At 69.2% G+C, this 906,438-nt stretch carries 799 protein-coding genes, 14 tRNA genes, 3 rRNA genes, 1 other RNA gene, 6 pseudogenes and 1 riboswitch (1 of these 824 cut by a window edge); of the genes and pseudogenes, 438 read left to right on the top strand and 385 right to left on the bottom strand.

All coding sequences use genetic code 11. The features are described 5' to 3' along the window. The first annotated feature begins 10 nt into the window (after positions 1 to 10). The 5 genes from GEMRO_RS0121250 (at position 11) to GEMRO_RS0121270 (ending at position 5,557) form a co-directional block, all read left to right on the top strand. Entirely contained in the window at positions 11 to 754 is a 744-nt protein-coding gene (locus GEMRO_RS0121250; RefSeq protein WP_027135622.1) for a FadR/GntR family transcriptional regulator, read from the top strand. 29 nt (positions 755 to 783) lie between these two features. Then, the gene (locus GEMRO_RS0121255) at positions 784 to 2,430 is read left to right on the top strand and encodes a thiamine pyrophosphate-binding protein (protein WP_027135623.1); all 1,647 of its coding nucleotides are present in this window, start codon (positions 784 to 786) and stop codon (positions 2,428 to 2,430) included. A 99-nt stretch (positions 2,431 to 2,529) separates the two neighbouring features. Then, positions 2,530 to 3,504 (top strand): Bug family tripartite tricarboxylate transporter substrate binding protein, encoded by a 975-nt coding sequence (locus GEMRO_RS0121260; RefSeq protein WP_027135624.1) that lies wholly within the window; start codon positions 2,530 to 2,532, stop codon positions 3,502 to 3,504. Between the two features lie 62 nt (positions 3,505 to 3,566). Further along, positions 3,567 to 4,037, top strand: coding sequence for a tripartite tricarboxylate transporter TctB family protein (locus GEMRO_RS0121265; RefSeq protein ID WP_027135625.1), 471 nt, complete (start codon positions 3,567 to 3,569; stop codon positions 4,035 to 4,037). Beyond that, positions 4,037 to 5,557 carry a tripartite tricarboxylate transporter permease gene (locus GEMRO_RS0121270; RefSeq protein ID WP_035485768.1) on the top strand — a complete coding sequence of 507 codons (1,521 nt, stop codon included), beginning with the start codon at positions 4,037 to 4,039 and terminating at the stop codon, positions 5,555 to 5,557. Before GEMRO_RS0121265 ends, GEMRO_RS0121270 begins: the two co-directional genes overlap by 1 nt. On the opposite strand, the gene GEMRO_RS35740 is transcribed toward GEMRO_RS0121270, so the two are convergent. The 4 genes from GEMRO_RS35740 to GEMRO_RS36025 all read right to left on the bottom strand — a co-directional run bounded on the left by GEMRO_RS35740 (position 5,554) and on the right by GEMRO_RS36025 (position 8,798). Next, entirely contained in the window at positions 5,554 to 7,545 is a 1,992-nt protein-coding gene (locus GEMRO_RS35740; RefSeq protein WP_051329315.1) for an AI-2E family transporter, read from the bottom strand. The two genes, GEMRO_RS0121270 and GEMRO_RS35740, sit on opposite strands and share 4 nt — an antisense overlap. After that, positions 7,479 to 7,931: an AI-2E family transporter gene (locus GEMRO_RS35745; RefSeq protein ID WP_169728423.1), complete on the bottom strand. Its 453-nt coding sequence runs from the start codon at positions 7,929 to 7,931 to the stop codon at positions 7,479 to 7,481. Before GEMRO_RS35745 ends, GEMRO_RS35740 begins: the two co-directional genes overlap by 67 nt. A gap of 98 nt (positions 7,932 to 8,029) precedes the next feature. Further along, on the bottom strand, positions 8,030 to 8,389 hold the full coding sequence (locus GEMRO_RS32915; protein WP_051329317.1) for a hypothetical protein: 360 nt from the start codon (positions 8,387 to 8,389) through the stop codon (positions 8,030 to 8,032). A gap of 49 nt (positions 8,390 to 8,438) precedes the next feature. Continuing rightward, the gene (locus GEMRO_RS36025; RefSeq protein ID WP_051329318.1) at positions 8,439 to 8,798 is read right to left on the bottom strand and encodes a class I SAM-dependent methyltransferase; all 360 of its coding nucleotides are present in this window, start codon (positions 8,796 to 8,798) and stop codon (positions 8,439 to 8,441) included. A 658-nt stretch (positions 8,799 to 9,456) separates the two neighbouring features. Between GEMRO_RS36025 and GEMRO_RS33695 the strand changes: the two genes are divergently transcribed. The 11 genes from GEMRO_RS33695 (at position 9,457) to GEMRO_RS0121335 (ending at position 25,600) form a co-directional block, all read left to right on the top strand. Continuing rightward, positions 9,457 to 11,457, top strand: a complete 2,001-nt coding sequence (locus GEMRO_RS33695; protein ID WP_084507299.1) for a polysaccharide biosynthesis protein — start codon at positions 9,457 to 9,459, stop codon at positions 11,455 to 11,457. After that, positions 11,454 to 12,635 carry a DegT/DnrJ/EryC1/StrS family aminotransferase gene (locus tag GEMRO_RS0121290; RefSeq protein WP_027135627.1) on the top strand — a complete coding sequence of 394 codons (1,182 nt, stop codon included), beginning with the start codon at positions 11,454 to 11,456 and terminating at the stop codon, positions 12,633 to 12,635. Before GEMRO_RS33695 ends, GEMRO_RS0121290 begins: the two co-directional genes overlap by 4 nt. Positions 12,636 to 12,642: 7 nt before the next feature. Beyond that, entirely contained in the window at positions 12,643 to 13,266 is a 624-nt protein-coding gene (locus tag GEMRO_RS31015; RefSeq protein WP_035485770.1) for a sugar transferase, read from the top strand. Continuing rightward, positions 13,263 to 14,477 (top strand): glycosyltransferase, encoded by a 1,215-nt coding sequence (locus tag GEMRO_RS31020; RefSeq protein ID WP_084507843.1) that lies wholly within the window; start codon positions 13,263 to 13,265, stop codon positions 14,475 to 14,477. The genes GEMRO_RS31015 and GEMRO_RS31020 overlap by 4 nt, the downstream gene beginning before the upstream one ends. Positions 14,478 to 14,509: 32 nt before the next feature. After that, a complete protein-coding gene (locus tag GEMRO_RS0121305) occupies positions 14,510 to 16,021 on the top strand; it encodes an oligosaccharide flippase family protein (protein ID WP_027135628.1) in 1,512 nt (503 codons plus the stop codon). Between the two features lies 1 nt (position 16,022). Then, positions 16,023 to 17,258 carry an O-antigen ligase family protein gene (locus tag GEMRO_RS0121310; protein ID WP_027135629.1) on the top strand — a complete coding sequence of 412 codons (1,236 nt, stop codon included), beginning with the start codon at positions 16,023 to 16,025 and terminating at the stop codon, positions 17,256 to 17,258. Positions 17,259 to 17,261: 3 nt separating this feature from the next. Further along, a complete protein-coding gene (gene asnB / locus GEMRO_RS0121315; RefSeq protein ID WP_027135630.1) occupies positions 17,262 to 19,301 on the top strand; it encodes an asparagine synthase (glutamine-hydrolyzing) in 2,040 nt (679 codons plus the stop codon). A gap of 5 nt (positions 19,302 to 19,306) precedes the next feature. After that, a complete protein-coding gene (locus GEMRO_RS0121320) occupies positions 19,307 to 21,619 on the top strand; it encodes a GumC family protein (protein WP_027135631.1) in 2,313 nt (770 codons plus the stop codon). 68 nt (positions 21,620 to 21,687) lie between these two features. Next, positions 21,688 to 22,911, top strand: a complete 1,224-nt coding sequence (locus GEMRO_RS31025; RefSeq protein WP_035485773.1) for a TolB-like translocation protein — start codon at positions 21,688 to 21,690, stop codon at positions 22,909 to 22,911. Positions 22,912 to 23,346: 435 nt separating this feature from the next. Next, positions 23,347 to 23,493 carry a class I SAM-dependent methyltransferase gene (locus GEMRO_RS36030; RefSeq protein ID WP_157505685.1) on the top strand — a complete coding sequence of 49 codons (147 nt, stop codon included), beginning with the start codon at positions 23,347 to 23,349 and terminating at the stop codon, positions 23,491 to 23,493. Positions 23,494 to 23,845: 352 nt separating this feature from the next. Next, on the top strand, positions 23,846 to 25,600 hold the full coding sequence (locus GEMRO_RS0121335) for a sulfatase-like hydrolase/transferase (RefSeq protein ID WP_169728425.1): 1,755 nt from the start codon (positions 23,846 to 23,848) through the stop codon (positions 25,598 to 25,600). A gap of 407 nt (positions 25,601 to 26,007) precedes the next feature. Here GEMRO_RS0121335 and GEMRO_RS0121340 read toward each other — a convergent pair whose 3' ends face one another. Further along, positions 26,008 to 27,822, bottom strand: a complete 1,815-nt coding sequence (locus tag GEMRO_RS0121340) for an alpha-amylase family glycosyl hydrolase (RefSeq protein WP_205625049.1) — start codon at positions 27,820 to 27,822, stop codon at positions 26,008 to 26,010. Positions 27,823 to 28,017: 195 nt separating this feature from the next. Here GEMRO_RS0121340 and GEMRO_RS0121345 point away from each other — a divergent pair, with 195 nt between their 5' ends. The 6 genes from GEMRO_RS0121345 to GEMRO_RS34420 all read left to right on the top strand — a co-directional run bounded on the left by GEMRO_RS0121345 (position 28,018) and on the right by GEMRO_RS34420 (position 32,171). After that, a complete protein-coding gene (locus GEMRO_RS0121345; protein ID WP_027135634.1) occupies positions 28,018 to 29,088 on the top strand; it encodes an endonuclease/exonuclease/phosphatase family protein in 1,071 nt (356 codons plus the stop codon). Positions 29,089 to 29,192: 104 nt separating this feature from the next. Beyond that, positions 29,193 to 29,546: an ArsR/SmtB family transcription factor gene (locus GEMRO_RS0121350; RefSeq protein ID WP_027135635.1), complete on the top strand. Its 354-nt coding sequence runs from the start codon at positions 29,193 to 29,195 to the stop codon at positions 29,544 to 29,546. Continuing rightward, positions 29,543 to 29,965 carry an arsenate reductase (glutaredoxin) gene (gene arsC, locus GEMRO_RS0121355; RefSeq protein WP_027135636.1) on the top strand — a complete coding sequence of 141 codons (423 nt, stop codon included), beginning with the start codon at positions 29,543 to 29,545 and terminating at the stop codon, positions 29,963 to 29,965. The genes GEMRO_RS0121350 and arsC overlap by 4 nt, the downstream gene beginning before the upstream one ends. Before the next feature lie 22 nt (positions 29,966 to 29,987). Then, positions 29,988 to 31,067 (top strand): ACR3 family arsenite efflux transporter, encoded by a 1,080-nt coding sequence (gene arsB, locus GEMRO_RS0121360; protein ID WP_027135637.1) that lies wholly within the window; start codon positions 29,988 to 29,990, stop codon positions 31,065 to 31,067. After that, complete coding sequence (gene arsH, locus GEMRO_RS31030) at positions 31,064 to 31,822, top strand: arsenical resistance protein ArsH (protein ID WP_035485776.1); 759 nt, start codon at positions 31,064 to 31,066, stop codon at positions 31,820 to 31,822. Before arsB ends, arsH begins: the two co-directional genes overlap by 4 nt. 160 nt (positions 31,823 to 31,982) lie before the next feature. Continuing rightward, positions 31,983 to 32,171, top strand: coding sequence for a hypothetical protein (locus GEMRO_RS34420; protein ID WP_157505686.1), 189 nt, complete (start codon positions 31,983 to 31,985; stop codon positions 32,169 to 32,171). 38 nt (positions 32,172 to 32,209) lie between these two features. Here the strand turns inward: GEMRO_RS34420 and GEMRO_RS32935 are convergent, their stop codons facing one another. Then, positions 32,210 to 34,843, bottom strand: a complete 2,634-nt coding sequence (locus GEMRO_RS32935; RefSeq protein ID WP_027135638.1) for a hybrid sensor histidine kinase/response regulator — start codon at positions 34,841 to 34,843, stop codon at positions 32,210 to 32,212. 449 nt (positions 34,844 to 35,292) lie between these two features. Between GEMRO_RS32935 and GEMRO_RS0121380 the strand changes: the two genes are divergently transcribed. Continuing rightward, a complete protein-coding gene (locus GEMRO_RS0121380) occupies positions 35,293 to 36,585 on the top strand; it encodes an ABC transporter substrate-binding protein (RefSeq protein ID WP_027135639.1) in 1,293 nt (430 codons plus the stop codon). Between the two features lie 13 nt (positions 36,586 to 36,598). Here the strand turns inward: GEMRO_RS0121380 and GEMRO_RS0121385 are convergent, their stop codons facing one another. Both GEMRO_RS0121385 and GEMRO_RS0121390 read right to left on the bottom strand, forming a co-directional pair. Beyond that, a complete protein-coding gene (locus tag GEMRO_RS0121385; RefSeq protein ID WP_051329321.1) occupies positions 36,599 to 38,050 on the bottom strand; it encodes an amidase in 1,452 nt (483 codons plus the stop codon). 89 nt (positions 38,051 to 38,139) lie between these two features. Then, positions 38,140 to 38,817, bottom strand: a complete 678-nt coding sequence (locus tag GEMRO_RS0121390; protein ID WP_027135641.1) for a cysteine hydrolase family protein — start codon at positions 38,815 to 38,817, stop codon at positions 38,140 to 38,142. Between the two features lie 412 nt (positions 38,818 to 39,229). Between GEMRO_RS0121390 and GEMRO_RS0121395 the strand changes: the two genes are divergently transcribed. Both GEMRO_RS0121395 and GEMRO_RS0121400 read left to right on the top strand, forming a co-directional pair. After that, positions 39,230 to 41,053, top strand: coding sequence for a thiol-activated cytolysin family protein (locus GEMRO_RS0121395; RefSeq protein ID WP_084507313.1), 1,824 nt, complete (start codon positions 39,230 to 39,232; stop codon positions 41,051 to 41,053). Positions 41,054 to 41,064: 11 nt separating this feature from the next. Next, positions 41,065 to 42,288 (top strand): hypothetical protein, encoded by a 1,224-nt coding sequence (locus tag GEMRO_RS0121400; RefSeq protein WP_157505687.1) that lies wholly within the window; start codon positions 41,065 to 41,067, stop codon positions 42,286 to 42,288. Positions 42,289 to 42,310: 22 nt separating this feature from the next. On the opposite strand, the gene GEMRO_RS0121405 is transcribed toward GEMRO_RS0121400, so the two are convergent. Then, on the bottom strand, positions 42,311 to 43,771 hold the full coding sequence (locus GEMRO_RS0121405) for an MDR family MFS transporter (protein WP_027135644.1): 1,461 nt from the start codon (positions 43,769 to 43,771) through the stop codon (positions 42,311 to 42,313). Between the two features lie 168 nt (positions 43,772 to 43,939). Between GEMRO_RS0121405 and GEMRO_RS31040 the strand changes: the two genes are divergently transcribed. From GEMRO_RS31040 to GEMRO_RS31050, 3 genes are all read left to right on the top strand, one after another. Beyond that, a complete protein-coding gene (locus GEMRO_RS31040) occupies positions 43,940 to 44,152 on the top strand; it encodes a DUF2934 domain-containing protein (protein ID WP_035485778.1) in 213 nt (70 codons plus the stop codon). A gap of 47 nt (positions 44,153 to 44,199) precedes the next feature. Continuing rightward, complete coding sequence (locus tag GEMRO_RS31045) at positions 44,200 to 45,036, top strand: universal stress protein (RefSeq protein ID WP_051329322.1); 837 nt, start codon at positions 44,200 to 44,202, stop codon at positions 45,034 to 45,036. A gap of 86 nt (positions 45,037 to 45,122) precedes the next feature. Then, positions 45,123 to 45,584 carry a potassium channel family protein gene (locus tag GEMRO_RS31050; protein ID WP_035485780.1) on the top strand — a complete coding sequence of 154 codons (462 nt, stop codon included), beginning with the start codon at positions 45,123 to 45,125 and terminating at the stop codon, positions 45,582 to 45,584. Positions 45,585 to 45,599: 15 nt separating this feature from the next. Here the strand turns inward: GEMRO_RS31050 and GEMRO_RS0121425 are convergent, their stop codons facing one another. Continuing rightward, positions 45,600 to 46,586, bottom strand: a complete 987-nt coding sequence (locus tag GEMRO_RS0121425; RefSeq protein ID WP_027135645.1) for a zinc-dependent alcohol dehydrogenase family protein — start codon at positions 46,584 to 46,586, stop codon at positions 45,600 to 45,602. 259 nt (positions 46,587 to 46,845) lie between these two features. On the opposite strand from GEMRO_RS0121425, the gene GEMRO_RS31055 reads away from it, so the two are divergent. Both GEMRO_RS31055 and GEMRO_RS32940 read left to right on the top strand, forming a co-directional pair. Beyond that, positions 46,846 to 47,151, top strand: coding sequence for a hypothetical protein (locus GEMRO_RS31055; RefSeq protein ID WP_051329323.1), 306 nt, complete (start codon positions 46,846 to 46,848; stop codon positions 47,149 to 47,151). 62 nt (positions 47,152 to 47,213) lie between these two features. Continuing rightward, a complete protein-coding gene (locus tag GEMRO_RS32940; RefSeq protein ID WP_051329324.1) occupies positions 47,214 to 47,762 on the top strand; it encodes a hypothetical protein in 549 nt (182 codons plus the stop codon). Positions 47,763 to 47,771: 9 nt separating this feature from the next. Here the strand turns inward: GEMRO_RS32940 and GEMRO_RS0121440 are convergent, their stop codons facing one another. From GEMRO_RS0121440 to GEMRO_RS32945, 3 genes are all read right to left on the bottom strand, one after another. Further along, positions 47,772 to 48,326, bottom strand: a complete 555-nt coding sequence (locus GEMRO_RS0121440) for an Hsp20/alpha crystallin family protein (protein WP_027135646.1) — start codon at positions 48,324 to 48,326, stop codon at positions 47,772 to 47,774. Positions 48,327 to 48,718: 392 nt separating this feature from the next. Beyond that, entirely contained in the window at positions 48,719 to 49,066 is a 348-nt protein-coding gene (locus tag GEMRO_RS0121445; RefSeq protein ID WP_157505688.1) for a hypothetical protein, read from the bottom strand. A 145-nt stretch (positions 49,067 to 49,211) separates the two neighbouring features. Next, positions 49,212 to 52,841 (bottom strand): PAS domain-containing hybrid sensor histidine kinase/response regulator, encoded by a 3,630-nt coding sequence (locus GEMRO_RS32945; RefSeq protein WP_051329325.1) that lies wholly within the window; start codon positions 52,839 to 52,841, stop codon positions 49,212 to 49,214. A 309-nt stretch (positions 52,842 to 53,150) separates the two neighbouring features. Here GEMRO_RS32945 and GEMRO_RS0121455 point away from each other — a divergent pair, with 309 nt between their 5' ends. From GEMRO_RS0121455 to GEMRO_RS0121490, 8 genes are all read left to right on the top strand, one after another. Further along, positions 53,151 to 54,383, top strand: coding sequence for an aminotransferase-like domain-containing protein (locus GEMRO_RS0121455; RefSeq protein ID WP_027135648.1), 1,233 nt, complete (start codon positions 53,151 to 53,153; stop codon positions 54,381 to 54,383). A gap of 4 nt (positions 54,384 to 54,387) precedes the next feature. After that, positions 54,388 to 55,020: a glutathione S-transferase N-terminal domain-containing protein gene (locus GEMRO_RS0121460; RefSeq protein ID WP_027135649.1), complete on the top strand. Its 633-nt coding sequence runs from the start codon at positions 54,388 to 54,390 to the stop codon at positions 55,018 to 55,020. A gap of 283 nt (positions 55,021 to 55,303) precedes the next feature. Then, the gene (locus GEMRO_RS31070; RefSeq protein ID WP_169728426.1) at positions 55,304 to 56,389 is read left to right on the top strand and encodes a S1 family peptidase; all 1,086 of its coding nucleotides are present in this window, start codon (positions 55,304 to 55,306) and stop codon (positions 56,387 to 56,389) included. Beyond that, positions 56,386 to 58,026 carry a hypothetical protein gene (locus GEMRO_RS0121470; RefSeq protein WP_027135650.1) on the top strand — a complete coding sequence of 547 codons (1,641 nt, stop codon included), beginning with the start codon at positions 56,386 to 56,388 and terminating at the stop codon, positions 58,024 to 58,026. Before GEMRO_RS31070 ends, GEMRO_RS0121470 begins: the two co-directional genes overlap by 4 nt. Positions 58,027 to 58,036: 10 nt before the next feature. Continuing rightward, a complete protein-coding gene (locus GEMRO_RS31075; RefSeq protein ID WP_035485783.1) occupies positions 58,037 to 60,994 on the top strand; it encodes a virulence factor SrfB in 2,958 nt (985 codons plus the stop codon). Continuing rightward, positions 60,991 to 63,642: a virulence factor SrfC family protein gene (locus tag GEMRO_RS0121480; RefSeq protein WP_027135651.1), complete on the top strand. Its 2,652-nt coding sequence runs from the start codon at positions 60,991 to 60,993 to the stop codon at positions 63,640 to 63,642. The genes GEMRO_RS31075 and GEMRO_RS0121480 overlap by 4 nt, the downstream gene beginning before the upstream one ends. Continuing rightward, positions 63,642 to 64,622, top strand: coding sequence for a hypothetical protein (locus tag GEMRO_RS0121485; RefSeq protein ID WP_027135652.1), 981 nt, complete (start codon positions 63,642 to 63,644; stop codon positions 64,620 to 64,622). The genes GEMRO_RS0121480 and GEMRO_RS0121485 overlap by 1 nt, the downstream gene beginning before the upstream one ends. Before the next feature lie 93 nt (positions 64,623 to 64,715). After that, positions 64,716 to 64,790, top strand: a tRNA-Lys gene (locus GEMRO_RS0121490). A gap of 49 nt (positions 64,791 to 64,839) precedes the next feature. On the opposite strand, the gene GEMRO_RS31080 is transcribed toward GEMRO_RS0121490, so the two are convergent. Both GEMRO_RS31080 and GEMRO_RS31085 read right to left on the bottom strand, forming a co-directional pair. Continuing rightward, positions 64,840 to 65,640 carry a Stf0 family sulfotransferase gene (locus GEMRO_RS31080; RefSeq protein WP_051329327.1) on the bottom strand — a complete coding sequence of 267 codons (801 nt, stop codon included), beginning with the start codon at positions 65,638 to 65,640 and terminating at the stop codon, positions 64,840 to 64,842. A gap of 56 nt (positions 65,641 to 65,696) precedes the next feature. Then, positions 65,697 to 67,310, bottom strand: a pseudogene (locus tag GEMRO_RS31085) (MFS transporter). An 84-nt stretch (positions 67,311 to 67,394) separates the two neighbouring features. Between GEMRO_RS31085 and GEMRO_RS31090 the strand changes: the two are divergent. Beyond that, positions 67,395 to 68,219 (top strand): helix-turn-helix transcriptional regulator, encoded by an 825-nt coding sequence (locus GEMRO_RS31090; protein ID WP_035485786.1) that lies wholly within the window; start codon positions 67,395 to 67,397, stop codon positions 68,217 to 68,219. A gap of 31 nt (positions 68,220 to 68,250) precedes the next feature. On the opposite strand, the gene GEMRO_RS32950 is transcribed toward GEMRO_RS31090, so the two are convergent. Next, complete coding sequence (locus tag GEMRO_RS32950; protein ID WP_051329328.1) at positions 68,251 to 68,994, bottom strand: hypothetical protein; 744 nt, start codon at positions 68,992 to 68,994, stop codon at positions 68,251 to 68,253. Positions 68,995 to 69,604: 610 nt separating this feature from the next. Here GEMRO_RS32950 and GEMRO_RS0121515 point away from each other — a divergent pair. Then, positions 69,605 to 69,817 carry a cold-shock protein gene (locus GEMRO_RS0121515; RefSeq protein WP_027135653.1) on the top strand — a complete coding sequence of 71 codons (213 nt, stop codon included), beginning with the start codon at positions 69,605 to 69,607 and terminating at the stop codon, positions 69,815 to 69,817. Positions 69,818 to 69,949: 132 nt separating this feature from the next. Here the strand turns inward: GEMRO_RS0121515 and GEMRO_RS0121520 are convergent, their stop codons facing one another. From GEMRO_RS0121520 to GEMRO_RS0121545, 6 genes are read right to left on the bottom strand one after another with little or no spacing between them, the layout of a single operon-like run. Then, positions 69,950 to 71,005 carry a Gfo/Idh/MocA family protein gene (locus GEMRO_RS0121520; RefSeq protein WP_027135654.1) on the bottom strand — a complete coding sequence of 352 codons (1,056 nt, stop codon included), beginning with the start codon at positions 71,003 to 71,005 and terminating at the stop codon, positions 69,950 to 69,952. Next, positions 71,002 to 72,195, bottom strand: coding sequence for an extracellular solute-binding protein (locus tag GEMRO_RS0121525; protein ID WP_027135655.1), 1,194 nt, complete (start codon positions 72,193 to 72,195; stop codon positions 71,002 to 71,004). Before GEMRO_RS0121525 ends, GEMRO_RS0121520 begins: the two co-directional genes overlap by 4 nt. Next, on the bottom strand, positions 72,192 to 72,995 hold the full coding sequence (locus GEMRO_RS0121530; RefSeq protein WP_051329329.1) for an IclR family transcriptional regulator: 804 nt from the start codon (positions 72,993 to 72,995) through the stop codon (positions 72,192 to 72,194). Before GEMRO_RS0121530 ends, GEMRO_RS0121525 begins: the two co-directional genes overlap by 4 nt. Continuing rightward, positions 72,992 to 73,450, bottom strand: a complete 459-nt coding sequence (locus GEMRO_RS0121535; RefSeq protein WP_027135657.1) for a MaoC family dehydratase — start codon at positions 73,448 to 73,450, stop codon at positions 72,992 to 72,994. Before GEMRO_RS0121535 ends, GEMRO_RS0121530 begins: the two co-directional genes overlap by 4 nt. Then, positions 73,447 to 74,652, bottom strand: coding sequence for a CaiB/BaiF CoA transferase family protein (locus GEMRO_RS31100; RefSeq protein ID WP_205625053.1), 1,206 nt, complete (start codon positions 74,650 to 74,652; stop codon positions 73,447 to 73,449). The genes GEMRO_RS0121535 and GEMRO_RS31100 overlap by 4 nt, the downstream gene beginning before the upstream one ends. Before the next feature lie 34 nt (positions 74,653 to 74,686). Continuing rightward, positions 74,687 to 75,790, bottom strand: coding sequence for a lactonase family protein (locus tag GEMRO_RS0121545; protein WP_027135658.1), 1,104 nt, complete (start codon positions 75,788 to 75,790; stop codon positions 74,687 to 74,689). Positions 75,791 to 75,900: 110 nt separating this feature from the next. Between GEMRO_RS0121545 and GEMRO_RS0121550 the strand changes: the two genes are divergently transcribed. After that, positions 75,901 to 77,076, top strand: a complete 1,176-nt coding sequence (locus GEMRO_RS0121550; protein WP_027135659.1) for a CaiB/BaiF CoA transferase family protein — start codon at positions 75,901 to 75,903, stop codon at positions 77,074 to 77,076. After that, positions 77,073 to 78,209 (top strand): extracellular solute-binding protein, encoded by a 1,137-nt coding sequence (locus tag GEMRO_RS0121555; protein ID WP_027135660.1) that lies wholly within the window; start codon positions 77,073 to 77,075, stop codon positions 78,207 to 78,209. The genes GEMRO_RS0121550 and GEMRO_RS0121555 overlap by 4 nt, the downstream gene beginning before the upstream one ends. 23 nt (positions 78,210 to 78,232) lie before the next feature. Here the strand turns inward: GEMRO_RS0121555 and GEMRO_RS0121560 are convergent, their stop codons facing one another. The 9 genes from GEMRO_RS0121560 to GEMRO_RS0121600 form a co-directional block, all read right to left on the bottom strand. Beyond that, positions 78,233 to 79,720, bottom strand: a complete 1,488-nt coding sequence (locus GEMRO_RS0121560) for a sugar ABC transporter ATP-binding protein (protein ID WP_027135661.1) — start codon at positions 79,718 to 79,720, stop codon at positions 78,233 to 78,235. A 67-nt stretch (positions 79,721 to 79,787) separates the two neighbouring features. Continuing rightward, positions 79,788 to 80,789 carry a substrate-binding domain-containing protein gene (locus GEMRO_RS0121565; protein WP_205625054.1) on the bottom strand — a complete coding sequence of 334 codons (1,002 nt, stop codon included), beginning with the start codon at positions 80,787 to 80,789 and terminating at the stop codon, positions 79,788 to 79,790. Positions 80,790 to 80,837: 48 nt separating this feature from the next. Further along, positions 80,838 to 81,788: an ABC transporter permease gene (locus GEMRO_RS0121570; protein WP_035485790.1), complete on the bottom strand. Its 951-nt coding sequence runs from the start codon at positions 81,786 to 81,788 to the stop codon at positions 80,838 to 80,840. A gap of 6 nt (positions 81,789 to 81,794) precedes the next feature. Further along, positions 81,795 to 82,565: an enoyl-CoA hydratase/isomerase family protein gene (locus GEMRO_RS0121575; protein WP_027135664.1), complete on the bottom strand. Its 771-nt coding sequence runs from the start codon at positions 82,563 to 82,565 to the stop codon at positions 81,795 to 81,797. 2 nt (positions 82,566 to 82,567) lie between these two features. Beyond that, positions 82,568 to 83,761, bottom strand: a complete 1,194-nt coding sequence (locus tag GEMRO_RS0121580; protein ID WP_027135665.1) for a CaiB/BaiF CoA transferase family protein — start codon at positions 83,759 to 83,761, stop codon at positions 82,568 to 82,570. Positions 83,762 to 83,817: 56 nt separating this feature from the next. After that, positions 83,818 to 84,582, bottom strand: coding sequence for an SDR family NAD(P)-dependent oxidoreductase (locus tag GEMRO_RS0121585; protein ID WP_027135666.1), 765 nt, complete (start codon positions 84,580 to 84,582; stop codon positions 83,818 to 83,820). Beyond that, positions 84,579 to 85,760: an aldose 1-epimerase family protein gene (locus GEMRO_RS0121590; protein WP_027135667.1), complete on the bottom strand. Its 1,182-nt coding sequence runs from the start codon at positions 85,758 to 85,760 to the stop codon at positions 84,579 to 84,581. The genes GEMRO_RS0121585 and GEMRO_RS0121590 overlap by 4 nt, the downstream gene beginning before the upstream one ends. A 79-nt stretch (positions 85,761 to 85,839) precedes the next feature. Continuing rightward, positions 85,840 to 86,754, bottom strand: a complete 915-nt coding sequence (locus GEMRO_RS0121595) for a sugar phosphate isomerase/epimerase family protein (protein WP_027135668.1) — start codon at positions 86,752 to 86,754, stop codon at positions 85,840 to 85,842. Positions 86,755 to 86,776: 22 nt separating this feature from the next. Continuing rightward, entirely contained in the window at positions 86,777 to 87,865 is a 1,089-nt protein-coding gene (locus tag GEMRO_RS0121600) for a Gfo/Idh/MocA family protein (RefSeq protein WP_027135669.1), read from the bottom strand. Positions 87,866 to 88,160: 295 nt separating this feature from the next. On the opposite strand from GEMRO_RS0121600, the gene GEMRO_RS0121605 reads away from it, so the two are divergent. The 5 genes from GEMRO_RS0121605 to GEMRO_RS0121625 all read left to right on the top strand — a co-directional run bounded on the left by GEMRO_RS0121605 (position 88,161) and on the right by GEMRO_RS0121625 (position 91,746). After that, complete coding sequence (locus tag GEMRO_RS0121605) at positions 88,161 to 89,213, top strand: LacI family DNA-binding transcriptional regulator (RefSeq protein ID WP_205625055.1); 1,053 nt, start codon at positions 88,161 to 88,163, stop codon at positions 89,211 to 89,213. A gap of 84 nt (positions 89,214 to 89,297) precedes the next feature. Next, a complete protein-coding gene (locus tag GEMRO_RS0121610; RefSeq protein ID WP_084507321.1) occupies positions 89,298 to 90,494 on the top strand; it encodes an adenylate/guanylate cyclase domain-containing protein in 1,197 nt (398 codons plus the stop codon). A gap of 295 nt (positions 90,495 to 90,789) precedes the next feature. After that, positions 90,790 to 91,053 carry a hypothetical protein gene (locus GEMRO_RS0121615; protein WP_027135672.1) on the top strand — a complete coding sequence of 88 codons (264 nt, stop codon included), beginning with the start codon at positions 90,790 to 90,792 and terminating at the stop codon, positions 91,051 to 91,053. A 107-nt stretch (positions 91,054 to 91,160) separates the two neighbouring features. Beyond that, on the top strand, positions 91,161 to 91,400 hold the full coding sequence (locus tag GEMRO_RS0121620) for a DUF4170 domain-containing protein (RefSeq protein WP_027135673.1): 240 nt from the start codon (positions 91,161 to 91,163) through the stop codon (positions 91,398 to 91,400). Positions 91,401 to 91,503: 103 nt separating this feature from the next. Next, a complete protein-coding gene (locus tag GEMRO_RS0121625) occupies positions 91,504 to 91,746 on the top strand; it encodes a hypothetical protein (RefSeq protein ID WP_027135674.1) in 243 nt (80 codons plus the stop codon). Between the two features lie 46 nt (positions 91,747 to 91,792). Here GEMRO_RS0121625 and GEMRO_RS0121630 read toward each other — a convergent pair whose 3' ends face one another. The 4 genes from GEMRO_RS0121630 to GEMRO_RS0121645 form a co-directional block, all read right to left on the bottom strand. After that, complete coding sequence (locus GEMRO_RS0121630) at positions 91,793 to 94,435, bottom strand: valine--tRNA ligase (RefSeq protein ID WP_027135675.1); 2,643 nt, start codon at positions 94,433 to 94,435, stop codon at positions 91,793 to 91,795. Positions 94,436 to 94,538: 103 nt separating this feature from the next. Then, a complete protein-coding gene (locus tag GEMRO_RS0121635; protein WP_169728427.1) occupies positions 94,539 to 95,135 on the bottom strand; it encodes a DUF2497 domain-containing protein in 597 nt (198 codons plus the stop codon). A gap of 169 nt (positions 95,136 to 95,304) precedes the next feature. Further along, complete coding sequence (locus tag GEMRO_RS0121640) at positions 95,305 to 95,634, bottom strand: rhodanese-like domain-containing protein (protein ID WP_027135677.1); 330 nt, start codon at positions 95,632 to 95,634, stop codon at positions 95,305 to 95,307. Between the two features lie 36 nt (positions 95,635 to 95,670). Next, positions 95,671 to 96,324: a protein-L-isoaspartate O-methyltransferase family protein gene (locus GEMRO_RS0121645; protein ID WP_027135678.1), complete on the bottom strand. Its 654-nt coding sequence runs from the start codon at positions 96,322 to 96,324 to the stop codon at positions 95,671 to 95,673. Between the two features lie 186 nt (positions 96,325 to 96,510). Here GEMRO_RS0121645 and GEMRO_RS0121650 point away from each other — a divergent pair. Both GEMRO_RS0121650 and GEMRO_RS0121655 read left to right on the top strand, forming a co-directional pair. Continuing rightward, positions 96,511 to 96,584 (top strand) — tRNA-Cys (locus tag GEMRO_RS0121650). 273 nt (positions 96,585 to 96,857) lie between these two features. Beyond that, positions 96,858 to 98,249: a PKD domain-containing protein gene (locus tag GEMRO_RS0121655; RefSeq protein WP_027135679.1), complete on the top strand. Its 1,392-nt coding sequence runs from the start codon at positions 96,858 to 96,860 to the stop codon at positions 98,247 to 98,249. Positions 98,250 to 98,288: 39 nt separating this feature from the next. Here the strand turns inward: GEMRO_RS0121655 and GEMRO_RS0121660 are convergent, their stop codons facing one another. Then, positions 98,289 to 98,738 (bottom strand): DUF2501 domain-containing protein, encoded by a 450-nt coding sequence (locus GEMRO_RS0121660; protein ID WP_027135680.1) that lies wholly within the window; start codon positions 98,736 to 98,738, stop codon positions 98,289 to 98,291. A gap of 241 nt (positions 98,739 to 98,979) precedes the next feature. On the opposite strand from GEMRO_RS0121660, the gene GEMRO_RS0121665 reads away from it, so the two are divergent. Further along, positions 98,980 to 99,246 carry a hypothetical protein gene (locus GEMRO_RS0121665; protein WP_027135681.1) on the top strand — a complete coding sequence of 89 codons (267 nt, stop codon included), beginning with the start codon at positions 98,980 to 98,982 and terminating at the stop codon, positions 99,244 to 99,246. A 21-nt stretch (positions 99,247 to 99,267) separates the two neighbouring features. On the opposite strand, the gene GEMRO_RS31105 is transcribed toward GEMRO_RS0121665, so the two are convergent. Then, complete coding sequence (locus tag GEMRO_RS31105) at positions 99,268 to 100,218, bottom strand: 2-hydroxyacid dehydrogenase (protein WP_051329332.1); 951 nt, start codon at positions 100,216 to 100,218, stop codon at positions 99,268 to 99,270. Positions 100,219 to 100,314: 96 nt separating this feature from the next. Here GEMRO_RS31105 and GEMRO_RS0121675 point away from each other — a divergent pair. Both GEMRO_RS0121675 and cobB read left to right on the top strand, forming a co-directional pair. Further along, positions 100,315 to 100,390, top strand: a tRNA-Asn gene (locus tag GEMRO_RS0121675). A gap of 223 nt (positions 100,391 to 100,613) precedes the next feature. Beyond that, positions 100,614 to 101,348: a Sir2 family NAD+-dependent deacetylase gene (gene cobB / locus GEMRO_RS0121680; RefSeq protein ID WP_027135682.1), complete on the top strand. Its 735-nt coding sequence runs from the start codon at positions 100,614 to 100,616 to the stop codon at positions 101,346 to 101,348. A 347-nt stretch (positions 101,349 to 101,695) separates the two neighbouring features. Here cobB and GEMRO_RS0121685 read toward each other — a convergent pair whose 3' ends face one another. Together GEMRO_RS0121685 and GEMRO_RS31110 are read right to left on the bottom strand one after the other, a co-directional pair. Then, a complete protein-coding gene (locus tag GEMRO_RS0121685) occupies positions 101,696 to 102,004 on the bottom strand; it encodes a DUF1244 domain-containing protein (protein WP_027135683.1) in 309 nt (102 codons plus the stop codon). A 30-nt stretch (positions 102,005 to 102,034) separates the two neighbouring features. Then, positions 102,035 to 102,859 carry an N-formylglutamate amidohydrolase gene (locus tag GEMRO_RS31110; protein ID WP_051329333.1) on the bottom strand — a complete coding sequence of 275 codons (825 nt, stop codon included), beginning with the start codon at positions 102,857 to 102,859 and terminating at the stop codon, positions 102,035 to 102,037. Between the two features lie 196 nt (positions 102,860 to 103,055). On the opposite strand from GEMRO_RS31110, the gene GEMRO_RS0121695 reads away from it, so the two are divergent. Both GEMRO_RS0121695 and GEMRO_RS0121700 read left to right on the top strand, forming a co-directional pair. After that, positions 103,056 to 104,333 carry an MFS transporter gene (locus tag GEMRO_RS0121695; protein ID WP_051329334.1) on the top strand — a complete coding sequence of 426 codons (1,278 nt, stop codon included), beginning with the start codon at positions 103,056 to 103,058 and terminating at the stop codon, positions 104,331 to 104,333. Between the two features lie 31 nt (positions 104,334 to 104,364). Continuing rightward, the gene (locus tag GEMRO_RS0121700) at positions 104,365 to 105,123 is read left to right on the top strand and encodes an SDR family NAD(P)-dependent oxidoreductase (protein ID WP_027135685.1); all 759 of its coding nucleotides are present in this window, start codon (positions 104,365 to 104,367) and stop codon (positions 105,121 to 105,123) included. A gap of 10 nt (positions 105,124 to 105,133) precedes the next feature. Here the strand turns inward: GEMRO_RS0121700 and GEMRO_RS0121705 are convergent, their stop codons facing one another. Beyond that, entirely contained in the window at positions 105,134 to 106,048 is a 915-nt protein-coding gene (locus tag GEMRO_RS0121705) for a glutathione S-transferase family protein (RefSeq protein WP_027135686.1), read from the bottom strand. Positions 106,049 to 106,169: 121 nt separating this feature from the next. Beyond that, positions 106,170 to 107,138 (bottom strand): sugar-binding protein, encoded by a 969-nt coding sequence (locus GEMRO_RS0121710; protein WP_027135687.1) that lies wholly within the window; start codon positions 107,136 to 107,138, stop codon positions 106,170 to 106,172. A gap of 530 nt (positions 107,139 to 107,668) precedes the next feature. Between GEMRO_RS0121710 and GEMRO_RS0121715 the strand changes: the two genes are divergently transcribed. From GEMRO_RS0121715 to GEMRO_RS32955, 3 genes are all read left to right on the top strand, one after another. Next, positions 107,669 to 108,352, top strand: a complete 684-nt coding sequence (locus GEMRO_RS0121715) for an RraA family protein (protein WP_027135688.1) — start codon at positions 107,669 to 107,671, stop codon at positions 108,350 to 108,352. Positions 108,353 to 108,448: 96 nt separating this feature from the next. Beyond that, positions 108,449 to 108,865, top strand: a complete 417-nt coding sequence (locus GEMRO_RS0121720) for a hypothetical protein (protein WP_157505689.1) — start codon at positions 108,449 to 108,451, stop codon at positions 108,863 to 108,865. A 309-nt stretch (positions 108,866 to 109,174) separates the two neighbouring features. Further along, the gene (locus GEMRO_RS32955; protein ID WP_240476835.1) at positions 109,175 to 109,903 is read left to right on the top strand and encodes a restriction endonuclease; all 729 of its coding nucleotides are present in this window, start codon (positions 109,175 to 109,177) and stop codon (positions 109,901 to 109,903) included. Between the two features lie 25 nt (positions 109,904 to 109,928). Here the strand turns inward: GEMRO_RS32955 and GEMRO_RS0121730 are convergent, their stop codons facing one another. Then, positions 109,929 to 110,738, bottom strand: coding sequence for a glutathione S-transferase family protein (locus tag GEMRO_RS0121730; protein ID WP_027135690.1), 810 nt, complete (start codon positions 110,736 to 110,738; stop codon positions 109,929 to 109,931). 20 nt (positions 110,739 to 110,758) lie between these two features. Continuing rightward, the gene (locus GEMRO_RS0121735) at positions 110,759 to 111,220 is read right to left on the bottom strand and encodes a MarR family winged helix-turn-helix transcriptional regulator (RefSeq protein WP_027135691.1); all 462 of its coding nucleotides are present in this window, start codon (positions 111,218 to 111,220) and stop codon (positions 110,759 to 110,761) included. A gap of 137 nt (positions 111,221 to 111,357) precedes the next feature. On the opposite strand from GEMRO_RS0121735, the gene GEMRO_RS0121740 reads away from it, so the two are divergent. Further along, positions 111,358 to 111,783, top strand: a complete 426-nt coding sequence (locus GEMRO_RS0121740) for an organic hydroperoxide resistance protein (RefSeq protein WP_027135692.1) — start codon at positions 111,358 to 111,360, stop codon at positions 111,781 to 111,783. A gap of 124 nt (positions 111,784 to 111,907) precedes the next feature. Here GEMRO_RS0121740 and GEMRO_RS0121745 read toward each other — a convergent pair whose 3' ends face one another. The 6 genes from GEMRO_RS0121745 to GEMRO_RS0121765 all read right to left on the bottom strand — a co-directional run bounded on the left by GEMRO_RS0121745 (position 111,908) and on the right by GEMRO_RS0121765 (position 118,458). Further along, complete coding sequence (locus GEMRO_RS0121745) at positions 111,908 to 112,168, bottom strand: hypothetical protein (protein ID WP_027135693.1); 261 nt, start codon at positions 112,166 to 112,168, stop codon at positions 111,908 to 111,910. A 113-nt stretch (positions 112,169 to 112,281) separates the two neighbouring features. Next, positions 112,282 to 112,839 carry a cupin domain-containing protein gene (locus GEMRO_RS0121750; protein WP_035485795.1) on the bottom strand — a complete coding sequence of 186 codons (558 nt, stop codon included), beginning with the start codon at positions 112,837 to 112,839 and terminating at the stop codon, positions 112,282 to 112,284. Between the two features lie 303 nt (positions 112,840 to 113,142). Beyond that, positions 113,143 to 114,036 carry a hypothetical protein gene (locus GEMRO_RS34425; RefSeq protein WP_157505690.1) on the bottom strand — a complete coding sequence of 298 codons (894 nt, stop codon included), beginning with the start codon at positions 114,034 to 114,036 and terminating at the stop codon, positions 113,143 to 113,145. Positions 114,037 to 114,220: 184 nt separating this feature from the next. Beyond that, positions 114,221 to 114,550: a DUF2442 domain-containing protein gene (locus tag GEMRO_RS0121755; protein ID WP_027135695.1), complete on the bottom strand. Its 330-nt coding sequence runs from the start codon at positions 114,548 to 114,550 to the stop codon at positions 114,221 to 114,223. Further along, entirely contained in the window at positions 114,547 to 114,777 is a 231-nt protein-coding gene (locus GEMRO_RS33700) for a DUF4160 domain-containing protein (protein ID WP_084507846.1), read from the bottom strand. The genes GEMRO_RS0121755 and GEMRO_RS33700 overlap by 4 nt, the downstream gene beginning before the upstream one ends. Before the next feature lie 36 nt (positions 114,778 to 114,813). After that, entirely contained in the window at positions 114,814 to 118,458 is a 3,645-nt protein-coding gene (locus GEMRO_RS0121765; RefSeq protein WP_027135696.1) for a vitamin B12-dependent ribonucleotide reductase, read from the bottom strand. A gap of 728 nt (positions 118,459 to 119,186) precedes the next feature. Here GEMRO_RS0121765 and GEMRO_RS0121770 point away from each other — a divergent pair. Next, positions 119,187 to 119,579 carry an NADH:ubiquinone oxidoreductase subunit NDUFA12 gene (locus tag GEMRO_RS0121770; protein ID WP_027135697.1) on the top strand — a complete coding sequence of 131 codons (393 nt, stop codon included), beginning with the start codon at positions 119,187 to 119,189 and terminating at the stop codon, positions 119,577 to 119,579. Here GEMRO_RS0121770 and GEMRO_RS32960 read toward each other — a convergent pair. The 3 genes from GEMRO_RS32960 to GEMRO_RS0121785 all read right to left on the bottom strand — a co-directional run bounded on the left by GEMRO_RS32960 (position 119,558) and on the right by GEMRO_RS0121785 (position 122,039). Next, positions 119,558 to 120,247: a DsbA family oxidoreductase gene (locus GEMRO_RS32960; RefSeq protein WP_157505691.1), complete on the bottom strand. Its 690-nt coding sequence runs from the start codon at positions 120,245 to 120,247 to the stop codon at positions 119,558 to 119,560. The genes GEMRO_RS0121770 and GEMRO_RS32960 overlap by 22 nt on opposite strands. Positions 120,248 to 120,370: 123 nt before the next feature. Next, positions 120,371 to 120,808, bottom strand: a complete 438-nt coding sequence (locus GEMRO_RS0121780; RefSeq protein ID WP_051329337.1) for a VOC family protein — start codon at positions 120,806 to 120,808, stop codon at positions 120,371 to 120,373. A 55-nt stretch (positions 120,809 to 120,863) separates the two neighbouring features. Next, positions 120,864 to 122,039, bottom strand: coding sequence for an NAD(P)/FAD-dependent oxidoreductase (locus GEMRO_RS0121785; protein WP_027135699.1), 1,176 nt, complete (start codon positions 122,037 to 122,039; stop codon positions 120,864 to 120,866). Between the two features lie 266 nt (positions 122,040 to 122,305). Between GEMRO_RS0121785 and GEMRO_RS0121790 the strand changes: the two genes are divergently transcribed. Beyond that, positions 122,306 to 123,775 (top strand): trimethylamine methyltransferase family protein, encoded by a 1,470-nt coding sequence (locus tag GEMRO_RS0121790; protein ID WP_240476731.1) that lies wholly within the window; start codon positions 122,306 to 122,308, stop codon positions 123,773 to 123,775. Here GEMRO_RS0121790 and GEMRO_RS0121795 read toward each other — a convergent pair. Then, the gene (locus GEMRO_RS0121795) at positions 123,732 to 125,030 is read right to left on the bottom strand and encodes an MFS transporter (RefSeq protein ID WP_169728430.1); all 1,299 of its coding nucleotides are present in this window, start codon (positions 125,028 to 125,030) and stop codon (positions 123,732 to 123,734) included. The two genes, GEMRO_RS0121790 and GEMRO_RS0121795, sit on opposite strands and share 44 nt — an antisense overlap. Before the next feature lie 153 nt (positions 125,031 to 125,183). Beyond that, positions 125,184 to 126,218 (bottom strand): serine hydrolase, encoded by a 1,035-nt coding sequence (locus GEMRO_RS0121800; protein ID WP_027135702.1) that lies wholly within the window; start codon positions 126,216 to 126,218, stop codon positions 125,184 to 125,186. A gap of 128 nt (positions 126,219 to 126,346) precedes the next feature. Here GEMRO_RS0121800 and GEMRO_RS34430 point away from each other — a divergent pair, with 128 nt between their 5' ends. Together GEMRO_RS34430 and GEMRO_RS0121805 are read left to right on the top strand one after the other, a co-directional pair. After that, entirely contained in the window at positions 126,347 to 126,568 is a 222-nt protein-coding gene (locus GEMRO_RS34430; RefSeq protein ID WP_157505692.1) for a hypothetical protein, read from the top strand. Positions 126,569 to 126,603: 35 nt separating this feature from the next. Beyond that, positions 126,604 to 127,338: an adenylate/guanylate cyclase domain-containing protein gene (locus GEMRO_RS0121805; protein WP_035485798.1), complete on the top strand. Its 735-nt coding sequence runs from the start codon at positions 126,604 to 126,606 to the stop codon at positions 127,336 to 127,338. Positions 127,339 to 127,471: 133 nt separating this feature from the next. Here the strand turns inward: GEMRO_RS0121805 and GEMRO_RS0121810 are convergent, their stop codons facing one another. Both GEMRO_RS0121810 and GEMRO_RS0121815 read right to left on the bottom strand, forming a co-directional pair. Further along, positions 127,472 to 127,996 (bottom strand): YciE/YciF ferroxidase family protein, encoded by a 525-nt coding sequence (locus GEMRO_RS0121810; protein WP_027135704.1) that lies wholly within the window; start codon positions 127,994 to 127,996, stop codon positions 127,472 to 127,474. Between the two features lie 46 nt (positions 127,997 to 128,042). After that, positions 128,043 to 128,558, bottom strand: a complete 516-nt coding sequence (locus GEMRO_RS0121815; RefSeq protein WP_027135705.1) for a ferritin-like domain-containing protein — start codon at positions 128,556 to 128,558, stop codon at positions 128,043 to 128,045. 276 nt (positions 128,559 to 128,834) lie between these two features. Between GEMRO_RS0121815 and GEMRO_RS0121820 the strand changes: the two genes are divergently transcribed. From GEMRO_RS0121820 to GEMRO_RS0121830, 3 genes are all read left to right on the top strand, one after another. Beyond that, positions 128,835 to 129,713, top strand: a complete 879-nt coding sequence (locus tag GEMRO_RS0121820) for a manganese catalase family protein (RefSeq protein ID WP_027135706.1) — start codon at positions 128,835 to 128,837, stop codon at positions 129,711 to 129,713. Between the two features lie 127 nt (positions 129,714 to 129,840). Next, positions 129,841 to 130,320, top strand: coding sequence for a cupin domain-containing protein (locus GEMRO_RS0121825; protein WP_051329338.1), 480 nt, complete (start codon positions 129,841 to 129,843; stop codon positions 130,318 to 130,320). A 109-nt stretch (positions 130,321 to 130,429) separates the two neighbouring features. Further along, positions 130,430 to 130,963: a gamma carbonic anhydrase family protein gene (locus GEMRO_RS0121830; RefSeq protein ID WP_027135708.1), complete on the top strand. Its 534-nt coding sequence runs from the start codon at positions 130,430 to 130,432 to the stop codon at positions 130,961 to 130,963. A 250-nt stretch (positions 130,964 to 131,213) separates the two neighbouring features. Here GEMRO_RS0121830 and GEMRO_RS0121835 read toward each other — a convergent pair whose 3' ends face one another. Beyond that, positions 131,214 to 131,777, bottom strand: coding sequence for an SIS domain-containing protein (locus GEMRO_RS0121835; protein WP_027135709.1), 564 nt, complete (start codon positions 131,775 to 131,777; stop codon positions 131,214 to 131,216). 119 nt (positions 131,778 to 131,896) lie between these two features. Further along, on the bottom strand, positions 131,897 to 132,163 hold the full coding sequence (locus GEMRO_RS31125; protein WP_035485801.1) for a hypothetical protein: 267 nt from the start codon (positions 132,161 to 132,163) through the stop codon (positions 131,897 to 131,899). Positions 132,164 to 132,822: 659 nt separating this feature from the next. On the opposite strand from GEMRO_RS31125, the gene GEMRO_RS0121845 reads away from it, so the two are divergent. Together GEMRO_RS0121845 and GEMRO_RS0121850 are read left to right on the top strand one after the other, a co-directional pair. Further along, positions 132,823 to 133,311 carry a hypothetical protein gene (locus tag GEMRO_RS0121845; RefSeq protein ID WP_027135710.1) on the top strand — a complete coding sequence of 163 codons (489 nt, stop codon included), beginning with the start codon at positions 132,823 to 132,825 and terminating at the stop codon, positions 133,309 to 133,311. Between the two features lie 308 nt (positions 133,312 to 133,619). Continuing rightward, complete coding sequence (locus tag GEMRO_RS0121850) at positions 133,620 to 134,270, top strand: helix-turn-helix transcriptional regulator (RefSeq protein WP_027135711.1); 651 nt, start codon at positions 133,620 to 133,622, stop codon at positions 134,268 to 134,270. Positions 134,271 to 134,280: 10 nt separating this feature from the next. Here GEMRO_RS0121850 and GEMRO_RS0121855 read toward each other — a convergent pair whose 3' ends face one another. The 3 genes from GEMRO_RS0121855 to GEMRO_RS0121865 all read right to left on the bottom strand — a co-directional run bounded on the left by GEMRO_RS0121855 (position 134,281) and on the right by GEMRO_RS0121865 (position 137,468). Beyond that, complete coding sequence (locus GEMRO_RS0121855) at positions 134,281 to 135,111, bottom strand: carbohydrate ABC transporter permease (protein ID WP_027135712.1); 831 nt, start codon at positions 135,109 to 135,111, stop codon at positions 134,281 to 134,283. Further along, complete coding sequence (locus tag GEMRO_RS0121860; protein ID WP_027135713.1) at positions 135,108 to 135,992, bottom strand: carbohydrate ABC transporter permease; 885 nt, start codon at positions 135,990 to 135,992, stop codon at positions 135,108 to 135,110. The genes GEMRO_RS0121855 and GEMRO_RS0121860 overlap by 4 nt, the downstream gene beginning before the upstream one ends. 237 nt (positions 135,993 to 136,229) lie before the next feature. Next, positions 136,230 to 137,468: an ABC transporter substrate-binding protein gene (locus GEMRO_RS0121865; RefSeq protein WP_027135714.1), complete on the bottom strand. Its 1,239-nt coding sequence runs from the start codon at positions 137,466 to 137,468 to the stop codon at positions 136,230 to 136,232. Positions 137,469 to 137,573: 105 nt separating this feature from the next. Between GEMRO_RS0121865 and GEMRO_RS31130 the strand changes: the two genes are divergently transcribed. The 4 genes from GEMRO_RS31130 to GEMRO_RS32965 all read left to right on the top strand — a co-directional run bounded on the left by GEMRO_RS31130 (position 137,574) and on the right by GEMRO_RS32965 (position 142,283). Continuing rightward, a complete protein-coding gene (locus GEMRO_RS31130) occupies positions 137,574 to 138,803 on the top strand; it encodes an alpha-amylase family protein (protein ID WP_051329339.1) in 1,230 nt (409 codons plus the stop codon). After that, positions 138,800 to 139,588, top strand: a complete 789-nt coding sequence (locus tag GEMRO_RS0121875; protein WP_027135715.1) for an SDR family NAD(P)-dependent oxidoreductase — start codon at positions 138,800 to 138,802, stop codon at positions 139,586 to 139,588. Before GEMRO_RS31130 ends, GEMRO_RS0121875 begins: the two co-directional genes overlap by 4 nt. Before the next feature lie 116 nt (positions 139,589 to 139,704). Beyond that, positions 139,705 to 140,127, top strand: a complete 423-nt coding sequence (locus GEMRO_RS0121880) for a hypothetical protein (RefSeq protein WP_035485804.1) — start codon at positions 139,705 to 139,707, stop codon at positions 140,125 to 140,127. Between the two features lie 158 nt (positions 140,128 to 140,285). Further along, positions 140,286 to 142,283, top strand: a complete 1,998-nt coding sequence (locus GEMRO_RS32965; RefSeq protein ID WP_157505694.1) for a hypothetical protein — start codon at positions 140,286 to 140,288, stop codon at positions 142,281 to 142,283. Between the two features lie 31 nt (positions 142,284 to 142,314). Here GEMRO_RS32965 and mutM read toward each other — a convergent pair whose 3' ends face one another. Then, positions 142,315 to 143,148 carry a bifunctional DNA-formamidopyrimidine glycosylase/DNA-(apurinic or apyrimidinic site) lyase gene (gene mutM, locus GEMRO_RS0121890; RefSeq protein WP_027135717.1) on the bottom strand — a complete coding sequence of 278 codons (834 nt, stop codon included), beginning with the start codon at positions 143,146 to 143,148 and terminating at the stop codon, positions 142,315 to 142,317. 96 nt (positions 143,149 to 143,244) lie between these two features. Here mutM and ubiE point away from each other — a divergent pair, with 96 nt between their 5' ends. The 7 genes from ubiE to GEMRO_RS0121925 all read left to right on the top strand — a co-directional run bounded on the left by ubiE (position 143,245) and on the right by GEMRO_RS0121925 (position 149,309). Then, a complete protein-coding gene (ubiE, locus tag GEMRO_RS0121895; protein ID WP_027135718.1) occupies positions 143,245 to 144,003 on the top strand; it encodes a bifunctional demethylmenaquinone methyltransferase/2-methoxy-6-polyprenyl-1,4-benzoquinol methylase UbiE in 759 nt (252 codons plus the stop codon). Positions 144,004 to 144,005: 2 nt separating this feature from the next. Further along, the gene (gene ubiB / locus GEMRO_RS31140; protein ID WP_051329341.1) at positions 144,006 to 145,499 is read left to right on the top strand and encodes a 2-polyprenylphenol 6-hydroxylase; all 1,494 of its coding nucleotides are present in this window, start codon (positions 144,006 to 144,008) and stop codon (positions 145,497 to 145,499) included. Between the two features lie 15 nt (positions 145,500 to 145,514). Then, positions 145,515 to 146,762, top strand: a complete 1,248-nt coding sequence (gene coaBC / locus GEMRO_RS0121905; protein ID WP_051329342.1) for a bifunctional phosphopantothenoylcysteine decarboxylase/phosphopantothenate--cysteine ligase CoaBC — start codon at positions 145,515 to 145,517, stop codon at positions 146,760 to 146,762. Beyond that, positions 146,755 to 147,234, top strand: a complete 480-nt coding sequence (gene dut, locus GEMRO_RS0121910) for a dUTP diphosphatase (RefSeq protein ID WP_027135720.1) — start codon at positions 146,755 to 146,757, stop codon at positions 147,232 to 147,234. The genes coaBC and dut overlap by 8 nt, the downstream gene beginning before the upstream one ends. 34 nt (positions 147,235 to 147,268) lie before the next feature. Next, entirely contained in the window at positions 147,269 to 147,751 is a 483-nt protein-coding gene (locus GEMRO_RS0121915; RefSeq protein ID WP_027135721.1) for an RrF2 family transcriptional regulator, read from the top strand. A 157-nt stretch (positions 147,752 to 147,908) separates the two neighbouring features. Continuing rightward, positions 147,909 to 148,856: a cysteine synthase A gene (cysK, locus tag GEMRO_RS0121920; RefSeq protein ID WP_035485807.1), complete on the top strand. Its 948-nt coding sequence runs from the start codon at positions 147,909 to 147,911 to the stop codon at positions 148,854 to 148,856. A 240-nt stretch (positions 148,857 to 149,096) separates the two neighbouring features. Continuing rightward, positions 149,097 to 149,309, top strand: coding sequence for a hypothetical protein (locus GEMRO_RS0121925; RefSeq protein WP_157505696.1), 213 nt, complete (start codon positions 149,097 to 149,099; stop codon positions 149,307 to 149,309). Positions 149,310 to 149,342: 33 nt separating this feature from the next. Here GEMRO_RS0121925 and phnX read toward each other — a convergent pair whose 3' ends face one another. Further along, a complete protein-coding gene (phnX, locus tag GEMRO_RS0121930; protein ID WP_027135724.1) occupies positions 149,343 to 150,173 on the bottom strand; it encodes a phosphonoacetaldehyde hydrolase in 831 nt (276 codons plus the stop codon). 471 nt (positions 150,174 to 150,644) lie between these two features. Continuing rightward, positions 150,645 to 151,766: a 2-aminoethylphosphonate--pyruvate transaminase gene (locus tag GEMRO_RS0121935; RefSeq protein ID WP_027135725.1), complete on the bottom strand. Its 1,122-nt coding sequence runs from the start codon at positions 151,764 to 151,766 to the stop codon at positions 150,645 to 150,647. 90 nt (positions 151,767 to 151,856) lie between these two features. Between GEMRO_RS0121935 and GEMRO_RS0121940 the strand changes: the two genes are divergently transcribed. Beyond that, positions 151,857 to 152,735 carry a LysR substrate-binding domain-containing protein gene (locus tag GEMRO_RS0121940; RefSeq protein ID WP_027135726.1) on the top strand — a complete coding sequence of 293 codons (879 nt, stop codon included), beginning with the start codon at positions 151,857 to 151,859 and terminating at the stop codon, positions 152,733 to 152,735. Here GEMRO_RS0121940 and GEMRO_RS0121945 read toward each other — a convergent pair. The 3 genes from GEMRO_RS0121945 to GEMRO_RS31145 all read right to left on the bottom strand — a co-directional run bounded on the left by GEMRO_RS0121945 (position 152,711) and on the right by GEMRO_RS31145 (position 156,404). Continuing rightward, positions 152,711 to 154,123 carry a sensor histidine kinase gene (locus tag GEMRO_RS0121945; RefSeq protein WP_205625056.1) on the bottom strand — a complete coding sequence of 471 codons (1,413 nt, stop codon included), beginning with the start codon at positions 154,121 to 154,123 and terminating at the stop codon, positions 152,711 to 152,713. The two genes, GEMRO_RS0121940 and GEMRO_RS0121945, sit on opposite strands and share 25 nt — an antisense overlap. Then, on the bottom strand, positions 154,104 to 154,796 hold the full coding sequence (locus GEMRO_RS0121950) for a winged helix-turn-helix domain-containing protein (protein WP_027135728.1): 693 nt from the start codon (positions 154,794 to 154,796) through the stop codon (positions 154,104 to 154,106). Before GEMRO_RS0121950 ends, GEMRO_RS0121945 begins: the two co-directional genes overlap by 20 nt. A gap of 120 nt (positions 154,797 to 154,916) precedes the next feature. Further along, positions 154,917 to 156,404 (bottom strand): DegQ family serine endoprotease, encoded by a 1,488-nt coding sequence (locus tag GEMRO_RS31145; RefSeq protein WP_051329344.1) that lies wholly within the window; start codon positions 156,402 to 156,404, stop codon positions 154,917 to 154,919. A gap of 220 nt (positions 156,405 to 156,624) precedes the next feature. Here GEMRO_RS31145 and GEMRO_RS32970 point away from each other — a divergent pair, with 220 nt between their 5' ends. Next, a complete protein-coding gene (locus GEMRO_RS32970; RefSeq protein WP_051329345.1) occupies positions 156,625 to 157,284 on the top strand; it encodes a carbon-nitrogen hydrolase family protein in 660 nt (219 codons plus the stop codon). Here the strand turns inward: GEMRO_RS32970 and GEMRO_RS31155 are convergent. Continuing rightward, positions 157,248 to 158,429, bottom strand: coding sequence for a glycosyltransferase (locus GEMRO_RS31155; RefSeq protein ID WP_205625057.1), 1,182 nt, complete (start codon positions 158,427 to 158,429; stop codon positions 157,248 to 157,250). The two genes, GEMRO_RS32970 and GEMRO_RS31155, sit on opposite strands and share 37 nt — an antisense overlap. Positions 158,430 to 158,553: 124 nt before the next feature. On the opposite strand from GEMRO_RS31155, the gene GEMRO_RS0121970 reads away from it, so the two are divergent. From GEMRO_RS0121970 to GEMRO_RS32975, 3 genes are all read left to right on the top strand, one after another. After that, the gene (locus GEMRO_RS0121970; RefSeq protein WP_027135729.1) at positions 158,554 to 159,408 is read left to right on the top strand and encodes a universal stress protein; all 855 of its coding nucleotides are present in this window, start codon (positions 158,554 to 158,556) and stop codon (positions 159,406 to 159,408) included. Positions 159,409 to 159,417: 9 nt separating this feature from the next. Then, positions 159,418 to 159,765, top strand: a complete 348-nt coding sequence (locus GEMRO_RS0121975) for a hypothetical protein (protein WP_027135730.1) — start codon at positions 159,418 to 159,420, stop codon at positions 159,763 to 159,765. Positions 159,766 to 159,883: 118 nt separating this feature from the next. After that, complete coding sequence (locus tag GEMRO_RS32975; RefSeq protein ID WP_051329346.1) at positions 159,884 to 161,656, top strand: OmpA family protein; 1,773 nt, start codon at positions 159,884 to 159,886, stop codon at positions 161,654 to 161,656. Here the strand turns inward: GEMRO_RS32975 and GEMRO_RS0121985 are convergent, their stop codons facing one another. The 9 genes from GEMRO_RS0121985 to ihfB form a co-directional block, all read right to left on the bottom strand. Next, positions 161,657 to 162,952: a bifunctional folylpolyglutamate synthase/dihydrofolate synthase gene (locus GEMRO_RS0121985; RefSeq protein ID WP_027135731.1), complete on the bottom strand. Its 1,296-nt coding sequence runs from the start codon at positions 162,950 to 162,952 to the stop codon at positions 161,657 to 161,659. Then, complete coding sequence (accD, locus tag GEMRO_RS0121990) at positions 162,933 to 163,892, bottom strand: acetyl-CoA carboxylase, carboxyltransferase subunit beta (protein WP_027135732.1); 960 nt, start codon at positions 163,890 to 163,892, stop codon at positions 162,933 to 162,935. Before accD ends, GEMRO_RS0121985 begins: the two co-directional genes overlap by 20 nt. Next, complete coding sequence (gene trpA / locus GEMRO_RS0121995; protein WP_027135733.1) at positions 163,889 to 164,716, bottom strand: tryptophan synthase subunit alpha; 828 nt, start codon at positions 164,714 to 164,716, stop codon at positions 163,889 to 163,891. Before trpA ends, accD begins: the two co-directional genes overlap by 4 nt. Continuing rightward, positions 164,713 to 165,921 (bottom strand): tryptophan synthase subunit beta, encoded by a 1,209-nt coding sequence (trpB, locus tag GEMRO_RS35480; protein WP_027135734.1) that lies wholly within the window; start codon positions 165,919 to 165,921, stop codon positions 164,713 to 164,715. The genes trpA and trpB overlap by 4 nt, the downstream gene beginning before the upstream one ends. Further along, the gene (locus tag GEMRO_RS0122005; RefSeq protein WP_027135735.1) at positions 165,918 to 166,571 is read right to left on the bottom strand and encodes a phosphoribosylanthranilate isomerase; all 654 of its coding nucleotides are present in this window, start codon (positions 166,569 to 166,571) and stop codon (positions 165,918 to 165,920) included. Before GEMRO_RS0122005 ends, trpB begins: the two co-directional genes overlap by 4 nt. Next, the gene (pyrF, locus tag GEMRO_RS0122010; protein ID WP_027135736.1) at positions 166,568 to 167,266 is read right to left on the bottom strand and encodes an orotidine-5'-phosphate decarboxylase; all 699 of its coding nucleotides are present in this window, start codon (positions 167,264 to 167,266) and stop codon (positions 166,568 to 166,570) included. Before pyrF ends, GEMRO_RS0122005 begins: the two co-directional genes overlap by 4 nt. 137 nt (positions 167,267 to 167,403) lie before the next feature. Next, positions 167,404 to 168,366, bottom strand: a complete 963-nt coding sequence (gene lhpI, locus GEMRO_RS0122015) for a bifunctional Delta(1)-pyrroline-2-carboxylate/Delta(1)-piperideine-2-carboxylate reductase (protein WP_035485811.1) — start codon at positions 168,364 to 168,366, stop codon at positions 167,404 to 167,406. 1 nt (position 168,367) lies between these two features. After that, the gene (locus GEMRO_RS0122020) at positions 168,368 to 168,718 is read right to left on the bottom strand and encodes a LapA family protein (RefSeq protein WP_027135738.1); all 351 of its coding nucleotides are present in this window, start codon (positions 168,716 to 168,718) and stop codon (positions 168,368 to 168,370) included. Between the two features lie 81 nt (positions 168,719 to 168,799). Continuing rightward, positions 168,800 to 169,087, bottom strand: a complete 288-nt coding sequence (gene ihfB / locus GEMRO_RS0122025) for an integration host factor subunit beta (protein WP_027135739.1) — start codon at positions 169,085 to 169,087, stop codon at positions 168,800 to 168,802. A 374-nt stretch (positions 169,088 to 169,461) separates the two neighbouring features. Between ihfB and GEMRO_RS31165 the strand changes: the two genes are divergently transcribed. Beyond that, on the top strand, positions 169,462 to 170,670 hold the full coding sequence (locus GEMRO_RS31165) for a multidrug effflux MFS transporter (protein ID WP_051329348.1): 1,209 nt from the start codon (positions 169,462 to 169,464) through the stop codon (positions 170,668 to 170,670). Positions 170,671 to 170,716: 46 nt separating this feature from the next. Here the strand turns inward: GEMRO_RS31165 and GEMRO_RS0122035 are convergent, their stop codons facing one another. Genes GEMRO_RS0122035 through uraH form a run of 9 tightly spaced genes read right to left on the bottom strand, consistent with a single transcriptional unit; the run spans position 170,717 to position 180,395 of the window. Further along, positions 170,717 to 171,544 (bottom strand): aldo/keto reductase, encoded by an 828-nt coding sequence (locus tag GEMRO_RS0122035; RefSeq protein ID WP_027135740.1) that lies wholly within the window; start codon positions 171,542 to 171,544, stop codon positions 170,717 to 170,719. 11 nt (positions 171,545 to 171,555) lie between these two features. Then, a complete protein-coding gene (locus GEMRO_RS0122040) occupies positions 171,556 to 172,488 on the bottom strand; it encodes an ABC transporter permease (protein ID WP_027135741.1) in 933 nt (310 codons plus the stop codon). Next, entirely contained in the window at positions 172,488 to 173,552 is a 1,065-nt protein-coding gene (locus tag GEMRO_RS0122045) for an ABC transporter permease (RefSeq protein WP_027135742.1), read from the bottom strand. The genes GEMRO_RS0122040 and GEMRO_RS0122045 overlap by 1 nt, the downstream gene beginning before the upstream one ends. After that, positions 173,536 to 175,065 carry an ABC transporter ATP-binding protein gene (locus GEMRO_RS0122050; RefSeq protein ID WP_027135743.1) on the bottom strand — a complete coding sequence of 510 codons (1,530 nt, stop codon included), beginning with the start codon at positions 175,063 to 175,065 and terminating at the stop codon, positions 173,536 to 173,538. The genes GEMRO_RS0122045 and GEMRO_RS0122050 overlap by 17 nt, the downstream gene beginning before the upstream one ends. Further along, a complete protein-coding gene (locus GEMRO_RS0122055) occupies positions 175,065 to 175,535 on the bottom strand; it encodes a nucleoside deaminase (RefSeq protein WP_027135744.1) in 471 nt (156 codons plus the stop codon). Before GEMRO_RS0122055 ends, GEMRO_RS0122050 begins: the two co-directional genes overlap by 1 nt. Then, positions 175,532 to 176,287: a xanthine dehydrogenase accessory protein XdhC gene (gene xdhC / locus GEMRO_RS31170; RefSeq protein WP_084507358.1), complete on the bottom strand. Its 756-nt coding sequence runs from the start codon at positions 176,285 to 176,287 to the stop codon at positions 175,532 to 175,534. The genes GEMRO_RS0122055 and xdhC overlap by 4 nt, the downstream gene beginning before the upstream one ends. After that, positions 176,284 to 178,614 carry a xanthine dehydrogenase molybdopterin binding subunit gene (xdhB, locus tag GEMRO_RS31175; RefSeq protein WP_051329350.1) on the bottom strand — a complete coding sequence of 777 codons (2,331 nt, stop codon included), beginning with the start codon at positions 178,612 to 178,614 and terminating at the stop codon, positions 176,284 to 176,286. Before xdhB ends, xdhC begins: the two co-directional genes overlap by 4 nt. After that, positions 178,611 to 180,038, bottom strand: coding sequence for a xanthine dehydrogenase small subunit (gene xdhA / locus GEMRO_RS0122070; RefSeq protein WP_035485815.1), 1,428 nt, complete (start codon positions 180,036 to 180,038; stop codon positions 178,611 to 178,613). Before xdhA ends, xdhB begins: the two co-directional genes overlap by 4 nt. A 3-nt stretch (positions 180,039 to 180,041) precedes the next feature. Beyond that, positions 180,042 to 180,395, bottom strand: coding sequence for a hydroxyisourate hydrolase (gene uraH / locus GEMRO_RS0122075; RefSeq protein ID WP_027135746.1), 354 nt, complete (start codon positions 180,393 to 180,395; stop codon positions 180,042 to 180,044). 86 nt (positions 180,396 to 180,481) lie between these two features. On the opposite strand from uraH, the gene uraD reads away from it, so the two are divergent. The 5 genes from uraD (at position 180,482) to cysE (ending at position 185,398) form a co-directional block, all read left to right on the top strand. Beyond that, positions 180,482 to 180,991 (top strand): 2-oxo-4-hydroxy-4-carboxy-5-ureidoimidazoline decarboxylase, encoded by a 510-nt coding sequence (gene uraD, locus GEMRO_RS0122080; RefSeq protein ID WP_027135747.1) that lies wholly within the window; start codon positions 180,482 to 180,484, stop codon positions 180,989 to 180,991. 154 nt (positions 180,992 to 181,145) lie between these two features. Further along, complete coding sequence (locus GEMRO_RS0122085; RefSeq protein ID WP_084507360.1) at positions 181,146 to 182,639, top strand: circularly permuted type 2 ATP-grasp protein; 1,494 nt, start codon at positions 181,146 to 181,148, stop codon at positions 182,637 to 182,639. Then, positions 182,636 to 183,622 (top strand): alpha-E domain-containing protein, encoded by a 987-nt coding sequence (locus GEMRO_RS0122090; protein ID WP_027135749.1) that lies wholly within the window; start codon positions 182,636 to 182,638, stop codon positions 183,620 to 183,622. Before GEMRO_RS0122085 ends, GEMRO_RS0122090 begins: the two co-directional genes overlap by 4 nt. After that, positions 183,619 to 184,350 carry a gamma-glutamylcyclotransferase gene (locus GEMRO_RS0122095; RefSeq protein WP_051329351.1) on the top strand — a complete coding sequence of 244 codons (732 nt, stop codon included), beginning with the start codon at positions 183,619 to 183,621 and terminating at the stop codon, positions 184,348 to 184,350. The genes GEMRO_RS0122090 and GEMRO_RS0122095 overlap by 4 nt, the downstream gene beginning before the upstream one ends. A 181-nt stretch (positions 184,351 to 184,531) precedes the next feature. Further along, positions 184,532 to 185,398 carry a serine O-acetyltransferase gene (cysE, locus tag GEMRO_RS0122100; RefSeq protein ID WP_027135751.1) on the top strand — a complete coding sequence of 289 codons (867 nt, stop codon included), beginning with the start codon at positions 184,532 to 184,534 and terminating at the stop codon, positions 185,396 to 185,398. A gap of 36 nt (positions 185,399 to 185,434) precedes the next feature. Here cysE and GEMRO_RS0122105 read toward each other — a convergent pair whose 3' ends face one another. From GEMRO_RS0122105 to GEMRO_RS0122115, 3 genes are read right to left on the bottom strand one after another with little or no spacing between them, the layout of a single operon-like run. Beyond that, a complete protein-coding gene (locus GEMRO_RS0122105) occupies positions 185,435 to 185,872 on the bottom strand; it encodes an EamA family transporter (RefSeq protein ID WP_027135752.1) in 438 nt (145 codons plus the stop codon). Between the two features lie 25 nt (positions 185,873 to 185,897). Next, a complete protein-coding gene (locus GEMRO_RS0122110; RefSeq protein WP_084507363.1) occupies positions 185,898 to 186,773 on the bottom strand; it encodes an amidohydrolase family protein in 876 nt (291 codons plus the stop codon). Between the two features lie 11 nt (positions 186,774 to 186,784). Continuing rightward, entirely contained in the window at positions 186,785 to 187,609 is an 825-nt protein-coding gene (locus GEMRO_RS0122115) for a carbon-nitrogen hydrolase family protein (RefSeq protein ID WP_027135754.1), read from the bottom strand. Positions 187,610 to 187,717: 108 nt separating this feature from the next. Between GEMRO_RS0122115 and GEMRO_RS0122120 the strand changes: the two genes are divergently transcribed. Both GEMRO_RS0122120 and GEMRO_RS0122125 read left to right on the top strand, forming a co-directional pair. Next, entirely contained in the window at positions 187,718 to 188,566 is an 849-nt protein-coding gene (locus GEMRO_RS0122120) for a DMT family transporter (protein WP_035485820.1), read from the top strand. A 2,040-nt stretch (positions 188,567 to 190,606) separates the two neighbouring features. Continuing rightward, positions 190,607 to 190,915, top strand: coding sequence for a hypothetical protein (locus GEMRO_RS0122125; RefSeq protein ID WP_157505698.1), 309 nt, complete (start codon positions 190,607 to 190,609; stop codon positions 190,913 to 190,915). Positions 190,916 to 191,393: 478 nt separating this feature from the next. On the opposite strand, the gene GEMRO_RS34435 is transcribed toward GEMRO_RS0122125, so the two are convergent. Next, entirely contained in the window at positions 191,394 to 191,552 is a 159-nt protein-coding gene (locus GEMRO_RS34435) for a hypothetical protein (protein WP_157505699.1), read from the bottom strand. A gap of 656 nt (positions 191,553 to 192,208) precedes the next feature. Between GEMRO_RS34435 and GEMRO_RS0122135 the strand changes: the two genes are divergently transcribed. After that, positions 192,209 to 193,414, top strand: coding sequence for an MFS transporter (locus GEMRO_RS0122135; RefSeq protein WP_051329352.1), 1,206 nt, complete (start codon positions 192,209 to 192,211; stop codon positions 193,412 to 193,414). 48 nt (positions 193,415 to 193,462) lie between these two features. Here the strand turns inward: GEMRO_RS0122135 and GEMRO_RS0122140 are convergent, their stop codons facing one another. From GEMRO_RS0122140 to GEMRO_RS0122160, 5 genes are all read right to left on the bottom strand, one after another. After that, complete coding sequence (locus GEMRO_RS0122140; protein ID WP_027135758.1) at positions 193,463 to 193,783, bottom strand: hypothetical protein; 321 nt, start codon at positions 193,781 to 193,783, stop codon at positions 193,463 to 193,465. Between the two features lie 308 nt (positions 193,784 to 194,091). Then, positions 194,092 to 194,643, bottom strand: coding sequence for a MotE family protein (locus GEMRO_RS35750; RefSeq protein ID WP_169728431.1), 552 nt, complete (start codon positions 194,641 to 194,643; stop codon positions 194,092 to 194,094). Between the two features lie 101 nt (positions 194,644 to 194,744). Continuing rightward, entirely contained in the window at positions 194,745 to 195,179 is a 435-nt protein-coding gene (locus tag GEMRO_RS0122150) for a DUF6468 domain-containing protein (RefSeq protein ID WP_035485822.1), read from the bottom strand. A gap of 1 nt (position 195,180) precedes the next feature. After that, positions 195,181 to 196,230, bottom strand: coding sequence for a flagellar motor switch protein FliM (fliM, locus tag GEMRO_RS31180; RefSeq protein WP_051329353.1), 1,050 nt, complete (start codon positions 196,228 to 196,230; stop codon positions 195,181 to 195,183). A 26-nt stretch (positions 196,231 to 196,256) separates the two neighbouring features. Beyond that, complete coding sequence (locus GEMRO_RS0122160; protein WP_205625060.1) at positions 196,257 to 196,952, bottom strand: flagellar basal body-associated FliL family protein; 696 nt, start codon at positions 196,950 to 196,952, stop codon at positions 196,257 to 196,259. Positions 196,953 to 196,992: 40 nt separating this feature from the next. Here GEMRO_RS0122160 and GEMRO_RS0122165 point away from each other — a divergent pair, with 40 nt between their 5' ends. Continuing rightward, positions 196,993 to 197,991: a proline racemase family protein gene (locus GEMRO_RS0122165; protein ID WP_240476737.1), complete on the top strand. Its 999-nt coding sequence runs from the start codon at positions 196,993 to 196,995 to the stop codon at positions 197,989 to 197,991. 12 nt (positions 197,992 to 198,003) lie between these two features. On the opposite strand, the gene mprF is transcribed toward GEMRO_RS0122165, so the two are convergent. Together mprF and GEMRO_RS0122175 are read right to left on the bottom strand one after the other, a co-directional pair. Next, positions 198,004 to 200,634 (bottom strand): bifunctional lysylphosphatidylglycerol flippase/synthetase MprF, encoded by a 2,631-nt coding sequence (gene mprF / locus GEMRO_RS0122170; RefSeq protein ID WP_157505700.1) that lies wholly within the window; start codon positions 200,632 to 200,634, stop codon positions 198,004 to 198,006. Continuing rightward, positions 200,631 to 202,001, bottom strand: a complete 1,371-nt coding sequence (locus tag GEMRO_RS0122175) for a virulence factor family protein (protein ID WP_169728432.1) — start codon at positions 201,999 to 202,001, stop codon at positions 200,631 to 200,633. The genes mprF and GEMRO_RS0122175 overlap by 4 nt, the downstream gene beginning before the upstream one ends. 209 nt (positions 202,002 to 202,210) lie before the next feature. On the opposite strand from GEMRO_RS0122175, the gene GEMRO_RS31185 reads away from it, so the two are divergent. From GEMRO_RS31185 to ybaL, 4 genes are all read left to right on the top strand, one after another. After that, on the top strand, positions 202,211 to 202,915 hold the full coding sequence (locus GEMRO_RS31185) for a hypothetical protein (RefSeq protein ID WP_051329356.1): 705 nt from the start codon (positions 202,211 to 202,213) through the stop codon (positions 202,913 to 202,915). Continuing rightward, the gene (locus GEMRO_RS31190) at positions 202,912 to 203,631 is read left to right on the top strand and encodes a J domain-containing protein (RefSeq protein WP_051329357.1); all 720 of its coding nucleotides are present in this window, start codon (positions 202,912 to 202,914) and stop codon (positions 203,629 to 203,631) included. The genes GEMRO_RS31185 and GEMRO_RS31190 overlap by 4 nt, the downstream gene beginning before the upstream one ends. A gap of 72 nt (positions 203,632 to 203,703) precedes the next feature. Further along, entirely contained in the window at positions 203,704 to 205,386 is a 1,683-nt protein-coding gene (locus tag GEMRO_RS31195; protein WP_051329358.1) for a glycosyltransferase family 4 protein, read from the top strand. Positions 205,387 to 205,498: 112 nt separating this feature from the next. After that, positions 205,499 to 207,301: a YbaL family putative K(+) efflux transporter gene (gene ybaL / locus GEMRO_RS31200; protein WP_084507369.1), complete on the top strand. Its 1,803-nt coding sequence runs from the start codon at positions 205,499 to 205,501 to the stop codon at positions 207,299 to 207,301. On the opposite strand, the gene GEMRO_RS0122200 is transcribed toward ybaL, so the two are convergent. Next, on the bottom strand, positions 207,302 to 208,426 hold the full coding sequence (locus tag GEMRO_RS0122200) for an iron-containing alcohol dehydrogenase (RefSeq protein WP_027135765.1): 1,125 nt from the start codon (positions 208,424 to 208,426) through the stop codon (positions 207,302 to 207,304). Positions 208,427 to 208,812: 386 nt separating this feature from the next. On the opposite strand from GEMRO_RS0122200, the gene GEMRO_RS0122205 reads away from it, so the two are divergent. Further along, the gene (locus GEMRO_RS0122205; protein WP_027135766.1) at positions 208,813 to 209,331 is read left to right on the top strand and encodes a hypothetical protein; all 519 of its coding nucleotides are present in this window, start codon (positions 208,813 to 208,815) and stop codon (positions 209,329 to 209,331) included. A gap of 31 nt (positions 209,332 to 209,362) precedes the next feature. On the opposite strand, the gene GEMRO_RS0122210 is transcribed toward GEMRO_RS0122205, so the two are convergent. The 8 genes and pseudogenes from GEMRO_RS0122210 to GEMRO_RS0122240 all read right to left on the bottom strand — a co-directional run bounded on the left by GEMRO_RS0122210 (position 209,363) and on the right by GEMRO_RS0122240 (position 218,059). Beyond that, complete coding sequence (locus GEMRO_RS0122210; protein ID WP_027135767.1) at positions 209,363 to 211,369, bottom strand: ASKHA domain-containing protein; 2,007 nt, start codon at positions 211,367 to 211,369, stop codon at positions 209,363 to 209,365. Further along, positions 211,366 to 212,313 carry a methyltetrahydrofolate cobalamin methyltransferase gene (locus GEMRO_RS31205; protein ID WP_051329359.1) on the bottom strand — a complete coding sequence of 316 codons (948 nt, stop codon included), beginning with the start codon at positions 212,311 to 212,313 and terminating at the stop codon, positions 211,366 to 211,368. Before GEMRO_RS31205 ends, GEMRO_RS0122210 begins: the two co-directional genes overlap by 4 nt. 44 nt (positions 212,314 to 212,357) lie before the next feature. Then, a complete protein-coding gene (locus GEMRO_RS35490) occupies positions 212,358 to 212,666 on the bottom strand; it encodes a virulence factor (RefSeq protein ID WP_084507371.1) in 309 nt (102 codons plus the stop codon). Between the two features lie 40 nt (positions 212,667 to 212,706). Next, positions 212,707 to 213,270, bottom strand: a pseudogene (locus tag GEMRO_RS35495) (DUF1638 domain-containing protein); the annotation flags it as partial. 26 nt (positions 213,271 to 213,296) lie between these two features. Further along, the gene (locus GEMRO_RS0122225; protein WP_027135768.1) at positions 213,297 to 214,004 is read right to left on the bottom strand and encodes a corrinoid protein; all 708 of its coding nucleotides are present in this window, start codon (positions 214,002 to 214,004) and stop codon (positions 213,297 to 213,299) included. Between the two features lie 128 nt (positions 214,005 to 214,132). Further along, complete coding sequence (locus GEMRO_RS0122230) at positions 214,133 to 215,035, bottom strand: dihydrodipicolinate synthase family protein (protein ID WP_051329360.1); 903 nt, start codon at positions 215,033 to 215,035, stop codon at positions 214,133 to 214,135. A 168-nt stretch (positions 215,036 to 215,203) separates the two neighbouring features. After that, entirely contained in the window at positions 215,204 to 217,120 is a 1,917-nt protein-coding gene (locus GEMRO_RS0122235) for a potassium transporter Kup (protein ID WP_084507376.1), read from the bottom strand. A gap of 162 nt (positions 217,121 to 217,282) precedes the next feature. Next, positions 217,283 to 218,059, bottom strand: a complete 777-nt coding sequence (locus GEMRO_RS0122240) for an NAD kinase (protein WP_084507379.1) — start codon at positions 218,057 to 218,059, stop codon at positions 217,283 to 217,285. A gap of 227 nt (positions 218,060 to 218,286) precedes the next feature. Here GEMRO_RS0122240 and moaA point away from each other — a divergent pair, with 227 nt between their 5' ends. Further along, the gene (moaA, locus tag GEMRO_RS0122245) at positions 218,287 to 219,279 is read left to right on the top strand and encodes a GTP 3',8-cyclase MoaA (protein WP_051329361.1); all 993 of its coding nucleotides are present in this window, start codon (positions 218,287 to 218,289) and stop codon (positions 219,277 to 219,279) included. On the opposite strand, the gene GEMRO_RS31215 is transcribed toward moaA, so the two are convergent. From GEMRO_RS31215 to GEMRO_RS0122270, 5 genes are all read right to left on the bottom strand, one after another. Next, entirely contained in the window at positions 219,266 to 220,102 is an 837-nt protein-coding gene (locus tag GEMRO_RS31215) for an alpha/beta hydrolase (protein WP_035485824.1), read from the bottom strand. The genes moaA and GEMRO_RS31215 overlap by 14 nt on opposite strands. Further along, the gene (aroC, locus tag GEMRO_RS0122255; RefSeq protein ID WP_027135773.1) at positions 220,099 to 221,187 is read right to left on the bottom strand and encodes a chorismate synthase; all 1,089 of its coding nucleotides are present in this window, start codon (positions 221,185 to 221,187) and stop codon (positions 220,099 to 220,101) included. The genes GEMRO_RS31215 and aroC overlap by 4 nt, the downstream gene beginning before the upstream one ends. Before the next feature lie 142 nt (positions 221,188 to 221,329). Continuing rightward, complete coding sequence (locus tag GEMRO_RS35755; protein ID WP_276202839.1) at positions 221,330 to 221,461, bottom strand: hypothetical protein; 132 nt, start codon at positions 221,459 to 221,461, stop codon at positions 221,330 to 221,332. Positions 221,462 to 221,596: 135 nt separating this feature from the next. Further along, entirely contained in the window at positions 221,597 to 222,424 is an 828-nt protein-coding gene (gene fabI, locus GEMRO_RS0122265) for an enoyl-ACP reductase FabI (RefSeq protein ID WP_035485827.1), read from the bottom strand. A gap of 45 nt (positions 222,425 to 222,469) precedes the next feature. Next, positions 222,470 to 223,420, bottom strand: a complete 951-nt coding sequence (locus GEMRO_RS0122270) for a YihY/virulence factor BrkB family protein (protein ID WP_157505701.1) — start codon at positions 223,418 to 223,420, stop codon at positions 222,470 to 222,472. A 123-nt stretch (positions 223,421 to 223,543) separates the two neighbouring features. Here GEMRO_RS0122270 and ilvD point away from each other — a divergent pair, with 123 nt between their 5' ends. After that, positions 223,544 to 225,271, top strand: a complete 1,728-nt coding sequence (gene ilvD / locus GEMRO_RS0122275; protein WP_322100044.1) for a dihydroxy-acid dehydratase — start codon at positions 223,544 to 223,546, stop codon at positions 225,269 to 225,271. 51 nt (positions 225,272 to 225,322) lie between these two features. On the opposite strand, the gene GEMRO_RS32980 is transcribed toward ilvD, so the two are convergent. After that, entirely contained in the window at positions 225,323 to 225,961 is a 639-nt protein-coding gene (locus GEMRO_RS32980) for a DUF4142 domain-containing protein (protein ID WP_169728434.1), read from the bottom strand. A gap of 219 nt (positions 225,962 to 226,180) precedes the next feature. Between GEMRO_RS32980 and speE the strand changes: the two genes are divergently transcribed. From speE to GEMRO_RS0122295, 3 genes are all read left to right on the top strand, one after another. Further along, a complete protein-coding gene (gene speE / locus GEMRO_RS0122285; RefSeq protein WP_027135777.1) occupies positions 226,181 to 227,026 on the top strand; it encodes a polyamine aminopropyltransferase in 846 nt (281 codons plus the stop codon). Positions 227,027 to 227,040: 14 nt separating this feature from the next. Further along, a complete protein-coding gene (locus GEMRO_RS0122290) occupies positions 227,041 to 228,531 on the top strand; it encodes a M81 family metallopeptidase (protein WP_027135778.1) in 1,491 nt (496 codons plus the stop codon). Positions 228,532 to 228,712: 181 nt separating this feature from the next. Next, positions 228,713 to 229,054: a hypothetical protein gene (locus GEMRO_RS0122295; RefSeq protein WP_027135779.1), complete on the top strand. Its 342-nt coding sequence runs from the start codon at positions 228,713 to 228,715 to the stop codon at positions 229,052 to 229,054. 62 nt (positions 229,055 to 229,116) lie between these two features. Here GEMRO_RS0122295 and GEMRO_RS0122300 read toward each other — a convergent pair whose 3' ends face one another. Further along, positions 229,117 to 229,491 (bottom strand): hypothetical protein, encoded by a 375-nt coding sequence (locus GEMRO_RS0122300; RefSeq protein WP_027135780.1) that lies wholly within the window; start codon positions 229,489 to 229,491, stop codon positions 229,117 to 229,119. Between the two features lie 238 nt (positions 229,492 to 229,729). Between GEMRO_RS0122300 and GEMRO_RS31225 the strand changes: the two genes are divergently transcribed. The 15 genes from GEMRO_RS31225 (at position 229,730) to GEMRO_RS0122375 (ending at position 244,835) form a co-directional block, all read left to right on the top strand. Then, positions 229,730 to 231,292: a response regulator gene (locus GEMRO_RS31225; protein ID WP_169728435.1), complete on the top strand. Its 1,563-nt coding sequence runs from the start codon at positions 229,730 to 229,732 to the stop codon at positions 231,290 to 231,292. Positions 231,293 to 231,397: 105 nt separating this feature from the next. Next, positions 231,398 to 231,889 (top strand): Csu type fimbrial protein, encoded by a 492-nt coding sequence (locus tag GEMRO_RS0122310; protein ID WP_051329365.1) that lies wholly within the window; start codon positions 231,398 to 231,400, stop codon positions 231,887 to 231,889. Further along, positions 231,886 to 232,659: a fimbrial biogenesis chaperone gene (locus GEMRO_RS32985; protein WP_051329366.1), complete on the top strand. Its 774-nt coding sequence runs from the start codon at positions 231,886 to 231,888 to the stop codon at positions 232,657 to 232,659. Before GEMRO_RS0122310 ends, GEMRO_RS32985 begins: the two co-directional genes overlap by 4 nt. Next, a complete protein-coding gene (locus tag GEMRO_RS0122320; RefSeq protein WP_027135782.1) occupies positions 232,619 to 235,285 on the top strand; it encodes a fimbria/pilus outer membrane usher protein in 2,667 nt (888 codons plus the stop codon). The genes GEMRO_RS32985 and GEMRO_RS0122320 overlap by 41 nt, the downstream gene beginning before the upstream one ends. Further along, positions 235,282 to 235,710, top strand: coding sequence for a spore coat protein U domain-containing protein (locus tag GEMRO_RS0122325; RefSeq protein ID WP_027135783.1), 429 nt, complete (start codon positions 235,282 to 235,284; stop codon positions 235,708 to 235,710). Before GEMRO_RS0122320 ends, GEMRO_RS0122325 begins: the two co-directional genes overlap by 4 nt. Before the next feature lie 153 nt (positions 235,711 to 235,863). Then, the gene (locus GEMRO_RS0122330) at positions 235,864 to 236,130 is read left to right on the top strand and encodes a hypothetical protein (RefSeq protein WP_027135784.1); all 267 of its coding nucleotides are present in this window, start codon (positions 235,864 to 235,866) and stop codon (positions 236,128 to 236,130) included. A gap of 107 nt (positions 236,131 to 236,237) precedes the next feature. After that, complete coding sequence (locus GEMRO_RS0122335) at positions 236,238 to 237,242, top strand: lytic murein transglycosylase (protein WP_205625062.1); 1,005 nt, start codon at positions 236,238 to 236,240, stop codon at positions 237,240 to 237,242. A gap of 33 nt (positions 237,243 to 237,275) precedes the next feature. Beyond that, positions 237,276 to 238,238, top strand: coding sequence for a septal ring lytic transglycosylase RlpA family protein (locus GEMRO_RS34760; protein ID WP_051329367.1), 963 nt, complete (start codon positions 237,276 to 237,278; stop codon positions 238,236 to 238,238). 33 nt (positions 238,239 to 238,271) lie between these two features. Further along, a complete protein-coding gene (locus tag GEMRO_RS31240) occupies positions 238,272 to 239,426 on the top strand; it encodes a D-alanyl-D-alanine carboxypeptidase family protein (protein WP_051329368.1) in 1,155 nt (384 codons plus the stop codon). Then, complete coding sequence (gene tmk / locus GEMRO_RS0122350) at positions 239,407 to 240,057, top strand: dTMP kinase (protein WP_027135786.1); 651 nt, start codon at positions 239,407 to 239,409, stop codon at positions 240,055 to 240,057. The genes GEMRO_RS31240 and tmk overlap by 20 nt, the downstream gene beginning before the upstream one ends. Next, positions 240,054 to 241,106, top strand: coding sequence for a DNA polymerase III subunit delta' (locus GEMRO_RS31245; protein WP_051329369.1), 1,053 nt, complete (start codon positions 240,054 to 240,056; stop codon positions 241,104 to 241,106). The genes tmk and GEMRO_RS31245 overlap by 4 nt, the downstream gene beginning before the upstream one ends. A 36-nt stretch (positions 241,107 to 241,142) precedes the next feature. Continuing rightward, on the top strand, positions 241,143 to 242,678 hold the full coding sequence (gene metG / locus GEMRO_RS0122360; RefSeq protein ID WP_027135787.1) for a methionine--tRNA ligase: 1,536 nt from the start codon (positions 241,143 to 241,145) through the stop codon (positions 242,676 to 242,678). Next, on the top strand, positions 242,675 to 243,460 hold the full coding sequence (locus GEMRO_RS0122365) for a TatD family hydrolase (protein WP_027135788.1): 786 nt from the start codon (positions 242,675 to 242,677) through the stop codon (positions 243,458 to 243,460). The genes metG and GEMRO_RS0122365 overlap by 4 nt, the downstream gene beginning before the upstream one ends. Next, complete coding sequence (locus GEMRO_RS0122370; RefSeq protein ID WP_027135789.1) at positions 243,457 to 244,233, top strand: MBL fold metallo-hydrolase; 777 nt, start codon at positions 243,457 to 243,459, stop codon at positions 244,231 to 244,233. The genes GEMRO_RS0122365 and GEMRO_RS0122370 overlap by 4 nt, the downstream gene beginning before the upstream one ends. Next, the gene (locus GEMRO_RS0122375) at positions 244,230 to 244,835 is read left to right on the top strand and encodes a GNAT family N-acetyltransferase (RefSeq protein ID WP_027135790.1); all 606 of its coding nucleotides are present in this window, start codon (positions 244,230 to 244,232) and stop codon (positions 244,833 to 244,835) included. Before GEMRO_RS0122370 ends, GEMRO_RS0122375 begins: the two co-directional genes overlap by 4 nt. On the opposite strand, the gene sseA is transcribed toward GEMRO_RS0122375, so the two are convergent. The 3 genes from sseA to GEMRO_RS0122390 form a co-directional block, all read right to left on the bottom strand. Then, positions 244,825 to 245,670 carry a 3-mercaptopyruvate sulfurtransferase gene (gene sseA, locus GEMRO_RS0122380; RefSeq protein WP_027135791.1) on the bottom strand — a complete coding sequence of 282 codons (846 nt, stop codon included), beginning with the start codon at positions 245,668 to 245,670 and terminating at the stop codon, positions 244,825 to 244,827. The two genes, GEMRO_RS0122375 and sseA, sit on opposite strands and share 11 nt — an antisense overlap. An 11-nt stretch (positions 245,671 to 245,681) precedes the next feature. Further along, positions 245,682 to 246,689: a cysteine synthase A gene (locus GEMRO_RS0122385; RefSeq protein WP_027135792.1), complete on the bottom strand. Its 1,008-nt coding sequence runs from the start codon at positions 246,687 to 246,689 to the stop codon at positions 245,682 to 245,684. Positions 246,690 to 246,770: 81 nt separating this feature from the next. Continuing rightward, positions 246,771 to 247,322, bottom strand: coding sequence for a cell wall hydrolase (locus tag GEMRO_RS0122390; RefSeq protein WP_027135793.1), 552 nt, complete (start codon positions 247,320 to 247,322; stop codon positions 246,771 to 246,773). Positions 247,323 to 247,521: 199 nt separating this feature from the next. Here GEMRO_RS0122390 and GEMRO_RS0122395 point away from each other — a divergent pair, with 199 nt between their 5' ends. Next, a complete protein-coding gene (locus tag GEMRO_RS0122395; RefSeq protein WP_027135794.1) occupies positions 247,522 to 247,902 on the top strand; it encodes a hypothetical protein in 381 nt (126 codons plus the stop codon). Here the strand turns inward: GEMRO_RS0122395 and GEMRO_RS31250 are convergent. The 17 genes from GEMRO_RS31250 to GEMRO_RS0122480 form a co-directional block, all read right to left on the bottom strand. Continuing rightward, positions 247,892 to 249,901, bottom strand: a complete 2,010-nt coding sequence (locus GEMRO_RS31250; protein WP_051329370.1) for a hypothetical protein — start codon at positions 249,899 to 249,901, stop codon at positions 247,892 to 247,894. The genes GEMRO_RS0122395 and GEMRO_RS31250 overlap by 11 nt on opposite strands. A 16-nt stretch (positions 249,902 to 249,917) precedes the next feature. Then, the gene (locus GEMRO_RS0122405; protein ID WP_027135795.1) at positions 249,918 to 250,724 is read right to left on the bottom strand and encodes a carbohydrate ABC transporter permease; all 807 of its coding nucleotides are present in this window, start codon (positions 250,722 to 250,724) and stop codon (positions 249,918 to 249,920) included. Then, positions 250,721 to 251,608, bottom strand: coding sequence for a carbohydrate ABC transporter permease (locus GEMRO_RS31255; RefSeq protein ID WP_051329371.1), 888 nt, complete (start codon positions 251,606 to 251,608; stop codon positions 250,721 to 250,723). The genes GEMRO_RS0122405 and GEMRO_RS31255 overlap by 4 nt, the downstream gene beginning before the upstream one ends. Next, positions 251,605 to 252,804 carry an MFS transporter gene (locus tag GEMRO_RS0122415; protein WP_035485830.1) on the bottom strand — a complete coding sequence of 400 codons (1,200 nt, stop codon included), beginning with the start codon at positions 252,802 to 252,804 and terminating at the stop codon, positions 251,605 to 251,607. The genes GEMRO_RS31255 and GEMRO_RS0122415 overlap by 4 nt, the downstream gene beginning before the upstream one ends. Positions 252,805 to 252,876: 72 nt before the next feature. Next, on the bottom strand, positions 252,877 to 254,334 hold the full coding sequence (locus GEMRO_RS0122420; protein ID WP_027135797.1) for an ABC transporter substrate-binding protein: 1,458 nt from the start codon (positions 254,332 to 254,334) through the stop codon (positions 252,877 to 252,879). Between the two features lie 56 nt (positions 254,335 to 254,390). Beyond that, entirely contained in the window at positions 254,391 to 255,434 is a 1,044-nt protein-coding gene (locus GEMRO_RS31260) for an NAD(P)-dependent oxidoreductase (protein ID WP_035485834.1), read from the bottom strand. Positions 255,435 to 255,436: 2 nt separating this feature from the next. Continuing rightward, positions 255,437 to 256,267, bottom strand: coding sequence for an HpcH/HpaI aldolase family protein (locus GEMRO_RS31265; protein ID WP_051329372.1), 831 nt, complete (start codon positions 256,265 to 256,267; stop codon positions 255,437 to 255,439). Then, positions 256,267 to 256,590 (bottom strand): putative quinol monooxygenase, encoded by a 324-nt coding sequence (locus tag GEMRO_RS31270; RefSeq protein WP_051329373.1) that lies wholly within the window; start codon positions 256,588 to 256,590, stop codon positions 256,267 to 256,269. The genes GEMRO_RS31265 and GEMRO_RS31270 overlap by 1 nt, the downstream gene beginning before the upstream one ends. After that, complete coding sequence (nanR, locus tag GEMRO_RS0122440) at positions 256,587 to 257,351, bottom strand: transcriptional regulator NanR (RefSeq protein WP_027135798.1); 765 nt, start codon at positions 257,349 to 257,351, stop codon at positions 256,587 to 256,589. Before nanR ends, GEMRO_RS31270 begins: the two co-directional genes overlap by 4 nt. 245 nt (positions 257,352 to 257,596) lie before the next feature. Next, positions 257,597 to 257,926, bottom strand: a complete 330-nt coding sequence (locus GEMRO_RS0122445) for an MliC family protein (RefSeq protein WP_027135799.1) — start codon at positions 257,924 to 257,926, stop codon at positions 257,597 to 257,599. Beyond that, positions 257,923 to 258,843, bottom strand: coding sequence for an SMP-30/gluconolactonase/LRE family protein (locus tag GEMRO_RS0122450; RefSeq protein ID WP_027135800.1), 921 nt, complete (start codon positions 258,841 to 258,843; stop codon positions 257,923 to 257,925). The genes GEMRO_RS0122445 and GEMRO_RS0122450 overlap by 4 nt, the downstream gene beginning before the upstream one ends. 157 nt (positions 258,844 to 259,000) lie before the next feature. Beyond that, positions 259,001 to 260,020, bottom strand: a complete 1,020-nt coding sequence (locus tag GEMRO_RS0122455; RefSeq protein ID WP_027135801.1) for a Gfo/Idh/MocA family protein — start codon at positions 260,018 to 260,020, stop codon at positions 259,001 to 259,003. Then, the gene (locus GEMRO_RS0122460) at positions 260,017 to 261,087 is read right to left on the bottom strand and encodes an ABC transporter permease (protein ID WP_027135802.1); all 1,071 of its coding nucleotides are present in this window, start codon (positions 261,085 to 261,087) and stop codon (positions 260,017 to 260,019) included. Before GEMRO_RS0122460 ends, GEMRO_RS0122455 begins: the two co-directional genes overlap by 4 nt. Beyond that, complete coding sequence (locus tag GEMRO_RS0122465; RefSeq protein ID WP_027135803.1) at positions 261,084 to 262,616, bottom strand: sugar ABC transporter ATP-binding protein; 1,533 nt, start codon at positions 262,614 to 262,616, stop codon at positions 261,084 to 261,086. Before GEMRO_RS0122465 ends, GEMRO_RS0122460 begins: the two co-directional genes overlap by 4 nt. Continuing rightward, positions 262,613 to 263,266, bottom strand: a complete 654-nt coding sequence (locus tag GEMRO_RS0122470) for a DUF2291 family protein (protein WP_027135804.1) — start codon at positions 263,264 to 263,266, stop codon at positions 262,613 to 262,615. Before GEMRO_RS0122470 ends, GEMRO_RS0122465 begins: the two co-directional genes overlap by 4 nt. Before the next feature lie 86 nt (positions 263,267 to 263,352). Then, complete coding sequence (locus GEMRO_RS0122475) at positions 263,353 to 264,294, bottom strand: D-ribose ABC transporter substrate-binding protein (protein ID WP_027135805.1); 942 nt, start codon at positions 264,292 to 264,294, stop codon at positions 263,353 to 263,355. 63 nt (positions 264,295 to 264,357) lie between these two features. Next, a complete protein-coding gene (locus tag GEMRO_RS0122480) occupies positions 264,358 to 265,185 on the bottom strand; it encodes a phosphogluconate dehydrogenase C-terminal domain-containing protein (protein WP_027135806.1) in 828 nt (275 codons plus the stop codon). 167 nt (positions 265,186 to 265,352) lie between these two features. On the opposite strand from GEMRO_RS0122480, the gene GEMRO_RS0122485 reads away from it, so the two are divergent. Continuing rightward, the gene (locus tag GEMRO_RS0122485) at positions 265,353 to 266,147 is read left to right on the top strand and encodes a 2-keto-4-pentenoate hydratase (protein WP_027135807.1); all 795 of its coding nucleotides are present in this window, start codon (positions 265,353 to 265,355) and stop codon (positions 266,145 to 266,147) included. Positions 266,148 to 266,373: 226 nt separating this feature from the next. Next, complete coding sequence (locus tag GEMRO_RS0122495) at positions 266,374 to 267,489, top strand: TRAP transporter substrate-binding protein (protein WP_157505703.1); 1,116 nt, start codon at positions 266,374 to 266,376, stop codon at positions 267,487 to 267,489. 108 nt (positions 267,490 to 267,597) lie between these two features. Here GEMRO_RS0122495 and GEMRO_RS31275 read toward each other — a convergent pair whose 3' ends face one another. The 3 genes from GEMRO_RS31275 to GEMRO_RS0122510 form a co-directional block, all read right to left on the bottom strand. After that, the gene (locus GEMRO_RS31275) at positions 267,598 to 269,370 is read right to left on the bottom strand and encodes a TRAP transporter large permease (RefSeq protein ID WP_084507401.1); all 1,773 of its coding nucleotides are present in this window, start codon (positions 269,368 to 269,370) and stop codon (positions 267,598 to 267,600) included. Positions 269,371 to 269,397: 27 nt separating this feature from the next. Further along, on the bottom strand, positions 269,398 to 269,964 hold the full coding sequence (locus GEMRO_RS0122505) for a TRAP transporter small permease subunit (protein WP_027135809.1): 567 nt from the start codon (positions 269,962 to 269,964) through the stop codon (positions 269,398 to 269,400). Between the two features lie 295 nt (positions 269,965 to 270,259). After that, positions 270,260 to 271,204 (bottom strand): 2-hydroxyacid dehydrogenase, encoded by a 945-nt coding sequence (locus GEMRO_RS0122510; RefSeq protein ID WP_027135810.1) that lies wholly within the window; start codon positions 271,202 to 271,204, stop codon positions 270,260 to 270,262. 175 nt (positions 271,205 to 271,379) lie between these two features. Here GEMRO_RS0122510 and GEMRO_RS31280 point away from each other — a divergent pair, with 175 nt between their 5' ends. After that, positions 271,380 to 272,870 (top strand): bifunctional aminoglycoside phosphotransferase/ATP-binding protein, encoded by a 1,491-nt coding sequence (locus tag GEMRO_RS31280; protein WP_035485839.1) that lies wholly within the window; start codon positions 271,380 to 271,382, stop codon positions 272,868 to 272,870. On the opposite strand, the gene GEMRO_RS0122520 is transcribed toward GEMRO_RS31280, so the two are convergent. The 3 genes from GEMRO_RS0122520 to GEMRO_RS0122530 form a co-directional block, all read right to left on the bottom strand. Next, positions 272,854 to 273,144: an ETC complex I subunit gene (locus GEMRO_RS0122520; protein WP_027135811.1), complete on the bottom strand. Its 291-nt coding sequence runs from the start codon at positions 273,142 to 273,144 to the stop codon at positions 272,854 to 272,856. The genes GEMRO_RS31280 and GEMRO_RS0122520 overlap by 17 nt on opposite strands. A gap of 61 nt (positions 273,145 to 273,205) precedes the next feature. Next, a complete protein-coding gene (locus GEMRO_RS0122525; RefSeq protein WP_027135812.1) occupies positions 273,206 to 273,820 on the bottom strand; it encodes an NUDIX domain-containing protein in 615 nt (204 codons plus the stop codon). Next, a complete protein-coding gene (locus GEMRO_RS0122530; protein WP_051329374.1) occupies positions 273,817 to 275,478 on the bottom strand; it encodes a DEAD/DEAH box helicase in 1,662 nt (553 codons plus the stop codon). Before GEMRO_RS0122530 ends, GEMRO_RS0122525 begins: the two co-directional genes overlap by 4 nt. A gap of 157 nt (positions 275,479 to 275,635) precedes the next feature. On the opposite strand from GEMRO_RS0122530, the gene GEMRO_RS0122535 reads away from it, so the two are divergent. After that, positions 275,636 to 276,325 carry an alpha/beta fold hydrolase gene (locus GEMRO_RS0122535; protein ID WP_027135814.1) on the top strand — a complete coding sequence of 230 codons (690 nt, stop codon included), beginning with the start codon at positions 275,636 to 275,638 and terminating at the stop codon, positions 276,323 to 276,325. Between the two features lie 52 nt (positions 276,326 to 276,377). On the opposite strand, the gene GEMRO_RS0122540 is transcribed toward GEMRO_RS0122535, so the two are convergent. From GEMRO_RS0122540 to GEMRO_RS0122565, 6 genes are all read right to left on the bottom strand, one after another. After that, positions 276,378 to 277,685 carry a type II toxin-antitoxin system HipA family toxin gene (locus GEMRO_RS0122540; RefSeq protein ID WP_027135815.1) on the bottom strand — a complete coding sequence of 436 codons (1,308 nt, stop codon included), beginning with the start codon at positions 277,683 to 277,685 and terminating at the stop codon, positions 276,378 to 276,380. Continuing rightward, positions 277,685 to 277,930, bottom strand: coding sequence for a helix-turn-helix domain-containing protein (locus GEMRO_RS0122545; RefSeq protein ID WP_027135816.1), 246 nt, complete (start codon positions 277,928 to 277,930; stop codon positions 277,685 to 277,687). Before GEMRO_RS0122545 ends, GEMRO_RS0122540 begins: the two co-directional genes overlap by 1 nt. A gap of 93 nt (positions 277,931 to 278,023) precedes the next feature. Next, complete coding sequence (gene parE, locus GEMRO_RS0122550; RefSeq protein WP_027135817.1) at positions 278,024 to 279,994, bottom strand: DNA topoisomerase IV subunit B; 1,971 nt, start codon at positions 279,992 to 279,994, stop codon at positions 278,024 to 278,026. A 113-nt stretch (positions 279,995 to 280,107) separates the two neighbouring features. Then, positions 280,108 to 281,514 carry a glutamine synthetase beta-grasp domain-containing protein gene (locus tag GEMRO_RS0122555; RefSeq protein WP_027135818.1) on the bottom strand — a complete coding sequence of 469 codons (1,407 nt, stop codon included), beginning with the start codon at positions 281,512 to 281,514 and terminating at the stop codon, positions 280,108 to 280,110. Between the two features lie 134 nt (positions 281,515 to 281,648). Next, entirely contained in the window at positions 281,649 to 283,043 is a 1,395-nt protein-coding gene (gene glnA / locus GEMRO_RS0122560) for a type I glutamate--ammonia ligase (RefSeq protein WP_276202840.1), read from the bottom strand. Positions 283,044 to 283,484: 441 nt separating this feature from the next. Next, complete coding sequence (locus GEMRO_RS0122565; RefSeq protein WP_027135820.1) at positions 283,485 to 284,534, bottom strand: glutamine synthetase beta-grasp domain-containing protein; 1,050 nt, start codon at positions 284,532 to 284,534, stop codon at positions 283,485 to 283,487. A 425-nt stretch (positions 284,535 to 284,959) separates the two neighbouring features. Between GEMRO_RS0122565 and GEMRO_RS33715 the strand changes: the two genes are divergently transcribed. After that, the gene (locus GEMRO_RS33715) at positions 284,960 to 285,178 is read left to right on the top strand and encodes a DUF2735 domain-containing protein (RefSeq protein WP_084507407.1); all 219 of its coding nucleotides are present in this window, start codon (positions 284,960 to 284,962) and stop codon (positions 285,176 to 285,178) included. 189 nt (positions 285,179 to 285,367) lie between these two features. Here the strand turns inward: GEMRO_RS33715 and GEMRO_RS0122570 are convergent, their stop codons facing one another. Next, a complete protein-coding gene (locus GEMRO_RS0122570) occupies positions 285,368 to 285,706 on the bottom strand; it encodes a P-II family nitrogen regulator (RefSeq protein ID WP_027135821.1) in 339 nt (112 codons plus the stop codon). Between the two features lie 253 nt (positions 285,707 to 285,959). Between GEMRO_RS0122570 and GEMRO_RS0122575 the strand changes: the two genes are divergently transcribed. The 7 genes from GEMRO_RS0122575 to GEMRO_RS0122605 all read left to right on the top strand — a co-directional run bounded on the left by GEMRO_RS0122575 (position 285,960) and on the right by GEMRO_RS0122605 (position 292,815). After that, positions 285,960 to 286,035: transfer RNA gene (locus tag GEMRO_RS0122575), tRNA-His, on the top strand. A gap of 431 nt (positions 286,036 to 286,466) precedes the next feature. Beyond that, positions 286,467 to 287,732, top strand: coding sequence for an imelysin family protein (locus tag GEMRO_RS0122580; RefSeq protein ID WP_027135822.1), 1,266 nt, complete (start codon positions 286,467 to 286,469; stop codon positions 287,730 to 287,732). 13 nt (positions 287,733 to 287,745) lie between these two features. Beyond that, positions 287,746 to 289,173 (top strand): multicopper oxidase family protein, encoded by a 1,428-nt coding sequence (locus tag GEMRO_RS0122585; RefSeq protein WP_027135823.1) that lies wholly within the window; start codon positions 287,746 to 287,748, stop codon positions 289,171 to 289,173. Continuing rightward, a complete protein-coding gene (locus GEMRO_RS35760) occupies positions 289,170 to 290,300 on the top strand; it encodes a di-heme oxidoredictase family protein (protein ID WP_051329375.1) in 1,131 nt (376 codons plus the stop codon). The genes GEMRO_RS0122585 and GEMRO_RS35760 overlap by 4 nt, the downstream gene beginning before the upstream one ends. A 4-nt stretch (positions 290,301 to 290,304) precedes the next feature. Next, entirely contained in the window at positions 290,305 to 291,282 is a 978-nt protein-coding gene (locus GEMRO_RS0122595) for an imelysin family protein (RefSeq protein ID WP_084507409.1), read from the top strand. 1 nt (position 291,283) lies between these two features. Continuing rightward, positions 291,284 to 292,402: a DUF1513 domain-containing protein gene (locus GEMRO_RS0122600; RefSeq protein ID WP_027135825.1), complete on the top strand. Its 1,119-nt coding sequence runs from the start codon at positions 291,284 to 291,286 to the stop codon at positions 292,400 to 292,402. Between the two features lie 68 nt (positions 292,403 to 292,470). Then, entirely contained in the window at positions 292,471 to 292,815 is a 345-nt protein-coding gene (locus GEMRO_RS0122605) for a winged helix-turn-helix domain-containing protein (protein ID WP_027135826.1), read from the top strand. Positions 292,816 to 292,817: 2 nt separating this feature from the next. Here the strand turns inward: GEMRO_RS0122605 and GEMRO_RS0122610 are convergent. Beyond that, a tRNA-Gly gene (locus tag GEMRO_RS0122610) sits at positions 292,818 to 292,892 on the bottom strand. A gap of 167 nt (positions 292,893 to 293,059) precedes the next feature. Between GEMRO_RS0122610 and GEMRO_RS0122615 the strand changes: the two genes are divergently transcribed. Then, positions 293,060 to 293,135: transfer RNA gene (locus GEMRO_RS0122615), tRNA-Lys, on the top strand. 66 nt (positions 293,136 to 293,201) lie between these two features. Here the strand turns inward: GEMRO_RS0122615 and GEMRO_RS0122620 are convergent. Next, the gene (locus GEMRO_RS0122620) at positions 293,202 to 293,609 is read right to left on the bottom strand and encodes a YkvA family protein (protein ID WP_035485842.1); all 408 of its coding nucleotides are present in this window, start codon (positions 293,607 to 293,609) and stop codon (positions 293,202 to 293,204) included. 145 nt (positions 293,610 to 293,754) lie between these two features. Between GEMRO_RS0122620 and GEMRO_RS0122625 the strand changes: the two genes are divergently transcribed. Both GEMRO_RS0122625 and GEMRO_RS0122630 read left to right on the top strand, forming a co-directional pair. Further along, positions 293,755 to 293,991, top strand: a complete 237-nt coding sequence (locus GEMRO_RS0122625) for a hypothetical protein (protein WP_027135828.1) — start codon at positions 293,755 to 293,757, stop codon at positions 293,989 to 293,991. Positions 293,992 to 294,111: 120 nt separating this feature from the next. After that, positions 294,112 to 294,603 (top strand): YidB family protein, encoded by a 492-nt coding sequence (locus GEMRO_RS0122630; protein WP_027135829.1) that lies wholly within the window; start codon positions 294,112 to 294,114, stop codon positions 294,601 to 294,603. Positions 294,604 to 294,684: 81 nt separating this feature from the next. Here GEMRO_RS0122630 and uvsE read toward each other — a convergent pair whose 3' ends face one another. Beyond that, positions 294,685 to 295,734 (bottom strand): UV DNA damage repair endonuclease UvsE, encoded by a 1,050-nt coding sequence (gene uvsE / locus GEMRO_RS0122635; RefSeq protein ID WP_027135830.1) that lies wholly within the window; start codon positions 295,732 to 295,734, stop codon positions 294,685 to 294,687. Positions 295,735 to 295,904: 170 nt separating this feature from the next. On the opposite strand from uvsE, the gene GEMRO_RS0122640 reads away from it, so the two are divergent. The 7 genes from GEMRO_RS0122640 (at position 295,905) to araD (ending at position 303,588) form a co-directional block, all read left to right on the top strand. After that, positions 295,905 to 296,375 (top strand): cupin domain-containing protein, encoded by a 471-nt coding sequence (locus tag GEMRO_RS0122640; protein WP_027135831.1) that lies wholly within the window; start codon positions 295,905 to 295,907, stop codon positions 296,373 to 296,375. A gap of 178 nt (positions 296,376 to 296,553) precedes the next feature. Continuing rightward, positions 296,554 to 297,567 carry a thiosulfate ABC transporter substrate-binding protein CysP gene (gene cysP, locus GEMRO_RS0122645; RefSeq protein WP_051329678.1) on the top strand — a complete coding sequence of 338 codons (1,014 nt, stop codon included), beginning with the start codon at positions 296,554 to 296,556 and terminating at the stop codon, positions 297,565 to 297,567. 27 nt (positions 297,568 to 297,594) lie between these two features. Beyond that, a complete protein-coding gene (gene cysT / locus GEMRO_RS0122650) occupies positions 297,595 to 298,416 on the top strand; it encodes a sulfate ABC transporter permease subunit CysT (protein WP_027135833.1) in 822 nt (273 codons plus the stop codon). 3 nt (positions 298,417 to 298,419) lie between these two features. Continuing rightward, entirely contained in the window at positions 298,420 to 299,268 is an 849-nt protein-coding gene (gene cysW, locus GEMRO_RS0122655) for a sulfate ABC transporter permease subunit CysW (protein ID WP_027135834.1), read from the top strand. A gap of 19 nt (positions 299,269 to 299,287) precedes the next feature. After that, positions 299,288 to 300,289: an ornithine cyclodeaminase family protein gene (locus GEMRO_RS0122660; protein WP_027135835.1), complete on the top strand. Its 1,002-nt coding sequence runs from the start codon at positions 299,288 to 299,290 to the stop codon at positions 300,287 to 300,289. Next, the gene (locus GEMRO_RS0122665; protein ID WP_027135836.1) at positions 300,286 to 301,758 is read left to right on the top strand and encodes an HAL/PAL/TAL family ammonia-lyase; all 1,473 of its coding nucleotides are present in this window, start codon (positions 300,286 to 300,288) and stop codon (positions 301,756 to 301,758) included. Before GEMRO_RS0122660 ends, GEMRO_RS0122665 begins: the two co-directional genes overlap by 4 nt. Positions 301,759 to 301,866: 108 nt before the next feature. Further along, positions 301,867 to 303,588: an L-arabinonate dehydratase gene (gene araD / locus GEMRO_RS0122670; protein WP_027135837.1), complete on the top strand. Its 1,722-nt coding sequence runs from the start codon at positions 301,867 to 301,869 to the stop codon at positions 303,586 to 303,588. 60 nt (positions 303,589 to 303,648) lie between these two features. Here araD and GEMRO_RS0122675 read toward each other — a convergent pair whose 3' ends face one another. The 3 genes from GEMRO_RS0122675 to GEMRO_RS0122685 all read right to left on the bottom strand — a co-directional run bounded on the left by GEMRO_RS0122675 (position 303,649) and on the right by GEMRO_RS0122685 (position 308,487). Then, positions 303,649 to 305,841, bottom strand: coding sequence for an alpha/beta hydrolase (locus tag GEMRO_RS0122675; RefSeq protein ID WP_157505706.1), 2,193 nt, complete (start codon positions 305,839 to 305,841; stop codon positions 303,649 to 303,651). Between the two features lie 165 nt (positions 305,842 to 306,006). Then, entirely contained in the window at positions 306,007 to 307,518 is a 1,512-nt protein-coding gene (gene betC, locus GEMRO_RS0122680) for a choline-sulfatase (RefSeq protein WP_027135839.1), read from the bottom strand. Between the two features lie 495 nt (positions 307,519 to 308,013). Beyond that, a complete protein-coding gene (locus tag GEMRO_RS0122685) occupies positions 308,014 to 308,487 on the bottom strand; it encodes a hypothetical protein (protein ID WP_157505707.1) in 474 nt (157 codons plus the stop codon). A gap of 402 nt (positions 308,488 to 308,889) precedes the next feature. Here GEMRO_RS0122685 and GEMRO_RS31290 point away from each other — a divergent pair, with 402 nt between their 5' ends. Further along, positions 308,890 to 309,576: a DUF502 domain-containing protein gene (locus GEMRO_RS31290; RefSeq protein ID WP_035485845.1), complete on the top strand. Its 687-nt coding sequence runs from the start codon at positions 308,890 to 308,892 to the stop codon at positions 309,574 to 309,576. Here the strand turns inward: GEMRO_RS31290 and recG are convergent. Next, positions 309,526 to 311,631 (bottom strand): ATP-dependent DNA helicase RecG, encoded by a 2,106-nt coding sequence (gene recG / locus GEMRO_RS0122695; RefSeq protein WP_051329679.1) that lies wholly within the window; start codon positions 311,629 to 311,631, stop codon positions 309,526 to 309,528. The two genes, GEMRO_RS31290 and recG, sit on opposite strands and share 51 nt — an antisense overlap. Before the next feature lie 71 nt (positions 311,632 to 311,702). Here recG and GEMRO_RS0122700 point away from each other — a divergent pair, with 71 nt between their 5' ends. Next, positions 311,703 to 311,969, top strand: a complete 267-nt coding sequence (locus tag GEMRO_RS0122700; protein ID WP_027135842.1) for a succinate dehydrogenase assembly factor 2 — start codon at positions 311,703 to 311,705, stop codon at positions 311,967 to 311,969. Positions 311,970 to 311,973: 4 nt separating this feature from the next. After that, positions 311,974 to 315,465 carry a transcription-repair coupling factor gene (mfd, locus tag GEMRO_RS0122705; RefSeq protein WP_051329376.1) on the top strand — a complete coding sequence of 1,164 codons (3,492 nt, stop codon included), beginning with the start codon at positions 311,974 to 311,976 and terminating at the stop codon, positions 315,463 to 315,465. Positions 315,466 to 315,978: 513 nt separating this feature from the next. On the opposite strand, the gene GEMRO_RS0122710 is transcribed toward mfd, so the two are convergent. Genes GEMRO_RS0122710 through GEMRO_RS0122725 form a run of 4 tightly spaced genes read right to left on the bottom strand, consistent with a single transcriptional unit; the run spans position 315,979 to position 322,698 of the window. Continuing rightward, complete coding sequence (locus tag GEMRO_RS0122710; RefSeq protein WP_027135844.1) at positions 315,979 to 318,030, bottom strand: hypothetical protein; 2,052 nt, start codon at positions 318,028 to 318,030, stop codon at positions 315,979 to 315,981. After that, positions 318,027 to 320,801, bottom strand: a complete 2,775-nt coding sequence (locus GEMRO_RS0122715) for a DUF4159 domain-containing protein (RefSeq protein ID WP_027135845.1) — start codon at positions 320,799 to 320,801, stop codon at positions 318,027 to 318,029. Before GEMRO_RS0122715 ends, GEMRO_RS0122710 begins: the two co-directional genes overlap by 4 nt. Positions 320,802 to 320,804: 3 nt before the next feature. Beyond that, the gene (locus GEMRO_RS0122720) at positions 320,805 to 321,707 is read right to left on the bottom strand and encodes a DUF58 domain-containing protein (protein ID WP_027135846.1); all 903 of its coding nucleotides are present in this window, start codon (positions 321,705 to 321,707) and stop codon (positions 320,805 to 320,807) included. Further along, a complete protein-coding gene (locus GEMRO_RS0122725; protein WP_027135847.1) occupies positions 321,697 to 322,698 on the bottom strand; it encodes an AAA family ATPase in 1,002 nt (333 codons plus the stop codon). Before GEMRO_RS0122725 ends, GEMRO_RS0122720 begins: the two co-directional genes overlap by 11 nt. Positions 322,699 to 322,934: 236 nt before the next feature. Here GEMRO_RS0122725 and GEMRO_RS31295 point away from each other — a divergent pair, with 236 nt between their 5' ends. The 4 genes from GEMRO_RS31295 to GEMRO_RS0122745 all read left to right on the top strand — a co-directional run bounded on the left by GEMRO_RS31295 (position 322,935) and on the right by GEMRO_RS0122745 (position 325,525). Continuing rightward, entirely contained in the window at positions 322,935 to 323,531 is a 597-nt protein-coding gene (locus GEMRO_RS31295) for a DUF1285 domain-containing protein (RefSeq protein WP_157505708.1), read from the top strand. Next, positions 323,528 to 324,178, top strand: a complete 651-nt coding sequence (locus GEMRO_RS31300) for a CoA pyrophosphatase (protein ID WP_169728437.1) — start codon at positions 323,528 to 323,530, stop codon at positions 324,176 to 324,178. The genes GEMRO_RS31295 and GEMRO_RS31300 overlap by 4 nt, the downstream gene beginning before the upstream one ends. Then, a complete protein-coding gene (locus GEMRO_RS0122740) occupies positions 324,175 to 325,434 on the top strand; it encodes a CCA tRNA nucleotidyltransferase (RefSeq protein WP_027135848.1) in 1,260 nt (419 codons plus the stop codon). The genes GEMRO_RS31300 and GEMRO_RS0122740 overlap by 4 nt, the downstream gene beginning before the upstream one ends. Before the next feature lie 17 nt (positions 325,435 to 325,451). Further along, positions 325,452 to 325,525: transfer RNA gene (locus tag GEMRO_RS0122745), tRNA-Gln, on the top strand. 171 nt (positions 325,526 to 325,696) lie between these two features. Here the strand turns inward: GEMRO_RS0122745 and GEMRO_RS0122750 are convergent. Both GEMRO_RS0122750 and GEMRO_RS0122755 read right to left on the bottom strand, forming a co-directional pair. Next, complete coding sequence (locus tag GEMRO_RS0122750) at positions 325,697 to 326,665, bottom strand: ABC transporter substrate-binding protein (protein ID WP_407645439.1); 969 nt, start codon at positions 326,663 to 326,665, stop codon at positions 325,697 to 325,699. Between the two features lie 119 nt (positions 326,666 to 326,784). Next, on the bottom strand, positions 326,785 to 327,867 hold the full coding sequence (locus GEMRO_RS0122755) for an ABC transporter ATP-binding protein (protein WP_051329680.1): 1,083 nt from the start codon (positions 327,865 to 327,867) through the stop codon (positions 326,785 to 326,787). 245 nt (positions 327,868 to 328,112) lie between these two features. Here GEMRO_RS0122755 and GEMRO_RS0122760 point away from each other — a divergent pair, with 245 nt between their 5' ends. Further along, positions 328,113 to 329,069 (top strand): ring-cleaving dioxygenase, encoded by a 957-nt coding sequence (locus GEMRO_RS0122760; RefSeq protein WP_027135851.1) that lies wholly within the window; start codon positions 328,113 to 328,115, stop codon positions 329,067 to 329,069. 101 nt (positions 329,070 to 329,170) lie between these two features. On the opposite strand, the gene GEMRO_RS0122765 is transcribed toward GEMRO_RS0122760, so the two are convergent. Then, positions 329,171 to 329,623 carry a hypothetical protein gene (locus tag GEMRO_RS0122765; RefSeq protein ID WP_027135852.1) on the bottom strand — a complete coding sequence of 151 codons (453 nt, stop codon included), beginning with the start codon at positions 329,621 to 329,623 and terminating at the stop codon, positions 329,171 to 329,173. Continuing rightward, positions 329,620 to 331,062 (bottom strand): FliI/YscN family ATPase, encoded by a 1,443-nt coding sequence (locus tag GEMRO_RS31305; RefSeq protein ID WP_205625064.1) that lies wholly within the window; start codon positions 331,060 to 331,062, stop codon positions 329,620 to 329,622. Before GEMRO_RS31305 ends, GEMRO_RS0122765 begins: the two co-directional genes overlap by 4 nt. Before the next feature lie 180 nt (positions 331,063 to 331,242). Between GEMRO_RS31305 and ctrA the strand changes: the two genes are divergently transcribed. Beyond that, a complete protein-coding gene (ctrA, locus tag GEMRO_RS0122775) occupies positions 331,243 to 331,935 on the top strand; it encodes a response regulator transcription factor CtrA (protein WP_027135853.1) in 693 nt (230 codons plus the stop codon). A 110-nt stretch (positions 331,936 to 332,045) separates the two neighbouring features. Here the strand turns inward: ctrA and GEMRO_RS31310 are convergent, their stop codons facing one another. Then, on the bottom strand, positions 332,046 to 333,146 hold the full coding sequence (locus GEMRO_RS31310) for a 3-hydroxyacyl-CoA dehydrogenase family protein (RefSeq protein WP_051329379.1): 1,101 nt from the start codon (positions 333,144 to 333,146) through the stop codon (positions 332,046 to 332,048). Between the two features lie 138 nt (positions 333,147 to 333,284). Beyond that, positions 333,285 to 334,514 (bottom strand): MFS transporter, encoded by a 1,230-nt coding sequence (locus GEMRO_RS0122785; RefSeq protein WP_027135854.1) that lies wholly within the window; start codon positions 334,512 to 334,514, stop codon positions 333,285 to 333,287. Between the two features lie 267 nt (positions 334,515 to 334,781). Here GEMRO_RS0122785 and GEMRO_RS0122790 point away from each other — a divergent pair, with 267 nt between their 5' ends. Together GEMRO_RS0122790 and GEMRO_RS0122795 are read left to right on the top strand one after the other, a co-directional pair. Continuing rightward, a complete protein-coding gene (locus GEMRO_RS0122790; RefSeq protein WP_407645402.1) occupies positions 334,782 to 335,249 on the top strand; it encodes a peptidylprolyl isomerase in 468 nt (155 codons plus the stop codon). A gap of 132 nt (positions 335,250 to 335,381) precedes the next feature. Next, complete coding sequence (locus GEMRO_RS0122795) at positions 335,382 to 336,371, top strand: SDR family NAD(P)-dependent oxidoreductase (RefSeq protein ID WP_027135856.1); 990 nt, start codon at positions 335,382 to 335,384, stop codon at positions 336,369 to 336,371. An 87-nt stretch (positions 336,372 to 336,458) separates the two neighbouring features. On the opposite strand, the pseudogene GEMRO_RS36035 reads toward GEMRO_RS0122795, so the two are convergent. Next, positions 336,459 to 337,301 (bottom strand): annotated as a pseudogene (locus tag GEMRO_RS36035) (IS5 family transposase). Between the two features lie 197 nt (positions 337,302 to 337,498). Beyond that, positions 337,499 to 338,564: pseudogene (locus GEMRO_RS31320) on the bottom strand (DDE-type integrase/transposase/recombinase). Between the two features lie 144 nt (positions 338,565 to 338,708). On the opposite strand from GEMRO_RS31320, the pseudogene GEMRO_RS31325 reads away from it, so the two are divergent. Then, a pseudogene (locus GEMRO_RS31325) lies at positions 338,709 to 339,735 on the top strand (IS110 family RNA-guided transposase). Positions 339,736 to 340,914: 1,179 nt separating this feature from the next. Here the strand turns inward: GEMRO_RS31325 and GEMRO_RS0122820 are convergent. Continuing rightward, positions 340,915 to 341,805, bottom strand: coding sequence for a LysR family transcriptional regulator (locus GEMRO_RS0122820; RefSeq protein ID WP_027135857.1), 891 nt, complete (start codon positions 341,803 to 341,805; stop codon positions 340,915 to 340,917). 146 nt (positions 341,806 to 341,951) lie between these two features. Between GEMRO_RS0122820 and GEMRO_RS0122825 the strand changes: the two genes are divergently transcribed. Next, a complete protein-coding gene (locus tag GEMRO_RS0122825; protein ID WP_027135858.1) occupies positions 341,952 to 343,391 on the top strand; it encodes an MFS transporter in 1,440 nt (479 codons plus the stop codon). A gap of 21 nt (positions 343,392 to 343,412) precedes the next feature. Here GEMRO_RS0122825 and cobS read toward each other — a convergent pair whose 3' ends face one another. Beyond that, entirely contained in the window at positions 343,413 to 344,168 is a 756-nt protein-coding gene (gene cobS, locus GEMRO_RS0122830; protein WP_027135859.1) for an adenosylcobinamide-GDP ribazoletransferase, read from the bottom strand. A gap of 112 nt (positions 344,169 to 344,280) precedes the next feature. Between cobS and cobT the strand changes: the two genes are divergently transcribed. Next, the gene (cobT, locus tag GEMRO_RS0122835) at positions 344,281 to 345,279 is read left to right on the top strand and encodes a nicotinate-nucleotide--dimethylbenzimidazole phosphoribosyltransferase (protein ID WP_027135860.1); all 999 of its coding nucleotides are present in this window, start codon (positions 344,281 to 344,283) and stop codon (positions 345,277 to 345,279) included. 3 nt (positions 345,280 to 345,282) lie between these two features. On the opposite strand, the gene GEMRO_RS0122840 is transcribed toward cobT, so the two are convergent. Next, positions 345,283 to 346,578, bottom strand: coding sequence for a cobyrinate a,c-diamide synthase (locus tag GEMRO_RS0122840; RefSeq protein ID WP_084507852.1), 1,296 nt, complete (start codon positions 346,576 to 346,578; stop codon positions 345,283 to 345,285). Between the two features lie 81 nt (positions 346,579 to 346,659). Between GEMRO_RS0122840 and GEMRO_RS0122845 the strand changes: the two genes are divergently transcribed. Together GEMRO_RS0122845 and GEMRO_RS0122850 are read left to right on the top strand one after the other, a co-directional pair. Continuing rightward, the gene (locus tag GEMRO_RS0122845; protein ID WP_027136411.1) at positions 346,660 to 347,757 is read left to right on the top strand and encodes a cobalt-precorrin-5B (C(1))-methyltransferase; all 1,098 of its coding nucleotides are present in this window, start codon (positions 346,660 to 346,662) and stop codon (positions 347,755 to 347,757) included. Continuing rightward, the gene (locus GEMRO_RS0122850; protein WP_027135862.1) at positions 347,736 to 348,482 is read left to right on the top strand and encodes a cobalt-precorrin-6A reductase; all 747 of its coding nucleotides are present in this window, start codon (positions 347,736 to 347,738) and stop codon (positions 348,480 to 348,482) included. Before GEMRO_RS0122845 ends, GEMRO_RS0122850 begins: the two co-directional genes overlap by 22 nt. Here the strand turns inward: GEMRO_RS0122850 and cobM are convergent. From cobM to GEMRO_RS31335, 6 genes are read right to left on the bottom strand one after another with little or no spacing between them, the layout of a single operon-like run. Then, complete coding sequence (gene cobM, locus GEMRO_RS31330) at positions 348,414 to 349,223, bottom strand: precorrin-4 C(11)-methyltransferase (RefSeq protein WP_051329382.1); 810 nt, start codon at positions 349,221 to 349,223, stop codon at positions 348,414 to 348,416. The genes GEMRO_RS0122850 and cobM overlap by 69 nt on opposite strands. Further along, positions 349,220 to 351,019, bottom strand: coding sequence for a precorrin-3B C(17)-methyltransferase (gene cobJ, locus GEMRO_RS0122860; RefSeq protein ID WP_027135863.1), 1,800 nt, complete (start codon positions 351,017 to 351,019; stop codon positions 349,220 to 349,222). Before cobJ ends, cobM begins: the two co-directional genes overlap by 4 nt. Continuing rightward, the gene (gene cobI / locus GEMRO_RS0122865) at positions 351,016 to 351,714 is read right to left on the bottom strand and encodes a precorrin-2 C(20)-methyltransferase (RefSeq protein ID WP_035487854.1); all 699 of its coding nucleotides are present in this window, start codon (positions 351,712 to 351,714) and stop codon (positions 351,016 to 351,018) included. Before cobI ends, cobJ begins: the two co-directional genes overlap by 4 nt. After that, complete coding sequence (gene cbiE, locus GEMRO_RS0122870) at positions 351,711 to 352,916, bottom strand: precorrin-6y C5,15-methyltransferase (decarboxylating) subunit CbiE (RefSeq protein ID WP_035485851.1); 1,206 nt, start codon at positions 352,914 to 352,916, stop codon at positions 351,711 to 351,713. Before cbiE ends, cobI begins: the two co-directional genes overlap by 4 nt. Beyond that, positions 352,913 to 353,539 (bottom strand): precorrin-8X methylmutase, encoded by a 627-nt coding sequence (locus GEMRO_RS0122875; RefSeq protein ID WP_027135866.1) that lies wholly within the window; start codon positions 353,537 to 353,539, stop codon positions 352,913 to 352,915. The genes cbiE and GEMRO_RS0122875 overlap by 4 nt, the downstream gene beginning before the upstream one ends. Next, complete coding sequence (locus GEMRO_RS31335) at positions 353,536 to 354,555, bottom strand: sirohydrochlorin chelatase (RefSeq protein ID WP_051329683.1); 1,020 nt, start codon at positions 354,553 to 354,555, stop codon at positions 353,536 to 353,538. The genes GEMRO_RS0122875 and GEMRO_RS31335 overlap by 4 nt, the downstream gene beginning before the upstream one ends. Positions 354,556 to 354,673: 118 nt before the next feature. Between GEMRO_RS31335 and cbiB the strand changes: the two genes are divergently transcribed. Further along, complete coding sequence (gene cbiB / locus GEMRO_RS31340; RefSeq protein WP_240476743.1) at positions 354,674 to 355,660, top strand: adenosylcobinamide-phosphate synthase CbiB; 987 nt, start codon at positions 354,674 to 354,676, stop codon at positions 355,658 to 355,660. 156 nt (positions 355,661 to 355,816) lie between these two features. On the opposite strand, the gene GEMRO_RS31345 is transcribed toward cbiB, so the two are convergent. Genes GEMRO_RS31345 through otnI form a run of 4 tightly spaced genes read right to left on the bottom strand, consistent with a single transcriptional unit; the run spans position 355,817 to position 360,145 of the window. Beyond that, a complete protein-coding gene (locus GEMRO_RS31345) occupies positions 355,817 to 357,226 on the bottom strand; it encodes a putative bifunctional diguanylate cyclase/phosphodiesterase (protein WP_051329383.1) in 1,410 nt (469 codons plus the stop codon). 26 nt (positions 357,227 to 357,252) lie between these two features. Continuing rightward, a complete protein-coding gene (locus tag GEMRO_RS0122895) occupies positions 357,253 to 358,737 on the bottom strand; it encodes a cobyric acid synthase (protein WP_027135867.1) in 1,485 nt (494 codons plus the stop codon). Between the two features lie 8 nt (positions 358,738 to 358,745). Further along, positions 358,746 to 359,354, bottom strand: coding sequence for a cob(I)yrinic acid a,c-diamide adenosyltransferase (cobO, locus tag GEMRO_RS0122900; protein WP_027135868.1), 609 nt, complete (start codon positions 359,352 to 359,354; stop codon positions 358,746 to 358,748). After that, the gene (gene otnI, locus GEMRO_RS0122905) at positions 359,351 to 360,145 is read right to left on the bottom strand and encodes a 2-oxo-tetronate isomerase (RefSeq protein WP_027135869.1); all 795 of its coding nucleotides are present in this window, start codon (positions 360,143 to 360,145) and stop codon (positions 359,351 to 359,353) included. The genes cobO and otnI overlap by 4 nt, the downstream gene beginning before the upstream one ends. 76 nt (positions 360,146 to 360,221) lie before the next feature. On the opposite strand from otnI, the gene GEMRO_RS0122910 reads away from it, so the two are divergent. Further along, complete coding sequence (locus tag GEMRO_RS0122910) at positions 360,222 to 361,016, top strand: DUF6600 domain-containing protein (protein ID WP_027135870.1); 795 nt, start codon at positions 360,222 to 360,224, stop codon at positions 361,014 to 361,016. 4 nt (positions 361,017 to 361,020) lie between these two features. Here GEMRO_RS0122910 and GEMRO_RS0122915 read toward each other — a convergent pair whose 3' ends face one another. Together GEMRO_RS0122915 and GEMRO_RS31350 are read right to left on the bottom strand one after the other, a co-directional pair. After that, complete coding sequence (locus GEMRO_RS0122915) at positions 361,021 to 361,917, bottom strand: PfkB family carbohydrate kinase (RefSeq protein ID WP_027135871.1); 897 nt, start codon at positions 361,915 to 361,917, stop codon at positions 361,021 to 361,023. A 10-nt stretch (positions 361,918 to 361,927) separates the two neighbouring features. Then, positions 361,928 to 362,803 (bottom strand): TIGR01459 family HAD-type hydrolase, encoded by an 876-nt coding sequence (locus GEMRO_RS31350; protein ID WP_051329384.1) that lies wholly within the window; start codon positions 362,801 to 362,803, stop codon positions 361,928 to 361,930. Between the two features lie 37 nt (positions 362,804 to 362,840). On the opposite strand from GEMRO_RS31350, the gene GEMRO_RS0122925 reads away from it, so the two are divergent. The 3 genes from GEMRO_RS0122925 to GEMRO_RS0122935 are packed head-to-tail and all read left to right on the top strand — an operon-like array spanning position 362,841 to position 367,428. Then, entirely contained in the window at positions 362,841 to 363,605 is a 765-nt protein-coding gene (locus tag GEMRO_RS0122925; protein WP_027135872.1) for an SDR family NAD(P)-dependent oxidoreductase, read from the top strand. Then, the gene (locus GEMRO_RS31355; protein ID WP_240476745.1) at positions 363,602 to 363,946 is read left to right on the top strand and encodes a DUF6285 domain-containing protein; all 345 of its coding nucleotides are present in this window, start codon (positions 363,602 to 363,604) and stop codon (positions 363,944 to 363,946) included. The genes GEMRO_RS0122925 and GEMRO_RS31355 overlap by 4 nt, the downstream gene beginning before the upstream one ends. Positions 363,947 to 363,969: 23 nt before the next feature. Then, positions 363,970 to 367,428 (top strand): indolepyruvate ferredoxin oxidoreductase family protein, encoded by a 3,459-nt coding sequence (locus GEMRO_RS0122935; protein WP_027135873.1) that lies wholly within the window; start codon positions 363,970 to 363,972, stop codon positions 367,426 to 367,428. Positions 367,429 to 367,522: 94 nt separating this feature from the next. On the opposite strand, the gene GEMRO_RS0122940 is transcribed toward GEMRO_RS0122935, so the two are convergent. Further along, positions 367,523 to 367,996 (bottom strand): helix-turn-helix domain-containing protein, encoded by a 474-nt coding sequence (locus GEMRO_RS0122940; protein ID WP_027135874.1) that lies wholly within the window; start codon positions 367,994 to 367,996, stop codon positions 367,523 to 367,525. A gap of 69 nt (positions 367,997 to 368,065) precedes the next feature. Between GEMRO_RS0122940 and GEMRO_RS0122945 the strand changes: the two genes are divergently transcribed. Further along, positions 368,066 to 369,283 carry an MFS transporter gene (locus GEMRO_RS0122945; protein WP_027135875.1) on the top strand — a complete coding sequence of 406 codons (1,218 nt, stop codon included), beginning with the start codon at positions 368,066 to 368,068 and terminating at the stop codon, positions 369,281 to 369,283. Between the two features lie 53 nt (positions 369,284 to 369,336). On the opposite strand, the gene GEMRO_RS0122950 is transcribed toward GEMRO_RS0122945, so the two are convergent. The 3 genes from GEMRO_RS0122950 to GEMRO_RS0122960 are packed head-to-tail and all read right to left on the bottom strand — an operon-like array spanning position 369,337 to position 371,761. Continuing rightward, positions 369,337 to 369,990: a hypothetical protein gene (locus GEMRO_RS0122950; RefSeq protein ID WP_027135876.1), complete on the bottom strand. Its 654-nt coding sequence runs from the start codon at positions 369,988 to 369,990 to the stop codon at positions 369,337 to 369,339. Further along, on the bottom strand, positions 369,987 to 370,628 hold the full coding sequence (locus GEMRO_RS0122955) for a uracil-DNA glycosylase family protein (RefSeq protein ID WP_084507429.1): 642 nt from the start codon (positions 370,626 to 370,628) through the stop codon (positions 369,987 to 369,989). The genes GEMRO_RS0122950 and GEMRO_RS0122955 overlap by 4 nt, the downstream gene beginning before the upstream one ends. Next, a complete protein-coding gene (locus tag GEMRO_RS0122960) occupies positions 370,595 to 371,761 on the bottom strand; it encodes a pyridoxal phosphate-dependent aminotransferase (protein WP_027135878.1) in 1,167 nt (388 codons plus the stop codon). Before GEMRO_RS0122960 ends, GEMRO_RS0122955 begins: the two co-directional genes overlap by 34 nt. A gap of 364 nt (positions 371,762 to 372,125) precedes the next feature. Between GEMRO_RS0122960 and GEMRO_RS0122965 the strand changes: the two genes are divergently transcribed. After that, positions 372,126 to 372,335, top strand: coding sequence for a twin-arginine translocase TatA/TatE family subunit (locus tag GEMRO_RS0122965; protein WP_027135879.1), 210 nt, complete (start codon positions 372,126 to 372,128; stop codon positions 372,333 to 372,335). A gap of 111 nt (positions 372,336 to 372,446) precedes the next feature. On the opposite strand, the gene GEMRO_RS31360 is transcribed toward GEMRO_RS0122965, so the two are convergent. The 3 genes from GEMRO_RS31360 to GEMRO_RS0122980 all read right to left on the bottom strand — a co-directional run bounded on the left by GEMRO_RS31360 (position 372,447) and on the right by GEMRO_RS0122980 (position 376,015). Next, positions 372,447 to 372,935: a PaaI family thioesterase gene (locus tag GEMRO_RS31360; protein WP_035485854.1), complete on the bottom strand. Its 489-nt coding sequence runs from the start codon at positions 372,933 to 372,935 to the stop codon at positions 372,447 to 372,449. After that, positions 372,932 to 374,149: an acyl-CoA dehydrogenase gene (locus GEMRO_RS0122975; protein ID WP_169728438.1), complete on the bottom strand. Its 1,218-nt coding sequence runs from the start codon at positions 374,147 to 374,149 to the stop codon at positions 372,932 to 372,934. Before GEMRO_RS0122975 ends, GEMRO_RS31360 begins: the two co-directional genes overlap by 4 nt. A 69-nt stretch (positions 374,150 to 374,218) precedes the next feature. Next, positions 374,219 to 376,015: an ABC-F family ATP-binding cassette domain-containing protein gene (locus GEMRO_RS0122980; protein WP_027135881.1), complete on the bottom strand. Its 1,797-nt coding sequence runs from the start codon at positions 376,013 to 376,015 to the stop codon at positions 374,219 to 374,221. A 111-nt stretch (positions 376,016 to 376,126) separates the two neighbouring features. Here GEMRO_RS0122980 and GEMRO_RS0122985 point away from each other — a divergent pair, with 111 nt between their 5' ends. Continuing rightward, positions 376,127 to 377,608 (top strand): AMP nucleosidase, encoded by a 1,482-nt coding sequence (locus GEMRO_RS0122985; RefSeq protein ID WP_051329385.1) that lies wholly within the window; start codon positions 376,127 to 376,129, stop codon positions 377,606 to 377,608. Here the strand turns inward: GEMRO_RS0122985 and GEMRO_RS0122990 are convergent. The 5 genes from GEMRO_RS0122990 to GEMRO_RS0123010 all read right to left on the bottom strand — a co-directional run bounded on the left by GEMRO_RS0122990 (position 377,605) and on the right by GEMRO_RS0123010 (position 381,240). Then, positions 377,605 to 378,213, bottom strand: a complete 609-nt coding sequence (locus GEMRO_RS0122990; RefSeq protein ID WP_169728439.1) for a GNAT family N-acetyltransferase — start codon at positions 378,211 to 378,213, stop codon at positions 377,605 to 377,607. The genes GEMRO_RS0122985 and GEMRO_RS0122990 overlap by 4 nt on opposite strands. A gap of 56 nt (positions 378,214 to 378,269) precedes the next feature. Next, on the bottom strand, positions 378,270 to 378,860 hold the full coding sequence (locus GEMRO_RS0122995) for a GNAT family N-acetyltransferase (protein WP_027135884.1): 591 nt from the start codon (positions 378,858 to 378,860) through the stop codon (positions 378,270 to 378,272). A gap of 25 nt (positions 378,861 to 378,885) precedes the next feature. After that, positions 378,886 to 379,296: a ketosteroid isomerase-related protein gene (locus GEMRO_RS0123000; RefSeq protein ID WP_035485857.1), complete on the bottom strand. Its 411-nt coding sequence runs from the start codon at positions 379,294 to 379,296 to the stop codon at positions 378,886 to 378,888. Beyond that, entirely contained in the window at positions 379,293 to 380,351 is a 1,059-nt protein-coding gene (gene dusA, locus GEMRO_RS0123005; protein ID WP_240476746.1) for a tRNA dihydrouridine(20/20a) synthase DusA, read from the bottom strand. Before dusA ends, GEMRO_RS0123000 begins: the two co-directional genes overlap by 4 nt. A 133-nt stretch (positions 380,352 to 380,484) precedes the next feature. Continuing rightward, complete coding sequence (locus tag GEMRO_RS0123010; protein ID WP_027135887.1) at positions 380,485 to 381,240, bottom strand: MBL fold metallo-hydrolase; 756 nt, start codon at positions 381,238 to 381,240, stop codon at positions 380,485 to 380,487. A 118-nt stretch (positions 381,241 to 381,358) separates the two neighbouring features. On the opposite strand from GEMRO_RS0123010, the gene GEMRO_RS32990 reads away from it, so the two are divergent. Continuing rightward, positions 381,359 to 381,964 (top strand): TetR/AcrR family transcriptional regulator, encoded by a 606-nt coding sequence (locus GEMRO_RS32990; RefSeq protein WP_051329386.1) that lies wholly within the window; start codon positions 381,359 to 381,361, stop codon positions 381,962 to 381,964. Between the two features lie 95 nt (positions 381,965 to 382,059). Beyond that, on the top strand, positions 382,060 to 382,419 hold the full coding sequence (locus tag GEMRO_RS34440; RefSeq protein WP_051329387.1) for an excalibur calcium-binding domain-containing protein: 360 nt from the start codon (positions 382,060 to 382,062) through the stop codon (positions 382,417 to 382,419). A gap of 31 nt (positions 382,420 to 382,450) precedes the next feature. Here the strand turns inward: GEMRO_RS34440 and GEMRO_RS0123025 are convergent, their stop codons facing one another. From GEMRO_RS0123025 to GEMRO_RS0123035, 3 genes are all read right to left on the bottom strand, one after another. Further along, entirely contained in the window at positions 382,451 to 383,254 is an 804-nt protein-coding gene (locus GEMRO_RS0123025; protein WP_051329685.1) for an ATP-binding cassette domain-containing protein, read from the bottom strand. Then, entirely contained in the window at positions 383,251 to 384,342 is a 1,092-nt protein-coding gene (locus GEMRO_RS0123030) for an ABC transporter permease (RefSeq protein WP_027135889.1), read from the bottom strand. The genes GEMRO_RS0123025 and GEMRO_RS0123030 overlap by 4 nt, the downstream gene beginning before the upstream one ends. A gap of 178 nt (positions 384,343 to 384,520) precedes the next feature. Beyond that, positions 384,521 to 385,525 (bottom strand): sugar ABC transporter substrate-binding protein, encoded by a 1,005-nt coding sequence (locus tag GEMRO_RS0123035; RefSeq protein ID WP_205625178.1) that lies wholly within the window; start codon positions 385,523 to 385,525, stop codon positions 384,521 to 384,523. A 345-nt stretch (positions 385,526 to 385,870) separates the two neighbouring features. Here GEMRO_RS0123035 and GEMRO_RS0123040 point away from each other — a divergent pair, with 345 nt between their 5' ends. The 3 genes from GEMRO_RS0123040 to GEMRO_RS0123050 are packed head-to-tail and all read left to right on the top strand — an operon-like array spanning position 385,871 to position 388,846. Then, a complete protein-coding gene (locus GEMRO_RS0123040; protein ID WP_051329388.1) occupies positions 385,871 to 387,109 on the top strand; it encodes an ROK family transcriptional regulator in 1,239 nt (412 codons plus the stop codon). Between the two features lie 31 nt (positions 387,110 to 387,140). After that, positions 387,141 to 388,052 carry an ROK family protein gene (locus tag GEMRO_RS0123045; protein ID WP_205625065.1) on the top strand — a complete coding sequence of 304 codons (912 nt, stop codon included), beginning with the start codon at positions 387,141 to 387,143 and terminating at the stop codon, positions 388,050 to 388,052. Then, positions 388,049 to 388,846 carry an inositol monophosphatase family protein gene (locus GEMRO_RS0123050; RefSeq protein ID WP_205625066.1) on the top strand — a complete coding sequence of 266 codons (798 nt, stop codon included), beginning with the start codon at positions 388,049 to 388,051 and terminating at the stop codon, positions 388,844 to 388,846. Before GEMRO_RS0123045 ends, GEMRO_RS0123050 begins: the two co-directional genes overlap by 4 nt. Positions 388,847 to 388,894: 48 nt before the next feature. On the opposite strand, the gene GEMRO_RS0123055 is transcribed toward GEMRO_RS0123050, so the two are convergent. Next, positions 388,895 to 389,587 carry a DUF3313 domain-containing protein gene (locus tag GEMRO_RS0123055; protein ID WP_027135894.1) on the bottom strand — a complete coding sequence of 231 codons (693 nt, stop codon included), beginning with the start codon at positions 389,585 to 389,587 and terminating at the stop codon, positions 388,895 to 388,897. A 158-nt stretch (positions 389,588 to 389,745) separates the two neighbouring features. Here GEMRO_RS0123055 and GEMRO_RS0123060 point away from each other — a divergent pair, with 158 nt between their 5' ends. After that, positions 389,746 to 390,183 carry a PPC domain-containing DNA-binding protein gene (locus GEMRO_RS0123060; protein ID WP_027135895.1) on the top strand — a complete coding sequence of 146 codons (438 nt, stop codon included), beginning with the start codon at positions 389,746 to 389,748 and terminating at the stop codon, positions 390,181 to 390,183. A 10-nt stretch (positions 390,184 to 390,193) separates the two neighbouring features. Here the strand turns inward: GEMRO_RS0123060 and hemB are convergent, their stop codons facing one another. Next, on the bottom strand, positions 390,194 to 391,192 hold the full coding sequence (gene hemB / locus GEMRO_RS0123065; RefSeq protein ID WP_027135896.1) for a porphobilinogen synthase: 999 nt from the start codon (positions 391,190 to 391,192) through the stop codon (positions 390,194 to 390,196). A 315-nt stretch (positions 391,193 to 391,507) separates the two neighbouring features. On the opposite strand from hemB, the gene GEMRO_RS0123070 reads away from it, so the two are divergent. Then, positions 391,508 to 391,966: a MarR family winged helix-turn-helix transcriptional regulator gene (locus GEMRO_RS0123070; RefSeq protein ID WP_027135897.1), complete on the top strand. Its 459-nt coding sequence runs from the start codon at positions 391,508 to 391,510 to the stop codon at positions 391,964 to 391,966. Between the two features lie 19 nt (positions 391,967 to 391,985). On the opposite strand, the gene GEMRO_RS0123075 is transcribed toward GEMRO_RS0123070, so the two are convergent. Beyond that, the gene (locus GEMRO_RS0123075; protein WP_027135898.1) at positions 391,986 to 392,534 is read right to left on the bottom strand and encodes a DUF924 family protein; all 549 of its coding nucleotides are present in this window, start codon (positions 392,532 to 392,534) and stop codon (positions 391,986 to 391,988) included. Between the two features lie 88 nt (positions 392,535 to 392,622). Here GEMRO_RS0123075 and purB point away from each other — a divergent pair, with 88 nt between their 5' ends. Together purB and GEMRO_RS0123085 are read left to right on the top strand one after the other, a co-directional pair. After that, positions 392,623 to 393,948 (top strand): adenylosuccinate lyase, encoded by a 1,326-nt coding sequence (gene purB, locus GEMRO_RS0123080; RefSeq protein ID WP_027135899.1) that lies wholly within the window; start codon positions 392,623 to 392,625, stop codon positions 393,946 to 393,948. A gap of 62 nt (positions 393,949 to 394,010) precedes the next feature. Then, positions 394,011 to 394,535, top strand: coding sequence for a hypothetical protein (locus tag GEMRO_RS0123085; protein ID WP_027135900.1), 525 nt, complete (start codon positions 394,011 to 394,013; stop codon positions 394,533 to 394,535). A gap of 2 nt (positions 394,536 to 394,537) precedes the next feature. Here the strand turns inward: GEMRO_RS0123085 and hrpB are convergent, their stop codons facing one another. From hrpB to sfsA, 4 genes are all read right to left on the bottom strand, one after another. Then, entirely contained in the window at positions 394,538 to 397,003 is a 2,466-nt protein-coding gene (gene hrpB, locus GEMRO_RS0123090; RefSeq protein ID WP_027135901.1) for an ATP-dependent helicase HrpB, read from the bottom strand. A gap of 61 nt (positions 397,004 to 397,064) precedes the next feature. Next, a complete protein-coding gene (locus GEMRO_RS0123095; protein ID WP_084507434.1) occupies positions 397,065 to 398,072 on the bottom strand; it encodes a JAB domain-containing protein in 1,008 nt (335 codons plus the stop codon). Positions 398,073 to 398,077: 5 nt separating this feature from the next. Next, positions 398,078 to 398,797 carry a type I methionyl aminopeptidase gene (gene map / locus GEMRO_RS0123100; RefSeq protein ID WP_240476748.1) on the bottom strand — a complete coding sequence of 240 codons (720 nt, stop codon included), beginning with the start codon at positions 398,795 to 398,797 and terminating at the stop codon, positions 398,078 to 398,080. Positions 398,798 to 398,882: 85 nt separating this feature from the next. Then, the gene (sfsA, locus tag GEMRO_RS0123105) at positions 398,883 to 399,581 is read right to left on the bottom strand and encodes a DNA/RNA nuclease SfsA (protein WP_027135904.1); all 699 of its coding nucleotides are present in this window, start codon (positions 399,579 to 399,581) and stop codon (positions 398,883 to 398,885) included. 84 nt (positions 399,582 to 399,665) lie between these two features. On the opposite strand from sfsA, the gene GEMRO_RS31375 reads away from it, so the two are divergent. The 7 genes from GEMRO_RS31375 (at position 399,666) to GEMRO_RS0123140 (ending at position 404,342) form a co-directional block, all read left to right on the top strand. Continuing rightward, positions 399,666 to 400,412 (top strand): competence/damage-inducible protein A, encoded by a 747-nt coding sequence (locus GEMRO_RS31375; protein WP_051329389.1) that lies wholly within the window; start codon positions 399,666 to 399,668, stop codon positions 400,410 to 400,412. Between the two features lie 44 nt (positions 400,413 to 400,456). After that, positions 400,457 to 400,541, top strand: a tRNA-Leu gene (locus GEMRO_RS0123115). Positions 400,542 to 400,913: 372 nt separating this feature from the next. Then, positions 400,914 to 401,168 (top strand): type II toxin-antitoxin system HicA family toxin, encoded by a 255-nt coding sequence (locus GEMRO_RS0123120; RefSeq protein WP_027135905.1) that lies wholly within the window; start codon positions 400,914 to 400,916, stop codon positions 401,166 to 401,168. Next, positions 401,165 to 401,506 carry a type II toxin-antitoxin system HicB family antitoxin gene (locus GEMRO_RS0123125; protein ID WP_027135906.1) on the top strand — a complete coding sequence of 114 codons (342 nt, stop codon included), beginning with the start codon at positions 401,165 to 401,167 and terminating at the stop codon, positions 401,504 to 401,506. Before GEMRO_RS0123120 ends, GEMRO_RS0123125 begins: the two co-directional genes overlap by 4 nt. 181 nt (positions 401,507 to 401,687) lie before the next feature. Next, positions 401,688 to 402,512 carry an ABC transporter ATP-binding protein gene (locus tag GEMRO_RS0123130; protein ID WP_035485863.1) on the top strand — a complete coding sequence of 275 codons (825 nt, stop codon included), beginning with the start codon at positions 401,688 to 401,690 and terminating at the stop codon, positions 402,510 to 402,512. Continuing rightward, entirely contained in the window at positions 402,509 to 403,297 is a 789-nt protein-coding gene (locus tag GEMRO_RS0123135) for an ABC transporter permease (RefSeq protein ID WP_027135908.1), read from the top strand. Before GEMRO_RS0123130 ends, GEMRO_RS0123135 begins: the two co-directional genes overlap by 4 nt. A 25-nt stretch (positions 403,298 to 403,322) precedes the next feature. Next, positions 403,323 to 404,342, top strand: a complete 1,020-nt coding sequence (locus tag GEMRO_RS0123140; RefSeq protein ID WP_027135909.1) for an ABC transporter substrate-binding protein — start codon at positions 403,323 to 403,325, stop codon at positions 404,340 to 404,342. Positions 404,343 to 404,364: 22 nt separating this feature from the next. On the opposite strand, the gene GEMRO_RS0123145 is transcribed toward GEMRO_RS0123140, so the two are convergent. Then, positions 404,365 to 405,633 (bottom strand): glycerophosphodiester phosphodiesterase family protein, encoded by a 1,269-nt coding sequence (locus tag GEMRO_RS0123145; protein WP_157505711.1) that lies wholly within the window; start codon positions 405,631 to 405,633, stop codon positions 404,365 to 404,367. A 138-nt stretch (positions 405,634 to 405,771) separates the two neighbouring features. On the opposite strand from GEMRO_RS0123145, the gene GEMRO_RS0123150 reads away from it, so the two are divergent. The 10 genes from GEMRO_RS0123150 (at position 405,772) to GEMRO_RS0123195 (ending at position 420,177) form a co-directional block, all read left to right on the top strand. Next, positions 405,772 to 406,509, top strand: a complete 738-nt coding sequence (locus GEMRO_RS0123150; RefSeq protein WP_027135911.1) for an SDR family NAD(P)-dependent oxidoreductase — start codon at positions 405,772 to 405,774, stop codon at positions 406,507 to 406,509. Positions 406,510 to 406,629: 120 nt separating this feature from the next. After that, positions 406,630 to 408,705, top strand: coding sequence for a PAS domain-containing protein (locus tag GEMRO_RS31380; protein ID WP_051329390.1), 2,076 nt, complete (start codon positions 406,630 to 406,632; stop codon positions 408,703 to 408,705). A 159-nt stretch (positions 408,706 to 408,864) separates the two neighbouring features. Next, positions 408,865 to 410,574 (top strand): histidine kinase famiy protein, encoded by a 1,710-nt coding sequence (locus GEMRO_RS0123160; protein WP_027135912.1) that lies wholly within the window; start codon positions 408,865 to 408,867, stop codon positions 410,572 to 410,574. A gap of 46 nt (positions 410,575 to 410,620) precedes the next feature. Next, positions 410,621 to 411,934, top strand: a complete 1,314-nt coding sequence (locus tag GEMRO_RS31385) for an NAD(P)/FAD-dependent oxidoreductase (RefSeq protein WP_084507445.1) — start codon at positions 410,621 to 410,623, stop codon at positions 411,932 to 411,934. 100 nt (positions 411,935 to 412,034) lie between these two features. Beyond that, on the top strand, positions 412,035 to 413,372 hold the full coding sequence (locus tag GEMRO_RS31390) for a tetratricopeptide repeat protein (protein WP_051329391.1): 1,338 nt from the start codon (positions 412,035 to 412,037) through the stop codon (positions 413,370 to 413,372). Positions 413,373 to 413,421: 49 nt separating this feature from the next. Then, positions 413,422 to 413,922, top strand: a complete 501-nt coding sequence (locus GEMRO_RS0123175; RefSeq protein ID WP_027135913.1) for a hypothetical protein — start codon at positions 413,422 to 413,424, stop codon at positions 413,920 to 413,922. Continuing rightward, positions 413,915 to 415,543, top strand: a complete 1,629-nt coding sequence (locus tag GEMRO_RS0123180) for a thiamine pyrophosphate-binding protein (protein WP_027135914.1) — start codon at positions 413,915 to 413,917, stop codon at positions 415,541 to 415,543. Before GEMRO_RS0123175 ends, GEMRO_RS0123180 begins: the two co-directional genes overlap by 8 nt. Continuing rightward, positions 415,527 to 416,747, top strand: a complete 1,221-nt coding sequence (locus GEMRO_RS31395; RefSeq protein WP_084507448.1) for an OpgC family protein — start codon at positions 415,527 to 415,529, stop codon at positions 416,745 to 416,747. Before GEMRO_RS0123180 ends, GEMRO_RS31395 begins: the two co-directional genes overlap by 17 nt. A gap of 55 nt (positions 416,748 to 416,802) precedes the next feature. Beyond that, positions 416,803 to 419,256, top strand: coding sequence for a GcvT family protein (locus GEMRO_RS0123190; RefSeq protein ID WP_027135915.1), 2,454 nt, complete (start codon positions 416,803 to 416,805; stop codon positions 419,254 to 419,256). A gap of 192 nt (positions 419,257 to 419,448) precedes the next feature. Then, positions 419,449 to 420,177, top strand: a complete 729-nt coding sequence (locus GEMRO_RS0123195; RefSeq protein WP_027135916.1) for a hypothetical protein — start codon at positions 419,449 to 419,451, stop codon at positions 420,175 to 420,177. A gap of 23 nt (positions 420,178 to 420,200) precedes the next feature. On the opposite strand, the gene GEMRO_RS0123200 is transcribed toward GEMRO_RS0123195, so the two are convergent. Beyond that, positions 420,201 to 420,995: a TfoX/Sxy family DNA transformation protein gene (locus GEMRO_RS0123200; protein WP_157505712.1), complete on the bottom strand. Its 795-nt coding sequence runs from the start codon at positions 420,993 to 420,995 to the stop codon at positions 420,201 to 420,203. Between the two features lie 100 nt (positions 420,996 to 421,095). Between GEMRO_RS0123200 and GEMRO_RS33000 the strand changes: the two genes are divergently transcribed. After that, positions 421,096 to 422,052 (top strand): DnaJ domain-containing protein, encoded by a 957-nt coding sequence (locus GEMRO_RS33000; RefSeq protein ID WP_027135918.1) that lies wholly within the window; start codon positions 421,096 to 421,098, stop codon positions 422,050 to 422,052. Here GEMRO_RS33000 and GEMRO_RS31405 read toward each other — a convergent pair. After that, positions 422,045 to 423,424 carry an aminotransferase-like domain-containing protein gene (locus GEMRO_RS31405; RefSeq protein WP_051329392.1) on the bottom strand — a complete coding sequence of 460 codons (1,380 nt, stop codon included), beginning with the start codon at positions 423,422 to 423,424 and terminating at the stop codon, positions 422,045 to 422,047. The genes GEMRO_RS33000 and GEMRO_RS31405 overlap by 8 nt on opposite strands. 100 nt (positions 423,425 to 423,524) lie before the next feature. Between GEMRO_RS31405 and GEMRO_RS0123215 the strand changes: the two genes are divergently transcribed. From GEMRO_RS0123215 to GEMRO_RS31410, 5 genes are read left to right on the top strand one after another with little or no spacing between them, the layout of a single operon-like run. Continuing rightward, entirely contained in the window at positions 423,525 to 424,238 is a 714-nt protein-coding gene (locus GEMRO_RS0123215) for an AzlC family ABC transporter permease (protein ID WP_051329393.1), read from the top strand. After that, the gene (locus GEMRO_RS0123220) at positions 424,222 to 424,527 is read left to right on the top strand and encodes an AzlD family protein (RefSeq protein WP_027135920.1); all 306 of its coding nucleotides are present in this window, start codon (positions 424,222 to 424,224) and stop codon (positions 424,525 to 424,527) included. Before GEMRO_RS0123215 ends, GEMRO_RS0123220 begins: the two co-directional genes overlap by 17 nt. A gap of 23 nt (positions 424,528 to 424,550) precedes the next feature. Continuing rightward, positions 424,551 to 425,420, top strand: a complete 870-nt coding sequence (locus tag GEMRO_RS0123225) for a PhzF family phenazine biosynthesis protein (RefSeq protein WP_027135921.1) — start codon at positions 424,551 to 424,553, stop codon at positions 425,418 to 425,420. 33 nt (positions 425,421 to 425,453) lie between these two features. Continuing rightward, positions 425,454 to 425,804: a DUF6614 family protein gene (locus GEMRO_RS0123230; protein ID WP_027135922.1), complete on the top strand. Its 351-nt coding sequence runs from the start codon at positions 425,454 to 425,456 to the stop codon at positions 425,802 to 425,804. A 37-nt stretch (positions 425,805 to 425,841) separates the two neighbouring features. Beyond that, on the top strand, positions 425,842 to 426,954 hold the full coding sequence (locus GEMRO_RS31410) for an NADH:flavin oxidoreductase/NADH oxidase (protein WP_035485867.1): 1,113 nt from the start codon (positions 425,842 to 425,844) through the stop codon (positions 426,952 to 426,954). Positions 426,955 to 426,979: 25 nt separating this feature from the next. Here GEMRO_RS31410 and GEMRO_RS0123240 read toward each other — a convergent pair whose 3' ends face one another. Further along, the gene (locus tag GEMRO_RS0123240; RefSeq protein ID WP_035485869.1) at positions 426,980 to 427,681 is read right to left on the bottom strand and encodes an RraA family protein; all 702 of its coding nucleotides are present in this window, start codon (positions 427,679 to 427,681) and stop codon (positions 426,980 to 426,982) included. Positions 427,682 to 427,819: 138 nt separating this feature from the next. On the opposite strand from GEMRO_RS0123240, the gene GEMRO_RS0123250 reads away from it, so the two are divergent. Together GEMRO_RS0123250 and GEMRO_RS0123255 are read left to right on the top strand one after the other, a co-directional pair. After that, positions 427,820 to 429,256, top strand: a complete 1,437-nt coding sequence (locus GEMRO_RS0123250; RefSeq protein WP_027135924.1) for an aldehyde dehydrogenase family protein — start codon at positions 427,820 to 427,822, stop codon at positions 429,254 to 429,256. Between the two features lie 52 nt (positions 429,257 to 429,308). After that, positions 429,309 to 430,094, top strand: coding sequence for an aminoglycoside adenylyltransferase family protein (locus tag GEMRO_RS0123255; RefSeq protein ID WP_027135925.1), 786 nt, complete (start codon positions 429,309 to 429,311; stop codon positions 430,092 to 430,094). Positions 430,095 to 430,215: 121 nt separating this feature from the next. On the opposite strand, the gene GEMRO_RS0123260 is transcribed toward GEMRO_RS0123255, so the two are convergent. Beyond that, positions 430,216 to 430,292 (bottom strand) — tRNA-Pro (locus GEMRO_RS0123260). A gap of 57 nt (positions 430,293 to 430,349) precedes the next feature. Then, positions 430,350 to 431,375: a polyprenyl synthetase family protein gene (locus tag GEMRO_RS0123265; RefSeq protein ID WP_407645406.1), complete on the bottom strand. Its 1,026-nt coding sequence runs from the start codon at positions 431,373 to 431,375 to the stop codon at positions 430,350 to 430,352. 139 nt (positions 431,376 to 431,514) lie between these two features. Here GEMRO_RS0123265 and GEMRO_RS0123270 point away from each other — a divergent pair, with 139 nt between their 5' ends. The 6 genes from GEMRO_RS0123270 to ppdK all read left to right on the top strand — a co-directional run bounded on the left by GEMRO_RS0123270 (position 431,515) and on the right by ppdK (position 439,083). Beyond that, complete coding sequence (locus GEMRO_RS0123270) at positions 431,515 to 432,270, top strand: tRNA1(Val) (adenine(37)-N6)-methyltransferase (RefSeq protein WP_051329394.1); 756 nt, start codon at positions 431,515 to 431,517, stop codon at positions 432,268 to 432,270. Beyond that, a complete protein-coding gene (locus GEMRO_RS0123275) occupies positions 432,267 to 433,079 on the top strand; it encodes a S49 family peptidase (RefSeq protein WP_027135928.1) in 813 nt (270 codons plus the stop codon). Before GEMRO_RS0123270 ends, GEMRO_RS0123275 begins: the two co-directional genes overlap by 4 nt. A gap of 9 nt (positions 433,080 to 433,088) precedes the next feature. Beyond that, entirely contained in the window at positions 433,089 to 433,295 is a 207-nt protein-coding gene (locus GEMRO_RS0123280; protein WP_027135929.1) for a hypothetical protein, read from the top strand. Positions 433,296 to 433,398: 103 nt separating this feature from the next. Further along, positions 433,399 to 434,280, top strand: a complete 882-nt coding sequence (locus GEMRO_RS0123285) for a glycine--tRNA ligase subunit alpha (protein ID WP_027135930.1) — start codon at positions 433,399 to 433,401, stop codon at positions 434,278 to 434,280. Then, a complete protein-coding gene (gene glyS / locus GEMRO_RS0123290; RefSeq protein ID WP_027135931.1) occupies positions 434,273 to 436,372 on the top strand; it encodes a glycine--tRNA ligase subunit beta in 2,100 nt (699 codons plus the stop codon). The genes GEMRO_RS0123285 and glyS overlap by 8 nt, the downstream gene beginning before the upstream one ends. Positions 436,373 to 436,413: 41 nt before the next feature. Next, the gene (gene ppdK / locus GEMRO_RS0123295) at positions 436,414 to 439,083 is read left to right on the top strand and encodes a pyruvate, phosphate dikinase (RefSeq protein WP_027135932.1); all 2,670 of its coding nucleotides are present in this window, start codon (positions 436,414 to 436,416) and stop codon (positions 439,081 to 439,083) included. A gap of 10 nt (positions 439,084 to 439,093) precedes the next feature. Here the strand turns inward: ppdK and ygfZ are convergent, their stop codons facing one another. Further along, on the bottom strand, positions 439,094 to 439,963 hold the full coding sequence (gene ygfZ / locus GEMRO_RS0123300) for a CAF17-like 4Fe-4S cluster assembly/insertion protein YgfZ (protein ID WP_027135933.1): 870 nt from the start codon (positions 439,961 to 439,963) through the stop codon (positions 439,094 to 439,096). Positions 439,964 to 440,038: 75 nt separating this feature from the next. Continuing rightward, a complete protein-coding gene (locus GEMRO_RS0123305) occupies positions 440,039 to 441,148 on the bottom strand; it encodes a glycosyltransferase (protein ID WP_027135934.1) in 1,110 nt (369 codons plus the stop codon). Positions 441,149 to 441,315: 167 nt separating this feature from the next. On the opposite strand from GEMRO_RS0123305, the gene GEMRO_RS0123310 reads away from it, so the two are divergent. Continuing rightward, on the top strand, positions 441,316 to 441,471 hold the full coding sequence (locus GEMRO_RS0123310) for an entericidin A/B family lipoprotein (RefSeq protein ID WP_051329395.1): 156 nt from the start codon (positions 441,316 to 441,318) through the stop codon (positions 441,469 to 441,471). 61 nt (positions 441,472 to 441,532) lie between these two features. Here the strand turns inward: GEMRO_RS0123310 and GEMRO_RS0123315 are convergent, their stop codons facing one another. From GEMRO_RS0123315 to GEMRO_RS0123330, 4 genes are all read right to left on the bottom strand, one after another. Then, the gene (locus GEMRO_RS0123315; RefSeq protein ID WP_276202841.1) at positions 441,533 to 442,276 is read right to left on the bottom strand and encodes an amino acid ABC transporter ATP-binding protein; all 744 of its coding nucleotides are present in this window, start codon (positions 442,274 to 442,276) and stop codon (positions 441,533 to 441,535) included. A gap of 14 nt (positions 442,277 to 442,290) precedes the next feature. Next, a complete protein-coding gene (locus GEMRO_RS0123320; protein WP_035485872.1) occupies positions 442,291 to 443,397 on the bottom strand; it encodes an amino acid ABC transporter permease in 1,107 nt (368 codons plus the stop codon). A gap of 3 nt (positions 443,398 to 443,400) precedes the next feature. After that, positions 443,401 to 444,582 carry an amino acid ABC transporter permease gene (locus GEMRO_RS0123325; RefSeq protein WP_027135938.1) on the bottom strand — a complete coding sequence of 394 codons (1,182 nt, stop codon included), beginning with the start codon at positions 444,580 to 444,582 and terminating at the stop codon, positions 443,401 to 443,403. 96 nt (positions 444,583 to 444,678) lie between these two features. Further along, on the bottom strand, positions 444,679 to 445,701 hold the full coding sequence (locus GEMRO_RS0123330; protein WP_027135939.1) for an amino acid ABC transporter substrate-binding protein: 1,023 nt from the start codon (positions 445,699 to 445,701) through the stop codon (positions 444,679 to 444,681). Positions 445,702 to 445,902: 201 nt separating this feature from the next. Here GEMRO_RS0123330 and metC point away from each other — a divergent pair, with 201 nt between their 5' ends. Both metC and GEMRO_RS31415 read left to right on the top strand, forming a co-directional pair. Beyond that, on the top strand, positions 445,903 to 447,066 hold the full coding sequence (gene metC / locus GEMRO_RS0123335) for a cystathionine beta-lyase (protein WP_035485876.1): 1,164 nt from the start codon (positions 445,903 to 445,905) through the stop codon (positions 447,064 to 447,066). Beyond that, complete coding sequence (locus GEMRO_RS31415) at positions 447,066 to 447,473, top strand: GFA family protein (protein ID WP_084507455.1); 408 nt, start codon at positions 447,066 to 447,068, stop codon at positions 447,471 to 447,473. Before metC ends, GEMRO_RS31415 begins: the two co-directional genes overlap by 1 nt. Here GEMRO_RS31415 and GEMRO_RS0123345 read toward each other — a convergent pair. Genes GEMRO_RS0123345 through GEMRO_RS0123370 form a run of 6 tightly spaced genes read right to left on the bottom strand, consistent with a single transcriptional unit; the run spans position 447,461 to position 452,823 of the window. Next, positions 447,461 to 448,024, bottom strand: coding sequence for a pyridoxamine 5'-phosphate oxidase family protein (locus GEMRO_RS0123345; RefSeq protein WP_027135941.1), 564 nt, complete (start codon positions 448,022 to 448,024; stop codon positions 447,461 to 447,463). The genes GEMRO_RS31415 and GEMRO_RS0123345 overlap by 13 nt on opposite strands. A gap of 10 nt (positions 448,025 to 448,034) precedes the next feature. Beyond that, on the bottom strand, positions 448,035 to 448,778 hold the full coding sequence (locus tag GEMRO_RS0123350; protein WP_027135942.1) for a TlyA family RNA methyltransferase: 744 nt from the start codon (positions 448,776 to 448,778) through the stop codon (positions 448,035 to 448,037). Then, positions 448,775 to 450,694: a 1-deoxy-D-xylulose-5-phosphate synthase gene (gene dxs / locus GEMRO_RS0123355; protein WP_027135943.1), complete on the bottom strand. Its 1,920-nt coding sequence runs from the start codon at positions 450,692 to 450,694 to the stop codon at positions 448,775 to 448,777. The genes GEMRO_RS0123350 and dxs overlap by 4 nt, the downstream gene beginning before the upstream one ends. A gap of 30 nt (positions 450,695 to 450,724) precedes the next feature. Next, positions 450,725 to 451,612 (bottom strand): polyprenyl synthetase family protein, encoded by an 888-nt coding sequence (locus GEMRO_RS0123360; protein WP_027135944.1) that lies wholly within the window; start codon positions 451,610 to 451,612, stop codon positions 450,725 to 450,727. Between the two features lie 12 nt (positions 451,613 to 451,624). Continuing rightward, on the bottom strand, positions 451,625 to 451,867 hold the full coding sequence (locus tag GEMRO_RS0123365; RefSeq protein WP_027135945.1) for an exodeoxyribonuclease VII small subunit: 243 nt from the start codon (positions 451,865 to 451,867) through the stop codon (positions 451,625 to 451,627). Then, positions 451,864 to 452,823: a histone deacetylase family protein gene (locus GEMRO_RS0123370; protein WP_027135946.1), complete on the bottom strand. Its 960-nt coding sequence runs from the start codon at positions 452,821 to 452,823 to the stop codon at positions 451,864 to 451,866. Before GEMRO_RS0123370 ends, GEMRO_RS0123365 begins: the two co-directional genes overlap by 4 nt. Before the next feature lie 103 nt (positions 452,824 to 452,926). Beyond that, a riboswitch (TPP riboswitch) is annotated at positions 452,927 to 453,026 on the top strand. On the opposite strand from GEMRO_RS0123370, the gene thiM reads away from it, so the two are divergent. From thiM to tenA, 4 genes are all read left to right on the top strand, one after another. Continuing rightward, a complete protein-coding gene (gene thiM / locus GEMRO_RS0123375; protein ID WP_035485884.1) occupies positions 453,015 to 453,809 on the top strand; it encodes a hydroxyethylthiazole kinase in 795 nt (264 codons plus the stop codon). It overlaps the preceding riboswitch by 12 nt. Continuing rightward, entirely contained in the window at positions 453,806 to 454,459 is a 654-nt protein-coding gene (gene thiE, locus GEMRO_RS0123380) for a thiamine phosphate synthase (protein WP_027135948.1), read from the top strand. The genes thiM and thiE overlap by 4 nt, the downstream gene beginning before the upstream one ends. 2 nt (positions 454,460 to 454,461) lie before the next feature. Next, positions 454,462 to 455,265: a bifunctional hydroxymethylpyrimidine kinase/phosphomethylpyrimidine kinase gene (thiD, locus tag GEMRO_RS0123385; protein WP_027135949.1), complete on the top strand. Its 804-nt coding sequence runs from the start codon at positions 454,462 to 454,464 to the stop codon at positions 455,263 to 455,265. After that, the gene (tenA, locus tag GEMRO_RS0123390; protein ID WP_027135950.1) at positions 455,265 to 455,936 is read left to right on the top strand and encodes a thiaminase II; all 672 of its coding nucleotides are present in this window, start codon (positions 455,265 to 455,267) and stop codon (positions 455,934 to 455,936) included. The genes thiD and tenA overlap by 1 nt, the downstream gene beginning before the upstream one ends. Before the next feature lie 429 nt (positions 455,937 to 456,365). On the opposite strand, the gene gap is transcribed toward tenA, so the two are convergent. After that, the gene (gap, locus tag GEMRO_RS0123395; protein ID WP_027135951.1) at positions 456,366 to 457,370 is read right to left on the bottom strand and encodes a type I glyceraldehyde-3-phosphate dehydrogenase; all 1,005 of its coding nucleotides are present in this window, start codon (positions 457,368 to 457,370) and stop codon (positions 456,366 to 456,368) included. 67 nt (positions 457,371 to 457,437) lie between these two features. Continuing rightward, positions 457,438 to 459,414 carry a transketolase gene (tkt, locus tag GEMRO_RS0123400; RefSeq protein WP_027135952.1) on the bottom strand — a complete coding sequence of 659 codons (1,977 nt, stop codon included), beginning with the start codon at positions 459,412 to 459,414 and terminating at the stop codon, positions 457,438 to 457,440. Between the two features lie 207 nt (positions 459,415 to 459,621). Here tkt and GEMRO_RS34765 point away from each other — a divergent pair, with 207 nt between their 5' ends. From GEMRO_RS34765 to GEMRO_RS0123435, 8 genes are all read left to right on the top strand, one after another. Continuing rightward, positions 459,622 to 459,912, top strand: coding sequence for a DUF4164 family protein (locus GEMRO_RS34765; RefSeq protein ID WP_027135953.1), 291 nt, complete (start codon positions 459,622 to 459,624; stop codon positions 459,910 to 459,912). Between the two features lie 4 nt (positions 459,913 to 459,916). Then, positions 459,917 to 460,264 (top strand): cell division protein ZapA, encoded by a 348-nt coding sequence (locus GEMRO_RS0123410; RefSeq protein WP_027135954.1) that lies wholly within the window; start codon positions 459,917 to 459,919, stop codon positions 460,262 to 460,264. A gap of 10 nt (positions 460,265 to 460,274) precedes the next feature. Then, a non-coding RNA gene (ssrS, locus tag GEMRO_RS33730) (6S RNA) lies at positions 460,275 to 460,432 on the top strand. A 36-nt stretch (positions 460,433 to 460,468) separates the two neighbouring features. Further along, entirely contained in the window at positions 460,469 to 461,074 is a 606-nt protein-coding gene (locus GEMRO_RS0123415) for a 5-formyltetrahydrofolate cyclo-ligase (protein WP_157505714.1), read from the top strand. 35 nt (positions 461,075 to 461,109) lie between these two features. Continuing rightward, positions 461,110 to 461,928 (top strand): TIGR00282 family metallophosphoesterase, encoded by an 819-nt coding sequence (locus GEMRO_RS0123420; protein WP_027135956.1) that lies wholly within the window; start codon positions 461,110 to 461,112, stop codon positions 461,926 to 461,928. Between the two features lie 84 nt (positions 461,929 to 462,012). Further along, positions 462,013 to 463,197 (top strand): class I SAM-dependent rRNA methyltransferase, encoded by a 1,185-nt coding sequence (locus tag GEMRO_RS0123425; protein ID WP_035485887.1) that lies wholly within the window; start codon positions 462,013 to 462,015, stop codon positions 463,195 to 463,197. 110 nt (positions 463,198 to 463,307) lie between these two features. Further along, positions 463,308 to 465,461 (top strand): peptidase domain-containing ABC transporter, encoded by a 2,154-nt coding sequence (locus GEMRO_RS0123430; protein WP_027135958.1) that lies wholly within the window; start codon positions 463,308 to 463,310, stop codon positions 465,459 to 465,461. Between the two features lie 16 nt (positions 465,462 to 465,477). After that, positions 465,478 to 466,791 carry an HlyD family type I secretion periplasmic adaptor subunit gene (locus tag GEMRO_RS0123435; RefSeq protein WP_027135959.1) on the top strand — a complete coding sequence of 438 codons (1,314 nt, stop codon included), beginning with the start codon at positions 465,478 to 465,480 and terminating at the stop codon, positions 466,789 to 466,791. Between the two features lie 7 nt (positions 466,792 to 466,798). Here GEMRO_RS0123435 and GEMRO_RS0123440 read toward each other — a convergent pair whose 3' ends face one another. From GEMRO_RS0123440 to GEMRO_RS31420, 3 genes are read right to left on the bottom strand one after another with little or no spacing between them, the layout of a single operon-like run. Then, entirely contained in the window at positions 466,799 to 467,140 is a 342-nt protein-coding gene (locus GEMRO_RS0123440) for a C1 domain-containing protein (protein WP_027135960.1), read from the bottom strand. 10 nt (positions 467,141 to 467,150) lie between these two features. Next, positions 467,151 to 467,546: a hypothetical protein gene (locus tag GEMRO_RS0123445; RefSeq protein WP_027135961.1), complete on the bottom strand. Its 396-nt coding sequence runs from the start codon at positions 467,544 to 467,546 to the stop codon at positions 467,151 to 467,153. Then, positions 467,543 to 468,949 carry a sensor histidine kinase gene (locus GEMRO_RS31420; protein ID WP_051329396.1) on the bottom strand — a complete coding sequence of 469 codons (1,407 nt, stop codon included), beginning with the start codon at positions 468,947 to 468,949 and terminating at the stop codon, positions 467,543 to 467,545. The genes GEMRO_RS0123445 and GEMRO_RS31420 overlap by 4 nt, the downstream gene beginning before the upstream one ends. Positions 468,950 to 469,259: 310 nt before the next feature. On the opposite strand from GEMRO_RS31420, the gene rpmH reads away from it, so the two are divergent. From rpmH to GEMRO_RS0123490, 9 genes are all read left to right on the top strand, one after another. After that, positions 469,260 to 469,394 (top strand): 50S ribosomal protein L34, encoded by a 135-nt coding sequence (rpmH, locus tag GEMRO_RS0123455; RefSeq protein WP_027135962.1) that lies wholly within the window; start codon positions 469,260 to 469,262, stop codon positions 469,392 to 469,394. A 19-nt stretch (positions 469,395 to 469,413) separates the two neighbouring features. After that, positions 469,414 to 469,758, top strand: a complete 345-nt coding sequence (gene rnpA, locus GEMRO_RS31425; RefSeq protein WP_051329397.1) for a ribonuclease P protein component — start codon at positions 469,414 to 469,416, stop codon at positions 469,756 to 469,758. Beyond that, the gene (gene yidD / locus GEMRO_RS33735) at positions 469,755 to 470,015 is read left to right on the top strand and encodes a membrane protein insertion efficiency factor YidD (protein ID WP_084507467.1); all 261 of its coding nucleotides are present in this window, start codon (positions 469,755 to 469,757) and stop codon (positions 470,013 to 470,015) included. The genes rnpA and yidD overlap by 4 nt, the downstream gene beginning before the upstream one ends. Positions 470,016 to 470,036: 21 nt before the next feature. Next, positions 470,037 to 471,764, top strand: coding sequence for a membrane protein insertase YidC (gene yidC, locus GEMRO_RS0123465; protein ID WP_027135963.1), 1,728 nt, complete (start codon positions 470,037 to 470,039; stop codon positions 471,762 to 471,764). Further along, positions 471,761 to 472,426, top strand: a complete 666-nt coding sequence (gene yihA, locus GEMRO_RS0123470) for a ribosome biogenesis GTP-binding protein YihA/YsxC (RefSeq protein ID WP_027135964.1) — start codon at positions 471,761 to 471,763, stop codon at positions 472,424 to 472,426. Before yidC ends, yihA begins: the two co-directional genes overlap by 4 nt. 136 nt (positions 472,427 to 472,562) lie before the next feature. Continuing rightward, complete coding sequence (gene argB / locus GEMRO_RS0123475; protein ID WP_027135965.1) at positions 472,563 to 473,450, top strand: acetylglutamate kinase; 888 nt, start codon at positions 472,563 to 472,565, stop codon at positions 473,448 to 473,450. An 81-nt stretch (positions 473,451 to 473,531) separates the two neighbouring features. Next, the gene (locus GEMRO_RS0123480) at positions 473,532 to 474,338 is read left to right on the top strand and encodes a metallophosphoesterase family protein (RefSeq protein WP_169728441.1); all 807 of its coding nucleotides are present in this window, start codon (positions 473,532 to 473,534) and stop codon (positions 474,336 to 474,338) included. A 16-nt stretch (positions 474,339 to 474,354) separates the two neighbouring features. Beyond that, the gene (locus tag GEMRO_RS0123485) at positions 474,355 to 475,566 is read left to right on the top strand and encodes a DUF3419 family protein (RefSeq protein ID WP_027135967.1); all 1,212 of its coding nucleotides are present in this window, start codon (positions 474,355 to 474,357) and stop codon (positions 475,564 to 475,566) included. Then, on the top strand, positions 475,563 to 476,225 hold the full coding sequence (locus GEMRO_RS0123490; RefSeq protein WP_027135968.1) for a class I SAM-dependent methyltransferase: 663 nt from the start codon (positions 475,563 to 475,565) through the stop codon (positions 476,223 to 476,225). Before GEMRO_RS0123485 ends, GEMRO_RS0123490 begins: the two co-directional genes overlap by 4 nt. 21 nt (positions 476,226 to 476,246) lie before the next feature. Here GEMRO_RS0123490 and GEMRO_RS0123495 read toward each other — a convergent pair whose 3' ends face one another. After that, positions 476,247 to 477,062: a tellurite resistance TerB family protein gene (locus tag GEMRO_RS0123495; RefSeq protein ID WP_027135969.1), complete on the bottom strand. Its 816-nt coding sequence runs from the start codon at positions 477,060 to 477,062 to the stop codon at positions 476,247 to 476,249. An 87-nt stretch (positions 477,063 to 477,149) separates the two neighbouring features. Between GEMRO_RS0123495 and GEMRO_RS0123500 the strand changes: the two genes are divergently transcribed. From GEMRO_RS0123500 to GEMRO_RS0123525, 6 genes are all read left to right on the top strand, one after another. Further along, positions 477,150 to 478,346 carry a phosphoglycerate kinase gene (locus tag GEMRO_RS0123500; RefSeq protein WP_027135970.1) on the top strand — a complete coding sequence of 399 codons (1,197 nt, stop codon included), beginning with the start codon at positions 477,150 to 477,152 and terminating at the stop codon, positions 478,344 to 478,346. Between the two features lie 44 nt (positions 478,347 to 478,390). Then, on the top strand, positions 478,391 to 478,753 hold the full coding sequence (locus tag GEMRO_RS0123505) for a hypothetical protein (RefSeq protein ID WP_027135971.1): 363 nt from the start codon (positions 478,391 to 478,393) through the stop codon (positions 478,751 to 478,753). A gap of 72 nt (positions 478,754 to 478,825) precedes the next feature. Further along, on the top strand, positions 478,826 to 479,749 hold the full coding sequence (locus GEMRO_RS0123510) for a class I fructose-bisphosphate aldolase (RefSeq protein WP_027135972.1): 924 nt from the start codon (positions 478,826 to 478,828) through the stop codon (positions 479,747 to 479,749). 3 nt (positions 479,750 to 479,752) lie between these two features. Next, positions 479,753 to 480,373 (top strand): thiamine phosphate synthase, encoded by a 621-nt coding sequence (locus GEMRO_RS33005; protein ID WP_051329399.1) that lies wholly within the window; start codon positions 479,753 to 479,755, stop codon positions 480,371 to 480,373. 46 nt (positions 480,374 to 480,419) lie between these two features. After that, positions 480,420 to 481,181, top strand: a complete 762-nt coding sequence (locus GEMRO_RS0123520; RefSeq protein WP_035485894.1) for an inositol monophosphatase family protein — start codon at positions 480,420 to 480,422, stop codon at positions 481,179 to 481,181. A gap of 43 nt (positions 481,182 to 481,224) precedes the next feature. Further along, positions 481,225 to 482,247, top strand: a complete 1,023-nt coding sequence (locus tag GEMRO_RS0123525; RefSeq protein ID WP_027135974.1) for an NADP-dependent oxidoreductase — start codon at positions 481,225 to 481,227, stop codon at positions 482,245 to 482,247. Between the two features lie 124 nt (positions 482,248 to 482,371). On the opposite strand, the gene GEMRO_RS0123530 is transcribed toward GEMRO_RS0123525, so the two are convergent. After that, the gene (locus GEMRO_RS0123530; protein WP_051329400.1) at positions 482,372 to 483,367 is read right to left on the bottom strand and encodes an agmatine deiminase family protein; all 996 of its coding nucleotides are present in this window, start codon (positions 483,365 to 483,367) and stop codon (positions 482,372 to 482,374) included. Positions 483,368 to 483,540: 173 nt separating this feature from the next. On the opposite strand from GEMRO_RS0123530, the gene GEMRO_RS0123535 reads away from it, so the two are divergent. Together GEMRO_RS0123535 and GEMRO_RS31435 are read left to right on the top strand one after the other, a co-directional pair. Further along, on the top strand, positions 483,541 to 484,029 hold the full coding sequence (locus GEMRO_RS0123535) for a RidA family protein (protein ID WP_027135976.1): 489 nt from the start codon (positions 483,541 to 483,543) through the stop codon (positions 484,027 to 484,029). A 9-nt stretch (positions 484,030 to 484,038) separates the two neighbouring features. Further along, the gene (locus tag GEMRO_RS31435; protein ID WP_051329401.1) at positions 484,039 to 485,187 is read left to right on the top strand and encodes a GNAT family N-acetyltransferase; all 1,149 of its coding nucleotides are present in this window, start codon (positions 484,039 to 484,041) and stop codon (positions 485,185 to 485,187) included. A gap of 46 nt (positions 485,188 to 485,233) precedes the next feature. Here GEMRO_RS31435 and clpA read toward each other — a convergent pair whose 3' ends face one another. Then, positions 485,234 to 487,585: an ATP-dependent Clp protease ATP-binding subunit ClpA gene (clpA, locus tag GEMRO_RS0123545; protein WP_027135977.1), complete on the bottom strand. Its 2,352-nt coding sequence runs from the start codon at positions 487,583 to 487,585 to the stop codon at positions 485,234 to 485,236. Positions 487,586 to 487,723: 138 nt separating this feature from the next. Next, complete coding sequence (gene clpS / locus GEMRO_RS0123550) at positions 487,724 to 488,050, bottom strand: ATP-dependent Clp protease adapter ClpS (RefSeq protein WP_027135978.1); 327 nt, start codon at positions 488,048 to 488,050, stop codon at positions 487,724 to 487,726. Between the two features lie 324 nt (positions 488,051 to 488,374). Here clpS and GEMRO_RS0123555 point away from each other — a divergent pair, with 324 nt between their 5' ends. The 7 genes from GEMRO_RS0123555 to GEMRO_RS0123585 all read left to right on the top strand — a co-directional run bounded on the left by GEMRO_RS0123555 (position 488,375) and on the right by GEMRO_RS0123585 (position 495,335). Further along, positions 488,375 to 489,811, top strand: a complete 1,437-nt coding sequence (locus GEMRO_RS0123555) for a sodium:proton antiporter (RefSeq protein ID WP_027135979.1) — start codon at positions 488,375 to 488,377, stop codon at positions 489,809 to 489,811. 648 nt (positions 489,812 to 490,459) lie between these two features. Beyond that, entirely contained in the window at positions 490,460 to 491,275 is an 816-nt protein-coding gene (locus tag GEMRO_RS0123560) for a cytochrome c oxidase subunit II (RefSeq protein WP_027135980.1), read from the top strand. A gap of 63 nt (positions 491,276 to 491,338) precedes the next feature. Next, a complete protein-coding gene (locus GEMRO_RS0123565) occupies positions 491,339 to 493,114 on the top strand; it encodes a cytochrome c oxidase subunit I (RefSeq protein WP_027135981.1) in 1,776 nt (591 codons plus the stop codon). Then, positions 493,111 to 493,815 (top strand): cytochrome c oxidase subunit 3, encoded by a 705-nt coding sequence (locus tag GEMRO_RS0123570; RefSeq protein ID WP_027135982.1) that lies wholly within the window; start codon positions 493,111 to 493,113, stop codon positions 493,813 to 493,815. Before GEMRO_RS0123565 ends, GEMRO_RS0123570 begins: the two co-directional genes overlap by 4 nt. Before the next feature lie 15 nt (positions 493,816 to 493,830). Next, positions 493,831 to 494,547, top strand: a complete 717-nt coding sequence (locus GEMRO_RS0123575) for a heme-copper oxidase subunit III family protein (protein WP_027135983.1) — start codon at positions 493,831 to 493,833, stop codon at positions 494,545 to 494,547. A 9-nt stretch (positions 494,548 to 494,556) separates the two neighbouring features. After that, the gene (locus GEMRO_RS31440; protein ID WP_051329402.1) at positions 494,557 to 494,940 is read left to right on the top strand and encodes a cytochrome C oxidase subunit IV family protein; all 384 of its coding nucleotides are present in this window, start codon (positions 494,557 to 494,559) and stop codon (positions 494,938 to 494,940) included. Next, positions 494,937 to 495,335 (top strand): c-type cytochrome, encoded by a 399-nt coding sequence (locus GEMRO_RS0123585; RefSeq protein WP_027135984.1) that lies wholly within the window; start codon positions 494,937 to 494,939, stop codon positions 495,333 to 495,335. Before GEMRO_RS31440 ends, GEMRO_RS0123585 begins: the two co-directional genes overlap by 4 nt. Here GEMRO_RS0123585 and GEMRO_RS31445 read toward each other — a convergent pair. The 5 genes from GEMRO_RS31445 to ssb form a co-directional block, all read right to left on the bottom strand. After that, the gene (locus tag GEMRO_RS31445; RefSeq protein WP_035485899.1) at positions 495,330 to 496,223 is read right to left on the bottom strand and encodes a DUF2189 domain-containing protein; all 894 of its coding nucleotides are present in this window, start codon (positions 496,221 to 496,223) and stop codon (positions 495,330 to 495,332) included. The two genes, GEMRO_RS0123585 and GEMRO_RS31445, sit on opposite strands and share 6 nt — an antisense overlap. A 153-nt stretch (positions 496,224 to 496,376) precedes the next feature. Beyond that, a complete protein-coding gene (locus GEMRO_RS34450) occupies positions 496,377 to 497,219 on the bottom strand; it encodes a universal stress protein (protein ID WP_157505715.1) in 843 nt (280 codons plus the stop codon). A gap of 31 nt (positions 497,220 to 497,250) precedes the next feature. Continuing rightward, positions 497,251 to 497,889: a hypothetical protein gene (locus GEMRO_RS0123605; RefSeq protein WP_027135987.1), complete on the bottom strand. Its 639-nt coding sequence runs from the start codon at positions 497,887 to 497,889 to the stop codon at positions 497,251 to 497,253. 656 nt (positions 497,890 to 498,545) lie between these two features. Further along, complete coding sequence (locus tag GEMRO_RS0123610; RefSeq protein ID WP_051329403.1) at positions 498,546 to 499,265, bottom strand: MOSC domain-containing protein; 720 nt, start codon at positions 499,263 to 499,265, stop codon at positions 498,546 to 498,548. Positions 499,266 to 499,711: 446 nt separating this feature from the next. Further along, on the bottom strand, positions 499,712 to 500,242 hold the full coding sequence (ssb, locus tag GEMRO_RS0123615; protein ID WP_027135989.1) for a single-stranded DNA-binding protein: 531 nt from the start codon (positions 500,240 to 500,242) through the stop codon (positions 499,712 to 499,714). 234 nt (positions 500,243 to 500,476) lie between these two features. Here ssb and uvrA point away from each other — a divergent pair, with 234 nt between their 5' ends. Together uvrA and GEMRO_RS34455 are read left to right on the top strand one after the other, a co-directional pair. Beyond that, on the top strand, positions 500,477 to 503,368 hold the full coding sequence (uvrA, locus tag GEMRO_RS0123620) for an excinuclease ABC subunit UvrA (RefSeq protein WP_027135990.1): 2,892 nt from the start codon (positions 500,477 to 500,479) through the stop codon (positions 503,366 to 503,368). Between the two features lie 467 nt (positions 503,369 to 503,835). Continuing rightward, the gene (locus GEMRO_RS34455) at positions 503,836 to 506,169 is read left to right on the top strand and encodes a hypothetical protein (protein ID WP_157505716.1); all 2,334 of its coding nucleotides are present in this window, start codon (positions 503,836 to 503,838) and stop codon (positions 506,167 to 506,169) included. Between the two features lie 36 nt (positions 506,170 to 506,205). Here GEMRO_RS34455 and oiaX read toward each other — a convergent pair whose 3' ends face one another. Beyond that, positions 506,206 to 507,462: a 3-oxo-isoapionate-4-phosphate decarboxylase OiaX gene (gene oiaX / locus GEMRO_RS0123630; protein WP_027135992.1), complete on the bottom strand. Its 1,257-nt coding sequence runs from the start codon at positions 507,460 to 507,462 to the stop codon at positions 506,206 to 506,208. Between the two features lie 82 nt (positions 507,463 to 507,544). Between oiaX and GEMRO_RS0123635 the strand changes: the two genes are divergently transcribed. Then, the gene (locus GEMRO_RS0123635) at positions 507,545 to 508,882 is read left to right on the top strand and encodes a four-carbon acid sugar kinase family protein (protein WP_407645412.1); all 1,338 of its coding nucleotides are present in this window, start codon (positions 507,545 to 507,547) and stop codon (positions 508,880 to 508,882) included. Continuing rightward, complete coding sequence (locus tag GEMRO_RS0123640; RefSeq protein WP_027135994.1) at positions 508,879 to 509,592, top strand: transcriptional regulator NanR; 714 nt, start codon at positions 508,879 to 508,881, stop codon at positions 509,590 to 509,592. Before GEMRO_RS0123635 ends, GEMRO_RS0123640 begins: the two co-directional genes overlap by 4 nt. 443 nt (positions 509,593 to 510,035) lie before the next feature. On the opposite strand, the gene GEMRO_RS33745 is transcribed toward GEMRO_RS0123640, so the two are convergent. Beyond that, positions 510,036 to 510,470: a transposase gene (locus tag GEMRO_RS33745; protein ID WP_084507484.1), complete on the bottom strand. Its 435-nt coding sequence runs from the start codon at positions 510,468 to 510,470 to the stop codon at positions 510,036 to 510,038. A gap of 154 nt (positions 510,471 to 510,624) precedes the next feature. Between GEMRO_RS33745 and GEMRO_RS31455 the strand changes: the two genes are divergently transcribed. The 7 genes from GEMRO_RS31455 (at position 510,625) to GEMRO_RS0123680 (ending at position 515,763) form a co-directional block, all read left to right on the top strand. Beyond that, the gene (locus GEMRO_RS31455) at positions 510,625 to 511,860 is read left to right on the top strand and encodes a peptidoglycan -binding protein (protein ID WP_051329404.1); all 1,236 of its coding nucleotides are present in this window, start codon (positions 510,625 to 510,627) and stop codon (positions 511,858 to 511,860) included. Beyond that, positions 511,860 to 512,798, top strand: coding sequence for a nucleoside hydrolase (locus GEMRO_RS0123655; RefSeq protein ID WP_027135995.1), 939 nt, complete (start codon positions 511,860 to 511,862; stop codon positions 512,796 to 512,798). Before GEMRO_RS31455 ends, GEMRO_RS0123655 begins: the two co-directional genes overlap by 1 nt. Positions 512,799 to 513,266: 468 nt before the next feature. Beyond that, on the top strand, positions 513,267 to 513,587 hold the full coding sequence (locus GEMRO_RS0123660; RefSeq protein ID WP_205625068.1) for an SH3-like domain-containing protein: 321 nt from the start codon (positions 513,267 to 513,269) through the stop codon (positions 513,585 to 513,587). 4 nt (positions 513,588 to 513,591) lie between these two features. After that, positions 513,592 to 514,245, top strand: a complete 654-nt coding sequence (gene nthA / locus GEMRO_RS0123665; RefSeq protein WP_027135997.1) for a nitrile hydratase subunit alpha — start codon at positions 513,592 to 513,594, stop codon at positions 514,243 to 514,245. Further along, complete coding sequence (locus tag GEMRO_RS0123670) at positions 514,242 to 514,595, top strand: SH3-like domain-containing protein (RefSeq protein ID WP_027135998.1); 354 nt, start codon at positions 514,242 to 514,244, stop codon at positions 514,593 to 514,595. Before nthA ends, GEMRO_RS0123670 begins: the two co-directional genes overlap by 4 nt. Further along, the gene (locus GEMRO_RS31460) at positions 514,592 to 515,350 is read left to right on the top strand and encodes an aquaporin (RefSeq protein ID WP_035485903.1); all 759 of its coding nucleotides are present in this window, start codon (positions 514,592 to 514,594) and stop codon (positions 515,348 to 515,350) included. The genes GEMRO_RS0123670 and GEMRO_RS31460 overlap by 4 nt, the downstream gene beginning before the upstream one ends. Then, a complete protein-coding gene (locus GEMRO_RS0123680; protein ID WP_027135999.1) occupies positions 515,347 to 515,763 on the top strand; it encodes a DUF302 domain-containing protein in 417 nt (138 codons plus the stop codon). Before GEMRO_RS31460 ends, GEMRO_RS0123680 begins: the two co-directional genes overlap by 4 nt. Before the next feature lie 82 nt (positions 515,764 to 515,845). Here the strand turns inward: GEMRO_RS0123680 and GEMRO_RS31465 are convergent, their stop codons facing one another. The 3 genes from GEMRO_RS31465 to GEMRO_RS0123695 all read right to left on the bottom strand — a co-directional run bounded on the left by GEMRO_RS31465 (position 515,846) and on the right by GEMRO_RS0123695 (position 519,901). After that, positions 515,846 to 516,805 (bottom strand): glycosyltransferase family 2 protein, encoded by a 960-nt coding sequence (locus GEMRO_RS31465; RefSeq protein ID WP_051329405.1) that lies wholly within the window; start codon positions 516,803 to 516,805, stop codon positions 515,846 to 515,848. A gap of 354 nt (positions 516,806 to 517,159) precedes the next feature. Continuing rightward, positions 517,160 to 518,524, bottom strand: a complete 1,365-nt coding sequence (locus GEMRO_RS0123690; protein WP_084507489.1) for a glycosyltransferase family 4 protein — start codon at positions 518,522 to 518,524, stop codon at positions 517,160 to 517,162. Positions 518,525 to 518,773: 249 nt separating this feature from the next. Then, positions 518,774 to 519,901 carry a glycosyltransferase family 4 protein gene (locus GEMRO_RS0123695; protein WP_169728444.1) on the bottom strand — a complete coding sequence of 376 codons (1,128 nt, stop codon included), beginning with the start codon at positions 519,899 to 519,901 and terminating at the stop codon, positions 518,774 to 518,776. Positions 519,902 to 520,811: 910 nt separating this feature from the next. On the opposite strand from GEMRO_RS0123695, the gene GEMRO_RS33015 reads away from it, so the two are divergent. Both GEMRO_RS33015 and GEMRO_RS0123705 read left to right on the top strand, forming a co-directional pair. Further along, complete coding sequence (locus GEMRO_RS33015) at positions 520,812 to 521,681, top strand: glucosamine inositolphosphorylceramide transferase family protein (protein WP_157505717.1); 870 nt, start codon at positions 520,812 to 520,814, stop codon at positions 521,679 to 521,681. 68 nt (positions 521,682 to 521,749) lie between these two features. Further along, positions 521,750 to 523,246 carry a flippase gene (locus tag GEMRO_RS0123705; RefSeq protein ID WP_027136003.1) on the top strand — a complete coding sequence of 499 codons (1,497 nt, stop codon included), beginning with the start codon at positions 521,750 to 521,752 and terminating at the stop codon, positions 523,244 to 523,246. A 4-nt stretch (positions 523,247 to 523,250) separates the two neighbouring features. On the opposite strand, the gene GEMRO_RS0123710 is transcribed toward GEMRO_RS0123705, so the two are convergent. Then, positions 523,251 to 524,306, bottom strand: coding sequence for a sulfotransferase family protein (locus tag GEMRO_RS0123710; protein ID WP_027136004.1), 1,056 nt, complete (start codon positions 524,304 to 524,306; stop codon positions 523,251 to 523,253). 303 nt (positions 524,307 to 524,609) lie between these two features. Between GEMRO_RS0123710 and GEMRO_RS0123715 the strand changes: the two genes are divergently transcribed. The 3 genes from GEMRO_RS0123715 (at position 524,610) to GEMRO_RS0123725 (ending at position 526,708) form a co-directional block, all read left to right on the top strand. Continuing rightward, the gene (locus tag GEMRO_RS0123715; protein ID WP_205625069.1) at positions 524,610 to 525,362 is read left to right on the top strand and encodes a GntR family transcriptional regulator; all 753 of its coding nucleotides are present in this window, start codon (positions 524,610 to 524,612) and stop codon (positions 525,360 to 525,362) included. After that, on the top strand, positions 525,359 to 526,195 hold the full coding sequence (gene kduI / locus GEMRO_RS0123720; RefSeq protein ID WP_027136006.1) for a 5-dehydro-4-deoxy-D-glucuronate isomerase: 837 nt from the start codon (positions 525,359 to 525,361) through the stop codon (positions 526,193 to 526,195). The genes GEMRO_RS0123715 and kduI overlap by 4 nt, the downstream gene beginning before the upstream one ends. Before the next feature lie 120 nt (positions 526,196 to 526,315). Next, positions 526,316 to 526,708, top strand: coding sequence for an ester cyclase (locus tag GEMRO_RS0123725; protein WP_157505718.1), 393 nt, complete (start codon positions 526,316 to 526,318; stop codon positions 526,706 to 526,708). A gap of 50 nt (positions 526,709 to 526,758) precedes the next feature. Here the strand turns inward: GEMRO_RS0123725 and GEMRO_RS0123730 are convergent, their stop codons facing one another. From GEMRO_RS0123730 to GEMRO_RS0123740, 3 genes are read right to left on the bottom strand one after another with little or no spacing between them, the layout of a single operon-like run. Continuing rightward, positions 526,759 to 527,517: an ABC transporter permease gene (locus GEMRO_RS0123730; RefSeq protein ID WP_027136008.1), complete on the bottom strand. Its 759-nt coding sequence runs from the start codon at positions 527,515 to 527,517 to the stop codon at positions 526,759 to 526,761. Beyond that, positions 527,514 to 528,305, bottom strand: a complete 792-nt coding sequence (locus tag GEMRO_RS0123735) for an ABC transporter ATP-binding protein (protein ID WP_205625070.1) — start codon at positions 528,303 to 528,305, stop codon at positions 527,514 to 527,516. The genes GEMRO_RS0123730 and GEMRO_RS0123735 overlap by 4 nt, the downstream gene beginning before the upstream one ends. Next, positions 528,302 to 529,324 (bottom strand): ABC transporter substrate-binding protein, encoded by a 1,023-nt coding sequence (locus GEMRO_RS0123740; RefSeq protein WP_157505719.1) that lies wholly within the window; start codon positions 529,322 to 529,324, stop codon positions 528,302 to 528,304. The genes GEMRO_RS0123735 and GEMRO_RS0123740 overlap by 4 nt, the downstream gene beginning before the upstream one ends. Positions 529,325 to 529,557: 233 nt before the next feature. Here GEMRO_RS0123740 and GEMRO_RS0123745 point away from each other — a divergent pair, with 233 nt between their 5' ends. The 3 genes from GEMRO_RS0123745 (at position 529,558) to GEMRO_RS0123755 (ending at position 531,777) form a co-directional block, all read left to right on the top strand. After that, on the top strand, positions 529,558 to 529,842 hold the full coding sequence (locus GEMRO_RS0123745; protein ID WP_157505720.1) for a hypothetical protein: 285 nt from the start codon (positions 529,558 to 529,560) through the stop codon (positions 529,840 to 529,842). Between the two features lie 119 nt (positions 529,843 to 529,961). Further along, complete coding sequence (locus tag GEMRO_RS0123750) at positions 529,962 to 531,089, top strand: type III PLP-dependent enzyme (RefSeq protein ID WP_027136012.1); 1,128 nt, start codon at positions 529,962 to 529,964, stop codon at positions 531,087 to 531,089. Positions 531,090 to 531,201: 112 nt separating this feature from the next. After that, a complete protein-coding gene (locus GEMRO_RS0123755) occupies positions 531,202 to 531,777 on the top strand; it encodes a GNAT family N-acetyltransferase (RefSeq protein WP_051329406.1) in 576 nt (191 codons plus the stop codon). A 14-nt stretch (positions 531,778 to 531,791) separates the two neighbouring features. Here the strand turns inward: GEMRO_RS0123755 and GEMRO_RS0123760 are convergent, their stop codons facing one another. The 5 genes from GEMRO_RS0123760 to GEMRO_RS0123780 all read right to left on the bottom strand — a co-directional run bounded on the left by GEMRO_RS0123760 (position 531,792) and on the right by GEMRO_RS0123780 (position 541,001). Continuing rightward, on the bottom strand, positions 531,792 to 533,240 hold the full coding sequence (locus GEMRO_RS0123760) for an OmpP1/FadL family transporter (protein ID WP_157505721.1): 1,449 nt from the start codon (positions 533,238 to 533,240) through the stop codon (positions 531,792 to 531,794). Positions 533,241 to 533,297: 57 nt separating this feature from the next. Next, positions 533,298 to 533,852 carry a hypothetical protein gene (locus GEMRO_RS0123765; protein WP_027136015.1) on the bottom strand — a complete coding sequence of 185 codons (555 nt, stop codon included), beginning with the start codon at positions 533,850 to 533,852 and terminating at the stop codon, positions 533,298 to 533,300. After that, complete coding sequence (gene gltB, locus GEMRO_RS0123770) at positions 533,849 to 538,399, bottom strand: glutamate synthase large subunit (RefSeq protein WP_027136016.1); 4,551 nt, start codon at positions 538,397 to 538,399, stop codon at positions 533,849 to 533,851. Before gltB ends, GEMRO_RS0123765 begins: the two co-directional genes overlap by 4 nt. 11 nt (positions 538,400 to 538,410) lie before the next feature. Continuing rightward, positions 538,411 to 539,865 (bottom strand): NAD(P)-dependent oxidoreductase, encoded by a 1,455-nt coding sequence (locus GEMRO_RS0123775; protein WP_027136017.1) that lies wholly within the window; start codon positions 539,863 to 539,865, stop codon positions 538,411 to 538,413. 203 nt (positions 539,866 to 540,068) lie between these two features. Then, a complete protein-coding gene (locus GEMRO_RS0123780; RefSeq protein ID WP_027136018.1) occupies positions 540,069 to 541,001 on the bottom strand; it encodes a complex I NDUFA9 subunit family protein in 933 nt (310 codons plus the stop codon). A 235-nt stretch (positions 541,002 to 541,236) separates the two neighbouring features. On the opposite strand from GEMRO_RS0123780, the gene GEMRO_RS0123785 reads away from it, so the two are divergent. The 12 genes from GEMRO_RS0123785 to GEMRO_RS35765 all read left to right on the top strand — a co-directional run bounded on the left by GEMRO_RS0123785 (position 541,237) and on the right by GEMRO_RS35765 (position 551,110). Continuing rightward, positions 541,237 to 541,323: transfer RNA gene (locus tag GEMRO_RS0123785), tRNA-Leu, on the top strand. A 78-nt stretch (positions 541,324 to 541,401) separates the two neighbouring features. Continuing rightward, the gene (locus GEMRO_RS0123790; RefSeq protein ID WP_027136019.1) at positions 541,402 to 542,013 is read left to right on the top strand and encodes a ribonuclease D; all 612 of its coding nucleotides are present in this window, start codon (positions 541,402 to 541,404) and stop codon (positions 542,011 to 542,013) included. Positions 542,014 to 542,032: 19 nt separating this feature from the next. Next, the gene (locus tag GEMRO_RS0123795; RefSeq protein WP_027136020.1) at positions 542,033 to 543,031 is read left to right on the top strand and encodes a KpsF/GutQ family sugar-phosphate isomerase; all 999 of its coding nucleotides are present in this window, start codon (positions 542,033 to 542,035) and stop codon (positions 543,029 to 543,031) included. 133 nt (positions 543,032 to 543,164) lie between these two features. Next, entirely contained in the window at positions 543,165 to 543,743 is a 579-nt protein-coding gene (gene lptC / locus GEMRO_RS33020; RefSeq protein WP_027136021.1) for an LPS export ABC transporter periplasmic protein LptC, read from the top strand. Next, a complete protein-coding gene (gene lptA / locus GEMRO_RS31480; protein WP_084507500.1) occupies positions 543,740 to 544,333 on the top strand; it encodes a lipopolysaccharide transport periplasmic protein LptA in 594 nt (197 codons plus the stop codon). The genes lptC and lptA overlap by 4 nt, the downstream gene beginning before the upstream one ends. Before the next feature lie 71 nt (positions 544,334 to 544,404). After that, on the top strand, positions 544,405 to 545,133 hold the full coding sequence (lptB, locus tag GEMRO_RS0123810) for an LPS export ABC transporter ATP-binding protein (RefSeq protein WP_027136022.1): 729 nt from the start codon (positions 544,405 to 544,407) through the stop codon (positions 545,131 to 545,133). Between the two features lie 58 nt (positions 545,134 to 545,191). Beyond that, complete coding sequence (gene rpoN, locus GEMRO_RS0123815; protein ID WP_027136023.1) at positions 545,192 to 546,664, top strand: RNA polymerase factor sigma-54; 1,473 nt, start codon at positions 545,192 to 545,194, stop codon at positions 546,662 to 546,664. Between the two features lie 20 nt (positions 546,665 to 546,684). Then, positions 546,685 to 547,107 carry an HPr kinase/phosphorylase gene (locus tag GEMRO_RS0123820; RefSeq protein ID WP_051329409.1) on the top strand — a complete coding sequence of 141 codons (423 nt, stop codon included), beginning with the start codon at positions 546,685 to 546,687 and terminating at the stop codon, positions 547,105 to 547,107. Next, the gene (rapZ, locus tag GEMRO_RS31485; protein ID WP_051329410.1) at positions 547,104 to 548,000 is read left to right on the top strand and encodes an RNase adapter RapZ; all 897 of its coding nucleotides are present in this window, start codon (positions 547,104 to 547,106) and stop codon (positions 547,998 to 548,000) included. Before GEMRO_RS0123820 ends, rapZ begins: the two co-directional genes overlap by 4 nt. Further along, positions 547,997 to 548,404: a PTS sugar transporter subunit IIA gene (locus tag GEMRO_RS0123830; RefSeq protein ID WP_027136024.1), complete on the top strand. Its 408-nt coding sequence runs from the start codon at positions 547,997 to 547,999 to the stop codon at positions 548,402 to 548,404. The genes rapZ and GEMRO_RS0123830 overlap by 4 nt, the downstream gene beginning before the upstream one ends. 25 nt (positions 548,405 to 548,429) lie before the next feature. Next, on the top strand, positions 548,430 to 548,747 hold the full coding sequence (locus GEMRO_RS0123835; RefSeq protein ID WP_027136025.1) for an HPr family phosphocarrier protein: 318 nt from the start codon (positions 548,430 to 548,432) through the stop codon (positions 548,745 to 548,747). Between the two features lie 1,211 nt (positions 548,748 to 549,958). Beyond that, positions 549,959 to 551,110: a calcium-binding protein gene (locus tag GEMRO_RS35765; RefSeq protein WP_051329411.1), complete on the top strand. Its 1,152-nt coding sequence runs from the start codon at positions 549,959 to 549,961 to the stop codon at positions 551,108 to 551,110. A gap of 92 nt (positions 551,111 to 551,202) precedes the next feature. Here the strand turns inward: GEMRO_RS35765 and GEMRO_RS0123845 are convergent, their stop codons facing one another. Both GEMRO_RS0123845 and GEMRO_RS0123850 read right to left on the bottom strand, forming a co-directional pair. Next, the gene (locus GEMRO_RS0123845) at positions 551,203 to 552,354 is read right to left on the bottom strand and encodes an MFS transporter (protein WP_027136026.1); all 1,152 of its coding nucleotides are present in this window, start codon (positions 552,352 to 552,354) and stop codon (positions 551,203 to 551,205) included. A gap of 238 nt (positions 552,355 to 552,592) precedes the next feature. Beyond that, positions 552,593 to 553,588, bottom strand: coding sequence for an SDR family oxidoreductase (locus GEMRO_RS0123850; protein ID WP_027136027.1), 996 nt, complete (start codon positions 553,586 to 553,588; stop codon positions 552,593 to 552,595). Between the two features lie 588 nt (positions 553,589 to 554,176). Between GEMRO_RS0123850 and sugE the strand changes: the two genes are divergently transcribed. From sugE to GEMRO_RS0123900, 9 genes are all read left to right on the top strand, one after another. Continuing rightward, positions 554,177 to 554,491, top strand: a complete 315-nt coding sequence (gene sugE, locus GEMRO_RS0123860; protein WP_027136028.1) for a quaternary ammonium compound efflux SMR transporter SugE — start codon at positions 554,177 to 554,179, stop codon at positions 554,489 to 554,491. Between the two features lie 124 nt (positions 554,492 to 554,615). After that, positions 554,616 to 555,491 (top strand): DMT family transporter, encoded by an 876-nt coding sequence (locus GEMRO_RS0123865; RefSeq protein WP_027136029.1) that lies wholly within the window; start codon positions 554,616 to 554,618, stop codon positions 555,489 to 555,491. 159 nt (positions 555,492 to 555,650) lie between these two features. After that, the gene (gene ahcY / locus GEMRO_RS0123870) at positions 555,651 to 556,946 is read left to right on the top strand and encodes an adenosylhomocysteinase (RefSeq protein WP_027136030.1); all 1,296 of its coding nucleotides are present in this window, start codon (positions 555,651 to 555,653) and stop codon (positions 556,944 to 556,946) included. Between the two features lie 46 nt (positions 556,947 to 556,992). Next, a complete protein-coding gene (gene tsaE / locus GEMRO_RS0123875) occupies positions 556,993 to 557,424 on the top strand; it encodes a tRNA (adenosine(37)-N6)-threonylcarbamoyltransferase complex ATPase subunit type 1 TsaE (RefSeq protein WP_276202856.1) in 432 nt (143 codons plus the stop codon). Then, positions 557,421 to 558,356 carry an aminoglycoside phosphotransferase family protein gene (locus tag GEMRO_RS31495; protein ID WP_051329412.1) on the top strand — a complete coding sequence of 312 codons (936 nt, stop codon included), beginning with the start codon at positions 557,421 to 557,423 and terminating at the stop codon, positions 558,354 to 558,356. Before tsaE ends, GEMRO_RS31495 begins: the two co-directional genes overlap by 4 nt. Positions 558,357 to 558,361: 5 nt before the next feature. Next, on the top strand, positions 558,362 to 561,283 hold the full coding sequence (addB, locus tag GEMRO_RS31500; RefSeq protein WP_051329413.1) for a double-strand break repair protein AddB: 2,922 nt from the start codon (positions 558,362 to 558,364) through the stop codon (positions 561,281 to 561,283). Beyond that, positions 561,280 to 564,723 (top strand): double-strand break repair helicase AddA, encoded by a 3,444-nt coding sequence (addA, locus tag GEMRO_RS0123890; protein WP_027136032.1) that lies wholly within the window; start codon positions 561,280 to 561,282, stop codon positions 564,721 to 564,723. Before addB ends, addA begins: the two co-directional genes overlap by 4 nt. 92 nt (positions 564,724 to 564,815) lie before the next feature. After that, positions 564,816 to 565,136, top strand: coding sequence for a thioredoxin (gene trxA / locus GEMRO_RS0123895; RefSeq protein ID WP_027136033.1), 321 nt, complete (start codon positions 564,816 to 564,818; stop codon positions 565,134 to 565,136). 114 nt (positions 565,137 to 565,250) lie between these two features. Then, positions 565,251 to 566,600 carry a glutamine synthetase family protein gene (locus GEMRO_RS0123900; protein WP_027136034.1) on the top strand — a complete coding sequence of 450 codons (1,350 nt, stop codon included), beginning with the start codon at positions 565,251 to 565,253 and terminating at the stop codon, positions 566,598 to 566,600. Between the two features lie 214 nt (positions 566,601 to 566,814). On the opposite strand, the gene GEMRO_RS0123905 is transcribed toward GEMRO_RS0123900, so the two are convergent. Beyond that, complete coding sequence (locus tag GEMRO_RS0123905) at positions 566,815 to 568,476, bottom strand: thiamine pyrophosphate-binding protein (protein WP_027136035.1); 1,662 nt, start codon at positions 568,474 to 568,476, stop codon at positions 566,815 to 566,817. A gap of 159 nt (positions 568,477 to 568,635) precedes the next feature. On the opposite strand from GEMRO_RS0123905, the gene GEMRO_RS0123910 reads away from it, so the two are divergent. The 22 genes from GEMRO_RS0123910 to GEMRO_RS0124015 all read left to right on the top strand — a co-directional run bounded on the left by GEMRO_RS0123910 (position 568,636) and on the right by GEMRO_RS0124015 (position 595,684). Continuing rightward, on the top strand, positions 568,636 to 569,649 hold the full coding sequence (locus GEMRO_RS0123910; protein WP_240476755.1) for a P1 family peptidase: 1,014 nt from the start codon (positions 568,636 to 568,638) through the stop codon (positions 569,647 to 569,649). Next, positions 569,646 to 571,112 (top strand): ABC transporter substrate-binding protein, encoded by a 1,467-nt coding sequence (locus GEMRO_RS0123915; RefSeq protein ID WP_027136037.1) that lies wholly within the window; start codon positions 569,646 to 569,648, stop codon positions 571,110 to 571,112. The genes GEMRO_RS0123910 and GEMRO_RS0123915 overlap by 4 nt, the downstream gene beginning before the upstream one ends. A gap of 26 nt (positions 571,113 to 571,138) precedes the next feature. Next, complete coding sequence (locus GEMRO_RS0123920) at positions 571,139 to 572,068, top strand: ABC transporter permease (RefSeq protein WP_035487934.1); 930 nt, start codon at positions 571,139 to 571,141, stop codon at positions 572,066 to 572,068. Then, entirely contained in the window at positions 572,061 to 572,888 is an 828-nt protein-coding gene (locus GEMRO_RS0123925) for an ABC transporter permease (RefSeq protein ID WP_240476759.1), read from the top strand. Before GEMRO_RS0123920 ends, GEMRO_RS0123925 begins: the two co-directional genes overlap by 8 nt. Next, complete coding sequence (gene nikE / locus GEMRO_RS0123930; protein WP_027136040.1) at positions 572,885 to 574,429, top strand: nickel ABC transporter ATP-binding protein NikE; 1,545 nt, start codon at positions 572,885 to 572,887, stop codon at positions 574,427 to 574,429. Before GEMRO_RS0123925 ends, nikE begins: the two co-directional genes overlap by 4 nt. A gap of 79 nt (positions 574,430 to 574,508) precedes the next feature. Then, positions 574,509 to 576,119, top strand: coding sequence for a glucan biosynthesis protein (locus GEMRO_RS31505; RefSeq protein WP_051329416.1), 1,611 nt, complete (start codon positions 574,509 to 574,511; stop codon positions 576,117 to 576,119). Positions 576,120 to 576,122: 3 nt separating this feature from the next. Next, positions 576,123 to 576,896: an enoyl-CoA hydratase gene (locus GEMRO_RS0123940; protein ID WP_027136041.1), complete on the top strand. Its 774-nt coding sequence runs from the start codon at positions 576,123 to 576,125 to the stop codon at positions 576,894 to 576,896. 102 nt (positions 576,897 to 576,998) lie between these two features. After that, the gene (gene rpsT / locus GEMRO_RS0123945; RefSeq protein ID WP_027136042.1) at positions 576,999 to 577,274 is read left to right on the top strand and encodes a 30S ribosomal protein S20; all 276 of its coding nucleotides are present in this window, start codon (positions 576,999 to 577,001) and stop codon (positions 577,272 to 577,274) included. Positions 577,275 to 577,760: 486 nt separating this feature from the next. Next, positions 577,761 to 579,149, top strand: coding sequence for a chromosomal replication initiator protein DnaA (dnaA, locus tag GEMRO_RS0123950; RefSeq protein WP_027136043.1), 1,389 nt, complete (start codon positions 577,761 to 577,763; stop codon positions 579,147 to 579,149). An 82-nt stretch (positions 579,150 to 579,231) separates the two neighbouring features. Beyond that, positions 579,232 to 580,092 carry a GIY-YIG nuclease family protein gene (locus GEMRO_RS0123955; protein WP_157505723.1) on the top strand — a complete coding sequence of 287 codons (861 nt, stop codon included), beginning with the start codon at positions 579,232 to 579,234 and terminating at the stop codon, positions 580,090 to 580,092. Continuing rightward, a complete protein-coding gene (locus GEMRO_RS0123960; protein WP_027136045.1) occupies positions 580,089 to 580,718 on the top strand; it encodes a hypothetical protein in 630 nt (209 codons plus the stop codon). Before GEMRO_RS0123955 ends, GEMRO_RS0123960 begins: the two co-directional genes overlap by 4 nt. A 123-nt stretch (positions 580,719 to 580,841) precedes the next feature. Beyond that, positions 580,842 to 581,969 (top strand): DNA polymerase III subunit beta, encoded by a 1,128-nt coding sequence (dnaN, locus tag GEMRO_RS0123965; protein WP_027136046.1) that lies wholly within the window; start codon positions 580,842 to 580,844, stop codon positions 581,967 to 581,969. Between the two features lie 26 nt (positions 581,970 to 581,995). Further along, positions 581,996 to 583,132, top strand: a complete 1,137-nt coding sequence (gene recF, locus GEMRO_RS0123970; protein ID WP_027136047.1) for a DNA replication/repair protein RecF — start codon at positions 581,996 to 581,998, stop codon at positions 583,130 to 583,132. Continuing rightward, complete coding sequence (gyrB, locus tag GEMRO_RS0123975) at positions 583,125 to 585,527, top strand: DNA topoisomerase (ATP-hydrolyzing) subunit B (RefSeq protein WP_027136048.1); 2,403 nt, start codon at positions 583,125 to 583,127, stop codon at positions 585,525 to 585,527. The genes recF and gyrB overlap by 8 nt, the downstream gene beginning before the upstream one ends. Positions 585,528 to 585,833: 306 nt before the next feature. Further along, complete coding sequence (locus GEMRO_RS31510) at positions 585,834 to 586,970, top strand: calcium-binding protein (RefSeq protein ID WP_051329417.1); 1,137 nt, start codon at positions 585,834 to 585,836, stop codon at positions 586,968 to 586,970. A 228-nt stretch (positions 586,971 to 587,198) separates the two neighbouring features. After that, on the top strand, positions 587,199 to 588,119 hold the full coding sequence (locus tag GEMRO_RS31515) for a calcium-binding protein (RefSeq protein ID WP_051329418.1): 921 nt from the start codon (positions 587,199 to 587,201) through the stop codon (positions 588,117 to 588,119). A 226-nt stretch (positions 588,120 to 588,345) separates the two neighbouring features. After that, on the top strand, positions 588,346 to 589,497 hold the full coding sequence (locus tag GEMRO_RS31520; RefSeq protein ID WP_051329419.1) for a calcium-binding protein: 1,152 nt from the start codon (positions 588,346 to 588,348) through the stop codon (positions 589,495 to 589,497). 191 nt (positions 589,498 to 589,688) lie between these two features. Beyond that, a complete protein-coding gene (locus GEMRO_RS31525) occupies positions 589,689 to 590,834 on the top strand; it encodes a calcium-binding protein (protein WP_051329420.1) in 1,146 nt (381 codons plus the stop codon). Positions 590,835 to 591,096: 262 nt separating this feature from the next. After that, complete coding sequence (locus GEMRO_RS31530) at positions 591,097 to 592,239, top strand: calcium-binding protein (RefSeq protein ID WP_035487946.1); 1,143 nt, start codon at positions 591,097 to 591,099, stop codon at positions 592,237 to 592,239. A gap of 85 nt (positions 592,240 to 592,324) precedes the next feature. Beyond that, entirely contained in the window at positions 592,325 to 593,467 is a 1,143-nt protein-coding gene (locus GEMRO_RS31535) for a calcium-binding protein (RefSeq protein ID WP_051329421.1), read from the top strand. Positions 593,468 to 593,966: 499 nt separating this feature from the next. Next, on the top strand, positions 593,967 to 595,106 hold the full coding sequence (locus GEMRO_RS31540) for a calcium-binding protein (RefSeq protein ID WP_169728445.1): 1,140 nt from the start codon (positions 593,967 to 593,969) through the stop codon (positions 595,104 to 595,106). A gap of 188 nt (positions 595,107 to 595,294) precedes the next feature. Further along, on the top strand, positions 595,295 to 595,684 hold the full coding sequence (locus GEMRO_RS0124015) for a YHS domain-containing (seleno)protein (protein ID WP_205625072.1): 390 nt from the start codon (positions 595,295 to 595,297) through the stop codon (positions 595,682 to 595,684). Positions 595,685 to 595,688: 4 nt separating this feature from the next. Here GEMRO_RS0124015 and GEMRO_RS0124020 read toward each other — a convergent pair whose 3' ends face one another. The 7 genes from GEMRO_RS0124020 to pdhA form a co-directional block, all read right to left on the bottom strand. Next, complete coding sequence (locus tag GEMRO_RS0124020) at positions 595,689 to 596,183, bottom strand: type II toxin-antitoxin system RatA family toxin (protein ID WP_027136050.1); 495 nt, start codon at positions 596,181 to 596,183, stop codon at positions 595,689 to 595,691. After that, positions 596,183 to 597,121, bottom strand: coding sequence for a lipoyl synthase (lipA, locus tag GEMRO_RS0124025; RefSeq protein WP_051329423.1), 939 nt, complete (start codon positions 597,119 to 597,121; stop codon positions 596,183 to 596,185). The genes GEMRO_RS0124020 and lipA overlap by 1 nt, the downstream gene beginning before the upstream one ends. Before the next feature lie 8 nt (positions 597,122 to 597,129). Then, a complete protein-coding gene (locus GEMRO_RS0124030; protein ID WP_027136052.1) occupies positions 597,130 to 597,336 on the bottom strand; it encodes a hypothetical protein in 207 nt (68 codons plus the stop codon). Positions 597,337 to 597,478: 142 nt separating this feature from the next. Beyond that, positions 597,479 to 598,879 (bottom strand): dihydrolipoyl dehydrogenase, encoded by a 1,401-nt coding sequence (lpdA, locus tag GEMRO_RS0124035; protein WP_027136053.1) that lies wholly within the window; start codon positions 598,877 to 598,879, stop codon positions 597,479 to 597,481. 38 nt (positions 598,880 to 598,917) lie between these two features. Next, on the bottom strand, positions 598,918 to 600,288 hold the full coding sequence (locus GEMRO_RS0124040) for a pyruvate dehydrogenase complex dihydrolipoamide acetyltransferase (protein WP_027136054.1): 1,371 nt from the start codon (positions 600,286 to 600,288) through the stop codon (positions 598,918 to 598,920). 25 nt (positions 600,289 to 600,313) lie between these two features. Next, complete coding sequence (locus tag GEMRO_RS0124045; RefSeq protein WP_027136055.1) at positions 600,314 to 601,726, bottom strand: pyruvate dehydrogenase complex E1 component subunit beta; 1,413 nt, start codon at positions 601,724 to 601,726, stop codon at positions 600,314 to 600,316. Positions 601,727 to 601,741: 15 nt separating this feature from the next. Continuing rightward, positions 601,742 to 602,770 carry a pyruvate dehydrogenase (acetyl-transferring) E1 component subunit alpha gene (gene pdhA / locus GEMRO_RS0124050; RefSeq protein ID WP_027136056.1) on the bottom strand — a complete coding sequence of 343 codons (1,029 nt, stop codon included), beginning with the start codon at positions 602,768 to 602,770 and terminating at the stop codon, positions 601,742 to 601,744. A 399-nt stretch (positions 602,771 to 603,169) separates the two neighbouring features. On the opposite strand from pdhA, the gene GEMRO_RS0124055 reads away from it, so the two are divergent. Then, positions 603,170 to 603,523, top strand: a complete 354-nt coding sequence (locus tag GEMRO_RS0124055; protein ID WP_027136057.1) for an FtsB family cell division protein — start codon at positions 603,170 to 603,172, stop codon at positions 603,521 to 603,523. 191 nt (positions 603,524 to 603,714) lie between these two features. Here GEMRO_RS0124055 and GEMRO_RS0124060 read toward each other — a convergent pair whose 3' ends face one another. The 6 genes from GEMRO_RS0124060 to tpiA form a co-directional block, all read right to left on the bottom strand. Then, positions 603,715 to 604,575 carry a hypothetical protein gene (locus GEMRO_RS0124060; protein ID WP_035485917.1) on the bottom strand — a complete coding sequence of 287 codons (861 nt, stop codon included), beginning with the start codon at positions 604,573 to 604,575 and terminating at the stop codon, positions 603,715 to 603,717. Positions 604,576 to 605,067: 492 nt separating this feature from the next. Next, entirely contained in the window at positions 605,068 to 606,354 is a 1,287-nt protein-coding gene (gene eno / locus GEMRO_RS0124065; protein WP_027136059.1) for a phosphopyruvate hydratase, read from the bottom strand. 19 nt (positions 606,355 to 606,373) lie between these two features. Then, positions 606,374 to 607,216 carry a 3-deoxy-8-phosphooctulonate synthase gene (kdsA, locus tag GEMRO_RS0124070; RefSeq protein ID WP_035485919.1) on the bottom strand — a complete coding sequence of 281 codons (843 nt, stop codon included), beginning with the start codon at positions 607,214 to 607,216 and terminating at the stop codon, positions 606,374 to 606,376. Between the two features lie 36 nt (positions 607,217 to 607,252). Continuing rightward, positions 607,253 to 608,881, bottom strand: a complete 1,629-nt coding sequence (locus GEMRO_RS0124075; protein WP_027136061.1) for a CTP synthase — start codon at positions 608,879 to 608,881, stop codon at positions 607,253 to 607,255. A 129-nt stretch (positions 608,882 to 609,010) separates the two neighbouring features. Continuing rightward, entirely contained in the window at positions 609,011 to 609,346 is a 336-nt protein-coding gene (gene secG / locus GEMRO_RS0124080; RefSeq protein ID WP_027136062.1) for a preprotein translocase subunit SecG, read from the bottom strand. A 4-nt stretch (positions 609,347 to 609,350) separates the two neighbouring features. Then, positions 609,351 to 610,127: a triose-phosphate isomerase gene (gene tpiA / locus GEMRO_RS31545; RefSeq protein WP_051329424.1), complete on the bottom strand. Its 777-nt coding sequence runs from the start codon at positions 610,125 to 610,127 to the stop codon at positions 609,351 to 609,353. Between the two features lie 346 nt (positions 610,128 to 610,473). Here tpiA and GEMRO_RS0124090 point away from each other — a divergent pair, with 346 nt between their 5' ends. Next, entirely contained in the window at positions 610,474 to 612,369 is a 1,896-nt protein-coding gene (locus tag GEMRO_RS0124090; RefSeq protein WP_027136063.1) for a peptidylprolyl isomerase, read from the top strand. A gap of 133 nt (positions 612,370 to 612,502) precedes the next feature. Continuing rightward, a complete protein-coding gene (gene trpE / locus GEMRO_RS0124095) occupies positions 612,503 to 614,008 on the top strand; it encodes an anthranilate synthase component I (protein WP_027136064.1) in 1,506 nt (501 codons plus the stop codon). 42 nt (positions 614,009 to 614,050) lie between these two features. Here the strand turns inward: trpE and GEMRO_RS35770 are convergent, their stop codons facing one another. Next, on the bottom strand, positions 614,051 to 615,388 hold the full coding sequence (locus GEMRO_RS35770; protein ID WP_051329425.1) for a divergent polysaccharide deacetylase family protein: 1,338 nt from the start codon (positions 615,386 to 615,388) through the stop codon (positions 614,051 to 614,053). Between the two features lie 299 nt (positions 615,389 to 615,687). Between GEMRO_RS35770 and GEMRO_RS0124105 the strand changes: the two genes are divergently transcribed. The 6 genes from GEMRO_RS0124105 (at position 615,688) to lexA (ending at position 620,675) form a co-directional block, all read left to right on the top strand. Then, positions 615,688 to 616,272, top strand: a complete 585-nt coding sequence (locus tag GEMRO_RS0124105) for an anthranilate synthase component II (RefSeq protein WP_027136065.1) — start codon at positions 615,688 to 615,690, stop codon at positions 616,270 to 616,272. 2 nt (positions 616,273 to 616,274) lie between these two features. Beyond that, positions 616,275 to 617,315: an anthranilate phosphoribosyltransferase gene (gene trpD, locus GEMRO_RS0124110; protein ID WP_027136066.1), complete on the top strand. Its 1,041-nt coding sequence runs from the start codon at positions 616,275 to 616,277 to the stop codon at positions 617,313 to 617,315. Further along, a complete protein-coding gene (gene trpC / locus GEMRO_RS0124115) occupies positions 617,312 to 618,106 on the top strand; it encodes an indole-3-glycerol phosphate synthase TrpC (protein ID WP_027136067.1) in 795 nt (264 codons plus the stop codon). Before trpD ends, trpC begins: the two co-directional genes overlap by 4 nt. Continuing rightward, positions 618,103 to 618,579, top strand: a complete 477-nt coding sequence (gene moaC, locus GEMRO_RS0124120) for a cyclic pyranopterin monophosphate synthase MoaC (protein WP_027136068.1) — start codon at positions 618,103 to 618,105, stop codon at positions 618,577 to 618,579. Before trpC ends, moaC begins: the two co-directional genes overlap by 4 nt. Then, complete coding sequence (locus tag GEMRO_RS0124125; protein ID WP_027136069.1) at positions 618,576 to 619,802, top strand: molybdopterin molybdotransferase MoeA; 1,227 nt, start codon at positions 618,576 to 618,578, stop codon at positions 619,800 to 619,802. The genes moaC and GEMRO_RS0124125 overlap by 4 nt, the downstream gene beginning before the upstream one ends. 171 nt (positions 619,803 to 619,973) lie before the next feature. Beyond that, positions 619,974 to 620,675, top strand: a complete 702-nt coding sequence (lexA, locus tag GEMRO_RS0124130; protein ID WP_027136070.1) for a transcriptional repressor LexA — start codon at positions 619,974 to 619,976, stop codon at positions 620,673 to 620,675. A gap of 44 nt (positions 620,676 to 620,719) precedes the next feature. On the opposite strand, the gene ugpQ is transcribed toward lexA, so the two are convergent. Further along, the gene (gene ugpQ / locus GEMRO_RS0124135) at positions 620,720 to 621,511 is read right to left on the bottom strand and encodes a glycerophosphodiester phosphodiesterase (protein ID WP_084507521.1); all 792 of its coding nucleotides are present in this window, start codon (positions 621,509 to 621,511) and stop codon (positions 620,720 to 620,722) included. A 92-nt stretch (positions 621,512 to 621,603) separates the two neighbouring features. On the opposite strand from ugpQ, the gene recD2 reads away from it, so the two are divergent. The 7 genes from recD2 (at position 621,604) to GEMRO_RS33025 (ending at position 630,620) form a co-directional block, all read left to right on the top strand. Next, entirely contained in the window at positions 621,604 to 623,805 is a 2,202-nt protein-coding gene (recD2, locus tag GEMRO_RS0124140) for an SF1B family DNA helicase RecD2 (protein ID WP_027136072.1), read from the top strand. Further along, positions 623,802 to 624,593 (top strand): inositol monophosphatase family protein, encoded by a 792-nt coding sequence (locus GEMRO_RS31555; RefSeq protein ID WP_051329426.1) that lies wholly within the window; start codon positions 623,802 to 623,804, stop codon positions 624,591 to 624,593. The genes recD2 and GEMRO_RS31555 overlap by 4 nt, the downstream gene beginning before the upstream one ends. A 134-nt stretch (positions 624,594 to 624,727) precedes the next feature. Continuing rightward, positions 624,728 to 626,035, top strand: coding sequence for a cation:proton antiporter (locus GEMRO_RS31560; RefSeq protein ID WP_051329427.1), 1,308 nt, complete (start codon positions 624,728 to 624,730; stop codon positions 626,033 to 626,035). A 171-nt stretch (positions 626,036 to 626,206) separates the two neighbouring features. Further along, positions 626,207 to 626,743, top strand: a complete 537-nt coding sequence (locus GEMRO_RS0124155) for a DUF421 domain-containing protein (protein WP_027136073.1) — start codon at positions 626,207 to 626,209, stop codon at positions 626,741 to 626,743. A gap of 106 nt (positions 626,744 to 626,849) precedes the next feature. Beyond that, entirely contained in the window at positions 626,850 to 628,268 is a 1,419-nt protein-coding gene (locus tag GEMRO_RS0124160) for an alanine/glycine:cation symporter family protein (RefSeq protein ID WP_027136074.1), read from the top strand. 109 nt (positions 628,269 to 628,377) lie between these two features. After that, positions 628,378 to 628,629: a hypothetical protein gene (locus tag GEMRO_RS0124165; protein WP_027136075.1), complete on the top strand. Its 252-nt coding sequence runs from the start codon at positions 628,378 to 628,380 to the stop codon at positions 628,627 to 628,629. Then, on the top strand, positions 628,626 to 630,620 hold the full coding sequence (locus tag GEMRO_RS33025; protein ID WP_027136076.1) for a tetratricopeptide repeat protein: 1,995 nt from the start codon (positions 628,626 to 628,628) through the stop codon (positions 630,618 to 630,620). The genes GEMRO_RS0124165 and GEMRO_RS33025 overlap by 4 nt, the downstream gene beginning before the upstream one ends. An 11-nt stretch (positions 630,621 to 630,631) precedes the next feature. Here the strand turns inward: GEMRO_RS33025 and GEMRO_RS34460 are convergent, their stop codons facing one another. The 5 genes from GEMRO_RS34460 to GEMRO_RS0124195 all read right to left on the bottom strand — a co-directional run bounded on the left by GEMRO_RS34460 (position 630,632) and on the right by GEMRO_RS0124195 (position 634,637). Then, positions 630,632 to 630,790: a hypothetical protein gene (locus tag GEMRO_RS34460; protein WP_157505726.1), complete on the bottom strand. Its 159-nt coding sequence runs from the start codon at positions 630,788 to 630,790 to the stop codon at positions 630,632 to 630,634. 19 nt (positions 630,791 to 630,809) lie between these two features. After that, positions 630,810 to 631,286, bottom strand: a complete 477-nt coding sequence (locus tag GEMRO_RS31570; RefSeq protein ID WP_240476761.1) for a methylated-DNA--[protein]-cysteine S-methyltransferase — start codon at positions 631,284 to 631,286, stop codon at positions 630,810 to 630,812. Positions 631,287 to 631,402: 116 nt separating this feature from the next. After that, positions 631,403 to 631,813 carry a hypothetical protein gene (locus GEMRO_RS34465; RefSeq protein WP_157505727.1) on the bottom strand — a complete coding sequence of 137 codons (411 nt, stop codon included), beginning with the start codon at positions 631,811 to 631,813 and terminating at the stop codon, positions 631,403 to 631,405. Positions 631,814 to 632,063: 250 nt separating this feature from the next. Continuing rightward, entirely contained in the window at positions 632,064 to 634,124 is a 2,061-nt protein-coding gene (locus GEMRO_RS0124190) for an alkaline phosphatase family protein (protein WP_027136078.1), read from the bottom strand. 90 nt (positions 634,125 to 634,214) lie between these two features. Then, a complete protein-coding gene (locus tag GEMRO_RS0124195; protein ID WP_205625073.1) occupies positions 634,215 to 634,637 on the bottom strand; it encodes a SufE family protein in 423 nt (140 codons plus the stop codon). 76 nt (positions 634,638 to 634,713) lie between these two features. Here GEMRO_RS0124195 and GEMRO_RS31575 point away from each other — a divergent pair, with 76 nt between their 5' ends. Next, positions 634,714 to 635,451 carry a type 1 glutamine amidotransferase gene (locus GEMRO_RS31575; RefSeq protein WP_051329429.1) on the top strand — a complete coding sequence of 246 codons (738 nt, stop codon included), beginning with the start codon at positions 634,714 to 634,716 and terminating at the stop codon, positions 635,449 to 635,451. A gap of 6 nt (positions 635,452 to 635,457) precedes the next feature. On the opposite strand, the gene GEMRO_RS0124205 is transcribed toward GEMRO_RS31575, so the two are convergent. The 4 genes from GEMRO_RS0124205 to GEMRO_RS0124220 form a co-directional block, all read right to left on the bottom strand. Further along, positions 635,458 to 636,648, bottom strand: coding sequence for an SAM-dependent methyltransferase (locus tag GEMRO_RS0124205; RefSeq protein ID WP_027136080.1), 1,191 nt, complete (start codon positions 636,646 to 636,648; stop codon positions 635,458 to 635,460). A 94-nt stretch (positions 636,649 to 636,742) separates the two neighbouring features. Beyond that, positions 636,743 to 638,185 carry a cryptochrome/photolyase family protein gene (locus GEMRO_RS0124210; protein WP_027136081.1) on the bottom strand — a complete coding sequence of 481 codons (1,443 nt, stop codon included), beginning with the start codon at positions 638,183 to 638,185 and terminating at the stop codon, positions 636,743 to 636,745. A gap of 5 nt (positions 638,186 to 638,190) precedes the next feature. Beyond that, positions 638,191 to 638,901: a ligase-associated DNA damage response endonuclease PdeM gene (pdeM, locus tag GEMRO_RS31580; RefSeq protein WP_084507530.1), complete on the bottom strand. Its 711-nt coding sequence runs from the start codon at positions 638,899 to 638,901 to the stop codon at positions 638,191 to 638,193. A gap of 22 nt (positions 638,902 to 638,923) precedes the next feature. Further along, positions 638,924 to 641,398, bottom strand: a complete 2,475-nt coding sequence (locus tag GEMRO_RS0124220; RefSeq protein WP_051329431.1) for a ligase-associated DNA damage response DEXH box helicase — start codon at positions 641,396 to 641,398, stop codon at positions 638,924 to 638,926. A gap of 67 nt (positions 641,399 to 641,465) precedes the next feature. Between GEMRO_RS0124220 and GEMRO_RS0124225 the strand changes: the two genes are divergently transcribed. The 4 genes from GEMRO_RS0124225 (at position 641,466) to purH (ending at position 647,469) form a co-directional block, all read left to right on the top strand. Continuing rightward, the gene (locus GEMRO_RS0124225) at positions 641,466 to 642,794 is read left to right on the top strand and encodes an EAL domain-containing protein (protein WP_027136083.1); all 1,329 of its coding nucleotides are present in this window, start codon (positions 641,466 to 641,468) and stop codon (positions 642,792 to 642,794) included. Between the two features lie 159 nt (positions 642,795 to 642,953). Next, the gene (locus GEMRO_RS0124230; protein ID WP_035485922.1) at positions 642,954 to 644,528 is read left to right on the top strand and encodes a lysine--tRNA ligase; all 1,575 of its coding nucleotides are present in this window, start codon (positions 642,954 to 642,956) and stop codon (positions 644,526 to 644,528) included. Then, positions 644,521 to 645,891: an RsmB/NOP family class I SAM-dependent RNA methyltransferase gene (locus tag GEMRO_RS0124235; protein ID WP_240476763.1), complete on the top strand. Its 1,371-nt coding sequence runs from the start codon at positions 644,521 to 644,523 to the stop codon at positions 645,889 to 645,891. The genes GEMRO_RS0124230 and GEMRO_RS0124235 overlap by 8 nt, the downstream gene beginning before the upstream one ends. 24 nt (positions 645,892 to 645,915) lie before the next feature. Then, on the top strand, positions 645,916 to 647,469 hold the full coding sequence (gene purH, locus GEMRO_RS0124240; RefSeq protein WP_027136086.1) for a bifunctional phosphoribosylaminoimidazolecarboxamide formyltransferase/IMP cyclohydrolase: 1,554 nt from the start codon (positions 645,916 to 645,918) through the stop codon (positions 647,467 to 647,469). Here the strand turns inward: purH and GEMRO_RS0124245 are convergent. After that, complete coding sequence (locus GEMRO_RS0124245; RefSeq protein WP_027136087.1) at positions 647,438 to 648,724, bottom strand: MFS transporter; 1,287 nt, start codon at positions 648,722 to 648,724, stop codon at positions 647,438 to 647,440. The genes purH and GEMRO_RS0124245 overlap by 32 nt on opposite strands. 75 nt (positions 648,725 to 648,799) lie before the next feature. Between GEMRO_RS0124245 and GEMRO_RS0124250 the strand changes: the two genes are divergently transcribed. The 6 genes from GEMRO_RS0124250 to GEMRO_RS33030 all read left to right on the top strand — a co-directional run bounded on the left by GEMRO_RS0124250 (position 648,800) and on the right by GEMRO_RS33030 (position 654,730). Continuing rightward, entirely contained in the window at positions 648,800 to 649,357 is a 558-nt protein-coding gene (locus GEMRO_RS0124250; protein ID WP_027136088.1) for a thioredoxin family protein, read from the top strand. 5 nt (positions 649,358 to 649,362) lie between these two features. Next, positions 649,363 to 650,856 (top strand): UbiD family decarboxylase, encoded by a 1,494-nt coding sequence (locus tag GEMRO_RS0124255; protein ID WP_027136089.1) that lies wholly within the window; start codon positions 649,363 to 649,365, stop codon positions 650,854 to 650,856. A 125-nt stretch (positions 650,857 to 650,981) separates the two neighbouring features. Continuing rightward, positions 650,982 to 651,773 (top strand): 3'(2'),5'-bisphosphate nucleotidase CysQ, encoded by a 792-nt coding sequence (locus tag GEMRO_RS31585; RefSeq protein WP_051329432.1) that lies wholly within the window; start codon positions 650,982 to 650,984, stop codon positions 651,771 to 651,773. Positions 651,774 to 651,818: 45 nt separating this feature from the next. Beyond that, a complete protein-coding gene (locus tag GEMRO_RS0124265) occupies positions 651,819 to 652,934 on the top strand; it encodes a malate/lactate/ureidoglycolate dehydrogenase (protein WP_051329433.1) in 1,116 nt (371 codons plus the stop codon). Between the two features lie 8 nt (positions 652,935 to 652,942). Next, positions 652,943 to 654,046 (top strand): NAD(P)/FAD-dependent oxidoreductase, encoded by a 1,104-nt coding sequence (locus GEMRO_RS0124270; protein ID WP_027136091.1) that lies wholly within the window; start codon positions 652,943 to 652,945, stop codon positions 654,044 to 654,046. Positions 654,047 to 654,241: 195 nt separating this feature from the next. Next, entirely contained in the window at positions 654,242 to 654,730 is a 489-nt protein-coding gene (locus GEMRO_RS33030; RefSeq protein ID WP_157505729.1) for a gamma-glutamylcyclotransferase family protein, read from the top strand. A gap of 59 nt (positions 654,731 to 654,789) precedes the next feature. Here GEMRO_RS33030 and GEMRO_RS31595 read toward each other — a convergent pair whose 3' ends face one another. Next, positions 654,790 to 656,556, bottom strand: coding sequence for a putative bifunctional diguanylate cyclase/phosphodiesterase (locus tag GEMRO_RS31595; protein ID WP_157505730.1), 1,767 nt, complete (start codon positions 656,554 to 656,556; stop codon positions 654,790 to 654,792). A gap of 102 nt (positions 656,557 to 656,658) precedes the next feature. Next, the gene (gene guaB / locus GEMRO_RS0124285; RefSeq protein WP_035485924.1) at positions 656,659 to 658,140 is read right to left on the bottom strand and encodes an IMP dehydrogenase; all 1,482 of its coding nucleotides are present in this window, start codon (positions 658,138 to 658,140) and stop codon (positions 656,659 to 656,661) included. A 214-nt stretch (positions 658,141 to 658,354) separates the two neighbouring features. Here guaB and GEMRO_RS0124290 point away from each other — a divergent pair, with 214 nt between their 5' ends. Then, a complete protein-coding gene (locus tag GEMRO_RS0124290) occupies positions 658,355 to 660,145 on the top strand; it encodes an IlvD/Edd family dehydratase (protein WP_027136093.1) in 1,791 nt (596 codons plus the stop codon). A gap of 61 nt (positions 660,146 to 660,206) precedes the next feature. On the opposite strand, the gene GEMRO_RS0124295 is transcribed toward GEMRO_RS0124290, so the two are convergent. The 6 genes from GEMRO_RS0124295 to GEMRO_RS31605 all read right to left on the bottom strand — a co-directional run bounded on the left by GEMRO_RS0124295 (position 660,207) and on the right by GEMRO_RS31605 (position 667,559). Further along, positions 660,207 to 661,811 (bottom strand): ABC transporter ATP-binding protein, encoded by a 1,605-nt coding sequence (locus GEMRO_RS0124295; protein WP_035485926.1) that lies wholly within the window; start codon positions 661,809 to 661,811, stop codon positions 660,207 to 660,209. Further along, positions 661,811 to 662,845 (bottom strand): ABC transporter permease, encoded by a 1,035-nt coding sequence (locus GEMRO_RS0124300; protein ID WP_035485928.1) that lies wholly within the window; start codon positions 662,843 to 662,845, stop codon positions 661,811 to 661,813. Before GEMRO_RS0124300 ends, GEMRO_RS0124295 begins: the two co-directional genes overlap by 1 nt. Next, complete coding sequence (locus tag GEMRO_RS0124305) at positions 662,842 to 663,930, bottom strand: microcin C ABC transporter permease YejB (protein WP_027136096.1); 1,089 nt, start codon at positions 663,928 to 663,930, stop codon at positions 662,842 to 662,844. Before GEMRO_RS0124305 ends, GEMRO_RS0124300 begins: the two co-directional genes overlap by 4 nt. A gap of 7 nt (positions 663,931 to 663,937) precedes the next feature. Next, entirely contained in the window at positions 663,938 to 665,800 is a 1,863-nt protein-coding gene (locus GEMRO_RS31600; RefSeq protein ID WP_084507536.1) for an extracellular solute-binding protein, read from the bottom strand. Between the two features lie 77 nt (positions 665,801 to 665,877). Beyond that, positions 665,878 to 666,675: a histidinol-phosphatase gene (gene hisN / locus GEMRO_RS0124315; RefSeq protein WP_051329694.1), complete on the bottom strand. Its 798-nt coding sequence runs from the start codon at positions 666,673 to 666,675 to the stop codon at positions 665,878 to 665,880. Between the two features lie 80 nt (positions 666,676 to 666,755). Continuing rightward, the gene (locus GEMRO_RS31605; protein ID WP_051329436.1) at positions 666,756 to 667,559 is read right to left on the bottom strand and encodes a c-type cytochrome; all 804 of its coding nucleotides are present in this window, start codon (positions 667,557 to 667,559) and stop codon (positions 666,756 to 666,758) included. Positions 667,560 to 667,769: 210 nt separating this feature from the next. Between GEMRO_RS31605 and GEMRO_RS0124325 the strand changes: the two genes are divergently transcribed. After that, positions 667,770 to 668,516, top strand: coding sequence for a 3-deoxy-manno-octulosonate cytidylyltransferase (locus GEMRO_RS0124325; protein WP_027136098.1), 747 nt, complete (start codon positions 667,770 to 667,772; stop codon positions 668,514 to 668,516). A 10-nt stretch (positions 668,517 to 668,526) separates the two neighbouring features. Next, entirely contained in the window at positions 668,527 to 669,399 is an 873-nt protein-coding gene (locus tag GEMRO_RS0124330; protein WP_051329437.1) for a prephenate dehydratase, read from the top strand. A gap of 12 nt (positions 669,400 to 669,411) precedes the next feature. On the opposite strand, the gene putA is transcribed toward GEMRO_RS0124330, so the two are convergent. The 10 genes from putA to larB all read right to left on the bottom strand — a co-directional run bounded on the left by putA (position 669,412) and on the right by larB (position 684,151). Then, positions 669,412 to 672,564, bottom strand: a complete 3,153-nt coding sequence (gene putA, locus GEMRO_RS0124335; protein ID WP_027136100.1) for a bifunctional proline dehydrogenase/L-glutamate gamma-semialdehyde dehydrogenase PutA — start codon at positions 672,562 to 672,564, stop codon at positions 669,412 to 669,414. 89 nt (positions 672,565 to 672,653) lie between these two features. Beyond that, positions 672,654 to 673,580, bottom strand: coding sequence for a hydroxymethylglutaryl-CoA lyase (locus GEMRO_RS34470; protein WP_240476764.1), 927 nt, complete (start codon positions 673,578 to 673,580; stop codon positions 672,654 to 672,656). Continuing rightward, a complete protein-coding gene (locus tag GEMRO_RS0124345; RefSeq protein ID WP_035485931.1) occupies positions 673,577 to 675,502 on the bottom strand; it encodes an acetyl/propionyl/methylcrotonyl-CoA carboxylase subunit alpha in 1,926 nt (641 codons plus the stop codon). The genes GEMRO_RS34470 and GEMRO_RS0124345 overlap by 4 nt, the downstream gene beginning before the upstream one ends. Beyond that, on the bottom strand, positions 675,499 to 676,284 hold the full coding sequence (locus tag GEMRO_RS0124350; RefSeq protein ID WP_027136103.1) for an enoyl-CoA hydratase-related protein: 786 nt from the start codon (positions 676,282 to 676,284) through the stop codon (positions 675,499 to 675,501). Before GEMRO_RS0124350 ends, GEMRO_RS0124345 begins: the two co-directional genes overlap by 4 nt. A 3-nt stretch (positions 676,285 to 676,287) precedes the next feature. Continuing rightward, the gene (locus GEMRO_RS0124355) at positions 676,288 to 677,892 is read right to left on the bottom strand and encodes a carboxyl transferase domain-containing protein (RefSeq protein ID WP_027136104.1); all 1,605 of its coding nucleotides are present in this window, start codon (positions 677,890 to 677,892) and stop codon (positions 676,288 to 676,290) included. Between the two features lie 65 nt (positions 677,893 to 677,957). Next, positions 677,958 to 678,560, bottom strand: coding sequence for a 2-hydroxychromene-2-carboxylate isomerase (locus GEMRO_RS0124360; RefSeq protein WP_027136105.1), 603 nt, complete (start codon positions 678,558 to 678,560; stop codon positions 677,958 to 677,960). Beyond that, positions 678,557 to 679,711, bottom strand: a complete 1,155-nt coding sequence (locus GEMRO_RS0124365) for an acyl-CoA dehydrogenase family protein (protein ID WP_027136106.1) — start codon at positions 679,709 to 679,711, stop codon at positions 678,557 to 678,559. The genes GEMRO_RS0124360 and GEMRO_RS0124365 overlap by 4 nt, the downstream gene beginning before the upstream one ends. Positions 679,712 to 679,722: 11 nt before the next feature. Further along, positions 679,723 to 681,099, bottom strand: a complete 1,377-nt coding sequence (gene mgtE, locus GEMRO_RS0124370; RefSeq protein WP_027136107.1) for a magnesium transporter — start codon at positions 681,097 to 681,099, stop codon at positions 679,723 to 679,725. Continuing rightward, complete coding sequence (locus GEMRO_RS0124375; RefSeq protein WP_027136108.1) at positions 681,096 to 683,378, bottom strand: NADP-dependent malic enzyme; 2,283 nt, start codon at positions 683,376 to 683,378, stop codon at positions 681,096 to 681,098. The genes mgtE and GEMRO_RS0124375 overlap by 4 nt, the downstream gene beginning before the upstream one ends. Positions 683,379 to 683,455: 77 nt before the next feature. Continuing rightward, positions 683,456 to 684,151 carry a nickel pincer cofactor biosynthesis protein LarB gene (gene larB, locus GEMRO_RS31610; RefSeq protein WP_051329438.1) on the bottom strand — a complete coding sequence of 232 codons (696 nt, stop codon included), beginning with the start codon at positions 684,149 to 684,151 and terminating at the stop codon, positions 683,456 to 683,458. 111 nt (positions 684,152 to 684,262) lie between these two features. Here larB and GEMRO_RS31615 point away from each other — a divergent pair, with 111 nt between their 5' ends. Then, entirely contained in the window at positions 684,263 to 685,456 is a 1,194-nt protein-coding gene (locus GEMRO_RS31615; RefSeq protein ID WP_051329439.1) for an alpha-D-ribose 1-methylphosphonate 5-triphosphate diphosphatase, read from the top strand. A 4-nt stretch (positions 685,457 to 685,460) separates the two neighbouring features. Here the strand turns inward: GEMRO_RS31615 and GEMRO_RS31620 are convergent, their stop codons facing one another. After that, entirely contained in the window at positions 685,461 to 686,198 is a 738-nt protein-coding gene (locus GEMRO_RS31620) for a carbonic anhydrase (protein WP_084507542.1), read from the bottom strand. A 51-nt stretch (positions 686,199 to 686,249) separates the two neighbouring features. Further along, complete coding sequence (locus GEMRO_RS0124395; protein WP_027136109.1) at positions 686,250 to 687,197, bottom strand: transcriptional regulator GcvA; 948 nt, start codon at positions 687,195 to 687,197, stop codon at positions 686,250 to 686,252. 184 nt (positions 687,198 to 687,381) lie between these two features. Here GEMRO_RS0124395 and GEMRO_RS0124400 point away from each other — a divergent pair, with 184 nt between their 5' ends. Both GEMRO_RS0124400 and GEMRO_RS0124405 read left to right on the top strand, forming a co-directional pair. Further along, positions 687,382 to 688,518: a Gfo/Idh/MocA family protein gene (locus tag GEMRO_RS0124400; RefSeq protein WP_035487985.1), complete on the top strand. Its 1,137-nt coding sequence runs from the start codon at positions 687,382 to 687,384 to the stop codon at positions 688,516 to 688,518. A 79-nt stretch (positions 688,519 to 688,597) separates the two neighbouring features. Continuing rightward, a complete protein-coding gene (locus GEMRO_RS0124405; RefSeq protein WP_027136111.1) occupies positions 688,598 to 689,446 on the top strand; it encodes a GNAT family N-acetyltransferase in 849 nt (282 codons plus the stop codon). A gap of 45 nt (positions 689,447 to 689,491) precedes the next feature. Here the strand turns inward: GEMRO_RS0124405 and GEMRO_RS0124410 are convergent, their stop codons facing one another. The 12 genes from GEMRO_RS0124410 to GEMRO_RS0124465 form a co-directional block, all read right to left on the bottom strand. After that, entirely contained in the window at positions 689,492 to 690,004 is a 513-nt protein-coding gene (locus GEMRO_RS0124410; protein WP_027136112.1) for an OsmC family protein, read from the bottom strand. After that, positions 690,001 to 690,768, bottom strand: coding sequence for an ABC transporter ATP-binding protein (locus GEMRO_RS0124415; RefSeq protein WP_027136113.1), 768 nt, complete (start codon positions 690,766 to 690,768; stop codon positions 690,001 to 690,003). The genes GEMRO_RS0124410 and GEMRO_RS0124415 overlap by 4 nt, the downstream gene beginning before the upstream one ends. Next, entirely contained in the window at positions 690,765 to 691,601 is an 837-nt protein-coding gene (locus tag GEMRO_RS0124420; RefSeq protein ID WP_027136114.1) for an ABC transporter permease, read from the bottom strand. The genes GEMRO_RS0124415 and GEMRO_RS0124420 overlap by 4 nt, the downstream gene beginning before the upstream one ends. Positions 691,602 to 691,604: 3 nt before the next feature. Further along, positions 691,605 to 692,591 carry an aliphatic sulfonate ABC transporter substrate-binding protein gene (locus GEMRO_RS0124425; RefSeq protein ID WP_027136115.1) on the bottom strand — a complete coding sequence of 329 codons (987 nt, stop codon included), beginning with the start codon at positions 692,589 to 692,591 and terminating at the stop codon, positions 691,605 to 691,607. Between the two features lie 126 nt (positions 692,592 to 692,717). Continuing rightward, positions 692,718 to 693,851: a tRNA guanosine(34) transglycosylase Tgt gene (gene tgt, locus GEMRO_RS0124430; protein ID WP_027136116.1), complete on the bottom strand. Its 1,134-nt coding sequence runs from the start codon at positions 693,849 to 693,851 to the stop codon at positions 692,718 to 692,720. An 8-nt stretch (positions 693,852 to 693,859) separates the two neighbouring features. After that, positions 693,860 to 694,894: a tRNA preQ1(34) S-adenosylmethionine ribosyltransferase-isomerase QueA gene (queA, locus tag GEMRO_RS0124435; RefSeq protein ID WP_027136117.1), complete on the bottom strand. Its 1,035-nt coding sequence runs from the start codon at positions 694,892 to 694,894 to the stop codon at positions 693,860 to 693,862. Between the two features lie 4 nt (positions 694,895 to 694,898). Then, positions 694,899 to 695,414: a pantetheine-phosphate adenylyltransferase gene (gene coaD, locus GEMRO_RS0124440; protein ID WP_027136118.1), complete on the bottom strand. Its 516-nt coding sequence runs from the start codon at positions 695,412 to 695,414 to the stop codon at positions 694,899 to 694,901. Between the two features lie 44 nt (positions 695,415 to 695,458). Beyond that, complete coding sequence (gyrA, locus tag GEMRO_RS31625) at positions 695,459 to 698,122, bottom strand: DNA gyrase subunit A (protein WP_084507859.1); 2,664 nt, start codon at positions 698,120 to 698,122, stop codon at positions 695,459 to 695,461. Between the two features lie 181 nt (positions 698,123 to 698,303). Beyond that, a complete protein-coding gene (locus GEMRO_RS0124450; protein ID WP_027136119.1) occupies positions 698,304 to 699,884 on the bottom strand; it encodes an FAD-dependent oxidoreductase in 1,581 nt (526 codons plus the stop codon). Then, positions 699,881 to 701,437, bottom strand: coding sequence for an alkaline phosphatase family protein (locus GEMRO_RS0124455; RefSeq protein ID WP_027136120.1), 1,557 nt, complete (start codon positions 701,435 to 701,437; stop codon positions 699,881 to 699,883). Before GEMRO_RS0124455 ends, GEMRO_RS0124450 begins: the two co-directional genes overlap by 4 nt. 11 nt (positions 701,438 to 701,448) lie before the next feature. Then, positions 701,449 to 702,525 (bottom strand): glycosyltransferase family 2 protein, encoded by a 1,077-nt coding sequence (locus GEMRO_RS0124460; RefSeq protein WP_027136121.1) that lies wholly within the window; start codon positions 702,523 to 702,525, stop codon positions 701,449 to 701,451. 284 nt (positions 702,526 to 702,809) lie between these two features. After that, positions 702,810 to 703,451 (bottom strand): DNA-3-methyladenine glycosylase family protein, encoded by a 642-nt coding sequence (locus GEMRO_RS0124465; protein ID WP_205625075.1) that lies wholly within the window; start codon positions 703,449 to 703,451, stop codon positions 702,810 to 702,812. A gap of 53 nt (positions 703,452 to 703,504) precedes the next feature. On the opposite strand from GEMRO_RS0124465, the gene GEMRO_RS0124470 reads away from it, so the two are divergent. The 4 genes from GEMRO_RS0124470 to trhA all read left to right on the top strand — a co-directional run bounded on the left by GEMRO_RS0124470 (position 703,505) and on the right by trhA (position 707,601). Then, positions 703,505 to 704,482, top strand: a complete 978-nt coding sequence (locus GEMRO_RS0124470) for a TMEM43 family protein (protein ID WP_027136123.1) — start codon at positions 703,505 to 703,507, stop codon at positions 704,480 to 704,482. Between the two features lie 124 nt (positions 704,483 to 704,606). Next, entirely contained in the window at positions 704,607 to 706,229 is a 1,623-nt protein-coding gene (locus GEMRO_RS0124475) for an electron transfer flavoprotein-ubiquinone oxidoreductase (protein WP_027136124.1), read from the top strand. 110 nt (positions 706,230 to 706,339) lie between these two features. Then, positions 706,340 to 706,933, top strand: a complete 594-nt coding sequence (locus GEMRO_RS0124480; RefSeq protein WP_027136125.1) for a BPSL1445 family SYLF domain-containing lipoprotein — start codon at positions 706,340 to 706,342, stop codon at positions 706,931 to 706,933. Positions 706,934 to 707,010: 77 nt separating this feature from the next. After that, a complete protein-coding gene (gene trhA / locus GEMRO_RS31630) occupies positions 707,011 to 707,601 on the top strand; it encodes a PAQR family membrane homeostasis protein TrhA (RefSeq protein WP_205625076.1) in 591 nt (196 codons plus the stop codon). A gap of 16 nt (positions 707,602 to 707,617) precedes the next feature. Here the strand turns inward: trhA and GEMRO_RS0124490 are convergent, their stop codons facing one another. The 4 genes from GEMRO_RS0124490 to GEMRO_RS0124505 form a co-directional block, all read right to left on the bottom strand. Further along, positions 707,618 to 708,043 carry a hypothetical protein gene (locus tag GEMRO_RS0124490; protein WP_027136126.1) on the bottom strand — a complete coding sequence of 142 codons (426 nt, stop codon included), beginning with the start codon at positions 708,041 to 708,043 and terminating at the stop codon, positions 707,618 to 707,620. An 8-nt stretch (positions 708,044 to 708,051) separates the two neighbouring features. Next, positions 708,052 to 708,573 (bottom strand): hypothetical protein, encoded by a 522-nt coding sequence (locus GEMRO_RS0124495; RefSeq protein ID WP_027136127.1) that lies wholly within the window; start codon positions 708,571 to 708,573, stop codon positions 708,052 to 708,054. Positions 708,574 to 708,583: 10 nt separating this feature from the next. Continuing rightward, positions 708,584 to 709,000, bottom strand: coding sequence for an outer membrane protein assembly factor BamE domain-containing protein (gene bamE / locus GEMRO_RS0124500; protein WP_027136128.1), 417 nt, complete (start codon positions 708,998 to 709,000; stop codon positions 708,584 to 708,586). 137 nt (positions 709,001 to 709,137) lie between these two features. After that, positions 709,138 to 709,677 (bottom strand): TetR/AcrR family transcriptional regulator, encoded by a 540-nt coding sequence (locus GEMRO_RS0124505; RefSeq protein WP_027136129.1) that lies wholly within the window; start codon positions 709,675 to 709,677, stop codon positions 709,138 to 709,140. Positions 709,678 to 709,785: 108 nt separating this feature from the next. On the opposite strand from GEMRO_RS0124505, the gene GEMRO_RS0124510 reads away from it, so the two are divergent. Continuing rightward, positions 709,786 to 710,574 (top strand): SDR family NAD(P)-dependent oxidoreductase, encoded by a 789-nt coding sequence (locus tag GEMRO_RS0124510; RefSeq protein WP_027136130.1) that lies wholly within the window; start codon positions 709,786 to 709,788, stop codon positions 710,572 to 710,574. Positions 710,575 to 710,588: 14 nt separating this feature from the next. Here the strand turns inward: GEMRO_RS0124510 and map (GEMRO_RS31635) are convergent, their stop codons facing one another. From map (GEMRO_RS31635) to GEMRO_RS0124535, 5 genes are all read right to left on the bottom strand, one after another. Then, on the bottom strand, positions 710,589 to 711,353 hold the full coding sequence (gene map / locus GEMRO_RS31635) for a type I methionyl aminopeptidase (protein WP_035485940.1): 765 nt from the start codon (positions 711,351 to 711,353) through the stop codon (positions 710,589 to 710,591). A gap of 10 nt (positions 711,354 to 711,363) precedes the next feature. Then, a complete protein-coding gene (map, locus tag GEMRO_RS0124520) occupies positions 711,364 to 712,215 on the bottom strand; it encodes a type I methionyl aminopeptidase (protein WP_407645440.1) in 852 nt (283 codons plus the stop codon). 178 nt (positions 712,216 to 712,393) lie between these two features. Continuing rightward, on the bottom strand, positions 712,394 to 713,263 hold the full coding sequence (locus GEMRO_RS0124525; RefSeq protein ID WP_027136132.1) for a DMT family transporter: 870 nt from the start codon (positions 713,261 to 713,263) through the stop codon (positions 712,394 to 712,396). After that, positions 713,260 to 714,684 carry an amidase gene (locus tag GEMRO_RS31640; protein ID WP_051329442.1) on the bottom strand — a complete coding sequence of 475 codons (1,425 nt, stop codon included), beginning with the start codon at positions 714,682 to 714,684 and terminating at the stop codon, positions 713,260 to 713,262. The genes GEMRO_RS0124525 and GEMRO_RS31640 overlap by 4 nt, the downstream gene beginning before the upstream one ends. Then, positions 714,681 to 714,869 carry a hypothetical protein gene (locus GEMRO_RS0124535; protein WP_027136133.1) on the bottom strand — a complete coding sequence of 63 codons (189 nt, stop codon included), beginning with the start codon at positions 714,867 to 714,869 and terminating at the stop codon, positions 714,681 to 714,683. The genes GEMRO_RS31640 and GEMRO_RS0124535 overlap by 4 nt, the downstream gene beginning before the upstream one ends. Positions 714,870 to 714,964: 95 nt before the next feature. Between GEMRO_RS0124535 and GEMRO_RS31645 the strand changes: the two genes are divergently transcribed. From GEMRO_RS31645 to GEMRO_RS0124565, 6 genes are all read left to right on the top strand, one after another. Continuing rightward, a complete protein-coding gene (locus tag GEMRO_RS31645; RefSeq protein WP_035485942.1) occupies positions 714,965 to 717,298 on the top strand; it encodes a transketolase-like TK C-terminal-containing protein in 2,334 nt (777 codons plus the stop codon). Between the two features lie 68 nt (positions 717,299 to 717,366). Continuing rightward, positions 717,367 to 718,506, top strand: a complete 1,140-nt coding sequence (locus tag GEMRO_RS34990) for an SRPBCC family protein (RefSeq protein ID WP_051329443.1) — start codon at positions 717,367 to 717,369, stop codon at positions 718,504 to 718,506. Between the two features lie 178 nt (positions 718,507 to 718,684). Beyond that, a complete protein-coding gene (locus GEMRO_RS0124550; RefSeq protein ID WP_027136134.1) occupies positions 718,685 to 719,158 on the top strand; it encodes a (2Fe-2S)-binding protein in 474 nt (157 codons plus the stop codon). An 89-nt stretch (positions 719,159 to 719,247) separates the two neighbouring features. Continuing rightward, positions 719,248 to 721,614: a xanthine dehydrogenase family protein molybdopterin-binding subunit gene (locus tag GEMRO_RS0124555; protein WP_027136135.1), complete on the top strand. Its 2,367-nt coding sequence runs from the start codon at positions 719,248 to 719,250 to the stop codon at positions 721,612 to 721,614. 20 nt (positions 721,615 to 721,634) lie between these two features. Next, positions 721,635 to 722,429: an FAD binding domain-containing protein gene (locus tag GEMRO_RS0124560; protein WP_027136136.1), complete on the top strand. Its 795-nt coding sequence runs from the start codon at positions 721,635 to 721,637 to the stop codon at positions 722,427 to 722,429. 130 nt (positions 722,430 to 722,559) lie between these two features. Next, positions 722,560 to 722,976 (top strand): hypothetical protein, encoded by a 417-nt coding sequence (locus tag GEMRO_RS0124565; RefSeq protein WP_157505732.1) that lies wholly within the window; start codon positions 722,560 to 722,562, stop codon positions 722,974 to 722,976. Positions 722,977 to 723,001: 25 nt separating this feature from the next. Here GEMRO_RS0124565 and GEMRO_RS0124570 read toward each other — a convergent pair whose 3' ends face one another. Beyond that, a complete protein-coding gene (locus GEMRO_RS0124570; protein ID WP_027136138.1) occupies positions 723,002 to 723,934 on the bottom strand; it encodes a hypothetical protein in 933 nt (310 codons plus the stop codon). 321 nt (positions 723,935 to 724,255) lie between these two features. Between GEMRO_RS0124570 and GEMRO_RS0124575 the strand changes: the two genes are divergently transcribed. After that, positions 724,256 to 724,705 (top strand): hypothetical protein, encoded by a 450-nt coding sequence (locus GEMRO_RS0124575; RefSeq protein WP_027136139.1) that lies wholly within the window; start codon positions 724,256 to 724,258, stop codon positions 724,703 to 724,705. 13 nt (positions 724,706 to 724,718) lie between these two features. Here GEMRO_RS0124575 and GEMRO_RS31655 read toward each other — a convergent pair whose 3' ends face one another. After that, complete coding sequence (locus tag GEMRO_RS31655) at positions 724,719 to 724,979, bottom strand: DUF4170 domain-containing protein (RefSeq protein ID WP_205625077.1); 261 nt, start codon at positions 724,977 to 724,979, stop codon at positions 724,719 to 724,721. Positions 724,980 to 725,014: 35 nt separating this feature from the next. Further along, complete coding sequence (aceA, locus tag GEMRO_RS0124585) at positions 725,015 to 726,304, bottom strand: isocitrate lyase (RefSeq protein WP_027136140.1); 1,290 nt, start codon at positions 726,302 to 726,304, stop codon at positions 725,015 to 725,017. A 163-nt stretch (positions 726,305 to 726,467) separates the two neighbouring features. Between aceA and GEMRO_RS0124590 the strand changes: the two genes are divergently transcribed. The 15 genes from GEMRO_RS0124590 (at position 726,468) to GEMRO_RS0124660 (ending at position 745,798) form a co-directional block, all read left to right on the top strand. Then, positions 726,468 to 727,913 (top strand): helix-turn-helix domain-containing protein, encoded by a 1,446-nt coding sequence (locus GEMRO_RS0124590; RefSeq protein ID WP_027136141.1) that lies wholly within the window; start codon positions 726,468 to 726,470, stop codon positions 727,911 to 727,913. Between the two features lie 164 nt (positions 727,914 to 728,077). Further along, the gene (locus tag GEMRO_RS0124595; protein ID WP_027136142.1) at positions 728,078 to 728,506 is read left to right on the top strand and encodes an OsmC family protein; all 429 of its coding nucleotides are present in this window, start codon (positions 728,078 to 728,080) and stop codon (positions 728,504 to 728,506) included. A 125-nt stretch (positions 728,507 to 728,631) separates the two neighbouring features. Continuing rightward, entirely contained in the window at positions 728,632 to 729,552 is a 921-nt protein-coding gene (locus GEMRO_RS0124600) for an AAA family ATPase (protein WP_027136143.1), read from the top strand. 1 nt (position 729,553) lies between these two features. Then, a complete protein-coding gene (locus GEMRO_RS0124605) occupies positions 729,554 to 730,846 on the top strand; it encodes a vWA domain-containing protein (RefSeq protein WP_084507548.1) in 1,293 nt (430 codons plus the stop codon). Further along, a complete protein-coding gene (locus GEMRO_RS0124610; RefSeq protein ID WP_035485946.1) occupies positions 730,843 to 731,163 on the top strand; it encodes an XdhC family protein in 321 nt (106 codons plus the stop codon). The genes GEMRO_RS0124605 and GEMRO_RS0124610 overlap by 4 nt, the downstream gene beginning before the upstream one ends. Next, positions 731,160 to 731,858: an XdhC family protein gene (locus GEMRO_RS0124615; RefSeq protein WP_027136146.1), complete on the top strand. Its 699-nt coding sequence runs from the start codon at positions 731,160 to 731,162 to the stop codon at positions 731,856 to 731,858. The genes GEMRO_RS0124610 and GEMRO_RS0124615 overlap by 4 nt, the downstream gene beginning before the upstream one ends. Before the next feature lie 140 nt (positions 731,859 to 731,998). Next, positions 731,999 to 732,601: an HXXEE domain-containing protein gene (locus GEMRO_RS31660; RefSeq protein ID WP_035485948.1), complete on the top strand. Its 603-nt coding sequence runs from the start codon at positions 731,999 to 732,001 to the stop codon at positions 732,599 to 732,601. 155 nt (positions 732,602 to 732,756) lie between these two features. Beyond that, a complete protein-coding gene (locus GEMRO_RS0124625; RefSeq protein WP_027136147.1) occupies positions 732,757 to 735,081 on the top strand; it encodes a xanthine dehydrogenase family protein molybdopterin-binding subunit in 2,325 nt (774 codons plus the stop codon). A gap of 123 nt (positions 735,082 to 735,204) precedes the next feature. Then, the gene (locus tag GEMRO_RS0124630; RefSeq protein WP_027136148.1) at positions 735,205 to 736,839 is read left to right on the top strand and encodes an NTP transferase domain-containing protein; all 1,635 of its coding nucleotides are present in this window, start codon (positions 735,205 to 735,207) and stop codon (positions 736,837 to 736,839) included. After that, complete coding sequence (locus GEMRO_RS0124635) at positions 736,836 to 738,041, top strand: aminotransferase class V-fold PLP-dependent enzyme (protein ID WP_027136149.1); 1,206 nt, start codon at positions 736,836 to 736,838, stop codon at positions 738,039 to 738,041. Before GEMRO_RS0124630 ends, GEMRO_RS0124635 begins: the two co-directional genes overlap by 4 nt. After that, complete coding sequence (locus GEMRO_RS0124640; protein ID WP_027136150.1) at positions 738,038 to 738,451, top strand: iron-sulfur cluster assembly scaffold protein; 414 nt, start codon at positions 738,038 to 738,040, stop codon at positions 738,449 to 738,451. The genes GEMRO_RS0124635 and GEMRO_RS0124640 overlap by 4 nt, the downstream gene beginning before the upstream one ends. A 198-nt stretch (positions 738,452 to 738,649) precedes the next feature. After that, the gene (locus GEMRO_RS31665; protein WP_051329444.1) at positions 738,650 to 741,409 is read left to right on the top strand and encodes a cation-transporting P-type ATPase; all 2,760 of its coding nucleotides are present in this window, start codon (positions 738,650 to 738,652) and stop codon (positions 741,407 to 741,409) included. Between the two features lie 56 nt (positions 741,410 to 741,465). Then, positions 741,466 to 743,055 (top strand): helicase HerA-like domain-containing protein, encoded by a 1,590-nt coding sequence (locus GEMRO_RS0124650; RefSeq protein WP_027136151.1) that lies wholly within the window; start codon positions 741,466 to 741,468, stop codon positions 743,053 to 743,055. Between the two features lie 228 nt (positions 743,056 to 743,283). Then, entirely contained in the window at positions 743,284 to 744,561 is a 1,278-nt protein-coding gene (locus tag GEMRO_RS0124655) for an MFS transporter (protein ID WP_157505733.1), read from the top strand. A 4-nt stretch (positions 744,562 to 744,565) separates the two neighbouring features. Beyond that, entirely contained in the window at positions 744,566 to 745,798 is a 1,233-nt protein-coding gene (locus tag GEMRO_RS0124660) for an MFS transporter (protein WP_027136153.1), read from the top strand. An 8-nt stretch (positions 745,799 to 745,806) separates the two neighbouring features. Here GEMRO_RS0124660 and GEMRO_RS31670 read toward each other — a convergent pair whose 3' ends face one another. Next, positions 745,807 to 752,334: an autotransporter outer membrane beta-barrel domain-containing protein gene (locus tag GEMRO_RS31670; protein ID WP_035485951.1), complete on the bottom strand. Its 6,528-nt coding sequence runs from the start codon at positions 752,332 to 752,334 to the stop codon at positions 745,807 to 745,809. 209 nt (positions 752,335 to 752,543) lie between these two features. Here GEMRO_RS31670 and GEMRO_RS34480 point away from each other — a divergent pair, with 209 nt between their 5' ends. Next, positions 752,544 to 752,960, top strand: a complete 417-nt coding sequence (locus tag GEMRO_RS34480) for a hypothetical protein (RefSeq protein ID WP_157505734.1) — start codon at positions 752,544 to 752,546, stop codon at positions 752,958 to 752,960. Positions 752,961 to 753,119: 159 nt separating this feature from the next. On the opposite strand, the gene GEMRO_RS0124675 is transcribed toward GEMRO_RS34480, so the two are convergent. Next, a complete protein-coding gene (locus GEMRO_RS0124675) occupies positions 753,120 to 753,635 on the bottom strand; it encodes an adenine phosphoribosyltransferase (RefSeq protein WP_027136154.1) in 516 nt (171 codons plus the stop codon). On the opposite strand from GEMRO_RS0124675, the gene GEMRO_RS0124680 reads away from it, so the two are divergent. Then, positions 753,634 to 754,131: a DUF192 domain-containing protein gene (locus GEMRO_RS0124680; protein ID WP_205625079.1), complete on the top strand. Its 498-nt coding sequence runs from the start codon at positions 753,634 to 753,636 to the stop codon at positions 754,129 to 754,131. The genes GEMRO_RS0124675 and GEMRO_RS0124680 overlap by 2 nt on opposite strands. A 109-nt stretch (positions 754,132 to 754,240) precedes the next feature. Further along, positions 754,241 to 755,698, top strand: a complete 1,458-nt coding sequence (locus GEMRO_RS33040) for a DUF2231 domain-containing protein (protein ID WP_240476856.1) — start codon at positions 754,241 to 754,243, stop codon at positions 755,696 to 755,698. Positions 755,699 to 755,794: 96 nt separating this feature from the next. Here GEMRO_RS33040 and GEMRO_RS0124690 read toward each other — a convergent pair whose 3' ends face one another. The 5 genes from GEMRO_RS0124690 to gltX all read right to left on the bottom strand — a co-directional run bounded on the left by GEMRO_RS0124690 (position 755,795) and on the right by gltX (position 761,838). After that, positions 755,795 to 756,031, bottom strand: a complete 237-nt coding sequence (locus GEMRO_RS0124690; protein WP_027136156.1) for a hypothetical protein — start codon at positions 756,029 to 756,031, stop codon at positions 755,795 to 755,797. A gap of 409 nt (positions 756,032 to 756,440) precedes the next feature. Beyond that, positions 756,441 to 757,418: an iron exporter MbfA gene (gene mbfA, locus GEMRO_RS0124695; RefSeq protein ID WP_027136157.1), complete on the bottom strand. Its 978-nt coding sequence runs from the start codon at positions 757,416 to 757,418 to the stop codon at positions 756,441 to 756,443. 188 nt (positions 757,419 to 757,606) lie between these two features. Further along, positions 757,607 to 758,809: a pyridoxal phosphate-dependent aminotransferase gene (locus GEMRO_RS0124700; RefSeq protein ID WP_027136158.1), complete on the bottom strand. Its 1,203-nt coding sequence runs from the start codon at positions 758,807 to 758,809 to the stop codon at positions 757,607 to 757,609. 124 nt (positions 758,810 to 758,933) lie between these two features. Then, a complete protein-coding gene (locus GEMRO_RS0124705; RefSeq protein ID WP_027136159.1) occupies positions 758,934 to 760,238 on the bottom strand; it encodes a citrate synthase in 1,305 nt (434 codons plus the stop codon). A 172-nt stretch (positions 760,239 to 760,410) separates the two neighbouring features. Further along, positions 760,411 to 761,838 (bottom strand): glutamate--tRNA ligase, encoded by a 1,428-nt coding sequence (gene gltX, locus GEMRO_RS0124710; RefSeq protein ID WP_027136160.1) that lies wholly within the window; start codon positions 761,836 to 761,838, stop codon positions 760,411 to 760,413. 87 nt (positions 761,839 to 761,925) lie between these two features. Between gltX and GEMRO_RS31680 the strand changes: the two genes are divergently transcribed. After that, positions 761,926 to 764,115, top strand: coding sequence for a ComEC/Rec2 family competence protein (locus GEMRO_RS31680; RefSeq protein ID WP_051329446.1), 2,190 nt, complete (start codon positions 761,926 to 761,928; stop codon positions 764,113 to 764,115). After that, positions 764,099 to 770,269, top strand: coding sequence for a hypothetical protein (locus tag GEMRO_RS0124720; protein WP_027136161.1), 6,171 nt, complete (start codon positions 764,099 to 764,101; stop codon positions 770,267 to 770,269). The genes GEMRO_RS31680 and GEMRO_RS0124720 overlap by 17 nt, the downstream gene beginning before the upstream one ends. Positions 770,270 to 771,099: 830 nt before the next feature. On the opposite strand, the gene GEMRO_RS0124725 is transcribed toward GEMRO_RS0124720, so the two are convergent. From GEMRO_RS0124725 to GEMRO_RS0124755, 7 genes are read right to left on the bottom strand one after another with little or no spacing between them, the layout of a single operon-like run. Next, the gene (locus tag GEMRO_RS0124725; RefSeq protein WP_027136162.1) at positions 771,100 to 772,026 is read right to left on the bottom strand and encodes a choline/ethanolamine kinase family protein; all 927 of its coding nucleotides are present in this window, start codon (positions 772,024 to 772,026) and stop codon (positions 771,100 to 771,102) included. A 6-nt stretch (positions 772,027 to 772,032) separates the two neighbouring features. Next, positions 772,033 to 774,441, bottom strand: a complete 2,409-nt coding sequence (locus GEMRO_RS0124730; protein WP_027136163.1) for a GcvT family protein — start codon at positions 774,439 to 774,441, stop codon at positions 772,033 to 772,035. A 3-nt stretch (positions 774,442 to 774,444) separates the two neighbouring features. Next, a complete protein-coding gene (locus tag GEMRO_RS0124735) occupies positions 774,445 to 776,889 on the bottom strand; it encodes a GcvT family protein (RefSeq protein ID WP_027136164.1) in 2,445 nt (814 codons plus the stop codon). Further along, the gene (locus tag GEMRO_RS0124740) at positions 776,886 to 777,776 is read right to left on the bottom strand and encodes a choline/ethanolamine kinase family protein (RefSeq protein ID WP_027136165.1); all 891 of its coding nucleotides are present in this window, start codon (positions 777,774 to 777,776) and stop codon (positions 776,886 to 776,888) included. Before GEMRO_RS0124740 ends, GEMRO_RS0124735 begins: the two co-directional genes overlap by 4 nt. Continuing rightward, positions 777,773 to 779,752 carry an ABC transporter permease gene (locus GEMRO_RS0124745; RefSeq protein ID WP_205625080.1) on the bottom strand — a complete coding sequence of 660 codons (1,980 nt, stop codon included), beginning with the start codon at positions 779,750 to 779,752 and terminating at the stop codon, positions 777,773 to 777,775. Before GEMRO_RS0124745 ends, GEMRO_RS0124740 begins: the two co-directional genes overlap by 4 nt. Beyond that, a complete protein-coding gene (locus GEMRO_RS0124750) occupies positions 779,749 to 780,786 on the bottom strand; it encodes a quaternary amine ABC transporter ATP-binding protein (protein WP_027136167.1) in 1,038 nt (345 codons plus the stop codon). Before GEMRO_RS0124750 ends, GEMRO_RS0124745 begins: the two co-directional genes overlap by 4 nt. Positions 780,787 to 780,788: 2 nt before the next feature. Next, positions 780,789 to 781,736 carry an ABC transporter substrate-binding protein gene (locus GEMRO_RS0124755; protein ID WP_027136168.1) on the bottom strand — a complete coding sequence of 316 codons (948 nt, stop codon included), beginning with the start codon at positions 781,734 to 781,736 and terminating at the stop codon, positions 780,789 to 780,791. A 201-nt stretch (positions 781,737 to 781,937) separates the two neighbouring features. Here GEMRO_RS0124755 and GEMRO_RS0124760 point away from each other — a divergent pair, with 201 nt between their 5' ends. Then, positions 781,938 to 782,720 carry a DeoR/GlpR family DNA-binding transcription regulator gene (locus GEMRO_RS0124760; RefSeq protein ID WP_169728447.1) on the top strand — a complete coding sequence of 261 codons (783 nt, stop codon included), beginning with the start codon at positions 781,938 to 781,940 and terminating at the stop codon, positions 782,718 to 782,720. A 772-nt stretch (positions 782,721 to 783,492) separates the two neighbouring features. Then, on the top strand, positions 783,493 to 784,563 hold the full coding sequence (locus GEMRO_RS31685; protein WP_051329447.1) for a LacI family DNA-binding transcriptional regulator: 1,071 nt from the start codon (positions 783,493 to 783,495) through the stop codon (positions 784,561 to 784,563). A 978-nt stretch (positions 784,564 to 785,541) separates the two neighbouring features. Here the strand turns inward: GEMRO_RS31685 and GEMRO_RS34485 are convergent. The 4 genes from GEMRO_RS34485 to GEMRO_RS0124785 all read right to left on the bottom strand — a co-directional run bounded on the left by GEMRO_RS34485 (position 785,542) and on the right by GEMRO_RS0124785 (position 789,114). Beyond that, entirely contained in the window at positions 785,542 to 785,706 is a 165-nt protein-coding gene (locus GEMRO_RS34485) for a hypothetical protein (protein WP_157505735.1), read from the bottom strand. Between the two features lie 1,212 nt (positions 785,707 to 786,918). Further along, positions 786,919 to 787,584, bottom strand: coding sequence for a hypothetical protein (locus GEMRO_RS31690; protein ID WP_035485961.1), 666 nt, complete (start codon positions 787,582 to 787,584; stop codon positions 786,919 to 786,921). Between the two features lie 53 nt (positions 787,585 to 787,637). Further along, on the bottom strand, positions 787,638 to 788,141 hold the full coding sequence (locus GEMRO_RS0124780) for an RNA pyrophosphohydrolase (protein WP_051329448.1): 504 nt from the start codon (positions 788,139 to 788,141) through the stop codon (positions 787,638 to 787,640). Between the two features lies 1 nt (position 788,142). Continuing rightward, positions 788,143 to 789,114 carry a divergent polysaccharide deacetylase family protein gene (locus GEMRO_RS0124785; RefSeq protein ID WP_027136171.1) on the bottom strand — a complete coding sequence of 324 codons (972 nt, stop codon included), beginning with the start codon at positions 789,112 to 789,114 and terminating at the stop codon, positions 788,143 to 788,145. Positions 789,115 to 789,277: 163 nt separating this feature from the next. Here GEMRO_RS0124785 and GEMRO_RS33045 point away from each other — a divergent pair, with 163 nt between their 5' ends. After that, on the top strand, positions 789,278 to 789,895 hold the full coding sequence (locus GEMRO_RS33045; RefSeq protein WP_084507562.1) for an extensin family protein: 618 nt from the start codon (positions 789,278 to 789,280) through the stop codon (positions 789,893 to 789,895). Positions 789,896 to 789,938: 43 nt separating this feature from the next. Here GEMRO_RS33045 and zapE read toward each other — a convergent pair whose 3' ends face one another. Further along, positions 789,939 to 791,105 carry a cell division protein ZapE gene (zapE, locus tag GEMRO_RS0124795; protein WP_027136172.1) on the bottom strand — a complete coding sequence of 389 codons (1,167 nt, stop codon included), beginning with the start codon at positions 791,103 to 791,105 and terminating at the stop codon, positions 789,939 to 789,941. A 110-nt stretch (positions 791,106 to 791,215) separates the two neighbouring features. On the opposite strand from zapE, the gene GEMRO_RS0124800 reads away from it, so the two are divergent. Further along, on the top strand, positions 791,216 to 791,758 hold the full coding sequence (locus GEMRO_RS0124800; protein WP_051329450.1) for an AAA family ATPase: 543 nt from the start codon (positions 791,216 to 791,218) through the stop codon (positions 791,756 to 791,758). 4 nt (positions 791,759 to 791,762) lie between these two features. Here the strand turns inward: GEMRO_RS0124800 and hemH are convergent, their stop codons facing one another. Then, positions 791,763 to 792,839 (bottom strand): ferrochelatase, encoded by a 1,077-nt coding sequence (gene hemH / locus GEMRO_RS0124805; RefSeq protein WP_027136174.1) that lies wholly within the window; start codon positions 792,837 to 792,839, stop codon positions 791,763 to 791,765. A 148-nt stretch (positions 792,840 to 792,987) separates the two neighbouring features. Between hemH and GEMRO_RS0124810 the strand changes: the two genes are divergently transcribed. Further along, a complete protein-coding gene (locus GEMRO_RS0124810; RefSeq protein ID WP_027136175.1) occupies positions 792,988 to 794,370 on the top strand; it encodes an aminotransferase in 1,383 nt (460 codons plus the stop codon). 68 nt (positions 794,371 to 794,438) lie between these two features. Here the strand turns inward: GEMRO_RS0124810 and GEMRO_RS0124815 are convergent, their stop codons facing one another. Then, the gene (locus GEMRO_RS0124815; protein WP_157505736.1) at positions 794,439 to 795,380 is read right to left on the bottom strand and encodes a hypothetical protein; all 942 of its coding nucleotides are present in this window, start codon (positions 795,378 to 795,380) and stop codon (positions 794,439 to 794,441) included. Positions 795,381 to 795,538: 158 nt separating this feature from the next. Then, the gene (locus GEMRO_RS0124820) at positions 795,539 to 796,381 is read right to left on the bottom strand and encodes a hypothetical protein (RefSeq protein ID WP_157505737.1); all 843 of its coding nucleotides are present in this window, start codon (positions 796,379 to 796,381) and stop codon (positions 795,539 to 795,541) included. A 230-nt stretch (positions 796,382 to 796,611) separates the two neighbouring features. Here GEMRO_RS0124820 and GEMRO_RS31700 point away from each other — a divergent pair, with 230 nt between their 5' ends. Genes GEMRO_RS31700 through gndA form a run of 5 tightly spaced genes read left to right on the top strand, consistent with a single transcriptional unit; the run spans position 796,612 to position 800,907 of the window. Then, positions 796,612 to 797,622, top strand: coding sequence for an asparaginase (locus GEMRO_RS31700; RefSeq protein ID WP_035485965.1), 1,011 nt, complete (start codon positions 796,612 to 796,614; stop codon positions 797,620 to 797,622). After that, positions 797,619 to 798,242, top strand: a complete 624-nt coding sequence (locus GEMRO_RS31705) for a ribonuclease HII (RefSeq protein WP_035485968.1) — start codon at positions 797,619 to 797,621, stop codon at positions 798,240 to 798,242. Before GEMRO_RS31700 ends, GEMRO_RS31705 begins: the two co-directional genes overlap by 4 nt. 46 nt (positions 798,243 to 798,288) lie before the next feature. Beyond that, entirely contained in the window at positions 798,289 to 798,873 is a 585-nt protein-coding gene (gene pyrE, locus GEMRO_RS0124835) for an orotate phosphoribosyltransferase (RefSeq protein WP_027136178.1), read from the top strand. 5 nt (positions 798,874 to 798,878) lie between these two features. After that, positions 798,879 to 799,451: a DUF2062 domain-containing protein gene (locus tag GEMRO_RS33050; protein WP_051329451.1), complete on the top strand. Its 573-nt coding sequence runs from the start codon at positions 798,879 to 798,881 to the stop codon at positions 799,449 to 799,451. Positions 799,452 to 799,473: 22 nt separating this feature from the next. Then, positions 799,474 to 800,907: an NADP-dependent phosphogluconate dehydrogenase gene (gene gndA / locus GEMRO_RS0124845; protein WP_027136179.1), complete on the top strand. Its 1,434-nt coding sequence runs from the start codon at positions 799,474 to 799,476 to the stop codon at positions 800,905 to 800,907. Positions 800,908 to 800,977: 70 nt separating this feature from the next. Here gndA and GEMRO_RS0124850 read toward each other — a convergent pair whose 3' ends face one another. The 8 genes from GEMRO_RS0124850 to GEMRO_RS35520 all read right to left on the bottom strand — a co-directional run bounded on the left by GEMRO_RS0124850 (position 800,978) and on the right by GEMRO_RS35520 (position 810,810). Then, positions 800,978 to 802,315: an aspartate aminotransferase family protein gene (locus GEMRO_RS0124850; protein ID WP_027136180.1), complete on the bottom strand. Its 1,338-nt coding sequence runs from the start codon at positions 802,313 to 802,315 to the stop codon at positions 800,978 to 800,980. Positions 802,316 to 802,383: 68 nt separating this feature from the next. Next, positions 802,384 to 803,613, bottom strand: a complete 1,230-nt coding sequence (locus tag GEMRO_RS0124855) for an SLC13 family permease (RefSeq protein ID WP_027136181.1) — start codon at positions 803,611 to 803,613, stop codon at positions 802,384 to 802,386. Between the two features lie 434 nt (positions 803,614 to 804,047). Further along, entirely contained in the window at positions 804,048 to 804,971 is a 924-nt protein-coding gene (locus GEMRO_RS0124860; RefSeq protein ID WP_027136182.1) for a class I SAM-dependent methyltransferase, read from the bottom strand. Then, a complete protein-coding gene (locus GEMRO_RS31715; RefSeq protein WP_051329452.1) occupies positions 804,968 to 806,305 on the bottom strand; it encodes an MATE family efflux transporter in 1,338 nt (445 codons plus the stop codon). Before GEMRO_RS31715 ends, GEMRO_RS0124860 begins: the two co-directional genes overlap by 4 nt. Positions 806,306 to 806,362: 57 nt before the next feature. Beyond that, complete coding sequence (locus tag GEMRO_RS31720) at positions 806,363 to 807,382, bottom strand: WD40 repeat domain-containing protein (protein WP_051329453.1); 1,020 nt, start codon at positions 807,380 to 807,382, stop codon at positions 806,363 to 806,365. Continuing rightward, positions 807,382 to 808,464: a CobW family GTP-binding protein gene (locus GEMRO_RS0124875; RefSeq protein ID WP_027136183.1), complete on the bottom strand. Its 1,083-nt coding sequence runs from the start codon at positions 808,462 to 808,464 to the stop codon at positions 807,382 to 807,384. Before GEMRO_RS0124875 ends, GEMRO_RS31720 begins: the two co-directional genes overlap by 1 nt. Before the next feature lie 31 nt (positions 808,465 to 808,495). After that, positions 808,496 to 809,791: a phosphopyruvate hydratase gene (gene eno / locus GEMRO_RS0124880; RefSeq protein WP_027136184.1), complete on the bottom strand. Its 1,296-nt coding sequence runs from the start codon at positions 809,789 to 809,791 to the stop codon at positions 808,496 to 808,498. Then, positions 809,788 to 810,810: a phosphotransferase family protein gene (locus GEMRO_RS35520; protein ID WP_051329454.1), complete on the bottom strand. Its 1,023-nt coding sequence runs from the start codon at positions 810,808 to 810,810 to the stop codon at positions 809,788 to 809,790. Before GEMRO_RS35520 ends, eno (GEMRO_RS0124880) begins: the two co-directional genes overlap by 4 nt. Positions 810,811 to 810,842: 32 nt before the next feature. Here GEMRO_RS35520 and GEMRO_RS0124890 point away from each other — a divergent pair, with 32 nt between their 5' ends. Beyond that, entirely contained in the window at positions 810,843 to 811,781 is a 939-nt protein-coding gene (locus GEMRO_RS0124890; protein WP_035488026.1) for an NAD(P)-dependent oxidoreductase, read from the top strand. Here the strand turns inward: GEMRO_RS0124890 and GEMRO_RS31725 are convergent. After that, positions 811,778 to 812,653 carry a patatin-like phospholipase family protein gene (locus tag GEMRO_RS31725; RefSeq protein ID WP_205625082.1) on the bottom strand — a complete coding sequence of 292 codons (876 nt, stop codon included), beginning with the start codon at positions 812,651 to 812,653 and terminating at the stop codon, positions 811,778 to 811,780. The two genes, GEMRO_RS0124890 and GEMRO_RS31725, sit on opposite strands and share 4 nt — an antisense overlap. Next, positions 812,650 to 813,027, bottom strand: coding sequence for a hypothetical protein (locus tag GEMRO_RS34995; protein ID WP_205625083.1), 378 nt, complete (start codon positions 813,025 to 813,027; stop codon positions 812,650 to 812,652). Before GEMRO_RS34995 ends, GEMRO_RS31725 begins: the two co-directional genes overlap by 4 nt. A gap of 149 nt (positions 813,028 to 813,176) precedes the next feature. Between GEMRO_RS34995 and GEMRO_RS0124900 the strand changes: the two genes are divergently transcribed. The 14 genes from GEMRO_RS0124900 (at position 813,177) to GEMRO_RS0124965 (ending at position 829,110) form a co-directional block, all read left to right on the top strand. Further along, complete coding sequence (locus GEMRO_RS0124900) at positions 813,177 to 815,231, top strand: molybdopterin-containing oxidoreductase family protein (RefSeq protein WP_027136187.1); 2,055 nt, start codon at positions 813,177 to 813,179, stop codon at positions 815,229 to 815,231. A 129-nt stretch (positions 815,232 to 815,360) separates the two neighbouring features. Next, positions 815,361 to 817,703 (top strand): glucose/quinate/shikimate family membrane-bound PQQ-dependent dehydrogenase, encoded by a 2,343-nt coding sequence (locus GEMRO_RS0124905; RefSeq protein ID WP_027136188.1) that lies wholly within the window; start codon positions 815,361 to 815,363, stop codon positions 817,701 to 817,703. A 20-nt stretch (positions 817,704 to 817,723) separates the two neighbouring features. Beyond that, on the top strand, positions 817,724 to 818,701 hold the full coding sequence (locus tag GEMRO_RS0124910) for a cytochrome c oxidase subunit II (protein WP_035485976.1): 978 nt from the start codon (positions 817,724 to 817,726) through the stop codon (positions 818,699 to 818,701). Further along, positions 818,698 to 821,226: a cytochrome c oxidase subunit I gene (ctaD, locus tag GEMRO_RS0124915; protein ID WP_027136190.1), complete on the top strand. Its 2,529-nt coding sequence runs from the start codon at positions 818,698 to 818,700 to the stop codon at positions 821,224 to 821,226. Before GEMRO_RS0124910 ends, ctaD begins: the two co-directional genes overlap by 4 nt. Positions 821,227 to 821,237: 11 nt before the next feature. Beyond that, positions 821,238 to 821,606, top strand: a complete 369-nt coding sequence (locus tag GEMRO_RS0124920; RefSeq protein ID WP_027136191.1) for a hypothetical protein — start codon at positions 821,238 to 821,240, stop codon at positions 821,604 to 821,606. Then, on the top strand, positions 821,606 to 822,244 hold the full coding sequence (locus tag GEMRO_RS0124925; RefSeq protein ID WP_035485979.1) for a cytochrome c oxidase assembly protein: 639 nt from the start codon (positions 821,606 to 821,608) through the stop codon (positions 822,242 to 822,244). Before GEMRO_RS0124920 ends, GEMRO_RS0124925 begins: the two co-directional genes overlap by 1 nt. Then, positions 822,241 to 823,332: a c-type cytochrome gene (locus GEMRO_RS31730; protein WP_051329455.1), complete on the top strand. Its 1,092-nt coding sequence runs from the start codon at positions 822,241 to 822,243 to the stop codon at positions 823,330 to 823,332. Before GEMRO_RS0124925 ends, GEMRO_RS31730 begins: the two co-directional genes overlap by 4 nt. 163 nt (positions 823,333 to 823,495) lie before the next feature. Then, positions 823,496 to 823,807 carry a 50S ribosomal protein L21 gene (gene rplU, locus GEMRO_RS0124935; RefSeq protein ID WP_027136193.1) on the top strand — a complete coding sequence of 104 codons (312 nt, stop codon included), beginning with the start codon at positions 823,496 to 823,498 and terminating at the stop codon, positions 823,805 to 823,807. 99 nt (positions 823,808 to 823,906) lie between these two features. Then, positions 823,907 to 824,176, top strand: coding sequence for a 50S ribosomal protein L27 (rpmA, locus tag GEMRO_RS0124940; protein ID WP_027136194.1), 270 nt, complete (start codon positions 823,907 to 823,909; stop codon positions 824,174 to 824,176). 78 nt (positions 824,177 to 824,254) lie between these two features. Then, positions 824,255 to 825,289 carry a GTPase ObgE gene (gene obgE / locus GEMRO_RS0124945; protein WP_027136195.1) on the top strand — a complete coding sequence of 345 codons (1,035 nt, stop codon included), beginning with the start codon at positions 824,255 to 824,257 and terminating at the stop codon, positions 825,287 to 825,289. An 8-nt stretch (positions 825,290 to 825,297) separates the two neighbouring features. Continuing rightward, complete coding sequence (gene proB / locus GEMRO_RS0124950; RefSeq protein WP_035488028.1) at positions 825,298 to 826,395, top strand: glutamate 5-kinase; 1,098 nt, start codon at positions 825,298 to 825,300, stop codon at positions 826,393 to 826,395. Between the two features lie 12 nt (positions 826,396 to 826,407). Next, on the top strand, positions 826,408 to 827,676 hold the full coding sequence (locus GEMRO_RS0124955) for a glutamate-5-semialdehyde dehydrogenase (RefSeq protein WP_035485982.1): 1,269 nt from the start codon (positions 826,408 to 826,410) through the stop codon (positions 827,674 to 827,676). 169 nt (positions 827,677 to 827,845) lie between these two features. Beyond that, positions 827,846 to 828,373, top strand: a complete 528-nt coding sequence (locus tag GEMRO_RS0124960) for a sigma-70 family RNA polymerase sigma factor (protein ID WP_051329456.1) — start codon at positions 827,846 to 827,848, stop codon at positions 828,371 to 828,373. Next, positions 828,373 to 829,110, top strand: coding sequence for an anti-sigma factor (locus tag GEMRO_RS0124965; RefSeq protein ID WP_157505738.1), 738 nt, complete (start codon positions 828,373 to 828,375; stop codon positions 829,108 to 829,110). Before GEMRO_RS0124960 ends, GEMRO_RS0124965 begins: the two co-directional genes overlap by 1 nt. Positions 829,111 to 829,137: 27 nt before the next feature. Here GEMRO_RS0124965 and GEMRO_RS0124970 read toward each other — a convergent pair whose 3' ends face one another. Beyond that, the gene (locus tag GEMRO_RS0124970) at positions 829,138 to 830,559 is read right to left on the bottom strand and encodes an aminotransferase-like domain-containing protein (RefSeq protein WP_084507576.1); all 1,422 of its coding nucleotides are present in this window, start codon (positions 830,557 to 830,559) and stop codon (positions 829,138 to 829,140) included. A gap of 185 nt (positions 830,560 to 830,744) precedes the next feature. On the opposite strand from GEMRO_RS0124970, the gene GEMRO_RS0124975 reads away from it, so the two are divergent. The 5 genes from GEMRO_RS0124975 to nhaA all read left to right on the top strand — a co-directional run bounded on the left by GEMRO_RS0124975 (position 830,745) and on the right by nhaA (position 834,192). Then, positions 830,745 to 831,167, top strand: coding sequence for a DUF983 domain-containing protein (locus GEMRO_RS0124975; protein WP_051329458.1), 423 nt, complete (start codon positions 830,745 to 830,747; stop codon positions 831,165 to 831,167). Positions 831,168 to 831,237: 70 nt separating this feature from the next. Next, on the top strand, positions 831,238 to 831,909 hold the full coding sequence (locus GEMRO_RS0124980) for a nicotinate-nucleotide adenylyltransferase (RefSeq protein ID WP_240476767.1): 672 nt from the start codon (positions 831,238 to 831,240) through the stop codon (positions 831,907 to 831,909). 20 nt (positions 831,910 to 831,929) lie between these two features. Then, positions 831,930 to 832,283: a ribosome silencing factor gene (rsfS, locus tag GEMRO_RS0124985; RefSeq protein WP_035485985.1), complete on the top strand. Its 354-nt coding sequence runs from the start codon at positions 831,930 to 831,932 to the stop codon at positions 832,281 to 832,283. A 4-nt stretch (positions 832,284 to 832,287) separates the two neighbouring features. After that, positions 832,288 to 832,746 carry a 23S rRNA (pseudouridine(1915)-N(3))-methyltransferase RlmH gene (rlmH, locus tag GEMRO_RS0124990; protein ID WP_027136204.1) on the top strand — a complete coding sequence of 153 codons (459 nt, stop codon included), beginning with the start codon at positions 832,288 to 832,290 and terminating at the stop codon, positions 832,744 to 832,746. Positions 832,747 to 832,878: 132 nt separating this feature from the next. Next, the gene (gene nhaA / locus GEMRO_RS0124995; protein ID WP_027136205.1) at positions 832,879 to 834,192 is read left to right on the top strand and encodes a Na+/H+ antiporter NhaA; all 1,314 of its coding nucleotides are present in this window, start codon (positions 832,879 to 832,881) and stop codon (positions 834,190 to 834,192) included. A 649-nt stretch (positions 834,193 to 834,841) separates the two neighbouring features. On the opposite strand, the gene GEMRO_RS0125000 is transcribed toward nhaA, so the two are convergent. The 6 genes from GEMRO_RS0125000 to GEMRO_RS31755 all read right to left on the bottom strand — a co-directional run bounded on the left by GEMRO_RS0125000 (position 834,842) and on the right by GEMRO_RS31755 (position 841,281). Then, positions 834,842 to 836,008, bottom strand: coding sequence for a mandelate racemase/muconate lactonizing enzyme family protein (locus tag GEMRO_RS0125000; protein WP_027136206.1), 1,167 nt, complete (start codon positions 836,006 to 836,008; stop codon positions 834,842 to 834,844). 33 nt (positions 836,009 to 836,041) lie between these two features. Next, positions 836,042 to 837,031, bottom strand: coding sequence for a cation diffusion facilitator family transporter (locus GEMRO_RS31735; RefSeq protein WP_051329459.1), 990 nt, complete (start codon positions 837,029 to 837,031; stop codon positions 836,042 to 836,044). A 103-nt stretch (positions 837,032 to 837,134) separates the two neighbouring features. After that, entirely contained in the window at positions 837,135 to 838,850 is a 1,716-nt protein-coding gene (gene sppA, locus GEMRO_RS31740; RefSeq protein WP_051329460.1) for a signal peptide peptidase SppA, read from the bottom strand. A 69-nt stretch (positions 838,851 to 838,919) separates the two neighbouring features. After that, a complete protein-coding gene (gene rlmN / locus GEMRO_RS31745; RefSeq protein WP_035485988.1) occupies positions 838,920 to 840,089 on the bottom strand; it encodes a 23S rRNA (adenine(2503)-C(2))-methyltransferase RlmN in 1,170 nt (389 codons plus the stop codon). 6 nt (positions 840,090 to 840,095) lie between these two features. After that, positions 840,096 to 840,632, bottom strand: a complete 537-nt coding sequence (locus GEMRO_RS31750; RefSeq protein ID WP_051329461.1) for an invasion associated locus B family protein — start codon at positions 840,630 to 840,632, stop codon at positions 840,096 to 840,098. 85 nt (positions 840,633 to 840,717) lie between these two features. Continuing rightward, positions 840,718 to 841,281: an RNA methyltransferase gene (locus GEMRO_RS31755; protein WP_035488037.1), complete on the bottom strand. Its 564-nt coding sequence runs from the start codon at positions 841,279 to 841,281 to the stop codon at positions 840,718 to 840,720. A gap of 157 nt (positions 841,282 to 841,438) precedes the next feature. Here GEMRO_RS31755 and GEMRO_RS0125030 point away from each other — a divergent pair, with 157 nt between their 5' ends. Then, positions 841,439 to 842,449: an NADPH:quinone oxidoreductase family protein gene (locus tag GEMRO_RS0125030; RefSeq protein WP_027136207.1), complete on the top strand. Its 1,011-nt coding sequence runs from the start codon at positions 841,439 to 841,441 to the stop codon at positions 842,447 to 842,449. A gap of 6 nt (positions 842,450 to 842,455) precedes the next feature. Here GEMRO_RS0125030 and GEMRO_RS31760 read toward each other — a convergent pair whose 3' ends face one another. The 4 genes from GEMRO_RS31760 to GEMRO_RS0125050 form a co-directional block, all read right to left on the bottom strand. Next, on the bottom strand, positions 842,456 to 843,364 hold the full coding sequence (locus GEMRO_RS31760) for a DMT family transporter (RefSeq protein WP_051329462.1): 909 nt from the start codon (positions 843,362 to 843,364) through the stop codon (positions 842,456 to 842,458). Then, entirely contained in the window at positions 843,361 to 844,248 is an 888-nt protein-coding gene (locus GEMRO_RS31765) for a DMT family transporter (RefSeq protein WP_051329463.1), read from the bottom strand. The genes GEMRO_RS31760 and GEMRO_RS31765 overlap by 4 nt, the downstream gene beginning before the upstream one ends. Positions 844,249 to 844,398: 150 nt before the next feature. Continuing rightward, positions 844,399 to 845,580, bottom strand: coding sequence for a glycosyltransferase family 4 protein (locus GEMRO_RS0125045; RefSeq protein WP_084507588.1), 1,182 nt, complete (start codon positions 845,578 to 845,580; stop codon positions 844,399 to 844,401). An 866-nt stretch (positions 845,581 to 846,446) separates the two neighbouring features. Beyond that, a complete protein-coding gene (locus GEMRO_RS0125050) occupies positions 846,447 to 847,613 on the bottom strand; it encodes a polysaccharide pyruvyl transferase family protein (RefSeq protein WP_169728449.1) in 1,167 nt (388 codons plus the stop codon). 280 nt (positions 847,614 to 847,893) lie between these two features. Between GEMRO_RS0125050 and GEMRO_RS0125055 the strand changes: the two genes are divergently transcribed. From GEMRO_RS0125055 to GEMRO_RS0125075, 5 genes are all read left to right on the top strand, one after another. Beyond that, complete coding sequence (locus tag GEMRO_RS0125055) at positions 847,894 to 849,018, top strand: sulfotransferase family protein (protein ID WP_084507594.1); 1,125 nt, start codon at positions 847,894 to 847,896, stop codon at positions 849,016 to 849,018. A 124-nt stretch (positions 849,019 to 849,142) separates the two neighbouring features. Then, positions 849,143 to 850,789, top strand: coding sequence for a GMC family oxidoreductase (locus GEMRO_RS31770; RefSeq protein WP_051329464.1), 1,647 nt, complete (start codon positions 849,143 to 849,145; stop codon positions 850,787 to 850,789). Then, positions 850,786 to 851,508: a GntR family transcriptional regulator gene (locus tag GEMRO_RS31775; RefSeq protein ID WP_051329465.1), complete on the top strand. Its 723-nt coding sequence runs from the start codon at positions 850,786 to 850,788 to the stop codon at positions 851,506 to 851,508. The genes GEMRO_RS31770 and GEMRO_RS31775 overlap by 4 nt, the downstream gene beginning before the upstream one ends. A 33-nt stretch (positions 851,509 to 851,541) precedes the next feature. After that, complete coding sequence (locus GEMRO_RS0125070; protein ID WP_027136211.1) at positions 851,542 to 852,027, top strand: 2,4'-dihydroxyacetophenone dioxygenase family protein; 486 nt, start codon at positions 851,542 to 851,544, stop codon at positions 852,025 to 852,027. Between the two features lie 38 nt (positions 852,028 to 852,065). Next, positions 852,066 to 852,803 (top strand): SDR family NAD(P)-dependent oxidoreductase, encoded by a 738-nt coding sequence (locus GEMRO_RS0125075; protein ID WP_027136212.1) that lies wholly within the window; start codon positions 852,066 to 852,068, stop codon positions 852,801 to 852,803. A 36-nt stretch (positions 852,804 to 852,839) separates the two neighbouring features. On the opposite strand, the gene GEMRO_RS0125080 is transcribed toward GEMRO_RS0125075, so the two are convergent. Next, complete coding sequence (locus tag GEMRO_RS0125080; protein ID WP_027136213.1) at positions 852,840 to 853,190, bottom strand: VOC family protein; 351 nt, start codon at positions 853,188 to 853,190, stop codon at positions 852,840 to 852,842. Positions 853,191 to 853,369: 179 nt separating this feature from the next. On the opposite strand from GEMRO_RS0125080, the gene GEMRO_RS0125085 reads away from it, so the two are divergent. Then, positions 853,370 to 854,434, top strand: a complete 1,065-nt coding sequence (locus GEMRO_RS0125085) for a glycerol dehydrogenase (RefSeq protein ID WP_027136214.1) — start codon at positions 853,370 to 853,372, stop codon at positions 854,432 to 854,434. A gap of 5 nt (positions 854,435 to 854,439) precedes the next feature. Beyond that, positions 854,440 to 855,105 carry a 5-formyltetrahydrofolate cyclo-ligase gene (locus GEMRO_RS0125090; protein ID WP_035488046.1) on the top strand — a complete coding sequence of 222 codons (666 nt, stop codon included), beginning with the start codon at positions 854,440 to 854,442 and terminating at the stop codon, positions 855,103 to 855,105. A 41-nt stretch (positions 855,106 to 855,146) separates the two neighbouring features. On the opposite strand, the gene GEMRO_RS0125095 is transcribed toward GEMRO_RS0125090, so the two are convergent. Further along, a complete protein-coding gene (locus GEMRO_RS0125095; RefSeq protein ID WP_027136216.1) occupies positions 855,147 to 856,559 on the bottom strand; it encodes a hypothetical protein in 1,413 nt (470 codons plus the stop codon). Positions 856,560 to 857,101: 542 nt separating this feature from the next. On the opposite strand from GEMRO_RS0125095, the gene GEMRO_RS31780 reads away from it, so the two are divergent. Further along, a complete protein-coding gene (locus GEMRO_RS31780; protein WP_035485992.1) occupies positions 857,102 to 859,399 on the top strand; it encodes a molybdopterin-dependent oxidoreductase in 2,298 nt (765 codons plus the stop codon). A gap of 50 nt (positions 859,400 to 859,449) precedes the next feature. Here GEMRO_RS31780 and GEMRO_RS0125105 read toward each other — a convergent pair whose 3' ends face one another. Beyond that, positions 859,450 to 860,013, bottom strand: coding sequence for a lipocalin family protein (locus tag GEMRO_RS0125105; RefSeq protein ID WP_157505739.1), 564 nt, complete (start codon positions 860,011 to 860,013; stop codon positions 859,450 to 859,452). Between the two features lie 125 nt (positions 860,014 to 860,138). Here GEMRO_RS0125105 and GEMRO_RS0125110 point away from each other — a divergent pair, with 125 nt between their 5' ends. Beyond that, entirely contained in the window at positions 860,139 to 862,436 is a 2,298-nt protein-coding gene (locus GEMRO_RS0125110) for a molybdopterin-dependent oxidoreductase (protein ID WP_027136218.1), read from the top strand. Positions 862,437 to 862,468: 32 nt separating this feature from the next. On the opposite strand, the gene GEMRO_RS0125115 is transcribed toward GEMRO_RS0125110, so the two are convergent. Both GEMRO_RS0125115 and GEMRO_RS0125120 read right to left on the bottom strand, forming a co-directional pair. Further along, positions 862,469 to 863,362 carry an HNH endonuclease gene (locus GEMRO_RS0125115; protein WP_027136219.1) on the bottom strand — a complete coding sequence of 298 codons (894 nt, stop codon included), beginning with the start codon at positions 863,360 to 863,362 and terminating at the stop codon, positions 862,469 to 862,471. An 86-nt stretch (positions 863,363 to 863,448) separates the two neighbouring features. Then, positions 863,449 to 864,474, bottom strand: a complete 1,026-nt coding sequence (locus tag GEMRO_RS0125120) for a serine hydrolase domain-containing protein (RefSeq protein WP_027136220.1) — start codon at positions 864,472 to 864,474, stop codon at positions 863,449 to 863,451. Positions 864,475 to 864,680: 206 nt separating this feature from the next. Between GEMRO_RS0125120 and GEMRO_RS0125125 the strand changes: the two genes are divergently transcribed. Next, positions 864,681 to 865,709: a metal-dependent hydrolase gene (locus GEMRO_RS0125125; RefSeq protein WP_027136221.1), complete on the top strand. Its 1,029-nt coding sequence runs from the start codon at positions 864,681 to 864,683 to the stop codon at positions 865,707 to 865,709. 13 nt (positions 865,710 to 865,722) lie between these two features. On the opposite strand, the gene GEMRO_RS0125130 is transcribed toward GEMRO_RS0125125, so the two are convergent. Continuing rightward, complete coding sequence (locus GEMRO_RS0125130) at positions 865,723 to 866,721, bottom strand: zinc-dependent alcohol dehydrogenase family protein (RefSeq protein WP_027136222.1); 999 nt, start codon at positions 866,719 to 866,721, stop codon at positions 865,723 to 865,725. 71 nt (positions 866,722 to 866,792) lie between these two features. Further along, positions 866,793 to 867,434, bottom strand: a complete 642-nt coding sequence (locus GEMRO_RS0125135) for a GntR family transcriptional regulator (protein ID WP_322100046.1) — start codon at positions 867,432 to 867,434, stop codon at positions 866,793 to 866,795. Positions 867,435 to 867,670: 236 nt separating this feature from the next. Between GEMRO_RS0125135 and GEMRO_RS0125140 the strand changes: the two genes are divergently transcribed. From GEMRO_RS0125140 to GEMRO_RS0125180, 9 genes are all read left to right on the top strand, one after another. After that, the gene (locus GEMRO_RS0125140) at positions 867,671 to 868,702 is read left to right on the top strand and encodes a zinc-dependent alcohol dehydrogenase (RefSeq protein WP_027136224.1); all 1,032 of its coding nucleotides are present in this window, start codon (positions 867,671 to 867,673) and stop codon (positions 868,700 to 868,702) included. A gap of 44 nt (positions 868,703 to 868,746) precedes the next feature. Continuing rightward, positions 868,747 to 869,964 (top strand): ABC transporter substrate-binding protein, encoded by a 1,218-nt coding sequence (locus tag GEMRO_RS0125145; protein ID WP_027136225.1) that lies wholly within the window; start codon positions 868,747 to 868,749, stop codon positions 869,962 to 869,964. Positions 869,965 to 870,000: 36 nt separating this feature from the next. Continuing rightward, the gene (locus tag GEMRO_RS0125150; RefSeq protein ID WP_027136226.1) at positions 870,001 to 870,876 is read left to right on the top strand and encodes a branched-chain amino acid ABC transporter permease; all 876 of its coding nucleotides are present in this window, start codon (positions 870,001 to 870,003) and stop codon (positions 870,874 to 870,876) included. 10 nt (positions 870,877 to 870,886) lie between these two features. Then, the gene (locus GEMRO_RS0125155) at positions 870,887 to 872,707 is read left to right on the top strand and encodes a branched-chain amino acid ABC transporter ATP-binding protein/permease (RefSeq protein WP_027136227.1); all 1,821 of its coding nucleotides are present in this window, start codon (positions 870,887 to 870,889) and stop codon (positions 872,705 to 872,707) included. Then, complete coding sequence (locus GEMRO_RS0125160; RefSeq protein WP_027136228.1) at positions 872,694 to 873,398, top strand: ABC transporter ATP-binding protein; 705 nt, start codon at positions 872,694 to 872,696, stop codon at positions 873,396 to 873,398. Before GEMRO_RS0125155 ends, GEMRO_RS0125160 begins: the two co-directional genes overlap by 14 nt. Before the next feature lie 9 nt (positions 873,399 to 873,407). Beyond that, complete coding sequence (gene fabG / locus GEMRO_RS0125165) at positions 873,408 to 874,196, top strand: 3-oxoacyl-ACP reductase FabG (protein WP_027136229.1); 789 nt, start codon at positions 873,408 to 873,410, stop codon at positions 874,194 to 874,196. Positions 874,197 to 874,222: 26 nt separating this feature from the next. Continuing rightward, on the top strand, positions 874,223 to 875,959 hold the full coding sequence (locus tag GEMRO_RS0125170) for an acetolactate synthase catalytic subunit (protein WP_027136230.1): 1,737 nt from the start codon (positions 874,223 to 874,225) through the stop codon (positions 875,957 to 875,959). A 23-nt stretch (positions 875,960 to 875,982) separates the two neighbouring features. Further along, a complete protein-coding gene (locus GEMRO_RS0125175; protein ID WP_205625088.1) occupies positions 875,983 to 877,194 on the top strand; it encodes an ABC transporter substrate-binding protein in 1,212 nt (403 codons plus the stop codon). A gap of 61 nt (positions 877,195 to 877,255) precedes the next feature. Further along, positions 877,256 to 877,825, top strand: a complete 570-nt coding sequence (locus GEMRO_RS0125180) for a 2,4'-dihydroxyacetophenone dioxygenase family protein (protein WP_035485999.1) — start codon at positions 877,256 to 877,258, stop codon at positions 877,823 to 877,825. 218 nt (positions 877,826 to 878,043) lie between these two features. On the opposite strand, the gene GEMRO_RS33055 is transcribed toward GEMRO_RS0125180, so the two are convergent. The 5 genes and pseudogenes from GEMRO_RS33055 to GEMRO_RS0125205 form a co-directional block, all read right to left on the bottom strand. Next, entirely contained in the window at positions 878,044 to 878,880 is an 837-nt protein-coding gene (locus GEMRO_RS33055) for a hypothetical protein (protein WP_051329466.1), read from the bottom strand. A 63-nt stretch (positions 878,881 to 878,943) separates the two neighbouring features. After that, a complete protein-coding gene (locus GEMRO_RS0125190) occupies positions 878,944 to 879,609 on the bottom strand; it encodes a hypothetical protein (protein WP_027136233.1) in 666 nt (221 codons plus the stop codon). Then, on the bottom strand, positions 879,609 to 880,070 hold the full coding sequence (locus GEMRO_RS0125195; RefSeq protein ID WP_027136234.1) for a hypothetical protein: 462 nt from the start codon (positions 880,068 to 880,070) through the stop codon (positions 879,609 to 879,611). The genes GEMRO_RS0125190 and GEMRO_RS0125195 overlap by 1 nt, the downstream gene beginning before the upstream one ends. Positions 880,071 to 880,361: 291 nt before the next feature. After that, positions 880,362 to 880,619: pseudogene (locus GEMRO_RS35865) on the bottom strand (Atu4866 domain-containing protein); the annotation flags it as partial. Positions 880,620 to 880,787: 168 nt separating this feature from the next. Next, a complete protein-coding gene (locus GEMRO_RS0125205; RefSeq protein ID WP_035486002.1) occupies positions 880,788 to 881,507 on the bottom strand; it encodes an SDR family oxidoreductase in 720 nt (239 codons plus the stop codon). Positions 881,508 to 881,668: 161 nt separating this feature from the next. Here GEMRO_RS0125205 and GEMRO_RS31790 point away from each other — a divergent pair, with 161 nt between their 5' ends. Together GEMRO_RS31790 and GEMRO_RS31795 are read left to right on the top strand one after the other, a co-directional pair. Then, positions 881,669 to 882,592 carry an AraC family transcriptional regulator gene (locus tag GEMRO_RS31790; protein ID WP_051329467.1) on the top strand — a complete coding sequence of 308 codons (924 nt, stop codon included), beginning with the start codon at positions 881,669 to 881,671 and terminating at the stop codon, positions 882,590 to 882,592. A gap of 84 nt (positions 882,593 to 882,676) precedes the next feature. Continuing rightward, a complete protein-coding gene (locus GEMRO_RS31795; RefSeq protein ID WP_276202843.1) occupies positions 882,677 to 883,240 on the top strand; it encodes an enolase C-terminal domain-like protein in 564 nt (187 codons plus the stop codon). Positions 883,241 to 883,311: 71 nt separating this feature from the next. Here the strand turns inward: GEMRO_RS31795 and GEMRO_RS0125220 are convergent. From GEMRO_RS0125220 to GEMRO_RS0125255, 6 genes are all read right to left on the bottom strand, one after another. Further along, positions 883,312 to 883,388, bottom strand: a tRNA-Met gene (locus GEMRO_RS0125220). Between the two features lie 46 nt (positions 883,389 to 883,434). Next, positions 883,435 to 883,549, bottom strand: a 5S ribosomal RNA gene (rrf, locus tag GEMRO_RS0125225). A 187-nt stretch (positions 883,550 to 883,736) separates the two neighbouring features. Next, positions 883,737 to 886,500: ribosomal RNA gene (locus tag GEMRO_RS0125230) — 23S ribosomal RNA — on the bottom strand. Between the two features lie 463 nt (positions 886,501 to 886,963). After that, a tRNA-Ile gene (locus GEMRO_RS0125235) sits at positions 886,964 to 887,040 on the bottom strand. Between the two features lie 152 nt (positions 887,041 to 887,192). After that, positions 887,193 to 888,677 (bottom strand): 16S ribosomal RNA (locus tag GEMRO_RS0125240). Together the 16S, 23S and 5S rRNA genes with 2 tRNA genes alongside form the textbook arrangement of a ribosomal RNA operon. Before the next feature lie 1,376 nt (positions 888,678 to 890,053). Continuing rightward, positions 890,054 to 890,560 (bottom strand): hypothetical protein, encoded by a 507-nt coding sequence (locus GEMRO_RS0125255; RefSeq protein ID WP_027136238.1) that lies wholly within the window; start codon positions 890,558 to 890,560, stop codon positions 890,054 to 890,056. Positions 890,561 to 890,875: 315 nt separating this feature from the next. On the opposite strand from GEMRO_RS0125255, the gene GEMRO_RS35870 reads away from it, so the two are divergent. Together GEMRO_RS35870 and GEMRO_RS0125265 are read left to right on the top strand one after the other, a co-directional pair. Then, on the top strand, positions 890,876 to 890,980 hold the full coding sequence (locus GEMRO_RS35870; protein ID WP_322100079.1) for a hypothetical protein: 105 nt from the start codon (positions 890,876 to 890,878) through the stop codon (positions 890,978 to 890,980). 107 nt (positions 890,981 to 891,087) lie between these two features. Then, positions 891,088 to 891,606, top strand: a complete 519-nt coding sequence (locus GEMRO_RS0125265; protein ID WP_157505743.1) for a hypothetical protein — start codon at positions 891,088 to 891,090, stop codon at positions 891,604 to 891,606. Between the two features lie 39 nt (positions 891,607 to 891,645). On the opposite strand, the gene GEMRO_RS0125270 is transcribed toward GEMRO_RS0125265, so the two are convergent. Beyond that, positions 891,646 to 891,733: transfer RNA gene (locus GEMRO_RS0125270), tRNA-Ser, on the bottom strand. Between the two features lie 150 nt (positions 891,734 to 891,883). Between GEMRO_RS0125270 and GEMRO_RS0125275 the strand changes: the two genes are divergently transcribed. Next, positions 891,884 to 893,140: an O-antigen ligase family protein gene (locus tag GEMRO_RS0125275; RefSeq protein WP_157505744.1), complete on the top strand. Its 1,257-nt coding sequence runs from the start codon at positions 891,884 to 891,886 to the stop codon at positions 893,138 to 893,140. Here the strand turns inward: GEMRO_RS0125275 and GEMRO_RS0125280 are convergent. The 3 genes from GEMRO_RS0125280 to GEMRO_RS31805 form a co-directional block, all read right to left on the bottom strand. Further along, positions 893,097 to 893,387 carry a hypothetical protein gene (locus tag GEMRO_RS0125280; protein WP_027136242.1) on the bottom strand — a complete coding sequence of 97 codons (291 nt, stop codon included), beginning with the start codon at positions 893,385 to 893,387 and terminating at the stop codon, positions 893,097 to 893,099. The two genes, GEMRO_RS0125275 and GEMRO_RS0125280, sit on opposite strands and share 44 nt — an antisense overlap. Continuing rightward, a complete protein-coding gene (rpoH, locus tag GEMRO_RS31800) occupies positions 893,387 to 894,325 on the bottom strand; it encodes an RNA polymerase sigma factor RpoH (RefSeq protein WP_084507599.1) in 939 nt (312 codons plus the stop codon). The genes GEMRO_RS0125280 and rpoH overlap by 1 nt, the downstream gene beginning before the upstream one ends. A gap of 149 nt (positions 894,326 to 894,474) precedes the next feature. After that, positions 894,475 to 895,428 (bottom strand): RluA family pseudouridine synthase, encoded by a 954-nt coding sequence (locus GEMRO_RS31805; protein ID WP_035486004.1) that lies wholly within the window; start codon positions 895,426 to 895,428, stop codon positions 894,475 to 894,477. A gap of 72 nt (positions 895,429 to 895,500) precedes the next feature. On the opposite strand from GEMRO_RS31805, the gene GEMRO_RS0125295 reads away from it, so the two are divergent. From GEMRO_RS0125295 to GEMRO_RS33060, 12 genes are all read left to right on the top strand, one after another. Further along, entirely contained in the window at positions 895,501 to 895,842 is a 342-nt protein-coding gene (locus GEMRO_RS0125295) for a hypothetical protein (protein ID WP_027136243.1), read from the top strand. Further along, entirely contained in the window at positions 895,839 to 897,122 is a 1,284-nt protein-coding gene (locus GEMRO_RS0125300; RefSeq protein WP_027136244.1) for a class I SAM-dependent RNA methyltransferase, read from the top strand. The genes GEMRO_RS0125295 and GEMRO_RS0125300 overlap by 4 nt, the downstream gene beginning before the upstream one ends. Before the next feature lie 41 nt (positions 897,123 to 897,163). After that, positions 897,164 to 897,238, top strand: a tRNA-Glu gene (locus GEMRO_RS0125305). A 383-nt stretch (positions 897,239 to 897,621) separates the two neighbouring features. After that, entirely contained in the window at positions 897,622 to 898,560 is a 939-nt protein-coding gene (locus GEMRO_RS0125310) for a hypothetical protein (RefSeq protein ID WP_027136245.1), read from the top strand. A 27-nt stretch (positions 898,561 to 898,587) separates the two neighbouring features. Next, the gene (locus GEMRO_RS31810; RefSeq protein WP_205625090.1) at positions 898,588 to 899,928 is read left to right on the top strand and encodes a hypothetical protein; all 1,341 of its coding nucleotides are present in this window, start codon (positions 898,588 to 898,590) and stop codon (positions 899,926 to 899,928) included. 11 nt (positions 899,929 to 899,939) lie between these two features. Further along, complete coding sequence (locus GEMRO_RS31815; protein WP_051329469.1) at positions 899,940 to 901,673, top strand: hypothetical protein; 1,734 nt, start codon at positions 899,940 to 899,942, stop codon at positions 901,671 to 901,673. A gap of 27 nt (positions 901,674 to 901,700) precedes the next feature. Further along, complete coding sequence (locus GEMRO_RS0125325) at positions 901,701 to 902,423, top strand: hypothetical protein (RefSeq protein ID WP_157505745.1); 723 nt, start codon at positions 901,701 to 901,703, stop codon at positions 902,421 to 902,423. A 51-nt stretch (positions 902,424 to 902,474) separates the two neighbouring features. Then, positions 902,475 to 903,578 carry a hypothetical protein gene (locus tag GEMRO_RS0125330; protein WP_027136247.1) on the top strand — a complete coding sequence of 368 codons (1,104 nt, stop codon included), beginning with the start codon at positions 902,475 to 902,477 and terminating at the stop codon, positions 903,576 to 903,578. A gap of 27 nt (positions 903,579 to 903,605) precedes the next feature. Further along, positions 903,606 to 904,457, top strand: coding sequence for a hypothetical protein (locus GEMRO_RS0125335; RefSeq protein ID WP_027136248.1), 852 nt, complete (start codon positions 903,606 to 903,608; stop codon positions 904,455 to 904,457). Continuing rightward, a complete protein-coding gene (locus GEMRO_RS31820) occupies positions 904,454 to 905,119 on the top strand; it encodes a hypothetical protein (RefSeq protein WP_035486009.1) in 666 nt (221 codons plus the stop codon). Before GEMRO_RS0125335 ends, GEMRO_RS31820 begins: the two co-directional genes overlap by 4 nt. Further along, entirely contained in the window at positions 905,119 to 905,961 is an 843-nt protein-coding gene (locus tag GEMRO_RS31825; protein WP_051329470.1) for a trypsin-like serine peptidase, read from the top strand. Before GEMRO_RS31820 ends, GEMRO_RS31825 begins: the two co-directional genes overlap by 1 nt. Before the next feature lie 124 nt (positions 905,962 to 906,085). Further along, a protein-coding gene (locus GEMRO_RS33060) for a helix-turn-helix transcriptional regulator (protein WP_051329471.1) crosses the window boundary here: on the top strand, positions 906,086 to 906,438 show its 5' portion. It continues 67 nt past the right edge of the window; 353 of the gene's 420 nt are visible here — the first part of the coding sequence; it begins with the start codon at positions 906,086 to 906,088; its stop codon lies off the right edge, out of view.

A 906,438-nucleotide genomic window follows, 5' to 3' on the forward strand; every position in this document is an offset into this window, starting at 1 on the left:
AATGCCCGCCATGACCGACACCGCCCCCCTGTTCGGCCGCATCGACCGACCGCGCCGCCTGCCCGACGAAGTCGCCGGCTCGATCACCAGCGCCATCGAGAGCGGCCAGCTGCGCCCGGGCGACCGCCTGCCCACCGAGGCGGAGCTGTCGCGCACCTTCGGCGTCGCCCGCACGGTGGTCCGGGAGGCGATCTCGTTCCTGCGCTACAACGGCGTGGTGGATTCGCGGCGCGGGGTGGGGGCGTTCGTCGCCGATCTGGGCCAGCGCTCCGCCTTCCGGATCAGCCCGGCCTGCTTCGAGAAGCGCAAGCAGATCGTCCAGCTCCTGCAGCTGCGCACCGGTGTCCAGGCCGGGGCCTCGGCGATCGCCGCCCAGGTGCGCTCGGACGGGGAGATGGCGCAGATCCAGGAGACCTTCCTGGCGATGAAGGACGCCGACCGGCGCGGGCCCGACGCGGCGCTGGAGGAGCGGGTCGACCTCGAACTGCTGCTCTACCGCCGGATCACCGAGGCCTCCGGCAACGCCTACTATGCCGAGGTCGTGGCAATGATCGAATCCAACATCCAGAACAACCTGCGCTCGGCCTTCCTCAAGAACGCCGCCGCCTCGGAGTTCGGCGCTGCCATCCTGGCCGAGCACGAGGCCGTGCTGGACGGCCTGGCCCGGCAGGACGCCGAGGCGGCGCGGCTGGCGACCCGCACCCGGTTCGAGCGGGCCGCCGAGCGGCTGATCGCGCGCGAAGACTTCGCCTGAACGACAAGGATACGGCAGGGAATGCGGCCATGACCCAGACGACCACGCGCCATGGCGGCGCCCTCCTGACCGAATGCCTGGTGGCGCAGGGGGTGAAGCGGGTGTTCTGCATTCCCGGCGAAAGCTTTCTGGCGGCGCTGGACGGGCTGCGGGATTCGCAGGTCGAGATCGTCCTGGCCCGGCAGGAGGGCGGGGCCGCGATGATGGCCGAGGCCACCGGCAAGCTGACCGGCCGCCCTGGCGTGGCCTTCGTCACCCGCGGCCCCGGCGCCACCAACGCCAGCGCCGGGGTGCACATCGCCTTCCAGGATTCGACCCCGATGATCCTGTTCGTGGGCCAGGTCGCCAGCGACCAGCGCGACCGCGAGGCGTTCCAGGAGGTCGACTACCGCGCGATGTTCGGCCCGCTCGCCAAATGGGTGGCGGAGATCGACCGCGCCGACCGCATCCCGGAATATGTGTCGCACGCCTTCCATGTCGCGCAGAGCGGCCGGCCCGGACCGGTGGTGCTGGCGCTGCCGGAGGACATGCTGTCGGGTCCGGCCGAGGGCAAGGCCGTGCCGGCCGCGACCCTGCCCTCCGGCATGGCGGCCGACCAGGACATTCAGGAGGTGATCGTCCGGCTGGCCAAAGCCGAGCGGCCGTTCGTGATCGCCGGTGGCGGCGGCTGGTCCGCCCGGGCCTGCGAGGCCCTGGGGAGGTTCGCGCAGGCGCTGGACCTTCCGGTCGGCGCCTCGTTCCGCTGCCAGGACTATCTGGACAACCGCCACCCGAACTATGTCGGCGACGTCGGCATCGGCATCAATCCGGCCCTGGCGAAGCGCATCCGCGAGGCGGACGTCATCCTGGCGCTGGGTGCCAGGCTCGGCGAGATGACCAGCTCCGGCTACACGCTGCTCACCCCGCCCGTACCCGCCCAGAGCCTCATCCACATTCATGCCGACCCCTCCGAGATCGGCCGGGTCTACCGTCCGGACCTGGCACTGGTGGCGCAGCCGGGGCCGGCGGCGATCCAGCTGGCCGCCGCCGCCGCCGAAGGCCCCAGGCGGCCGTGGCGGGCAGAGGCGCGCGCCGACTACGAGGCCTGGCAGGTACCCCAGGAAACGCCGGGTACCTTGAAGATGGAGCGGGTCGTCGCCCATCTGAACGAGGTGCTGCCCGACGACGCGGTGCTGACCAACGGGGCCGGCAACTATTCCGCCTGGCTGCACCGCTACTACCGCTATCGCGGCTGGCGCACCCAGCTGGCGCCGACCTCGGGCTCCATGGGCTATGGCCTGCCGGCCGCCATCGCGGCGAAGCTCCACGATCCCGGCCGGGACGTGGTCTGCCTGGCCGGCGACGGCTGCTTCCAGATGGTCAGCCAGGAGTTCGCCACCGCCTGCCAGGAGCGGGCGAACGTCGTGGTCCTGATCAGCGACAACGGCATGTACGGCACCATCCGCATGCACCAGCAGAGGAACTATCCCGGACGTCCCTCGGGCACGGCGCTGGTGAATCCCGACTTCGCCGCGCTGGCGCGGGCCCATGGCGGCTTTGGCGCCACGGTGGAGCGCGACGAGGATTTTCCGGCCGCCTTCGCCCAGGCCCGGCAGGCCGGCCTGCCGGCGATCATCCATCTCCGGATGGACCCGGCGGCGCTCTCGCCGCGGATGGTGCTGGAGAGGGTGGACTGAGCAGGGCCGGCGGGACACCGGGGACGCGTCCCCGGCAGCCAGGTTGACGATGGGGAGGGACCGGATGGACCGGTCCCCCCGACAGGGAGGACAACAACAATGATCGCAAGAACACTCGCGTTCGCCGCCGGGTGCCTGGTGGCAGGCATGGCCGGCGCGGCATCCGCCGACTACCCGGAGCGGGACATCCGCGTCGTCGTTCCCTGGGGGGCCGGCGGCGGCACCGACGGGATCGTGCGCAAGCTGACCAACTTGGCGGAACAGGAGATCGGCGCCTCGATGTATGTGGAGAACGTCGAGGGCGGCATCAGCGCCACCGGCGTCTCCCAGGTGATGGAAGCCGAGCCCGACGGCTACACGATCGGCGCGCTGACCTATGACAGCGTGGTGACGGTTCCCTGGCAGGGCCTGCTGCCGAGCTACGACATGGACAACCTGAAGCTGATCGCCCGGGTCACCAGCGAGCCGGACGCGATCATCGTCGACGCCGGCTCCGACTACCAGTCGATGGACGACCTGGTGGCGGCGGCCAAGGCCGATCCGGGCAACATCCCGATCGGCATCCAGAACATCGGCTCGCGCACCCATCTGGCGATCCTGCAGCTGCAGGAGGAGACCGGCGCGTCGTTCCGGATCATCGGCTATCCGGGCGGGGCCGCGCCGCAGAAGGAGGCGATCCTGTCGGACGAGGTGGACGTGGTCGCCACCAGCCTCGGCGACTTCGCGCCGCTGCTGGCCGACGGCACGGTGCGCGGTCTCCTGGAATTCTCCGACAGCCCCAACCCGACCTATCCCGACGTGCAGACCGCGGCGGATGCCGGGCTGGACCTGCGGATCGGCAGCTTCATCGTGTTCGCCGCCCCGGCCGGGACGCCGGACGAGGTGGTCGCCAAGCTGGAGGCCGCCTACCAGGCCGCCCTGGAGAGCGAGGAGTTCCAGAGCTGGGTCGCCGATGTCGGCGTCACCCCCAGCTGGCTCGGCAGCGCCGAGGTCACCGCCTGGGCCGACCAGACCCAGGCCGAGCTGTTCGCCCAGCTGGACGACCTGGTGAAGCAGGGCGTCCTGACCAAGTGAGCCGAAGGCGCGGCGGGTCGAGATGCGACCCGCCGCGTGCCCCTGATCGGGAGCAAGCGCAGATGAGCGACCGCAGCGACCAGGCGGACCCGATCTCTCCGGGCCTGACCGCGGTCATCCTGACCCTCACCACGGTCTATCTGGCGGCGTCGTTCTGGATCCGCCCGCAGTTCAGCGAGGGCTTCGCCGGGCCGCGCTTCCTGCCGACCATCGCGGCGCTGCTGGTCTATGCGGCGCTCGGCTTCCAGACGTTCGCCACCTGGCGGAGCCGGCGGGCGACCGCTCTGGAAGGATCCCTGAAGCAGCCGGCGATCGTGGTGGCCGTCACCGCCCTCTACATCCTGGTGTTCGGCCTGCTAGGCTACCTCCTCTCGACCTTCGCCTATGTCCTGGCCCTGTTCGCGGTGTTCGGCTTCGAGAAGGACCGGACGCTCTGGCGGATCGGCTACGCCGTGCTGGTCACCGCCCTGTTCTATGCCCTGTTCGCGGGCGCCTTCGGCATCCGCCTGCCCAAGCTCGCGGGGTGGCTCTGATGGACGTGCTCGGCTTCGTGCTGGAGGGCTTCGCCGCCCTGGCGGACCCGCAGGTCTTCGCCTTCATGATCGTGGGCTTTCTGATCGGCACGTTCTTCGGCGCGATGCCCGGGCTGACCTCGGTGCTGGCCATCGCCCTCCTGCTGCCGCTGACCTTCAGCATGGACGTGGTGCCGTCCCTGGTGATGTGCGCCTCGATCTTCATGGCCGGGATGTATGCGGGCAGCATCACCGCCACCACCATCAACATCCCGGGCGCGCCGTCCTCGATGATGACCGCGATCGAGGGGCACCAGCTGATGAAGGCGGGCCAGGGGGCGAACGCCCTTGGCCATGCCGCGCTGGGCTCGATGATCGGCGGCAGCATCGGCGCGATCCTGCTGATGGCCTTCCTGCCGCTGGCAGCCCAGGCCTCGCTGCTGATCCGCACGCCCGGCAAGTTCTCGCTGGTGCTGTTCGCGCTGGTGGTGATCGTGATCGTCGAGCGCGGCGCGGTCGCCAAGGGCGTGATCGCCACCTGCCTGGGCATCATGATCGCCACGATCGGCATCGACGTGATGCAGCCGATCCCGCGCTTCACCTTCGGAACCGAGGCGCTGACCCAGGGCATCGACCTGATGTCGCTGATCATCGGCACCTTCGCGGTGAGCGAGATCCTCTACCAGGCCTCGGTCTGGAAGCCAGGCGACCCGGGCCTGGCCGGCGCTGTCCAGGGCATCCGCATCAAGAGGCGGGACTTCCTGCCCCGCTGGAGCGAGGTGCGCGCGATCGGCTGGCTGACCTATCTCAAGAGCGCCCTGATCGGCTACGGCACCGGCATCCTGCCGGGGGCCGGCGGCTCCATGGCCGCATTCGTGGCCTATGCCGACGCCAAGCGCACCTCGCGCAAGCCCGAGGAATACGGCCATGGCAGCCGCGAGGGGATCGCGGCTGCCGAATGCTCCAACAACGCGATGTGCGGCGGCGCCTTCGTGCCGATGCTGATGTTCGGCATCCCGGGCGACCCGACCACGGCGATCGTGCTGGGCGTGCTGGTCATCAACGGGCTGCAGCCGGGTGCCCGCCTTTTGCAGAACCAGTCCGAGCTGATCGCGCCGATGTTCGCCTCGCTGCTGGTCAGCGCGCTGTTGCTGATCCCGCTGACCCTCTATCTGCTCGGTCCCTACCTGCTGCGGATCGTGTCGATCCAGCGGGGACTCCTTTATTCCGGCATCTCGGTGGTCGCCCTGGTCGGCAGCTACGTCGCCACCTTCTCGACCTTCCAGATGATGCTGGCGCTGGTGTTCGGCGTGGGCGCGTTCTTTCTGCGCCGGGAGAACTTTCCGGTGGTGTCGCTGCTGCTGGGCTTCATCCTCGGCCCCGACCTGGAGCAGTACCTGCGCCGTTCCCTGGCCCTCAACGACGGCGACCCCAGCGTGTTCCTCACCAGCCCGGACAGCGTGGCGTTCCTGCTGCTGACCGTCCTGTTCGTGTACTTCATGGCGGTCCGGCCGCGGCTGAAGGCGGGCCGGGCGGGCTAGAAGGCGGCGACCGCTCTGGCCGGTGCATGGGGCTCGTGCGGCGACAGTCCGGCGTCGGCGGCCATGCCGCGCTGGATCTCCAGCCACACCTCGTCGGCCATAAGCTGGAGAAAGGCCAAGTCGCGCTCGCCCAGCCGATGAGGCACCATGTCGATCACGCAGAGCGAGCCGATCGCCGGGCCGCCCTCCGGTCGGACCGGGGCGCCGGCATAGAAGCGGATGCCGCGCTCCTTCGGCCAGGGATTGTTGGCAAAGCGCCGGTCCTTGAGGACGTCCTCGATGACGAGCACGTCGTTGGCGGCGACGACATGGCCGCAGATCGACATTTCCCGCGAGGCATGGCGGGACCGGGCCAGGTCCTCGGGCAGCCCGGTGGCCGCCTTCCAGAACTGCCGCTCCTCGTCGACCAGCGACACCAGGCAGACCGGCATGTCGAACGTCTTGGCCAGCTTGCGGGTGATCCGCTGGAACCGCTCCTCGGTGGGGGTGTCAAGCAGCCTGGTCTGGTGCAGCACCGCCAGCCGGCCGTCCTCGCCGGCCGGAATCGGCGCCGCCATCATCGGGCAGGACAAGGGCAAGGTCGCCAGCGCCTCGATGCGGCGCAATGCATCGGAGACTGAACAGGCCAGCCCGTCGGCGGCCAGCCCGTCGGCGGCGCCGTCGCATTTCCTTTCGTCCAGCTGGCCGTTCCAGAGGGCCACCATCAGCTTGGCATCCGGGGCACGGCGGCGCAGGCGGCGGCAGGCCTGGCGGCTCTGCGCGACGGCGGACCCGCCCAGATAGGGCAGGCAGACCAGCTCCACGTCCTCCAGGTCGAGGCTGCCGATTGCCTCCGGGCTGATCGCGTCGGCCGGCAGGACCCGCGTGCCGATGCCCCGCCGCTCCAGGAGTTGCGCCAGCATGCAGGCGGCAGCCCGGTCGAGGCCGGTCCGGCCGGCGATGCAGACCACCGGCGTTCCGCTCCACACCACCGGTGCTCCCCGGGCAGCGCGATCCTTCTCCTCCACGTCGGCGCCTTCATGGTCGGCCAGATCCGCCACCAGCCGCACGAAGCCGTCAATCACCAGCGCCCGCAACTCCCCCACCAGGCGCCGGCGCCGGCGGTTGGCTTCGGCCAGCCGCAGGGCTGGCAGCCCGACCTCGTCGTAGAAGGTGGCGAGCGGCCGCCGCTCCAGGATCGCCTCGGACATGTCCTCACCCTCCTGCGCGTCGCCGGCCAGCATGCGCTGGTAGAGCCGCTCCTGGGGTTCCAGCACCGGGTCGCTGCCCAGCATCACGTCGAGGAACCGCAGGTGCGGCACGTAGCGGCCGACCACGGCGAGGCAGACGGTGAGCGGCGTCGAGAGCAGCAGGCCGATCGGGCCCCAGAGGGCGGTCCAGAACACCGCGGCGATCAGGATCGCCACCGTGGAGACGCCGGTGCTGGCGCCGTACAGCCAGGGCTCGACCACGCAGTTGCTGAGCAATTCGATGATGAGGATCAGCCCCACCGTCCAGGCCAACATGCTCCAGCCGGGATCCACCGCCACCGCCAGCGCGATCGGGAACAGCGCCGCGACGAATGGGCCGACATAGGGAACAAAGCGCAGCACCGTTGCCAGCACGCCCCACAGGAGCGCGTTGGGCACGCCGATCAGCCAGAGCCCGATCCCGATCGGGACGCCGTAGGTGGCATTGACCACCAGCCGCATCAGCAGGAAGCGGCTGACCCGCCGCGCCACGTCGTTCATCGCCTGGGTGGTCTGCTGCAGGTCGCCGCCGGACAGGCCGATCAGCCGATCGCGCAGATCCTCGCGCTCGAGCAGCATGAAGACCACCAGGACGATGACGATTCCGGCGGTTCCGACCGGTGCCAGCAGCGGCAGGGCGATGCTCTGCAGGATCTTCAGGGTCGAGGTCGGCTGCGCCTCGACCCGCACGGTCATCGGCGTGCCGGCCGGCAAGTCCTGGGCAGCCGGCTCCAGCTGGGCGCCCAGTTCCCGCAGCATGGTGGAGGCGCGGCCGACTGGAAGGATTGGATCTTGGCCGCGACGTTGCCCTGGTATTGCGGGAGGTTGTCAGCCAGCTGGACCAGCTGGCTGCCGACCAGCATGCCGAACCCGCCAAGGCCGACAAAGGCGACGAGCACCACCATCAGCACCGCCGGCACGCGCGGCAGCCCCAGCCGCTGCAGGCGCAGGGCCAGAGGCGCCAGCGCGAAGCTCAGCAGCACCGCGAGTGCGACCGGGATGAGGATGTCCTGGCCGAAATAGAGTGCCGCGATGATGGCAGCCCCAACCACCACCGTCGCGGTCAGGATCACCGCAGTGTGCTGCGTGGTGTTTCCCGCAGGCACGGCCGCGAGGCTGGGGATGGTCCTCGAGTTGAACGCCATCGCGGTCGCCTTCAGTTCGGCGCCGGCCGGTTCCGACGTAGGGACAAGTAACGAGCGTGCGGCCCAGATGTTCCCGCCAAGCCGGACCATCGGGTGCGTCAGGAACGATCCGGCGAGAAGACCAGGACCGTGTAGGCACCGATTCCGATGCCGCCCTGGCAGCCCGGGCCGTCACGCCCTCCCGGGATGGCGTCCCCGTCGCCGCTCCAATGGTCGCCGAAATCTGGCTGGTAGCCCCGCCAGTCGCTGTTGAGCCGCAGTGGCCAGCGGCCGGGAAGCCGATCAGGTAGTGGCGAAACCGGCGGCCGGACAGATGCGTCATCGAAGCTGATGACGATGGGGATCTCCACCACCTTCGTCAGCCCCGTCATCCGCCACCGCCCGGCCTGTCCGTTCAGCCGAACGAACGGGTGATCCTTCCGGTCGTCGCGCAGCGCATGGATGCCCTTGTCGAGCACAGCACCTGTGTTCCAGACCAGGGCGAAGGCGGAGAAGCCACCCCAGACGTCACAGACTCCGGATGCAACGACCCCGCCCAGTCGCGTCACCCGCCGCCTCTCGCCCACGATCCGCTTCAGGAATGATGTCCAGGTCCAGGGTGGAGACGCATCCGTGGAAGAGCCCGTCGGCGAAGCGCGTGCGGCGAACGTCGCCGCGTTCGTGAGCGATGTTCGCGTGGGACCTGCGTCGACGGGCACCGTCGAGGCAGGGCTCCGAGGCAACGATCCCGACCACCTCCGCCTCGGCCTCCGCCGGAGCTGCCGTCGGCACGCCTGTCCCGCAGCCGACGTCGAGCACCTGGCCACTCGGGCGGATACCCACGAACTCCAGGAAGGGCACGGCCAGGCGACGGCTCCAGCGCCCCATGCGATGCCCGTACGCAGCCGGATCGGTGGCGGCGAACTACGACTGGGTGCGGGCCCATGTTGCGGCCCTTGCCGAACGGGTCGGCGGCGAGCCCGTCACGTTGTCAGGCCCGGGTCGTCGCTCATCCTTGACTGCCACGGCCACCGTCGCCGGGTCGGAATTCTCCGTCAGCGTCCCCCCACTCGCCAGCGCCTGAACGATAGATGGCAAGTTCCGGAGAATTGACTTCAACTCGATTGGTTATTCTTGTGGCTATCCTGCCGGGAGAATCGATCCATTTTCATTATGAGAACCTGAAAAACAGATGATGCTTACACCTTCTTCAACCAGCAAAACGAACAATTTAAGTGTTAGGAATGAATATTATTAACGCCGGTATGGTAAACGGTCACTGTGTCGGATTCCATCTGATAAATTCTTATGAAAGATCCAAACCATATCATGTAAAAATAAATGTGTAGATTGCAATCCATTGCCCGAGATTTGCCTCTTGCTCGTCATATATCCTCGTGTTAATATTAACATTCAGTTCATAAATGAAAAATACAATAGCGTTATAGGAAAATATTACAGTTATATCGATTATTGCATCATGTATATTGAGGTGCGCCCAAAGACTGCCATATCATAAAAAGATGTATGGGTGGGAATTGTGCCGATGCATTCGACATTGCCGGTTGAGGCAAACACAATCATTCAGCATTTTGCCCTGCGCCGAAGGGTCTTGGTCATATTTGTTCATGACCTCTTCGTCGCGATGGCGTCATTTCCCCTGGCATGGGTGCTGCGCGAAGGCTGGGGGGTATTGTTCCGGCAGGGTTTGCTGCAGAGCACTTTGGCCTTCTCCATAATTGCCGCCGGCGTGTTCGTCGCTCTCGGTCTGTATCGTGGCGTCTGGCGGCACAGCTCCGCCTGGGATCTTATAATCGTGCTGCGGGCGGCTACGTTAGCTATTCTGATATTTCTGCCAGTCATGTTCATCTCGGATCGGCTCGCGACAGTACCGCGGACCGTGCCAATCATTCAGTGGCTGCTGTTGCTGATCATGCTGGGGGGGCCACGGTTCGCCTTTAGGATCTGGGGGGGCCGCATGTCATCCCGTCCAAGAAACCTGATGTCACGGGTGCCGGTCATCATCGCCGGCACTGGAGAGAGCGCGGACCTGTTGATCCGAGCCGTGACGTCCGACCCCCAAGAACGCTACCAGGTTCTTGGCCTGCTCGATCTTCATACCATGACCCGTGGCCGTGACATCTTGCGTGTTCCGATACTGGGCAGCATCGAAGAGCTTGCGTCCGTGGTTCATGAACTTGCTGTAAAGGGTCGACGGCCCGAGCGATTGATTTTCGCTGAACAGGTCGACGGTTCGCTTCTGCGCCGGGTGATGGGACAGGCCGAGGGGCTGCGGCTGGAACTGTTGCGCCTTCCGGATCCCATCGATTTCAAAGCAACCGTTGATGACGGGCGAATCGAACTTCGTCCGTTTGCTTTGCAGGAACTGTTGGGGCGGCCGCAGATCCAGTTCGATCATTCCTCCGTCCGGGATCTGATCAAGGGTCGGAGGATCCTGGTGACTGGCGCTGGCGGCAGCATCGGCAGCGAATTGATGCGCCAGCTCGCCCGCTGTGAGCCCAGCATGCTGGTCTACCTCGATCAGTGCGAGTTCAATCTATATTCGGTCGAGCAGGAACTCGTCACGAAGGCGCCAAGTATCGTCGGCGTGCCGATCCTGGCGGATATTCGCGACGGAAAGCGGATCAAGCGGATCTTTGCCGAGCACTGCCCTGACCTGATCTTCCATGCGGCCGCACTGAAGCACGTGCCGATGGTCGAGATGAACCCCATCGAGGGGCTGCACACCAACGCGCTCGGCACCAGGAACGTCGCGGAAGCGGCGGCCGAATGCGGCGCACGGGCGATGATCCAGATCTCCACGGACAAGGCCGTGAACCCGACCAGCGTCATGGGAGCGAGCAAACGGCTGGCGGAACTCTACTGTCAGGCACTCGATGCCGGGAGCGCCGAGCTTCAGCCGGTCGACCGCCGCACCAAGCGGACGCGCTTCATGACCGTGCGTTTTGGCAATGTGCTCGGTTCGTCCGGTTCGGTGGTCCCGCTGTTCCAAAAGCAGATCTCCCAAGGAGGGCCGCTCACGGTCACTCACCCGGAGATCAAGCGCTACTTCATGACGATCCGCGAGGCGGTGGAACTGGTCCTGCAGGCTTCATCGGTCGGGATCCGTCCAGACTGCGCGCGAGGGCAGGTGTTCGTGCTCGACATGGGCGAGCCGATCCGGATCGTGGATCTTGCCCGCCAGATCATACGGCTCGCGGGCAAGGAGCCGGAGCGCGACGTGCAGATCGTGTTCAGCGGCCTTCGCCCGGGCGAGAAGCTGCACGAGGAGCTGTTCGACAGGGGCGAGGTCCGGCTGCCGGCGATCGCCAGCGGCGTCCTGGCGGCCCGGACGCAACGGGTCGACGATCTGGCCTTGCGGAAGGCGTTCCACGCGATCGACGAGGCATGCGCGCGGGGCGATGCGGTCTGGCTGCGGGCGATCCTGCAGTTCTACGTGCCAGGCTATGTGCCGGATGATCAGGTGGCCATGGAAGCCAAGGTGGCCGATGTCCGGGACATCCAGGCGCAGGTGCAGACGGCATGAGCATCGTCACCCCGCCGGACCGCTACCTGCCGTTCGCGTTGCCGGATATCGGCGAGGCCGAGATTGCGGAAGTGGTCGACACCTTACGCTCGGGCTGGATCACCACCGGTCCCAAGGCGCGCCGCTTCGAGCGTGACTTCGGAGAGTTCCTGGCCAGCGGCGACCTGCACGCGATCGCGGTCAACTCGGCCACGGCCGGCCTGCACCTGGCGCTCGAAGCGTTGCAGATCGGGCCGGGCGACGAGGTCATCGTTCCGGTGCATACCTTCACGGCGACGGCAGAGGTGGTGAACTACCTCGGCGCCGATCCGGTCTTCGTCGATGTCGACCCGGTGACGCTCACCATCCGTCCCGAAGCGGTCGAAGCCGCCATCACGCCGCGCACCCGTGCGATCCTGCCGGTTCATTATGCCGGTCTGGCCTGCGCGATGGACCCGCTCGTCCGCATCGCGGCGAAGCATGGCCTCCAGATCGTGGAGGACGCAGCCCACGCGCTGCCCGCCACGAGTTGCGGCGGCAGGCTGATCGGAACCCTCGACACAGCGGCGACCGTGTTCAGCTTCTACGCCACCAAGACCGTTGCGACCGGCGAGGGCGGCATGATCGTCACCCGGTCCGCCAAGATCGCCGAGCGCGCCCGGCTGATGCGCATCCATGGCATCAGCCGTGACGTGTTCGACCGCTACAGCGGCAAGGCGGATCATGGCGGCTGGTACTACGAAGTCGTGGCTCCCGGCTTCAAGTACAACTTGCCGGACCTCGCTGCGGCGATCGGACTGCATCAGCTCGCCCGCGCGCATGCCATGCAGCAGCGGCGTGCCGCGATCGCCGCGGCCTACCATGAAGCCTTTTCCTGCCTGCCGGTGGAGCTGCCGGCGCCGGCGCCGGCGGGGGAGCTCCATGCCTGGCACCTTTACGTAATCCGCCTGGGCCGAGGCAGCCGGATCCAGCGCGATGAACTCATTCTGGCGCTGCGCGAGGCCGGCATCGGCACGAGCGTCCACTATGTCCCGCTGCATTTTCATCCCTACTGGCGGGAGCGCTACGGGTTGCGGCCAGGCGACTTCCCGGCCAGCACCGATGCCTATCGATGCATGATCAGCCTGCCGATCTACAGCAAGATGGCAGATGCCGATGTCGAGCGCGTGATCGGGTCCATGCGCGCGTTGTTGGGCTAGGCCTGCCATGCCCCGCACCAAACGCATCATCGATCTGCTTCTGGCTTCCATCGGCCTCCTGCTGCTCTGGCCCCTGATGCTGCTGATCGCCGGTCTGGTCCGGCTGGAGGATGGCGGGCCGGCGATCTTCATCCAGGAACGCATCGGCAAGGACGGGATCGCCTTCCAGATCTACAAGTTCCGCTCGATGCGGCCGGCGGGCCGGGGCCGGCCGATCACGGTGGCCGGCGACCGCCGGATCACGCGGGTTGGCGGCATCCTGCGGCGCAGCAAACTCGATGAGCTGCCCCAGCTCGCCAACGTGCTGCGCGGCGAGATGAGCCTGGTCGGCCCACGGCCGGAGGTCCGACGCTATGTCGAGCTCTATACCGCGGACCAGCGCCTGCTGCTCCGGCTCAGGCCCGGGATCACCGATCCCGCCAGCATCGCCTTCCTTGATGAGGAGCGGATCCTCGCGGCAGCGCCGGACCCGGAGCGTGCGTATGTCCAGACGATCATGCCCGAGAAGATCAGGCTCAATCTCGCCTATGCCGAGCGGGCGACCCCTTGGAGCGACCTGCTTGTGATCGCGACCACCTTGCGGAGCCTGGTGCGTCGATCTTCCAGGCAAGGCCAGGTGGCATGGTCATGAACCCCCGCCTGCTGTGCGTCGGCGGCGAGGACCACGACCTGCGCATTCCGTTCCTGCTGGCATTGCGCCGCTGCGGCCTCGAGGTCGTGGCCGCCGGCAGCGGTGATCCCGCCCCGTTCGCGAAAGCCGGGATCGAGCATCATTTCTATGGCCTGAAGCGCTACATCAATCCGCTCGCCGACCGGACGGCGCTGGCCGAACTGCAGGCGGTGATCGCGACCGCACGGCCGCACCTGATTCACAGCTTCGACACCAAGCCCAATCTTCTGTGCCCGCTGGCTGCGGGTACCGACGGGCCGCCGGTGGTGCGGACCATCAACGGAATGGGCTGGCTGTTCGCCAGCCGGTCCTTCCTGGCGATGGCGGGTCGGCTGATCTACCGGATGCTGCAGCGTCGGGCAGCGCGCGCGTCGGCGCTCACGGTGTTCCAGAACCGGCACGACCAGGCCTATTTCGAGGAGCACGGGCTGGTGCGGCCGAGCACCAGTCGATTGGTCCCAGGTTCGGGACTGGACGTCGAAGCCTTTGCCCGCGCCCAGGCAACAGCGCCCGCGGCAGACGAACTGCGACGGCGCCTGGGCCTTGGCGACGCCCGCATCGTGATGACGGTGACCAGGATCACGCGCGAGAAGGGCATCGACACGCTTCTGCGAGCGGCTGTGCTGGTGTGCCGGCAACGTCCCGATGTTCGCTTCGTGCTGGTCGGGCCGCATGAGCCGTCCAGTCCATCGGCCATTCCGCCAGCCGAGATCGAACGGCATGCGCCCCATGTCCTGCATCTTGGCCGGCGTGAGGACATTCCGTCCCTGCTCCGCCTGGCCGATCTGTTCGCCTATCCGACCGAGTACCGCGAAGGGATCCCCCGGGCTCTGGTGGAGGCGGGGCTGAGCGGCCTGCCCATCGTCGCGACTGCCCTGCCGGGATGCGTCGAGGTCGTCCGCGATGGCTGGACCGGACTGCTGGTGCCGCCGCGTGCCCCGGACATCCTGGCAAGCCGGATCCTGGCGTTGCTCGACGACACCACGCTGGCCAGGGCGCTCGGCGCCCGGGCGGCAGAACTGGTCCGCACGCAGTTCGCGCTCGGCTCGATCGCCGACCGCTACCTGCAGCTCTACCTGGAGGTGCTGCCCCAGGGTGCCTGCGCCAGCCTGCCGGACCTGGCGGGCCCGACCCGCAAGCGGTTCGACCGCGACGGGCTCGATCTACCATGAGCGGGCGTGGGAGCGGGCCTGGGATCGGGGAGGTGCGGGTTGCACCAGGTTCGCTGTCGCCGGAGCGCACCGTCGACAGCGGGCGCTGGCTTGCCTTGCTGCGCAAGCTGTTCGGCTTGTCGAGCCTCTACGGCATGGCTGCCATCGTCGCCTTCCTGGGCCAGATCGTGGTCGCCCGCTCGCTGGGCCCGCAGGCCTATGGCCAGTTCAGCTTTCTGTTCACCCTCGCCACCGTCCTGGCCTTGTGCGCGACCTTCGGGCTGGACCTGGTGACCATGCGGCTGGCGGCCAACCACGCGGCCAAGCCCAGCGGCAGCACCGGGTTCATCGGCCGGGCCCTGCTGGTCAGCAGCACGCTGGGCACTGTGCTGGGAGCTGGCCAGCTCCTGGTCCTCCTGGTCATGCGCGGCGGAGACCAGACCCTTGCCTACATCGTTGCCGGACTGCTCGTTCCGCTCCTGGCCATCTGCAGCGTCAGCAGCGGCCTGCTGATCGGCCTGTCGCGCCCGGTCCTGGCCCTCGTCGCCAGCCTCGTTCTGCGGGAGGCGATGGTCCTGGTCGGGGTGCTGGGATTCGGCGCCGCCGGATTCGTGGCAACCGTTTGGACGCCGCTGCTGGCAGCGCTGCTCGGCTGCGCCATCGGCGCCTTGCTCGCGGCCAGGGCCATGCCCTGGCAGAAGGCCGCTGGCGCACATGACGAGGACGGCCTGCAGCGCGGCTTTGCCCGCCTGCTGCCCTATGTCCGCGAGGCGGCGCCGGTCGCGACCTACACGATCCTCTACCTCCTGCTCAACCGGGTGGGGCTGCTCTTCGCCGCCATGCTCGTGAGCAGCTATGAGCTGGGCCTATTCGCGATGGCGGCGCGTTGCGCCGATACGGTGATGCTGGTGCAGATGGCCGGGAACAGCATCAGCGGCCCCGCCTTTGCAGCGCTCTACAAAGCAGGCCAGCTCGTGGAACTGGAGCTGATGGCGGTCCGCATGGGGCGGCTGACGCTCATGATGGGCCTGTTGGGTTGCCTGCCCCTGTTCCTGCTGGCGCCGGAGGTGCTCCAGATCTTCGGCCGGGACTTCGTCGGCGGCGCCGGGGTGCTGCGGATCCTGCTGGTCGGAAAGCTTGTGGGGCTGACCTTTGGCGGGCCGATCATGCTTCATCACATGACCGGCATGACCGGCCGCATGACGGGCATCCTGGTCGCGGCGATCGGGATGCAGATCGGGCTGATCTACTTGCTGGTGGGACCCTTCGGGATCAACGGCATCGCTGCGGCAACCACGACTGCCCTGGCGGTGGTCTTCATCGCGGCAGCGGTGTCGGCCCGCCGCGAGTTGGGGATACGGTCCAGCGGTCTGGCCTGGCTCCCGCTGCGCGGCAACCGGGCGTTCGACGGGGAGGTGGCCGGACCGGGCTGGCTATGCGTGCTGGTGGGCAAGCTCGCTGCAAGGGCTGTGCGGAAGCCGGTTGCATCGCTGTCGGCTTGCCCCTCAAGGACCTTGCCGGAACGGCCACTCGACCCGGGCAGGCCTTGGGAGGGGGAGGGATGAGGTGCTGATCTCCCTGCTCCTGGCCATGGCCTTGCTGCTGTCCACGGCTTCGCAGCTGCGTCCGGCACCGGATCTGCCGCTGGGGCCGGGCGAGATCCTCCTGGTCGCTTGGCTCATCTGCATGCTCGGCCGGGAAACCGTGCGGGGCGGCCCGCCGTTCAGCCCGCCCCTGGTGCGTCTCTTGCTGTTCTGGGGCGTCTTTGCCTTCGCCCAGGGCCTGGGTGCCATGATCGGCCTAGCCACGGTCCATGGGATCGATCTTGGGTCGGCCTCGCACGACACCCTGGCCTACATCCTGATGTTCGGCGTCAGCTGCCTATGCGTCGCCGAGCCGGGAGCCCGGGAGAGACTGCGGGAAACCGCCTGGCTTCTGGTGCTGCTGGGGGCGACAGCGCTGTTGCTCCTGATGGCGGATGCTTGGAACTGGGTCCGGGTGCCGATGATCCAGCCCTGGTACTACGACCGGCTGCGCGGCTGGTCGGAGAACCCGAATCAACTCGCCTTGTCCTGCATGGTGCTGGCGATCCTAGCATTTCACCTGATGGAGACGGCGGAGCAGCTAGCCAGCCGGCTGCTGGCCGGGGCGGCTGGAAGCGTGGCAGTCTATGCCGGCGTCCTGACCAAGAGCGATTCGTTCAACCTGGTCGTCTGGCTGACCATCGTCATCCTGCTGGCGCTCAAGCTCGGCGCCTGGTTGCGTCCCCCGCCGCGCGACGTGACGCTGCGCCAAGCCTTTGCATGGCAGCTCGTCCTGATTCTCCCCATCTCCCTCCTGGCCATCGCTCTCCTGTACGGCGACAGCACGGCCCGCGGCATCGGAGAGCAGTTCTTTAAAGGGCCGGACGACCAGGGAAGCCTGCGCCTCCAACTTTGGCAGCAGGCTCTGGATAAGGGCATCGACTCCTGGCTGCTCGGCCTAGGCCCGGGCGGACATCTGGAGCGGCCCTTCCCAATGTCCCCGGAGCAGGCCAACTTTGAGGCGCACAACACCATGCTCGACCTGTTCACGCAGGGTGGACTGCTCGCTGTGGGCAGCGTCCTTTGCCTGCTCGCCTTCAGCGTGCTGGGAGCATTCCAGACGCGAGCCTATGCGCTCGTCGCCTTACTGTGCGGGCTCGCCCTGTTCGCGAGCTTTCACCTGATCGTCCGGCAGCCAATGTTCTGGTTTGCGATCGCAGCTGCCTCGGTCGCTGGGCGAACGGCACCGGCCGGCCATGCCGCCCACCCGAGGAGCTAGGCGATGTGCGGGATCACCGGGATCATGTTGCCCCCGCAGGCCCGCGACCGGGCAAGGCTCGAAGCCATCGCGGCCATGACCGTGAGCCTGGCTCACCGGGGACCCGATGGCAGCGGGATCTGGTTGGACCGGGACGCGGGGATCGCCTTGGGCCACCGGCGCCTGGCCATTCTCGACCGGTCGGATGCCGGGCGGCAGCCGATGATCAGCCACGATCGGCGCTACCTGATCACGTTCAACGGCGAAGTCTACAGTGCGCCGAAACTACGGATCGAACTCCTGGCGCGCGGGCATCGCTTCCACGGCCATAGCGATACCGAGATCATGCTCGCGGCCATCGTGGAGTTCGGCCTGGAACGGGCGCTGGATCAGTTCGACGGCATGTTCGCCTTCGCCCTGTGGGACCGGGCGGAGCGGCAACTGCACCTGGTGCGGGACCGGCTCGGCAAGAAACCGCTCTACATCGGGCAGGCGAACGGGGCGCTTCTGTTCGGTTCCGAGTTGGACGCGCTGCGCGCCCATCCTGGCTTCCAGGCGCGGATCGACCCGGACGCACTCGCTGCCCTGCTGCACCAGGGCTGGATTCCCGAAGAGCATTGCATCTGGCACGGCGTGTTCAAGCTTCCGCCGGGAAGCATCCTTTCCATCGGGTCGGCGGAACTCCAGGCATGCGATGTGGGGGACATGCGGGCGCGGTCCCGGGCGTGGTGGTCGCTGACGGACCTCGTTCGACAGGGCCGCGAGGATCCGATCGTCGAGCCTAGCGGGTCGGAGGCGATGCTTGACGGCCTGCTGCGCACGGCCGTCAGAGAGCGGATGGTCTCCGATGTCCCAATCGGCGCCTTCCTCAGCGGCGGAATCGACAGTTCCGTGGTGGTGGCCCTCATGCAGGCCCAGTCGGCGAAGCCGATCCGCACCTTCACGATCGGCTTCGCGGAGAGCGGCTATGACGAGGCCGACGATGCGCGGGCGGTGGCGCAGCATCTTTGCACCGACCACACCGAGCATCGGGTGACGTCGGCCGAGGCGCAGGCTGTGATCCCGGACCTCCCGGGCATCTGGAGCGAGCCGTTCGCGGACGCGTCGCAGATCCCGACCCTGCTGGTCGCAAAGCTGGCTCGGGAGCAGGTCGGCGTCGTGCTGACGGGCGACGGTGGCGACGAATGCTTCGGCGGCTATCGCCGCCATGTCATGGCGCACCGCCTTTCGAGCCTGTTCCGGGTTCCCGCCGGGCTGCGGCGGGCCGCAGCGAGCAGCCTGACCAGGCTTGGTCCTCCCGCCTGGAACGAACTGCTGGAACGACCCCCCTTCAGCTGGAGCCGGAGCCTGCGTGGGGCCCTGCAGGGCGAGACCGTGCACAAGTTCGCCGACGTCCTCGATTCGGCAAACGAGAAGGATCTTTATCATCGGCTGCTGCAGGGGGGCTCGCAGGTACATCGCCCGAGCAGCATGAGGAACTGGCCTGAGCCGGCGGATGATGCTGCCGATATGCTGCGACTTCTGCCAAGCCATGGCGCCCGCGCGATGTTCCGGGATACGATCGGCTATCTTCCGGGCGACGTGCTGGTGAAGGTCGACCGGGCCACAATGGCCCTGGGCTTGGAGGCGCGCTGTCCGCTTCTGGATCACAGGATCCTGGCCTTGGCCTGGCGACTGCCCATCGGCAGCAAGATCAGGGGCGGCAAGGGCAAGTGGCCACTGCGCCAGGTCCTCAGCTGCTATCTGCCCAGGGCTCTGTTCGAGCGTCCCAAGCAAGGATTCAGTGTGCCGGTCGGAGCCTGGCTGCGTGGCCCGCTCCGAAGCTGGGCAGCCGACATTCTGGCGCCTGGCCGGATTGGCCGCGGCGATCACCTCAATCCGGAGGTGGTCGGGCGCTTATGGTCGGAGCATCTCACCGGCCGCCGCGACCATACCCGGCAGCTCTGGGCCGTGTTGATGTTCGAGACCTGGCGCGATCGGCTCCGCTTGCCAGGCCAGTCGCAACTGGAATGGCCAGGCAATCAGGTGCTCCATCAGGCTCCAGATTTCGCGGCCGTGGAATGATCCCCATGCAGGCCAGGCTGATGCAACGTGCCTTTGCGACATCTCATGCGGCGACGCAGGACGGGGTCGGGCATCGCGACATGGCCCTACCGTCCGCTGGCCTGGCGGACCTGGTGGGCATCGTGCGGCGTCGGTTCGGCCTCATCGCGATTATTGTCGCGCTCAGCACAGGCTTCGCGATCTGGCTTGGCCTGCAGGTGCAACCACGCTTTACCGCGATCGCGGAGATCGTGTTGGAACCGCGCCATGGCGAGTTACCGACAGGTGGCCTGGCGCCCCCCGACGCGGTGATGAACCCGTCCCTCGCCGAAACGAGGATCAAGTTCCTTACCTCCAGCGATCATCTCCGTCGCGTCCTGGCCAGCCTGGAGCAGGCGAGCGGGATGTTCCCCGCCTTGGAGATGCCCCCACCTTCAGGCCCAGACCATGGCGAGCGCCTGCGCCGGAACGAAAACGGCTGGCTTGAGCGGGCCTGGCAGGACCCGGCCTTGCCTGTGATGGCCTTCTGGTCGCGGCTAACCCGGAGCGGGCAGTGGCGGCCGCCGCCAGCGGATCCAGTCCCACCCAGCCTGGACGACCTCGAGAAAGGCCTGAAAGTGTTCCAGGAAGGCACCTCCTATGTCATCGCCGTGAGCTATTCCGCGACTACTCCAAGTGCCGCCGCTGCGGTCGCCAACCATGTCGTTGACCTTTATCTTCAGGAGGAGCTTGCCCGCAGGCGGCGGACGATAGCTCAGGCTTCCGGATGGCTGGACGATCAGCTTGTGGCGCTCAAGGCGCAGCTGGAGCAGGCGGAATCCGCGGTGCAGGGCTATCGGATCACCCACCGGATCGCCGAGGGCAACCGGCTGGATGTCACCAACCAGCAGTTAACCGATGGCCATCGCGAACTCACCGAGGCGGAGGCGGACCTGGCGACCCGCCAGGCCCGGCTGGACCATGTCCAGACCCTGCAACGGCAGGGGGCTGTCCTGGCCATTCCGCCCGAGTTCGGCTCCTCGCCAGGCCTGCTGGAACTGCGCCGACGCGAGCTTGAACTGCAGAGCCAGCTGACTGAGCTTTCTTTGACCTTTGGCGACAAGCACCCGCGGATCCAGCTCATCCGCACCCAGCTGAGCGAGACCCGCCAGAAAATTGGCCAGGAGATCGCGCAGGAAATCGCCCGCATGGAAGGGGAGGTGCAACTGGCCGCCGCGAAGGTGCGGACCATCCGCGATCGCCTGGCGAACGTCCAGCAGGCCAGCAGCGTGACCCAGCAGGCCGAGGTGGGACTGCACGAACTGGAACGTGAGGCCGAGGCCAGCCGGAGGCTCTACGAAAATCTCCTGCAGCAGCAAAAGGAGATCCAGCTTGCGACGGATTCGATCCAGCCGGACACGCGGATCCTGTCCCGCGCCATGCCTCCAGACCGGCCAAGCTCGCCGCCGCCGATCCTGTTCGCCATCCCGGGCATGGTCGCGTCCGGCGTTGGTGGCATCCTCTTGGTCGTGCTGCTCGAACGCCTCGACCGCGGGCTGCGCAGCGCCCGCCAGGTCCAGCAGGAACTGGGCCTGCGCTGCATCGGGCTGGTGCCGCGCCTGCGCTGGCTCGGCCGCAAGCGGCCGCACCAGTATCTGGCTGGCATGCCGCTCTCGATCTATACCGAAGCGCTGCGCTCGATCTTCGTCGCCTTGCCCGGCGCCACGCGGGATTATCGCCCGACCGGCATTGTCCTGGTGACTTCAAGCCGTGCAGGGGAGGGCAAGACCACCCTGGCGGTCAGCCTCGCTACGTATGCATCGCTTGCCGGCAAGCGGGTGCTGCTGATCGACCTCGATCTTCGCCATCCGAGTGTGGCGCGTGAACTCGGGGTGAAGCCTCGCTGCGGGCTGGTGGAGTATCTTTGCGACGAGCGTGCGCTGGACGAGGTCGTCCATCAGCTTCCGGGCACGAATCTGCACTACATTTCCATCGTCCGGCGGCCGGTCGACCCGTTGAGTCTGGTCAGCGGTCAGGGCCTGGCGGCCATGCTCCAGCGCATGCGGATGCAGTACGACTGGATCATCGTCGACAGTGCGCCGCTCCTGGGCATCACAGAATCCAGCGTCCTGGCACAGCTGGTCGACAGCGTGCTGTTTGCCACCCGATGGGGGAGCACCTCACGGGACATCGCGGGCAATGCCCTGGAAATACTTGAGGAAGCCAGCCAGACGTTGGATAGGACGCCGCCCGGAATCTACAGCGTGCTCACGCAGGTCAATATTCGCCAGCATGCGCGCTATCGCTATGGCGATGCTGGAGAAGCTTACCATCGCTACAACAGATACTACGCGAACTGACGAGTATCGCCGAAGGAAATTCATTTCGCTGGAGAACGGCGATGCGGTCGAGCGAAGGAGTGGATGGCATGAAGCTGATGGCGCGCCTGGTGCTTTTCCTCTGGATGGCGGGCATGGCCTCATCGAGCCCTGGCGCCGCCGAGCAACTTGACGGGGCGAAGGTGCGCCACGCTCCCGGCGCGGCGCGTCCGGGCTATCTTCGGCCGGTCCAGGACGCGGTGTTTGGCAGCACGGTCACAAGGGTCACCGATCCGCTGCGCTCCATCACCAATCTCTCCGGCTCCTGGCAGAACGTCGCGCGCCACCACTACTCCGTCTCGCAGGCCTGGAACGCCGACCAGAGCCTGCTGCTGATCGATCGGGGTGTGGCCGGCCGGCTCGTGTTCCTCGACGGACAAACCTTCGAGCCGGTGCTGGATCGTCGGGTCGGCGACGTGCAGTGCGAGTGGCACCCGGTCGAGGCGCCGCTGATGATCTGCATGCACGACAGCCAGATCTATCTTTGGAACGTGGCGAAGGACAGCCGCCGGGTGGTCTTCAGCAGCACCAGGTTCGGTGACTTCGATTTCGGGCCCGGCGCCGGCAATGCCTCGATCCGTGGCAAGCGGGTGGCCGTCCGCGCTCGGGACAAAAGCGGGCGCTTGGTCGCCTTTGTCGTGAACCTGGACGACGGCACGGCACTCCCGGAAATCGACTTGAGCCGGCTGCCCGGCAGCAACAGCTATGTCTCGATCTCCCCCAGCGGACAGTTCGTGTTCGTCTACCAGCATACCGATGCGGGGGAGCAGGGGCTGGTCTACTCGCCGGCGGGCAGGCGGGTGCAGACCTGGCGGGAGCATCATCGCCCGGGACACGGCGACATGACGATCGATGCGGACGGTAACGACGTGATGGTCGGCATCAGCAAGTCGGATCCAGATCGCTACGCCATCATCAAGCGACGCCTGGTCGACGGCAAGGTCACCCAGCTTACCGGCTACAGCCAGGCTACCCATGTCTCCGCCCGCAACACACGCAAGCCGGGCTGGGTGTTCGTCACCTATGGCGGCACGGAAGAGGAGGTGCGGCGAAACACCGATTCCGAGCCCTTCTTCCAGGAAGTGGTCGCCTTGAGGATCGACGGCAGCGGTGAGATCAGGCGGGTCGCCCATACTCGCACTGGAGATACGGGCTACCTCAGCGAAGCCCATGCTTCGCCGTCACCCGACGGGTCCAAAGTCATATTCGCGAGCAGTTGGTGGAACCGACCGTCAGCGCCCATCGCATCCTACGTCGCGGCGGTCGATTGGTGACACCCCGTGCAGCAGTAAAGACAATCGAGTTGCGCCGTTCTTTATATTTATGGATAATTTGAAATAGTAATCGCAATAAAACTGGCATGTATATTATGGTATGAAATCTTTTTGTTGCAGGATAGATTAATTTTGTTTGAGGAGTCCTGCCTTGTATGTGGATCTGGAGGTCCAACGGCTGCGCGCTGTGTATGGCGAGTATGAGCAGAGCGCCGACAGCGGGCGCTGGGATATCAGGAAGCCTGGGGTCTGCGAGATGCGCAAGGAACGCGCCAGACTGACTCTTCAATTATTGCAGCGCCGTGGGTTTTGTCCGCTCGGCCTGCTGGACATTCTCGAGATCGGCTGCGGCGATGGCGACAATCGTTTGAACCTCCTGGGCTGGGGGCGGATGCCAGGCGGCTTTATGGTATCGATCTACGAGAAGAAGCCATCATGCGTGCGCGAGCGCGCCTGCCGGGTGTCGATCTGCGGGTGGCGGACGCCCAGACGTTCAGCATCGGGCCTAAGACGATCGACCTGATCGTGCTGCACACCGTTCTTAGTTCGATCCTGAGCGACCGGTGGTTCGGGCCATTGTAAAGCAGATAACCGGAATGCTTCGGCCGGAGGGAGTAATCCTAAAGTATGAAGTTTTCATCAAGGATTTCAAAAATCTTCATGTTTGTGCGATCGACCGCCGAGATCTTGGCTGGCATTTTCCTAGATTCAGCTTCAAATTAACCAAGATCACGATGTTCCCGCCGATAGCGCGTCGACTGGGGTTCTTGGTGCCCAAGCTATATCCGCTGCTCGCGGCCCTTCCAATTTTGCGTGGCCAGTACTTTGGTATGATCTTCAGGTCTTGCTTCGCGGCCGAGTCGGACGGCAGCAAGAGCAGGAAAGAAGTTCGGGTCGCGCTTACGCCAAGCTCATGAGGTCATCGATGACAAGAATGAGTACGCGCCTATTTCAGCGCCTCGATCAAAATGGCGTCGCAGGGAATCGGACAGAATCCTTTGCTCAGCGCGGCTGGACGCTAAACGCATCAACAGTGACTCCGGCTCTGCTCCTGTTCCGCCTGATTGTCATTCTCGCCTTCGTCGTTCTCACCAATTCCGGGGCTGTTCAGCGGCTTTACCTGCTGGCTGACCAGCAGCGCTTCGGCACGCTGATCGGCTTCCTCGCCGTCTGGGGCCTTTGCCTGATTGCCCTGCTGATCGGGGCTTTCCAGCCCAATGCAGGTGTGCGGCTTGGTTGGGCAGCGATCTTCTCCATCAGCACTGGCCTGGGGGTCGCCTTCCATCAGGCGAGCGGCAGTGACCTTTCGGTGCTGGACGTCATCTCGATGTGGCACGTCCGTCACGAAGCCTCTCGAGCGGCCGACTTCTACCGGAGCGACATCGAGAAGTTCGCGATGATGACAACCGGGTTCTTCATCGTGTTTGCCGCGGCGCCATCAGGACTGGCAAGCAAGGCCAGGCTGTGGCTCGGGCGGATGTGGTGGGCGCCGGCAGTGCCGGTTGCACTGATCGCCGCAATCGTCTTCCAGAAGGAGGGGGGAGGCGCTTCCGGTCTGCCCCGACAGTTCACGCCGCTGGCGATGGGAGCAGTATCGGGCGCAATCCTGGTGAGCAACCCGGTCCTGCAGCGCCGGGAGGTCACGTGGACCCCTGGTGCGCCTAGGGTGCGCAAGATCGTCCTGCTGGTCGATGAGAGCGTGCGTGGCGACTATGTCGACTGGACGCCCGGCAATTCCTACACGCCCGGTCTTGCCAGCCTCGCGACATCGATCAGCGATTTCGGCCCGGCAGCCTCCGGCGGCAACTGCAGCCATTACTCGAACGCGATCCTGCGGTTCATGGCAGCCCGCAACCATCTCGGGCAGGCGCTGCTGACCAACCCCACCATCTGGCAGTTCGCCAGGAAGGCCGGCTTCCGCACTGTCCATATCGATGCGCAGGCAAGCAGCATCAGCAGTTCTGGCAAGATGCAGAACTTCATGACGACCAGCGAGATGCGCTCCATCGATGCCTTTCATCTGGTCGGCGACGCCGTTGCTCCGCCTGAGCGGGACAACCGCATGCTGGACATCGTCAGAACGGAGCTGGCCTCGGACCAGCCCACCTTCATCTATGCGGTCAAGAACGGGGCACATTTTCCCTATGACCAGAGCTATCCTGCCGAGGAGGCGCTGTTCCGACCGACGATGACCGAGGCGCCCAACGACGATGTCTCGGCCCGGATCCATTCCTTCCGTAACGCGGTGCGCTGGTCGGTCGACCGGTTCCTCGTGCGGATGGTTGACGAGATCGATCTGGATGAGACAGTCATCCTGTACACGTCGGATCATGGCCAGCAGTTCAGGCGCAACCGTCTTTCGCACTGCACCGTCGAGCAGCCGGACCCGCGCGAGGCCCTTGTTCCGCTTTTCGTGATCACGGGCGATGCGGAGCTCAAGGCAGACCTGGATCATAACGCTGCGGCCAGCCGCGGGCACGCCAGTCATTTCTCGATCATGCCGGCCGTGCTAGAACTGCTCGGATATGATACGGCGACGGTGGCTGCCGCCTATCCTGAATCACTGCTGAAGCCAAGCACGATACCCGCCAAGTTTACCAGCGGCGACATCTTTGGGTTGTTCTCTGCCCGGGTCCGCTGGCATACGCTCGATCTTACGCAGGACTACCTGGAGGAGCTTGGACGGTGATACTCTCCGCCTCCGCGTACATCCCTAGTACACTCTGGTAGGAAAAAATTCATTTTTAGTCAAGACGCATCTCACGGTCGAGCGGGGGGTGGAGGCACCGGTCGATGGGAAAACTGAGGCCGGCCGGATCTCTTGCTGGCGTGGAGGGCTGCGGCAGTCGATCATAGATGCACCCGAGCCTCCGGCTCCATCACCCAATGCGTCATCCCCTCACTCAATGACGGGAATTAGATTGGGTTCTTGTTGCCTTTGTTTCACTCCACGAGAGCAGCATGTGATGGAGCGATGTTCTGCAGCAGGCATGCTGCGCAGGAGTGGGCGCGGTTCAAGGTAAGTTCGTGGGCCGATGCCGTTTCGCCGGCCAAGCAGACTACGGCGCTGGGCGGTCCCGTCGTTGTTCGGGCAGTTCAGCCCCTGTCCTGCGAGAAGACCAGGACCGTGTAGGCGCCGATGCCGAGCGTGGCCTGGCAGCCCAGGCCGTCGCGGCCATCCGGCCGGGCGTCGGCGTCGCCGCTCCAGTGGTCGCCAAAGCCGGGGTCGTAGCCGCGCCAGTCGCTGTTGAGGCGCAGCCGCCAGCGGCCGGGGCGGGGGAAGCCGATCAGGTAGTGGGGGAACGGGCGGCCGGACAGGTTGAGGACCACCACCACGTCGTCGCCAGGGCCGCCGTCGCGCCAGCGGTGATAGGCGATCACCTTGTCGGCGTTGTTGACGTGGTGGACATGGACATGCTGGCCGGTGAGGCCGGCGCTGACACCGTCCCGGTCCAGGCGCAGGCGGACCAGGTCCTGGTAGAACCGGAAGATCCCGGCAAAGCGGCTCTTCTTGTCCCAGTCCACCGGGTCGGCGTCGTGGAACCACTCGTCCTCCAGGAACTCCTGGCCCTGGAACAGCATCGGCACGCCCGGCGTGGTCAAGACGATCGCCGCCCCCAGCATCGAGCGCTTCTTCGCGGCATGGGAGGCGGGATCGTCCGGGGAGATGTCGTGGGGCACCCGCGCCCGGCCGTTGGCGACCTCGTCATGGGATTCGGTGTAGACCACCCGCTCGAACGCGTCCGCGCCGTAGCGATGGGCAATGGCATGTCGCAGCCGGTCCATGTCGCGGTCGGCATCGTTGGCGGCGATCACCGTCGCCCGCACCGCATGGACGAACGGCGCGTCCCACTGGCTGTCGAAGCCGGCCCCGCCAGCGCCGGTATCCCGGGTCAGCCAGGGATTGTCCTGCATGTCCTCGGCGATGCTGACCTTCCAGGGAAAGCGCGCCCGGATCTCGTCATGCACCCACTGCATCAGGCTCCAGCCGTCGGGCAGGTCGCCGCCGGGATCATGGTCGCGCCCGTCCACGTTGCGGATAAAGGCGGTCATGTCCCAGCGCAGCCCGTCGCCGCGATACTCCTCCAGCCACATCAGGGCGTTGTCGAGGATGAAGCGGCGGACCTCCGGCCGGCCATAGTCCGGCCTGGTGTCACCCCAGGGGGTGCGGCGGCGCCAGTCGTTGTAGAAATAGATTCCGCCGCCGCCATGCTCGGCCCAGCCGTCGAAACGCCAGATGTCCAGGTCGCTCGGGCCGAAATGGTTGAACACCACGTCGAAGATCACCGCGATGCCGCGCTGATGCGCGGCGCGCACCAGCTCCTTCAGGCTGTCCGGCCCGCCATAGTCGCTCTCGATCGCGAACAGGTGCGCCGGGTTGTAGCCCCAGGAATAGCCGCCGGCGAACTCGGCGACCGGCATGACCTGGATGGCGTTGACGCCCAGCTCCACCAGATGGTCGAGCCTCGCGATGACCCCGTGCAGGTTGCCGGGCGCACCACCCCGGTCGTCGTTGAAGGTGCCGACATGCATCTCGTAGACGACCATCCGGTCGAGGGTCGGGGTGCGGTAGCCGGTGTCGCTGCCCCAGTCGAACCCGTCGGCGACCAGGATGGCGTTGCCGACCGAGCTGCCGACGTTGCGGGCATAAGGGTCGATGCGGCGAAGCTCCGTCTCGCCGTTGCGCACGTAGAAGAGATATTCGTCGCCGGCAGCGGCACCCTCGACCGCCGCCGACCAGAGCCCGTCGCCTTCCGGGGCCAGCGGATGGGCGGTCCTGGACCAGTTGTTGAAGGTCCCGGCGACGCTCACGGCACTGGCGAACGGCGCCCAGGTCCGGAACACCGCCCCCTCCGCAAACAGGGTGGCGCCCATGCGGTCCGACGAAGCGGGATCGAGCAGGTTCGGCATGGCAGGGCTCCCGCGGCCGCCGGCGCCCGACGCCGGGGCGGCCGCTTCCAGAAAACAGCCAATGCACTCCAAAAAAAACGCTCCGGCAATGGTGTGGATGGCACCGCTGGCAGGCGATGGACTTTCCTTTCCGGCCGACGGCATCCTGGCCCTCCTGGAGCGCCCCCGGCGATCGGTCAGCCAAGGCGGAACAACATGATCGTGCTCGTCGTCGCGCTCTGGATCGTCTCGCTCGGGCTGCTGCTCGTGACCCTGCTGCCGCTGGTCAGGAGCCCGCGATGGTGGGTGCGGGTCTGGGACTATCCGCGGCTCCAGGTGGCCAGCGCCCTGGCCCTGGCGCTGGTGGGCCAGCTGCTCCTGCTCGGGCGGGAGGGGCCGGAGATCGCGCTGATGCTGGCCACGGCGGCCGGCCTCGCCTGGCAGATCTGGCGGATCTGGCCCTACACGCGCCTGCACCGGCGGCAGGTCCTGCCGGCGAAGGCGTCCGACCCGTCCCGGTCGATCCGGCTGCTGGTCGCCAACGTCCTGCAGGACAACCGCCGGGCCGACCTTTTGCTGCGCCGCGTCGAGGAAGCCGATCCGGACCTGGTGCTCGCGGTGGAAACCAATGGGTGGTGGGACGAGCGCCTGGCGGTGCTGCGCGAGGACAGACCGTTCGCAGTCTGCCATCCGCTGGAGAACACCTACGGCATGCACCTGTTCTCGCGCCTGGAGCTGAGTGACATCCGGGTCCAGGACCGCGTCAGCCAGGACATTCCCTCGTTCTTCGCCCGGGTGCGGCTGCGCTCAGGAACGCTGGTCAACCTGCATTGCGTGCATCCCGAGCCGCCGCAGCCCGGCAACGACGTGGCGGAGCGGGACGCCGAACTCATGCTGGTGGCGCGCGAGGCGGAGAAGGACGGGCGCCCGACCATCGTGTGCGGCGACCTGAACGACGTGGCCTGGTCGCACACCACCCGGATGTTCCAGCGGATCAGCGGCCTGCTCGACCCGCGGATCGGCCGGGGGCTCTACCCGACCTTCCATGCCGAGCACCGGCTGGCGCGCTGGCCGCTCGACCACGTGTTCCACGACGCCAGCTTCCGGCTGGTCCGCCTGGAAGTGCTGGACTATTTCGGCTCCGACCATTTCGCCATCCTGGTGGAACTGCTGCACGACCCGGCCGCGGTCGCCCTGCACGAGATCCCGGAGGCCGATGCCGAGGATCGGACGGAGGCTGCGGAGAAGATCGCGGAGGGGAGGGAGGCTGCGGCGGAGGCGTCCTGAGGCGGCCGCTGCCGCATGGTCACGGCGGCGGCGCGACCGGCATGTCGAAGCAACCGTGCGCCCGAGGGGTTGACCTGCAGCGAAACATCGATAATTCTGGATACATGGATGACAATGATGCTGTCGCGGCCCTGGCCGCCCTTGCCCAGATCACCCGGCTGGAAACCTTTCGCCTGCTGGTGCGCCACGAGCCGGACGGGCTGCCGGCCGGCGAGATCGCCCGCCGGCTCGGGGTGCCGCAGAACACCATGTCGGCGCACCTGGCGGTGCTGACCCGGGAAGGGCTGGCCCGCTCGGAGCGGCACAGCCGCTTGATCATCTACCGCGCCGACCTCGCGCGGCTGCAGGCGCTCACCCTCTACCTCGTCCAGGACTGCTGCGGGGGCAGCCCGGCGCTCTGCGGCTCCCTGGTCGCCGCCCTGGCCCCGTGCGGCCCGGCCGAAACGGAAACGCGATGACCATCACGATCTACCACAATCCGCAGTGTGGCACCTCGCGCAACGTGCTGGCGCTGATCCGCAACAGCGGCGAGGAGCCGGTGGTCGTCGAGTACCTGAAGACGCCGCCCAGCCGGGACGAACTGGCTGATCTGGTGCGGCGCATGGCCATCCCGCCGCGCGGCCTGCTCCGGCAGAAGGGCACGCCCCATGACGAACTGGGCCTGGGCGATCCCAACCTGTCGGACGACCAGCTCCTGGATGCGATGGCTGCCCATCCGATCCTGATGAACCGCCCGGTGGTGGTCTCGCCCCTGGGCGCCAGGCTGTGCCGGCCGTCGGAAACCGTGCTGGACCTGCTGCCGTCGCCGCAGCGCGGCGCGTTCGCCAAGGAGGACGGCCAGCCGGTCGTCGATACCAGCGGCGGCCGCCTGATCTGATCCCTTCAAACTGGATTTCGCCATGCCCGCGCCGGCTCCAGCCTCCCGGCTGTCCTTTCTCGACCGCTACCTGACCTTGTGGATCTTTGCCGCCATGGCTTTGGGCGTCCTGCTGGGCACCCTGTTCGACGGGCTGCCCGGCGCGCTCGACCGGCTGTCGGTCGGCACCACCAACATCCCGATCGCGATCGGCCTGATCCTGATGATGTACCCGCCTTTGGCGAAGGTGCGCTACGAGGAACTGCCCCGGGTGTTCGCCGACAAGCGGGTGCTGGCCCTGTCGCTGGTGCAGAACTGGCTGATCGGCCCGGTGCTGATGTTCGTGCTGGCGGTGATCTTCCTGCGCGACCAGCCGGACTACATGACCGGCCTGATCCTGATCGGCCTGGCCCGCTGCATCGCCATGGTCCTGGTCTGGAACCAGCTGGCCCGCGGCGACAACCAGTACGTGGCGGGGCTGGTGGCGTTCAACTCGATTTTTCAGATCCTGTTCTTCAGCGTCTATGCCTGGATCTTCCTGACCGTCCTGCCGCCTTTGTTCGGGCTGGAGGGCAGCGTGGTCGAGGTCGGCTTCTGGACGATTGCCGAGGCCGTGCTGATCTATCTGGGCATCCCGTTCCTGGCGGGATTCCTGACCCGGCGGGTCCTGACCGCGCGGCGCGGCCAGGCCTGGTATGAAGAAGTGTTCCTGCCGCGGATCGGGCCGGTCACGCTCGCGGCCCTGCTGTTCACCATCGTCGCGATGTTCGCGCTGAAGGGCGATGACCTGGTGCGGCTGCCGGCCGATGCTGTCCGCATCGCCATCCCGCTCTCGCTCTACTTTCTGATCCAGTTCGTGATCAGCTTCGCCATGGGCCGGTGGATCGCCGCGGACTATCCGCGCACCACCGCCATCGCGTTCACCGCCGCCGGCAACAATTTCGAGCTGGCGATCGCCGTGGCGATCGCGGCGTTCGGGCTGGCCTCCCCGGTGGCGTTCGCCGCGGTGATCGGGCCGCTGGTCGAGGTGCCGGTGCTGATCCTCCTGGTGCACGTGGCGTTGCGCCTGGGCCAGCGCTGGTTCCCGCAGGATCGCGCCGTGGCCGCGGGGGGCACGGCATGACCGGGACCAGCAGGTTGCGGCCGCTGCCCGATCCCGACCACCTGCCGGCCCTGGACCGGAAGCTGGTCCGGCTGCGGCCGGATCCGGCGGGCGACGTCCCGCCGCCCCGCATCCTCCTGCTGTACGGCTCCCTGCGGCCGCGCTCCTATTCCAGGCTGGCGGTCGAGGAGGCTGCCCGGCTCCTGCGCCTGTTCGGCGCGGAGACCCGGATCTTCGACCCGCACGACCTGCCGCTGCCCGACCAGGTCGAGGGCGACGATCATCCCGCCATCCAGGAGCTGCGCGAGCATTCCTTGTGGTCGGACGGCCAGGTCTGGTGCAGCCCCGAGCGGCATGGCCAGGTCACCGGCGTGATGAAGGCGCAGATCGACCACCTGCCGCTGGCCCTGCGCGGGATGCGGCCGACCCAGGGCCGCACCCTTGCGGTGATGCAGGTGTCCGGCGGCTCCCAGTCCTTCAACGCGGTCAACACGCTGCGCCTGCTTGGCCGGTGGATGCGGATGTTCACCATTCCCAACCAGTCCAGCGTCGCCAAGGCCTACCAGGCGTTCGACGAGGCCGGCCGGATGCGGCCATCCGCCTACTACGACCGGATCGTCGACGTGATGGAGGAACTGGTCCGCTTCACCCTGCTGCTCCGACCGCAGGTCGCGGCGCTGACCGACCGTTATTCGGAGCGGGTTGCCGCCGCCCGCACCGCTGCCGGGGAGGATCTGTCCGGGATCGCGATCGCGCCCCAGCCGGCGTCGAGCTGAGGCCGGCCCCGGCAGGGGGGCGGCTGCTGCGGCACCACGGCGGGTAGGCAAGAACCGAGGTTCGACGCATCCTGGCAGTACGTGCGTATGTAGAATGAAAGCCCGCCCAGCCATGGCCAAATATCGACGCCCGCCCCCAGATCCGTGCTCGGAGCCGGAAGTGCAGCGAGTCCGGGTGTGGGGCAGCGAGGACGATCTGGACCAGATCGAGGCGCTGGCGCAGGTCCTTTCCGACGAGGGGCCGGCTTCCGACGCGCTGCGCCGCAGGCTGGAGATGATCCTCGCCAGCGACGCAGCGGGTGTCCAGGACAATCACCTGGCCAACTGGGAATCGATCGTCCGCCACTGAGCAGCCTGCGGGAAACAGGCCGCCGCAGGCAGGCCTGGTCACGGCGGCGCGGTGACCAGGTCCAGTCGATCCAGTTCCACCCGGGTCGCGGCGACGGCCTGCTGCAGCAGGCCGACCAGCTCGGCGATGTCGTCGCCCCGGAGCGCGCGCTCCTCGATCTCCCGCCCGAGCATCCCGATCCGGCGCAGGCCGAAGCTCGGCGCGGTGCCGGCCAGCCGGTGCGCGGACCTCGCCACCCCGGCAAGATCGCCCACCCCGTGCTCGATCACCTCGGCGGTCAGCTGCTCGGCCGAGGCCAGGGCGTTGCGCAGGAACTGGTTGAGCTTGTCCGGGCCGGCCATCGCCCGCAGCCCGTTGATGCGCTCATGGTCGAGCAGGTCCGGCTGGGCAGCCAACTCCGGCTCCGACTCCGGCTGGGGCAGGGACTGGGGCTCGGGCGCGGACGGCGCCGTTGACGCCGCGGCGGAGGTGGCGAGCGGCGTCGGCTGGCGCAGGGCCCGGCTCTGGCGGGCGATCGTGCCCAGGGTCTTGAACAGGTCCTCCCAGTCCACCGGCTTGGTCAGGATCCCGTTCATCCCGGCGGCGAGGCAGCGCTGGCGCTCGGCATCCATCACGTTGGCGGTGAGCGCCACGATCGGCAGCGTGCCCACCGGCGGCGACATCGCCCGGATCCGCCGCGCCGCCTCGATCCCGTCCATGGTCGGCATCTGGACGTCCATCAGCACGACGTCGAAGCTTTGCGCCTGCGCCAGCGCCACCGCCTGCTCGCCATTCTCGGCGAACGCGACCTTGTGGCCATAGCGGGTCAGGGTTGCCTGCAGCAGGTCGCGGTTCACCGCGACGTCCTCGGCGACCAGGATCCGCAACGGCTCGATGGTCGCCGGATCGAAGCTGGCCTGCCCGTCGACCAGCACGATGGCGCCGACCTCCAGGACCAGCTCGAACGAGAACACGCTGCCAAGGCCAGGCGTGCTCTCCACGTCGATCGTGCCGCCCATCGCGGTCACGATCTGCCGGCAGATCGCCAGGCCCAGGCCGCTGCCGCCGAACTTGCGCGCGGTGGAGCGGTCCGCCTGGGTGAAGGCCTGGAACAGCTCGCGCTGGCGGTCCTGCGGGATGCCGATCCCGGTGTCGCGGACCTCGAAGCGGAAGCGCGCCTGGTCCTCGCCGACCATGGCGCAGCGGGTGATCACGTCGACGCCGCCGACGCTGGTGAACTTCAGGCCGTTGCCGATCAGGTTCACCAGGATCTGGCGCAGCCGGGTGGGGTCGCCGCGCACCACCGGCGGGGAATGCTCGTCGAGGTCGAAATGCAGGCGCAGCCCGCGGTCGGCCGCCTGCGGCGCCATGATCGAGCGGACCTGCTCCAGAACCTCCGGCAGCGAGAAGTCGATATGCTCCAGGGTGATGGCGCCGGCCCCGAACCGGGAGAAGTCGAGGATGTCGTTGATGACGCTCATCAGGTGCTGGCCGGACGTCTGGATCGCCCGGACATAGCGGCGCTGCCGCGGGTCCAGCCGCTCGGCCGCCAGGAGGTCGGCCATGCCCAGCACCCCGGTCATCGGCGTGCGGATCTCGTGGCTCATCGCCGCCAGGAACTGGGTCTTGGACCGCTCGCCCGCTTCCGCATGGCCCTGGGCGATCCGGGCCTCCGCCTCGGCGGCCTGGGCGGTGGTGGCGGTGGCGCGCAGCGTCTGCATCGTGCGGTGCAGGAGGCCGGTCAGGAAGCCGGTGATCAGGCTGATCATGACGATCAGGATCCCGGCCAGATAGACCTGCGACCACCAGGCCTGCAGCAGGGTGCTGACCGGAATGCCGGTCACCACCTGCAGGCCGAACCCGGCCACGCTCGCCCGCGCCACCAGATGGTCCTGGACCAGGCCGGTGCCGTCCGGATTGCCGCCGGGCAGGGTCGCGGCGTCGAGGAAGCTCGGCCGCGGCGGCTCCTGGTCGAGGTCCGGCCAGTGGCGCTTGTCCATGGCGTAGAGCCGGCCCGCCGCGTCGGTCAGCGCCACGGTCTGCTCCGGGGCGCTGGTCAGGCTGGCGAAGATCTCGGCGTACAGGCGCCAGCTCGCTCCCACCGCGATCACCCCCGCGAACCGGCCGTTCTGGTCGTGGAGCGGCCAGCTGACCGGGACGATCTCCTGGTCCGGAGCGATCCGCGACACCACCGGCGAGCCGACCAGCATGCCGAGCGCGACGCCGTCGCGCTGCCGGGTGAAGTAGCTGCTGTCGCGGACGTCATAGCCGACCCGGGTGACATCGCTCGTGTAACGGATGATGCCGTCGGCATCGATCGCGGCCACCCCGCGCAGCGCTTCCAGCTGGTCGATCTGCTCGGCCTGCTGGCGCAGGCGGAAATAGACGCCCGGCAGATCGAGCTGGCCGCGGGCGAACTCGTCGATCGCCAGCGACACGGCCAGGTCGAGCGTGACCAGGCCGCGGGCCACGAAGCCGGCGGCCGGAAAGCTGATGGCGTTCAGCTCGTTCCTGGCCTGGTGCAGGATCTGGTCGCGGTCGCGCAGCAGGACGCTGGAGGCGGCGAGGGTGCCGATGACGCAGCTGGCCAGGCAGACCAGCAGCCCGATCTTGGCCGGGCGCTGGTTGCCGATCTTCCGGACCAGCCGGTTGCGCAGCCTGATGAGTGCGGCGGCCTGCTTGCCTGCGGTCACGGCCGGACGGCGCCTGTCGACAAGATCAGCTGGTATGCGCTGCAGGCCATGTCTCGAAATTGATCCCGATATGCCTGTTGGCTGTCTTATGGGCTGGCGACGGATCGACGCCGCGCCGGCGGATGCGTCCCAGATCTGTGAACCATGCGTGGGGATTCATCGATAGGAAAAATCGGAAACAACACAATCCGGTAAAGTGCCCATCGGCGAGTCCATGTCGGCAGTGTGGATGTGGTGCCGGCCGATCGGGACGTAGGGGGGCAAGGGCGACGGCAGCTTGCAGCCACGGCGCCGGCACCGGAGGGGGTGGCGAGACCAGCCCAGTATTGACGAGTGGTGTTCCGAGTGTCGATAAATCCAACTCCTGTGTTATCTTGCGTCCATCCGGAACCCCCTGTCTTCGCCAGGCGCGGGATCGGCAGTCTCCCGCATCAGCTGGAAGTATATGCATGTGGAAGGACATTCGCGCTGGACGGCGTGCGCTGCTTACCGGCATTGCCGGGGCCGCGACCGCGACGGCTTTTGTTCCACGCCACGCTTCAGCCCGGACCAAGATCCGGTTCGCCTGGCCTTTCATCAATGGCCCGAAGGGCATCGAGGACCTGGCCGCCCGCTTCAACGAGCAGAGCCGCTCGGTGGAGGTCGAGGTCGAGATCGTGCCGCAGCTTCAGGCCATCCCGAAGCTCACCGAGGCGTTTGCCGCGGGCACCGGGCCGGACTGCCTGGCGATCTCCGACATCTGGCTGGCCCAGCTGGCCGGTGGTGGCTGGCTGGAAAGCCTGGAGCCCTACCTGGCGGACTCCGGCCTCGAGCCGGAGATCTCGCCGGCCTCGATGGGCATCGCCCGGATGTACCAGCAGACCGCCTATTATGTCGGCTTCGTGGTCGAGGCCTACACGCTCTACTACAACAAGCTGCTGTTCGCCGAGGCCGGGCTGGACGGGCCGCCGATCGACCTGGACGAGTTCCGCATCCATGCCGAGCGGCTGACCGACGCGCGCCGCGACCGCTACGGCTACTATGCCGAGGGCGGTGACGGCTGGAGCTTCCAGCAGTGGACCACCTGGGCGCTCGGCACGGGCGGCCTGGGCGTCGACCGCACCTTCTTCGACGCCAACGGCAAATGCGTGCTGAACACGCCCGCCCACGCGCAGGGCCTCCAGCAATGGCTGGACCTCTACCAGAAGAGCAAGGTGTCGCCGCCGACCTCGGCGGTGGGCACCTTCGTCGACCAGGCCAACGCCTTCAGCGCCGGCCAGGTCGCCATGGTGTTCGGCTGGGGCTCCTACGTGATGACCATGGCCGAGGCGATCGGCCAGGCCAATCTCGGCACCGCCCGCACGCCGGCCGGACCCACCGGCTCCAACTATTATTTCGCCGGCAACGGCTTCTCGATCAACTCGGCCTCGCCCAGCAAGGAGGCGAGCTGGGAGTTCATCGAGTTCCTGCTGCGGCCCGAGAACAACAGCGAGTGGAACCGGCTCTACGGCGCCATCCCGACCATCACCCGGACCTGGGAGGAGGCGTGGCTGACCCAGCCGAAATACCAGGCGATCCTGGCGATGCTGCGCGACGGTCCCTCGCTGGTCTACCATCCCCGCTACATCCCGGGCTATGGCAGCTTCCAGAGCCAGTTCTCGCCGCCGCAGATCCAGAAGACCCTCCTGGGCGGGCAGACCGCCCAGGAGCATCTGGCGGTGATCGCGGCGGCCCTGGACGAGCTGCGCGCCGCCAACGGGTAGGGCGGCCGGCCGCTCAGGCGCCCGCCCGGATCGGCGGGCGCATCTCCGCCCAGGGCCGGGCCTGCTCGATCTGGCCGGCCAGGTTCAAGAGGGTCGCCTCGTCGCCGAGCCGGCCGACCAGCTGGACCCCGATCGGCACGCCGTTGGCCAGCCGGGTGCTCGGCAGCGACATCGCCGGCAGGCCGGAAATGTTGAAGGCGAACATGAAGGCCGCATCCGACCAGCGGGCCAGGTAGCGCTCCCGGTCGCCGTCTTCCATCGACCAGTAGCCGACCGGGCGGGGTGGCTGGGTGAGGGTGGGGGTCAGGAACACGTCGAAGGCGTGAAGCTCCCGGCCGAGCAGCTGGCTGGCCTTGCGGATCCCGGCAAGGGCCGCCGCGTAGCGCGTGGCGGCCATGCCGCGGCCATGGCGCAGCATCGACCAGTTGAACGGTGCCAGCTCGTGCTCCTCGACCGGACGGCCGACGATGGCGGCCAGCCGGTCGAACTCCGCCGCGGTCTCCACCGCCACCACGTCGTTATAGTCCCACCAGGCCCGCTCCAGGTCGCAGCGCAGGCGGTAGGGCTCGATCCGGTGGCCCATGGCCTCCAGGAGCCGGGCGGTGTCGGCCACCGCTTCCGCCACCGGCGGGGCCAGGGCCGGGCCGAACGGCGCGTCCTGGGCAAAGCCGATCCGCAGCGGCTTGGGCGCTTCCGCCAGCAACGAGAGCCAGCTCTGCTGCGGGGTCGGCGGGGTGTAGGGGTCGCCCGGCTCCGCACCGGCGACCGCGTCCAGATAGGCTGCGGTGTCGCGCACCGTGCGGGTCAGGGCGAAGGTGTAGACCGAGCCCATCCACAGGTCGGCATCCTCGGGGCCGTAGGTGATCCGGCCGCGCGACGGCTTCAGCCCGACCAGGCCGCAGCACGAGGCCGGCACCCGGATCGAGCCGCCGCCATCCGAGCCCTCGGCCAGCGGCACCATCCCGGACGCCACCGCGACCGCCGCCCCGCCGCTGGAGCCGCCCGGGGTGAAGCCGGGGTTCCAGGGATTGAGCGTGTTGCCGTAGAGGCGCGGCTCGGTGCCGATGCACCAGCCGCCTTCCGGCGTGTTGGTGCGCCCGAGCAGGAGAAAGCCTGCCGCCCGGATCCGCGCCGACAGGGTGGAGTCGTAGCCGCAGACATGGTCCTTCAGGTAGGCCAGGCCGTGGTCGAGCCGGCTGCCCTTCCATTGCGAGCCGATGTTCTTGAGCAGAAACGGCACCCCGGCGAACGGCCCGGACAGGCCGCCCCTGGCCGCCTCGGCGCGCGCCTCGTCGAAGGAGCGGATCACGACCGCGTTCAGCTTGGGGTCCAGATCCTCGATCACGGCGATCGCGGTCTCGACCAGCTCGGCCGGCGTCACCTGCCCGTCGCGGACCAGCCCGGCCAGCGCGGTGGCGTCGCTGCCGGCATAGAGTTCGACCAGATCCTTCGTGACGGTCGGCAAGGCTCTTCTCCCCAAGGCTCCTGGCCAGTCAGCCTAGGAGCGCTGTCCGGCCGCGGCCAGTCCCGGGTGGCGACGTTTCCATCCGGGTCTCAGCCCTCCGCGCCGATCGCCGCAAGGAAACCGCCGGAATCGGAGACCCAGCCGAAGATGCCGCCCTGGGCGGCGATCATCTTCAGGCCGATCTCGTGGAACTCCGGGAAGTAGGAGCCGCAGCAGTCGGCCAGCACGACGCAGCGATAGCCGCGGTCGTTGGCCTCGCGCACGCTGGTGTGGACGCAGACCTCGGTGGTGACGCCGCAGACCAGCAGCGCCTCGATGCCGCGGTTGCGCAGGATCAGCTCCAGGTCAGTCTGGTAGAAGGCGCCCTTGCCGGGCTTGTCCAGGACCGGCTCGCCCGGAAGGGGCGCCAATTCGGGCACGATGTCGTGGCCGGGCTCGCCACGGACCAGGATGCGGCCCATCGGCCCCTCCGCACCGATCCGCAGCGCCGGCGCGCCGCGGCCGAGCTTGGCGGGCGGCGCGTCGGCCAGGTCGGCGCGATGGCCCTCGCGGGTGTGGATCACCAGCATGCCGAGGTGGCGCGCCGCCTCCAGGACGCGGCGGCAGGCAGGCACCGCCGGTGCCAGCCGCGCCACGTCGTTGCCGAGTGCCGCCCCAAAGCCGCCGGGCTCCAGGAAGTCGCGCTGCATGTCGATGATCAGCAGCGCGGTCCGCGCCAGGTCCAGCCCGACCGGCCCGGGGGCCGCCGGCAATGTCGTTTCTGCCAAGGAGAGCTCCCTTTGCGCCGGACCGTCCGGGAACCGGATATCCAAGAACCGTGCCGTGGCAGCGGGCGGCTGGCCGGTGGCGCGAAGGCAGGCAGATGCTGCACGAGTCTCGGGCAAATCGAGACCGCCCCCTGAAAAGCATATTTGAACGATCACGGGTTCGTGAGAAAAAGCATGGTGTCAAGCATAGCCGACACTGCGGGCGAACCATCGATCAGGCATCCAGGATCGGCAGGTTCGACATCACCAGACCGGCCTGTCTGGAGCACATGGCCGAACGCCCGGCCGCCACAGCTTTTGGGCACGTCCATCAGACCGCCACGATTTCTCGACTTAGCCACGAGCGGACTTCCAGACGTCGATCCTGCCACCTGTCCCAAAAAAGACCGAACAAAGTCACGGAGAGGCCAGCATGCAACCGACCGATCGCCGATCTCCACGCCATTCCGCCAGCACGGCATGGCGAGCCTGGGCGCCCGGCAAGGTGGTGCGGCGCAGCGCCATGGCCCTGACCCTGGGTTGTGCCGCAGGGGCCGCCCCGGCCGGCGCCGACGCGGCAGCCCTCGACCAATACGAGGTCCGCGAAAGCCGGATCCTGCATGGCGCGATCCGCCAGTCGATCCCGGACGTCGCCGATCTCGGCGCCTGCGCCGAGGCCTGCGACAGCCAGTCCTACTGCCGGTCGTTCACCTTTATCCCGTCCAGGCGGGTCTGCGAGCTCAAGGCCGACAACCGGTTCGTCGAGGAGGCCTATGGCGGCTATGTCAGCGGCATCAGCCGGGCGGATGGGATCACCGAGCTGATCGCCGGGATCGCCACCGGGGTGGTCCGCCAGGGCGACGGCACCCAGGATCCGCCGAAGGTCGAGGTGGGCGCCAAGACCAGCCGCAAGGGCGCCACCGCGCCCGACGGCACGGCGTCGGGCTTCGTCTGCCAGCAGCAGACGGTCAGCCTGGAGCAGCAGTCCGAGGAGTTCATCACCCTCAACCCGACCCAGGAATGGCTCTACCCCGGCGCGCTCCTGCAGGGCGCCACCATCCAGGGCGGCACGCCGACCTGGATCAAGACGCCGCGCTCGGCCGGCCGGATCGGCCTGGCCCTGCAGACCGGGTCGAAGTCGGCCTATGTCGAGGACGTGCCGCGGATGGACCGGCTGTCCACGCTGCAGGCCGTCAACAACCTGCTCAGCCGCTACGAGGGTGGGACGCCCGGCGAGATCTCGATCACCCAGAGCGAGGTCCACAGCCAGGAGCATCTGGAGGCGATGCTGGGCGCCAACGTCACCGGCGCCAATTTCAGCGCCGGCGCCAGCTTCAGCATGAATTTCGAGGAAGAGAAGACCCGCCTGCTGATCCGGGTGGTGCAGAAGTTCTACACCGTGGTGTTCGAGCCGCCGCGCTACCCCAAGGACGTGTTCGGCGACGGCGTGACGGTGGGTGAACTGCAGCGCTGGATGGGGCCGGGCAACCCGCCGGTCTATGTCAGCATGGTCAATTACGGCCGGATGCTGTTCGCGCTGGTGGAATCCAACATGTCGGCCCGCGAGCTGAAGGCCGCGTTCGACGCCAACTACAGCGCGATCGTGGAAGCCTCGGCCGAGGGCAGCGCCGACTACCGGCGCGAGCTCAGCAACACCGACATCACCATCATCTCGTTCGGCGCCTCGGCGGCGGGCGGGCTGACCGGGGCCGCCGACGTGGCGCAGTACCGCAATTTCGACGGGCTCTACGACTTCCTGCGCACCAGCGGCGATTTCGGCCCGTTCAATCCCGGCGTGCCGATCTCCTACCAGATGCGCAGCCTGTACGACTCCCGCCCGGTGCGGCTGGCCGCCACCACCGAATACACCAAGAACCTGTGCACCCCGGCCGTGTTCGGCTGCGACGGCGATCCCGGCTCCGGCAAGCGCCTGGACCAGTGCGGCGTGTGCGGCGGCACCGACCGGTGCAAGCGCCCGTGCGGCGAGCGGACGGTCACGCTCGGCAACACCTATGCCTTCGTCTATTTCGACCTGCCGGAAACGCCGATCGGCCAGACGGTGCGCTTCAAGGACGGCCGCTACTGGGTCGGCCGCGGCCTGCGCTGCTACAGCGTCGACTGGGACAGCACCCGGTTCACCTGCCAGGGCAGCCCGAGCGGCGGCAAATGGAAGGATTCGAAGTCCTGGACCCGTGAGGCCTGGTGCCACGGCGCCAGCAACTACGACCAGCCCAACATGCGCGTCGAGAAGAAGTAGGGATGGCCGCGATGACCAGGATCCGGCGGCAGCGCCGCCCGGGCAGGCTCGCCGGCATGCTTCTGCCGCTGGCGCTCGCCGCCGCATTCCCCGCCATGGCCTGCCAGGGCAATTTCACCGCCACCAGCGCCGACAGCTGCTTTGCCATGCGCGGCTGCACCTGGAACAAGACCAGGGCGGCCTGCGAGGTCAGGGCGAACGTCAACGCCCTGGACGGCGACGAGCGGTTCTCGTTCCAGGGCGACCATTTCAGCAGCGCCGGCAACGAGGTGGAGCGCAACCGGGCCGGGATCCGCTCGCCCATGCCGGCCGATTTCGAGAGCCAGCGCCTGGGCCGGGTCTGTCCCGACCCAGTGATCGACGCCGTCCGCCATATCGACGAGGCTCCCGGCCCAGTCACCATGGGCTCGCCCAGCCAGTACTTCACCTGGCAGCGCGCCCACACGATCGAGCTGATGCTGCGGATGCGGGCAGGATGGCTGGCGCTGCGCGAGGAGGGGGCCTGCCGTAAGGCGCTGCGCCTGGGGATGCTGCCCGAAGCCGCGCCCGCCGATTCGCGCCTGGACCTGCGGCTCACCCTGAGCAACCAGGCGCGCCACAACTGGAAGCTCGCCCGGCGCGGCAACCCGTTCAACGGCGTGATCGACTGCACCAACTGGCGGGTCCACCTGCTGCCGCACAACGCGCGGGCATCCGAATCGGCCGACCAGGTCCCGTGGACGCTGGACCAGCTCCGCAAGGCCCGCTGGTCGCAGGCCCGGCCGAAGCTGAAGCTGAGCGATCGCGAGCTGGTGGGCATGCGCAACAACGGCATCGATCACGGCCGGGTCGCCGCGCTGGTACGCGGCCACGACCGCCCGGCGGCGACCTTCGAGGCATGGTGCGTGGAGGAGCGCCAGGTAAAGGCGGACTTCCTGGGGTTCACGGTCTGGCCGTCCCAGAAGGACGGGAGCCCGACCTGGAAGCTGACCAGCCGCCAGCTGAACGGCCCGAACCTGGACCGGATGACCGTGATCGGCCTCACCGCCGATGGCCGGCTCGGGCCCGGCGCCAATCTGGCGGATCCGCAGGGACGGCCGGTCTATGGCGGGGCCCTCCAGTTCCTGCCCGACCAGCGCGCCAAGGCGATCGACCCGGACCTCAAGACCGTGATCGGGGGCCTGCCGCTGCCGCTCAGCGCCTCGCTGGTCCGGCTAGGCAACGACCGCCGGCAGATGCCGCCGCCCCGCAGGTAAGCTGGGGCCGGGCGCGGCCGGTTCAGGCCGTCCGCGCCGCCGGCCGCTGGGTGGGGATCAGCCAGCAGGTCAGGCAGGCCAGCACGGCGATCGCCAGGATCCCCCAGAAGCTCAGATGCAGGGACTGGTGGAGGACCGAGCGGATGCCCGGGTCGCTGGCGGCGTCGGCCAGGCCGGTGCGGCTCTCCAGGACGGCATGGACCCGCCCGACCGCATCGCCGGCGGCGAACCGGGCGATGCCGAGATTGAGGATGGCGCCCATCGCGGTGGCGCCCAGCGTGTTGCCGAGGCTGCGGGCGAACAGGTTCGAGGCGGTGGCGCTGCCGCGGGTCGCCCAGTCGACGCTCTCCTGGATCAGGATGATGCAGGTGATGCTCAGCAGGCCCATGCCGAAGCCCATCACGAACGAGCCCGCGCCCGCCAGCATGGGCGGGCTGCCCGGCGCCAGGAACAGGAGCACCGAGGCGCCGAGCGGGAACATCACCCCGCCAAAGCGCAGGGTGCGCCGGATGCCGAACGCCTTGTAGCAGCGGCTGGACACGGTGACGGCCAGCGGCCAGCCCAGGATCAGCATGGTCAGCGCGAAGCCGGCCTCCACCGGCGAGCGGCCGAGCACGCCCTGGACATAGAGCGGCAGCACGGTGGTCAGGCCGATCAGCGCCATGCCGGCCAGCACTGTGGCGGTGTTGCAGATCGCGACCAGGGGCCGGCGCCAGAGCTCCAGCGAGATCATCGGCTCGGGTGCCCGGCGCTCCTGCCAGAGGAAGGCGATGCCGGTCGCCAGGAACAGGCCGCCAAAGCCCAGGATCGGCCCGGGCGAGGCGCCGGCCTCGGTCAGCATCACCAAGAGCGAGACGATCGCCACCGAGAACAGGCCGGCTCCCAGATAGTCGATGCTGCGGGCGCGGCGCTCGACCCGCTCGTGCAGGAACAGGAGCAGGCCCGCGATAGCCAGGATTCCGAACGGGATGTTCAGCCAGAAGATCCAGGCCCAGTGCAGGCGGTCGACGATCAGGCCGCCGGCCAGCGGCCCCACCACCGCCGAGGACGCCCAGACGGCGGAAAGCATGCCCTGGATCTTGCCGCGCTCCTCCAGGGTGTAGAGGTCGCCAACGATGGTCATGGTGACCGGCTGGATGGCGCCGGCACCCAGGCCCTGCAGCAGCCGGAACAGGATCAGGGACGGCATCGACCAGGCGAAGCCGCACAGGAGCGAGGCTGCCAGGAACAGGCCGGCCCCGCCGATCAGCACCGGCCGGCGGCCGAACATGTCGGACAGCTTGCCGTAGATCACGGTGGTGGTGGTCTGCGCCAGGAGGAAGGCGGAGAACACCCAGCTGTAATAGGAGAAGCCGCCGAGCTGGCCGACGATGTGCGGCATCGCGGTCGCGACGATGGTAGCCTCGATCGCGACCATGAAGGTGGCGAGCGCGATCGAGGCCACGATCAGCGGCCGGCGCAGCGGTGGGTTGGGGGCGGACATCGGGCTTCCCGTGGAACGTTCCGTGCCCGGGAGAGATCTGCCTGGACGGGACGCGGGACAAGGCCGGATCGCTCGGTCCGCAGCGTCCGGGTGGCAATTGATCTGGATCAAGGCGGCAGGGCCTCCCCCTGGGCTAGACAGGATGCGTCGCGTTGAAGCAGCGATGCCATGAACGGGCGGGACCGGCCGATGGACGAGGATCTCCTGCAAGAAATGCGGGATCACGCCTATCTTCTCTGGGAGCAGGAGGGGCGGCCCGGGGGCCGGGTCGACGAGTTCCGGCTGTCCGCCAGGCGTGAGGTCCGCGCCGCGGGCGACGGTCCGGCGCAGGCCCTGGGCGAGAAGGCCGAGCAGGACAACAGCACGGCCGGATCGGCCTGAGCCTTTCGATCCGCACCGGCCGCCGCAGAACGACAGAGGAGAAGGCCATGCCCTATCGGACCATCCTGGCCGGGCTGATCTGCGAGGACAGCCCGGCGCCGGACGCCCTCGTCGCCTATGCGGTCGGGCTGGCGGCGCACCAGAACGCGCACCTGGCGTTCAACCTGGGCGTGCCGCGCATCCCGATGCCCAGCGCGTCGTTCATCCCGATGGTCCGCGAGGTCGTGGACGAGGCCAATGGCCAGCGCTGGAAGGCCGCCGAGGACCTGGCCGCGTCCTGCCGCGACCGGGCGGCCCTGGCGGGTGTCGCCAGCAGCAGCAATGTCCATTTCGACAGCTATCACCTGGTCCGCGCAGAGACGGTGCGCCAGGCCCGCAGCACCGACCTGGTCGTGCTGCAGCGACGCGACGATACGATGTCCCTGGAGAATGACCTGATCCAGGCGGTCCTGTTCGATTCCGGCCGGCCGCTCATCCTGGTGCCGCCCGGCTGGAACCGGCCGTTCGCCCTGGACCGGGTGATGGTCGCCTGGGACGGCGGCAGCAAGGCGGCGCGCGCGGTGGGCGACGCCGCCGCCCTGCTGGGCATGGCCGAACAGGTGGAGGTGGTGAGCGTCGCCGGCGATCCGGACCGGTCCAAGCATGTCAGCGGCCTGCAGATCGCCCGCCACCTGGCGCGAAGCTGCCAGCAACTCTCCTCCACCGAACTGCCGGTGCAGAGCAACGATGTCGGCGCCACCCTGTGCGGCCATGCGACCGCGACCCGGGCGGACCTGCTGGTGATGGGCGGCTACGGGCATTCGCGCCTGCGCGAGATGGCGCTGGGCGGCGTCACCCACGACATGCTGGCGAAAGCGCCCCTGCCGGTGCTGCTGTCCTACTGACGCCAGGCACCCGGTTCCGGTAACCACGAAGGTCCCAGGGCGGCGGCCTGGCCAGGCCGCCGCCCGACCAGGCCGGAGCCGGATGGATGATCGTCGCCATTCTCGTCACCATCCTGCTCGTGGTGACCACGACGCTGGTGCTCTACGAGACGCTCCGCTTCACCTCCAATCATCTGACCGAACTGCCGCTGCCGCCCAGGGCCCGGATCCTGGGCGTGGTCCTGGCGGCCTTCGTCGGCCACACGATCTCGGTGTGGATCTATGCCGTCGCCTACTGGCTGCTCGTGGTGCACTGGCCGATCGGATCGATCGCCGGGCTGCCGGTGCAGGACTTCCAGGACTGCCTGTATTTCTCGGTGGTCACCTACACGACGCTGGGATTCGGCGACCAGGTGCCGGTGTCCCATCTGCGCCTGATCGCCGGGGTGGAGGCGCTGAACGGGCTGGTGCTGATCGGCTGGTCGGTGTCGTTCACCTATCTGGTGATGGAGCGCTACTGGCCGATGCACGCGCCGCGCCTGGGGCGCCGGACGGGCAGGGACCAGTAAGCAGGACCCGGCGGCTCACGGCACCAGGACCGCTGCGCCCTGGATCCGGCCGTGGCGCAGGTCGGCGATCGCCGCGTTGGCTTCCTCCAGGGGATAGACGGTGGTCTGGGTGCGGATGTCCGCCTGGCGGGCGATCTCCAGGAACTCGACCGCATCGGCCCGGGTCAGGTTGGCAATCGAGACCAGCCGCCGCTCCTCCCACAGGAGCCGGTAGGGGAAGCTCGGGATGTCGGTCATGTGGATGCCGCCGCACACCACCGTGCCGCCCTTGCGCACCGCCGCCAAAGCGAGCGGCACCAGGTCGCCGACGGGCGCGAAGATCAGCGCCGCGTCCAGGCGCTCGGGCGGACGCTCGTCCGAGCCGGCGGCCCAGACGGCGCCGAGCTGGCGGGCGAAGATCTGGGCGGCGGCATCGCCCGGGCGGGTGAAGGCGAACACCCGCCGGCCACGCCAGCGGCAGAGCTGCGTCAGGATGTGGGCGGCGGCGCCAAAGCCGTAGATCCCGATCGTGGTGGCCTCGGGGCCGGCCGCCTTCAGGGTGCGCCAGCCGATCAGCCCGGCGCAGAGCAGGGGGGCCGTCGCCACCGGATCGGCAAAGCCGCCAAGGCCGAAGCTGTAGGCGGCGTCGGCGACCACGTGCGAGGCGAACCCGCCATCGCGGGTGTAGCCGGTGAACGCTGGCCGGTCGCACAGGTTTTCCTGGCCCGAGCGACAGTAGGAGCAGCAGCCGCAGGTGTGGCCGAGCCAGGGCACGCCGACGCGCTCGCCGAGTGCCAGGTGGGTGACGCCGCTGCCCAGCATGTCGACGATCCCCACGATCTCGTGGCCGGGGATGACCGGCATCCTGCCCGGCGGCAGGTCGCCGTCGACCACGTGCAGGTCGGTGCGGCACACGGCGCAGGCCTCGACGCGCAGCCGGATCTCGCCTGTGCCTGGGATCGGGTCCGGACGCTCGACCAGCTGGAGCGGCGTGCCCGGTCGCTGAAGCTCCATCGCGCGCATCCAACCAGTTCCCCGTGCTGCGGCCTTCTGTCCCAGGCGGGACAGGCGGCATGCCCCGCGAGTCCCCCCGGACGGACCTTCTCTAGCGCGCCCGCGCCGCGCCTGCAGTGATCTGGATCAATCGGCCCAAGCGCCGGCAGCATTCTGCCTGGGCGGACTTGATCTAGATCAAGGAATCCATGCCGCCGATGAGGCAGTTTCGGCCCCGGCCGCCGGCTGCCGCCGGAGGTCCCAGGTTCATCGGACAGGGAGGATGGCGATGAAGCCGGATGGAGACAGCAGGGCCCAGGACGGGCTTGCCGAGATGCAGTCGCAGATGGTCGGGTGGTGGTGCTCGATGATGGCCCTGCCGCTCTCGATGAGCGTGGAAGCGATGCGCTTCACCAGCCGGCGGCTGTCGGCCCAGGCGGACAGCCTGGCGAAGCTCGCCCAGTGCCGCACCTTCTCCGACGCGGCGACGGCCCAGTCGCGCTTCGCCGAGCGGATGGTCGCCGATTATCGGGACGAGGCGCAGACCGTCGCCCGGGAAGTGCAGGAAGCCATGCCCTCCACCAGGGTGGCATGACGGATCGTCAGGCAGCGGCATGCCCCTACGCCGCTGCCTCGTTTCTTGAAAGGATCGAGGTCATGAACTTGGCAGCGGAACCGGAACTCATTCCGGGGCTGTTCTGGGTGACCTTGCATCGGCCGGAGCCGCCGGGATCCTCCGCGGCCGGCGGGGTCACCGGCTACCACCTGCTGGCCCCGCTGGACAGCACCGGCCGGCTGGACCCGATCAGCCTGCGTCGCCACCGCCATGGCTTTCCGGTGCTGCGCTACTCGGTCGGCGCGCCGGTCCTGGTCGGATGCCTGCGCCACCGGACCAGCGGTTCCGGCTGGACCGGCTGGAGCATCGACCACGACCCGGGGGCGTCCTCGGACGGGGAGGGAAGCTGCCGCCTCGACGGTGAGATCCTCCGCGTGGGAAGGTCGGTCACCCTGATCGGCCAGCGTGGCCCCGGCGTCTACCTGGTCACCGACGTGTCCGACCCGATGCCGGGCTGTGTCCGCCGCGAACTGCTGCGCGCCAGCCACGCCGTGCCGATCCCGGCGGCCTCGCCGGCACCGGGCATCGTCGCCCGGCGGGAACGGCCGGTGCCGCACTTGGCCTTCCCGCCGGGACGATGGACCGGCTGACCTTGAGGATCAGCCGCCCTTCACGTCGATCCGGCGCCGCCGGCTGGCAGCGTCGGATCGCTTGCGGACGGTGATGGTCAGCAGGCCGTTCTTCATGCTCGCGTCGATCTGCTCGGGATCGGCGTCCTCGGGGATCGGGAAGGAGCGCTGGAACGCGCCGTAGCGCCGCTCCGCCACGATGTAGTCGTGGTGCTCCTCGGTCGATTCCTGGCGGCGCTCGCCCTTGATGGTGAGGACGCCATTGGCCAGGGCGATGTCGACATCGGCCTCGGTCAGGCCGGGCAGCTCCGCGGTGATGCGGTAGTCCTTCTCCCGGTCCGCGACATCGACCACCGGCGCCTTGGCGTCGAACATCGACTGCAGGCGGCGCCAGGGATCGGCGTCCAGGCGGTGCCGGCGCAGCATCGCGAACGGCGCGGTCGTGAAGAAGTCGTCGAACAGGCGATCGACTTCCTGGCGCAGCCCGCTCAGCGCGGCGCCGCCCGCCGGCGCCCCCGTCTTGCCGGCTCCGGTGGACTTGTCGGGTTCCGTCGGTTCGCCCGGGCGTTCGTTCTCTTGGCTCATGATCCCGCTCTCCCAGCCATCCTGAAGGAGATGTCCGGCCGACAGGATAGCATAACGGGGAGGTCATGCACGGGATCCGGGCGGGCCGGCCGCGGCGCCTCAGGCGGCGGCCGGCCCGGACCGATGCGCCGGTTGCGGCGCGAGCATAGCCCAGAATCCATGACGGCGGTCTCGGCGACGAAGCGTCGTTGCGCCGCGCCGTCCGTCGGCAGGCCCCGCTCCAGGCACCAGTTCTGGAAGGTGGCAGGGTCGAGATGAACCTTCGGCACCAGCCCGCCGGCGGCCGCGGCTTCCCGGCACCGCGCGTCGGCCGCCTGGACTGGCGTGGTGCCGCAGGATGACCCATGACGGCCTCCTGGGCCTCATCGGCAACATCGTCGCGGCACGACCTGTCAGGGGCGCTGCTCGCCGGTCATCTCGACGACCTGGCCCTGCACCAGGGTGAAGGTCCGGGTTTCGAAGCCATTGCAGGTGTTGGCGAAGTTGTCGGTGGAGCGGCGCTGGTCCGACCAGAAGTAGCGTACCTGGACCACCAGGCGGTCCGGTGCGGAATCGAGGATCTCGGCCCGGGTCACGTCCATCTCCGGCAGGACGCAGCGGGCGCCTTTCTCCCAGGCATGGCCCCGGTAGTAGTCCTCGATGGCGGCGACCGCGCCCGGATGGTCCGGCAGCGGCTGCGTGGTGCTGCACCCGGCCAGGGCCAGGACGATCCCCAAGGGCAGAATGGCTTGCCTGCTCATCTGTGCTCCTACTCGACATGCCAGCGCCCGTGCGAAACGGCCAGAAATCGCCCCGGTGCCAAGAACCGGAGCGCCTGGCCATCACGGCCACCGGATCTTCTCCATGGAGGGGCCAGGCTCGCGCAAGCTCCTGGCCGTCCCCTGTTCAGGCGGCGGCGGCCTGGGCCCGTACCGCGGCGCCGGTCGCCGCCAGCGCGTCGTCCAGGAGGCCCAGCAGGCAGGCCGGATTCTCGTGGCTGCGCAGGCGGTCCTCGACCGCACCGGCCAGGGCGGAGATCCGCGCCAAGCCGAACGTGCCGGCGGTGCCGCGCAGGCGGTGCGCCTCCTGGGCCAGCACCACCGGATCACCCAGTGCCGCGTGCAGGCGGGCGCAGCTCTCGGTGGCTCCGTCCAGGCCGCGGGCCAGCATCTTGGCCAGCATGGCCGGCGGCATCCGTGCGGCCATGCCGTCGATGAGGGTCCGGTCGAGCAGCGGGCGGGCCAGGGCGGCCTCCAGCCCGGACGGCGGCGGCGCCGGAGCGGCCGGGGCGGAGGCCAGGCCCTCCGCCCCGCCGCTGGCGATGGCCGCCAGGGTGGCGAACAGGTCCGGCCAGACCACCGGCTTGGTCAGGCAGTGGTTCATGCCGGCGCCAAGATAACGGGCGCGCTCGCTGGCCATCACGTTGGCGGTCAGCGCCACGATCGGGGTAGCGCCCGCCGGGGCCGGGAACTGGCGGATCCGGCGGGTCGCCTCCATGCCGTCCATCACCGGCATCTGGACGTCCATCAGCACGACGTCGAACCGGTCCGCCGCCACCCGCGCCACCGCGTCGGCGCCGTTCTCGCACAGGATCACCTCGTGGCCCTGCCGGGTGAGCATGATGCTCAGCAGTTCCCGGTTCGCCACCACGTCGTCCACCACCAGCACGCGCAGGGGCAGGGGCGGCAGGGCGGGCTCGGCGGTCTGGGCGACCATCGCCGCCGAGTCGCCGGCCGGCAGGTCGACCTCGACCCAGAACACGCTGCCGCGGCCGACCTCGCTCTCCAGGCCGATCGACCCGCCCATGGCGTCGATCAGGCGGCGGCAGATCGCGAGGCCCAGGCCGCTGCCGCCGAAATGGCGGCTGGTCGAGCGGTCGGCCTGCACGAACGGCCGGAACAACTCGCCCTGCCGCTCGGCCGGGATGCCCACGCCGGTGTCCTGCACCTCCAGACGCAGCCGGTGCGCCCGGTCGCTGCATGGACGCTCGGCCACCCGCACCACGACGGCGCCGCGCGGGGTGAACTTCAGCGCGTTGCCGATCAGGTTGACCATTACCTGGAGCAGGCGCTTGGGATCGCCCTGGACGACCAGGCCCTGGGGCAGGCCGGATTCGACCCGCAGATCCAGGCCGCGCTCGGTGGCCTGGGGCGAGAGCAGGGCGCAGGCCTGTTCCACCAGCTCCGACGGGGCGAAGTCGACCTGCTCCAGCTCCAGCCGGCCGGCCTCGATCCGCGAGAAGTCCAGGATGTCGTTGATGATGCTGAGCAGGTGGCCGCCGGAGCGTCGGATGGTTTCGACATAGTGGAGCTGCTGGCCGCTCAGGCCCTCGGCGGCCAGCAGCTCGGCCATGCCGATCACCCCGGTCATCGGCGTGCGGATCTCGTGGCTCATCGCGGCCAGGAACTCGGTCTTGGCCCGGCTGGCCCGCTCCGCGGCCACGGCCAGCTCGCGCATCTCGCCCGCCTGCTTCTCCAGCCGGGCGTGGGCCTCGGCCAGTTCCATCGCATGGCGCTTGGTCCCGGTGATGTCGCGGGTATGCCCGACCAGCCCGGCGATCCGGCCCTGCCGGTCGCGCAGCGGCACCTTCAGGGCCATCACCCAGCCTTCGCTGCCGTTGGGATAGTAGATCGGCTGCTCGACCATGCCGGGCGAGCCTTCCGCCAGGATGGCCAGCTCGTCCTCGCGATAGCGGTCGGCCAGCTCGGGCGGGTGCAGGTCGCTGTCGGAGCGGCCGATCAGCAGGGCCGGGTCGGCGATGCCGAACGAGGCGGCGGTGGCCTGGTTGGCGACCACGAAGCGCAGCTGGGCATCCTTGGCGTAGACATGGTCCGGCAGGATCTCGACGATCGCCCGGTAGAGCTCGTTCTCGCGGCTCTTCGCCTCCAGCGCCGCCTCGGCCTTCTTCTGCTCGGTGACGTCGATCAGGAAGGAGTCCAGGAAGCGATTGCCGGCGCCGTCGTCGACCAGCCAGTGCACCCCGCGCATCCAGCGGCCCTCGCCGCCGTCCAGGTCGAGCAGGCGGAACTCGATGACGAACGGGATGCCGTCCCGGCGCAGCCTGGCGTCCAGCCGGGCATAGGCCTCCCGGTCGTCCGGATGCATCGCCCGGTACCAGGCGGCCATGTCCGAGCCGCCATGGCGAAGGATCAGCCGGGCCAGGGCCTCGGCATCCGCGCCATAGACTACGACCTCGTCCCCAGTCTCGCCGGTGCGGAACGATTCCCGGGTGAACACGATCCCCTGCAGGTTCTCGACCAGGGAGCGGAAGCGCTGCTCGCTTTCCTGCAGCTGGCGCTGGCTGCTCCAGGCCGCGGTGACGTCGCGGGCGGTGCCCCGGTAGCCGCGGAAGCGGGAGTCCTTGTCGAAATGCGGCAGGCCGTTGAAGGCGATCAGCAGCCGCTCCTGGCGGGCGGTGGCGAGGGCGAACACCACCTCCCGGAAGGGCCGCCGGTCCGCCACCGCCTGGCGGTGGTGATCCAGGCCGCTCTCCGCAGGATCCTGGATGCGCCAGTGATCGATGCCGCGCCCGAGAACCTGTTCCATCCGCAGGCCGGTCACCGCCAGGAACCGGTCGGACACCCAGGTGAACCGGCAGGCCTCGTCGGTCTCCCAGGCCCAGTCCGAGGCGGTCTGGGTGAAGTCGCGGAAGCGGCGTTCGCCGTTCCGGCGGGACTGGGCCTCGTGCCGCCAGCGCAGCGCCAGCAGCACGAACACGAGCATCAGCACCAGCCCGCCGGCCACCGGCGGCACCAGCCAGGTCATTGTTTCCGAGCCGGGACGGTGCGGAGACCAGGCCAGGTAGCCGACCGCCTGTCCGTCCAAGCCAGTCAGCTCGGCCGACGCCAGGGAACTACGTCCCTCCAGGCTGACTGCCAGCAGGGGCGCATCGAGCTCGATGGTGCTGCTCAGGCTCGCCAGGAGGTCCTCGCCGATCTCCTGGCTGAACAGGAGCAGGGGAGTCGGGCCCGGGCGGTTGTCCACGCCGACCCGCGCGGCGCCGGTCAGGAAGAACCGGGAGCCGGCACGTAGGAACGTCACCAGGGGTTGGCCGTCGTCCTGCTGGTCCAGCCCGGCCTGCAGCCGGGCAAGATCCCCGGCCGAAACCAGAACCGCCGCCGGGCCTTCCACACCGCCCCGATGCGCGTAGGCGACCCCGCCCGTCCGGTCGAGCAGGGCGGCGCCATAGCCGTAGATCCCCTCCAGGCGTCCGCCGAGATTGGCCCGCATCCAGGCCAGGTCGACGTGCGGGGGGCCGTGCTCGATCAGTTCCTGCAAGGTGGCATAGTCGGTGGCCACCGCGCGCATCCGCTTGCTCAGGCCGTCGAGGGTGACCTCGACGCTGCGCTGCTCCAGCGCCCGCTGCTCGACATCCTCGTTGTGCAGATGGAGGTAGAGCGCGCCCGAAATCGTGACGACGCCCAGGAAGAACAGGCCGCCGATGAAAGGGAGGAGGCGTGTTTCCAGGACCCTGCCGATTGCCCATCGAGGGGTGGGGTCGCGTCGGGAGGTGGCGTCGAGCGTGCAGTCGGGCATGTTGTTTCGTATGATCCGGAAATAGGCAGGATCGTTTGCTGTCGAGAGTCAAGGAATGAACGAATTTTCTTCGGATGCTGCCCGCAATGATGGAAGTGATTTCCTGGTTCTTGCATCCGTCAAGGATAATGCGGAGGTTTTTGCATAGAGCAACATCGCGTACTGCCGCAGCACGCTCCGGCCGGGGCCGAGCGCGATGGCGGTCGTCCAGGGTGACAAGGGGGTGACACCGGTCGGCTCCTGGGCTCTGCTCCGGCGGCCGACAGGCCGACGCCTGGACGAGCCAGATCACGGGAGCCAGCTCGACCGATGACCCTGACGACCACCGGGTTCGCCTTCGCGGACCTGTTCGCCGCCGGCCTGCCGGCTGCCGCCGCTCCCTGGAGCGGGTTTCCCCGCTTCAACTTCGTGGGCGGCCACAACGACCCGGGCCTGGTTCCGGCCGAGGCGCTGGCCGAGGCGGCGGCCTCCGCCCTGCGCGCCGACGCCGACAAGCTCGCGATCTACAATCTCGGGCAGGGGCCGCTGGGCTATCTGGGCCTGCGGGAGTTCGTCGCCGGCAAGCTGGCGCGGCGCGGGATCGCCGCCACCGCCGACAGCGTGCTGATCACCTCCGGCTCGCTGCACGGGCTGGACTATGTCAACACGCTGCTGGTCGAGCCGGGCGACACCGTGCTGATGGAGGAATTCACCTATGCCGGGGCGATCGCCAAGGTGCGGGCGCGTGGGGCCGAGGTGGCGGCGATCCCGCTGGACGGCGACGGCCTGCGCATCGACGCCCTGGAGGCGAAGCTGGGCGACCTGCGCAGCCGGGGCATCCGACCGAAATACATCTACACCATCCCGACCATCCAGAACCCTACCGGCTCCGTCCTGCCGCTGGAGCGCCGCCACGCCTTGATCGAGCTGTCCCGCCGCTTCGGCGTGCCGATCTTCGAGGACGAATGCTATGCCGACCTGACCTGGGCGATGGAGGCGCCGCCGGCCCTGTTCGGGCTGGCACCCGGCCAGGTCCTGCACATCGGCTCGTTCTCCAAGTCGCTGGCCCCGGCCTTGAGGGTCGCCTACCTGACCGCGGCCGAGCCGGCGCTTGGCACCATCGTCGCGGGAAAAAGCGACGGCGGCACCGGGGCGGTCGACCAGATGACGGTCGCCGCCTATTTCGGCCGGCATTTCGACTCCCATGTCGAGCGCCTGTCGTCGGGGCTGCGCGACAAGCTCGACACGATGGTCGAGGCGGTGGAGCGCGAGTTCGGCACGGCGGTGGAGATCTGGCGGCCCAAGGGCGGCATCTTCCTGTGGCTGAAGCTGCCGGACGAGGTCGACGTGCGCCGGCTGGTGCAGCCGGCCGCGTCGCGCGGGGTGGCGTTCAATCCCGGCCCGGAATGGGCGGTCGACGCCGAGGCCGGCCGCAGCCATCTGCGCCTGTGCTTCGCGCTGCCCGGGTATGACGAGATCCGCCAGGGCGTCGCCGAACTCGCCGCCGCCTGCTTCGAGACCACCGGCATCCCGGCGCGCGGCGCCAACACCATCCGGAGCTGACCCGATGATCGATCTCTACACCTGGTCCACCCCGAACGGCCGCAAGGTCTCGATCCTGCTGGAAGAGCTGGGCATGCCCTACCAGGCCCATGGCGTCGACATCACCAAGGACGAGCAGTTCGCCCCGGACTTCCTGCGGATCAGCCCGAACAACAAGATCCCGGCGATCGTGGACCGGGACCACGGCCTGGCCCTGATGGAATCCATGGCGATCATGGTCCACCTGGCCGAGAAGGGCGGGCGGTTCCTGCCGCAGGCCGGCGAGGCGCGGCTCCGCGTCCTGGAATGGCTGGCCTGGCAGGTCGGCGGGTTCGGCCCGATGCTCGGCCAGGCCCATCACTTCCTGAAGTTCAATCCGGGCAAGGCGCCCTATGCCGAGGAGCGCTTCGGCACCGAGGTGAAGCGGCTCTACCGGGTGCTGGACACGCGGCTGGCCGGCCATGCCTTCGTCGCAGGCGAATACTCGATCGCCGACATGGCGATCTGGCCGTGGGCGTCGCGGTTCGAATGGCAGGGCATCGACCTGAACGACTACCCGAACGTGCGCCGCTGGTACCTGGAGATTGCCGGCCGCCCAGCGGTGCAGCGGGGCTACGACGTGCCTAAAGTCACCGGGCCGATCCCGCTTCCCGCCTGACCTGGCGGCCGCAGGAGCGGATAAAGATTGCGGGCGTGTCATGTAACGGACATACAACACCTCGACAGGGCAGATCCGCTTCGATAGCGTCGCGGACGCCGCCTCCATATTCGCGGCCGCGCCACGCTCCGGCTGGCCGTGATAGGTGTCGTTCCTGGTGATCGAGCGCTGATATGAAGTCCGGCTGCGTCGTGCTTGGGCATGATCCGGAGCCGCCGCAGAGCCGGCGGCGACCGCCGGGACAGCCATGCGCCTGGCCTTTGCCGCCCGGGGACGGACGGGGATGAGCCAGGACGGGGCGCCGTCGCCGCAAGCATCGGCCACCAGGCGACGGCCGCGCGGGGTGTTGGTCGCGTGCATCCTCGCCGCTTTGGTGCTGGGCTCGTTCCTGATCCCGGGCGTGCTCCTCTATCCCGGGCCGCGCCTGTCGCCGGAGGAGCGGGTCCTGATCGCCCTGCAGAAGGAGGCCAACCAGGCGCTGGCGCATCAGGTCGGCCAGATGCGCCAGGACCTTTCCGGCGAGGTCTGCGTGGCCGACTCCCGCCTGCTGCGGCCAGGGCCAGGCGGGGCGGCGGTGCCGGCCTCCGATGCCGAAGCCCAGGCCCTGCTGCCGCCTCCGGTCGAGCGGATCGCGGCGCCGCCCGCCAACGGCAAGGGCACCAAGCCATCCGCTCCGGAACGCTCGCTGGCCGACCTCCTGGACGAGGCGACCGTGCTGGTGATCGCGCGCAAGGCGACCGGCACCGGCTTCGGGACCGGGTTCTTCGTGGCGCCCGGCCTGATCGCCACCAACCTGCACGTGGTCGGCGACCCGCCCGCCCCGGAGGTCTGGGTGACCAGCAAGGCGCTGGACCGGGTGACCCGCGCGCGGCTGGTGGCGCGCTCGGAGCGGATCGAGGTGGGCGCCCCCGATTTCGCGCTGCTGCAGATCGACGACGACGAGGCGATCCCGCCGCTCAGTCTGGCCTCGCCGGCCGAGCGGCTGCAGAACGTGATCGCCTCGGGCTTCCCCGCCCTGGTGATGGACACCGATGCCGGCTTCCGCCGGCTGCGCCAGGGCGAGCTGGACGCCGTCCCGGAGATGGCGGTGAGCCAGGGGATCGTCACTGCCCGGCAGTCGCCGTCCGGCACGCCCTTGATCCTGCACACCGCCGCGGTGTCGGGGGGCAACAGCGGCGGGCCGCTGGTCGATCAGTGCGGGCGGGTGGTCGGCATGAACACCTTCATCCGCACCGAGAAGGACCAGGCGGCGCGGATGAACTACGCGCTGGCGACCGACGCCCTGGCGACCTTCCTGGCCAGCGCCGGGGTCCAGGTGACCGTGGCCTCCGACGTCTGCCGGCCGAACCGGCTGGGGGCGTCGCCATGAACCGGCAGTTCGTGTGCGAGACCAGCTTTGCCGGCCTGCGCCCGCTCGGCATTGGCGGGCGGCGGATCCAGGAATCCTGGCACGAGATCGACGCCGCCCTGCGCGCCAATCTGGGCGAGGACCATGCAAGGCTGTTCGCCGAGCCGGTCGCGGGCGCCGGGGTCACCAGCTGGTTCGCCGAGCCGGAAGGCGAGGCCATCGTTTATTCCCGCCTGGACGATGCGGCCAAGCGGGCGCTGATCGCCCGGGTGGAGGAGCTTCTGGCGGCGGTCCGCGCCCGGGTGGCCGACCTGAAGGGTGCTGGCCAGGCAGCGCAGCGCCGGCTGGGCGAGGCGCTGGAGCGGGCCCTGTCGGTGCCGGGCCCGCTGGCCGACCGCGAGTTCCTCTACGCGATCCGGACCATCACCGGCGACCCGGACCGGCCGGTGGTGACCGACCTGCCGGTGCTGGTGAACTGGGGCACTCGCGACGACGTCCCCGACCCGCCCTTGGCCGTGCTGGAGGATTTTTTGCGCGGCGAGGCGCTGCGCCTCCTGCCGCCGCCGGCACCGCCGGAGGAAGCCGACCGACCCCAGGCGGCCTCATCGGTCCAGCCAGCGCCCGGGACGGACCGGCTCGCGCCGCATGAGGCCGCCATCTTGCGAGAGCCGGAGCGCCCGGTCCCGGAGCCGCCGGTGCCGGACGATCCGGCGCCGGACGTCTTTCCGGCAGGGGAGGTGCGGGACGAGACCTGGTCCGATCGCCCCCTGGACGACGACCCCCGGGACGAAAGCCCCCCGGACGAGGATCCTCCGGCCCGAGCCGGGCCGGCGGAGGAGCCGGCGCCGCTCTGGCTCACCCCGGAGCCGGCCCCGGAGCCGACCGGCACGGCGCCGGTGGAGGCGCGGCCGAGGACCTGGCCGTGGTGGCTGCTGCTGGCGGTCCTGCTGGCCACCATCGTGGCGATGATCCTGCCCACCTGCGGGGTGCTGGTGCCGTTTCTGTCCGCCTGCCGGGTGGATTCCAGCGACCTGGCCGGGCTGCGCGCGGAAGGCCGGCAGCTCGAGCAGCAGATCGCCGCCCTGCAGCAGCAGGCCGCCAGCCTGCCGCCCTGCGAGAACGCCGACACCGCCGGCGCCAACGGGCCGCCGCCAGCCGGGGTGGCGACGCCGCCCCCGCCGCCCGAGGCCGCGACCGCCCAAACCATCCCGGTGGTGCCGCCCGAGGAGCAGGGCCGGATCGAGCAGCTCGACCGGGCGGTGGTCGAGGCGGGCGGCAAGGTCGACGAGGTCGCGGTGACGCTGCAATGGCAGGCGGCCGGCGACCTGGACCTGCGGGTCTACTGCCCGAACGGCTCGCTGATCGACTTCCAGCTCAAGAGCCGGCCGCAGCCCTTGTGCGGTCGTGGCCGGCTGGACGTGGACGCCAATGTCGACGACGAGGAGATCAGCGCCAACCCGATCGAGAACGTGAGCTGGCCAGGCAAGCCGCCGAAGGGGCACTACGAGGTGGAGGTGCACAATTTCAAGAGCCGCCCGCCCGTCACGGGCCCGGTGCCGTTCGCGCTGCGGGTGCGCAAGGGCGGCGAGGACCGGCTGATCGAGGGGACCGTCCTTCCCGGTGAGCGGCGGCGTATGTATGAGTTCGAAATTCCTTGAGACTGGTCCGATGCTGAAGACGCTCGTGCAATTTCCCGAAGTGACCAGCCTCGTGATGAACACCGGCATCCAGTTCCTGGACTTCGGGCTGGACGAAGCCCGCGTCGCCCGGCTGACCGGCCATTTCTGGGCGGAGCCGCCCGGCAGCGGCGCGGACGCCGATTCCGCCCGTTTCGTGCTGCATCCGCTGTTCGAGGGGAAAGACGGTTCCTGGCGCTACGCTGCCGACGGCGCGGCGGACGGCATCCCGGCGCCCGAGGAGGGGCTGTACGAATACCGGGCGGCCCGCGCGCTGGACGTGTTCGACGGGACCTGGCTGCCGGTGCCGTTCCTGCGCCAGAAGGAGCAGGCCGGCCCGGGCGGGCCTGGCTACGACAACGGCCCGACCAACTGGGCCAGGGTCCATGTCCGCCGCCAGGACGCGCCGGACCGCGACGGCCACACCCACCGGGTGGTGCTGGCCTTCGACACGGTGCTGCTCGACCGCTCCGCCACCGGCCCCTACGCGGCGCCCGAGCCCAACGACGCGGTCGACGACGCAAGGTTCGCCTTTGTCGCCGACGGGGTGAAGAACCGCTGGTTCCTGGCGCTGGACTGGGTGCGCAGCTGGATCGCCGACGCGTACCTCGCCGGGCGCAGCCGCGACCGCAAGCGGCCCCTGCAGCTGGAGGACCTGGCGGAGCCCGGCGAGTACTGGGCCGCCTACCTGGTGCTCCTGCAGGCCCTGGAGGAGGCGCTGCGCCTGCCGGTGCTGCGCTTCGTCGACACCCTCACCGATTCCCTGCGCAACGAGCCGATCGACGTCGACCTGGTGGTCGATGTCGGCAACAGCCGGACCTGCGGGATCATCATCGAGCAGCCCAAGGACCGCGGCGTGGTCGATATCGGCCAGGCCTACCGGCTGGAGCTGCGCGACCTGTCCCGGCCGGAGCGGGTCTATGCCGACCCGTTCGCCAGCCGGATCGAGTTCGCCCCGGCCAGCTTCGGGCGCACCGACCTCAGCCGGCGCACCGGGCGGCGGCGCGACGCGTTCTGGTGGCCCTCGCCGGTCCGGATCGGCCCGGAGGCGGAATGGCTGGCCTCGTTCTCCGACGGCACCGAGGGCGTGTCCGGCCTGTCCAGCGCCAAGCGCTATCTGTGGGACGACGCGCCAAGGCCGCTGCCGTGGGTGAACAGCCGCGGCCCGCTCCCCAAGAGCCAGCGGGTGCCGCCGATCAGCGGGCCGATGACCGCCAGGCTCACCGAGAGCGGCGAGCTTGCGGTGCAGGGCCAGGTCGGGATGCAGCCGCTGTATTCGCGCTCCTCGCTCTACACGCTGATGATCGCCGAATTGCTGATCCACGCCCTTTGCCAGATCAACGCGGTGGCGGTGCGCGAGCAGCGCGCCCATGCCGGGCTGCCCAGGCGGCTGCGCTCGCTGATCCTCACCATGCCCTCGGCCACGCCGCTGGCCGAGCAGCGGATCATGCGCAAGCGGATCATGGCGGCGATCGAGCTGGTCTGGCAGACCATGGGCTGGTCGGCCGAGGACGGGCTGCACCGGCGCCCGGACGTGATGCTGGACTGGGACGAGGCCACCGCCACCCATCTGGTCTGGCTGTTCAACGAGATCAGCTACAAGTTCCGCGGCAACGCCTTCGACCTGTTCGGGCTGATCGGCCACGACCAGCCGGACGGCCGCACCCTGCGGATCGCCAGCATGGACATGGGCGGCGGCACCACCGACCTGATGATCGTCGAGTACAAGATCCGCCACGGCAACGAGCAGACCATCGAGCCGGCCCAGCTGTTCCGCGAGGGCTTCCGCCAGGCCGGCGACGACATCGTGCAGGCGGTGATCGAGCAGGTGGTGCTGCCGGACCTGGCCCATGCGCTGGGGCGGGCAGGGGTGGCGCGCCCGCACCATGTCCTGTCCGACCTGTTCGGCGGCAACCGGGTCGGCCAGACCCAGCAGGAGCAGGCGCTGCGCGCGCTGCTGGTCAACCAGCTCCTGGTGCCGGTCGCCCTGGCGCTGATCGCCGCCTACGAGCAGTCCGACCCGCGCCGGCCTGCCCCGCCGGTCCATCGCCGCTGCCTGGACCTCCTGGGCCAGGACCGGCTGTCGCCGCCGGTGCGCCAGCATCTGCTGCGGGCGGCCGAGCAGGCGGGCGCGCGCGGCTTCGATCTGGACGAGATCGAGTTCACCATCGACGCCGCCCTGATGGGCGGGGCGGTCCACTCGGTCGCGGTCGGCATGGTCGAGGACCTGTGCGACGTGATCCGCGCCTATGACTGCGACGTGCTGCTGCTGACCGGCCGGCCGTCCCGGATGCCGGCGGTGCGCGACCTGGTCTATGCCAACCTGCCGCTCTCGCCGGACCGGGTGGTGCCGATGGACCGCTACGAGGTCGGCGGCTGGTATCCGTTCCGCTCGCTCGACTTCCTGATCCAGGACCCCAAGACCACCGCCGCGGTGGGCGCCCTGCTCTGCCGGATCTGCGAGGGGATGACCCGCGGCTTCGTGTTCCGGGCCAGCCGGCTGAAGATGCGCTCCACCGCCCGCTTCATCGGCGCCATGGACCTGGACGGCCGGATCGTCGCCCGCAACGTGCTGCTGGCCGATGCCGACCTGGACACCGGCGAGAACGTGGAGAGCTTCACCCTGACCATGGGCGGCCCGGTCCTCTTGGGCTTCCGCCAGCTGCCGCTGGAGCGCTGGAAGACGACCCCGCTCTATTATGTCTACTTCACCGACCCGGCCGGGCTGGCCCGGCTGGCGACCCCGCTCAAGCTCACCTTCGAGCGGATCGAGCGCGCCGACGCCACGCTGGAGGACTTCCGGCTGGCCGAGGTGGTGGACGCCGAGGACCGTTCGCGCCGGGACAAGGTCGGCTTCCGCCTGCAGACCATCCCGATGGACCAGGAGGCCACCGGCGGATACTGGCTGGATACCGGGGTCCTGCGCACCCTGGGGCTGGGCGCGTCATGAGCGGCGTGGACGTGCAGGCTGGGGACATGCCGGCCAACGACGCGCGGGCCAAGGACCTGGAGCTGGCGGCGCGCGCCCGCCGGCTGGCCGAGACCGCGATGGGCGGGCTCGCCTGGTTCCGCGACAATCCGGGCCTGGTCGGCAACCGGCTGGAGGCGCTGGAGCGCACCTGCCGCCAGCATGCGGTCGAGGCGCGCCGGCTGGCCAACGCCGCTGAGCGGCCGATGTCGGTGGGCGTGTTCGGCGCCAGCCAGGCCGGCAAGTCGTTCCTGATCGGCAGCCTGATCACCCCGGCCGGGCGGCCGGCCAAGGTGCTGTTCGGCACCGGCGCCCAGGCGGTCAAGCGCGACTTCCTGGAGGAGGTCAACCCGCAGGGCGGCAAGGAGACCACCGGCGTGGTCACCCGCTTCTCGATCCGGCCGCACCCGACCCCGCCCGGCCACGACGTGGTGCTGCGCCTCCTGCGCGAGATCGACATCGTCAAGATCCTGGCCAACGCCTTCGTGTTCGACCTGGGCGCCCAGGCCGATCCGGACGCGCTGTTCACCGCCGAGCGCCTGGCGGCCCTGGAGGCGGCGATGCCGCCGCGCCGCCGGGCCGGCCGGGTCGACACGCTGGTGGTCGAGGACGTGTTCGAGCTGCGCGCCTACCTGGCGCACAGCCTGCCGCGCCATCCGCTCTCGGAGCGGGCCGGCGCGCCGGCCGCCCGCTACTGGGCCTGCGCCGAGGCGGCGGCACCCTATCTTTCCGCGGCCGACCGCACCGAGCTCCTGGCGCCGCTCTGGGGCGAGCTTCCGGAGTTCACCCGGCTCTATCGCGAGCTGAAGGACGCGCTGGACCTCCTGGGCGACGCTCAGCAGGGTGCTGCCGACTTCGCCTACGTGCCGCTCGACACCATCACCGAGCGAACCCGCAGCCTCGTCCATGTCGACACGCTGCTGGGCCTGGACGGCGACGACCCGGCGGCCGCGGGCCTGGTCCCGGTGCTGGTGCCGGGGCGCCCGGTCGTGCTGCTGCGCAAGCCGGTGGTGACGGCGCTCACCGCCGAATTGCGGGTGGTGCTGGACGAGCCGGCCTGGCCGTTCTTCGAGCACACCGACCTTCTGGACTTTCCCGGCGCCCGCTCGCGCGAGGATTCCACCCCGGACCGTCTGCTGCGCGCCAAGGACAAGCCGCAGGCGCGCGCCTACTGCTTCCTGCGCGGCAAGGTCGCCGTGCTGTTCGACAAGTACGCGGCCGACCTCGACCTCAACACGATGCTGCTGTGCGTGGGCGACAGCAACCAGGACGTGGCCAAGCTGCCGGAGCTGGTCCAGGACTGGGTGGGCGTCACCCATGGCGCCACCGCCGAGGAGCGCGCCCGGCGCGCCGGCCGGCGCACCAGCCTGTTCTTCTGCCTGACCAAGGCCGACAAGCTGTTCGACTTCAGCACCGGCACCGAGCCCGCCCAGTCGGTCGCCAACCGGCTGGACAGCAGCGTCAGCAAGTTCTCCGGCTGGACCAGGCAATGGCTGCCGGGCCGGCCGTTCACCAACCTGTTCTTCATCCGCAATCCCAAGGGCATCCAGCGCGAGGACCTGTTCGACTATGCGGTCGCGCCGGAGCTGCCTGCCGGGGCGATGCCGCCGGAGGCGCGGCTGCGGCCGGACAAGGCCCAGCTGGTCGAGCGCTACCGCCAGGCCTTTCTGGCCGATCCCATGGTCCGCACCCATGTGGCCGACCCGGCCGGCAAGTGGGAGGGGATGCTGGCGCTCAACGACGGCGGCATCCGCCTGCTCGCCGAGCAGCTGGCCCCCGTCTGCGACCCCGACCTGAAGTTCGACCAGGTGGCACCCAGGGTCGCAGCACTGGCCGACGAGCTGGAGGGCGAGCTCGCTTCCTTCCACGAGGCCGGCGACCTGGCCGCCCGGGTCGAGCGGCGCCTGGAGGGGATCGAGCCGGTGATCCTGGCGTTCGAGCACCGGCCGATGCTGTTCGGGCCGTTTCTGGCCGAGCTGCAGGCGAGCACGGCCCGGCTGGCCCAGCGCTTCTTGGAGATCGCGCGGCGGCAGATCCTGGCCGGTCCGGAGCGCTCGGTCCTGGGGCTGCGGGCGGACCCGGCCCGGCCGGCGCCGATGCGCTTTGGCGATGCCGCGGTGCAGGTCTGGCTGGACGACCTGGAGCGCAAGGCCGGCGACGAGGAGCTGGCCCGCGCCTTCGGGCTGACCTGCGAGCATTTCCGGGCGGTGGTGGGCGAATTGGCGGTGGGAGCCAGGCGCTTTGGGGTGGCGCAGCGGGTCGAGGCGCATGTCCGCGCCACCGAGGCCTTTGCCCAGACCGCCGGCGACGTCATGCACCGGGTTGCCTTAGGCAGCGGGCTGATCATCGACCGGCTGGTCAACCTCCTGGGCACCGACCTGCGCCTGCCCGACCAGGCCGAGGTGCCCGTCCTGCGCAAGCCCGCCCCGCTCTCGGTCGGGCAGCTGCCCAGCCTCTCGCCGGACAAGGGCCAGATGGAATCCGAGCGTTTCGAGCGGGCGCGGTTCTGGCTGCTCGCCTTGCGCCTCCTGACGCGCGACAATGCCGCCTGGGGCCAGGGTGGCCTTGTCGATGTCGAGCAGAACCGGCGCCTGGGCCTGCTGCTCGACGGCCTGCGCGGATCGAAGTGATGCGTCACGTCCAAGCGCTGCTGGAAGATGCCGACGCCGGTGCCGGTGGGCGCGCCCGGCTGCGCTTCGCGCCGGTCCCGCCGGAAAGCCGCCACGCCCATCTGGCGGTGCGCCGCAGCGACCCCGCCACCCCCTGGCTCGGGCCGAACGGCTGGCAAGTCGCCGAGCACCGCTTCCTGCCGCTGGAGGCGGCGTTCGACGGCGACGCGCTGGTGCTGACGGTCGGCCGCGAGATCGTGGACGCGGTGCCGGAATTCAGCGTGGTCGAGCTTCAGCTGCCCGAGTTCGGCATCTCCAGCAAGGTGAGCTGGGAAGGGGTGATCCCCAGCTACGGCGCGTTCGAGCCGGACCCGCCGCGCGACTCAGGCCCGGTCCGCCCGCCGGACATGCTGGTGGTGCCGCCAGGGGAGCGGCCTCGCTCGCCTCCGCCTGCGCCCGTGCCGGTTCGGAGCCGGCCGGTCCGGGCGGCGTTCGTGATCACCCCGGCGCGGCTGGTGGTGCTTCGCGCCCTGGACCACGACTTGAAGGAGCCGCTGCCGGCCCCGGATCCGGGCGAGGGCCTGCCCGGCCTGCCGTTCGCGGAGCTGGCCCGGGCCTTTCGCGGCACCCTTCGGATCGAGACCGACGGCACCGCCAGGATCACCGGGCAGGACGGCATGGGGCCGCCCCGGCGCCTGCGCTTCCGGGTGACGCCCGGCGGCGGCAGTGTCGTGCAGGCCCTGGACGGCCATCCGTTCGGCGCCCAGATCGGGCCGTCCGAGGCTCAGGCGGGCGTGTTCGGCCTGAGCCATGCCGCCCTGGCCGCGGCCGGCAGCGGCCAGCTGGTCCTGGATCCCGCCAGCCTCACGGCGACCCTGGTGGAGGACAGCCTCGGCCACGACCCGCTGCCGCCAATCCGCCCCCGCCGCTCTTTGCTGGTGCCGGCCCTGGGCGTGGTGGCGCTGGTCTGCGTGGGCGGGGCGACGGTCCTGCTCTGGTAGCCGGCTTTCCCGGCCAAACCCGCACCTCTTCGTTTGCGGCGGCCAGCCAGATCGGCTAATCCCGTCCCGCCGCGGGCCGTCGCGCCTGCCAAAGGATCCCTAGCTCAACGGTAGAGCGTCCGACTTTTAATCGGCCGGTTCCGGGTTCGAATCCCGGGGGATCCACCACGACGCCGGGGCGCACCGGCGCCTTCGTGATCTGCCTCGAGCTCCAGGATCATCCGCTTGCCGAGCAGGCGCATGCGGTCTCGCGCGGTCCGTCCAGGGCCGCCTCGGCCCGGAAGCGGGCGATCCAGTCCCGGCTGACCGGGTCCGCCATCTTCCTGAGCTCGGGCTCGACCCGGTCGGCCGCCCGCCGGTCCAGGCCCAGGCGATCCAGGAGATGGCGCAATGTCCCGATGGGCGATTCCGAGAGCTGGTCGTAGCAGATGCGGACAGGCTCGATCCCTTGCTGCGTGAACCATCTGTTCCAGCCGCGATCATAGGCGGTCATGGTCTGGACGCAGTCTTTGATCCGCCCGTAGTCGTAGTCTGGGGCACGATGCGGAGCGGTCCGCTCCAGCTCGGAGCCGTCGCTCGCCACATGCCAGAGGCCGGTCTGCTGCGCCTTCAGGTGCGAGACGGCCTGGGCGACCTTGTCCGCCCTCGCCAGGTGGATGAACAGCGTCGGCCCGAAGGCGCGCGCGATGCGCTCGCGGTCGCTTGCCTCGGCGGCATACAGGGTCGCCAGCTTCTCCAGAAGGAAGTCGAAGCCAAGGCGCTGCTGGCGAAGGCCGAAGATCGGGGTGCCGCTGCGCCCCTTCCGGATCGCCGCGCGAAGGATTACTGCGACCAGTTCCGGTTCCGTCGCCGCCGTTCCCGGATCGACGCCAAGCCTCGTCATCCAGTCCTGGAGGGACGGGCGGAAGAACAAGGAGGCGGGCGCCCCGGCCACGGCGGTCGCCGCCAGCATCCGGCACAGCAGCGTGCTTCCGCTGCGCGGCGACGTGCAGATCATGTAGGAGGCGCAGGATGTCATCGGCGGCTCCCTAGCCATCTCCCACGATGATCGGATGACAAAAATGCTGGGAAGCGTCATCCGGGGGATCCTTCCCGGTCCTGCGAGCGCGCTTCGCCCGGCCGCGGATGCCCCACATGCCGCAGGGTCAGCGCCGCGAGGACCGCCAGCCCCGCCACGGCGAGCGCGCTGAAGGCGGACGCGCTGTTCAGCCCGGCGACAAAGGCGGCCTTTGCGGCGTCGAGCAGCCCGGCCGGCAGACGGTCCGCCATGGCCGACGCTGCTCACAGGCTGTCGCCGAGCGCATCGCGCGCGCCCTGGGGGAGGTTGGCCGGCCGGTGGTCCAGCATCGCCTGGCGATAGATGGCGGATGCGAGGCTGCCGAGAAGGGCGATGCCGAGGGAGAGGCCCAGCTCCTGCACGGCCTCGGACAGGGCGGCGGCCGAGCCGGCTTTATGCGGTGGCGCCGAGCCGATCACGAGGTCGGTGCCAAGCGCGGCGAGGGTGCCGAGCCCGGCATAGGCCAGGGCGAAGCCGGTGACGACCACGACGAGGCTGGTCGCGTGGGCTTCTTCGGCGCCGAGCAGGGCCAGCATCAAATAGCCCAGGGCCGACAGCCCGAGCGCGCCGGCCACCACGACGGCCGGCCCTGCATGCCGGGCGGCCAGCGGCGCGCCGATGCCGGCCACGGCCATGGCCAGGGCCGGTGGGCCCATCCAGATCCCGGCCGCCAAAGGCGTCAGGTCCAGCACCAGCTGCAGATGCTGGGTGACCAGCAGCATGGTGCCGCCCACCGGCACCAGGCCCAGCAGCAGCACGACCAGGGCGAAGGTGAAGGCCCGGTGGTTGAACAGGCCCAGATCGAGCAGCGGGTCGGCAAGCCGCCTTTGCCGCCGGACGAACAGAAAGGCGAGGGCCAGGCCTGTCCCGATCGCGGCGAGCACGGCCGGATCGATGCCGTCCTTGGCGGTCTGCTTGATGCCCTGGACCAGCGCCAGCATGGCGGCGATCGCGAGCGCCATGCTGGGAAGGTCGAGCCGCCGGCTGCCCGGCGCGCGGTATTCCGGCAGCAGGACGGGGCCCAGCAGGAGCACGAGGGCGAGGATCGGGACGGCGGGCAGGAAGGCGGCACCCCACCAGAACTGCGTCAGCAGGATGCCGCCTGCGACCGGCCCCATCGCCATGCCGAGCGCGAACATGGTCGCCCAGATCCCGACCGCCACCGCCCGCCGGGAGGGATCCGGGAAGAGCGTGCTGATCAGCGCCAGGGTCGACGGCATCAACGTGGCGCCGGCCACGCCGAGGGCCGCCCGCGCCGCGATCAGCATGGCGGCGCTGGTGGAGAACGCCGCCAGCACCGAGGCGGCGGCAAACGCGGCGGCCCCGATCATCAGCAGCCGGCGCCGCCCGAGGCGGTCGCCTAGCGTGCCGGCCGGGATCAGGAAGCCCGCGATCATGAAGCCATAGGCATCCATGATCCACAGCGCCTGCGTGGCCGAGGGGCGCAGGTCGGCGGCCAGGGCCGGCAGGGCCAGATGCAGCAGGGTCAGGTCGAGACCGAGCAGGACGGTCGGCAGGGAGAGCAGCGCCAGGCCCAGCCAGGCGCGCATCTCCGATCGGCCGCGCCGGCCCGGTCTCGCCCGGCCCGCAAGCGGTGGTTCACAAAGCGTCGTATCGGCACGAGAAGTCATGTCGCCTCCTTGTCGGAGGCGAAGATTCGGGCAGGATCAGCCTGTCACAATGTTGGAACTTATCCTGGTACTGCGAGCAACATCTTGGCCGGCCGCACCCTTGCCTGCACGCGTGGCGAACTCTCCGAGTTCCTGGTCCGGCACCGGGCCAGACTCAGCCCGGCCGAAATCGGCCTGCCCCATGCCGGCCGGCGCCGCACCGCCGGGCTGCGGCGCGAGGAGGTGGCGCAGATCGCCGGCGTCGGGCTGACCTGGTACACCTGGTTCGAGCAGGGACGCGACATCCAGGTCTCCGAAAGCTTCCTGCTGCGGATCGCCCGGGCCCTCAGGCTGGACGACGCCGAGTGCTGCCACCTGTTCCTGCTGGCGCACCGCCGCCCGCCGCCGCTGGAACCCGCGCACTGGCCGACCGTCACGCCGCTGATCCAGCAATTGCTGCACGACCTGACCCTGCGCCCGGCCTATGTGCTGAACCTGCGCTGGGACGTGGTCGCGTGGAACGCCGCGGCCGACCGCCTGTTCGGCTTTGCCGGCCGCGATCCGGCCGGGCGCAACTTCCTGCGCATGGTGGTGGGCGATCCCGGCCTGCGTCGCCGCCTGCCGGCGTGGCCGGAGGACGCCTCGCGGCTAATCGCCCAGTTCCAGCGCGACCTGGCGAGTGCGCCCGACGATCCCGCCATGCGCGGCCTGATCGAGCAGCTGGAAAGCCTGGCACCGGAGGCCGGGCAATGGATCCGCCAGCCGGGTCTGGTCGACCCCGGCCATGGGATCGGCTCCCTCCTGGATCCGGACGGGCGGCGCGTCGATTTCCAGCACGAGACGCTGACGGTGGACGAGCATCGCCACCTGAGGATGATCGTGTATTTCGAAGCGCCGCGTAGGCTGGGAGGTAGCTCGGAAGCGGCCTGAACCGGCGACGGGCCCGGCACAGCGGGCAGGTTCAGCCGCCGCGACGGGGATCCGGGCCAGGGCGGTCGGATGCCTTGGCGGCCAGGTCGCGGATCAGCTGGATGAACTGGCGGTGGGCGCGGCTGTGCGGGTCGGCCAGTTCCTCGGCACCGTGGGCCGCGGTCAGGTGGTTCAGCCGGACCAGGGTGCGGATCCGCTGGCGGCGGTTCAGCTTCAGGTCGCTGGAGCGGTGCCGGAACAGGATGCGGCCGAGCTCGCCATCGCCGAACAGGGCATTCAGCTCCGAGCCGGTGACGTAGACCAGGAACAGCGCCAGGATCCAGGTCTGGACGAACAGGAAGTGACGCCAGGAGAATTCGTCGAGGGTGAAGGGGAGGAAGCCGGACAGGCCGCCGCTCTCGATCAGGTAGTGCACGGCGGCCTCGATCAGCCGGGCGATCAGCACGAACAGCCAGTAGACTGCCGTCTTGAACAGGATCGGCTGGATCAAAGGCGCCGTGTCGAAGCGGCGCAGGAACGGCATCACGTCGGCGACCAGCACCGCCTTGCCGACCACCAGCGCCGCGGTGGTGGCCAGGAGGAAACCGCCGATCCCCTGGCCCTGGTCCTCCAGCGCCAGGTTCATGGTGAAGACCACCAGGTTGAAGCCGACCGCGAAGAACAGCACCGGCGGCAGCATGTGCTTGAACTCGCGGATGACCAGGCGCAGGAGGCGGCGCAGCCGTCCGTCCTGCTGGCCGCCGGTGGCGGTGATCGGCTGGGAGTGGTGCACCATGCGAGCCTCCGTCCCGGGCAGCCCGACCTGGCGGTGCCGGCGGAACCCCCTTTGCAGAGCGCGGATTGACCCGCAAGGGCTACATCGGCGCTCCCGTCCGCGCGTAGCGGCTCCCCGGTCGTGCACGCCTGGCGCAGATCTCGCAAGGGATCGGCAACGGCCTTCGTGGGCCTTGGGCCCGCCGGCAAGACGAAGGAAGCAGGGAAGGCGGAACAGGCCTGGGAGACGGGCTGCCGGTGCGGTCGCGACCAGCCGCGGCCGCACCGATTACTTCGCGGCAGCTTGTTCGAGTATAAGGCCGTTCTTTCTAGAGGCTCATGCAGGTGGCAGCGTGGCAAAATTTGGATGTTTTTGCCCTAATCTGATCTGTCAACCGTGATAACGCCCATCACCCGATGATTTCGGTTCCCCTGACGAATATGAAAACTTGCACTGGTATTCGGCCGGTCGAGCGCCTACTTGTCGTGTCTGGATGGAAGGCTGGGTGATTTTTTTGGCCAGTGCTGATGCGAATCAGCATGTCGGCCCGGGGTCGCCACCCTTGCATGCTTTCGACGAACGGCTCGCATTCCGCGCGAGCCGATTGCGCCTATCTCGAAGAGGATTTCCCATGACCACGGGAACCGTGAAATGGTTCAACCCCGAAAAGGGCTACGGCTTCATTGCGCCGGATGACGGCACCAATGACGCCTTCGTCCACATCAGCGCCGTCCAGCGCTCCGGCATTGGCGATCTGCGAGAGGGCCAGAAGGTCGAGTTCGAGCTGGTCAAGGACCGTCGGACCGGCAAGGTCTCGGCGGAAAATCTCAGCCTTCCGGCGTAACAACGCCGTCGTCGCCCGCGCCTGACCAAGGCCGGGCGATGCCCCGGGACGGCCCTTGGCCCTCCCCGGCCGGAACCGAAACCAGCCGCGATCATGGTCCGGCTGGTCGGTCCGGCAGCGCCGCCCGGCCGGTCAGGCCCGCGGTACCGGCGTCCCCGCCGTTTCCATCGAGCGATAGCAAGCCTCCACCAGCGCCATGGTGTGCCAGGCATCCTCGACCGAGGTCGCGAGCTGCGTGTCCTCGCCAGCAACAAACCGCTGCAGGTTCGCCATCACCCCGATGAAGGCGTCCGGAAACCAGCCGCTTCGCAGCGCCACCTGCTGCCAGTCCCCCTCCTTGCGACTGATCCACACTTCGTCGGGCTCCCCCTTCGGGTAGTCGAGCAGCAGGCCGAGCTTGACCATCGCCGCGCCCTGGTCGCCCTCGAAGCGGAAGCTCGCGTCCTGGAAGCGCCGGCCGAAATCGTGGTGGTGGTTGATCGACAGCGTGACCCGGCGGTCGTCGCCATAGTCCAGGATCGCCGAGGTGCGGGTCTGCGCCAGCTTCGTGGAGGGGTGGCCGAACGAGCGGGCGAACACCGAGAGCGGGTTGCCGGCGAGCGCGCGGATCAGGTCGAGATAATGGATCGAATGGGAGACGATCTCGACCCGGCGGTCAGCCAGCAGGTGCGGGAACATGTCCCAGGGAGTCACCAGGTTGAGGTGCAGCTCGATCTCGATCAGCCGGCCGAGCAGGCCCTGGCGCAGCGCATCGGCCACCGCCTGCATCATCGCCGAGAAGCGCAGCTGGAAGTTGACGGCCGCGGTGAAGTTCCGGGCCCGGCACAGCGCCCGGATCCGGCTGGCTTCCTCCAGGTCGCGGCCCATCGGCTTTTGCAGGAGGATGGCCGCACCTTGCGGCAGCTTCTCCAGGATCGCGTGGTGCGCCACCGGCGGTGCGGCCACGTCGAACACGCAGTCTGGAGTGGCGGCAGCCTCGGCCAGCGAGCCGAACACCTGCGGGATGTCCCATTTCGCCGCGAGCGCCCTGGCCTTGTCCTGGTCCAGGTCGAACAGCCCGGCGACCGGGAAGCCGGCCTTGCGGTAGGCCGGCAGATGCGCGTCGGCGACGATCCCGCCGCTGCCGACGATCACGATCGGCCGGGGCCGGGCCGGGCGCGGATGTTCCTGGCGAAGCTCGAGGCTCATCGGACGATCTCCCGGATCCGCTGTTCGGCCTGGGCCAGCAGGGCCAGGCTCGGCTCGCCGGTGGTGACCGCCTGGGCCAGCATGGCGTCGACCACATGGGCGATTTCGGCGAGCCTGGGGTGGCGCGGCAGCTCGCGCGCCTGAGCGTGCAGGCCGTCCAGCTTGTGGAAATAGGGAATGGTCGTGTTGATCTGCGGGTCGGCCCAGGTCGAGCGGCGCACGCCGATCGCTCCCTCGCTGGTGGTGAGCCGGTCCATGGCCGGGGTCGCCAGATGGCGCAGGAAGCGCCAGGCGAGATCCGGGTGGCGGGAGCCGGCGGCGATCGCCAGGACCCAGAACACGTTCAGCGACAGGCTGCGCCCGCCCGTGCCCGCCGGGATCGGCGCCACGTCGACCAGGCCCTTGACCCGGCTGTCCGGCCAGGTCTCGCCCAGGGCCGCGAAGCCGAACCAGTTGGTCATCAGCGCGACCTTGCCAGCACAGAACAGGAGGCCGGACTGCACGCTGTCCAGGTCCCGGCAGCCGGGCGCGATCGCGCTCTGGTCGGCGGCAAGAGCGCGCAGGAAGTCGAGCGCGGCTTCCGCCTCCGGGGTTGCCAGGTTCGGGCTGGCGTCCGGGCCGAACGGCTCGCCGCCGCGGGTCCAGACATGGATGCAGAAATCGTAGAAGCCGTTATGCCCGTCGGGAAATAGCGCCAGGACGGTGCCGTAGCGCTCCTGGTCGGGCGCATGCAGGGCGCGTGCCGCGGCATGGAAGCCCGCCCAGTCGGTCGGCACCGCGATGCCGGCCGCTTCCAGCAGGTCCTTGCGGTAGATCAGGCATTGCGGCCCGTCATGGTAGGGCATCCCCCAGATGCCGCCGGCGAACGACTGGAGCTGGAGAAGGGACGGGCTCCAGCCGGCGGGAAAGTCCGGGATCGCCTCGCTTTCGAGGAACGGGTGGAGATCGGCGACCGAGCCGTCCGCCTGGGCCTGGGCCAGCCAGTCGGTGGACAAAAACGCGAGGTCCCAGGCGCCGCTCTTCAGCTCCTGGCGCTGGAACAGGGCTTCCTGGAGTGGGTTCAGGTCCAGGGCCTGGATGTCCAGGGCGGCGTCCTCGCCGCTCGTCCGGACGAAGTCGGCGAACTGCTTGGCGATGGCGCTCTCGAAGGCGTCGAACCGGCGGACCGCGATGCGCAGGGTGGTGGTCATCGGTGGCTCCTGGTGCCGGACAGGCCGGCCTCGGTGGCGATGGAACGGGCGGTGTCGTGCAGGCGGGGCAGCATGGCGTCGATGTCCGGCCGGTCCTGGCGCTGGTCCAGGGTGGCGATGATCAGCGCGGCGCCCACCGAGGAGCCGGGCGCTCCCACCGGCACGCCCAGGTCCAGGCCGCCCACGAAGCGCTCGCCCTCGGCCCGCTCGTGGCCGCGCGCCGCGATGCGGGCAAGGCGCTTCAGGAACTCCTCCTTGCCGGCCACCTCCTGCCATGCCGGCAGCCGCTCCAGCAGGTCCAGGCGCTCGGCCTCGGGCAGCTGCGCCAGGAGGATCCGCCCGGAGGTGGTGTGCAGGAGCGAGTGGCGCGAACCGGGCTGGACCGAGAGCCGGAACGGGCGCGGGCTTTCCTCCTGGGCCAGCACCAGCACCTGGTCCTGGTGCAGCACGCTCAGATGGCAGGTCTCGCCGACCTGTTCGGCCAGCCGGCGCATCCAGGGCACGGCGGCGGCCAGGAGCGCCTGGTAGGGGGAGTGGGTGCGCGACAGCTCGAACAGCTTCAGGGTCAGCGCGTAGCCGCCGCTCAAGGCGTCGCGGCGCAGGTAGCCCCGGATTTCCAGGCAGGTCAGCATCCGGAAGATCTCGCCCGGCTGGCGGCCGAGGGAGCGGGCGATCTGCGCCTGGTTCACCGGCACCGCCTGGTCGGCCAGGTATTCCAGCACGTCCAGCGCCTTCTCGACCGCCGGGACCGAGTATTTCGCCCGGCGCTCGGCGCTGCTCAGGACCTTCGCCTCGCTCACGCCGCCGCCGCCGCCGTCCGCCGCTCGACCAGGTAGAGATGCTCGCAGACCATCACCGTTTCCTGGCGCTGGTTGGTGACCTCGATCGCCTCCACCAGGATGCCGTGGCCCGCGCGCTTGGGATGGTCGCGCTTCTCGGCGATCCTGGCGGTGACGGTGATGGTGTCGTTGATGAACACCGGCCGGATGAAGCGCAGCCGGTCATAGCCATAGGACATGGCGCGCGGGTTGATGGTGCTGGCGGTCATGCCGATGCCGACGCTGAACACCAGGGTGCCATGGGCGATCCGCTGGCCGAAATCCTGGGTGGCGCACCATTCCGCGTCCATGTGGTGCGGGAAGTGGTCGCCGGTCTGCCCGGCATGGATGATGATGTCGCTTTCGGTGATGGTCCGCCCGAACGTCCTGCGCTCGAAGCCGACCTCGTAGTCCTCGAAATACTGCTCGACGATCATGGGGCTGCTCCCTGGTCGAGGCCGTGGGCCTGGGTGATCGCGTCGGTGTCGGCGCCGAGTGGGGGCGCGCCCTGGCGCGAGGTGAGGATCTGCCCGTCCACCCGGAACGGGCAGCGGGTGGTGAGCATCCGGCCGCCGCCCGCACCCTCGATCTCCTGGGTCAGCTCCAGGGCCTGGAACGCCTCGTGCCGGGTCAGTTCCGGCCAGTCCAGCACCTCCGCGCACCAGATGCCGTGCGGCTCCAGGAGGCCCAGCCAGTGGCCAGTGGAGGCCCCGGCTAGGTGCTCGACCAGGATCGCCTTGATCCGGTCGCGGGCGCGAAACCAGCTGTCCTTCGGGAAGCCGCCCAGGGCCGGGCAGCCCAGAAGCTCGCCCAGCCGGTCGATCGGGGTCATGGCCAGCGCCAGGTAGCCGTCCGCGGTCTTGTAGATCCCGTAGGGGGCGGCCGCGTGGACGTTGGCGCCGCTGACCCGGCTGCGCTCGGGCTGGATGCGCCCGCCGTTCAGGAAGGTGGTGAACTGCTCGAACTGCAGGTCGAAGGCGGATTCCATCAGGCTGACGTCGATCCGGCCGCCCTGGCCGGTGACGCCGCGCCGGACCAGCAGCGCCAGGATGCCCTGAACCAGATGGGCGCCGGCGGTGAGATCGGCCACCGACACCCCGGCCGGCACGGGCCCCTGGCCGCCATCGCCGGACAGCCAGGCGAAGCCGGAGCGCGACTGCACCAGCAGGTCCTGGCCGGGCTTGTCCTTCCACGGTCCCTGATGGCCGTAGCCGGTCACCGAGGCATAGACCAGGCGCGGGTTGAGCTCCGTCACCGAAGGGTAGTCCAGCCCCAGCCGCTCCATCACGCCCGGACGGAAATTGTGGATCATCACGTCGGCCTTGGCCACCAGGGCCCGCACCCGCGCCAGCGCGTCCGGGTCCTTCAGGTCGGCGGCGAAGCTCTGCTTGTTGCGGTTGATGGTGTGGAACAGCGCGCTGTCGCCCTCGAAGCCCTGGTCGGCGACATAGAGGCTGCGACAGAGGTCGCCGCCGTCCGGCCGCTCCACCTTGATCACCTGGGCGCCGAGGTCGGCCAGGCGCAGGGCGCAGGCGGGACCGGCCAGGAACTGGCTGAAGTCCAGGACGGTGACGCCCTCCAGCGGGAGCATCGACGGCGAAGCCGCCGCCGGGGCGGACGAGGGAGTGGCCTTGGCCATGCCGGTCTCCTGGTCGGTGTCGGGAACGGGTCGGTCAGCGGGAAGCGGAGATCGCCTTGATGCACATCGGCGTGCCGGTGGCGATCGGCCGGCCGGCATCGGCCAGCCTGCCGCTCTGCGGGTCGCGGCGGAACACGGTGATCACGTCGCTGTTCTGGTTGGCGACCAGCAGGTGGCCGCCGGACGGCGTGAGCGCGCAGTTGCGCGGCGTGCTGCCGCCGCAGGGGATGTGCTGGACCGTGGCGAGGCGGCCGCCGTCCTGGTCGACCGCCATCACCACCACGCTGTCATGGCCGCGGTTGCAGCCATAAAGGAAGCGGCCGTCGGGCGAGACCTGCAGGTCGGAGCAGTCGTTGTGGACCGTTGCGCCGTCGGGCAGGGCGGAGCGCGTGTCGATCTCGGCGAGCGCGCCGTCCGCCGCCAGCGACAGGCTGCTGATGGTCGAGCCCAGCTCGTTGATCACAAACACGAACGGCTTGGACGGGTGGAAGGCCAGGTGGCGCGGGCCGGCGCCGGGTGCCGTGGCATAGGACCCGGCGGGCTCCAGGCGGCCATCCGGGTCCAGCCGGTAGCTCACCACCTCGTCGATACCCAGATCGGCGACCAGCACCTGGCCGCCGCCCGGCAGCTCGAGCGCGCAATGGGCATGGGAGCGCTCCTGCCGCTCCGCGTTGGGGCCATGGCCCTCGTGCGCGGCGCTGGAGACCGCCGGGTCCAGGCCGCCATCGTCCCGGATCGGGAACACCGCCACCGAGCGGTCCGGCCCGCCTTCGCCCATGGCGTAGTTGGCGACCAGCAGAAAGCGGCCGCCGCCCGCAAAGCTGTTGTAGGCGGTGATGCTGCCGAGCGCAGGCTGCATGTTGATGTAGTCGAGCCGGCCTTCGCCCAGGTCGTAGCGGTAGGCGGCCACGATGCCTTCCTTGCGGCCGAACACCTCGCTGCCGGCATAGAGGGTGCGCCTGGCCGGATCGACCGAGAGGAAGGTCGGGTTGTCGATGTCGGCGGTCTCGCCCAGCAGTTCCGCCTGTCCGGTCGTGTCGTCGAAGCGGAACAGGGAGATGCCGGTGCCGTTGGTCGCCTGGAAGTAGGGGGCGGCGCGGTTCAGCGATCCGACGAACAGATAGGTCTGGTCCGCCATTCTCGGTTTCCTCCCTGGGGACGGGCTTCGGACTCGCGGGGCATCTTGCGCCCTTCGCTCATATATGAAAGAGAAATTTGCAGAGAAACGAACCGACGGGATGGCCGCGCGTGACGCCAAGTGTCGAACCGGAAGAGGACGAGCGGCCGCTGGCAGGGCTGCTGGTGGTCGACATGAGCCAGTTCCTGTCGGGGCCCTACGCCTCCCTGCGCCTGATGGACCTGGGCGCCCGGGTCATCAAGATCGAGCGGCCGGACGGCGGCGACCTGTGCCGGCGGCTCTACTTGAGCGACACCGAGATCGGCGGCGACTCCACGATCTTCCACGCGATCAACCGCAGCAAGGAGAGCCTGGCGCTCGACCTGAAGGACGCGGCCGACCTGGAGGCCCTGCGCCGGCTCCTGGCCCGGGCCGACGTGGTCATCCAGAACTTCCGCCCGGGCGTGATCGAGCGGCTGGGCCTGGACTACGCCGCGGTGCGGGCGATCAACCCGCGCCTGGTCTATGGCTCGATCAGCGGCTACGGCGACGAGGGGCCCTGGGTGAAGCTGCCCGGCCAGGACCTGCTGGCGCAGGCCCGTTCCGGCGTGATGTGGCTGAACGGCGACGAGGGCCAGGGGCCCGTCCCGTTCGGCCTGGCGATCGCCGACATGCTGGCCGGCGCCGCCCTGGTGCAGGGCGTGCTGGCAGCCCTGGTGCGCCGGGGCGTGAGCGGCCGGGGCAGCCATGTGGAGACCAGCCTTTTGGAGGCGCTGGTCGACTTCCAGTTCGAGGTGCTGACCACCCATCTGAACGACGGCCGCCGACGGCCGCGCCGCTCGGCCTTCCGCAGCGCGCACGCCTATCTGGCCGCTCCCTATGGCGTCTACCCGACGAAGGACGGCTTCCTCGCCGTTGCGATGACCCCGATCCCCAAGCTCGCCGGCCTTCTCGGGATCGAGGGGCTGGAGCCCTATCTCGCCGACGCCTCGACCTGGTTCACCGCGCGGGACGAGATCAAGGCGATCATCGCCCAGCATCTCGCGCGCGAGACCAGCGACCACTGGCTCTCCATCCTGCAGCCGGCCGACATCTGGTGCGCCAAGGTGCTGGAATGGCCGGAGCTGCTGGAAAGCGAGGGCTTCCAGGCGCTGGACATGCTGCAGCTGGTGGAGCGGGCGGACGGCGTGCGGATCACCACCACCCGATCGCCGATCCGGGTCGACGGCAGGCGTCCGGCCATGCCCGACGCCGCCCCCAGGATCGGCCAGCACAGCGACGCCATCCGCGAGGAGTTCGGACTTTGACCGTGACGCTGAAGGGCATGACCTGGAGCCACCCGCGTGGCTACGACCCGATGGTGGCCTGTTCCCGGATCTGGCGGGAGCGGACCGGCGTGGAGATCGCCTGGGACAAGCGCTCCCTGCAGGATTTCGAATCCTTTCCGGTCGACGAGCTGGCGCGGGCCTACGACCTGATCGTGATCGACCATCCCCATGTCGGCCAGGTCACCGCCGAGAACTGCCTGATGCCGCTGGACGTGCAAGGCCGCGAGGACGAGCGCACCGCACTGGCGAAGGCCAGCGTCGGGCCGTCCTACCGCAGCTACACCTGGCAGGGCCGGCAATGGGCCTTCCCGATCGACGCCGCGACCCAGGTGCAGGCCTGGCGCCCGGACCTGCTGCCGAGCGCACCCACCCGGCTGGACCAGGTGATGGATCTCGCAAGGGAGGGCAGGGTGCTCCTGCCGCTGCGCTCGCCCCATGCGCTGATGGCTTTCGACACGCTGGCCGCCAATCTCGGCCAGCCTTGCGCCACCGAGAAGGGCGACCTGATCGAGGAGGCGGCCGGAACCGAGGTCTGGGAGTGCTTGCGCCAGCTTGCCGAACTGGTCGATCCAGCCTGCTTCGCCATGGACCCGATCGCCTGCTCGGAGCGGATGAGCGAGCAGGGCTCGACGATCGCCTGCATGCCCTACAGCTATGGCTATGTCAGCTATGCGCTGCAGGGGTTCCGCCCGCACCGGCTGGCGTTCGCCGACATCCCGGCGGCGGGCAGTGCCGGGCCGGTCGGCGGCACGCTGGGCGGCACCGGCATCGCCGTCTCCGCCCGCACGTCCCAGCCCGAGGCCGCCCTGGACTTCGCCTACTGGATCGCCAGCGCCGAGGTGCAGCGGGGGCCTTATGCCGCCGCCGGCGGCCAGCCCGGCAACGCCCTGGCCTGGGAGGATCCGGCAGTGAACGAGCCGGTCGGCAATTTCTACCTGGACACCAGGGCGACCCTGGAAGGCTCCTACCTGCGCCCGCGCCATGACGGCTACATGGCGTTCCAGGCGCAAGCGTCCGAGCGGATCAGCCAGGGGCTGCAGGCCCGCGAGGCGGCGGCAACGGTGCTGGCCGACCTGAACCGGATGTTCCGCGCGAGCTTCAAGGACAACTGAGGCCGGCCATGGGCGGCCTTTGCTCAGCTATGGGCGAAGGCCGCAGCCAGCACCGTCTCCTCGGCCAGGTCGCGATTGGGCGCGTAGAGCGCTTGGCGGCCCTTGGAGAGCACCAGCACGGTCGAGGCCAGCGCCAGCACTTCCGGCAGCTCGGAGGACACGAACACCACGCTGGTGCCATCCTCCGCCAGGGCCTGGATGGTCCGGTAGATGTCGGACTTTGTGCGCACGTCGACCCCGTGGGTCGGCTCGTCGAGCAGGAGGATCGAGGGCCTGGTCGCCAGGCAGCGGGCGAGCAGGACCTTCTGCTGGTTGCCGCCGGACAGGCTGCTGATCGGCTGGCGCAGGTCGGCGGCGACGATCCCCAGCCGGCCCCGGTAGTCCGCCGCCAGCTGGCGCTCCTCCGGGCGGCCGAGCAGGGCGGGGCCCGCCTGGCGGTGCGCCACCACCAGGTTCTCCTCCACCGAGAGGTCGGGCAGGATGCCGTTGCGCTTGCGCCCCTCGGGCAGGATTGCGATGCCGCTGGCCCAGGCGGCACCCGGATCGGCGGGAATGGCCGGCCGGCCGTCTCGGCGGATCGTTCCGGCGGCGGGGTGGCGGATGCCGGCGATCAGCTCCAGAAGCTCGGTCCGCCCGGAGCCGACCAGGCCGAAGATCCCCAGGATCTCGCCTTCCCCCAGCTCGAAGCTCACCGGCCCGACATGGCGCCCGTCGACGATGTCCTCGACGGTGAGCCGCGGGGCGCCCCTGGCCGGATCGGCCGGGCGCACGAAGCCCTGGAAGATCCGGCCGGTCATGTCGGCGATCACCTGCTCGCGGCTGGTCTCGGCCACCGGCAGGTCGCTCACCACCCCGCCATCGCGCAGCACCACGATCCGGTCGGCGATGGCGAACACTTCCTCCAGCCGGTGGCTGATGAAGATCACGCCCACTCCGCGCGTCCGGAGCATCCGCACGACCCGGAACAGGGCCTCGGCCTCGTGCGGGGTCAGCGCCGCGGTGGGCTCGTCCAGCACCAGCAGGCGGGCGTCGCGGGCCAGCGCCTTGGCGATCTCGACCATCTGCTGCTCGGCGGTGGAGAGCAGGCCGGCCTCTGTGCGCGGGTCCAGATGGCCGGCCCCCACCTCGGCCAGCAGCGCCTGGGCGCGGGTGCGCAGCGCCTTGCGGTCGATCAGGCCGAACGAGCCGGCGGCATAGTCGCCGATGAACAGGTTCTCCATCACGCTCAACGACGAGATGATCGAGAGTTCCTGGTGGATGTGGATGATGCCGGCCCGGATCCCTTCCGCCGCATCGTGGAAGACCACCGGGCGGCCCTCCCAGGCGATGGTGCCGTTGTCGCGGCGCAGGCTGCCGGAGACGATGTTGACCAGGGTCGACTTGCCGGCGCCGTTCTCGCCGAGCAGCGCCAGGACCTCACCGGCGCCCACGTCCAGGTCGACCTCGTTCAGGACGCGGTTGCGGTCGAACGCCTTGGAGACGCCACGCAGGGACAGGATCGGCTCGGGCATGGGTTCCGTTTCGTGAAAGGGGCGCGGCCGGCTCGATGCAACCGCCGCGCCCCGTTCAAAGGCGGCTTCAGGACTTGGCGAGCTTGCCGAACGCGATCGGCGCGTCGATCGCGACCTCGGACGGGTACTCCGCGCCGAACGCCAGCATGTTGTGCAGCATTACCAGCGAGTCGAACGACTGGCGGGCCGGGGCCTGGTCGATCAGCGCCAGGATCTCGCCGCCATCCTTGTACTGCTGCTTTTCCGGCAGGTCATCATAGCCGACCACGCCGACCTTGCCGGTCTGCCCGGCGTCGCGCACCGCCTTGGCCGCTGCCTCCGAGCCGCCGGCGGTCACGTAGATGATCTGAAGGTCCGGGTTGGAGGTCATCGCGTCGGTCGCCTGGGCATAGGCGGTGGCGTCGTCGTCCTTGCACTCGAACGGGCCGACGATCGCGATCTCCGGGTGCTCCTTCTTCAGGTAGTCCAGGGCGCCGTTCATGCGCGAATCATGCTGGGCAGCGCCCAGATAACCGGTGATCACCGCGATCTTGCCCTGGCCGTCCATCTGCCGGGCGATGAACTCCCCGGCCTTGCGGCCGGCGTCGTAGGCGAGCATGCCCATGCCGGTGTTGCGCTGGGACTTCTCGGCGCTGTCGGCGATGAACGCCACCACCGGCACGTCTTCCCGGCGTGCCTCGTCGATCTTGGCGACGGTGCCGTCGAAGATCGGCACCAGCGCGATGCCGTCATACTGCTTGGTCAAAGCCCCATCCAGGCCGGCCACGATGGTCTCGGCGGTGAGCGCCGTGCCCAGCTGGATGTAGTCGACCGTGGTGTTCAGCGGCGCCAGGTAGGAGGTGGCGGCGGCGATGCCCTTGTCGGTCGCCTCCCAGAAGGACGAGCCCTGGAAGGACAGCACCGCCAGGCGCAGCGGGACCGGGGCCGGGCCCTGCGCCTCGATGGTGGCGCCGATCTCCTTGGCCGCTTCGGGCAGGGCGGTCTCCTCGCCGAAGGCGACCCGGCCACCCAGCGGCAGGATCGCGCCGGCAGCGGTGAGCAGGGTGAAGCCGCGACGGTTCAGCATCATCATCATCCTCCATGATCCAGGGGCGGCTCTTGTCGGCCGCAGGAAATGTCAGTCGTCGTCCTGCCGGCGGTTCAGGCTGTCCGCGCCCACCGCGACCACCACCACCAGGCCGATCGTGATGGTCTGCCAGTAGCCGGACACGTTCAGCAGCACGAAGGCGTTGCGCAGCAGGCCCATCAGGGCTGCCCCGATCACCACCCCGCCGATCGAGCCGCGCCCGCCGGACAGCGCCACTCCGCCCAGGATCACCGCGGCAATCACGTCGAGCTCGTAGCCCAGGCCCAGGTTCGGGTTGGCGTTGGTCAGCATGCCGCCCAGCAGCAGGCCGCCCAGGCCGGCCAGCCCGCCGCTGATGGTGAACACCATCAGGCGGGTGCGCGCGATGTCGATCCCGGCCAGCCGGGCTGCCCGGGCATTGTTGCCGACTGCGTAGATGTTGCGGCCGGCGCGGGTGCGGTTGGCGAAGAACCAGACCGCGGCGGTCAGCACCAGCAGCAGGATGAACTGGACCGGCACGTCGCCGATCCGGCCATAGCCAAGCCAGGCCGCCCAGTTGTCGAAGCGCTGCGGGTTGCCGTTGGTGATCAGCAGCGCCAGGCCGCGGGTGACCGAGAGGGTGCCGAGCGTGGTGATGAACGGGTTGATCCGGATCCGGGTCACCAGCAGGCCGTTGACGGCGCCCACCGCCATGCCGACCAGGATGGCGCCGACCAGCCCCACCGACGGCATCCCGGTCAGGCTGGACAGCATCGCGGCGGAGATCGCCGAGAGCCCGATCACCGAGCCCACCGACAGGTCGATGCCGCCTGCGATGATCACCAGCGCCTGGCCCAGCGCCACGATGCCCACCACCGAGATCTGCCGGGCGAAGTTGCCGAGATTGCGGGTGGTGAAGAAATACTCGCTGGCGAAGCTCAGGCCGATGAACACCAGCACGAGCATCAGGAGAACGGTGGCTTCCCGCCGCGTGCGCAGGAAGCGGATGGCGTCAGCAGCCATGTCGGCTCATTTCCTCGAGAACACGGGCTGGCGCTTTTCCTTGAAGGCGGCCCGGCCTTCGGCGGCATCGGCGGTGGCAAAGCAGATCGTCTGCAGGTCGCGCTCGTACTCGATCGCCTTGTCCTGGGGCATCGCGTAGGCGGCGCGCAAATTGGCCTTGGCGGTCTCCGCCGCGATCGGCGCGCGGCTGGCGATGGTGGCGGCGATCTCCTTCGCCCGGTCCATCAGGCGGTCCTGAGCCATGACCTCGCTGACCAGGCCCCAGGCCAGCGCCTTCCCGGCGTCGATCGGGTCGCCGGTCATGATCATCAGCGCGGCGTTGGACGGGCCGATCGAGTGGGTCAGGAAGGTCGCCATGCCGCCGCCGCCGATCCAGCCGAGCTTGATCTCAGGGGCGGCGAACCGGGCATTGTCCGAGGCGATCCGGATGTCGCAGCTCATGGCGGTCTCCAGGCCGCCGCCGAACGCGTAGCCGTTGACCGCGGCGATGGTCGGCTTCAGCAGCCGGCGGATCGCGTCGCAATAGTCCGGGCGGTTGCGGAACTGCCAGGGCGATTCGTAGCTGTCCAATTCCGCGATGTCGGAGCCGGCGCAAAAGGATTTCGGCCCGGCCCCGGTGACGATCACGCAGCGGATCGTGTCGCTGTGGTTGCAGGTCTCCACCGCCGCAACGATGGCGTCGGCCATCTCGGGCGTCACCGCGTTCAGCTTGGCCGGGCGGTTCAGGGTGATCATGGCGACCGGGCCGTCGATCTCGAAGCGGACATCCTCGGTCATGCTCAAACCTCGCCCGCGGCGATGGCGCCGGAGGCCAGCAGCGCGTCGATCCGCGCCTCGTCGCAGCCCATCTCCTTCAGCACCTCGCGGGTGTGCTGCCCGGTGACCGGAGCGCCACGCGCCACCACCGAGGGCGTCTTGGAGAACTTGATCGCGAAGCCCGGCGTCTTCACGTGGCCTTCGGTCGGGTGGTCGTACTCGACGAAGGTGCCGTTGTGCCTGATCTGCTCGTCCTCGACGAGATCGGCATAGCCATAGACCGGCCCGCACCAGATGTCGGCCGCGCGCAAGAGCTCCAGCCACTCGGCCGAGGTCTTGGTCTTCAGCCGCTCGCGGGTCTTGGCGAAGATCTCGTCGCGCCTGGACCAGCTGTCGACCTCGTCGTCCATGGTCAGGAAGGACGGCTCGCCGATCACCTCGCCCAGGGTCTTCAGCTTGGGGAAGGCCACGATGATGAAGCCGTCCGAGGTCGCGAACGCGCCGTAGGGGGCCCGGATATAGACATGGGCGTGCGGCTCGGCGGAGCGGGTCTGCGGCTTGCCGCCCACCGTGAACACCGACAGTTCCTGCATCTGGATCGTGGTGATCGAATCCAGCATGTTGACCTGGACCAGCTGGCCCTCGCCGGTGCGCTCGCGGTGGAGCAGGGCTGCCAGCGCCCCCTCGAAAGCGTTGTAGGCCGTGATCGCGTCCACCAGGTACTGCCCGGCGGCATTGGGCGGCTCGCCCTCCCGCCCGGCCGACAGCATTGCGCCCGACATGCCCTGCAGGACCAGGTCCTGGCCCGGCCGGTTCAGGTAGGGGCCGTCCTCGCCATAGCCGGAGATCGACACGTAGATCAGGCGCGGGTTGATCTTCGACAGGCTCTCGTAGTCGACCCCCAGCCGCTTGGCGACGCCCGGCCGGTAGTTCTGCAGGAACACATCCGACTGCTTCACGAGATCCAGCAGCAGCGCCTTGCCGTCCGGCGACTTCAGGTCGACCGCCAGCGAGCGCTTGTTCCGGTTGAGCGACAGGAAGGAGACGTTGACGCGCTTGCCGCCCGCCCCGCCGGCGGCGACATGGCGCTGCCACTCGCCGCTGGTCGGTTCCACCTTGATCACGTCGGCGCCGAGGTCGCCCAGGCGCTGCGCCGCGAACGGCCCCGCCATGGCGATCGAGCAGTCGAGGACGCGGTAGCCGGAAAGGATGCCCATGGGACGAGAACCTTGGTCAGGAAACGGGAGGACGGGGAGGGCGCGGCATCGGGCGGTCAGTCCATCCACCAGCCGCCGTCGACGTTCAGGGTCTGCCCGGTGACGAAGCCGGCTTCCTCGCTGGCGAGGAACATCAGGGCATGGGCGATGTCGCGCGGGTGGCCGCGCCGCTTGATCGCCTGGCGCTCCAGGATGAACCGGTTGTAGCCCTCGGGGTCGGGATGAATCTTCTCGGCGTCGGTGGGAAACGCGCCGGGAGCGATGGCGTTGGCGGTGATCCCGTAGGGGCCGAACTCCCGCGCCCAGGCCCGGGCCAGCCCCACCAGGGCGGCTTTCGACTGCACATAGGGCGCGAGCAGCGCCCAGCCGCCGCTCAGGGTCACGCTGGCGATGTTGATGATCCGGCCGAAGCCCTGCTGGCGCATGTGCGGCAGGGCCACCTGCACGCAGACGATCCCGGCATCGACATTGACCCGCTGGACCGCCTGGAACTCCTCGATGGTGAAGTCCTCGAACGGCTTGGACGGGTAGATCGCCGCGTTGTTGATGACCACGTCGAACCCGCCGGTCTCGGCGGCGGTTTCCTGCAGCCCCTGCTTCAGCCCGGCCAGGTTCGACAGGTCGAAGCTGCGCACCACCAGCCGCTCGTGGCCGGCCCCGGCCGCCGCCTCCCGGAGGCGGGCGATCTTGGCCGGGTCGTTGTCGACCGCGACCACGGTGGCGCCGGCCTCCAGGAAGGCCAGGCTGGTCTCGATGCCGAGCCCGCCGGCGGCGCCGGTATAGAGGACGGTCCGCCCGGCGACGGTGAGGCCCTTGCTCACGAGCGCCCCCGGATCGGCCGGTGGTCGTTGGACGGCTCCGGATAGTCCTCGTCCGGCTGTCTTGCCAGGTCGGTGATCCGCTTCTCTGCCTCGGCGATGGCGTCCTTGCCGTCCAGGATGCGGAACACCGTGTCGTAGGCGCGCTCGTCGCCATGCTCCAGCCAGATCAGCTCGCCGCGCTCTCGGGCGAAGCCGTGGCCCAGAACGTGGTTGGTCGAGGGCTCCAGCCCCAGCGCGTACTGGCCGGCCTGCAGGTTCTGCCACTCGAACATGCAGGGGAACTGGTCCTTGCGCACCTCCACCTCGAAACCCAGGCCCAGCGCGTCGTTGACCAGCGCCGCCGAGGTGTGGCCGTCGCCGCCGGCCGCCAGCTCGTGCTGCCAGACCTGCTCGTGGAAGCCTTCCTTCGGCCCGCTCAGGGTGCGGTAGCCCACGCCCTGCCGGCGGTAGTCCGCCCCGGCATGGCCGGCCCAGACCACGTCGGCGATCGGCGCCAGGTAGCGGGAGCCCTCGGCCAGCACCGGATGGCCCACGTTCACGTGGTAGCAGTACATGTGCGGCGTGCGGTAGAAGCCGTGGTTGACCACCCGGTCGTGCAGGCGGATCTCGTTGCTGCCGACCTTGACCTCGATCCGGCGCACCAGGTGCAGGTCCTCGGCGAACACCGCCGCCTGCTGGACCACGCCCTCGCACCAAAGCCAGCACTCGTCGCCGTCCCAGCGCTCGCCATAGCCGGTGAGCCTGGCCGGGATGGTGGAGACCCGGCCGTGGATCGAATGGCTGACCGACTTGCGCGGGCCATAGACGAAATGTTCGGCCGGCTCCTCGTCCATGAACAGGACGTGGTCCAGCCCGCAGGTCACCAGCAGGCCGGAAAACGAGCGCAGCCAGGCGAGCCCGCCTTCGCCCTCGTACTCGTGCAGGCCCGGATGGCGGAACCCGGCCGGCGAGTGCCAGCCGATCGCCTTGCCGTTCATCTCGCAGTCGGCGATGTCCAGCGCCCGGTCGACCAGCACGGTGAAGCGCAGCCCGGTGCCGGTGCGGAACTCCAGCATCCTGATGCCGCGCTCCAGCCCGTCGCCGAGCGTCATCAGCCGCACGCCGGCGAACTGGCTGAGCGCCCCGGCATGGGCGGCGACATCCCGCCGCGACATCGCCCGCCCGTACAACGCTACCATGGTGCCCCTCGTCCTCGATCGTTTCCTGGCGGCATGGCCGGGCGGTCCGGCCATGCCCTTGTGGCCCGCGCTGGGGCCCTTACAGCCCGAGCGCCCGAAGCTTGCCGTCCAGGAACTTCTTGGCGCGCGGCACGTCGTCCTCGCTCAAGTGCTCGATGATCATCGGGATGTTCGGGTGCTTCTGCGCCAGGCGCTTGAGGTAGAGGTCGTAGTTCAGCGAGCCCAGGCCGGGGGCCGGCAGCTCGATCTCGCCGACGCCGCGGAAGGTGTGCGATTCCAGCGCATCCTCGTCGCCGATGTCGGCATGCTTCTCCGACTTGTCGTCGCCCGACCGCTTCACGTCCTTGGCATGGCCGATCCGGATCTTGTCCGACAGCGTGTCGAACACCTGGTTCAGGATCTTGTCCATGTCGTCGATGTTGTGGGTCTCGAAATAGTTGGTCGGGTCCATCAGCAGACCCAGGCCCGGATGGTCGACCGCCGCGAACATCCGCACCGTCTCCTCGACCGAGCCCACGACGTTGTTGACGTAGGTCTCCAGCAGGAACACCGCGCCATGGTCATAGGCATGCTGGGCCAAATCCTTGATGACCTTGGCGCAGGTCTCGAAGCCTTCCTCGGTCTTGTTCTTCGGGTCGTGCACCCAGTCGCTCTCGGTGTTGAAGGTACCGGTCTCCGAGATGACGTAGGGCGTGCCCAGGTACTGGGCGTGGCGGATGATCTCCTTCAGGTAGCCGACGCGCCGGTCGCGCTCGGCCGGATCCGGATGGATGATGTTGGTGTAGCCGGAGATGCAGGAGATCGGCAGGTTGTGGTCGCGGAAGGTCTCGCGGATCCGGACGCACTTCTCCTTGGTGATCTGGCCGGCCGAGACGTCGACGTCCTTGAAGTGCATGTCGAGCTGGACGGTGTTGAAGTCCAGCGCGCGGATCTTCTTCGCGGTCTCCTCGAGGCCGTAGGGGAAATAGCCGGTGAAAATGCCGGTCTGCATCATGGTGCCTGTCCTCCCGGATCGTTCAGATCTTGATGTCGTCGAGCTTGATGGCGCGGCCTTCGTCGATCGAGCGGTAGCCGGCCTCGATGAGGGCCATGGTCTTGACGTTGTCGGCCACCGAGAGCGCCGGGGCGGTGCCGGTCGCCACCGCGTGCTGCAGCTGCTCCATCACGCCCACGAAGGCGTGCGGGAACCAGTGCGTGTCCCAGCTGGGCTCGACCCACTTGCCGCCGGTGGCGGTCTTGGACGCGTAGCGCAGGGTGGAGGGGCTGCCGGTCGGCCAGCCGATATGGCCCTGCGCCACCCCCTGCGTGCCCTCGACCCGCCACTTGATATAGATGTCGCTGTCGAACCCTTCCTCGCGGGGGCCCGACCAGACGTCTTCCATCGAGCTGGCGATCAGCCCGGAGGGGAATTTCAGGGTGGAGATGGTGATGCCGTCCTGGTGCGCGAAGCTGGTGCGCGGGTCGGTGCGCGCGGCGGTGTAGATCTCCGTCGGATCGCCGAACAGGAAGCGCAGCACGTCCAGGTGATGCACGCTCATGTTGGCGAGCGTCAGCCGGTCGTACTCCGCCAGGAAGCCCTGCCAGTGCGGGATCGCGCGCATCTCGATGGTGGCGATCACCGGCTCGCCGAGATCGCCCCGCTCCAGGATCTGCTTGAGCACCCGCATCGACTGGTCGTAGCGCATGTTCTGGTTGACCGAGAGGATCTTGCCGGCCGCCTGCGCCTCGTCGCGCAGCTTGCGGGCCTCCTCCAGGGACAGGGCCAGCGGCTTTTGCGCCAGGATCCCCTTGATGTGCGGCTGCGCCAAAGCGTGGCGGATCAGGGCCGGCTGCTGGTCCGGCGGGAAGGCCAGGTCGACGATCTGGATCGAGGGATCCTCGATCAGCGCCTCCGGCGAGGCGTGCACCCTGGGGATGCCCCAGCGATCCGCCACCTTCTGCGCGTTGGCCTCCGTGCGCGAGGCGATGGCGCCCACGGTGAAGCCGGCCTCGCGATAGGCGGCCAGGTGGCACTCGGCCATGATCATCCCGGCGCCGATCGCGCCGATGGTGAAGTCGCGGCTGCGGATCTCGACATCGGGCTGGAAGCCCATCGGGTCGGCCATCCTTGTTCCCCTCCCGTTCCCGTTCGCTGCGTGGCCGGTCCCCCCTTGATCGGTGGGTCCGTGGCGGCACGCCTCGTCGCGTCTGCTGCGCATTGGTCCGAGGAAATGATGGATCCTACCCCATCCTGTCAATCGGATCGGCACTCAATCGCATCATGAAACATCATAATCTGCCCGATTCGGGGGAATGCGAAGTCCTGGCGCCGGTCATAATGATGTGTTTTGATGTATTCGCCGGAGCGGTGCGCCCACCTGCATCGCCGGCGCCTGTTCCCCCTGCTGGCGACCGAACCACGTGCCGATCTCCTCCATTCCCCGCCCCGCCCACGCGACCCTGGCCGACGTGGCCCGGGAAGCCGGCGTCTCCACCGCCACGGTCGACCGGGTCATCAACGAGCGCGAGGGTGTTCGCGCCCGCACCCGCGAGCGGGTGATGGGCGCCGCCCTGCGGCTGGGCTATCTCGGCGGCGCGTCCGACCAGCTCTCCGCCATGCCGCCGCTTGGCCAGGTCCACCTCGACTTCGTGCTGCCGGGCGGGCCGAACACCTTCATCAACAACCTGGCTGCCCTGGTGGACGAGCTTGGCCGGCGCCATCCGCAGGCCGCCGTCCGGCTGCACCGGATCGACGGCTTCGACCCGGAGGCGCTGGCCCGCAAGCTGGAGGAGTTGGCCGGGTCCAGCCAGGGCGTGGCCCTGATCGGGCTGGACCATCCGGCGGTGCGCGAGGCGGTCCGCTCCCTGGGTACGGCAGGGGTGCCGGTGGTGACCCTGGTCTCCGACATCAGCCACGTGCCCAGGGTCGGCTATGTCGGGATCGACAACCGGGCGGCCGGGCGGCTGGCCGGCTACCTGATGGCCAGGCTGCATGGCCGCGCACATGGCAAGATCGCGCTGTTCGCCGGCTCGCTCGCCTACCGCGGCCATGAGGAGCGCGAGATGGGCTTCCGCCACATCCTGGCGGAGGAGTTCCCGCAGATCGAGATCGTCGAGCGGGGTGAGAGCCGCGACGACTTCCAGCGGACCTATGCCGAGGTGAAGGAGGTGCTGCGGCGGGTGCCGGACCTGGCCGGGATCTACAATATCGGTGCCGGCAACCGCGGGATCGCCATGGCGCTGGAGGAGGCGGGGCGGGCGCGCTCGGTCCTGTTCATCGGCCACGAGGTCACCGAGCACACCCGTCGCTTCCTCCTGTCCGGCACGATGGACGCCGCGATCGACCAGTACCCGCGGGTCGAGGCGCGCGAGGCGATCGCAAGGCTGGTCGCCGCAGCCGGCGGCGACACCGCCTTCACCAGCTACATGGTGCGGATGCAGGCCGTGTTCCGCGAGAACATCCCGGACAGCTGAAACGCCTGCCGACGGCCCCGGTGCGCTGGCGGCGGCATCGACTTAAGATCGCGCTGCCGTTTGCCGCCACGGGAGCCGCCGTCGATGCAAGAGCGCCTGTCGCCCCCCGTGGTCGACTTCATACTGGAGGACGCCACCACCCGGGACGACCTGCCCGGCCTCCTGGGCTCGGCCTGCGAGAAGATGGTGGCCCTGGGCGTGCCGCTCTGGCGGATGAGCGTGAGCATGCGCGCGATCCATCCGACCGTGACCGCGCTCACCGCGATCTGGCGGCGGGGCGAGGGGGCCGCCGCCGACCTCGCCCAGTTCGGGCCGGGCGAGGAAGACCGGGCCAGGTACCGGCGCAGCCCGATCGCCTATCTTCTGGAAAGTGGCGAGCGGAGCGCGCGCTGGGACCTCGCGGCTGGCGAGGGCTGCGACCGCTTCACCCTCCTGGCCGAGCTGCGCGCCGCCGGCGCCGCCGACTACCTGCTGCGGGTCATCCCGTTCGGCGGCGACATCCAGGCGGCCTTGCCGGGCGTGGTGTTCGGCATCTCCACCGACCGGGCCGGCGGTCCGACGCCTAGCCAGCAGGCGGTGATTGAGGCGGTGCTGCCGGCGCTGGGCCTGGCCTGCCTCCGCTTCGCCCTGGCGCGCACCATGACCGACGTGCTGGGGGTCTATCTCGGCCCTAAGATCGCGCAGCGCGTCCTGTCCGGCGAGATCCGGCGCGGGATGGGGCGGCGGGTCACCGCGGCGGTGCTGCTGGCCGACCTGCGCGGCTTCACCGCCCTGGCCGGAACCGAGGATCCGTTGCGGGTGGTTGGCTGGCTGGACGAGCATCTGGAGGCGATGGGCGGGCCGGTCGAGGCGCATGGCGGCGAGGTGCTGAAGTTCATGGGCGACGGCCTGCTCGCCGTGTTCGCGGCCGACGGGGAGGGCGGCGGCGAGGCCGATGCCTGCGCCCGGGCGCTGGCCGCCGCCGAGGAGGTCCTGGCGCAGACTGCCCGGCTGAACGGCGCGCGCCGCGCCGCCGGCCTGCCGGAACTGGAGCTGGACGTGGTGCTGCACCATGGCGAGGTGGTGTTCGGCAATGTCGGGGCGCTGCGCCGCCTGGACTTCACCGCCATCGGCCGCACGGTGAACGAGGCCAGCCGCATGGAGGAACTGTGCGCGCGGCTCGGCCGCAACCTGCTGCTCTCGGTCCCCTTCGCCGAGCGCTGCGGCCGGCCGACCGCCAGCCTTGGCTGCTTCCGCCTGCGCGGCGTTGCCGACGACCTGGAAGTCCGCGTCCCGGCCTGATCCGATCAGCCATGGGAAGAGGGGTCGTCCATACGCCCAGCTTTCCGGAAAATTCCCGGAGCGCCGTCCGCGGCGGGTGAGGCCGCAGGGAACGACGTGCTTCACTGGTATGACGATTACCACAAGTCACGGTTGCGCGAACGGGCAGTAAGAATGCGGCTGTTTCCTGTCGTAGATACGAAGCAGGACTGAGATTTCACGGCTTCGTGGTCGCACCCACTTGATTTACAGAGACGAGACCCGGGCGGTTCGTCTATCGTGCTCCAGTCGAGTGCTTCGTTGGGGGGGACGGACGATGAACGCGCTGGGTCTGGGCGACGAGGTCCTGGTCCGCTCGGCGTGCGAGACGGCGGATGGCCCGCCTGCCCGCACCGACATGGTCTGGTCCGGCCGCATCCTGAAAATCGACGACGGCCAGGTGACCATGAGCGTGCGCACCGGCGGCGGCGCGGAGGTCCTGGTGCAGGCCATCGCCCAGGACATCCGGCGGCGCCGCTCCGGGAAATGGGAAGTCGTGCTGCCGATGAGGCATCGCCGGATGGAGGTCGTCCAAGCCTGAGGCGCGGCGGCCGGTCGCACCGGCGGAAGGATGTCGTTTTCTTGCGGTGGTCGCGACCCCAGTTTTCAGGGGTTCACGCGAGCGACACCCAAGCGCGGATCGACCCGATGACCAAGCAGCTCCTGCACCTCGTCTTCGGCGGCGAGCTTGTCGACCCGGCCGGCCTGGATTTCGCCGACCTGTCCAAGCTCGACATCGTCGGCATCTATCCAAGCTTCGCCGAGGCGGAGGCGGCCTGGCGGGCCAAGGCCCAGGCCACCATCGACAACGCCCAGATGCGTTACTTCGTGGTGCATCTCCACCGGCTGCTGGAGCCCGACCCGGCCCTGGTCACGCCCGCCGGCTGAGCAGTCGCCTGTCTCGTCCGGGGCAGGCGACCGCTTTCATGTTCTTCCGCACGGCAGGATCTGCGATGATGCGCAGAAATCCGGATAGCCTGCGGAGATGTCGATGCTGGTGAACTTGCTGGGTGCCGCCCTGGTCCTGGCCGGGCTGCTCTACATGGCCGTCCAGGCGCTGTGGCGCGGGCGGCTGAGCGGAAGAAGCCCCGCGCGGCGAGCCCTGTCCGACAGCCTGGAGCCGCCGGGGCGCACTGGCGCGTTCGGCCTGAGCCAGAACTGGCTGGGGATCCTGATGGTGGTGGCCGGCGCCGTCCTCCTGCTGATCGGCGCTGGCGCCGATCAGCCCGGCTGAGCCTGAAGCTGACCGGCGCTCAGGCCGATGGAGGACGCCCGCCGGTTCAGAGCGCCGCCAGGGCCTTTTCCAGCCGTCCTGCCCGCTCGGTCAGGTCGACCACCCGGGTGCGGGTCTCCGCCACCACGTCCGGGTCGGCCTTGGCCAAAAAGCCCGGATTGTTCAGGCGGCCCTGCGCCGAGGCCGCGTCCTTCCTGGCCTTCTCGATCTCCTTGGCCAGCCGCTGGCGCTCGGCGTCCAGGTCGATCGTGTCGCCCAGGGGCAGCACGAACACCGCCTCGTCGACCACGATCTGGGCGACCCCGCCAGCCGGCCGCGCCGCATCCAGCGCCACATTGCCGACCCGGGCCAGCCGCTCCAGGGCCGGCAGGTGCCGCTCCAGCCGGGTGCGGGTGGTGGCATTGGCCTGCTCGACCTGCAGGTCGAGGATTGCCCCGGCCGGCACGTTGACGTCCGCACGTGCCGCCCGGATCGCCGAGATCGCCCGGATCAGCCAGTCGATCTCCGCGGCCGCCGCCGCGTCCCCGGCATCGGCCGGCAGGTCCGGCCATGGCTGGTCGATCAGCGCGCCGTCCGGGGTGCCGAACAGTCGCGCATGCAGCTCCTCGGTCACGTAGGGGGCCAGCGGGTTGAGGAGCTGCAGCACCGTGGACAGGACATAGCCCATGGTGCGCTGGGTCTCGGCCGCAGCATTGGCGTCGTCGCCGCCCTGGAACAGCGGCTTGGCCAGTTCCAGGTACCAGTCGCAGAACGTGTCCCAGATGAACCGGTAGAGGCCCATCGCCGCGTCGTTGAACCGGTAGGCTTCCAGCGCCTCGGTGACCTCGCGCGCGGTGCCGGCCAGCGCGCCCAGGATCCAGCGGTTCAGCTCCTGCCTGGCCGTACCCGGCTGGAAGGCCGGATCCAGCACCGCCCCGTTCATCTCGGCAAACCGGCAGGCGTTCCACAGCTTGGTGACGAAGTTGCGGTAGCTCTGGACCCGGCTCTCGCCGAACTTGATGTCGCGCCCCTGCGCCAGCGACGCCATGATCCCGAAGCGCAGCGCGTCGGCGCCGTACTGGTCGATCAGGTCCAAAGGATCGACCACGTTGCCCTTGGTCTTGGACATCTTCTGGCCGGCCTCGTCGCGGACCAGGCCATGGATGTAGACGGTGCGGAACGGCACGTCGTCCATGAACCAGTGGCCCATCATCATCATCCGGGCCACCCAGAAGAAGATGATGTCGAACCCGGTCACCAGCACGTCGGTGGGGTAGAACGCCTCCAGCTCCGGGGTGGCTTCCGGCCAGCCCAGCGTGCTGAACGGCCACAGCGCCGAGCTGAACCAGGTGTCCAGCACGTCCGGGTCGCGGGTGAGCTCGACCGCCTGGCCGTAATGGGCGGCGGCGTCGGCCTTAGCGGCCTGCTCGTCCAGCGCCACGAACACCTTGCCGTCCGGCCCGTACCAGGCCGGGATCTGGTGGCCCCACCAGAGCTGGCGGCTGATGCACCAGGGCTGGATGTTGCGCATCCACTCGAAGAACGTGTTCTCGTACTGCTTGGGCACGAACACGGTCTTGCCGGTCTCGACCGCCTGGATCGGCTTCTTGGCCAGGGTCGCAGCGTCGCAGTACCACTGGTCGGTCAGGAACGGCTCGATCGGCACGCCGGAGCGGTCGCCGTGCGGCACGGCATGGCGGTGCTTCTCGACCTGGTCGAGCAGGCCGGCCTCCTCCATCGCCGCCACGATCCGCTTGCGCGCCTCGAACCGGTCCAGGCCCAGCAGCTCGGCCGGGACCTCGTCGCCGGTGATCCGGCCTTCCCGGTCCAGCACCGAGATCTGCGCCAGGCCGTGGCGCCGGCCGACCTCGAAGTCGTTGAAGTCGTGGGCCGGGGTGATCTTCACCGCACCGGTGCCCTTCTCGGGATCGGAATACTCGTCGGCCACGATCGGGATCTGCCGGCCGACCAGCGGCAGCATCGCGTGCAGGCCGTGCAGGTGCCGGTAGCGCTCGTCCTCGGGATGGACCGCCACGCCGCTGTCGCCCAGCATCGTCTCCGGCCGGGTGGTGGCGACGGTGATGAACTCGCCCGGGCGCTCCACGATCGGGTAGCGGAAATGCCAGAGGCTGCCGTCGGTTTCGGTCGGCACCACTTCCAGGTCGGAGATCGCGGTCTGCAGCTTGGGGTCCCAGTTGACCAGCCGCTTGTCCTTGTAGATCAGGCCCTGGCGGTGCAGCTCGACGAACACCTTGGCGACCGCGGCGGACAGCCCGGCATCCATGGTGAAGCGCTCGCGCGACCAGTCCGGGGTGGCGCCCAGGCGGCGGAGCTGCCGGCCGATGGCGCCGCCGCTCTCCTCCTTCCACGCCCAGACCGCCTCCAGGAACGCGTCGCGCCCCATGGCCCGGCGGTCCTTGCCCTCGGCGGCCAGCTTGCGCTCGACCACCATCTGCGTGGCGATGCCGGCATGGTCCATGCCCGGCTGCCACAGGGCGCGCCGGCCGCGCTTGCGCTGGAAGCGGGTGAGGGTGTCCTGCACCGTGAAGGTCAGCGCATGGCCCATGTGCAGGCTGCCGGTCACGTTCGGCGGCGGCATCATCAAGGACCAGGGCCTGCCGTTGCCGCTCGCTACGAAGGCGCCGCGCTCCAGCCACTGGGCATAGAGGCGGGCCTCGACCTCGGCGGGCCGGTAGGTCTTGTCGAGCATCGGCGGAATCCTAGTGACGCCCGGTCAACGGGCAGAAGCGATCCGCGATGTAGGGGAAAGCCGTCCAGGGAACAAGCCGCCGGCACCGGCCGGCGGCTATGGCTCACTGCAGCTCGGCGCGCCGCACCAGCTTCTTGACCTCGTCCTGCACGATCCGCTCGACCACCGCAGGCAGGTTCTTGTCGAACCACTCCTTGAGCATCGGCTCGAGCATGCTGGTGAGCAGCTGCTCCACGGTCATCCCGGAGATCGGGTGCGCGGTCTCGGCGGGGGCCGGGGCCGCCGCGCGGGCGAGCTTGGCCAGCGCCGCGGCGCTGGCGGCGGCGGCAGTACTGGAGACGAGCGGGGCGGGTTCGACCAAGGGCTGCTCCTGGACCGGAGGCGTGGCGGCAGCTTCCTCCGGCTGTTCGGATGAAGCCTTGGCCGGGGCGGCTGCCTTCCCCCCGGCCGGCGGCTTGCCGGACGATGCCGGGGATGCGGGCGCGCCGGGCCCGGCCGGGCTGCCGCGGCCGTCATCGATGCGGTCGGTCAGTTCCAGGACGTCGTCGCCGGCCGGACCGGAAGCCGGTGGCGGGGCGGGCTCGGCGGCGAGCGGCGACCTGGGCTGCGCGGTATCGTCCTCCTCGGCGATGATCCGGCGAATGGAGGACAAGATCTCCTCCATCGACGGCTCAGGCACGTCCTTGCTGGGTTCGCTCATCCTGTCCTCGCGTCGGTGTCGCCTCCCGAAAAGGCGACCGCCGGGCACCCCCGGTGCCGCCCTGGGAAGCATCGTAGAACTCAATCGGGGCGCAGTGCAATCAGGGGTGGAAATAAACCTGGAGTTTCCACCGCCGCCATGGCCAACAACTGCCGTGCGGATCGGCCGGTCAGTAGGTCGGCCAGCTCGGGTCGATCCGCGCCGACCAGGCCAGCACCCCGCCGGTCAGGTTGCTGACATCCTCGCGGCCCTGCGCGCGCAGCCACTGGGTGACCTTCATGCTGCGGGCACCCGAGCGGCACACCACCACGATCGGCCGGTCAACCGGCAGCTCGCCCACCCGCCCGGGCAGGCTGCCCATGGGAATGTCGAGGCTTTCCGGGAAGCGGCAGATTTCCAGCTCGTGCGGCTCGCGCACGTCGAGCAGCACGGGCGCGTCCGGGGCCTGGCGGCGCTCCGCCAGTTCCTCGACCTCGATGGCGATCGGCTGGGCGGTCATGCGGGCATCCTGGATCGGGCTTGGGGGGTGGCGGGATCAGAAGGTGAACGAGGGAGCGACGCGCAGCTCCGGCACCTGGGGAGCGCCGGCGTCGAACGGGGTGATCATGCCGAACGCGTCGCCGACCCGGGTGACCACGGCGACCTTGCCGGCATGGTTCTTCTTGAGGACCGTCACCAGCCGGCCGCCATCGGCCAGCTGCGCCTTCAGGGTCTCCGGCACGGTCTCGACCGCGCCGGCGATCACGATCAGGTCGAACGGCGCCTGGGCCGGGTGGCCCTTGGCCGGGTCGGTCTGCACGGTCACCACGTTGTCGCCGCCGATCTCGGCGAACACCTTCTCCGCCTGGGCCAGGCGGGCGGCGTCGGGGTCGACGCAGAACACCGTGGTGGTCAGCCGCGACAGCACCGCCGCCGAGTAGCCGGTGGTGCAGCCGATCACCAGCGCCACGTCGGACGGCTTCACCGCGGCGGCCTGCAGGAGCTTGCCCAGCACCAGCGGCTCGATCAGCCGGCGGCCATCGCCCAGCTGGATGTCCTCGTCGCCATAGGCGACGCCCTTCAGCGCCCGGGGCAGGAACGCCTCGCGCGGCACCTCGCCCATGGCGCGCAGCAGGTTCTCGTCCTCGATGGCGCTCGGGCGGAGCTGGGCCTCGACCATCAGGTGGCGACGCGCGGCGTAATCGTTCATGGAAGCATCCAGATTCTCGTCGGGCCCAGGACCAAGCTGGCGCAGCGCGCTCATAGCAAGCCCCTGCCGGGTCTGTCGATGCGCCGGGCCGCCGCTCAGGCCCGCTATCCGCGCCTGAACCCGAACGTGCACCCCGAACGTGCACATTGACCGCCGTGCCGGCTCTGCCTAGAACCTTGCCGCGCTGGCCGGATAGCAAAGTGGTAATGCAGCGGACTGCAAATCCGCTATCGGGGGTTCGATTCCCCCTCCGGCCTCCACCATCTCCCAGCCGGTTCTTTCCCGGCTCCCCGGTCATCCGCCAGTCCCCCCAGTGTCAGAGCGTGTCCCGTGCTGGCACGCACCGCATGTCGTCGCGTCCACGGCAAGGCGTTGCTGGAAGCGAGGCCTACCGGCACTGGACCATGTCCGGGTGAAGGGCGGACTTCCGGGCTGGCCTGACCAGCATCGGCGACCGGACTGCAGCCTCCTGCTGCACTTTTCCCGGAAAATCGGGCATCTATCGATCTCCTCGACTTGCATCGGAGATCGGGATGGCGGGCGACCCTCTGGCGCGGATCGATGCGCTGATCGTCTCGGTGGCCCGGATCGCGGCCGAACTCGGCGCGCTCCGGGCCGAGCTCGCCGCCCAGGCCCCGGTCGAACCGCCGCCGCCACCGCCCCCCTACCCGCCGCCCCCGCCGCTGGTCGCCGCATTCCGCGCTTCCGCCACCACCGGGGTGGCGCCGCTCGCCATCCAGCTCTTCGACGAATCGGAAGGGGAGCCGGACCGGTTCCTTTGGGATTTCGGCCGCGGCGCCACCTCCACCGAGCGCAACCCGACCTTCCCGTTCCAGAACCCGGGCTTCAAGCATGTCCGGCTGACCGTCTGGCGCGGCGACGACTGCGCCTCGGTCTACCGGGAGAACTTCATCCATCTCCGGCCGGTGGCGACCCCGGCGCCAAGCCAGGGCCGCTCCGCGATCGAGATCGGCCGGCCCGGCCAGCCCGCCTCCCTGCCGGTGCGGTGGGCGCACGCGCCCTCGGCGGCGGACGTGGAACTCCATGACCGCCAGCCCGGCGAGGCGGCCCGGACCGGATGGCTGGCGGATTATCTCCGTGCGCAATGGTCCGGGCAGGGCTCGACCAGCCTGTTCGACGACCACCAGGCCAACACGCTGGCGCAGACGCGGCTGGTCCTGGCGCCCGACGGCCGGCCAGCCTACCGGTTCGGCCGCCGCCGGCGCAAGGGGTTGGGCGATTCCGATCCGATCAACTGGCGGTCGTCCCAGATCGGGGCGCCCTGGAAGGGCAATGGCGGGAGTTTCGAGGCGGCCACGCAGTTCGAGCTGTGGATGCCGGGCGCGTTCGTGAACTACCTGGACGACCCGGAGAGGAACCCGCGAAGGCTGGGCGCGATGTTCAAGCTGTTCTGGCTGTTCTGGGGCGGGCCCTGGAACGGGCGGGACCTGGACGACCGCTGCCCGGCCTCGGGCGGGGTGCCGTTCGACCGGCAGAGCGACTGGTCGATCCGCGCGCAGTGCAACCAGCTGAACGGTTCGAAGGGGCGCGAGATCGGCTTCAAGGGCTACTGCTACACGCTTGGCCGGGAGGCGACCGGCGCTCCTGGCAACGAGGCCGAGCAGTATGGCTTTGGTACGCCCTACTCGCCGGCGTTCCGGCGCGACGCCTGGAACGAGGTCCGCGCCTATTGCCGGCTGAACACGGTGCGGGACGGGGTGGCGCAGCAGGACGGCATCCTGCGCCTTTGGCTCAACGGGGCGATGTTCGTCGACCTGAACGATTTGAACATCGTCGGCACCAGGCCCTGGAAGATCCAGGGCTGCGGCCCGATGCTCTACAATGGCGGCGACAACCGCAACGAGGCGTTCCTGACCCAGCAGGACCAGTCGCTGCTGATGACCGGGTTCCGGATGGCCGGCTGACGGCGGGCCCGGGAGAGGCCGGGCGCCGCCGCGCGCTCCTCAGATCAGCGACTGGCCGTACTTCATGACCTGCTCGCAGACCGTGTCGGTGAGCTGCTGCTGCAGGCCGTCGGCGCTCAGATCGAGCTTGTCGTCGCTCTGCCCGCCCAGGACGCCGTTCAGGCCCTCCTGGTAACCCGGGTCGGCCTCGGCCTCCTGCTCGCCGCCGAGCTTGCCGATCAGGCCGTCCTTCACCTGGTCGACGTCGCTGAGAGCGTTGTGCTTCGCGCAGTAGGTCAGCACGCCGGCCAGGTTGCCGATGCCGACGCTGTCCAGGGACGGCATCCCCCCGCCGCCCAGGCTCTCCAGCAGCGATCCGCCCGACGCCCCGTCGCCGCCGCCGAGCGCGCCTTCGATCGCATCGGTAAGCTGCGCCCTGGCCGCGGTCGCTCCGGCCAGGAGGAGGGCGGTCGCGAGGGCGAGGGAGGCGACGTTCCGCTGGGTGGACATTGGCATCATGGCTCCATGGGGCAGGGTGTCGTTCCACCCCTATGTAGAACCGAACCCGCGCTGCGGGAACCGCCCCCGGGCAGGCCCCGATCCTGCCGTTTGCACCGATTTCCAGTGGAGGAAGTGACAACCGTCACTGAACCTTTTCCGGAAAGCACTGATCATCGCGGCCAGCCGGGACTGGGCCGCAACGACGTGCCGGGTCCCTTCGAGGGATCCATGCCGTGAGGAGGCGCCGCCCATGAAGATCGGTTTTCCTTGGTTCGAATCGGATGACTACCCGAAGCTGCGCAGCCTGTTCAGCGACGGCGAGCGGCTGCCGGCGACCTTCGAGGCCTGGCATGACGGCGCGGTGGAGGCCCTGCGGCTGTTCCACGACCAGGGCCTGCCGGTGGTCCAGGTCCGGATCGAGCCGAACAGCTTCATCACCTGGTGCACCCGCAACGCGACCCGGGCCGACCACCGGGCCCGCCAGCAATTCGTCACCGAGGCCGCGCGGGCGGCCTGAGCGCAGGCGCCTTTCCCCGCCTCAGTAGCCGAGGTCGCGGCGGACCAGCCCGTCCGGCTCCTGCCCGGCCAGGAAGCGCTGCGCGTTGGCCGCCACGATCCGGGCCGCGCTGCGCGGATCGGTCACCGCGGCGACGTGGGGCAGGATCGTGACCCCGCCATGCTCCCAGAGCGGGCTTTCCTGCGGCAGCGGCTCGGGCTCGAACACGTCCAGCACCGCATGGTCCAGCCGGCCGCTGTCCAGCGCCTCGATCAGGTCCGGCAGCACGAGGTGGCCGCCCCGGCCGAAATTGACCAGGCAGGCGCCCTGCGGCAGCCGGGCCAGCCGGGCCCGGTCCAGGATCCCGGCGGTGCTGTCGGTGAGCGGCAGCAGGTTCACCAGGATCTGGCTGCGCGCCAGCAGGGCGGCCAGACCGTCCTCGCCGGTGTGGATCTCGACACCGGGGACCGGCCGGCCGGTGCGGCTCCACCCCATCACCGGGAAGCCCAGGGAGGCCAGGACGCCCGCGGCGGCCATGCCCAGCTCGCCCATGCCGAGGATCCCCACCGGGCGCTCGGCGGCCTGCGGCTGCGCCAGCGGCTGCCAGATGCGCAGGGCGGCCTGGGCGCGATAGCGGTGCAGCTGGCGGTGCAGGCTGAGCACGTGGGTCGCGACGCCCTCGGCCATCACCCCGGCGAAGGCCGGGTCCTTCAGCCGCGCCAGGGGCACCTCCGGGGGCAGGGACGGGTCGGCCAGCAGCCCGTCCACCCCGGCCCACAGGCCCTGGACGAAGCGGACGCTCGGCCAGTCGGCGAAGCTGCCGGGCGGCGGGTCGGCCACGAACAGGACCTCGACCTTCTCGCGCAGCGCCGGGTCCGGCGTGTCGTGGGGCGGGCCCAGCAGGACCGGCGCGCCATCCAGGGCGGCGCTCAGCAGCTCCTGCCAGAGAAGGACTCTCCGCTGGGGCAGGCGGCTGAGAAGGGCGAAGCGCATCGAAGATACCCGGCTATGGCGACGACATGCGATGATCGATGGCGTGCGACGAGGCACTTGCCAAGCCCGAGATGCGGCCGTACAAGCCACCCACGTTCCCCGGTAGCTCAGTCGGTAGAGCAAGCGGCTGTTAACCGCTGGGTCGCTGGTTCGAGTCCGGCCCGGGGAGCCACCTATTCCATGGCGAGAGAGCATGTGCCCACGTTCCGGCAGACCGGAGCGGAGCTGGCGCACGCTCTCTCGCCATTTTTCGTCGCCCATGCCCGTGACGCCGTCCTGCCGGGCAGGTAGAGGGAACTTCGTCGATGAACGACGCGCGGCACGCTCGCCTGAGCGTGCTTGACAGTGGCTCAGGCCGGATCAATCCGGCCGCCACAGCCGGGGGATGGTCCAACATGCTTCGACGCCGGATCGGCGCGGATGCGCGCATCGTGGTCCTGACCGGGGCCGGAATCTCCGCCGAAAGCGGCCTGCCGACCTTCCGGGGCAAGGACGGGCTGTGGGAAGGGCAGCGCTTCGAGGACGTGGCGACGCCGGAAGCCTTCGCCCGCGACCCGGAGAGCGTGCACCGCTTCTACAACCATCGCCGCCGCCAGCTGCGCGACGCCGCGGTGCAGCCGAACCCGGCGCACCTGGCCCTGGCCGAGCTGGAGCGCCGCTGGCCCGGCACCGTGCTGGTGGTCACCCAGAACGTCGACGACCTGCACGAGCGGGCCGGACAGCGCCGGCTGATCCACATGCACGGCCAGCTCGACCGGGTGCGCTGCACGAGCTGCGCCTGGACCGGGCGCTGGGACGTGGATCTCGGCACCGCCCATGCCTGCCCGCACTGCGCCCGAACCGGCAGCCTGCGTCCCGACATCGTCTGGTTCGGCGAGACGCCGGTGGGGATGGAGGACATCGAGGACGCGCTGGAAGCCTGCGACCTGTTCATCGCGATCGGCACCTCGGGCAGCGTCTACCCGGCCGCCGGCTTCGTGGAGACCGTGCGCAGCGCCAGCCCGGCCCACACCGTCGAGATCAACCTGGAAGCCTCGGCGGTCGGCTCGCGCTTCGAGGAGCGCCGCTACGGCCCGGCCTCCGAGGAGGTGCCGCGCTTCATCGAGGAGCTGCTGACCGTCCACGCCTGACCGGCGGGCTGCCTGTCCACAGGCCGTCCGCCCCGGCCTGTGGACAAGTCTGCACAACGTGGCGCGATCCACGCAGTCAATCGGGAATAAGCGGTATCAGCATGTTGCCCGGATTTCTGCCGAGGGCGGTTCCGGCGCAAGTTTTCCCCAGATCGTCCCCGGATGCCCCGGGAAAAGTCAGGCCGGCATGACCCGCGCCTGAGCGCAATCAGCCGGTTGTCCCGACTTGTCCACAGGCCCTGCCATCCACAAGCTCCAGCGGGTTGTGGAACTTAGCGGCAAATCCATCGATTGAGCGCAAGCTCCCGGCAGGCTGCCGGAAAGCCGTTCTGCGTGCCCGGTCATCCTCAATGGCCACCCGACCCGCCTGGGCCATCGCGGAAGGCCGCCTGCTGCTCCGGCGAGGCCTCGGCCTGGAAGCGCTCCTTCCACTCCTCGTAGGGCATCCCGTACACCACGGTGCGGGCGGTCTCGTAGTCGACCTCGTTGATGTCGCGCTCCTTGGCCGCGGCCGCGTACCATTTCGCCAGGCAGTTCCGGCAAAAGCCTGCCAGGTTCATCAGGTCGATGTTCTGCACGTCGGTGCGGCTGCGCAGATGCTCCAGCAGCGTGCGGAACGCCGCCGCCTCGATCTCGGTCCGGGTCTGGCTGTCCATGGTTTCGCTCTCGTCGCTTGGGTTCGCCGGTCAGCGGGTGCTGGAGGAGCAGCTGACCGCCTGCCGCCAGTGGGTGACCGCCGGCAGGCCTTCCAGGTTGTCGCCGTCCCAGACGCGGTAGAGGTCCGGATCGGCCAGCACCGGCACCAGAAGGTCGGCCAGGCGGTCGCCCCAGGCCAGGGCGGTCTCGGTCCGGTCGATCTCGTTCTGGCGAAGCTCCAGCATCACATGCGGGATATGGTTGCGCTGGGCGTGGAAATTGATGGTGTAGCCGAAATCCTGCAGGCCGGAGTAGGGCTGGTTCTCGCCGACGCACAGATGCGGGTCGCGCTTGAGGCCGTGCAGCAGCGGGTCGGCCAGCCGCCGGTCGCCCCGCCAGAGAACGCCCACCTGCCAGGGCCGGCTTACCCCCAGCATCCGCGGGGTGAAGCTGTGCACCGCGATCAGCACCGGCACGATCCCGGCCCGGCGCTTGGCGCCGATCCAGCGCGCGATGGCGCGGTGGTAGGGCAGGAAATGGCCGCGGATCCGCCGCTGGATGTCGGCCTCGCTCAGGTCCCGGTTGCCCGGGACCACCGTGCCGTCGCTCACCACCGGCATCGAGGCGGCCAGGCGCGGCCGGCGGTTCGGGTCGATCACCAGCCGGCTGACATGGTTCAGCAGCGCCGGGCAGTCCAGCCGGTCGGCCATCCGCCGGGTGACGGTCGCAGCACCGATGTCCCAGCCGATATGGCGGGCCAGGTCGTGCGGGTCGACGCCCAGCTCGATCCCGTCCGGCACCATCCGCCCGGCATGGTCGGCGATGACGAGGCAGGCGGCCTCCCGGTCGGGGCGATAGGATTCCAGCGTGGTCATGCGCCGGTCATGGCAGGATTTCCAGGACCTGCGCAACCGCCGGCGCCGCATGCCCGGATGGCGCCGGCATGGCTGTGGCCGTCTGGCCGCCGCGCCCGGGCGGGCGGGCGGATGCGGCCCGGCGGCGATTGCGCAACGCCGCGTAACCGGGCAAGGCCCAGGGCGAGACAGGACGGCGACAACAGGGAGGGCGCTCTTGGCGGCTGAGGGCGTGGGCCGGCCGGTGCAGGCGGCGGGCAGGGCGGCCCTGGCGATGTGGGGCCTGGGCGCGCTGTTCTACGGCTTCGGCTTCTTTCATCGCGTGGCACCCTCGGTCATGGTGCCGGAACTCATGCGCGACTTCGCGGTTCCGGCCGCCGGGCTGGGCGTGCTGGCGGCCGCCTATTTCTGGGCCTATGCCGCGGTGCAGATCCCGGTGGGGGTGCTGGTCGACCGGCTGGGGCCGCGCCGCCTGCTGATCGGCGCCAGCCTCGTGCTGGCCGCCGGTGCCGGCCTGTTCGCCATGGCCGGCAGCCTGGGGCTGGGCACGCTGGCGCGGGTGCTTCTGGGGGCGGCGTCCGGGGTCGGCTATGTCGGCACGCTGAAGCTCGCCGGCAACTGGTTCCCGCAGCAGCGCTTCGGCCTGTTCGCCGGGCTGACCCTGACCGCGGGGACGCTGGGCGGGGTGCTGGGCCAGGTTCCCCTGGCGGTGCTGGTGGATGCGGTCGGCTGGCGCGCCAGCATGGCCGCCACCGCCCTGGTCGCCCTGGCGATCGCGTTCTCGGTGGCCCTGGTGCTGCAGGACCGGCCGGATGGCGCGGACCGGCACGAGGCTGGCGGTCAGGCCAGCGTCTCGGTCGGCCGGGACCTCCTGGACCTTCTGCGCACCGGGCTCACCTGGAAGCTGTTCACCATCACCGGGGCGATCGGCGCGCCGATCCTGACCTTTGCCGGGCTGTGGGGCGTGCCCTGGCTGGTGCAGGTCCACGGGCTCGGCCGCGCCCAGGCGGGCGGGATTGTCTCGATCCTGCTGGTGACCTGGGCCATTGGCGGGCCCATGTCCGGCTGGCTGTCAGACCGGCTGGGCCGGCGCGCCCCGGTGCTGATCGGCGGCTCGCTCGTGGCGGCCTGCGGCTGGGGCCTGGCGCTGCTGCTGCCGGGCCTGCCGCTTGCGGCAGTGATCGCCTGCCTGGTGCTGGCCGGGCTGGCCTCGGGCGCGATGCCGGTGGCGTTCGCCCTGGCCCGCGACCAGTTCGGCGCCGCCCGCGCCGGGACCGCCGCCGGGATCGTCAACAGCTCGGTGCTGCTGGCCGGTGCCATGGTGCAGATCCTGGTGGGCGCCCTGCTCGACCTGACCTGGGAAGGTCAGGTCCTGGACGAGGTGCGGGTCTATGGCAGCGAGGGCTGGCGGGCCGCCATGGCGGTCCTGCCGGCCTGCGGCCTGCTGGCGACCGGGGCGGCGCTCAGCCTGCGCCGGCGCGGCCGGCGCTTGTGAACATGAGCCGAAAACAAGGAGAGCCCGAACGATGAAGCGCTTTGCGGACAAGGTGGTGGTGGTGACCGGCGGGGCCTCGGGCATGGGCGCTGCCGCCTGCCGCCTGTTCGCCGCCGAGGGCGGCCAGGTGGTGGTGGCCGACATCGACGGCGACGCCGCCACTCGCCTCGCCAAGGAGATCGGCGGCCGGGCCTTCCGGATCGACGTCGCCAGGGAGAACGAGATCCGCGACCTGATGGCGTTCGCGGCCGAAGGCAGCGGCCGGCTCGACGTGCTGTTCAACAACGCCGCGGTCGGCCACAGCGCCACCGGCCGCTACAAGATGGCCAGCATCGTCGACACGCCCGAGGACGCCTGGGAAGGGATCGTCGCGATCAACATGAAAGGGGTGGCGTTCGGCTGCAAGCACGCCATCCCGCTGATGCTGGCGCAAGGCGGCGGTGCGATCGTCAACAATGCCTCGATCCAGGCGATCAAGGGCATCCTCGGCGCCGACGCCTATACCTGCGCCAAGGGCGGCGTGGTCTCGCTGACCCGCACCCTGGCGGTGGACTGGGGCCCGAGGAACATCCGGGTGAACTGCGTCTGCCCAGGCCCGATCGCCACGCCGATGATCCAGGACCTGCTGGACGACCCGGCGGTGGGGCCCTCCATGTATGCCGACGTGCCGCTGGGCCGGGCGGGATGCGCCGAGGAAGTGGCCAAGGTCGCCGTGTTCCTGGCCTCCGACGACGCGTCCTACGTGAATGGCGCGATCGTGCCGGTGGATGGCGGGATGTACGCCCGCTAGGCCCGTCGGCTCAGGCGGCCACGTCGTAGCCGGCGCGCGGGAAGTGCAGGTGGACTTGGCCGACCCGCGGGTCCTGGTGCCGGATCACCACCTCCTGGTCGTCGGCGGCGACCAGCGTGCCGGCCACCGGGTCGCGGCCGGTATCGTCGGGGGTCACCGTCACCGCCGTGCCGGCCTTCAGCCCGGACGGGTCGCCGTCGGCCGGAAGGTCGGTGGCGGCGGGCTCGGCGTCCCGGGCGACATCGAGCGCCGCCGCGCCGTTGATCTCGCTGGGGCTGCCATGGCCGAGCTCGGTGACCCGCTCGTACCAGCCCTGCAGGCGGTCGAGCGGCAGCATGCGCCTGGCCTCGTCGCCGCCGTTGCGGTTCAGGAACCAGAGCGTCGGGTAGGCGCCCAGGTCCGCGGCGGAAACCTCGCTGCCCAGCAGATAGGGCCGCCCGTCCGCCAGCATGCCGGCCAGCCAGCCCAGATGCGCCGCCAGCTGCTGGACGTAGCGGCCGAACAGCGGGCCGACATCCTCCTTGCCGATGATGAAGCCGAACTTCTTGCGCTCGGCGACGAAGTCCGCCGGGAACAGGCCCTCGTTGACGTTGGCCACGAAGCCCAAGGCCGGCATGAACGCATAGCGCTCGATCCACCAGCACAGCGCCTGGGCCTCTCCCTGGCAGCCATGCGGGAACAGGCTGGGCTCGGGATGCCACTGCTCCAGCTTGCGCAGGATCAGCTGGGTGTCGCACCAGACATCGGCGCCGACCTGCAGGACCGGTGCCCGCCGGTAGCCGCCGGTGAGCGGCAGCAGGTCGGGCTTGGGCATCGCGATCGGGGTGATGACCTCCTGGTAGGCCAGCCGCTTCAGGCCGAGCGCCAGCCGCACCTTCTCGGCATAGGTCGAGAGCGGATAGTGATGCAGGATGATCGACGACATGATGGCGCCTTCCCGGCTGTCGGGCGCGCGGCCCGGTCGAGGCGAGCTTCGTGGATCCTGCGCCCTTAGGCAGCGATTCCGCCAGCCGCCGGCAGGAGCGGCGGCTGGCGGGGCCCGGGCCTCAGCTCTTGAGCATCTCGCGGACTGAATCCGCGAATTCCTGGACGTTGGACTGGTCGATGATCTTGGTCGGGATGATCTGCATCTTGTTGTCCGGGACCATCGAGCGGTCGCCCTCGATGTAGCGGGCCAGCGCCATCACCGACTGGTAGCCGAACTCGTAGGGCTGCTGGACGACCGTCGCCTCGATCACCCCTTCCGAGATGCCGCGCAGCGTCAGCTGGTCCTCGTCGAAGCCGACGATCTTGACCGAGCCTTCCTTGCCCGCCGCCTTGACCGCGTTGTAGATCTGCGGGGTGTTGTAGGCCCACAGGCCCGAGAGCAGCTGGATCTCGTCGCCGTACTTGGTCAGCGTGTCCTCGGCATTGGCGCGCGCCTTGGCCTGGTCGCCGCCATCGGTGCGGATGTCGACGATCTCGACCTTGCTGCCCTCCAGCGCCTCCTTGATGCCCTGGACGCGCTCTTGCGCGTTGGCCGCCTCCATGGTGCCGACGAACAGCATGATCTTGCCGCCCTCGGGCAGCGCTTTCAGGATCAGCTTGCCGTGCTCGCGGCCGGCATCGACGTTGTCGGTGCCGATATACATGATCCGGTTGGAGTTGGGGGCGTCGCCGTCCACGGTGAACAGCGCGGCCTTCTCGGCGATCCGGTTGAGGATGTCGGTGGAGTTGTCCGGGTTCACCGGGCTGATGGTCACCCCGGCGACGTTCAGGGCGAGCAGGTCTTCCAGGATCTGCTTCTGGGCGGCCGCGGACATCTCGCCGGGGATGAACATCCGCACGTCGTAGTTCGGCAGTTCGGCCGCGGCCTTTTCCAGGCCGCGTCGCGCGATCACCCAGAAATCCGCCGGCACGTTGACCACGAACGCGATGAGCGGCTTGTCCGCCGCCAGAACCGGCCGCCCGAGCAGCGGGGTGGCCAGGATGGTCGACGCAGCGCCGAGCACGGCCTGCCGCTTGGTGAGCTTCATGATGTGCTTGTCCTCCGCTGATCCGGCACGGCGCCCCCTCCGGCCAGCGGAAGGAACGAGGATCGTGCCTGGGCTCGATGAATGAAGAACGCCGCCCCTGTCCAGGAGATTTCGCGGCAGCCAGCGCCGCGATTGCGGTCCGGGCGGGCGGGAGGAAGGGGCGGCCGGCGCTTGTCTGCCGCTGACGTGCCGGAATTGGCGCGTCGCGGCGGCAGTTCTACAGCCAGACAAGTAATAATGCCGCCAGGTCGTCGTCGGCGCTGCCCGCGCGACTTGCGCACCTCGCAGCATCACTGGTCAAAGCCCTTGGCGGCGGGTGCGCCGGTCTGCATGATCGGCCGGCCGTTCCTGACGGGGGGCAAGGGGCAGGCGGGGAGGCGGAAGCTCCCACCCGATCGTCATTCCTGGCGGCCGAGGACGGCGAGATCATGGTTCTCGCCCGCCTGCGCAGCCTGTCTTCCGACATTCATGAAAGTGCGGATGCTGGATGCCGGCGCCAGCCGCAGACCGCCGTCGAAGGGAGGAAACCCATGTCCGTGACGATCCATGCCCCCGCCGCCGGGGAGATGTCCTCCGCCGAGATCGAGCGCTGGCGCTCCGTGCCGGTCGCGGTGGCGGTCGATGTCGGCCAGGCACTCGGCCAGATCGATCCGGCGATCCGGCCGCTGCGGCCGGCGGGCCAGCAGCCGCGCCTGTTCGGCCGCGCCGTCGCCGCGACCTGCGCGCCGCCGGATTTCGGCGCGGTGCTCTGGGCGGTCGACCAGGTCCAGGCCGGCGACGTGCTGGTAATCGCCGCCGGCGGCCATGCGGAAACCGCCATGATCGGCGAGATCCTGGGCGGCCAGCTGCGCCGGCGGGGTGCGGTGGGCCTGATCTGCGACGGGGCGATCCGCGACGTCGGCACGCTCGCGGCCTGGGCGGATTTCCCGGTGTTCAGCCGGCATGTCACCCCACGCGGCCCGAGTTCGGCCGAGCGCGGCAGCGTCAACGCTCCGGTCGTGGTCGGCGGATGCCTGGTGCACCCGGGCGACCTGATCATCGGCGACGATGACGGCCTGATCGCCCTGCGGCCGGAAGCGGTGCGCAGCCGGATCGGCGATGCCGAAGGCAAGCTGCGCCTGGAATCGGAATGGGAAGCGAGCCTGGCGGGCGGCCGGTCGATCCGGGATACATTCAACCTGGCCGACCCCGCCAAGGCGCCGGCGGTGCCCTGAGCGCGGGCCGGCAGGCTTGCCTCGCCTAAGCAACGTTTCCTTAACTCCCGGCTGGTAGAACAAGGCGCTCCACCTCCATCCCATGGAGCCCGGCCGGTGCGTCATCTTCCCCTTGTGATCCTGGCGGCGATGCTGGCCTGGCCGCTGGCCGGCGCTCATGCCTGCAGCCAGGCCGATGGCGCCGGCAGCTGGAGCGTCGCTGCGGCGGCGCCCGGCCGAACCGGCAGCGCCGTGCCGCTGCGCTGCCGGCTGCTGGTGGACGACCAGGGCGGCTTTCAGAACGGCACTGCCTGCCTCGACCCGCAGAACCGCCGGATCGCGGCGTCCGGCCAGCTCCGCCTCCGCCCAGGCTCTGCCTGCCTGTTCGAGGGCTATCTCGCGGTGGGCGGGCTGGTCAGCCAGGTCCGGCAGGTCATGCTCGACAAGAGCGCCGGCCTGCTGGCGGGCGGGGTGGCGGCGTCCGGCCGGCCGCTGCCTTTCCAGGGCAGCCGTCGGCAGCCCGCCCGGGGCTAGCCGGCGGGAACAGCGGGCAGAGTATATTCATATCTAGCCGCGCGGGGATGGATGCTCTAGGGTAAGGGTTGCGCGGCTCCATCCAAAGTCCTTGGGCATCAGTGTGTTGTGGCCATATCTGCACTGAACGCTCGAAGGGCGGTGGCCCGAAAACCTCGAAAACCGCCGGTCGGGCGGCCGCGCCGGGCCGCGCCCGTCGCCAAGGTCCCCGCTCCGTTTCCAGTCATTCTCAGGAAGATCCTGCTGGCGCCCATCCTGCTGCCGATGATGGCGGGCCTTCTGGAAGATCTCCTGCGGCGTCAACAGTTGGTGACTTTCGCCTTCCTGGAGTGGCTGGCGCTCCTGGTCTTGCTGATGCTTCCGCTGGTCCTGCGCCTGTCGCTGCGCGTCTATCGGAGGCAGCGCTGGCGCCGGGTCTGTCTTGCGGCGATTCGGACCGCATTCCTGCAGCACGCCGACAAGCTCGCCCTGAACCGCGCCCGGCTGGTGCAGGCCGACGACTATGGCGTGGAGGACACGGATCGCTGGCATGCGCATCTGGACCGGTTCGTGCGCAAGGTGGTGGTGCCGCAGCTGAAACCTCGGCAGCGGGCGTTCTTCGAGAGCCAGTTCCACGCCTTCGCCCTGGCCCTGCTCGACGAGGCGGCCCGGCAGAAGAAGACCCAGGCGCTGGGCTCGCTCAAGCCGGCGCGCAAGCTGTCCGGCACCGATTTCGAGCAGTACTGCATGGAGCAACTGCGCAAGCTCGACTGGCGCGCCCGGCCGACCTCGGCCAGCGGCGACCAGGGGGCGGACATCATCGCCGAGCACATGGGCAAGGCGGTGGTGTTCCAGTGCAAGTACCATTCCGCTCCGGTCGGCAACAAGGCGGTCCAGGAGGTCGCCGCCGCCCGGCAGTATTATCGCGCCCATGCCGCCTGCGTGGTCTCCAACCAGACCTATACCCGGGCCGCCCGGGCGCTGGCGGCCACCAACAACGTGTTCCTGATCCATTACAGCGAGCTGGCGGGCTTCCGGCGCATGGCGTTCGCCAGCTGAGCAGGATCGGGCGCCAGCCGGAGGATCAGGAGCTCTTTCCGCCCGGCTCCGACCCGTCCGGCCAGGGGAAGCGGATGTTGCCGGCGCGCAGGCCCGCCCGCACCACCTCGATCCCGCCGGACTTCACCATCCATTCCAGCCGGTGGTCGCGATATTCCCGGCGCCGCCCGCCGGTGGTCAGGAGCTCGGCGGCAGCCGTCATCTGCGCTGCCGCCAGGTCGAACTCGGCGAAGGTGGCGGCGACCGAAGCGCGCTCCGCCACCCGGGCATGCCAGCGCGCCAGGGGACTGCCAGGTTTCGGGCCGAGCCCGTAATGAGCCGAGCGGTTGACCATCGGCGCCGCGGCCGCATCGGCCCAGCCAAAGCGCTCGCCGCCGAAGAACTCGGCCTCCCCCAGCCGTGCTTCCAGCCAGTCCTGCAGCACCCGGGTCTGCCGGGCCGCCTGGGCGCGCAGATGATCGGCAAGCTCGCCTTGGGCGCGGCGGAACCACAGGATCTCGCCAAAGCCCCAGTTCACCGCGTCATACTGCGTGTCGCAGACATCCTCGGTCATCCGCGCCGCCGCCCGCGCCGCCGGGTCGTCCGGCAGGAGCGGCGGTTCCGGCCAGCGCTCCTCCAGATATTCCAGGATCACGGTGGATTCGAAGATCCGCAGCTCGCCGTCGATCAGCACCGGCACCTCGGCGCGTGGGTTGGCGGCGGCGAGCGGGCCATCCGCCTGGCCGGTGCCGAAGGTCGCCGGCAGTTCCGCGCGGAAGGGCAGGTTCTTCTCGCGCAGGGCGATCTTGACCTTCTGGGCATAGGAGGAGAGCGGGTGTTCGTAGAGCAGCAGCATGGAAGCTCCTTCCTAGCAGGTCAGCTTGCCCCGGTAGCACCGGCCCGCCCGCGCAGCCGGTCGGTGATGGCGGCCAGGCTGGCGCGCAGGGCCGCCAGTTCCTGTTCCGCCCCGCCCAGGATGCAGGCAAGGGTGTCGTGGTTCGCCTGCGCCCGGGCCTGCAGGGCGCGACCCTCCTCGGTCAGCCGGATCCGCACCTGCCGCTCGTCCTGCGCATCCCGCGCCCGGCGCACCAGGCCGGCGATCTCCATGCGCTTGAGCAGCGGCGTCAGCGTGCCGGAATCCAGGTGCAGGCGCAGGCCGATCTCCTTCACCGCCAGATCGTCCCGCTCCCACAGGACCAGCAGCACCAGATATTGCGGGTAGGTGAGGCCCAAGGGCTCCAGCAGCGGCTTGTAGGCGGCGGTGAACGCGTGGTTCGCGGCATAGATCGCGAAGCACAGATTGTCCTCGAGCCGCAGGCAGGCGGGGGTGTCGGTCATCGGGCTTCTCGCTCGCCAGGGTGCATGCCGGCTTCCTAGCACAAACCCCGCTTGCAGGCGATTAAGTTGCGCGCTATTGAATTGGACGCGATGTTAATCCGCGGGAGCGTGCTGCTCCCAGGCCGGAGGAAATGCAGATGTCCGTGGACGTGAAGTACACCACCCAGGCAACCGCCACCGGCGGCCGCGACGGCCGCGCCCGCACCGGGGACGGCGCGCTGGAGGTGAAGCTGACTACCCCGAAGGAGCTCGGCGGTGCGGGCGGTGCCGGCAACAATCCCGAGCAGCTGTTCGCGGCGGGCTATGCCGCCTGCTTCCTGGGTGCGTTGAAATTCGTGGCCGGCCAGGACAAGGTCCGGGTGCCGGACGACGCCACCGTCACCGCCAAGGTCGGGATCGGCCCGCGGGCTGCCGGCGGCTTCGGCATCACCGCCGACCTGACCGTCACCCTGCCGGGCATCGAGCGGGCGGCCGCCGAGGCGCTGGTGCACAAGGCCCATCAGGTCTGCCCCTATTCGAATGCCACCCGCAACAATGTCGATGTCGGCCTGACCGTCGCCTGACGCGGGCAGGGCGGCGCTGCCACCCCGGCGCCGCCCCGCCGCAGCCTGCCCTGATGCAGGGGCGACCCGGGGCAACACGGCCGTCGAGGTGAGGATCGCCCGAGGCAGCGGCAAGCGGCGGCGCTCATCCCCGCTTCGGCTCCTCGCCCATCTGCTGCCGGGCATCGGCGTCCACCAGTTCGCGGATCATGCGCTGGTAGGGGACGCGGTGCCTGGCCGCCTCGCGCTTGAAGAAATCGAGGCTGCGCGGGCTGAGCCCAAGCGTCACCTTCACGGTGCTGCCACGGCGCGCGAGCTCCGCCGGGCCTGGCAGGAAGTCCGCCACCTGCCCGCCGACGCTGTCCATCTCGCCCAGGTCATCGGTGTATCGGCCGGACCTGCCCATGGATCTTCCTGCCCTTGCGCCAGTAGCCGGCGCCGACGATGCATGCCGGTGGTGGCGGATGGGCGCAAGAAAGCCAGGCCCGCCCCCCAGCCTTCAAGCCCCCGCGCCGGCCGTCACCGCGCGTCCAGCCCGTCGCGAAAATCGTTGAGGCCGGCGTCGACCGAGGAGGGGGCGTCGATCCATGGCTGCATCGGCAGGCCGGTCACCGGGTCGCGGGCCGGGATCGGCAGCATCATGATCCGCTTCGCCGCCGCCCGGCGCTCCTCCTCGGTGATCTGTTCCTCCTGCATGTTGTCCCAGTCGCGGCCGTCCGGATATCCCCCCACCATCAGGATGTCGGGGCTCGACCCGGTCATCTGGTGCGAGACGCCGGCCGGCATGACGATCACGTCGCCCGCCTCGATCCGCACTTTCGTCCCGCCCCGGCCGAACAGCTCCACCTCCATCCACCCCGCAGCACAGCCCAGGCATTCATGGGTGGTCGAGTGGAAATGCGGGTAGGTGTAGATGCCGGGATAGCTCCAGTTGTTGAGCCAGCCATGCTCCCGAAACCTCGCCTTGACCGCGTCCACCCCGCCGCCCGGGATCCCGGCACGATGGACCAGCAGCGGGAAGCGGCTGTTGGGCAGCATCCCGACCGGTCCCGCCTGGTACTGTTCCATCTGTCCCATGGCTTCCCCCAAGCTTCCTGCTGTCAGATTCATTGGTTAGGGCTTTGCGCCTCACCGTTGACAAAAGCAATTCGACAAAGCCGAAGGGTCATGCCGCCCCGCTTCGCTGAACTGTACCAGGGCTGGAACGTTCAAATCCAGATGCGAACCGGGTTCCCATCCCCCTATCGCAGCTGAAGGAAGGAGGTGATGGGCTCGCTCATGATCGCTTCGCAGCTTGATGCAAGGAAGAAGACCTGAGCCCGTTGCATCCCTCAATATGACAAGAGGCCAACATTATTTTTAGTAAGCAATTTTGCTGTATTATAAGGACCGAGCGAAATCATCTTCATGATCTACAAAGGAATCATTCATGTAACCATCTGCCATCGAATAATGTTTCTCAGCAAGGTCATACACCATGCGAGATATGGTCGCCTTTCCTATATCAAACAGATATAATGCATCAGTTTGAGTCACGTTCACTCTCGGATGAATGATCGGGTTTCGAGATGCGTCTTTAATTTGCTCAAGAAGAACCACAGTCGACTTGTGTGGAGACTTTTCTTCATCTGCTTCGTTGGAGAGTCTGTGCAAATTTGATAAATAGGCACCCCAAGTTTTCAGTCGCTCACTACCGCCAGAATAAAACCGATAGTATTCATGCATAGCTAATTCGATAGCACGACAGACATGGAAGCCTGTAGCAGTGTATAATCCAAATGCCAAACATTTTCCAGCCTGGTCAATCTCAAATCTAACTGTTGGTGGTGTTAGCTTTAATATTTCAGGTGCTAGTGAACATGATGCCCTTTCCACCATGGCTTCTGTGTCGTAAATAGATACAGGAGATATCTGAAAAATCGCTTGGTTCTCAAGTTCTGCTTTGAATACCGCTTCGAAATTTCTTGCAGCATCTTGGATCCCGGGAATCTGCCAGGAATGAACTTTTGTTGGAAAAGGATCGCGAAACTTTCGTTCTTCGTCAAAAAATATTCTTTGTTGCGTATCACTTATCTTAGCAAGAAGGTTTAATGCTGAATTCTTCGCAATTCCAAGTGTGATTGATGTGTCTCCGTTAACACATGCTGTCAGAACAGTAATGGCTTGGTGAAATTGTTGAAATAAAGAGAACGGTTCTTGGTCTCCTTGAATGGAAACGAACGGATGCACTGAATAGGATAAATCATAGACATGAGAGGGATTGCTTTTTCGCATGTATATCAGCTCATTTTCTGCCTAGTGAACCATTGTAGGAAATTTCCTCGATGAACCGTCAAAGACGATATGGGAAAATTTGCCAAGCCGATTTATCCAATGATTCTAGATATTTTATTCAATCTAATGAATTTTCGCTCAGTACCATATACAGGGATTTTACTTGTGCCTCGGTTAAGTTATCCTACACATGGCTTGCCACCCGCTGCATCCAGGCTTCCGTGCCAAAGCGGCCGCTGACCAGACCCGCAACGCTGAAATCCGCATCAACGGCCGGGAAGTGAACTCCCTCGCCGCCAGGACTGATCTCGATGTGCTCCAAGTCGGCCGGATCGGCGTCGGCCAAGCCCTGCACGAGGCGCACCGGCACAGCGAAGCTGGCGCCGCTCGTCAGCTTCAGGACCAACTGCCGGGTCTCCGGATCGTAGCGGGCGGATTTGGCCCGGGCTTCGACCTTGGCCGCCCGTCGGCCCTCGGCGACGGCCTGCCGATAATGACGCTCCGCATCGGTCATCCGTGGATTTCCTTCCAGCATGCCCGGCAAAGCTCGATGTTCTCGGCGACCAGCCGCAGCGTCGTCGCCGCCTCCGAGCGGATCATCCCTACGTTCGTCAGGTGGAACGTTCCAACAGCGCCTTTGCCGAGCGCGGTCTTCGTTTCGCCACTCGCGCCGATGACATGGACGTGCGGCGGCGCGTGGTCGTTGAGATAGATGCGGACTGGGAAGCCGGCACTGCGCAGGACAGTGCGGTCTTCCCGGTCCCGAGGATCAACGGATCAGCTGCAACCCGTCGTCGACCCGCACGTGTCGCACTTCAAGCAAGTCCCGTTCCGCACCAGCGTGAAGTGCGCGCAGGACGGGCAAGGATCACCCTCGTACCCCTTCAGCCGCGCCATCTGCGCCTGCTGGATCCGCTCGGCCTTGGCCTTCTGGACCGGGTCGACCGCCGCCGGGGCGGATGCCGCCTTCGGCCGCTCCATCACCGCGACGTCGCCATGGGCGGCCTCGGCCAGGCCGGTGTTGGCCGGGGCGTGGTGGCCGTTGCCGTTGCCGTTGCCGCCGGCGAACAGGCGCAGGTTGCCGCGCACGAAGCCGACGCTGGCGTACTTCTTGACCTCCTCCTCGTCGTCGACCAGCTCGCCCTCCTTGGTGCCCTTGCCGATCGCGTCGTGGCGCAGATCAGCCGGGTCGACCGAGGCCAGGTCGGTGCGGTCCAGATACGAGATCGCCAGCTCGCGGAAGATATAGTCCAGGACCGAGGTCGCCATCTTGATGGTGTCGTTGCCCTGGACCGGGCCGGACGGATCGAACCGGGTGAAGCTGAACGCCTCCACCAGTTCTTCCAGCGGCACGCCGTACTGCAAGCCGATCGAGACCGCGATGGCGAAGCTGTTCATCAGCGAGCGGAAGGCAGCACCCTCCTTGTGCATGTCGATGAAGATCTCGCCGAGCTTGCCGTCTTCGTACTCGCCGGTGCGCAGATACAGCTTGTGCCCGCCGACCACCGCCTTCTGGGTGTAGCCCTTGCGCCGGGTGGGGAGCTTCTTGCGCCCGGCCATGTGCCGCTCGACGATCTTCTCGACCACGTTGACCACCCGCTGCGGGGTGGGCTGGGCCTCCTCCTCGTCCTCGCCGACATCGTCCAGCGCGATCGAGTTCAGCGGCTGGGACAGCTTCGAGCCGTCGCGGTAGAGCGCCAGCGCCTTGATCCCCAGACGCCAGCCCAGGAAATAGGCCTCCGAGCAGTCGTCCACCGTGGCGGTGGCCGGCATGTTGATGGTCTTGGAGATGGCGCCCGAGATGAAGGGCTGGGCGGCGGCCATCATCTTGATGTGGCTCTCGGTGGACAGGTAGCGCTTGCCCTTGCGCCCGCACGGGTTGGCGCAGTCGAACACCGAGAGGTGCTTGTCGTCCAGGTGCGGGGCGCCCTCGACGGTCATCGAGCCGCACACATAGGTGTTGGCCGCCTCGACCTCGTCGCGGTTGAAGCCCAGCGCCTTGAACATGTCGAACTTGAAGTCGTTCAGCTGTTCGTCGGTGAGCTTCAGCACCTCCTTGCAGAAGGCCTCGCCCAGCGTGAACTTGTTGAACACGTAGCGGATGTCGAACGCCGCGGGCAGCGCCTGCTCGATCTTCGCCAGCACGTCGGCGGTGAATCCCCGCGCCTTCAGGCTGTCATGGTTGATCCCGGGCGCACCTTTGAGCGTGCCGTGGCCCACCGCATAGCGGATGATGTCCTCGATCTGCTCAGGCGTGTAGCCCAGCGTCTTCAAGGCTTCCGGCGCCATCCGGTTGATGATCTTGAAGTAGCCGCCGCCGGCCAGCTTCTTGAACTTCACGAGCGCGAAGTCCGGCTCGATCCCGGTGGTGTCGCAGTCCATCACCAGGCCGATCGTGCCGGTGGGGGCGATCACCGACACCTGGGCATTGCGCACGCCGGCAGCCGTCGCGGTCTCGACCGCCCGGTCCCAGGCCTCGCGGGCCGCGGTGACGATCGAGGGCTGCGGGCAGTGCCCGGCATCCAGCGGCACCGGGCGGGTGTGCAACTCCTCGTAGCCCTCCGCCTTGGACCAGGCGGCGTTGCGGTGGTTGCGCAGGACGCGCAGGGTCGCGTCGCGGTTCTCCGGGAAGCCCGGGAAGGGCCCCTGCTGCGCCGCCATCTCGGCGGAGACCGCATAGGCCTCGCCGGTCATCAGCGCGGTGATCGCCCCGCAAAGGGCCCGGCCTTCCGCGCTGTCATAGGAGTAGCCGGACGCCATGAGCAGGCCGCCCAGATTGGCGAACCCTAAGCCCAGCGTGCGGAACTTCCAGGACAGTTCGGCGATGGTCTTCGAGGGGAACTGCGCCATCATCACCGAGATCTCGAGGACGATCGTCCACAGGCGCACGGCGTGGCGGAAGCCCTTCACGTCGAAGCTGGCGTCCGGCTTCTTGAAGGTCATCAGGTTCAAGGACGCCAGGTTGCAGGCGGTGTCGTCCAGGAACATGTACTCGGAGCAGGGATTGGACGCGTTGATGCGCCCGGATGCCGGGCAGGTGTGCCAGTCGTTGATGGTGGTGTCGTACTGGATGCCCGGATCGGCCGAGGCCCAGGCGGCCAGGCTGATCTTGTCCCACAGGTCCTTGGCCTGGATGGTCTTCTTGACCTTGCCGTCGGTGCGCCGGGTGAGCTGCCACTCGCCGCCGGTCTGCACCTTGCCGATGAACTCGTCGGAGACCCGCACCGAGTTGTTGGAGTTCTGGCCCGACACGGTGACATAGGCCTCGCTGTCCCAGTCGGCCTGGTAGGTCGGGACCTCGATCTCGCGAAAACCCTGGCGGGCGAACAGGATCGCCTGCTGCATGGCGCCCGGCGGCAGGTTGGCCTTCTTGGCCTCGCGGACCGCCTTGCGCAGCGCCGGGTTCTGCAGCGGGTCGAAGCGGTCCTTGCCCTCGAAGGAAGCGTCGTGGCAGGCGTTGAGGATGTGCTGGACGTGCTGGCGCAGCAGGATCGAGCCGGCGACCAGCGCGGCGACCTTCTGCTCCTCCACCACCTTCCACATCACGTATTCTTCGATGTCGGGATGGTCGACGTCGACCGTGACCATCTTGGCGGCGCGCCGCGTGGTGCCGCCGGACTTGATCGCGCCGGCCGCCCGGTCGCCGATCTTGAGGAAGCTCATCAGGCCGGACGACTTGCCGCCGCCGGACAGGGGCTCGTTCAGGCCGCGCAGGCGCGAGAAATTGGTGCCGGTGCCAGACCCGTACTTGAACAGGCGCGCCTCGCGGATCCACAGATCCATGATGCCGCCCTCGTTCACCAGGTCGTCGTTGATCGACTGGATGAAGCAGGCATGCGGCTGCGGCCGCTCATAGGCGGAGGAGGAGGCGGATACCGCGCCGCTCTTGTGGTCGACCCAGAAATGCCCCTGGGCCGGGCCGTCGATGCCATAGGCCCAGTGCAGGCCGGTGTTGAACCATTGCGGCGAGTTGGGGGCGGCCATCTGGCTGGCCAGCATGAAGCGCAGCTCGTCGAAGAAGGTACGGGCGTCCTCCTCCGTGTCGAAATAGCCGCCCTTCCAGCCCCAATAGGTCCAGGTGCCGGCCAGGCGGTCGAACACCTGCTTGGCGGAGTGCTCGCCGGTGGTGCGCTCATGGGCGGGCAGGTCGGCGGCGGCCGGGTCGGGGACGTGGCGCTGCAGCCAGGCCGGGACGCCCTTCTCCTTGGCGGCGACCAGCCGGGTCGGCACGCCGGCCTTGCGGAAATATTTCTGGGCCAGCACGTCGACCGCCACCTGCGACCAGGAAGCCGGCACTTCCGCGTCGTCCAGGCGGAACACCACCGAGCCGTCCGGGTTGCGGATCTCCGACACCGCGGAACGCCATTCGATCCGGGCGTAAGGGTCCTGGCCAGCCTCGGTGAATGAACGCTCGATCCGCATGTCCCGTTCTCCCGGTCTCGTGATGCTCGCCTGCTGGCGAAGATGTTCTCTGTCCGTTCCCGTGGGAAGCCCGATCTTATCAGAACTTATCCACAAGGCATGCACCATCGCACCGACTGAGCACCCTGGACGGGTGCCATCAGTCGCCGCTGATCGTGCTCAATGTCTCTTGATCGTCTGTCGATGCTACGACCGTCTCCGGCGCGTCTCAATCGGCGGTTCTAAGTCATCCACAGGAAATTTGCGTCTAGCGCGATATCCCCGTCAATCCGTCGCTTTCCCGCCACGTTCGGACGGGGCAGGCGGCGGCTATTGGCCGCCGGATCGCCGTGAACGACGCCCGAGAACTAGATATAGGGCATTTCGGCCCGTCCGGCAACGATATCTGGTGTGCTTGAGTCGCTGACAAAGCGCGATTGATGCTGCGGCGCGAAGAGGCTGATTTGGCCGCGGCTGATGGGAGAATCAGGATTGATCGCGATCAGCAGATCTCAATAACAGCCCTCAATCCCCAGGAACACGATCCTCTGTGGGCATTTTTCTGCGCGCCCTGCGTGGGTTTGCCCCAGGCCGGGCGCATGTGCGTCCGGTCGGGGAAGGGGTGCCGGCCGGGCGCGGCCGGTCGCGGCGCTGGACATTCGGCGCCGTCGCAAGCACATGTCGCGGCGATAGCGGCCCGGACGGAAATCGTCCATCCGGGTGGTTCGGATTTCTCGCGGAGTGCGACCTTGCTGAAGTGGCTGAGCTTCAACGCCCTGGGCACCTGGCTGTTCACCCGTCTCCACGGCGTGGAGGTCGGCACCGACGACGTGGGCAACCGCTACTTCCGCCAGGCCCCGGCCAAGGGTGCCACCGGCGGCTGGCGGGCCGAGCGGCGCTGGGTGGTCTACCCGGACGGCATCGAGCCGGAGCCGACCCTGGTGCCGGCCGGCTGGAGCGGCTGGCTGCACAAGAGGTTCGAGCACCCGCCGACCGTGGCGCCGCTCAAGGTGAAGTCCTGGGAAAAGCCGCACGAGCCGAACCTGACCGGCACGCCGTTCGCCTATGTGCCGCCCGGCAGCGAGCGCGGCCGCGGCCAGCGCGACCACGCCACCGGCGACTACGAGGCCTGGACCCCCTGAGCCGGGGCGCGCAGCGGCGCTGCCGCTGAGGCGGCGCCGGAAGCAGGGGCGGGCCGGCACAGCGCCAGCTCGGCGAACATCGCGATGCTCTCGATCGGCTGGCAGCCGACCAGGGCGTCACCGCTTGCATTCAGGATCACCGGCACCGCCCCCACCGCCGAGACCGCCAGCGGGATGGTCGGCAGCTCGCCGCCATGGCGGCGCACGCCCAGCTCCCGGGCGATCCGGTCCAGCTCGGCCGGGTCGCCGATGTCGCGCCCCTGGGTGAAGAACGCCTGGAACAGGCGGTCGACCGCCTGCGCGCCCCGGCCGCTCCTTGCCGCCGCGGCGACCAGACGGTGGGCGGCGCCGGTATGGGGCTGCACCCGGATCGCCGCCAGGTCGAAAACCAGCCGCTCGGCCGCCGCCGCGGCGCGGATCCGCTGCAGGCCGGCCTCGGCCGCAGCACCGCCGCCATGGCGGCGGACCAGCCAGGCACGGTAGGGCGCGCCCCCCGTCGGCAGGGTCGGGTCGATCTGGAACGGCAGCCAGCACAGCCCGATCCGCCGCCCGGCCGCCACCAGGCGCAGGCGGTGCCAGGCCAGCCGGCACCAGGCGCAGGCGAAGTCCCCGGCAAAGCCCAGCTGGACGGCGTCGGCCTGGCCATCCAGCGGCAGGCCTATCTGCATGGCGCCGCTTTCCAAAAAGGCGCCACTCCCTGATCCGCCTGATCGGAGTTGATCGGCCGATCAGGCGGCTTGTTCACTTGTCCACAGCTTGTGAACAAGCGGGTTCCGGCCGTCTGTTGCATTTCAGCCACGGGCCTCGGCCATCCCCCAGATCCGCGGGCTGGCGATCTCCAGGCTGTTGCCGGCCGGGTCGCGGAAATAGAAGGACCGGCTGCCGCGCGGCCAGGCCTGCTCGTGCTCGATGGCGACGCCGAAGCGCTCCAGCCGCGCCTTCCAGCGATCCAGCGCCGCCTCGGGCATGGCGAAGCAGGCATGGCCGGGCCCCTCGGCGCCATGGGCCGGCACGCTGGTGCCGGCCCGCACCGCCTCGGCGCGGAACAGCAGGAGCATCCCGTCGCCCAAGCGGAAGAACACGAAGATCCCGTCCTTGCGGCTGTCCAGCTCCAGCCCCAGCACCTCGCCATAGAAGCGCTGCGCGGCGTCCAGGTCGTCGACATAGAGGACCGTCTCCAGGATCCGGTCGAGCTTCGGCTCCTGGTCGCCGTGCGGCTGGCCGTCCATCGGTTGCCTCCCTTGGATGATCGCGCGTCACCCCTTCATCTAGGTCGCCCGAGCCTCAGATCACGGCCCGTTCCACCAGGGGCCGTCCTTCCGCCAGGCGCCGGGGCGAGAGGTCGCTCAAGTTCAGGCTCCGGTAGGCCCCGGTCAGCATCAGTTCGGCCAGGCCCCGTCCCACCGCCGGGGCCTGCTGGATGCCGTGCCCGGAAAAGCCGGTGGCGAGGAAGAGATTGTCCAGCCCGGGCCAGGTGCCGACCAGGCCGTTCTGGTCCACGGTGTTCATCTCGTAGTAGCCGGCCCAGGAGCTGGCGACCTTCAGCCGCTCCAGGCTGGGGACGCGCCCGGCCAGAGCCGGCCACAGCTTCTCCTCGAAGGAATCGTGGGCGACCTCGAGCGGCAGGTCGTCCGGGTCGTCCTCCCCGGCCAAAGGCGACATGCCCGAAAGATAGAAGCGTCCCTCCGGGCGCAGCCAGAACCCGGACGGATCGATCAGGAGCGGGCAGGGCTCCAAGGGATCGGGCGTGTCCAGCACGAACACCGAGCGGCGCCTGGCGCGCACGGGGATGTCGATGTCGAGCATCGCGCCGACCTTGCCGGACCAGGGCCCGGCGGCGACCACGATTTCCTGCGCCTCGATCCGGGTGCCGTCGGCCAGGCGGACCGCCAGCACCCGCGCCCCGCTGCGCTCGAACCCGGCGGCCTCGCCGGCGACGAACCTGGCCCCGTCGGCGATTGCCCGCTTGCGGAACGCCTGGAGCAGGCCGTAGCCGTCGAACCAGCCCTCGCCGCTCAGGCCGAGCGAGGCCAGGGCGATGCCCTCGGTGGACAGCCAGGGAAAGCGCACCTGAAGCTCCGCCGGGTCCAGCAGCGCCACCTCGGCGCCCTGCGCCCGCTGCAGTTCGTGGACCTCGCGCATCGCCGGGGCGGCCGCCTCGGGTGCGAGGAACAGGTAGCCGCCGTCGCGCAGGCCGATGTCCGGCATCTCGCCGTCCACCGCGAGATGCCGGGCGGCGTCCTTCAGGAAGGCATAGCCATAGGCGCCGATCGCCATGTTGACCGGCTGGGAGAACTGCCGGCGGATCGAGGAGGCGGACAGGGCCGAGGAGGCCTGCCGGTAGGTGGCGTCGCGCTCCACCACCACGACCTCCCGCTCCGGGGCTGCCTGGCGCAGCGACGCCGCCACCGCGCAGCCCATCACACCGCCGCCGACGATCACCACCCGAGAGGTGCCCATGCCGCACTCCGCAAACCTGCATCCGGCCCGTTCCATGGGCCGCTCAGCGGTTGGTCGGCAAGTCCATCCATCGTCGCCCGGCCTTTTCTTGCGCGGTTCTTGTCGGGGTGGCTCAACTGGCTGGCGCAAGCAGGACAAGCCAAGCCCGGACGCCTGCTCTAGGCTCCGGCAGTTCGTTCGTCGTCGTCGAGGGAGGCGGGGTCGTGGTGATGGTGGCTGAAGGCAGGCGGGGCGGTCGTGGAGCCAGGCGTGCCGAGCGGACGTCGATGCGGGTCACGAGCCTGCCGGCGCTCAAGCGGCAGATCCCCCTCTACGAGGTGCTGAATGCGGAGGGGCTGGAGATGATCCACGACGCCTCCTGCCAGATCCTGGAGGAGATCGGCATCGATTTCCGCGATGCCGAGGCGCTGGCCTTGTGGAAGGAGGCCGGCGCCGACGTGCAGGGCGAGCGGGTCCACATCCCCCGCCAGCTCCTGATGGAGCTCCTGGCCAAGGTCCCGGGCGAGTTCACGCTTGCCGCCCGCAACCCCGAGAGGTCGGTCACGGTCGGCGGCGACAGCATGATCTTCCTGCCGACCTACGGCTCGCCGTTCGTGCGGATGGAGGACGACGTCCGCCGCTATGGCACCATGGACGACCTGCAGCGCTTCCACCGCCTGGCCTATATGAGCCCGGCGATTCACAACACCGGCCTGGTGATCTGCGAGCCCACCGACATCCCGGTCTCCAAGCGCCACCTGCACATCGTCCGCTCGCTCATCACGAACAGTGATAAGTCCTTCATGGGCCCGGTCACCGCCCCGGAACGCGCCCAGGACGCGGTCGACATGGCCAGGATCCTGTTCGGCCAGGACTTCCTGCCGGACAACCCGGTGATGGTGTCGCTGGCCAACTGCAACTCGCCCCTGGTCTGGGACGAAACCATGCTGGGCGCGCTCAAGGTCTACGCCCGCGCCGGGCAGCCGGTGATCTGCGCGCCGTTCACGCTGGCCGGCGCCAACACCCCGGCCTCGGCCACCGCCACCGTGGCCGAGCTGAACGCCGAGGCGATCTCGGCCCTGGCCTTCTCGCAGCTGCTCCGCCCGGGCTGCCCGATGGTCTACGGCCATTTCCTGGCGGCGGTCTCGATGAAGTCCGGCGCGCCCATGGCCGGCACGTCCGAGCTGGCGCTGATGAACCTGATGATCGGCCAGCTCGCCCGCAAGTACGGGGTGCCGTTCCGCTCCTCGGGCATGCTGACCGGCTCCAAGGTCACCGACGCCCAGGCCGGCTACGAAAGCGCCTTCAACATGATGCCGATCATGCTGGCCGGGGCGAACCTGGTGATGCACACCGCCGGCTGGACCGAGGCGGGGTTGTGCGCCTCGCTCGCCAAGTTCGCGCTGGATGCCGAGCAGATGGAGATGCTCTACAAGTTCGCCCAGGGGCCGCAGTTCGGCGACTTCGACGAGGCGATCGCCAGCATCCGGGATGTCGGCCCGGGCGGCCATTTCCTGGGCACCGAGCATACCCAGGCGAACTTCCAGAGCGCCTTCTTCATGCCCGAGCTGATGGACAACAACAGCTTCGAGCAGTGGTCGCTGGAGGGCGAGAAGTCGGCGCAGCAGCGCGGCATCGACGCGGCGATGAAGAAGCTGGCCGCGTTCGAGCCGCCGCCGATCGACCAGGGCATCGTCGAGGCCCTGGACGCGTTCATCGCGCAGCGGGAGGCGGAGCTGCCGGACACGCTGACCTGATAGGCGCGCTCACCGCGCCGCTGCGCATGAGCGTCGGCCAGACGAGCACGCAGGCCAGCACCGCCAGCAGGCCCACCGAGGCCACCAGCACCACCGCGGCGCTGGCGCCAAGCCAGCTGGCCGCCAGGCCGAACTGCAGGAAGCCGAACGGGGCGAGGCCCATGGCCCCCACCAGGATGCCCAGCGCCCGGCCGCGCAGCAGCGGGTCGGCGCCCTGCAGCATCAGCACGATCTGCATGGTGTTGAACCCGGCCATGCCCACCCCGGCCATGATCAGGAACAGGGCGGCCACCAGCGGCGAGGTCGACAGGCCGAACAGCACCACCGCCACCAGGAACAGGAGCGTGCCCAGGCTGTAGATCCGCCGGAACCAGCCGGGCGGGGCGGCCACGGTGATGAAGATCGAGGCCACGAACGCGCCGATCCCCTCGGTCGCGACCAGGAGCCCGGTGCCGACCGGGCCCAGCCCCATCACCTCATGCGCGATCACCGGGACCAGCGAGACATAGGGAAAGCCCCAGAGATTGATCGCGGCGGTGACCACCACCGTGCCGATCAGCACCGGCGTGGCGCGGACATGGCGCCAGCCCTCCTGCAAGGGCGCCAGGATCCGCACCGGCCCGGCCGCCTTGGGCACGGACGGGCCCGGCGGGCGCAGCCCGAGGATCGCGAGTAGCGCCAGCCCGTGCAGGACCAGGCCCGCCAGGAGCACCCCGGAAAAGCCCAAGAGCGCCACCAGCGCGCCGCCCACCGCCGGGCCCACCATCCGGGTGACGTTGGCGGTGAGCAGTTCCAGCCCCATGCTGACGCCCACCCGCTCCATGCCGGCGATCTCGGCCAGCAGGCCCCGCCGCATCGGCAGTTCCGCCGACCAGAACAGCCCGCCCACCACCGACAGGAGGAAGGCCACCGGCAGGTGCGGCTCCCCGTCCAGGCTCCACCAGGCGCCCAGCCCGTAGCAGGCGCAGACCAGCACCAGGCTCGCCGCCAGCATGCGCTGGCGGTCGACCCGGTCGGCCAGGGTGCCGGCGACGCTGCCGAAGAACAGGAGCGGCAGCATCCGGGTGAACAGGATCGCGGTCACCGCGAGCGGCGAGGCGGTCCATTCCAGCACCAGCACCCCGAACGCCAGGATGTCCAGCCAGCGCCCGCACTGGATGACGGCGCCGGCCGCCCACAGGCGCCGCACCGCCGGGTCGCGCAGCAGTTCCGCCACGGCCCTGGGCCCCAGCCGGGCCCGTTCACCTTCAACCACGTTTCGTCGACGCCTCCGAGATCGGATGCGTCGCTACCGCTTCGCGGGCCGCGGGGGAAGGAGCTATGGGCCGGGCGAGGGAGGCAGCGCAGGCCAGATCGGTCGTGGCAGGTCAGGCGTGCTCCCGTTCCACCACAACCGACCGGCCGCCGCTCAGCCGAACGAGCGTTCGACCTCCGCCAGCGTCTTCTGGATCGAGCCGGCGAACTTTTCCATCACTGCGGGGATGGTGGAATCCGGGCCTTCCCAGTTGACCACGAAGCAGAACGTCACCGGTGTCTTCGGCTGACCGCGGCGGGCCGGCGGCAGGATCATCTGCCCAGGCACGCACAGCGCATGGAAGTTGTTCCAGTCGATGCTGCCGCCCTTGGCGTAGGCGGCGAGGTCGGGCGGAACGACCAGGGCGATCGCATCGGCCATCGCCTGGATCCGCTTGAACTCGGTCAGGGTGGTAGCCTGCTGGAAATAGCGGCCCTTGAGCGCCTTCGTGTAGTAGGAGACGAACTCGTTGCAGGTGCTGAGCATGCTCTCGACCGGGTTGATCGGGTCGCGCGGCTCGCCGAACAGTTGGCCCGCCTCGATCAACTCCATGCCCTTCCAGCCTTTGTCGACCCCGGCCGGGGCGCCGGCCAGGTAGGAGAACAGCCGCCGGGTCGAATCCGGGATCACGGTGTTGCGCAGCCCGATCGAGCGGATCATCGCGCGCACCCGGTCCGGCCCGACCTGGGCAAGCGCCGCGTCGGTGGCGGTGTTGTCGCTGTGGCTGATCATCGCCTCCAGCACCGAGCGGGCCGTGGTCGTTCCGGTCATGTTGACCATCACGGTGCTGCTCAGGCTCCGCACGCTGTCGTCGATGGTGATCTGTGCGGATTCGTCCAGCCGGCCTTCCTCCACGTCCTGCAGGTATTTCAGCAGGATGAAGGTCTTCACCGCGCTGCCGACGAAGCGGACCTGGCTGCCCTTGTAGGAGGTGCGGAAGATCTTGCCGTGATCGCCGACATCGATCTGGTAGCTCTTGCCGCCCGGCAGTTCCAGGAACTGCCGCAGCCCGGCCAGGATGCCCGGGTGGTCGGTCAGCGCGGCGGCCGCGCTGCCGCTGGTGAGCATATCGCCGGCGGTGATGCCGCCGGCCGCCAGCGCCACGCCGGGCAGCGCCGAAAACAAGGTCTTGCGCCTGCTGAAATCCATGGTCGTTCCCGATCCTGATCCGCGCTTGTGGCGTCGCGTTCCGCCCGATCCCGGGTTGATCCGGGGCTGTCCGGATAGGGATCGCAATAAGCCCGGCATTAGCAGCGGATCGCACCCAGATGTAAACGTTGATCATCATCGTCCTCATCTGGACAGGACGGCGAGACATCTCGCGGATGCACGGCATCGCGGCCCGGTCACATCCGGCCGCCGCGGCAGACCTTGTGCGGGTGCGCGACAACCCGGAAAACCCGCTTCGGACGCCGCCCAGGGATCATCTTGCCTTGGTTGGTGATTGCGCGCAGGATTCAGGCGGGCAAACGGCCTGGGACGCGGGCTGGCCGCGATGACCATGCGGGCCTTGGCCACTGGAACAGCACTTCCGATGACGACGCAGCGGGCGAGGATCTGCAAGGGCTGCTGGCAGCAGATGCGGGTGCCGGTGCCGCTGCACGGGGTTCTTTCGCTGCCGTTCCGCATGGTGGGGATCCGGCCGAGCCGGATGAACCCCAACACCTGCACGATCTGCGAGCTGATGTTCACGCGGGTCATGCGCGCCCGCAAGATCTCCATCGACGCGACCGTGCTGTTCGCCGACCTGCGCGGCTACACGACCCTGTCCCAGTCGCTGCCCGACGATGCCGTCTCCGGCCTGCTCGACACGTTCTACGACGAGTGCGCCAGCGCCATCTGGGACTTCGACGGGCTGCTCAACAAGACCATCGGCGACGCGATCATGGCGATCTTCAACTTCCCGATCCAGCAGCCCGACCATGTTCGCCAGGCGGTGCTGGCGGCGCGCGAGATCCATCGGCGCTGCCACGCCAGGCGCGCGGACCTGGTGCGGGCGTTCGGGTCGCAGGGGGATCAGCTTGGGGTCGGGATCGGCATTGCCACGGGCCAGGTCAGCTTTGGCGAATTCGGCCGCTCCCATCGCGATCTCACCGCGATCGGCACGGTGGTGAACACCGCCTCGCGGGTGCAGTCGGTGGCCGGGGCCGGGCAGATCCTGGTGACCCGGGCAGTGCGCGACGGCGCCGGGCCGGAACTGGCGGAGCGGGAGGCGCGGGCCTACCAGCTCAAGGGATTCGAGACGCCGGTCGAGCTTTTCGCGGCCTGACCGGCTTGCGCTGGAGGGCGGCCCAGGCACCCGCAGGCAGCTGGACCAGGACCCTCCAGGCAAGTGAGCAATCCGGGCTACGGGGCTTGGCGGCTCGGGTCCTTTCTCGGAAATGCTCGACCCGCCGGGCCGCTCAACCCTTCGCGGCTTTCCCGGCTGCCTCGCCGCTGCCCTTGGGATTGGCGATCTGCTCGGCGACCTGCGAGAGCAGGTCGTCGGTCCTCTTCTCCTCCTCCAGGGTCTCGTCCAGGAGCTTGGCGGCGTCCTGCAGACCCAGCTGGGTCGCCCAGGACTTCAGGGTGCCGTAGCGCGCGATCTCGTAGTGCTCGAGCGCCTGGGCGCAGCCGATCAGGACGGCATCGCCGGCGGGCCCGCTGCCGAACTCCTCCAGGTCGTCGTCCATCTCGGCGGTCAGGCCCTGGGCGGCCTCGCAGGTCTTGCCGCGGGCCGGCTTGCCCAGGATCTCGAAGATCTGGGTCAGGCGCTCGACCTGGTTGCTGCTCTCCTCGCGATGCAGCTCGAACAGCTTTCTCAGTTCGTCCGCCTGCGCGCTCTTGGCCGCCTTGCCCAGCGCGCGCACCGATTGCTTCTCCGCGTAGAAGACGTCCTTCAGCGTCTCGTGGAAGGCGTCCTCGAGGGTCTTTTCTTTGGCTGCCATCGGGTTGGCTCTCCGAATAGGTGGGAAGGGGCCGTTCGGTCGGCCGTCAGTGGCTGGCCTGGGCGCCGGCGCCGGAAAGCTGCAGGTAGCGCTCGGTGACAGCCGGGAGGTGCTGGTCCAGCCAGGCGGCCATGGCCTCCTCCTCGCTCAACGACGCCTCCAGCAGCGGAATCGCGCTCTGGAAGCCGCCCTTCTTGGCCATGGCGATCAGCGAGCGGTAGCTGGCCGCCTCGTAGTTCTCGAACGCGAAGTTGGCGAACGAGTTCTTCAGGATCTCGTCGCCGGCCACGCTGTGCGTCAGGGACGCCATGCTGCCCATGAAGGATGCGCCCATGTCCTTCATGGCGGAGGGCGATTCGTCGAGCGATTCCAGGACGGTTCTCAGCCGGTCGATCTGGCCGTTGGTTTCCTCGACATGCGCCTGCAGCCGCGCTGCGACGTCGGGATAGCTCTCCAGGCGCTCCAGTTGGCGGTTCATGATCGACAGGGCCTGGTTCTCCAGCGCATGCGCATTGCGCAGGCCGGTGATGAAGATCGAGCGGATATGAGGAGCCGAATCCATGGCGTTCTCCTGATCTGCCGATGTTGTGACGCCAGAAGGAGCCTGGAAGATGACCGGTTCCATCATCTTCGGCGAAAACCGAGTAAACAAATTTTAATTACTCTAAATCGAATGTGCAGCAGCCGAACTGTGCAAGCCGTTTCTACAGGCGACGTTCCCTGACCGGCATGAATGTCCGATTTTGCTTGATTGGACTGGAACCCGTTCTGGGGGGGCGGGTTACGGGGCAGCACGCTGCGGATGTACGTGCGTGTGCCCTGCAAGAGGATGACCCCCATGTTCTATGCCGACGGAAAGCTGCAGTATCCGGTCCGCGTCGAGCGGCCCAACCCCGTCTTCGCCAAGGCCCTTCAGCAGGCGATCGGCGGCATCGAGGGCGAGATCCGCGTCTGCCTGCAGTACATGTTCCAGGCCTGGGGCGCGCGCGGCCCCTCCAAGTATCGCGACATGCTGCTGAACACCGGCACCGAGGAGATCGGCCATATCGAGATGCTGGCGACGGCGGTGGCGCTGAACCTGGAGAAGGCGCCGCTGTCGCTCCAGGAGGAGGTCTCCGCGAACCCGGTTGCCGGCTCGGTGCTGAACGGCATGAACCTGCGGCACATCCTGTCGTCCGGCCTGGCCGCCATGCCGGTGGACAGCAACGGCGTGCCGTTCGACTGCTCGCACATCTATGCGTCGGGCAACATCGCCGCCGACATGCACGCCAACGTCACCGCCGAATCGTCCGGCCGCGCCCTGGCAGTGCGCCTCTACAACATGACCGACGATCCGGGCATGAAGGACATGCTGTCCTTCATGATCGCGCGCGACACCATGCACCAGCAGCAGTGGCTGGCCGCCATCGAGGAACTGGGCGGCGCCGCGACGCTGCCGATCCCGAACAGCTTCCCGCAGGAAAAGGAGAACACCGAGTTCTCCTATGTCTATCTGGGCCACATGACGGACGGCTCGATCCCGCAGGGTCGCTGGTCGTCGGGTCCCTCCATGGACGGCAAGGGCGAGTTCTCCGCCGCGGTGTCCGAGCCGCTGGGCGGCGTGCCGAGCCTGGCTCCGGCCCGGCCGGATTCCGGCGCCCAGGAGGGGCAGACCTCGAAGTCCGGCATCGGCGGCGTGGTCGGCTCGGTGGAAGGCGCCATCGAGCGCAAGCTCTAAGACGAGCGCAAGCTCTAAGAGTGCGGGTGTGCCGGCCGGTCTGTGATCCAGATCACAGGCCGTCGGCGCCTGCCGTTGCTAGAGGGACGGTAATGGGATCTCTCCCTGCGCCCTCCCGGAGAACTCGATGAGCCCTGTCCCGCCGTTCGTCCGCCACGGGCTGGACGTGCAGCTGATCCCCCTGCCCGAGATCGGGATCGACATCAACGTGCTGATCCCCGCCGCCGCCAGCGGCGGGACCACCTGCATGTTCGAGGAGGTGACCCGGCCGGGCGGCGGGCCGCCGATCCATGTTCATGCCGGACAGGACGAGTGCTTCTACTTCCTGGAGGGCAGCTACCTCCTGCATGTGGACGGCCAGGAATGGCGGGTGGGGGCGGGCGACGTGGCGGTGGTCCCGCGCGGCACCCCGCACGGCTTCGCCAATATCGGCACCACGCCCGGCCGGCTCCTGTTCACGCTCACGCCGGCGCTGGACGGCGAGCAGTTCTTCCTGGAGCTGGTCGAGGTGCTGAAGGAGGGCCCGCCGGATCCGGACCGGCTGAACCAGCGCTTCGCCCGGATGGGCTTCTCGGTGGTCGGCCCGCCGCTGCTGGCCAGGGGCTGAGGCCGTTCAAGCACTGAAAGCCGCCGGGCCCGGTCGCCGGCGAGGTTTCCCTGCCGCCGGGATCGCTCTATCCCGGGCCGCAGGATCCACGCGACCGGAGGTTGTCCCGATGCTCTACGCCCTTGGCGACCATGTTCCACAGGTGCACCCCGAGGCCTGGGTGGCGCCCAGCGCCGTGCTGATCGGCAAGGTGGTGGTAGAGAAGGGTGCCTCGGTCTGGTTCGGCGCGGTGCTGCGCGGCGACAACGAGACCATCACGGTGGGCGAGGGCTCCAACGTGCAGGAGAACTGCGTCCTGCACACCGACCCGGGCTATCCGCTCACCATCGGCAAGGACGTGACGGTCGGCCACCTCGCGATGCTGCACGGCTGCACCATCGGCGACGGCGCCCTGATCGGGATGTGCGCGGTGGTGCTGAACGGGGCGGAGGTCGGCGCCGGAACGCTGGTGGGCGCCAAGGCGCTGGTCGGCGAGAACAAGCAGATGCCGGGCGGCAGCCTAGTGCTGGGCGCGCCGGGCAAGGTGGCCCGCGAGCTCGGCGAGGCCGATCGCGAGCGGATGCGCCAGGGGGCGCGGGTCTATGTCGAGCGGGCCGCCCGGTTCCGCCAGGAGATGCGCGCCGTGGAAGCGCCCGCCGCCTGAGGCTTCCGGCAACTTTGCCTACCATGATGCGTGGACGGAGATTTGATCCGCGCGCCGACTTGCACCGGGTCCGGTCCGGGCGGATAAGATCGGTCCATTGCCGATCCCAAGCCGATAAGTCCAGGTCGTGGTCCGGATCACGACCTTCATAGTCTCCGACAGGTCGTTCCCGTTCGGGGCGTGCCCGGCATTTTGATCGCGGAAAAGGACAAGTTTCTGTCCCTTTCCGCGAGCCGCGCCGGGACTTTGTTTACTCCAGGTTGGTGTGGCGGGCGCGCATCGTCTCCGCCGTCTCGCCGACCCGCGCGCGCATCTTCAGGATCACGAACTCGAAGAACAGCATCTGCGCGGTCTCGAACAGCGAGCCCATCGGCAGCACCGAGCCGGTGGCGCCCTGGTCGTTGGCCATGGTCTGGGCGGGCAGGTGGACGACGATGTCGGCCAATTTCGCTGCGGGTCCGTCCGGCTGGGCGGTGATCAGCGCCACCCTGGCCCCGGCGTCGCGGGCGATCTGCATCAGGGTCTCGGTGGTGCGCAGCTTGCCCGGCCCGATCGAGACGAACAAGAGGTCGCCCTGGCCCAGGGGCGGCACGGTCATGTCGCCGACCACGTGGACGGGCCGGCCCATGTGGAACAGGCGCATGGCGAAGCCGCGCATCTGCAGGCCCTCGCGGCCAAGTCCGTGCAGGGCGCTGGTGCGGGCGGCGATCAGCGCGTCGATCAGCTCGTCGGCGGCCTGCTCCGGCAGGCGGGCGAACAGCTCGCCGAGTTCCTGCAGGGCGCCCTGGCTGAGTGTCTGGAAGCTGGTGTCCATGGTCGTTCCCCCCTGGATGGTCGTGTGGTGGGGGAACGGTTAGCGGTGTCGGCAGGGACTGGCCAGGACCGTCCCCGCGGGGGGGAACGGTCCCGGCCGTCTCAACAGGGAAGGATCCCTCAGAAGCCGCGCGGCCTCTCCCGGATCGGCGTCTCGTCCATCTCGCTGGGCGAGGCGAGGAGCCATTCCTTGAAGGTGAGGGGCGTCCGATTTGGAACGACGTTGTCGATGGCCGAGCGAAGTCCCTTGGCAGTCTTGTCGTCGTTGATGAGCGCCTTCGCTACCCGGCGGATAAGACTGACATCTGTTTCACGGACGCAGACCTCGACCCGCTTCATGCCCCGCTCGGACAAACGGCGGCGATGTTCTTGGAGCGCCTGACTCATTTTGCATCTCCCACTCGGTCAATTCGGACGCAGAGTTCCCGATACCTGAGCTCACCGAGCGTGTTCCCGCTCTGGTGGATTAACAGGTAACTCAGGATGCGGAGAAAGTGAACAATATCGTCGCGGCGATTAGGTGGGATGATCCGGTCCGGGCCAGTCGCCGCCCGTCGCCATGACAATGCTGCACCTGGGATTTGCCGGAGGGAGCCGCGCCGGCCGCATGGCCGGAAAACCCGCCCGCCCCCTTGTTTCGTCAGGAAATTTCGACGCCGGGCCGCCCGGTGATCCGTCTGGGCCGGGCACGCCCCCAGCCATGATCCGCCTGCGCCGACAATCACCTAGAGCAAGTCGGCCCGCGGCATCTTCCAGCAAATATGTGACAAAAATCTCATCAAGTCGCCACGACTGTGAAACACTACCTTGAAAGCCGACCGGGATGCAATCGATTCGACCGTATCCGGGTAAGTGTTGGTCACCGCCGCGCCGTTTCCGGCCAGGGGAAGTCTTTCGCCGGAACGCGCGCCCGCCTATGCCAGCCGCCGCGGTGGCGACCGTCGCCCTGCTGTCCGCCGAGGCTTCCCATGGCTCCTGTCGCACCTGAGCGCCGACCCCGTTCATCCGCCGTCGGCTCCGGCCGGCGCGAGCGCTTCCGCTGGCTGATGGCCGCGACCGTTCTGTTCCTCGTCAGCAGCGCGGCGATGCTGCACTGGGGGATGGGAGTGCTGTGGGGCGAGGTGCCCAACCGCAGCGACGTGATCTCGCCGGGCGACCACGCATTCGCCGAGCGGCTGCGCGCGCGGCTGCTGGCCGACCACCGGGTCGACCTGGCGACGGAGACCGATTTTGCCTGGGACACGGTCTGCCTGATCGAGCCGTTCGAGCTGGACCAGGCCAGCCTGGCCGAGGCGCTGCGCGCCGGCGGCCTGATGGGCGCGCCGCCCGACCTGCCCGATGGGCCAAGAGCGATCGCCCAGCCGAACTGGATGTTCGCCTTCCTCCAGGACCGGCGGCTGGTCCGCGCCATCGAGTTCCACCATCGCGAGATCGAGCCCCGCCACGGCGCCTATTGCGTCCCGCGCGACCGGGCCGAGTTCGTTCAGGTACGTCAGCTCGCCCGGGCAGTCTGGATCGACTTGGCCCGCCCCTGAGCCTGTCCCCTCGACCATCCTGGCCGTGAACAGCGGCGCTATCTGCCGCGCGCCCGCCGCCCCGGGTGGTGCTGCGCCGAAGGGCTGACGCGGCCGACCCGGCGCTGCGGGCCGGCAGCGCCGGCGCCAGCGGGAAGGGACGGCCGACCGCCTGACCCGCCCACCTGCCCGTGCTTTCCTGATCCAGGGCCAGCCCGCGCTTCCGCTCATGATCCCACGCCCGTCCATCTTTTTAAATAGATATATCTTTTCAAAAAATGAGCTTTTTAATAAGCATGTTGTATCCCAATCCATTCTCCGGTCCGCCCATGAATCCCGCCGCCGAACCGCTGCCCGCCCGCGCTGCCGACCGGGTGCTGCACGCCCTGAAGCAGAGCGGCCCGCAGCCCGCGGCCGGGCTGGCCGGGCGGCTGGGGGTCACGCCGGTGGCGGTTCGCCAGCATCTGGACCGGCTGGCGGAGGAGGGGCTGGTCGCGTTCGAGGACCGCCGCGAGGGGGTCGGCCGGCCGCGGCGCTACTGGCGGGTGGAGGACGCCGCACAGGGCCGCTTCCCCGAGCGCCACGAGCGGCTCGCCCTGGAACTGCTGGCGGGGATCCGCAGCGTGTTCGGCAGCCATGGCCTGGACGAGATCCTGCGCCACCGCGCCGATTTGGCGGTGGACCGCTACCGGGCGGAACTGGCGGGCTTGGCCTCCCTGGCGGAGCGGGTCGGCGGGCTGGCGCGGCTGCGCGCGGCGGAAGGCCGGATGGCCGAGGCCCGCCCGGACGGGCAGGGCGGCTTCCTTCTGGTCGAGAACCACGACCCGATCCCGGCGGCGGTCCAGGCCTGCCCGGCGCTGGGCCAGCCCGAGCATCGCCTGCTGGCCCGGGCGCTCGGGCCGGACGTCCAGGTCGAGTGCATAGAGCATGTCGCAACCGGCGGCCGGCGCTGCGTCTACCGCATCGCGCCGGCCGCCTGAGGGAGGATGCCTACTTCACGCCGCCCAGCGACAGGCCGCGCACCAGGGCGCGCTGCATCAGCGCGAACACCACCGCCACCGGCACGGTCGCGGCGAAGGTTGCCGCCATCACGTGGTGCCAGTTGATCTTGTAGGCGCCGCCCACCAGGGTGAAGATCTGCAGGGTGAGCGGGTATTTCTCGTTCGAGCGCAGGATGGTCAGCGCCAGGACGAACTCGTTCCAGCAATTGATGAAGGTGAAGATCCCGGTCACCGCGAGAGCCGGCAGGGCCATCGGCAGGAACACCCGGACCAGCGACTGCAGCCGGGTGGCGCCATCGATCCAGGCGGCCTCCTCGATCTCCTTGGGGATCGTCTTGAAGTAGCTGGACATCATCCAGGTGGCGAAGGCCAGGTTGAACGCCGCGTAGCCCAGCACCAGCGCCCACTGGCTGTCCACCAGCCCCATCGCCGCCATCAGGCGGAAGATCCCGATCACCAGCACGATCGGCGAGAGCATCTGCGTCACCAGCAGGAACTGGCGGTAGAAGCCCTGGCCGTGCCAGCGCAGCCGCGCCATGGCATAGGCGGCCGGGATCGCCACCAGCAGCGAGAGCACGGTGCCGGCGGTGCTGATCCAGAGCGAGTTGAACAGCGCCACCCCGAACCCGGTGGCGCTCCACATCTCCACGAAGTTCTCGAACGCCAGCCGGGTCGGCAGCCAGGTCGGCGGGAACACGAAGATCTCGTCGGCGGGCTTGAGCGCGGTGCTCAGCATCACCGCGAACGGGAACAGGGCGACCACCGCGAACGGGCCCAGGATCAGCCAGTAGAGGATCGAGCGCTTCAGCTTCGGCGTCATGCGCCCTTCTCCTCGGATCGGGCGGCCAGGATGATGTAGGCGGCGGTGAACACCAGCAGGATCGCGAACATGATCAGCGACATGGCCGCCGCGACGTCCAGCTTCCCGTAGCGGAACGCGAGCTTGTAGAGATAGGTCACCAGGATGTCGGTCGAGTTCGCGGGCTCGCCCTGGGTCAGCACCCAGATGATCGGGAACGAGTTGAACACGTTGATGACGTTCAGGACGATCGCGATCTGCAGGAACGGCTTCATCAGCGGCAGGGTGATGAAGCGGAAGCGCTGCCAGCCGGTGGCGCCGTCGATGGTCGCCGCCTCGTAGACGTCGTTCGGGATCGAGGACAGGCCGCCCAGCAGCACCGTCGAGGTGAACGGGATCGAGACCAGGATGCCGATGCCGATCTCGATCGGGAAGGCGGTGTCGAAATTGGCCAGCCACTCGGTCGGCCGCTCCAGGATGCCCAGCTGGAACAGGGTGGCGTTGATCATCCCGTACTGGCCGTTCAGGCTCCAGCGCCACACGATCGCGGTCATCGCCAGCGAGATCGCCCAGGGCAGCATCACGATCACCCGCGCCACGCCGCGGCCGTGGAAGTCCTCGTTGAGCATCACCGCGATCGGGATCGACAGGAGGATCGTCCCGCCCACCACCGTGACGGTCCAAAGGATCGTGCGCCAGAGCGAGCCGATGAAGATCGGGTCCTCGAACAGCCGGGCGAAGTTGGCCAGGCCAGCGAAATCCTGGACCTTGCCGAACCGGTTGACCGCGTGCAGCGAGGTGTGGGCGACGTCGTAGATCGGGTAGCCGATGATCCAGAACGCCAGGGCCACGCTCGGCAGGATCATCAGCAGCGCTGGCAGGGTGCGCGTTTTGTCGAGCATGAGGCGCCCCTAGCGGTCGTCGTGGATCGGAACGATGGGAAGTGCGTGCATCAGGCCGTGCTCGTTGATCGCCGGGCGGCCTGGTGGCCCACCTCGGCCGGACGGGGAAAAGCGAACCGGCGCTGCCAAGGGCGGCGCCGGCTCTTCAGGATGCGGCCGGGATGTCTGCCCTGCGCATGGCCCTGTGCGGGCGGACCAAGCAGGAACCGTGCCTGCCGGGCCCGCCCGGTCGCCAGACTACTGCTGGATGGCCTGGTTGATGACCTCGACCGCGCTGTCCAGCGCCGGCTTCGGCTCCGCCTCGCCCTGGTAGATCCGCTGCAGCGCGGAGGTGGCGGCGTCCGACGCCAGCTCCCAGTTCGGGATCAGCGGCGCGAACTTGGCGTTCGGCAGCAGGTCGGTGAACGCGGTGAGCTGCTCGTTGTCGGCGAACTCCGGCGCCTCGGCCACCGCCTTCAGGACCGGCAGGAAACCTTCCTTGGCGGAGAACTCGGTGCGGTTCTTCTCGCTGAACGCCGCCTCCTCCAGGAACTTCCAGGCCATCTCCTTGTTCTCGGAGCTCTTGAACAGCATGATCGTGTCGGTCACGCCGTAGGTGGCCTCGGTGGTGCCCTTGGGGATGCCGGCCAGGCCGTAGTTCAGGTCAGGCGCCTCGCTGGCGATCTGCCCGCGCAGCCAGGGGCCGGACAGGATCATCGCCGCTCTGCCCTGCTTGAACAGGGATTCGATGTCCTGGCGGTTGGAGCCGGTCGGGCTCGGCTGGGTCAGGCCCTGGTCGATCATGCTCTTGTAGAGCTCGGCCGCCTGCACGCCGGCATCGCTGGCGATGCCCGACTTGCCGTCCACCACCAGCTCGCCGCCATGGGTCCACAGCGCGTAGTACCAGTAGATGTCGGTCTCGATCTCCTTGCCCTGGAGGCCGAAGCCGTAGGCGCCTTCGCCCTTCTCCTTCACCGCCTGGGCGGCCTGGACCAGCTCGTCCCAGGTCTTGGGCGGCTCGGCCACGCCCGCCTTCTCCAGCAGGTCCTTGTTGTAGTACATGGCGCGCGCCGAGGCGGCGACCGGCAGGCCGTAGGTCACCCCGTCGATCACCGAGGGCTCCAGGAAGGCGTCGATGAACTTCGCCTTGAACTCCGGGGTCATGTAGTCGTCGATCGGCTCGGCGATGTCGTTGGCGGCGTAGTCGAGCAGCCAGCGGGTGCCGATGATCGCGATGTCCGGCGCGGTGCCGCCGGCGATGTCGGTGGTCAGGCGCTGCTGGAGGTTGTCCCAGGAAACGTCCTCGAGCTTGATGTCGACCTCCGGATGGGCCTGCTCGAAATCCGCCTCCATGGTCTCGAAGATGCCCATGGTCTGGTCGCTGTAATGGGCGACGATGACCCGGATCTGGGTCTTGTCCTGGGCGAGGGCCGGGCTCATGGCCAGGAGCGCCGTGGCGGCTACTCCGCTCATCATGACGGCGAGACGTCGGTTCATTTTAGGCCAATCCCTTATTCTTGCTCCCTTGGGCGGGAGCCTTGCCGCCGCTGACCTTAAGGGCAAGGATGCGCGGGCAGCAACGATGTCGGCGGGGGAAGCGGCATGGCCGGACGGCGGGCCTATCGATCGATCTATGCATATGCCTGGGACCTGGCCGACGAGGGGCCCGGCTCCTTCGGCGAGCGCATCCAGGCGACCGGGGCCGGCGCCGTCAGCCTCGCCGCCGCCTACCATGCCGGCAAGTTCCTCCGGCCGCACGGCCGCTCCGGGAAGGTCTACTTCCCCGAGGACGGCACCATCTATTTCCGCCACGATCCCGCCGCCTACCAGCGCGTCCAGCCGCTGCCGAACCCGCTCCTGGCCGAGCACGACCCGTTCGCCGATCTCGCCGGGCACCTGCCGGAGATGGAGCGCTATGGCTGGGTCGTGTGCTTCCACAACACCCCGCTCGGCCGCCTGCATCCCGACCTGGTCGCCCGCAACTGCTATGGCGACCCCTACTGGTATTCGCTCAACCCCGCCCATCCGGAGGCGCGCGAGTATGTGGTGGCGCTCTGCCGCGACCTGACCCGCACCTACGACCTGGCCGGCCTGCGCCTGGAAACGCCCGGCTGGCTGCCGTTCGACCATGGCTACCACCACGAGTTCGCCCTGGTCCGGATGGACGCCTGGACCAAGCTTCTCCTGGGGCTGGACTTCTCCGAGGCGACCGTCACCGCCGCCGCGGTGGACGGCATCGACGTGCTGCACGTGCAGAAGCGCGTCCGCGACGCCCTGGACGTGTTCCTGTCGGCGGAGGTCGCCATCAGCGAGGCGCAGGCCGCCGACTGGATCGCCTCGGACCTGATCGCCGACCCGGACTTCGCGGCGTTCCTGCGCTGGCGCTGCAAGCTGGTGGCCGAGGTGGTCCGGGAGATCCGCGACGTGGTCCCGGCCGCGGCCGAGGTTCGGGTGATCCCTTCGGTGCAGCGGCCCTCGGCGCGCGGCTGGATCGAGGGCTCCGACCTGAAGCTCCTGGCCGCCGCCTGCGACGGGCTGGAGCTGTGCGCCTATGAGCGTTCCGCTGCCGACGTGCTGGCCGACATCCACCAGGTCCGCCGCCAGGTCGGCCCGGACGCCAGCCTGTCGGCGATCATGCGGCCGAGCTTCCCGGACCTGGCCGACGGCGCCGACACGGTGGCCGCCGCCCGGATCCTGGCCGGCCACGGCGTGGATGGGCTGGCCTTCTACAATGACGGCCACATGCGCGCCGGCTACGTGCACACCGCCCGCGCAGCCTTCCAGGCCTTCGACGAGGTCGCCGAGGACATCCAGGCGGAGGCAGGCCGGTGAACCGCTTCATCGCCAAGACCGTGCTCGTCACCGGTGGCGGCCGCGGCATCGGCCGCGCCACCTGTCTGCGCCTGGCCCAGGAGGGCGCGGCGGTGGCGGTGGCCGACCTCGACCTGGCGCCGGCCCAGGAGGTGGTCCGCGAGATCGCCGCCACCGGCCGCACCGCGGTGGCGCTGGAGGCCGACGTCACCAAGGCGACGTCGGTGGAGGCCATGGTCCGCAACGCCGAGAAGGCGCTGGGCCCGCTTTCCGTGCTGGTCAACAACGCCGCCGCCACCTCGGCCTCCACCGTCGAGGCCACCGGTGAGGCCGACTGGGACGTGGAGTTCGACGTCACCCTGCGCGCTGCCTACCTCGTGATGAAGTCGGTCATCCCGGGCATGGCCGAGCGCGGCAAGGGGGCGATCGTGGCGATCGGCTCGGTGAACGGCCGGGTCTATGTCGGCAATCCCGCCTACAGCGCCGCCAAGGCCGGCCTCGCCATGTGGGTGAAGGCCATGGCGGTCGAGTACGGGCCGCAGGGCATCCGCACCAACATGGTCAGCCCCGGCACGATCCGTACCCAGAACCGCTCCTGGACCGACCGGATCGCCCGCGACCCGCAGATCTTCGAGAAGCTGGCCCGCTGGTACCCGGTCGGCCGGGTCGGCAACCCGGAGGACATCGCCGCGGCGGTGGCCTTCCTCGCCAGCGACGAGGCCGGCTTCGTGAATGGCGCGGACCTGGTGGTGGATGGCGGGCTCACCGCCGGGATGGGGCCGTTCGTGCAGGAGATCAACGGCTGAGCCGGCCGCCAAACTACGGTCTGACCTTGGACAATCCGGCGCTTGAAGTCTATCATCCTCGATGGAGTCCGTCGCTGCTGCGGCGCAGGCGATCCTCGAACCCGAAAGGAAACAAGATGCGGATCCGGGCTGCCTTGGTTCTTTCGCTGCTGGCGGCGCCCGCCCTGGCGGCCGACTGGCCGGACCTCCGGGGAACCTGGAAGGGCACCAGCCGGGCGGTGACGATGGGCGAGGGCGGGCATTACGGTGCCACGGACGGCAAGACGCCGGTGTTCAGCGAGGTCGAACTGACCATCGAGTTCACCGACCAGAAGGACGGCCGCCTGTTCGGCACCATCAGCTCGGCCCATCACCGCGAGCCCAAGCTCGCCGTCATCTCGGTGGACCAGCAGCTCGTCGTCACCGCCGACGGCGACGGCCAGTCGGTCGGCAAGCTCATCGACGATGATCACCTGGAGCTGTGCTACACCCAGACCTCGAGCGCCGACTCCCAGATGATCGCGTCCTGCGTCCTGTTCGAACGCCAGCGCGGCGGCTGATGCGGCAGCCACAATTGGAATAGTAATAACGATAAAGTAAAAATGCAGCGCTCATTACAGCGAGTATAAATAACATCTAGTAGATGTTGTTTGACCGCTTGCGATCTCGTGATTACTGACTTCGTCCGCTCGTGCTCCATCATGACGGACGACAGATCATGGCGACGAAAAGCAACCCGTTGACTTTCCTGGTCGGCGACCAGGGCAGCGAGGCGCTCTATCTGCTCCACGACCGCAACGGCGACGGCGACACTGCCGATGTCGGCGAGGTCGGCGTCTTCTTCGACGGCCACAACGCCGCCGGCCTGGCCGACCCGCTGGCCTCGGTCCTGGACACCTTCCAGGGCAAGGACGGCTCGGTCTATGCCGGCGACAACGGCACCGACAGCGTCTACCGGCTCTACGACCGCAACGGCGACGGCGACGCCACCGATGCCGGCGAGGCCTGGGCCTGGTTCTCCGCGGCCGGCAATGCCGGCGGCCACAGCCTGGTCACCCCCAACGGCATCGCCGGCGACGACGACGGCAACATCTACATCGTGACGCCGGGCGTCCTGTCCGGCGAGAGCCGCGACCTGATCTACAAGACCACCGACCATAACGGCGACGGCGACGCCCAGGACGCGGGCGAGGCCGGCATCTGGCTGGACCTGCAGACCATCAACCCGAACTCCTCGGCCTTCGAGATCTCGTTCGACGGCGACGTCGCCTATGTCACCGACACCAACGGCCGCGACCCCGACACGATCTACCGGATCGAGGACAAGGACCGCAGCGGCGACATCCAGGCGGACGAGGTCTCGGTGTTCATCGCCGACGGCAACCCCTTCGGCGTCAACCCGGACTTCGCCCACGACATCCATGACGGCTCGGTCTACGCGTTCGAGTTCACCGGCGGCGGCGACAACCGGGTGTGGCGGCTGACCGACCTGGACGGCAGCGGCTCGATCGACCAGGCGGGCGAGGTTCAGCAGATCTGGAACGCCGGTCTCCTGCCACAAGGCTACGCCGCCTCCGCCGGTCCCGGCATGGACGTGCTGGAAGACGGCTCGATCCTCCTGGCGCTGAACGGCGGCCAGCCGACCCAGGACAGCGTCGTCCATCTGGTGGACGGGAACGGGGACGGCGACTTCCAGGACGAGGGCGAGACCCGGGTGCTGGTTTCCCGGGCCGACGGCGCCGCCTGGCTGGACCGGCCGCGCCCGGTCGAGGAATACCAGGCCTCGTCCGGCCGCCACGAGCCCGCCGCGCGCGGCACCGAGCATGATGATCGCTGGGTCGGCGGCAAGTCGGCCGACAAGTGGTCGGGGAGCGGCGGCAACGACGAGGCCCGGAGCGGCGGCGGCAGCGACAAGATCTATGGCGACGGCGGCAACGATGTCCTGTTCGGCCAGGACGGCGACGACCATCTGTTCGGCGGCGCTGATCAGGACCTGCTCGACGGCGGCAACGGCCAGGACCGGCTCTATGGCGGGGCCGGTGACGACCGGCTGGCCGGCGGGGCGGGCAATGACCGGCTGGATGGCGAGGATGGCGAGGACCATCTGGCCGGCGATGCCGGTGCCGACCAGCTGTTCGGCGGTTTCGGCAACGACATCCTGGAGGGTGGGACCGGCGACGACCATCTCTACGGCCAGGAAGGCAACGACACGATCCGTGGCGGCGCCGGCAACGACGTGGCGCGCGGTGCCGAGGGCGACGACCTCGTCGATGGCGGCGCTGGCGACGACTTCGTCTATGGCGCCGACGGCAACGACCGCGTCCAGGGCGGCGCCGGCGACGACCAGGTGCGCGGCGATGCCGGCGATGACGTGCTGAGCGGCGATGCCGGCGACGACCGGGTCTATGGCGGGTCCGGCGACGACATCCTCTATGCCGGCTCCGGCGCCGACCAGCTGTACGGCCACGAGGGCGACGACATCCTGGTCCTGGACGTGCTCGACCCCGGCGCCGGCCAGGACCTGTTCAACGGCGGCAGCGGCGAGGACGTGCTGGAGCTGCACCTCTCGGCCAGGGTCGCCAACTCGGGCGCCTTCCAGGCCGAGCTCGACCGGTTCGAGGAGGTGATCGACCCCGGCACCAACTACAGCTTCGAGTTCAGGTCGCTGGGCCTGGTGGTGCAGAACATCGAGAGCTACGAGCTGGTGGTCGGCTGATCCGGCTTCACCGGCGGCGGCCGGGGGGCTTCTAGTCCCCGGCCGCCCCATCCGGCTGGCAGCGCGCACAGAAAAAGGTCGCCCGGTTGCCCTGCACCATGCGCAGCACCGGCTCGGCGCAGACCGGGCAGGGCAGGCCCGCCCGGTCGTACACCTTGAACAGGTTCTGGAAGTTGCCGAGCTCGCCATCGGCCTGGACATAGTCGCGCAACGACGAGCCGCCGGCGTCGATCGCCTCGGTCAGCACCGCCCGGACGTTGTCGGCCAGCTCGTCCAGCCGCGCTTCCGGAACCGATCCGGCCTGGGTGGCCGGGTGCAGGCGGGTGCGGAACAGCGCCTCCGAAGCGTAGATATTGCCGACCCCCACCACCAGCTTCTGGTCCATCAGCGCCAGCTTCACCGCGACCACCCGGTTGCGGAACGCCGCCGCCAGCGCCTGGCCGGAAAACGCGTTGCCGAGCGGCTCCAGGCCCAGCCCGGCCAGCAGCTTGTGGCTGGCCAGCTCCTGGACGGTGGTCAGGTCCAGGGCGCCGAACCGCCTGGGATCGACGAAGCGCAGCACGGTGCCGTCGTCGAAGCAAAAGGTCAGGTGCTCATGGGCGCCCATGGGATCGCCGTCGAACACCAGGCGGCCGGACATGCCCATGTGCAGCAGCATCACCTGGCCGTCGTCCAGGAAGACCTGGATGTATTTTGCCCGCCGGGCGAACCCCTCGATCCGGCGGTTCTGGAGCCTGAAGGCCAGGTTCGGGGGCAGGGGCCAGCGCAGGTCGGGGCGGCGCTGGACCGTCTCGGCGAAGCGCCGTCCGGTCAGGCGGAGCTCCAGCGCGCGCTTGATGGTCTCGACTTCGGGCAGCTCAGGCAAAATATCATCCGGGAATGCGGGGAACGGGTGCTTGTTGAGCATCCAGGTGCCATCACCTAGAACCGCCGGGCAAGCGTGGCGAGGATAGTGCGTAAGATGACGGACGCGGCGGACGAACTCGCACGGTCGTTCGGGTACGAGACGGTCGATCCCGAGCAGAAGGCGAAGAAGGTCCGCGAGGTCTTCGACCGGGTGGCGTCGCGCTACGACCTGATGAACGACCTGATGAGCGGCGGCGTGCACCGCCTGTGGAAGGACGCGCTGGTCGACTGGCTGGCGCCGCGCCGGGGCCTGGTGCACCTGGACGTGGCGGGCGGCACCGGCGACGTGGCCTTCCGGATCATGGACCGGGTCGGCGGCGAGGCGCAGATGACGGTCTGCGACATCAACCACGCCATGCTGGAGGTCGGCCGCGACCGGGCGATCGACCGCGGCCAGGTGCACGGCCTGTCCTGGGTGACCGGCGACGCCATGGCCCTGCCGTTCAAGGACCGGTCGGTCGACAGCTACACGATCGCGTTCGGCATCCGCAACGTGACCCATATCGACCAAGCGGTGAAGGAGGCCTACCGGGTGCTCAAGCCCGGCGGCCGCTTCCTGTGCCTGGAGTTCTCCCGGCTGATCATCCCGCAGCTCCGGCCGATCTACGACCAGTACTCGATGCGGATGATCCCGCTGATGGGCAAGCTGGTCGCCAACGACGCCGAGAGCTACCGCTACCTGGTCGAGAGCATCCGCCGCTTCCCCGACCAGAAGAGCTTCGCGCAGCTGGTCGCCAGGTGCGGCTTCGGGCTGGTCAAGGTCCGCAACCTCTCCGGCGGGGTCGCGGCGATCCATTCCGGCTGGCGTCTCTGATCTTGTTCGCCCCGATCCGTCACGGACTGCGCGGCCTCAGGGTCGTCTGGGTCCTCATGCGCCACGAGGCGCTGTTCTTCGTCGACCTCCTGCCGATCCCGCCCCTGGCGCGGCGGGTCGCCGGGCCCTGGGCCGGGCGGCGCGCCACCCGGCGGCCGGGCCAGCGCCTGGCCGATGCGCTGGTCGAGCTGGGCCCGAGCTTCGTCAAGCTCGGCCAGACGCTGGCGGTGCGCCCGGACGTGATGGGCAGCGAAGTCGCCCGCGACTTGGCGAGGCTGCAGGACCGGCTCGACCCGTTTCCGGGCGACCTCGCCATCGCGCTGATCGAGCGCGAGCTGGAGCAGCCGATCACCCGGCTGTTCCAGCGCTTCGACAAGATCCCGATCGCGGCCGCCTCGATCGCCCAGGTCCATTTCGCGGTGCTGCCCGACGGGCGCGATGTCGCGGTCAAGGTGCTGCGCCCGGGGGTGGAGATCGCGATCGAGCGCGAGCTGGCCTTCTTCACCTGGCTGGCGCAGACGGTGGAGTACCTGTTACCGCATCTGCGCCGCCTCAAGCCGGTGGCCACCGTCGCGGTGCACAGCCTGTGGACCCGGCGCGAGCTCGACCTGCGCCTGGAAGCGGCGGCGGCTGCCGAGTTCGCGGGCAACTGCGCCGGCGACGAGGGCTTCCGGGTCCCTTACGTCGACTGGGAGCGGACCTCGCGCCGGGTGCTGACCCTGGAGCGGGTCGGCGGCACGCCGTCGGACCAGCGCGAGAAGCTGTTGGAGCAGGGCCTGGACCCGGACGTGATCCTGGACCGGGCCGCGGTGGTGTTCTTCAACCAGGTGTTCCGCGACGGCTTCTTTCATGCCGACATGCATCCCGGGAACACCTTCATCGAGCCGGACGGCACCATCGTGCCGGTGGATTTCGGGATCATGGGCCGGCTCGACCTGGAGAGCCGCAAGCATCTGGCCGAGATCCTGGTGGGCTTTCTCAGCCGCGACTACCGGCGGGTGGCCGACGTGTTCGTGCGCGCGGGCTTCGTGCCGCCCGACGAGGACCGCGACGCGTTCGCCCAGGCGGCGCGCGCCATCGGCGAGCCGATCCTGGGCAAGCCGCTCGCCGACATCTCGATCGGCCGGCTGTTCGGCCAGATCCTGACCGTGGCCGAGCAGTTCCACATGCAGCAGCAGCCGCATCTGCTCCTGCTGCAGAAGACCATGGTGGTCGCCGAGGGGGTCGGCCGGGCGCTGAATCCCTCGGTCAACATCTGGCAGACCGCCGAGCCCCTGGTGGCGGACTGGATCGCACGCCATCTCGGGCCTCAGGCACGGGTCATCGAGATGGCCCAGGACCTGCAGGGCCTGGCCAGCCGGGCGCCCACGGTGATGCGCCGGCTCGACCGGGTCCTGGAGCGGTTCGAAAAGGAAACGCCGATCCGCTCCGAGCGGCGCTGGCTGTGGGTGGCGGGCATGGCCGCGGCCTTCTTTCTCGGATGGGTCATCGGATAGCGGGAGCGGACGACCATGGACGATGCGGAGTTGGGCCTGCCCAGGGGCGGGCCGGGCGGACCTGGGCGCATCCTCCTGGTGATCGGCGGCGGAATCGCCGCCTACAAGAGCCTGGAGCTGATCCGGCGGCTGAAGGAGCAGGGCGTCGCGGTGCGCTGCGTGATGACCGGATCCGCCGCGCAGTTCGTTACGCCGCTGTCGGTTGCGGCGGTCTCGGTGGAAAAGGTCTATAGTGAGCTGTTCTCGCTGACCGACGAGGCCGAGATGGGCCATATCCGGCTGTCGCGCGAGGCGGACCTGGTGGTGGTGGCGCCTGCCACCGCCAACCTGCTCGCCAAGATGGCGCACGGGATCGCCGACGACTTGGCCTCGACCGTGCTGCTGGCCACCGACAAGCCGGTGCTGGTGGCCCCGGCGATGAACCCGATGATGTGGAACCATGCCGCGACCCGGCGCAACGTCCGGATGCTCGCCCAGGACGGGATCGGCTTCATCGGGCCGAACGCCGGGGACATGGCGTGCGGCGAGGTGGGATCCGGCCGGATGGCCGAGCCCGCCGAGATCGTGTCGGCGGTGCTGGCGCGGCTGCGGCCGGCCGCGCGGCCGCTGCACGGCCTGCGCGCCCTGGTGACCAGCGGCCCGACCCGCGAGGCGATCGACCCGGTCCGCTTCATCATGAACCACAGTTCCGGCAAGCAGGGCCATGCCATCGCCGAGGCCTTGGCGAGGGCCGGGGCCGAGGTGACCCTGGTGTCCGGGCCGGTAGCGCTGGCCGATCCGGCGGGCGTGCGGGTGGTCAAGGTGGAGAGCGCCGAGGAGATGCTGGCGGGCGCGCTCGCGGCGCTGCCGGCCGATTTCGCGGTGATGGCGGCCGCGGTGGCCGACTGGCGGCCGGAGGCGGTGCCGGACCACAAGATCAAGAAGGAGCCCGGGGGCGCGCCGCCGGCGATCCGGCTGGTCGAGAACCCCGACATCCTGATGACAGTTTCGCGACAAAATGATAAAAGACCGCGTCTGGTCATAGGGTTCGCGGCAGAAACGGAGAATCTGGTGGAACACGGGTCCGCCAAGCTGCAGCGCAAGGGATGCGACTGGATCCTCGCCAACGACGTCTCGGCGGGGTCGGGGACGTTCGGCGGCGACCGCAACCGGGTCACCCTGATTCGGGCCGGCGCCGAGCCGGAAGCCTGGCCGGGGGGAAGCAAGGCCGAGGTGGCGGCGACCCTGGTCCGGCGGATCGCCCGGGAGTTCGGGCGTGGCTGAGGTGATCGTCCAGGTGCGGCGGCTGGAACACGGTCTTGGCCTGGAACTGCCGTCCTATGCCACGGCGGGGTCCGCCGGGATGGACCTTCTGGCGGCGATCCCGGCCGACGCGCCGATCCGGCTGCTGCCGATGGCACGTATCATAGTACCGACAGGGATCTGCATAGCTCTGCCGGAAGATCATGAAGCTCAGATCAGGCCGCGGTCTGGTCTCGCTGCGCGGCACGGCATCACGATCCTGAACGCGCCGGGCACGATCGATTCCGATTATCGCGGGGAACTCGGGGTGATCATGGCCAACCTCGGGGAGGAGGCGGTTTCGATCGAGCGCGGCATGCGGATCGCGCAGCTGGTGGTCGCGCCCGTGTCGCGGATACTTTGGCAAGAGAATAAGCTCCTGTCGGAAACCCGGCGGGGAGTTGGCGGTTTTGGCTCTACTGGAGTAGCCGGTGCTACTGGAGGGCAAGGATGAACAGCTTGTCCGCCACCACTGGGAGGGTGGCCTGATGCTGAAACCTTCAAAGAAACTGTCACTGGCTCTCGAGGCCGTCACCGATATCGCCTTCCACGGTGGAACCGATCCGGTGCAGAGCCAGGACATCGCGCGGCGGCTGAACCTGCCGCGCCGCTACCTGGAACAGGTCATGCAGCAGCTGGTGCGCGCCGGGCTGCTCAAGGGCGTGCGCGGGCCGCGCGGCGGCTACCGCTTGGCGCGGGAGCGACGACGCATCAGCGTCGGCGAGATCGTCCGGGTGGTGCAGGGCGACACCGACCTGACCGGCACGGCGCTGCACAACATGATCGGCGGCAACGAGGAGCAGAGCGCTGGCTCGCCTCTGGGCGCGCAGGTGATCCTGCCGTTCTTCGAGCGCACCGAGCGGGAGTTGATGCAGCGCCTGGACGAGGTATCGATCGAGGACCTGTGCCAGGAGGCCCGCCGTGCCGGGCTGGTGGGTGACCAGGTGCGCAGCGCCGATTTCGTGATCTAGGCGAGGTCGGGAGCCGGGTTCTGTTGGGCCGCCGCGAGGCCGGTCGAACAGGGCTGGTTGCGCGCCGCGCACTTGCCACTACATTTCTGCATAAGCTCGCGTGGGTTAAAGGGAGTTATGCAGAATGGAAAGTGTAGAAAGTACGGTGCGAATCGACATGAACGCCCGCGGCCGCATCTATGACAGCATCGTCGACACGATCGGCGGGACGCCGCTCGTCCGTCTGCACCGGATCGCCGAGCAGCGCGGCGTGAAGGCCGAGATCCTCGCGAAGCTCGAGTTCTTCAATCCGCTGAGCTCGGTCAAGGACCGGATCGGCTATGCGATGATCGAGGCGGCCGAGCAGTCCGGCAAGATCGACAAGAACACCCTCCTGGTCGAGCCGACCTCGGGCAACACCGGGATCGCCCTGGCCTTCGTGGCCGCGGCCAAGGGCTACCGCCTGATCCTGACCATGCCCGAGACCATGTCGGTCGAGCGGCGCAAGATCCTCAAGCTCCTGGGCGCGGAACTGGTGCTCACGCCCGGGCCCAAGGGGATGCGCGGTGCGATCGAGGAGGCGCAGCGGATCGTCGGCGAGCATGACAACGCGGTGATCCTCCAGCAGTTCGAGAACCCCTCGAACCCGGCGATCCACCGGATCACCACCGCGGAGGAGATCTGGGCGGACACCGGCGGCAAGCTCGACGCCTTCATCGCGGGCGTCGGCACCGGCGGCACCATCACCGGTGTCGGCGAGGTGCTGAAGCCGCGCCTTCCCAACCTGAAGATCATCGCGGTGGAGCCCGAGGACAGCCCGGTGATCTCCGGCGGCAAGCCCGGCCCGCACAAGATCCAGGGGATCGGCGCCGGGTTCATCCCGGAGAACCTGCACACCGACGTGCTGGACGAGGCGGTCCGGATCGGCAATCAGACCGCGTTCGAGACGGCGCGGGCGGTGGCCAGGATCGAGGGCATCCCGATCGGCATCTCCAGCGGTGCGGCGGTGGCCGCGGCCCTGGAGGTCGGTGCGCGCCCGGACTATGCCGGCAAGCGGATCGTCGTGGTGCTGGCCTCGGCGGCCGAGCGTTACCTGTCCACCGACCTGTTCGCCGACCTGGGCTGATCGTCCGGGCTCGGAGATTGTTGGGAGAAGGCCCCGGGCCGTATGGTCCGGGGCCTTCTCATTTCATGAAATGACATCGGTTGCCTGAAGATTTTCATTTGGCCTGCGGCGTAAAGGGTGCGTTAACCATTGCAGGCGCATCCTCCGGTCGTGCCGGCGGGGGGATGCGTGGACGAAGCGCAGGACTTGCCAACGGCATAGGGACTGTTATCCTAGGACAACGAGCCTAGAGAGGTTGCCGTGATCGTGGAACCAGCCATCCTTCCCATGCCCGCCCTGCCGCTGCCGGCCCGGATCCTGCAGATGGTCCTGGTCGGAACCGGCGAACCGGTCGACCTGATCCATGTCGAGGACGATGATCATGGCCGACGCTATTTCGTCGAGCGGCCGTGCGGCAGCCAGATCCTGATCGAGGAAGAGCAGCTTGGCTGCCGCGGGTTCCGCCTGAACTGAGGGTTCAGGCGGTCAGCATCCTCCGCCTGGGCGTCAGGGCTGCTCGCCGGCAGCCAGGCGCGCCTCGATGGCCTGCACCACCGGCATCAGCTCCGCCACCGAGCCGATGACGTAATGAGCGCCGGCCGCGCGCATGCGGGCCTCGGCCCGGGCGACGAGCGCCTTCTGCCGCTCCGTCGGCAGCCCCGCCCATTCGGCTGGGGCCAGCCCCACCTCGTTGCCCGACCAGGTCAGGCCGACCGTCCACATCCCGGCGGCCAGCCCTTCCTCGATGCCCGGGATGGTGTCGTCGACCTTGATGCAGGCCGCCACCGCCGGCGCCGCCAGCTCGGCGGCGTTGCGCAGGCACATGGCCGGGTATGGCCGGGCGCGCGGCACGTCCGAGGCGGCCACCGCGCTGTCCAGCTCCAGCCCCTGCCGGGCCATCGCCGCCTGCACCACCTCCATCATCTCCCGGTTGTAGCCGGTATTGGCGCCGATCCGCACGCCGCGGGCGCGCAGCGCCGCCACCGTCTCGGCGGCACCCTCGATCAGGTCGGAGAATTGCGGCAGCGTCTCGATCTGCAGCGGAATGAAGTCCTGGTAGATGGCATCCACGTCCGCTTCCGCGGAGGGCCGTCCATGCCGCTCGACAAAGCGCGCCTGCACCGCCGGCATCGCCAGGAGCTCGGCGACATGCGCCCGCTTCTCCGCCCCCATGGGCCCGCGCGCCTCGGCCAGGCTGATCTTCACCCCATGGCGCCGGAACACCTCCACGAACACCCCTGCCGGCGCCCGCGACCCGAAATCGACAATGGTCCCGGCCATGTCGAAGATCACCGCCGCCACCGGCCCCCGATAGAACCGCCGATACCCGAAGCTCATCCACGTCCCTCCGCCACCCGGCCCATCGCGGCCGGAACCCCATCCCACCATCGCCCGGCCATCCGCCCCGGACGCATCTCCCAAACGAACCCGAGCACGCGCCCGCAACCGCCCACCGGCACGAACGAACCCGGGCGTCCGCACCATGCCCGGCTGCGGCAGCCGCTTTGCACGAACGAACCCAGGCTCGGCTGCGCCTCCCGCCGCCCATGGCCGGACGCGCCCGCCCGGCTCCGCGCCCGCGGCCAGCCGTCCGGCGCGTTTTGCACGAACGAACCCGAGCCTCCGCCGCACCATGCCCGGTCGCGGCAAACGGTTTGCACGAACGAACCCGGGATCGGCTGCCGCCCGTCGCCCATGGCCGGACCCGGCCGCTCCCTTGCACGAACGAACTCGAGAATGCCGGCCTCCCCCGGAAGCGCCCCAGGTGCTGGCCGGTCCTCCGGCAGCCCCGCGCCCGGACCCGTCCGCTCAGGCAGCGGCCGGCCGGGCCAGACCCATCTCGGCCGCTACCTCGCCGATCGCCGCCACCGCGGCACGCATCTGCTCGGCACCCAGCGCGCCGATGCAGCCGACCCGGAAGGAGGGGGCCACGGTCAGCTTGCCCGGATAGATCGCATAGCCGCGCTGGCGCAGCGCCTCGTAGAACCGCTCGAACGAGAAGCCGGGCGCGTCGGGCATCCGGAACGTCACGATGATCGGCGCCTGCACGGCATCGTCCAGCAGCGTCGCGAAGCCCAGCGCCCGCATCCCCTCGACCAGGATCCGGCAGTTCTCCCGATAGCGCGCCCCCCGTCCGGCGACGCCGCCCTCGGCCCGGTGCTGCGCCAGGGCCTGCGCCAGGGCGGCGACCACATGGGTGGGCGGGGTGAACCGCCACTGCCCCGTTTTCACCATCGCCTCGTGCTGCGCCTGGAGGTCCAGGCACAGGGCCGGTGCCTGGCCGGCGCAGGCCGCCAGCGCCTGTTCCCGTGCCACCACGAAGCCCATGCCCGGCACGCCTTCCAGGCATTTGTTGGAGGAGGCCGCCATCGCGTCGAACGGCACGGCGCCGGCATCCAGCGGCAGGGCCCCGAACGCGCTCATCGCATCGATCAGCAGGCTTCGCCCACGGGCCGCCACCGTTCGGGCCACGTCCTCGACCGGGTTGAGGATGCCGGACGTGGTCTCGCACTGGACCACCGCCACATGGGTGATCGCCGGGTCGGCGGCCAGCATCCGGTCGAGCGCCGCGACGTCGGTGGGCTGGTCCTCCGGCTGCTCCAGCACCGTGACGCTCCGCCCGTGCCGGCGCACCATATCGACCATCCGGCTGCCATAGGCGCCGTTCACGCAGACCAGCAGCCGACCGTATGGGGGCAGGAAGGTGCCGAGCATCGCCTCGACCGCGAACGAGCCGCTGCCCTGCATAGGCACCGCCACCATGCCGCTGCCGCCGGCCAGGGCGGCCAGCTGGTCCAGCACCGCACGGTTCATGCCGATGAAGGCCTGGTCGCGCGAACCCCAGTCGCGCAGCATCGCCTCCTTGACCGCCCGGCTGGTGGTGAGCGGTCCCGGCGTGAGCAGCAAGGGTTCGTCGGCAGAAGCGTTCATCGCCTTTTCTCCGCAGCAGCGGCCCGAGACTTGTGCCGCTGAGGGCGATAAGTCAAATCGATGAAAAGTATGTCGACATAAGGAGAATTGATGAACCTCGCCAGTCTGCGGGCGGTCGACGCGTTGCTCGCCACCGGCGGCTTCGCCCGCGCCGCTGAGCGCCTGGGACTGACCCAGCCGGCGGTAAGCGCCCAGATCCTGGCGCTGGAGCGCGCCTATGGCGTCGAGCTGTTCCGCCGCGGGCCGGGCGGGGCCGTGCCGACCGCGCTGGGTCTCGAGCTGGCGCCGCATGTCCGCCGGGTGCTGGGACTCCTGCGCGACCTGGAGCAGCTTCTGGGCAGTGCCCGCGACCTGGAGGCAGGCCAGCTTGCCCTGGCCGCTGACGGCCCGTTCGCCGTGATGCCGCTGCTGCGCCGGCTGAAGGACGCCTATCCGGGCATAACCGCCAGCCTCGCCACCGGGAATACCGCCGCCACCCTGGCCGCGGTGCGCGAGGGCCAGGCCGATGCCGGGGTCGCCACCCTGACCGAGCCGGCCGCCGACCTGACCCGGCTGCGCCTTGAGAGCGACCGGGTCGTGCTGCTGCTGCCGGCTGGCCATCCCTGGGCGGCGCGTGGCCCGGTCGGGATCGAGGCAATGAACGGGGTGCCGGTGGTGGCGCGCGAGGAGGGCAGCGCCACCTTCCGCCTGTTCGCCGCCGCCTGCGCCGAGGCCGGGGTGCGGCCGGAGCTGGCGCTGCGCCTGGGCTCGCGCGAGGCGATGCGTGAGGCGGTCGCCACCGGCTTCGGGGTGGGCGCGGTGTTCGCCCGCGAGGCCGGCAGCGACCCGCGCCTGGTGACCGTGCCGCTGCAGGGTGCTGCGCTCTCCGCCGACACCTGCCTGGTCGCCCTGCCGGAGCGCACCGCGCTGGGGGTGGTCCGCGCGCTGTTCGCCCTGGCCGGCGATCAGGCCGGAAGCCTGGCCTCCTGACGAGCGTTCGCCGGCGCCGGGATCGCCGGGAAGGTCATGCTGACCCGCAGGCCGGGGCGGGCGTCGTCCAGGGACAGCTTGGCCTCGTGCAGCCGCGCCACCGCCGCCACCAGCGACAGGCCCAGGCCGTTGCCGGGCGTGGTCCGCTCGGGGTCCAGCCGCACGAACCGCTCCAGCGCGCGCTCGCGCATCTCCGGCGGGATGCCCGGCCCGTCGTCGGACACGATCAGGCTGGGCCCGGGCCGCGCCCGCACCTCGACCAGCACGTGGCCGGCCTCGCTGCCATACTTGATCGCGTTGTCGACCAGGTTGGCCAGCGCCTGGGCGACCAGGTGGCGGTTGCCGATCACCTGGACGTCGGCCGGCGCGTTCAGGAGCACCACAATGTTGCGCTCCTCGCCGAGCGGCTCGTAGAGCTCGGTCACGTCCTGGGCCATCTCGCGCAGGCTGAACGGCTCGAACTCTGCCTGCTGCTCGCCGCTTTCCGCCCTGGCGATCGACAGGATCGCGTTGAAGGTCTGGATCAGCGAATCGGCGTCGCGGACCGTGGCCTCCAGCAGCTCGCGCGCCTCGTCGGTCTGCTCGCCCATCAGCGCCACCTCGATCCGCGAGCGCAGCCGGTTGAGCGGGGTGCGCAGGTCATGGGCGACGTTGTCGGTGACCTGGCGCATCCCGGCCAGCAGCCGCTCGATCCGGTCGAGCATCCGGTTGAGGTTGCGCGCCAGCTCGTCGAACTCGTCGCCGCTGCCCTTGTCGGCGAAGCGCTGGGTGAGGTCGCCCATCATGATCCGGGTGGTCGCCCGGTTCACGTCGTCCAGCCGCCCGAGCATCCAGCGGCTCATCACGAGGCCGCCGGCGACGCCCAGCACGATCATGATCCCGCCGCCGATCACCAGCGTGTTGAACAGGGTCGCCTGGATCGACAGCCGCTCCTCGATGTCGCGGCCGACCAGCAGGCGGGCATTGTTCTGCAGCAGGAAGCCGCGCGCGATCGCCCGGTGGAACACCGGCTCGTCGTTCTCGTCCACCCCGGTCTCGATCGGGAACAGGACATAGCCCTCGTCGGTCTCCTGTCCCTCCGGCCAGCGGTCGATGTTGCCCGCCATGATCCGGTCGGTCCGGTCCACCAGCAGGTAGATGGAGGCTCGGTCCGGCCTTGCGGCGGCACGCTGGGCGATGGTGTTGCGCAGGCCGCCCAGCCCGCGCAGGCGGTACTGGTCGACGAAGCCGGTGATCTCGGCGGTGATGGTCTCTTCCGTCTGCCGCTCCATGTAGGTGGAGGAGGCGACGTAGATGAAGCCGAACAGCACCCCGGCCGACACGCAGAACAACGCCAAATAGACCAGCGTGAGCCGGAAGGTCGAAGCCTTAAGAAGCTTTGTCGGCAACACGGAGCGAGTACCCGGCGCCACGGACCGTGTGGATCATGGGATAGGAGAAGCCACGGTCGATCTTGTGCCGGAGGCGGCTGATATGGACGTCGATCACGTTGGTCTGCGGGTCGAACCGGTAGTCCCAGACCTTCTCCAGGAGCATGGTCCGGGTCATCACCTGGCCGGCATGGCGCATCAGGGTCTCCAGCAGCCGGAACTCCCGCGGCTGCAGGTCGATCTCCTTGCCGGCCCGCTCCACCCGACGGCCGAGCAGGTCCATCATCAGGTCGCCGTAGCGAAGCACCGTCTCCGGCGTGTCCCCGGCGGTCGAGCCGCGCCGGGCCAGGGTCTCGACCCGGGCCAGCAGCTCGGAGAAGGCATAGGGCTTGACCAGGTAGTCGTCGCCCCCGGCGCGCAGGCCCTTCACCCGGTCGGTGACCTCGCCCAGCGCCGACAGGAACAGGACGGGCGTGTGGTTGCCCGTGGCCCGCAAAGTCTTCACCAAGGAGAGCCCATCCAGGCCCGGCAGCATCCGGTCGACGATCAGGACGTCGTAGCCGTTCGCCGCGGCCATCAGAAGGCCATCCTTGCCGGTATGCGCGACATCCGCCCCATGGCCGCTCTCGACGAGCCCCTTGGCCATGTACTGAGCGGCGTCCTTGTCGTCCTCGATTACTAGAATGCGCATCGCAGCGTTTCGCCCTACCGGATGACGGCCTTTCCTGCCGTTCGGGCGAAACTAGCCGAACATGAAGCGGCGCGCGAGATCATCGCGCGCCGCTTTGCTTGCTACCGCATGAACCTCTGGTCAGGACTGGGCGAACGGCACCGCCACCCAGCGCTGCGCCTCGCCGCGCGCCACCAGCAGGCGGATCGTATTCGCCCCGTCCTTGGCGGCCTCGCGCACCGCATCGATCACCGGCTGCGGCCCGTCGACCTCCTGGTCGCCGACCGCGACGATGACGTCGCCCTGCTCGATGCCCTTCTCCTCGGCCGGGCTGCCGGTGACGACCTGCTGCACCAGGGCGCCCTCGACGTCGTCCGGCACGCCCAGCTGCGAGCGGGCCTCGTCGTCCAGCGGCGCCAGGGCCAGGCCCAGTCGCGGCTGGTCGGCCAGCTCGGCCTCGTCGGCCGAGGCGACCTGCTGCTCGGACGGCATCTCGCCGACCTGGATCGACAGGGTCTTCTCCTTGCCGTCATGCCAGACCACGAGGTCGGACTTCTCGCCCGGATCGGTGTCGGCCACGGCGCGGGTCAGCTGGGTCAGCCGCTCGATGTCATGGTCGCCGAACTTCAGGATCACGTCGCCTTCCTCGACGCCGGCCTTCTCCGCCGGACCGCCCGGGGTCACCTGGCTCACCAGGGCGCCCTCGCGATCGTCCAGGCCGAACGAGGCACGCAGGTCGTCGTCCATCTGCTGGATGCCGACGCCGATCCAGCCACGCTCCACCGAGCCCTTCTCGATCAGCTCCGCCGACACCGACTTGGCGAGGTTCGAGGAGATCGCGAAGCCGATCCCGACGCTGCCGCCGGACGGGGAGAAGATCATGCTGTTGACGCCGATGACGTTGCCGTCGAGGTCGAAGGTCGGGCCACCCGAATTGCCGCGGTTGATCGGGGCGTCGACCTGGATGAAGTCGTCATAGGGCCCGCTGCCGATCTCGCGGCCGGTCGCCGAGACAATGCCGGAGGTGACGGTGCTGCCCAGGCCGAACGGGTTGCCGACCGCCACGATCTTGTCGCCGACGCGGACCTTGTCGCTGTCCGACCATTCCAGGGCGGTCAGCGGCTCCTTGCTTTCCACCTTGAGCACGGCCAGGTCGGTCTTGGGGTCGATGCCGACCAGCTCGGCATCCAGGCGGTCACCGTCCTGGAACACCACCTCGATCTTGTCGGCCCCGCCCACCACATGGGCGTTGGTGACGATGTAGCCGGACGAGTCGATCACAAAGCCCGAGCCAAGGCCGCGCATCTTGCCCGGCGGGCGCTGCTGCTCGGGCGCCGGCATCGGCTGGCCGAAGAAGCGCTCGAAGAACTCGCGCTTCTGCTCGTCCATCGGCGAGGAAACGGGCGTGGTGCCCTTTCCGCTGCCCTCGACCTGGACCGACACGACGGAGGGCATCACTTTGGCGACAAGATCGGCATAACCGCGCTCGTAGTCCTCGGCATGAGCCGGGGTGGGCGCGAAGGCCGGAAGGGCAGGAATGGACCCGGTCGCAAGGGCTGCCGCCGCCACCGAGCCCAGGGCCAGGTTGCGGACAAAGGAAGGCCGGTGGGTGAGGGAAGGTTTCATCATCAATCTCCAGCGATCTCCTGCACGTCCATCAGTGTTGGGTGCGGGTTCGGAAATCTATTTAGGGGGTCGTGACGGATTTGCACCACGTGAACCGCGATCTCACGCAGCTGTTTTTCGAATTCACGTGAAGATCGCGGATCCGTGATCCGCTTGTTACAAAGGTTTGCTGATGCGTATCGCTGCGTTTCCTTCTGCAACACGTCTTGATCAACTGGAACCTTTGCACGATCCGGCCGCAACGGCCCTGGCGGTCCTGCCGGAACAGTGGTCTGGAGGGGACGCCCAGGCGGAGGCGGAGCTGTCGGACGGTCCCTGGGCCCGCGACGTGGCGCGTGTCGCGGTTCAGAAACATTGCGCAATCATCGCTCCCTACCTGGAGCGGGAGGGGGAGAAGCAGTTCTCCAGCGTCCTGTTCGTCAACCGGCGTGGCCGCGGCCTGTGCAGCTACCGCAAGACCCATCTTAGCCTCGCCGATGAGGCACAGGGATTGGCGCGGGGCAACTGGATGACGATCGTGCCGTTCATGGACCAGCGGATCGGCCTGTTGCTGGGCGAGGACATCCTGCACCCGGAGACCAGCCGATGCCTGGCGCTGGAAGGGGCGACCCTTTTGGTCGCGTCGAGCACCCTGGAGCCGTCCCTGCTGGCGGCCCTCACGCGGGTACGCGCGGTCGAGAACGGCGTGACGTTCCTCGCCGTCAGTGGCGGTGCTGCCGGCCGGATGGTGGCCTGTGATCCCGAGGGGCGCGTTCTGGCCGACGCGCCCACCCCGGCGACGATCGACCTTCACCCGGTCCCGTCGGAACGACCGAATCCGTTTGCCGCGCGCCGCCGCGCCGAACTCTACCGCGCGATCGTGGAGCCGCCGCCCAGGGGTTGAGCCGTGGCCGCCAGCGCCTCCATGACAAAGCGTTGGTAGCGCGCGCGGAACCGCTCCTCGCCAAACCGGGAGGCGTTGCGGATCAGGGCCTGGGGCTGGAACGCCGCCTCGCCGTCCTGGAACCGGCGCAAGGCGGTGCAGATCGCTTCGACCGTCTGCTCGGAAAAGAACAGCCCGGTGGCGTCAGGCAGCGGGGCCGGCCGTACCGAATCCAGCACGCCGCCCCGGCCATAGGCGATCACCGGGGTGCCGGCGGCCTGCGCCTCGACCACGGTGATCCCGAAATCCTCCTCCGCGGCGAATATCAGTGCCCGGGCGCCGGCCAGGAGCCGTGCCACCTCCGCCCGCGGCAGCGTGCCGAGCAGCTCGACGTTCGGACTGCGCTCCACCCGCGCCATGCCGGCGCCGTCGCCGATCACCTTCAGCTTCAGCTCCGGCATCTTCGCGAAGGCGGCGCAGATCAGCTCCGTACGCTTGTAGGGCACGAACCGTGAGATCGCGATGAAGTAGTCGTCCTTGCGCGCCGCCGGCGCGAAGTCCTGGAGGCGGACCGGCGGGTGGATGACTGTTGCGTCGCGCCGGTAGATCTTCTGGATCCGGCGGCGGATGAACTCCGAGTTGGCGATCATCCGGTCGGGACTGGCACCTGTCCGGTAGTCCCAGTTGCGGATCCGGTGCAGCTGCCAGCGCAGGAGCCAGGACAGGGCCCCCCGGTCCAGGCCGGCCTCGCGCAGGTACTGATGCTGGTATTCCCAGGCATAGCGGATCGGCGCATGCACATAGGACACGTGGAACTGGTTGGGCCCGGTCAGCACGCCCTTGGCGAAGGCGTGGCTCGACGAGAGCACCAGGTCGAACCCGCCCAGGTCGAACTGCTCGATCGCCAGCGGCATCAGCGACAGGTAGCGCCGGAAATGCCGCTTCGCGAACGGCAGCTTCTGGATGAACGAAGTCTCGACTTCGAGGTCCTGGAGGAAGCCGCGCGCCTCCTTGGGCATCACGTCGACAAGCGAGAACAGCCTGGCCTGTGGAAAGCAGGCGAGGATCTGCTCGACCACCCGCTCGGAGCCGTACAGGCTCTGCAGCCAGTCGTGGACGATCGCGACCTTCAGGGCGGACGGCGCAGGCACGGGCGGCTGGGGCAAGCCTCGGACACTCCCGGAGATGCTTTGGGAAACGCAGGCATGTGTTTCACACACTGCCGGATGCGGGCCCCGCTGAACTGCCTTAAGATGCCTCCACATACAACGACGACGAGGGACCCCCGGCATGAAGACCATTCTGGTGAACTTGGAGGTGAGCGCCGCGCTCGATGCGACGCTGGCCTGCGGCATCGGCGTGGCGCGGGAGTTCGGTTCCTACCTGGAAGGGCTGCATGTCCGGCCGGTGCAGCCCGACGTGATCGCCGCGGGCGCCGACGGCTTCATCGCTGCTGCTCCCGACCTGGTCGCCGGGTTCGAGAAGGACGCCCGCGAGCGGGCCGACCGGCTGCGCGACGCATTCGAGGCCGCCGTGCGCGGCGCCGGCCTGCCGCGCTTCACCGAGCCCGGCAGCACCGGCCCGGCCGCCGACTGGCACCTGGGAGCGGGTGCCGCCGCCAACGTGCTGGGCAGCTATGGCCGGATCTTCGACATGATCCTGGTCGGCCGGCCGATGGCCGATAGCCTGACCCCGTCGACCGCCGCGCTGGAAGGCGCCCTGTTCGAATCCGGGCGGCTGCTGATGATCGTGCCGCCGACCGCGACCACCTTCCGGATGGATCGCATCCTGATCTCCTGGAACGGCAGCACCGAGACCTCGCGGACGATTGCGCTGGCCATGCCGATGCTGGACCGGGCCAAGTCGGTGATCGTCCATTCGGTGGAGAAAGGCATGGTGCCCGGTCCCTCGGGCGAGGCGCTGGCGCGGATGCTGGAGCGGCGCGGCCAGACGGTCGAGGTGGTCGACCATCCGGGCGACGACCGCCCGGTCGGCAAGGTCACCCTGGACGAGGCGCAGCGCCTGGGCGCCGACCTGATCGTGAAGGGCGCCTATACCCAGTCGCGCCTGCGCCAGATGATCTTTGGCGGCGCCACCAGCTACATCCTGTCCAACGTCGAGGTGCCGGTCCTGATGTCGCACTGAGGATCATCGGTGCTGCTCTGGCTGCATGCCGCCCTGGCCGTGCTCTGCGTGGTCCTGCTGGCGCGGCGGTTCGTGGCGGTCCGTCCGGGCAGCGGCGGCCGCCTCGGGATCTCGCTGGCGCTGGCGGGCGTGATGGCCACCGGGCTGGTCATGCTGTTCCTGGCCGGCGGGCTGCACGCCGCGCGGCTGTTCGGGCACGTGATGCACTGGCTGGGATGGCTAGCGGTGCTGACCTGGGCGCATGCCGTGGCCCGCGGCCACGGGTCGGGTGCCACGGCGCGGGTTGGCGTGCCGCTGTTCCTGGTGCTCGCGGCCAGCGCCGCCGGCATCCTGGCCCTGGTCCAGGACCGGATCTGAGCGTTGGGCCGCGGCCCCCGATCCGCTATGTAACCCGCCGATGCCGCCGCGCTTCGTCCCCGTTGGCGCGCCGGCCTTCGCCGCCTCTTTTGCGGGAGAATCCAAGGATGTCGCGTGCATGCGCCTGCTCGTGAAGCGCCACCGCCTGGGCTTGGCCGGGCTGGTCACCTTGATGTCTTCGGCCTCCTGCCTGGCCGGCGTGGCGCCGGCATCGGCGCCGCCGGACGGTGCCGGTCCGCTGGTGCTGGCCCAGGTCGAGCCGGAACGGACCGCCCGCGATCTGGAGGCGGCGATCGAGGAGATCCGCAACAGGCTGCGCGACGCGCGCCCGGCCGGGCCGGAGCAGGACGAGCGCGAGAAGCTGGCGCTCGCCCTAGCCCAGGTGGAGGAACTGACCGAGCGGACGCGTTACCTGGAGCAGGAACTCGAGCGGGCTCGCCAGTCATCGGCCGCCGCCGATGCGGCGGCCTTGGCCGCCGATGCCGTGAGCGACGACCTGGCGGCGCGGCTGGCGGCTGCCGAGCGCGAGCGCGAACTGCTGGCAGCCTCCTCGGAACGTCGGGAACGCGAGGTGCAGGCGGCCCTGAGCGCCAGCGAGCAGGCGCTGCGCGCGGAGCAGGACCAGCGCCGGGGCATCGAGGCCGCGGCCGAGCAGGCGCGCCAGGCAGCCGCCAGCCAGGAGGTGACCGCCGCGGCCACCACCGCGAAACTTCAGGCCGAGCTGGAGGCCACCGTCCAGGAACTGGTGCGCCTGCGCGTTACCCTTGCCGAGCACGACAGCCTCCTGGCGGAACTGCGTGGCGGCCAGGGCGAGGCCCAGGAGAGGCAGCAGCAGACGGAGCGCGAGAGCGCGGAGCTGAGGCAGCGGGTCGACCAGCTGGTGGCGGAGCGCGACAAGGCGCATGCCGAGGCCGCAGCCGCGAGTGCTGCCCTGGAGGCCCGCCTGGCCGATGCCGAGCGGCAGCTGGAGGCGATGGGCGAGGAGGTCCGCCAGGCCTGGAGCGACCGCGCCGCTGCCGAGCGGCGGATCGAGCAGGTCACCGCCCGGGCCGAGGCCGACCGCGCCGCGGCCGAGCGGGTGCGCTCGGGCGAACGAATGGCCGCCGACCGGAAGATCACTGCCCTGAGCGATGAACTCGGCCAGGTCCGAGCCCGTGCCGCTGCCCTGGACAGCGTCGCGGCGGCGGTCGGCGCCAGGGCCGAGGCCAATGCCATCGAGCTGGAAAAGATGCGCGCGGTCGCATCCTCCGCCGTGGGCGAGGCGGCCGATCTCGGCCAGCAGCTCCTGGAGGCGCTTGCCGAGATCGAGACGCTCAGCCAGCTGGTGGCGCGCATCGATCTCGCCAAGATGACGTCGGCGGCCAGCCTGGATCCGGCGTCCGGCGAAGAGGCTCCTCCCGAGGACGGGTTCGGCCGGCTGAAGGGCCAGGTCTGGCCGGTGGTGGCCACCGTGGAGCAAGAAGCGCCTCCGGTGGAACGTCCGCCGCCCTCGCTGGAGGTCCTGAAGCGGTTGAGCGGGCTGGACCTGGACAGCGGCAGCGACGGCTGGGTCCGGACGGTCGCGGAAGGGATCGAGTTCGAGCTGGGAGGGGACCAGATCGGACCGCGTTCCGAGCGCGGCCTGCAGCGGGTCGCTGTCTTGCTGCAGCTCACCCCGGGCGCTCCAGTCCGGATCGTCGGCCATACCGATTCCCAGGGCGACGAAGCGCGCAATCTCGAACTGTCGCAACTGCGTGCGGCAGCGCTGCGCGATGCGCTGGTCGAGGAGTTCGAGATCGATCCGGCGCGGATCGTGGTGGAAGGGCAGGGTTCGGCCGAGCCGATCGCCTCCAACCGGACCGCCGAGGGCCGCAGCGCCAACCGCCGGGTCGAGGTGTTCGTCGCCCGGTGATCAGCCGTGGTCGGCCAGGACCACGCCGGCGAAATGCAGGGAGCCGCAGACCAGGATCAGGCTCGGCTCATCGCTGCTCAGTGCCACGATCGCCCGCACCGCATCGACATGGTGCGCTGCCTGCCGGGCCGGATGCCCCAGCTCGGCGGCAGCCGCCGCCAGTTCTTCCGGCGGGCGGGACAGGGGCTCGTCCGGAATCGGCACCATGGTGCAGGTGCTGGCGCGCGCCAGGAGCGGCGCCAGGAAAGCCGAGGCATCCTTGGTGTTGAGCATGCCGACCACCAGGTGCAGCGGCCTGGGCGGGAGCATGTCCAGCGTCGCCGCCAGTGCCAGCGCCGCCGCGGGATTATGGCCGCCATCCAGCCGCAGTTCCCAGCCCGGCGGAAGCAGGTCGGTCATCGGCCCGGACCACAGCCGCTGCCAGCGTCCGGGCCAGCTGGCCCGGGAGACGCCCGCGGCCAGGGCTGCCGGCCCCGGGCAGAGCTTCGGCGGAAGACGCCGGAGCGCCACCACCGCGGTGGCGGCGTTGGCATACTGGTGCGGGCCGTCCAGGGCAGGGCGCGGCAGTTCCAGCCGCTCGCCGTTATCCTCGACGATCAGCGCCTCGGGGTGCTGCTCGAACCACCAGTCGCGGCCATGGACCAGCAGCGGCGTGTCCAGCATCGCCGCGCGCCGCTCGATCGCCCGAAGCCCCTCCGGGTCCTGCGGCGCCACCACGCACGGCACCCCCGGCTTCAGGATCCCGGCCTTCTCGGTGGCGATCAGGTCGATCGTCCCGCCCAGATAGGTCTCGTGGTCCAGGAATACCGGGGTGATGATCGAGACAGCCGGGCGGTCCACCACGTTGGTGGCGTCCAGCCGCCCGCCCATGCCGACCTCCAGGACCAGGGCATCGCCCGGAAAGCGCGCGAAGGCCAGGAACGCCATGGCCGTGGTGATCTCGAAGAAGGTGATCGGCCGGCCGGCATTGATCCGCTCGACCTCCTCCAGCAGCTCGGTGAGGCGCGCCTCGTCGATCGGCCGGTTGTCCAGCATGATCCGCTCGTTGAAGCGGACCAGATGGGGCGAGATGTAGCGGTGGACGCGCTGACCCTGGGCTGCGAGCGCTGCGGCAATGCAGGCGCCGGTGGAGCCCTTGCCGTTGGTCCCGGCGAGGTGGATCACCGGCGGCACCTTCCGCTCCGGATGGCCCAGCTCCGCCAGGATCTGCTCCATCCGGGCCAGGGAGAGGTCGATCTTCTTGGGATGAAGGTCGATCAGCCGCGCCAGGATCTCGTCACTCGACGGGCTGCTCACTCGCCTTGACCAGTTCCAGGGTGGGCGCTTCGCCGACGGTGGCGGGAACAACGGGCTCGGCGGCCGGCTCGGCCTTCAACTCGCGCCGCTTGCGCAACAGCAGGTCGAGGATCCGGACCAGGGTCGGGCGCAGGTCGAACCGGTGCACCACCATGTCGACGATGCCGTGGTCGCGCAGATACTCGGCGCGCTGGAACCCCTCGGGCAGCTTCTCGCGGATGGTCTGCTCGATCACCCGCGCGCCGGCAAAGCCGATCATCGCACCCGGCTCGGCGATCTGCACGTCGCCCAGCATCGCGAAGCTGGCGGTGACGCCACCAGTGGTGGGGTCGGTCAGCACCACGATGTAGGGCAGCCGCTTGTCCTTCACCATCTCCACCGCGACGGTGGTGCGCGCCATCTGCATCAGCGACAGCGCGCCTTCCTGCATCCGGGCCCCGCCGGAGCTGGTGAAGACGATGAAGGCCGCTTCCTGCAGCACCGCGAGCTTGGCCGCGGCCAGAAACGCCTCGCCCACGGCGGTGCCCATCGACCCGCCCATGAAGGCGAAGTTCATCACCGCGATCACTGCCGGCATGCCGTCGATCTTGCCGTGGGCCGCCTCGAGCGCGTCCTGCCGGGTGGTCTTGGTCTGGGCCTCCTTCAGCCGGTCCGCGTACTTCTTCTGATCGCGGAACTTCAGCGGATCGGCGGCGACCTTGGGCAGCTCGATGCGCTGCCAGCTGTCCGCGTCGAACAGGGTCTCGAAGCGGAACGACGGATCGACCCGCATGTGGTGGCCGCAATGCGGACAGACCCGCTGGGCCTGCTCGAAGTCGCGGTGGAAGATCATCCGCTCGCAGGACGTGCACTGCCGCCAGAGATCGTCCGGCAGGTCCGGGTTGCGGCTCACCAGCGCCCGGATCTTCGGGCGGACATAGTCGGTCAGCCAGTTGCTCATGCCCGTGCTCCGCGCACGCCCGCGGCCAGGTCGCGGACCAGGGAATGGACCGTCTCGACCAGGCCCGGCCTGGCCTTCCCTGCCTCGTCCAGGTTTGATGCAACCAGGTCGACCAGCGCCGATCCCACCACCGCCGCATCCGCATGGCGCGCGATGGCCGCGGCCTGCTCGGGCGTGCGGATGCCGAAGCCCACCGCCACCGGCAGGGTGGTCGACGACTTGATCCGCCGGACCGCCTCGCCGACCTGGTCGGCCACCGGCGCCGCCGAGCCGGTGATGCCGGTGATCGACACGTAGTAGATGAAGCCCGAGGCGTTGTTCAGCACCACCGGCAGCCGCTTCGCATCGGTGGTGGGTGTCGCCAGCCGGATGAAGTCCAGGCCTGCCGCCTTGGCCGGCAGGCAGAACTCCTCGTCCTCCTCCGGCGGCAGGTCGACCATGATCAGCCCGTCCACGCCGGCCTCGACGGCGCTTTGGATGAAGCGCTCCTTCCCCATCTGGTGGACCGGGTTGTAGTAGCCCATCAGGATGACCGGGGTGGCTTGGTCCTCCTCGCGGAAGCGGCGGACGAGGTCCAGGACCTTCGCCAGCTTCATGCCGCCCGCGATGGCGCGCAGGTTGCCGGCCTGGATTGCAGGGCCGTCGGCCATCGGGTCGGAGAACGGCATGCCGATCTCGATCAGGTCGACGCCGCAGCCGGGCAGGCCGCGGATCAGCGCCAGCGAGGTCTCCGGGTCCGGGTCCCCGGCACACAGATAGGTGACGAGGCCGGCACGGCCCTCGGCGGCGAGCGCAGCGAAGCGCTCGCGGATCCGATCGCTCACAGCTTCACTCCAAGATGCTCGGCTACCGTGAAGATGTCCTTGTCCCCGCGGCCGGACAGGTTGAGGACGATGACCTGGTCCTTGTCCATGGTCGGCGCGATCTTGGCGATGTGCGCCAGGGCATGGGCGCATTCCAGCGCCGGCAGGATGCCCTCGATCCTGCCGCAGAGCTGGAAGGCCTCGAGGGTCTCCGCGTCGGTGGCCGGTGCGATCTCCAGACGGCCTTGCTCCTTGAGCCAGGAATGCTCGGGCCCGACGCCGGGATAGTCCAGGCCAGCGGAGATCGAGTGCGGCTCCACCACCTGGCCGTCCTCGTCCTGGAGGAGGTAGGAGCGCGAGCCGTGCAGCACGCCGGGCGTTCCCGCCGCCATCGCCGCGGCATGGCGGCCGGTCTCGATCCCGTCGCCGGCCGCTTCCACCGCGATCAGGCGGACATCGTCGTCCAGGAACGGATGGAACAGGCCCATCGCGTTGGAGCCGCCGCCCACCGCCGCAATCAGCACGTCCGGAAGCCGGCCCTCCTTTTCCAGGATCTGCTGCTTGGTTTCGCGCCCTATCACCGACTGGAAGTCGCGCACCATCGCCGGATAGGGGTGGGGACCCGCCACCGAGCCGATCACGTAGAAGGTGTCGTGGACGTTGGAGACCCAGTCGCGCAGGGCCTCATTCATGGCGTCCTTCAGCGTGTGCGAGCCGGACGTCACCGGCCGGACCTCGGCGCCCAGCAGGCGCATCCGGAACACGTTCGGCTGCTGCCGCTCGATGTCCTTCGCACCCATGTAGACGATGCAGGGCAGGCCCAGCCGCGACGCCACCGTGGCAGTAGCGACGCCGTGCTGGCCGGCCCCGGTCTCGGCGATGATCCGGGTCTTGCCCATGCGCTTGGCGAGCAGGACCTGGGCGACGGTGTTGTTGATCTTGTGGGAGCCGGTGTGGTTCAGCTCCTCGCGCTTGAAGTAGATCTTGGCCCCGCCGAAATGCTCGGTCAGGCGCTCGGCGAAGTAGAGCGGCGAGGGGCGGCCGACATAGTCCTTGAACCAGCCGTCCAGTTCCTTCCAGAAGCCCTCGTCCTTCTTGGCGGCCTCGTAGGCGCTTTCCAGCTCAAGGATCAGCGGCATCAGCGTCTCGGCAACGAACCGGCCGCCGAAAATGCCGTAATGCCCGTTCTCGTCCGGCATGTTGCGCAGAGAATTGCGCTGGCTCATCCGTCGTTCCTCCCAAAACTCTTGGCCATGGCGATGAACGCGGCGAGCTTGGCCGGATCCTTCACGCCAGGAGATGTCTCCACGCCCGAACTGACGTCCACGCCCGGCGCGCCGGTCACGGCCAGCGCAGTCGACAGATTGTCCACCGTCAGGCCGCCAGCAAGAAGCCACGGACAATCGATCTCGACCTGCTCGAGCAGGCGCCAGTCGAACGGCAAGCCGTTGCCGCCCGGCAGCACCGCCCCAGGTACGGGCTTCGCATCGAACAGGATCATGTCGGCGGTGTCGGCATAGGCCGCCACGGCCTGCAGGTCCTCGGGCACCGCCACCGGCAGGGCCTTGAGCGTGCGCACCCCGAAGCGCAGGCCGATCTCGGCGACCCGCTCCGGACTTTCTTCGCCATGCAGTTGGATCACATCCAGCGGCACCGACAGCAAGGTCGTCTCGATGATCCGGTCGTCCGGATTGACGAACAGCCCGACGCTCTCCACGGTGCCGGAGACATGGCCGGCCAGGACCCCGGCCTGTTCCGGCGTCACGTAGCGCCGGGAAGCGGGAAAGAACACGAAGCCGACATAGTCGGCGCCCGCAGCGCAGGCCTGTTCGATCCGTGCCGGCTCCGTCAGGCCGCAGATCTTGACCAGGGTCATGACCCGGCAGCGCCCTGCAGCAGGGCCCGGGCGGCGGAGGCCGGATCGGCGGCGCCGGTGATCGGCCGTCCCACCACCAGCACGTCCGCCCCGGCGGCCAGCGCTTCGGCGGGGCTCATCACCCGCTTCTGGTCGTCCCCGGCGGACCCGGGGGGACGGATCCCCGGCACCACCAGCTTGATCCCTGCCGGCACCACCCGGCGCAGCCTGGCGATCTCGTGCGGGGAGCATACCAGCCCGTCCACACCGGCCTCGACCGCGAGCCGGGCCAGCCGCTCGACCTGCGCTCCGGTATCGCCGGCGATACCCATGGCACCAAGGTCAGTGTCGTCCAGGCTGGTGAGCACGGTCACCGCCAGGAGCCAGCTGGAGGATCCGGCCTGACGCTTCGCCTCCACCGCCGCCCGCAGCATGGCGCTGCCGCCCGAGGCATGCAGCGTCAGCATCGCCGGCTCCGCAACCAGGGCGGAGCGGACGGCGCCGGCCACCGTGTTGGGAATGTCGTGCAGCTTCAGGTCCAGGAAGACCGGCAGCCCTTCGCTGGCTACGGCACGCACCCCCTCCGGGCCTGCAGCACAGAAATACTCCAGCCCCAGCTTCACGCCGCCCACGGCGCCCTCCAGCGATCGCGCGAGGTCCAGCGCCCCGGACGGATCGGGACGGTCGATGGCGCAGAAGATCGGGGAGGTGAACAAGCGGTGCTTCCGGTCCAGGGTCCAAGCCGCTGCGTTGCTTGGCAGAGCGTCGCAGAGGCGTCAACGCGATGCGCCACCGGCAGTCCGGTGGCAGTGATAGAGTGGTGGTTCCTGCCGCCGGTTCAACTCGGACGCGGTCAGTCCTTGGGCAGCCGCGCCCCGACCACCGCCTCCGCCGCGACCAGATCCTCCAGCGCGGCGCCGACCGACTTGAACAGGGTCACCTCGTCCACCGACCGCCGTCCCTGGGCTTTCCCGAGAACCAGCTCCCGCAGGTCGCCCCGGATATCCTCCGGCGCAAAGGCGCCGGCGTCGATTGCCTGGAGGAGGTCGCCCGCCTCGGCGAGCGCCCCCTCGCGGGTGTCCACGTACACCGACGCTAGGCCGACCAGCGCGTCGTCGCTCTCTCGCATCGCGCGGGTATAGGCGCCCACCAGGTCGACATGGGTACCGGGGCGGACATCCGCCCCCCGGATCAGCGGCGCGGTGGAGTTGGTGGCCGCAGAGATGAGATCCGCCCGCCGGACCGCAGCGGGGAGGTCCGCCACCGCTTCCGCATCGAGCCCCTGCTCCTGCAGGCGCTGGGCGACGCCTGCCGCCTTCTCCGGCCGGCGGTTCCAGATCAGCGTCTTCGTCAGGGATGGCCGGACCGCCCGGTGGGCATGGACGAAGTTCGGGCAGAGCGCGCCCGCCCCCACCACCAGATGCGTGGCGACATCGTCGCGGGCCAGGAACGAGGCGGCGAGCGCCGAGGCGCCGGCCGTGCGCCGCAGGGTGAGCGCCGCACCGTCCAGGACCGCGCGCGGCGTCCCCGTGGGGCCGTCGAACAGGATATAGAGACCCTGGATCGACGGGATCCCCTTGGCCTCGTGGCCTGGCGCCACATGGACGATCTTGATCCCGGTCGAGGAGCCCGGCCGCCAGGCCGGCATGATCAGGAGATCGGCCGGCCGGTCCATGCCCGGTCGCGGCACCGCGTGGTGGTGCCGCACCGGAGCCTCGGCGCCGGCGGCGAAGCCTTCCCGCAGCGCCTCGACCATGCGCGGCCAGGGCAGCGCGGCCTCGATCTCGGCGGGCCCGAAAAAGGCAGGCTGGCTCACCTCAGCGGGCCGTCGCCAGCGCGCGCGTCGGCGTGACGTTCTTGGCGGCCAGGGCCGCGGCCGAGGCTTCCTCGTCGCGCCGGCGCTTCGCCTCCTGTTCCTCCATCAGCGCCAGCTTGCGCCGGCTGCGCGACGCCTCGGCGCGCTTCTGGTGGCCGCCCAGCCAGGAGGCGATGCCGCCCAGGATCACGCCCAGGATCATGGCCACCAGGAACACCCCATAGACCGGCAGGTCGATCATGAACGGCGTCGGCCAGAGCGAGATCTCGATCGGCTCGCGGTTGCCGATCGCGAACAGGACGATCACCAGGAGCCCGATCAGCCCCAGGATCGTACGGAGGAACTTTACCATCGACGCCTCGCAAGGTTGAGGTCGGTGCATATCAGACGGAGCGTGCCCTGGACAGCAGCCCCGGCCGGAGAGGAGCGGGCGTCACTCGTCGCCGACGTTCAGGCGCTCGCGCAGCTCCTTGCCGGTCTTGAAATAGGGCACTCGCTTGTCCGGGACATCCACCTCGGCCCCGGTGCGCGGATTGCGGCCGGTGCGCGCCGAGCGGCCGCGGATCGAGAATGCGCCAAAGCCGCGCAGCTCGACGCGATCGCCCCGCTCCAGCGCCTTGGTCAGTTCCTCGAACACCGTCGCGACGATCTTCTCGACATCGCGCAGGTAGAGATGGGGGTTCGCCTCGGCGATGCGGCGGATGAGGTCGGAGCGGGTCATGCCGGCTATCGCTTTCCTCGGACTGCCAAGCTTTCCGGCGTCTTGTCGGCCCAGGTGCCGGGCACGTCAAGCGAAAGCACAAGGCAACCCGTTGAAGCATAAGGAGAAAGGATCGAACACCTGCGTCAGCTCCACCGCGGCTGACACAGGCGGCGTGCGGCACCTGGGCGAACTGGACCAACAAGCGGCCGGCCTGTCCGGATGCGGCGGCAGTGCCGCTTGCCTAGAACAGGCTCCTAATGGAGAATGGCGCGGTTGTGCCTCCTGCCCGTAGCCGGAAGACGGCGTCGCGCGTCGGTCACGGATTTGTCGACGATCCGTGTGCCTCGCTCGCTGGTCATCGGCGGCAGAATATTCACCGGATCCCATTAGTCATGAACGCGACCATGCTCCGCCACGCCGTGATCCTCGGCCTCCTGATCGCGGTCGGACCATTCGCAGTGGATGCCTATCTGCCGGCGTTCGGGGTGATCGCCAGCGATTTCCGCAGCGACCAGGGCGTCGTCCAGCTCACCGTACTCTGCTTCGTGGCGGCGGTGGCCGCAGGGCAGGTGATCTATGGCCCGATCTCGGACGCGGTCGGCCGCAAGCCGCCTGTCTATGCGGGCCTTGGCCTGTTCGTCCTGGGCTCGCTCGGCTGCGCTTTTGCCGGCAGCATCGAGCAACTCCTGGCCTGGCGGGTGGTGCAGGGACTTGGTGCCTCGGCCGGGATGGTGCTGGCGATCGCGATCATCCGTGACCTGCATACCGGCGTCGAGGCAGCGAGGCTGCTGTCGACCGCCATCCTGGCCTTGAGCGTGTCGCCAATCCTGGCGCCGCTCGCCGGAGGGCTGCTGATTCAGGTGGCATCCTGGCGGATGATCTTCCTGGCGCTGACGCTGGTGGCGGTTGGCGTCGGCGTGCTGATGGCGACCTCGATGCCGGAAACGCATCCGCACGAACGGCGCGCGCGGGCCGACATCCTTTCGATCCTGCGCGCCTATGCCTCGCTGTTCCGCGACCGGACCTTCCTCAGCGCCGTCTGCACCGGCGGGTTCGCCCAGGCGGCGCTGCTGGCTTATGTCGCGGGCTCATCCTTCCTGTTCATCACGCTCTACGGCACCACCCCGCTGACCTACAGCCTGATCTTCGCCGGCAACGCAGCGACCATCATCGGTCTTGCCCAGCTCAACGCGACCATCATCCAGCGGATCGGCGCCCACCGCCTGCTCACGTTGGCGGTCGGCTGGTTCACCATCATGTCGGCCCTGATGTGCCTGGTGATCCTGTCGGGTCAGGCGACCCTGCCGGTCGCCATCATCATGGTGTTCCTGAGCCTGGCGACGCTCGGCATGATCATGCCGAACGCGACCATGCTCGCCCTGGAGCCGATGGGGGAGAAGGCCGGCACGGCTTCGGCGCTGTCCGGGTTCCTGCAGGGGATGCTGAGCGCTCTCGCGACCCTGCTGGTCGGCGCCAGCTTCGATGGCACGGCCCGGCCGATGGTGATCGTCATGGCGCTGAGCGGGCTGTGCTGCCTGATGAGCTGGTGGGTGCATACCGGCCGCCTGCCGATCCGCGGCCGCGCCTGCCCCTCGGCGTAAGGCCCCTCCGGCCCCGGAGTGCAGCCGGGGCCGGAGGCAGGCCGCTTCAGGCCGCCGCGTCCCAGACCGGCGAGAAGTCGAAATCGCAGATGCGGTAGTTGGTGCGGCGTAAGGTGGAGATCTTCTCCATCTCCTCGGAGGTCAGCTCGAAATCGAGGACCTTCAGGTTGCTTTTCGCGTTCTTCTCCGAGCTGGTGCGCGGGATGGCGCCCACGTCCTCCTGCTGGATCAGCCAGCGCAGGGTCACCTGGATCGGGTTCATGCCGTGCGCGTCGGCGATCTCCTTGATCACCGGGTCGTCCATGACCTTGCCGCGCGCGCTGGGGCAGTGGGCGACGGTGGCGATGCCGAGCTTGCGGTGGAACGGCAGCAGGGCGTCCTGGGACAGGTAGGGATGGTACTCGACCTGGTTGGCGACCAGCGGGATCGGCGAGAGCTCGGTCGCCATCCGCAGCAGCGGGATGGTGAAGTTGCTGACGCCGATGAAGCGGGTGAAGCCGCGCTTCTGCGCTTCCACCAGCGCCGCCATGGTCTCGTCCAGCGGGATCGACTTGGACGGCCAGTGCAGCAGCAGGAGATCCGGCGCCGTGCCCAGGTTCTTGGTCGACTGCTCGGCGCTGCGCAGGAAGTCGTCATGGCCGAACTCGTCCGGCCAGATCTTGGTGGTCAGGAACACCTGGTCGCGCGGCACGCCCGACGTCGCGATCCCGCGGCCGACCTCGACCTCGTTGCCGTACATCCGGGCGGTGTCGATGTGCCGGTAGCCCAGGTTCAGGGCGGTGGCGACCATGTCGGTGCCGAGCGTTCCGGTGAGCTGGTAGGTCCCGAAGCCCAGTGCGGGGATGTTGGCGCCGTTCGCCTTGATCGTGGTCATTACCTGCCCTGTCATGCCTCTGGATGGAACGGCCGCGCCAAGGAGGCCGGCGTGTGCAAGCGGATACGGGTGGCGTCGCGGGAGATCAAGACGAGCACGATCACCGTGGCCAGATAGGGAGTCATTGCCACCAGGTTGCTGTCGATGCTGGCGCCGGCCGCCTGGAGCTGCAGCCCGAGGATGGTGACGCCGCCGAAGATATAGGCGCCGAGCAGCACCCGCCAGGGCCGCCAGGTCGCGAACACCACCAGCGCCAGCGCGATCCAGCCCCGTCCGGCGGTCATGTTCTCGGCCCATTGCGGCGTGTAGATCAGGGAGAGGTAGCCGCCGCCGATGCCCGCCATCGCCCCGCCGAACAGGGTGGCGAGCCAGCGGATCCGCAGGACCGGGTAGCCCAGCGCATGGGCGCTCTCCTGGTTCTCGCCGACCGCGCGCAGGGTCAGCCCGGCGCGGGTGCGATGCAGGAACCAGGCGACGGCGCCGACCGCCAGGATCGACAGGTAGACCAGCCAGTCATGGCCGAACAGCAGCGGCCCGGCGATCGGGATCTCCCGCAGCGCTTCCGGGAACGGCAGGGACATGGAAGGCAGGGGGATGCCCACCCAGGACTGGCCGATGAAGGCGGCGATCCCGGCGCCGAAGATCGACAGCGCCAGCCCGGTGGCGACCTGGTTGGTCATCAGGTTGAGCGCCAGCACCCCGTAGATCGCCGACGCCGCCATGCCGGCGATAGCAGCCGCCACGAAGCCCATCGGGGTGAGCCCGGTGGTGGCGGCCACCATGAAGCCGACCACCGCCCCCACCAGCATCATGCCCTCGATGCCGAGATTGAGCACCCCGGCCCGCTCCGCAACCAGTTCGCCCACCGCGGCGAACACCAGCGGGGTACCGGCGCGCAGGGTCGCGGCGATCACCGCGATCGCCATGTCGAGTTCGTCGCCCATCAGCGCTTCTCCCCGATAACCAGCCGCCACCGCACGAAACTGTCCGCGCCCAGCAGGAAGAACAGGAGCAGGCCCTGGAATACGCCGGTAATCGCGATCGGCAGCTGCAGCTCGAGCTGCGCGATCTCGCCGCCAAGGTAGAACAGGCCCATCAGCAGGGCCGCCGCCACGATGCCGATCGGGTGCAGGCGGCCCAGAAATGCTACGATGATCGCGGCAAAGCCGTAGCCCGGGGAAATCGAGGGCTGCAGTTGGCCGATTGGCCCCGTCACCTCGGCCGCGCCGGCAAGCCCGGCCAGCCCGCCGCTGATCAGAAAGCTGCCCCAGATGACCTTGCTCCGGCTGAACCCGGCATAGGCTGCGGCCTGCTGGGCCTCGCCCGACAGGCGGAACACGAAGCCCTGGTAGGAGCGGGTTACGAAGATCCAGGCCAGCACGGCGGCGAGCAGCGCCAGCGCGAAGCCCAGATGCAGGCGGGTGGTCTCGACCAGGATCGGAAGCCGGGTGGGATCGGCGAACATCGGCGACTGCGGGAACCCGAAGCTCATCGGGTCGCGCATCGGGCCGCGCACCAGGTATTGCAGCAGGAACCCGCCGACATAGACCAGCATCAGGCTGACCAGGATCTCGTTGGCGTTGAAGCGGGTTCGCAAGAAGGCGGGAATGGCTCCCCAGGCCATCCCGCCGACAGTGCCGGCCAGCAGCGGCAGGGCCCAGGGCAGCGGCCCACTGGCGTCCTCGCCGAACTGCAGGGCCACGGCGCTGGCGGCGATCGCACCCACGATGAGCTGGCCCTCGGCGCCGATGTTCCAGACCGCCGCCCGAAAGCCGATCGCCAGCCCCACGGCGATCAGGATCAGCGGGGTCACCTTCACGCCGAGCTCGGTCAGCCCGTACAGGTCCTGGACCGGCCGCCAGAACATCGCGGCGAAGGCCTGGACGGGGTTCTTGCCCAGCGCCACGAACAGCAGCGCCGCCACGACCAGGGTGAGCGCCACCGCGAGGAGCGGCGCCGCGATCTCCAGCGTGCGCGACGGGTTTGTTCGCCTAGTGAGCCTGAGCATGCCGGGCGCCCTCCTCGAAGCCGGCACCGCCCATCAGCAGGCCCACGCTTTCCCGGGTCAGCCCGTTCGTGGCCACCGGCTCCGACAGCTTGCCGTCGAACATCACCGCGATCCGGTCGGCCAGCAGGAACAATTCGTCCAACTCCTCGCTGAACAGCAGCACGGCACCGCCCCGCTCGCGCAGCGCCAGCATCTCCTCGCGGATCAGGGTCGCGGCCCCCACGTCGACACCCCAGGTCGGATGGGCGGCGATCAGGAGCTTCGGCTCCTCGTAGAGTTCCCGGCCGACGATGAACTTCTGCAGGTTGCCTCCCGACAGGCTGCCCGCCTCGGCATTGGTGCCGGCCGCGCGCACATTGAAGCGATCGATGATGTCGGCGGCGCGTCGCCGGATCGCGGAGCGGTCGATCAGCCCGCCCCGGCTGAGCGCCCGGCGCTGACCGGTCAGGAGGGTGTTCAGGGCCAGGCTGAGCTTCGGTGCGGCGCCACGCCCGAGCCGCTCCTCCGGGACGAAGGCCAGGCCCAGGTCCCGGCGCCGCCTAGGTCCCAGGTGGCCGACCGGAACCCCGGCCAGCCGGATGCTGCCCGATTGCGCCCCGGCATCCTCGCCGGACAATGCGCGCAGCAGTTCGCGCTGCCCGTTGCCGGCCACCCCCGCCACCCCGACGATCTCGCCGGCGCGCACGGTCAGCGAGACATGCTCCAGATCGGTGCCGTGCGGATCGGGCGACGCCAGGCTCAGGTCGTGCACCTCGAGCACGGGGGGACCGCTGCTCGGCATCGGCCGGTGCTCGATCTCCCGGGGCGACTTGCCGATCATCAGCGCGGCCAGGCTGCGTGCTGTCTCCAGGGTCGGATCGCAGCGCGCCACCACGGTGCCGCCGCGAAGCACGGTGGCGGCATGGCAAAGCGCCTGGATCTCCTCCAGCTTGTGGCTGATGTAGAGGACGGCGCAGCCCTCGGAGGCCAGCCGGCGCAGGGTGGTGAACAGGCCTTCGGCCTCCTGCGGGGTGAGCACCGAGGTGGGCTCGTCCATGATCAGCAGCCTGGGCGACTGCAGCAGGCAGCGGACGATCTCGACGCGCTGGCGCTCGCCGACGGAAAGCGACCAGACCGGTGCTTCCGGATCCACCGCGAGGCCATAGCGGGCGGCAAGCTCGCGGATCCGCCCGGGCAGGTCCTTCCCTGCATCCCGCGGGTCGAGCCCGAGCGCGATGTTCTCGGCCACGGTCAGCGTCTCGAACAGGGTGAAGTGCTGGAACACCATGCCGATGCCGCGCTGGCGGGCCAGCACCGGCGAGTTGGCGGTGACCGGCACGCCCTTCCAGCGGATCTCGCCCTCGTCCGGCCGCACGAGGCCATAGACGATCTTCATCAGGGTGGACTTGCCAGCACCGTTCTCGCCCAGCAGGGCCTGGATCTCACCCTCCTGCACCGTCAGGGAAACATCCTGGTTGGCGACGACGCCCGGATAGCGCTTGGTGATGCCGGCAAGTTCCAGGAGCGCCGGCATCAATAGGCCACCTTGTCGGCCTTCGCGCGCCAGCGCTCAAAACCTTCCTTGGCCTCGTCCGGCAGGGTGCAGGTGAAGCGCAGTCGGCGGCTCTTCATCGGCACGCCCATCTCCTGATAGAGGAAGGCGTCGTCGAACCCGATCGCGGCGGCGGCGTCCTTGTCGTTGCCGTAGTGGACCTCGTCGAGCCGCGCCCAGTAGATCGCCGCCATGCACATCGGGCAGGGCTCGCAGGACGTGTAGATGGTGGCGCCTGCCAGGGAGAACGTGCCGAGGGCACGGCACGCCTCGCGGATCGCGACGATTTCGGCGTGGGCAGTCGGGTCGTTGCTCGTGGTGACCTTGTTCCAGCCTTCGCCGACGATCCTGCCATCCTTCACGATCACCGCACCGAACGGACCTCCTTCGCCCGCCTCCATCTTCTCGATGGAGAGCCGGATCGCCCGGCGCATGGCTGTCTCGTGGTTCACGCGTGCGGCTCCTCGGGGATGGGCAGCGACAGGAGTTCGGCGGCAACCGCGATCGCGATCGCCGTCGGGTGCTTGTCGTGGATGGTGGGCAGGCCCATCGGGCATATCAGCCGCGAAAGCACAGATGAAGAGTGCCCGCGCGCCATCAGGCGGCGCTCGAAGGTCGCGCGCTTGGTGCGGGAGCCGATCAGGCCGAGCCAGCGGAAGTCGCCCCGGCGCAGCACGGCATCCACCACATCCAGATCGAGGTCATGGGAGTGGGTCGCCACCACCCAGCAGGCCGCAGCCGGGCCGCCGGCCACGAGGCCCGCCGGATCGTCGCTCTGCCGGACCACCAGCCGGGGCGAGGGCGCGGGCAGGAAATCTGCCCGCGGGTCGACCAGGGTGAGCCGCCAGGGCAGGGGCGCCAGGACCTGGAGCAGGGCGCGGCCGACATGGCCGGCGCCGAACAGGACCACCTGTGGCGCATCGACCGGCAGTTCCTCGACGAACGGGGCATCGCTGGCATCGAGGGTGAGGGTCACCCGCCCGCCGCAGCATTGGCGCAGGCTTGGGCCGAGCGGCACCTCCATGTCCAGATGGGTGGTGCCGTCCTCGAGCATCCGCCGCGCCGCCTTCACGGCCTGCCATTCGAGCTGCCCGCCGCCGATTGTTCCTGCGATCCGCTCCAGGGTCACCTCCATCGCGGCGCCGGCTGCACGGGGCGTCGACCCTTCCGCCCGGACAACGCGGATCCGGACGGCCTTGCTCATTCGGCGGCCGTTGGCAAAGCCTTGCGCTGCGTGCGCGCCCGCAGCTCCTTGACCGCGAACAGGATCCGCTCGGGCGTGGCCGGCGCGTCCAGCCGCGGCGAGGCCTGGCCGGCGCCGACCGCCGCCACCGCATCCTTGATCGCCTGGAAGGCCGCGATCGCCAGCATCAGCGGCGGCTCGCCGACGGCCTTGGAGCGGTGCACGGTCGGCTCGCGGTTGCGGCCACCCTGCCAGATCCGGACCCGGAAATCCTTGGGCAGGTCGGAGGCGCAGGGGATCTTGTAGGTGGAAGGCGCATGGCTCGCGAGCGCTCCCTCCCGGGTCCACCAGAGCTCCTCGGTGGTCAGCCAGCCCATGCCCTGAACGAAGCCGCCCTCGATCTGCCCCATGTCGATCGCCGGGTTGAGCGAGCGGCCGACGTCATGAAGCAGGTCGGCGCGCAGGATCCGGCTCTCGCCGGTGAGCGTGTCGATCACCGCCTCGCAGCAGGCGGCGCCGTAGGCGAAATAATAGAAGGGCCGGCCGGCCGCCTCGTCGCGGTCGTAATGGATCTTGGGAGTCGCGTAATAGCCGGTGGCGGAAAGCTGGACGCGGGCCATCCAGGCCTCCTTCGCCAGCTCGCGCAGGCTGATCGGCCGCTCGCCCAGGAGCACCACGCCATCCTGGAAGACGATCCGGTGCGGCGGCAGGCCGTACTTCTCGGCGGCGAAGGCGATGAGGCGCTCCTTCAGCGTCCGTGCCGCCGCCTGGGCGGCTATGCCGTTCATGTCGGTGCCGGACGAGGCGGCGGTGGCCGAGGTGTTGGGGACCTTGCCGGTGTCCGCCGCGGTGATCCGCACCAGGCTGGTCGGGATCTGCAGTTCCTCGGCGACGATCTGCTGGACCTTCACGTAGAGGCCCTGGCCCATCTCGGTGCCGCCATGGTTCAGCAGGACCGAGCCGTCGGTATAGAGCTGGATCAGCGCGCCAGCCTGGTTCAGGTGGCTGGTGGTGAAGCTGATGCCGAACTTCACCGGGGTGAGGGCGATGCCGCGCTTGAGGAGCGGGCTGGTCTCGTTCCAGCGCTCGATGGCCGCGCGGCGGGCCCGGTAGTCGGAGCTCGCCTCCAGCTCGTCGAGCAGTTCGGGCAGGACGAAGTCCTCTACCTCCATGTGGTAGGGGGTCTGGTTGCGCGGGGCTGGGCCGTAGAAGTTGACGCGGCGCACGTCGAGCGGATCCCGGCCGAGATGGCGGGCGATCTCGTCGACCACCTCCTCGATGCCGATCATGCCCTGCGGGCCGCCAAAGCCGCGAAAGGCGGTGTTGCTGACCGTGTGGGTCTTCATCCGCCGGGAGCGGATCCGGACATGCGGAAAGTAATAGGCGTTGTCGGCGTGGAACATCGCCCGGTCGGCGATGGCGGCGGTGAGGTCGGCGGAGAATCCGCCCCGCGCCGCCTGGTCGAACTCGATTGCCTCGATCCGGCCGCTCTCGTCGAAGCCCACCTTGTAGCCGATCAGGAAGTCGTGGCGCTTGCCGGTGAGGGTCATGTCGACGTCCCGGTCCAGCCGGAACTTGACCGCCCGCCCGGTCCGGCGCGCCAGCACTGCGGCGATCACCGCGATCTGGTTGGCCTGGGTCTCCTTGCCGCCGAACCCGCCGCCCATCCGCCGGCACTCGACCCGCACCTTCGCGTCGATGACGCCCAGGCAGCGGGCCACCACATGCTGCACCTCGGTCGGATGCTGGGTGGAGGCATGCACGTCCATGCCGCCATCCTCGGACGGGATGGCCAGCGCGATCTGACCCTCCAGGTAGAAATGGTCCTGGCCGCCCAACCGGAACTGTCCGCTGAGCACGTGGCGGGCCTTGACGAAGGCCGCGTCGGGATCGCCGCGGCCCATTTCATGGCTGGGCAGCAGTTCCAGGCCCTGTGCCAGCGCGTCCTCCAGCTGGACCGTGGCCGGCAGGTCCTCGTAGGTGATCTCGGCAAGCGTCACCGCCCGGCGTGCGGCCTCGTAGCTGGTGGCGGCCACCGCAAACAGCGCCTGGCCATGGTAGTCCACGCTGTGCTGGGCGAGGGCCGGCTCGTCCAGGATGACCGGGCCGATCTGGTTCAGGCCGGGGAAATCCATTCCGGTCATGACCGTCACGACCCCGGGCGCCGTCGCAACCCGGCTCAGGTCCATGCGCACGATCCGGGCATGCGCACGGCTGGACTGGCCGACTGCCGCATGCAGGCAGCCATGGGGTTCGGCCAGGTCATCGACATAGCGGGCCCGGCCGGTGACGTGCAGTTTGGCGGAATCGTGCGGGAGGGCCGCCTGGACAGCCTGGATCCTGGTCATGCCGCTGCCTCCAGGTCGAGGACACGGGTCGCGACGTCGGGCCTGACCACCTCGTAGAACAGCCGGCGCAGCAGGTTCTGGCCCGCTTCGGTACGGTATGCAGCACTGGCGCGCACATCGTCGATCGGCTGGAAATCCACGGCGAACGCGGCGCACGCGGCTTCAATCGACCCCTCGTCGAGGCGGCGGCCGATCAGGGCCGCCTCGCAGCCCGGGGCCCGCCTGGGTGTCGCGGCCACGCCGCCGAAGGCCAGCCGGGCCTGGGCGACCAGACCGTCCTTCATCACGAGGCGGAAAGCTCCCATCACCGCCGAAATGTCCTGGTCGAAGCGCTTGCTCACCTTCATCGCCCTGAACACTTCGCCCTCGAGAGGGCGCGGCACGATCAGCATCTCGGCGAACTCGCCCGGACGGAGCGCTGTCGAGCGGTAGCCGAGAAAGAACTCGTCCAGGGGGAGCGTCCGGCGCGACGCGCCGCTGCGCAGCACGAGCGAGGCCCCGAGCGCCAGGAAGGCCGGCGAACCGTCGCCGATCGGCGAGGCGTTCATGACGTTGCCGAGCACGGTGCCGGTCTGGCGGATCTGGGCGCAGGCGAACCGGCGCAGAAGTTCGCCCAGGTCCGGCCGGTCCTCGGCCAGGACCGGATGGGCGTCGTAGAGGCGCACCCCGGCACCGATGCGGATCTCGTCGGCGGTGACCTCGATGGACTGTAGGTCGGCGCATGTGCCGGTCCAGACGAGGTCATCCACGTCGCGCAGTGCCTTGGTGACCCACAGGCCGATATCGGTGCCGCCGGCGAGGATGGTGGCTTCGGGCGTCTCGGCCAGACACGCCGCCAGTTCATCGCCACTGCGCGGCGCCCGGAACCGTCCGCCGGCGGCGGCATAGTCGAGCATCGCCTCCCCCTCCGGCAGGACCGGGACCACCGGCACGTCGTCGCCTAGCCCCGCATCGGCGGCGGCATCCAGGATCGGACGGTAGCCGGTGCAGCGGCAGAGATTGCCGGCCAGCACGTCCTCGGTGGTGAGGTGGCTGCTGTTGGTCCGGTCCAGGCGCTGCGCCACCAGCGCCATCACGAAGCCCGGCGTGCAGAAGCCGCACTGGGCGGCGTGATGGTCGACAAACGCCTGCTGGACCGGGTGGAGCGGCTGGCCCTCGGCGCCCAGGCCCTCCACGGTCAGCACCGAGCGTCCGTGCAGGGCTCCCAGGAACAGGATGCAGGCATTGACCGCCCGCCAGCGAACCTGCCCGCCGGTCGTCTCGCCTACCGCCACGGTGCAGGCTCCGCAGTCGCCTTCCGCGCAGCCTTCCTTGCTGCCGGTCAGGCGGCATTGGACCCGCAGGTACTGCAGGAGTGTGGTGGTCGGATGCAGGTCGGTCACCTCGACCGGTGCGCCGTTCAGCCGGAACCGGATCGCCGTCATGGTTCAGCTCCCCCGGTAGGTGGAATAGGCCCAGGGGGAGACCAGCAGCGGGACGTGGTAATGGCTGTCGTCCGCCATGGCGAAGCGCAGGGGAACCTCGTCCAGGAACGGCGGATCCGGCAGGTCCGAGCCGACCTCGCGGAAATAGGCCCCAGCCTGAAACAGGATCTCGTAGCGCCCGGCCTGGAACTCGCCACCCTGGAGGAGAGGCTCGTCGCAGCGGCCGTCCGCATTGGTACGGCGCTCGGCCACCAACTGGCGGTTTCCGTCCGCCAGGATGCGGTACAGCGCCAGCGCCATGCCTCGTGCGGGCCGGCCATGCGCGGTGTCCAGAACATGGGTGGTGAGCCTGCCCATCGCTTCTTCCCTTGCCAGGCAGGGAGCGTCCTGCAAGGTCCGGGCCGTGGTCAAGTGATACCGGAGACAGCGATGGCGGCGACACGATGCTGACGATGGCCCAGGTGGACGCCATGGACCGGGCGAGCTTCGTCGCCGCGCTGGGCGCCGTGTTCGAGCACAGCCCCTGGGTGGCGGAACATGCCTATGACCGCCGGCCGTTCCGCAGCCTGCCCGGCCTGCACGGTGCGATGGCGGACGTGGTGCGCCACGCCCCGCTCGACCATCGCATGAGCCTGATCCGGGCTCATCCCGACCTCGCCGGCAAGGCGGCGCGTGCCGGCGCGTTGACGACCGATTCCACGAAGGAGCAGTCCTCGGCCGGCCTCGATCGCCTGAGCGACGCCGAGTACGATCGTTTCCATGCCCTGAATGACGCCTATCGGGCGAGGTTCGGCATGCCGTTCATCATGGCGGTGCGCGGCGCCGGCAAGGTCCAGATCCTCGAGGCGTTCGAGCGCCGTCTGGCGAACGGGCCGGAGACTGAGATCGCCACTGCGATCGAAGAGATCGTGCGGATCGGCCGCTTCCGGCTGACCGACATGATCTCCGGCTGAACGGTCGAAATGATGGGCAATTGCCAGCCTGCCGCGCAGATCTGACCGTCGGCGCGGCAGGAAGAAACGCTGCTATCGTGACAGCGGCGCTTGTCAGGGGCGGGTGGCACCGTGTTTGCTGGCACGGGCCAGAGGGCGCAAAGGACCGGCACCGATGCAGACACAAGTGCAGAATAATGGCCCCGTGCAGGCGGACAATGGCTGGACCGGCGCACTTGGCGGCTATGATCCGGGTCACTTCTACTGTGAAATGCTCCGCTCTGCCGAGAAATCCGGCGCCATTGCGCGGGTAGCCGCCAAGCTGGACGCGCTGCCGCTGGAGACATTGCGTGCCCGTGCCGGCGACGCCGAGACCGAACTCTACAATCTCGGCATCACCTTCACGGTCTACAGCGAGAAGGACGCCATCGACCGGATCCTGCCGTTCGACGTGATCCCCCGGATCCTCACCCGCGGCGACTGGCGGCATATCGAGCAGGGCACCATCCAGCGGGTCCAGACCCTCAACCTCTTCCTGCACGACATCTACCACGACCAGAAATGCATCAAGGACGGGATCATCCCGGGCGACCTGGTGCTCGGCAACGCCAACTACCGCAAGGAGATGGAGGGGCTGGACCTGCCGTTCGGCACCTATGTCCACATCAACGGCATCGACCTGGTGCGCGGCCATGACGGCACCATCATGGTGCTGGAGGACAACGCCCGCTCGCCGTCCGGCGTCTCCTACGTGGTCGAGAACCGCCACCTGATGATGCGCGCCTTCGCCGACCTGATGGAGAATGTGCCGATCATGAAGGTGTCCGACTACGGCCAGCGCCTGCACCATGCCCTGTGCGAGGTGGCGCCGGAGGCGATCGAGGAGCCCCAGGTCGTGCTGCTCTCGCCGGGCGTGTTCAACTCGGCCTATTTCGAGCACGTCTTCCTGGCCCGGGAGATGGGCGTGCCGCTGGTGGAGGGCCGCGACCTGTTCGTGGACGACGACCGGGTGTTCATGAAGACGATCGCCGGGCGGATGCCGGTGGACGTGATCTACCGGCGGCTGAACGACGACTTCCTCGACCCGGAGGCGTTCAACCCCGACTCCATGCTGGGCGTGAGCGGCCTGATGCGCGCCTACGCCAAGGGCAACGTGCAACTCGCCAACGCGCCAGGCACCGGCGTCGCCGACGACAAGGCGATCTACGCCTACCTGCCGCGTCTGGTGCGCTACTACCTGGACCAGGACGCGATCCTGCCGAACGTGGAGACCTTGATCTGCCGGGAGAAGCCGGCTCTGGATCAGGTGCTGGACCGGCTCGACCAGATGGTGGTGAAGCCGGTCGGCGAGTCCGGGGGCTACGGCATCACGATCGGGCCGAAGGCCACCAAAGCGGAACTGGACGACCAGCGTGCCAAGCTTCTGGCCAATCCCGCCAATTTCATCGCCCAGCCGATGATCGACCTGTCGGTGTCGCCGACGCTCACCGAGGACGGGATCGAGCCGCGCCATGTCGATCTGCGGCCGTTCGCGATCACCGGCAAGTCAACCTGGGTGCTGCCCGGCGGCCTCAGCCGCGTGGCCCTGCGCAAAGGCTCGCTCGTGGTGAACAGCTCGCAGGGTGGCGGCTCGAAGGACACCTGGGTCCTGAGGGAGGACGTGCTGTGACCCGGCTGCTTGCCCGCTATGCGGAATGCATCTTCTGGATGGGGCGCTATGTGGAGCGCGCCGAGAACCTGGCGCGTATCCTGGACGTGCAGGAGACCTTCTCCCGCGACAGCCGCGGCGCCCACGACTGGGGCGTCGTCCTCGACATCAACGCCGACCGTGCCCGCTTCGAGAAGAAGCACGGCCAGCCCAACGCCCGGTCGGTGCTGCGGTTCTACGTCCTGGACCGGGACAATCCCAATTCCCTGGTCAGCGACATCTGGGGAGCCCGGGAGAATGCCCGTGCCCTGCGGCCGCTGATCACCACCGAGATGTGGACGCAGCTCAACGTGTTCTACAACCGTGTCCTGACGCTCGGCATCGACGATCTGGCCGAGGAACGGCTGTCCCGGCTGTGCGCGCAGATCAAGGATGGCTGCGACGCGCATTACGGGATCACCGCCGGCACGTTCTACCGCGACGAGGCCTGGAGCTTCTACGAACTCGGTCGCGCCATCGAGTGCGCCGATCAGACCACCAGGCTCCTGGACGCCAAGCTGCTGGCCGCCGCGCTGCGCGAGGGGGATGATCTCGCCGGCGATGCCAGCTACTGGACGGCCCTCCTGCGCTCGGCCGCTGGCTACCAGGCGTTCCGGCGCCGGCACCCGCGCGGCATCACCCAGGAAAAGGTCGCGCTGTTCATGCTGTGCGATCCCTGCTTCCCCCGCTCGGTCGCCCACCATCTGGCGTCGATCGAGGAGCATCTGCACCAGTTGCGCCGCCGCTACGGCCTCAAGGCGGCGAACCGGGCGATCGAGCACCTGGATGGGCTCTACGACGACCTGGAACCGACCAAGGTCAGCAAGATCATTGCCGCGGGGACGGTTCACGCGCTCGACGATTTCATCCAGAAGAGCCTCACCGATCTCACGGGGATCCTGGGGCGCAGCTTCTTCGGCTGGTCCCTGGAGGAGCCCGACAAGGAGCCAGTTCAAGCGGCATGACCGTTCCCCTCAAGACCCGGCTGGCCCCACCCGCGGCACGGCGCAGGCTGACCGAAGACCTGGTCAGCCGCGTCTACCGCCAGGTTCCCGATCCCGGCCCGCATCTCGACCTGGTACCGCTGGAGGATGACGACTACCGGCGGATGACCGCCCGGCTGATGGAGGAGATCGACCCCCGGCAGGGTCTGTGGATCTTTGCCTACGGCTCGCTCTTGTGGAACCCGACCTTCCGCTATGCCGAGCACCGGGTCGGCACCGTGCATGGCTGGCACCGCTCCTACTGCCTGCATCTCACCCGCTGGCGCGGAACGCCGGAGGAACCTGGCCTGATGCTGGCCCTGGAGCGGGGCGGCGCCTGCAAGGGTGTCCTGTTCCGCCTGCCCGCCGGCGAGGAAGCCAAGGACATCGAACTCCTGCTGCGCCGTGAGATCGGGTTCAAGGAATCAGGCAACCGCTGGCGCTGGTTCGATGCCCGCACCGACCAGGGAATGGTCCGGGCTCTCGGCTTTGTCGCCAACCATGCCTGTTCCTATTACCGCCCGGAGCCGCCCCTGGAGCAGACCGTGGCGATGCTGGCCAGGGCCTGCGGGCATGGCGGCTCCTGCGCCGAATATCTCTACAAGACCGTGGCGTCGCTGGAGCAGTACGGCATCCACGACCGCCATCTCTGGCGCCTGCAGGACCGGGTCGCCGAGCAGATCGCCATTGAAACAGGCGGTGGAATCTGAGCTCGTTTCGGACCTCCTGAACTCCCATGTTAGAATTGATGACGTTGCCCAGCCTGGAGAAGGCGGAGTAGAGATCCCTGCTTCGTCAACGAACCGATTGCCGATCGGGAACGGGGCGGCAGGTACTGGTGTTCGGCAGGTCGAATGGCCCGAAGGGCGCGTCGGAGGCGACAGGATGACCATGGCAGCCACGACCAGGCAGAAGCATCTGGCCCTGGTGTCGCCCGAAGCGCAGGGCGATCTCTCGGACACGCTTTGGCGGCGATTGCGCTGGGAGGCCGAGGAGGCATGCGCCAAATCGCCGATGCTGGCGCCGCTGTTCCTGGATTCGATCATCAACCAGCCGAGTTTCGAGGGCGCGATGTTCCATCGCATCGCGGCCCGGCTGAAGAACGATGTGATCTCGCAGCCTCTGATCCTGCAGGCATTCCACCGCGCGGCCAGCAACGATCCGAACATCGCGCTGGGCCTGCAGGCCGACATCAGCGCCGTCTACGACCGTGATCCGGCCTGCGAGCGGCTCATCGAGCCGTTCCTGTACTTCAAGGGCTTCCACGCCATCCAGGTGCACCGCCTGAACCACTGGCTGTGGAACTCCGGCGAGCGGGATTTCGCGCTCTACCTGCAAAGCCGCACTTCCGAGGTTTTCCAGGCCGACATCCACCCGGCCGCGCGGATCGGCAAGGGCATCCTGCTCGACCATGCCACTGGCCTGGTGGTCGGCGAAACTGCGGTGATCGAGGACGATGTGTCGCTCCTCCAGGGCGTGACCCTGGGCGGTACCGGCAAGGAAGCCGGTGACCGGCATCCCAAGGTGCGTCGCGGGGTGATGATCGGCGCAGGTGCCAAGATCCTGGGCAATATCGAGATCGGTGCCTGCGCCCGGATTGCCGCCGGCTCGGTGGTTCTCAACCCGGTCCCGCCGCGCACCACGGTGGCCGGGGTCCCGGCGCGCGCGGTGAAGGTGGCCCCGTCCTGCGACACGTCCCGCAGCGCCGACGAGATCCTGAGCGAGATGTCCTACGCGGCGTTCGACTACGCCATCTGACGCCCGGTCCCATCCGGCCGGGCGGCTGTCTGCCGCTCAGCCGCGATAGGCGACCAGAAGCGCACCGGCGCCGATCAGCATGACACCAGCCCAGTTCGCGGCCGAGAGCCGCTCGCCCAGGAACAGCGCGCCGAACAGCGCCACCAGCACGACGCTGAGCTTGTCGATCGGCGCCACCCGGCCGACTTCCCCAAGCTGCAGGGCCCGGAAGTAGCAGATCCAGGAAGCCCCGGTGGCCAGCCCGGAAAGGACCAGGAAGAGCCAGGTCGAGCCCGGGATGGCGCCCTGGTGCCGCCACTTGCCGGTCGCCGCCAGGATGCCGGCCAGGGCCGCGACCACGACCAGGGTGCGGATGAAGGTGGCGAGGTCAGGATCGATCGCCTGCACGCCGACCTTGGCAAACAAGGCGGTGAGTGCCGCGAAGCAGGCCGCCAGCACCGCCCAGAACTGCCAGGAGCCCACCAGCGCCGCCATCATCCCAAATTCCCGTTACCGCGTCTCAGAGCTGGTACCAGCGCATCGCATTGTCGCGGAAGATCGCGCGCCGCTCGCTGTCGCTGAAATGGGCGGTGGCCCGCTCGACCGTCTCCACCCAGCGCTCGTAGGGCAGGGCCAGGACGGAAACTGGCCAGTCGCCGCCGAACATGATCCGGTCAACGCCGAAGCAGTCGACGGCGCGGTCCATGTAGGGACGCAGCTGCGCTTCCCGCCAGTTGCCATGGTCGGCCTCGGTCGCGACGCCGCTCAGCTTGCAGATCACGTTGGGAAAGGCCGCCAGGGCCTTGATGAAGGTCCACCAGGGCTCGATCCCGCCGGCCTTGATCGGGGGCTTGCCAATATGGTCCAGGACGAACCGGACCTGCGGATGCCGGGCCACCAGCTCCAGCACGGCGGGGAACTGGTGGTGGAAGACGCAGAGCTCGAAGTCGAAGCCGTACTTGGGAAGAAGCGCCAGGCCTGCCTGGAAGTCCGGGCGCAGGCAGAAGTCGTTGTCCGCTTCGTTCTGCAGGAGCCGGCGCACGCCCTTGACCAGCCCGAGCCCGGCCAGCGCCTCCAGATGCGGCTCGACGACAGCACCGTCCTCCAGCGGCGCATGGGCGACGATGCCGCCGAGCCTCGGGTCGTCCTTGGCGAGCCCGGCGATCCGGCGCGCCTCGTCCAGGCTGCGCCCCTTGGCGACGTCGCACTCGACGAACACGAACTTCTCCAGTGCCACCCGGCCGCGGTGCCGGTCCAGCTCCGCGATCCCGAACGGCTTGTTCAGTGCAGGGACGCCCGCGCACCACTCCATCGGGATCAGGCTCGGCTCCCAGAGATGGATGTGGGTGTCGACGATGGCGAAATCCGGCATGAAGTCCTCCCGTTGTTCGTTCATGTGCAGCCGCTTCAGGCGTCCCAGGGTTCGACCAGGCGGTGATGCCGGTGCGTCGGTATCATCCGCCGCGCCTGAACGACACGGTCATGATCCAGCCGCGCGGTCACCCAGCCCGGGCCGTCGCTCGCCTGCGCGATCACGCTGCCCCAGGGATCGACCACCATCGAGTGGCCCCAGGAGGTCCGCCGGCTGGTCGGGTGGGGACCGGACTGGCCCGGCGCCAGGACATAGGCGCCGTTCTCGATCGCCCGGGCGCGCAGCAGCACCTCCCAATGGTCCTTGCCGGTCTGCTGGGTGAACGCGGAGGGGACCAGGTACACCTCGGCCCCCTGCCGGGCCAGGAGCTGGAACAGCTCGGGAAAGCGCAGGTCGTAGCAGATCGTGCAGCCCAGGCGAAAACCGCCGAGCTCGTAGGTGGCAAGCTCCGTGCCCGGGGCGATCCCGTCGCTTTCCCGGAAGATCCGGCCGTCCGGGGCGGTCACGTCGAACAGGTGGATCTTGCGGTAGCGGACGACGATCTCCCCGTCCGGCCCGACCACGATCGTGCTGTTGTAGGCGCGGCTGTCCGGCCCTTTTTCCAGGAAACTGCCGCCATGGATGGTGATCCGGTGGCGGCTGGCCAGCTCCTGCAGCATCCGGGAGGCGGGGCCGTCGGGAATGGTCTCGGCGGCCGCCGCCCGCGCCGCCGCGTCGCCCCCGATCAGCGTGAAGGTCTCCGGCAGCACCACGAGGTCCGGCTGGTCGGCGGCAATGGCGTGCTCGACGAGATCCCGGGCCTGGGCGAGGTTGGCCTCGAGGTCGACGTCAGCCGCCAGCTGGATCAGCGATACGCGCATCAGGCGTCTCCAAGCTCGACAAGTGGCCGGCCGCAGCGCTACCGCGCACGGTCCGTGACGATGTCGTGACAATCATGTGGCGGATCGCTCCGGCGGAGACCCGTGCCCATGGCTGTGACGGTGTTCGCGGTGGTGCTCGCCGCGGCGGTACTGCATGCGAGCTGGAACGCGGTCGTCAAGACCGGCGGCGAGCCGGAGCTGCGTCTGGCGCTGGTCGGTCTCACCATCGCGATCATGGTGCTGCCCTTCTGCCTGTTGGTGCCACCACCGCCCGCAGCCGCCTGGCCATGGCTCCTGGGCTCGCTCGCCTCGCACCTGGCCTATTACGAGCTGCTCGCCCGCGCCTACCGGCTGGGCGACCTTTCGCAGGTCTATCCAGTAACCCGGGGCCTTGCGCCGCCGGCCGCGGCCCTGCTGGCCTGGCTGTTCGTGGGGGAGACGCTGGAGCCCGCCGGCGTGGTGGCCGTGCTGGTGATCGGCCTCGGCATCGTCGCGCTGGCCGCTGCCGACCGCGGCGGACTGAGCGGACGGCGCGCCCTGGTGCCGGCCATCCTCAATGCCGGCGTGATCGGGATCTACTCGATCTGCGACGGCATGGGGGCCCGGACTGCGGGCGACCCGTTCTCCTACATCGTCTGGCTGTTCGTCCTGGACGGCCTGCCGTTCGCCACGCTGGTGCTCGTCCGCCGCAGGATGGCCCTCGTCCGGGCGGTGCCCACCCTCTGGCGTCCCGCGGCGGTCGCCGGTGCCATGTCGCTGCTGGCCTACGGGCTGGTGATCTGGGCGATGGCCCGGGCGCCGATCGCCTATGTCTCGGCCCTGCGCGAGACCTCGGTGGTGCTGGCAGCCTGGATCGGCACGCGCGTGCTCAAGGAGCCTTTCGGCCGGCGCAGGATCGCCTGCGCCGCCCTGGTGGCGCTGGGAGTCGTGGCGCTGCAACTGAGCCGCATCCCGTAGCAGGGTGGATCCTGCACGGCCGTGGGGCAATGTTATTTCACTCCCTGAGACAGAGGTGCCGAGTGGAAACAGGGCGCGATCATGGTCATGAGCGCACGGCGGTCCTGGCCAGTCCACCTGCGGCCCCGACATTGCCGAGGCCCTATTCCTCCATCGTCTGCTGATGCGCCTGTCACCGATCCTTTTTGCTTCAATGGCCGCCGCAAGTTCCGCAAGGCCCGAATGTCCTGGCAGGTTGGGCAAATGATGCTCGCGCCCACCAGAGCCCCGCTGTCTCCCCACCAGCCAGACCGCCTCGCCCGGGAGGCCCCGCCAGACCTGCTCGCCTTCGGCCGGGCGATTCGCCGCCCTTTGGCAGGAGCCAGCGCGTGGCCGGCGCCCGATCCTCGCTGGGATGTTGGCCAGGGCAGTTTGATGGCGGGCAGGTCGATTTTCAGCACTTTGGCCATGCCGACGGTCACGGATGAGGCCGCGCCTGCTCAGGCCAGAACGCAAGGCGGCGCGGGCGCCCCGGCCGGCATCGGCCACCGCGGGACCAAAGCGGCCACCGGCAACCAGGAGCCGTTTGATCTCCACCAGGGCGGGTCATCGCGCAAAAAGCTGCCGATGCCCTGGCGACAGCCCGTCCTCTGCACAGTGTGCGACATCGGGCACCCAAAGCCTTCAGCATGCCTGCTCGCGCAGACGAACAAAGGCGCAGGCGTACCGGAACCTCATCATTGGCAAGGGTGAGGGCCTCCAGCACCTGGCGGCTGGCGCGCCTGCCCAGGCACCCGGCCGATGGACGCGCCAGGTCCACCGCGTGCCCGCCCAGCTGGGCAGAACCGGATCGCCGACCACCGGCGCAGCATCCGGCCAGCCCGCTCATTCCGCCAGCTGCCGCAAGGGGCTTCATCCAAGCGTGGACTGGTGACGACGTGATGAAGCGAGTCATGCCCGTCCATGCCCAGCCGGGCATTTGCCGATTGCTGGCCCTTGCGCTCATGGCAACCGATCGGCCCCTGCCGGTGGGGAGGAGCCCAAGACCGCCGCCTCCGGTGCGTCATCTCCCACAGGAATGGCGCCAACCATTCTTCCAGCGTTCCCCGCCGGCCTAGCTCCGCCATCACCTTTGTCCAGCCAAGCGCATAGGACAGGGCCGCGGATCACGCGCCGAAAGGTCTCCGCCTTGCTAGACCGAAATCCGACAAACCTCCTGCCGCCTCATGATCGGCCAGGTCGGCCAGATCTCGAGGCGCGGCGGGTGCTCCACGGAACCCCGCCCGTTCTTGAGACCGGCTGCAGCCCGCCAAGATTTCTTGGCCCCGGTTGCAGTGGGAATGGATGATCCGCCTCGTGCGGATCATGGCGGCCAGCCGACCGTCCGGCCATGACCATCTCCAACCGCTACAACAGATGGGCACGTCGTGGTTCGCGGCAGCGTTGGTTGCAGTAGCTTGCTGGTGCAAAGTGAAGTCGCGATCGACAAGATCCACGTCAGGGCACATCACTGCCTTCCGGGCGGCAAGAGGGCGAGCGGCGCCCGGCCATCGGCCGCTTGCGCGGCGGCCGCACCTCGACAACTCTTTGTGGCCGATGAATGCGGCCGACCCGGCGCGTTCGCCCGGACCCCCAACAGCATCGCCATCCCGCTGTCGAGCACCTTGTCGCCGCCCAGGCGCCTGATCGCCGACACGACCGATGATGCCGATAATCGCCACGATTGGCTTGAGGCTCAGAATGTCCGGTCCGCCATGCCGTCCGCCGCCCACCGGACCATCCCTTGGCTGCTCAAACTGCAATGCCTAGACCCGATGCAACCTGATCGAGCGGCTTTGCGGCCGGCTCCAGAACCGGCGGCGCATCTCCGTGCACCATGACTGCCTCGCCCTGAACTGACTGGCCGCGCTCGCACCCGGCGCCATCGCCTCAGCATGGGCTGAATGAGCCTCTACCGAGTGGTTTGAGTTGGAGGTCAGCTTGCACTCTGTATGACGTGGGCGAGGGTGGCTGCCTCGGTGGAGGAGGCTGCCATGGCTCGTGGACCGAGGACGATTGCGCTTGAACGACCGGGCGGCGCTGGCGAATCTTATCCGGCGTCGGAAGGTGAGCCAGGCGCTGGCCAAGCGTGCTCGTGTGGTGCTGGCGTGTGCCGAGCTGGGGGCCACCGATCTTAGAGTAGCCACGGGGCTGGGCGTGACCCGGCTGACAGTGGCCCTGTGGCAACAGCGTTTACCCCCCTGCATCGGCTGGAGAGCCTGGCTGATGGGCCACGTGCGGGAGTGCCCCAGGCAGATCGACGATCAAGCGGTCGAGCGTCTAATTGCGCCGACGTTGGAGGAGATGCCGGAGCAACGCCACCCATTGTAGCACCCGATAGATGGCTAGGCGGGCCGGGCGGCGGTGCGGCCGGAACGCGCGGTCCCGCAGCCCCGCCTCACCCTCCTCGACCTGGTCCTCGCGCCCCTTGCGGACAATGCGTGCCAAGACGCCCAAGCGAGGCCGCGACCGCAAAAATCGTCCAGCCTTCCGCCAAGCGTCTCACGAACAGCCTTCGACGATGCGGCGTCGTACGCGCCTTCTGATGAACGTCCATCCGGAACTCCCGGTCGAGGATTGCAGCTGTGGCAACGACAGCTTTCCTTCCTGGCCCGGGGGAACAGCCTCCATGGCGGCGACAGCTAGGGCATGCTCTTTAATCTGCAGCTAGAGCATGATGACAGCGAACTGCAGCATGGCTCGGCAGTTGGTGGACCTCTTCTCGGTGCGGGTTGCGATGCTTCGACACGGCTTGAGAGCGCCATCAGGCGCTCGGTCTGTTTGTGCCGAATATTGACCTGCCAGCCGATCAGGGCGCGAGGGTCTTGGCGCGTGGGCTGCCGATGCCGCACTGGTGGCGCACGTAGCGGTTGCTGTAGCTGCGGTTGGCCATCGGCCGCTCTTGCCGCTTGCGTGTCCGACATGCGGCGAAGCCGTAAACCCGCTCGCCATGCAGCAGAGGCGGCATCGCGGGGAACTCCAGACCGGCAGAAGATCGCGGCAGACCGGAGCAGGTCGGAAGACCAGGCAGTGCTCTCCGCCGCACGACGTGAAGCTGGTGGGCGGCGGAGGATGACGAGCGTCAGCGGTCCTGGCTTGACAGGGATTGGCGACGCGAAAGTGCCTCCCGGTAGGCCTGCAGCACTGATGGCCACGATCTGTACCGGGCGAGGTGTGGGGAGGCCGGCGAGGCTCGTCGCCCAGATCGCGATAGGCTCGGTCGGACGAGCGGAAGCAGCAGGTCATTCGCCATCCTTGCCGGCCGTGCAGGTTCGACTTGCTTCCCGCCTGCGACTGCGGTTCGCCGGAGCACTGGCGGCCATGTCGGCATGAGCCCAGTGCAAGTGGTGTCTGCGACAGTCGATCCGGCAAGGGCCCAGGGCGCTGGTTCCGGAAGGTGCCGCGCAAGGCGCGGTAGCGAGCCGACCATGACCCGCCGCTGCTCCAGGTGGTTGCATGGATTGACCGGTCGCCGGCCGCCCCTGCCTCTACCGCCAGAAGTGCGACGCCGTTCAAGAATTGGCCTTCTGGCCTCGGCATCGTGCTTTCGTGGAGGCTTGCCGCCATCTAGGCTTCGTGGCTATGAATCTGGTGCCCGCTTCAGGGTCAGCGCGCGGGGGCTCGTTGAACCGCAACCTGGCGATCCTGGCCGTCTGCCAGGCGTTGTTCTTCATCGCCAACACGATCATGATCAGCACCTCGCCGCTGGTCGGGTTGAGCATGGCGCCGGCGCCCATGCTGGCGACGTTGCCCCTGGGCGTGCAGTTCCTCGGGACCATGTCGGCCACTTTGCCGGCTTCGCTCCTGATGGAGCGGTTCGGCCGCCGGTTCGGGCTGATGGCCGGATGCGGGTTCGGAGGGCTGTCCGGCCTGTGCGGCTTCGTGGCGATCATGCAGGGCTGGTTCTGGCTGTTCTGCCTGGCCGGTGTTCTCTACGGCGTGTTCTCCGCCTTCTGTCAGTATTTCCGGTTCACTGCCGCCGATGCCGCGGATGCGTCCTGCTGCGGCGGCGGAAGCCATGTGGGCATGGATGCGGGCAGGCTGCGGGCGAGGGCGATCGGCTGGGTGCTGGCCGGCGGAATTCTGGCGGCCATCGCCGGCCCGGAGGTGGCGAAGGCGACCCGTGACATGTTCGCGCCGATCATGTTCGCCGGCAGCCAGCTGGCGGTTTTCGCCGCCGCCGCCCTGGGCGGCCTGGTGCTGACCATGCTGGATGTGCCGTTGCCGCCGAAAAGGGTCCGGCAGGCGGCGGGGCGCTCGACCGTGGCCCTCCTGGCCGACCCCGCGATCCGGCATGCCTTCCTTGCAGCGCTGGTGGCCTATGTCTCGATGAACCTGCTGATGACCGCCACCCCGCTCGCCATGCTGGGCTGCGGCTTTGGCTTCGACGACAGCGCCACGGTCATCCAATGGCATGTGCTCGGCATGTTCGCGCCGAGCTTCGTGACGGGCAGCCTTGTTGCCCGGTTCGGGCCACGCCCGGTCGTCCTGGCCGGGGCTGCGACCATCATGGGCTGCGTCGTCGTGGCCCTCTCCGGCCAGCAGGTCGCCCACTTCGCCGTCGGGCTGATGCTGCTGGGGCTTGGCTGGAACCTGATGTTCGTGGGGGCGACCACCATGCTGACCGCCGCGCACGCCCCGGAGGAGAAGGCACGGGTCCAGGGGCTGCACGACCTGGCGCTCTTCACCTGCGTCGCAACTTCCGCGACCCTGTCGGGCATCCTGCAGAACACGATCGGCTGGCAGGCCATGAACCTCTCGGTCTTGCCCGGCCTGCTCCTGGTGACGCTGATCGTGGCCCGGAAGAGCCCGCAGGTCCGCATCGCCTGAGGATCCGCTCCGGCCGGCCGCCTCGGGGGGCCGGAGGACAGCGCGGATCTATGGCAGATCGGCCTTGCCGAATCCCAGCCCGAACAGGGGCAAGGCATGGGCTGCCCGCAGCAGCATCCCCTCGATCTCCAGAGGGGAATCGCCCGAAAGGATCCGGGTGCGCAGCCGCCATCCAGAGACGTCGTAGAATACGTCCGGCTTCAGCCGGTTGCCCTCCGGGCGCAGGGAGACGCCGAGAGATCCCGCCTGGATCGCCAGTTCCATCCGTTGCTCATGGACCAGCCCGGAACGTCCGATGCTGCTCTGCCCGAACTCGGACGAGGTCAGCCCGCTGTCGCGAAGATGAATGTCCAGGGGACGGATGGTCAAATCAAGCGAACGTTGCTCGACCGCTGCCCTGGCCTCCGGTGCCGCCGGCCCCAAGAGGATCGCTCCGACACCGAGCAGGAGGCTCGCACTCCTCCGCAGGATCGCAATCGCTGATGAATGTCGCCGACGGGTCCATTGTGTTGGATGGAGTATCATCTGCATCCCCCCGACACGATCTACCCTCAACGACTACTCATCGACGTGATCCGGTCAAGAGACATCACACCAACGGATGCTTTATGGGCCGCAGTTGCGGGGGATGTGGCGCCAGTACCTCCATTGTCCGGGATGTGAAGCTCCTGATCCCGTCAGGGTTCGGCCAGGCGAGCGCTCAGGGCACTCGCCCGGTCCGGGGACATGTGCTGGATGACCAGGGCCGCCTTGCCGTCGCGCATCCGCCGGGCGATGGCGGCCACGTCCTCGGTCGGCGTCTGATCAAAGATCGTGGCGGCTCGCTTCGGCTTCATGGTCTCGTACAGCCGGGCGAGGCGCTCGGCCCGCTCCTGCTGCTCGCGGACCAGCAGCGCCTGCCCGGCCTCGATGGTCCGGGTGCGTCCCTGCAACTCGGCGAGCTGCGCCTGCAGGCGCCGCGCCAATGCGCGCAGCATCTCCTCCCGCGCCGAGAGTTCCTGCTCGCGTTCTTCCAAGGCGGCCCGCTGCGCCTCGACTTCCTGAGCCGCCACCGCCAGGAGATCCGGCATCCGTGCCGGACCCGCGTTCGCATCTCCTGCCGCAGGCTCGATCTCGTCCAGGGTCACGGACCCCAGCTCCGGAATCGCCGGATAGGGGACCGGCATGGTCCAGCAGACGACACCTCCGCCAAGGATCGCCGCAATCATCAGGAACCAGCGAAACCGCATACCGGCCCCCTCGGCGCTGCCCCTCTGGTCCGCCAGCTCACCCGGGTCCTCCTGCAGGGGCAGGTCCGAGGTCCGAGCCCGTGGACGGTATGGCCGCATCGTCATCGCAGCGCCCGTACCGCTTCACGGATCCGCTCGTGGGAGGAGGGACCGGGGCTATTGTTATCCGAGCGTGCCGGCGGCCGCTTTCCGGTGCTCGGGACGCCCTGGCTGTCCACCGGGAGGTCGATTGGTAGCGGGCTTTCGCGCCGCAACTGCTGCATGCGTCCCTCGGCCTGCAGGACCAGCTGCCGCAACTCGGCGAACGCCGCCTCGCTGTCGGCTCGCTGCCGCTGCCACTGGCGTCCGAGGTCCTGAGCCTGATTGCGCATGTCGCGAACCACCACCTCGGCACGGGCGGTGGCGGCCACCAGATCGTCGACGAACCGCGCGATCCCACCACCGTCCTGCCGCAGGCTCGCCAGGCGCCGGTGCAGCAGCGCGCTCCAGCCGATCGAGAGCGGCAGCAGGACGATCAGCACCACCTGCAACAGCATCTCAAGCACCTCCGTCCTCCTCCCCTCGCTCGACAATTCCTTCCACGAGGACAGCGAGCCTCTCGCCCTGGCGGCCCATGCGCCCCTTGAGCATCGGCACCGCCCCGCAGCAAAGCGTGACCTGGCTGTCGGGACCGGCGCCGAGCAGCAGCAGCGAGCCCACCTCGAGCCGCATGACGTCCTGCAGGCTCACCACCTGCTCGTCCAGAACCGCATCCAGCTGCACGCTGGTCAGGCGCATCTCCCGGACAAGATGACTTTCCCAGATGGTGTCTCGGCCAAACTTCTCGCCCATGAACATCTGCAGCAGGGCGTCGCGCGCCGGCTCCAGGGTCGCGTAAGGCAGCAGGAACTCGATCACGCCGCCACGGGTCTCCATGCCGACCCGCATCCTGACCACCACGCATGCGTTGCCGGGCCTAGCGATCGCGGCGAAGCGCGGGTTCGTCTCGATCCGGTCGAACCGCATGTCGATCCTGGTGACCGGCGCAAAGGCCGTCGAAAGGTCGGTCAGCACCAGGCGGATCAGCCGCTCGACCAGGGCCGCCTCGATCGTGGTGTAGGGCCGGCCGTCGGTCCGGACGGCCGGATCGCCCCGCCGGCCACCCAGCAGCACGTCGACGATGCTGTAGATCATCGGGCTGTCGAGGGTGATCAGGCCGTAATTGTCCCACTCCATCGCCCGGAACACGCCGAGCATCGCGGGGGTCGGGACGCTCTCCAGATAGTCCCCGAACCGGCGCGCCGAAATGGATTCGATGCCGATCTCGACATTCTCGGCGGTGAAGTTGCGCAGGCTCGTGGTCAGCATGCGCTCGAGGCGGTCGAACACGATCTCCAGCATCGGGAGGCGCTCATAGGTCACTCCTGCCGGACTGATCAGCGCCTGGATCCCGCGCCTGAGCCCGCCGGCACGCACCGTGCGAAAGCCCAGCAGGTCGTCGATCTCGTCCTGGTTCAGGATCGGACCGCCATGGGGTGGATCGGCCGCCGTCGCACCGCCATTGGACTGCGGGCCGGACCGGCCGAGAACTTCGTGGGCTTCGCTCATGGTGCCGCTCCCCGCCTGAGGCCGCTTCACTGCACCAGCATTTCCTTGAACAGCACGTCGTCGACGCGGCTCGGATCCAGCGCGAGGTTGATCCGTGCGAGCATCTCCTGCTTGAGGCGGTACAGGGCCGAAGGTCCGCCCAGATCCTCGACGGTCAGCCCGCGCAGATAGAGCTGGAAGCTGTCCATGATCCGGGGAGTGAGCTGCTGCACGGTCTCGGCGGTCCTGGTGCTCGAGACCTCGACGGCCAGGCGAAGCTTCAGGAATCGCATTCTCCGTGAATCCGAGGACAGGTTGACTAGGACTTCCGGCAGGTCGACGAAGATCACTGCCGGCGCCGCGGCCGGCATCGACCCGCTCCCGGCATCGCCCTCCGCTGGCTGATCCGCATGCCCGTCGCCCGCGCCCGCTCCTTCGCCCGCCGGCTCCACGGCAGGGACCGACGCCGCCGAAGCCTTGGAATCGAACATGCCGAGGAAATAGGCGCCGGCTCCGCCCGCACCGGCCAGCGTCGCTAGGCCCGCCAGCAGGACGATCATCATCCGCCCGCGGCCACCGCCGCTCTTGCCTGCCGCCGCATCCTTCGTGTCCGCCATGCCGCTGCCCGTCCCATGCATGCCCCGGCCGTGAGCACGGCCTCCTGTCGCCAATGAACCTAGCCGCAGCAGGTTAAGAAACTCTTTCACGCCGGGCACATCCGCAGGCTGGACAGCGTCCTCCATCCTCCTCTCAGATCGGGCGGGCGCATCGCGGGAGCAGGCCATGCTGCGGATCGAGACGGTGGAGATGCATACCGGGGGCGAGCCGGTCCGCATCGTGACGGCCGGGTTTCCCAAACCCACCGGCAACACGATCCTGGCCAAGCGGCGAGAGGTCCAGGAAAGGTCGGATGCGCTGCGCCGGCTGCTGATGTGGGAACCGCGCGGCCACGCAGACATGTACGGCGTCTTGCAGGTCGAGCCGGACCTGGAGGACGCCGATCTCGCGGTCCTGTTCATGCACAACCAGGGCTGGTCCACCATGTGCGGCCATGCGGTGATCGCGCTTGGCCGCTTCGCGGTGGATCACGGCCTCGTTCCACGAAGGGAGCCGGAGACGCTGCTGCGCATCCAATGCCCCTGCGGCCTGGTGGAGGTCCGGGTCGAGGTGAGGGATGGCCAAAGCGGCAGGGTGAGGTTCCGCTCGGTCCCGGCCTTTGCCGCCGGCCTGGACCGGGTGCTGGAGGTGCCAGGCATTGGCCCGGTCATGGTCGATATCGGCTACGGCGGTGCCTTCTACGTCATCACCGCGGCCGACCAGTTCGGGCTCGACCCGCGCAGCTCCAGGCTCCGCGACCTGGTCGAGGTCGCCGACGCGATCAGCCAGGCCGGCCGCGCCCAGCTCGCGCTGCACCATCCCGAGGATCCCGATCTGGCCTTCCTCTACGGCACGATCCTCACCGATGGCGGCGATGGCAGCGGCGAGCCGTCGGCCAATGTCTGCGTGTTCGCAGACCGGGAGGTCGACCGCAGCCCGACCGGATCGGGTGTGACCGCGCGCCTGGCGGTGATGCATCGCCGGGGCATGACCGGCATCGGCCAGACCTGCCGTTTCCAGAGCGTGACCGGCGCCGTCTTCGAGGGCAGGGCGCTACTGGCCGAGCGCTGCGGCCCCTACCCGGCGATTCGCGCCGAGGTGGCGGGACAGGCACACTATACCGGCCAGAGCGTCTTCACGCTCGAGGAGGACGACGAGATCGGCCGGGGCTTCTTGCTCGGCTGACGTGGCGGGGCGCTAGCGGTTCACGATGCCGGACCATCCGCCGGCGATCAGCGCGGTGATGTCCGGCAGGACCCGGCCCAGCGAAATGCCGGGATAGAGCAGATAGGCAGGCCGCCAGGTGGGCTCGAACTTCGACTTGAAGGCGCGCAGGCCCTGGAAGTTGTAGAGCCGTCCGCCATGCCGCACCGCCATCCGGCCGAACTTGGACCAGAGCGAGGCCAGCCGATGGCCCGGAAGCCCGGACAAAGGCGCCATGCCCAGGTCGAACCAGGCGAAACCCTGCGCCTTGGCCCAGAGAATGGTCTCGACGATCAGGTAGTCCATCGTCCCGGAGGGCGCATCGGGCTCCGATCGCATCAGGTCGATGCTGGCTTCCTGATCGTCGGCCGATCGCCAGATATTGGCAAAGGCCACGATCCGGCCCTGCTGGCGCACCACCGCGCATGGCGTGGCCGCGAGGTAGGCCGGGTCGAAGCGGCCCAGCGAGAACCGCTTCTCCCGGGTCTTGCGCTCGCCTAGCCAAGCGTCGGAGACCCGGGCGAGTTCCGCCAGTTCCTCCTCGACCCGCGCCGGAGGCAGGAGCTCGAAGGTCAGCCCGGCCCGCGGGGCCTTGTTGCGCACGTTGCGCAGCTCGGCCCGGTGCCTGCCCTGCAGGTCGAAGCCGGCAAGCGCGATCCTGGCGCTCTCGCCGATCTTGACCGGCCGCAGGCCCAGGTCGAGCAGCCAGGGAAGCGCGTCCGGGCCGACCTGGTAGAACACCGTGCGGCCGCCATGGCGGTCGACCTGGGAATGGAAGTCCCAGAGCAGCTCCGCCCAGCGCTCCTTCGGCCCGACCGGCTCACCCATCACCACCCAGGAGCGGCCATGGACGGCATACATGATGAACGCCTCGCCGGTGCGGTCGAAGAAAAGCGCCTTGTCCCCGGTGAACACCAGCATGGCGCTGGCGGCACCGTGGCGAGCCACGATCGGCCGCGCCCGCTCCAGTTCCTCCGCGGTCGCCGGGCGCGGCGCCGCGGGCGGCTGGCGCAGCAGCTGCGCCAGGCCGAGGAGCGCGGCAGCGATCACCGCGACCGTGGCCCCCCGCATCGAGCGGGACACCTCCGCCTCCAGCGCGAAGCTCGCCCACAGGCTGTGGTCGTAGTCGACATGGCGATAGGCGAAGAACAGGATCCACACCATGGCCGCCAGGACCATGGCGACCGCGACCAGCCAGCCCGCCGACAGCCGCTCGTCCAGCAGCGAGCTGCGGCGATAGAATTCGGAGCGGCAGGGCAGCAGAAGCACCAGGACCAGCACCAGATAGGCGGCTTCCTCGTAGTCGAAACCCTTGGCGAGGGAGGCGAGCGCTCCCGTGGCAAGGCACAGCACCGCGAGCAGCCACGCCCCCTGGACCCGGCGATACAGCCCGCGCGCGACCAGCAGCAGGGCGGCGCCCATCAGGCTGTCCCAGATATGGCCGAGCTCGATGACCGCGAGCGGCAGGTAGCTGGCCAGCTGGTCCAGGCGCACCTGCCTCGCCGGGGTGGCAATCGACAGGAGGAGGATGACGCCGGCGACGCCGGTCAGGATCGCGAACAGGGTCGGCGCCATCGGACCGACCGCGCGCACGGTCAGCTGCCCGACCGAGCCCAGCCAGCCGCGGATCCGCGCCACCTCCAGGCCGCCCATGATCGCGGCGCCCAGAAGCAGCGGAACCAGATAGTAGCAGATCCGGAACAGCACGAGGGCGCCCAGCACTGCGACCACCAGGTCGTCGGACGGATGCAGCAGCACCATCACCGCACCCTCGAACACGCCGAGGCTTCCCGGCACGCTGCTCACCACCCCGACCATGATCGCGGCGGTGAAGATCGCGATCGCCGAGGGCAGGGACAGGCCGAGTTCGGGAGGGAGCAGGACCCAGAACGCCGTGGCGGCGGCACCCAGGTCGAGCAGGCCCAGGCAGATCTGGATGATGGTGATGCCCGGGCTGGGCGCCTCGATGCGGTGTCCGCGCACCTCGATGCTGCGCGGCTTCAGCCAGCCCCAGAAGATGTAGCCGCTCACGGCGATCAGCAGGAGGCAGCCGATCGAGAACCAGACGGCCGTCGGGATCTTGGTGGCGGCGCCCAGGGTCTCCGGGGTTGCCACCAGGATGATGCCGGAGAGCGTCGCCACGCCGATCGAGAAGGTGAAGGTAAAGAACGCCTGGACCTTCGCTACGTCCAGCGCCCCCAGCCCCTGGCTGACATAGAACCGATAGCGCACGCCCGCCCCGACGAACGGGGCAAAGCCGGTACAATGGGCGATCGACTGGGTGACGAAGCTCGCGGTGGCGATGTGCAGCAGGGGCAGCCTCTTGCCGGCCCAGCGCACCCCGTAGATCTCGTAGCCGACCAGGGTGACGAAGCTGAACGCCGTGAAGCCGAGGGCGAGGATGACCCGGTCCCAGCCGATCCGGGCGATCTCCTCGGTCACGTCGCGCCAGTGGAACGAGCCGACCATGCGGTGGAGCACGGTGATGGCCACGATGAAGAGCACCCCGCCGACGACATAGGGCGCCATGGCTTTCAGGTAGAACAGCCATGCCCGGTTCGTGGCCGGGGCTTCCTCCGTTCCGACGGCCGCCCCGGGCGACTGCGGTGTCCTCACCAAGCTCACTCACTTCTCCGTTCGAGACCTGCGAGAATGGTCTGCGCTATCGTGGCATAGTCGCCATCGAAATGATGCCCGCCCGGGCGCTCCACCCGTTCGGTTCCTGCCGCCTCCGGGCTGCGGCAGCCCGTTTCCTCCGGACTTTCGTCCGCGCCGAAAAAGCACTGCACGCGGCGTCTGTCCATGCGAGCGAGGTCCGGCGGGATCGGGCGGGCGTCGGGATCGTCCCAGCCGACCCAGGATCCGACATGGAACTCGAAGGCAGCCTGGGTCCCCAGCGCCAGGAGGCTGACCTGGGTCACCGCATGCCGGGTATCGTCCGAAAGGAGCGGCCAGACCGCCGGGAGGATGTCGGCGCCGAAGCTGTAGCCGACCAGCAGGACGTGGTCTGCCGCCCATAGCTCCCGGAAGTGGCGGACGATCCGATCCAGGTCGGCCGCCACCTGGCCAGGCTCGTGGCGGTTCCAGAAATAGCGCAGCGAGTCCAGCCCGACGGTCGGCAATCCATCCTCGACGAACACCGCCGCGATGCTTGCGTCCAGATCTCGCCAGCCGCCATCGCCCGAGAGGACGATGGCAAAGCTGTCGGAGAACCCGGATGCGGGGAAGGCGACGAGCGGCAGGTCGGCGAGAGCCGCTGCGGGTTCCGGAGGCCGGGACCGGGATGACATCCCGGCCTGAAGGGCCTCGACCAGGGCGGCGGCCAGGCTGCTCGCTGGAGGCAGCCGGATGTCGATCGCCGCGGCACCGTCCGGCCGATCAGGAGCCTTTGCCTCCTCCGCGCGCCACTGGCCGCGGACCAGCCAGCCGGGCAGGGTCCCGGACAGACGATAGGCGTAGCCTCCCGGCTCGCCCTCCACCTCGCCGGGATCGTTTAGGCAGAAGGGGCGCTCGGAGCGGAGAACTGGCGCAGGATCGAGCGCGACCGCGCCCGCAAGCGTCGCGGCTGGGGCATCGCCCAGCGCGGCCATCGCGACGGTGGCGCCGCTTCCCAGCCCAAGCAGAACCGGGTGGCGGTACTGTGGGTTGTTCCAGCGGCGCTGCAGGTCCTTGCTCGCACTCTCCAGGTCTCCGACCAGATAGTGGCAATTGTCGCCGGGGGGATCGCCCGCAAGGTTGAGGAGCCAGCCCGGAAGATCGATGCCGGCCACGTCGAACCCGGCCGAAGCGAGTTCGTCGGCCGCTTCATCCAGGTGCTGGTTCCATCCGGTGCGGTCGGAAATCAGGAACAGGAAGGCCTGGGAGGCGCCCTTTGCGGGCGCGACATGCACCGTCCCCAGCCGGTTGTCGTCCGGAAGGGTCACCGGCTCGGCCGCGTGCAGGGGGAACGGCCAGCAGGCCAGGGCGCACAGGACCAGTCCCATAAGGTTCATGAGGGGCTGCATGACCGTCTTGGAGCGTATGGATCGGGAGTAGCGGCAAGCGGATGCTGCTAGCAACATGCTTAAGGAATTGAATACAGACGGTGACGGATCTGTCATCGGCGGCGCTCGCGGTGCCGGGAACGTCCGGCGCGACAGGGTGTCCAAAGCTCGGCTGGGCTCACTTCACCCACCGGGCAAGCTGCGCCATATGGGAAAGCATGAGCGAGAAGTTACCAAGCAAGCCGGGCGGCAAGGACATTGCCGCATTCGTTGCCGAGGCAAGGTCGCTGGCGGCGGTCGGAAGCGGACGCGCGGATTCGGCGCGGCTGATCATCGGGATCGATGCGACCCAGTCCCGTGAGGCCACCTGGGATCTGGCCAGCGGGCTGCAGATGCAGATGTTCGAGGCGGCCGCCTCCCATGGCGGGCTGTGCGTGCAACTCGTCTATTTCCGTGGCCTGGACGAGTGCCGGGCGTCGCGCTGGCACGACCAGGCCCGCCCGCTGGTGGACGCGATGGAGCGGGTGCGCTGCCGGGCCGGCCACACCCAGATCGCCCGTGTCCTCCGTCATGCCCTGCGCGAACGAACAAGCGGCAAGGTGGCGGCCCTGGTCCTGATCGGAGACGCGTGCGAGGAGGAGGCCGACGAGGTGGTCGGTTTGGCCGGACAGCTCGCAATGGTGTCGGTGCCGGTGTTCGCCTTCCACGAGGGACCCGACCCGGGCGCGCGTGCTCTGTTCCAGGAGATCGCGCGCGTCACGAGAGGAGCCTTCCATCGCTTCGACCACAGTGCACCCCGCGCACTTGCAGATGCCCTGCGGGCGGTCGCCGTCTATGCGTCCGGGGGCGATGAGGCGCTGCAGCGCCTGGCCGCGCAGGAAGGGGGAGCCTTCCGCCAGATCGCGTCGCAGGTCGGCCGATGATCGTGCTGGGATGGTTGCTGGCGATCCTGGCGCTGGCCGGGATCGGCTGGTGGCTGCTGGGTGCCTTCGCCTCCGCCTCGCCCAGGTCGGTCGTGAGCGCTTTGAAACTGTTCATGGCGAGTTTTGCGGCGATGGCGAGCATGGGGCTGCTGGCACTGGGCCGGCTCGGGATCGTGCTGGCGTTCTTTGGCGCGCTGGGGCTCACGGTGACCCGGCTGCGCGCGAAGAGCCGGCCACCGGATCCACTGGATGGGGAGGCCGCGGGCTCGGCGGGAGAATCCAGCATCGAGACCGGCTGGCTTTCGATGCGCCTGGACCGGGCCAGCGGCGCGATGAGCGGCCGGGTCAGGACGGGGCGGTTTGCCGGCCGTACCCTTGACTCCCTGGACATTGGCGAGGTGCTGGCGCTGCGGGAGGAGTTGTCGGCGTCCGAACCGGCATCCCTGCCGCTGATCGACACCTGGCTGGATCGGATGGCGCCTGGTTGGCGTGCCCAGGCCGGCGGATCCCGTGGCTCCGATGCCACAAATACCACCGAAGAGATGAATGAAACGATGGCCCTGGACATCCTCGGGTTGGGGCCTGGCGTGGGGCGTGCCGAGGTCGAGGCCGCCTACCGCCGGGTGATGGCGCAGGTTCACCCCGACAAGGGCGGCTCCGATCGCCTGGCCAGCCTCGTGAACGCCGCGCGCGAGTTCCTGCTGAACCGCATCTGACGCCCTGACGGCCCGCCGGACCGCATGATAGAGGCGGCTTCGTGGTGATGTGGCAGCCAAGCGAGGGCCCTGATGCCGGTGAACGCGGCGATCCAGTTCCACGACGACAGTTTCAGGACCGACCAGCCGCGATTGATGGGCCGCCAGGCAGCCACGGAAAGCTTCTTTCGCGCCTGGCTCGAGCATGCCCGGGTCGACGTGGCGGTCGGCTACGTGGAGCGGGCCACCGATCGCGCCGCCTTCGTGGAAGCGGTCCGGCGAATCGACGGTCACGATCGCCGGCTGGTGGCGCTTGCCAGCCCTACCGACAGCACGGCCATCCAGGCGACCGGCACCCTGTTCCGCCCGGATCCCCAGCTGGGAGATCTCGCCTTTCGCCGGCGCCGCGGCGATCCGCGACGCTGGTCGCTGGTTGGGGTGACTCACACCACCGCCTCGGTCGGGGCCATGGAGGCGCTCAGCGACCTTCTGCTGGCGCCGGTCGAGCCCTGGGACGCGCTGATCTGCACCTCCACGAGCGTGCAGGCGATGGTCAAGCGCCAGGTGGATGGCGTGTACCGCTATCTCCAGGAGCGGCTGGCGGCCGGACGGCGTCCCAAGCTCCATCTTCCGGTGATCCCCCTGGGCGTCGACACCGCCTCCCTGGATCCATCCCAGCCGGCCTCGCAGGAGGCGCGTGCCGGCTGGAGAAGCAGGCTCGGCATCGGCGAGGATGACGTTGCCGTCCTCTATTTCGGCCGCCTCAGCGCCTACGTGAAAGCCCATCCGCTGCCGATGTTCGTCGGGCTGGAGGAGGCTGTCGCAGCCCTGGGGCCGCGGCTGAAGGGCAGGGTGCACCTGATCCAGGCCGGCTGGTTCACCGACGAGAAGCGCGAGGCCCACTGGATCGAGGCCCAGCAGGCCCTGGCGCCCTCGATCGTGCATCACGTGCTGGACGGCCGCCGGCCGGAATTGCGCGCCGGCATCTGGTTTGCCGCCGACCTGTTCGTCAGCTTTGCCGACAACATCCAGGAAACGTTCGGCCTGACCCCCGTAGAGGCGATGGCCGCGGGCCTGCCGGTGGTCGTTTCGGACTGGGACGGATACCGGGAGACGGTGGATCCTTCCTGCGGGATCCTGGTCCCGACCCTGGCGCCGGACCCCGCGGCCGGGCTGTGGCTGGCCCAGCGCTTCGAGGACCAGCTGGAGAGCTACGATACCTATTGTGCGGCCGCCGCGCTGGGAACGGCGGTCGACGTGTCCGCGGCGCGCGAGGCCTTCGTCAGCCTCCTGGCCGACGGCGACAAGCGCCGCGCCCTGGGAGCCGCCGGTCAGGAGCGGGCGCGGGCAACCTATGACTGGGCCACGGTGATCCGCGCTTACCAGGCGCTGTTCCTGGATCTCGAAAAGCTGCGCAAGAAGGCGCTCTTCCACCCGCGACGATCGGCGATCCATCCGTGGCGGCGCAATCCCTACGAACTGTTCCAGGGTTATCCCAGCCGGACCATGCAGCGGGGGATGCGCCTGCGCGCGACCGGCCGGACATCCACCGGCCACGGGACCGACCCGATGAGCCTGGACGTCGTGCAGCTGCGGAACCGGACGCCCTGCGACTCACCCAGGAGCCGCACCCTCCTCCAGCGCATCGTCGCGGCCGGCCTGCCCGGGATCGCGTACGAGGAACTGCTGGGCGGTGCGGCCGACGAGGCCGCCGCGATGCTCCAGCTTGATCTGGGTTGGCTGATGAAGATCGGTCTGGTGGAACTCGTCGCCTAGAAGTGGCGCTTCGTCACCGCATGTTTCTGCGTTGTTCCCGGTGACACCCCCGCGCATATAGATAGCACTCCAACGACCGACGACCGTTCAGCGCCGCCCGGCCCGGAGAAGCATGCACCACGCGCCCCTGCTCGCCACGATCTGCATTGGCCTGGTGCTGGCCTTCTTCTTCGGCGCCATTGCCCAGCGGCTGCGGATATCCCCGCTGGTGGGATACCTGCTCGCCGGGGCGGCGGTGGGGCCTTTCACGCCCGGTTTTGTTGCGGACCAGGGGCTGGCCAACCAGCTGGCCGAGGTCGGCGTCATTCTCCTGATGTTCGGCGTCGGCCTCCATTTCTCGATCAAGGACCTGCTGTCGGTCCGGCTGATCGCGGTGCCGGGTGCCATCGTGCAGATCTCGGTCGCGACCCTGCTCGGGCTGTCGCTGGCGCTTTACCTCGGCTGGCCGCTCGCGGGCGGCATCGTGTTCGGCCTGGCCCTGTCGGTCGCCAGTACCGTCGTCCTGCTCCGCGCCATGCAGGAGCGGCGTCTGGTCGAGACCGAGCGCGGCCGCATCGCGGTCGGCTGGCTGATCGTCGAAGATCTCGTGATGGTGTTCGCGCTGGTGCTGATCCCGGTGATCGCCCACGCCGTTCATGGCGGCAGCGGCACCGAGCAGGTGGAGGTCGGGGCAGGGCCCCTGGTGACCCGGCTGAACCTCGGCCTGTGGGGGATGCTCGCGCTCACGTTCGGCAAGGTGATCGCGTTCGTGGCGCTGATGCTGCTGGTTGGGCGGCGGGTGATCCCGATGCTGCTGCACTGGGTGGCCCATACCGGCTCGCGCGAGCTGTTCCGCCTGGCGGTGCTCGCGATCGCCCTGGGCGTGGCCTATGGCGCCACCGCCCTGTTCGACGTGTCCTTCGCGCTGGGCGCCTTCTTCGCCGGCATGATCCTCAGCGAATCACCGCTCAGCCAGCGGGCCGCGCAGGAAACCCTGCCGCTGCGCGACGCGTTCGCGGTGCTGTTCTTCATCTCGGTCGGCATGCTGTTCGACCCGGGGATCGTCGTGGAGGCGCCCTTCCTCCTGCTGGCGACCCTGGCGATCATCCTGGTCGGCAAGTCGATCGCCGCCTGGCTGATCGTGCGCGCCTTCGGCCGCCCGGCCTCCACGGCCTACACGATCTCGGCAAGCCTGGCGCAGATCGGCGAGTTCTCGTTCATCCTGGCTACCCTGGGCATCCAGACCGGGCTGCTGCCGGAGATCGGCCGCGACCTGATCCTGGCCGGCGCCATCATCTCGATCCTCCTGAACCCGTTGCTGTTCGCGATGGCGGATCGTGTGGCGCCGGTGCAGGCGCATGAACGGCCGGATCATGGCCCGGCGGCCATCCAGACGCCGCACAGTCGGACGGTGCCCGAACCCACCGGGCTGGCCGACCATACCGTGCTGGTCGGCTATGGCCGGGTCGGCCGGGTGGTGGGCGGCGGGCTGCGCGATGCCGGGGAGCCCTTCCTGGTGATCGAGGACCGCGACGAGCCGGCCGAGCTGGCGCGGCAGGACGGTGCGGACGTGATGACCGGCAACGCCGCCGACCCGAGGGTCCTGGAAGCCGCCAACCTCGCCAATGCGCGAAGGCTGTTCGTGGCGATCGCGCAGAGCTTCGAGGCCGGCCAGGTGGTCGAGCAGGCGCGCAAGGCCCATCCCGGCCTGGAGATCCTGGCGCGCGCCCATTCGGACGCCGAGCTGGACTATCTCAGCCAGCTGGGCGCCACCGAGACGATTCTGGGCGAGCGGGAGATCGCCCGGGCGATGCTGCGTCACGCCGGAGTAGATCCCGACCGGCCTTCCACCGGCGAAGGCCCCGCCTCGCCGGCGCAGGCAGATGCGATGGCCGAGGAAGGACCGGCCGACCCGCGGGACGGCCGGTCCGCCTGATCAGAGGATCTCGTCCAGGAGGCGACGATAGTCTTCCGCCGAAGCGGGCCTTGGGTTGGTGGCGTGGCTGTGATCCGCCAGGGCGCGCTCGATGGTGATGTCGAACACGTCACGGCCCACGCCCAGCGCGCCGAGCCCGGCCGGAACCCCCAGGTCGCGGTTCAGCTGGGCGAACGCGTCGGCCAGGTCGTCCGTCGCCGCGATCCCCATGGCCGCCTTCAGGCGCTCCATCTTGTCGCCGACATGGCCGGCGTTGAAGCGGATCACGCCGGGCAGCAGCAGGGCGTTCAGGGTGCCGTGATGGAGCGCGTGGGTCTTCAGGCCGCCCAGGGCGTGCGACAGGGCGTGGACGGCACCCAGCCCCTTCTGGAAGCACAGGCCGCCCTGCAGCGAGCCCATCATCAATTCCGCCCGGGCGTCCCGGTCCTGGCCGTCCTGGCAGGCGCGGCGGATGTTCCGCCAGATCCGGCCGGCACCGTCCAGCCCGATCGCCTCGGCCGGCGGATTGAAGCGCGGCGACAGGAAGGTCTCGACGCAGTGCGAGAGTGCGTCGATCCCGGTGACCGCGGTGAGGCCCGGCGGCAGCGCCAGGGTCAGCTCCGGGTCGCAAACCGCCTTCTTGGGGATGACGTGGGGGCTGATGAAGCCAAGCTTGCGCCCATCATCCAGAGTGATCAGCGCCGCCCGGCCGACCTCGGAGCCCGTTCCGGCCGTGGTCGGCACTGCGATCACCGGCGCCACCCTGCTGGTGATCCGGGAGAGTCCGCCCAGGATCATCGCATAATCGGCAAGCTGGCCGTCATGGGTCGCCATCAGCGCCACGCCCTTGGCGAGGTCGATGGGAGAGCCGCCGCCCACGGCCACGATCCCGTCGCAGTCCGCCATCCGGTAGGCCAGGGCCGCCGCCTTCACCGCAGCCTCGGTCGGGTTGCTCGGCACGTCCAGGAAGACCGGCACGTCCGGCCCGAGCAGGTCGCGGACCCGGTCGACCAGGCCGACCTTCTCCAGGCCTCGATCGCTGACGAGCAGGGGTCGCATCACCCCCAGCGCCTTCAGGTCGTCGGCGAGCCCGTTCACCGCGCCGAACTCGAACCGGATCGCAGTCAGGTAATTGATGTCGGCCATGCGCCCCAGGAGCCTCCGTTTGACCAAGCCTTGTGCCGGGGCGGTACTACGGCGTTGGTCGGAAAGGAACCACCTGAACGTTCAAGCTGCCCGCGGTCACCATGCGGTAACAGGGCTGGTGCGGAACCTGCGATGGGCCTTCCGCGTTCTCATGACCAGACATCCGCAGGAGCGACTGCAAGATGCTGCTTCAGATAACCGTCGGCGCTCTGGCGACTGCAGCCATCGTTATGCTGTCCCTGGCACCGGTTCATTCCAAGCCTGCCAGGGCGAACAGGCGCCGTCGCTGACCAGCAGCGCAAGCCGAACGCGCAAGACGCCACCGATCAAAGTCGAACCTCTGAGACCCGGCGGCGGTGGCATCGACCAACACGGGAGCACGATCCATGGCCACCAGCATCGGCGTCGAGAAGCGTCTGCTGACCGAATCCGAGTTCGAGCTCGTGGTCCAGACGCACTACCCGCAGGTGACCGAGCTCGGGCGCAGCCAACTCATCGAGGCGGCCAAGCGGATCCGCGGGTTCCGCGACAAGGCCGGCGACATCGTGCGCCAGCGCCGCCGCGAGCACCGGGGCAAGTCCGACCAGCGCGGCGCCAATCCTGCGCCGAGCGAAGCCGGCGTCTCACGCAAGAAGCAGGTGTTTGCCAACGCCCTTCGCCGGATCAACAACGAGATCCGCAGGCTGGGCGAGGAAGGCAAGCCAGGCGGTCAGGCCCGGATCGCGCGCCGCGCCCTGGCCATGAAGCGCGCCGGACGGACCCGCCATCATCCGGATCCCGGGCGCACCGCCGACGCCGGCATGCGCTCGATCCCGAACGAAGGCGACACGGTCCAGGTCGACCCGCGCGAGGTCGGGCGTGTCTCCCAGTTCGTCAAGGACGCCCAGGCGAAGCGGGACAGCTGAGCCCGCTTGCCCGGGAGATCCATCGCCCTGGTCAGCCGCGCCGCCGTCGCCGGCGGCCCTCGCCTTCCTCGCCCGCCAGTTCCTTGGGCTCGGGCAGGGTGACAGCCTTGGTCAGGTGGACGTAGCTGCCGGTCTTGTGCGGGAACGCCATCGCCTCAACGAAGTGCTGCTGGAACTTCGGCTCGATCGCCGTCTCAATCTTCTCGATCCGCTCGACGACCTGCTCGATCTCCCTGCGCGCCGCGCGGTTCAGGAGCGCGATCCGCGCCCCGGTTCCAGCGGCGTTGCCGGCCGCCTGCACCTTGTTCAGGTCGCAGTCGGGAATCAGGCCCAGCACCATGGCGTAGGTCGTGTCGATATGGCTGCCGAAGGCGCCGGCCAGCATCACGCGGTCGACCTGCTCCACGCCGAAATGCTCCATCAGGAGCTTGGAGCCCGCATAAAGCGCGGCCTTGGCCAGCTGGATGGCGCGCACATCGGTCTGCGTGATCCGGATGCACGGCTCCCCGTCATGCAGCAGGTAGGAGAAGGTGCGCCCTTCCGGCTGGACACGTGCGGTGCGCCCCGCCATCCCGCCGTCGATCACGCCGTCTTTGCTGACGATTCCGGCCAGGAACATCTCGGCCAGCACTTCGATGATGCCCGAGCCGCAGATCCCGGTCACGCCGGTCCTGCCGATCGCCTCGGCAAAGCCTGCCTCGTCCGACCACAGGTCGCAGCCGATCACCTTGAAGCGTGGCTCCAGGGTTTCCCGATCGATCCGCACCCGCTCGATCGCGCCCGGTGCTGCACGCTGCCCGCCGGAGATCTGCGCGCCCTCGAAGGCCGGACCGGTGGGCGAGGAGCAGGCCAGGAGCTTGTTCTTGTTGCCCAGCACGATCTCGGCGTTGGTGCCGACATCGACCACCAGGCTGACCTCGTCGCGCAGGTAGGGCGTTTCCGACAAGACCACACCCGCCGCATCCGCGCCGACATGGCCGGCGATGCAGGGCAGCACGTAGATGCTCGCCCCCCGGTTCATCGCGTCCTGCAGGCCAAGCTCGGCCGCGCGCAGGTCCAGGGCGCTGTCGAGCGCCAGGGCGAACGGAGCGCCACCAAGTTCGGTCGGGTCGATTCCCAGCAGGAGGTGATGCATCACCGGGTTGCCGACGAACACCGCGTCCATGATCTTGTCGGTCTCGACCCCCGCCTCCTTGGCGACCTCGCGGGCCAGGGAGGCCAGGGCCTCGCGCACGGCGGCGGTCATCTCGACCTCGCCGCCCGGGTTCATCATCACGTAGGAGACCCGGCTCATCAGATCCTCGCCGAAGCGGATCTGCGGGTTCATCAGGCCGGAAGAGGCCACCACCTCGCCGCTGGCCAGATCGCACAGATGCGCGGCGATGGTGGTCGAGCCGATATCGACGGCCAGTCCGTAGATCCGGTCGGTGAAGCCCGGCCAGACCGCCACGATCCGGTTGCCGCCATGAACCGCGGCGGTGACCTTCCATGCCCCTTTGCGCAGCGCCTTCTGCAGGCCCTGCAGCACATGCAAATCGGCGCTCAGGCCTTCAAGCTGCCACTGGGTGCGCATGGCCTCCAGCAGCCGCTCGAGATCGCCCCGGGGATCATGCATGTCCGGCTCCTGCACCTCGACGAAGTGCAGGGTGGTCATCGGGTCGATCGCGATCTCGCGGACCTCGGCCCGCTTGCGCACCACCTGCTTGTGGACCTGGCTCTCGGGCGGCACGTCGATCACGACGTCGCCTTCCAGCAGGGTCTGGCAGGACAGGCGGCGACCGGCGGCCAGGCCCTTGCGGGAGCGGTACCGCTCCTCGGTGGCGGTGAATCCGCTCAGGCGCTCCGCCGACGAATCGATCCCGTGCTTGGCGAACGAGCCCTCGCCGACATTCACCTGGCAGCGGCCGCACAAGGCGCGGCCACCGCACACCGAATCGATGTCGACGCCCAGCCGGCGGGCGGCTTCGAGCAGCTTGGTGCCGACCGGGAAGCGGCCACGCTTGCCGGATGGCGTGAAGACGACGAGGGCTTCGCTCACGACGGCAGGGTCTCGCTCGCGGCTGCGTCGGCGGCCGGTGCCTCGGCGGAACGACGGCGGCGGCGCTCGGCGCGGTCGCCCCGGCCGCCTTCGGAGGCGGGTTCGCGGAACTTGGTGAGCCACTTCGAGCAGTGCGGGTCGTTGCCCAGCATCACGTCGGCACCCATGATGCCCTGCATTTCCGGGTCGTGCAGCGGGTTCATGATCGCCGAGGTCATCCCGGCGCCAGCCGCCATGGCCAGGAAGATCGAGTTCAGCCCGTGCCGGTTGGGCAGGCCGAAGGAGACGTTGGAGGCGCCGCAGGTGGTGTTGACCTTGAGCTCCTCGCGCAGCCGGCGGATCAGCCGGAACGCAGCCGTCCCGGCATTGCCCAGCGCCCCGATCGGCATGACCAGCGGGTCGACCACGATGTCGTGGGGCTTGATGCCGTAGTCGGCGGCGTGGCGGACGATCTTCTTCGCCACCTCGAAGCGCACGTCCGGATCCTCGGAGATGCCGGTCTCGTCGTTGGAGATCGCCACCACGGCGCAGTCATACTTCTTCACCAGCGGCAGCACCGCTTCCAGGCGCTCCTCCTCGCCGGTGACCGAGTTGAGCAGCGGCCGGCCCTCATAGGCGGCGAGGCCGGACTCCAGGGCCGCCACGATCGAGCTGTCGATCGAGAGGGGCAGGTCGGTGAGCGACTGCACCAGCCGGATCGTGTCGGCCAGGATCGCCGGCTCGTCGGCCAGCGGGATGCCGGCATTGACGTCGAGCATGTGCGCGCCGGCGGCGACCTGGGCCAGCGTATCGCGCTCCACGGTGGAGAAGTCGCCGGCCGCCATCTCGGCGGCCAGCTTCTTGCGCCCGGTGGGATTGATCCGCTCGCCGATCACGCAGAACGGCTGGTCGAAGCCGATGATCACGGTCTTGGTCTTGGAGGACACGATGGTGCGGGTGGTCATCTTCTGGTCCGATAGTCGATGGGCTGCAGGAGGCTTTCGCGGGATCAGGCGGATCCGGTCTCGCTGCCAAGATTTCTCACGAGCTCGCGCACCCGCTCCTGGGGATAGGCGGCATCCAGCTCGTCATGCGCGCGCTGCGCTTCCGCCTCCAGATCGTCGCCGCAGGCGACCGGGTCGGCCCGGCGCCACTGTTCCAGATAGGCGTCGGTACCCGTCATCTTGGCGCGCATGGCCGCCATGTCGATCGCCTCGGAGAAGCGGGCCGGCAGCTCCCGCTTGGCGGTCTTGCGCCCCTGCTTCACGATCACCTGGGCCGGGATGTCCCGCCAGAAGACCACGATACGATCCGCCATCTGCGTCTCCGTCTGCGGCGGCCTTCACGAAGTCCTCGAGCATCCCGTAGCCGACCGGCACGTGCTGGAACTGAAGGCCGAGTTTGTCTGCGGCCGCCCGCGCCCGATCCAGGCAGGCGGGATCGTCCGTCTGGGCCAAGTACACGACGCGGCGGTAGTTGCCGAAATAGAGCTCGAGCAGCTCCGGGTGGCGGTCCAGTCCCAGGCCCTGCCAGACCAGGGTGTCGAACTGCCGGGCCAGGAAGTCGGTCAGCCAGAACGTGCCGACCTCCTGCTCGGCCAGCGCCGCGAAGCGGTCGAACCCGGCGAAGAAGGCATAGCAGTGCACCCCCTCGATCCGCGCCACGCCTTCCTCGGCCAGCACCCGGTCGAGCTCGCCGCCGGTGCCGCAGTCGCCATAGGCCACCAGGATCCGGTCGTGATGCGGCCGGTGCCGGTGGATTGCCTCGCGGACCGCGCCCGGGATCTGCTGCGGCCGGTTGTGCAGCTGCGCCGGCAGGCAGTGCAGCCGGACATGCTCCAGCCCGTTGGCCTCGATCAGCGCCAAGATCTCGCGGGCGAGCGCCCCGCAGGCCAGGATCAGGGTGCGGGGCGGCGGGTTCACGACCGCAGTCTCTCCTGTTCCGCCGCTCAGGCCGCCGCCCCGCGCTGGTTGTGCCGGCGTGCCATGAACTCCTTGGCGGTCTCGACCGCGACTGCGGCATCCCGGCAGTAGGCGTCCGCGCCGATCGCCTTGGCGAACGCCTCGTTCAACGGCGCGCCACCGACCAGCACGATGAAATCGTCGCGGCGGCCACGCTCGATCAGCGTGTCGATCACGACCTTCATGTAGGGCATGGTGGTGGTGAGCAGCGCGGACATTCCCAGGATCTCGGGCTTATGCTCGTCCAGGGCCGCGATGTACTTGTCGACGTCGCAGTTGATCCCGAGGTCGATCACCTCGAACCCGGCCCCTTCCATCATCATGCCGACCAGGTTCTTGCCGATGTCGTGGATGTCGCCCTTGACCGTGGCGACCACCATCTTGCCGACGCTGGGCGCGCCGGTCTCAGCCAGGAGCGGGCGCAGGATCGCCATGCCCGCCTTCATGGCGTTGGCGGCGAGCAGTACTTCCGGGACGAACAGGATGCCGTCGCGGAAGTCGATGCCGACCACGGTCATCCCGCCGACCAGCGCCTCGGTCAGGACCCTGTAGGGCGTCCAGCCGCGCTCCAGGAGGATATTGGTGCCCTCGACGACCTCGTCCCTGAGCCCGTCATAGAGGTCGTCCTGGATCTGCTTGACCAGCTCGTCGTCATCGAGCTCGCGAAGGTCCAGTTCGTCGCCACCGTCGCTCATCGTCCCGTCCCATGAGGGCTAGTGCTCATCGCATCTATAGCGAAGCCACCCGTGGCGACACTTCTCACGGTACGACCGGCGCTGACCGGTTCGCGACGAAGCATCGCCACAAGCGCATAACGATATCTTTATACGTTTCTGCCGATCTTGGCCAGAGCCGCCAGGCCCGGCTCCAGCGCGCTGTCGTCCTCCAGCTCGCAGAGCGGCGGGCGGACGCGGCGCCAGGCCGGATCCTCCAGGCGATGGGCGAGCAGCGCCTTGATGATCGGGATCAGCGGTCCGCCCTCGACGGCGCGCCGCACCGCTGTCACCGAAAGCTGCGCCTCCTCGGCCTGGACACCATCGCCGGCGCGGAACAGGTCGAAGACCCGGCGGCTGCCGGCGCCGTTCAGGTTGGCGGCGGCGGAGATCGACCCGGCGCCGCCGGCCTGCAGCGTGGTCAGCAGGTGATGGTCAGCACCCGGGAACACCGAGAGGTCGGGGAACGCCTCGATCATCCCGAGCGTGTGCTCGAGGTCCGCGGTGCTGTCCTTGATCCCGACCACCATCGACCCGAACCGCTCGCGCAGTGCTCGGACCACCGGCTGGGTGATCGGGACCGCCGACACCTTGGGGAAATGGTAGAGGATGATTCCCGCTTCCGGCGGCAGGCGCTCCAGCACCTCGCTGTAGGCCGCGATGACGCCGGCGTCGGAGACGCCCTTGTAGAAGAACGGCGGCAGCATCAGGAGGTGCCGGCAGCCCAGGTCCAGGGCATGCAGCGCCAGTTCCAGCGTGTCGTCGCGGGCGCAAAGCCCGATGCCGGGCAGCACGCGCTCCGCAGCCACGCCGGCCTGCACCAGATGGCCGAGCATCGCCTTGCGCTCGGCGATGGTGAACGACGCCGCCTCGCCGGTGGTGCCGAACAGGGCCACGCCATGGCATCCCTGGCCCAGAAGGCGTTCGGCGTGCTGCTGGGTGCGGCGCCGGTCCACGGCGCCGTCCTGGGTCACCGCGGTCACCGCGGCGGCGAAAATGCCTTCGAGCTTCACCGGACCTGATCTCCTGTGGGAAATGGGCAGGCGGCGCGGATGATCGTGCCAGGCCTGGTCGCGCCACGGAGATCCTGGCTGGCATCCTCCCTGATGGCGGCGACGGCGCCATGGTGGCCCGCCCGCCGGCACTCCGCCAGGGGGCGCATGCGCGCTGCGGGCGGCCGCTCAGACCTCGATCTGCGTCCCCACCTCGATCACCCGGTCCGGCGGGAGCTCGAAATAGGCGGTGGGATCGGTGGCCGTGGCCGACATGCTGATGAACAGCCGTTCCTCGAACGGCCCCAGATAGTCGCGGGTCGACGGGACCAGCGTCTCGCGGCCCAGGAAGTACGAGGCCCTGGACGGATCGACCGTCAGGCCGGCCTGGGCCGCGACGCGCAGCGCCGCCGGGATGTCCGGCCGGTCCATGAAGCCGAACCGCACCACCACCGTCCAGAAGCCGTCGCTCAGCTTCCGCGCCTCCACGCCCTGGTGCAGCGGCACGCGCGGCACGTCGTCGGTGCGCACGGTCAGCAGCACGACCTGCTCGTGGAGCACATGGTTGTGCTTGAGGTTGTGCAGCAGGGTGTTCGGCACCACGGTCAGGTCGCTGCAGAGCACGACCGCCGTGCCCGCCACCCGCTGGCAGCGGGAACTGCTGGTGACCGAGCGGATGAACAGGTCGATGCTCATCGCATGGGCGGTGCGCAGCGTCGCCAGGACACGCCGGCCCCGTACCCAGGTCCGCAGCATCAGGTACACGACCGCCGCCAGCAGGAGCGGCATCCAGCCGCCGGCGGGGATCTTCAGGCTGTTGGCGATGATGTAGGCGGCGTCGAGGCAGAGCAGGCTGCCGAACACCAGGACCGAGGTCAGCCGGCTCCAGCGCCACAGCCAGATCGCGACTAGGCCTGCCAGGATCGCGTCGATGCCCATGGCGCTGGTCACCGCGATCCCATAGGCCGCGGCCAGGCCCGAGGAGTTCTCGAACGCCAGGACCAGCGCCAGGACACCCACGGCGAGCAGCCAGTTGATCCGGGGGATGTAGACCTGGCCGATCTCGTGCTCGGAGGTGTGGCGCATCGCCATGCGGGGCAGGTAGCCCAGGCGCACCGCCTGCGAGGTCAGGGAGAACACGCCGGAGATCACCGCCTGGCTCGCCACGATGGTGGCCAGCGTCGCCAGCAGGATCAGCGGCACCAGGCCCCAGTCCGGGACCATGTGGTAGAAGGGCGAGACGATCGCCTCGGGCTGGTTCAGGATCAGGGCGCCCTGGCCGAAATAGTTGATCACCAGGGCGGGCATCACCGCGCCGAACCAGGACATCCGGATCGCGCCGCGGCCGAAATGGCCCATGTCGGCATAGAGCGCCTCCGCCCCGGTGACGCACAGGACGACGGCACCCATGGCGACGAAGGCGTGCAGCCCCTCCTCGTGGAGGAAGTGGATCGCCCAGGTCGGGTCGACCGCGCGCAGCACCGAGGGGTGCTGGACGATCTGCACCAGCCCCAGGACCACCAGCACCGAGAACCAGACCAGCATGATCGGCCCGAACAGCCGGCCGACCATGGCCGTGCCCTGCCGCTGGATCATGAACAGCGCGAGCAGGATGGCGACCGCGATCGGCACCACGTAGGCCTCTAGCCGCGCATCCAGCGTCTGCAGGCCCTCGACGGCAGACAGCACCGAGATCGCCGGGGTGATGATCGCGTCGCCGTAGAACAGTCCGACCCCGATCATCGCCAGGGTCAGCACCACGAACTTGCGGGCGTCGCCCCGGGCTCCGCCGCTGCCCAGGGCCAGGGCGGCCAGGGCCAGCACCCCGCCTTCGCCCTTGTTGTCGGCGCGCATGATCAGGACGACGTACTTGATCGCCACGATCAGGGTGAGGGACCAGAACACCAGCGAGAGCACGCCCAGGACATGCGGCTCGTCCAGGACAAGGCCGCCGGCATGGCCGAAGGCTTCGCGCATCGTGTAGAGCGGGCTTGTGCCGATGTCGCCGAACACGACGCCGAGTGCTGCCAGCACCGTGCCTGCGCGCAGCTTGCCCGCGCCCGGATCCTTGGGGTCGGCGGTCGAAACGGCCGGAGATTGGGCCAAGCGCGGCACCTTTCGGATGGGCGGAGCGCGCGGCTCATACACGAGCTGTGGCCGGAAGCAATCGGCTCGCCGCAACTCGCCGTGCGGGCATCCGGTGCATGCTCCGCAACCTGGACGAACTGTGGATTTCTCGCCCGCGCCTCGGTGCGGTGCCGCCGGACGTCAGGGGACGAACTGCTCCTTGAGGATCCGCTCCTCCAGGTGGTGCTCCGGGTCGAACAGCAGCTTCAGGTTGATGCTGCGGTCCTCCCAGATCTCGACGCGGGCGACGTCGCGTACCTCGGTATAGTCGGACACCGCGCTCACCGGCCGCTTCACCGGATCCAGCACGCGGATGCTGAACCTCGCCCCGTTGGGCAGGAGCGCCCCGCGCCACCGGCGCGGACGGAACGGGCTGATCGGGGTCAGCGCCAGGAGGTTGGCGCCGAGCGGCATGATCGGCCCGTGGGCGGAGAGGTTGTAGGCGGTGCTGCCGGCAGGGGTCGCAACCAGGACGCCGTCGCAGACCAGTTCCGGCAGGCGGGCGACCCCGTCGATCTCGATGGCCAGGCGCGCCGCCTGCCGGGTCTCGCGGTAAATCGATACCTCGTTGATCGCGATGCCGGACACCTGGGTGCCGTCGGTGCCGGTCGCTTCCATCCGCAAGGGATGCAGCGACACCTCGTGGGCGCGGGCCAGACGGTCCGGCAGGTCGTCGATTCCGAACTCGTTGAGCAGGAAGCCCACGGTGCCGAGGTTCATGCCATAGATCGGCAGGCCCCGCGGCATCTGCCCGTGCAGGGTTTCCAGCATGAAGCCGTCGCCGCCAAGCGCGATCACCAGCTCGGCCTCGTCCGGGTCGACGGTCGGCCACCGGCGCGCCAGGATCTCCATGGCGGCCTGGGCCTCGGGCGTCGCCGCCGCGAGAAGCGCCATCTTCGGCAGGGCTGGTCTGGCCATCTTCAGGTCCGGCCCTCCCGGGGCGCCGATCGCACGATTCTTGTCCCCGTGCCGGACGGGGGCCTTGGATGATTGCGTCGCGTTCGGCGGCCAGGGCGGTTCACTTCCCGCCGCCGAATGCCTAAGTTCGCTGGAGGAAGCATAGACAGGCGCAGCGCCGCTTACCAGCGGGGCGCCGGTTCGTGCCGAGGTACCGCCCGCTCTTTGGGCCCGTTGCTGGACATGCGATGCTGATCGACCCGTTTGCGCGGAAGATCTCCTACGTGCGAGTCTCGGTCACCGACCGATGTGATTTCCGCTGCGTCTACTGCATGGCGGAGAACATGACGTTCCTGCCCAAGGCGGAACTGCTGACGCTTGAGGAACTCGACCGCCTGTGCAGCACGCTGGTGGCCATGGGGGTCCGCAAGCTGCGCCTGACCGGCGGGGAGCCCCTGGTCCGGCGCGACGTGATGCTGCTGATCGAGAGCCTGGGCCGTCACCTGAAGACCGGCGACCTCGACGAGCTGACCGTCACCACCAACGGCAGTCAGCTCGCCCGGCATGCCGAGGGGCTGGCGCGGGCAGGGGTGCGGCGCATCAATGTCTCGCTGGACACGATGGACCCGGCCAAGTTCCTGGCGATCACCCGCTGGGGCAAGTACGACAAGGTCATGGCCGGGATCCAGGCGGCCAAGGAGGCGGGCCTCGCCATCAAGATCAACGCGGTGGCGCTCAAGGGCGTCAACGAGGACGAGATCGACGACATGGTCGCCTGGTGCGGCGGGCAGGGCTTCGACCTCACCCTGATCGAGACCATGCCGCTCGGCGACATCGACGGCGACCGCACCGAGCAGTACCTGCCGCTCTCCCTGGTGCGCGCCCGCCTGGAGAAGCGCTGGACGCTTTCCGACCTCGACTACAAGACCGGCGGGCCGGCCCGCTATGTCCAGGTCGCGGAGACTGGTGGCCGGATCGGCTTCATCACGCCGATGACCCATAATTTCTGCGAGAGCTGCAACCGGGTCCGGGTCACCTGCACCGGCACCATGTACATGTGCCTGGGCCAGGAGGACGCCGTCGACCTGCGCACGCCGCTGCGCTCGTCGGAAGGCAATATCGCCCTGGAGCAGGCGATCCGCGACGGCATCGCCCGCAAGCCCAAGGGCCACGACTTCATCATCGACCGCCGCCGCAAGGTGCCGTCGGTCTCCCGGCACATGAGCGTCACCGGGGGCTGATGCGCTCCGCGAGGCCAGGCAGCTCGGCCAGGATCGTGAAATGGTCGCGGCCCGGGCAGCTCAGCTGCTCGACCCGGTTGCCGAGTGCGCCGGATGCGGCGGCGTAGCGGCTCGCCTGCGCGTGGAAGGCCTGGCTTTCCTCGCCGCCCGCCGCCAGCACCAGGGGAGGCTGGCCTGGCCGGACCTGGCGCGCCGGACTGAGCTGCTGGACCTGGTGATGGTCCAGCTGCAGGACCGGCTGGAGCCAGCTCCATGCCAAGGGCGCCAGGTCGTAGATCCCGCTGAGCGCCACCGCCGCCTGGACCGGCCGGCTGGGCATGTCCCGCCAACGGCTCCAGTCGGTCGCCAGCATCATGGCGACCAGATGGCCGCCGGCGGAATGACCGGAGATGGTCAGCCGCCGGGGATCGCCGCCATGGACCGCCTCGTTCAGCACCACCCAGCGCAGGGCGGCGCGCATCTGCCGGACAATCTCGGCGATGCCTACCTGGGGGCACAGCGCGTAGTTCGGGACCACCACCGTGTGCCCCTGCTCGACCAGCGGCCCGGCCACGAACGAGAAGTCCTTGGCTGAAAAGCGCCGCCAGTACCCGCCATGGATGAAGACATGCACCGGCCCGCCGGCGGGGCCGGGGAACACGTCGAGATACTCTTCCGCCGTCGGCCCGTAGGGCAGGTCGGCCAGGTGCCGCAGCCGCGCCCGCGCATCGGCACTGTCGCTGGTCCAGCCGGCGGTGTGCCGGGCGCTGTCCGCCACCGCCTTCCCGGCATCGTAGAGGCGATCGACCTCGGCAGGATCGCAGATCAGGTCCGGCAGTGTCATGCTCCGGCTCCCCGAAAGCCGTAGATCCCGCGATGGCGCAGCAGGTGGTCCGCCAGGACCACCGCCATCATCGCCTCGCCGACCGGCACCGCCCGGATCCCGACACAGGGGTCATGGCGCCCCTTGGTCAGGATTTCCGTCTCCGCCCCGCTCCGGTCGATGGTCCGGCGCGGCGTCAGGATCGAGGAGGTCGGCTTGACCGCGAAGCGCACGATCACGTCCTGGCCGGTCGAGATCCCACCCAGGATCCCGCCGGCATGGTTGGCGGAGAAGCGCGGTCCGTCGTTGCCCATCCGCATCTCGTCGGCGTTCTCCTCGCCGGAGAAGCCGGCTGCTTCCAGGCCAGCACCGATCTCCACCGCCTTGACCGCGTTGATGCTCATCATCGCCTTGGCGAGGTCGGCATCCAGCTTGTCGTAGATCGGCTCGCCCAGGCCGGCCGGAACCCCGCTCGCCACCACCTCGATGACGGCGCCCACGGAGGAGCCGGCCTTGCGCACCTGGCCCAGCAGGTCCTCCCAGCGCGCGGCGGTGGCGGCATCCGGGCAGAAGAACGGGTTGCGGTCGATTTCCGCGTCCTCGAACCGGGCCCGGTCGATCCGGTCCTTGCCCATCTGCACCATGTAGCCGCGGATCCGCACTCCGTCGCCCAGCACCTTGCGGGCGATCGCCCCTGCGGCGACCCGGCTCGCGGTCTCGCGCGCGGACGAGCGCCCGCCGCCGCGATGGTCGCGGATGCCGTATTTCATGTCGTAGGTATAGTCGGCGTGGCCCGGCCGGTACTTGTCCTTGATGTCGCCGTAGTCCTTGGATCGCTGGTCCTGGTTGCGGATCATCAGCTGGACCGGCGTGCCGGTGGTCATGCCCTCGAAGACGCCCGAGAGGATCTCGACGCTGTCCGGCTCCTGGCGCTGGGTGGTGAACTTGGACTGGCCCGGCTTGCGCTTGTCGAGCCAGATCTGGATGTCGGCTTCGCTCAAGGAAAGCCGCGATGGCACGCCGTCGACGACGCAGCCGATCGCCGGGCCGTGGCTCTCGCCCCAGGTGGTGAACCGGAAAAGCTCGCCGAAGCTGCTGCCTGCCATCGATCCTCGACCCTGCGCGTGCCCGTGGAGGCGGCAGGTGCGCGAAACGGTGCCGGCGGGTCAAGAGGCTGCTTGAAGGTGCCCGGAACAGGAATGGGCGGGCTGGTGCCGCCGGCCGAGCCTGTTCCGGGCTGAGGTCAGCTCAGGGCGTGTCGGTTGCCGCGGGCGGCGTCTCGACCGTTCCTGGCGTGGTCGCGGTGGTAGGCCAGAAGATCCAGGCGAGCAGAATGACGACAATCACCGCGATGATGATGTACCAGGTTCGCTTGTCCATCGTTCTCGTTCCTCCCTGCCAGAAGAGCAGAACGATAAGATGGATGCGCTTGTGGCGTGCGTCGACTGTCCAGCATGGGAAAGGAACGAGCGGACTAGCGGTGTGTTCGCACCGCCACCCAAGAGACGGGCGGGATCAGACGACCGAGATGTCCGGTGCGTCCGCCGCCTTCATGCCGACCACGTGGTAGCCGCTGTCGACATGCACGATCTCGCCGGTGGTGCCGGCGGCAAGGTCGGAGAGCAGGTAGACGGCAGCACCGCCGACATCCTCGATCGTCGTGTTGCGCTTGAGGGGCGCGTTGTACTCGTTCCACTTGAGGATGTAGCGGAAGTCGCCGATCCCGGACGCGGCCAGCGTCTTCACCGGCCCGGCCGAGATGGCGTTCACGCGGATCTTCTGGCCGCCCAGGTCCACGGCCAGGAAACGCACCGACGCTTCCAGGGCCGCCTTGGCGACGCCCATGACGTTGTAGTGCGGGACCACCCGCTCGGCGCCGAGATAGGTCAGGGTCAGCATCGACCCGCCGTCCGGCATCAGCTTCATGGCGCGGCGGGCGAGGTCCGTGAAGCTGAACACCGAGACGTTCATGCTGTTCTGGAAGTTCTGGTAGCTGGTGTCGACGTAGCGGCCCTTCAGCTCCTCCTTGTCGGAGTAGGCGATCGCGTGCACCACGAAGTCCAGCTTGCCCCACTTGGCGCCGATCTCCTCGAACAGCGCATCCATGGATGCCGAATCGGTGACGTCGGCCGGCAGCACCAGTGGCGCGCCCAGCCGCTCGGCCAGCGGCACCACCCGCTTCTTCAGCGCCTCGCCCTGGTAGGTCACCGCGAGTTCGGCCCCATGCGCGGCCACCGCTTCGGCGATACCCCAGGCCAGTGACCGGTCGTTGGCGATGCCCATGACCAGCCCGCGCTTGCCGGCGAACAACGGCCCGGAGGAGGGGGGCTTGATCGCGCTCATAGGCAAAGATCTCCGATGGAAAAGCGGCGCTGTGTGGAGCGGTTCTTAACCGTGAGCCAGCGGCGCCGAAAGAGGGCTGGGCGTGCTGGCGCGATCGACGGCCGCCGCCAGCTCCGCGCCAAGCAGGAAGATCACTGCGGACAACCAGAAGAAGAACATCGTCACCACCACTCCTCCGAGGCTGCCATAGGTGACGCTCATGCTGCTGACGTTGCGCATGTAGTACGAGAAGGCGAAGACCAGCACGTTCCAGACTACCGCCACGAACAGCGCGCCGATCGCCAGCCGGGTCAGCGGGATGCGCCGCCCGGGTAGCAGCCGGAACAGGGTCATCGAGATCACGAACAGGATCGCGACCCCGGTCAGGTGGCTGGACCAACTTCCGACGATCATGGTGATCTCCGGGTCGTGCAGGAGCTGGGCGGCCAGTTGCAGGCCGATCGGCAGGACCAGGGTGAGGGTGGTCAGGGCGATCGCGCAGAACCCGGCGAAGAAGGTCAGCAGCAGCCCCTGCAGCCGGCGCATCGGCCAGTCTTTGGCGCTCACTGTGGCATCGAAGATACGGTTCAGCGCGTTGCGCACCGCTTCGACCGCACTGGAAGCGACCCACAGGGTCCCGACCATGGAGAGGGTCAGGATGCTGGGATGCGCCCCGCGCCGGACCTCGTTCACCAGCGGCTTGACCCAGCCGGCCACCTCCGGCGGCAGGAGGGTCAGCGCCAGGTCGATCGACTGCGTGGCGGCCTCGCTCTGCCCCACCCAGCCGGCCAGGGTGAGGAGGAAGATCAGGAACGGCACCAGGGCGAAGAGCGAATCGAACGCGATCGCGGCGGCGTGGGTCAGGCCGTCATCGATCAGGAAGCGCGTGAAGGCCCGTTGCGCGATCTTGCGCACGGAAATCGGCGGGCGCGGGGCCAGGGCGTGGGCGGCATCCATGGCGTTGAAGTCGCATCGCCAGTCTCGCGCGGCAAGCCGCAGCTTGTCCCAGCTTGGCATGCCTGGGCGGTTGATCGTCTCGCTGGCCACGCGACCGGGCGATGACTATGGTTCGCTCCACAATAATGGGGTGGCACGGCAATGACCTCCGCCCCCGGGCCATCAAGTGAGGAGTTGGGCGACGTGGCGCGCGTGACGATCTTCGACAAGACCAACCTGCCCTCGCGCTACTCCACCACGGGGCCCCAGCGCGCCCCGCACCGGTCCTACTACTACGCGATGGGCCTCACCTCGGACGACATCAAGAAGCCGTTCGTTGGCGTGGTGACGACCTGGAACGAGGCGGCACCCTGCAACATCGCCCTTGGCCGGCAGGCCCAGGCGGTCAAGCGTGGCGTGGTCAAGGCGGGCGGCACGCCGCGCGAGTTCACCACCATCACCGTCACCGACGGCATCGCCATGGGCCACCAGGGGATGAAGTCGTCCCTGGTCTCCCGCGAGGTGATCGCGGATTCGACCGAGCTGACCGTGCGCGGGCATGCCTATGACGCGCTGGTGGGGCTCGCCGGCTGCGACAAGTCGCTGCCCGGACTGATGATGGCCATGGTCCGCCTGAACGTCCCTGCCGTGTTCATGTATGGCGGCTCGATCCTGCCGGGGAAGTTCCGCGGCCGGGACGTGACCGTCCAGGACGTGTTCGAGGCGGTGGGCAAGCATGCGGTGGGCGCCATGTCGGATGCCGACCTGGACGAGCTGGAGCGGGTCGCCTGCCCGTCGGCCGGCTCCTGCGGCGGCCAGTTCACCGCCAACACCATGGCCTGCGTTTCCGAGGCCATCGGCCTGGCGCTGCCCGGCTCGGCCGGCACCCCGGCACCCTACGAGGCCCGCGACGCCTGGGCGGAACAGTCCGGCGAGGCGGTCATGGAGCTGCTGGCCAACCGGACCCGGCCCCGGGACATCGTCACCCTGAAGGCCCTGGAGAACGCCGCCCGGGTCGTCGCCTGCTCTGGCGGCTCGACCAACGGCGCCCTCCATCTGCCGGCCCTGGCGCACGAGGCCGGCATCAAGTTCGACCTGCACGACGTCGCCGAGATCTTCCGCTCGACCCCCTACATCGCCGACCTGAAGCCCGCCGGGCAGTACGTGATGAAGGACCTGGCCGATGTCGGCGGGGTGCCGCTGATCATGCGGGCGCTGCTGGATGGCGGGTTCCTGCATGGCGACTGCATCACCGTCACCGGCAGGACCATCGCGCAGAACCTGGAGAGCTTCCCCTGGCGGCCCGACCAGACGATCGTGCGCGCCACCACCAACCCGATCACCGAGGTCGGCGGCGTGGTCGGCCTGAAGGGCACGCTGGCCCCGGAGGGCGCCATCGTGAAGATCGCCGGCCTGCCCAGCCTGAAGTTCCGTGGTCCGGCCCGCTGCTTCGACTGCGAGGAGGACGCCATGCAGGCGGTCCAGGAGCGCAAGTACGAGGATGGCGAGGTCCTGGTGATCCGCTACGAGGGCCCCAAGGGCGGTCCTGGCATGCGCGAGATGCTGGGGGTGACCTCGGCGCTGTACGGCCAGGGCAAGGGAGATGCCGTGGCGCTGATCACCGACGGGCGCTTTTCGGGTGCCACCCGCGGCTTCTGCATTGGCCATGTCGGTCCGGAAGCGCAGGTCGGCGGGCCGATCGGCCTGTTGAGAAACGGCGACATCATCGCGATCGATGCCGAGAAGGGCACGATGGATGTCGAGCTGTCGGAGGAGGAACTGGCCAAGCGCCGCGCGGAGTGGAAGCCGCGACCGACCTACTATGCGGCGGGTACGCTCTGGAAGTATGCCCAGACGGTGGGTTCGGCCGAGAAGGGCGCCGTCACCCATCCGGGCGGCGCCGCCGAGGTGCATGTCTACGCCGACATCTGACGGCGCAGGAGCCTGCGCTCCCGGGCAGGGCCCGGGAGCGCAGCGCGGACATCACATGGTGGCGTTGTCGCCCATGTTCTCGGACATCAGCTGGCCGGCGAGGTCGTTCGCCTCGTTGAGATGCTCGAGGACCATCTCCTTGTTGTCTTCGGCGAACTCGTTGAAGTTCGCGAGCGAGCCGCGATCAGCCATGGCGTTGAGCAGCTCGTAGGTGTCCTTGTGGGACTGCCGCATCATCTCGATGTAGAGCTGGTCGAACTCCTCCGCGGAGGCTGCCTCCAGCTGGTCGATCATCGCCTGATGCTTGGCGTCCAGCGTTACGGGAACCGTGTAGGTGCTGCCGGCGATGCTGGCCTTGCTGTTCAGCTCCAGCCCCATCATGCCGTGGTCCTCGACCATTTCGCGACCGTAGGCGCGCACGTCCGGGTTGTTGGACTTCTCCGATGCGATCGTGCCGGCCTGGATCTCGAACATGTTGCCGACGCCGGCCATCTGCAGGAAGGCATCGGCCGGAACGGTCGCGCCGTCGATCAGCTCGTTGACCTCGGGCGACAGGGTGATCGGCGGCAGGTTGGCCGGTGACTGCACCGCCGTCGGCGTGGCCGGTGAGGTGGTCTCGGTCCTCCCGCAGGCAGCGAGCGTGGAGGCCAGCAACAGGGCCGTGGCGGCAGCAATAACGGGCTTTTTCATCATCGATCTCCTTGGCCGGCGATCTTGGCCGGTTGCTTGACCGGCCGTTCCGACTTCCGCGGCTAGAACCGGCTTTCGAGTCGGATGGTTCCGCAGGCAGAACGATCCCGCTGTACCGAACCTCGGCTGTCGCTCCTGGCGGGATCGGCGTGGCAGGTCTGGCCGGCCTCTGCTAGATCTCCGCCGGCCCGCATTCGCGACTGCAGGAGATCTTCGACGATGGACTGGTTCACCGAGACGCTCTGGCCAAGCTGGGCGCAGAAGATCAAGGTGAAGGAGGTGCTCTATCACGACCAGACCGAGCACCAGGACCTGATCGTCTTCGAAAGCGACGCGTGGGGCAGGGTGCTGGCCCTGGACGGCGTGGTGCAGACCACCACGGGCGACGAGTTCGTCTACCACGAGATGCTGGTGCATACCCCGATCCTGGCGCACGGGCAGGCCGAGGAGGTGCTGATCATCGGAGGCGGCGACGGGGGATGCCTGCGGGAGGCGCTCAAGCATCCGGGCGTCCGGCGGGTCACCCAGGTCGAGATCGACGGCGGCGTCATCGAGTTCTGCAAAAAGTTCCTGCCGACCCTGTCGGATGGGGCCTTCGAGCATGAGAAGGCCCGGGTGGTGATTGCCGACGGCGCGAAATATGCGGCGGAGACCGCCGACCGCTACGACGTGGTCATCGTCGATTCCACCGATCCGCATGGCCCTGGGGCGGTCCTGTTCACCGAGGAATTCTACCGGGACTGCCGGCGGATGCTGAAGCAGGGTGGCGTTTTGGTCACCCAGTGCGGCAATCCCGCGATCCATCCCGACGAGCTGGAGTTCACGCAGGCGCGCCAGCGGGGCGCCGGCTTCGCTGATGTGACCTATTATTTCGCCGCGGTCCCCACCTATGTCGGCGGCAGCATGGCGCTGGGGTGGGCCTCGGACGATCCGGCCCTTCGCCGGGTCGGCGCCGCGGACCTGGAGAAGCGGGGGGTGCCCGCCGACCTGCGCTACTACACCCCCGAGATGCATGCGGCCGCCTTCGCCCATCCGGCCTGGATGAAGCGCCGGGTCGGCTACTGAGGAAGGATCCCGCGATGGCGCGGATCGCGGTCGGCGGGCTGCACCACGAAACCAACAGCTTCGCGCCGCATGCGGCCGACTGGGCCGCCTTCGAGCAGGCCGACGGCTGGCCCGGCCGGCAGCGCGGAAGCGCGATGTTCGCCGGGATTGCCGGGATCAACCTCGCGATCACCGGGTTTGTGGACGCCGCCCGGGCGCGCGGCCACGAGCTGGTGCCGCTGGTCTGGGCGAATGCCTGCCCGTCCGGACCGGTCACCACCGACGCGTTCGAGCGTCTGGCCGGCCAGATGCTGGAGGATCTGGCCGCGGCGGGTCCGCTGGACGGGATCTTCCTCGACCTGCACGGTGCGATGATCACGGAGGAGCTGGACGACGGCGAGGGCGAGCTGCTGGCGCGGATCCGGCGGGTCCTTCCGGCCACGCCGCTCGTGTGCGCGCTCGACCTGCATGCCGACGTGTCCGAGGCCATGGTCCGCCATGCCGACGGGCTGGTCGCCTACCGCACCTATCCCCATGTCGACATCGCCGAGACCGGAGCGCGCTGCCTGCCGCTCCTGGAGCGGCTGATCGAAGGGGAGCCTCAGGCCAAGGCCCACCGCAAGCTCGACTTCCTGGTGGGGCTGCCCTGGCAGTGCACCATGATCGAGCCGGCGCGCGGGCTCTACCGCCTGGCGGACGAGCTGGCGCTCCGGATCGACGGGACGGTCTCGGTCGCGATGGGCTTTCCGCCGGCCGACACCTCCTGCGGAGCACCGTCGGTGCTGGCCTATGGGCCGGATGCCGCAAGGGTCGAGGCGGCAGCCGACGAGCTGGCCGCCGCGTTCCGCGCCGCGGAGCCGGCCTTTGCCGGCCGGCTGTGGACGCCGGCGCAGGCGGTGGCCGAGGCCCTGGCTAGGCCCTGGAAGGGACGGCCGGTCCTGCTGGCCGATACCCAGGACAACCCGGGCGGTGGCGGCACCTCGGACACCACCGGGCTTCTCGCGGCGCTGATCGACGCCGGCGTGCCGGACACGGTCCTGGCGATCCTGACGGACGCGGCCGCCGCGGCGGCGGCACATGCGCTCGGAGCCGGCGGCTGGCTGCGTGGCCTGGAACTGGGCGGTCGGCATGGGCCCGATGGTGTCGCCCCGTTGCGGGGTGACTGGTACGTCCAGCGCCTTGCCCCGGGCCGGTTCACCGCCACCGGCCCGATGTACCGGGGCAGCCGGATGGATCTGGGGCCGATGGCGCTGCTGCGGGCCGGGCGACCCGACGGGCCGGGAGTGATCGTCGCGACCCGCCGCGTGCAGGCCGCCGACGCCGCGATCTTCCGGCATCTGGGGGTGGAGCCCGCCCGGCAGCGCATCCTGGGCCTCAAGAGCTCGGTACATTTCCGCGCCGATTTCGAGCCCATGGCCGCCGATGTCCTGGTGGTCGAGGCGCCGGGGGTTAATACCGCCGACCCGGGGCGGCTGCGGTTCCGGCGCCTGCCGCCGGGGGTCCGTCGGCGCCCGAACCAGCCCTGATCATATTCTCGTATGGCGGATCGACGGTAGCTGGCGGTTCTGGAAAATCCGCCGGCAGTTCGGCTTGTCGCAACGATTTGTTAACCATATCAGTGCAACAACAGGCAGGAAGGCCAACCAGCGACGGACAACCCGTTGTCGGACTGGGGGTCGAGACGATGGTTGGACAGGACGTCAGACGATGAGCGACGCGGCGATCAAGTGGCTTCCGGCGGAACTGGACCTGGGTCCTCTCGAGTTGGCGGGTGGCGGCCCGGGCGAGGCGGCGGATGCCGGCCCGGTGGTGGAACTGGCGCTGAGCGACCTAGTCCAGGATGCCGGCGGGGAGGTCGTGCTCTACAACGACAGCGGCATGCGGGCGCTCGGGCTGGTCGCCGAGGCCCCGGTCGTCGGCGAGGGACAAGCCAGCCCGCACATCACCGCTTCGGGCGACGACGTGACCGGGTTCCGCTACGTCAGCTTCGCCAACGGCCTGACCCTCTACTACCAGGACGGGCTGGACCTGATCGTCCGCACCACCTGAATCCGGAAAGCCACCGCGGGGCGAGGGCGCCGCGGTGGCCGGTCCGCGCAGGAATGGACGGTCTAGCGGGGCTCGCCCTGCCGCTTGTATTCAGCAAAGGCCTCGACCGAGAGCCCGTCCAGGAATTCGCCGAGAGCGTCCACCTTGATGGACTTCTTCTCGTCGACGGGTGCGTTGAGACCGAGCAGCTCGCTCAAGTGCAGGGCGAAGCGGTAGTCCAGCTTCTCCGCGCTGGCCGCCCTGTTCTGGAAAATGTTGAAGATCAGCATCCAGAGCCAGGCTCGACGGGCCTCCAGGTCGTCGAGGGTGAAGGGCGGCGGGACGAACCCCGCCGGCCGGTCCGGTGCCGGGAGGATGGCCGGGGGAGGATCCGGCTGCTCCGGCGGCAGGATGATGTCGCTCGGCTCCGACTTTCGTGAGGACGCTCTCGGTTTCATGCTTCTTGTCCTTGTTGGCCGGGCGCTCCCGGCAATAGGAAGATAGTCCGTTTCTTGATCTGATTTCAACTAATACGTTGGTTGTGTCTTCAACTTGTGCGCGGGTCGCGCTACGTCGCCTTGCCGGCCTGTTGCAGCGGCCGGTGGCAAGGCGGGCAGGACCATGGACAGGACCGGGCGATCGATCGGCAGGCGGCTGGACCGGCGCGGGCGCAGGAACAGGCGGGCAGGTCCGCTGGTGACGGTAGCGGCGGTGAGCCACGAGCTGCGCGAGCCGATGAACGGCGTCCTCGGCATGGCCCGGCTCCTGGGGGAGACGCAGCTTTCCGACGAGCAGCGCGGGCTGGTCGCCGCCATCACCGATTCGGCCGAGGCGCTCCTGACCGTGATCAACGACATGCTCGACCTCTCCCGCGCCGAGGCCGGCCGGCTCGAGCTGCTGGATACCGTTTTCGACCCGCGCCTCCTGCTGGAGCGGATCGTGGCGCCTTTTCAGGTGAAGGCCCGGGCCAAGCATCTGCGCTTCGAGACCATGGTCGCCCAGGACGTCCCGGCACGGCTGCGGGGCGATCCGGGCCGCCTGCGTCAGATCCTGGGCAACGTGATCGGCAACGCGGTCAAGTTCACCGATGCCGGCGGCGTTACCATCAGGATGCGGGTCCATCCTGCCCGGCCGAACGGGTTCGTGCTGTTCGAGATCGCCGACACCGGGCCGGGCTTCGATGCATCCAGCATGGCCAAGCTGTTCTCCGGCTATAACCAGATCGGCGGGACCACGGCGCGGGCGTTTGGCGGCAGCGGCCTGGGCCTGATGGTGTCGATGCGCCTGATCCGCGCCATGGGCGGCAAGGTCGCGGTCGATGCACGGCCGGGCCGGGGAGCCCGCTTCGTCATCGACCTGCCGCTGGCGGCTGCAGGAGCAGCGCCCCACGAGGGCGCGCCAGAACCGGTGAGCCTGGCCGGCCTGGAACTGCTGGTGGTCGAACCCCGGCCGGAACTGCGCGAGCGGCTTCGGGCGGCGGGGCTGGCCTGGGGCATGGGCGTGCGCGGGGCCGCCGGGACCCAGGACGCGCTGCGGGAGATCCAGGAAGCCGGTACGCGCGGGGTGCGCTTCGACCTGCTGATCGCCAGCGCCGCCATCACCGACGACGACACGGTACGACTCCTGCAGGTGATGCGGGACCGGCCCGGGGCCGGGTTCCGCGCGGTCTGCCTGGCCGGGTCCGGCCTGCGCGGCGACGCGGTGCGCGCACGGGCGCTGGGCTATGATGCGTATCTGGCCGCACCCTTCCACAACGACGATCTCATGCAGATCCTGATGGGGATCGTGCAAGCATCGGAAAACACGCAGCTTCTGACCCGTCACCATGTCGACGAACAGGGAGGGCGGGCCCTGCGCATCCTGGTGGCCGACGACAATCCGGTGAACGCGAAGCTCGCTACCCTGCTGCTCGGCAAGGCCGGCCATGACGTCACCGCCGTCCCGGATGGCGCCGCCGCCGTGGCCATGGTCGGGGAAGGCCAGTTCGACCTGGTGCTGATGGACGTGCAGATGCCGGGAACCGACGGCCTTGCGGCGACTCGCACGATCCGCCGGCTGGCCGACCCGGACCGGCAGAAGATTCCGATCGTGGCGCTCACCGCCGATGCCATGCCCGGCGACGAGGCCGCCGTGCGTGCCGCCGGGATGGACGCCTACCTGACCAAGCCGATCGACCGGCCCAAGCTTCTTTCCACGGTGCGCTACTGGGGCGAGCGATCCCTTCGCCGCCGGCAGGACATCACCTCAACCATTACGTGAAGTCCCGACCTACATTTCCCTTGAAAAGCCATTTCAGGCCGGTTCATATAACCAGTAGTTGAATTCTGCCGTCGACCGCGGGTTGCGGCTCTGGGGAGAATAGTCATGACACGCGCAGCTTGCTGGGCCGCCGGGCTGCTTGGCACCGTGGTGGTGCTGCTACCCAAGCCGGCACCGGCGCCCACCACCACCGGAACGCTGGCCGTATCCGCCGTGGTCCAGACCAGTTGCTCGCTCACCGGCGGCACGTTGAACTTTGGCACCTACACGTCCGGTCAGACCAGCAACCTCGACGTCGACGGCCAGATCACCTTCGCCAACTGCCCCACCGGCAACCTGGTGTTCGAGCTGGACGGCGGCGGCACCGGCAACACCACCGCGCGGAAGATGACCTCGGGCAGCAACCAGCTGGCCTACCAGCTCTACCGCAACACCACCCGCTCGGCGATCTTCGCCACCGGCTCCAACGCCTACACCGAGATCCGCCTGGTGGCCGGCGGCGGCACCATCCCGGTCCATGGGCGGATCAACGCCAACCAGACCGTGCCGGCCGGCAACTACGCCGACACGGTGAACGTGACGCTGACCTTCCCGTGACCGGGATCCCTACCGGCTCCCGGCCGATCGCCCGGCCCAGCTGCCGCCGGCATGCCCTGGCGCTCGTCCTGGCGCTGGGCCTGCTCGCCCCGCCGCTCGTCCTCAGCGCCCCGGCGCACGCCGCGGGCAATCTGGCGGTGTCGCCGACCCGGGTCGACCTGGGCGAGACCGGCACCGCCACCATCGCGGTGCGCAACGATGGCGATGAAGGCAGCGTGCTGCAGGTCAGCGCCATGCGCTGGCTCGATTCGCCGATGCCGGACGCGCTGGAGCCGGCGCCGGAGATGATCGCGGTGCCGCCGGTCTTCACCCTGAAGCCCGGCGCCCAGCAGGTGATCCGGCTGGCGCTGCGCGACCGCAGCCGGCCGCCCGTCGAGCGTAGCTATCGCCTGCTGATCACCGAGGTGCCGGCACCCGCCTCGGGCGGGGCGCAGTCAGGCGGCGTGCGCTTCGCCCTGGGCTTCAACGTCCCGGTCTTCCAAAGGGCGCCGGGCGCCCTGGCCGACCCGGTCTGGACCATCCAGTCGGCGGTGGGCGGCCCGATCCTGGCGGTGCGCAATGCCGGCCAGGCTCATGTCCAGGTGAGCGGGATCGCCGTGCAGGACGATGCCGGGCGCTCTCTGGCCCAGGTGAAGGAGGCCTTCTACCTGCTGCCCGGACGTTCGCGGAGCTGGCCGCTGCCGGCTGCCGCGAAGGGTGGCCTGGTGACGGTGGTGGCGGACACGAATCTTGGCACGCTCGAAGAACGCCTGGCCGCTCCGCGCGACTAGGGTCTGGGCCGCTGTTCTGCTGGCCACCGTCTGGTCCGGGCTGAACGCGCAGGAACCCCCCGACGCGGGCCAGTCCGGCCAGGATCCCGTCGATCGCGGACCTCCGGCCGACCTGCAGCCGCCGCCCGCTCCCGGTCCGGCAGGGCCGCCGCAGCCCCTGGAGGCGCTGGCCGCCCCTCCGCCGCGCTTCGTTCCCGCCGCCGGGGAGGTGGTCGTGCCGATAATCCCCGCCGCCGGCCGGCCGGAGGCGCCTCCCGTCCTCCCGATGGTACGGCGCACCACCGCCGCGGTGCCGGCGACCCGGGTCGAGATGCCGCCGAGCACCGAGGCCTGGTCGGGGCCGCCGCCCCGCAGCTTCCATCGCGACCCGATCCTGCCGCCGCTCGACCCGCAGCAGGCCTGGACCGAGCAGCTCTATGCGGTGATCCTGAACGGCCAGCCGGTGAGCGACGCCGCGATCTTCGCGCTTGAGACCGCCACCGGGCGCCGGGTGGTGGAGCTGGCCGAGGCACGACGCTGGCGGCTGGTGATCGACGAGGACCGGGTCGTCACCCTCAACGGCCAGCCCTTCTATCCGCTGGACGCCATTGCGGGTGCCAGGGCCGAGGTCGACGAGATCGACCTGGTCCTGTCCTTGAGCGTGCCCGCCGAGGGCCTGGACCCGACCCGCCTGGACGGGGAGGCCGACGATCGGCCGCCGGTGGTGGTCGGGTTCGGCGGCTTTCTCGACTACGACGTCCAGTATCTGGCCGGAGACGGGATCGACGGGCGGCTGGATGGTTTGTTCGAGGCCGGGATCTTCGGGGCGGGCGGCGTGCTGACCTCCAGCCTGCTGGCCGGCGATGCCCTGTCCTCCGATGGCAGCTTCGTGCGGCTGGAGACCGGCTTTTCCCGCGACTTCCTGGACAAGCGCGCTTCCCTGCGCCTGGGTGACGCGCTTTCCGTCGGCGGCGCGTTCGGCCGCCCGTTCCGCTTCGCCGGCATCCAGTGGGCCAGCAATTTCGGCACCGACCCGTCCTTCGTCACCTTCCCGCTGCCGACGATCGGCGGCCTGGCCGAAAATCCTTCGGTGGTCGACGTTTATGTCGATGATCTGCAGCGCTACACGAGCGACGTGCCGGCGGGTCCCTTTCAGATCGACCAGCTGCCGGTGGTGACCGGGGCCGGCGAACTGCAGGTCACCGTGACCGACCTGCTCGGCCGCGAGCGGATCGTCACCCAGCCCTATTATGTCAGCGCCCGGATGCTGCGCGCCGGCCTTCACGATTTCTCCTACGAGGCGGGCCTGCTGCGCGAGGACTATGCGGAGGAAAGCTTCTCCTATGGCGATCCCTTCGCCGCGATGACCCACCGCTACGGGTTCTCCGACCGCCTGACCGGCGAGATCCATCTGGAAGCGTCGAAGGACATCCAGAACCTGTCCGTCGGCGGCTCGGTGGCACTGGACCGCTTCGGCACCCTCAGCGGCGGGGTCGGGATCGGCCGGGGCCGCGACGGCGACACCGGGACCCAGGCCCAGCTGGACTATGAATATCTCGGCCGCCCGTTCAGCCTGGGCATCGGCACCCGGCTCGCCAGCGACGGCTGGCAGGAGCTGGGCGACCTGGAGAATGGCGGCCAGCCGGCCAGGGTCGACCAGGCCAGGGTCGGCCTGGACCTGGGCTCGCTCGGCAATCTCGGCCTGTTCCTGGTGCACCGCGACGAGCGCGAGGGGGAAGACACCCTGTCCGCCAGCGCGTCCTGGTCGGGCCGGCTCGGGCCGGGCTCGGTGGTGCTGACCGCGGCCAAGCTGATCGACCCCTCCGACCAGGCCGCGTTCTTCCTGAACTACGTGCTGCCGATCAACCGGCGCGACAGCGCCTCGGTCGGCCTCGCCCGTGATTCCAGCGGCACCTTCGCCGATGCCCTGTATCGCCGTTCCAAGGGCGACAGCGACCTTGGCGCGGACTGGCTGCTTGCCGCGCGCGGCGGCGAGGACGACAGCCGGCTCTCGGGCAGCTTCGGCTATGACTGGAGCCGTTTGTCGACCCGGATCGACGCCGAGATCGGCGAGGACTCCAGCGCCATCCGCCCGAATGTCTCGGGCTCGGTCGCGGTGGTGGACGGCCGCTTCAACGCCTCGCGCCGGCTCGGGCGTGCCTTCGGCCTGGTCGACCTGCCCGACATGCCGGACGTGCGGGTCTATCTGGAGAATCGCGAGGTCGGCCGCACCGACGCGGACGGACAGCTGCTGCTGCCAGGCCTGCTGCCGTACCAGAAGAACCGGCTGCGGGTCGAAGTGGAGGACCTGCCGCTCGATGCGCAGGTCGGCGATCCCCAGGTGGAGGCGGTTCCAGCCGACCGCAGCGGGATGACCGTGGATTTCGGGATCCGCCGCGAGCGGCAGGCGACCGTCCGCTTGGTGGACATCAGCGGCGCGCCGCTGCCGGGCGGCCTGCAGCTGGCCGACGACTCCGGGCAGGTGGCGGTCCTGCTCGGGCGGGACGGCTTCGGCCATGTCCGCGGCCTGGACGGCCAGTCGGCCGAGGTTGCCGCCAGCCTTGGCGACGCCCGCTATGTCTGCATCCTGCCGGCCGCGGGCGGGGACGAGCCGATGCCGGATCTGGGGGAGATCGCCTGCCGATGAAGCCTGCAGCACTGCTCGCCAGCCTCATTCTCCTGGCGCCGGGAGCGGCACGGGCCGGCTGCGACGTCCAGGTGGCGGCGCTGGCCTTCGGGGTGATCCAGACCGGGCGCACCAGCCAGGCGACCGGCAAGGTCACGATCCGCTGCGATGCGCCGCAGAGCCTGCAGGTCGGGCTGTCCGGCGGGGGTGGCGGGGCCGAGCGCCGCCTGGCCGGCCCCGGCCCGGACGTCATCCCCTATTTCGTGTTCGCCGACCCGGGAGGCGCGATGCCCTGGGGCGACGGCATGGTGATCGGCCCGGCGCTGGGGGTCACCGTGAGCGGCACCCAGCCGGTCGACCTGCCAGCATATGGCGTGATCCCGCCGGTACCCGGTACGCCGCCCGGTACCTATGTCGACTCGCTGATGGTGACGATCACTTTCTGAACAAAGCGCCACAACCGTCTGCCGTGTCTCAGTAATTGGTGGAGCCGGCCTGCGCGCCGTGTGAACGTGGTGAACGTCCGTTGACGCATCCGGCCATCCGATGCGCTAGAAGCATTTCCGGGCCCCGCTCGAAGGGCCGCGAGGAAATGTCTCATGCGTCGCATCCCGGCCGTGCTGGCCCTGCTCGTGCCCGCCCTGTCGCTGCTTCCTGCCGCGGCCTCCGCCGGACAGGCCTCGGCCAGCCTGACGGTGGGCGTCACCGTGGTGGCGGCCTGCCCGCCCGGGAGCGGCAGGCCGTGCAGCCAGCCGCTCGCCGGCGACGGCTCGCCATCCGATGCCGGGTCCGCCGCGGGCCGGAGCGAGCCGCCGATCGCCGTGCTGCGCGACGAAAACGCCCGGACGCTCACCTACGTCTACTGACGCGCCCGCCCCCTCTGGCATCCCGACCGGACCGGCCCTAGAAGCCGGGTGGTCGAGGATGCACCACGGCGGCCGGTCCGCGCGGCGCCGGGGATGAGGGAGATCACGTGGCGAATCGCGATCGCGTTCATTGGTCGAGGCGGGAGGCAGTCCGCCGCGCGCTTCCGGTGCTCGGGCTCGCTGCCTGGGCATCCACGGCCCTTGGCGGCAGCGCCCGGGCTGCGCAGCAGTCATGGTCGGAGTTCCTCGATCAGATCGCGGTCGAGGCGCAGCGCCTGGGCATCTCGCCCTACGTCACCAAGAGCGCGCTGGCAGGGGCCGAGCGCCTGGAACAGGTGATCGAGCTGGACCGCCGCCAGCCGGAGGGCCGCCTGACCTTCGCCGAATACGCGCGGCGGGTGATCGACCGGAACCGCATCCGGCGCGGCCAGGAACTGCTGGAAAGCCGCCACGACCTTCTGGAGGCGGTCCGCTTCCGCTACGGGATCCCCAACCAGGTGATCACCGCGCTCTGGGGAGTGGAGAGCTCCTACGGACGCAACATGGGCAACTGGTCGGTGATCTCCACCCTGGCGACCCTCGCTCATGACGGGCGCCGCTCGGAGTTCTTTCGCGGCGAGCTGATGGCGGCGCTGCGGATCCTCGACGCCGGCGACATCGTTCTTGACGGGTTCAAGGGCTCCTGGGCGGGTGCGATGGGTCAGTGCCAGTTCATGCCCTCGACCTATCTGCGCCACGCGGTCGACTGGGACGGCGACGGCCGCCGCGACATCTGGACCTCCGAGGCCGACGTGTTCGCCTCGATGTCCAACTTCCTGGCGACCTCCGGTTGGCGGCCGGGCGAGCGGTGGGGCCGGCCGGTGCAGGCCCCGGCCAGCCTGGAGACCGGCCAGCGCGGCACCGTGACCGAGTTCGGCCAGGCGGGCGTGCGCGCCGAGGACGGCGGACCGTTGCCGAATTCGGACATCCCGGCGGTATTCCTGCGCATGGACGGCGAGGAAGGGCCGGCCTTCTTGACCTACCACAACTTTCAGGTGTTCAAGATCTGGAATCGCTCCGACTACTTCGCGCTCTCCGTGGGCATGATTTCCGACCAGCTGAAGGCGTCCTGAGCCGTGATCCTTCAGGAGATTTCCCGGTCCGGCATGAAGTGCCGCCCGACCGGGTTCATGGCGCTGGGGCTGCTGCTGGCGCTGGCCGCCTGCTCGTCCAGCCCGCCGCCACCGCCGCCCGGGCAGGTGGCCGACCGCGCTGCCGGCCGGCCGGCCGGTGCCTACAAGATCGGCAAGCCCTACCAGATCGCCGGGCGCTGGTACCACCCGGCTTACGACCCGGACTACGACAAGGTCGGCACCGGCTCCTGGTACGGCGAGCAGTTCCAGGGCCGGCTCACCGCCAACGGCGAAATCTTCGACAAGGAGCTCATCTCGGCCGCCCATCCGACCCTGCCGCTGCCGTCCATCGTCCGCGTGACCAACTTGGAGAACGGGCGCACCGTCGACCTGCGGGTGAACGATCGCGGCCCGTTCGTCGATGACCGGGAGATCGACCTGTCGGAGGCCGCTGCCCGCAAGCTCGGCTACCAAGGCAAGGGTCTGGCCGAGGTGCGCGTCCAGTTCCTGGGGATCGCTCCTGATGCCCTGGACGTGCCGCAGGAGCTGAAGGAGCCCGAGGTGCAGGTCGCCTCGGCCGAGCTCGCCGCGGGCGAGCTCTACGAGGAAGCCGGCTCAAAAGCAGTGGCGGAGGAGCGTCGCGAGGAAGCGGCCCCGTTCCGCGCCAGCACCGTGGAGGTCCGCCAGGCGGTCGAGGCCGCCTCGGTTCCGGCCGACTGCGCGTCCAGGGGCGATCCCCTGTTCGTCCAGGTCGGGGCCTTCTCCGACCCGGCGCGGGCCGAGCGGTCCAGGCTTCAGGTGGCGCCGTTCGGGCAGGCCAGGCTGGAGCCGGTGTTCGTCCGGGGCGAGGCACTGTTGCGCCTGCGCGTCGGTCCGGAGACAGACCCGGGCCATGCCCGGGCGCTGCTTGCGAAAGTCCAGGCGGCAGGCCACCCTCAGGCCTTCCTCACCGAGAACACCGGCCCGTCGAAGCCGGCCATCATCTGCGGAACCTGACGGGCCGACCGACCCCAGAGGAGGGCAGGTACGTTGATCCTTGGCACCATCGCGCGCCGTTGCCTGCCGCTCCTGGCGGTTGTCCTGCTGCTGGCCACCCCCGCCGCCGCCCAGCCGGTCGCCTTCGAGACCAAGGCGCGCGCGGCCATCATGATCGATCACCGCACCGGCACCGTGCTGTTCGCCAAGGAGCCCGACCTGCGCCTGCCGCCGGCCTCGATGAGCAAGCTCATGACCGCCTACATGGTGTTCGACGCGATCCGCGCCGGGCGCCTGAGCGAGGACGACGAGCTGCCGGTCAGCGAGAAGGCCTGGCGCACCGGCGGCTCCAAGATGTTCGTCGAGGTCGGCAAGCGCGTGAAGGTCGGCGACCTGATCCGGGGCGTGATCATCCAGTCCGGCAACGATGCCTGCGTGGTGATCGCCGAGGGCATGGCCGGCAGCGAGGAGGCGTTCGCCCGGCAGATGACCGCAAAGGGCGAGGAGATCGGCCTGACCGGCTCCAATTTCGCCAACTCCAATGGCCTGCCGGACCCGGACCACTGGATGACCGTCCGCGACCTGGCCACGCTCGCCCGGGCGCTGATCGCGGAGTTCCCGGAGTACTACTCGATCTACTCCGAGGAGGAGTTCACCTATAACGGCATCCGCCAGTTTACCCGCAACCCGCTCCTGCGCAGTGGCGTGCCCGGCGTGGATGGGCTGAAGACCGGGCACACCGAGGAGGCCGGCTACGGCCTGGTGGCCTCGGCCATGCGCGGCGACCGCCGCATCATCCTGGTGATGGCGGGGCTGGATTCGGTGCAGGAGCGCGCCGGCGAAAGCGCTCGTCTGCTGGAGTTCGGCTTTCGCGAGTTCGAGGAGTTCCTCCTGTTCCGCGAGGGGCAGACGGTCCAGGAGGCGCCGGTCTGGCTGGGCGAGCAGCCGACCGTGGCGATGGTCCCGGCCGACGATGTCGCCATGACCCTGTCCCGGGGTGCCAGGCCCGGTCTCACCGTCAAGGTCGCCTGGGACGACCCGATCCCGGCACCGGTCGCCAAGGGCCAGCCGCTCGCCAACCTGACCGTCGTGGCCCCCGGCCACGAGCCGGTCGTGGTGCCCCTGGTCGCCGGGGCCGATGTCCCGTCGGCGTCCTGGTTTGGTCGCATCTGGAGCCTTAGCATGTACTATGTGCGCGGGATCGTCTGACCCGGTGGCTCATTTCATCACGTTCGAAGGGGGCGAGGGGGTCGGCAAGTCGACCCAGCTGCCGCGGCTGGCCCAGATGCTGCGCGCGCGCGGCCACGACGTGGTGACCACCCGCGAGCCCGGCGGCACCGAGGGGGCGGAGCGGATCCGCGACCTGGCGGTTGCCGGCGACGTCGACCGCTGGTCGCCGCTCACCGAGCTGCTGCTGATGACCGCCGCCCGGGTCGACCATGTCGAGCGGGTGGTCCTGCCGGCGCTGCAGCGCGGCGCCGTCGTCCTGTGCGACCGGTTCATCGACAGCACCCGGGTCTACCAGGGCATCGCCGGCGGCCTGGGCCAGGCCCGCATCGACGCGCTGCACGACCTGCTCCTGCCGGAGCCGCGCCCGGTCCTCACCCTCGTCCTGGACCTGCCGGTCGAGCAGGCCGCTGCCAGGCGCGCCGCCGCCGGCGGCGGCGGGCGCTTCGAAGCCAAGGGCCGGGCGTTTCACGAGCAGGTGCGCGCCGGGTTCCTGGCGATCGCCCGGCAGGAGCCAGGCCGTGTCCGGGTCGTTGATGCCGCGGCGGAGCCCGGCGCCGTGGCCACCGCCATTGCGGGCCATGTCCTGGCCCTGCGGGATATGGGGCGTTGAGCCTGCCCGAGCCGCGCCAGGCGTTCGAGCTGGCCGGGCACGACGCCGCCGCGGCCAGGCTCGCAAGGATCGCCGCCTCCGGCCGGATCCCGCATGGCTGGCTGTTCAGCGGGCCGCGCGGCATCGGCAAGGCCACGCTCGCCTGGAGGTTCGCCCGCGCCCTGCTGGGGGCCGCGCATGATGCGCAGCTGCGCAGCGAGCCCACCGACCGGGTGTTCCGGATGCTGGCCAGCGGCGGCCATCCCGACCTGCACGTGCTGGAGGTCGAGCCGTCGCGCGGCAAGCGCGCGGTCATCAAGGTCGACCAGGCCCGCGACCTGAAGGAGGCGTTCGGCACCACCGCGGGCCTTGGCGGCCGAAGGGTGCTGATCGTGGACGCCGCCGACGACCTCAACCCGCAGAGCGCCAACGCGATCCTCAAGCTCCTGGAGGAGCCGCCGCCAGGCGCAGTGCTGCTGCTGATCAACCATGTGCCGGGCAGGATCCTGCCGACCATCGCGTCGCGCTGCATCCGGCTGCGCCTGAAGCCCCTGGACGAGCTGACCCTGGCGCGGCTCCTGGCCGAGGCGCTGCCCGAGCGTTCCGCAGCCGATCGCTCGGCCCTCATCCCGTTCGCTCAAGGTTCGATCGGCCGCGCCCTCTGGCTGGACGCGGTTGGGTTCCTGCGGCTCTACCAGGACGTCCTGCAGGGATGTATCGAGGCCCTGCAAGGCGGCAGCGTCATGGAGCTGGCGGCGAAGATCGCCGCGGCCCTGCAGGCGACCGGGGCCCAGGCGCCGTTCGAGGTGCCCCGCGCCATCCTGCACCGCGCCCTGCAGAACGCGGCCGGACGGGTACCGCCGGGCAGCGACGAGGCGGAACGGGCGGCCCTTTCGACGCTGGCGGCGCGCCGCCCGCTTGATGCCTGGGGGGCGCCGTGGGACAACCTCGCCCGGCTGGCGGCACGGTTCGAGCCCCAGAGCCTCTCTGCCGACGCCGCATCGCTGGCTGCGGCCACGATGCTCATGGGCGATCCGGGCGATCGCATCGTCCTGCCCGAACCCTGGTAGTTGCGCCCTGGCGAGTTTTCGAAGGATCCGATCGACATGAGCGCGGGCGAGCGTTTCTACATCACGACGCCGATTTATTACGTCAACGACAGCCCGCATATCGGCCATGCCTATACCACGCTCGCCTGCGATGCGTTCGCGCGCTTCGCCCGGCTGGACGGCAGGCAGGTCTGGTTCCTGACCGGCACCGACGAGCATGGCCAGAAGGTCGAGAAGGCCGCCCAGGCCGCCGGCAAGGATCCGCAGGCCTTCACCGACGAGGTCAGCCAGCGCTTCCGCCGCCTGGCCGACGCCATGGGTTTCTCCCACGACGACTTCATCCGCACCACCGAGCCCCGCCACTACCGGGCGGTCCAGCATCTGTGGAACGTGCTGGTCGAGAAGGGCGAGATCTATCTCGGCAAGTATGCTGGCTGGTACTCGGTCCGCGACGAGGCATTCTTCGACGAGAGCGAGATCAGGGACGGCAAGGCGCCCACCGGCGCCCCGGTGGAGTGGGTCGAGGAGCCCTCATACTTCTTCCGCCTGTCCGCCTGGCAGGACCGGCTGCTGGCCTTCTATGAGGCCCATCCCGACTTCATCCTGCCGCCCTCGCGCCGCAACGAGGTGATCAGCTTCGTGAAGTCGAACCTGCGCGACCTGTCGGTCTCGCGGACCACCTTCAAGTGGGGCGTGCCGGTCCCGAACGACCCGGACCACGTGATGTATGTGTGGCTGGACGCGCTCACCAACTACATCACCGCGCTTGGCTACCCGGACGACACCGAGGCATGGCGGACCTTCTGGCCGGCCGACGTGCACGTGGTCGGCAAGGACATCCTGCGCTTCCACGCGATCTTCTGGCCGGCCTTCCTGATGGCCGCCGACTTGCCGCCGCCCCGCCGCGTGTTCGCCCATGGCTGGTGGACCAACGAGGGCGAGAAGATCTCGAAGTCGGTCGGCAACGTGATCGACCCGTTCCAGCTGATCGACACGTTCGGCCTGGACCAGACCCGCTACTTCCTCCTGCGCGAGGTGCCGTTCGGCTCGGACGGCGATTTCAGCCGCGCGGCGATGGCCCGGCGGATGAACGCCGATCTGGCCAACGACTACGGCAATCTCGGCCTGCGCGTCCTGTCCTTCATCCAGAAGAACGCCGGGGCGGCCGTGCCGGAGAAGGGCGAGCTGCTGCCGGTCGACCGGGAACTGCTCGACGCCGCCGCTGGGCTGGTGGAACGGGTCCGGGCGGAGATGGCGGTGCAGGCGCCGCATAAGGCGCTGGAGGCGATCTTCGCCGTGATCGCCGACGCCAACCGCTGGATCGACACCCAGGCCCCCTGGACCCTGCGCAAGACCGATCCGGTCCGGATGAACACCGTCCTGTGGGTCCTTGTCGAAACCATTCGACGGATCGCGATCCTCACCCAGCCCTTCATGCCGACCTCCTCGGCCCGGGTGCTCGACCAGCTGGCGGTGCCGGCCGACCGCCGCCAGATCGCCGAGGTCGCCGATCCCGCGGCGCAGCTGGTGCCCGGCACGCCCTTGCCCAAGCCGGAGGGCGTGTTCCCGAAATGGCTGGAGCCGGCGGCATGAGCCTGATCGATACCCACTGCCACCTGGACTATCCGGGCTTGGCCGAGAGCCTGCCGGACGTCCTGTCGCGCGCCCGCGAGGCGGGGGTCACCCGGATGATCTCGATCGGGACGCGGCTGTCCGCGTTCGATCAGGTGCGCGAAATTGCACGAACGAACCCGGGCGTGTTCTGCACGGTCGGTGTGCATCCCCATGAGTCGGGAAGCGAGGGGCTGTGCGACCCGACCCCGCTGATCGAGGCGGCGGACGATCCGCACGTGGTCGGGATCGGCGAGAGCGGCTTCGACTATTTCTACGACAAGGCCCCCCGGGACGCGCAGCGGCGCTCCTTCCTGGCCCATATCCATGCCTGCCAGGAGACTGGCCTGCCGCTGGTGGTCCACACCCGGGATGCCGACGACGACACCATGGATCTCCTGGAAGCGGCGATGGCGCACAAGCCGTTCACCGGGGTGATCCACTGCTACTCCTCCTCGCACCGCCTGGCCGAGCGGGCGGTGACCATGGGCCTGCATCTGGGGATCGGCGGGATCGCCACCTTTCCCAAGAGCGAAGCGATCCGCGCGACCATCCGGCAGATGCCGCTGGATGCGCTGATCCTGGAGACCGACGCGCCCTACCTCGCCCCGGCGCCCAAGCGCGGCCGGACCAACGAGCCGTCCTACGTGCCGTTCGTCGCCGTCCGGCTCGCCGAGCTGTTCGGCCTGACCGTCGCGGAGATCGGGCGGGTCACCACCGCCAATGCCGAGCGGCTGTTCCCGCGGATCAAGCAGGCCGCATGAAGATCACGGTGCTTGGCTGCGGCACGTCCTCGGGCGTGCCGCAGATCGGCTGTTCCTGCGCCGTCTGCCGTTCCGACAATCCGAGGAACAAGCGGCTGCGCAGCTCGATCCTGGTGGAGGACCGGGGCACGCTGATCCTGTTCGACTGCGGTCCGGACCTGCGCATGCAACTGCTCGCCGCCGGGGTGACGCGGCTGGACGCCCTGGTGTTCACCCACGCCCATGCCGACCACATCCACGGCATCGACGACATCCGCGGCGTGAACAACGCGATGGACGCGGTGCTGCCCGCCTATGGCGACGCGCTGGTGCTGGACCAGGTCCGCAGCCGCTTCGACTATGCGTTCCATCCGGATCGTCACCCCAGCGGCGGGTTCTGGCGGCCGTCCATGGAGCCGCGGGTGTTCGACGGCCCGTTCACCGTGGGCAGCACCACCCTGGTCCCGTTCCGGCAACGCCACGGCCATACCGACAGCTGGGGCTTTCGGATCGGCGACTTCGCCTATTCCACCGATGTCGACTGGCTGGACGAGGCGGCCATGGCGCAGCTTGCCGGCATCCGCTTCTGGATCGTCGACTGCCTGCGCGAGCGCCCGCACCCGACCCATGCCCATCTGGAGCGTACGATGGGCTGGGTCGAGCGGCTGCGTCCCGAGCGTGTCTGGTTCACCCACATGAACCACGAGGTCGACTACGACGCCTGGTGCGCCCGGCTACCGGCCCATATCCGGCCGGCTTATGATGGCCAGGTGATCGAACTGGAGGATGCATGACCGAGCTCGAACTCGACGCAGGCTTCTACCTGCTGCCCAAGGGCATGCTTCCCTCGGTGGTGGTCTGCCTGGAGATGACCGAACGTCCGCCGCCGCGCGCCTGCGCCGCCCCAGACGGCGTCACGCTGCGCCATGTCGTCCGTCCCGATCTTGCCTGGTACCGCGACCTGTTCGCCCGGGTCGGCGAGCCCTGGCTCTGGTACGGCCGTCGCCTGCTGACCGACCAGGGTCTGGCCGGGATCATCCATGATCCTGAGGTCGAGGTCCGGGTGGTCGAGCGGGACGGCGTGGCCGAGGGGCTGATGGAACTCGACTTTCGCAAGGAGGGCGAGGTCGAGCTGGCCTATTTCGGCGTCACCAGCGCGCTGATCGGCTCCGGCACCGGCCGCTGGCTGATGGAGAACGCGATCGAACGGGCGTTCCGCCAGCCGATCCGGCGCTTTTGGGTCCATACCTGCAACTACGATCACCGGGGCGCGCTGGCGTTCTACCAGCGCGCCGGCTTCGTGCCCTACCGCTTCGCCCTGGACCTGGATCCCGACCCGCGCCTGACCGGCGTGCTGCCCCGCGAGGCAGCACCGCACGCTCCGGTCATTCCGTGACGACCGGCACATCCTCCCGGCCACCCCACTCGGTCCACGATCCGTCGTAGACAGCCAGGTCGTCCTTGCCGAGCTGGTAGGCAGCCAGCGCCAGCACCGCCGCCGACACGCCGGAGCCGCAGGTGGCGGTCATCGGCAGCCGCAGGTCGACCCCCGCCCCGTCGAATGACATCGCCAGCTGGTCGTTCGGCTTCATGCGTCCGTCGGTGTCGACCAGGTCGCCGAACGGCAAATTGGCGGAGCCTGGGATGTGGCCGGCGCGCAGTCCGGCGCGCGGCTCCGGGTCACGGCCATAGAACCGACCCGCCGAGCGGGCGTCCAGGATCTGCTCGCGCCTGCCGTCGAGCGTAGCACGCACCTGCTCCAGACTGCGCACCAGCTCCGGCTGGTAGCGCGCCACGAACCGACGCGGCTCCACCGCCACCTCGCCGCTGTCCAGCGGCTGGCCGGCTGCCGTCCAGGCGGACAGCCCACCGTCCAGCACCATCACCTCATGGTGGCCCATGGCGCGGAACATCCACCAGGCCCGGGCCGAGGCGAGGAAGCGGTCGGCGTCGTAGACCACCACCCGGTCGGCATTGTCGATCCCGAGCGATCCCACCTGCTGCCCGAACTGCTCGGGCGACGGCAGCATGTGCGGCAGCTCGCTGGACCGGTCGGCGATCTCGTCGACGTCGAAGAACACCGCGCCGGGAAGGTGGCGCTGCAGGTACTCCGCCCGGGCGTCCCGGTTCTGGTTCGGCAGGTAGAACGACGCGTCCAGGAGGCGGACGTCCGGATCGTGGCGATGCCGGATCAGCCAGTCGACGGAGACCAGGGCAGGGGTGCGGTCCATCTCGGCGTTCCTCACCCGGGAATCCAGGCCGGCACCGGCAGGTTCTTCGAGCGCAGGAAGGCCGGGTTGTAGAGCTTGGACTGGTAGCGTGCGCCGCCGTCGCACAGGATGGTGACGATCGTGTGCCCCGGCCCCATCGCCTCGGCGACCCGGATCGCACCGGTCACGTTGATCGCCGAGGACCCGCCCAGGACCAGGCCTTCCTCCTGCGCCATCTCGAACAGGATCGGCAGCGCCTCCTCGTCGGTGATCTGGACGGCGTCGTCGATCCGCGCGTCCTCCAGGTTGGCGGTGACCCGTCCCTGGCCGATCCCCTCGGTGATCGAGGTCCCGCTGCTCTTGAGCTCGCCGGTCTTGATCCAGGAATAGAGCGCGGCGCCCATCGGGTCCGCCAGCACGATCCGGACGTCCGGACGCTGCTCCTTCAGGTAGTCGGCCACGCCGGCCAGAGTGCCGCCGGTGCCGACCGCGCAGGTGAAGGCGTCGATCCTGCCGCCGGTCTGCCGCCAGATCTCGGGGCCGGTGGTCTTGTAGTGGCCCCGGCGGTTGGCGACGTTGTCGAACTGGTTGGCCCAGAGAGCGCCTTCGGGATGGGTCGCCGCCAGCTCCTCGGCCAGCCGGCCGGAGAACTTCACGTAGTTGTTCGGATCCTTGTAGGGCACGGCCGGGACCGGGCGCAGGTCGGCGCCGGCCAGGCGCAGCGCGTCCATCTTCTCCTGGCTCTGCGTCTCGGGAATGACGATCACGGTCTTGTAGCCGCGCGCCGAGGCGACGTGGGCCAGGCCGATCCCGGTATTGCCGGCGGTGCCTTCGACGATGATCCCGCCCTTGCGGATCTGTCCCTTGGCCTCGGCATCCTCGATGATCGCCAGGGCAGCGCGGTCCTTGATCGAGCCGCCCGGATTCATGAACTCGCACTTGCCGAGGATCTCGCATCCGGTGCGTTCGGAAGCGAGGCGGAGGCGCACGAGCGGCGTGTCACCGATCAGGTCGGTGAAGCCGGAGCGGATGGAGGTCATCTTACCCTGCTCAATCCCACGAAAAAACGTCGCGGAGAGGGTAGGGTCAAGCCGGCTGTCGAACAAGCCGGCCCGTTCCAATCAGCTCAGCCCGCTGGGCGCGAAGAAGCGATGTCCGCCCAGTTCCAGGGTCTGCCGGACATTGTTGCCCAGCCATTGCGGCCGCTCCCGCCAGGATTCCCAGAACCAGACCGCCCCCTTGGTCGGATCGGCGCCGCCCCGGAAGAGCAGTTCCGCGGCGACGGTCTGGGCCTGCTGCCACGCCGAGGTCCGGTCCAGGCCCTCCTCGAAATTGCCGCAGGCCCATCCGAACTGGCACTTGCCCGAGCGGGTCGGCTCGACCACCACGTCGCGGATCCCGTCCGGGAAGCCCTGTGCTCTCGTCCGGTTGAGGACCACCCAGCCAACGGCGCGCATTGCCTCGGGGCTCTGACCGCGCGCCTCGTGGTACATGGTCAGCGCCAGGAAATGCTCGGCCTTCAGGACCGGTGGCGCCGGGATTGCGACGGTGGGCACATCGAGGGCAGGCGGCGGCATGGTCGCATCGTGCCGCATCCGCGCCCCCATCACGGCAGCAAGGCTGAGGATGGTGATTCCAAGCGCCGCCGCGACGAAACCTACGCTCAGTCTCATGTCCCTCTCCGCGCCGCCCGATCCATGACCCTGCAATTGTCGGGTAATCTTGGTGTGGAGATGAAGCAAGTGAAGGATCATCCATGCATAATCTGCAATGCTGGTATCCTGATCACACTCCGGTTCTTTGCTCGCGTGGGGCTGTGTTCGTCCCACCGATGGTCCAGTTGTCGGCTACGACCGTGGAGGATGATGCACGATGTCTGGACAGATCCGGGCCTTCAACAATTTGATGACGATGCTGACCGCGTCCGGCACCACGATCGGGGCGAGGGTGGCGCGCATGGCCGCCGACCCGCACAAGGTCGCCGCCGATCCCGAGACCATGCTGATGGTCACCGAGAAGATGAGCGCGATGGGCGAGGCGGGCATGAAGGCCGTGGCCGCGATGCCGGCCTGGTCGGCGGCATGGCAGCGCTGGTGGTGGTCGCGCGCGTTCGCGTTCCACCCGCAGGCGGCGAACCGGGCCGATCACCAGCTCATGGACGACCTGCGCCGGGTGATGGAGCAGGCGTCGGCGGCGATGCAGACGCCGTTCCGGCGTCGCGCCGTCGCCAACGCCCGCCGCCTCAGCGTCTGATCTCGATCCGGCTGACGGCGTAGGCGTCCAGCCGGATCGTGTTGTTTTCCACGGGCGTCCGGGCCCGGGCCAGCAGGTCCGGGTCCTGGCACGCCTGTTCGAACTGCGCTGCCCCCAGCACGGCGACCTCGCCGCCGGCCATTCCGTGCAGCCGCACCACCTGCTCTTCCTGGGTCAGGTTGCAGAGCCAGACCGCATGCAGGCCGTCCTTCTCCACGGCCAGGGCCTGCACGGCCCGCGGCACGCTGCTGTGGGCTGCCCGCACCTTTCCGCCCGCCAGCGCGGCGTGGCCGGCCAGCACATGCCAGGACGGGACCACCGGCGCATCCGCCTCCTCGACCCAGGGCTGCGGATGGGGCTGGCGCGTCAGGGCGATGCCGGACGGGCCGACCGCGGCTGCCAGGCACAGCGTGTCCAGGCCATGTGCCGCCGCCCCGGCCATCAGCCCGGCATACCAGGCGGCCGCAAACACCCCGCGTTCGCGCGGATCGACCCGCGCCATCGCGACCCGCCCCTGGCGCGGGTTCTCGGCGGGAGCCGCTCCGTAGGGGTTGTGCCGCATCGAGAGGGCGGTGGGATAGAGGATGTAGGGCAACTCGCCGCCGAGGATGGCTCGGGCGGATTCCAGGATCGAGGGCAGGGCTTCCAGGCCCTCGGTGGCCGAGACGTCATCGGCGGCATGAACTGTCGGGAAGATCGCGTGGCCGGCGAAGTCGAACAGGCCCTCGGGCGGGCGCTTGCGGTTCAGTTCGGTGAAGCTGCCATAGAACCCCCCGCCGATCTGGCTGGTCGGAAAGGCCGCCCGGCCACCTGCGGCGATCGCCTCGAAGGATGGGGCCTTTGGCCAGGTCCCGCCCGGGGTCGTCGATTTCAGGTCGCAGGCCGGGGACAGGGCGATCCGCTGGAAGGTCACGCCGGATCGACGCACGGCAATCGCCAGGAGGTCGAGGTCGCGGGCAAGGGTGGTCGGGTCGTCGGTCGGTACCCCCTGCGCGTCACGGCATGGCAGCACCGCTTCCAGCAGCCGCTCGACCTCGTCGCCACCCAGCGCCCCAAACGCTTCGAGCTGGCGCACGGTGGTGTCGAGGGAGCCGATGGTGACACCGTCCAGGAGCGAGAAGGCATGCACCGGGAACGGCGCCTTTCTCAGGATATCGGCATGATCCAGCGCCAGGGCAGCCAGATGCGCCGGCACCACCAGGGCCAGCTTCGGCATGGTGCCGACCACCTCGGCGCCGATCTCGACCTCGATCTCGCCAGCATTCTGCGCATCGGCCGGCTCGGGCAGGCTCCCCTCGACGGCGAGCGACACCTTCAGGTCCAGGACGTCGCCCTTGGCGAGCGTGTAGGGCCAGGGCAGGGCCAGGGGACGGATATAGGTCTTGTAGGAGGCATCCATCCAGTTGCGCTGGTCCTCCATCTCGTACGCGTCGCCTTCCATGCGGCAGGTCACGCGCACGCCCGGAAAGACCTCGTGGGTCAGGGCCCGGATGTCCTTGAACGGCTGGACCGGGTCGATGAGCTCCGGGAACCGGCTTTGCTCCGTGCTCCCGTCCACATGCTCGACCTCGACCGGCTGGCCGACGATCCCCTCCACGCCGTGCAGCACCACGAACCCGGCCCGGTTGGTCACGAAGTCCGTCAGCGCCTCGCCGCGGGCGGCGAACACGAGGGACCCGTCGGCGCGGCCGTCGATCTCGGCTTGGTAGGCAAAGCTCTGCTCGCCGTCGGAGCAGACGGCCCGGTAGCGCACGCTGAAGCCGTCAGCACCTTCGTTGACCACGAGATCGCGGATCTCCGGCGCATAGGTTCCCCAGTTGCGGTCGCGCACGATCATCGAGATCGCCCGGATGGCCTCCCGCCCGCCCAGCTGGATGTAGCGCAGGTTGCCGGCCTCGAACGCGCAGGTGAGCGGGCCTGCCCGCAGGATCCGGGGCGGATCGACCTTCTCCTCGGTCCCGAACAGGGCGATCGCCCGGCTTGCGGTGCTGCTGCTCATCTTCTGGCTTCCCCCCTCAACCCTTGACGGCACCCAGCGAGATGCCACGGACCAGATAACGCTGCAGGAATGCCACGGCCAGGAAGATGGGCACGGTGCCCAGCACGCTCATGGCCGAGATCTTCGCCCAGAAGTTGGACTGCCCGCCGAAATAATGGGTGACTTGCACCGGGAACGTGGTGATCGCGGAGCGGGTCAGCACCAGGGCGAACAGGAACTCGTTCCAGGCGAACACGAAGGTGAACACGGCGGTGGCGAACAGGCCGGTGCGCGCCAGCGGCAGCACGATCTTGGTGAACACCTGCAGGCGCGAGCAGCCGTCCACCAGCGCGGATTCCTCGATCTCGCGCGGGATCTCCTGCAGGTAGCCGCGCATCATCCAGACCACGTAGGGCAGGTTGAAGGCGGTGTAGAGGATGATCAGCCCCAGATAGGTGTCGACTAGGCCCAGCTGCACGTAGAGCAGGAAGATCGGGAACACGACCACGATCGGCGGGACCATGCGCTGCGAGAGCACCCAGATCGAGAAGTGCTCACCGCCGGTGCGGAATCGGGCGATCGCATAGGCGCACATGGTGCCGATCAGCATCGCCGCCACCGTGGAGACCGACGCCACCACCAGGCTGTTCCAGATGGTCAGCACGTCGCCGTCGCGGAACAGGACGGTGTAGTTGGAGGACTGAAGGTTCTCCGGCCACCAGACCGGCGGGTAGCTGAAGATCTCGTCCGGCGTCTTGAAGGAGATCGTGAACAGCCAGTAGATCGGGAACAGGAACAGAACCGTCACCAGGACCGCGGCGACGAAGCGGATCGTGGTCTTCATCGGGCGATCTCCACGCGCTTGAGCGCCGCGATCACCAGGATCGACAGGATCACGATGATCACGAAAGCCATGGCCGCGGTGTAGCTGGTCTCGAACTGCTGGAAGCCCTGGACGTAGGCGTAGATCGAGATGGTCTCGGTGCGGGTGCCGGGTCCGCCCTTGGTGAGCGCCCAGACCACGTCGAACAGCCGGAACAGGTCGAGGCCGCGGATCAGGAGCGCGATCACGATCACCGGCCGGATCACCGGCAGGGTGATCGACCACAGGATCCGCCAGAAGCCGGCGCCGTCGATGCGCGCCGCCTCACCCAACGATGGGTCGACATTGGTGAGCGAGGCGAACAGCAGGAGGAACATGAACGGCGTCCACTGCCAGACCTCGGCGATCAAGATCGCCGCGTAGACGAAGTTCGGGTCGTTCAGCCAGAGGATCGTCACCGGCTCGCCGGCGAACCAGGAGATAACCTGGTTGATCGGGCCGAACCGGTTGTCGAACAGCAGCCGCCAGGCCGCACCCGCCACGATCGGCGAGATCACCGTCGGCATGACCAGGAGCGCCACGAAGATCTGCCGGCCCGGCAGGTGGTCCAGGAACAGGAGCGCCAGCAGGAGGCCCAGCAGCAGTTCCAGGGGCAGAGCGATCCCGGTGAACAGGAGGGTATGGCCCAGCGCCTCCCAGAATCTCTGGTCGAACAGGAGCCGCCGGTAGTTCATCAGGCCCTGGAAGCTCGTGTCCTCGTCGATCAGCGAGATGTTCTGCACGCTGACCAGCAGCGTCCAGACCAGCGGGAACAGGCCGATGAACAGGATCACCACCACTGCCGGGGTAATCATCGCATAGCCGAACCGCCGGTCGTGGCGGTGGACGGGAGGATGGGTGGTCATCGGAGCTCCGAGAGCCGGCGGTCGCGACTGAAGGCAAGGAACGCCATGGCGAGGGCCAGGAGCCCGGCCAGGCTGAGGAAAACCGGGGTCCAGACCGGCGCTGCCACGCCCGCGGCGACCTGGCCGGTGACCGCCTGCAGGAGAGCGGCGCCGCCAAAGCAGGCGCCGTTCAGCAGGGTCAGACCGCGGCCCATCTCGTGCGGCCGGAAGAACCGGCGGCCCTGCGCCATCACCATGTTGAACACGCTGCCAAAGCAGCCGATCAGCACCAGCGCCAAGGTGGCCACCACCAGGTTCTGGGCGAGCGTGAGGGTGGCGAGAGCGGCGAGCGTGATGCAGGAGCCCAGCAGGATCGGCAGCTTGCGCCGGTCGGTGCGCCGCTCGATCCAGGCATAGAGGAGCGGCCCGCCGATCATGCCGAGCGACATCAGCAGGAGCACGTTGCCGCGCTCGACTGCGTCCAGCTGGAAGATGTCGGCCAGATAGGGCCCGCCCCACAGCCCGCGCACGGTGATCATCACCCCGTAGCCGATCAGCGCCATCGGGATCAGCGGCCATAGGTCCGGATTGCGCGCGACCTGGAAGGTGCCGATCAGCGCGCGCAGCGGGTGCTCGCCCGAAGCCGGCGCGGGGCCGCCGTCACGTGTGTCCCGGACGAACAGGAAGACCAGGAGCGCGGAGAGCGCCACCACCGCCGCCACCACCACCAGCGCCATCCGCCAGCCGAGCAGGCCGGACAGCCAGGCCAGGGGTGCTGTGCCCATCAGGTTGCCGAGGCTGCCCAGCGCCAGCACCACCGACGCCAGGCTGGCGAACTGCGCGGGATCGTACCAGCGGGTCAGCAGCACCAGCGTGCCCATGTAGACGGGCGCGCAGCCAAACCCAATCACTGCCTGGGCCAGGATGCCGACCTCGAGGTTGGGCGCCAGTGCCAGGAGGATTGCGCCCACGGCCGCGACCAGCACCATGGGGGCGACGAGCCGGCGGATGCCGTACTTGTCCAGCGCGATGCCGACCGGGATCTGCATGATCGCGAACGCGACGAACCAGACGCTGGACAAGAAGCCCAGGTCCTGGGTGGTCAGGTCCAGGTCGCGCGAGATCTCGGGCGCGATCACCGCGAGCGAGGTGCGGAAGAACTGGCTGAGGATGTAGGCGAGCGTCAGGGCCGCGAGGCTGGCCAAAGGCTGCTTCATGAAGGATCCGAGCTGGCGCGGCCGATGGGAGCGACGCCGCCTGGCCGAGCGGGCCAGGCGGCGTCCGTCACCTCAGCTCTTGGGCGGGTAGGCGTTGGGCTTGGACGCCCAGTCCTGGTAGGCCGCCTTCTGCTTGTCCAGGCCGACGCGCTCGGTGGTGGCGTCCCACTGCGCCGCGACGTCGTCCAGGATCGCCTGCGGGTCCTCGCCCGACCAGAGCCGCGAGATGCCCTGGCGGATCGACTCCTCGTAGCGGTCGGTCTGCAGGATCGACAGGTCGAGCAGGCCGGTGTTGGCTGCCTCCTGCAGCGCCGCCAGGTATTGCGGCGCCTCTGGCCAGCGGCTCTTGTATTCCTCGCTGGTGAAGTGACCGTCGCGGAACGGGTCGCGCAGCGCGAAGGGGAGCTGGACACGCTGGACCGAGATGTCGCGCGAGTTCAGCCACTGGATGAAGAGGTAGGCGGCGTCCTTGTTCTGCGAGGAGGCCGAGATCGACAGGGCGAAGCCTGCGGCCAGTTCGGGATGGCCACCCGGGGTGACCGCGTAGCCGACCTTGCCGGCGATCGTGCTCTTCGGCACCCAGTTCAGCGCCGCCTCGTCGGTGCCGTAGCCCGCCGCCCAGCGCCCGTAGGGCGGCCAGGAGAGGGTCATGGCGGTGTCACCCTGCAGGAACGCCGCCAGGTTCTCGACGAACCCGAACGTCTCCACGCCCGGCGGCATCCACTTGTTCTCCGCCACCCAGTCCGAGAATACCTTGACCCCGGCCGGCGAGTTCACCTGCGCCTTCATGGTGTCGGCGTCGAAGAACACGCCGCCCTCGTTGCGAAAGCGCTCCTGGAACATGAACTGGCCCTGGGCCGGGTCGCGGATGAACGCAGCGCCATAGGGCTTGCCGCCGGTCACCTCGGTGATCAACGCGCCGACCTGGTCGAATTCCTCCCAGGTCTTGGGCGGTACCGGCAGGTCGGAACCGTACTTGTCCTTGTAGGCCGCCTGGATCTCCGGGTCGCCCAGGATGTCGGTCCGGTAGTACATGATGAAGACGTCGCCGTCGTCCGGGAAGCCGTAGATCTCCCCGTTCACCGTCATCTGGTTGTCCCGGTAGACCGGGGCGATGTCCTGCAGCTCGTCGCGATAGTTGTACTTGTCGACATAGGCGTCGAGCGGCTCCAGGGCGCCCGCCCGCACCAGGTCCGGCATCCAGGCCGGGATCACGTTCAGCGCATCATAGGCGCCGGTGCCGGCACGGTGCTCCTGGAGGATCTTGGTGAACATCTCGGAGGTGGGCACCTCCACGACCTTGACCTTGATCCCGGTCTCCTTCTCCCAGAGCGGCCCGCTGAAGTTCAGCGGATCCAGCGCCTGCAGGCCCGCCTCCCAGACGATCGAGATCTCGGTGCCGGCGTACTGCTTGGCCGCCTCGACCGCCGCCTTCGCCGCCGATTCGGCGGCGGCGAAGGACGGCCGGGCGATCGCCGCCAGCGCGCTGGCCATCGCGGTGGCTTCCAGGAATCTGCGTCGCTGCATCATGTTCTTGTACCTCCCCGAAGTTCGCCGGCCCGTCGTTGCGGGCCGGCTCGTTGACCTCAAGCGAACGATGACTTGGCCTTGGCGAGCTTTTCCTTGAAGCGCGGGTCGTCCAGGACTTCCCGGTTGACCACGCCCCTGGGGCTTTCGCCGTTCAGCACCGCAAGCGCGCCCGCCACGTCGCCGGCGCCATTGCCGGCGAAGCACTGGTCGGTCCAGCACAGCGCGTGCGGCGACACGATCACGTTGTCGAGCTTGAGGATCGGCTCGTCCGCCGGCACCGGCTCGACCTCGAACACGTCCAGCCCGGCGCCGGCGATGGTGCCGTCCGTGAGCGCCCGGTAGAGCGCCTTCTGGTCGACGGTTGGCCCGCGCGAGGTGTTGATCAGGTAGGCGGTGGGCTTCATCAGCTTCAGCGCCTGCTCGTTGACGATGTGATGGGTCGCCTCCGACAGCGGCACCGACACCGACAGGTAGTCCGAGCGCTGGAACAGCTCGTCGAAGCCCACCAGCTCGACGCCCAGCTCCTTCGCCACCGCCGGGTCGGCATAGGGGTCGTGGGCGATCGTCTTCATCTCGAACGGCTTGAGCAGCCGCAGCGCCTCCGCCCCGATATTGCCGATGCCGAGCTGGCCGAAGGTCCGCCCGACAATGCCCATGCCCATGTGGGCCGAGCGGTCGTTCCAGCGGTCCTCGCGGGTCATCCGGTCCTTGATCAGGAGCTTTTGCGAGAGCGCCAGCACGAAGGTGACGATCGAGACCGCCACTGGCCGGCGGATCCCGTCCGGGGTGATCACCAGGGCAATGCCGTTGGCGGTGCAGGCCGGCACGTCGACGCTGTCGTAGCCCACGCCGAACCGGCATACCGCCGCCAGGCGGCCGTCCTTGGGCACGCTGGCGCCGGTGAATTTCGGCACCAGCAGGATCAGGACGTCATAGCCCTCCAGCCCCTCGGCCGGCATCACGCCGTCGACCGGATCGACATAGCCGACCTCGATCCGGGGATCGGAGAGCAGCGGGGAGAGATCGAAGGAGGGATAGGTGGGCGAGCCATCCGGCTTGCGGAAGTCGGAGGAGAGCGCCACCCTGAACTTGTCGGCCATCGTCACTTGCCCTTCTTCTTTTTCTTCGCCGGCTTCTCGGGAGCCGCCGGCGCCACGTCCGCACAGCCGGCGCGCAGCCCATCGATACCCGCCTTCACGGCAGCCTGATAGGTCCACACGTCGCCGGCATAGCAGAGGAACTCGAAGCCTTTGGCGCGATACTCGACCCCGGTCGCGACATCGGGCACCAGGCGACCCAGCTGCTTGCCGTGCTTGCGGCAGGCGGCGGCCACCGTGTCGATCGCGTCCAGGAAGGTCTTGCTCTGGAACTGGCCGGGTTCGCCCAGCGAGCAGGACAGGTCGAAATGGCCCACCCACAGGCAGTCGATCCCGTCCATGGCGGCAAGCGCGTCGGCATTGGCGACGCCTTCCTTGGTCTCGATCTGCGCGAACACCACCGAGCGCTGGTTCTGCGCCGCCAGCTTCGCCAGGACGTCGCCGCCGCGATAGGCGTCATGGGCGATGCCCAGCGCCACGCCGCGCTTGCCCTCGGGCACGTACTTCACCGCGTCCAGGATGGTGCGGGCCTCGTCCGGGGTCGAGACCATCGGCAGCATGATGCCTTCCGCGCCCATGTCCATGGCGCGGGCGATGTGCTGGTACTCGCGGGACGGCACCCGCACGATCGCGGGCAGCCGCGCCGCCTCCAGGTAGCGGATCGCCGACTTCACCGTCTCGAAGCCGAAGCCGGAATGCTCGCAGTCGAACAGCACGAAGTCGCAGCCGGCGTTCTTGAGGATGTGCCCGATCCCGGGCGTGGCGAATTCGACGACGAAGTGGCCGAACTTCGGGTCGTGGTTCTGGCACATCTGCCGGAGGGTGGGATCGCTCATCAGGCTGCTCCTGCGCTTGGCTTGCAATGTTCGCTCAGGTCCAGGAGATGGACCGTCGAACTGGCCACCATCGACGCGGAGCCTTCCTTGAACCGGATGTAGTGCGGCGTGGTGACGTGGTGGTCGAACGCCGCCCGGTCGTCATAGATCTCGTACAGAAATACCCTATCCGGCTGGTCGGGAGAGGTGGCGACGTCAAAGCGGCGGCATCCCGGCTCGTCGGCGACCGAGGCGCGGGCATTGGCGCCGACCAGTTCGGCGAATGCCTGCTCACTTCCCGGTCTTATCCGGAAGTCCACCAGGACCACCAGTCCTTGGCTCATCGCTTCTTTCCTTTTTTGTCCGTATTCCAGTAAAGGCCTGCCACCTCGGCCAGGTGGTCCGCCATCTCCCGAGCGGCGCGGTCGGGGTCGTGCGCGACAACCGCCTGGTAGATCCGCTCATGCGCGGCATAGGCCACCTTGAAGGCGTTGCTGCTGGTGAGGGTGACCCGGCGCTGCTCGGTGAGCCAACCGACCAGGGCCTCGTGCAGCGCCGTAAAGATCGGGTTCGCCGGGATCTCTGCGAGGCAGAGATGAAAGGCCACGTCAGTGCGGGCGAATTCGACCGGATCGCCGATCTGCTCGCGGTTGGCTTCCAGGGCGGCCGCAAGGGTCGCCACCTGCTCAGGCGTCGCCCGCAGCGCTGCCTGGCGGGCGATCCCCGTCTCGAACAGGGAGCGCGCTTCCTGGAAGTGTCGGACATTGTCCGGCTGGGCCAGCATCCGCCGGACCGGCAGGGTCATCTGCGAGACCACGTCGGCAGCACTGGGCGTCGCGATCCTGGCCCGTTCGCCGTTGCGGCGCTCGATCAGGCCACGCTGCTGCAGGGAAAGGAGCGCCTCGCGCACGGCCGGCCGCCCAACGCCGTAGCGCGCCATCAGGTCCCGCTCGGAAGGCAGGCTGTCGCCGGGGCCGAGTGTGCCGGCGGTGATGGTCGCCTCGATCCTGGCCGCAACTTCCTCATGCAGCCGGCGTGTCCTGATCGGCATGTCGACGCGGGCAGACCCTCGACCCGCGACGTCGGTGCTCGCTTCGCTGGCCACCGTTGTTCCTCCCCGGATGTCGCTGGCGGACATCGTTTGCGGCCGGGCGGCATCGGGGATGGTCATCCCTTCCTGGCCCCCGCTTGGCATGATTGTGAACCTGTCATACCAGTGGCGTCAACAGCCAGCTTGCAAGGTGCCGGCGTAGAATGGGGCAGGGGCTAGCAGCGGCCGTACGTGCGACCCGTGGCGGGCGCACGTACGGCATCGAGCTTGGCTATGGCTGCGATGTGGCGCTTGGCCGGTCAGGCAGGCCGCACGATGCAGTGGATGGTGCCGGCATCGTCCACGAACTCGGCAGCGTCGCCTTCCACGTGGAAGATCGTCGTCCCGGTCTTGTACTTGGCGCCCTGTTCCGAGAGGACGCCCCGCAGCTGCTTCTCTTCACCCTCGGTCTCGACCGTCACCGACTCCTGGCCCTGGAAGGTCGCCCGGAGCGACTTGCCGTTGTCGCAGTCATAGGTGACGGCCGAGCCGGACGCCGGGACATGCCGGTCGATGCCCTTGATCCGCTCGCTGCAGGCCGTGAGGGCGAGACCGCCCAGCAGGCCCGCCACCAGGATGGCCGCTCTCAAGGGACCTGCGCCCCGGTCACCGTCACATGGACGGCGTAGAGGGAGGTCGTGCCGCAGATATAGAGGCGGTTCTTCTTGAGGCCTCCGAAGCAGACATTCGCCACCACCTCCGGCACCAGGATCTTGCCGAGCAGCTGGCCGTCCGGCGCGAAGCAGTGCACCCCGTCGCCCGCGGAACTCCAGATCCGGCCCTCGGTGTCGAGGCGGAAGCCATCAAACAGGCCGGCGTCGCATTCCGCGAACACCCGGGAATTGGTCAGCTTGTTGTCGCTGGTGACGTCGAACGCGCGGATGTGCCGGGGCCCATCCGGCTCATGCGAGGCGCCGGTGTCGGCGACGTAGAGGATCTTCTCATCGGGCGAGAAAGCGATGCCGTTCGGCTTGAGGAAGTCGTCGGCGACCACGGTCAGGCTGCCGTCCTTCGGGTCGAAGCGGAACACGTAGCAGCCGCCATACTCAGGCTCGGCCTTCCAGCCCTCCAGGTCGGACAGGATCCCGTAGGATGGATCGGTGAACCAGATCGTGCCGTCCGACTTCACCACCACATCGTTGGGCGAGTTCAGCTTCTTGCCCTGGTAGCTGTCGGCGATGACGGTGATCCGCCCGTCCAGCTCGGTGCGCGTGACCCTGCGGGCGCCGTGCTCGCAGGAGAGCAGCCGCCCTTGCAGGTCGCGGGTGTGCCCGTTGGTGTTGTTCGCCGGCTGACGGTACACCGACATGGTGCCCTCCAGCCCGGAGAAGTCCGGCACGAACCGCATGATTCGGTCGTTGGGAATGTCCGAGAACAGGAGATAGTTGCCGTCCCGGAAGAACACCGGGCCTTCCGCCCAGGCGGCGCCCGTCCAGAGCTTTTTCAGCCGCGCATTGCTGTTGGTCAGATGCGCAAAGCTCCTGTCGAGCACGAGATATTCGCTCACTACCGTCGGCCTCCCTGATGACGTCGCCCGAAATCGTAGAAGGTTTTCCGAGGCTGTGGAATCGCCCTTGGGCGAAATCGCATGCCGGCGCGCCGCGGGAAGCTGCCCGGACGCACCGGGTTTACACGAACGAACCCGAGCGATGGGCGAGATGCTCTCAGGCGCGAAGGTCGACCGCGCTGCCCGTGCTGGCGCTCCGGTAGGCTGCATCCACCATCCGCAGCGTCTTCAGGTTGTCCCGTCCCGAAGTCTGCGGCTCGCGACCCGAACGCAGGCAGTCCACCCAGTGCGACTGGATCGCCTGCACGCTCTCCTGGATGTTGTGCCAGGGCCGCTCCGCCCAGGGCAGGAGGACCGGGGATGCGTCCAGCTCCCGGGTGCCGCCCGGGCCGTGGACGGTCAACCGGTAGCCCTCGGACAGGCGGATGGTGCCGGTGGTCCCGTCGACCTCGACCATGGTCTGGGGGAAAGGCTCGACCGGCAGCCTAGTTGCGTAGGAGCAGTCGACCACGCTGCTGGCCTCGCCATGCCCCAGCAGGATCGTCGCCACGTCCTCGCCCCTGATCGCCGGGTTGACCCGCTGGATGCGGCAGGCCAGCGAGGTGGCGTCGCCCATCACGAACCGGGCGATGTCCAGCGTGTGGATGCCCAGATCCTCGATGATGAACCGCTCGCCCTCGGCCAGGTAGGGCTGGCGGCTGAACACGTCGAAGCCGGAGCGGAAGGAGAACCGGCCGAAAAAGGGCTGGCCGATGGTTCCCTCGTCGATCAGCCGGCGGACGGCCTGGATCGGCGCCTGCCATCGGAAGTTCTCGTGCACCATCAGGGGCACGCCGGCGGCAGCGCAGGCCGCCACCATCGCCTCGGCGTCGGCCATCTCCACGGCGAACGGCTTCTGGCAGATCACCCCCAGGCCATGGCGCGCCGCCAGCTCGACCAGGGGCCGATGGGTGGGCGCGGTGGTGGCGATGTCGACGAAGTCGAGCTCCTCGCTCTCCAGCATGCGCGCTGCGTCGGTGTAGCGGCGGGCGATCCCGAACCGCTCACCGGATGCCTGCAGCCGGGCTTCGTCCCGGTCGCAGATCGCGACGATCTCGACCCCCTCGATCGCCGCCCAGGCGTGGAGCTGGTTCTGGGCAAAGAACCCGCAGCCGATCAGTCCACCCTTGATCATCATGCCCCCTTGGCGACGCGGGTCAGCGCCGCGCGTGCCTGCAGCCTGCGTTGTGCCTGATCGACCACCACGGCGGCGATGATCACCAGCCCCTTGATCACCGTCTGCCAGAACGAGCTGACGCCCATCATCACCAGCCCGTCCGACAGGATGCCGATCACGAACGCGCCGACGATGGTGCCGCCGATGGTGCCGCGTCCGCCCGACATCGAGGTTCCGCCGAGCACCGCGGCGGCGATGGCGTTCATCTCGAAGGTCTCGCCGGTCGCCGGGTGGGCGGCCTGCAGCTGGCTGGAGATCACCAGCCCGACGATCGCGGCGCACAGGCCGGAGAACATGTAGACGAACATCTTCACCCGGTTGACCCGGATGCCGGAAAGGCCGGCCGCGCGCTCGTTGCCGCCCACCGCATAGATGTGGCGGCCGAGCGGGGTCTTGGCGGCGAGGTAGGCGGCGCCCAGCGCCAGCACCACCAGGATCCAGATCAGCACCGGCAGGCCCAGGATGGTGCCGGCGCCGATCCAGGTGAACCCGCTGGTGCCGTAGGCCTCGCTGCCGGTCAGGTTCGGGAAGGTGCGGCCGTCGGACGAGAGCAGGGCGAGGCCCCGGGTCACGTAGAGCGTGCCGAGCGTGGCGATGAACGGCGTCACCCCCAGCCGGGTGATCAGGATGCCGTTGACCGCGCCGATGAACACGCCAAGGCCCAGCGTGATCAGCACGATCTCATAGACGTTGAAGTAGATGGTCCAGCCGAGCTGGGTGTCCAGCCCGTTCAGGAGCAGCCCGCCGGCGACCATGCCGGCCAGGCCCACGATGGATCCCACCGACAGGTCGATGCCGCCGGTGATGATCACGTAGGTCATGCCGATCGCCAGGATCGCGTTGATCGCGACATGCTTGCTCATCAGCACGAGGTTCGCGGCGCCCAGGAAATTGGGCACGGCCACGGTGAAGAAGATCAGCACCGCGAACAGCGCGATGAACGTGCGCAGCTTCAGGATCTGAAGCAGGACCGTGCTGCCCGACGAGTCGGGCTTCTGGGCGAGTGCGGTCGGGGAAGCGGCCATCAGTGCCTCGCGTGCGAATGGGACAGGCCATGCCCTTGAGCGGAAGCGGCGATCACCGCCTCTTCCGTCGCGTCCTTGCGGTCGAAGATCTGGATCAGCTTGCCGTTGCTCATCACGGCGATCTTGTCGGACAGTGCCATGACCTCCTCGAGGTCGGAGGTCGCGAACAGGATGCCCAGGCCGTCGGCGGCGAGCTTGCGCATGGTCTTGAACACGTCCGCCTTGGCGCCGACATCGATCCCGCGCGACGGCTCGTCCATCAGCAGGACCTTGGGGTCGGTCATCAGCGCCTTGCCGATCACCACCTTCTGCTGGTTGCCACCGGACAGGGATGAGACCTCGAAGGACGGGTCGGCCACCTTGATGGCCAGGTCCTTGACGAAGCGCCTGATGGCGCCGTCCTCGGCGTTGCGCCTGATGTGGAAGCCGGTCGTGAACTTGGGCAGGCTTGCCAGGGTGAGGTTGGTGGCGATCGACAGGATCGGAACCAAGCCTTCGCGCTGGCGGTCCTCGGGGATCAGGGCCAGGCCGTGGCGGATGCGCGTCGCCACGTCGTGCCGGGTGATCGGCTGGCCGTCGACGAAGATCGTTCCCGCCGAGTTCGGGTGGCGGCCCATCACGCAGTCGAAGAACTCGGTGCGGCCCGCACCCATCAGGCCGTAGATCCCGATGATCTCACCGGCATCCAGCTTCAGCGAGACATGATCGACCGCATAGCCGCCCGTGGCGCGCGGCAGGCAGATCCCCTCGGCCCGGAACACCTCCCGCCCGATCACCTCGTGCCCGACGGTCTTGGCGAAATCCTTGGCGTCCTGGCCGATCATCTGCCGGACGATCCAGGGGATGTCGACATCCTCCATGGTGCGGTGGCCGGTGATCCGGCCGTCGCGCAGCACGGTGATGTGGTCGCCGATCCGGATCAGCTCCTCCAGCCGATGCGAGATGTAGACGATCGCGACCCCCTGCGCCTTGAGGTCGGCGATGACCCGGAACAGGATCTCCACCTCGGCGGCGCTGAGCGCCGAGGTCGGCTCGTCCATGATCAGCACCCGCGCATCCTGCGCCAGCGCCTTGGCGATCTCGACGATCTGCTGCTCGCCGACCCGGAGTTCCTCGACCGGCGTGCGCGGATCGATGTCGTGCTCGAGGCGCTTGAGGATGGAAGCGGCGCGGCGCTCCTGCTCGGCATGGTCGATATGCCCGGCCCGGGTGATCTCGCGGGAAACGAAGATGTTCTCCGCGACCGACAGGTTGCCGAACAGGTTGAGCTCCTGGAAGACGATGCCGATGCCGTGCCTGGCCGCGTCGTCGGTGCTAGACAGATGGACCTCCTGGCCCCGGACCAGGACCTGCCCCTCGGTCGGCTGCTCCACGCCGGCGATGATCTTCATCAGCGTCGACTTGCCGGCGCCGTTCTCGCCGACCAGCACGTTGACCGCGCCTTCGTAGACCCTGAAGTCGGCGTTCCTGAGCGCCACCGTCCCCGGATAGACCTTGCTGACGCCTCGGACCTCGAGTGCCACCGCGCTCATTCGATCGTCGCCTCCACCGGCGTCACCAGCGGCGGCTCATCCGGCTTGGCGGCGGTGAAGACGCCCAGGAGCGTCATTCTCTTCCCGACCAGGTCCTCGCGCGGCAGCTTGGAAAGGACATCCTCGTCGGCCCGGCTGTTCAGCGCCTTGCCGTAGTTGGCATAGGTGATCTGGTTGCTGAAATCCTCGAACCGGACGAAGTCCAGCACGTCGCGGATCGAGGTGCCGCGGATCACGGGACCAATCTGCGCCACCAGGTCGACCTGGCCGTCGCCGTCCACGTCGACCCCCGCCGTGGCCGCCCGCGACTTCGTGTTGGCCTCGACGATCTCGCCGCTCGCCCGGACCACGATGTTCCAGGGCGTTCCTTCTTCCTTCTGCCGGTAGCCGTGCTGCCGGCCAGCCTCGTCGGGCGAGGCTTCCATCTGCGCCCGGACCGCCTCAAACTCGCCGGCCTTGCCCTGAAGATAGGGCAGGATCTCGCTGGTCCAGCTGGACGCCACGCGCTCCACCGGGTCCATGGCGACAGCGCCGCCAGCACCAGTGTCGGCCGGGACGGCGGAACTCTCGCCTGTCCGCTCGATCCGGCAGCCCGAAAGCAGGCTGCCGGCCAGCGCCAGGGCGGATACCATCAGCAGGGACGTGCGCATCTTATCCGGTCTTGACTGAGGCGGTCCGAAACGAAGCGACGCGGAGGCGGCCAGGTGGCACGCCCCCGCGTCCCCGGGTCGAGAGATCAGTCCTTCAGGCCGAAGGTCTCGAGCTTGTCGGCGTTGTCGGCGTTGATCAGGATGCAGTCCATGAGCTGCTTCTCGTCGACGCCGGTGGAGCCGGTCTTGATGTACTGGTCGGCCTGCTCGACCGCGAGCTCGGCCTGGCGGTAGGCCGGCTGCAGCACGGTGGCCTTGATGCCGCCCTTCAGGATGGAATCCCGGACATCGTTGCTGCCGTCGAAGCCGACCACGATCACGTCGGTCCGGCCGGCCGCTTCCAGCGCCGCCCAGGCGCCCATCGCCATGGTGTCGTTGCCGGAGATCACGCCCTTGATGTCGGGGTGAGCCTGCAGCATCGATTCCATCTTCTCGAAGGCCTCGGTCTGGCTCCAGTTCGCCGACTGCTGCGCGACCATCTCCATGTCCGGGTACTGGTCGATGACGTCGTGATAGCCCTGCGAGCGGATGCCCGCATTGGTGTCGGACTCCTTGCCGACCAGCTCGACATACTTGCCGGCCTCGCCCATCAGCTGGACGAACTCCTCGCCGCCGAGCTGGGCGCCTTGGTAGTTGTTGGAGACGATCTGCGACACCGCCACGCCCGTGGCGTTGATCTCACGGTCGATCAGGAACGACGGCACGCCGGCGTCCTTGGCCTTTTGCACGGCGGCCACGGTGGCGTCGGCGCCGGCATTGTCCAGGATGATCGCTTTGGCGCCGCGCGCGACCGCGGTGTCCATGAGCTGCGACTGCTTGTTGGCGTCGTCGTCATGGACCAGCACCAGGGTTTCGTAGCCCAGCTCCTTGGCCTTGGCGGAGGCGCCGTCGGCCTCGGCCTTGAAGAACGGGTTGTCGTGCGACGGCGTGATGATCGCGATCAGGTCGGCCGCCAGGGTCGAGCCCGTGGCGCCGACGACCAGCGCGCCGGCCATCGCAGCGGAAAGCAGCAACTTCTTGAACGTCATGAAAGACCTCCCCGGTCGCAAGTATTGCTCTTTGCTGACTTGGCTCTTTGCTGGAAGGCCGAATCAGGTGATCCGGCGGATGCTCGCCATGATCTCGTCTGGCTCGAACACCCGCTTCCAGTCGTCCTTCATCAGGACCGGCTTGCCGAACTCGATCGCCTTGTTGCAGGCGTCCGAGAACACGCCGTCCACCTCCTTGAAGATCACCGAGCCCAGGACATTCATGTGGCCGAGCAGGAAGTCACGGGCAGCCTCGGCAGGCACGCCGCGGGCAATGGCCTCGTCCATGGCTTCGCGCATCACCTCCAGGAGGGTCGCGCAGACCGTCTCCGACAGGCCGGGCTCCAGGATCGCCATCTGCTCGACCGTCACCCGGTGGGAGCGCATCACCGGCTTCCAGATCACCTTCGCGACCGCCTCGCCGACCGCGTAGTGCTCCTCGGGCCCCTGCATCAGGGCGCTCACGATGTGCTGCTTGGCGGCGACGCCCCCGAAATGGTCCTTCTTCGCGGCCGGATCGGTCTCGTCGTTGAAGATAGGCGGGTGGCAGGGATGGGTGACGAAATAGGTGATGTCGTCCCGCTTGGGCAGGTGCCCGGCATGCGGCGCCGCGGCATCCAGGATGATCACGATCGTGCCAGGGACGAGCTTGTCGATGATCCCGCCGGCGACCTTGCCGATCGCCGTGTCGGGAACCGCCAGGATCACCACCTCGGCATTCTGGAGGGCGGCGTCGGCGGAAACGCTTTCTACGCCAAGCTCGGTCCGCAGGCGCTCGCGTCCGGCGTCGCTCACCTCGACATGGCGTACGTCGTAGGGCGACCCGACCAGGTTGCGCCCCAGGCGCATGCCCATTTTTCCGCCCGCACCGAACAACGCGATGGACGTCATCTGCTCCCACCTTCCCCGATCGATCGACAACCCAATGCCGGTAAAGCTAGGTGGCACTGGTATGATGAGTCAATGATCTGATGGGGCTAGGCAGCATGGAAACGATCCTCCCCCTTGCTTCCTCCCGCCAGGAGCAGGAAGGAAGATGCCCACAGCGGAGGTCGGGCATGGACGAGATGGTGATCGAGACGGCGGCGACGCAGGTGGCGCAGGCACGCCGCCAACGGACGGTCCTGGCCGGACTTCCAGGCATCGCACCCGGCGACATCGCCTCTGGCTATCAGGTGCTCCAGAAGGCCAATGCCATGCTGGTGCCGGATCTGGGTCGAGTGGTGGCCTACAAGATCGGGGCGACCAGTCCTTACATGCGGGACTATCTCGGGGTGTCCGAACCGGTGTTCGGGGAAGTGTTCGCCTCCACGGTGCAGTTCGTGAACGGGCAGGTGCCCTTCTCCCGGTTCCGGCGCCTTGGGATCGAGACGGAGATCGCCGTCGTCCTCGGCGCGGATCTGACCGCGACCGAGGCCCGCCACGACCGCGCCTCGGTCGCCGGCGCCATCGAGAGCATCCATGCATGCGTGGAACTGGTGGACGACCGCTACGCCGACTTCCGGACGGTCGGCCCAGCGACGCTGGCCGCCGACAATTTCTTCGGCGCCGGCTGCGTCGTCGGGCGCTCGCGCGGACCGGGCTCGATCGAGCGGCTGGATCGCCTGGGGGCGCGCACGATCCTGGACGGCCAGGAAGTGGCGAGCGGCACCAGCGACGCGCTGCTCGGCCATCCGCTCGATGCCCTGGCCTGGTTCGCCAATTGCCGGGCACGGCTTGGTCTGCCGGTACCGGCCGGTACCCTGGTGACGCTCGGCTCGATCACCCCGGTATTCTGGCTCGACCGCCCGCTCACGGCGCGGATCGAGATCGAGGCGCTGGGCGCCGTGGACGTGCATGTCGAGGCGGGCTGACGGCCGCTGATCCGGTCGCTTCGCCGGGGCCGCATCCGCCTGGATGCCCGCGATCCTGCTGGCGATGTTCCAGACGCTGATCCACCTGCGGATCCAGGAATACGGGGCTTGGCAGGCCGTATCTCCGTCGGGAAGCTGACGTTCTCCGGGCGTCCGGTGCGATCTGGTTGCCACCTCCGATCGTTACTCTAATAGTCGGCGCAGTCGCACTTCAGGGACGGTAGTTATGACCACGAAGATCAGACGCCGTGGCGTCGTGGCCGGGGCCGGACTGGCCACGGCGGGATTGGCGGCAGCCGCATCCAGCTTCCCCAAGCCGGCGATCGCGCAGAGCGCGCCTGAGGTGAAGTGGCGCCTGACGTCGAGCTTTCCCAAGTCGCTCGATACGATCTATGGCGCCGCAGAGCTGTTCTCCGAATCGCTCTCGGCGGCGACGGACGGCAAGTTCAGCGTCCAGGTGTTCGCAGCCGGCGAGATCGTGCCGGGTCTGCAGGCGGCCGATGCGGTGACCAACAGCACCGTCGAGATGTGCCACACCTGCTCTTACTACTATTTCGGCAAGGACCCGACCTTCGCCTTCGGAACGGCTGTCCCGTTCGGCCTCAACAGCCGTCAGCAGAACGCCTGGATGTACGACGCCGGCGGCATCGACCTCCTGAACGAGTTCTATGCCCAGTACAATTTCCTGGGCTTCCCGGGCGGGAACACCGGCTGCCAGATGGGCGGCTGGTTCAGCAAGGAGGTCAAGACCGTCGAGGACATGAACGGTCTGAAGATGCGCATCGCCGGGCTCGCCGGCCAGGTGATGTCCAAGCTGGGCGTGGTTCCGCAGCAGATCGCGGGCGGCGACATCTATCCGGCGCTGGAGAAGGGCACCATCGACGCCGCCGAGTGGGTTGGCCCGTATGACGACGAGAAGCTCGGCTTCTACAAGGTCGCCAAGTTCTACTACTACCCGGGCTGGTGGGAAGGCGGCGCCATGCTGCACTTCTTCATCAACCAGGAGAAGTGGAACGAGCTGCCGCCCGCCTACCAGGAGGCGTTGAAGAACGCCGCGGCTTCGGCGAACCTGGTGACGCAGGCCCGCTATGATGCGCGCAACCCACGGGCGCTGAAGGGGCTGGTCGCCAACGGGGCGCAACTGCGGCCCTACAGCCAGGAGATCATGCAGGCCGCCCTGGAGGCGGCGCAGGAGGTCTACGCCGAGACCAGCGCCAGCAACCCGGCGTTCAAGAAGATCCATGACAACATGATGGCCTTCAAGAACGACGAGTATCTGTGGTTCCAGGTGGCCGAGTACGCCTTCGACACCTTCCAGATCCGGTCGCGCTCCAAGAGCTGAGCGTCACCTCAGGGATTGCATGTAAAGAGGGCCGGGCGGAGTGATCCGCCCGGCCCTTGTTCGTTGCTGGATCCTGCGACCCGGTCCCGCTGCGGCGGGACGCCCTGATCAGGGCTGGGCCGGCTGCGGATCGGCCGGTGGCACCAGGTCGGCTGGAGGTGCAAGGTCCGCCGGGGGAGCAAGCTCGGCGGGCGGGGCCAGGTCCGCTGGTGGCGCCAGACCATCCAGCCCCTCCGGCGTGCCGAAGTCGAAGTCTCCGGGCGGCGCGATGTCGATGCCAGGGATGTCGAGCTGGTTGATGCTCTCCGGGTCGACCCCGGTCCCGGCATCCTTGTAGTGCATCACCATGTTCGGGAAGAGGATCACCAGCGCCACCATCAGGCACTGGATCCCGACATAGGGAACGGCGCCCCAGTAGATCTGGCCGGTGGTCACCGGTTCCATGCGCCGGCCGGTGACCTTGTCCAGGTAAGCCGTCTTCGGCGCCACCGAACGCAGGAAGAACAGGGCGAAGCCGAAGGGCGGGTGCATGAAGCTGGTCTGCATGTTCACCGCCAGGATCACCCCGAACCAGATCAGGTCGATGCCCAGATGCTCGGCTGCGGGGCCCAGCAACGGCACCACGATGAAGGCCAGCTCGAAGAAGTCGAGGAAGAACGCCAGGAAGAACACCATGATGTTGACGACGATCAGGAACCCGACCTCGCCGCCCGGGACGGAGATCAGCAGTTCCTCGACCCACCGGTGCCCGTCGACCCCATAGAAGGTCAGCGAGAAGACGCGCGCGCCCACCAGGATGAACACCACGAAAGCCGACAGCTTGGCGGTGGAGTCCAGGGCCTGCCGGAGCAGGCCGAAGCTCAGGCGCCGCTTGGCGAGCGCCAGGACCAGCGCACCCGACGCCCCCATGGCGCCGCCCTCGGTGGGGGTAGCAATGCCCAGGAAGATCGTGCCGAGCACCAGGAACACCAGCGCCAGCGGCGGGATCATCACGAACACGACCTGGCTGGCCAGGCGCGAGAGCAGCCCGAGCTTCAGGTAGTAGTCGGCGACTGCCGCGAGGTAGGCGACCGCCACGGCGACCGCGACGCCCACGATCTCCGCACCCTGCTGGACATGCGGCGCCAGGAGGATGTCGGCGACGTATCCGATGATGACGACACCGACGAGCAGGACCAGCAGGGAGCGGGTACCGCGCCGGCCGTCCGCCTCCTTGATCGTCATCGCCTCATCCGGCAGGGCCGGGGCCTGCTTGGGCGCCACGAGGGTCATGATCAGGATGTAGGCGGCATACATGCTCGAGAGGATCATCCCGGGCAGGAAGGCGCCGGTGTACATGTCGCCTACCGAGCGGCCAAGCTGGTCGGCCATCACGATCAGCACCAGCGAGGGCGGGATGATCTGGGCCAGCGTGCCCGATGCCGCGATCACGCCCGTGGCCAGCCGGCGGTCATAGCCATAGCGCAGCATGATCGGGAGCGAGATCAGGCCCATGGAGATGACCGAGGCCGCGACCACGCCGGTGGTGGCGGCCAGCAGGGCGCCCACGAAGATCACCGCATAGGCGAGGCCTCCGCGGATCTTCCCGAACAGCTGCCCGATCGTGTCGAGCAGGTCCTCCGCCATCCCGGATCGCTCCAGGATCAGGCCCATGAAGGTGAAGAACGGGATCGCCAGCAGCGTGTCGTTGTAGATGATGCCGTAGATCCGCTCCGGCATCGCCTGCAGGAAGTTGGTCGGGAACAGGCCGAGCTCGATGCCGATCAGCGCGAACAACAGGCCGTTGGCCGCCAGCGCGAACGCCACCGGGTAGCCCAGCAGCAGGAACACGACCAGGGCCCCGAACATGATCGGCGCCATGTTATGGATCAGGAAATCCATCGCTTTGAGATTCCTCGTCGCAGGCGATCAGATGTGTTCGTGCTCGAGCGGCGTCTCATGGGCGTCGTCGCGACGCTCATGGGGATCGGGGATCCGGCCCCGCATCACCGCGATCCGCTTGATGATCTCGGAGATCCCCTGGATGAACAGCAGCAGGAACCCGAGAGGGACGAGGAACTTGGCGGGCCACTGGGGCAGCCCGCCGGCATTGAACGATTGTTCGTTGCCCAGATAGGAGCGCACGAAGAACGGCCAGCCATCGACCAGCATGAGGATGGTGAACGGCATCAGGAACAGCGTGTGCCCGACCAGCTCGATCCAGTTGCGCATCGCCTTGGGGAAGCGGCTGTTCAGGATGTCGATCCGGATATGCTCGTTCACCAGCAGCGTGTAGGCCGCCGCCAGCATGAAGACGCAGCCGAACAGCTGCCACTGCATCTCCAGCCACATGTTGGAGCTGACGTCGAACGCCTTGCGGACGATCGCGTTGACGGTCGAGATGACGACCGCGAGCAGGATCAGCCACATCACTGTCCGGCCGATCAGCGTGTTGATTCGATCGATGCCGCGACTGAGCGCGAGGAGCATGTCCACCCAGTTGCCTCCCATCATCCACTGCGGCGCCGGTCGCCGGATTGTATCGAGACGATCCCGGGCAGCGCGGCGCGACATTGGCGGCGGCGGGGCCGGGCATCAAGTCCGCAGCGTGTTATAACATGACTGCCGGAATGAATTCGCGCCTAGGCGATGCCGGCCCGGTCACTCCCGCCTGTTCCGGCCGAAGGGAAGTCCCGGCGGATGCTCCTGGAAGCCATCCCAGGGCGATGCGGCACCGCCGCAGATCGGGGATCTGCGTGCGGTGCCGCCCAAACCAGGAGGTGGGCGATGCTCAGGCGAACCGCCAGGGCGTTAGAAGGGGGCGGCCGGCATAGTGGGCGTCGAGATTGTCCACCACCAGCTGGGCCATGGCGTCGCGGGTCTCCTCCGTCGCAGAGCCGATATGCGGCGTCAGCACCACGGTCTCAAGGTCGTTGAGAGGCGCCGGGACATTCGGCTCATCGGCAAAGACGTCCAGGCCCGCACCGGCGATCCGGCCTTCCACCAGCGCCTCGACCATCGCCGGCTCGTCGATGACCGAGCCCCGGCTGATGTTGACCAGGAAGCTCTTGGGCTTCATCGCGCCGAGCACCGCCCGGTTGACCAGGCCTCGCGTGGCGGGCCCGCCCGGACACGCGACCATCAGCAGGTCGACCGCGCCCGCCATCTCTTCCAGGTCCGGATAACGGTGCCATGCGACATCCGACTGGGCGCTGCGGCCATGCCAGACGATCGACATGCCATGGGCCTCGGCGCGCCTGGCGATCGCCTTGCCGATCCGGCCCAGACCCAGGATCCCCATGGTCTTGCCGGCCAGCCGCGTGGACAGCGGCAAGGGGCCGTTTTGCCAGGCACCCGCCCGGACGAACCGGTCAGCCGCCACGATCCGGCGCATGGTGGCGATGGTCAGCCCCATGGCCAGGTCGGCCACGTCGTCGGTGAGGACATCCGGCGTGTTGCTCACCGCAATGCCGCGGGCCTTGCAGTAGTCGAGGTCGACGCCGTCCACCCCGACGCCGAAGCAGGCCACCAGCTCCAGTTTCGGCAGGCGGTCCATCAAGGCAGCGTCGCAGGTCAGTTCGCCCGAGGTGAGGATCGAGGTGACCCGCCCGGCGACCTCGCGCAGCATGGCTTCGCGATCCTCGGCCAGATCGAGCCGGTGGCCGGCATAGCGCTCGTCGAGCTGGGCGGTCTGGCGCGGCAGCAGCCCGCGCAACATCAGGATCTCGGGCTTCAAGAACGCCTCCAGCGGCAGGAAGGGGAGGCGCAACCTAGCCGCGGGGCGTCGCGGGTAGAAGTGCCGTGGTGCAGCCGCGTTGCCAGGAAGGACCAGCTCGGGTGAGATCGGCCGGTATGCGGCGAGACCGGGATGCCCGGCATGAGCCGGAGTCCAACTACGTCCTGGGAGCGGCATGTTGAGCGAGGTAGTGGATTTCCTGGAGCAGGGCGGCCTCGGCGAGCCCGTCGAGCGCGTGGACACCCATGGAGCCCACCTCTTCCTCGGGCGGGACACGGTCTGGAAGATGAAGCGGCCTGTGAAGTTCCGCTTCCTGGATTTTTCGACGCTGGAGCAGCGTGAACAGATCATCCGGCAGGAGCTCGAGTTGAACCGGAGGACCGCGCCCTCCATCTATCGCGCGGTCGTGGCGGTGGTCCGGCGGGACGATGGCGAGCTGGAAGTCGGTGGCTCAGGCGCGCCGGTGGAATGGCTGCTGGAGATGGCCCGGTTCGAGCGTAGCGACCAGCTCGACCGGATGGCCGCGGACGGACGCCTCTCCGCGCAAACGATTGAGGAGCTGGCAGGCCGGGTGGCGGCGTTCCATGCACAGGCACCGTTGGTCAGGGATGGGGGCGGCCACGCCGCCCTGGCGGATGTGGTCGCGGGCAACACGGCCGACCTGCTCGACCTCGCGCCCGCCATGGTCGATCGCGCCAGCGTCGAGAAGCTCGACCGGCTGTCGCGCGAGCACCTGGAGCGTCATCGCGACCTGCTCGACCGGCGCCGGGAGGACGGGCGGGTCCGCCACTGTCACGGCGACCTGCATCTGGGCAACGTCGTGCTGCTGGACGGCGCACCCACGCCGTTCGACTGCCTGGAGTTCGACCCGGCCCTGGCAAGCGTCGACGTGATCTACGACTTGGCCTTCCTGATCATGGACCTGCTGCATCGCGGCCTGCCCGTCCACGCCCAGCGCGCCCTCCAAGGCTGGCTCGACGTCACCGAGGACGACCAGGCGGTGGCGCTTCTGCCTCTGTGTCTGGGGACCCGCGCGGCCGTCCGGGCCAAGGTGGAGGGGTTCCAGGACAATGCAGCGGCGGCACGCAGCTATCTGGACCTGGCGCTTACCGTGTTCGCGACCCGGCCGGCGACGCTGGTGGCGCTGGGCGGGGTCAGCGGGACCGGGAAAACCACGGTGGCGCGCGGCCTGGCGCCCGACCTGGGGCCGCTGCCCGGCGCGGTCGTGCTGCGCTCGGACGTCCTGCGCAAGGGCATGTTCGGCAGGCGGCCGGAGGACAGGCTGGATGCGGATGCCTACCGGCCGGAGGTCAGCCGACGCGTGTTCGCGCGGATCGCCGAGCGTTCGGCGTGCCTGCTGCAAGCAGGTCAGGCGGTGATCGCGGATGCGGTCTATGGCGAGCCGGCGCAGCGGGACGCCATCGCCCAGGTGGCCGCGCGTGCGGGAGTGCGCTTCCGCGGCCTGTGGCTGGAGGCTCCGCCGGCTGTCCTGGAAGCGCGGGTGGCCGCCAGGACCGGCGACGCCTCGGACGCCACGGTCGAAGTGCTGCGCCGTCAGCTGGACCAGATCGATCGCGCCGCCGTCAGCTGGACCCGAGTTGATGCTTCGGGCAGCCAGGCGGCGACGCTGGCGGAGGCGGTGGAGGCCGTCAGATGCGGCGGGTGAAGTTGTCGGCGTAGGATTTCGGCTTCACGATCCGCTCGTGCGGCTCGTAGACCTGGAAGGTCAGGCCGTGCCGCTCGGCATAGGCGATCGCCGCGTCCTTGCTCGGGAACTTCAGGGTGACCTGCTGATCGGTGTCGTCGGAACCGACCCAGCCGATCAGCCGGTCGGCGTCCTTGCGCGAGCGCGGCTCCATCTCGAGCAGCCAGTAGCGGGTCTTGGCGCGACCGGACTGCGCGGCGGTCTTGGCAGGCTGGTAGATGCGAGCGTCCGGCATCGGTTTCCGTCTGGCAGGTTGGTGCTGGCGAATATTCAGGCGTTGCGGAGAAAGGCAAGCATCAAGACGCCAAGCCGATCTCCCGGCGGTAGCCCTGCCGGCGCAAGGCCAGGGCCTGCAGCCCCACCAACGCCGTCACGCCCAGGATCCTGCGCTCGTCCAGGCCTGCCATGGCCTGGTCGAACCGCATGACGTGGGTCAGGATGTCCTCGCTCTCGTCGGCCAGTCCGAACACCGCCCCCTGTTCGGGAAGGTCCGCCAGGCCCAGGAAGACATGGACCCGCTCGGTCGTGCAGCCGGGCGACGACATGAACTCGGCGACCTTCTCGATCCGGTCCAGTTCCAGGCCGGCCTCTTCCAGCGACTCGCGCCGCGCGGTTTCCTCCAGCCCGTCCTCGCCATCGACCATGCCGGCGATCGCCTCGAGGACCCATGGCCCCTCCGGCGCGTCGATGGCGCCGGTGCGGAACTGCTCGACCAGGAGGACCCGGTCGGTGCGCGGATCATAGGGCAGCACCGCGATGGCGCGCCGCTGGATCCACAGCTCCCGGGAACACTCCACGCTGCCGCCGTCGAAGCGTTCATGCCGGATCTGGAGCGCCTCGGCCCGGAAGAAGCCGTGCCAGACCTCGCGCCGCTCCAGGATCTCGAAGCGACGCGGTCTGCGGGTGCTCACTCTTCGTCCGCAGGCTTGATGGTCTTCGGCACGACGATCCGCATGAAGGCCGGGACCGCATCGCCAAAGCCCAGAACCTGCTGGCCTTCGCGTCCCTCGCTGCGGCCGCGCTCGCGGGCCGGCGGCTCGTCCCGCGACGGAGTCGGCGCCCGCGGGGCGTCGGCCCGGGCTTCCTCGCGGGAAGCGTCGCGGCGGGACCGGCCACGGCTGGATGGCCGTGCAACAACCTCCTGCGGAGCAGTCTCCGGCTCGTGCAGGTCGGGCTGAGGCTCGTCGGTACCCATGATCCTGGGTTCGGGAGCAGGTGCTGCCGGCGCCGGCCGCGAGCGGGTCCGGCGCGGCTTCTTGTCCGAGGCCTCGTCCGCCAAATCCTTCGCATCCGTCTCCGCCGCTCTCGCTGCGGGCGGTGCGGCATCCTCCTTGGCCTTCTTCGGCCGCTCCGACTTGGCGCCGCCAGAGGATTTCTTGCGTCCGCGCTTGGGTTCCGCCGCTTCGACCATCTCGTCGAGGCCGGAAATGCCCTCCAGTTCCAGCGCGGGAATTTCGCGACCCACCAGCCCGGTGATCGCCGCGAGGTATTTCAGCTCCTCCGAGGTCACGAAGGTGAAGGCGCGGCCCTTGCGGCCGGCGCGGCCGGTCCGGCCGATCCGGTGGACATAGTCGTCCGGGTGGGTCGGCACGTCGAAATTGATGACCACCGGCATGTCGGAAATGTCGAGGCCGCGCGCGGCGACGTCGGTGGCGACCAGATAGTCGAGGTCGCCGCGCTTGAACGCGTCCAGCGTCGCCTGGCGCTGCGACTGGTCGAGGTCGCCATGGATGTCGCTGACGTTCAGCTTGCGCCGCTTCAGCGTCCGGTTCAGCTCCGCCACCGAGCGCTTGCGGTTGGAGAAAATGATCGCCTTGTCGATGTCGTGGCTGCGGATCAGCTTGACCAGCCCCTCGACCTTGTCGCGCGGCGCGGTCATCACCACCACGTCCTCGATGTTGGTCGAAGTGGTGGCCGGCCGGGCGACCTCGATCACCGCCGGCTCGCTCATGAACCGGTCGGCCAGGCTGCGCACTTCCTTGGGCATGGTCGCCGAGAACAGCAGGGTCTGCTGGCGCGCCGGGAGCAGCGAGATGATCCGCTCGACATCAGGGATGAAGCCCATGTCAAGCATCCGGTCGGCCTCGTCGATCACCATGATCTGGACGCCGCCCAAGAGGATCCGGCCGCGCTCGAACCAGTCCAGCATCCGCCCGGGCGTGGCGATCAGGACGTCGACGCCCTTCTCCAGCTGCTTTTCCTGGTCGCCCATGCCCACGCCGCCGATCAGCAGCACATGGGAGAGCTTCAGGTACTTGCCGTAGGTCTCGAAGTTCTTGGCGGTCTGGGTCGCCAGCTCGCGGGTCGGCGAGAGGATCAGCGAGCGCGGCATGCGTGCCCGGGCCCGACCGGACGACAGCTTCTCGATCATCGGCAGCGTGAAGGACGCCGTCTTGCCGGTGCCGGTCTGCGCGATCCCCAGAACGTCCCGTCCGGCCAGCACCACGGGGATCGCGGCGGCCTGGATGGGGGTCGGGGTCGTGTAGCCGGAATCTTCGATCGAGCGGAGAATCTCTTCCCGGAGCCCCAGCGATGCGAAGGCGGGGCTCGAAGGGGCTGTTTCGGTCAAGGTGGGAGGGCCGATCAGACGGTTGAAACTGTGCGGCTACTTAAGAGATCGGGCAAAAAAGTCAACGATGGCGCCCGGTTTCCTTCCGGTGAAACCCGCTGGAATCCGGGCGCACGACGTTGCAGGAAGGACCAGAGGTTGAAGTGGGAGCGCAGAGATGGCGACGATCGTCCTGATTCCGGGACTCTTGTGCAGTCCGCGACTTTGGCAGGCACAAGTCGAGGCCCTTTCGGGCGAGCACGAGGTACGCGTCTTCGATCATCGTCGCGATGCCGATTATGCGGCCATGGCCGACAGGCTCCTGGCAGAAAATCCCGGCCGGTTCGCCCTGGTCGGGCTGTCGATGGGGGGATATCTCGCCCAGGAAGTCGCGGTCCGGGCACCGGAGCGGCTCGAACGGCTGGCCCTGACCTGCACCCGTGCCGAGCCGGACAGCGCGGAGGGCCGCGCCCGGCGCATGGAGCTGGTCGAGGCGGCGGAAGCTGGCCGGTTCACGGAGATTGCCGCCGAACTCGGGCAGGGCTGGGTGGCCCAGGAGAACCGGACCTCGGCGCTCCTGGCGGTCCTGGCCGAGATGGCGGCGTGGGTCGGCCCCGAGGCGTTCCGCCGCCAGCAGACTGCGATCGCATCGCGGCGCGACATGCGCCCGCATCTGGCCGGCGTCGGCTGCCCGACCCTGGTGCTGTGCGGGCGGAGCGACACGTTGACGCCGCCCTCCGGCCATCTGGCCATGGCCGAGTCCATCCCGGGCGCCGACCTGGTGATCCTGGGCAGTTGCGGCCACCTGGCGCCGCTGGAGCGGCCGGCGGCGGTGACGGATGCGCTGCGCAGCTGGCTGGCCCGTTGAGCGGGCGCTCGGGTTCGTTCGTGCAAAAGCCGGGACCACTGTCGGGACCAGCTCAACCCCGGCCCAGGAAGAGCAGGCGGCGGCGCATCCCTGCGGCGATCGGGTCCAGGACCTCTGGCGGGAAGTCGGGTGGAAGCTCCCGGACGACGCGTTCGAGGGCGGGGCCCGCGGAGCCCGCCAGGTCGTCGAAGATCGCGTGCACCACCGACCGGCTGAGGCCGGCGCGGGCGGCCGCCTGCTCGAAGTGGCGCGGGACGATCTCGTCGACCGCATAGTGGCGGCGGTCGCCCACCGACATGGCGAGGCGCATCTGGCGCCGCTGGATCTGGCCGGCGTCGAGGCTGGGCTGGGCCGAGAGCACGTCGTAGAGCGGCGACAGGGTGAACCGGCCGCCGGCCCGCAGCGCCAGGCTGAAGTTCTTGGCGTGGCCATCGGTGGCGGCCAGCAGCCAGAACACCAGCGTGGCGCGCAGGAACACAGCCCGGTCGGCGCCCGGCTGGTCGCTGCCCTTCAGCAGGTCCAGGACCTCGGCCATCCCTGGTCCCCCGTCCGCCTGGTACTTGCGCGTGGGCGGGACCGACAGGGCCTGGCAGCAATCCTCCTGCGGAAGCCGGAGCAGCCGGCCGTCCCGGGTCCAGCGCCGGTCGAAGCGTTCCACCACCAGGGCGCGGGTGCCGGCAAAGGCCTGCATGGAGACCCGGGCGCTCGGCAGCCCCAGCGCCTCGGTCAGCCGCAGGCAGAGGAACTCGTTCTCGATGCTGTGGGAAAGGTCGATGCCGTTGGACAGCCGGCCGATCGCGGGCTTCAGGATATGGGTGGTAGCGGTGGCGCCGGCGGGCTTGCACCAGCGCCCGTCCAGGAAGGTGAGGGCGGTCTTCTCCTGGGCGCCGGCGATGGAGATCCGGAAGTCCAGGTCGCGGTCCAGGCCCAGCGGGGCCGCGGACAGGTCGTCCAGCAGCCGGGCGATCCCGGCTTCGTCCAGCGGACGCGCCTCGATGCCGCCGGCCGGGCCCGGCTCCACCCCTTCCTCCAGGAACTGCAGCGCACCGACGCAGTCATGGCCGATCGCCGCCAGCAGACTGTAGGCGTCGGCGCCCTCGGCTCCCATCCGCTCCGCGACGCGGCGACGGATCCGCTCGTCGTCCGGCAGCAGGTTCTCGAGCACCGCGCGGACCGGCGCGCCGTGGAAGCGCTCCTCGCGCAGCGGCATGGACAGCGAGACCGGGATGGCGTCGGGCAGCTCCAGCCAGCCGGGATTATAGACGAACGCGATCGCCCCGTCCGGCTCGCGGCGCAGCAGGCCGACCCGGCGGCCGTTCATCCAGACGCCCAGCCGCTGCGAGCGGCGGCGCCGGCCCATCAGAACATGTCCTCGATGTCCGATGCCTGGCTGCGGGGACGGACCGCCAGCTCCAGGTCGAGGGCGGCCAGCAGGTCCAGGATCGTGTCCAGCCGGGTGCCGGGTTCCCCGGCCTCGACAGACGAGACCGTCGCCTGGCGCAGGCCGCTCGCCGCCGCCAGGGCGCTCTGGGTCAGCTTCAGGCGGCGCCGCTGGGCGCGCAGGATGGCTCCCAGCTGGTCGGGACGGCGGGCTATCCGGTCCATGCTCCCTCCGGCGCGGCATGATACGCTGCGGCGGATAACAAGCTAAGATACGCCAAGCCGTATAATCAAGAAAAATACGCTTTGACGTATAGGTTACACGTCCAGCTCGGCGACGCTGGCGGCATTGGCCTGGATGAACGCCAGCCGCAGCTCGGGCTTGCGCCCCATCAGCTCCTCGACCAGCTGGCCGGTGGTCTTGCCCTCCAGGTCCTCCAGGCGGACCTGCAGCATCCGGCGCCGGGACGGATCCATGGTGGTTTCCTTGAGCTGGCTCGGGTTCATCTCGCCCAGGCCCTTGAACCGGCCGATGTCCACGTTCTTCTTGTTCTTGAAGACCGTGGCCAGGATCCGGTCCTTGTCCTTGTCGTCCCGGGCATAGGCCACCGTGCTGCCGTGGGAGAGCCGGTAGAGCGGCGGCTGCGCCAGGTAGAGATGGCCGGTCTCCACCAGCCGGCCCATCTCGCGGTAGAAGAAGGTCATCAGCAGGGCCGCGATGTGCGCGCCGTCGACATCGGCGTCGGTCATGATCACGACCTTGTCGTAGCGCAGTTCGTCGCTGCGGAAATGCTTGCCCGAGCCGCAGCCGAGCGCCGTCACCAGGTCGACCAGCTCCTTGTTCTGGGCGAGCTTGTCGGCGGTGGCCGAGGCGACGTTCAGGATCTTGCCGCGCAGCGGCAGGATCGCCTGGGTTTCGCGGTTGCGGGCCTGCTTAGCTGAACCGCCGGCGCTGTCGCCCTCGACCAGGAAGATCTCGGTGCCGTCGCGCCCTTCCCGGGAGCAGTCGGCCAGCTTGCCCGGCAGGCGCAGCCGGCGGGTCTCGCTCTTGCGCTGGACGTCCTTCTGCTTCTTGCGGGCCAGCCGCTCGTCGGCCCGGTCGCAGACATGGTCGAGCAGCCGGCTGGCGGCGGCCGGATGCGAGGCGAGCCAGGTCTCGAACCGGTCCTTCAGCCGCGATTCGATCGGGCGGGTGATCTGCGCGGAGACCAGCCGCTCCTTGGTCTGACCCTGGAACTGCGGCTGGGGGATGAAGGCGGACAGCATCAGCACCGCACCGCCCTGCACATCCTCGGCGACCAGGTTGCCGGCGCGCTTGCCGCTGCCCACCCGGTCGGCATGGGCTTTCAGGCCCTTGAGCAGCGCGCCGCGCAGGCCCTGCTCATGGGTCCCGCCGAGCGGGGTCGGGATCGTGTTGCAGTAGAAGCCCTCATAGCCTTCCTCGTCGATCGGCCAGGCCACCGCCCACTCGATCCGCCCGGCCGCCTCGGGCAGCTCGGCCTCGCCGGTGAACGCGTCCTCGACCACCCGTTCCCGGTTCTCCAGCTGCGCCGCCAGGAAGTCGGCCAGGCCGTTGGGGAAGTGGAAGGTCTCGGTGGCCGGGGTCCTCGCGCCGTTGATCAGTTCCGGCGCGCAGGACCAGCGGATCTCCACGCCCTTGAACAGATAGGCCTTGCTGCGCGCCATCTTGTGCAGGGCGGCCGGCGAGAATGCCGCGTCGTCGCCGAAGATCTCGGTGTCCGGGACGAAGGTCAGGGTGGTGCCGCGCCGGTTCGGGGCGTTGCCGATGTTCTCGATCGCACCCTGCGGCACGCCGCGCGAGTAGACCTGCCGGAACAGCTTGCGGTCGCGGGCGACCTCGACGACCAGCTCCGAGGACAGCGCGTTCACCACCGACACGCCGACGCCGTGCAGGCCGCCGGAGGTCTGGTAGGCCTTGTTGGAGAACTTGCCGCCCGAGTGCAGCGTGGTGAGGATCACCTCCAGCGCCGACTTGTCCGGGAATTTCGGATGCGGGTCGATCGGGATGCCGCGGCCGTTGTCGCGGATCGTCACTCTCGTGGCCGAGTCCAGGCTGATCTCGATGCGGTCGGCATGGCCCGCGACCGCCTCGTCCATCGCGTTGTCCAGCACCTCGGCGACCAGGTGGTGCAGGGCCCGCTCGTCGGTGCCGCCGATATACATGCCCGGGCGGCGCCGGACCGGCTCCAGCCCCTCCAGCACCTCGATGTCGTGCGCGGTGTACTCGCCGCGCGTCTCGCCGCTCTTCTGCTCGAACAGGTCGCTCATGCTCGCTTCCGGCCGGCCCGATCGGGCCGGCCCATCAGGGTAGGTCGTTGCCGCCGCTCAAACTGCGCAGCGCAAGAAGCGTACCGGAAGCGTTCGCGTCAAGCCGAGCCCGCTCAGTTCGACCAGTACAGCCTGAGTTCGGCGGGATGCGGGATCGCCGCGATCTCGTCGGACTGGATCCGCTTGAGCGTCAGGTAGGTGTCGACCATGCGCGGGGAGAACACCTCGTCGCCGGTGAGGACCTCGCGGTGGCGGTCGAGCTCGTCCAGCGCCTCGTCCAGGGTCCGGGGCAGGTGGCGCAGCGCATGTTCCTCGGGCGGCAGGTCGTACAGATTGCGGTCGAGCGGGTCGTCCGGCTCCAGCTTGCGGTCGATCCCGTCCAGCCCGGCCATCAGCGTCGCCCCGATCGCCAGGTAGGGGTCGGCCAGGGGATCGGGGAAGCGCAGCTCCAGCCGCTTCTGGTCCGGCCGGGCGGTAAGCGGGATGCGCACCGCCGCGGTGCGGTTGTTGGCGGCATAGGCCAGGACGGTCGGCACCTCCTCGCCCGGCCGGAGGCGCCGGTAGGAGTTCGTCGACGGGTTGGTGAAGGCGGCGAGCATCCGGGCATGTTCCAGGATGCCGGCCATGAACGACAGGCAGAGCGGGCTGAGATCGGCATAGGAGGAGCCGTGGAACAGCGGCCGCCCGGCGGCGAACGCCGCCACCGACATCACCAGGTCGACGCCATGCTCGTCCTGGGACGGCTTGGGCAGGAAGGTGGCGGTCTTGCCGTAGCCGGCGGCCACGCTGCGGACCACGTAGCGGGCGAGCTGCAGGCGGTCGGCGGCGATCAGCGCATCCGTCGGCGGCAGCGTCAGCACATGCTGGCAGGCGCCGCGGCCATGGCCATGGGTCATCCCCTGGATGCCGCAGCCGGCCAGGATCGTGGCGACCTCGCTGCGCAGGTCGGAGAAATGGTCGGGCGGCGGCGCGGCCAGGGCCGCATGGCGCGGCACCGGGCGGTGACCGGGATTGCCGCCCTGGTAGGCCAGGCCGGCGGCACTGGGCGCTTCCATGGCGCTCAGCCGGTGGCCGACCCGGTAGGGCTCGACATCGAACTGGGCGTCGTCGAACAGCGAGAAGCCGATCTCCAGGCCGACCGCGATCCGGTCGGCGCCGATCTTGCGCTGCACGTGCTCCAGGCTGCGCTGCAGGGTGCTGCGCGGGCAGGTGTCGTAGGCATGCCCGGTGCCGGCTTCCGCCGCCGAGCAGAACAGCACCAGCGTCGGCTGCGCCGCGAACGGGTCGATGAACCAGGACGAAGGGTCCGGGCGCAGCACCGGGTCCGGCTCGGTGGGCGCATGCCAGCCGGGGATGGCCGAGCCATCGATCATCAACCCGTCGGTGAACAGGGCCGGGTCGAGCCCGCTGGTCTCGATCGCGACCTGCCGGACATGGCCCAGCGGATCGGTGAAGCGGAGATTGCAGATGCGGATGCGATTTTCTTCGATCGCCTGCATCAAGGGTTCGACATCGGACAACGGTCTGCCTCCCGGCGCGCATCGGCCGTCCTGCCGCCGCACCATCGCTGTCGCCCGAGTAACCATTCCCACGAAAAAGAAAAGGGGCGGCCCGAAGACCGCCCCCGTTCCACGCCGGCCGGAGCCGGTGCGGCTCAGCAGTCGTAGTAGAGCACGAACTCGTAGGGGTGCGGGCGCAGGGCCAGTGCCTCGACCTCGTTGGTGCGCTTCATGGCGAGATAGTTGTCGATGAACTCCTTGGAGAACACCTCGCCCTGCAGCAGGAACTCGTGGTCGTCCTCGAGCGCCTGCAGCGCCTGGGAGAGCGAGCCCGGCACGGTCGGGATGTGCGCCAGCTCTTCCGGCGGCAGGTCGTAGATGTTCTTGTCGGTAGCTTCGCCCGGGTCGATCTTGTTCCTGATGCCGTCGAGGCCCGCCATCAGCATCGCCGAGAAGGCGATGTAGGGGTTGCACGACGGGTCGGGGCAGCGGAACTCGACCCGCTTGGCCTTGGGGCTGTTAGAGTACATCGGGATGCGGCAGGCCGCCGAGCGGTTGCGCGCCGACCAGGCCAGGTTGACGGGGGCCTCGTAGCCCGGGACCAGGCGGCGATAGGAGTTGGTGGTCGGCGCCGCGAAGGCCAGCAGGGCCGGGGCGTGCTTGAGCAGGCCGCCGATGTACCATTTGCACATGTCGGACAGGCCGTGCTCCTTGTCGCCGGCGAACAAGGGCTTGCCCTCGCTCCAGATCGACTGGTGGCAGTGCATGCCCGAGCCGTTGTCGCCATGGAGCGGCTTCGGCATGAACGTCGCGGACTTGCCGGCCTTGGCCGCCACGTTCTTCACGACGTACTTGTACTTCATCTGGTGGTCGGCCATCGCCAGCAGCGAATCGAACTTCATGTCGATTTCGCACTGGCCGGCAGTCGCCACCTCATGGTGCTGGCATTCGACCGTAAGCCCGATCTCGATCATGGTCAGCGCCATGGCCGTGCGCAGGTCGTGCAGCGTGTCGGTCGGCGCGCAGGGGAAGTAGCCTTCCTTGGGCCGGATCTTGTAGCCGAGGTTCGGGCCCTCGGCCTTGCGCATGTTCCACCAGCCCTCGACGCTGTCGACGAGGTAGGAGCCGGAATTGATGTCCTGGCCGAACTGCACGTTGTCGAACACGAAGAACTCGGCCTCGGGGCCGAAGAACGCCGTGTCGCCGATGCCGGTGGACTTCAGGTAGGCCTCGGCCTTCTTGGCGATGCCGCGCGGGTCACGGTCGTAGAACTCGCCGGTCACCGGGTCGACGACGTCGGCGATCATCACCAGCGTCTTGTGCTCGTAGAACGGGTCGATGAACGCGGTGGTGGGATCGGGCATCAAGAGCATGTCCGAGGCTTCGATGGTCTTGAAGCCGCGCACGGACGAGCCGTCGAAGCCCAGGCCTTCCTCGATCTGGTCCTGCTCGAAGACGGCCGCCGGATAGCTGATATGCTGCCAGGTGCCGGGGACATCCGTCAGGCGGATGTCGATCATCTGAACGCCATTGTCCTTGATGGCCTTCATGACATCGGCAGACGTCTTACAACCCAGAGTCATACTCGTTGCCTTCCTCATCCTTGACGGATGGTTCTTGGTTTCCACCTAGCCCACGCCGCCCCGCCTTGGCCGGGACGACCTCGAACGAACAAAAACGACGGTCCGGACCTCAGGGTTCGAGCCGCCGGGACATCCACCGCTCAGGCGGCACCTTGCCGAGCTGCCGCGAGCCAGTCGGCAGGCTCATGAAGGCCGAGGCGCTCGAGAGCAGGCCGGAAGCACCCCTCCGGCTCGCTTGAGCGGCCTTCTTAAGCACCGGCCACGCCTTTGAGAAGGCGGCTCGGCGGATCGGAAATCCGGGAGAGCCGCCCCCTTTGCGAACGCCGGCGGCACCCATGCCGACCCCGGTCCCCCGGGTGCCGGGCCCTCGCCGGACCCCGCACCGTCAAGATCAGACGGAACCCAGCCTCACGCAGCCGCGGCCACGTCGCCCTTCTCGGCGCCGGTCGACACCGAGGCGATCGTCTTCAGGATCTGCGAGGCGATCTGGTAGGGGTCGCCCTGGGAGTTCGGGCGGCGATCCTCGAGATAGCCCTTGTACTCGTTGCGCACGAAGCTGTGCGGCACGCGGATGGAGGCGCCGCGATCGGCCACGCCATAGCTGAACTTGTTCCACGGCGCCGTCTCATGCTTGCCGGTCAGACGCATGTGGTTGTCCGGGCCATAGACGGCGATGTGGTCGTCGAGGTTGGTCTCGAACGCCTTCATCAGCTGCTCGAAATAGGCCTTGCCGCCGACCTCGCGCAGGTAGGACGTCGAGAAGTTGCAGTGCATGCCGGAGCCGTTCCAGTCGGTATCGCCCAGCGGCTTGCAATGGAACTCGATGTCGATGCCGTACTTCTCGGTGAGGCGCAGCAGCAGGTAGCGCGCCATCCACATCTCGTCGGCCGCCCGCTTGGAGCCCTTGCCGAAGATCTGGAACTCCCACTGTCCCTTCGCCACCTCGGCGTTGATGCCCTCGTGGTTGATGCCGGCGGCCAGGCAGATGTCGAGATGCTCCTCGACGATCGTGCGCGCCATGTCGCCGACATTCTTGTAGCCGACGCCGGTGTAGTAGGGGCCCTGCGGTGCCGGGAAGCCCTGCTCGGGGAAGCCGAGCGGCCGGCCGTTCTTGTAGAAGAAGTATTCCTGCTCGAAGCCGAACCAGGCGCCGTCGTCATCGAGGATGGTGGCGCGGCTGTTCGACGGATGCGGGGTCACGCCGTCCGGCATCATCACTTCGCAGAGGACCAGCACGCCGTTGGTGCGGACCGGGTCCGGGAACACGCGGACCGGCTTCAGCACGCAGTCGGAGCTGTGCCCCTCGGCCTGCAGCGTGGAGCTGCCATCGAAGCCCCAGAGCGGCAGTTCATCCAGCGACGGGAAGGAGTCGAACTCCTTGATCTGGGTCTTGCCGCGGAGGTTTGGCACCGGGGTGTAGCCGTCGAGCCAAATATACTCCAGCTTGTACTTCGTCATGGCCGCTCTCTCGTAGGAAGTTGATGCGGGGAAGGGCAGCGTCCTGCGTCGTGCCTGCCCCCGTGTTGTGCATGCGTGGCCTGCGGTGGCTGCCCAAAATCATGCAGGAACCATGCCAAGCCGGAGGGTGCGCCTGCCGCGTCGCGAAGTCCGGCACGGTCGGCGGCCCGAAAGGGGCGGCGCCGGCTGGATCCTTGCCGCCCCCCGCCGGTTGGTCGGGGGAAGTCTGCATAGTGCAGCAGACTTCAGCGCCGAAGTACTCGCCGATAGGCAGCGAATGCTTCGTAAAAATGCAGCGCGAGCACTTGCCTACTAGTTAGGCGATCAGAGGTTTTAAAATAGGCATATTGCACATTCGCCGTGCATGCCCCATAGAAGCCCTCTGTACCAAGCGCCGGATGTTCCCCTCGATGGAGTGACCCACCATGACCAGAAGCCTTCACCAGGATTCCGCCAAGATCTACCAGTTCCCCGTCCGGGCCAAACCCGCGGGTGCGAGCTTTCGCGGACCGTCCCTGCCAGTTACCGACATCCGGACAACGCAGTACGTCCATGTCGATTGCGGTGCCGGCTGGTATCACGAGGCGGCGGTACAGGATGCCGAGCGGGCAGCCAGGCGCAGGAACGCTGGTCGCGGCGACTGATCTTGGATGCGCCAACAGCGCGACTTGCAGCTTCCTGGGCTGAACAGGGCCTGCGGGTCACACGAAAAAGGCCGCCGAGTAGCCCCTCGGCGGCCTTTGTCTTGAACCTTGCCCCACCCAGGAGGTCTGGCGCCTCTCTCGGCTGAACCGGCCCGGTCGGCAGACCGTCCGGTCGGGACAGGTGAACGATCAGAGCGCGTCGTTGCCGCGCTCGCCGGTCCGGATCCGCACCGCGTCCTCCACGGAGTAGACGAAGATCTTGCCGTCGCCGATCCGGTCGGTTTTGGCGGCCTGCTGGATGGCCTCGACCGCCCGCTCGGAAAGCTGATCGTCGACGACCACCTCGATCTTCACCTTGGGCAGGAAGTCGACGACGTACTCTGCGCCGCGATACAGCTCGGTATGACCCTTCTGCCGGCCAAAACCCTTCACCTCGGTCACAGTCATGCCCTTCAGGCCGATCTCCTGGAGGGCTTCCTTCACCTCGTCCAGCTTGAACGGCTTGATGACGGCTTCGATCTTCTTCATTGCGCGTCTTTCTCCACGACAAACGCTGGCAGAGCGAACTTTCCCGCGCCGACGTTGCACGCCGGCATTCATGCAGGAGGCGTGCCAAGAACCGGGGGTCCGGTCCGTTCCTCCCTGGGAAGGGACGGGCGCCACTTGTACGGGCAGTACTGGTCAAGATATAGGCAGAACGCCATCGGATTGGGCAAATTCGCAGCCCGCCACTGAGGGCTTGACGAACCCGCCGCGTCCAGGCATTCCCCAGCCCGGGATGGCGGGCGTAGCTCAGTCGGTAGAGCGCTAGGTTGTGGTCCTGGATGTCGCCGGTTCGAGTCCGGTCGCTCGCCCCACCCCCCTGCTTCTTTTGTGATCCGCACCGCCACTGCCACCAAGTGGCAGGTTCCTGGGTGGCGATCGCGCTGCCTCCCTGTTGCTGATCCGCTGAACCTGACACACCAATGATGGGACTGGCCGCTTGCGCGGGCGGTCCTTTCGGTGCTGCCGGTACCGTCTCCCGTCATGGCCACCCGGCCTCCCAAGACTGATGCCCGGCCGGCGCCGGCCAATCCTCGGAACATGACGACTTGAGGCAACGCGGGCCGGACACGGTCCAGGAAAAGATGCAGCAAGCAATCCCGCATGGGCCGAGCATGATGGAATAGTTCTAATTCAATGAAGTGTTGGGATCAGGTTGCGGTGGAGGGCATCCGTCCCTAGGCCAGCCGGAACGAGCGAACCCGTCGCTCGCCGCCGTACCTGTCCACTGCAAGGGGCCGTCTCGATGCGCCGATCCACCACCTTCATGGTCGCTGCGGCCGCAATCGCCCTGACGACATCCGCCAGGGCCGCCGAGCCGGGCCAGGTCGTGGCCACCTATGCCGACATCGCCGCCGCGATGTATGCGGACGCGCTTGCGAGCGGCCAGGACCTGCACGCGGCGGTGGACGCCTTCCTGGCGTCGCCCTCGGAACAAACCCTCGCCCAGGCGAAGGATGCCTGGAAAGCGGCCCGGAACCCCTACCAGCAGACCGAGGCGCTGCGGTTCGGCAACCCGCTGGTGGACGAATGGGAAGGCAAGGTGAATGCCTGGCCGCTCGACGAGGGGCTGATCGACTATGTCGACGCCTCCTATGGCGACAGTTCCGACGAGAACCCGCTCTATACCCTGAACGTGGTGGCGTCGCCGAAGCTGCGGATTGGCCGCAACCTGGTGGATGCGAGCACGATCACGCCGGAGCTCCTGGAGAACGAGCTGCAGGAGGCCCTGGACGTCGAGAAGAACGTGGCGGTCGGCTACCACGCCATCGAGTTCCTGCTCTGGGGGCAGGACCTGAACGGCACCGGGCCTGGCGCCGGGGCGCGGCCCTGGACCGACTACAGCCTGGAGCAGTGCACCAACGGTCATTGCGAGCGTCGGCGTGCCTATCTGGAGGCGGCGGCGGACCTGCTGGTGTCCGACCTGCAGGAGATGGCGACCTCCTGGCAGGAAGGCGGCGAGGCTCGCGCCGACCTGCTCGGGATCGAGCCGCAGGCCGGGCTGGGCAGGATCCTGACCGGCATCGGCTCGCTGTCCTATGGCGAGCTGGCCGGCGAGCGGATGAAGCTCGGCCTGCTCCTGAACGATCCGGAGGAGGAGCATGACTGCTTCTCCGACAACACCCACAACTCGCACTACTACGACCAGGTCGGCATGGTCGCCTTGTGGAACGGCCACTACGAGCGCACCGACGGCAGCGTCGTCGAGGGCCCGTCGATGGCGGACCTCACCAGGGAAAAGGATCCCGAGCTGGCCGAGCGGATCGAGCAGCGGATGAACGACACCACCGAGAAGCTCGGCCAGATCCGCGAGACCGCCGAGAGCGGGCAGATGGCTTACGACCAGATGCTCGCCGCCGACAATGCCGAGGGCAACGCCATGCTGCAGGCGGCGATCGACGCGCTGGTCGCCCAGACTCGGGCTGTCGAGGAGGTGGTGCCGGCCCTGGGCGTCGCCATCACCGTGGAAGGATCGGACAGCCTCGACGATCCGGGCATGGTGGCGCCCTGATCCGGGATCCGCGATGAAGGCCGCCAGGCGACCGTTTCTCCTGGGCGCCGGCGCGTTCCTTGCCGGCGCCGCCCTGCCGGAGACAGGCCGAAGCGGGCCGCTCGCCCGGCCCCTAATGCCCACCGGCCGCACCGTCGAGCACTGGCTGGTGGCGGCCGAGCGCATGGTCCGCATCCCGGCCGACGCGGGACCCGAGGTGCCGGCCTGGACCTTCGGCCCGGAGCCACTGCCGATGATCCGGCTGCAGCGGGGCGATTCCCTGCGCGTCCGGGCCGAAAACCGCCTCGACCAGCTCATCTCGATCCACTGGCACGGCATCCGGGTGCCGAACGCCATGGACGGCGTGCCCTACCTGACCCAGGACCCGATCCGGACCGGCGGCAGCTTCGACTACACCTTCACGCCGCCCGATACCGGGACGTTCTTCTTCCACACCCACTGCAACACCATCGAGCAGCTGGGCCGGGGGCTGGCCGGCGTGCTGATCGTCGAGGGCGACGAACTGGTGCGGCACGACGCGGACTTGGTCTGCGTGCTGCGCGACTGGCGGATCGACGGGCAGGGTGGCTTTGCCGAGTTCACCAGCAACGCCGCCGCCGCCAAGGCCGGCACGTTCGGCCAGGTGCGCACCGTCAACGATCGGGTCGAGCCGGTCCTGGAGGTGCCGGCCGGCGGCGAAGTCCGCCTGCGCATCCTCAACATCGACCCGACCCGGATCGCCTTGCTGGGGTTGGAGGGCACCCCGGCCGCCGTGATCGCCATCGACGGCAACGGTCTTCCCCCAGTGCCGCTGGAAAGCTGGCGGCTGGGCCCAGCCATGCGGATCGACCTGTCGGTGCGGGCGCCCGGCCCCGGCGAGGAGGCGGTCCTCTATGACTATTTCTCGGCCGAACCGGTCCCGCTGGCGAGGCTGCGAGGCATGGGCCCACGTCTGGATCGCGGCAGGTTCGACCCGGCACCCCTGATCCCGTCGGACTTCCCGGCGCCCGACCTGGAGAAGGCCGAGACCTTCCGCCTGACCTTCCAGTCCACCGCGGTTGCGAGCGACCTGGTCCTGCCCGACGGTCAGGTGCTGCGCTATGCCGACAGCATCTGCCTGTCCAGCGCCACCCTGTGGGCGATCGACCGCAAGACCTGGCCGGAAGCCGGGCACCAGCAGCTTCCGCCGCCTCTGTTCGAGCTGGTGAAGGGCAGGAGCTACGTGATCGAGCTGGTCAACCTGAGTCAGTACCAGCACCCGATCCACCTGCATGGCGTCACCTTCCAGGTGCTGGACCCGCGCCAGGGCGAGTCCGGCCAGCGGGCCGACACGGTGCTGCTCGGCCCGCGCGACCGCGTCCGGATCGCCTTTGTCGCCGACAATCCGGGTGACTGGATGCTCCACTGCCACATCATCGAGCACCAGGAGACCGGCATGATGGGCTGGTTCCGGATCGCATGAGAACCGCTCTGCGCGCCTGCGCCGCGCTGATGATCCTGGTGGGTCTCGGCGGCGGCGTTTCGCCGACCTCCGCCCGCGATCTGGATGCGGTGATCGGCGAAAGCCTGTTCGACCGGGTCTGGACCGTGGCCGGAGCCTCGAACCGGGGCAGCGACGGGCTGGGCCCGCTGTTCAACGCCCGGGCCTGCGTCAGCTGCCATGCCGGGGGAGGTGCCGGCGAGCTGGAGGATGGGCGCGGGCTCGTTCTCCGCTTTCCCGACGATCCCCATTATGGCCGCCAGCTGCAGACCGGGGCGGTGCAGGGGCAGGAGGCGGAAGGCGGGCTCGCCGTGTCCTGGCGCCGGGAGGAACGGGTGCTGGACGACGGGACGCGCGTGGAGTTGCGGGCGCCGGTCTGGCGGATCGAGGAGCCCGGGGCCGGCCCGGTGCCGGCCCACGGGTCGCTCCGCCTGGCGCCCTCGCTCGCCGGGCTCGGCCAGGTCGAAACCGCCCTGGGTGCGGCGACCCAGGAGGAGGCGGCCGGCCGCGGCTTTGGCCTCAAGGCCGACCATGCCAGCCTGGCGGGCCCTGTCCGGGAGGCGCTCCTGCTGGATCTGGGGCTCTCGACCCCGGAGCAGCCCGCACCCTGGGGAGACTGCACCGCGCTCCAGCCGACCTGCCGGACCGGGCCGCATGGCGTCGAGCCGGGCGACGCGGGTGCCGAGCTGTCGCCGACCATCGTGAACGCGCTCCTGGCCTATCTGCGAGACCTGCCGGCACCCCGGCCGCTCGCTGGCCCGGATCCGGAAGGCGAGCGTCTGTTCATGCAGAGCGGCTGCGCCGCCTGCCATCAGCCGAGGCTGGGCGAGCTTGTCGCCTTTTCCGACTATCGGAGCCACGACCTGGGCGAAGGCCTGGCGGACGGCGATCCGGCCGATCCCCAGGCCGCGTTCTGGCGTACCGCTCCTCTGTGGGGCCTCGGACGCAAGCTGGCGAATGGCGGCTTTCTGCTGCACGACGGCCGCGCCCGCGACGCCACGGAAGCGATCTTGTGGCATGGCGGCGAGGCCGAGGGCGCCGTCGCGGCCTTTTCGGTGATGCCGGCTGCGGCGCGGGCGCGGCTCCTGAAATTCCTCGAAGGACTCTGATCCAATGCGAATGGTGACGCTTGCGGCCAGCTGCCTGGTCTTGTCGACCTCCCTGGCGCAGGCCGATCTGGTGGAGCGGGGCAAGGCTGCGGTGATGGCCTGGAGCCAGTCCGCGCAGGCCTTCGCGGAGGCTACTGCCGCGGCCTGCCCGGTGCCGCCAGCGACCCCCGATCCCCAGGCGATCGAGCGGGCGCGCGCGGCGTTCCGCCAGCTGGTGCTGAACTGGCAGGCGGCGCGGCCCTGGCTGGTCGGTCCGGGGGCGCCACGCGACCTGCCGAGCCAGGTCTGGTTCTGGCCGGACCCGCACGGCTCGGCCAGCCGGCAGCTCTCCAAGGCGCTGGCGACCGGCGAGCCGCACGGCATCGCTCCCAAGGGCCTGGGCATGGCCGAGGAGATCCTGTTCGACGTGGCGGACGGCGCGGAGGGGCTCGATGCCACGGCCTGCAAGCTGCTGAGCGAGGTCGGCCGCTTCCAGGCCGAGCTGGCGCAGAGCCATGCCGCGACCTTCATCGACACGGCACTTTCCGACAACGACCGGCGCCGGCTCCTGCTGATCTCCATGCGAGACACGCTGGACCGGATCTCCCAGGAGAAGATCGCCCGTCCGCTCGGGCTGGACATCGACACCGCCAGGGGCCAGCGGGCCGAGGCCTGGCAGAGCGGCATGTCGCTCGACGCCATCGCGGCTTCGCTGGAGGGGATCCAGTCGATCTACCTGCCGCCCGACGGCATCGCCGTCACGCTTCTGGAGAAGAAGGACGGGGCCGGCCTGGACCAGATCATCCGCGACCAGTTCCTGGCGACCCGCAAGGCGCTGGATGCGGTGGACGAGCCGCTGGACCAGGCCGTGGTCGACCCGGCGGCGCGTCCCCAGGTGGAGGCGCTGCTGCGCGAGGTGCAGCAGCTCCGCCTCCTGCTGGTCGAGCGGCTGGCGCCAGCACTCGGCATCAGCCTCGGCTTCAACGCGCTGGACGGAGACTGACATGGACCAGGCACGCCGCTCGACCCTGGCCATGCTGGCCGGCCTGCCGTTCGCCGACCCGGTGCTCGCCATGGCGGCGGCGACCGACCATGGCGGTGCGGCGCCCCGCTGGCTCGGCTGCCGCACCGAGCCATTGGCCGGCGACGGTGCTGCCGGGATCAGGCCCGATGGCAGGAGCCCGTTCGCGATGCCGCTGCCGGCGCGCGGGCACAGCTTCGCCGTGCATCCGTCCCGCGACCTGGCGGTGGTGTTCGCCAGGCGGCCGGGCGTGTTCGCGGTGGCGTTCGACACGGTCACCGGCGAGCGGCTGGCCGTGTTCGAGGCGGAGGAGGGGCGTCATTTCGCCGGCCACGGCACCTTCAGCCCGAACGGCCGCCTGCTGCTCTCCGCGGAGAACAAGTTCGACACAGGCGACGGCGTTTTGGGCGTCTATGACGTCGAGGACGGCTTTCGCAAGCTGGCCGAGCTGCCGGCCCACGGGATCGGGCCCCACGACGTCGCGGTGATGCCGGACGGCAAGACCCTGGCGGTGGCGGTGGGCGGGATCCTGACCCACCCGCAGAGCAAGCGGCTGAAGCTGAACCTGGACACGATGCAGCCCTCCCTGGCGCTGATGGAAATGGAATCGGGCCGGCTGGTCGAGCAGTTCCCCCTGGAGGGCCAGCTGCACCAGCTGTCGCTTCGGCATCTCTCGGTCAACGAGCGGGGCGAGGTGGCCTGCGCCTGCCAGTTCCAGGGCGATCCGGAGGCCGCGGTGCCGCTGGTGGCGATCCTGGGGGATGGCAGCCTTCGCCTGGCCGACGGCTTCCGGCGCCGGGCGGCCGAACTGCACCAGTACACCGGCAGCATCACCTACGACACGAGCGGCGACTGGCTGGCGGTCTCCTGCCCGAAGGCCGACCGGATCCTGATCCTGGACCGGCAGGGCGAGATCCACCACGAGGTCGCGGTGGTGGACGGCTGCGGCGTGGCGGCGGAGGGGCAGCCCGGGCGCTTTGTCGCCAGCGGCGGCACCGGCCGGCTGGTCTCCATCGACGCCCGGACCGGCCAGGCGACGCAGCTTGTCAGCGAGCCGCTGGCCTGGGACAACCATCTGGTGCCCCTGCACCTGCGCGGCTGAGCGCTCGGCGGTTCGCAATCCTTCTCCGTCCGTGCAGGATCAGCGCGCGGGAACGGAGGGGGAAGAGCGTGCAGGCAGCCATCAGCGTCCGGATCGACTTTCCGGAGGGCAGGCGGATCGGCCCGGGCAAGGTCCGGCTCCTGGAAACGATCGACGAAGCCGGCTCGATCAGCGCCGCCGGCCGTGCCATGGGCATGTCCTACAAGCGCGCCTGGTCGCTGGTCGACGAGCTGAACCGGATGTTCACCGAGCCCCTGGTGGCGTCGCGCCATGGCGGCGCCCAGGGAGGTGGGGCCGAACTGACGCCGTTTGGGCGCAGCGTGGTCGACGCCTACCGGTCGGTGGAAACGGAGGCCGGGCGAGCAACGGCGGCGGCGATGGCCGCCATTTCGGAGAAACTGGCGCAACGATGAACTGGAGCGGGTGAAGGGAATCGAACCCTCGACACGCAGCTTGGGAAGCTGCTGCTCTACCACTGAGCTACACCCGCGTTCGCCCCTGGATAGCCGTACGGCGCGATGGGCGCAATCTCCTCGACGCAGCATTGGACCGCCCTTCGGCGCGCGCTGGACCGGCTCCGACAATTCCTCCCGGAAAGATGCGACAGGGGTGTTGACGCCTCCGGCGCCTTCCCCTATCTCCCGGGCCACCGCCGGTGGGTGTATAGCTCAGTTGGTAGAGCAGCTGACTCTTAATCAGCGGGTCCACAGTTCGAGTCTGTGTACACCCACCAACCGGCGGTCTTCCTCTCTTTTCGATCCTGCGTCTGGCCGATGCTGTTCCGGCCGGATGATTGTCTTCAGCCGAAGACGAGGCCGGGCCAGATGGCCAGGAACACCAGGACCACCGCCAGGATCCAGGCAAGCACCACGAGGCCTGCCGCGAGCCGGCTGACCGGCCGCTCCGACCGTCGTTCAGCCTCGCGGCGGAACTCGTCCAGCAATTCGCGCGGGATCAGGCGCACCGCCAGCAGGATGGCGAGCGGGACCAGCACCAGGTCGTCGAGATAGCCCAGGACCGGGATGAAGTCGGGAATGAGGTCGATCGGCGAGAACGCATAGGCGGCGATTGCCACGCAGAGCCATTTCACCGGCCGGGCGACCCTCGGATCGCGTGCGGCGATCCACAGCGCCAGCACGTCCCGCCGGACATGGCGGGCCCAGGAGGCGGCTCGGTGCAGCCAGGCGGGACGGGGCAACGATCGCATCCAGAAAGTTCCTCGGCCGGCATGGCGTAGCATGTGCGCGCAAGCAGCGCGCGCTCGTCCGACCTCGGTGCGCCGTCCGCCGCCTGGCGATGGAGATCCTGTTCGGGCTCTTGATGTTCCTTGTTTGTTCTCATATCCTCGCGGCATGACGAACAGATCCGACATCGGTATCGCGGAACTGAGGGCGGTCGGCCGCGATCACCTGGTCCATGTGATCGCCCGGGTGCTGAACGGCAGCGCGCGATGGCCGCACCGCTCGACGCCGATGGCGGGCTACGACGTCGCGGAGAAGGTCGCCGACCAGCTGGAGGAATTCGGCTGGCAGGTGTTCCGGCCGCATGTGGAGCCGACATTGCCCAAGGAGCGCTGGCCCCGGCGCTAGGCTCTCGGCAGCTTTTCCTGCTCACGCCTGTTCCTGGTCGAGCATGGGTGCCCGGTCTATCTTTGGAACTATCGGGCAAGGGTGCGGTTGGTGCTGCGCTAGGCTGACAGGAGGACTGGAATGAGTCGCGGATTTCCATCGATGACGGCGCTCTTGGGGCTGCTCGCGGTGGCCGGCTACCAGCACCGGGACAAGCTGGCCGAGTTGCTCAGCGGGTCCGGGCAGGGCACGGCCGGCCGTGACGACCCGGCCGGTCGACCGGGTGGCGTGGGGACCTCCGCCCATCAGAGCGGCGGCCTTGGCGGGCTGCTCGGCAGTCTGGGGGGCATGCTCGGCGGCGCCTCGGGCGGCAACGTCCTGAATGGCGGGCTGGGCGAACTGGTCGAGCGCTTCAGGCAGAACGGCCATGGCGAGACGGCCGATTCCTGGGTGGCCCACGGGCCGAACCGGGAACTTCCACCGGACCAGCTGGAACGGGCCATCGGCGAGGATACGCTGGCGGATCTGTCCCGGCAGACCGGCCTGTCGCGTCAGGAACTGCTGGCGAGGCTCAGTCGCGAACTGCCGAACGCAGTCGACCAGTACACCCCCGACGGGCGCCTTCCGACCTGATCCCCGGGGCAGTGCCGCGGCTTGCCCGGCGGCACTGCCCGCAGCGCTTCCGGTGCTTTGTCAGGATCGCCGCTGGCAGGTTCAGGGTTCGGCCGGCCCGTCCTCGCCGGCCAGCAGGGCGCTTTCTTCCTCTTCCAGGAGGGCTGCGTTCTCCGTCGCCAGGCCGAAGCGCCCCGCCACGTCCGGGGCATAGCGCAGCAGGTCCAGGCGGAGACGGATCAGCGCCAGGTCCTTGACCTTGGCCTCCAGCATCACGTCGAACATCAGGCCGTCCGCCAGCCGCATGAAGCCGATGAACTCGAACGGCTGGCAGAAATCGGCATGGCCGGTCCAGACCGGCGCCAGGTTCACCGTCGTTGCCTTGCGGCTGCCGGGCCGGGTGCGCTGGATCTGGCGCATTTCCGTGCGCGGCGAGGAGAAATGCACCTTCGGGCGCACGTTTTCCGGCCAGGTCCGCAGGATCGCCTCCAGCGTCGGGCGCATCGGCCGTTCCTCGGGGTTCAGGCACAGGAAGTGCTGGTGGTCGAAGATCAGCCGGACGCCGGTATGCTCGTGGATCCACAGGATGTCGGCGGCCGAGAAGCGCAGGTCGTCATGTTCCAGGACGAGGCGGCGGCGCACCGGCTCCGGCAGGGTCTTCCAGGTCTCCACCCAGCGGGCAGCGCTCGCCTGCCGGTCGCCATAGGTGCCGCCCACATGGATCACCAGCACGGCTTCCGGGCCCAGTTCCATCAGGTCGAGCATCTCTGCCTGCGATGTCAGGTCCCAGACGCTCTTGGCGACCAGCTTGGGGTCAGGGCTGTTCAGCACGACGTATTGCGACGGATGGAAGGACAGGCGGATGTCCAGGTCGCGCGCCTTTTGCCCGATCGCCCGCAGTTCCGCGGCGCTTTCCTGGACCATGCCGTGAAACTGCGGCAGGTCGGGATGGGTCGCGTAGGGGGCCAGGTCCGACGACATCCGGTACATACGGATCCGGTGTCGCTGGAGATGGTCCAGGATCTGGTCGACCATCTCCAGCGACACCTTGAGGTGCGGGCCGCTGGCATGGCGGCGGGCGTCGTTGCTCTTCAGGTCGGGGCGCGCCATCACCTTGACGGGAAAGCCGAGCCGGGCGGTGGGCGTCGTCAATATCGGGCTCCTGGTCTGTGCATCCGCATGGCCCACCAACGCCCCGGCGGGCCGATCGCTCCGGCCAGGCCACGCGGCAGAGTTCCTGGCTGTACGATTGGCCGAGGCTTCATGGCTCCTCGGGAACAGCCTAGAACCGGCAGAGCGGGAACTCAGGGGGAGACGATTTTATGAGCGAGCAGGCGTCGCCGGACTGGCGGGAGAACGGGGTGCGGGTGGTGCCGGGCTCCAGCCTCGACAGCAACACCGCGCAGACACCCGGCATGGACCGGGCCGCCGCGATCAACTTCGCCCGGGTGGGGGCCCGGAAGATCTGGGCCGGCACGGTGACCATCCATCCCCATGCGAAGACCGGCGCCCACCATCATGGCGAACTGGAAAGCGTGATCTATGTCCTGCGGGGGCGGGCCCGGATGCGCTGGGGCGCGCAGCTGGAGTTCACCGCGGAGGCCGGGCCGGGCGACTTCATCTACGTGCCGCCCTTCGTCCCGCACCAGGAGATCAACGCCAGCGACACCGAGCCCCTGGAGTGCGTCCTGGTGCGCAGCGATCAGGAGGCGGTGGTGGTCAACCTGGACATTCCTGCGGTCGAGCAGCCGGAAACGGTGCCGTGGGTCGATCCGATCCACAAGGCACCCTGACAAGGTCCTCGCGCCTGGGAAGTGCTTAACCCTGGGTTCAGGATTTCCCGGTTGCGGACCCGGGGCAGCAATTGACATAATCGACCCGTAAACTGAATTAAATGACATTCGTCAAGATGTTCAATCCCCTGCCCGCGCTGGCGGGGCGGAGCGACGGATGCTGCAAGTGGACGGGACGATGAAGCGGCGCACCCTGGTCGGCACCATGCTGGCGGCACCCCTGGCGGCGGCGCTGCCTGGGATCGCACGGGCCGAGGTAGGCTCGATCCTCAATGCCTCCTACGACATCAGCCGCGAACTGTTCGCCGCGATCAACCCGGCCTTCGCCGAAGCCTGGAAGGCCCGGAGCGGCAGCGACATCACCATCGAGCAGTCCCATGGCGGCTCGTCCCGCCAGGCCCGCGCGGTGCTGGAAGGGCTGCAGGCCGACGTGGTGACCTTCAACCAGGAGGTCGACATCCAGATCCTGCACGACCGCGGCAACCTGATCCCGGCCGACTGGAAGCAGCGCTTCCCGCACGACAGCTCGGCGTACTATTCGCTGCCGGCGTTCCTGGTGCGGGCCGGCAACCCGAAGAACATCAAGGACTGGGACGACCTGGTCCAGGACGGCGTCCAGGTGCTGTTCCCCAACCCGCGCACCTCCGGCAACGCCCGCTACACCTATCTTGCCGCCTATGCCCACGCGCTGGACAAGAACGGCGGCGACGAGGCGGCCGCGGAAGAGTTCGCGGCCAGGCTGTTCGCCAATGTGCCGGTGTTTGACACGGGCGGGCGGGGCGCCACCACCACCTTCGTCGAGCGCGAGATCGGCGACGTGCTGATCACCTTCGAGGCCGAGGTGAACGGGATCCGCCGCGAGTATGGCGAGGACCGCTTCGAGGTGGTGATCCCGACCTCCAGCATCGAGGCGAACTTCCCGGCGACGGTGGTGGACGCCGTGGTCGACCAGCGCGGCTCCCGCGACGTGGCCACCGCCTATGTCGAGTTCCTGTACTCGCCCGAGGGGCAGACCATCCTGGCGGAGAACTACAACCGGGTGCGCGACGAGAAGGTGATCGCCCAGTTCGCCGACCGCTTCCCGCCGGTCCGCCTGTTCACCGTGGACGAGGTGTTCGGCGGCTGGGCGAAGGTCAACGAGGTCCACCTGGCCGAGGGTGGGGTGCTCGACCGGATCCTGGTCGGACGTTGAGGCCCAGATAGCAGCACGATGATTTCGGTGAAGAGAAGCGCCCTGCCGGGCTTCGGGCTCTCGCTCGGCCTGTCGCTGACCTATCTCGCGGTGATCGTGGTGCTGCCGCTGGCAGCCCTGGTGCTGAAGGCGGTGCAGCTGGGACCATCCGAGCTGCTCGCCATCATCACCGGGCCCCGCGCCCTGGCGAGCTACCGGGTCACGCTCACCATGGCGGCCGCCTCGACCCTGTTCAGCGGCCTGTACGGCCTGCTGCTCGCCTGGATCCTGGTCCGCTACGACTTTCCCGGCCGGCGTTTCCTGGACGCCCTGGTCGACCTGCCGTTCGCCCTGCCGACCGCTGTGGCCGGCTTGGCGCTGACCGCGCTGTTCGCCAAGAACGGCTGGTTCGGCAGCGTGCTGGAGCCGCTTGGCCTCCAGGTCGCCTACGCGCCGGCCGGCATCGCGGTGGCGATGGCGTTCACCAGCTTTCCGTTCGTGGTCCGCACCGTCCAGCCGGTCCTGGAGGATCTGGACCCGGACGCCGAGGAGGCCGGGCGGATGCTGGGGGCAGGGGATCTCTCGATCTTCTGGCGGGTGATCCTGCCCATGGTGCTGCCGGCCTGGATCGCCGGCTGCGCCTTAGGCTTCGCCCGTTCCCTGGGCGAGTTCGGGGCGGTCGTGTTCATCGCCGGCAACCTGCCTTACGAGACCGAGGTCACAGCATTGCTCGCCTTCATCCGCCTGGAGGAGTTCGACTATGCGGGGGCAGCCGGGCTTGCCTGCGTGATGCTGGCGGCGGCGTTCGTCATGCTGAGCGTCACCAACCTGCTGCAGGCCCGCTGGCTGCGCTTCACGGGCAAGGACTGATCCATGGCGATGGCACACCGGCCACGGGCGGTCGGCGATACCCCCTGGGTGCGCCGCACCCTGATCGGCGCCGGCCTGCTGCTCACCCTCCTGTTCCTGCTGGCGCCGGTGGCGGTGGTGTTCGTCCAGGCCTTTCAGGCCGGCCTTGCCGCCTATTTCAGCAACCTGGCCAGCCCCGACACCCTGCACGCGATCTGGCTCACCGTGCTGACTGCCGTCGTGGTCGTGCCGGTCAACGTCGTGTTCGGGATCGCGGCGGCCTGGGCGGTCACCCGCTTCGCGTTCCGGGGCAAGCGCCTCCTGGTGACGATCATCGAGCTGCCGTTCTCGATCTCGCCGATCGTGGCCGGCGTGATCTACCTGTTCCTGTACGGCGCCCAGGGCCTGCTCGGCCCATGGCTGCAGGAGCATGGAATCCGGATCATGTTCTCGATCCCGGCGATCATCCTGGTCAGCCTGTTCGTGACCAGCCCGTTCGTGGCGCGCGAGCTGATCGCCTTCATGCAGACCCAGAGCTCCGAGGACGAGGAGGCGGCCCGCTCGCTGGGCGCCAGCGCGTGGCAGATGTTCTGGCGGGTGACGCTGCCCAACATCCGCTGGGCGCTGCTCTACGGCGCGATCCTGTGCACCGCACGCAGCATCGGCGAGTTCGGCGCGGTGTCGGTGGTCTCCGGCAACATCCGCGGCCAGACCAACACGCTGCCGCTCCAGGTCGAGCTGCTCTACAACGACTACAACGCTGCCGGAGCCTTCGCCGCCGCCTCGGTTCTGGCGCTGATCGGCCTCGTCACCATTGTCATCAAGGCGCTGGTGGAGCAGTTCGGACCGGAGGCGCACGACCGGCGCGCCTGACCGGGAAAGGAATCCGAGCGTGGCGGAACTCTACATCACCTGGCTGAACGCGCTGGACGTGGAGCAGCTGGCGCTTACCGACGAGGAGATCATCGGCGCAGTGGAGGGCGGCCTGCGCGCCCAGGGGCGGGGCGAAACGGTGATCGAGCCGCGCATGCACCTGGTTCCCGACCCGGCGTTCAACGGGCACTTCAATGTCCTGCGCGGCTATGTGGCGCCGCTGGACCTGGCCGGCGTGAAGGTGGTCGGCGACTATGTCGACAACTATAAGCAGGGGCTCCCCTCCGAGTTCGGCATCCTCAACCTGTTCGACCCGCGCACCGGCCGGCCCGTCGCGATCCTGGACGCCACCGCGATCACCGAGATGCGCACCGGCGCGGTCACGGCGCTGGGTGGCAAGTACCTGGCTTCGCCCAAGTCCAAGGTGCTGGGTCATGTCGGCGCCCGCGGCACCTCATACTGGAATGTCCGCCTGCTCGACCGGCTCTACGATTTCGAGGAGATCCGGGTCCATTCCAGGCGCAAGGAAAGCCAGAATGCGTTTGCCGAGCGGCTGTCCCGGGATCTCGGCAAGAAAGTGGTCGCGGTCGACGACTGGCGCAGCTGCGTGGAGGGCGCCGACATCGTGGTCGAGGCGTCCCGGCTGAACGCGCCGGAGCCGATGCTGCGCACCGAGTGGATCAAGAAAGGCGCGCTGGTGATCCCCTACGGCACCATGAGCGCCGTCGAGCTGTCCCTTACCGACATCATGGACAAGATGGTGGTCGACGACTGGGGTCAGGCCCGGGCCGGCAAGCTCGGCGCCATGCGCGCCCATGTCGACAGCGGCCGGCTGTCGGAAACGACGCTGCATGCCGAACTCGGCCAGATCGTCGCCGGAACCAAGGCCGGCCGCGAGCGCGACGACGAGACCATCCTGTTCTGGCATCGCGGCCTGTCCTTGAGCGACATCGCGGTCGGCCACGCGCTGCTGGACAAGGCTGCCCGGCAGGGCATCGGCCAGCGGCTGCGCTACGCATGAACAGGATCCGTCTCGGCACCGGCACGGTCGCCGCATCCGACATCGTCGCCCTCGCCAGCGGCCAGGCACGTACGGAAGTGCTTCCCGACGTGATCGAACGGCTGCAGCAGGCGCGCTCCGCCCTGGATCAGGCCGCGGCGTCGGGCAGCCGGATCTACGGCATGAACACCGGCCTTGGCGCCAAGGTCGGGATCGACCTGGCGGAGGATCCGGCGGCGTTCCAGAACCAGCTGGTGCGCGGACGAGCGATCGGCGTGGGCGAACCCCTGCCGACCCGGGTGGTGCGGGCGATGATCGCAGCGCGCTGCGCCATGCTTGCCCAGGGCGGCTCCGGGATCTCCGTCCCGGTGTTCCAGGCCCTGTGCGCGCTGCTGGACAAGGATGTCCATCCAGTCGTGCCGGCGCGCGGCTCGATGGGCGCGAGCGATCTCGGCCTGCTCGCCCATGTCGCCCTGGTCCTGATCGGGGAAGGGCAGGCGGAACATCGCGGGGAGGTGCTTGCGGGGGCGGAGGCGCTTCGGCGGGCCGGACTTGCGCCGGTGGCGCTGGCGCCCAAGGACGGCCTGTCGCTCATCAGTTCGTCGGCGCATGCCGTGGGCCATGCCGCCCTGGCGGTCCAGGCTGCCTCCGCGCTGCTCGCCTGGCAGGAGGGAGCCGCGGCCCTGGCCTTTATCGGGATGCGCGGCAACGCCGCCATCTTCGACCCGCGCCTCCAGCTGGCTCGCCCGGCCGGCGGTCAGGTCGACGCCGCCGCACGGCTCCGGCAGCTCCTGGAGGGCAGTGCCGCTCCCGCTGCCAAGCTGCAGGATCCCCTGTCGTTCCGCTGTCTGGCGCCGGTGCTCGGCGCCGCTTCCGAAGCGATCCGCCGCGCACGCGACGAGGTCGAGGTCGAGCTGAACGCGGCGGCGGACAATCCGCTGGTGCTCTCCGCCGCGGGCACCGCGCTGTCGACCGGCAATTTCGCCAATCCTTCCCTGGCTCTTGCCTTCGAGAATCTCGGGCTGGCGCTGGCCCAGGCGGCGCAGTCGAGCATGGCCCGCTTCCTCCAACTGAGCGGAGGAGGACGGGCCGGACTGCCCGGCGCCCTCAGCAATGCCGGCGGCGCCGCGGCGGGATTCGTGCCGCTGCAGAAGACCGTCATGGCGCTGATGGCCGATATTCGCCGCCAAGCCGCCCCGGCGATGCTTGACTACTGGCCGATCGCCGAGGGCGTGGAGGACCATGCGACCCAGGCGCCGCTGGTGGTGGCCAAGACCGAGGCGATCGTGGCCGCCTGGCGGCATCTGGTCGCGATCGAACTGCTGGCGGCCGCCCAGGCGGTCGACCTCCAGGAAGGCTTAGCCCTGGCTGGGCCCCTGGACCCGCTGCACCAGGCCGTTCGCAGCCGGGTCCCGAAGCTGGAAGCCGACCGTCCGCTCGGACCGGATGCGCAGCTCCTCCACGACTGGATCGCCCAGGCGGGTTCCTGATCGGTCGGCTGCCGAGCGTTTGCACGAACGAACCCGACGTGGCCGGATTGACGAAGCGGCGTGCCAGGATCAGCCTCCGCCCGTTCGCCGGGAGGTTAGATCTTGTCTATGAAGCCTAGGAAGAAGCCGGAAGAGCTGCGCTCGCATCGCTGGTTCGGCGTGCACGACCTGCGCGCGTTCGGCCATCGCTCGCGCATGAAGCAGATGGGAAGGGATGCCGCCGACTATGCCGGCAAGCCGGTGATCGCGATCGTGAACACCTGGTCGGACATCAATCCCTGCCATTTCCACTTCAAGGAGCGGGTCGAGGACGTGAAGCGCGGCATCTTCCAGGCGGGCGGGTTCCCGCTGGAGCTGCCGGCGATCTCGCTGTCCGAGCCGTTCGTGAAGCCGTCCACCATGATGTACCGCAACTTCCTGGCCATGGAGACGGAGGAGCTGCTGCGCTCCCACCCGATCGACGGCGTGGTCCTGATGGGCGGCTGCGACAAGACCACGCCGGCCCTGCTGATGGGCGCGATCTCCATGGACCTTCCGGCGATCTACCTGCCGGCGGGGCCGATGCTGCGCGGCCATTGGGGCGGCAAGACCCTGGGATCGGGCTCGGACGTCTGGAAGTACTGGGCGGAACTGAAGGCCGGCAACATCACCGAGCAGGACTGGGAGGAAATGGAGAACGGCATCGCCCGTTCGTTCGGCACCTGCATGACCATGGGCACCGCCTCGACCATGACCGCGATCGCCGAGGCGATGGGCTTCTGCCTGCCGGGCGCCTCCTCGATCCCGGCCCCCGACAGCGGCCATGTCCGGATGAGCGCCGCCTGCGGCCGGCGGATTGTCGAGATGGTCTGGGAGGACCTGAAGCCGTCCGACATCGTGACCCCGGCCGCGGTCGACGATGCAATCCGCTGCCACATGGCGATGGGCGGTTCCACCAACGCGATGATCCACGTGATCGCGATGGCGCGCCGCGCCGGGGTTCAGCTGGATCTCGACCGCTTCGACCAGCTGGCTGGCGACGTGCCGGTCCTGGCCAACATCCGCCCGTCCGGCGCCCTGCTGATGGAGGACTTCTTCTACGCGGGCGGCCTGCGGGCCCTGCTCAAGCGCCTCCTGCCGGTCCTGGACGGCAGCTCGATGACCGTGAACGGCAAGACGCTGCGCGAGAATGTGGAGGATGCGCCGATCTGGAACGAGGACGTGATCCGTCCGCTGGACAACCCGGTGAAGAAGGAAGCCACCGCGATCCTGCGCGGCAACCTCTCGCCGTTCGGCTGCGTGATGAAGCCTTCGGCGGCGGAGCCGCATCTGCTCAAGCATCGCGGCCCGGCGCTGGCGTTCGAGGACTATGACCACATGGCGGCCGAGATCGACCGGGAGGACCTGGAGGTTACCGCCGACCATGTCATCGTGCTGAAGAACGCCGGGCCCATCGGCGCGCCGGGCATGCCGGAATGGGGGATGCTGCCGATCCCGCAGAAGCTGCTGCGCCAGGGTGTGCGCGACATGCTGCGGATCTCCGATGCCCGGATGAGCGGGACGTCCTATGGCGCCTGCATCCTGCACGTCTCGCCGGAAGCGGCGGTGGGGGGCGTGCTGGCGCTGGTGAAGACAGGCGACCTGATCGAGGTCGATGTCGAGGCACGTCGCCTGGAGCTTCTGGTCGACGAGGCCGAGCTGGAGCGCCGCCGCTCAGAGTGGAAGCCGCCCTACGTGCCGTCGCGCGGCTACTGGAACATGTTCGCCGCCCATATCCGCCAAGCGCATGAGGGCTGCGACTTCGACTTCCTGGAAGGCACCGAGCGGCTCCCGGAGCCGCCGATCCACTGAACAAGCGAACGCCCCGGCCAGGGATGTCCTGGCCGGGGCGCCGTACCTGAATGAGCCGTCCTACCGGACGTCGGCCTTGTTGAGGGGGCCGAACGACCAGGGCGTCTGGCTGGCCAGGCCCCGCAGGGTCACCGGTGCGCCGTCGGGCAGGGCCGCGAACCGCTCCTCGGTGATCCGGAAGCGGATCTGGTCGGTCCTGCCGGGCTGCACGAAGCTGCCGCCCTGGACCCGCAGCTTGCCGATCTGCAGGATCATGCCATTGCCGGTGACCGGGAAGGGCCGGTCCGAGCTCGCCACGATCTCGATCAGCGCGCGGGTGCGCCCCTCCTTGTCCTTGCCCTGGCTGCGCCGGAACTCGAGCTGCGTGTCGTCCTGCGCCGAGCCGGCCCGCACCAGCCCGGGTGCCGCGGCGGTGCTGCTGCGGCTGGCGGCCGCCTCGGCGGCGGCCACCGCCACCGTGCGGCGCGCAGGCTTGGGCTTCATGCCCCAGGGGAAGGTCGCGTGCGACCGGGACAGCCGGATGTCACCCAGATAGGCCACGCCCTTGGGCGTGCCGCCGAACGAGATCTCGATGGCCTTCATCCGGGTCCGGTCGATCCCCTGGAACGCCGAGGAGGGGATCCGCAGGGTGCTGAGCACCGGGTGGCGGATGAAGTAATAGTCCTCGTAGTCCACGCCCACCGGGGCGTAGATGCTGGCATAGGGGGCGATCGGCACGCGCGAGGAGCGCTTGCCGTCCGTGTCGATCAGCACGAGGTCGCCCTCGAGCATCGCGCCGTCCTTCATCGGCGGCGCCTCGAAGCAGTCGGGATCGTGCAGCGAGCCGCCGCAGCCGGCGGTCATCCGGATCTCGACGCTCGACCAGCCGGTCATGTCGATCGAGCGACCCGGCTTGGCCAGGGTCACCAGCACGCTGGAGGGCTTGCGGGACGAGGCATTCCGCCAGGAGAGCGCCAGGCCGCGCTTCTCGTGGTCGGGGATGGTGATCACCGCCGCCTTCATGCGGGTCAGCTTGTGCTCGATGCCCGCCTTGCTGCGCAGCTTGCTCTGCTCGAAGTCCTCGACCAGCCAGCTCCAGTCCGCGTCAGGCGTGGTCGACCAGCTCCGCTCCAGGCCGGTCAGGTCACGGAACGGCGCAGCCGGGTACCAGCTGCTGTCCAGGATCCGGGCGAACACCCGGTTGGCGTTGCGGCCGACCGTTGCCCGGAAGAAGCCCATCACCGGGTGCAGCGCGGTCTCGCGCTGGGCAGCCGAGCCACCGCTCATGTCGAACAGCGGCTTGTGGCCTACGCAGCCGCTGGCGTCCGATTCCTGCCACTCGGAATTGTAGTAGTTGTGGTTGGTGCCCCAGACCGCGAACGTCGCCTTCAGCGACTTGCGGCCTTCCTTGGTGGATTGCATGGCGCGCTCGAAGAAGCGCAGTCCCTGCAGGTCGGAAACGTCGCCGTCGCACATCGGCAGCAGCACGGCATAGGCGGTGTTGAGCGGCCGGGGCTGGCTTTCCTGGGCGTCGGTGGGCGCGATCGCGAACAGCCCGCGGATCATCGTGTTGGGCGGCAACCGCCGCGCCCATGGCTCGGACTGGTCGCCCAGCAGCTCATGGGCCGCCACGATCCCGTCGCCGCCGCGCGAGTGGCCGAACAGGCCGATATTGGCGAAGTCAAGCCGGCCGCGCAGGTCGATGCCCACCGATTTCGGGGTGCCGCCGGCACGGTCCCATTCGCCCAGCTTCTCGAGGTGGCGCAGGATCAGCCTGCCACGGCGCAGCACCAGGTAGGGGTCGTCGAAGGTGTCCGGTGCGGCGTTGACGCCGCGGTTCGCGTTGATCGACACGACCACATAGCCCCAGCCGGCCAGCCGCTCGGCGAGGTAGGCGAAGCCCAGATGGCTGGGCACCTGGACATAGCCCTTGGGGCACTTGCCGCTGTAGGTATAGCTGGTGTCGTCGTCCACCCGGATGCCGAGTTCGCGATCGAAATACCCGCAGGTCGAGTGGTTGCCGTGCAGAAACGCCAGCAGCGGGCGCGGCACGCTGACCGGAGCATTCTTCGGGTACCAGACGGCAGCCGCGAGATCGGTCTTGAACTCGTCTGACAATTCACGATCGAGCTTGGCCGGAAGGGCATAGCTGCCACGGCCGACGGCATACGGACCGGGCCGCGTCGGATCCGGCGCCGTCGCCGCATTGGCGGCGGAAGCTGAGAACAGAACAACGGCCACCAGCACCAGCCATCGTATCATTTGAACGGCCACGGCCGTTTCCCCCCGAGAAGCTGCACATCCATCGGTGAGGTATATGCAGCGGGACCTCTTTCAACGCGCGAGCTGATCGCTTTTTGCAGTGATCATGTCAAACAAGAGTTGGGCTGGCACCGATGAATTTCTGTCGAAGTTGATTCGAGGTTTTTCCTACACTTCCTAGCTGTCCGAAATGCGCGGCCAGCGCTTGTTCGCGTCGATATCGTCCAGCACCAGATGGCTGCGGACATAGGCCGAGCTGGCGTCGGTGACGGGCTGATGGTCCCAGGCGGTCCAGGCCCCCTTTCGCATCGCAGCATCGACCAGCCGGCGGCGCTTCTGACTGGCGATGACCTGCTCGCGGATCCGATGCGGGTCGAAGCGGGCCAGGAGCTCGTCCTGGAACCGGGCGACCGTGCCGGCATGGGCAGGATCGTCCGCCAGGTTCCGGCGCTCGTGCGGATCGGAGACGAGGTCGTAGAGCTGGTCCGGATCGGGCAAGGAGGCCACGAACTTCCATGGCCCCTGGCGGATCATGAACAAGGGCGCCACGGCGCCTTCGCCCAGATAGACGCCGATCGCCTCGTCATGGCCGCCGCGTCCGACGAGGTGCGGCACCAGCGATCGCCCGTCCAACGGCACGGAGCCGTCCAGCGTTCCGCCGGCGATCTCCACCAGCGTCGGCAGGAGATCGACCAGCGAGACAGCCTGTGCGACCCGGCGCGGCCCGAACAGAAACGGCGCATGCACCAGGAGCGGCAGCCTGGCCGACGGCTCGAACCAGCTCATCTTGTACCACAGCCCGCGCTCACCCAGCATGTCGCCGTGGTCCGAGGTCAGCAGGATCACGCTCCGCTCCAGCCGGCCGGTTTCCTCCAGCGTCTGCAGGAGCAGGCCGAGCTGATGGTCGACATAGGCGATCGAGGCGTAATAGCTCCGCCGCGCCCGCCGGATCATCTCGTCGGTGATCGGCATCTCGTCCATCGCCGAAACGTGGCGCAGCCGGGCCGAGTGAGGATCGAGCGGGACGTCATCGGCCCGGGTCACCGGCAGGTCGATCTCGTCCAGCGGGTAGAGGTCGACATATTCCGGCCGCTGCACGTAGGGATCGTGCGGATGGGTGAGCGAGACCATCATGAACAGGGGCCGCCCGTCCTCCGACCGCGCCACGTCGAACAGCTCACGCCGCGCGGCGTGGATCACCTCCTCGTCGTAGTCGAGCTGGTTGGTCCGAAACGCGGTGCCGGCGTCCCGGACATTGACCATGTTATGGTACCAAGACGGCCGCTTCTCCGGATGCTCCCAGTCCGGCGTCCAGCCATAGTCGGACGGGTAGATGTCGGTGGTCAGGCGCTTCTCGAACCCGTGCAGCTGATCCGGGCCGCAGAAATGGGTCTTGCCGGAGAGCACGGTGCGGTAGCCCAGCAGGCGCAGATGATGGGCGATGGTGGGCGTGTCGGCGGGGAAGTCCGAGGCATTGTCATAGGCTCCGATCCGCTGGGGCAACGCTCCTGCGAGCATCGAGAACCTTGAGGGCGAGCATAGCGGCGAGTTGCAGTAATTCGCCGAAAACACCACGCCTTCACCGGCAAGACGATCGATGTTCGGCGTCCGGACCAAGCTGTGACCATAGATCGGCAGCCATTGCGCGGCGAGCTGATCCACCTGGAACAGGATGATGTCCGGCGACATGGGCGTTCTTCCGGGAGCTGTCGGGAACGCCAGGATGGCACGCCGCCCTGGTCCGGCAAATGGCGCTCGAGCGGTCGCGGAATGGCCGCGCCCACTTGTCGCCCCATACCCCGACATTGGTTGGTCGCAGGGTCCGCCGCTCCCTGGGTCAGGCCGCACACAAGGCACGTTGTCGCCCCAGAAAGGCCAAGGTCATGGCAGGGCTGCTGCTGCGCCGGACATCCCCAGACTGGCGGCAGTGGCCGGCCAGGCGATGCTCAGGGCAGGGGTGCCACAGTTCCTGTGGACAATCCAAAGGCACCACCAGGGTCGCATCCGCGTCCATGGTGGCGCCTCGATCGGGATCGGTTCTGTGCACCCACCAAAGCGAGGTGCGACCGTCTGGTGCCAGAAGGCGGAGCGGAGCCGGGCGATCGGAGTTCAGGATCTAGGCCCGGAGGATGAAGGCTCCACCAGATCAAGTTGCCGGCAGGCCACGGCAACATGATTCCCGGATCAGCTCGCGACCCTGTGGTCGGCATGCATGTAAGCGTTCAGATCATCGAGAGCGCTGTCCAGCATGAACATGATCCGCGCCTCGCCATAATCGTAGAACACGTCGTTGGGGTCGGTGGAGACCTGCCGCCGCAGCCGCTCGACCGCCAGGCGGAACACGGTCTCGACCCCCTCGAGCGACTTGTGCCGAAAGGAGATCAGCTGGTTCTCGATCTCCTCGATCTGCTGGTCGATTCGTTCCATGGTCTGCTCGATCTCGCCGATTCCGTTCTGCTGCTCGGTGGCGGAGATCTCGGAGACCATCGTCTCGATCTCGCGGGCCGACATGCCTGCCAGCTTGAGAGGTTCGATCGTCCACTCCGGCAGAATGCTGCGCATGCGGTCCTGCCGCTCGGCAAGCTCATCGCGCTGGCGCTGCAAGTCGTTGATGCGACGCACCAGAAGCATGTTGTTCACGATCACGGTCATATGCATCCACCCCCGTCCAAAGACGCGCCGGTCTTCTATGATCTTTTGCATGTTCTTGATGTTGCTTCATGAAAATGATGTCAACAAAACGGTATTCTGACAAATAACGGCAGGTGTTGATCGAAATATCTCTAAAATTTGACGGATATACCTGAATAACCGTAGCAGCTCGACTAATCGGTTATGCAAACCATTGAAATTACGAGGTTATTCGGCAAGGGTCCTTCGCGGCTCACCTCATGCGCGAGCCCGGCAACCTCTCAAGTCGTGGCCTAGCTCCCGAGAAGCAAAATTCGAGGGTGGACGAGCACGGAAGTCTGAACGTATTTTTATCTCCATCACGCAGGTTTTGTTGCGCCAATGCCACAAGCCAACCGCGATTCGGGATCTGGAGCCAACCGCCTCACGATGCATCATTCCCGCCAGCCTCTCGGTGCGCGGCTTCGGAACTGGCTTCTCGCCGGGATGATCGTCACCGCACCGCTCCTGATCACTGCCTATGTCGTGTGGCAGGTGGTGGACTTCTTCGACGGCTGGATGAATTCCATCCTTCCGTCCCAATGGAATCCGGAAACGTACCTCCCGTTCAGTCTGCCCGGGGTCGGCCTGCTGATGGCGATGGCCATCCTGGTGCTGATCGGCTGGTCGACGGCCGGGTTGATCGGCCGGACCGTGGTACGGTGGGGGGAACTGCTGCTGGCGCGGATGCCGGTGGTGCGGTCGATCCATGCTACGCTCAAGCAGCTGTTCGAGACCCTGTTTGCCCAGCAGGCCAAGGCCTTCCGCGACGTGGTGATGGTGGAATTCCCCACCACCGGCCAGTGGTCGGTCGGGTTCATGACCGGCGAGGCCCCAGGCGCCCTGGTCGACGAACTCGAGGGGCCGCATGTGTCGGTGTTCGTGCCGCTCACCCCGAACCCGACCTCGGGCTTCATCATCTTCGTGCCGCGCAGCCGGATCAAGGTGCTGGCGATCACCGTCGACGAGGCCTTCAAGCTGATCCTGTCGTTCGGCATCGTCGGGGGCGGGCGGACGCCGCCGCCGTCACCCGCCATCGAGGAGCCCGAGAGCATCCGTACGCCGGAACAGGTGTAGCAGCAGGCGCAGCGCCCGGCCGCGCTCGCTGGCGAGGCCGGGATCGTCGGCCAGCGAGCGGCGGGCCGATGCCGCCGCCAGCGGCACCAGATCCGCATGCCGCTGCAGATCGGCCAGGCGCAGGTTCGGCACGCCGCTCTGGCGATCGCCCAGGATCTCGCCCGGGCCACGCAGCCGCAGGTCCTCCTCGGCCAGCACGAAGCCGTCATTGGTCGCGCGCAGCGCCGCGAGCCTGCTTTTCGCCGTGGCCGACAGAGGCGGCCGCCAGAGCAGGACGCAGGCGGAGGCGCCGCTGCCCCGGCCGACCCGGCCCCGCAGCTGGTGCAGTTGGGCCAGGCCGAACCGCTCGGCGGCCTCGATCACGATCAGGGTCGCCTCGGGCACGTCGACCCCGACCTCGATGACGGTGGTGGCGACCAGCAGCGGCGTCTCGCCCTGGGCAAACGCCCGCATCGCCAGATCCTTGGCATCGTCTTTCAGGCGGCCGTGCACGAAGCCGACCGCCCCGCCGAACATCGCCCGCAGCTCCTCGACCCGCGCCTCCACGGCGGCCTGATCCTCGCGCTCGCTGACCTCGACCAGCGGGCAGACCCAGTAGACCCGCTCCCCGCGGTCCAGGCGGCGCCGGACCGCCGAATAGATTTCCTCGATGCGGTCGACCGGCACGGCGGCGGTGGCGATCGGCTGGCGGCCGGGCGGCCGGTTCGCGATGATGCTGGTGGCGATGTCGCCATAGGCGCTCATCGCCGCGGTACGCGGGATCGGCGTCGCGGTCATCAGCAGCAGGTCGACGGCGTGGCCCTTGGAGCGCAGGGTCAGGCGCTGGCGCACCCCGAACCGGTGCTGCTCGTCGACCACCGCCAGCGCCAGGTCGGCGAAGACCGCATCGTCCTGCAGGAGCGCATGGGTGCCCACCACCAGGGCAGGCTCGCCAGAGCGGAGACGCTCCAGCAAGCGGGCGCGCTCCTTGCCCTTGATGCGGGCGGCCAGCAGCAAAGGCTGGATGCCCAGCGGCTCAAGCATCCGGGCGAGGCTGCGGGCATGCTGGGTCGCCAGCACCTCGGTCGGCGCCATCAGCGCGGCCTGATGGCCGGCCTCCAGCGCCGCCAGCATCGCCTGCACGGCGACCAGGGTCTTGCCGGCGCCGACATCGCCCTGCAGGAGGCGCAGCATGGCGCTGGGGGCGGCCATGTCCGCCAGGATCTCCGCCACCGCGGTCCGCTGCTCGCCGGTCGGCTCGAACGGCAGTGCTGCCAGCAGCCGCGCCTGCAGGGTGCCGTCGCCGCGGATCGACCGGCCGGCCGCCCGTTCCCGGCTGCGGCGCGCGATCAGGAGGCCCAGCTGGCCGGCCAGCAGCTCGTCCATCGCCAGCCGCGCCAGCGCCTTGTCGTCCGGGCCGGCATGGGCGGCCCGCAGCGCCTGGTCGAGCGGCGGCCAGCCGGCGGCGCGCAAAAGATCGGGCTCGTGCCATTCGGCGAGCGGCGCGAGCTTGGCCTGAGCCCGGCGCAGCAGGCCGCGGATGGTGCCTTGGTGCAGGCCGTCGCTGGACGGGTAGACCGCCAACGGCCGGCCCGCCTCCTCCGGCCGCAGCGTGTCGGGGTGCGCCATCTGCCAGCGCTCGGCAAAGCGCTGCAGCCGGCCCTGCACCACGCGCTCGGCGCCGAGCGGGAAGCGCTCCTCGATCATCCGCTGCACCGCGCCGAAGAACACGAGGTCGATGTCGCCGGCCGGTCCGGTCGCGGCCACCCGGAAGGGACGGTTCCCGGACGGGGGCGGGTGGTGGCCGGCGATCCGGACCAGGAGCGTGCGCGTACACCCCTCGTCCAGCGGCGTCAGCTCCATCGCCGGACAGGTGTCCAGGAAGGAGGCGGGCAGGTGGGTCAGCAGGTCGAGCACCACCGGATCGGCGCTGCCGAGCAGCCGTGCCAGGCGGCGCTCCAGGGCGGGGCCCACCCCCTGCAGGCCGCGCACCGGCGCGAACAGCGGCAGCAATGCCGCCGGCCGCTCGTGCGTCGGCGCGACGACGGCATGCGCGCCCTCCTTGGAACCGTCCATCATCTCCGCTAGACCGCTCGCCTCCGGCGCGTCACCCACTATGTCCACCCGCATCGTCCAAAGGCATGCGCATGACCGAGACGACCGAAGATCGCAAGAAGCGGCTGCACTACCAGAGCCATCACCGCGGCCAGGTGGAGAACGACCTGCTGCTCGGCCGATTCGCGCGACGGCATCTGGACAGACTGGAGGGCGAGCGGCTGGATGCCTATGAGAACCTGCTCGCCGAGGCGGACGTGGACATCTGGGCCTGGGTAACCGGCATGCAGCCTCTGCCGGCCCGGCACGACAACGAGGTCTTCGCGCTCCTGCGCGCGGAGGCCGAAGGGAAAAGCTGATCCGATGACGACCGCAACCGTGGCGCAAGCGCCTGCCTCCAGCGCCACGAAGCCGCGCCGGCTCCTGCTGGCCCGTGCGGCGGTCGGGCTGGATGCCCTGCATCTGGCCAGGCGGATCGCCAAGAACGGCGCCTCCACCATGTTCGTGGCGCGCGACGCCGAGCGTGCCGCGCAGTTCGCCGCCCAGTTCCGCTTCTTCGCGCCCTCGATCCAGATCCTGCCGTTCCCGGCCTGGGACTGCCTGCCCTACGACCGGATCTCGCCCAATGCCGGGATCATGGCGACACGGCTCGCCACGCTCGCGGCGCTGGGCGAGAAGGCCAGCTCGCGCCTGGTGCTGACCACGGTGAACGCGCTGACCCAGCGCGTGCCGGCACCGGAGACGGTGCGGGGCGGCCGGCTGGTCGCCAAGGCGGGCGGCCGGATCAAGCGCGACGACCTGGTGGTCCATCTGGAGCGCAACGGCTTCCGGCGGGCCGGCACCGTGGTGGAAGCCGGCGAGTACGCGGTGCGCGGCGGCCTGCTTGACCTTTGGCCGACCGGGCAGGCCGAGCCGGTCCGCCTGGACTTCTTCGGCTCGGTGCTGGAATCCATCCGCGGCTTCGACCCGCTCACCCAGCGCACCACCGACAAGCACCAGCAGGTCGTGCTGCAGGCGGTGAGCGAGGTCACCCTCGACGCCCAGTCGGTGGAGCGGTTCAAGACCGGCTACCTGCAGCGGTTCGGGGCGGTGACCGACGACCCCTTGCTGGAGGCGGTGGGCGCCGGCCGGCATTTCCCGGGCATGGAGCACTGGCTGCCGCTGTTCCACGACAAGCTGGTGTCGGTGTTCGACCATCTGGGCGAGGGCTGGACGGTCGCCTTCGACCACCATGCCGACGAGGCGATCGCGGCGCGGCAGGCGCTGGTGGGCGAGCATTACCGGGCGCGCCAGGAGCCGGCCCCCAAGGGCACCAGCTTCGGCACCACCGTCTACCGGCCGCTGCCGCCGGAACTGCTCTACCTGGACGAGACCAGCCTGCGCCGGCAGCTCGACCCGCTGCCGACCATCACCTTCTCGCCGGCCCCGCCGCCGGTGACCAAGCCCGAAGGGGTCGACCTGGTGGTCGATCTCGGCGCCAGGCCGGCGCGCGACTTCACCCAGGAGCGGCAGAACCGCGACATCAACCTGTTCCAGGCGATCGCCGACCATGTCCGCGACCTGACCAAGCAGGGCAAGGACCCGATCCTCGCCACCCACAGCGAAGGCTCGGCCGACCGGCTGAAGACCGTGCTGGGCGACCATGGGCTGCCGGGCCTGCCGGTGGTGCCGGACATGGCGCGCGCCCTGGCGCAGCCGGGTGCGAAACTCGCGGTGCTGCCGATCGAGCGCGGCTTTGTCACCACCGACATCGTGGTGCTGGGCGAGGTCGACCTGCTGGGCGACCGGCTGCAGCGCTCGGTGGCCAAGCGCAAGCGGGCCGACAAGTTCATCCAGGACCTCTCGGTCCTGTCCGAGGGCGACCATGTGGTCCATGCCGAGCACGGGATCGGCCGGTTCGAGGGGCTGATCACGCTCGAGGTCGGCGGGGCGCCCCATGACTGCCTGAAGGTGGTCTATGCCGGCGGCGACAAGCTGTTCGTGCCGGTGGAGAACCTGGAGATCCTGTCCCGCTACGGCCATGCCGACCAGGCGGTGCAGCTGGACAAGCTGGGCGGGGCCGGCTGGCAGTCGCGCAAGGCCAAGGTCAAGCAGCGGGTGCGCGAGGTCGCGCAGGAACTGCTGGCGATCGCCGCCCAGCGCGCCCTGCGCAAGGGACGGCCGCTGGAGGCGGCGCACGGCCTCTACGACGAGTTCGTGGCCCGGTTCCCCTACGAGGAGACCGAGGACCAGCTGAACGCCATCGAGGCGGTGCTGACCGACATGGCGAGCGGCCAGCCGATGGACCGGCTGATCTGCGGCGATGTCGGGTTCGGCAAGACCGAGGTGGCGCTGCGCGCGGCCTTCGTCGCGGCCGCGGCCGGCAAGCAGGTGGCGATGCTGGCGCCGACCACGCTCTTGGCGCGCCAGCACTACCGCGTGCTAACCGAGCGCTTCGCCGACCTGCCGATCCGGGTCGAGCAGCTTTCCCGCTTCGTGCCGGCCAAGGCACAAAAGCAGATCAAGACGGAGATGGCCGAGGGCAGGGTCGACATCGTGGTCGGCACCCACGCCCTGCTCGCCAAGGACGTGCAGTTCAAGGACCTGGGCCTGGTCGTCATCGACGAGGAGCAGCATTTCGGGGTGGTGCACAAGGAGCGGATGAAGCAGTTCCGCGCCGAGGTGCACGTCCTGACCATGACCGCCACCCCGATCCCGCGCACGCTGCAGATGGCGCTGGGCGGGATGAAGGACATGAGCGTGATCGCGACGCCGCCGGTCGACCGGCTGGCGGTGCGCAGCTTCGTGATGCCGACCGATCCGGTGGTGATCCGCGAGGCGCTGATGCGCGAGCATTACCGCGGCGGGCAGAGCTTCTATGTCTGCCCGCGGATCGCCGACCAGACCAAGCTCGCCGAGGACCTGCGCAAGCTGGTCCCGGAGCTGAAGGTCGGGATCGCGAATGGCCGGATGGCGCCCAAGGAGCTGGAGGCGGTCATGGGCCAGTTCTACGACCACCAGATCGACATCCTGCTGGCCACCAACATCGTGGAGAGCGGGCTGGACATCCCGTCGGCGAACACCCTGATCGTGCACCGCGCCGACCTGTTCGGCCTCTCGCAGCTCTACCAGCTGCGCGGCCGGGTCGGCCGCTCCAAGCTGCGCGGCTACACCTACCTGACCACGCCCGACAAGCAGCTGGCCGAGACCGCGGAGCGGCGGCTGAACGTGATCCAGTCCCTGGAAGGGCTGGGCGCGGGCTTCCAGCTGGCCAGCCACGACCTGGACATCCGGGGGGCCGGCAACCTGCTGGGCGACGAGCAGTCCGGCCACGTCAAGGAGGTCGGCTTCGAGCTGTACAACTCGATGCTGGAAGAGGCGATCGCGGCGGCCAAGGCCGGGGCCGAGGGCCAGGAGGAGGCGGTCGACTGGACGCCGCAGATCACCGTGGACGCGGCGGCGCTGATGCCGGAGAGCTGGATCGGCGATGTCGACCTGCGCCTGGCCATGTACCGGCGGCTGGCCTCGCTCACCGAGCGGGAGGAGATCGACAGCTTCGCCGCGGAACTGGTCGACAGGTTCGGCAAGCTGCCGGAGGAGACCGAGAACCTGCTCTCGATCATCGCGGTCAAGCAGCTGTGCAAGAAGGCCAACGTGGCCAAGCTCGACGCCGGTCCCAAGGGCATCGTGCTCAGCCTGCACCAGAACCGGTTCCCGCAGCCGGAGCGGCTAATCGGCCTGATCGCCGAGAGCAAGGGCCAGATGAAGGTCCGGCCGGATCACAAGATCCTGTACCTGCAGGAGACCAAGAGCCCGGCCGACCGGCTGCGGGTGGCCAACAAGCTGATGGACCAGCTGGCGCGGCTGGCGGCCTGAGGGAGGGCGCCGGCAGGCGCCCATGCGCCGCTCGGGTTCGTTCGTGCAAAAACACGACGGGACGTTGGCCGGTGCTGCCTGGGCGGGACGCGGCTCTCGGGTTCGTTTGTGCAGCTCGGTGATCGGCAGGCGGCACGCCGGGGAGAACCGGGGCTCGGGTTCGTTCGTGCAAAAACGGCGGGACGCCGGCCGGCGCTGCCCGGGCGGGACGCGGTTCTCGGGTCCGTTCGTGCAAATCGGTGATCGGCAGGCGGCACGCCGGGGAGAACCGAGGCTTGGGTTCGTTCGTGCAAAAACATTGGGACGTTGGCCGGTGCTGCCCGGGCGGGAAGCGGTTCTCGGGTTCGTTTGTGCAGATCGGCGGACGGGCGTGAGTGATGCGCCCTTCCGGGTGCCGGAGAGGCGGAAGACGCTTTGGTGGTTCGGCGGCAAGGGGCATCGGGACCATGACCTCTTCGGAGGTATGGATGATACCAGAACCAGGCTGATAGTCCTACACCTGGGCCGGGCCGGCTAGCTGCGGCCCTCGCGCCACCAGGCCAGGACGGTGGTGCCCAGCAGCAGGACCAGGGCCAGCCAGGGCGGCATCAGCGGCACCAGCTCGGTGCGGGTGACGCGGTAGGCGGCGTGGTCGACCAGGCCCATCCAGCCGCGGCCGGCGGTCTGGCGGCCCTCGCCGACCCGGCGGATGTCGGGGACCGGCTGATCGGCGATCCAGGTGACGGTGCCGCCGGTGGCGCGTACCACCGGGGCCAGCGGCTCGGCGGTGGCGGTGACCGCCTCGCCCTCGATCCGCGCGACCGGGCGGGGCGAGGCGAAGGCGACATGCTCGCCATCGTCGATCCGCCAAAGCCCGCCTTCCTCGGCGTCGATCTCGGTGCGGGCCACCCCGGTCTCGTCGGGCACCAGGGTCAGGCGCTGGATGGCGCCGGACGGGGCGGTGACGGTGATCTCGCGCGGGATCCCGGCCAGGGAGTGACGCTCGATGGCGAGCCGGCGGTCCGCGCCGCTCGCCTCCAGGTCCTCCTCCTCCAGCTCCGGCTCCTTCATCAGCCAGTGCACCAGGCGGCGCAGCAGCAGGCTCTGCGGGCCACCGCCCTCGTAGCCGCGCGCCCACAGCCAGGCATGGTCGGACAGCAGCTGGGCGACCCGGCCCTCGCCCTGGCGCTTGAGCAGCAGGAGCGGCTGGTCGGCGGCGCCGGCCAGCACCACGCTGGCATCGGCCGGGTCGACCGGGACCTGGCGGAACCAGCGGCCCCAGCGGCGACCATCGGCGTCCAGGCCGCGGGTGACCGGGTGGCGGCGGCCGAGCTCGGTGATGGTGGGGGTGTAGGGCAGCTCGATCACGTCGCCGGTGGGCGCACCGGGCAGGACCCGGGCCAACGGCGTGCGGAACAGCGAGGAGGAGCCGGCGAACTCCGGGCCGGCCGCCTCGAGCAGCGCCCCGCCGCGCTCCACCCAGGCGGCGACATTGTCCAGGTAGATCGAGGGCAGCAGGCCGCGCCGGGCGTAGCGGTCGAAGATCACCAGGTCGAACTGGTCGAGCTTCTCCTCGAACAGCTCGCGCGAGGGAAACGCGATCAGGGCCAGCTCGCGGATCGGGGTGCCGTCCTGCTTTTCCGGCGGGCGCAGGATGGTGAAATGGACCAGGTCGACGGAGGCGTCAGCCTTGAGCAGGTTCCGCCAGACCCGCAGGCCCGGATAGGGCTGGCCGGAGACCAGCAGGACGCGCAGGCGGTCGCGCACGCCGTTCACGAACACCACCTGGCGGTCGTTCTGGGCGGTGATCTGGTTCTCCAGCGGGTCGACCTCGATCTCCACCGCGGCCTCGCCGCCACGCTCCAGCCGGAACGGCACCTCGGCGCTCTCGCCCGGCACCAGCGCGGTGCGGGTCACCACCTGGCCGTCGATCGACAGGCGGACCGGCACCGGGTCGCCGTTCTGGCCGGGCTCGTCCTCGACCCGAAGGGTCATGGTCTGCGGCTCGCCGACCATGGCGTAGGTGGGCGCGCGCTCCACCACCAGCCGGCGGTCGCGCTCGCCCTCCCGCCCGGTCAGCAGGACATGCAGGGGGGCGTCCAGGCCGAGGCTGGCCGGGTCGGCCGGCACGTCGTGGACGCGGCCGTCGGTGACCACCACCACGCCGGCCAGGCGCTGCCGGTCGATCTCGCCCAGCGCCCGCTCCAGCCGGTCGAACAGGGCGGTGCCGCGGTCCGGATCGGCCTCCAGGGTCACCTCGCGGACATCCAGGTCCTCGGCCTCGGCGAAGCGCTCGCGCAGCGCCGCCAGCGCTTGGTCGGTGCGTAGCGCGCGGTCGTCGATCTCCTGGCTGGGGGTGCGGTCGGCGACCAGCAGCAGTTCGTCGGGCAGCCGGTCGCGCTGCTCGGCGATGATCGAGGGGCCGAGCAGGGCGGCCAGGATCACCGCCAGGGCGAGGGCGCGCCAGCCAAGCCCCGAGGAGCGGCGCCAGGCTCCCAGCGCCAGGACCAGCAGGCCCAGCAGGGCGCCCAGCGCGATCACCGGCCAGGGCAGCAGGGGGTCGAACACGAGGTCCACGCCGGTCATTGGCCAAGGCGCTCCAGAAGGGCGGGCACATGCACCTGGTCGGTCTTGTAGTTGCCGGTCAGGGCGTACATCACGACGTTGACGCCGACCCGGCGCGCCATCTCGCGCTGCTCCTCACCGCCGGGCGTCACCGGCAGGAGCGCCGTGCCGTAGCGGTCGACCGCCCAGGCCCCGGCAAAGTCGGAGGCGCCCACGATGATGGTGGAGACGCCGTCGTTGACCTGGCTGCGCGGGTTGTCGACCCACAGGGTGCGGGCGGCGAAGCGGCCGGGAAAATTCGGCAGCAGGTAGAAGGATTTCCCCAGGGCATGGCCGGCATCGACCGGGCTCAGCGGCGGCAGGTCCAGTTCGGCGAAGATCGCGGCCAGCCGGTCGGCGCCCGGGCCGGCCTCGTCGGCCATGGTCCGCTGGGCGTCGGCGGTGTCGAACAGGATCATGCCGCCCTGGCGCAGATAGTCGCCGACCTTGCGCACCGCCGCCTCGGACAGGTCGGGATGCTCGGGCGGGACCGGCCAGTACAGCAGCGGGTAGAGCGCCAGGTCGTCGCTCTCCACGTCCACCGGCAGGGGCTCCTCGGGCTCCACCGAGGTGCGGTCGCGCAGCACCAGCGACAGGCCTTCCAGCCCCGCCGCCGACAGCTCGTCGACCTTGGCGATCCCGGTGCGCACCCAGGCCAGCCGGGTCACCTCGGTGGCCTCCATGGCGCGGGCATCATCGCCCGGGGCGCTCTCCTGGGCCCGGGCGGGAGCGCCCGGCAGCGCCAGGCACAGCAACGCCAGGACGGCGGCGGTGCCGGCGACGGCGACCTGGCCCGGCCGCCGCCAGGGCAGCAGCCCGCGCAGCATCATGGTCGCCACCAGGTCGAGCAGGGCCAGCAGGAAGGCCGCGGCCAGGAGCCAGGGGCCGAGCTCGGTCTCGCTGGACGGTCCGACCCGGATCTCCGGCACGCCCAGGAGCGGCCCGTCGACCGCCTCCAGCGGCGGCAGGTTCTGGGAGACGTCCAGGGCCTGGCGCGGGATCTCGGTGTCGCCCGGCTGCAGCTCGACCGGCGACCAGAAGCCGGGCGGGGTGGCGGCGGTGGCGCGGATCTCGCCGAAGCCGGCGGCAGGCACCGCCTCCATCCCGGGCGGCGGCGCCGCGAGCAGGCCGGGGCCGGTCAGGAGGGACAAAAGGCGCAGGTTGCCGCTGGCCCGCTGCTCGTCGCCGCGCCCGAGCGCGGTCAGCCGGCGCAGCATGTCCACGAACAGGCCGGACAGCGGCAGGTCGGACCAGCTGGGATCGGCGGTGCTGTGCACCAGCACCAGCCAGCCATCGTCGCGGCGGGCCCCGGTGACCAGCGGGGTGCCGTCGGCCAGCGCCGCCAGGATCGCGTCGGTCAGCTCCGGGCCAGGCCGGGCCAGCACCTGGCGGCGCACGGTGACGTCGTCGGGCACCGCCAGGCCGGCGAACGGCCCGTCGGTGGGAAACGGCGCCAGCTTCAGCGGCTTCTCCCAGGTGAGCGCCCCGCCCAGCTGGCGGTCGCCGGTGCGCAGCGGCACCGGGACCAGCGGGTCGTCGCCGGCGGCGAGCCTGGGCCCGGCGAAGCGGACCAGCACGCCGCCGCTCCGGATCCACCCGGCCAGGGCGGCGCGGTCCTGGTCGGTCAGGGTGGCGGCGTCGGGCAGCACGATCGCGGCGGGCTCGCCCTCGATCAGCCCGGCCACGGCGCCGCGGCGGACCTCGGCATAGGGGCCGAGCGCCCGCTCGATGTACCAGGTCTCGGCCAGGAGCGGCTGGTCGGTGCCCTCGTCCGGGGGCGCCACGATGCCGACGCTGCGCCGGCGCCAGCGCTCGTCCACCAGCACCACCTCGCCGGCACCCCGGCGGCCCTCGATCTCCAGCCGCTCGACCTGGTTGCGCAAATCGATCGGCAGCTGCAGGACGCCCGAGGCGCTTCGTCCATCGCCCGCGATCGGCGCGTCGACATGGGCCAGCACCTCGCCCTTGCCGGCAAGCGCCAGCACCCGCAGCGGCCGCTCCTGGCCGGTGGCGGCGGCACGCTCGACGCTGAACGCCAGGCCAGGCGCCGTGGGATCGCCCGGGCGCAGCAAAAGCGGCGCGTCGCCCTGCTCCGGCAGAACCAGGCGCACGGGGGCCAGGGCGCGCAGGCGCTCGGCCAGGGTGACGGCGGCGGCCTGGCCCTCGGGCCCGGGCGCGATCCCGTCGGAAAACCACCAGACCGCCGCCGGCAGGTCCTGCAAACCGGCCAGCGTCGCCAGGGCCGCCTCCCGGTCGACCGGCCAGCCGGCCGGGCCGCGCCGCTCCAGCTCGGCCTGGGCGTCGGCGGCGGTGGTGGCGAGCAGCTGCAGGCCGGCTTCGCTTCCGGCGGTGCGCAAGAGCAGGACCGGGCGGTCCTCGCGTCTGGCCGAGATCAGCACCCGCTCGACCGCGTCCAGCATCCGCGGCCAGCCGGGTGCTGCGCCGAAGCCGTCATCGACCACCAGCAGCAGCGGGCCGGGACGGCCGGCGCCGGGCACCGGCTGCAGCACCGGGCCGGACATGGCCAGGATCAGCAGGGCCGCGATCAGGGTGCGCAGGGCCAAGAGCCACCAGGGCATCCGGGCGGAGGTCTTTTCCTCGTCCGGAATCCCCAGCAGCAGGCGGATGGGTGGAAAGTAGCGTTTCCTGGGGCTCGGCGGAATCACCCGCAGCAGCAGCCAGATCGCCGGCAGCGCCACCAGGGCGGCCAGCAGCAAGGGCTGGGCGAAGGCGAGGGAACCGAGCCAGGGCAACGGTCAGGCACTCCCGGCATGGGGCAGGGCCAGGGCCTGCCACAGGGCGACCAGGGCGGTGGTGGCCGGCTGGTCGGTCCGGTGCACCAGGTGGATCCAGCCGCGCCGGCGCGCTTCCTCGGTCAGGCTGGCGCGATGGGCCTGCCAGACCGCGCGGTAGCGGGCGCCCAGCTGGGTGGCGTTCTCGACCATGCGCTGCCCGTCGCCCTCCAGGCCCTCGACCAGCATCCGGCCGTCATAGGGAAAGGTCTCCTCGGCCGGGTCGACCACCTGCACCAGGACGCCGTGCACCCCGGCGGCGACCCTGGGCTGCAGCCAGGCGCGCAGCTGCTCGGGCCGCTCCAGGAAGTCGCCGAACAGCACGGCGCGGGCATGGCCGGGGATCCGGGCCTGGGGCAGGTGCTCGGCCGGGTCGAGGCGGGCGCTGGTGGAGAGCGCGCGCAGGATCCGGCCGGGGATGGTCTTGCCGGTCACCGCCCGCTCGTCCTGGCCGAGCACGCCGACCCGCTCGCCGCCACCGGCCAAGAGGTCGCCCAGCGCGATCATCAGCACCGCGGCGCGCTCCAGCTTGCGCGGGACCGCCTTGGTGGAGCGGAACGCCATGGACGGGCTCTGGTCGCACCACAGCCAGGCGGCCTGGGCGGCTTCCCATTCGCGCTCGCGCAGGAACAGCCGGCCGCCGCGGGCGGACTGGCGCCAGTCGATGCGCTGGGCCGGGTCGCCCGGCTGGTAGGCGCGGAACTGCCAGAAGGTCTCGCCCGGGCCGGCGCGGCGGCGGCCGTGGACGCCCTGCACGATCCCGGCGGCGATCCGGCGGGCCTCCAGCTGCAGGGCGGGCAGGCGGGCCGCCAGGGACGCCGCCTCGGCGCGCTGCTGGAGCGGCTCGCGCAGCGGCTCAGAGCGCATGGGCGACCAGACGGGAGATCAGCTCGTCAGCATCCACCCCCTCGGCGCGGGCGGCGAAGCTGGGCGCGATGCGGTGGCGCATCACCGGGCGGGCCAGCGCCCGCACGTCCTCCACCGAGGGCGCCATCCGCCCGTCCAGCAGGGCGCGGGCGCGCACCGCCAGCGCCAGCGCCTGGCTGGCGCGCGGGCCGGCACCCCAGGCCAGCAGCCGGTCGAGGTCGGGCAGCACCCCGCTGCCGGGCCTGGCGGCGCGCACCAGCCGCAGGATCGCGTCGACCACCTGGTCGCCGATCGGCAGGCGGCGCACCAGGCGCTGCCACTGGTCCAGCGCGCGGGTGTCGGCCACCGCCGGGGCGACCGCCTCGGTGCCGCCGGTGGTCACCAGCACCATGCGCCGCTCGGCGGCCTCGCTCGGGTACTCCACGTCGATCTGCAGGAGGAAGCGGTCGAGCTGGGCCTCGGGCAGGGGGTAGGTGCCTTCCTGCTCCACCGGGTTCTGGGTCGCCAGCACGTGGAACGGGCGCGGCAGGTCGTGGTCGTCGCCGGCAACCGTCACCCGGCGCTCCTGCATCGCCTGGAGCAGGGCGGCCTGGGTGCGCGGGCTGGCGCGGTTGATCTCGTCGGCCATCAGCAGCTGGGCGAACACCGGGCCGCGGATGAAGCGGAACGAGCGCCGCCCGTCGACCGCCTCGTCCAGCACCTCGGAGCCCAGCACGTCCGACGGCATCAGGTCGGGGGTGAACTGGACGCGCTTCTGGCTCAGGCCCAGCACCACGCCCAGGGTCTCCACCAGCCGGGTCTTGGCGAGGCCCGGCACGCCCACCAGCAGGCCATGGCCGCCCGCCAGCAGCGTCACCAGGGTCTCCTCGACCACCCGCTCCTGGCCGTACACGACCGTGGCCACCGCTTCCTTGACCCGGGCCAGGCTCTCCACCGCGGCCTCGACCGCCTGGACCGCCACCTCCTCGCCGGGTTCGTTCACCACGCTCATCCGTTCCCCATCCCGAGAAGTGGCATCCGCCCCGGTCCCGTCCGCGAGGATCCGGCGCGGCCTGGCATCGCCGGCCATCCAGCCGCCGGCATCGATCCGCCGGCATCGTCGGGACGGCGGCCGGACTTGCCCGCTGCCCCGCACCCATCACACATAGACCCACAGGATCGGGCTTTCCACCTCCACGCGCATTGCCGTAGCCATGGGGTGGTTCGCGAAAGGAAAGGACGGGGATCTTGGCGCAATCTGGGGAAGCGGAACCGGAGCAGGCGGGCGGGGGCGGGCCGCCGTCCGGCGGGGAAAGGGCGCTGCCCGATTGCGGCGATCTGGACATGCGGATCGCCGCCGACGGCAGCTGGTACCACCAGGGCGGCCGGATCGGCCGGACCCAGCTGGTGAAGCTGTTCGCCGGAGTGCTGCGCCGGGAGGAGGACGGCAGCCACTGGCTGGTCACCCCGGTGGAGCGCTGCCGGGTGGCGGTGGAGGACGCGCCATTCTTGGCGGTGGAGGCGCTGGCCGAGGGGGAAGGCCAGGCCCGCCGGCTGCGCCTGCGCACCAACATCGACCAGTGGATCGAGGTCGGCGACGCCCACCCGCTGCGGATCGGCCAAGCCCATGATGGGCAGCTGCGGCTCTATGCGGCGGTGGAGCGCGGCCTGGAGGCGGCGCTCGCCCGGCCGGTCTGGTACCAGATCCTCGACCTGGCGCTGGCCGACAGCGAAACCGCGGCGAACGAGGCGGCAACGAGCCGCGGCGGGCAGGGGGAGGCGATCGGGCTGTGGGCCGGCGGGCGCTGGTTCGACCTGTCGCCGCTGGCCGGAGCGCCGGATTGAGCGCGCCGCCCGAGGACCTGGCCGCGGTCTGGCGCGACCCGGAGGAACTGCGCCGCCGGCTGGATCACGCCGCCCCGCTGCACCGGCGCCTGGAGCTGACGCTGCATCGCGGCGACGACGGCCACGAGATCCTGCGCCCGCCGGGCCTGCCCCGGGAAGCGGCGGTGCTGGTGGGCCTGGTCGAGCGCAGGAACGGGCCGTTTTTGCTGCTGACCACGCGCGCCGCCCATCTGCGCCACCATGCCGGCCAGGTCAGCTTTCCGGGCGGGCGGGTCGAGTCGTCGGATCCGGACGCGGCCGCGGCGGCGCTGCGCGAGGCGGAGGAGGAGGTCGGCCTGCCGCCCGCCAACGTGCGGGTGCTGGGCGAGCTTCCGCCCTACGATACGGTGACCGGGTTCCGGATCCAGCCGGTGGTGGGCTGGATCCGCCCGCCGGCCGCCTGGATCCCCGATCCTTTGGAGGTCGCCGACGTGTTCGAGATGCCGCTGGGCTTCGTGCTCAACCTCGCCAACCACCGGCGCGAGCGGCGGATGCGGGATGGCCGGATGCGCGAGTACTGGACGCTGCCGTTCGACGGCCGCCATGTCTGGGGGGCCACCGCCGGCATCATCGTGAACTTCGTCCGCCTGCTGCACTGGCGACCATGAACAAACCGCCCCGCCTTGCCGCACCCTGGCTGACCCTGGCGCCGACCCGGCGGGTGATGGCCGCGCTGGAGGAGGCCGGCGGCCGCGCCTGGTTCGTGGGCGGCTGCGTGCGCGACAGCCTCCTGGCCGGGGACGCGGTCGATCCCGGCCTGGACATCGACATCGCCACCGACCTGGTCCCGGACCGGGTGATGGCCCTGGCCGGCGCCGCCGGCCTGAAGGCGGTCCCGACCGGGATCGAGCATGGCACCGTCACCCTCATTGTCAACGGCCGTCCGTTCGAGGTCACCACCTTGCGCCGCGACCTGGAGACCGACGGCCGCCGCGCCCTGGTGGCGTTCGGCACCAGCCTGGAGGAGGACGCGGCCCGGCGCGACTTCACCATCAACGCCCTCTACGCCCAGGCCGATGGCCTGGTGGTCGACCCGCTGGGCGGGCTGGCCGACCTGGCAAGGCGCCGGGTGCGCTTCGTGGGCGATCCGGACCGGCGGATCGTGGAAGATTACCTGCGGGTGCTGCGCTTCTTCCGCTTCCACGCTCGGTTCGGCGGCAGCAGCCCCGATCCCGAGGGATTCCAGGCCTGCGTGCGCCACCGCGACCGGCTGGGCAGCCTGAGCGCCGAGCGGGTGGCGCGCGAACTCCTGAAGCTCCTGGTGGCGCCGAACGCCCTGGCGAGCCTGCGGGCGATGCGGGACGGCGGCATCCTGGCGGCGCTGGATCTGCGCGGCGCCGTGCCGGAGGGGCTTGAGGCCCTGCTGCGCGCCTGGCCGGCCAGCGACGCCCTGGTGCGGCTGGCGGCGCTGTTCCGCCAGGAGGAGCCAGCGCCGGGGCAGGGCATTGCCCTGGCCGGCCGCCTCCGCCTCTCCACCGCCGAGCGCGACCGGCTGGAAGCGATGCTGGGCCTGCCGCTGCCGGCGCTGGAGGAGGACCCGGCCGAGCGGGCGCGCGGCTGGTACCGGGGGGGCTCGGCGACGCCCTGGCGGGACCGCTTCCTCCTGGCGGCGGCCCTCCATGGCCTCACGCCGGACCAGGTCCAGCCGCTCGTGGACGGCGCCGCCGCCTGGGTGCGGCCGCGCTTCCCGCTCAGCGGCGCGGACGTGCTGGCGCTGGGGGCGCCGCCCGGCCGGGCGGTGGGGGTGCTGCTGCGCCAGGTGGAGGCATGGTGGCTGGCGCGGGACATGCTTCCGGACCGGCAAGCCTGCCTGGATGAACTAAGATCGCGTTACCGGGTTGACGAACTTCTCCAGCCCCCCTAATCACCCGGCACGGCCGTTGGGGGATAGTTCAACGGTAGAACGACCGGCTCTGACCCGGTTAATCCTGGTTCGAATCCAGGTCCCCCAGCCAGCCTCCCTCCCTGTTTCCCCACCAGATCGAGCTGATGCCGACCCGCGTGCCTTTTCGGCAGGCCGGGCGATCGCGTGCGTCCACAAGCCAGCCGGAGCGGGTGCGGCCTGAAACGGAAACGGCCGCCGGCATCCCGGCGGCCGTCTCGGCACCATCCAGTGCCGCCAGGGCTCAGCCCTGCATGATGTCCTTGAACTTCGCGAACCACTCGCTCTCGTTCTCGACCTGGACCTTGGTCGGGATCGAGATCAGCCGGGCGAAATCCTCCGGGGTGGTCGGGTAGGCCGGGTCGCCCACCAGGTCCGCCGGCGGGGTCAGGCCCGGCACCATGCCCGGCAGGCCCAGCGCCGCGCACCAGACCTGCTGCGCCTCCTTGGACAGGGCGAAGTTCACGTATTCCTTGGCCCAGTACAGCTCGTTCTCGGGAAGGCCCTTGGGCACCCACAGCCCGTCCGTGTCGACCTTGGCGCCTTCCTTGGGCACGGTCCAACTCACCGGGATGCCGTTCTGCTTGGCCTCCCGGGCGTTGCTGATGATCGTGCAGGCCAGGTCGATCTCGCCGTTCTGGAACCAGGTGGTGAAGTCGGGGTCCTCGCCCAGGAGCGGCTCATTCTGCTTGACCTTGGCGATGAAGTCCCAGGCCGGCTGCATGTTGCCGGGGATGTCGGCGACGCTGCCGCCGCCGGCGACCTGCGCCGGGAAGTGGAAGCCGATCCCGTCGTCGTAGAGCGCGATCCGGCCCTTGTGCTTGGGATCGGCCATCTCCTGCCAGCTGTCCGGCGGCCCGTCCGGGAAGGCCTCGTCGGCATAGGCCATCACGTAGACATAGGAGTAGGTGTTGACGATCGGCACCCCGTCCAGCCCCTTGGGACGGGCGCCCTCGAACGCCCCGGCCAGGTTCGGCAGCCCGGACAGGTCCTCGGTCACCCCGCGCAGCGCCGACTTGGTGGCGTTGACGGTGGTGTCCCAGTTCACGTGGATCGGCGGCACCCGGTTCTGCGCCACTGCCTGCCAGATCTTGGGCTGGATCTCGTTGTCCTCGGTGAGGTCGTGGCGGATCTTAATGCCGGTGGCCTCGGTGAACGGCTGGCTGACGCCCTTGTCCAGCGCGTCGACCCAGACGCCGCCCCAGGCGCGCACGATCAGCTCGGCCGGCTTTTCCGGCTCGGCCTGGGCAAAGCCGATCCGCGGCAGGAGGGCGGCACCCGCCAGGGCGCCAGCACCCCCCAGCAGCCCGCGGCGTCCGGTTCGATAGATCGTCATGCGTTTCCCCCTCGTTGATCGGCCGGGAACAGCAGCATGTCCTCCGGGCTCCAGGTGATCCTGATGCTGCGACCGGCCATGAAGGATCCCCGGTCGAGCTGCGAAAAGTCGAAGAGCTGCATGCGCGCGTCGCCAAGCTCCGGCAGGCGCACCCCCAGGACCCGGCGGTCACCCTCGAAGATCGCCTCCTCCAGGATCGCGACATGGCCGCCCTCCTGGCAGACCCGCACCCGCTCGGCCCGCACCGCCAGGTCGACCGGCGCGCCCGGCACGAGATCGATCGCCGGGGCGCGGGCCTGCAGGTCCTGGCCGCCGACCCGCACGCTGGCGTGGCCGTCGGGCCCGCGGCCGACCAGCTCGCCGCGCAGAAAGTTGGTCAGGCCCAGAAAGCTCGCCACGAACCGATCGGCCGGGCGGCCGTAGGTCACGTCGGGGGGCGCGTCCTGGCGGACCCGGCCGCCCTCCATCACGATCACCCGGTCCGACATGACCAGGGCCTCGCGCTGGTCATGGGTCACGTTGATGGTGGTGACGCCCAGCTCCTGCTGGATCCGCCGGAACTCCAGCTGCATCTCCTCGCGCAGCTTGCGGTCCAGGGCGGCCAGCGGCTCGTCCAGGAGCAGCAGGTCCGGCTCGAACACCAGCGCCCGTGCGATCGCGACCCGTTGCTGCTGGCCGCCGGACAGCTGGTGGATCCGCCGCTGCCCGAGCCCGCCGAGCTTCACCAGCTCCAGGTAGCGCTCGACCCGCTCCGGGATCTGGTCTTTCGGGAAATGCCGCATGCGCAAGGGATAGGCCACGTTCTCCGCGGCGGAGAGGTGCGGGAACAGCGCCAGCTTCTGGAACACCATGCCGACCTTGCGCCGGTAGGGCGGCAGGTTCTCCACCGGCACGCCATGCACCTCGATGCGGCCCTCGTCCGGCACCAGGAAGCCGGCGATCGCCCGCAGGATCGTGGTCTTGCCCGAGCCGGACGGGCCCAGCACGGTCAGGAACCGGCCCCGCTCCAGCTGGAACGACACGTCCTGGCACGCCACCGCCCCCGCATAGCGCTTGGTCACCCCCGCGACCCGGACCATGACCTCGCCCGCCTGCACCAAGATGCCCGTCCTCCGGCTCTGCTCTTCGTGGGGATGCTGTAATGCCGTGGCCAGCCCGCGCAAGCCTCGCGCGGGCCAAAGCCCGGTTGCAGGGCAGGGAGCGCCCGCCGCTTGTGGGCGGGGCGATCGGGTCCTAGCCTGATCATCCGGGCCCCTCGCCGACGGCAGGGGCCGGTACGGGGAATATGGCCCGCAGGCCGGGCCCGGGATCAGGGGGGAGCGAGATGCAGCTGACCGGGATCCACCACCTGACCGCGGTGACCGCGGATGCCAGGGGCAACCACGCCTTCTACACCGGCACGCTCGGCCTGCGGCTGGTGAAGAAGACGGTCAACCAGGACGACGTGCGCGCCTACCACCTGTTCTATGCCGACGGGATCGCCGCGCCCGGCACCGATCTGACCTTCTTCGACTGGCCGGTCAGTCCGCATGCGCCCGGGACCCGCAGCCTGGTCCGCACCGGCCTGCGGGTGGCCGGTGAAGCCGCGCTGGCATGGTGGCGGGACTGGCTGGCCGAGCGGGGCGTGCCGCAGGGCGAGATCGCCTTAAGGGACGGCCGCGCGACGCTGGACCTGCTGGACCCGGAGGGCCAGCGCCTGTCGCTGGTCGACGACGGCGGTGCCGGGCCGGCGCATCCCTGGCAGGCCAGCCCGGTCCCGGCGGGGCACCAGATCCGCGGGCTGGGCCCGGTGGCGATGAGCGTGCCCGACCTGCGGCCGACCGATCTCCTGCTCACCCAGGTCCTGAACATGCGCGAGGAGCGCAGCTACCAGGGGCCGGGCAGCGGGCCGGAGGGCGGCCAGGCGCCGACTCATGTCTATGCCATGGGCGAGGGCGGCCCGGCCGCCGAGCTGCACGTGCGGGTCGAGCCGGGCCTGCCGCCGGCGCAATCGGGGGCCGGCTCGGTCCACCACCTGGCCTTCCGGATTCCCGACCGGGACTACGACGCCTGGGTGGAGCGGCTGCAGCGGCTGCGGATCCCGTCCAGCGGCCCGGTCGACCGCTATTATTTCCGTTCGCTCTACCTGCGCGAACCGAACGGCGTGCTGTTCGAGATCGCCACCGACGGGCCGGGCTTCGCCGCCGACGAGCCGCTCGACCGGCTGGGCGAGACCCTGGCCCTGCCGCCGTTCCTGGAGCCGCGCCGCGCCGAGATCGAGGCGGGTCTGAAGCCGCTCTGACCCGCTGCGGCTGCCGCCTTCGCCGCTCCCGAAGGCGCCCGGACGCGGCAGGATGGTCCCGGCGGCGCCTGCGAGAGCCGGAGCCGTCTCCGAAGGGGACCTCACGGCGCCCGGGCTGTCTTGAGCGCCGCCAGTTCCTCGGCGGAGCGCTGCTGGCGGGCTAGGTATCCGGCGCGGGCCGTGTGGCGCTGCTCCTCCAGGACCAGCTCGACCTGGCGGCAGCCCAGCAGATCCCGGGCGGCCTGATCCTCCAGCTCCTGGCGCAGTTCGCGCAGCCGGCCGATCTCGACGGCCAGCGCCTGGCCATGCCGGCGGCCGGCTTCCAGCAGGCAGCCGCGCAGCGCCAGCTGGCCGCCTTCCGTCATGGCTTCCCCGACCCCGGTCCCGTGCCCGGCCAGGGCAGGGCTGGCCCAGATCTCCGCCGCCGCGGCCTCGGCCGCGGCAAGGGCCCGGCCTGCCTCCGCCAGGGAGCGGCGTGTCCCGTCCAGGCCGATCCGGCGCAGGCGCGCCAGCACCTCCAGGCCCGGCCCTCCGGAACTCGGCCGCCGGCTCATGCCTGGACGGCCGGCAGGCCGCAGCCGAGTGCCTCGGCCAGCTCCTCGAACGCCCGGCCGGGCCGCCACGGCTCGTCCGCCTCCTGGCGCAGCAGGGCCTCCAGGGCCGGGCGGCGCAGGATCGCCTCGTCGATCTGCGGGTCGGTCCCGCCGCGATAGGCACCGAGCTGGATGAGCTCGGCCATGTCGGCATGGGCGCGCATCAGGCCGCGGGCCTGGGCCACCAGCTCGCGCTCGTGCGGGGCGTAGCAGCCCGGGGCTGCGCGGGAGACCGAGCGCAGCACGTCGATTGCCGGGAACCGGCCGGCCTCGGCGATCCGGCGCGACAGCATGACATGGCCGTCCAGGATGCCGCGCACCGCGTCGCTGACCGGCTCGTCGTCGTCGTCGCCTTCCACCAGCACGCTGAACAGGCCGGTGATGGTCCCCTGGCCGCTTCCGGGACCGGCCCGCTCCAAAAGGCGCGGCAGCTCGGCGAACACCGAGGCCGGGTAGCCGCGGGTGGCCGGCGCCTCGCCGGCGGCGAGATAGATCTCGCGCAGCGCCATGGCGAACCGGGTGACGCTGTCGACCAGGCAGAGCACCTGCAGGCCCTGGTCGCGCAAGGCCTCCGCCACCGCCATGGTCAGATAGGCGGCGCGCCGGCGCAGCATCGCCGGCAGGTCCGAGGTCGCGGCCACCACCACGCTCTTCCGGCGCCCGTCCTCGCCGAGCGTGCGCTCCAGGAACTCGCCGACCTCGCGGCCCCGCTCGCCGATCAGCCCGATCACCAGGGCGTCGGCATTGCTGTGCCGGGCGATCATCGACAAAAGGGTCGACTTGCCGACGCCGGATCCGGCGAAGATCCCCAGGCGCTGGCCCTGGCAGCAGGGCGTGAACAGGTTGATCGCCCGCACCCCCAGGTCCAGGCGCGGCCCCAGCGGCCGGCGTCCGAACGCGGCCAGGGCGCGCGCCTGCAAGGGATAGGGCCAGTCACCCTCGGGCAGCGGTCCCTGCCCGTCCAGGGGGTGGCCCATCGGGTCGACGACCCGGCCGAGCCAGCCCGCCGAAGGCCGTACCTCGCCGAGTGCCGGGTCCGGCCGCACCCGTGCGCCGAACCGGATGCCGCCCAGTTCCTCGAACGCCACCAGCCGCACCCCGTCCGCGCCGAAACCCACCACTTCGGCCAGGATCGCGTCGTCCGGATCGAACAGGCCGCCGCCGGCGCTGCCCGGGCGCCGCTCGATCCGGCAGACCTCGCCGATCCCGACCCGATCGTTCAGGCCTTCGGCGACCAGGCTGCCCGCCAGGCAGCGCCGCACGCGTCCGCCTTGCAGCGGCGCGGCCGCCACCGCCATGGCCTGGCGGAAACGGGCGACCGCAGCGCCCTCGCAGCCGACATCCTGGTGAATATTTCGCGTTACTTGCTCGCCCAGGATGTAATCTTCCGGTCCATGCACTTTTTCGTAGCCCCGCCTCGGCAACCCATGGTTGTCTTCGCTTCGTCAGCCGGTCGGTCCGCAGGAACGGGCCGGCAACGGGATGGAAGATAGCGCGGCTCCATTAACAGAGATTTAAGAAAGCCGCGGTAGATTGGCATTCCAGGGACGGAAACTGTCCGTGGTTCGTTGGAGAAGACGATGCGTGCTCTGGTGATCGAGGACGATCCGGTTTCCGCCAAGCTCGTCGAGAGCGCGCTGACCGGCGAGAACATCGTGATCGAGCCGGCCGAGCGCGGCGAGGACGGGATCGAGCTGGCCAAGCTCTATGATTTCGACATCATCGTCCTGGACCTGCGCCTGCCGGACATGGACGGGCACGAGGTGGTGCGCCGCCTGCGCGCCGCCCGCGTCCAGACGCCGATCCTGATCCTGTCGGGCAAGAGCGAGATCGACGAGAAGGTCCGGGGCCTGTCGACCGGGGCCGACGACTACATCACCAAGCCGTTCGCCCGCGCCGAGCTGCTGGCCCGCATCCAGGCGGTGGTGCGCCGCGCCAAGGGCCACAGCGAATCGGTGATCACCACCGGCCGGATGGTGGTCAATCTCGACACAAGGCTGATCGAGGTCGACGGGATGCGCCTGCACGTCACCGCCAAGGAATACAGCATCCTGGAGCTGCTCTCCCTGCGCAAGGGCACCACCCTGACCAAGGAGATGTTCCTGGATCATCTCTATGGCGGGATCGACGAGCCCGAGCTGAAGATCATCGACGTGTTCATCTGCAAGCTGCGCAAGAAGATCGCCGCCGTGACCGGCGGCGAGCACTATATCGAGACGGTCTGGGGACGCGGCTACGTGCTCAAGGAGGCGGAGCTGGCGCGGTGCGCGTGACGGCTGCGCCGCTGCGCGGCCGCCAGGGGACGCTGATCCTCAAGGCGGCCGGCGGCAGGACCGCCGCCATCGCCCGGGCAGCGCCGCCGCGGCCGGCCGCCGGCTCCGCGTCAGCCCTGAACGAGGCTGCCGACCCGCTCCAGCGACGTCGGCAAAGCGTGGCCGTACTGCTTGCAGAGCGGCGCCACCAGCCGCTCGACCTCGGCCCGGCCGAGTTCGTCCATCAGCGCGCAGGGCGGCCGGCCGAACTTCAGGGCCTCGCGGGCGCCGTGGTCGACCTCGGCGGGCGTCGCCACCCCCTCGTCCAGTTCCTCCAGGACCGGCAGGAATGCGCCGGCGCGCAGCCGGTCGCCCACCAGCCGGGCGGTGTCCGGGTCGACCGCGCCCGCCGGCTCGATCGTCCAGGACGCCTCGGCGTCGCCGGTGACCGTCATCGAGCGGGCCGGCGCGTAGAACGGCCCGAGCGGCGCCAGGTTGCGGATCGCGTGGAGATTGATCCGCGGCTTGACGATGTTCATCACCATGAACGGGCCGGCGGCCACGCCCAGTGCCTCCTTGGCGATCTGGTCGATGGCGCCGGGTGCGGCCACGCCCTCGTCGACCAGGCGCGCCGCTTCGTTGGTGTAGGGGCAGAAGAAGCGGTTGATGCAAAAACCCCATTGGTCCTTGCAGGCGAGCGGCTGCTTGCCGGTCCGGCGGGTGAACGCCAGCGCCGTCTCGATCGCGGCCTCGCCGGTGTGCTCGCCCCGCACGACCTCCACGATCGGGTTGACCTGGGCCGGGCTGAAATAATGCAGGCCGAGGAAGCGCTCGGGGTAGGTCACCGCCCGGGCCAGCTCGGACACCCGCAGGCAGGAGGTGTTGGTGGCGATCAGGGCGTCGGCGCGGACCACCGCGGCGATCTTGCCGAGCACCTCGTTCTTCAGCGCCATGTCCTCGAACACCGCCTCGATCACCAGGTCGCACTCGGCCAGCCCTTCCAGGGCGGCCGCGACCTTGAGGCGTGCGCCGGCGGCCTCGGCCTCGGCCGGGGCGAGGCGCTTCTTCTCGACGGCGCGGGCATAGAAGGACCGGGCCTGCTCGAGCGCGGCAGCGGCGGCCCCGGCGCGCGCGTCGATCAGGACCACATCCACCCCGGCCTGCGCGGTGGCGGTGGCGATGCCGCCGCCCATCGTTCCTGCACCGACGATGCCGATCCGGGTGATGCTCATGGTCGGGACTACCTCGCTAGGTTCTCGCTGAGGCAGCCCTCTAGACCTACGCCGGCCCGCGCGGAAGGGGGGTGGCCGGGCAGCGGCCGGGGAGACCGGTCGGCGCGACCCGGCTCCGCCGCATTGTTCCGCCCCGGTTCAGGCCGCCCGGGCGGTGCGGCGCGGATCGGCCGAACCGGCGCCGCGCGTCTTCAAGACGGTCACGATCGAGGCCAGCGAGATCAGGGCGATCGTCCAGAACGCCGCGCGCGCCATGCCATGGTCGAGCAGGTAGCCGAACAAGGGCGCGCTCGCCAGGGCGCCGGCGTTGAAGCCGATCGTGACGAAGCCGAACACCCGGCCGGACGCGCCGGGCGGGGTGATCTGCTTGACCATGAGGTCGCGCGCCGGGCTGACCGCGCCGCCGAACAGACCGGCCAGGAGAAACAGGATCTCGATGGTCCAGAGCCGCACCGGCAGCACCGCCAGGGCGATCGCGGCCAGCGCGATGCTGGCGAAGCACAGCGCCACCACCAGGCCGTGGCGGCGGGTGCGGTCGGCGACCTGCCCGCCGATCAGCACCCCCACCGCCGAGGCGGCCAGATAGAGCAGCACCGGCAGCCCGGCGGCTTCGAAGCCGATCTCCGGCAGAAGGTCGAGGATCGAGGTGCCGAAATTGCCGAACCCGCCCTGGCCGGCCGCGATCAGCGCGAAGAACAGGAACGCCATCGCCACCGGCCAGCTGGCGAACAGGGCGAGGGTGCCGCTGGGACGGACGGTCCCGGCGGTGCCGGCCGACCGCTCGTCCGCCAGCACGCGGCGGCAGGCGACCAGCACCAGGGCGAAGCCCAGCCCGGCGAGCGAGGTCCAGCCCAGCGCCGCCTGCCAGCCGAACCAGCTGGTGAGCGGCAGCAGGAGGGCCGGGGCGGCGGCGAAGCCCAGATAGCCGCCGAAGGTGTGGATCGCGTAGGCGCGGCCCAGGCGCTCCGGGCTGACCCTGGCCGCCAGAATCGCGTAGTCGGCCGGGTGGTAGACGGCGTTGCCGAGCCCGGCCAGCACCATCAGGCCGAGAAACGGCCAGAAACCGGGTGCCACCGCGACCAGGCCGATGCCCAGGGCGAAGGCGACCTGCCCGGCCAGGAGCGGCCAGAACGCCCCATAGCGATCGACCACGACGCCGACCGGCACCTGGGCCAGGGCAGTGGCGAGGTTGAGCACCGCCAGGCCGATCCCAAGCTCGGTATAGCTCAGGCCGAGCCCGCCGGTCAGGACCGGGAACAGGGGCGGCAGGGCGAGAATATAGAAATGCGCAAAGAAATGCCCGACCCCGATGACCGACATCACCTCGAGATCGCGCCGTCCCCGGACCGGGACCGCTGCCGTCGCCATCGGATTGCTGGCACCAAGATTGTGATTGCGGCTGCCAGCATGGCGGGTCGCGGCACGGAAGGCCAGACCGCAGCCGGGAAGCGCCTTGCCGGAGACGGGTTCTCAGCGGCGGAATTTTCTGCGACTACCCGGGCCGGTCGGGGTGGGCCCGGCCGATCTTTGAATCATGTGAATGAAGGTGCGGGTGTGACGACCAGAAGAGCTCTCGTCCTTGGCGCGGCCGCTCTGGGCGCGCATCTGGCAACCAGCGGCGCGGAGGCCCGGGACTTGGACAATACCCTGATCATCGAGTTGGCGACGGGCAAGGTGACGGTCGAACTGCGGCCGGACCTGGCACCGGACCATGTCGCCCGGATCAAGGAGCTGGCGAACGAGGGCTTCTATGACGGGATCGTGTTCCACCGCGTGATCCCGGGCTTCATGGCCCAGACCGGCGACCCGACCGGCACCGGCACCGGCGGCTCGAAGAAGCCCAACCTGAAGGCCGAGTTCTCCAAGGCGCCGTTCGAGCGCGGCACGCTGGGCATGGCGCGCAGCCAGAGCCCGAACAGCGCCAACAGCCAGTTCTTCATCTGCTTCGACCGGGCGGACTGGCTGGACGGCCAGTACACCGTGTTCGGCAAGGTGGTGGACGGCATGGATCTGGTCGACCGGATCGCCAAGGGCGAGCCGCCGGCCAATCCCGACAAGATGGTCAAGGTCTACCTGGCCTCGGCGGCTCCCGCCGGCAACTGAGCGGCGGCCGGTCCGGTCCGGCGGAGGGCCTGCCTCCGAGCAGCCTTGCGCCGGTGCCGGCCGACCCCGTCCGCCCCTGCCGGCCTGGTCCGGACCCAATGGTCGCGCCCCGTTTGCTGTGAGATGTCATCCATGGCCGTGCTGGTCACCGGCGTTGCCGGGTTCATCGGTTTCCACGTCGCCCAGGCCCTGCTGGACCGGGGCGAGGAGGTGATCGGCGTCGACATCGTCAACGCCTATTACGACCCGAGCCTGAAGGAGGCGCGGCTGCGGCAGATCGAGGGCCGCGACGGCTACCGGTTCGTGCGGGCCGACATCGCCGAGCTGGAGCAGATCCGGGCGATCGCCAAGGAGAACGCCGAGCGGATCACCGGGGTGGTGCACCTGGCCGCCCAGGCCGGGGTGCGCCATTCGCTGACCGCCCCCTTCGACTATGTGCGCTCCAACCTGGTCGGGCACATGGTGATGCTGGAGGTGGCGCGCCACGACCTGCCGAACCTGAAGAGCTTCGCCTATGCGTCCAGCAGCTCGGTCTATGGCGGCAACGACAAGATCCCGTTCTCGGTGGACGACCAGGTCGACCGGCCGGTCTCGCTCTATGCCGCGACCAAGCGCGCCGACGAGCTGATGTCCTATGCCTACAGCCATCTCTACGGGCTGCCGCAGACCGGCCTGCGCTTCTTCACGGTGTACGGGCCCTGGGGCCGGCCGGACATGGCCGCCTACATCTTCGCCGACGCGATCGCCAAGGAGCGGCCGATCACGCTGTTCAACCATGGCGACATGAAGCGCGACTTCACCTATATCGACGACATCGTGGCCGGCGTGCTGGCAGCGCTGGACCGGCCGCCGGAGCCGGACGCGCAGGGGGTGCGCGCCAGGGTCTACAACCTGGGCAACAACCAGCCGAACGACCTTCGGACCTTCGTGCGGATCCTGGAGCGCGAGATGGGCCGGGACGCGGTGGTGAAGCTGGCGCCGATGCAGCCGGGCGACGTCCCCGCCACCTTCGCCGACATCGAGGCCAGCCGCCAGGACCTGGGCTTCCAGCCGGTCACGCCGCTGGAAGAGGGCCTGCCGAAATTCGTCGCCTGGTACAAGCGCTACCACGGGGTGAACTGAGCCAGCGAGCCGGCGCCCTGGGCGGCCATGCACGGGCGGCGCCCGGAGCTTTCGAGGTTGCTGCCAGCGGTGGCCTTCTGGGCCCTGTCAGCTCTTGAGCCAGTCGAGAGCTGCGGCGAGGCAGAGGACGCCCATGAAGGCGTGGGCGGTCTTCTCGTAGCGGGTGGCGATCGTCCGCCGCTCCTTGAGCCTGGCCCGCAAGCGCTCGACCCATCGGGAGCGCTGCTCTCGGTCAGTTGCGGTAGGTCCAGGAGGGGCAGGCCACCGGCGCCTCGTGCGGTTGGGCAGGGATACCGGTCGGCTGCCCCTCGGCGGTGTGCCGACCGGTGATCCTGGGGAGATCGGATCAGCCTTCTGCCGAAGGCTGATGGTTTCAAACGCGCCCGCGCAAGGCATGGCTGGCATAGCCGTGATCCGCCACTACCCGGCGTGGTACGCCCGGCAGACGTTCCAGCAGGCCGATGGCCTGAGGCGGTTCGCGGGCCTGTCCAGGTGCCAGGCTGAAGGCAACAGCCCGGCCGGAACCGTCGGCGATCACGCAGGCCTTGGTGCCATGGCCGCCACGAGATCGGCCAGGAGCTTCACCCGCAGGGCGCCGGGTTCCGCCGCCCCTTTTCGAGCAGCACCGGCCGCTTGCCGGCGGGCCCGGATGTTGCTGCCGTCCAGAAAAGGCCATGCCCAGCTGCACGCCTAGCTCTCAGGGCCATTGCCAGAAGCCGCTCTCGCATGCCGGGCTTGCCCCAGCGCATGAAGGTCTGCGCCGCCATCCGCCATGATCCGCCAGCAGGCCGCAGGCTGCGCCACTTCGCGCCATGCTGGCAGCGCCAGATGATCGCCTGTGCGTCTCAGATCGTGATGCTGCGACCTGCGGTGCGGGCGGCAGGCCTCGATCAAGGGTGCCAGCATCGCCCATCGCGGATCTGTCGGCACGCCCGCCATCCACCATCCCATCCGCCGCTCATGCCGCAGATGGGGGAAGTGATCAGGAGCTGACGGGCCCTGGTCGACCTGAGCGGCTTGGCCTGGGGCACGAACAGGTCGTGCGGCAGCGGAACCGGTCGGGCGAGGAGGCCGACCAAGACTGCGAAGGGGAAGCATCCATCCGGGACGAAGATCAATGTGCAGCGCTAGCTGTTCGGTCCCAGGGTGTAGTGGGTCGGATCTGCGGTAAATCTGGCCGGCTGTTCGGTCCAGGTCTTGCAGATGAACTCGTAGGGCGTGAGGCCGCGCAGGCTCTTCAGGCGCCTGGCGTGGTTGTAGGCGTCGAGGAAGAGCTGCAGGTGGTGCCGGAGCTCGTCGTGGCTGCCATAGTGGTAGCGTCGGACGGTGGCATCCTTCAGCGTCCGGTTCATCCGCTCCACCTGACCATTGGTCCATCGATGGCCAGCAGGCCATCGATCCGACTCCTGCAGGGACCGCAGGCAGGAGCCTGCGGAGGGGGTGTGCCGGCTTGGTGGTGCGGTGCTCGATGCCGTGCTGCTCGCAGGCATGGTCGAAGGCGTGGACCAACCAGACGCGCGGCTCGCCCTTGGCGGCCCAATAGGCTTCCGCAGCGGCCTCGGCCACCGTGTTGGTGGGCGTACGGTCGACGAACTGGGTGCCGTTATCGGTGAGCACCGTGTGGATCCGGTACGGCACCGCCGCGACCAGGGCGTGGAGGAAGTCGGCAGCGGCTCGGCGGGTCGCCCGCTCATGTAGCTGGGCGAAGGCGAACTTGGAGGTCCGGTCGACGGCGACGAACAGGTAGAGCCGGCCCTGCTCGGTATGCATCTCGGCGATATCCAGATGGAAGAAGCCGATTGGATAGGCCTTGAAGCGGGAGCGCTGGGGTCTGACGCCATCGACCTCCAGTAGCCGGGCGATGCCATGCCGCTGCAGGCAGCGGTGTAGTGATGATCGGGTCAGGTGCGGCAGGGTCGGCTGCAGGGCGTAGAGGCAGTCGTCGAGGGGTAGGAGCGTGTAGCGTCGGAAAGCGACGATGACCGCTTCGTCCTCGACACTCAGCACGGTGGACCGCGCTGTCTTCGGTCCCATCGGCGAGTCGGTGGTGCAGGTCCGCCTGCGCCACTTCTGCACGGTGGTCGGACTGATGCCGTAGCGCCTGGCCAGTGCTCCTACGCTCGCTTCACTAGCTTGGATCGCGCGACGCACTGCCTCTGTCGTCGTGGCGCGGCCGTGAAGAACCTGGCCCATAGCGCGTCCTTCCAGCACGGCTGTTCAAGTGTAGATGCCGTAACGGGCCCACGCTGGCTCTGACTGGCGGGCCGGCTGTCCCTCAGAGTGATGGCGTGTGCGGGGTCCGCACGGGTCGGCCCCAGGCATCATCGAGGGACAGCCATGGAGCATGATGCCGGGATCGACGTGTCGCTGGAACGGAGCAGCGTGTGCGTGGTCGACCGCAGCGGCCGGATCATTCGCGAGGCCAAGGTAGCGAGCGAGCCGGAGGCGCTGGTCGGCTTCTTCGGCCAGCTCGGCCTGCCGCTGGTCCGGATCGGGCTGGAGGCGGGGCCGCTCTCGCAGTGGCTGCACGCCGGGCCGACGGCGGCCGGGTTCGAGGCGGTGCTGCTGGAGACCCGGCACGTGAAGGCGGCGCTTTCGGCCATGATCGTGAAGACCGATCGCAAGGACGCCCGCGGCATCGCCCAGCTCTTGCGCATGGGCTGGTTCAGGCCGGTGCACCGGAAGTCTCCCGATGCCCAGGAGGTCCGGGCGTTGCTGGTCGGCCGCAAGCTCCTGCAAGCCAAGCTGCGGCCTGCAAGCCAAGCTGCGGGATGTCGAGCTCAGCATCCGCGGCATCCTGCGCGGCTTCGGGCTCAAGGTGGGCGAGGTCAGCAAGGGCCGGTTCGCTGCCAAGATCAACGAGCTGGTCGCTGGCCACGAGATGCTGGAGACAGTTGCCGGCGCGATGCTGCAGGCGCGCGAAGGTTTGCAATCCGAGTTCATGCGCCTGCACCGGCGGATGCTGGCCATCGTACGTGGCGATGCGGTCTGCCGACGGCTGATGACGGCACCCGGCGTGGGCGCCTTGGTGGCGGTCACGTTCAAGACCGCCGTCGATGATCCGGAACGGTTCCACACTGCCAAGGCGGTGGGGGCTCACTTCGGGCTCACGCCGAAGCGGTACCTGTCGGGCGTGACCGATGTGAGCGGCGGGATCAGCAAGGTCGGGGACGCGATGGTGCGCACTGCCCTCTACGAGGCGGCCAACGCGATGCTGACCCGGACTGTCCGCGTCTCAACCCTCAAGCGCTGGGCCCTTGAGGTTGCCAAGCGACGCGGCACGAAGCGGGCCAAGGTGGCCTTGGCCCGCAAGCTGGCCGGTGTTCTCCATCGCATGTGGGCGAACGGCACCGACTTCCGCTAGGACAAGGAGGCTGCCGCGTAGCAGCGCACCAAGAAGAGCAGGTTTGGGACGGGGCCGAGCGGTCCCGTTCCTTCGAGGTCCCGTCGCCGGGACGCAGGAACCGGTGAGGCCGGGGGTAGTGCTGTGGGCGCTCAGCCTGGGTGAACCACGCGCCTTAGATTGGCCCACCGGCTCCTTTCTGACCGCATGATGTGGCGGCCCTGATGCCGACCACGGACGGAAGCATGAGACCGGCGACAGGATGATCGCTCGGGGGACTTGACGCCCAACGGCCCATTACGGAAGCACTACACCCTGGGACCGAACATCTAGGTTAGCGGGGAGCGGCAGGACCGAGGGGCTTCGGGATGGCGATGGCGGATCCTCGGTTCTGCAATCCGCGGGGGTGGATCGTGCGGTGGCAGCGGGCAGCAGCGCAGGCCAGGCGGCGGCGCGGTTCGTGATCAACCCTTTGGCGGCCATCTGGCGGATACAGCGGGTGCGCCGCACCGGAAGCACCGCGTTGACCAAGCTCCTTGGCTGTCGGTGTTTGATACCGGCTGCCCCTGGGGACGTCTTGCGGATGGCGGCGCGCACGCCGGACAACGCCCTGGCCGAGGATGCAGGCGGAACTGGCCGGGTTGAGGGTGGGCGCTGCCGTGTCGACCCTCCACCGCATCTTTCGGCGCCCTGGCCTGCGGCCCGACAGAAGAGCCCCAGAGCGGTGGAGCCGGTTGGTCCGGATCAGGACGCGCCGTTGTTGTCGCGGGCGGACCGGACAGTGCTATCTGGATGTCGGTCGTTTCTGTTCCTGGACGCTCGATTGCCAGCGGCGATCTGGGCGGCCGCCACTCACACAAGGCCTGGGAAGCCTCCACCTCGATCGCTGGCCGGCGCCAGAGGGGCATCACCGCCCGCCTGGTGCTGAACGGGTCCAAGAACGGCAGGGCGTTTCGGCCGGTATCGGCTGTTTCTCGCCTTTGTCCTGGCTTTGGGTGACATCGGGGCGCTCGACCATCGGGTCGCTTCCCAAGGGCATGGGCGCCAGGCGGCGATCGCTGCTGTCGGCGTTGGTCCTCGCTGCCTGCCGCCGCAGCCCCTACCTGAACCGGTCCGAACGGGGGGCTGCCAGGTTCGAGGCCGCGCGGCGCAGGACAGCCACGTGGATCCGGCTGCGGTGCCATGGAGGATGAAGCCGTTCTACGCCGAGCAGACCTCCCGGACGCATGACCGCAGCCAGCGATGGGCCGGATCGGCGTCCAGGCGCGGGTGCCAGAGCAGGGACACCGTGATCTCGGGCACGGGGAGGGGCAGCGGGAAGCTGTGCATGCCCGCCCGCAGGTTGCCGGTGTGCCGCTCGGGCACGCTTGCGATCAGGTCGGAGCCGCGGGCGAGCGCGAGCGCCGCCGCGAAGCCGCCGACCAGGGTGGCGACCTGCCGCGCCAGCCCCAGCTGTTCCAGCGCCTGATCCACAGGTCCCAGGGCAAGGCCGCGCCGCGACGCTGCGACATGCCGGCCGGCAGCGAAGCGCTCAGGCGTGATCCGGCCCTGGCCCAGGGGGTGCCCGGCGCGCACCACGCCCAGGAAGCGGTCGCGGAACAGGGCCTGCGCCCGCACCTCCGGCCCGGTCGCAGCACCAACCACGCCGGTCTCCAGGTCGATGCTTCCATCGCGCAGCCCGGCGCTGTCCCGCTCCGTCTTCGCGACGAAGTGAAGCCGCACGCCGGGCGCCTCGCGCCCGACCCGCGCCACGAGGCCCGGCCCGAAATTCTCCACGAAGCCTTCGCTGGTGCGCAGCGTGAAGGTGCGGGCCAGCCCTGCCAGGTCGAGCGTCCCGACCGGGCGCAGCACCGCCGCCGCGTCCTCGACCAGCCGGCCGACCCGGTCGCGCAGCTCCAGGGCGCGGGGCGTGGGCACCAGGCCGCGCCCGGCCCGGACCAGCAGCGGGTCGCCCATCGTCTCCCGCAGGCGGGCCAGCGTCCGGCTGGTGGCCGAGGGGCTGAGCTGGAGCCGCCTGGCGGCGCGCGCCACGCTGCCCTCGGACAGGAGGACATCCAGGGCGACCAGCAGATGGAGGTCGGGAAGCGCCATGGGCGAAGCCTAGCACGGGCCGATGCCGATGTGGCGTCGAATGCACGGACAGACTGCAAACGATGCGCCTTCCGCCATGCCAAAGGCCGGCTCACCTTCGCTCAAGGGCGATCCCCTTTTCGGGACGCGGCAAAGCGGGGCATGCGATGAAGCCGGCGATCTTGGTGGCGGAACAGGAGGCAGTCGGGAGGGCGGCTGGACCCGGCCAGCTGCGCTGGGCGCTGGCCGGCCTTTGCTTGTCGATGCTGCTGCCGGCACTCAGCACCAGCATCGCCCAGGTGGGCCTGCCCGCCCTGGCACGCTCGTTCGACGCCTCCTTCCAGCATGTCCAGTGGGTCGTGCTGGCCTATCTTCTCGCGATCACGACCCTGATCGTCGGGGCCGGGCGCCTGGGCGACCTTGCCGGGCGCAAACGGCTGCTGCTCGCCGGGATCCTGCTGTTCACAATCGCCTCGGCGGCCTGCGGCATGGCTCCCACGCTGGGAGCGCTGATCGCGGCCCGGGCCATGCAGGGCGTGGGTGCGGCGATCATGATGGCCCTGACCATGGCGCTGGCCGGCGGGATCGTCCCGAAGGCGCAGTCCGGAAGCGCCATGGGGCTGCTGGGTGCGATGTCCGCAGTCGGTACGGCTCTCGGTCCCTCCCTCGGCGGGTTCCTGATCGCCGGCCTGGGCTGGCGCGCCTTGTTCCTCGTGACCGTTCCCTTAGGCATCCTGGCCCTGGGTGCCGCATGGCTGAGCCTGCCGGACGAGCGGCCTGGCCGGGAAACGGCGCGCACCGGGTTCGACATCGCCGGCACGGTGCTGCTGGGCAGCGCGCTTGCCGCCTATGCCCTCGCCATGACGATCGGGCGCGGCCAATTCGGCCTGCCCAGTCTAGCGCTCCTGCTGGGGGCGGCCCTGGCCGGCTGGCTCTTCGTCCGGGCCGAAGGGCGCACTGCGTCGCCGCTGATCCGGCTGCCGATGTTCCGCAATCCCGTGCTGCGGGCGGGGCTTGCCATGAGCGCGCTGGTCGCCACCGTGATGATGACCACCCTGGTGGTCGGGCCCTTCCATCTGGTGAGCGGGCTCGAGCTGGATGCGGCTTCGGCGGGACTGGCGCTGACAACGGGGCCGCTGGTCGCCGCGCTGGTGGGCATCCCGGCCGGGCGGTTCGTGGATCGCCTGGGCGCGCCGCGCATGACCGTCCTGGGCCTTGCCGGGATGACGGCCGGTTGCTGCGCCCTGGCCCTGCTGCCGGCGGACCTGGGTGTTGCCGGCTATGTCCTGCCGGTCGTGGTGGTGACTGCCGGCTATGCGCTCTTCCAGACGGCGAACAACACGAGCGTCATGGCGGAAGCGGGCCTGGACCAGCGCGGGGTCGTCTCCGCCCTGCTCAACCTGTCCCGCAACCTCGGCCTCATCACCGGCGCCTCGGTCATGGGCGCCGTGTTCGCCCTGGCCTCGGGCGCGACCGCGATCACGGCGTCCCAGCCCGCTTCCGTCGCTGGCGGCATGCGCATCACCTTCGCGGTGGCGGCCCTGCTGGTCCTGGTGGCGCTGGTCCTGGCGTTGGCGACCGCCAGGCGCACCAGGGGCGTGCAGTAGCGGGCCGGCTGCCCCCTGGCCTCAGGCCGGCCAGGCGGCGGCCAGGGCCAGGAGGCAGGCGGTTTCGCAGAGCTGCTCGGTGCCGCCCACCGTGTCGCCGGTGAAGCCGCCCAGGCGGCTTCGGGTCCAGCGCTCGGTGGCGGCGAAGGCCGAAGCGGCGGCGAGGAGGGCTGCCAGGGCAGCGGCGGGGGAGGAAGTGGCCAGGGCCAGGAGGGGGATGAGGCCCAGCAGGGCGGCAAGGCCGGCGCGGGCGGGTGCCACCCGGCCGCTGGCTGCACCCAGGCCGTCGGGGCGGGCGGGGTGCTGCAGGGCCATCAGGACAGCCATGGCGGCGCGCGACAGGCAGGCGGCGGCGAGGAGGGCGGCGGCGACCCTGGCCGGGGCCTGCAGGCTGGCCAGCGAGGTGGCGCGCAGGGCGACCGTGACCAGGAGGGCCAGGGTGCCATAGGTGCCGATCCGGCTGTCGCGCATGATCTCCAGGGCGCGGGCGCGCGGCGCATGGCCGCCCAGGGCGTCGAAAAGGTCGGCCAGGCCGTCCTCGTGCAGCGCGCCGGTGACCGCGATGGTGGCGGCCAGCGCGAGGATCGCGGCGGGCAATGGCGGCAGGCCGGCTGCATCGGCCAGGGCGTAGGCCAGGCCGCCGATCGCCCCCACTGCCAGGCCCGCCAGCGGGAACGCCCAGGCGGCCCGGGACAGGCCTTGCATGCCGTGGCTCGCAGGCGCGCGGACCGGCAGGCGGGTCAGGAACTGCAGCGCTGTCTTGACGTCGTCGAGCAAGTCTTGTGTCCGTGCGGCCGGTCGGCGGGCGTGCAACCTGCCCGCGCGGCCACGGCCGGTAAATCCTCCAGGGCGCTTCCGCCCTGGGCGGATCCAGCGAGGCGGGATGGACATGGCGGACGCGATCCTCGACGTGGCGGACCTTCCGGAGCCGGATGGGGAGGCCAGGGCGCTGGCGGCAGCGCGGGAAGCGGTGCTGACCAAGCCCGCCGGCGCGCTCGGCCGGCTGGAGGAGGTGACCGCGCACCTTTGCGCCTGGCAGGGCCGCCATCCGCCCAGGCTGGAGCGGGTCGAGATCCACGTGTTCGCCGGGCGGCACGGCGTCACGGCCCAGGGCGTCTCGGCGTATCCTGCCAGCGTCACCGACCAGATGGTGCGCAACTTCCGGGACGGCGGTGCGGCGATCAACCAGCTGGCGCGCCAGGCCGGCGCCCGCCTGGCGATCCACGACCCGTTCCGCCACTGGACCACCGGCGACTGGTCGGAGAAGGAGGCGATGGACCGGGCGGAGATCGCGACCGCCCTTGCCGCCGGTGCCAGGGCGGTGGGCGAGGAGGCCGACCTGATCGCGGTGGGCGAGATGGGGATCGGCAACACCGCCACCGCGGCGGCGGTCTGCGCCGCCCTGTTCGGCGGCCGGGGAGCGGAATGGTGCGGGGCCGGCACCGGGCTGGACGCGGAGGGGGTGCGCCGCAAGGCGGAGGTGATCGACCGGGGCCTGGCCCGGCATGCGGCACGGCTGGACGACCCGCGCGAGGTGCTGCGGGTGCTGGGCGGGTTCGAGCTGGCCGCCATGGCCGGCTGCATCCTGGAGGCGCGCAGGCGGCGGGTGCCGGTGATCCTGGACGGCTTTGTCGCGGGCGCTGCCGCGGCCGTGCTGTTCCGCCTGGAGCCAAAGGCGATCGAGCATTGCCTGGCCGGCCATGTCTCGGCCGAGCATGCCCATCGCGCGCTGCTGGGCCGGCTCAAGCTCACGCCGCTTTTGGACCTGGACATGCGGCTGGGCGAGGCGTCGGGGGCGGCGCTGGCCATCCAGGTGGTGCGGGCGGCGGTCGCCTGCCATGCGGGCATGGCGAGCTTCGACGACGCGGGCGTGGACGGCCGGCTGTGAGCCTCACTCGGCCCGGTCGACCAGGTGGATGAAGCTGCCGCAGATCCGCCCGATCGCGCAGCCGGCATCGGCCAAAATGTTGGCCCTGGCGTCGGTCAGGCCGAACAGGCGCGGGCCGCGCGCCTCCAGCTCGGCGGCATAATGGAACTCGTGCGCCCGCCAGGCAGCACCGGGCAGCCCCAGCGGCGAGGAGCGCCGGCCGACCGCGCGGCGGTAGCCCAGATGCAGGCGGGGTGCGGCGAAGCTGGTGACCACCGGCAACAGGCCGGCCATGGCGTGCGCCGTGCCCGCCCGGTCGACCAGCGTCTCGCCCAGCGCCATGTAGCCGCCGCACTCGCCATAGATCGTGGCCCCCCTGGACGCAGCAGCGCGCAGGCCGCGCCGGAAGGACTGAGCGGCGGCGAGCTTGCCGGCATGAAGCTCGGGATAACCGCCCGGCAGGTAGACCGCGTCGGCGCCGGGGTCGGGGGCCTGGTCGGCCAGCGGCGAGAACGGCAGGATCTCCACGCCGCGCGCCCGCCAGCCCATCAGGGTGGAGGGATAGACGAAGGCGAAGGCGTCGTCCTCGGCCACCGCGATCCGCTGGCCCAGCGGGTTCAGCGGCGCCACCTTGTAGGTCAGCGCCGACACCACCGGGAAGCGCGCCAGCCGGATCAGGCGCGGCAGGTCGAGATGGCGCTCCACCAGGCGGGAGGCGCGGTCCAGCCGGCTCTCGATCCCGGCGATCTCGCGGGCCTGGACCAGGCCGAGATGGCGCCCGGGCAGGCGCAGCGCCTCGTCGTCGGGCAGAAAGCCCAGGATCGGCAGGGCGAAGCGGGCCTCGCAGGCCTCGCGCAGTAGGCGGGCATGGGTGTCGGTGCCCACCCGGTTGAAGATCACCCCGGCCACCACGACGTCCTCGCGATGGTCGCGGAAGCCCTCGATCAGGGCGGCGGCGGACGCACCCATGCCCTTGGCGTCGACCACCAGGATCACCGGCACCGCCAGGGTCGCGGCCAGGTCGGCGGTGGCGCCGGTGCCGTCGGCGGCGCCGTCGAACAGGCCCATCACGCCCTCGCCGACCAGCAGGTCGACCTCGTTGCCGGCCTGCTCCAGGATCGAGGTCTGGGTGGAGACCCGCATCGCCCAGGGATCGATGTTGACGCAGGGGCGCAGGCTGGCTGCCGCATGGAAGGCCGGGTCGATATAGTCCGGCCCGACCTTGAACGCTCCGACGGTCTGGCCGCGGCGCACCAGCGCGCGCAGGATCGCCGCCGTGATGGCGGTCTTGCCGGAGCCCGAGGCGGGGGCGGCGATCAGAAGGGTGGGCGCGGACGTGATGGGCTTCTCCAGGCGCTGCCGGACACCGGCAGGATAGGGGCAGGATAGCGGACCGTGGCGATGGAACCGAGGGCTGGCGAACCGAAGGAGCTTCGACGCGGCTGGACGACCGGCACCTGTGCCACCGCCGCCGCGAAAGCGGCGTTCAGCGCGCTGGCAGGCGCCGGCTTTCCCGACCCGGTGACGGTGTCGCTGCCGCGCGGCGGCACCGTCAGCCTGAAGCTCGCCGATGCCCGCCTGGGCGACGATGACGTGTTCGCCGCCGTGGTCAAGGATGCCGGCGACGACCCGGACGTCACCCATGGCTGCCGGGTCGAGGTCCTGGTCCGGCGCGGCCCGCCCGGCAGCGGGATCGTGTTCCGGGCGGGCGAAGGCGTTGGCACGGTGACTCGGGCGGGGCTGCCGGTGCCCCCTGGCGAGCCCGCGATCAATCCGGGGCCACGCGCGATGATCACGACGGCGCTGGAGGAGGTGGCGGCTTCCACCGGGATGCCGGCCGACGTCGTGGTGACGGTCGGGATCGAAAACGGGGAGGCGATCGCGCGGAAGACCTGGAACCCCAGGCTCGGCATCGTGGGCGGCCTGTCGATCCTGGGCACCACCGGGATCGTGGTGCCGTTCTCTTGCTCGGCCTGGATTCATTCGATCCACCGGGGCGTCGACGTGGCCAGGGCCGCCGGGCTCGCCCATGTGGCGGCGTCCACCGGCTCGACCTCGGAAGCCGCGGTGCAGGCGCGCTACCGCCTGCCGGACTTCGCGCTCCTGGACATGGGCGACTTTGCCGGCGGCACCCTGAAATATTTGCGCGCCCACCCGATCCCGCGTTTGAGCCTGGCCGGCGGGTTCGCCAAGCTCACCAAGCTGGCCCAGGGCGGCCTGGACCTGCATTCCTCGCGCAACCCCATGCGGCCCGACGCGCTGGGTGCCTTCCTCCACGCGGCAGGCGCGCCGGACGAACTGGTCGCCAAGGCGGCGCAGGCCAACACCGCCCTGGAACTGCTGCAGGAGGCCGACCGGATCGGCTTTCCGCTGGCGGCCAGGGTGGCGGCCCGTGCCCGCGAGGTGGCGCAGGAGACGGTCGGGCCCGCGGTGGCGGTGGAGGTGCTGGTCTATGACCGCAAGGGGAAGGAGATCGGGTGGGCGCCCGGCTGGTCCTGATCCTGGGCGGCACGGCGGAGGCAGCCGGGCTGGCCCGGACCCTGGCCGGTCGCGAAGACTGGCGGCCGCTTACCTCGCTGGCCGGGCGCACCAGCCGGCCGGGCCAGATCGCGGGCGAGGTCCGCACCGGCGGCTTTGGCGGCATCGAGGGGCTCGTGGACTGGCTGGTGCGGCACCGGCCGGCGGCGCTGGTCGACGCCACCCATCCGTTCGCCCGGCAGATGCCGCATCATGCCAGGGCGGCCTGCGCGCTTGCAGCTGTGCCGCGGCTGCGCCTGCTGCGTCCGGCCTGGCCAAGAACCGCAGGTGACCGCTGGATCGAGGTCGAGAGCGTGGACGAGGCGGTGCGGGTCCTGCCGAGGCTCGGCCGGACCGCGTTCCTGTCGACCGGCCATGAGGGGCTGGCGGCGTTCGCCGGCCTCATGCCCGCCATGCGGCTGGTGGTGCGCACCATCGAGCCGTTGATGGATGTCCCGGACAGCGTCGTGGCGATCCGGGGGCGGCCGCCGTTCACGCCCGACGGCGAGACGGAACTGCTGCGCCGGCACGGGATCGACGTGCTGGTGAGCAAGATGGCGGGCGGGGACGCCACCGTGGCCAAGATCGAGGCGGCGCGCGCCCTGGCGCTGCCGGTGGTGATGCTGGCGCGGCCGGCCCTACCCGACGGGCCGCTCGTCCACGACGTCGAGGACGTTGTCCGCTGGCTGGCCGGCCTCGGGGCGTAGCACGTGGGTGTGGTCGGCGGCGTAGAGGCGGCTGTCGGCGAACTCGCCCGGATCCAGCACCCTGCCCACCATGATCAGCGCGGTACGGGTCAGGCCCAGCCCCTTCACCCTGGCGCGGATGTCGCCCAGCGTGCCGCGCACGATCTGCTGGTCCGGCCAGGTCGCCCGGTAGATCACCACCACCGGCATGTCCTCGCCCAGGACCGGGACGAGGCTGCGCACGACGTTGACCAGGTTGTTGATCGAGAGATGGATCGCGAGGGTGGCGCCGGTCTTGGCGAAGGCGGCCAGGTCTTCGCCCTTTGGCATCGCCGAGGCGCGCATCGCGGTGCGGGTCAGGATCACCGACTGGGCGATGCCGGGCAGGGTCAGCTCGGTGGCGAGTTCGGCGGCGGCGGCGGCGAAGGCCGGGACGCCCGGGGTGCTGGTGAACGGGATGCCTAAGGCTTCCAGGCGGCGGATCTGCTCGGCGATGGCGCCGTAGATGGAGGGGTCGCCGGAATGGACCCGGGCGACGTCCTGGCCGCGCGCGTGGGCGGCTTCCATCAGGGCGATGATCTGGTCGAGATGCAAAGGTGCCGTGTCGACCACCTCGGCACCGTCGGGTGCGGCCTCGACGATGGCGCGCGGCACCAGGGAGCCGGCATAGAGGCAGACCGGGCAACGCCTGATCAGCTCCAGGCCCCGGACGGTGATGAGGTCGGCGGCACCGGGGCCGGCGCCGATGAAATGCACGGTCATGACGAGGACTTCCGATCGTAGCCGCGGGGCGTGAGGACCAGCGCGCGGCCGGAAGGCAGGGTGACCTGCCGGGAGTTGGAGGAGCCGACCAGGACCAGCGAGAGCATGTCGACCTGCTCGGGATCGAGCGCTTGCAGCGTCGTCACCTCGATCGCCTCCTCGGACCGGCCGAGGCTGCGGGCGATCGCCACCGGGGTCGAGGCCGGGCGGTGCGCCAGCAGGATCGCTTTCGCCAGGGGCAGGAGGTCGCGGCGGCGGCGGCTGACCGGGTTGTAGAAGGCGATCACGAAGTCGCCTTGCGCCGCGGCATGCAGGCGCCGCTCGATGTCCGGGCGGGGGGTGAGCAGGTCGGACAGCGAGATCGCGCAGAAATCATGGCCGAGCGGCGCGCCCAGCCTGGCCGAGGCGGCCTGCATCGCGCTGATCCCGGGGGCGACCACCAGCTCGATCCTGGCCCAGGCGGGATCGGCGGGCGCCTCCAGGAGTTCCACCAGCGGCGAGGCCATGGCGAAGATGCCGGCGTCGCCGGAGCAGACCAGGGCGACGTCCCGGCCGGTGGCGGCCAGCGCCAGCGCATGGCGGCAGCGCGCCTCCTCCTCGCCCAGCGCGAAGTCGTGGCGGACCGCGTGGCCGATCCGGTCGGCGACCAGGTCCAGATAGAGGCCGTAGCCGACGATGTCGGTGGCGCGCTCCAGGAGCTGCTCGGCCTCGTGGGTGCGCCAGGCGCGCTGGCCGGGCCCGACCCCGATCACCGCCAGCCGGCCGCGGGCCTGGCCCAGGGTGGCCGGGTCGAGCGGGGCAGCCGCCAGCGCCACCGCGCAGGTGACCCGCTCGCCGCGGCGCTTCTCGACCAGGAGCCGGCCGGCCGTGCCCGCGGCGGCCAGGGCGGCACCCTCGGCCACGCCGTAGCAGCCGACCTCGCGGAACACGATCTCCGAGCGCGACGACAGTCGGTCGGTCTCCGCGAGCAGCCGTTCGGCCGGGAAGAACCGGGCCGGCACGCCCAGGCGCGCCGCCAGCGCCGCCAGCGCCGGCTCGTCGGCCTTCAGGTCGATGGACGCGATGCAGGCGATCGATCGGGGCGCAAGGCCGGCCTCGTCCAGCGTCGCCAGGACATGGTCCACCAGCAGATCGGCCGGGGCGTTGCGCTCGCAGCCGACCCCCAGCACCAGGGTCCTCGGGTGCCAGGTCAGGCAGTGCGGTGCGGGGGGACGTGCCTCGTGAGTGAGGGCGATGGTCCAGGAACTGGCCGGATCGGTGCGCAGGTCGGCGAGACCGGCCTGTCCGGCCAGTCCCTGCGGGTCGTCCAGCGCCACCGCGCCGTCTTCCAGGAGATGCGCGGTGATCGGCTTGGCCGGGCCCGGATCGGCGCAGGCGAAGCCCGGTGGCGGCTCGTCCAGGGCGACGCCCAGGCTGAGGTCGCCGGCGGTGGTGACGGCAGCCTGGCCGCCGATCCTGGCCGCGATCTGCCGGGCAAGGGCATTGGCGCCGCGATGGCCGCCCAGGAGCGGCACCACCACCGAGCCGTCCTCGGCGACCGCCAGGAGCGGCGGCTCGGCGCGCTTGTCGGCGAGCGCCGGGGCGGCCGCCCGGATCGCGATGCCGGCAGCACCGATCAGGATGGTCGGGACGTTCTGCCGGTAGAGGGCCAGGATCTGGTCGGTGGCCCGGACGAAGCGCTGGTCGGCCGGGGCGGCGCAGCCGGCCGGAGCGTGGATCTTGGCACCGGGCAGGACGGCTGCGACCTGCTCGGCCAGGCTGCGGCTGCGAGCGCCCAGGATGACGATCGCGGTCATCGTGCCTCGCGGGGATGGCGGGTGAGGATCAGGGCGAAATAGGGCAGGCGTTCCTCGGCCACCTGGTGGAGCGGGCGGACCGCTTGCTCCGGGCGGCCGACCTCGGCCACCACCAGGGCCCGCCCCGCAAGGCCGGCCTCTTCCAGGAGCAGGCGGATCCGCGGCAGGTGGCGGCCGACCTTCAGGATGGCGACGCTGTCGGCTGCCGCCAGGGCTGCGCGCAGCCGCGCGTCCGGGGCGGTGGCCGGCAGGACGGCCAGGATCTCGTCGCGCAGGGCCAGGGTGTGGCCGGCGCTGGCGGCCGACGCGGCGATCGACGTGATGCCCGGCACGATCGTGACCGGGACCCGGCCGACCAGGCGGTCCAGGATCGCCACGAACGAGCCGTAGAGCAGCGGATCGCCCTCGCACAAAAAGCCCACGCCGTGGCCCTGCGCGATCTCGGCCTCGATCCGGCCGGCCAGATCGTCATAGACCGGCCGGGCCGCCTCGGGGGCGAAGCGCATCGGCATGTCGACGGACAGTTCGCGCACGCCAGGTCGGATCAGCCCGGCGGCGATCCGGCGTGCCCGGCTAGGGCGGCCGTCGGCACCGATATGGGCCAGCACCGGCAGGGCGCCGATCAGCCGGGCGGCTTTCAGCGTCACCAGCTCCGGGTCGCCCGGCCCCACGCCGATGCCGAACAGGCCGGTCACGGCCTGATCCAGGACCACTGGGTGACCGGGTTCAGGGCCCGCCAGGCGATGGCGCCGCCGACCTTCTGGGCGCGGGAGACGTTGAGGCGGGCAAGCTCGCCGCCGCGCGCGGCATGCACGGCGAGGAGCGCCGCCTCGCCGTTCACGGTCACCGCGTTGGCGACCAGCCGGCCGCCCGGAGGCAGGCGGCCGGCCAGCAGGTCGAGCAGGCCGGGCGTGGCGACGCCGCCGCCCAGGAAGATTGCGTCGGGCGGCGGCAGGCCGTCCAGGGCGGAGGGTGCCGCGCCCTCGACCACCAGCAGTTCCGGGGTGCCGAGCAGTTCGGCGTTCTGCCGGATCCGGGCGACCCGCTCCGGCTGGCGTTCGATCGCGACGGCGCGGGTGCCGGGCTGGGCGCGCAGCCACTCGATCGCGATGGCGCCGCTGCCGGCACCGACGTCCCACAGGCGCTGGCCGGGCAGGGGCGCCAGCCTGGCCAGGGAGGCGGCGCGGACCTCCTGCTTGGTGATCTGGCCGTCATGGAGGAAGGCGTCGTCGGGCAGGCCCGGCACCAGCGAGCGGACCGGGCGGTCGCAGGGCGGCACTTCCAGGCCGACCACCACCAGGTCGCGGAAGCTGCCGGCCAGGGTCTCGTCCAGGTCCAGGTCCGAGACCCGCTCCTCGGGCCCTCCCAGATGCTCCAGGACGCGCAGCCGGGCCTGGCCGAAACCGTGCGCCCGCAGCAGCGCCGCGATCCGTGCGGGGCAGTTCCGGTCGGCGCACAGGATCACCAGGCGGCGGCCGGGCTGCAGCCAGCGGGCCAGCCGGGCGATCGGGCGGCCGTGGATGGTCACCACCTCGGCCTCGGCCAACGACCAGCGCAGGCGGGCGCAGGCCAGCTGCATCGAGGCCACGCCCGGGACCACAGTGACCGCGTCGCCGCCAAAGCGGGCGACCAGCCGGCGCGCCACGCCGAACCATAAGGGATCGCCCGAGGCCAGCACCACCACGCGGTGGCGCTTCAGCCCGGACAGGTGCTCGATGGTGGGATCGAGCGGGATCTGCCAGGGCAGGCGCGGACGTGGGTCGTCGCCCAGCATCGACAGGTGGCGGCTGCCGCCGATGAACAGGTCGGCCTTCGCCACCAGGTCCGCCGCCTGCGGGTTCAACGCACCGATCCCATCCTCGCCGATGCCGACGATCGAGAGCCAGGGGGCGCTCATCCGGCCCCCACCAGGCAGGCGTTGAGGGCGGCGGCGGCCATGGCGCTGCCGCCGCGCCGACCCAGCACGGTGACGAACGGGATGCCGAGTTCCGCCTCAACCAGGGCCTGCTTGCTCTCGGCCGCGCCGACGAAGCCCACCGGCGTCGCGATGATCGCGGCTGGCCGGGCGGCGCCCTGCCGCAGGTCGTCCAGGAGCTGGAACAGCGCGGTGGGCGCGTTGCCGATCACCACGACAGCGCCGTCCAGATGCGGCCGCCAGCGGGTCACCAGCGCGGCCGAGCGGGTGGTGGCCATGGCGGCGGCGGCATCGGCCAGGGCGGGATTCTCCAGGCCGCACACGATCCGGGTCGCTGCCGGCAGCCGGTCGGCCAGGAAGCCGGCGGCGACCATCCGGGCATCCACGAGGATCGGCCGTCCGTCCCTCAAAGCCGTTCCGGCGGCGGTCGCGGGATCGCCCCCGGCGCGCAGGTCGTCCGCCAAGTCGACCATGCCGCAGGCATGGATCATCCGCACCGCGATCGGCCGCACCGGCTCGGGCAACCGGTCCAAATGGGCTTCGGCGCGGATGGTGGCGAACGAGCGCCGGTAGATCTCCGCCGGATCCTTCAGCCAGTCGCTCATCCGGTCCGGCGCGTCCCGCCGTCCTTGTCCAGGGACACGACCTTCTGGTCCGCCGGCTCGTGCGGATGGTCGTGATGGTGATGGCCATGGCCGTGGCCATGATGGTGATGATGATGGCCGTGATGGTGGTGGTGATCGGCGTCGGTGCCGATCCCCTCGACATGGTGATGGTGGCTTTCCTGCGGCGCGCCCTGGTCCGCCTCAAAGCCCAGGATCTGGGTGCGGTACTTGCAGAGCTGGCAGTTCATCTGGGTGTCGCCCTGGCCGACCCCCTCGATCCGGTCGACGAAGGTCTCGACCACCAGCGGGTGGTCGTTCAGGTACCCGGCCTCGATCACCTCGACCTCGGGATGCAGGGCGGCCACGGCCCGGGCCTGCTCGTAGATCCGCTGCACCAGCACGCCGGTGAACAGGAAATAGGGGAACACCACGATCCGCTTGTAGCCCAGCCGGATCGCCCGGCGCAGGGCCTCGTCGGTGCGCGGGTGGGCCACGCCGGAATAGCCGGTCTCGGCATGGCCGAAGCCCATGCCCTCCCAGAGCATCCGCGTGACCTTGGCGACGTTGCCGTTGGCGTCGCTGTCCGAGGTGCCGCGGCCGACCACCAGCAGCAGGGTCTCGGCCCGGACGATCTCGTCGGACGCCATGGCCAGCGCCGCCTCGATCCGGTCGGCGGCGGCGCGCAGGAGCTTGCCGTCGATGGCGAGGTCGCGGGCCATGGTCACGGTGACGTCCGGGTTCTCCGCCGCCCAGGTGTTGAGCACCGAGGGGACGTCGTTCTTCACGTGGCCGGCGGCGAACAGCATGGCGGGCATCGCCCGGATCTCGGTGACGCCCTTCTCCTTCAGCCGGTCCAGCCCGTCGCGGATCACCGGGCGGGCGAACTCCAGGTAGCCGGCCTCGACCGGCCGGTCGGCATAGTGCCGCTTGAGGTGGGCCACCAGGGCGGCGAACTCGTGGGTGGCCTCCACGTCGCGCGACCCGTGACCGCAGACCATCACGCCGATCCTGCTCATGCCGTCCTCGCCCATGATGATGATGCTTGCGCTTGCGAACGTCGGCGGTGGATAGCAGCGTCGCCGTCCGGTCGCCACTGGCCTGCAGCGACGGAATCATCGTGGAAGCGGCATCGCCTTGCTGGTCGATCATCCCGAACGCCTGCTCGCCTGGCTGACGCTGGCCCTGCTGCTGGACGCAGTGCTGGGCGACCCGCCCTGGCTGTGGCGGCGCCTGCCGCATCCGGTGGTGCTGATCGGCCGGGCGATCACCCGGCTGGAGCGACTCCTGCTGGACGAGGCGGCCCCGCCGGCCAGGAAGCGGCGCCTGGGTGCCCTGCTGGTCGCCCTGATGGTGGCGGGCGCGTTCGGGCTGGGGCTGGCGGTTCACCTGATCGCCGCCGGGATCCCGCATGGCTGGCTGGTCGAGGCGCTGCTGGGCGGGGTGATGCTGGCGCAGCGCTCGCTGCACGACCATGTGCTGGCGGTGGCGCGGGGGATGGACCAGGGCATCGAGGCGGCTTGCCGGGCCGTGTCGATGATCGTGGGCCGCGATCCCGAGCGCCTGGACAGCCCGGCGGTCGGCAGGGCGGCGATCGAATCGGCGGCGGAGAACTTCAGCGACGGGGTGATCGCACCCCTGGTCTGGGCGCTGCTGCTGGGGCTGCCGGGGCTGCTGGCCTACAAGGCCATCAACACCATGGACAGCATGATCGGCCACAAGAGCCCGCGCTACCTCGAGTTCGGCCGCGCGGCGGCAAGGCTCGACGACCGGGTGAACCTGCCGGCGTCGCGGCTGTCGGCCGTCCTGGTGATGCTGGGCGCGCTGCTGTTGCCCGGTGCCGCGCCCGGGGCGGCGTGGCGGACGGTCCGCCGCGACGCCCGGCTGCACCGCTCGCCGAACGCGGGATGGCCGGAGGCGGCGTTCGCCGGCGCGCTGGGCATCCGGCTGTGCGGCCCGCGCAGCTATGGCGGGGTGCCGTCGGTGGCGCACTGGATCGGCAGCGGCCGGGCGGAGGTGACGGCCGGGGACGTCCGGCGAAGCCTGGTGCTGCTCTGGCTGGCATGGGCGGTCGCGGCGGGCGCGGTCGGGGCCGGCTGGTGGGTGCTCGCCGCCGGATCATGACCTCCTGGCGCTTGCCCGGCTGCACCCGGCGCCGGGCCGACGGTCCCGCCTGAGCCGGATTGAAGACCAAATGGCGCCAGAGGCGTGATGGCGCCGCCTTGCGGAGCCAGCTTGCTCGCTGGATGAACCGCCGCCCCCCAATGACCTGGAACGGGTTCAGCCCGCCACCGGGTGCCGGTGGGCGGCTTCGGCGATCACCGGGGGCAGGCGGCAGCCGGGCGGGTGGCGCCGGCTCAGCCAGAACCTTTCCAGCTCGATGGCCGGCATCGGCCGGGCATGGTGGAAGCCCTGGATCCGGTCGCAGCCGATCCGCTCCAGCGCCGCCAGCTGGCCGGCATCCTCCACGCCTTCCGCGACCACCTCGATCCCCAGCCGGTGGGCCAGCGCCACCACCGACCCGGCGATCAGCCGGCCGGGCGTCTCGCCCGGACAGCCGCCGAGGAAGCAGCGGTCCAGCTTGAGCTCGTCCACGGCAAAGCCGGCCAGGTAGGCCAGGGACGAATGGCCGGCGCCGAAATCGTCGATCGAGATGCGCACGCCGGCCGATTTCAGCCGCTCGATGGTCCGCGCGGTCGCCTCGACGTCGCGCACCAGCAGGCCCTCGGTGATCTCGAGCGTCAGGCTGGCCGGGTCCAGCCGGGCCTGCTCCAGCACCAGGCAGACCTCGTCGTAGATCTCGGGGTAGGTGAACTGGATCGGCGACACGTTGACCGAGACGTCTACCGTCCCGAGGGGCCCCGCCGCCCAGCGCGCCGCCTGGCGGCAGGCAGCGAGCAGCGCCAGCCGGCCGATCGGCAGGATCAGGCCGTTGTTCTCGGCGATCGGGACGAACTCGGCCGGCGAGACCGGCCCGAAGGCCGGATGGTTCCAGCGCAGCAGGGCTTCGGCCCGGGGCCGCCGCTCGCCGCGCAGGGCAAGCTGCGGCTGGTAGACCAAGTGCAGCTCGCGCTGGGCCACCGCGTGCCGCAGGGCCTGGCCCAGCGCATGGGCGCGCCGGCGCCGCTCGGCGGTGCCCGGGCGGTAGGGAAGATAGCGCCGGCGGCAGCCGGGATCGTCGTCGTCCAGCGCGATGCGGGCATACGCCAGAAGGTCGGCCGCGCGCGGGACCGGCGTACCGTCCTCGCCGCCGCCGCAGGCGGCGCCGATCCGCACCCGGCAGACAAGCTCCTGGCCGTCATGGCGGACCGCCCGCTCCAGCCGGGCGGCCAGGGCCTCGGCGCGCCAGGCCAGCTGGCTGGGCCCCGGTGCGGGGTGGAGCAGGAGCAGGAACTTGTCGCCGCTCAACCGGGCCAGCCGGTCCGGCGCCTGCGCGGCGTCGCGCAGCTGTTCGGCAGCGGCCGCCAGCACCGCGTCGCCGGCGCCCCGGCCCCAGACCTCGTTGATCGAGCGCAGGTCGCTGAGCTCGACGCAGAGCACTGCCACGGCGGCGTCTCCGGCAACGCCCTCCAGCAGCGTGGCCAGCACGCGCTCGGCGTCGTCGCGCCCGGGCAGGCCGGACGGCAGCGGCAGGGGCGTTCGAGAAGGAGGAGGGAGGGTCGGCACCAGCGCATGTCCGGTCGGCTTCACTGCCTCCCGTTCTACGCCAGGCTTGCTTAACGGCCCGTTAACGCTGGCGGCGCTGCCGCCTGCAGCAACCGGTCCAGGTCCAGGCAGCTCTCCAGATGGGCGGCCAGGACGTCCAGGGCCGCCTCGACCCGGCGGCCCGCGTCCAGGGTCGACCGGACCTCGGGGTTAAGGCTGCGCAGGTAGCGGCCGCGCCAGGCGTCATTCGCGAGCAGGCCGTGCAGGTAGCAGCCTGCTACCCGGCCGTCCGCCGACACCGCACCGTCCGGGCGCCCCTCGATCCGCAGCATCGGCCGCGCCGTGGCAGGTCCTTCGCTGCGGCCCAGATGGATCTCGTAGCCGCGCAGCTCCGTGCCATCCGTCCAGTCGCTGGCCCGGACCTCGCGCACGGTCTTGTCGCGCTCGAAGGTGGTGGCGAGGTCGAGCAGGCCCAGGCCTGCCACGGTGGCGGGCGGGCCTTCCAGGCCCAGCGGGTCGGCGATGGTGCGGCCCAGCATCTGGTAGCCGCCGCATAAGCCTAAGACCCGGCCGCCGCGGCGGACATGGGCCAGGATGTCGATGTCCCAGCCCTGAACGCGCAGGAAGGCCAGGTCGGCGATGGTGGACTTGGAGCCCGGCAGGAGCACCAGGTCGGCTTCGGCCGGGATCGGGCGGCCCGGCTCGACGATAAGCAGCCGCACCGCCGGCTCCTGGGCCAGCGGATCCAGGTCGTCCAGGTTGGAAAGGCGCGGCAGGCGGGGCACCGCCACCAGGATCGGGGCATCGGGACGGGCGCGGGCGATCTCCGAGAGGCCCAGCATGTCCTCCTTCGGCAGGTCGCCGGCGGCCTCGCACCAGGTCACCGTGCCGAAGCTGGCAAGCCCGGTACGTTCCGCGAGGATCGGCAGGGCGCTCTCGAACAGGCCGGGATCGCCGCGGAACTTGTTGACCAGGTAGCCCCGGACCAGGGCGCGCTCGGCTGTCTCCAGCAGTTCCCAGGTGCCGACCAGCTGGGCGATCACCCCGCCGCGCTCGATGTCGCCCACCAGCACCACCGGCACGCCGGCCGCCTGGGCGAAGCCCATGTTGGCGATGTCGCCGGCGCGCAGGTTGACCTCGGCCGGGCTGCCCGCACCCTCGACCAGGACGAGATCGGCCTCGTCCGCCAGGAGCCGGAAGCTGTCCAGGACCCTGGGCAGCAGCAGGGCTTTCATCCGGTAGTAGTCGCGGGCGGCGGCGGTGGCCTCCACCCGGCCCTGGACCACGACCTGGCTGCCGCTGTCGGTCTGCGGCTTGAGCAGCACCGGGTTCATGTGCACCGACGGGGCCACGCGGCAGGCCCTGGCCTGCAGCGCCTGGGCCCGGCCGATCTCGCCGCCATCCGCGGCCGGGGCCGCGTTGTTGCTCATGTTCTGCGGCTTGAACGGCCGCACCTTGAGGCCGCGCCCGGCAAAGGCGCGGCACAGGCCGGCCACCATCAGGGACTTGCCCGCGTTGGAGCAGGTCCCCTGGATCATCAGCGCCCTGGCCGGCATGGGCGGGCTCAGAACTCGATGCCAGCCTGCGCCTTGATGCCGGCCCGAAACGGGTGCTTGACCAGCTGCATCTCGGTGACCAGGTCGGCCGCCTCGATCAGTTCCGGCTTGGCGTTGCGGCCGGTGATCACGACGTGCAGGTCCGGACGCTTGTTCCGGAGCGTCTCCAGCACCTCGTCCATCGGCAGGTAGTCGTAGCGGAGTGCTATGTTCAGTTCGTCCATGACGACCATCCGCACCTCCGGATCGGCCATCATCTCCTTGGCGGCGTCGAACGCGGCCCGGGCCAGCGCGATGTCCTTCTGGCGGTCCTGGGTCTCCCAGGTGAAGCCCTCGCCATGGGCCACGAAGCGCAGCTGGTCGGCGAACTTCTCGAAGATCACCCGCTCGCCGATCTCGCGGGCACCTTTGACGAACTGGACGATCCCGACCTTGTAGCCGTGGCCCAGGCAGCGCAGCACCATGCCCCAGGCCGCCGTCGACTTGCCCTTGCCGGTGCCGGTGTGGACGACCACCAGGCCCTTCTCCTCGGTCTTGGAGGCGTAGAGGGCGTCCTTCGCGGTCTTGATCTTGGCCTTCTTGGCGGCGTGGTCCTGGTCGATGGTCGCCTCGCTCATGCGCCGGTTCCCTTGATGCCGTAGGGGGCCGCCCAGCCGAGGCCGTCCTCGGTGCGCCCGCGAGGACGGTACTCGCATCCGACCCAGCCGGCATAGCCGACCCGGTCGAGGGCCGCGAACAGATGCGGGAAGTTCAGCTCGCCATCATATGGCTCGTGGCGGTCGGGGACGCTGGCGACCTGGACGTGGCCGACCTGGGCGACCTGGCCCTCCAGGCGGCGGGTCAGGTCGCCCTCCATGATCTGGCAGTGGTAGAAGTCCATCTGCACCTTGGCGTTGATGGCGCCCGAGCGCTCGATGATCCGGCGCGCCTGGCCCTGGTAGGAGAGGAAGTAGCCCGGCATGTCGCGCTGGTTGATCGGCTCGATCACCACCGTGATCCGCTGGCCGGCGCAGGCCTTGGCGACCGCGGCGAGGTTGGCGGCAAACGTCGCCTCCAGCTTCTCGTCCGGGACGTCCGCCGGCTTGATCCCGGCCATCAGATGCACGGTCTTGCAGTCCAGCGCCTCGGCGTAGAGCAGCGCCTTCTCCACGCCGGCCATCAGCTCCTTCTCGCGCCCGGGCAAACAGGCCGTGCCGCGCTCGCCCTCCGCCCAGTTGCCGGGCGGCATGTTGAACAGCGCCTGGGTCAATCCTGCGCCCTTGAGGGCCGACGCGACCTCGTCGACCGGGAACTCGTAGGGGAACAGGAACTCCACGCCCTTGAAGCCGCAGGCGGCAGCGGCGGCGAAACGGTCCAGGAAGGCATGCTCGTTGAACATCATGCTCAAATTGGCGGCAAAACGCGGCATCTGATGTGCCTCCCGGACGCTGTTCATCTTCGGCGTGAGCTAGCCTTAGGCGCTGGTCGCGCCAAGATAAACGGTCATGAGACGACGCGCCTTCCTGGCAGCACTGGCCGCCGGCCCGGCGGCGGCGAGCGACGCGCTGGAAACGGTGCAGGAGCTCCACCGCGACCAGCTGGCCGGGCTCGGCGACTGGTCGGAGCGGCCGGGGCTGGGTGTGGCCTGGCGGCCAAGCGACGTGCCGCCGGGCTGGCGGCCGTTCTCGGTTGGCCGCTGGATCTGGACGATCGAGGGCGGCTGGTACTGGCAGGGCGACCTGTTGTTTTCCCGGATCGCCGAGCATCGCGGCCGCTGGCGGCGCCTGGAGGGTGCCTGGTGGTGGCTGCCGGGCAGCCGGTTCGAGCCGGCGCCGGTGGCCTGGGGGCAGGCGGAAGAGGAGCGGATCGCCTGGGCGCCGCTGCCGACCGGCGGGCGGAGCGTGGAAGGCTGGTCGGTGCTGCCGGTGGCGGCCCTGGCCGACCCGGCCCCCCCGATCCGGCCGGCCCCGGCCGACCTTTCCATCTCGCGCACGGCGCCGCCGGACCCGCGATGGGTGGAGGCCGCCAGCGGCCGGCCGGTGGTCTCGGCGAGTCTCGCTGATCTGGCCGATCCGGCCGACGTGCGGGCCTGGTTCGCCACCGACACCCGCTCGCTGCGCGGCATCGCCGACCCGGCCCCGCTGCTGTCCGGCCCGGCCCCGGCCATGCCTTCGACCAGCGGGCCGGTCGGCGCCGACGACGCGGCCGAGGCGTTCGCGCGCCAGCACCGCCAGGACCTGCGCCAGAGCGAGCGTCTGCGCGAACGGGACCGTCAGCGCGAGCGCGACCTGGTGCGCTAGGCGGTCAGGGCTGCTCGCGCAAAAACGCCTCGACCTCGGCCAGGGTGGGGGCGCCCGGCCCGCCGCCCTTGCGGGTGCATTTCACCGCGGCGGCGGCAGCGCCCAGCCGCAGCGCCGGCTCGATGGCGCTGCCCCGGGCCAGGGCGTAGGCGAAGCCGCCATGGAAGACGTCGCCGGCACCCAGCGTGTCGACCACCTCGACCCGGAACGCCGGCATCCGCCGCAGGACGCCGTCCTCCAGCCAGGCCATGCCGTTCTCGCCGAGCGTCACCCCGACCCAGCCGCCATGGCGCTCGGAAACCGCGCGCAGGCCGGCCTCGGGATCGTCCAGCCCGGTCAGGCTGCGCAGGCCCTGGCGGCTGAACGCGACGTGGCTGGCCAGATCCAGGATCTCGCGGCTGCCGGTCTTCGGGTTGACGTCGAAGTCGACCACGCCCGGGATGCCGCGCTCCTTGGCGGCGCGCAAAGCCGGGATCGCCGCCACCGGGTAGATCGTGTCGGCCAGCACCGCACTGAAACGTTCCATGTCGGGGATGCGGCTCGGTGGCGCCTCGTGCAGGCGCGGGTCGGTGTAGTTGACGATCTGGCGCTCGCCGCCCGGATCGACCGCCACCGCCGAGAAGGACGAGATCCCGCCCGGCAGGACGTCGACGCTCTCCACGTCCAGGCCCGCGGCGCGGAACCCGTCCAGGATCGTGCCGCCGACCCGGTCGTCGCCCACCCGTGAGAGCAGCGCCGCCTGGCCGCCCAGCCGGATCGCCGCCAGCCCGCCGATGGCGGCGGGCCCGCCGATCGCCTCGCTCAGGCCGTGGCCCAGCATCTTCTCGCCGCCGCTCGGCAGCTCGTCGACCTGGAAGATCACGTCGAGCACCAGCACGCCGACGCACAGGATCGCGGTCATCAGGAAAGCCTCACCAGGTGGTTCGATGGATCGCGTAGAGCGGGCTGGTCTCGTAGCGCTCGGCCAGTTCGCGCACGCGCACCGCCAGCCGGTCGGCCGGCAGATCCTCGGGGAAATGGTCGGCATGGATGCCCTGCATCACGAAGCAGGAATCCATGCCCATGCCGACCGCGCCGGCGATGTCATGCTCCAGGCTGTCGCCGACGCACAGGATCCGGGCAGGGTCGACCCCGGCCAGCACCTCCAGGCAGGCCTCGTAGATCGGCCGGTTCGGCTTGCCGAAATAATAGACCCGGCCGCCCAGCTCCTCGTAATGCGCGGCGATCGTGCCGGGCGCGATCAAGAGGCCGTCGGCGCTCACCGCGATCCGGTCCGGGTTGGAGCAGATCATCGGCAGGCCCAACTCCTGGGCGGAAGCGAGCAGCGGCGCGTAGTCGTCCAGGGTCTTGGGCGGGCTGTCGACGCCGGCGAGATACACGAAGTCGGCCTGGGCCGGATCGCTGGTGAGGGTGAGCCCCAGATCCTCGACGACCTCGAAATCGTTGTCGCGGGTGATCAGCACCGCCCGGTGGCCGAGATCGTGCAGGCGCGGGTCCTTGCGGCCGCGCAGGCCCAGCCAGGCCGCCTCGCCGGAGGTGATCAGCCCGTCATAGCTGTCCGGGGGGAACCCCATCTCGTCCAGCCGCTCGCGGTTCATCCGCGCCCGCCGGCCGCTGTTGGTCAGAAGGCAGATCTTCTTGCCGCCCTCGCGCATGGTCCGCAGGGCGTCGACGACGCCCGGATAGGGAGCCTTGCCGTTGTGCAGCACGCCCCACTGGTCCAGAATGAAGGCATCGTATTGCTCGGCGATGCTGCCGAGCCCCTCCAGGATTCGGGGCTCGCTCATGGGTCTGGGCTCCAGGAAAAGCAGTAAGGGACGACAGGTGACAGGCGGTTACGACGGGTTCGGACTGGGCGGCAAGCGCGTTCTGGTGACGGGCGGCTCGATCGGCATCGGGGCCGCGGCGGCGAAGGCGTTCGCCGAGGCGGGTGCCAAGGTCGCGATCCACTACAACAAGAACAAGGAAAAGGCGGAAGCGCTGGCGTCCGAGATCGGCGGCGCGCCGGTGTTCGGCGGCGACTTTTCCAAGACCGAGGGCGTGACCTCGGTGATCGAGGCGGCCATCCAGAAGCTGGGCGGCCTGGACGTGCTGGTCAACAATGCCGGCCACATGGTCGGCCGCTTCGCGCTCAACGAGAGCGACGACGAGGCCTATGACCGGATCATGGACCTCAACGCCCGCTCGGTGATGACCGCCACCCGCGTGGCGATGCCGGCCCTGCTGCAGAGCAAGGGCAACATCGTCAACACCAGCTCGATCGCGGCCCGCAACGGCGGGGCCGCCGGTGCCGCGCTCTATGCCAGCGCCAAGGGCTTCGTGTCGTCCTACACCAAGTCGATCGCCACCGAGTTCGCCACCCAGGGCATCCGGGTCAACGCGGTTTCGCCGGGCGTGATCGCCACCTATTTCCACGACATCTACTCGACGCCGGAGCGGCTGGAGCAGACCCGCCAGCGCATCCCGATGCAGCGCCTGGGCGTCAGCGAGGACTGCGCCGGCGCCTTCCTGTTCCTGGCCTCGAACAAGCTCGCGGCCTACGTCACCGGCCAGGTGATCGAGGTCAACGGCGGCCAGCTGATGCCGTGACCGATTCGCGGCTGACGCCCGACCAGGCCGAGCTCGTGAAGGTGGCGCGCGCCACCTTCGTCGAGGAACTGCTGCCGCTCTTGCCGGCGGACAAGCGCCTGACCGGGCTGATGGTCGCGAACGCGCTCGCGATCGCCCTGCGGATGATCGAGCATCCGCAGGGCGACGAGGGCGGTGTTCCGGAACTTTGCGCGGAAATTCGCGCCGGTGGGCATGACGAGGATGACGCAGGCAGGTTGCGTGCCCATCTGATCAAAAGGACCCTGGCCCGGCTGGCGCTGAGCAACCCGAAGCAGCTGGCCCAAGCCGAGCTCGCCCTGACCGGGGACGGGCGGTCCTAGGAAGCACCAGGGAGAGTTCGAGGATGACGGACCTGCAGACGGTCGGCCTCGACGACAAATATCTGAAGCCGTCGGGGCGGGTGTTCCTCACCGGCGTCCAGGCGCTGGTGCGCCTGCCGCTGGAGCAGCGCCGGCGCGACCAGGCGAGCGGGCTGAACACCGCCGGCTACATCTCCGGCTATCGCGGCTCGCCGCTCGGCCAGTACGACCAGCAGCTCACCCGAGCGAAGAAGCTGCTCGACGAGCACCATGTCGTCTTCCAGCCGGGCGTGAACGAGGACCTGGCCGCCACCGCCTGCTCCGGCACCCAGCAGATCGGCCTGGACGGCGAGCACAAGTATGATGGCGTGTTCGCCATCTGGTACGCCAAGGGCCCTGGCGTCGACCGTTCCGGCGATGCGCTGCGCCACGCAAACCTGTTCGGCACCGCCGCCCATGGCGGGTTCCTGTGCCTGCTGGGCGACGACCATACCTGCGAGAGCTCGACCACGGCGCACCAGTCCGAGCCGGCGATGATCGACCAGATGATCCCGGTGCTGAACCCGGCCAGCGTGCAGGAGATCCTGGACTACGGCCTGCTCGGGATCGCGATGTCGCGCTATTCCGGCGCGCTGGTGGCGCTGAAATGCGTGCACGACACGGTGGAGAGCACGGCCTCGGCCGAGATCGACCCGCAGCGCCTGCCGATCGTCGTGCCGGATGACTTCCCGCTGCCGGAAGGCGGGCTCAACATCCGCTGGCCGGACGCGCCGCTCGCCATGGAGGAGCGGCTGCACCGCTTCAAGCTGGAAGCAGCGAAAGCGTTCGCGCGCGCCAACCGTATCGACCGGCTGGTGATGGGCGGCGAGGATGCCTGGCTGGGCGTCGCCGCCACCGGCAAGGCCTGGCTGGACACGCTGCAGGCCCTGGACGACCTGGGCATCGACGAGGCGCGGGCCAAGGCGCTGGGCCTGCGGGTCTACAAGGTCGGCATGAGCTGGCCTTTGGAGCCGCGCGGCATGGAGGCGGCGGCGCACGGCCTGTCGCGGCTGATCGTGGTCGAGGAGAAGCGGCCGCTGGTGGAGGAGCAGGTCCGCTCGCTCCTGTACGGCCAGCCGAACGCCCCGCAGATCGAGGGCAAGCACGACCGGATGGGCGGCAGCCTGTTCCCGTCCTGGGGGGCGATCAACTCCAACCAGGTGGCGCTGGCGATCGGCCGCGCGCTCCTGGAGCGGAGCGACGATCCCGAGCTGGCGGCCAGGGTCGCCGAGGTCGAGGCGCGGGTCCGGGTGGTCACCGAGAACCCGGCCATGCTGCGGCTGCCCTATTTCTGCCCGGGCTGCCCGCACAACACCTCGACCCGGGTGCCGGAGGGCAGCAAGGCCCGGGCCGGCATCGGCTGCCACTACATGGCGCAGTGGATGGACCGGGACACCGCCCGCTTCACCCAGATGGGCGGCGAGGGCGCCTCCTGGCTGGGCGAGGCGCCGTTCTCGACCCGGCCGCACATCTTCCAGAACATCGGCGACGGCACCTTCTACCATTCCGGCTCGCTGGCGATCCGGGCGGCGATGGCGGCCAAGGCCAACATCACCTTCAAGATCCTCTACAACGACGCGGTCGCGATGACCGGCGGCCAGAAGATGGAGACCGCCAACCTCGACGTGGCCGAGGTGACCCGCCTCTTGCACGCCGAGGGGGTGACCGAGATCCACGTCGTCACCGACGAGCCGGACAAGTACCCGCAGGGCTACGACATGGCCCGCGGCGTGACCGTCCACCACCGCGACGAACTGGACGCGCTGCAGCGCCGGATGCGCGAGATCCCCGGCGTCACCGCGATCATCTACGACCAGACCTGTGCTGCCGAGAAGCGCCGCCGGCGCAAGCGCGGCGAGTTCCCCGACCCGGACAAGCGGGTGGTGATCAACGAGCTGGTCTGCGAAGGCTGCGGCGACTGCGGCGTCCAGTCGAACTGCGTGGCGGTGCAGCCGGTCGAGACCGAGTTCGGCCGCAAGCGCCATATCGACCAGTCCGCCTGCAACAAGGATTTCTCCTGCCTGAAGGGCTTCTGCCCGTCCTTCGTCACCGTCGAGGGCGCGGTCCTGAACAAGGGCGAGCGGGCGGCGGCCAAGCCCGCCGAGATCGACCTGCCGGAGCCGGCGCTGCCGGCGATCGAGGGCAGCTACGGGATCGTGGTGACCGGGATCGGCGGCACGGGCGTGGTGACCATCGCGGCCCTGCTCGGCATGGCGGCGCATCTGGAGAACAAGGGCGTCGCCGCGATCGACATGATCGGGCTGGCGCAGAAGGGCGGGGCGGTCCTTTCCCACCTCAAGATCGCGAACCGGCCGGACGAGATCGGCTCGCCCCGGATCGCGGCCGGCGGCGCCAGGCTGCTGCTGGGCTGCGACCAGGTGGTGGCGGCGAGCAAGCCGGCGCTGGCGACGATGCGGGAAGGTGTGAGCCGGGCGGTGGTGAACCTGGAGCAGACGTTCACCGGCGACTTCACCCGCAACGCCGACTTCTCCTTCCCGGGCGAGCGGCTGCGCCGCTCCATCATCAAGGCGACCGGCGAGGGCCATGCAACCTTCGTCGACGCCAGCAGGATCGCCACCGCCCTGATGGGCGACAGCATCGCCACCAACCTGTTCATGGTCGGCTTCGCCTGGCAGCAGGGCCTTCTGCCGCTCGGCCTGGACGCCCTGATGCGCGCCATCGAGCTGAACGGCGTCGCGGTGCCGATGAACCAGGCGGCGTTCACGCTCGGCCGCCGCGCCGCCCACGACCTGGACGGCGTGCTGGCGGAGATGGCGCCGGCGCCGAATGCGCCGGTGGCGCGCAGCCTGGACGAAGTGATCGAGCGCCGCATGGCGTTCCTCACCGACTACCAGGACCGCGCCTATGCCGAGCGCTACCAGCGCCTGGTGAAGCGGGTGCGCATGGTGGAGCACACCAAGCTCGGCACCAGCCAGCTGGGCGAGGCCGTCGCGCAGAATTTCTTCAAACTGATGGCGTACAAGGACGAGTACGAGGTCGCCAGGCTGTGGACGCACCCGTCCTTCGAGGCGCAGCTCGGCCGCGAGTTCAAGCAGGCGGGCCGGCTGACCTTCCACCTGGCGCCGCCGATCATGGCCAAGCGCGACGAGGCGGGACATCTGAAGAAGACCACGTTCGGGCCGTGGATGATGCAGGCCTTCCGGGTGCTCAAGCACTTCAAGCGGCTTCGCGGCACCAGCCTGGATCCGTTCGGCAAGACGCCCGAGCGGCAGACCGAGCGCGCCCTGATCGACCAGTACGAGCGGCTGGTCGAGGAACTCCTGGCCGGGCTGACCGAGCAGAACCACGGCCTGGCGGTGGAACTGGCCAGGATCCCGGAGAAGATCCGCGGCTACGGCCACGTCAAGGAGCGCCACCTGACGGAAGCGAAGCGGCGCGAGGCGGACCTTTTGGAGCGGTTCCGGGCCAAGCCCGAGCAGCCGGTGCTGGTGGCGGCGGAGTAGGCGGCATGGCGAGGCGGCCGGCGGCCGCCTCCTCGTAACGCTTGGCGTGCGGCGGCACTGCCGCTGCGCGCATCCCCCAGGGTCTCGTCCCCGCTTATCCGGGATCGCGAACCGGTTTGGGCACGCGACCCTGCCGGCGCCCAGCCTGCACGGGGCGCTCCATCCGGCCGCCGGCCCTTCTGGCGGACACCGACGTCAGCAGCTTGCGGAAGCTCGGGCACTGCAGGTGCGACGGGGCCGGGCAGTCGGCGACATGACGGATCGCGTCCCGCAGCACCCGAAGGCTGGCAATCTGGCGGCCCAGTTCTTCGGCCTTCGCATGGAGGTTCGCGCGGGGAATGTTCAGCGCCTCGTCTTCCCCGAACATTCCCGCGATCTCGGCGAGCGAGAAGCCCCCGGCCTTCCCAAGCTCGATCAGCGCGAGCTTCAGGAGCACGCCCGGATCGAACTGCCGCCGCAGCCCGTGCCGCCCCAGCGGCCGGATCAGGCCGACCTCTTCATAGTAGCGGAGTGTCGAGGCAGGCACGCCAGAGCGCCTGGCTACCTCGCCGATATCCATCATGGTCATGCTTGACCTCAAGTTGGCTTGAACTTGTAGCGTGGAACGCTGCGATGATCGAGCCAAGGAGACAGAGGCATGGGCGAGACGGAAACCGCAGGGCGGCGGGCACTCTGGTGCGACGGCCGGGCCGTGGCGCTGCTGATGGCGGCCTCGCTGACCGTCATGGCGAACGCCACGATCAGCCCGGCACTTCCCGCCCTGGAACGTCTCTTCGACGGCGACCCGAACGCCGCGATCCTGACCCGCCTGCTCGTGCCGGCGCCCTCATTGATGGTCGCGCTCGTCGCCCCCTTCGCCGGCCTTCTGGCGGACCGGCTCGGCAGGAGACGCCTGCTCCTTGGCGGCGTGCTCCTCTTCGTCATCTCCGGCTCGGCCGGGCTCCTCCTGCCCGGTCTGCCGACCATCTTCGCAAGCCGCCTTGTGCTCGGGATTGCGGTGGCCCTCGTGATGACCGCGCAGACAGCCTTGATCGGCGACTATTTCGGGGGGCAGCAGCGCAGCGCCTTCGCCGGGCTGCAGATCTCGGCGCGCAATTTCGGCGGGTTCCTGTTCATCTCGCTGGCTGGCTGGATGGCGCTCTTCTCGCCCCGCGCGCCGTTCGCGATCTACGCACTGCCGCTAGCCTTCGTCCCGCTCATGTGGCGGTTCATCGTCGAGCCAACCTCGCCAGCGAACTTACGTGACGCCGCGGTCGTGGCAGGGGGCAAGGCACATCGCGGATGGCTTCCGGCCTTCATGGCGCTGCTGCTTCTCCAGTCCGTCACGAACATGCTGTTCTTTCTGATGCCGACGCAGCTGCCCTTCCTGTTCGACGCTCGGGGCATCAACAGCGCTGTCATGACCGGAACGGCCCTGGGTGTGCTGACCCTGGCCGGCGGTTGCCTTGCCCTTCTCTATGCCCGCATCGAAGGTTGGATCGGCCATGGTGGCGTCTTCGCCGTCGGCTACGGCGCCATGGCCCTTGGTTTCCTCCTGCTGGTCCTCTCGGAAGCCGTGCCCGTCTCGCTCGTCGGTACGGCGATGATCGGCAGCGGCTACGCCCTGGTCTCCCCGGAGTTTGTTCCGCTGGCGCTCGGGATGGCGCCCGGATCGCGCCGAGGGCTGGCGGGCGGGCTGCTGACGGCCTCGATCTTCATCGGGCAGTTCGTGTCGCCGCTGATCAGCACGCCCTGGATCGGAAGCGTCGGATATGAAGGCGTGTTCCTGGGCGCCGCTGGTCTGCTCGCCGCCATGGCGACGGTCGCAGCGGGGATTCGATGGGCGCGGCAGGCACCATCGCTTTCGGCGCGATAGGCGGATGGAACTTGGGCGGGCCTGGAGCGCGCCCTGGCGGCGGCTGAAGGCAGTCAGCCCGCTCGGAAGGCGCGCATGTGGAAGCCGGCATGGGGCCGGGTGTAGGCGTGGTTGCGGCCGACCGGGCAGGCGCGCCTGGCCAGGCAGCCGCCCATCATGCAGTCCTGGCCGCTAAGCGTGCTTAAGTGCGCGCGGCAGGCGGTGACGTCGTAGCGGCCGGGCTGGAAGGCATCGACCGGGCAGGCGGACAGGCAGGGCCGGGCGGCGCAGGTCAGGCACGGGCTTTGGCCCGGCTCGACCGGGGCGATCTCCAGTTGTTCTTCGACCAGCAGTGCGCCGCGCAGCGCCGTCCACAGCCCGAAGGTCTCGTGGACCAGCAGGCCCAGCGGCGAGATCGAGAAGCGCCGGTCGGCGCGGATCGCCCAGCGCTGGAAGGGGTGGAAGGGCGGGCCGTCGAACGGGAACAGGGCCTGGACACCTAGGTCCTCGGCAATCTGGCCCAGCACCCGGCGGGTCCAGCTGTCCAGGGGCTGCGGGCCGCGCATCTCCGGGCTGGCCTGGAGGTGCGGGTAGAGGGCGCTGCCGATGTTGCCGACCATCAGCACCGTCCCGGGCGCGCCCGGCACCTGGTCCCCGGCCTCCGGATGGAAGCCGCCCAGGAGAGCCAGGCCATCGCCTTCCAGGCGGCTGGCGACCGTCTCGATCATGCCGGCTCCGGCGCCAGGAGGTGGCTGGCCCGGGCACGCAGGTCGGGGACCACCTGGTCGGCGAACCAGGGGTTGGCCTGGAACCAGCCGATGTTGCGCGGGCTCGGATGGGGCAGGGGGAAGAACGGCGGCGGCGCCTCCCGCCAGTCCCGCACCGTGCGGGTGAGGCCGCTGCGCGCCTGCAGGTAGCGGCGCTGGGCATAGGCGCCGACCAGCAGGACCAGGCGCAGGCCGGGCATCAGGCGCAGCAGCCGGTCGTGCCAGGCCGGGGCGCATTCCCTTTGCGGCGGCAGGTCGCCGGAGCGGCCCTTGCCGGGATAGCAGAAGCCCATCGGCATCACCGCGATGGCGGGATCGGCGTAGAAGCGGGTGCGGTCGACACCCAGCCAGGCGCGCAGCCGGTCGCCCGACGGGTCGTCCCAGGGCAGGCCGGAGGCATGCACCCGGCTGCCGGGTGCCTGGCCCACGATCAGGATCCGCGCCGATGCCTTCGGGGTGAGCACCGGGCGCGGCGGATGCGGCAGCCGGGTCTCGCAGCGCCGGCAGGTGCGGATCTCGGCCAGAAGGCTGTCGAGATCCGTGGCCGGCCGCGGCCTGACGGGCGTCAGCGGGTCAGATGCTTGTGGATGCGGTCGCATGCTTCCTCGATGGCCTCGACCGATGCCGCGTAGGAGAAGCGCAGATAGCCCTCGCCATGGATGCCGAAGCTGGTGCCGGAGATCACCGCGACGCCGGCCTCGTTCAGGAACTCGTCCTGCAGGTCGCGCGACGCCTTGCCGGTGCCGGTGGTGTTGGGGAAGGCGTAGAAGGCGCCGCCCGGGTTCACGCAGGAGAAGCCGGGCAGGGCGTTCAGCCGGTCGACGATGACCCCGCGGCGCTTGGCGAACGCGGCCATCATCACGTCGACCGAATCCTGCGGGCCTTCCAGCGCGGCGATGCCGGCATACTGGGCCGAGGCGTTGACGCAGGAATGGACGTTGATGGCAAAGCGGGTGGAAAGATCGATCAGCGATTTCGGCCAGACGCCCCAGCCCATCCGCCAGCCGGTCATCGCGTAGGTCTTCGACCAGCCGTCCAGGAGGATCAGGCGGTCCTGGATCTCCGGATAGGCGGTGAGCGAGGCGTGCGGCACGCCGTCATACACCATCCGGGCATAGATCTCGTCGGACATGATCGCGACCTCGGGATGGGCGCGCAGCCCTTCCACCAGCCGGTCGAGCTCTTCCTTGGGCACCACGCCGCCGGTCGGGTTGGCGGGGCTGTTGACGATGATCAGCCGGGTGGCGGGCGTGATCCGCGAGAGCACGTCCTCGGCGGAGAAGGAAAAGCCCTTTTCCTCGAGCAGCGGGATCGGCACCGCCTTGGCCCCGGTGAACTCGATCGCCGAGCGGTAGATCGGGAAGCCCGGGTCCGGGTACATGATCTCGGCCCCGGCCTCGCCGAACATCTGGATGGCGAAGAACATGGTGACCTTGCCGCCCGGCACCACCAGGACCTGGTCCGGGTCGACCTCGACGCCGCGGCGGCGGTGCATGTCGGCGGCCACCGCCTCGCGCAGCTTCAGGATGCCGTTGGCCGGGGTGTAGCCGTGATGGCCGTCTTTAAGCGCCTGGATGGCGGCTTCCACGATGTGCGGCGGGGTCGGGAAGTCGGGCTGGCCGATGCCGAGATTGATCACCGACTTGCCCTGGGCCTGCAGGCGGACCGCCCGGGCCAGCACCTCGAAGGCGCTCTCGGTGCCCAGCCTGTTCATGCACGCCGCGATCCGCATCTTGTCCCTCCCTGGAAAAGGCGGCGGATCATGGCGAGGCCGGGCGGTCGGGGCAAGCAGCAGTCGAACGTGCGCAGCGCACAAAAAAAACCGGGTGGGACCGCGAACGGTTGGTTCCCACCCGGATGATACAGAGCCCTCAGCGCCTTCTGTGTGCCATGCTGCCGGTCTCACGAATGTGAGAAAACTCACAGAGCTGTTCGAATTAACGGATTTTTCAGACGGGCTCCAGACGAAGTCCCAGCAATTATCCACACCGATTTCTACCGGGTAAAGGGAACCGCACGGCTCCTGATCCATCGCCGCTTGGCATCCCGCCCCAGCGCCGCTAGGTTCCGAACTAGTCGCACAGGGGAGAGTTTCGATGGGTTCCTTCAGCGCATGGCACTGGATCGTGGTTCTGGTGATCGTGCTGATCGTGTTCGGCGCCGGCCGACTGCCGAAGGTGATGGGTGACCTCGCTTCGGGCATCAAGACGTTCAAGAAGGGCATGGCCGACGACCCGGCAGTGACCAAGGACGAGAGCGTGACCCCGCCGGCCCACGAGAACACCGCCGACAAACGGCCGGTCTGATCCGCCGACGTGCGACGTTTTGGCGACCGCCACGGGCGGTCGCCGGCTATCCGCGAATTCCTGATGAGCGACCGCCCGGACCCCGTCCGGCGCGGTCGTTCTCTGTGATGGTCAGGTCTTCTCGCTTTCCAGGACCGCCCAGGTCCCGGTCGCCTGCGCCAGCAGCTTGCCGTCCTTCTCCGACACGATCCGCCCCTCGGCGACCACCAGGCGGCGGCCGCGGTTGACCACGGTGCCGGTGGCGATCACCGGGCCGTTCGCCGGGAAGATCGGGCGGATGAAGCGGGTGGACAGTTCCACCGTGGCGGTGCCCTGGCCGGCATCCAGCGTGGTCACCACCGCGCAGCCCAGCGCCGTGTCCAGCACCGTGGCGGCCCAGCCGCCATGCACGGTGCCGTGCAGGTTGAGGAAGCCCTCGTTCGGCACGGCGCGGATCACCGCCTTGCCGGCCTCGGCCCCGACCACCCGGCAGTCCATGGTGGTCGCCATGGTCGAGGTCATCCCGCCGTCGATCATGCCCTGGATCACCTCCAGGCCGCTCCGCTTGGAGCCGCCGGCGGCGACCCCATCGGTGAGCGTGATCGGCTTGCGCTCGGTCACGGCATGAAGGCCTGCAGGCCGGTCTGGGCGCGGCCCAGGATCAGCGCATGGATGTCGTGGGTGCCCTCGTAGGTGTTGACGGCCTCCAGGTTCATCACGTGGCGGATGACGTGGTACTCGTCGGAGATGCCGTTGCCGCCGTGCATGTCGCGGGCCACGCGGGCGATATCGAGCGCCTTGCCGCAATTGTTGCGCTTGATCAGCGAGATGGTCTCCGGGGCGGCCTTGCCCTGGTCCATCAGCCGGCCGGTGCGCAGGGAGCCGGCCAGGCCCAGCGTGATCTCGGTCATCATGTCGGCCAGCTTCTTCTGGATCAGCTGGTTGGCCGCCAGCGGCCGGCCGAACTGCTTGCGGTCCAGCGTGTATTCCCGGGCCTGGTGCCAGCAGAACTCGGCCGCCCCCATGGTGCCCCAGGAAATGCCGTAGCGGGCGCGGTTCAGGCAGCCGAACGGCCCTTTGAGGCCCTTCACGCCCTCCAGCAGGTTCGCATCCGGCACGAACGCCTCGTCCAGCATGATCATGCCGGTGGCGGACGCGCGCAGCGAGAACTTGCCCTCGATCTTGGGCGTCTCGAAGCCCTTGGTGCCGCGCTCGACCACGAAGCCGCGGATCTCGCCCTGGTCGTCCTTGGCCCAGACCACCGCCAGGTCGGCGATTGGCGAGTTGGTGATCCAGTTCTTGGAACCGGACAGCGACCAGCCGCCATCGACCTTCTTCGCCCGGGTGCGCATCCCGCCCGGGTCGGAGCCGAAATCGGGCTCGGTCAGGCCGAAGCAGCCGACCAATTCGCCCTTGGCCAGGCCCGGCAGCCAGCGCTTGCGCTGCTCCTCGTTCCCGTAGGCGTGGATCGGGTACATCACGAGCGAGGACTGCACGCTCATCGCCGAGCGGTAGCCGCTGTCGACCCGCTCGACCTCGCGGGCGACCAGGCCATAGGCGACATAGGAGGCACCCGCCCCGCCATACTCTTCCGGGGTGGTCGAGCCGAGCAGGCCAAGCTCGCCCATCTCGGTCATGATCTCGCGGTGGAACACCTCGTGCCGGTTCGCTTCCAGCACGCGCGGCATCAGGGCGTTCTGGCAATAGTCCCGGGCGGCGTCGCGGATCATCCGCTCCTCGTCGGTCAGTTCCTCCTCCAGGAGGAACGGATCCTGCCAATCAAACCGCCCGAGCCGCGCCGACGTCTCGCCGCTGGCGGCCATCGCCAAAGCCATCGTGATCTCCTTTGCTGCCGCGCTGTCTAGCGCAGTCGGCGTATCGTGGACACTGCGCGCGGATGCGCGTCAGAGCCCGGCATCTTCCTTCATCGTCTCGAGCTCCAGCCAGCGCTCTTCCATGGCGGCGAGCGCCCGGCGCTTGGCTTCCACGGTCGCGTTGACCGAGGCGAAGCCGTCCGGATCCCGCAGATAGAAGTCGGGTGCCGCCAGCTTCATTTCCAGGGCGGCGATCTCGCCCGCGGCGGTCTCCATCTTGGCGGGCAGCCGCTCCAGCTCGCGCAGCAGGCGGCTTTCCAGGGAGCGCCTGGGCCGCTCGCCCTTGGGCTTGTCCGGCTCGGGCTTCGCCTTGACCGGCTCCGGCGGCGGGGCGCGCTGCACCAGCCAGTCCGAGTATCCCCCGGCATACTCGCCGACCTTGCCGCCCGGCTCGAACACGATCGTGCTGGTGGCGACCCGGTCCAGGAAGTCGCGGTCGTGGCTGACCACCATGACGGTGCCCTCGTAGCCGTCCAGCGTCTCCTGGAGCAGGTCGAGCGTGTCCATGTCCAGGTCGTTGGTCGGCTCGTCCAGCACCAGCAGGTTGGAGGGCACCGCCAGGATCTTGGCGAGCAGCAGGCGGTTGCGCTCGCCGCCCGACAGGACCCGGATGGGGGTGCGGGCCTGCTCCTCCTCGAACAGGAAGGCGCGCAGATAGCCCACCACGTGCTGCCAGCGGCCCAGCACGTTGACCTGGTCGCCACCCTCGGGACAGAGCGTGGTCCAGGGCGTGGCGTCGGGATCGAGCGCAGCGCGGGTCTGGTCGAAGCGGGCGATGGTCAGGTTGGTGCCGAGCTTCACCGTGCCGGAATCCGGCTCCAGCTCGCCGGTCAGCATCTTCAAGAGCGTGGTCTTGCCGACCCCGTTCGGCCCGATCAGGCCGATCCGGTCGCCCTTGAGGATCCGGGTCGACAGGTCCTCGACGATCACCCGGTCGCCGAAGCGCTTGGCGATGTGCTTGGCCTCGATCACCAGGGTACCGGAGGACTGGCCGGCATCCATGCGCAGGTCGACGCTGCCGGTGCGGCCCACCCAGGTGCGCTTCTGCATCCGCAGGTCCTGCAGGCGGCGCAGCCGGCCCATGTTGCGCTTGCGCCTGGCGGTCACGCCGCGGTGCAGCCAGTGCTCCTCGCTCTCGATCCGCTTCTGCAGCCGGTAGAGGTTGGCCTCCTCCTCGGCCAGCACCTGCTCCGACCAGTTCTCGAAGTCGCTGAAGCCCTTGTCGTGGACGCGGATCCTGGCGCGGTCCAGCCACCAGGTCACCGCGGAGATGTTGGAGAGCAGGCGCCGGTCATGGCTGATGATCACCAAGGCGCCCGGGAACGCCGCCAGCTCCTGCTCCAGCCATTCGATCGAGGCGATGTCCAGATGGTTGGTCGGCTCGTCCAGGAGCAGGACCTCGGGCTCGACCACCAGGGCCGCCGCCAGCGAGATCTTGCGCGCCTCGCCGCCCGAAAGCGGCGAGGTCGGCTGCTCCGGGTCGATCCCGACCCTGGCCAGCACGGTCTCGGCCATCACCCGGCGCATGGCCGGCTCGACGCTTTCCGGCAGTGCTGCCGCCACGAACTCCCCAGCGGTGGCGTGGCCGGAGAAATCAGGCTCCTGGGGCAGGTAGGAGACCACGGTGCGCGGCTGCAGGAAGCGCTCGCCGGAATCCAGCTCGACCATCCCGGCCAGCACCTTCATGAGCGTGCTCTTGCCGGTGCCGTTGCGGCCGATCAGGCAGACCCGCTCGCCCTTGGCCAGCGACACGTCGAGCTGGTCGAACAGGCGCTTGCGGCCGAGGCCGAGGGAGGCGGAACGCAGGACCAGGAGAGGTGGGTTCATGCTGGGACGGATCTTTGCAAACGGCGAGGGTTCGGATGCGGCAAGGGAGGCAGAGGCAACCGCGCCGTGCTAAGTGAGACCGCATCGATAGACAAGGACAGCGGACACGGCATGGCGATCGATCTGACGGACCTGTTCGGCGGCTACGGGGTCCGCGATGCCCAGGTTTTCAGCGACGCCGACCAGGCGGTCGCCCGGATCGAGGCGATCTACCAGGCGGGGGCGGCCCGGCTGCGCGAGACCCTGAAGGGCTTCGCCCAAGGGGTGGAGCCCGGCCCGATCGACGCCTGCTACCCGTTCGTCGGGATCGTGGTGGAGGCGCGCCACCTGGCCCTGGACGGGCGGATCGCCTACGGCGTCCTGCACGAGCCGGGCGTCTACGGCACCACGCTGACCCGGCCCGACATCTTCCGCGACTATTACCGCAACCAGATCGCGATCCTGATGGCCAACCACCAGCAGCCGGTGGTGGTGGGCGTCAGCGACCGCTCGATCCCTCTGCCGTTCGCGGTCGAGGAGATCCCGGAGGGGCTGGACGAGACCGCCAGGCGCCGGCTGCAGCATTTGTTCCCGATGCCGGACCTGTCACGCACCGACGACGCCATCGCCAACGGCACCGCGGCCAGGGCGCCCGGCCGACCAGGCGCGCTCGCCTTGTTCACCGCCGAGCGGGTCGACTACAGCCTGGCGCGGGTCTCCCACTATACCGGCACCTCGCCCGGCTGGGTGCAGCGCTTCATCCTGCTCACCAACTACCAGCGCTATGTCGAGCATTTCGTCACCTGGGGACGCCGGCAGGTGCTGGAGGGCGACGAGTACGACTTCCTGGTCGAGCCCGGCAACGTCACCACCCCGAACGCGCGGATGACCGACGCCCAGCCGTCCGGCACCGCGCCGGCGCATCTGCCGCAGATGCCGGCCTACCACCTGACCCGCCCGGACGGGCGCGGCATCACCCTGGTCAATATCGGGGTGGGACCCAGCAACGCGCGCACCATCACCGACCACCTGGCGGTGCTGCGCCCGCATTGCTGGCTGATGCTGGGCCATTGCGCCGGATTGCGCCGCTCGCAGCAGCTGGGCGACTACGTGCTGGCGCACGGCTATGTCCGCGACGACCATGTGCTGGACGACGAGGTGCCGCCGTTCGTGCCGATCCCGCCGATCGCCGAGGTGCAGGTGGCATTGCAGCAGGCGGTGGCCAATGTCACCGGCCTGTCCGGCCTGGACCAGAAGACCCGGATGCGCACCGGCACGGTGGCCAGCACCGACAACCGCAACTGGGAACTGCGCTACGACGAGTTCTTCGAGCGGCTGTCCCAGTCGCGCACCATCGCGGTGGACATGGAGAGCGCCACCATCGCCACCAACGGCTTCCGCTTCCGGGTCCCCTACGGCACGCTGCTCTGCGTCTCGGACAAGCCGCTCCACGGCGAGATCAAGCTGCGCGGCTCGGCGGACCTGTTCTACCGGCAGCGGGTCGAGCAGCACCTGCTGGTGGGGCTGGAGGCGATCCGCCTGCTGCGCGAGCAGGGGCCGGACCGGCTGCACTCAAGAAAGCTCCGGAGCTTCGACGAGCCGGCGTTCCGCTAGGAAGGCCTGGCCACGGCAGCCGGAGGCGAGGGCGGAACGGGGGCTGCGCCGCCACGGCGGATGGCCTGCCAGGCTTGTGCGGTCAGGCAATGGCGCAGGACCGCCGCCTCGCCGTGCGGCTCCACCCGCTCGACCGGAAAGCCCAGCTTGCGCAGCAGCCCGGTGGAGGCATGGTTGCCGGCGGTGACGAAGGCCAGGAGGCGGGGCAGGCGGGCAGCACCCAGCACATGGTCGAGCACGGCCGCCAGCGCCTCGCCGGCGTAGCCCTTGCCCCAGGCGTCCGGATCCAGGGCCACCCGCGCGGCGAACTCGCCGTAGTCCGCGCGCCAGTCCATGACGCCGCACTCGCCGAGCCTGCACCCCTGCTCGCGGTCGCGGATCACCCACATGCCGACGCCGTTGGCGGAAAACGCGGCCTGGTAGGCCTGGAGCAGCGCTGCGGCCTCGGCCGCGCTCTGCGGGCCACCGCGCATGTGCGCCATCACCCGCACGTCTCCGTGCAGGCTCTGGAACCAGGCCAGGTCGCCCGCCGCGAACGGCTGCAGGCGCAGCCGCGGGCTGTGCAGCACGTGGGCGTCCGCCGGTTCAGTGGGACAGCTCAGCACGTCGGTGATTCTCCAGCTACGGCTCCGCCTGGAGCAGCGGCCGACCTTGCGCCGTCCTAGAGCGCCTTGATCCAGTAGGCCATCGGCTTGCGGGTTTCTTCCCCGTCGCCCACGTCCTTCCAGGAGAACCAGCAGTTCAGCCCCTCGATCCGGGCAAAGCCGCGTTTGTGCCAGAAGCGGTCGAGCGGCTGGTAGTTCCGGCGGGCGGGGTGGTCGTCGGGGCGGACCACCGCGCAGAACACGGCGTGGGTGTAGCGGCCGGATTCGCGGGCGGCGGCCTCGCGCTCCTGGAAGAAGCGCACGCCGATGCCCCGGCCGCGATAGGGCTTCTCCAGGACCGATTCGCCGAAATAGAAGATCCGGTCGACATCGTAGCCGGCATCGGCCAAAGGCTGGCGGACCGATTCCGGCTCGCCCTTCAGCGGCAGGGCGGTGGCGGCCCCCACCAGCCGGCCGTCGACGCTGCAGCCGATCACCACCGCGTCCGGGTTCTCGGCGTAAGAGCGCATGTAGCGCTCCTCGTAGTCCTGCGAGCCCTCGTAGAGATAGGGGAACTCGCGGAACACCTCGATGCGCAGCCGGGCCAGGTCCGGGAGGACCTCCAGCATCCGCGCGCCGGTCAGCCGCTCGATGGCCGGCTGGCTCATGGCCTGGTCCTCGGGCATGGCAGGCTCAGTCCCGCACCTGGGCCAGCCAGTCTTCCAGGTTGTAGTAGTTGCTGACCCGGGTGATCCGGCCGCGCTCGATCTCGAAGAAGGCGCCGCCCGGCAGCACGTAGGTCTGGCCCTTGGCCTTGGGCAGGCCCTCGTCGGTGGCGAGATAGGTGCCGTTCACGGTGAACTCGGCGGCGGCGCGCGTGCCGTCCGGGTGGGTCATCACCACGATGTCGGTCAGGGTCTCGCGGTAGCTGTGGTTCATCCGCTCCATGAAGCGGCGGAACGCGGTCTTGCCGATCTCGCGGCCGCCCTGGTTCAGGTCGTGCACCACCTCGTCGCTGAGCAGGGCCAGGAATCCGTTCCAGTCCTGCCGGTTGAAGGCATCGTAGTAGGCGAGGATCAGGGCTTCGCTGTCGGCGGCGCTCACGCGGCTCTCCTGTCGAGGTCGAGGTCGAGGTCGGAATCGGTTCGGACGGCGGCCAGGGCCGCTTCGAGAAGGTCGGGGCCGTGATCGCCGCGGATCATGCCCTCGGAAAGCAGGCGGCGGTAGCGCCGGGCTCCGGGCAGGCCGTTGAACAGGCCCAGCATGTGCCGGCCGATCGACTTGAACGGGGTGCCCGCCGCCTGGCGCTCCAGGGCATAGGCGGCCATGGCGCGGACCACTTCCTGGCGGGTCAGCCCGTCCGGGCCGTCCTGCCCGGCCAGCGGGCCGAAGCGGGTCAGGCTCCAGGGGTTCTCGTAGGCCTCGCGGCCGATCATCACCCCATCGAAGCGGCCAAGCGCCTCCGCCACCGCGTCCTCGCTGCGCAGGCCGCCATTCAGGACGATGGTCAGATCCGGCCGCTCCGCCTTCAGCCGCTCGACCAGCTCGTAGCGCAGCGGCGGGATCTCGCGGTTCTCCTTGGGGCTCAGCCCCTTCAGCCAGGCCTTGCGCGCATGGACCACGAACACGGTGCAGCCGGCCTCGGCGACGGTGGTCACGAACCGCCAGAGGGTCGGCCATTCCTCGTCGTCGTCGACGCCGATCCGGTGCTTGACGGTGACCGGCACCGCCACCGCCTCACGCATCGCCCGCACGCAGTCGGCCACCAGTTCCGGCTCGCGCATCAGGCAGGCGCCGAATGCCCCTTTCTGCACGCGCGGCGAAGGGCAGCCGCAGTTCAGGTTGATCTCGTCATAGCCGTGGGCCAGGCCGAGCTTCGCCGACGCCGCCAATGCGTCCGGCTCGGAGCCGCCCAGCTGCAGCGCCACCGGATGCTCTTCCGGCGAGAAGGCCAGGTGGCGCTCCTGGTCGCCGAACAAGAGGGCGCCCGTGGTGATCATCTCGGTATAGAGCAGGGCGCCCGGCGCCAGCATCCGGTGAAAGCGGCGGCAATGCCGGTCGGTCCAGTCGATCATGGGCGCCACGGACAGGCGGCGGGCCCGGTCCAGGGCCGAGGTGCTACGGTCGGCGGGAGCAGCGGGTCGGGAGCGGTCGGACAAGAGCGGCCTTCGGGAGCAAACGGTCGGGCGGGGAGAGCGGTGCCGGACCATAGCATCTTTCGCCGGGTCCGGCATCGGGTGCACGCTCCGCAGCAAAAGGCGGCCGGCAGCCGCCGGTTCCGCCCGGAATGCCTCAGGCCGCCAAGGGCCCGGCGGCGGACGGCATCTGTGCCAAGGCGCGGCGGTCGTAGTCGTCGGCCAGGGCCAGAAGCGCCGCGGCGCCATCGCCCTGGAAGGCCGGGCCGTGCATCAGCGCCAGGGTCGAAGGCGCCAGGTCGGCCAGGCCGCGGATCGTCTTGCCCATGCCCGGGTTCAGGCTGGAATAGCGGAACAAATCCTCCGCGGCGATCGCCGGGCCAACGATGTCGTCCGCGGTCAAGGCGGCGCGGTCGCCCAGCTGGGTGAACAGGTCGCCGCACAGGAGCGTGCCGGTGGACTCCTCGTAGAGCACGCCGGCGTCCCAGCCATGCGGGATGTGCGGCGTGTCGAGATAGCGGACCCGCTTGCCGCGTCCGAGATCGAGGGTTTCCCCATCCTTGAGGATGCGGGGCGGGCGGTCGGCCATGTCGGCCAGCGACACCATGCAGCCGGTCTGGCCGTGCGCCACCTCGGCATGGGGTGCGATCTCCAGCCACTCGTTCATGGCGCCGCACTCGTCGGCCTCGTAATGGCCGAAGCTGATCCAGCGCAGCCGGTCCGCCGGGAGCAGCCGGGCCAGGACCGGCTGGACCAGGGGAAACATCCGGCGCAGGCCGGCATGGAACAGGAGCGGCTCCTCGCCCATCACCAGGAACTGGTTGAAGGTCATGCCGGCGGGCGGCGCGATGTCGGGCACGTAGGTGGAGAGGCGGAAAATGCCGTCGGCGATCTCGTCGATCCTGGTCTGCATGCGATCCTCCATGTGCCCCCGTCGGGGAGCGACAGCCAGATAATTGAATGCACGATCATGTTTCCTTAAAACCCGATCTGGGTCAATATGGATGCACTGGCTTGTGCAGTGAAAGAAGATGCCGCGTAGCTACAACATGAGCCGCCGGGCCGAGCGGCAGGCGGAGACGAGGCGGCGGATCGTGGAAGCCGCCGTGGAACTGCATGGCAGCCTCGGGCCGGCGCGCACCCCGCTGAGCCTGGTGGCCGAGCGGGCAGGCGTGCAGCGCCATACTCTGTATGCCCATTTTCCCGACGAGCGCAGCCTGTTCCTGGCCTGCTCGGGCCTGGCGATGGAGCGCGATCCGCTGGACGATCCCACGCCCTGGCGGGCGATCCCGAAGCGGAGCCCGCGGCTGCGGACCGGGGTCGCCGCCTTGTACGGCTGGTACCAGCGCAACGCCCAACTGGCGGCCTGCGTACTGCGCGACAGCGAGCACCACGTGCTGACCCGGGAGATCGTGCAACTGCGGATGGCGCCGACCATGCGCCTTTATCACGAGGTGCTGGGGGAGGGGCTGGACAGCGGCCAGGGCGCCGTCCTCCAGCTCATGCTCGGCTTCCACGCCTGGCGCAGCCTGGTGCGCGAGAGCGGGGTGGCGCAGGAGGTGGCGGTCGACCTGGCGGTGCAGGCGGTGCTGGGCGCCGGCAGGGAAGAATGGCGGGCGCTGCCGGCGGCGGAGTGAGGAGGCCCGCCGGGGAGCGGCATCGGCGCCGCTATCCGGCGGGCTTCCGGTGACCTAGGCCGGTCGGACCGCTGGCCGGGTTGGGACGCTTTCTCATGTTCGATGCCCTGGGCGGCTGGGGTCGCCGCCGCAAGCCGCCGCTGCGCCTGGTCCATTCCCGGCCGCGCCTGGGCTCGGCACCGCCGCCCGAGCGTCTTTCGGCCAGGCTTGCCCGCCGGTGGCGGCGCTGGCGCAACCCGGTCCTCTACCTTCTGGCCCTGGCGGTGATCTATGCCGCGCTGATGCTGGGCAGCCCCTGGGACCAGCTCACCACGCTGAAGCACTATGCGGCAGGGCTCAACTGCGCTTCGGCCCGGGCGGTCGGGCTGGCGCCGGCCCGGCGGGGCGAGCCCGGCTACTGGTGGCGCAACGACCGGGACGGCGACGGAGAAGCCTGCGAGGTCTGGCCGAGATAGCGGCGAGCCGGGCCCGCCGCCTCCCACGCCGTCAGTGGACCGGCGCTTCCATGGCGCCGGTCATGATCGCCACCGCGTCGGACATCGAATAGTCCTTCGGGCGGATCACGCAGGCCCGCCGACCCAGCCGGTGGATGTGGATCCGGTCGGCCACCTCGAACACGTGCGGCATGTTGTGGCTGATCAGCACGATCGGCAGGCCGCGCCGCTTCACGTCCTGGATCAGGTCCAGGACCTTGCGCGATTCCTTCACGCCCAGGGCCGCAGTCGGCTCGTCCATGATCACCAGCCGGCTGCCGAACGCCACCGCGCGGGCGATCGCCACGCCCTGGCGCTGGCCGCCGGACAGGGTCTCCACCGGCTGGTCGATGTTCTGGATGGTGAGCAGGCCCAGGGCGTTCAGGTGCTTGCGGGCGTCCGCGCGCATCGATTCCCGGTCGAGCTTGCGGAAATACTTGCCGAGAAAGCCCGAGGAGCGCCGCTCGCGGCCCAGGAAGATGTTGTCGGCGATGCTGAGCGCCGGAGAGAGGGCCAGGTTCTGGTAGACCGTCTCGATGCCGGCGGCGCGGGCCTCGAGCGGCGTGCGGAACGCCACCGGCTTGCCCTCCAGCAGGATCTCGCCGGCGTCCGGGTGCAGGGCGCCGGTCAGCGCCTTGATCAGCGACGACTTGCCGGCACCGTTGTCGCCGATCACCGCCAGGATCTCGCCCGGGTAGAGCTCGAACTCGGCATGGTCGATGGCGACCACGTGGCCGTAGCGCTTGACTAGGTTGCGGGCCTGCAGGATCGGCGCGACGCCGGCGGGAGCGTGGGTGTTCTGCTGGGGCTGGTTCATGCGGAAGCCTTCCGGATCCACTGGTCGATCGCGACCGCGACGATGATGAGCAGGCCGATGGCGAATTCCTGCCAGAGCGAATCGGCGCCGGCGAGCGCCAGGCCGTTGCGGAACACGCCCACGATCAAGGCGCCCACCAGGGTGCCGACGATCGAGCCGCGCCCGCCGAACAGCGAGGTGCCGCCGATCACCACCGCGGTGATCGAATCCAGGTTGGCGGTGGCGCCGGAGATCGAGCTGATCGCGCCGATCCGGCCGATCAGCGCCCAGCCGGCTACCGCGCAGATGAAGCCCGCCAGCGTGTAGACCGCGATCAGCGTGCCGGTGACGTTGATGCCGGCGAGCTTGGCCGCCTCGGGATCGTCGCCGGTGGCGTGGATGTGGCGGCCGAACGCGGTCCGGTTCAGCATGTACCAGACCAGCGCCGCGATGATCAGCATCAGGATCGAGCCGAGCGTGATCCTGGCACCCATGAAGGTGAAGGCGTTGCCGGTGAACTGCAGGAACGAGGCCGCGGCCTCGACCTCCTGCTGCCGGATGGTCTGGCTTTGCGAGTACCAGAGATTGAGCGCGCCGAAGATGCTCCAGGTGCCGAGCGTCACGATGAACGGCGGCAGCTTGAGCTTGGAGACCAGGAAGCCGTTGAGGAGGCCGCAGCCCACGCCGACCAGCAGGCCCAGCATGAACGCGAACGGCACCGGCACGCCCGAGATCACCGCGAGGCGGCCCATCACCACGGAGGACAGCACCATGATGGCGCCCACCGAGAGGTCGATGCCGGCGGTCAGGATGATCAGGGTCTGGGCGGTGCCCAGGATGGCGATGATGGTGACCTGCGCCAGGACCAGCGACAGGTTGAACGGATGGAAGAAGCGGCCGCCCACGATGGCGCTGAACAGCACGATCGAGAGGGCCAGCACGATGAACGGGATGGTCGTCGGATTGCCATGCAGGAAATGCTGGATCCGCTTGAGCGGCGACTTGTGCTCGACCTCGAACGTCGCATGGGACTGCTCGGGGAGGCTGGCGATCGGACGCTCATGATCGGCCGGTCCCGCCTTTCCGGCGGCACGCGCAGAATCGGTCATTCTCGGCCCTCATCCAGTGCGATGGGCATCGATCCGGCGGCGGGATCGACAAATGTTCAAAGCGACCCGCATTGGCTTCCGTGCCAGGGGGGCGCGGGGCGGTCCTGCTCCCGCCGCCGGCCCGGCTCCGGGGATGGAGCCGGGCTGGCGGGGAACGAGACCGCCCCCTTGGGTCAGATCAGCCCCAGCAGAGCTTGAGGCCTTCCTCGGAGGTGATCGATTCCAGGCCGTCCACCGGCTTGTCGGTCACCAACTCCACGCCGGTGTCGAAGAACGACTTGCCGGGCGTCGGCTCGGGCTTCTCGCCGGTCTCGGCGAACTTCGCCACCGCCTCGACGCCCATGGAGGCCATCTTGAGCGGGAACTGCATCGAGGTGGCGCCGATCACGCCGGCCTGCACGTTGCGCACGCCCGGGCAGCCGCCGTCCACCGAGGTGATGAGGACCTGGTCCTCCATGCCGAACGCCTTGAGCGCCTCGTAGGCGCCGGCGGCGGTCGGCTCGTTGATCGTGTAGACGACGTTGGTGTCCGGATCCTTCTGGAGCAGGTTCTCCATGCCGGTCCGGCCGCCTTCCTCCGCACCCTGGCCCCACTGGTGGCCGACGATGCGCGGGTCATCCTCGTCGCCGTAGCGGGTGTTGTCCTTCACGTCGATGCCGAAGCCCTCCATGAAGCCCTGGTCGCGCATGGCGTCGACCGTGGGCTGGGTCTCCAGCGCGTCCAGGAAGGCGATCTTGGCGTTCTCGGCCTCGTCGCCCAGGGTCTTGCGGGCCCATTCGCCGATCAGCAGGCCGGCCTTGTAGTTGTCGGTCGCGAACGTGGCGTCGGCGGATTCCACCGGGTCCAGCGGCGTGTCGAGCGCGATCACCAGGATGCCGGCGTCGCGGGCCTTCTGGATGGTCGGCACGATCGCCTTGGTGTCCGACGGCGTGATCAGGATGCCCTTGGCGCCGGCGGCGATGAGGCTCTCGACCGCGGCGACCTGGCTGTCGTTGTCGCCGTCATACTTGCCGGCGAAGCTGGACAGGGTGACGCCCAGCTCCTTGGCCTTGGCCTCGGCACCTTCCTTCATCTTGGCGAAGAACGGGTTGTTGTTGGTCTTGGTCACCAGACCGACGATGGTCTCGGCGGACGCGGGCATTGCCGACGCGGCCAGCGCGAAGATCGCGGCAGCGGTGGACATCAATACGGGACGACGAGCCATGCTCCCCCCTCCTGATCCGGTTATTTGAGATAAGGTCCCTGATCGATCCAGCGGGCGCGGCTTTCCTTGGGCACGCCGTGCATCGTTCGTTGTTCGTCCCCGCCTGCCACTGCAGGATCGGGTTCGCCGTCGAAGGAACAACCGCATCGCAGCCACGTCAATAGATAAATCCGAGTGATTTAACTATTGACCGGGCTTCCCCGCCCGGAGCAGCATCCGCCAGCCCCATCGCCCGGATGATGGTCCGTTGCGCGATTCCTGCCGCCCCGGCAGATCGCGTTCGGAACTCCGCGGCCGATCCGGGGGCGGGGGAGGCTTGAAGGAATGAACGGGCATGCCGTGATCGGCAGGAACGGCCCGCAGGCCGTCGCCGACCTGGGCGGCGGCACCAACCAGACCGGCGGGCGCCTCTACAACGAGCGCCTGCTCCTGTCGCTGATCCGACGGCGCGGCAGCCTGTCCAAGGCGGCCATCGCCCGGCTGACCGGCCTGTCCGCCCAGACCGTTTCGGTGATCGTCAACCAGCTGGAGCTGGACGGGCTGCTGCGCCGGCAGAGCCCGCAGCGCGGCCGGGTCGGCCAGCCGTCGGTACCGATCTCGCTGGACCCGGAGGGCGCCTTCTCGCTCGGCATGAAGCTCGGCCGGCGCTCCAGCGAGCTGACCCTGATGGACTTCACCGGGGTGGTCCGCGCCAGCCTGCGCGAGACCTATGCCTACCCGACCCCGGACCGGATGCGCGCGTTCGTTGATCGCGGCACCCGGCAGCTGCTGAGCCGCCTGTCCGCGACCCAGGCGAAGCGCGTGCGCGGCCTGGGCCTGGCCGCACCGTTCGAGCTCTGGAACTGGCAGTCCGAACTCGGCGCGCCGCAGGCGATCGCGGAATCCTGGCGGAACTTCGACATCCCGGCTGCCGTCCAGCAGATCTGTCCCTGGCCGGTCCACTACTGCAACGACGCCTCGGCGGCCTGCGCCGCCGAGCTGGCGTTCGGCCGCCACACCCATTTCTCCGACTTTCTCTACCTGTTCATCGGCTCGTTCCTGGGCGGCGGGATCGTCCTGAACGGCAACCTGTTCCAGGGGCGCAGCGGCAATGCCGGCGCGCTCGGCCCGCTGCCGGTGGGCGGCCCCGACCACCGGCTGATCCGCTGCGCCTCGCTCTACGTGCTGGAGCAGTCGCTGGCCGACCGGGGGCTGGACCCGCAGGCGCTCTGGCGCTCCGACGACTGGTCCTGGGCGGGCGAGGTGCTGGAGGACTGGATCGCCCAGACCGCGCAGAGCGTGGCCTTGGCCTGCCTGACCGGGCTCGCGATCATCGACTTCGAAGCGATCGTGATCGACGGCGCTTTTCCCGAGGCGGTGCGCATCCGGCTGGTCGAGGCGGTGCAGCGCCGCTTCGAGGAACTGGACCGGCGCGGGATCAGCCCGGTCGAGATCGTGGCGGGCTCGATCGGCCCGACCGCGCGCGCCATCGGCGCCGCCAGCCTGCCGCTGCTCGCCGGCTTCTCCCGCGACCCCGACGTGCTCTTCAAGGAACGAGTTCACCAGCCGGCCGCCACCGGCTGATCCTGGCAACGACAACGGACACGAGAACGAGATGACAGTGCTGATCGGCGTCGACTGGGGCGGCACCAAGATCGAGGCGCTCGCCATGCGCCCGGACGGCAGCGAGATCGCCCGCATCCGCAAGGACACCCCGGCCGGCGACTACGAGGCCTGCGTGAAGATGGTGGCCGAGCTGGCCCTGGCGGTGGAGGCCAAGGCCGGCGAGAAGGGCCGGATCGGGATCGGCATCCCGGGCTCGGTGGATCCGAAGAGCGGGATCGCCAAGGGCTGCAACTCGACCTGGCTGCTCGGCCGCCATGTCGAGAAGGACGTGGTGGCGGCCTTGGGCGGCCGCGAGGTCCGGCTGGAGAACGACGCCGACTGCCTGGCCTCCTCGGAGGCGATCGACGGGGCGGGCGCCGGCAAGCGGGTGGTGTTCGCGGTGATCCTGGGCACCGGCAACGGCGCCGGCATCGCCATCGACGGCCGCCCGCACAGCGGCCCGAACAACAGCGCCGGCGAGTGGGGCCACAGCCCGCTGCCCTATCCGGACCTCACCGAGATCCCCGGCCCGCCCTGCTATTGCGGCAAGCATGGCTGCCAGGAGACCTGGACGTCCGGCACCGGGTTCCAGAACGACTTCGCCCGGCACACCGGCAGGAAGGTCAAGGCGGCCGACATCATGCAGATGTACCGCGATGGCGACCGGATGGCGCGGCTGGTCTATCAGCGCTACCTGGACCGGCTGGCGCGCGGCCTGTCGGTGGTGGCCAACACGCTGGACCCGGACATCTTCGTCCTGGGCGGCGGCATGTCGAATGTCGACGAGCTGTACCGGGACCTGCCGGAGAAGATCGGCGACTACACCTTCTCGCCGGTGTTCTACACCCCGGTGGTGAAGGCCAAGCATGGGGATTCGTCGGGCGTGCGCGGTGCCGCCTGGCTTTGGAAGGAGCGGACGTGAGCGTGGAGCGGAGCATGGACGAGATCGGGCAGCGCCTGGCCACGGCGACGGAGGTGATCCGCGAGGCGGGCGCCTTGGCGCTCGGCTATTTCAGGAAGCTCGACCAGCTCACGATCAAGAGCAAGGGCCTGCAGGACATGGCCAGCGAGGCCGACCTGAACACCGAGCTGTTGATCAAGGAGCGGCTGGCGAAGGCCTTTCCCACCGACGCCTTCCTGGGCGAGGAGACCGGCACCGCCGATCTCGCCGGCGCCAGCGGCATCTGGGTGGTCGACCCGATCGACGGGACCCAGCCCTTCATCTCGGGCATCCGCACCTGGTGCGTCTCGATCGCCTATGTGCAGAACAACGAGATCGAGATCGGCCTGGTCTACGACCCGTGCGCCGACGAGCTGTTCGCCGCCCGGCGCGGCGGGCAGGCGACCATGAACGGCCGGCCGATCAGCCCGCATCCCGGCGCCGACTTCACCGCCGGCATCACCAGCGTCGGCTATTCCAACCGGATCGCGCCCGCGTCGGTGATCTCGGTGATGACCAGGCTGCTGGAGGCGGGCGGCATGTTCCACCGCAGCGGCTCCGGGACACTCTCGATCTGCTACGTCGCCTGCGGCCGGCTGCTGGGCTATGTCGAGGGCCACATGAACAGCTGGGACGCCCTGGCGGCGATCGCGATCGTGCGCGGCGCCGGCGGGCGGACCAACGACTTCCTGGCCGATGACGGCCTGACCAAGGGCAACGTCATCGTGGCCGGCCCGGCCGCGCTGTACGACCGGCTGGAAGCCCTGACCCGCTGACGGGGCAAGGGCGGGACCGGCACCAGCCGGTCCCGCTACCAGCCGGGATCAGGAACCGCCCGCTACTCGGTCCATCCGCTCCACGATGTTCTCGGCGACCTTCTGGGCGACCGCGCGGGCGGTCTGTTCGGTGCCGAGCGTCGATTCCAGGTCGAACGTGCCCGGCCGGACCAGGCGCTGGGTCGCGACCAGCACCTTCTGGGTCTCGGAATCGCGCGCTTCCACCAGGATCGTCAGCGAGCCGGTGAGCGACCCGCCTTCGCCCAGCGCCGTGCGCCCGACATTGACCAGGGCGCTCATCGGAATGAGCCGGGTGACCGTCGCGGCATAGGGCACCGTCGACGACACCCGCAGCACGGTGAAGCGCAGCTCCAGGACGCCCGGGCCGGCCTCGCTCGCCATGTAGTCGCGGGCGCGCAGCAGCTTGATGGTCTCCTCGGGGATCATCTGCGCGAGCTTCTGCACTTCCTCGGGCGAGAGGCTGCCATAGTCGGCGCCTTCGCCCTGGTAGACATGGGCCTGCGGGTCGACCATCACCTTGGAGTAGGATTTCGGGTCGAACTTCGGATCGCGGTAGGTCCAGCCCTCGCTGACCCCGGGCTCCGGCTTCATCTGGGCGGTCTCGCTTCCCGCCGGCAGGGGCCCATCCGCGCCGCCGCCGCCGCCGCTGCCGCTCTGGCAGCCAACAAGCGCGAGCAGGCCGCCCGCCGCCAGCGCCATCCCGATCCATTTCCTGTTCATCGCACGCCACCACCTGATCTCGAACGGGGGCAGGATCCGGGCGGGAGGCAGCCCCGTCAACGAAACCCCGACCTAGCCGGCGTAAAACATGCCGGCGCGGGAACGGGCGGGCCGGCGCGCCGTTCGACCAGGGCGGATCCACCGCCAGGAGCAGGACGATGAAGGCCCGGCAGATCCACGAGGCAGCAGGGCAGCGGACCTTCGCGGTGATCATGGACGCCGGCGACGAGGTCATGGCGGCGCTGGAGGAGTTCGCCCGGACGGAGAAGCTGTCCGCAGCGCAGGTGAGCGCCATCGGCGCGTTCAGCCGGGCGACGCTGGCGTTCTGGGAACGCAGCACGCGCGAGTACCGCAAGATCCCGGTCGAAGAGCAGACCGAGGTTCTGTCCTTGCTGGGCGACATCGCCCTCACCGAGGACGGCCAGCCCAAGATCCACCTGCACGCGGTGCTGGGCCGGGCGGATGCCAGCACGCTGGGCGGCCACCTGATGGACGGCGTCGCCGAGCCGACCCTGGAAGTGATCGTCACCGAATCGCCGGCCCATCTGCGCCGGGTGTTCGACCCGGACAAGGGCCTGGCCTTGATCCGGCCCTGAGAGACCGCGCCTAGCCGCGCAGCCGGCGGGCGATGTCGATCGCGGCGTAGGTGAGGATGCCGTCGGCGCCGGCCCGCTTGAACGCCAGGAGGGTCTCCAGCATCGCCGCATCGGCGTCCAGCCAGCCCTGCAGGCCCGCTGCCCGGATCATCGCGTACTCGCCGCTGACCTGGTAGGCGAAGGTCGGGACGTCATAGGTCTCCTTCACCCGGCGGATGATGTCGAGATAGGGCAGGCCCGGCTTGACCATCACCATGTCGGCCGCCTCGGACAGGTCGACCGCCACCTCGCGCAGCGCCTCGGCGCTGTTGGAGGGGTCCATCTGGTAGGTCTTCTTGTCGGCCCGGCCGAGCGAGCGGCCAGAGCCGACCGCGTCGCGGAACGGACCATAGAAGGCCGAGGCGTATTTCGCGGCGTAGGAGAGCAGGATGGTCTCGTGGAAACCGGCCTCGTCCAGGCTGGCGCGGATCGCGGCGATGCGGCCGTCCATCATGTCGGAGGGCGCCACGATATCGCAGCCGGCGGCGGCCTGACAGACCGCCTGGCGGCATAAGGCAGCGATCGTCTCGTCGTTGAGGATCACGCCGTCGCGGATCAGCCCGTCCTGGCCGTGGGAGGTGAACGGGTCCAGCGCCACGTCGGCGATCAGCCCGATCTCCGGCACCGCCTGCTTGATCGCCCGCAGGGCACGGCAGACCAGGTTGTCCTCGTTCCAGGCCTCGCAACCATCCTCGGTCTTGCGCTCCACCGGGGTCACCGGGAACAGCGCCAGGGCCGGGATGCCCAGGCGCGCGGCCTCCTCGGCCACGCCGACCAGAAGGTCGACCGACAGCCGGTCGACGCCCGGCATGCTCGCCACCGGCTCGCGCTGGCCGCTGCCCTCCAGGATGAACACCGGCAGGATCAGGTCGCGGGGGGCCAGCGCCACCTCCGCCACCATGGAGCGGATCCAGGCAGTCCGCCGCAGGCGGCGCGGGCGGGAGCGCGGGAAGGCAGCGAACGGCGTCAATGTTCGTCTCGGACCAGGTTGCGACGGCGCGACGATAGTGCAGGCGGCGCCCGAGGTTAAACAATCGCTTCGTCCATGCGACCGGCCGTCGCTGCTCCGGGCAATGGCTGCATCGCCGAAACGGCGGGAATGCGCGCTGCCGAGATCACGCTGAGCGCGAAAAATTACCGGATGATGTACACCCAGCGTTGACGAACCACATTTTTCCTCGCCAGAGTCATGGCAGATGATGAAGGAAGGATGGCCGGGACGATCGGTGCGGTCGCCAGTGCCACGCATGATCAGATTCAACGGTCCCGTGATTACGAGGGCGACGTGAAAGACCCATATCTCGTTTCCATCCGGTTGATCGAACGTCTGCACCGCCGATTTCTGGACGTGATCAAGACCGAGCTCGACCATCTTGGGATCGAGGACATCAACAATGTCCAGACCTTGATCCTGTCGAACATCAACGAGGAGCAGCTCACCGTCGGTGAACTGACGGTTCGCGGCTACTACCTGGGGTCGAACGTTTCCTACAACGTGAAGAAGCTGGTCGAGACCGGCTACCTGATCCAGGAGCGCTCCTTCCACGACCGGCGGATGACCCGGGTGCGGCTGTCGCAGAAGGGCCTGGAGCTGGTCGCCAAGATCGACGCGCTCTACGCCAAGAACGCCCAGGAGCTGGCGGCGACGGGGATCGGTGCGGAGCGGCTGTCCTCGGCCAACGAGCTGCTGGGCACCCTGGAGCGGTTCTGGAGCAACTATATCAGCCGCGCCTACCAGCGCTGATCCCGCCCGAGGGGCCTTCTCAGAACGACGAGCCCGGCTCCTGGAGGAAGGCCTCCTCTTCCGGGGTGGAGGTGCGCCCGAGGATGCGGTTGCGGTGCGGGAAGCGGCCGAACCGCGCCACCACCTCGCGATGGCGCAGGGCATAGTCCAGCATCATCGGGTTCTCGACCGTCGCCATCAGCTCGCAGCAGCGCTCCTGGTCCTCCAGCCGCTCGGAATGCTCCAGCGGCATGTAGAGGAACGGCCGCCGCTCGATCGGCACCTGTCGGTCGGTCCCGGCGGCGATCAGGTCGCGGGCGACCTCGCGGGCTTTGGCGTCCGAGGCGAATGCCTGCGGCGTGCCGCGATGGATGTTGCGCGGGAACTGGTCCAGCACCAGGACCAGCGCCAGGGCGCCGTCCGGCGTGCCGGTCCAGGCATCCAGCGTGCCCGCGGTCGCCGGCAGGACCAGATGCCCGAAGCTATCGCGGATCTGCCGGTCGAACGCCTCGTCGACGGCGAACCAGGCCTTCTGGTCCTGGACCCCGAACCAGAACGACAGGATGTGCTCGATCGGGTTCTGGTGCATGTCGGGGTCTCCGGATGGCGCTCGCCCCTTCATTAGGTGCACGAGGGGCGCTATCCGATCCAGCCTGTTCCATCGGAGCCCGCACCAGATGATCCCGCGTTACGCCCGCCCCGAGATGACGGCGATCTTTTCGCCCGACGAGAAGCTGCGCCTGTGGCTGGAGATCGAGCTTTGCGCCGCCGAGGCGATGGCCGAGCTCGGCCAGGTGCCGGCGGACGCCGTGAAGGCGCTGCGTCAGGCCACCGAGACGCGCAAGGACGAGATCATCGATCCGGCGGCGGTCGACAAGATCGAGGCGGTCACCCGGCACGACGTGATCGCGTTCCTGACCCATGTCGAAAATTTGTGCGGCGCCGACACCCGCTTCCTCCATCTGGGCCTGACCAGCTCCGACCTGCTCGACACCACGCTGGCCGTGCAGCTCGCGAAAGCCGCCGACCTGCTCCTGGAGGGGCTGGACCGGCTGCTGGCAGCACTGGAGGCCAGGGCGCAGGAGCATCGCGGCACCGCCACGATCGGGCGCAGCCACGCGATCCATGCCGAGCCCACCAGCTTCGGGGTCAAGCTGGCAGGGCATTATGCCGAGTTCGCCCGCTGCCGGGCGCGGCTGGTGGCCGGCCGGGCCGAGATCGCGACCTGCGCCATGAGCGGAGCGGTCGGCACCTTCGCCAACATCGACCCGAGGGTCGAAGAGTCGGTGGCGGCAAGGCTCGGCCTCGCGGTCGAGCCGGTCTCCACCCAGGTGATCCCGCGCGACCGCCATGCCGCGTTCACCGCCACGCTCGGCATCGTCGCCTCGGCGATCGAGCGCCTGGCGATCGAGATCCGCCACCTGCAGCGCAGCGAGCTGCGCGAGGCCGAGGAGTTCTTCCACAAGGGGCAGAAGGGCAGCTCGGCGATGCCGCACAAGCGCAATCCGGTGCTGTCGGAGAACCTGACCGGGCTCGCCCGGATCGTGCGCGGCGCGGTGGTACCGGCCCTGGAGAACGTGGCGCTCTGGCACGAGCGCGACATCTCGCACAGCGCGGTGGAGCGCACCCTGCTGCCGGACGCCTGCATCGTGCTGGACTTCGCCCTGCACCGGGCCGCCGGGATGATCGAGAAGCTGGTGGTCTATCCCGAGCGGATGAAGCGCAACCTCGACGCGTCGCTGGGCCTTTGGAACGCGCAGCGCATCCTGCTGGCGCTGATCGAGACCGGCCTGCCGCGCCAGCAGGCCTACGAGCTGGTGCAAAAGAACGCGATGCGCGCCTGGGAGCAGGAGACGCCGTTCCTGGCGGAGCTGCAGGCCGATCCGGAGGTATCCGGCCGGATCGATCCCCAGGCGCTCGAGGGGCTGTTCGACCTGGGCTACCACCTCAAGCATGTCGACACGATCTTCGGGCGGGTGTTCGGCCAGGGCAGCCCCGCCTGATCGCGCGGCTGGCGGTCCCGCTCCTCGGCCTGCTGGCCTGCGCCGCGCCGGCGGGAGCGGGCATGCTGGTCGAGGGCGACCTGTTCGGCGTGCCGCTCCGCCTGGAGGTGGGACGCAACCCGGACCTGGTCCGGGCGGAGGTCGCCGGGGCAGGGCGCCTGCTCGACCTGCGCTCGGGGCGGATCTTCCCGGACCAGGGTGCCGCGGTGGCCGCCGCCGACCTGCCCGAAGCGGCGTCGCTGTTCCGCTACCGGCTGGCGCTCTGGGGCGGGCGGCGGCTGACGATCGCCGGGGAGAAGGGCGGCTACCACGTGATGACCCTGCTGGGCCGCACCTGCGGCGAGGTGGTGGTCGCGGACTGGACCCGCCCGCTGATCGGCCCGCTGGTCCGGGCGGTGGAGCTCCTGCAGCGCAGCGAGGCGACGCTCCGGCCAAGGGAGCGCGACGCCTGCGGCGCGATCCCGTTCCGCGCCTATGCCAGCCGCGGCTGGCCGCTCCTGGCCGGATGGGAGGACCAGAAGGTGTTCGAGACCCGGCGGATCGCCATGGACCACCAGCCGGACGAGCGGATCTTCCAGCTGCCCTGAACTCAGCCGGAACGGGCGCGGACCCGGGCGGTGGCCTTGGCGCTGGCCGGGTCGTCCGGCCAGAAATGCTTGGGATAGCGGCCCCTCAGGTCCTTCCTGGTCGCGGGCCAGCCGGTGATCCAGAAGCCGGCCAGGTCCGAGGTGATCGCGGCCGGGCGCTGGGCCGGCGAGAGCAGGTGCAGGACGCAGGGGATCCTGCCGCGCCCCAGGACCGGGCCGCTGGCCGCGCCGAACATCTCCTGCAGCCGCACCGCCAGCACCGGCGGGTCGACGCCATAGTCGATGGCGTGGCGGGTGCCGGCCGGGGTCGTCCAGTGGGTCGGCAGTTCGGCATCCAGGCGGGTGCGCGCGGCATGGTCCAGCCTGGCGGCCAGGATCGCGTGCCAGTCCAGCCCTCTCGCCGCCTTCAGCGAACGCAGCCCGCCGAGCCAGCCGCCCAGCAGCGTGGCCGCGTCCCGGACCAGGCCGTCGTCGGACAGGTCGGGCAGGGTGCTGTCCGGACCATCGGCACCGCGCAGCATCTCCACCCGCCGGCGCAGGCGCTCCGCCGCCGGGCTGGCGGCGACCAGTTCGGGCAGGGCCGGGGCCAGGGCGTCGAGCAGGATCCGCTCGGCCAGCTCCGCCGGGGGATCGGTCTCGCTGGCGCGCAGCTCGATGGCCCCGATCATGGTGGCGCGCCTGGCGACGACCCGGCCGCTCTGCGGGTCGATCCGCGTCTCGGTGACCTCTCGGCACCGCCCGGCCGGCATGTCGCTTGGGTCCAGCGCCGCCGCGAGACGGCAGCGGCCATCGGCTCCGCGATCGTCGACCTCGGCGATCACCAGGAAGGGCATCGCCGCCAGGGGATCGCCCGGCTCCAGCCTTGCGCCGCGGCCGTTCGCCAGCCGATAGGAGCCGGGCTGGCGGCGCTGGGCGATCCGGTCCGGATAGGCCGCCGCCAGCAGGAGCCCGGCCCTCTCCGGCTCGATCTCGCGGCGGTCGAACCGGCCGCGGGCGAGCTGGCGGGCGATGTCCTGCACCTGCCGGCGCCGCGCGGGATCGCCGCTGCCGTCGCGCAGCGCCGCCAGCCGGTGGGCGAGGTCGGTGGACGCGCTGCCAGGGGTCAGGTCGCGGCTGGACAGGAGCGCCGCCAGGGCGATCCCGGTGGCGGCCAGGCCCTCGCGCTCGGCTGCCAGGATCATCGCGGCCAGGCGCGGATGGGTCGGCAGGGCCGCCATGCGTCGGCCGGCCGGCGTGACCTGGCCGGCCTCGTCCAGGGCGCCCAGGCTCTCCAGCGTGGCGGCCGCCGCCGCCAGGGCGCCCGCCGGGGGCGGGTCCAGCCAGGACAGGGTTGCCGGGTCCTGCACGCCCCACAGGCGCAGCTCCAGCACCAGCTGCACCAGGTCGCTGTCGGCGATCTCGGGCGGCAGATGCGGGAGCATGGCGCGCTCCTCGGCCGCCGACCACAGCCGCAGGCACACCCCCGGCTCCAGCCGGCCGGCGCGCCCCCGGCGCTGCTCGGCATTGGCCAGGGCGATCCTGCGGGTCACCAGGGCGGAGGTGCCGGTGCGTGGCGAGAAGCTCGGCTTGCGCGCCAGGCCGCTGTCGACCACGACCCGCACTCCCTCGATGGTCAGGCTGGTCTCGGCGATGTCGGTGGCCAGCACGATCTTGCGCTGCCCGGGGGCAGGGGGGCGGATCGCCCGGTCCTGGGCCTCGCGGGACAGGTCGCCATAGAGCGGGTGGATCTCGATCTCCTTGCGCCCGCCCAGGCGTGCCGCGAGGAACGAGGCCGCCCGGCCGATCTCGGCCTGGCCCGGCAGGAAGGCCAGGATCGAGCCGCTCTCGGTGGCGACCGCGTCCAGGCAGGCGTTCGCCACCGCGCGGTCGACGGGCTCCGCCGCGTCGCGGCCCAGATGGCGCACGGCCACCGGGAACATCCGGCCCTGGCTGCGCAGCACCGGGGCGTCGTCCAGGAGACGGGCCACCGCCTCGCCGTCCAGGGTCGCCGACATCACCAGGACGCGCAGGTCCGGGCGCAGCGCCGCGCGGCTCTCCAGGGTCAGCGCCAGGGCCAAGTCGGCATCCAGCGAGCGCTCGTGGAACTCGTCGAAGATCACCGCGGCCACGTCGGCCAGCTCCGGATCGGTTTGCAGCCGGCGCAGGTAGAGGCCCTCGGTCAGGACCTCGACCACCGTGTTCTGGCCGATGCTGCGCTCGAAGCGCATGGCGTAGCCGACCTGCTGGCCGGTCTCCTCGCCCAGGATCTCGGCCATCCGGCGCGCGGCGGCCCGGGTCGCCAGCCGGCGCGGCTCCAGCATGATCAGCCGGCGGTTCTGGCGCCAGGGCGCTTCCAGCAGCGCCAGCGGCACCAGCGTGGTCTTGCCGGCCCCGGGCGGCGCTTCCAGCACGGCGCGGCCGGCATCGCCGAGCGTATCGACGAGGGAGGGCAGGAGGTCGCGGACGGGGAGGTCGGGCAGATGCTGCATGGCGCGGGCTGGCTAGCAGATCCGGCGCGCGCCCGGAATGCGCCCCGGAACGCGGCCGGCCTCAGATCAGCCCTTCGCTGCGGAAACTCAGATGGCGGCCCTTGCCGACAATCACATGGTCGTGGACCTCGATCCCGGCGGCTTTGAGCAGGTTCACCACCTCCCGGGTCATCTCGATGTCCGGCCGGGACGGGGTCGGGTCGCCGGAGGGGTGGTTGTGGACCATGATGATCGCCGCCGCATCCAGGTCCAGGCAGCGCTTGAGCACTTCGCGGGGATAGAGGGGGGTATGGTCGACGGTGCCGCGGCTCTGCACCTCGTCGCGCAGCAGGATGTTCTTGCGGTCGAGGAACAGGATGCGGAAATGCTCGGTGCCGTCATGGCTCATGGTCACCGCGAGATAGTCGGTGAGGGCCGTCCACGATCCCACCAGCGGCCGGTCCTTGAGCTCCTCCTTCAGGGTCCGGCGCATCGCCTGGTGGATCGCCTTCAGCAGCACCCTGGTGAAGCGCAGGTCCTCGTCGACCTGCTGGCGGCGCTCCGCGTCGGCCTGGAGCGGGTCCAGCTGGAACAGCTCGCCATAGCGCTCCGGCGGCGCCGCCAGCACGGCGCCCAGGCTGCCGAACCGCTCGATCATCGCCTTGGCGATCGGCTTGGTGTCGCGGCGGTAGACCGAGAAGAACAGGAGCAGCTCCAAAAGCTCGTAGTCGGCGAGCGCCGTCTCCTCGCGCGCCTCGGCAAAGCGGGTGCGCAGCCGCTCGCGGTGGCCATGGTAGTGCTTGCTGCCGAACACCCAGCCCTTGTCCGGATCGGCCGGCGCCGCCTCGGCGAGACCCGGCGCCAGCGTCGCCAGCTGGTCGGCAAGGCCGCGCAGCGCCTCCTCGGAGAACAGGAGCCACGCCTTGCGGCTGCCGTCGAACCTTGCGGCCAGCGCCCGCAGCCGCTCCTTGTGCAGCCAGGTCCGCCCGACCACCACGAAGCGGCTGCCGCCGGCCTCGTCGGCCTCGCGCGCCACCGACAGGCCGTGCGGGCGCAGGCTGTCGGCGATGGCGGGATCGAGCTGGAACATGGGCGTCAGCCGGCGGGGGACAGGGTGAACACCTCGACGCCGGTCTCGGTGACGCCCACCGTGTGCTCGAACTGGGCGGACAGCCCCCCATCGGCGGTCACCACCGTCCAGCCGTCCTCCAGGCGGATCGTGGCATGGCCGCCCGTGTTCACCATCGGCTCGATCGTGAAGAACATGCCTGGCCGCAGCTCCACGTCGCGCGCCAGGTCCAGATGGTGCAGGACCTGCGGCGGCTGGTGGAACTCCCGGCCGATGCCGTGGCCGCAATAGCTGCGCACCACCGCATAGCCTTGTGCCTCGACATGACCCTGGATCGCCCGGCCAATCGCGGACAACCACCCGCCTGGGCGCACCGCCTCAAGCCCAAGTGCCAGGGCGGTGCGGGTGGTCTGCAGCAGCCGGGTCCGCTCGGGATCGATGGCGCCGACCGCGAAGGTGCGGCAGCTGTCGCCATGCCAGCCGTCCAGCTTCACGGTCACGTCGACCTTGAGGATGTCGCCCTCGGCCAGCGGCCGCTCGTCCGGCATGCCGTGGCAGACCACCTGGTTCGGCGACATGCAGGTGGCGAACGGATAGCCGCGATAGCCCAGGGGGGCCGGCACCGCGCCATGGTCGCGGATGAATGTTTCGGCCAGCGCGTCCAGCCGCCGGCTGGCGACGCCCGGGCGGATCTCCTGCGCGATCATGTCGAGGGTGGCCGCTGCCAGGCGGCCGGCGTCGCGCATGGCGGGGAAGCATTCGGCGGGATGCAAGGGGATGGCCTGCTCACGGTCGCGGCTCCGCGGACGCTGCGCTCCAGGGGGCGGAGAACTAAACCATTGGTAGAATTTCATCAAGAACTACTTCCGTGGTGGATACGGCGCAGCGGAAAGCCAGGACCTGGACCCCGGCGGCCATGGCCAGGGCAAGCGCGGCATCGTAGGCCGGGTCGATGTCGCGGGCGATCTCCAGCGCCACCCCGTCGGCCCGCTGCGCCACGAACAGCAGCACCGCGCGGTCGCCAGCTTCGGCCAGCCGGGCAAGCTCGCGCAGGTGTCGGGTCCCCCGCGCGGTCACTGCGTCGGGAAAGGCCAGACGGTTGCCCCGCCGCCAGGTGACGCCCTTGACCTCCAGCCAGAGGGTGCGGCCGTCTTCCATGGTGCAGCGGAAGTCCAGCCGGGTGCCCACCGCCGGCACGCTCTCGGCCACCACCTGGCGGATCGGGCCCAGCTGCGGGATCCGGCCTTCCGCCAGCGCCTCGGCGACCAGACGGTTCGGCGCGGCGGTGTTCATGCCGACCAGCGCCCCGTCCGGCGCCTGGATCAGCTGCAGGGACCAGGGCAGACGGCGGCGCGGCTCGTCGTGGAAGGACAGCCAGGCGCGGAGGCCTGGCCGGGACAGTTCCGGCAGCCGGCCGGGATCGGCCAGGTGCGCGGTGACCTCGCGTCCGTCCTCCAGGCGCAGGTCGGCCAGAAAGCGCTTGTAGCGCCGCATGAGGGTTGCGGGGTAGAGCGGCTGCGGCAAAAGCAACGGATCGCCTCGCTTTAACGGATGGGTCGGCCCATCTGCCCGCCAGCCGGCAACGAGGCCCGGACCTTTCTAGGATAGGCAAGCATGAGCGACCAGCCGACCGCTGCGGTCCTGATCATCGGCAACGAGATCCTGAGCGGACGCACCCAGGACGTGAACCTGGCCCACATCGCCCGTGAGCTCGGCGAGATCGGGGTGCGCCTGGCCGAAGCGCGGGTGATCCCCGACATCGAGCAGGAGATCGTGGACGCGGTGAACACGCTGCGCCGCCGCTACACCTACCTGTTCACCACGGGCGGCATCGGCCCGACCCATGACGACATCACGTCCGCCTGCGTGGCCAAGGCGTTCGGCCTGCCGTTCGGCCGCCATCCCGAGGCGGAGCGCCGCCTCCTTGCCTATTTCCCGCCGGAGAAGGTGAACGCCGCGCGGATGCGGATGGCCGAGACCCCGGAAGGGGCCGAGCTGATCGACAATCCGGTCAGCATCGCCCCGGGCTTCCGGGTCGAGAACGTCTACGTGATGGCCGGCGTGCCCTCGATCATGCGCGCCATGTTCGACGGCATCAAAGCCAAGCTGAAGGGCGGCCCGCGCCTGAAGTCGAAGAGCCTGACCGTGTACGCGCCGGAAGGCGAGGTGGCCGAGCCCCTGGCGGCGATCCAGAACCAGCATGCCGCCATCGACATCGGCAGCTACCCGTTCAGCCGGGATGGCCGCTACGGCACCACCATCGTGTTCCGCGGCACCGACGAGGCGCTGCTGGCCTCCGGCTATGCCGCGCTGACCGCATGGGCGCTGGAGCGCCATGTCGAGACCAAGGACGAGACCTGACCCCGTTCCCGCCGCGGCTGCCGCTTGCTAGGCTGCCGCACGGCCCCCGCTTGGCGAAACAGGTAGACGCAAGCGACTTAAAATCGCTCGCCGCAAGGCATGCCGGTTCGATTCCGGCAGCGGGGACCAGTTCATATAGGTAATTTCGCTTCTCTAATCAGGTCTAACTAGGCCCAATCACTTCCACATACTCCGAAATGACGCTGATGCCTTGTTCTCAAAAAAGAACAACAGGCACGCGCAGACCTCATTGCGCCAAGCATCTCGATAACGAGTAATACCTGGTCGATATAGAGTGGCTCTTGCTAGCAAGCCGGATCTATTGAAGCATGATTATTCCAACGGAGCGATAATAATTTGAGCAAGACCCTTGATGTCGCCAAGAATCGAAGAGTATTTTATTAATATATTGATCAGGGAGAGCCGCCTGCTCGACGCTCATGGTAGGGTCGGCTCAACCTAACCCTTGATCGATAGTACCATCTGGCGGTACCATATTCCATGAACCGCAGGCACCGCGCCACCTTGCAGCAGATCTTTGCCCGGCCGGTATCGGGCACGATCCGCTGGTCCGACATCGAGGCGCTGTTCATAGCGCTGGGTGCCGAAGTTTCCGAGCGGGCGGGATCGCGGGTCGCGGTGGTCCTCTTTGGCGAGGTGCAGGTGTTTCATCGCCCGCATCCCCGGCCGGAGACCGACAAAGGCGCGGTAAGCGCGATCCGGCGGTGGCTGGAGGCGCATGGGGTGAAGCCATGAAGAACTTGATCGACATCGATGGCCACAAGGCCGTAGTCAGCTTCGATCCCGAGATCTCCATGTTCCGCGGCGAGTTCCTGGGCCTGAATGGCGGCGCCGACTTCTACGCGGACACCGTGGCCGGACTCATGGAGGAAGGGCGGGTGTCCCTGCAGCTGTTCCTGGATGAGTGCGAGAAGCAGGGCATCGAGCCGTTCCGGCGCTTTTCGGGAAAGTTCAATCTGCGGCTCGACCCGCCCCTCCACGAAGCTGCCACCTTGGCGGCCGCGGCTGCCCGGAAGAGCCTGAACGAATGGGTGGCCGAGAAGATCGAACGGGCGGTGAAGGAAGAGGCGTAGGACCCGCCAGCCTGGCATCGAGCCTGCGCCCGCGCTTCGACATCGGACGCTCGCCTCGCATTCCATCCCCGGGATGTGCGAACTTCGCCTTGGCCACATTCCCGCTGCCGCTCAAGTTTCCGGCCTCTTGCCTCCCGAAATCCCACCGCCTAACCAGGACGCCGCGTGGTACGGGGGGCGCATGGCGGAAACAGAGCGGGCGGCAGCGCAGGCGATCGACCTGGCCGGAGTCGCCATCGCCTTCACCTTGGGCGACCGGTCGACCTACCGGGCGGTGGACGGGATCGACCTGGGCGTGGCGGCCGGCGAGTTCGTCGCGATCGTCGGGCCCACCGGCTGCGGCAAGTCGACCCTGCTGAACGCCGCGGCCGGGCTGCTGCAGCCCACCGCCGGCACGGTGCGGATCTTCGGCACCGACCTGGTCGGCCTGAACCGGCGCGCCGGCTACCTGTTCCAGCAGGACGCGCTGATGCCGTGGAAGACCGCGCTGGACAATGTCGCGGTGGCGCTGGAGCCGGCCGGGGTCGGCCGAAGCGAGGCGCGCGAGCGTGCCCGGGCCTGGCTGGCCAGGGTCGGGCTCGCCGGCTTTGCCGACCGCTACCCGCACATGCTTTCCGGCGGGCAGCGCAAGCGCGTGGCCCTGGCGCAGATGCTGATCCGCGACCCGGAAATCCTGCTGATGGACGAGCCGTTCGGCCCGCTCGACGCGCAGACACGGCAGATCATGGGCAACCTCCTGCTCGATCTCTGGGCCGCCGACCGCAAGGCCGTCTTGTTCATCACCCACGACCTGGAGGAGGCGATCTCGCTGGCCGACCGGGTGATCGTGATGTCGGCGGGGCCGGCTGCGCGCTTCGTCGGCAACTACCCGGTGACGCTGGAGCGCCCGCGCGACATCGCCGAGATCCGCCTGGATCCCCAGTTCCACGAGATCCACCGGGCGATCTGGGCGTCGCTCCGGGTCGAGGTGCAGCGCGCCTATGCCCAGGGAGAGGCCAACCGATGAACCGCGCCGTCCTCCTGCTGCTGCAACTGCTGGTCGCCGCCGGGTTCCTGCTGGTCTGGCACGTGCTGACCACCGTGCCGATCGGCGGCAGCAAGCTTCTGGACCCGTTCTTCTTCTCCACGCCTATCGACGTGCTGGCGCGCACCTGGCGGGACGTGGTCAGCGGCGAGCTCTGGCATCACTTAGGCATCACCCTTCTGGAAACGGTGCTGGCCTTTGTGACCGGCGCCACCGGCGGGATCCTGCTGGGCTTCGCCTTTGCCCGCCGGGCCCTGCTGGCAGCGGTGTTCGACCCCTACGTCAAGGCCGCCAACGCGCTGCCCCGGGTGGTGCTGGCGCCGATCTTCGCGCTCTGGTTCGGCCTGGGCATCTGGTCGAAGGTGGCGCTGGGCTTCACGCTGGTGTTCTTCATCGTGTTCTTCAACGTCTACCAGGGCGTGCGCGAGGTCAGCCCGACCGTGCTGGCCAACGCCAAGATGCTCGGCATGAACGAGCGCCAGCTGATGCGCCATGTCTACTGGCCGGCGGCGCTGACCTGGATGTTCTCGTCCCTGCATACCTCGGTGGGCTTTGCCGTGGTGGGCGCGGTGGTCGGCGAGTATCTCGGCTCGGCCGGGGGGCTCGGCTACAAGATCCACCAGGCGGAAAGCGTGTTCGACGTTACCGGCGTGTTTTCCGGCATGCTGGTGCTGACCGTGTTCGTGATCGTGATCGACGCGGTGGTCACCGCGATCGAGAAACGGCTGCTGGTGTGGCGTCCCGCACCGGCGGCGACCACGACCTGAAAACAACAATCCAGGGAGCTGGCTGATGATCCTTCGCAGAACAATGCTCGGCGCGGCCTTGGCCGGCGCCATGGCCCTGTCGCTGTCGCCCGCAAGCGCTGCCGACCTCGAGCAGAGCTCGATCACGCTGGGCGTGGGCGGCAAGCCGCTGCTCTACTACCTCCCGCTGACCATCGCCGAGCAGAAGGGCTTCTTCGAGGAAGAGGGGCTGGACGTCGCGATCAACGATTTCGGCGGCGGCTCCAAGTCGCTGCAGGCGCTGGTCGGCGGCTCGGTCGACGTGGTGACCGGCGCCTACGAGCACACGATCCGGATGCAAGCCAAGAACCAGGACATCCGCGCGGTGATCGAGCTCGGCCGCTTCCCGGGCATCGTATTGGCGGTGAAGAAGGACCTGGCCGACCAGATCAAGTCGCCGGCCGACCTGGCCGGCCGCAAGGTCGGGGTGACCGCGCCCGGCTCCTCCACCAATTTCTTCGTCAACTACCTGATGGCAAAGGACGGCGCCGACCCGCAGCAGGCGGCGTTCATCGGCGTGGGTGCGGGCCTGAGCGCCGTGGCGGCGATGCAGCAGGGCGAGATCGAGGCGATCTCCAACCTGGACCCGGTGATCTCCAAGCTGGAGGCCGACGACGACATCGTGGTGCTGGCCGATTCGCGCACCGAGGCCGGGACAGAAGCGATCTTCGGCGCCTCGATCCCGGCCGCGGTGGTCTACATGAAGAACGACTTCATCGAAGCCAACCCGAACACCGTCCAGGCCCTGGTGAACTCGTTCAAGAAGGCGCTGGACTGGCTGGCGACCGCCTCGCCCGAGGAGATCGCCGAGGTGGTGCCCGCCGAGTACCATCTGGGCAACGAGGAGCTGTACCTGCGCGCGGTGGCCGCCAGCCAGGAGACCTACAGCCGGACCGGGATCATCCCGCCCGAGGCGATGCAGGCCTCCTTCGACATGCTCAAGCAGTTCGATCCGGAACTCGCCAGCGCCGAGTTCGACCTGGACCGGACCTTCACCGACCGCTTCGTGACGGCGGCCGGCAACTGATCCCTCCGGGAGTGCCGGCCGGTCAGTTCGCGCCGGCACTCCCTTCGGTCATCCCCATGCAGTTCGCGTAGAAGGTCGTGGTCGCCGGCCAGTCCGAGAACACGCCGCGCACGCCCACCTCGCGCGCCAGCACGTCCAGCGCGACCAGCATGTCGCTGTCGTCGTCGATGGCGGCCGTCACCGTCCGGTAGTAGCCGCCGCCACCGCCGGCCAGCGGGCCGGAGCGCTCCAGGCTCCAGGTGATCAGCTCCAGCCCGGCGGCCTTGGCTTCCCTGGCATAGGCCGAGGGCACGATCTTGCCGCCGTCGTCCAGGGTCAGCAGCATCCACAAGGGCGGCGCCAGGATCCGCACGCCCTGGTCGGCCAGCTCCTGCATGCCGGGCTTCCAGGTCGAGGGGTCGTTGGAATCGAAGGCCGGGTCGTCCTCGTTGCGGCCGTCCAGATAGACCGCCTGGGCGCCGTATTCCGGCTCGGCCTTCAGCCAGTAGAGCACGTCGTCCAGGTTGAAGGATTGCGGGAACACGTCCGACGGCGGCACGCCCGCTTGCCTGTAGGCGTCGATCAGCGCCTGGGCGTAGTCCTCCTGGCTGTAGTCACCCTCGTACGGCATCGCCACCTCGGGCGCCTTCAGCTCCGGCGTGGCCTTCACGCCCAGTTCCTTGAACAGCTCGATGCTCTCGGCATGCGTCATCAGCTGGCCCGGGACATAGAGGTCGGTGCGCCAGGGTGCGGTGCTCTGCATGTAGGACAGGACGTCGGCGGCCTGCTTGTCCTCGCTGTCCATCTTGCCCTCGAGCGTCTGGAACTCGGCGAGCGTCAGGTCGCTGGTGCAGCATTTCGCCGAGGCCGGCGTCCCTGTCGCCGGATCGGCCGGGGTGAACGGCTCGGAGCATTTCGCCGCCAGTTCCGGCACCGCCAGGATGTTGGTGGTGGTGTGCAGGTCGCACTGGGCATGGCGGCAGACCAGCTCGCGGTCGGCGGTGAACGCCACGTCGCATTCCAGCACGCCGGCACCCATCCGGGCCGCCGCCAGGTAGGATTCCCGAGTGTGCTCGGGGAACATCAGGGGCGCGCCGCGATGGCCGATGGAGAAGTCGCTCTTCTGGAACGGCCCCCGGCACTGGCCGAGCCGGTCCTTGAGCTCGCCGTCCTCCAGCCGGTCGGCCAGGTAGAATGGCCGCGGCCCCAGCTCGACGACCGGCTCGGCCGCCTCCTGCGCCAGCGCCGCGAGGGGCGGGAGCAGGCAGGCCATCAGGCCGGCCGCCAGGACCGGCAAGGGATATCGTGCCATCGTCATCTCCGCTGATCGTCTCGCCTCCCGCTTGGCGCGGGACGGGGCGGACAGGCTAGACCATCTGCCGGACCGTGCGAACGGATCGCGGCGTCGCTGCGTATCCGGAAGGTCATGGCAGCCAACGGAGACATCCTCATGCGGAGCATCGTGCAGCCGAGCAGCGCCGTGGTGGTCGGCGCGTCCGGCGGGATCGGCCAGGCGCTGGTGGAGCGGCTCCTGGCCGAGGAGGAGGGGTTCGGCACGGTGTTCGCGCTGTCGCGAAGGCCGAAGGGCGGCCAGGCAGCGCGGCGGGCGGAGGTCCCGCTCGACCTGGAAAACGAGGATTCAATCCGGGCGGCGGCGGCCCGGGTGGCGGAGGCCGGGCCGGTCGGGTTGGTGATCGTCGCCACGGGCATGCTGCACGAGGGCGGCCGGCTGCTGGAAAAGAGCTTCAAGCAGCTGGACCCGGGCTTCCTGGAACGCACGTTCCGGATCAACACGATCGGCCCGGCCCTGGTCGCCAAGCATTTCCTGCCGCTGCTGCCGCGCCAGGGCAGGGCGGTGTTCGCCGCGCTTTCCGCCCGGGTCGGCAGCATCACCGACAACGAGCTTGGCGGCTGGTACGGCTACCGGGCGTCCAAGGCGGCGCTGAACATGCTGATCCGCTCCCTCTCGATCGAGCTGGCGCGCACCCATCCCCTAGCGCTCTGCGTGGGCCTGCATCCGGGCACGGTCGCGACCGGGCTGAGCCAGCCGTTCCAGGCCGGGGTGCCGCAAGGCAGGCTGTTCACGCCCGATCACGCCGCGCAGCAGCTCCTGGACGTGCTGGACGGGCTGCAGGCCGACGACAGCGGCCATTGCCACGCCTGGGACGGCGCCCGCATTCCTCCTTGAATCTCGCTATTGGCGGCGTGCATCTCTAGAATCCGCCGCGCCGGCAGAGGGTTCTCGGCCGGGGGCAAGATGGCATCTCAAGGGGGGACGAACCTGTTCCGCTCATCCGTTCTGAGTGGCGTGGACCTGGCGGCGCTCTTCAACGCTTCGCCCAACCCCTACATCATCCTCGACCGCAATTTCGACATTGTCGGCATGAACGACGCCTATCTGCGGGTGACCATGCGCACGCGCGAGCAGCTGGTCGGCCGCAACATGTTCGAGGCGTTCCCGGGCGACCCCGAGGGCGCGAGCGGCCGGATTCTGCGCGCCTCGCTGGCCCGGGTGCTGACCCAGAAGACCGTCGACCATCTTTCCCTGATCCCCTACGCCATCGCCCGGCCGGACGGGGTGCTGGAGGAGCGCTACTGGAGCGCCACCCACACCCCGATGTTCGACGGGCGGGGCGAGGTGGCGTTCATCCTGCAGCACACGGTGGACGTGACCGAGCTGCACCTCCTGCGCTCTTCCAGCGCCGCCTCGGCGATGCACATCACCAGCAGCGTGTTCCGGCGCGCCGAGGCGGTGCAGATCGCCAACCAGGCGCTGGACGCCGAGCGCGGCCAGATCCGCGCCCTGTTCGAGCAGGCGCCTAGCTTCATGGCGCTGCTGCGCGGCCCGGACCACGTGTTCGAGCTGGCCAACGCCGCCTACCTGCGCCTGGTCGGCCGCCCGGTGGTGGGCCTGCCGGTCCGCCTGGCGCTGCCCGAGGTGGACACGCAGGGCTTCCTCAATCTGCTGGACCAGGTCTATGGCAGCGGCGAGCCCTTCGTTGGCCAGGCCATCCGGACAATGCTGCGGCAGGACGCGGACGGTCCGCTCGTCGAGCACTATCTGGACTTCATCTACCAGCCGCTCATGGACGAGGACGGGCAGGTCGTCGGGATCTTCGTCCAGGGCCACGACATCACCGAGCAGAAGCGGGCCGAGCAGGCGCTCCAGGAACTGAACGACACGCTGGAGCAGCAGGTCGCCGAGCGGACCCGCGAGCTGCGCGCCAACCAGGAGGCGCTGCGCCAGTCGCACAAGCTGGAGGCGGTGGGCCAGCTGACCGGCGGGGTCGCCCATGACTTCAACAACATGCTGCAGGGCATCTCCGGCAGCCTGGAGATGGTGCAGCGCCGGATAGCCCAGGGCCGGGTGGCCGAGATCGACCGCTACATGACGGCGGCCCGCGACGCGATCGACCGGGCGGCCAAGCTCACCCACCGGCTCCTGGCGTTCGCGCGCCGCCAGGACCTGCAGCCAAGGCCAATCGATCCGCTGGCGCTGATCCGCGGCATGAAGGAGTTCATCCGCCGGGCGGTGGGGCCCGAGGTGCGGGTGGACCTGGAGCTGGGCGAGGGGCCCTGGACGGTCCTGTGCGACGCCAACCAGCTGGAGAGCGCGCTGCTCAACCTGTGCATCAATGCCCGCGATGCGATGCCCGAGGGCGGCCGGATCCTGATCACCGCCACCGAGGTCCGCCTCACCGAGAAGGACCTGGTCGAGGAGGACGGCCTGGAGCCCGGGCAGTTCGTGGAGATCGCCGTGGCGGATGACGGCGTCGGGATGACGCCGGAGGTGCTGGAGCGGGCGTTCGAGCCGTTCTTCACCACCAAGCCGCTGGGGCAGGGCACCGGTCTCGGCCTGAGCCAGATCTATGGCTTCGTGCGCCAGTCCGGAGGCTGGCTGCGGGCGACCAGCACGCCGGGCGAGGGGACCACCATCCGGATCTACCTGCCGCGCCGCAACGACCTGGTGGCGACCGAGTCCGAACCGCTCCCCTCCGGCCCCGTCCCCGACCGCCAGGAGGGTGCGATCGTGCTGGTCGAGGACGACGATGCGATCCGCGAGGCCACTGCCGAGCGCCTGCGCGAGCAGGGCTACCGGGTCACTCCCGCGGCCGACGGCACCGCTGCCCTGGCCCTGCTGCAGCGTGCCGGCCGGGTCGACCTGCTGGTGACCGATGTCGGCCTGCCCAGCATCCCCAACGGCCGCCAGCTCGCCGAGATCGCGCGCCAGCAGCGCCCCGACCTGCCGGTCCTGTTCATCACCGGCTACGCCGCCGCCATGCTCGAGAACAGCCTGGACCAGCGTACCCAGATGATCAGCAAGCCGTTCGCGTTCGACCTGTTCAGCCGCAAGGTGCGGGACTTGATCCAGAAGGATACCTGACCATTTGACACCGCCATGCCACTTTGCAGCCGGTCAACGGTTGTGGAGTCGGACGATGCGGCAAGCGACTGCCCGAGACCGGGGGCGTTGCCGAAGGAGCGCAGGTTCACGGACGGAGGGCGGGTGAACGACCACGGAGCAGACGAGGCCGATCGCCGCATGGCGCTGGATGGCGGCACGGCGCAGGCCAGCGGCGTAGCGGCCGGGACAATGAGGGACGGGACCTCCTACAGCCCGACCGGCGGCCCCGGCCGCCGTCATTGGCAGCAGAGCACGATCACCGATCCGGGTCTGGACGACCGCGGCGGGGTGTTCTTCGCGGCGCTGCAGATGACGCGCATGCCGATGATCCTGACCGACCCGCGCCTCCCCGATAATCCGATCGTGTTCGCCAACAAGGCGTTCCTGGACCTCACCGGCTACGAGGAGGACGAGGTCGAGGGGCGCAACTGCCGTTTCCTGCAGGGCACCAACACCGACCGGGAGTCGGTCGACGAGTTGCGCCGCGCGATCGAGATGGAGCGGGCGGTCTCGCTCGAGCTCCTGAACTACCGGCGCGACGGGACCCCGTTCTGGAACGCCGTGTTCGTCGCCCCGGTCTACGACACCGACGGCCAGCTGATCTATTTCTTCGCCAGCCAGCTGGACGTCACCCGGCGCCATTCCTCCGAGCAGGCCTACCGGCAGGCGCAGAAGATGGAGGCGATCGGGCAGCTCACCGCCGGGCTCGCCCACGACTTCAACAACCTGCTGCAGGTGATCGCCGGCAACGTCGAGCTGGTGCTCAAGGGCGACATCGACGACCGCCAGCGCCGCCAGCTGGAGAATGCCGGGCGCGCCGCCGAGCGCGGCGCAAGGCTGACCCGGCAGCTCCTCGCGTTTGCCCGCAAGACCCGGCTGGAGCCGCGCCGCACCGACCTGAACACGCTGATCAACGATTTCGGCGAGATGCTGGACAACACGGTGGGCGCCCGGATCGACCTGATCCTGTCGCTCAAGCGCCGCCTGCCCCAGGTCCAGCTCGACCCGGTCCATTTCGAGATGGCGCTCCTGAACGTCCTGATCAACGCGCGCGATGCGATGCCGCGCGGCGGCACCGTCACGGTCTCGACCTCGACCCTTCACCTCAACGGCGACGCGGCTGCCCGGCACCTGCCGCCCGGCGACTATGTGATCCTGACCGTGGAGGACCAGGGGCAGGGCATGCCCGTCCATGTCCTGGAGCGGGCGACCGAGCCGTTCTTCACCACCAAGGGCGCCGAGAAGGGCACCGGGCTGGGTCTCGCCATGGTGCACGGCTTTGTCGAGCAGTCGCTGGGCCGGCTGGAGATTGCCAGCGACGAGGGCAAGGGCACCGTCGTGCGGATGCTGTTCCCGGTCGCCCGGGCCCATGAAGGCTCGCCCCCGGTGACGGAGGCGGCCCCGCTGCGCGACGCCGACGACCAGCCCGGCCACGCCGAGACGATCCTGGTGGTCGAAGACAGCGAGGATGTGCGGACCCTGGCCGAGAACCACCTGACCTCGCTGGGATACCGCGTCCAGACCGCCGAGAGCGGCGAGCAGGCCCTGCAGTTGCTGGAGGACGGCGCCGCGATCGACCTCCTGTTCACCGACATCGTGATGCCGGGCGGCATGAGCGGGCTGGAACTGGCCGAGCAGGTGGGCAGGCTGCGGCCCGACGTGCCGATCCTGATCACCACCGGCTACAACGACGACCTGGTGGCCGACATCCCGCGCGGCACCTCGCTGGACGTGATCGGCAAGCCCTACCGGCGCTCCGAGCTGGCCGACCGCGTCCGCGCCGCGCTGAACCGCCGCCATCAGGGCGCCCGGCGGGAACCGTCCGGCTTCGGCGTGGCCGAGGCGTGAGCGGGCGGATCATTTCCGACCCACCGAAAAGCTTCCGGGAGACGAGATGACCGAGCAGCCACCGCGGGTCCTGGTGGTCGGCGCCGGGTTCGCCGGGATCAGCTGCGTGCAGGCCCTGGCGGGCAAGCCGCTCCGGATCACCCTGGTCGACCACCGCAACTACCATCTGTTCCAGCCGCTGCTCTACCAAGTGGCCACCGCCGCCCTCTCGCCGGCCGAGATCGCCTGGCCGATCCGCGGCATCCTGAGCCGCCAGGCCAATGTCGAGGTGCAGCTGGGCGAGGTCACCGGCGTCGACCACGAGGCGAGGCAGGTGCTGCTCCAGGACGGGCGCCGGCTGCCCTATGACCGGCTCGTGCTCGCCACCGGGGTGCGCCACGCCTATTTCGGCCATGATCAGTGGGAGGAGGTGGCGCCCGGGCTGAAGACCATCGCCGACGCCACCCGCATCCGCGAGCGCATCCTCACCGCCCTGGAGGCGGCGGAGATCGAGCCGGATCCGGCCAGGCGCAGCCGCCTGCTCACCTTCGTGGTGGTCGGCGGCGGGCCGACCGGAGTCGAGATGGCCGGCGCGATCGCGGAGCTGTCCCGGCATGCACTGGCCCGCGACTTCCGGCGGATCGGCCCGGACGACGCCCGGGTGGTCCTGGTCGAGGGCGGCGAGCGGGTTCTCTCTACCTTCGCGCCGGACCTTTCGGAAGCGACCCGGCAGGCCCTGGTCCGGCTGGGGGTCGAGGTCCGTCTTGGCCAGAACGTCACCGAGTGCGACCCCGACGGGGTGATCGTCGCCGGCGAGCGGATCTGGGCGGCGTCGGTGGTGTGGGCCGCCGGCGTGCGCGCCTCGCCGGCCGCTGCTTGGCTGTCGGTGCCGGCCGACCGGGCCGGCCGGGTGCTGGTCGAGCCGGACCTGTCGGTGCCGGGCCGGCCGGGCGTGTTCGTGGTCGGCGACGCGGCCTCCCTGACCAGCGAGGGCCGGCCGGTGCCGGGCATCGCTCCGGCGGCCAAGCAGATGGGCCGGCATGCCGCCCGGAAAATCGCCTCAGAACTGGCCGGCGGCGCCGATCCCGGCCCATTCCGTTATCGCCATGCCGGCGACCTGGCCACCATCGGCCGCCGCGCCGCAGTGGTCGATTTCGGCCGGCTGCGCCTGAGCGGCTATCCCGCCTGGGTCCTTTGGGGCGTCGCCCACATCTATTTCCTGATCAGCTGGCGCAACCGCCTGGTGGTCGCGGTGAACTGGCTGTGGAGCTACCTGACCTACCAGAACGGCGCCCGGCTGATCGTCGGCGCCGTGGACCCGGCGCCGACGCCGGCTCCATCCTCGCCCGCCACCACCGATTCCTGTAACCCGAACTCGTAGAATACGTACTTCCAGCTGAAGACGCGCCGCCAGATCCAGGCCGGACCAGATCCAGGCCGGAATGGCGGGCGTACCGTTAGAAGTGACGGAGGAGGCTGGCTTGGCGACCGATCGATACGCCGGAGAACATGGCTCGTCCTGCCCGACCGCGATCGAGGCGTTCGAGCAGGCGGTGGCGGCGGTGGCGGCCCACCGCCCCGATGCCGCCGACGCCCTGGCGGCCAGCCTGCAGGCGGATCCCGACATGATCGCGGCCCATGCCGTGAGCGGGTTTGGCGCAGTCATGCTGGCGCGCCGCGAATGCATCGCGGCCGGCGCCGCGCAGCTCGCCGCTGCCAAAGCAGCCGCCCTCCGGCGGCCGGCCACCCCGTTCGAGCAGGCCCTGCTGGACGCGCTGGAGCTGGCGGTGGCCGGCAGGCTCGCCGCGGCGGTTGCCGTCCTGGACGAAGCCCTGGAGCGGGAGCCGCGCTCCCTGCTCCTAGCCAAGCTGTCCCACGGCCTGCGCTTTCTGGGCGGCGACCTTGCCGGCATGGCGCAGGCAACCGGGGGGCTCTTGCGCCACTGGCATGTCGACGTGCCCGGCTACGGCTTCCTGCTCGGCTGCCATGCCTTCGCGCTGGAAGAGAACGGCGCCTATGACGAGGCCGAGCGCACCGGCCGGCGCGCGGTCCTGCTCGAGCCGCGCGACGCCTGGGGCATGCATGCGGTGGCGCATGTCTATGAGATGCGCGGCCGGGTGTCGGCCGGGATCGGCTGGCTGGTCAACGCCCGACCCAACTGGCAGGGCTGCCACAATTTCCGCTTCCACATGGCCTGGCACCTGGCGCTGTTCCTCCTGGAGGAGGGCCGGACCGACGAGGTGCTGTCGCTCTACGACGAGGCGGTGCGGCCGGTGTTCACCGACGACTTCCGCGACATCGCCAATGCCAGCTCGCTGCTCTGGCGCCTGCACCAGGAAGGCGTGGCGGTGGGCGACCGCTGGGACGAGCTGGCCGAGATCGCGCGCCGCCGCCGCCACGAGACCATCCTGGTGTTCGCCAGCCTGCACCAGCTGCTGGCCCTGGTGGCCACCGGCGACCAGGCCGGCGCGGACGAGCTGATCGACGCCCTGGCCGAGGAGGCGGCCTCGGGGAGCGGCGACCAGGCGGCGGTGGCCGGGCGGGTCGGCCTGCCGATGGCCCGGCTGATCGCCGGCCGGCCCGCCGGGACCAGCCCCGGCTTCTTGCTCGACGTTGCCGAGCGGCTGCCCGACATGGGCGGCAGCAACGCCCAGCGCGACGTGTTCATGCGCACCCTGGTCGACCATGCCGCCAGCTCGGGCGACGCCCGGCTGCTCCGCCGCCTGCTCGACCTGCGCCACCAGATCCGCCACGTCGACCGGTTCGCCACCGAGGTCATGCCTGCCCGGGCGAGCCGGCGCTCCTCGCTCCTCGTCTGAGCCGCCATCGCCCTCCGCCTGAAGGAGGGCCACCGGATGGAGACAGCTAATGAACGCGCTCGCAGCCGAGCCGGTTGGCCGGCCGTTGTTCCCGCCGTTGAGCGGCGCCCTGATCCTTTCCGCCCTCCTGGCAGGCCTTGCCGCCGACCTCGCCTGGGAAGTCTGGGCGCGCGGCATCACGCCCTTCTGGGTGGGCGGCCCGCTGGAGCCGGCGGCGCTGGTGCAGTCGGTGTTCGGGCTGCAGAGCCGGCTCCTGGCCGAGCTGGTCCACCTGGTGGTGGGCGTGCTGTTCTACCCGCTGGGCTATCTCTACCTCGCCCGGCCGCTGGCCCGGCTGCTCACCCCGTTCCTGCCCTGGTGGGCGGTCGGGCTCGGATTCGGGGTGGGCTTGTGGGTGTTCGCCCTTTACGTCATGGCCCATCTGGCTGCCGGCCTGCCTGCCTTTCTCGGGTTCATCCCGCTGACCTGGGCGTCGCTGGTGGGCCACCTGATCTTCGGCCTGGTGACGGCCGGCGTGATTCGCCTGCGTGAAGGAACCGGACGTGCCTGACCAGCAGCCAACCAGGGTCGCCGACCTCGTCGCCCGCACCCTCCACGGCCATGGCATCCGCCATGCCTTCGGCATGCCGGGCGGCGAGGTCGTGACCCTGGTGGACGGCCTGGTCCAGGCCGGGATCGACTTCACCCTGGCCCGCCACGAGACCCCGGCGGCGATCATGGCGGCCGGCTCGTACTGGGCCACGGGCCGGCCCGGGCTCCTGGTGACCACGCTGGGCCCGGGCCTGGCCAACGCGCTGAACGGCATCGCCGACGCCGTCCAGGAACGGGTGCCGCTGGTGGTGGTCTCGGGCGTGGTCGAGCGCTCGGTGCGCGGCCGCTACACCCACCAGATCCTGGACCAGGCAGCCCTGCTCCGGCCCCTGGTCAAGGCCAGCTTCGAGATTGAGGCGGAGGACAGCGCCTCGGTGGTGGCCCGCGCCCTGGCGCTCGCCTGCGAGCGCCCGTTCGGCCCGGTCCATCTCGACCTGTCGCCGCTCGTCGCGGCGTCCCCGGCAAAGGACGCGCCCGCATCGTCGCCGGTCCGGGCCAGCCGCCCGGCCGTCGATCCGGACGACCCGGCGCTGGGCGCCGCGCGCGCCATGCTCCAGCAGGCCAGGGCGCCGCTGGTGATCGCCGGGATGGACGCGGCCACGTCCATGCTGACCGGCCCGCTGCTCACCCTCCTGGAAATGCTGAACGCGCCGCTGGTCACCACCTACCGGGCCAAGGGCGTGGTGGACGAGGGCCATCCTTTGGTCCTGGGCGCCGCCGGGCTGTCGCCCCTGGCCGACGCTGCGCTGCTGCCGCTGGTGCGCGCCGCCGACCTGGTCCTGCTGGTGGGCTACGACCCGATCGAGATGCGGCCCGGCTGGCTCGACCCGTTCGGCCCGGATGCCCGGGTCCTGGAACTTACCGCGGCGGCGCCCGACCATGCCATGCACCGGGTCGACATCCGCCTGATCGGCGACCCGGCCGCCCTGGTCTCGGCGCTGGCGCACCGGCTGGAGCCCAGCCGGTCGAGCTTCTCGGGCGAGATCGCCATGGTCCGCGACCGCCTGGCCTCCGCGTTTGCCACCCCAGACGGGCGCTTTCGCGCCCATGACGTGGTCGACGCCCTGAACATGGCGCTGCGGCGGGACACCACGGTCACGGTCGACAGCGGCGCGCACCGGATCCTGCTCAGCCAGAAGATGCAGGTTGGCCGGCCCTTGCAGCTCCTGCAGTCCTCGGGCTGGTGCACCATGGGGGCGGCCCTGCCGCTGGCAATCGGGGTCAAGCGGGCGGCGCCCGAGCGCCAGGTCGTGGCGGTGATGGGCGATGGCGGGCTGGAGATGGTGGCGGGCGAGCTCGCCACCCTGCGCGACCTCGCCATGCCGGTGACCCTGGTCGTGCTGCAGGATGCCAGCCTGGCGCTGATCGCGCTGAAGCAGGCCCAGGCCGGGCTGGCCTCGCAGGGCGTGCGGCTGCCGCGCTCCGACTTCGTGGCCCTGGCCCATGCGTTTGGCGGCGAGGGAATCGAGGTCCAGGACCGGCATGCGCTCGACCGCGCCCTGCAGGACGCCGCCGCGAACGAGACCTTCACGCTGATCGCGTGCCGGATCGAGGCGGAGGACTATGTCAGCCGGATCTGAGCCGCGCCGCAGCGAGCGCGACCTGCGCCTGGACTTCTTCCGGGGCATCGGGATGTTCATCATCCTGATCGCCCACATCCCGGGCAACGCCTGGATCAACTGGATCCCGGCCCGGTTCGGCTTCTCCGACGCCACCGAGATCTTCGTGTTCTGCTCAGGGATGGCGTCGGCCTACGCGTTCGCGCGGGTGTTCGACCGCCACGGCCAGGCGATCGGCACCGCCCGGATCGGCCTGCGGGTCTGGCAGATCTGGTGGGCGCAGATCGGGGTGTTCGTGGCGGTGCTGGCGGCGATGATCGTGGCCGACCGGATGTTCGCCACCGACAGCTATACCCGCACCCTGCAGTTCGACCGCTTCTTCGCCGACCCGGCCTCCGGAATTCTGGGCCTGGTCACCCTGACCTATGTGCCGAACTATTTCGACATCCTGCCCATGTACCTGGTCATCCTCGGGATGATCCCGCTGGTCATGGCGGTGGAGCGGCTGGCCGGGGGGCGGGTGGTGCTGGTCCTGCTGGGGCTCCTGTGGCTGGCCGCCCAGGCCCGGATCACCGCCCTGCCGGCGGACCCCTGGTCGGAGCGGGTCTGGTATTTCGACCCGGCCGGCTGGCAGCTGGTGTTCTTCACCGGGTTCGGCTTCGTGCGCGGCTGGCTGCCGGCGCCGCCGCGCAGCAAGACGCTGGTGGTCCTGGCCCTGCTGCTGGTCCTCGTTTCGATCCCGTTCACCTGGCTGCCGATGGTGCGCTCCCTGCCGTTTCTCCAGGCGAGCCACGAGGAGCTGCGGCCGCTTTTTGCCAAGACCCCGTTCGGCCTGCTGCGCCACCTGCATTTCCTGGCGCTGGCCTATCTGGCCTGGCTGGCGGTCGGCCCCGCCGGGCAGCGGCTGAAAGGCGTGCTGGTCGAGCAGGTGGTGGCGGTCGGCCGGCAGACGCTCGCGGTGTTCCTGAGCGGGATCGTGCTGGCCCGCATCCTGGGCGTGGTCCTGGACCAGCTCGGGCCCGGCTGGCTGGTGACGCTGCTGGTCAACCTCGCCGGCATGGCGGCGCTGCTGGCCGTCGCCCGGGTGGTGCAGTGGTACAAGGATACGCCCTGGACCCGGCGCACGCCGCGCCCGTCGCCGCCGGCGGCGATGGGCGCCGAGGGCCGCCCACCCGACGCGACTGTCGGCAAAGCGGCACCGCGCGTCTCCTGCGCCGCTTCGTGACCCCCAGCGGGCCGCGCTAGACTGCCCGGGCCACCAGGAGCGAGGCCCGCCGACCATGCCGCAGAACCTGCCGTCCCATACCGAGGTGATCGTCATCGGCGGCGGGGTGATCGGCTGCTCGATCGCCTATCACCTGGCCAAGCTCGGCATCACCGACACCCTGCTCCTGGAGCGTCGCCAGCTCACCTGCGGCACCACCTGGCATGCGGCCGGCCTGATCGGCCAGCTGCGCGCCACAAGGGTGATGACCGAGCTCGCCAAGTATACCTCCGACCTCCTGTTCGAGCTGGAACGGGAGACCGGCCAGTCCACCGGGTTTCGCCAGAACGGCTCGATCTCGCTGGCCCTGAACGCCGAGCGGTTCGAGGAGCTGGCCAGGGGCGCCTCGATGGCCAAGAGCTTCGGGCTGGAGGTGGAGCTGCTCCAACCCGCCGACATCGCCGCCCGCTACCCGCTGCTGCGCCTGGACGACGCGGTGGGCGGGGTGTTCCTGCCAAAGGACGGCCAGGCCGACCCGGTGGGCGTCACCCAGGCCTTTGCGCGAGGTGCGCGGATGCGCGGGGCCCGGATCGTCGAGAACTGCAAGGTCGACCGGATCCTGGTGGAGGGCGGCCGGGCGGTGGGGGTGCGCACCGCCGAGGGCCAGACCGTGCGGGCCGGCACGGTGGTGATCGCCGCCGGGATGTGGGCGCGCGAGCTGGGTGCTGCGGTGGGCGTATCGCTGCCGCTGCATGCCGCCGAGCATTTCTACATCGTCACCGAGGCGATCGGCGGCCTGCCGTCCGGCCTGCCGGTGCTGCGCGTGCCGGACGAGTGTGCCTACTACAAGGAGGATGCCGGCCGGATCCTGCTGGGCTGCTTCGAGCCTTCCGCCAAGCCCTGGGGGATGGACGGCATCCCCGAGGATTTCTGCTTCGACCAGCTGCCGGAGGACCTGGACCATTTCCAGCCGATCCTGGAAGCGGCGATGGCGCGGATGCCGTCCCTGGAGACTGCCGGGATCCACACCTTCTTCAACGGCCCGGAGAGCTTCACGCCCGACGACCGCTACCTGCTGGGCGAGACCCCGGAGTTGCGCGACCTGTTCGTGGCCTGCGGCTTCAACTCGATCGGGATCCAGAGCTCCGGCGGCGCCGGCAAGGTCCTGGCCGAGTGGATCCGGGACCGCGCCATGCCCGAGGACCTGGTGGATGTCGACCTGCGCCGGATGCAGTCCTTCCAGTCGAACCGCCGCTACCTGCGGGAGCGCACCACCGAGACGCTGGGCCTGCTCTACGCGATGCACTGGCCCTACCGGCAGATGGAGACTGCCCGCGGCGTGCGCCGCTCGCCCTTCCACGACCGCCTGGCCGGACGGCGGGCGGTGTTCGGCGAGGTGGCCGGCTGGGAGCGGCCGAACTGGTTCGCCCCGGAAGGGATGGAGCCGGCCTACCGCTATTCCTGGTGCCGGCAGAACTGGCACGACCCGGTCGGCCAGGAATGCCGGACGGTGCGGGACGCGGTCGGGCTGTTCGACCAAAGCTCGTTCGCCAAGTTCCTGGTCCAGGGGCGGGACGCCGTGGCGGTCCTGAACCGGATCTCGTGCAACCAGGTCGACGTGCCGCCCGGCCGGATCGTCTATACCCAGTGGCTGAACGAGCGGGGCGGGATCGAGAGCGACCTGACCATCACCCGCCTGGACGAGCAGTCCTTCCTGGTGGTGACCGCGGCGGCGGCGCAACGCCGGGACTTCGCCTGGCTGCTCCGCCATCTCCCGGACGATGCCCGCTGCCAGGCGATCGACGTGACCTCGGGCCTGCCGATGCTGGGGCTGATGGGGCCGAACAGCCGGGCCCTGCTGGAAGAGCTGACCGGCGAGGATCTGGGCGACGCGGCACTTCCCTTCGCCAGCTCGCGCGAACTGGAAATCGGCCATGCGCGGGTGCGGGCTTCAAGAATAACTTATGTTGGGGAACTGGGTTACGAAATATATACACCCGCCGAGTTCGCGACCCACGTGTTCGACGCGGTGCTGGCTGCCGGAGAGCCGTTCGGCCTGGGCATGGCCGGCTTTCATGCCATGAACGCGCTGCGCATGGAGAAGGGCTACCGGCACTGGGGCCACGACATCGGGGTGGCCGACACCCCGCTGCAGGCCGGTCTCGGATTCTGCGTCGCCTGGGACAAGCCCGGCGGGTTCATCGGCCGGGAAGCCCTGGAGGAGGCCCGGCAGGCGGGTCCGCCGCACCGGCGCCTGGTGCAGCTGCGGCTGGAGGATCCCTTGCTGCTGCTGCATCACGAGGAGCCGATCTGGTGCGGCGACCGGATCGTCGGCAGCGTCACCTCGGGCATGTACGGCCACCGGGTGGAAGCATCGCTCGGGATGGGCTATCTGGAGGCTGACCGGCCGATCACCCGCGAATGGCTGGCTGCCCACCCGCTCGAGGTGGAGATCGCTTGGCGCCGTGTTCCGGTGCAGGCGCAGTTGGCCGGGTGGTATGACCCTGATCATACCCGGATACGGTCGTAGATTGTTGCCTGCCGATGGCCCCGACATGACCGATTTGTGCTTCGTCAGCCTGCTTCCGTGGTTGCAGGATTGCGAGAATGCATTAAGTATCGGTAACACAAGAAATCCGCTCCCCTCACACTGAGTCCTAGCTTGTCCCAGCCTGCCGATCATTCCGCTTCCCAGCCGGCAACGCGACGCCGCGTACGTCCGATGCTGGTCGTGGTCGGCATGGCGCTGGGCTACGGCGGGGTGCTGCTGATGTCGCCGTCACTGGACGCGGCGGACAATCTCGAGCGCCTGCAGGCGGACATCTCGGTGGCGCGGGTGCCGTCCTCCGCCACGGTGCGGGTGACCGATCATGGCGTGCCCTCGGTGTCGCCGGAACCCGATCCCGATCAGCAGCCGCGCACCCTGCTGGAGCTGTTCAGCAGCTGGGTCGCCAAGCCGGATCCGACGCTGGATACTCCGCCCCCGCCGGTCAAGGTCGAGCCGCGGCCGGTGCAGGGGCGCACCGAGCTGGTGGTAGCGCCGGAGGGCACCGAGCGCGATGCGATCGTGCCGATCGACCCGGCTCCCAAGATCGCCCTGACCCCGTCTACCCCGCAGCTCTCCGGGGCGGCCAGCCCCAGCCAGATCATGCGCAATGGCGGTCCGGCCGCCGAGCCGCTGAGCGTGCTCACCATCCAGCTGGTCTCGACCTCGCTGGTCACCGCCTCGCTGTGGGGCAAGTCGCCGGCCGCCGAGGAAGGCCCCCGCGACGAACTCGACCGTTTCGCCGCCGCCTCCGCCCGCCGCCTGGACCGCTCCCCGGTTCCCGCTCCGCGCCGCCTGGTCGAGCGGGCGAGGCCGCCGCTGAACGCCAGCCGGGTCAGCACCTCCCAGGAAGGCGTCGACTTCCTGCGGCCGATCGAGCCCGCCGCGGCCCCCGCGATCAACTGAGCCTGCCGTTCCGGCCGGCCCGCTCAGCGCGGCCGGGTGGTCCGCCCGCTTTCTGGCGAGAGCGCCGGGTCGTCGCGCGTGGCCGCGATCAGCCGGCCGGTCGCCTCGAACTTCAGCTGCGCCCGGGTGCGGCCGTCCAGGCTGGCGGCAGGCTGGCCGGAACCCAGCGCGGCCAGGACCACCAGGTTCTCCTGGGTCACCATCCGGCCGAACCGGCGCTTCAGCCGCACCCATGCCTCGACAGCACCCAGCGCCCGCAGGTCGCTCAAGGTGCGGACCCCCACCGCGAGCAGGCGGCCCGCCAGGGAACGGGCAACCGCGACCGGCATGGTCCGCGGCGGTGGTGGCTGCGCGATCGGGCGACCGGCCGGGGTCACCTGCAGCCGTTCCGCCGCCAGGCTCTGTTCCAGCGCGCCGCGCTCGAACCCGGCAAACTCCACCAGCAGTTCCAGGTAGGCGCGCACGAAGTCCGGCCCGTGGCCGTCGGTGGAGAGGCCGTGGGCGCATTCGTGCAGGACGATCGGCCGGGTGCGGGCCCAGCGCGGCAGCTTGATCACCTCGCGCGACCCGGCGGCATGGCGCCGGCCGCGGCCGTCCTCCACCCTTGGCGGCGCCGCGTCCGTGCCCAGCCGCCGGGCGAACACCTGGTCCGCCAGCTCGCGGCAAGCCTGCAGCGACAGCGGCTTGCGGTCATGGGGCAGCACGTGGGCGGCTTCCCAGCGATAGAGCCGGCTGCGCTGGAAGTCGCGGGGGCGCGTTGCCGGCCGGCGCCGGGCGGCCGGTTGCGCAGGGGAGGGTTTGCGGCGTTGGGCCGTCAAGCGGAGAAGTCCTGGCAGGCTGGCGTTGCGACAGCGGCAGCTTGACGGGGGCGGGTCCAATCGGCAAGCGGCTGTGAATGATCACGAGACCCGCGAGACGATGACCAGCAGGAGCGATCCGCGCGGCTACTACGCCGCCCTGGGCGTACCCTTGACCGCGACGGCGGAGGACATCCGCCGCGCCTTTGGCGAGCGCGCCAAGCGGCTGCATCCGGACCAAACCGGCGGCCAGGGCGATCCCGCCAGCTTCCAGCGGGTCGTGGAAGCCTATGAGGTGCTGCGCGATCCCTCGCGCCGCCTGCGCTATGACGCCGACAGCGTCGACATGCACCGGGGCGAGCCGCTGGACTATGCCGAGTATGTCGAGGCGGCGGAGCCGGACCCGCTGGCGCGCCCCTGGTCGCCGCGGCGGTTCTGGCCGAGCGGACGGCTGCCGCTGGCCGACCTCGCGCTGCCGGGCCTGCCGGTGCTGGCCACGCTGGCGGCCCTGCTCGTGCTGGTGCTGGCCGGGTTCGCCTGGGCGCTGAGCCAGCGCGCCAGCCTGGCCGAGCGCGAGGAACGGATTTCGGAACTGACCCTTCAGGTCGAGCGCGCCCGGGCCGAGCAGGCCGAATCCGATGCGCGCTACCGGGCAGCCAGCATTGTCGACCTGGAGACCGCCCTGGCGGCCCCGGCGACGGAAGGGGAGCCGGCCCATGTGTTTGCGGCCGACCTGCGCTTCGAGCCGGGCTCGGCCGAGCTGGGCGCGGCCCTGGACCAGCAGATGGTCCAGGCGGTGGAGGAACTCTCGGCGGTGGTGGCGCAGATCCCAGCCGACCGGAACTGGCTGGTGCTGATCCAGGGCCAGGCGGCCCGCGCCGCGGGCGTCGCCGGGGTCGAGGTGGCCAGCTGGCAGCTCTCCTTGCTGCGGATCAGCCAGATCATCGACCGCCTGGTCCAGGCCGGCCTGCCGGCCGACCATGTCGCCATGCGCTTCTCGGCGGGCTTCGCGCCCGAGGCGGCCGGCGCCGATCCGGCCCGCACCGTGGAGCTTCGGGTGGTGTGCTGCCTCAGATGACCGGAGCCGCCCGGGGCGGCGCCTGGTCCAGCAGGCTGCGCAGGCGGCGCAGCGCCGATTTCAGCCGGTCCTCCTCCGCCACCGAGCCCAGCGCCACCCGGACCGCCCGGGGCGCCCCGCCACGGCCCACCGCGAACACGTCGGTCCGCGGCAGATGGAGGCCCACCCGCGCCGCCGCCTCCACCAGCCGCTCGGCGGTCCAGGAGGGCGGCAGGGGCAGCCAGAGATGCGGGCTGCCCTCGGGCGGCGCCAGCCCCAGCGCGTCGCCGGCAATCTCGTGGCGCCGCGCGATCTGGTGCCGGATCCGCTCCAGGAGCTCGTCGGCCAAGCCCTCGTTCAGCCATTCGGTGAACAAGGCCGGCGACAAGGGCGAGGCCGCGACCACCAGGTCGTGCAGCGCGGTGGTGATCGCCGCCACCCGGTCCGGAGGCGCCACCAGGTAGCCCAGCCGCATGCCCGGCGACAGGCACTTGGACATGCCGCTCACCAGCACCGAGCGGTCCGGCACATGCGCGGTGATCGGTACCGGCCGCGACCGCGGCAGGTGGCCGTAGATGTCGTCCTCGATCAGCAGGAGGTCGGTGCGCTCCACCACCTGCGCGACCTGCCGGCGCCGCTCGTCGGGCATGGTCGAGCTGGTCGGGTTGTGCAGGGTCGGGCAGGTAACGAAGGCGCGACCGCCATGCAGGCGCGCCGCCGCCTCCAGCGCGTCGGGAAGGACGCCTTCCGCATCGGTGGCGACTGGCTCGACCCGGAACTTCAGCACGCCCAGCAGGTCGCGCGCGCCGGGATAAGTCAGCTGGTCGATCAGGATCGTGTCGCCCGGGCGCAGGCAGGCCAGGCTGGTGGCGGCGATCGCCGAGTGGACGCCGACCGTGACCAGCACCTGGTCGGGCGAGACCTCCAGCCCGGTCCGGCCGATCCAGGCCGCGATGGCGGCGCGGTGCTCGGCGATGCCGGCGGTGGGCGGATAGCGCCCGAACAGGGTCGAGCCGTGGCGGCTGAACGCCCGGGCCGCCGATTGGGCGGCCTCCTCGTCCGTCAGCGCCACCGGCGGCTGGTTGACCACTAGGTCCGCGGCGTTGACCGAATCCTCCCCGGCGATCCGGATCCGGCTCTGCCGGTCCTGGCGCTTGAGCACGAACGTGCCGCGGCCGACCTCGCCGGTCAAAAGGCCCCGGCTCTGCGCCAGCACGTAGGCGCGGTTCACCGTGCCCACGGTGACGCCCAGGGTCTTGGCGAGGTCGCGCACCGGCGGCAGGCGCTCGCCCGGCGCGAAGTCACCGGTGCCGATCGCCCGCTCCAGGGCGTCGGCGATGGCACGATAGGCCGGGCGGCCGTGCTCGGAGATGTCGCTGCGTTGGATCGGCATGGGTTTGATCAGTGCATTGACTCAGACAGCGAGTCAATTCGATGATGCCAGGGTCGGATCCGAATCGCTACGGCCCCTCCACCCACGAATGTATTGAGACATGATGGAGCATTCCGAGGATGTCCCAGGGGTGTTCACCGCGGCCGGCTTCCGCCGGGGTGCGGTGGGGGTGCTGGCGATCGTCCCGGCCGCGGCGGCGTTCGGCCTGGTCTACGGGGTGGCCGCCGCCGAGAAGGGGATGAGCCTGCTGGAGGTCGCCTTGAGCTGCATGGTGATCTTCGCCGGCGCCTCGCAGCTGGTCGCCATGGAACTCTGGCGGGAGCCGCTGCCGATCCTGGCCATGGTGCTCTCGGTGCTGGTGATCAATCTGCGCCACCTGCTGATGGGCGCCACCGCGGCGCCCTGGTTCCGCGGCGTTCCCGGCCTGCCGGCGTTCGCCTCGTTGTACTTCATGACCGATGAGTCCTGGGGGCTGGCGGTGGCGGAGCGGCGCCGGGGCCAGGTCGACGCCGCCTACATGCTCGGGGCAGGGGTCAGCCTGTGGGTGTTCTGGCTGGCCGCCTCGATGAGCGGCCATGCCCTGGGCGACCTGGTGCGCGGCTTCGACCCCAGCCTGTTCGGCTGGCTGATCACCGGGTTCTTCGTGGTGCTGCTTGCCGGGTTCTGGCGGGGCGCCGGCGACCTGCTGCCCTGGCTGGTCGCGGCCGGCGTGGCGCTCGCGACCCGCCAGGTCCTGCCCGGGACATGGTTCGTCCTGACCGGCGCCCTGGCCGGCTCGCTGCTGGGAGCATGGTCGCATGTCCGTCGACGCTGAGGGGGTCCTGGCCATCCTGCTGATGGGGCTGGCGACCTACGCCACCCGGATCGGCGGCTTCGTCCTGATCCGCCGGTTCCGGCCGGGCCCCTTCCTGGAGGCATGGTTCGGCCATGTGCCCGGCGCCGTGTTCGCCGCCCTGGTGGCGCCATCGGTCTGGCAAGCCGGCCCGCCTGGCTGGATCGGCGCCGGGGTCGGCTTCCTGGCGATGCGCTGGAGCGGGCAGTTCCTGATCGCCCTGTTCCTGTCCGTCGCCAGCTTCGCCCTCGTCCGCCACCTCATGACCTGACCCGAACCCGAGGAAACGCAGTCATGACCGATTATCGCTATCACCTGCTGGACGTGTTCACCCAGACCAAGCTGGCCGGCAATCAGCTGGCGGTGGTTCCCGAAGCGCAGGGCCTGGACGATCGCCGGATGCAGATGATCGCCCGCGAGTTCAATCTTTCCGAAACATTGTTCCTGTTCCCGCCGGCACGGCCGGACGCGCTGTTCTCGGTCCGGATCTTCACGCCCGGCGCCGAGATCGGCTTTGCCGGCCACCCGACCATCGGCGCGACCGTGCTGCTCGCCCATCTGGGGCTGCTGCCGGTCCAGGATGGGCGCGGCCGGGCGGTGCTGGACCTGGCAGCCGGGCCGGTGGAGGTGTCGATCGACCAGGGCACGGCCAGCCTGGTGGCGCCCAAGCCCCCGGTGCTGGCCGGTGTCACCAATGCCGCGGCCCTGACCTCGGCGGTGGGGCTGACCGAGCAGGAGGTGGTCGGGCCGGGCCGGCTGGCGACCGCCGGCACGGTGTTCGCCTTCCTGCAGGCCGCTTCGGCCGCCGATGTCGCCCGGGTGATCCCCGACCATGCCGCGATCGCCCGGCTGATGCCGTCGCCGGCCACCGGCCTCACCGTCTATGCCCGCTCCGGCCCGGACAGCTTCGACGTGCGGATGTTCGCTCCCCAGGAAGGGGTGTTCGAGGACCCGGCCACCGGCAGTTCCGCCGCAGCGATGGCGGCGCTGCTGCTCGCCGATGACGCCAGCTGCGCCGGGCGAACCTTTCTTCTGCGCCAGGGCGTGGCGATGGGCCGGCCCAGCGAAATCCATCTCCAGCCCTTCCTGCGTGACGACGGCACCCCGGCGGCCCGGGTGTCCGGACAGGCGGTGATCGTGGGCGAGGGCACGCTGTTTCTCTGAGGCCAACCAGTTCTTTGAGGGATTAAGGACGTCATGAACATCTATCACATCTGGTGCGATCTGATGCCCGGCATGTCCGACATGGAGTTCGCCCAGGCGATCGACGGCTATCTGGGCATGCTCGAGCAGAGGGGCAGCCTGCGCGGCTACCGGCTGACCCGGCGCAAGCTGGGCTTCGGGCCGAAGACGCTCGGCGAGTTCCACATGGCGATCGAGGTCGACGACCTCGCCATGCTGGACCAGGCGTTCGCCCAGGCGGCGTCGCGCACCGAGCCGGTCGAGGCGGCCCACCATGCGGTCAACCACATGGTCAGGAACGCCCAGTTCGCGCTCTACCGCGACTTCCCCGACCCGGTGCGCGTGACCGGCCAGGAACGGTTCTGATCTCCGCCTGCACCCATTCGAGCTTCAAGAGAACCCGATGAGCGCCAAGCTGTTCGAACCGATCACCCTGGGCGGCGTGCGGCTGCCCAACCGGTTCACCGTCTCGCCCATGTGCCAGTACGCCTCCAGGGACGGCATGGTAGCGCCCTGGCACCAGCAGCATGTCGGCGGCCTGGCGCTGGGCGGCGCCGGCCTGGTCGTGATGGAGGCCACCGCGGTCCTGCCCGAGGGCCGGATTACCCCGGCCGACCTCGGATTGTGGAACAGCGACCAGGAGGCCGGCCTGTCGAAGCTGCTGCGCGACGTGCGAAGCTATGCGCCGGAGCAGCGCTTCGGCCTGCAGCTCGCCCATGCCGGGCGCAAAGCAAGCTCGGCGGCGCCCTGGAAAGGCGGCCGGCAGCTTGGCCCCGACCAGGAGGGCTGGACGCCGGTGGCGCCGAGCCCGGAGCCGTTCGAGCCTGGGCGATCCATCCCGCAGGAACTCGACCAGCAGGGTATCCACCGGATCCGCGCGGCCTTTGTCCAGGCGGCCAGGCGGGCGCTCTGCGCCGGGTTCGACGCGATCGAGCTGCACGCGGCGCACGGCTACCTGCTGCACAGCTTCTGCTCGCCGCTCAGCAACCGGCGCGGCGATGCCTATGGCGGAAGTCTTGCCAACCGGATCCGGGCGTCGCTGGAGATCGCGGCGGCACTGCGGCTGGTGTGGCCGAAGGACAAGATCCTGGGCGCGCGCATCACCGGCTCGGACTGGCATACGGAGGGATTCACCCCGGAGGACGCCGGGAAGCTCGCCAATGAGCTGGCCGCGATCGGCTTCGACTACATCACGGTCTCGTCCGGCGGCATCCGCCCAGACATCCGGGTGCCGGTGGAGCCTGGCTACCAGGTGCCGTTCGCGCGGGCGGTGAAGAAGGCGGTCAGCGGCAGGCTGGCGGTGCAGGCGGTGGGCCTGCTGGTCACGGCCGCCCAGGCCGAGGAAGTCCTGGCCGACGGCCATGCCGACCTGGTCGCGATCGCCCGCGCCTATCTGGACGATCCGCGCTGGGGGCAGCATGCGGCCGAGGCGCTGGGCGAAAAGCCCGGCTGGCATGTCCGCCACGAGCGGGCAGGCGCCGCCCAATGGCCGGGCGCGGCGCTGAAGCGGTCGTGACCGCTTCAGCCAGCCTTGATTGGCGTCAGTGGATCTCGTCGGCCTCGGCCATGGCGCGCTTGAGCATCTCGATGTTGAAGTCGCTGGAGCGCGCGGCCTCCAGGATCGGGCGCTCCTTGCGCATGCAGGTGTCGATGGCGTCCGGAAGCTTGGCCAACAGGTCCAGGGGGATCACCGTGGCGCCGTGCCGGTCGGCATGGATCAGGTCGCCATGCTTCACCGGCATGCCGGCCACGTTCACGTCGATGCCGTACTCGACGCAATGGACGAAGGCGTGGTTCGGACCGACCGAGCCCGCCAGCAGCTGGAAGCCCGGCGCGATCATGTCCAGGTCGCGGATCGAGCCGTCGGTCACGCAGCCGAGCACGCCCAGCCCCTTGTGCACGGCGGTGTTGACCTCGCCCCAGAACGCCCCGGTGCCCTTGTGCTCGTCCAGGTCCTGGATCAGCGCGATGGTGGGATGCGGCTCGGAGCAGACATATTCATAATAGCCGATCCGGTGCTGGCGGGCCTCGTCGCCCTTGCGGTCGGACGGCCGGGTGGCGCGGATCGTGGCGGTGCGGGCGAAGCCGACGATCGGCTTGAGGTCCGGGAAGGCGCAGACCAGCGGCTGCAGGGTGAATCCCTCGGTCGAGCGGAAGCCACGCGCCTCTTCCAGGGCGTTGCAGATGGTGGGGGTGTCGAAGCCCGCCAGATGGTTGAAGAGATCCTGGTCGATGCCGCTCATGCCTTTTCGGCCTCCCGTTGCGCGCGGTGAACGACAAGGCTGGTAGCATGTGGCAGGTGGCAGAGCGACTGCCGGATGCCCATCTGTCCGACGGTGCGGCCGGTCCCGGTCCGGTGAACCACGTCAAGGAGTGAACCATTGAGTCTTCATCAGAACTACATCGCCGGCTCGTGGGTCGACGGCGCGTCTGTCTCGCGCAACATCAACCCGTCCGACCTGGACGACGTGGTCGGTGAGTACGCCCAGGCCGACGCGGCCCAGGCCAAGGAGGCCATCGCGGCCGCCAAGGAAGCTCTGAAGACCTGGCAGTTCAGCTCGATCCAGCAGCGTGCCGACCTGCTCGACAAGGTCGGCAACGAGATCCTGGCCCGCAAGGAGGAACTCGGCCGGCTCCTGTCGCGCGAGGAGGGCAAGACCCTGCCGGAAGGGATCATGGAGGTCGCCCGCGCCGGGCAGATCTTCAAGTTCTTCGGCGGCGAGGCCCTGCGCATCACCGGCGAGCGGGTCGATTCGGTCCGTCCGGGCATCGATGTCGACATGCGCCGCGACCCGATCGGCGTGGTCGGCCTGATCACGCCCTGGAACTTCCCGATCGCGATCCCGGCCTGGAAGATCGCGCCGGCCCTGGCCTACGGCAACACGGTGGTGTTCAAGCCGGCCGACCTGGTGCCCGGCTCCGCCCATGCCCTGGCCGAGATCATCATCAATGCCGGCGTGCCCAAGGGCGTGTTCAACCTGGTGATGGGCCGCGGCTCGGTGGTCGGCCAGGTGTTCCTGGACGATCCCCGGGTCAACGCGATCAGCTTCACCGGCTCGGTGTCGACCGGCAAGCGGGTCGCCGCCGCCGCCGCCGCGCGGCTGTGCAAGTTCCAGCTGGAGATGGGCGGCAAGAACCCGCTGGTCGTGCTGGATGACGCCGACCTGCAGACCGCGGTCAACTGCGCGGTCCAGAGCGGCTTCTTCGCCACCGGCCAGCGCTGCACCGCGTCCTCGCGGGTGATCGTCACCGAGGGCATCCACGACAAGCTGGTCGATTCGATGATCGAGACCACCAAGAACCTGGTGGTGGACGACGCCCTCAAGCAGGGCACCCAGATCGGCCCGGTGGTCGACCAGAGCCAGCTCGACCAGGACCTGGCCTACATCGACATCGCCCGCAAGGAAGGCGGCAAGCTGGCGTTCGGCGGCGAGCGGCTGAACCGCGAGAAGACCGGCTACTACCTGCAGCCGGCGCTGTTCACCGAGACCACCCCCGACATGCGGATCAACCGCGAGGAGGTGTTCGGCCCGGTGGTGAGCGTGATTCGGGTGAAGGACTATGAGGAGGCGCTGCACGTCGCCAACGACACCGAGTTCGGCCTGAGCTCGGGCATCTGCACCACCAGTCTCAAGCACGCCAGCCACTTCAAGAAGGCGTCCGAGGCCGGCATGGTGATGGTCAACCTGCCGACGGCGGGCGTCGACTACCACGTGCCGTTCGGCGGCCGGAAGGGCAGCTCCTACGGCTCGCGCGAGCAGGGTCGCTACGCCGCGGAGTTCTACACCACGGTCAAGACCAGCTACACGCTGCCCTGACCAGCAAGGGCTGCCCGGCCGGATCCGTCCGGCCGGGCAGGACCGGGGGAGGATGGAAGAAACGCCGGCTCGTCCCGCCCAGCTGGAACAGGCGCTGGCTGCCCTGCGGCGCGTGCTGGCAGGGGCGCTTCGTGCCGTCTACCTGCACGGATCGGCGGTCTTGGAGGGCCTGAGGCCGCAGAGCGACCTGGACCTCCTGGTGGTGGTCGACCGGCCGATGACCGAGGGAGAGCGCCGGAGCCTGCTCTCGGATCTGCTGCGGATCTCCGGCCGACATCCCGCCACCCCAGGCGGACCGCGCTGCGTCGAGATCATGATCTTCGTCGCATCGGCTCTGGCCAACGAGAGCCCACCGGCCCTGGCCGAGTTCACCTACGGCGAGTGGCTGCGCCCCGCCTTCGAGCGCGGCCTGTTGCCGATGCCCAGCCGCGATCCCGAGCACGTCCTGCTTCTCGCCCAGGCCCGGCAGGAAGCCCGGCCCCTTGTCGGCCCGCAGGCTTCGGAGTTGCTGCCCGAAGTCTCCCGAGAAGCCATCTCTCAAGCCATGAAGGAGGTGCTTCCGGCCCTGATGGGCGGCCTGCGCGGCGACGAGCGCAACGTGCTGCTCTCCCTGGCCCGGATATGGCGCACCGCGGCCACGGGCGAGTTCGTCTCCAAGAACGCGGCGGCGGCCTGGGCCATGCCGAAGATGCCGGAACCGCATGCCCGAACGCTGGATCTGGCGCACTGCGCCTATCTGGGCGATGTCGGGGACGACTGGACGAGCCGGCAGGCAAGCGCGGCCGGTGCCGCAGGCTATCTGCGGGAGCGCGTTCGGGCGCTTCTGGAAACCGAGTGAGGCCAGAGGCCGGGCAGGGCCACTGCATCAGGCGGGCTGCTCCTCCAGCGTCACGACCGCGTCTGCGCGATGGTGATGCCGGCTGGGCCTCTTGCCCGGAATGTCGATGGAGTTCCGCCGGTGGTCGGGGCGAGAGGATTCGAACCTCCGGCCTCTTGCTCCCGAAGCAAGCGCTCTACCAAGCTGAGCTACGCCCCGTCGTGCGGTGGGCGGGGAATAGCGGCAGGACCGCGACTGCGCAAGTGGGTTCCCGCTTCAGAACGCGCGATGAACCGAAAACTCGGCCAGGTCGGCCAGGGCGGTGCGGCAGGGACCGTCGGCGAACAGGGCCAGCGCGTCCTGGGCCTCGCTGCTGTAGGCCTCCGCGCGGGCGATGGTGTCGCGGATCGCGCCATGCTTCTGCATCAGGGCGATGGCGTGCTCCAGGTCGCCGTCCTTCTGGTCCATGTCCTCCATGCAGCGCTTCCAGAACGCGCGCTCGCCGTCGTCGGCGCGGTCGAACGCCAGGAGCACCGGCAGGGTGATCTTGCCCTCCCGGAAGTCGTCGCCGACGGTCTTGCCGAGCCGGGCATGGCCGGCGCCGTAGTCCAGCGCGTCGTCGATCAGCTGGAAGGCCACGCCCACCGAGCGGCCATAGGTCGCCAGCGCCTGCTCCTCGGCCGCCGAGCGGTCGGCCAGCACCGCGCCGACCTGCGCCGCCGCCTCGAACAGGGCCGCGGTCTTCGACGCGATCATGTGCAGGTAGGCAGCCTCGGTGGTGCTGGTGTCGTTGGTGGTCACCAGCTGCTCGACCTCGCCCTCGGCAATCACCGCCGAGGCGCGCGACAGGATCTCCAGGACGCGCAGCGAGCCGTCGGCCACCATCATCATGAAGGCGCGGCTGAACAGGAAATCGCCGACCAGCACCGGTGCCTTGTTGCCCCAGACCGCGTTGGCGGTGCGGCGGCCCCGGCGCAGGTCGCTCTCGTCGACCACGTCGTCGTGCAGGAGGGTGGCGGTGTGGATGAACTCGACGCAGGCGGCGAGGCCGACATGGCGCTCGCCCTCGTAGCCGCACATCCTGGCGGCCAGCAGGGTCAGCACCGGGCGGATCCGCTTGCCGCCGGCGGCGATCAGGTGACGCGCAAGCTCGGGAATGAGCGAGACCTCGCTCTGCATCTGCTCCAGGATCAGGCTGTTGACCTTCTCCATTTCGCCGGCGACCAGGGCGAGCGGGCCGTCCAGCCCTCCTGATGCCGGTCGCGGCGGAGCCGTGTCGTGGGGAAGGGGGGCCAAACTCAACTCCGTCGTCCTCGACCAGATGCGCGATATGCCTTGCGCGGCGCCGCGTTGCTACCATGGCCGGCGGATCAGTGGCAAACCGACCGGCAGGCGGAACGGCAGGCGGATGCCGGACCATTCTTGAGGTTGATACGAGCGGATGCCGAGCACGGCTCACCCTGACCGAACCCTGCCGCGAACCTATGGCCTGCTGGGCGGCCGTGTCCGCCTTCGGGACTGGCCGGACCGCGACCGGCCGGCGATCGACGCGCCGCTCCTGGCCGCCGCCGCCCCGGCCGCCGGGACGGTCCTTGATGCCGGCTGCGGCGGGGGGGCCGTCGGGCTGTGCCTGGCGGCGCGCCTGCCGCAGGCCCGGATCACCGCCCTGGACATCAGCACGGCTGCCGTGGCCGAAACCGCTGGCAATGTCGAGGAGAACGGCTGGAACGGCCGCTTCGAGGTGGTCCAGCGAAGCCTTGCGGCCTTTCGGGCAGACGGCTTCGAGCTGGTGCTGAGCAACCCGCCCTACCATGATCCGGCCTCGTCCCGCGCCGGAACCCCTGATCGCGACCAGGCCCGGTTCGGCGAAATCGAGCTTGGCGACTGGCTCGGCCACTGCCTGCGTCTGTGCCGGCCGCGCGGCCATCTGGTCGTGGTGCTGCGCGCCGACCGGATCGCCGCCGCCATCACCGCCATCGATCCGGCGGCCGGCGACCTGCGTATTCTGCCCCTGTACGGGCGGGCCGGCCAGCCGGCGAGCCGGGTTCTGATCCGGGCACGCAAGGCCGTGCGCAGCCCGTCCCGGATCCTGCCGGGCCTGGTGCTGCACGAGGCGGATGGCGGGTGGACCGCCGCCGCGCACAGAATTTTGGCGGACGCTGCCGCCATCGACTGGGAAAGTGGAAGCATCGCATGAATTTTCGCCGGATCTGGCCATTCCGCCGCGGCCCCGTGGTGCCGCTCGTGCGCCTCACCGGGGTGATCGGCAACCTGCCCGGCCGGGGCGGCCTGACCCTGTCGGGAGTCGATTCAATGCTGGACGCGGCGTTCGGCCACAAGAGCACCGACACGGTCGCGATCGTGATCAACAGCCCGGGCGGCTCGCCGGTCCAGTCCGCGCTGATCAGCGAGAAGATCCGCCTCCTGGCCGACCGCAAGAAGAAGCGGGTGCTGACCTTTGCCGAGGACGTCGCCGCCTCGGGGGGCTACTGGCTGCTCTGCGCCGGGGACGAGACCTTCGCCCATCGCTGCTCGCTGGTGGGCTCGATCGGGGTGATCTCGGCCGGGTTCGGCTTCACTGAGGCGATCGCCAAGCTCGGCATCGAGCGCCGGGTCCGCACCAAGGGCGAGCGCAAGGCGCTGCTCGACCCGTTCCGGCCGCAGTCCAAGGAGGACCTGGAACTGCTGGACGAGATCCAGGCCGACATCCACCGCGCCTTCATCGACCAGGTGCGCACCCGCCGCGCCGGCCGGCTCAAGGGTGAGGAATCCGAGATCTTCTCCGGGCGGGTATGGCTCGGCGACCGCGCCCGGGAGCTGGGCCTGGTCGACCAGCTGGGCGCGCCGGAGACGGTGTTGCGCGCAAGGTTCGGGGATCAACTGAAGATCCGCGCCTATGGAAGGCGCCGCTCCTGGCTGCAGCGGCGGCTGGGCGTCGGGCCGGTCGCGGACGAGCTGGTCGGGCTCGTCGAAGAACGGCTGGCGTTCGGCCGGTTCGGGCTTTAATCGGGAGCCATGATCGGCACGCTCTCCATCGGCAAGCTCCTCCTGCTGGCCCTCGTGGTGGCCGTCGTGTTCTTCGTGATGCGCAGCCGCGCGAAGTCGAAGGCCGAGGCCACCGCAGCACCGCGCGGCAACCCCCGGACGGTCAACCTGACCGCCTGTCCGCGCTGCGGCACCTTCCTGCCCAAGGGCTCCTGGTGCACCTGCGACCGCAAGTGATTCGCCGGGCGCCCGCAAGGCGCCCGGCTCGGCTTGCCCGGCCTCTCCGCCGCCACTAAGGTCCGCGCCACTTTCGGTGCAAGGGCACGTGACGGAGACCAGTTTGCGCGACCAGGGTAGACCCGGCTTTCAGGACCTCATCCTCACCCTGCAGCGTTTCTGGGCGGATCAGGGCTGCGTGATCCTGCAGCCCTACGACATGGAGGTGGGTGCTGGCACCTTCCATCCGGCCACGACCTTGCGCGCCCTGGGCCCGCAGCCCTGGAACGCCGCCTATGTCCAGCCGTCGCGCCGGCCGACCGACGGCCGCTACGGCGAGAACCCGAACCGGCTGCAGCACTACTACCAGTTCCAGGTGATCCTGAAGCCGTCGCCGCCGGACATCCAGGAGCTCTACCTCAAGTCGCTCTACGCCCTGGGCGTCGACCCGGCGATGCACGACCTGCGCTTCGTCGAGGACGACTGGGAGAGCCCGACCCTGGGTGCCTGGGGCCTGGGCTGGGAGGTCTGGTGCGACGGCATGGAGGTCAGCCAGTTCACCTATTTCCAGCAGGTCGGCGGCATCGACTGCAAGCCGGTGTCGGGCGAGCTGACCTACGGGCTGGAGCGCCTGGCCATGTACATCCAGGGCGTCGAGAACGTGTACGACCTGGACTTCAACGGCCGTGGCTTCACCTACGGCCAGGTGTTTCACCAGGCCGAGCGCGAGTATTCGGCGTTCAATTTCGAGCACGCCGACACCGAGATCCTGTTCCGCCATTTCGAGGACGCCGAGCGGCACTGCAGCCGGATCCTGGAGCAACGCTTGCCGCTTCCCGCCTACGACCAGTGCCTGAAGGCCAGCCACCTGTTCAACCTCCTGGACGCGCGCGGCGTGATCTCGGTGACCGAGCGGCAGGCCTATATCGGCCGGGTCCGCGCCCTGGCCAAGGGCTGCTGCGAGGCATGGCTGGAAACGCAGCTGGCGGAGGCCGCCCGTGGCTGAGCTGCTGATCGAGCTGTTCTCCGAGGAGATCCCGGCCCGGATGCAGGACCCGGCGCGCGCCGACCTGGCCCGGCTGGTCGGCACGGGCCTGGCCGAGGCCGACCTCGCCGCCACGTCGATCCGCACGTTCGCCACCCCGCGTCGCCTGGTGCTGGTGGCCGAGGGCGTGCCGGAGCGCCAGCCGGACCGGACGGTGGAGAAGCGCGGGCCGCGCGTGGACGCGCCGCAGCAGGCCAAGGACGGGTTCTTCGCCAGCCTGAACGGAATCGAGCATCGCCTGGAAGAGCGCGACGAGGGCAAGAAGGGCCGGGTGCTCTACGCCCTGATCGCCCAGTCCGGCGCCCCGGCCTCATCCGTGGTCAAGGAACTGGTCGAGAACGTCCTGGCACGGTTTCCCTGGCCGAAATCGATGCGCTGGGGCAGCGGCGAGGCCCGCTGGGTCCGCCCGCTCCAGTCGATCCTCTGCCTGCTCGACGGCGAGGTCGTGCCGGTCGCGTTTGGCGGGCTGACCGCCGGGCGGACGAGCTTCGGCCATCGCTTCATGGCGCCGGACGCATTCGAGGTCGCCGGGTTCGACGATCTGGTCGCCAAGCTCGATGCCGCCAACGTGATCCTGGACCAGGACCGCCGCCGCGCGCTGATCCTGGAGCGGGCCCGGGACCTGGCCGCGCAGGCCGGCCTGACCCTTGGCCATGATCCGGGCCTGATCGAGGAACTGAAGGGCCTGGTGGAGTGGCCGGTGCCGCTGTCCGGCCGGATCGAGCCGACCTTCATGGAGCTGCCGTCGGAGGTGCTGGTCACCTCGATGCGCGAGCACCAGAAATATCTCTCCACCCGCAACGCCGACGGCAGCCTCGCCGACCGCTTCGTCACCGTCGCCAACCGGGAGACCGCCGATGGTGGCGCCGCGGTGATCGCCGGCAACGAGCGGGTCCTGCGCGCGCGGCTGTGGGACGCCAAGTTCTTCTGGGGCAAGGACCGCGAGCGGCCGCTGGAATCGCGCCTGCCGCAGCTCGGCCGCATGGTGTTCCATGCCGAGCTCGGCACGCTGGAGGCTAAGGTCCAGCGCCTGGTGGCGCTGACCGGCACGCTGTGCGCCCACATCCCGGACTGCGACCGCACCGGCGCCGAGCGCGCGGCCCTGCTGGCGAAATGCGACCTCGTCACCGGCATGGTCGGCGAGTTCCCGGAGCTGCAGGGCACCATGGGCGGCTACTACGCCCGCCACCAGGGCGAGAGCGACGTGATCGCCGCCGCCGTGGCCGAGCATCACGCGCCCAAGGGGCCGGACGACCTGTGTCCCTCGGCGCCCGCCGCGGTGGCGGTGGCGCTGGCCGACAAGATCGACACCCTGGTGGGCTTCTTCGCCGCCGGCATCCGTCCGACCGGCTCCAAGGACCCGTTCGCCCTGCGCCGCGCCGCCTTGGGCGTGATCCGGCTGGTGGTGGAGAACGGCCTGCGCCTGCCGCTGGCCGCCGTGTTCGCCGCCTCGCTGGATCTTTACGGCGAGCGGTTCGCCGCGACCGACCGGGAGGCCTTGAGCCGGGAACTGATCGGCTTCTTCGTCGACCGGCTGCAGGTCCAGCAGCGCGCGAAGGGCACCCGGCACGACCTGATCGCGGCGGTGGTCGCCGCTGGGGCCGACGACGACCTGGTGCGGATCCTCGCCCGGGTCGGGGCGCTGCAGGCGTTCCTGGCCACCGAGGACGGCGTCAACCTGGTGGCGGCCTGGCGCCGCGCCACCAACATCGTCCGGATCGAGGAAAAGAAGGACAAGGCCAGCTACCAGGGCACGCCGGAGGCGTCGCTCCTGGAGGATCCGGCGGAGCAGTCGCTGGCTCAGGCCCTGCAGGAGGCCGGCCGGTCGATCGAGACGGCCCTGCGGTCAGAGGACTATGGTACCGCCATGGCCGCCCTGGCGTCGCTGCGGCCGGTGCTGGACCAGTTCTTCGACAAGGTGCTGGTCAATGTCGACGCGGCAGACGTGCGGCGAAACCGGCTATACCTATTGTCCACCATCCGCAGCGCCCTAGGTGCCGTGGCGGATTTCAGTAAGGTCGAGGATGTCCCGGCCCAGGCGGGCAGGACCTGATCTCAACCGGTTCTCTTGAGATCAACAGGCGAGGTATCGGCATGGCGCGGTGGGTCTACAGCTTCGGTGGCGGCGTGGCCGATGGAGCGGCGGGGATGAAGCCGCTGCTGGGCGGCAAGGGCGCCAACCTGGCCGAGATGGCCAAGCTCGGCCTGCCCGTCCCGCCGGGGTTCACCATCACCACCGAGGTGTGCGCCCACTATTACGCCAACGGCAAGCACTATCCGGCCGAGCTGGCGGGGGAAGTCACGGCCGCGCTGGGCGCGGTCGAGAAGCTGCTGGAGCGCGGCTTCGGCGATCCCGAGCGCCCGCTGCTTGTCTCGGTGCGCTCCGGTGCGGCGGTTTCCATGCCCGGGATGATGGACACTGTCCTCAATCTCGGCCTGAACGACCAGACCGTGGAGGGCCTGGCCAAGGCCAGCGGCGACCGGCGCTTCGCCTTCGACAGCTATCGCCGCTTCATCCAGATGTTCGGCGACGTCGTGCTCGAGGTCGATCACTACCTGTTCGAAGAGGCCATGGAGGACCTCAAGCGCGACCGCGGAGCTCGTTTCGACACCGACCTTTCCGCGGAGGACCTGGAGCTCCTGGTCCGCCAGTACAAGACGATCGTCCAGCAGTCGATCGGCCGGCCGTTCCCCGAGGATCCGAAGGACCAGCTCTGGGCGGCGATCGGCGCGGTGTTCGGCTCCTGGATGACCCCGCGCGCGGTCACCTACCGCCGCCTGCACGACATCTCCTCGGTGATGGGCACCGCGGTGACCGTCCAGGCGATGGTGTTCGGCAACATGGGCAACGACTGCGCCACCGGCGTGGCGTTCACCCGCAACCCGTCCACCGGCGAGAACGCCTACTACGGCGAGTTCCTGGTCAACGCCCAGGGCGAGGACGTGGTGGCCGGCATCCGCACGCCGCAGCCGCTCACTCGCAAGATGGGCGAGGAGGGCGGCAACGACCTGCCGCCGATGGAGGAGGTCCTCCCGCAGTCCTATGCCGAGCTGGTGACGCTCTTCCAGAAGCTGGAGAGCCACTACCGCGAGATGCAGGACATCGAGTTCACCATCGAGAAGGGCAAGCTGTTCGTCCTGCAGACCCGGACCGGCAAGCGCACCGCCCAGGCGGCGCTCAAGATCGCCGTGGAGATGGCCAAGGACGGGATCCTAACCGAGGACGAGGCGGTGCTCAGGGTCGACCCGGCCTCGCTCGACCAGCTCCTGCATCCCACCCTCGATCCCGCCGCCGAGAAGACCATCCTGTGCAAGGGCCTGCCGGCCTCGCCGGGTGCGGTGTCCGGCAAGGTGGTGTTCTCCGCCGACATGGCCGAGCGGCGGGCGGCGGCCAGCGAGAAGGTGATCCTGGTCCGGATCGAGACCTCGCCGGACGACATCCACGGCATGCACGCCGCCGAGGGCATCCTGACCAGCCGCGGCGGCATGACCAGCCATGCGGCGGTGGTGGCGCGCGGCATGGGCAAGGCCTGCGTGTGCGGGGCCGGCGACCTGCTGATCGACTACGAGAACCGCTGCTTCTACGTGCGCGGCACCAAGATCGCCGAGGGCGACCTGATCACGGTGGACGGCGGCACCGGCACGGTGATGCTGGGCCAGGTGCCGACCGTCGAGCCGCAGCTTTCCAACGAGTTCGCCACGCTGATGGAGTGGGCCGACCGGGCGCGGGTGCTCAAGGTGCGCACCAACGCCGAGACGCCCCTGGATGCGCGTACCGCACGCCGGTTCGGCGCGGAAGGCATTGGGCTTTGCCGCACCGAGCACATGTTCTTCCAGAACGAGCGGATCCTCGCGATGCGCGAGATGATCCTGGCCGAGGACGGGGCAGGGCGCACCCGTGCGCTCGCCAAGGTCCTGCCGATGCAGCGCCAGGACTTCGTCGAGCTGTTCACCATCATGCAGGGCCTGCCGGTGACCATCCGGCTGCTCGACCCGCCGCTGCACGAGTTCCTTCCCCACGAGCCGCACGAGATCACCGAGGTCGCGGCCGCGGCCGGCGTCGAGCCCAAGATGGTCAAGCGCCGCCTGGCCGAGCTGACCGAGGCCAACCCGATGCTGGGGCTGCGCGGCTGCCGGCTGGGCGTGCTGTTCCCCGAGATCTACGAGATGCAGGCCCGCGCCATCTTCGAGGCGGCGGTGGAGGTCTGGGGCAAGTCCGGCGAGACCATCATCCCCGAGGTGATGATCCCGCTGATCGGAATGGCGCGCGAGCTGGAGCTGATCAAGGCCCGGGTCGAGGCGACCGCGCGGACGGTGATCCAGGAGAGCGGCCGCGAGCTGACCTACCTGATCGGCACCATGATCGAGCTGCCGCGCGCGGCCCTGCAGGCCGAGGCAATCGCGCAGCATGCCGCGTTCTTCAGCTTCGGCACCAACGACCTGACCCAGATGGCGCTGGGCCTGTCGCGCGACGACAGCGGCAAGTTCATGGAACGCTACATCCAGGAAGGCATCTTCCACGCCGACCCGTTCCAGACCCTGGACCAGGACGGGGTGGGCGAATTGATCCGGATCGCCAAGGAGCGCGGCCGCAAGACCCAGCCGGACCTGAAGCTCGGCATCTGCGGCGAGCATGGCGGCGACCCGGCCTCGGTGGAGTTCTGCCACCGGGTCGGCCTGGACTACGTGTCCTGCTCGCCCTACCGGGTGCCGATCGCGCGGCTGGCCGCGGCGCAGGGCGCCATCCGCGCCAAGGCCGCCTGAACCAGGCGGCTCAGCCCGGCGGCAGCCAGGCCGGACGACGCACCGTCAGACGGGTGTCGCCGGCCTGGAGCACCTGGTCGGCGGCGTCCAGCCGGACCAGCGCCAGCCCGAGATCGCCCGCGGACGAGCGCATCTCGCCAACCTCGCTGTCCCCAGCGCGCAGCGGCGTGCCGGGGTCCGGCGCCTCGCCGGCGATCTCCACCGGGAACAGCCGCTTCTTCAGCAGGCCTCGATACTTCATCCGCGCGGTCAGTTCCTGGCCGACATAGCAGCCCTTGGCGAAATCGACCCCGCCCAGCTCGTCGAACCCGGCCTCCAGCAGCGTGGTCTTCTCCGCCACCAGGTCGCGGCTGCCGTCGGGCACGCCGTGCAAGAGGCGCAGCCGGTCCCAGTCGGCGAGCGAGCCTGCAGCGGCGCCGGCCAGCTCCGGGGCTTTCGGTGCCAGCAGGCGCACGCCGAGGGCGGCCAGGCGCGGATCGACCGCGGCGACGCCGTCCAGGGCAGGGGTGCTGGCCCCGGCCTGTGCCGGCAGGCCGGCAGCCCCGGGCGCCTCGTCGCCCAGCAGCGCGAACACCCGGCATTCGTCGCTGATATCCTCAATGGTGACCTTGGCGCGCAGCCGGTAGAGCATCAGCCGGCGCATCAGGTCCGCGGCAGCCCCGGTTTCCACGTCCAGCAGGAAGGTCTCGCCGTCCGGGTAGAGGAAAAAGTCGGCCAGGTACTTGCCCTGCGGGGTGAGCAGGGCGCTCCAGATCGCCAGGCCGCGCTCGACCCTGCCGACATCGCCGCTGATCAGGTTCTGCAGGAACGACGCACGCTCCGCGCCGCCGATCCGCAGCACGGACCGCTGGTCCAGTTCGACGACGACCAGCCCGCTCATCCATCCACCTCGATCCATGATCCAACCGGCTGCAATGTCGGATCGATCCGGTCCGGCCGCAACCCGTCCCGGCTTTCAGAGCAGCGCCAGGAGCCGCCGTTCCAGGCGCCGGGACTGGCGGACCGCGTCGAAATCCTCCCGCACCGACGCCAGCGCCGCCTGGCGCAGACGCAGGCGCAGCCCGTCCTCGCTCGCCAGCCGGTTGATCGCGGCGGCCATGCCCGGCACGTCGCCTTCCTCGACCAGGAGCCCGGTCACGCCGTCGCGCACCGCTTCCGGAATGCCGGCATGGCGGGTCGCGAGCACGGGCAGTCCGCGCGCCTGGGCTTCCAGGACCACGGTCGGCAGTCCTTCCGAATCGCCGCCGGCAGCCTTGCGGCTGGGGACGAGCAGGGCCAGGGCCGAGGCCATCGCTTCCGCAACCTGGTCGGGCGCCAGCCAGCCCGGAAAGCGCACCGGCAGGTCCTTGGCCCGGGCTTCCAGCTCCGCCCGCAGCGGCCCGTCGCCGACCAGCACCAGTTCGAGATCAGAGCCGGCAGCGCGGGCGGCGCGCAGGGTCTCGATGGCGTCGCCAAAGCCTTTCTTGGCCACGAACCGGCCGACCGCCAGCAGCTGCCGCGATGGCGCGGCCGGATCCGGGGCCGCCACCGGCAGCTCCACGCCCAGATGGTGCACCGCCAGGAGCTCCTCGCGCACGCCGCGCTCCAGGAGCCGCCGGCGCACGAACTCGGAAACGCACAAAAAGCGGCTGGCGTTGCGCTGCAGGCGCTGCCAGCGGCGCTGGAACACGGTCGGGATCAGGGAGCGGCGGAAATGCTTGTCCTTGCTGGCGTCGCCGCCATGGAACGTCACCACCAGCGGCACGTCCAGCGCCCGGGCCAGCGGCAGCGCCAGGGCGCCGCCGCGGCCGAACTGGGCATGGACGACGCGCACGTCCTGCGCGCGCGCCCAGCGCAGCAGGGCTGCCGGGACCAGGCCGAACTGCTTGAACAGCGGCACCTGGGCCGAATGGGTCCCGGCAAGCTCGCCCAGGATCGCGGCCGGGTGGTCCAGCCGGTCGAAGGCGCTATCGCGCCGGCAGCCGAGATAGACCGGCTCCAGCGCGGTGAACGCCTGGTACTGGCGGGGAACGAAGCCTTCAGGCGGGGCGAGCAGGCGGTCGCGATAGACCAGGACGGCTGGCATCGGCAGCGCTTCAGGACCGCTGCACGTCGATCCCGGCTGTGCCGGTCCTGATCGTGGGTAGACACGTTATGACAAACCGGAACGCTTTTCCTCGCGGCAGGTTCATCCTACAGTCGCGACGCCGTTGGTACGTGCGCCCGGCCTTTCTCAGTTCATGGGAGTCATCCATGTCGTTCTTCCGCATGATTCTTGTTCTGATGACCTTGCTCCTGACGACCAGCGCGCTCACCGCGTGCAACACGATCGGCGGCGCCGGCGAAGACATCAAGGCCGGTGGCGATGCCATTTCCGACACGGCTGACGACGTGAAGGACAAGATGTAAGTCGATGTTCGGGCGCAGCGGCCGGGATGCCGGCCGCTGCGCCCGGTTCCGCCGATGCCGCTCAGTGCGCCAGGATCTGGCTGAGGAACAGCTTGGTCCGGTCGTTCTTCGGGTGGTTGAAGAACTCGTCGGGCGCTGCCTGCTCGACGACCTCGCCCTTGTCCATGAACACCACGAAGTCCGCGACCGCCTTGGCGAATCCCATCTCGTGGGTGACGCAGATCATGGTCATGCCTTCGTCCGCCAGCGTGACCATGGTGTCGAGCACCTCCTTGACCATCTCCGGGTCGAGCGCCGAGGTCGGCTCGTCGAACAGCATGATCTGCGGCTTCATGCACAAGGCCCGCGCGATCGCCACGCGCTGCTGCTGGCCGCCGGAGAGCTGCCCCGGATACTTGTCGGCCTGCTCGGGGATCCGCACCCGTTCCAGGTAGTAGCGCGCGGTCTTCTCGGCCTCGGCCTTCGGCGTCTTGCGCACCCAGATCGGCGCCAGGGTCAGGTTCTCCAGGATGGTCAGGTGCGGAAACAGGTTGAAGTGCTGGAACACCATGCCGACCTCGCGCCGGATCGCGTCGACGTTCTTCACGTCCGAGGTCAGCTCGATCCCGTCCACCACGATCCGGCCCTGCTGATGTTCCTCCAGCCGGTTGATGCACCGGATCATGGTCGACTTGCCCGAGCCGGACGGGCCGCACACCACGACCTTCTGCCCCTTCTCCACCGTCAGATTGACATCGCGGAGAACGTGGAACTGGCCGTACCACTTGTTGACCTGATCCAGCTGGATCATCGCCTCGGTGCTCATGCCGGGGTTCTCCATCAATGCTTGTGGCCGGTCTGGAGCTTTCGCTCCAGATGCTGGCTGTATCGGGACATGGCGTAGCAGAAGATCCAGAACCCGAAGCCTGCGGCGATGTAGGTCTCGATCGACTTGCCCAGCCATTCCGGGCTGGCCACGATCATCCGGGCGATGCCGAGCAGGTCGTAGAGGCCCATGATCAGCACCAGCGAGGTGTCCTTCAGCAGGCCGATGAAGGTGTTGACGATGCCCGGGATCACCAGCCGCAGCGCCTGGGGCAGGATGATCAGCCCCATGCTCTGCCAGTAGTTCAGCCCCATCGCCTCGGCCGCCTCGTACTGCCCCTTCGGGATCGCCTGCAGGCCGCCGCGGATCACCTCCGCCATATAGGCGCCGCTGAAGATCGACACCCCGATCAGCGCCCGGGTCAGCTTGTCGACCGACCAGCCCGGCGGGAAGAACAGCGGCAGCATCACCGATGCCATGAACAGCACGGTGATCAGCGGCACGCCGCGCACGATCTCGATCACGGTGACGCAGATGGCCTTGATGATCGGCATGTTGGAGCGCCGGCCCAGCGCCAGCGCCACCCCGATCGGCAGGCTCGCGGCGATGCCGACCAGCGAGATCACCAGGGTCAGGAACAGGCCGCCCCACAGATTGGTCTCGACGAAGCGCAGCCCGCCCCAGCCGCCGGCCAGGATGAAGTCGCCGATCACCGGCAGCAGGATCAGCAGGAGCGCGCCATAGAGCAGCTTCTGCTTCATCCAGTCGAAGAACAGCGGCACCATCGCCAGGATCACCAGCAGCGCCACGATGTTGACGCGCCAGCGCGATTCCGGCGGATAGAGGCCGTAGATGAACTGGCCGAACCGGACCTTCACCACCGTCCAGCAGGCTCCGTCGAAGGTGCAGGCGTCCTTGGTCTGGCCGGCGATGGTCGCATCGAAGATCGCCCAGCGCAGCAAGGGCGGGATGACCCAGGCCAGGAACAGCACGACCAGGATCGTGAGCACCGTGTCGAAGGGCGTCGCGAACAGGTTGCGCTTCATCCAGGCCAATGGCCCGGCGGAGGAGCTGGGCGGCGGCAGGGCGGCCTCAGCGGCCGCGGCGTTCGTGGATGCCATGGATCAGCGCTCCACCAGCGCGATACGCGCGTTGTACCAGTTCATGAAGGCCGAGGTGAGCAGGCTCAGCGCCAGGTAGACCGACATGGTGATCGCGATCACCTCCACCGCCTGGCCGGTCTGGTTGTTGATGGTCCCGGCGATGCCGAACAGGTCGGGATAGCCCACCGCCACGCCCAGGGAGCTGTTCTTGGTCAGGTTCAGGTACTGGCTGGTGAGCGGCGGCACGATGATCCGGAGCGCCTGCGGCACCACCACCAGGCGCAGGGTCTGCTTGCGGTCCAGGCCCAGGGCACTGGCCGCCTCGGTCTGCCCCTTGCTTACCGCCAGGATGCCGGACCGGACGATCTCGGCAATGTAGGAGGCGGTATAGATCGACAGGCCCAGCACCAGCGCCACGAACTCGGGCTGCAGGTTGAAGCCGCCCTGCGGGCGGAACCGGCCGATCGTGGTGTATTCCAGTTCCAGCGGGATGCCGGTGCCGAAGAGCACCAGGATCGGCAGGCCGAACAGGATCGCCAGGGTGATCCATAAAGTCGGCAGGCCGTGGCCGGTCGCCTCGCGCCGCTTGCGCGCGACACGGGCGAACAGCCAGGCGCCGACGATCGCCACCGGGATCGAGAGGAAGAACAGCCCTGCCCCGTCCAGCGGGATCACCCGCGGAATGAACAGCCCGCTCGTGTTCAGAAACACCGTGTCGGCGAGGTTGAAGCCGTCGCGTGGCCCCGGCAGGACCAAGACCAGTACCGTGTAGACGAAGATCAGCTGCAGCAGGATCGGGATGTTGCGCAGGATCTCGACATAGGTCCCCGACAGGCGCGCCACCAGCCAGTTGTGCGAAAGCCGCCCGATGCCGACCAGGAAGCCGATGATGGTGGCCAGCACGATGCCGCAGATCGCCACCAGCCCGGTGTTCAGCAGCCCGACCAGGAAGGCGCGGCCGAAGGTCGAAGCGGAACTGTAGGGGATCAGGCTCTGGGAGACGTCGAAGCCCGAGGGCCGTCCCAGGAAGCCGAAGCCGGTGGAGACGCCCAGGCGCTGCAGGTTGGTGACGGTGTTCTGGATCAGGTAGGCGCCGACCGCGATCACCACGCCGATGGCGATGAGCTGGTAGAACACCGAGCGGACGCGGGGGTCGTTCCAGAAGGCCGGACGGGCTGGAGCTCGCGGAGCGGATTGCGCCATGGTCACTCCCTCGATGGTCTTGCTGCCGGCAGTGGTGATGGATCGCTTCACGAAACATGGGAGGGGCGCCTACTCGACAGCGCCCCTCCCCGTCGATCAGCGGAACGGCATAGCGTACTGCAGCCCGCCTTCGGTCCAAAGCGCGTTCAGGCCGCGCTCGATCTGCAGCGGCGAGTCCATGCCGACATTGCGCTCGAAGCTCTCGCCATAGTTCCCGATCTGCTTGACGATCTGGTGGGCGAAGTCGTTCGACACGCCAAGCGCGCTGCCCAGCTCGTCCAACTTGCCCAGGAAGCGCTGGATGTCGGGGTTCTCGGTCTCGGCGGCGATCTGGTCGACGTTCTCCGAGGTGATTCCGAACTCCTCGGCCTGCACCATGGCGTAGAACGACCAGCGCACCACGTCGGCCCACTCGTCGTCGCCCTGGCGGACGGCCGGCCCGAGCGGCTCCTTGCTGATGATCTCCGGCAGGACCATGTGCGCGTCCGGGTCCTGCAGCTTGGTGCGGGTCGAGTACAGGCCCGAGGCGTCCGTGGTGAGCACGTCGCAGCGGCCGCCGTCATAGGCGGCCAGGACCTCATCGTTGTTCTCGAAGACGACGCCCTGGTACTGCATGTTGTTGGCGCGGAAGAAGTCCGCGAGATTGAGCTCCGTGGTGGTGCCCGCCTGCACGCAGACCGAGGCGCCGTCGAGTTCCAGCGCGGACTTTACGCCCAGGTCCTTCGTGGCCATGAAGCCCTGGCCGTCATAGTAATTGATGGCCGGGAAATCGAGGCCGAGCGACGTGTCGCGGGAGAGCGTGTTGGTCGTGTTGCGCGACAGCACGTCGATCTGGCCGGACTGCAGCGCGGTGAACCGCTCCTTGGCGTTGAGCGGCGTGTACTTGACCTTGCTCGGATCGTTGAACAGCGCCACGGCCACCGCCTTGCACAGGTCGATGTCGATGCCCGACCACTCGTTCTGGTCGTTCACCGACGCGAAACCCGGCAGGCCCGACACGTTGACGCCGCATTGGACGAAGCCCTTCGACTTCACTGCATCGAGCGCGGGACCGGCTTGCGCCGCGGCCGCGCCGAGCGCGATCAGGGCACTGGCGCCAAGCAGACTCGAGAGACGCATGATTGACTCCGTGGTTCGAGGGCCCGTTGGCCATTCCTGACGGCAGTGTACTGCTACACTGTCGGTCCGGTAACAGCCATGACATGCAATTTTCGGGCTGCCAACCGCCGCTCGCGACCTTTCGGAACGGATGGCAGCCACGCGCTTCGCGCAAGGCCCGGCCCGTGCTAGCCGAAGCCCTGCGGTTCTCAGGAGATACGGATGCGCGACGCGACCCTCGTGACCACCCTTGGGCGCGATCCCGAGCAGAATGACGGGATCGTCAACCCGCCCATCCAGCGCGCCTCCACCATCCTGTTCCCCACGGTGGACAGCCTGCTGGCGGCCAGGCCCGGCCCCGGCGTGGTCAATTACGGCCGCTACGGCACCCCCACCACCTTCGCCCTGGAGGAGGCGGTCGCCACGCTGGAGGGGGCCGGCGGCGCGGTGGTGGTCGGCTCGGGCAAGGGAGCCATTGTCGCGACCATGCTGGCGCTCCTGCAGGCGGGCGACCATGTCCTGGTCGCCGACAATGTCTATCATCCGACCCGCCAGACCACCGACGGGCTGATGAAGCGGATGGGCGTCGCCAGCGACTATTTCGACCCGCTGGTGCCCGAGCAGGTCCGCCAGAAGATCCGCAAGGAGACCCGGGTCGTCTACCTGGAAAGCCCGGGCTCGCTGACCTTCGAGATCACCGACGTCGCCGCGATCGCCGAGATCGCCCATGCCCACGGCGCGCTGGTGGTGTTCGACAACACCTGGGCGACGCCGCTCTACTTCAAGCCCTACGAGCACGGGGTCGACGTCACCATCCATGCGGCCACCAAGTATATCGGCGGCCATTCCGACCTGATGATGGGCATCGTCACCTCCACCGCCGCCCTGCACGGCCGGCTGCGCCAGGGCATCCAGGATCTCGGCATGTCGGTGAGCCCGGAGGATTGCTGGCTGGCGCTGCGCGCCATCCGCACCCTGGACGTCCGCCTGCGCCGGCACATGGAGAGCGGCATCGAGGTGGCCCAATGGCTGCAGGGCCGGCCCGAGGTGGCGCGGGTCCTTCACCCCGCCCTGCCCTCCGATCCCGGCCATGCCTTGTGGAAGCGCGACTTCAAGGGCGCGTCGGGCCTGTTCGGAATCGTCCTGAACCCGGCGTCACCGGCCGCGGTAGCCGCCATGCTGGACGACATGGAGCTGTTCGGGATGGGCTGGTCCTGGGGCGGCTACGAGAGCCTGCTGATCCCGACCTTCCCGCAGAAATCGCGCTCCGCCACCGCCTGGCGGCCGGAAGGCCCCTGCCTGCGCATCCATGTCGGCCTGGAGGACCCGGACGACCTCACCGCCGACCTGGACGCCGGCTTCGCCCGGCTGCGGGCCGCGTCCTGATGATGAGGCTCGGCGGTGGCTGCCTGTGCGGGACGGTCCGCTACGAGGCGGACCTGGAAGAGGACGACATCGCCGACTACTGCCACTGCCGCGAGTGCCGCCGCGCCAGCGGCGCGCCGGTGGTGGCCTGGATCCAGCTGGCCTCCTCCCGGTTCCGGGTCGTGCAGGGCCAGGCCAGCGCCTTCGCCTCCCCGGCCGGGGCGACCCGCTGGTTCTGCGGCCGCTGCGGCAGCCCGCTCTACATGACCGATCCGGACGACCGCTCGCTCGGCATCGCGGTCGCCTGCCTGGACGAGCCGGACCGGGTGCCGCCGCGCCTGCATGGCTGGTTCGAGGAGCGGATCGCCTGGTTCGACACCCGCGACGAGCTGCTGCGCTTCCCGCGCCACCCGCCCTACGACCGCTGATCGCCCAGGAGCCCGGTCGGCAGGCCGTCGATGCTGTGGGCGTTCTCCTTGCGGCGATAGGACTCCAGCCCTTCCTCGCCCTTGGACTCCGCCCAGCGCTGCAGGGCATCCCGCTCGCCCCGCGGCTCGAACAGGGGCACCCCGAACCCGCAGGAGGTCTGCACCAGGTCGATGTCCTGCACCACGATCTGCCGGGCGCCCAGCGGCTCCTGGTTGTCGAACCATTCCGACAAGAGCCGGGCATAGGCCTCGCTGCCGCGGAAGTGGCAGGTGCCGATCCCGAACAGGCGCAGGATCGAGGGCGGCCCCTCGAAGGCGCACATCATGATGGTCATCCGCCCGTCGGCGCGCAGATGCGCGGCGGTCTCGCTGCCGCTGCCGGTGAGGTCCAGATAGGCCACCCGATTGCCGGAAAGGATCCGCAGCGCGTCAATGCCGCGCGGCGAGATGTTCACCCGCGCATCGGCGGCGGCCGAGGCCACGAAGAAGATCCGCTGCCGCGCGATGAACGCGCGGTGCTTGTCCTGGATGCTCTGGAACTGCTTGGCCATCGACGCCCTCTCAGCCTGACCGGCGCGCCGCCAGCAGGAACTCGACATTGCCGGCCGGGCCGGTGATCGGGCTGGTGGCGATGCCCAGCACGGCCCAGCCGGCCGCCTGGAACCAGTCCCGCATGCGCTGGCAGACTTCCTCGTGCAGGGCCGGGTCGCGGACCACGCCGCCCTTGCCGACCCGCTCCGGGCCCACCTCGAACTGCGGCTTGATCAGCACCACGGCACGGGCATCCGGTGCGCAGAACGCCATGGGGGTCGGCAGCACCGTGGCCAGCCCGATGAAGCTGGCGTCGCAGACCAGCAGGTCGACCGGCTCCGGCACCTGCTCCGGGGTGAGGTGGCGGGCATTGGTCCGCTCCAGGTTCACCACACGCTCGTCGGTCCGCAGCTTCTGGGCAAGCTGCCCGTAGCCGACATCCACGGCATAGACGCGCCTGGCCCGCCGGGCGAGCAGCACCTCGGTGAAGCCGCCGGTGGAGGCGCCGACATCCAGGCAGACCAGGCCCGCCGGGTCGATGGCGAACTCGTCCAGGCCCTGGATCAGCTTGAAGGCACCCCGGCTGACCCAGCCGGGCCCACTCTGGCGGACCTCCAGCGGCAGGTCGGGCCGCAGCGATTCGCCGGGCTTGTCCAGCTTGCGCTCGCCGGAGAACACCAGCCCGGCCATCACCAGCGCCTGGGCCCGGCTCTTGGTCTCGACCAGGCCGCGGTCGACCAGGAGCTGGTCGAGCCGCTGCTTGCCCGGCTTCAACCGGCCACCACCCGCAAGGGCTCGACCCGCATTCCCAGGCCCTGCAGCACCCGGCGCGCGATCGCGGCGGCATCCAGCCCCGCCTCGGCATGCTGGCCGGCCGGCGTGCCATGGTCGATGAACCGGTCGGGCAGGATCATCGAGCGCAGCCGCACCGTGCCCTTGTCCAGCAGGCCGTCCTCCAAGGCGAACTGCTGGACCTGGCTGCCGAACCCGCCGATCGAGCCTTCCTCGACCGTCACCACCAGCTCGTGATGGGAGAGCAGCCGGCGCACCAGGTCCTGGTCGATCGGCTTGGCGAAGCGCGCATCGGCCACGGTGACTGCGACACCGCGCCCGGCCAGCTCGTCCGCCGCCTTCAGGCATTCGCCGAGACGCGTGCCGAGGGACAGCAGCGCCACCCGGCCGCCCTCGCGCAGGATCCGGCCCTTGCCGATCTCCAGCACCTGGCCGCGCACCGGCAAGTCGACGCCCACCCCCTCTCCGCGCGGGTAACGGAACGCGATCGGGCCGTCCTCGTAGGCGGTGGCGGTGCGCACCATGTGCATGAGCTCGAGCTCGTCGGCCGCCGCCATCACCACGAAGCCCGGCAGGCAGCCGAGATAGGCCACGTCGAAGCTGCCGGCATGGGTGGCGCCGTCGGCCCCCACCAGCCCGGCCCGGTCGATGGCGAAGCGCACCGGCAGGTTCTGGATGGCCACGTCGTGGACGACCTGGTCGTAGGCGCGCTGCAGGAAGGTCGAGTAGATCGCGCAGAACGGCTTCATGCCCTCGCAGGCCATGCCGGCCGCGAACGTCACCGCATGCTGCTCGGCGATCCCGACATCGTAGATCCGGTCGGGAAAGCGCCGGCCGAACAGGTCGAGTCCGGTGCCGGAAGGCATCGCCGCGGTCACCGCCACGATCGAGGGGTCCAGTTCGGCCTCGTGGATCAGTCCGCGGGCGAACACCGAGGTGTAGGAGGGCAGGTTGCCGCCGGACTTAACCTGGGCGCCGGTCGCCACGTCGAACTTGGAGACGCCGTGATACTTGTCCGCCGAGCGCTCGGCCGGCGGGTAGCCCTTGCCCTTCTGGGTCTTCACGTGGAGCAGGACCGGGCCCTTCTCCGCGTCGTCGCGCAGGGCCTCCAGGATCGCGACCAGCTGGTCGACATCGTGGCCGTCGACCGGGCCGACATAGTAGAAGCCCAGCTCCTCGAACAGCGTGCCGCCGGTCGCCATGCCGCGGGCATACTCGTCCGCCCGGCGCGCCGCGGTCTGCAGGGGCCTGGGCAGGCGCTTGACCACCCTTTTCGCGACATCGCGCAGCTCGCGGAACTCATGGCTGGCCAGGACCCTGGACAGGTAGCCGCTCATCGCCCCGGTGGGCGGCGCGATCGACATGTCGTTGTCGTTCAGGATCACGATCAGCCGGCTCTTGGAGATCCCGGCATTGTTCATGGCCTCGTAGGCCATGCCCGCCGAGAACGCGCCGTCGCCGATCACCGCCACCACGTTGCGGTCCTGCTCGTTCAGCCGGATCGCCTCGGCAAAGCCCAGGCCCGCGGAGATCGAGGTCGAGCTGTGCGCCGCGCCGAACGGGTCGTAGGGGCTCTCGCTGCGCCGGGTGAAGCCGGACAGGCCGTCCGGCTTGCGCAGGGTGCGGATCCGGTCGCGCCGCCCGGTCAGGATCTTGTGCGGGTAGGCCTGGTGGCCGACGTCCCAGATGACGATGTCGCGCGGGGTCTCGAACACGTAGTGCAGCGCCACCGTCAGCTCGACCACACCGAGGCCGGCCCCCAGGTGGCCGCCGGTCACCGAGACGGCGTCGATCGTCTCGGTGCGCAGCTCGTCGGCGATCTGGCGCATCTGCGACTTGGGCAGCCGGCGCAGTTCATCCGGCGTGTTGATTCTGTCGAGCAAGTGGGTGTCGGCCATATACCGTCGGCTCCAGGACGTGCGCTGGGTTCAGCGATCGCGCGTGACGACGTGGTGGAAAAGGGCGTGGAGCAGCGTGACGTCGCCCGGCAGGCTGTCCAGGTGGGCACGTGCCGCCTCGCCCAGCGCCTCTAGCCGTTCACGCGCGGCTTCGGCACTGGTCAGGCTTACGAAGGTAGTCTTGCCGCGGGCGGCATCCAGCCCGGCATCCTTGCCGGTGAGCGCCTTGTCGCCCTCGACGTCCAGGAGGTCGTCGGTGATCTGGAACGCCAGGCCCAGGCAGCGCGCCCAGCCCGCGACATGCTCGCGCAGTTCCGGGGACGCGCCGGCGATGACCGCACCGGCATCGGCCGAGAACGCGATCATCGCACCGGTCTTCAGCTGCTCCATCCGCTCCAGGCCCGCCAGGTCCGGCGGCGTTTGTTCGCCCTCCAGGTCGAGCATCTGCCCGCCGCACATGCCGGCCAGACCGGCTGCCTGGGCCAGCCCCGCCACCAGCGCCACCTTCGCCTCCGCGCTCAGATAGGGGTCGCCGGCGATCCAGCCGAACGCCGCCGCCTGCAGGGCGTCGCCCGCCAGGATGGCGGTGGCCTGGTCGAAGGCCAAGTGGCAGGTCGGTCGGCCGCGGCGCAGCGAGGCGTCGTCCATGGCCGGCAGGTCGTCGTGGATCAGCGAGTAGGCATGCAGCACCTCGGCCGAGGCAGCGGTGGTTTCCCAGCTCAGCGCCTTGGGATCGGCGGCCAGGGTCTGCGCCACCGCCCGCACCAGCGCTGCCCGCAGCCGCTTGCCGCCTCCCAGCGCCGCATAGCGCATCGCCTCGGCGAGCCTGGGTGCGGCATGCTGGGCCGGGTCGCCCAGCAGCCGGTCGATCTCGGCCTCGACGATCTTGGCGGTCTCTTCCAGGAATGGCTTGAACAAGGCGGCCGCCGATCAGCGCGCAGGATCGAAGGGTTCGACCCGCGGCTCGCCCGCGGCGTTCACCGACAGCTTCTCGACCCGCATCTGCGCGTCCGCCAGCTTCTGCCGGCACAGTTCCTTCAACGCGGTGCCGCGCTCATAGGCCGAGATCGCCTCGTCCAGGTCGAGCTGGCCCCGCTCCAGTTCCTGAACCAGCTTCTCCAACTCGCTCAAGGCTGCCTCGAAGCTCATGTCTTTGGTGTCGATGTCGCTCACCGGGCCGTTTTCTCCTGCTTGGCGCGCTCTTCGCCGGCCAGCGCCCGAAGATGTGCCACCACGCTCGTCTCGAGCGCGTCCACGTCGTAGCCGCCTTCGAGCACCGAGACCACCCGCCCCTGCGCATGTCGCTCGGCGACCGCCACCAGTTCGCTGGTGATCCAGGCGAAATCCTCCTCCACCAAAGCGAGATTGGCCAGGGGGTCGGCGCGGTGCGCGTCGAACCCGGCGGAGATGAACAGCAGTTCCGGCCGGAACCGCTCCAGCGCCGGCAGCACCTGCGCCTCCACCGCCTGGCGGAAGCCCTCCCCGTCGGTGCCCGGCGGCAGCGGCACGTTCAGGACGTTGCCGTGCGCGCCCCGCTCCGAGGCGGCACCGGTGCCGGGATAGAGCGGCCACTGGTGGGTCGAGACATAGAGGGTTTGCGGGTCGTCCCAGAAGATCTCCTGGGTGCCGTTGCCATGATGGACGTCGAAGTCCACGATCGCGATCCGCCCGATCCCATGCGCAGCCCTGGCATGGGCGGCGCCCACCGCCACGCTGTCGAACAGGCAGAACCCCATCGCCTTGTCGCTCTCGGCATGGTGGCCGGGCGGGCGCATGGCGGCAAACGCCCGGCTTGCCTCCCCCGCCAGCACCGCGTCCACGCCGGCCACCGCCCCGCCGGCCGCACGCAGCACCGCCTCGCGGCTGCCGGGCGAGACCACCGTGTCCGGATCGAGCCGGACCAGGCCCTCGTTCGGCATCGCTGCCAGCGTTGCCTCGACATAGGCCTGTCGGTGCACCCGCAGGATCTGCTCGACCGTGGCCGGCGGGGCCTCCCGGCGGACCAACCAGGCGTCCTCGATCGACCGGAGCGCCGCTATCACCGCGTCATGGCGCGCCGGGCGCTCGGGATGGCCTGGGCCGGTGTCGTGGCCGCGGGCGGAATCATGGGTGAAGACCAGGACGTTCACGTCGAGACGGCTCCCTCGGCTACGATCGGGTTGGGCCTGCGCCAGCCAACCCCAGCGCCGATCCATGCCCGAGGTTGACATCGGTCGGGAAGCCCCCATCCTCAACCCCGCCACGGGGTGTTCGCCGAGGATGGCGGACTGAGATCAAACCCATCGAACCTGATCTGGGTCATGCCAGCGAAGGGAGGCCAATGACGTCGTCCGACCGGATCGGACGGGTGCTCGACGCGATCCGGACGCGTCGCCCGCTCGTCCACAACATCACGAACTACGTGGTGATGAACTCGACCGCCAACGCCCTGCTGGCCGTGGGCGCCTCGCCGGCCATGGTCCATGCGGCCGAGGAGGTCGAGGAGTTCGTCGGCATCGCCGACGCCCTGGTCGTGAACATTGGCACGCTCTCAACCCCCTGGATCACGGCCATGGAACTGGCCGCCGCCCGGGCGCTAGCGCTTGGCAAGCCCTGGGTCCTGGACCCGGTCGGCGCCGGCGCCACCCGGCTGCGCACCGATACCGGCCGCGCGCTTCTGGCCCATCGCCCGAGCCTGATCCGTGGCAACGGCTCGGAGATCATGGCGCTGGCCGGCGCCGGTGCCGCCACCCGGGGCGTCGACAGCACCGCCGGCAGCGACCTGGCCCTGGACGCCGCCCGGCGCCTGGCCGGCGAGACCGGGGCCGTGGTGGTGGTCACCGGCGCCACCGACCATGTCACCGATGGCCGCCAGACGCTGTCCTGCGCTAACGGCGACGCCCGGATGACCCGCGTCACCGGGCTCGGCTGCAGCTTGAGCGCGCTCACCGCCGCCTGCCTGGCGGTCGAACCCGACCGGCTCCTGGCGGGCCTCGCCGCCTGCGCGATCCTGGGCGTGGCCGGGGAGATCGCCGCCGACACCAGCAACGGCCCGGGCTCCCTCCAGGTCGCGATCCTCGACCGGCTGGCAGGCCTCGATCCCGTCACCCTCGGGGTCCGGGCGCGCCTGTCATGAGCCGCAACGTCGATCTAGGCCTCTATCTGGTGCTGGACGCCGCGACCACCCCGCCCACCTCCTTCCCGGCGCTCGCCGAGGCCGCGGTCCAGGGCGGTGCCATGATCGTGCAGGTCCGCGACAAGACCGCCAGCGCCCAGGCCCTGATCCGCACGGTCCGCGCGGTGCGGGCGCGCCTGGCCGGCTCGCCGGTGCCGGTGATCGTCAACGACCGGGTCGACGTGGCGGTCGCTGCAGGTGCCGATGGCGCCCATGTCGGCCAGGACGACCTGCCGCCGGCCGCCGCCCGGGCGATCCTGGGCAAGGACCGGATCCTCGGCCTGTCGGTGACCAGCGAGGCCGAGATCGAGACCGTCGATCCGGCGGTGGTCGACCATGTTGGCCTGGGCCCCCTGTTCGCCACCGCCACCAAGCCCGACGCGGCTCCGCCGCTTGGCGTGGAGCGCTTCCAGGCGATCCGCTCCCGGCTGAAGCTGCCGGTGGTCGCCATTGGCGGCATCGGCATGGACAGTGCGGAGAGCGCCGTGTTCGCCGGAGCCGACGGCGTCGCCGTGGTCAGCGCGATCGCCCGCTCCTCCGACCCCAGGGCTGCCGCCAGGGCTCTTTCCACCCTCGTCGCCCGCGCGCGCCAAGCCCGCGGCAGGTACTGACCATGATCCACAACATCCTGACGATCGCCGGTTCCGATCCCAGCGGCGGAGCCGGCATCCAGGCCGACCTGAAGAGCTTTGCGGCGCTGGGCGCCTATGGCTGCGCGGTGCTGAGCGCGCTCACCGCGCAGAACACCCGGCGCGTAGACGGCGTCCACCTGGTCCCGCCGGAGTTTGTCGCCCAGCAGATCGACACCCTGTTCGCTGACGTCCGGATCGACGCTGTCAAGGTCGGCATGGTTGCCACCGCCGAGCTGGCCACCGTGATCGCCGACCGTCTCCAGGTCCATGGCGCCCAGAACCTGGTGGTCGACCCGGTCATGGTCGCCAAGGGCGGCGACCGCCTGCTGGCCGAGGAAGCGGTGGGCGCGGTGCGGACCAGGCTCGCCCCGATCGCCGCGGTGCTGACCCCGAACCTGCCCGAGGCCGCGGTGCTGACCGGCCTGCCGGAGCCGCGCGATCTCGCCGGCATGCGTGGTCTCCTGCCGGCCCTGCTGGCGCTCGGACCAAAGGCGGTGGTGCTGAAAGGCGGTCATCTCGGGACAGAGGACGCACCCGATCTGTTCGCCGACGGCGAGCGGGTCGTGGAGCTTCCGGCCAGGCGGATCGCCACCAGGAACACCCATGGCACCGGCTGCTCCTACTCCTCCGCCATCGCGGCGCTGCTGCCCCGCCACCAGGACAAGCTGGAGGCGGTGCGCGCGGCCAAGGCCTGGCTGACCGGTGCGATCGCCAACGCCGACCGGCTGGAGGTCGGCCATGGCCACGGCCCCATCCATCACTTCCACGCGCTCTGGACCGATTGATGACCTCCTTCACCGCAACGATGCGCCACGAGACCGCCGACCTTCTGGAGCGGATCCTGGCCCTGCCCTTCAACCGCGAGCTGGCCGACGGCACGCTGGAGACCGCCCGCTTCCAGAACTACGTGATCCAGGACGCGCTCTACCTGCTGGAATATGCCCGGGTCCTGGCCCGGGTGGCGTCCGTGGCCCCGGAACCCGCGATGATCTCGCTGTTCGCGAAGTCGGCGGACGGCGCCATCGAGGTCGAGCGCGCCCTGCATGCCAGCTATTTCGAGCTGTTCGGCATCCGGCCCGAGCAGGTCGAGCAGGCGGAGCCGTCGCCGACCTGCCTGGCCTATACCGACTTCCTGCAGGCCAGCATCTCCCGGGACGGCTTCGAGGTCGGCGCCGCCGCGATCCTGCCCTGCTTCCGGATCTATTGGGACGTGGGCTGCCGCATCAAGGAGGTGACGGTGGCCGACAACCCGTTCTCGGCCTGGATCGACAACTATTCCGACCAGGCGTTCGGCGACGTGGTGCTGGCCGTGGAGGCGATGCTGGACGGGGTGGCCGAGCAGGTGTCCGCCGCCACCCGGGCGCGGATGCGGCAGGCCTACCACCGCTCCACGCAGTATGAGTGGATGTTCTGGGACAGCGCCTACCGGATGGAGACCTGGCCGGTCCGCGTCTGAGTCGGCAGGAGGGAGGGGCCGGGCCGGCAGGTCCGACCTCCACGATGTCATGGCCGCGGGCGCGAAGGGCAGAACTTTAATTTGCAGATATAACATCTGCATTTTCAGAAATTTATCCAAATTTGTTAAGCAGCAGCATCATACTCGCAGCTGCGGCAGTGCGCAGCGGCCGATCATGACGCCGACTTACACGAACGAACCCGAGGCACTCATCCCGGCGGAATTTTCCTGAGGCATCTGAACCGCCTAGGCCTTTTTTCTGCATGACCCTGTTCAGCACCCTCCTGGGAAGGCTACGGGTTGTGCATCGGCTGGCCGTTTACACGAACGAACCTGAGCCCGCCGCCTCCCGATCAGCCTGGGTTAGACGCCAACGAAAAACGGCCACCCGGAAAGGCGGCCGTTCTCCAGATGCTTGGGCGGATAGGCTCAGAGCGTGCCGAACAGCGCGGCGGTGTCGCTCATCCGGTTCGAGAAGCCCCACTCGTTGTCGTACCAGGACGCGACCCGGACCATCTTGCCCTCCAGGACCTTGGTCGCGTGCAGGTCGACCGAGGAGCTATGCGGGTCGTGGTTGAAGTCGATCGAGACCAGCGGCTCCTCGACCACCGCCAGGATGCCCTTGAGCGGGCCGGAGGCGGCCGCCTTCAGGGCGCCGTTGATCTCCTCGACCGAGGTGTCGCGGCCCGGCACAAAGGTCAGGTCGACCAGGGAGACGTTCTTGGTCGGCACCCGGATCGCCACGCCGTCCAGCTTGCCCTTCAGCTCCGGCAGGACCAGGCCCACCGCCTTGGCGGCGCCGGTCGAGGTCGGGATCATCGACTCGCCCGCCGCGCGCGCCCGGTACAGATCCTTGTGGAACACGTCGAGCAGGTGCTGGTCGTTGGTGAAGGAGTGGATGGTGGTCATGTGCCCGCGCACGATCCCCACCGTCTCGTTCAGCACCTTGGCGACCGGCGCCAGGCAGTTGGTGGTGCAGGACGCGTTGCTGATGACCTGATGCTCGGCCTTCAGGCCCTGGTGGTTGACGCCGTAGACCACGGTCATGTCGGCGCCGTCGGCGGGCGCGGAGACGATCACCTTGCGGGCCCCCGCCTGCAGGTGGCCGGCTGCCTTGTCGCGCGAGGTGAAGATGCCGGTGCATTCCATCACCACGTCGACCCCGACATCGCCCCAGGCGAGCTTGGCGACGTCGCGTTCGGCGGTGACCCGGATCGGGCCGGTGCCGAGGTCGAGCTGGTCTCCCTCCAGGCTCACCGTGCCGGGGAAGCGGCCATGCACGCTGTCGTAGCGGAGCAGGTGGGCGTTGGTGGCCGGCGGGGCGAGATCGTTGATCGCGACCACCTGGACGTCCTTGCGCCCGCTCTCGACGATTGCGCGGAGCACGTTGCGCCCGATCCGGCCGAACCCGTTGATGCCGATCTTGACGACCATTGCTGTTCCCATCCGTTCGATTGGCCGGCACCGGGGGTGCCGGCATGTAGTGTCCGAAGTGGCGCGGTCAGGCGGCGAGCTTCTTGCGCACCAGCGCCACGACCGCCTCCGCGGTGATCCCAAACTCCTTGTAGAGGGTCGGTGCCGGCCCGGAAGCGCCAAAGCCCTTCATGCCGATCACATCGTCCTCGCTGTCGACGAAGCGCGTCCAGCCGAACGGCGAGGCGGCCTCGATGGCGACGCGCGGCGCCGTGCCCAGCACCAGCCCACGATAGGCAGCCTTCTGGCGGGCGAACAGTTCCCAGGACGGCATCGACACCACCGCGGCGGGAATGCCGGCCGCCTGGAGCTGCTGGCGGGCGTCCAGCGCGATATGGACCTCCGAGCCAGTGGCCAGGATCGTCACGGCCCGGGCACCGTCCGCCTCGGCCAGCACATAGGCGCCCTTGGCCGACAGGTTCTCGGCGCTGTCGGTGGTGCGCACCGCCGGCAGGTTCTGCCGGGACAGCGCCAGCACGGTCGGCTGGTTCACCGTCTCGACCGCGGCTTCCCAGCACTCGGCGGTCTCCACCGCGTCGGCCGGGCGCATCACCAGGAGGTTGGGAATCGCGCGCAGCGCCGCCAGGTGCTCCACCGGCTGATGGGTCGGGCCATCCTCGCCCAGCCCGATCGAATCATGGGTGCCGACCAGGATCGAGCGGATCCCCATCAGGGCCGCCAGGCGGATCGAGGCCCGGCAATAGTCGGTGAACACCAGGAAGGTGCCCCCATAGGGGATCAGCCCGCCATGCAGCGCGATGCCGTTCATCGCCGCCATCATGCCGTGCTCGCGCACGCCATAGTGGAGATAGCGGCCGGACAGGTCGTCGGGCGTGATCGAGACGGTGGACGGCGTCTTGGTGTTGTTGGAGCCGGTCAAATCGGCGGAGCCGCCGATCAGCTCCGGCACCTCGGCGGTCAGCACCTTCAGCGCCTCTTCCGACGACTTGCGGGTCGCCCAGCTCGGCTTGTCCTGCACGAGCTTGGCCTTATAGGCCTGCATCGCCAGCTTGGCCGCCTCGGAGGGCTTGGCCGCCATGGCGGTTTCGAACACCTGCCGCTCGGGCGAGCCGTGCAGGCGCTCCTGCCAGTCGGCGTGCAGCCGTGCTCCCCTGCGGCCGACCTCGCGCCAGCCGTTCAGGATGGCCTCCGGCAGCTCGAACGCTTCATGCGCCCAGTTCAGCGCCAGCCGGGTCGCCGCGGTCTCGTCCTTGCCGAGCGGCGAGCCGTGCACGCCGTGGCCGCCGGCCTTAGTGGGCGCGCCCTTGCCGATCACGGTCCGGCAGGCGATCAGGGTCGGCTGGCCATTGGTCTTGGCGCGGGCGATGGCGGCATCGACCGCCTCGGGATCATGGCCGTCGACATGGTCGGTGGCCCAGCCATAGGCGGCGAACCGGGCCGGCACGTCCTCCGAGGAGGCCATCGACACCTTGCCGTCGATGGAGATGCCGTTGTCGTCCCAGAGCACGATCAGCTTGTTCAGCTTCAGGTGCCCGGCCAGGGCGCCCGCCTCGTGGCTGATGCCTTCCATCAGGCAGCCGTCGCCGGCGATCACGTAGGTGTGGTGGTCCACCAGGTCCTTGCCGAACCGCGCCGCAAGATGCGCCTCGGCGATCGCCATGCCGACCGCGTTGGCGAAGCCCTGGCCCAGCGGGCCGGTGGTGGTCTCGATGCCGGGCGCATGGCCGTATTCGGGATGCCCGGCTGTGCGTGCGCCGAACTGACGGAAGTTGCGCAGGTCCTCGATGTCCACGCCCTCGACCCCGGTCAGGTAGAGCAGCGCGTAGAGCAGCATCGAGCCGTGGCCGGCGGAGAGCACGAACCGGTCGCGGTCCGCCCATTTCGGATCGCCCGCGTCGAATTTCAGATGCCGGGTGAACAGCACCGTCGCGACCTCGGCCATGCCCATCGGCATCCCCGGATGGCCGGAGTTCGCCTTCTCGACGGCATCCACGGCCAGGAACCGGACCGCGTTCGCGAGGTCGTGGGTCGATACGTTGTTCATCGGCAGGCAGTCGTCGATTGGGTGGCGGACATGGACGGGCCGGCCCGGGGGCGGAAATCCCGTCGCGCGAAGCGGAAATCCACCCTGCACCCCGAAAAATCAACCTCTTCTTGGCTGACTCCGCCGAGCAGGCACGTTGACGTCCCGCTCCCGGCTCGGCAAGACCACGGGCATAGCTCGATCGCTACGGGAGCCGATGCGCGGCACATGACCTCCCTCGATGCCGCCAGGGCGAGACTGGACCAGGCCCTCGCCCGCTTGACCGAAGGCGTGGCCGCCAGCACGGCCCGCGCCGCGCATGGAGCCGACAGCACGGATCCTGCCGCCCATGACGCGCTGGTGCGGGACTACGAGGTCCTGCGCGACGAGCGCGACAGCCTCGCCGCCCGCCTGTCAGCGGCGGAGCAGCGGCTGGCCGACCTCGCCCGCAACGCCGACGAGCTGGGCAGGCGCCTGGACAGTGCTGTCGCCAAGGTCGAACGCCTGATGGAAAGCTGACCCGATGGGCATGGTCGATGTCACCGTCAACGGCCGCACCCACACGGTGCAGTGCGACGACGGCCAGGAAACGCGGCTCAAGCGGCTGGCGCAGTACGTCGACGGTCGGGTGCGTGAGCTGGGCGGCACCAATGGCCAGATCGGCGATCTGCGCCTGCTCGTGCTGACCAGCCTGATCATCTCGGACGAGCTGTCCGACGCCTATGACGAGATCAAGCGGCTGCGCACCTCCCTGGCCGACACCGCCAAGACCGGCGAGCAGAAGCTTGCCGATGAGTTGCAGCGCGTCGCCGAGCAAATCGAGCGTCTGGCTGATGCGTGCCACCTTGCCGAACCTCCGGCCACCACCTAGATTGAGCATGGCGGCGCTGCCCGGTGCGTGAGTGTCCACTAATATGCGCCTGGGCCTTCGTTCCAATAGGGAGCTGTCCCTGACGTGACCCTGGTCACGTTACATGGCGCCCACCTGCGTAGCAGGTCCCAGGAACAACCGGATCACCACGGCCAGGGTGGCGCCGCCGCTTCCTCCTCGATCGGCATCGCGGGAGCCCTCCTGTTGAGCGTCAGCTCCCGTTCCCCCGATGCGACCCTCGCCGCCGAGAAGGCAGGGCTGCGCCGCAGCCTGCTGACGCAGCGCATGGCGATGTCTCCGGCGGATGCCGCCGAGGCGAGCCTGCAGGCGGCCAGACGGTTCGTGCGCGCGCTCGACCTCTCGTCCACCGGCTGCGTCGCCCTGTTCTGGCCGCTCGATGGCGAGATCGATACCCGCCCCCTCCTCCATGCGCTCCACGCCCTGGGTGTGCCGACCGCGCTCGGCCGGATGCAGGGCCGCGACCGGCCGATCCGCTTCCATCGCTGGCAGCCGGGCGAACCGCTGGAGTGCGGCCCGTTCCGCGTCCAGCAACCGATGGCCACGAGCCCTCCGGTGGTGCCGCAGGTCGTGGCGACGCCGCTGCTGGCGTTCGACGCACAAGGCTACCGGCTGGGCTGGGGCGGCGGCTTCTACGACCGCACGCTTGCCGAACTGCGGGCCGGATCGTCGCCACCCGCCTGCGTCGGCTACGCGTTCGCCTGGCAGGAAGTCGAGCAGGTGCCGCGCGAGCCGTTCGACCAGCGCCTCGACATGGTAGTGACCGAGCAGCGGACCGTTCATACTGGCTGAGCCGCCGCGGCCTTTTGTTCTTCGGAGTGGAATCCTTGCGCATCTTGTTTGTCGGCGACGTGGTCGGCCGGTCGGGTCGTGCCGCCATCGAGCAGTACTTGCCCGGCCTGCGCCAGGACCTGGCGCTCGACGTCGTGGTGGTGAACGGCGAGAACGCCGCCGGCGGCTATGGCCTGACCGCCAAGATCGCCCAGCAGTTCTTCGAGCAGGGCGCCGACCTGATCACGCTCGGCAACCACGCCTGGGACCAGCGCGAGCTGCTGGGCCATATCGATTCCGAGCCGCGCATCGTTCGTCCGCTCAACATGATGCCCGGCACGCCCGGGCGTGGCAGCGGCGAGGTGCGCCTGCCCGACGGGCGCCGCGTCCTGGTGGTCCAGGTGCTGGGCCGCCTGTTCATGAACCTGGTCGACGATCCGATGCGCGCGCTGGAGGCCGAACTGGCCGAGATCCGTCTGGGCGCCGGCGTCGACGCCATTCTGGTCGACGTCCATGCCGAGGCCACCAGCGAGAAGCTGGCGCACGGCCATGGGTTCGACGGGCGGGTCAGCGCCGTGGTCGGCACCCATACCCATGTCCCCACCGCCGACCATCGCGTCCTGGCCGGCGGCACCGCCTTCATGACCGATGTCGGCATGACCGGCGATTACGACAGCGTGATCGGCATGGACAAGCACGCCTCCCTGGAACGCTGGCGCTCGCCCTTGCCGGGGAGGAAGATGGAACCGGCCCTGGGCGAGGCGACCCTGTGCGCGGCGCTGATCGAGACCGACGATTCAACCGGGCTGGCCCGGTCGATCGAGCCGGTCCGGATCGGCGGCTCCATGCCCGCGGCGATGCCCACTGTCCTCTAGGCCCGCGCCGGTTTCCGGGCCGAACCCGGCGACGCGACATCTCCTTCCAGCCCTCTCCCCTTATCGCAAGATCGAGCGCCCCCCATGTCCCTGCCGATGATCCATGTGCTTCCCGACCACGAGCGCCGCCTGCGCAACGGATCGCCCTGGATTTACAGCAACGAGATCAAGCCGGAGCCCAGCCTGCGTGGCCTGGAGCCCGGCACGCTGGTCAAGGTCGCGTTCGCCGACGGCAAGGCCTACGGCCTGGCGCACTACAACCCGCATTCCCTGATCGCCGGACGCGTGCTGACCCGTTCGCGCGACGTCGAGATCGGCCCGGCCTTCTTCGAGCGACGCTTCGCCCGGGCGCTGGCCCTGCGCGAACTGCTGTTCGACACGCCCTACTACCGCCTGTGCCATGGCGAGGCCGACGGGCTGCCCGGCCTGATCGTGGATCGCTACGGTGATACCCTGGTGGCCCAGGTAAACACCGCCGGCATGGACAAGGCCCAGGACGCCTGGCTGGCAGCGCTCGACCGCGTCCTCTCCCCCGCCAGGATCATCTACAAGGGCGACGCGCCGGTCCGCACCCTGGAGGGGCTGCCGGAGGACGTGCGGGTCGTCAAAGGTCCAGAGGACTCTCCCACCTATGCCGAGGAGAACGGCCGCCGCTTCCTGGTCGACCCGATCGGCGGGCAGAAGACCGGCTGGTTCTACGACCAGCGCGCCAACCATGCGTTCGCCGCCCGCTTCGCCCAAGGGCGCGACGTGCTGGACGTGTATTCCTACGCCGGCGGCTTCGGCCTGGCGGCAGCCGCCTCCGGCGCGAGCTCGGTCCTGATGGTCGACCGCTCCCAGGCCGCCATCGACAATGCCCGGGCCAGCGCCGACATGCAGGGCGTTGCGGACCGGTGCAGCTTCCAGCGCTCCGACGCCTATGACGCGCTGGACCGGCTGGGCAAGGAGAGCCGCAGGTTCGGGCTGGTGATCTGCGATCCGCCTGCCTTCGTGAAGTCGAAGAAGGACCTGAAGGCCGGGCTGAAGGGCTACCGCAAGCTGGCCCGTGCCGGGGCGGCCGTGGTCGTCGAGCAGGGCTTCCTCGTGATCTCGTGCTGCTCCCACAACGTCGACGCCGAATCCTTCCTGGCGGAGGTTTGGGCCGGGATCCGCGAGGCTGGCCGGGGGGGCCGCGTGCTGCATCGCGCCGGTGCGGACGCCGATCACCCGATCCACCCGGCGCTGCCCGAGACAGTCTACCTGAAGTTCCTGGTCTGGGCGCTCGACTGACCTGCTCCTGGTTGGTCTAATTCAACCATAGGTATTGCACTGCGCCCAACAATTCGCCTAGACGATGGCGTGGCTCTTTCGCCATGCCGCCGTCTGGACGGATTGCCGCGATGTCGACCACCAGGATCCGTGCCGCATCCGCCGAGGCGACCGCCGAGCGGGCTGACGCCGATCACGATGTCCTGCTGACCGCCTTTTCCCGGCTGGCGACCATGCTCGAACGGCCGGTCGGCATGGCCGAGATGCGCGCGGCGGCCCCGATGCCCGAGGGACCGGTGGATCGCCGCCACCTGGCCCGGATGGCGCACCGGCTGGGCTTCGACGTGGCGATGGTGAAGCCCAGCGCGCGCCGGCTGCGGGGCCTGCCCATCCCCTACCTCGTGATCGGCCGCAAGGCGGGCGAGGCCTGGATCGCGCGGGCGGCGAGCGGCGACGCGCTGGTGCTGGTGGATCCCTCGACCGGCGCCACCGAGACAATGGATCGGGGCAGCGTCGCCGCGCGCGCCGACGGAATCCTGCTGATCCGCCCGGAGGACAAGGATCGCGAGAAGGCCGGGTCCTGGCGCGACGACCTGTTCGAGCGGCTGCGCCCGGTCCTGGCGGAGCTGATCGTCGCCTCGGTGGTGATCAACCTGATCGCGCTGGCAGCGCCGCTGTTCATGATGGTCGTCTACAACAAGGTGGTCAGCCACGGCGCGCTCGGCACCCTGGACGTGCTGACGGTCGGCATGATCACCCTGGTCCTGTTCGAGATGGCGCTGCGCGCGGTGCGCTCGCACATCTCGGCCCATACCGGCGCCCGGCTCGACGCAGCGATGGGAGCGGAGGTGATGCACCACGTGGTGCGCCTGCCGTTCCGGGTGTTCGAGCAGATGTCGGCCGGGCAGATGGTGGAGCGGCTGCGCCAGCTGGAGCCGATCCGGACCTTCTTCACCTCGCAGATGCCGCTGGTCCTGGTCGACCTGGCCTTCTCGCTTCTGTTCGTGGCCGCGGTGTTCGCGCTCGATTCCCGCCTGGGGCTGACGGTGCTGGCCGCGATCCCGCCGTTCTTCGCCCTGTCCTGGCTGGCCCATCGCAGTCAGGCCCGGCTGCTGCGTGGCCATTTTCGGGCCCAGGCGGCCAAGGCTGCGGTGATGGGGGAGACGGTCGCCAATGCCCTCACCGTCAAGTATCTGGGCCTGGAGCCCGAGATGGAGCGCCGCTTCGAGAAGCGGCTGGCGGAGAGCGCCTGGACCGGCTTTCGCGCGGGCGACGTCTCAGGAATTGCCGCGGCGATCGGCCTGGGCCTGCAGCAGGCGGCCGCGCTCGTCCTGATCTATGTCGGCGCTCGCGCGATCGTCGCCGGCGACCTCACCATCGGCGCCCTGTTCGCCGCCAGCATCCTGGGCGCCCGGGCGCTGGCGCCGCTCCGGCAGATCTTCGGCACCTGGCGGGAGTTGCAGACGGTGCGCGAGGCGTTCGCCCGGCTGGACACGCTGATGGCGGAGGAGGTCGAGGGGACCGAGGCCAGCGGCCATGGCGACGTGAAGCTGAGTGGCCGCCTCAAGCTCGAGGGTGTGAGCTTCGGCTATCGCGGCGACGGCCGGCCCGCCATCGAGGACGTGACCCTGGAGGTCGAGCAAGGACGGATCCTGGGCGTCACCGGCGCTCCCGGCTCGGGCAAGAGCACGCTGGTCAAGCTGCTCTTGGGCGTCGAGGCGCCGACCGGGGGCCGCGTCTTGATCGACGACTTCGACGTGCGCCGGCTGGCGCCCTCGGTCTACCGCTCGCAGATCGGCGTGGTCCCGCAGGACATCCAGCTCTTTGCGGGCACGATCGCCGAGAACATCACCATGGGTGCGCCGGACCGAAGCTTTGCCCGGGTGGTCGCCGCCGCCCGGTTCGTCGGGCTGCACGAGGCGGTCCAGCGCCTGCCCGAGGGCTACGACACCCGGCTCGGCGAGCGCGGCGCTGGCCTGTCGACCGGGCAGCGCCAGCTGGTCGCGATCGCCCGGGCCCTTGTCCGCAATCCCCGCATCCTGGTGATGGACGAGGCCACCAGCGCCCTCGACACCGCCACCGAGGAGGCGTTCCTGGCCAACCTGCGCCGCGCCGCCGCCGGCCGCACCATCGTGCTGATCACCCACCGGATCGCGGCGCTGTCCTTGTGCGACGAGGTGGTGGTGCTGCAGCACGGCAAGATCGTCCGCAGCGGCCCCTCCGCCGAGATCGTGGCCCATCTCTCGGGCCGCACCGCTCGCTCCAACCTCCACGCCGTATCCTGATCGAAGGGAGGGCGACATGGCGTTCCTGGCCCGCTGGACCGACTTTCTTCCCGACGCCCAGGGGCTGATCGAGCGGCGCGCCTCGCCGCTCGCGAGGGTGCTGGTTCTCTCGATCGCCGGCCTGCTCGCCTGCCTGATCGGCTGGATGGCCTGGGCGCAGGTCGAGCAGGTCGTCCGGGCGGAAGGCCAGGTGGAGCCGAAGGGCCGTGCCAAGCTGATCAACCACCCGAACGGCGGCAAGATCGCCGAGATCCTGGTGGAGGAAGGCGAGCATATCGCCGCCGGCGCGGTGCTGGTCCGCTTCGATCCCGAGATCCGTGAGGCGGAGCGCGCCGACCTGCGGGCGCGCCTTGCCTCCGCGACCGCTTCGGCGGCGCGGCTGGAAGCCGAGGCGGACAATCGTGAGCCGGCCTTCCCAAGCCTCCTGGCCGAAGCCGATCCAGCCCTCATCGAGGACGAGCTCCGCCTGTCGCGGGCCCGCACCGATGCCGCCGCCAACGAAAAGCGTGCGCTGGAGGAGCGGATCCTGGCCAGAACCTCCGACACCAAGGCGGCGGCAGCGGAAATCGCCCGCCTCAGGAACAGCTTGAGCCTGCAGAGGCAACAGCTTGAGGCAGTGAGAGAACTTGCCTCGCGGGATCTCTATCCCCGCATGAAGCTGGTGGCGGTGGAGCAGCAGGTCGCCGATCTGGCCGGGGAGCTTGCCAAGGCAGAGCAGCACCTGCTCACTGCCCGGGCCGAGCTGGAGGAGAGCCGGACCCGCTCCGCCGCGATCGACACCGAGCGCCGCTCCAGCGTGCTGACCGAGCTGGCTCTGGTGCGGGCGGAACGCGACCGGCTGGCGCGCCAGCTCGATGCTCAGGACGCGCTGCTGCGCGGCCTCGCGGTCACCGCTCCGGTGGCCGGCTTCGTCCAGGACATCCAGATCAGCGCCGCCGGCCAGGCGGTGGCGCCCAACCAGCCGATCATGAAGCTGGTCCCCTCCGACGAGGGCCTGGTGATCGCGGCGCGGGTCCAGAACGACGAAATCGGTCATCTGCGCGAAGGCATGGTGGCGCGGGTCAAGGTCCACGCCTTCGACTTCGTGCAGTTCGGCGCCCTGGAGGGACAGCTGCAGACCATCGCCCCCGACGCTAGGCGCGACCGGCCGGATGCGGCGCCGGTCTATGCGGTGACTGTGGTCACCGGCGAGCCGGCCGGCCGCAACGGCCCCAGGATTCAGCCGGGCATGCTGGTGGATGTCGAGATCGCAGTCGGCAAGCGCACCGTGCTGGGCTACCTCACCGACCGTCTGCGCCGGATCGGCGACGAGGCGTTCTCCGAGCTCTGAGGCGCCGCTAGCGCTGCTCCCCGCTCATCGCCAGGACCTGGTTCTGGTAGAAGGTGAAGCGCCGGCTGTTGAACCCCCGGCAGTCCTGCACGACGCCGTCGCCCCGCCGCCGGTCGTTCCAGTGGTAGCTTGCCTCCACCACCATCCGGTCGCCCTTCTGCTCGACGATCTCGGCCTTCTGCACCGTCATCTCCGGCAGCAGGCAGCGGCCGTTTCCCTCGATGCCGTGGCGTCGGTAGTAGTGCTCCATCGAGGCGACGAAGCCCGGATGCTCCGGAAGGATCGGTGCGCCGGTGCAGCCGGTCGCCAGGATGGCCACGCCCAGGGTCAGGATGCGGGACAGGCTCATCGGGTCAAGTTCATCGACGTTGCTCTCCGGTCATCGATTCGACCTGCAGTCCTGCCGGCCCCTTGGCGACAGTGAACACCCGGGAGTTGAACCCGCTGCAGATATTGGCTTCGTTGCGGCCGAGCATCGGGTCGTAGCCCCCGAACCGGTCGTCCTGCCACGCATAGCGGACGCCGACCACCAGCTTCTCGGGCGTTTCTTCCAGAACTTCCCACTGCGTGATCGACATGCTGGGCAGGACGCAGCGAGCACCCTCCTCCCAGGCATGGTCACGGTAGAAGCTCTCGATCTTCCATTTCAGGTCCGAGTACGGACCGAGATCGGTCGTGGCAGCGCACCCCGCCAGGAGCAGCATTGCCGCAAGCCCCCCCGCGAGGGCCCGTGCCAGGCGCTGGATGGGGATCATAAGGCCTTCTCCCGAACGGCGGGACGCTGGACCGCCTTCTGGCGCTGCGGCAGCCGGAGCCGGAAGGTCGTCCCGCCCGATCCGGTCGCCGCCAGCTCGATCTCGCCGCCATGCGCGCGCATGATCTCGCGGACAATGGCCAAGCCCAGGCCGCTGCCGCCGAGCTTGTCCTTGGCCCGGAACGGGTGAAACAGCCATTGCAGCGTGCCCTGGGACACGCCCGGGCCATTGTCGGACACCTCGATCCAGACATGCCCCTCGGCACGGCCAGCGCCGACGAGGATGTCACCATCCGGCCGGTTCTCCAGCGCTTCGTAGGCGTTGCGCAGCAGGTTCTGCAGCACCCGGAACATCTGGTCGCGATCGGCATGCACCACCAGCTGCGGCGGCACCTCGACCCGCAGGCGGACCACGCCGGCCTGTGGCGGCGGCGTGGCGTCGTCGACCTCCTCGACCAGGCGTGCCAGGGAGAAGTCGGTCTCGGTGAGGCGGGGCTTCTCGTCGCGCGCAAAGCGCAGCACGTCGGTGCACAGGCGGGTCGCCCGCTCCAGGCTGTCGATCAGCCGCGGCGCGATCCGCCGGACCTCGGGATCCTGGCTGTGCTCCAGCGTGTCGGACAGGAGCACGGCGGTCGACAGCATGTTGCGCAGGTCGTGGTTCACCCGGCTGACTGCGGCGCCCAGCGTCGCCAGCCGGGTCTGCTGGCGCAGCGCCCGGCGCACCTCGGTCCGCATCTCGTCGACCGCCATCTCCAGCCCGCCGATCTCGTCGCTGCGGCCGCTGGGCGGATGATCGACCGATTCGTCCTCCGGGTCGCCATGGAAGGCCGCGACCTCCCGGGAGATGCGGATGATCGGCGCGACGATCCAGCGGTCCAGGATCACGACCAGAGTCCAGCCGAGAACCAGCGTGACCAGCAGGGACACCAGCGCCATGTCCAAGGCGTGCTTCAGCGTCTTGGCGCGCAGCTCGTCGTCGGTGGTGAAGACCTCCACCAGCGAGCCCACCTGGACCGGCGAGCGCTGAACGAGCACGATTTCGCGGCCGCCGCCCACCAGGAGGAGGTTGAGCGCATCGGTGATCTTGGTGGTGATCCCCGGCGGGTCGTCCAGGTTGAACGCTCCGTCGATCTCGCTCCGGGCAAAGATGTCGCCGACCCGCCATTCGGTGTTGTCAGAGCGCACGATCAGGCCGGCGCTGCGCAGCCGCCGCATCAGGTTGAGCACTTCCGCGGGCGTGGACGTGTCGGTGCCGTCCGGCGCGAACGGGCGCATGATTGCAATGGCGTCGGCGACGAGCATGTCCTGGGCCATCTGCCGCTCGAGCTGCTCGTAGCGATAGGTGGCGACCGACCAGCTCAGCACCGCCAGTTCCACGCAGACCAAAATCGAGACCACCAGCACGATGATCTTGGTCTTCAGGCTCCGTTCGGGTCGATGCCCATGTTGGGATGCCGCGCCTTGCAACCGCGTTGTCCACCTTCTTGCCCGCGCCGGGGGCATTCTCGCCAAGGATAGGGCCGCTCCCGACCGGCGCAAGAGCCGGTCGGCCGGGCGACGAGCCGGATAATCGGCCGGGATCGCGCCGCGCATTTGACAAATGCGCGGCAACGACCCTATCAGCACCCCGACGTCGCCGGCGGCAGCCGACGACGCTGGCCGTGTCTTGCGCGACGCGGCGCCTGTCATCCCTCTATTATGTCGAGAGACGCTCGTGAAGCGGACTTATCAGCCCAGCAAGATCGTGCGGAAGCGCCGCCATGGCTTTCGTGCCCGCATGGAGACGGTTGGCGGCCGCAAGGTGATCGCGCGCCGTCGCGCCCGTGGCCGGAAGCGCCTGTCGGCCTGATCCGAGGGGTCCGGGCGACATGGCGACGATCGTGACGTTGAAGAAGCGTCCCGACTTCCTCAGGGTCGCCAAGGGGCGGCGCTGGCATGGCCCCGGCATGGTGGTCCAGTTCGCGCCGCGCCTGGCTGAAGACGGGCACACAGGGGTCGGCTATACGGCGAGCCGCAAGGTAGGTGGCGCCGTTGTCCGCAACCGCGCCAAGCGGCGTCTGCGTGCCCTGGTTCGGGAACTGGTGCCGCAGGCGCAGGCCGGCGGCATGGACCTGGTTCTGATCGCCCGTCCCCAGACCGCGATCTTCCCCTTCGATGACCTGCGCGCGGACCTGTCCACCGCCCTCGCCAAGGTCGAGGAGAAGCGGAAATGAGGGTTGGGCGCATTGTCACGGCGCTCCTGTTCGGCGCTTGGCGTTTGATCGCCTCGCCTCTACTAGGACCCGCCTGCCGTTTCGAGCCGACCTGCTCGCGCTACATGCAGCAGGCCATTGACACGCACGGACCGCTCCACGGCCTAGGCCTGGGCGTTGTCCGTCTTTGCCGCTGCCATCCCTGGGGTGGCTTCGGCTTCGACCCTGTCCCGCCGCGGCGGCAGCGCCCGGTCTGTACGACCGGGCAGCAAGTCTGATCGCCTGGAGATCGAGCTCATATGGGCGACCAGCGTAATCTCATCGTGGCCATCGTCTTCTCGGTCGCGATCATCCTGGGCTTTCAGTATTTCTACGAGCTCCCGCGCCTGAAGCAGGCGCAGGAGCAGCAGCGGACCGCCCAGAGCGTTGAGGAGCTTGCGGCGAACCAGCCGGCGGCCCAGGGGACCGGGCCGAACGCCGTTCCCGGTGCCGCGCCTGCCGGCCAGCCGCCGGTCGAGGACGCGCCGCGGGTGCGCATCGACAATGGCCGCCTGCACGGCTCGCTGTCCCTGAAGGGCGGGCGGATCGACGAGGTCGAGCTCGCGAACTACCACGAGACTGTCGACCCGAGCTCGCCGGAGATCGAGCTCCTGAACCCGACACGGGGGGACGGTGCCTATTTCGCGGAGTTCGGCTGGGTCGCCGACGAGGCCACACCGGCCGCGGTCCCGGGCGCCGATACCCTCTGGCAGGCGGACGGCGAGCGGATCGGCAACGGCTCGCCGGTCACGATGACCTGGCAGAACGGCCAGGGGCTGACCTTCCGCAAGACCCTGTCGCTCGACGACAACTACATGTTCGAGCTGGAGCGCAGCGTCACCAACGACACCGACCAGCCGGTGACGCTCCATCCCTACGGCCTGCTCGGCCGCTGGGGCACGCCGCCCACGCTCGGTTACTACATTCTCCACGAGGGCCCGATCGGCGTGTTCCAGGAACGCCTGGAAGAGCCGAACTACAGCGACGTGGTCGAAGAGACCCAGGAATACACCTCGACGGGTGGCTGGCTGGGCTACACCGACAAGTACTGGCTGGCGTCGCTGGTGCCGCCGCAGGATCGCGAGATGAACGCGACCTTCCGGCACACCACGGACAACAACCTCGACAAGTACCAGACGGATTACCTGGGTGCGCCCGTGACGGTGGCGCCGGGGCAGACGGTCGACCTGACCGAGCATCTGTTCGTCGGGGCGAAGGAGGTCAACCTTCTGGACCAGTACAGCGAGGATCTGAATATCCCGCTGTTCGACCGCGCGGTCGACTTCGGCTGGTTCTACTTCCTCACCAAGCCGTTCTTCCACATCCTGAACTGGCTCTATCACGCCACCGGCAACTACGGCATCGCGATCCTGGGCCTGACGCTGCTGGTCAAGATCGTCCTCTTCCCGCTGGCCAACAAGTCCTACAAGTCGATGAGCGCCATGAAGGCGCTGCAGCCGGAAATGGAGAAGCTGCGCGAACGCTATTCCGACGACCGGACGAAGATGCAGACCGAGCTGATGGCGCTCTACAAGCGCGAGAAGGTCAACCCGGTCTCCGGCTGCCTGCCGATCCTCGTCCAGATCCCGGTGTTCTTCGCGCTCTACAAGGTGCTGTTCGTCTCGATCGAGATGCGCCACGCCCCGTTCTTCGGATGGATCCAGGATCTCTCGGCGCCCGATCCGACCTCGATCTTCAACCTGTTCGGCCTGATCCCCTGGGATCCGCCGGCCTTCCTGATGATCGGCATCTGGCCGCTGATCATGGGTGCCACCATGTTCATCCAGCAGCGCCTGAACCCGCAGCCGCCCGATCCGCTGCAGGCCAAGCTCATGATGTACCTGCCGCTGATCTTCATCTTCATGTTCGCGACCTTCCCGGCAGGCCTGGTCATCTACTGGGCATGGAACAACACCCTGTCCGTGCTGCAGCAGTGGTACATCATGAAGCGGCACGGCAAGCCTGTGCCGGCGCCGGCCAAGACGTGAGCCAGACCACCATCCCTGAGGATGACGAAGCGGCCCGCCTGGAGGCGGGCCGTCTTCTGTTCGCGCAGCCAGTGACCTTCATGCGCGGCGTGGCGGAGCTCAGCCAGCTTCCGCCGGCCGAGCTGCCGGAGGTGGCGTTCGCCGGGCGCTCCAACGTGGGCAAGTCCAGCCTGATCAACGCCCTGGTCAACCGCAAGGACGTGGCCCGGGCGTCCAACACCCCGGGCCGCACCCAGGAACTGAACTTCTTCGACCTGGGCGGCCGGCTGGTCCTGGTCGACCTGCCCGGCTACGGCTATGCCGCGGCGCCGAAGTCGCGGGTGGACGCCTGGAAGAAGCTGGTGACCCGATTCCTGGCCGGGCGTGCGCCGCTGGCGCGGGTCTGCGTCCTGGTCGACAGCCGCCACGGGCTCAAGGATGTCGACCTGGCGACGATGGACACGCTGGCCAAGGCGGCGGTGCCCTATCAGGTCGTACTGACCAAGGTCGACCAGATCCGCGGCGGGATGATCACCGATCGCCTAGCCGAGGTCACCGATGCGCTGGCGCGCCGGATCGGCGCCCTGCCCGACCCGGTCCTGACCAGCGCCGAAAAGGGCACCGGCATTCCGGAATTGCGGGCACTGCTGGCCGCGCTCGCGGCGCCACGCGTCGACCGTTGACGGCGGGGCGCGGCCACGCCCTTTCGGAGCCGCCGCCTTTTCTCTGCCGCCGGATCAGGCTATCCGCCCCTGCATGTCCTGTGCGGCATTCTGGGTCGACGGTCGGGTGCCGTCCAAGCTGGGGAGAACGACGCCGATGACGACCGACATCCACAAGGTCGCCGACACGCTGATCGAGGCGTTGCCCTATATGCGGCGCTATCAGGATGCCATCATGGTCATCAAGTACGGTGGCCATGCCATGGGTGACACTTCGGCCGCTCGCGACTTCGCCCGCGACGTGGTGCTCCTCAAGCAGGTCGGAATCAACCCGGTGGTCGTCCATGGCGGCGGCCCGCAGATCAAGTCCATGCTCGACCGCCTGGCAATCCGCTCGGAGTTCGTGGACGGGCTGCGGGTGACCGACGCCGCCACGGTCGAGGTCGTCGAGATGGTCCTGGCCGGCAAGATCAACAAGGAGATCGTCAACGCGATCCAGGCAGCTGGCGGCCGCGGCGTCGGCCTGTCCGGCAAGGACGGCCGGCTGATCCAGGCCAAGAAGCTGACCCGGACCCGGCGCGACCCGGACAGCAACATCGAGCAGGTCCTGGACCTGGGCTTCGTCGGCGAGCCGGAGAAGGTCGACCGCACCCTGATCGACGTCTTCAACGGCACGGATGTCATCCCGGTGATCGCGCCGATCGGCGTCGGCGCCGATGGCGAGACCTACAACATCAATGCCGATACCGCCGCCGGAGCCGTGGCCGGCGCGCTCGCCGCCCGCAAGCTGCTGATGCTCACCGATGTCCGGGGCGTGCTGGACGGCGACAAGCAGCTCATCCCTACCCTGTCCGCCGAGCATGCCCGCGGCCTGATCAAGGACGGGGTCATCTCCGGCGGCATGATCCCCAAGGTGGAGACCTGCCTGCAGGCGGTCGACCAGGGCGTGGAGGCTGCGGTGGTGCTGGACGGGCGCGTGCCGCACGCGATCCTGCTCGAGCTGTTCACCGAAGGCGGTTTCGGCACCCAGATCGTCCAGTCCTAGGACCGTCAACGCCCGGTCGCACCATCGTCATCGGCAGCATCTAGCTTTCCTCCCGGCACCCACGCCGGGATGGAAATGGCGTTGCCGACCACGATCCTCGATCCGCAGCTCTCCTGCACGGCCGCGCCGGATGCCCCGGCCACCTGGGGCCGCGACGCGCTCATGGCGCTCTCGGCCAGCGGCCGGCTGGACAGCCTGATCGTCTCGGACCTGCATCTGGGACTGCGCGGAAGCCGCTCGACCGATCTCCTCAAGCTCCTGCAGAGCCTGCGCTTCGACCGGCTGATCCTGCTGGGCGACATCCTGCACGACTCCCGGCTGCGCCGGCTGTCCGGCGACGATTGGGCCCTGATCGCCGCGTTGCGGGCCCTGCGCCACCGCCCGGGCGGGCCGGAAGTTCTGCCGGTCTCCGGTAATCACGACCGGCCCTGCGGCGACTTGCTCGGCCGGCTGCTCGATCGCCCGGTTGCCGAATCGGTCAGCTGGAACCATGCCGGCCGGCGGTTCCTGGCGGTGCATGGCGACCTGTTCGACCGCTTCGTCACCCGCCACCGCCGCACTGCCAGCGCCGTCTCTGCGGCGTTCAGCTTCTGCCAGCGCCGGATGTCCCGCCATGGGCGCTGGCCGCATGTCGCCGACCAGTTCCATGTGCGCATGACCGGCCTTGGCCGCCGCATGGCCGAGGCTGCCCTCGCCCACGCCCGCTTGAACGACGCCGACGTGATCTTCTGCGGGCATACCCACCAGCCCTACGCGCGCTCCCATGCCGGCGGCGGACCGTCGACACGCCCCCTCACCTACCTCAACACCGGAGCCTGGCTGGGCGTCCGCCCCAGCCTGGTCACCGTCGCCCGGGACGGTAGCGCCCGCCTTCACCAATTCGCCTGACGAAAGGAACGGCGCCATGAGCAGCGCGTTGGTCAGAACCGCCGCCGAGGACCAGGGGCAGGGTGTCATCCGGACGGTGCTCGACCGGCTGTTCGTCCTGGCGTTCGACGACTTGGTCTACACCCAGATCTGGGAGGATCCCGAGATCGACCTGGAGGCGATGGAACTCCGCCCCGGGATGACGATCGCCAGCATCGCCTCGGCGGGCTGCAACCTGCTGGCCTATTTGAGCGCCGATCCGGCCCGGATCGTCGCGGTCGACCTGCTGGATGGCCACCTGGCCCTGCTGGAAATGAAGCGCGTCGGATTGAAGCGCCTGGAAACCGGCAAGCTCCGACGCTTCTTCGCCCATGCATCCAGCCCCGACAACTCGGCCGTGTATGCGCAGGAGCTGGCGCCGGAACTGAGCCCGGCGGCGCGCGCCTTCTGGGAGCATCGCAAGCGGCTGGGAGGACGCAGGATCGACCGGTTCGCTTCGGGCTTCTGGAAAGAGGGCCTGCTCGGCCGCTTCATCGGCATGACCCACCTGATCGCCCGGCTGCACGGCCTGAATCCGCGGGAGCTGCTGGCCTGCCGGAACCTGGCGGAACAGCAGCGCTGGTTCGAGGAACGGGTCCGGCCGGTGCTGCGCTCGCCGGTGCTGCGCTTCCTCCTGAACCGGCCTGCCACGTTCTTCGGCCTGGGCATCCCGCCGGCGCAGTTCCAGGCGATGCAGGCCGAGGCGGGCTCGATGGTGCAGACCATCGAGGAGCGCCTGGAACGTCTGGCCTGCATGGTCCCCCATGCCAGCAACCCCTTCGCCCGGCAGGCGTTCGGCCGAAGCTATGGCGAGGATGGGACGGCGCTGCCCATGTGGCTGGACAGCCGCTTCCTCCCTGCCATCCGGGACCGGGCGGACCGGATCGACGCCCGCCGGCAGGATCTCGCCGAGAGGCTGCGCGCCGAGCCCGCCTGCTCGATCGACCGCTTCGTGCTGCTGGACGCCATGGACTGGATGAGCGACCGCCGGCTGGTCGAGCTCTGGAGCCAGATCGAGCGTACCGCCAAGGCGGATGCCCGGGTGATCTTCCGTACCGCCGGCCCCACCAGCATCATCGAGGGACGGGTGCCGCGCTCGATCCTGGAGGCCTGGCGCTACGACCAGGAGCGCAGCCGCGACCTGTTCGCCCGCGACCGCTCCGCCATCTATGGCGGCTTCCACCTCTACGAGCGGAGGGCCGAGGCATGAGCGCCACCCAGGCGATCGACGTCGCCGTGCGCATGGACCGGATGTACCGGCACCAGCGCTACATCTACGACCTGTCCCGCAAGTACTATCTCCTGGGCCGTGACCGCCTGCTGACCTCGATCCCGGTCGAGCCTGGCCAGGCCCTGCTGGAGATCGGCTGCGGGACCGGCCGCAACCTGGTGGAGCTGGCCCGGCTTCATCCCGAACTGTCCCTCTATGGCATCGACGCATCCCGGGCCATGATCGACAGCGCCCGGGCATCGGCGAGCCGTGCGGGCGTCCTCGGCCAGATCCGCCTGGGCTTTGGCATCGGCGAGCAGGTGGATGCCCGCGACCTCGGCCGCCCGAACGGCTTCGACCACGTGCTGTTCTCCTACGCGCTCAGCATGTTCGACGAACCGGTGCTGGCCCTCGACCAGGCGATCGGGATGCTGGCGCCGGGAGGCTCCCTGCACGTGGTCGACTTTTCCGACCAGGGTGAACTCCCCGCATGGTTTCGCCGGGCCCTGGTCAGCTGGCTCGCCCGCTTCGGCGTCCACCACCGGCCCGAGGTCGCCCGGCATCTCGACGCGCTGGCCAGGGCCCAGAAGGGCGAGTTTCGCTTCCAGCCCGTGGCACGGCGCTATGCCGAGATCCTGACGTTCCGGCCGGCTCACTGACCGGCCGGAACCCGCCAGGAGCTAGCTGGCCGGCATCGGCAGGCCGAGCGACTGATGGATGTAGGCCCGCACCGCGGGCTGCAGGCCCAGCTTCTCGGCCAGCTGGTTCAGGTACGAGACCTCCTGGGGCGTATCGGCGGTGATCGCCAGGATCGAGGCGGCATAGACCTGGGCCGCGACCTCCAGGCCCGGCACCGCCGCCACCAGCACGTCGATGTCGAGCGGCTTGCCGAGTTCCCGGAGCACCCAGTCCCGCTCCTCGCCGTCGGCGCCTTCTTCCTTGAGCTTGCCGACGATAGCGTTCATCTCGGCCTCATCGATATGGCCATCCGCCTTGGCCGCCGAGATCATCGCCATCAGGATCAAGCGCTGCGTCGCCTCCTCCGGAGCCGGCACCTCATCGGGCGTCACCGCCGGAACCGGCTGCTGGACGGCTGTAGGCGCGGCCTGGCCAGATGGACCCGATTGCCCGGCGCTGCGCAGCGCGTTCATGGCGATCATGCCGATCACGCCGATGGCCGCGCCTCCTAGGCCGCTGCTGACCTTGCCGCCGCCGAGCAGCGAGCCGACTACGGCGCCCAGGCCGCCGGCGGCGAGCTTCGGGTTGTCGGCAGCAGCGGTTCTGGCCTGCCCCAGATACTGGCTGGCGAGTTCGCTGAGCCCGCCCAGGCCGCCTGCTCCTCCGGACCCGACGGTGGAACCACCACTGCCACCCAGGAGACCGCCGAGCAGGCTGCCCAGCCCCGGCTGGCTGTTCGCCGCCGCCTGCATCCGCGAGCCGGCGCCCCGAGCCATCCCCGACTTGAGCAGTTGCCCGATCAGATCACCCGTGTTCATCATGTCTCTCCGTAAGTTACGCTGCCCAGGGTTCATGCGTGCGCCGGCCCGTGCTAGCTCCGCACCCCGAGCGCGGACGGAGGTTCCATGGCCGACTTCAAGACGATCGACGAATTCGACCCGAAAGGGAAGCGGGTGCTGGTCCGGGTCGATTTCAACGTGCCGATGCAGGACGGCGAGGTCACCGATTCGACAAGGATCGAGCGCGCCGCTGTGACGCTCAAGGAACTGATGGGCAAGGGCGCTCGGGTCATCGCCCTGTCCCACTTCGGCCGGCCCAAGGGCAAGGTCGAGCCGGCCATGTCCCTGGCGCCGATCGCCAAGGCCTTGGGCAAGGCTCTCGGCGGAACCGAGGTCGTGTTCGGCAAGGACTGCATCGGCCCGGAAGCCGAGACGGCGGTCTCCCAGGTGAAGAATGGCGGGATCGCCCTCCTGGAGAACCTGCGCTTCCATGCCGGCGAGGAAAAGAACCACGCCGAGTTTGCGGACTCCCTCGCCTCGCTGGGCGACATCTACGTCAACGACGCGTTCTCCTCGTCCCACCGGTCCCATGCCTCGGTCACCGGCCTGGCCGAGCGTCTCCCTGCTTATGCCGGCCGGCTGATGGAAGCCGAGCTGAAGGCGCTGGGCGCGGCGGTGGGTGACGCGGATCGCCCGGTTGCGGCGCTGGTGGGTGGCGCCAAGGTGTCGACCAAGCTCGACGTGCTCGGACACCTGCTGGACAAGGTCGACGTGCTGATCATCGGCGGCGGCATGGCCAACACCTTCCTGCACGCCAAGGGCGTCGATATCGGCAAGTCCCTGTGCGAGAAGGACTTGGCCGACAACGCCCGGGCGATCATGGAGAAGGCCAAGGCCCGCAACGTCCGCATCCTGCTGCCGGAAGACGGAGTGGTCGCCACCCGGTTCGAGCCGAATGCGGAGAACCGGGTGGTCGCGGTGGACTCGGTCGGGCCCGAGGAGATGATCCTCGACATCGGGCCGAAGAGCGCCGAGACGGTTGAGAAAGCGCTGGCCGACTGCAGGACCCTGCTCTGGAACGGTCCGATGGGCGCCTTCGAGGTGACGCCGTTCGATGCGGGCACCAACAAGGTAGCCCAGGCGGCCGCGCGCCTGACCCAGGACGGCAAGCTGCAGTCGGTGGCCGGCGGCGGCGACACCGTGGCGGCACTGGCCCATGCCGGCGTGCTCGAGCAGTTCTCCTACGTGTCGACCGCGGGCGGGGCCTTTCTCGAGTTCATCGAGGGCAAGGAACTGCCCGGCGTAGCGGCCCTTGCCCGCTGAGCGGGCTGGCGGTCACGATCCATCACGGCCGCCATCTGGCGGCGGTGCCGGCGGTCGAGGCTGAGATCGGCCTCGACCTGCTCCCGGTGAGCCCGGCTGGAGCCGTGGTCTATGCGGGGCCGTCCTTCTTCCTGGAACTTGAGCGGCTGCATGGCCGCTCCATCCTGATGGATTGCGGCGGACAGGCAGGTGATGTGCTGGCCTGCCTGCGGACTGGGCTCCGCGATCTTCTGTTTACCGGCGCCATGGAGATGGCGGACCGCCTCGAGGTGATCGCCGTGCAGCAGCGTGCAGCCCTGCGCCGGTCCCTTGACCTGCCGTTGCTCGAGCTTGGTGTCGACGACGATCTGGGACATGCCTGCCGCATCCGTGGATATGCGGCACCGCGAGGCATCACGCCTGTTTGACGACCCGATAGAGGCTGTGGTCTTAACCGCTTACGGTTGGGCGGTGGCCCGAAACGTTAGGGAAAACGGAAGATGCGCGTGACGCCGGCGGTCAAGAAGATCCTCTCGTACTACGAGAGCGAGAATCCGGGCGTGAAGTCCAATCTTGCCCGGCTGATGATGCAGGGCCGCTTGGCGGGCACCGGCAAGCTGGTGATCCTGCCGGTGGACCAGGGCTATGAGCATGGCCCTGCCCGCAGCTTCGCTGCAAACCCCGCCGCCTATGACCCGCACTACCTCTACGAGCTGGCCCTGGAGGCCGGCCTGTCCGGCTATGCAGCACCGCTGGGCTCACTGGAAGCCGGTGCCGACACCTATGCGGGCGAACTTCCGCTGATCCTCAAGGTCAACAGCGCCAACTCGCTGTCCAAGGGCGTCGCCGATCAGGCGGTGACCGGCAGCGTCCGCGACGCCCTGCGCCTGGGCTGCGTCGGCATCGGCTTCACCATGTATCCCGGCTCCGACTACAATTACGGGATGATGGAGGAACTGCGCGAGCTGACCCTGGAAGCCAAGTCGCACGGCCTGGCCACGGTGGTCTGGTCCTACCCGCGCGGTGGCATGGTCACCAAGACCGGCGAGACCGCGATCGACATCGTCGCTTATGCCGCGCACATGGCAGCCCTCATGGGTGCCAATATCATCAAGGTGAAGCCGCCGACCGACGCGCTCGACCTGGAAGCCGCGAAGAAGGTCTACGAGGACAAGCAGATCCCGCGCGCTACCCTGTCCGAGCGGATCGCCCACGTCATGCAGGCGAGCTTCGCCGGCCGGCGCCTCGTGGTGTTTTCGGGCGGCGAGGCCAAGGGCGCCGACGCGCTGGTCGAGGAAATCAAGCAGATCAAGGCCGGTGGCGGCTCCGGCTCGATCGTCGGCCGCAATGCCTTCCAGCGCCCCAAGGCCGAGGCCCTGGACCTGCTCGGCAAGATCGTCGACGTCTATCGTGGTGACGCCTGAGCGTTGGCGAAGGACAGCGACCAGGACGTTCTGGACGATGGCATCGAGGATGATCGGCTCCGACTGATCATCCCGCTGCCGCAAGGCTATGACCCGGCGCCCCTGGCGCCGGTAGCCGAGGGCGGCAGGGTCGCTGCCCTGCTGCTTCCTCCCGGAGCCGATCCGGCCGCGGCCAGGGCCTTTGGGCAACGTTTTGAGATCGCCGTGTTCGCCCGCGACGACCTCGCCGCGGCACGCGGGTTGGACGGGCTCCTGCTGACCGATCCGGCCGGTGCCGCGGAGGCCCGCCGGGCGCTGCCGCCCGACCAGGTGCTGGGGGTGCTGTGCGGCATCGACCGGCATGAGGCCATGGAGGCCGGCGAGGCCGGCGCCGACTGGATCCTGTTCGGGCGAACCGACCTCGATCCCGGCAAGGCGATCGAGGCCGCGGCCTGGTGGACGGAACTGTTCGTCTTGCCATGTGGCGTCACCGGGCTTATCGACCCCAACCACATGCAGACCCTGGTGGACGCGAAGATCGCCTTCGCGTTGCCGGGGCCTTTCTGCTGGCAGGCGCCCGACCCGATTGCCCTCCTGGCCGCGCTCGACCAGGCGGTCGGCATGGCTGATCCGGGCGCCGTCTAACAAGCGAGTCCGTTCAGTGCCCCGTCGTTCGCCCCATCTCGAAGTCATGGTCCGTTCCGTCGTGCGTGCCGCCCGCACCCTCGCCCGCGACTTCGGCGAGGTCGAGCAGTTGCAGTGGTCGGTCAAGGGACCGGGAGACTTCGTCTCGGCGGCCGACCGGCGGGCCGAACAGATTCTGGTCGAGGACCTGCGCAAGGCCCGGCCGGATTTCTCGATCCTGACCGAGGAAAGCGGCCTGCGGGAAGGCCGCTTCCCCGAGCATCGCTTCATCGTCGACCCACTGGACGGCACCAGCAACTACCTGCACGCGATGCCGCACTGGGCGGTCTCGGTGGCGCTGGAGCAGCATGGCGAGATCACGGCTGCCTGCGTGTACGATCCGATCCGCAACGAATTGTTTGCCGCCGACAAGGGCAACGGCGCCTATCTGAACGACCAGCGGATCCGGGTGTCGCGTACCAAGGACCTGGACCGGGCCCTGATCGGCTGCGGTCTCCCGGTGCGCGACTGGAAGGGCCGCAAGACCTTCCCGCCGCAGTATGAGAAGGTGGCCGACAAGGTGGCTGGCCTGCGGCGGATGGGCGTGGCGTCGCTGGACCTGGCCTATGTCGCGTGTGGCCGCCTGGATGCCTACTGGGAATACGGCATCAAGCCTTGGGATTATGCCGCAGGGCTGCTCCTGGTGCGCGAGGCCGGCGGCAAGGCTGGCCGAATGGAAGGCGACGACAAGATCTGGGACGAAGGCACCATCATCGGGACCAACGCTGCCCTGGGCGATGCCTTCACGGAAACCCTCGGCGCCGCCTGAGGTTCGAAAGGCGCTCTCGATCGTTCAGACAAGGAGGCGCGGCATGGCGGATCGGATCAACAGGCGCATCGTCCTGGCAGCCCGTCCGGACGGACGCCCAAAGCCCTCGGACTTCCGGCTCGAGCAGGTGCCGCCGCCGATCCCGGCCGATGGACAGGTCCTGCTCGAGATCCTGTATCTCTCGCTCGATCCCTACATGCGCGGCCGGATGGACGACGCCAAGTCCTATGCCCCGCCGGTAGCCTTGGACGCCGTCATGGAAGGCGGGACCGTCGGCAGGGTTCTCGAGAGCCGCCACCCGGCCCATACCCCAGGCGATCTGGTTCTCTCCCACTCCGGATGGCAGGAGCAGGCCGTTTGCCATGGCGACGACCTTCGCCGGCTCGACCCGGCGGCGGCACCGGTCACGACAGCGCTGGGCGTGCTCGGGATGCCGGGCTTCACCGCCTATAGCGGCCTGCTGACGATCGGCAGGCCAAAGGCCGGCGAAACCGTGGTGGTGGCGGCTGCCAGCGGACCGGTCGGTGCGACGGTCGGCCAGATCGCCCGGATCCAGGGGGCCCGCGCCGTCGGGATCGCGGGCGGGCCCGAGAAATGTGCGTTGGTGAAGGACGAGTTCGGCTTCGATGCCGTGGTGGACCACAAGGCCCCTGACTTCCCCGAGCGCCTCGCAGCTGCCTGCCCCGACGGGATCGACGTGTATTTCGAGAATGTCGGCGGTGCCATCTGGGACGCGGTCGCCCCGCTCCTCAACACCTTCGCACGGATCCCGGTCTGCGGCCTGATCGCGCAGTACAACGGCATTCCTGACCGCTCCGCCGACCGGCTGGGCCGTCATATGTGGGACGTGCTCCGCAAGAGCCTGACGGTGCGCGGCTTCATCCAGCGCGAGTTCGCCGACCAGCGCCCGGCCTTCTACGAGGCGATGGCCGGCTGGCTGCGCGACGGACGGGTGAAATACCGCGAGGACATCGTGAACGGGCTGGAGAACGCGCCTGAAGCCCTGATCGGCCTGCTGGAGGGCCGCAACCTCGGCAAACTGATCGTGCGCGTCGCCCAGGCCTGATCGGAGCCGGGCTTCCGGCGCCGATCTGCTCCTGTCCCTCCTCGACCTGCCCGGAACCTGCCGGCCGAAAGCGCTCGGCAGGCCGCAACACTTCTTCCTCTCAGAGCCGGAGGCGGCACGTCCATTAAGGCGGGCTTACGGACGGCTGCTGCTGGGTGATGCAGTGGATGCCGCCGCCGCCATAGAGCAGGTCGAGGCACGGGATCTGCACGACCTCGTGGTCCGGAAAGGCGGCTTCCAGGGCGCGATACGCCACCTTGTCGGCGGCGTCGCCAAAGCCGGGCATGACGATCCCGCCGTTGGCGATATAGAAGTTGACGTAGGACAGTGTCAGCCGGGTCCCGTCATCCTTGAACCGCGGCTTGGGCTTGGGCAGCGTGATGATCTCCAACGCACGACCCTTGGCGTCCCGGGCCGCCCGGAGCGTTTCCAGGTTGCGCCGCAGGACGACATAGTCCGGATCGTCGACATCGTCGCACTGCATCGTGATGACCACGCCCGGGCGCGCGAAGCAGGCGACGTTGTCGACATGGCCACGGGTCTCGTCATCGGTCAGACCGGCATCCAGCCAGATGAAGGTCGAGACACCGAGATGCTCGCGCAGTTCCGCCTCGGCCTCCTCGCGGGTCATGGCTGGATTGCGAGCCGGATCGAGGATCGCCGTTTCGCAGACCAGGCAGGTTCCTTCACCGTCCACATGGAGGGCGCCGCCCTCGGTCACCAGTTGGCTGGTATAGATCGGCAGGTTCAGGTGCTCCAGCACCCGGGCCGCCATCTCGGCATCCTCCTGGTAGTCCGGATGGACCTCGCCCCAGCCGTTGAAGCGCCATGCAACACCGGCGGCCCGGCCCTTCCCGTCGATCAGGAAGGTCGGGCAGGTGTCCCGGGTCCAGCTGTCGGACTGCGCCATCGGAAGGATCGAGATGTTCTTCGAGGTCACCAGCGATGCGGTGGTCATCAGGTCTGGACGGACGATCATGGTGACGGGCTCGAACTCGGAGATCGCATCGGCGATCTCGGCATAGACGTCGCGCGCGGCCTGCAACCGATCGCCCCAGACCTGCTGGTTGCACGGCCAAGCCATCCAGCAGCGCCGGTGCGGCGCCCACTCGGCGGGCATGAAGAAACCGTCTTCCCGTGCCGTTCCCAAGAATCACCCCGATTTGGCAGTTCTTACCGCTTCGATCGTGCCCGATGTCGTGAGAGTTCGCAACGTCAGCGGGCCCCCTGGTCCTGTCGGGTCGCGCCGCCTACCTTGCACCCACAGATGAACGCCCAGCGGAGAAGTTCGGGATGAACGACCAGCCTGCCAACGACCGTGCCACCATCGAAGCACGGTTGAAGGAGTTCGGCATCGACCTGCCGACGCCACCGGCGGTGCAGTTCAACTACATTCCGACCCGTGCCGGCGCCGGCACCCTGTGGGTGGCTGGTCAGGTTCCCTTCAAGGACGGTCAGATCCTGGTCGAGGGCAAGCTCGGCGGCGGCGTCTCCCTGGAGGACGGCCAGCGGGCTGCCCGGCAATGTGCGCTGAACGTGCTGGCGCAGGCCAAAGCGGCGCTGGACGGCGACCTCAGCCGGATCAAGGCCACCCTGAAGGTGACCGGCTGGGTGGCCTGCACCCCGGAGTTCTACGAGCATCCCAAGGTGATCAACGCCGCCTCCGACCTGTTCGTCCAGGTCCTGGGCGAGGTCGGCCGGCATGCCCGCTGCGCCATCGGCTCGCCTTCCCTGCCGCTCAACTGCGCGGTCGAGGTCGATGCCGTGTTCCTGATCGACTGAGCGGCCGCATTGCGCTTTCGGGTAAGCGACGGGGTTCATACGCTTGATCAGGCGGCCTGGGACGGGTTGGTCGGTCCAGCCGACCCGTTCATGAGCCATGCCTTCTTCCAGGCGATGGAGCTGTCGGAGACCGCCTCGGCGGAGAGCGGCTGGCAGCCCTTGGCCGCGGTCGTGGAAGAGGACGGCGCCCTGCTGGCGGCCGCGCCTCTGTATGCCAAGGGCCATAGCTGGGGCGAGTATGTCTTCGACCATGGCTGGGCCGACGCGTTCCATCGTGCTGGAGGCAGCTATTATCCCAAGCTGCAGGTAGCGGTGCCGTTCACGCCGGTGCCGGGCAGCCGCCTGCCGGCACGCTCGGCGGCGGCGCGCGACTGGCTGATCCAGGGACTGAAGGACACGCTGGCCGCGACCAGGCTGTCCTCCCTGCACGTCACCTTCTGCAACGAGACCGAGTGGGCGGACCTCGGCCGGGCTGGATTCCTGCAGCGCCTGGGCCTGCAGTACCATCTGAGCAACCCCGGCTACCGTGACTTCCAGGACTTCCTGGACAACCTGCGCTCGTCCAAGCGCAAGATGATCCGGAAGGAGCGGGCGTCGGTGGAGCGGTCCGGCCTGACCATCGAGACGCTGACCGGCGCCGAGATCGGCGAGACGGTGCTGGACGATTTCTGGCCGTTCTACCTCGCCACCGTCGAGAAGCGCTGGGGCAACGCCTATCTGTCGCGGGACTTCTTCCGCATGCTGGGCCGGACCCTGGGCGATCGGGTCGTTCTGGTTCGCGCAAGGGAGGCCGGCCGGACCGTGGCGGTGGCGCTGAATCTGGTGGGAGAGGACGCCCTCTATGGGCGTATCTGGGGCAGCCTGGAGGACTACCGCTTCCTCCATTTCGAGCTCTGCTACTACCGCGCCATCGAATGGGCAATCGCGCACCGGCTGCCGCGGGTCGAGGCCGGCGCGCAGGGCGTGCACAAGGTCCAGCGCGGCTATGCACCGGTGTTCACCCGGAGCGCTCATCTGATCCAGCACACTGGCCTGCGCGAGGCGATCGCCCGGTCTCTGACGCAAGAGCGTCGGGCGGTCACCGTGGAGAAGGCCGAGTTGGAAGCAGCCCTGCCCTATGCGAACAGGCCGAGCCCGGAAAACCCAGACCCGGCCTGACGCATCATCGCAAACAGCCGGGACCTAAGAGGTCCCGGCCAGCGCTTCAGACTCCGACCACCAGCTGGTCGTCCTCTTCCTCCTCGTCGTCTTCCGAGGCATTGCCAGGCTTTGGCAGGAGAGCCGGACCGCCGCCCGTGGGCGTGATCTGGAAGGACGGTTCGCCGTCCACGATCGTCACCAGCACCTTGCCGCCCTTGACCAGGCGCCCGAACAGCAGCTCGTCGGCAAGCGGCCGCTTGATCTTCTCCTGGATCACCCGGGCCAGTGGCCGGGCGCCGAAGGTTGGCTCGTACCCCTCGGTGGCGAGCCAGTCGCGGGCGAGATCGTCGACCTCGATCGAAACGCGACGGTCGGCCAGCTGGGCCGCCAGGTCCTTGACGAACTTGTCGACGACGCTGCGCACGATCGCCGGAGTCAGGCCCGCAAACGGAATGACCGCGTCCAGCCGGTTGCGGAATTCCGGGGTAAACAGGCGGTTGATCGCCTCCTTGTCCTCGTTCTCGCGCACCGAGCTGCCAAAGCCCATCGCCGGCTTCGCCATGTCCGCCGCACCCGCATTGGTGGTCATGATCAGGACCACGTTGCGGAAATCGACGGTCTTGCCGTTGTTGTCGGTGAGCTTGCCGTAATCCATCACCTGCAGAAGGATGTTGAAGACGTCCGGATGCGCCTTCTCGATCTCGTCCAGCAGCAGGACCGCGTGCGGGTGCTGATCGATGCTGTCAGTCAACAGGCCGCCCTGGTCGAAGCCGACATAGCCTGGAGGCGCACCGATCAGTCGGCTGACGGCGTGGCGCTCCATGTACTCCGACATGTCGAAGCGGATCAGCTCGATGCCCATGGTCTTGGCGAGCTGCCGGGCCGCCTCGGTCTTGCCTACGCCGGTGGGGCCGCTGAACAGGTAGCAACCGATCGGCTTGAGCGGGTCGCGCAGCCCCGCCCGGGACAGCTTGATCGCCGAGGAGAGCGCCGAGATCGCGCTGTCCTGACCATAGACCGAGCCCTTCAGGTCGGCGTCCAGGTGCTTGAGCGATTCCTTGTCGCGCGCCGAGACCGCCTTGATCGGAACCCGCGCTATCCGGGCCACGATCTCCTCGACCTCCTTGGCGCCGATCGTCTTCTTGCGCTGGCCCTCCGGCTTGATCATCTGCGCGGCGCCGACCTCGTCGATGATGTCGATCGCCTTGTCGGGCAGCTTGCGGTCGTGGATGTAGCGCACCGCCAGCTTGACCGCCGCCTTCAGCGCGTTGTTGGTGTACTTGACCTGATGGTGCTCCTCGAAGCTCGGCTTCAGGCCATGCAGGATCTTGACGCTCTCGTCCTCAGTCGGCTCCGGGATGTCGATTTTCTGGAAGCGCCTGACCAGGGCGCGGTCCTTCTCGAAGTAGTTGCGGAACTCCTTGTAGGTCGTGCTGCCGATGCAGCGCAGGGCGCCCGAGGCCAGCGCCGGCTTGAGCAGGTTGGAGGCGTCGAGCGACCCGCCCGAGGTGGCGCCGGCGCCGATCACGGTGTGGATCTCGTCAATGAACAGGATCGCGCGCGGATCGTTCTCAAGTTCGCTGATCACGCCCTTCAGGCGTTCCTCGAAATCCCCGCGATAGCGGGTGCCGGCGAGCAGGGCGCCCATATCGAGCGAGTAGATCACGCAGTTCTTGAGGATCTCAGGCACATTGCCCTGGACGATCCGCAGGGCCAGCCCCTCGGCGATCGCGGTCTTCCCGACACCGGGGTCGCCGACGAACAGGGGGTTGTTTTTCGAGCGACGGCACAGGATCTGGATCGTGCGCTCGATCTCGCTGTCGCGACCGATCAGGATGTCGATCCTGCCGTCGACCGCCTTCTTGTTCAGGTGCACGCAGTACTGGGACAGCGCGTCCTTCTCGTCCTTCTTCTGTGCCGTCGGAGCACCCTCCTCGTCCCGCTCGTCCGCACCGCGCGGGCGACGATCCTCGGACATACCAGGCTTCTTCGAGATACCGTGGCTGATGTAGTTGACCGCGTCCAGCCGGGAGCAGTTCTGCTCCTGCAGGAAGAACACGGCGTGGCATTCGCGCTCGGAGAACAGCGCCACCAGCACGTTGGCGCCGGTCACCTCATGGCGCCCGGAGGACTGGACATGGATGGCGGCGCGCTGGATCACTCGCTGCAGCCCGGCGGTCGGCTTGGCATCCGTGCCGGCCTCCACCACCAGACCGCTCATCTCGTGCTCGAGATACTGGCCGAGCACCAGCTTGAGCCGGTCCAGGTCGACGGCGCACGCCTTCATCACCGCCAGCGCGTCCGGGTCCTCGGTCAGCGCCATCAACAGGTGCTCGAGCGTGGCGTATTCGTGCTGCTTGGCATTGGCCAGAGCCAGAGCCCGCCTCAGCGACTTTTCGAGATTGCGCGATAGCATGTTCGGGTCACTCGCCTGGCTGGGGTGAGACGGACGCGGAGACTGCTGAGGATCCGCCGTCCCTCGCTATGACCCCTCTTGTCTCCGGCCGGGCGGCCGGGGATTGGACAATCGACGAGATGTCGATCGTCATCGTCATCATTCCTTCTCCATCGTACATTGGAGAGGATGCTGGTTCTGGCGGGCGAAGTCGATGACCTGCATCACCTTCGTCTCGGCTACTTCGAACGTATAGACACCACAGACGCCGACACCCTTCTGGTGAACGTGCAGCATGATCTGCATCGCCTCCTCCGGGTTCTTGCGGAAGAATCTCTCCAGCACGTGCACGACGAACTCCATCGGCGTGTAGTCGTCGTTGAGCAGCAGCACTTTGTAGAGAGACGGCTTCTCGGTTCGGGTGTGCGACTTGGTCGCCACCCCGCCGTGTTCGATGATGTCCCGATCCTGGTCTCTGTCGCTCATCGCGATAGTCGTCTCACAGTCCCACGGTTCAGGGCCAACATTGACTTCCCGGGGTCCGAGGAGACCCGAGGTGCTCCAGTCCGATACGGACCATAACCCCCGTTGCGGGTGAAGGACAATCGCCCAGCAGTGCTTGCATGGCCGCTTTGTTCCCCTGTGGTTCCCGCACCACCGAGACAGCACAACAGCACGGATATGGGGTTGGTAGGGCGGTTCGTCATCCTTCCCTCGACATTCTGCATTCCGGCCGGCGAGCTTGATGGCCCGGTTGTCGCTCAAGGAGTGGGCTGGCATGGTCGCCGCGGTTCGAACCAAGGTCGACGCATGCCCCGCAATCCGTTCACTCTCCTGGCGCCAAGCGCACTCCTCTCCCTTGCCGCAATGCTTCCTTCACCGGCCCTGGCCGCCGCCACCGAGGTCGGGGTCACGGCCCATGGCTTCGTCGGCACCGACCTGCCGGTCTGGTGGGCGTTCCCGTTCGTCGGGCTTCTCCTGTCGATCGCGCTGATGCCGCTTCTGGCGCCGTCGGCGTGGCATCACCACTACGGCAAGATCGCGCTGGTCTGGGCCGCCCTGGTGGTCGTGCCGATGGTGCCGGCGCTGGGGATGGATGGAACGCTGTATGAATTGGCGCATGTGGGGCTGCTCGAGTACGTCCCGTTCATCCTTCTGCTTCTGGCGCTGTTCACGGTGGCCGGCGGCTTGCGTCTGGACGGATTCTTCGACGGCAGTCCCAGGTCCAACGTGACCGCCCTGCTGGTCGGCACCGGCCTGGCCAGCATCACCGGCACCACCGGTGCTGCCATGCTGCTGATCCGCCCGCTGATCCGCGCCAATGCCTGGAGGACGCGCCGCGTTCACACGGTGGTGTTCTTCATTTTCCTGGTGGCCAATATCGGGGGCTCGCTGACGCCGCTGGGCGACCCACCCTTGTTCCTTGGCTTCCTGAAGGGGGTGCCGTTCTTCTGGCCGACCGTGCATCTGTTCCTGCCCATGCTGGTGGCCGCCGCGATCCTCCTCGGCGCCTACTACCTCCTCGACCTGCGGCTCGCGATCGTGGACGGCACGCCGCCGCCTCGGGGCAAGCGGATCTTCGAAGGTGGCATCAACTTCGTCCTGCTGGCCGCGATCATGGGTGCGGTGCTGGTCAGCGGTATCTGGAACGGACCGGTGATCCTGCATGTCGAGGGTGTCGACATCACGGCCCAGGCACTGTTCCGCGACCTTGTTCTGGCGGCGATCACCGTGGTGTCGCTGCTGGTCACGCCCAAGAGCGCCCGGCTCGCGAACGAGTTCGGCTGGGGGCCGATCCTGGAGGTCGCCAAGCTGTTCGCCGCGATCTTCGTCACCATCGTGCCGGTGCTGTCGATGCTCAAGGCGGGGTTGGCCGGTCCGTTCGCACCGCTGGTGCAGGCGGTTGGAGACTCGCAGGGCGCCCCGGTGCCGGCCGCCTATTTCTGGGTGACGGGCATCCTGAGTTCGTTCCTGGACAATGCGCCGACCTATCTCGTGTTCTTCAACCTGGCTGGCGGCGACCCGGCGACGATGACCACCACCTATGTCGCGACCCTGACCGCGATCTCGGCTGGCGCGGTCTTCATGGGGGCCAACACCTATATCGGCAACGCGCCGAACTTCATGGTGCGCGCGATTGCTGACGAGATGGGCATCCGGATGCCCAGCTTCTTCGGCTACCTGGTCTGGTCCTCGGTGATCCTCATGCCGGTCTTCGTGCTGCTGACCCTGATTTTCTTCATGTGAAGTGCGCTGGTCGGGAGAGAGAGTGGCGCCTCCCCTCCCGGCCGTACCCAGTTCGTCGCAATGCGGGCCGCCGTCCGAGTCGCGATGGTCACCCAGATCCAGAGCAATGATTACGACCACGATTGTTTCTGGGAATGCTGGCGAGCCGATGAGAAATGCCATCGACATATGCACAGTAGATTTAGACGAAACACGGAAATGCCGTCTGACATGCGCCGAAAATCGGCCGCATCTCAAAAGTCGCTCAGTCGTTATGAAGATCCAATCTGAAAGATTTGCCTGAGTTCGACAGCTGGAAAAGGTGGTCCATCTCGGATCCGCAAAGGCGTGATTTGCACGATCCTCAGGGGCTTGCCCCGGACAGACCCGCGCATGAATCTCCCACCACTGCCGCGTTGACAACTCTGTAGGCCAATGCCAAAAGAGACGATGCTGATCCGGATTTTTTGAGTAACCGGTCAGCAGTCACTGTACCTCGTTGCCAGCCGATTTTGCCAAGGCGGCAAAGGAGATGGCGCAGGTGAAGGTGCTTGTGCGCAGACACATCTGGCATGACCACAAGTCGCCAGCCTCGTTGATTGTCCGTCTACTTCGGGCTGCTTGCCCAATGGGATCGAGGTAGCCTTGTAGTCAGGGGTGCTCGGCGAGATGATGGTTGCCTTTGCCCTGGTCCTGATCGTGGTCGGTTCCCTGCTCTTCCACGCCCTGAGCCCGTGGTGGTGGACGCCGATCGCCTCGAACTGGGGCTATATCGACGACACCCTGGTGGTGACCTTCTGGATCACCGGGGTCGTGTTCACCGCTGTGGTGCTGTTCCTGGCGTACTGCCTGTTCCGGTTCAGGCACCGGCCCGGCCACCGCGCCGCCTACGAGCCGGAAAACCGGCGCCTGGAGACCTGGCTGACCGTGGGCACTGCTCTCGGAGTCGCGGCGATGCTGGCGCCCGGTCTGGTGGTCTGGGCGCGCTTCATCGAGGTCCCGCAAAATGCCAGCGAGGTCGAGGTGATCGCCCAGCAATGGCAGTGGAGCTACCGCCTGCCCGGGGAGGATGGCCGTCTGGGACGCTCCGACACACGCCTGGTCACGCCGGAGAGCCCACTGGGGCTGAGCCCGCATGATCCGCATGGGCAGGACGACAGGATCGTGGAGTTCGGGGAACTGCACCTGCCCGTCGATCGTCCGGTCAAGGTCCTGCTGCGCTCGATCGATGTGCTGCACGATTTCTACGTGCCGGAGTTCCGCGCAAAGATGGACATGATCCCGGGTGCGGTGACCTATTTCTGGTTCACGCCGACCCGGACCGGCACCTTCGAGGTTCTGTGCGCCGAACTCTGTGGTACCGGTCACGCCTACATGCGCGGCATGGTGGTGATCGACAGTCCGAGCGACTACGAGGCGTGGCTCGCTGAGCAGCCGACCTTCGCAGCCATCCTCGCACGGGAGAAGACCTATGCGTCAGACTGAACGCTGGGTCTACGGCGGCTCCTCGGGCGCGCGTCGTCCCTTTGCATGCCGGAGGACTTAAGGATGGCCACGTCCTTCGAGCGTCCTTTCGAACCTGTCCCACCCGCTGAAACTCCCGACGTCGAACTCTACCATCCGAAGAGTTGGATTACCCGCTACGTCTTCTCCCAGGACGCCAAGATCATTGCGATCCAGTATGGACTCACGGCGACCCTGATCGGCATGGTGGCGCTGGTCCTTTCCTGGCTCATGCGCCTGCAGCTGGCCTATCCTGGGGCCTTCGCCTTCATTGATCCGGTGGCCTATTACCAGTTCATCACCATGCATGGCATGATCATGGTGATCTACCTGCTGACCGCCCTGTTCCTGGGAGGCTTCGGCAACTACCTGATCCCGCTGATGCTGGGGGCCCGCGACATGGCGTTCCCCTATGCCAACATGCTGAGCTACTGGATCTACTTGCTGGCGGTGCTGGTGCTGGCAGCGACCTTCTTCGTGCCGGGAGGTCCCACCGGCGCCGGCTGGACCCTCTACCCGCCCCAATCGATCCTGGCCAACACCCCCGGCCAGGAATGGGGCATCGATCTGATGCTGATTTCCCTGATCCTGTTCATCATCGGGTTCACCTTGGGCGGGCTGAACTATGTCGTGACGGTGCTGCAGGGACGCGCCCGCGGCATGACGCTGATGAGGATGCCGCTCACGGTGTGGGGCATCTTCACCGCCACGGTCATGGCGCTGCTGGCCTTCCCGGCTCTGTTCGTGGGCGCCGTGATGCTGCTGTTCGACAAACTGCTGGGCACCAGCTTCTTCATGCCCACCATCGTCGAGATGGGCGAGCAGTTGAGCTATGGCGGCGGCAGTCCCATTCTGTTCCAGCACCTGTTCTGGTTTTTCGGCCATCCGGAAGTCTACATCGTGGCGCTGCCGGCCTTCGGCATCGTCTCGGACCTGATCGCCACGCATGCCCGCAAGAACATCTTCGGCTACCGGATGATGGTGTGGGCGATCGTGATCATCGGAGCCCTCAGCTTCGTGGTGTGGGCCCACCACATGTATGTCAGCGGCATGGATCCTTACTTCGGGTTCTTCTTCGCCACCACGACCCTGATCATCGCGGTGCCCACGGCCATCAAGGTCTACAACTGGGTGCTGACCCTGTGGCGGGGAGACATCCACTTCACCCCGCCCATGCTGTTCGCGATCGGCTTCATCGTGACTTTCCTGAACGGCGGCCTGACCGGTCTTTTCCTGGGCAACGTCGTCGTGGACGTGCCCCTTTCCGACACGATGTTCGTGGTCGCCCATTTCCACATGGTGATGGGTGTCGCGCCCATCCTCGTGGTCTTCGGGGCGATCTATCACTGGTATCCCAAGATAACCGGGAGGATGCCGGACGACTTTCTGGCCAAGCTGCACTTCTGGGTGACGTTCCTCGGTGCGTACCTGATCTTCTTCCCCATGCACTATCTGGGCCTGCTCGGGGTGCCGCGGCGCTACTACGAAATGGGCGAGACCGCCTTCCTGCCCGCCTCGGCGGGCGGCCTGAACGTGTTCATCACCATCACCGCCCTGGTGGTGGGCGCGGCGCAACTGGCCTTCCTGTTCAACATGGCCTGGAGCCTGCGCCATGGCCGGCCGGCGGGAGGCAATCCCTGGCGAGCCACCACGCTGGAGTGGCAGACCCCGCAGACGCCGCCGGCCCATGGCAATTGGGGGCGGGATCTGCCGGTGGTCTATCGCTGGGCCTATGACTACAGCGTGCCCGGGGCGCCGGAGGATTTCATTCCCCAGAACCAGCCGCCGGCCCCACGCGCCACCGGGGAGGCCCAGCCCTGATCGCCGTCCTGCTGTTCCTGGCCCTGGTTGGCGGAGTTATCGGATGGTGGCTGGCCCGCCAGGGCCTGATGGCCAAGCCTTGGCTGGAGACCGGCGTGATCGGAGACAGCCGGGGAAGCGACGCGAGTGCCGTCCGCGCGGCGAAAACCGGGCTGCTGCTATTTCTTGGCGTGGCCGGCTGCCTGTTTGCCTTGTTCGTCAGCGCCTACCTGATCCGGATGGGGACCGCCGACTGGTGGCCGATGCCCCTGCCTTCGATCCTCTGGGTCAACACCGGCCTGCTGGTTGCGAGCAGCCTGGCGCTGCAGTTCAGCAAGGCCTCAGCCGATCGGGGTCAGCTGGAGGCGGCCCGAGCTTCCCTGGCGGCAGGAGCAGTCGCGGCGCTGGCTTTCCTGGCGGGGCAGTTGCTGGCCTGGCGGGAACTGGTCGTTGCCGGCTATGGCCTCACCGGCAGCCCGGCCAACAGCTTCTTCTACCTGATCAGCGCCGTGCATGGCCTGCACATGGCCGGTGGCATGGTGGCGCTCATGCGCGTCATGGCCCGCTCGTGGCGGGAGCCGGACATGCCGCGGCTGGCTTTGGGCATCGGGCTCTGCGCCACCTACTGGCACTTCATGCTGGGAGTCTGGCTGGTGCTGTTCGCGCTGTTGGCCGGATGGGCCGACGATGTCGCCGCCATCTGTCGGCAGGTACTGGGCTAGAAAGGAAGAAGGGCCATGTCGCAGCCGGCGCCGATCCACCCGCAAGGCTTCCCCTCCGGCGGCTGGCGCGGCTTTGCGGCCGACTGGGCGTCCGACCAGCGAGCATTCAAGGGCGTCTCCTGGGGAAAGGCCATGATGTGGGTGTTCCTGTTGAGCGACACCTTCATCTTCGGCTGCTTCCTCCTGTCCTACATGACTGCGCGCATGTCCACGGTCGAGCCCTGGCCGAACGCCAGCGAGGTGTTCGGGCTCACGATCGGCGGGGTCGAGATGCCGCTCATCCTGATCGCGATCATGACGTTCGTGCTGATCAGCAGCAGCGGGACGATGGCCATGGCGGTCAACTACGCCTACCGGCGTGACCGGGTGCGCACGGCCCTGCTCATGCTGGTCACTGCCGTGTTCGGCGCGATGTTCGTCGGGATGCAGGCCTTCGAGTGGACCAAGCTGATCTCGGAAGGGGTGCGGCCCTGGGGGAATCCATGGGGTGCGCCGCAGTTCGGCGCGATCTTCTTCATGATCACCGGCTTTCACGGAACTCATGTGACCTTCGGGGTCATTTTCCTGCTCATCGTCGCGCACAAGGTCTGGCGGGGCGACTTCGACCAGGGTCGGCGCGGCTTCTTCACCTCACGCAGCGGCCGCTACGAGATCGTCGAGATCACCGGCCTCTACTGGCATTTTGTCGACCTTGTCTGGGTGTTCATCTTCGCGTTCTTCTATCTGTGGTGAGGGAGTGCCATGGCGTCGACCGCGCAGCAGGAAGGCCAGCAGCATCCGATCCGCCTTTATCTCGTCGTGTGGGGATGGCTGTTCATCCTGAGCGCCTGCTCCTACCTGGTCGATGTCCTCCATCTGGAGGGCTACCTGCGCTGGTCGCTCATCCTGCTGTTCATGGTCCTGAAGGCGGGGCTGATCGTCGCGATCTTCATGCACATGGCGTGGGAGCGACTGGCGCTGACCTATGCGATCCTGCTGCCGGCCGTGCTGGTGCTGGTGTTCGTGGCCATCATGACGTTCGAGGCAAACTACACGCGGTACCTGCGCCTCACCTGGTTCGAGGCGGTCGAGGCGCCGGAAGCGTTCGACGAACTGCAATCGGCTGTCGGGGAGGACAGGTCGTGAAGAAGCTGGCACTGGTGACCATGGGCATCCTGGCGAGCGGCATGGCCCACGCAGAGGGCGATGCCGCAGCCGGAGCCATCGTCTTCAAGAAATGCCAGACCTGCCACATGGTCGGCGACGATGCGAAGACCCGGGTTGGTCCCATCCTGAATGGCGTGTTCGGCCGAACCGCCGGCACGCTGGAAGGCTACAAGTTCTCGCCGGCCATGATCGCGGCAGGGGAACAAGGACTGGTATGGACGCCTGCAGTGATGGCGGAATACCTGCCCAAGCCCCGCACCTTCATCAAAGGCACCAAGATGACCTTCCCGGGCCTCCGCGACCAGGCCGACATCGACAATCTGGTTGCCTATCTTCTGACCTACTCGCCGAACTGGAAGCCCGGTTCGTCATGAACCGGCGTCGGTCTCTGCCGGAACCAGCTTCCGGTAGAGATGCCAGGTCGCATGGCCCAGCACCGGCATCACGAACACCAAGCCCAGCAGCGCCGGAAGCGATCCCAGCACCAGACCCAGCGTCACGATCAGGCCCCAGGCTGCCATCGGTACGGGGTTGGTCCAGACAGACTTCACCGAGGTGGCCATCGCGACGAACAGCCCGACATCGCGATCGAGCAACATCGGGAACGAAACCACGCTGATGGTCAGCACCAAGAGAGCGAACAGGAAGCCCACTCCGCAGCCCACCACGATCAGGCTCCAGCCGGCGCCGGTGGTGAATACGTCCTGAAGGAATGCGCTGAGGGAGACCGGTGCGCGCGGGCCGAGCGTGCCCTCATAGATCGCATAGGCGGTGCCGAGCCACAACGCGAAGATCAGAAACAGGATGATGCCGAGCACCAGGATGGCGCCGAAGGCCGGGGCGCGCAGCACCGCAAAGGCGTCCGACCAGTTGATCTCCCGGCCCTGCTCGCGCCGTCGGCTCATCTCATAAAGGCCTACCGCCGCCACGGGTCCAATCAGGGCGAAGCCCGATGCCAACGGGAACAGGATCGGCAACATGTCGTAGCCGAAGGCGAGCTGCGCCAGCACCAGGCCCGCCAGGGGATAGATCAGGCAGATGAAGATGACGTCGGTGCGATAGGCACCGAAATCCTCGATGCCCCTGTTCAGGACGTCGCGAAGATCGGCGAGGTCGATCCGGCGGACCGCCGGCAGCGGCGCATTGCGAGCCCGGTCGTCACCGTGCACGGCATGACCGGTACGGCCGATGGCGACGTTGACGTTCCGGAGCTGGTCGGAACTCCACTCGATCGGATTGCGGATGTGGTTGTCGGCGGCCATGGACTGTCCTCCACGCGCATGGGCGCGGCCGTGCCCGCCAGCCGGAGCGACCGCATCGGTCGCCTGGAGCGCGAGCTCCGCAACCCTTCACATTCCGCAGTATGCGCCAAATGGCGCTGGATGCGAGGTGAATGATCGCTTTGGAATGTCAGGCTAGCGCTGAACCAGCCAGGGAACGTCGATCGCCGGAAGAAGATGCTCAGTGGTTCCGCCGAACAGCCATTCGAGAACACCCTGGGCGCCAAAGCATCCAGACACGAACAGGCCCGGCTCCAGACTGGGCAGGATTGCCGCGATCTCCCCGGCAGCCTCCCCCTGCGCAGCCACCGCCTCGACCCGGACCTTGTGACCATGTGCAGCGACCAGGGTCGCAGCCGGCGCCGCCATGGCCTCGGCTGCGGCGACGCCGTAGCCGAAGGAAAGGATGATCACCTCGCGCTGACCGAACAGGCCCGACCATAGCCCCGTCTGCAGCACGCGCTGCGCCGACTCGCTGCCGTCATAGGCAACGACCACCGGCCCCGGGCCGATCGTGCTGTCGGCCACCAGCAGGACGGGCCGGACGATCCGGTGCAACACATCTTCGACGGGCAAAGCGAAGCCGGTGTCGATGTCGTCACGAGCCTTGGTCTGGGGACGGCCATGCGGGAGGACGACGAGATCCACCATCTCGCTGGCCGCCTGCAGGACATCAGCCGGGGCGCCCTGGTACTCGACGATCTCTGGGGCGATACCCGCCTGGCTCAGCCGGTCGGCAAGGCCGGAACGCTCTGCCTGCAGGCGCTCCTCAAGTCGCTGCGTCAGGACGGTGTCCCGATGCTCCGCCAGGCTCGCCCCGCCGATGCCGTGTGCCTCGCCTCCCCTGATGTCGCGGCGGTCAGGACACATCGCCACCCGCAGCCGAGCACCGAATTGTTCGGCCAGATCACAAGCGGAGAACAGTGCGGCCCCATCGGGCGTCACCGAATCAAGGGCGATCAGGATCGAGCGCAGCATCGCATTCACCTGCAGAGGAGGAGCGGCAAGGTCACCCGACCGAGGCGGTAAGGGGGGTGGTGCGTCTCAGGCGCAGACGCTGGCCACGTGGACCGGAGCGAGGTTCGCCCTCCGGCTCCTCGATCTCGGGCTCGGAAGGTTCCGGCTCGGCAACGGGCGGATTGCTCGGATTCTCGGCCGGCTCTTCGGCAGATGCAGCCTCCGGCTGGGCCGGATAGGGATAGCTGGGAGCAGGCTTCGCGGAAGAAAGCGCCAACGCCATTTCGCGCAGGCGTTCGGGCGCGACCGTCGGCTTCGCCGGACGTGGCTCGGCGACCTCCGCCTCCTCCATGTCGCGCTCGAGTTCCCGGGCATCGGCGATGGTCAGCTTCAACCGCGCGAACTGCTCGAGGAACTCTTCCCGCTCATGGGGCGGCATCCGCTCGACCTGGCGGTCCTCGACCAGCCACTGGGCCTGCTCCAGCACGTGGCGTGCGTGGCTCAGCTGGCCGGAAGGCCGGGTATTCCCTGCCAGGAACTGGGCAAGCGCCTTGGTGGTAGGCTGCAGCAGGCGCAGGAGTTCCCGCGCCGAACCCGGAATACGCTGACCCTGGCCACTGTGCTGGGCGCCCTTGCGGGGCTGCGAGTTGTTCTTGCCCCGCTTCTTCACATTGCGTCGGTAGGGAAACATATTCCTCTTCTGTTCGATGCCAGATCGCGGGGCGAAACTTGCAAGCCCGACCACGCAACTCTGGTTTAACAGCGGCACCGTCCTGATCCGGCCCGCAGGGTGGCAGTGGTTCGTCATCCGGTTGCACGGCGCCTGTCTGGTGGACAGTCCTGTCCGGCGACAGGGCGCCGGGTGCCGGATTTCCATGACCGGTTACTGATCTTGCCCGTGAATCGCCGTTGGTCCCGGGGTTCCCTGGCCTGCCGCATCTTCCTGCTCGTCGACATGCAGGAGGAGGCGCCGCACAGTTCGGCCCACTGAAATATGCATGATAGCTGGGAGGCGTTGCCACAATAATAGGGGCGACTGAGAGAGAATCAAGGAGTTCTCCATCGAAAACCGCTTGATCATCAGGCGGCCCCCTCAGCCTAGATGCGGCCACTCGATCGGCACTTGGGATCTTCGCGAGAAGCCGATGCGCGAGCGCGTTGCTCTGCTTAGGATGCCGCCTTCAGCACAGGAGGATCCGGGCAACAACCCTCGGATCCACGGTCCGGTCCGCGGCACCAGTCGCTCTCCCTGCCCCTCTTGTGCCCGGTCGGCCGTGGGATTCTCCGGTGTCCCTTCCGGTTGCAGCGGCCAGAGCCTGGGCAATCAGATCGCAGAACTCCTCATGATCAAGGATCCGGCCCGTCCAACCTGCTCCGCCAGTTCTCGACAAGCCCGGTGGCAAGCCGACGGCATGCGTGGCGGCGCCATCCTTCGGGAAGGTGTTCGAGCGCGGCCATCGCCTGTAGTTCCTCGATATTCATCCGGTCGACATAGAGGATGTGCCAGAGGCGATGGATCGTCCAGTCGGGGCTGCCTCGGTCGACCAGAACGAGTTCATCGCCGGGTTCGACAGGTCCTTCCTCCACCACACGATAGTACCACCCGGTGCGCCCGGTCGCCTGCACCTTTCTCGCCAGGCCCTGAACATCAAATCGCGCGTCCAGCTTCCAGCATGGCTGGCGACCCTGGCTGACCTCGACCAGCGCACGACCGATCCGGAAGCGGTCGCCGACAGCGACCTCGGCTTCCGTCAGTCCGATCGTCGAGAAATTCTCCCCGAAGGCTGGTGGTGCCGCCAGGAGAGCCGGCCGGTCCAGTTCCTCCCTCCAGAAGGCGTAGTGGTCGAAGGGATAGTGGTGGACAGCCTTGTCCGGCCCGCCATGGATGCGCCGATCACCCTGCACGTCGCCTTCCAGCCCCTCCGAGCCGAGCCAAATCGGGCCCTGGACCAACCGTTTGGCTATGCCACTGGGCGCCAGCCGCGGCCCCAGAGCCGTAAGCTGGCCCACGGCCAGGCCGTCGAGACTTATGTTGGCCAACGGACTACCCTTCGTGGGGGAAAACATGCTGCCGCTTCGCACCACTTGCCTCCGCTCAAGAGCGATGCCGCCGGTTCAGGAACGGGGCCAGGGTCAGTGCGGGACATGCCGGACGCAGGCCACCACGTGAGTCGCCAGAAACAAAGGGAGGCGTCGACCCAGCGGATAACGGCGGGATCTCCACCCATGCATGCCGAATGAGCTGTCACGGAGCGCTCGCTTGCTGCTCGGCGCGAGCCGCGAGCACGGCCGAAGAACAAGCCATCGGCCTGCCGCGACCTGCGGTTGGCCGTCAACCTGGACCGGCCTATGGCCGACAACCGGCGCCTCCGCAGCGGCAGCCCGACCGATCGGTTGAACGCGGCCCGACCACTGTCTCCCGGCCAAGAAGCGGGGAGACGCGCCTCCAGGGCAGGGAAACGGTCGGGGCGCGTCATCAGGGCCGGGGACGAACTGCCCGCTGGCGGAAGGGATCAGAACGGGATGTCGTCATCCAGGTCGCTCGGCGGGGCTGCCGGCCGGCTTCCTCCGCCCCCGCGCGCTGGCTGACGCTCGAAGCCGCCTCCACGGGCGGGAGGAGCGCCACGATCGTCCTCGCCATAGGCATCGTCAGGAGGACCGCTCATCCGGCCACCGCCGCCGCCGCCACCTTCGCCGCCGCCCAACAGCACCAACTCGCCCTTGAACCGGGACAGCACGATCTCGGTCGTATAGCGCTTCTGGCCGGACTGATCCTGCCAGTCACGGGTCTGCAACTGGCCCTCCACATAGACGCTGCGTCCCTTGGCGAGGTACTTTTCTGCGATGTCGGCCAGATTCTCGTTGAGGATCACGACCCGATGCCACTCGGTGCGCTCCTTGCGTTCGCCCGACTGCTTGTCGGACCAGCGCTCGGAGGTGGCGATGGAAAGATGCACGATCTTCTGATTGTTCTGGGTATAGCGGACCTCGGGGTCCCTCCCCAGATTACCCATCAGAATGACCTTGTTGACGCTGCCGGCCATGACCGTCCTCGGCTGTCGCCGCCCAGAAAGGCGGGCGGTGCGGATGAAGTGGCACCCATCTTAACGGCACTCGGGCGCTCCGACGAGGCGCCTGATCCAGGTGGAGGAACATGGCGTAGAGGACATGCGCGCGCGGCTTGTCGAAAGCTTCGCGCTGGTCCATCTATGCCCGGCGGTGTACGCGTTTCGTTCTCCTGCACGTTCCGTCGGCAACCTCCTCTGGCCGGGTACTTCATGGACGACATGATCCGCATTCGTGGTGCGCGCGAGCACAATCTGAAGTCGGTGGACGTCGACATCCCGCGCAATCAGCTGGTGGTCATCACCGGGCTGTCGGGCTCTGGCAAGTCCTCGCTCGCGTTCGACACGATCTATGCCGAAGGCCAGCGGCGCTATGTCGAATCGCTGTCGGCCTATGCCCGGCAGTTCCTGGAGATGATGCAGAAGCCGGACGTCGACCAGATCAGCGGTCTGTCGCCGGCCATCGCCATCGAGCAGAAGACCACCTCGAAGAACCCGCGCTCGACCGTCGCGACGGTCACCGAGATCTACGACTACCTTCGCCTGCTCTACGCCCGGGTCGGCGTGCCCTACTCGCCGGCTACGGGCCTGCCGATCGAGAGCCAGACCGTCCCGCAGATGGTCGACCGGGTGCTGGCCGTGCCCGAGGGGAGCCGTCTCTACCTGCTGGCGCCGATCGTTCGGGGCCGCAAGGGCGAGTACCGCAAGGAGCTGCTGGACCTGCAGCGCAAAGGGTTCCAGCGGGTCAAGATCAACGGCGAACTCTACGACATCGAGGACGCCCCGGCCCTCGACAAGAAGCTCAAGCACGACATCGAGGTGGTGGTCGACCGGATCGTGGTGGCTCCCGATCTCGGCCAGCGGCTAGCCGACAGCGTGGAGACGGCGGTCGAGCTTTCCGATGGCCTGCTGGTGGTGGAGGATGCCGACAACGGGGAGCGCCAGCTCCTGTCCGCCAAGTTCGCCTGCCCGGTCTCCGGCTTCACCATCGCCGAGATCGAGCCGCGACTGTTCTCGTTCAACAGCCCCCATGGGGCCTGCCCGGCCTGCGACGGCCTGGGCCGGACCATGTTCATGGATCCGGACCTCGTGGTGCCGAATCCTGACCTGTCGCTGGCGGAGGGCGCCATCGAGCCCTGGGCCGACAGCACGTCATCCTGGTATCCGCAGACCCTAGCGAGCCTGGCGAAGCATTACGGCTTCGACCTGACCACGCCGTGGAAAAAGCTTCCCGAGAAGGCGCGGGAGGTGGTGCTGAACGGTTCCGGCCGCGAAGCAGTCACCATGCGCTACGCCGACGGCTTGCGCGCCTACGAGACGAAGAAGCCGTTCGAGGGCGTGGTCCCGAACCTGCAGCGACGCTGGCGGGAAACGGACAGTGCCTGGATGCGTGACGAACTATCCGAATATCTGAGTGCCGCGCCATGCACGACCTGCAATGGCTGGCGCCTGAAGCCTGAGGCGCTCTCGGTCAAGATCGACGGCCATCACATCGGCCAGGTCACGGACAAGTCGGTGCAGGATGCCGACCGCTGGTTCGCGACGCTGGATGCCCGGCTGACCGCCCGCCAGGGAGAGATCGCGGTCCGGATCCTGAAGGAGATCCGCGACCGTCTGCGGTTTCTCAACGATGTCGGCCTTGGCTATCTCACCCTTGCCCGGGATTCCGGCACGCTCTCCGGCGGCGAAAGCCAGCGCATCCGGCTGGCCTCGCAGGTCGGCAGCGGGCTCACCGGAGTGCTCTATGTGCTGGACGAGCCGTCGATCGGCCTGCACCAGCGCGACAATGACCGTCTGCTCGCCAGCCTTGTCGGCCTGCGGGATCTCGGCAACACGGTGATCGTGGTCGAGCATGACGAGGATGCGATCCGGGCCGCCGATCATCTGATCGACATGGGTCCGGGTGCGGGCGTGAACGGTGGCATCGTGGTGTCTCAGGGCACCCCGGAGCATGTCATGCACGATCCGGCCAGCCTGACCGGCCAGTATCTTTCCGGCCGTCGCCAGATCCCGGTGCCTGCCAGCCGCCGCGCCATCGACGAGAAGCGCATGCTCAGGCTGGTGAATGCCCGCGCCAACAACCTGCGGGGAGCGACCGCGTCCTTCCCGCTCAGCAACTTCGTCTGCGTCACCGGGGTGTCGGGTTCGGGCAAGTCCAGCCTGGTGGTGGACACGCTCTACCCGGCACTGGCCCGCAAGCTGAATGGAGCCCGCAAGGCTCCGGCGGCGCATGACGACCTGATCGGCCTGGAGCATCTCGACAAGGTGGTCGAGATCGACCAGTCGCCGATCGGCCGCACGCCCCGCTCCAACCCGGCTACCTATACCGGAGCATTCGGCCCGATCCGCGACTGGTTCGCGGGCCTGCCGGAAGCGCGCGCCCGCGGTTACAAGCCCGGCCGGTTCAGCTTCAACGTCAAGGGCGGCCGCTGCGAGGCCTGCCAGGGCGATGGGGTCGTCAAGATCGAGATGCACTTCCTGCCGGACGTCTACGTCCAGTGCGACGTGTGCAAGGGCAAGCGGTTCGAGCGCTCGACGCTGGAGATTACCTACAAGGACAAATCGATCGCCGATGTCCTGGCGATGACGATCGAGGAAGCTACCCAGCTGTTCGAGGCGGTTCCGGCGATCCGCCACAAGCTGGAAACGCTGAAGAGGGTCGGCCTCGGCTACGTGGCCCTTGGCCAGTCGGCGACGACGCTGTCCGGAGGAGAGGCGCAGCGGGTCAAGCTCGCCAAGGAACTCGCCCGGCGCGCCACCGGCCGGACCATCTACATCCTGGACGAGCCGACCACCGGTCTGCATTTCGAGGATGTCCGCAAGCTCCTGGAAGTGCTGCACGCGCTGGTGGACACCGGCAACACGGTGGTGGTGATCGAGCACAACCTCGAGGTGATCAAGACGGCGGACTGGATCGTCGACCTGGGACCGGACGGCGGCACCGGCGGTGGCCAGATCGTGGCGGAGGGCCGTCCGGAGGCGGTGGCCGCCGATCCCGCCAGCCACACCGGCCGCTATCTGGCCCGGCTGCTGCCACCGGCGGCCGCGGCGAATGCGGACATCGATACTCCCCTGCCCGCCAGGAAGCGCCGCCGGGCCTCCTGATCTCAAGGCAGGTGCGCGATCCCGAGCGCCTTTAAGCTTTCGTCAACTTCCTGCGGCTAGCCTCTTGTCCCAAGCGATGCTGCTGTCAGGAGACCGACGTTCATGCCAGTCGACCGGAACCTGCGAATACTGGTGGTTCCTGCCGGTGCTGCGGGCCAGGAAGGCCTGGGCGTCCTGCAATGACGTTCGACACGGGCGCGGCGGCGCCCGGGATCGCCGACCTGCTGCTCGGTCGTGCCAGGAGCGGCATCGTTCGGGACGCGAGCAGGCCGATCATCGGTCTCTGGCTGACGGGCCTCGTCGTTCTCGGCGGACTGCTGGCCACTCCCCCACGGCCAGTGCTGGCTCAGACGGCGGCGGAGCGGGCGACCACCGTCAGCCTAGGCGAGAAGGCGCCGATCCGCTTCCGCTTCGCTGCCCGAGGCGGCACCGACCGGCTCCTGCTGGAAAGCAAGACGGCGTTCGGCATGGTCCGTTCGGGCGATGGCTCAGATCTTGTTCTCCGCTTCGACCGGCCTCTCCTGGGCGAAGCCGATCGGATCTCCATGGTGCTCGGCCGCTCGATCCTGTCGGCCACCGTCGAGGGAGACATCCTGCGCCTGAGGCTGCGACACCGCGTCCAGACTGAAATCAGGCGCGTCTCCCTGCATCAGGCGGTGGTCTCGTTCCGGGAAGCGGCACAGGCTCCCGACCCTCAGGCCGCAGCGACGATCACCGCTCCCCTTGCCCTGCCGGCACTCCTTGCCGAGGACCCGCTGGACAGTTCCCCTCTGCCATCGGGGGAACCATTCGCGCCGGCAGCAAGCCCGGCCGAGGCCGGGAGCTCTCCCTCGTCGTCAGGACAAACGGAGCCGCTGGAGCAACACCTGCTTTCCGCACCCGATCTGGACGAGCGTGCGCCACCACTACGTCCGGCCGTGCTCCGGATCGGGGCGACCAGGGCAACTCCGGACCATGTCGCGGTCGATTATGCCTGGGACCAGGTGGTGCCAGCGGCTGCTTTCCTTCGAGACCACCAGGTCTGGATGGTGTTCGCCGCGGCGACGGCCAAGCTGGCGGCTGATCCGTTTGCCTTGGCACGCAGCCTGGACGGCATGGTCCTGGACGCCGAGCGCCAGGTCGAACCCGACCGGCTGATCTTTCGGCTGGCCCTGGCCCCGGGCGTCCGTCCGGCCTTCGCTCCCGCACCAGGAGGCAACGCCACTTGGCGTCTTTCCCTGGAGCGGAGCGGGAACATTGAACCGGAGGAAGCCACGGCTGCCGTGCCCACGTCCCTCGGGCCAGACGGTACGCTGCATTTCAACTTGCCTGGCCCTGTCCTGGAAGTGGCCGACCGGCGGGCAGGAGACCGCCTCCTGGTGGTGCCGGCAGTACCGGACGCGGCGCAGCCCTTGGGAGCAGGCGGGTATCCAGAACTCGATTTGCTGCCGACGCTGGCGGGGCTGGTACTTCGTCCGCTACGTCCTGATGTCCTGGTGGATACGGCCGATGGCGCAGTGCGGGTACGGCGCAGCGCCCGTCAACCCATGGCAGTCGACGAGACCCAGCCTGGAAGTCGGGCAGCATCCCCCGCCGGCTTGGACTTCCGCAGCCTCGGGGGGGCCGCTGGCTTGGCCGAGCGACGACGGGCCGAGGCGGAACTCGCGCGGGCGCCCGCAGATCCTGCGGCGAGGTCCCGGCTGGTGCGCGTGCTTCTTGGGGCAGGTCTCGTGACCGAGGCGAAGGTTGCGCTTGATCAGGCCGGGGCTGCTGCTCCCACGCTCATCCCGCTTGCCGCCGCAGCTGCGGCACTGGCCGAGCCTCGTGATGTGTCGCCAGAGAGATTTACCGGACTGGCATCGGCCGACGCCGCCGAAGGAGCCTTGTGGCGTGCCTATCTTCACAGCCAGCGGGGCGCCTGGCCCCAGGCTGCGGCGGCCTTCGCCGCATCGGGAGATACACTATTTCACTATCCGCCGGCGCTGCGTCGAATCCTTGGCGAGGCGGTGGTCCGGGCGCTGACCCAATCCGGTGATGGCAACGCGGCACTTGCCATCATCGACCGCCTGATGCCGGCCGCCACCAACCCTGAGGAGCAGGCAGGCTGGAAGCTCCTGCAGGCCGAGGCCCTGGCCAAGGAGAATGCCCTTCCCGCTGCACGGCGACGTCTCGAGGAGGCAGCCAGTCTGGGTGACGATGCGACGGCCCTGCAGGCCGAGGGAGGAATGCTTGATCTGGCTCTGCTGGAGGGAAGCATCGATGCGGCTGGCGCCCAGGCCATCCTGACCGCCATGGCGCCTGCCTGGGAGGGCAGTCATGTCCAGCCCGACATGGAGCGGCGGCTTGCGCAGGTCGCCGCCGCCGCTGGCGACTGGGCCACCGCACTGGCGGCCGCCGACCGGGCTGCCGCGCTGCCGGCGCCGGCTGCTCCGGCCGACCCGGCGGAACCTGCAACACTGCTTGCTCAGGCTCTGGAGGCTTCCGACCTGAACATGTACGAGAGGCTGGACCTCCTGCAGGACCGTTCGCTCGACGAACTGCGGAGCCCGGACCTCATCGAGGGGCTGAAGGCGCTTGCCCGTAGCCTTGGCGAGCACGGCCATCTTGCAACTGCCCAGGCCCTGCGGGCGGCCCTGTCCTGGTTGCCCGAACTGGCTGCCGAGAGCCCCAGCACCCCCGCCGGACCTGCCGAAGACAGGAAGTCGACGCTCTCGCCCGCCACGCTGGAGCTGCTGCAGGTCCTGGAGACGGCCGATCTCGGCAGAGCCGACGATGTCGAGAGCATCCAGCGGGCGCTTTCCGCACTAGCGGAAGGCGGCTGAACAAGCTTCGCGGCAGGTCAGTGCGGCGCGGAGGGTTCAGCGGGGGCGCCCGAAACGCTCCAGGGACTGAGCAAGCTCGCGATGGGTCAGGGCGTAGGTGTCCAGCGGGATGTCCTGCACCGCTGCTTCCCAGGCCTGGCGGATAGCGCGGACGCCGGCGGCTGGACCGCCCGGATGCCCGACGATCCCGCCGCCGCCGAGATACATCAGGTCCACGGTGCGGCCGGTACGGGCGTAGGTCTCCGGTGCCTGGCCACCCCACTGGCCGGAGCAGACCACCGGGAGGGCTCGGTCGGCCGGCGTCAGAAGCGGGGTGCTGCAGGCCTGGAACGAGCGGACGAAGCTCTCGTCGGGCTCCCAGTACTTGGCCCCGATCCCGTTGACCTGGAACTGGTCGACACCCAGGAGGCGCCAGATCTTCTGGTAGACCCGGAACTCGAAGCCGAGCGCCGGATGGCGGGTCAGGATGTCCCAGCCATTGCGATGGGCATGCAGGACCAGCTGGCTGCGCTTGCGCAGGAACGCCATGCCGGCCGGGCCGATCGAGACGATGTTGACCACAGCGGCATTGCCACCGGCAGCAGCGATCAGGTCGTGGTGGCGCAGCATCCGGTCCGGATCGGCCGAGGACAGGCCGAACGCGTACATGACCTTCTTGCCGGTCTTCTGCTCATGATCGAGAATCACCGGCATGATTGCCTTCACCCGCTCCTCGACCGGCGAGTAGCTGGGATCCATCAGCTTCTCGTCGTCCTTGATGAAGTCCACGCCCGCCTCGACCAGTTCCTTGGCGATACGGGCGCTTTCCTCCGGGGCAAGTCCCAGGTTGGGCTTGATGATGGTGCCGATCAGTGGTCGGTCCTTGACGCCGGTGAGGCGCCGCGAGCCTTCGATGCCGAACTGCGGGCCGGGGTGGGCCTGAATGAAGGCGGGCGGCAGGTCGAGGTCGACGACGCGGATGCCGGTCAGGCCCTTGATCGAGAACACGCCGCCCAGGCAGATGGTAAGAAGAGCGGCGATGTCGGTTCCGACCACGTCGAGCGGAAACAGGATCTCGACGTCAGCCCGATGGAAGGGCCCTGGTAAGGCAGTCGGGAAACCAGGCAGATCGGAGGGTGGCAGCGGCCGGATCGCTCCAACTCTGGCAGCGCAGCGTTCCTTCAGTTCGGCAGTCTCTCCCGGAACTTCGGTGAACGTTCCGGTCGATTGGTCGCTGGCGATCTTGGCGGCGATGGCCTCTATCGAACCTGCGGTCTCGATCCGATAGGTCACTCGGATATGCTGCGTGTCCATCGATCCCGTCACCTCTCCCCAAGATTGACGGCAACTGGTATGATCATTAGGCCAAAGCCGTCAACCACGCCGGTCGGAAACCATGCGCATGGCTCCTCTCCTCACCTTCTATGGCGACGACCTGACCGGGTCGACCGACGCGCTGGAGGCCCTCGGCCTCGCCGGCCTGGAGACGGTGCTGTTCGTGCGCCCGCCGGACGACCAGGACCTCCATCGCTTCGCGGGCTTCCAGGCAGTGGGGCTGGCCGGCACCAGCCGCAGCCGCAGCCCGGCATGGATGGATGAGAACCTGCCTTCGGCGTTCGAGTGGCTGAAGCGGCAAGGAGCGCCGCTGTGCCACTACAAGGTATGCTCGACCTTCGACAGCGCCCCTGCGGTCGGCAGCATTGGGCGCGCCCTCGATCTCGGAGCAGCCTGTTTCGACCAGCCGATGACCCCGGTGGTTGTGGGCGTGCCCGAACTGCGCCGCTACACCTTCTTCGGCCATCTGTTCGCTGCCTATCAAGGGGAGGTTCACCGGATCGACCGCCACCCGGTGATGAGCCGGCATCCGGTCACTCCGATGGCGGAAGCCGACCTCTGCAAGCATCTGGGCGTCCAGACGCCAAAGTCGATCGGCTTGGTCGACCTCGTCACCCTCGGCGGACCAGGCCTTGAGCAGGTCGTTGATTCGGCCGCGGAGCAATCGGAAATCGTCCTGTTCGATGTCGCCGATCCTGCCAGCCAGCTCTCGGTCGGGCGCCAGCTCTGGCGCCTGCGCCGGCCGCAGGGCCGGTTCGTGGTCGGCTCCTCCGGCGTGGAGTATGCGCTGATCGCGGCCTGGCGCGAGGCGGGCCTGCTCGGGATGCCTGCGACCTTCCGCTCGCCAGGTGCGGTCGATCGGATCGCGGTGGTGTCGGGGAGCGTGTCCCCCACCACCGAGCGGCAGATCCGCCACGCGGAGGCGTGTGGGTTCTCCTTGCTGGCGCAGGATGTGGACGTCCTCCTGGCGGACGATGGGATCGCCCGTGCGACCTCTGCCGCAATGGACGTGCTGGAACAGGGCCGGAGCGTGATCCTGGCGAGCGCCATGGGGCCAGCCGACGCCCGCCCGCTGGAGGAGAGAGCGCGCCACGAGATTGGCAGGCGGCTGGGCACGGTCTTGCGTCAACTGGTCGAGCGCGCCGGGCTTACCCGTGCCGTGGTCGCTGGCGGCGACACATCCAGCCACGCCCTGGAAGAACTGGGCGTCACGGCCTTGACGCTGCGCCTGCCGCTGCCCCGCACCCCCGGCTCGCCCCTGTGCCGGACCCACCGCCGGGACGGCAGCGAAGGCCCGGATCTCGCGTTCAAGGGCGGCCAGATCGGTGCCGACGACTATTTCGTCGCCATTCGGGACGGGATAGGATCGGCCGACGACGCGGCGGCTGGGGGACAATGAGCAACGAACAGATCATTCGCCGCAAGCTCTCGGATGAGGTCTTCGACCGGCTGACCGGAATGATCACTTCGGGAGAACTCGGAACCGGCGACGCCCTCCCTTCGGAGCGCGAGTTGATGGAGCGGTTCGGGGTCGGCCGGCCGGCCATCCGCGAGGCCATGCAGGCGCTGGCCAACCTGGGATTGATCCAGATCAGCCATGGCGAGCGCGCCAAAGTGCGCGAACTCACCGCCCGCTCGGTGGTCCGCCAAGTGGATCTCGCGGCGCAAATGCTTCTGAACGCATCGCCCGCCAATCTCGACCATCTGAAGCAGGCTCGTCGGTTCTTCGAGCGGGGGATGGCCCATAGCGCCGCCGAACTGGCGGAGCCGGCCGATCTGGCGCTCCTGCATGCCGCCCTGGAGACGCAGCGTGGCGAAATCGGTCAGGTGGAAGCCTTCATCCGCGCAGACATGAACTTTCACCTGCAGATCGCCCGGATCTCCCGTAATCCGATCTTCGAGGCCGTGAGCGAGGCGATGCTGACCTGGCTGCAGGCCTATCGCACCGACCTGCTGATCTGGCCGGGCAACGAGGATGTCACGCTGCGTGAGCATGAGGAAATCATCGCCCGCATCGCTGCCAGAGACGCGGAAGGTGCGGAAGCCGCAATGGTTCGCCATCTGGACCGTTCCGCGCTCCTGTACGGCCCCAAGGTGACCAGCGACTAGCCTGTCAGACCGCTTGCTCCCGGTTCCGCCGCCGCGTGAAACGGGCAAGTGTCGTCGGCGATTCCACTTTGATGTCGCACGAGCCTGCATATTCCAACGGGCGGCCTGCTGTTATTTAGCCAGCGGTATCGATCGCGCCAGCAGGCGACTGGTCGCCCGATTTGGACGACTCCCAGGCATGGGTGGCGGAGCCTGCCGGGCGATCGAAATGCGCTTCACTCGGTGCCGTCGCTCTCGGTGCGAAGCCTGGTTCCAGGCGGCGATCCAATGCCGTTCGGCGATCCGAGTGGGGCAACGGGTATGGAAGAGTACCGGGCGGAAGGTGAGCGCTTGTTCAGCCGGGCCATGCTGGCACGGCTCTGTTCCTAGGCCGACACCCGGGTAGCATGCGCATCGCTCTGTCCCGCCTTCCGGATTGGAACCGCTTGCGCAGGCTGATCTACCTAGGCCGCGTTCTCAGCCTGCAACCAGAGCATGATGGCGGCGATCTGGAGCATGGCAAGGTAGTTTACAGGACGTTTTTCGTTGCAGGTGGCGATGCGCCGGCACTGCTTGAGGCGTCCGACTAGGCGCTCGACCTGATTGCGCTGGGCATAGGCCTGCCAGTCGATCAAGGCGCAAGGGTGCTGGCCTTCGGACTGCGGCGTGATGGATCCGATGCGGCGTTGCTGCAGGAGGCTTTGGATCTGCCGGTTGCTGTAGCTGCCATCGGCCACCGGCCGGAGCGGGCGCTTGGGCGGCCGGCCGAGTCTGGACCATCGACCTGTCAGCCGTTCGGCAGATGCGGCAGGGCCTTGTAGTCGGTGGCCTCGCCACACAGGTGACCCGCCTAACTCGGCCTGGGATACTGCCGGATTCACCTCGCCCGCCACGATCATGGTGCTCTCGTCGTCCGGCCGAGCACCTTCAGCAGCAGCGCATACCGGAGCCGGTTATCCGCCGGTCCTCCGGGGCACCAGCCGGCATGGTCTCCCGGCTTGCCGAACCCGGGTGCTTCCCGGCACACTCGCACCGATCGGGCGGGGGATCCGGATGACCAGAATCGGCTTGTTCTCGACCTTGTTTGCCGTCCTGCCGCTGGCCTGCGTGCTGGCTCAGGAGCCAGTGCCGTCTGCGGATGCGAAGGCGCAATCGGTCGAGGACGTCCAGGCCCTGGTCGACAAGATCAAGCGCCAGCTCGAGGAGATGGATGCCGCCACCAAGCAGCGCGACGAGGGGCTGCAGTTCCTTCAGGAACAGATTGATCAGGCGACCGGGCGCCTGGAAGGCAGCGGTGCAGCCAACGAGGCGCTTCGCGCCAGGGTCGGAGAGCTTGGCACCACCGTGGACGATCTGGCAGCCCAGCAGAAGCTGCTGGACGAGAATCTTCAGGCGACCGCACGGGAGAAGGAAACACTCGAGCAGCAGCTCGCGCGCAAGATCGCCGAACTGGAGGCGGTGCTGGCCTCCGAGCGGGCGGACAGCACGGCAGCCATGGCGGCCAAGCAACTCCAGGTCGAAGAAACGGCTGCCAGAGTTGCCAATCTTGAAGGAGAGCTCGCTGCGGAGCGCTCGCGTCTGCAGGGAGCCCTGGCGCAGGAGCAGGCCGCGGCCAGCGAGGCGACCGACAGCCTCAAGAGCGCGCGGGCCGAACTGGATTCAGCCCGGACCAGGATCACCGAACTGGAAGGTCTTCTGGACTCGACCCGCACCGCGCTGGTGGCCCTTGAGGGCACGCTTGGCGAAACCCGGACCCGCGTCAATGACCAGCAGGCCACCATCGAGGACCTGGGCCAGCGGTTGAACGAGGCCCTGGCGCGCAAGGTGGAGGAGTTGTCGCGCTACCGGTCCGAGTTCTTCGGCATTCTCAGCCAGGCCCTGGGCGACCGGCCAGATATCCGGGTGGTTGGCGATCGCTTCGTGCTGCAATCGGAACTCCTGTTCGATCCGGGCTCGGCAGAGATCGGCCCGGCGGGTCGTGAGGAACTTGCCAAGGTCGCGGATACCCTCCAGCAGATCGCGGAGACGATCCCTGAGAACGTGCCGTGGATCCTGCGGGTCGACGGGCATACCGACCGGCAGCCGATTCGCAGCGGCCGGTATGCCTCCAACTGGGAGCTGTCGACCGCCCGCGCGGTTGCAGTGGTGCAGTACCTGATCTCGCGCGGCCTGCCACCGGACCGGCTGGTGGCAGCCGGGTTCGGCGAGTACAAGCCCCTCGACCCGCGCGAGGACGAGATCGCGTATCGGCGCAACCGCCGGATCGAGTTCAAGCTGACGGAGAGCTGATGATGGCGCGCCACTCGATCATCCTGGATTGCGACCCGGGCCAGGACGATGCGATCGCCATCCTCCTGGCGCTGGGCTCACCGGACGAGATCGAGCTCCTGGGCATCACGACCGTGGCCGGCAACGTGCCTTTGGGCCTGACGCGGGTGAACGCGCGCAAGATGCTGGAGCTGGCCGGTCGATCGGACGTGCCGGTGTGGGCTGGCTGCGACCGGCCGCTGATCCGCACGCTCGAGACCGCCGAGTACGTCCATGGCGAGACCGGACTGAACGGCGCGGTGCTGCCCGAGCCGGTCACCGCTCTCCAGGACGGTCATGCGGTCGATGCGCTGATCGACCTGGTAATGGCGCGCCCGCCCCGCAGCGTGACGATCTGTGCGGTCGGTCCCCTTACCAATCTGGCCATGGCGATCCGCAAGGAACCGCATCTGAGCCAGCGGGTGAAGCAGATCGTGCTGATGGGCGGTGCGATCGAGCTCGGCAACGTCACGCCGGCGGCCGAGTTTAACATCTATGTCGATCCGCACGCCGCCGACATCGTGTTTCGGGCCGGCATCCCGATCACCATGTTCGGCCTGGACGTCACCCACCAGGTGCTGGTGACCGCCGAGCGACTGGCGGCGATCGGCGCCATCGGCGGCAAGGTCGCCGAGGCGGCCCACGGCCTGCTCGACTTCTTCAACCGCTTCGACATGGAACGCTACGACACCCCCGGTGCACCGCTGCACGATCCCTGCGTAATCGCCTGGCTGATCGATCCGTCGATCTTCAAGGGCAAGGACTGCCCGGTGGAGATCGAGCTGGAGGGCCGATCGGTCGGTCGCACCCTGGTCGACTGGTGGAACAGCGAGCGCCGCCCCCCCAACGCCATGGTGATGAACGAGGTCGACGCGGACCGGTTCTTCGTCCTGCTGACCGAACGGCTGGCGCGGCTGTAGCGCCGAGCGTCCAGCCGCGGCCGGTTCTCCCGCGTCCTCTCATGGTTGGCGAGGAGATGCAGGACCGTTGCCGCGTCGAAGCGGGCCTTCCCTGTTCTCAGCGGGTACGGGCCATGGGTTGGCCGCGCCGGTGCCCGGGCCGACGCGATGCGATGATCGCTCCGGTACCATCGTCCGGATCGTGGAACGCGGGCCCTGGTCCCGAGCGCCAAGGAGACCCGAAAAATAGGTCCGCCGTCCGAACGGTCTCGGATCCGGCGACCGCGGGAAGTTCGTCCAGCACCCGGCAATAACATCCAATCCAGATCACCAGGGTCGGACGATAGCGGAAGTCGGCAGCCGACGCCGGTGGCCAACGCTCACCTTCCAGGCGTTCCATGGACCGGCTCGACCGCGCCCGCTCCCGACCCTGCCGGGAGCAGGCATGACCGAGGGAACATGATGCAAGAGCCACCTCCGACCGAACATTTGACCATCGCCGGGATCGTGACGGCGCTGGGAGAGGCACCCGCGTTCCAGCCCGGTGACGCGGTGCGGATCCTGACCCGATCGCCCGTCGGCCACTACCGCGTGCCCACCTACCTGCGGGGCAAGTCCGGTTCGGTCGAGCAAGTGATCGAGCCGCCAGGCGTCGACAATGAAGAGGAGGGCTATGGGCGCAATGCCGGGATGAAGCGGCACTACTACCGGATCGCGATCGCCATGGCCGAGATCTGGCCCGGTTATGCCGGATCGCCGGCGGACGGCTTGCGCGTCGAGATATTTGAGACTTGGCTGGAAAGGAGATGAACCCATGACCTCCCACGACCACGACCACGACCACGACCACGACCATGCCGAGATCGTCGATGACGAACTGCCGGGCTACTATGAGATCATGGAGACAGCGGTTCGCGAACTCCTGGCCGAGAAGCAGCTGATCGCACCGCAGGAGATCCGGCGGCAGATCGAGGTCCTGGATTCGCGCACGCCCGCCCTTGGCGCTAAGGTGGTCGCGCGCGCCTGGATGGATCCCGCGTTCCGCCGGCGGCTGCTCGCGAATGGCCGCACGGCCTGCGAGGAACTGGGCATCAGCTTCTACGACGACACCCAGCTGATCGTCCTGGAGAACACCGACAAGGTGCACAACCTCATCGTGTGCACCCTGTGCTCCTGCTACCCGCGCCCAGTGCTGGGCCTTCCGCCGGACTGGTACAAGCTGAAGCCCTATCGCGCGCGGGCCGTGTCCGAGCCGCGGGCCGTGCTCCGGGAGTTCGGTACCGACATACCGGAGGACGTGGAGGTCCGCGTGAGCGATTCGACCGCGATGGTCCGTTATCTCGTGCTGCCCAGGCGACCAGACGGCACCGACGATCATACCGAGGACCAGCTCGCCCAACTGGTGACACGGGACACCATGATCGGCGTGGTGCCGGTCACCCTGGATGGCGGGAGAACCTTCCAGTGAGCCAGACCGAACAGCTCCTCAGGCGCCTTCCGAACGATATTGGCGGCGTTGCCGCCGAGCCGATCCAGCGCGTCGAGCACGACCTCCTACCATGGGAGAAGCGCTGCCACGCCCTGGCCGACGTGCTGGACTTCCACAAGATCATCAACACCGAGGAAAAGCGCCGCGGCGTCGAAGCGTTGGGCGGCGAGATGGTCGCCAAGCTGACTTACTATGAACGCTGGATCGCCGCTTTCGCCAACATCCTGTTCGCGAAGGGCATCCTTACCCCCGAGGAACTGGCGCGGAAGATGGACGCGGTCCAGGACCGCCATGCCCGGACCGATTGCAAGGAGCCTGCCGAGCCATGACGGCCAAGGCGGATCCTGCAGCCTGGACCTGCTTCTTCGAGCAGGATCCGCAGCTGGCGCTCGGGCGGCGGGCCGCAGTGGAAGGCGTCGGCACGCTCCTGCTCATGCTGGCCGTGGCCGGCTCCGGCCTGGCGGCGCAGCGCCTGGGCGATGCCGGCCCGGGAAGCGGGCTTCTCGCCGGTGCGGTCGCCACGGCGGCGGCCCTTGTCGGGCTGATCGTCGCGTTCGGCAAAGTGTCGGGTGGGCACTTCAATCCGCTGATCACCGGCCTGCAATGGCTGGCCGGCGAGCGCCGGCTGGACTGCACGCTCGCATATCTCGCCGCCCAGATCCTCGGTGCCGGCCTGGGCGCCGGTGCGGCGGGGATCGTCTTCGGGTCGCCCACTGCCCTGCCGCTGGCGCCCGAACCCGGCTGGCGGCTCTGGGCGAGCGAAGCACTCGCCACCGCCGGCTTGATGGCGGTGGTGTTCGGCTGCATCCGCAGCAAGCGCGCCGAGGTTGCCCCGTTCGCGGTCGGCGCCTGGCTGACCGCGGCGATCGTGGCAACTCCCTCCGCCTCCTACGCCAATCCCGCGGTCACGATCGCCGCGCTGTGGACAAGCGGCCCGACGGCGCTGCCGGCCGGGACTGTCGCTGCCTACCTGACGGCACAGTTGACCGGGGCGCTCGCAGCCTGGCTGCTGATTGGCTTCGCCTATCCGGCCGACAGCGTGCGGCAGGGCTCCCTGCCCCAGGCGACGGATGCCCGGTCGTGATCCCCGAGGGCATGACCGTCCATTCGAGCCGCCATGAAGTGGCGGCGACCATGGACCGCTTGGTCCAGGCAGTGGCGGCCCATAACATGAGCGTGTTCGCCCGAATCGACCACGCGGCAGCGGCGGCCAAGGCCGGCCTCACGTTGCGACCCACCGAGCTGCTGATCTTCGGCAATCCTGGAGCGGGGACACTGCTGATGCAGGCAGCGCAGTCCATCGGCATCGACCTTCCTCTGAAAGCGCTGGTCTGGGAAGAAGCCGACGGCACGGTCTGGCTAGGCTTCCAGATGCCGCACTGGCTGGCAGGTCGCCACGCCATTGGCGGTCACGATGCGATCCTCGACGCGATGACGGATGCACTCGGCGTCCTCGGTCAGGCGGCGACCGGCCATCCCGGGCAAGAGCGCGCATGAGAATCTGGTCGGCGATCTGACTTGAACCCGCTGCCTGTGCGCATCAGCCAGCCCGGCGGCCGACCAGGCATCGGCAACTAGCTCAGAAGTGCCCGGGCGCCTTGCCGAACAGGCGGATCTTGACCATCTCGGCATGATGCGGGAGGCGCGGCCAGGCAAGCGCGCCGATGTCGACGCTGGCGCGGATGCTGTTCCAGTTGACGATCCACCAGCGCACCAGCGCCAGCCGGCAGGCGGTGCGCTCGGCCGGGGTCAGGTTCTCCTTGCGCACCAGGTCCAGATACTCGCGGTAGAGCCGCCAGGTCGGCAGGCTGCGCGCCTTGGCCTTGGCGGCATCATGCCATGCGGCACGACCCTTCGCGTCCTGCTTGGACCGGGTATAGCGCTGGTCGTGCTCGCGCATCTCCACCAGCGGCTCCTTGACCTGCAAGAGCCGGCCGCGCAGCGCCATCTGCGCCAGGAAGGCACGGTCGGCGCCATGAAAGGGCCCATGCAGCATCGAATCGGCGATGGCGGCCCTGCGGCACAGGCCGAAGAAGTCCACACAGGAATGCGACATCAGGATCATGGTGGAGAAGCGGTGCGACGGGCGCGGGTGATCGGCACCGGAAAGGCCGCTGTCATAGAACGCGATATGCTGGTCGGCGCTGTCGATATAGTCGACCACCGCGTTGCACAGGATGGCGTCGGGCGTGGAATCCAGGGCGGCGACCGTGGCGGCGAGATAGCCGGGCTTGATCCGGTCGTCATGGGCCAGCCACTTGAAGTAGAGGCCACGGCTCTTGGCGTAAGCGAGGTTGTAGTTGGCGCCCGCCCCGAGATTACGATCGTTCCGGAAATAGCGGATCCTCGGATCGCTGGCCGCCAGGTCCTGGCAGATCATCCCCGTGCGATCGGTGGAAGCGTTGTCCGAGATCACCAGTTCGAGGTCGCCCATGGTCTGGTCAAGTACGGAGCGGATCGCCTGTTCGACATAATTCTGACCGTTGAACACGGGCAGGCCGATGCTCACCAGGGGCTTGCTGGTGCTTTGGATCGTCATCGTACAACCACCTGTCGCCAAAAAGCGTTCGTTGTCGAATTGAGCGCGGAACGATCAATCGGTCTACATGAACCTCGTCCATCCTGGACGGCCCTTAAATGCCGGACCTGATGAGCACAGTGCACGCCTGATACGCATCCCCATCGGCTCGGCCGCCGATCCATGTTCACCCGTGATTCTCGACGACTACGCGGATCATCCATCCTCGGATGAGACCAGGCAATGAAAATCATGAGAAGATACCGTTACCTGGGTGCATATGTTCGGAGATTGCTGCAGGCAGTGGGTGAGGACGTCGCTGGAACCTGCTTCAACCGCAGACGAAATGTCGCGGACGTGGCCAAGTCATGCCGCTCAGGTCAGGATGGGTTGAACCAGGACCTGATCGGCCGTGTCCGCTGGCGGGGGAACCGGAACGGCCAGGGCCTCGCGGTCGGGTAGAATCCCCTCGTAGACCCCCAACAGGCGCTCCGCCACGCTGTGCCAGGTCAGGGCCCGCATGGCCCTTTCCCGGCCAGCCGCCCCCATTGCCCTGGCTCGCGGCGGATCGTCCAACAGTTCTCGGATGGCACGGGCAAGCGCTGGCGCATCGCCGGGAGGGACGAACAGCCCGGTCTCGCCATGACGGACCAGATCGGTCGGTCCACCCTCGTTGCTGGCAATCACGGGAAGGCCCATCGCCATTCCTTCGGCAACGGGAAGTCCGAAAGGCTCCTGCCACACCGAGGGCTGAACCAGTATGTCGGCAGCCCGATAGGCCTCGGTGATCTGCGCATGGGAGCGGCCGCCGGCCATCCGGACCCGGGGGCGCAGCGATGCCGGGATGCTCGCCTCCAATCGCTGCCGGAGCCGATCCGCCGGGTGCAGCAGCTGATTGCCGATCCCGGCGAGGAAGCCGCCATAGAAGCGATCGACCGCGTCCTGCATGGCGGGCGCACCAAGACAGGCCTGGCGCGCCTGAGCCAGCGGCAGCAGCCCAAGCGGACCGGCCAGTTCCAGTTCGAGCTCGGGATAGTCGGCGGCGATCTGACAGAAGGCGTCGATCAGGACATGAGGACCCTTCTCCGGGGAGATCCGGCCGACCATGAGCAGACGGGACAGCGGCCCGTCCCACTGCGCCCGCGCAGGGGCCTGGAACAAGGCGGGATCCACCCCATTGCCGATCGGCCAGATCCGCGCCGCTGCGGCCGGCACATGGATGCGCAGGACATGCGCCAGCCATTCGCTGCACGTCACGATGGCGCTGAACGGCGCCAGCCGCTCGGCCGCAAGGGCCGGATCGACCCGCGCCAGCATGGCATCATGCAGATGCAGGACGAGCGGCACATCGGGAAGCCGCCGGCGCAGAACCGGGGCAGCCTGGGCGAAGGTCATCACGTGGACGAGGTCGGGCCCGATCTCCGCCAGCTTGGCAGCGGCCCTTTCGAAATAGCCATGATAGCATCCAGGCCGCAGGATCCTCGGCAGGCTGCGGGGATCCAGCAGTTCCAGACCCTTCTCGATCCGCCGGCTCCCGACTGGGACCCGATGCACCTCCAGGCCGCCGGAGGTCGTGCCATGGCTATCCTGGTTGTCCAGCTGCGGTGCGACCGCCACGACCTCGCAGCTCTCCCCAAGCTGCCGCGCGAGGTTGCTCAAAACAATGGCAACAGAACCCTGGATCCTGTTGTCCCCGATCCCGTCCCGTGGCTGCCCGAGCAGCGCAACGCGTGGCCTCATCACCCGCGGTTTCCCATCCAATGCGTGGGAACCGGAATTTCCAGGCCTGGCGTATATTCCACGGAAGAGTTCCCGGGATTTTCCAGTGCCAGCTGCATGGGCCGCCCCTTCCGCCTTCACGATAGGGACACCATAAATCACGTTTCCGTGAAACTTCCAATGCGGCGAGTGTTCGCAATGCGGTTGAGGTGCCCTCCATCCGGTTTCGATGAAGCACAATGTCGAGGAGCGGGGATGGCGACAGAGGGATCAGGCAACCGCCCGCGCTGTCGCCGAGGGCAGCGCCATCGGGATCAGGTCGGCATAGACGTCCGCGAGCCGACGTGCGGCAACTTCCCAGGTGAAGCGCCTTGCTGCCCGCTCGCGGCCGGCCAGACCGAACGCACGTGCGCGGTCTGGGTGCTCGGCCAGCGTTACGATGGCGCCGGCGAGGGCGGCAGCGTCTCCAGGCGGCACCAGGAGGCCGGTTCGGCCATGCTCGACCAGGTCGAGAAGTCCGCCATGGCCGGCCGCGACCACCGGAAGCCCGGCCGCCATCGCCTCGGCAACCGGCAGGCCGAACCCTTCCCGGCAGACGGAGGGTTGCACCAGGACGTCGGCGTCCCGATAGGCCGCCAGCATTTGATCATGCGGCTGCGCGCCGAGAAAGCGCACGCGACTGTGCAGAGTCTCCGGCAGTTCCGCCATCAGGCGGCGCTCAAGCGACTTCGCCGGCTGGAAGAACTGCGACCGCAAGGCCCCGATCCGGCCACCGTAGAATTGCCTGACCGCCGCGGCCATCGCCGGCACGCCCTTCGCCATCAGTCGAGCATGGCAGTGCGGCAGGAGCCCCAAGGGCCCGACAATGTCGACCCGCAGGTCCGGGTAGCGCGAGGCCAGCTGGCGGAATGCCTCCAGGAGGATGTGCGGTCCCTTTTCAGGCGAGATCCGGCCCACCATCAGGAGCTTGCGCACCGGGAGCGCAACCTCCGGGCTGGAAGATCCCGTATCGTCGATACCATCAATGCCGTTGCCGACGCCGTGGATCCGGCCGGCAAGAGAAGGAACATGGGTGCGTAACGCCTGACCCAGCCAGTCGCTGCAGGTCACCACCGCATCGAAAGGCTCCAGATGGCCAGCGGTCGCCTTGCCAGGTAGCCTGGTCAGCATGTCGTCGTGAAGGTGCAGCACGAGCCGGGCGTCGGGAAGCACCCGCCGGAGCACCTGGCCGGCCTGGGCCGACGTCATCACATGAACCACGTCCGGTCGCAGCGGCACCAGCGCCGCCGCAGCCCGTTCGAAATAGTCCCGGTAATAGGTCGACCGCATCAATCGCGGCAGTTCGCGTGGGTCGAGCAGTTCCAGGAGTTTCTCGAGCTCGCGATGACCGGCCGGCACCCGATGGATCGCCAGCCCATCAGCCGTGATTTCGGTCGCAGCCTGCCCGGGCATGAGAGGAGCGATGGAGATCCGCTCAAAATGCGGGGGCAGCGCAGCGGCCAGCTTTGCTAGCACAATGGCCACCGAGCCCGATTGCGGGCCACTGCCCTTCAGGCTATCTCGCGGCTGGCTCACGAACGCGACACGAGCCGCACTCATCGGAAGGTGCCCACGGCCATTGTTCGGCGGCCAAGATGCTCGGGGTGCAGCACACCGAAGGACAAAGACACCGGATGCAGCACGTCACCCACCGTTGAATGTAAGCGGCCTTGTTCCGCCGGCGAAGCGGCATGAGCGACATTCTAGCTGTCTCCCTCCGAAGGTCGAGGTGCCGTGATCGGTACTGGCGCGAATGTGATTGGAATAACCGATATTGCAGCTCGGAATCATCGCTGGCCCTGGATTTCCGTTCCTGGAACATCGTATCCGGGAAATGTTGGCGAGCCTGTGCGGCCCTGTCGAATTTATTCAGCCCAGTGTGCCGGGTACTGGAGGTGATCTCGTCGCGGTCATCGACCTGCGTGCGCAGGTTGGCCTCGGCACCCCTGCTAGCCGCTTCGGAACCTGGCGGTTCTCCTGGGACGGCACTTTTGACGTGGCGCTGGCAGGCATGTCGGCGTTGCACGAAGGACGACGCCACAGCACGGTCGAATTGCTCGATGGCTCGGAGGTCTTGGACCGGGCCAGCATCAAGACGGTGCCGCACAGTCTGGACAAGACCCGGGAGCGGCTCCTGGCAGCCGCCAGCACGATGCCTGCCCGCCGGCTTCTCCTGCAGCTGAACGGCGTGAATCCACCTTCCCTCCCGGCGTCGCCTCCGCGGCCGGTTCCGCCCGTCAGGCTTTCCCCGGCCGTGAAGCTGCGCAACATGGCGGGTCGAGTCCTGCGCGAGACCTGGGAGGAGCAGTGGCGGGTCGGCATCCTCGAGCAGAGCGCCAGCGAGCTGGTGTCGAGGCCTGAGGCCAGCCGGATCCAGTGGCTTCCGCCGCGTCGCCATGGTTACCATGCCGACCCATTCGGACAGCCCGGCGACGATGGGCTGATCCTGGCCGAGGCCTATGACTACAGCGAGCGGCTGGGCTATCTGGTCGCGATCGACCGGGATGGGCGCGAGCGGACGGTCCTGCGCGAGCCGTTTCATCTGTCGTTCCCGCAGATCATCGAACACCAGGGCCAGCGCTGGCTGCTGCCCGAGGCCAAGGCCGCGGGGCTGGTGCGGTTGTACCGCCCGGACCCCTGGCCGGAGCGCTTCGTGCCGGGTCCCGTGCTCATCGAGGAATTGGCAGCGGCAGATCCGACCCTGTACCGCGACGAGCAGGGCTTCTGGCTGTTCGCCGGGGACGGGGCGGGGCAGGACGAGACCACCTTGGTCCTTTACCATGCACCAGACCTTCTGGGTCCCTGGCGCCCGCACCCCATGAACCCGATCAAGGTCGACCTGGGTTCAGCCCGGCCGGCGGGGCCGCTTTTCCAGACCGGAGGGCGGCTTTGGAGGCCTGCCCAGGACTGTCGCGACACCTATGGCGGAGCCATCGTCCTGAACGAGGTCCTGACGCTTTCGCCGGACCTGTATGCGGAACGCCCGGGGCCGCTTCTGCGGCCCGATCCCGCCGGCCCCTGCCCGCATGGGCTGCACACGCTCACCCCGTTTGGCGACGGCTTCCTGGTCGACGGCAAGCGCGAGTTCCGCTCGATGCGCCGCCTGGCGGCCGGCCTGCGATCCCTCGCCCGTGGCTGACCTGCCATCGTGCCCGGATGGCTCAGCCTTCCACCGCCCATGCCGCCGTTGGCGGGGAGTGAAACCCGTTGGCTCATGACCTCGCCACGCCTCCCGTCGAGCCGGAGGCGCCTCCGCCCGACCACCGCAGCACGGTCAGGGCGCTGACCTTCAACATGGTGGCCATCGTGGTCGGCAAGGTCGTCGCGGTGGTCATCGGCCTGCTCAGCATCGCGCTGATCACGCGGGCGCTGGGACCGGATGGCTATGGCGCCTACCGTACCATCCTGACGTTCGTGTCCTTCGTCAGCATCGGCTCGGATCTCGGGCTGCAGCTAGTGGTGCTGCGCGAGCTCGGCCGGCCAGGGCGGGACCATGGCCGGTTGATGGGAGCAGCCATGCTCCTGCGGGTGCTGATCTCGGCGGCCGTGATGACGACCGGTGCGCTGATCAGCCTGCTGATGCCCTACGACGCCGAGATCGTCCAAGGGGTCCTGGTCGCGGCGCCGTACTATGTCGTCTTCCAGTCGGCGATGATGCTCCAATCGGTGTTTCAGCGCCATCTGCGCCAGGGACTGCAGGCGATCGCCGAGACGGTCGGCGGCCTGGTCATGCTGGCGCTGGTGTGGGTGGCGCTTCAGGCCGAGGCAGGGGTGGTGCCGATGGTGGGGGCCATGCTGGTCGGCGGCATCGTTCAGCTGATCGTGGCCTGGCCGATGGCGCGTCGGCTGCAGCCGTTCCGGTTGCACGCCGACATGGAGATCTGGCGGGAGATGGTCCGGACGGGATTGCCGATCGCCGGCTCGCGCGTGATCCTGAGCGCCATCCTCCGCGGCGACATCCTCCTGCTCTCGCTGCTGGCGACCGACATGGCGGTCGGCCTCTACGGCGTCCCCAGCAAGATGTTCGAGATCCTGGTGACCCTTGCCGTGCTGTTCAACGGCATGCTGATGCCGATGCTGGTGGGCTCCCTGGCGAAGAAGGACCTGAGTTCGGCCAATCTCACGGCCGGCCATGCGCTGACCGCCATGCTGGTGTTCGGCGGCGGGGTAATCGCCGTGTTCGCCGCCTTCCCGGCCGAAGTGCTGACCCTGGTCGCCGGGTCGGAATTCAGTGCGGCCGCCCCGGCCCTTACTTTGGTCGGCGTGGCGATCGCTTCCAACGCGGTCGCGCAGGTATATCGGCACATCCTGACCGCGATGGACCGCCAGAAGCAGGCCTTCACCATGGACTGTATCGGCTTGGCGGTGGCGCTGGTCGCGTACTTCACCCTGATCCCGCTCTACTCCTACCTGGGAGCCGCGATCGGCACCGCCGTGACCGAGACCGTGCTCTGCATCGGCCTGATGGTGGCGGTGCTTCGCGCCGGCCTGCGCCCGCCGGTCGTCGCCGCGTTCGTCAAGACCGTGCTGGTGAGCGCCGCCAGCACAGCTGCGATGCTGGGCCTGGCGCAGACTGGCCTGGCCTGGCCGATCGCCATGGTCGTGGGCGGCCTGGTGTTCTTCGGGCTGGTGGCGGCGACGGGACTGGCGCCGCCCGCCTATCTCAGCGCCATCCTCAAGCGGAAGAAGCGCAAGCCGGCCTGAGGGCTTAGCCCTTGGAGCCGCGACCCAGCGCCTGACGGAGAAGCTGGCCGTAGAGGCTGGTGTTGCCGCTGCGGAAGCGCACGTTGGGCTCGGCCGCGATCCGCTGGCGCTCCTCGGTTTTGAAGCGGCGCCACGCCACCACCTCCCGGGCAAGCTGCAGCGGCATGCCCGGATAGCCGCCTTCCGAACCTGGCAGTGCCTGATAGCCCAGCCGCTTCATCGAGCTGCGGGTCATCGCTTCGATCAGCCGGATCTGGGCAGGCTTCAGCCGCTTCCGGTAGGCGTCGATGGACGCCGTGTTGACCGGCATGAACACCCCTTCCTTGTAGGGCTGGTCCTTGAACATCACGTCCCGGGTCTGGTGGTAGTTCAGCATGGCCGGGTCGTAGTCCTCTCCCACGACCTTGCAGACCTTGCGCACCCAGGGCTCCGGATCGGTGACCAGGTCCTCGTAGCGCAACTCCAGATAGTTCTCGGCGTGAGCCTTGTCGCTCCTGGCGAAGCGGTGCGCCGCCTCGACGTCGATCCGCCACTTCACCGCCGCCGTCACGACGTCCTTCGAGGTGCGCGGCAGCTCGACCCTGGATGCGACGTTCGCGCGGGGATCGCGCACCAGATGGATGATCCGGGCATCCGGGAACATGGTCAGGATCTGGTCGAGATGGCGGACATTCCAGGGCGTCTTGTCGCCGAACCGGACCTTGCCGCGCATCCGGGCATAGACCTGCATCAGCTTGACGAAGAACAGGGGATAGGTGGGGTCCGGGTCCTCGATCAGTTCCTTGCGCACCACCGCCAGCACCTCGTCCAGGCCATTCCAGTTGTGGAAATGGTCCATCTTGGGCAGGCGCTCGAACAGGGCATCGATGGCGCCGGCGGCCTTCAGGTCGGGCACCTCGCTGCGCACGTTCACGATGATGTCGAAATAGATGATCTCGTCGGCGACACCGATCCTCGGATGCGCATCCAGGATGCGCTGGAACAAGGTCGTTCCAGACCTGGGCGCGCCGACGACGAAGATGGGCGCCACGTCGGCGAACACGCGCTCGACCTCGGACATGTTCGATCTCTCCCGGCCGCCGACGGCGGCCCTCGCCGTTCTCTGCGGGCGCTCTACTACGAGTTTCCCGGAACTACGAGGCACGGTTCCGGGAAAATTGATGGACATCGGCCACCCGCGGCTTCGACACCAACAGCCTCCATCCGCCGGGCTGGGAGCGAGCCTAGGACAACCCGGCTGACGGCACGATCATTTTCATCGTCGGGCTGATCCCGCCCCGGTTGCGGCAGATGCGGCCGCACGCTCAGCTTCCCTTAGTCCCAAGCCCCAGCTAATATATCACGCAGGAGAGGAGAGTTCGCTGTGCGGCAGACCATGCCCGTCCTGGCCAAGCCACCCCAAGCCGATCCCCCGGCGGCCCGTCCGTCGGCCGGGCGCCGTCCCAGTGCCGCCGTGGCCATTCATGGCTTCCTGCAGGACGAGATCATCACGCTCACGCGCCCTCCTGGAGCACCGGTCAACGAACGTGCCATCGCCAGCCATTTCGGGGTGAGCCGGACGCCGGTGCGGGAAGCCCTGCTGCAGCTCGCCAGCGAAGGCCTGATCGAGCTGGTGCCGCAGGTCGGCACCTTCGTCGCGCGGATCCCGGTGGACCAGTTGCCGGAGGCGGTGCTGGTGCGACAGGCGCTGGAGGAAGCGACAGCGCGGCTGGCCGCGCAGCGGGCCCGCCCCCCCCACATAGCCGCGATGCATGCTGCCATCGGGCGGCAGCGCCAGGCTGTGGAACGAGGAGATTCGGAGGGATTCCATGTCGCCGACGAGGAATTGCATGCGTACATCGCCGAAGCGTCCGGGTTTCCCAGGATCTGGCGGCTGGTGCGCCAGGCGAAGGTCCAGCTCGACCGCTATCGGCGGGCCACCCATCCGCAGGCTGGTCGCTTCGCCAAGGTGATCGATCAGCATCTGGGAATTGTTGCCGCAATCGAGCAGGGCGAATCCGCGCTCGCCACCGAAAGGATGCGGGAACACATCTCAGCCCTGAGTTCCGACCTGGCGGCAATTCGTTCGCTTCATCCCGAATGGTTCACCGAACTTCCCGAAGAGGCAGAACCTTGACGATTGACACCCGGCAGGCCGTCCATCCCGATGCCGTCCGCAGCATGGACACTGCGACCCTGCGCCGCCACTTTTTGATCGAGACGCTGTTCTCGCCGGACCGGATCCACCTCACGCTGAGCCATCTCGACCGGGTGGTGATCGGCGGGATCGTGCCGGTGACGCGGACCCTGGCGCTGGAAGCGGAGCCATCGTTCAAGGCGGCCTGCTTCCTGGAGCGGCGCGAGCTCGGCGTGATCAATCTGGGCGGGCCGGGCGTGGTGCGCACCGACGGCGTCGAGCATGCGCTCGCCAAGCGCGAGGCGGTATATGTCGCCATGGGCACCCAGCAGGTCAGCTTCCGCTCGGACGATCCGGACCGACCGGCCCGCTTCTATCTGGTCAGCGCCCCGGCCCACGCCCGGTTCGAGACGGTGCGGCTGCCGCTGGACAAGGCCAAGACCGTCTCCCTGGGAGAGCCCGCCAAGGCCAACGTCCGCACGATCTATCAGCTGATCCACCCCGAGGTCGTGCAGACCTGCCAGCTGGTCATGGGCACGACCGTTCTGGAAAGCGGCTCGATCTGGAACACCATGCCCTGCCATGTCCATGACCGCCGCATGGAGGCCTACTGCTACTACGACCTGCCCGAGGACGCGCGGGTCTTCCACTTCATGGGCGAGCCGGACCAGACCAGGCACATGGTGGTCGCCGACGGGCAGGCGCTCCTTTCGCCCGGCTGGTCGATCCATTCCGGCGTCGGTACCCAGTCCTATGCCTTCGTCTGGGCCATGGCCGGAGAGAACCAGACCTTCACCGACATGGACCATGTCGCCATGGCGGACCTGCGCTGAATCCGTTTGGACTGTCCCCGGCCGGCAGCCTTCCCGCACCTGGGACACTCCAGGACCGTTGGGCCGGGGATTGTCCGCCCTCGCCAACCGGGAGAAGAACCTTCCGGAAGGGGAGCGGAGATGTGCCTGAGTGAGGCCGGGCTGGCCGAGACCTACCGAAACTACATTGCCTGCCTGAACAGACAGGATTGGGCGAACCTGGGCCGGTTCGTCCATGAGCATGCCTGCCACAACGGCCGGAGCCTCGGGCTCGCGGGCTATCGCGAGATGCTGGAGAAAGACTTCCAGGAGATCCCGGACCTCCACTTCAAGATCCAGTTCCTGGTCTGCGAGCCGCCCAGGCTTGCCAGCCGCCTGGCCTTCGACTGCACCCCGAAGGGGGACTTCCTGGGTATCCCCGTGCATGGCCGGAGGGTCTCCTTCACCGAGAACGTCTTCTACGAGTTCTCGGCAGGGAAGATCGTGCAGGTATGGTCGATCATCGACAAGGCAGCCATCGAGGCGCAGCTCTAGGGCGACTGGCCGGTGCAGCGAGCTGACCGCGACCAGACGACCCCAGGGCCTCAGCTCCCGCCCTGCCCCCGGAAGGCCCAGCCGGTCAGGCGACGCTCCGCCAGGGCGAAGATGCCGTACATGACGATGCCCATGGCCGCCACCACGATCAGGCCGGCGAAGACCAGCGGGATGCGGAAGCTGGAGGAGGCCTGCAGCATCAGGTAGCCGATCCCGCGGTTGCCGGCGATCGTCTCGGAGATCACCGAGCCGACAAAGGCCAGCGTCACCGCCACTTTCAGGCTGGCGAAGAAGTAGGGCATGGCACGCGGCAAACCGACTTTCAAGAGCACGTCGAGCGGGCGGGCTCCCAGGGACCGCATCGGGTCGCGCATCTCCGGCTCGACCGTGGCGATGCCCGTCGCGACGTTGACCACGATCGGAAAGAAGCTGATCAGGAACGCGGTCAGGATCGCCGGTACCGCGCCGATGCCGAACCAGACCACCAGGATCGGCACGATCGCCACCTTCGGCACAGCGTTGAAGCCGATCAGCATCGGCTGGAGGGCGGCATAGGCCAGCCGCGAGCCGCCGGCCAGCACGCCCAGGGCCAGGCCGAACACCACCGCCAGCGCGAAGCCGGCCAGCGTGGTGACGAGCGTGAACGAGGCGTTGAACCAGATCGGGCCCGCCATGTTCCAGAGTTCGGCCAGAGCCGCCGAGGGCGGCGGCAGGATGAACTCTGGTATCGCGAACAGCCGGCAGACGGCTTCCCAGAGCCCGAAAAGAACCAGATTGGCGGCCCAGGGAGCCAGGCGTTCCGCGCTCATGCTTCGGTCCGCGCATCGGCCACGGCGGCACGCAGTTCATGAACGATGTCGGTGAACTCAGGGGTGAAGCTGTGGTCCAGGCGACGCGGGCGCGGCAGGTCGATCGCCCGGCTCTTGACGATCCGTCCGGGCCGGCCGCTCATGACATGGACGGTATCGGCCAGGAACACCGCCTCGCGCAGGTCATGGGTCACCAGCATCACGGTGAAGCGCCGCTCCATCCACAACTCCTGCAGGGCCAGCCAGAGTTCTTCCCGGGTGAAGCTGTCCAGGGCGCCGAACGCTTCGTCGAGCAGCAGCATCTCCGGGCGATGGACCAGGGCCCGGCAAAGATTGGTGCGCTGCTGCATGCCGCCGGACAGTTCGTAGGGCGGACGGTCGGCGAAGCCAGAAAGGCCCGTCAGGCGCAGGAGTTCGCGCGCGCGTTCCACATAAGGGGCAGGATCGGCCCGGTAGGCGGCGCGCTCGCTGGCGGCGACCTCGAGCGGCAGCAGCACGTTCTTCAGGACGCTGCGCCACGGCAGCAGCGTCGCGTTCTGGAACGCCATGCCGACGCCGCCGCGCGGGCCACAGATCGGGCTGCCTCGATAGCGGGCCTGCCCGGCACTGGCCTCGATAAGGCCGGCGGCCAGCTTCAGGAGGGTGGACTTGCCGCAGCCGGAAGGGCCTACCAGGGCCATGATGCCGCCTTCCGGCACATCCAGCGTGCAGTTCTCCACCGCCACGGTGGCGCCGGCCCGGTTGCCGTAGCGCAGGGTGACGCCATCGAACGCGACCAGGGGGATCACCGGGCGAGCTTGCGCGCTTCAGGGGCCGGGAGGAATTTTGACGTCCAGATCACGTCGACCGTCGGCTTCTCGGCGAGGTCGAGAGCGTCGGCCAACTGGTCGATCGAGCGCGCGAGCCTGTCCGTGTCGACGTCGCCGAAACCGGCCTCCTGGACATGCGGGGTCAGGATGTTGACGTCGACCGCCATGGCCAGGCGCTTCTTCTCCAGTTCCGCGTCCGCCAGTGGATCCTTGGCCATGACGATCTCGATGGCGCCGTCCGGGTCGGCCACCAAGTCCTGCATGCCCCTGGCGACCGCACGGTTGAATGCCTTCACAGCATCCGGGTGCTCGTCGATGAAGCCCCCTGAAGCGATCACCGCATTGCCGTAGAAGTCCAGGCCGTGATCCTTGTAGAGCATGACGGTGACCGTCGACGGATCCACGCCCTTGCTCTCCAGGTCGAGCATCGAGGTGAAATAGTGGCCGGAGATCGCGTCGACGTCGCCCCGCACCAGCATCGCCTCCCGCAGGGGTGGATCCATGTTGACCCTGGGTACGGCGTCCGGGTCGATCCCGACCGCCGCGGCGAACGCGGGAAACAGCTTGTAGGATGCATCAAATACCGGACCGCCCAGGGTCTTGCCCACCAGATCCTCGGGCTTCTCGATGCCGGATGCGGGTAGCGCGTAGAGGCCGAACGGCGCGCTGTCGTAGATCATCATCACTGCCTGGACCGCTTGGCCGGGATTGGCCGCGTTGAACTCGACCAGGGCGTTGATGTCGGCAAAGCCCATCTGATAGGCGCCGGACGCTACCCGGGTGACGGCGCCGGCCGAGCCATTGCCGCTGTCGATGGTGACCGACAGGCCCTCTTCGGCGAAATAGCCCTTGGCGTCCGCGATCAGAAACGCCGCGGTCGGACCCTGGTACTTCCAGTCCAGGGTGAAGCGGATTTCAGTTTCGGCCTGGGCAGGACCTGCCCAGGCGACGAGCAGGGCGCCCATCCCGATGGCACAAGCGAACGACCGACGCAGCATTCCTGCCTCCCGTTGCATTCAAAGGCGGCATGCCGATGCGGCCCGCCCTCTGCCTGGGCAGGAGCAAGGCTCATGCCGCCAGAGATGACAAGGATCCGGTGACAGAAGGGCCCGCCGGGCAGACGCGGCAGACATGTCGGACACTTTCTCCTTGCAAGGAGAAAGGAGGAGGCCTACATGCACCGCCGCGACGACAGCCATGGCTGACATGTCTGCCATCCGGAGACCCTTTGTTGAGCCCGAAGAACAGCAAGTCCGCCCGAACCAAGCCGTCCGCCGTAAAGGCTCGGCCAAGCGATCGCTGGACCGTGCGCGGCGTGCCGGCGCGCCTGCAGAAGGCTGCTGCCGAGGCGGCCTGGGCTGCGGACCTGACCATGGGTGCCTGGCTGTCCAAGCTGGTCGAGGAAGCGGTGGCGGCGGACCAGCCGCCCAGCGATCCCACCACGCTGGAACGGCTTGCTGCCATCGAGAAGCGGCTCGAGGAACTGGAGCGGGCCCTGCCCGTCACTTCCGCGTAACGATTTCGCGTGCCACCCGGTTCACCGGTGAGGCGCGCGGCAACCAAGATGTGAGCCGGCAGCCTCCTCCCTGCTGCCGAAGGTCCACCCTCTCCCCTCGGATCAAAGGATCCAACTCGATGAACCAGAAGCTGGCTCGTGCGGCTCGCGAGCTCGATTATGCAACGCCCTGCCTGCTGATCGATGTCGACCGCGTCGAAGCCAATTTCCGCGCCCTGCGCCATGCCATGCCCGATACCGCGATCTACTACGCGATGAAGGCCAACCCGGCGCCTGAGATCATGGACCGGGTCGCTTCCCTGGGCGGCTCCTTCGACTGTGCCTCGGTCAACGAGATCGAGATGGCGCTGGCGACGGGCGCCGAGCCGACCAGGATCTCGTTCGGCAACACCATCAAGAAGGAACGCGACATCGCCCGCGCCTTCGAGCTGGGTGTACCCCTCTATGCCTTCGACAGCCTGGCCGAGTTGCAGAAGATCGCCCGTGCTGCTCCAGGTTCCCGTGTGTTCTGCCGGATCCTGACCGACGGCGTCGGGGCCGAGTGGCCGCTGTCGCGCAAGTTCGGCTGCGTGCCGGCCATGGCCGTCGACCTGCTGCGCGAAGCCGCGCGGCTGGGCGTGGTGCCGTGGGGGATCAGCTTCCATGTCGGGTCGCAGCAGAAGAACGTCGACTCTTGGGACAGCGCGGTCGCCGAAGCCGCGGCGATCTTCACCACGCTGGAAGCCGATGGGATCAAGCTCGGCCTGGTCAATCTCGGTGGTGGCTTTCCCACCGCCTACCTGGAGGACGTTCCCGCGGCCGAGGCCTATGGCGAGGCGATCCACGCTAGCCTGATGCGCCACTTCGGCAACCGGATGCCGCAGACGATCATCGAGCCCGGCCGGGGCTTGGTTGGCGATTGCGGCCTGCTGGTCTCGGAGGTCGTGCTGGTGGCTGAAAAGGGCGACCAGGACGGCCGGCCGTGGGTCTACCTGGATGTCGGCAAGTTCGGCGGCCTGGCGGAAACCATGGACGAGGCGATCCGCTACCGGATCACCACCGACCGGAAGGGCCCCGAGCAGCACGTGGTGATTGCAGGCCCCACCTGCGACAGCGCCGACGTGCTCTACGAGAAGAGCGACTACCGCCTGCCGGCCGATCTGGCGGCGGGCGACCGCGTGCAGATCCACGGCACCGGCGCCTACACCACCACCTATGCGAGCGTGGCCTTCAACGGCTTTGCGCCCTTGGCCTGCCGCTGCATCTGACAACGGCGCGCCGCTCGACCAGCATTGGCCGGGCGGCGGCGCCTTCCGGCTGATCGGCCGTTGTCCCGATCGCTCCGTCGTCGTTCCCGATGAAGGGACGAGGAGCGTGTCCATGTTCCTGTCTTCCTGCACCGCCGCTCCGGCCGATGCCGAGGCTGGCGGCAACCTCACCCTGCGTACCGGGACCGAAGCCGACCTGGACGCCATCGTCGCGATCTATGCGGAGCAACTCCTGGCCGGCCTCGGCTCCTGGGAGGAGACGGTTCCCGATCACGCGGAGATGGAGCGGCGCCTGGCGGCAGTGCGCGCGGCTGGCCTGCCCTGGCTGGTCGCGACCGACCACACCGGACGGGTGCTCGGCTACTGCCATGCTCGGCCGTTCCGGGCGCTGTCCGCCTATCGCGGCACCATCGAGGACTGCATCCACGTGGCGAAGGACGCCCGCGGGCTGGGCGTCGGTAGCATGCTGCTCGCGGCGCTGATCGAGGCCTGCGCGGGTCGGGGTTTGCGCCGAATGGTGGCGGTGGTGGGCGATGCCCGCAACCGCGCCTCGATCAGGCTGCACGAGCGCGCCGGCTTCGAGATCTGTGGCCATCTGCCGGGTGCCGGTGAGAAGATGGGGGAGCCTGTCGACGTCGTGCTGATGCAGCGCTCCTTGCCTGACCACTCGATCGCCGGCCGGGCGTGAGCAGATCCTAGTTTCTAGAAACTGACTCGTGCCGCTACCGCAATGATGTCGATCCGGCTTTCATAGGAGGCCTGAAGGTCGCCACGCGTGGCATTGCCCGCCCCGCTCGCGGACAGGTCGACCGTGCTGTCCTCGACGAAGATGTGCGAGTAGCCGAGGTCGAAGGTCCAGTCTTCGATCGGAGACCAGGACACGCCGGCGGACAGCCAGTAGCGGTCGCCGTCGGGGATGCGCGGGGTGCGGTCGGCATCAGGCACGGGTGACTGGTCATAGGCCGCGCCAGCACGCAAGGTCCAGGCGTCGCTCAGGCGGTAAGCGGCGCCCACCGAGGCGAACCAGGTGTCTTCCCAGGCCTGCGCGGTGACGCTGGCGGCCTGCGCCGGATTATCGAAATCGATGCGCAGTTCATCGAACTGCGACCAGTCCGTCCACTGCAGATCGGCCAGGAGGGTCAGATCAGCACCAATTGCCTGGGACAGGCCCAGCGAAACCGTGGTCGGCGTGGTCAGCGAGGCGCTGGCACCGGTATCCACAAACTGACCGGTGGCCGCCGAGACGATCGCTCCCATCCCGGAGGTGCCGAGGTCGAAGTCGGCATCGCCCTTGATGTCCTGGCTGATCTGCGAGCGGTAGGACAGGCCAACTCGGGTGCCCTCGACGGGCTCGGCGATGGCGCCCAGAACGACGCCGAAGCCGATGTCGTCACCCTCCACCTTGGCCTTGCCATCCTGTGCGCCCGGCTGGGGCGTGATCGGCAGCGCCTGGCCGGACCGGTCCTGGATGATGGCGCCGATCGTACCGAAATCCACGGCGTTGGTGAGTTCGGCGTGGATGTACTGGGTGCTGAAGCCACCGCCCAAGGTCAACCAGGAGGTAGGCCGCCAGGCGATGGTCGGGGTAGCATTGATCGAGAACAGCTTCGACTTCACCGCGTGATAGCGGCCGACCCAGTCCTCGTCGTACTTCGAACCAAGGCCGTAAGGCGCGTTCACCGCAAGGCCGATCGTCCAGGCATCGTCGATCGGATAGGCGGCATAAAGCGCCGGGACGCCAACGTCGGGGAACACGTCCGATTGGCTGGTCCTGCCGCCAATCGGCGTGCCCAGCACGGTCGCGGCCGAGGACGAGACCAGCTCCGCATCCGGCACTACCAGCGAGACATGCTGCTCGATCGTCGGCTTCCTGACGAAGCCCAGCGCCGCCGGATTGAAGAACATGGCGGACAGGCCGCCCTCGCCCGCAGTCATCCCGGCAAACGAACTGCCCTGGCCAGAAGCGCTCTGCTCACGGATCGCGTAGCCGGAGGCATGGGAGGCTGAAGAAGCCGTCAAGACCAGGGCAGCGGCCGATGTGCCGAGCAGCAGGAAACGGTACACTCTCGGCATGACAGGCCCCTTCGTTACGCTTTTGACGCGAAATGATCCGGGCAATGCTCTACTGTCAATCAAGATGGAATCGATCAAGACACAGCAGCGACGCTCCGTGGCCGCGACGCTACGGAAGGGCGATCCTGGAAGCGTTCAGGCGTTATGGGCGTAGCGGACCGCCTGCTCGCGGATCAGCCGCGCGACCTCCTCGGGAGCCTCGATCCCGAACAGGACCGGGCGACGCTGCCGCGCCACCCCTTCCACCGCCGCAGGGAAGAAGTCGCGGCGGCGCAGGATCAGGTCGCCCTCGCTGGCGCCCGGCGGCCGATGCAGCTGGAGCTGCAGGGCAGTGAACGGATACTCCTGCATCGGCTGGAGACGGGCCGGATCGACGATCCGCACCCGTTTGTCGGTCACGGCATAGAGGATGCCGGGGCCAGCCCTAGCTGCACGAAACGGCAGCGTCAGGGCGTTCAGCCCGAACGCCGCCACGACCGCCGCCAGCATCACCGCGTCGGTGCGCCAGATCATCCAGGCCGCGATGGCCAGGACGGCGATCCCACCCGGCCACCATTTGCGTTCCACCGCCACCAGCCGGGCGGGGTCTGGCCGACCGGTCCACAAGACGCGCTCGTCCGGCAGCAGCCCGGCGGCGAGGGCCGCCTCGGCCCCGCCTGCCGGTCCATCGCCTCGCGCAGAAACGCTCACGCGAGCTGCGCTGCCGGTTCCACCGCCCCCAGGGTCACCGGCACCGCAAGCTTGTCCAGCATCTCCTTGGGAACGACCTGCCAGAAATGGCCGATCTCGCCGGCATAGTCATGGAGGATCTGCTTGCCCAGCGGGCTGGCCGTGGCGGCGACATGCTCGCGGATCAGGTTCTGCAGAAGCTCGGCATAGTGCTCCACCTCGATCCGCTGCCAGATCACCATCTCGTCGTTGATCCGGCTGGCCAGATGGTCATGCGGATCATAGACGAACGCCATGCCACCAGACATGCCGGCTGCGAAATTGTCGCCGGTATGGCCGAGGATGACCGCCGTGCCGCCGGTCATGTACTCGCAGCCATTGTCGCCGACACCTTCGACCACCGTCACCGCGCCGGAGTTGCGCACCGCGAAGCGCTCGCCGGCCATGCCGGCTGCGAACAGCTTGCCGGCCGTGGCGCCATAGAGGCAGGTGTTGCCGATGATAACGTTGTGGTGCGGCGTGAGCGGCGAGGATACCAGCGGACGGACCACGATGGTGCCGCCCGAAAGGCCCTTGCCGACATAGTCGTTGGCGTCGCCGAACACCTCCAGCTTGAGCCCCTGCACCGCGAACGCGCCCAGCGACTGGCCGGCGGAGCCGCGCAGGCGCACGGTGATGTGCCCCTCCGGCAGCTTGGCCATCCCGTACTTGCGGGTGATGTGCGCCGAGAGCCGGGTACCCACCGCGCGGTGCACGTTGCGCACGTTGTACTGGAGCTGCATCTTCTCACCGTCCTCCAGCAGAGGCCGGGCATCCTTGACCATCCGGGCATCCAGCGTGTCCGGCACCTCGTTGCGGCCATCCACCGTGCAGAAGCGCGGATGCGGACCCGGGTCGACATTGGCCAGGATCGGATTGAGATCCAGGTCGTCCAGGTCAATCGAGCCGCGGCTGACCTGACGGAGCAGGTCGGCGCGCCCCACCGCCTCCTGGATCGAGCGGAGGCCCAGGGAGGCAAGGACCTCGCGGGTCTCCTCGGCGATGAAGCTCATCAGGTTGACGACGTGCTCCGGCTTGCCGTCGTACTTGGCGCGCAGGTCGTCGCGCTGGGTGCACACGCCGACCGGACAGGTGTTGGAGTGGCACTGCCGGACCAGGATGCAGCCGACCGCCACCAGCGAGAGGGTGCCGATCCCGTATTCCTCGGCCCCCAGCATCGCGGCGATCACCACATCGCGGCCGGTCTTGATCCCGCCATCGGTGCGCAGCGTCACCCGGTGGCGCAGCCGGTTCAGGGTGAGCAGCTGGTTGGTCTCGGACAGGCCCATTTCCCACGGCGTGCCGGCGAACTTGATCGAGGTCTGCGGCGAGGCGCCAGTGCCGCCGGTGTGGCCGGAGATCAGGATCACGTCTGCTTTGGCCTTGGCCACCCCCGCTGCAATCGTGCCGATGCCGGCCTCGGAGACCAGCTTCACGCAGACCTTGGCATCCGGGTTGATCTGCTTGAGGTCGTAGATGAGCTGGGCCAGGTCCTCGATCGAGTAGATGTCGTGGTGCGGCGGCGGCGAGATCAAGGTCACGCCAGGCGTGGCGTGGCGCAGCCTCGCAATCTCCACCGTGACCTTGAAGCCCGGCAGCTGGCCGCCCTCGCCGGGCTTTGCACCCTGGGCGACCTTGATCTCCAGCTCCTTGGCCGCGTTCAGGTACTCGGCGGTGACGCCGAACCGCCCGGACGCGACCTGCTTGATCGGCGAGTTGGCGTTGTCTCCATTGGGCCTGGGGGTAAAGCGCTCCTTGCCCTCGCCGCCCTCGCCGGAATCGGCCTTGGCGCCGATCCGGTTCATGGCGATGGTGAGCGTCTCGTGCGCCTCAGGCGAGAGCGCGCCCAGGGACATGCCAGGGGTAACGAAGCGCTTGCGGATCTCGGTGATGCTCTCGACCTCGTCGATCGGCACCGGCCCGCCCTTGGGCGCGAACGCCAGCAGGTCGCGGATCGCGACCGGCTCGTGCTCGTGGAGCATCTCCGCGAAGCGCTTGTAGGACGAATAGCTGTCGTTCTGGACGGCATGCTGGAGCTGGTGGATGGCCTTGCCCTCCAGCGCCTGGGCTTCGCCACCACGCCGGTAGCGGTAGAAGCCGCCGATCGAGAGAACGGGCGCGCCCTCGGCATAGGCGCGAGCGTGCATCTCCAGGACACGCTTGCCGATGCCGGCAAGGCCGATGCCCGAAATCCGCGAGACCAGGCCCGGCAGGTACTCCCGGCACAAGGAGCGGGACAGGCCGACCGCCTCGAAATTGTAGCCGCCGCGGTAGCTCGAGATGATCGAAATGCCCATCTTGGACATGATCTTGAGCAGGCCCTGCCCGATCGCCTCCTGATAGCGCGCCAGGCATTCCTGCAAGGTCAGGCCTGGGAACAGGTTGCGGGCATGCCGGTCGGCAATCGCCGCCTCGGTGAGGTAGGCGTTCACCGCAGTGGCGCCCACGCCGATCAGCACGGCAAAGCAGTGCGTGTCCATGCATTCGCCGGAGCGCACGGTGATCGAGGAAAAGGCGCGCAGCCCCTGGCGGACCAGATGGCTGTGCACGGCGCCCACCGCCAGGATCATCGGAAGCGGAGCCCGCTGCGGGCCGACATCCTCGTCGGTCATGAGCAGGTTCTCGGCTCCGCCGCGCACGGCGTCCTCCGCCTCCTGGCGGATCCGCTCCAGCGCATGGCGCAGCGTCTCCGACCCGTCGGCCGGGAAGGTGCAGTCGATCCGGCGCATCCGCTTCTGGAAGTGGGCTTCCAGCGCCAGGAGCTCGGTCGTGGTGATCGCCGGGGATTCCAGCTGCAGGATCGAGGTCTGGCTCGGGTCCTCGTCGTAGACGTTGCCCAGGTTGCCGAACCGGGTCTTCAGGCTCATCACCCGCCATTCTCGCAGCGGGTCGATCGGCGGATTGGTGACCTGGGCGAACTGCTGGCGGAAGAAGTGGTGCAGGCCGCGATACTGCTTGGACAGCACCGCGAGCGGGCTGTGGTCGCCCATCGAGCCCAGCGTCTCCTTCCCGTCCTGCACCATTGGCGCCAGGATGAGTTCCAGGTCCTCGACGCTGACGCCGAACTGGGCCTGGCGGCGGCGCAAGTCGGCGCGCTCGAAGCTGGAGGGCTGGAAGTCGCGGGCTGCGACCAGGTCCTCCAGGTTGCGGATGTTCTGCACCCACTTGGAATAGGGCTTGAGGGCGGCCAGCCAGTCCTTCAGCTCGATGTCGCGGAAGAACCGGCCAGAGATCAGGTCGACGCCGATCATCTCGCCCGGGCCGACCCGGCCCTTCTCGACCACCCGGCTTTCGTCCAGCGGCACCATGCCGGCCTCGGAGCCCACCACCAGGAGGCCGTCGGAGGTGCGGGCATAGCGCATGGGGCGCAGGCCGTTGCGGTCCATCCCGGCCACCGCCCAGCGGCTGTCCGCGGCGACCACCGCGGCCGGCCCATCCCACGGCTCCATCACGCAGTTGCAGTAGTTGAACAGGTCGGCATGCTCCTGGGGCATGGCGATCTTGTTCGACCAGGCCGGCGGGATCAGCAGGGTCTTGACCAGCGGCAGCGAGCGCCCGGCCCGCACCAGCGCCTCGACCACCGCGTCGAGCGACGCACTGTCCGACGAGCCGGCCTGGATCAGCGGCTTCACGTCCTCGTTGAACTCGCCGAAGGCCGGCGCGGACATCCGGGTCTCGTGCGCCTTCATCCAGTTGGTGTTGCCGCGCACGGTGTTGATTTCGCCGTTATGGGCGAGCGTGCGAAACGGCTGGGCCAGGCGCCAGGCCGGCCAGGTGTTGGTGGAGTAGCGCTGGTGGAAGATCGCGAAGGTCGAGACGAACTGCTCGTCCTGCAGGTCCGGGTAGAAGACCGACAGCGCCTCGGCCAGGAACAGGCCCTTGTAGATGATCGACCGGCAGGACAGGGAGCAGAGGTAAAACTCGCTGACCTGCGCCGCCAGCACCTGCTTCTCGATCCGGCGGCGGATCACGTAGAGGTCGCGCTCGAACGTGTCGGTGTCGATCGAGCAGTCGGGATTGCCGATGATGATCTGCTCGATCTCCGGCCGGGTCGCCTGGGCCTTCTCGCCCAGCACCGAGGTGTCGACCGGAACCTGGCGCCAGCCGCGCACCTGGTAGCCGCCGCGGATGATCTCGCTCTCGACAATCGAGCGGCAGGTCTCCTGCGCGCCGAAATCGTTGCGCGGCAGGAACACCATGCCGACGCCCAGGCGTTCGTCGACCTCCACGCCGACATCGGTGACGTAGCGGCGGAAGAAGGCGTCGGGGATCTGGACATGAATGCCGGCGCCGTCGCCGGTCTTGCCGTCGGCATCCACGGCACCACGGTGCCAGACCGCCTTCAGCGCCTCGATTGCCTTGGTGACCACCTCGCGGCGCGGCTTGCCGTCGATGGCGGCGATCATGCCGACGCCGCAGGAGGAGTGTTCATCCTCGGGGGCGTACATGCCGCGCGCCTCGAGCATGGCGCGGTTGTCCTCGTAGGCCCGAACGAACTCGGCGCCGCTCTCGATGGGAAGCTGGCTCATGGTTCTAGTCCTCAGGCGGCTGCGGCGAGCGCGGCGTCCTCGGCCGCGCGAGCGAGAAGATAGTTGTGCATCGAGGCGGCGGCATCGCGGCCGTCGCGAATTCCCCAGACCACCAGCGAGGCGCCGCGCACGATGTCGCCGCCGGCGAACACGCCGGGCAGGTTGGTCTGCATGGTGCTCCAGTCGATGCTGATGGTGCCCCAGCGCGAGACCTTCAGTTCCGGCTCGCCGAACATGGCGAGATGATCCTCCGGATCGAAGCCAAGCGCGGCGATCACGAGATCGGCCTTCAGGGTAAAGCTGGAGCCCGGGACGATCTCCGGCGACTGCCGGCCCGTCGAGTCCGGCGCACCCAGCCGCATCCGCACCGCGCGGACAGCCTCGACCCGGTCCTCGCCGACGAACGCCTCCGGCGCCGAGAGCCAGGCAAACTCGACGCCCTCCTCCTCGGCGTGCTTCACCTCGCGCATCGAGCCCGGCATGTTGTCCTTGTCGCGCCGGTACAGGCATTTGACGGACAGAGCGCCCTGGCGGATCGCGGTGCGCACACAGTCCATGGCGGTGTCGCCGCCGCCGACCACCACGACATGCCGCCCCTTGGCGTCCAGGCGACCGTCCGCGAACTCGGCCACCTCATCGCCGAGGCTGATCCGGTTGGAGGCCGTCAGATAGGAGAGTGCCGGGACCACACCCGGCAGCCCAACGCCCGGCGCCTGCAGGGCACGCGCCTTGTAGACGCCGGTGCCGATGAAGACTGCATCGTGGCGGGCGCGCAGGTCCGAGAAAGTCGGGTGGCCGGGTGCGCCGATATCGACGCCCAGATGGAAATGGATGCCGCCCTCCTCGAGCAGCTTCCAGCGCCGCACCACCACGTCCTTCTCGAGCTTGAAGCCCGGGATGCCGTAGATCAGCAGGCCGCCGACACGATCGTACCGGTCATAGACATGGACCTGCCAGCCCTGCTTGCGCAGCTGATCGGCAACCGCGATCCCGGCCGGGCCGGCGCCGATGACCGCCACCGACTGCTTGCGCTCCTGGAGGGGGCGGTTCGGCTTGACCCAGCCCTTCTCGAAGGCAGTGTCGTTGATGTAGCGCTCGACCGTACCGATGGTGACCGAGTTGAAGCCCTTCTCGATGACGCAGTTGCCCTCGCACAGGCGATCCTGGGGGCAAATGCGGCCACAAATTTCAGGCAGGTTGTTGGTGGCGATGCTCAGTTCGTAGGCTTCCTCGATCCGCCCCTCAGCGGTCATCCTGAGCCAGTCGGGGATATTGTTCTGCACCGGGCAGTGCACCTGGCAGAACGGGATGCCGCACTGTTCGCATCGGGACGCCTGCTCCTGGGCGCGCTCGTCCCGGAACCGGTCGTAGATCTCGCCAAAATCCTGGACGCGCTCGTCGACGCTGCGCTTGTGCGGCAGGTTCTGCGGCACCGAAACGAACTGCATCATCTTGGAGCCGGCCATCGGCTTGTCCTTCGTCCGCGATTCGACTGACGGCACGTAGGATCGCGCCGCCTTGGAAGCGTACTAAGGAGAGACCCGACAGCCGTAAAGGCCCGATGGCAGACTTGGTATCGAGTCAGGACCTATTTTCGCGCACTTACCTGAAAGTTCACATCAGCAGAACAATGCGCGAGAATTTTTGTCCCGAAACAGGACCAGCTTGCTCACAGCTTCCGCACCTGCGTGCGGACAAACTGCTGCAGATAAGGCGGAGCGGCTACCCGCATCGGGGTAGGCTCCACGCCCAGGTCCCGGAGCCCAAGAGCATCCGCGGCCACCACATTGTCGGAGCGCAATTGCAGGACCTGATCCCGGGTAAGCGGCGGCGTCGGGAGGATTTGCAAAAAACGTGCCTGTGTGTCCGCCACTGAAAAAGGCAGATTCATAACATAGCGGTTGCGGCCCAGGACCTTTTGCAGCCAGTCGAGGATCTCGCGGAAGCTCATCACCGCCGGCCCTCCAAGCTCGTAGGTGTGGCCGAGAACGTCCGGCCGCGTCAGGGCGGCCAGCACCGCCTGGGCAACATCGACCACGAACACCGGCTGGAACCGCGTGTGCCCGCCGCCGATCGCCGGCAGGACCGGCGAGTTCACGGCCATCTTGGCGAAGCGGTTGAGGAACTGGTCTCCGGGCCCGAACACCACGGAGGGACGCAGGATCACCGCATCCGGCCGCACCGCCCGCAGCGCCGCCTCTCCCTCGCCCTTGGTGCGGGCATAGATGCTCTTGGACTGCGGGTCGGCGCCGATCGCCGAAACCTGGATCAGGCGTGCACTCCTGGGTGCCGCTCGCGCGATCCTGGCCGGCAGCTCGGCATGAAGCCGCTGGAAATCGCCTGCGCGGTGCTCGTGCAGGATGCCGATCAGGTTGACCACGGCATCGACCCCGGACAGCACGGTTTCCAGCGAGGCATCGTCAGACAGGTCGCAGGCGAGCGGTGCAACCTGGCCCACCTGGCCCAGCGGCTTGAGGAACAAAGCACGGTCGGTATTGCGGCAGGGGACCCGGACCTGCGCGCCCGCCGCGCACAGATGGCCGACCACGTGGCTTCCGATGAAGCCGGTCCCGCCCATCACCGCGACGACCATGTCCCGCATCTGGATCTCCTCCAACTCGAAGCCCTCGCGCGCTGTCTATCCTTCCCCCTGCCGGGATGGAAGGCGGTGCTCGGGCCTTCTGCACGCCGCGCCTGGCGCGGTAAGCACCACCTGACCGCGCCAAGTTCCTGGCTGAACCGCCTGGGCACGTCCCGGTGACAAGATGTTGAAACAAGTTGGCGATGGCCTGTTGACGGCTGTCGCGAACTCGCCTAATTCCCGCCCCGCACCGAGTGCCCAGGTGGCGGAATTGGTAGACGCACTAGCTTCAGGTGCTAGCGCTCGCAAGGGCGTGGAGGTTCGAGTCCTCTCCTGGGCACCACTCTCTCGGGTGTTTACGGATCGTTAACCATCAAGGGTCTAGGGTGCGCCCAGGACCGCAAGATTGGAAACGGTGCGTATGGCGATCCAGCTTCATCACGGCGACCTGCCGAGCGATTTCGTGGCTGGCGGGCCGGTTGCCGTGGACACCGAGACCATGGGCCTGCAGCCGGGCCGCGACCGCCTCTGTCTTCTGCAGCTGGCTACCGCCGATGGCTCGGTCCATCTCGTGAAGTTCGCCAATCGCCACTATGATGCGCCGCGGCTGGCTGCGGTGCTCGCCGATCCGGCAATCCTGAAGATCTTTCATTTCGCCCGTTTCGACGTGGCGGTCCTCCATCACTTCCTGGGTGTGCGGGTTGCCCCGATCTGGTGCACCAAGATCGCGTCCAAGCTGGTCCGCACCTACACCGACCGCCACGGGTTGAAGGAGCTGACCCGGGAACTGCTGGGTGTCGAGTTGCAGAAGCAGGAACAGAGTTCGGATTGGGGCGCCGATCAGCTCAGCGACGCCCAGCTCCGCTACGCTGCCAGCGACGTCCTGCACCTGCACCGGCTGAAGGAACGCCTGGAGGCGATGCTGGAGCGCGAGGGCCGCCTGCATCTGGCATCCGCCTGTTTCGGCTTTCTGCCGACACGCGCGGAACTGGACATCGCCGGATGGGGCGAGCAGGACATCTTCGCCCACTGACGGGCCACGGAAGCCGATCATGCCTGTTACGGCAATCGCCACCGCCGATTCCAGCGCCGCCGGGCCCGAGGCCGACCTTGCCGTCGCCCGGGAGGTCCTGGCGACCGAGGCCCAGGCGCTGCAGTCCCTGGCTGGCTCGCTTGGGACCGATTTCGTCGCTGCCTGCGATCTGTTGCAGGCAGCGCGCAGCCGTGTCGTGGTCACCGGCATGGGCAAGAGCGGCCATGTCGCCGCCAAGATCGCCGCCACACTGGCCTCGACCGGCACGCCTGCCCAGTTCGTGCATCCCGCCGAGGCCGCCCATGGCGACCTTGGCATGATCACGCCTGCGGACGCGGTGCTGGCCCTGTCCAATTCCGGGGAGACCCCGGAGCTCCAGTCGATCCTGATCCATGCGCGCCGCTTCGGCATCCCGCTGGCCGCCATGGTCGGCCGGGCGCCCAGCACCTTGGCGGACGCCGCGGATGTCGCGCTGGTGCTACCGCCCGTCACCGAGGCCTGCCCCCTGGGGCTGGCGCCTACCACCTCCACCACCGCGATGCTGGCGCTGGGCGACGCCCTGGCCGTGGTACTGCTCGGCCGGCGCGGCTTTTCCCGCACGGCGTTCGCGGACCTGCATCCCGGCGGCAAGCTCGGCGCCCGGCTGGTCCGGGTCCGCCAACTCATGCATGAAGGCCCTGCCCTGCCGCTGGTACCGCTCGGCACCCGGATGGGCGATGCCCTGCTGGTAATGACCAAGAAGCGTCTGGGTTGCGTCGGGGTGCTCGACGATCAGGGAGCGCTGGCAGGGATTGTCACCGATGGCGACCTGCGTCGGCACATGGCCCCGGACCTGCTGGGCCGCCCGGTGGAGGCATTGATGACCGGGCGGGTCCGTACGATTGTGCCGGAGGCCCTGGCGGTGGACGCGGTGCGCGAGATGAACGCTGCCGCCATCACCGTCCTGTTCGTCGTGGCCGAAGGCCGCCCGGTCGGCGCCATCCATCTTCACGATTGCCTCAAGGCCGGGGTGGCCTGAGCTGGTGGTCGCACGTCCAGAACAGCCGATGATGCGACCCGGCGCCGGTTCCCCGCATGGGCCCGGCCCGTCCCACCCCGCTCCCTCGCAGCCAAGGGCGCCGCGGCGGCAGCGCCGCCGGTTCGTCGGCCTGATGCGGCTGGCCTTGCCGGGCGTGGCAATAGGGCTGATCGTGCTGGTGGTCGCTTGGCCCAAGATCTTTGGCGACGTTGCCGGCATGATTGCACCATCCAGCCTGTTCGAAGGCATCTCGATCACCGAGCCGATGCGGATGCGCAATCCGCGCTATGTCGGGACGGATTCGGAAGGCGGCCGCCCCTATGAGGTCGAGGCCGACGAGGCGCAGGTCGATCCGGCGGCGCCGGACCGGATCACTTTGATGCGGATGCGCGCCGACATTCAGGGCCAGGACGGTCAGGTCACCCGGCTGACCGCCAAGGATGGGCTATACCAGCGGGACATCGGACGATTGGACCTGACGCACGACGTCAAGCTTTATACGCCGGACGAAACCGAGTTCACCACCGAACAGGCAACCATCCTGCTGGACGAACGGAGCGCCTCCGGCGAGGAACATGTCACGGGCATCGGCCCGCGCGGCACCATCGACGCGGACGCCTTCAAGATCGAGCAGGGTGGCGACGTGATCCGGTTTCGCGGCAATGTTCGAGTGGAACTGGTCCAGGACCAGTCCGAGGGAGATGCGCCTTGATCGCGAGCAGAGCTCTTCTGGCTGTGGCCCTGGTCGGACTGACGCCGTTCGCGCCAGCGTTCGCCCAGGAGAGCAATGGCCTGGCCGGGCACAACTCCAAGCAGCCGATCGAGATCACCTCCGACAGCCTGACGGTAGAGCAACCCAAGCAACTGGCGACCTTTGCCGGCAATGTTGACGCGGTGCAGGGCGACATGAAGCTGCGCGCCGACCGGCTGCTCGTCCACTACGCCCGCCGCAGCGATACGGGCGGGGCCGGGGAGAACGGGGCGGGCGCGGATCCCGCCAACAACTCGATCCGGATGATCGAGGCGTTCGGCCGCGTCGTGATCACGTCCCCGGCCGAGACCGCCCAGGGCAGCCAGGGCGTCTACGACGTCGTGGCGGGCACCATGCAGCTCACCGGCGACGTCGTCCTGACCCGCGGCGAGAACGTGATCCGCGGCAATCGCCTCGACATGGACCTCAATTCCGGCCTGTCCAAGGTGACTGGCGGCCAGAAGAGCGAGCGGGTCCGCGCCCTGTTCGCTCCTGGTAGCGACAGTCCGGCACCTTCTGCCGATGGCAGCCAGGAGAACGACCAGCCGTGAGCCTGGCAGCGTCCGACACCCGCTACGGCCGGCAGCACCGGCACCAGCCCCTCGACGCGGAGCAGCGCGGCCTGCCGCTGTCGGAATTGTCCGCCTACAAGATCGGCAAGCAGTATGGCGGCCGCACCGTCCTGCGCGACGTCAGCCTGAGGGTCGGCCGGGGCGAGGCGGTGGGTCTTCTGGGACCGAACGGGGCGGGCAAGACCACCTCCTTCTATATCCTGACCGGACTGATCTCGCCCGACTATGGACAGGTCGTGCTGGACGGCGCCGACGTCACCGACCTGCCCATGTTCCGCCGCGCCCGCCTCGGCGTGGGCTACCTGGCGCAGGAGGCCTCGGTGTTCCGCGGCATGAGCGTCGAGAGCAACCTGCGCGCGGTGCTGGAACTGGTGGAGCCGAGCCGGCTGCGCCGCGAGGAGATGCTGGACGAACTCCTCGCCGAGTTCGGGCTGAGCCATCTGCGCCGCGCTCCTGCCCTTGGTCTTTCCGGCGGTGAGCGGCGTCGCGTCGAGATCGCCCGCGCCCTGGCGTCGCAGCCGGGCTTCATGCTGCTGGACGAACCGCTCGCCGGCATCGATCCCATCAATGTCGCGGAGATCCGTACCCTGGTCGCGCATCTGAAGGATCGCGGCCTGGGCGTGCTGATCACCGATCACAACGTGCGCGACACGCTGGAGATCATCGACCGTGCCTACATCCTGCACGAGGGCCGCGTGATCATGGAGGGTACCCCGGCTTCGATCGTGGCGGACGAAATGGTCCGCAAGGTTTATCTCGGCGACGATTTCGCCCTGTGAGCCGCCGGCACCTTCCCACCTTCCGCCGCTTCGCGCGGCCCCTATCCGGGAGCCGCCGATGAGTGCCGGCATGCGCCTGGAGATGCGCCAGTCGCAGGGACTGGTGATCACCCCGCAGCTGCAGCAGGCGATCAAGCTCCTGCAGCTCTCCAACATGGAGTTGGACCAGTTCATCCAGCAGGAGCTGGCGGAGAATCCCTTCCTGACCCGTGGCGACGACGGCGTCGCCGAGCGGCAGGCCGAGGCGGCGCCCGAGCGCGAAGCGCCGCTGGATGGTCGCGCCGAGCCGGTTCCCGAGGCGCCGGCGATCGCCGGCGCCGATGGACCGGATTGGCCCTCCGAGACCGGGGAGAGCAGCGCCGAAGCCTTCCCTGCCGCCCCGCGCGAGCGCCGTTCGGCGGGCGGGGACGAAGACCTGCCCTCTTTGGAGGCGACCCTCAGCCGGCCGGTCTCGCTGCGCGAGCACCTCCTTGCCCAGGTGGTGGCCGATGCCGACGACCCGGAGACCCGGTTCATCGCCTGTGCCTTGGTCGAGCGCCTCGACGGGGCCGGCTACCTCCGCGAGCCGGTCGAGGAGCTCTGCGTCGAGCTGAAAACCGGCCGCGACGTGATCGAGCGGGCCCTGCGAATCGTGCAGGGCCTGGATCCGGCCGGCGTGGGCGCCCGCGACCTGCGCGAGTGCCTGGCCCTGCAACTACGCGAGCTGAACCGACTCGACCCTGCCATGCAGGCACTGCTCGACCATCTGCCCGCCCTGGCCCGGGCCGACTTCCCGTCGCTGCTGCGGGCCTGTCAGGTGGATCAGGAGGACCTGCAGGACATGATCGCGGAGATCCGTGCCCTCAACCCGCGCCCGGGCGCCGCCTTCGATCCGGACCCGGCCCCGGTGGTGTCGCCGGACGTGCATGTCCTGCCGATGCCGGGCGGCAACTGGCGGGTCGAGGTCGACCCGCGCACCCTTCCCCGGGTCCTGGCCGACACCGGCTACTACAGCGTGATTTCCAGCAGCGCCGAGGGCCGCAAGGCCAAGGAATACCTGTCCGAGCGCTGGCAGTCAGCCAACTGGCTGGTCAAGGCGCTCGACCAGCGGGCCCGGACGGTGCTGCGGGTCACCAAGGCGATCTTCCAGCGGCAGAAGGGCTTCCTCACCCATGGGCCAGCGCGGCTGCGCCCCTTGGTGCTGCGCGACATCGCGGAAGCGACCGGGCTGCACGAGAGTACGGTAAGCCGGGCCACCAGCGACAAATACGTGGGCACGCCCCGGGGTACCTTCGCCCTGAAGTATTTCTTCTCCACCGGCCTCCCCTCGTCGGATGGCGAGAGCAGCGTCAGCGCGGAGGTGATCCGCCAGCGGATCCGCAAGATGATCGAGCGCGAGACGCCCGACGACATCCTGTCCGACGACAAGCTGGTGCTGCTCCTGGACAAGGAAGGCATGCAGGTGGCGAGGCGCACCGTGGCGAAGTACCGGGAATCCCTGAACATCGCATCGTCCCTGCAGCGCCGCCGCGCCAAGGCGCTGCACCGCTGAGCGGCGGCCAGTCCCGGCCGGTGCTGCATGCCTCCTGCGTCCGGCTGCACGGTCGCGGGGTCCTGATCCAGGGCGCGTCCGGAACCGGCAAGTCCCGCCTGTGCGCCGCCCTTCTCGGCCAGGGCGGCTGGCTGGTGGCCGATGACGCCGTTCGGCTGGAGAACCGGCAAGGAAGTCTCCTGGCGCACCGGCCGGACACGATCGCCGGCCATCTGGAGCTCCGCTACCTGGGACTGGCGGTCGTACCCTCCCTGGCCTGTACAAGGCTCCATCTCGTCGTCATGCTGACACCGTCCGCACCTATCGAGCGCTTGCCGGCGCCACGTGTCGCCGGCATTCTTGGAGTCGTGCTTCCCTTGATCACCATCGCGCCGGATGCAATCGACCAGGCCGGCGCCCATGTGCCGGCCGCCATGGCTCGCCTTATCCGCGAGGTCCCATGAACCGCATCGTCATTGTCACCGGGATGGCCGGCGCCGGCCGCACCACCGCCCTGAAGGTCCTGGAGGATCTGGGCCTGGAGGCAGTCGACAACCTGCCGATCGGACTTCTGCGCAAGCTGGTTCAGACCGTCGACCCTCTGGAGACCGATCTGGCGATCGGCATCGACCCACGCTCGCGCACCTTCGACGTCGAGGCGCTGATCACCCGGCTGGAGCGGCTGCGCGGCTCCGGCGTGGCCGAGATCCGCCTCCTGTTCCTGGACTGCGACGACGAGGTCCTGCGCCGGCGGTTCAGCGAGACCAGGCGCCGCCATCCGCTCGCCTTCGACCGCTCCCTCGAGGATGGAATCGCCCATGAACGGCAGATCCTGGCGCGAGTGCGCGAGATGGCCGACCACATCATCGATACCAGCGCGCTTACCGCGGCCGACCTGAAGCGGGTGATTTCCGGCCATTTCGACGCGGCCGAAGGTCAGCGGCTGGCGATCCACGTCATGTCGTTCTCGTTCCGCAATGGCCTGCCGCGCGAGGCGGACCTGGTGTTCGACGTGCGTTTCCTGCGCAATCCCCATTATGACCGGGACCTGCGCCCGATGACTGGGCTGGACCAGCCCGTCCAGGAATACGTGGCCGATGACCTGGACTTCGCGTCCTTCATGGAGCGACTGGTGAATCTGCTTCTGCCCCTGCTTCCGCGCTACCGTGCCGAAGGCAAGTCGTACCTGACCATCGCGGTCGGCTGCACCGGCGGAAAGCACCGCTCGGTGTTCGTGGCCGAATCGCTTTCGGCCCAGCTGAGGGAGGCTGGCTGGGTGGTCGGCGCGCACCACCGCGACATTCCACGCACCGGCGCCACTATCGAGCAGTTGCGCGCGATCGAGGGACAGCCATGATCGGCTTGGTGATCGTCACCCATGGCCATCTCGCGGACGAGTTCGTGTCGGCGATGGAGCATGTGGTGGGGCCGCAGCAGAACGTTGCGGCGATCTCGATCGGGCCGGACGACGACATCGAGCGCCGCCGGGTCGATATCGTGGCTGCGGTCAAGAAGGTCGACACCGGGAACGGCGTGATCATGCTGACCGACATGTTCGGCGGCACGCCTTCCAATCTCGCGATCTCGATCACCGACCGGCCGCAGGTCGAGGTGATCTGCGGCATCAACCTGCCGATGCTGATCAAGCTCGCCATGGTGCGCTCGACCGAGACCCTCCCGCAGGCGATCAGGAGCGGCCAGGAGGCCGGGCGCAAGTACATCCAGGTGGCCAGCCAGATCCTGTCCGGCGAGAAGAGCTGAACGCGAAGAGGCAGGCGGGACCCAAGTGAGCAGCAGCCAGGATAACAGCGGCACGGCGAACAGCCCTCGGGCGCAGGGCGGAACCGCGCTCGAGGTCCGGGTATGCAATGCCCGCGGCCTCCACGCCCGGGCGGCGGCCAAGCTGGTCCGGATGGCCGACACGTTCGACGCGGTCGTGGTGGTCGCCAAGGACGATGCCGAGGTCACCGCCACCTCGATCCTTGGCCTGATGATGCTGGGCGCCTCGATGGGTTCCATCCTTCGGGTGAGCGCCCGCGGAGCCGAGGCCGACCGGGCACTGCACGCCATCGCCAGCCTGATCCAGCGCGGCTTCGACGAGTAGGGAGGGCCAGGACACCCGGTCCCACGGCAGGACCGGAACTGGAGCAACCGTCCCTGGCCAGTGCGCCGTGCCAACATGGATTGGCCGCCCCGGGCAGCCTGCTTACTATCTCGCGAACTCCCGGTCGATGTAGTGTCACGGCTGATCTGGGGTGGACCTGCCTCGCGGGCGACGGCTTGCCAAGCGCAGGCCACATCCTCGGACAGCGGCCTGATGCTTGGACTGCCCTCCTCGCGATGCTCCTGGGTCCTCACCCTTCGACAAGGCCGGCGACCAGGACGTTCCTGTGCCAAGCGTCGAGAACAGGCGATGACGGGCTTCATCCGTCCGGTTCTCGTGACCGTCATCCGCAGCCGCTCTGCGATGCGGGCCTCATTGCCATGTCCCGCATGCGCCCATTGCTATGCGGCCGGCCGGTTAGTTCACGGTGCCGGCCGTGATGCCGGACGAACACGGCCGTGTGCATCGAGCCGCCCAGATGGACGCGCCGCATCGAGGACTCTGGACCGATGACATCTCCAGGCCTTTCCCGCCCACCTCAAGCTGCCTCCGGTCAGCGTAGCCGCGACCAAGCTACCCTCAGCGTCCGGATCCCGTTGGGTCGCTCCCATGATCTCGACGGTTCCAGAGCAGCGATGGGCTGTCGGGCTGCAGCTTCGCGCGGTCACGGCCGAGCCGGCCATCCCTGCTCCGGGCGAATGCCTGAGGGCTTTTCACGAAAGAGCCGAAGGACGCGACGGAATTGTGGTTCAGGGCGGGCTGCAAGTCGGCCTGTCCATCCCATGCTGCGGACTGCCTGCCGCTGAAGTCGGACCATGCTTCAGTAACGCGCTGCTCACGCCAAGTTGATCGCTGGCATGGCCGATCAGGCGGCTTGGGGCAGGAGTGTTTCTTGTGGTTTGGCCTGCGTCCTGCCATTCCTCGCAACACCACGACTGGTAGATCGTCAATCCGAGTGAGGAACCGCAAGTAAAGGTCTAATAACGCCTGTTTCTCATTCGCAGATCCACGACTTGCGCCGATGTTTCTCGGGCTCAAGTGGCCAGCTGCGATGGGGATCGACTTTCCTCGCTGGAGCAGATCAGGGCTGTTCGCGCGGGGATCTTCGGTCTGAAGCCCGTCGAGTTCCTTCCGCACGTCTCCGCTTCGGTGAGGTCGGCTCTCCGACCTCCTGGTCAATCTCCCCTCGAATCCCATCACAGGACACGTTCATGGCGCTGATCTATGGCACTCCCGGTGACGAAAAGGACCCGCCGATTCCCGGTACGCCGGAAGCGGACGAGATCCATGCCCTGGACGGCACCGACCGGATCAAGGGCGGCGATGGCAATGACCTCCTGTTCGGCGAGGCGGGCGATGATCTCCTGCTGAACGGCGAGGCCGGCGACGACGTCATCTTTGGCGGCGTGGGCGACGACACCGGAATGTACGGGGCCGGGGGCGACGACACGATCGACGGCCAGCACGGCAACGACGACATGTATGGCAACAACGGCGACGACGTCCTGCGCGGCGGCGACGGCCTGGACCGCATGTTCGGCGGTGACCGCGACGACGTCATCATCGGCGGCGAGGGCGATGATCGCGCCTATGGCGGGAGTGGCAGCGACATCATCTCGGGCGGCGGCGGCAACGACCGCGCCTGGGGCGATCGCGACGCTGCCAACCTGCCGCCCACGGAAGGGGGATCCGACCGGATCTTCACCGGTGACGGCGACGACCTGATCTATGGCGAGTTCGGTGACGACAACATCGACGGCGGCAGCGGCGACGACCTGATCTATGGCGGCAGCGTCGAACTGCTGACCGAGACGGGCAACGACGTCGGCACCGGCGGCGACGGCAACGACACGATCAACGCCGGCGACGGCGACGACCGCTTCTTCGGTGCGGTCGGCGACGACATCCTCAACGGCGAGGCCGGCAATGACGGCCTGTTCGGCGGGCTCGGCAACGACACCGTCGATGGCGGCGATGGCAACGACGAGCTGGACGGCAAGCAGGGCGACGACACCCTGCTGGGCGGGCTCGGCGACGACCGGATGACCGGCGGCGACGGCAACGACATCCTGGACGGCGGCGACGGCATCGACACGCTGATCGGCCAGGGCGGCAACGACACCATGACCGGTGGTGCTGGCGCCGACACGTTCGTGGTGCTGCGCGCCGAGGGCGAGGCCGACACCATCACCGACTTCGAGGTGGGATCCGACCTGATCGCGCTGCGCGGCCCGGACAACACCGTGCAGAACGCCATCGCCAACGCGACCGTGGTCGACGGCAGCACCGTGCTCGATCTCGGCCTCAACCACACCGTGACGCTCACCGGCGTCACCGGCGTGGACACGAGCTGGTTCGGCTGAACGTTCCGGCATGACCTTTTGAGCCAGGTCCCCAGCCGTCCTGCGGCTGGAGGCCGTTTTTCCTATCCCGATGCCATGGCGACCGGCCGGACCTAGACGCGCAGGAGCCGGCCACTTGCAGCGACGCCCAGCAACAGGACGGCGATGGCCAGGAACGCTGCAGGCAGGCTGACGACGTGGGCGACCAGCCCGATCGCAGCCGGACCGGCCAGGATGCCGGCATAGCCGAGCGTGGTGATCGCTGGCACGGCAACATGCTCCGGCATGACATCCTGGCGACCCACGGCGCTGTAGAGCACCGGCACGATGTTGGAGCAGCCCGCACCGACCAGGGCCCAGCCGGCAAGGGCAGCTTCCCAGGCCGGCACCAACGTGGCGACTGCCAGCCCGGATGCGGCCAGCAGCCCGCCCAAGGTGATCACCAGCTTGCCGCCCAGCCGCCGCACGATCGAATCACCCAGAAGGCGGCCGACCGTCATGGTCAATGCGAACACCGCATAGCCCAGTCCGGCATGGGACGGCTCGACCCCGCTCACGCTGGTCAGGAACACCGCGCTCCAGTCCAGCACCGCGCCCTCGGTCAGGAAGGTGATGAAGCAGAGAATGCCGATGAACAGTACCACGCCATGCGGGATCGCAAACGGTGGACCATCGCCGCTGCCACCGTAGCGAAGCAAATGCGGGGTTGCCGTGATGGTGGCGGCCAGGATCACGGCGACCACCGCCAGGATCGCCGCCAGCGGCGAGGCGCCAAGTGTCAGGAGCAGGCTGACCCCGCCTGCCCCCAGGATGCCGCCGACGCTGAACAGGCCGTGAAAGCCGGACATCATCGCCCGGCCGCTGGCCCGCTCGACGATCACCGCCTGGATGTTGATCACGCAGTCGAGCCCGCCGACGCCGGCGCCGAAGGCGAACAGGGTGGCCATCAGCAGTGGAAAGCTCGAGATCGTCGCCAGGAGCGGCAAGGTCAGGCAGATCAGCGCCGTCGCCAGCAGGAGGACCAGGCGGCAGCCGAACCGAGCCGCCATGGCGCCCGCGATCGGCATCGCCAGGATCGAGCCGCCGCCCAGCCCCAGGAGCAGCAGGCCGAGCGCACCCTCGCCCAGCCCGGTGCGCTCTTGTGCGAACGGGACCAGCGGCGCCCACGCGGCCATGGCAAACCCGGCGACGAAGAAGGTGATCCGCGTCGAAAGCTGTTCCGGTGGCCCGGGAAGGACCGGAGCGCGGATATGGACCGAAGCCATCGGAAACGCCTTGGGACGAGATGAAGGAACAGGCGCCACTGCGCGCCACGGTTGGCACGGGCAGCAATGCGTACGCCCAGTCCTGACGGGCGGCGGCGATTCCGGCAATGGGACACGGCGCCAAGGCCGGAAGTATCATCTTAGGCAGCATCGCCAGCCTCGCACTGCGGGATGGCCCGCCGCCAAAGCCACGGGCACATACTCCCACGAAGCTATGCCCTGTTGCGCTGGTTGAACGTCAGGGCTGCCCGCCACCACCGGCGGCACCGTAGACTTGGCCGGTGGCATAGCTTGCATCGCTGGCGGCGAGCTGCACATAGATCGAGCCGAGTTCCGCCGGCTGCCCGGGCCGGCCGAGCGGCGTCATGCTGCCAAAGCTCACCAGCTTCTCCTGGGTCGCTCCGCCGCTCACCTGCAATGGCGTCCAGATTGGCCCCGGCGCCACCCCGTTGACCCGGATGCCCTTGGGAGCGAGTTGCTTGGCGAGGGAGCGCACATAGTTGGTCGTGGCTGCCTTGGTCTGCGCGTAGTCGTAGAGATCGGCGGAGGGATCCGTCGCCTGCACCGAGGTGGTGCCGATGATCACCGAGCCCGGGCGCAGATGCGGCAGGGCCGCCTTGATGATCCAGAACGGCGCATAGATGTTGGTCTTCATCGTCCAGTCGAACTGCTCGGTGGAGATGTCGAGGATCGACGGGTTGGTCTGCTGGCGCGCGGCGTTGTTGACCAGGATGTCGAGGCCGCCCAGAGCGCGTACCGCTTCGGCAACCAGTTCCTGGCAGAACTGCTCGTCGCGCAGGTCGCCGGGGATGGCGCGTGCGACGCGGCCTTCCGCCTCGATCAGCCCGACCACCTCCTTGGCGTCCGGCTCCTCGTCGGGGAGATAGTTGATCGCGACATCCGCCCCCTCGCGGGCGAAGGCGATGGCAGCGGCGCGCCCCATGCCGGAATCGCCCCCGGTGATCAGCGCCTTGCGCCCGGCGAGGCGGCCTGATCCGCGATAGCTCGTCTCACCATGATCGGGCCTGGGCTCCATCTTGCCGGCCAGGCCGGGCCATGGCTGCGACTGCTCGGGGAAAGGAGGCTGCGGGTATTTCGTTCGCGGATCCTGAAGCGGCTGCGCTGCCGGAGGCTCGGTAGCCGCCTGGGCAAAGGCTGGCGCGGCTGCCGCCGCAAGCGTGATGCCCGCACTGCCGACGATCTGCCGGCGCGAGATGGAGTTGCCGTCGTTCATGTCGATGTACCGGTCGCATGGGTTGTGCTGGCACAACGCGCCTGCAGCGACCCCGTTGCACCTCAGGGGCAGAAAAACAGACCGCTCCACGAGCAGCGGGACAATGCAGGAAGATGAGGCGCTGATCGTGCAGCCCATGATGATCGGTGCGTACGTGGCAAAATGGACCTTCGGATGCAGCCCCATTCATTCGTGCACAGGCGAATTCACTACATTTTATATGTATATATGAAATCTACATCTATGATATTGCGCTTCGGCAATGATGTGTACTTGCATGTTCAAGCCCAAGATCCGGCACAACAATGGTGTGAAGCTAGGGGACTTGCTGGGTCAGTTGTTGGGCGAGGCCGTCTTTGCGCAGCCCCGGCACCACTCGCATGGGTAGCAGACACAGCTGGACCGGATCCGGTTGAGGGGCCATCTCGGTGTTCGGGCCAAAGCCGGTCGTGCGCCATGAAGCTTGACCACGGTTGCCGAACATTGTTGGCGCGGGCATAGCCGTGCGGCCGCGGCGGGGACGACCCTGCCGCAGATGGCCTAGTCTATTCCGGGGACGACCCCGAACGACGCTTTGGAAGATGCGTGATGTCGTGGATCGTCCTGTTCTTCGCCGGCCTCTTCGAGATCGGCTGGGCGGTAGGCTTGAAGTATACCGAGGGCTTCACCCGTGTCGTGCCGACCGTCCTGACGGTGGGGTCGATGGTCGTCAGCCTGGCGCTGCTCGGCCTGGCGCTGAAGAACCTGCCGCTGGGCACCGCCTACGCCGTCTGGACCGGGATCGGCACGGTCGGCACAGCCTTGCTCGGGATCTACCTATTCGGCGAAGCGGCCACGGTGGCCCGGCTGCTCTGCATCGGGCTTATCGTCAGCGGGATCGTCGGGCTGAAACTGGTGCACTGACCTCCGGACCACCGACTGCCCGGGATTGCCCGGTAGCGCCTCGCGTGGTCTGGTCGCCACCGACCGGATCACCTGTCCGGCCCAGGCGGCTTTCTTCCGTCCGGGATGACGGCTGGGAGCCGCCTTGTCCGAACTTCTTGGCATGGCCGCGGGCGTCGGCTCCGCTGTCATCGGTGGCACCGCCATTACCGGCATCCGCTATCTGGCTCCGTCCACCGACCCGTTCACGCTGGCCGCGATCCGTTTCGGTATCGGGGTCTGCATCCTGCTGCCGATCGCCTGCCTGAAGAACGAGCGCTGGCCGGCCCTGCGCGACCTCCCGGTGGTGGCCGGGCTGGGTCTCCTGTTCTTCGTTCTGTTCCCGGTGATCCTGAACGGAGCGCTGATCTGGACCACCGCGGGTCGTGCCGCTCTCACGCTGGCTACCCTGCCGCTGCTCACCATGGCGGTGGCGGCGCTGATGGGCGCAGAGCCATTCACCGCGCGCAAGGCCGTGGCCGCGGTGATCGCGTTCAGCGGCGTCGCCGCGGCGCTGGCGGGAGGCTTGCGTGCCGTCCCGGCGGGTGCCTGGAAGGGCGACCTCCTGATGCTGGGCGGAGCCCTTTTCCTGGCCTTCTACAACATCTGGTCGCGCAAGTTCATCGTGCGGTCTGGCCCGCTCCGGTTCACCTCGGTCGGCATGGGCGTGGCGGTCCCGGTCCTGCTGCTGGCGGCATGGATGGTCGACGGGTTCGCCTCCGTGGCGGCATTCGACCGGACCAAGGCATGGGCGGCGGTCTATGTCGGAGTGTTCGGCGGTGCTGCGGCCTACTGGCTCTGGGCCGAGGCGATTGCACGAACCACCCCCACCCGGGTCGCCATGGCCATCACCATCAACGCGGTCGCCGCCAGCGCCGCGGGCGCCATCGCTCTGGGCGAGCCGATCGGCTGGTCGCTGGTGCTGGGGATCGCTGCCGTGGCGGTGGCAATCGGCCTGGCGACCCGGCCGGACCGGACGTAAGCGCGCAGGCCGCACCACCCCGGCTTGCCCGATCATATGCACTATGCTTTATATCCGCTGACCACGCGGGCGGTTGTCCCGGCTCCTGTCCACGGCCCATGGCCGACGAGCGACGAACGAAGACCGCGCCGCCACCAGACCGGAATCCTGAAGAAAACCATGGCTCAGTTCACCGATTACAAGGTCGCCGACATCGGCCTCGCCGCCTGGGGTCTGCGCGAGATCCTGCTCGCCGAGAAGGAGATGCCCGGCCTGATGGCGCTGCGCGCCGAGTACGGCGACAGCCAGCCGCTGAAAGGTGCGCGGATCGCCGGCTCCCTGCACATGACCACCGAAACGGCGGTGCTGATCCGCACGCTCAAGCATCTGGGCGCGTCGATCCGCTGGTCCTCCTGCAACATCTTCTCCACCCAGGACCAGGCCGCCGCGGCGATCGCCGCCGAGGGCGTGCCGGTGTTCGCCTGGAAGGGCGAGACCGAGGAAGAATACGAGTGGTGCCTGCGCCAGACCATCAAGGGTCCGGACGGGTGGACGCCGAACATGATCCTGGATGACGGCGGCGACCTCACCCTGGTCATGCACAACGAGTACCCGGAGCTCATGAAGGAGGTGCGCGGCATCTCCGAGGAGACCACCACCGGCGTGCACCGTCTCTACGACATGGCCAAGGCCGGCAAGCTGCTGGTCCCCGCCATCAACGTGAACGACAGCGTCACCAAGTCGAAGTTCGACAACCTGTACGGCTGCCGCGAGTCGCTGGTCGACGGGATCAAGCGCGCCACCGGGCTGATGATGGCCGGCAAGGTCGCGGTGGTGGCCGGCTTCGGTGACGTCGGCAAGGGCTCGGCCGAGAGCCTGCGCTCGCAGGGTGCTCGTGTGGTCGTCACCGAGATCGACCCGATCTGCGCGCTGCAGGCGGCGATGCAGGGCTACCAGGTCCTGACCATGGATGAGGCGGCGCCGCTCGGCGACATCTTCGTCACCGCGACCGGCAACATCGACGTGATCACCATCGACCACATGCGGGCGATGAAGGACTCGGCGGTGGTCTGCAACATCGGCCACTTCGACTCCGAGATCCAGGTCGCGGCGCTGCAGAACTACAAGTGGGAGGAGGTCAAGCCGCAGGTCGACGAGATCGAGTTCCCCGACGGCAAGCGGATCGTGCTGCTCGCCAAGGGCCGGCTGGTCAATCTCGGCTGCGCCAAGGGCCACCCGGCCTTCGTGATGTCGGCGTCCTTCACCAACCAGGTGCTGGCGCAGATCGAGCTCTGGCAGAATGCCGACAAGTACGAGAACAAGGTCTACACCCTGCCCAAGCATCTCGACGAGAAGGTCGCCGGGCTGCACCTCGAGAAGCTGGGCGTGAAGCTCACCAAGCTCAACGAGCAGCAGGCAGCCTATATCGGCGTGACCCAGCAGGGCCCGTTCAAGCCCGAGCACTATCGCTACTGATCGAGGCGCTCCCCTGAGCGAGGCTCTCGTCCTCGACCTGCCGAGCCTGGCCGCGACCCACCGGCTCGCGGCCAGGCTGGCAGGCGTCCTGCGGCCAGGCGACCTGGTCGGCCTTTCCGGCGACCTCGGCGCCGGGAAGTCGGAGCTGGCCCGTGCCGTGATCCGGGCGCGCGCCGGGGCCGAGATCGAGGTTCCCTCGCCCACCTTCACCCTCCTGCAGATCTACGAACTGCGGGATCTCCTGATCGGCCACGCCGACCTCTACCGCCTGGGCGATCCGGACGAGGTCCGGACCCTCGGGCTGGAGGACGTGGTTGAGCGGGGCGCCCTGCTGGTCGAATGGCCGGAACATGCCGAGCACCTGCCGGGCGACCCGTTGATGCTGACCCTGCAGGAGACGGAGCGGCCGAATGCGCGGCGGCTCCGGATCGACGCCTCGGCCGGCTGGGCCGACCGGATGCGGACGCTCCAGCCTTGAGCCGCCCCGAACGCCTTTCCGATTTCCTGGCGGGGACGGCCTGGGCCGGCGCACGCCGGCAACCGCTGACCGGCGACGCCTCGCTGCGCCGCTACGAGCGGCTGCAGGACGGCCCCTCGCCGGCCCTGCTGGTCGATGCGCCCCCGCCGGAGGACACGGCGTTGTTCGTCCGGATGGCCGGCTGGCTGCGGGACCAGGGCCTGCTGGCGCCGACGATCCACCAGGCCGATGAGGAAGCGGGCTTCCTGGTCGTGGAGGACCTGGGCGACAGCCTGCTGGCTCAGCTGTGCCATGCCCGGCCGGAACAGGAGAAGCCTCTATACACCAGCGCCTGCGACGAACTGCTGCGACTGCAGCGGGCCAGGGTACCGGCCTTCCTGCCGGCCTACGACGACGACTTCTTCCTGTTCGAGATCGGGATCTTCACCGAGTGGGCGGCCGGGAGCCTGACGGAAACGGCACGCGCCGATCTGCTGGCGCTCTGGACCGGGATTCTGCCGCTCGCCCGGGTCGGCGCGGACGTGGTGATCCACCGGGACTTCCACGCGCTCAACCTGATCCAGGTCGGCGAGCGGTTCGCCCTGATCGACTTCCAGGGCGCGCGGATCGGGCCCGCCGCCTACGACCTGATCTCGCTGCTGGTCGACGCCCGGCGGGACGTCGCCGACGACGCGGCTGCGGCTGTTGCGATGCGCTACCTGGAAACGCGGCCGGAACTGGACCGGGACGCCTTCGCCGCCGCCTGCGCCATCATGGCCGCGCAACGGACCACCAAGATCCTGGGCCTGTTCCGCCGGCTGGCGAAGCGCGACGGCAAACCGGCCTATCTGGACCTCCTGCCAAGGGTGCAGGGCCAGCTCGAACAGGCGCTGGCCCATCCGGTGCTGGCGCCGATCCGGGACTGGCATGGACGCCACGGGTTCGGTAGCTGAGGCGGATGAGCCTCTGGACCATTCCCTTCACCACCGCGTTCCTGCCTGCCCTGGTGTGCGGGCTGGATGCCATGTTCGGCGAACGGCTGGAGGAGGCCCTGATCCTGCTTCCTTCCCGGCGCGCCGTGCTTGCCCTCCGCGAGGCGCTGCGCCCAGCCGATGGTTCCACGCGGCTGTGCCCGCGCATTCAGCCGATCGGCGAGGTCGAGGAGGATGCCCTCCTGCTGGATCCGCTGAGCGCGCTCGATTTGCCTCCGGCGATCGACCCGGTCCGGCGCCGGCTCCTCCTCGCGCGCCTCGTGCGCAAGGTGGAGGAAGCCTCCGGGCACACCCCCAACGTCGATCGCTCGATGCGGCTGGCCGGCGACCTCGCCCGCTTCCTGGACGAACTGCAGACCGAGGAGATCGAGCCCGGCGGCCTGGAGCGGCTCGTGCCGGAAGACCTGGCCGAACACTGGCAGCGCACGCTCGCCTTCCTCAAGATCCTGGAACAGGCATGGCCGGACCTGCTGGCCGCCGAGGGCCGGGTCGATCCGGCCAGGCGCCGGCGCCTCCTGCTGGAGGCGCAGGTGCGCAACTGGCAGGAGCAGCCGCCCGCCTTCCCGGTGATCGTGGCCGGGGTGACCGGCACCATCCCGGCGGTGGCGCGGCTGATGGAGACCGTGGCCGCCCTGCCCGAAGGCCATCTGGTGCTGCAGGGGTTCGACAGCCATGCGCCGGCTGCGGCCACGCCGACCCATCCTCTGGCGCCGCTGGCGACGCTGCTGGAGCGGATCGGCGCAGATCCCGCCGAGGTACGGCCCTGGCCGGGCGCCAGAGCAGCCAGGCCACGCGAGCTTCTCGCCAGGCGTATCGGCGAGGTCCTGCCCGACGGCGACGATCTTCCCGCCGCTGCGATCCAGGGACTGACCATCGAGACCTGGCGCGAGCCGGCCGCAGCGGCGGTGTCGACGGCGCTGCACCTCCGCCAGGCAATGGAGGAGCCGGACCGGACCGCCGCCCTGGTCACCACCGACCGCAACTTCGCCCGCCGGGTCGCGATCGAGCTCTCCCGCTACGGGATCGTGGTCGACGACAGCGCCGGCACGCCTCTCGACCAGACGCCTCCCGGCAGCCTCCTGCTGCTGGCCGCCCATGCCGCCGTGGAGGCGTTCCCGCCCGCGGCTCTGCTGGCGCTGCTCAAGCACCCGCTGACCCGGGGCGGCAGCGACCAGGGCCGCTTCCGGCGGATGGTGCGGGCGCTGGAGCGGGGCGTACTGCGCGGGCCTCGCCCGGCCGGCGGGCTGGACGGCATCCTGGCGATGCTGCGGGACCCGGACAGCCGCTGGTCCGCACCGGTGGCGCCTGAGGTCCTGGCGGAGTGGTTCGGCGGGTTCGCCGCGGCGGCAGCTCCCCTGGCCGAACTGCTGAGCGCATCCGAACCGGCTCCGCCTGCCGAGGTGCTGCGCCGCCATCTGGCCTTGGTGCGCTGGCTCACCACCGACGAGGACGGCAGCGACGCTGAGTTCTTCGCGCGTGAGGCCGGCGCCGAGATCGCCCAGTTCCTGCCGAGGCTGGAAGCGGCCTTAGTGGACGAGGACCCAATGCCGCCCTCGGCTTGGCCGGCGCTCCTGGCGGTCCTGATGGCGGAGATCCCGGTGCGTCCGCGCAGGCCGCGCCACCCGCGCATCGCGATCCGCGGGCGCTTCGAGGCACGCCTGCTCGACGCGGACCGGGTGGTGGTGGCCGGCCTGGACGAAGGTGCCTGGCCGGAGGACACCGATGCCGGCCCATGGCTGAACCGGGCGATGCGGCAGACCCTGGGCCTGCCGCCGGTGGACGCGAAGATCGGCGTGGCCGGACACGACCTGCTGGGCCAGTTCGCCGCGGAGGAACTTGTCCTGGTGCGCTCCAGGCGGGATCCTACCGGGAGCCCGACCACGCCATCGCGCTTCCTGGTACGGCTGGAGGCAGCCCTGCGCGGGCCGGACCTGCTGGCCCAGGCGCAGGCCGGCCCAGAACGCGCGGCGCTGGTGGAGCAGCTTGATGCCAGCCATCCGGCGACCCGGCGAATCGAGCGGCCCCGGCCGCAGCCGCGCCGCTCGGCGAGGCCCACCGAGATCTGGGCCACCGAGGTCGAGACCCTGCTGGACGATCCCTATCTCTTCTACGTCAAGAAGATCCTGGGCCTGCGCGAGCTGGAGCCGGTGGACGCGCAGGCGGGCGCGGCCGAGCGCGGCAACGCCGTGCATCATGCCATGGAGGCGTACGTGCGCGCCTGGCCGGACCTGCTGCCGGCAGCCCCCTTGGAGGAATTGCGCACCCAGGGCATGGCCGCCTTCGCCCGGTTCGCCCACTATCCCCAGGTGACGGCGCTGTGGTGGCCGCGCTTCCTGCGCGCGGCAGAGATGGTGGTGCAGGCGGAGGTCGCCCGCCGCTGCGAGGGCATCCAGGTCCTGGCCGAGCGCAGCGGTGCCTGGCCGGTCCTGCTCGGCGAGCGGCGGGTCGAGCTGAAGGCCAAGGCCGACCGCCTGGAGCGTCTTCCCGATGGCCGGGTCAGGATCGTCGACTACAAGACCGGCCAGATCCCATCGGCGAGGGACGTGGCCGGGCTCCGCCGCCCGCAGATCCTGATCGAGGGGCTGATCGCCCGCAACGGCCGGTTCGGCCATCTGGCCAACTGCGAGGTCGCCGAACTGGCGCTCTGGAGCCTGGCCGGGCGCGGTGCCTTCGACACGACCCTGAGCGACGACCTCGCGACCTGCCTGGACCAGCTGGAAGAGAACATCGTCCGGCTGCTGGCCTGGTTCGACGATCCTGCCAATCCGTTCGTCGCGGTGGCCAAGGCCGAGGTCGCGCGCCGCCAGGATGGCTACGATCACCTGTCCCGGGTCGCGGAATGGACCGCGGAGCCGGAGCGGCCGGCCGGTACCGAGGACCTGCCATGAGCTGGAAGCTGCCGCCGCCGCCCACGCCCGCCCAACGCGACGCCGCGGATCCCACCTGCTCGGTCTGGGTCACCGCCAACGCGGGCACCGGCAAGACCCGCGTGCTGGCCGACCGGGTCCTGCGCCTGCTGCTGGCCGGCAGCCCGCCCGACACGATCCTGGGCCTGACCTTCACCAAGGCGGCCGCCGCGGAGATGATCGAACGAATCGAGGCGCGTCTGGCCGCCTGGTCGGGGGCTGCCGAACCGGAACTTGTCGCGGACCTGGAGGGGGTGCTCGGCCGCGCGCCGACCAGGGACGAGATCAGGGGCGCCCGTGGCCTGTTCGACCGTGTGCTGGACCTTCCGTCCGGCCTGTCGATCTCGACCATCCACAGCCTCGCCTCCTCGCTCCTGCGCCGGTTCCCCCTGGAAGCCGGTGTGTCGCCGCATTTCTCGGTGATCGACGAGCGGACCGCTGCGGAGCGGCTCGCGGCCGCCAAGGCGGCGCTGTTTGAAGCCGCGTCGGTCGAGGGGTCGGCCATGGCGAAGGTGGTGGGCAGGCTGGCCGAGCGGTTCGCCGACCAGACTATCGACGACGCGATCTCCGAGGTGATCCGGCTGCGACGCCACCTCCTCGAACTGGGCGGCGGTGACAGCGGGACCGACCGGATCCTGGCTGCGGTGGCCAAGGCACTCGGCGCCGGCCGAAGCCGCACGGAACTTCTCGTCCAGGCCTGCGCCGATGCGGCGTTTGAGCGGAATGGGCTTCTCAAGGTCCAGGCGGCGCTGGCGACCGGGAGCAAGCTCTACCTGGCGCGGGCGGAGCGGCTGGACAGCTGGCTGAAGGCGGCCGATGCCGGTGCGCGAGCAGCAGGCTGGAGCGCCTATGCCCGGGCCTGGACCACGGCGGACGGCGGCCCGATCAAGGACATGCTCACGGCCGCCATGAAGAAGGCCGACCTGGCGCTGGCCGAGCACTGCCGGGTGGAGCAGGAACGGGTCCTGGCCGTCCAGGAGGAACTGGTTGCCCTGGAATGCGCCGAGGTCACCGGGGCGGTGCTGGCCGCCGGGATGTTCGCCATCGCCCATGCCGAACAACAGAAGGCGTTCGAGGGCGAGCTGGACTATGACGACCTGATCGCGCTCGCGGGCCGCCTCCTGGCCGACAGCTCGGTGCGCGACTGGGTGCTCTACAAGCTGGACGCCCGGATCGACCATGTGCTGGTCGACGAGGCGCAGGACACCAGCCCCGCGCAATGGGCAATCATCGAGCGGCTGGTCGAGGATTTCTTCACCGGCGAGACCGCGGGCGGGCGCAACCGGACGCTGTTCGTGGTCGGCGACGAGAAGCAGTCGATCTACGGCTTCCAGGGCGCCGACCTGGCTTCCCTGCAGGAGGTGCGCGCCCGGCTGGAGGCCAGGGCGGCCGGCGCCGGCCGGCCGATCCGCACGGTGGTCCTGGACACCTCGTTCCGCTCCACCGAGGCGGTGCTGGAGGTGGTCGACCAGGTGTTCCTGGCCGAGGATGCTCGTCCGGGCGTCATGGCGGATAACCTGGTCATGCGCCATGCCACCAGCCGGGGCGGTGCGCCCGGCCTGGTGGGCGTCTGGCCGCTGGCTCCCGGCGACGACCGGATGACCTACGATCCCTGGCAGCCGGGCACGCGGCCAGACCTGGTGGAGACCGGGCAGCAGAAGGTCGCCAGCGCGATTGCGACCTTCATCCAGAACAGCCTGGCGAGGCGCCTGCCGCTGGATTCGTCGGGCCAGCAGCTGCGTGCCCAGGAATTCCTGGTGCTGGTGCGCAAGCGTGGCCGGATCCAGGACCTGGTGATCCGGGCCCTGAAGCGGCGCGGCATCCCGGTGGCGGGTGCCGACCGGTTCACCCTGGTCGAGCATCTGGCGGTGCGCGACCTGCTGGCGCTGGGCGCGGTACTGGCGCTGCCCGAGGATGACCTCTCGCTCGCCTGCGTGCTGAAGAGCCCGCTGATCGAGCTCTCCGAGGACGACCTGTTCGCGCTGGCCCATGATCGTGGCAAGACCAGCCTGATCGAGCGGCTGCGCGCCTTCGCCGAAAGCGGCGGCGAGCGGTTTGCCCAAGCCTATGGCCGGTTGCGCGAGTGGATCCGCCGGGCCGACTTCATGCCCCCTTATGAGCTGTTCTGCCACGTCCTGGGCACCAGCGGGGCGCGCGAGCGCTTTGTCGAGCGGATGGGGCGCGAGGTGGTCGAGCCGCTTGAGGCATTCTTGGGCGAATGTCTTGCCTACGAGCGTGGGCACCCAGCCTCGCTGTCCGGCTTCCTGCACTGGCTGGCCGCCTCCGATGCGCAACTCAAGCGCGACCCGGAATCGGCCCGCGACGAGGTCCGGGTGCTCACCGTGCACGGCTCCAAGGGCCTGGAGGCCCCGGTGGTGATCCTGGCCGATGCCGGACCGGGCGGCGGCGGCCGCCAGGGAAGCCTGATCCGCGACCCGGAAAGCGGGCTGGTCTTCCTGCGCGGCAGCAAGGGCAGCCGGCCGCCGCTGGTGGAGCGGCTGGTCGAGGCCGAGGCCCGACGCGACGAGGAGGAAGCCCGGCGGCTGCTCTATGTGGCGCTGACCCGGGCGCGCGACCGGCTCTACCTGGCCGGCTGGGGCGAGGAGAGCGACAAGGGCGAGCCTTCCTGGCATGGCCGGGTTCGCGCCGCCCTGGAGGCAGCCGGCGGCGCCGAGCGCGGCGTCGACGCCGTGGGCGCGCTGCTGGGCGGGGAGGTGCTGACAAGGCGGCGCGGTGACCCGGGACCGCCCGTGGCGGTCCCTGCGGAGGTTCGGGCCGCGGCGACGGCCATGCCGGAGCCGTCCTGGCTGCGCACCAGCGCCCGAGCCGAGCCTGCCACCGCCCGCAGCCTGGCGCCATCCCGTGCGGGTGGCGACGATCCGCCGGCGCGAGGTGCCGGGCTGGCGGCGCGGGCATTCGGCCTGCATGCCCACCGGCTGCTGCAGATCCTGCCCGAACTGGACGAAACACAGCGCGACCCGGCCCTGGACCGCTACCTCGCCCGGGTGGCCACCGACCTGGAGCCGGACATGCAGGAGCGGCTGCGCGAGCAGGTCCTGGCCGTGCTGGCCCATCCCGACCTGCGCCCGCTGTTCGGGCCAGGCTCCCGGGCCGAGCAGGCGATCACCGGGACGATCGCGGGCGTGGCGGTCAACGGCCAGATCGACCGGCTCGCGATCGGCATCGACGCGATCCACCTGGTCGATTTCAAGACGGCGCGCCTGCCGCCGGACCGGGTCGAGGACACGCCTGTCGCCTATCTGCGCCAGCTTTCCGCCTATGCGGCCCTGCTGGAGCGGCGCTTCCCGAATCGGCCGATCCACGCCTCCCTGGTCTGGACCGACACGCTCTCGGTGGTCCCGCTGCCGGTAGAGCTGCTCCGTCGTCACCTGCCAGTCCCGCTGGACGCGGGTCTGCCATGACGTGGGCGCGAACTTGACGCGGCGCATCGGCGACACCTAGTTGAGTGCCAGGAATGCGGCCCCTGTCGGGCCGCGATCGCGAGGCATCGATCATGGGCGTACAAAAGACGACCGACGTCGAGTTCGACACCGATGTGCTGAAGGCGCAGACGCCGGTCCTGGTCGACTTCTGGGCGGAATGGTGCGGCCCCTGCCGCTCGATCGCGCCGCACCTGGAAGATCTGCAGAACGAGCTGGACGGAAAGATCCAGGTCGTGAAGGTCAACATCGACGAGAACCCCCTCACCCCAACCAAGTACGGCGTGCGCGGCATCCCGACCCTGATGATCTTCAAGGACGGCGAGCTGGCTGCAACCCGGGTCGGTGCGATGCCGAAGTCCAAGCTGGTCGAGTGGGTGCACGACAGCATCTGACGGGCTTGGCGGGCAGCTTGCTTTCCGCCTAGGTGGAGGCAGGCCCGCCGGCTGTCACACATCCTTCAAGGAGACGGGCCGGCGTCGGGCGACCGACGCCGGCCGCTTCACATCATGCACCCGCTCGTCCAGACCTTTTTCGACGAACACCCGCTGGTCGAACATGCCGACCTGCTCCTGCCCGACCTCGTGGGGATCCCCCGCGGCAAGCGGATCCCGAAGGCTGACCTGCTCTCGGCGCTGGAGGGCGGCTCGATCTTCACCAGTTCGCTCTACAGCCTGGACACGACCGGCTCCAACGTCGACCGCTCCGGCCTGGTCTGGGAAGAGGGCGATGCCGACCGGCCGCTCCGCCTGGAGCCGAAGACCCTCCGGGTGGTGCCCTGGCGCCACGCCTCCTGCCAGGTGGTGGGCGAGCTTACCGATCATGACGGCAGCCCGTTCCCGTATAGCCCGCGCACGGTCCTGGCCAAGGTGGTGGAGCGGTTCGCGGCCTTCGGGCTTACGCCCTGCGCCGCCCTGGAGTTCGAGTTCTACCTGGTCGACAAGGCGCTGAACCGCGACGGGTTCGCGATGCTGCCGCACCTGGACCGGCTGGGCCGGCCGGCCCGTGAGGGCGAGGTCTGGACCCACGAGACCCTGGATGACTTTGACGATTTCTTCGAGCGGGTCGAGCAATGGTGCGACCAGCAGGGGCTGCCCTACAAGGGCGTGGTCTCGGAATACTCGCCCGGCCAGTTCGAGGTGAATCTCGGCCACGGCACCGACATGCTCCAGGTCGCCGATGAAGGGATCATGTTCAAGCGGCTGATCAAGGCCGCGGCGCGCGCATCCGGCCATCGCGCCACCTTCATGGCGAAGCCCTTCCCCGAGATGGCCGGCTCCGGCTTTCACGTCCATGTCAGCCTGCTCGATCGGGACGGCCGCAACGTGTTCAGCGAGGTCGAGGGCGGCGAAGCCACCATGAAGCGCTGCATCGCCGGGATGCAGCGCCTGCTCGGCCCCTCCATGCTGGCCCTGGCGCCGAACGCCAACAGCTACCGGCGCTTCCGGCTGCTTTCCTACGCGCCGACCACCGGAACCTGGGGCTGGAACAACCGCACCGTGGCGTTCCGGATCCCGGCCGGCTCGGCCAAGGCCCGGCGGATCGAGCACCGGGTCGCCGGGGCGGACGCCAACCCGTACCTGGTGCTGGCCTCGGTCCTGGCCGGAATCCTGGACGGGCTGGAGAAGGGCGGCGATCCGGGCAGGCCCGTGGTCGGCAACGCGTATGAGCAGATCCCCGCCTCAATCCCGATCACCTGGGAGGACGCGATCGAGGCGATGGAAAACAAGTCGCCCCTGCACGACTATTTCGGCGCGGAGTTCTGCCGGGTGTACTCGACCTGCCGCGACGTCGAGCGGGAACGCTTCGTGATGCGGATCACGCCGACCGAGTACGAGTGGTATCTGTCGATGGTCTAAGCTCGTGGTGAAGCACCTTCGCGGACGGATCTTGCCATCCATGGCAGGTGAAATCTGGGTGTCACACTCAGCCCGAGTGCGGCCGAGGCCCGGGACACTCCTGAGGATCACGCTCAAGCTGCCGTCATGATGCCGCGCTAGCTTCAATCCCTTCGGGCGAGCCGCATCCCAGATCGCTGCGGTGCGGCTCGCCAGGGAACTGCCAGTCCATGCGTTAGCGCCCCGCCGCCCTCGCCTCCTCGCGGATCGTCGAGAGCGAGCGGGCGGGGGTGAGCGCCTCGGGGTCCTGGATCAGGTGGAGGAGGGCCGGGCCGGGGGCGGCCAGCGCTTCGTCCAGCGCCGCGGGGAACTCCTCGGTGGCGCGGACGGTGGCGCCATGGGCGCCCATGGCCCGCGCCATCGCGGCGAAGTCGGAGTTCTTCAGGGCGGTGCCGGAGACGCGGCCGGGATGCTCGCGCTCCTGGTGCATCCGGATGGTGCCGTACATGCCGTTATCGACCACGAGCACCAGCAGCTTCAGGTTCTCCTGCACGGCCGTGGCCAGTTCCTGGCAGGTCATCATGAAGCAGCCGTCGCCGGCGAACGCGACCACCCTCCGGGACGGATCGGCGACCGCGGCGGCGACCGCGGCCGGCAGCCCGTAGCCCATCGAGCCGGAGGTCGGGGATAGCTGGGTGTGCGCCAGCCGGTAGCGCCAGAAGCGCTGCACCCAGATGGCATAGTTGCCGGCACCATTGGTCACGACCGCATCGGCCGGCAGGTTCGCCTGCAGGTGCTGGACGACCTTCGACATGTTGAGGGCGCCGGGCGCCTCGACCGGCTCGGAGAACGCCATGTAGCGGGCGTGCAGCGCTTCGGTCTCGGCCGCCCACGGCCGCTCGCGCACCGGCGGGTGGCCGGACAGGGCCTGGGCGGTGGCGGACAGGTCGGCACAGATCGCCAGGTCGGGCTGGTAGACATGGCCGAGTTCGGCCGGGTCGGGATGGATCTGCACGAAGATCTGCCCCATGCGCGGGACGTTCAGCAGGGTGTAGCCGGCCGTGGCAGTCTCCGAGAGGCGCGAGCCGAACGCGATCAGGAGGTCGGCATCCTTCACCCGCTGGGCGAGCTTCGGGTCGGGTCCCAGGCCGACCGCTCCCGCCCAGCAGCGGTGCAGGTTGTCGAACAGGGACTGGCGGCGGAAGCCGCAGCCGACCGGCAGATCGTTCGACGCGATCCAGTTCTCGAGAGCAACGCGGCCGGCGGTGGTCCAGTCGGAGCCGCCCAGGATCACCAGCGGGCGCTCTGCCTTCGCGAGCAGGCCATGCAACTGGCCGATGGCGTGCGGGTCCGGATGGTGGGCCACCGGCAAGGCGCGGATCCCGTCCTCGACATCGATCCGGTCGATCAGCATGTCCTCGGGAAGGACCAGCACCACCGGGCCGGGCCGGCCGGCCATCGCGGTGCGGAACGCGCGGTGGACATGTTCGGGCAGCCTCGCCGCGTCGTCGATCTCCAGGACCAGCTTGGCCATGCCGCCGAACAGCAGCCGGTAGTCGACCTCCTGGAAGGCGTCGCGGTAGCGGGCGGCGCGCTCGATCTGGCCGACCAGCAGCACCATGGGCGTGCTGTCCTGCTGGGCGACGTGAACGCCGGACGCGGCGTTGGTGGCGCCGGGGGCGCGGGTGACGAAGCACACGCCCGGGCGGCCGGTGAACTTGGCATGAGCTTCCGCCGCCATCGCCGCCCCGCCCTCCTGGCGGCAGTTGACGAAGCGGATGGGGCTCTCGATCAGCGCGTCCAAGGCTTCCAGGAAGCTCTCGCCCGGCACCCCGAAGATCGTGTCGACCCCCTGGATCGCCAGCTGGTCGATCAGGATCCGGCCGCCGCTGCGCATTGCCATCGTGCTTCGCTCCCCGCTTGCTCGCTTCCACTCCCAGTGGAGCCGGGCGCGGCGAGAGGCAAGCCCCGTGCAGCACCAGGCGCAGCCTGCTAAGCGTCCTGGCGGCGGGCGCTGGCCCGGCCAGCCCTCGCGGATATGTCGGGAAGCATGACGATGAGCGCCAGACCCGGCCGCAGCAACACGATCCTGGACATCGCCGGCCTTAAGGTCGGCAACGCGCAGGACCGACGGGTGCGTACCGGGGTGACCGTGGTCCTGCCCGATGCGCCTTGCATGGCGGGGGTCGACGTCCGCGGCGGAGCCCCCGGGACCTGCGAGATCGACCTGCTCGACCCGATGAACACGGTGGATGCGGTCCATGCCCTGGTGCTCTCCGGCGGCTCCGCATTCGGCCTGGACGGCATGGGGGCAATCCGCGCCCGGCTGGCGACCCGGAAGATCGGCTTCGAGATCAAGGATGCGGTGGTGCCGATCGTGCCGGGTGCTGTGCTGTTCGACCTGGTGAACGGCGGCGACAAGGATTGGGGCGAGGATCCACCCTTCCGTCGCTTGGCGCTGGAGGCCCTGGAGCGGGCGGGCGCTCCTCTGGAACTCGGCTCGGTGGGTGCCGGCGCGGGGGCAGTGGCCGGCACGGTGGCAGGCGGTCTCGGCAGCGCGTCGGCGGTCTGCCCGGTGACCGGCTGCACGGTGGCGGCGCTGATCGCGGTCAACTCGGTGGGCGAACCTGGCTTTCCCGACGATCGCACCTTCTATGCCTGGTACCTGGAACAGGACGGCGAATTGGGCGGGCAGACCCCGCCGGAGGGGCCGGTCTCGCTGGCCCTGCGCGGCAAGATCGGCGCAGTGGCGGGCGCCAACACCACGATCGGGGTGGTCGCCACCGACGCGAAGCTGACTAAGGCGCAGGCACGGCGGATGGCGGTGATGGCCCATGACGGGCTTGCGGTGTCGATCCGACCGATCCACACGCCCTTCGACGGGGATACGATCTTCGCACTCGCCACGGCCCGACGGGACCTGGCGGTGACGGCGGAGGCGCTGACCCGTCTGGGCGCTCTAGCGGCGGACTGCACGGCGCGCGCGGTGGCGCGCGGCGTGCTCGCTGCCGGAAGATTGGGATCGACGCCGTCCTGGCGGGAACGGGCGGCTGGGGGAGATGTGGGATGAGGTGGTCTGACCTGCTGCTCGGCAGCGCGCTGGCGCTGGCTGCGATGGGCGGCGCCGCGCTGGGGCGCGACACGGTGGCGCTGGGCGTCGTGCTGGAGCCGCCGCACCTGGATCCGACCGCGGGGGCGGCGGCGGCGATCGACGAGATCGTCTACGCCAACCTTTTCCAGGGCCTGACCCGGATCGACGATGCCGGGATGGTCCAGCCGCAGCTGGCCGAGTACTGGACGATCTCCGAGGACGGCCTGAACTATACCTTCCACCTGAAGGAAGGGGTCACCTTCCACGACGGCAGCGCGTTCGACAGCGCCGACGTGAAGTTCACGATCGAGCGCGCTTTGGCCAAGGACAGCGTCAACGCGCAGAAGGGCCTGTTCGAGCCGATCGAATCGGTCGAGACGCCCGATCCGTTGACGGCGCTGATCCGGCTGAAGCGGCCGACCGGGCAGTTCATCTGGAACCTGGCCTGGGGCGACGCGGTGATGGTGGCGCCCGAGAGCGCCGACACCAACAAGACCAGCCCGGTCGGCACCGGCCCGTTCCGGTTCGAGGAATGGCGGCAGGGCGACCGGGTGGTCCTCACCCGCCGCGAGGGCGCCGACGTGCCGCTGGCCAAGGTGACCTTCCGCTTCATCGCCGATCCCGCCGGCGCCACGGCCGCGATGATGGCCGAGGACGTCGACGCGTTCTCCAACTTCCCGGCACCCGAAGCGCTGCCTCAGTTCGAGGCTGATCCGCGCTTCACCGTCGTGGTCGGCACCACGGAGGGCGAGACGATCCTCGCGATCAACAACGCCGCCAAGCCGTTCGACGATGTGCGGGTGCGCCGGGCGATCGGCCATGCCATCGACCGGCAGGCCCTGATCGAGGGGGCGATGATGGGGTACGGCATCCCGATCGGATCGCATTTTAGCCCGAGCCATCCGGCCTATGTCGACCTGACCGGCACGTCCGCCTACGACCCGGACCGGGCGCGCCAGCTCCTGGCCGAGGCCGGGGTGGAGGACCTGCAGGTCACCATCAAGCTGCCGCCGCCCAGCTACGCCCGGCGCAGCGGCGAGATCGTGCAGGCGCAGCTTGCCGAAATCGGCATTCAGGCGGAGCTGGAGCCGATGGAGTGGGCACAGTGGCTGGAGCAGGTCTTCACCAACAAGGACTATCAGCTCACCATCGTGAGCCACACCGAGCCTCTGGATATCGATATCTACGCGCGCGACGACTATTACTTCAACTTCAATGACCAGGGCTTCCGGACCCTGGTGGCCGAGGTCAAGGAGACCACCGACGAGGCGCAGCGCAACGTGCTGTATGGCGAGGCCCAGGAGATGCTGGCCGAGAAGGCGGTCAACGCCTTCCTGTTTGAACTGCCCAAGCACGGGCTCTGGAACGCGAAGCTGGAGGGCATGTGGGTCAATGCGCCGATCCAGGCCAACGACATGACCGGCGTGCGCTGGCAGGAGTGAGGTCCCAGGCCGCCCTCGACATCGTCATGCGGCTGGCGGTGGCGGCGGCGACCCTGCTTTGCGCCTCTGTCCTCGTCTTCGCGGCTCTCAACGTGCTGCCGGGCGACCCGGCAGCCGTCATGCTGGGCACCGAGGCCAGACCGGACACGCTGGCGGCCCTGCGCCTGCAGATGGGGCTGGACCAGCCTCTGGTGGTCCGCTGGTGGAACTGGCTGGCGGGCATTTTCAAGGGCGATCTCGGAACCAGCCATACCTATGGGGTGCCGGTGGCGGACCTGGTTTTGGCCAGGGCAGTGGTGAGCGTGCCGCTGGCTGCGCTGGCGCTGGCCGTGGCGATCGGCATCGGCATCCCGGCCGGGCTGTTCGCCGGGTCGCGCCAGGGCCGGATGGCGGATGCCCTCACCATGGGGGCGGCCCAGATCGGCTTGGCCGTACCGTCGTTCTGGATCGGCATCCTGCTGGTGCTCCTGTTCGCGATCCTGCTGCGCTGGCTGCCGGCGGGCGGCTTCCCGGGCTGGGCCGAGGGCATCCTGCCGGCCATCCTCGCTCTGCTCCTGCCCGCCCTGGCCCTCGGCCTGCCACAGGCCGCGGTGCTGGCACGGGTGACCCGGACCGCGATCGTCGAGACGGCGCGGCTGGACTTCGTGCGCACCGGGCGCGCCTTCGGGCTGACCCGGGAAGAGGCTCTGCGCCGCCACGCCCTTCCCAACGCCCTGCCCCCGATCGTCACCGTGATCGGTCTTCAGTTCTCCTTCCTGCTGGCCGGCACGGTCATCGTGGAGAACGTCTTCTACCTGCCGGGCCTGGGCCGGCTGATCTTCCAGTCGATCGGCGGGCGCGATCTGCCGACCCTGATGAGCGTGATCATGCTGCTGGTCGCGACGGTGATCCTGGTCAATCTCGTGGTGGACCTGGCGCTGCTGCGCCTCGACCCGAGGCTGCGGCTTCGTGGCTGACGCACGTCACGGGCGCGTCCTGCTGTGGACGGGCGCTGCGATCACCCTTGCCATGCTGGCGCTGCCGCTCCTCTCCTTCGCCTGGACTCCGTTTCCGCCCGCCGCGATCGACGTGAAGGCGCGGCTGCAAGGTCCAGGCATCGCTCACCTGCTGGGCACCGACCCTTTCGGGCGCGACCTGCTTTCGATGCTGATGGTGGGAGCCCGCCACTCCGTGCTGATCGCTGTCGCGTCGGTGGCGCTGGGTGCGGGCGTGGGCGTGCCTCTCGGCGCGCTTGCCGCCGCCCAGGGCGGCTGGCTGGACTCGGTGGTGATGCGCGGCAACGACTTGGTGTTCGCCTTCCCAGCCGTGCTGACCGCCATCATGCTGGCAGCAGTCCTGGGTCCTTCGATCGGCGTCGCCATCCTGGCGATCGGCCTGTTCAACGTCCCGGTATTCGCCCGGGTGACCCGTTCCTCCGCGGTCCGGATCTGGCCGCGGGCTTTCGTCCAGGCGGCGCTTCTGTCGGGCAAGGGGCGCACCCGCATCACGCTGGAGCATGTCCTGCCCAACATTGCCGACCAGCTCCTGGTCCAGATCACCCTGCAGCTGGGCCTGGCCATCCTGGCCGAGGCGGGGCTTGGCTATCTGGGGCTGTCCGTCCCTCCGCCTGCCCCGACCTGGGGACGGATGCTTGCTGACGCGCAGAGCTTCCTGGCGCTTTCGCCGCGCCTGGCCCTCCTGCCTGGCCTGGCGATCGCCCTCACGGTGCTGGGCCTGAACATGCTCGGCGACGGCCTGCGCGACCGGCTGGACCCCCGCCTGCGGGGCAGCCGATGAGCCTGCTCCTGGAGGTGGAGGACCTGGCCGTCCGGCGGCGGGACGCCACCCCGCTCGTCGAGGCCGTCTCGTTCCGGCTGCGACGCGGCGAGCGGCTGGGGATCGTCGGCGCATCCGGCTCGGGCAAGTCGTTGACGACCCACGCCATCGCCGGCCTGCTCCCCGAGGAACTCGTCGCCTCGGGTCAGGTACGTCTGGACGGCAAGGAGATCCTGGGCCTCCCGGAACCGGCACGGGCACGCCTGCGTGGCCGACGGATCGCCATGGTGTTCCAGGAGCCGATGACCGCCCTGGATCCGGCGAGGCGCATCGGCGCGCAAGTGATGGCGCCCATGGAGATCCATGGGCTGGGCAGCCGGCAGGAGCGGCAGGCCCGCATGGAGGAACTGCTGGCTGCGGTCGGCCTTCCGGTCCACCGCCACTCGCCACGGGCGTTTCCGCACGAGCTCTCGGGCGGGCAGCGCCAGCGCGTGCTGATCGCCGCGGCGCTGGCCGCCGAACCCGACCTCCTGCTGGCCGACGAACCAACCACCGCCCTGGATCTGGTCACGCAGCGGCAGATCCTGGATCTCTTGGACGAGCTTGCGTCGAGGCAGGGGCTTGCCCTGGTGCTGGTCAGCCACGACCGCTCCGTGATCGCCAGGATGTGCTCTCGGTCGCTGGAGATGCGTGCGGGACGGGTGGTCCGCGCCACCAGATCCACTGGCCCGCCTGGGCCGGCAGCAGGTTCAGAAGCGGCCGCCGCTCGTTGCCTGTTGGATGGCGCGCCAATCCTCGATGCGGCCGACCTTGTCCGCCACTACCGGCTCCCGGATGGGCGCACCTGGAAGGCAGTAGACGGGGTGAGCCTGCGGATCGAGGTTGGCGAATCGGTGGGCCTGGTCGGCGCCTCCGGCAGCGGCAAGTCGACCCTGTCCAGGCTGCTGACCGGGCTGGAGCGGCCGGACCGGGGGCAGGTCCGCCTGGACGGGCGCGATCCGGCGGAGCGGGATGCCGTGCGGCACTCGGTGCAGCTGGTGTTCCAGGATCCTTTCGACAGCCTGGACCCGCGCTGGAAGGTCGGCCGGATCGTGGCGGAGCCCCTGGATCATGACCGGCTTGCCAGGAGCGAGCGGCAGGCGCGGGTCGCGCAGGCCCTGGCCGAGGTCGAACTGCCCGCCGACGCAGCGGAGCGCCATCCTCACCAGTTCTCGGGTGGGCAGCGGCAAAGGATCGCGATCGCCCGCGCCCTGGTGGCGCGGCCAAGGCTCGTGGTTCTGGACGAGCCGCTCTCCGCGCTGGACGCGGCGGTCCAGGAGCAGGTCATCGGGCTGCTGGAGCGACTGCGCATCCGCCATGGCCTGACCTATCTCCTGGTCAGCCACGACCTGGAAGTGGTGCGTCAGCTTTGCGGCCGGGTCCTGGTTCTGGACGAGGGCAGGCTTGTCGAAGCGGGCCTGGTCGACCAGGTCCTGCGGCATCCGGCATCGCCCGCGGCGCGGGCACTCGTGGAAGCGGTGCTCGCCCCCACCGTTGCACCGCAACAGACGCGCGATTATTAAGCGGGTCGATGTACGGCACCCGAGCAGGGTTCCTGCGTTTCGTCCGGTTGGGATGTCCCAACAGCAATTCGAGGAACTCATGGACGCCACTCGGCGCTCGGTCTCGCTCGGTCTTTCGGCTCTGTCCCTGCTGGGTTTGACCGGCCTGAAGGAGGCGTTCGCCCAGGCGGAGGCCCAGCCGGAGCAGACCGGCCTTCGGTTCGGACCGCCGCAGCCCTTCTCGTTCGAGAACCTGGTGGCCCAGGCCGAGGCCGCCTCCCGGGAGCCCTACGCCTCGCCGATCATCCGGTTCGACGACATCCTGGACCGGATCGATCCCGAGGTGTTCGCCAGCATCCGCTACCGCGCGGATCAGGCCCTGTGGGCGGATGGCGAAGGACCTTGGCCGATCCGATTCCATCATCCGGGACGCTGGTTCAAGCGACCGGTCCACATCAATCTGGTGGAGGACGGTCAGGCCCGTGAGATCCTCTACGAGCCCTGGCTGTTCGAGTTCGGCGAGAAGGCCGACTTCGTCACCGGCCTGCCGGAGGACCTGGGCTTTGCCGGCTTCCGGGTGATGAACAAGCAGGGCGGCGGCGACTGGCTGTCGTTTCTGGGCGCGTCCTATTTCCGGGCTTCCGGCGAGCACGATCAGTACGGGATCTCGGCCAGAGGTGTAGCGATCGACATCGGCCTGCCCACGCCGGAGGAGTTCCCGGCCTTCCGCGAGTTCTGGATCTCGCGCGCGCCCGACGGCAGCGACGACCTGCTGATCCATGCCTTCCTCGACGGCCCGGCGCTGGCCGGCGCCTACCGGTTCCTGGTGAAGCGACCGGGTGCGGTCACCATGGATGTCGAGGCCAAGCTGTTCATGCGCCATGGGGTGCAGCGCTTGGCCCTGGCTCCGCTCACCAGCATGTACTGGTTCTCCGAGACCAACCGGCACACCGCCACCGACTGGCGGCCGGAGATCCACGACAGCGACGGACTGGCGATCTGGACCGGCGCCGGCGAGCGGCTGTGGCGGCCGCTGAACAATCCTGCGCAGCTGATGGTGTCCTCGTTCGCCGACACCGACCCGAAGGGGTTCGGCCTCCTGCAGCGCGACCGCTCGTTCAGCTCCTATGAGGACGATTCGCTGTTCTACGAGCGGCGGCCGTCCCTTTGGGTCGAGCCGCTGCAGCCCTGGGGCAAGGGTGCGGTGCAGCTCGTCGAGATCCCGACCAATGTCGAGATCCACGACAACATCGCCGCCTACTGGGTCCCGGAGGCAAAGACCGAGGCGGGCACCAGGTTCGACCTGGCCTGGCGCCTCTACTGGCAGGACGCAATCCCCGAGCCGCCGTCGGTTGCCCGCTGCGTCGCGACCCGGATCGGCAAGGGCGGACTGCCCGGGGCGATGCAGGAGGGCGACCAGAAGCGGTTCGCCGTGGATTTCGAGGGACCGGCCCTGGAGCCTTTGCGCAAGGGCGAGGACGTCCAGGCGGTGGTGGCCGCCTCGCGTGGCGAGATCGTCAACGCCTTCGCCTTCCAGCTGGTCGGCACCAAGCGCTGGCGCGCGATCTTCGAGTTGTCGGTGGATGGCCAGGAACCGGTCGACCTGCGCCTGTTCCTGCGCCTGGGCGACAATGCCCTCACCGAGACCTGGCTCTACCAGTATCATCCGTTCCGCTTTGCGGCCGGGCCTTCGGGCTTCGGGGAGGAGTGAATCTTGGCATATACGAACATTCTGGTGGACCGGCGGGATGCGGTCGGACTGATCACGCTCAACCGTCCCAAGGCGCTCAACGCCTTGAACGACGAGCTGATCGCCGAGCTGAACGCCGCGCTGGATGGGTTCGACGCGAATCCGGAGATTGCGGCCACCGTGATCACGGGCTCGGAGAAGGCATTCGCCGCCGGCGCCGACGTCAAGCAGATGGCCGAGATGGGCTTCGTTGAGGCCTATGAGAGTGACTTCATCGCCGGCTGGGCCAAGGTCGCCGACAAGCGCAAGCCGCTGATCGCGGCGGTTGCCGGCTATGCCCTCGGGGGAGGATGCGAGCTCGCGATGATGTGCGACATCATCATCGCCGCCGAGAATGCGCGGTTCGGCCAGCCGGAGATCAATCTGGGCACCCTGCCCGGGGCGGGCGGCACCCAGCGCCTGGTCCGCGCGGTCGGCAAGTCCAAGGCGATGGACATGATCCTGACCGGCCGGATGATGGATGCCGCCGAGGCGGAGCGCTCCGGCCTGGTCACCCGGGTGGTACCCGCCGCCGAACTGCTGGACGAGGCGATCAAGATCGCCCAGGCGATCGCCGGCAAGAGCAAGCCTGCCGTGCGGATGGCCAAGGATGCGGTGAACGCCGCCTTCGAGACCTCGCTGGCCGAGGGACTGCGCTACGAGCGGCGCGCCTTCTATGCCAGCTTCGCCACCGAGGACCGAAGCGAAGGCATGAACGCCTTCGTGGAGAAGCGCTCGCCGAACTTCCAGCACCGCTGAGCGGCCGGCTGGTTCCGGCATCATTGGGGATAAGCCTGGGTTGACGTGGGCGCAGCCTGGGGATAAGAGCCCTTCTCACTCTGAACATTGGGCAATCGCATCGTGGCGCATACGCTTTCCGCGAAGAAACGGGTGCGGCAGACCGAGGCGCGAACCGCGCGCAATCGGGCTCGCACCAGCAAGATCAAGACCTTTATGAAGAAGGTGGAAGCCGCGGTCGCCAAGGGCGATGCGGATGCCGCCGCCGCCGCGTTCAAGCTGGCGCAGCCTCAGCTGGCACGTGGTGTCGGCAAGGGCGTGCTGCACAAGAACACGGCTGCGCGGCGTATTTCGCGCCTGGCCCATCAGGTGAAAAAGCTCGCGGCAGCCGCCGCCTGATTTTTCCGCAGTTTTCGAAGAACAAGCGGCGGTGGCGCAAGTCATCGCCGCTTGTTTTGTTGTATTCTGTTTTCCTTATATTAGCTGTCCGCGATCTTTCAACCTATGAGAGAATTTTCGTTTGTGGCAGATCGGATGCTTGCCTCCCCCCTGCCTCGGCATTACTATCGTCAGACGTTCAGCCGCCTTGTTGTGGCGTCGAATTTCGGTCGAGTATTTAACCTTTAGGTCTGAGAACCATTTCGCGACGGCATAGTAACTGGACCAGCTCGGGACAGCTTATTCTATCGCCGAAGTCGAAAAAACGCGGTCCCAGCCCTTGCTCGAACTGTTTCGACGTGGCGCCGGCAGGTGAAGCCCCCAGCATTGCGGGCCGATCGATGCGGGCAGGCGGCCGGATACGAACGAAACGCGGTTCGATCGGCAGGGTCGTCTTCACCCTCGATCGGATCTTGGTGACAACGCGACAGCCGGGTCAGGGTACGGATGATCGTGCCGCAGTCGAGCGATCTGGATACGCAGTGGGCACAGGTACGTAACCTCCTGCGCGCCGAAGTGGGCGACACCGCCTTCAGCACCTGGCTGAAGCCGTTGCTCGCCCTCGGCATCGAGGGCGACCGCGGCCTGGTCTCGGTCCCGACCCAGTTCATGCGGGACTGGGTGGCGGCCCACTATGCCGACCGGATCCGGATGCTCTGGAACGGGGTGAACAGCCAGATCCGCTCGATCACCCTGGTGGTCGTGCAGGGCAAGGGCGCGCCCGGCAGTGCCGGCACCATCGTGAACCGCGAGCAGCCGCCCTTGCGGGTGGTGGAGCCGCAGCCGCGGCCGGTCAACGACACGCCCGACGAGCTGTCCGTGCAGCTCGACCCGCGCCTGACCTTCGAGAACTTCGTGGTCGGCAAGCCGAACGAGTTCGCGGTGGCGGCGGCCGAGCGGGTGGCGACCTCGCCCAAGCCCATGTTCAATCCGCTGTTCCTTTATGGCGGGGTCGGCCTCGGCAAGACCCATCTCATGCACGCGATCGGCCATCGGTTCATGCAGATCGATCCGACCAAGAAGATCGTGTTCATGACCGCAGAAAAGTTCATGTACCAGTTCGTACGTGCCCTGCGGATCAAGGAGACCATCGCGTTCAAGGAAATGTTCCGTTCCGTCGACCTGCTGATGGTGGACGACGTGCAGTTCATTTCGGGCAAGGACAGTACACAGGAAGAATTCTTCCACACCTTCAACACGCTGGTGGACCGCGGCAAGCAGATCGTGATTTCTGCGGATCGCAGTCCGTCTGACCTGTCGGGCCTGGAGGAGCGGATCCGCTCCCGGCTGGGCTGGGGCCTGGTCGCCGACATCCATCCCACCACCTACGAGCTGCGCCTGGGCATCCTGCAGGCCAAGGCTGAGCAACTCCGCTCCGACGTGCCGCAGCGTGTCCTGGAGTTCCTGGCGGCCAGGATCACCTCGAACGTCCGCGAGCTGGAAGGCGCCCTGAACCGGATGGTCCATCAGGCCAGCCTGACCAATCGGGCGGTCTCGGTCGACATGGCCCAGGAGATCCTCCACGACCTCCTGCGCGCCAATGACCGCCGGGTGACGATCGAGGAGATCCAGAAGGCCTGTGCCGAGCACTACCAGATGAAGATGTCCGACCTGACCGGGCCGCGCCGTTCCCGCGCAATCGCCCGCCCGCGCCAGGCCGCCATGTATCTGTGCAAGCAGCTGACCCCCCGCTCGCTGCCCGAGATCGGCAAGAAGTTCGGCAACCGCGACCACACCACGGTCATGCATGCCGTCCGGCAGATCGAGAAGCTGGCCGGCGAGGACCGGCAGCTCGCCGACGACATCGAGCTGCTCAAGCGGCGCTTGATGAGCTGACGGTCCGGCGGCAGGATCCATGCCGTTCGTTCCTGCCGTGATCGCTGCCGACAGCGGAGGGAATGCCGGTGTCGGATCGCCCATGAGACACGTCCTTTACGTTTTTTCAGATCCTGGCGTCCCAGGAGCTTGCAAGATTGGCAAGGACCTGCACTGGCCGTCCCGCTTCAAGCAGGCCCGCTGCCACACACCCCGGGGGATCGTTGTCGAGGGCGTGTTCGGCTTTACCACCAAGGTGGACGTCGAGGCGGCTGAACGGGCCGTCCATCGGCTCTTGCCGCTGCATCGGCGACTGGGCGACGTGAACGAGTGGTTCGACCTGCCGGCGGCCGAAGCGATCCGGCGCCTGCAATCCGCCGCTATCATCGATGCATCCTCCGCCGGCCCCGCCGCCCCGCCATCGCTGCCCGCCTCCGCGCGCTTCTACGACGACTGGCGGGACCATCGCCCGGCCGTCGACCGGTTCCGCTGGCAGCTCTGGCTCTTCCGCGAACAGGCACCGGAACAGCGGCTGAAGCTCGCCTATGGCGCGCTGCATGACACTGCCTTCCGCTATGCCTTCACCTACAATCCCTGGCCGGTGCGCCTGGTGGCAGGCTTCGAGCACCGCTCGGCCGTCCCGGCGGAAGACGACGGCAACCGCCGTCCGAATGCCGAAATCCGCGCCGCCTGGGAGGCCGTGCAGCACCGGATGGGCTCGCCCGGCGCCGAAGAAGTGGGTTGGCTCAAGGCTGGAAGCCAGTCCGGCCCTGTTTCGGCGATCCTGCGCGAGTTCCAGATCGTCCCGTTCCGCCTCGATCGGCCGAAGCCGCCGGGCGTCCGTCCCAAGGACAGCAGCGTCGCTGCGCTCGCCATCGGCGCGGTGCCGCCCCAGTCGCGGGTATGCCCCTGTCCGGCGATCTATCCCGCCGAGGGTGCTTCCTGGTCGGGACAGATCCGGTGAGCGGCATCAAGTTCGTCGACCCCTTGTTCAGCCTGGCCGAGGACGAGCGCGTCCTCCTGGAGCGCTGCGTCCACGCCTCCGTGCTGCGCACCGCCTCGCCGCTCAAGGCCCACGAGCGGGTGCGTCTGAGCGAACAGATTGCGACCAGGGCAGCCCTGGCCCTGGTCGCTCAAAGAGACGGCCGGCACCACATCGAGGATGCCAACCTCCGGCGCCGCAACCAGCCGGGATATGATTTTCTGATCGACGGCCGCATTCGGATCCAGCTCAAGGGCAACAGCTTTGTCGAGAGCATCAGCTGGGCGCACACCCCTGATCCGGCCGCGCCCGACCTTGGTTTCGATCTCCTGGTGGCCGCTGACCTGGGCGTGGTTCTGGACGGGCGGGTCGGGCGTCTGGCCGCCAAGCCCATCCCGGTGAAGCCGGTCATCGACTTCTATCTGGTGCCGGGCGACGTGGTCCGCGGCTGGGTGGCGCAGCGCCGGCGTGTGAACGCCCGGGGGGCGCACATCTATCTCTACAAGTACCCGCTGACGCCCGGCACGAGAGAGGACCAGGGCCAGACCCGCGAGCTCGCGGAGTGGCAGGGCCGCTTCGACGTCCTGGACCGCCTGCTGCGGCATTGAACCTGCGGGAACGCACCGATTCCGCCGAAAATTCGTGAACTTAGCGCTGGAGCCTGCTAGCTTCGGCGACCCGGCACGATATTCGTGGACGGGGTTCCGTGATCATTGCGACTTGCCCCGACCATGAAGCTGACCATCGAGCGCGCGCCCCTGCTCAAGTCGCTTGGCTATGTCCAGAGCGTTGTCGAGCGGCGTACGACGATCCCGATCCTGTCCAACGTGCGGCTGGAGGCGCAAGGCGATGAGCTGCTGCTCACCGCCACGGACATGGACCTGACCCTGGTCTCGCGGGAGGCCGCCGAGATTGCCGAGCCCGGCACCACCACGGTGGCGGCGCATACTCTCTACGAGATCGTCCGCCGCCTGGCGGAAGGTGCCGTGATCGAGCTGGAGCAGCCGAACGGCAGCACCGACATGCATCTGCGCTCGGGACGCTCGTCCTTCGTGCTGCCGGCCCTCGCCGCCGACGAGTTCCCGGCGATGAACGAGGAGGACCTGGGCGTCTCCTTCGAGCTGTCCGCGGCAACCTTGCGCAAGCTGTTCGACAAGACCCGTTTCGCGATGTCGAGCGAGGAGACCCGCTACTACCTGAACGGGGTGCATCTCCACGCCACCCGCGGCGAGGGCGCTGCCGCCACGCTGCGCGCGGTCGCCACGGACGGACATCGGCTGGCCCGGGTCGAGACCCCGCTGCCCGAGGGCGCCAAGGGCATCCCGCCGGTGATTGTCCCGAAGAAGACGGTCGGCGAGGTCCGCCGGCTGCTGGACGCCCTGGACCAGGACGCCGAGGTCGGCATCGCCCTTTCGCCCTCGCGGATCCGTTTCCAGATCGGCACCACCGTGCTGGTCTCCCGCCTGATCGACGGCACCTTCCCCGACTACGAGCGGGTGATCCCGCAGGCCAACGACAAGGTGGCCCTGGTCGATGCCAAGGCCTTCGCGGTTGCGATCGACCGGGTCGCGACCGTGGCCACCGACAAGGTCCGGGCGGTCAAGCTCGGGTTCGGCGACGGCAGGGTGGTGGCGTCGGCGGTCAGTGCCGAGGCCGGCCGCGCCCAGGACGAGGTCGACTGCGAACTGTCCGGCGGCGAGATCGAGATCGGCTTCAACGCCCGCTACGTCATGGACATCACCCAGCAGGTCCAAGGCGACACGATCCGCCTGGAGATGGCCAGCGCGGCCTCCCCAACCCTGATTCGTGATCCCGAGGACGTCGCCACCATCTACGTGCTGATGCCGATGCGGGTATGATCCTTTCAGCCAGCGCGCCTGTGGCTGTGGACCGTCCTCCGCAGCCCCTGCCCTGCGCGGTGCGCCGCCTTCACCTGACCGACTTCCGCAATCTCGCCGAAGCCCGCCTGACCCTTCCGGACGGACCCATCGTGCTGTTCGGCGACAATGGCGTCGGCAAGACCAACCTGATGGAGGCTGTCTCGATGCTGGCGCCGGGTCGCGGCCTGCGCCGGGCGCGCGCGGTCGAGCAGGCCCGCCACGGCGGTGCGGGGGGCTGGGCGATCCAGGCGGAGCTGGACGGGCCGGATGGGATTCACCGGATCGCGACCGGGCTGGAGGTGGGGCATGAGCGTCGCCGGTTCCGGCTGGACAGCCAGGACGTTGCGGCGCGCGACGAACTGCCGGCGATCGTGGGCGTGATCTGGCTGACCCCCGCCGAGGACCGGCTGTTCGTGGAATCGCCCTCCGAGCGCCGCCGTTTCCTGGACCGGCTGATCGGTGCCGACGATCCGGCCTATGCCGGCCTGACGAACCGCTACGAGCGGCGGCTGCGCGAGCGCTCCATGGTGCTGCGTGGCGGGCGCCCGGACCCGGTCTGGCTCGCCACGCTGGAAGCCGGCCTGGCCGCCGACGCGGTGGCGATCGCCGCCGTGCGGGCGGAGCGGGTGCGGAGCCTGGATGAGGTGGTGGCGCAGAGCCAGGGGGCGTTTCCGACTGTGCGGCTGCAGCTGGCGGGCGATCTCGAGACGCTGCTGGAGGACCGCCCGGCCCTGGACGTCGAGGAGGAAGTGGCGGCCAGGCTCGCCCGCAGCCGCGACGCCGATCGGGAAGCCGGCGGCGCCTCGATCGGGCCGCACCGCAGCGATCTGGTCGCGATCGATGCGGAGACCACCACACCGGCGGCGCGCTGCTCGACCGGGCGGCAGAAGGCGCTGCTCGTTTCCATCGTCCTGGGCGAGATCGCGCGCAAGCGCCGGGTCGGCACGCTGATCCCGATCCTCCTGCTCGATGAGGCCACCGCTCACCTGGACAGCGTCCGCCGCGCCGCCCTGTTCGAACGCATCACCGAAGCGCCCGGCCAGACCTGGCTTTCCGGCACCGACCACGCGCCGTTCGCGCCTCTGCGCGACAAGGCGGCCTTCTTCCACCTGCAGCAGGGCGACCTCGCCGATCATGTCTGACACGCCCATCATCCCCGCGATTTACGACGCCAGCTCGATCAAGGTGCTGGAGGGCCTGGAGGCCGTGCGCAAGCGGCCGGGCATGTATATCGGCGACACCGACGACGGCTCCGGCCTGCACCACATGGTGTTCGAGGTGGTCGACAACGCCATCGACGAGGTGCTGGCCGGTCATGCCACCAAGGTCGAGGTGATCCTCAACGCCGACGGCTCCTGCACGGTGATCGACGATGGTCGCGGCATTCCGGTCGACCTGCACGCCGAGATGGGCGTGTCGGCAGCCGAGGTGATCATGACCGTGCTCCACGCCGGCGGGAAGTTCGACAAGAACTCCTACAAGGTCTCGGGCGGCCTGCATGGGGTTGGCGTCTCGGTGGTGAACGCCTTGTCCGACCGGCTCGACCTGACCGTCTGGCGCGACGGCTACGAGCATTTCATCCGCTTTGTGGAAGGTGGCCGCGCGGAGGCGCCCCTCGAGGTGGTCGGCCCCTCCGAGGGCCGCCGCGGCACCCAGGTGACCTTCTACCCCTCGCCTTCGGTGTTCACCGGGGTGGAGTTCTCGTTCGAGCAGCTTGCCCACCGCCTGCGTGAGCTGGCCTTCCTGAATTCCGGGGTCGAGATCCTGATGCGCGACCTGCGGGGCGAGGAGCCGCGCGAGGAGCGTCTGTTCTACGAAGGCGGCCTGGCGGCCTTCACGACCTGGCTGGACCGTTCGCGCACGCCTGTGGTCAAGCCGCCGATCACCGTGGGCGGCGAGCGCGACGGCATCGCGGTCGAGGTCGCGATGCAGTGGAACGACGGCTACCACGAGGTCTGCCTTTGCTTCACCAACAACATCCCCCAGCGTGACGGCGGCACCCATCTGCAGGGCTTCCGCCAGGCGTTGACCCGCGTGCTCAACAAGTACGCGGAAGACAGCGGCACCCTGAAGCGCGAGAAGGTGGCGCTGTCTGGGGATGACATGCGCGAGGGCATGACCGCGGTGCTCTCGGTCAAGGTGCCGGATCCGAAGTTCTCCTCGCAGACCAAGGACAAGCTGATCTCTTCGGAGGTCACCCCGATCGTGCAGAACCTGGTCGGTGATGCGCTGTCGCGCTGGCTGGAGGAGCATCCCGCCGAGGCCAAGATCATCATGGGCAAGGTGGTGGAAGCCGCCACCGCGCGCGAGGCGGCCAGGCGGGCCCGGGAACTGACCCGGCGCAAGGGTGCGCTCGACATCGCCAACCTGCCGGGCAAGCTGGCCGACTGCCAGGAGCGCGATCCGTCCAAATCCGAGCTGTTCCTGGTCGAGGGCGACAGCGCCGGCGGCTCGGCCAAGCAGGGTCGCGACCGCCAGTTCCAGGCGATCCTGCCGCTGCGCGGCAAGATTCTGAACGTCGAGCGGGCGCGGGTCGACAAGATCCTGGGGAGCCAGGAGATCGGCACGCTGATCACGGCGCTTGGCACCGGCATTCGCGACGACTTCGACATCGCCAAGCTGCGCTACCACCGCATCGTCATCATGACCGACGCGGACGTGGACGGCTCGCACATCCGCACCCTGCTGCTCACCTTCTTCTACCGGCACCTGCCGGCGTTGATCGAGGCCGGGCATCTCTACATCGCGCAGCCGCCGCTCTACCGGATCAAGCGCGGCAGCAAGGAACTCTACCTCAAGGACGACGCGGCGCTGGAGGATCACCTGCTGGCCACCGTGCGCGGCGAGGTGCAGATCCAGGGTGCCGATGAGCGACAGCTCGATGAGGCGGAAACCGGCCGCGTGTTCGATCTCGCCCGCCAGGCATCCCAGGCGATCCGCAGCCTGGCGCGGCGCCATCCCCCGGAACTGGTGGAGGCGCTCGCCTCGACCCGGCTGGTTGGCGCCGAGGGCCAGCCGGGCCTGGAGCAGGGGCAGGCGCTCGCCCATCACCTGGTGGTGGCCGGCAGCGGCCACTGGCAGGCCACCCTGGATGTCGACGGCATCCTGATCATGCACCGCACCCGTGGCGAGCGGCGCGAGCGCTGGCGGATCGAGACCGCCTTCCTTCGCTCCCACGAGGCGCGCCGGGTCGCCCAGCTCATGGACGAGCTTGTGTCGATCTGGGGCGAACATCCGACGCTGGTTCATGACGAGCAGGTCCAGCCGATCAGCGGTCCTCTGTTCCTGATGGAGCGGGTCGCCACGCTCGGTCGCAAGGGCATGCAGATCCAGCGCTACAAGGGGCTGGGCGAGATGAACCCGGAGCAGCTCTGGGAGACCACGCTGGACCCGACCAAGCGCTCGATGGTGCAGGTTCGGATCGACCATGCCGACGAGGCCGACGAGGTGTTCACCACCCTGATGGGCGACGTGGTCGATCCACGCCGCGAGTTCATCCAGAGCAATGCGTTGCGGGTCGTGAACCTGGACATCTGACCGGCGACGTGGATCGGGCGGGACATGGCGCTGGCTCGGAACGGCTGCCCCGTGGCACCCTCGCCACGGTGATGGGTTGCGAGGGCTGCGTCATGTCGGCCGCATGACGGGCGGGTTCAAAACAGCTAGGGCTCGCTTCATGAGTCGGTCCGGAGCGGCACGGTTGAGAAACGGACCTCCGTGCCTGCAGGCGCAGAACCACTGGTTGATCGACATGAGCCAGGAGCCCTTCCATATTGGCTCACGTCACCACAAGGTCCTGGACCAGAACGAACAACAGGCTGCTAAGTAGAAGAGGAAGCATTCATGGCCCTTATCAACGGCACGCAGGGCGACGACAACCTGGTCGGCACGCCTGAGAACGACGAGATCCATGGCCTGGGCGGCAACGACGGCATTGCCGCCGGGGCCGGCAATGACTTCGTCTTCGGCGAGGACGGCAACGACCAGCTCAATGGCGAGGGCGGCAACGACGTCATCTTCGGCGGTATCGGCAACGATACGGCCTTCGGCGCGGCGGGCAACGACGTGCTGGAGGGCCAGGCCGGCGATGATGACCTGTACGGCAACAACGGCGACGACACGATCCGCGGCGGCGACGGCCGCGACCGCATGTTCGGCCAGGACGGCAACGATGTGATCATCGGCGGCCTTGGCGACGACCGCTTCTATGGCGGCAATGGCAGCGACATCATGGCGGGCGGCGACGGCAACGACATTGCCCATGGCGACCGGGTCATCGCCAACGTCACGCCCACCGTGGGTGCCGCCGACCGGATCTTCACCGGCAATGGCAACGACGAGATCTATGGCGAGTTCGGCGACGACAACATCGACGGCGGCAATGGTGACGACCTGATCTATGGCGGCAGCGTCGAGATCGTGGAGAACACCGGCAACGATGTCGGCACCGGCGGCGACGGCAACGACACGATCTTTGCCGGCGACGGCGACGACCGCTTCTTCGGTGCGGTCGGCGACGACATCCTCAACGGCGAGGCCGGCAATGACGGCCTGTTCGGCGGGCTCGGCAACGACACCGTCGATGGCGGCGAAGGCAACGACGAGCTGGACGGCAAGCAGGGCGACGACACCCTGCTGGGCGGGCTCGGCGACGACCGGATGACCGGCGGCGACGGCAACGACATCCTGGACGGCGGCGACGGCATCGACACGCTGATCGGCCAGGGCGGCAACGACACCATGACCGGTGGCGCTGGCGCCGACAGCTTCGTGGTGCTGCGCGCCGAGGGCGAGGCCGACACCATCACCGACTTCGAGGTGGGATCCGACCTGATCGCGCTGCGCGGGGCCGGCAACACCGTGGAGAACGCCATCGCCAACGCGACCGTGGTCGAGGGCAGCACCGTGCTCAATCTCGGCCTCAACCACACCGTGACGCTCACCGGCGTCACCGGCGTGGACACGAGCTGGTTCGGCTGAGCCGGAAGCGTCCAACGCCGATGTGATGGAGAGCCTCGGTCGTCCCTGGACCGCCGGGGCTTCTTCATGACCGGTGATGGACCGCCGTAATCTCGACTGTTCCGGCAGGCGAGAGGCAGATCGATATCCGGATGACGGACGGGCCAGGATCGCCGCAGGCCCGACCCTACGGGAACCCCCGAAATCGAGCCGGCGGCACGCCCCAAGAGAAGCGACGAGGAGAATCCCATGGCGATCATCAACGGTACCGAGGGCAGAGACAATCTCTACGGCACCTCCGGTGACGACGTCATCCGCGGCTTCGGAGAACTGGACCGGATCTTCTCGCGGCTGGGCGATGACTTCGTGATCGGTGGCGATGGTGCCGACCGGATCTACGGCGGCGGCGGCTCCGACATCCTCTGGGGCGGCGAAGGCAACGACATCATCTTCACCGATCGGGAAGAGGTGCTGGTGGTGCCGACCGAAGGTGCTGCCGACCGGGTCTACGCGGGCAACGGCGACGACCAGGTCTATGGCGAGTATGGCGACGACTATATCGATGGCGGAGCCGGCAACGACATCATCCATGGCGGCTTCACCGGCGATGACATCATCACCGGCGGTGACGGCGACGACGAGATCTTCGGCTACCGGGGCACCGACCTGATCTTCGGCGCGGCCGGAAACGACTACATCAACGGCGATGGCGATCCCTGGACCACCGATGGCGACAACCGCCTCTATGGCGGCATCGGCGACGACGTGATCGAGGCAGCCGAGGGCAACGACCTGCTGGATGGCGGGTCGGGCAACGACAAGCTCTCCAGCGGAGCCGGCAACGACATCCTCACCGGCGGCAACGGCGACGACGTGCTCGACGGTGGCGAAGGCGACGACGAGCTGAACGGCCAGTTCGGCAACGACATCATGACCGGCGGCGACGGTGCCGACACCTTCGTGATCCTGCGGGTGGACGGCGAATCCGACACGATCACCGACTTCCAGGCAGGCATCGACAAGCTCGACCTGCGCGGGGCCGGCAACACCGCCGATGCGGCGATCGCAAGCGCCCAGGTTGTAGACGGCTCTACCGTTCTGACGCTCGGGGAAAGCCACCTGTTGACGCTGACCGGAGCCACCGGGGTGGATGCCAGCTGGTTCGTTTGAGCTGGCGGGGACGGACCGCCTCTCTGGCGCCGGCGGCTGCGGCATGGCGGCAACAGAGAGGGCGGCGTTCCTGAAACATGTCACCGCTCCCTGCGTCCATCATCGAATCCGGCCCGTACCTGCGCTACGTATCCAGCAAAGACCACCCGGTCCTGGAACGCACCAGAGCACCAGGCTGCTGGTGTAGATCCGAACGCCTCACGACCAGACGAACAGGTACCCCTTCATGGCGCTCATCAACGGCTCCCTTGGCGACGACCTGGATCCGGCTCTGGCCGGCACCAACCAGGCAGACGAGATCCATGGCCTGACCGGTGACGACCGCATCAGCGGCAGGGGCGGCAACGACTTCCTCCTGGGCGAGGAAGGCGACGACATCATCAACGGCGATACCGGCGACGACATCGTCTACGGCGGCCTCGGCAACGACACGCTGTATGGTGCTGGTGGCGCCGATCTGCTCGACGGGGGTGACGGCCGCGACAATCTGTACGGCTATACCGGCGACGACTTCCTGCGCGGCGGCACCGGCGACGACCGGCTGTTCGGCCAGGACGGCAACGACATCATGCTGGGCAACGAGGGCAACGACCGCTTCCTGCCGGGCGCCGGCGACGACATCGTCTATGGCGGCGACGGCAACGACGACATCCGCGGCGACCGCGAGGATCCGGGCTATGACATCATCGCCTCGCAGGGGGGCAAGGACAAGCTCTACGGCGGCAATGGCGACGACCTGATCTTTGCCGAGTGGGATGACGATTATGTCGACGGCGGCGAGGGCAATGACGAGCTCTGGGGCGGGTTCACCGGCAACGACATCATCACCGGCGGTGCCGGCGACGATGTGGTGAACGGCGGTTCCTACGACGACATCCTGTTCGGCGCGAACGGCGACGACATCATCAACGGCGACGGCGATCCCAACCGGCCGGACGGCGACGACGGCCTCTATGGCGGCCTGGGCAACGATCAGCTGTTCGCCGGCGGCGGCAACGACATCCTGGATGGCAAGGCCGGCGACGACCTGCTGGAAGGCGGCACCGGCAACGACAAGCTCACCGGCGGGACCGGCAACGACCTGCTGGATGGCGGCCGCGGCGATGACGAGATCAACGGCCAGTTCGGCAACGATACCATGACCGGCGGTGACGGCGCCGACCTCTTCGTGGTCCTCCGTGCCGAGGGCGACCAGGACATCATCACCGATTTTGAGGTCGGCTCGGACAAGATCTCCCTGCGCGGCTACCAGAACACCGTCGACAACGCGCTGGCCAATGCGCAGACCGTCGACGGCAACACCATTTTGAACCTCGGCATGAACCACACCGTGACGCTCACCGGCGTCACCGGCGTGGATGCGACCTGGTTCGGCTGAGAGCCGGGCATCGCTCGCGCATCGATGATCTGGCCGCGTCGAAATCGCCATGGGCGCGGCATCGACGTGGCGCTATTGCTTCGTGGTGGCGGGCAGGACACCGTTTTCGGGGTGCCCGCTCACCAATGATGAACTCACGCAACTGAAACGAACTCGACTCCAAGCTCCGGCGTCCCGACAAGGAAATCCTCATGGCGCTCATCAACGGCACCCAAGGCAACGATCAGAATCCGGCCATCACCGGCACGGCCCTCACCGACGAAATCCATGGCCTGGGCGGCGATGACTCTGTTCTCGCTGGCGCCGGCAACGACTTCGTCTTTGGCGAGGACGGCAACGATCTTCTCAATGGCGAACTCGGTGACGATGTCATCTTCGGTGGCATCGGTGACGACACGGTCTTTGGCGCGAACGGCAACGACGTGCTGGAAGGCCAGGCCGGCAACGACAATCTGTTCGGCAATTTCGGCAACGACACGCTTCGTGGCGGCGACGGCCTGGACCGGCTGTATGGCCAGGAGGCCAACGACGTCCTGATCGGCGGTGCCGGCGATGACCGCTTCTATGGTGGCACCGGCAGCGACATCATCGCCGGCGGCGACGGCAACGACCTCGCCTGGGGCGACCGGATGCAGGTGAACGTCGAATCGACCTCCGGCGCTGCCGACCGGATCTTCACCGGCAACGGCAACGACGAGATCTCCGGCGAGTTCGGCGACGACAACATCGACGGCGGCAACGGCGACGACATCATCTGGGGCGGCAGCCCCACCAACTCCGTCAACACCGGCAACGATGTCGGCACCGGCGGCAACGGCAACGACACGATCAACGCCGGCGACGGCGACGACCGCTTCTTCGGTGCGGTCGGCGACGACATCCTCAACGGCGAGGCCGGCAATGACGGCCTGTTCGGCGGGCTCGGCAACGACACCGTCGATGGCGGCGAAGGCAACGACGAGCTGGACGGCAAGCAGGGCGACGACACCCTGCTGGGCGGGCTCGGCGACGACCGGATGACCGGCGGCGACGGCAATGACATCCTGGACGGCGGCGACGGCATCGACACGCTGATCGGCCAGGGCGGCAACGACACTATGACCGGTGGCGCTGGCGCCGACAGCTTCGTGATCCTGCGCGCCGAGGGCGAGGCCGACACCATCACCGACTTCGAGGTGGGATCCGACCTGATCGCGCTGCGCGGTGTCGGCAACACCGCGGAGAACGCCATCGCCAACGCGACCGTGGTCGAGGGCAACACCGTGCTCAACCTCGGCCTCAACCACACCGTGACACTCACCGGCGTCACCGGCGTCGACACCACCTGGTTCGGCTGAGCCGGAAGGTCTTTCGACTCTTCGTCGATGGCTGACAGGGCCCCAGCCGCACACCGCGGCTGGGGCCCTGCTCGTTTCGGGGCGGCCTGCTCACGGCCCCTCAACTCTGCGTGGGCTAAGTACTTTCCGGCCGCTTTGTCGGTGTCCGGCGGTCGACATTTTCATGGACCCGATGTCATTGATCGAGAAGCAGAGGCTTTGAGTAACGGCAACGCGTGCACAAAGACCTCCTGATTCCTGTTCAGTTGACAAGGAGACTGCCATGGCCCTGATCAATGGGACACCCGGCAACGACGAGCTATTGGGTACGCCTGGAAACGACCAGATCCATGGCCTCGGCGGCAACGACGTCATCTATGGTCAGGCTGGCGATGACTTCTTGTATGGGGAGGATGGCGACGACATTCTAGATGGCCGCGAAGGAGCCGATGTGCTGTTCGGCGGCGTCGGCAACGATACGTTGTATGGTGGCAGCGGCGCGTTCGCCGACGTGCTGGAAGGCCAGGCCGGGGACGACGTGCTCTATGGCGGCAGCGGCAACGACATCTTGCGCGGCGGCGATGGCCGCGACCGGATGTTTGGCGAGAACGGCAACGACGTCCTGATCGGCGGCAATGGCGACGACAAGATCTTTGGCGGCCTGGGCGACGACGTCATTTCCGGCGGTGCTGGCAACGACTTCATCCATGGCGACCGCCATCGGCCCGACATCATGTTCAAGACCGGCGGCGCCGATCGGATCATTGGGGGCGACGGCGATGACCAGATTTTCGGCGAGTACGGCGACGACACCATCGACGGGGGCAACGGCAACGACCTGATCTATGGCGGCGATGCCCTGGGCATGACCGACACCGGCAACGACACGATCACCGGCGGCAATGGCGACGATGTGGTCCATGGCGGCGACGGCAACGACCTGATGTTCGGTGCGGTGGGTGACGACAAGCTCTATGGCGAGGACGGCGACGACGGCCTGTATGGTGGCCTCGGCAACGACGTCATCGACGGTGGCAGCGGCAACGACATCCTGGACGGCAAGAGCGGCGACGACATCCTCATGGGTGGCGCCGGGGACGACATGATCACCGGCGGCGACGGCGACGACGTGATCGACGGTGGCGCTGGCAACGACCTCATCAACGGCCAGTTCGGCAACGACACCATGACCGGCGGCGCCGGCGCCGATACCTTCATCATCCTGCGCCATCAGGGCGACCGGGATGTGATTGCCGACTTCGAGATCGGCAGCGACCGGATCGACCTGCGCGGCGGCGGCAACACCATCGACAACGCGATCGCGAACGCCAGGGTGGTTGGCGCGGATACCGTTCTCGATCTTGGCCTCAACCACACCGTGATGCTCACCGGGGTCACCGGCGTGGACACGACCTGGTTCGTCTGAGCCAGCCGCCGTCCGTTCCGCTCGACCAGACATGCGGACCGCAGCACCCGCCTGCGGTCCTCCCCAGCCCCAGATGGAGACGTTGATGACGCCGATCTACGGCACGGCCGACGATGACGAGATCGAAGGAACCAACCAGAACAATCAGATCCACGGCCTGGCCGGCTCGGACCGGATCAGCGGCCTGGGTGGCGACGACCTTCTGTTTGGTGACGAAGGCGACGACATCATCAACGGCGGCACCGGTGACGACACCATCTATGGAGGTATCGGCAACGATACTCTCTACGGGGCCGGCGGCGCGGACCGGCTTTATGGCGAGGACGGCAACGATGTCCTCTATGGCTATACCGGCGACGACATCCTGTTCGGGGGTGGCGGCCAGGACCGCCTGTTCGGTGCCGACGGCAACGACATCCTGAGCGGCGGCGACGGCGCCGACCGCCTGCTGGGTGGCAAGGGCGACGACATCATCTATGGCGGCGGCGGTGACGACGTGATCCGCGGCGACCGTGAAAGCGTGGAGTGGGACGTGTCGCCCTCCGAAGGTGGCAACGACCGGCTTTATGGCGGCGACGGCAACGACGTCGTCTATGGCGAGTGGGGCGACGATTATATCGACGGTGGCAACGGTAATGACGAGCTCTGGGGTGGCTTCACCGGCAGGGACATCATCACCGGCGGGGCGGGCGACGATGTCATTTATGGCGGCTCCGACGATGACCTGCTGTTCGGCGCCTCCGGCAACGACACCATCTTTGGCGACAACGACCCGGACCGCCCGGATGGCGATGACCGCATCTATGGCGGCATCGGCGACGACATCATCGATGGCGGCGGCGGTGCCGACCTGCTCGACGGCGGTGCGGGCAACGACCTGATCGGAGGTGGTGCCGGCAACGACGTCATCACCGGCGGCGACGGCGACGACGTGATCGACGGCGGCAGCGGCGACGACCTCATCAACGGCCAGTTCGGCAACGACACCCTGACCGGCGGCGCCGGCGCCGACACCTTCATCATCCTGCGCCACCAGGGCGACCGGGACGTCATCACCGATTTCGAGGCCGGGATCGACAGGATCGACCTGCGCGGGTTCGGCAACACCGCGGAGAATGCCATCGCGGGCGCCTCGGTCGCCGGTGGAAGCACCCTGCTGGACCTCGGCCTCGGCCATGTCGTGACCCTCACCGGCGCTACCGGGATCGACGGCAGCTGGTTCGCCTGATCGCTCGAGACCGTTCCGGCCCAAGCGAGCCCCGGCCGCTCCCATGAGAGGCCCGGGGCTCCACGGCGTCCCGCACCGGGCACGTCGCCGTTAATCATCCTCATGCCGCCGCACCGGCCACCCCGGCCGGCCGAGCCGGCCGCCGGCGCGGCCTGGCGATGATCTTTGCATCGAATGTGCAGGGCGGCTTGGGCGCTCTTCGTTAAGACCGGTACATACGCCGGGACGTCAATCCGGCCGATCCCCTGCCCTTTCCCGACACACGGGCTTGAACCAACCGGCCGGCAGGATGATGGAATGGTGCCTGTCCCGAGGGCAATGGTCACAACCGGCTCTGCCCGTGGGGCTTCGCCTCGATCGGTCATGTAGCGTTCTCGAACAGCGACGGCGGCCATGGCCTGACGCAGCTTCCTGCGTTGCGGCGATGGTGGCGCTCGGTCTGCATGACCCCTCGTGCATGTGGAATCGCGACGATTTTCAAGAGAACGAGGACATTTTCATGGCGATCATCAATGGTACCCTGGAAAATGATGAGCTGATCGGCACGGAGGAAAACGACGAGATCCATGGGTTCGCCGGCGACGACATCATCTATGGCGAGCTTGGTAATGATGTCCTCTACGGAGAGGACGGCAACGACATTCTCAACGGCCGCCAGGGCGCCGACATCCTTCTGGGTGGCGCCGGCAACGACACGCTCTATGGTGGCGAAGGCAGCTTCGCGGACGTGCTGGAAGGTCAGGATGGCAACGACGTCCTGGCCGGCGGCGGCGGCGACGATATCCTGCGCGGCGGCGAAGGCCTGGACCGGATGTTCGGCGAGGCCGGGCGGGACGTGCTGATCGGCGGCAATGGCGACGACCGGCTCTATGGCGGGCTCGACGAGGACATCCTCGCCGGGGGAGCGGGCAACGACTTCCTGCACGGCGACCGCACCCGCTCCGATTCGGTGATCACCGCCGGTGGGGCGGATCGACTGACGGGTGGCGATGGCAATGACCAGATCTTCGGCGAGCTCGGCAACGACAACATCGACGGCGGCAACGGCAACGACCTGATCTATGGCGGCGGCCTGAACGACCCGGTCAACAGCGGCAACGACATCATCACCGGCGGCAACGGCGACGACCGGATCTTCGGCGGCGACGGCGCCGATACCGTGTTCGGCGCGGTCGGCGACGACGTCCTGGCCGGGGAGGACGGCGACGATGGCCTGTTCGGCGGCCTGGGCAACGACACGATTGATGGCGGGGCTGGCAACGACACCATCGACGGCAAGACCGGCAACGACCGGCTGGCCGGCGGGGCCGGCAACGACCGGATGACCGGCGGCGACGGCAACGACATCCTGGATGGCGGGGCAGGCAATGACGAGCTGTTCGGCCAGGGCGGCAACGACACCATGACCGGCGGGGCCGGCGCCGACCGGTTCGTCGTGCTGCGCGTTCAGGGCGAGCGCGACGTGATCACCGACTTCGAGGCCGGCAGCGACAAGATCCTGCTGCGCGGCGGCGCTACCGCCGCCGACGCGATCGCCAACGCTCAGGTGGTGGGCGGCGACACCGTGCTGCATCTGGGCCTGGACCACACGCTGACCCTGACCGGCGTGACCGGTGCCAACGCCAGCTGGTTCGGCTGAAACGGGAGTCCTGCCGCCCGGGATTTTCTTGCGATTGGACTGTGACCGGCCGGGCTGCTCGTGCGTAGAGCGATGCAGCAGCCCGGAAGGCCTCAGCCATGCACGTGGGACGCCGCAGCCTGCTCGCCCTTGCGGCGAGCCCTCTTCTCGCCCTCGCCTTGTCCGGCAGAGCCTCGGCGGAGACCGGATTGAACCTCGACGACGCCGGCCTGGCGCTGGAGGGCTACGACCCCGTCGCCTACTTCACCTTGGATGAGCCGGCCAAGGGCGACCCTGCCATCACGATGCAGCGGCAAGGAGCCACCTATCGCTTCGTCAGCCAGGAGAATCGGGCGGCGTTCGCAGCCGAGCCCGACCGCTACCTTCCCCGCTATGGCGGCTACTGCGCCTATGCGGCGGCCCTGGGCGCCAAGGCCCATGGCGACCCGCAAGTCTGGAAGATCGTCGACGGAAAGCTGTACCTGAACTACAGCCGGTGGATCGGGTGGCGCTGGGAACTGGGCCGGGAGGAGTATATCGAGAAGGCCGACCGGCTATGGCCGGATATCGCCTCGATCCCGGCCGACCAGCTCGACTAGACCGTCAGCCCCGCGGCAGCAGCGCCACCTCGCCAGCGGCGTTGACCGGACGCGACGGACCCCGGTCCCCGTGCAGCTTGCGCGCCCGCGTCTCGAACGCGCCCACCATCCGCCGGACCGCCTCGTCGAACAGCAGGCCGATCAGCTGCTGCAGGACCCGCGACTTGAACTCGAAGTCGACATGAAAGTCGATGATGCAGCCCCCTTCGGGACCATCCAGGAACTTCCAGTGGTTGTTCAGGTACTTGAACGGACCGTTCACGTACTCGACATGGATGGCACGCTCGGCACGGTTCAGGCTGACCTTGGAGGTGAACTTCTCGCGCCAGACCTTGAAGCTGATCACCATGTCCGCGAAGAACACATCCCCCTCGCGGTCGGTCACCCGGACGGCGGAGCACCAGGGCAGGAACTCGGGGTAGCGGTCGACGCTGGCCACGATGTCGAAGAGCTGGGCGGGCGTGTAGGGCAGGTAGCGGCGTTCGGAGTGGGTCGGCATTACTCTGCTGCTTCGAGACGAAGTCCATGGCGGGCAAGCTGCGCGTCGCGCGCTTCCTTCAGACGGGCGAAGTCGTCGCCGGCATGGTGCGAGGACCGGGTCAGCGGCGAGCTCGACACCATCAGGAAGCCCTTGGCGCGCGCCATCTTGGAATGCGCTTCGAACTCGTTCGGTTCCACGAACCGGATCACCTGATGGTGCCGCTGGGTCGGCTGCAGGTACTGGCCGATCGTGATGAAGTCGACCTCGGCGGAGCGCATGTCGTCCATCACCTGGTGGATCTCGCGCTTCTCCTCACCCAGGCCCAGCATCACGCCGGACTTGGTGAAGATGCCGGGATCCAGTTCCTTGACCTTCTGCAGCAGGCGCAGCGAATGGAAGTAGCGCGCGCCGGGCCGGACCGTGCGGTAGAGCCGCGGCACGGTCTCAAGGTTGTGGTTGTAGACGTCCGGCCGTGCAGCCACGACCTTCTCGATGGCACCCGGCTTGCGCAGGAAGTCGGGGGTGAGGATCTCGATGGTGGTGCCCGGCGAGTGCTCCCGGATCGATTCGATCACCCGGACGAACTGGAAGGCCCCGCCATCGGGCAGGTCGTCGCGGTCGACGGAGGTGATCACCACATGCTTCAGGCCCATGGCCTGGACCGCCTCGCCCACATGGCGCGGCTCATGCGGGTCGACCGCCACCGGCATGCCGGTCTTGACGTTGCAGAACGCGCAGGCCCGGGTGCAGGTGTCGCCCAGGATCATGAAGGTGGCATGCTTCTGCTGCCAGCACTCCCCGATGTTCGGGCAGGCGGCTTCCTCGCACACCGTGTGCAGCTTCTTGGTCCGCATCAGCTTGCGGACCTCGTGGAAGGTCTCCGATGTCGGCGCCTTCACCCGGATCCACGCAGGCTTGCGCTGGAACTGCGGCGGCGTGATCGTGACCGTGGCCATGGCGTCCCCTACTCCACCGCCGAGGCAATGCGCGCCGGCAGCTTGAATTTCTCGTCGATCATAGCCGTGGGCGATGGTGCCGAGATCGGATGGGTCGTTGCAGGCGACCCGACGTCCCGGCCATCCGATCGGTCGTCACCGATGATCTTCGTCAAGGCTTTTGCTGGCCCCCGGACCATCCTGCGGTCCTGCACGTACATCAAGATGGCCAGCATCCCCTCGATCGGCCGGTATCTGCCAGATATAGGACATGGGCCGAACGATGACAGCCCCCGCGATGTCCGGAAAGCAGCCGTCCGAGCCTGCCGCGGCCAGAGCGCCGGCCTCCCGCTTGGTTCAGGAAGCCGGGCCAGCCGGTCAGAAGTGGATGGCGCGGCCATAGGCGGCGAGCGTCGCTTCGTGCATCATCTCCGACAGGGTCGGATGCGGGAAGATCGTCGACATGAGATCTTCCTCGGTCGCCTCCATCTGCCGCGCGATCACGAAGCCCTGGATCAGCTCGGTGACTTCCGCGCCGATCAGGTGGGCCCCCAGGAACTCGCCGGTCTTGGCGTCGAACACGGTCTTGACCATGCCTTCCGCCTCGCCGAGCGCGATGGCCTTGCCGTTGCCGATGAACGGGAACTTGCCCACCTTGACCTGGTAGCCGGCCTTCTTGGCTGCCTCCTCGGTGTAGCCGACGCTGGCGACCTGCGGGTTGCAGTAGGTGCAGCCGGGGATCTTGGTCAGGTCGAGCGGATGCGGATGGCCGAACCCGGCGATCTTCTCCACGCAGAGCACGCCTTCGTGGCTGGCCTTGTGCGCAAGCCAGGGAGCACCGACCAGATCGCCGATCGCATAGACGCCGGGCTCGTCGGTCCGGCACCACTCGTCGATCACCACATGCGAGCGCTCGACCTTGATCTTGGTGCCTTCCAGGCCGCAATGCTCGGTGTTGCCGACGATGCCGACCGCCGAGATCACCCGCTCCACCTCGAGCTGCTCGGTCTTTCCACCCGGCATCTCCAGGGTGACGACGACCGAGTCCGCCTTCTTGTCGAGCTTGGCGACCTTGGTGCCGACCCGGATCTTCAGGCCGCGCTTCTCGAACTGCTTGTGCGCGAAGGCGGAGATCTCGGCGTCCTCGACCGGCAGCACCCGGTCCAGCACCTCGACCACGGTCACCTCGGCGCCCATGGAGCGGTAGAACGAGGCGAACTCGATGCCGATCGCCCCGCTGCCGACCACCACCAGGGACTTCGGCATGGCCGGCGGGACCATTGCTTCCTTGTAGGTCCAGACCAGCTTGCCGTCCGGCTCCAGGCCCGGCAGGACCCGGGCCCGCGCACCGGTGGCCAGGATGATGTGCGGCGCAGAGATGGTCTCCTCGCCGCCCTTGGTCTCGACCTTCAGCGTGTTCTTGCCGGCAAGCTTGCCGGTGCCGTCGAACACCGTGACCTTGTTCTTCTTGAGCAGGTGCTTGACGCCGCCAGAGAGCTGCGCCGCTACCCCGCGGCTGCGCTTGACCACCGCCGCCGCATCGAAGCCCCTACCCTGCACGTTCAGGCCGAACGCTTCCGGGTGGCCCATGTAGTCGTAGATCTCGGCCGAGCGCAGCAGCGCCTTGGTCGGGATGCAGCCCCAGTTCAGGCAGATCCCGCCCAGATGCTCGCGCTCGACCAGCGCGGTCTTCATGCCGAGCTGTGCTGCCCGAATCGCCGCCACGTAGCCACCCGGCCCACCGCCGACGACCACCAGATCGAAACTGTGGTTGGCCACGTCCTAATTCTCCCGTTCCGAAAACATCCGAGATCCGATCACAGCAGCAGCGAGAGCGGATCCTCGACGGTCTTCTTGAACACCTGCAGGAACTCGGCGCCGAGCGCGCCGTCGACCACGCGGTGGTCGGTGGACAGCGTCACGCTCATCACGGTGGCGATGGCGAGCGCGTCGTTCTTGACCACGGCCCGCTTCTCGCCGGCGCCGACCGCGAGGATGCAGGCCTGCGGCGGGTTGATCACGGCGGCGAAGTCCTTCACCCCGTACATGCCGAGATTGGAGATCGAGAAGCCGCCGCCCTGGAACTCTTCGGGCTTCAGCTTGCCGTCCTTGGCGCGCTTGGCCAGGTCCTTCATCTCGGCGGAAATGGTGGACAGGCCCTTCTGGTCGGCCCGGCGGATGATCGGGGTGATCAGCCCGCCATCGATGGCGACCGCCACCGAGACGTCGACGTCCTCGAACTGGTAGATCTTGTCGCCGCCCCAGGACGCGTTGACGCCCGGGATCTTCTTCATGCCCTGGGCGACCGCCTTGATGACGAAGTCGTTCACCGAGAGCTTGTAGTCGGCCTTGGGCCGGCCGTTCAGCTCGGCGCGGAGCTTGAGGAGCTCGTCCAGCTCGACATCGACCGTCAGATAGAAATGCGGGACGGTGGTCTTGCTCTCGGTGAGCCGCTTGGCGATCACCTTGCGCATGTTGTTGAGCTGGATCTCCTTGTGCGGCGCACTGGGAGCCGGGATCGGCCCGGCAACCGGCGCCGGTGCCGCGATTGGCGCGGCCTTGGCGGCCTCGGCCGGCTTGCCAGCCGCCTTGGGCGCGGACGCAGCCTTCTCCACATCAGCCTTGACGATCCGCCCATGCGGGCCGCTGCCGGTGATCGAGCCAAGATCGATGCCCGCCAGCGCCGCCATCCGCTTGGCCAGGGGCGAAGCGAACACTCGTCCGCCATCGGCCTTGGCCGGCTGCGCGGGCGCCGCGGCGCCCGTGTTGGAGCCGGCACCCGGTGCACCCGCCACGCCGGCGGGTTTGGCATCGCCGCCGGGTGCAGGGCCGGCCGCCGCCATGCGCTCGGCCTCGACCGGACCCTCGGCGGCCGCGCGCGGCGCTTCCGGCGTCGGCTGGGCCGGCTGGGTGGCAGCCGCGCCCTCGGCGGCCGAGGCGTCCTCTCCCTCCTCCAGGAGCACGGCGATCGGGGTGTTGACGGCCACGCCCTGGGTGCCCTCGGCGACCAGGATCTTGCCGATCACCCCTTCGTCGACCGCCTCGAACTCCATCGTGGCCTTGTCGGTCTCGATCTCGCACATGACGTCGCCGGACTTGACCGCGTCGCCTTCCTTCACGAGCCAGCGGGCCAGATTGCCTTCGCTCATCGTCGGCGAGAGCGCAGGCATCAGGATCTGGATGGTCATCTGGTTGTTTCCCCCGCTCGTCCGCTCAAGTCCGGTAGCAGACGGCCTTCGCCGCCTCGACCATGTCCTGCACCTGCGGCAGCGCCATCTTCTCCAGATTGGCTGCATAGGGCATCGGCACGTCCTTGCCGGTCACCCGCACCACCGGCGCGTCCAGATAGTCGAAGGCGTGCTCCATCATCAGCGCCGCCATTTCCGAGCCGATGCCGGACTGCGGCCAGCCTTCCTCGACCGAGACCAGCCGGTTGGTCTTCTTGACCGAGGCGACGATGGTCTCGACGTCAAGCGGCCGGATGGTGCGCAGGTCGATGACCTCGGCGGAGATGCCGATCTCGGCCAGGGCGTCCGCCGCGGCCACCGCATGGCCCATCATCAGCGAGAAGGCGGTGATGGTGACGTCGGTGCCTTCGCGCAGGATCTTGGCCTTGCCGATCGGCAGGACGTAGTCGTCGAGCTGCGGCACCTCGAAGGTCTGGCCGTACAGCATCTCGTTCTCGAGGAAGACGACCGGGTTCGGGTCGCGGATCGCCGCCTTGAGCAGGCCCTTGGCGTCGGCCGCCGACCAGGGCGAGATCACCTTCATGCCCGGGCAGTGCGCATACCAGGAGCTGTATTCCTGGCTGTGCTGGGCGCCGACCCGTGCCGCCGCGCCGTTGGGGCCGCGGAACACGATCGGGCAGCCCATCTGCCCGCCAGCCATGTAGAGCGTCTTGCTGGCAGAATTGATGATGTGGTCCATCGCCTGCATGGCGAAGTTCCAGGTCATGAACTCCACGATCGGCCGCAGCCCCGCCATGGCGGCGCCGACGCCCAGGCCGGCGAAGCCATGCTCGGTGATCGGCGTGTCGATCACCCTTTTCGCGCCAAACTCGTCGAGCAGGCCCTGGCTGACCTTGTAGGCGCCCTGGTACTGGGCGACTTCCTCGCCCATCAGGAACACCTTTGGGTTCTTGCGCATCTCCTCGGCCATCGCGTCGCGCAGGGCCTCGCGGACCGTCTGCTTCACGAAGGTCGTGCCGGCCGGCAGGTCCGGGTCGGCAGCGGCCGGGGCCTTCGCCTCGGCGGGAACCTTGGCGGCGGGTGCCGGAGCCTGCTGCTCGCCCTTGGCCGCGGGAGCCTCGGCAGCCGGCTTCTCGCCCACCGGCGCTGCGTCAGCGCCCTTGGCCGGCATGTCGTTGATGGCGTCGGCGCTCTCGCCCTCTTCCAGGAGCACGGCGATCGGCGCGTTGACGGCGACGCCCTGGGTCCCCTCGGCGACCAGGATCTTGCCGAGCACGCCCTCGTCGACGGCCTCGAACTCCATAGTCGCCTTGTCGGTCTCGATCTCGGCGATCACGTCGCCAGACTTGACCGCATCTCCTTCCTTCTTGAGCCAGCGGGCCAGGTTGCCCTCGGTCATCGTCGGCGAGAGGGCCGGCATCAAAATCTCGGTCGGCATCAGGAGGCCCTCAGCTCAGGATTCTACGAGGATGTCAGTCCAGAGTTCCGAAGGATCGGGCTCGGGGCTGTCCTGGGCGAACCTGGCGCTCTCGTTGACGATGTCGCGGATCTCCTTGTCGATCGCCTTGAAGGCGGCCTCGTCGGCGAATCCCTTGACCTCGATGATCTTCTTCAGGTTCTCGATCGGGTCGTGCTGGCTGCGCATCGCCTCGACCTCGTCCTTGGTGCGGTACTTGGCGGGATCGGACATGGAGTGGCCGCGATAGCGATAGGTCATCGCCTCCAGGATCTGCGGCCCCTCGCCGGCGCGGATCTTGCCGACCAGCCGGGCAGCGGTGGCCTCCACCGCCAGCACGTCCATGCCGTCGACCTGCTCGCCCGGGATGCCGTAGGCCTGGCCGCGGTCGCACAGCCGGGTGCCGGCGGCGGCGCGCTGCACCGAGGTGCCCATGCCGTAGCGGTTGTTCTCGATCACGTAGAGGACCGGCAGCTTCCAGAGCGCCGCCATGTTGAAAGCCTCGTACACCTGGCCCTGGTTGACCGCGCCGTCGCCGCAATAAGCGACGCACAGGCCCCCATCCTCTTCGTACTGGTGGGCAAACGCGATGCCGGTGCCGAGGGGGATCTGCGCACCGACGATGCCATGGCCGCCATAGAACTTCTTGTCCTTGGCGAACATGTGCATCGAGCCGCCCTTGCCCTTGGAGTAGCCGGTGATGCGCCCGGTCAGCTCCGCCATGACCCGGCGGGGGTCCATCTGGCAGACCAGCATGTGGCCGTGGTCCCGGTAGCCGGTGACCACGGAATCCTTCTCGGTGAGTGCCGCCTGGATGCCGACCGCGACCGCTTCCTGGCCGATATAGAGATGGCAGAAGCCACCGATCAGGCCCATGCCGTAGAGCTGCCCGGCCTTCTCCTCGAAGCGACGGATCAGCAGCATTTCTCGGTACCAGGCCATCAGGGTGGCCTGATCGGGCAGATTGGACGGGGCGCCGCTGGGTACCTCGGCTTCCTCGGTCTTCTGCTTGCTCGTGGCGGTCATCCAGCTTCCCCCCTGGATTGCGGCGTCATGTAGGGCGCCCGTGCAGCTCTGGCCGCCTTCGCTGGGCGGCAACCTGTGGTGCCGCAGCGAAATGTGCAAGTCCGAAGCTGCACGATACGGCCGACGACATGCCATTGACCGCGCTTGGCCGACAGTCCTTCCTCGCGCATGGGGGTCATGCGCGTGCAACGCCGGTGATTATTGCTGCAACGCATCAAGAGTTGTCCCTGATACTTCGCTCCGACTGACTGTCGGATTCGGAGCGCGACGATGCGCCCGCTTCATCAGCATCGGGACCGGCGTCCGGTTCCCCCCAGCACCGATCCGGCGACCGTCCGCTTTGCGCTCGCGCCGGACGGGAATTCGGGCTAACGGAAGAACAGCAAGGGCGGAGCCCGCATGATCGCCGAAGAATATGTCGACCGGTTTTGGATCTGGCTGCGCCGGGAGATCCGCTGGCGCTGGATGGGCTTCCTGCTGCTGCTGCTGAGCGGCTGGTTCGCCTGGCATGCCCTGCACGGCTCGCGTGGGTTCTATGCCTATATGGACCAGCGCCGCGCGGTGCAGATCCTGGAGCAGGACCTGGCTTCCCTCGAGCAGCGGCGCGATGCGCTGCGCCACCACCAGAACCTGCTCGACAACCGCTACATGGATGCGGACCTGGTCGAGGAGAAGCTGCTCGAGCTTGGCTGGATCCGCGAGGGCGACGTGTTCATTCCGGACAACACCCTCGGCCCCAACGTCGCTCCCTGAAGCACGTCTTTGACGAAGCAGGCGGTTCCCTCTGGACGTCACCGATCCGTTTGTTCCGGCCTGTTACCCGCAGCACCTTCGCCTGCGGGACAGCACAAGAGAAAGGCCCCGCCGATGCCGACGGGGCCTTGAGACAACACTGCCAGATCCAAGGAGGGCGGGCCGGGCGAACCAGACCCGCTGGCTCTCGCTCAGGCCTTGCAGCCGCTGAACTTGCCGGTGCCGTTGGCCTTCGCGAAGTCCTTGGTGACCTGCCACCAGGGCATGCCGCTCTTCCAGGTATCCCAGCCGCGCTTGCCCTTCTTGGTGGTCATCGACCCCCAGATCACGGTGCCGTCGGCGTTGTCGTGGATGGTCTGCAGCTGGGTCTTCCAGAAGCTGGCCGACATGTACTTCTGGCCGTCGTCCTTGTTCCAGTCATGGATCTGCGGCCAGATGAACGGGATCACCGGCTTTCCGTACTGACGGGCCTCCTTGATGGTGCCCTTGGCGTACTTGACCCAGTCGCTCTTGCTGTCGAACATCGCGTAGAGCGACGGGAAGATAACGTCGACTTCCTTGGCCAGACGGGCCAGCTTGTCGTTGTTCTTCTTCCAGCTCTTCATGCGGCTGGAGCTGTTCTGAACCGGAGCGTACCAGTTCTTCTCCGGCAGCATCATGTAGTAGCCAAGCTTGGACTTACCGCCTTTGGCGCGCACACCATCGCGGATGGTCTTCATCGCGAGGATGAGCTTGTCCATCTCCTTGACGGGATCCCACTGCTCAATGTCGATGACGACGTAGTCCCACTTCTTCTTCAGAATCTGCGGAACGATGACGTTCTTGAGCTGCTTGACGTTCGGCTTGGACTTGCTGGCTCCGCCGAAAAGCTCGCCTTCATAGAAGATCTTGATGGTGCTGAGGCCGCAGCCCTTCAGGCTGGGCTTCTTGTAGTAACGGAAGCCATCGTAGATCGGCTTGTCTTTGGCCACGGCATCGGCAGGCGCCATCGCCACCAATGAACCGAGCACGATTCCAGCGGCCGCCAGTACGGCAGCAAAACGGCTGCGCATGATGTCCCCCCCAGGACAATTGCAGGTTGTGATCGAAACCAACGTCGCCGCCGCATCGCAGGGATCATACCGAGGTGAGAGACCTCAGGATCCGCAGGCAGGACGATTAGGCACTCGATCCGTCCGATGATCTGACACGCAGCTGTGAAGCGGTAAACTAGTTCCAGGGAGGCGAGACGAATTGTGACGGCGTATTAATCAGCCATTCGCAGTAGAAAAAATGGATGTTTGTTTCATGACATATGAGTAAGGCTTCAAAATCCAATGCAGATGAGGATCAGGACGTCATGGGCCATAGAAATATCTCGAATTATTGTACTGATGTGAACCCCTCGCTGCGCAGAAACTTTTACGTTTTCCGGTGATATATCTCGATGAGCCGCAACTGCAGGACGGGAGCGCTCGCCATGAGCGTATCGAGCACGCAAAAAGGCCCGGCAACCTTGTCGTTGCCGGGCCTTTCCGCTGCTCTCGTCTGGCGCGAACTAGGTCTCAGGTTCGGGCGAGCGCCCGGCGGCCCGGATAGATCGCAAGGTCACCCAGCTGCTCCTCAATCCGCAGGAGTTGGTTGTACTTCGCCAGCCGGTCGGAGCGGGACAGCGATCCTGTCTTGATCTGCCCGCAATTGGTCGCCACCGCCAGGTCGGCGATGGTCGCGTCCTCCGTCTCGCCCGATCGATGCGACATCACCGAGCGGTAGCTGGCGACCTTGGCGGTCTCCACCGCGTCCAGGGTCTCCGACAGCGTGCCGATCTGGTTGACCTTGATCAGGATCGCGTTGGCGATGCCCTTCTCGATGCCCTCCCGCAGGATCTTCGGATTGGTCACGAACAGGTCGTCGCCGACGATCTGGACCTTGGACCCGATCCGGTCCGTGAGGAGCTTCCAGCCGTCCCAGTCGGCCTCGCCCATGCCGTCCTCGATCGAGACGATCGGGAACTTGCCGACCAGTCCTTCCAGGAAGTCGACCATCCCGGCGCTGTCGACCTTCTTGCCCTCGCCTGCCATGTCGTAGACGCCGTCGGCGAAGAACTCGGAGGCGGCGCAGTCCAGCGCGAACACGATGTCATCGCCGACCTTGTAGCCGGCCGCCGTCACCGCCTTCTCGAGGAAGGCCATCGCCGCCTCGGCGCTCTCCAGGTTCGGGGCGAAGCCGCCTTCGTCGCCGACATTGGTGTTGTGGCCGGCATCCTTCAGCGCCTTCTTCAGCGCGTGGAAGACTTCCGCACCCATGCGCAGCCCCTCGGCGAACGAGGGGGCGCCCACCGGCATGATCATGAACTCCTGGATGTCGATCGGATTGTCGGCATGGGCGCCGCCATTGATCACGTTCATCATCGGCACCGGCAGGACCCGCGCCGAGGTGCCGCCGACATAGCGGTAGAGCGGCAGGCCCAGCTGCTCGGACGCCGCCTTGGCGACCGCCATGCTGACGCCCAGCAGGGCGTTGGCGCCAAGCCGGCTCTTCGCCTCGCTGCCATCCAGCTCGATCAGCGCCCGGTCGATCCCCAGCTGGTCCGAGGCGTCCATGCCCAGGATGGCGTCGGCGATCTCGCCGTTCACCGCGTCGACCGCCTTGCCGACGCCCTTGCCCAGCCAGCGGCTCTTGTCGCCGTCGCGCAGCTCGATCGCCTCGCGCGAGCCGGTCGAGGCGCCCGAGGGGACCGCGGCGCGGCCGACAATGCCGGCGGACAGGGTCACGTCGACCTCGACCGTCGGGTTGCCGCGACTGTCCAGGATCTGGCGGGCGTGCAGCCCCACGATGTCGGTGTCGTACATGACCGAGTATTCCCCCTAGTTAGGCGAGCTTGGGAAGCGGATGCCGCTTGGCCATCCGGTCGAACGTGGCGAGGTCGGCCAGCACCTCCTCCATCCGGTCGAGCGGCACCTGGTTGGGACCGTCGGAGAGCGCCTGGTCAGGGCGGTCGTGGCTCTCGATGAATACCGAGGCCACGCCCAGCGCCACGGCGGCACGGGCCAGGAGCGGGACGAACATGCGCTGGCCGCCGGAGGCCCCTCCGAGCCCGCCCGGCTGCTGCACGGAATGGGTCGCATCGAACACGACCGGCCACCCGGTGGCGTCCAGGTAGTGCAGGCCGCGGAAATCGGTGACCAGGGTGTTGTAGCCGAACGAGGTGCCGCGGTCGGTAAGCAGGATCCGCGACGAGCCGGACTCCTCCAGCTTCTTCGCGACGTTCGCCATGTCCCAGGGCGCCAGGAACTGGCCCTTCTTGACGTTGACCACCGCCCCGGTGGCGGCAGCGGCCACCAGAAGATCGGTCTGCCGGGACAGGAAGGCCGGGATCTGCAGGATGTCGGCCACCTCGGCCACCGGGGCGCACTGGTGGCTCTCATGCACGTCGGTCAGCACCGGGCAGCCATGGCGCGCCTTCACCTCGGCCAGGATCTCCAGGCCCTTCGCCATGCCCACCCCGCGCGCGGCGCTGCCGCTGGTGCGGTTCGCCTTGTCGAAGCTCGACTTGAACACGAACGGGATGTCCAGCCGCGTGGTGAGCTGGACCAAGGCGTCCGCCATGAACATGACGTGGTCGCGGCTCTCGATGGCGCACGGCCCGGCGATCAGGACGAAAGGCCGGGTCCGACCAAATGTCACTGCACCGGCCGAAACCTCATGCTGCATCTCTCGTCCCTTTCGCTTGCGGGTCGAACGCGCCCTTCAGACCAGGCGCGACTGACGGACTGCCGCCTCAATGAAGGAGGCGAACAGCGGGTGCGGTGCGAACGGCCGCGACTTGAACTCGGGGTGGAACTGCACGCCCACGAACCAGGGATGGTCCGGGATCTCCACGATCTCGGGGAGGATCCCGTCCGGCGACAGCCCGGTGAAGATCAGCCCGGCCTGCTCCAGCCGGTCCTTGTACGCGACATTCACCTCGTAGCGGTGCCGATGGCGCTCCGAAATCACCGTCGTCCCGTAGATCCGCTGGGCGAGGCTGTCCTCGACCAGATGGGCGGGATAGCCGCCCAGACGCATGGTGCCGCCGAGCGCCCCATCGGCGACACGTCGCTCGCGCACGCCGTCGCGCTCCCACTCGGTGAGCAGGCCGACGATCGGATCCTCGCATGGGCCGAATTCGGTCGACGACGCGTCGTTGATCCCGGCGACATGCCGGGCGACCTCGATGCAGGCGAGCTGCATGCCGAAGCAGATCCCCAGGAACGGCAGTTTCTCGGTGCGGGCATAGGTGATGGCAGCGATCTTGCCGTCCACGCCGCGCTCGCCGAACCCGCCCGGCACCAGCACCGCCGAGCAGCCGTCCAGGGCATGATGGCCATGCACGCCGCCGACCTGCTCCGCCTCGATCCAGCGCAGGTGCACCTTGACCCGGTTGGCGATCCCGCCATGGATCAGCGATTCGCCCAGCGACTTGTAGGCATCGGCCATGCCCGCATACTTGCCGACAATCCCGATGGTGACCTCGCCCTCCGGCCTCTCCACCGCGTGGACGATGGACCGCCAGGTGTCGACGTCCGGCTCCTGCTCGTGCGGCAGACCCAGGGACTTCAGGACCTGAACGTCCAGCCCTTCCTGATGATAGGCGATCGGCACCTCGTAGATCGAACGCGCATCCATGGCGGCGATCACCGCCTCGGGCCGGACCGAGCACTGCATGGCAATCTTGCGCCGGGCGTCGTGCGAGATCGGGTGCTCGGAGCGGCAGACCAGCACGTCCGGCTGGATGCCCAGCGCCCGCAGCTCCCGCACTGAATGCTGGGTCGGCTTGGTCTTCAGTTCCTTGGCCGAGGCCAGGAACGGCACCAGCGTGACGTGGATGAAGCAGGTCCGTTCCGGCCCCAGCTCCCAGCCGACCTGACGGATCGCCTCCAGGAACGGCAGGCCCTCGATGTCGCCGATCGTGCCGCCGATCTCGCAGATCACAATGTCGGCGTCGCCGGTGTCGCCCTGCACGAACTCCTTGATCGTGTCGGTGACGTGCGGGATCACCTGGACGGTGCCGCCCAGATAGTCGCCACGCCGCTCGCGCTCGAGCACACGCGAATAGATCTTGCCGGACGTGGTGCTGTCGGTGCCGCGGGCGAACACGCCGGTGAAGCGTTCGTAGTGCCCAAGGTCCAGGTCGGTCTCGGCACCGTCCTCGGTGACGAACACCTCGCCGTGCTGGTACGGGCTCATCGTGCCCGGGTCGACGTTCAGGTAGGGGTCGAACTTGCGGAGACGGACGCGGTAGCCCCTGAGCTGCAGGAGCGCTCCGAGTGCGGCGGCCGCCAAGCCCTTGCCGAGCGAGGAGACCACGCCGCCGGTGATGAAGACGTAGCGCGTCATCGGTCCCTAGATTCCACGTGCGCGAGGTTCCTGGCAAGCGGCCAGTGACCGGCTTGGATGATAACAGAAGTCAACGGAACGGGCCGGCGCTGCGACAGGCAGGGCCGGGCCCGGGTTGCGCTCCCGCGCTCACTGAGCGAGCGGGGCGGCCGGACCAGCCGGCGCCGCGGGCTGCTCCTCGACCGGGGCCGTCTCCTCGGCCGGCAGGCTGTCGAAGATCGAGCGGCTGGAGGTGCCCGTTCCGGCCAGGATCGCCAGGACCAGGCTGGTCATGACAAAGCAGCCCGCCAGGATCGCCGTCGACCGGGTCAGCAGGTTGGCGGTGCCGCGGGCGGTCATGAACCCGCCGCCGCCGCCGCCACCGCCGCCCAGACCGAGCCCGCCGCCCTCGCTGCGCTGGATCAGGACCAGACCGACCAGCGCGACAGCGATCAGGAGATGAATGACCAGGACGACCGTCTGCATGATGTCAGCTCCCGGATGCGGCGAACCGGCCGCCACCCGCGGTGAAGATCTTCGTGAATTCTGCCGGATCGAGGCTGGCGCCACCCACCAGCGCCCCGTCCACGTCGGGCACCGCCAGGATCGACCCGGCGTTGGAGCCCTTGACCGAGCCGCCATACTGGATCGGCACGGTGCTGCCGTCGCCGTCCAGATGCGCCACCAGCTTCTGGCGCAGATGGGCGTGGACCTGGCCGATCTCCTCGATTGTGGGGGTCCGGCCGGTGCCGATCGCCCAGACCGGCTCGTAGGCGACCACCAGACGTTCGACGTCGATCCCCGCTGGGATCGAGCCCTCGATCTGCCGGTCCAGCACCTGCAGCGTCGCCTTGTCGAGATATTCCGCCTCGGTCTCGCCGATGCAGATCACCAGGGTGTCAAGGCCGGCCGCCAGCGCAGCTTCGGCCTTCGCCCTCACCTGGCTGTCGGTCTCGCCCAGCCCGTGCCGACGCTCGGAATGGCCGAGCAGCACCGCGGTCGCGCCGGCGTCGGCGACCATCCCGGCAGAAATCGAGCCGGTATAGGCACCCTTCGCGGCCTCATGACAATCCTGCGCGCCCACCAGGATGCCGCTGCCCTCCAGATGCTGGGCCACCACGGCGATCTGGGTGAACGGCGGGAAAACGGCCAGCGTGCCCTCGGCCGGCCGGCCTTCCGCTTTCAGCGCGGCAGCCAGGGCCAGGGCGTCACTGCCCAGACCGTTCATCTTCCAGTTGCCGAACACGAACGGGCGCCGCGCGGGCATGAGCTACTCCGTAAGGACAGGGCGGATCGCCGCGGCAGACCGTATGGCCGGACGCGCGACGCCAACGTCATATGGGTGACGGCGGCGCGGATAGCACAGCCCGGCCAGCGCCGCCACCCTGGCGGGATCCGGCCGGATCACTGCGGCAGCCGCGTGGTGCTGCGGGGCTCCGGCGGCATCCGCAACGCTCCCGCCGCGACGACCACCGGCCGGGCTCGGGATCGGCTTGCGCATGCCCGCGTTGCCCGGACCCCGGCGTCTGGGTATGGTCCGCGCCGTTCCATCTCCTGGCCGACTAGGCTGGGAGGGTCTGCCATGTCGTCCGCCAGGAAGATCGCCGCTCGCCATGTTCGAGAAGCTGAAGAAGTATTTCGTCAAAGTGATCGGCGGCGCCTTCGTGGTGCTCCTTGTGCTCAGCTTCGCGGTATGGGGCATCGGCGACGTGTTCCGCGGGGGGACCGGCGGCAATACCCTGGTGACGGTGGGTGACCTCGACATCGATCTGCCCGAGGCGGAGAGCCTGCTCGACCAGGAGCTGCGCGGCCTGCGCCAGCGGTCCGGACGCTACATCGAGCGCGACCAGGCGATCGCCATGGGCCTGGGCCAGCGGGTCCTGGCCGAGCTGATCGCGGACCGGAGCGTCGAGGCCCATGCGCGGGCGCTGGGCCTGGTGGTGGACGATGCCAGCCTTGCCCGGATCGTCGCGGCCAACCCGACCTTCCAGGTCGGCGGCCGGTTCGACAAGGCGCGCTTCGAGCAGCTGATCCGCTCCAACGGCCTGACCGAGGAGGGCTACCTGCAGCTGGTCCGCCGCGATGAGCTGCGCCGGATGATGATCCTGAGCATCGGCGTGGCCGCAGCCGCGCCGGAGACGGCGGCGGACCTGCTCTGGGCCTACCGCAACGAGGAGCGCCAGGGCCGCGTGCTGCGGGTCAACGCCGAAATGGTGGACGGGGTTGCCGATCCCACGGACGAGCAGCTCGAGGCCCTGCTGAAGGACCAGCAGGAGTCGTACCGGGCGCCCGAGTATCGCAGCTTCACCCTCCTGACGATGACCCCGGAGGATCTCGCGCCGGAGATCCAGATTTCCGAGGAGCGGCTGCGCGAAGTGTATGAGGAGCGGGCCGCGGAGTTCACAAGTCCTGCCACCCGCACGGTCCAGCAGCTGACCGGTCCGGACGAGGCGGCGCTGTCGCAGGCGCGCACCCGCGTCCAGGCAGGCGAACCGGCCGAAGCGGTGGCGCAGTCGATGGAAGGGGTCGAGCTTCTGGATCTGGGCACGATCTCGCGCGGCAACTTCCCGGATCGGGCGGTGGAGGACGCAATCTTCGCCGGCCCGGTCGGTGGGGTCAGCGAGATCACCCGGACCGCGTTCGGCAACCAGGTCATGTTCGTGATCCAGGACGAGACGCCGGAGAGCCGTACGCCCTTCGAGGAGGTCCGCCAGCAGATCCGGGACGAGCTGGCTTTGGTCCAGGCGGCCGACGACCTTCCCAACCTTGAAAACGCGGTCCAGGACCAGATCGCCGGCGGCGCCAGCCTGGAAGAGGCCGCCAGGAGCGGTGGCTTCGAGGTGCGCAAGGTCGAGATGACCGATCAGGCGGGCAACGACCCGCAGGGCGAATCGATCGACCCCGCCCTGCCAGACCCTGTCCTGCAGACGGCCTTTTCCGCCGCGCAGGGCGACATCTCGGTGATGGAGCCCCTGCCCGAGGGCGGCGACTACCTGCTGCGGGTCGATGCGATCGAACCGGAGCGCGATCGTCGCCTGGACGAGGTGCGCGACGAGCTGCGCGACGCTTGGCTGGCCGATGCCCGGATGGCGCGGGCCAAGGAGATCGCGACCGAGCTGCACACCGCGGTGACCGGCGGGCAGACGCTGGAACAGGCTGCCGAAGGCCATCCCGCCGCGCAGGTCCTGTCGATCGGGCCGGTCAAGCGCGACGACCTGGGCGAGACCGACAATCTGGGGCCGCAGACCGTCGAGCGCCTGTTTGCCACGCCGCCGGACCAGCCTCCGGGCGAACCCGTCGAGCTGCCGACCGGGTACGGCCTCGTGGTGACCGATCAGGTCACCCCGGCGCCCGAGGAAGGCGCCGATACCCTGACCACGGCGCTTGCCGGCGAGATGACCAGCGACGTGGTCGACCAGTACGACCAGGCGCTGCGCCAGCGCTTCCCGCCGGTGGTGCATGAGCGGGCTCTGGAGAACTTCATGCGCACCACGAACCAGGCCCAGTGAGCGTACCGGTGATGACGAGGACCGGGTGCGGCCATGGGGCCTGGATCGGGACACGCTCTGCCGGGAAGCGATGGCGGCGGTGGACGACCGTCGACCGCCGCCCGTCCGCTTCCACCTGCACGAGCACGCTCCCGTGAAGACTTCTCCCGATTTTTCGACTTTTGCCGACAGCTACCGGCAACAGCGCCCCGCCGTGGTGACCGCCGTCATCCCGTCCGACCTGGAGACGACCGTCTCGGCCTGGATGAAGCTCGGCGAGGGTCATCCCTACGGCATCCTCCTGGAAAGCGTCGAAGGCGGCGCCGTGCGCGGCCGCTATTCGGTGATCGCGGTGAAGCCCGATCTGATCTGGCGCTGCTTCGGCGACCGGCCGGAGATCAACCGCCGCTTCGCCGAGGACCGAGATGCGTTCGAGGCGCTGGACGAGCCGTCGCTGCCGTCCCTGCGCCGCCTGATCGACGAATGCCGGTTCGAGCTGCCGGCCGGCCTGCCGCCGATGTCGGCTGGCCTGTTCGGGCAGATGGCCTACGACATGGTCCGGCGCATGGAGCGCCTGCCGGAGAAGAACCAGGACCGGCTGGGCCTGCCCGATGCCGTGTTCCTGCGCCCGACCCTGATCTGCGTGTTCGACAACGTCTTCGACCGGATGCACCTGATCACCCCGGTCTGGCCGCAGGAAGGCGTGAGCGCATCGGCCGCCTACGAGGCTGCCTGCGACCGTCTGGGCGGCGCGCTGGCTGCCCTGGAGCAGCCGCTGTCTCACCAGCGTCCGGCTGGCGAGGCCGTCGAGATCGATCCCCGGCCGAACATGAGCCGCGAGGACTATCACGCGATGGTGCTGCGGGCGAAGGAGTACGTCGCCGCCGGCGACATCTTCCAGGTGGTGCCGTCCCAGAGATTCACCGCCGAGTTCTCGCTGCCGCCGTTCGACCTCTACCGCTCGCTGCGCCGGCTCAACCCTTCCCCGTTCCTGTTCTACCTCGACCTGGACGGCTACCAGCTGGTGGGCTCCTCGCCGGAGATCCTGGTGCGGCTGCGCGACGGCAACGTCACCATCCGGCCGATCGCCGGGACCAGGCGGCGCGGCGCCGACCGTGCCGAGGATGCCGAACTCGCCGCCGACCTCCTGGCCGATCCCAAGGAACTCGCCGAGCACCTGATGCTGCTCGACCTCGGCCGCAACGACGTCGGCCGGGTGGCGGAGATCGGCACGGTCAAGGTCACCGAGAAGATGGTCGTGGAGTATTATTCCCACGTCATGCACATCGTGAGCAATGTTGAAGGGCGGATCCGGCCGGACAAGGACGCGCTCGACGCGCTGATCGCCGGTTTCCCCGCCGGCACGGTCTCCGGCGCGCCCAAGGTGCGGGCCATGGAGATCATCGAGGAGCTGGAGCCCGAGCGGCGCGGATTCTATGGCGGGACGGTCGGCTATTTTGGCGCCGACGGGAACATGGACAGCTGCATCGCGCTGCGTACCTCCCTGCTCAAGGATGGCCGGATGTACATCCAGGCCGGCGGCGGGGTAGTCGCGGACAGCGACCCGGAGGCTGAGTACCAGGAGAGCTGCAACAAGGCCCGGGCGCTGATCCGCGCTGCCCAGGACGCCGTGGCGCTGGCCAACGACCGCGGCAACTGAGGACCCTGCCGGCCGCTCCCTCGGGATGGCGGCCGGGTTGTCCTAGTTGCTGACCGCCCGGGCGAGCGTGTCCTCGCCCGGCGGCTCGATGCAGATGAACGGCGAATCCGGCCGCCGGTGGCGGCAGGTATCGATCGGGACCAGATGGCTGACGGTGGTCAGCCGGATGCCGCGCGCCTCGGCCTTGGGGATCCAGTCCATCAGCGCGTCGATCGTGGTGCGGTGCGGGTGGCCGATCGCTACCGCATAGCCGCGCGAGCGTGCCAGACGCTCCAGGACATGGAGCTGCGCAGTGACCGCCGCGGTGCTGGGATCGTTGTCCAGGAAGACGTCGCGGCCGATAGCGGGCACGCCGGCGGCCAGGGCCGCCGCCTGGGCCTGGCTGCGGCCGGTGGTACGGCTGTCCAGGAAGAACATCCCGCGCCCGGCCATGGCCGCCATCACCGACCGCGCCGTCGCCGTGTCGGCAGTCGCCTTGCTGCCCATGTGGTTGTTCAGGCCCATCGCCCCGGGCACATCGCCGATGGCGGCGGTCACGCCGGCCTTGATGGCGTCGCCGCTCATCCCAACCCGAATGGCGCCCGGGCCCGGATTCTCCCGGCCCACCGGTTCCATCGGCAGGTGGACCATCACCTCCAGGCCGGCCGCCGCGGCGATCCGGGCGGCGGCGCGGCTGTTCTCCGCATAGGGCAGGAAGGCGAGATTGAGCGGACGGCGCGCCTCGATCAGCCGGCGCACCGCATGCTCGCTGAAGCCCATGTCGTCGATCACGATCGCGACGGTCGGCCCGGCGAGCCGCTCGGGCATCAGCCTGGGGCGCACCCCCGGAGCCGCCACCGGTGGCAGCGGCTCCGGCGCGACCAGTGGTGCCACCGGCGCCACCCCCGGCTCCTCGTAGGGCAAGTCCGCTAGGGTCTCGGGGGCCGGCTCCTCGACAAGGCGAGCCGGCTCGGGTGGGCTGGCTGGCGGCTGGTCCGGCTCATCCGGCAGTTCCGCGACCATGTCCGGATCTGCCAGGACCGGTTCGGCCGGGGCCTGCTCCGGCGGCGGCGCCGTCAGTGCCGGCTCGATGGGCGGCGGCACGGGCTCCGCTTCGGCCACCTCCGGCAAGGGCGCGGTCCCCACCCCGGTCTCCGCGTCGTCCGCCGGAGGCAGGGCAGCGACAGGAGCCGGCGGCGGCTGGAGGTCGGGAACGGCGGCGCTGGACGGATCGGGCGCCGGCGTCGCTACCTCGCCTGGCTCCGGTTGCATATCGGCAAGCTGCGTCGCTGGAGCGGCGGGTGGCGCCTCCACCGCGCGGACCCAATCCTCCCGCGTGCGCGCATCGTCCCAGACAACCAGCAGATAGGTGCCGAGCGCCGTGGCGCTCAGGGTCACCACCCAGGCAGTCGTGCCCAGGCCGCGTCGCAGCCAACGGCGGGCTCGCCGGGATAGACGTGAAGGATTCATTGGGTCCGTCGAAGGCGGGCAGGAAATCGTCGCGTCCCGGGGGACAGGCGGCGACCATTGGTCTTCGCTGCCATTATTCCCATCTGTCGAAAAGAATAAAGCCCGGTGCGACGGGGAGTAGCCGACAGGCCACGGTCGGTGGAGGGGATTGGCTGCAAGATTCTCGACGCGGCTGTCCGGCAGGGTTAAGCGTCGCGCTGATGGCCCCCTCTCTTGGAACGGCAGGCCCGATGCTGCTGCTCGTCGATAATTACGACAGTTTCACGTATAATCTGTACCACTATCTCGGCGAGCTGGGCGCCACCACCGAGGTCTGGCGCAACGACGCCCTGAGCGTGGACGAGGTCCTCGACCGCGGGCCCGAGGCGATCGTGCTGTCGCCCGGCCCCTGCACCCCCGATGAGGCCGGGATCTGCCTGGAGCTGATCGATCGGGCCAAGGGCCGCATCCCGATCCTGGGCGTGTGCCTGGGGCACCAGGCGATCGCGCAGGCCTTCGGCGCCACGGTCGCACGCGCGCCGCGGCTGATGCACGGCAAGGTCGACCAGATCGCCCATGATGGTAGCGGCGTGTTCAAGGACCTGCCCGACCCGTTCACCGCGACCCGCTACCACTCCCTGTGCGCCGTGCCGTCGACCATGCCGGACAGCTTGGTCGCCAATGCCCGCTCCGAAGACGGGGTGATCATGGGCATCCGCCACCGGGAATTCCTGATCCACGGGGTCCAGTTCCACCCGGAGAGCATCGAGACCGTCGAGGGCAAGCATCTGTTGAAGAACTTCCTGGAGCTGGCTGGCGTGGGAGGACAGGCATGAGCATGTCCAATCCGCCCGCGGGCGGCAACGGCCTGAAGCCGGCCCTCATGAAGCTGGCGGAGCGGGGCCCCTTGTCCGGGGCGGAAGCCCACGAGGCGTTTTCGGTGATCATGGACGGCGCTGCCACGCCCGCCCAGATCGGCGCGTTCCTGATGGGGCTGCGCGTGCGCGGCGAGACGGTCGACGAGATCGTGGCGGCGGCGCGCGCGATGCGGGCACGGATGATCACGATCGAGGCGCCGGAAGGAGCCGTCGACACCTGCGGCACCGGCGGCGACCATTCCGGCACCCACAACATCTCGACCGCCGTGGCGCTGGTCGCGGCCGGTGCCGGCCTGCCGGTCGCCAAGCACGGCAACCGCGCAGCCACCTCCCGCTCCGGCTCCTCCGACGTGCTGGCCGCTCTCGGCGTGAAGCTGGATTGCGGGACGGGGCTGGTCGAGCGGGCCATCGCCGAGGCCGGGGTCGGCTTCATGATGGCGCCCAACCACCATCCGGCGATGCGCCACGTGGCGCCGATCCGCGCCGATCTGGGCGTGCGCACCATCTTCAACTTCCTGGGCCCGCTGGCCAACCCGGCCAGGGTGAAGCGCCAGGTGGTGGGCGTGGCCGCGGCCGCCTGGGTCGAGCCGATCGCCCAGGCCTTCCTGCAGCTGGGCGCCGAGCGCGCCTGGGTGGTCCATGGCCGCGACGGCATGGACGAGCTGACCACCACCGCCCCCTCGCTGGTGGCCGAGGTGAAGGACGGCCGGGTCACCACCTTCGAGGTGACCCCGGAGGACGCCGGCATCGAGCGGGCGCGCTCAGGCGACCTGAAGGGCGGCGACGCGGCGTTCAATGCGGCGGCGATCCGGGCGATGCTGCAGGGCGAGCCCAGCCGGCTGCGCGATGCGGTCGTGTTCGGGACCGCCGCCGTGCTGCTGGTGGCCGAGCGGGTCGCGGATCTGCGCGAGGGCGCTGCCCGGGCGACCGAGGCCATCGACAGTGGTGCCGCTGCCAAGGCGCTCGAGCGGATGACCGCGATCACGCAGGGCCAGCCATGACCGACGTCCTGGCCGAGATCTGCGCGGTCAAGCGCGAGCACGTCGCCCGGCGCAAGCGAGAGCATTCCCTGGCAGCCCTTCTCGCCGGCCTTCCCGCCGAGCCGCCACGCGGCTTCGCAGCTGCCCTGGCGAAGGCAAAGGCCATCGGCCGCCATGCGCTGATCGCCGAGATCAAGAAGGCCTCGCCCAGCAAGGGCCTGATCCGGGCCGACTTCGATCCCGCCAGCCTGGCGCTCGCCTATCGGGACGGCGGCGCCACCTGCCTGTCGGTACTGACCGACGCCCCCTATTTCCAGGGCGCCGACGGGTTCCTGGCCGAAGCGCGCGGTAGTTCCGGCCTGCCGGCCCTGCGCAAGGACTTCATGGTCGATCCCTGGCAGATCGCGGAGAGCCGCTTTCTGGGCGCGGACTGCGTGCTGGTGATCATGGCCTGCCTGGACGACGCCCAGGCGGCCGAGCTCGCTGCCGCGGCCATGGAACTTCGCATGGACGTGCTGGTGGAGGTCCATGACGAGGCCGAGATGGAGCGTGCGCTGCGGCTGGACGAGCGCTGCCTGCTGGGCGTCAACAACCGCAACCTGAAGAGCCTGAAGGTCGATCTCGCCAATTTCGAGCGCCTGGCGCCGCTGGTGCCGGAGGGGCGGTTCCTGGTTGCCGAGAGCGGGATGTACGGCCATGCCGACCTGATCCGGATGCAAGCGGCGGGAGCCAGCGCCTACCTGGTCGGCGAATCGCTGATGCGGGAGGCGGACGTCACCGCCGCCACCCGGAATCTCCTGGGCCTGTCATGAGCGACCTCACCCATTTCGACGAGACCGGCAACGCGGTGATGGTCGACGTCACCGGCAAGGACGTCACCGAGCGCCGCGCCGTGGCCGAGGGCCGGGTCGTCATGGCGGCCGCCACGCTGGCGCGGATCGCCGAGCGCGGCTTCAAGAAGGGCGACGTGCTGGCGGTGGCCCAGCTGGCCGGCATCATGGGTGCGAAGCGTACCGCCGACCTCATCCCGCTCTGCCATCCGCTGCCGCTTTCCTCGGTCAAGGTCGAGCTGCGCCTGGACGAAGTGGCCTCGGCCGTCCTGATCCAGGCGGTCTGCAAGGTGACCGGCCGCACCGGGGTCGAGATGGAAGCGCTCACGGCGGTCTCGGTGGCGGCGCTGACCGTCTACGACATGTGCAAGGCGATCGATCGCGGCATGCGGATCGAGCAGATCCGGCTGATCGAGAAGGAAGGCGGCCGCTCCGGCGCCTGGCAGGCCTCGTGATCCCGGTCGAGGAGGCTCGCGCCCGCCTGCTCGCCGGTCTGGCCCGCAAGGGAACGGAATGGGTGGCGCTGGACGATGCGCGTGGCCGGGTCCTGGCCCAGGACCTGATCGCCCGGCGCGACCAGCCGCCTTGCGCGGTCTCGGCCATGGACGGCTATGCCGTGCGGGGTGCCGATCTCGCTGCTCCGGGCGCGGCGCTGCGCCTGATCGGCCGCTCGGTGGCGGGCCACGGCTTCGACGGCGAGGTGGCGCCGGGGACGACGGTGCGCATCTTTACCGGCGCGCCGCTGCCGGCCGGGGCCGATGCCGTCGCCCTGCAGGAGGATGCCACCGCCGAGGGCGACCGCATCACCTTCGCCGAGGCCGTGGCCCCCGGCACGTTCGTGCGCCGGCAGGGCCTGGATTTCACGACCGGCTCCCTGGCCCTGGAAGCCGGCGCCATCCTCGGGCCGCTGCAGCTGGGCCTGGCGGCCACCACCGGCCATGCCTGGCTGCCGGTGCGGCGCCGGCCGCGTGCGGCGATCCTGTCAACGGGCGACGAGCTGGTCCGCCCGGGCGAGACCCCGGGCGCGGCTCAGATCGTCAGCAGCAACGCGACCACGCTCGCTGCCATGGTGCAGGCCTGGGGCGGCCAGCCGGTCGATCTCGGCATCGTCCCGGACGACCGGGAAGCCCTGGCGGCTGCCTTCGCCGGGCTGGACGACGTGGATATCCTGCTCACCAGTGGCGGCGCCTCGGTGGGCGAGCATGACCTGGTGCAGGAGGTCGCCACCGCCTGCGGCATGAAGCTCGACTTCTGGAAGATCGCGATGCGTCCCGGAAAGCCCCTGATGGTGGGCAGTCTCGGCCGCACCACCATGATCGGCTTTCCCGGCAACCCGGTCAGCTCGGCAGTCTGCGCGATCCTGTTCCTGCGGGCGGCGCTGCGTACCATGCTGGGCCTGGACCCTGCCCTGCCGGTGCGACGCCTGCCGCTGGCGGGCGAACTCGGCCAGAACGATCGCCGCCAGGACTATCTGCGCGCCAGCCTGGAGACGCTCCCCGACGGTGCCGCCGCCGTGCGCGTCACCCGCCGGCAGGACAGCTCGATGTTCGCGACCCTGGCCCGCGCCGACGCGTTGGTGATCCGCCCGCCCCATGCTCCACCTGCGTCGCCGGGCGAGCTGGTCGAGGTGATCCTCCTGCCCGAAGTCCTAGGCGACCTGGACCGCTTCCCGCTGTGAAGCCCCTCCCCGCGCCTGCTTGGCGCGGGAGCCGCGGTGATGGCTCGATCACATAGGTGAATGCGTTCCTGAAATGTCCGGGTCAGGATTGACGGGTTTTGCGAACGTCCATAGAACATTCGTGCCGGTTCCGTTCTTTTTTCGGACCGCTCGAACCTGGGGTCTTCGCCCGTGCTCACCGGTCGCCAGCGACAGCTCGTGCTGTTCATCCAGGACTATCACGAGAAGAACGGGATCTACCCGTCCTTCGACGAGATGCGCGAAGCGCTCAAGCTGAAGTCGAAGTCCGGCATCCACCGGCTGGTCTCCGGCCTGGAGGAACGCGGCTTCCTGCGCCGCCTCGCCTACCGGGCCCGCGCCATCGAGCTGGTGCGCGACCGGATGCAGGAGCAGGAGGCCGCCGAGGCGCCGGTCAACGTGGTGCGCGGCCGCTTCCGCCGCGAGGAGGACCCGGTTCCGGCCCGCCAGGACCCGCCATCCCTGGGCCGGCCCGGCTTCGACCTGCCGCTCTACGGCAAGATCGCGGCGGGCACGCCCATCGAGGCCCTGGCCGACACCACCACCACCATCGACGTGCCGCAGTTCATGCTGGGCGACGGCGAGCATTACGTCCTGCAGGTGAAGGGCGATTCGATGGTCGATGCCGGGATCGCCGACGGCGACCTGGCGGTGATCCAGCGCTGCGACACGGCCGAGAGCGGGACGATCGTGGTGGCTTTGATCGAGGACCGCGAGGTCACCCTGAAGCGGCTGCGCAAGCGCGGCGCCTCGATCGCCCTGGAGGCCGCCAATCCGACCTACGAGACCCGGATCTTCGGCCCTGCCCAGGTCAAGGTGCAGGGCCGTCTGGTCGGGCTGATGCGCCGCTACTGAGGCTTGAGCGCGTGGCGCCCCCGCCGCCTGTCCGCCGGTCCGGTTCAGGCGGCGTCCAGCGCCGCCAGGATCCGGTCGGGCGCGTCGGTGAACACCGCCTGGACCCCGGCCTGCCTCAGCGCCAGGGCATGGGCCGGCTCGTTCACCGTATAGACCATCACCGGCACCGCCTCGGCCTGCAGTTCGGCCAGTCGGTTCGGCTCGGCATATTTCTGGCTCATGTGCAGGCTGGTGCATTCCAGCCGCTCCATGGCCTGCTTCCAATCGCGCGGCAGCCGCTCGATCAGCAGGCCGCGCGGGAAGTAGGGAGCCACCCGCTTGGCGGCCTCCAGGGACGGCCGGGCAAACGACGAGAGGAGCGGCGGCGCCTTGCCCTCGGGCCAGTACAGCTTCAGCTCGCCGCACACGACCTCCGCGGTCTCCAGCTCCCGGCCCGGACAGGGCTTGATCTCGATGTTGGCGTCCAGGTCGAGCTCGACCAGCAGCTTCACGACCTCCTCCAGCGACGGCGGATGCTCGCCGGCCCATTCCGGGCCGAACCAACTGCCGGCGTCGAGCGCCTGGATCTCCGCCCAGTCCCGCCGCGCCGCCCAGCCCCGCCCGGAGGTGGTCCGGGAAAGCGCGGAATCGTGCATCAGGAACGCCACCCGGTCACGGGTGAGCTTGACGTCGAACTCGACCATCCGGCAGCCCTGCTCCGCAGCCTTGCGGATGGAGGACAGGGTGTTTTCCGGGGCATGCGCAGCAGAACCTCGATGACCCACCACGAACGGCAGCGGCAGGCTCGGCACTTCGGTGCGACCTGCCTTCCATACCGGCCACCTGTCATCTGTCATCTACTATTTCCCCACACGCCAACGTCCACGATGCTAACTAGCTGGGTCGCGATGAAACGCGCAACCGCCAACCACGCAAGGGCCGGCAGCGCATGATTCCGGCCACACCCGCCGAGGCCCGGCCGCAGCGCGAGCTGGTCGGCACCGTTGAACGCGTGGTGTTCCGCAACGCCGACAGCGGCTGGACCGTGCTGCGCCTGAAGTCCGATTCCGGCGAGCCGCTGACGCTGGTCGGCACCGGGCTGGAGGTGCAGGAGGGCGACCAGATCAAGGCGCTGGGCGCTTTCGAGGACGATCCGAGCTGGGGCCGGCGCTTTCGCGCGAGCGTGGTCCATGCCGCCGCCCCGTCGACCCGGGAGGGACTGATCGCCTTCCTGGGCTCCGGACGGATCAAGGGGCTGGGACCGGTGCTGGCGCACCGCCTGGTCCGGGTGTTCGGCGACCGGCTCCCCTCGGTGATCGAGCAGCGACCGGACGAGCTGGCCGCGGTCGAGGGCGTGGGCCCGACCCTTGCCGAGCGGATCACCGAGACCTGGCGCTCGCTTGCCGGCGAGCGCGATGCGCTCTTGTTCCTGAACAGCCATGGCCTGGGCGGCGCCAAGGCCGCGCGCATCCTCAAGGCATTCGGCCCGCGCACGCTGGCGCACCTGACCACCGATCCCTGGTCGCTCGCCCGCGAGGTCAACGGGATCGGCTTCGCTACCGCCGACCGCTTCGCCCTGGCGCTGGGCCGGCCGCAGGAGGATCCCGACCGGATTGCCGCCGCGGTCCGCCACGTCCTGGAGGAGATCGCCCAGAGCCATGGCGATACCCAGGCCCGCCTGCCCTTCCTGCGCGGCCGGCTGATCGATCTCCTGGGCATCAATGAGGCGCTGGCCGAGGCGGGCATCGAGCGGGCGGTCGAGGCCGGCCATGTCGTCCGCCACCAGGACGACCTGCTGGGCCTGCGGGAGCTGGACCATGCGGAGCGCGTGGTGGCCGAACGCCTGGCGACGCTGGCCGAGGGGCTGCCTTCCTGGCGGACCGGCGATGCCGAGGCCGCGGTCGAGAACGCGGCGAAATACCTGAAGCTCGACCTCGCACCCTCCCAGGTCCTGGCGGTGCAGACCGCGCTGACCAGCCGGCTCATGGTGGTGACCGGCGGCCCCGGCACCGGCAAGACCACCATCGTCCGCGCGATCCTGGCCGCGGTGGAGCGTTCCGGCGGGCGGGTCGTGCTGGCGGCACCCACCGGCCGGGCAGCTAGGCGGATGCACGAGAGCACCGGCCACGACGCCTCGACCCTCCACCGCCTCCTCGAGGCAGAGCCGGGCCATGGCTTTCGCCGCGACGCCGAGCGGCCGCTGGAAGGCGACCTGTTCGTGATCGACGAAGCGTCCATGGTCGACACCGAGCTGATGGCCGCCCTAGCGGAAGCCCTGCCCGACCATGCCGCCCTGATGATGGTGGGCGACATCGACCAATTGCCCTCGGTGGGCGCCGGGCGGGTGCTGGGCGACCTGATCCAGTCCGGGCACCTGACCGTGGTGCGCCTGGTGGAGATCTTCCGGCAGGCGGCCGAATCCCGGATCGTCGCCAATGCGCACCGCATCGTCACCGGCCAGATGCCGGAAACCAGCCGCGGCGACGCGCTGGGCGACTTCTACGCGATCCGTGCTGCCAACCCGGAGGACATCCGCACCAAGCTTCAGCAGCTGCTGACCGACCGGATCCCCAAGGCGTTCCACCTGGATCCGGTCGAGGATGTCCAGGTGCTGGTGCCGACCAACCGGGGCGCCGTCGGAACGATCGAGCTGAACCGCTTTTTGCAGTCGCTGCTGAACCCGGAGCCGGTCGGCGTGATCACCCGGGGCGACCAGCGCTTCGCGGTGGGCGACCGGGTCATGCAGATCGAGAACGACTACGAGCGCGAGGTCTCCAACGGCGACATCGGCCGGGTGGTCGCGGTGGATCCCAACAAGAACATCCTCCAGGCCGCCTTCGACGAGCGCCTGCTGACCTATGAGGGCGGTGAGCTGGAAGCCCTGTCCCCCGCCTACGCCGTCACCGTGCACAAGGCGCAGGGCTCCGAGTATCCGGCGGTGATCGTGCTGTTGTCCCGCGAGCACGGTCGCATGTTGCGCCGCGATCTGCTTTACACCGCCGTGACGCGGGCGCGCCGGCTGGTGGTCCTTCTGGGCGAGCCGGACGCCATCGGCCGGGCTGTGGAAAGTGGCGTTTCCCGCCACCGCCAGACCGGCCTGATCGCCCGCCTCGATGAAACCTTCGCCTCCAGGGAGCACCTGCCGTCATGAGTTCGAACGAGCGCCGCATGCAGGCCGGCATCGAAGCGGTGCGCAAGGGCGGTGCCCATGCGCTTGGCCTGTTCAAACGGCGCGACGAGCTCGTGATCGAGAAGAAGGGGCGCCAGGACCTGGTCTCGCGCGCCGACCGCGAAACCGAGACCATCATCCGCGACCACATCTCCGCCCTGTTCCCCGAGGACGGCTTCCTCGGCGAGGAACATGGCGCCGCCGGCTCCACCGATCGGATGTGGATCATCGATCCCATCGACGGCACCGCCAACTATCTCGCCGGCATCGACTATTGGGGCGTCCTCCTGGCCTATGTCGAGAACGGGAGGCCCACCTTGTCCTTCACCTACGACGCCTGCCGCGATGAGCTGTGGACCGCGGAGGCGGGCAAGGGCGCTTTCCGCAACGGCAAGCCGATCCGCTGCGCCGACACCAGCCGCGCCGACGAGGCCCTGCTGGCCCTGTCGTTCAACTTCAAGCTCGACCCGCCGGTCTACACCAACATGCTGGAAGCGGCGATCCGCAAAGGCATCGACCACCGCCGCCTGGGCTCCTCCGCGCTCAAGCTCGCCTATGTCGCCGATGGCCGCTTCGACGCCACCGTCTCGATGCTGACCAATTCCTGGGACGTCGTTCCCGGCCTGCTCCTGGTCAAGGAAGCCGGCGGCTGCATCGTCGACTTCACCGCGGACGGCCACCCCTACGACCAGCCGCGCCCCGCCGCCGCGTGCGCGCCCGGCATCCGCAGCGTGATCGAGGAGGTCACCGGACTGACCCTGGACGGCTGACGTTCCGGCCGCGGCGCCGGGGGATGGCATAGCGACGGCTCGGGAGCTTCTTGAGGAACCGCAGCAACGAGCGGCCGGTTGCGGGACGCGCGCGGTAGGATTCTCTGCCGTGACCGCCCGGAAAGGCTTGCGGGTTGTACGGTCTCGACTCCTACCATGTCCTGCTCGCCGCCCTGGGCGTCGGCATTATCGTCTCCTTCTGGCTGCCGCGTTTCGTGTCCGGCCGCGAACCGGCGACCTCCGCCCTGCTGATTCTTGCCGGGTTCGCGACCTTCGCCTGGATTCCAGGGATGCCGGCGGCGATCGAGCCGGTGGCATCGCCGGTCCCCTGGGAGATCGTCAGCGAACTCTGCGTGATCATGGGCCTGTTCGGCACCGGCCTGCGGATCGACCGCCTGGCCGGCCGCGAGCAGTGGATGCCGACGGTCAGGCTCCTGGTGGTCGCGATGCCCCTCTGCATCATCGCGATCGCTTTCCTTGGCTGGACGATCGCCGGCATGACGCTCGCGGGCGGCCTGCTTCTCGGCGCCATCCTGGCGCCGACCGATCCCGTCCTCGCCGGCGACGTCCAGGTCGGCCCGCCCCATGAGGGCGGCGAGCATCCGGTCCGCTACACCCTGACGACCGAGGCCGGGCTCAACGACGGCCTGGCGTTCCCCTTCGTACATCTGGGCATCGCGGTGGCCACGGCGGGAGGGCTGAGCCTGACCCTGACGGGAGAGTGGCTAGCACGGGACCTCCTTTACCGGATTGCCGCGGGCGCCATGGGCGGAGCCGCAGTAGGCTGGCTGCTGGGAAAGATCCTGTTCGAGTGGCCGCGCGACAACGCCCTGTCCCGGACCGGGTCGGGCGTGGTGGCGCTGGCAGGGGTGTTCCTTGCCTACGGCCTGACCGAGCTTGCGGAAGGCTACGGGTTCATCGCTTCGTTCGTCGCCGGCTACACGCTGCGCCGCTCCGAGACCCGGCACCAGTTCCACCGCCGGCTGCACGATTTTTCCGAATCGCTGGAGCATGCGCTCACGGCGATCATCCTGATCGCACTCGGGGCGGCGCTGCCGGTCCTGTGGCCGCATTTCACCTGGACCGATGCGGTCATCGGCCTGGCCCTGGTGTTCGTGGTCCGGCCCCTGGTGGGGTGGCTCGCCCTGGCCGGGACGCCGTTCAGGAGCGGCGAGCGGGCCATCGTCGCCTTCTACGGCGTGCGGGGGATCGGTTCGGTCTACTACCTCGCCTATGCCGGCAGCCATGTCGAGCTGGTCAACGAGTATCAGCTCTGGGCGGTCATCGCGTTCACCATCCTGACCTCCACGATCGTTCACGGCCTTACCGCCGGCTTCGCGGTCGAGCGCGTCACCAGTGAGCACCAGACCGGGCCGACCCTCCCGCCACGCGGCGCGCCGGACCGTCACCGTGATCCGAGCGGGGCCTCTCCCAAGGGCTGACCACCCTCCTCCTACGGCACCGGCACGGTGGTTCTTTGGCTCCGCCGGGCGCAACCTGCGCCAGCCCGGGCGTTTGTCGATCAGACGGCTCCGTAGCTGACCAAGGGGCCCCCATGCTCGCTTGGCGGGCAGCGTCGCCGGCTCGCTGGCTCCTCCTGAGAAGGTTGACCGATGTTCTTCGACAGCTGGTATGGGCTCCTGCGGGTCCTGGTGGTAGGCACGATCGCCTATGTCGGCCTGATCCTGGTGCTGCGGATCTCCGGCAAGAGAACGCTCGCCAAGCTCAATGCGTTCGACCTGGTGGTCACCGTGGCCCTGGGCTCGACCCTGGCCTCGGTCCTGCTCACCAAGTCGGTGGCGCTGGTGGAAGGCATGCTCGGCTTCGTGCTCCTGATCAGCCTGCAGTACCTGGTGGCATGGCTCTCGGTGCGATCCTCCAGGTTCAGTGCCCTGGTGAAGTCGGAGCCGACCCTGCTGCTGCATCGCGGCCGCTTCCTGGAAGGCGCCCTTCGGGAGCAGCGGGTGACGCGGCAGGAGGTTCTGTCTGCCCTGCGCGGCCACGGAGCGGCTGAGCCCGGCGATGTCGTTGCCGTCGTGCTGGAAACGGACGGGACACTCAGCGTGATCAACGGGAATGGCGGCGAGCGGCCGGTTGGAACCCTCGCCGATGTCGACGCCACCGGGGCCGGCGGTCCGCAACAGGCCTAGCTTCTGCTTGCCAAGTGTTGCGCGAACCGCAAGCCTGCCGCTCCCACCACGGCCAGACTGGCCGTGGCGACGGGCAGCCAGCTCGCGCAATCGAATGGGGAGCGCCATGGATGCGGTCATAGACTTCCTCAACAACATCTTCTGGGGCTATGTCCTGGTCTACGGGCTCCTGGCGGTCGGCGTCTTCTTCACGCTGCGCCTGGGCTTCGTGCAGGTCCGCTGCTTTCCCGAAATGATCCGCGCGGTGACGGGATCCAAGGAAGGCGACAGCTCCGGCATCACCCCGTTCCAGGCGCTGTGCACCAGCCTGGCCTCGCGCGTCGGCACCGGCAACCTGGCTGGCGTGGCGGTGGCGCTCTACCTGGGCGGGCCAGGCGCCATCTTCTGGATGTGGATGGTGGCCGCGGTCGGCATGGCCACGGCGTTTGCCGAGAGCACGCTGGCGCAGCTCTACAAGATCCGGGACGACGAGGGCCGCTATCGCGGCGGACCGGCCTTCTACATCGCCAAGGGCCTGGGCGCGCCCTGGGCCGGGGTGATCTTCTCGGCCTGCCTGATCCTGTCGTTCGGCCTGGTGTTCAACGCGGTGCAGGCGAATTCGATCGCGGATTCGTTCGAGGGTGCCTTCGGCCTGCCGAAGATCGGCACCGGCATCGTCCTGGCAGCCCTGGCCGGTATCATCATCTTCGGCGGCATCCGGACCATCGCCCGGGTCGCCGAGGTCCTGGTGCCGTTCATGGCGGTCGCCTATATCCTGGTCGCCCTCTACGCCCTGATCGTCAACATCACTGAGATCCCGGCCATGCTCGGGCTGATCGTGCGCAGCGCGTTCGGCCTGGAGGAAGCCGTGGGTGGCGTCACCGGCGGGATGATGGCGGCGCTGATGAACGGCGTGCGCCGCGGCCTGTTCTCCAACGAGGCCGGCATGGGCAGCGCTCCCAACATCGCCGCGGTCGCCACCCCCGACCCGCACCATCCGGTCAGCCAGGGCCTGGTTCAGTCGCTGGGCGTGTTCATCGACACCCTGGTGATCTGCACCGCGACCGCCCTGCTGATCCTCCTGTCCGGCACGCTCGTCCCCGGCTCCGAGGTGACCGGCACCCAGCTCACCCAGGCGGCCGTTACCCACCATATCGGCTCGTTCGGCAGCACCTTCATCGCCATCGCGATCTTCTTCTTCGCGTTCACCTCGATCATCGGCAATTACGCCTATGCCGAAAACGCCATGACTTTCCTGGGCCTGGGCCATCGCGGGCCTTTGACGGTCCTGCGGATCGCCGTGCTGCTGATGGTGGTCTGGGGAGCCTATGAGACGGTCGCCACCGTGTTCAACGCCGCCGATGCCTCCATGGGACTGATGGCCACCATCAACCTGATCGCGATCGTGCTCCTGTCCGGGATCGTGGTGCGGCTGACCAAGGACTATGTCGCCAAGCGCAAGGCCGGCCAGGTTCCCCGCTTCCTGGCCAGCGAGATGCCGGAGCTTGCCGGTCAGATCGACCAGAAGATCTGGTCGCGGCGGTAATCGTGCCGAGCCGAACCGCGATCATGAGCGACCGGACGACCCGCCGACCGGAAAAATCTGCTATGGATCGACTGACCAGCATCGAGAGAATGGTGGGAGGCAGCGATCCATGTTCAGGCGCTACTGGTCGTTTTTCCGGCGAAAGCAGAACCGGGAGATCCTGAGCTGGCTGGGCGGCGGGGTCGTGGTGGCAGCCGGCGGCCTGTGGGTCCTGGTCACCTGGCTGTTCCCCGACCGCCCGCCGGGCGGCCCCGCCCCCAGCACCAGCCAGGCCGAAGCCGGGGCCGGAGGCGTTGCGGTCGGGCGGGACAATAGCGGCACGATCACGGTGTCCCCACCGCCGGCGCCGCCTGCGGAATGATCGGCCGCCAGGTCCGCCTCCTGCTGGCCGCCTGGCTCGCGGTCGAATGCTTGGCCGGCTCCGGCCCGGCCCCTGGCCAGGACAGCCTGGCTCAGGCCGGTGATGGCGGGATCGCGATCGGGCGGGACAATCTCGGCACCATCAACCAGATAGCCCCTCCGGAGACGCTGCGCGCCCTGGTGGATGCGCAGCTCGATCCCTTACGCGCCGAGAACGCGGCCCAGGCCGCCACCATCGCGGAACTGGGCCAGCTTCTGGGCGCCCAGGCAGCGCAGGTCCGTAGCGTGCTGCTGATCCTGGGCGAGGTCGACGTGCCCGAGAAGGAGCTGGGCACCCGCCTGCTCGAGGCCGTGATCGGCCTGCGCGACCAGGCCGCGCGGCTGGCGGCGGCACCGGGCGACCCGCCGGAACTGACGGCCCTGAAGGCGCAGGCGCGGCAGGCCCTGGATCAGGGCGATCTCGACCGGGCCGACGAGGCCCTGGCCGGGATCGAGCGCCTGGAGGAACAGGCTTACCGGCAGCAGGCGCTGCGCTCGGCCGAAGCCATCGCCGAGCGCGCCGGACTGGCGATGATCCGCTTGCGCTACCTGGATGCCGCGCGACGCTTCGCCGATGCGGCGCAACGGCTTCCGGCCGACCATGCCGAGTTGCGGACTGACTATCTGGCAGCATCGGCCGACGCATTGTGGCGGGATGGCGAGGAGTTCGGGCGCAATGCATCGCTGGAGGCCGCAATCTCGGCCTGGCGCGATCTTCTTGCCGAGACGCCCCGCGAGCAGGCTTCCTGGCGATGGGCAGCTGTGCAGAACAATCTGGGCGTTGCCCTGGCGACTCTTGGCCGGCGCGAGGCCGGGACACGGCATCTGATCGAAGCGATCGACGCGTACCAGCTGGCCCAGGAGGAGTACGGCCGGGAGACAGCGCCGCTGGACTGGGCCGCGACGCAGAATAATCTCGGCAACGTGCTCGCTACTCTGGCCGGGCGCGAGGGATCGCCCTCACGGCTGGAAGAAGCGATCGACGCCTACCGTGCGGCGCTGCTGGAGTTCACCCGCATTCTCGCCCCTTCGGGCTGGGCAATGGTCCAGAACAATCTGGGGCACGCCCTGAAGACGCTCGGCCAGTGGCAGGGCTCGACCACCCGGCTGGAGGAGGCGGTGCAGGCCTATCGCGCGGCGCTGACCGAGCGGAGCCGGGCACAGGCTCCCCTCGAATGGGCTGCGCTGCAGAACAATCTCGGCAACGCGCTGGCCTTGCTGGGCGAATGGAACGACGACACCGGGCTGCTGGAACAGGCGGCCGCCGCGCACCAGGCCGCCCTGGCCGAGTACACCCGGGATCGGGTACCGCTCGACTGGGCGATGACCCAGGACAGCCTCGGCAACATCCTGGCGGCGCTGGGCGAGCGGGAGGATGGCACCGAACGCCTGGAGCAGGCGGTGGAAGCCTATCGTGCGGCACTTCTGGAACGCGACCGGACGCGGGTGCCGCTGGACTGGGCGGCAACCCAGAACAATCTCGGCACCGCGCTGCAGACGCTGGGTCTGCGCCTGGACAGCACCGGGTTGCTCCACGAAGCGGTGGCGGCTTACCGCGCGGCACTCCTGGAGTACCGGCGGGACCGGGCGCCGCTCGACTGGGCGATGGGCCAGAACAATCTCGGCAACGCCCTGGCCATTCTCGGCGAAGCGGAGGATGACCAGGAACTGCTGAAGGACGCCGCCAGCGCCTTTCGCGCAGCACTCGGTGAATATTCCCCCGAGCGCAGCCCCATGGACTGGGCGATGGCCCGGGCCAACCTGGGCAGCGTCCTGACGGCGCAGGGCGAGCGGAGCAGCGACCCGCTCATCCTCGGCGAGGCCAGGGAATCGCTGGAGGCGGCCCGGGCGGTGTATCTGGACGACCCGGTGCAGCCGCATCTGGCCACGCGGATGGAGCAGCGGATTGCGAGGATCGACCTGCTGCTGCTGGAGTTTCAGGCGCCGCCCTGATCCAGGGAAGCTCAGCGGTCGGCCGGCATGGCGGCCCCCTCCTGCGCCGCCTTTTCCGCGTCCTTCATCCGCTTGGTGTTGTCCAGCGCGAACGGCCAGATCAGGCCGATCACGATGGCGACCGCCACCATCGCCAGGATGATCGCGCGGTTGCGCGTCTGCGTGCTCATCTCGTCGGTTCCCAGCAAGTCAGATCAGGCGGCCGCCGGCAAAGCGGGCTTCGTGGTCGAGCAGCCAGCGCTTGCGCGGCAGGCCGCCGCCATAGCCGCCGAGCTTGCCGTCATGGTTGATCACCCGATGGCAGGGAACGATGATCGAGATCGGGTTCCTGCCGTTCGCGGCGCCCACCGCACGGAAGCCGGCGCGGCTCTCCACCCGCTCCGCCAACTGCTTGTAGGAGATGGTGGCGCCGAACGGGATCTCCAGGAGCGCCGCCCACACCCGGCGCTGGAATTCGGTGCCGTCCAGCCGGAGCGGTAGATCGAACACGCTGAGGCTGCCGGCGAAGAAGGCCTCGACCTGCCGGCAGGCCTCGCGCAGCAGCGCCGTGTCGGCTTCCCCGGCCTCGATGCCCTGCTCCTCGCCGGTATAGAGCCCGACCAGCACGTCGCCGTCACCGATCAGCCGTACCCGGCCGATGGGTGTCGCCACCGTCGCCATCTCCATGTGCCCCTCCTCGTCCAGAGTGGCGCGGAAGCTGGCAGCCCGCTACGCCGCTGTCGAGAAGCTAGGCCGGGGGATGAGGATCCGACATCGGATGGGCCGGCAGAACCGCGGGATGCTCAGGAGCGCAGGCGGCGGGAACGCTGGGACGGGCTCTTGCGTCCTCCCCGGGAAGGGCCAGCCTCCGAGGGCGAGGCCGCCTCGTAGCGCGGCTCGGACGCCGACGCATGGTCCGCCCCATCCTGCCGTCCTTCTCCGGCATGGTCGCGCACGAATTCCGCCACGAACATCTGCCGAGCCCGGAAATCGCATTCGAGATGGCGCGCAGCGCACCATTTGGGAAAGTCGAACAGGTCGAGCGGCGCCTTGACCGGGATCCCGCCCATCTGCTCGATCCGGATCAGTCCTTCCGTTGCGGCGCGCAGCCATTGGTCGAACGTCTCAGGGAGCTGTCGTCCATCGGCGAAAATTCGACGAAGTTCGTCGTAATGTTCTCGCCGATACCACGAAACTCCAACGGCGGTGCCCATCAGAACCCCTCGTGCCTCGAAGAGAATATCTGCCTGATATGGTACCTATTTCCGGTAATTATCAAGATGATCTATTGGGTTATCCCCATCATATCCTGGTCGCCTCTGCGAAGAGATCCGCCGGCTCCGGTCTCCAAGGGGTTGAATGCCGAGGCTGCGGCCGTTCATTACCGTCCGGGGTTCCGGATCCTGACACGGCGGACCAGCGTCGCAACATTGCAGCAGAATAGGCGCCGAAGCCTTAGATCGGTCAGCAGCCGGGGCGGCTTAGTGGGATTGAAAGCTCGCCCAGCCTGCGCTTGTCCTCCGGATCCAGCTCGTTGCGGGCCACCGCCAGCAGTTCGAGGCGGCAGGCGTCGCGGTTGCCGTCTTCCACCACCCAGTTGATCGACCGCGCGAAGCCCCAGGGCGCGATCACGTCGAGCCTGCCGTCCGCCGTGCGGCGCAGGAACGTCAGGACGACCTGGTCGCTGCCGCCTTCCACCAGGGCGGTGAGCTGGATCTCCTGGCCGGGCGCCACCCGGTCCGAACCTGGCGCCGAGAGGCGCACCGCCCGGATCGGCTCCGGCGCCCTGAGCGGCGTGCCGGGAGCCTCGAAGCTGCCCTCGAACCGCCAGCTCGCCCAGTCCGCCACCGGCCCGTCCACGGCGAACCGGTCATAGGGAGCAAGACGCCGGGTGTGCGGACGCACGGGGCCGCTCACCACGAACGGCCGGGGACCGTCGGCCGGATAGAGGCGCGGCTCCAGGTCCAGCTGCATGCGGCCGTCGCTGCCGCGGGACGCCTCGGCCAGGAGGCGGAAGGTGTCGCGGTGATGGGTGCGCTCCGCCGAGACGGCAAGCGCACTGGTTCCGCCGATCGGCTTGATCGCCAGCGCCGGGCGGGCGTAGCCCAGCAGTTCCGCCTGGTCGTAGCTCTCGGTGGTGGTGACGGGCTGGCCCCCCCCCTTTCCGCTTCTGCGCGTGTTCAGCCCGGTGTCGGACTGCAGCACGATCAGGCTGTGGTCGAAGGCGTCGAGTTCCTTCAGGCGGGTGACCAGGTCGGCGAACAGCCGGACCGCGCAGGTCGCCTGGGCCCGGTAGTTCTCCCAGCTCTCCAGCACCTCCTCCTGCCGCGCACAGGCGGCATCGAGCATGAACGGCCGGTGGGGCGGGTAGAAATGCAGGAACTTGTAGACCGGCTGCTCGGTCCGAACCGCCAGCGACCGGGCGACGTGGCGCACCATGTCGCGGGAGAGGACGATGTCGCGCTGGATGGGGGTGAGCGAGGCGCCTGCTTCCTGGTCCGGGATCAGGAAGCCGCCCCGGTCGTAGACGGCGGGCTTCAGGAATGCGGGGGCGAGCCGCAGCAGTGCGAGGTTGGCCAGCAGGATGCGCTCCGCCTGCAGGGTCGCCCCCGGATCGGACTGGTCGACCTCGACGCCCGCCCCGGCCGCCGCGACGTCGAGCACGGCGCAGGGAAACGACGCCGTTTCGCAGAAGATCCGGCCAGGCGGCATCGCCGCAACCTGGAAACCATCGGCCTGGAGCCGTGCCGGCAGGCTTTCCCGGCCAATCCACCGGCCGAACAGGTCGTTCGCCGGCTCGTCGCCGACAGGTTCCTCGAAATACAGGCGATCAGCGAGGATCGCCCCCAGCGAGATCGTGGTCCAGTTCGAGTAGCCGGCGTGCTCGGGATAGATCGTGAAGCCTTGCAGGCCTGCGGCGAGTTCGGGATTGCCCTCCAGGATCTCGGCCAGCACATCCGAGCGCAGCGAATCGAACATCACATGGATGACGTTGAACCTGCTGGAAAGGGCACCCAGGTCCAGTGCCGCCTCCGCCTCCCCCTGGTCGGCCCCGCCGCCATGGCTGCTGGCGGAAACGAGGCCCGAGGCCAATGCCCAGCCCGCCACCACCAGCACCGTCGTCCCGGCATGGGACGCGATGCGCCGCCATGCCAGCGCTCCGGCCAGGGCCACGACCGCCAGGGCCGCCAGCTCCAGCCCGGCCCGCAGCGCCGGCACGTCCAGGTCGTGGGCAGCCCCGTCCAGCACCACGCCCTCGGTCTGGCCGAAGATCTGGCCGCACAGCAGCGCCATGACCGCGACGACGAGATAAGCGACCAGCAGGCGCCGCGACCACCGGCTCACCAGGCCAATCCCTCCCAGGAGCAGGAAGGCCAGGAGGAACAGGCCGGCGAACGGCAGCAGGACCGACCAGGACGAGGCGGCGAACGCCTGGGCATTGGGTGCCTGGACCGCGAGGGCCGGGAGCAGGAACAGGGCGAACGCCAGGGTCGCGGCACTCGCGAGATGGCACAGGATCATCATGGAAGCGGACTGCCAGCCAACCGTCGATCCGGCCGACGGTAGGAGCTGCTACCGACCACCTCAATCAGAAGTTGCTCTGGGCGCTGCGGGCTAGACCTGGGCGGCCTGGGTCTCCGCGATGTGCTGGATCCGGCCGATCATCGAGTACAGCCCGTTGGAGCGGGACGGCGTCAGGTAGCGCTCCAGGCCGATCTCTTTGAGCACCTCGGGCGGGTTCGCCAGGATCTCGGCAGGCGGCAGCCGGTCGTAGAGCCGCAGCAGCAGCGCGATCAGGCCCTTGACCAGGATGGCGTCGCTCTCGGCGAGCAGGTGGACGCGCCCCTCCTCGTTCAGGCCGACCATCCAGACTTGGCTCTGGCAGCCCCGGACCCGGGACGCGTCCGTCTTCAGCGCCTCGTCCATCGGCGGCAGCGACTTGCCCATGTCCATGATGTTCTCGAGCTTGTCGCGCCAGTCGTCGAACAGGGCGAATTCGTCGCGCAGTTCCTGCGCACGCTCGGCATAACTCGTCACGATGGCTGCAAAACTCCTCTTCCCGTGCCGCCTCGTAGCCGGCATCTCCGAAGGCGGACCAACTGGGACCTGCCCGATGCCCGCCCGAATCCTCATCGTCCAGAACAATTTGGAGAGCCCGGCGGGCCTCGTCCAGGAAGAGACCGAACGATTGGGTATCGAATCGACGGTTCTTCTCGGGGACGAGCGCCTGGAGCTGCCAGCCGGGGCGGCTGGCCATGATGGGCTCCTGATTCTGGGCGGCACCATGAACGCCCTGGCCGACGACGCCTGTCCCTACTTCCCCCCGCTCCGGGCGCTAGCCCGGCGGATGGATGCGGAGCACCGGCCGGTCATGGGGATCTGCCTGGGCGCTCAGATCCTGGCCCGCGCCTGGGGCGGGATCCCGCGGATCGGCGCTGCGCCCGAGTATGGCTTCGTGCCCCTCCACCCGACCGAGGCCGCCCAGGCCGACCCGCTGCTCAGCCAGGTCCGGCCCGGCACTGCCTTCATGCAGTGGCACGACGACACCTTCGACCTGCCGCCGGATGCCACGTTGCTGATGCGGGGCCAGACCTGCACCAACCAGATCTGGCGCGCCGGCAACGCCACCTACGGCTTCCAGGCCCATATCGAGGTCACCGCACCGATCCTGGTGGCCTGGGGGCTGCTCCGCCTGCAGATGACCGGGGACGAGCGAGCCCCGGAACTGCTGCGCGCCGCGACCGACCGCCATCTGCCCGAGGCGGACCAGGGCGGCCGGGCGATCGCCCGCGGGTTCGCGGCGCTGGTCCTGCGCAATGCCGCCCGGCGCCGGAACGACGGCGCCGGCTGACCGGCGTCAGCGGGCGTAGGCGACCTGGACGACGTCGATGTTGTCGGTGCGGAAGCCCGCCTCGCAATAGGCCAGGTAAAACTCCCAGATCCGCTTGAACCTTGTGTCGAATCCCATCGGGACCAGGTCCGGCCAGGCCTTCTGGAAGCGCCGGTTCCATTCCGCGAGAGTGTCCGCATAGGCGATGCCGTGCCCGCTCATGGCGGTGCGCCGCAGGCCGCTGCTGGTGGCCAGCCGGTCCAGGGCCGACTTGGTCGGCAGCATTCCGCCCGGGAAGACGTAGCGCTGGATGAAGTCCGCGCTGGTCCGGTAGTTCTCCCAGTTGCGCTCGTCGATGGTGATGATCTGCAGGGCGGCGCGGCCGCCTTCGACCAGGACGTCGCGCAGCTTGGCGAAGTAGCCCGGCCAGAACCGCTCGCCCACCGCCTCGAACATCTCGATCGAGGTCACCGCGTCGAAGCGCCCCTCCACGTCGCGATAGTCGCGGATCTCGATCTTGACCCGCTCGGCCAGCCCCGCCTCGAAGATGCGCTTGCGGGCGAACTCCGCCTGGGCGTCGCTGATGGTGAGCCCGGTGACCTTGGCGCCGAACTCCTTGGCGGCGAGTTCGGCAAAGCTGCCCCAGCCGCAGCCGATCTCCAGGACATGCGCGTCGGGCCGAACGCCCGTCATCGTCGCCAGCCGGCGCAGCTTGGCGAGCTGCGCTTCCTCCAGCGTCGCGTCCGGCCGCTCGTAGACCGCCGAGGAATAGGTCATCGAGGGGTCCAGCCAGCGCTGGTAGAACTGGTTGCCCAGGTCATAATGGGCGTGGATGTTCTTCTTGCTGCCGCGGCGGGTGTTCGGCCGCAGCAGGTGGGCGATCCGGGCGATCGCCCGCACCCAGGGCTTGCCGTAATAGTGGTCGGCGAACGACTGCTCGTTCATGGCCAGGACCTGCAGCAGCCTGGCCAGGTCCGGGCTGTCCCAATCGCCGTCCAGGTAGGAGTCGGCAAAGCCGTTGGCGCCGCCGGTCAGAAAGCGCCGCACCACCCGCGGCCGGTTCAGGACCAGGACGCCGGAGGGTCCGGATTCGGTGCCCCGATAGTCATGTCGGGAACCGTCCGGCAGCACGATGGTCAGCTGCCCCACGCGCAACTGCCGCGCCATCCCCAACAGCACCGCAAAGATGCTGGTCGCCCCAGCCTCACTGACGCCCATGGTCATCCCCCGACTTCACGTGCATTCACGTGTTATTTTTCTAAGCTTCCCCTCCGTCTTGCTTATCGCGGACCGAAACCGTCGGCCAGCCGGATCAGGCCTCGTTGCGCAGGGACTTGTAGGCCTCCAGCGCCAGGTCCCGGGCACGGTAGTGGTCGACGATCGGCTTCGGATAGGTCTCGCCCAGCCGCACGCCGGCAAGGCGCAGCTCGGCCTCGTCGGCCTCGAACGGCGCATGGATCAGCTTGTCCGGCAGGCCGGCCAGCTCCGGCACCCAGCGGCGGATATAGGCGCCGTCCGGGTCGAACTTCCGGCTCTGCAGCATCGGATTGAAGATCCGGAAATAGGGCGACGCGTCGGTTCCGCACCCTGCCACCCACTGCCAGCCCATGGAGTTGTCGGCGAGGTCGCCATCCACCAGCGTGTCCATGAACCAGGCCGCCCCCTCCTGCCAGGGCAGCATCAGGTCCTTGGTCAGGAACGAGCCGACCACGAGCCGGGCCCGGTTGTGCAGCCAGCCCGTCTGCCAGAGCTCGCGCATCCCGGCGTCCACCAGCGGAAAGCCGGTCCGGCCGGTCCGCCAGGCCTTCATCATCTGCCCGTCCGGATCGTCGGCCCAGGGGAAGGCGGCGAATTCGGGGCGCAGCGGCCGGTCCGGCAGTTCCGGGAAATGGAAGAGGATCGCATGCGCGAACTCGCGCCAGACCAGCTGGCGCAGATAGGCGAACGCTTCCGGCTGGCTGACCTGGCCGTCCTCCACCGCCGCATGAACCGCGTGGACGATCTGGCGGGGCGAGATCTCGCCGAAATGCAGGTGCGGCGACATGCGCGAGGTACCCTGCTCGCCCATCAGGTCGCGCCGGCTGCCATACCGGGCGAGATCGTCGTCCACGAACTCTCCCAGGGCGGCAGCGGCAGCCGCCTCGCCGATCCGGCCGCCCCACCGCTCGCGCAGCCCCACCGCCCAGTCCGGCCGCGTCGGCAGCAGGCCCCAGCCGTCCAGCCCGTCGCCCTCTTCCAGGCCATCCGGCGGTGGCGGCAGCGCGGCCGGGGCCGGCTCGGGCGCCGGAAGGTCGCCGGCCTTGAACCAGGCCTTTCCGTAGGGGGTGAATACCTTGTACGGCTGGTCCTTGGTCTGGAGGATCTCGTCCGGCTCCCGTCCGAGCCCGGCATTGCCCTCGACCACCTCGACCCCGTTGCGCTCCAGCTCCGTTCGCAAACGATCGTCCCGGGCCCGCTCGCCGCGCTCATAGAGCCGGTTCCAGGTGACCCGGCGGACGCCATGCTCCCTGACCAGTTCCTGGACGACCGCTTCCGGATCGCCCTGCCGGAGCACGAGCCGCTGGCCGCGCTCGCCCAGATGCCGCTCCAGTTCGGTCAGGCTGTGATGCAGCCACCAGCGCCGCGCCGCGCCCATCCGCGGGTCCAGCAGATAAAGGCAGATCAGGGACTGGCCACCGCTGGCCGCCGCTGCCAGTGCGGGGTTGTCGGCAAGCCGCAGGTCCTGGCGAAACCAGTGCAGGGTCGCAGCACTCAAAAGCTTTATCCTCCAACTCGTTGGCGGCGTGTCCTGATGTCGGCCACGAGCAGATGGCGTGGCACGGGGCGGCAGCTGGCCTCGCCCAGGACATAGGCCTGGAAGCTGCTGGAGAGCATGGTCGCGAAGGTTTGGTCGAGGATGTTGAGACCGCCGGTGAACGCTCCGAACGCCGGGAGCACCAGCCGGGTTCCGTCGGTGACGAAGCAGCCGAGCCGAGCGGTGCGGACGCCCAGCCGGACCTTGGCGCAAGGATGAAGATGCCCTGCTACCTGCATGATATCACTGGCATCCGGCTCATGCTGGAACAGAAGCCCCGCCTGGCGGATCTCGGCGATCCCGACACCACCCAGGCCCTGCGGCGGCTCCGGATCATGGTTGCCGGTCACCCACAGCCAATGCCTGCCCGCGGTCATCGCCCGGATGCGTGCCGCCAGGACGGCCGGCAGGTGCGCAGCGCCATGCCGGTCGTGGAAGCCGTCGCCCAGGCTCACCACCACCAGCGGATCCAGCCGGGCCAGCACCCGCTCCAGCCGCTCCAGGGTGGCCAGCGTGTCATGGGGAGGCAGCATGACGCCCCGTCTCGCAAAGGCGGCGCCCTTCTCGAGATGCAGGTCGGCCACGACCAGCATCCGCTCGGCCGGCCAGAACAAGACGCCCGCAGGATCCAGCAGCAGCCGCTGCCCGTTCAGTTCGATCTCGGCAGGCCGCAACATCCATTCTCCGTTCGGGGTCCGCTCACGTCACCGAACCTTCGTCCGGCGCCATCGCCTCGTCGATCAGTTCGGCCGCATGGGTGTCCAGCAGCATGTCGATGTCGTCGGTGCCCACCCGCTCCCGGCCGATCTGCAGCATGATCGGCACCGCCAGCGGGCTGACCCGGGGCAGCCGGCGATGCTCGATCCGGCCCTGGACCCCGACCAGCATGTCGGCCAGCCGCCGGATGTCGGTGAGCCCGGCGGCCGCTTCGTTGCGGGTCGCCTTCAGCAGGACGTGGCCCGGCTCGTACTTACGCAGCACGTCGTAGATCAGATCGGCATTGAAGGTGACCTGCCGGCCGGTCTTTTCCTGGCCCGGGTGCCGGCGCTCGATCAGGCCGGCCACCACCGCGATGTTGCGGAAGGTCCGGCGCAGCATCGAGCTCTCGGCCATCCAGGCTTCCAGGTCGTCGCCCAGCATGTCCACGTCGAACAGCCCGTCGACCTGCTCCGCCTCCTTGCCCGACCAGATCGAGATCGCATAGTCGGACGCCACAAAGCCCAGCGGCTGCAGGCCGTTGCGCGCCATTCTTCGCGTGAGCAGCATGCCCAGGGTCTGGTGCGCGTTGCGGCCGGCGAAGACATAGGCGATCAGGAACCAGCGCTTGCGGTACAGGAACGTCTCCACCAGCAGCCCTTCGTCCGGTGGCAGGGACGAGCGGCGGCGCTGGTGCTCCAGCCATTCGCGGACCGGCTCCGGGAACCGGCTCCAGCTGGGCGGGTCGCCCAGCATCCGCCGCACCCGGCCCGCGAGATAGGTGCTGACCGGGAACTTGCTGCCGCCGAACAGCGGCACCTCGGCCTGGCTGGAGTCCTTCGCGCGCCTGGTCATCACCTCGTGCTCGCGGATCCCCAGGAACTCGAGGGCTTGGCCGGCAAAGATGAAGCTGTCGCCGGGCGAGAGCGTCTGGATGAAGAATTCCTCGACTTCGCCCAAGGTCTTGCGGCCGAGCTTCACCCGCAGCACCGGCGCCTCGACGATCACCCCGACATTCATCCGCCACTGACGGGCAAAGCGCTGGTCGGCCAGCTGCCAGCGCCCGTCCGGAAGCTCGACCAGCCGCCGGTAGCACTCGTACTCGCCCAGCGCATAGCCGCCGGTCGCGCAGAAGCGCAGCACATCGTCGAAGTCCTGCCGCGTCAGGTCGCGGAAGGGATCCGCCCGCACCACCTCCGCGTAGAGCAGGTCGGCGTCGAACGGCCCGGAACAGGCCACGCCCAGCATGTGCTGGGCGAGGACGTCCAGGCCCGGCAGCGGCGTGATGCCGGTGTCGAGATCCCCATCCCGGACCGCCTCCTGTGCCGCCATGCACTCCAGGAACTCGAAGCGGTTGGCGGGCACCATCACCGCGCGGGACGGCTCGTCCATCCGGTGGTTGGCACGGCCGATCCGCTGCACCAGCCGGGCGACCCCCTTGGGCGCGCCGATCTGGAGAACCAGATCGACGTCGCCCCAGTCGATGCCGAGGTCGAGCGAGCTGGTGCAAACCACCGCACGCAGCTTCCCGGCGATCATCGCCGCCTCGACCCGCTTGCGCTGATCGACCGAGAGGGAGCCGTGGTGCAGCGCGATCGGCAGCGCATCCTCGTTCGCCCGCCACAGGGCCGCGAACAGCACCTCGGCGGAGGAGCGGGTGTTGGTGAACAGCAGGCAGGTCCGGGCGGTGCGGATCCGCTCGTAGATCGCGTCGACCGCGAACAGGGCCAGATGGCCCGCCCAGGGCACATAGGCGTCCGGGACCAGCATGCTCACTTCCGGCTCGGCGCCCGGATCGCCCTGGACGACCACGGAGCGCTCCGGGTCCGGCGAAAGGAACCGCAGCAGGGCCGGCGGATCGGCCACAGTGGCGGAAAGGCCCGAAAACCGGGCCTGGGGCGACAGGCCGCGCAGGCGGGCCAGCCCCAGCGCCAGCATCTGGCCGCGCTTGGTGTCGGCCAGGGCGTGAAGCTCGTCGACGATCACAGCGTCCAGATGGGCGAACCGCTCGGCGGCATCGGTCCAGGACAGCATCAGCGCCAGCGATTCCGGCGTGGTCAGCAGGATGTCCGGCGGCGTGCGCTTCTGCCGGGCGCGCCGGTTCTGCGGCGTGTCGCCGGTGCGGCTCTCCACCGTCACCGGCAGGCCGGCTTCCTCGACCGGACGCATCAGGTTGCGGGCCACGTCGGCGGTGAGCGCCTTGAGCGGCGAGATGTAGAGCGTGTGCAGCCGCGCCACCGGCCGCTTCCCCCGCCGCGTCAGCGCGATCAGGCTCGGCAGGAACCCGCCCAGGGTCTTGCCGCCGCCGGTAGGGGCGATCAGCAGCGCATCCTGCCGGCGCTCCGCAGCCAGGATCATGGCGTGCTGGTGGCTGCGCAGCATCCAGCCCTGGCGGTCGAACCAGGCCTGCAGCGGCTCCGGCAGCCCACCGGCCTCGGCCGGAACCGTGCTCTCGTCCGGCTTCGCCGCCACGGCCATCTCACGCTTCAATTAAGCATCTCGATCGTCTATCAACCCTGGGTAGTTAAACTCGAGGAGTGTGCGGATGGGCGGCCTGGTCTATCTCCTGCTGGCAGGCACGGCGCTGCTCGCTGGCTCGGGCGGCCTTCTGGCCATCCCCGATCCGATGCTGCGGGCGACCGTCGCTCCCGCGGGCCTCACCGCCCTGCTGGTCGGCTGCGGCGCCCTGCTCCTCCTGCGCCTCGACCGCCGCCTCGCGGGCCCGGCCGGCCTGGAACCAGCCGACGAGCTTCGGGACGATGACGAGCCGCCGGCGTCGCGGCGACCAGGCTCCTTCCCGATTTGCACGAACGAACCCGAGAACCCTTTAGATCATGATTTGTTCCCGGTCCAAGATGAGGATCCGCCCGCTCCTCCGCCAGCGCAGGAGATGACCCCGGACGTCCTCTTCCGCGAGCCACCCCCCCGCCCGGGCCCGCTGAGGGATCTGCTGGACACGAACGAACCCGAGCAGGCGGCTCCGCCCCGCCACGCACGGGTGCGGTTCGGCGCCTTCGACCTGTTTCGCCGTCGCGAGGCGCCGCCAGCGGGCGATCCGGCTGGGCCTGCCGTCATCGACCCCGACGATCTCGCCTCCTTCGCCCTGCCACCGGTCTCGCCCCGCCTCCTCGCCGAACTGGACCCGCCGGCGGACCTGCTCGACACCCAGGACAGCCGCGGGCAGACAATCGCCCGCGCCATCGCCGAGGATACGCTTGTCGTCGTGCTGGAGCCGGTGGTGAGCCTGCCGCAGCGCCGCCGGCGGATGGTCCGGATCCGGCTGGAGTGCCGGCACCTCGGAACGCCCGCCGATCCGCACCTGCTGCTGCAGGACCAGGCCGGAAAGCTGCGCAGCGCGCTCGACCTGGAACTCCTGCGTCGCGCGGTGGCCGCCGGCGAGCAGCCGCGTCCGGGCAGCGAGAACCTGCCGGTGCTGGTGGAGGTCGCTACTGGCTCCTTCGTGGAGGCCGAAGCGCTGGCGGCCCTGGACCTGCTGCTCGGCCGCCGCCGCTCCCAGGCCACGCCGCTTCAGGTCGTTCTGGACGAATGGCCGACCGACCGGGCCGGCCTGGAGGTGGTGGCGCGCCTGCGTGCAGGCAGCGTTGTGATCGGGCTGAAGCTGGGCGAGCGCCCGCATCTCTCGCCCGCTGCGATCCTGGGCCGCGGCGTGGGCCTGGTCTGCCTGGACGCGGGGGAACTGCGCCAGGCGGCGCTGGGCGCCTACGACGCCGACCTCGTCCACGACATCCAGGCGATGCAGCGGGCCGGCATCGAGGTGGTGGTGACCGGGATCGGGGATGAGCGGGCGCTGGCCGAGGTGCTGGACTATCCGGTCCGGCTTGGGACCGGCCGCCTGTTCGGCCGGATCGGCTGACCGCCGCGCCTGCAGGATGGCATGAATCGTTCCCGCATGAGCGCCACCCGCCTGCACATGTGACCTGGACGCCCCATCTCTGCTAGAGGTCGCCCCGCGCACCCGGCCGCGAGGTCGGCGCGGGCGGCGCGTCCCATTGGAAAGCGACAGGTCCGTCCCATGCAGGAGCTCTACCATTCGGCCAAGGCATGGCCGTTCGTCGAAGCGCGACGCATCGTCGAGCGCATCGCGAAGCGGCCGCCGAAGAAGGGCTTCGTGCTGTTCGAGACAGGCTACGGCCCCTCCGGCCTGCCCCATATCGGGACGTTCGGCGAGGTGTTCCGCACCACCTTGGTGCGCAACGCCTTCCGGCTCTTGCGCCCGGACGTGCCGACCGAACTCTATGCCTTCTCCGACGACATGGACGGGCTGCGCAAGGTTCCGGACAACGTCCCCAACCCGGAGATGGTGGCGCAGCATCTGGGCCAGCCGCTGACCTCGATCCCCGACCCGTTCGGGACCCACGAGAGCTTCGGCCACCACATGAACGCCCGGCTGCGCGCGTTCCTGGACCGGTTCGGCTTCGCCTACAGCTTCCAGTCGGCCACCGACCACTACACGTCGGGCAAGTTCGACCAGGCCCTCTTGCGGGCGCTGGAGGTGCATGACGAGCTGGTCCGGATCGTCACCCCGATCCTGGGCGCCGAGCGCGCCGCCACCTACAGCCCGTTCCTGCCGCGCTCGCCCAAGACCGGCAAGATCCTGCAGGTCCGGATCGAGGAGGTGAAGAAGGACGCCGGCACCGTCGTGTTCCGCGACGAGGACGGCACGCTCACCGAGGTTCCCGTCACCGGGGGCCAGTGCAAGCTGCAGTGGCGCGCCGACTGGGCGATGCGCTGGTACGCGCTGGACGTCGACTACGAGATGTCCGGCAAGGACCTGATCGATTCGGTCAAGCTCGGCTCGCGGATCTGCCGGGCCATGGGCGGCACCCCGCCGGAGAACCTGACCTACGAGCTGTTCCTCGACGAGCACGGCCAGAAGATCAGCAAGTCCAAGGGCAACGGCATCACCATCGACCAGTGGCTGCGCTACGCCACCCCCGAGAGCCTGCAGCTGTTCCTGTACCGCGATCCCAAGGCGGCCAAGCGGCTCTATTTCGATGTGATCCCCAAGCATGTCGACGAGTACCAGCAGCTCCTGGAGGCCTATCCGGATCAGGACGACAGCCAGAAGCTCGGCAACCCGGTCTGGCACATCCAGGCCGGCGACCCGGTGGTCACCCGGCTGCCGCTCAACTTCGCGATGCTGCTCAACCTCGCGAGCGTGGTGAACGCCGAGGAGCCCCAGGTGATCTGGGGCTATATCAGCCAGTACGCGCCCGGCACCACGCCGGCGACCGCCCCGGAACTGGCCAAGCTGGTCGAGCATGCGGTCGCCTACTACCAGGACTTCGTGAAGCCGGAGAAGAAGTACCGGCAGCCGACGGCGCTCGAGCGCGAGGCCCTGGAGGAACTGCAGGACGTGCTGGGCAACCTGCCCGAGGGCACCGACGGCGAGACCATCCAGAACGAGGTCTACACCATCGGCAAGAAGCACGGCTTCGAGCCGCTGCGCTCCTGGTTCACCGCCCTCTACGAGGTGCTGCTCGGCCAGACCCAGGGCCCGCGCTTCGGCAACTTCGCGGCACTCTACGGCGTTGCCGCCACGCGCTCTCTGATCTCCCATTCGCTTGCAGGCCTGCCCCGTGGCTGATCGCCCCCATTACGTCGCTCCCTCCCATCGCAGCGCCTGGGTCCGCCCGGACGACCGCTCCACGGCCGGGCGCTCGCGCTCGGGCGGCCCCGACGCGCGGATGATCGCGCTCGACATCCTGGACGCCGTGCTCGGCCAGAGCTGGCGGACCATGGACGACGCGCTGGCGCTGCATCGGGGACTGCCCATCCTGGAGCCGCGCGACCGCGCGTTCTCCCGGGCGCTGGTCGCCACCGTGCTGCGCCACAAGGGCCAGATCGACGATGCGCTGGCGCGCTTCTGGCGCTTCCCGCCGCAGAAGCTCCGGGCCCTGAACCTCCTGCGCCTGGGTGCCGCCCAGCTCCTGTTCCTGGGCACCCCAGCCCATGCCGCCCTTTCGGCAACGGTACAGCTGGCCTATGGCCCGCTCGACCGCGAGCGCGGCATGATCAACGCCATCCTGCGCAAGCTGGCCGAGGAGAGCCAGGCCATCCTGGCCGAGCAGGACGGCGGCCGGCTCAACACGCCGGAATGGATGTGGTTCGCCTGGGTGGACGCCTATGGCGAGGAGACCGCCCGGGCAATCGCCCAGGCGCACATGGTCGAGCCGCCTCTGGATCTCACCGCGCGCGACGATGCCGCCTCGCTGGCCGAGATCCTGGGCGGTCAGGGGATGCCCGGCGGCACCATCCGGCTGACCGCCAGCGGCCCGATTGAGAAGCTGAAGGGCTTCGGCGAGGGCCGGTTCTGGGTCCAGGACCTGGCGGCCAGCCTGCCGGCCAAGCTGCTGGGCGACGTGCGCGGCCAGGAGGTGCTGGACATGTGCGCGGCCCCGGGCGGCAAGACCAGCCAGCTCGCCGCCCAGCACGCCAGCGTCACCGCGGTCGAGCAGGACCCGAACCGGGCCGAGCGCCTGCGCGGCAACCTGCAGCGCCTGCGCCTGGAAGCCGAGATCGTCGTCTCCGACGCCGCCCTGCTGCCGGAGGGGCGGACCTGGTCGCATGTCCTTCTGGACGCCCCCTGCACCGCCACCGGCACGATCCGCCGCCATCCCGACGTCGCCTGGCACAAGCGCGCCTTCGACGTCACCCGCACCATGGACCTGCAGGCACGCCTCCTGGACGGCGCCGCCCGGGCCACGGCGCCCGGAGGTCTGCTGGTCTACGCGGTCTGCTCCCTGCAGCCCGAGGAAGGCCCGGTGCAGATCGAGCGCTTCCTGGCTGGCCATGACGGCTTCGAGCGGGTGCCGGTGACACCGGACGAACTGCCTGGGCTGGAGATGTGCATCAGCCCGGACGGCGACCTGCGCACCCTTCCCTTCCACCTGATCGACCAGGGCGGCATGGACGGCTTCTACGCTGCCCGCTTGCGCCGCACCCGCTAACTCCGTTTCTCTGGAACCCACGTCATGGACGTCGTGCCGATCCGCTCCGCCCTCCTCTCGGTGAGCGACAAGACCGGTCTCGTCGACTTCGCCAGAACGCTCGCCGCTGCCGGCGTGCGCCTGCTTTCCACTGGCGGCACCGCGCGCGCGCTGCGCGAGGCCGGACTGGAAGTCACCGACGTCTCCGAGGTCACCGGCCACCCGGAGATCCTGGACGGGCGGGTCAAGACCCTGCACCCCAAGATCCATGGCGGCCTTCTGGGCCTGCGCGACGATGAGGAGCACCGCCGCCAGATGGCGGCCCACGGCATCGCGCCGATCGACCTGCTGGTCGTGAACCTCTACCCGTTCCAGGCAACCGTCGCCTCGGGTGCCGGCTACGAGGAATGCATCGAGAACATCGACATCGGCGGTCCCGCCATGGTCCGCGCAGCGTCGAAGAACCACGACTTCGTGGCGGTGGTCACCGATCCTGCCCAGTATGAGCGGGTCGCTGCCGATCTGACGAACCATTGCGGCACCACCCGGGCGACCCGGCGCCGCCTGGCGCTGGAGGCCTACGCCAGCACCGGCGCCTATGATGCGGCAATTGCCGCCTGGCTGGCGCGCCAGCTGGGCGACGCGGAGCCGCTGCCGACCCTGCCGCTCGGCGGCAGCCTGAAGCAGGCCCTGCGCTATGGCGAGAACCCGCACCAGAAGGCGGCGTTCTATGTGAGTGACCCTTCGGTCCCGGGCATCGGCGCCGCCGTCCAGGTCCAGGGCAAGGAGCTCGGCTACAACAACATCGCCGACACCGATGCCGCCTGGAACTGCGTGGCCGAATTCACCGGCCCCGCCTGCGTGATCGTCAAGCACGCCAATCCCTGCGGCGCCGCCCTGGGCGACAGCCCGGCGGATGCCTACCGCAAGGCGCTGGCCTCCGACCCGACCAGCGCCTATGGCGGCATCGTCGCCTTCAACCGCCCGATCGACGCCGACGCCGCCGAGGCGGTCACCGGGATCTTCACCGAGGTGGTGATCGCACCCGGCGCCGACGAGGCCGCCAAGGCGGTCTTCGCCCGCAAGAAGAACTTGCGCCTGCTGCTCACGCCGGCGGTGCCCGCACCGGATCGGCCGCGCCAGACCTTCCGCTCGGTGGATGGCGGCTTCCTGGTCCAGGATGAAGACGTCAGCCCGATCGCGCAGACCGAGCTTTCCCAAGTGACCGCGCGGGCGCCGAGCGAGCGCGAGCGCGCCGACCTCCTGTTCGCCTTCACCATCGCCAAGCACGTGAAGTCGAACGCGATCGTGCTGGCCAAGGACGGCGCCACGGTCGGCATCGGCGGCGGGCAGACCTCGCGGGTCGACGCCGCGAAGATCGCGGTCGAGCGCGCCAGGGCCGGCGGCAATGCCGAAGGCTCGGTGGTGGCTTCCGACGCGTTCTTCCCGTTCCCGGACGGGCTGCTGATCGCGATCGAGGGCGGGGCCACGGCCGCCATCCATCCGGGCGGCTCGGTCCGCGACGCCGAGGTGGTGGAAGCCGCCGACCGGGCCGGCATCGCCATGGTCACGGCCGGCGTGCGCCACTTCCGGCACTGACCGGCACGAACGCCAGCAGCGCCATGCCGGCGATCCAGAACAGCAGGATCGGGGTCATCCCGATCCGCTGGCTGCCGGTGGCGGTCGTCAGGATCGCCACCAGCATCGGGCCGAGAAAGGCGGTGGCCCGTCCGGTGAGCGCCAGGATGCCGAACAGCTCGGCGCGACGTTCCGGATGGGCCAGCCTGGCCATCATCGAGCGGGTGGCGCTCTGCACCGGCCCCACGAACAGGCCGAGAGTCGCCCCGGCGATCTCGAAACCCAACTGGTTCGGCGCCAGCAAGGCACCCAGGCCAAACAGGATCAGCCCGCCAAGCCCCGCCATGATGGTCGGCTTCGCGCCGAACCGGTCGTCGGCGCGAGCGAACAGCCAGGCGCCGATCCCGGCGGTGAGGTTGAGCAGGATGCCAAACCGCAGCACCTCCGTCAGGGTCATCCCGAACGTGCCGGCTGCGTAGATCCCGCCCAGCGCGAACAGGGTGGCGAGACCATCCGCCCAGAGCATCGCCGCCAGGAGGAACAGGGCCAGCTTGCGGTCCTGCAGCACTTCCCGGAAGGAGATCCGCAGGTTGCGGATCCCCGCCCCGATGACCGCGCGGTCGGGCACGGCCGCGCCCGGCCGGTCGCGGACCATCAGGAACAGGGGCAGCGAGAAGGTCAGGAGCCACAGCGCCACCAGGGGCCCGACGATCCGGACATGTTCCATGCTGTCCTTGTCCAGGCCGAAGGCCGGCACCTCGGGCTGCAGGAACAGAACCAGCGCCAGGACCAGGCAGAGCAGGCCGCCGGCATAGCCCAGCCCCCAGCCGAACCCGGACCAGCGCCCGATCCGCTCTCTTGGCGCCAGGTCGGCCAGGATCGCGTTGTTGAACACGTTGCCGAGTTCGCTGCCGAGATTGGCCAGGCCAACCACGACCAGCGCGAACAGGAGCATGTTCGGCTCCGGCAGGACGTACCAGATCAGGGCGGTTCCCCCCGCCTGGAGCAGGACGCAGGCCAGCAGCCAGGGCTTGCGCGGGCCGCCTGCGTCGGTGATCGCACCGAGGAACACGCCCAGCACGGCGGCTGCCAGGGACGACGCGCTCATCGCCCAGCCCCAGGCCGCCTGTCCCTCGACCTCGGAGCCCGCCACCGCCTTGGCGACATAGGCAGCGACCACGAAGGTCACCACGATCGCCGCGAACGGCGAGGTCGCCCAGTCGAACAGGGCCCAGGCGTAGAGTTCGCGCGTCCGCGTTTTGCCAGGCGGCGTCATCCCGTTCCCCGTTGCCCTGTCCGGTGTGCGGCATCCATATCAGGGTCCGGCCGACCACGCAGCGGAGGAAGCAGCATGCCATCCTTGACCACGCCCCCAGGCGAGCTGGGCTCCGATGCGCCGTCGTTCGCCCTGAAGGACGTCGACGGCGCCCGGAAAAGCCTGAGCGATCTCGCCGGCCCCAACGGCACGCTGGTCGCGTTCATCTGCAACCACTGCCCCTACGTGAAGGCGATCGCCGACCGGATGGTCCGCGATGCGGCGGAGCTAAAGAAGATCGGCGTCCACACCGTCGCCATCTGCAGCAACGACGCCGACCATTACCCGGAGGACGACTTCCCGAGCATGCAGCGGTTCGCCGACGAGCATGGCTTCGGCTTTCCCTATCTCCAGGATGAGACCCAGGAGGTCGCCCGCGCCTATGGCGCCGTGTGCACGCCGGACTTCTTCGGCTTCGACAAGGAGATGAAGCTCCGCTATCGCGGCCGCCTGGACAGTTCCGGCCGGCAGCCGGGCGCCCCGGACGCGCGGCGCGAGCTCTACCTCGCGATGAAGCAGGTGGCGGAGACCGGCCAGGCGCCGGCGGAGCAGGTCCCGTCCATGGGCTGCTCGATCAAGTGGCGGGAGGACTGAAACCCTTGGCCTTCGAAAGCCTGCGCGATTTCATCGCGCATCTGGAAGCGCGCGGGCGCCTAGTCCGGGTGACGACGCCGGTTTCCCCGGTCCTGGAGATGACCGAGATCCAGACCCGCCTGCTCGCCGAGGGCGGGCCGGCGGTGCTGTTCGAGAACGTGGTCGGCTCCTCCATGCCGGTCCTGGTCAACCTGTTCGGCACGGTCGAGCGGGTCGCCTGGGGCATGGGCAAGGAGCCGCACGAGCTGGTGGAGCTCGGCCGCACCCTCGCCTTCTTCAAGCAGCCGGAGCCGCCCAAGGGCCTGCGCGCGGCGCTGGAGATGATGCCGCTGGCCAAGGCGGCCCTGGCGATGCGGCCAAAGACCGTCCGCCACGCCCCCTGCCAGGAGGTCGTCCTCGAGGGCGACCGGATCGACCTTGGCCGCCTGCCGGTGCAGACCTGCTGGCCGGGCGAGCCGGCGCCGTTGATTACCTGGCCCCTGGTGGTGACCAAGGGGCCCTCCGAGGCCAGGGAGGACAATTTCAATCTCGGCATCTACCGGATGCAGGTCACCGGCAGGAACACCACTATCATGCGCTGGCTGAAGCATCGGGGCGGCGCCCAGCACCACCAGCGCTGGAAGAACGCCAAGCGCGACCCGCTGCCCGCCGCGGTCGTGATCGGCGCCGATCCGGGGGTGACCCTGGCGGCGGTGACGCCGGTGCCGGACACGGTCTCCGAGTACCAGTTCGCCGGCCTATTGCGCGGATTCAGGGTCGAGCTGGTCGACTGCGTCTCGGTGCCGCTGAAGGTGCCCGCCAGCGCGGAGATCGTGATCGAGGGCCATGTGGCGCTGGATGAGCAGGCCGACGAGGGCCCCTACGGGGACCATACCGGCTACTACAACTCGGTGGAGCCGTTCCCGGTCTTCCATGTCAGCGCCATCACCATGCGCCGCGACCCGATCTACCTGTCGACCTTCACCGGGCGGCCGCCGGATGAGCCGTCGGTGCTGGGCGAGGCGCTGAACGACGTGTTCCTGCCCCTGTTCCAGCTGCAGTTCCCGGAGATCGTCGACTTCTGGCTGCCCCCGGAAGGCTGCTCCTATCGGGTCGCGGTCGTCTCGATCAAAAAGGCCTATCCGGGTCACGCCAAGCGGGTGATGATGGGTGTGTGGTCCTATCTGCGCCAGTTCATGTACACGAAATACGTGATCGTCGTGGACTCCAACATCAACGCCCGGGACTGGAAGGACGTGATCTGGGCGATCTCGACCAAGTCGGACCCGTCCCGCGACCTGACGATCCTGGAGAACACGCCGATCGACTATCTGGACTTCGCCTCGCCGGAATCGGGCCTGGGCGGCAAGCTCGGCATCGACGCCACCGACAAGCTGCCGCCGGAGACCAGGCGCGAGTGGGGCGAGGAGATCCGGATGGACGCCGACGTGGTCGACGAGGTGAGCCGCAAATGGGCGAGCTATGGCCTGCCTGGCAGCGGCAGGCCGATCTGGAAGTAGCGGGGAAAGCCCGGGCAACCGCCGGAGCGATCGGCGGTTGGTCGCCTGCACCCCTGGCTGAACGGCAGACGGCGGAACGGTGCCGGCCGCTCGGCCATCGGCTCCGCCGTAAAGGATCAAGCAGCATGAACATCGACCTCGCAGCCATCCGCGATCGCGCCCATGCGGTGCTCCCGGAGGCTTGTGAGATCGCGATGCATCACTTCCGGCGGGCGGAAGGCGGCTGGGAGAAGAGCCCGGGCCAGATCGTCACCGAGGCGGATCTGGCGATCGACCGGCTGCTGCAGGAGCGCCTGCGCCGGCCGGGCGAGGCGTGGCTGTCGGAGGAGACCGCGGACGACGGCTCGCGGCTGGAGGAGCCCACCTGCTGGGTCGTCGACCCGATCGACGGCACCCGGTCCTTCGCGCAAGGCAAGCCGGAATTCTCGATCTGCATCGGCTTCATGGTGGAGCGCCGGCCGGTATTCGGCCTGGTCGCCAACCCGGCCAGCGGCGAGACCTTCGAGGCGACCCTGGGCCTGGGCGCCATGCTGAATGGGCAGGTCCTGCCGCCGCTGCCCGACCGGGAGGTGGCCAAGCCCCGCATCGCCGCCAGCCGGACCGAGGTGCAGAAGCGCCCTCTGGCCTGGCTGGCGCCGGACGCGACCTGGACGATGCTGGGCTCCCTGGCGCTGAAGCTGGTGTTCGTGGCCGCCAGCCGCTTCGACGCCTACGTGACGCTGCGGCGGACCAATGACTGGGACATCGCCGCCGCCGACGTAATCCTGCGGGAAGCGGGTGTCCAGCTGGTCGAGCCCAGCGGCGAGCCGGTGCGCTACGACCGGGAGCGCACCTCGCGTCCTGGCCTGATCGCGGCGCCGCCACGCCTGCGCGACAAGCTGGTCGGCAGGATCGCGCAGACATTTCCCGTCCCGTGACCAGCGTGCTAGGCACGTGCCGCGCCTGAGCCAGGGAGCGCCGCGATGGCGGCTCCAGTGCCCGGAAAGTTCCAGGGAGTGTCGACCTTGCCCAACATCGCCGCCGAACGGCTGCACCGGCTAGCCTCCGTCATCGTCCAGGCCACCGGATCGGGCGAGGACGAGGCCAAGGCGGTCGCCGATCATCTGGTGGTTTCCAACCTGACCGGCCACGACAGCCACGGCGTCGGCATGCTGCCGGACTATATCAAGAACTTCCGGGCGGGCCTGGTGGTCCCCAACCAGACCCTGAAGGTCCTGCGCGACGTCGGCGCGGTGCTGCTCCTGGATGCCGGCCGCGGCTTCGGCCAGACCATGGCGCGCGACGCGATGAAGCTGGGCGCCGAGCGCGCGAAGAAGCTCGGCTGCGCCGTGGTCGGCCTGCGCAATGCCTGCCATGTCGGCCGGATCGGCTTCTGGGCCGAGCAGTGCGCCGCCGAGGGCCTGGTCTCGCTGCACTTCGTCAACGTCGCCGACCATGACCCGCTGCAGGCGCCGTTCGGCTGCTCCACCGCGCGCCTGGGCACCAACCCGTTCTGCGTGGCGGTGCCGGGCGCCGACGGCAAGCCGATGCTGCTGCTGGACATGGCCACCTCCGCCATCGCGTTCGGCAAGGCACGGGTCGCCCGCAACAAGGGCGTGCCGGTGCCGGAAGGCGTGCTGATCGATGCGGAGGGGCGGCCCACCACCGACCCCACCACCTATGTCGACACCCGCAAGGGCGCCCTCCTCTCGTTCGGCCTGCACAAGGGCAGCGGGCTCGCCATCTTCTGCGAGATCCTGGGTGCCGCCCTGATCGGCGGCCAGACCATCGCCCCGCACCACGTGCGGGAGGACGGCATCGTCAACTCGATGTTCTCCCTGCTGGTCGACCCGGCCGCATTTGGCGACCTGGATTCCATGCGCCAGGAGGTCCAGGCGGTGATCGACTGGATCAAGGAATCGCCGCCAGCACCTGGCTTCGACGCGGTGATGATGCCGGGCGACCCGGAGAACCTGGCGCGGGTGGCGCGGGCCCGGGACGGCGTTCCGATCGATCCGAAGTCGCTGGGCGACATCCTGGCGGCCGGGGTGTCCCTGGGTCTCGCCGAGGCGGATCTTCGCCAGATCGTCGAGGGATGACAGGAGTGATGGAACGGGTCGATGCCATCGTGATCGGTGCGGGCGTGGTCGGCCTCGCGGTCGCCCGGCGCCTTGCCATGAGCGGGCGCGAGGTGCTGGTACTGGAGAAGGCCGATGCGATCGGCACCGAGACCAGCTCGCGCAACAGCGAGGTGATCCATGCCGGCATCTACTATCCGACCGGCAGCCTGAAGGCGAAGACCTGCGTCGCCGGCAAGGAGTTCCTCTACCGCTACTGCGAGGAGCGGGGCGTTCCCTACCGGCGCTGCGGCAAGCTGATCGTGGCGACCAACGCCGCCGAAGAGGCGAAGCTGAAGGAGTTGCAGGCCAAGGCCGCCGCCAACGGCGTCGATCTGCTCTGGCGGACCGGCAAGGAGGCGATGGCCCAGGAGCCGCAGCTGTTCGCCACCGCCGCCTTGTGGTCGCCTTCCACCGGGATCATCGACAGCCATGGCCTGATGCTGGCCTACCAGGGCGATGCGGAGAATCACGGCGCGGTGCTCTGCTTCGAGACCCCGGTGCTTTCGATGCATCCGGGCGAGGACGGCATCGTCGTGGAGACCGGCGGGGCCGAGCCGATGACGCTGGCCGCCTCGATCGTGGTCAACAGCGCCGGGCTGGATGCCCCGGCCCTCACCCGCGCCACGGCCGGCATGCCGGGCGGCAAGCAGCGGACCGGCTATCTGTGCAAGGGCAACTACTATGTCCTGACCGGCAAGGCGCCGTTCTCCACCCTGATCTACCCGATGCCGGAGAAGGCCGGGCTTGGCGTGCACATCACCCTGGACCTGGGCGGCCGCGCCCGGTTCGGGCCCGACACCGAATGGGTCGAGAACCTGGACTACACGGTCGATCCCAGGCGGGCCGACGTGTTCTACGACGCGATCCGCCGCTACTGGCCGGCCCTTCCCGCTGGCTCCCTGGAGCCGGGCTATGCCGGGATCCGGCCAAAACTGTCGCCGGCCGGCGCGGTCGCCGAGGACTTCGAGATCCAGGGGCCTGCCGACCACGGCATCCCGGGCCTGGTGCACCTGCTGGGGATCGAGAGCCCGGGCCTGACCGCCAGCCCGGCCATCGCGGACATGACCGCCGCGGCCCTGGGAATCGACTGAACCGCGGCGGCGCCTGCCGCCGATCCCGCCAACCCTGGGCCTGTCCGGCCTGCGCTTGCGCAGGGCGTCGCCATGTAGGAGCGGCGGGCGTCCTTTCTGGACAGCGGGCTGGACATCCGGGCGCACTTTGCGCAGGAGGGGCGCTTCAGTGGGTTGAGCGGGACGGCAAGCGGGCCGGGACAGGAGGCGGGATTGGTGGATTGGTTCTTCTTCTACGGGACGCTGATGGATCGCGACGTGCTGGATCATGTCCTGTCCCGGCAGGTGGAAGACCAGGAACTCGTCCCAGCCATCCTGCACGGCCACCGGCGCGTCACCTGCCCCGGCTTCGTTTATCCCTGCCTGGTCGAGGCTCCCCAGGCCCGGGTGACCGGTCTGGCGCTCGCCAGCCCCAGCCGGAAGGACCTGGTGCGGCTGCACTGGTTCGAAGAGGGCGAGTATGGCGCCTCCCTGGCGCCCATTTGGCTGCTGGACGGCCGGCGGGTCCAGGCGCGCTACTTCACCGCCTATGAGGACGTGCTGCCGGCGGGTGCCGAGGAGTGGTGCCCGATGACCTGGGCCACGCGCGACAAGCCGGGATATCTCGATCAGTGCGCCGGCTGGATGGACGGTTGTCCCGACCCGGACACCGCCCATCCCTTCGTGCGCCGGGTGCTGGGCGATCCCGCCCGCGCCGCCGCCTGACCTCCCGCCGCCCGGCTCGCTTCCGCAACGCGCCCGGTCGGCCGGCCCACAGGCCGTGGTCACGAGGCTGGCACCCGCATGATCCCGGCGTCCCAGTGCTGCAGCCAGCTCAAGGCAGCCTCGGCGCTCATCGGCTCTGCGACCAGGAAGCCCTGCAGGCGCTCGCAGCCGAGTTCCGCCACCGAGCGCGCCACCAGTTCGCTCTCCACCCCCTCCGCGGTGGTGGCCAGGCCCAGCCCCTGGGCGATCCCGACGATCGAGCGCAGGACCACCCTGGCCGGCCCCTGGCTCTGTTCCAGCGGTGCCACGAAGCTGCGATGAATCTTGATCTCGTCCAGCGGCAGCCGCTGCAGCTGGGTGAGCGAGGAGTAGCCCGTCCCGAAATCGTCCATCGCCACCCGGCAGCCCAGGCCGCGCAGCCGCCCGAGCAGTTCCCGGCTCCGCGCCGGATCGGACATGATGGACCCCTCGGTCACGTCCAGGGTCAAATCCTCCGCGCGGGCTCCCCAGCGGATTAGGGCATGTCGGACATGGTCGACCAGTTCCGCATCGCAGAGCCAGAAGTTCGCCAGGTTGACCGCGACCTCCAGCGGGAAGCCGGCCTTGCGCCATTCCTGCTGCCGGCGCAGGCACTCGTTCAGGACGAAGCGGGTGAGCGGCCCCATCAGGCAGGCCCGCTCCGCCACCGGCAGGAACTTGTCCGGCTGCAGCCGCCCATAGGTCGGATGGTCCCACCGCAGCAGCCCCTCGAACCCCGCCACGCGCCGTGACCCGGCCTCGACCTTGGGCTGGAAATGGATCGAGAGGCCGTCCTCGGCGATCGCCCGCTCCAGGTCGCTGCGCAGGGCCGGCCGCCGGATGACGCCTAAGTCCGACGGCTCGCCCGCCAGCAGATAGCCCAGCGCATCCCGCTTGGCGGCATACATCGCCTCATCGGCCGAGCGGAGCAGCGTCTCGACGTCGGCGCCGTGGCGCGGGCGCAGGGCCACCCCGATGCTGACGCCCACGTTCAGCGAGAATCCCTCGATCAGGAACGGTGCGGCCATGGCCCGCACCAGCCGCCTGGCCACCTCGATCGCCTCCTCGGCGCTGGTGGGCGGGGGCAGCAGGACCGCGAACTCGTCGCCGCCCAGGCGCGCCAGGGTGTCGGTGCGCCGGAGCGGCAGGCTCAGCCGGGGAGCGACGTCGCGCAGCAGCAGGTCGCCGATGTCGTGGCCGAGCGTGTCGTTGACCTGCTTGAACCGGTCCAGGTCGAGCATCAGCACGGAGCAGGACTCGCCGCGCCTCTCCGCCACCGCCATGGCCTGCTCGGCGCGGTCCGCGAACAGGGCGCGGTTGGGCAGCCCGGTCAGGGGATCGTGCAGCGCCAGCTGCTCCAGCCGGCGCATGCGCTGCCTGCGCGGCCCGGCGTCGCGGATGGCGATGCGCCAGCCCGCGCCCTGGTTCGGGATCACCATCAGGTCGACATCGCCCGGGCGACCGTCCGCGCGCAGCAGCGCGCTCTCGTGGATATCGGGGCGCGGGCCCTCGCCGGCGGTGGCGAGGGCCGGCAGGATCCCGGCGATCGGCATGCCCGGCGTGACCGGGCCCAGGAGGTCGGCCGCAACCGGGTCGATACGGGTGATCCGGCCATCGGCATCGGTCTCGACCAGGCCGGTGGCGAGCGGCATGGCCGCGGGCGCGGCGCCCTCTCCCTTCCCGCGGGTCACCAGGGGGAAGCCGGTCCCCGCGGACCGGAGCATCCAGATGCTCAGCAGGCAGGCGCCGCCGATCGTGATCGCGGCCGCCACCATCAGCAGCATCGAGGTCGCATCATCCAGCGGCACGTCGGACACCCCGCGCGGCCGCCCGGGACACCGCGGCCTCGCAGGGAACCTATCCGCCTAGCCGTAAAGAAAAGGTTGCAGCTCCGGCGTCCCGGAAACCGCTCACCAGTCCTGCCGGTAGTTCGGCGCCTCGCGGGTGATCGCCACGTCATGGACATGGCTCTCGCGCAGGCCGGCGTTGGTGATCCGCACGAAACGGGCATTGGCGCGCATCGACGGCAGATCCGCCTGGCCGGTATAGCCCATCGCCGCGCGCAGGCCGCCGACCAGCTGGTGGATGACGTTCGCCACCGGGCCCCGATACGGCACCCGTCCCTCGATGCCCTCGGGTACGAGCTTCAGCGTTTCGCGGACCTCGGCCTGGAAGTAGCGGTCGGCCGAACCCCGCGCCATCGCGCCGAGCGAGCCCATGCCGCGATAGGACTTGTACGACCGTCCCTGGTAGAGCAGCACCTCGCCCGGACTCTCATCGGTGCCGGCGAACATCGAGCCCAGCATCGCCGCATCGGCGCCGGCGGCCACCGCCTTGGCTAGGTCGCCCGACGCGCGGATCCCGCCATCGGCGATCACCGGCACGCCGCGCCTGGCGCAGACCTCGGCGGCGTCGGCCACGGCAGTGAGCTGCGGCATGCCGACCCCGGCCACGATCCGGGTGGTGCAGATCGAGCCAGGCCCGATCCCGACCTTCACCGCATCGGCGCCAGCATCGATCAGTGCCTTGGCGCCATCGCCCGTGGCGATGTTGCCGGCGATCACCCGCACCGCGTTGGACAGCTTGCGGATGGCGCTGACGCCATCCAGCACGCCGCGGGAATGGCCATGGGCCGTGTCGACCACCAGCACGTCGACCCCGGCATCGATCAGCGCCTCGGCCCGCGCCAGGCCCGCATCACCGACCCCGGTGGCCGCGCCGACCCGCAAACGCCCCTGGGAATCCTTGGTGGCGCTCGGGAACTTCTGGGCCTTCTCGATGTCCTTGACGGTGATCAGGCCCTTGAGCCGAAAGTTGTCGTCGACCACGAGCAGCTTCTCGATCCGGAACCGGTGCAGGAGTTCCAGCGCCTCGCTGCGCTCGAACCCTTCCCGGACCGTCACCAGGTCCTTGGCGGTCATCAGCTCGGAGACCGGCTTGTCGGTCATCTTGGCGAACCGCACGTCGCGGTTGGTCAGGATGCCCACCAGCCGGCCGGCCGGCCCATCCACCACGGGCAGGCCCGAGATCCCGAAGCGCGCCATGATGCCCAGCGCCTCGGACAGCGTCGTCGCCGGCGTGACCGTCACCGGGTTGACCACCATCCCCGCCTCGAACTTCTTGACCTGGCGGACCTGGTTGGCCTGCTCCTCGATGTCGAGATTCTTGTGGATGATCCCGAGGCCGCCCAGCTGGGCCATCGCGATCGCCATCGGCGCCTCGGTGACCGTGTCCATGGCGGCCGAGAGCAGCGGGATGCCGAGCTCGATGTCGGGCGCGATCCGGGTCCGCACGTCGACCGCGTGCGGCAGCACCTCGGAGAGCCCGGGCTCCAGGAGCACGTCGTCGAAGGTGAGCGCTTCGCGCAGACGCAGCGGGGTGGCGCTGGACATGCCCGTTCTCCGGTCGTGGTCTGAAGTTGCGGCGATATAGCGATTCCGCACTGCCGCGAACAGCGGATAAGGGATGCGGCAGCTGCATGGGCCCAAGCGGCGAATGCGCGCGTGCCCGCCGCCCACCTTGGAATTGATCGTACTTTCCGTTGCGCCATGGCAGTGCATCGGCCACAACCCGCACGGCTAGACATTGATCCGGGAGATGGTCGAGATGAGTGGTCCCAAGAGACGGCTGCGCAGCCAGGACTGGTGGGACGACTACAAAGAGCCCGACATGACGGCGCTCTATCTGGAGCGCTATCTGAACTTCGGTCTCACCCGTCGCGAGCTGCAGTCCGGCAAGCCGATCATCGGCATCGCCCAGACCGGCTCCGACATCGCGCCCTGCAACCGCGGCCATCTCGAGCTGGCGTCCCGCGTGCGCGACGGCATCCGCGACGCCGGCGGCATCCCGCTGGAGTTCCCGGTCCATCCGGTCCAGGAGACCGGCAAGCGCCCGACCGCGATGCTCGACCGCAACCTGCAATATCTCTCGCTGGTCGAGATCCTGTACGGCTACCCGCTGGACGGCGTGGTGCTGACCACCGGCTGCGACAAGACCACGCCCGCCATGATCATGGGCGCGGCAACCGTCGACCTGCCGGCGATCGTGCTCTCCGGCGGGCCGATGCTGAACGGCTACTACCAGGGCAAGCTGGCCGGCTCCGGCATGGTCGTGTGGCATGCGCGGCAGCTGCTCGCCAAGGGCGAGATCTCGGTCGACGAGTTCATGGACATGACCTGCGCGTCCGCGCCGTCGGTCGGCCACTGCAACACCATGGGCACCGCCTCGTCGATGAACGCCATGGCCGAGGCGCTCGGCATGTCGCTCACCGGCTGCTCCGCGATCCCGGGGCCCTACCGCGAGCGCGGCCAGATGGCCTACGAGACCGGCTCCCGCATCGTCGAGATGGTCCACGAGGACCTGAAGCCGTCCAAGGTCCTGACCCGCAAGGCGTTCGAGAACGCCATCATGGTGGCGGCTGCTGCCGGCTGTTCGACCAACTGCCCGCCGCACGTGATCGCGATCGCCCGCCATATCGGCGTCGAGCTCGACATCAAGGACTGGGAGCTCAGCCAGGACGTGCCGCTGCTGGTCAACATGCAGCCGGCCGGCGAATTCCTGGGCGAGGAGTTCTTCCGGGCGGGCGGCGTGCCGGCGGTGATGAAGGAGCTGATCAAGGTCGGCAAGATCCACACCGACGCGATCACCGTCACCGGCAAGACCATGGGCGAGAACCACGAGAAGGTCCCGTTCTCGCAGGACCGCCGCGTGATCAAGCCCTACGAGGAGCCGCTCATGCCCGAGGCAGGCTTCGTGGTCATGTCGGGCAACATCTTCGACTCGGCCGTGATGAAGACCTCGGTGGTCAGCCCCGAGTTCCGTGCGAAGTACATGGAGAACCCGGCTAGCCCCGGCGTGTTCGAAGGCCGGGCGATCGTGTTCGAGGGCCCGGAGGACTATCACGACCGGATCGACGACGAGAGCCTGGACATCGACGAGGACTGCTTCCTGTTCATCCGCAACTGCGGGCCCGTGGGCTATCCGGGTGCCGCCGAGGTGGTGAACATGCGCCCGCCGACCAAGCTGATGAAGAAGGGCATCAAGGCCCTGCCGACCATCGGCGACGGGCGGCAGTCCGGCACCTCGGACAGCCCCTCGATCCTGAACGCCTCGCCGGAAGCGGCGGTCGGCGGCAACCTCGCGCTGATCCGCACCAACGACAAGGTGCGGCTCGACATGAACCACAGCAAGCTGGACGTGCTGATCTCGGCCGAGGAGATGGCCGAGCGGCGCAAGGCCTACGAGGCCGACCCGCCGAAGCTGCCGCCCTCGCAGACGCCCTGGCAGGAACTGTACCGGCAGACGGTCGGCCAGCTCTCGACCGGTGCCTGCATGGAACCGGCGACCTTGTACCTGAAGGTCATCGAGACCTACGGCACGCCGCGCCGCAACCACTGAGCTGCGACGATCAACCCGCAACGACCGGACGGCCGCCCCACCAGGGGCGGCCGTCTTTCTTTCAGTCGACCGGCTCCAGATCGACCGCGGCGCGCAGCAGCGCCTGCGTGTAGGGATCGGTCGGACGGGTCATGACCTCTTCGGTGGGACCGGCTTCCACGATCCGCCCGTCCTTCATCACCACCACCTCATGCGCGATCGCGCGGACCACCCGCAGGTCGTGGCTGATGAACATGAAGGTCAGCCGGCGGCGCTGCTGCAGGTCCTTCAGCAGGTCGATGATCTGCACCTGGATCGACACGTCCAGCGCCGAGGTCGGCTCGTCGAGCACGATGAAGGCCGGATCCAGGACCAGCGCCCGGGCGATGCCGATCCGCTGCCGCTGTCCGCCGGAGAACTCGTGCGGATAGCGGTCCATCGTGTCCGGCTCCAGCCCGACCTCGACCAGCGCCTGGGCGACCCTCTCCCGCCTTGCCTCGCCCTTCGGGCAGAGGTCATGGATGTCCAATCCCTCGCCTACGATCTCGCCCACGCTCATCCTGGGGCTGAGCGAGCCGAACGGATCCTGGAACACGATCTGCAGCTGCTTGCGCAGCCGCCGCACCTCCTTGCGCGGCAGGCGGTCGATCGCCTCGCCCTGGACGACGATCGGGCCGTCCGACCCGATCAGCCGGAGGAGCGCCAGCCCGAGCGTGGTCTTGCCGGAGCCGCTTTCCCCGACCACGCCCAGGGTCGTCCCCTCGCGGATGCTCACCGTCACGTCCTGCACCGCATGGACGACCCGCCGCGGCCGCCCGAACCAGCCGCCGCCCAGCGGGAAATCGACGTTCAGCTTCTCGGCCCGGACCAGGATCGGCGCGTCCAGGGCGGAGGGCGCCGGCGGGCCCTTCGGCTCGGCAGCCATCAGCATCCTGGTGTAGGGATGCTCGGGCGCCTGCATGATCTGGTCGAGCGGCCCGGTCTCGACGATCCGGCCATGCCGCATGACCGCTACCCGCTGCGCCACCTTGCGCACCACCGCCAGGTCGTGGCTGACCAGCAGGATGCCCATCCCCATCTCGGCCTGGAGCTCGCGCAGGAGCCTGAGGATCGCTGCCTGCACCGTCACGTCGAGGGCGGTGGTCGGCTCGTCGGCGATCAGCAGGTCGGGGCGGCAGGCGATCGCGATCGCGATCATGACCCGCTGACGCTGGCCGCCGGAGAGTTGGTGCGGGTAGCTGCCCAGGCGGGACTTCGGGTCGCGGATCCGCACCTGCTCCAGCAATTCCACGATGCGCCGGCGCAGCGCGTCGCCGTGCAGCCCGTCATGGAGCTGCAGGACCTCGCCGATCTGCCGCTCCACCGTGTGCAGCGGGTTGAGCGAGGTGAGCGGCTCCTGGAAGATCATGCCGATCCGCTTGCCGCGCAGGTCGCGCAGGATCGTCTCGGGCGCCCCGATCATCTCGGCCCCATCCAGCAGGATCGAGCCGGCGGGATGGTATGCCTTGGGGTACGGCAGGAGTTGCGGGATCGACAGGGCGCTGACCGACTTGCCGGAGCCGCTCTCCCCGACCAATGCCAGGGTCTCGCCGCGGTCGACCGAGAACGACACGCCTTCCACCGCGACGATCTCACCGTTGCCGCCATGGAAGCGGACCTCCAGGTCGCGCACGTCCAGGAGCGGCATCAGGGCTTCGCTCCGAGCGTCTTGCGGGGATCGAAGGCGTCGCGGACCGCTTCGCCGGTGAAGATCAAGAGAATCAGGATCACCGCGGTCACCAGGAAGCCGGTGATGCCGAGCCAGGGTGCCTGGAGGTTGTTCTTGCCTTGGGCCAGCAGCTCGCCCAGCGACGGCGAGCCGGGCGGCAGGCCGAAGCCCAGGAAGTCCAGGGCGGTCAGCGTGGTCAGCGCACCCGACAGCACGAAGGGCAGCAGCGCCAGCGAGCTGACCATGGCGTTCGGCAGGATATGCCGGCGCATCACCGTCAGGTCGGTGGCGCCCAGCGCCCGGGCGGCGCGGACATAGTCGAGCGTGCGGGCGCGGAAGAACTCGGCGCGGACGATGTCGACCAGCGTCATCCAGGAGAACAGCAGCATGATGGTCAGCAGCGTCCAGAAGCCCGGGACGATGAAGCTCGCCAGGATGATCAGCAGGTAGAGCAGCGGCAGGCCGCTCCAGATCTCGATCACGCGCTGGCCGATCAGGTCCACCGCGCCGCCGTAGTACCCCTGCAACGCGCCGACCGCGATGCCGATCGCCGAGGAGACCGCGGTCAGGGTCAGGCCGAACAGGATCGAGAGGCGCAGGCCGTAGAGGACCCGGGCGAATACGTCGCGGGACTGGTCGTCGGTGCCCAGCCAGTTCTGCGCCGATGGCGGCGAAGGCGCCCGCTCCACCCCCAGCACGATGGTGTCGTAGCTGTAGGGGACCGGGGCCTGCAGGATCCAGCCGTTCTCCTCGATCAGCTCGCGCACCACCGGGTCGTTGTAGTCCGCCTCGGTCTCGAACAATCCGCCGAACGTGGTCTCCGGATAGGAGACGATGGTCGGGAAATAGAAGGCCCCGTCGTAGCGAACCAGCAGCGGCCGGTCGTTGGCGATCAGGTCGGCGGCGAGCGAGATCGCGAACACCACCAGGAACAGCCAGAACGAGACATGGCCGCGCCGGTTGGCCTTGAACTGCTCGAGCCGGCGGCGGTTGAGCGGCGACAGCCGGCTCATACCCGCACCTTGGCGAAGTCGATCCGCGGGTCGACCATCACATAGGTCAGGTCGGAGATCAGGCGCAGGAGCAGGCCGACCAGGGTGAACAGGAACAGCGTGCCGAAGATGATCGGGTAGTCCCGGTTGATCGCCGCCTCGTAGCTGAGCAGGCCCAGCCCATCCAGGGAGAAGATGATCTCGATCAAGAGGGCGCCGGTGAACAGCATGGACAGGAGGGCGGACGGAAAGCCGGCGATCACGATCAGCATGGCGTTGCGGAAGACGTGGCCGTAGAGGACGCGCCGCTCGGGCAGTCCCTTGGCCCTGGCGGTCAGCACGTACTGCTTGCCCAGTTCCTCGACGAAGCCGTTCTTGGTGAGCAGGGTCAGCGAGGCGAAGCTGCCGACCACCATGGCGGTCACCGGCAGGACCAGGTGCCAGGCATAGTCCAGGGCCTGCTGCCACCAGGTCATCCGGTAGAAGTCGTCCGAGGTCAGGCCGCGCAGCGGGAACCATTGCAGGTAGCTGCCACCGGCGAACACGACCACCAGCAGCACGGCGAACAGGAAGCTCGGGATCGCATAGCCGATCGAGACCAGCGTGCTCGACCAGATGTCGAACGGGGTGCCGTCCTTGACCGCCTTGCGGATGCCCAGCGGGATCGACACCAGGTAGGTGATCAGGGTGGTCCACACGCCCAAGGAGATCGAGACCGGCATCTTCTCGATGATCAGGTCGACCACCGGGCGACCGCGGAAGAAGCTGTTGCCGAAGTCGAACCGCAGGTAGTCGCCCAGCATCTTCACGAAACGCTCCGGCGCCGGGCGGTCGAAGCCGAACTGGCGCTCCAGGTCCGCCAGCAGGGCCGGATCGAGGCCCCTCGCTGAGCGGGACTGCGGGTCGGTGCCGGTGCGCTGCGCGCTCTCCCCGCCGCTGGTGCCGGAGAAGCGCGCGGTGGCATCGATCGCCTCGCCCTTCACCTGGCGCACGATCAGGTCGATCGGTCCGCCGGGCGCTGCCTGGACGATCACGAAGTTGATCAGCAGGATCCCGAACAGCGTCGGAATGATCAGCAGCAGGCGCTTGAGGATGTAGGCGAGCACCGCGTGCTCAGTCCGGCTTCAGGCTGGTCTTGACCTGTTCGACCTGCGCGGCGCGCTGGTCCTCAATCCACCACGCGTACAGGTCGACATTGTAGCGCGGCATCTCGGCCGGCCGGCCGAACTTGTCCCAGCGGGCGAGCCTGATGAACCCCGAATACCAGTGCGGGACCAGGTGATAGCCCCAGAGCAGCACCCGATCCATCGCCCGGCATGCGACCTCGAGTTCCTCGCGGCTGTCGGCGCGGATGACCTTCTCGATCATGGCGTCCACCACCGGATCGGAGATGCCCGCATAGTTGCGGCTGCCCGGCTGCGAGGCGGCGGCACTTCCCCAGTACTCGCGCTGCTCGTTCCCAGGGGAAAGGCTCTGGCCGTAGATCTCCGTGACGACGTCGTAGTCGAAGGAGGTGATGCGGTTCTGGTACTGCGCCGAATCCACCGTGCGGATGCTGGCGTCGATGCCGAGCCGCTCCAGGTTCTTCACGAACGGCCCGGCGATCCGCTCGAACTGGGGGTTGTCCAGCAAGATCTCGAACTGCATCGGCTCGCCGGTGGCGATTTCGACCATCCGGCGATCCCGCACCTCCCAGCCGGCCGCCTTGAACAGTTCCAGGGCCGTGCGCAGCTGGGGCCGGTTGTTGCCGGTGCCGTCGGTGACCGGGAGGGTGAAGGGCTCGGTGAACAGCTCCGGCGGGAGCTGGTCGCGATAGGGTTCCAGCAGCGCAAGCTCCGCACCGGTCGGCAGGCCGGTCGCCGCGAACACGCGGGAGCCGGAGAAATAGCTGTCGCAGCGGGTGTACTGGTCGAAGAACAGGGTGCGGTTGGACCACTCGAAGTCGAACGCGTAGCCGATCGCCTGGCGGACCCGGGGATCCTTGAACTTGTCGCGGCGCTGGTTGAACCAGAAGCCCTGGATGACGCCGCCGCTGTCCTGCTCGATCTCCTCCTTGATCAGCAGGCCCTCGCGCACCGCCGGGATGTCGTAGCCGGTGGCCCAGCGCTGCGCCGAGCTTTCGATGTGCCAGTCGAACGCGCCGGCCTTGAACGCCTCGAACGCAATGTTGAAGTCGCGGTAATAGTCGTAGCGGATCGAGCCGTAATTGTAGCGCCCGACCACCGCCGGGACCTGCTCGGCCCACCAGTCCTCGACCCGCTCCAGGGTGACCGAGCGGCCGGCCTCGACCCGGGCGACCCGGTAGGGTCCGCTGCCGAGCGGCGGTTCCAGCGTCGGCGCCTCGAAGTCGCGCCCCTCCCACCAATGCGCCGGCAGGATCGGCAGCTGCCCCATGATCAGCGGCAGTTCGCGGTTGAAGCCGCCCTTGAACAGGAAGCGGACCTTGCGCTCGCCGAGCTTCTCCGCGCGGTCGACATCAGCGTAGTAGACCCGGAAGACCGGGGTGCCCTTGCTGCGCAGGATGTCGAAGCTGAAGACGACGTCGTCGGCCGTGACCGGCTTGCCGTCGTGCCACCTGGCATCCTCGCGCAGCTCATACTCGACGAAGCTGCGGTTCTCGGGCGTGGCGATCGTCTTCGCGAGCAGCCCGTACTCGGAGAACGGCTCGTCCATCGAGTTCTCGACCAGCGTCTGGTAGACCAGCGAGACGCCGGCGGCGGGCACGCCGCGCAGGACGAACGGGTTCAGCGTGTCGAAGGTGGTCCCGATCGCGGAGAGCACCAGGGAGCCGCCCTTGGGCGCCTGCGGGTTCACGTAGTCGAAATGGTCGAACCCTGCCGGATAATGCAGATCGCCATACATCGAGATGCCGTGCGCCGGCTTCGCTTCCTGGGCCCAGGAGCTTCGGAACGGGACGAACAGCGACGTGCCCAGAAGTCCGAGACCAGCCTTCGAAAAGCCGCGCCGATCCATCATTCGTCCGCTTCCCCTGCCGTCATCCATTGGTAACCGTCAGGGCAAGGTAGTGCGCCCGTGGCGCTCCGGCCAGCGGGTCAGTCGGCCAGGGGCTCGAACATGGCCAGGGCCTGCTCGTGCACCCGCCGGTCTCCCGCGGCGATCACCCGGCCGGACGAGCCCAGCCCCACCGGCCGGCCCTTCCAGTCGGTGATCACCGCGCCGGCTCCCTGCAGGATCGGCAGGATCGGCAGATAGTCGTAGGGAAACAGCCCCTGCTCCACGACCAGGTCGACGAAGCCGGCCGCCAGGAGACCATAGCCGTAGCAGTCGGTGTTGAACTGGGACAGGTAGACCTGCTCCTCCAGCGTGTCGAACGCGTCGCGCACGGGCCCCTTCTCGAACATGCGCCGCGAGTAGGAGGCGAGCACCGCCTGGGAGAGGGTCGGGCAGGCGCGGGTGCGGATCGACTTGCCGTTGAAGGTGGCCGGCTCATTCATCACCCCGACCCAGCGCTCGCGGAGGATTGCCTGGTCGATCAGGCCCAGGACCGGCTGGCCCTGGTGAAGCAGGCCGATCAGCGTGCCGAACTGCGGCCTGCCGCAGATGAACGACTTGGTGCCGTCGATCGGGTCCAGCACCCAGACGAACTCGGCATCCACGTCCTGCTTGCCGTATTCCTCGCCGAAGATGCCATGGCCCGGGAAGCGCGCCTGGATCATCTCGCGCATCAGGAGCTCGGTCTGGCGATCGGCGATCGTCACCGGGCTCTCGTCGAGCTTGCTCTCGATCTCCAGTTCCGCCCGGAACCAGCGTCGCTGCACCTCGGCCGCCGCATCGGCCAGCTGATGGGCGAAATCCAGATGGTCGACGGTGGCCGGGCTGGTCACGCGCATCTCCAGCAAGAGAATGCCCGTTCCTGGAACCGGAACGGGCGATGGCTCGATGGTCTGGCTTCCGGAGAGACGATTTTCCGTCAGCCGCCCTGGGTCGGAACCTCTTCGATGGTGACGTTCGGGTTCGGATCCACCAAGTCCGGCGTGGCCGGAGCTTCCCCGGCCGCGGCAGGAGCCTCTCCAGCCGGCGCAGGGGCCGCCTCGGCTGCCGGAGGAGACGTCTCCGACGTCGGCGGGGCGGCCTCGGCCGGCGCAGGAGCTCCCTCGGCCGGGGCAGACGCCCCATCAGCCGGGGCAGCAGCCTCGTCCGCCGGAGCAGAAGCTCCCTCGGCCGGAGCAGGCGCGGCCTCGGCGACCGGCAGGGCCGGAGCATTGGGGTTCAGCGAGTGCAGGTAAGCGATCACGTCCGCCCGCTCGTCCGGCTTGGAGATGCCGGCGAACGCCATCTTGGTGCCAGGGAGATAGACCTTGGGCGCCTTGAGGAACCCGTCCAGCTCCTGGGCATCCCAGGGCGCGTCGTGCTCTGCCATGGCCGGCGAGTAGGTGTAGCCGGGATGGGTTCCCGCCTGGCGGCCATAGACGTCGTAGAGACCCGGGCCGATCTTGTTCTCGTTGCCGGCGTCGAAGGTGTGGCAGGACTGGCACTTCTTCGCCGAGGCAGCACCGGCCTCGACGCTGGCCGAGACCAGGCGCACCGCGATCGGCTCGTCCGGCTGCTCGGTGGGCGCGTTGGCGCTGCTTTCCGCCACCTCGATGTGGTAGGCGTTCTCTTCCAGCTCGTGCGGACCATAGACCATCCGCGACGCGACGCCCGCGCCGAGGGCGATGATCCCGGCGGTCAGAATGCCCGCCATGAGCTTGTTGCTTTCGAGCGACGATGCCATCAGGTAGCCAGCCTTTCCATTCCGATCGGTCGCCGCCCACGTAGATGGCCGCCGGCGTCCGAGCTGCCGCGCCGATCGCGTGCGGCTCTAGCGAGCTTGCAGTGCAGCCGTCAAGTTGACCAGCGGCCGCGCCGCTTGGTCGCAAGCCCTTGGCAGCATGTTTGGGAACAGTCCAGCCTGCTCGTCTGGACCCGTTGAGCTGGAGATGCCGTGAGCGACACCGTCGTGCTGATCCCCGCCCGGATGAAGGCGTCGCGCCTGCCGGACAAGCCGCTGGCCGATATCGCCGGCACGCCGATGATCGTCCACGTCCTCCGGCGCGCAGCCGAGGCGGCGGTCGGCCGGGTGGTGGTCGCCTGCGCCGAGCCCGTGATTGCGGACACGGTGCGCGCCGCCGGCGGCGAGGCGGTGATGACTGATCCGGAGCTTCCCTCCGGCACCGACCGGATCCGCCAGGCGCTGGAGACGATCGACCCGGACCGCCGCTTTTCCAGGATCGTCAACCTGCAGGGCGACCTGCCGACCCTCGACCCGCGGGTGCTGGCCCAGGTGCTGGAGCCGCTGGACCGGCTGGGCACCCCGATGGCGACCCTCGCCTGCGCCACCGAGGACCCGCGGGAGAAGGCCGACCCGAACGTGGTGAAGGCGGTGGTGTCGATCGATCCGGCGGAGCCCTCGATCGGCCGGGCCCTGTATTTCACCCGCGCCACCTGCCCGTCCGGCGACGGGCCGATCCTGCACCATATCGGGATCTACGCCTTCACCCGCGACACGCTCGACCGCTTCGCCGCCCTGCCGCCCTCGCCACTGGAGAAGCGCGAGCGGCTGGAGCAGCTGCGCGCCCTGGAAAACGGGATCCCGATCGGCGTCCGGCTGGTGGATACGGTTCCTTTCGGCGTGGACACGCCTTATGACCTCGACCGCGCCCGCCAGATCCTGAGCCTGGCAAGATCCTGAGCCGAACCAGATGACCCAGCCGAACGCCTCCTCCGGCACCAGCCCCGACCGCACCATTGCGTTCCAGGGCCGTCCCGGCGCCTATTCGCACCTGGCCTGCCGCGAGGCCTTCCCCGATCTGGTGGCCCTGCCCTGCCACTCGTTCGAGGACGCGTTCGCCGCCGTCCATGAAGGGGCGGCCCGGCTCGCGATGATCCCGGTCGACAACACCGTGGCCGGCCGGGTCGCCGACGTCCACCACCTGCTGCCGCGCGGCGGGCTGCACATCGTCGCCGAGCATTTCGTCCGGGTGAACCACCACCTGCTGGGCCTGCCCGGCGCCAGCATCGAGGGGCTGCGCTCGGTGGAGAGCCATGTCCATGCGGTCGGGCAGTGCCGCCAGTTCCTGCGCCGGCACGGCCTGCAGGCGGTGGTGGTCGCGGACACGGCCGGGGCGGCGCAGGACGTCGCCAGCGCCGCCGATCCCAGCCGCGCCGCGATCGCCTCCAGGCTCGCCGGCGAACTCTACGGCCTCGTCTCGCTCGCCTCCAACATCGAGGACGCCGAGCACAACACCACCCGCTTCCTGGTCCTGGCCCGGGAGCCGGTCGATCCCGGCCCGGCCTGCGACCCGGTGATGACCACCTTCACCTTCACCGTGCGCAACCGGCCGGCGGCGCTCTACAAGGCGCTGGGCGGCTTCGCCACCTGCGGCGTCAACATGGTGAAGCTGGAGAGCTACATCGACGGCGCCTTCACCCAGGCGCAGTTCTACGCCGACATCATGGGGCACCCGACCCATGACAGCGTCCGGCTGGCCATGGAGGAGCTGCGCTTCTTCAGCCATTCGGTGGAGATCCTGGGGATCTATCCGGCGCACCCGTTCCGCGCGCAGATCGGCTGAACGCAGCACTGGTCAGCCCTCGTCCTTCAGCGCTCCCATGAGCTGCAGGTTGCCGCCGACTGCGGCGGTGTTCACTGTGAGCGTCCGCTCGGTGAGGAAGCGCAGCAGGTAGTGGGGGCCGCCGGCCTTGAAGCCGGTGCCGGACAGGCCCTCGCCGCCGAACGGCTGGGTGCCGACCACCGCGCCGATGATGTTGCGGTTGACGTAGATGTTGCCCGCGCGGACCCGGCCGGTGAGCGTCTCGATGGTCTCGTCGATCCTGGAATGGACCCCGAAGGTCAGGCCAAAGCCGGTGCTCTCGATGGCGTCGACGACCTGCGGCAGGTAGCCGGCCTTCCAGCGGACCACATGGAGGATCGGCCCGAACACCTCCTCGGTCAGCCGAGACATCCGGTCGATCTCGAAGGCCATCGGCGCCACGAAGGTGCCGTTCGCACAGATCTCCGGCAACTCGCAGCGGAACAGGGCCTTGCCCTCCTGCGCCATCCGCGCCGCATGCGCCTCCAGCTTGCCGCGGGCGCGCTCATCGATCACCGGGCCGACATCGGTGGACAGTTCGCCCGGATCACCGACCGACAGCTCGGCCATCGCCCCTTTCAGCATGGCGATCGCGCGGTCGGCGATCTCGTCCTGGACGAACAGGATCCGCTGGGCCGAGCAGCGCTGGCCGGCCGAGCGGAACGCCCCGTCCAGCGTGTCCTGGATCACCGCTTCCAGCAGCGCGGAACTGTCGACCACCACGGCGTTCATCCCGCCGGTCTCGGCGATCAGGGGGCGGATGGCGTGGTCGGTGGCGGCGATCGCACGGTTGATCGCGAAGGCGGTGGCGGTGGAGCCCGTGAACGCCACCCCGGCGCAGCGCGGGTCGGCGACCAGCAGCTTGCCGATCACCTGCCCCTCGCCCGGCAGGAACACCAGCGCGTCCTCCGGTACCCCGGCGCGGTGGAGGAGGTCGCAGCACAGCTTGCCGGTCAGCGAGGTCGCCTCGGCCGGCTTGGCGACCACGGCATTGCCCGTCACCAGGGCGGCGGCCAGCTGGCCCACGAAGATCGCGACCGGGAAGTTCCAGGGCGCGATGGTCACGAACACCCCGCGCGGGTGCAGCGAGAGCAGGTTGCGCTCGCCGGTCGGACCCGGCAGTTCCACCGGCCGGCCCATCAGCCGGCGGGCCTCGGCCGCATAGTAGCGCAGGAAGTCGACCGCCTCGCGGACATCGGCGATCGCATCCAGCACGGTCTTGCCGGCCTCGCGCACGCACAAGGCGATCAGGTCCGCCATGTGCCGCTCGAACAGGTCCGCACCCCGCTCCAGCAGGGCCGCCCGCTCGTCGACGGGCCGCCGCGACCAGGCGACGAAGCCGCGGTTGGCGAACGCCATGGCCCGGGCGGCCGCCTCCGGATCGGCGAAGACCACGCTGCCGACCTGGCGGCGGCGGTCGGCCGGATCGTGGACCGGCTTTGCCGCCGCCTGGCTGCCCACGCCGGGTGCGGCATGGACCTCGCCCGGCCGGGCCAGCCGGCGCGCCAGGTCCGCCAGGGCCAGGGGATCGGACAGGTCGATGCCGGCGCTGTTGGTCCGCTCCGAGCCGTACAGATCGGCCGGGCGCGGGATCGCCGGGTGGCGCTTGCGGGAAAGGCCGCGCAGCCGCTCGGTCGGATCGGCGATCAGGTCGTCCAGGGCAGCGCGCCGGTCGACCACCTGGTGGACGAAGCTGGAATTGGCGCCGTTCTCCAGCAGCCGGCGCACCAGGTAGGGCAGCAGGTCCTTGTGGCTGCCGACCGGAGCATAGACCCGGCAGGGCACCGGCAGGCGCTCGGCCCGGATCAGGTCGCCGTACAGGCTGTCGCCCATGCCGTGCAGCTTCTGGAACTCGAAGGCGCGGCCGTTGCCCGCCATCTCCAGGATCGCCGCCAGGGTCTGGGCGTTGTGGGTGGCGAACATCGGGTAGAAGGCCTGCCCGCCCTGGAAGAGCTCCCTGGCACAGGCGAGGTAGCTGACGTCGGTGGTGACCTTGCGGGTGAAGACGGGATAGTCGGCATAGCCCATCCCCTGGGCCTTCTTCACCTCTCCATCCCAGTAAGCGCCCTTGACCAGCCGCACCGGGATCTGCCGCGACGTCCGCCGGGCCAGGTCCGCCAGCCAGGGGATCACGTGTACCGCGCGCTTCTGGTAGGCCTGCACCGCCAGGCCCAGCCCGTTCCAGCCGCGCATCGCCTCGGAACTCGCCAGCGCCTCCATGATGTCCAGGGACGGCTCCAGCCGCTCGCTTTCCTCGGCGTCGATGGTCACCGCGACGTCGAGCCGGCGGGCACGCTCCAGGAGGCCGCCCAGGCGCGGCAAGAGCTCGGCCATCACCCGGGCGTGGGTGGCGTACTCGTAGCGCGGGTGCAGGGCGGACAGCTTGATCGACAGGGACGGGCGGCGGAACAGCTCCTTCCTGAGTGCCGCACCGGCCGCGACCCGCTCCAGGGCATGCAGGTAGCTGGCGAGATAGCGCCTCGCGTCCTCGTCGGTGCGGGCGGCCTCGCCCAGCATGTCGTAGGAGTAGAGATAGCCCTGTTTCTCGGCCGAGCGCGCGCGGGCGACCGCCTGGTCGATGGTCTGGCCCAGCACGAACTGGTGGCCCAGCACCTTCATCGCCTGCTTCAGCGCCTCGCGGATCACCGGCTCGCCCAGGCGTCCGACCATCCGGGAGATCCGCTGGACGAAGCCCTGGCCATCCTCCTCCAGGCTGAGCAGGCGCCCGGTCAGCATCAGGCCGTAGGTGGAGGCGCTGATCAGGAAGCTGTCGGAGCCTGCGACCTTCTTCTGCCAGTCGGTATCGCCGATCTTGTCGCGGATCAGGAGGTCGGCGGTCTCGGCGTCGGGCACCCGCAGCAGCGCCTCGGCCAGGCACATCAGCGCCACGCCCTCCTCGGTATCCAGGGCATAGGCGTGCATGAACGCCTCGACGCCGCCGGACGATGCCGCGTCCTGGCGCAGCTTCTCGGCCATGGCCCGCGCCATGGCGGTGATCCGCTCGCGCCGGTCCGGGGTAAAGGAAACCCGCGCCAGCAGGCCGGCGGCGGCGCGGTCCTCGTCCTCGTGGTAGGCCTGCCGGATCGCCTCGCGCAGCGGCGAGGGATCGACGGCGGGGAGGTCGGCGAGGATCGGAGCGAGCGCCATCCGGGATCTCCATGCGAGGCCAGGCCGATTGGACGCCAAGGCCCGCCCCGACACAATCCCGATCCGCCGGAACCTCGATCCTCCGAAGCTCAGCCGGCCGGACGTGCGCGCCTTCGCCCTGTGGCAGCCCGGCTATGCCCGGCATGGCCGAGCCCGGCCAGGGCGCCCTCCCCGGCCCGGATCAGCCGGTCCAGGTCGACGCCATGCCGCACCCCCATCCCGTCCAGCATGTAGACGAGGTCCTCGGTGGCGAGGTTGCCGGCGGCACCCGGCGCGAACGGGCAGCCGCCCAGCCCGGCCACGCTGGCATCGACCGTCGCCACCCCCATCTCCAGGGCGGTCAGGACGTTGGCCAGCGCCTGGCCCATGGTGTCGTGGGCATGGATGGCAAGCCTTCCGATCCCAACCGCCTCCGCGCAGGCGCCGACCACCTGCGCGATCCGCCGCGGCGTGCCGGCGCCGATGGTGTCGCCGAGGGAGACCTCCGCGCAGCCGCTCTCCACCAGCGCCCGGGTCACCCGCACCACCGCTTCCAGCGCAACCTCGCCCTCGAACGGGCAGCCGGCCACGCAGGACACGTAGCCGCGCAGGCCGAGCCCGGCGGCCGTGGCGGTTCCGGCGACCTCGCGGAGGCGGGCCAGGGTCGTGTCGATCCCGGCCCCGCCATTGCGCTGCGAGAAGGTCTCGCTGGCCGCCGCGAACAGGGCGACCTCGCGCGCCCCGGCCTCGATCGCCGCCTGGAGGCCGCGCGGGTTCGGCACCAGCACCGGCAGGCGGACGCCTTCCAGGCCCCCAAGGCCCGCCAGCACGGCATCGGTGCCGGCCATCGCCGGGACCAGATCGGCGCGGACGAAGGCGCCAGCCTCGATGCAGCGCAGCCCGGCGCCGGCCAGGTCGCGGACCAGGGCGACCCGCGCCTCCACCGGCAGGATAGCCGCCTCGTTCTGCAGCCCATCTCGCGGACCGACCTCGACGATCGTCACCTCCGCGGGCACACCTGCGAGCGGATCGGTCACGGTTCCAGCTCCACCAGGACCTGGCCGGCCTCGACCCGGTCCTCCGCACCCACGGCCACCGCCGCCACCATGCCGTCGCCGGGAGCCAGCAGCCGGTGCTCCATCTTCATGGCGTCGATCACCACCAGGAGGTCGCCCTTCGCCACCCGCATGCCGGGCTCGGCGCGCACCTCCACCACCTTGCCCGGCAGGGGCGCACGGACCACCCGCTCGTCGACGGCCTCCGCCGCCACGTCGGACGAGCCCGGCAGATGCAGCCGCAGCCCGCGTTCGACGAACAGGACGCTGCTCGGCTCGTTGCGCAGGACGAGGTGGCGGCGATGCCCGTCGATCTCCACCGCGACGATCCCGGGCGTGGCCGTCCAGAACAGCCGGAGTGCCAGCGTCGCGTCGCCCACGCGCACGAGGTAGCCGTCCTGCCCGTGGCGGACCGTCACCTCGGCAGCGTCGAAGCGCACGGTCTCCTCGGCCGGCAGGTTGCAGCGCCAGGGCGGGCCGCAGAACCAGGGATCGGCCGGATCGTTGGGCCTGGCGGCGACCCTGGCCACCGCCGCGATCGCGAGGTCCTCCGGCCCGGGCTCCGGCTCCTGCAGGAGGCCCGGCAGGGCCGGCTCCAGCCAGTTGGTGTCGATCCGCTGCTCCTGGAAGGCCGGCTCGCGCAGGATCCGGTCGAGCAGCGGGATGTTGGTGACGACCCCGCCGATCTGGGTGCAGGCAAGCGCCGCCCGGGCCCGACGCAGGGCGCCCGCGCGATCGGCCGCGTGCACGACGAGCTTGGCCAGGAGGCTGTCGAAATGGGCGCCGACCGCGAATGCGATCGCAAGGCCATGGTCCAGCCTCGCCCCCTCCGGAAGCTCCAGCTCGGTGATCCTGCCGGTGGTCGGGCGCATCCCGTGGGCCGGGTCCTCGGCGCAGATCCGCAGCTCGATCGCATGGCCCTCCAGGCGCAGGTCCGCCTGGGCCAGGGGCAGGCGCTCGCCCCGGGCGATCCGCAGCTGCCATTCGACCAGGTCCTGGCCGGACACCGCCTCGGTGACGGGATGCTCGACCTGCAGCCGGGTGTTGACCTCGATCAGATGCCAGGAAAGGTCCGGGGCCAGCAGGAACTCCACCGTCGCCGCGTTGCGGTAGCCGGCAGCGCCGATCAGCCGGGTCGCGGCCGAGCAGAGGGCGGCCCGGACCTCCCCGGGCAGGAAGGCGGCAGGGGACTCCTCGATGACCTTCTGGTGCCGGCGCTGCAGCGTGCAGTCGCGCTCGCCCAGATGGACCACGTTGCCATGGTCGTCGGCGAACACCTGAACCTCGACATGGCGGGGCGTCTCGACCAGCCGCTCCAGGATCAGGCTGCCGTCGCCGAACGCCGCCAGCGCCTCGGCCGAGGCCGCCGCCAGGAGGGAAGGCAGGTCGGCCAGGTCGCGCACCACCCGCATGCCGCGCCCGCCGCCGCCAGCGCTGGCCTTGACCAGGAGCGGCGCGCCGATGCGCAGCGCCTCCCCGGCCAGCCGCTCCTGATCGGCACCGTCATAGCCGGGCAGGACCGGGATCCCCTGCTCGACCGCGAGCTGCCGGGCGCCTGCCTTGGAGCCCAGCCGTTCCATGGCATCGGCTCCGGGACCCACGAAGGTCAGGCCCGCCTCCATGACCGCGCGCGAGAACGGCGCGCTCTCCGACAGGAAGCCGTAGCCCGGATGGATCGCGTCGGCGCCGCTGCGCGCCGCGGCCCGCAGGAGCTTGCCGATGTCCAGATAGGTCTCGGCCGCGCTCTCGCCTTCCAGGTCGATGGCCTCGTCGGCCATCGCGACATGGAGCGCATCGCGGTCGGGGCTGCCGAATACCGCGACCGTGCGGATGCCCATCCGGTGGGCGGTGCGGGCGATGCGGCAGGCGATCTCGCCGCGATTGGCGATCAGCAGCTTTCTCATGCACCCGGCGCCCAGGCGGGACGGCGCTTGCCGAAGAAGGCCGCGATCCCCTCCTTCGCCTCGTCGCTGGCCCGGCGCTCCGCGATCGCCTGGACGGTGGCGCCGGCCACGAAGCTGCCGCCCTGCGGGCTGGTCGCCACCAGGTCGATCACGCGCTTGGCTTCGGCGACCGCACCGGGCGCCGCCTGGAGCAGGAGCTGGGCGATCTCGGCCGCGCGCCCGTCCAGGCCGTCCGCCGGCACCACCTCGTGGACGATGCCGAGGCCCCGGGCCATGGCCGCATCGAAGCGCTCGGCGGTCAGGAACCACCGGCGCGCCTGGCGGGGACCCATCGCCCGCATCACGAACGGCGCCACGATCGCCGGGACCAATCCCAGGCGCACCTCGGTCAGCCCGAACAGCGTCCCTTCGGCGGCAAGGGCGATGTCGGCCGCGCAGACCAGGCCCAGCGCACCCGCCATGGCGGCGCCGTGGGCCAGGCAAACGGTCGCCTGCGGAAGCTGGTCGAACGCCAGCAGCATCTCGCACAGCCGCATGGCGTCGGCCTGGTTCTCCTCGGCCGTGAAGGAAGCGGCCCGGCGCATCCAGGCGAGGTCGGCGCCGCTGCAGAAGGCGGGGCCGGCGCCGCGCAGGACCACCACCCGTGCGTCGTGGTCCTCCGCCAGGGCCAGGAACTGCTCGTGCAGGAGCGCGATCAGCTTCTCGTCCAGGGCGTTGCGCACGGCTGGCCGGTTGAGGGTCAGGGTGACGACGGCGCCGGAGCGATCGACCTCGAGCGACATGGGCTACATCCGGAACACGCCGAACCGGGTGTCCGGAATCGGCGTCGTGAGGGTGGCGGCCAGCGAAAGGGCCAGGACCCGGCGGGTATCGGCCGGATCGATGATGCCGTCGTCCCAGAGCCTGGCCGAGGCATAGTAGGGATCGCCCTGGATGGCGTACTGCTCTCGGATCGGCGCCTCGAAAGCCGCCTGATCCTCGGCCGACCAGCTCTGCCCTCTCGCCTCCAGGGCATCGCGCCGTACGGTCGAGAGGACCGAGGCTGCCTGCTCCCCGCCCATCACCGAGATCCGGGCGTTCGGCCAGGACCACAGGAAGCGCGGGTCATAGGCGCGCCCGGCCATGGCGTAGTTGCCGGCCCCGAAGCTGCCGCCCAGCAGCAGCGTGACCTTGGGCACCGCGGCGCAGGCCACCGCATGGACTAGCTTGGCGCCCTCCTTGGCGATCCCGCCCTGCTCGTAGCTCCGACCGACCATGAAGCCGGCGATGTTCTGCAGGAACAGGAGCGGCAGCTTGCGGCGGCAGCAAAGCTCGATGAAGTGGGCGCCCTTGGCGGCGCTCTCGGCGAACAGGATGCCGTCATTGGCGAGGATGCCGACCGGCATGCCCATGACCTGCCCGAAGCCGGTGACCAGCGTGGCGCCGAAGCGCGGCTTGAACTCGTCGAAGCGCGAGCCGTCCAGGATCCGGGCCAGCAGCTCCCGCACCGGCCAGGGCTCGCGCACGTCCTTCGGGATCAGGCCATGGATCTCGCTGGCCGGATAGAGCGGCTCCTCGAAGCGTGCCTGAGCGACGGAGGGTGCCGGCGGGACCAGGTCGCGGATGGCGGCGCGCGCCAGTTCCAGGGCATGGGCGTCGTCCTGGGCGAGCTGGTCGGCCACGCCCGACAGGCGGGTGTGCATCTCCGCCCCGCCCAGTTCCTCAGCACTCACCACCTCGCCGGTGGCAGCCTTCACCAAGGGCGGCCCGCCCAGGAAGATGGTGCCCTGCCCCTTCACGATGATGGCGAGATCGGCCATTGCCGGGACATAGGCGCCGCCGGCGGTGCAGGAGCCCATCACCACGGCGACCTGGGCGATGCCGTCGGCCGAGAGCCGCGCCTGGTGGTAGAAGATCCGGCCGAAATGCTCGCGGTCGGGAAACACCTCGTCCTGGGCCGGCAGGTAGGCGCCGCCGCTGTCGACCAGGTAGACGCAGGGCAGCCGGTTCTCCGCCGCAATCCGCTGCGCACGCAGGTGCTTCTTCACGGTCAGCGGATAATAGGTCCCGCCCTTCACCGTGGCGTCGTTGGCCACCACCATGCAGGTGCGGCCCTCGATCCGGCCGATGCCGGTGACGATCCCGGCGGAAGGCACCGGGTCGTCGTAGACGCCGCTGGCCGCGTGCTGGCCGATCTCCAGGAAGGCGGAGCCGGGATCGAGGAGCCGGTCGATCCGGGTCCGGGCGAACAGCTTGCCGCGGGATTCGTGGCGGGCGCGGGAGACCGCACCGCCGCCTTCGGCAATCGCGGCTGCCCGCTCGCGCAAGCTGGCCACCAGCGCCCGGTTATGGGCCGCGCGCTCCCGAAAACTCGTAGAGCGCGGATCGATGGCCGAGCGCAGGACGGTCACGGCCGGCTCACCCTTCGGTCGGCCGCGGCGCCGGGACGGTCATGTACCGTGCCGCCCGTCACCGGTCACCAGCCACCGCTGGCCAGCCAGCGCTCGACCTGGTCCAGCCGGTCGGCGCCCCAGAAGGGCTCGCCGTCGACGATGATGAACGGCGAGCCGAACACGCCCGCCTCGACCGCCCGGTCGGTCTCCGCCTTGAGCCGCGCCTTGATCGCCGGATCGGCCACCGCAGCGCGCAGTTCCTCCTCGGCAATACCCAGGTCGGCGGCGACCTCCAGCACCTGCTCGACCGTCGACATGTCGCGGCCCATGCCCCAATGGGCATGGAAGATGGCCTCGGCGAAGCCGCGGGCGATGTCGGGGTCCTTGTCGGCCAGCCACCAGTAGGTCCGGCTCGCGGTCAGCGAGTTCATCGGCATGGTCGGCGGCATCACCAGCGGCGCTCCCATCAGCCGGGCGCAACGGGGCACGTCGCGCAGGAAATAGGGTCCCCGCAGGGGGGCCTGGACGTTGGAGACCGAGCCCGAGATCTTGAAGGCCGCTCCCAGCATGATCGGGCGCCAGGAGACCTCCCGCTGATAGGCGGCAGCGATCGTGTCGATCTTCAGCGAGGCGAAGTAGCCATAGGGGCTGGCGAACTCGAAGTAGAACTCGATCGGCTCGTTCATGCACCATCCAACCCGGTAAGGCGGCGGCCGATCAGCCAGCGGCGGATCTCGGATGTGCCGGCGCCTATCTCGTACAGCTTGGCGTCACGCAGCAGGCGCTCGGCCGGGTAGTCCTTCGTATAGCCATTCCCCCCCAGGATCTGGATGCAGTCGAGTGCCGCAGCCGTGGCCGCCTCGGCGGCGAACAGAAGGCAGCCGGCGGCGTCCTCCCGGCTGGTCCGGCCGGCATCCGCGGCACGCGCCACCGCATAGACCAGGGCGCGCGCCGCCTGCAGGCGGGTGTAGAGATCGGCGAGCTTGCCCTGGACCAGCTGGAAGCTGCCGATCGGCTGGCCGAACTGCTCGCGGCTGCGGGCATAGTCGAGCGCCAGGTCGAACGCCGCCTGGTGGATGCCCAGGGGCCCGCCCGCCAGCACGATCCGCTCGTAGTCCAGCCCCGACATCAGGACCCGCACGCCGCCGCCGACCTGGCCCAGCACGTTGGCATCCGGGACGAACGCGTCCTCGAAGACCAGGGGCGCCGTCGGCGAGCCGCGCATCCCCAACTTGTCGAGCTTGGCGCCCACCGAGAAGCCCGGCATGCCGCGCTCGATCAGGAACGCGGTGATCCCCTTGGGTCCCGCCGCGGGATCGGTCTTGGCATAGACCACCAGCACGTCCGCCTCGGGTGCGTTGGTGATCCACATCTTCTCGCCGGTGATCCGCCAGCCACCCTCCGCCCGCTCGGCCCGGGTGCGCATGGCGACCACGTCGGAGCCGGCATTCGGCTCCGACATCGCCAGCGCGCCTACCCGGCTGCCGTCGATCAGGCCGGGCAGGAAGCGCGCCTTCTGCTCCTCGGAGCCGTTCAGGCGGATCTGGTTGACGCACAGATTGGCATGGGCGCCATAGGAGAGGCCGACCGAGGCGCTGGCGTAGGAGATCTCCTCCATGGCGACCACATGGGCGAGATAGCCCATGCCCGCCCCGCCCGCTTCCTCCGGCACGGTCAGCCCCAGCAGGCCGAGTTCGCCCATGGCCGGCCACAGCTCCCGCGGGAAGCGGTCGTCCCGGTCGATCGCCCCGGCCAGCGGCGCGATCTTCTCGGCGGCGAAGCGCCGCAGCATGTCGCGCAGGGCGGCGACCTCGTCGGGCAGGTCGTGGTCGAGCATGGCTGGTCCCTTCACAGGAGCACGACGGAGGCCATTCCAAGGAACGTGAAGAACCCTACCACGTCGGTGACGGTGGTGAGAAACACGGTGGAGGCGATCGCCGGGTCCAGGCCCAGCCGCTGCAGGCCGAGCGGGATCGCCGCCCCGGCCAGCCCCGCCACCGCGACGTTCACCAGCATGGCGATGCCGAAAATGATGGCGAGTTCGCCCTGCCAGAACCAAAGGAAGGCGGTGGCGAGGCCGATCACCAGGAAGCCGCCGCCGTTGAGCAGGCCGACCACGGATTCCTTGCCGATCAGCTTCCAGGTCTCGCGCCGGCCGAGCCGGCCCACCGCGAGCGCGCGCACCGTCACGGTCAGCGTCTGGGTGCCGGCATTGCCGCCCATGCTGGCGATGATCGGCATCAGCACCGCCAGCGCGGTGAGCTGCTGGATCGAGCCCTCGAAGGCGCCGATCACCATGGAGGCCACCACCGCGGTGGCGAGGTTGATGGCGAGCCAGGGCAGCCGGTGCAGCGCGGTGAGCCAGGGGCCGGTATAGCGGTCGCTCTCGGCGACGCCGCCCAGCCGGAGCAGGTCGTCCTCCGCCTCCTCCTCGACCACCTCGACGATGTCGTCGAGGGTGACGATGCCCATCAGCCGCCCGCCCGAGTCGACCACCGGCGCCGAGTTCAGCCCGTGCCGGCGAAAGATCCGGGCGACCTCCTCCTGGTCGGTCGCGGCGTCGATCACGACCTGCTCCTTCAGGCGCAGGGAGCGCATGGTGGTGTCGCGCTGCGAGCGCAGCACCTCGGCGACCTGGACCTGGCCGACCGGGCGCATCTTCGGGTCGACGATCAGGATGTCCCAGAACTCCTCGGGGAGCTGGGCGCTGTTGTCCCGGCAGTAGTCGATGGTCTGGCCGACCGTCCAGAAGTCCGGGACCACGACGTTGTCGCGCTTCACCAGGCGGGCGGCGGTGTAGTCCGGATAGGCCAGCGCCTGCTCGACCTGCGCCCGCTCGGCGGCCGGCATCTCCTCCAGGATCGCGTCGCGGTCGCCCTGGTCGAGATCTTCCATGATCTCGACGGCATCGTCCGATTCCAGCTCGGCCAAGACCGCGGCCGCCGCTTTCGGCCCCAGCGCCTCGATCACCTCGTCACGGACGTCGGCGTCCAGCCAGTTGAGCGTCTCCGGCTCCAGCACCGCCGCGGTGATCGCGGCGGCCTGACGGCGCTGCTCGCTGTCCAGCGCATGCAGCAGGGCAGCCTGGTCGGCCGGGTGCAGCGGGGCGAACTGCTCCAGGACGGCACGCTCGTCCTGGTTCTCCAGCGCGCGCAGCAGATGAAGAACGTCTTCCTCGCCGATCCCTTCGGCGGGCGAGGCGCGGGTCTCCTCCGCTGCGGTCATTCGGTCTCGCCCTGTCGGAGCGCGATCGCCTCGGCGCAGGCGATCGCCGCCATGTTGATGATCCCCCGCGCGGTGACCGAGGGCGTCACCACATGGGCCGGCAGGCGCGGGCCCAGCACGATCGGGCCGATCGAGACGCAGCTCGTCACCGCCTTGACCAGGCTGTAGGCGATGTGGGCGGCATCCAGGTCCGGCATGATCAGCAGGTTGGCTTCGCCGCGCAGGGTGGAATCCGGCAGGATCTTCTCGCGCAGCGCCGGGATCAGCGCGGTGTCGGCATGCATCTCGCCGTCGATCTCCAGCTCGGGGGCCTGGGCGCGCACCGCGGCCAGGGCGTCGTGCATGATCTTGACCTGATGCGAATCCCGGCTGCCGAAATTGCTGTGGCTGACCAGCGCCACCTTGGGCTCCAGCCCGAACCGGCGGATCGCCCGGCTGGCCGCCAGCGTGGTCTCGACGATCTTGTCCACGGTCTGCTCGACGGTGACGTAGGTGTCGGCCAGGAACAGGACGCCCCGGTCGAGCAGGAGGCCGTGCACCGTCGACGCCTCCCGCGTGTCCGGGCGCATCCCGATCACGTCCTGGATGTCGCGCAGATGGTCGATGAACCGGCCGACCGGCCCGGCGATCATCGCATCCGCCTCGCCGCGCGCCACCATGATCGCCGCGATCACCGCCGGAGTGGTGCGCACCACCTCGCGGGCCAGCTCCGGGGTGACGCCGCGCCGGCCCATCTGGTCGCGGTAGAAGGCGACATAGTCGTTGTAGCGCGGGTCGGAGTAGGGATTGACCAGGTCGACGTCGCGCTCGAGCTCCAGGCGCAGGCCGTAGCGCTCGATCCGGGTCTGCACCACGTCCGGGCGGCCGATCAGGATCGGCCGGGCCATCTGCTCGTCGACCACCACCTGCACCGCGCGCAGGATCCGTTCCTCCTCGCCGTCGGTGAACACGAGGCGCTGCGGCGAGGCCTTCGCCCGGGCGATCTGCGGCCGCATGATCAGGCCGGACTTGTAGACCTTCTGGTCCAGGCTGGCGCGATAGGCCTGCAGGTCGGCGATCGGCCGCTCGGCGACTCCCGTCTCCATCGCCGCCCGGGCCACCGCCACCGGCAGCTCCACCACCAGGCGCGGGTCGAAGGGCTTCGGGATCAGGTATTCCGGGCCGAACGAGAGATATTCGGTCTGGTAGGCCCGGTGCACCATCTCCGGGGTGGTGGTCCTTGCAAGGTCGGCCAGCGCATGCACGCAGGCCGTCGCCATCTCGGTGTTGATGGTGGTGGCCCCCACGTCCAAAGCACCGCGGAAGATGTAGGGGAAGCAGAGGACGTTGTTGACCTGGTTGGGATGGTCGCTGCGCCCGGTCGCCACGATCGCGTCGGGCCGGGTCGCCTTGGCCAGGTCGTAGTCGATCTCGGGGTTGGGGTTGGCCAGCGCCAGCACGATCGGCCGCTCCGCCATCTTGGCGAGCATTTCCGGCTTGAGGACGTTGGCGGCGCTCACGCCCAGGAAGATATCGGCGCCGGCGATCGCGTCGTCCAGGACGCGCGCTTCAGTGGGCCTGGCCCATTTCGACTTCCACGGGTCCATCAGCTCGGTGCGGCCCTCGTAGACCACGCCCAGGATGTCGGTCACCGTGACGTTCTCGGGCTTCAGCCCCAGCGCCACCAGGAGGTCCAGGCAGGCCAGCGCCGCCGCACCCGCCCCGCTGCAGACCAGGCGCACCTCGCCGATCGACTTGCCGACCAGGTGGAGGCCGTTGACCACGGCGGCGGAGACGATGATCGCGGTGCCGTGCTGGTCGTCGTGGAAGACCGGGATGCGCATCCGCTCGCGCAGGGTCTTCTCGATGTGGAAGCACTCCGGCGCCTTGATGTCTTCCAGGTTGATCGCGCCGAAGGTCGGCTCCAGGGCCGCCACGATGTCGCAGAGCTTGTCCGGGTCCTTCTCCTCCAGCTCGATGTCGAACGCGTCGATGCTGGCGAACTTCTTGAACAGGACCGCCTTGCCTTCCATGACCGGCTTCGACGCGAGCGCGCCGATGGCGCCCAGCCCCAGCACGGCGGTGCCGTTGGTGACCACGGCGACCAGGTTGCCGCGGGCGGTCAGCCGGGCGGCTTCCTTGGGATCGGCGGCGATGGCTTCGCAGGCGGCGGCCACGCCCGGGCTGTAGGCCAGGGACAGGTCACGCTGCGTGGACAAGGGCTTGGTGGCGCGGATCTCGAGTTTCCCCGCCACCGGGCGCGCATGGTAGTCCAAGGCGTCGTCGCGCAGCTGACTCATTCCGATCTCCCAGGCTCGTCGCCTTGGGAAATGGACGCGCAGGCGGAGGGGGCGCAAGTGCAATCGCGCCCGGACCCTCAGTGGGCGACCGCCCCCTGGACCCGGGTGACGCGGCTGCGCTCGACGACCTGCAGGAACTTGATCGCGGTGCAGGCGGCCCCGAAGCCGTTGTCGATGTTGACCGTGACCACGCCTGGCGCGCAGGTCGCCAGCGCCGACTGCAGCGCCACCCGGCCGCCCTGCGCCACCCCAAGCCCCACCGAGGTCGGCACCGCGATCACCGGCACCTCGACCAGCCCGGCCAGCACGGTGAACAGGGCGCCCTCCATGCCGGCAAAGGCCAGGATGATGTCGAAGCCGCGCAGGCGCTCGACCCGGCGCAGGAGCCGGTGCAGCCCGGCCACGCCGACATCGATGAATGCCTCTGAGGCGCGGCCGTGGAACGCCAGGGTCCGTGCCGCCTCGGCCAGCACCGGCCGGTCGGAGGTGCCGGCTGCGACCAGCGCCACCTGCGGCAGGTCCAGGGAGGGCATGCCGCCCAGGATCGCGGTGCGCGAGACCGGGTCGTAGTCCAGTTCGGCACGCAGCTCCGCCGCCATCCGGCCAAAGCGCTCCGGCGCCAGCCGGGTGAGCAGCAGCCGGTGGCGGCCCTGGCGGGCGCTGCGCAGGATCGCCTCGATCTGCGTGTCGGTCTTGGGCGCGCACAGGACCGCCTCGGCCACCCCTGTGCGCTGCTCCCTCGACCAGTCGATGTCGAAATCGTCGTCTGCCATGCGGCGATGCGCTTACACGGTCCGCGCGAAAAAGCCACGTCGCTCCGTCGTGGACTTGCCACGCAGTTCTGCCATGAACATCGCCCTCCAACCTGCAGGAATGGAAACCGGGTGCGCAGCGTTTTCAGCGAACGGGTGCTGGTGGACGGCGAAGGCATCGTCCCCGCCGCGGTCGTGATCGCGGACGGGCAGATCGCGGAGGTGCGCCCCGGCCAGCAGCCGGCCGGCGCCGCCGACCTGGGCGACCTTTTGCTGATGCCCGGCCTGGTCGACGTTCACGGCGATTCGTTCGAGCGGCAGCTGATGCCCAGGCCTGGCCTGCTGGTCGACCCGGTGGTGGCGCTGTTCGACACCGACAGCCAGCTCCTGGCCAGCGGCATCACCACCGCCTTCCACGGCATCTCCTGGTCATGGGAGAGCGGCCTGCGCAGCTTCGCCACCGGCCGGCGCTGGATCGAGGCCAGCATCGCCCAGCGCGACCGGCTGGGCGCGGACCACCGGGTTCATCTGCGCTTCGAGGCCTATGCCAAGGAGGGCGTGGACGAGGCGGTGGCGATGATCGTGGGCGGCCGGATCGGACTTCTGGCCTTCAACGACCACACACCCAGCATGCTCGCCAGGTTCGACGACGAGGTGGCGCTCACCCCCTGGGCGCAGCGTGCCCAGGTGACGGTCGCCGCCCTGCGCGAGCAGCTGGTGGCGGTGCGGCTGGGCGCCACCGCCCTGGCCGGCTCGGTGCACCGGCTGATCGCGGCCGCCCGGGCGGCCGGGGTGCCCACCCTCTCCCACGACGATCGTGACCGGGCGCAGCGCCAGTCCTGGCGCCGGCGCGGGATCGGGATCTGCGAGTTCCCGTTGCGGGCGGAAGTGGCCGCGGACGCGGCCGCCCACGGCGAGGCGGTGGTCGCCGGGGCGCCCAACATCGTGCGCGGCGGCAGCCATACCGGCTGGGTCGCGGCGGCGGAGCTGGTCGCCAACGGCCACTGCACGGCGCTCGCCAGCGACTACTGGTACCCGTCCCTCCTCCAGGCGCCCTGGCGGATCGCGCGGGACGGCATCCTGCCGCTGGACCGGGCGATCCTGCTGGCGACCGCCGGGCCCGCGGCCCTTGCCGGGCTGTCCGACCGCGGCCGGATCCGGCCGGGCCAGCGCGCCGACCTGATCTGCGTCGACGACCGGGCCGCCGTGCCGCGCGTGGCCGCGACCTGGGTGAACGGGCGGATGGTGTTCCAGGGCATGGCGGCGGGGCTCGGCCCCGTCGCTCCTTCCGGGCTCCGGGCGCCGAGGCTGCGCGCCGCCGGCTAGACGATCAGGAAGCCGTCAGCCCCGCTTCCTCGACGGCGCGGGCGACGAAACCCTCGATCGAGAGCGGCGAGGCGCGGCCGGTCGCGGTGACGTCGACCCGCTGGTCGATGGGCCGGACATGGGCGGTGAGCGGCACGAACGCCTGGTGCAGGGGGTCGAACGCCAAAGGCCGCCCCTCCGACAGCGAGAACCACCAGCCGTGCAGGCTGAGCTCGCCGCGCACGATCCGCTGGGCGATCCAGGGAAAGGTCAGCAGGTTGCGCAGGCTGCCGATCACCGCGGCCTGCTCCAGCAGCACCAGCCGTTCCGGGCCCTCCAGGCCGCTGCCGGCGACGATCCGCCGGGCATCCTCCATGACGCCCACCCAGGGCACCATGAACTCCAGGCCGACCGTGCCCTCGGCCAGGGCGCGGATGCCGCCGCAGGCCTGGTGGCCCAGCACGACGATGTGGCGCACGCCCAGGCCCAGCACGCCGAACTCGATGGCGGCCGAGGCGGCATGGGGCTGCTCGTCGGGGCCGTAGGGCGGCACGATCGCCGCGACGTTGCGCAGGATGAACAGCTCGCCCGGGCGGCAGGCGGTCAGAACCCCGGGGTCGACGCGGCTGTCGGCGCAGCCGATCACCATCACTTCGGGCTTCTGGCCGTCCTCGAGCAGACGGGAGAACAGCTGGGGGTCGTTGGCCCCGTCCGAGCGGAACCGCTCGAACCCGTCGATCAGCTTCTGCAGCGGGTGGACCATGGCGGTGCCTTCAAACAATCGCGAGGGAGGATGGCAGGCGCGATGCCGGGCTCAGGCCGCCGGGGCGTCCGGCTGCACCGGCCCGGCCTCGGTCTCCCGGGTCCGGCTGAGCAGCCAGGTGCGGAACGCCGCCACCTTGGCGAGCCTGGCCTTGCGCGCCGGGCAAACCAGGAAATAGGCGAAGCGAAGCGGTTGCTCCAGGTCGAACAGACGTACCAGCCGGCCGGCCTCCAGATCCTGCTCGGCCAGGCGCGCCTTGGCTAGGGCCACGCCGCGGCCGGCGACCGCCGCCTCCAGCACCAGGGCGGACTGGTCGAACCGGGGTCCGCGCTTGCCGTCCGCGTCCGTCACCCCGGCGGCCTTCAGCCACATCGGCCAGTCCGGGCAGCTGGCGTCCCGCTCGGGCCCGTCGTCGTGCAGGAGCGGCACGCCCACCAGGTCGCCCGGCTCGCGGATCCCGGCCTGCTCGACCAGCGAGGGCGCGGCCACCGGGATGATCGATTCGGACAGGAGATGGTCGGTTTCCAGGCCGTTATAGTTGCCGGCCCCATAGCGGATCGCGCAGTCGACGTCCTCGCTGCCGAAATCGACCATCTGGTTGGAGGCGGAGATCCGCACGTCGATGTCGGGATACTGCTCCTGGAAGTCCTCCAGCCGCCCCATCATCCACTTGGCGGCGAACGACGGCGCCACCGAGACGGTCAGCACCCCGCCCTTCTGCAGGAGGTCGATCTCGTCCAGCGCGTCGGCCAGCTTCTGGAAGCCTTCCGCCAGTCCCGGTAGGCAGGCCTGGCCCTCGTCGGTGAGCAGCAGGGAGCGGGCGGTGCGCCGGAACAGCAGGCAGCCCAGATGGTCCTCCAGCTGCTTGATCTGCTGGCTGACCGCCGCCGGGGTCACGAACAGTTCCTCGGCGGCGCGGCTGATGCTGAGATGCTTGGCCGCCACCACGAAGCAGCGCAGCGCGTTGAGCGGCGGGAGGCGATGGATCGGACGCGGCATCGGGGCTCGCAGGAACTGTGACTGTGGGAGGCATCGGGAAGCTCGGGCGCCACGTCAACCAGAAACATCAGTTCAGTCGGCGTGGATTGTACATATCTCACATATAGTTACTGCTAATTTTGAACCCGGTTGACAGCGCTGCATGGTCGGCGGCTCGCTCGGCCTGACCAAGAGGAGACGCATCATGACCCGGCGGATCGGCATCGGCATGGTCGGCACCGGCTACCTGGCGAAGGCCTACGCGCTGGGCTACCGCAGCGCGCCGATCGTGTTCGGGCCGGACTGCGGCATCCCCGAGCTGGTAAGCGTCTGCACCTCCAGCCCCGCCGGCGGCGCCAAGGCCGCACAGGCCCTGGGCTTCGCCCGCGGCGCCGCCGACTGGCAGGAGGTGGTGGCCGATCCGGCAGTGGAGGTCGTGGTGGTCAACACGCCGAACCACCTGCACGCGCCGGTGGCGATGGCGGCGATCCAGGCCGGCAAGCATGTCCATTGCGAGAAGCCGCTGGGACTGGACCCCGCCGAGTGCCGCGAGCTGACGGAGGCCGCCGAGAAGGCCCGGCTGCGCACCATCGTCGGCTTCAACTACCGGCAGAACCCGGCGACCAGCCTTGCCCGCGAGATCATCCAGAGCGGCGAGATCGGCGAGCCCATCTCGATCCGGGCCACCCACAACGAGGATTTCATGGCCGACCCGGATCTTCCGCTCGGCTGGAAGCACCGCAAGGCCACCGCCGGCCACGGCGCCCTGGTCGATGTCGGTTCGCACATCGTCTGCATCGCCCAGTACCTCCTGGGCCCGATCGCAAAGGTCAGCGGGCAGTTGCGCACCGTGCACCGGACCCGCCCGGTCGCCCCCGGCGCCACGGAGCGCGGCCCGGTCGAGACCGACGACGAGGCCCGCTTCCTGGTCGAGTTCGCGTCGGGCGTCGGCGGGATGATCGAGGCCAGCCGGATCGCCACCGGCCGCAAGATGCAGCTGGGCTACGAGGTCTACGGCACCAAAGGCTCGCTGTGCTTCGACCAGCAGCGCATGAGCGAGCTGCACCTCTACGAGGCGGCGGGACCGCTCGGCCGGCGCGGCTTCAAGACCATCCCGATCGCCGCCGAGCATCCCGACTACGGCGCGTTCGGCGCCGGTCCCGGCCACGGCGTCGGCTTCAACGACCAGAAGATCGTGGAGTGCCGGCGCTTCCTGGAAGCGATCGCCAGCGGCAGCCGCGCCTCGCCGGATTTCCGGGAAGCCTGGCAGATCGGTGAGGTCCTGGACGCGGTCGCCCGCTCGGCCGCCTCGGGAACCTGGGAGGACGTGCCGGCCGTCTGAGCGGCTGGCCGGGGTGGTTCTTCGCTGCAAAGCAGCATAGTGGTGACGTCGATCGTCGAAACCACGGGGGACCGGAACGGTGCAAGGTGAGATCCAGGTCGCGGATGCGGCCGAGATCGAGGAAATGGTGGATTGGGCGGCTGCCGAAGGCTGGAATCCCGGCATCGGCGACGCGGCGGCGTACCGAGCCACCGACCCGGAAGGTTTCCTGGTCTCCCGCGACGAGCGCGGCCTTTCCGCCTGCATCTCGGTGGTCGCCTATGACGACGCCTTCGGCTTCCTGGGCTTCTACATGGTCCGGCCCGACCGGCGCGGCCAGGGCCTGGGCAAGCGCATCTGGGACGCGGGCATCGCCCGGCTGGGCGAGCGCTGCATCGGCCTGGACGGCGTGGTCGCCCAGCAGGACAACTATCGCCGCTCCGGCTTCGTTTATGCCCATCGCAACCGGCGCTATGCCGGCGTCCCCGCATCCCGGCCGGCGGCTGCCCTTCCCGAAGGATGCGCGATCCTCCCGGTCGGGCCGGACCTGGTGCCGGCGGTGATCGCCTACGACCGGGCGTGCTTTCCCGCCGAGCGCACCTCGTTCCTGGTGGCCTGGCTGGCGTCGCCCCGCAACGCGCTGGCGCTGGTCGAGGGCGACGCGCTGCGCGGCTACGGCGTGATCCGCCGCTGCCGCGACGGCCACAAGATCGGCCCGCTGATGGCCGACGACGGAACGGCGGCCGCGGCCCTGTTCGACGCGCTGGCGGCGACCGTGCCCGGCGAGAAAGTGGTCCTGGACCCGCCGGGGACCAATGAGCCGGCGGTCCGCCTCGCGGAGGAGCGCGGCCTGGAGCCCGTGTTCGAGACCGCCCGGATGTATCGCGGCGCCCCGCCGGAGCTGGAGATCCAACGGGTGTTCGGGATCACGACCTTCGAGCTTGGCTGATGGAAGGCCGGCGGATGGACCGCCGGCTTTCCCGCCGCTCCAGCCTCAGGCGGCGGCGCGAACCGTCGCGTCGACCTTGGTCGGGGTGGCGATGGTCTGCAGCACCACGCAGTAGCGCTCGGTGAGCTGCAAGAGCTTGGCCAGCGCCGCCTCGTCGGCGTCGGTGTCCAGCCGGAACGACAGGCGGATCGCCTGGAAGCCCACCGGCGCCTCGCGATCGACCCCAAGCGTGCCGCGGAAGTCCAGGTCGCCCTCGACCAGGACCTCGCCGCCGCGAAGCTCGATGTTCAGCGCCGTCGCCACCGCGCGCAGGGTCACCCCGGCGCAGGCGGCCAGCGCCTCCAGCAGCATGTCGCCCGAGCAGGCCTGCAGGCCGCTGCCGCCGGTGGCGGGATGCAGCCCCGCCTCGACCAGCGCCCGGCCGGTCTCCACCCGGCAGGCGATCCCCTCGCCGTCCAGGCTGCCGCTGGCATGCAGGGTGACCACCGCCTGGGCAGGATCCGCCCGGTAGCGGTCCTTCAGCGGCGCCTGCATCGCCCGCAATTCGTCGCCGTTCATGCCGCTCGCTCCGTCAGATGGGAAAGTTGGCCGACATCGCCGCCCAGCGCCCGGGCGAGCAGCGCCTCGTGCTCCTGGAAACGCTGGGCGCGGCGGTCGCGTGGATGGGGCAGGTCGACCGGCAGGTCCAGCACGATCCGGCCGGGCTGGCCCTGCAGCACGACCACGCGGTCGGCCAGCGCCGTCGCCTCTTCCAGGTCGTGGGTGACCAGCAGGAGCGCCGGGCGGTCCTCGCCGCGGATCCGGTCCAGTTCCTCCTGCAGCTCGATCTTGGTCAGGGCGTCCAGCGCCGAGAACGGCTCGTCCAGCAGGAGCAGGCGCGGCCGGCGCACCAGCGCCCGGGCGATGCCGACCCGCTGCGCCATGCCGCCCGAAAGGGTCTTGGGCAGCCGCGCCGCGAACTCGGCAAGGCCGACCCGGGAAAGCGCCCGCTCGGCCGCCGCCTGGCCGTCGGGCCCGGCCGCAGCCGGGCCAAGCCCGACCTTGACGTTGTCCAGCACGTTCAGCCAGGGCAGCAGGCGCGGCTCCTGGAACACCACTGCCACGTCCGGGCGCGGCCCGGTCACCGGCTCGCCGCCGATCGCGACCCTGCCCCCGTCCGGCCGGTCCAGCCCGGCCAGCAGGCGCAAAAGGGTGCTCTTGCCGCAGCCGCTCCGCCCCACGATCGCCACCGCCTCGCCGGCCTCGATCGACAGGCTCAGGCGATCCAGCACGGTGCGCTCGCCGAACTGGCGGCGCACGCCTTCCAGGCGCACCAGGCTCATGCCGGTCGTCCCTGCGGCAGCACGCTGTCCTGCCAGGCCAGCCAGGGCCGGGTCACCAGCACCAGCAGCGCGTCGGTGATCTTGCCGAACAGCGCGAACAGCAGGAGGCAGCCGACGATCTGCCCGGCATTGCCGGTCATCTGGCCGTCCAGCAGGAGATAGCCGATGCCCTGGCTGGCGCCCATCAGCTCCGCCGCGATCACGAACATCCAACCCAGCGCCAGCCCGCCGCGCAGGCCGACCACCCAGCCGGGCAGCGCTGCCGGCAGCATGATCCGGCGCACGATCGCCAGCCGGTCGAAGCCGTTGACCAATCCTACCTCGACCAGCTTGCGGTCGACCTCGCCCAGCGCCGTGGCCAGCGAGAGATAGACCGGGAAGAACGCGCCCAGCGCGATCAGCACCAGCTTGGGCGTCTCGAAGATCCCGAACCACAGGATGAACAGCGGCACCCAGGCGATCGAGGGAATGGCGCGCAGCCCCTGCAGGGTCGGGTCGACCCAGCGGCGCCACAGCCGCGAGCTGCCGGCGAGCGTGCCCAGCAGTGTGGCGGCGACCACGCCCAGGAGGAAGCCGGCGCCGACCCGGCCCAGGGTCGCCAGGATATGCCCGGCAAGGTCGCCGGTGGCCCACAGCCCGGACAGGTTCTCCCAGATCCTGGATGGCGGCGGCAGGAACCGGCTCTCCATCCAGCCGGTGGCGGCGCCGATCTCCAGCAGGAGCGCGATCGCTGCCGGCAGGGCCAGTCCCGCCAGGGAGGCGCCGTGCCGGCCGACCGTCCGGGCGGCGTTCCGCCCCTGCGCAGCGTCGCCGCGCGCTACCACCGTCGCCATGGCTCAGCCCTGCCCGACGAAGGCGGCCACCGCCTCGGGATCGACCAGTTCGGCGGTCACCGCCGGCACGTCGACGTCGGCGGCGATCACGCCGGCGCCCTGCAAGGCGAGGCCAGCTCCCTGGATCGTGTCGACATGGGTTTGGGTCGGCCAGGATTCCTCCAGGCCGGTGCGCTCCAGCTGGCGGGCCGCGACCTCCGGCGGCAGCTTCGCCACCTCGGCCAGCAGGGCCTGCAGCGCGTCGGGCTCGGCGTGGGCGATGGCGCGGGCCTCCTCGTAGGAAGCCAGGACCTCGCGCACCAAGTCCGGCGACTGCGCCAGGAAGTCCTCGTGGACGTTCAGGGTGCCGTAGCTGTTCAGGTCGGGGTCGCGGTGGAACAGGATCGCACCGGCGGTGAGCTCGGACTGCGCCATCATCGGGTCGAGCCCGGCCCAGGCATCCACGTCGCCCCGCTCCAGCGCCAGGCGGCCCTGGTCGTGCTGGAGCAGCACGAGGTCCACGTCGCCGGCGGAAAGGCCGGCACCCTCCAGGGAGCGCAGCAGGAACACGTACGGATCGGTGCCCTTGGTCACCGCGATGCTGCGGCCCTTGAGGTCCTCGACCTTGCTGATCCCGGTATCGGGGCGGGTCACCAGCGCGGTCCATTCCGGCTTGGAATAGACATAGACGGTGCGGATCGGAGCGCCCGCCACCCGGCCGAGCAGGGCGGCGGCCCCGGCGGTCGAGCCGAACGCGACGCTGCCGGAATTGAGGAACTCGACCGCCTTGTTGCTGCCGAGCGACTGCACCCACTGCACCTCGATGCCGCGCGGCGCCAGGCGCTGCTCGATGATCCCGCGGTCGCGCAGGATCAGGCTCAGCGGGTTGTAGTAGGCCCAGTCGAGCGTGAGGACATCCGGGTCCTCGGCCCGTGCCATCCGGCCGAATCCGGTGGCGGCGATGGCCGCGGCCGAGATCCCGGCCAGAAACATGCGGCGGTCCTGCGCCATGATTGCTCCCCTTCTACGCCCCCGATGGCGCAGAAGGGCTTAACGGCAGCAGAGCGTCCGACAACCGCAGCAATTCTTGACGCAGGTTCAACCCGCCCTGAACCGGCCCGGTTCAGGCGGACCAAATCAGGCGGAGCGGAGCGGCAGGTCGCCCAGCGCCTGCTCCTCGGCGAACGCCGCCGCCCAGTCGGCGAGGCGGCCCTCCAGGATCGCCTGGCGCATCCGGCGCATCAGGTCCTGGTAGAACCAGAGATTGTTCCAGGTCAGCAGGATCGCGCCCAGGATCTCGTCGCTGCGCACCAGGTGGTGGAGATAGGCACGGGAATAGTCGCGCGCGGCCGGGCAGTCCGAGGTCTCGTCCAGCGGGCGCGGGTCCTCGGCATGGCGGGCGTTGCGCAGGTTGACCGCCCCGCGCCGGGTGAACGCCTGGCCGGTCCGGCCGGACCGGGTCGGCATCACGCAGTCGAACATGTCGATCCCACGCATCACAGCACCCACCAGGTCGGAGGGCTTGCCCACCCCCATCAGGTAGCGCGGCCGGTCCTCGGGCAGGAACGGCACGGTCTCGTCCAGGGTGCGGAACATCTCCGCCTGCGGCTCGCCCACCGCGAGACCACCCACCGCATAGCCGTCGAAGCCGATCGCGCGCAGCCCCTCGGCCGAGCGGCGGCGCAACTCGCCGTCGGTGCCGCCCTGGACGATCCCGAACAGCGCGTAGCCGTCGCGACGCTGGAACGCCTCCTTGGAACGCGCCGCCCAGCGCAGCGACAGTTCCATGGCCCGCACGATCTCCGGCTTCTCCGCCGGCAGCTTCAGGCACTCGTCGAGCTGCATGGTGATGGTCGCGTCCAGCAAATGCTGGATCTCGATCGAGCGCTCCGGGGTCAGCTCGTAGCGGCTGCCGTCGATATGCGAGGCGAAGGTGACGCCCTTCTCGGTGAGCTTGCGCAGCTTGCCGAGCGACATGACCTGGAAGCCGCCGGAATCGGTCAGGATCGGGCCCGGCCAGTTCATGAAGCGGTGCAGCCCGCCGAGAGCGCCGACCCGCTCCGCGCCCGGCCGCAGCATCAGGTGGTAGGTGTTGCCCAGCACGATCCCGGCCCCGGTGGAGGCCACCATCTCCGGCGTCATCGCCTTGACGGTGGCCGCCGTGCCGACCGGCATGAAGGTCGGGGTCGGCAGGCTGCCATGGGCGGTGAACAGGGTGCCGGCGCGCGCCGGGCCGTCGGTGGCGATGGTTTCGTGGCGGAACTGGGGCAAGGCCGTCGCTAGTCTTGGTTGCGTTCGAGGAGGGAGGCGTCGCCGTAGCTGAAGAAGCGGTAGCCGGTGGCGGCGGCGTGCGCGTAGGCGCGCTTCATCCGCTCCATCCCGGCGAACGCGCAGACCAGCATGAACAGCGTGCTCTTGGGCAGGTGGAAATTGGTCAGCATCCGGTCGACCACGCCGAAGCGGTAGCCGGGCGTCACGAACAGCCGGGTCTCCACCGTGCCGTGCCCGAGCGTGCCGTCCGGCCGGGCCATGGTCTCCAGCGTGCGCAGCGCGGTGCTGCCGACCGCGACCACCCGGCCGCCGGCTTGGCGGTGCGCCTGGATCCGGGCGGCGGCCTCGGGCCTGAGCTCCATCCACTCCGGGTGCATCACATGGTCGTCGGTGTCGTCGGCCTTGACCGGCAGGAAGGTGCCGGCACCCACGTGCAGGGTCACGAACTCGCTGGCCACGCCCCTGGCCCGGATCCGCTCCAGCAGCGCCTGGGTGAGGTGCAGGGAGGCGGTTGGCGCTGCGACCGAGCCGTCATGGCGGGCGAACACGGTCTGGTAGGCGCGGTGGTCGTCCAGGTCGCCGCCGCGCGCCCGGCGGATATAGGGCGGCAGCGGCATCCGGCCTTCCGCCTTGATCCGCCGGATCAGCTCCGCACCATCGGTGGTGAAGCGGAACAGGATCGGCCCCTCGGGGTCCTTGTCCAGGACCTGGGCGTCCAGGCCGGAAGCGAGCCGCACCCAGTCGCCGACCCGCAGGCGCTTGCCGGGCCGGGCCAGGCCCCACCAGGCGTCGCCGCCTTCCGGCCGGATCAGGGTGACCTCCACCGCGACCTCGCCACGGCTGCCGAAGAACCGGGTCGGCAGCACGGCGGTGTCGTTCAGGACCAGGAGGTCGCGGGGCTCCAGCAGGTCCGGCAGGTCGGCGACGTGCAGGTCGGCCAGCTCGTCGGCCACGTGCAGCAGCCGGGCGCTCTCGCGCGGCTCGGCCGGCACTTGCGCGATGGCGCCCTCGGGCAGCTCGAAATCGAAATCGGCGACACGCAAGGCTTCAGGCGCGCCCCCGACGCAGGTCGAGCCTGGCCAGCACCTGGGCGCTGACGAAGCTGGAGATGTCGCCGTTCAGCATGTGGATCTCCTTCACGAAGCGCGAGGAGATCCACTGGCAGTTCTCGGACGCCATCAGGAACACGGTCTCGATCCTGGGCGCCAGGCGCTTGTTGTTGGCGGCCATCTGGAACTCGAACTCGAAATCCGACACGGCGCGAAGCCCGCGGATCACGATCTCCGCACCCTGCTGCTCGCAGAAATGAACCAGCAGGTTGTCGAACGGGACCACGTCGATCCGGGTGCCGTTGCCGCCGCTGCCGGCATTGAGCGCGTTGACCTCGGCGCGGATCATCGCGACCCGGTCGTCGAGGGAGAACAGCGGCTCCTTGCCGGCATTGACCGCACAGCCGACGATCAGGCGGTCCACCAGGCAGGTCGCCCGGCGGATCACGTCCATATGGCCGTTGTGCAGGGGGTCGAAGGTCCCGGGATAGATGCCGACGCGTGCTCTGGTCATGGCATGCTCCCCGCCGCCACCGGCGTCCCCGCCAGGTGCCGCGCTCATTCCGCGATCGGCTCGATCGCCTCGCCGTTCTCCTCGTCGTCCGCGGCATCCATGAGACGAACCGCCGCGACGACGTGCTCGTCCTCGTCGACGTTGAACAGGCGCACGCCCTGGGTGTTGCGCCCGGTGATGCGGATCCCGGCGACCGGCATGCGGATCAGCTTGCCCTTGTCGGTCATCAGCATGAGCTGGTCGGCATCGTTGACCGGGAAGGTCGCGGCGACCGGGCCGTTGCGCGGCGAGGTCTCGATGTTGATGACGCCCTGCCCGCCCCGGTTGGTGATCCGGTACTCGTAGGCCGAGGTGCGCTTGCCGAAGCCGTTGCGGGTGACGGTGAGCAGGAGCTGCTCCTCCGCCTGCAGCTTCTGGATCAGCTCCTCCTCCAGGTCGACCGGCACGTCGCCGTTGCCGTTCTCGACCTCCTCGCCCTCGGCCCGCCGCCGCGCGCTGGAGATCTTGAGATAGGCGTCGCGCTGGTCGATCGGCAGCTCGATATGGCGGAGGATCGACATCGAGACGACCTCGCCGTCCTCGCCCAGGTCCATGCCGCGCACGCCTTCCGAGGCCCGCGACTTGAACACGCGCAGGCTCTCCACCGGGAAGCGCACCGCCCGGCCGCCGCGCGCCGCCAGCATCATGTCGTGGCTGTCGTCGCAGACGTCCACGCCGACCAGCCGGTCGCCCTCGTCCAGCCCCATGGCGATCTTGCCGTTGGACGGCACCCGGATGAAGTCGGACAGGTCGTTGCGGCGGACCTTGCCGGACGCGGTGGCGAACACGATCGAGAGGTCGCCATAGGTGCTCTCGTCCTCGGGCAGCGGCAGCACCGCCGAGATCGCCTCGCCCTCCTCCATCGCCGGGAACAGGTTGATCATCGCCCGGCCGCGCGCCTGGGGGTTGCCCAGCGGCAGCTTGTAGACCTTGAGCTTGTAGACCCGGCCGCGCGTGGTGAAGAACAGGACCGGCGTGTGGGTGACCGCCACGAACAGCCGGGTGACCACGTCGTCCTCGTGCGTGCGCATGCCCGCCCGGCCCTTGCCGCCCCGGCGCTGCGCCCGGTAGGTCACCAGCGGCACGCGCTTGACGTAGCCGGCATGGGTGACGGTGACGACCATGTCCTCGCGCTGGATCAGGTCCTCGATGTCCTGGTCCAGCTCGCTGAACATGTCGATGACGCTGCGCCTGGGGTCCGCGAACCGGCTGCGGATGTCCAGCATCTCCTCGCGCATCACCTCGAGCAGGCGGCCGCGGTCGTTGAGGATGCGCAACAGCTCGCCGATGTCGACCGCCAGCTTCTCGACGTCCTCGACCAGCTCGTCGCGCGCAAGCGCGGTCAGGCGCTGCAGCTGCAGGGCCAGGATCGCGCGGGCCTGCGCTTCCGACAGGGTATAGGTCTCCGAGGGCGGCGGCACATCGACCAGCCCGGCCTCGGCGCGCTCCAGGAGCGGCAGGATGTCGGCCGACGGCCAGTCCCGCGCCATCAGCCGGGTGCGCGCCTCGGCCGAATCCTTGGACGAGCGGATCAGCGCGATCACTTCGTCGATGTTGAGCACCGCGATCACCAGGCCGATCAGGCCATGGATCTTGCTGCGCGCTTGGCCCAGGCGATGGGCCGAGCGCCGCAGGATCGTTTCCTCGCGGAACTCCAGGAACGCCTTGAGGATCTCGATCAGGCCCATGGTGGTGGGCCGGCCGCCCACCAGCGAGACCATGTTGATGCCGAACGAGGTCTGCACCGGCGTGTAGCGCCAGAGCTGGTTCAGCACGACGTCCGGGTCGGCGTCGCGCTTGAGCTCGATGACGACCCGGATGCCCTGCCGGTCGCTCTCGTCGCGCAGGTCGGCGATGCCCTCAACCTTCTTGTCGCGCACCACCTCCGCGATCCGCTCGACCATCCGCGCCTTGTTCACCTGGTAGGGAACCTCGGTGATGATGATCGCCGGCCGGTCCTTGCGGACCTCCTCCACATGGGTCTTGGAGCGGATCAGGATGCTGCCGCGGCCGTTCTGGTAGGCGGTCATGATGCCGCCGCGGCCCAGGATGATGCCGGCGGTCGGGAAGTCCGGCCCGGGCACGATCTCCATGATCTCGGCCAGCTCGATCGACGGATTGTCGATCAGCGCGATGCAGGCGTCGATGATCTCGCCCAGATTGTGCGGCGGGATGTTGGTTGCCATGCCGACCGCGATGCCGCCCGCCCCGTTCACCAGGAGGTTCGGGAAGCCCGCCGCCAGGACCGAGGGTTCCTCGGCGCTCTCGTCGTAGTTCGGCCGGAAGTCGACCGTGTCCTCGTCGATCTCGCCGATAACCGATAGGGCGGCGCGCGACAGGCGCGCCTCGGTGTAGCGCATCGCCGCCGGCGGGTCGTCGTCCTGCGAGCCGAAATTGCCCTGGCCGTCGATCAGCGGCAGGCGCAGCGAGAAGGGCTGCGCCATGCGCACCATTGCGTCGTAGATCGCGCTGTCGCCGTGCGGATGGTACTTACCCATCACGTCGCCGACGATGCGCGCGGACTTGCGGTGCGGCTTGCCGGGATCGAACCCGTTCTCCTTCATGGAGAAGAGGATCCGGCGCTGCACCGGCTTCAGGCCATCGCGGACATCGGGCAGCGCGCGCGACACGATCACGCTCATCGCGTAATCGAGGTAGCTTTTCCTCATCTCCTCTTCGATGGGGACGATGTCGAAGGGGCGCGACTGCTCGGTTGCCAAGGTCGGTGATCTCTGACGATGTGAAGGAACGGCAAACGGCGCCGGCGGGCGTCGATGCCCGAGCGCGCCTGCCTTCTAGCAGGCGGACGCGTCAGGTGCCAGCTTCGCCGGTCCGTCCACACCGGCCGGCTCAGCGCAGGTGGGCCTGCTCCGCCAGGCGGTCGGCCAGCCGGATCGCCAGCGCCACGATGGTCAGGGTCGGGTTGGCGTAGCCGCCGGTCGGGAACACCGAGCTGCCGACCACGTGGAGATTGTGCATCCCGTGCACCTTCAGGTCGCGGTCGACCACGCCCGCCCCGGGAGCGTCGTGCATGCGGGTGCCGCCCATCGGGTGCTTGGCGCCCTCGGCGGCGGCGTCGCGCCAGGCGGCATCGTCGGGCGGCACCCGGATCTCCAGCCGGCCGAGCCCCGCTGACTGGAGCGCCCGGTCGAGCGCCTCGTGCGCGCCCCGGATGCTCGCCACGTCCAGCTCGCTCATCCGCCAGGAAACCTCCGCCAGCGGCCGCCCCAGCGCGTCCTTGGCCGCCGACAGCCGCACGGCGTTTTCCCCGCGCGGCTGGCACTCGAACAGGCCGCGGGTCCGCCAGCGCCGGGCGGGGGGACCGTTGCGCCGCATCCGCTCTCTGATCGCGACCAGGAGCCGGTCCGGCCGGCGAAGCGCCGTCCGCAGCGAGCCGCCGGCGCTGCCCGGCACCTTGCGCCCCCGCCACTGCTCGACCCGCTCGATCATCGCCTTCACCGCGGGGTCGTCGAAAACCTCGTGGCTCTCGTCGGCGGATTTCAGGCAGATCACGCCCTGGAGCAGCCGGTCGCGCGCCTGCGGGCCCGGCGAGACCGCGAAGCCGCCCCGGGTCCGGTCGGCGCCCTGGCTGAAATAGAACCCCATGTCCGGCGCCGGGTCGTCCAGCTCCAGGAAGCCTGCCTCGACAAAGGCGTGCTCGGTGAACCAGCGCCCGACCTGGCCGTGCCGGTTGCCGATCGCCTGGGCCGGATCGTCGCCCGAGGCCAGCAGCAGGCGGGGATTCTCCACCCCGCCGGCCGCCAGGACGAACTGCCGGCCGGCCACCTCCAGCCGGCGCCCGTTCAGCGTTCGGACCGACAGATGGTCGATCCGGTCGCTGTCCGGATGGGCAAAGGCGCGCTCCACCGGGGCGTGCAGATAAACCCGCAGGCTCGGCATGGCCGCCAGCGCCTCGCGATAGGCCGTGCCGAACCGCAGCCTGCTCTGCTGGAACAAAGCGGGCGTGAACATGGTCCGGTCGAGGTCCAGGGCGCGTGTGCCGCTTCGCGCCTGCCAGGCCGGGACGTCGTCGTCGAACCCGCCAAGGCCGAACCAGGGGGCGGCGCGCCGGTAGAACGGCATCAGCGCCTCCCGGTCGATCGGCCATCCGGGCCGGCCGAGCTGCGGGCAGGCGGCGAAGTCGACCGGGTCGAGCGCCCGGCACCATCCTGCCCAGACCTGCGAGGCCCCGCCCAGCGCCACCAGCCTGGTGTCGCGCAGCGGCGGATAAGGGTCGCCGATGACCGTTCCCCCGGCCAGGGCCTGGGCTGCTCGGTCATGGCCGAGCCCGCCGGCCTCCAGGAGGCAGACGTCCAGCCCCCTGCCCGCCAGTTCCATCGCGAGCACGATGCCGGCGGGCCCGCCCCCCACCACCACATGGTCGGCTTCGATCCGGGTCCCGTCGGAAAGACTGCGCGCGTCGACGATCACGCCGCCAGCTCGCTTCCGTGCAGCGCCAGGGCCCGCCCGCTCATCGAAGGGTCCGGCGGCAGGCCCAGCAGGGCCAGCGCGGTCGGCGCCAGGTCGACGATCGACCCGCCCTCCGGCCCGCTGCCGGCCTCAATGCCCGGCCCCGCCGCCACGAACCAGGCCTCCGCACGATGGTTGCCGGCCCGGCCGGAGGGGAAGTGCTTGGGCAGGTCATGGACAAAGCCCGGCAGGACGTCGCAGGCGATGCGGCGCACCGGTTCCGCTCCCGCCGGGCTCCAGCGCACCAGGAGGTCGGGTAGCAGGTCGCGCTGCTCGGCCGGCCCGGGTGTGCGGCTCCACGGCCGCTCCACGGCCGCCACCAGGCTGCGCCCGGTGTCCGCGTCGCGCAGCCCGGACAGGCGCTCCTCCAGCCGCGCGCACAGCTCCTCGTAGGCATCGCCCGGGGGAACGATGCCGTCGCGCTCGCGGCCCTGCAGGTTGATCCGCACATAGCCGGCAAGGTCCACCGGCATCGGGAAATGGGTGGTGGCGCGCCAGTCCAGCATCCGAGCCGACCAGATCGACGCCAGGCGGTGGCCGACCTCCGCCGGCAGCCGCGCCAGGACCGGCCGGATCCAGTGGAACGGGATCCGCCGCTTGATCCGGTAGAGCAGCCCGCGCTTCGCTGTTTTGCCGCTCTCCGCCGCGTCCATCGCCGCCATCAAATCGGGGAAATGGTCGGCCATGCCGTGGTTCTTCTCCATCCCGTGCAGCGCGAACACCATCACCCGCGCCGCCGGGTCGGCCGCCTCCAGGACTTGGCCGATCGCCTGGTCGATGCGCTGGTAGATCTCGGCCAGCGCCCCCTCCAGCCGCGCCCGCGCGTCGTCGTCCAGGCTACGCGTGTCGACCTGCGACAGGTCCCAGAGATAGTGCCCGCCGCGGTGGCTGGCGCCGAACACCAGGCAGGCCAGGTCGAACCGCCTGTCTTTGAGGAGGTCAGCCGCGATCGCCGCCATCTGGTCGGTGGCGCGCAGGAGCTGGCCGCGCAGCCGGTCGAGGCCGCCAGCGTCCTGCAGGCCGAATTGCTCCACCTCCATCGCCGGCGGGCCGTGGCGCCGCTTGAGGTCCCGCCACAGGCCGGGCGGCGAGGCGGCCCGGGAGATCAGGTCGTGGGTGCCCCAGCCGCCGAGATAGATCCCTTCGGCGCCGACCCGCGGCTCGCCCACCACCATCGGCATGTCGATGGCGGCCACCCGCAGCCCCGCCGCGGCGACCCGCTCGTAGAACGGCCGGTCCGGCAGCCAGGCCTCGCTCGGCACCTCGATCCGCATCGCCCGGGCGCGCCAGAGCTTGTTGTGGTAGATGCCGTGCCGCTCCACCGGGCGCCCGGTATAGAAGCTGGGCCAGACCCCGCCGGCATACGCCCCGGCCACGGTGGCGAGGCCGCCGCTCTGGCCGCGCTTCTCCAGCCCGGCCAGCACCGGCATCCGCCCCTCTGCCATCAGCCGGCGGACCAGGCCGCGGTCGGCGGCATCGATGCCGATCATGATCACCGGGCGTCGTTCGGGCATTGTCGCCATCGTCACAGGAACCGTCGCACGCAGAGGAAATGGCCGTTCAGGGCGCCTTCCAGGAGCCACACCGCCGCCTTCTTGCGCCGGCCGAGCCGCACCCAGCCGGTCAGGGGCAGCGGCCCGTGCCGGAAGATCGCGCGGTCGGCGACCTTGCGGGTCGACTGCACCAGGCGGCGCTTCTCCCGCAGGGCCGGCCAGGCCGAGCGCAGCGAGCGCAGCGCCGCCCACCAGGCCGGCCGCATGCCCGAGGCGCTCAGAAAGCCCAGCTGCGCCAGCTCGTACAGGCACAAGGCCGGCAGCAGGAGGCAGATCGAGCGGCCGGAATAGCTCTTGGCGACCACGAACCAGCGGTTGCGCACTAGGAAGAACACGCGCTGCGGCGACGCGGTCATGCCGGGGCGGTAGGACAGGCCGCGGGTGCCCTGGCCATGCAGCACCACCGCGCGCGGGTCGATCCACAGCTCGTGGCCGAGCAAGCGGGCGCGCACCCCGAAATCATGGTCCTCGAGGTTGAAGCCGAAATCCTCGTCGAACGGCACCGCGCCGCGCCAGCGGCCGCGGTCGATCAGGAAGCAGGCGGTCACCACCGAACCGGTCGGTGCGGGAATGGCGGCGACGCTGGCGGCCTCGCGGTCGGCATGGCGCGGGATCATCAGCCCCAGGAAGTGGCAGTCGGCGCTCTCGTACTGGATCACCGCCGGCTGCCGCTCGTAGAGGACCCTGGGAACCGCCACCAGCGCCTCCGGCCGGGCATCCAGGGTCTCGCCCAGCATCGCCAGGGTGGAGCCGGTCAGCCGGACATCGTTGTCCAGGAACAGGATCCGGTCGCAGCCGGCGGCGGCGAACCCGGCATTGCGCGCCCCGGCCGGGCCCAGATTGGTTGGCAGCGCCAGGACGCGCAGGCCGGGGCACAGCTGGACCGCGAGTTCCGGGCTGCCGTCGGCGGAGGCGTTGTCGACCAGCAGGATCTCCGCGTCCGCCTCGGCATGCGCTTGCACCGAGGCCAGGGTCGCTGGCAGATGGCCGGCCCCGTTATAGTTGATGATGCAGATGGTGATACGGCCGCACGCCGTCCGGCCGCTCATGCGCAGGAGCCGCCCGGATCATGCCGGAGGAACTTCTCGCCGCGCACCGTCCGCGGCGGCACCCGTTCCCGCCGGCACCATGATACCTGCCTGCCGAGCATCCGGCCTCGTTCCGACCAAGGGCAAACGCACCGGGCGTCCCAGAGCCGGCTGAGCGCAGCATCGCGTTCCGCGCTGCCCGGCCTGGCCCGCTCCGGCCCGATCCGTTCAGGATCCCCTACCACGATCGGACATGGACGATGAAGCGGCTTGCTCTGACGTTGCGGATCCGCCGCCGGGTGAGTTCAGCCGGCGGCTTCGAGGGTGGTGGCACCGTAGTAATGCCAGAGGAACAGTGCCCCCACCCCACGCCAGGGCGCCCAGTCCGCCACCATCGCGCGCAGCGCCTTGGCGCTCGGGCGGGCTTCCAGGCCGCGCAGGCGCTGGTAGGCGATCTGCATCGCCAGGTCGTCGGCGGGGAACACGTCAACCCGGCCGAGCGCGAACAGGAGGTAGATGTCGGCACTCCAGCGCCCGAAGCCCGGCACCGCCACGATCTGGGCGATGATTTCCGCCTCGCTGGCCAGGTCGTGCCCGTCCAGGTCGAGCGCCCCGTCCAGCACGGCCGCGGCCATGGCCCGGGCATGGTCGATCTTGCGCCGCCCCATGCCGCAGGCCCGCAGGGTCTCGACCGTCTGCGCCGCCAGCCAGTGATGGTCGGGACGCTCCCCCGCCGCCTCCTCCAGCCGCCGCCAGATCGCCGCAGCCGCCTTGGTCGAGATCTGCTGGGCGGTCATGATCTGCAGGAGCGTGGCGAAGCCCGGCGGCTGGATGCGCGGGGGCGGGTCGCCGATCCTGGCGCGCAACGCCGCGACCTGCGGGTCACGCGCAGCCAATTCCTGCATGCCGCGACGGATCTTCTCCTCGTCCACCCTGTTCCTCGCCACCAGATCCTGTCTTCGCCCGTATCGCCACCGGCAACTCGCATGGGAGCCGCAAGTTGAGCAAGTCGATCGTGCCGCTCGTCGTCGGCCTGCTCCTGGTGGTCGCGGCGGCGCTGGCGACCGTCTGGAACGAACGGCGCGCCGGGGCCGGTGCCGACCTGCGCGGCCTGGTGCAGGCCGAGCTGGTCGAGGCCGGCCATCAGGAGGTCGAGCCGGCGCTGGAGGGCGAGATCCTGCGGGTCGCCGGCCCGGTCAGCGCCGACGGCCATGTCCGCGAGCCGGCGCTCGATAAGAGCTTCCCAGTCCTGCGCCTGGACCGGATCGTCGAGACCGCCCAGTGGCGGGAGGAGGAGATCGTCACCCAGGGCGGCCGGGACCTGCGCTACCATCTGGTCTGGTCGGCCAGCCGGATCGATTCCAGCCGGTTCCGCGACGGGGGCGGCGCCCACCCCAACCCGCCCCTGCGCCTGGAAAGCGAGCGGTTCCTGGCGCCCTCGCCCCGGCTGGGCGCCTGGAGCGCCGACCATGCGCTCTGGCACGCGATCCGGGCGACGGAGCCGGTGCGCCTGCCCGACCGGATCGAGCTCAGCGAGCTCGGCCCGTTCTCCCGGGGCAGCGACTGGTGGTGGTCCGGCGACCCGGACCGGCCGGCGCCCGGCGACATCCGGTTGCGCTACCGGTCGGTGCCGCTCGCCAGGGTGACCCTGATCGGCCGGGCGCAGGACGGGCGCCTCACCACCCTGGCGGACGAGCAGGGCGAGGAGCTGGCGCTGGGAGCGCTCGGCGACGTTCCGGCGGACGAGCTGGTCGGCAAGGCGGCGACCCTGTCCGCGACCGAGACCTGGAAGCTGCGCCTGCTCACCCTGGCGGTGTTCCTGCTGGGCGGCTTCATCCTGGCATTCGCCCTCAAGCGCCTGGCCCCGGAGCTGCTGGCCGAGCTTGGCGGCAACATCCGGACCACGGGCGGGCTTGGCGGACTCCTCATGTGGCTGGGCGCCACCGTAACCGTCTGGTTACTCGTGCGCTTCCGCTAACCCACGCTCACGCCGTAGATTTTTCGCTCTCCCAGATCGCTTCAAACGTGGGCGGGCGCGTGCTACCCCCAGTCGAGGCAGCGCTGGAGGCGTGGCCGTCGGGACCTGCAGGGAAGGAACGGGCATGGAACGCGAGCAGATGGCCTACGACGTGGTGATCGTGGGCGCCGGGCCGTCCGGCCTCGCCTGCGCGATCCGCCTCAAGCAGCTTGCCGGCGACGACCTCTCGGTCTGCATCATCGAGAAGGGCGCGGAGGTCGGCGCCCACATCCTGTCCGGGGCGGTGCTGGAGCCGCGCTCCCTGAACGAGCTCCTGCCCGACTGGAAGAGCATGGGCGCGCCGGTGGAGACCGAGGTCACCGACGACCAGTTCCTGCTCCTGACCGAGAAGGGTGCCCGCCGCCTGCCCACGCCGCCGCCCATGCACAACCATGGCAACTACATCATCTCGCTGGGCGTTCTGTGCCGCTGGCTGGCCGAGCAGGCCGAGGCCATGGGCGTCGAGATCTACCCAGGCTTCGCCGCCGCCGAGGTGCTCTACGACGAGCGGGGTGCGGTGCGCGGCGTCGCCACCGGCGACATGGGTGTCGGGCGTGACGGCAAGCCGACCGACGCCTACCAGCCCGGGATGGAGCTGGTCGGCCGGCTGACCCTGTTCGCGGAAGGCTGCCGCGGCTCGCTGACCAAGACCCTGTTCGAGCGCTTCAACCTGCGCGACGGCGTCGACCCGCAGACCTACGGGATCGGCATCAAGGAGCTCTGGGAGGTCGACCCCGCCCAGTTCAAGAAGGGCCTGGCGGTCCACTCGATCGGCTGGCCGCTCGACCCCAAGACCTATGGCGGGTCCTGGCTCTACCACTGGAAGGACAACCAGGTCTCGTTCGGCTTCGTGGTCGGCCTGGACTACGCCAACCCCTATCTGTCGCCGTTCGACGAGATGCAGCGCCTGAAGCTGCACCCGGCGATGCGGCCGGTCTTCGAGGGCGGAAGGCGGATCGGCTACGGCGCGCGCGCGCTGAGCGAGGGCGGCCTGCAGTCCCTGCCCAAGCTGGTGTTTCCCGGCGGCGCCCTGATCGGCGACACCGCGGGCTTCCTGAACGTGCCCAAGATCAAGGGCACCCACACCGCGATGAAGTCCGGGATGCTGTGCGCCGAGGCGGCGGCCGAGGCGCTCAAGGCGACCGGCGACCAGCCGGTCACGCTGGATTCCTACCCGGCCCTGTTCCGCAGCTCCTGGCTGTACGAGGAGCTGCACGGCGTCCGCAACATCCGCCCCTCCTTCCGGCGCGGCCTTTATGCCGGCCTCGCCTTCTCCGCGATGGACACCTACGTGTTCCGCGGCAAGGCGCCCTGGACCCTGCACCACCACACCGACCACGGCGCCACCGAGCCCAAGTCGAAGCACCACCCGATCGACTATCCGAAGCCCGACGGCAAGCTGACCTTCGACCGGCTGAGTTCGGTCTTCCTCTCCGGCACCAACCACGAGGAAGACCAGCCCTGCCACCTGCGGCTCAAGGACCCGACCGTCCCGACCCGGATCAACCTGCCGACCTATGATGCGCCGGAGCAGCGCTACTGCCCGGCGGCGGTCTACGAGATCGTCCAGGAGAACGGCGAGCCCAGGCTGCAGATCAACGCGCAGAACTGCGTGCACTGCAAGACCTGCGATATCAAGGACATGACCCAGAACATCAACTGGGTGACCCCGCAGGGCGGCGGCGGCCCGGTCTACGGGACCATGTGACCGGGCGGGCCGGAACGCTCGGAAGCCGCGGCTGCCCTGGTTTAAACATTGACCGTGTAGTTTGGGCCGACGATGTTCCTGTCTCGCTCGGAAGACTGGAGAAGAACGCCATGAAGTCTGCGACGCTCACTGCCTGCGCCCTGCTGGTCTCGGCCGGCCTGCTCGGTGCCTGTGCTCCTGCCGGCACCGAGCGACCGGGCACGCCCGCCGCCGAGGCGACCGCCCAGCCCTCCAAGGCCGCGACGCTGGATTCGGCGGTCGACACCGCGCTGCTCGACCTCTATCGCGCCGCGCCCGGCGCCGAGGCGCTGGTGAACAACGCCAAGGGCGTGCTGGTGTTCCCCTCCATCACTAAGGCCGGCTTCATCGCGGGTGCGGAGTTCGGCGAGGGCGCCTTGCGCGTCAACAAGGAGACGGTGGGCTACTACCAGCTGGCCGCCGGCTCGTTCGGTCTGACCGCCGGCGTCCAGAACGCGTCGCAGGTGATCCTGTTCAACACCGACGAGGCGCTGGAATCCTTCCGCAACAGCAGTGGCTGGACGGCCGGCGCCGACGCCTCGGTGGCGCTGCTGCAGATCGGTGCCGGCGGCACCATCGATACCCGCACCGCCAACTCGCCGGTCCAGGCGATCGTCTACAACACCTCCGGCCTGATGGCGGACGCCTCGATCCAGGGCCAGAAGATCACCAAGTTCGAGCCCTGAACGAAGCTGCTTCCTCCCCTACGCGCGCTGATGGCCAGCGCGCGTGGCGCCTGCCGGGCGAGCTGCCCGACAAGGTCGTGCACCTGACCGGGCTGGCGCTGGGCGCTCTCGCCTGCATCGTCCTGGCCCTGGCGGCCTTGCCCGAGGCCGGCCTGCGCCAGGCGGCCGCGCTCGGTCTCTACGCGCTGGGGCTCATGGCGATGCTGGCCTGCTCGGCCCGCTACCATCTGGCGAGCGAGCCGAACCGCAAGCACCGCCTGCGCCGGTTCGACCACGCCGCGATCTTCCTGATGATCGCCGGCACCTATACCCCGCTCCTGGCGATCGCGGTCGGCAGCGACAGCGCCCTGTTCCTGCTGGCGCTGGTCTGGCTGGTGGCCCTGTTCGGCGTCGCCATCAAGCTCCTGGCGGTGCCGGTGCCCGAATGGCTGTCGGTGGCGCTCTATCTCGGGCTTGGCTGGACGATCCTGCTGACCCCTGGCGGAATCGCCGCCGCCCTGTCCGGCTCGTGCCTGGCGCTGCTGGTGGCGGGCGGGATCGTCTACAGCCTGGGCGTGCCCTTCTATCTCTGGCGAAGCCTGCGCTTCCACACCGCGATCTGGCACGTCTTCGTGCTGGCCGGGGCTGCCTGCCACTACCTGGTCGTGCTGGACGAGGCGACCGGCTGAGGGCAGGCGCCCGCTCTCAGCCCTCCACCTCGTGGGCCGTCAGGAACATCGCCTTCTCCAGCGCTTCGAAGAAGCGCTGGTAGGGCGCCGGATCCTCGACCGCCTCGGCGTTGTACTCGGCATTGGCCCGGACCATGGTCTGCTCGGCGCCGCTCGGCCGCACCGTCACGGTCATCCGCAGCGCATAGCCATCCAGCTTGGTGCCGCTGACCGAGCCCAGCGTCGCATCGGCCTTGTCGACCACGAAGCCCAGGTCCTGCAGCGTCGCGATCACGGTGCGCAGCGTCTGGGTCCGGTCGGCGGTGTCGAAGGTGCGGGTCTGGAAGCTGCGCAGCTGCACCGCGCTGGCGCTGCTCTGCAGGATCTGGTCGCGGCTGTTGGTCTGGCAGCCGGCCAGGATGGTGGTGGCGGCCAGGATGGCGGCCAGCAGGCCCGTGCGCATGGTCGACCTCATATCGCGTTCGCCGTCAGGAAGACCGACTGGGACAGCTTGTCGTAGAATTCCTGGTAGAGCCCGGGCTCGCCCAGGAACTCCTGCCTGGAGACGTCGCCCCGGTCGTTCCAGACGATCCGCTGGAAGGTCACCCGCGTGCTGGTCCGGTCGCCCTCCAGCGGGGTGGTGACGAAGGCCAGCCGGATCTTCTGCTGGTCGTCGGTGGGCACGTCCACGCCGAGCAGGACCGCCATGATGATGGCGTTGGCCATCTGGCCGCTCTCCCTGGCGCTGCGGGTCTTCGACGCGACGATGACCCCGAGATCGGTCTCGCTCTCGTCCAGGGAGAAGCCCAGGTCCTGCATGACGCCAGCGCCCGCCTGCAGCAGGGCGGTCTCGTCGGTGGTGTCGAAGACGCGGGTCTGCAGCTGGCGGCGCTGAAGGCTCTCGCTGTCGAGCTGCAGGGCCTCGGGAGGGATGCCCTGCTGGCATGCGGCGACGGCCAGCGCCAGGCCGGCGACGACGAGTCGGCGTTTCATCGGGGCGCCCTCAGAACGACGACTGGCGGTACGAGTAGTCGCGGACCAGGTTGTCCTCATCGAAATTGATGATGATCGTCAGGGTCCGCTGCGAGGAGCTTTGCGCCGAGCTGCCACCCTCGGCGCCACCCAGCAGCAGGAACACGAACCCGCTGGAGGACGACTGGACGTTGCTGGTGGCGACCTTGTCGTACACCCATGTCTCGCGCCGCTGCTTGTCGGTGGTCACCATGTTCGGCGAGCCCAGCGCGGCGACGACCTCGGCGCTCGACATCCCGACCTTGATCTCGCGCTGGACAGTGCCGACCGAAATGCGGTCCTGCGACGGATCGGAAACGTTTTGGGACAACTGCTGCGGTGATGTGCAGGAGACGATTGCCGGCGCCGCGAGCATCAGTGCCGCGAGCCAAAATACTTTCTTAGCCACCCATGAATTCCTGGATACTTTGCTGGAAAGCCAGGAATGGGCGGCAGCGCCTTGACCGGCAACTGTTTCCTTTCCGGTAAAGGTGCGGACATGTATCCGATGTGACCGAAAAGTAACGTGGCCCAGGCGGACGTGCTTCACCTCTCGATCCAGGCCTTCGTTTCCCCCAGGATCTCCTCGGCCAGGTCGGAATCGTCGCTGATCCGCGCCAGGAGCAGCGCTCCCACCATGGCCGCCCAGCTGCCGATCGCGGCCTGGCGCCTGGCCGCCTCGTCCGCGCCCGGGGCGGTGCGGGCCAGGCGCTCGATCTGGCGCCGCAGGCCCCTGGTCATCGCCGCCCGCGCCTCCGGCGTCTGCCGGATCGTTTCCGGGCCCAGGGCCACGGTGGCGCAGCCGCCGGCCCGTTCGTCCCGGTGCCGGGGCGAGAGGTAGCTCCGGGCGAACTCAGCCAGTTCCACCTCGCCCGCCAAGTTGGCCGCGAGCGCATGTTCCACCGTCCAGGCGACCAGTTCGTCCTTGGACTGGAAATGCCCGTAGAAGCCGCCATGGGTCAGCCCGGCTGCCTTCATCACCTCCGCCACCGTCACGGCCGCCACGCCCTTGTCCCGGAACAGGCGGCTGGCCGCCTCCAGGATCCGGCGCCGGTTCTCCAGCATCTGCTCGCGGCTGACCTTCATGGTCCCTCCCCCTCGTGCTGCTTGACAGCATACATGATGCCCATCATGAATGCATTCAGATGATCGCCATCATGATTACGGGTCCGCAAGCCCGCGAAGGAGCATCCCATGGCCAGCCATCCCGCCGTTCTCGTCACCGGGGCCTCGACCGGCATCGGCGCCGTTTATGCGGAACGTTTCGCCCGGCGCGGCCACGATCTCGTGCTGGTGGCGCGTGACCAGGCGCGCCTGGAGGCACTCGCCGGCCGCCTGCGCGGCGAGACCGGGGTCCAGGTCGAGATCCTCCGCGCCGACCTCACCGAGAAGGCCGACCTGACCCGGGTCGAGGACCGCCTGCGCACCGACCAGCGCATCGGCGTGCTGGTCAACAATGCCGGCGCCATCTCCGCCGGCGGCTTCCTGGAGCAGGACCCGGAGGAGGTCGCCCGGATCATCGCCCTCAACACCACCGCCCTCGCCCGACTGGCCAGCGCCGTGGCCCCGCGCCTGGTGGAGGCTGGTGCCGGCAGCATCGTCAACATCGGCTCGGTGGTGGGCCTGGCGCCCGAGCTTGGCCTCGCCGTCTACGGCGCCACCAAGGCGTTCGTGCTGTTCTTCAGCCAGGGCCTCCAGCTCGAGCTCGGGCCCAGGGGCGTCTATGTCCAGGCGGTGCTGCCCTCGGCGACCCGGACGGAAATCTGGTCGAACGCCGGCCGGGATGTCGACCAGCTGCCGGCGGTGATGGAGACGGCCGAGCTGGTGGATGCGGCGCTGGCCGGCTTCGACCGCCGCGAGCCCGTCACCATCCCGCCGCTGCCCGATGCCGGCCAGTGGGCTGCCTACGAGGCCGCCCGCCAGGCCATGCTGCCGAACTTCATGCAGGCCCATGCCGCCGAGCGCTACCGCAGCGCCGCCTGACACCCGGCCGACCCTCAGCCGGGACGGGTGAACACCTCCACCCCGTCGGCGGTGATCCCGACCGTGTCCTCGGCCTGGGCCGACCAGGCGCGGTCGCGGGTCACCACCGACCAGCCGTCGGGCAGCGTCTTGGTGGCGGGCTTGCCGGCCACCAGGATCGGCTGGACCGACAGGAACATGCCCTCCTCCAGGACATCGCCCTCGCCTGGCCGGCCGTGATGGGCGACGTGCGGCTCCATGAAGAACTCGCGGCCGATCCCGTGGCCGCCCAGATCGCGCAGCACCGCGAAGCCCACCCCCTCGACCCGCGCCTCCGCCGCCTGCTGGATGGCATGGCCGAGATCCCCCAGGGTGACGCCCGGGCGCAGGACCGCCAGCCCCGCCGCCAGCGCCCGCTCGGCGCGCAGGGCCAGGAGGCGGCCGCGCGGCGTGGGCGTCCCGGCATGGAAGGTCCGGCAGATCCCGGCATGCCAGCCGTCCACCTGTGCCTTGAACGCGATCTTCACCAGGTCGCCTTCCGCCAGCTTCCGCGCGCCGGGAATCCCGTGGCACACCGTGTGGTTGACCGAGATGCAGGCGGCGGCGGGAAAGCCCAGGATGCCCTTGGTGGCGGGCAGGCCGCCCTCGGCAAGGATGCTGGCCTCGACGATCCGGTCGATCTCGGCGGTGCTGGTGCCGGGCGCCACCGCAGCTCCGGCCTGCGCCATCGCGCCGGCCGCGACCCGGCCGGCAACACGCATCTGGGCGAACGCCTCGGGCCCGTGGCGGACGATCGCCATCGGCGCCGGGTCAGCCGGTCCGGACGATCTGGTAGGGCGGCTTCTCGTAGCCCAGCGCCGAGCGGGTGAACACCTCCACCCCGGTCTCGGTGACCCCCACCGTGTGCTCGAACTGCGCCGAGGAGGTCTTGTCGCGGGTCACGCAGGTCCAGCCATCCGCCAGCACCAGCACATCCGGGCGGCCGACATTCACCATCGGCTCGATGGTGAAGAACATCCCGGGCTTGAGCACCACCGGCGGGCGCTTCTCGACCTGCAGCTTGCGCGGGATCTTGTAGTGCTTGACCTCGGGCGCGTCGTGGAAGTTGCGGCCGACGCCGTGGCCGACGAACTCCTCGACCACCGAGAAGGCCACGCCGTGGCGGCGCTCCTCGACGACCTTCTGGATCGCCCAGCCCACGTCGTCCAGCGTGGCCCCGGGCTTCACCGCGTCGATCCCGGCCCACATCGATTCGAAGGTCCGCTCGATCAGCAGGAGGTCCTTCACCTTGGCCTTGGGCAGCGCGAACATCCTGGACGTGTCGCCGTACCAGCCGTCCAGGATCACGGTGACGTCGATGTTCAGCGTGTCGTCCGGCTGCAGCAGCTTCTTCTCGCTGGGGATGCCGTGGTTCACCACCCGACCGATCGAGATGCAGGAGGAGGCCGGGTAGCCCTTGTAGTTCTTGGTGGCCGGGATGCCGCCATGGTCCAGCATGTAGCGCTCGATCAGCCGGTCGAGCTCGGCCGTGCTGATCCCTGGCCGGATATGCGGCGTGATGAAGTCCAGCGTGTCGGCGGCCAGCCTTCCGGCCCGGCGCATCCCCTCGAACCCGGCCTCGTCATGGATCGGGATCGGGCGGCTCTCCAGGCCGTGCTCGATGAAGCTGTTGGCGAACGTCTCCGCAGCCGCTTCCAGGCCGGCCATCGACGCCAGGTCGAACGGCTCGTCGGGCTTCTTGAAGATGCTCTTGGCAGGCTTGATCGGGCGGTTCATTCGGCAGGAATCGCAGGATGTCGGGGGATGGACGGGTCCGGCTACACGCTGAGCCCGGGCGAAGTCAACCGGCGCCCGTCCGCAGCTTCTCGCGCCACGCCGCATACAGCCCGCTGGCGACGATCACGCAGGCGCCCGCCACCACGATCAGGCTCGGCACGTCGCCGAACACGATCCAGCCGGACAGGGAGGCCCAGATCAGCATGGTGTAGGTGAACGGCTGCACCGCCGCCGCCGGGGCGAATTTCAGCGCCAGCACCAGGCCGAAATGGCCGACCACGCCCAGCGCCGCGATCACGCAGAGCAGCAGCCACTGCTCCGGCGTGGGATCGGTCCAGAAGAACGGGCCGACCAGGGTGAGTGCGATCGTGCCGCCGATCGTCTGCCAGACCATCGAGGTCGCGGCGGCGTCGTGGCGGCCGGCGATCCGGGTCATGATCTGGTAGAACGCATACATCAGGGCGCAGCCCAGCATGATCAGCATGCCCGGGCTGACCTCGGCGAAGCCCGGCCGCACGATGATCAGCACGCCCACCAGGCCGCCGCCCACTGCGATCCAGCGGCGCAGGCCGACCTGCTCGCCCAGCATCGGCACGGACAGCGCCGTCACCAGCAACGGCGTGAGCGCGAAGATCGCATGGGCGTCGGCCAGCGGCATGGTCTGGTAGCCGTACACCACGAAGGTCATCTCGGCCGAGATCAGCACCGCCCGGCCGATCTGCAGCTTCGGCCGGGCGCTGCGCAGGGTCAGGCGCAGCCCGCCCGGCACCGCCAGCATCAGGACCAGCGGAATCGAGAGGGCGTAGCGCACCCAAAGGATCTGCACCGGCGCCAGCTGGGTGGACAGGGTCTTGCTGACCGCGTCCATCCAGCCGAAGCAGACCATCGCGCAAAGGCAGATCAGGATGCCTTTGGTGGTGGGCTCGAGCTTCAAGTCCCCGACAGGGCGAAGCCTGCCGGCCGGAACGCGCCCTGGGCCCGCTCCACCGCCGCGGCCGCCCGCAGCACCAGCGCGTCGGCGAACGGCCGGCCGATGATCTGCAGCCCGATCGGCATGTGGTTGCCGTCCAGCCCCACCGGCACCGACACCGCCGGCAGCCCCAGCCAGTTGGACACCCCGATCAGCTGGCCGATCGCGTTGGCGGTGGCCACGAAGGTCGCGTCGCCGCCGGTATCCGTATCCGCGATCCGGGGGGTCTGGACCGGGCAGGTCGGCAGCACGATCAGGTCGGCCTCGCTGAACATTGCCTTGCAGAACGCGTCCAGCGCCGGGCCGCGGCTGCGCATCGCCGAGATGTAGTCCACCGCGGACAGCGCGAAGCCCGGCTCCATGCGCGCCAGGGTCTGCGGCACGAAGTCGGCGCGGCGCTGCTGGACATGGGCGCGGTGCACGGCACCGCACTCGGCCATCAGCACCAGGCGGCGGATCGCGTTGATCTGCTCGACCCGTTCCATCGCCCCTTCCCGGACGGTGGCGCCGTCGGCGACCAGCGCCTGGATCGCCTGGCGCACGGTGGCGTCGATCAGGGGATCCACGGTGCAGCCCAGGCCGCTGGTGGCGTGCAGCAGGCGCAGCCCGGCCACGCCGCGCTCCAGCCCGGCCGTGAACACCGGCACCGGGCGGCGGCTGGTGGTGCTGTCGTCCGGGTCGTGGCCGGCGATCGCCTGCAGCACCAGGGCGGCATCGCGGCTGGTGCGGGCGAGCGGGCCGACATGGTCCAGGGAGAAGCTGAGCGGCATGGCGCCGGCCCGGCTGACCAGGCCGTAGGTCGGCTTGATCCCGACCAGGCCGCAGAACGAGGCCGGGATGCGGATCGAGCCGCCGGTGTCGGAACCCAGCGTCGCGGCGATCAGCCCGGCCGCCACCGCGGTGGAGCCGCCCGAGGTCGAGCCGCCGGTGATCCGCTCCGGGTCGTAGGCGTTCTTGGGCGTGCCGGTATGGTTGTTGTGCCCGGTCACGCCCAGCGCGAACTCGACCATGTTGAGCCGGCCGACATCGATGGCGCCGGCCCGGTCCAGGCGCTGCAGGACCGTGGCGGTGCGCGGGGCCACGAACTCGCTGCGGATCACCGAGCCCTGCCCGGCGATCTCGCCTTCCCGGTAGAACATGTCCTTGTGCGCCAGCGGCACGCCGTGCAGCGCCCCGCGCAAGCGGCCCTGGGCGCGTTCCTGGTCGCAGCGGGCCGCCTCGGCCAGCGCGTAGTCCGGCCAGAGCCGGGCCGTGGCGTTGAGCGCCCGGCCGCGCCCTTCCAGCGCGGTCAGCACCGCCTCGGTCGCCTCCACCGAGCTGACCGCGCCTGTGCGGATCGCGTCGGCGAGTTCATGCAGCGACAGGCTCAGGATGGCGTGGCTCATGCCGAAGGCCCTCCCTCGGCGTTGCGGTCCAGGGCCACCAGGAAGTCGCCCGGCTCCGTTTCCATCGGCAGGTCCGCGCACGCCTCGCGCAGCAGGGCGACCAGTTCCGTGCAGGTCGCCTGCGCCGATGCCGGGATCTCCACGCCCGCCGCCGTGGTCACCCTGTTCTCGTTCTCGCCCGCCACCCCGATCGTCCCTTGCTGGTCAGTGCATGGACAGCGCTTAGCACTCCGCTACAGTTCCAGACAGTCGCGGCAACGACGCAAAACAGGGAGTAGCGATGATCGACGCGGGTACCGTTCGGCGGCTGGAGGCCATCGAGAAGAAGCTGCTCTGGCTGTCGTCCTGGACGATCCACCACGCCAACCATCTCCGCCCGTCGCGCGACAAGCTCAAGGTCGGCGGCCACCAGGCCTCCTGCGCCTCCTGCGCCACCCTGCTCACCGCCCTGTTCTTCCACACCATGCGCGGCGCCGACCGGATCGCGGTGAAGCCGCACGCCTCGCCGATCATGCACGCCGCGCTCTACCTGATGGGTCTGGAATCGCGCGAGCGGCTGGAGCGGTTCCGGGCGCTGCACGGCGCCCAGGCCTATCCGTCGCGCACCAAGGACGTGCCGGTGGTCGACTTCTCCACCGGCTCGGTGGGCCTGGGCGCCGCGGTCACCCTGTTCGCCTCCTTGACCCAGGACCTCCTGCGCCAGCGGAAGCTGGTCTCCGACCAGGAGCCGGCCGGCCGGATGATCGCCGTGGTCGGCGACGCCGAGCTCGACGAGGGCAACGTGTTCGAGGCCCTGCTCGAGGGCTGGAAATACGACGTCCGCAATGTCTGGTGGGTGATCGACTACAACCGCCAGTCGCTGGACCGGGTCGTGCCGGAAAAGCTGTTCAGCAAGATTGAAGGCTTCTTCGACGAGGTCGGCTGGGAAGTCGTCACCATCAAGTACGGCAAGAAGCTGCAGGCGGCATTCGCGGAGCCGGGCGGCGAGGTGCTGCGCCGCTGGATCGACGACTGCCCGAACGACCTCTATGCCGCCCTCACCTTCAAGGGCGGCTCGGCCTGGCGCCAGCAGCTCCAGTCCACCGCCGGCGACGACCCCTACGTCAAGGCGCTCCTGGAGCGGCTGGGCGACGAGGACCTCGCCCAGCTGATGACCAACCTGGGCGGCCACGACGTCGAGGCGGTGCTGGACGCCTTCGACGCGGTGAAGGACGACCGGCCGCGCTGCTTCATCGCCTACACGGTGAAAGGCTGGGGCCTGCCGTTCGCCGGGCACAAGGACAACCATTCCGGCCTGATGACGCCCGATCAGGTCGACAGCCTGCGCGAGCAGATGGGGGTGCCCGCCGGCGAGGAATGGCAGCCCTATGCTGGCCTCGCCGACCTGCGGGACGAGCTGGAGGCCTTTGTCGAGCAGGTGCCGTTCCGGCAGCGCACCTTCCGCCACGTGGCGCCCACGGTCGAGGTGCCGGACAGCCTGGGCCAGGTCAGCATCGGTGCTGCCGCCTCGACCCAGGAAGTGTTCGGCAAGCTGATGGCCGAGCTCGGCAAGAGCGACAGCGAGCTGGCCGCCCGCCTGGTGACGACCTCGCCCGACGTGGCGGTCTCGACCTCGCTGGGCGCCTGGGTCAGCCGGCGCGGCGTGTTCCATGGCACCGCGCACGAGGACATCTTCCGCGAGCACAAGGTCGCCTCGCCGACCCGCTGGCAGTCCTCGCCGACCGGCCAGCACATGGAGCTGGGCATCGCCGAGAACAATCTGTTCCTGATGCTGGCGGCGCTGGGCCTCGCCCACGACACGTTCGGCGCGCGGCTCCTGCCGGTCGGCACCCTCTACGACCCGTTCATCTGCCGCGGCCTCGATGCGCTGAACTATGCCTGCTACCAGGACGCCCGCTTCCTCCTGGTGGCGACACCCTCCGGGGTGACGCTGGCGCCGGAGGGCGGCGCCCACCAGTCGATCGCCACCCCGCTGATCGGCATGGGCCAGCCCGGGCTCACCTATTTCGAGCCGGCGTTCGCCGACGAGCTGGCGCCCCTGATGCGCCACGCCTTCCAGCACATGCAGGCCGACAACGGCGGCTCGGTCTATCTGCGCCTCTCGACCCGGCAGATCCCGCAGGCCCGGCGACCGTTGGACGAGGCGGCGCTGCTGGCCGGCGCCTACTGGCTGGCAGCACCCGCCGAGGGCGCGGAGCTCGCGATCGTGGCCCAGGGTGCGGTGCTGCCCGAGGCCATGGACGCCCATGCCGAGCTGGCCGAGGACGTGCCGGGGCTGGGGCTGCTGGTGGTGACCTCGCCCGACCGGCTGATCCAGGACTGGCGGGCCAACGGCCAGGCCTCCCACGTGGCCCGGCTCCTGGCGCCGCTTGCCGGCGACGCCGGGCTGGTCACCGTGCTGGACGGCCATCCGACCACGCTCGCCTGGCTGGGTGCGGTGCGCGGCCACCAGGTGGAGACGCTGGGCGTCGACCGGTTCGGCCAGTCCGCGGACATCCCGGATCTCTACGCCGTCCACGGCCTGGACTCCCTGGCGATCGTGGATGCGGCCGCCCGCGCCCTGGTCGGCCGGTTGTCCAGAACCGAGAACGTGAATATTGGAACCCCTCGATAAGCTTGCCTGTTTTCGGTGCCTGGGGCACCCGTGCCCGGGGCCGTGATTAAACAAAAGGAACGCTGTACATGGACATGACCGGCGAGTACCGGATCCCGGCTCCGCGTCAGATCGTCTGGGAGGCGTTGAACGATCCCGAGACGCTCAAGGCGTCGATCGTGGGCTGCGACGAACTCAACCGCACCGGCCCGAACAGCTTCGAGGCCAAGGTCACCGCCAAGGTCGGCCCGGTGAAGGCCAAGTTCGGCGGCAAGGTCAATCTCGAGGACCTGGATCCGCCGAACGGCTACCGGATCGTCGGCGAAGGCTCCGGCGGCGCTGCCGGCTTCGCCAAGGGCGGCGCCAAGGTCGACCTGATCGACGAGGGCGCGGAAACCATCCTGCGCTACGAAGCCAAGGCCGATGTCGGCGGCAAGCTGGCCCAGATCGGCTCGCGCCTGATCGCCGGCACCGCCAAGAAGATGGCCGACGACTTCTTCAGCCGCTTCTCGCAGATCGTGAGCGAGCGCGCCGCCAAGAGCGGTGCTGCCACCGCGCCGGCCGGAGCGACCGCCGCCGCGGCAGCGCCGGTCGCGTCGACGGCGGCCCCGCCGGCGGCGGCCGCCGTGGGCGGGCCGGTGGTGGAGACCCCGGCCGAGCCGGCCGGCACCGCGGTGCCGCGCAGCGACGCGTCCAAGGAGCGTCCCACCGAGGACGCCGCCACCGCCGACGTGGTCACCCCGCCCCCGGCGGTCGGCCACCCGCCGCCGCATGTCGCCGACGAGCTGGCCGCCTCGGCCGCCGATGGCGGGCGGGTCGAATCGGTGCCGTCCGAGCCGTCGCCCCCGCCCCATGCCGGCGGCATGCCGGCAGCGGCGGCCGTGGATGGCGGCACCGCCGTGGACCACAACGCCGGCTACGAGCCCGGCCGGATCACCGCAGCGCCGGTGACCGCCCCGCCGGGCCCGGTGCCGGGCGGTCCTGAGCCGGTGGAGACGCCGACCGTGGACGAGCCGGCCCACACCTCCGCCCGCATCCAGGCGGCGCCGGAGCCGTCGGCGGTCACCCCGCCGCCGCCGGTGGGCACCTCGACCGGTGCTCCGGGCGGCAGCCCGCGCACCGCCACCGGCGCGAAGGCGCCCGCGGCCACGGCCAAGGGCGGGCTCCCCTGGACCTGGATCATCGCGGCGATCGTCGTCCTGCTGATCCTGCTGTTCCTGCTCACCTGACTTGGGAAAGGGCCATCGCTGCGTTGACGCTGCGGTGGCCTTTCAATAGCTTCCGCCGAAAGGCAGCATGGTTCCAGGCGTGGACGACACGTCCGTTCGGCCTGCTCCTGGCGCTATCGTGCCGTCACGAGATATCGAGGCAGGGCCCGCGCCGACCAGGCGGGCCAGGGAGAGGTTGATGACCAGCGTAACGATGACCGTCAACGGCAAGGCGGTTACGAAGGATATCGAGCCGCGCATGCTGCTCTCGACCTTCCTTCGCGAAGAACTCGGCCTCACCGGTACCCATGTCGGCTGCGACACCTCCCAGTGCGGCTGCTGCGTCGTCCATGCCGACGGCGATTCGGTCAAGGCCTGCACGGCGCTGGCGGTCCAGTTCGACGGCGCGTCGGTGACCACCATCGAGGGCCTGGCGCAGAACGGCACCCTGCACCCGATGCAGGAGGCCTTCCGCGACAATCACGGCCTGCAGTGCGGCTTCTGCACCACCGGCATGATCATGTCGTCGGTGGACCTGGTGAAGAAGGCCAAGGAGCAGGGCATCACGATCGACGAGCACTATGTGCGCGAAGGTCTGGAGGGCAACATCTGCCGCTGCACCGGCTACCACAACATCGTCAAGGCGGTCCTGGCCGGCGCCCAGTCGATGTGACCTGGACCGCACGCACGGGCCGCACGGCCCGTGCCGCAGAATAATCAGAAGCGGCCATGTGACCTCGCGATCAGGGGGCGGAAAACCAAATGGCGACGAACGGAATCGGTACACCGGTGAAGCGCAAGGAAGACCTGCGCTTCATCACCGGCAGCGGCCGCTACACCGACGACATCCACGTGCCGAACCAGGCCTATGCCTGCTTCGTGCGCAGCCCGCATGCCCATGCCACGATCGGCGCGATCGACACCTCCGCCGCCGCGGCGATGCCGGGCGTGCTCGGCATCTTCACCGGCGAGGACGTCGCGGCCGACGGCCTGGGCGGCCTGATCTGCGGCTGGATGGTCAAGTCCAAGGACGGCTCGCCGATGAAGGCCGGGCCGCACCCGATCCTGGCCCACGGCAAGGCCCGCTATGTCGGCGACCATGTCGCGGTGGTGGTCGCCGAGACCTTCGAGCAGGCGCGCGACGCCGCCGAGGCGATCACGGTGGACTACGGCGTGCTGCCGGCCGCCGTGGACGTCGCCAAGGCCCATGACAGCGGCGTCGACATCCACGCCGACATCCCCAACAACCTGGTCTATGACTGGGAGATCGGCGACAAGGCCGCCACCGACGCCGCGTTCGCGCAGGCTGCCCACGTCACCCGGGTCGACCTGGTCAACAACCGGCTGGTCCCGAACCCGATGGAGCCGCGCGCGGCGATCGGCCATTACGAGTTCGGCACCGACAGCTTCACCCTCTACACCACCAGCCAGAACCCGCACGTCGCCCGGCTGGTGATCTCCGCCTTCGTCGGCATCGCACCCGAGCACAAGCTCACCGTGGTCGCCCCGGACGTGGGCGGCGGGTTCGGCTCGAAGATCTTCATCTATGCCGAGGAGTGCGTGGCGCTCTGGGCGTCCAGGAAGCTGCGCCGCCCGGTGAAGTGGACCTCGGATAGGACCGAGGCGTTCCTGTCGGACGCCCATGGCCGCGACCATGTCTCGGTCGCCGAGATGGCGATGGACCAGAACGGCAACTTCCTGGCGCTGCGGGTCAACACCAAGGCGAACATGGGTGCCTACCTGAGCACCTTCGCCTCCTGCATCCCGACCTATCTCTACGCGACGCTGCTCGCCGGCCAGTACAAGACCCCGGCGATCTATTGCGACGTGCAGGCCTACTACACCAACACCGCCCCGGTGGACGCCTATCGCGGTGCCGGCCGGCCGGAAGCCACCTACCTGATCGAGACCCTGGTCGAGGAGTGCGGCAAGGAGATGGGGCTGGACCCGGCGGAGATCCGCCGGCGCAACTTCATCCCCAAGGACGCCTTCCCCTACCAGACCCCGGTGGCGCTGCAGTACGACACCGGCGACTACGAGCCCTGCCTGGACAAGGCGCTGGAGCTGGCCGACTACGCCGGCTTCCCCGCCCGCCGGAGCCAGTCCGAGGCCAAGGGCAAGCTGCGCGGCATCGGCTTCTCCGCCTATATCGAGGCCTGCGGCATCGCCCCTTCGGCGGTGATCGGCTCGCTCGGTGCCGGCGTGGGCCTGTGGGAAAGCGCCAAGGTCCGCTTCAGCCATACCGGCAAGGTGCAGGTGCTGACCGGCACGCACAGCCACGGCCAGGGCCACGAGACCACCTTCGCCCAGGTCGTCGCCGAGAAGCTCGGCGTGGCCTACGAGGACGTCGACGTGATCCACGGCGACACGTCGAAGACCACGGTCGGCATGGGCACCTACGGCTCGCGTTCGCTGGCGGTCGGCGGCGAGGCGCTGGTGAAGGCCTGCGACAAGATCGTGGCCAAGGGCAAGAAGATCGCCGCCCATCTCCTGGAAGCCGCCGAGCAGGACATCGTGTTCCAGGACGGCAACTTCTCGGTGGCCGGCACCGACAAGTCCAAGTCGATCGGCGAGATCGTGTTCGCGGCGCTGGTCCCGCACAACTATCCGGCCGGCCTCGAACCCGGCATGGAAGAGACCGCCTACTACGACCCGGCCAACTTCACCTATCCGTCCGGCGTCTATATCTGCGAGGTCGAGGTCGACCCGGACAGCGGCGTCACCGAGATCCAGAGCTTCACCGCGGTCGACGATTTCGGCAACGTGGTGAACCCGATGATCGTCGAGGGCCAGGTCCATGGCGGGCTTGCCCAGGGCATCGGCCAGGCGCTGTTCGAGAACGCGGTCTACGACGAGAGCGGCCAGCTCCTGTCGGCGTCCTACATGGACTACACCATGCCGCGTGCCGACGACCTGCCCTCCTTCGTCGTCCACACGACCGCCGGGACCGCCTGCACCCACAACTCCCTGGGGGTGAAGGGCTGCGGCGAGGCCGGCGCCATCGGCTCGCCGCCGGCGGTGATGAACGCGATCGCGGATGCGATCGGAACGCGCGTCTCGATGCCGGCCACGCCGGAGAAGGTCTGGCGCGCGTTGCAGAAAACCAACCTGGCCAAAGCGGCCGAGTGAACACGAGAGAGAGCTGAGAGATGTACGCTTTCGGATATCATCGGCCCGGGTCGGTCGCGGATGCGGTGAAGCTCCTGGCCGACAATCCGGACGCCAAGCTGCTCGCCGGCGGCCAGACCTTCATCCCGACCCTCAAGCAGCGTCTGGCGCAGCCGTCCGACGTGATCGACCTCGGCGGCATCGCCGAGCTCAAGGGGATCAGGGCCGAGGGCGACAACGTCGTCATCGGCGCGATGGTCAAGCATGGCGAGGTGGCCCGCGACGCGACCGTGAAGTCGATGATCCCGGCGCTGGCCGACATGGCCAGCGTGATCGGCGACACCCAGGTCCGCAACCGCGGCACGATTGGCGGCTCGGTCAGCAACAACGATCCGGCTTCCGACTACCCGGGCGCGGTGGTCGGGCTTGGCGCCACCATCACCACCGACCGGCGCACCATCGCCGGCGAGGACTTCTTCACCGGCCTGTTCGAGACTGCCCTGGAAGAGGGCGAGATCCTGACCTCGATCAGCTTCCCCAAGCCGATCGCGGCGGCCTATGAGAAGTTCCGCAACCCGGCCTCGCGCTACGCCATGGTCGGGGTGTTCGTCGCCAAGACCGCGTCCGGCGTCCGGGTCGCGGTCACCGGCGCCGGCCCCTGCGTGTTCCGCCTGCCGGAGTTCGAGCAGGCGCTCTCCTCGAACTTCTCGGCCTCGGCGATCGAGAACCTGACCGTGGATGCCAGCGAGCTGAACTCGGACATCCATGCTTCGGCCGAGTATCGGGCCCACCTGATCAAGGTCGTCGCCAAGCGGGCACTCGCCAAGGCGAAGTGATCCCGGGCGGACAAGCCTGGTTCGACATGGAAAGGGCTCCTCGTGGGGCCCTTTCTTTTTGACTTGGACCTTGTAGATCCCCCGAAGGATGTGGTTCCTTCCGGACCAGGAAGTTTCCGGGATCCTGGCAATGATACGCTTCTTGTCTTTGGGCGCCGCCCTGTTGCTGCTCAGTGCCTGTGGGCCGGAATACAAGACGTTCTACTCGTTCAGCCCGCCGCCCCAGTCGGTGGAAGCGACCCAGTGCCTGCAGAACTGCGAGATCCAGCAGCAGCAGTGCAGGCTGCTCGAGGACACCCGCTTCACCGCCTGCCGCAGCGAGGCCCGCGCCGACCGGCTGCAGTGCGAGGCCGACGGCAACGCCCAGTACCAGGCCTGCCTCGCCAAGAACCCGGACAAGCCGAAGAACTGCTACAAGCCGTACTGCATGGAGAACCAGTGCACCAACGAGCGGGGCAGCTGCGAGGAGAGCTACCGCACCTGCTACAGCTCCTGCGGCGGCACCGTCACCTCGCGCACCGAATGCGTGTCGGGCTGCGACCAGTAGCGGGACAGGACGGCGGCCCCGCCCGTCAGGTGACCGGATCGAGCTGCAGCCAGATCGGGTCGAACAGGCCGGCAACCCGGCTCATGTCCTGGGCGGAAACCTGATCCATGGCGCCTTGCGGCCCCCCGCGCAGGAACAGCTGCAGCTCCTGCTCCACCTGGTCGGGCTGCGGGACCGACAGGCCAAGCGCTTCCAGGTCCGCCACGATCGGCTCGTCGGGTCCGAGGTAGCAGTTGCCGTCCTCGACCTCCCGGCCCGGTGCCGGGACCCGGATCATCACGATCCGGCTCACCGTCGGCTGCGGCTCCGGGCCGATCAGGGACGCCCCGGCCACATGGCCCAGCAGCATGCTCACCGGGGGCGCCGGGCGGAACATCGAGAAGAACAGCGGCAGCTCGCCGTCCTCGTGCAGCAGGTTGAAGAACAGCAGGGGACCGCTTTCATAGGTGCTGCCCTGCATCCTGGTCTGCATGCCCTGCAGCCGTTCGCTGTAGGTCACCTGCGGCCGGTTCAGCTTCCTGGGCTGGTCGATCAGCAGCGTCCCCCGGATCAGCTTGCCCAGGTAATAGCGCGACCAGGCCGGGCTGTAGGCGGCATAGGCCCCCTGCAGCTGCCCGCGCAGGCCGAGCGGCGAATGACGGTCCTGCCCGTTGGCGGCGCCGAGAAAGGCCGCCGCCTGCTGGCTCACCCGCTCCGGCGACGCGGAAAAGCGCCCCGCGACCACCTCCAGGAACTCCTCCGAGGTGCTCTCCTGCAGCCACTCCACCGGATGCGGCAGGCCTAGGAGTTCCAGCCATTCGCCATAGAGCTTGGGGTCGCGCGGCTGGGCGCGGCCCTGCAGCCATTTATAGGAACGATCGACGTCGAAACTGGTCCCAGGATTGGCCTCGTGGAACGCGCGCGCCAGATGCTTGCGGGTCGCACAGTCGAGTACCACGGCCGTGATTGCGAACTTCATGGCGAGATCCACAGCCATCTCCGCCCCCATCGCCCAAGCATTTGCCTCCGGCGGTGAGTGCCTCGCCCGCACGACACCGAAACCGGAGAGTCCTCAACTGGACTGGCCGCATTTCCATGACCAGCACGTCCCTATAGCCCAAACGATCCGGACGTCCCATTTGTATTCGCGCCTTTTAACATTTCTTAGAGGACGTGAGCAAACGATTGCCAGAGATAGCCAAGGTCTGGAGCCGGACCCGGCATCGGGCTCGACGGGGCTGCGGGATGACGCGATCATCGGGCAAGACGTTGAACCTATCCCTGCCCGGACCCGCCCGCCATGCGCGCCATCGTCCTGTCGGCCCTGATCGTCCTGGCCGGGTGCGGGCCGCGCTTCGAGACCCGCTACAGCTACACGGCACCGCCGGAGTCACCGCAGAGCCGCCAGTGCCTGCAGGGTTGCGAATGGCAGCGCCAGCAATGCCTGGCCCTGGCCGACAACCGCTTCGCGCTGTGCGAAACGGAGGCGCGCTACGAGGTCTATGAGTGCCGGGCCGAGGCGCGCTACCGCTACGAGCGCTGCCTCAGCCGCAACCCGGACCAGCCGGAGAACTGCCACTACCAGCAGCTGTTCTGCCAGCGGCCGGTCTGCTGGCGCGACGACCGGCAGTGCGGGGAGCTGTACCGGTCCTGCTACGCGGCCTGCGGGGGGACGGTGGAGGCCGAGACCTATTGCGTCGCCAACTGCGACGAGGTGCCGGCGTCGCCGGCACCCCTCGCCTCGCCTTGAGTTTCCCGCTGGATCAGTGGCCCATGCCCATCGCGGCCCGACCGAACGGGCCGGCATCGACCACGGGTGCCCGCGGCGGCGGCTCGTGGGCGATGACGTAGCGATGATGGGCGTTGCAGCGGGTCGATTCGGCCAGCCGCCGCCACTCGCCGAGCGCCCGGTCATAGGACGGGAACGGCCCCGCCAGGGACTGGGTGCCATCCACCAGGCGCTGGAAGCTGACATCGTCGTACTCGGCGCCGATGATCCAGAACTTGCTGCTGGACGTGGTCATGATCGTCGCTCCTTGAAAACGCTGGGGGCTGTGGCTCAGGCTGCGGGCTGGAACTGGGCGGCCTCGGTGGACTCCCCGAGCGCCGTGGTCGACGACTTGCCGCCGGAGATCGCCAGGCTGACCTGGTCGAAATAGCCGGTGCCGACCTCGCGCTGGTGCCGGGTGGCGGTGTAGCCGTCGCTCTCCGCGGCGAACTCGGCCTCCTGCAGCTCGACATAGGCCGACATCTGCCGCTCGCGGTAGCCGCGGGCCAGGTCGAAGGTGGCGTAGTTCAGGCTGTGGAAGCCGGCCAGGGTGATGAACTGGAACTTGTAGCCCATCGCCCCCAGCTCGCGCTGGAACTTCGCGATGGTCGCGTCGTCGAGCTTGGCCGACCAGTTGAAGCTGGGCGAGCAGTTGTAGGCCAGCATCTTGCCGGGGAACTCCCGGTGGATGGCTTCCGCGAACCGGCGGGCCTGGCCCAGGTCGGGGGTGGAGGTCTCCATCCAGAGCAGGTCGGCATAGGGCGCGAACGCCAGGCCGCGGGCGATGCAGTACTCCATGCGGTTGCCGGGCAGGATCGGGTGGAAGCCCTCGTCGGTGCGGGTGGCGCGGTCGATGAACGGGTGGTCGCGCTCGTCGATGTCGGCGGTGATCAGCTTGGCGCTCTCGGCGTCGGTGCGCGCGATCAGCACGGTCGGCACGTCCATCACGTCGGCGGCCAGCCGGGCCGCGTTCAGCGTGCGCACGAAGCTGCGCATCGGCACCAGCACCTTGCCGCCCAGGTGGCCGCACTTCTTCTCGGAAGCGAGCTGGTCCTCGAAATGGACCCCGGCGGCGCCCGCCTCGATCATCGCCTTCATCAGCTCGAAGGCGTTGAGCGGGCCGCCGAACCCGGCCTCGGCATCGGCCACGATCGGCGCGAACCAGTGGCGCTTCGCCCCGCCCTCGGCATGCTCGATCTGGTCGGCGCGCTGGAGGGTGCGGTTGATCTTGCGCACCACCTCGGGGACCGAGTTGGCCGGGTAGAGGCTCTGGTCCGGGTACATCGCACCGGCGGTGTTAGCGTCGGCCGCCACCTGCCAGCCGGACAGGTAGATCGCGTCCAGCCCGGCGCGGACCATCTGCATCGCCTGGTTGCCGTTGGTGGCGCCGAACGTGTTCACGAAGTCGCGCTCGTGCAGCAGGCTCCAGAGCCGCTCGGCGCCCAGCCGCGCCAGGGTCTGCTCGACAAGAACCGAGCCGCGCAGCCGGGCAACGTCCGCGTCGCGGTAGTCGCGGCGGATTCCGTTGAAGCGCCCGGTGGCGGACGAACGGTGCTCGGGCATGGAGGCGTCCCTGGTCATTTGTAAATCCTTTACATCCCGTCCCGATGCATTGCATGGGTTAGCCAGAATGTTCGCCATCCGGATCGATCGGGCAACCGGCTTTGTGGCAGTGATCGAGCATGGTTGTGAAATCTCGGCGGCTCATTTTGTAAATCTGTAAACATTTGGGAGGAGATGGGAGTTGAGCCGCAAGCGCATGTTGGGCCACAAGATCCGCCGCCTGCGCCGCGACCGCGTGCTGACGCAGGCGCAGCTCGCCCAGCAGCTCGCGATCTCGACCAGCTATCTGAACCTGATCGAGAGCAACCAGCGCGCGGTCACGGTCGAGATCCTGCTCAAGATCGGCGCGATCTTCGACGTCGACCTGTCCAGCTTCGCCGAGGACGAGGGCGAGCGCCTGCTCAGCGGGCTGACCGAGGTGTTCGGCGATCCCTTGTTCACCCAGGCCGGGCGCGCCGGCAGCGCGCTCGCCCGCCAGGACCTGGTCGACCTTGCCACCCAGGCGCCCGCCGCCGCGGAAGCGGTGATCGCCCTCTACCGCTCCTATGCCGAGGCCAGCGAGACGCTGCGGCTGCTCTCCGAGCAGGACGCCCGGCCGGACGGGCCGATGCGCGCCCACTCGCCCTTCGACGAGATCACCGACTGGGCCCAGGGGCGCGAGCATCATTTCGCCGAGCTGGAGGAGGCCGCCGACGAGATCTGGCAGGTCGGCGAGATCGAGGACGGCGACCCGCTGCGCGGCCTGACCCGCTATGTCGAGCAGCAGCTGGGCCTGAAGGTGAAGGTGATGCCGGTCGAGGTGATGGGGGCCGTGCGCCGCCGCCACGACCGCCACAGCCGCCGGATCCTGCTCTCCGAGATGCTGCCGGTGCCGAGCCGGATCTTCCAGCTGGCGGTGCAGATCGCCCTGCTGCGCTACCGCCCGCTCCTGGACGAGATGGTCGCCCGCACCGGCCTGACCGGCCCGGACACCGCCAGGCTCGGCCGGATCTTCTTCGCCAACTACCTGGCCGGCGCGGTGATGATGCCCTACGACCGCTTCTGGCGCTCGGCCACGGCACTTCGCTACGACATCGAGCTGCTGCAGAGCCGCTTTTGCGCCAGCTTCGAGCAGGTCTGCGTGCGCCTGACCACCCTGCAGCGGCCGGGTGCGAAGGGTGTGCCGTTCGTGCTGATCCGCGGCGACAAGGCCGGCAACGTCTCCAAGCGCTTAGGGGGCGCCCACACGGCCTTCGCCCGCCAGGGTGGTGCGTGCCCGCGCTGGAACCTCTACGACGCGTTTCGCGCGCCTGGAAAGATCCTGGTCCAGGTCTCCGAGATGCCGGACGGGATGCGCTGGTTCAGCATCGCCCGGCTGGTGACCAAACCCGGCGTCGGCTTCCGCACGCCTGGCAAGAGCTTCGCCCTGGCGCTGGCCTGCGACGTCGCCCATGCCGCGAGCCTGGTCTATGCCGACGGGATCAACTTCCGTTCCGACGACGCCGCCGTGCCGATCGGCCTGCATTGCCGCCTGTGCGAGCGGCTGGACTGCGACCAGCGCGCCTTCCCGCCGATCAATCACCGGATCATCGTCGACGAGAACCTGCGCGGGCCGAACACCTATCTGTTCGAGGCGCTGGGCAACTGAGCCTGCCCGGCGCCGGGCGGGGGAACCCTGGCCCGGTGGCGGCGCTTCTGCCAGCGGACGTCCCGCCAGACCGGCGGGGCGGCGGCGCGCGCAGTTGGCCGGTCAGGCCGGCTTGGACGGGAACACCCGCCGCGGCGCCACACAGATCCAGAGGAGCTTCCATCATGAGCACCACCAGTGGTTCGGCCGTCTGGCAGGGCGGGATCAAGGACGGCAAGGGGTCCATCTCGACCAAGAGCGGCGCGCTCGACAGCGCCCCTTACGGCTTTGGCAGCCGCTTCGAGGGCAAGTCCGGCACCAATCCTGAAGAACTGATCGGCGCCGCCCATGCCGGCTGCTTCAGCATGGCGCTGTCCAAGATGCTGGGCGATGCCGGCTTCACCGCCGACCAGATCAACACCCAGGCCGACGTGACCCTGGACAAGCAGGGCGAGGGCTTCGCGATCACCAAGGTCCACCTGACCCTCAAGGCCAAGGTCCCCGGCATCGACCAGGCCAAGTTCCAGGAGATCGCGGGCCAGGCCAAGGCCGGCTGCCCGGTCTCCAAGGTCCTCAACGCCGAAATCAGCCTGGACGCATCGCTGGCCGGCTGAGCTTTCGTGGGCAGCGCCGGCCCGGCCCTGCCCACGTCGCCCCGCCCGGGAAGCGGCTGGAACGCTGGTGGAATTGCTCTATCCTCCAGCACCAGTCACGTCTGCTCACCCTCCACGAGATCCCGATGCCCCAGCCGTTGCCCTCGTCCGTCGACGCCACCGTCGACCTGCTCCGCCATGGCTCCTATGTCGCCGACCGCGCGCTCTCGACCTCCCTGTACCTGGCGCTCAAGCTCGGCCGGCCGCTGTTCCTCGAGGGCGAGGCGGGCGTGGGCAAGACCGAGATCGCCAAGGTCCTATCCGAGACGCTGGGACGCAAGCTGGTCCGCCTGCAGTGCTACGAGGGCCTGGACGTGGCGTCCGCGGTCTATGAGTGGAACTATGCCCGGCAGATGCTGGAGATCCGCCTGGCCGAGGCGTCCGGCGACACCGACCGCGGCAGCCTCGCCAAGGACATCTTCTCCTCGGAGTTCCTGATCCGCCGCCCGCTGCTCCAGGCCCTGGAGCCGGACGTGAACGGCGCCCCGGTGCTGCTGATCGACGAGCTGGACCGCACCGACGAGCCGTTCGAGGCCTACCTCCTGGAGGTGCTCTCCGACTTCCAGGTCAGCATCCCCGAGCTCGGCACGATCCGGGCCGACCAGCCGCCGATCGTGATCATCACCTCCAACCGCACCCGCGAGATCCACGACGCGCTCAAGCGCCGCTGCTTCTACCACTGGGTCGACTACCCGAATGCCGCCCGCGAGGTCGAGATCGTCCGTACCCGGATGCCGGACGTCGAGCGGAACTTGAGCGAGCAGATCGTGGCGTTCGTCCAGAAGCTGCGCCAGCAGGACCTGTTCAAGCTGCCGGGCGTGGCCGAGACCCTGGACTGGACCCGCGCGCTCAACACGCTGGACTGCATGGAGCTGACCCCGGAGGTCATCAACGACACGCTGGGCACCCTCCTGAAGTACCAGGACGACATCCAGCGCATCCAGGGCAGCGAGGCCGCCAAGCTCCTGGCCGAGGTCAACATGGCGACCCGCCCGGGCCCGCGCTGACATGGCGGACACGGTAGCGCCGCCCAGGGGCGCGCCCGAGGTGGACGTGTTCGAGACCACCGGCACGCCCGGCCGCCTGGCGCTCAACATCATGCATTTCGCCCGCACCCTGCGCGGCGCCGGCCTGCCGGTGGGCCCGGGCCACGTGCTGCGCGCGATGGAGGCGGTGCGCACCGTGGGCGTGGGCCGCCGCGACGACTTCTACTGGGCGCTGTTCTCGGTGTTCGTGGCGAGGCGCGAGCACCAGGCCCTGTTCGACCAGGCCTTCCACATCTTCTGGAAGGACCCGAAGCTGCTCGACCGGCTGATGCAGCTCCTGCTGCCGGCCATGCGCAGCGAGGACGGCAACAAGCACACCCAGGCTCCCAACCGCCGTCTGGCGGAAGCCCTGGCGCCGGAGCGCCTGCCGGGCATGGGCGAGGACGAGCAGGAAGAGCTGACCGAGGAGGTCGAGCTCGACATGGCGATGACCTGGTCGGACAAGGAACTGCTGCAGAAGAAGGACTTCGAGCAGATGTCCGCGGCCGAGCTGGAGGATGCCAAGCGCGAGATCGCGAGGCTGCGCCTGCCGATCGTCGACATCCCCACCCGAAGGTTCCGCGCCGACCCCTACGGGTCGCGCGTCGACATGCGCAAGACGCTGCGCGACAGCCTGCGCGGCGGCGGCGCCACCATCGACCTCGCCCGCAAGGAGCGGGTCCGCCGCCACCCGCCGCTGGTGATCCTGTGCGACATCTCCGGCAGCATGGCGCGCTACTCGCGCATGCTGCTCCTGTTCATGCACGCGATCACCAACGACCGCGACCGGGTCCACAGCTTCCTGTTCGGCACTAGGCTCACCAACGTGACCCGGGCGCTGCGCTCGCGCGACGTGGACGTGGCCTTGGACAAGATCGGCAAGCTGGTCGACGACTGGGAGGGCGGGACCCGGATCGGCCACACCCTGCAGGCCTTCAACCGGCAATGGTCGCGCCGGGTGCTGGGCCAGGGCGCCATGGTGCTGCTGATCACCGACGGGCTGGACCGCGATGCCGGCGACGGGCTCGACGAGGAGATGGAGCGGCTGCACAAGTCCTGCCGCCGCCTGATCTGGTTGAACCCCTTGTTGCGGTTCGACGGCTACGAGCCCATCTCGAAGGGTGCCCAGGCGATGATCCGGCACGTGGACGAGCTGCGCTCGGTCCACAACCTGTCCAGCCTGAAGCAGCTGGCCGAGGTGTTGTCCCACGAGGGCAAGCGCCGGCCGGAAAGTGTGGATGCCTGGGTGCGACGCGCCCGTAAGGAGGCGGCATGATCGCCGACGAGAATCTCTTGGAGCTGGCCCGCGACTGGAAGCAGTCGGGCAGGAAGGTGGCGCTGGCCACCGTGGTCTCCACCTGGGGCAGCTCGCCCCGCCCGGCCGGCAGCCAGCTGGTGGTCGACGAGACCGGCGCCATGATGGGCTCGGTCTCGGGCGGCTGCATCGAGGGTGCCGTGGTGCGCGAGGCGATGGACGTCATGCAGGGCGCCCCGCCGAAGCTGCTCGATTTCGGCGTCACCAACGAGCAGGCCTGGGAAGTGGGCCTGGCCTGCGGCGGCAAGGTCGAGGTCTGGGTCGAGGCGGTGGAATGAAGCTCTCGCTCCTGGAGAAGCTGGAAGCCGCCCGCAAGCAGAAGCGCCAGGTCTGCCTGGTCCGCCTCCTGGCCCAGGGCGGCGTCGAGGCCCTCGTGGTCGACGGCGCCCAGGCCGACGGCCCGCCGCTCGCCGACGATGTGCTGGAAGCGGCCCGCGCCGCCCTGCGCGAGGACCGTTCCAGGACCGTCGAGACCAGCGCCGGCCGGGCCTTCCTGCAGGTCTTCAACCCGCCCTTGCGCATGATCATCGTGGGCGCTGTCCACATCACCCAGTCCCTGGCGCCGATGGCGGAGCTGGCCGGCTACGAGGTCACCGTGGTCGACCCGCGCCGCGCGTTCGCCACCGATGCCCGCTTCCCCAACACCAAAGTCAGCCAGGACTGGCCGGACGAGGCCCTGGAAGCCCTGGCCCCGGACCGCCGCACCGCGGTGGTAGCATTGGTCCACGACCCCAAGCTGGACGACCCGGCCCTGGACGTGGCGCTGCGCTCCGAGGCGTTCTACATCGCGGCCCTGGGCTCCAGGAAGAACGCCGCCGCCCGCCAGGAACGCCTGCAGGCCCTTGGCCACGACCCCGCCACCACCGCCCGGGTCCGCGGCCCGGCTGGCCTGCCGATCGGCGCGGTCAGCCCGGCCGAGATCGCGATCTCGGTCCTGGCCGAATGCACGAGGGTGCTGCGCCAGGGGCACTGAGCCGCAGCACCCCGGCTGCGGTGCCGTTGTCCGCGGCTCTTGCGCAGCCGGGACGTTGGAGATCCGCCCGGTTGGCCCCGCCATCTGCCCGTGGTGGGGCTGCGGGTGTGCCGTGCACGGGAAAGGACTGCGACCGGGACATGATAAGGTGGCTGGAACAGCATTGGGTTGCGGGCGCCGGCTTCATGGCTGCCGGATTTTTGTGTCTTGTCCCTTTCCTGATGACATTCCTGCCGGTGGGCTTTCTTCTGCTGTACTTGCACACGCCCGGTTACATGATCCATCAGGTGGAGGAGCATCAAGGTGACCGGTTCCGGCGCTTCGTGAACGAGCGGATGTTCAAAGGCCTGGAGGCTCTCCGCACCGTTGACGTTCTGGTCGTCAATCTGCCGCTCGTGTGGGGGCTCAACCTCGGTTCGCTTTATGCAGCCGTCATCTGGGGGACCGGGTATGGCCTGGCTGCCCCCTATGCCATGCTGATCAACGCGATCACCCATGTGGCGGCGGCCGTGCGGTTGAAGCGCTACAATCCAGGCGTCGTGAGTTCTGTTCTGGTTTTCACCCCGCTGAGCATCACGACGATATGGACCGCCGCTCATCTGCCGGACGTGACCATCTCTCAGCACCTCGCTGCCCTTGGCCTCGCCGCCGCCATCCATGCCCTGATCCTTGCCCAGGCTGTTCGACAGTACCGCCGGCAGCAGGCGGCGCACTCGGATCGAGGCTGCGTTTCGGAAGCCTGATCGGTTCCCGACCTTCCCGGGGAAGTCGGCCGCTACGGCTTCCTGCCGGGTCCAGCGGCTTTTTGCGGGTTGTCGCAATCCATCGTCAGACTAGAATCGTACTGAAAGCCTGAGTATGTCGGGCGCAGCGCCGCTTTGAATGGCAGGGGATAGGCATGGCTAAGTTCGGTTTCGGGCAATCGGTGAAGCGCGTCGAAGACGTCCGCCTCATCAAGGGTGAGGGCCGCTACACCGTCGATGTCAGCATCCCCGGTCAGGCTGTCGGCTTTGTTCTGCGCTCGCCGGTCGCGCATGCGACCATCACCTCCATCGACACCAGCGCCGCCGAGAGCGCGCCGGGCGTGCTGGCGGTCATCACCGGCAAGGAGTTGGCCGCGGCCGGCGCCAACAACCTGCCCTGCCTCGTGCCGATGAAGAACGTCGACGGTACCGACCGGGCCGATCCGGGCCGCCCGATCCTGGCGGTCGACAAGGTCCGCCATGTCGGCGACCAGGTCGCCTTCGTGGTCGCCGAGACCATCGAGCAGGCCAAGGACGCGGCCGACCTGATCATGGTCGACTACGACACCAAGCCGGCCGTGGCCGACATGCTCAAGGCGATCGAGCCGGGCGCGCCGCTGGTCCACGACAGCACCAGCTCCAACTTGTGCTTCGACTGGATGCACGGCGATGCCGGCGCCACCGACCAGGCGTTCGCGTCGGCCGCCAAGACCGTCAAGATCGACCTGATCAACAACAAGGTCATCGCGAACTCGATGGAGCCGCGCGCCTGCGTGGCGGAGTGGGATGCCGCCGAGGGCAAGCTCACCATGCATGCCGGCACCCAGGGCGGCTGGATGTTCCAGGACATGCTGGCCGAGCAGGTCCTCAAGCTGCCGAAAGACAAGGTCCGGGTGATCACGCCGGACGTCGGCGGCGGCTTCGGCATGAAGGGCTTCTTCTACACCGAGTACGCCATGGCCGCCTGGGCCGCGCGCAAGACCGGCCGCCCGGTCGCCTGGATCTCCGAGCGCGCCGAGGGCTTCCTGTCAGACGTGATGGGCCGCGACCACGTCACCACGGCCGAGCTGGCGTTCGACGCCAACAACAAGGTCCAGGCGATGCGCGTGACCGTGCATGCCGGCATGGGCGCGTACCTGTCGATGTTCGCGCCGTTCATCCCGACCTATGCCGCGCTGAAGGTCCTGCCCGGCGTCTACGACATCAAGGCGCTGACCTACCGGGTGAAGGGCATCTTCACCCACACCACCCCGGTGGACGCCTATCGCGGCGCCGGCCGCCCGGAATCGATCTACTGCGTCGAGCGCCTGATGGACGCCGCGGCTCGCCAGTTCGGCGTGGACCCGGTGGAGCTGCGCAAGCTGAACTACATCAAGCCCGAGCAGATGCCGTACACCACGCCCGCCGGCGAGACCTACGACACCGGCGAGTTCGCCAAGGTCACCGACATGACCATGGCCAAGCACGGCTATGACGGGTTCGCCTCGCGCAAGGCGCAGAGCGAGGCCAAGGGCCTGCTGCGCGGCCTGGGCCTCGCCTACTACATCGAATCCACCATGGGTAACCCCGAGGAAGCCGCGGCGATCAAGTTCGTCGACGACGGCACCGTCGAGGTCTGGGTCGGCACCCAGACCAACGGCCAGGGCCACGAGACCGCCTACGCCCAGGTGTTCGCCGACGCGCTCGGCATCGACATGGAGAACATCCGGGTCAAGCAGGGCGACACCGACGTGGTGAAGTTCGGCGGCGGCACCGGCGGCTCCCGTTCGCTCACCGCGCAGGGCGTGGCGATCCGCGCCGGCGCCCGCGAGGTGATCAAGAAGGGCATCGAGGCTGCCGCCTCCCATTTCGAGACCGCGGCCGCCGACATCTCCTACGAGGACGGCACCTTCAAGGTCGCCGGCACCGACAAGCAGATCGACCTGTTCACCCTGGCCAAGACCGTCCGGTCCAGCGGCGTCAACATCGACGGCCTGAACGCCGACGTGAAGATCAAGCTGGACGCCTGGACCTTCCCGAACGGCTGCCACATCGCCGAGGTCGAGGTCGACCCGGACACCGGCGTCACCAAGGTCGACCGCTACACGGTGATCGACGATTTCGGCAAGGTGCTGAACCCGATGCTGGTTGCCGGCCAGGTCCATGGCGGCGTCGCCCAGGGCATCGGCCAGGCCCTGTTCGAGCAGGTCGTCTATGACGACAGCGCCCAGCTGATCTCCGGCTCGTTCATGGACTACACCATGCCGCGCGCCGACAACCTGCCGAACTTCGACACCGACACCTACGAAGTTCTGTGCAAGAACAACGAGATGGGTGTGAAGGGCTGCGGCGAGGCCGGCTCGGTCGGCGCCTGCGGTGCTGTCATGAACGCGCTGCTCGACGCGCTCTCGCCGCTGGGCGTGGAGCGGGTCGACATGCCGGCCACCCCGGAGACGGTCTGGAAGCTGATCCAGGCTGCGCAGACCAAGAAGGCCGCCTGAACCGTCCGGCTCCGGCCGGCATCGTTCGGGAAATCATCAGGGGGGCGGGATCGGCGACGGTCCCGCCCCTCGCGATTCCGGGCCGGGGTCGCTATATCTGACGGGAAACGACGGACGGGTGCGATGTTCTTCGGAAACATGCCGGTAGCCGGGGCGGAGGGCGCCACCCTCGCCCACGGGGTGCGGTTCGGGAAGACCGGCTTCAAGAAGGGCCGCCGGCTGGATGCCGCCGACATCGCCCTCCTGCAGGAAGCCGGGATCGAGGAGGTCAGCGCCGTCCGCTTCGACGAGAACGACGTCCAGGAGGATCCGGCCGCCCATGCGCTTGCAACCGCCGTGGCCGGTCCCGGCCTGTCGGTCGCCGAGCCATTCACCGGGCGCAGCAATTTGTTCGCGGAAGAGGCCGGCATCGTGCTGCTCGACGTCGAGCGGCTGCATGCGCTCAACCGGATCGACCCGGACCTGACCATCGCCACCCTGCCGCCGTTTGCCCGGGTCGCCGCCAAGGACATGGTCGCGACGATCAAGGTCATCCCGTTCGCCGCCCCCAAAGACGCGCTGGACCGCTGCCTGGCGCTGGCCGAGGCCGGCCCGCTCCTGCGTCTGGCTCCCTTCACCGGGATGCGCGCCCGGCTGGTGCAGTCGCGCACCTCGGCCACCGCCGAGAAGATGCTCGACAAGACCGTCGAGGTCACCCGCCAGCGCCTCCATTCGGTGGGCGGCGAACTACTGGGCGAGCGCCGCTGCCCGCACACCCGCGACGGCATCGCGGAGGCCGTGCGCGCCAGCCTGGACGAGGGGGCCGACATCGTGCTGGTCGCCGGCGCCTCGGCGGTGACCGACCGCCGCGACGTGCTGCCGGCCGGAATCGAGGCTGCCGGCGGCACGGTCGAGCATGTCGGCATGCCGGTCGATCCCGGCAACCTGCTGGTGTTCGGCCATGACGGCGACACGCCGGTGCTGGGCCTGCCCGGCTGCGCCCGCTCGATCAAGCTGAACGGCTTCGACTGGGTGCTGGAGCGCCTGGCCGCGAAGGTGCCGGTCACCCCGGCCGACATCATGGCGATGGGCGTCGGCGGCCTGCTCTCCGAGATCCCCACCCGGCCGCAGCCGCGCAGCGAGGCCCGCACCACCGGCACCGGCAACGCCTCGATGCGCGCCCCCCGGATCGCCGCCCTGGTCCTGGCCGCCGGCCGCTCCTCGCGGATGGGGCCGGACAACAAGCTGCTGATCCCGCTCTCCGGCAAGCCGCTGGTCCGCCACGTGGTCGACGCTGCCCTGGAATCGTCCTGCGAGCAGGTCGTGGTGGTGACCGGCCACATGCAGGCCGAGGTGACGGCGGTGCTGGCAGGTGTCCCGGTCGTCTCGGTCCACAACCCGGATTTCGCCTCGGGCCTGGCCTCCTCGCTGAAGGCCGGCCTGGCCGCGGTGCCCAAGGATGCCGACGGCGTGATCGTGCTGCTGGGCGACATGCCCAAGGTCGACCGTCGCCTGATCGACCGGATGATCGCCGCCTTCAGCCCGGCCGACGGCCGCTCGATCGTGGTCCCGGTGGTGAACGGCAAGCGCGGCAACCCGGTCCTCTGGGCGGCCCCGTTCATCGAGACGATGCGCCAGCTTGAAGGCGATGTCGGGGCCAAGGCGCTGCTCGGGCAGAACGAGGACCAGCTGGTCGAGATCGCGGTGGACCATGACGGCCCGCTGCTCGACCTGGACACGCCGCAGGCGCTCCAAGCTTATCGGAAAGACCATTCATGAGATCGATCCGCCAGGACTTCCCGGCCTTCGACCGGCTGGAGCGCCCCCTGCACTTTTTGGACAACGCCGCCACCAGCCAGATCTGCCGGCCGGCCCTGGAGGCGCTGCTGGGCTTCGAGACCGAGGATCGCTCCAACGTCAAGCGCGGGGTCTATGCCCGGGCGGAGCGTGCCTCGGCCGCGTTCGACGATGCGCGCAAGTCGGCGGCCGCCTTTCTGAACGCCGCCCGGCCCGAGGAGGTGGTGTTCACCTCCGGCGCCACGCTCGGCCTGAACACCGCCGCCCACATCCTGGAGCACCGCCTGGAGCCGGGCGACGTGATCCTGGTGAGCCTGCTGGAGCATCACAGCAACCTAGTGCCCTGGCAGCTGGCAGCCGAGCGGCGCGGCGCCAGCATGCGCGCGATCCCGGTGACCGATGACGGCCGCCTCGACCTGGACCGGCTCGACGAGCTGGCCAAGGGCGTGAAGATCGTGGCGGTCACCCATGCCTCCAACGTCACCGGCGCCGTCACCGACGTGCAGCGGCTGCGCGCGTTCTGCGACGCCACCGGGGCTCTCCTGGTCCTGGACGGCGCCCAGCGCGCCGCCCACGGTCCCCTGGACGTCCAGGCGCTGGGCTGCGACCTCTATGCCTTCTCCGGCCATAAATGCTTTGGGCCGACCGGGATCGGCGTTCTGTGGGGCCGCTACGACCTGCTGGATTCCGCACCGCCCTTCCTGGGCGGCGGCGAGATGATCCGCCGGGTCAACATCGAGCGCTCGACCTATGCTCCGCCGCCGCACCGCTACGAGGCCGGCACCCCGCCGATCGGCGGGGCCATCGCGCTTGGCGCCGCCCTGCGCTGGGCGATGGCCCAGGACTGGACCGCCCTGGAGGAACAGGAGCGCGAGCTGGCCGGCCGGATGCTGGACGGGCTGGCCGCCATGCCCGGCTGCCGCGTCTATGGCTCCACCGGCACCCAGGCGCGGATCGGGGTGGTGTCGTTCGAGCTGGAGGACGTCCATGCCCACGATGTCTGCCAGCTGATGGACAGCGACCACGGGGTGATGATGCGCGGCGGCCATCACTGCGCGCAGCCCCTGATGGAGCGCTTCGACACCGTCGCCACCGCCCGCGCCTCGCTGGCTCCCTACAACGACGCGGCCGACGTGGCCGCTCTCCTGGACGGCCTCCTGGCCGTGCGCCGGAAGCTCGCATGAACGACGCCCTTTACGACCAGGCGATCATCGCCGAGGCCCGCTCCAAGACCGGCGCCGGCCGCCTGGAGCACCCCACCGTCACCGCCGAGTGCGACAATCCTTTGTGCGGCGACCGGATCACCGTGGCTCTGGGCGTCGAGGACGGCCGGATCGTCGACCTCGCCCACAAGACCCGCGGCTGCCTGCTCACCCAGGCGGCAGCCTCGCTGCTCGCCCGCCATGCCAAGGACGCCGATCCGGCCAAGGCCCGCGAGTTGCGGGATGCGATCGAGGCGTTTTTGAAGGGCGGGGAGGACGAGCGCTTCGCCATCCTGACCCCGGTGCGCAACGCCAAGAGCCGCTGGGACTGCGTCACCCTGCCCTTCCAGGCCCTGGCGGATGCGATCACCGACCTGGAACGGCGCGCCTGACCGGCAGGAGCCGAACCCAGCCTCCCGGGAAGAACACGACCGGCTTGCGCTGCCGCCCGGACTCCGCCTTCCCTGGATGGGGAGAAGGATTCCTGGCCGGACGACGCTAGGGCTGCTTGATCGGGATCAATGCCCGGCAGCGCTGGTCCTGGCAGGGCCTGTCCTCGAGGTGCACCGCCGACGGGAGCAGCAGGCAGGATGGCAAGCGCGCGCGACGAGCAGTTGGAGCGGCCGGACCGGCCAGAGGCTTCGGCCTGGCATGCGCTGCCGGCCGAGGATGTCCTCGGATCCTTCGCAGCGGCGCGCTCCGGACTGTCCAGCGAGGAGGCGCGCCGCCGGCTGGCCGAGCACGGCCCGAACAGCCTGCCCGAGCCCGCCACGCGCCACCCGCTGCTGCGGTTCCTGGCCCAGTTCGACAACGCCCTGATCTACTTCCTGCTGGCGGCGGCGGCGGCGGCGGTGGCGATCGGCCACCATGTCGACGCGGCGGTGATCGTGGCGGTGGTGCTGATCAACGCTTTGGTGGGCTTCGTGCAGGAGGGCCGGGCCGAGGAGGCCCTGGCCGCCATCCGCCAGATGATCTCGCCCCAGGCCACGGTGCTGCGCGAAGGGCGTCGCCGGGCGGTGCCGGTCCACGAGCTGGTGCCGGGCGACATGGCGCTCCTGGAAGCCGGCGACCGGGTGCCGGCCGACCTGCGCCTGGTCCGCGCCCGCGGCCTGCTGGTCGACGAGGCGGCGCTGACCGGTGAATCGGTCGCCGCCGAGAAGGACGAGCGACCGGTCGAGGCCGGCGCCGCGCTGGGCGACCGCCGCTGCATGGTCTATTCCGGGACGCTGGTGCTGGCCGGCCAGGGCAGCGGCGTGGTGGCCGCGACCGGGTCCGCCACCGAGATCGGCCATATCAGCCGGCTGATCGGCTCCGTGCAGCAGCTCACCACCCCCCTGCTGCGCCAGATCGACCATTTCGCCACCCGCTTCACCTGGGTGGCGCTGGTCGGCTCGGCATTGCTGTTCGCCTTCGCGGTGCTGCTGCGCGGCTATCACTGGTCCGAGGCGCTGATGGCGGTGGTCGCGGTGTCGGTGGGCCTGATCCCGGAAGGGCTGCCCGCCGTGATCACCATCACCCTGGCGGTGGGCGTGCGCCGGATGGCGGCGCGCAACGCGGTGGTGCGCCGCCTGCCCGCGGTGGAGACGCTGGGCGCCACCTCGGTGATCTGCTCCGACAAGACCGGGACCCTCACCCGCAACGAGATGACCGCCCGGCAGGTGGTCACCCCGGCCGGCCGGCTCGAGGCTGCGGGCTCCGGCTACGCGCCCGAGGGCGGGCTGGCGGAGGAAGGCGGCGGCAGCGTCGCGGCCTCCCTGCCGCTCCTGCAAAGCTGCGTGCTCTGCAACGATGCCGAACTGCACGAGCAGGCCGGCCAGTGGAGCGTGAACGGCGATCCCATGGAAGGCGCCCTGGTGGCGCTGGCGATGAAGGCCGGGCTCGATCCCGCTGCCCTGCGCCGGGGCTGGCCCAGGCTCGACGAGATCCCATTCGATGCCCAGCACCGCTTCATGGCGACCCTCCACCAGGGCCCGGACGGCGAGATCGCGATCTTCGTCAAGGGCGCGCCCGAGCGCCTGCTCGCCATGGCCGCCCGGCAGGCCGGCCCGGATGGCGGAGAGCAGCCCGTCGACCACCGCTTCTGGACCGAGGCAATCGCTTCGGCAGCCGCCGAGGGCGAGCGGGTCCTGGGCTTCGCCGCCGGCCGGCTGGACAAGGCGCCCGAGCGCCTGGCCTTCGGCGATCTGGACGGCAGCCTGGTCTTTCTGGGGATCGTCGGCTTCATCGACCCGCCGCGCGACGAGGCGCTGGCGGCGATCGCCGAATGCCGCTCGGCCGGGATCGACGTGAAGATGATCACCGGCGACCATGGCGCCACCGCCGGTGCGATCGCCCGGCAACTGGGCCTGGCCGAGGCGCCCGAGGTGGTGACCGGCTCCGCCCTGGACGGCCTGGGCGAGCAGGACCTGCGGGCCCTGGCGAAGCGTGCCGCCGTGTTCGCCCGCACCAGCCCCGAGCACAAGCTGCGGATCGTGCAGGCCCTCCAGCAGGAGGGGCAGGTGGTGGCGATGACCGGCGACGGCGTCAACGACGCCCCCTCGCTCAAGCAGGCCGATGTCGGGGTCGCCATGGGCCGCAAGGGCACCGAGGCCGCCAAGGAAGCCGCCGAGATGGTGCTGCTCGACGACAATTTCGCCTCGATCGTCGCCGCCGTCCACGAGGGCCGCACCGTCTACGACAACATCCAGAAGGTGATCGCCTGGACCCTGCCGACCAATGGCGGCGAGGCCCTGGCGGTGATCGCCGCCATCCTGTTCGGCTTCACCATGCCGATGACCGCGGCACAGATCCTGTGGATCAACCTGGTCACCGCGGTGACCCTGGGCCTGGCCCTGGCGTTCGAGCCGGCCGAGGCAGGGGTGATGGCCCGCCCGCCGCGCCGCGCCGGCGACCCGCTGCTCTCGCCCTTCCTGCTCTGGCGGGTGGTGCTGGTCTCGCTGCTGTTCACCGGCGCGGCGCTGGGCGTGTTCTTCCACGCGCAAAGCCGCGGCTACGACCTGGAGATGGCAAGGACCCTGGTGGTGAACACGCTGGTGGTGCTGGAGATCTTCTACCTGTTCAGCGTCCGCTACCTGAACATGACCTCGATCACCCTGAAGGGGATGCTCGGCACCCGCAGCGTGCTGGTGGCGCTGACGGTGGTGATCCTGGCGCAGCTCGGCTTCACCTACCTGCCGGTGATGCACGCGCTGTTCGACAGCCGCCCGGTGGCAATCGGCGACGGGCTGATGATCCTGGCGCTCGGTGTTGCCCTGCTGCTGGTGCTGGAGGCGGAAAAGGCCGTGCTGCGGCGGGCCGGGGTGATCGGGCGGCGCGGCGGCCGGGTGGTTAGCACGGCCCCTGCCCCGTAGATCGGCCGGGCCGGCTCGGCTAGGTTCGCCCGGGCAGCGGCAAGGGACGGGGCACGATGGACGCGACCGACATCCTGATCGGCAAGGCCGGGGTTCTGGACCAGCATCTGCTGCTCCGCCAGGCCAACCGCCACGGCCTGGTCGCCGGCGCCACCGGCACCGGCAAGACCGTGACCCTGCAGACCCTGGCCGAAGGCTTCGCCCGCGCGGGCGTGCCGGTGTTCGCCGCCGACGTGAAGGGCGACCTGTCCGGCATCGCCAGGCCGGGCACGCTCGACTCCAAGCTGGCCGAGCGCGCCCGGGCGCTGGCGATCCCGGGCTGGGCGCCCATGGCGATGCCCACCATCTTCTGGGACGTGTTCGGCGAGCAGGGCCATCCGGTCCGCACCACCGTGGCCGAGATGGGACCCTTGCTGCTGGCCCGCCTGCTCGACCTGAACGACGTGCAGGAGGGCATCCTCAACATCGTGTTCCGGATCGCCGACGAGGAGAAGCTGCTGCTCCTCGACCTGGCCGACCTGCGCGCGATGCTGGCCGAAGTCGCCGAGCGCGCCGACGAGCTGCGCTCCACCTACGGCAATGTCAGCAAGGCCTCGGTGGGTGCCGTGCAGCGGGCGCTGCTGGTCCTGGAGCAGCAGGGTGCCGAGCGCTTCTTCGGCGAGCCGGCGCTGAAGCTCGCCGACCTGATGCGGGTCGCCCCGGACGGCCTGGGCTACGTGAACCTGCTGGCCGCCGACAAGCTGCTGATGAGCCCGCGGCTCTACACGACCTTCCTTCTCTGGCTGCTTTCCGAGCTGTTCGAGGAGCTGCCCGAGGCCGGCGACCTGGACCGGCCGAAGCTGGTGTTCTTCTTCGACGAGGCGCATCTTTTGTTCGACGGCGCGCCCAAGGTGCTGCTGGAGAAGATCGAGCAGGTCTGCCGGCTGATCCGCTCCAAGGGCGTGGGCGTTTATTTCGTCACCCAGAACCCGATCGACGTGCCCGAGGAGGTGCTGGGCCAGCTCGGCAACCGCGCCCAGCACGCCCTGCGCGCCTTCACGCCCCGCGACCAGAAGGCGGTGCGCACGGCGGCCGAGACCTTCCGCGCCAACCCGGAGTTCGACACCGCCACCGTGATCACCGAGCTCGGCATCGGCGAGGCGCTGGTGTCGACCCTGGACGGCAAGGGCATCCCGACCCTGGTGCAGCGCACCCTGGTGGCACCCCCGCGCAGCCGGGTCGGCCCGCTTTCCGCCGAGGAGCGCGCCCAGGCGCTGGCGACCAGCCCGGTGGCCGGCATCTACGACACCGCCATCGACCGGCAGTCGGCCGCTGAGATCCTGCTGGCCAAGGCCGAGGGCGCCGCACCGCCGCCGTCCGCCCAGCTGCCGCCCGGCATCGACCCGGCGCTGGCGGCCAGGCTGGACGCGGCCCTGGGCAAGCAGCCGGCCAAGCCCGCCGGCGGCAAGCCGTACCCTCCGCCCGAGCCGGAACAGCCGGCCAGGTCCCGCTCGTCCCGCCGCGCCGAGCCCCAGTCCGAAGCGGAAAAGATTGCGGTCTCGGTGGCGCGCAACATGGCCTCGTCGATCGCCCGCTCGGTCGGCAGCCGGGTCGGCTCGGCGCTGGTCCGGGGCGTACTGGGCTCCCTTCTCAAGGGCGGCCGCTGAACCGGCCGATTGTCTCGATTCAATTCGGGCTCGACTTCGCCTCTATTTGCGGCCTGCGGCATTTCGGCGACATTCCGGGCACCCTTGGCCATGGACATCTGCCCGGGCTCGGCTCAGGTTGCGATCCCCGCGCTTTCGAGGGCGCGCCCGCCATCGTGATGACCCGCGCTCGCCTCGATCCCGCACTCGCCCGCATCATCGGGCATGACGTTTCGGGTGGAATTTCCGATGGCTTCCGGCCCCATGGCCTCTGGCACCCTCGTCCCTGATCCCGCGACCCTTGCCGCCGCTCCGCCGGCGGAGCGCAGTTCCGGCGACATCGCCGTCGCGATCATGGTCGCCGCCAGCCTGTGTCACCTGCTCAACGACATGATGCAGTCGATGCTGGCGTCGATCTATCCGCTGATCAAGACCGACTTCCAGCTGGACTTCGTCCAGATCGGCATCATCACCCTGGCCTTCCAGCTGACCGCCTCGCTGCTGCAGCCGTTCGTGGGCCTGTGGACCGACCGGCACCCGATGCCCTACTCCCTGCCGATCGGCATGGGCTTCACCCTGGCCGGGCTGGTGCTCCTGTCGTTCGCCGGCGGCTTTCTCACCGTGCTGGCCGCGGCAGCACTGATCGGCGTGGGCTCCTCGGTGTTTCATCCGGAAGCCTCGCGGGTCTCGCGGCTGGCGTCCGGCGGCCGCCACGGCCTGGCCCAGTCGCTGTTCCAGGTCGGCGGCAATTTCGGCACCGCGATCGGGCCGCTGCTCGCCGCCTTCATCATCGTGCCCTATGGCCGCCAGAACGTGCTGTTCTTCACCCTGGCCGCCTTTCTGGCGATCGCGATCCTCACCTACATGGGCAGCTGGTACAACCGCCACCTGATCGCGCGCCGGGCCAAGGGCCCCACCCTGCCGATCCCCTCGCCGGTCGCCCGCAACGTGGTGATCGTCTCGATGGCGATCCTGATCTTGCTGACGTTCTCCAAGAACTTCTACATGGCGAGCTTTTCCAGCTACTACACCTTCTACCTGATCGACCGCTTCGACCTGTCGATCCAGAGCGCCCAGATCCACCTGTTCCTGTTCCTGGGCGCCGCCGCCGCCGGCACCATCCTGGGCGGGCCGATCGGCGACGCCATCGGCCGCAAGCTGGTGATCTGGATCTCGATCCTGGGCGTGGTGCCGTTCACCCTGGCCCTGCCTTACGCCAACCTGTTCTGGACCGACGTCCTGGCGATCCTGACCGGGCTGATCATGGCCTCGGCCTTCCCGGCGATCGTCGTCTATGCCCAGGAACTGCTGCCCGGCAAGGTCGGCATGGTCGCCGGCCTGTTCTTCGGCTTCGCCTTCGGCATGGGCGGCCTGGGTGCGGCACTGCTGGGCCTGCTCGCCGACCACACCAGCATCGCGTTTGTCTACAAGGTCTGCTCGTTCCTGCCGCTGATCGGCATCCTGACCGTGTTCCTGCCCAACCTGAAGACCGCCCGGATGAAGCTGCGCACCCTCGCCAAGACCTGATGGCGTGAGCGAACCTGCCGCGAAGCCCGGTGAACGCTGGTTCATCACCGGGCTCGGCATCGGCCAGATCTGCTCCTACGGCTCGCTCTATTACGGCTTCCCGCTGATCGGCGAGGCGATGGCGAGCGATCTCGGCCACGACAAGCCGGTGATCTACGGTGCCGCCGCGCTGGGCCTGATCGTGGCGGCGCTGGCCGCCTGGCCGGTGGGCGTGCTGATCGACCGGGGCCATGGCCGCGCGGTGATGGGCGGCGGCGCCATCCTGGGCGCCCTGCTGCTGTTCGCCTGGGCGAACGTCGAGGCGATTCTGCCCTACTACCTGATCCTGGGCGGGCTGGGCCTGGTCCAGGCCGCGGTGTTCTACGATCCGGTATTCGCGGTGGCCGCCCGCCGGTTCGGTCCGTCCGGCGCCAGGCGCGGGATCATGGCGCTCACCATGTGGGGCGGCTTTGCCGCCACCGCCTTCCTGCCGCTGATCCAGTACCTGCTGGACAGCCATGGCTGGCGGGCCACGCTGGTGGTGCTGGCCCTGATCAACCTCCTGGTCACCGCCAGCCTGAACATCCTGGTGATCGACCGTCGCAAGGACCGACTGGAGCATCTGGGCGGCGTCCGCCCGGTCGATCCCACCAGCCTGACCTCGCAGCAGATCCTGCGCCTGCCGGTGTTCTGGGCGCTGGCGGTGGCGTTCACCGCCCAGTCCGCGGCGATCTCCGCCTTCCTGTTCCACCTCTACCCGATCCTGCTGGAGCGGGGCTTTTCCGCCCAGGACGTGATCCTGGCGATGACCGTGATCGGGCCGAGCCAGGTGGGGGCGCGGATGCTGCTCTGGTTCCTGGCGCCGAAGATCTCCGTGCAGACGCTCGGCATGGTGACCGTGCTGGCCTTTCCCCTGTCCTTCCTGGCGCTGACCCTGACCCCGCCCAGCCTGGTCGCCATCGTGCTGATCACCGCGGTCTACGGCAGCGCCAACGGCCTGATGACCATCGTGCGCGGCATCTCGGTGCCGGAAATGGTGACCCGCGAGAACTATGGCGCGGTCAACGGCCTGATGTCGGTCCCGGCCACCATCGTCCGCGCCGGAGCACCCTTGGGTGCCGCCCTGCTCTGGACGCTCACCGGCAGCTACGACGCGGTGATGTGGGCGATCACCGGCGCCACCGTGGTGCTGGCGGCAGCCTTCTTCCTGGCGGTGCAGTGCGCGCGCCACGGCAGCCACCGCACCGTGGCTGCCTGAAAATCGACCTAGAACCGGTAGGCGATCCGCCCGCCGCCATACTGGCTGACATAGTCCTCCCCGGCCTGCAGCCGGTAGTCGAGCCGGAGTTCCAGGCCGGCGGCCGCCTGGAGCGCCAGGCCCAAATCCAGCTTGCCCAGCACGTCCGGCATCTCCTGCACGGTGTGGAAGCTGCCGCTCCCCGCCGGGGCCCCGCTGAGCGACGCGCTGGTCTTCCAGTCGCTGTCGCTCGGGATGCTGGCGCCCGCCGCCGCGAACGGCCGCACTGTCCAGCCGCCGACATCGACCCGCCCGCCGACCTCCAGCATCGGGGAGAGCACCAGGCTGGCATGGTCCTGCCCCTCCACCTCCAGGGCCAGGCCGCTCTCGCCGCGCTCGGTATAGCCGCCGGAATGGCTGTAGATCAGGTCCAGGTCGACGAACGGGCGGACATACCAGTCCTGGAACGGCTGCTGGTAGGCGACCCGCAGCCGCCCGGCCGCGGTCAGAACGTCCGGGCTGCCGGAAACCTGCCCGGACAGGGAGCCGATCTGGACGTTGCGCTGCCGGTCATAGGAGCCGTAGCCCAGATCCACCGCGCCGCCGAAGCTCCAGGCCCCCCGGACATGCTGGACCGACAGGCCGAGGTCCACGGCGTCGCCGTCGCCGCTGGCGCCGGGCCGGTCGCTGCGGGTCGAGACATGGGCGTAGCCAAGGCTGGCGCCCAGCCGCCAGTCGTCGCCGACCTCCGCCTGGATGCCGGCCCGATAGCTGGTCCGGTCGACTCGGAAGCCGGCAGAATCGGCGCTGGCGTCCAGGTCTTCCTCGGCCACCCCGACCCGCGCCCAGACGCAGGTCCCCCTGCCGAGCATCGCCACCCCGGCCGCGTCCTCGCCAGAACCCGGGCAATCCATGGTCGCATCCAGGGCGCTGCCTGCGGCGGAGGCCTGCTGGATCGCCTCGGTCGACAGGGAAGTCGGCGCCACCGCGTCCAGCGCGCCCCGCAGGTCGCCCGCCGATGCCAGGGAGCCGATCGCCCCGAACGTGGGCGCCAGGCCTCCTGCGTCGCCCCGGTCCCAGGCTGCCTGCAGGTAGCGCGCGATCTCCGCCTGGTTCTTGCTCAAGCGAATCCCGTCCGGGCTGAAATCCGCCGACGGTGTGACCGAGAGCGCCTGCCCAGTGGCGGCGACCTGCCAGTCCACCACCAGGGTCGACCAGCCGGACGCCGAGGCCACCAGCCGGTCGGCGGTCAGCACGGTAGCGGTCCCGGGCATCAGGTTGGCGGCGCGCGGCTCCACCACGCCGGCCACCACCGCCTGGCCCTCGACCTGGAGCAGGTCCGCCACGCCGGCCCTCTGGTCGACATCGACCAGGATTCGCCCGCCCGCGCCCTGCACCAGGTCGCCCTCCAGCCGGGTGGTGGCGATGCCCTGGTCGCCGATGTCGATCGTGCCGTCGTTGGCCAGCGTGGCGGCGACGATCCTGGGCCCCGCCGCCAGCCGGCCGCGATTGTCGATCCGGCCGGTCAGGCTTGGTGCCGCGAGCGGTTGCGCCGCTGCCGCCTTCAGCGCCGCCGCCTGGCCGCTTCCTGAAACCAGGCCGCTGCCCAGCAGGATGCTGCCGGTGACCGTGCCGTCGTTGACGAGGTTGGTAAGCCCGGAGCCGCTGGTGATCGCGGTGCCGGACGCTCCGTCCACCGTGCCGACCGAGCCGCCGGCCTGCACCGTGACGGTGTTGGCTGGCCTGGTGCTGTCGGTGTCCGAGGAGCCGCCGCCCGAGACCAGGATCCCGGCCGAGCCGGCGCCAGTGCCTCCGCTCACCGTGCCGCCGACCGTGATCGTGATCGGCCGCTGGTAGTTGTTCTTGCCCGACGCCTGGGCGACGATCCCGATCGAGCCGGCGCCGGTGGTCCGGATGGTCCCGCCGGTCTGGTTGACCGTCACCTCCATCGCCTCGCCGGCATATTGGGGCGGCGTCCCGATCTCGTAGATCTGGGCGGAGTTGCCGGCCACCACCGTGGCGGAGCGGGACTGGTTGACCCCGCCGGCGATGCCGCCGCCGCCACCCACCGCCTGGGCGAAGATGCCGTGGGCGTTCCTGCCCGTGGTGGCGATGTCGCCGGCCACGCTGACCGTGACCTGGCCCGAGTCCGGATAATGATTGGAGCCGTTCGGCTTGTCCGGCAGGGTGTTGGAGATCGGGAAGTCCAGCGCCAGGGACGGATCGGCGACGAAGCCGCCGCCGCCGCCGATCGACTGGGCCAGGATGCCCCAGGCGCCGTCGCCATGGGTGGCGATGCTGGCGGCACTGCCGAGGGTGACGCTGACATCGCCGCCCTTGGCGTAGTTCTGCCCGGCCTGGAACTGCAGCTGGCTGGCGCCGATATTGACCGCGCTGGCGGTGGCGAGCCCGCCGCCGCCGCCGATCGACTGCGCGGCGATGCCGAAGGAGCGGGCGCCGTAGGTCGCGATGGCGCCGCTGTCGTGGCTGATGGGGACGGCCCCGCCATCGCCGCTCGCACCACTGGTGCCGCCGACCTTCAGGGTGAAGTCGGAGGAATCGTTGAACGCCGAGGCGGCGCCCGACACCCCGACATTGCCGAAGCAGGCGGTGGCCTCCAAGCCGGTCTGCCCGGCGCCTTTGATTGAGTTGCTGCAGCCAAGCCCGGCCGTGCCGCCGCCGCCGCCGATGCTCTGCGCCAGGATGCCATAGGCGTCGTCGCCGACCGTGGTGGTCGCGGCGGACTGGTGCACGGCGACGCTGCCGCCGCTCCCGCCGGCGCCGCCACCGCCCGCCACGCCCGCACCCAGGCCCAGCGTGGTGGTGTTGTTGACGCTGCCCTCGGCCCCGACCCCGCCGCCACCGCCCACCGAATGCGCCAGGATGCCGTGCGCCCCGTAGCCCAGCGTGGTGATCGCGTCCTGCGTGGTGACGGTGACCGCACCGCCGCTGCCGGTGCCGGCGCCCTTGCCGCCGACCGACACCGTGCCGGCATAGGTCTTGCCGACCTCCGCACCCTCCCCGTCCACCGACCCGCCACCCAGCACCGAGTTGGCCGCCGAGGTAGCGGCACCGCCGCTGCCGCCGCCGCCGCCGATCGACTGCGCCAGGATCCCGTAGGCCAGCGCGCCTTTGGTCGAGACGGTGCCGCTGCTGGTCACCTGCACCTGGCCGCCATCGGCGCCGCTGGCCCCGCTGCCGCCGATCGCGACCACCGCGCTGTAGCTGTTGGCGGGCGGATTGAGCGTGTCCTCGACCTGGCCGGCCTTGCTGATCGAGGCGGCCGCGTCCGCGGAGCCGCCGACCCCCCCGCCGCCGCCGACCGACTGCGCCAGGATGCCCACCGAATCGCCGCCACTGGTGGCGATGTCGCCCTGGCTGGCGACCGTCACCGCGCCGCCGAGATTGCCCGATCCGCCGTCGCCGCCGATCGCGAGGTTGAGGTTGACCTTGTCGCCGCTGCCGCCGGCCGAGCCACCGCCTGCCTGGCCGCCGCCGCCCCCGATCGACTGGGCGACGATACCGGGCGCGCCGGAGCCCTGGGTGGCGATGGCGTTGTTCTCGTCCAGGGTCACCGTCACGGCCCCACCCTGTCCGCCCGCCCCGCCGCTCGCGCCCAGCGAGAACGCGAAGTTGAGGGCATCGCCGGTCTTGCCGCCCAGGTTGGGGCTGTCGGTGTTGGCATTGCCGGCGGTGCTGTTGCCGCCGCCGCCGCCGATCGACTGCGCCAGGATGCCAGCCGCGTCGTTGCCCGACGTCTGCGTCTGGCTCCGGCAGCCGCCACAGCTGTCCGACGAACCGTTGGTGACGCTGACATTGCCGCCGCTGCCGCCGCTGCCGCCGGTGGCGCCCAGGGCGACGCTGACCTTGAGCGTCGGCGACTCGCCCTCGATGGCCGCCGCCATGGCAGTGGAATCGCCGCCATTGCCGCCGCCGCCGCCGACCGACTGGGCGAGCAGCGCATGGGCGCCGTCGCCGCCGGTGATCGTCTGGCCGCTGTTGGCGACCGTGACGCTGCCGCCGCTGCCCCCCGACCCGCCGCTGCCGCCGACGCTCATGTCGACCTCGACCGCCGGCACCTCCGGGTCGTCGGTGCCGAGCACCAGGGACTTCGCCGTGGCCGCCCCGCCATTGCCGCCGCCGCCGCCCACCGACTGCGCCAGCAGGCCGAGCGCGTCGTCGCCGGTGGTGCTGATGTGATAGTCGTTGGTGAGATCGACGCTCCCGCCGCCGCCGCCGGAGCCGGCGGTGCCGCCCACCGCTAGCGCGATGCTGAAGCCGAGATTGGCGGTATAGGTGTTGGCCGAGCCGCCATTGCCGCCGCCGCCGCCGATGCTCTGCGCAATCAGGCCGGTGGATTGGTCGCCCGTGGTCGCCACCGTGGTGGAGCGGTTGGTGACCATGACCTGGCCGCCCTGGCCGCCGCTGCCGCCGGTCCCGCCGATCGCCAGCGAGGCCACCGTCCCGAAACCCTTGGCATAGCCGCCATTGCCGCCGCCGCCGCCGACGCTCTGGGCGATCACGCCCGCGGCGAAGTCGCCGGCCGTGGTCAGGTTCGCCACCGAACCCGAGCCCAGGACCACGCCGACCTGGCTGCCGCTGCCGCCACCACCGGCCGACCCGGCCGCCGCGGCCAGGCCGGAGGCGCTGCCGCCATTGCCGCCGCCGCCGCCCACCGACTGCGCCAGCACCCCGATGGCGCCATCGCCGCCGGTGTTGAGCCCGCCACCAGCGACGCTCACCGAGACCTGCCCGCCATTGCCGCCGCCGCCGCCATCGCTGCCGACCGCCAGGATGCCCTTGGTGCCGGACGCGGTGCCGCCGCCGCCGCCGATGCTGGACGCCAGGACCCCGAGCGCGGCCGCCCCCTTGGTGGAGACCGCACCGGTGACGTTCACGGTCACCGCGTTGCCGCTGATGCCGTTGTTGACCGAATCGTCGCCGCCCAGGAGGTTGAGCACGCCGTTCTTGGTGTCCAGCACCCCGCCCGGCCCGCCCAGGCTGAGGCCCAGGATCCCGATCGCGCCATTTCCGGAGGTGGCGACGCTGCCGCCGCCCTGGACGGTGACGGTGCCGGGGCTGCCCGAGCCGGTGCCGACCGGGTCGACCGCACCGCCGGCCACCATGCCCACCACCCGGCCGCCGGTGGAGCTGACCGCCGCGATCCCGATCGCGACGTCGCCGGACGTGCTGATCTGGCCGTCATGCTGGACGGTGACGTTGCCGGCATTGCCGGCCGGCGCCCGGGTGGTCGGCACGCTGTTGGGCGCCCCGCCATTCTCCAGGCTGTTCGGCGGCGCCAGGCTGGTGTTGGCATTGCCGCCGGTGCTGGCGGCGATCACGCCGACTGCCAGCTCGCCGGAGGTCGAGACGCTGGCGCCGGACCCGATGGTCACGCCGACGGCGCCGCCGTTGCCGTTGCGGTGGTTGCCGCTGTCGGCGTTGTCGGCATACCAGGACAGGCCGCCGACGCTGGCCGCGAAGACCCCCTGCGCCTGGTCACCCTGCATCCCGATCGAGCTGCCGCCGTGCAGGGTGACCCCGACCGCGCCGGCATTGCCGCCATGCAGCGAGTACTGGCTGTCGGTGGCACCCGAGGCCCCGCCCACCGACAGCGCGTAGATGCCGACATCGCCCTGGGCGCTGCCGGTGATCGTCCCGGCATGGTTGACGGTGACGGTGTTGCCGTTGCCGCCGCTGTCGAAATTATGGGTGGCGTTGTGCGAGTAGCCCGGCCCCTGCCCGCCGGCGCTGAGCGCGTAGATCCCGGCTGTCCAGGTCCCCGTCAGGTCGATGGTCGAGCCGGCGGAGGTGGCGACGCTGACCGTGCCGGCATCGCCGCCAGGACCGTTGGAGCTGGTGCTGCTGGAATCGGCGGTGCCCGCCCCGCCGATCGAGCGGGCGTCGATGCCGGTGTTCATCGGCAGCGCCAGCCCGCCCAGGCCCAGCCCGAAGCTGCTCTTGCCGCTGGCGATCGAGATGGCGCCGTTGTGGGTGACCTGCACCGTGCCACCGTTGCGGCCCATGTAGTGGTTGTTGGGCGCCGAGCTGGAATCGTCGTTCTCGCCGTCGGCAACGCCCCCGGCGCCCGTGGCGATGGCGAGCAGCGCCGATCCCGCCGAGCCGTGCGAACTGATGGAGCCGTCGTTCACCACGGTGATCGGCGGTGCCGGGAGGTAGAGGTAGGACTTGGTGGTCTCCGACATCGGCGCGGTGAAGGTCTGCAGGCTGACGGCGGCCAGGCCGGAGGCGCTGTTGTCGATGCTTCCCTGGTTCTGGTAGGTCAGCTGGTTGAAGCCCGGCCCGGAGACAGCCTCGCTGAACGGCGAGCTCTGGCTGCCGGTGGTGGTGCAGGCGGCCGCGAAGCCCTCATAGCCGACGGTGATCTGGGTGGTGCTGCACGAGGTGTCGGCCCGCACGAGGCCGGCGCTGCCGAGCAGGGCCGCCCCGCCCAGCGCGGTAAGCGCCGTGCAGGACCGCAGCCAGTCTCGGGCCGAGCCTGTGCCTGCGCGATGCCGCTTGTTCCGCCCGGCCCGGCCGTCCAGCCTGCCTGCCATGCAGGGCTCCCCCACGATCGTCCCTGGAGACTTCGCCGGAGAGCGGGCGAACCTGAGCGTCGAGGCCCGGCTCCGCCGTCAGGGCGGCGGCCCGAAGATCCTCGATCCTGTTCTCGCGTTTTCCGTGCCGGTCGATCGTAATCGACCCGCGCGAGCAATGAGAAGTGACTATTTTCACCCCGCTTCAAATAAGCGGAGACGCCTGCAGCATGAATTATAGGCAGGCGCCGGAAGATGAAGAGTTCCAGGAAGTCCGAAATTGCGATTCGCCCCTGCTTGAAGGAGCGGGCCCGTTGTCGCTGTTTGGTCACAAGGGCGACAACTGCCCGCTCTCTTTCCCGGCAGCAGCAACGACGCCGGGCGATCAAGATGGACGGTCAGGGAATCAGGAATTCTCCCGCCCGCGCACCAGACTGAGGACGGTATGGAACAGAACCAGCAACGTGACCATGATGGCGGTGACTATCGCAGGACGCATCGGTTTTCTCCCATGCTTTCGTCTATTTTATGACGCCGACTTTCCAGGCGGGACGATGAGAAATGAAAACGAGGAGGTTTATAACAGACTTCCGCCCGTTGATGCGACAATATTGATCAGATCGGGACAGCGATCAACCCGAAAATGAAGAATTTGTCATGAATCAAGTGGGATCCTGGCCGGATCCACCGATCGCCGGCCAGGCCGAGCCCACTTGTCCTGGATCCGGACAAGGCCATGGCAGCGCCTCGCCCGTCCACTGGATCGGGGCGCGGATCACATCACCGGGGTATGGTCTTCCGCCGGTTCAGGCCGGAAAGGTCAGCACCGTCTCGCTGGGGACGCTCAGCCGGTTGCGGCCGCCCAGGCCTTCCAGCTCGATCAGGAACACCGCCCCCACCGGCTCGGCGCCGACCTTGCGCAGGAGCTGGATCGAAGCCTCGGCGGTGCCGCCGGTGGCCATCAGGTCGTCGATCAGCACCGCCCGCGCGCCCTTGGGGATCAGGTCCTCGACGATCTGGACGGTGTCGCTGCCATATTCCAGGTCATAGTCGTGGCTCACCACCATGCCCGGCAGCTTGCCCACTTTACGGACCATGACGAACCCGCGATCCATGTGCAGGGCCAGGGGCGCCGCGAAGATGAACCCCCGGCTCTCGATGCCGACCAGCACATCCGGTCGGTATTTTTCCGTAAGCTCGCCCATCTGCGCGATCGCCGCCCGATAGGCATTGTGGTTCGCGAGCAGGGTCGAGATGTCATAGAAAAGGATGCCGGGCTTGGGAAAATCGGGAACGGTGCGGATGTGGGCGGAGATGTCCATGGATCGGCGACTCTTGGCTCGTTCGGCGCGCATGGTTGCCAGACTGGCCGGCCGGGGTAAAGCCGCGCTGGCCGTCCTGGCCTGGCTCCTGGTCCTGGCGCCGGCGGCCCTGGCGCTGCCGACTGGCGAGGCGACCGTCCATACCCGCCAGGGGCCGCTCACCTTCTTCGTCGAGATCGCCCGCAGCCCCGCCGAGCGCAGCCAGGGCCTGATGTACCGCGAGGAGCTGGCGAAGGACCACGGCATGCTGTTCGACTTCGTGGAGGAACGGCCGGTGTCGTTCTGGATGAAGAACACCCCGCTGCCCCTGGACCTGCTGTTCATCCGCAAGGACGGCGAGATCGTGCGGATCACCCCGAACGCCACGCCGTATTCCACCGACCTGCTGCCGTCCGGCCAGCCGATCCGCTATGTCCTGGAGATCCTGGGCGGCTCCGCCGCGCAGCGCGGCATCCGGGTGGGCGACCGTCTGGAACCGCCGCCGCCGACCGACTAGGGCCGCTGCCTCCCGCCCGCACATGGGGAACCGCCTTCGCCAGCGCGGATTGATCGGTCGTCATGCCATGGCGGCAGGGATCGGCGGCAAGGTCGGGAAGGGGCGGTTGATGGAGGAGCATCGGTTCGCGGCGGGAGCGGACAGGCTGGTGGCGCGGGTCGAGCGCGCGGCCGTGCTCGACCATGTCGGCTACCGGATCGGCAACGCCATCGCCCTGCCCCAGCGCCTGGCCGGCCGCTTCGCCCAGCCCCTGCGCAACGCCCTGCATGGCAGCTGGCTGGGCCACCCCCTCCATCCCCTCCTGGCCACCTTGCCGCTCGGCGCCTGGACGGTCTCGGTGGCGCTGGACATGACCGCAGCACTCCGCCGCCGCGGCGCCTGGCGGTTCGACCAGGCCGCCGACCTGAACCTTTGGGCCGGCTGCCTGTCGGCGATCGGGGCGGCTTTGGCCGGGATGATCGACTGGCAGAGCACCCATGGCCGCGAGCGCCGGGTCGGCCTCGTGCATGCCGCGACCAACACCGCCGCGCTCGGCCTGTTCGCCGGCTCGATCCGGCTGCGCCGCAAGGAGCGCCGGCAAGAGGCGCGGATGCTGAGCGCGCTCGCCTGGCTGGTCACCCTGGGCGGCGCCTATCTCGGCGGGCACCTCGTCTATCGCGGCAAGGCCGGCGTCGACCATGCCGACCGCGGCTCGGAGCCGCGCCACTTCCTGCCGATCTTCCCGCTGGCGGACTTGGTCGAGGACCGGCCGCAGCGGGTCGAGGTCTGGGACGAGCATGCCAGGGCGGCGGTGGGCGTCGCCCTGGTGCTGCATCAGGGCGAGGTCCATGCCCTGGGTGCCCGCTGCGCCCATATGGGCGGCCCGCTCGCCGAAGGCTGGATCGAGCAGGGCGGGCTGGTCTGCCCCTGGCACGGCTCACGCTTCTGCCTGCGCTCCGGCCGCCCGCTGGACGGGCCGGCGACGGCGCCGCAGCCCCGCTACGCCACCCGGGTCCGCAACGGCCTGGTGGAAATCCAGAGGCTGCCCCAGCCGGGCGACGACAGCGTGCAACAGCCGCCGGAAGGACCGAAGGGTACAAGGCGCGGCGAGAAGGCCGACCAGTTCCTGTTCCAGCACCACGAGCTGCTGCGGCACATCTTCCAGGAGATCAAGGCCACGCCCAGGCAGGATCCCGAGCGGCGGATCCTGATGCGGGTCCTGGCCGGCGAGCTCGACATGCACGAGCAGATCGAGGACGAGATCTTCTATCCCGCGGTGCAGCCGGTGAGCGAGGAAGTGGCGATCGCCCATGCCGAGCACCACCAGCTGGCCGACATGCTGGCGGTGCTGGTCGGGCTGGACACCGCGTCCGCGGAGTTCGACGCGAAGCTGGACGCCCTGCACCAGGCGGTCGACCACCATGCCGGCGCCGAGGAGAGGTCGATGTTCGTCGAGGCGCAGCAGCTGGGCGAGGCGAGGCTGCGCGAGCTGGGCGCGGAGCTGGAGGACCGCCTCCTGCAACTGCGCTCGTCGCGCCTGCAGCAGGCGCGACGGGCCATCAAGGTCCGCACGCTGGAGCTGGCCTGATTGGCCGCGGGACCGCCGCGCTCGAGGGAACTGGCCCGGGCCGGCCTGCTCCCGTGGCCGCCGCGGCGGGCGGCATGGTTGGAGAAAGGAGCCCGGTCAGGCGACGGCGGGCTGCAGGCCCGGCGCGGTCATCTCGGAGCTGCGCAGGTCGAGCTTGGTGCGGAGCATGGTGGCGAAGCTGTTCTGCAGGCGGCCGGTCCGCTGGAACTCCTCCATCTCGTGGCGGGCATCCAGCAGCGAGCCGTAGTAGCGCTGCATCAGCGCCTCGCCGGACATCGCCAGGCGCTCGGAGGCTAGCGCGAGCAGGTCGGCATCGGTCATGAACGGGTTCATCGCAAGCTCCAGTGCCTGGTTCGAAGGGTGGCCGGCTCGAAACGTCGACCTCGACTTGGCGGCCGCGGTGTTGGATTTCTTACACCAGCCAACCCGGACGTCGAGGGACGAGTAAGCGTCCGGTTCCCTTGGTTACGCAAATTTTTACGGAAAAGTGGCAGGTCGGCGGCAGAGCCCCCTGCCGACCGGTTCTCCGGCGTCCCGCCGCGCCTTGGCAGGCCCAGCCACCCGCCCCGGGTTGGGCCTGATCCCGGCCAAGATCAACCGCGCGGCCACTGGTCGACAGGATCAGATGTGCGGCCTGCGGAACAGCACCGCTATCCCTGTCCGCGCAAGGCCGCCATGTCGGCATGGAGGCAAGATCCCGGTCCTGTGATTTGCCTTTTTGGGAGGAAGTACCTGGGCCAAATCAGGCGGTGCCGATCAGCACGCCGGCGGCGAACACCAGCGAGCCGCCCAGCACCACCTGCAGCGCCGCCCGCCAGAACGGCGTGCGCATGTAGCGGTTCTGCACCCAGGCGATCGCCCACAGCTCCACGAACACGACCACCATCGCGATGGTGGTGGCGGTCCAGAAGTCCGGGATCAGGTAGGGCAGCGCGTGGCCCAGGCCGCCGATCGCGGTCATCACCCCGGCGGCCAGGCCGCGCTTGAGCGGCGAGCCGCGCCCGGAGATCGAGCCGTCGTCCGAGGCGGCCTCGGTGAACCCCATCGAGATCCCCGCCCCCACCGAGGCTGCCAGGCCGACGATGAAGGTCTGCCAGGTGTCGCCGGTGGCGAACGCCGCGGCGAAGATTGGCGCCAGGGTCGAGACCGAGCCGTCCATCAGTCCGGCCAGGCCCGGCTGCACCCAGGTCAGCACGAACTGGCGGTGCGCGGCCTCGTCCTCGGCGGAGCGGGCCTCCCCCGGCAGATGCTCGGCCGTGAGGCCCTGCCAGGTCGCCTGATGGCCGGCTTCCACCGCGGCCAGCCGTCCGAGCAGCTGCCGGGTCCCGGCATCGGCGGTGTGCCGGGCGGCCTTGACGTAGAACGCGCCCGCCTCCGCCTCCATCCGCATCGCCTCCTCCCGGATCCGGCCCAGCCCCAGGTTCTGCACCAGCCAGACCGGGCGGCGCTGGTAGAACCCGGCCACGTGCTCGCGCCGGATCAGCGGGATCACCTCGCCGAACCGGCGGCGATGCTCCTCGATCAGCCAGGCGCGGTGGTCGTCTTCCTCCGCCGCCATGGCGTCGAAGGTCCGGGCGGTCTGCGGAAAGCCCTCCCGCAACCCTTGGGCGTACCAGCGATAGATCCGGGCATCGTCCTCCTCCGAGGCGATCGCCAGCGCCAGCACTTCCTGTTCGGACAGGTCGCCGAACCGCCGCCGGGATGCCAGGCCCGGGATCATCGAAGCCCCCCAGCCAGACGGGCGGCAGCGAAGGAAACGCCAGAAAGGTCCATGGCTTGCCCCTTTGTCTGGAATGATTCCAGATATAGGCGCAGCTTGAGCACAAGGGAGCGGCCGTTCTGCCGCAGGCGTGGCGTTTCAGGTAGAAGGGATGGCCCGGCTGCTGCCGGCCGGGCCCCTCAGATGGCTCAGGCCAGCTCGGCGCAGGCTTTCTGGATGCGCGCGCAGGCGTCTTCCAGGATGTGGGTGGCGGTCGCGTAGGAGATCCGGAAGAACGGATCCAGGCCGAACGCGCTGCCCGGCACCACCGCCACGCCGACCCCCGCCAGCAGGTAGCGGGCGAAGTCGTCGCTGGACGTGATCAGCTGGCCGTCCGGGGTCTTCTTGCCGAGCAAGCCCTGGCAGGACGGATAGACGTAGAAGGCGCCTTCCGGCTTGTGGCAGTTCAGGCCGCTCGCCTCGTTCAGCTTCGCCACCACCATGTCGCGGCGCTGCTTGTAGACCTGGTTGCGCTCCGGAAGGAAGGACAGGTCGCCCTCCAGCGCGGCCACCGCCGCCGCCTGGCTGATCGAGCTCGGGTTGGAGGTGCTCTGCGACTGGATCGTGCCCATCGCCTTGATCAGCTCCTTGGGCCCGCCCGCATAGCCGATCCGCCATCCGGTCATGGCGAACGCCTTGGACACGCCGTTGCAGGTCAGCGTGCGCTCCATCAGCGCCGGCTCGACCTGGGCCGGGGTCGCGAACTGGAAGCCGTCATAGACCAGGTGCTCGTACATGTCGTCGGTCATGACGTAGACCTGCGGGTGCTTCACCAGCACGTCGGTCAGCGCCTTGAGCTCGGATGCGGTGTAGGCGCTGCCGGTGGGATTGCTCGGCGAGTTCAGGACCAGCCACTTGGTGCGCGGCGTGATCGCAGCCTCCAGCTCGGCGGGCTGCAGCTTGAAGCCGTGCTCTTCCAGGCAGGGCACGAACACCGGGGTGCCGCCGGCCAACAGCACCATGTCTGGGTAGCTCACCCAGTAGGGCGCCGGCACGATCACCTCGTCGCCCATGTCGAGCGTCGCCATGAAGGCATTGTAGAGGACCTGCTTGCCGCCGGTGCCGACCGTGATCTGGTCGGCCGTGTAGGTCAGCCCGTTCTCGCGGGCGAACTTGGCGACGATCGCCTTCTTCAGGCGCGGGGTCCCGTCGACCGCGGTGTACTTGGTCTGGCCCTGGTTGATCGCGTCGATCGCCGCGGCCTTGATGTGGTCCGGCGTGTCGAAGTCCGGCTCGCCGGCCGCCAGGCCGATGACATCCCGGCCCTTGGCCTGGAGTTCGCGGGCGAGGTTGGTGATCGCGATGGTCGGCGAGGGCTTGATCCGGCCGAGCGCCGCGGAGATGAGAGCCATGGGAAGGTACCCGAGCGTGGTCGAGACGGTTTGCCACATGCCTCTAGCAGGCAATCACCGCCCTTCCCACCCCCGGGTTCAGGGAAATTAGCGCCCGAACCGGTGTTCCGGCGCTGTTGTCACCTCACCCCCGCTGGTCGAGCGGCACGAACTCGCGCCGGTCGTGGCCGGCATAGAGCTGGCGCGGCCGGCCGATCTTCTGCTCGGGGTCCTCGATCATCTCGTCCCACTGCGCGACCCAGCCGACCGTGCGGGCCAGCGCGAAGATCGCGGTGAACATTTTGGACGGGATGCCCAGGGCTTCGAGGATGATGCCCGAATAGAAGTCGACGTTGGGGAACAGCTTGCGCTTGACGAAGTAGTCGTCGGAGAGCGCGATCTTCTCCAGCTCGCGGGCGATGGCGAGCAGCGGGTTGTTGGCCTTGCCCAGCTGCGCCAGCACCTGGTCGGCGCTTTCCTTCAGGACCTGGGCGCGCGGGTCGTAGTTCTTGTAGACCCGGTGGCCGAAGCCCATCAGGCGGAAGCCGCTGTCCTTGTCCTTGGCCTTCTCCAGGAACTCGGGAATGCGCGACGGATCGCCGATCTCGCGCAGCATGGTCAGCACCGCCTCGTTGGCGCCGCCATGGGCGGGTCCCCACAAAGCGGCGATGCCGGCCGCGATCGCCGCATACGGGCTGGCCCCGGTCGAGCCCACCAGGCGGACGGTGGAGGTCGAGGCGTTCTGCTCGTGGTCGGCGTGCAGGATGAAGATCCGGTCCAGCGCCTTGGCATGCACCGGGTCGACCTCGTAGCGCTCGCACGGCACCGAGAACATCATGTGCAGGAAGTTCTCGGCATAGGACAGGTCGTTGCGCGGATAAACGAACGGCTGGCCCACCGTGTACTTGTACGCCATCGCGGCGATCGTCGGCAGCTTCGCGATCAGGCGATGCGTCGCGATCATCCGGTGGTGCTTGTCCTCGACGTTCAGGTCTTCGTAGTAGAAGGCCGAGAGCGCCCCCACCACGCCGATCATCACCGCCATCGGATGGCTGTCGCGGCGGAAGCCGCGGAACAGGAAGTGGATCTGTTCGTGCAGCATCGTGTGGTAGGTGATGTCGCGCACGAACTGCGCCTTCTCCGCCGAGGTCGGCAATTCGCCGTTCAGCAGCAGGTGGCACACCTCCAGATAGTCGCTCTTGGTCGCCAGCTCCTCGATCGAGTAGCCGCGGTGCAGGAGGACGCCCTCGTCGCCGTCGATATAGGTGATGTGCGAGGTGGTGCTCGCGGTCGAGGTGTAGCCGGGGTCGTAGGTGAACATCCCGGTCGAGGCATACAGCTTGCGGATGTCGATGACGTTCGGTCCGAGCACGCCGCTGAGCACGGGCAGCTCAGCCGTCTTGCCGTCTGGCGTGGTCAAGGTCGCCGACTTGCCGGTTGAAGCTGTCATCGAGCCCTCCTCATGGTCGCAATCATTTCGTGTCGTCCGCCCGCCGCGGCCAGGACGGCCGCGGGCACTGCATGGCCTGGCGCTGGCGGCGCCAGGCCCTCCGATGGCTCATCGTCTTCCCCGGATCGGTCGAAGTCCTCCTGCAACGATCCGGAGCGCCACCGGTTTCCATTCACTTCCTGGCACTCTTCTCCGGATTGCGGGAGGCCGCCGCGTCGTCCAGCCGGGCCAGGACCTCGTCCTTGCCCAGCACCGCCATGACCTCGAATAGACCCGGCGACACCGTAGAACCAGTGAGCGCCACGCGCAGCGGCTGTGCAATCTTGCCAAAGCCGATCCCGGCCTCGCCGGCATGGGCGCGGCAGGCCGCTTCCAGCGTGGCCTCGTCCCATTCCTCGACCGACGCCAGGGCGGCCGCCACCCCCGCCAGCCGCTCGCGCGCGGCCGGGTCCAGGAGCTTGGCGGCGTCGGTGGCGATCCGGATCGGCCGCGCCTCCACATAGAACGCCGCCGCCTCGGCCAGCTCCACCAGGGTCCGGCAGCGCGCCTTCAGCCCGGCCATCCCGGCGGTCAGCCGCTGCACGCCGACCTGGTCCAGCGCGATGCCGGCCTCCTCCAGATAGGCCTCGATCTTGGTGATCAGGTCCTCGTCGGCGCACTCGCGCAGCCAGTGGGCGTTCAGCGAGGTCAGCTTCTGCATGTCGAAGCGCGACGGCGAGCGGCCGACATGGCCCATGTCGAACCACTCCACCGCCTGGGCGGTGGAGATCACGTCGTCGTCGCCATGCGACCAGCCCAGCCGCATCAGGTAGTTGCGCATCGCTTCGGGCAGCATGCCCATCTCGCGATAGGCCTCGACGCCCAGCGCGCCATGCCGCTTGCTGAGCTTGGCGCCGTCCGGCCCGTGGATCAGCGGGATATGGCCGAACACCGGCGGCTCCACGCCCATGGCGCGGTAGAGCTGCACCTGGCGGAAGGTGTTGGTGAGGTGGTCGTCGCCGCGAATCACGTGGGTGATGCCCATGTCGGCATCGTCCACCACCACCGACAGCATGTAGGTGGGCGTGCCGTCGCCGCGCAGCAGCACCATGTCGTCCAGCTGGGCGTTGGGCACCGTCACCTCGCCCTGCACCATGTCCTGCACGGTGGTCTCGCCGGTCTGCGCCGCCTTCAGCCGGACCACCGGCTTCACCCCTTCCGGGGCCAGGGCCGGGTCCTTGTCGCGCCAGGTGCCGTCATAGCGCGGCTGGCGGCCCTCGGCGCGCGCCTTGGCGCGCATCGCCTCCAGCTCCTCCGGGGTCGACCAGCAATGGTAGGCCTTGCCCTCGGCCAGCAGCCGGTGGGCGACCTCCGCATGGCGCGCGGCCCGGGCGAACTGGAAGACCGGCTCGTCGTCCCAGTCCAGGCCCAGCCAGCGCAGCCCGTCGAAGATCTTCTCGATGGCGTCCTCGGTCGAGCGCGCGCGGTCGGTGTCCTCGATGCGCAGGAGGAACTTGCCGCCCTTGGACCGGGCGAACAGCCAGTTGAACAGGGCCGTACGCGCGCCGCCGATATGGAGATAGCCGGTGGGCGACGGCGCAAAACGGACGATTACACTCATTAGTTGATATCCTGCACGACGCGGATTAACCATAAGTTGAAGCGGCGCTAACCCGCGCGTCGCGCTTTAGCACGGAGACACTCGCAGGTGCAGCATGGTCGGACGACCTGGCCAGGTGCCGGGCGCTGGAGCGCCGGCAGCACCGCCCTGGCCGCCGCCACGAACGCCCTGCCACGCCTGCGCCGCCTGCTCCTGGCCGAGCGGCATCGCTGGGCGCTCTGGGTGCCGGTGCTGATGGGCGGCGGCGTCCTCCTCTATATGGTGCCGGCCGAGGAGCCCTCCACCCGCCTGGCCGAGCTGGCCCTGTTCGCCACCGCCGCCGGCCTGTCCCTGGCGGTGCTGGCGGTCCTGGCGGGGCGCCGGACCCGGGCGACCCTCGCGATTTTGCTGGTGGCCCTGCCCGCCGGCTATCTGGCTGCTGCCTGGCGCACCGCGTCGGTCGAGACCGTGACCCTGGCGCGCCCCGCCACCCTGGAGCTGGAGGCGCGCATCCTGGCGGTGGAGGGCCGCGCGCGCGGCCACCGCCTGACCCTGGACCGGATCCTCGTGCTCGGCGGCGCGCGCCAGCCGGTCCCGCAGACGGTCCGGATCGGGGTCGCCAAGGGCGCTGGCTTCCTGGCGCCGGGCGACCGGATCCGGATCCGCGCCCGGCTGGAGGCGCCGCAGCCCCCGGCCCTGCCGGGCGGCTACGACTGGGCGCGCGACGCCTGGTTCCAGGGCCTGGGCGCGGTCGGCTGGTCCTTAGGCGCGCCGGTCCTGCTCCAGGCCGGCGGCCAGGACGACGGCCTGGCCCTGGCGGTGGAGGAACTGCGCAGCGCGCTGAGTGCCCGGATCGCCGGCGCCACGCCCGGGCCGGCCGGGGCGGTCGCCGCGGCGCTGGTGACCGGGCAGCGCGGTGCGGTCGACGACGCGATCTGGCAGGACATGCAGCGCTCGGGCCTGGCCCACCTGATCTCGATCTCCGGGCTGCACTTCACCCTGGTGGCCGGGGTCGTGTTCTTCCTGGCCCGCTGGGGCCTGGCCCTCTGCCCGCCGCTCTGCCGGCGCCTGCCCGCCCAGAAGGGTGCCGCGATCTGCGCGATCCTGGCCTGCGCCTTCTACCTGGTGGTGTCCGGCGCGTCGGTGCCGGCGCAGCGCTCCTTCGTCATGGCGGTGATCGCGTTCTCGGCCCTGCTGGTCGACCGCGACCCGATCTCGCTGCGGCTTTTGTCGGTGGCCGCCATCGCCGTCCTGCTGTGGGCGCCGCACAGCCTGCTGGGCCCGTCCTTCCAGCTGTCCTTCGCGGCAATGGTCGGGCTGGTCGCCCTGTTCGAGGCCCTGGCGCGCCGCCGCGACCGGCAGCCGGCGGCCGCCCGCCCGCTCTGGCACCGGGCGCTGGCCTACCCGCAGGGCATCGTCGCCACCACCCTGATGGCCACGCTCGCCACCGCGCCGTTCGGCGCCTGGCATTTCGGCACGATCGCCACCTGGGGCGTGGTCGCCAACATGCTGGCGGTGCCGCTGACCTCGTTCGCGGTGATGCCGGCCGCGGTGATCGGCACCGTGCTGATCCCGCTGGGCCTGGACCAGCCGGCCTTCATGGTGATGGGCGAAGGGGTCGCCTGGGTGCTGGCGATCGCCGCCACCGTCGCCGCCTGGCCCCATGCCGCCTTCGCGATCCCCGGCATGGACAGCGCCTGCATCGCCCTGATCGTGCTGGGCGGGCTGTGGCTGGCGATCTGGCAGCAGCGCTGGCGCCTGGCCGGCCTGCCCGTGGTGCTGCTGGGGCTGGCCACGGCCCTGGCCGGAACCCCGCCCGGCCTGTTCGTGGCCCCCGATGCAAAGGTGGCCGGCGCCATCAGCGACGAGGGCCGCCTGCTGCGCACCCCTGGCCGGCTGGACGGCCGGGTCGCCGATGCCTGGCAAACCCGCGCCGGCACCGGCGGAAGGCCGGGCAAGTGGGAGGCGGCGCCGGACGGCGACCGCGCCGCCTGCGACCAGACCGGCTGCGTGATCCGCCAGGGCAGCCATGTCATCGCGGTGCTGACCGTGCCGGGCGATCCGGGCGACGACTGCCGCCATGCCCAGCTGGTGCTGGACCTGGTCGCCGAGCGGCGCTGCCCCCTGCCGACCCGCACGCTCGGCTACCGCAGCCTGCGCGCCGCGCGCGGCCTGGAGATCCGGTTCGCCGGCGGGGAACCGATCCTTTCCAGCCTGGCCCGGGCGCGCGGCGACCGCCCCTGGACCCGCTCCATTCCCCCCAGCCGCCTGGACGATGACGATGCCGGCAGCCCTTGATCCTTCCCTGCCCAGCGGCCAGCCGCCCCGGCCGGCGCCCAGCCTCGCCAAGGCACGGCTGCGCAGCGTCGACCTGCTGATCGGCGCGCTGGTGCTGGGCTCGGTCAGCCTGGTCGGCGCCGCCACGGTCGCCGCCCGCCTGGAGGCCGGCCGGACCGGCCCGCCCGATGCCGCCATCGCCGAGGCGGTCGAGACCCTGCGGCGCAGCTTCGGCTATGACGGGATCGTCCACGAGCTGGAGCGGCTGCGCCGCAGCGGCGACCCGGCAGCACTCTCCGCCCTGGAGGACAGCCTGCGCGAGGCGCGGGCCGCGATCGGCCGGCTCCGCCCGGCCCTGAGCGGGACCGACCCGGGCGTCGGCCGGGCCCTGGACCAGCTCGACGCCGCGGGCCGCCGGCTGGAGACCCTGCTGCGCTCCGGGACCGGCGAGCTGTCCGCCCGGATCGTCGAGCTGCCGGTGCTGGAGCCGCTGTTCGTGCTGGACGAGGCCACCCTGGCGCTGCGCGACGCCCTGCACGCCGCCGACGAGCCCCGCATCCGGCAGATGTTCGCCCTCACCCTGGCGGCCGCCTGCCTGCTCGCCGCCACCGCCTTGCTGCTGGCCTTCTGGGTGCGCCGCTCGCTGCTCGTCCCGCTGCGCCGCCTGGTGGCCGACCTCGCCGCCGGCAGCAGCGCCGACCTCGACCGCCTGGCCCTGCGCCCCGACGAGATCGGCACGATCGCCACCGCCCTGCGCGGCGGCACCAGCCCGGGCGCAATCCCGGCCACTGTCCCTGCCGCCCCCGCCACCCTGCTTCCCGGCCAGGACGATCTTCTGCGGCGCATCCACACCCTGCTGGAATCGCTGGCCGGCACGCGCGCCGAGACGCTCGCCGGCCCCTCCAGGAATGCCGCTCCCGCATCCCCCGCGAGCCCGGTGCCGGCCGCCGCCGCGACCGACATCCCGATCTTCGCCGCCCAGCCCTCCACCACCCCCGGCACCCCGGCGCCGGGCCGGGACGCACTGGCCACCCTCCTCGACGCCAGCGCCACGGCCCTCGCCCACACCGCCGCGTCCCAGGACCTGCTCCGGCAGGCCCCCGGCGTACCCGGCCGGTCCGCCGTTCCCGAACTCACCCCCCCGGCCGGCCCGGACCCGGCCACCCGCTCCGAGCGCCCGCACCCGCCGCCGGAGCCAGCCCCAGCCATCGGCCAGAGCACCTCCGCAACCACCACTCCGCCCCGCCACGCCCCAGCCGGCCGGCCCGGCCAGGACGAGCCAGCGCCTAGCCTGCACCACCTGCCCCGGACCGATCCGACCCATCCCGCGCAGGAACCCGACACCGTCAGCCTGCTCCGCGTCCCCGCTGCCGACCTGCCGGCCGGACGCATGTCCGACCACCGTGCGCCCGAGGCCGCAGGCCACCCCCGCGCGGACCTCTCCGCCACGCCCGACCCACGCGCCACCACCCGCCCTCATCCCGCCGGGGAGAACCCGCCCCCCCGCGCGACCGGCACGAACCAACCCGGGAACCGCAACCCGCAGGCCTCCTTCGACGACCTCAACAAGCACGGCCCCAGCGCGCATGGCAGCCGACCCGCCCCTGGCGAAAGCCTCTCGGCCAGCGCGTCGCCCGCCCTGGTCAAGCCAGGAACAACCGATGCCCCAAACGAACCCGAGCCCCCTCGCGCGGGCACGCACACCCTGACCGGCGCCGCCAGCCCGCACCAGCCAGCCATGCCCCCCGGCGAACCCGAGCAGGGCGGCACCCGGCGGGACAGTCCCGCCCCCACAATCTCTCAGCCAGCAAACGCGATCTTCACGAACGAACCCGAGGACGGCCGCCTGCACCGGCCTGCCTCTCCTGGCGCCTCCGCCAGGCAAGACCTCGCGCATCGCCCAAACGACCCCGGGCACCCCCGTGCCCGCCCGGACATCCTGTCCGCATCCCCCTCCAGCTCAGGCATCACAACCCTCTCGAACCAACCCGACGCCCCAGGCAGGCAGCCCTTCACCAATCCCGCCAGCCCGTCCGAGCCGGCCCTTTCCACCAACGAACCCTGGCAGGGCGACACCCGGCCCGACAGCCCCTCCCTCGCATCCCCCAGCCCAGCAGGCACGATTCTCCCAAGCGAACCCGAGAACCGCGCCCCGCACCCGCTCGCCTCCTCCACCGTTCCGGTCGCGCATCGTGCTCCGGGTCACATCAACGAACCCGGGCAGGGTAGAAGCCAGTCCGACGGCCTGACGCTTCCCTCCTCCGGGTCCGCGATCACGAACGAACCCGAGGACGACGGCCCGCACCCGTCTGCCTCCCCTGATGACTTCGGCCCGCAAGGCCCGCTGGATCGCACCAACGAACCAGGACAAGGGGGAAGCCAGCTAGACCGCCCGCTGCCCGCCTCCTCCAGGCCCGCGGTCGCAATCTTCACGAACGAATCCGAGGACGGCCGCCTGCACCAGCCTGCCTTCTCCGGTGGCTTCGGCCTACAAGGCCCGCTGGGTCGCACCATCGAACCCGGGCAGGGCAGGAGACAGTTGGACCGCCCGCTGCCCGCCTCCTCCCGGGCCGCGGGCGCAATCTTCACGAACGAACTCGAGGACGGCCGCCTGCACCAGCCCGCCTTCCCCGATGGCTTCGGCCCGCAAGGCCCGCTGGATCGCATCAACGAACCCGGGCAGGGCAGAAGCCAGCTGGACCGCCCGCTGCCCGCCTCCTCCAGGCCTGCGATCGAGAGTTCCACGAAGGAACCCGAGGACGACAGCCTGCACCAGACCGCCTCCCCCGATGGCTTCGGCCCGCAAGCTTCGCAGGGTGGCACCAGCGAACCCGTGCAAGGCGGAAGCCGGCCGGACCGCCTGTCGCCTACCTCCTCCAGGCCCGAAAGCACGATTTGCACAAACGAACCCGAGGACGACTGCCTGCACCGGCCTGCCTTCCCTGCCGCCTTCTGCCAGCGCGATGCCATGGCTCGCACCAGCGAACCCAAGCAGGACAAAAACCGGTCGGACAGCCGATCGCCTACCTCCGCCGGTTCAGGAAGCACCGTTCGCACAAACGAACCCGAGGACGACAGCCTGCACCAGCCTGCCCCCCCTGCTTCCTTCAGCCACCGCGACGCCATGGATCACACCAGCGAGCCCGGACGAGGCGGAAGCCGGCCGGACAGCGGGTCGCCTGCCTCCGCCGGTCCAGGAAGCACGGTTCGCACGAACGAACCCGAGAACGGCGGTCTGCGCCAACCTTCCTCTCCTGCTGCCTTCAGCCAGCGCGACGCCATGGATCACACCAGCGAGCCCGGACGAGGCGGAAGCTGGCCGGACAGCGGGTCGCCTGTTTCCCTCGGTCCAGCAAGCGCGGCTGTCACCAATGAACCCGAGGATGACGGTCTGCGCCAACCTTCCTCCCCAGCTACCTTCAGGCAGCGCGACCCCACAGGTCGCACCAGCGAAGCCGGACTGGACGGAAGCCGGCCGGACATCGGGTCGCCTGCCTCCGCCGGTCCAGGAAACCCGGTTCGCACGAACGAACCCGAGAACGGCGGTCTGCGCCAACCTGCCTTCCCTGCTACCTTCAGCCAGCGCGGCCCCCTGGGTCGCACCAGCGAACCCGGGCAGGGCGGAAGCCGGCCGCCTGTCCTCCCCCGGCCAGCAAGCACGCTTTGCACGAACGAACCCGAGGACGGCAGTCTGCATCAGCCTGCCTCCCTTGATGGATTTGGTGCGCAAGGCCCGATGGATCGCGCCAATGGATCCGAGGAGGGCAGGAACCGGCCGGACAGCCTGACGCCTGCTTCCCCTGGCACCCCCCGCCAGCACGGCCCGATGGCTCGAACCGGGGAGGCGGCGCAGGACAGGACCCGGCCGGAGGGCCTGCCGCCTGCCCCCTCCGGGCCGGCAAGCGCGATCCGCACGAACGAATCCGGGAACGACCGCCCGCGCGGACAGGCTTCCGCCGGTGCCATCGGCCTCTATACCCCTGCCGCCCGCACGACGGAGCCCGGTTCGGGCAGCAGCAGGCCGGAGAAGCTGAGCCTCACGCCGCCCGGCGCGGCTGGCGCGGATCGCGCGGACCAACCCGACCACCTGCACCGGCCGGCCGCGCCCGGCGTCACCGACGCGCTCGGGCCGAGCGGCCGGATGATCGACCCTGGCCAGGGCGAGGCGGCCAGGAAGACGCGATCGCTCCTCGTGGCCGAGACCCGCCGCACCGCCCCCGCCAGCGCTCCCGAGGCCGACAACCCGCTGCACGCCCCGGACGCGCCGGCCCGGCAAGCCCCCATGCTCCGCGCCGACCAGCCCGGACCAAGCGAACCAGGCCGGAGAACCCGCTCGCTCCTCTCGGCCGACCCGCGCCGCCCCGATCTCCCGAACGAACCCGAGACCGGCAGCCAACCGCCTGCCGCCGGCGCGAACGCCCAGCACAGCCCTGCAACCCGACCGGACGACGCCGGAGAGCCCGGAACCGGACCTGCCGCCCTCGGTCGCCGTCCCGGAACCGCCAGTCCGCCCGATCCGCAGGGCCCGGTGCGCCGCGCCCAGGGAGCCGACCTGGATAAAACCAGCCAGGCCGCCCTCACCCTCCGCTCGTCCGGCGCGGCCGATGCCGAGCCCATCAGCCCCCCTGGAACCGCCAGCCCGGCTCTCCGGTCCTCCGCCAGCCTGCCCGATCCGCAGGACCCGGTGCGTCGCGCCCAGGGAGCCGACCTGGATAAAACCAGCCAGGCCGCCCTCACCCTCCGCTCGTCCGGCGCGGCCGATGCCGAGCTCACCAGCCGCCCTGGAACCGCCATCCTGCCCCGCCAACCTTTCACTGCCTTGCCCGATCCGCATGACCAGGCGCGCCACGCGGAGGAGGCCCGGCGGCCCGGGACCGAGCCGGGCGTCCCGTCCGCCCGGCCCCTCGAACCGGACCACGCCGACCTGATGGGCACGTCCGCAAGCGGTGCCTCGATCCGCATGGCAACCGCCGGGCAAACCGGCCCGATCCAGCAGGTCGGCGGCATGGGCAAGGCCGGGAACGGACGGTCGTCCCGGCAAGATGCCATGCCCGCAGCGGACCCGCCCAAGCAGGCCGGAAGAACCGACGGGCCAGGAAAGAGCGAGCACGTCGACGCAGCCGCGACCGCCCAGCCGCACGGGCCAGCCCTCCTCGCAGAGGCGAACCGGTCGGACGAGGCCGCGGGCGACCCCGGCCCCGCGGATGCGGACCGGGCCAGGCTGGCCGATCCCTCGCCCCTCTCCCGCCATTCTGGCGCTGCCCGCCTGACCGCAGGCGGCAGTCCGCCAGCCGTCGTCGCCGCGCCGGGTCCCCTCGCGGCCGCTCCTCCACCGGCGTCCCTGGGCGCCCCGGATGTCCCGCGCCAGGACCAGGCCAGCCAGCCTGCCACCGCGCCGGACCGCCCGACGACGCCCGGCCGCGCCGACCCTGCAGGCCAGAACCCGGCCTTGCCGTCATCCATCTGCCACAAATCCCGCCAACCGTCGCCGTCCGCCCCGGAAGATCCCGCGCCCGCTCCCGACGCGGCGCTCCCCCAGGCGAGCCGGGCCGAGCGGGCCGGCCGGAAGGAGCGCCGCACCGGGCCCGACCAGGCCGCTGCCCTGCCGACCGATGCCGACCGGCGCTCGTCGCCCGGCGCCGCATCCCAGCCGCGCCAGTCCCCTGCCGCCAATCCCGACCCCGCCGCCGCCTCGGAGCCCGGCACCCGGCGTCCCGCACCGGCCCCTGCCAGCGCCATGTCCTCCGGCTCCACTCCCAATCCTGCTCCCGTGCCCGATCCTGCCCCGGGGCCCGACCCTGTCGGCCGGGCCGATCCGGATCCTGGCCCCCTCCTTGCCGCCGCACCCGCTCCGGCCACCGGCCCTGTGCCCGGGCCCGCCCCGGCACTCCCCACCGCGATCGGACCCGACCCGGCGGCCACCGCGCCGCCCGCGGCCGCCGATCCGGCCGCCCCATCGCGCTCCAGCGTCCTGCACTCGATCGTGCAGATGGTCGCCCAGGAACAGGTCCGCCGCCACCATCACGGCCAGCCAGCCGCGACGGACGACCCGGCCGAGCAGCGCAGCCGCGACGACCAGCTGGTGGCGGCCCTGGTCGACCGGGTGCTGGCCCGCCTGGACCAGGTCACCCGCCAGGTGAAGGCCGAGGACCCGCAGACAAGGCGCGCCTCCTGAACACGCTCGCACCACCCACCGCCTCGGTCCGGGCGACGCGGATGGCCGCCTTCGGCTGGGCGATGCGCGCGTTCGTGGGGCGGACGACGGATGCCGGGACCCAGGCCTGTCCCGGCGACGCCGGCCTTGGCCCCGGCTCCTCCGGGCGGCCTGCCGTGCTGTCCCGACAGCCCGTCACGATTGCTGCCCACCCTCGGCGAATGTTTCCACCGGGGCGATCCGCGGCCGTTACGTTGCTCGCCCGCCTGCGTCCTCGCCTGCCAGCCATCACCAACGCCCGCTGCCGCCCCGGCCTTCTTACCGGCGGCCGGACGCTGGCCGGTCGCCCCGCGCGCCGCATCTCCTACCATCACCTCCCGGTCTTCGCGCACCCACGACACGCAACCACCACGGCGGGCGGGATGCGGCCCCGCCGGTTCGCAAGCGCCGCCGCTGCCCCACAGGGCCCGAAATTCCCCAGCGTGCTCCTCCACCCAGGCGGCAAGGCGCCATGGAGGGGAATCATGACAGGCAAGGGCACCCGAAACGGCGGTGCCGGCGATCGGGCCTCAAGCCAGCGGGCGCGGCGGGCCGGTTCCATTGCCCTCAGCGGGTTCCGGCGGCAGTGCGCTTTGCCGCCTTCGGCCCAGGCTCCGGGACCTGCTGCACGACGTCTCCATCCGGCACCTCGTTCGATCGGGTGGCGCGGGACGGGCCCAGCCGTCCGCCTGGATGAAGCTAGCAGCCCCGTCCTAACGAAACGTGAAGACCGCGCGGGGAAGACCGGCCGTCCCGGCGAAAACGGCGTCGGGCCTGCCCACCGGCACCCCGGCCGACGCAGCCCAGCCGGATCAGGACGGGCCGGCCGCCACCGCCTGCAGGTGGCGGGCGAACAGGTCGGTCGCCATCAGGGCCCGGCAGCGCCCAAACCGGCGCAGGGAATAGGCCCAGAAGTCCTCGGCCGGGTTGCCGTCGGCATGCTGGATCAGGCCCCACAGGGTCCAGAGCAGGTCGCACATCGCCTTGTAGATCACCATGCGGCCCTGGTCGAACGGGGTGGCGGGGCCGTCGAAATAGGCCTCCAGCAGGCAGCGATCCATGGCCGGGTCGAACTCCCCTTCCACCGACAGGTCGCCCAGGTCCCACATCGGGTCGTTGTTGCCCGAGTACTCCCAGTCGACGATCCAGACCCGTTCGCCGTCGTCCAGGAAGTTCTCGCACAACGGATCGCAGTGGCAGGCGGCCAGCGGCAGCTCGTGGGCCGCGAGTGCTGCGCGCACCGCCTGCGCCTCGTTCACCACGTCATGATAGCCGTCCGGCAGCACCGCCCGGCGGTCGGCCAGGACCTGGAGGTACTGGTCGATCATCTGGAACAGCTCGAAGCGGAAGGCGAAGCCCGTCGCATCCTGGTGCAGCCGCCGCAATGCCCGCGCCGCCCGCTCCACCGCGCCCGGCCGCTGCCGGAACCCGTCCGGGCTCAAGGTCGCCACCTCGGGCAGGAACCGGGTGACCATGACCCCGTCGGTCCCTGCATGGACCAGCGCCGGCGCCACCCCGGCGGCGGCGGCGGCCCTGGCGTTCACCGCCTCGACCCGCCGGTCGATATAGGCCTCGGTGCCCTTGCCCGGCAGGCGCAGGCACCAGGGCTGGGTTCCGCCCGAGACCTCGAACACGAGGTTGGTGAGCCCGCCCAGCCGGCGCAGCTGCAAGTCTCCCGTGCCGCCCGGCAGGTCCAGCCCGGCCAGCGCATGGCGGGCCCGTTCGATCTCCTCGCTCATCGCCCCTCACATCCTCAGGCGCAGGCCGCGCGGGTCGTAGAGCGAGCGCCGCCCGCGGCTGGCCGGCCAGGCCACGCCATAGGCCTCGATCTCGAACCGGTCCTGTTCGGCCAGCTCCGCCGGCAGGTAGGCGAATGCCACCGTATGGCCGACCGTGTGCCCGAACCCGGCGCTGGTGGTGGTGCCGACCGCCTTTCCGCCCGCCAGCACCGCCTCGCCGCCGATCAGGGGCGCCCAGCCCTCCACGCACAGGGTCACCAGCTTGCGCGCCGGCCCCGCTTCCCTGATCCGGCCGAGCGCCTTGCGGCCGATGAAGTCGCCCTTGTCCAGCGCCACCGCGAAGCTCAGCCCGGCGGCGTAGGGGTCGATGTCCGGGGTCACCTCGCTCGACCAGTAGACATAGCCCTTTTCCAGCCGGAGCGTGTCGATCGCCCGGTAGCCGGCATCGGCGATGCCATGCGCGGCGCCGGCCTCCTTCAGCCGCTCATAGACATGGGCCGCGTGCTCGACCGGGACGTGCAGCTCGTAGCCGAGCTCGCCCACATAGCCGACCCGCGCGGCGAACGCCCGCCCGAGCCCGATCTCGATGCTGCGGCCGGACAGATAGGGCAGCGCCTCGTCGGACACGTCATCCAGGGTGACGGCCGCCAGCACGTCGCGGGCCCTCGGCCCCACCAGGTCGATCACCGCCAGCGCCCCGGTCACCTCGCGCAAGAGGACGCCCTCGGGCAGATGCCGGCGCAGCCAGGCGGCGTCGCGGGTGCCGAACTGGCTGCCGGTCACGATGTAGAAGCGCTCCTCCTCCAGCCGCATCACGGTCAGGTCGGCCTCGATCCCGCCCTGCTCATTGCAGCACTGGGTATAGACGCAGGCTTCCACCGGCCTATCCAGGTCGTTGGCGGCGATCCGCTGCAGCCCTTGAAGCGCGCCCTTGCCGCTCACCTCGAACTTGGCGAACGAGGTCAGGTCGAGCAGCGCCACCCGCTCGCGCACCGCCCGGTGCTCGGCCGCCACCGCCTCGAACCAGCCGGGCTTCTCCAGGAAGCTCGGCCGCTCCTCCGCCTCGCTGCCGGGCAGGCGGAACCAGTTCGGCCGCTCCCAGCCGGCCTTGGAGCCGTACTGGGCGCCGTTCGCCTTCAGCGCCTCGTAGAGCGGGCTGCGCCTGGCGCCCCGGGCGCTGTCCAGTTCCTCGGCCGGCCAGTGGATCGCGTAGTAGTTGCCGTAGGATTCGCTGCTGCGCTCCGCGAGATAGTGCCGGTTGGCCTGCTGGACCGAGAAGCGGCGGATGTCGAACGGCCACAGATCCATGCCCGGATCGCCTTGGGTGATCCAGTTCGCCATGGCGAGCCCGGCGCCGCCCGAGGCGGCGATGCCGGCGGTGAACCCGCAGGCCACGAAGAAATTGTCCAGCTCCGGGGCCAGGCCCATCACCGGCTCGCCGTCCGCCGAGACCGGGATCGGCCCGTTGATCAGCGTCTGGATGCCGACCTCGTTCAGGACCGGCAGGCGATCGGCCGCACCCAAGGCGATCGGCTCGAACCGGTCGAAGTCGCCGGCGAACAGCTCGCGGCCAAAGTCGAACGGCACCCCTTCCGGCCAGCAGGAAGGCGCGCCCTTCTCCCAGCCGCCGATCGCGAACGCCTTCACGTCCGGCTTGAGGTAGAAGATCCGGTCCGGGTCGCGGAAGGTCGGCGTGTCGTCCGGCAGCTCGATCTTCTTCTCGGTCACCATGTACTGGTGCTCGACCGCCCCCGCCGCGATCGCCACCCCGGCCATCTCGCCGATCCGCTTGGCCCAGATGCCCGCGCAGTTGACCACGATCTCGCAGGCGATCCGACCCTGGTCGGTCAGCACCGCGCCGATCCGCCGCCCGGCCTTCTCGAAGCCAGTGACCTGCACCCCTTCCCGGATGCGCACGCCGCCCCTTCTGGCCAGCGCGGCGAACGCCTGGGTCAGCCCATAGGGGTCGATATAGCCGTCCGAGGGGATCCAGGCCGCTCCCACCACGCCGTCGGTGGTCATGAACGGGAAGCGCTGCCTGGCCTCCTCCGCCGAGATCTCGTAGGCCTCGAAGCCGAACCCTTTCGCCTGGGTCAGCGAGCGGCGGATCTCCGCCATGCGCTCCTGGCTGGAAGCGATCCGGACCGAGCCGGTCTTGCGCCAGTCGATCGCCTGGCCGGATTCGGCTTCCAGCCGGTCGAACACCGCGACCGAATTCTGCATCAGCCGGGTCAGGTTCTTCTTGGAGCGCAGCTGCCCGACCAGCCCCGCGGCATGCCAGGTCGAGCCATGGGTGAGCTGCGCCTTTTCCAGGAGCAGCACGTCGCGCGCGCCGGCTTGCGCCAGATGATAGGCGATCGCGCAGCCGATCGCGCCCCCGCCGATGATGACGATGCGCGCCTGGGTCTCGGTCATGGCTCAGGCCTTCACGCGCGCCGAGGCGGGATCATAAGGCGGCTCCAGAAACACGGATGCCGGCACTCGCGTGCTTGCCACCTCCAGCTCGTAGCTGCCCGAGAGCACGAACTCCGTGGTCACCCCCTCGTCCGGCCGGCGCACATAGCCATAGCCGATCGACTTGTTGATCGTGTGGCCGAACCCGCCGCTGGTGAGCCAGCCGACGCGCTCACCGTCGCGATAGATCGTCTCCCGCCCGAGCAGCACGATCTCCGGGTCGTCGACGGTGAAGCCGGCCAGCATCCGCGGCAGCGGCCGGGCCGCCTGCTCGGCCAGCGCCTCGCGCCCCAGGAAAGGCTGGTTCTTCTTCAGCTTCACCGCCCATCCCAGCCCCGCCATCAGGGGCGAATGGTCCGGCCCGATGTCCGAGCCCCAGGCGCGGTAGCCCTTCTCCAGCCTGAGCGTCTCGATCGCCCGGTAGCCGGCATTGGCGATCCCGTAGGGCGCCCCTGCCTCCATCAGCGCCTCGTAGAGGCTGGCGGCAAACTCGGTCGGCACGTGCAGCTCCCAGCCAAGCTCGCCCACATAGGTCACCCGGAGCGCCAGCACCGGCGCGCCCGCCACCGCGATCTTGCGGCAGCGGCCGAAGCGGAAGCCCTCCGGCCCGACATCGTCCCGGGTCAACGCCTGCAGCACGTCGCGGGCGCGCGGCCCCATCAGCGAGAACACCGCGTGGCCCGAGGTCACGTCGATCAGCCTGGCATCGGCGTCGTCCGGGATGTTGCGCCGGATCCAGTCGAAGTCGTGGGTGGCGAAGCCGGTGCCGGTGGTGATGTAGAACTCGTCCGGGGCCAGGCGCGCCACCGTCAGGTCGCACTCGATGCCGCCCTTCGCGTTGAGCATCTGGGTGTAGGTCAGCGTGCCGGGCGGCCGGGTCACGTCGTTGGCGCAGATCCAGGACAGGGCACGCTCGGCGTCCCGCCCGACCAGGAGGAACTTGGCGAAGCTGGTCTGGTCGATCACCACCACCCGCTCGCGGCAGGCCCGGTGCTCGCGACCCACCGCCTCGAACCAGTTCGGCCGGCCATAGCTGTAGACATCCTCCGGGGTCTCGCCCGGTCCGGCGAACCAGTTCGGCCGCTCCCAGCCGAGCTTCTCGCCAAAGCAGGCCCCCTGGGCCTTCAGCCGGTCATAGAGCGGTGAGCGGCGCAGCGGCCGGCCGGTCTCATGCTCCTCGGACGGCCAGGCTATGGTGTAGTGCTTGCCATAGGCCTCCAGCGTCCGCGTCCGCACCCAGTCCGGGTCGAACTGCGCCCGGCCGAAGCGGCGGATGTCGACCGGCCAGAGGTCGTAGGGCGGCTCGCCGTTCTTGACCCACTCGGCCAGCGCCATGCCCGCCCCGCCACCCGACGCGATGCCGAACGCGTTGAAGCCGGCGCCCACGAACAGGCCGCGCAGCTCCGGCGCCTCGCCCAGGATGAAGTTGCCGTCCGGGGTGAAGCTCTCCGGGCCGTTGATCAGCTGCTTGATGCCCGCGGTCTGGAGCGCCGGCACCCGGCCCAGCGCCAGCTCCATGATCGGCTCGAAATGGTCCCAGTCGGATTCCAGCAGCTGGAACTCGAACCGGTCCGGCACCTCCATCTGCCAGAACAGCGGGTTGGGCTCGTAGCCGCCCATCACCAGCCCGCCGACTTCCTCCTTGTAGTAGGTCAGCCGGTCCGGGTCGCGCAGGGTCGGCAGGCTGCCGGTCACGCCCGGGATCGCCTCGGTGATCATGTACTGGTGCTGCACCGGCACGAGCGGGACGTTCACCCCCACCTTCTTCGCCAGCTGCCGGGTCCACTGCCCGCAGCACAGCACCAGCTTCTCGCAGCGCACGGTGCCCTGGCCGGTGACCACGCCCATGACCCGGCCGTCCTCGACCAGGATCTCCTGGACGCCGACACCTTCCCGGATGACCACGCCGCCGCGCCTGGCGCCCGTTGCCAGGGCGCGCACGATGTCGCTGGGGCTGGCCTGGCCGTCGGTCGGCAGGAAGGCGGCGCCCACCACGTCGTCCACGGTCATGAGCGGCCACAGCTCCTGCGCCTCCTTGGGCGTCAGCAGGTGCATCTCCAGGCCGAAGGAATGGGCGGTGGTCGCCTGGCGCCTGACCTCGGTCCAGCGCTCCTGGTTGCAGGCCAGCCGCAGCCCGCCATTGCGCTTCCACCCGGTCGCCTGGCCGGTCTCGGCCTCCAGCCGGTCGTAGAGCGCCACCGAGTAGCCCAGCATCTGGGTGATGTTGGCGCTGCTGCGCAGCTGGCCGACCAGCCCGGCGGCGTGCCAGGTCGAGCCGGAGGTGAGCTGTCCCTGCTCCAGCAGCAGCACCTCCCCCGCCCCCATCTGGCCCAGGTGGTAGGCCACCGAGGTCCCGACGATCCCGCCGCCGACCACGATGATCGCGGCGCTGGAAGGAAGCTCGCTCATGAATGCTCCATGGCGTCGAGCGCGGCGATCGCCGCCTCGAAACGCGCGAGATTGGTGGCGGTATAGGCCGCGTAGTCGAAGTCGAGGCTGGAATGGATCTCGGAGACCATGCTCCACATCGTCTCGCGCAGGAGCGATGCCGCCGACATGGCGGCGGCCTGGAGCCGGTAGGCATCGGACAGCGGCCGGCCCTGATAGGCCTCGACCAGCGCCTCCGCCTCGGCGGCGCTCATCTCGGCATTGGACGCGAGCCCGCCCAGGTCGAACAGCGGCGAGTTGAACCCGGCATATTCCCAGTCGACCAGCCAGAGCCGGCTGCCATCGTCCAGGATGTTGGCGGGGAGCAGGTCGTTGTGCCCGAACACGATCTCGATGGGCCCGACCAGGCGCTCCAGCCGCTCCGCCGCCGCGAGCAGCCCGTCCAGGCGCTCAAGGTGCCGGCTCTGCCCCTCGCGCAGCACATGGCGATAATCGCGCAGGACGTGGAACACCCAGAACATGAAGCCCGGCCCACGCAGGTGCTTCGGCACCTCGCGGTGGCAGCGCCGCAGCATCGCCACCAGCCGGTCGCGGTTGGCGGGATCACGCACGTCGGCCGCTTCCATCGGCCGCCCCTCGACGAAGTCCAGCACCAGGATGCCGGGTTCCGCATGGACCACCGCCGGCGAAAGCCCGGCCGCCGCCGCGGCCCGGCTCGCCGCCAGCTCGTTCGCGCGCACGATGCCATGCTGCGGGATGTCGTCGCCGACCCGCACCACGAAGCGCCTGCCCTGGTCCGCCACCACGAAGTTCAAGTTGGTGATCCCGCCGCCAAGCGGGCTGGGCTCGACCGGCCCCCGCCAGATCGGCAGCCCCGCCACCCTTGCCAGGGCCTGGTCCACGCTCACGGCTGGCCTCCCCTGACGCGCAGTCTCGCAGCACCCGCCTGGATCAGCCGGTCGGCGGTGATCGCGATGAACGCGACGCACAGGCCCGCCACGATCCCCCGGCCGGTATCGGCTTTGGTCAGCGCGACATAGACCTCCTGGCCGAGGTCGCGGGTCCCGACCAGCGCGGTGATCACCAGCATGGACAGGGCCAGCATGATGGTCTGGTTGATGCCGAGCAGGATCTCGGGCAGCGCCAAAGGCAGCCGGATCCGGGTCAGCATCTGCCAGGGCGTGCAGCCGGCCGCGGTGCCGGCTTCGATCAGCATCGGCCGGATCTGGCGGATGCCGTGGGCGGTGTAGCGGACCGAAGGCGCCAGGGCATAGAGCACCACCGCGATCATCGCGGTGAAGTCGCCGACCCGGAACAGCATCACCACCGGGATCAGATAGACGAAGCTCGGCAGGGTCTGCAGCGTGTCGATCACCGCCTGCATCACCCGCCAGAACCGCTCGTTCAGCCCGCTCAGGATGCCCAGCGGAATGCCGATCATCGCCGCGATCACCACCGACACGCCGCACAGGTAGACGGTCAGCATCGCGTTCTGCCACTGGCCGGTGAACACGATGAACAGTCCGAACGCCAGCACCATCCCGGCCAGGAGAATGCCGCCCAGCCGCCAGCCGGCCAGAACCGTCACGAACAGCACCCAGGGCCAGGGCAGCCCGGTCATGAACCGGCGCACAGGCACCAGGACGTTCAGCACGATCGCGTTCTTGATCGCCTCCAGCACGTCGAAGAAGTGGACGTTGATCCACGCCACCAGGTCCGCCCAGAACGGCCCGGTCGAGAGCGTCCAGCCGGCCGGATAGACCGCCACCCAGGGCAGCAGCAGCCCGGCTGCGTAAAGGGCCGCGATCGCGAGCGCGAAGCCGATCCAGAAGCGGCGGCTTCTTCCATAGACCTGCTCGTGCGCGGCGCTGCTGAGGCGATCCAGCGCCACCGCCAGCAGCACGATTGCAATCCCCGCCTCCAGCCCCCCGCCGATGTCGAGCCGGCGCAGCGAGGTCAGGACGTCGTAGCCGAGCCCGCCCGCCCCGATCATCGAGGCGATGATGACCATGTTCAGGGACAGCATGATCACCTGGTTGACGCCCACCAGCAGGGTCGGCCGGGCCGCCGGGACCAGCACCTTCCAGGTCATCTGCCGCGGCGTGCAGCCGGCCATCCGGCCATACTCCTCCACCTCGCGCGGCACGGCGCGCAGCGCCTGCATGGTCACCCGGACCATGGGCGGCATGGCGTAGATGATGGTGGCGAGCGTGGCGGCGACCGGGCCGAAGCCGAACAGGAACAGGATCGGCACGAGATAGGCGAAGATCGGCACGGTCTGCATCAGGTCGAGCACCGGGGTCAGCAGGCGCTCCATCGTCCGGCTGCGATAGCCGCCGATCCCCAGCAGAAGCCCCAGGCCCACCCCGAACGGCACCGCGATCGCGATCGAGGCGAGCGTGACCATGGCGCTGGTCCACTGGCCGAACACCGCCAGGTAAAGGAACGCCCCGCCGCCCAGGATCGCCAGGCGCTGGCCACCCCAGTGCCAGCCGAGCATGGCGGCGCCTGCCACCACGGCCGGCCACGGCAAGGGCGGCAGGACCTGCACTGCCGCGGAGCCCTGCCCGTCCATCACCCCGGTCGCGAACAGCGCGGTCGCCCAGTGCAGCGGCCAGTTCAGCAGCCAGGAGACCGCCCGGGTCAGTTCCTGGAAGGTGAACAGGCCGAAACCGGCATCCTCGACCAGCCAGGTCATGAAGCGCGAGATGTCCCGCGCCCAGCCCAGGCGCCAGCCGCGCGGCACCTCCTCCATCCAGCGCGGATAGTCCACCGGCAGCACCACCAGCAGGAACGTGACCAGCGCAACTCCGCCCCAGAGCAGCCTCGCCCTGGCCACGGGCGCCTGGCCGCGTGCGCCTGCCAGCGGCAGCGCCAGGCTCACCGCACCGACTCCCGGGCCAGGAGGACGTCCAGCACCAGGCTGCGGTCGATCAGCCCAATCGGCTGCTCGTCCCGCGTCACCAGGAACGGCCGCTCGCTGGCCTCGACCTGGGCCGCGATCGTCTCGACCTTGGCGCGGGCGTCGATGGCGCCGGCCACCTCGATCCCGGCATCGAGCGGCCGCATGATGGCGCCGGCCGACAGGATCTTCGGCCGGGACGCGTCGCGGGTGAATTCGGCGACATAGGCGTCCGCCGGGTGCAGCACCAGTTGCTCCGGGGTGCCGGTCTGGATGATCCGGCCGCCGCGCATGATCGCGATCCGGTCGGCCAGGCGGATCGCTTCGTCGAAGTCGTGCGTGATGAAGACGATGGTCTTCTTCAGGACCGCCTGCAGGCGCAGGAACTCGTTCTGCATCTCGCGGCGGATCAGCGGGTCCAGGGCCGAGAACGGCTCGTCCAGGAACCAAAGTTCCGGCCCCACGGCGAGGGACCGCGCGATACCCACGCGCTGCTGCTGCCCGCCGGAAAGCTGGTGCGGAAGGTCGTGCTCGCGCCCGGACAGGCCGACCAGCTCGATCATCTCCCTGGCACGCCGCTCCCGCTCGGCGCGCGCAACTCCCTGCACGTCCAAAGGGAACCCCACGTTGCCCAGCACCGAGAGATGCGGCAGCAGGGCGAAGTTCTGGAACACCATGCCCATCTTGTGCCGGCGCAGCTCGATCAGCTCGGTCCGGCTCGCACGCAGCAGATCCTGCCCGTCCAGCAGCACCTGGCCCCGGGTCGGCTCGACCAGCCGGGACAGGCAGCGCACGAGGGTGGACTTGCCGGACCCGGACAGGCCCATGATGACGAAGATCTCGCCCTCGTGGATGTCGAGCGTGGCGTCCACCACGCCGGCCACGATTCCGGCCCGTTCCAGAGCCGCGTCGTCCGGTGCCGGGCCCAGTCGCTCCAGGGCCGCCGCATCGGCGCCAAACAGCTTCCAGACCCCGCGCGCCGCGAGCTTCACCGGACGCCCCTGCGGCTGTGCCATGCCTACTGGCCGATCCACGGCTTCCAGCGCTGCTCGTTGGCGGCGATCCATTCCTCGACCACCGCCTCTAGGGGCTGCCCCTCCAGGTCGACCGCGGCGATCATCTGGCCCATCTCTTCGTTCTCGACATGGAACGCCTTGATCGCCTCGTGGGCGCCCGGCCACTTCTCGGCGACACCGCTCCAGGCCACCTTCCAGATCGGCCCGCGCGGCTTGCCGCAGTCATAGGCCATGTCCGGGTTGATGCCCCATTCCGGGTCCTCGTAGCAGGCCTTCTCGTAGGCCGGGAACTCGACCCACTCGCCCTCGTACTTGATCGGCGCCCAATGCGGTGCATAGACCCAGAGCAGGATCGGCGCCTGGCGCTGGTAGGCGCTCTCCAGCTCGGCAAACAGCGCGGCGTCGGTGCCGGCATGGACCACGACATAAGGCAGATCCAGGGCCTCGACCCGCTCCTCGTCGAACCCGCCCCAGGTCACTGGGCCACCCAGGTAGCGCCCGTCCGGCGCGGTCTCGGCGGTGGAAAACAGCTCGGCGCAGTCCGCCAGCGCCTCCCAGTCCGGCAGGCCCGGGCACTGGTCCTTCAGGTAGGCGGGATACCACCACTCCTCGATCGCCTGCATCCCGGTCTCGCCCAGGTTCTCGACCTGGCCACCGGAGGTCGCGTCGTCCATCGCCTCCCGCCCGGTCGTCTCCCAGATCTCCATGGCGACGTGGAGGTCGCCGGTCTTCAGCCCGGCGAACTGGGCGAGATAGTCGGCCTGGACGTACTCGACATTGTAGCCGGCCTCCTGGAGCACGCTGCCCATGATCCGGGTGGTGAGGAGCTGGCCGGTCCAGTCGTGCAGGGTCAGCTTGATCGGGTCATCGGATTCGACGGCATTCGCCCCCGGTACCGCCAGCAGGGTCGGCAGGGCAAGGGCGGCGGACAACAACAGTCGCTGGAGCATCGCTTTCCCCTTGATCGTCGGTCGACGAGCTGGGCTCGGTACCCCGTCCGTCGCATTTATTTCACTGAACTGTCTCCGCGAAACACTGGCAAGGTCAACAGCAAAACCACAGATCTGTTGATTCTCCGTGGAGACCCATTCACCCTCCGGGTGGGGCGGCAAAGGTTGATGATGTTCCCGACCAAATGGCAGAGCGCGATCATGGCGACGCTTCGGGAGCGCGGGCGCTGCACGATCAGCGACCTCGCGCTGCACCTAAACGTCTCCGACGAGACGATCCGCCGGCACGTCCGCGCCCTGGTCGACGCCGGCACCCTGCTGCGGGTGCATGGCGCGGTGGCCCTGCCCCTGGCCCAGGCCGAACCGCCCTTTTCCAGCCGGCTGAGCAAGCGCACCGAGGCGAAGCAGCGCATCGGCCGGGCGGTGGCGGCCGAGATCCGCGATGGCCAGACCGTGATGATCGATGGCGGCTCGACCACCGCCTTCGTCGCTGAGGCCTTGCTGACGCGCCAGTCGCTGACGGTGGTGACCAATGCGCTGGAGATCGCCCGCACCCTGCTCGGCCGCCAGAACCATCGGGTCTATCTCGCCGGCGGCGAGTTCCGGGCCGATATCGGGGCTGCCGTCGGTCCCGAGGCGCTGGCGCTGATCCAGCAGTTCCGCGCTGATGTATCGATCCTGTCGATCGGCGGCATCGATGCGGAAGACGGGCTGATGGATTTCGATCTTGAGGAGGCCGGCATCGCCCGGGCAATGATCGCTCGCGCCGGTCGCACCATCGTCGCGGCCGATGCGAGCAAGCTCGGCGCCAAGGCCAGGGTCTGCGTCTGCGACTTCGACCGGATCGACACGCTGGTTTCCGATGCCCCGCCGACCGCGGCCATCGAGGCGCGCCTCCGTTCCACGGGCGTCACCTGGATCAATGCGAGCGCCCAGGAGCCGCTCGACAGGACGTCACCGGACCTCGCTCCCCTCGCGGGCTGAGGCAGCGCCGGTCGGCCAGATGCCTCGGGCTGCACCGGCGGCCTTCGACGCGGAGACGGCCGTGGACCAGATTGTCATCATGATTCGCCGCCTGCGCGGGCCGGGCAGGCCGCAAGTAGAGTGGCAGCATCCCCCCTTCCCTTGAAGGGGGATGTGAGGCCAGCCGGACATCCCGGCACCGCCATGCCAGGTCGTGGAAAGTAGATTCATGGGTGCGCGTCGCTGGATAGGCGACTTTGGCGCGCCAGGGCCATCCGGAGGTAGATCGCTTCGGCTGCACGGGCTCAGCTTGAGCAGAATCCGGTTCGCACGCGTCGCGCCGCGAGGAGCTCTTGGACGTCCAGATCGGAGCCGACGGCCAGACGGCACGCGACGACTTCCCAAGCAGCGATCAGAGCTAGGTGGCAGGGCAAAGCAAGTCCGCCGGCCGATCCCTAGCCCAGGGACTTCAGGACGATCTGCGAATACCTGCACCGCGCTCGCACGGCGACCGCAAAGCTATGCCTGAGGATCTGGCGGCTCACCCCACCGGCAATCGGAGCCGGTTACGGCGGCGGTTTCGCAAGGGCCGCCGCAGCAGCCCGCCCTGCACTGCAACCGCATGGCCTCGATTTCGTAACGGATTGCGGTAATCGGTTTCCTGAATCGATTTCATGCATGATGACCTGCAGCATCAGGTTCTGTATCCCGCTTGCCGCTGACCTAGACGGAGCCGCGCGATGCTGCCCGTCTGGCCTGCCCGAGGCGATGATGGTGCGGAAGGAATTGGGACATGAACTGGCGCAGGCGGCCGACCATGGAGGATGTGGCCAAGGCCGCCGGAGTCTCCAAGGCCACAGTGTCGCGCGTCCTGGCGGGGATCGAGGGCGGCTGGACCCCGGCCACGGCCGAGAAGGTGCGCCGGGCCGCGATCGAACTCGGTTATGTGGTCAATTCGCTGGCGGCCAGCCTGCGCAGCCGCCAGAGCTTCACGATCGGGCTGGTGGTCGCCGACGTCTCCAACCCGTTCTTCGGCGGGATCGCCAGTGGCGTCGAGTCGCGCCTTTCCCAGACGGGTTACAGCGTCATCCTGGGCAACAGCGGCAACTCGCTGGAACGCGAAAAGGCGCTGGTGAAGGTGCTGGTGGAAAAGCAGATCGACGGACTGATCACCGCGACCTCGGCTGCGGCTGCGGATCACCTACGGGAGGCGCAGGATCGTGGCGTGCGCGTCGTCCTGGTCGATTCGGAAGTGCCCGGCCTCGATGCGGACAGCGTCACCATCGACAACCGCGCCATGGCGGAGATGGCGGTGCGCCATCTGCTGGAACTGGGCCATCGCCGCATCGCCATCGTGACCGGCCCCATGGAAGCCACCTTCGACCGGCAGCGCCTGGCGGGCTATGCCCAGGCTCTGGCCGCCCAGGGCCTGGCGTTCGACGAACAGCTGGTTCTGCGCGGCGACCTGCTGGCCCATGGAGGCGAGCAGGCGGCAGACCGGTTCCTGCGCCTGCAGGATCGTCCCACCGCCATCTTCGCCACCAACAACATGATGACCCTGGGCGTTCTGGTCGCTCTGACCAGGGCAGGAATCCAGGTTCCGGGGGAGGTCTCCCTGGTCGGGTTCGACGACCAGGAATGGTATCCCGTCTGCCACCCGCCACTCACGGCGATCGCCAATCCCGCCTGTGAGCTGGGTCATGCCGCCGCGGATCGGCTGCTGACCCGGCTGACCGCGAAGGGTGACGGAGCCCAACCGCAGGCGGAGCGTCTGGTCCTGCCAGCCCGGCTCGTGCTCCGTGCCAGCACCGCCGCCGGCCCGACCAGCGGGATCGGCCAGGTCCCCGCCATGCACCTGGCCTGACGCTCGCCTCCAGGACAATCGTTCCGCCTCGTTCGAGCATCCGGTGGGCCGCTGCCGATCATGCGCCCACCAAGGGCCACCGCTGTCGATCCAGCGCTGCGCGCTGCCTGCGATGCTGGATAGACAAGGCCGGATCCGAGTTGGCGCCCCTGCTTTTGGGCACGGCCCTGGCGAGGCGCCTGAAGTGGCCGGCTCCACACTTTTCACTCGGCGCGCCCGGACGGACGGGGCCAGTGCTTGCCAGGATCTCCACAGTGCCCGGCTGCCCGAGGCCCAGTAGGCTGACAGTGCCAGCCATGCACGTGGCTTTCTGGTTTGGGCACGCCCAGAACGCCTATCGGCGGTCCCGCAGCCCGGGATGGCCCGCTGAGCTGGCCAGGGATGTGATCCCTCCCGCCTGCCATCCTGCCAGCTGTCCCGCACAATCGGTGCGCGTTCCTCCATGTACCGCACGAGACCGGCGAACTGTGTTCAAGTGCCGATAGGCTGCCCCAGCTGAGTTGGACGCCGGGCTGACCCCCACCCACGCCCTGCCCGAATGCGCCGCGATCCGCAGGCGGCTCATCCTAGCGCTCGGCCGCGGCTCGATCTTAGGCCCGCTTGGCGCCATCGCCGGAACACCCAAGGTCGACCGGTGGCCGCCCCGCCACCGGCAACGCCAGCCATCCGTTTCCATAGCCGAACGCTTCGGCGGCAGTTGCCGCCGAGTTGCCTTTCGCGGGAGGTTTATTCGAGACGCCTCGGCCAGAAGTTGGCGCTTTGCGGATCACGCTTGGAAGGTTTGGCCCAGCTGAGCAACCCCCGATAGCTTCAGCAACCGAGCCCGCCCAGAAGGACTTCCGTGGATGCATGCCGCAATCGGGCCAAGATCAGGATCGCGGCGATATCGGTCCTTCAAACCCTAGACCGCGCCCGGGATCGATGCTGCGATACCGCGCTGGATGTCGCTGCTCCTCAGGTCCGGCCAGAAGAGGGAGATCAGATCAGGTCGGCCCAGAAGATCCCGATGACCAGGCCACTCGCCATCACGGTCGCTCCCACCACCAGCTTGCCGCGCCGGGTCAGCAGGGCGCCCCAACGCTGCAGCGGCCGCCCATGCTCCGCAAAATCCCGACTCCAGATTTCAGAGGGTCTCGAATTCATCGATGTGGCCCCTTCGTCCAGAACGTCATCACCCAGGAACTGCGAACAGGTACGCCGACTGCGTCGCGGCGGATCTAGAGCATGACCAGAACTGCACTGCAGCATCCCCAAAGTTCAGCTCAACGCAAGTCATGATATGGCGGATCATGTCATAAAACCTGGCTTGGCCTTGATGCTTGCCTGCACGCCGGTACCGGCCGTGCACGTCGTTCCGGCAGGACATCCAGCGGACCCGCTTCTCGCACCCGCCGGGACGAAACGTGCCGAAACGGGACCGGCTCATTGAGCATGCGCGCTTAGCCAGCGAGCTTTGAACGGCCCATGGGCCGTCCTGTGCTGTCACGATCTCCGCCGGACGCATGCCGGTTCACCGGGCTTGGCGCAGAGGTACGGAGCTAGACGCTATCGGGCCAGCGAGGAGCCATGGGTGCGTATCGTCCCGCTGCGGCGGGGCAAGGCTGGGGACTGGGCCAGCGGGGATCGGATAACCGCTTGCTCCTGAATGTATGCCGATGGGCTCTGCGCAGGCGTGCCCTGCCAAAGCGTTGCCGTCGGTGAACGACGGTGCAGCGGCAGTTCGACCGCTGGCGCCGCGCCGGCATGGGAAGCGGATGCCCCCAATGGAACAACCAGGGACACATGATCGAGAGCAACATGGTCCCGACGCTTGGCAGACGGCCAGCGGAGGGAGGGCTCGCGATCAGGCACTGGTTGCATTTCTCGTGGCGGATGGACCACCCTGCTTTCCATCGCCTGCCGGGCTGCTCAGGCTCATCGGCGCGCCGGGCCAGCGCAATGATCGCGTCGGCACTTTTGCCGTTTGACGAAAGAGGCCAACCGCACCCTGCCTGCCGGCAGAGTCCAGCATAGCCATGCCTTACGCGCCGCTACTCCCCGCCAAGCGGCCAAGGCGGTGACCTTGCTGGACCACCGCTGGCCCGACGGCCGTTGTCCGGGCCGCCGCCGTCAAGAAGTCGCACCACCGACTGGAACAACGTTTCCCGTCAGCCTCATGCACTTTTGGCGCTTTGCACCTCGCGGCGTATGCCGCGCCTCTCGCTTCTCCGGCCGCGCTCCCCTCGCCGCTGGCATGATCCCCCATCGCTGAACACTGACCCGACCCCAGGCAAGGGAGCTTGGCCGTCGACCATGTCGCTGTACGCTCCTCCGGGCAGGGTGGGCGAGCGAGACAGGGCTTTCGCCCCTTCACCCTCAGCGCATCGCATAGCTGGTCAGGCGCAGCGTCCAGGTCCCGGCGCGCTGATAGTTCTGCTCGATCTTCAGCCGGAGCGCCGGCCGCGGCCATGCCGCCTGATCGCGCCACAGGATCTGCTGCTCGCCGCCGGAAAGCTGCACCGGCGGGGCCTTCGCCCACCGGCGCGGATACCAGGACGGCCGGGCCAGGCAACGGTCGATCCGTCCCTCGATCCGGCGGAACATCGCTTCCATCGTCCCCCGGTCGCCACGCCCGTCCATGGTCGGCCGGCAGACATAGGCGGCCGTCAGCAGGCTGGTGCCGTCCACGAAGCATAGCCCGAGCTCGCGATCGAGCGGGCGCGCCTGCCAGGGGCCGGGTCCGCCGCTTTCCTGCCGCAGGGCCCGAAAGGCTTCCTTCCAGGCATCGATGGCTGCGATCATGCCATCGCAGAACTGGTCGTCGATCGGGGGCGATTTCACCGGCCGCGGCGGCAGCACGACTGGCTTCTCAACCGGCGCCGGCGCCGGCGGCGGCGGCGACGGCGGCGGGCTGGGCGCGCAGGCTGCCAGCAGCAGGGCGGCAGCGGCCAGGACCTGCCTCGCCCGCCAGCCATGCCCGGCTGCTTCAGGAGCGAGCCTTCCCGAGGAAACGTCGTTCGCGGCGGCGCGTACCCGGGCCAAGCGCCGGGAATGATCCCGACGGGTGCGCGGCCCCCGCTTCTGGCCTACCCAGATCAGCCCAGGTCGGCCCGGAACTCGTCGAACACGTCCTGGTAGATGGCGCGCTTGAACGGCACGATCAGCTTCATGATCTCATCCTCCTTCGCCCAGCGCCACTCGGCGAACTCGGCCTCCTCGCCATGGCCGGTGAGGTTGATGTCCTCGTCGCTGCCCTCGAAGCGGAACAGGAACCAGCGCTGCGACTGGCCCTTGTAGCGGCCCCGCCAGGACTTGGCGGCCAGGTCCGGCGGCAGGTCATAGGCCCGCCAGCGGTCGCTCTCCCGTACCAGGGTCGCGGCGTCGGTCCCGGCTTCCTCCCGCAGTTCCCGGACGGCGCAGCTCAAGGGCGTTTCGCTCGGGTCGATGCCTCCCTGCGGCAGCTGCCAGGCCTCCACCATGGTGTCGATGCGCCGGCCGACGAACAGGCCATGGCCCGGCCGGTGCAGGAGCATGCCCACGCAGGGACGATAGCCTTCCAGCGGCGTCGCCGAGATGATGCAGGTGCCCGCTTCGTCCATGTCATCCCCCGTGTCGGTCCCTCGCCACGCCTCCCTTGTCGGGGTGGATCCCGGCCCGCAGCGACCGCCCATCCGGTGGCGCGCGCAGGAGCACCGAAGGGGCCACCAGCGTCAAGCCCTCGCCCGGCAGTTTGGCCAGCCACCTCCCCAACCGATCGAGACTGAGCGGATGGCTCCGCACCACCAGCAGGACGTCACCTTCCCGCCGCGCCTGCCTCGCACGCTCCTCCAGGAACGCGTCGATGACGCTGGCGACGGTGTGGATCTCCAGCCAGCCATCGGCCGCGACCGCGGCCACCTGCTCCGCGTCCGCGACCACGCGCACGAAGTTGCCGTGGAGCACCAGCGGAAGGCCCAGCTCCCCCAACCCAGCGGAAACCGGGCCTAGTCGGTCCGGGCTGGCGGCGAAGGCGCCGGGCTCCATCACCACCCCTGCCGGGTCGGTGACCGTCTCCAGCGCCATCCGGAGCCGCCGCAGATTCTGGTCGTCGGACTTCGCCGGCGACAGCGCCAGCGGGCCCGCATCGAACCGGGCAGGATCACCCCGGGAGATCGGCAGATCCAGCCAGATCTCGTGCCCCGCCCGGCGCATCGGGGCTTGGTCGGCCAGCGGGTCGTCGCTGTAGGGCGACCATGCCACCGCCACGGCGTCCGGCAGATCCAGCGCCGCTCGCGCCAGAACCGGATCCAGGCCCAGGCCGGTCAGGATGATCGCGATCCTGGGGCCACTCCCTGGTGCGTCCGCGACGGCGCGAGATCCATGTTGGCCGGGCGGGACCTTGGCCACCGGCGGATCCGCGGGCGGCAGCACCTGGCTCCGCTCGATCTCCACCAGAATGGTTGGACCAGAAGGAAGCACCGGCGGCTGGCTCCTGGCGATCGCCGCCAACATGACCATCCCCGTCAGCACCAGCACGACAGCCAGCCACGGGACGGCCGGGCGCCGCCCAAGCCGGTCAAAGATCTGGCGCATTGCGGGCAAGCCTGCTCCCTTCGACCCGGCGCTTCGGCGGCGACCGGCCGCTTGGCATGCCGCCGGCCGCGCATGCCATGGGTGCATCTTGGACCCTGCCAGTGAATGATCCGTTAACGATGCGCCGAGTTCTGACGCAAAGCACCCAAGGCCAGTCCATCCGATGAGGCCGGCAGGGTGCGGCTTTGCGACCGTGCTCGGGGCGGCTGCCCTTCTCCTGCTGGGATGCGCCGGTCCCGAGCCCGATCGCTCAGCCCCCGACCCGGACTGCCCGGCGAAGCTCGCGGCCAGCGGCGCCCGGTTCAGCCCGTGGCCTGCCGCTCCAGGTGGCGCCTGCGGGGTGAGCATGCCCCTGATCCTGGAGCAGGCGGGGCCGGACCTGATCCCGCCGCTCAAGACCGCCTGCGCGATGGCGGCCTCGCTTGCTGGGTTCATGCCCGAGATCGACCGTCTGGCCCTGCTGGAAACCGGCAGCAGGGTCACTGCCGTACTCACCGCCGGCAGTTGGGCCTGCCGGTCGATGACCGGCAATGCGGCGCGGCCGAGCCTGCATGCCTCCGGCCGCGCCGTCGACATCACCGGGTTCGTCCTGGCCGATGGCCGCCGCATCATGGTGGAGCGCGACTGGTACACGGGCGGCCCGCCGGGGCGCTTCCTGCGGGCCGTCGGCAAGGCTGCCTGCCGCCGGTTCCAGGTGGTCCTGGGTCCGCCCGCCGACCGCCACCATCGCGATCACCTCCATGTCGACATCGGCCCGTGGAGGCTCTGCCAGGTAGCCTGACTGCCGGTGTCCCTGTCCCAGGAGGTCTTCGGCGGTATTTCCGCTAGTTCAGGTCGGAGGTCAGGGCGAAGGGAGCGAAATCCGGCAGGTCGCCAGAGGCCGAACGGACCATCTCCAGCCAGGCGGTGCTCTGCATCTCCATCAGCCGGCTGACGGTGCGCTGGAACTCGAACGCCCCCTCGCCCACCGGATAGAGCTGGTCCGGCCGGCCGTCGGCACTGACCACCAGCATCCGCCTGCTCTCATAGAGGACGTCGACCAGCGTCATGAACCGGCGAGCCTCGTTGCGCCGGGCCGGCGCCAGGATCGGCACGTTGGTCAGGAACACCACCCGGAAATGGCTGCCGATCGCTAGATAGTCCGCCGCACCCAGCGGCCGCGCGCAAAGTTCGGGGAAGTCGAACAGGGCGATCGGACCGTCGGCACGGGCGACCTTGAGGGTGCGCGAACCGACCGGCACGTCGACCGGGCTTCCGGGGCTGCCGTCGCTCAGCGCCAGGAACAGCCGCTCGATCTCCTTGCCGGCCGCCTCGCCCAAGGGCGAGAACCAGGTGTTGAGGTCGCGCAGCCGCTCGACCCGGTAGTCCACCGGACCGTCCAGCGACACCACGTCGACCTTGCTCTGCAGCAGGTCGATGAAGGGCAGGAAGCGGTCGCGGTTCAGCCCGTTCCAGTAGAGCCGCTCGGGCGGCCAGTTCGAGGTGGCGACGATCACGACGCCGGCATCGAACAGCCCGGTGAACAGCCGCCCCAGGATCATGGCATCGGCGATGTTGACGACATGAAACTCGTCGAAGCAGAGTAGGCGGGTCTCCGAGGCGACCGTGCGCGCGAACTGCCCCACCGGATCCTCGCTTCCGCCGTCCTGGCGGAGTTCGTGCAGGCGCCGCTGCACCTCCAGCATGAACGCATGGAAGTGGACCCGCCGGGTTTTGGGCTCGGGCGAGCTCGCCACGAACAGGTCCATCAGCATCGACTTGCCGCGCCCCACCGCGCCCTGCAGGTAGACCCCCCGCACCTGACGCCCGTTGGCAGCGGCCTTCCTCTTGAACAATCCGCTCCAGAACCCGCCCTGGCCACCGTCGTCCGGCGCCGCCGTCAGGTCGTCGTGAAGACGCTGCAGGCGCTGGGCCGCCCTCTCCTGGTCCGGATCGGCCTTCAGGGCGCCCGTGGCGATCTTCTCCCGGTAGAGCGCGAGCGGTCCGGTCACGAGCTTCCTTCGATTCTGGAGAACGGGTTGGGTGCGGGCCGGGTCGCCCGCAGGGCGGGACTTAGCAGCCGCCTGGAAATTGTCGATCCACCCAGCAGGAGTTGCGGCACATGTCACAGCGACGCTTCATCGTGATCACCGGCGGACCAGGGTCCGGCAAGTCGACGCTGATCCAGGCCCTGAGCGCCCGGGGATTTCCCCATGCCCCGGAGGTCGGGCGGCGGATCATCCAGCGGCAGATGGCGATCGACGGACCGGCCCTGCCCTGGCGCGACCGGGCGCTGTTCGCCGAGACCATGCTGGCCCTGGAGATGGAGAACTACCTGGCGCAGCCGGCGGAGACGGTCTGGTTCGACCGGGGCGTGCCGGACGTGATCGGCTATCTGCGGCTGGAAGGCCTGCCCGTCCCGCCACACCTGCACGAGGCGGCGCGCGCCTACCGCTATCACCGGCAGGTCCTGATCTGCCCGCCCTGGCCAAAGATCTTCCGCCAGGACCAGGAGCGACGCCAGACTGCCTCCATCGCCGCCGCCACCTGCACCGCGATGGAGGGCGTCTACCGCGACCTCGGCTACGAGCTGATCGAGGTGCCGCGGGTGGACGTCGCCGAACGGGTCGCCTTCGTGCTCGACTGCGGGGTCCTGACGAGCTGAGCCGTCACACCCAGCCGGCCAGTTCGCGCTCGACCAGGTCGGTGATCAGGCGGATCCCGGCCTCGCCGTCGTTCAGGCAGGGGATGTAGGTGAACTTCTCGCCGCCGGCATGGGTGAAGATCTCCCGGTTCTCGCCCTCGATCTCCTCCAGCGTCTCCAGGCAGTCGACCGAGAAGCCCGGCGAGATCACCGCCACCTTCTTCACGCCCTGCCCAGGCAGCGCCTCCATGGTCTTGTCGAGATAGGGCTGCAGCCATTCGTCCGGGCCGAACCGCGACTGGAAGCAGACCATGGTCCGCTCCTGGGTCATGCCCAGCTCGCTGAACACCAGCCGCGCGGTCTTCAGGCACTGGCAGTGGTAGGGATCACCCCGCAGCAAATATTCCTTGGGCATGCCATGGAAGCTCATCACCACCTTGTCCGGCTGCCAGTCCAGCGTCGCCAGGTGGTCGCGGATGCTGTCGGCGATCGCGGTGATGTAGCCCGGATGGTCGTGATAGGGCGGGGCCGTGCGCAGGGCCGGCTGCCAGCGCATGTCGAGCAGCTTCTTGAACACGACGTCGCAGCCGGTGGCGGTGGTGGCGGCGCTGTACTGGGGGTAGAGCGGCAGCAGGATCAGCCTGGAGCAGCCCTGGCGGAACAGGCGCTCGACCACCGACGGCAGCGACGGGCTGGCATAGCGCATGCCCCAGTCGACCACGACGTTCGGGTAGCGCTCGGCCAGGAGCGCCCCGACCTTCTCCGCCTGCGCCCGGGTGACCGTCTTCAGCGGTCCCTCGTCCTTCTCGGTGTTCCAGATGGTCTGGTAGTCCTTGCCCTTGCGCGACGGCCGGGTGGTCAGGATCACGCCCTGAAGCAGCGCCTGCCAGAGCAGGAAGGGCTTCTCGATGACCCGCCGGTCCGACAGGAACTCGGAAAGGTAGCGGCGCATGGGCCAGTAGCTGGTGCCGTCGGGCGTGCCGAGGTTGGACAGGATCACCCCGATCTTGGGGGCGGCGACCGGCGGGTGCCCCGGAGGCAGCGGCCCGGTGGCGGCACTGGCTGCTGGCTTGGCCGACGGCCGCTCGATCTGCCCGATCATCGATCACCTCTGAAGCTGGATGCTGGCAGATAATGTGGGGCCAGCTATGCGCAAGTACGTTGGCCAGAACGGAACTGGGGGTGGCCGGGAGGTCACAGGCCTCCTACCATCGAGGGCAACCCAGCAACGACGCCGGAATGTCTCGACGATGACCCACGCGCCCAATTCGCTCGCCGCCCGCGATATCGCCTATCTCGTTCATCCTTACACGAACCTGCGCGTCCACGAGAAGCAGGGTCCGCTGGTGATCACCAAGGGCAAGGGCGTCTGGGTCGAGGACGATGACGGCAAGCAGTACCTGGAAGGCCTGGCCGGCCTGTGGTGCACGGCGCTGGGCTTCGACAACAAACGCCTGGTCGACGCGGCCAAGCGCCAGATGGAGACCATGCCTTATTCGCACCAGTTCGCGCACCGCTCGACCATGCCGGTGATCGAGCTGGGCGAGAAGCTGCTGTCGATGACCCCGGACAGCCTGACCAAGGCCTGGTTCCTGAACTCCGGCTCCGAGGCGATCGACACTGCGATTAAGCTGATCTGGTACTACAACAACGCCAAGGACCGGCCCGAGAAGAAGAAGATCATCAGCCGCCGGCGCGCCTATCACGGCATCACCCTGGCGGGTGGCCACCTCACCGCGCTGGAATATGCCCGCAAGGGCTTCGACCTGCCGATGGCGGAGCGCTTCCTCACCGTGACGCCGCCGACCTGGTACCGCGAGGGCATGGAGGGCGAGACCGAGGAGCAGTTCACCGACCGGCTCGCCAAGGAGCTGGAGGACCTGATCCTCGAGCATGGCCCGGACACGGTCGCCGCCTTCTTCGCCGAGCCGGTGCAGGGTGCCGGCGGCGTCATCGTCCCGCCGGACAGCTACTTCCCCAAGATCATCCCGGTCCTGAAGAAGTACGACGTCCTGTTCGTGGCCGACGAGGTGATCTGCGGGTTCTGCCGGACCGGGCAGATGTTCGGCTCGCAGACCTACGGCATCCAGCCGGACCTGATGACCGTCGCCAAGCAGCTCTCCAGCGCCTACCTGCCGATCGCCGGCCTCTTGATGAGCGACGAGTTCTACCAGACGCTGGCCGACCGCTCCGCCGAGCTCGGCACGATCGGCATGGGCTACACCTATGGCGGCCACCCGGTGGCGGCTGCGGTCGCCCTGGAAACCCTCAAGATCTACGAGGAAGAGGACACGCTCGGCCACGTGCAGGCGATGGCGCCCCACTTCATGCAGCGCCTGAAGGCGATGGAGGAGCATCCGCTGGTCGGCGAGGCGCGCGGCGTCGGCCTGATCGGTGCTGTCGAGATCGTCAAGGACAAGGCGACCCGCGAGCAGTTCCCGGCCGCCTCCAAGGCCTCGGTGACCGTGGCGAATGCCTGCCAGCCGCACGGCCTGATCCTGCGCGGCCTGCCCTTCGACGCGGTCGGCATCTGCCCGCCGCTGGTGATCAACGAGGCGGAGATCGACCAGCTGTTCGACCGGCTCTGGTCGGGCCTGGACGACGCGATGGACAAGCTGACCGCAGCGGCCTGATCAGCGCCCGAGCAACAGGAATGGCCGGGGCTTGCCCCGGCCATTTTCTTTGTCGTTGGGAAAGACGCTCAGGCCTTGCAGGCGGTCACGTTGTGCAGGTTCGCCTGCAGGAACGCCTTGGTCTGCGCCCACCAGGGTGCCTGGGCGTTCCAGTTCGCCCGGATCCGGGTGCCGTCCGGCCGGACGATCAGGGTCCCCCAGATGCACAGGCTGTCGGCCAGACGGTAGGCGGTGTCGAGCTGCTGGCGGAAGAAGTCGCCCGGGATCAGCTGGCCCCGGATCGAGCTGGGCCAGGCCAGGTCATGGTACTGCATCCACAGCCACGGCATCACCGGCTTGTCGTAGGTGCGCGCCTCGGCGATCATGGCCGTAGCGAACTTCGCCCAGTCCCGGCGGTCCGTCTCGTAGGCATGGAACATCGGCATGATCCAGTCGCACTTGGCGGCGAGCGGACGCATCTTCTTGTTCTCGCTCTGCTGGTAGGCGAGCTTGGCGCCGCCGGCGACATAATCGCTGTAACGCGGCTTCGGCATGATCCCGTACAGGGACAGCTTGGTGCCGGCCGGCACGCGCTCGCGCATGTAGTCCATCAGCCGCATGTATTTCGGCCGCTCGCGGTCGGACGCCGCGTTCCAGCGCTCCACGTCCAGCGTGACCATGGTCTGCTTGTTCGCCTTGATCTGGGCGATGACCTTGTCGAGCTTCTTGTAGTCCGGCTCCTCGCCGGTGATCAGCGTATTCTGGTAGTAGATCGGCATCGGGCGCAGCCCGCAGCCATCGAAGCTGGCCGGACCGTTGTTCCAGCTCATCCGCTGCCAGGCGACGAAGTTCTTCTTGTCCGGAACGGTCGGCTTGGTGGGCGGCGTCGGCGTGACCGGCGGCTTGGGATTGGCAGGCGGGGTCGTGGGGGTTGCGACTCCGCTCGCCTTCTTCAGGTCGGCCAGGAGGTCCGTCAGGCCGGGCGCCGTCGGGGTCGCGACCAGCCCAGCCAAGAAATCACGTCGTTGCATCTGCACTTCCAGAATAGGCTCGCCAACCAGTCCAGCTGGTCGCGACGGAGAGGTCGCATCGACCTGTGCGGCTCATGAACAGCGAGCCATGAAATGGCGCCGGCCTCCTGCTTGGAAGACGGTAACTCCGACGACCGGCGCCATACCTACTTTGCCGTTCAGAGTTTGCAAGCATTCATCGGATGTCCCTGCGCTTGCATGAACGACTTGGTCTGCAACCACCAGCTCGCCCGGCCCTGCCAGTCCAACCGCTTGATCGTGCTGCCGCTTGCTGGCGCCCTCGTGCCCCACAAACAGACGCTGTCCGCCCTGGCCCGAGCCTTCTCCAGTTCCCCGCGGAAGAACTCGCCGGGGATGAGCTTGTAGTGGATGCTCTTGTAGGGAGACTTCTCGTAGAACTGCATCCACAGCCACGGCATGACCGGCTTGCCGTAGCTGTGGGCTTCCTCGAGCACGATGTTCGCGAACTGTGCCCAGCGGCTGCGGTTGCCCTCGTAGGTATAAAGCGACGGCATGATCCAGTCGGTCTTGGTCGCGAGCGGGCGCATCCCTCGGTTCAGGCTGCGCTGGCGGGCGAGCCGGCTGCCTCCGGCGCGATAGTCTGGATAGTTGTAGTTCGGCATGATGCCCCAATAGCCCATCCGCACCGAGGACGGGATCCGGCCTCGAAGGTACTCGATCACCCGGATGAGCTTGTCGCGCCCTTGGGCAGTGGTCGGATCCCAGCGCTCGATGTCCAGGGTCACGATCGGAGGCTTGGCCTTGCGGATCTGGGCGGCGACCTGGTCCAGCTTGCGGTAGTCGGGCTGTCCGCTGGTGACCATCGACGCCTCGTAGAAGATCGTCATATCCTTGAAGCCGCAACTTCGGAAGCTGCCTGGCAGCTTGTTCCACCGCATGCACTGCCAGACGTCGAACCGGGGAGCGGCCTCCGAAGTCCCGGAAAAGCCAAAAGCCCCACCAAATGCGAGCATTCCTCCGAGGAGCTGTCTTCTCTGCATGTCTTCGATCCCCCATCGAGCATGAGCGTCGCCATGTAGCGTCGACATCGGATTGATGAAGCTTCGGCGGGATCGAGGTAATCGTGACGATCGTCTCATCCGGAAATGAGGTTGCCGAGCGCGGCCGAATGGCCGCACCTTCCAGCCGGCTCCGCCTTCTGCGCTTGCGCTGGGGGAGCGACCATGCCACCGCACCGCCACATTCCAGTCATCAGTGGGGTTGGGGGCCGATGAGGGATCCGGTCGCGGTCTTGGTCACCCGCGGAGATCGGGTGGAGAGCCGGCATCTGGGCAGGCTGGCGGTGGCGGATGGGCGCGGCCGGCTGCTGGCCGCCATCGGCGACACCGACGAAGCGGTTTTTCCCCGCTCGGCGATCAAGCCCTTCCAGGCGTTGCCGCTGGTCGAGAGCGGTGCTTTGGACGCCTCCGGATGCGATGCTGCCGACCTGGCGCTGGCGTGTGCCTCCCACAACGGGGAGGAGATCCATATCAGTCGCGTGCTTGCCTGGCTGGAGCGTGCCGGGCTGACGGAGGGCGACCTGCGCTGTGGCGGCCATCCACCCCTTCTGCCGGCCGCCGACGCAGCACGCCTCAAGGCCGATCGGCCGGTCACCCCGGTGTTCAACAACTGCTCGGGCAAGCATGCCGGCATGCTCGTGACGGCGCGGGCGCTGGGTGCCCCGATCGAGAGCTATCTGGAGCGCGACCATCCGGTGCAGCGTCGGGTCGACGATGCGCTGCGCGAGATCACCGGCATCGATCCCCTGCCCGTCCCCGGGACCGACGGATGCGGCGTTCCCTCCTGGCCCATCCCCCTGGATGCCCTTGCCCGTGCGGCGGCGCGGCTGGCGATGCCCAAGGGCCTGCCCCCGTCGCGCGCGGCGGCACTGACCCGGATCGGCGACGCCATGGTCGCCCATCCCGAGATGGTGGCCGGCAGCGGCAGGCTATGCTCGGCCCTGATGCGCGCCGCCCCCTGGATTGTCGCCAAGACCGGCGCCGAGGGGGTCTACCTCGCCGGCAACCGCCGGAACGGCCATGGAATGGCGCTGAAGGCGGTCGATGGCGCCACCCGTGCCGCCGAGGCCATGCTGCTGGCATCAATGAGCCGGCTGGGCTGGCTGGATGGCGTCGAGCCCGGCGCCCTCGCCCGGTTCGGAGAAAAGCCAATCCTCAACGTCGCCGGCGCCAAGGTCGGGCGGATCCTGGTCGAGTTGGCCTTCCTGGACGGGCTCGCATGAGGGTCACGGTGGATGGCGCCCTGCCGGTCGCCGGGGTCGACGAGGTCGGACGCGGGCCGCTGGCGGGCCCGGTCGTCGCGTGCGCCGTGATCCTGCGCACCCCCATCGAGGGGCTGGCCGACAGCAAGGCCCTGCCGGCCGCGGAGCGGCGCCGGCTGGCCCTGCTGCTCCAGGACCAGGCGGTGGTGGCCCTGGGTGCGGCGTCGGTGGCGGAGATCGACCGGCTGAACATCTTCCACGCCTCGATGCTGGCGATGCGCCGCGCGGTCTGCCGGCTGAAGATCCGGCCCGTCCAGGTGCTGGTCGATGGCAACCGGGTCCCGCCGGGACTGGACCTCCCGGCGGAAGCGGTCGTGAAGGGCGATGCCCTGGTCGACTGCATCGCGGCTGCCTCGATCGTGGCGAAGGTGGTGCGCGACCGGGCGATGGCGCGCCTCGCGCTGCGCTGGCCAGGCTATGGTCTCGAGCGCCACGCAGGCTATCCCACCGCCTTCCACCGCCAGGCTCTGCGGGAACTGGGGCCGACCCCCCATCACCGGCGGGGGTTCAAGGGCGTGCTTCCCCTGGACGATGCCCTGGATGCCGTCCTGGATGATGAGGCCTCTGGCGTCCTGGCATGATTTTGTGGTCCAAGCGGCCCGGGTTGATGCAAGGGGATGCGGGTCGATGGATCAGGCGACGGTGATGGCCGAGTTCGAGGCGGCAGGCGCGCTCCTGCGCGGTCACTTCATCCTGACCTCCGGCCTGCGCAGCTCCGTCTACCTGCAGTGCGCCCGGGTGCTGATGGACCCGGCCCGGGCCGAGCGGCTGGCAAAGGCGCTGGCGGCCAGGATCGGCGACATCGAGGTGGACCTGGTGGTGGCGCCAGCCATGGGCGGGATCCTGGTCGGGCATGAACTGGCCCGCGCTCTGGGCGTCCCGTCCCTGTTCACCGAGCGGGTCGACGGGACCTTCACCCTGCGCCGCGGCTTCTCGATCCCGAAGGGTGCAAAGGTCGTGGTCGCCGAGGACGTGGTTACCACCGGCATGTCCACCAAGGAGTGCATGGAGGTGATCCGGGCCGAAGGCGGGCAGGTGGTCGCGGCCGCCTGCCTGGTCGACCGTTCGGGAGGCCGGGCCGATCTCGGCGTGCCGCATCACGCGCTGATGGCGCTGGACCTGCCGACCTACCGCCCGGACGAGCTTCCGCCCGAACTGGCGGCGATCCCGCCGGTCAAGCCCGGCTCCCGCCCCGGCGCTGCCAAGGCCTGACGAGGTTGCTGTTCGCCCGGCAGCGGCGCCCGAACTTCTGGGAGCGCAGTCGTTCGGCGGTCCTCCCGCGCATGGGCTACCGGCGCGCGTTCCGCTACCGCCTGCAGCGCATCGGGCGGATGAGCGGCTCGCCGCACTATCTGGCGGCCGGGGTGGCGCTCGGCACCGCGCTGGCCCTGACGCCATGGTTCGGCCTGCATTTCTTCATGGCGTTCCTGCTGGCGAGGCTGTTCCGGGCGAGCCTGCCGCTGGCGCTGGCGTTTACCCTGCTGAACAATCCCTGGACGCTGCCGCTCGTGATGTTCTGCAACTACGAGCTTGGCCGCGCGATCCTGGGCAGCAACGGTGTGGGCCTGCCGCCGGTCGAGGCGATCTCCTGGAGCTATCTCCTCAACGACGGCGAGGCGCTGTTGCTGCCGCTGATCGTGGGCAGCACGCCCCTGGCCATCCTGGGCTTCTGTGCGGTGTACTGGCCGCTGCGACGCAAGGTTGCCCGGATGCAGGTCGAGCGCCGGACGAAGCTGGATGCCCGCCGCACGGCGATCCGGGCATTGCAACCGGAACAAGCGATCATCTGAAACCCTCTGGAGGGAGATGGACATGACGGAACTGGCCGATCTCGGCGTCACCGGTCTCGCGGTGATGGGCGCCAACCTTGCCCGCAACGCGGCGCGCAAGGGCCTGCGCGTCGCCGTCCACAACCGCAGCAACGAGAGGACCGAGCATCTCCTGGCCGAGCATGGCCACGAGGGCGCGTTCGTCGGCACCAGGTCGGTCGAGGAGTTCGTGGCCGCCCTGTCGAAGCCCCGGGCGATCATCATCATGGTCAAGGCCGGCCAGCCGACCGACGACGTGATCGCCGAGCTGGTCCCGCACCTGGATGAAGGCGACATCATCGTCGACGGCGGCAACGCCCTGTTCTCGGACACCCGGCGGCGCGAGCGCGAGCTGGCGGCGCGCAATATCCTGTTCGTCGGCATGGGCATCTCCGGCGGCGAAGAGGGCGCGCTGGAAGGCCCATCGATGATGCCGGGCGGCGCCAAGGCCGCCTGGGAGCGGATCGCGCCGATGGTCACCAAGATGGCGGTCTCGGTCGATGGCACCCCGTGCTGCGCGCACATGGGCCCGGATGGCGCCGGCCACTACGTGAAGATGGTGCATAACGGCATCGAATATGCCGACATGCAACTGATCGCCGAGGCCTACGACCTGATGCGCACGGTCTACGGCATGAAGGCGAAGGAGATCGCCGAGGTCTTCGCGACCTGGAACACCGGCGACCTCGACTCCTACCTGATCGAGATCACCGCGATCGTGCTGGCCAAGCAGGACGCCGCGACCGGATCCGCTCTGGTCGACATGATCCGCGACGAGGCCGAGCAGAAGGGCACCGGGCGCTGGACCGCGCAGTCGGCCCTGGAACTGGGCGTACCGATCACCGCGATCACCGAGGCGGTGTTCGCCCGCGCTCTGTCCGGACGTCCCGCCCAGCGCGCCGCCGCCGCCAAGGCGCTGAGCCACGCGCCGATGGCCCAGCGCAAGGCCGGCCCGGCCGAGATCGCCATGATCCGCGATGCGCTCTATGCCTCCAAGATCGTCGCCTACGCCCAAGGCTTCGAGCAGCTCGAGGTGGCCTCCAAACAATATGGCTGGGATCTCGATCTCGGCCTGATCGCCACGATCTGGCGGGGTGGCTGCATCATCCGGGCGGCGTTCCTGGACCGGATCAAGGAAGGCTACGCGTCGCATGCCGACGCCCCCAGCCTGCTCCTGCAGCCCTACTTCCGCGACGGCGTGCTCAAGGCGGAGCAGGCCTGGCGCGACGTGGTGATCCTGGCGGTGCAGAGCGGCGTCGCCGTGCCGGCATTCGCCTCATGCCTGGCCTATTTCGACGGCCTGCGCCGCGAGCGCGGCCCTGCCAACCTGCTGCAGGGCCTGCGCGACTATTTCGGCGCGCACACCTACCGCCGCTTCGACAAGGAAGGCACCTTCCACACCCGCTGGCCGCAGGACGGGAGCGAGGTGGAGGTCTGAGCGAAGCGACCGCGCCGCTCCCTCTACGGAACGGGACCGACCTCGTGTCGGTCCCGGATCCCGCTTCCGATCAGTCGAGTTCGTCCAGCACCGAGCCGAGCTTGTCCACGATCTCGTCGATATGGGCCTTGGTCAGCACCAGCGGCGGCGACATCGCGATCGTGTCGCCGGTGATCCGCAGCATGATGCCCTTCTCGTAGCCCAGCAGCATGGCGTCGTAGGCCCGCTCCGCCGGCGCTCCCGGCCGCGACGACAGTTCGACCGCCCCCATGATGCCGATCGTGCGGATGTCGATGACGTTGCGCTTGCCCTTCAGCGAGTGGATCGCGTCGGCCCAGTAGCTTTCCAGGGACGCCGCGTTCTCGAACACGCCCTCGTCCTTGTAGACGTCCAGCGTGGCCAGGGCCGCCGCGCAGGCAATCGGATGCGCCGAATAGGTGTAGCCGTGGAACAGCTCGATCGCCTTCTCCGAGCCGCCGTTCTCCATGAAGGTCTCGTAGATCTCCTTGGAGACCATGACCGCCCCCATCGGGATGGTGGCCGAGGTCAGTCCCTTGGCGGTGGTCATCAGGTCCGGCTGCACCCCGAAATAGTCGGAAGCCGATGCCTTGCCGAGCCGGCCGAACGCGGTGATCACCTCGTCGAAGATCAGGAGGATGCCGTGCTTCTTCGTGATCTCACGCAGCTTCTGCAGGTATCCTACCGGCGGCGCCAGCACCCCGGTCGAGCCCGCCACCGGCTCCACGATCACCGCGGCGATGGTCGAGGCGTCGTGCAGCGCCACCAGCCGCTCCAGTTCGTCGGCCAGATGGCCGCCCCAGCTCGGCTGGCCCTTGGAGTAGGCCTGGTGCTCCAGGCTATAGGTATGCGGCAGGTGGTCGACGCCGGTCAGCATCGAGCCGAAATGCATGCGGTTCTTGACCATGCCGCCGACCGAGATCCCGCCGAAGCCGACCCCGTGATAGCCGCGCTCGCGGCCGATCAGCCGGGTGCGGGTGCCCTGCCCGCGGGCGCGCTGGTAGGCCAGCGCGATCTTGAGCGCGGTGTCGACCGATTCGGATCCGGAATTGGTGAAGAAGGCGTGGTCCAGGTCGCCTGGGAACAGATGGGCCAGACGCGAGGCCAGCTCGAACGACTTGGGGTGCGCCCACTGGAATGAGGGGGCAAAGTCGAGCTCCGCCGCCTGCTTCTGGATCGCCTCGACGATCTTGGGATGCCCGTGACCGGCATTGACGCACCACAGGCCGGCCGTGGCGTCCAGGAGCTGCTTGCCGTCCTGGGTCGTGTAGTGCAGCCCCTGCGCCTTCACCAGCAGGCGCGGGTTCTTCTTGAAATGCCGGTTCGAGGTGAACGGCATCCAGAAGCTCTCGAGATCGTTCGGAGCGCTGGCGAGATCCTTGGTCAGCATGGCGGCCTCACGGGAACACTGGGGCTAGCAGGCACGGCCTAAAATCGATCGGGCCGCGGCTGGGACCATCACATCATGACGTACCCTGCAAGGTAGAGCCACAGGATCGCGAGCGCTTGGGCCAGGATGGTCATCGGGATGCCGGCCCTGGCGTGCTCGAGGAAGCCCAGATGCACGCCGGCTTCACGCGCGCGCTCGACGGTGATGATGTTGGCGAGGCTGCCGATGATCAGCAGGTTGCCGGCAAGCGTGGAAAGGGACGCCAGGGCAAAGAGCGACCCGTCCGGAAGGTCGGGCAGGATCCCCAGGATCAGCATGACGATGGGCACGTTGCCGATCGTGTTGCTGCCGACCAGCGCCAGCGGCGCCAGCACCGCCAGCCGGTCCGGCAGGAGGCCCGCCTGCTCCAGCCGCTCCACCGTAATGGCCGGCAGACCGGTGTCGGCCAGGGCTGCGGTGACCACGAACAGCCCGCCGAACAGGACCAGGAGGTGCCAGTCCACTAGGCCCAGCAATTGCTTGGTCGCCATGGTCCGGCTGACCAGCAGGGCCCCGGCCACCACCAGGACGGTGGTGGTGTGCGGGATCGGCGTGGTGAAGCCGGCCATCAGCACGATCGTCCAGAAGCAGGCCTTGAGCAGTGCGCTGCGCTGGACTGGCGGCACCGGCAGCGCTTCCCCGTTCACCGGGCGCGCCGCCAACGCGTCGCGCCATTGCCACCGCACCACCAGCCAGACCGCCGCCAGCCCGGCAATGGCCGGCGGCGTGCAGGCGGCAGCGAACGGCCAAAACTCCAGCTGCCCCACCGAGCCGATCAGGATGTTCTGCGGGTTGCCGATCAGGGTGGCGGCCGAGCCGGCATTGGCCGCGCCGGCAAGCGCGATCAGGAAGGGACGCGGGTCGAGGCCGCGCGCGATCAGCCCCCGGCATAAGAGCGGCGTGATCGCCCAAACCACCACGTCGTTGGCAAGGATCGCCGACAGGAGCCCCGCCACGACGATGACGACCAGGAGGATCGTGGCCGGCCGGGCATCGGTCGAGGCGATGCCGGCGGCGACCCGGTCATAGAACCCGCAGGCCGCGAACTGGGCGGAAAGGACCATCAGGCCGAACAGGACGATCAGCGTGGGAAAGTCGATCGCCGCCAGGACCCGCTCGGCGGATACCGGGCCGGCCGCAAACAGGACGATCGCCCCCAGCAGCGCGATGCCGGTGCGGTCGATCTTGAGGCCTGGCCAGCGCCCGAGCGCCATGCCGAGATAGACCGCGACGAAGGTCGCGAGGACGAGGCCGTTCAATGCGTGGGGCTCCAGCGGACAGTCGGAAGCGGCCGGGCCGCCACGCTTTTCAGGCGCGTCCGAGCAATCGGCGAGCTGCGGGAAAAGGACAAGCCACACCAGGAGGACCGCCCTGCTCCGGGGCCTGGCCGGCTTCGCCTCCTTCGCCCTGGCTCCCAGAGTCCCGGGTGCGGTGACCGCCGAGCTTCACCCGCCGCCAGCTCTCATGGCCATGCCCCCGCCGCGCCGGCCGTCGCCGGCCTGGCACTGCCCGCCCTGCCGCATCTGATCGGCCAGCCGGCAGCCGGGATCCCGGACAGCTCGGTGCCGCCGGAACTGGCGGCCGGATCCGTCACCGCCTCGCTCGTCAGCCAGGCGGTGTCCTGGGTGGTGCTGGGCGCGTCGGTCGGCTGGCTCGGCGCGTGCCTGGAAGCTCGGGCACCCAGCGGCGTATTTCAGCCCCCCGTCTCGCCCCGCTTGGCCGTTCCCTCCAGCACTTCCACCGGCACGCCCATCGCCGCCGCCAGGCGGACCTGGCCGCTGCCGCGCCTGGCCGGCTTCTGCTGGCTTTCGTGCGGCTTCCAGGCGGAAAGGTGCAGGATCTCGAAATGGGCGATCACCCGGCCGTCCTCCCGGGCGAAGCGCTCGCGGTAGATTTCGGCGGTGCGCAGCAGCAGGTCGCGCCGGAACATGCCCTTCGGCCGGTCAACCAGCGCGCCGCCCTCGCCCATCGACTGGAGGTCGTGCAGGAGCGCCAGGGGATCGGCATAGGTGACCGTGATCCGGTCGACGTCGGCCACCGGCAGAGCCAGTTCGGCCCGCTGCAGAAGGGCTGCCGCGTCGCGGATGTCGACAAACGGCGCCACCCGCATCGCGGCCCCGCCCTTGAGGTCGAGCTCGGCCTGCATCAGGGCGGTGCGCAGCTCCATCAGGCTCTCGCCGCCCAGCAGCGCCAGCAGCATCAGGCCATCGGCCGCCAGCAGGCGGCGGAGCTGGACCAGGACGCCCGGCAGGTCGTCGACATGGTGGAGGGCCAGGGCGCTGACCACGAGGTCAAAGCTGTTATCGGCGAACGGCAGCAGTTCCGGCTCGGCCTGGACTTTCAGGCCAGGGCCTTCGTCCAGGGCATCCCCGACCGGATCCAGGGCCACGGTCAGCTCGCTGCCAAGGCCCACTTCCGCCAGCATCGCCGCCATCCGTCCGCGCCAGCTCCCCAGTTCCAGGACACGCGGGAACGGACGGCGGATCTCGGAAAGCCGCTCGACCAGGCGCTCGGCAACCTCGTCCAGCAGGAAGGGCTGGTAGGCGCGGTCGGACAGGGCGCGGATGCGGTTGCGGTTGACCGCCTGCCGGTCGAAGAGGCGCTTGAGTTCGTTCATGACGCTCGTGCGAGTGGGTCGGGACGTCGGGCGCGGCCGGCAAAGCGCAGGCTCAACAGTAGAAATGCGAGCGCAAGCCCGGTGAACAACCCCCACCACAATCCGGCCAGGCCCAATCCGGCAGGAAACGCCAGATACCAGGCGGTGCCGACCATCACCGGCCAGAAACAGCTCACATGGATGGCGGTGGGGATCCAGGTGTCGCCGGTGCCGCGCAGCGCCGCCGTGACGATGCCCTGCCCGCTGTCCATCAGCATGGTCGGCAGCACCACCAGGATGGTGGAGGCGATCGCGATCACCACCACCGGGTCGGCCGCATAGAGTTCACCGATCTGCTGGCGGAAGCCGGCAAGCAACGGCGCGCAGACCAGCATGATCGCGAGGCCCATGCCGGTGCCGACCCAGCCGGCCCGCGCGATCTGGTCCGGCCGGGCCCGGCCGACCGCATGGCCGACCCGGACCGAGGTGGCGGTCGCCACGCCCAGGGTCAGCATGTAGAGCAGCGCGTTCAGGTTCATGGCCGCCTGGTGGGCGGCCAGCTGGGTGGTGCCGAGCCAGCCGGCCATCACCAGGATGAACTGGAAGGCGCTGCTCTCCAGGCCCTGCGACGCTGCGAACGGCAGGCCCAGCCGCAACAGCCGGCGGCGCACGCCGCGCACGTCGCCGAGCGGGCCGCGCACGCCATAGGCAAGATGGCCGGCAAACCGGAACGCGTAGAGGATCAGTGCTGCCGCCATCACCCAGCGGGTGATCGAGGTGCCCAGGGCAGCTCCCTCGGCACCCAGCATCGGCAGGCCGAACGGGCCGAACATCAGGATCCAGTTGAGCACCAGGTTCAGGACGTTGCCCAGCCACATCACGGCCATTCCGGCATGGGGCCGGCTGATCGCCTCCAGAAAGTAGCTGGTGACCGCGAACAGGAGGACGGCCGGCATCGCCAGCGCGAAGGCACGCATCACCCTGGCTCCTCCCGCGACGACCTCGGGGCTCTGGCCGAGCCAGCTCAGGATCGTCTCGCCCGGCAGAAGCAGGAGGGCGGTAGCAAGGCCCAGAAGCGCCGTGTCCAGGCAGGCGATCCGCCAGATCCGCCCGGTTTCGCCCGGCTGGCCGGCGCCCATTGCCTGGGAGACCAGCACCACCGTGCCGGTGGCGAGACCGATGCCCAGCAGCATGAACAGGAGGAACGGCGCGTTGCCGATCGCGTAGAACGCCAGCTCCTCGGCGCCGAACCGACCGGTCATGATCGTGTCGACCGCGGTCATCACCAGGATGCCGGCGCGCGCCGCCATCACGGGCAGGGCGAGACTGAGGGTCTCGCGGAGGTCGACGCGCATCCAGATCCATCCCGGCCCGAGCGGCCCGGCCGGGCCGTCGGTCCCGGCGCTTCTTGTTCAGTTCGCGATCAGGTAGGAGGCGAGCCCGCCATCCTCGGTGCCGGCATAGAGCTTTCTGCCGTCCCGGGAGAACACCAGGCTCGTCACCATGTCCGCGCCCGGATTGTCCAGGGGTATGGTCCGCTCGGAGCCGAACGAGAGCAGTTTGGCGCTGCCATCGGCATGGCCGGCCGCCACGATCGCCAGGGTCGGGTGGAAGGCCAGCGCCGTGATCGGGACCTGGCAGTAGTCGCCCAGCTCATCCGGCGCCTTGCCCATCGGCCCCTTGCCGGTGAAGTCCCAGACCACCAGCGTGTCGGAGCCGCCGGTGGCGAGCTTCTTGCCATCCGGCGAGAAGGCCAGGGCGCGCGGCTTGCTCGGATAGCCGGACATCCGCATGTCCTGCCCGTCCGCCAGCCGCCAGCCATGCAGCTCGTTCTCCTGCATGGCCGTCACCAGGTAGCGGCCGGTGGGGTCGAAGCGGATCCGCACATGGCTGCCCTTCCAGGCCAGCTTCTTGGGCTCCTGCTTGGCGAGTTCGGTCCACCAGATGCTGGCCCCGCCATAATGGGCCACGGCAAGGCGCTTGCCCTTGGCGTCCAGGGCGAGGTCGGCAATGGTCGAGGGATGGTCGGCAAACACCGCCTTCTCCCGGCCGTCCTTGCCCAGCACGCGGGCTTCCTTGCCGGCGGCGAACACGATGTTGCCGCCCTGCGGATCGGTCGCCAGCGCCGCGATCCAGCGGCGCGGCGCCTTCGCGACCTCCTCCGGCTCGCTGCCGGGCTGCAGGCGGACCAGCCGGCCATCGTCGCCGCCGGACAGAAGCGACCTGCCGTCCGGCCCTACCGCCGCGCAGAGCAGCGCGCCGTCATGGGCCACGGCAGGCTCAACCGGCTGCGACGCGATGTCGTCCGGCTCGCCCCACCAGATCCGGCCGTCGCCCAATGCCGCCGCGACCATGGCGCCGACCTGGTGCAGGGCGACAACCGGCGCACCGGTCGCGACGATCGATGCCGGCAGCCGGGGAGGACCCGCCATCACGACGTCACGCAGGCGGCGAAGGCAGTCTCCAGCGCCGCGCGGTCGAGCTCGCGGCCGATCAGCACTAGGCGGCTCCAGCGCGGCTCGCCGGCTTTCCAGGGCCGCTGGAAGTCGCCGTCGCGGATCATGTGCACGCCCTGGATCACGAAGCGCTCGTCCTTGCCCTTGATGTCCAGGATGCCCTTGTAGCGCAGGATGTTCGGCCCCTGCTCCGCCAGGATCTGGCCGAACCAGCGCTCGAACAGGTCCGGGTTGATCGGCCGGTCCGCCTTCAGCGACACCGAGCTGATACCGGAATGGGCGATGTGCTCGTCGTCGTGGTGATGGTGGTGATGGTCGTGACCATGGTCATGATCATGGCCGTGGTGGTGATGGTCGTGGCCGCAGTCCGGGCCGCAGGCGTCATGGTCGTGATCATGGTGATGATCGTGGCCATGCTCCAGGAACTCCGGATCGAGCTCGAGGATGCGGGCGAGGTCGAACGCGCCGCGGTTCAGGATCTGGTCCAGCGGCACGCTGGAATTGCGGGTCTCGTGAATCTTGGCGAACCGGTTGATCGAGCGGATCGCGCGGCGCACCGACGCCAGCTCGTCGGCATCCACCAGGTCGGTCTTGTTGAGCAGGATCACGTCGGCGAACGCGATCTGGTCGACCGCCTCCTGGCTGTCCTCGATCCGCTGCTTGACGTGCTTGGCGTCCACCACCGTCACCACCGCGTCCAGGCGCGACTTCTTGGCGACGTCCTCGTCGACGAAGAAGGTCTGCGCGACCGGGGCCGGATCGGCGAGGCCGGTGGTCTCGATCACGATGCCGTCGAAGCGGTCGCGGCGCTTCATCAGCCCCTCGATCACCCGGATCAGGTCGCCGCGCACCGTGCAGCAGATGCAGCCATTGTTCATCTCGAACACTTCCTCGTCGCTCTCGACGAGGAGGTCGTTGTCGATGCCGATCTCACCGAACTCGTTGACGATCACGGCGTATTTCTTGCCGTGGTCCTCGGTGAGGATGCGGTTGAGGAGCGTCGTCTTGCCGGCACCGAGATAGCCGGTCAGCACGGTGACGGGGGTCTGATCGCTCATGGACTGATACTTTCGGAAATGGTCTTCCGGCTCATGCCCGGTAGGCCGCCTTGCTGCGATAGGGAAGCGCCCCGGCGAAACGGGCGGAGCGGCCGAGCTGTTCCTCGACGCGGATCGCCTCGTTCCACTTGGCCATCCGCTCCGACCGGGTGAAGCTGCCGACCTTCAGTTGTGGCACGCCCCACCCGACCGCAAGATGCACGATGGTGGTGTCCTCGCTCTCGCCGGAGCGCGCCGACACGATCGCCCCCATCCCGGCAGCCTTGGCGGCTTCCCAGGCAGCCCTGGTCTCGGTGAGGGTGCCGCGCTGGTTCGGCTTCACCAGCACCGTGTCGCACTGCTTCTCGGCGGCGGCGGTTTTCACCCTGGCGGCGTCGGTGACCAGGAAGTCGTCGCCCACGACCTGCACCTGACCGCCCAGCCGGGACGCGAAGGCCTGGAAGCCTGTCGCATCGTCCTCCGCCAGCGGATCCTCCACCGACACGATCGGATAGCGGCCGATCCAGCCGGCCAGCACCTCGATCATGCCGGCGGCATCCAGGTCGCTGCCGTCCCGGGCGAGCCGGTAGCGGCCGTCCTTGCCGAACTGGCTGGCGGCCACGTCCAGCGAGATCGCGACCTGCTCGTAGGGGCGGTAGCCGGCGCGCTCGATGGCGCGGGTCAGCATGCCCAGGGCCTCCTCGTTCGAATCGAACAAAGGCCAGAAGCCGCCCTCGTCGGCGACCCCGGCGAGCTTGCCGGCATCCTTCATGAGGCCACCGGCCGCGCGGTAGACCTCGGCGGTCCATTCCAGCGCCTGGGCGAAGCTCGCAGCGCCCGGGCAGACCACCATGAAGTCCTGGATGTCCAGCCGCCCGGCGGCATGGGCGCCGCCGCCGAAGATCTGGATCTCGGGCAGCGGCAGCGTGTCGACCGCATCGCCACCCAGCCAGCGCCACAGCGGCACGCCCTCGGCGGCGGCCGCGGCATGGGCGACGGCCATCGAGACCGCAATGGTGGCGTTGCCGCCGAGCTTCGACTTCTCCGCGGTGCCGTCCAGCTCGATCAGGATCCGGTCGATGCCGGCCTGATCCCCTACCTCGGCGCCGCGCAGCGCCTGGGCGATCGGGCCGTTCACCGAGGCGACCGCGCCCTGGACATCCATCCCGCCGAATTCGGCCCCGCCATCCCGCCGGTCCAGCGCCTCGCCCGAACCGGTCGAGGCGCCCGCAGGCGCGATCGCCCGGCCGAGCGCGCCGCCCGAGGTGACCACGTCGGCCTCGACCGCGGGGCGGCCGCGGCTGTCCCAGACCCGCCGGGCCACGATGCTGTCGATCCTGTGCGTCAAGCCGTGCTCTCCCGTTCCCAGGCCTCGCGGATGGCGGCCAGGCGGTCCGGCACCTGAGCCAGGAAGTGCCGCCCGACCATGCGGACCTTGTCGCGGTCCTGCAGGCCGCGGAGATATTCCACCGGAGACTTCCCGTCGACCCGCGCCAGGAACAGTCCCGGCAGCAGGGCCGCGGCCCGGCCCTCGAGCCGGTCGCGCTTCTCCCACACGACCTGGCCGAGATAGGTCTCCGCCAGCGCGTCGAAGCATTCCAGGTAGCGCCCGGCATCCTCGGGCCGCCACAGGCATTTCAGCATGAGGTGGTTCAGGCAGAACGCCAGGTCGAAGGCCGGATCGCCGTACCAGGCGCATTCCGCGTCCAGGAACACCGGCCCGTTCGGCCCGATCAGGATGTTCTTCGGGCTGACGTCGCCATGGACCAGGGCAATCCGGTTGGCAGCGGTGGTCCGTGCCAGCCCACGCAGCTGCCGTCCAAGGTCCGGATGCACCTCCGCGGTCGCCAGGAGGTAGGGCTCCAGCCGGATCTCGTGGAAGATCCGGTCGGTCGGGAAGGCCGCGGCGACCTCCGCCCGCCCTGCGGTACCGACATGGATCGCCGCCAGGGCCTGGCCCACCGCCCGCGCATGGTCCGCGACGATCTCCCCCTCCAGCAGCATCTTCTTCCACAAGGGATGGTCGGCCGGATCCAGGAATTCCATCACCAGGGCACCCGCGGCCGCATCCTGATGAAGCAATCTCGGCACCGCGCTGGGGGCGTGGCGGCGCGCCTCCTCCATCCAAGCAGCCTCGTAGACGTTGCGCTCGACCGGCGCCTGCCAGTCCTTGGCGACCTTGAGCTTGGCCAGGGCACGCTTGACCGCCACCGCGCCGTCCTCCAGGTCGATACGCCAGATGTCGGAGCTTACCCCGCCGGTCAGCGGCGCCATGGTCGGAACCGAGTCGATGGCACAAAGGCCGGCCCGCCGAAGCACGGCCAGGATGTCGCCATCGATGACAGGGGGACGGTTGGTCCGGCTCATCGTGTTCTGTTGTCCGATTTGAGGTGACCTGGATGAATGCCCTGCTCGTCTATCAGGCGGACCGCTGGCTCGAAAGTCGGCTGGAGCGGCTGTCCTTTCCGGTCCGGGTGGTGGCGCCACGCGACAAGGACCAGGTCGTGGCGGCCATGGCCGACACCGAGGTGCTGCTGCACGCCCTGGATCCGGTGACCGCCAGGCATATCGAGGCCGGGCCGAAGCTGAAGCTGATCCAGAAGATCGGGGTCGGGGTGAACACGATCGACCTGGACGCGGCCAGGGCGCGTGGCATCGCCGTGTGCAACATGCCCGGCACCAACACCGCCGCCGTCGCCGAGCAGGCGCTCCTGTTGATGCTCTCGGTCCTGCGCCGGGTGACCGTCCAGGACCGCGCCTCGCGCGCCGGAGAGGGCTGGTCGGACGCCATCCAGGCCGCCGGCAGCTATGGCGAGATCGCCGGGCGCACGGTGGGCTTCGTCGGCTTTGGCGCGGTGCCGCGCCGGCTGGCCCCGGTGATCGAGGCGCTGGGCGGCAAGGTGCTGCGCTGGCACCGTTCCGACGCGGAGGGCCAGCCGGGCGAGCGGGTCATGGTGCTGGAGGACCTGTTCGCCCGGGCCGACATCGTCTCCCTGCACATCCCGCTCCAGGCCGACACGGCGAAGATCGTCAACGCCCAGACCCTGTCCCATGTCCGGCCCGGCACTATCCTGGTGAACACCGCCCGTGGCGGCCTGGTCGACGAGGCGGCCCTCCTGGCGGCGCTGGACGATGGCCGCCTGGCCGGAGCCGGGCTGGACGTGCTGGCCACCGAGCCGTTCGAGCAGGACAACCCGCTGCTCGGCCGCGACGAGGTCGTGCTGGCGCCCCACAGCGCCTGGCTGACCCGGGAGACCTGGGACCGCTCGCTGGCGGTGATTGCCGAGAACGTGCGGCGGCTGGGCACCGGCGAGCAGCTGCTGCACCGGGTCGCCTAGCCGCCCGCTTGGGTCCCGACCGGTTGGGTTTCGACCGGTGGCTCGATGGTCGGGGCCGTAAAGCCCGGCGGCACTTTCGCCCAGGGATAGCCGTCGGCCGCGAGATCGCGGCCAACCGTGAACAGGGCCTTCATGTAGTCGGTCTCGAACGGCTCATTGAGCGGCATGGTGAAGCTTTTCGGGATGTAGGCCAGGTTGAAGTCGATCCCATCGCGCTCGGCCTCGAGGTAGATCCGGTACAGGTCGCCTATGCCCTGGGTCTGGATCAGGGAGGTGACCGCCCGTTCCATGATGTCGAGGGCCTGCCGCTCGACCTGCGCCCACTCGGGGTCCAGCCGGGCGTTGCGGATCACATAGAGCCGGCGCTCGCGCACGACGTGGCCCTCGCGCGAGGTGGCGCGAACGTTGAGCCCCGGCGGGTAGACGAACACCTGTGCGCTGGCCCCTCCGTCGACATGCATTTCCTCATAGGCTTCGCCGCCGACCTCCACGTCGATCATCACCGGCGGAAACGCACCCGGGATGGCCGCCGAGGCGACCAGGACGTCGTGGACCAGTTCCAGGGCATTAGGATGCCCGCTCGCGGCGATCTCGCCGATGTTCCAGATCATCGGGCGGCGCGCGTCGAGGTTGGTGGTGCCGATCAGCAGCACCCGCCCCTTGCCATACTCGGCGGCAATGGCCTCCAGCATGGCCTGGTCGACGAAGCGCGCGATCGTCTGCCGCAAAGGCGAGTTGTCGGCGAGCGCATCCTGCAGCAGGGCAGCCAGATAGCCGCGCGGCTGCAGGACGTCCTGCGCCGTGATGGTGGTGCAGACCTGCTGCAGTTCGTCGTCATAGTCCGGGCCGAGAAAGGCGAAGGGTGCGGTCAAGGCGCCGGTGCTGATCCCGGTGACCCCCTGAACTGGGGCCGGGTCCCCGCAGCTGTCCACCCGACCAGGAGCCCGGCGCCGAACGCGCCGTTCTCGCCACCGCCCGAGATCGCCAGGAACTCCGCCGGCGGCAGGGGCTGGCCGCGCTCAGCCGGGCTTCGCAGCGCCTGCTCGCGGAAGAACGAGGTGATCATGGCCTTCTGGAACGCCGTGGGATCGCCGTCGCCCCAGTAGCGCGCCTCCGGCAGGTCGGCGATCTCCGCCTGTTCCTGCTGCTCGACCGGCACAGCGTTCAGGCGCACGAGCGTGCCGCAGCCGGCCAGGAGCAGGCAAGCGGCTGCGGCAGGCGCACGGGTAGAAACGGACAATGCCATCACACACCTCGCTGCGAAGCTCCTTCGGGGATTTGGACAGCCGGAGATGGTGAATCCCACCATTGCTGCCGCACCCGCCCGGGAGCGTCAATGGCAGGCGCGCCTGCAAGCGGCTTGAACGCTGCCCGCCGCGCGACCATCCTGCCGCCATGAGCGAGATCCTTCCCACCACCTGCCCCCATGACTGCCCGTCGGTCTGCGCCCTGGAAGTCGAGCGGCGCGCCGACGGCAGCATGGGCAAGATGCGCGGCTCCAGCCGCAACCCGTACACGGCCGGCACGCTGTGCGTGAAGGTGAGCCGCTACGCCGAGCGCTACCACCACAAGGACCGGCTGGCCTACCCGATGGTCCGGACCGGGCCGAAGGGCAGCGGCCAGTTCCAGCGGATCTCCTGGGACGAGGCGATGGACCGGGTGGCCGAAGGGCTGCTGGCGGCCGAGCGCGAGCACGGTGCCGAAGCGGTCTGGCCCTATTTCTATGCCGGGACCATGGGCTACGTGCAGCGCGACGGCATCGAGCGGCTGCGCCACGCCAAGAAGTACAGCCGGCAGCAGAGCACGTTCTGCGTGACCCTGTCCGATGCCGGCTGGCGGGCCGGCTACGGCAAGCGCTGGGGCGTCTCGCCGGTGGAGGCCGGCGAGCATGCCGGGATGTGGCTGATCTGGGGCACCAACCCGGTCCACACCCACGTCAACATGATGAACCACATCGCCAAGGCGAAGAAGCGCGGCGCCAAGGTGGTGGTGGTCGACGTCTACCGGACCGGCACCGCCGACATTGCCGACGTCCATCTTGCGCCCAGGCCTGGCACCGACGGGGCGCTGGCCTGCGGCATCGCCCATGTGCTGTTCGCCGAGGGCTTCGCCGATCGAGCCTTCCTGGCCCGCTTCGCGGACCTGCCCTATGACAGGCTGGAGGAGCATTTCGCCGCGCGGACGCCGGAATGGGCGGAATCGATCTGCGGGGTGCCGGCCGAGCGGATCCGCGAGGTGGCCAGGCTCTATGGCGGGACGCAGGCGTCCTATCTGCGGGTCGGCTACGGCTTCACCCGGCAGAAGAACGGCTCGGCCGCCATGCACGCGGTGTCCTGCCTGCCGGTGATCACCGGCGCCTGGCAGCACCAGGGCGGCGGCGCCCTCTACTCGATGAGCGACATCTACGGCTTCGACAAGACCATGATCGAGGGCCTGGACGTGCTCGATCCAAGCGTCCGCATCCTCGACCAGTCTCGGATCGGCCCGATCCTGGCGGGCGACCGCCGCGACCTGGGCGACGGCCCGCCGGTGACCGCCCTGTTCATCCAGAACACCAACCCGGCCCTGGTCGCCCCGGAGAGCGGCCTGGTCCGCCAGGGCTTCCTGCGCGACGACCTGTTCACCGTGGTCCACGAGCAGTTCATGACCGACACGGCGAAGCTCGCCGACATCGTCCTGCCCGCCACCATGTTCGTCGAGCACGACGACCTCTACACCGCCAGCGCCCATGCCACGGTGCAGGTCACCCGCAAGCTGTTCGAGCCGTTCGCCGAGTGCCGCAGCAACCACCAGGTCATCTGCGACTTGGCCGGCCGGGTCGGCGCGGACCATCCGGGTTTCCACATGAGCGAATGGGCGCTGATCGAGGACATGCTGGCCCGCAAGAACATGCCGGATGCGCAGGCCATCTACGAGAGCGGCGGCCATGACGTGCTGTCCAGCCATGCCGGCGGCCATTTCCCGGACGGCTTCGCCACGCCGGACGGCCGCTTCCGCTTCGCCCCGCCCTGGCACGAGATCGGTCCCCGCCACCACTCCATGCCGGCGCTGCCCGACCATCAGCCGGTGATCGAGGACGCGAGCGACGAGCATCCGTTCCGGCTGGTGGCGGCACCGGCCAGGCAGTTCCTGAACTCCAGCTTCACCGAGATGGAGAGCGGCCGCGCCCGCGAGATACGCCCGACCGCCCTGCTCCATCCGGACTCGATGGCGGGCCTGGGACTGGGCGACGGCGACCCGGTGCTGGTCGGCAACCGGCGCGGGACCGTGCGGGTCCACGCCAAGGGACGCACCAGCCAGCATCCGGGCACGGTGGTGATCGAGGGGATCTGGCCCAGCGAGGGCTTCGCCGACGGCACCTGCGTCAACACGCTGATCTCGGCCGAGCCCGGCTTCCCCAATGGCGGCGGCGCCTTCCACGACACGGCGGTATGGGTGCGCGCCGGCTGATGGCGTCTTCGCGCAAGGCCTGCCGGAACAACCTGCGCCCGTGAACGTTGGACTGGGATCAGCAGCAGCAGCTTCGGCAGCTTTTTACCGGTGCTGCGCTGCCGTCCTGGATCCCGCGTTCCGGAGCCGTTGATGATCGTCGCCACGGCCGTGGTCTTCCTGTTGATCGGCCTGGCCCTGGCCTTTGGCGGGGGCTGGCTGCTCGCGATCGGCGGCTCCTGGTACTACGTGCTGGCGGCGCTGGGCTTCCTGGTCACGGCTGGCCTCCTGCTGCGCCGCCGCCCGGCTGCGTTGTGGGTGCACGCCCTGGTCGTGCTGGCGACGATGGCCTGGGCGGTCTGGGAAGTGGGCTTCAACTGGTGGCAGCTGGCGCCAAGGGGCGACGTGGTCGTCCCGCTCGGGATCTGGCTCCTGCTTCCCTGGATCACCCGCAGGCTCACCGGCGGCGCGGCAGCGCGCCCGCCCGGGCCCCTGCATGGCGGCGGGCTGGCCATGGCCATCACCCTGGTCCTGGCGGTGGGGCTTGGCGGCTACGCCTATCTCACCCCTTCCAACGAGCAGCGGGGCACCCTGCCCGAGGCGGCGGTCGCAGACTTTTCGGCCTTGGCGGAAGGCGTCCCTCCGGGCGAGTGGCATGCCTATGGGCGGACCGGCGCTGGCCGTCGCTACGCGCCGTTCGACCAGATCACGCCGGCCAACGTGGACCAGTTGGAGATCGCCTGGACCTACCAGAGCGGCGACGTGCGCCGGCCGGACGATCCCAACGAGACGACCTACGAGGTCACCCCTCTCAAGATCGACGACACCCTCTATCTCTGCACGCCGCATAATTTCGTGATCGCACTGGACGCCGAGACCGGGGAAGAGCGCTGGCGGTTCGACCCGCAGGTCCCGGACGACACCAACCGGCAGCACCTGACCTGCCGCGGCGTCTCCTACCATGTCGATCCGGATGCCGCCGAAGGCGCTTCCTGCGCCCAGCGGATCTTCATGCCGACCGCCGACGCCCGCCTGATCGCCCTCGATGCCAGGACCGGCCAGGTCTGCCCCGGCTTTGGCCAGAACGGGCAGATCGACCTCTGGGAGAACATGCCCCACGTCCAGTCTGGCTTCTATTACTCGACCTCGCCGCCCGTGGTGACGAAGGGCCTGATCGTGATCGGCGGCGCCGTGAACGACAACGTCTCGACGACCGAGCCCGCCGGCGTGATCCGCGCCTACGACGTCGATACCGGGGCCCTGGTCTGGAACTTCGACCCGGGCCAGCCCGGCAGGACCGAACCGATCCCCTCTGGGGAAACCTACACACCCAGCACCCCGAACAACTGGACCATCTCCAGCGTCGACGAGGAACTGGGCCTGGTCTACGTGCCCCTGGGCAATGCCCCGCCGGACCAGTTCGGCGGCAACCGCACCCCGCAGGACGAGCGCTTCTCCTCCTCGATCGTGGCCCTGGACCTTGCCAGCGGCGAACTGCGCTGGGTCTTCCAGACGGTCCACCACGACCTCTGGGACATGGACGTGCCGGCCCAGCCCTCGCTGGTCGATCTGGCGATGCCGGAGGGCACTGTGCCGGCCCTGGTGGCCCCGACCAAGCAGGGCGACATCTACGTCCTGGACCGGCGCAGCGGCGAGCCGGTGCTGCCGGTCCGGGAAGTGCCGGCTCCGCAGGGTGCTGCGCCTGGCGACTTCACCGCACCCACCCAGCCGGTTTCCGCCCTGTCCTTCCAGCCGCCGCCTTTGACCGAGCAGGACATGTGGGGCGGCACGATGTTCGACCAGCTGGCCTGCCGGATCGCCTTTCGAGGCTACCGCTACGAGGGCCGCTACACCCCGCCGTCGCTCCAGGGCAGCCTCGTCTATCCGGGCAATTTCGGGGTGTTCAACTGGGGCGGCATCGCGGTCGACCCGGTCCGGCAGGTCCTGTTCGCCACGCCTTCCTACCTGGCCTTCACCTCAAGGCTGATCCCGCGCGAGAACGAGCAGGAAAACTACGTTTCCGAAGGCGAGCCCGGGCTGAACGAGAATTATGGAGCACCCTATGCCGTGGAGCTGGCGCCGTTCACCTCGCCCCTGGGCCTGCCCTGCCAGGCTCCTCCCTGGGGCTATGTCGCTGGCGCCGACCTGCGCACCGGCGAGATCGCCTGGATGCACAAGAACGGCACGGTGCGCGACCGCTCTCCGGTTCCCCTGCCCTTCGAGATGGGCGTCCCCGACCTGGGCGGCCCCATCATCACTGCCGGTGGAGTAGCCTTCATGAGCGGTAGCCTGGACTATTATGTCCGCGCCTTCGACCTCACCACCGGCCAGGAGCTTTGGCGGGATCGGCTGCCCGCGGGCGGCCAGGCGACGCCGATGAGCTATGCCGGGTCCGATGGCGCGCAATACCTGCTGGTGACGGCCGGGGGCCACGGCTCGCTCGGCACCAAGGCCGGCGACCACTTCATCGCCTACCGTCTCCCCCGCTCGTGAGTGGCCCGACCCTCCCCGCAATGATCCGGACGTCCAGGCATCGCCGCCTCCTTTGGCCGGTCGCGCTGCTGGCCCTGGCCGGCTGCAGCGGTCCCCAGTCCGCCCTCGATCCGGCCGGTGTCGAGGCCGAGGAGATCGCGACCCTGTTCTGGCAGATGCTGGCAGGTGCCGGGGTCATCTGGACGCTGGTCCTGGGCACCGCAATCTACGCCTCGCGCAGCGACCAGCGTCTTTGGAGCGAGCGCCGGGCGCTCAACATGATCCTGTGGGCCGGCGCGATCGTGCCGACCCTGGTGCTGGCCGGCCTGCTCGCCCATGGCCTGCGGCTGATGCCGCTCCTGCGCGCCGAGGGGAGCGATCTGCGGATCGAGGTCGCAGGCGAGCGCTTCTGGTGGCGGGTCACCTACCTGCGCGACGGGCTCCCCTCGGTGGTTACCGCCAATGAGCTGCGCCTGCCGGCCGGGGCGGACGTGGAGGTGGTGCTCACCACCACCGACATCATCCATTCCTTCTGGATCCCGTCGATCAGCGGCAAGACCGACATGATCCCGGGGCGCACCAACCGGCAGATGCTCCGCCCGACCCGGCCAGGGATCTACCGGGGTGCCTGCGCCGAGTTCTGCGGCAGTTCCCACGCGCTCATGGCGATGTCGGCCGAGGTCATGGCGCCTGACGCCTTCGCGCGATGGCTGGAAGCCGAGGCCCGCCCCGCCGTTCCATCTGGCGCCCGCGGCGAGCAGGTCTTCCTTCAGAACGGCTGCGGCGCCTGCCACGCCGTGCGCGGGATCAGCGACGGCGCCGCGATCGGCCCGGACCTCACCCATCTGGGCAGCCGCCACACCGTGGGCGCCGGCATCCTGGACAACACGCCCGAGAACATCGCCCACTTCGTCGCGCATACCGAGGCGCTGAAACCGGGGGTGCGGATGCCCCCCTACGACATGCTGCCGGAGGACGACCTCGTCGCCCTGGCGACCTGGCTGGGTAGCCTGCGATGAGCGAAGCGACGATGAGCGAACAGGCCGACCTCGAGCGCCGCCGCGGCCAGGAGGAGCGGCTGGGCAAGGTCTGGGCGACGCCCAAATCCTGGCGCTACTGGTCGGCGGTGAACAACACCGAGGTGGGGGTCTGGTACACCGCCACCTCGTTCTTCTTCTTCCTGTTCGCCGGTGCGCTGGCGCTGGTGATGCGCAGCCAGCTGGCGGTGCCGGAAAACGACCTCGTCTCGGCAGGGTTGTACAACCAGCTCTTCACCCTGCACGGCACGATGATGATGTTCCTGTTCGCCGTGCCGATCTTCGAGGCAGTGGCGATCGTGGTCCTGCCGCAGATGCTGGCGGCGCGCGACCTGCCGTTCCCGCGCCTGTCCGCCTTTGGCTACTGGTGCTTCCTGATCGGCGGGGTGTTCGTCGCCGGCTCGATCTTCTTCAACGCCGCCCCCGACGGCGGCTGGTTCATGTACCCGCCGCTCACTACCGACCCCGAGCTGAGCGGGATCGGCGCCGACATCTGGCTGCTGGGCCTGTCGTTCATCGAGGTGGCCTCGATCGCCGCGGCGGTGGAACTGATCGTCGGCGTGCTGAAGTGCCGGCCGCCCGGCATGCGGATCAACCTGATCCCGCTCTACTGCTGGTACATCCTGATCGTCGCGGGGATGATCCTGTTCGCCTTCCCGCCCTTGATCGCCGGCGACATCCTGTTCGAGCTGGAGCGGATGTTCGACTGGCCGTTCTTCGACCCGGCGCGCGGCGGCGACCCGGTGCTCTGGCAGCACCTGTTCTGGATCTTCGGCCATCCCGAGGTCTACATCGTCTTCCTGCCCTCGATCGCGCTCCTCGCCATGATCGTGCCCACCTTCTCGCAGCGGCCGATCATCGGCTATGGCTGGATCGTGCTGGCCGCGGTCGGAACCGGGTTCCTCAGCTTCGGGCTGTGGGCCCACCACATGTACACGATCGGCATGCCCGCGATCTCGCTGGGCTTCTTCTCGGCCGCCTCCGAGGCCGTGGCGATCCCGACCGGGGTGCAGATCTTCGTGTTCGTCGCCACGATGCTCGCCGGCAAGGTGATCTTCGCCATCCCGATGCTGTTCGCGACCGGCGCGCTCGCGATCTTCGTGTTCGGCGGTCTGACCGGGGTCATGGTGGCGCTGGCGCCGTTCGACTGGCAGGTCCACGACAGCTACTTCGTGGTCGCCCACCTGCACTACACCCTGATCGGCGGGATGTTCTTCCCGCTGATGGCCGGGATCTACTACTTCTACCCGTTCATGACCGGCCGCCTGCTGTCGGTCCGCCTGGGCAAATGGGCGTTCTGGCTGATGTTCGCCGGGTTCAACATCGCCTTCCTGCCGATGCACTTCACCGGCCTGCGCGGCATGCCCAGGCGGGTGTTCACCTATCCGGCGGATCTCGGCTTCGACGTGCTGAACCTGGTCTCCACGGTCGGCGCCTTTGTCATGGCGGCGGGCGTCCTGGTCGTGACCTTCGACCTGATCCGCCCGCTCGCCAAGAAGCTGAAGGCCGCCCACAACCCCTGGAACGCCGGCACGCTGGAATGGGCGCCGCTCGATCCGGGCAATCCCTGGGGCATCCGCTCGGTACCGGTGATCACCAGCCGCTATCCGCTCTGGGAACAGGAAGGCCTGGCCCGGCAGATCGCCGAGGGACGCTTCTACCTGCCCGACGCCAAGGAGATGAAGCGCGAGACGCTGATCACCACCGTGCTGGATGCGGAGCCGGTCCAGGTCCTGCGCCTGCCCGGCCCGTCGTTCCTGCCGATGATCGCCGCCATCTTCGTGGGCGGCTCCTTTATCGCCGCCACCTTCCACTGGTGGATTTCCGCGGCACTGTCCGGCGTGGTCGGCATCGGCGTGATCATGGCGTGGCTGTGGACCGGCACCGCGATGATCCCGGAGAAAGCCAGCAAGGATGCCGGCCTGGACGCTGAGCTGCCGCTCTACAAGTCCGGGCCGCAATCGGTCGGCTGGTGGGCAATGTTCATCACCATGGTCGGCGACGGCACCGCCTTCGCCAGCCTCGTGTTCGCCTACTACTTCTACTGGACGATCCAGCCGGACTTTCCGCCCCCGGACGCAACCGGCCCCGGCCTGACCTACCCGCTGCTGGCCGCTGCCGTGGCCTTCGGCGCATGGCTCTGCATGGTCCGGGCGCGGGCGGTCAACCGTGGCGGCAGCGAGCGCCGGGCAGCCCAGCTGATGGCGACCAGCGTCCTGCTCGCCCTGGCGAGTGCCGCCCTGCTGCTCTACGCGCCCTGGACCACCGGCCTGGTCCCCACCCGCGACGTCTACGACGCCACGGTCTGGGTGCTGGTGCTCTGGTCGGCGATCCATCTGGTGGTGGGCGTGCTGATGCAGGGCTACTGCATCGCCCGCAGCCTCGCCGGCAAGCTGACGGCCCGGCACGACATCGATCTGCAGAACGTCGTGCTCTACTGGCATTTCGCCGCGATCACCGCGATCGTCACGGTCATGGTGATCGCCCTGTTCCCCCTGGTGGCGTGAGGGCGACGCGGATGTTCTGGCGCGAGAAGGCCAATCTCTGGACGCTGATCACCCCGCCCACCGTCTGGGCGCTGCATTTCCTGTTCTGCTACGTCGTGGCGGCCATCGCCTGCGCCAAGTTCGGCCGCGCGGCAGACCTGGACGGCACCCGGATCGTCATCGCGGTGGCGACTGTCGCCGCTGCCGGCCTGATCGTGGTGGCCGCCGTGACCGCCAGGCACCACTGGAGCATCGGCTCGGAACTGCCGCCCTATGACGAGCCGACCAGCCAGGACCGCGAGCGCTTCCTGGGCGTCTCGACCTTCCTGGTGAGCTGCCTGAGCTTCGTCGGCGTGATCTTCGTCGCCATGCCGGCCCTGTTCATCTCGGACTGCCGCTGATGCGCTGGCCCTTTCTTCTGGCAGGCATTCTCATGCTGGCCTTGGTCTGGGGCGGCCCGCTCCAGGCGGTGGCCGGCCATGGCTTCGCCGCCCACATGGCGATGCATATGGGCGTGGTCGCGGTGGCGGCACCGCTGATGGCCGCCAGCATCGCCGGGACGCGGGTCGACCCCTCGCCCGGCCGCCCGCTTCTGTTCGGTCCGCTGCCCGCCTCGCTGGTCGAACTGCTGGTGGTCTGGGGCTGGCATGCGCCGGGACCCCACGAGGCGGCCCGCAGCCATGCCGGGATGTTCGCCCTGGAGCAGGGCAGCTTCCTCCTGTCCGGGCTGCTGGTCTGGATCGCCTGCCTGGGCTTTGCCGCCAGCGGCCGCGCCGGCCGCAGCCTGCTCGGCACGCTCGGCCTCCTGCTCACCTCGATTCACATGACCCTGCTGGGCGCGCTCCTGGCCTTCGCCACCCGCCCGCTCTACGACCATGGCGGCCATGCAATGCCGGACCACCAGCTCGCCGACCAGCAGGTCGGCGGCATCATCATGCTGCTGGTGGGAGGCGCCTCCTACCTCCTGGGCGGCCTCGTCCTGATGGCGAGGCTGTTCCGCGAGCCGACCGGCGCCGGCGCTCGGGGAGCGCCGTCATGACGATCAGGTTGCGCTACCTGGTCTGGGCGGCCCTGGCGCTGGCTCTGGCGGGACTCGTCGTCGCCTGGTCCGGCCTCATCAGCGTCGGCGCCAGCTCCGGCCACTGGGCGATCACCAACGTTGCCCTGCACTGGGCGATGCAGCAGTCGGTGGAGACCAGGGCCCTGTCGGTGGAGCCGCCGCCGAACCTGGACGACCCGGCCCTGGTGCGCCGCGCCGCCCGCCATTTCGAGACGAGCTGCGCCTTCTGCCATGGCTCTCCGGCGCGGGACGGCCGGGCCCTGCCGCAGCAGATGACCCCGCCACCGCCGCTGCTGACCCGTTCCGCCGAGGAGTGGACCGCCTCCGAGCTGTTCGTGATCGTCAAGCATGGGGTGAAGTTCAGCGGGATGCCCGCCTGGATCTCCCTGGCCCGGGACGACGAGGTCTGGGCGATGGTGTCGTTCCTGCGCGCCCTGCCCCGCCTGGATGCCGCCAGCTACCTGTCTCTCGTGGGCGTTCCGCCGGAGGGCGCGGCGGCAACCGGCGACCCGGTGATCCAAAACTGCATGGCCTGCCACGGCGCCGATGGCGGCAGCCAGGACGGTGCCTTCCCGGTCATTGCCGGGCAGCGCCTAGCCTATCTGCGCGAGAGCCTGCACGCCTTCGCCGACAAGCGGCGGGAGAGCGGCATCATGCAGTTCGCCGCCGCCGGCCTGTCCAGGGACGATCTGGAGCGTGCGGCCCGCTACTACGCGGCACTGCCGGCACCGGAACCGGCAGGCCCGGAGCGCCCGGGATCCGCGGAGGGCCAGGTGATCGCCACCAGGGGCCTGCCGGAGGCGCGGGTTCCGCCATGTGGCCGGTGCCACCGCCGGGGCGAGGTGGAGAACCCGGTGTTCCCGCTGCTGGACGGTCAGGAGGGCTGGTATCTGGAGGCGCAGTTGCATCTCTGGAAGGACCATGCCCGCGGCGGGACCCGCTACGCGCATCTCATGGACAAGGTCGTGCCCGGCCTTTCCCCGGCGGATATCGAGGCGGTCGCCGCCCATTTTGCGGCGCAGTCCTGGCGGCCCGCCGAGCCCGCCCGGGAGGAGGCCGCCAAATAAGCTCGCTGATCCAATGAGTTGCCGTTCCTGCCCCGTGGCGGTCACGCCATGAAGCTGAACGTTGACATGCCGATGACCATGGCTATAGTCCGCGCACCGTCCGGGTAGCCATATCCGGCGTGCCGTGTTGTTCGGCACGTTCCGACCGCAGGATCTTCGTCCCATGTACGCAGTCGTTAAGACCGGCGGCAAGCAGTACCGCGTGACCCCCAACGAGGTCATCCGCGTCGAACTGCTGCCCGTGGAAGCCGGTGCAACCGTTGAGCTCACTGAAGTCCTGATGGTCGGTGGTGACTCTCCCGTCGTTGGTTCCCCGCTGGTCGCGGGCGCGAAGGTGACCGCCACGGTCCTGGAGCAGGACAAGGACGACAAGATCATCGTCTTCAAGAAGCGCCGCCGGAAGCACTACCGCCGCCGCACCGGCCATCGCCAGATGAAGACCGTGCTGCGCATCCAGGAGATCGTCGCGGCCTGATGGCCGGATGATCGGAACGCTTTCGGGCCTTGGCCCTTTCTCGTTAATGAGCATCGTTTCCGGCCGCAGTCGGCGACGATCCAGGAGTGGAGACATCCCATGGCGCATAAAAAGGCCGGTGGTTCTTCGCGGAACGGTCGTGATTCGGCCGGCCAGCGCCTCGGCGTGAAGAAGTTCGGCAGCGAGTCGGTCGTGTCGGGCAACATCATCGTCCGCCAGCGCGGCACCAAGTGGCACCCCGGCAACGGCGTGGGCCTCGGCCGCGACTACACGATCTTCGCCGTCCAGGACGGGCAGGTGAAGTTCCATGACGGCCCGAAGGGCCGCAAGTACATCTCGGTCGTCCCGGCCAAGGAAGCTGCTGAGTAACTCCGGTTCCTCTCTTCTTCCGAAGATGACGTGACGGCCGGGGCTCCCCCCGGCCGTTTTCTGTTTGGAAATACGACGATGCGCTTCCTCGACAGCGCCAAGATCTGGGTCCAGTCCGGCCATGGCGGCGCCGGGTGCGCATCGTTCCGCCGCGAGAAGTTCATCCCGGACGGCGGTCCGAACGGCGGTGACGGCGGCAAGGGCGGCTCGGTGATCGTGATCGCCACCAGCGATCTGAACACCCTGATCGACTACCGCTACGCCCAGCATTTCCGGGCGCAGCGCGGCCAGAACGGCATGGGCTCCGAGCGCCACGGCAAGAACGGCCAGGACACGGTGCTGAAGGTGCCGGTCGGCACCCGCATCCTTGCCGAGGACAAGGAGACCATCATCGCCGACATGGTCGAGGACGGGCAGCGCCTGGTCCTGTGCCGGGGCGGCGACGGCGGGCGCGGCAACCAGCATTTCAAGAGCTCGACCAACCGGGCGCCCCGGCGGACCGAGCCCGGCTGGCCCGGCGAGGAACGCTGGATCTGGCTGGAGCTGAAGCTTCTGGCCGATGCCGGACTGGTGGGGCTGCCCAATGCCGGCAAGTCGACCTTCCTGTCGGCCTCCTCGCGCGCCCGGCCCAAGATCGCCGACTACCCGTTCACCACGCTCGAGCCCAAGCTCGGCATGATCGAGTTCGACCACGACACCTTCGTGCTGGCCGACATCCCCGGCCTGATCAAGGGCGCCTCGGAAGGGGCGGGCCTGGGCGACCGTTTCCTTGGCCATGTCGAGCGCTGCGGGGTGCTGATCCACCTGATCGACGGCACCGACAGCAAGATCGTCCAGGCCTACAAGACGATCCGCAAGGAACTGGAGCTCTACGGGCACGGCCTGGTCGACAAGCCCGAGATCGTCTGCCTGAACAAGGTCGATGCGCTGAGCAAGGAGCAGCTGCGCCGCAAGGCCGCCAGCCTGGAGGAGGCTTGCGGCCAGAAGCCGGAGCTGATCTCGGCGGCCACCGGCGCCAATGTCCGGCCGGTGCTGCTGCGGGCCCACGAGCTGATCAAGCAGGCCCGAGCCGCGGAAGCGGCGGAAAAGGCCAAGGTGCTGGAGGTCTCGTGACCTCGCCGATGCTGGCGCGCCGTCTGGTCGTCAAGGTCGGCAGCTCGCTCCTGGTCCAGCCCGACGGCGACATCCGCCAGCCCTGGCTGGATTCGCTTACCCACGACATCCAGCGCCTGCGCGCCCGCGGCACCGAGGTGATCGTGGTGAGTTCCGGCGCGATCGCGCTCGGGCGGCGGGTGCTGGGGCTGCCGGCGGGGCCTCTGCCCCTGGAGCAGAAGCAGGCCGCCGCCGCCGCCGGGCAGATCAGGCTGGCCGGCGCCTGGGCGGCGAGCCTCGGCGCCCATGGCCTGCCCGCGGCGCAGATCCTCCTGACCCTCGACGACACCGAATCGCGCCGCCGCTACCTCAACGCGCGCTCGACCTTCGCGGCCCTGCTGAACCAGCGTGCCGTGCCGGTGGTGAACGAGAACGACACGGTGGCCACCACCGAGATCCGCTTTGGCGACAACGACCGGCTTTCCGCGCGGGTCGCGGTGATGGCCTCGGCCGAGACCCTGGTGCTGCTGTCCGACGTGGACGGGCTCTACACCGCCGATCCGCGCCGCAGCCCCGATGCCCGCCATTTGCCGGTCGTGGAGGAGATCACGCCCGAGATCGAGGCGATGGCCGGCGGCGCCGGCTCCGTGGTCGGCACGGGCGGCATGGTCAGCAAGCTGGTGGCGGCCCGGATTGCGACCCATGCCGGCTGCGCGGTGCTGCTGGCGCGCGGCGACGCCCTCCATCCCCTGGACGCCGTGGAGCAGGGCGCGCGCTCGAGCCTGTTCGTCGCCAAGGCCAGCCCGCACGGCGCGCGCAAGCACTGGATCGCGGCCGCCCTTGGCGTCACCGGGGTACTGCGGGTCGACGAGGGCGCCGCCCGGGCGCTGGTCGCCGGCCGCTCCCTGCTGCCGGCGGGCGTCCGCACGGTCGAGGGCCGGTTCGAGCGCGGCGACGCCGTCCTGATCCGCTCGATCGACGGCCGCGACCTCGCCAAGGGCCTGGTCGCCTACGACGCCGACGACGCGGCGCGGATCGTCGGCCTGCGCAGCGACGACATCGAGCGCACCTTGGGTTATCGTGGCCGCGACGAGCTCATTCACCGCGACGATCTGGTCCTGTTGTAGGGAGTTTGCCTGATGGCCGAGACCGATGCCGTCGACCTGGTGCAGCGGATCGGCCGCCGGGCCAAGGAGGCTGCCGCCGTGCTGGCCCTGGCGCCGCGCGGCGTCAAGGATGCCGCCCTGCATGCCGCCGCCGCTGCCCTGCGCGCTGGCCAAGCGAGCATCCTGGAGGCCAATGCGAAGGACATGGCGGCCGGCGAGGCCGCCGGGCTGAGCAAGGCGCTGCTGGACCGGCTGCTCCTGACCCCTGCACGGGTCGAAGCAATGGCCGCCGGCCTGGAGGTCGTGGCGGAACTCGAGGATCCGGTCGGCCGTGAGCTGGCCCGCTGGCGCCGGCCGAATGGCCTGGACATCGCCCGGGTGGCGGTGCCCCTGGGCGTGGTCGGGGTGATCTACGAGAGCCGTCCGAACGTCACCGCCGATGCGGCGGCCCTGTGCCTGAAGGCCGGCAACGCCGTGATCCTGCGCGGCGGCTCCGACAGCTTCCACAGCTCGCGCGCCATCCACGCGGTCATGGCCAGGGCGATCGCCGAAGCCGGCCTGCCCGCCGACGCCGCCCAGATGATCCCCACCACCGACCGGGCCGCGGTGGGCGCCCTGCTGCAGGCCAGCCAGCATGTCGACGTGATCGTGCCCCGGGGCGGCAAGTCGCTGGTGGCGCGGGTCCAGAACGAGAGCCGGGTGCCGGTGTTCGCCCATCTGGACGGCAACAACCATACCTATCTCCACGCCAGCGCCGATCCGGACATGGCGCGCGAGATCGTGCTGAACGCCAAGCTGCGCCGCACGGGCGTCTGCGGTGCCACCGAGACCCTGCTGGTCGACCGCGCCGCCGCCGCCCGCCTGCTGCCGTCGATCCTGGATGAGCTGGCCGCCCGTGGCTGCGAGATCCATGGCTGCGCGGAGACCCTGGCGCTGTGGTCATGCGCGTTGCCGGCCACCGAGCAGGACTGGGGCACCGAATACCTGGATGCGGTGCTGGCGGTGAAGGTCGTGGCCGGCATCGACGAGGCCATCGGCCATGTCGGCCTGTACGGCAGCCACCATACCGACTGCATCGTCGCCCGCGACGCCGACGCCGCCGAGCGCTTCCTGGCGGAGGTCGACAGCGCCATCGTCACCCACAACGCGTCCACCCAGTACGCGGACGGTGGCGAGTTCGGCTTCGGCGCGGAGATCGGCATTGCCACCGGCCGACTTCATGCACGGGGGCCGGTCGGGCTGGAACAGCTGGTGACCTACAAATACCTGGTCCGCGGCACCGGGCAGTGCCGCCCGGGCTGACCGGCTGCATCTGTTTGGCCCCGGCTGCCGTAAGGTTGGTCGAAGCGACACATTGCTGAGACAAGTTCATGGGCCCGCTTGGCGTCGGGGCGCCAGCGCCCTATGTCGTCCGTAGATGCGAAGCGCGAATACTACGACGCCCTCGGGCGCCGATGGCACCGACGATCTGTTGGATGACCTGCTCGTCAGAGCCGGCCGACAGGATGCCGAGGCATTCAAGAAGCTGTATGCTGCTACGTCTTCGCGACTTCTGGGTGTCGCCTTGAGGATCGTCCGCCGCCGCGAGGTTGCCGAGGACGCGCTGCATGATGCATTCGTGCGGGTCTGGTGGCACGCCGCGCGCTTCGATCCTGCCCGCGGTCAGGCGATGGGCTGGATGATCACCATCGTGCGCAACAGCGCAATCAACCATCTGAGGCGGACCACCCGGGAGGTCCCGCTGGTGAGCGGCGACCAGGACGACGAGCAGGACCTGCTCGACCGGATGGCGGCCGTCCCAGGCGTCGACCCCACCGACCGGATCGGCCTCGCCCGCTGCCTGGAGGAGCTTGAGCCCGCGCCGCGCCAGTGTGTGGTGATGGCGTTCGTTGATGGCTGGAGCCATGAGGATCTCGCCGAGCGGCTCGGCCATCCGCTTGGCACCGTCAAGAGCTGGATCCGGCGCAGCCTCTCCCGCCTGCGGGAGTGCCTGGGCTGATGATGAGCGGATCCGGCGAGGAGCGCGACGAGCTGGAGATCGATGCCGGCGAGTTCGTGCTGGGCACGCTCTCGGCCGACGAGCGGATGCGCTTCGAGATGCGCCTGCGCACCGACCGTCGGGCCCAGGCGGCGGTGGCCTACTGGGAGCGGCGGCTAGCGCCCTTGGCCGGGCTTGCCCAGACGGAGGAACCGAACCCTGCCCTGTTCGAGCGGATCGAACGGACCATCAAGCACCAGGCCCGTCCGGCCCGCGGGCGGATCATGGTGCCGCTGCACCGGCGGATCTGGAACAGCGTGTCGATCTGGCGGGGCGTGGCGCTCGGGACCAGCCTGGCTGCGGCAGCCCTGGCCGGCCTGCTGGTGATCCGGCCGATCCCGCAGGAGGCGGGACCGTCCTATGTCGCGATCCTGGACAACGCCGAGGGGGCGCCGGTCTGGCTGGTCACCGCCGATCCGGCCGCGAGCACCGTGTCGGTGGATGCGGTGGGACAGGCGCCGGACGACACCAGGGTTCCGGAGCTCTGGCTGATCTCGGAAGGTGCGCCAGCGCCGGTCTCGCTGGGCCTGCTCCAGCCGGATACTCGAACCCGGACCATCCTGGATCCGTCGCAGCTGGCCGATCTTCGCCAGGGTGCGGTCCTGGCGGTGTCGCTGGAACCGCCGGGCGGCTCGCCGACCGGCGCTCCCACGGGCCCGGTGGTCCAGCAGGGCCAGATCGTCCCCTACCTGCCCTAGAAGCCGGATCCCGGCTGTCCAGGTCCGTCAGATGACCGGGCGGTGCATGCCGGATGGGGGCTCGTCCAGGAGTTGGCCCAGCCGGTGCAGCGCTTCGGCCAGGGCCGGCCGGCTCGATGGCGCGCCCAGCGAGACGCGGACCGCCTCCAGCTCGACATGGCCGACTGCAAAGGCGCTGCCCGGCATGACCGCCAGCCCGGCACGGGCGGCGTGACCAGCGAACGCCTCGGCCGACCAGCCCGAATCCAGCTCCAGCCAGAGATGGTGGCAGGTCGGCACGGCCGCGAACCGCGCGCCGCTCAGGGCCTGGACCGCCAGCCGCTGCCGGATCGCATTCTCCGCGCGGATCGCTTCGACGATCGCGGCCAGGGTGCCGTCGCCAATCCAGCGCGAGGCCAGGGCCGTCATCAGGGGCGGCGCCATCAGGCTGGTCGCCCGCAGCATCGCCGTCAGCCGGCGGGCCCCTGCCCGGCTTGGCGCCAGGACGAAGGCGGTGCGCAGGGCCGGCGTCGCGCATTTGGACAAGGTGTCGACGTGCCAGACCAGATCCGGCGCCAAGCTCGCCAGGGAGGGCAGGCCGTCGCCGGCCAGCTCGGCATAGGCGTCGTCCTCGATGATGGGCACCCCATGATCGGCCGCGACCCGGGCGACCGCCTGGCGCCGCTCCGCCCCCATGGTGGCAGTGGTCGGGTTGTCCGCCGCCGGGACCAGATAGAGGGCCTTTGGCCGCTGCGCGCGGCAGCAGGCGGCAAACGCGTCGGGAAGGATCCCCTCCGCGTCCATCGGCAGCGGCCAGAGCACGATCCCGAGCTGGGACGCCACCGCCTTCAGCCCCGGATAGGTGAAGGTCCCGGCACAGAGGATGTCGCCGGGCGCAAGCAGCAGGCGCGCCAGGGCATGGAGGACGCTCTGCGCTCCGGCCGCCACCAGCACGCACTCGGGCGGCACGTCGTCGTGGCGCCGGCCCAGCCACCGCGCCGCCGCGAGACGGTCCTGCTCGGCTCCGGCGGTCTCCTGGTAGTGCAGATGCGCCATTCCGGCCGGCGTGGCCAGCATTGCGGCGAGGTCGGCCGGGATCCGCTCCGCCAGGCGGGCCGCCGCCGGCTGCGGCGGGATGTTCATGCTGAGGTCGACCAAGGCGCCGGCGTCGGCCGGATCGGGCGCGAGCGATGCCCTGGCGCCCGCGGCGACAAAGCTGCCGCGTCCCGCGCTGGCCTCGATCAGGCCGAGCCCGCCGGCCTCGCGCAGGGCCCGGGTCACCGTGGTGAGATCGACGCCCAGCTGGGCGGCGATGTCGCGCTGCGGCGGCAGGCGGTCACCCGGACGAAGCTGGCCGGAACGAATCCCTTCCACGAGCGCTTCCAGGATACCCCGTGCCTTTGGCCCTGTCCGACCCTGGAGGGTCGGCCGCCAAGGCGGAAGGTCGGTGGCTCGCAGAGGCCTGGCCATGGTCAACGATGTTCCATGCGGGACGGGCAGAAGGTCGCGCCTGGCTCGGAATCCGGACAGCCGCCCTTGGTCGGAGCATATTGTATGGCTATATCCCGGACAACGCCACCTTATTGTATGGTTCAAAGCGCCTGCTCCTCCATACAACCAGCCGGGCCGAGGCCGGGCAGAGGGATCCGTCGCACATGCAGCACGCCGCGCAGTCCACCCACACCCACGAATCGGGCTGGACCGAAACCAGCAGCCCGATGCGGACCGGGATCCGCGGCCGCTGTCCCCGCTGCCAGCAGGGTCACCTGTTCCAGGGCTATCTGAAGCTCGCCAAATCCTGCGAGGTGTGCGGCCTGGACTATTCCTTCGCCGACCCGGCCGACGGGCCGGCCTTCTTCGCCATGTCGATCGTGGGCGTCCCGGCCCTGGTGATGGCGGTCTGGCTCGACCTTGCCTTCGACGCGCCCTACTGGGTCCAGCTGGTCACCACCTTCCCGCTCGCGATCCTCGCCTGCATGGCCCTGCTGCGCCCGTTCAAGGGCTGGCTGGTCTGCTCCCAGTACTTCCACCGGGCTGGCGAAGGCCGTCTGGTCGGGCCGGACGAGCGCGAGCGCTGAGCGGCATCTTGCGCTTGGCGACCGGATAGGGTCGGTTGCCGCCACGCCACGACCTTGCCTTGGGACAAGCTTGGACCCGACCTTCCTGCGCCGCCCGGTCGCCCGGATCAACCGTCCGCTCCCGGCCGAGTCGCTGCCGCTCGCCCGGGCGGTCCCGCGGGTCGGCCTGTTCGGCGGCTCGTTCAACCCGGCCCATGAGGGGCATCTGCATGCCAGCCAGGAGGCCCTGCGCCGCCTGCGCCTCGACCGGCTGGTCTGGCTGGTCTCGCCACAGAACCCCCTGAAGGAACGGGATGGGATGGCGCCGTTCGTCGAGCGTTTCGCCTCGGCCGAGCGGGTAGCGGCCGCCGACCCGCGGATCCGGGTCAGCGACTACGAGGAGCGCCACGGGCTGCGCTATTCGGCGGACACCATCACCCGCCTCGCCCGCGCGCCCGACCGCCGGCATGTATGGATCATCGGTGCCGACAATCTCCTGCAACTGCCGCGCTGGAAGCACTGGCTCCTTTTGTTGCAGACCTGCCCGGTTGCGGTGCTGGCCCGCGCACCATATCTTCAGCGTGCTGGAAAAGGATTGGTGGCCCAGAGGTTCGCAGCGGCGCGGCTCGACGAGCGCCATGCCGACCGGCTGGCCGACATGCCTCCTCCGGCATGGGTCTTGTTGCATCATCGGCTGCATCCCGCCTCATCGACGGCCATCCGCCGCGATCGGGCTGCGGCGAACCAGGAGATATCGACATAGCCACGGCAGGCAATGGAGGCATGGCACCGGCCGACCTCCTCGACTTCATCACGAAGTCGCTCGACGACGACAAGGCGGTCGATCCGATCGTCGTTGATCTGGCCGGCAAGACCTCGATCGCCGACTGGATGGTGGTCGCCTCGGGAACGTCCCAGCGGCACATCTCCTCGATGGCCGAGAAGATCCTGCAGAGCCTGAAAGAGCGCGGCTACAAGAACGTCTCCGGCGAGGGGCTCGGCTCCTCGGACTGGGTCCTGATCGATGCCGGCGACGTGATCGTGCATCTGTTCAAGCCGGAGACCCGCAGCTTCTACGACATCGAGAAGCTCTGGTCGGTCGAGGCGCCCAAGCGCCTGGCGGTCGCGCCCGGCTGAGCCCATGCGGGTGACCATCCTGGCGGTCGGTCGCAGCAAGGACACGGCGATCGACGGCCTGGTCGAATCCTACCGCCAGCGCTGTCCCCTGCTCGCCCCGGTGGTCGAGGTCGAAAGCCGCAAGCCGGCCGACGATCCCGGCCGCCGCGACGACGAGGCGCGCCTCCTCCTGTCGAGGCTGCCGTCCGGCGCCACCGTGGTGGCGCTGGACGAGCATGGCCGCCAGTTCACCAGCATCGGCTTTGCCGAGCGGCTGGGCGCGTGGCGCGACCAGGGCGTGCGCGACCTGGCCCTGCTGATCGGCGGGGCCGCCGGCCATGGCGGCGCCGTGCTGGAGCGGGCCGACCTCAAGCTCGCCTTCGGCACGATGACCTGGCCGCACATGCTGGTGCGCGTCATGCTGGCCGAACAGGTCTATCGCGCCTCCACGATCCTGGCCGGCCACCCCTACCACCGCGCCTGACCGGTCCCTTGCGGCCGGAGCCGGCAGCGCCCGGCGCGGCTCATTCCCGCGCAGGCGACCGGTTTTGCTTGCCCCACCATGCCGCCATGTCCATTCCTGTTCAGGGCTACACCTTGAACCAACGGGCAGATCATGGCGGCATCGCAAAGCACCGGTCCCTTCCAGCGCCGGGTCGTCCTTCCTTTCCGCCAGTTCTTCGACACCGAGAGTTCCAGCGGCATCGTCCTGATCGCCACCGCTGGCCTGGCGTTCCTTTGGGCGAACTCGCCGTTCGCCGATTCCTACGAGGCGATGAAGCACCTGCAGACCACCGTCACCATTGGCGGGGTCGGGGTCGACAAGTCGCTGGCGCATTGGGTCAACGATTTCCTGATGGCGCTGTTCTTCTTCCTGGTCGGCCTGGAGATCAAGCGCGAGCTGGTGTCGGGCGAGCTGCGTGGCTGGTCCCGCGCCGCCCTGCCGGTGGTCGGCGCGCTGGGCGGCATGGTCGGCCCCGCCCTGATCTATGCCGCGATCGCCGGCAGCTCCGGCTATTCGCCTGGCTGGGGCGTGCCCATGGCGACCGACATCGCCTTCGCGGTGGGCGTGCTGGCGCTGATCGGCGACCGGGTGCCCTACAACCTCAAGGTGTTCCTGCTGGCCTTCGCGATCGTCGACGATCTCGGGGCGGTGATCGTGATCGCCCTGTTCTACACCCCCAACCTCGCGGTGGTGCCGCTGCTCGTCTCGCTGGCGACCTGCGTGATCGCGGGGGTCTATGGCCGCCAGGGCGGTGGGCGGCCGGTGGTTTATGTCGTGCTGGGCGCCATTGCTTGGTACGCGATGCTCAAGTCGGGCGTCCATGCCACCATCGCCGGGGTGCTGATGGCCCTGACCGTGCCCCTGCGCCACGTCCCGGATCCGCGGGCCCTGGGCGAAGCGCTGACGCCCCGGCTGAACGGCAGTCGCGAGCGGATCGAGGTCGAGCTGGCATCGCTGGAAAAGCTGATCGAGGAGCAGCAAAGCCCGCTGCACAACTTCGAGCACAAGCTGCAGCCTTACGTGGCTTACCTGATCATGCCGATCTTCGCCCTGTTCAATGCCGGCGTGAACGTCACCAGCGGCAACGTGCAGCTGGGGGTGGGCGCGCTTGCCGTGTTCGTCGGCCTGCTGCTCGGCAAGCCGATCGGCATTGTCGGCGCGGTCTGGCTCGGCGCTGCCCTGAAGCTGTACCGCCTCCCGCCGGAGATGGACCTGCGCACCCTCACCGGCCTGGGGCTCCTGGGCGGGATCGGCTTCACCATGTCGCTGTTCATCGCCGGCCTGGCCTTCCCCGACCAGATGATGCTGGACGAGATCAAGCTGGGCGTGCTGGGCGCCTCGGTGGTGGCGGCCCTGGGCGGCCTCGTGCTGCTGCGCATGGCGCTGCCGGCGCGAGCGACCCTGTCCGACCAGCCGGCCAGCTGACGGAAACCGCCGCACCAGGCCTGGCCCTGCGGGCTTGGCCTGGCTGCGTGCGGATCGTCGCTGGGCGGGGGCGACGCTCTATGAGGGTGCCGGAGGCAGGGCCGACAGGCGCGCACGAGCACGACCGTTAACGCTACGGGAGGACAGCGTCCCCGGAAGCCAAGGCCCGGTCGTGTGCCGTCATTGGCGGCCGGCTTGGCGGGTACCGTGCCGGCATCCCGGAGACGCCGCCGGACTGTCTCGGGATTGGCGGCGCTCCTGTCCCGGCCGCCCCGCCGACGCCCGCGTGTCTGCCCAAGGATCCAGCTCTCCGCGATCGGCTTCCCCGATGCGCAGCGGCATGGGCCTGCCGGCAGCAGGCCTTCCCGAGTGCGACCGGATGGAACGGGAGATCGCACCGTACCGTTCGGCCTCGGCGTGGAGGGACAGCGCGGGGCGGGACGCCAGGATGCAGCCCCGAGGCCAGGATCGGCAGGCCCGGGTCGCTCGGTGCCGCCTCGCCGCGCATCCCGAGGCTCCATCGGCCTTTCTCACGGCGCGCGCCCCACCTTCCTGTAGGGCCGTCAGCGCCGCCAATCCCGAACCGCAGGCTGGTCGGGCCGCCTTTCCACCGCCATTTCGCTTCCCCGCCACGGCGAGGACGGCCTCGCTAGTGGAGCGGCAGGCGCCGGTAGCGGCCGGGCAGGGCCGGGTCGTGGAAATGGTCGAGCGGCCCATGGTCGACGAAGTGGCGGTGCCAGTGCGCCAGCGCCTCGTGGTCCAGGCAGACACCCAGGCCCGGCCCGTCCGGAACGGGCACCATGTTGTCCACCTGGCGGAACGGGCCGCCCTCGATCACGTCGCCGACCTGCCAGCGGAACAGGGACTGGGAGGGCTCGCGGATCCAGGGCATCGCCGCGCTGACATGCAGGTAGGCGGCCGTGCACACCCCGGTGTCGCCGGAATAGCACCAGAAGCCCACCCCCATCGCCTCGCAGGCGCCGATGAAGCGGATCGCCCGCGCGATCCCGCCCAGCACCGCGAAGTTCACCACGATCGTGTCCGGCGTCCCGAGCGCCACCGCCCGGCGCAGGTCCGCGACATGGCTGGAGAACGGGATCGCCGAATGGCGCCGAAGCGCCGCCATCTCCTCGAAGGTGGCGACCGGGTCCTCGTAGTTGCGGATGTCGAAGGGCTCGATCTCCCGCAGGATCCGGATGGCGGTGGGCAGCGACCACTGCATGTTGGAATCCAGCCGGATCATCGCTTGTGGCCCCAGCGCGTCGCGCAGGAGGCGCACGGTGCGGATCTCCAGGAGGGGGTCGCCCAGGATCAGCTTGCCCTCGAAGAAGGTGCTGCCATGGGCCTCGCGCATCGCCAGGCAATGCTCGACCACCGCCTCCGGAGACATCTCCCGGCCCTGGCGGAAGCCGAAATACTCGGTGAACGGGATCCGGTCGCGCAGTTTGCCGCCGAGCAGGCGGTGGAGCGGCTGCTGCCAGGCCTTGCCGCGCAGGTCCCAGAGCCCGATCTCGATGGCGCCGAATGCCTTGCCGACGGAAGCGTCATCGGTGTTCTGCACGATCTGCCAGGGCGGCAGGCAGACGCTTTCGCAGGCCGCGATGTCCAGCGGGTCCTGGCCGATCAGGCGCTGGCCCATCGCCTCGATCGTCCCCAGCACGTCGGTGGAGGGAGCTTCGCCGAGACCGACCAGGCCCTGGTCGGTCCGCACCTCGACGATCACCTTGGAGGTGCCGGGATAGAGGCCGCCGCTCCACCACAAGGGCGCTTCCAGCGGAATATTGACCGGGGTCGCCTTCAAGCCGGTGATGCGCATCCCACCTCTCCGTCCCTGCCGGTCCGGCCAGCCTCACGTCTCCGGATCGTCACCTGCCGGCATCGGATGGACGATCACCTCCGCCCCCGGAACGAGTTCCTCCAAGTCGATCTCGAGGCGGTCCGCGGCCAGCCTTGCCGCCCCCATCCGGGTATCCGGGGCGAACGCCACATGGAGTTCCACGAACCTCTCGTCCCCGACCTCGCGGGTGCGCAGGTCGTGCAGGCCGAGCACGCCCGGGTGAGCCAGCGCACGCGCCTCGATCTGCGCCCGCATTTCCGGGGCCATCGCCCGCTCCAGCAGGCTATGGACCGCGTCCCGGCCGATCCGGAACGCCATGAACAGCAGATAGACCGCCAAGCCGGCGCCGATCAGGGGGTCGAGCCGTTCCAGCCCGTACAGGCCGGCTCCCACCAGCGACAGCACCACCGCGACATGGGTGATCAGGTCGCTCTCGTAATGGGCGCGGTCGGCCGCGATCGCCGAGGATCCGGTCAGCGTCACCACCCGGCGCTGGTAGGAGACCAGGCCCAGGGTCGCGACGATCGACACGACCATCACCGCCAGCCCCCACGAGGTGTGGTGCAGCGGCTCGGGGTAGAGGAACTGCCGGATCGCGATGCTGAGGGCGAACAGGCCGGCCCCGGCGACGAAGGCGGCCTGGGTCAGGGCGGAAACAGCCTCTGGACGGCCGTGCCCCAGCCGGTGCCCGGAATCGACCGGCCGCTGCGATGCCCGGAAGCTCAGCCAGATCATGCCGGACGCGGCCACGTCGCCGAAACTGTCCACCGCCGTGCTCATCAGGGCGGCCGAGCCGGTCGCCACCATGGCCATCAGCTTGACCAGCGCCAGGGCGACCGCCACCAGGACGCTCAAGGACGAGGCGCGCTCGACCAGGCTGGCCGAATCGGGCGGTCCTCCTCTCGCTGACGGCTGCGGATCGCTCAGCTCGGGTTCGTCCACGGCATGGACCTCGGGCGCCGGCGGCTCGGACGGCGAAACGGTCTGGATGGTATCGTTCATGCTCACCCTCGCCGTTTGCCCCGATCGGCCGCGGCGATCAACCCGGCAAGGCCGCGCGGCAGTCTCTTTGCCCATCGGGCGGCAGTTCGGCGCTGGTGCGCGCTCACCGGAACGACGGGGCCCACATGGCGGCGGCACTGCCCCCTCCGGCAGCGACGCCGAGAAAACGCTCCACCAGGCTCACGGTGCCGATCAGGCCGCGGCTCATGCGGCCGAGCAGCTGGGCCAGCCCCTTGTCGGGATCCGGCAGCACCACCAGCGCCACCTCGTCGCTGGGGTTCAGGCCGATCCGGTCCTTGGCGATCGCGATCGCCTCGGACAGGCCGCCGATCCGGTCGACCAGCCGCAGCGGCTCCGCCTGGGCGCCGGTCCAGACCCGCCCGCGCGCGACCTCCTCCACCGCCGCCGGGTCCAGCCCGCGCCCGGCCGCCACCCGGTCCTTGAAGGCCTGGTAGATGGCATCCACCATCCCGTCGACCTTGGCCTGCTCCTCGGGCGTATATGGCCGGTTCGGCGACCAGATCCCGGCATGGCGACCGCGGCTGGTGCTGACCCAGTTCACCTCCAGCCAGTCCCAGAGGTCCTGCAGGACCGGCTTGCCGGCGATCACGCCGATCGAGCCGGTGAGCGTCGCCGGCGCGGCCAGGATCATGTCGGCCTCGGCGGCGATCCAGTAGCCGCCCGATCCGGCCACGTCGCCCATGCTGACGATGACCGGCTTGCCGGCCGCCTTGAGCCTTGCGATCTCGCGCGCGATCGTCTCCGAGCCCACCGCCGACCCGCCCGGCGACGAGATCCGGAACAGCACCGCGCGCAGGTCCGGATCCTCCCGGGCGGCGGCCAGGGCGTCGGCCACGTCGTCCGCCGCGGCGGCCTGCCCATCGAAGCCGGCGCTGCCGCGCAGGATCGGGCCCACCGCATGGACCACCGCGATCCGGCCCGCCGCCTCGTCCGGGTCCGGCATGGTCCGCTCCCGGTAGTCGTCCAGGTCGACCCGGCGCAGGCCGCCATCGCTACGAACCAGCTCGCCCAGCACGACGTCCTCGTGCTCCAGCCGGTCGACCAGCCCCGCCTCGAGGGCGGCAGCGCCCACATAGGGCCCCTGGTCGATCACCGCGCCGATCCGCCCGGCCAGGGCGGGACGTCCTTCCTCGATGCCGGTGCGCAGCTGCTGGTCCAGGGAGGAGAGCAGCGACTGGCTCATCTCCTGGTGGGCCGGCGACGGTGCCCGGTCCGTGGCGAAATCCAGCACGGTCTTGTAGTCGCGCCGCTTGGTGACCTCCAGCTCGACGCCCAACTTGTCGATCAGGCCGCGGGCGAACGGCTCCTCCATGGCCAGCCCGGTCAGCCCCACCGAGCCCACCGGCTGCAGGACGATCTGCTCGAACGCCGAGGCCAGGTAGTATCCCTCGTTGCCCGGCGACAGCTCGCCGAAGCTGTCGGCGAAGGCCAGGGTGGTCTTGCCGGCGGCGCGAACCGCCAGGATTGCCTGGCGCAGCTCCTGGGTGGTGGCAAAGCCGCGGCTGGTCTCGTCGAGGCGGGCGTACACCCCCTTCACCCGCGGGTCGCGGGCTGCGCGGTCCAGGGTCTGGACCAGGTCGAGCAGGTGATAGTCCTGGCCGCCGCGCAGCCAGCTGGCGGCCAGGCCAGGCTGGCCTTCCAGGACCGGGCGGCGCAGGTCGAGGGTCAGCAGCATCGCGTCCGGCAAGGGCTCGCTGTCCGGCCGGGTCAGCCACCAAGCAAGGCCGCCCATCCCGGCGACGAGAAGAAGCGCCAGCACGCCGATGGTGGCGAGCAGACCGACCAGGAACCGCCGCATTGGAAACCTCCTGAGGCGCATTCTGCCGCGCCGGCCTTAACGAAGAATGAAGCTTCCGGCACGGCCGCCCTAGGGCAGCGCCGCCGCCACCGATGCCGGCTCCTGGGACGGTGCGCCCGCCACGGCCGCCTCGCTTGCGCGCCTCGCCCGGATCCGCTCGCTCGCGGTCTTCAGCTGCCCGCAGGCCGCCAGGATGTCGCGGCCGCGCGGCACCCGCACGGGGCTCTGGTAGCCGGCGGCCTCCACGATCCGTGCGAAGGCATGGATCCGGTTGTTCGAAGAGCATTCGAACACAGCACCCGGCCAGGCGTTGAACGGGATCAGGTTGACCTTGGCGGGGATGCCCTGGAGCAGGCGCACCAGCTCGCGGGCATCGGCGTCGCTGTCGTTCACGCCCGCCAGCATCACGTACTCGAAGGTGATCGGCTTGTTGCGGTGCGGGTAGGCGCGGCAGGCGTCGAGCAGCTCGGCGATCGGCCATTTGCGGTTCACCGGCACCAGCTCGTCGCGCAGCTCGTCGCGCACCGCATGCAGCGAGATCGCGAGCCCGGTGCCGAGCTCCTGTCCCCACTGCACGATCCTGGGCACAACGCCCGAGGTCGAGAGCGTGATCTTGTGCTTGGACAGGCCGATCCCGTCGCCGTCGCTGGCCAGCTTCATCGCCGCTGCGATGCCGTCATAGTTGAACAGCGGCTCGCCCATCCCCATCACGACGATGTTGGTGAACAGCCGGTCCTCGCGCGGGCTCGGCCACTCGCCCAGGGCGTCGCGCGCGACCAGGAGCTGCGCCAGGATCTCGCCCGGCGTCAGGTTGCGCACCAGCGGCATCGTGCCGGTATGGCAGAACTTGCAGGTGAGCGTGCAGCCGACCTGGGTGGAGACGCACAAGGCGCCGCGATCGTCCTGCGGGATGAAGACGCTCTCGACTTCCTGGCCGTCGAAGAAGCGCAGGAGCCATTTGCGCGTCCCGTCGGTGGACTTCTGCTCGACCACGATCTGCGGCCGCGCCACCGAATACTGCTCGGCCAGCCGGCCACGCAGCTCCTTGGAGAGCGTGGTCATCTCGTCGAACGTCCTGGCACCCCGGCAGTAGATCCAGTGGAACAGCTGGCGGGCGCGCATCCTCGACTTGGATTCGGCCTCGCCCAGCTCCACCAGGACCGCTTCCAGGGCTGCCCGGTCCGCACCGATCAGGCTCTGGAGCCCGTCCGCGGCCAAAGGCTTTCTCAGCTGCTGCACGTCGGTTCAGCCTCGCGCCACCGGCTCCGTCGCCAGCGCCGCGCTCGTGCCGCAGGCGGCGGTGAGCGCGTTGTAGGCGTCGGTGAAGCCGGACAGGGAATAGGTGTCGATGGAATGGGTGTCCCGGGTCGAGGTGGCGCGGACCACGGCCTGCCGGCCGCGCCGCATCGCGACGATCGCCTTCTTGTCGTCGTCGGCGCTCTTCGCCCAGGCCTGCTCGTCGTTGGTGAAGAAACTGAACGGCGTGTCGTCGATCCGCACCGACACCTCGCTGCCCTTCTTGTAGGTGTAGCCCACCCGGATGCTGACCTCGTCGATCGGCGGGCTGGACGGGATCCGGGCCACGATGATGAACGGGTTGCCGCGCGAGGTGTAGTTGCCCTCCTGCTTCTTCGGCTCCGACGCGATGTAGCAGAGCTTCTCGCTGCCCTCGACGACGTAGAGGTTCCAGTCCTGGTGATTGGACAGGAGCTTCGGCGCGGCTTCAGCCATGGAAGGCACAAGCATGGCGAGCGACAAAACGACAGCGGCGAGCGCCTTCATGCAACTCGGCTCCGGAGGCAGGGGATGTTGGACTGCGGCAAGCATAGCCCTGGTGGCGTTCGATCTGAAGGGGTCGCAGCGACGCTCAGGCACGCCCAGTGCCGTCCCGGCCCCGGCGCAGCACCACGCCGCCATGGACGTGCGGTTTCGGAGGAACGATCGGCCCGCCCGGCATCACCGGCCGCTCGCCGAACCGGCCGAGCGTGATCTGCCGGTCGTACATCACGATCGCGGCAGCGATCGCGAGGTTGACGCAAAAGCGCGTCGGGATCTTCACGATATGGTCGCAGCGCGCCTGCATGGCCGGGCTCAGCGAAGCCCGCTCCGGGCCGAACACATAGGCCGCGGCGGAGGGATGACGGAACGACGGCAGCGCCACCGCATCCTCGGTGAGCTCCACCCCGACCAGCCGGCAGCCATGCGGCAGGTTCATCTCGTCCGGGCTGCGGTGGCGGAACACCGGCAGGCTGAGGTTGGACTTGGACGTGTCGGTGCGGCCGGCGTCGCGCAGGGACGTCGCCGGGTCGACCAGGAACAGATAGGCGGCACCGAAGGCATTCGCGGTGCGCATGAGGTTGCCGAAGTTCACCTCTTTCGAGATGGCTTCGGCGCCGATCGCGAACCAGCCGCGAAGTTGTTGCTCGGACATGACGCCCATTTAGGCAGCCGGATCGCGTTCGGGAAGTCTCCATCCGGCGCGTGACCGGGCTTCGCGGCCTGATCCCGGCCGGTGCGAGCACCTTCCCGGCAGCCGGTCCCAGGCCTAGGATGGGAGCATCCTGGTCGAGTCGTTGGGAATCGAAAGTATGCGTGCGCTGGTCTGCGAGCAGACGGTGGGTCTCGATGGCCTCGCCGTGCGGGAGATGGCTGATCCGGAGCCGGGCGCCTGCCATGTGCGGATCGCGGTCGCCGCGGCCGGCGTGAACTTCGCCGACCTGCTGATGCTGGAGGGGCGCTACCAGGAGCGGCCGCCTTTGCCCTTCGTGCCGGGTCTGGAGATCGCCGGCATGATCGACAAGGTCGGCGCCGGGGCCATCATGGGCGGGGTCGAGCCCGGCCAGCGGGTGCTGGCCTTCCTCGACCATGGCGGGTTCGCCGAGAAGACCTTGGCGCGGGCCGAGGACGTCATCCCGATCCCCGACGATGTCGACGACGTGACCGCGGCGGCGATCGCGATCACCTACGGCACCGCCTACGGCGCCCTGTCCTGGCGCGCCCAGATCCTGCCGGGCGAGGTCCTGCTCGTGCATGGCGCGGCCGGCGGGGTCGGCCTGGCGGCGGTCCAGGTCGGCAAGGCGATGGGCGCCAAGGTGATCGCCACGGCCCGCGGCGAGCAGCGGGCCGCGCTTGCCCGTGAGCACGGCGCCGACCATGCCCTGGACAGCGAGGACCCGGACCTGCGCAGCAGGATCAAGGAGCTGACCGGCGGCCAGGGGGTCGACGTGGTATTCGACCCGGTGGGCGGTGCCATGTTCGACCTGTCCTTGAGGGTGATCGCCTGGGAGGGGCGGATCGTGGTGGTGGGATTCGCGTCCGGCGACGTCCCGCAGATCCCGGCCAACATCCTCCTGGTCAAGAACGCCTCGGCGCTGGGTTTCTTCTGGGGCAGCTACCGCAAGCATGATCCCGGCCGGCTGCGCGAAAGCTTCGAGCAGATCTTCGACTGGCTGGAGAAGGGGCGGATCCGCCCGCATGTCTCCGACGTCCTGCCGCTGGACCAGGGCCGGGACGCCCTGTCGCTGGTCAAGGAGCGGCGGAGCACCGGCAAGGTCGTGGTGCGGGTCGGCGACGGGGCAAGCGACCCGCGCCCGGGCTGAGCCGGTTCAGCCGGCCTGCCCGAGGGTCGCCAGGCGCTGCAGGGTCACGGCCTCGCGCCGGCGGACCGTCTCGCGGTGGACGATGTAGATGCCGGAGGCGATCACGATGGCGGTGCCGGCCCAGGTCCAGGCATCCGGCAGGGCATCGCCGAACACCACCAGCCCGATCACCGCGGCATAGAGCATCTGGACATACTGGAACGGCGCCACGATGCCGGCCTCGGCCTTGGAATAGGCCAGCGACATCAAGGTGAAGCCGCCCCCGCCCAGCAGCCCGCCCAGGAACGAGATCATCAGCTGTTCCGCACTCGGCGTGGTCCAGACGAACGGCAGGACCGGCAGCATCCCCGCCAGGATCCCGACATTCACCCAGACCGCGAAGCAGCTCGGATGATCCTTCGGCGCCAGGCGGATGATCGCGTGGATGAAGCTCCAGAGCACCGAGGCGCCGATCATGCACAAGGCCGCAAAGCCGAACAGGCCGCTGCCCGGGCGCAGGATGATCAGCACGCCCAGAAAGCCCACCACCACCGCCGACCAGCGCCGCCAGCCGACCTTCTCGCCCAGGATCGGCACCGACAGGGCGGTGATGATCAGCGGCTGGCTGAACGCGATCGCATAGGCGTCGGTGAGCGGCATCACCGCATAGGCGTAGAACACCAGCACGCAGGCGAGCGGCGCCAGCGCCGCCCGGACCAGGTGCAGGCGCGGATTGGCCGGGCGGAGCAGGCGCAGGCCGCCGGCCGAGAGCGCCCACAGGGTCGGCGGTATCAGGCAGCCGATCGCGTTGAACGCCGCGACCTGGACCACGTGCCACTCGCCACCCAGGAGCTTCACCGCAGTGTCCTGCAGGGTGAACACGAAGAAGGCGGCAAGCGCCACCAGGATCGCGGGAAGGGTCGATGAGCCGGTCATGTCCTGATGGTCCTGCGACGTACCGCTTCGCGGCGAAAGACGTAGATTCCCGAGGCCGCGACGATCATCGCGCCAAGGACGGTGGTCCAGGCCGGCACGTCGCCGAACAAAAGGAAGCCGACGATCAGGCCGTAGATCATCTGGCTGTACTGGAAGGGGGCGATGATCCCGGCCTCGACCTGGTGATAGGCCTGCACCAGCAGCATGAAGGCGCAGCCGGCGATGATCCCGGCGCTGAGTCCGATCCCGGCCTCGTAGGCGGTGGGCGCCACGCCCACGAACGGCATGGCCAGGCCGGCGACCACCACGGTCATCACGTTGCCATAAAGGGCGAAGGTCTCGACCGGCTCACCCGAGCGCATCCAGCGCAGGACGATGGTGCTGCAGGCGTGCAGGAAGGCGCCACCCAGCACCAGCAGCCGGACCGGCTCCAGCCCGCCGGCCGGGCCCAGCATCACCAGGACGCCGCAGAAGCCCACAGCCACCGCGCTCCAGCGGCGCCAGCCGACCTGTTCCTTCAGCAAAGGCACCGACAGGGCGGTGGCGATCAGCGGCGAGGTGAACAGGATCGCGTAGACATCGGCCAAGGCCAGCTGGCCGTAGCTGGAGAAGATCAGGACGGTCGAGGCGAAGGAGATCAGCCAGCGGGTCAGGTGGCGATGCAGCACCCGGGTCTTGAGCCGGTGCAGCCCGCCCCGCGCCTGGGCGACCACGAAGGTCGTGATCAGGGCGCCCCCGGAAGTGAACAGCATCACCTGCAGCACGTGCCACTGCCCGCTCAGCAGCTTCACCACCGTATCCATGCCGGTGAACATGGCGAAGCTGGCAAGCGCCAGGAGAATCCCTTGCCGGCGCACCATCAAGGTGGCCGCCTGCCCGTCCATGTCGTGTCTATCCGGAATGCCGTTCGCCGTCCGGTAGCAAGCTGTCAGGACGCACAGCAACCACAGATCCGGGCAGCGAACGTACATGTTGCCGCACGGAAACGCATGAACCCGCAGGCCTGGTCGGGCCTTCCTCCGGGTCGGGGGACCTCAGTGGATCCCGGGATGGACCCGCGGCTGCCCTCCGAACCAGGTGGAACGGCGGCTGCCCGCTTCGGCGCTGGACCGGTAGACCCGGTCGAACTCCTTGGCGATCAGGTCCGGGGCGAACTGGGCGACCCGCCGCCGCCCCCTGGCCGCCAGGTCCTGCACCAGGGCCGGATCCCGCACCAGGCGGACGAGCGCCTCGCGCAGCGCGTCCACGTCGGATGGCGGCACGCACAGGCCGGCATCGCCCACCACTTCGCGGCAGCCGGGCGCGGTGGTGGTGACCACCGCGCAGCCCGCCCCCATCGCCTCGAGCAGGACCATCGGAAAGTTCTCGTGCGAGGAGGGCAGCACGAAGATCGAGGAGGTGGCGTACAGCTCGGCCAGCGCCTCGCGCTCCAAGAACCCGCTGAAGTTCACCGGGCACTGCCGCTCGGCCGCGAGTTCCTTCAGCTTCGGCGCCTGCGGGCCGTCACCGGCGACGATCAGCTCGGTCGGTTCCTTCATCCCGGCGACCGCTGCGATCAGGTCCTGCACACCCTTGCGCGGCACCAGGCGCGTCGCCGCCAGGATGCGCCCGGGCACCCGCTCCCGCACCAGCACCGACCCCTCCCCGGCGAACGGGTTGGCGACCAGGACCGCCTCCTGCCCGCCCGCGGCCGCCAGGAGCCCGCCCAGATGCGCGGACGGCAGGGTCACCCGGTCGGCGCTGTTGACCAGATAGCGCCACGCCGGACCGATCAGGCGGTGGATCATGTCAAAACGGTCAGGATTGTAGCCTGGCACGTCCGAGCCATGGGCGGTCAGGGTGAGCGGGATTCCGAACATTCTCGCGAGCGGAACGGCGACGGCCGCGCCCGGTACGATGAAGTGGGCATGAATGGTGTCGAAGGGCTGCGAACGCAGCAGGCGGTAGCCGGCGGCCAGGGCGCCCGGGATCCAAGTGGCCAGCTCGGAAGCGGTCGAGTAGTGGCGCGCCCGGCGGCGGCAGCTTGTTCGGATGATTTCCACACCAGCCCGCCGCTCCCTCCGCGGCAGATCGCCCATCCTCGAGGTCAGCACGGTCACTTCGCAGCCAGCTCGCGCCTGTTCTTCGGCGAGGATACGCACGGCACTCGCCCCTCCGCCCCCGATCGGCGGATATTCATGACAAACCGTTAATATTCTGCGATGACGATGCTGCATGCTCGCCTCATCTTTCGGAACGTAGCGTGCCGGCGTTTTTTGTAGCTTTAATATTCACTTGGAACATTGCCTCTTGCAAGTTCTCATTGTGCTCGCGGCTGCGTTCCGCTTGTCGGACGCGGCGAAAAATTTTGCATTATGTTCTGCAAGAAACTACACCGCGCACCCGCATTTTCTTCTGGAGCCGCAACCTTCGGCGCTGCACCGGGCAATGCTGAAGAGCAAAGGATCAGCGGCGGCTGCGGGGGGCGGTGACCGGCTTCGTGGCCAGGTTGTTCCCGGCCGCTTGCCGCCAATCGATGCCTCGCGAGCAACGGACGAGCAGCCCTGGAGGCGGATGACACGGGTTTCGTTGCGGCAACGTGCCCCACCCTACTGATTCCATTGCCCTCGCGGGCGGAGGGCAGGCTGGCCTCGGCCACCGCACCCCCCTCGGGCGCGGCTCCCTTCCTGATGGCAGATTCCCTCGCGCCATGGCCCCAGGGCCAGCGGAACGTCGGGCGGCGGACGGATCAATGCCCCCGCGGTTCACCGAACCCTGTCCGGCTCGGTGTAGCTCGGCGGAGATGTCCTGCTCGCCCTCGTCCTGGGGGCGCCCTGTCCTTGCTCGTGGAGATGCGCCTGTTCGGCCGGGGCCTCATGCCGCGCGGGCATGCGAGGCGCGCGTGCGGCATGAGGCCCCGTTTTCCGGGAAGCACACGGTCCCCGCTGCGGTCAACGGTGGCGCAGCTGCGGCCGATATTGTTGGCATTTTTCTCCCGACCGCTTCCCGGAGCCGGGAACGGCCGAGGTCCGACAGCCAAGTAATTCCGAAAGCAGTAGCCGTCCCGGAAAGTAAACAATTTCGGTCCGGTGCAACCGCTTGGCTAGATCACGGCGAGGAGACGCTCGACGCCGGTATCCACGGCGGCGATGCAGCGTGCCACCGCGGCCGGGTCCGGCGGCGGGCCCGTCAGCGCCGCGTCGAGCAAATCGTCGAGCCTGCCCGCGCCGTCGGCCTCGACCAGGGCCCGCACGTTCACCACCCGCTCCGCGATCCCGAGCAGGGCAGCGAAGCCGTCGAACTTCGGATTGTAGCCGAGCCCGACCAGCGGCACCCCCATGCCGGCCGCCAGGATCAGGGGATGCATGCGCCCGCCGAGAAAGGCCCGGCACAGGCCGGTGCAGGCCTTGAGCAGCGCGGCGTCGGCAATCGGCACCACCAGGGCCTCCGCCCGATGGCGCATCCGCTCGGCGATCCGGCCGGCCAGCCGGTCGTCGGCCTCCGAGGGCGCGCAATAGGTGGGCAGGAACAGGACCCGCACGCCGTGCCGCTCGACCTGCCGATCGAGCAGGCCGGCCAGCCGCTCGACCAGGATCTGCCCCTGCGGACTGTCCTGCGGGTCGGCCAGCCCCAGCCGCCGGGCGAACTTGCGCGGGATCAGCCGCGGCTCGGGCGGGAACCAGCGCCGCACGGCCACCCCCAGGATCGGGCGTCCGTCATCGGGCAGGCCGGCCCGCTCCAGATGGGCGCGTGCCTGTCCAGGATCGGCCGGCTCCAGGCAGATCGCCGGATCCGGCAGGAGTTGCACCGGCCGATCGGCCAGGGCCTGCGCCACCTTCTGGGCGAGCGGGTCGCGCACCGTGAGCTGGGTCATGGTCCGGAACGCGGCGCGCGCGGCCAGCCGGCTGCTACGATGGCCAAGGGGGCCTACCCCCAGCGCGAACCCGGCGACCTTGGCGCCGGCGGCGCGCGCCGCCAGGGTTTGGGCCGCCCAGTACGGCATCTTCAGGAGGCTGTCGTCGTCCTGGAACAGCCCGCCACCCCCGACCAGGACGAGGTCGGAGCGGCGCATCGCCTGCAAGAGCGCGCCGGCCGCCCCCCGCCGCACCGTCGCCACCCCCAGTTCCCGCGCCACCTGCTCGGGCCGGCTCGTCACCACGGTGATGGCCGCCTCGGGCGCATGGCGGCGCAGGAGAGCGCAGGTGGCCGTCCGGATCGCCTGGTCGCCGATATTGCCGTCGGCATCGCCGGCCAGGATCAGGATCCGCATGTCGGCCCCTCCGGCCGGGCCAGCCATGCGCTTCGATCCCTTCGAAACCTGTGCACCATCCGAATGGGTCATGGCCGTTCAAGTCTCTCCTGCGTCCCGGCTGCACCAGCACATCGGCCGGCGTCGCTTTAGCGGATCATGCGATTGCAATACGCGTCAATTCAGGTGACGTTGCTGGATAGTGGCCAGCCGCGCCCACGTCGTCCAGGGGCAGCATCCGGAAAAATAAGCGGCTTCCGGAACAAGGCTATTCGGCGGCTTTCTGAGGAGATGTGTCGCGATGGAAAGCAACCAGGAAACTTTCAATGATTGCGCACCGATTTTTGTACTTGGTTCGACCCGATCCGGAACGACACTTACTCGATCCATTTTGAGCGCCCATAGCAACATCGCGATTGCCGATGGGTTCCACTACTGGGTCGAGGTTGCCCATTTTTCGAAAGTCGTTCCCGACCTCCGGGCGCCGGGAGCACTGGACCAGTTCTTCACGCTGCTGAGGACGTCGCGGCACTTTGTGCACATCGCCGATCTCGATCCCGAGCTCGCCGAGGTGCGCACTCTCCTGGAACAAGATCCGAATCCCACGCCTGCCCGGTATTTCCGCTACGCCATGGAGACTTATGCCCGGCGGCGGGGAGCCGCCCGCTTTGGCGAGAAGACCTCCGCCAATGTCCGCTACCTCGACGAGGTCCAGGCGATGTTCCCTCAGGGCAGGATCCTCAACCTCGTCCGCGATCCGCGCGCCAACGTCACCTCGCATCTCCATGTCCCCTGGGCGTCGCGCGATGTGGTCTCTCTGGCGCTCAAATGGAAGCTGGCGGTGCGCTCCTTCCTCGATTTCCAGGCACGCGGCCCTCGATATCCGCAGAACGTGATGGAAGTGCGCTACGAGGACCTCGTGGACGAGCCGGAGGCGGTCATCCGCCGGATCTGCGCCTTTGTCGGCGAGCCCTACGACCCGAAGATGCTGGCCCACCAGGACCATTCCGGCATCAAGGTCAGCGCCCTGCCCTGGAAGACCGGCGTCACCAAGGCGATCTACGGCGGCGCGGTCGACCGCTGGCGCCAGGAGCTGACCGGCCCGCGCCTGGCCCTCGTCCAATGGCTGACCGCCCCGGAGATGCGGCACTATGGCTACCAGCCGCTTCCGGTCTCCGCGGCGGATCGCGCCCGGATGCCCGCCCAGTTCGTCCGGGAGTTCCAGCTCTGGCTCGCCTACAAGCGCCGCCAGCGCGAGGAGCGGCGCCAGGCGGGGCCGCAATATTACGACGATTCGGGCGTGTACCGGATGATGCTGGGGCTGCTGGGCCGCGTGCCCGGGGCAAGATCGTCCTCCGGGTCGAGCGCTCCGATCAAAGAACCCCTGCCGAGCAGCGGGCGCGCCGGCGGGCCGCCCTCCCCCTAGCCGGAGCACCGCCGCACGTCGCATTGACGCCGACATCTGACATGTTAGCATCCAGCCCATCCGGCCGGGCTGAACCCGGTCGCGCGCCGCGGGACGGCGCCAAGACAGGGAAAGGCAGGATCAGGTGGCCGGCGAGTACGATTACATCGTGGTGGGCGGGGGCAGCTCCGGATGCGTGACCGCGGGCCGGCTGGTGAAGGACCACGGCGCCCGCGTCTTGCTCCTGGAAGCCGGCCCCAGCGACCGCACGCCGCTCGTCAACATGCCGGCCGGCTTCATCAAGCTCCTGGGCGTCGAGAAGTTCATGTGGTTCTACGAGACCATGCGCCAGGAGCGGCTGGGCGGCCGCGCCCCGATCATCCCGCAGGGGCGGATCCTGGGCGGCGGCAGCTCGGTCAACGCCATGATCTATGTGCGCGGCCAGCCCGCCGACTACGATCCGTGGGAGGAAAGCAGCGGCGGGGCCGGATGGGCCTATCGCAACATCGTCGCCCACATGCGCCGCATGGAGGGCAACCAGCGCCTGCACAACGCCCTGCACGGCGTGTCCGGCCCGCTGAAAGTCTCCGACCCGCTGCACACCTGCGAGGCGAGCCGCGCCTTCATCCGCGCCGCCCAGGCCGTGGGCATCCCCTATAGCGGCGACTTCAACGGCACGCGGCAGACCGGCGTCGGCTTCTACCAGACCACGACCTACCAGGGCCGCCGCTGCTCCGCGGTCCATGCCTTCCTCGACCCGGTGCGGGACGACCCGAAGCTGACCCTGCAGACCGGCGTGCTGGTCAACCGGATCGTGCTGGAAGGCAGGCGGGCCGTGGGCGTCGAATATGTCCAGAACGGCCAGACCCGCCAGGCCCGGGCGACGCAGGAGGTGATCCTGTGCGCCGGCGCCATCGCCACGCCGAAGCTGATGATGCTCTCCGGCATCGGCCCCGAGGCCGAGCTCGCCCGGCACGGCATCGCGCTGCGGCATCGCCTGGACGGGGTCGGCGCCAATTTTCAGGATCATCACGAGGTGCCGGCCATCGCGATGACCAACGGCGCCTATGGCTACCATGGCCAGGACACCGGCCTGGCGAAGTACCGCAACGGCCTGCAATACCTCCTGTTCCGCTCCGGCCCGGTCGCGTCCAACGGCGTGGAGGCCGGCGGGTTCTACAATCCCGAGGACCCGGACGCCGATCCGACCATCCAGCTGTTCTGCGTGCCGGCAGTGTTCCTCGACAAGGACATCAAGGACGTCCAGCCGGACCACGGCATCACCATCAATTCCTGCCTGCTCCGCCCCAAAAGCCGCGGCTCGATCACGCTGCGCTCCGCCGACCCGACCGCGCCGCCGGTGATCGAGCCCAACTATTTCGACCATCCGGACGACCTGCGCATCACCCTGGCGTCCTTGAAGATCGTCCGGGAGATGTTCGCCGCCGAGCCGCTCAAGGACATGGTCAGGAAGGTGGTGTTCCCCGCCGACGAGCTGACCACCGACGAGCAGCTGGTCGCGCATTGCAAGCGGTTCGTGAAGACCGTCTACCATCCGGCCGGCACCGCCAAGATGGGCACCGAGCGCGACCCGATGGCGGTGGTCGACCCGGAACTGCGGGTGATCGGCCTGGAAGGGCTTCGGGTGTTCGACGCCTCGATGATGCCCAACATCATGAGCGGCAACACCAACACCATCGTCCTGGCGGTGGCCGACAAGGGCGTGGCGATGATGATGAAGGAGGAGCTGCCGGCTCCGGTCGACCTCCCCAACCGGCCGCTCGCGGCATGAGCGTCGGGATCGCGGACCGCGGCGCCGCCGCGGTGCCGCCGATCGACCGCCCGGAGCAGCTCACCGACCTGGTCCTGGCCCGCCTGCGCCAGGACATCGTCGAGGGTGCGCTGGACCTGGGCGAGCGCCTGTCCGAGCAGCAGCTGGCCACCCGCTACCGGGTCACCCGGGCGCCGGTTCGCTCCGCCTGCATCCGCCTGCAGGGCCAGGGCCTGGTCACCATTGTGCCGCAGCGCGGGATCTTCGTGTTCGATCCCAGCGCCCAGGAGGTGCGGGCCTTGTGCGAGCTGCGCGCGGCGCTGGAATTGGAGGCGGCCGCCCTGGCGCTGGCCCGGGACCGGGACGGTCTCCTGCTGGCGCTGGACCGGGTGATCGAGAGGATGCGGCCGTACACCGGGGATCCCGCAAGGATCGCCGAGCTCGGCTACCAGAGCCTGGATTCCGACTTCCACCTGGCAATCCTGCAGGCCGCCGCCAGCCCCATGCTGCTGGAAGCCTACCGGTCCACGGTGAACTGGCGGTTCTCGGCGCTCCGGACCCGGCTGGCCCGCCAGTCCGAGCATGCCGGGAACTCGTTCCGCGAGCATCTGGAGATCCGCGACGCCGTCCGCCAGGGCGACCTGCCGGATCTCCAGGCGCGGCTGCGCCGCCATATCGACAACACCGACCGCTACTACGCCCGCCTGCTCCAGGCGCGCGCGTCCCAATCCGCCGACTGAAGAGGATCCGCCGTGAGCGCCTTCTACGCCGACATGAAGAACTCGACCCATCCGCTGGCCCCGGCGGAGATCGCGGTCAAGGCGATCCCCGACGACGAGCGGGTCTGGGTCCCGCAGGCGCCGGATGTCTGGTTCCGGCCCCTGATGCTCAACACGCTGGCCGGCCAGTGGTGCAACCTCCTGCGGGTGCGAAAGTCCGGCATCCTGTCCCGCCACCTGCACCCCAACCCGGTGCATGGCTTCGTGCTCAAGGGCCGGTGGAAGTATCTGGAGCACGAGTGGACCGCCGAAACCGGCTCCTATGTGTTCGAGCCGCCGGGCGAGATCCACACGCTCTGGGTGCCCGAGGATACCGAGGAGATGATCACCTTCTTCAACATCACCGGCTGCATGTACTACCTGAACGACAAGGACGAGCATGTCGGCTTCGAGGACGTGTTCAAGAAGATCGACATGTGCCGCAAGCACTACAGCGAGGTCGGCCTGGGCGCCGATTATCTCGACCAGTTCATCCGCTGATCCCGACCGCTCCCGCACACCCGCAAAGGCCTGAGCCGATGTCCACCGCCTTCCGCCCGGACCTGTTCCAGGGCCGCCATGTCCTCATCACCGGCGGCACGTCCGGGATCGGCAAGGCGGTGGCGAAAGCCTTCCTCGCCCATGGCGCCAGCGTCACCGCGGTGGGCGCCCTGCCCGCCGAGGTCGAGGCCGCCGAAGCGGACCTGCCGGGTGCCAGGCGCCAGGTCCTGGACGTGCGCGACAACGCCGCCGTGCTGGCCCTGGTCGGCAGCCTGCCGCGGCTCGACGTGCTGGTGACCTGTGCCGGGGTGATCCGCCGCCATGCCGAGCTGGAGCCGGACGTGTTCGCCGACGTGCTCGACATCAACCTGAACGGCACGATGCGCGCCTGCGCCGCCGCCCGGCCGCTGCTGGCCGCGTCCGGCGGCTCGATCGTCACCACCGCCTCGATGCTGAGCTTCTTCGGCGGTGGCCTGGTGCCGGGCTATGCCGCGTCGAAGGGCGGCGTGGCGCAGCTCACCAAATCCCTGGCGATCGCCTATGCCGCGGACGGCATCCGGGTGAACGCGATCGCGCCCGGCTGGATCGAGACCCCGCTCACCGGCGGCATCCAGGAGGACCAGGCGCGCTATGCCGCGATCCGCGACCGCACCGCGCTCAAGCGCTGGGGCAAGCCCGACGACCTGACAGGCGCGGTCCTGTTCCTGGCCTCCCCCGCCGCCGCCTACATCACCGGCACGGTCCTGCCCGTCGATGGCGGCTACCTGGTCGTCTGAGCCGTACCTGTTCCGCCGGCTCCGGTGGCCGGCGGCTCAGACATGGGCCAGGATGTTCACCAGCCGGCCGAACGGGTCACGGACATAGAAGCGCCGCACGCCCCAGGGCTCGGTCGCCGGGCCATAGGCCACCGGCAGGCCCCGGGCCAGCACCCGGCGATAAACCTCGTCCAGGTCGTCGACCTCGACCGAAAGATCCGGCACCGGCGTGCCCGAGCCGCCTTCGCTCGCGATGGAGACCTGCGCCAGGGCACTTCCCTCGCCGGCGAACGTCATGATCCAGCCATGGTCCATCACCAAGCGCAGGCCAAGGATATCGCCGTAGAAGGAGCGGGCGTCCTCCAGCCGATCCGAGGCGATGTTGGCGACGATGCGTTTCACGGCCATCCGATCTTCCCCAGCGCATGGAGACATGGCTCGGCGATCCGGAGCCGAGCCCATCCATCAGCCGAGCATAGCAGGACCGCATCGACCCGGCAGGACCGCCGTTCTATGGCTGGAGGTCCGCGACCTCCGAGCGGCCCGACCCGTGGCTGCCGCCGCGTCGCGACGAGGAGAGCCTACCGATGATCGAGAGCGCACGCTTCCCCGGACGCTACCTGCAGGGACCAGGGGCCCTGGCACGGCTGGGCGAGGAAGCGTGCGGCTACGGCAGCTCGGCCCTGGCGCTGCTGGATGGCGGCGTGTTCGACCGCCTGGCGCCGCGTGTCCAGGAGGCCTGCGCCGGCTCGGTGGAACTCGTGCTGCGCCGCCATGGCGGCGAGTGCTCGCCCGAGGAGATCGACGCCGCGGTCAAGGCGGCGCAGGCGGCGGGCAGCCGGCTGGTGATCGGCATCGGCGGCGGCAAGGTCCTGGATACCGCCAAGGTCGTGGCGCACGAGCTGGGTCAGCCGGTGGTGGTCGTCCCGACCATCGCCGCTTCCGATGCCCCCTGCAGCGCGCTGGCGATCGTCTATCGGCCGGATGGCACCACCCTGCGCGACCAGGTCCTGCCGCGCAGCCCGGACCTGGTCCTGGTCGACACCGACGTGATCGCCCAGGCGCCGGCGCGCATGCTGGCGGCGGGGATCGGCGACGCGCTCGCCACCTGGTACGAGGCGGAGAGCTGCCGCCGGAGCGGTGCCCCCAACATGATGGGCACGCCCGGCGTACCGATGGCGCACGCCATCGCCGCCTATTGCCGGGACGTGGTCTGGGAGTTCGCCGAGGCGGCGCTGGCCGAATGCGATGCCGACCGAGCCGGGCCGGCGCTGGAGCGGATCGTCGAGGCCAACATCCTGGCCAGCGGGATCGGCTTCGAATCCGGCGGGGTCGCTGCGGCCCATGCCATCCACCATGGCCTGTGCGAGTTGGACGAGGTCCACCATCACCTCCACGGCGAGAAGGTCGCCATCGGCATCCTGGCGGGCCTGCTCCTGCACGAGGACATGGAAGAGTTCGAGCGGGTCCGCGCCTTTCTCCAGCGGGTCCGCCTGCCGGTCAGCCTGAGCGGGATCGGCATCGCCGACGCCTCGCTGGCCAAGCTCGAGAAGGTCGCCGCCCGGGCCTGCCGGGCCGCCGAGATCATCCATTTCGAGCCGATCCCGATCAGCGAGGCCATGGTGGTCCGCGCCCTCCAGCGACTGGCGTGATTTTGATGAGCGATCCGGACGACGAACCCCGTGGCTATGCCTCCCCGGCCTGCTCCATGCACGAGCTGGATCCCGCCTACATGGGTCTGCCTGCCGACCCCAGTCAGGTGATGAGCTGGCGCAAGCTGGAACGCGCCCGCCTGATCGAGGCGCGCATGGCGGTGCCGGCCTCGGTCCGCGCGGGCCACGCGGCGGCGATCGGCCGGGCCCTCGACGCGGAAATCGGCGATCCGGCCGGCCGGACGATCAGCCTGTTCTGGCCGTTCCGGGGCGAGCCGGACCTGCGGTTCTGGATGGAGGCGGCCAGTGCGAAGGGTGCGGTATGCGCCCTGCCGGTCGTGGTGGAGAAGAGAGCGCCGCTGCAGTTCCGGGCCTGGCGGCAGGGCGACCGGATGGAGCGCGGGATCTGGAACATCCTGGTGCCGGCGGACGGCGCCGAGGTCGTGCCCGACATCGTGATCGCTCCCTTGGTCGGATTCGACGCGGCCTGCTTCCGCTTGGGCTATGGCGGCGGCTATTTCGACCGGACCCTGGCCCGGCTGAACCGCGCGCCCAAGGTGATCGGCGTCGGCTACGAACTGCAAAGGATCGAGACGATCCGGCCGCTCGACCACGACATCCCGATGGACGTGATCGTGACCGAACTTGGAACGGCGATGCGCCGCGGCTGACGGGTCGGCCGCGGCGCATGCTCAGGAGGTGACCGGCCGGTTCAGGCCTTGCAGGCGCTGGTCACCGACATCTTGGTCTTCTGGTCGGCGAACGCCTTGGTGGCCTTCCACCAGGCTGCGTTGCTGTTCCACTTGTCCCAGCCGCTGGAATGGCTGGCGGACGCGCGCGAGCCCCAGATGATGGCGCCGTCGGTCAGCTTGTGGAGGGTCTCCAGCTGGAGCTTCCAGAAGCTCTCGGGGATATAGGTCGAGCCGATCTTCGGCTCGGTGTTGTGGTACTGCGGCCAGAGCAGCGCGATCACCGGCTTTCCGTACTGCCGGGCTTCGGCGATGTTGGTGCGGGCATATTCCAGCCAGCCGGCCTGGTCGGTCTTGAAGGTGTAGAGCGACGGGAACACGACGTCGACTTCGGCCGCCAGCGGGCGGATCTTCTCGTTGTTGCCGAGCCAGGTATGCCAGCGGTCCGGGCGGTAGCTCTTGCTGGTGGGCGCCAGGTAGTTCCGCTCCGGGATCAGCATGTAGTAGCCGAACTTGATCCGGGTATTGCCCGCCGCACGCACGCCTTCCTTCAGCGTCCGGACCACCGTGATGAGCTTGTCCATCTCCTTGATGGTGTCCCAGTGCTCGATGTCGATGACCGCATAGCGCGGGTTGCGCTTGAGCAGGAGCGGGACGACCTTGTTCTTGAGCTGGGCGATGTTGGGCTTTTCCTGCGACCCGCTGCCGAACAGGGTGTCGCCGTAGAGCATGTAGAGGTCTTCGCTGATGCCGCAGTTCGCGAACGACGGCATGTTGTGATAGCGGAAGCCCTTGTAGATCACCCAGTCGCTGGAGTTGCCGCCGGAATTGTTGTTGTTCGGCACCGACGGCGTGTTGGGCGTGCTGCCGCCATTATTGGTGCTGCCGCCATTATTGGTGTTGTCGACGGGCTTCTCGGTCTCGGGCTCCGACTTGGACCCGCCGCCGAACTTCGCCGCGACCGCGGCGGCATAGGCCACCACATAGGCGTCGGTGATCTTGTTCTTCTTCAGATAGTAGGCGTACTGCTCGGCCTTGGCCGGATTGGTCTTCGCCTGCTCGCGCATGACCGTCATGTTGTAGCGCCAGCCGCTGTTGTCGATCACGGCGCCCTTGAGGATCGAGGCGGAGGCGGCGGTCGTTCCGGCCGGCTTGCTGCTCGCCGGCTGGGTGCTCCCGCCTTTGCCGAACTTCGCGGCCACCGCGGCGGCATAAGCCACGATATACTCGTCGGTGACCTTCAGCTTCTTGAGATAGTCGGCGTACTGCTTGGCCTTGGCCGAGCTGGTCTTCGCCTGCTCGCGCATCACCGTCAGATTGTAGCGCCAGCCGGACTGGTCGATCGTGACATTGCCGAGATTGACCGCAGCCTGCGCCGCGTTGGTGGAGATGAAGGTCGACATCGAAATCGCCAGCGTCAGGACGACAGCGAACATCGCTCGTTTGGAGCGTCTCATGATCCCCCCCAGGACCGCCAACACGGTGAACGATGCGAAGCAGCAAGCGGCCAGTACGGCGCCTCGAAGAAGGCCGGACTAGAAAATGCGCGACGGTAAATCTTTCGTCACGCCATCAGACAATTGACCACACCACTCCGTAACATCCGGATAGAGGCTGTAGTGGCTTACTTTCGCTGTGAGAACAACTTACGCGCCAAATCTAGATTGCATGACGCACATTTCATATTTCCGGCAGGGAACCCGAGCGCCTTCGTTCATGCATCCGGCCGATGAACTCGCCGATGGCTCAGGTCGTTTTCCCCAGGATTCCTCATCCAGAAGATGATGAAGTCGCTCCGCAGCCTGATCCCGAACCGGGCACTGTGAATTCCGGGGTCTGTTAATGTTTCGAAGCCCCTCGCCCGCCTTTTCGGGCTGCAGGCGTCGCGTCTTGCCGCTTGCCGGCCACGCTGCGAGATTGCGCGGTCGCAAGCTGACCACCCTGCCGCTCAGGCCAGTCCCGATCTGGAGTTTCCGCGTTGACCACCGACGGCCGTTTCCTTCATGCCGCGCACTGGGGCACCTTCTATGCGGTCGTCGAAAGCGGGCGCTTCGTGCGGGCCGAACCCTTCGAGGGTGATCCCACGCCCTCGCCGATTCTTTCCAACATGCCGGAAACCGTGCAGGGCCCGGCGCGGGTCCGCCATCCCATGGTCCGCCAGGACTGGCTGGAGCGCCGGGGCGCCTCCCGTGCCACCCGCGGCACCGGCCCGTTCGTCCGGGTCACCTGGGACCAGGCCCTGGACCTGGTGGCCGGGGAACTGGGGCGGGTGCGGGCCGAGCATGGCGACGCCGCCGTCTATTCCGGCTCCTATGGCTGGTCGTCGGCCGGGCGCTTCCACCATGCCAAGAGCCAGCTGCAGCGGTTCATGAACCTGTCCGGCGGCTCCACGGTCAGCATCCAGAACTACAGCTATGCCGCGGCGATCACGCTGCTGCCCCACGTGGTCGGCACCCTCGCCCCGGTGGCAGGTCCTATGTCGAGCTGGGACGGGATCGCGGCCCACACCGAGCTGTTCGTGGGCTTTGGCGGCCTGGCGCTGAAGAACGCCCAGGTCGAGCCCGGCGGCATCGGCCACCACACCACCGAGACCTGGGTTCGCCGCTGCAAGGCCAACGGCACCGCCTTCGTCAATATCGGCCCCTCGCGCGCCGACATGCCGGCCTGGCTGGACGCGGACTGGGTCCCGCTCCGCCCGAACACCGACACCGCCCTGATCCTGGCGCTGTGCCACAGCCTCCTGGCCGAGGACCTGCACGACCGCGGCTTCCTCGACCGCTGCTGCGCCGGCTTCGAGCGCTTCGCCGCCTATCTGCGCGGTGAAACCGACGGCACGCCGAAGTGCCCGGAATGGGCGTCGCCGATCACTGGTGTGGCGCCCGGGACGATCCGGGCGCTGGCCCGCCGGATGGCGGGAGCGCGGACCATGATCAACCTCGCCTGGGGCCTGCAGCGCGCCGACCATGGCGAGCAGCCCTACTGGGCCGCGGTGGCGCTGGCGGCGATGCTCGGCCAGATCGGCCTCCCGGGCGGCGGGTTCGGCTTCGGCTATGCCGCCATGGGCGGCAACGGCGAGAAGCGCCCGAAGGGCGGCCTGCCCACCCATGCCCAGGGCATCAACCCGGTCGACAGCTGGATCCCCCTGGCGCGCATCGCCGACATGCTGCTGCAGCCGGGCCAGAGCTACGACTATGACGGCAAGACCCGCATCTATCCGGACATCCGGCTGGTCTACTGGTGCGGCGGCAATCCGTTCCACCACCACCAGGATCTGAACCGGCTGGTGCGCGCCTTCCGGCAGCCCGAGACCGTGGTGGTCAACGAGGGCTTCTGGACCGCCACCGCCCGGCATGCCGACATCGTGCTGCCGGCCACCACCACGCTCGAGCGCAACGACATCGCCGCCTCCCGCCAGGACGACTTCCTGATCGCGATGCGCCAGGCGATCGAGCCGGTGGGCGAAGCCCGCTCCGACTTCGAGATCTTCACTGGCCTTGCGGAGCGGACCGGCATCGCCCAGGCCTTCACCGAGGGCCGCGACGAGATGGCGTGGCTGCGCCATCTCTACGAGCGCGCCCGTGGCCGCGGCAGCAACGAGCTGCCGGACTTCGACCGGTTCTGGGCGGACGGCCATGCCAGGCTGCCGGTCGACGACGCGCCGTTCGTGCTGTTCGCCGACTTCCGCGCCGATCCCGCAGGCCGGCCCTTGAAGACGCCATCCGGCCGGATCGAGCTCTATTCCGAACGCGTCGCCGGCTTCGGCTACGAGGACTGCCCCGGCCACCCGGCCTGGATCCCGCCGGCGGAATGGGCCGGCAGCCCCAGGGCCGCCACCTTCCCGCTGCACCTCCTCTCGCCGCAGCCGGCCGGGCGGCTGCACTCGCAGATGGATGGCGGGGGTGCCAGCCGGCGGAGCAAGATCCAGGGCCGAGAGCCGGTCCGCTTGTCGCCGGTGGATGCCGGCGCGCGCGGTCTCGTCGATGGCGATATCGTCCGGATCTGGAACGATCGCGGCCAGGTGCTGGCCGGGGTGATCGTGACCGACGACCTGATCCCGGGCGTTGTCCAGCTCGCGACCGGTGCCTGGTACGACCCGAAGGAACCGTTCGGCCTGGACCTGCGCGGCAACGCCAACGTGCTGAGCCTGGACAAGGGCACCTCCCGGCTGGGCCAGGCCCCCTCGGCGCAAAGCTGCCTGGTGGAGGTCGAACGCTGGACCGGCGCCGTGCCGGACCTGGGACCCGACGTTCCCGAGGAGGCGGTCCAGGCCGCCTGATCCCGGTTGCCGGCGGGCCGTTTACACGAACGAACCCGAGCGGCGCGGGCTCACGCGCCGCCGGCCGGCGGCTGCTCGACGATCTTGATCAGGTCCAGGTCGTAGCCCAGCTCCTTTGCCCGCTGCAGGTGGCGCTCCAGCACCTCCTGCCCGGGCTCCGGGTCGCGGCTCAGGATCCACAGATACTCGCCGGACGGCTCGCCCACGATCGCCCACTCATAGTCCTCGCCCCGGTCGAGCACCCAGTAGTCGCCGTAGAACGGCCAGAAGAAGGTGACGTCCAGCTTGGCCCCGTCCGAGCCCGGGACCGGCTCGGCATAGCCTTCCGCCGTCTCGACCGGGCCGGAGGGCGAGCCCTTGCGGCAGGTGTTGATCACGTCGATCCCGCCATCCGGACGCACCGTGTAGTCGGCGGTCACGCCCTCGCACCCGGTCTCGAAGCGGTTCTCGTAGCGGGCCAGCTCGTACCAGCGGCCGAGATAGCGCTCCAGGTCCACGGCCTTGGCCGGCTCAGGCACGCTGTCGTTGCCGGACGGACCGCTGGCGCAGGCGGCGAGGCCGAGGCCAGCCAGCATTCCGAGCAGCGCCCGGGAGACGATCCTGTGTCCCATCATGCCGGCTGTCCCGCTCCTTGACCCTTGTTGGGTGGAAAGTCGTCCAGGCAGCGCCGGGTTCCGGTGGCACCATCTGGCCGGATCAGCGATCATATCGAGGTACAGCCACGAAGAAGATGCCCTCGATGTCGGTTCAGCGCCCCGTCCCGCACAGTTCCCACTGGGGACCCTTTACCGCCGGTCTCGACGACGGGAAGGTGGTCGTCACCCCGCATCCCGACGATCCGAACCCTTCCCTGGCGCTCGGCAACATCCCAGCCGCCGCCCGCCATCCGGCCAGGATCGGCCGGCCGCTGGTGCGCCGGGGCTGGCTGGAGAACGGCCCGGGCCCGGACCCGCGCCGCGGCCGGGACGAGTATGTCGCGCTGCCCTGGCAGGAGGTCGAGGAGCGGCTGGCGGCGGAACTGGTGCGGGTGCGCGACCGGCATGGGCCCGGCGCGATCTTCGGCGGCTCCTATGGCTGGAGCAGTGCCGGCCGCTTCCACCACGCCCAGAGCCAGCTGCACCGCTTCCTCAACCTCGCCACCGGCGGATACGTCGCCTCGGTGAACACCTACAGCGCTGCCGCCGCGGAGGTGATCCTCCCCCACGTCATCGGCACCAACACCACGCTCAGCCGCAACCAGCCCTTCTGGCCGGGCATCGCCGCCGACACCGACCTGGTGGTGGCGTTCGGCGGCCTGCCGGTGCGCAACACCGCCGTCAGCAGCGGCGGCAGCTCCATGCACATCGCCGCCCAGGCGCTGGCTGCCGCCGCGGACCGCGGGGCGGGCATCGTCTATTTCAGCCCGATCCGCGACGATCTTCCGCAAGCCGCCCGCGGCGACTGGCAGCCGATCGTGCCCGGCACCGACGTGGCGGTGATGCTGGCCCTGGCCCATACGCTGATCAGCGAGGAGCGGCACGACCGCGCGTTCCTGGCCAGCCATTGCGTCGGCTATGCCCGCTGGGCCGCCTATGTGCTCGGCAGCAGCGACGGGATCGCGAAGACGCCGGAGTGGGCCGCCGCGATCTCCTCGGTCCCGGCCGACATGATCCGCACGCTGGCCCGCCGGATGGCCGCCGGCCGGACGCTGGTGACGGTGAACTTCGCCCTGCAGCGGGCCGAGCATGGCGAGCAGCCGGTCTGGGCAGGCCTGGCGCTGGCCGCCCTGCTGGGCCAGATCGGCCTGCCGGGCGGCGGGTTCTGCTGCGGCCTGGCCTCTGCCGGGAACATCGGCAAGCGGCCGCTCGCAGTACCGCTGCCGGTCTTCCCGCAGGGCAGGAACCCGCACCCCGACTTCATTCCGGTGGCGCGCATCGCCGACATGCTGCTGCATCCGGGCGAGCCCTACCGCTACAACGGCCAGGAGCGGACCTATCCGGACATCCGGCTGGTCTACTGGGTCGGCGGCAACCCGTTCCATCACCACCAGGACCTGCGCCGGCTTTCCCGCGCCTTCGGCCGGCCGGAAACGGTCGTGGTCCACGAACAGGTCTGGACCGCCACCGCCAGCCATGCCGACATCGTGCTGCCCGCCACCGTCACCCTGGAGCGCGACGACATGGCGGCCGCCAACAACGAGCCGCGCCTCCACGCGATGCACCGGCTGGTCGAGCCGTTCGCGGAGGCCCGCGACGACTATGCGATCTTTTCCGCCCTGTCCGGCCGGGTCGGCTGCCGGGAAGCCTTCACCGAGGGCCTGGACGCTCAAGCCTGGCTCGAGCGGATCTTCGAGCCGACCCGGCAGGCGCTGGCGGAACGGGGCGACGAGGCGCTCGATTTCGCCACCTTCTGGCAGCGCGGCGAACTGGTCCTGCCTGAGATCCACGAGCCCGGCCCGATCGCCCGCTTCCGCGCCGATCCCGCCGCGTCGCCGCTGCCCACCCCCAGCGGCCGGATCGAGCTGTTCTCGGAGACCATCGCCTCGTTCGGCCTGAGCGACTGCCCGGGCCACCCGGTCTGGCTGGCTCCGTCGGCTTGGCTCGGCGCCGCCGACAGCTCCAAGGCGCCGCTGCAGTTGGTCGCCAACCAGCCGGCCAGCCGCCTGCACAGCCAGCTCGACTTCGGCGCGGCCAGCCAGGCTACCAAGGTTGCCGGCCGCGAGCCCCTGCGCATCCATCCCGACGACGCCGCACCCCGCGGGATCCGTTCCGGCGACCCGGTCCTGGTCCGCAACGACCAGGGCGCCTTCCTGGCCGGTGCGGTGCTGTCCGAGGACATCCGGCCAGGCGTGGTGCAGGTCGCCACCGGCGCCTGGTATGCCCCGCACCCGCTGGAGCCGCACGGCACCGTCTGCATCCACGGCAATCCGAACATGGTCACCCGCGACGTCGGCACCTCCAGCCTGGCGCAGGGCTGCACCGGCCAGCTCGCCATGGTCGAGGTCGAGCGCTATGCGGGCGAGCTGCCGCCGGTCCGGGTGCATGCCGCCCCCGGCTGATCTCCCAGAGCCCGGTCAGCCTCTTGGCGCACTCAGCCCTTGAAGACGCATTGCCGGTGGTAGTCGAGGAACACCGGGTGCGGCCGGAGTCGGGGATCCGCCGGCATCGCCACCCGGCCGTCCGGCCGGAACAGGCGCAGCGCATCGTCGGGAATACCGCGGCTGGCGCGCAGGATCGATCCATCCGGGCCGATCGACAGGAGGCCCCGGTCGAACATCCAATGGACGGTTCCGCTTAGCACTAGGCCGTTGCGCACCGAATCAGGACCATCGGCGGCGACCGGCCGGATATGGACAGCCTGCGCCTCGGTCCGGCCGCCGCCATTGACGATCCGCAGGCCGGTGAACGCGCAGGTCTGCCGATAGGCGGCCTGGACCGACTTCGCGAACGCCGCCTCCCGGAACGGCCGGCTCACCAGCCGCTCGACGATGGGCCGCCGGAACAGGGCGGGAGCTTCGCCAAGACCGGCCTCGGCCGACGACACCTCTCCGGCCGGAAGCAATTCCGCCGCGAAACCGGCCTGGACGATCGTCTCGTACTCGCGGTCCGGCAGGCTCCGCACCGCCCGGCCGAACGCGCCCTTGCTGGTCTGCCCGTCGTCGCGGACCAGGAAGCTCTCGTAGTAGTGGACGCCGTCCCGGAAGGGCACCGGACGATCGAATGCCAAGTAGTTGGAGATAGCGGCGTAGAAATGGCCGGGCCTGGCCGGATCGGCACGGACATCCTGGACCCGAGCGGTCGCGACATAGGCCTGCCGGCCTCGATAGGCCCTGTCCCCGGTGCCTTCGCGGCGTGGCTCATAGTAGACGATGAAGTCGCCGACCGCCTGCTCGACCGTGCGCAGATAGGTCGACGGGAAGTGGTACCGCTCCTCCGGCAGGTCGTCGTAGATCGACGCGATCTTATGGGTGAAGACGGCTTTCAACGGCGCCCAGCCAGACTGCCTTCCTCATCTCCCGCTATCCTTGGGATCGCCCGGAGGCAAGCAAGTCCAGCGGTGGGCGCGTCGCCTCATGCTTCCACGGCAAGCACCACCAGTTCGTCCAGCAACCCATGCAGGTCGTCGGTGTGGCGGTCGCCGCGCGGCCGCGGGCTCGGGTCCGAGGTCATCGCCACCGTCAGCGCCAGGTCCGGCACCACGAACAGCATCTGCCCGCCATAGCCCCAGGCATAGTAGACCGGGCGGCCGTGCGCCTCGCGGATGAACCAGGCATAGCCATAGCCATCGCCGGTCCAGACCGACGTCGTGCGCTCCTGCCAGGAGGTGGCGACCCAGCCCGCCGGCAGCACGCGCTGGCCGTCGATCGTCCCGTCCTGCCGGTACAGTTCTCCGAACCGCGCCAGGGCCAGGGGCGAGAGCAGCATGTTGTTGCCGCCGAAATAGATCCCCTGCGGATCCCGCTGCCAGGCCGGGATCCGGATGTCCAGGGGCAGGCCCAGCCAAGTGCGCGCCAGGGCGAGCGTGCTCTGGCCGGAAGCCTCGGTGAGCAGGGCGGAGAGCAGGTGCGAGGTGCCGGTGGAATAGACCATGTGCCCGCCTGGGCGGGTCTCGAACGGCCGGGCCAGGGCATGGCGCACCCAGTTCTTGCTGGTCACCCAGGCGCCATAGGCTGGACCGGAGGTCGAGCCCAGGCCCGCCTGCATCGACAGGAGATGCCCGACGGTGATCTCCTCGACCATCGGATCGGCATCGTCCGGCACCTGGTCGCCCAGCACCGACACCACTTTCTGGTCGGTCCCGCTCAGGATTCCTTCGCCGATGGCGATCCCCGCCAGCGCCGCCAGCACCGATTTCGAGGCCGACTTGATGTTGACCGGCCGGTCCAGGGCCGGCCCGCGCAGGCGCCGCTCCAGCACCGGCGTGCCGTCCTGCAGCACGACCAGCGCATGCAGGCGCGGAATGGCGGCGGCGCGCTCGACGATCGCCTCGTGGGCGGCGGGTGCTTGGGCGAAGGCCCGGAAGGGCCGCAGGACCGGCAGGGCCGCCGCCATTCCGAGCGTGGCGCGGCGTGTCCATCTCGGCGAAGCTCCGGCCATCCTGATCCTCTCCTTCTCGGGCTATCCGCCAGTAGTGCGGCAGCGAAGGAAGATGGCCAGATCCGTGCGCCGTTCAAGGGAACCGTCTCCACCAGTCAAAATGGCTGTGCAGGTGGCGAGGACCGGACCGCGCCACCACCTCATGCCGAGTGCCGCCGGGAGCCGCCCCGGCCGATGTCCCAGGATCGAAACGGAACTGCCCGCTCATGGATACGGTCACGCAGATGCTGTTCGGCGCCACGGTGGCCCAGGCCGGCTTCCGCAGCCGGCTCGGCCGCAAGGCGCTGGCCGCAGGCGCGCTGATCGGCCTGGTTCCCGATCTCGACGTGGCGGTCGGATGGCTGGCCGGGCCGTTCGCCAGCTGGCAGTACCATCGCAGCTTCACCCATTCCCTGCTGTTCGGGCCCCTGGTCGGTCCGCTGCTCGGCTGGCTGTGCTGGCGCATCCAGCGCTGGCGACATGGCGGCGAGGAGGACGGCGACATGCTGCGCTCCTGGATCTGGCTGGCGATCCTGGCCTTGGTCACCCATCCGGTGATCGACGCCTTCACCAGCTACGGCACCCAGCTGCTCTGGCCCCTGACCGACCGGCGCTTCGCCATCGACGCGCTGCCGATCATCGACCCGCTCTACTCGCTGGTGCTGGCCGCCGTGCTGGTGGCGGGCTCGCTGCGCCGCGTGGCGGCCCGGACCGCGCAGGATCTGGCAGGCGCCGCGCTCCTGTTCATCGCGATCTACTCGGTCGCCGGCTGGGCGATCAACGACCGGGTCCGCCAGATCGCCGCGGCCGATTTCGGCCGCCCCGCCACGGTTGACGCCTACCCGCTCCTGTTCCAGCCCTACTATCGGCGCGTGGTGGCGCTGACCCCGGATGCAGCCCATGTCGGCTACTACTCGGTGCTGAATCCCAAGCCGATCGAATGGCAGGCTTTCCCGCAGGGACAGGGGGCTGCCGTGCAGGCGGCGCGCGCCACGCCGCAGGCGCGGCTGTTCTCCTGGTTCGCGATGGACCGGCTGCTCTGGCAGGAGCAGCCCGACGGCAATGGCGGCAGCATCGTCCAGGCGACCGACCTGCGCTATGGCTTGCCTGGCTCCACCGATATCGGCTTTTGGGGCGTGCGCGCCCATGTCGGCGCCGGCAACCAGGTCACCGGCCCGATCGACAGGATCACCATCCCCCGCGACGCGTCCGCCGCGGCGTTTGCCCGGTTCTGGTCGGAGATGACCGGCTGGTAGCGCCAGCACCCGGTCAGGCGGCGGGGTCGTACTGGATCTTCATCGTGCCGGTCTTGAGCGGCGTCGCCATTTGTTGGGCGATGTCGGCAAGCGGCAGCCGGTGCGACACCAGGGCCTCCGCGCGCCTGCCCAGCCCCTTCAGCACCTCCACCGCGTCGGGCAGGTTGAAGCACACGGCATGGCTGCCGATCAGGGTGAGTTCGCGGCGGAAGATCTCGTAGGGGCTGAACGCCGCGCGGGCGGCCGGCGGGCAGACCCCGAAGAACAGGATCGTGGCGCCGTCGCGGGCGAAGCTCGGCATGCGCGCGCACACCTCCGCCACGCCGGTGCAGTCCACCACCAGGTCGAACCCGTCGCCCAGGGCCGACGGCTCGATTTCCCGTCCGTCCACCGCGGCCGCCGCGCCGAGTTCGACTGCCTGGGCACGCCGGGTCTCCTCCAGGTCGACCATGGTCACGTCGGCAACGCCGCGCGCCTGCAGGCCCATCATCATCATCAGCCCGATCGGCCCGGCGCCGAACACCAGCGCCCGCATCCCCGGCGCCACGTTCGCCCGGTCGATCCCGTGCATCACGCAGGCCAGCGGCTCGGCCAGGGCAGCCACGTGGAACGGCAGGTCACCGATCGGATGGACGTTCTTGGCCGCCACGGCAACAAAAGGCGCGAACCCGCCGTCGTTGGTGGCACCATAGCCCTTCAGATTGGCGCAGAGGCTGGGCCGACCCGCCATGCAGGAGCGGCACTGCCCGCACGGGATCAGCGGATCGACCGTGACACGGGCACCCGTGGCGACGCCGGTCACGCCCTCGCCCAGGGCCACGACCGTGCCGGCGATCTCATGGCCAGGGACCACGGGGAAGGCGCACAGATAGCGCCCGTGCAGGATGTCGAGATCGGTGTGGCAGACGCCGGTGGCACCTACCTCGACCACCACCTGCCCCGCGGCGGGAGCCGGGTCGCGGACATCCGTCACCAGGGCGTCACCGATCTCCCTAAACAGCAAAGCCTTCATCGTTCCTGTCTCCCTGATCCGCCGGCGTCGGCCGCCGGTCGTTGCCGGCCGCCCGCAACGGGACGGTCCGTTCATTCCGCGCCAGCCCCCTCGACATAAAGCAGGAGTTCCTGGCCGCCGCGCACGATGTCTTCCTCGACCGCCCGCCGCACCGCGGCGCCGTCCCGCCGCCGCAGCCCCTCGACGATCCGCACATGCGGGTGGACGTCCCACTCCATCACGCCGTTGTCGTAGAGGTGCGACAGGATCGGGCCGCAGCGCATCCAGAGCGACGCCACGAACTGGTAGACGATCGGCAGACGGCCCATGGCGCACAAGGCGAAGTGGAAGCGCTCGTTGAGCTCCACGGCGGTCTGGAACCGGCCGGCATCGCAGGCGGCGACGATCCCGCCGTGGATCTCCTCCAGCGCCCGGATCTCGGCCTCCGGCGCGATCGTCGCGGCCCGCGCAGCGGCGCGTCCCTCCAGGTCGACCCGCAGGTCGCGGATCTCCAGCATGCTGGCGCGGTCCAGCACCGGCACGACCACGGTGCCCCGCTCGTCCAGGGTCAGCGCCTGCTCGGACACCAGCCGCAGCAGGGCCTCCCGTACCGGCGTGGCGCTCAGGCCGAGCTTGATCGACAGAGGCCGCAGGAGGAGCCGTTCGCCTGGCTTCAGCCGGCTGCGCATCAGGGCGGTCCGGATCTCCTGATAGGCCCGGTCGCTCAAGCTCACCTTGGAGATGCGGGCAAAGCCTGCTCCGGCTTCGTCCGGCCGCTCCGGATCCGGTTGCGCTGGGTCGGGGGGCTGCGGAGGCGGCCGGCTTGACATCGGGAAACTTGCCCTGCAGCTTTGTTATAACAAATAACGCGATGCATCGTATGGGGGGCGTGTCATGCTGACAAGGACCAGGGCCATCGGGCCGTTCGTGCGCCCAGGTCGGTCCTGACCGGATGGCGGAGGCGTCCTCGATGCTTGCACTAAGGAAAAGCGGCCCCGCTTTCGGCCTGGACTTGGCCGAGGTCGAGGCGCCGGGCGAACCGGCCGCCGGCGAGGTCCTGGTCGAGGTCGCCGCGGTCGGGATCTGCGGCTCCGACATACATGTCTACGAGTGGACCGCCGGCTACGACTTCATGACCCCGCACATGCCGATGACGCTGGGCCACGAGTTCGCCGGCCGGGTGGCGGCGGTCGGTCCCGGTGTGGACGGCTTCGGCATCGGCGATCCGGTGACTGTCTGGCCCACCGTGGCGTGCGGCCAGTGCCGGGCCAGCCTTGCCGGCCGGCCGCAGGACTGCCAGGAGCGCCGCGTGATCGGGCTGCACCGCAACGGCGGCTATGCCCGCCGGGTGGTGGTGCCGGCCGGCAACTGCCTGGCGCTGCCGGAGAATCTGGACATTGGTCTGGCTGCCCTGGCCGAGCCATTGGCGGTCGGACAGAACGCTGTCGACGTCGCGGAGATTGGGTCGGGCGATGCGGTCCTGGTCCTGGGCCCCGGCCCGATCGGCCTCGGCATTGCCTGGCTGGCCCTCCACCAGGGCACCGGCACGGTGATCCTAGCCGGCCATGACGACCGCCTGCGCCTCGACTGCGGCCGGCGCATGGGCATCCCGCATCTGGTCGACCTGAAGGACGAGCCGCTCGACCGCGCGGTCGATCGCATCCTCGGCCGGCCGGTCGACCGGGTGATCGAGGCCACCGGCCAGGTCGCTTCCATCCATGACGGCCTGGGCGTGCTGCGCTCCAGCGGCATCCTGGTGGTCGCCGGGATCCATTCGGAACCGCTCGAGATCGACCTGACCCGCCTGGTCCGCGACAAGAAGCAGCTGCGCACCGCCCATGACGCCTCGCCGAGCGCCTGGCCGCGGGTCCTGGCCCTTCTGGCCTCGCATGGGGCGGAACTCGGCCAGATGGTCTCGCACCGCCTGCCCTTGTCGGCCGCGCTGGAAGGCTTCGAGCTCGCGCGCCGCAAGCAGGCGATCAAGGTGATCCTCGAACCTTGAGGGTCCGTCTTCGCGTCGACCAACGATCAGGGAGTGAGCCAAACATGGCCATCAAGTTCCGGCCCGGCCTGGGCCTTCTCGCGGCGGCAGCACTCGGCCTGATGGCAAGCACCGCCCATGCCGAAGTGAAGATCGGCGCCCTGTTCCCGTTCAGCGGCGCGCTGGCCCTGCTGGGCGACGAGAGCTGGCGCGGCGTCGAGCTGGCCGGCGAGGAGTTCAACGCCGCGGGCGGCATCGACGGCGAGCAGGTCGTGTTCGTGCGCGGCGACGCGGTCGACAACAACCAGGCGATCGCCGAGGCGCGCCGGCTGATCTCGGTCGAGGAGGTCAAGGCGATCTTCGGGACCTATTCCTCGTCGCGCTCCCAGGTGGCGAGCCAAGTCGCCGAGCTGGCCGGCATCCCCTATTTCGAGCTGGGTGCTGTGTCCGACGACATCACCGGGCGCGGCTTCCAGTACCTGTTCCGGACCAATCCCACCGCAAAATCGATGGCCGAGCGGACGGTGCAGATGATCACCGAGGTGATCGCACCCCGCCTAGGCGTGGAGCCGGGCTCGCTCAAGATCGGGATCATCCACGAGGACAGCCTGTACGGTACCACGGTCGCGCATTTCCAGAACGAGTTCGGCAGCGAGGCCGGCCTGACCATCGTCGAGACAATGCCCTATCCGGCCGACACGGTCGATCTGTCCTCCACCATCCTGCGCCTGCAGCAGAACGAGGTCGATGTCGTCCTGCAGACCTCCTACCAGAACGACAGCGTCCTGTTCTTCCGCCAGGCCCACGAGGCCGGCTTCGAGCCCAAGGCGGTGATCGGCGGCGGTGGCGGCTACTCGCTGGTCGACACCGCGCAGGCGGTCGGCACCGACCTCATCGAGGGCGTCTTCAACGCCGACGTCACCCAGTATTCGGTCAATCCGGATGCTGCCCCGGGCATCGAGGACTTCGTCACTGCCTACGAGACCAAATACGGCAGCGAGCCGCGCTCCGGGCACAGCCTACTGACCTATGTCGGCGCCAAGGTGATCCTGGAGGCGCTGGCCAAGGCGGAATCGCTGGAGCCCGACGCCATCGTCGCCGCGGTCAAGGCGATCGACATCCCCGAGGGCGGAACGGCGGAAGGCTGGGGCGTGAAGTTCGGCGAGGACGGCCAGAACGAGCGCGCCACCATGATGGGCATGCAGTGGCAGGACGGCAAGCTGGTCACCGTCTGGCCGCCCGAGGCCGCCATCGCCGAGGTCCGCCTGGACAAGGCGGAGTGAGCTGAACCCGGCGGCGGACAGGACAAGGGCACCGGCATGACCGTCTTCTGGCAACTCGTGATCAACGGGCTGATGCTGGGTGGGCTGTTCGCCATCATCAGCGTCGGCCTGACCCTGATCTTCGGCATCGTCCGGCTGGTCAACTTCGCCCATGGCGAACTGCTGATGGTCGGCATGTATGCGACCTTCCTGCTGACCACCCAGCTGGGCGTGCATCCCTACGTCCTGGCGCCGCCGGTCGTCCTCCTGCTGTTCCTGGTGGGCGTGCTGATCCAGCGCTTCATCCTGCAGCCGCTCCTGGAGGCACGCGACAGCCATGTGCAGATCTTCGCGACGGTCGGCCTGTCGACGGCGCTGATCAACCTGGCGCTCCTGCTGTTCGGCGCCGACATCCACTCGACCCCGGCCTATGGCGCGCGCACGCCTTTGGCGGTGGGCCCGTTCCGGGTCCTGTCCGGCCATCTGGTGATGTTCGCCGCCGGCATCCTGGTGGTGGCGGGCCTGCACGTCTTCCTGCGCCACACCTATCTGGGCCGGGCGATCCGGGCGACCGCCCAGCACCGCCATGCCGCCCAGCTGATGGGCATCGACATCAACCGGATCTACATCATCACCTTCGGCATCGGCACCGCCTGCGTCGGGCTCGCCGCCACCCTGGTGGCGCCGATGTATCCGGTGTCGCCGACGGTGGGCACCTATTTCGTCCTGACCGCCTTCGTGGTGGTGGTGCTGGGCGGCATGGGCAGCCTGCACGGCGCCTTCATCGGCGCGCTCATCATCGGTCTCGTGGACAGCCTGAGCGGCTACTACATCGCCCCCGACCTGAAAGAGGTCGTGATCTTCGTCATCTTCATCCTGATCCTCCTGGTCCGACCGACCGGGCTGTTCGGGATGGGCCGCGGCTCGGAATAGGAGAGCTCCGATGAACCAGCCAAGGCCCTCCCCGCTCGCCGCCTTCGGGCTGGATCCACGCGGCGCCATCCTGGTGGCGCTGCTGCTGGCGGCCCTGCTCGCGATCCCGATCGGCGTCGATTCCGATTTCGTGTTCCACATCTTCATCACGATCTGCCTGTACGGCGCACTCTCCACCGCCTGGAACATCGTGGGCGGCTTCGCCGGCCAGCTCTCGCTGGGCCACGCGATCTTCTATGGCCTGGGCGCCTACACCGCCGGCTTGCTGGTGCCCTTCGGCATCTCGCCCTGGATCGGCATGCCGATCGGCGCCGCGATCTCGGCGACGGCGGCCGTCCTGATCAGCGTGCCCTGCTTCCGCCTGCGCGGCCCGTTCTTCGCGCTGGCGACGATCGCCTTCCTGGAAGTCGCCCTCCAGCTGGCCCTGCACTTCAAGGACCTGACCGGCGGCGCCGTCGGCCTGATGGTCCCGCTTCAGATCGGCTGGGAATGGATGATCTTCCGCGACCGGGAGCCCTCCCTCCTGATCGCGTTCGGCCTGCTGCTGCTCACCCTGCTGGTCGCCGGCTGGATCCGCCACAGCCGGTTCGGCTACTACCTGATCGCCACCCGCGAGCGCGAGCCGGCCGCCCAGGCCGCCGGCGTCGACAGCCTGAAGGTGCGCCTCTGGGCCGTCGCCATCTCCGCGGCCCTGACCTCGATGGTCGGCACCTTCCACGGCATGTACCTGACCTTCATCGAGCCGGAGGCGATGTTCTCGCTGGCCCTCTCGATCCAGATCGCGATGTTCGCCCTGATCGGCGGGATCGGCACCGTGCTGGGACCCCTGCTGGGCACGCTGCTGGTGGTGCCGCTCACCGAGCTCGCCCGCGGCTGGCTGGGCGCCGGGGCGATCGGCCTGCACGGCTTCATCTACGGCACCGTGCTGGTGCTGATCGTGCTGTTCATGCCGGACGGGCTGGTGGGCTTCTTCAGCCGCAAGGCCAGTGGCAAGGCTGACGAGGCCGCGCGCCAGCCGGGTGCGATGCAGGCCTCGGCCGGTACGCTGGTCCACGATCCGGCCGAGCCCATGGAAGCCCGTGCCATTGGCGAGCCGATCCTGGTCGCCGAAAAGCTCAACAAGGCGTTCGGCGGCCTGCGCGTCGCCCAGGACCTGGACCTCACGGTGCAGGAGGGCGAGGTCCTGGGGATCATCGGTCCGAACGGGGCCGGCAAGACCACCCTGTTCAACATGCTGTCCGGCTTCCTCCCCCCGGATTCCGGGATCGTCCGGGTGCGCGACCGGAGCGGGCAGTTCGTCACCCCCACCTCCCCCCATGAGTTCGCCCGGATCGGCGTCGGCCGCACCTTCCAGATCGTCCAGCCGTTCGCGGCGATGACCGTGCTGGAGAACATCATGGTCGGCGCCTTCCACCATCACCCCGGCCGCAACGAGGCGCGCGACAAGGCGCTGGAGGTCGCCGAGGCGATGGGCCTGTGGGCGCAGCGCGACGTGGAGGCCCGCAACCTGACCATCGGCGGACTCAAGCGCCTGGAGGTCGCCCGGGTGATGGCGACCGAGCCGCGCATCCTCCTGCTGGACGAGGTCATGGCCGGGCTGAACCAGACCGATGTCCGCCACGCCATCGCGCTGATCGAGAAGATCCGCGACACCGGCGTGACCGTGATCGCGATCGAGCACGTCATGCAGGCGATCATGGCGCTGTCCGACCGGGTGGTGGTCCTGAACTCGGCGCGGCTCCTGGCCAACGGCAAGCCGGCCGAGGTCGTGCGCGATCCCGCGGTGATCGAGGCCTATCTGGGAGAGGAGTTCGTCCATGCTGCGGCTTGAGAACGTCTCCGCCGGCTATGGCCGGGTGACCATCCTGCACGACATCTCGATCGAGGTCGGCCAGGGCGAGGTGGTGACCATCGTGGGCGCCAACGGTGCCGGCAAGACCACCACCCTGCGCACCATCGCCGGACTGGTCCGGCCCACTGCCGGGCGGATCACGTTCGACGGCCAGGAAATCGGCCGCCTGCCCGCCCATGAGGTCGTCGACCTCGGCATCACGCTCATCCCCGAAGGCCGCCAGCTCTTCCCGTTCATGACCGTGCGCGAGAACCTGCTGATGGGCGCATACACGCCGCGCGCCCGGGCAGAGGCGGAGGAAACCCTGGCCTTCACCTTCAGCCTGTTCCCGCGCGTGCAGGAAAAGCTCGGCCAGATGGCCGGGTCGCTTTCCGGCGGCGAGCAGCAGATGGTCGCGATCGCCCGCGGCCTGATGGCCAAGCCGAAGCTGCTCCTGTTCGACGAGCCGTCCCTGGGCCTGGCCCCGATCATCGTGAAGCAGGTCTTCCAGACCATCGACAAGATCGTCGCCACCGGCGTGACCGTGCTGATCGTGGAGCAGAACGTGTTCCACACGCTGAGCATCGCCGATCGCGGCTACGTGCTGGAGAACGGCGAGATCACCATGACCGATACCGGCGCCGCACTCCTGAAGAACGACCATGTGCGCCGGGCCTATCTTGGAATCTGAGGGACGACGATGAGCGCAGACTTGAGCAACCGCCCGAGCCACCGGGACCGCATCGTCCTGGTCACCGGGGCCGGCCAGGGCATCGGCGCCGCGATCGCCGAGGGGTTCGGCCGCCGCGCCGCCAGGGTCGCGGTGACCGATGTCGACCTGTCCCGCGCCGAGGCGGTCGCCGCCCGGATCCGCGATGCCGGCGGTCGGGCAGCGGCGGCCGCCTTCGACGTCGCCGACTATGACGCCCTGAGCCAGGCTGCGGGCCGGCTGCAGGACGAGCTGGGCGGCGCGTTCGACACGGTCATCAACAATGCCGGCATCTCGCCCAAGCACAAGGGCAAGGCCCATCTGGTCTACGAGATGTCGCCCGACGAATGGCGCCGGGTGGTCGACGTCAACCTGACCGGCTGCTTCAACACGACCCGCCTGCTCAGCCCTGCCATGAAGGACAAGGGCTTCGGCGTGCTGATCCACATGTCGTCGGTGGCGGGCAAGACCTACTCCAACGTCGTCGGCGCCCACTACGCCGCCACCAAGGCCGCGCTGATCGGCTTCACCAAGCACACCGCCGCCGAGCTCGGCCCATTCGGCATCCGGGTCAACGCGCTGGCGCCCGGCCGGATCGACACGCCCCTGATCCGCACCGTGCCGGACGAGATCAACCGGGTGCAGATCGAGATGACCGCGCTGCGCCGGCTGGGCCGGCCCGACGAGGTCGCCGACCTCGCCCTCTACCTGACCTCCGACGAGGCCAGCTTCATCACCGGCCAGGTCTGCGACGTGGCCGGCGGGCTCCTGATGACCTGATGGCAACGAGCAGGAACGACCAGTCCATGTCCACCGAGGCAGCCCGTCCGGGCCACTCCATCGCCAACATGTCGGGCGCCCATGTCTTCGCCGCGGCGCTCAAGCGCCACGGCGTCGAGGTGATCTTCGGCCAGAGCATCCCCTCCGCCCTGTTCCTGGTGGCGCCGGAGTTCGGCATCCGCCAGATCGGCTACCGCACCGAGAACGCCGGCGCCGCCATGGCCGACGCGTTCGCGCGCGTCTCCCACCAGGTCCCGGTGGTCACCGCCCAGAACGGCCCCGCCGCGACCCTGCTGGTCCCGGGCCTGGCCGAGGCCTTCAAGGCCTCGATCCCCATGGTCGCGATCGTCCAGGACGTGCACCGCCAGCAGACCGACAAGAACGCCTTTCAGGAACTGGACCATCTCGACCTGTTCAAGGGCGTCGCCAAGTGGATCCGCCGGGTCGCCGAGGTCGACCGGATCGACGACTATGTCGACATGGCGTTCGCCGCCGCGGCTTCCGGCCGTCCCGGCCCGGCCGTGCTGATCGCGCCGGTGGACCTGTTCACCGACCGGCCAAAGTCCGGTTCGGGCCGGCGTGTCGCGTCGTTGGGCAGCTACCCGCTCGACCGGACCGTGGCCGATCCTGATGCGGTCGCCCGGGCCGCCGATCTCCTGGCTTCCGCCCGCGCACCCCTGGTGATCGCCGGCGGCGGCGTGCATCTTTCCGATGCCAGCGCCGAGCTTGCCGCCCTGCAGGAGCTGGGCTTCCCGGTCGCCACCACCGCCATGGGCAAGGGCTCTGTCGACGAGACCCACCCGCTCTCGGTGGGCGTGGTCGGCTACTTCATGGGCACCCGCAGCCGCACCCGGCACCTGCGCCCGCTGGTCGAGCAGGCCGACGTGATCCTGCTGGTCGGCAACCGCACCAACCAGAACGGCACCGACAGCTGGCAGCTCTATCCGAAGGACGCGCGCTACATCCACCTGGATGTCGACGGCCAGGAGGTCGGCCGCAACTACGAGGCTGAGCGCCTGGTCGGCGATGCGAAGCTGACCCTGCAAGCTCTTTCCAAGGAGTTGCAGGGCCGTGATCTCGCTGGCCGCGACGCCGCCCGTCCTGCCCTGCAGCAACGGATCCAGGAGGCGCGCGACGCCTGGGATACGGAGGTCACCGGCACCCTCGACCTGGATGCGTCGCCGGTGCGCCCGGAACGGTTGATGCGCGACCTGGACAGCGTGCTGACCCCCGACACGATCGTGGTCGCCGACGCCAGCTACGCCTCGATCTGGATCTCCAACTACCTGGTGGCGCGCAAGGCCGGCGCCCGGTTCATCACGCCCCGCGGCATCGCCGGCCTCGGCTGGGGCCTGCCGTTCGCGCTGGGGGCCAAGATCGCGCGGCCGGAGGCGCCGGTGGTGTGCCTGACCGGGGATGGCGGCTTCGCCCATGTCTGGTCGGAACTGGAGACCTCGCGCCGCATGGGGCTGCCGGTCGTGCTGGTGGTCCTGAACAACCAGATCCTCGGCTACCAGAAGCATGCCGAGAAGGTGCTGTTCGACGGCTACAGCGACGTCTGCGACTTCCAGGCGGTCGACCATGCCGCCATCGCCCGCGCCTGCGGCTGCCAGGGCGTGCGGATCGAGCAGGCCGCCGACTTCCTGCCGGCCCTGAAGACCGCGCTTTCCGCATCCGCCACCACCGTGATCGACGTGGTGACCGACCAGAAGGCCTTCCCGCCGATCACCATGTTCGAAGCGAACCAGCGGCTGGATTACTGACCCGCCGCGCCTGGAGGCTGACCATGACCGCCAAGCTGTTGAACGCCAGGCTGCTGACCGGGGCCGCCCTCGCGACCAGCCTGTTTCTCGCCCAGCCGGCGCTGGCCGAGGTCGAGTTCGGTGCCCTCTATCCCTTCAGCGGCGAACTCGCCCTTCTGGGCGAGGAAAGCTTCCGCGGCCTGGAGCTGGCGGTGGAGGAGATGAACGCAAAGGGCGGCGTCCAGGGCGAGCAGATCGTGCTCGCCCGCGGCGACGCGGTGGACAACAACCAGGCGATCGGCGAGGCCCGCCGCCTGACCTCGGTGGAAGGCGTGAGCGCGATCTTCGGCACCTATTCGTCCGGGCGCTCGATGGCGGCGAGCCAGGTCGCCGAACTGGCCGGGATCCCCTATTTCGAGCTGGGCGCGGTCACCGCCGATCTCACCAACCGCGGCTTCCAGTACCTGTTCCGCACCAACCCCACCGCGGTGCAGACCGGCGCCACCACGATCGACCTGGTGCGCGAGGTCGTGGCCCCGGCCCTGGGCGTCGACCCGAAGGAGCTGAAGCTGGGCATCCTCTACGAGGACAGCAGCTTCGGGGCCTCGGTCGGCAAGTACAAGATGGAGGCGGCGGCGAAGCACGGCATGAACGTCGTCCAGGAGCATGCCTATCCCGCCAGCACCGTCGACATGTCGTCGATCATCCTGGCCCTGCAGCAGGCCGAGGTCGACGTGGTCATCCAGACCGCCTACCTGAACGACACCGTGCTGTTCCTGCGCCAGGCTCACGAGGCCGGCTACAAGCCGAAGGCGATCGTGGGAGCGGGCGGCGGATACTCCATGCAACCCGCGGCGGACTCCGTCGGCCACGACTTGATCGACGGCGTGTTCGACGTCGACTTCACCCAGTACAAGATCAATCCCGACGCAGCGCCCGGGATCGAGAACTTCGTCCAGGCCTATGTCGACAAGTACGGCAGCCAGCCGCGTTCCGGCCATTCGCTGGTCAACTATGCGGGCTCGCTGGCGATCCTGCAGGCCCTGGACGAGGCGGAAGGCTTCGATCCGGAGACGATCCGCGAAACCGTGGCCGCCATGGACGTCCCGCTCGGCCAGACCGCCACCGGCTACGGCGTGAAGTTCGACGAGAACGGCCAGAACACCCGTGCTTTCTATTACGGAATGCAGTGGCAGGACGGCCAGCTCGTCACGATCTATCCCAAGGAAGCCGCGTTCGCCGAGCCGCGCTTTTGAATGATCCCCTGGAGCCGTGCCGGCAGGCCGCGCGGCTCCTTCTGAGCTGGAGCCCCCCGCCATGTCGATTGCTGCCCCGACGGCGCAAGCCGCGAGCGACGCCGCCCCCCGCCGCCTGGACCCGAGCAAGGTCGCCTACCAGCGTCCGCAGCCGGTCGGGATGGTGCCCGACATCTTCCTGAACGGCGCCCTGTCGCTTGGGGAGGACGACCCGCACTGGGTGCTGCAGGCGGAGAATGTCTGGTTCAAGCCTTTGGTCCTGAACGTCACCCAGGGCTTCTACGTCAACATCCTCAAGGTGCAGAAAGCCGGCGTCCTGTCCCGCCACCGCCATTTCGGCCCGGTCCACGCCTTCACCCTGAAGGGCTCCTGGCACTATCTGGAGCATGACTGGGTCGCGCGCGAGGGCGACTACGTGTTCGAGCCGCCCGGCGAGACCCACACCCTGGTGGTGCCGGACGATGCCGACGGCATGATCACCCTGTTCCACGTCACCGGCGGCTATTCCTATGTCGACCCGCAGGGCGAGGCCCTGGGCTACGAGGATGTGTTCACCAAGCTGGAAGCCGCCCGTCGGCATTTCGAGGCAGTCGGCCTGGGTGCCGGCTATGTCGACCAGTTCGTGCGCTGAACGAGAAAGCTGGCTGCGTCATGCGCGGCCAGCCTCCCCCCGGAGGAGCGACGGGGCACCGGTCGGAATGCCGTACCAGGCCGTCGGCAGAAACCACGGCCTGGCGCCAGTCGTCCTGTCGTCGGGTCTCCACGGAGCGAACCCTGAGCTGGCTTCTTGAACTCCTCCCGCACAGGTGCGGGGCGGAGCATCCGTCCGCCATGCCGAGTGAACCGGGCTCATCCGCCTGTCCGGATATCGGGACGCACCTCCAGCGTCATCATGACGGCCAATGGAAACAGCATGAACATCGAGGCAATCGAGATCACGGCGGAGACCACCCCATAGTCGCCGCCGATCGAGGGGCAGCCGAAAAAGCCGAAGAAGATGAAGCAGGCGGTGGCCGTCATGAACGCACGTTGGCGCGGGTCGGCGCCACAGGCCCTGTCCAGCACCAGGGGCAGCACCCGGGAGAACAGATCCCAGGCCGCCAGGAGAGATGGCAAGACCACGAACGGGAACAATGCCCAGGGTGAGATGCCCAGGCCCTGGGCTGCGATCCCCATGTCGCCATGCGTCGCAATGGTGCGCACCGGCGCGTAGCTCCAGAGATTGCCGCTCGCCATCACTGCCAGCCAGAACAGGAGCAGCAGGCCGAGCGGCGGCATGGATGATGATTGCCTCCTCAAGGTCAAGGCGCAGGTCAGATAGAGCAGGCCGTTGCCCAATCCCGGCCCCGCCAGTGCGACGACGGCTGCTTCGAATCCATGCCCGGTCGCGAACATCCGGTCGTAGTCGACATTCTCGCTGATCTCCTGCTGCAGGAGCAGGTTCGCAAGGTTCAGGTGGCCGTAATCAAGAGCCAGGGGATCGGACTTGAAGCCCAGCAGCCAGGCTGCAACGGCATGGGAATACTCATGCAGAAAGAACGCGACGGCATGGGTGGCCAGCAGAGCCAGCGACGTCAGAAGGGCAAAGCGCGCGGCTTGCCCATGCGCCCGGACCCCTACGGGTCGACGGGCACTCACGATGGACGTGGGTTCGCTCACCCGAAGCAGCTTGATGTCTCCGCACATCTGCACTCGCTGGGCGGCTGTTCTCGCCCCCGGCTGTCCATCGCTACACCTTGCCCCCTTCCGCTACTTTCTCGCCAGGGCAGCCGCTTTCTCCGCCGTGGCGCGCTTCGACAAGGTTGGCTTGGAGCCGGTGGCGCATCGGCTGCACGAGACTATTCCAAATTGGGCATTGCAGTCGTAGCTGACACCGTTGGAACAGGTCTGGGTGAAGGTCTGGAAGCAGACCGATACACCGCCTGAAGTTATGCAGAAATTGTGGATGTTGGCCTCCGGGCAGCCGGGATCGCCGACCGGGTCACCAACGATCTGGCAATTCTGGACATCCGGCTGTGGCGTGGACGAACAGGCCAGGCTGACCGTCAGGTCCTGCGCGCCGTACCAGTTGGTGAAGGTGCCGTCGAACTTGTTCGGTGCCTGGGCAAACCAGTTCGCCGTGCCGGTAAAGCCGCTCTCCTTCCAGGCGTAGCTGCCGATATAGCCCGCATAGGGATATCCCCAGTAATAGGGGTGGTCCCCTGTGCAGTAATAGGCCCAGCCCTGGGTCTCCGCTCGGCCGTACGGCACCGGCTTCTGGACCTGCACCTCGCAGTTCGGGATCGGATCGCCTGTTCCGTTGCTGGCGGTCAGGCAGACGTCGACATCCTGGGCGCCGGCCGGGGCCGGCAGCAGCAGGAGGCCGCAGGCCAGCAGGCCGAGCCAGACCAGCTCGCGGACGGAATGGATCGTCATCATCGGCTTCCCTGCGGCTGGACTGGCCGGGAGGGGGAGGCATGCATCTTCTGCATGAACCCGCCACTACCCGAGAACGGCTTGGTCGCGCAGCCGATATAGAAACGGAACGAGCCCGCCGCGTTCGCCCTGTTCTGGGCGACCACGGTCAGGCTGTGCAGGCCCCCGCCGGAAGGCAGCGCCGTAAGTTCCAGATGCTCATGGCGCTTGGCATCCCAGCCGACCACATGGGGGTAGGCGCGCGGGCAGGTCAGCGTGATCTGCTCGGACTCCCGTGCCCCCACCCGGGTCAGCCTGGAATGGACCGTCGAGCACGGGTGCCCGGCGGCGCCCACGCATTCCTGCCGCTGGTACTGGAAGATGCGTTCGGTGTCGTAGACCGGATGGGCCGCCGCCGGCAGCACCGAAGCCCCCCAGATGACGGGCAGCGCCAGTCGGGCAAAGGATCGTCCACCAAGCATGCCGATAATCCATCTCCTGAAACGCCGTCTTCAAGCTATGGGCGAGCCCCGATCGGCAAGGAAATGGTCGACGGCTGGATGATCATGGAAATCTGTGGAAGATCCAGAAGCCACCGCTGGTGCGGTCTATCCCGACCGGGATCGGGACGATTCCGAGCCCCCACTTTCAGAACGACAGCGGCTCGGGAAACGCTGGCAACAACGGCCAGCGCGGGCACTGGAGCCGTGTTGGCGCACGTCATGCCATTTTGCCAGTTCCTGGCCTTCGTTGAGGGTGCTTGCGCCAGCGGCTCACTTCCGCCGGAAGAACACCATGCCGCCGTGGTGGAGCGTATCGGCGTCGACGAACGCGCCATCAGCCGTGAACCCCGTGTCGTCCCAGTAGCTGATGCGATCGCCTTCGACCTCATACCGCCCCTGATAGGCGCTTTGGCGTTCGCCACGCGCTTCGTCGTAGCGCCCGTTGGGCAGAAGTTCCTGGCGGACACGGCCATCGGTCGTAACCCACATCCCGACATAGGGGTGCTGTTGCATTTGCGTGTCCGGTTGGCTGGCAAGGACAAGGACATCCGCCGCGCCGCGCGCGAGGTCGCCCATGGGCTGGTTGTCCGGCGACATGGCCGCCTCTGTGGCACCAATGAGCGCCAGCAGGGCAAGCGATGCCGATGCGATGGTGTTCATCCGGAGAACTCCTCGACGGAGAGCGCAAGGCTGCGATCAGACGCTGGCGGTAGGGCGGATGACGATCTCGCTCGTGTCGACATCGGCCGGCTGCGCGATCACATGGACGATGGCTGCGGCAATCGCCTCCGGCTTCAGCGCGATCTGGCGGTAGGCAACCATCGCCTCGGCGGCGACGGGATCGGTGATGGTGCTGGCCAGCTCCGATTCCACGACGCCCGGATAGACGCAGGTGACGCGAAGCTTGTCGTTCTCCTGCCGCAGCCCCTCAGAGATCGCCCGCACGGCGTACTTCGTCGCGCAGTACACAGCGGCAGTAGGCACCACATGGAGTCCGCCGATCGAGGAAACGTTGATGATCTGGCCCGCACCCTGCCGGTTCATCACCGGCAGGACGGCCGCGACCCCGTAGAGCACGCCCTTGATATTGACGTCGACCATGCGGTCCCACTCCTCGACCTTGAGGGACGCCATGGGCGAGAGCGGCATGATGCCGGCATTGTTGACGATGACGTCGATGCGGCCAAAGGCTTCGACGGCCGCATCGGCGAAGGCTTGCATGCTTTCACGCGAGGTCACGTCGAGGCTGCGGACGAGGACCTTGCCATGGGCGGCCTTGATCTCGGAGGCGAGGCGTTCCAGCCGGTCGATGCGCCGCGCGCCGATCACGACGGTGGCGCCGGCAGCCGCCAGCATTCTCGTGGTCGCCTCGCCAATGCCGCTGCTGGCGCCGGTGATGAGAACGATCTTGTTCATTCTGCCCGTCACGGCCTGGGTTCCTTTGATCGTCGGGGACAACATGTTCCTGGCCGATCTAGGCTCGGCAACGGTAGACGATTTGTCCGATGTTCTTGCACGATTGTCCGAGTGGACCGCTCGCTCCTTCTTTTCGTTCCTGCCTCGTGGGATCGGGAGACATGAACCAGCTCGCAGCCCTCACGGAGATCCTGAGCCGTCACGCCCCTGTGGACGGCACCCATCCGTGCCCGTTGCCGGGCGTGACGCTGCTGCGTTCGTCGACACCGACGATGCCGATGCCGGTCATCTACGAGCCGACGCTCTGCATCGTCGCGCAGGGGCGCAAGCGCGCCATGCTGGGTGCCACCGCCTTCATCTATGACGCGGCAAGCTACCTGATCGCGTCGGTGGACCTGCCGGTCATGGGATCGGTGATCGAGGCGAGCGCGGAGCGGCCTTATCTGTGCCTGCGTCTCGACCTGGACATGACGGCGCTCGGAGAACTCGCGATCCGCCATCCCGCATCCCGCCCCGAGGCAGAGGGCCTTCCGGTGGGTATTGCGCTGCACCGGACAACGCCCGCGCTGCTCGACGCCGCGACCCGGCTCGCGGGACTGCTGGACACGCCGGACGACATCGGGGCGCTTGCGCCGCTGACGATCCGCGAGATCCTCTATCGGCTCCTGGCCGGAGACAGCGGCGCCACGATCCGCCAGATGGCGCAGGCCAACAGCCGCCTCAACCAGATCGCTCGCGCCATCGTCTGGATCAGGGCGCATTTCCGGGAGGCTTGTCCGATCGAACAGGCGGCGGAGATGGCGGGCATGAGCCGGTCCACGTTCCATGTTCATTTCAAGACGATCACGTCGATGAGCCCGCTCGAGTTCCGCACTCACCTGCGCATGCAGGAGGCGCAGCGGCTCATGGTCGGTGAAGCCATGGACGCCGCCAGTGCCGGCTTCAGCGTCGGGTATGGCAGCCCGTCGCAGTTCAGTCGCGACTACGCCCGCATCTTCGGGACACCCCCGGCCAGACACGCCGGCCAGCTGCGTGGCGCCGTCGAGACCCGGCCCAGCGTGCCGGCGTCCGAGGCCGCTGCGTGACAGCCAGGCGCGAGGGGCGCCGCCACGAAACCACCCAGAGCAGCCTCGCCAGGATCATCAGCGGGCTTCCCCGCCTGCCGGACCGTGGCAGGAAAGCGGGCGCTGATGACCGACGCCAGCCAGGGGTATGACGTCGGGCGCCTGACGGAACTTCTTCCGGTGCTCCAGGCTGCGGAGCTGACCTGGCTGGAGGAGCCTTTCGCGGTGGATGACACGGCCGCCTACCATGCCTGGCGGGATTGCTCCGGCCGGCCGCCGCTGGCGATGGGCGAGAACAGCATCGGCCTTTCGGGCTTCCGGACGCTGATGGCGGAGATCTCTCCGGAGGTCGTGCAGCCCGACATCACCAAGACCGGCGGGATCAGTGGCGGCCGCACGATCTGCGCGGAGGTAGCGGGTCCTGGCCGGATGGTCTGCCTGCACATGTATGGGGGGCCGGTCGGCCTGTATGCGAGCGCCCATCTGGCGGCGGCAATCGGCACGGTCGCGTGGGTGGAGATGGATTCGAAGCGCAACCCGCTGTTCGAGCAGCTGCTGCCCTCGCCCCCGCAGGTGGTCGAAGGGCGCCTTCATCTCGGCGAGGCCGCAGGTCTTGGCTTTGATGTGCCGGAACGTGTCCTGCTCGAGTCAGATGTGACCGAGGCGTGAGAGCGCGATTAGCCTGACCGGCCGAAAGCATCAAAGGCCCCGCCACTTTTCTGGGGGGCCTTTGGAAGTTTTGGATGCGGGGAGAGGATTTGAACCTCTGACCTTCAGGTTATGAGCCTGACGAGCTACCGGGCTGCTCCACCCCGCGTCGAGGGAAGTCTCGCTGGTGTTGTGTTGTTGGCGGCGTCACGCTGACCCGGCGGCGACCGACTTTCCCGTGCCTTAAGACACAGTATCATGGGCGCTGAGGGGTTTCACGGCCGAGTTCGGGATGGGATCGGGTGTGGCACCCTCGCTGTGACCACCGGGTCGGCGTGACGTCGCGATCTTGCCTGGTGGCGCGCCGTTGGCGCGCCGGCTTCCCTGTCTATCGGCCGTTCGGCCTACTTGAGCCAGGGAAGCTTTTCTTGCGGCAAGTACGGTGACTGTGTGATTGGGACGTTTTGGGATGCTGGATCGTCCGGTGTCTTGCACGGGTCGATCGCTGGTGTGGGGGGAGATGAGGCCGATCGGGCGATTAGTATCGGTAAGCTGCATGCATTGCTGCACTTCCACTTCCGACCTATCGACGTGGTGGTCTGCCACGGCCCTGATAGGGAGACGTTGTTTCAAGGTGGGTTTCCCGCTTAGATGCTTTCAGCGGTTATCCCGTCCAGACTTAGCTACCCGGCTGCGCGGCTGGCGCCACGACCGGCCCACCAGAGGTCTGTCCATCCCGGTCCTCTCGTACTAAGGACGGATCCTTTCACGTCTCCAACACCCACGGCAGATAGGGACCGAACTGTCTCACGACGTTCTAAACCCAGCTCACGTACCACTTTAATCGGCGAACAGCCGAACCCTTGGGACCTGCTTCAGCCCCAGGATGTGATGAGCCGACATCGAGGTGCCAAACCACTCCGTCGATGGGGACTCTTGGGAGTGATTAGCCTGTTATCCCCGGCGTACCTTTTATCCGTTGAGCGATGGCCCTTCCACGCGGGACCACCGGATCACTAGGGCCGACTTTCGTCTCTGCTCGAGCCGTCGCTCTCGCAGTCAAGCAGGCTTGTGCCCTTGCACGCAACGGCTGGTTTCCGACCAGCCTGAGCCTACCTTCGCGCGCCTCCGTTACACTTTGGGAGGCGACCGCCCCAGTCAAACTGCCCACCATGCGGTGTCCCCGATCCGGATCACGGACCTGGGTTAGACATCAAGCGAACCAAGGGTGGTATTTCAAGGACGCCTCCATCCCGGCTGGCGCCGGAACTTCAAAGGCTCCCACCTATCCTACACATGTTTCGCCTAATGCCAGCGCAAAGCTGCAGTAAAGGTGCACGGGGTCTTTCCGTCTGACCGCGGGTACCCCGCATCTTCACGGGGAATTCAATTTCGCTGAGCCGGTATCGGAGACAGTGGGGAAGTCGTTACGCCATTCGTGCAGGTCGGAACTTACCCGACAAGGAATTTCGCTACCTTAGGACCGTTATAGTTACGGCCGCCGTTTACCGGGGCTTCGATTCGGAGCTCTCACCCCTCCTCTTAACCTTCCGGCACCGGGCAGGCGTCAGACCCTATACGTCCTCTTTCGAGTTCGCAGAGCCCTGTGTTTTTAGTAAACAGTCGCCACCCCCTGGCTTGTGCCCCCCGCCAACAGTTGCCTGCCAACGGGGCCCTCTTCTCCCGAAGTTACGAGGGCAATTTGCCGAGTTCCTTCGATACCGTTCTCTCAAACGCCTCGGTATGCTCAACCAGTCCACCTGTGTCGGTTTCGGGTACGGTCTATACGTGGGAGCTGTTTCCTGGACGTCCTTCGCGGCACCTCCAATCCGTTAAGGAGGTACAACTTACGGCCGCCGTCACTACCCACAGGCCGGGGAATGTTCACCCCGTTCCCATCGACTACGCCTTTCGGCCTCGCCTTAGGGGCCGGCTCACCCTGCGCGGATTAGCCTTGCGCAGGAACCCTTGGACTTTCGGCGGGAGTGTCTCTCACACTCCTTGTCGCTACTCATGTCAGCATTCGCACTTCCCATACCTCCAGCCGACCTCACGATCGACCTTCACAGGCCTAGGGAACGCTCCGCTACCGCTCGTACAAGTACGAGCCCGCGGCTTCGGTGCGTGGCTTGAGCCCCGTTACATTTTCGGCGCAGGACGGCTATTAGACCAGTGAGCTGTTACGCTTTCTTTAAAGGATGGCTGCTTCTAAGCCAACCTCCTGGTTGTTGTGGCCTTCCCACATCCTTTTCCACTTAGCCACGACTTGGGGACCTTAGCCGGCGATCTGGGCTGTTTCCCTCTTGGCGACGGACCTTAGCACCCGCCGCCTGTCTGCCACGCTGGACACTTCGGTATTCGGAGTTTGGTTAGGTTTGGTAAGGATTGCTCCCCCCTAGCCCATCCAGTGCTCTACCCCCGAAGGCAATCACGTGACGCGCTACCTCAATAGCTTTCGCGGAGAACCAGCTATCTCCGGGTTTGATTGGCCTTTCACCCCTAACCACAGGTCATCTCCGTCTTTTTCAACAGACGTGAGTTCGGTCCTCCAACAGGTGTCACCCTGTCTTCAACCTGCCCATGGCTAGATCACCCCGGTTTCGGGTCTACCGCCGCCAACTAAAGCGCCCTGTTCAGACTCGCTTTCGCTGCGCCTTCGCCTATCGGCTTAAGCTTGCTGGCGACGATAACTCGCTGACCCATTATACAAAAGGTACGCCGTCACCCACCCCATGTCCCGAAGAACATGGTCAGGCTCCGACTGCTTGTAGGCATCCGGTTTCAGGTTCTGTTTCACCCCCCTTGTCGGGGTGCTTTTCACCTTTCCCTCACGGTACTGGTTCACTATCGGTCGTCGAGGAGTACTTAGGCTTGGAGGGTGGTCCCCCCATGTTCGGACAGGGTTTCACGTGCCCCGCCCTACTCGAGGACCTGTTGGAAGCTCTACCCGTACGGGGCTGTCACCCGCTATGGCGCGCCATTCCATGCGCTTCCGGTTCGTTCCAACAGGCCACTGGCCTGATCCGCGTTCGCTCGCCACTACTAACGGAGTCTCGGTTGATGTCCTTTCCTCCGGGTACTTAGATGTTTCAGTTCCCCGGGTTCGCTTCCGCCACCTATGGATTCAGTGACGGATACCGCACACGTGCGGTGGGTTTCCCCATTCGGAGATTCTGGGATCAACGGTTGCTCGCACCTTCCCCAGACTTATCGCAGCGTGCCACGTCCTTCATCGCCTCTCGACGCCAAGGCATCCACCAGATGCCCTTGATTACCTCTTCTCCACCCCACAACAGCGACCGACCCGTGTTGTCTTCTTGCTGGGCTATCGGCCTTCGGCCTGCTTGAGCCCGGTTTGCACCGGATCCAACCAACAGCTTCAGATCCTCGAGCCTGACAAGATCACGTGCCCTTCGCTGCGGCAGAGCCCCACCGGTCGTGAGAGACGACCGGCAAGTTCTTCCACACCCCCCGATCGCTTGCGATCGGGAGTTTGATTGAGCATCCCGTGCGTCCCAAACTCGAACCACCGGAACAGGCTATTCCACCTGCACCGACCGTCCGAGCGGTCACACAGTCATCAAACACAACACCATACGATGATAAACAGAACGTCCGCCGGGCCAACGCCCGGGAACGACCATCAGGACCAGGCCCCAAGGGGCCATGATCCGGTCATGGAGCACTTCATCCGTCGCGCATGAAGACATCCTGTCCATCCACCGCCAGTCGCCTGGCGGGGAATGGTGGGCCCGGGCCGATTCGAACGGCCGACCTCACCCTTATCAGGGGTGCGCTCTAACCGACTGAGCTACGGGCCCGAACTCAGGATTGTCTTCATCTGGAGGGATGTGCGGACGGCGCCCCGCAGAAGCGAACTTCCGCATGGGACTTTGCTTTGCCGACTTGCGCCGGCTGTATCGACCTCAGCGACCCCGGGCAGTCCGTGAGATGCCCGACATCGAGGGTCCAGAAAGGAGGTGATCCAGCCGCAGGTTCCCCTACGGCTACCTTGTTACGACTTCACCCCAGTCGCTGACCCGACCGTGGTCGGCTGCCCCCTCTTGCGAGGTTAGCTCACCGGCTTAAGGTCGAACCAACTCCCATGGTGTGACGGGCGGTGTGTACAAGGCCCGGGAACGTATTCACCGCGGCGTGCTGATCCGCGATTACTAGCGATTCCACCTTCATGCACTCGAGTTGCAGAGTGCAATCCGAACTGAGATGGCTTTTAGGGATTTGCTCGGCCTCGCGACCTGGCTGCCCTCTGTCACCACCATTGTAGCACGTGTGTAGCCCAACTCGTAAGGGCCATGAGGACTTGACGTCATCCCCACCTTCCTCCGGCTTGTCACCGGCAGTCCCCGTAGAGTGCCCAGCCCAACCTGATGGCAACTACGGACAAGGGTTGCGCTCGTTGCGGGACTTAACCCAACATCTCACGACACGAGCTGACGACAGCCATGCAGCACCTGTAACCGCCCCCTTGCGGGACACTGCCTCTCAGCAGCTTTAACGGCCATGTCAAGAGTTGGTAAGGTTCTGCGCGTTGCGTCGAATTAAACCACATGCTCCACCGCTTGTGCGGGCCCCCGTCAATTCCTTTGAGTTTTAACCTTGCGGCCGTACTCCCCAGGCGGTGTGCTTAAAACGTTAACTCCGACACCGAGAGACAAGTCCCCCGACATCTAGCACACATCGTTTAGGGCGTGGACTACCAGGGTATCTAATCCTGTTTGCTCCCCACGCTTTCGCGCCTCAGCGTCAGATCCGAGCCAGTGAGCCGCCTTCGCCACCGGTGTTCCACCCAATATCTACGAATTTCACCTCTACACTGGGTATTCCACCCACCTCTCTCGGTCTCAAGCCCGCCAGTATCGAATGCAGTTCCGGGGTTGAGCCCCGGGATTTCACACCCGACTAAACGAGCCGCCTACGCGCCCTTTACGCCCAGTAATTCCGAACAACGCTAGCACCCTCTGTCTTACCGCGGCTGCTGGCACAGAGTTAGCCGGTGCTTCTTCTCCGGGTACCGTCATCATCTTCCCCGGCAAAAGGGCTTTACGACCCGAAGGCCTTCATCACCCACGCGGCGTCGCTGGATCAGGGTTGCCCCCATTGTCCAAGATTCCCCACTGCTGCCTCCCGTAGGAGTCTGGGCCGTGTCTCAGTCCCAGTGTGACCGATCATCCTCTCAGACCGGTTACGGATCGCAGGCTTGGTAGGCCGTTACCCCACCAACTACCTAATCCGACGCGGGCCCATCCCAGGGCGTGAACTTTCCACTCCCGTGCGTATCCGGTGTTACCTGCAGTTTCCCGCAGCTATCCCAGACCCCAGGGCAGGTTCCCACGTGTTACTCACCCGTCCGCCACTCACTCTTGCGAGTGCGTCCGACTTGCATGTGTTAGGCGCGCCGCCAGCGTTCGTTCTGAGCCAGGATCAAACTCTCAGCTTGATCGCTGACCATCTAGGCATACGCAAGGTACCCATCAGAACCTCCGAAGAAGTTTCCAATGAACACCAAGATGTACCAGACGATCATCCCCACCCAGCCAGCCAACCAAAGTCAGCCAGACCAGAGGACGCCGCCCGCACATCCCTCCAAAACGCTTTTTCTAAAAAGCGCTCCACCAACCAACGATGTCAAACAACAACCCGCCGACCACCGCCCAGCCTCAACCAGACGACCATCGGGCAGCCCTTCCAGGCCGCCACCCAATCCCAACAGACCAGGCCGAAATCTTCACCAAAACCCGGCTAAACCACCAGGCAGCAGGCCATCCCCGCCGCCCAGCACCCCGCCGCGCTTCGTGAGCCGGGTTCTAGGACCAACCAGTGAAACCGTCAACAAGGTTTTTCGATCCTTCGGCAACCGACCCGTGACAGAACCATGTGCGGACCTTCCGCCGATCCCAGCCACGGACAGCCTTGGCCATCCTGATCCATCTCCTCCGGGCGGACATGGCTTCAGGACCGGAGGAGCTGCTGGCCCAGCTTGATGCTCCGGACAGGCGAGCGGAGAGCCGGCAGCCCAGGTGAATATGGTGATGCTGGGAGACCGGCAGCTCGGTAGAGCTTCAGGCCCTTGCTCCCGTCTCGAACTTGCTGACCCCAAGGCTGCTGCCGCTCAGGCAGGCTCCGGTCGAACGGCACATGCTGCCGCGGAAAACAATGCCACCGGCCTCCCCATGGCTGTCAGATCAGCTGTTCCGGCTCACCAGGATCCGGACGCTGGACATTCGGGACCTTCGCCTCCTGCCACTCGTGATGGGACCGCTCGGTGCCGACGACCTGCCAGTGCCGGCGACCCTTCGCGTATCGCGCTCCATCACTCTTGTGGCCACTCTGAAGGGCGCCTTGAGCTTTTAGGAATGGTTCTGGCTGCGCGCCAACCCTTGAGGTCCGTGAGGCCGCCTGCGGCCGAGGACGTGCAGCATTGCAACTGGCTGTCGTGAGAAACACGACCGGCGGTCTTCGCTAATTCGATCGAGCGCGTGTCCAGATAGCACGTGCCCGTTTGGTTGAGAGATTCCTCGCTCGTGGTGACGACGGCGCTCCCCAGAACGAATCTGATCGTCTGCGCTCTGAGCGATGCAGTTACAAATGCCATCTGCCTCGCCAATTCAGGCGGGCACTCTCAGGATGTCGTCCACATCCGGCCTGGAATGGGCACAGACGTCGGCCCGGCCGACTTCGCACCGCACAAGCACTCGATCGATGGTCGATCGGGCTGACAGGAGCACGGAACCGGTGCAGCAAGGGATGGATGCGATCTTGAGGCCGCTCGATGTGCCGTCCGCCACGAATAGTTGAATGGCTTCCAGCGCATCATCAGCGCCGACCCATGCGCCCACCGCCGCGCCCGCCGAACCCGCCCCGTCCGGAGCGGCCGATCCGGTCCCTGGCGAAGCTCGGGGCGATCCTGGATGGGGTGGACGGCTGGGCCGGCGTCGGCACCACCGGGCGCAGCGTCCCGGTCCGGATGCGGTTCTGCATGCTGGAGATGACCTGCGCTCGCTGGTCGGCGTCAAGCCCATCCCAGGCAGTCCGCACCTGGGCACGATCCGCGTCGCTCAACCCGTCCCACTGTTCGCGGATTTCCTGCTTCTCCTCGGGCGACAGCTGGTCCCATCTCTCCTTTAGTGCCGCCTTCTGCGCATCGTCCAGGCCCGCGAGAAAATCCTCGTCGTACTCGTCGTAGTAGTAGATCCAGTCATCGTCGTAGAACGGGTCGTCCCAGACGTATTGGGTGTATGTCCCGCCGCCCGGGCCGCTGCCGGCGCATCCGGCCAGGGTGGCGGCCCCGAGCGCCATCAACAAGCCGCGCCGCGTCCACATTGTTTCCTGCCTCCCAATCTGGCCGAGATGGCACAGGAAGAGCCGGCGCGGTCCTGGTCCTCCCTATTCCCCTGCCAGTGCGCCTGCCTGATCCAGCCGGGATGGGTGCCGCATCATGCGGATGCTCCGCGGCAGCTTCTGCTGACCCATGGCCTTCTCCGGCACCCACTGGAACACGACATAGAGCACCGGGATCGTGAAGATGCCAACCAGCGTGACACTGCGGTAGTCGTTGAAGCGGACGATCGTCTGCGGCCGCAGGATGCCGACCGGCGGCTCATCGAGACCATTGGCGACCCGGACAGGTGGGCGCGCATGGCAATCGTCGACATCGCCTGCTCCGGGCGGTTCTCGAGCAACCGCACCATTGCCGGACATGCCAGGAAGATCTGGCGGGCGGGACCGTGCCTGGCGCCGTGAGCCGGTCCGTCACCGCAGCTGGCACGCGCAGTTGGCCCTGCTCCAGGGTGCCACAGCCTGCGGCCGGGGGTGTGAACTTCAGCGTCTGCGCCCGGCATGTGCACGCGGTGGAACTGCTGCTGTTCGACTGGGCCGACAGCCCGAAGCCAGCAGCAACGATCCGCTTCGATCCGGTTGCCGACCGTACCTATCACTGCTGGCCCAAGGTCGTCCCCAACCTGCGCCCTGGCCAGATCCACGCTTGCCGCGCGGCCGGACGGTGGGCGCCTGCGGCCGGCCTGTGCTCCGACTGCGCCAAGGTCTTGCTTGACCTCTACGCCCATGCGGTCGCGATCCCAGCGCTGTACGACCTGCAGGCCGCCGGCAAGGATGGCGACGATGCCGCCACCTCCCTGAAAAGCGTCGTGGTCGACCTTTCGGCCTGTGACTGGGAAGGCGACCGTCCGCTGCGGCAGCTATGCGCCTGGACCATCATCTACGAGATGCACGTCCGCGGCGTCACCCGGCACCCAGCCTCCGGGCTTGAGAAAGGCCGCCATGGCACGTTCGCCGGCCTGGCCGAGAGGATGTCCTACCAGCGCGACAGCAATTTCGGCAGCAATCTGCTTACTGGCCGCATTCGTTGACCCGCTGAAACACGAAGAAAATTCTGCCCGGGAGGGCGGTGGCGGAGGGAACGGGATTCGAACCCGTGAGGAGTTGCCCCCAACACGCTTTCCAGGCGTGCGCCTTAAACCGCTCGGCCATCCCTCCGGTTTCGGCTGGCGATGGCTTCTAGCGGCTGGCATCCTGCGCCGCAAGCCAGAGCCGGCATCCACCGGCCATGTCGGAGACGTAAATCTTGCATCGCAGCCAGGTTCTTCCGCCCGGGCGTCCCCCTTCGAACCCCGGGAGGGCTTGGCCGTGCTCCTGCTCCGGCGCGCCGGGACGGACATGACGGGCCCGATGCTGGCGCGGGGCGCCGACCGGTTCGCCGGCTGGCTGGTCATCCTGCTGCCCCTCCTGTTCGTGCTGGGCCGCGCCCTGGCCGATGGCGCGCTGATCCTGGTGGCCCTGGCGTTCCTGGTCCGCTCGGCAGCGCTGCGCGACTGGCGCTGGGCGGGGGAAGCCTGGGTCGTGCTGGCCCTGGCCTGGGTCGCCTGGCTCACCTTCGCCGGGATGTTCGCCGCCGACGTCGCGGACGCCACCAGCAAGGGCGCGATCCAGATCCGCTTCGTGCTGTTCGCCGCCGCCCTGGCGACCGTGCACTTCCAGAATCCGCGGGTGCGAAGGAACTTCCTCCTGGCGCTGGCCGCGACGGTGCTCCTGGTGGCGATTGACTGCCTGATCCAGGTGGCGACCGGCAGGTCGCTCACCGGCCGGCCGCTGCCGGAAGCGTACCGCCTGTCCGGACCGTTCTCCGCGCAAAAGGCCGGGACCTATCTGGGCAAGACGGTGTTCCCGGCCCTGCTCCCGCTCGTGCTTCTGGTCGAGCGGCGCGAGCTGGCCGCCTGGATCCCGCTGGTCGGCCTGGGTGCAGCCGGCGCGATCATCGCGCTCACCGGGGAACGCTCCGCCCTGCTGGCCTTCGGCCTGGGTGCGGCCTGCTGCATGGTCCTGCTGCCGGCCCTGCGCCGATATCTTTTGCCGGCCATGCTGGTGGCCCTGGCGGGACTGGCGGTGATCGGCCTCAGCCGGCCGATCCTGGTCGAGCGCTTCGTCGAGCAGACCAGGGACGATCTGGTGGGCTTTGCCGACAAGCGCTACGGAATGATCTTCCGCAGCGGCCTTGCCTTGTTCGAAGAGCAGCCGGTCACCGGAATCGGCGTCTCGGAGTTTCCCAGCCGCTGCCCAGAGCCACGCTTCGCCGGAATCGGCCCGGTCGAGGTCCGCTGCGTGAGCCACCCGCACAATCCATGGATGGAGATGCTGGTCGAGGGCGGCTTGGTCGCGCTTGCGCTGTGGCTGGCGCTGCTGGTCGCCTGGCTGGTCCGGTTCCGCCAGGCCGGCCGCACCGTCTTTGCGGTCGGAACGGCTGCCCTGCTGCCGTTCGCCTGGCCGCTGATGACCAGCATGTCGCTGTTCACCACCTGGAACGCCATCCTCTGGTGGCAGGCGATGGCGCTGATGCTGGCGCTCAGTCCAGCAGTTCGGCCGCGATCGAGCGGCCCTCTTCCTTGAGGTCGCCGCGGGCGACCGGCCGGCCGGCGCGGCGGTACCAGTAGGCGGCGTTGCCGGCATCGCCCTCGACCCGGTGCAGCCAGGCGTGCACCCAGTCGGCATCCGCTTCGCCCTCGTGCGCCTGGACGATCCCGTGCGCCTGTTCCCACTGGTCGTTCAGTCCGTACCAGACCGCCGCGACCGGCTCGGACAGGCCGGCTGGGGGAGCCGGGTCCGCCAGCGAGGCCAGGAAATCGTCAAGCTTCATCAGTCCACGGCCTCCGCAGCCCGCATGTCGCCGGGCCTGGGCATCCGCGGTGCTCCCTCGGCATGCTCGACCGCTTTCTTGCGCTCGAGCTCCAGGATCGCCTTCTGCAGCTTCTCGAACGCGCGCACCTCGATCTGGCGTACCCGCTCGCGGCTCACCCCGTATTTCTCGGAGAGCTGCTCCAGCGTGGTGGGATCCTCCTTCAGGCGCCGTTCCGTCAGGATGTACTGCTCGCGCTCGTTCAGGACCGACATCGCCTCGCTGAGAAGCGCCTCGCGGTGACCGCGCTCGTCGGCATCGGCGACCGTGCGGTCCTGCGTCTCGCGGTCGTCCTCCAGCCAGTCCTGCCACTCGCTGTCGCCCTCGATCCGCAAGGGCGCGTTCAGCGAATGGTCGGGTCCTTCCAGGCGCCGGTTCATGTCGATGACGTCCTGCTCGGTCACCGCCAGCGTGTCGGCGATCGCGCGCACCGTGTCGGGATGAAGATCGCCGTCCTCCATCGCCTGCATCTGCGACTTCAGCCGGCGCAGGTTGAAGAACAGCTTCTTCTGCGCGGCCGTGGTGCCCATCTTCACGAGCGACCAGGAGTGCAGGATGTATTCCTGGATGGCCGCCTTGATCCACCACATGGCGTAGGTCGCCAAACGGAAGCCGCGTTCCGGGTCGAAACGCTTGACTGCCTGCATCAGCCCGACATTGCCTTCCGAGATGATCTCGGACATCGGCAGGCCGTAGCCGCGATAGCCCATGGCGATCTTCGCCACGAGCCGCAGGTGCGAAGTCACCAGCTTGTGGGCGGCCTCGGCATCCTCGTCGTCGCGCCAGCGACGAGCGAGCATGTATTCTTCCTCCGCCGGCAGCATCGGGAACCGGCGGATCTCGTCGAGGTAACGGGAAAGCCCGCTGCCTTCGAGGGCGACCGTCGGAAGACCGGCCATGGCACTCCTTCTCCTGCACTGAAACGGGTCCGAAATCCGGACCGATCCGGTTCTTGATAGCGTACCCGCTGCGATCTTACCATCAAGACCGGAGCGCGCCCTGTGGTTCCGCCGCAGGCCGGACGGTCACATGCCCGTGGGTCCTCGAGCTAGCGGAACCCGTGCAGGAGCGTCTTGAACAAAGGCGGCGGCGGCAGATCGAACGCCATGGCCTGTCCGGTGATCGGGTGATCGAAGCCCAGGCCCCGGGCATGCAGGGCGATGCGGTCGAGCTTTTCCACCAGCGGGCGGGCCGGTTCGGGAAGATCGCCGGTGCGCCTGGGGCCATAGGTCCGATCGCCCAGGATCGGGTGGCCGAGGCTGGCCAGGTGCACGCGGATCTGGTGCGTCCGTCCGGTCTCCAGGCGGCACTGCACCAGGGCGGCACGGGTACCGCCGGCTTCCAGGACCTGCCAGTGGGTGACCGCGCGCTTGCCGCCCTTGCTCACGATCGCCATCCTCTTGCGATCGAACGGGTCGCGGCCGAGCGGCCGATCGACGGTGCCTTCGGTTCGGGCCGGCAGCCCCCGGACGACCGCCTCGTAGACGCGATGGATGGAGTGCACGGTGAACTGGCCGGACAGGAGCGTGTGGGCCCGGTCGTGCTTGGCCACCACCATGACCCCGGACACGTCCTTGTCCAGCCGGTGCACGATGCCGGGCCTGGCCACCCCGCCGATCCCCGACAGGGAGCCGCGGCAATGGGCGAGCATGGCATTCACCAGCGTGCCGTCGTCATGGCCAGGCCCGGGATGGACCACCAGGCCGGCTGGCTTCGCCACCACGATCAGATGCTCGTCCTCGAACAGGACCTGCACCTCGATGTCCTGGGCTTCCGGCGTGGCGGCCACCGGGTCCGGCACCGCCACCGCATAGGCTTCCCCTGGCCGCACCTTGCGCGACGCCTGGCTGACCTTCTGCCCGTCGCGCAGCACGGCGCCCTGGTCCAGGAGTGCCTGGATGCGCGCGCGCGACAGATCAGGTAGGACCGCCGCCAGCCAGGCATCCAGCCGGCGCCCTGCCGCGTCCTGCTCGACGACCCGCATGAACGTCTCGCGGCTCATCGGGAGACCACGCGATGCAGCGGCGACGCCTTCACCATCGCTCCGTCGTGGGCCAGCTCGGAAATCTCCAACATGGGCGAGACCGCCACCCGCATTCTCCTGGGCTTCGTGATCGCCGGCGCGGTCGTGCTGGTGGCCGGGATCGTCGTTCTCATCTGGCTGCTCGCCTCCGGAACACCAAGGGACGATGGCGCCCGGCCGGGCGCCGCGCAGGTCGGCAGCGCCCCTAGCACGGATCGCGGAGCGGCGCTGCATCTGGCGCCGGGCGAGCGGATCATGTCCATGGCCCGTGGCCCGGACGACCTCGTGTTCCTTTTGGAGGCGGCCGACGGCTCCCAGATCCTCCGCCTGGTCGATCCCGCGAGCGGGGATACCTTGCGCGAGCTGCCGGTCGTCGAGGGCGCAACTCCATGAGGCAGGTGGTCGAGCTCGTGATCGAGCGGCTGGGCGGACGCGGCGACGGGATCGCCGTTCATCCGGACGGCCGGCGGCTGTTCGTGGACGGCGCCCTTGCCGGCGAGCGGGTGCGCGTCCAGGCGCCAGAAGGCAGGCGCGGCGGCGACGAGCACTGGGACCTGCTGGAGGTGCTGAAGCCCTCCGACAAGCGCGTCGACCCGCCCTGCCCCCACGCCACCGCATGCGGCGGCTGCCGGCTGCAGCACCTGGCGCTGCCGGCCTATGCCGATTTCGTGGCGGATAAGATCCGCTCGGCCCTGAGCACTCGCGGCCTCGATCCTGCCCTGGTGGCGCCAACGGACCTGTCGCCGCCGCACAGCCGCCGCCGCATCCGGCTGGCCTGGCAGCGTACGGCTTCCGGCATGCTGCTCGGCATGCGCCAGGCCCGTTCCCGGCGGATCGTGAACCTCGCCACCTGCCTGATCGCGCGCCCGGAGCTGGTGGCCCTGCTGCCGGCGCTGCGCCTGGTGCTGGGCCGGCTCGACTCGGCATCCGGGGAAGCCGCCCTGGACCACACCCCAAGCGGGATTGACGTCCTGCTGCTCGGTGAACGCCCTCCCTCTCCCAACGACCGGACCCGGCTCGCCCAGGCGCTGGCCGACCTGCCGGGCGTCTGCCGGATCTCCTGGCGGGCCGCTCGCGAGCGCCAGAGCGAGACCCTGGTGAGCCTGGGCGAGCCTTTGCTGCAGCGCGGTCCAGCCCGGGTCGCGCTGGCACCTGGGGGATTTCGTCAGGCCACCCGGGAAGGCGAGACGGCGATGCTGGCTTTCCTGAACCGCCATCTCCAGGGCGCCCGCCAGGTGGCCGACCTGTTTGGCGGCACCGGCGCCCTCGGTCTCGGCCTGGACCCGCTGCCGGCCCGCCTGCAGATCGTGGAGAGCGATCCCGGTGCCGTCGACGCAACCAGCAAGGCGCTTGCTGCCGGCATCAAGGGCACCAAGGCCAGCGTGCTGCGCCGTGACCTGGAGAAGGATCCGCTGCGGCTTCCGGAGCTTCGCGGCACCGACGCCGTGATCCTCGACCCGCCGCGCGCCGGGGCGCGCTCTCAGTGCATGGTTCTGGCGACAAGCCGGATCCCGCAGATCGGCTACGTCTCCTGTGATCCCGGCAGCTTCGCCCGCGATGCCCGCATCCTGGTCGACGGCGGCTACCGCCTGATGGCGGTCCAGCCGATCGGCCAGTTCCTCTGGTCGGACGAAGTCGAGCTTGCCTCCTACTTCCGACACGAAGCCGCTTGACCACTGCCGCCGGCCCGGCTAACCAGCGCCCACACCAAGACGTCCCCATCGTCTAGTGGTCAGGACGGCGCCCTCTCACGGCGCAAACAGGGGTTCGAATCCCCTTGGGGACGCCAAGCCTTCCCATAGGCGACGAAGCGTCAGGCGGCACTTAGATGTCCGCGCTGGCTTCTGAAATCCGGTCTTCCCGATCAGGCTTGTTCGCACCGCTGCGGGATACCCGCAAGCGGCATATCTGCCGTTCCAGCGCGTGACGAGCCGAACATCCTGCGGGACGGGCTCAGCCCCCTCCTGAGCAGCTGTTCTTCCGAAGGTCCATCGCTACGAGATCCTAGGCCGCCCGGCGGATCCACGGTCCGGGCGCAACGGGAGCTGTCCCTCATCCGGACTACATGGCGGTGCTGACCAGCAATTCGCGACTGGTGGCACCTCCCGAATGCCCGATGATCCCAGTTCGAGAGCGAGCGACGCGCTGCCTCGCATCACGGGAGACCTGGCCATGACCGTCAAGGAACGCGATCTGCTCGAGGATCTCGCCAATGAGCAGGCCGAGGGAGAATCCGAGCTGTTCGAGAGCGAGGATGCCTACGAATCGGAGGATTCGTACGAGAGCGAGGACGCCTACGAATCCGAGGACGCCTACGACTTCGCCGACGGGTTCGAAGCCGAAGATGCCTTCGAGAGCGAGGACGGGTACGAATCGGAGGACAGTTTCGAGGCGGATGGCGAGGACGCGTTTCTGGGCGCGGTCAGCAGCGCGCTGTCCGCCGAGAGCGAGGACGCCTTCTTCAAGAAGCTGGTGCGCGGCGTGGTGAACGTCGCGAAGAAGGCGGCACCGATCATCGGCAAGGTCGCCCGCGCCGCCGCACCGGTGCTTTCGGTCATTCCGCATCCGGCCGCCCAGGTCGCCGCCAAGGTGGCCCGGCTGGCGAGCAACCTGCGCGCCGAGGCCGAGATGGCCGGCGAGGGCGAGCCCGGCATGATCCAGCGTGCCGCCGAGGCCGCGGCCGAGATGGCCAGCAAGGACCGCCGGGCACGGCCGGTGGTGGTGGGCTTGGTCGCCCGCCAGCTTCTGCAGAACCGTGCGGCGGGGATGAGCCCCGCGCAGCGGATGCGCGCCGTGCGGCAGGTGTCGGCCGCCGCCAAGACCCTGACCAACGTGGCGGGGAGCTCTGGACTGCGGGCGCTTCCCCGGATGGCGGCCAGCGTCAACCGCACCGCGGCCGCCAAGGGCACCCCGACGGTCGCCAAGCCCAAGGTGCTGCTGCGCACCGCGCAGCGCGTCGCGGCCAAGCCGCAGCTGGCATCGCGCCTAGCCCAGCCGAATGCGCGGGCGCAGCAGACGGTCGGCCGGGCCGGCGGCATCGGCAGCATGGTTGGCGGCATCCGCCGGCTGCGCATTCGTGGCCCTGCCGAGATCATCATCCGGAGCCTGTGACCACGAGCCGGCAAGGGGGACGCAGCCATGGCCGTGGACCCGCTGCGCAAGCTCCTGTGGCTGAAGCAGGAGAGCCTGGAGGGGCGCGCGAACCGGATCGTCGTCCTGAGCCCGAAGGCCGTGGGACTGCGCCGCGGGGACCTGCGCTTCGCTCCGTCACCCGCCCATTTCGAGGCCGCCCAGGCAAGGCTCGACAGCATCGACCGGCTGATCCGGCGCCGCCTCGTGCATCTGGGACAGATCATGGAGCCGGACCGGCGCACCGCCCTGGACAGCATCCTGATCGCGATGGCGATGGTGGAGCGCGAGATCGACCGGGCCCGCCGCAGCTTCGGCATGTTCTTCGAGATCTTTGCCCAGCGCGGCACCGCCTTCGCGCCCGCCCTGGCCGCTCATGACGCCATTGCAGCCGATTGCTACCGGGCGGTGCGCCTGGGCCTGCCCGGGCTGATCCAGGGGCCGGTGCTGAAGCCGATCACCTACATGGAGCATGGCTACAGCCCCGCCACGATGCGCCGCGGCGTCAGTCTGGCCCGGCTCCTGGGCGAGCCCAACCCGTTCCCGCTGATCCGCATTCCCTGGGACCGCGACCGGCCCTGGCAGTCCGTGTTCCTGCACGAGGTCGCCCACAACCTGATGGCCGATCTGCGGGTATGGCACGAGACCAAGGACGCGGTCATCCGCCGCCTGGCCGAGATCCGGCTGCCGCTTCGGGCGATCGCCATCTATGGCAGGTGGCACAAGGAGATCTTCGCCGATCTCGCGGCGATCCTGCTGGGCGGCCCCGCCGCGGCCTTCGGCATGGCCGAGTTCCTGGCCCATCCCGCCGACCGGGTGATGACCTACCGTCCGGGCGGCGCCCATCCGGTCGGGTATCTCCGCATCTTCATCATGGCGGAGATGCTGCGCCGCCTGGGCTTCGTCGAGGATGCCGACATGGTCTCGACGGTCTGGCGCCGGCTCTACGATCCCGAGCGCGGCCACCGGATCCCGCCGGTCCTGATGGAGACGCAGGCGCGGGCGATCCCGGCGGTGGTCGACGAGATCGCCTTCCAGCCGCGCCGCGCCCTGGCCCAGCAGGCCCTGAGTTCGGTCATCCGCTTCAGGCCCGAGGACCAGGCCGCCATCCGCCGCGGCGCCTTCGACCTGAAGACCGGCCATCCGCCGCAGGCCCTGCCGCCCAGGCACGTGGTCTCCGCCTGCCTCTATGCCCTGGAAGCCGGTGCCGAGGCCCAGCGGCTCAGCCTGCTGGTCATCCGCCTGCTGGCCCATCGCGGCACCGGCTGGCGGGGAGAGAAGCTGGCCAACCCGGCTGAACTCCTGCCTGCGCCCATTCCGTCGCGGCTGCCCGCCGCCATGACCGCCTGAGGACGAGGACGATGCCCCATATCGCGACGGAACCCACCGGCCGCGACCGCTCGCCGACAGCGGTCCAGCTCGACAACCTGATCCGCCGCTCCCTGCGGATCAGCAACCCCGCCAATCCCGCGGAGGTGGCCCAGGGCCTGCGCCGCTACTACCCGCAGGACGACATGGCGCTGGAGCGCGAGGCGCAGGGGCTGCCGGTGATCCCGGAGGTCCGCCACGTCCGGCCGGCCACGACTCCCGGGCCGTCCGGGGTCGAGCTGGAGCAGGCGCAGGCGGATGTCGAGCGCGACCTGCAGTTCCTGACGACCTCGGCGCAGCTCAAGGACGTCGAGGCGGAACTGCTGGGCTGGGCGCAGGCGATCCGCAGCCATGTGTCGGACGGGCTGGCGAATGCCGGGCAGGGCCTGGACCCTTATGCCCGCGACCGTACCTTCGCCGCGCGGAGGGCGCTCGGCGACTACGCGCGAATGGCGCGGCTGGTCGGCGCTCTCACGCCCGGCTTCTCGCTGCCCTATCGCCGCCTGGCGCAGAGCCTCGACCAGGTCGCCGCCCTGCAGCTCGTGCTGGCCGGGGAGAGCCTGGCACAGCTCGGAGCCGGCGGCGGCCGCTTCCTTTTGGCGGCGCCTGCAAGTGAGCTGGTGGCAAGGCGTGATGCGGCGCTGGCCGCGCTGCGCAACCTGATCGGCAGCAGCCAGGTCAGCCTTGACCAGTCCACCTGGCCCTGGGGTCTGCGCGGCTATCGCGAGTTGATGTCCAGGCTCGGCCAGAGCGGCATGAGCGACGTGCGCGCCCTGTTCGAGGAGAACACGCTGGCGCGGATGATGGATGAGCTGATCGACCGTGCCGCCTCGACCCGCTCCCAGGGCCTGCGCGCCCTGGCCGCGACCGGGCAGATGGCGACCCAGCGCCTGGAGCGCCTGGTCCAGGTCGCCGCCCGGATCAACGTGACCCCCTCCTCGCCACCGGTGGCAGGCTTCCTGGAGGCGGTGCAGCTGTTCCTGGACGCCTTCCAGGGCGGTGCCGCCATCCGCCTGGTGGCAATCGCCCGGCCGCCGATCGTTTCCTATGGCCTCTACGGCCTGGGTGGCCCGGACGTGCCGACCCAGCGGCTGAACGCCATCATCACCGCCCGCGGCGAACTTGCCCAGGCACTCGACTGCTGGCTCGCCTGCGACTGCTGCGGCGACCAGGTCATCTGCCTGGCCCTGCTCGACAAGCTTCTCTACGACACCGACCGCGCCATCGACCTGTATGCGCTGGGCAGCTCCACGCTGGGGCGCAGCGAGCCGGAGGTGCGCGCGGCAGCCTTCGGGCACCTGATCCGCACGATGATCGGCAATGTCGCGCAGGTCGGCGCCCGCCCGGACATCCCGCGGCTTCCGACCATTGACTGCCAGCAGTCCTGCCTGATCGCCTGGCCCGCGCTGAGCGCCATCCTGGAGCGCCTGGCAGCCGCCATGCTCGGCCCGTTCTTCCCGCCTGTCGGGACGGCCCCACCAGCGACCGCCGAGGAGATCGGCTGGATCCGCGAGGAGCTCTGTCTGCAGCGCCAGCTCGACCAGCGCTTCGGCGATCTCCTGGCGACGCTCACTCCTGGCTGCACCGAGACCAGCCGCGTGCTCGGCGCGCTCGGCTGGCTAGTGGACCGCACCCTCATCGACGTCGAGGGCGCCCTCGCCGCATGCATGCCTGCCCGGGTGCGGATCCCGCCGACGCTCGAGGACAGCCTCGACACCACGATCTGAGGCCCGCTGCAACAAGGGAACCTGATCATGTCACTCGGACAGCTCCTGCAACGATCCGCCCAGGTGCGGCAGCCTCAGCATCACGTCATCGAGCTGCAGTTCCGCCAGCCCGCCGACGACCAGCGGGATCGACGGCCAAAGCGGCAGATATCGCCGATCGAGTGGTGCCTGATCCGCAGCGTGGCGGGCGATCTCATCGCCCAGGCCGACCTGTTCGTCGAGCAGGCGGTCGCCGCCAGGAAGAGCATCGCCGAACTCGCCCGCAAGGTGGAGGAGCGGCGGCAGGACAGCGGCACGTGCGGCTGCGGGGGCCGGGAGGCGACCGGCGCCAGCTGCGACTGCCAAGGAGGCAGCGAGCATGAGCTCAGCGAGTTCTGCTGCGCCATGCTGCTGGCCTCGGTCCATTTCGGCCGGCTCCTCGCCTTCGCCCGGCTGGCCTGCCCGTCGCTCATGGACGACCGGCAGCGGTTCGCCGACGTCATCGGCGCGCCCAACGGCACGCGGGCGGAAGCCTACGCCGCTGGCCTCGCCGCCGCGTCGGCTTCCGAGCCCACCGCGGCCTCGCGGCGGCCGGACCCGGATGCCGCACCGTTCGATACCTTCCTCCATGCGCTCATGCGCTATGGCCAGGGCGATCGCTATGAGGCGCCGGAAGCGGCCATGCCGGAAGCGCCCGAGGAGGAGGACGGCAAGCCGGACACGGAGCGGCGCCCGCCTGAGGATCGCCCAAAGGGCAAGGGCCAGAAATAGACGATCGGTTGCGTCTCTCCAGCTACCTCCTTTCGGGGCCGAGCGCGTGCCATGACCTACCAGACCCACCAGACCATCCAGCGCCTGTGGCAGCAGTTCGCCCAGGACACGCTCGAGGGGATGCCGTCGGACCAGCGCGCCCGGTTGCAGAGCGCCTTCGAGGCCCGGTTCGGCGAACTGCTCAAAGGGGCTGCCGGCGACGACAAGGACGCCTTCGTCGACCTGCTCGGCTTCGGCCAGGACGGGCTGAAGCCTTTTGGCGAGGTCGCCTATCCCTATCTCGCCGCCGATTTCGACGAGGCCGTCATCCCCAGCCAGCTGCATGCCGCCGCCGAGCTCTATTTCATCTTCCAGCACGAGCGGATGGGCGTGTTCCGGGTGGCGGCCGTGCTTCGCCAGCTCTTCCGGGAAGGCCGGATGCGCATCCAGCGCGGCCCCGGCGCCAGGCTCCTCTACGTCCTCGATAAGTGGCAGCCGCTTCGCTACGGGCCCAAGGAGCGCATGGCCGCCTACAAGCGCGTGTTCAACTATGGCCGTCGCCCGGCCCCGGCCGGCGGGATCGTCAACCAGAACTTCCACTACCAGTTCGTCGCGCTGATGAGCGCGCTGGCCCAGTACTACCGCGACCTGACCATCGGCGAGGTGATCCGCGGCGCATCCGAGATCGATCAGCGTCCCTATGGCAACATCGCCGCCGTGCAGAGGCTGGGCCTGGATCTTCGCTACGGGCTCGACCGCGCGTCCTACGGCAACATCGTCGCGCTAGCCCACGAGACCGGCATCTATCTCCGCCAGCTCCTCGAACTGTTCGACACGCCCGACGTGAAGAAGTCGTTCGACGCCAACACGAAGTGGGACGTGGTGGAGCAGGTGCTCAACCGGTTCCTGGGCGGGGCGACCGAACTCAGCCAGCGCGCCAAGATGGCGGAGACCGGCCGGCGCGTCCTGCTCTGGGCGGCCGGCAACGAGTTCGACAGCGGCATTGACCCGCTGCTGTTCCAGACCGAGGCCAAGCCGGCCGGTTCCGCGGCCGAGGCCTGGCTCGCCGCCTACCGTCTCACCGAGGAAGGCCGCCGCTTCCCGGGCGTGTCCGCCAGCCTGCGCTGGGCGGTCGGCCTGCCGCCGCGGTCGGCCGAGATGCCGGTGATGGGCTGACCGGCAGCATTCGCCCGAGGTGCCGCCATGCTTGCCACCGCCACCCGACCTGTCGTCTTCCAGGATGCCGCCTCGCCGCCCCTGGTGGTCGACCTCCCGCTGCTCCTCTCGCCCTTCGGGCCCTGGCTGGTCCAGCGCCTGGCCCAGACCGGCGAGGTCTGGCTGCCGCGCGCCTTCCTGCTCCTGCTCGAGGAGATGGCGAACGGCGAGGACAGCGAGGCACTGGCCGTGGCGCTGGGCGGCAACCGGCCGGACCAGCTGGAGCAGGTCTGCCACGCATGGCGCGAGGGCTGGCCGGGCTTTGCCCAGGCGCCCGGCATCTACTGGCTGGGCGACGCGCTCGACGTGTCCCATGCGCGCAAGGGCCTGCCGCCGGGCCTGGTCGACCGGTTCGACGAGCTGGTCCAGGGCCTGGATTCCGCCGCTGGCTTCACCAGCCCGGATGCGCCGGCACCGCTCATGGACGCGGCGCGCGACGCCCTGGCACTGGCGGCGGTCCTCTCCGGCGAGCGGGCATTGATCCTGTCGGCGGCGCTGCGCGGCTTCAGCGAGCCTGCGGTCGTAGCCGCCCTGGACCGGTTCGGCATCGCGGCGCACCGCCTGGAGCCTGGCCGCCACCGCGACCTCCTGCTGGCCTCGATCCTGCGCCGCCTGGAACAGGCGCAGGTCCTGGGCCTGCTCGCCACCGGCGCGCTGCGTCTCGGCCTCGTCAATCTTTGCGTGCCCCACGCCGCGCGCCCCCTGCCCCCGCCCCGCCCGATGCCAGGGGGCGTCACGGTAGACGACCCGGGTGACGACGAACTCGCCTGGACGATCGCCAGCGACGACCATCGCCAGCTGTGGGAGGGTGCCGTGGCTGTCTGGCACGATATCGAATGACCGGCTGCCCAACCTGCTCCGGACGCACCGCCTGCGGCTGCACCAGCTGCCGCAGCGACCGGGTGGCGACCGACCGGCTGGCGAGGCTCGCGATCCGCGACCTCGACCGGCCATCGCCGGCATTCGCTTCCGCCGAAAGCGAGGAGGCGGACCTGCGAGCGGGCAGCATGGTCCTGCCTGGAGGCGCCATCGCCTGGTCCGGGCCGGTGCCGCTGCCACGAGGCGATGCCGCCACGATCCTCCGCAGCCTGGACGGACGACGCGGGCCGGTGCCGCCGCTCCTGCAGACACCTGCCAAGAGCCTCTACGCCATCGCAGTCGGAGGCCTCCCCGTCTATGTCGGCATGGTCCCGGCCAGCACGGTCGTCGCTCGCATCCGGGCCCATATTCGTCTGGCTGCCGCCCCTCCGGCCTCGAGACGGGGCGACCTCGCGCGGCTGGCGCCGATCATGCGCGATGCCCTGGCCAGGCGCAGCCGCATCGATGTCTGGGCCGGCCGGATCACCGACTGGGGTCCCTACAGCCGGGACAACAAGGCGCTGCACGCCTTCGAGATCCTGGCCGCCAACCTGCTCCTGTCCCGGCGTCGGCTCCCGGTCGGCTACGACCGCAACACCTGGACCTTCGAGGAGGAGCGGCTTCTCGAGGCGGAGGAAAGCTGATGGATGCGGCGCTGCCCGATCTGCTGCAACTTGAAGCCGCCGCCGAAGCCGCCGACCTTTCCGTGGTCGGCCCGCGCGACAGCCGGGTGCAGGAGATCGATGGCCACCTCTTCCCCTTTGGCCTGATCTGCCACTTGTGCCGCGACTTCGGGGACGGGCGCTGTGCGGGGTGTACCGGGACGCTGATCGCGCCCAACCTCGTCCTTACCGCCGCCCACTGCCTGTGGAGCCATGCCCGCCGCGCCGCGCCGAGGAGCATCACGGTGATGCCGGGCCGCACCGACCGCGACACGCTGCCGTTCGGCCGCCGGGCCGGCCACCGTTTCTGGGTCCCGCATGGCTTCATCGACGGCCCGAACCACATGCTCTGGGACTTCGGCGTCATCCTCCTGGAGCGGCCCTTCCCCCACGCCCGGCGCTTCATGCCGATGGTGGCGCGCAGCGATCCGGAACTCGCGCAGATCGCCACGGATCAGCGGGTCGCAATCGTAGGCTATCCCGGCGACCGGCCGATCGGGACGCTCTGGCGACATGAGGAGCGCATCAAGAAGGTCACGCCGCGGCGCCTGCTCTACTCGATCGACACCTGTCCCGGCCACAGCGGCAGTCCGGTGATCGCCGGGCTGGGCCGTCGGCCGGAGATCCTGGCGGTCCATACCATGGGCATCCTGGATGCCGAGGGACGATCGTTCGGCTGCGGCCGGCAGACCGTGCTGGCGCCGCCTGGCCTGCTGAACAGCGGCATCCGGCTCACCCCGGCGGTCATCCAGAGAGTGCTCGACCCGGCCAGACCAGGTTGGGGACCTTGGCGGATGCGCGCGTTTGCCAGTACGCAGAAGTAACCTGAAGTAGTACAGTGTGCAGTCTGATGCCCGGTGTGATGTCCATGATCGTGTGCTGGGCGGTCTCCGATCCCTGCGCGCACACGGCAGATCGAAGAAGGCGTGCGATTCCGGGAGGAAGCTGATGCCGGCGCAACCAGCGGAACCGCTCCAGTCGGACATGCCGCCCGTCATGCAGGACCACCCGGCGGGCAGCGAGAGCCTGCCGCGTTTCGTCGTGCAGGAAGTGCTTTGCATGGTGGTGCCGGCGGAACAGCTCCGGGGAGGCCTGAATCCGGTCGGGCAACTTCAGGTCGGGGGCAGAGACTTCGTGATCGTGGCTGCCGATACCCTCCGCCACCAGCCCCTCTGCCGCCACCGCCTGACCCGGCGCGAGCGCGAGATCGCCTGGCTGGTCGCCGAGGGCCTGTTCACCAAGCAGATCGCGCACCGCCTGGGCGTAAGCCCGCACACCGTGAACGCCTACATGAACCGGAT

Origin of the sequence: Geminicoccus roseus DSM 18922, from assembly GCF_000427665.1 — a bacterium.
Classification (GTDB): Bacteria; Pseudomonadota; Alphaproteobacteria; order Geminicoccales; family Geminicoccaceae; genus Geminicoccus; species Geminicoccus roseus.

Excerpts from the sequence above, each read along its gene's own strand:
- GEMRO_RS0121250 (WP_027135622.1), top strand. The coding sequence starts at position 11 with ATGACCGACACCGCCCCCCTGTTCGGCCGCATCGACCGACCGCGCCGC.
- GEMRO_RS0121255 (WP_027135623.1), top strand. The coding sequence starts at position 784 with ATGACCCAGACGACCACGCGCCATGGCGGCGCCCTCCTGACCGAATGC.
- GEMRO_RS0121260 (WP_027135624.1), top strand. The coding sequence starts at position 2,530 with ATGATCGCAAGAACACTCGCGTTCGCCGCCGGGTGCCTGGTGGCAGGC.
- GEMRO_RS0121265 (WP_027135625.1), top strand. The coding sequence starts at position 3,567 with ATGAGCGACCGCAGCGACCAGGCGGACCCGATCTCTCCGGGCCTGACC.
- GEMRO_RS0121270 (WP_035485768.1), top strand. The coding sequence starts at position 4,037 with ATGGACGTGCTCGGCTTCGTGCTGGAGGGCTTCGCCGCCCTGGCGGAC.
- GEMRO_RS35740 (WP_051329315.1), bottom strand. The coding sequence starts at position 7,545 with ATGCTGCGGGAACTGGGCGCCCAGCTGGAGCCGGCTGCCCAGGACTTG.
- GEMRO_RS35745 (WP_169728423.1), bottom strand. The coding sequence starts at position 7,931 with ATGGCGTTCAACTCGAGGACCATCCCCAGCCTCGCGGCCGTGCCTGCG.
- GEMRO_RS36025 (WP_051329318.1), bottom strand. The coding sequence starts at position 8,798 with ATGGGGCGCTGGAGCCGTCGCCTGGCCGTGCCCTTCCTGGAGTTCGTG.
- GEMRO_RS33695 (WP_084507299.1), top strand. The coding sequence starts at position 9,457 with ATGCATTCGACATTGCCGGTTGAGGCAAACACAATCATTCAGCATTTT.
- GEMRO_RS0121290 (WP_027135627.1), top strand. The coding sequence starts at position 11,454 with ATGAGCATCGTCACCCCGCCGGACCGCTACCTGCCGTTCGCGTTGCCG.
- GEMRO_RS31015 (WP_035485770.1), top strand. The coding sequence starts at position 12,643 with ATGCCCCGCACCAAACGCATCATCGATCTGCTTCTGGCTTCCATCGGC.
- GEMRO_RS31020 (WP_084507843.1), top strand. The coding sequence starts at position 13,263 with ATGAACCCCCGCCTGCTGTGCGTCGGCGGCGAGGACCACGACCTGCGC.
- asnB (WP_027135630.1), top strand. The coding sequence starts at position 17,262 with ATGTGCGGGATCACCGGGATCATGTTGCCCCCGCAGGCCCGCGACCGG.
- GEMRO_RS0121320 (WP_027135631.1), top strand. The coding sequence starts at position 19,307 with ATGCAGGCCAGGCTGATGCAACGTGCCTTTGCGACATCTCATGCGGCG.
- GEMRO_RS31025 (WP_035485773.1), top strand. The coding sequence starts at position 21,688 with ATGAAGCTGATGGCGCGCCTGGTGCTTTTCCTCTGGATGGCGGGCATG.
- GEMRO_RS36030 (WP_157505685.1), top strand. The coding sequence starts at position 23,347 with ATGCGTGCGCGAGCGCGCCTGCCGGGTGTCGATCTGCGGGTGGCGGAC.
- GEMRO_RS0121335 (WP_169728425.1), top strand. The coding sequence starts at position 23,846 with ATGAGTACGCGCCTATTTCAGCGCCTCGATCAAAATGGCGTCGCAGGG.
- GEMRO_RS0121340 (WP_205625049.1), bottom strand. The coding sequence starts at position 27,822 with ATGCCGAACCTGCTCGATCCCGCTTCGTCGGACCGCATGGGCGCCACC.
- GEMRO_RS0121345 (WP_027135634.1), top strand. The coding sequence starts at position 28,018 with ATGATCGTGCTCGTCGTCGCGCTCTGGATCGTCTCGCTCGGGCTGCTG.
- GEMRO_RS0121350 (WP_027135635.1), top strand. The coding sequence starts at position 29,193 with ATGGATGACAATGATGCTGTCGCGGCCCTGGCCGCCCTTGCCCAGATC.
- arsC (WP_027135636.1), top strand. The coding sequence starts at position 29,543 with ATGACCATCACGATCTACCACAATCCGCAGTGTGGCACCTCGCGCAAC.
- arsB (WP_027135637.1), top strand. The coding sequence starts at position 29,988 with ATGCCCGCGCCGGCTCCAGCCTCCCGGCTGTCCTTTCTCGACCGCTAC.
- arsH (WP_035485776.1), top strand. The coding sequence starts at position 31,064 with ATGACCGGGACCAGCAGGTTGCGGCCGCTGCCCGATCCCGACCACCTG.
- GEMRO_RS0121380 (WP_027135639.1), top strand. The coding sequence starts at position 35,293 with ATGTGGAAGGACATTCGCGCTGGACGGCGTGCGCTGCTTACCGGCATT.
- GEMRO_RS0121395 (WP_084507313.1), top strand. The coding sequence starts at position 39,230 with ATGCAACCGACCGATCGCCGATCTCCACGCCATTCCGCCAGCACGGCA.
- GEMRO_RS0121400 (WP_157505687.1), top strand. The coding sequence starts at position 41,065 with ATGACCAGGATCCGGCGGCAGCGCCGCCCGGGCAGGCTCGCCGGCATG.
- GEMRO_RS0121405 (WP_027135644.1), bottom strand. The coding sequence starts at position 43,771 with ATGTCCGCCCCCAACCCACCGCTGCGCCGGCCGCTGATCGTGGCCTCG.
- GEMRO_RS31040 (WP_035485778.1), top strand. The coding sequence starts at position 43,940 with ATGAACGGGCGGGACCGGCCGATGGACGAGGATCTCCTGCAAGAAATG.
- GEMRO_RS31045 (WP_051329322.1), top strand. The coding sequence starts at position 44,200 with ATGCCCTATCGGACCATCCTGGCCGGGCTGATCTGCGAGGACAGCCCG.
- GEMRO_RS31050 (WP_035485780.1), top strand. The coding sequence starts at position 45,123 with ATGATCGTCGCCATTCTCGTCACCATCCTGCTCGTGGTGACCACGACG.
- GEMRO_RS0121425 (WP_027135645.1), bottom strand. The coding sequence starts at position 46,586 with ATGCGCGCGATGGAGCTTCAGCGACCGGGCACGCCGCTCCAGCTGGTC.
- GEMRO_RS31055 (WP_051329323.1), top strand. The coding sequence starts at position 46,846 with ATGAAGCCGGATGGAGACAGCAGGGCCCAGGACGGGCTTGCCGAGATG.
- GEMRO_RS32940 (WP_051329324.1), top strand. The coding sequence starts at position 47,214 with ATGAACTTGGCAGCGGAACCGGAACTCATTCCGGGGCTGTTCTGGGTG.
- GEMRO_RS0121440 (WP_027135646.1), bottom strand. The coding sequence starts at position 48,326 with ATGAGCCAAGAGAACGAACGCCCGGGCGAACCGACGGAACCCGACAAG.
- GEMRO_RS0121445 (WP_157505688.1), bottom strand. The coding sequence starts at position 49,066 with ATGAGCAGGCAAGCCATTCTGCCCTTGGGGATCGTCCTGGCCCTGGCC.
- GEMRO_RS32945 (WP_051329325.1), bottom strand. The coding sequence starts at position 52,841 with ATGCCCGACTGCACGCTCGACGCCACCTCCCGACGCGACCCCACCCCT.
- GEMRO_RS0121455 (WP_027135648.1), top strand. The coding sequence starts at position 53,151 with ATGACCCTGACGACCACCGGGTTCGCCTTCGCGGACCTGTTCGCCGCC.
- GEMRO_RS0121460 (WP_027135649.1), top strand. The coding sequence starts at position 54,388 with ATGATCGATCTCTACACCTGGTCCACCCCGAACGGCCGCAAGGTCTCG.
- GEMRO_RS31070 (WP_169728426.1), top strand. The coding sequence starts at position 55,304 with ATGAGCCAGGACGGGGCGCCGTCGCCGCAAGCATCGGCCACCAGGCGA.
- GEMRO_RS0121470 (WP_027135650.1), top strand. The coding sequence starts at position 56,386 with ATGAACCGGCAGTTCGTGTGCGAGACCAGCTTTGCCGGCCTGCGCCCG.
- GEMRO_RS31075 (WP_035485783.1), top strand. The coding sequence starts at position 58,037 with ATGCTGAAGACGCTCGTGCAATTTCCCGAAGTGACCAGCCTCGTGATG.
- GEMRO_RS0121480 (WP_027135651.1), top strand. The coding sequence starts at position 60,991 with ATGAGCGGCGTGGACGTGCAGGCTGGGGACATGCCGGCCAACGACGCG.
- GEMRO_RS0121485 (WP_027135652.1), top strand. The coding sequence starts at position 63,642 with ATGCGTCACGTCCAAGCGCTGCTGGAAGATGCCGACGCCGGTGCCGGT.
- GEMRO_RS31080 (WP_051329327.1), bottom strand. The coding sequence starts at position 65,640 with ATGACATCCTGCGCCTCCTACATGATCTGCACGTCGCCGCGCAGCGGA.
- GEMRO_RS32950 (WP_051329328.1), bottom strand. The coding sequence starts at position 68,994 with ATGGTGCACCACTCCCAGCCGATCACCGCCACCGGCGGCCAGCAGGAC.
- GEMRO_RS0121515 (WP_027135653.1), top strand. The coding sequence starts at position 69,605 with ATGACCACGGGAACCGTGAAATGGTTCAACCCCGAAAAGGGCTACGGC.
- GEMRO_RS0121520 (WP_027135654.1), bottom strand. The coding sequence starts at position 71,005 with ATGAGCCTCGAGCTTCGCCAGGAACATCCGCGCCCGGCCCGGCCCCGG.
- GEMRO_RS0121525 (WP_027135655.1), bottom strand. The coding sequence starts at position 72,195 with ATGACCACCACCCTGCGCATCGCGGTCCGCCGGTTCGACGCCTTCGAG.
- GEMRO_RS0121535 (WP_027135657.1), bottom strand. The coding sequence starts at position 73,450 with ATGATCGTCGAGCAGTATTTCGAGGACTACGAGGTCGGCTTCGAGCGC.
- GEMRO_RS31100 (WP_205625053.1), bottom strand. The coding sequence starts at position 74,652 with ATGGCCAAGGCCACTCCCTCGTCCGCCCCGGCGGCGGCTTCGCCGTCG.
- GEMRO_RS0121545 (WP_027135658.1), bottom strand. The coding sequence starts at position 75,790 with ATGGCGGACCAGACCTATCTGTTCGTCGGATCGCTGAACCGCGCCGCC.
- GEMRO_RS0121560 (WP_027135661.1), bottom strand. The coding sequence starts at position 79,720 with ATGCCCGAGCCGATCCTGTCCCTGCGTGGCGTCTCCAAGGCGTTCGAC.
- GEMRO_RS0121565 (WP_205625054.1), bottom strand. The coding sequence starts at position 80,789 with ATGATGCTGAACCGTCGCGGCTTCACCCTGCTCACCGCTGCCGGCGCG.
- GEMRO_RS0121570 (WP_035485790.1), bottom strand. The coding sequence starts at position 81,788 with ATGGCTGCTGACGCCATCCGCTTCCTGCGCACGCGGCGGGAAGCCACC.
- GEMRO_RS0121575 (WP_027135664.1), bottom strand. The coding sequence starts at position 82,565 with ATGACCGAGGATGTCCGCTTCGAGATCGACGGCCCGGTCGCCATGATC.
- GEMRO_RS0121580 (WP_027135665.1), bottom strand. The coding sequence starts at position 83,761 with ATGGGCATCCTTTCCGGCTACCGCGTCCTCGACTGCTCGATCGCCATG.
- GEMRO_RS0121590 (WP_027135667.1), bottom strand. The coding sequence starts at position 85,760 with ATGGTAGCGTTGTACGGGCGGGCGATGTCGCGGCGGGATGTCGCCGCC.
- GEMRO_RS0121595 (WP_027135668.1), bottom strand. The coding sequence starts at position 86,754 with ATGATGCAGACCGGCATTTTCACCGGCTATTTCCCCTACGGCCTCGAG.
- GEMRO_RS0121600 (WP_027135669.1), bottom strand. The coding sequence starts at position 87,865 with ATGGCCGACCCGATGGGCTTCCAGCCCGATGTCGAGATCCGCAGCCGC.
- GEMRO_RS0121610 (WP_084507321.1), top strand. The coding sequence starts at position 89,298 with ATGCAAGAGCGCCTGTCGCCCCCCGTGGTCGACTTCATACTGGAGGAC.
- GEMRO_RS0121615 (WP_027135672.1), top strand. The coding sequence starts at position 90,790 with ATGAACGCGCTGGGTCTGGGCGACGAGGTCCTGGTCCGCTCGGCGTGC.
- GEMRO_RS0121620 (WP_027135673.1), top strand. The coding sequence starts at position 91,161 with ATGACCAAGCAGCTCCTGCACCTCGTCTTCGGCGGCGAGCTTGTCGAC.
- GEMRO_RS0121625 (WP_027135674.1), top strand. The coding sequence starts at position 91,504 with ATGCTGGTGAACTTGCTGGGTGCCGCCCTGGTCCTGGCCGGGCTGCTC.
- GEMRO_RS0121630 (WP_027135675.1), bottom strand. The coding sequence starts at position 94,435 with ATGCTCGACAAGACCTACCGGCCCGCCGAGGTCGAGGCCCGCCTCTAT.
- GEMRO_RS0121635 (WP_169728427.1), bottom strand. The coding sequence starts at position 95,135 with ATGAGCGAACCCAGCAAGGACGTGCCTGAGCCGTCGATGGAGGAGATC.
- GEMRO_RS0121640 (WP_027135677.1), bottom strand. The coding sequence starts at position 95,634 with ATGACCGCCCAGCCGATCGCCATCGAGGTCGAGGAACTGGCGGAGCGC.
- GEMRO_RS0121645 (WP_027135678.1), bottom strand. The coding sequence starts at position 96,324 with ATGAACGATTACGCCGCGCGTCGCCACCTGATGGTCGAGGCCCAGCTC.
- GEMRO_RS0121655 (WP_027135679.1), top strand. The coding sequence starts at position 96,858 with ATGGCGGGCGACCCTCTGGCGCGGATCGATGCGCTGATCGTCTCGGTG.
- GEMRO_RS0121660 (WP_027135680.1), bottom strand. The coding sequence starts at position 98,738 with ATGTCCACCCAGCGGAACGTCGCCTCCCTCGCCCTCGCGACCGCCCTC.
- GEMRO_RS0121665 (WP_027135681.1), top strand. The coding sequence starts at position 98,980 with ATGAAGATCGGTTTTCCTTGGTTCGAATCGGATGACTACCCGAAGCTG.
- GEMRO_RS31105 (WP_051329332.1), bottom strand. The coding sequence starts at position 100,218 with ATGCGCTTCGCCCTTCTCAGCCGCCTGCCCCAGCGGAGAGTCCTTCTC.
- cobB (WP_027135682.1), top strand. The coding sequence starts at position 100,614 with ATGCTTCGACGCCGGATCGGCGCGGATGCGCGCATCGTGGTCCTGACC.
- GEMRO_RS0121685 (WP_027135683.1), bottom strand. The coding sequence starts at position 102,004 with ATGGACAGCCAGACCCGGACCGAGATCGAGGCGGCGGCGTTCCGCACG.
- GEMRO_RS31110 (WP_051329333.1), bottom strand. The coding sequence starts at position 102,859 with ATGACCACGCTGGAATCCTATCGCCCCGACCGGGAGGCCGCCTGCCTC.
- GEMRO_RS0121700 (WP_027135685.1), top strand. The coding sequence starts at position 104,365 with ATGAAGCGCTTTGCGGACAAGGTGGTGGTGGTGACCGGCGGGGCCTCG.
- GEMRO_RS0121705 (WP_027135686.1), bottom strand. The coding sequence starts at position 106,048 with ATGTCGTCGATCATCCTGCATCACTATCCGCTCTCGACCTATGCCGAG.
- GEMRO_RS0121710 (WP_027135687.1), bottom strand. The coding sequence starts at position 107,138 with ATGAAGCTCACCAAGCGGCAGGCCGTGCTCGGCGCTGCGTCGACCATC.
- GEMRO_RS0121715 (WP_027135688.1), top strand. The coding sequence starts at position 107,669 with ATGTCCGTGACGATCCATGCCCCCGCCGCCGGGGAGATGTCCTCCGCC.
- GEMRO_RS0121730 (WP_027135690.1), bottom strand. The coding sequence starts at position 110,738 with ATGCTGCTGCTCTACGAACACCCGCTCTCCTCCTATGCCCAGAAGGTC.
- GEMRO_RS0121735 (WP_027135691.1), bottom strand. The coding sequence starts at position 111,220 with ATGACCGACACCCCCGCCTGCCTGCGGCTCGAGGACAATCTGTGCTTC.
- GEMRO_RS0121740 (WP_027135692.1), top strand. The coding sequence starts at position 111,358 with ATGTCCGTGGACGTGAAGTACACCACCCAGGCAACCGCCACCGGCGGC.
- GEMRO_RS0121745 (WP_027135693.1), bottom strand. The coding sequence starts at position 112,168 with ATGGGCAGGTCCGGCCGATACACCGATGACCTGGGCGAGATGGACAGC.
- GEMRO_RS0121750 (WP_035485795.1), bottom strand. The coding sequence starts at position 112,839 with ATGGGACAGATGGAACAGTACCAGGCGGGACCGGTCGGGATGCTGCCC.
- GEMRO_RS34425 (WP_157505690.1), bottom strand. The coding sequence starts at position 114,036 with ATGCGAAAAAGCAATCCCTCTCATGTCTATGATTTATCCTATTCAGTG.
- GEMRO_RS0121755 (WP_027135695.1), bottom strand. The coding sequence starts at position 114,550 with ATGACCGATGCGGAGCGTCATTATCGGCAGGCCGTCGCCGAGGGCCGA.
- GEMRO_RS0121765 (WP_027135696.1), bottom strand. The coding sequence starts at position 118,458 with ATGCGGATCGAGCGTTCATTCACCGAGGCTGGCCAGGACCCTTACGCC.
- GEMRO_RS32960 (WP_157505691.1), bottom strand. The coding sequence starts at position 120,247 with ATGCAGATAGGCCTGCCGCTGGATGGCCAGGCCGACGCCGTCCAGCTG.
- GEMRO_RS0121780 (WP_051329337.1), bottom strand. The coding sequence starts at position 120,808 with ATGGACGGCCAGCCGCACGGCGACCAGGAGCCGAAGCTCGACCGGATC.
- GEMRO_RS0121785 (WP_027135699.1), bottom strand. The coding sequence starts at position 122,039 with ATGGGCACCTCTCGGGTGGTGATCGTCGGCGGCGGTGTGATGGGCTGC.
- GEMRO_RS0121790 (WP_240476731.1), top strand. The coding sequence starts at position 122,306 with ATGCGGGTCACGAGCCTGCCGGCGCTCAAGCGGCAGATCCCCCTCTAC.
- GEMRO_RS0121800 (WP_027135702.1), bottom strand. The coding sequence starts at position 126,218 with ATGGATTTCAGCAGGCGCAAGACCTTGTTTTCGGCGCTGCCCGGCGTG.
- GEMRO_RS0121805 (WP_035485798.1), top strand. The coding sequence starts at position 126,604 with ATGACGACGCAGCGGGCGAGGATCTGCAAGGGCTGCTGGCAGCAGATG.
- GEMRO_RS0121810 (WP_027135704.1), bottom strand. The coding sequence starts at position 127,996 with ATGGCAGCCAAAGAAAAGACCCTCGAGGACGCCTTCCACGAGACGCTG.
- GEMRO_RS0121815 (WP_027135705.1), bottom strand. The coding sequence starts at position 128,558 with ATGGATTCGGCTCCTCATATCCGCTCGATCTTCATCACCGGCCTGCGC.
- GEMRO_RS0121820 (WP_027135706.1), top strand. The coding sequence starts at position 128,835 with ATGTTCTATGCCGACGGAAAGCTGCAGTATCCGGTCCGCGTCGAGCGG.
- GEMRO_RS0121825 (WP_051329338.1), top strand. The coding sequence starts at position 129,841 with ATGAGCCCTGTCCCGCCGTTCGTCCGCCACGGGCTGGACGTGCAGCTG.
- GEMRO_RS0121830 (WP_027135708.1), top strand. The coding sequence starts at position 130,430 with ATGCTCTACGCCCTTGGCGACCATGTTCCACAGGTGCACCCCGAGGCC.
- GEMRO_RS0121835 (WP_027135709.1), bottom strand. The coding sequence starts at position 131,777 with ATGGACACCAGCTTCCAGACACTCAGCCAGGGCGCCCTGCAGGAACTC.
- GEMRO_RS31125 (WP_035485801.1), bottom strand. The coding sequence starts at position 132,163 with ATGAGTCAGGCGCTCCAAGAACATCGCCGCCGTTTGTCCGAGCGGGGC.
- GEMRO_RS0121845 (WP_027135710.1), top strand. The coding sequence starts at position 132,823 with ATGGCCGCGACCGTTCTGTTCCTCGTCAGCAGCGCGGCGATGCTGCAC.
- GEMRO_RS0121850 (WP_027135711.1), top strand. The coding sequence starts at position 133,620 with ATGAATCCCGCCGCCGAACCGCTGCCCGCCCGCGCTGCCGACCGGGTG.
- GEMRO_RS0121855 (WP_027135712.1), bottom strand. The coding sequence starts at position 135,111 with ATGACGCCGAAGCTGAAGCGCTCGATCCTCTACTGGCTGATCCTGGGC.
- GEMRO_RS0121860 (WP_027135713.1), bottom strand. The coding sequence starts at position 135,992 with ATGCTCGACAAAACGCGCACCCTGCCAGCGCTGCTGATGATCCTGCCG.
- GEMRO_RS0121865 (WP_027135714.1), bottom strand. The coding sequence starts at position 137,468 with ATGAACCGACGTCTCGCCGTCATGATGAGCGGAGTAGCCGCCACGGCG.
- GEMRO_RS31130 (WP_051329339.1), top strand. The coding sequence starts at position 137,574 with ATGGCCGGACGGCGGGCCTATCGATCGATCTATGCATATGCCTGGGAC.
- GEMRO_RS0121880 (WP_035485804.1), top strand. The coding sequence starts at position 139,705 with ATGCGGATCCGGGCTGCCTTGGTTCTTTCGCTGCTGGCGGCGCCCGCC.
- GEMRO_RS32965 (WP_157505694.1), top strand. The coding sequence starts at position 140,286 with ATGGCGACGAAAAGCAACCCGTTGACTTTCCTGGTCGGCGACCAGGGC.
- ubiE (WP_027135718.1), top strand. The coding sequence starts at position 143,245 with ATGACGGACGCGGCGGACGAACTCGCACGGTCGTTCGGGTACGAGACG.
- coaBC (WP_051329342.1), top strand. The coding sequence starts at position 145,515 with ATGGACGATGCGGAGTTGGGCCTGCCCAGGGGCGGGCCGGGCGGACCT.
- GEMRO_RS0121915 (WP_027135721.1), top strand. The coding sequence starts at position 147,269 with ATGCTGAAACCTTCAAAGAAACTGTCACTGGCTCTCGAGGCCGTCACC.
- cysK (WP_035485807.1), top strand. The coding sequence starts at position 147,909 with ATGAACGCCCGCGGCCGCATCTATGACAGCATCGTCGACACGATCGGC.
- phnX (WP_027135724.1), bottom strand. The coding sequence starts at position 150,173 with ATGAGCTTCGGGTATCGGCGGTTCTATCGGGGGCCGGTGGCGGCGGTG.
- GEMRO_RS0121935 (WP_027135725.1), bottom strand. The coding sequence starts at position 151,766 with ATGAACGCTTCTGCCGACGAACCCTTGCTGCTCACGCCGGGACCGCTC.
- GEMRO_RS0121940 (WP_027135726.1), top strand. The coding sequence starts at position 151,857 with ATGAACCTCGCCAGTCTGCGGGCGGTCGACGCGTTGCTCGCCACCGGC.
- GEMRO_RS0121950 (WP_027135728.1), bottom strand. The coding sequence starts at position 154,796 with ATGCGCATTCTAGTAATCGAGGACGACAAGGACGCCGCTCAGTACATG.
- GEMRO_RS31145 (WP_051329344.1), bottom strand. The coding sequence starts at position 156,404 with ATGATGAAACCTTCCCTCACCCACCGGCCTTCCTTTGTCCGCAACCTG.
- GEMRO_RS0121970 (WP_027135729.1), top strand. The coding sequence starts at position 158,554 with ATGAAGACCATTCTGGTGAACTTGGAGGTGAGCGCCGCGCTCGATGCG.
- GEMRO_RS32975 (WP_051329346.1), top strand. The coding sequence starts at position 159,884 with ATGCGCCTGCTCGTGAAGCGCCACCGCCTGGGCTTGGCCGGGCTGGTC.
- accD (WP_027135732.1), bottom strand. The coding sequence starts at position 163,892 with ATGAGCAACTGGCTGACCGACTATGTCCGCCCGAAGATCCGGGCGCTG.
- trpB (WP_027135734.1), bottom strand. The coding sequence starts at position 165,921 with ATGAGCCAGCGCAATTCTCTGCGCAACATGCCGGACGAGAACGGGCAT.
- GEMRO_RS0122005 (WP_027135735.1), bottom strand. The coding sequence starts at position 166,571 with ATGACCCTGGTCAAGATCTGCGGCCTGACGGAGCCGGCACGGATCGAA.
- GEMRO_RS0122020 (WP_027135738.1), bottom strand. The coding sequence starts at position 168,718 with ATGGTAAAGTTCCTCCGTACGATCCTGGGGCTGATCGGGCTCCTGGTG.
- ihfB (WP_027135739.1), bottom strand. The coding sequence starts at position 169,087 with ATGACCCGCTCCGACCTCATCCGCCGCATCGCCGAGGCGAACCCCCAT.
- GEMRO_RS31165 (WP_051329348.1), top strand. The coding sequence starts at position 169,462 with ATGAACGCGACCATGCTCCGCCACGCCGTGATCCTCGGCCTCCTGATC.
- GEMRO_RS0122035 (WP_027135740.1), bottom strand. The coding sequence starts at position 171,544 with ATGACCACGATCAAGGCGAACGGCGCCAACATCCCCGCACTGGGCTTC.
- GEMRO_RS0122040 (WP_027135741.1), bottom strand. The coding sequence starts at position 172,488 with ATGGGCGACGAACTCGACATGGCGATCGCGGTGATCGCCGCGACCCTG.
- GEMRO_RS0122045 (WP_027135742.1), bottom strand. The coding sequence starts at position 173,552 with ATGCTCAGGCTCACTAGGCGAACAAACCCGTCGCGCACGCTGGAGATC.
- GEMRO_RS0122050 (WP_027135743.1), bottom strand. The coding sequence starts at position 175,065 with ATGCCGGCGCTCCTGGAACTTGCCGGCATCACCAAGCGCTATCCGGGC.
- xdhC (WP_084507358.1), bottom strand. The coding sequence starts at position 176,287 with ATGAGCAAGGCCGTCCGGATCCGCGTTGTCCGGGCGGAAGGGTCGACG.
- xdhB (WP_051329350.1), bottom strand. The coding sequence starts at position 178,614 with ATGACCAGGATCCAGGCTGTCCAGGCGGCCCTCCCGCACGATTCCGCC.
- xdhA (WP_035485815.1), bottom strand. The coding sequence starts at position 180,038 with ATGACGGCGATCCGGTTCCGGCTGAACGGCGCACCGGTCGAGGTGACC.
- uraH (WP_027135746.1), bottom strand. The coding sequence starts at position 180,395 with ATGGGCAGGCTCACCACCCATGTTCTGGACACCGCGCATGGCCGGCCC.
- uraD (WP_027135747.1), top strand. The coding sequence starts at position 180,482 with ATGCTGACGATGGCCCAGGTGGACGCCATGGACCGGGCGAGCTTCGTC.
- GEMRO_RS0122085 (WP_084507360.1), top strand. The coding sequence starts at position 181,146 with ATGCAGACACAAGTGCAGAATAATGGCCCCGTGCAGGCGGACAATGGC.
- GEMRO_RS0122095 (WP_051329351.1), top strand. The coding sequence starts at position 183,619 with ATGACCGTTCCCCTCAAGACCCGGCTGGCCCCACCCGCGGCACGGCGC.
- cysE (WP_027135751.1), top strand. The coding sequence starts at position 184,532 with ATGGCAGCCACGACCAGGCAGAAGCATCTGGCCCTGGTGTCGCCCGAA.
- GEMRO_RS0122105 (WP_027135752.1), bottom strand. The coding sequence starts at position 185,872 with ATGGCGGCGCTGGTGGGCTCCTGGCAGTTCTGGGCGGTGCTGGCGGCC.
- GEMRO_RS0122110 (WP_084507363.1), bottom strand. The coding sequence starts at position 186,773 with ATGAACGAACAACGGGAGGACTTCATGCCGGATTTCGCCATCGTCGAC.
- GEMRO_RS0122115 (WP_027135754.1), bottom strand. The coding sequence starts at position 187,609 with ATGCGCGTATCGCTGATCCAGCTGGCGGCTGACGTCGACCTCGAGGCC.
- GEMRO_RS0122120 (WP_035485820.1), top strand. The coding sequence starts at position 187,718 with ATGGCTGTGACGGTGTTCGCGGTGGTGCTCGCCGCGGCGGTACTGCAT.
- GEMRO_RS34435 (WP_157505699.1), bottom strand. The coding sequence starts at position 191,552 with ATGCCGCCTCTGCTGCATGGCGAGCGGGTTTACGGCTTCGCCGCATGT.
- GEMRO_RS35750 (WP_169728431.1), bottom strand. The coding sequence starts at position 194,643 with ATGCGGTTTCGCTGGTTCCTGATGATTGCGGCGATCCTTGGCGGAGGT.
- GEMRO_RS0122150 (WP_035485822.1), bottom strand. The coding sequence starts at position 195,179 with ATGCTGTTGCAGGTGGTGCTGATCGTCCTGCTGCCGCTCTCGATCGGC.
- fliM (WP_051329353.1), bottom strand. The coding sequence starts at position 196,230 with ATGAGCGAAGCCCACGAAGTTCTCGGCCGGTCCGGCCCGCAGTCCAAT.
- GEMRO_RS0122160 (WP_205625060.1), bottom strand. The coding sequence starts at position 196,952 with ATGGAGGACGCTGTCCAGCCTGCGGATGTGCCCGGCGTGAAAGAGTTT.
- GEMRO_RS0122165 (WP_240476737.1), top strand. The coding sequence starts at position 196,993 with ATGCTGCGGATCGAGACGGTGGAGATGCATACCGGGGGCGAGCCGGTC.
- GEMRO_RS0122175 (WP_169728432.1), bottom strand. The coding sequence starts at position 202,001 with ATGAACCTTATGGGACTGGTCCTGTGCGCCCTGGCCTGCTGGCCGTTC.
- GEMRO_RS31185 (WP_051329356.1), top strand. The coding sequence starts at position 202,211 with ATGAGCGAGAAGTTACCAAGCAAGCCGGGCGGCAAGGACATTGCCGCA.
- GEMRO_RS31190 (WP_051329357.1), top strand. The coding sequence starts at position 202,912 with ATGATCGTGCTGGGATGGTTGCTGGCGATCCTGGCGCTGGCCGGGATC.
- GEMRO_RS31195 (WP_051329358.1), top strand. The coding sequence starts at position 203,704 with ATGCCGGTGAACGCGGCGATCCAGTTCCACGACGACAGTTTCAGGACC.
- ybaL (WP_084507369.1), top strand. The coding sequence starts at position 205,499 with ATGCACCACGCGCCCCTGCTCGCCACGATCTGCATTGGCCTGGTGCTG.
- GEMRO_RS0122200 (WP_027135765.1), bottom strand. The coding sequence starts at position 208,426 with ATGGCCGACATCAATTACCTGACTGCGATCCGGTTCGAGTTCGGCGCG.
- GEMRO_RS0122205 (WP_027135766.1), top strand. The coding sequence starts at position 208,813 with ATGGCCACCAGCATCGGCGTCGAGAAGCGTCTGCTGACCGAATCCGAG.
- GEMRO_RS31205 (WP_051329359.1), bottom strand. The coding sequence starts at position 212,313 with ATGACCACCCGCACCATCGTGTCCTCCAAGACCAAGACCGTGATCATC.
- GEMRO_RS35490 (WP_084507371.1), bottom strand. The coding sequence starts at position 212,666 with ATGGCGGATCGTATCGTGGTCTTCTGGCGGGACATCCCGGCCCAGGTG.
- GEMRO_RS0122225 (WP_027135768.1), bottom strand. The coding sequence starts at position 214,004 with ATGAGCGACGGTGGCGACGAACTGGACCTTCGCGAGCTCGATGACGAC.
- GEMRO_RS0122240 (WP_084507379.1), bottom strand. The coding sequence starts at position 218,059 with ATGGCCAGACCAGCCCTGCCGAAGATGGCGCTTCTCGCGGCGGCGACG.
- moaA (WP_051329361.1), top strand. The coding sequence starts at position 218,287 with ATGCTGATCGACCCGTTTGCGCGGAAGATCTCCTACGTGCGAGTCTCG.
- GEMRO_RS31215 (WP_035485824.1), bottom strand. The coding sequence starts at position 220,102 with ATGACACTGCCGGACCTGATCTGCGATCCTGCCGAGGTCGATCGCCTC.
- aroC (WP_027135773.1), bottom strand. The coding sequence starts at position 221,187 with ATGGCAGGCAGCAGCTTCGGCGAGCTTTTCCGGTTCACCACCTGGGGC.
- GEMRO_RS35755 (WP_276202839.1), bottom strand. The coding sequence starts at position 221,461 with ATGGACAAGCGAACCTGGTACATCATCATCGCGGTGATTGTCGTCATT.
- fabI (WP_035485827.1), bottom strand. The coding sequence starts at position 222,424 with ATGAGCGCGATCAAGCCCCCCTCCTCCGGGCCGTTGTTCGCCGGCAAG.
- GEMRO_RS0122270 (WP_157505701.1), bottom strand. The coding sequence starts at position 223,420 with ATGCCAAGCTGGGACAAGCTGCGGCTTGCCGCGCGAGACTGGCGATGC.
- GEMRO_RS32980 (WP_169728434.1), bottom strand. The coding sequence starts at position 225,961 with ATGAAAAAGCCCGTTATTGCTGCCGCCACGGCCCTGTTGCTGGCCTCC.
- speE (WP_027135777.1), top strand. The coding sequence starts at position 226,181 with ATGGACTGGTTCACCGAGACGCTCTGGCCAAGCTGGGCGCAGAAGATC.
- GEMRO_RS0122290 (WP_027135778.1), top strand. The coding sequence starts at position 227,041 with ATGGCGCGGATCGCGGTCGGCGGGCTGCACCACGAAACCAACAGCTTC.
- GEMRO_RS0122295 (WP_027135779.1), top strand. The coding sequence starts at position 228,713 with ATGAGCGACGCGGCGATCAAGTGGCTTCCGGCGGAACTGGACCTGGGT.
- GEMRO_RS0122300 (WP_027135780.1), bottom strand. The coding sequence starts at position 229,491 with ATGAAACCGAGAGCGTCCTCACGAAAGTCGGAGCCGAGCGACATCATC.
- GEMRO_RS0122310 (WP_051329365.1), top strand. The coding sequence starts at position 231,398 with ATGACACGCGCAGCTTGCTGGGCCGCCGGGCTGCTTGGCACCGTGGTG.
- GEMRO_RS0122325 (WP_027135783.1), top strand. The coding sequence starts at position 235,282 with ATGAAGCCTGCAGCACTGCTCGCCAGCCTCATTCTCCTGGCGCCGGGA.
- GEMRO_RS0122330 (WP_027135784.1), top strand. The coding sequence starts at position 235,864 with ATGCGTCGCATCCCGGCCGTGCTGGCCCTGCTCGTGCCCGCCCTGTCG.
- GEMRO_RS34760 (WP_051329367.1), top strand. The coding sequence starts at position 237,276 with ATGAAGTGCCGCCCGACCGGGTTCATGGCGCTGGGGCTGCTGCTGGCG.
- tmk (WP_027135786.1), top strand. The coding sequence starts at position 239,407 with ATGTGCGCGGGATCGTCTGACCCGGTGGCTCATTTCATCACGTTCGAA.
- metG (WP_027135787.1), top strand. The coding sequence starts at position 241,143 with ATGAGCGCGGGCGAGCGTTTCTACATCACGACGCCGATTTATTACGTC.
- GEMRO_RS0122365 (WP_027135788.1), top strand. The coding sequence starts at position 242,675 with ATGAGCCTGATCGATACCCACTGCCACCTGGACTATCCGGGCTTGGCC.
- GEMRO_RS0122370 (WP_027135789.1), top strand. The coding sequence starts at position 243,457 with ATGAAGATCACGGTGCTTGGCTGCGGCACGTCCTCGGGCGTGCCGCAG.
- GEMRO_RS0122375 (WP_027135790.1), top strand. The coding sequence starts at position 244,230 with ATGACCGAGCTCGAACTCGACGCAGGCTTCTACCTGCTGCCCAAGGGC.
- sseA (WP_027135791.1), bottom strand. The coding sequence starts at position 245,670 with ATGGACCGCACCCCTGCCCTGGTCTCCGTCGACTGGCTGATCCGGCAT.
- GEMRO_RS0122385 (WP_027135792.1), bottom strand. The coding sequence starts at position 246,689 with ATGACCTCCATCCGCTCCGGCTTCACCGACCTGATCGGTGACACGCCG.
- GEMRO_RS0122390 (WP_027135793.1), bottom strand. The coding sequence starts at position 247,322 with ATGAGACTGAGCGTAGGTTTCGTCGCGGCGGCGCTTGGAATCACCATC.
- GEMRO_RS0122395 (WP_027135794.1), top strand. The coding sequence starts at position 247,522 with ATGTCTGGACAGATCCGGGCCTTCAACAATTTGATGACGATGCTGACC.
- GEMRO_RS31250 (WP_051329370.1), bottom strand. The coding sequence starts at position 249,901 with ATGAGCAGCAGCACCGCAAGCCGGGCGATCGCCCTGTTCGGGACCGAG.
- GEMRO_RS0122405 (WP_027135795.1), bottom strand. The coding sequence starts at position 250,724 with ATGAAGACCACGATCCGCTTCGTCGCCGCGGTCCTGGTGACGGTTCTG.
- GEMRO_RS31255 (WP_051329371.1), bottom strand. The coding sequence starts at position 251,608 with ATGACCACCCATCCTCCCGTCCACCGCCACGACCGGCGGTTCGGCTAT.
- GEMRO_RS0122415 (WP_035485830.1), bottom strand. The coding sequence starts at position 252,804 with ATGAAGCAGCCTTTGGCCAGCCTCGCGGCCCTGACGCTCGCCTACATC.
- GEMRO_RS0122420 (WP_027135797.1), bottom strand. The coding sequence starts at position 254,334 with ATGATGCAGCGACGCAGATTCCTGGAAGCCACCGCGATGGCCAGCGCG.
- GEMRO_RS31260 (WP_035485834.1), bottom strand. The coding sequence starts at position 255,434 with ATGGCCGACAAGTTCAGGGTGGCGCTCTCCTCCGACTTCCGCAAGCCG.
- GEMRO_RS31265 (WP_051329372.1), bottom strand. The coding sequence starts at position 256,267 with ATGAGCGATCCCACCCTCCGGCAGATGTGCCAGAACCACGACCCGAAG.
- GEMRO_RS31270 (WP_051329373.1), bottom strand. The coding sequence starts at position 256,590 with ATGAGCCAAGGACTGGTGGTCCTGGTGGACTTCCGGATAAGACCGGGA.
- GEMRO_RS0122455 (WP_027135801.1), bottom strand. The coding sequence starts at position 260,020 with ATGATGATCAAGGGTGGACTGATCGGCTGCGGGTTCTTTGCCCAGAAC.
- GEMRO_RS0122465 (WP_027135803.1), bottom strand. The coding sequence starts at position 262,616 with ATGAGCGCGGTGGCACTCGAGGTCCGAGGCGTCAGCAAGGTCTATCCG.
- GEMRO_RS0122470 (WP_027135804.1), bottom strand. The coding sequence starts at position 263,266 with ATGCGCACGTCCCTGCTGATGGTATCCGCCCTGGCGCTGGCCGGCAGC.
- GEMRO_RS0122475 (WP_027135805.1), bottom strand. The coding sequence starts at position 264,294 with ATGACGTTCAAGAAGTTGCTGCTTTCCGCTGCGATGGCCGGCGCGCTG.
- GEMRO_RS0122480 (WP_027135806.1), bottom strand. The coding sequence starts at position 265,185 with ATGACGTCCATCGCGTTGTTCGGTGCGGGCGGAAAAATGGGCATGCGC.
- GEMRO_RS0122485 (WP_027135807.1), top strand. The coding sequence starts at position 265,353 with ATGGACGAGATGGTGATCGAGACGGCGGCGACGCAGGTGGCGCAGGCA.
- GEMRO_RS0122495 (WP_157505703.1), top strand. The coding sequence starts at position 266,374 with ATGACCACGAAGATCAGACGCCGTGGCGTCGTGGCCGGGGCCGGACTG.
- GEMRO_RS31275 (WP_084507401.1), bottom strand. The coding sequence starts at position 269,370 with ATGGATTTCCTGATCCATAACATGGCGCCGATCATGTTCGGGGCCCTG.
- GEMRO_RS31280 (WP_035485839.1), top strand. The coding sequence starts at position 271,380 with ATGTTGAGCGAGGTAGTGGATTTCCTGGAGCAGGGCGGCCTCGGCGAG.
- GEMRO_RS0122520 (WP_027135811.1), bottom strand. The coding sequence starts at position 273,144 with ATGCCGGACGCTCGCATCTACCAGCCTGCCAAGACCGCCGCGCAGTCC.
- GEMRO_RS0122535 (WP_027135814.1), top strand. The coding sequence starts at position 275,636 with ATGGCGACGATCGTCCTGATTCCGGGACTCTTGTGCAGTCCGCGACTT.
- GEMRO_RS0122540 (WP_027135815.1), bottom strand. The coding sequence starts at position 277,685 with ATGGGCCGGCGCCGCCGCTCGCAGCGGCTGGGCGTCTGGATGAACGGC.
- GEMRO_RS0122545 (WP_027135816.1), bottom strand. The coding sequence starts at position 277,930 with ATGGACCGGATAGCCCGCCGTCCCGACCAGCTGGGAGCCATCCTGCGC.
- parE (WP_027135817.1), bottom strand. The coding sequence starts at position 279,994 with ATGAGCGACCTGTTCGAGCAGAAGAGCGGCGAGACGCGCGGCGAGTAC.
- glnA (WP_276202840.1), bottom strand. The coding sequence starts at position 283,043 with ATGAAGGCCATCAAGGACAATGGCGTTCAGATGATCGACATCCGCCTG.
- GEMRO_RS0122565 (WP_027135820.1), bottom strand. The coding sequence starts at position 284,534 with ATGACGAAGTACAAGCTGGAGTATATTTGGCTCGACGGCTACACCCCG.
- GEMRO_RS33715 (WP_084507407.1), top strand. The coding sequence starts at position 284,960 with ATGACCAGAAGCCTTCACCAGGATTCCGCCAAGATCTACCAGTTCCCC.
- GEMRO_RS0122570 (WP_027135821.1), bottom strand. The coding sequence starts at position 285,706 with ATGAAGAAGATCGAAGCCGTCATCAAGCCGTTCAAGCTGGACGAGGTG.
- GEMRO_RS0122580 (WP_027135822.1), top strand. The coding sequence starts at position 286,467 with ATGCGCCGATCCACCACCTTCATGGTCGCTGCGGCCGCAATCGCCCTG.
- GEMRO_RS0122585 (WP_027135823.1), top strand. The coding sequence starts at position 287,746 with ATGAAGGCCGCCAGGCGACCGTTTCTCCTGGGCGCCGGCGCGTTCCTT.
- GEMRO_RS35760 (WP_051329375.1), top strand. The coding sequence starts at position 289,170 with ATGAGAACCGCTCTGCGCGCCTGCGCCGCGCTGATGATCCTGGTGGGT.
- GEMRO_RS0122595 (WP_084507409.1), top strand. The coding sequence starts at position 290,305 with ATGCGAATGGTGACGCTTGCGGCCAGCTGCCTGGTCTTGTCGACCTCC.
- GEMRO_RS0122600 (WP_027135825.1), top strand. The coding sequence starts at position 291,284 with ATGGACCAGGCACGCCGCTCGACCCTGGCCATGCTGGCCGGCCTGCCG.
- GEMRO_RS0122620 (WP_035485842.1), bottom strand. The coding sequence starts at position 293,609 with ATGCGATCGTTGCCCCGTCCCGCCTGGCTGCACCGAGCCGCCTCCTGG.
- GEMRO_RS0122625 (WP_027135828.1), top strand. The coding sequence starts at position 293,755 with ATGACGAACAGATCCGACATCGGTATCGCGGAACTGAGGGCGGTCGGC.
- GEMRO_RS0122630 (WP_027135829.1), top strand. The coding sequence starts at position 294,112 with ATGAGTCGCGGATTTCCATCGATGACGGCGCTCTTGGGGCTGCTCGCG.
- GEMRO_RS0122640 (WP_027135831.1), top strand. The coding sequence starts at position 295,905 with ATGAGCGAGCAGGCGTCGCCGGACTGGCGGGAGAACGGGGTGCGGGTG.
- cysP (WP_051329678.1), top strand. The coding sequence starts at position 296,554 with ATGAAGCGGCGCACCCTGGTCGGCACCATGCTGGCGGCACCCCTGGCG.
- cysW (WP_027135834.1), top strand. The coding sequence starts at position 298,420 with ATGGCGATGGCACACCGGCCACGGGCGGTCGGCGATACCCCCTGGGTG.
- GEMRO_RS0122665 (WP_027135836.1), top strand. The coding sequence starts at position 300,286 with ATGAACAGGATCCGTCTCGGCACCGGCACGGTCGCCGCATCCGACATC.
- araD (WP_027135837.1), top strand. The coding sequence starts at position 301,867 with ATGAAGCCTAGGAAGAAGCCGGAAGAGCTGCGCTCGCATCGCTGGTTC.
- betC (WP_027135839.1), bottom strand. The coding sequence starts at position 307,518 with ATGTCGCCGGACATCATCCTGTTCCAGGTGGATCAGCTCGCCGCGCAA.
- GEMRO_RS0122685 (WP_157505707.1), bottom strand. The coding sequence starts at position 308,487 with ATGCATATGACCGTGATCGTGAACAACATGCTTCTGGTGCGTCGCATC.
- GEMRO_RS31290 (WP_035485845.1), top strand. The coding sequence starts at position 308,890 with ATGCATCATTCCCGCCAGCCTCTCGGTGCGCGGCTTCGGAACTGGCTT.
- recG (WP_051329679.1), bottom strand. The coding sequence starts at position 311,631 with ATGGACGGTTCCAAGGAGGGCGCGCATGCCGTCGTCGCGCCGACGCAC.
- GEMRO_RS0122700 (WP_027135842.1), top strand. The coding sequence starts at position 311,703 with ATGACCGAGACGACCGAAGATCGCAAGAAGCGGCTGCACTACCAGAGC.
- mfd (WP_051329376.1), top strand. The coding sequence starts at position 311,974 with ATGACGACCGCAACCGTGGCGCAAGCGCCTGCCTCCAGCGCCACGAAG.
- GEMRO_RS0122710 (WP_027135844.1), bottom strand. The coding sequence starts at position 318,030 with ATGACCGGCGTGGACCTCGTGTTCGACCCCCTGCTGCCCTGGCCGGTG.
- GEMRO_RS0122720 (WP_027135846.1), bottom strand. The coding sequence starts at position 321,707 with ATGCGCTCTGAGCCGCTGCGCGAGCCGCTCCAGCAGCGCGCCGAGGCG.
- GEMRO_RS0122725 (WP_027135847.1), bottom strand. The coding sequence starts at position 322,698 with ATGAGCGTGGTGAACGAACCCGGCGAGGAGGTGGCGGTCCAGGCGGTC.
- GEMRO_RS0122740 (WP_027135848.1), top strand. The coding sequence starts at position 324,175 with ATGAACAAACCGCCCCGCCTTGCCGCACCCTGGCTGACCCTGGCGCCG.
- GEMRO_RS0122755 (WP_051329680.1), bottom strand. The coding sequence starts at position 327,867 with ATGGTCCGGGTCGCGGGGGTGACCAAGCGCTATGCGGGGGCGGTGGCG.
- GEMRO_RS0122760 (WP_027135851.1), top strand. The coding sequence starts at position 328,113 with ATGCAGCTGACCGGGATCCACCACCTGACCGCGGTGACCGCGGATGCC.
- GEMRO_RS0122765 (WP_027135852.1), bottom strand. The coding sequence starts at position 329,623 with ATGAGCCGGCGGCCGAGTTCCGGAGGGCCGGGCCTGGAGGTGCTGGCG.
- ctrA (WP_027135853.1), top strand. The coding sequence starts at position 331,243 with ATGCGTGCTCTGGTGATCGAGGACGATCCGGTTTCCGCCAAGCTCGTC.
- GEMRO_RS31310 (WP_051329379.1), bottom strand. The coding sequence starts at position 333,146 with ATGAGCATCACCCGGATCGGCATCGTCGGTGCAGGAACGATGGGCGGC.
- GEMRO_RS0122785 (WP_027135854.1), bottom strand. The coding sequence starts at position 334,514 with ATGGCGACGGCAGCGGTCCCGGTCCGGGGACGGCGCGATCTCGAGGTG.
- GEMRO_RS0122795 (WP_027135856.1), top strand. The coding sequence starts at position 335,382 with ATGGCCGTGCTGGTCACCGGCGTTGCCGGGTTCATCGGTTTCCACGTC.
- GEMRO_RS0122820 (WP_027135857.1), bottom strand. The coding sequence starts at position 341,805 with ATGGCGCTTCCCGACCTCCATCTGCTGGTCGCCCTGGATGTCCTCCTG.
- GEMRO_RS0122825 (WP_027135858.1), top strand. The coding sequence starts at position 341,952 with ATGAAGCCGGCGATCTTGGTGGCGGAACAGGAGGCAGTCGGGAGGGCG.
- cobT (WP_027135860.1), top strand. The coding sequence starts at position 344,281 with ATGGCGGACGCGATCCTCGACGTGGCGGACCTTCCGGAGCCGGATGGG.
- GEMRO_RS0122845 (WP_027136411.1), top strand. The coding sequence starts at position 346,660 with ATGGAACCGAGGGCTGGCGAACCGAAGGAGCTTCGACGCGGCTGGACG.
- cobM (WP_051329382.1), bottom strand. The coding sequence starts at position 349,223 with ATGACCGTGCATTTCATCGGCGCCGGCCCCGGTGCCGCCGACCTCATC.
- cobJ (WP_027135863.1), bottom strand. The coding sequence starts at position 351,019 with ATGACCGCGATCGTCATCCTGGGCGCTCGCAGCCGCAGCCTGGCCGAG.
- cbiE (WP_035485851.1), bottom strand. The coding sequence starts at position 352,916 with ATGAGCGCCCCCTGGCTCTCGATCGTCGGCATCGGCGAGGATGGGATC.
- GEMRO_RS0122875 (WP_027135866.1), bottom strand. The coding sequence starts at position 353,539 with ATGAGCGACTGGCTGAAGGATCCGGCGGAGATCTACCGGCGCTCGTTC.
- GEMRO_RS31335 (WP_051329683.1), bottom strand. The coding sequence starts at position 354,555 with ATGAGCAGGATCGGCGTGATGGTCTGCGGTCACGGGTCGCGCGACGTG.
- GEMRO_RS0122895 (WP_027135867.1), bottom strand. The coding sequence starts at position 358,737 with ATGCCGGCCAGGGCGCTGATGATCCAGGGGACCTGCTCCAACGCGGGC.
- cobO (WP_027135868.1), bottom strand. The coding sequence starts at position 359,354 with ATGAGCGAGGCGACCATCGACCAGGACCACGCCGCCAAGAAGGCCAAG.
- otnI (WP_027135869.1), bottom strand. The coding sequence starts at position 360,145 with ATGCCGCGTTTTGCCGCCAATTTGAGCATGATGTTCAACGAGCATGCC.
- GEMRO_RS0122910 (WP_027135870.1), top strand. The coding sequence starts at position 360,222 with ATGAGACGACGCGCCTTCCTGGCAGCACTGGCCGCCGGCCCGGCGGCG.
- GEMRO_RS0122915 (WP_027135871.1), bottom strand. The coding sequence starts at position 361,917 with ATGACCGCGATCCTGTGCGTCGGCGTGCTGGTGCTCGACGTGATCTTC.
- GEMRO_RS31350 (WP_051329384.1), bottom strand. The coding sequence starts at position 362,803 with ATGAGCGAGCCCCGAATCCTGGAGGGGCTCGGCAGCATCGCCGAGCAA.
- GEMRO_RS0122935 (WP_027135873.1), top strand. The coding sequence starts at position 363,970 with ATGACGGACCTGCAGACGGTCGGCCTCGACGACAAATATCTGAAGCCG.
- GEMRO_RS0122940 (WP_027135874.1), bottom strand. The coding sequence starts at position 367,996 with ATGACCATGATGGATATCGGCGAGGTAGCCAGGCGCTCTGGCGTGCCT.
- GEMRO_RS0122945 (WP_027135875.1), top strand. The coding sequence starts at position 368,066 with ATGGGCGAGACGGAAACCGCAGGGCGGCGGGCACTCTGGTGCGACGGC.
- GEMRO_RS0122950 (WP_027135876.1), bottom strand. The coding sequence starts at position 369,990 with ATGATCGAGACGGTCGCCAGCCGCCTGGAAGGCGATGGCCTGGCTCTC.
- GEMRO_RS0122955 (WP_084507429.1), bottom strand. The coding sequence starts at position 370,628 with ATGCGACCGCATCCACAAGCATCTGACCCGCTGACGCCCGTCAGGCCG.
- GEMRO_RS0122960 (WP_027135878.1), bottom strand. The coding sequence starts at position 371,761 with ATGCGGATCGCGGCGTGCATGAACAGGCTGGGCACCGAGAGCGCCTTC.
- GEMRO_RS0122965 (WP_027135879.1), top strand. The coding sequence starts at position 372,126 with ATGGGTTCCTTCAGCGCATGGCACTGGATCGTGGTTCTGGTGATCGTG.
- GEMRO_RS0122975 (WP_169728438.1), bottom strand. The coding sequence starts at position 374,149 with ATGGCTTTGGCGATGGCCGCCAGCGGCGAGACGTCGGCGCGGCTCGGG.
- GEMRO_RS0122980 (WP_027135881.1), bottom strand. The coding sequence starts at position 376,015 with ATGAACCCACCTCTCCTGGTCCTGCGTTCCGCCTCCCTCGGCCTCGGC.
- GEMRO_RS0122985 (WP_051329385.1), top strand. The coding sequence starts at position 376,127 with ATGGCGATCGATCTGACGGACCTGTTCGGCGGCTACGGGGTCCGCGAT.
- GEMRO_RS0122995 (WP_027135884.1), bottom strand. The coding sequence starts at position 378,860 with ATGAGCCAGCCGGCCATCGAGCGGCTGACCGGCGCGCGGATGCTGGAG.
- GEMRO_RS0123010 (WP_027135887.1), bottom strand. The coding sequence starts at position 381,240 with ATGCAGACCAGGATCGACGAGATCGCCGACGGCATTTTCCGCCTCTCC.
- GEMRO_RS32990 (WP_051329386.1), top strand. The coding sequence starts at position 381,359 with ATGCCGCGTAGCTACAACATGAGCCGCCGGGCCGAGCGGCAGGCGGAG.
- GEMRO_RS34440 (WP_051329387.1), top strand. The coding sequence starts at position 382,060 with ATGTTCGATGCCCTGGGCGGCTGGGGTCGCCGCCGCAAGCCGCCGCTG.
- GEMRO_RS0123025 (WP_051329685.1), bottom strand. The coding sequence starts at position 383,254 with ATGAACCAGCCCCAGCAGAACACCCACGCTCCCGCCGGCGTCGCGCCG.
- GEMRO_RS0123030 (WP_027135889.1), bottom strand. The coding sequence starts at position 384,342 with ATGACCGATTCTGCGCGTGCCGCCGGAAAGGCGGGACCGGCCGATCAT.
- GEMRO_RS0123035 (WP_205625178.1), bottom strand. The coding sequence starts at position 385,525 with ATGTCCACCGCTGCCGCGATCTTCGCGCTGGCCGCGTCGGCAATGCCC.
- GEMRO_RS0123040 (WP_051329388.1), top strand. The coding sequence starts at position 385,871 with ATGAACGGGCATGCCGTGATCGGCAGGAACGGCCCGCAGGCCGTCGCC.
- GEMRO_RS0123045 (WP_205625065.1), top strand. The coding sequence starts at position 387,141 with ATGACAGTGCTGATCGGCGTCGACTGGGGCGGCACCAAGATCGAGGCG.
- GEMRO_RS0123055 (WP_027135894.1), bottom strand. The coding sequence starts at position 389,587 with ATGAACAGGAAATGGATCGGGATGGCGCTGGCGGCGGGCGGCCTGCTC.
- GEMRO_RS0123060 (WP_027135895.1), top strand. The coding sequence starts at position 389,746 with ATGAAGGCCCGGCAGATCCACGAGGCAGCAGGGCAGCGGACCTTCGCG.
- GEMRO_RS0123075 (WP_027135898.1), bottom strand. The coding sequence starts at position 392,534 with ATGCACCAGAACCCGATCGAGCACATCCTGTCGTTCTGGTTCGGGGTC.
- purB (WP_027135899.1), top strand. The coding sequence starts at position 392,623 with ATGATCCCGCGTTACGCCCGCCCCGAGATGACGGCGATCTTTTCGCCC.
- GEMRO_RS0123085 (WP_027135900.1), top strand. The coding sequence starts at position 394,011 with ATGCTGGTCGAGGGCGACCTGTTCGGCGTGCCGCTCCGCCTGGAGGTG.
- hrpB (WP_027135901.1), bottom strand. The coding sequence starts at position 397,003 with ATGCAGCATCTGCCCGACCTCCCCGTCCGCGACCTCCTGCCCTCCCTC.
- GEMRO_RS0123095 (WP_084507434.1), bottom strand. The coding sequence starts at position 398,072 with ATGTTCCAGCTCGATCCCGCCATCGCCGACAGCCTGCGCCCGCACGGC.
- map (WP_240476748.1), bottom strand. The coding sequence starts at position 398,797 with ATGCGCGACGCCGGCCGCCTGGCAGCGGCCACCCTCGACATGATCGCG.
- GEMRO_RS31375 (WP_051329389.1), top strand. The coding sequence starts at position 399,666 with ATGAGCGACCAGCCGACCGCTGCGGTCCTGATCATCGGCAACGAGATC.
- GEMRO_RS0123120 (WP_027135905.1), top strand. The coding sequence starts at position 400,914 with ATGAACCGCAGGCACCGCGCCACCTTGCAGCAGATCTTTGCCCGGCCG.
- GEMRO_RS0123125 (WP_027135906.1), top strand. The coding sequence starts at position 401,165 with ATGAAGAACTTGATCGACATCGATGGCCACAAGGCCGTAGTCAGCTTC.
- GEMRO_RS0123130 (WP_035485863.1), top strand. The coding sequence starts at position 401,688 with ATGGCGGAAACAGAGCGGGCGGCAGCGCAGGCGATCGACCTGGCCGGA.
- GEMRO_RS0123135 (WP_027135908.1), top strand. The coding sequence starts at position 402,509 with ATGAACCGCGCCGTCCTCCTGCTGCTGCAACTGCTGGTCGCCGCCGGG.
- GEMRO_RS0123140 (WP_027135909.1), top strand. The coding sequence starts at position 403,323 with ATGATCCTTCGCAGAACAATGCTCGGCGCGGCCTTGGCCGGCGCCATG.
- GEMRO_RS0123145 (WP_157505711.1), bottom strand. The coding sequence starts at position 405,633 with ATGGCACGATATCCCTTGCCGGTCCTGGCGGCCGGCCTGATGGCCTGC.
- GEMRO_RS0123150 (WP_027135911.1), top strand. The coding sequence starts at position 405,772 with ATGCGGAGCATCGTGCAGCCGAGCAGCGCCGTGGTGGTCGGCGCGTCC.
- GEMRO_RS0123160 (WP_027135912.1), top strand. The coding sequence starts at position 408,865 with ATGGCGCTGGATGGCGGCACGGCGCAGGCCAGCGGCGTAGCGGCCGGG.
- GEMRO_RS31385 (WP_084507445.1), top strand. The coding sequence starts at position 410,621 with ATGACCGAGCAGCCACCGCGGGTCCTGGTGGTCGGCGCCGGGTTCGCC.
- GEMRO_RS0123175 (WP_027135913.1), top strand. The coding sequence starts at position 413,422 with ATGAACGCGCTCGCAGCCGAGCCGGTTGGCCGGCCGTTGTTCCCGCCG.
- GEMRO_RS31395 (WP_084507448.1), top strand. The coding sequence starts at position 415,527 with ATGTCAGCCGGATCTGAGCCGCGCCGCAGCGAGCGCGACCTGCGCCTG.
- GEMRO_RS0123190 (WP_027135915.1), top strand. The coding sequence starts at position 416,803 with ATGCCGCAGAACCTGCCGTCCCATACCGAGGTGATCGTCATCGGCGGC.
- GEMRO_RS0123195 (WP_027135916.1), top strand. The coding sequence starts at position 419,449 with ATGCTGGTCGTGGTCGGCATGGCGCTGGGCTACGGCGGGGTGCTGCTG.
- GEMRO_RS33000 (WP_027135918.1), top strand. The coding sequence starts at position 421,096 with ATGACCAGCAGGAGCGATCCGCGCGGCTACTACGCCGCCCTGGGCGTA.
- GEMRO_RS31405 (WP_051329392.1), bottom strand. The coding sequence starts at position 423,424 with ATGCCGATCCAACGCAGCGACATCTCCGAGCACGGCCGCCCGGCCTAT.
- GEMRO_RS0123215 (WP_051329393.1), top strand. The coding sequence starts at position 423,525 with ATGATGGAGCATTCCGAGGATGTCCCAGGGGTGTTCACCGCGGCCGGC.
- GEMRO_RS0123220 (WP_027135920.1), top strand. The coding sequence starts at position 424,222 with ATGTCCGTCGACGCTGAGGGGGTCCTGGCCATCCTGCTGATGGGGCTG.
- GEMRO_RS0123225 (WP_027135921.1), top strand. The coding sequence starts at position 424,551 with ATGACCGATTATCGCTATCACCTGCTGGACGTGTTCACCCAGACCAAG.
- GEMRO_RS0123230 (WP_027135922.1), top strand. The coding sequence starts at position 425,454 with ATGAACATCTATCACATCTGGTGCGATCTGATGCCCGGCATGTCCGAC.
- GEMRO_RS31410 (WP_035485867.1), top strand. The coding sequence starts at position 425,842 with ATGAGCGCCAAGCTGTTCGAACCGATCACCCTGGGCGGCGTGCGGCTG.
- GEMRO_RS0123240 (WP_035485869.1), bottom strand. The coding sequence starts at position 427,681 with ATGAGCGGCATCGACCAGGATCTCTTCAACCATCTGGCGGGCTTCGAC.
- GEMRO_RS0123255 (WP_027135925.1), top strand. The coding sequence starts at position 429,309 with ATGGAAGAAACGCCGGCTCGTCCCGCCCAGCTGGAACAGGCGCTGGCT.
- GEMRO_RS0123270 (WP_051329394.1), top strand. The coding sequence starts at position 431,515 with ATGCCGAGCACGGCTCACCCTGACCGAACCCTGCCGCGAACCTATGGC.
- GEMRO_RS0123275 (WP_027135928.1), top strand. The coding sequence starts at position 432,267 with ATGAATTTTCGCCGGATCTGGCCATTCCGCCGCGGCCCCGTGGTGCCG.
- GEMRO_RS0123280 (WP_027135929.1), top strand. The coding sequence starts at position 433,089 with ATGATCGGCACGCTCTCCATCGGCAAGCTCCTCCTGCTGGCCCTCGTG.
- ppdK (WP_027135932.1), top strand. The coding sequence starts at position 436,414 with ATGGCGCGGTGGGTCTACAGCTTCGGTGGCGGCGTGGCCGATGGAGCG.
- ygfZ (WP_027135933.1), bottom strand. The coding sequence starts at position 439,963 with ATGAGCGGGCTGGTCGTCGTCGAACTGGACCAGCGGTCCGTGCTGCGG.
- GEMRO_RS0123305 (WP_027135934.1), bottom strand. The coding sequence starts at position 441,148 with ATGCCAGCCGTCCTGGTCTATCGCGACCGCCTGCTCGCCCCGCCTGAA.
- GEMRO_RS0123310 (WP_051329395.1), top strand. The coding sequence starts at position 441,316 with ATGTCGTTCTTCCGCATGATTCTTGTTCTGATGACCTTGCTCCTGACG.
- GEMRO_RS0123315 (WP_276202841.1), bottom strand. The coding sequence starts at position 442,276 with ATGAGCACCGAGGCGATGATCCAGCTGGATCAGGTCAACAAGTGGTAC.
- GEMRO_RS0123320 (WP_035485872.1), bottom strand. The coding sequence starts at position 443,397 with ATGGCATCCACGAACGCCGCGGCCGCTGAGGCCGCCCTGCCGCCGCCC.
- GEMRO_RS0123325 (WP_027135938.1), bottom strand. The coding sequence starts at position 444,582 with ATGGCGCAATCCGCTCCGCGAGCTCCAGCCCGTCCGGCCTTCTGGAAC.
- GEMRO_RS0123330 (WP_027135939.1), bottom strand. The coding sequence starts at position 445,701 with ATGCGTCTCTCGAGTCTGCTTGGCGCCAGTGCCCTGATCGCGCTCGGC.
- metC (WP_035485876.1), top strand. The coding sequence starts at position 445,903 with ATGCGCGACGCGACCCTCGTGACCACCCTTGGGCGCGATCCCGAGCAG.
- GEMRO_RS31415 (WP_084507455.1), top strand. The coding sequence starts at position 447,066 with ATGATGAGGCTCGGCGGTGGCTGCCTGTGCGGGACGGTCCGCTACGAG.
- GEMRO_RS0123345 (WP_027135941.1), bottom strand. The coding sequence starts at position 448,024 with ATGGCCAAGCAGTTCCAGAGCATCCAGGACAAGCACCGCGCGTTCATC.
- dxs (WP_027135943.1), bottom strand. The coding sequence starts at position 450,694 with ATGGCCGACACCCACTTGCTCGACAGAATCAACACGCCGGATGAACTG.
- thiM (WP_035485884.1), top strand. The coding sequence starts at position 453,015 with ATGACGTCGTCCGACCGGATCGGACGGGTGCTCGACGCGATCCGGACG.
- thiE (WP_027135948.1), top strand. The coding sequence starts at position 453,806 with ATGAGCCGCAACGTCGATCTAGGCCTCTATCTGGTGCTGGACGCCGCG.
- thiD (WP_027135949.1), top strand. The coding sequence starts at position 454,462 with ATGATCCACAACATCCTGACGATCGCCGGTTCCGATCCCAGCGGCGGA.
- tenA (WP_027135950.1), top strand. The coding sequence starts at position 455,265 with ATGACCTCCTTCACCGCAACGATGCGCCACGAGACCGCCGACCTTCTG.
- gap (WP_027135951.1), bottom strand. The coding sequence starts at position 457,370 with ATGGTCGTCAAGATCGGCATCAACGGGTTCGGCCGGATCGGGCGCAAC.
- tkt (WP_027135952.1), bottom strand. The coding sequence starts at position 459,414 with ATGAACAACGTATCGACCCACGACCTCGCGAACGCGGTCCGGTTCCTG.
- GEMRO_RS34765 (WP_027135953.1), top strand. The coding sequence starts at position 459,622 with ATGACCTCCCTCGATGCCGCCAGGGCGAGACTGGACCAGGCCCTCGCC.
- GEMRO_RS0123410 (WP_027135954.1), top strand. The coding sequence starts at position 459,917 with ATGGGCATGGTCGATGTCACCGTCAACGGCCGCACCCACACGGTGCAG.
- GEMRO_RS0123425 (WP_035485887.1), top strand. The coding sequence starts at position 462,013 with ATGTCCCTGCCGATGATCCATGTGCTTCCCGACCACGAGCGCCGCCTG.
- GEMRO_RS0123430 (WP_027135958.1), top strand. The coding sequence starts at position 463,308 with ATGTCGACCACCAGGATCCGTGCCGCATCCGCCGAGGCGACCGCCGAG.
- GEMRO_RS0123435 (WP_027135959.1), top strand. The coding sequence starts at position 465,478 with ATGGCGTTCCTGGCCCGCTGGACCGACTTTCTTCCCGACGCCCAGGGG.
- GEMRO_RS0123440 (WP_027135960.1), bottom strand. The coding sequence starts at position 467,140 with ATGAGCCTGTCCCGCATCCTGACCCTGGGCGTGGCCATCCTGGCGACC.
- GEMRO_RS0123445 (WP_027135961.1), bottom strand. The coding sequence starts at position 467,546 with ATGATCCCCATCCAGCGCCTGGCACGGGCCCTCGCGGGGGGGCTTGCG.
- rnpA (WP_051329397.1), top strand. The coding sequence starts at position 469,414 with ATGGCGACGATCGTGACGTTGAAGAAGCGTCCCGACTTCCTCAGGGTC.
- yidD (WP_084507467.1), top strand. The coding sequence starts at position 469,755 with ATGAGGGTTGGGCGCATTGTCACGGCGCTCCTGTTCGGCGCTTGGCGT.
- yidC (WP_027135963.1), top strand. The coding sequence starts at position 470,037 with ATGGGCGACCAGCGTAATCTCATCGTGGCCATCGTCTTCTCGGTCGCG.
- argB (WP_027135965.1), top strand. The coding sequence starts at position 472,563 with ATGACGACCGACATCCACAAGGTCGCCGACACGCTGATCGAGGCGTTG.
- GEMRO_RS0123485 (WP_027135967.1), top strand. The coding sequence starts at position 474,355 with ATGAGCAGCGCGTTGGTCAGAACCGCCGCCGAGGACCAGGGGCAGGGT.
- GEMRO_RS0123490 (WP_027135968.1), top strand. The coding sequence starts at position 475,563 with ATGAGCGCCACCCAGGCGATCGACGTCGCCGTGCGCATGGACCGGATG.
- GEMRO_RS0123495 (WP_027135969.1), bottom strand. The coding sequence starts at position 477,062 with ATGAACACGGGTGATCTGATCGGGCAACTGCTCAAGTCGGGGATGGCT.
- GEMRO_RS0123500 (WP_027135970.1), top strand. The coding sequence starts at position 477,150 with ATGGCCGACTTCAAGACGATCGACGAATTCGACCCGAAAGGGAAGCGG.
- GEMRO_RS0123510 (WP_027135972.1), top strand. The coding sequence starts at position 478,826 with ATGCGCGTGACGCCGGCGGTCAAGAAGATCCTCTCGTACTACGAGAGC.
- GEMRO_RS0123520 (WP_035485894.1), top strand. The coding sequence starts at position 480,420 with ATGGTCCGTTCCGTCGTGCGTGCCGCCCGCACCCTCGCCCGCGACTTC.
- GEMRO_RS0123525 (WP_027135974.1), top strand. The coding sequence starts at position 481,225 with ATGGCGGATCGGATCAACAGGCGCATCGTCCTGGCAGCCCGTCCGGAC.
- GEMRO_RS0123530 (WP_051329400.1), bottom strand. The coding sequence starts at position 483,367 with ATGCCCGCCGAGTGGGCGCCGCACCGGCGCTGCTGGATGGCTTGGCCG.
- GEMRO_RS0123535 (WP_027135976.1), top strand. The coding sequence starts at position 483,541 with ATGAACGACCAGCCTGCCAACGACCGTGCCACCATCGAAGCACGGTTG.
- clpA (WP_027135977.1), bottom strand. The coding sequence starts at position 487,585 with ATGCTATCGCGCAATCTCGAAAAGTCGCTGAGGCGGGCTCTGGCTCTG.
- clpS (WP_027135978.1), bottom strand. The coding sequence starts at position 488,050 with ATGAGCGACAGAGACCAGGATCGGGACATCATCGAACACGGCGGGGTG.
- GEMRO_RS0123555 (WP_027135979.1), top strand. The coding sequence starts at position 488,375 with ATGCCCCGCAATCCGTTCACTCTCCTGGCGCCAAGCGCACTCCTCTCC.
- GEMRO_RS0123560 (WP_027135980.1), top strand. The coding sequence starts at position 490,460 with ATGATGGTTGCCTTTGCCCTGGTCCTGATCGTGGTCGGTTCCCTGCTC.
- GEMRO_RS0123565 (WP_027135981.1), top strand. The coding sequence starts at position 491,339 with ATGGCCACGTCCTTCGAGCGTCCTTTCGAACCTGTCCCACCCGCTGAA.
- GEMRO_RS0123575 (WP_027135983.1), top strand. The coding sequence starts at position 493,831 with ATGTCGCAGCCGGCGCCGATCCACCCGCAAGGCTTCCCCTCCGGCGGC.
- GEMRO_RS31440 (WP_051329402.1), top strand. The coding sequence starts at position 494,557 with ATGGCGTCGACCGCGCAGCAGGAAGGCCAGCAGCATCCGATCCGCCTT.
- GEMRO_RS31445 (WP_035485899.1), bottom strand. The coding sequence starts at position 496,223 with ATGGCCGCCGACAACCACATCCGCAATCCGATCGAGTGGAGTTCCGAC.
- GEMRO_RS34450 (WP_157505715.1), bottom strand. The coding sequence starts at position 497,219 with ATGCTGCGCTCGATCCTGATCGCCCTTGATTCGGTGACGCCCGATGGG.
- GEMRO_RS0123605 (WP_027135987.1), bottom strand. The coding sequence starts at position 497,889 with ATGTTTCCCTACCGACGCAATGTGAAGAAGCGGGGCAAGAACAACTCG.
- GEMRO_RS0123610 (WP_051329403.1), bottom strand. The coding sequence starts at position 499,265 with ATGTTTTCCCCCACGAAGGGTAGTCCGTTGGCCAACATAAGTCTCGAC.
- ssb (WP_027135989.1), bottom strand. The coding sequence starts at position 500,242 with ATGGCCGGCAGCGTCAACAAGGTCATTCTGATGGGTAATCTGGGGAGG.
- uvrA (WP_027135990.1), top strand. The coding sequence starts at position 500,477 with ATGGACGACATGATCCGCATTCGTGGTGCGCGCGAGCACAATCTGAAG.
- GEMRO_RS34455 (WP_157505716.1), top strand. The coding sequence starts at position 503,836 with ATGGTCCGTTCGGGCGATGGCTCAGATCTTGTTCTCCGCTTCGACCGG.
- oiaX (WP_027135992.1), bottom strand. The coding sequence starts at position 507,462 with ATGGACACGCAGCATATCCGAGTGACCTATCGGATCGAGACCGCAGGT.
- GEMRO_RS0123635 (WP_407645412.1), top strand. The coding sequence starts at position 507,545 with ATGCGCATGGCTCCTCTCCTCACCTTCTATGGCGACGACCTGACCGGG.
- GEMRO_RS0123640 (WP_027135994.1), top strand. The coding sequence starts at position 508,879 with ATGAGCAACGAACAGATCATTCGCCGCAAGCTCTCGGATGAGGTCTTC.
- GEMRO_RS33745 (WP_084507484.1), bottom strand. The coding sequence starts at position 510,470 with ATGATCGTGGCGGGCGAGGTGAATCCGGCAGTATCCCAGGCCGAGTTA.
- GEMRO_RS31455 (WP_051329404.1), top strand. The coding sequence starts at position 510,625 with ATGACCAGAATCGGCTTGTTCTCGACCTTGTTTGCCGTCCTGCCGCTG.
- GEMRO_RS0123655 (WP_027135995.1), top strand. The coding sequence starts at position 511,860 with ATGATGGCGCGCCACTCGATCATCCTGGATTGCGACCCGGGCCAGGAC.
- nthA (WP_027135997.1), top strand. The coding sequence starts at position 513,592 with ATGACCTCCCACGACCACGACCACGACCACGACCACGACCATGCCGAG.
- GEMRO_RS31460 (WP_035485903.1), top strand. The coding sequence starts at position 514,592 with ATGACGGCCAAGGCGGATCCTGCAGCCTGGACCTGCTTCTTCGAGCAG.
- GEMRO_RS31465 (WP_051329405.1), bottom strand. The coding sequence starts at position 516,805 with ATGACGATCCAAAGCACCAGCAAGCCCCTGGTGAGCATCGGCCTGCCC.
- GEMRO_RS0123690 (WP_084507489.1), bottom strand. The coding sequence starts at position 518,524 with ATGAGGCCACGCGTTGCGCTGCTCGGGCAGCCACGGGACGGGATCGGG.
- GEMRO_RS33015 (WP_157505717.1), top strand. The coding sequence starts at position 520,812 with ATGGCGGGTCGAGTCCTGCGCGAGACCTGGGAGGAGCAGTGGCGGGTC.
- GEMRO_RS0123710 (WP_027136004.1), bottom strand. The coding sequence starts at position 524,306 with ATGTCCGAGGTCGAGCGCGTGTTCGCCGACGTGGCGCCCATCTTCGTC.
- GEMRO_RS0123725 (WP_157505718.1), top strand. The coding sequence starts at position 526,316 with ATGTGCCTGAGTGAGGCCGGGCTGGCCGAGACCTACCGAAACTACATT.
- GEMRO_RS0123730 (WP_027136008.1), bottom strand. The coding sequence starts at position 527,517 with ATGAGCGCGGAACGCCTGGCTCCCTGGGCCGCCAATCTGGTTCTTTTC.
- GEMRO_RS0123740 (WP_157505719.1), bottom strand. The coding sequence starts at position 529,324 with ATGCTGCGTCGGTCGTTCGCTTGTGCCATCGGGATGGGCGCCCTGCTC.
- GEMRO_RS0123750 (WP_027136012.1), top strand. The coding sequence starts at position 529,962 with ATGAACCAGAAGCTGGCTCGTGCGGCTCGCGAGCTCGATTATGCAACG.
- GEMRO_RS0123755 (WP_051329406.1), top strand. The coding sequence starts at position 531,202 with ATGTTCCTGTCTTCCTGCACCGCCGCTCCGGCCGATGCCGAGGCTGGC.
- gltB (WP_027136016.1), bottom strand. The coding sequence starts at position 538,399 with ATGAGCCAGCTTCCCATCGAGAGCGGCGCCGAGTTCGTTCGGGCCTAC.
- GEMRO_RS0123775 (WP_027136017.1), bottom strand. The coding sequence starts at position 539,865 with ATGGCCGGCTCCAAGATGATGCAGTTCGTTTCGGTGCCGCAGAACCTG.
- GEMRO_RS0123780 (WP_027136018.1), bottom strand. The coding sequence starts at position 541,001 with ATGCGGGACATGGTCGTCGCGGTGATGGGCGGGACCGGCTTCATCGGA.
- GEMRO_RS0123790 (WP_027136019.1), top strand. The coding sequence starts at position 541,402 with ATGGCGATCCAGCTTCATCACGGCGACCTGCCGAGCGATTTCGTGGCT.
- GEMRO_RS0123795 (WP_027136020.1), top strand. The coding sequence starts at position 542,033 with ATGCCTGTTACGGCAATCGCCACCGCCGATTCCAGCGCCGCCGGGCCC.
- lptC (WP_027136021.1), top strand. The coding sequence starts at position 543,165 with ATGCGGCTGGCCTTGCCGGGCGTGGCAATAGGGCTGATCGTGCTGGTG.
- rpoN (WP_027136023.1), top strand. The coding sequence starts at position 545,192 with ATGAGTGCCGGCATGCGCCTGGAGATGCGCCAGTCGCAGGGACTGGTG.
- rapZ (WP_051329410.1), top strand. The coding sequence starts at position 547,104 with ATGAACCGCATCGTCATTGTCACCGGGATGGCCGGCGCCGGCCGCACC.
- GEMRO_RS0123830 (WP_027136024.1), top strand. The coding sequence starts at position 547,997 with ATGATCGGCTTGGTGATCGTCACCCATGGCCATCTCGCGGACGAGTTC.
- GEMRO_RS35765 (WP_051329411.1), top strand. The coding sequence starts at position 549,959 with ATGGCGCTGATCTATGGCACTCCCGGTGACGAAAAGGACCCGCCGATT.
- GEMRO_RS0123845 (WP_027136026.1), bottom strand. The coding sequence starts at position 552,354 with ATGGCTTCGGTCCATATCCGCGCTCCGGTCCTTCCCGGGCCACCGGAA.
- GEMRO_RS0123850 (WP_027136027.1), bottom strand. The coding sequence starts at position 553,588 with ATGAACGACGGCAACTCCATCTCGCGCCGGCAGATCGTCGGCAGTGCG.
- sugE (WP_027136028.1), top strand. The coding sequence starts at position 554,177 with ATGTCGTGGATCGTCCTGTTCTTCGCCGGCCTCTTCGAGATCGGCTGG.
- ahcY (WP_027136030.1), top strand. The coding sequence starts at position 555,651 with ATGGCTCAGTTCACCGATTACAAGGTCGCCGACATCGGCCTCGCCGCC.
- addB (WP_051329413.1), top strand. The coding sequence starts at position 558,362 with ATGAGCCTCTGGACCATTCCCTTCACCACCGCGTTCCTGCCTGCCCTG.
- addA (WP_027136032.1), top strand. The coding sequence starts at position 561,280 with ATGAGCTGGAAGCTGCCGCCGCCGCCCACGCCCGCCCAACGCGACGCC.
- trxA (WP_027136033.1), top strand. The coding sequence starts at position 564,816 with ATGGGCGTACAAAAGACGACCGACGTCGAGTTCGACACCGATGTGCTG.
- GEMRO_RS0123900 (WP_027136034.1), top strand. The coding sequence starts at position 565,251 with ATGCACCCGCTCGTCCAGACCTTTTTCGACGAACACCCGCTGGTCGAA.
- GEMRO_RS0123905 (WP_027136035.1), bottom strand. The coding sequence starts at position 568,476 with ATGCGCAGCGGCGGCCGGATCCTGATCGACCAGCTGGCGATCCAGGGG.
- GEMRO_RS0123910 (WP_240476755.1), top strand. The coding sequence starts at position 568,636 with ATGAGCGCCAGACCCGGCCGCAGCAACACGATCCTGGACATCGCCGGC.
- GEMRO_RS0123915 (WP_027136037.1), top strand. The coding sequence starts at position 569,646 with ATGAGGTGGTCTGACCTGCTGCTCGGCAGCGCGCTGGCGCTGGCTGCG.
- GEMRO_RS0123920 (WP_035487934.1), top strand. The coding sequence starts at position 571,139 with ATGCGGCTGGCGGTGGCGGCGGCGACCCTGCTTTGCGCCTCTGTCCTC.
- nikE (WP_027136040.1), top strand. The coding sequence starts at position 572,885 with ATGAGCCTGCTCCTGGAGGTGGAGGACCTGGCCGTCCGGCGGCGGGAC.
- GEMRO_RS31505 (WP_051329416.1), top strand. The coding sequence starts at position 574,509 with ATGGACGCCACTCGGCGCTCGGTCTCGCTCGGTCTTTCGGCTCTGTCC.
- dnaA (WP_027136043.1), top strand. The coding sequence starts at position 577,761 with ATGATCGTGCCGCAGTCGAGCGATCTGGATACGCAGTGGGCACAGGTA.
- GEMRO_RS0123955 (WP_157505723.1), top strand. The coding sequence starts at position 579,232 with ATGAGACACGTCCTTTACGTTTTTTCAGATCCTGGCGTCCCAGGAGCT.
- dnaN (WP_027136046.1), top strand. The coding sequence starts at position 580,842 with ATGAAGCTGACCATCGAGCGCGCGCCCCTGCTCAAGTCGCTTGGCTAT.
- gyrB (WP_027136048.1), top strand. The coding sequence starts at position 583,125 with ATGTCTGACACGCCCATCATCCCCGCGATTTACGACGCCAGCTCGATC.
- GEMRO_RS31510 (WP_051329417.1), top strand. The coding sequence starts at position 585,834 with ATGGCCCTTATCAACGGCACGCAGGGCGACGACAACCTGGTCGGCACG.
- GEMRO_RS31515 (WP_051329418.1), top strand. The coding sequence starts at position 587,199 with ATGGCGATCATCAACGGTACCGAGGGCAGAGACAATCTCTACGGCACC.
- GEMRO_RS31520 (WP_051329419.1), top strand. The coding sequence starts at position 588,346 with ATGGCGCTCATCAACGGCTCCCTTGGCGACGACCTGGATCCGGCTCTG.
- GEMRO_RS31525 (WP_051329420.1), top strand. The coding sequence starts at position 589,689 with ATGGCGCTCATCAACGGCACCCAAGGCAACGATCAGAATCCGGCCATC.
- GEMRO_RS31530 (WP_035487946.1), top strand. The coding sequence starts at position 591,097 with ATGGCCCTGATCAATGGGACACCCGGCAACGACGAGCTATTGGGTACG.
- GEMRO_RS31535 (WP_051329421.1), top strand. The coding sequence starts at position 592,325 with ATGACGCCGATCTACGGCACGGCCGACGATGACGAGATCGAAGGAACC.
- GEMRO_RS31540 (WP_169728445.1), top strand. The coding sequence starts at position 593,967 with ATGGCGATCATCAATGGTACCCTGGAAAATGATGAGCTGATCGGCACG.
- GEMRO_RS0124020 (WP_027136050.1), bottom strand. The coding sequence starts at position 596,183 with ATGCCGACCCACTCCGAACGCCGCTACCTGCCCTACACGCCCGCCCAG.
- lipA (WP_051329423.1), bottom strand. The coding sequence starts at position 597,121 with ATGGCCACGGTCACGATCACGCCGCCGCAGTTCCAGCGCAAGCCTGCG.
- GEMRO_RS0124030 (WP_027136052.1), bottom strand. The coding sequence starts at position 597,336 with ATGCTGGCCATCTTGATGTACGTGCAGGACCGCAGGATGGTCCGGGGG.
- GEMRO_RS0124040 (WP_027136054.1), bottom strand. The coding sequence starts at position 600,288 with ATGACCATCCAGATCCTGATGCCTGCGCTCTCGCCGACGATGAGCGAA.
- GEMRO_RS0124045 (WP_027136055.1), bottom strand. The coding sequence starts at position 601,726 with ATGCCGACCGAGATTTTGATGCCGGCCCTCTCGCCGACGATGACCGAG.
- pdhA (WP_027136056.1), bottom strand. The coding sequence starts at position 602,770 with ATGACCGCCACGAGCAAGCAGAAGACCGAGGAAGCCGAGGTACCCAGC.
- GEMRO_RS0124055 (WP_027136057.1), top strand. The coding sequence starts at position 603,170 with ATGATCGCCGAAGAATATGTCGACCGGTTTTGGATCTGGCTGCGCCGG.
- GEMRO_RS0124060 (WP_035485917.1), bottom strand. The coding sequence starts at position 604,575 with ATGCGCAGCCGTTTTGCTGCCGTACTGGCGGCCGCTGGAATCGTGCTC.
- eno (WP_027136059.1), bottom strand. The coding sequence starts at position 606,354 with ATGTACGACACCGACATCGTGGGGCTGCACGCCCGCCAGATCCTGGAC.
- kdsA (WP_035485919.1), bottom strand. The coding sequence starts at position 607,216 with ATGCAGCATGAGGTTTCGGCCGGTGCAGTGACATTTGGTCGGACCCGG.
- GEMRO_RS0124075 (WP_027136061.1), bottom strand. The coding sequence starts at position 608,881 with ATGACGCGCTACGTCTTCATCACCGGCGGCGTGGTCTCCTCGCTCGGC.
- secG (WP_027136062.1), bottom strand. The coding sequence starts at position 609,346 with ATGCAGACGGTCGTCCTGGTCATTCATCTCCTGATCGCTGTCGCGCTG.
- tpiA (WP_051329424.1), bottom strand. The coding sequence starts at position 610,127 with ATGCCCGCGCGGCGCCCGTTCGTGTTCGGCAACTGGAAGATGAACGGT.
- GEMRO_RS0124090 (WP_027136063.1), top strand. The coding sequence starts at position 610,474 with ATGTTCGAGAAGCTGAAGAAGTATTTCGTCAAAGTGATCGGCGGCGCC.
- GEMRO_RS0124105 (WP_027136065.1), top strand. The coding sequence starts at position 615,688 with ATGCTGCTGCTCGTCGATAATTACGACAGTTTCACGTATAATCTGTAC.
- trpD (WP_027136066.1), top strand. The coding sequence starts at position 616,275 with ATGTCCAATCCGCCCGCGGGCGGCAACGGCCTGAAGCCGGCCCTCATG.
- trpC (WP_027136067.1), top strand. The coding sequence starts at position 617,312 with ATGACCGACGTCCTGGCCGAGATCTGCGCGGTCAAGCGCGAGCACGTC.
- moaC (WP_027136068.1), top strand. The coding sequence starts at position 618,103 with ATGAGCGACCTCACCCATTTCGACGAGACCGGCAACGCGGTGATGGTC.
- ugpQ (WP_084507521.1), bottom strand. The coding sequence starts at position 621,511 with ATGACAGATGACAGGTGGCCGGTATGGAAGGCAGGTCGCACCGAAGTG.
- recD2 (WP_027136072.1), top strand. The coding sequence starts at position 621,604 with ATGATTCCGGCCACACCCGCCGAGGCCCGGCCGCAGCGCGAGCTGGTC.
- GEMRO_RS31555 (WP_051329426.1), top strand. The coding sequence starts at position 623,802 with ATGAGTTCGAACGAGCGCCGCATGCAGGCCGGCATCGAAGCGGTGCGC.
- GEMRO_RS0124155 (WP_027136073.1), top strand. The coding sequence starts at position 626,207 with ATGTTCTTCGACAGCTGGTATGGGCTCCTGCGGGTCCTGGTGGTAGGC.
- GEMRO_RS0124160 (WP_027136074.1), top strand. The coding sequence starts at position 626,850 with ATGGATGCGGTCATAGACTTCCTCAACAACATCTTCTGGGGCTATGTC.
- GEMRO_RS0124165 (WP_027136075.1), top strand. The coding sequence starts at position 628,378 with ATGTTCAGGCGCTACTGGTCGTTTTTCCGGCGAAAGCAGAACCGGGAG.
- GEMRO_RS33025 (WP_027136076.1), top strand. The coding sequence starts at position 628,626 with ATGATCGGCCGCCAGGTCCGCCTCCTGCTGGCCGCCTGGCTCGCGGTC.
- GEMRO_RS34460 (WP_157505726.1), bottom strand. The coding sequence starts at position 630,790 with ATGAGCACGCAGACGCGCAACCGCGCGATCATCCTGGCGATGGTGGCG.
- GEMRO_RS31570 (WP_240476761.1), bottom strand. The coding sequence starts at position 631,286 with ATGGAGATGGCGACGGTGGCGACACCCATCGGCCGGGTACGGCTGATC.
- GEMRO_RS34465 (WP_157505727.1), bottom strand. The coding sequence starts at position 631,813 with ATGGGCACCGCCGTTGGAGTTTCGTGGTATCGGCGAGAACATTACGAC.
- GEMRO_RS0124190 (WP_027136078.1), bottom strand. The coding sequence starts at position 634,124 with ATGATGATCCTGTGCCATCTCGCGAGTGCCGCGACCCTGGCGTTCGCC.
- GEMRO_RS31575 (WP_051329429.1), top strand. The coding sequence starts at position 634,714 with ATGCCCGCCCGAATCCTCATCGTCCAGAACAATTTGGAGAGCCCGGCG.
- GEMRO_RS0124205 (WP_027136080.1), bottom strand. The coding sequence starts at position 636,648 with ATGGGCGTCAGTGAGGCTGGGGCGACCAGCATCTTTGCGGTGCTGTTG.
- pdeM (WP_084507530.1), bottom strand. The coding sequence starts at position 638,901 with ATGTTGCGGCCTGCCGAGATCGAACTGAACGGGCAGCGGCTGCTGCTG.
- GEMRO_RS0124220 (WP_051329431.1), bottom strand. The coding sequence starts at position 641,398 with ATGGCCGTGGCGGCGAAGCCGGACGAGAGCACGGTTCCGGCCGAGGCC.
- GEMRO_RS0124225 (WP_027136083.1), top strand. The coding sequence starts at position 641,466 with ATGGGCGGCCTGGTCTATCTCCTGCTGGCAGGCACGGCGCTGCTCGCT.
- GEMRO_RS0124230 (WP_035485922.1), top strand. The coding sequence starts at position 642,954 with ATGCAGGAGCTCTACCATTCGGCCAAGGCATGGCCGTTCGTCGAAGCG.
- purH (WP_027136086.1), top strand. The coding sequence starts at position 645,916 with ATGGACGTCGTGCCGATCCGCTCCGCCCTCCTCTCGGTGAGCGACAAG.
- GEMRO_RS0124245 (WP_027136087.1), bottom strand. The coding sequence starts at position 648,724 with ATGACGCCGCCTGGCAAAACGCGGACGCGCGAACTCTACGCCTGGGCC.
- GEMRO_RS0124250 (WP_027136088.1), top strand. The coding sequence starts at position 648,800 with ATGCCATCCTTGACCACGCCCCCAGGCGAGCTGGGCTCCGATGCGCCG.
- GEMRO_RS31585 (WP_051329432.1), top strand. The coding sequence starts at position 650,982 with ATGAACATCGACCTCGCAGCCATCCGCGATCGCGCCCATGCGGTGCTC.
- GEMRO_RS0124265 (WP_051329433.1), top strand. The coding sequence starts at position 651,819 with ATGGCGGCTCCAGTGCCCGGAAAGTTCCAGGGAGTGTCGACCTTGCCC.
- GEMRO_RS0124270 (WP_027136091.1), top strand. The coding sequence starts at position 652,943 with ATGGAACGGGTCGATGCCATCGTGATCGGTGCGGGCGTGGTCGGCCTC.
- guaB (WP_035485924.1), bottom strand. The coding sequence starts at position 658,140 with ATGTCCAGCGCCACCCCGCTGCGTCTGCGCGAAGCGCTCACCTTCGAC.
- GEMRO_RS0124290 (WP_027136093.1), top strand. The coding sequence starts at position 658,355 with ATGAGTGGTCCCAAGAGACGGCTGCGCAGCCAGGACTGGTGGGACGAC.
- GEMRO_RS0124295 (WP_035485926.1), bottom strand. The coding sequence starts at position 661,811 with ATGCCGCTCCTGGACGTGCGCGACCTGGAGGTCCGCTTCCATGGCGGC.
- GEMRO_RS0124300 (WP_035485928.1), bottom strand. The coding sequence starts at position 662,845 with ATGAGCCGGCTGTCGCCGCTCAACCGCCGCCGGCTCGAGCAGTTCAAG.
- GEMRO_RS31600 (WP_084507536.1), bottom strand. The coding sequence starts at position 665,800 with ATGATGGATCGGCGCGGCTTTTCGAAGGCTGGTCTCGGACTTCTGGGC.
- hisN (WP_051329694.1), bottom strand. The coding sequence starts at position 666,675 with ATGCGCGTGACCAGCCCGGCCACCGTCGACCATCTGGATTTCGCCCAT.
- GEMRO_RS31605 (WP_051329436.1), bottom strand. The coding sequence starts at position 667,559 with ATGGCATCGTCGCTCGAAAGCAACAAGCTCATGGCGGGCATTCTGACC.
- GEMRO_RS0124330 (WP_051329437.1), top strand. The coding sequence starts at position 668,527 with ATGACCCAGCCGAACGCCTCCTCCGGCACCAGCCCCGACCGCACCATT.
- putA (WP_027136100.1), bottom strand. The coding sequence starts at position 672,564 with ATGGCGCTCGCTCCGATCCTCGCCGACCTCCCCGCCGTCGATCCCTCG.
- GEMRO_RS0124345 (WP_035485931.1), bottom strand. The coding sequence starts at position 675,502 with ATGAGAAAGCTGCTGATCGCCAATCGCGGCGAGATCGCCTGCCGCATC.
- GEMRO_RS0124350 (WP_027136103.1), bottom strand. The coding sequence starts at position 676,284 with ATGTCGCTCGAGGTCGATCGCTCCGGCGCCGTCGTCACCCTGACCCTC.
- GEMRO_RS0124360 (WP_027136105.1), bottom strand. The coding sequence starts at position 678,560 with ATGAACGAGCCGATCGAGTTCTACTTCGAGTTCGCCAGCCCCTATGGC.
- GEMRO_RS0124365 (WP_027136106.1), bottom strand. The coding sequence starts at position 679,711 with ATGCTCGACCACGACCTGCCCGACGAGGTCGCCGCCCTGCGCGACATG.
- mgtE (WP_027136107.1), bottom strand. The coding sequence starts at position 681,099 with ATGACCGCAGCGGAGGAGACCCGCGCCTCGCCCGCCGAAGGGATCGGC.
- GEMRO_RS0124375 (WP_027136108.1), bottom strand. The coding sequence starts at position 683,378 with ATGAGTCAGCTGCGCGACGACGCCTTGGACTACCATGCGCGCCCGGTG.
- larB (WP_051329438.1), bottom strand. The coding sequence starts at position 684,151 with ATGGCAGACGACGATTTCGACATCGACTGGTCGAGGGAGCAGCGCACA.
- GEMRO_RS31620 (WP_084507542.1), bottom strand. The coding sequence starts at position 686,198 with ATGGTCCACCCGCTGCAGAAGCTGATCGACGGGTTCGAGCGGTTCCGC.
- GEMRO_RS0124395 (WP_027136109.1), bottom strand. The coding sequence starts at position 687,197 with ATGCCGCGTCCGATCCATCGCCTCCCGCCGCTCAACGCGCTGCGCTGC.
- GEMRO_RS0124400 (WP_035487985.1), top strand. The coding sequence starts at position 687,382 with ATGACCCGGCGGATCGGCATCGGCATGGTCGGCACCGGCTACCTGGCG.
- GEMRO_RS0124410 (WP_027136112.1), bottom strand. The coding sequence starts at position 690,004 with ATGAACGGCGACGAATTGCGGGCGATGCAGGCGCCGCTGAAGGACCGC.
- GEMRO_RS0124415 (WP_027136113.1), bottom strand. The coding sequence starts at position 690,768 with ATGAGCCTGGTGCGCCTGGAAGGCGTGCGCCGCCAGTTCGGCGAGCGC.
- GEMRO_RS0124420 (WP_027136114.1), bottom strand. The coding sequence starts at position 691,601 with ATGGCGACGGTGGTAGCGCGCGGCGACGCTGCGCAGGGGCGGAACGCC.
- GEMRO_RS0124425 (WP_027136115.1), bottom strand. The coding sequence starts at position 692,591 with ATGGCGCAGGACCGCCGCATGTTTCTGGCCGGGATCTCGGCCGCGGCC.
- coaD (WP_027136118.1), bottom strand. The coding sequence starts at position 695,414 with ATGACCAGAGCACGCGTCGGCATCTATCCCGGGACCTTCGACCCCCTG.
- gyrA (WP_084507859.1), bottom strand. The coding sequence starts at position 698,122 with ATGAGGAAAAGCTACCTCGATTACGCGATGAGCGTGATCGTGTCGCGC.
- GEMRO_RS0124455 (WP_027136120.1), bottom strand. The coding sequence starts at position 701,437 with ATGCCCGAACGACGCCCGGTGATCATGATCGGCATCGATGCCGCCGAC.
- GEMRO_RS0124460 (WP_027136121.1), bottom strand. The coding sequence starts at position 702,525 with ATGAGCGGCCGGACGGCGTGCGGCCGTATCACCATCTGCATCATCAAC.
- GEMRO_RS0124475 (WP_027136124.1), top strand. The coding sequence starts at position 704,607 with ATGGAACGCGAGCAGATGGCCTACGACGTGGTGATCGTGGGCGCCGGG.
- GEMRO_RS0124480 (WP_027136125.1), top strand. The coding sequence starts at position 706,340 with ATGAAGTCTGCGACGCTCACTGCCTGCGCCCTGCTGGTCTCGGCCGGC.
- GEMRO_RS0124490 (WP_027136126.1), bottom strand. The coding sequence starts at position 708,043 with ATGCGCACGGGCCTGCTGGCCGCCATCCTGGCCGCCACCACCATCCTG.
- GEMRO_RS0124495 (WP_027136127.1), bottom strand. The coding sequence starts at position 708,573 with ATGAAACGCCGACTCGTCGTCGCCGGCCTGGCGCTGGCCGTCGCCGCA.
- GEMRO_RS0124505 (WP_027136129.1), bottom strand. The coding sequence starts at position 709,677 with ATGAAGGTCAGCCGCGAGCAGATGCTGGAGAACCGGCGCCGGATCCTG.
- GEMRO_RS0124510 (WP_027136130.1), top strand. The coding sequence starts at position 709,786 with ATGGCCAGCCATCCCGCCGTTCTCGTCACCGGGGCCTCGACCGGCATC.
- map (WP_035485940.1), bottom strand. The coding sequence starts at position 711,353 with ATGGCGATCGTCCGCCACGGGCCCGAGGCGTTCGCCCAGATGCGTGTT.
- GEMRO_RS31640 (WP_051329442.1), bottom strand. The coding sequence starts at position 714,684 with ATGAGCCACGCCATCCTGAGCCTGTCGCTGCATGAACTCGCCGACGCG.
- GEMRO_RS31645 (WP_035485942.1), top strand. The coding sequence starts at position 714,965 with ATGATCGACGCGGGTACCGTTCGGCGGCTGGAGGCCATCGAGAAGAAG.
- GEMRO_RS34990 (WP_051329443.1), top strand. The coding sequence starts at position 717,367 with ATGGACATGACCGGCGAGTACCGGATCCCGGCTCCGCGTCAGATCGTC.
- GEMRO_RS0124550 (WP_027136134.1), top strand. The coding sequence starts at position 718,685 with ATGACCAGCGTAACGATGACCGTCAACGGCAAGGCGGTTACGAAGGAT.
- GEMRO_RS0124555 (WP_027136135.1), top strand. The coding sequence starts at position 719,248 with ATGGCGACGAACGGAATCGGTACACCGGTGAAGCGCAAGGAAGACCTG.
- GEMRO_RS0124560 (WP_027136136.1), top strand. The coding sequence starts at position 721,635 with ATGTACGCTTTCGGATATCATCGGCCCGGGTCGGTCGCGGATGCGGTG.
- GEMRO_RS0124565 (WP_157505732.1), top strand. The coding sequence starts at position 722,560 with ATGATACGCTTCTTGTCTTTGGGCGCCGCCCTGTTGCTGCTCAGTGCC.
- GEMRO_RS0124570 (WP_027136138.1), bottom strand. The coding sequence starts at position 723,934 with ATGAAGTTCGCAATCACGGCCGTGGTACTCGACTGTGCGACCCGCAAG.
- GEMRO_RS0124575 (WP_027136139.1), top strand. The coding sequence starts at position 724,256 with ATGCGCGCCATCGTCCTGTCGGCCCTGATCGTCCTGGCCGGGTGCGGG.
- GEMRO_RS31655 (WP_205625077.1), bottom strand. The coding sequence starts at position 724,979 with ATGACCACGTCCAGCAGCAAGTTCTGGATCATCGGCGCCGAGTACGAC.
- aceA (WP_027136140.1), bottom strand. The coding sequence starts at position 726,304 with ATGACCAGGGACGCCTCCATGCCCGAGCACCGTTCGTCCGCCACCGGG.
- GEMRO_RS0124595 (WP_027136142.1), top strand. The coding sequence starts at position 728,078 with ATGAGCACCACCAGTGGTTCGGCCGTCTGGCAGGGCGGGATCAAGGAC.
- GEMRO_RS0124600 (WP_027136143.1), top strand. The coding sequence starts at position 728,632 with ATGCCCCAGCCGTTGCCCTCGTCCGTCGACGCCACCGTCGACCTGCTC.
- GEMRO_RS0124605 (WP_084507548.1), top strand. The coding sequence starts at position 729,554 with ATGGCGGACACGGTAGCGCCGCCCAGGGGCGCGCCCGAGGTGGACGTG.
- GEMRO_RS0124610 (WP_035485946.1), top strand. The coding sequence starts at position 730,843 with ATGATCGCCGACGAGAATCTCTTGGAGCTGGCCCGCGACTGGAAGCAG.
- GEMRO_RS0124615 (WP_027136146.1), top strand. The coding sequence starts at position 731,160 with ATGAAGCTCTCGCTCCTGGAGAAGCTGGAAGCCGCCCGCAAGCAGAAG.
- GEMRO_RS31660 (WP_035485948.1), top strand. The coding sequence starts at position 731,999 with ATGATAAGGTGGCTGGAACAGCATTGGGTTGCGGGCGCCGGCTTCATG.
- GEMRO_RS0124625 (WP_027136147.1), top strand. The coding sequence starts at position 732,757 with ATGGCTAAGTTCGGTTTCGGGCAATCGGTGAAGCGCGTCGAAGACGTC.
- GEMRO_RS0124630 (WP_027136148.1), top strand. The coding sequence starts at position 735,205 with ATGTTCTTCGGAAACATGCCGGTAGCCGGGGCGGAGGGCGCCACCCTC.
- GEMRO_RS0124635 (WP_027136149.1), top strand. The coding sequence starts at position 736,836 with ATGAGATCGATCCGCCAGGACTTCCCGGCCTTCGACCGGCTGGAGCGC.
- GEMRO_RS0124640 (WP_027136150.1), top strand. The coding sequence starts at position 738,038 with ATGAACGACGCCCTTTACGACCAGGCGATCATCGCCGAGGCCCGCTCC.
- GEMRO_RS31665 (WP_051329444.1), top strand. The coding sequence starts at position 738,650 with ATGGCAAGCGCGCGCGACGAGCAGTTGGAGCGGCCGGACCGGCCAGAG.
- GEMRO_RS0124650 (WP_027136151.1), top strand. The coding sequence starts at position 741,466 with ATGGACGCGACCGACATCCTGATCGGCAAGGCCGGGGTTCTGGACCAG.
- GEMRO_RS0124655 (WP_157505733.1), top strand. The coding sequence starts at position 743,284 with ATGGCTTCCGGCCCCATGGCCTCTGGCACCCTCGTCCCTGATCCCGCG.
- GEMRO_RS31670 (WP_035485951.1), bottom strand. The coding sequence starts at position 752,334 with ATGGCAGGCAGGCTGGACGGCCGGGCCGGGCGGAACAAGCGGCATCGC.
- GEMRO_RS34480 (WP_157505734.1), top strand. The coding sequence starts at position 752,544 with ATGAATTATAGGCAGGCGCCGGAAGATGAAGAGTTCCAGGAAGTCCGA.
- GEMRO_RS0124680 (WP_205625079.1), top strand. The coding sequence starts at position 753,634 with ATGGATCGGCGACTCTTGGCTCGTTCGGCGCGCATGGTTGCCAGACTG.
- GEMRO_RS0124675 (WP_027136154.1), bottom strand. The coding sequence starts at position 753,635 with ATGGACATCTCCGCCCACATCCGCACCGTTCCCGATTTTCCCAAGCCC.
- GEMRO_RS33040 (WP_240476856.1), top strand. The coding sequence starts at position 754,241 with ATGGAGGAGCATCGGTTCGCGGCGGGAGCGGACAGGCTGGTGGCGCGG.
- GEMRO_RS0124690 (WP_027136156.1), bottom strand. The coding sequence starts at position 756,031 with ATGAACCCGTTCATGACCGATGCCGACCTGCTCGCGCTAGCCTCCGAG.
- mbfA (WP_027136157.1), bottom strand. The coding sequence starts at position 757,418 with ATGATCCCGGGCCTGGCATCCCGGCGGCGGTTCGGCGACCTGTCCGAA.
- GEMRO_RS0124700 (WP_027136158.1), bottom strand. The coding sequence starts at position 758,809 with ATGGCTCTCATCTCCGCGGCGCTCGGCCGGATCAAGCCCTCGCCGACC.
- GEMRO_RS0124705 (WP_027136159.1), bottom strand. The coding sequence starts at position 760,238 with ATGACAGCTTCAACCGGCAAGTCGGCGACCTTGACCACGCCAGACGGC.
- gltX (WP_027136160.1), bottom strand. The coding sequence starts at position 761,838 with ATGAGTGTAATCGTCCGTTTTGCGCCGTCGCCCACCGGCTATCTCCAT.
- GEMRO_RS0124720 (WP_027136161.1), top strand. The coding sequence starts at position 764,099 with ATGCCGGCAGCCCTTGATCCTTCCCTGCCCAGCGGCCAGCCGCCCCGG.
- GEMRO_RS0124725 (WP_027136162.1), bottom strand. The coding sequence starts at position 772,026 with ATGAGCGAGGAGATCGAACGGGCCCGCCATGCGCTGGCCGGGCTGGAC.
- GEMRO_RS0124730 (WP_027136163.1), bottom strand. The coding sequence starts at position 774,441 with ATGACCGAGACCCAGGCGCGCATCGTCATCATCGGCGGGGGCGCGATC.
- GEMRO_RS0124735 (WP_027136164.1), bottom strand. The coding sequence starts at position 776,889 with ATGAGCGAGCTTCCTTCCAGCGCCGCGATCATCGTGGTCGGCGGCGGG.
- GEMRO_RS0124750 (WP_027136167.1), bottom strand. The coding sequence starts at position 780,786 with ATGGCACAGCCGCAGGGGCGTCCGGTGAAGCTCGCGGCGCGCGGGGTC.
- GEMRO_RS0124755 (WP_027136168.1), bottom strand. The coding sequence starts at position 781,736 with ATGCTCCAGCGACTGTTGTTGTCCGCCGCCCTTGCCCTGCCGACCCTG.
- GEMRO_RS0124760 (WP_169728447.1), top strand. The coding sequence starts at position 781,938 with ATGGCGACGCTTCGGGAGCGCGGGCGCTGCACGATCAGCGACCTCGCG.
- GEMRO_RS31685 (WP_051329447.1), top strand. The coding sequence starts at position 783,493 with ATGAACTGGCGCAGGCGGCCGACCATGGAGGATGTGGCCAAGGCCGCC.
- GEMRO_RS34485 (WP_157505735.1), bottom strand. The coding sequence starts at position 785,706 with ATGAATTCGAGACCCTCTGAAATCTGGAGTCGGGATTTTGCGGAGCAT.
- GEMRO_RS0124780 (WP_051329448.1), bottom strand. The coding sequence starts at position 788,141 with ATGGACGAAGCGGGCACCTGCATCATCTCGGCGACGCCGCTGGAAGGC.
- GEMRO_RS0124785 (WP_027136171.1), bottom strand. The coding sequence starts at position 789,114 with ATGCGCCAGATCTTTGACCGGCTTGGGCGGCGCCCGGCCGTCCCGTGG.
- GEMRO_RS33045 (WP_084507562.1), top strand. The coding sequence starts at position 789,278 with ATGAGGCCGGCAGGGTGCGGCTTTGCGACCGTGCTCGGGGCGGCTGCC.
- GEMRO_RS0124800 (WP_051329450.1), top strand. The coding sequence starts at position 791,216 with ATGTCACAGCGACGCTTCATCGTGATCACCGGCGGACCAGGGTCCGGC.
- hemH (WP_027136174.1), bottom strand. The coding sequence starts at position 792,839 with ATGATCGGGCAGATCGAGCGGCCGTCGGCCAAGCCAGCAGCCAGTGCC.
- GEMRO_RS0124810 (WP_027136175.1), top strand. The coding sequence starts at position 792,988 with ATGACCCACGCGCCCAATTCGCTCGCCGCCCGCGATATCGCCTATCTC.
- GEMRO_RS0124815 (WP_157505736.1), bottom strand. The coding sequence starts at position 795,380 with ATGCAACGACGTGATTTCTTGGCTGGGCTGGTCGCGACCCCGACGGCG.
- GEMRO_RS0124820 (WP_157505737.1), bottom strand. The coding sequence starts at position 796,381 with ATGCAGAGAAGACAGCTCCTCGGAGGAATGCTCGCATTTGGTGGGGCT.
- GEMRO_RS31700 (WP_035485965.1), top strand. The coding sequence starts at position 796,612 with ATGAGGGATCCGGTCGCGGTCTTGGTCACCCGCGGAGATCGGGTGGAG.
- GEMRO_RS31705 (WP_035485968.1), top strand. The coding sequence starts at position 797,619 with ATGAGGGTCACGGTGGATGGCGCCCTGCCGGTCGCCGGGGTCGACGAG.
- pyrE (WP_027136178.1), top strand. The coding sequence starts at position 798,289 with ATGGATCAGGCGACGGTGATGGCCGAGTTCGAGGCGGCAGGCGCGCTC.
- gndA (WP_027136179.1), top strand. The coding sequence starts at position 799,474 with ATGACGGAACTGGCCGATCTCGGCGTCACCGGTCTCGCGGTGATGGGC.
- GEMRO_RS0124850 (WP_027136180.1), bottom strand. The coding sequence starts at position 802,315 with ATGCTGACCAAGGATCTCGCCAGCGCTCCGAACGATCTCGAGAGCTTC.
- GEMRO_RS0124860 (WP_027136182.1), bottom strand. The coding sequence starts at position 804,971 with ATGAACGAACTCAAGCGCCTCTTCGACCGGCAGGCGGTCAACCGCAAC.
- GEMRO_RS31715 (WP_051329452.1), bottom strand. The coding sequence starts at position 806,305 with ATGCGCGTCGACCTCCGCGAGACCCTCAGTCTCGCCCTGCCCGTGATG.
- GEMRO_RS31720 (WP_051329453.1), bottom strand. The coding sequence starts at position 807,382 with ATGGCGGGTCCTCCCCGGCTGCCGGCATCGATCGTCGCGACCGGTGCG.
- GEMRO_RS0124875 (WP_027136183.1), bottom strand. The coding sequence starts at position 808,464 with ATGAGCGATCAGACCCCCGTCACCGTGCTGACCGGCTATCTCGGTGCC.
- GEMRO_RS35520 (WP_051329454.1), bottom strand. The coding sequence starts at position 810,810 with ATGAGCCGGACCAACCGTCCCCCTGTCATCGATGGCGACATCCTGGCC.
- GEMRO_RS0124890 (WP_035488026.1), top strand. The coding sequence starts at position 810,843 with ATGAATGCCCTGCTCGTCTATCAGGCGGACCGCTGGCTCGAAAGTCGG.
- GEMRO_RS34995 (WP_205625083.1), bottom strand. The coding sequence starts at position 813,027 with ATGGCATTGTCCGTTTCTACCCGTGCGCCTGCCGCAGCCGCTTGCCTG.
- GEMRO_RS0124900 (WP_027136187.1), top strand. The coding sequence starts at position 813,177 with ATGAGCGAGATCCTTCCCACCACCTGCCCCCATGACTGCCCGTCGGTC.
- GEMRO_RS0124910 (WP_035485976.1), top strand. The coding sequence starts at position 817,724 with ATGATCCGGACGTCCAGGCATCGCCGCCTCCTTTGGCCGGTCGCGCTG.
- ctaD (WP_027136190.1), top strand. The coding sequence starts at position 818,698 with ATGAGCGAAGCGACGATGAGCGAACAGGCCGACCTCGAGCGCCGCCGC.
- GEMRO_RS0124920 (WP_027136191.1), top strand. The coding sequence starts at position 821,238 with ATGTTCTGGCGCGAGAAGGCCAATCTCTGGACGCTGATCACCCCGCCC.
- GEMRO_RS0124925 (WP_035485979.1), top strand. The coding sequence starts at position 821,606 with ATGCGCTGGCCCTTTCTTCTGGCAGGCATTCTCATGCTGGCCTTGGTC.
- GEMRO_RS31730 (WP_051329455.1), top strand. The coding sequence starts at position 822,241 with ATGACGATCAGGTTGCGCTACCTGGTCTGGGCGGCCCTGGCGCTGGCT.
- rplU (WP_027136193.1), top strand. The coding sequence starts at position 823,496 with ATGTACGCAGTCGTTAAGACCGGCGGCAAGCAGTACCGCGTGACCCCC.
- rpmA (WP_027136194.1), top strand. The coding sequence starts at position 823,907 with ATGGCGCATAAAAAGGCCGGTGGTTCTTCGCGGAACGGTCGTGATTCG.
- obgE (WP_027136195.1), top strand. The coding sequence starts at position 824,255 with ATGCGCTTCCTCGACAGCGCCAAGATCTGGGTCCAGTCCGGCCATGGC.
- proB (WP_035488028.1), top strand. The coding sequence starts at position 825,298 with ATGCTGGCGCGCCGTCTGGTCGTCAAGGTCGGCAGCTCGCTCCTGGTC.
- GEMRO_RS0124955 (WP_035485982.1), top strand. The coding sequence starts at position 826,408 with ATGGCCGAGACCGATGCCGTCGACCTGGTGCAGCGGATCGGCCGCCGG.
- GEMRO_RS0124965 (WP_157505738.1), top strand. The coding sequence starts at position 828,373 with ATGATGAGCGGATCCGGCGAGGAGCGCGACGAGCTGGAGATCGATGCC.
- GEMRO_RS0124970 (WP_084507576.1), bottom strand. The coding sequence starts at position 830,559 with ATGGCCAGGCCTCTGCGAGCCACCGACCTTCCGCCTTGGCGGCCGACC.
- GEMRO_RS0124975 (WP_051329458.1), top strand. The coding sequence starts at position 830,745 with ATGCAGCACGCCGCGCAGTCCACCCACACCCACGAATCGGGCTGGACC.
- rsfS (WP_035485985.1), top strand. The coding sequence starts at position 831,930 with ATGGCACCGGCCGACCTCCTCGACTTCATCACGAAGTCGCTCGACGAC.
- rlmH (WP_027136204.1), top strand. The coding sequence starts at position 832,288 with ATGCGGGTGACCATCCTGGCGGTCGGTCGCAGCAAGGACACGGCGATC.
- nhaA (WP_027136205.1), top strand. The coding sequence starts at position 832,879 with ATGGCGGCATCGCAAAGCACCGGTCCCTTCCAGCGCCGGGTCGTCCTT.
- GEMRO_RS0125000 (WP_027136206.1), bottom strand. The coding sequence starts at position 836,008 with ATGCGCATCACCGGCTTGAAGGCGACCCCGGTCAATATTCCGCTGGAA.
- GEMRO_RS31735 (WP_051329459.1), bottom strand. The coding sequence starts at position 837,031 with ATGAACGATACCATCCAGACCGTTTCGCCGTCCGAGCCGCCGGCGCCC.
- sppA (WP_051329460.1), bottom strand. The coding sequence starts at position 838,850 with ATGCGGCGGTTCCTGGTCGGTCTGCTCGCCACCATCGGCGTGCTGGCG.
- GEMRO_RS31750 (WP_051329461.1), bottom strand. The coding sequence starts at position 840,632 with ATGAAGGCGCTCGCCGCTGTCGTTTTGTCGCTCGCCATGCTTGTGCCT.
- GEMRO_RS31755 (WP_035488037.1), bottom strand. The coding sequence starts at position 841,281 with ATGTCCGAGCAACAACTTCGCGGCTGGTTCGCGATCGGCGCCGAAGCC.
- GEMRO_RS0125030 (WP_027136207.1), top strand. The coding sequence starts at position 841,439 with ATGCGTGCGCTGGTCTGCGAGCAGACGGTGGGTCTCGATGGCCTCGCC.
- GEMRO_RS31760 (WP_051329462.1), bottom strand. The coding sequence starts at position 843,364 with ATGACCGGCTCATCGACCCTTCCCGCGATCCTGGTGGCGCTTGCCGCC.
- GEMRO_RS31765 (WP_051329463.1), bottom strand. The coding sequence starts at position 844,248 with ATGGACGGGCAGGCGGCCACCTTGATGGTGCGCCGGCAAGGGATTCTC.
- GEMRO_RS0125045 (WP_084507588.1), bottom strand. The coding sequence starts at position 845,580 with ATGCAGCATCGTCATCGCAGAATATTAACGGTTTGTCATGAATATCCG.
- GEMRO_RS0125050 (WP_169728449.1), bottom strand. The coding sequence starts at position 847,613 with ATGCGGATCCTGATCCTGGCCGGCGATGCCGACGGCAATATCGGCGAC.
- GEMRO_RS0125055 (WP_084507594.1), top strand. The coding sequence starts at position 847,894 with ATGGAAAGCAACCAGGAAACTTTCAATGATTGCGCACCGATTTTTGTA.
- GEMRO_RS31775 (WP_051329465.1), top strand. The coding sequence starts at position 850,786 with ATGAGCGTCGGGATCGCGGACCGCGGCGCCGCCGCGGTGCCGCCGATC.
- GEMRO_RS0125070 (WP_027136211.1), top strand. The coding sequence starts at position 851,542 with ATGAAGAACTCGACCCATCCGCTGGCCCCGGCGGAGATCGCGGTCAAG.
- GEMRO_RS0125075 (WP_027136212.1), top strand. The coding sequence starts at position 852,066 with ATGTCCACCGCCTTCCGCCCGGACCTGTTCCAGGGCCGCCATGTCCTC.
- GEMRO_RS0125080 (WP_027136213.1), bottom strand. The coding sequence starts at position 853,190 with ATGGCCGTGAAACGCATCGTCGCCAACATCGCCTCGGATCGGCTGGAG.
- GEMRO_RS0125085 (WP_027136214.1), top strand. The coding sequence starts at position 853,370 with ATGATCGAGAGCGCACGCTTCCCCGGACGCTACCTGCAGGGACCAGGG.
- GEMRO_RS0125090 (WP_035488046.1), top strand. The coding sequence starts at position 854,440 with ATGAGCGATCCGGACGACGAACCCCGTGGCTATGCCTCCCCGGCCTGC.
- GEMRO_RS0125095 (WP_027136216.1), bottom strand. The coding sequence starts at position 856,559 with ATGTTCGCTGTCGTCCTGACGCTGGCGATTTCGATGTCGACCTTCATC.
- GEMRO_RS0125105 (WP_157505739.1), bottom strand. The coding sequence starts at position 860,013 with ATGATGGGACACAGGATCGTCTCCCGGGCGCTGCTCGGAATGCTGGCT.
- GEMRO_RS0125110 (WP_027136218.1), top strand. The coding sequence starts at position 860,139 with ATGTCGGTTCAGCGCCCCGTCCCGCACAGTTCCCACTGGGGACCCTTT.
- GEMRO_RS0125120 (WP_027136220.1), bottom strand. The coding sequence starts at position 864,474 with ATGGCCGGAGCTTCGCCGAGATGGACACGCCGCGCCACGCTCGGAATG.
- GEMRO_RS0125125 (WP_027136221.1), top strand. The coding sequence starts at position 864,681 with ATGGATACGGTCACGCAGATGCTGTTCGGCGCCACGGTGGCCCAGGCC.
- GEMRO_RS0125130 (WP_027136222.1), bottom strand. The coding sequence starts at position 866,721 with ATGAAGGCTTTGCTGTTTAGGGAGATCGGTGACGCCCTGGTGACGGAT.
- GEMRO_RS0125140 (WP_027136224.1), top strand. The coding sequence starts at position 867,671 with ATGCTTGCACTAAGGAAAAGCGGCCCCGCTTTCGGCCTGGACTTGGCC.
- GEMRO_RS0125145 (WP_027136225.1), top strand. The coding sequence starts at position 868,747 with ATGGCCATCAAGTTCCGGCCCGGCCTGGGCCTTCTCGCGGCGGCAGCA.
- GEMRO_RS0125150 (WP_027136226.1), top strand. The coding sequence starts at position 870,001 with ATGACCGTCTTCTGGCAACTCGTGATCAACGGGCTGATGCTGGGTGGG.
- GEMRO_RS0125155 (WP_027136227.1), top strand. The coding sequence starts at position 870,887 with ATGAACCAGCCAAGGCCCTCCCCGCTCGCCGCCTTCGGGCTGGATCCA.
- GEMRO_RS0125160 (WP_027136228.1), top strand. The coding sequence starts at position 872,694 with ATGCTGCGGCTTGAGAACGTCTCCGCCGGCTATGGCCGGGTGACCATC.
- fabG (WP_027136229.1), top strand. The coding sequence starts at position 873,408 with ATGAGCGCAGACTTGAGCAACCGCCCGAGCCACCGGGACCGCATCGTC.
- GEMRO_RS0125170 (WP_027136230.1), top strand. The coding sequence starts at position 874,223 with ATGTCCACCGAGGCAGCCCGTCCGGGCCACTCCATCGCCAACATGTCG.
- GEMRO_RS0125175 (WP_205625088.1), top strand. The coding sequence starts at position 875,983 with ATGACCGCCAAGCTGTTGAACGCCAGGCTGCTGACCGGGGCCGCCCTC.
- GEMRO_RS0125180 (WP_035485999.1), top strand. The coding sequence starts at position 877,256 with ATGTCGATTGCTGCCCCGACGGCGCAAGCCGCGAGCGACGCCGCCCCC.
- GEMRO_RS33055 (WP_051329466.1), bottom strand. The coding sequence starts at position 878,880 with ATGTGCGGAGACATCAAGCTGCTTCGGGTGAGCGAACCCACGTCCATC.
- GEMRO_RS0125190 (WP_027136233.1), bottom strand. The coding sequence starts at position 879,609 with ATGACGATCCATTCCGTCCGCGAGCTGGTCTGGCTCGGCCTGCTGGCC.
- GEMRO_RS0125195 (WP_027136234.1), bottom strand. The coding sequence starts at position 880,070 with ATGCTTGGTGGACGATCCTTTGCCCGACTGGCGCTGCCCGTCATCTGG.
- GEMRO_RS0125205 (WP_035486002.1), bottom strand. The coding sequence starts at position 881,507 with ATGAACAAGATCGTTCTCATCACCGGCGCCAGCAGCGGCATTGGCGAG.
- GEMRO_RS31790 (WP_051329467.1), top strand. The coding sequence starts at position 881,669 with ATGAACCAGCTCGCAGCCCTCACGGAGATCCTGAGCCGTCACGCCCCT.
- GEMRO_RS0125255 (WP_027136238.1), bottom strand. The coding sequence starts at position 890,560 with ATGTGGACGCGGCGCGGCTTGTTGATGGCGCTCGGGGCCGCCACCCTG.
- GEMRO_RS35870 (WP_322100079.1), top strand. The coding sequence starts at position 890,876 with ATGGCAATCGTCGACATCGCCTGCTCCGGGCGGTTCTCGAGCAACCGC.
- GEMRO_RS0125280 (WP_027136242.1), bottom strand. The coding sequence starts at position 893,387 with ATGAAGCTTGACGATTTCCTGGCCTCGCTGGCGGACCCGGCTCCCCCA.
- rpoH (WP_084507599.1), bottom strand. The coding sequence starts at position 894,325 with ATGGCCGGTCTTCCGACGGTCGCCCTCGAAGGCAGCGGGCTTTCCCGT.
- GEMRO_RS31805 (WP_035486004.1), bottom strand. The coding sequence starts at position 895,428 with ATGAGCCGCGAGACGTTCATGCGGGTCGTCGAGCAGGACGCGGCAGGG.
- GEMRO_RS0125295 (WP_027136243.1), top strand. The coding sequence starts at position 895,501 with ATGGGCGAGACCGCCACCCGCATTCTCCTGGGCTTCGTGATCGCCGGC.
- GEMRO_RS0125300 (WP_027136244.1), top strand. The coding sequence starts at position 895,839 with ATGAGGCAGGTGGTCGAGCTCGTGATCGAGCGGCTGGGCGGACGCGGC.
- GEMRO_RS0125310 (WP_027136245.1), top strand. The coding sequence starts at position 897,622 with ATGACCGTCAAGGAACGCGATCTGCTCGAGGATCTCGCCAATGAGCAG.
- GEMRO_RS31810 (WP_205625090.1), top strand. The coding sequence starts at position 898,588 with ATGGCCGTGGACCCGCTGCGCAAGCTCCTGTGGCTGAAGCAGGAGAGC.
- GEMRO_RS31815 (WP_051329469.1), top strand. The coding sequence starts at position 899,940 with ATGCCCCATATCGCGACGGAACCCACCGGCCGCGACCGCTCGCCGACA.
- GEMRO_RS0125325 (WP_157505745.1), top strand. The coding sequence starts at position 901,701 with ATGTCACTCGGACAGCTCCTGCAACGATCCGCCCAGGTGCGGCAGCCT.
- GEMRO_RS0125330 (WP_027136247.1), top strand. The coding sequence starts at position 902,475 with ATGACCTACCAGACCCACCAGACCATCCAGCGCCTGTGGCAGCAGTTC.
- GEMRO_RS0125335 (WP_027136248.1), top strand. The coding sequence starts at position 903,606 with ATGCTTGCCACCGCCACCCGACCTGTCGTCTTCCAGGATGCCGCCTCG.
- GEMRO_RS31820 (WP_035486009.1), top strand. The coding sequence starts at position 904,454 with ATGACCGGCTGCCCAACCTGCTCCGGACGCACCGCCTGCGGCTGCACC.
- GEMRO_RS31825 (WP_051329470.1), top strand. The coding sequence starts at position 905,119 with ATGGATGCGGCGCTGCCCGATCTGCTGCAACTTGAAGCCGCCGCCGAA.